Origin of the sequence: Natronosalvus rutilus, from assembly GCF_024204665.1 — an archaeon.
GTDB lineage: Archaea > Halobacteriota > Halobacteria > Halobacteriales > Natrialbaceae > Natronosalvus > Natronosalvus rutilus.
In genome coordinates this window covers 2,032,224-2,937,342 of sequence record NZ_CP100355.1, presented here as the reverse complement: position 1 = coordinate 2,937,342, position 905,119 = coordinate 2,032,224, and the positions used below count along the sequence as shown (strand labels likewise).

General features: G+C 62.7%; 863 protein-coding genes, 11 tRNA genes and 15 pseudogenes (1 of these 889 running past the window's edge). 430 read left to right on the top strand and 459 right to left on the bottom strand.

Going from position 1 to position 905,119, the window contains the following annotated elements; genetic code table 11:
• Window positions 1–514, bottom strand: the 5' portion of a protein-coding gene (locus NGM29_RS14165) for a flavin reductase family protein (protein WP_254156992.1). It extends 104 nt beyond the left edge of the window; the window shows 514 of its 618 coding nt (coding positions 1–514); its start codon is at window positions 512–514; its stop codon lies beyond the left edge, outside the window.
• A 239-nt stretch (window positions 515–753) separates the two neighbouring features.
• On the opposite strand from NGM29_RS14165, the gene NGM29_RS14160 reads away from it, so the two are divergent.
• Window positions 754–1,155 (top strand): winged helix-turn-helix transcriptional regulator, encoded by a 402-nt coding sequence (locus tag NGM29_RS14160; protein WP_254156991.1) that lies wholly within the window; start codon window positions 754–756, stop codon window positions 1,153–1,155.
• Window positions 1,156–1,221: 66 nt separating this feature from the next.
• Here NGM29_RS14160 and NGM29_RS14155 read toward each other — a convergent pair whose 3' ends face one another.
• A complete protein-coding gene (locus tag NGM29_RS14155; protein ID WP_254156990.1) occupies window positions 1,222–1,563 on the bottom strand; it encodes a hypothetical protein in 342 nt (113 codons plus the stop codon).
• Between the two features lie 228 nt (window positions 1,564–1,791).
• On the opposite strand from NGM29_RS14155, the gene NGM29_RS14150 reads away from it, so the two are divergent.
• Window positions 1,792–2,355, top strand: coding sequence for an FKBP-type peptidyl-prolyl cis-trans isomerase (locus NGM29_RS14150; protein WP_254156989.1), 564 nt, complete (start codon window positions 1,792–1,794; stop codon window positions 2,353–2,355).
• A 21-nt stretch (window positions 2,356–2,376) separates the two neighbouring features.
• On the opposite strand, the gene NGM29_RS14145 is transcribed toward NGM29_RS14150, so the two are convergent.
• The 5 genes from NGM29_RS14145 to NGM29_RS14120 all read right to left on the bottom strand — a co-directional run bounded on the left by NGM29_RS14145 (window position 2,377) and on the right by NGM29_RS14120 (window position 8,871).
• Window positions 2,377–3,789, bottom strand: coding sequence for a sulfite oxidase (locus tag NGM29_RS14145; protein WP_254156988.1), 1,413 nt, complete (start codon window positions 3,787–3,789; stop codon window positions 2,377–2,379).
• Between the two features lie 168 nt (window positions 3,790–3,957).
• Window positions 3,958–5,295 (bottom strand): plastocyanin/azurin family copper-binding protein, encoded by a 1,338-nt coding sequence (locus NGM29_RS14140; RefSeq protein ID WP_254156987.1) that lies wholly within the window; start codon window positions 5,293–5,295, stop codon window positions 3,958–3,960.
• Window positions 5,296–5,409: 114 nt separating this feature from the next.
• Window positions 5,410–6,573, bottom strand: a complete 1,164-nt coding sequence (locus tag NGM29_RS14135) for a hypothetical protein (protein WP_254156985.1) — start codon at window positions 6,571–6,573, stop codon at window positions 5,410–5,412.
• A gap of 114 nt (window positions 6,574–6,687) precedes the next feature.
• Window positions 6,688–7,134, bottom strand: coding sequence for a UPF0179 family protein (locus NGM29_RS14130; protein ID WP_254156983.1), 447 nt, complete (start codon window positions 7,132–7,134; stop codon window positions 6,688–6,690).
• 123 nt (window positions 7,135–7,257) lie between these two features.
• Window positions 7,258–8,871, bottom strand: coding sequence for a SufS family cysteine desulfurase (locus NGM29_RS14120; RefSeq protein ID WP_425499153.1), 1,614 nt, complete (start codon window positions 8,869–8,871; stop codon window positions 7,258–7,260).
• A 136-nt stretch (window positions 8,872–9,007) separates the two neighbouring features.
• On the opposite strand from NGM29_RS14120, the gene NGM29_RS14115 reads away from it, so the two are divergent.
• Both NGM29_RS14115 and NGM29_RS14110 read left to right on the top strand, forming a co-directional pair.
• Window positions 9,008–9,649 carry a DUF5804 family protein gene (locus NGM29_RS14115; protein WP_254156981.1) on the top strand — a complete coding sequence of 214 codons (642 nt, stop codon included), beginning with the start codon at window positions 9,008–9,010 and terminating at the stop codon, window positions 9,647–9,649.
• A gap of 188 nt (window positions 9,650–9,837) precedes the next feature.
• On the top strand, window positions 9,838–10,038 hold the full coding sequence (locus NGM29_RS14110; RefSeq protein ID WP_254156979.1) for a hypothetical protein: 201 nt from the start codon (window positions 9,838–9,840) through the stop codon (window positions 10,036–10,038).
• 90 nt (window positions 10,039–10,128) lie between these two features.
• Here the strand turns inward: NGM29_RS14110 and NGM29_RS14105 are convergent, their stop codons facing one another.
• Window positions 10,129–11,115 (bottom strand): PLP-dependent cysteine synthase family protein, encoded by a 987-nt coding sequence (locus NGM29_RS14105; RefSeq protein ID WP_254156977.1) that lies wholly within the window; start codon window positions 11,113–11,115, stop codon window positions 10,129–10,131.
• Window positions 11,116–11,238: 123 nt separating this feature from the next.
• Here NGM29_RS14105 and NGM29_RS14100 point away from each other — a divergent pair, with 123 nt between their 5' ends.
• A complete protein-coding gene (locus tag NGM29_RS14100; RefSeq protein ID WP_254156975.1) occupies window positions 11,239–11,619 on the top strand; it encodes a TlpA family protein disulfide reductase in 381 nt (126 codons plus the stop codon).
• Between the two features lie 438 nt (window positions 11,620–12,057).
• On the opposite strand, the gene NGM29_RS14095 is transcribed toward NGM29_RS14100, so the two are convergent.
• Window positions 12,058–14,229: a thioredoxin domain-containing protein gene (locus NGM29_RS14095; RefSeq protein WP_254156973.1), complete on the bottom strand. Its 2,172-nt coding sequence runs from the start codon at window positions 14,227–14,229 to the stop codon at window positions 12,058–12,060.
• Between the two features lie 222 nt (window positions 14,230–14,451).
• On the opposite strand from NGM29_RS14095, the gene NGM29_RS14090 reads away from it, so the two are divergent.
• A complete protein-coding gene (locus tag NGM29_RS14090; RefSeq protein ID WP_254160572.1) occupies window positions 14,452–15,282 on the top strand; it encodes an IS5 family transposase in 831 nt (276 codons plus the stop codon).
• Between the two features lie 185 nt (window positions 15,283–15,467).
• Window positions 15,468–16,289 (top strand): hypothetical protein, encoded by an 822-nt coding sequence (locus tag NGM29_RS14085; protein ID WP_254156971.1) that lies wholly within the window; start codon window positions 15,468–15,470, stop codon window positions 16,287–16,289.
• Between the two features lie 395 nt (window positions 16,290–16,684).
• On the opposite strand, the gene acnA is transcribed toward NGM29_RS14085, so the two are convergent.
• From acnA to thyA, 3 genes are all read right to left on the bottom strand, one after another.
• Entirely contained in the window at window positions 16,685–19,420 is a 2,736-nt protein-coding gene (acnA, locus tag NGM29_RS14080; protein ID WP_254156969.1) for an aconitate hydratase AcnA, read from the bottom strand.
• A 206-nt stretch (window positions 19,421–19,626) separates the two neighbouring features.
• Window positions 19,627–20,175 carry a dihydrofolate reductase gene (locus NGM29_RS14075; RefSeq protein ID WP_254156967.1) on the bottom strand — a complete coding sequence of 183 codons (549 nt, stop codon included), beginning with the start codon at window positions 20,173–20,175 and terminating at the stop codon, window positions 19,627–19,629.
• Window positions 20,172–21,230 (bottom strand): thymidylate synthase, encoded by a 1,059-nt coding sequence (gene thyA / locus NGM29_RS14070; protein WP_254156965.1) that lies wholly within the window; start codon window positions 21,228–21,230, stop codon window positions 20,172–20,174. Before thyA ends, NGM29_RS14075 begins: the two co-directional genes overlap by 4 nt.
• 182 nt (window positions 21,231–21,412) lie before the next feature.
• On the opposite strand from thyA, the gene purD reads away from it, so the two are divergent.
• The 3 genes from purD to NGM29_RS14055 all read left to right on the top strand — a co-directional run bounded on the left by purD (window position 21,413) and on the right by NGM29_RS14055 (window position 23,879).
• Window positions 21,413–22,771, top strand: coding sequence for a phosphoribosylamine--glycine ligase (purD, locus tag NGM29_RS14065; RefSeq protein ID WP_254156964.1), 1,359 nt, complete (start codon window positions 21,413–21,415; stop codon window positions 22,769–22,771).
• A 75-nt stretch (window positions 22,772–22,846) separates the two neighbouring features.
• Window positions 22,847–23,086 carry a PRC-barrel domain containing protein gene (locus NGM29_RS14060; RefSeq protein ID WP_254156963.1) on the top strand — a complete coding sequence of 80 codons (240 nt, stop codon included), beginning with the start codon at window positions 22,847–22,849 and terminating at the stop codon, window positions 23,084–23,086.
• Window positions 23,087–23,174: 88 nt separating this feature from the next.
• Window positions 23,175–23,879, top strand: coding sequence for an acyltransferase (locus NGM29_RS14055; protein WP_254156962.1), 705 nt, complete (start codon window positions 23,175–23,177; stop codon window positions 23,877–23,879).
• A gap of 262 nt (window positions 23,880–24,141) precedes the next feature.
• Here the strand turns inward: NGM29_RS14055 and NGM29_RS14050 are convergent, their stop codons facing one another.
• Window positions 24,142–24,990: an endonuclease V gene (locus tag NGM29_RS14050; RefSeq protein ID WP_254156961.1), complete on the bottom strand. Its 849-nt coding sequence runs from the start codon at window positions 24,988–24,990 to the stop codon at window positions 24,142–24,144.
• An 81-nt stretch (window positions 24,991–25,071) separates the two neighbouring features.
• Window positions 25,072–26,037, bottom strand: coding sequence for a rhomboid family intramembrane serine protease (locus NGM29_RS14045; RefSeq protein WP_254156960.1), 966 nt, complete (start codon window positions 26,035–26,037; stop codon window positions 25,072–25,074).
• 151 nt (window positions 26,038–26,188) lie between these two features.
• Between NGM29_RS14045 and NGM29_RS14040 the strand changes: the two genes are divergently transcribed.
• The 3 genes from NGM29_RS14040 to NGM29_RS14030 all read left to right on the top strand — a co-directional run bounded on the left by NGM29_RS14040 (window position 26,189) and on the right by NGM29_RS14030 (window position 29,031).
• Window positions 26,189–26,629 (top strand): DUF5788 family protein, encoded by a 441-nt coding sequence (locus tag NGM29_RS14040; protein WP_254156959.1) that lies wholly within the window; start codon window positions 26,189–26,191, stop codon window positions 26,627–26,629.
• The gene (polX, locus tag NGM29_RS14035; protein ID WP_254156958.1) at window positions 26,629–28,380 is read left to right on the top strand and encodes a DNA polymerase/3'-5' exonuclease PolX; all 1,752 of its coding nucleotides are present in this window, start codon (window positions 26,629–26,631) and stop codon (window positions 28,378–28,380) included. The genes NGM29_RS14040 and polX overlap by 1 nt, the downstream gene beginning before the upstream one ends.
• 72 nt (window positions 28,381–28,452) lie before the next feature.
• Window positions 28,453–29,031 carry a Mut7-C RNAse domain-containing protein gene (locus NGM29_RS14030; RefSeq protein ID WP_425499151.1) on the top strand — a complete coding sequence of 193 codons (579 nt, stop codon included), beginning with the start codon at window positions 28,453–28,455 and terminating at the stop codon, window positions 29,029–29,031.
• On the opposite strand, the gene NGM29_RS14025 is transcribed toward NGM29_RS14030, so the two are convergent.
• Window positions 29,025–29,789: a PHP-associated domain-containing protein gene (locus tag NGM29_RS14025; RefSeq protein WP_254156957.1), complete on the bottom strand. Its 765-nt coding sequence runs from the start codon at window positions 29,787–29,789 to the stop codon at window positions 29,025–29,027. The two genes, NGM29_RS14030 and NGM29_RS14025, sit on opposite strands and share 7 nt — an antisense overlap.
• 171 nt (window positions 29,790–29,960) lie before the next feature.
• On the opposite strand from NGM29_RS14025, the gene NGM29_RS14020 reads away from it, so the two are divergent.
• Window positions 29,961–30,254, top strand: a complete 294-nt coding sequence (locus tag NGM29_RS14020; protein WP_254156956.1) for a DUF7565 family protein — start codon at window positions 29,961–29,963, stop codon at window positions 30,252–30,254.
• Between the two features lie 184 nt (window positions 30,255–30,438).
• Here the strand turns inward: NGM29_RS14020 and NGM29_RS14015 are convergent, their stop codons facing one another.
• Together NGM29_RS14015 and NGM29_RS14010 are read right to left on the bottom strand one after the other, a co-directional pair.
• Complete coding sequence (locus tag NGM29_RS14015) at window positions 30,439–30,876, bottom strand: transcription elongation factor Spt5 (RefSeq protein WP_253436230.1); 438 nt, start codon at window positions 30,874–30,876, stop codon at window positions 30,439–30,441.
• Window positions 30,876–31,052, bottom strand: a complete 177-nt coding sequence (locus tag NGM29_RS14010; protein WP_253436227.1) for a protein translocase SEC61 complex subunit gamma — start codon at window positions 31,050–31,052, stop codon at window positions 30,876–30,878. Before NGM29_RS14010 ends, NGM29_RS14015 begins: the two co-directional genes overlap by 1 nt.
• Before the next feature lie 137 nt (window positions 31,053–31,189).
• On the opposite strand from NGM29_RS14010, the gene NGM29_RS14005 reads away from it, so the two are divergent.
• The gene (locus NGM29_RS14005; protein WP_254156955.1) at window positions 31,190–31,351 is read left to right on the top strand and encodes a hypothetical protein; all 162 of its coding nucleotides are present in this window, start codon (window positions 31,190–31,192) and stop codon (window positions 31,349–31,351) included.
• Window positions 31,352–31,628: 277 nt separating this feature from the next.
• On the opposite strand, the gene NGM29_RS14000 is transcribed toward NGM29_RS14005, so the two are convergent.
• The 4 genes from NGM29_RS14000 to NGM29_RS13985 form a co-directional block, all read right to left on the bottom strand.
• Complete coding sequence (locus NGM29_RS14000) at window positions 31,629–32,861, bottom strand: mandelate racemase/muconate lactonizing enzyme family protein (protein ID WP_254156954.1); 1,233 nt, start codon at window positions 32,859–32,861, stop codon at window positions 31,629–31,631.
• A 249-nt stretch (window positions 32,862–33,110) separates the two neighbouring features.
• Window positions 33,111–33,380: a DUF7553 family protein gene (locus NGM29_RS13995; protein WP_254156952.1), complete on the bottom strand. Its 270-nt coding sequence runs from the start codon at window positions 33,378–33,380 to the stop codon at window positions 33,111–33,113.
• A 100-nt stretch (window positions 33,381–33,480) separates the two neighbouring features.
• Window positions 33,481–34,716 (bottom strand): alanyl-tRNA editing protein, encoded by a 1,236-nt coding sequence (locus tag NGM29_RS13990; RefSeq protein ID WP_254156951.1) that lies wholly within the window; start codon window positions 34,714–34,716, stop codon window positions 33,481–33,483.
• Between the two features lie 85 nt (window positions 34,717–34,801).
• Window positions 34,802–35,326, bottom strand: a complete 525-nt coding sequence (locus tag NGM29_RS13985) for a helix-turn-helix domain-containing protein (RefSeq protein ID WP_254156950.1) — start codon at window positions 35,324–35,326, stop codon at window positions 34,802–34,804.
• Window positions 35,327–35,474: 148 nt separating this feature from the next.
• Between NGM29_RS13985 and NGM29_RS13980 the strand changes: the two genes are divergently transcribed.
• From NGM29_RS13980 to NGM29_RS13955, 6 genes are all read left to right on the top strand, one after another.
• Window positions 35,475–35,559: transfer RNA gene (locus tag NGM29_RS13980), tRNA-Leu, on the top strand.
• Between the two features lie 380 nt (window positions 35,560–35,939).
• Entirely contained in the window at window positions 35,940–36,290 is a 351-nt protein-coding gene (locus NGM29_RS13975) for a HalOD1 output domain-containing protein (protein WP_254156949.1), read from the top strand.
• 216 nt (window positions 36,291–36,506) lie between these two features.
• Complete coding sequence (locus NGM29_RS13970) at window positions 36,507–36,818, top strand: MTH1187 family thiamine-binding protein (protein WP_254156948.1); 312 nt, start codon at window positions 36,507–36,509, stop codon at window positions 36,816–36,818.
• Window positions 36,819–36,893: 75 nt separating this feature from the next.
• Entirely contained in the window at window positions 36,894–37,838 is a 945-nt protein-coding gene (gene mch / locus NGM29_RS13965; protein ID WP_254156947.1) for a methenyltetrahydromethanopterin cyclohydrolase, read from the top strand.
• Window positions 37,839–37,845: 7 nt separating this feature from the next.
• Window positions 37,846–38,352, top strand: a complete 507-nt coding sequence (locus NGM29_RS13960) for a double winged helix-containing putative transcriptional regulator (RefSeq protein ID WP_254156946.1) — start codon at window positions 37,846–37,848, stop codon at window positions 38,350–38,352.
• On the top strand, window positions 38,349–39,050 hold the full coding sequence (locus NGM29_RS13955) for an HAD family hydrolase (RefSeq protein ID WP_254156945.1): 702 nt from the start codon (window positions 38,349–38,351) through the stop codon (window positions 39,048–39,050). Before NGM29_RS13960 ends, NGM29_RS13955 begins: the two co-directional genes overlap by 4 nt.
• 18 nt (window positions 39,051–39,068) lie before the next feature.
• Here the strand turns inward: NGM29_RS13955 and NGM29_RS13950 are convergent, their stop codons facing one another.
• The 3 genes from NGM29_RS13950 to NGM29_RS13940 all read right to left on the bottom strand — a co-directional run bounded on the left by NGM29_RS13950 (window position 39,069) and on the right by NGM29_RS13940 (window position 40,773).
• On the bottom strand, window positions 39,069–39,725 hold the full coding sequence (locus NGM29_RS13950; RefSeq protein ID WP_254156944.1) for an HAD family hydrolase: 657 nt from the start codon (window positions 39,723–39,725) through the stop codon (window positions 39,069–39,071).
• Between the two features lie 83 nt (window positions 39,726–39,808).
• A complete protein-coding gene (locus NGM29_RS13945; protein ID WP_253436198.1) occupies window positions 39,809–40,348 on the bottom strand; it encodes a CBS domain-containing protein in 540 nt (179 codons plus the stop codon).
• Between the two features lie 68 nt (window positions 40,349–40,416).
• Window positions 40,417–40,773, bottom strand: a complete 357-nt coding sequence (locus tag NGM29_RS13940) for a DUF555 domain-containing protein (RefSeq protein WP_253436195.1) — start codon at window positions 40,771–40,773, stop codon at window positions 40,417–40,419.
• A gap of 326 nt (window positions 40,774–41,099) precedes the next feature.
• Here NGM29_RS13940 and NGM29_RS13935 point away from each other — a divergent pair, with 326 nt between their 5' ends.
• Both NGM29_RS13935 and psmB read left to right on the top strand, forming a co-directional pair.
• The gene (locus tag NGM29_RS13935; protein ID WP_254156943.1) at window positions 41,100–41,276 is read left to right on the top strand and encodes a hypothetical protein; all 177 of its coding nucleotides are present in this window, start codon (window positions 41,100–41,102) and stop codon (window positions 41,274–41,276) included.
• Window positions 41,277–41,420: 144 nt separating this feature from the next.
• The gene (psmB, locus tag NGM29_RS13930; RefSeq protein WP_254156942.1) at window positions 41,421–42,152 is read left to right on the top strand and encodes an archaeal proteasome endopeptidase complex subunit beta; all 732 of its coding nucleotides are present in this window, start codon (window positions 41,421–41,423) and stop codon (window positions 42,150–42,152) included.
• 146 nt (window positions 42,153–42,298) lie between these two features.
• Here the strand turns inward: psmB and NGM29_RS13925 are convergent, their stop codons facing one another.
• The 3 genes from NGM29_RS13925 to NGM29_RS13915 all read right to left on the bottom strand — a co-directional run bounded on the left by NGM29_RS13925 (window position 42,299) and on the right by NGM29_RS13915 (window position 44,820).
• Window positions 42,299–42,727 (bottom strand): hypothetical protein, encoded by a 429-nt coding sequence (locus tag NGM29_RS13925; protein WP_254156941.1) that lies wholly within the window; start codon window positions 42,725–42,727, stop codon window positions 42,299–42,301.
• Between the two features lie 121 nt (window positions 42,728–42,848).
• Entirely contained in the window at window positions 42,849–43,637 is a 789-nt protein-coding gene (locus NGM29_RS13920) for a hypothetical protein (RefSeq protein ID WP_254156940.1), read from the bottom strand.
• Window positions 43,638–43,707: 70 nt separating this feature from the next.
• A complete protein-coding gene (locus NGM29_RS13915) occupies window positions 43,708–44,820 on the bottom strand; it encodes a Gfo/Idh/MocA family protein (protein ID WP_254156939.1) in 1,113 nt (370 codons plus the stop codon).
• A gap of 272 nt (window positions 44,821–45,092) precedes the next feature.
• Between NGM29_RS13915 and NGM29_RS13910 the strand changes: the two genes are divergently transcribed.
• Both NGM29_RS13910 and NGM29_RS13905 read left to right on the top strand, forming a co-directional pair.
• The gene (locus NGM29_RS13910) at window positions 45,093–45,788 is read left to right on the top strand and encodes a ThuA domain-containing protein (protein ID WP_254156938.1); all 696 of its coding nucleotides are present in this window, start codon (window positions 45,093–45,095) and stop codon (window positions 45,786–45,788) included.
• A gap of 147 nt (window positions 45,789–45,935) precedes the next feature.
• Complete coding sequence (locus NGM29_RS13905; protein WP_254156937.1) at window positions 45,936–47,705, top strand: YcaO-like family protein; 1,770 nt, start codon at window positions 45,936–45,938, stop codon at window positions 47,703–47,705.
• A gap of 36 nt (window positions 47,706–47,741) precedes the next feature.
• On the opposite strand, the gene NGM29_RS13900 is transcribed toward NGM29_RS13905, so the two are convergent.
• Together NGM29_RS13900 and NGM29_RS13895 are read right to left on the bottom strand one after the other, a co-directional pair.
• Window positions 47,742–48,230, bottom strand: coding sequence for a hypothetical protein (locus NGM29_RS13900; protein WP_254156936.1), 489 nt, complete (start codon window positions 48,228–48,230; stop codon window positions 47,742–47,744).
• A 54-nt stretch (window positions 48,231–48,284) separates the two neighbouring features.
• Entirely contained in the window at window positions 48,285–48,668 is a 384-nt protein-coding gene (locus NGM29_RS13895) for a PaaI family thioesterase (protein WP_254156935.1), read from the bottom strand.
• 123 nt (window positions 48,669–48,791) lie between these two features.
• Here NGM29_RS13895 and NGM29_RS13890 point away from each other — a divergent pair, with 123 nt between their 5' ends.
• Complete coding sequence (locus tag NGM29_RS13890) at window positions 48,792–49,565, top strand: hypothetical protein (protein ID WP_254156934.1); 774 nt, start codon at window positions 48,792–48,794, stop codon at window positions 49,563–49,565.
• Window positions 49,566–49,657: 92 nt separating this feature from the next.
• On the top strand, window positions 49,658–49,855 hold the full coding sequence (locus NGM29_RS13885) for a DUF7333 family protein (RefSeq protein WP_254156932.1): 198 nt from the start codon (window positions 49,658–49,660) through the stop codon (window positions 49,853–49,855).
• A gap of 232 nt (window positions 49,856–50,087) precedes the next feature.
• On the opposite strand, the gene NGM29_RS13880 is transcribed toward NGM29_RS13885, so the two are convergent.
• Both NGM29_RS13880 and NGM29_RS13875 read right to left on the bottom strand, forming a co-directional pair.
• On the bottom strand, window positions 50,088–50,282 hold the full coding sequence (locus tag NGM29_RS13880) for a cold-shock protein (protein ID WP_179259303.1): 195 nt from the start codon (window positions 50,280–50,282) through the stop codon (window positions 50,088–50,090).
• Window positions 50,283–50,359: 77 nt separating this feature from the next.
• Window positions 50,360–51,331, bottom strand: a complete 972-nt coding sequence (locus tag NGM29_RS13875) for a phosphoadenosine phosphosulfate reductase family protein (RefSeq protein ID WP_254156930.1) — start codon at window positions 51,329–51,331, stop codon at window positions 50,360–50,362.
• A 246-nt stretch (window positions 51,332–51,577) separates the two neighbouring features.
• Between NGM29_RS13875 and NGM29_RS13870 the strand changes: the two genes are divergently transcribed.
• Together NGM29_RS13870 and NGM29_RS13865 are read left to right on the top strand one after the other, a co-directional pair.
• Complete coding sequence (locus tag NGM29_RS13870) at window positions 51,578–51,898, top strand: hypothetical protein (protein WP_254156928.1); 321 nt, start codon at window positions 51,578–51,580, stop codon at window positions 51,896–51,898.
• A gap of 365 nt (window positions 51,899–52,263) precedes the next feature.
• Window positions 52,264–53,319, top strand: coding sequence for a sugar-transfer associated ATP-grasp domain-containing protein (locus tag NGM29_RS13865; protein WP_254156926.1), 1,056 nt, complete (start codon window positions 52,264–52,266; stop codon window positions 53,317–53,319).
• A 166-nt stretch (window positions 53,320–53,485) separates the two neighbouring features.
• On the opposite strand, the gene NGM29_RS13860 is transcribed toward NGM29_RS13865, so the two are convergent.
• From NGM29_RS13860 to NGM29_RS13845, 4 genes are all read right to left on the bottom strand, one after another.
• The gene (locus NGM29_RS13860) at window positions 53,486–54,070 is read right to left on the bottom strand and encodes a DUF7110 family protein (RefSeq protein ID WP_254156924.1); all 585 of its coding nucleotides are present in this window, start codon (window positions 54,068–54,070) and stop codon (window positions 53,486–53,488) included.
• Window positions 54,071–54,245: 175 nt separating this feature from the next.
• On the bottom strand, window positions 54,246–54,593 hold the full coding sequence (locus NGM29_RS13855) for a glutaredoxin family protein (protein ID WP_254156923.1): 348 nt from the start codon (window positions 54,591–54,593) through the stop codon (window positions 54,246–54,248).
• Between the two features lie 157 nt (window positions 54,594–54,750).
• Complete coding sequence (gene gfcR, locus NGM29_RS13850; RefSeq protein WP_254156922.1) at window positions 54,751–55,407, bottom strand: transcriptional regulator GfcR; 657 nt, start codon at window positions 55,405–55,407, stop codon at window positions 54,751–54,753.
• Window positions 55,404–56,471, bottom strand: coding sequence for a glucose 1-dehydrogenase (locus tag NGM29_RS13845; protein WP_254156921.1), 1,068 nt, complete (start codon window positions 56,469–56,471; stop codon window positions 55,404–55,406). The genes gfcR and NGM29_RS13845 overlap by 4 nt, the downstream gene beginning before the upstream one ends.
• A gap of 126 nt (window positions 56,472–56,597) precedes the next feature.
• Between NGM29_RS13845 and NGM29_RS13840 the strand changes: the two genes are divergently transcribed.
• Together NGM29_RS13840 and NGM29_RS13835 are read left to right on the top strand one after the other, a co-directional pair.
• Window positions 56,598–57,878, top strand: a complete 1,281-nt coding sequence (locus tag NGM29_RS13840; RefSeq protein WP_254156920.1) for an HAD family hydrolase — start codon at window positions 56,598–56,600, stop codon at window positions 57,876–57,878.
• A 69-nt stretch (window positions 57,879–57,947) separates the two neighbouring features.
• Window positions 57,948–58,583 carry a hypothetical protein gene (locus NGM29_RS13835; RefSeq protein ID WP_254156919.1) on the top strand — a complete coding sequence of 212 codons (636 nt, stop codon included), beginning with the start codon at window positions 57,948–57,950 and terminating at the stop codon, window positions 58,581–58,583.
• Window positions 58,584–58,652: 69 nt separating this feature from the next.
• Here NGM29_RS13835 and mce read toward each other — a convergent pair whose 3' ends face one another.
• Window positions 58,653–59,036, bottom strand: a complete 384-nt coding sequence (gene mce / locus NGM29_RS13830; RefSeq protein ID WP_254160571.1) for a methylmalonyl-CoA epimerase — start codon at window positions 59,034–59,036, stop codon at window positions 58,653–58,655.
• A gap of 155 nt (window positions 59,037–59,191) precedes the next feature.
• On the opposite strand from mce, the gene NGM29_RS13825 reads away from it, so the two are divergent.
• On the top strand, window positions 59,192–59,506 hold the full coding sequence (locus NGM29_RS13825) for a YbjQ family protein (protein WP_254156918.1): 315 nt from the start codon (window positions 59,192–59,194) through the stop codon (window positions 59,504–59,506).
• A 60-nt stretch (window positions 59,507–59,566) separates the two neighbouring features.
• On the opposite strand, the gene NGM29_RS13820 is transcribed toward NGM29_RS13825, so the two are convergent.
• The 4 genes from NGM29_RS13820 to NGM29_RS13805 all read right to left on the bottom strand — a co-directional run bounded on the left by NGM29_RS13820 (window position 59,567) and on the right by NGM29_RS13805 (window position 64,978).
• Complete coding sequence (locus tag NGM29_RS13820) at window positions 59,567–60,400, bottom strand: aldo/keto reductase (protein ID WP_254156917.1); 834 nt, start codon at window positions 60,398–60,400, stop codon at window positions 59,567–59,569.
• A 274-nt stretch (window positions 60,401–60,674) separates the two neighbouring features.
• Window positions 60,675–62,357, bottom strand: coding sequence for an acyl-CoA mutase large subunit family protein (locus NGM29_RS13815; protein ID WP_254156916.1), 1,683 nt, complete (start codon window positions 62,355–62,357; stop codon window positions 60,675–60,677).
• A gap of 89 nt (window positions 62,358–62,446) precedes the next feature.
• Window positions 62,447–64,318, bottom strand: coding sequence for a formate/nitrite transporter family protein (locus NGM29_RS13810; RefSeq protein WP_254156915.1), 1,872 nt, complete (start codon window positions 64,316–64,318; stop codon window positions 62,447–62,449).
• A 69-nt stretch (window positions 64,319–64,387) separates the two neighbouring features.
• On the bottom strand, window positions 64,388–64,978 hold the full coding sequence (locus NGM29_RS13805) for a GNAT family N-acetyltransferase (protein ID WP_254156914.1): 591 nt from the start codon (window positions 64,976–64,978) through the stop codon (window positions 64,388–64,390).
• Window positions 64,979–65,089: 111 nt separating this feature from the next.
• Between NGM29_RS13805 and NGM29_RS13800 the strand changes: the two genes are divergently transcribed.
• Window positions 65,090–67,117 carry an AMP-binding protein gene (locus NGM29_RS13800; RefSeq protein ID WP_254156913.1) on the top strand — a complete coding sequence of 676 codons (2,028 nt, stop codon included), beginning with the start codon at window positions 65,090–65,092 and terminating at the stop codon, window positions 67,115–67,117.
• Between the two features lie 47 nt (window positions 67,118–67,164).
• On the opposite strand, the gene NGM29_RS13795 is transcribed toward NGM29_RS13800, so the two are convergent.
• Window positions 67,165–67,482 (bottom strand): hypothetical protein, encoded by a 318-nt coding sequence (locus NGM29_RS13795; protein ID WP_254156912.1) that lies wholly within the window; start codon window positions 67,480–67,482, stop codon window positions 67,165–67,167.
• Window positions 67,483–67,695: 213 nt separating this feature from the next.
• Between NGM29_RS13795 and NGM29_RS13790 the strand changes: the two genes are divergently transcribed.
• Window positions 67,696–69,372, top strand: a complete 1,677-nt coding sequence (locus NGM29_RS13790; protein ID WP_254156911.1) for an aldehyde ferredoxin oxidoreductase C-terminal domain-containing protein — start codon at window positions 67,696–67,698, stop codon at window positions 69,370–69,372.
• A 39-nt stretch (window positions 69,373–69,411) separates the two neighbouring features.
• On the opposite strand, the gene NGM29_RS13785 is transcribed toward NGM29_RS13790, so the two are convergent.
• Complete coding sequence (locus NGM29_RS13785; protein ID WP_254156910.1) at window positions 69,412–69,693, bottom strand: ubiquitin-like small modifier protein 1; 282 nt, start codon at window positions 69,691–69,693, stop codon at window positions 69,412–69,414.
• A gap of 195 nt (window positions 69,694–69,888) precedes the next feature.
• Here NGM29_RS13785 and NGM29_RS13780 point away from each other — a divergent pair, with 195 nt between their 5' ends.
• The 3 genes from NGM29_RS13780 (at window position 69,889) to NGM29_RS21605 (ending at window position 73,941) form a co-directional block, all read left to right on the top strand.
• Window positions 69,889–73,164: a PAS domain-containing protein gene (locus NGM29_RS13780; RefSeq protein ID WP_254156909.1), complete on the top strand. Its 3,276-nt coding sequence runs from the start codon at window positions 69,889–69,891 to the stop codon at window positions 73,162–73,164.
• 106 nt (window positions 73,165–73,270) lie between these two features.
• Window positions 73,271–73,576, top strand: coding sequence for a HalOD1 output domain-containing protein (locus tag NGM29_RS13775; protein WP_254156908.1), 306 nt, complete (start codon window positions 73,271–73,273; stop codon window positions 73,574–73,576).
• A 245-nt stretch (window positions 73,577–73,821) separates the two neighbouring features.
• Window positions 73,822–73,941, top strand: a complete 120-nt coding sequence (locus tag NGM29_RS21605; protein ID WP_484549573.1) for a DUF7989 family protein — start codon at window positions 73,822–73,824, stop codon at window positions 73,939–73,941.
• 60 nt (window positions 73,942–74,001) lie between these two features.
• On the opposite strand, the gene NGM29_RS13770 is transcribed toward NGM29_RS21605, so the two are convergent.
• Window positions 74,002–74,517, bottom strand: a complete 516-nt coding sequence (locus NGM29_RS13770; RefSeq protein WP_254156907.1) for a DUF7122 family protein — start codon at window positions 74,515–74,517, stop codon at window positions 74,002–74,004.
• A complete protein-coding gene (locus tag NGM29_RS13765; RefSeq protein ID WP_254156906.1) occupies window positions 74,517–75,431 on the bottom strand; it encodes an RsmB/NOP family class I SAM-dependent RNA methyltransferase in 915 nt (304 codons plus the stop codon). The genes NGM29_RS13770 and NGM29_RS13765 overlap by 1 nt, the downstream gene beginning before the upstream one ends.
• A 148-nt stretch (window positions 75,432–75,579) precedes the next feature.
• Between NGM29_RS13765 and NGM29_RS13760 the strand changes: the two genes are divergently transcribed.
• Window positions 75,580–76,317 carry a proteasome assembly chaperone family protein gene (locus NGM29_RS13760; RefSeq protein ID WP_254156905.1) on the top strand — a complete coding sequence of 246 codons (738 nt, stop codon included), beginning with the start codon at window positions 75,580–75,582 and terminating at the stop codon, window positions 76,315–76,317.
• An 83-nt stretch (window positions 76,318–76,400) separates the two neighbouring features.
• Entirely contained in the window at window positions 76,401–77,237 is an 837-nt protein-coding gene (locus NGM29_RS13755) for an aldo/keto reductase (protein WP_254156903.1), read from the top strand.
• 65 nt (window positions 77,238–77,302) lie between these two features.
• Here NGM29_RS13755 and NGM29_RS13750 read toward each other — a convergent pair whose 3' ends face one another.
• The 3 genes from NGM29_RS13750 to guaB all read right to left on the bottom strand — a co-directional run bounded on the left by NGM29_RS13750 (window position 77,303) and on the right by guaB (window position 80,653).
• On the bottom strand, window positions 77,303–78,829 hold the full coding sequence (locus NGM29_RS13750) for a DUF7289 family protein (protein ID WP_254156902.1): 1,527 nt from the start codon (window positions 78,827–78,829) through the stop codon (window positions 77,303–77,305).
• A 54-nt stretch (window positions 78,830–78,883) separates the two neighbouring features.
• Entirely contained in the window at window positions 78,884–79,036 is a 153-nt protein-coding gene (locus NGM29_RS13745) for an archaellin/type IV pilin N-terminal domain-containing protein (RefSeq protein WP_254156900.1), read from the bottom strand.
• A gap of 117 nt (window positions 79,037–79,153) precedes the next feature.
• Complete coding sequence (gene guaB / locus NGM29_RS13740; protein WP_254156899.1) at window positions 79,154–80,653, bottom strand: IMP dehydrogenase; 1,500 nt, start codon at window positions 80,651–80,653, stop codon at window positions 79,154–79,156.
• A 616-nt stretch (window positions 80,654–81,269) separates the two neighbouring features.
• Between guaB and NGM29_RS13735 the strand changes: the two genes are divergently transcribed.
• From NGM29_RS13735 to NGM29_RS13695, 9 genes are all read left to right on the top strand, one after another.
• Entirely contained in the window at window positions 81,270–82,187 is a 918-nt protein-coding gene (locus NGM29_RS13735; protein WP_254156898.1) for a DUF5794 domain-containing protein, read from the top strand.
• A gap of 112 nt (window positions 82,188–82,299) precedes the next feature.
• Window positions 82,300–82,474: transfer RNA gene (locus tag NGM29_RS13730), tRNA-Trp, on the top strand.
• Window positions 82,475–82,533: 59 nt separating this feature from the next.
• Window positions 82,534–82,773, top strand: coding sequence for a DUF7563 family protein (locus NGM29_RS13725; RefSeq protein ID WP_254156897.1), 240 nt, complete (start codon window positions 82,534–82,536; stop codon window positions 82,771–82,773).
• Window positions 82,766–83,365: a J domain-containing protein gene (locus NGM29_RS13720; protein WP_254156896.1), complete on the top strand. Its 600-nt coding sequence runs from the start codon at window positions 82,766–82,768 to the stop codon at window positions 83,363–83,365. Before NGM29_RS13725 ends, NGM29_RS13720 begins: the two co-directional genes overlap by 8 nt.
• Window positions 83,366–83,421: 56 nt before the next feature.
• The gene (locus NGM29_RS13715) at window positions 83,422–83,808 is read left to right on the top strand and encodes a nucleoside triphosphate pyrophosphohydrolase family protein (protein ID WP_254156895.1); all 387 of its coding nucleotides are present in this window, start codon (window positions 83,422–83,424) and stop codon (window positions 83,806–83,808) included.
• Between the two features lie 449 nt (window positions 83,809–84,257).
• Window positions 84,258–84,764, top strand: a complete 507-nt coding sequence (locus tag NGM29_RS13710) for a PD-(D/E)XK family putative nuclease (protein WP_254156894.1) — start codon at window positions 84,258–84,260, stop codon at window positions 84,762–84,764.
• Window positions 84,761–85,054 (top strand): hypothetical protein, encoded by a 294-nt coding sequence (locus NGM29_RS13705; RefSeq protein WP_254156893.1) that lies wholly within the window; start codon window positions 84,761–84,763, stop codon window positions 85,052–85,054. Before NGM29_RS13710 ends, NGM29_RS13705 begins: the two co-directional genes overlap by 4 nt.
• Before the next feature lie 4 nt (window positions 85,055–85,058).
• A complete protein-coding gene (locus NGM29_RS13700; RefSeq protein ID WP_254156891.1) occupies window positions 85,059–86,684 on the top strand; it encodes a DUF7845 domain-containing protein in 1,626 nt (541 codons plus the stop codon).
• Between the two features lie 374 nt (window positions 86,685–87,058).
• A complete protein-coding gene (locus tag NGM29_RS13695) occupies window positions 87,059–87,688 on the top strand; it encodes a hypothetical protein (RefSeq protein ID WP_254156890.1) in 630 nt (209 codons plus the stop codon).
• A gap of 424 nt (window positions 87,689–88,112) precedes the next feature.
• On the opposite strand, the gene NGM29_RS13690 is transcribed toward NGM29_RS13695, so the two are convergent.
• The 12 genes from NGM29_RS13690 to NGM29_RS13640 form a co-directional block, all read right to left on the bottom strand.
• Window positions 88,113–88,907, bottom strand: a complete 795-nt coding sequence (locus tag NGM29_RS13690; protein WP_254156889.1) for a hypothetical protein — start codon at window positions 88,905–88,907, stop codon at window positions 88,113–88,115.
• A 276-nt stretch (window positions 88,908–89,183) separates the two neighbouring features.
• Window positions 89,184–89,567, bottom strand: a complete 384-nt coding sequence (locus NGM29_RS13685) for a PD-(D/E)XK family putative nuclease (protein WP_254156887.1) — start codon at window positions 89,565–89,567, stop codon at window positions 89,184–89,186.
• A gap of 157 nt (window positions 89,568–89,724) precedes the next feature.
• A complete protein-coding gene (locus NGM29_RS13680; protein WP_254156885.1) occupies window positions 89,725–90,906 on the bottom strand; it encodes a hypothetical protein in 1,182 nt (393 codons plus the stop codon).
• On the bottom strand, window positions 90,903–91,073 hold the full coding sequence (locus tag NGM29_RS13675; RefSeq protein ID WP_254156884.1) for a hypothetical protein: 171 nt from the start codon (window positions 91,071–91,073) through the stop codon (window positions 90,903–90,905). Before NGM29_RS13675 ends, NGM29_RS13680 begins: the two co-directional genes overlap by 4 nt.
• The gene (locus tag NGM29_RS13670; protein ID WP_254156883.1) at window positions 91,063–91,392 is read right to left on the bottom strand and encodes a hypothetical protein; all 330 of its coding nucleotides are present in this window, start codon (window positions 91,390–91,392) and stop codon (window positions 91,063–91,065) included. Before NGM29_RS13670 ends, NGM29_RS13675 begins: the two co-directional genes overlap by 11 nt.
• A complete protein-coding gene (locus tag NGM29_RS13665) occupies window positions 91,389–91,595 on the bottom strand; it encodes a hypothetical protein (RefSeq protein WP_254156882.1) in 207 nt (68 codons plus the stop codon). Before NGM29_RS13665 ends, NGM29_RS13670 begins: the two co-directional genes overlap by 4 nt.
• Window positions 91,592–92,383 carry a hypothetical protein gene (locus NGM29_RS13660; protein WP_254156881.1) on the bottom strand — a complete coding sequence of 264 codons (792 nt, stop codon included), beginning with the start codon at window positions 92,381–92,383 and terminating at the stop codon, window positions 91,592–91,594. The genes NGM29_RS13665 and NGM29_RS13660 overlap by 4 nt, the downstream gene beginning before the upstream one ends.
• Window positions 92,380–92,937, bottom strand: coding sequence for a DUF8063 family protein (locus NGM29_RS13655; protein ID WP_254156880.1), 558 nt, complete (start codon window positions 92,935–92,937; stop codon window positions 92,380–92,382). The genes NGM29_RS13660 and NGM29_RS13655 overlap by 4 nt, the downstream gene beginning before the upstream one ends.
• A 2-nt stretch (window positions 92,938–92,939) precedes the next feature.
• On the bottom strand, window positions 92,940–95,843 hold the full coding sequence (locus NGM29_RS13650; RefSeq protein WP_254156879.1) for an Env/VP5 family phage fusion protein: 2,904 nt from the start codon (window positions 95,841–95,843) through the stop codon (window positions 92,940–92,942).
• The gene (locus tag NGM29_RS13645) at window positions 95,843–96,376 is read right to left on the bottom strand and encodes a PGF-CTERM sorting domain-containing protein (RefSeq protein ID WP_254156878.1); all 534 of its coding nucleotides are present in this window, start codon (window positions 96,374–96,376) and stop codon (window positions 95,843–95,845) included. Before NGM29_RS13645 ends, NGM29_RS13650 begins: the two co-directional genes overlap by 1 nt.
• Window positions 96,377–96,502: a hypothetical protein gene (locus NGM29_RS21180; RefSeq protein WP_256548166.1), complete on the bottom strand. Its 126-nt coding sequence runs from the start codon at window positions 96,500–96,502 to the stop codon at window positions 96,377–96,379. It lies immediately after the preceding gene.
• A gap of 16 nt (window positions 96,503–96,518) precedes the next feature.
• Window positions 96,519–96,953 carry a DUF8023 family protein gene (locus NGM29_RS13640; protein WP_254156877.1) on the bottom strand — a complete coding sequence of 145 codons (435 nt, stop codon included), beginning with the start codon at window positions 96,951–96,953 and terminating at the stop codon, window positions 96,519–96,521.
• A 121-nt stretch (window positions 96,954–97,074) separates the two neighbouring features.
• Between NGM29_RS13640 and NGM29_RS13635 the strand changes: the two genes are divergently transcribed.
• Complete coding sequence (locus NGM29_RS13635; protein WP_254156876.1) at window positions 97,075–97,266, top strand: DUF8053 family protein; 192 nt, start codon at window positions 97,075–97,077, stop codon at window positions 97,264–97,266.
• A gap of 73 nt (window positions 97,267–97,339) precedes the next feature.
• Complete coding sequence (locus NGM29_RS13630; RefSeq protein ID WP_254156875.1) at window positions 97,340–97,843, top strand: hypothetical protein; 504 nt, start codon at window positions 97,340–97,342, stop codon at window positions 97,841–97,843.
• 21 nt (window positions 97,844–97,864) lie between these two features.
• Here the strand turns inward: NGM29_RS13630 and NGM29_RS13625 are convergent.
• Window positions 97,865–98,322: pseudogene (locus NGM29_RS13625) on the bottom strand (site-specific integrase).
• A gap of 237 nt (window positions 98,323–98,559) precedes the next feature.
• Entirely contained in the window at window positions 98,560–98,997 is a 438-nt protein-coding gene (locus NGM29_RS13620) for a type IV pilin domain-containing protein (RefSeq protein ID WP_254156873.1), read from the bottom strand.
• Window positions 98,998–99,343: 346 nt separating this feature from the next.
• Here NGM29_RS13620 and NGM29_RS13615 point away from each other — a divergent pair, with 346 nt between their 5' ends.
• Window positions 99,344–100,126 (top strand): hypothetical protein, encoded by a 783-nt coding sequence (locus tag NGM29_RS13615; protein ID WP_254156872.1) that lies wholly within the window; start codon window positions 99,344–99,346, stop codon window positions 100,124–100,126.
• Window positions 100,127–100,129: 3 nt separating this feature from the next.
• On the opposite strand, the gene NGM29_RS13610 is transcribed toward NGM29_RS13615, so the two are convergent.
• The gene (locus NGM29_RS13610; RefSeq protein ID WP_254160569.1) at window positions 100,130–100,378 is read right to left on the bottom strand and encodes a winged-helix domain-containing protein; all 249 of its coding nucleotides are present in this window, start codon (window positions 100,376–100,378) and stop codon (window positions 100,130–100,132) included.
• Window positions 100,379–100,845: 467 nt separating this feature from the next.
• On the opposite strand from NGM29_RS13610, the gene NGM29_RS13605 reads away from it, so the two are divergent.
• Genes NGM29_RS13605 through NGM29_RS13595 form a run of 3 tightly spaced genes read left to right on the top strand, consistent with a single transcriptional unit; the run spans window position 100,846 to window position 102,358 of the window.
• A complete protein-coding gene (locus NGM29_RS13605; protein ID WP_254156869.1) occupies window positions 100,846–101,100 on the top strand; it encodes a hypothetical protein in 255 nt (84 codons plus the stop codon).
• Complete coding sequence (locus tag NGM29_RS13600) at window positions 101,097–101,336, top strand: hypothetical protein (RefSeq protein ID WP_254156868.1); 240 nt, start codon at window positions 101,097–101,099, stop codon at window positions 101,334–101,336. Before NGM29_RS13605 ends, NGM29_RS13600 begins: the two co-directional genes overlap by 4 nt.
• Window positions 101,337–101,338: 2 nt before the next feature.
• Window positions 101,339–102,358: a tyrosine-type recombinase/integrase gene (locus NGM29_RS13595; protein ID WP_254160567.1), complete on the top strand. Its 1,020-nt coding sequence runs from the start codon at window positions 101,339–101,341 to the stop codon at window positions 102,356–102,358.
• 1,005 nt (window positions 102,359–103,363) lie between these two features.
• Here the strand turns inward: NGM29_RS13595 and NGM29_RS13590 are convergent.
• From NGM29_RS13590 to NGM29_RS13575, 4 genes are all read right to left on the bottom strand, one after another.
• Window positions 103,364–103,696 (bottom strand): DUF7344 domain-containing protein, encoded by a 333-nt coding sequence (locus NGM29_RS13590; RefSeq protein WP_254156867.1) that lies wholly within the window; start codon window positions 103,694–103,696, stop codon window positions 103,364–103,366.
• Window positions 103,697–103,837: 141 nt separating this feature from the next.
• Complete coding sequence (locus NGM29_RS13585) at window positions 103,838–104,113, bottom strand: HalOD1 output domain-containing protein (RefSeq protein WP_254156866.1); 276 nt, start codon at window positions 104,111–104,113, stop codon at window positions 103,838–103,840.
• Between the two features lie 460 nt (window positions 104,114–104,573).
• Window positions 104,574–104,840 (bottom strand): DUF7521 family protein, encoded by a 267-nt coding sequence (locus NGM29_RS13580; protein ID WP_425499149.1) that lies wholly within the window; start codon window positions 104,838–104,840, stop codon window positions 104,574–104,576.
• Window positions 104,837–105,163, bottom strand: a complete 327-nt coding sequence (locus tag NGM29_RS13575; protein WP_425499148.1) for a helix-turn-helix domain-containing protein — start codon at window positions 105,161–105,163, stop codon at window positions 104,837–104,839. Before NGM29_RS13575 ends, NGM29_RS13580 begins: the two co-directional genes overlap by 4 nt.
• A gap of 148 nt (window positions 105,164–105,311) precedes the next feature.
• Between NGM29_RS13575 and NGM29_RS13570 the strand changes: the two genes are divergently transcribed.
• Window positions 105,312–107,033, top strand: a complete 1,722-nt coding sequence (locus NGM29_RS13570; RefSeq protein WP_254156865.1) for a carbamoyltransferase family protein — start codon at window positions 105,312–105,314, stop codon at window positions 107,031–107,033.
• A gap of 15 nt (window positions 107,034–107,048) precedes the next feature.
• On the opposite strand, the gene NGM29_RS13565 is transcribed toward NGM29_RS13570, so the two are convergent.
• Together NGM29_RS13565 and NGM29_RS13560 are read right to left on the bottom strand one after the other, a co-directional pair.
• On the bottom strand, window positions 107,049–107,495 hold the full coding sequence (locus NGM29_RS13565) for a response regulator (protein ID WP_254160561.1): 447 nt from the start codon (window positions 107,493–107,495) through the stop codon (window positions 107,049–107,051).
• A 230-nt stretch (window positions 107,496–107,725) separates the two neighbouring features.
• Window positions 107,726–107,800, bottom strand: a tRNA-Glu gene (locus NGM29_RS13560).
• A gap of 199 nt (window positions 107,801–107,999) precedes the next feature.
• On the opposite strand from NGM29_RS13560, the gene NGM29_RS13555 reads away from it, so the two are divergent.
• Window positions 108,000–108,749, top strand: coding sequence for a fumarylacetoacetate hydrolase family protein (locus tag NGM29_RS13555; RefSeq protein ID WP_254156864.1), 750 nt, complete (start codon window positions 108,000–108,002; stop codon window positions 108,747–108,749).
• A 237-nt stretch (window positions 108,750–108,986) separates the two neighbouring features.
• Entirely contained in the window at window positions 108,987–109,415 is a 429-nt protein-coding gene (locus NGM29_RS13550; protein WP_254156863.1) for a universal stress protein, read from the top strand.
• A 36-nt stretch (window positions 109,416–109,451) separates the two neighbouring features.
• Here the strand turns inward: NGM29_RS13550 and asd are convergent, their stop codons facing one another.
• The 9 genes from asd to NGM29_RS13505 all read right to left on the bottom strand — a co-directional run bounded on the left by asd (window position 109,452) and on the right by NGM29_RS13505 (window position 117,042).
• A complete protein-coding gene (gene asd, locus NGM29_RS13545) occupies window positions 109,452–110,486 on the bottom strand; it encodes an aspartate-semialdehyde dehydrogenase (RefSeq protein ID WP_254156861.1) in 1,035 nt (344 codons plus the stop codon).
• 172 nt (window positions 110,487–110,658) lie between these two features.
• Entirely contained in the window at window positions 110,659–111,738 is a 1,080-nt protein-coding gene (locus NGM29_RS13540; protein WP_254156859.1) for a methionine synthase, read from the bottom strand.
• On the bottom strand, window positions 111,735–112,736 hold the full coding sequence (locus tag NGM29_RS13535; protein ID WP_254156858.1) for a 5-methyltetrahydropteroyltriglutamate--homocysteine methyltransferase: 1,002 nt from the start codon (window positions 112,734–112,736) through the stop codon (window positions 111,735–111,737). The genes NGM29_RS13540 and NGM29_RS13535 overlap by 4 nt, the downstream gene beginning before the upstream one ends.
• 186 nt (window positions 112,737–112,922) lie before the next feature.
• Complete coding sequence (locus NGM29_RS13530) at window positions 112,923–113,501, bottom strand: HemK2/MTQ2 family protein methyltransferase (RefSeq protein ID WP_254156856.1); 579 nt, start codon at window positions 113,499–113,501, stop codon at window positions 112,923–112,925.
• Window positions 113,501–114,652, bottom strand: a complete 1,152-nt coding sequence (locus NGM29_RS13525; protein ID WP_254156854.1) for a mechanosensitive ion channel family protein — start codon at window positions 114,650–114,652, stop codon at window positions 113,501–113,503. Before NGM29_RS13525 ends, NGM29_RS13530 begins: the two co-directional genes overlap by 1 nt.
• 6 nt (window positions 114,653–114,658) lie before the next feature.
• Window positions 114,659–115,573, bottom strand: coding sequence for a 16S rRNA (adenine(1518)-N(6)/adenine(1519)-N(6))-dimethyltransferase RsmA (gene rsmA / locus NGM29_RS13520; RefSeq protein ID WP_254156853.1), 915 nt, complete (start codon window positions 115,571–115,573; stop codon window positions 114,659–114,661).
• A 126-nt stretch (window positions 115,574–115,699) separates the two neighbouring features.
• Window positions 115,700–116,293: a DUF655 domain-containing protein gene (locus NGM29_RS13515; protein WP_254156852.1), complete on the bottom strand. Its 594-nt coding sequence runs from the start codon at window positions 116,291–116,293 to the stop codon at window positions 115,700–115,702.
• Window positions 116,294–116,398: 105 nt separating this feature from the next.
• Window positions 116,399–116,755, bottom strand: a complete 357-nt coding sequence (locus NGM29_RS13510; RefSeq protein ID WP_254156851.1) for an RNA polymerase Rpb4 family protein — start codon at window positions 116,753–116,755, stop codon at window positions 116,399–116,401.
• Window positions 116,752–117,042, bottom strand: a complete 291-nt coding sequence (locus NGM29_RS13505; RefSeq protein WP_254156850.1) for a 50S ribosomal protein L21e — start codon at window positions 117,040–117,042, stop codon at window positions 116,752–116,754. Before NGM29_RS13505 ends, NGM29_RS13510 begins: the two co-directional genes overlap by 4 nt.
• Window positions 117,043–117,213: 171 nt before the next feature.
• Here NGM29_RS13505 and NGM29_RS13500 point away from each other — a divergent pair, with 171 nt between their 5' ends.
• Window positions 117,214–118,413 carry a cystathionine gamma-synthase gene (locus tag NGM29_RS13500; RefSeq protein WP_254156849.1) on the top strand — a complete coding sequence of 400 codons (1,200 nt, stop codon included), beginning with the start codon at window positions 117,214–117,216 and terminating at the stop codon, window positions 118,411–118,413.
• Between the two features lie 10 nt (window positions 118,414–118,423).
• Complete coding sequence (locus tag NGM29_RS13495) at window positions 118,424–119,245, top strand: YihY/virulence factor BrkB family protein (protein ID WP_254156847.1); 822 nt, start codon at window positions 118,424–118,426, stop codon at window positions 119,243–119,245.
• 206 nt (window positions 119,246–119,451) lie between these two features.
• Here NGM29_RS13495 and NGM29_RS13490 read toward each other — a convergent pair whose 3' ends face one another.
• The 3 genes from NGM29_RS13490 to NGM29_RS13480 form a co-directional block, all read right to left on the bottom strand.
• Entirely contained in the window at window positions 119,452–119,718 is a 267-nt protein-coding gene (locus NGM29_RS13490) for an elongation factor 1-beta (RefSeq protein WP_254156846.1), read from the bottom strand.
• A 4-nt stretch (window positions 119,719–119,722) separates the two neighbouring features.
• Entirely contained in the window at window positions 119,723–119,902 is a 180-nt protein-coding gene (locus NGM29_RS13485; protein WP_253436037.1) for an HVO_2753 family zinc finger protein, read from the bottom strand.
• Between the two features lie 82 nt (window positions 119,903–119,984).
• Window positions 119,985–120,563, bottom strand: a complete 579-nt coding sequence (locus tag NGM29_RS13480; protein WP_254156845.1) for a tripartite tricarboxylate transporter permease — start codon at window positions 120,561–120,563, stop codon at window positions 119,985–119,987.
• On the opposite strand from NGM29_RS13480, the gene NGM29_RS13475 reads away from it, so the two are divergent.
• The 4 genes from NGM29_RS13475 to NGM29_RS13460 all read left to right on the top strand — a co-directional run bounded on the left by NGM29_RS13475 (window position 120,562) and on the right by NGM29_RS13460 (window position 126,608).
• Window positions 120,562–123,660 (top strand): helix-turn-helix domain-containing protein, encoded by a 3,099-nt coding sequence (locus NGM29_RS13475; RefSeq protein ID WP_254156844.1) that lies wholly within the window; start codon window positions 120,562–120,564, stop codon window positions 123,658–123,660. The two genes, NGM29_RS13480 and NGM29_RS13475, sit on opposite strands and share 2 nt — an antisense overlap.
• A gap of 62 nt (window positions 123,661–123,722) precedes the next feature.
• Window positions 123,723–124,331: a hypothetical protein gene (locus NGM29_RS13470; protein ID WP_254156843.1), complete on the top strand. Its 609-nt coding sequence runs from the start codon at window positions 123,723–123,725 to the stop codon at window positions 124,329–124,331.
• Window positions 124,332–124,377: 46 nt separating this feature from the next.
• A complete protein-coding gene (locus tag NGM29_RS13465) occupies window positions 124,378–125,463 on the top strand; it encodes a hypothetical protein (protein WP_254156842.1) in 1,086 nt (361 codons plus the stop codon).
• A gap of 2 nt (window positions 125,464–125,465) precedes the next feature.
• Window positions 125,466–126,608 (top strand): hypothetical protein, encoded by a 1,143-nt coding sequence (locus NGM29_RS13460; protein ID WP_254156841.1) that lies wholly within the window; start codon window positions 125,466–125,468, stop codon window positions 126,606–126,608.
• Between the two features lie 48 nt (window positions 126,609–126,656).
• Here the strand turns inward: NGM29_RS13460 and NGM29_RS13455 are convergent, their stop codons facing one another.
• On the bottom strand, window positions 126,657–126,890 hold the full coding sequence (locus NGM29_RS13455) for a hypothetical protein (protein WP_254156839.1): 234 nt from the start codon (window positions 126,888–126,890) through the stop codon (window positions 126,657–126,659).
• A 365-nt stretch (window positions 126,891–127,255) separates the two neighbouring features.
• Between NGM29_RS13455 and NGM29_RS13450 the strand changes: the two genes are divergently transcribed.
• From NGM29_RS13450 to NGM29_RS13385, 14 genes are all read left to right on the top strand, one after another.
• Window positions 127,256–127,855, top strand: coding sequence for a hypothetical protein (locus NGM29_RS13450; protein ID WP_254156837.1), 600 nt, complete (start codon window positions 127,256–127,258; stop codon window positions 127,853–127,855).
• The gene (locus NGM29_RS13445) at window positions 127,852–128,106 is read left to right on the top strand and encodes a hypothetical protein (RefSeq protein WP_254156835.1); all 255 of its coding nucleotides are present in this window, start codon (window positions 127,852–127,854) and stop codon (window positions 128,104–128,106) included. The genes NGM29_RS13450 and NGM29_RS13445 overlap by 4 nt, the downstream gene beginning before the upstream one ends.
• Window positions 128,103–128,411: a transcriptional regulator gene (locus tag NGM29_RS13440; protein WP_254156833.1), complete on the top strand. Its 309-nt coding sequence runs from the start codon at window positions 128,103–128,105 to the stop codon at window positions 128,409–128,411. The genes NGM29_RS13445 and NGM29_RS13440 overlap by 4 nt, the downstream gene beginning before the upstream one ends.
• Window positions 128,408–129,238: a J domain-containing protein gene (locus NGM29_RS13435; protein ID WP_254156831.1), complete on the top strand. Its 831-nt coding sequence runs from the start codon at window positions 128,408–128,410 to the stop codon at window positions 129,236–129,238. The genes NGM29_RS13440 and NGM29_RS13435 overlap by 4 nt, the downstream gene beginning before the upstream one ends.
• Window positions 129,239–129,334: 96 nt before the next feature.
• A complete protein-coding gene (locus NGM29_RS13430) occupies window positions 129,335–129,664 on the top strand; it encodes a DUF5658 family protein (RefSeq protein ID WP_254156829.1) in 330 nt (109 codons plus the stop codon).
• A 133-nt stretch (window positions 129,665–129,797) separates the two neighbouring features.
• Complete coding sequence (locus NGM29_RS13425; RefSeq protein ID WP_254156828.1) at window positions 129,798–130,004, top strand: DUF7563 family protein; 207 nt, start codon at window positions 129,798–129,800, stop codon at window positions 130,002–130,004.
• Complete coding sequence (locus tag NGM29_RS13420; RefSeq protein ID WP_254156827.1) at window positions 130,001–130,279, top strand: hypothetical protein; 279 nt, start codon at window positions 130,001–130,003, stop codon at window positions 130,277–130,279. Before NGM29_RS13425 ends, NGM29_RS13420 begins: the two co-directional genes overlap by 4 nt.
• 72 nt (window positions 130,280–130,351) lie before the next feature.
• Window positions 130,352–130,549: a hypothetical protein gene (locus tag NGM29_RS13415; protein ID WP_254156826.1), complete on the top strand. Its 198-nt coding sequence runs from the start codon at window positions 130,352–130,354 to the stop codon at window positions 130,547–130,549.
• Between the two features lie 487 nt (window positions 130,550–131,036).
• The gene (locus NGM29_RS13410) at window positions 131,037–131,213 is read left to right on the top strand and encodes a hypothetical protein (RefSeq protein WP_254156825.1); all 177 of its coding nucleotides are present in this window, start codon (window positions 131,037–131,039) and stop codon (window positions 131,211–131,213) included.
• A gap of 59 nt (window positions 131,214–131,272) precedes the next feature.
• The gene (locus NGM29_RS13405) at window positions 131,273–131,488 is read left to right on the top strand and encodes a hypothetical protein (RefSeq protein ID WP_254156824.1); all 216 of its coding nucleotides are present in this window, start codon (window positions 131,273–131,275) and stop codon (window positions 131,486–131,488) included.
• Between the two features lie 203 nt (window positions 131,489–131,691).
• Window positions 131,692–132,207 carry a hypothetical protein gene (locus NGM29_RS13400; RefSeq protein ID WP_254156823.1) on the top strand — a complete coding sequence of 172 codons (516 nt, stop codon included), beginning with the start codon at window positions 131,692–131,694 and terminating at the stop codon, window positions 132,205–132,207.
• A gap of 239 nt (window positions 132,208–132,446) precedes the next feature.
• On the top strand, window positions 132,447–132,644 hold the full coding sequence (locus NGM29_RS13395; RefSeq protein WP_254156821.1) for a hypothetical protein: 198 nt from the start codon (window positions 132,447–132,449) through the stop codon (window positions 132,642–132,644).
• A gap of 176 nt (window positions 132,645–132,820) precedes the next feature.
• Complete coding sequence (locus NGM29_RS13390; RefSeq protein WP_254156819.1) at window positions 132,821–133,234, top strand: hypothetical protein; 414 nt, start codon at window positions 132,821–132,823, stop codon at window positions 133,232–133,234.
• A gap of 265 nt (window positions 133,235–133,499) precedes the next feature.
• Window positions 133,500–134,618, top strand: coding sequence for a tyrosine-type recombinase/integrase (locus NGM29_RS13385; protein WP_254156818.1), 1,119 nt, complete (start codon window positions 133,500–133,502; stop codon window positions 134,616–134,618).
• A 169-nt stretch (window positions 134,619–134,787) separates the two neighbouring features.
• Here the strand turns inward: NGM29_RS13385 and NGM29_RS13380 are convergent, their stop codons facing one another.
• The 3 genes from NGM29_RS13380 to NGM29_RS13370 are packed head-to-tail and all read right to left on the bottom strand — an operon-like array spanning window position 134,788 to window position 136,662.
• Entirely contained in the window at window positions 134,788–135,765 is a 978-nt protein-coding gene (locus NGM29_RS13380) for a transcription initiation factor IIB (RefSeq protein WP_254156816.1), read from the bottom strand.
• On the bottom strand, window positions 135,755–136,126 hold the full coding sequence (locus NGM29_RS13375; RefSeq protein ID WP_254156814.1) for a hypothetical protein: 372 nt from the start codon (window positions 136,124–136,126) through the stop codon (window positions 135,755–135,757). The genes NGM29_RS13380 and NGM29_RS13375 overlap by 11 nt, the downstream gene beginning before the upstream one ends.
• Window positions 136,123–136,662, bottom strand: a complete 540-nt coding sequence (locus tag NGM29_RS13370; protein ID WP_254156813.1) for a hypothetical protein — start codon at window positions 136,660–136,662, stop codon at window positions 136,123–136,125. Before NGM29_RS13370 ends, NGM29_RS13375 begins: the two co-directional genes overlap by 4 nt.
• A gap of 217 nt (window positions 136,663–136,879) precedes the next feature.
• On the opposite strand from NGM29_RS13370, the gene NGM29_RS13365 reads away from it, so the two are divergent.
• The gene (locus NGM29_RS13365) at window positions 136,880–139,084 is read left to right on the top strand and encodes an ATP-binding protein (RefSeq protein WP_254156812.1); all 2,205 of its coding nucleotides are present in this window, start codon (window positions 136,880–136,882) and stop codon (window positions 139,082–139,084) included.
• A 236-nt stretch (window positions 139,085–139,320) separates the two neighbouring features.
• Here the strand turns inward: NGM29_RS13365 and NGM29_RS13360 are convergent, their stop codons facing one another.
• The 23 genes from NGM29_RS13360 to NGM29_RS13250 all read right to left on the bottom strand — a co-directional run bounded on the left by NGM29_RS13360 (window position 139,321) and on the right by NGM29_RS13250 (window position 161,928).
• A complete protein-coding gene (locus NGM29_RS13360; protein ID WP_254156811.1) occupies window positions 139,321–141,339 on the bottom strand; it encodes a hypothetical protein in 2,019 nt (672 codons plus the stop codon).
• On the bottom strand, window positions 141,329–142,924 hold the full coding sequence (locus NGM29_RS13355) for a hypothetical protein (protein WP_254156810.1): 1,596 nt from the start codon (window positions 142,922–142,924) through the stop codon (window positions 141,329–141,331). The genes NGM29_RS13360 and NGM29_RS13355 overlap by 11 nt, the downstream gene beginning before the upstream one ends.
• Before the next feature lie 15 nt (window positions 142,925–142,939).
• Window positions 142,940–143,908, bottom strand: coding sequence for a hypothetical protein (locus NGM29_RS13350; protein WP_254156809.1), 969 nt, complete (start codon window positions 143,906–143,908; stop codon window positions 142,940–142,942).
• The gene (locus NGM29_RS13345) at window positions 143,889–144,107 is read right to left on the bottom strand and encodes a hypothetical protein (RefSeq protein ID WP_254156808.1); all 219 of its coding nucleotides are present in this window, start codon (window positions 144,105–144,107) and stop codon (window positions 143,889–143,891) included. The genes NGM29_RS13350 and NGM29_RS13345 overlap by 20 nt, the downstream gene beginning before the upstream one ends.
• A gap of 309 nt (window positions 144,108–144,416) precedes the next feature.
• Window positions 144,417–146,651, bottom strand: a complete 2,235-nt coding sequence (locus NGM29_RS13340; RefSeq protein WP_254156806.1) for an ATP-binding protein — start codon at window positions 146,649–146,651, stop codon at window positions 144,417–144,419.
• Window positions 146,651–147,262 (bottom strand): hypothetical protein, encoded by a 612-nt coding sequence (locus NGM29_RS13335; RefSeq protein ID WP_254156804.1) that lies wholly within the window; start codon window positions 147,260–147,262, stop codon window positions 146,651–146,653. Before NGM29_RS13335 ends, NGM29_RS13340 begins: the two co-directional genes overlap by 1 nt.
• A complete protein-coding gene (locus NGM29_RS13330) occupies window positions 147,250–147,519 on the bottom strand; it encodes a hypothetical protein (protein WP_254156802.1) in 270 nt (89 codons plus the stop codon). The genes NGM29_RS13335 and NGM29_RS13330 overlap by 13 nt, the downstream gene beginning before the upstream one ends.
• Window positions 147,519–147,728 (bottom strand): hypothetical protein, encoded by a 210-nt coding sequence (locus NGM29_RS13325; protein ID WP_254156800.1) that lies wholly within the window; start codon window positions 147,726–147,728, stop codon window positions 147,519–147,521. Before NGM29_RS13325 ends, NGM29_RS13330 begins: the two co-directional genes overlap by 1 nt.
• Window positions 147,722–148,681, bottom strand: coding sequence for a hypothetical protein (locus NGM29_RS13320; protein ID WP_254156799.1), 960 nt, complete (start codon window positions 148,679–148,681; stop codon window positions 147,722–147,724). The genes NGM29_RS13325 and NGM29_RS13320 overlap by 7 nt, the downstream gene beginning before the upstream one ends.
• Window positions 148,678–148,995, bottom strand: a complete 318-nt coding sequence (locus NGM29_RS13315; RefSeq protein WP_254156798.1) for a hypothetical protein — start codon at window positions 148,993–148,995, stop codon at window positions 148,678–148,680. The genes NGM29_RS13320 and NGM29_RS13315 overlap by 4 nt, the downstream gene beginning before the upstream one ends.
• 2 nt (window positions 148,996–148,997) lie before the next feature.
• Window positions 148,998–149,237: a hypothetical protein gene (locus NGM29_RS13310; protein WP_254156797.1), complete on the bottom strand. Its 240-nt coding sequence runs from the start codon at window positions 149,235–149,237 to the stop codon at window positions 148,998–149,000.
• On the bottom strand, window positions 149,234–149,896 hold the full coding sequence (locus NGM29_RS13305; RefSeq protein WP_254156796.1) for a twin-arginine translocation signal domain-containing protein: 663 nt from the start codon (window positions 149,894–149,896) through the stop codon (window positions 149,234–149,236). Before NGM29_RS13305 ends, NGM29_RS13310 begins: the two co-directional genes overlap by 4 nt.
• 246 nt (window positions 149,897–150,142) lie before the next feature.
• Window positions 150,143–150,487, bottom strand: coding sequence for a hypothetical protein (locus tag NGM29_RS13300; RefSeq protein WP_254156795.1), 345 nt, complete (start codon window positions 150,485–150,487; stop codon window positions 150,143–150,145).
• A gap of 44 nt (window positions 150,488–150,531) precedes the next feature.
• Entirely contained in the window at window positions 150,532–150,798 is a 267-nt protein-coding gene (locus tag NGM29_RS13295) for a hypothetical protein (RefSeq protein WP_254156793.1), read from the bottom strand.
• On the bottom strand, window positions 150,798–151,202 hold the full coding sequence (locus tag NGM29_RS13290; RefSeq protein ID WP_254156791.1) for a hypothetical protein: 405 nt from the start codon (window positions 151,200–151,202) through the stop codon (window positions 150,798–150,800). The genes NGM29_RS13295 and NGM29_RS13290 overlap by 1 nt, the downstream gene beginning before the upstream one ends.
• An 80-nt stretch (window positions 151,203–151,282) precedes the next feature.
• Window positions 151,283–152,323: a hypothetical protein gene (locus NGM29_RS13285; RefSeq protein ID WP_254156789.1), complete on the bottom strand. Its 1,041-nt coding sequence runs from the start codon at window positions 152,321–152,323 to the stop codon at window positions 151,283–151,285.
• A 118-nt stretch (window positions 152,324–152,441) separates the two neighbouring features.
• Window positions 152,442–152,837 carry a hypothetical protein gene (locus NGM29_RS13280; protein ID WP_254156787.1) on the bottom strand — a complete coding sequence of 132 codons (396 nt, stop codon included), beginning with the start codon at window positions 152,835–152,837 and terminating at the stop codon, window positions 152,442–152,444.
• A gap of 48 nt (window positions 152,838–152,885) precedes the next feature.
• Entirely contained in the window at window positions 152,886–153,656 is a 771-nt protein-coding gene (locus NGM29_RS13275; RefSeq protein ID WP_254156786.1) for a LamG domain-containing protein, read from the bottom strand.
• Between the two features lie 9 nt (window positions 153,657–153,665).
• A complete protein-coding gene (locus tag NGM29_RS13270) occupies window positions 153,666–154,718 on the bottom strand; it encodes a twin-arginine translocation signal domain-containing protein (protein ID WP_254156785.1) in 1,053 nt (350 codons plus the stop codon).
• A gap of 4 nt (window positions 154,719–154,722) precedes the next feature.
• Window positions 154,723–157,119 carry a S8 family serine peptidase gene (locus tag NGM29_RS13265; protein ID WP_254156784.1) on the bottom strand — a complete coding sequence of 799 codons (2,397 nt, stop codon included), beginning with the start codon at window positions 157,117–157,119 and terminating at the stop codon, window positions 154,723–154,725.
• A 72-nt stretch (window positions 157,120–157,191) separates the two neighbouring features.
• A complete protein-coding gene (locus NGM29_RS13260) occupies window positions 157,192–157,980 on the bottom strand; it encodes a hypothetical protein (protein ID WP_254156782.1) in 789 nt (262 codons plus the stop codon).
• Between the two features lie 3 nt (window positions 157,981–157,983).
• Window positions 157,984–161,259: a hypothetical protein gene (locus NGM29_RS13255; protein WP_254156780.1), complete on the bottom strand. Its 3,276-nt coding sequence runs from the start codon at window positions 161,257–161,259 to the stop codon at window positions 157,984–157,986.
• A gap of 15 nt (window positions 161,260–161,274) precedes the next feature.
• Window positions 161,275–161,928 (bottom strand): hypothetical protein, encoded by a 654-nt coding sequence (locus NGM29_RS13250; RefSeq protein WP_254156778.1) that lies wholly within the window; start codon window positions 161,926–161,928, stop codon window positions 161,275–161,277.
• Window positions 161,929–162,271: 343 nt separating this feature from the next.
• Between NGM29_RS13250 and NGM29_RS13245 the strand changes: the two genes are divergently transcribed.
• From NGM29_RS13245 to NGM29_RS13225, 5 genes are all read left to right on the top strand, one after another.
• The gene (locus tag NGM29_RS13245) at window positions 162,272–162,463 is read left to right on the top strand and encodes a hypothetical protein (RefSeq protein ID WP_254156777.1); all 192 of its coding nucleotides are present in this window, start codon (window positions 162,272–162,274) and stop codon (window positions 162,461–162,463) included.
• 188 nt (window positions 162,464–162,651) lie between these two features.
• The gene (locus tag NGM29_RS13240; RefSeq protein WP_254156775.1) at window positions 162,652–163,623 is read left to right on the top strand and encodes a glycosyltransferase family 4 protein; all 972 of its coding nucleotides are present in this window, start codon (window positions 162,652–162,654) and stop codon (window positions 163,621–163,623) included.
• A 173-nt stretch (window positions 163,624–163,796) separates the two neighbouring features.
• Entirely contained in the window at window positions 163,797–164,555 is a 759-nt protein-coding gene (locus NGM29_RS13235) for a glycosyltransferase (protein WP_254156773.1), read from the top strand.
• Window positions 164,555–164,980: a GtrA family protein gene (locus NGM29_RS13230; protein ID WP_254156772.1), complete on the top strand. Its 426-nt coding sequence runs from the start codon at window positions 164,555–164,557 to the stop codon at window positions 164,978–164,980. The genes NGM29_RS13235 and NGM29_RS13230 overlap by 1 nt, the downstream gene beginning before the upstream one ends.
• Window positions 164,981–165,031: 51 nt before the next feature.
• Window positions 165,032–166,702, top strand: a complete 1,671-nt coding sequence (locus NGM29_RS13225) for an ArnT family glycosyltransferase (RefSeq protein WP_254156771.1) — start codon at window positions 165,032–165,034, stop codon at window positions 166,700–166,702.
• A 43-nt stretch (window positions 166,703–166,745) separates the two neighbouring features.
• Here the strand turns inward: NGM29_RS13225 and NGM29_RS13220 are convergent, their stop codons facing one another.
• Window positions 166,746–167,021 (bottom strand): hypothetical protein, encoded by a 276-nt coding sequence (locus NGM29_RS13220; RefSeq protein ID WP_254156770.1) that lies wholly within the window; start codon window positions 167,019–167,021, stop codon window positions 166,746–166,748.
• Window positions 167,018–167,437, bottom strand: coding sequence for a hypothetical protein (locus NGM29_RS13215; protein WP_254156769.1), 420 nt, complete (start codon window positions 167,435–167,437; stop codon window positions 167,018–167,020). The genes NGM29_RS13220 and NGM29_RS13215 overlap by 4 nt, the downstream gene beginning before the upstream one ends.
• A 359-nt stretch (window positions 167,438–167,796) precedes the next feature.
• Between NGM29_RS13215 and NGM29_RS13210 the strand changes: the two genes are divergently transcribed.
• The gene (locus NGM29_RS13210; RefSeq protein ID WP_254156768.1) at window positions 167,797–168,837 is read left to right on the top strand and encodes a Cdc6/Cdc18 family protein; all 1,041 of its coding nucleotides are present in this window, start codon (window positions 167,797–167,799) and stop codon (window positions 168,835–168,837) included.
• A gap of 44 nt (window positions 168,838–168,881) precedes the next feature.
• Window positions 168,882–170,696, top strand: coding sequence for a hypothetical protein (locus tag NGM29_RS13205; protein WP_254156767.1), 1,815 nt, complete (start codon window positions 168,882–168,884; stop codon window positions 170,694–170,696).
• A 121-nt stretch (window positions 170,697–170,817) separates the two neighbouring features.
• On the opposite strand, the gene NGM29_RS13200 is transcribed toward NGM29_RS13205, so the two are convergent.
• From NGM29_RS13200 to NGM29_RS13190, 3 genes are read right to left on the bottom strand one after another with little or no spacing between them, the layout of a single operon-like run.
• On the bottom strand, window positions 170,818–171,111 hold the full coding sequence (locus NGM29_RS13200) for a hypothetical protein (RefSeq protein WP_254156765.1): 294 nt from the start codon (window positions 171,109–171,111) through the stop codon (window positions 170,818–170,820).
• Window positions 171,112–171,154: 43 nt separating this feature from the next.
• Window positions 171,155–172,105 (bottom strand): hypothetical protein, encoded by a 951-nt coding sequence (locus NGM29_RS13195; RefSeq protein ID WP_254156763.1) that lies wholly within the window; start codon window positions 172,103–172,105, stop codon window positions 171,155–171,157.
• A 27-nt stretch (window positions 172,106–172,132) separates the two neighbouring features.
• Entirely contained in the window at window positions 172,133–172,435 is a 303-nt protein-coding gene (locus NGM29_RS13190; RefSeq protein ID WP_254156761.1) for a hypothetical protein, read from the bottom strand.
• A gap of 314 nt (window positions 172,436–172,749) precedes the next feature.
• On the opposite strand from NGM29_RS13190, the gene NGM29_RS13185 reads away from it, so the two are divergent.
• Entirely contained in the window at window positions 172,750–173,061 is a 312-nt protein-coding gene (locus NGM29_RS13185) for a hypothetical protein (RefSeq protein WP_254156759.1), read from the top strand.
• Window positions 173,062–173,490: 429 nt separating this feature from the next.
• On the opposite strand, the gene NGM29_RS13180 is transcribed toward NGM29_RS13185, so the two are convergent.
• The 5 genes and pseudogenes from NGM29_RS13180 to NGM29_RS13160 form a co-directional block, all read right to left on the bottom strand.
• Window positions 173,491–174,789, bottom strand: a complete 1,299-nt coding sequence (locus NGM29_RS13180; RefSeq protein ID WP_254156757.1) for a tyrosine-type recombinase/integrase — start codon at window positions 174,787–174,789, stop codon at window positions 173,491–173,493.
• A gap of 52 nt (window positions 174,790–174,841) precedes the next feature.
• Window positions 174,842–175,614 (bottom strand): annotated as a pseudogene (locus tag NGM29_RS13175) (tripartite tricarboxylate transporter permease); the annotation flags it as partial.
• Between the two features lie 279 nt (window positions 175,615–175,893).
• Window positions 175,894–176,232, bottom strand: coding sequence for a 50S ribosomal protein P1 (gene rpl12p, locus NGM29_RS13170; protein ID WP_254156756.1), 339 nt, complete (start codon window positions 176,230–176,232; stop codon window positions 175,894–175,896).
• A gap of 33 nt (window positions 176,233–176,265) precedes the next feature.
• The gene (locus tag NGM29_RS13165; RefSeq protein WP_254156755.1) at window positions 176,266–177,321 is read right to left on the bottom strand and encodes a 50S ribosomal protein L10; all 1,056 of its coding nucleotides are present in this window, start codon (window positions 177,319–177,321) and stop codon (window positions 176,266–176,268) included.
• A 1-nt stretch (window position 177,322) separates the two neighbouring features.
• Window positions 177,323–177,955: a 50S ribosomal protein L1 gene (locus NGM29_RS13160; protein WP_254156754.1), complete on the bottom strand. Its 633-nt coding sequence runs from the start codon at window positions 177,953–177,955 to the stop codon at window positions 177,323–177,325.
• A 269-nt stretch (window positions 177,956–178,224) separates the two neighbouring features.
• Between NGM29_RS13160 and NGM29_RS13155 the strand changes: the two genes are divergently transcribed.
• Complete coding sequence (locus tag NGM29_RS13155; protein WP_254156753.1) at window positions 178,225–178,836, top strand: hypothetical protein; 612 nt, start codon at window positions 178,225–178,227, stop codon at window positions 178,834–178,836.
• A 122-nt stretch (window positions 178,837–178,958) separates the two neighbouring features.
• Here the strand turns inward: NGM29_RS13155 and NGM29_RS13150 are convergent, their stop codons facing one another.
• Both NGM29_RS13150 and NGM29_RS13145 read right to left on the bottom strand, forming a co-directional pair.
• Window positions 178,959–179,435: a 50S ribosomal protein L11 gene (locus NGM29_RS13150; RefSeq protein WP_254156752.1), complete on the bottom strand. Its 477-nt coding sequence runs from the start codon at window positions 179,433–179,435 to the stop codon at window positions 178,959–178,961.
• 682 nt (window positions 179,436–180,117) lie between these two features.
• Window positions 180,118–181,344, bottom strand: a complete 1,227-nt coding sequence (locus NGM29_RS13145) for an orc1/cdc6 family replication initiation protein (protein WP_254156750.1) — start codon at window positions 181,342–181,344, stop codon at window positions 180,118–180,120.
• A gap of 906 nt (window positions 181,345–182,250) precedes the next feature.
• Between NGM29_RS13145 and NGM29_RS13140 the strand changes: the two genes are divergently transcribed.
• The 3 genes from NGM29_RS13140 (at window position 182,251) to NGM29_RS13130 (ending at window position 187,733) form a co-directional block, all read left to right on the top strand.
• Window positions 182,251–183,375: a multicopper oxidase domain-containing protein gene (locus NGM29_RS13140; RefSeq protein WP_254156748.1), complete on the top strand. Its 1,125-nt coding sequence runs from the start codon at window positions 182,251–182,253 to the stop codon at window positions 183,373–183,375.
• A 201-nt stretch (window positions 183,376–183,576) separates the two neighbouring features.
• On the top strand, window positions 183,577–185,886 hold the full coding sequence (locus NGM29_RS13135) for a PQQ-dependent sugar dehydrogenase (protein WP_254156746.1): 2,310 nt from the start codon (window positions 183,577–183,579) through the stop codon (window positions 185,884–185,886).
• Between the two features lie 302 nt (window positions 185,887–186,188).
• Window positions 186,189–187,733: an aldehyde dehydrogenase family protein gene (locus NGM29_RS13130; protein ID WP_254156744.1), complete on the top strand. Its 1,545-nt coding sequence runs from the start codon at window positions 186,189–186,191 to the stop codon at window positions 187,731–187,733.
• Between the two features lie 187 nt (window positions 187,734–187,920).
• Here NGM29_RS13130 and NGM29_RS13125 read toward each other — a convergent pair whose 3' ends face one another.
• From NGM29_RS13125 to NGM29_RS13115, 3 genes are read right to left on the bottom strand one after another with little or no spacing between them, the layout of a single operon-like run.
• Window positions 187,921–188,169: a HalOD1 output domain-containing protein gene (locus NGM29_RS13125; RefSeq protein WP_254156743.1), complete on the bottom strand. Its 249-nt coding sequence runs from the start codon at window positions 188,167–188,169 to the stop codon at window positions 187,921–187,923.
• A gap of 8 nt (window positions 188,170–188,177) precedes the next feature.
• Window positions 188,178–188,756, bottom strand: a complete 579-nt coding sequence (locus NGM29_RS13120; RefSeq protein ID WP_254156742.1) for a DsrE/DsrF/DrsH-like family protein — start codon at window positions 188,754–188,756, stop codon at window positions 188,178–188,180.
• Window positions 188,757–188,763: 7 nt separating this feature from the next.
• The gene (locus tag NGM29_RS13115) at window positions 188,764–189,009 is read right to left on the bottom strand and encodes a sulfurtransferase TusA family protein (RefSeq protein ID WP_253435992.1); all 246 of its coding nucleotides are present in this window, start codon (window positions 189,007–189,009) and stop codon (window positions 188,764–188,766) included.
• 244 nt (window positions 189,010–189,253) lie between these two features.
• Here NGM29_RS13115 and NGM29_RS13110 point away from each other — a divergent pair, with 244 nt between their 5' ends.
• The 6 genes from NGM29_RS13110 to NGM29_RS21375 all read left to right on the top strand — a co-directional run bounded on the left by NGM29_RS13110 (window position 189,254) and on the right by NGM29_RS21375 (window position 193,222).
• Complete coding sequence (locus NGM29_RS13110) at window positions 189,254–190,447, top strand: MBL fold metallo-hydrolase (RefSeq protein ID WP_254156741.1); 1,194 nt, start codon at window positions 189,254–189,256, stop codon at window positions 190,445–190,447.
• Window positions 190,448–190,458: 11 nt separating this feature from the next.
• On the top strand, window positions 190,459–190,956 hold the full coding sequence (locus NGM29_RS13105; RefSeq protein WP_254156740.1) for a YeeE/YedE family protein: 498 nt from the start codon (window positions 190,459–190,461) through the stop codon (window positions 190,954–190,956).
• Window positions 190,957–190,988: 32 nt separating this feature from the next.
• Window positions 190,989–191,423, top strand: a complete 435-nt coding sequence (locus NGM29_RS13100; RefSeq protein WP_254160559.1) for a DUF6691 family protein — start codon at window positions 190,989–190,991, stop codon at window positions 191,421–191,423.
• Between the two features lie 137 nt (window positions 191,424–191,560).
• Complete coding sequence (locus tag NGM29_RS13095; RefSeq protein ID WP_254156739.1) at window positions 191,561–192,739, top strand: inorganic phosphate transporter; 1,179 nt, start codon at window positions 191,561–191,563, stop codon at window positions 192,737–192,739.
• Window positions 192,740–192,868: 129 nt separating this feature from the next.
• Window positions 192,869–193,135, top strand: coding sequence for an SHOCT domain-containing protein (locus NGM29_RS13090; protein ID WP_311136828.1), 267 nt, complete (start codon window positions 192,869–192,871; stop codon window positions 193,133–193,135).
• Entirely contained in the window at window positions 193,136–193,222 is an 87-nt protein-coding gene (locus tag NGM29_RS21375; RefSeq protein ID WP_343233698.1) for an SHOCT domain-containing protein, read from the top strand. It begins immediately after the preceding gene.
• Between the two features lie 8 nt (window positions 193,223–193,230).
• Here the strand turns inward: NGM29_RS21375 and NGM29_RS13085 are convergent, their stop codons facing one another.
• Together NGM29_RS13085 and NGM29_RS13080 are read right to left on the bottom strand one after the other, a co-directional pair.
• Entirely contained in the window at window positions 193,231–194,028 is a 798-nt protein-coding gene (locus NGM29_RS13085; protein ID WP_254156738.1) for a ZIP family metal transporter, read from the bottom strand.
• 112 nt (window positions 194,029–194,140) lie between these two features.
• The gene (locus NGM29_RS13080; RefSeq protein ID WP_254156737.1) at window positions 194,141–195,028 is read right to left on the bottom strand and encodes a universal stress protein; all 888 of its coding nucleotides are present in this window, start codon (window positions 195,026–195,028) and stop codon (window positions 194,141–194,143) included.
• 629 nt (window positions 195,029–195,657) lie between these two features.
• Between NGM29_RS13080 and NGM29_RS13075 the strand changes: the two genes are divergently transcribed.
• A complete protein-coding gene (locus NGM29_RS13075) occupies window positions 195,658–198,342 on the top strand; it encodes a cation-translocating P-type ATPase (RefSeq protein ID WP_254156736.1) in 2,685 nt (894 codons plus the stop codon).
• Between the two features lie 86 nt (window positions 198,343–198,428).
• Here NGM29_RS13075 and glyA read toward each other — a convergent pair whose 3' ends face one another.
• A complete protein-coding gene (glyA, locus tag NGM29_RS13070; protein WP_254156735.1) occupies window positions 198,429–199,676 on the bottom strand; it encodes a serine hydroxymethyltransferase in 1,248 nt (415 codons plus the stop codon).
• A gap of 159 nt (window positions 199,677–199,835) precedes the next feature.
• On the opposite strand from glyA, the gene NGM29_RS13065 reads away from it, so the two are divergent.
• The 7 genes and pseudogenes from NGM29_RS13065 to NGM29_RS13035 all read left to right on the top strand — a co-directional run bounded on the left by NGM29_RS13065 (window position 199,836) and on the right by NGM29_RS13035 (window position 207,111).
• A complete protein-coding gene (locus tag NGM29_RS13065; RefSeq protein WP_254156733.1) occupies window positions 199,836–201,914 on the top strand; it encodes a hypothetical protein in 2,079 nt (692 codons plus the stop codon).
• Between the two features lie 379 nt (window positions 201,915–202,293).
• Complete coding sequence (gene tbsP / locus NGM29_RS13060; protein WP_254156731.1) at window positions 202,294–203,112, top strand: transcriptional regulator TbsP; 819 nt, start codon at window positions 202,294–202,296, stop codon at window positions 203,110–203,112.
• Between the two features lie 329 nt (window positions 203,113–203,441).
• Entirely contained in the window at window positions 203,442–204,200 is a 759-nt protein-coding gene (locus tag NGM29_RS13055) for an RNase P subunit p30 family protein (RefSeq protein ID WP_254156729.1), read from the top strand.
• On the top strand, window positions 204,148–204,771 hold the full coding sequence (locus tag NGM29_RS13050) for a class I SAM-dependent methyltransferase (protein ID WP_254156727.1): 624 nt from the start codon (window positions 204,148–204,150) through the stop codon (window positions 204,769–204,771). Before NGM29_RS13055 ends, NGM29_RS13050 begins: the two co-directional genes overlap by 53 nt.
• Window positions 204,772–204,781: 10 nt before the next feature.
• A pseudogene (locus NGM29_RS13045) lies at window positions 204,782–205,123 on the top strand (Rpp14/Pop5 family protein); the annotation flags it as partial.
• 362 nt (window positions 205,124–205,485) lie between these two features.
• On the top strand, window positions 205,486–206,253 hold the full coding sequence (gene psmA / locus NGM29_RS13040) for an archaeal proteasome endopeptidase complex subunit alpha (RefSeq protein WP_254156725.1): 768 nt from the start codon (window positions 205,486–205,488) through the stop codon (window positions 206,251–206,253).
• A 132-nt stretch (window positions 206,254–206,385) separates the two neighbouring features.
• Window positions 206,386–207,111 carry a ribosome assembly factor SBDS gene (locus NGM29_RS13035; protein ID WP_254156723.1) on the top strand — a complete coding sequence of 242 codons (726 nt, stop codon included), beginning with the start codon at window positions 206,386–206,388 and terminating at the stop codon, window positions 207,109–207,111.
• Window positions 207,112–207,144: 33 nt separating this feature from the next.
• Here NGM29_RS13035 and NGM29_RS13030 read toward each other — a convergent pair whose 3' ends face one another.
• The 3 genes from NGM29_RS13030 to NGM29_RS13020 all read right to left on the bottom strand — a co-directional run bounded on the left by NGM29_RS13030 (window position 207,145) and on the right by NGM29_RS13020 (window position 210,348).
• The gene (locus tag NGM29_RS13030; protein WP_254156721.1) at window positions 207,145–207,450 is read right to left on the bottom strand and encodes an FUN14 domain-containing protein; all 306 of its coding nucleotides are present in this window, start codon (window positions 207,448–207,450) and stop codon (window positions 207,145–207,147) included.
• Between the two features lie 195 nt (window positions 207,451–207,645).
• Window positions 207,646–207,933 carry a DUF8028 family protein gene (locus NGM29_RS13025; protein ID WP_254156719.1) on the bottom strand — a complete coding sequence of 96 codons (288 nt, stop codon included), beginning with the start codon at window positions 207,931–207,933 and terminating at the stop codon, window positions 207,646–207,648.
• Window positions 207,934–208,116: 183 nt separating this feature from the next.
• Window positions 208,117–210,348 carry a CDC48 family AAA ATPase gene (locus NGM29_RS13020; protein ID WP_254156717.1) on the bottom strand — a complete coding sequence of 744 codons (2,232 nt, stop codon included), beginning with the start codon at window positions 210,346–210,348 and terminating at the stop codon, window positions 208,117–208,119.
• Window positions 210,349–210,578: 230 nt separating this feature from the next.
• Here NGM29_RS13020 and larC point away from each other — a divergent pair, with 230 nt between their 5' ends.
• Complete coding sequence (gene larC, locus NGM29_RS13015) at window positions 210,579–212,057, top strand: nickel pincer cofactor biosynthesis protein LarC (RefSeq protein ID WP_256548165.1); 1,479 nt, start codon at window positions 210,579–210,581, stop codon at window positions 212,055–212,057.
• A 127-nt stretch (window positions 212,058–212,184) separates the two neighbouring features.
• Here larC and NGM29_RS13010 read toward each other — a convergent pair whose 3' ends face one another.
• Complete coding sequence (locus tag NGM29_RS13010) at window positions 212,185–213,000, bottom strand: hypothetical protein (protein ID WP_254156715.1); 816 nt, start codon at window positions 212,998–213,000, stop codon at window positions 212,185–212,187.
• Between the two features lie 94 nt (window positions 213,001–213,094).
• Between NGM29_RS13010 and radB the strand changes: the two genes are divergently transcribed.
• A complete protein-coding gene (gene radB, locus NGM29_RS13005) occupies window positions 213,095–213,793 on the top strand; it encodes a DNA repair and recombination protein RadB (protein WP_254156713.1) in 699 nt (232 codons plus the stop codon).
• Between the two features lie 90 nt (window positions 213,794–213,883).
• Here the strand turns inward: radB and NGM29_RS13000 are convergent, their stop codons facing one another.
• On the bottom strand, window positions 213,884–215,041 hold the full coding sequence (locus NGM29_RS13000) for a CBS domain-containing protein (protein WP_254156711.1): 1,158 nt from the start codon (window positions 215,039–215,041) through the stop codon (window positions 213,884–213,886).
• Between the two features lie 102 nt (window positions 215,042–215,143).
• Between NGM29_RS13000 and NGM29_RS12995 the strand changes: the two genes are divergently transcribed.
• The 5 genes from NGM29_RS12995 to NGM29_RS12975 all read left to right on the top strand — a co-directional run bounded on the left by NGM29_RS12995 (window position 215,144) and on the right by NGM29_RS12975 (window position 218,650).
• On the top strand, window positions 215,144–215,491 hold the full coding sequence (locus tag NGM29_RS12995) for a lycopene cyclase domain-containing protein (protein ID WP_254156710.1): 348 nt from the start codon (window positions 215,144–215,146) through the stop codon (window positions 215,489–215,491).
• A gap of 98 nt (window positions 215,492–215,589) precedes the next feature.
• A complete protein-coding gene (locus NGM29_RS12990) occupies window positions 215,590–216,348 on the top strand; it encodes a CAP domain-containing protein (protein WP_254156707.1) in 759 nt (252 codons plus the stop codon).
• A 57-nt stretch (window positions 216,349–216,405) separates the two neighbouring features.
• Window positions 216,406–217,209 (top strand): YihY/virulence factor BrkB family protein, encoded by an 804-nt coding sequence (locus NGM29_RS12985; protein WP_254156705.1) that lies wholly within the window; start codon window positions 216,406–216,408, stop codon window positions 217,207–217,209.
• 93 nt (window positions 217,210–217,302) lie between these two features.
• Entirely contained in the window at window positions 217,303–218,064 is a 762-nt protein-coding gene (locus NGM29_RS12980) for a hypothetical protein (protein ID WP_254156703.1), read from the top strand.
• A 154-nt stretch (window positions 218,065–218,218) separates the two neighbouring features.
• Entirely contained in the window at window positions 218,219–218,650 is a 432-nt protein-coding gene (locus NGM29_RS12975) for an arsenate-mycothiol transferase ArsC (RefSeq protein WP_254156702.1), read from the top strand.
• Between the two features lie 163 nt (window positions 218,651–218,813).
• On the opposite strand, the gene NGM29_RS12970 is transcribed toward NGM29_RS12975, so the two are convergent.
• Together NGM29_RS12970 and NGM29_RS12965 are read right to left on the bottom strand one after the other, a co-directional pair.
• The gene (locus tag NGM29_RS12970) at window positions 218,814–219,272 is read right to left on the bottom strand and encodes a response regulator (RefSeq protein WP_254156701.1); all 459 of its coding nucleotides are present in this window, start codon (window positions 219,270–219,272) and stop codon (window positions 218,814–218,816) included.
• Window positions 219,273–219,472: 200 nt separating this feature from the next.
• Entirely contained in the window at window positions 219,473–220,045 is a 573-nt protein-coding gene (locus tag NGM29_RS12965; protein ID WP_254156700.1) for a peroxidase-related enzyme, read from the bottom strand.
• Window positions 220,046–220,223: 178 nt separating this feature from the next.
• Between NGM29_RS12965 and NGM29_RS12960 the strand changes: the two genes are divergently transcribed.
• Window positions 220,224–220,715: a metal-dependent hydrolase gene (locus NGM29_RS12960; RefSeq protein WP_254156699.1), complete on the top strand. Its 492-nt coding sequence runs from the start codon at window positions 220,224–220,226 to the stop codon at window positions 220,713–220,715.
• Window positions 220,716–220,919: 204 nt separating this feature from the next.
• Here the strand turns inward: NGM29_RS12960 and NGM29_RS12955 are convergent, their stop codons facing one another.
• The 4 genes from NGM29_RS12955 to NGM29_RS12940 all read right to left on the bottom strand — a co-directional run bounded on the left by NGM29_RS12955 (window position 220,920) and on the right by NGM29_RS12940 (window position 224,326).
• The gene (locus NGM29_RS12955; RefSeq protein ID WP_254156698.1) at window positions 220,920–221,324 is read right to left on the bottom strand and encodes a DUF5518 domain-containing protein; all 405 of its coding nucleotides are present in this window, start codon (window positions 221,322–221,324) and stop codon (window positions 220,920–220,922) included.
• A gap of 156 nt (window positions 221,325–221,480) precedes the next feature.
• Entirely contained in the window at window positions 221,481–222,098 is a 618-nt protein-coding gene (locus tag NGM29_RS12950) for a GAP family protein (protein WP_254156697.1), read from the bottom strand.
• A 168-nt stretch (window positions 222,099–222,266) separates the two neighbouring features.
• A complete protein-coding gene (locus NGM29_RS12945) occupies window positions 222,267–223,289 on the bottom strand; it encodes an LLM class flavin-dependent oxidoreductase (RefSeq protein ID WP_254156696.1) in 1,023 nt (340 codons plus the stop codon).
• A 152-nt stretch (window positions 223,290–223,441) separates the two neighbouring features.
• Window positions 223,442–224,326 carry a COX15/CtaA family protein gene (locus tag NGM29_RS12940; protein ID WP_254156694.1) on the bottom strand — a complete coding sequence of 295 codons (885 nt, stop codon included), beginning with the start codon at window positions 224,324–224,326 and terminating at the stop codon, window positions 223,442–223,444.
• 154 nt (window positions 224,327–224,480) lie between these two features.
• On the opposite strand from NGM29_RS12940, the gene NGM29_RS12935 reads away from it, so the two are divergent.
• Window positions 224,481–225,596, top strand: a complete 1,116-nt coding sequence (locus NGM29_RS12935; protein ID WP_254156692.1) for a M24 family metallopeptidase — start codon at window positions 224,481–224,483, stop codon at window positions 225,594–225,596.
• 51 nt (window positions 225,597–225,647) lie between these two features.
• Here the strand turns inward: NGM29_RS12935 and NGM29_RS12930 are convergent, their stop codons facing one another.
• The 3 genes from NGM29_RS12930 to NGM29_RS12920 all read right to left on the bottom strand — a co-directional run bounded on the left by NGM29_RS12930 (window position 225,648) and on the right by NGM29_RS12920 (window position 229,287).
• A complete protein-coding gene (locus NGM29_RS12930) occupies window positions 225,648–226,397 on the bottom strand; it encodes an SDR family NAD(P)-dependent oxidoreductase (protein ID WP_254156691.1) in 750 nt (249 codons plus the stop codon).
• A gap of 112 nt (window positions 226,398–226,509) precedes the next feature.
• The gene (locus tag NGM29_RS12925) at window positions 226,510–228,855 is read right to left on the bottom strand and encodes a PAS domain S-box protein (RefSeq protein ID WP_254156690.1); all 2,346 of its coding nucleotides are present in this window, start codon (window positions 228,853–228,855) and stop codon (window positions 226,510–226,512) included.
• A gap of 189 nt (window positions 228,856–229,044) precedes the next feature.
• A complete protein-coding gene (locus NGM29_RS12920; protein WP_254156689.1) occupies window positions 229,045–229,287 on the bottom strand; it encodes a CDGSH iron-sulfur domain-containing protein in 243 nt (80 codons plus the stop codon).
• Between the two features lie 131 nt (window positions 229,288–229,418).
• On the opposite strand from NGM29_RS12920, the gene NGM29_RS12915 reads away from it, so the two are divergent.
• Both NGM29_RS12915 and NGM29_RS12910 read left to right on the top strand, forming a co-directional pair.
• Window positions 229,419–229,904 carry a DUF456 domain-containing protein gene (locus NGM29_RS12915; RefSeq protein ID WP_254156688.1) on the top strand — a complete coding sequence of 162 codons (486 nt, stop codon included), beginning with the start codon at window positions 229,419–229,421 and terminating at the stop codon, window positions 229,902–229,904.
• 71 nt (window positions 229,905–229,975) lie between these two features.
• The gene (locus NGM29_RS12910; RefSeq protein ID WP_254156687.1) at window positions 229,976–230,143 is read left to right on the top strand and encodes a DUF8014 family protein; all 168 of its coding nucleotides are present in this window, start codon (window positions 229,976–229,978) and stop codon (window positions 230,141–230,143) included.
• A 45-nt stretch (window positions 230,144–230,188) separates the two neighbouring features.
• Here NGM29_RS12910 and NGM29_RS12905 read toward each other — a convergent pair whose 3' ends face one another.
• The 4 genes from NGM29_RS12905 to NGM29_RS12890 form a co-directional block, all read right to left on the bottom strand.
• Window positions 230,189–231,913, bottom strand: a complete 1,725-nt coding sequence (locus NGM29_RS12905; protein ID WP_254156686.1) for a glutamate--tRNA ligase — start codon at window positions 231,911–231,913, stop codon at window positions 230,189–230,191.
• A 51-nt stretch (window positions 231,914–231,964) separates the two neighbouring features.
• On the bottom strand, window positions 231,965–232,627 hold the full coding sequence (locus NGM29_RS12900; protein WP_254156684.1) for a DUF8159 domain-containing protein: 663 nt from the start codon (window positions 232,625–232,627) through the stop codon (window positions 231,965–231,967).
• Between the two features lie 157 nt (window positions 232,628–232,784).
• The gene (idsA3, locus tag NGM29_RS12895) at window positions 232,785–233,840 is read right to left on the bottom strand and encodes a geranylfarnesyl diphosphate synthase (protein WP_254156683.1); all 1,056 of its coding nucleotides are present in this window, start codon (window positions 233,838–233,840) and stop codon (window positions 232,785–232,787) included.
• Between the two features lies 1 nt (window position 233,841).
• Window positions 233,842–235,191 (bottom strand): ribonuclease J, encoded by a 1,350-nt coding sequence (locus NGM29_RS12890; protein ID WP_254156682.1) that lies wholly within the window; start codon window positions 235,189–235,191, stop codon window positions 233,842–233,844.
• A gap of 433 nt (window positions 235,192–235,624) precedes the next feature.
• On the opposite strand from NGM29_RS12890, the gene NGM29_RS12885 reads away from it, so the two are divergent.
• Window positions 235,625–236,536 carry a DUF726 domain-containing protein gene (locus NGM29_RS12885; RefSeq protein ID WP_254156681.1) on the top strand — a complete coding sequence of 304 codons (912 nt, stop codon included), beginning with the start codon at window positions 235,625–235,627 and terminating at the stop codon, window positions 236,534–236,536.
• A 337-nt stretch (window positions 236,537–236,873) separates the two neighbouring features.
• On the opposite strand, the gene NGM29_RS12880 is transcribed toward NGM29_RS12885, so the two are convergent.
• The 6 genes from NGM29_RS12880 to NGM29_RS12855 all read right to left on the bottom strand — a co-directional run bounded on the left by NGM29_RS12880 (window position 236,874) and on the right by NGM29_RS12855 (window position 244,647).
• A complete protein-coding gene (locus tag NGM29_RS12880; RefSeq protein WP_254156679.1) occupies window positions 236,874–237,545 on the bottom strand; it encodes a DUF1028 domain-containing protein in 672 nt (223 codons plus the stop codon).
• Complete coding sequence (locus tag NGM29_RS12875) at window positions 237,542–239,713, bottom strand: dipeptide ABC transporter ATP-binding protein (protein ID WP_254156677.1); 2,172 nt, start codon at window positions 239,711–239,713, stop codon at window positions 237,542–237,544. Before NGM29_RS12875 ends, NGM29_RS12880 begins: the two co-directional genes overlap by 4 nt.
• A complete protein-coding gene (locus NGM29_RS12870) occupies window positions 239,710–240,591 on the bottom strand; it encodes an ABC transporter permease (RefSeq protein WP_254156675.1) in 882 nt (293 codons plus the stop codon). Before NGM29_RS12870 ends, NGM29_RS12875 begins: the two co-directional genes overlap by 4 nt.
• Complete coding sequence (locus NGM29_RS12865) at window positions 240,591–241,550, bottom strand: ABC transporter permease (protein WP_254156673.1); 960 nt, start codon at window positions 241,548–241,550, stop codon at window positions 240,591–240,593. Before NGM29_RS12865 ends, NGM29_RS12870 begins: the two co-directional genes overlap by 1 nt.
• A gap of 58 nt (window positions 241,551–241,608) precedes the next feature.
• Window positions 241,609–243,246 (bottom strand): ABC transporter substrate-binding protein, encoded by a 1,638-nt coding sequence (locus NGM29_RS12860; RefSeq protein ID WP_254156672.1) that lies wholly within the window; start codon window positions 243,244–243,246, stop codon window positions 241,609–241,611.
• Window positions 243,247–243,396: 150 nt separating this feature from the next.
• A complete protein-coding gene (locus NGM29_RS12855) occupies window positions 243,397–244,647 on the bottom strand; it encodes a Zn-dependent hydrolase (protein ID WP_254156671.1) in 1,251 nt (416 codons plus the stop codon).
• 243 nt (window positions 244,648–244,890) lie between these two features.
• Here NGM29_RS12855 and NGM29_RS12850 point away from each other — a divergent pair, with 243 nt between their 5' ends.
• Both NGM29_RS12850 and NGM29_RS12845 read left to right on the top strand, forming a co-directional pair.
• Window positions 244,891–245,583 carry a type 1 glutamine amidotransferase gene (locus NGM29_RS12850; protein ID WP_254156670.1) on the top strand — a complete coding sequence of 231 codons (693 nt, stop codon included), beginning with the start codon at window positions 244,891–244,893 and terminating at the stop codon, window positions 245,581–245,583.
• 218 nt (window positions 245,584–245,801) lie between these two features.
• A complete protein-coding gene (locus tag NGM29_RS12845) occupies window positions 245,802–246,602 on the top strand; it encodes an IclR family transcriptional regulator (RefSeq protein ID WP_254156669.1) in 801 nt (266 codons plus the stop codon).
• A 797-nt stretch (window positions 246,603–247,399) separates the two neighbouring features.
• On the opposite strand, the gene NGM29_RS12840 is transcribed toward NGM29_RS12845, so the two are convergent.
• The 3 genes from NGM29_RS12840 to NGM29_RS12830 form a co-directional block, all read right to left on the bottom strand.
• Window positions 247,400–248,179 (bottom strand): IclR family transcriptional regulator, encoded by a 780-nt coding sequence (locus NGM29_RS12840; protein ID WP_254156668.1) that lies wholly within the window; start codon window positions 248,177–248,179, stop codon window positions 247,400–247,402.
• A 54-nt stretch (window positions 248,180–248,233) separates the two neighbouring features.
• A complete protein-coding gene (locus tag NGM29_RS12835; protein WP_254156667.1) occupies window positions 248,234–249,364 on the bottom strand; it encodes an ABC transporter ATP-binding protein in 1,131 nt (376 codons plus the stop codon).
• Between the two features lie 98 nt (window positions 249,365–249,462).
• On the bottom strand, window positions 249,463–251,802 hold the full coding sequence (locus tag NGM29_RS12830; RefSeq protein ID WP_254156666.1) for a glycoside hydrolase family 31 protein: 2,340 nt from the start codon (window positions 251,800–251,802) through the stop codon (window positions 249,463–249,465).
• Between the two features lie 143 nt (window positions 251,803–251,945).
• Between NGM29_RS12830 and NGM29_RS12825 the strand changes: the two genes are divergently transcribed.
• The 6 genes from NGM29_RS12825 to NGM29_RS12800 all read left to right on the top strand — a co-directional run bounded on the left by NGM29_RS12825 (window position 251,946) and on the right by NGM29_RS12800 (window position 260,368).
• A complete protein-coding gene (locus NGM29_RS12825; RefSeq protein WP_254156665.1) occupies window positions 251,946–254,213 on the top strand; it encodes a glycoside hydrolase family 3 N-terminal domain-containing protein in 2,268 nt (755 codons plus the stop codon).
• Window positions 254,214–254,331: 118 nt separating this feature from the next.
• Window positions 254,332–255,594 carry a mandelate racemase/muconate lactonizing enzyme family protein gene (locus tag NGM29_RS12820; RefSeq protein ID WP_254156664.1) on the top strand — a complete coding sequence of 421 codons (1,263 nt, stop codon included), beginning with the start codon at window positions 254,332–254,334 and terminating at the stop codon, window positions 255,592–255,594.
• A 343-nt stretch (window positions 255,595–255,937) separates the two neighbouring features.
• Entirely contained in the window at window positions 255,938–256,918 is a 981-nt protein-coding gene (locus NGM29_RS12815; protein ID WP_254156663.1) for a YeiH family protein, read from the top strand.
• A 67-nt stretch (window positions 256,919–256,985) separates the two neighbouring features.
• Window positions 256,986–258,296, top strand: coding sequence for an ABC transporter substrate-binding protein (locus tag NGM29_RS12810; protein WP_254156662.1), 1,311 nt, complete (start codon window positions 256,986–256,988; stop codon window positions 258,294–258,296).
• Window positions 258,297–258,438: 142 nt separating this feature from the next.
• Window positions 258,439–259,422, top strand: a complete 984-nt coding sequence (locus NGM29_RS12805; protein ID WP_254156661.1) for a carbohydrate ABC transporter permease — start codon at window positions 258,439–258,441, stop codon at window positions 259,420–259,422.
• 1 nt (window position 259,423) lies between these two features.
• A complete protein-coding gene (locus NGM29_RS12800) occupies window positions 259,424–260,368 on the top strand; it encodes a carbohydrate ABC transporter permease (RefSeq protein WP_254156660.1) in 945 nt (314 codons plus the stop codon).
• A 198-nt stretch (window positions 260,369–260,566) separates the two neighbouring features.
• Here NGM29_RS12800 and NGM29_RS12795 read toward each other — a convergent pair whose 3' ends face one another.
• The gene (locus tag NGM29_RS12795) at window positions 260,567–261,472 is read right to left on the bottom strand and encodes a dihydrodipicolinate synthase family protein (protein ID WP_256548164.1); all 906 of its coding nucleotides are present in this window, start codon (window positions 261,470–261,472) and stop codon (window positions 260,567–260,569) included.
• An 88-nt stretch (window positions 261,473–261,560) separates the two neighbouring features.
• Between NGM29_RS12795 and NGM29_RS12790 the strand changes: the two genes are divergently transcribed.
• Complete coding sequence (locus NGM29_RS12790) at window positions 261,561–263,039, top strand: aldehyde dehydrogenase family protein (RefSeq protein WP_254156656.1); 1,479 nt, start codon at window positions 261,561–261,563, stop codon at window positions 263,037–263,039.
• Window positions 263,040–263,065: 26 nt separating this feature from the next.
• Here NGM29_RS12790 and gfo6 read toward each other — a convergent pair whose 3' ends face one another.
• Window positions 263,066–264,151, bottom strand: a complete 1,086-nt coding sequence (gene gfo6 / locus NGM29_RS12785; protein WP_254156654.1) for a D-xylose 1-dehydrogenase Gfo6 — start codon at window positions 264,149–264,151, stop codon at window positions 263,066–263,068.
• A 100-nt stretch (window positions 264,152–264,251) separates the two neighbouring features.
• On the opposite strand from gfo6, the gene NGM29_RS12780 reads away from it, so the two are divergent.
• Complete coding sequence (locus tag NGM29_RS12780; RefSeq protein ID WP_254156652.1) at window positions 264,252–265,439, top strand: threonine synthase; 1,188 nt, start codon at window positions 264,252–264,254, stop codon at window positions 265,437–265,439.
• A 117-nt stretch (window positions 265,440–265,556) separates the two neighbouring features.
• Here the strand turns inward: NGM29_RS12780 and NGM29_RS12775 are convergent, their stop codons facing one another.
• The gene (locus NGM29_RS12775; RefSeq protein WP_254156651.1) at window positions 265,557–268,640 is read right to left on the bottom strand and encodes an FAD-binding and (Fe-S)-binding domain-containing protein; all 3,084 of its coding nucleotides are present in this window, start codon (window positions 268,638–268,640) and stop codon (window positions 265,557–265,559) included.
• A 586-nt stretch (window positions 268,641–269,226) separates the two neighbouring features.
• On the opposite strand from NGM29_RS12775, the gene NGM29_RS12770 reads away from it, so the two are divergent.
• Window positions 269,227–269,760 (top strand): gamma carbonic anhydrase family protein, encoded by a 534-nt coding sequence (locus NGM29_RS12770; protein WP_254156650.1) that lies wholly within the window; start codon window positions 269,227–269,229, stop codon window positions 269,758–269,760.
• Window positions 269,761–269,796: 36 nt separating this feature from the next.
• On the opposite strand, the gene NGM29_RS12765 is transcribed toward NGM29_RS12770, so the two are convergent.
• Window positions 269,797–271,398, bottom strand: a complete 1,602-nt coding sequence (locus NGM29_RS12765) for a GTPBP1 family GTP-binding protein (protein WP_254156649.1) — start codon at window positions 271,396–271,398, stop codon at window positions 269,797–269,799.
• 92 nt (window positions 271,399–271,490) lie between these two features.
• Window positions 271,491–272,063: a J domain-containing protein gene (locus tag NGM29_RS12760; RefSeq protein ID WP_254156648.1), complete on the bottom strand. Its 573-nt coding sequence runs from the start codon at window positions 272,061–272,063 to the stop codon at window positions 271,491–271,493.
• Between the two features lie 309 nt (window positions 272,064–272,372).
• On the opposite strand from NGM29_RS12760, the gene NGM29_RS12755 reads away from it, so the two are divergent.
• The 3 genes from NGM29_RS12755 to NGM29_RS12745 all read left to right on the top strand — a co-directional run bounded on the left by NGM29_RS12755 (window position 272,373) and on the right by NGM29_RS12745 (window position 274,158).
• Window positions 272,373–273,428, top strand: coding sequence for a DUF4382 domain-containing protein (locus NGM29_RS12755; RefSeq protein WP_254156647.1), 1,056 nt, complete (start codon window positions 272,373–272,375; stop codon window positions 273,426–273,428).
• Window positions 273,429–273,689: 261 nt separating this feature from the next.
• Window positions 273,690–273,866 (top strand): hypothetical protein, encoded by a 177-nt coding sequence (locus NGM29_RS12750; protein ID WP_254156646.1) that lies wholly within the window; start codon window positions 273,690–273,692, stop codon window positions 273,864–273,866.
• A gap of 4 nt (window positions 273,867–273,870) precedes the next feature.
• A complete protein-coding gene (locus NGM29_RS12745) occupies window positions 273,871–274,158 on the top strand; it encodes a hypothetical protein (RefSeq protein ID WP_254156645.1) in 288 nt (95 codons plus the stop codon).
• A gap of 54 nt (window positions 274,159–274,212) precedes the next feature.
• On the opposite strand, the gene NGM29_RS12740 is transcribed toward NGM29_RS12745, so the two are convergent.
• Window positions 274,213–274,752, bottom strand: coding sequence for a DUF488 domain-containing protein (locus NGM29_RS12740; protein ID WP_254156644.1), 540 nt, complete (start codon window positions 274,750–274,752; stop codon window positions 274,213–274,215).
• A gap of 58 nt (window positions 274,753–274,810) precedes the next feature.
• Between NGM29_RS12740 and NGM29_RS12735 the strand changes: the two genes are divergently transcribed.
• The 4 genes and pseudogenes from NGM29_RS12735 to NGM29_RS12720 all read left to right on the top strand — a co-directional run bounded on the left by NGM29_RS12735 (window position 274,811) and on the right by NGM29_RS12720 (window position 278,752).
• Window positions 274,811–275,632 (top strand): nucleoside phosphorylase, encoded by an 822-nt coding sequence (locus tag NGM29_RS12735; protein WP_254156643.1) that lies wholly within the window; start codon window positions 274,811–274,813, stop codon window positions 275,630–275,632.
• A 60-nt stretch (window positions 275,633–275,692) separates the two neighbouring features.
• Window positions 275,693–276,184, top strand: coding sequence for a universal stress protein (locus NGM29_RS12730; RefSeq protein ID WP_254156642.1), 492 nt, complete (start codon window positions 275,693–275,695; stop codon window positions 276,182–276,184).
• Between the two features lie 44 nt (window positions 276,185–276,228).
• Window positions 276,229–277,158, top strand: coding sequence for a DMT family transporter (locus tag NGM29_RS12725; RefSeq protein WP_254156641.1), 930 nt, complete (start codon window positions 276,229–276,231; stop codon window positions 277,156–277,158).
• A gap of 262 nt (window positions 277,159–277,420) precedes the next feature.
• A pseudogene (locus NGM29_RS12720) lies at window positions 277,421–278,752 on the top strand (RNA-guided endonuclease InsQ/TnpB family protein).
• A 192-nt stretch (window positions 278,753–278,944) separates the two neighbouring features.
• Here the strand turns inward: NGM29_RS12720 and pstB are convergent.
• The 8 genes from pstB to NGM29_RS12680 form a co-directional block, all read right to left on the bottom strand.
• Window positions 278,945–279,820 (bottom strand): phosphate ABC transporter ATP-binding protein PstB, encoded by an 876-nt coding sequence (gene pstB, locus NGM29_RS12715; protein ID WP_254156639.1) that lies wholly within the window; start codon window positions 279,818–279,820, stop codon window positions 278,945–278,947.
• Complete coding sequence (gene pstA, locus NGM29_RS12710) at window positions 279,817–280,716, bottom strand: phosphate ABC transporter permease PstA (RefSeq protein ID WP_254156637.1); 900 nt, start codon at window positions 280,714–280,716, stop codon at window positions 279,817–279,819. Before pstA (NGM29_RS12710) ends, pstB begins: the two co-directional genes overlap by 4 nt.
• The gene (gene pstC / locus NGM29_RS12705) at window positions 280,716–281,645 is read right to left on the bottom strand and encodes a phosphate ABC transporter permease subunit PstC (protein ID WP_254156635.1); all 930 of its coding nucleotides are present in this window, start codon (window positions 281,643–281,645) and stop codon (window positions 280,716–280,718) included. The genes pstA (NGM29_RS12710) and pstC (NGM29_RS12705) overlap by 1 nt, the downstream gene beginning before the upstream one ends.
• The gene (locus NGM29_RS12700) at window positions 281,642–282,616 is read right to left on the bottom strand and encodes a PstS family phosphate ABC transporter substrate-binding protein (protein WP_254156634.1); all 975 of its coding nucleotides are present in this window, start codon (window positions 282,614–282,616) and stop codon (window positions 281,642–281,644) included. Before NGM29_RS12700 ends, pstC (NGM29_RS12705) begins: the two co-directional genes overlap by 4 nt.
• Window positions 282,617–282,863: 247 nt before the next feature.
• Window positions 282,864–283,100: a hypothetical protein gene (locus tag NGM29_RS12695; protein WP_254156633.1), complete on the bottom strand. Its 237-nt coding sequence runs from the start codon at window positions 283,098–283,100 to the stop codon at window positions 282,864–282,866.
• Window position 283,101: 1 nt separating this feature from the next.
• Window positions 283,102–284,865 (bottom strand): phosphate ABC transporter permease PstA, encoded by a 1,764-nt coding sequence (pstA, locus tag NGM29_RS12690; RefSeq protein ID WP_254156632.1) that lies wholly within the window; start codon window positions 284,863–284,865, stop codon window positions 283,102–283,104.
• Window position 284,866: 1 nt separating this feature from the next.
• Complete coding sequence (gene pstC, locus NGM29_RS12685) at window positions 284,867–285,841, bottom strand: phosphate ABC transporter permease subunit PstC (protein ID WP_425499146.1); 975 nt, start codon at window positions 285,839–285,841, stop codon at window positions 284,867–284,869.
• A 202-nt stretch (window positions 285,842–286,043) separates the two neighbouring features.
• Entirely contained in the window at window positions 286,044–287,102 is a 1,059-nt protein-coding gene (locus NGM29_RS12680; RefSeq protein ID WP_254156631.1) for a PstS family phosphate ABC transporter substrate-binding protein, read from the bottom strand.
• Window positions 287,103–287,335: 233 nt separating this feature from the next.
• On the opposite strand from NGM29_RS12680, the gene NGM29_RS12675 reads away from it, so the two are divergent.
• Window positions 287,336–287,707, top strand: coding sequence for a 30S ribosomal protein S8e (locus NGM29_RS12675; protein ID WP_253435829.1), 372 nt, complete (start codon window positions 287,336–287,338; stop codon window positions 287,705–287,707).
• A gap of 28 nt (window positions 287,708–287,735) precedes the next feature.
• On the opposite strand, the gene NGM29_RS12670 is transcribed toward NGM29_RS12675, so the two are convergent.
• The 3 genes from NGM29_RS12670 to NGM29_RS12660 form a co-directional block, all read right to left on the bottom strand.
• Window positions 287,736–287,960 (bottom strand): DUF7511 domain-containing protein, encoded by a 225-nt coding sequence (locus tag NGM29_RS12670; RefSeq protein ID WP_254156630.1) that lies wholly within the window; start codon window positions 287,958–287,960, stop codon window positions 287,736–287,738.
• 137 nt (window positions 287,961–288,097) lie between these two features.
• Window positions 288,098–289,093 carry a phosphate signaling complex PhoU family protein gene (locus tag NGM29_RS12665; protein ID WP_254156629.1) on the bottom strand — a complete coding sequence of 332 codons (996 nt, stop codon included), beginning with the start codon at window positions 289,091–289,093 and terminating at the stop codon, window positions 288,098–288,100.
• Between the two features lie 237 nt (window positions 289,094–289,330).
• Window positions 289,331–290,107: an alpha/beta fold hydrolase gene (locus NGM29_RS12660; RefSeq protein WP_254156628.1), complete on the bottom strand. Its 777-nt coding sequence runs from the start codon at window positions 290,105–290,107 to the stop codon at window positions 289,331–289,333.
• 194 nt (window positions 290,108–290,301) lie between these two features.
• On the opposite strand from NGM29_RS12660, the gene NGM29_RS12655 reads away from it, so the two are divergent.
• Together NGM29_RS12655 and NGM29_RS12650 are read left to right on the top strand one after the other, a co-directional pair.
• A complete protein-coding gene (locus NGM29_RS12655; protein WP_254156626.1) occupies window positions 290,302–290,550 on the top strand; it encodes a DUF7127 family protein in 249 nt (82 codons plus the stop codon).
• Complete coding sequence (locus NGM29_RS12650) at window positions 290,547–292,811, top strand: CDC48 family AAA ATPase (protein WP_254156624.1); 2,265 nt, start codon at window positions 290,547–290,549, stop codon at window positions 292,809–292,811. Before NGM29_RS12655 ends, NGM29_RS12650 begins: the two co-directional genes overlap by 4 nt.
• A gap of 85 nt (window positions 292,812–292,896) precedes the next feature.
• Here NGM29_RS12650 and NGM29_RS12645 read toward each other — a convergent pair whose 3' ends face one another.
• Window positions 292,897–293,793, bottom strand: coding sequence for a hypothetical protein (locus NGM29_RS12645; protein WP_254156622.1), 897 nt, complete (start codon window positions 293,791–293,793; stop codon window positions 292,897–292,899).
• Window positions 293,794–293,893: 100 nt separating this feature from the next.
• On the opposite strand from NGM29_RS12645, the gene NGM29_RS12640 reads away from it, so the two are divergent.
• Window positions 293,894–294,289, top strand: a complete 396-nt coding sequence (locus NGM29_RS12640) for a CopG family ribbon-helix-helix protein (RefSeq protein ID WP_254156620.1) — start codon at window positions 293,894–293,896, stop codon at window positions 294,287–294,289.
• Between the two features lie 28 nt (window positions 294,290–294,317).
• Here the strand turns inward: NGM29_RS12640 and NGM29_RS12635 are convergent, their stop codons facing one another.
• Complete coding sequence (locus tag NGM29_RS12635) at window positions 294,318–295,208, bottom strand: ABC transporter permease (protein ID WP_254156618.1); 891 nt, start codon at window positions 295,206–295,208, stop codon at window positions 294,318–294,320.
• Complete coding sequence (locus NGM29_RS12630; protein WP_254156617.1) at window positions 295,205–296,251, bottom strand: ABC transporter ATP-binding protein; 1,047 nt, start codon at window positions 296,249–296,251, stop codon at window positions 295,205–295,207. The genes NGM29_RS12635 and NGM29_RS12630 overlap by 4 nt, the downstream gene beginning before the upstream one ends.
• Window positions 296,252–296,504: 253 nt before the next feature.
• Here NGM29_RS12630 and NGM29_RS12625 point away from each other — a divergent pair, with 253 nt between their 5' ends.
• The 3 genes from NGM29_RS12625 to NGM29_RS21490 are packed head-to-tail and all read left to right on the top strand — an operon-like array spanning window position 296,505 to window position 298,015.
• The gene (locus NGM29_RS12625; protein WP_254156616.1) at window positions 296,505–297,452 is read left to right on the top strand and encodes a bacterio-opsin activator domain-containing protein; all 948 of its coding nucleotides are present in this window, start codon (window positions 296,505–296,507) and stop codon (window positions 297,450–297,452) included.
• 40 nt (window positions 297,453–297,492) lie between these two features.
• Entirely contained in the window at window positions 297,493–297,849 is a 357-nt protein-coding gene (locus tag NGM29_RS12620; protein ID WP_254156615.1) for a HalOD1 output domain-containing protein, read from the top strand.
• The gene (locus NGM29_RS21490) at window positions 297,836–298,015 is read left to right on the top strand and encodes a DUF7576 family protein (protein ID WP_425499145.1); all 180 of its coding nucleotides are present in this window, start codon (window positions 297,836–297,838) and stop codon (window positions 298,013–298,015) included. The genes NGM29_RS12620 and NGM29_RS21490 overlap by 14 nt, the downstream gene beginning before the upstream one ends.
• Window positions 298,016–298,157: 142 nt before the next feature.
• Here the strand turns inward: NGM29_RS21490 and NGM29_RS12615 are convergent, their stop codons facing one another.
• Window positions 298,158–299,069 carry a helix-turn-helix transcriptional regulator gene (locus tag NGM29_RS12615; RefSeq protein WP_425499144.1) on the bottom strand — a complete coding sequence of 304 codons (912 nt, stop codon included), beginning with the start codon at window positions 299,067–299,069 and terminating at the stop codon, window positions 298,158–298,160.
• A 149-nt stretch (window positions 299,070–299,218) separates the two neighbouring features.
• On the opposite strand from NGM29_RS12615, the pseudogene NGM29_RS12610 reads away from it, so the two are divergent.
• The 3 genes and pseudogenes from NGM29_RS12610 to NGM29_RS21485 all read left to right on the top strand — a co-directional run bounded on the left by NGM29_RS12610 (window position 299,219) and on the right by NGM29_RS21485 (window position 301,911).
• Window positions 299,219–300,654 (top strand): annotated as a pseudogene (locus NGM29_RS12610) (FAD-binding oxidoreductase).
• Window positions 300,655–300,769: 115 nt separating this feature from the next.
• On the top strand, window positions 300,770–300,943 hold the full coding sequence (locus NGM29_RS12605; protein WP_425499263.1) for a DUF7512 family protein: 174 nt from the start codon (window positions 300,770–300,772) through the stop codon (window positions 300,941–300,943).
• Window positions 300,925–301,911 (top strand): annotated as a pseudogene (locus tag NGM29_RS21485) (sulfite exporter TauE/SafE family protein). The gene NGM29_RS12605 and the pseudogene NGM29_RS21485 overlap by 19 nt, the downstream one beginning before the upstream one ends.
• A gap of 140 nt (window positions 301,912–302,051) precedes the next feature.
• Here NGM29_RS21485 and NGM29_RS12595 read toward each other — a convergent pair.
• The gene (locus NGM29_RS12595; protein WP_254156609.1) at window positions 302,052–302,381 is read right to left on the bottom strand and encodes a chorismate mutase; all 330 of its coding nucleotides are present in this window, start codon (window positions 302,379–302,381) and stop codon (window positions 302,052–302,054) included.
• Window positions 302,378–303,256, bottom strand: coding sequence for a shikimate kinase (locus NGM29_RS12590; RefSeq protein ID WP_254156607.1), 879 nt, complete (start codon window positions 303,254–303,256; stop codon window positions 302,378–302,380). Before NGM29_RS12590 ends, NGM29_RS12595 begins: the two co-directional genes overlap by 4 nt.
• Before the next feature lie 184 nt (window positions 303,257–303,440).
• Here NGM29_RS12590 and NGM29_RS12585 point away from each other — a divergent pair, with 184 nt between their 5' ends.
• Both NGM29_RS12585 and NGM29_RS12580 read left to right on the top strand, forming a co-directional pair.
• Complete coding sequence (locus NGM29_RS12585; RefSeq protein ID WP_254156605.1) at window positions 303,441–303,932, top strand: DUF5796 family protein; 492 nt, start codon at window positions 303,441–303,443, stop codon at window positions 303,930–303,932.
• Window positions 303,932–304,186, top strand: a complete 255-nt coding sequence (locus NGM29_RS12580; RefSeq protein ID WP_254156603.1) for a DUF7508 domain-containing protein — start codon at window positions 303,932–303,934, stop codon at window positions 304,184–304,186. The genes NGM29_RS12585 and NGM29_RS12580 overlap by 1 nt, the downstream gene beginning before the upstream one ends.
• A 31-nt stretch (window positions 304,187–304,217) precedes the next feature.
• Here NGM29_RS12580 and NGM29_RS21175 read toward each other — a convergent pair whose 3' ends face one another.
• Window positions 304,218–304,352, bottom strand: coding sequence for a DUF7128 family protein (locus NGM29_RS21175; protein WP_256548163.1), 135 nt, complete (start codon window positions 304,350–304,352; stop codon window positions 304,218–304,220).
• A gap of 74 nt (window positions 304,353–304,426) precedes the next feature.
• On the bottom strand, window positions 304,427–305,089 hold the full coding sequence (locus NGM29_RS12575) for a DUF7097 family protein (RefSeq protein ID WP_254156601.1): 663 nt from the start codon (window positions 305,087–305,089) through the stop codon (window positions 304,427–304,429).
• A gap of 121 nt (window positions 305,090–305,210) precedes the next feature.
• Here NGM29_RS12575 and NGM29_RS12570 point away from each other — a divergent pair, with 121 nt between their 5' ends.
• The gene (locus tag NGM29_RS12570; RefSeq protein WP_254160553.1) at window positions 305,211–305,543 is read left to right on the top strand and encodes a DUF192 domain-containing protein; all 333 of its coding nucleotides are present in this window, start codon (window positions 305,211–305,213) and stop codon (window positions 305,541–305,543) included.
• A 186-nt stretch (window positions 305,544–305,729) separates the two neighbouring features.
• The gene (locus tag NGM29_RS12565) at window positions 305,730–307,256 is read left to right on the top strand and encodes a (R)-citramalate synthase (RefSeq protein WP_254156599.1); all 1,527 of its coding nucleotides are present in this window, start codon (window positions 305,730–305,732) and stop codon (window positions 307,254–307,256) included.
• Window positions 307,257–307,325: 69 nt separating this feature from the next.
• On the opposite strand, the gene panB is transcribed toward NGM29_RS12565, so the two are convergent.
• Genes panB through NGM29_RS12550 form a run of 3 tightly spaced genes read right to left on the bottom strand, consistent with a single transcriptional unit; the run spans window position 307,326 to window position 309,870 of the window.
• Window positions 307,326–308,138: a 3-methyl-2-oxobutanoate hydroxymethyltransferase gene (gene panB / locus NGM29_RS12560; RefSeq protein WP_254156598.1), complete on the bottom strand. Its 813-nt coding sequence runs from the start codon at window positions 308,136–308,138 to the stop codon at window positions 307,326–307,328.
• Window positions 308,027–309,397 carry a sensor histidine kinase gene (locus NGM29_RS12555; RefSeq protein ID WP_254160552.1) on the bottom strand — a complete coding sequence of 457 codons (1,371 nt, stop codon included), beginning with the start codon at window positions 309,395–309,397 and terminating at the stop codon, window positions 308,027–308,029. The genes panB and NGM29_RS12555 overlap by 112 nt, the downstream gene beginning before the upstream one ends.
• A gap of 17 nt (window positions 309,398–309,414) precedes the next feature.
• Window positions 309,415–309,870: a histidine kinase N-terminal 7TM domain-containing protein gene (locus tag NGM29_RS12550; protein WP_254156597.1), complete on the bottom strand. Its 456-nt coding sequence runs from the start codon at window positions 309,868–309,870 to the stop codon at window positions 309,415–309,417.
• Between the two features lie 137 nt (window positions 309,871–310,007).
• Between NGM29_RS12550 and NGM29_RS12545 the strand changes: the two genes are divergently transcribed.
• Window positions 310,008–310,244, top strand: a complete 237-nt coding sequence (locus NGM29_RS12545) for a DUF5822 domain-containing protein (protein WP_254156595.1) — start codon at window positions 310,008–310,010, stop codon at window positions 310,242–310,244.
• A 65-nt stretch (window positions 310,245–310,309) separates the two neighbouring features.
• Here NGM29_RS12545 and NGM29_RS12540 read toward each other — a convergent pair whose 3' ends face one another.
• From NGM29_RS12540 to NGM29_RS12530, 3 genes are all read right to left on the bottom strand, one after another.
• Window positions 310,310–310,849 carry an HAD family hydrolase gene (locus NGM29_RS12540; protein WP_254156593.1) on the bottom strand — a complete coding sequence of 180 codons (540 nt, stop codon included), beginning with the start codon at window positions 310,847–310,849 and terminating at the stop codon, window positions 310,310–310,312.
• A 186-nt stretch (window positions 310,850–311,035) separates the two neighbouring features.
• The gene (locus NGM29_RS12535) at window positions 311,036–312,166 is read right to left on the bottom strand and encodes an acyl-CoA dehydrogenase family protein (RefSeq protein WP_254156591.1); all 1,131 of its coding nucleotides are present in this window, start codon (window positions 312,164–312,166) and stop codon (window positions 311,036–311,038) included.
• A gap of 127 nt (window positions 312,167–312,293) precedes the next feature.
• The gene (locus tag NGM29_RS12530) at window positions 312,294–313,205 is read right to left on the bottom strand and encodes a dihydrodipicolinate synthase family protein (RefSeq protein WP_254156589.1); all 912 of its coding nucleotides are present in this window, start codon (window positions 313,203–313,205) and stop codon (window positions 312,294–312,296) included.
• Window positions 313,206–313,344: 139 nt separating this feature from the next.
• Here NGM29_RS12530 and NGM29_RS12525 point away from each other — a divergent pair, with 139 nt between their 5' ends.
• From NGM29_RS12525 to NGM29_RS12500, 6 genes are all read left to right on the top strand, one after another.
• A complete protein-coding gene (locus NGM29_RS12525; RefSeq protein WP_254156588.1) occupies window positions 313,345–313,797 on the top strand; it encodes a ferritin-like domain-containing protein in 453 nt (150 codons plus the stop codon).
• A 46-nt stretch (window positions 313,798–313,843) separates the two neighbouring features.
• A complete protein-coding gene (locus tag NGM29_RS12520; protein ID WP_254156587.1) occupies window positions 313,844–314,137 on the top strand; it encodes a DUF211 domain-containing protein in 294 nt (97 codons plus the stop codon).
• 7 nt (window positions 314,138–314,144) lie between these two features.
• On the top strand, window positions 314,145–314,744 hold the full coding sequence (locus NGM29_RS12515) for a VIT1/CCC1 transporter family protein (protein ID WP_254156586.1): 600 nt from the start codon (window positions 314,145–314,147) through the stop codon (window positions 314,742–314,744).
• A gap of 50 nt (window positions 314,745–314,794) precedes the next feature.
• Window positions 314,795–315,526: a ribulose-1,5-bisphosphate 5-phosphatase gene (locus NGM29_RS12510; RefSeq protein WP_254156585.1), complete on the top strand. Its 732-nt coding sequence runs from the start codon at window positions 314,795–314,797 to the stop codon at window positions 315,524–315,526.
• Between the two features lie 2 nt (window positions 315,527–315,528).
• On the top strand, window positions 315,529–316,170 hold the full coding sequence (locus NGM29_RS12505) for a ribulose-1-phosphate aldolase (protein ID WP_254160549.1): 642 nt from the start codon (window positions 315,529–315,531) through the stop codon (window positions 316,168–316,170).
• A gap of 146 nt (window positions 316,171–316,316) precedes the next feature.
• On the top strand, window positions 316,317–317,036 hold the full coding sequence (locus NGM29_RS12500) for a class I SAM-dependent methyltransferase (RefSeq protein WP_254156584.1): 720 nt from the start codon (window positions 316,317–316,319) through the stop codon (window positions 317,034–317,036).
• A gap of 68 nt (window positions 317,037–317,104) precedes the next feature.
• Here NGM29_RS12500 and pyrE read toward each other — a convergent pair whose 3' ends face one another.
• Both pyrE and NGM29_RS12490 read right to left on the bottom strand, forming a co-directional pair.
• On the bottom strand, window positions 317,105–317,638 hold the full coding sequence (pyrE, locus tag NGM29_RS12495) for an orotate phosphoribosyltransferase (RefSeq protein ID WP_254156583.1): 534 nt from the start codon (window positions 317,636–317,638) through the stop codon (window positions 317,105–317,107).
• A 229-nt stretch (window positions 317,639–317,867) separates the two neighbouring features.
• The gene (locus tag NGM29_RS12490; protein WP_254156581.1) at window positions 317,868–318,413 is read right to left on the bottom strand and encodes a CDP-2,3-bis-(O-geranylgeranyl)-sn-glycerol synthase; all 546 of its coding nucleotides are present in this window, start codon (window positions 318,411–318,413) and stop codon (window positions 317,868–317,870) included.
• Between the two features lie 170 nt (window positions 318,414–318,583).
• Between NGM29_RS12490 and NGM29_RS12485 the strand changes: the two genes are divergently transcribed.
• The 3 genes from NGM29_RS12485 to NGM29_RS12475 are packed head-to-tail and all read left to right on the top strand — an operon-like array spanning window position 318,584 to window position 321,021.
• Window positions 318,584–319,420, top strand: coding sequence for a proline dehydrogenase family protein (locus tag NGM29_RS12485; protein WP_254156579.1), 837 nt, complete (start codon window positions 318,584–318,586; stop codon window positions 319,418–319,420).
• A 39-nt stretch (window positions 319,421–319,459) separates the two neighbouring features.
• A complete protein-coding gene (locus NGM29_RS12480; protein WP_254156577.1) occupies window positions 319,460–320,176 on the top strand; it encodes a DUF502 domain-containing protein in 717 nt (238 codons plus the stop codon).
• A 29-nt stretch (window positions 320,177–320,205) separates the two neighbouring features.
• Complete coding sequence (locus NGM29_RS12475) at window positions 320,206–321,021, top strand: ZIP family metal transporter (protein ID WP_254156575.1); 816 nt, start codon at window positions 320,206–320,208, stop codon at window positions 321,019–321,021.
• Between the two features lie 65 nt (window positions 321,022–321,086).
• Here the strand turns inward: NGM29_RS12475 and NGM29_RS12470 are convergent, their stop codons facing one another.
• Together NGM29_RS12470 and NGM29_RS12465 are read right to left on the bottom strand one after the other, a co-directional pair.
• Window positions 321,087–321,353, bottom strand: a complete 267-nt coding sequence (locus NGM29_RS12470) for a hypothetical protein (protein ID WP_254156574.1) — start codon at window positions 321,351–321,353, stop codon at window positions 321,087–321,089.
• Between the two features lie 117 nt (window positions 321,354–321,470).
• Window positions 321,471–322,352, bottom strand: coding sequence for an amidohydrolase family protein (locus NGM29_RS12465; RefSeq protein ID WP_254156573.1), 882 nt, complete (start codon window positions 322,350–322,352; stop codon window positions 321,471–321,473).
• Between the two features lie 341 nt (window positions 322,353–322,693).
• Between NGM29_RS12465 and hflX the strand changes: the two genes are divergently transcribed.
• Window positions 322,694–324,034, top strand: coding sequence for a GTPase HflX (gene hflX, locus NGM29_RS12460; RefSeq protein ID WP_254156572.1), 1,341 nt, complete (start codon window positions 322,694–322,696; stop codon window positions 324,032–324,034).
• 179 nt (window positions 324,035–324,213) lie between these two features.
• Here the strand turns inward: hflX and NGM29_RS12455 are convergent, their stop codons facing one another.
• Together NGM29_RS12455 and NGM29_RS12450 are read right to left on the bottom strand one after the other, a co-directional pair.
• The gene (locus NGM29_RS12455; protein ID WP_254156571.1) at window positions 324,214–324,609 is read right to left on the bottom strand and encodes a VOC family protein; all 396 of its coding nucleotides are present in this window, start codon (window positions 324,607–324,609) and stop codon (window positions 324,214–324,216) included.
• A 4-nt stretch (window positions 324,610–324,613) separates the two neighbouring features.
• Window positions 324,614–324,931 (bottom strand): ArsR/SmtB family transcription factor, encoded by a 318-nt coding sequence (locus tag NGM29_RS12450; RefSeq protein ID WP_254156570.1) that lies wholly within the window; start codon window positions 324,929–324,931, stop codon window positions 324,614–324,616.
• 2,371 nt (window positions 324,932–327,302) lie between these two features.
• Between NGM29_RS12450 and NGM29_RS12445 the strand changes: the two genes are divergently transcribed.
• The 6 genes from NGM29_RS12445 to NGM29_RS12420 all read left to right on the top strand — a co-directional run bounded on the left by NGM29_RS12445 (window position 327,303) and on the right by NGM29_RS12420 (window position 331,207).
• Window positions 327,303–327,650, top strand: a complete 348-nt coding sequence (locus tag NGM29_RS12445) for a HalOD1 output domain-containing protein (RefSeq protein WP_311136826.1) — start codon at window positions 327,303–327,305, stop codon at window positions 327,648–327,650.
• A gap of 120 nt (window positions 327,651–327,770) precedes the next feature.
• Window positions 327,771–328,430, top strand: coding sequence for a helix-turn-helix domain-containing protein (locus NGM29_RS12440; protein ID WP_254156568.1), 660 nt, complete (start codon window positions 327,771–327,773; stop codon window positions 328,428–328,430).
• 67 nt (window positions 328,431–328,497) lie between these two features.
• Complete coding sequence (locus NGM29_RS21480) at window positions 328,498–328,857, top strand: DUF7344 domain-containing protein (RefSeq protein WP_254156567.1); 360 nt, start codon at window positions 328,498–328,500, stop codon at window positions 328,855–328,857.
• A 338-nt stretch (window positions 328,858–329,195) separates the two neighbouring features.
• A complete protein-coding gene (locus tag NGM29_RS12430) occupies window positions 329,196–329,519 on the top strand; it encodes a DsrE family protein (protein WP_254156566.1) in 324 nt (107 codons plus the stop codon).
• 156 nt (window positions 329,520–329,675) lie between these two features.
• A complete protein-coding gene (locus NGM29_RS12425; protein ID WP_254156565.1) occupies window positions 329,676–330,833 on the top strand; it encodes a thiolase family protein in 1,158 nt (385 codons plus the stop codon).
• Window positions 330,830–331,207 carry a nucleic acid-binding protein gene (locus tag NGM29_RS12420; protein WP_254156564.1) on the top strand — a complete coding sequence of 126 codons (378 nt, stop codon included), beginning with the start codon at window positions 330,830–330,832 and terminating at the stop codon, window positions 331,205–331,207. The genes NGM29_RS12425 and NGM29_RS12420 overlap by 4 nt, the downstream gene beginning before the upstream one ends.
• A gap of 20 nt (window positions 331,208–331,227) precedes the next feature.
• On the opposite strand, the gene NGM29_RS12415 is transcribed toward NGM29_RS12420, so the two are convergent.
• The gene (locus tag NGM29_RS12415) at window positions 331,228–332,103 is read right to left on the bottom strand and encodes a DUF7547 family protein (RefSeq protein ID WP_254156563.1); all 876 of its coding nucleotides are present in this window, start codon (window positions 332,101–332,103) and stop codon (window positions 331,228–331,230) included.
• Between the two features lie 157 nt (window positions 332,104–332,260).
• On the opposite strand from NGM29_RS12415, the gene NGM29_RS12410 reads away from it, so the two are divergent.
• The 5 genes from NGM29_RS12410 (at window position 332,261) to NGM29_RS12390 (ending at window position 338,070) form a co-directional block, all read left to right on the top strand.
• Window positions 332,261–332,917, top strand: a complete 657-nt coding sequence (locus NGM29_RS12410) for a DUF7504 family protein (protein ID WP_254156562.1) — start codon at window positions 332,261–332,263, stop codon at window positions 332,915–332,917.
• A 60-nt stretch (window positions 332,918–332,977) separates the two neighbouring features.
• Entirely contained in the window at window positions 332,978–335,797 is a 2,820-nt protein-coding gene (locus NGM29_RS12405; protein WP_254156561.1) for an ATP-dependent helicase, read from the top strand.
• Window positions 335,798–335,979: 182 nt separating this feature from the next.
• Window positions 335,980–336,297, top strand: coding sequence for a HalOD1 output domain-containing protein (locus NGM29_RS12400; RefSeq protein WP_254156560.1), 318 nt, complete (start codon window positions 335,980–335,982; stop codon window positions 336,295–336,297).
• Window positions 336,298–336,311: 14 nt separating this feature from the next.
• Window positions 336,312–336,551 carry a UPF0058 family protein gene (locus NGM29_RS12395; RefSeq protein ID WP_254156559.1) on the top strand — a complete coding sequence of 80 codons (240 nt, stop codon included), beginning with the start codon at window positions 336,312–336,314 and terminating at the stop codon, window positions 336,549–336,551.
• A 211-nt stretch (window positions 336,552–336,762) separates the two neighbouring features.
• Window positions 336,763–338,070, top strand: coding sequence for an MFS transporter (locus NGM29_RS12390; RefSeq protein WP_254156558.1), 1,308 nt, complete (start codon window positions 336,763–336,765; stop codon window positions 338,068–338,070).
• A gap of 16 nt (window positions 338,071–338,086) precedes the next feature.
• On the opposite strand, the gene NGM29_RS12385 is transcribed toward NGM29_RS12390, so the two are convergent.
• A complete protein-coding gene (locus NGM29_RS12385; RefSeq protein ID WP_254160548.1) occupies window positions 338,087–338,506 on the bottom strand; it encodes a DUF371 domain-containing protein in 420 nt (139 codons plus the stop codon).
• Window positions 338,507–338,721: 215 nt separating this feature from the next.
• On the opposite strand from NGM29_RS12385, the gene NGM29_RS12380 reads away from it, so the two are divergent.
• On the top strand, window positions 338,722–338,937 hold the full coding sequence (locus tag NGM29_RS12380; RefSeq protein WP_254156557.1) for a hypothetical protein: 216 nt from the start codon (window positions 338,722–338,724) through the stop codon (window positions 338,935–338,937).
• A gap of 47 nt (window positions 338,938–338,984) precedes the next feature.
• On the opposite strand, the gene NGM29_RS12375 is transcribed toward NGM29_RS12380, so the two are convergent.
• The 3 genes from NGM29_RS12375 to NGM29_RS12370 form a co-directional block, all read right to left on the bottom strand.
• Window positions 338,985–340,328 carry an alkaline phosphatase family protein gene (locus NGM29_RS12375; protein WP_254156556.1) on the bottom strand — a complete coding sequence of 448 codons (1,344 nt, stop codon included), beginning with the start codon at window positions 340,326–340,328 and terminating at the stop codon, window positions 338,985–338,987.
• A 110-nt stretch (window positions 340,329–340,438) separates the two neighbouring features.
• Window positions 340,439–340,570, bottom strand: a complete 132-nt coding sequence (locus NGM29_RS21170; protein ID WP_256548162.1) for a hypothetical protein — start codon at window positions 340,568–340,570, stop codon at window positions 340,439–340,441.
• A 121-nt stretch (window positions 340,571–340,691) separates the two neighbouring features.
• Window positions 340,692–341,225: an inorganic diphosphatase gene (locus tag NGM29_RS12370; protein ID WP_254156555.1), complete on the bottom strand. Its 534-nt coding sequence runs from the start codon at window positions 341,223–341,225 to the stop codon at window positions 340,692–340,694.
• A 199-nt stretch (window positions 341,226–341,424) separates the two neighbouring features.
• Here NGM29_RS12370 and NGM29_RS12365 point away from each other — a divergent pair, with 199 nt between their 5' ends.
• A complete protein-coding gene (locus NGM29_RS12365; protein WP_254156554.1) occupies window positions 341,425–341,784 on the top strand; it encodes a PadR family transcriptional regulator in 360 nt (119 codons plus the stop codon).
• A gap of 15 nt (window positions 341,785–341,799) precedes the next feature.
• On the opposite strand, the gene NGM29_RS12360 is transcribed toward NGM29_RS12365, so the two are convergent.
• Complete coding sequence (locus NGM29_RS12360) at window positions 341,800–342,444, bottom strand: DUF7108 family protein (protein ID WP_254156553.1); 645 nt, start codon at window positions 342,442–342,444, stop codon at window positions 341,800–341,802.
• Window positions 342,445–342,796: 352 nt separating this feature from the next.
• Between NGM29_RS12360 and tnpA the strand changes: the two genes are divergently transcribed.
• The 3 genes from tnpA (at window position 342,797) to NGM29_RS12345 (ending at window position 345,049) form a co-directional block, all read left to right on the top strand.
• Window positions 342,797–343,186 (top strand): IS200/IS605 family transposase, encoded by a 390-nt coding sequence (tnpA, locus tag NGM29_RS12355; RefSeq protein WP_254156552.1) that lies wholly within the window; start codon window positions 342,797–342,799, stop codon window positions 343,184–343,186.
• 1 nt (window position 343,187) lies between these two features.
• The gene (locus NGM29_RS12350) at window positions 343,188–344,372 is read left to right on the top strand and encodes an RNA-guided endonuclease InsQ/TnpB family protein (protein ID WP_254156551.1); all 1,185 of its coding nucleotides are present in this window, start codon (window positions 343,188–343,190) and stop codon (window positions 344,370–344,372) included.
• An 83-nt stretch (window positions 344,373–344,455) separates the two neighbouring features.
• Window positions 344,456–345,049, top strand: coding sequence for a hypothetical protein (locus NGM29_RS12345; RefSeq protein WP_254156550.1), 594 nt, complete (start codon window positions 344,456–344,458; stop codon window positions 345,047–345,049).
• A 53-nt stretch (window positions 345,050–345,102) separates the two neighbouring features.
• Here the strand turns inward: NGM29_RS12345 and rnhA are convergent, their stop codons facing one another.
• On the bottom strand, window positions 345,103–345,699 hold the full coding sequence (rnhA, locus tag NGM29_RS12340) for a ribonuclease HI (protein WP_254156549.1): 597 nt from the start codon (window positions 345,697–345,699) through the stop codon (window positions 345,103–345,105).
• A 161-nt stretch (window positions 345,700–345,860) separates the two neighbouring features.
• Here rnhA and NGM29_RS12335 point away from each other — a divergent pair, with 161 nt between their 5' ends.
• Entirely contained in the window at window positions 345,861–346,823 is a 963-nt protein-coding gene (locus NGM29_RS12335) for a transcription initiation factor IIB (protein WP_254156548.1), read from the top strand.
• Window positions 346,824–346,903: 80 nt separating this feature from the next.
• Here NGM29_RS12335 and NGM29_RS12330 read toward each other — a convergent pair whose 3' ends face one another.
• The 4 genes from NGM29_RS12330 to NGM29_RS12315 all read right to left on the bottom strand — a co-directional run bounded on the left by NGM29_RS12330 (window position 346,904) and on the right by NGM29_RS12315 (window position 351,136).
• Window positions 346,904–348,064 (bottom strand): LolA family protein, encoded by a 1,161-nt coding sequence (locus tag NGM29_RS12330; protein ID WP_254156547.1) that lies wholly within the window; start codon window positions 348,062–348,064, stop codon window positions 346,904–346,906.
• A gap of 478 nt (window positions 348,065–348,542) precedes the next feature.
• The gene (locus NGM29_RS12325; RefSeq protein ID WP_254156546.1) at window positions 348,543–348,854 is read right to left on the bottom strand and encodes a DUF7521 family protein; all 312 of its coding nucleotides are present in this window, start codon (window positions 348,852–348,854) and stop codon (window positions 348,543–348,545) included.
• Entirely contained in the window at window positions 348,851–349,198 is a 348-nt protein-coding gene (locus tag NGM29_RS12320; protein WP_254156545.1) for a winged helix-turn-helix domain-containing protein, read from the bottom strand. Before NGM29_RS12320 ends, NGM29_RS12325 begins: the two co-directional genes overlap by 4 nt.
• Window positions 349,199–349,285: 87 nt before the next feature.
• Window positions 349,286–351,136 (bottom strand): cation:proton antiporter domain-containing protein, encoded by a 1,851-nt coding sequence (locus NGM29_RS12315; RefSeq protein WP_254156544.1) that lies wholly within the window; start codon window positions 351,134–351,136, stop codon window positions 349,286–349,288.
• Between the two features lie 131 nt (window positions 351,137–351,267).
• Here NGM29_RS12315 and nreA point away from each other — a divergent pair, with 131 nt between their 5' ends.
• Entirely contained in the window at window positions 351,268–352,623 is a 1,356-nt protein-coding gene (gene nreA / locus NGM29_RS12310) for a DNA repair protein NreA (RefSeq protein WP_254156543.1), read from the top strand.
• A 120-nt stretch (window positions 352,624–352,743) separates the two neighbouring features.
• On the opposite strand, the gene NGM29_RS12305 is transcribed toward nreA, so the two are convergent.
• From NGM29_RS12305 to NGM29_RS12295, 3 genes are all read right to left on the bottom strand, one after another.
• Window positions 352,744–353,556: a hypothetical protein gene (locus tag NGM29_RS12305; protein WP_254156542.1), complete on the bottom strand. Its 813-nt coding sequence runs from the start codon at window positions 353,554–353,556 to the stop codon at window positions 352,744–352,746.
• A 113-nt stretch (window positions 353,557–353,669) separates the two neighbouring features.
• On the bottom strand, window positions 353,670–353,954 hold the full coding sequence (locus tag NGM29_RS12300; protein WP_311136825.1) for a hypothetical protein: 285 nt from the start codon (window positions 353,952–353,954) through the stop codon (window positions 353,670–353,672).
• A 66-nt stretch (window positions 353,955–354,020) separates the two neighbouring features.
• Window positions 354,021–354,785: an enoyl-CoA hydratase/isomerase family protein gene (locus NGM29_RS12295; RefSeq protein ID WP_254156541.1), complete on the bottom strand. Its 765-nt coding sequence runs from the start codon at window positions 354,783–354,785 to the stop codon at window positions 354,021–354,023.
• 144 nt (window positions 354,786–354,929) lie between these two features.
• Here NGM29_RS12295 and NGM29_RS12290 point away from each other — a divergent pair, with 144 nt between their 5' ends.
• Window positions 354,930–356,777 (top strand): asparagine synthase-related protein, encoded by a 1,848-nt coding sequence (locus tag NGM29_RS12290; protein ID WP_254156540.1) that lies wholly within the window; start codon window positions 354,930–354,932, stop codon window positions 356,775–356,777.
• Window positions 356,778–356,862: 85 nt separating this feature from the next.
• On the top strand, window positions 356,863–357,450 hold the full coding sequence (locus tag NGM29_RS12285) for an AsnC family transcriptional regulator (RefSeq protein WP_254156539.1): 588 nt from the start codon (window positions 356,863–356,865) through the stop codon (window positions 357,448–357,450).
• Window positions 357,451–357,497: 47 nt separating this feature from the next.
• Here the strand turns inward: NGM29_RS12285 and NGM29_RS12280 are convergent, their stop codons facing one another.
• Together NGM29_RS12280 and NGM29_RS12275 are read right to left on the bottom strand one after the other, a co-directional pair.
• Window positions 357,498–358,136, bottom strand: a complete 639-nt coding sequence (locus tag NGM29_RS12280) for an FAD-dependent oxidoreductase (protein ID WP_254156538.1) — start codon at window positions 358,134–358,136, stop codon at window positions 357,498–357,500.
• A gap of 104 nt (window positions 358,137–358,240) precedes the next feature.
• The gene (locus tag NGM29_RS12275; protein WP_254156537.1) at window positions 358,241–358,705 is read right to left on the bottom strand and encodes a winged helix-turn-helix transcriptional regulator; all 465 of its coding nucleotides are present in this window, start codon (window positions 358,703–358,705) and stop codon (window positions 358,241–358,243) included.
• 128 nt (window positions 358,706–358,833) lie between these two features.
• On the opposite strand from NGM29_RS12275, the gene NGM29_RS12270 reads away from it, so the two are divergent.
• Entirely contained in the window at window positions 358,834–359,646 is an 813-nt protein-coding gene (locus tag NGM29_RS12270; RefSeq protein ID WP_254156535.1) for an AAC(3) family N-acetyltransferase, read from the top strand.
• Between the two features lie 149 nt (window positions 359,647–359,795).
• On the opposite strand, the gene NGM29_RS12265 is transcribed toward NGM29_RS12270, so the two are convergent.
• The gene (locus NGM29_RS12265) at window positions 359,796–361,151 is read right to left on the bottom strand and encodes a hemolysin family protein (protein ID WP_254156533.1); all 1,356 of its coding nucleotides are present in this window, start codon (window positions 361,149–361,151) and stop codon (window positions 359,796–359,798) included.
• A 724-nt stretch (window positions 361,152–361,875) separates the two neighbouring features.
• Window positions 361,876–362,532, bottom strand: coding sequence for a helix-turn-helix domain-containing protein (locus tag NGM29_RS12260; RefSeq protein WP_254160546.1), 657 nt, complete (start codon window positions 362,530–362,532; stop codon window positions 361,876–361,878).
• A 196-nt stretch (window positions 362,533–362,728) separates the two neighbouring features.
• On the opposite strand from NGM29_RS12260, the gene NGM29_RS12255 reads away from it, so the two are divergent.
• Window positions 362,729–363,901, top strand: a complete 1,173-nt coding sequence (locus tag NGM29_RS12255; RefSeq protein WP_425499143.1) for a sensor histidine kinase — start codon at window positions 362,729–362,731, stop codon at window positions 363,899–363,901.
• Window positions 363,902–364,073: 172 nt separating this feature from the next.
• Here the strand turns inward: NGM29_RS12255 and NGM29_RS12250 are convergent, their stop codons facing one another.
• Together NGM29_RS12250 and NGM29_RS12245 are read right to left on the bottom strand one after the other, a co-directional pair.
• Window positions 364,074–364,616 carry a type III secretion system chaperone family protein gene (locus tag NGM29_RS12250; protein ID WP_254156530.1) on the bottom strand — a complete coding sequence of 181 codons (543 nt, stop codon included), beginning with the start codon at window positions 364,614–364,616 and terminating at the stop codon, window positions 364,074–364,076.
• A gap of 467 nt (window positions 364,617–365,083) precedes the next feature.
• Window positions 365,084–365,236, bottom strand: a tRNA-Met gene (locus NGM29_RS12245).
• Window positions 365,237–365,343: 107 nt separating this feature from the next.
• Between NGM29_RS12245 and NGM29_RS12240 the strand changes: the two genes are divergently transcribed.
• Window positions 365,344–366,441 (top strand): DUF7115 domain-containing protein, encoded by a 1,098-nt coding sequence (locus NGM29_RS12240; RefSeq protein ID WP_254156529.1) that lies wholly within the window; start codon window positions 365,344–365,346, stop codon window positions 366,439–366,441.
• A gap of 124 nt (window positions 366,442–366,565) precedes the next feature.
• On the opposite strand, the gene NGM29_RS12235 is transcribed toward NGM29_RS12240, so the two are convergent.
• Entirely contained in the window at window positions 366,566–366,925 is a 360-nt protein-coding gene (locus tag NGM29_RS12235; RefSeq protein WP_254156528.1) for a DUF5830 family protein, read from the bottom strand.
• Window positions 366,926–367,115: 190 nt separating this feature from the next.
• On the opposite strand from NGM29_RS12235, the gene NGM29_RS12230 reads away from it, so the two are divergent.
• Entirely contained in the window at window positions 367,116–367,832 is a 717-nt protein-coding gene (locus NGM29_RS12230) for a TVP38/TMEM64 family protein (protein ID WP_254156527.1), read from the top strand.
• A 126-nt stretch (window positions 367,833–367,958) separates the two neighbouring features.
• Here NGM29_RS12230 and NGM29_RS12225 read toward each other — a convergent pair whose 3' ends face one another.
• On the bottom strand, window positions 367,959–368,486 hold the full coding sequence (locus tag NGM29_RS12225; RefSeq protein ID WP_254156526.1) for a response regulator transcription factor: 528 nt from the start codon (window positions 368,484–368,486) through the stop codon (window positions 367,959–367,961).
• Between the two features lie 119 nt (window positions 368,487–368,605).
• Window positions 368,606–368,722 (bottom strand): HVO_2523 family zinc finger protein, encoded by a 117-nt coding sequence (locus NGM29_RS21250; RefSeq protein ID WP_305882003.1) that lies wholly within the window; start codon window positions 368,720–368,722, stop codon window positions 368,606–368,608.
• 168 nt (window positions 368,723–368,890) lie between these two features.
• On the opposite strand from NGM29_RS21250, the gene NGM29_RS12220 reads away from it, so the two are divergent.
• A complete protein-coding gene (locus NGM29_RS12220) occupies window positions 368,891–369,211 on the top strand; it encodes an antibiotic biosynthesis monooxygenase family protein (RefSeq protein WP_254156525.1) in 321 nt (106 codons plus the stop codon).
• A gap of 285 nt (window positions 369,212–369,496) precedes the next feature.
• Here the strand turns inward: NGM29_RS12220 and NGM29_RS12215 are convergent, their stop codons facing one another.
• A complete protein-coding gene (locus NGM29_RS12215) occupies window positions 369,497–372,631 on the bottom strand; it encodes an adenosylcobalamin-dependent ribonucleoside-diphosphate reductase (protein WP_254156524.1) in 3,135 nt (1,044 codons plus the stop codon).
• A 495-nt stretch (window positions 372,632–373,126) separates the two neighbouring features.
• Between NGM29_RS12215 and NGM29_RS12210 the strand changes: the two genes are divergently transcribed.
• Window positions 373,127–373,306 (top strand): DUF8029 family protein, encoded by a 180-nt coding sequence (locus NGM29_RS12210; protein WP_254156522.1) that lies wholly within the window; start codon window positions 373,127–373,129, stop codon window positions 373,304–373,306.
• On the opposite strand, the gene trpG is transcribed toward NGM29_RS12210, so the two are convergent.
• Genes trpG through trpD form a run of 4 tightly spaced genes read right to left on the bottom strand, consistent with a single transcriptional unit; the run spans window position 373,282 to window position 377,518 of the window.
• Window positions 373,282–373,956: an anthranilate synthase component II gene (gene trpG, locus NGM29_RS12205; RefSeq protein WP_254156520.1), complete on the bottom strand. Its 675-nt coding sequence runs from the start codon at window positions 373,954–373,956 to the stop codon at window positions 373,282–373,284. The genes NGM29_RS12210 and trpG overlap by 25 nt on opposite strands.
• Window positions 373,953–375,809, bottom strand: coding sequence for an anthranilate synthase component I (gene trpE, locus NGM29_RS12200; protein WP_254156518.1), 1,857 nt, complete (start codon window positions 375,807–375,809; stop codon window positions 373,953–373,955). The genes trpG and trpE overlap by 4 nt, the downstream gene beginning before the upstream one ends.
• A gap of 28 nt (window positions 375,810–375,837) precedes the next feature.
• Window positions 375,838–376,506, bottom strand: a complete 669-nt coding sequence (locus NGM29_RS12195; RefSeq protein ID WP_254156516.1) for a phosphoribosylanthranilate isomerase — start codon at window positions 376,504–376,506, stop codon at window positions 375,838–375,840.
• 1 nt (window position 376,507) lies between these two features.
• Window positions 376,508–377,518: an anthranilate phosphoribosyltransferase gene (trpD, locus tag NGM29_RS12190; protein WP_254156515.1), complete on the bottom strand. Its 1,011-nt coding sequence runs from the start codon at window positions 377,516–377,518 to the stop codon at window positions 376,508–376,510.
• Window positions 377,519–377,686: 168 nt separating this feature from the next.
• On the opposite strand from trpD, the gene NGM29_RS12185 reads away from it, so the two are divergent.
• Both NGM29_RS12185 and NGM29_RS12180 read left to right on the top strand, forming a co-directional pair.
• Window positions 377,687–377,761 (top strand) — tRNA-Val (locus NGM29_RS12185).
• Window positions 377,762–378,263: 502 nt separating this feature from the next.
• Window positions 378,264–379,610 carry a ribonuclease J gene (locus NGM29_RS12180; RefSeq protein WP_254160544.1) on the top strand — a complete coding sequence of 449 codons (1,347 nt, stop codon included), beginning with the start codon at window positions 378,264–378,266 and terminating at the stop codon, window positions 379,608–379,610.
• Between the two features lie 119 nt (window positions 379,611–379,729).
• Here NGM29_RS12180 and NGM29_RS12175 read toward each other — a convergent pair whose 3' ends face one another.
• Complete coding sequence (locus NGM29_RS12175; protein WP_254156513.1) at window positions 379,730–379,924, bottom strand: DUF5786 family protein; 195 nt, start codon at window positions 379,922–379,924, stop codon at window positions 379,730–379,732.
• A gap of 478 nt (window positions 379,925–380,402) precedes the next feature.
• On the opposite strand from NGM29_RS12175, the gene NGM29_RS21475 reads away from it, so the two are divergent.
• Window positions 380,403–381,059, top strand: coding sequence for a DUF7504 family protein (locus NGM29_RS21475; protein WP_425499142.1), 657 nt, complete (start codon window positions 380,403–380,405; stop codon window positions 381,057–381,059).
• A gap of 102 nt (window positions 381,060–381,161) precedes the next feature.
• Here NGM29_RS21475 and NGM29_RS12165 read toward each other — a convergent pair whose 3' ends face one another.
• Window positions 381,162–382,517 carry an MFS transporter gene (locus NGM29_RS12165; protein ID WP_254156511.1) on the bottom strand — a complete coding sequence of 452 codons (1,356 nt, stop codon included), beginning with the start codon at window positions 382,515–382,517 and terminating at the stop codon, window positions 381,162–381,164.
• Window positions 382,518–382,670: 153 nt separating this feature from the next.
• Here NGM29_RS12165 and NGM29_RS12160 point away from each other — a divergent pair, with 153 nt between their 5' ends.
• Window positions 382,671–382,913, top strand: a complete 243-nt coding sequence (locus NGM29_RS12160; RefSeq protein ID WP_254156510.1) for an amphi-Trp domain-containing protein — start codon at window positions 382,671–382,673, stop codon at window positions 382,911–382,913.
• A gap of 584 nt (window positions 382,914–383,497) precedes the next feature.
• On the opposite strand, the gene NGM29_RS12155 is transcribed toward NGM29_RS12160, so the two are convergent.
• Window positions 383,498–385,408, bottom strand: coding sequence for a beta-CASP ribonuclease aCPSF1 (locus tag NGM29_RS12155; protein WP_254156509.1), 1,911 nt, complete (start codon window positions 385,406–385,408; stop codon window positions 383,498–383,500).
• A gap of 721 nt (window positions 385,409–386,129) precedes the next feature.
• On the opposite strand from NGM29_RS12155, the gene NGM29_RS12145 reads away from it, so the two are divergent.
• Window positions 386,130–386,819, top strand: coding sequence for a hypothetical protein (locus NGM29_RS12145; RefSeq protein WP_254156507.1), 690 nt, complete (start codon window positions 386,130–386,132; stop codon window positions 386,817–386,819).
• A gap of 109 nt (window positions 386,820–386,928) precedes the next feature.
• Here the strand turns inward: NGM29_RS12145 and NGM29_RS12140 are convergent, their stop codons facing one another.
• The 4 genes from NGM29_RS12140 to NGM29_RS12125 are packed head-to-tail and all read right to left on the bottom strand — an operon-like array spanning window position 386,929 to window position 394,612.
• Window positions 386,929–388,941 carry a SpoVR family protein gene (locus tag NGM29_RS12140; RefSeq protein ID WP_254156506.1) on the bottom strand — a complete coding sequence of 671 codons (2,013 nt, stop codon included), beginning with the start codon at window positions 388,939–388,941 and terminating at the stop codon, window positions 386,929–386,931.
• A complete protein-coding gene (locus NGM29_RS12135; protein WP_254156505.1) occupies window positions 388,934–390,262 on the bottom strand; it encodes a YeaH/YhbH family protein in 1,329 nt (442 codons plus the stop codon). The genes NGM29_RS12140 and NGM29_RS12135 overlap by 8 nt, the downstream gene beginning before the upstream one ends.
• A complete protein-coding gene (locus NGM29_RS12130; RefSeq protein WP_254156504.1) occupies window positions 390,253–392,538 on the bottom strand; it encodes a PrkA family serine protein kinase in 2,286 nt (761 codons plus the stop codon). Before NGM29_RS12130 ends, NGM29_RS12135 begins: the two co-directional genes overlap by 10 nt.
• A 1-nt stretch (window position 392,539) precedes the next feature.
• Complete coding sequence (locus tag NGM29_RS12125) at window positions 392,540–394,612, bottom strand: PrkA family serine protein kinase (RefSeq protein ID WP_254156503.1); 2,073 nt, start codon at window positions 394,610–394,612, stop codon at window positions 392,540–392,542.
• A gap of 594 nt (window positions 394,613–395,206) precedes the next feature.
• Here NGM29_RS12125 and NGM29_RS12120 point away from each other — a divergent pair.
• Window positions 395,207–395,620, top strand: a complete 414-nt coding sequence (locus tag NGM29_RS12120) for a DUF5820 family protein (protein ID WP_254156502.1) — start codon at window positions 395,207–395,209, stop codon at window positions 395,618–395,620.
• 77 nt (window positions 395,621–395,697) lie between these two features.
• Here NGM29_RS12120 and NGM29_RS12115 read toward each other — a convergent pair whose 3' ends face one another.
• Window positions 395,698–397,206, bottom strand: coding sequence for a DUF790 family protein (locus NGM29_RS12115; RefSeq protein WP_254156501.1), 1,509 nt, complete (start codon window positions 397,204–397,206; stop codon window positions 395,698–395,700).
• Window positions 397,207–397,556: 350 nt separating this feature from the next.
• Between NGM29_RS12115 and NGM29_RS12110 the strand changes: the two genes are divergently transcribed.
• The gene (locus tag NGM29_RS12110; protein ID WP_254156499.1) at window positions 397,557–398,126 is read left to right on the top strand and encodes a hypothetical protein; all 570 of its coding nucleotides are present in this window, start codon (window positions 397,557–397,559) and stop codon (window positions 398,124–398,126) included.
• Between the two features lie 430 nt (window positions 398,127–398,556).
• On the opposite strand, the gene NGM29_RS12105 is transcribed toward NGM29_RS12110, so the two are convergent.
• The 3 genes from NGM29_RS12105 to NGM29_RS12095 all read right to left on the bottom strand — a co-directional run bounded on the left by NGM29_RS12105 (window position 398,557) and on the right by NGM29_RS12095 (window position 401,140).
• Window positions 398,557–398,976, bottom strand: a complete 420-nt coding sequence (locus tag NGM29_RS12105; protein ID WP_254156497.1) for a universal stress protein — start codon at window positions 398,974–398,976, stop codon at window positions 398,557–398,559.
• 103 nt (window positions 398,977–399,079) lie between these two features.
• On the bottom strand, window positions 399,080–400,246 hold the full coding sequence (locus NGM29_RS12100) for an inorganic phosphate transporter (protein ID WP_254156495.1): 1,167 nt from the start codon (window positions 400,244–400,246) through the stop codon (window positions 399,080–399,082).
• Between the two features lie 168 nt (window positions 400,247–400,414).
• Window positions 400,415–401,140, bottom strand: coding sequence for a helix-turn-helix domain-containing protein (locus tag NGM29_RS12095; protein WP_254156493.1), 726 nt, complete (start codon window positions 401,138–401,140; stop codon window positions 400,415–400,417).
• A gap of 120 nt (window positions 401,141–401,260) precedes the next feature.
• On the opposite strand from NGM29_RS12095, the gene NGM29_RS12090 reads away from it, so the two are divergent.
• Window positions 401,261–402,064, top strand: coding sequence for a class I SAM-dependent methyltransferase (locus NGM29_RS12090; protein WP_254156491.1), 804 nt, complete (start codon window positions 401,261–401,263; stop codon window positions 402,062–402,064).
• Between the two features lie 95 nt (window positions 402,065–402,159).
• Here NGM29_RS12090 and NGM29_RS12085 read toward each other — a convergent pair whose 3' ends face one another.
• The 3 genes from NGM29_RS12085 to NGM29_RS12075 form a co-directional block, all read right to left on the bottom strand.
• Window positions 402,160–403,245 carry a glutamate--cysteine ligase gene (locus NGM29_RS12085; protein WP_254156489.1) on the bottom strand — a complete coding sequence of 362 codons (1,086 nt, stop codon included), beginning with the start codon at window positions 403,243–403,245 and terminating at the stop codon, window positions 402,160–402,162.
• 209 nt (window positions 403,246–403,454) lie between these two features.
• Complete coding sequence (locus NGM29_RS12080) at window positions 403,455–404,108, bottom strand: fibrillarin-like rRNA/tRNA 2'-O-methyltransferase (RefSeq protein ID WP_254156487.1); 654 nt, start codon at window positions 404,106–404,108, stop codon at window positions 403,455–403,457.
• Window positions 404,101–404,949 (bottom strand): NOP5/NOP56 family protein, encoded by an 849-nt coding sequence (locus NGM29_RS12075; protein WP_254156485.1) that lies wholly within the window; start codon window positions 404,947–404,949, stop codon window positions 404,101–404,103. Before NGM29_RS12075 ends, NGM29_RS12080 begins: the two co-directional genes overlap by 8 nt.
• A gap of 237 nt (window positions 404,950–405,186) precedes the next feature.
• Here NGM29_RS12075 and NGM29_RS12070 point away from each other — a divergent pair, with 237 nt between their 5' ends.
• Window positions 405,187–405,972 (top strand): TrmB family transcriptional regulator, encoded by a 786-nt coding sequence (locus NGM29_RS12070; protein ID WP_254156483.1) that lies wholly within the window; start codon window positions 405,187–405,189, stop codon window positions 405,970–405,972.
• 126 nt (window positions 405,973–406,098) lie between these two features.
• Here the strand turns inward: NGM29_RS12070 and NGM29_RS12065 are convergent, their stop codons facing one another.
• Complete coding sequence (locus NGM29_RS12065; protein WP_254156481.1) at window positions 406,099–407,214, bottom strand: DUF63 family protein; 1,116 nt, start codon at window positions 407,212–407,214, stop codon at window positions 406,099–406,101.
• A 75-nt stretch (window positions 407,215–407,289) separates the two neighbouring features.
• Window positions 407,290–407,754: an Lrp/AsnC family transcriptional regulator gene (locus NGM29_RS12060; protein WP_254156479.1), complete on the bottom strand. Its 465-nt coding sequence runs from the start codon at window positions 407,752–407,754 to the stop codon at window positions 407,290–407,292.
• Window positions 407,755–407,848: 94 nt separating this feature from the next.
• On the opposite strand from NGM29_RS12060, the gene NGM29_RS12055 reads away from it, so the two are divergent.
• The gene (locus tag NGM29_RS12055) at window positions 407,849–408,532 is read left to right on the top strand and encodes a helix-turn-helix domain-containing protein (protein WP_254156478.1); all 684 of its coding nucleotides are present in this window, start codon (window positions 407,849–407,851) and stop codon (window positions 408,530–408,532) included.
• 77 nt (window positions 408,533–408,609) lie between these two features.
• Here NGM29_RS12055 and NGM29_RS12050 read toward each other — a convergent pair whose 3' ends face one another.
• Window positions 408,610–409,437 carry an inositol monophosphatase family protein gene (locus NGM29_RS12050; RefSeq protein WP_254156477.1) on the bottom strand — a complete coding sequence of 276 codons (828 nt, stop codon included), beginning with the start codon at window positions 409,435–409,437 and terminating at the stop codon, window positions 408,610–408,612.
• Between the two features lie 223 nt (window positions 409,438–409,660).
• Here NGM29_RS12050 and NGM29_RS12045 point away from each other — a divergent pair, with 223 nt between their 5' ends.
• Window positions 409,661–410,215: a hypothetical protein gene (locus NGM29_RS12045; RefSeq protein ID WP_254156476.1), complete on the top strand. Its 555-nt coding sequence runs from the start codon at window positions 409,661–409,663 to the stop codon at window positions 410,213–410,215.
• 21 nt (window positions 410,216–410,236) lie between these two features.
• Here NGM29_RS12045 and NGM29_RS12040 read toward each other — a convergent pair whose 3' ends face one another.
• The 8 genes from NGM29_RS12040 to NGM29_RS12005 all read right to left on the bottom strand — a co-directional run bounded on the left by NGM29_RS12040 (window position 410,237) and on the right by NGM29_RS12005 (window position 419,170).
• Window positions 410,237–412,060: an ATP-dependent DNA ligase gene (locus tag NGM29_RS12040; protein WP_254156475.1), complete on the bottom strand. Its 1,824-nt coding sequence runs from the start codon at window positions 412,058–412,060 to the stop codon at window positions 410,237–410,239.
• 95 nt (window positions 412,061–412,155) lie between these two features.
• The gene (locus NGM29_RS12035; RefSeq protein ID WP_253435531.1) at window positions 412,156–412,383 is read right to left on the bottom strand and encodes a DUF7385 family protein; all 228 of its coding nucleotides are present in this window, start codon (window positions 412,381–412,383) and stop codon (window positions 412,156–412,158) included.
• Window positions 412,384–412,535: 152 nt separating this feature from the next.
• Window positions 412,536–414,173 carry a right-handed parallel beta-helix repeat-containing protein gene (locus NGM29_RS12030; RefSeq protein ID WP_254156474.1) on the bottom strand — a complete coding sequence of 546 codons (1,638 nt, stop codon included), beginning with the start codon at window positions 414,171–414,173 and terminating at the stop codon, window positions 412,536–412,538.
• A gap of 107 nt (window positions 414,174–414,280) precedes the next feature.
• Window positions 414,281–416,626 (bottom strand): bacterio-opsin activator domain-containing protein, encoded by a 2,346-nt coding sequence (locus tag NGM29_RS12025; protein WP_254156472.1) that lies wholly within the window; start codon window positions 416,624–416,626, stop codon window positions 414,281–414,283.
• Complete coding sequence (locus NGM29_RS12020; RefSeq protein WP_254156471.1) at window positions 416,623–417,642, bottom strand: ATP-binding protein; 1,020 nt, start codon at window positions 417,640–417,642, stop codon at window positions 416,623–416,625. The genes NGM29_RS12025 and NGM29_RS12020 overlap by 4 nt, the downstream gene beginning before the upstream one ends.
• A complete protein-coding gene (locus NGM29_RS12015) occupies window positions 417,632–418,057 on the bottom strand; it encodes an anti-sigma regulatory factor (protein WP_254156470.1) in 426 nt (141 codons plus the stop codon). The genes NGM29_RS12020 and NGM29_RS12015 overlap by 11 nt, the downstream gene beginning before the upstream one ends.
• Window positions 418,058–418,062: 5 nt before the next feature.
• Entirely contained in the window at window positions 418,063–418,437 is a 375-nt protein-coding gene (locus tag NGM29_RS12010) for an STAS domain-containing protein (RefSeq protein ID WP_254156469.1), read from the bottom strand.
• Between the two features lies 1 nt (window position 418,438).
• On the bottom strand, window positions 418,439–419,170 hold the full coding sequence (locus tag NGM29_RS12005; protein WP_254156467.1) for an STAS domain-containing protein: 732 nt from the start codon (window positions 419,168–419,170) through the stop codon (window positions 418,439–418,441).
• Between the two features lie 606 nt (window positions 419,171–419,776).
• Between NGM29_RS12005 and NGM29_RS12000 the strand changes: the two genes are divergently transcribed.
• The 3 genes from NGM29_RS12000 to NGM29_RS11990 all read left to right on the top strand — a co-directional run bounded on the left by NGM29_RS12000 (window position 419,777) and on the right by NGM29_RS11990 (window position 423,212).
• Window positions 419,777–421,351, top strand: a complete 1,575-nt coding sequence (locus NGM29_RS12000; protein WP_254156465.1) for a glutamate-cysteine ligase family protein — start codon at window positions 419,777–419,779, stop codon at window positions 421,349–421,351.
• A gap of 103 nt (window positions 421,352–421,454) precedes the next feature.
• Window positions 421,455–422,447 carry a 2-phospho-L-lactate transferase gene (gene cofD, locus NGM29_RS11995; protein ID WP_254156463.1) on the top strand — a complete coding sequence of 331 codons (993 nt, stop codon included), beginning with the start codon at window positions 421,455–421,457 and terminating at the stop codon, window positions 422,445–422,447.
• Window positions 422,448–422,450: 3 nt separating this feature from the next.
• The gene (locus tag NGM29_RS11990) at window positions 422,451–423,212 is read left to right on the top strand and encodes a tRNA-dihydrouridine synthase (protein ID WP_254156461.1); all 762 of its coding nucleotides are present in this window, start codon (window positions 422,451–422,453) and stop codon (window positions 423,210–423,212) included.
• A 25-nt stretch (window positions 423,213–423,237) separates the two neighbouring features.
• On the opposite strand, the gene NGM29_RS11985 is transcribed toward NGM29_RS11990, so the two are convergent.
• The 3 genes from NGM29_RS11985 to NGM29_RS11975 are packed head-to-tail and all read right to left on the bottom strand — an operon-like array spanning window position 423,238 to window position 427,047.
• Window positions 423,238–424,095 (bottom strand): metallophosphoesterase, encoded by an 858-nt coding sequence (locus NGM29_RS11985; protein WP_254156459.1) that lies wholly within the window; start codon window positions 424,093–424,095, stop codon window positions 423,238–423,240.
• A 4-nt stretch (window positions 424,096–424,099) separates the two neighbouring features.
• Window positions 424,100–425,755, bottom strand: coding sequence for a hypothetical protein (locus tag NGM29_RS11980; protein WP_254156457.1), 1,656 nt, complete (start codon window positions 425,753–425,755; stop codon window positions 424,100–424,102).
• Complete coding sequence (locus NGM29_RS11975; protein WP_254156455.1) at window positions 425,752–427,047, bottom strand: Single-stranded DNA binding protein; 1,296 nt, start codon at window positions 427,045–427,047, stop codon at window positions 425,752–425,754. Before NGM29_RS11975 ends, NGM29_RS11980 begins: the two co-directional genes overlap by 4 nt.
• Before the next feature lie 259 nt (window positions 427,048–427,306).
• Between NGM29_RS11975 and NGM29_RS11970 the strand changes: the two genes are divergently transcribed.
• The 4 genes from NGM29_RS11970 to NGM29_RS11955 all read left to right on the top strand — a co-directional run bounded on the left by NGM29_RS11970 (window position 427,307) and on the right by NGM29_RS11955 (window position 430,393).
• Window positions 427,307–428,797, top strand: a complete 1,491-nt coding sequence (locus NGM29_RS11970) for a PAS domain S-box protein (RefSeq protein WP_254156454.1) — start codon at window positions 427,307–427,309, stop codon at window positions 428,795–428,797.
• A 116-nt stretch (window positions 428,798–428,913) separates the two neighbouring features.
• A complete protein-coding gene (locus NGM29_RS11965) occupies window positions 428,914–429,090 on the top strand; it encodes a hypothetical protein (RefSeq protein WP_254156453.1) in 177 nt (58 codons plus the stop codon).
• A gap of 100 nt (window positions 429,091–429,190) precedes the next feature.
• Window positions 429,191–429,865, top strand: coding sequence for a 2,5-diamino-6-(ribosylamino)-4(3H)-pyrimidinone 5'-phosphate reductase (locus NGM29_RS11960; RefSeq protein WP_254156452.1), 675 nt, complete (start codon window positions 429,191–429,193; stop codon window positions 429,863–429,865).
• A 78-nt stretch (window positions 429,866–429,943) separates the two neighbouring features.
• A complete protein-coding gene (locus NGM29_RS11955; RefSeq protein ID WP_254156451.1) occupies window positions 429,944–430,393 on the top strand; it encodes a hypothetical protein in 450 nt (149 codons plus the stop codon).
• Between the two features lie 226 nt (window positions 430,394–430,619).
• On the opposite strand, the gene NGM29_RS11950 is transcribed toward NGM29_RS11955, so the two are convergent.
• A complete protein-coding gene (locus NGM29_RS11950; RefSeq protein ID WP_254156450.1) occupies window positions 430,620–431,288 on the bottom strand; it encodes an O-methyltransferase in 669 nt (222 codons plus the stop codon).
• Window positions 431,289–431,517: 229 nt separating this feature from the next.
• On the opposite strand from NGM29_RS11950, the gene NGM29_RS11945 reads away from it, so the two are divergent.
• Window positions 431,518–432,378, top strand: coding sequence for a phosphatase PAP2 family protein (locus tag NGM29_RS11945; protein ID WP_254156449.1), 861 nt, complete (start codon window positions 431,518–431,520; stop codon window positions 432,376–432,378).
• 85 nt (window positions 432,379–432,463) lie between these two features.
• Here NGM29_RS11945 and NGM29_RS11940 read toward each other — a convergent pair whose 3' ends face one another.
• Entirely contained in the window at window positions 432,464–433,483 is a 1,020-nt protein-coding gene (locus tag NGM29_RS11940) for a lysylphosphatidylglycerol synthase transmembrane domain-containing protein (RefSeq protein WP_254156447.1), read from the bottom strand.
• 130 nt (window positions 433,484–433,613) lie between these two features.
• Between NGM29_RS11940 and NGM29_RS11935 the strand changes: the two genes are divergently transcribed.
• From NGM29_RS11935 to NGM29_RS11920, 4 genes are all read left to right on the top strand, one after another.
• Window positions 433,614–434,471, top strand: coding sequence for a hypothetical protein (locus NGM29_RS11935; RefSeq protein WP_254156445.1), 858 nt, complete (start codon window positions 433,614–433,616; stop codon window positions 434,469–434,471).
• A 58-nt stretch (window positions 434,472–434,529) separates the two neighbouring features.
• Window positions 434,530–435,513, top strand: coding sequence for a glycosyltransferase family 4 protein (locus NGM29_RS11930; RefSeq protein ID WP_254156443.1), 984 nt, complete (start codon window positions 434,530–434,532; stop codon window positions 435,511–435,513).
• Window positions 435,514–436,611: a glycosyltransferase gene (locus tag NGM29_RS11925; RefSeq protein WP_254156441.1), complete on the top strand. Its 1,098-nt coding sequence runs from the start codon at window positions 435,514–435,516 to the stop codon at window positions 436,609–436,611.
• Window positions 436,612–436,794: 183 nt separating this feature from the next.
• Window positions 436,795–437,733, top strand: a complete 939-nt coding sequence (locus tag NGM29_RS11920; RefSeq protein WP_254156440.1) for an NAD-dependent epimerase/dehydratase family protein — start codon at window positions 436,795–436,797, stop codon at window positions 437,731–437,733.
• 33 nt (window positions 437,734–437,766) lie between these two features.
• Here the strand turns inward: NGM29_RS11920 and NGM29_RS11915 are convergent, their stop codons facing one another.
• Both NGM29_RS11915 and NGM29_RS11910 read right to left on the bottom strand, forming a co-directional pair.
• On the bottom strand, window positions 437,767–438,837 hold the full coding sequence (locus NGM29_RS11915) for a polyprenyl synthetase family protein (protein ID WP_254156439.1): 1,071 nt from the start codon (window positions 438,835–438,837) through the stop codon (window positions 437,767–437,769).
• Between the two features lie 184 nt (window positions 438,838–439,021).
• Window positions 439,022–439,510, bottom strand: a complete 489-nt coding sequence (locus tag NGM29_RS11910; protein WP_254156438.1) for a DUF309 domain-containing protein — start codon at window positions 439,508–439,510, stop codon at window positions 439,022–439,024.
• Between the two features lie 119 nt (window positions 439,511–439,629).
• Here NGM29_RS11910 and NGM29_RS11905 point away from each other — a divergent pair, with 119 nt between their 5' ends.
• Together NGM29_RS11905 and NGM29_RS11900 are read left to right on the top strand one after the other, a co-directional pair.
• Window positions 439,630–439,932 carry a hypothetical protein gene (locus NGM29_RS11905; protein ID WP_254160671.1) on the top strand — a complete coding sequence of 101 codons (303 nt, stop codon included), beginning with the start codon at window positions 439,630–439,632 and terminating at the stop codon, window positions 439,930–439,932.
• A 390-nt stretch (window positions 439,933–440,322) separates the two neighbouring features.
• A tRNA-Leu gene (locus NGM29_RS11900) sits at window positions 440,323–440,405 on the top strand.
• A gap of 1,237 nt (window positions 440,406–441,642) precedes the next feature.
• Here NGM29_RS11900 and NGM29_RS11895 read toward each other — a convergent pair.
• From NGM29_RS11895 to NGM29_RS11885, 3 genes are all read right to left on the bottom strand, one after another.
• Window positions 441,643–442,458, bottom strand: coding sequence for a hypothetical protein (locus NGM29_RS11895; protein ID WP_254156437.1), 816 nt, complete (start codon window positions 442,456–442,458; stop codon window positions 441,643–441,645).
• 444 nt (window positions 442,459–442,902) lie between these two features.
• Complete coding sequence (locus tag NGM29_RS11890) at window positions 442,903–443,850, bottom strand: CPBP family intramembrane glutamic endopeptidase (protein ID WP_254156436.1); 948 nt, start codon at window positions 443,848–443,850, stop codon at window positions 442,903–442,905.
• Between the two features lie 267 nt (window positions 443,851–444,117).
• Window positions 444,118–444,711 carry an AsnC family transcriptional regulator gene (locus NGM29_RS11885; RefSeq protein ID WP_254156434.1) on the bottom strand — a complete coding sequence of 198 codons (594 nt, stop codon included), beginning with the start codon at window positions 444,709–444,711 and terminating at the stop codon, window positions 444,118–444,120.
• A gap of 235 nt (window positions 444,712–444,946) precedes the next feature.
• Between NGM29_RS11885 and NGM29_RS11880 the strand changes: the two genes are divergently transcribed.
• The 3 genes from NGM29_RS11880 to NGM29_RS11870 all read left to right on the top strand — a co-directional run bounded on the left by NGM29_RS11880 (window position 444,947) and on the right by NGM29_RS11870 (window position 455,262).
• On the top strand, window positions 444,947–450,094 hold the full coding sequence (locus NGM29_RS11880; RefSeq protein ID WP_254156433.1) for a S8 family serine peptidase: 5,148 nt from the start codon (window positions 444,947–444,949) through the stop codon (window positions 450,092–450,094).
• Window positions 450,095–450,447: 353 nt separating this feature from the next.
• Entirely contained in the window at window positions 450,448–454,218 is a 3,771-nt protein-coding gene (locus NGM29_RS11875; RefSeq protein ID WP_254156432.1) for a heparinase II/III family protein, read from the top strand.
• Window positions 454,219–454,248: 30 nt separating this feature from the next.
• Window positions 454,249–455,262 carry a M14 family zinc carboxypeptidase gene (locus NGM29_RS11870; RefSeq protein ID WP_254156431.1) on the top strand — a complete coding sequence of 338 codons (1,014 nt, stop codon included), beginning with the start codon at window positions 454,249–454,251 and terminating at the stop codon, window positions 455,260–455,262.
• A gap of 700 nt (window positions 455,263–455,962) precedes the next feature.
• Here NGM29_RS11870 and NGM29_RS11865 read toward each other — a convergent pair.
• The 5 genes from NGM29_RS11865 to NGM29_RS11845 all read right to left on the bottom strand — a co-directional run bounded on the left by NGM29_RS11865 (window position 455,963) and on the right by NGM29_RS11845 (window position 462,676).
• Window positions 455,963–457,318, bottom strand: coding sequence for a CapA family protein (locus NGM29_RS11865; protein WP_254156430.1), 1,356 nt, complete (start codon window positions 457,316–457,318; stop codon window positions 455,963–455,965).
• 127 nt (window positions 457,319–457,445) lie between these two features.
• A complete protein-coding gene (locus NGM29_RS11860; RefSeq protein WP_254156429.1) occupies window positions 457,446–459,866 on the bottom strand; it encodes an alpha/beta hydrolase in 2,421 nt (806 codons plus the stop codon).
• A 177-nt stretch (window positions 459,867–460,043) separates the two neighbouring features.
• A complete protein-coding gene (locus tag NGM29_RS11855; protein WP_254156427.1) occupies window positions 460,044–461,402 on the bottom strand; it encodes a neutral/alkaline non-lysosomal ceramidase N-terminal domain-containing protein in 1,359 nt (452 codons plus the stop codon).
• A 76-nt stretch (window positions 461,403–461,478) separates the two neighbouring features.
• Window positions 461,479–461,838 carry a hypothetical protein gene (locus NGM29_RS11850; protein WP_254156425.1) on the bottom strand — a complete coding sequence of 120 codons (360 nt, stop codon included), beginning with the start codon at window positions 461,836–461,838 and terminating at the stop codon, window positions 461,479–461,481.
• 106 nt (window positions 461,839–461,944) lie between these two features.
• Window positions 461,945–462,676, bottom strand: a complete 732-nt coding sequence (locus tag NGM29_RS11845) for a glutamine amidotransferase (RefSeq protein ID WP_254156423.1) — start codon at window positions 462,674–462,676, stop codon at window positions 461,945–461,947.
• Window positions 462,677–463,663: 987 nt separating this feature from the next.
• Between NGM29_RS11845 and NGM29_RS11840 the strand changes: the two genes are divergently transcribed.
• The 5 genes from NGM29_RS11840 (at window position 463,664) to NGM29_RS11820 (ending at window position 468,629) form a co-directional block, all read left to right on the top strand.
• The gene (locus NGM29_RS11840) at window positions 463,664–464,743 is read left to right on the top strand and encodes a Gfo/Idh/MocA family protein (RefSeq protein WP_254156421.1); all 1,080 of its coding nucleotides are present in this window, start codon (window positions 463,664–463,666) and stop codon (window positions 464,741–464,743) included.
• 61 nt (window positions 464,744–464,804) lie between these two features.
• A complete protein-coding gene (locus tag NGM29_RS11835; RefSeq protein ID WP_254156420.1) occupies window positions 464,805–465,851 on the top strand; it encodes a Gfo/Idh/MocA family protein in 1,047 nt (348 codons plus the stop codon).
• Window positions 465,852–465,929: 78 nt separating this feature from the next.
• Window positions 465,930–466,934, top strand: a complete 1,005-nt coding sequence (locus NGM29_RS11830) for a Gfo/Idh/MocA family protein (RefSeq protein ID WP_254156419.1) — start codon at window positions 465,930–465,932, stop codon at window positions 466,932–466,934.
• Between the two features lie 168 nt (window positions 466,935–467,102).
• Entirely contained in the window at window positions 467,103–467,882 is a 780-nt protein-coding gene (locus NGM29_RS11825) for a sugar phosphate isomerase/epimerase family protein (RefSeq protein ID WP_254156418.1), read from the top strand.
• A gap of 39 nt (window positions 467,883–467,921) precedes the next feature.
• A complete protein-coding gene (locus tag NGM29_RS11820; RefSeq protein WP_254156416.1) occupies window positions 467,922–468,629 on the top strand; it encodes a type 1 glutamine amidotransferase in 708 nt (235 codons plus the stop codon).
• Window positions 468,630–468,851: 222 nt separating this feature from the next.
• Here NGM29_RS11820 and NGM29_RS11815 read toward each other — a convergent pair whose 3' ends face one another.
• A complete protein-coding gene (locus tag NGM29_RS11815; protein ID WP_254156415.1) occupies window positions 468,852–472,637 on the bottom strand; it encodes a carbohydrate-binding protein in 3,786 nt (1,261 codons plus the stop codon).
• A 199-nt stretch (window positions 472,638–472,836) separates the two neighbouring features.
• Between NGM29_RS11815 and NGM29_RS11810 the strand changes: the two genes are divergently transcribed.
• From NGM29_RS11810 to NGM29_RS11795, 4 genes are all read left to right on the top strand, one after another.
• Window positions 472,837–474,432 (top strand): N-acyl-D-amino-acid deacylase family protein, encoded by a 1,596-nt coding sequence (locus NGM29_RS11810; RefSeq protein ID WP_254156413.1) that lies wholly within the window; start codon window positions 472,837–472,839, stop codon window positions 474,430–474,432.
• A gap of 73 nt (window positions 474,433–474,505) precedes the next feature.
• Complete coding sequence (locus NGM29_RS11805) at window positions 474,506–475,240, top strand: fumarylacetoacetate hydrolase family protein (protein ID WP_254156411.1); 735 nt, start codon at window positions 474,506–474,508, stop codon at window positions 475,238–475,240.
• The gene (locus NGM29_RS11800) at window positions 475,237–476,463 is read left to right on the top strand and encodes an aminotransferase class V-fold PLP-dependent enzyme (protein WP_254156409.1); all 1,227 of its coding nucleotides are present in this window, start codon (window positions 475,237–475,239) and stop codon (window positions 476,461–476,463) included. The genes NGM29_RS11805 and NGM29_RS11800 overlap by 4 nt, the downstream gene beginning before the upstream one ends.
• Window positions 476,464–476,573: 110 nt before the next feature.
• Window positions 476,574–478,061 carry a sulfatase family protein gene (locus NGM29_RS11795; protein WP_254156407.1) on the top strand — a complete coding sequence of 496 codons (1,488 nt, stop codon included), beginning with the start codon at window positions 476,574–476,576 and terminating at the stop codon, window positions 478,059–478,061.
• Between the two features lie 124 nt (window positions 478,062–478,185).
• Here NGM29_RS11795 and NGM29_RS11790 read toward each other — a convergent pair whose 3' ends face one another.
• Window positions 478,186–479,007 (bottom strand): PIG-L deacetylase family protein, encoded by an 822-nt coding sequence (locus tag NGM29_RS11790; protein ID WP_254156406.1) that lies wholly within the window; start codon window positions 479,005–479,007, stop codon window positions 478,186–478,188.
• Between the two features lie 108 nt (window positions 479,008–479,115).
• The gene (locus NGM29_RS11785; RefSeq protein ID WP_254156405.1) at window positions 479,116–480,279 is read right to left on the bottom strand and encodes a type 2 periplasmic-binding domain-containing protein; all 1,164 of its coding nucleotides are present in this window, start codon (window positions 480,277–480,279) and stop codon (window positions 479,116–479,118) included.
• Window positions 480,280–480,408: 129 nt separating this feature from the next.
• Between NGM29_RS11785 and NGM29_RS11780 the strand changes: the two genes are divergently transcribed.
• A complete protein-coding gene (locus NGM29_RS11780; protein WP_254156404.1) occupies window positions 480,409–481,635 on the top strand; it encodes a DegT/DnrJ/EryC1/StrS family aminotransferase in 1,227 nt (408 codons plus the stop codon).
• Between the two features lie 51 nt (window positions 481,636–481,686).
• Here NGM29_RS11780 and NGM29_RS11775 read toward each other — a convergent pair whose 3' ends face one another.
• Both NGM29_RS11775 and NGM29_RS11770 read right to left on the bottom strand, forming a co-directional pair.
• Entirely contained in the window at window positions 481,687–485,412 is a 3,726-nt protein-coding gene (locus NGM29_RS11775; protein WP_254156403.1) for a heparinase II/III domain-containing protein, read from the bottom strand.
• A gap of 322 nt (window positions 485,413–485,734) precedes the next feature.
• Entirely contained in the window at window positions 485,735–487,474 is a 1,740-nt protein-coding gene (locus NGM29_RS11770; RefSeq protein WP_254156402.1) for a family 20 glycosylhydrolase, read from the bottom strand.
• 192 nt (window positions 487,475–487,666) lie between these two features.
• On the opposite strand from NGM29_RS11770, the gene NGM29_RS11765 reads away from it, so the two are divergent.
• Both NGM29_RS11765 and NGM29_RS11760 read left to right on the top strand, forming a co-directional pair.
• A complete protein-coding gene (locus NGM29_RS11765; RefSeq protein ID WP_254156401.1) occupies window positions 487,667–488,542 on the top strand; it encodes a sugar phosphate isomerase/epimerase family protein in 876 nt (291 codons plus the stop codon).
• Window positions 488,543–488,599: 57 nt separating this feature from the next.
• Window positions 488,600–489,781 (top strand): GNAT family N-acetyltransferase, encoded by a 1,182-nt coding sequence (locus NGM29_RS11760; RefSeq protein ID WP_254156400.1) that lies wholly within the window; start codon window positions 488,600–488,602, stop codon window positions 489,779–489,781.
• Between the two features lie 100 nt (window positions 489,782–489,881).
• Here NGM29_RS11760 and NGM29_RS11755 read toward each other — a convergent pair whose 3' ends face one another.
• Both NGM29_RS11755 and NGM29_RS11750 read right to left on the bottom strand, forming a co-directional pair.
• Complete coding sequence (locus tag NGM29_RS11755; RefSeq protein ID WP_254156399.1) at window positions 489,882–490,745, bottom strand: SDR family NAD(P)-dependent oxidoreductase; 864 nt, start codon at window positions 490,743–490,745, stop codon at window positions 489,882–489,884.
• Window positions 490,746–490,807: 62 nt separating this feature from the next.
• The gene (locus NGM29_RS11750; RefSeq protein ID WP_254156397.1) at window positions 490,808–491,812 is read right to left on the bottom strand and encodes a Gfo/Idh/MocA family protein; all 1,005 of its coding nucleotides are present in this window, start codon (window positions 491,810–491,812) and stop codon (window positions 490,808–490,810) included.
• Window positions 491,813–492,043: 231 nt separating this feature from the next.
• Here NGM29_RS11750 and NGM29_RS11745 point away from each other — a divergent pair, with 231 nt between their 5' ends.
• A complete protein-coding gene (locus NGM29_RS11745; protein ID WP_254156396.1) occupies window positions 492,044–493,699 on the top strand; it encodes a glycoside hydrolase family 3 protein in 1,656 nt (551 codons plus the stop codon).
• Between the two features lie 272 nt (window positions 493,700–493,971).
• On the opposite strand, the gene NGM29_RS11740 is transcribed toward NGM29_RS11745, so the two are convergent.
• The 7 genes from NGM29_RS11740 to NGM29_RS11710 all read right to left on the bottom strand — a co-directional run bounded on the left by NGM29_RS11740 (window position 493,972) and on the right by NGM29_RS11710 (window position 502,528).
• On the bottom strand, window positions 493,972–495,864 hold the full coding sequence (locus NGM29_RS11740) for an ABC transporter substrate-binding protein (protein WP_254156395.1): 1,893 nt from the start codon (window positions 495,862–495,864) through the stop codon (window positions 493,972–493,974).
• A 232-nt stretch (window positions 495,865–496,096) separates the two neighbouring features.
• Window positions 496,097–496,369 carry a hypothetical protein gene (locus tag NGM29_RS11735; protein WP_254156394.1) on the bottom strand — a complete coding sequence of 91 codons (273 nt, stop codon included), beginning with the start codon at window positions 496,367–496,369 and terminating at the stop codon, window positions 496,097–496,099.
• An 85-nt stretch (window positions 496,370–496,454) separates the two neighbouring features.
• Entirely contained in the window at window positions 496,455–497,582 is a 1,128-nt protein-coding gene (locus tag NGM29_RS11730) for an ABC transporter permease (protein WP_254156393.1), read from the bottom strand.
• Entirely contained in the window at window positions 497,569–498,654 is a 1,086-nt protein-coding gene (locus NGM29_RS11725; protein ID WP_254156392.1) for an ABC transporter permease, read from the bottom strand. The genes NGM29_RS11730 and NGM29_RS11725 overlap by 14 nt, the downstream gene beginning before the upstream one ends.
• Before the next feature lie 104 nt (window positions 498,655–498,758).
• The gene (locus NGM29_RS11720) at window positions 498,759–498,980 is read right to left on the bottom strand and encodes a hypothetical protein (RefSeq protein ID WP_254156391.1); all 222 of its coding nucleotides are present in this window, start codon (window positions 498,978–498,980) and stop codon (window positions 498,759–498,761) included.
• Between the two features lie 55 nt (window positions 498,981–499,035).
• Entirely contained in the window at window positions 499,036–501,210 is a 2,175-nt protein-coding gene (locus NGM29_RS11715; RefSeq protein ID WP_254156389.1) for an ABC transporter ATP-binding protein, read from the bottom strand.
• Between the two features lie 166 nt (window positions 501,211–501,376).
• Window positions 501,377–502,528 carry a HEAT repeat domain-containing protein gene (locus NGM29_RS11710; protein ID WP_254156387.1) on the bottom strand — a complete coding sequence of 384 codons (1,152 nt, stop codon included), beginning with the start codon at window positions 502,526–502,528 and terminating at the stop codon, window positions 501,377–501,379.
• Window positions 502,529–502,723: 195 nt separating this feature from the next.
• On the opposite strand from NGM29_RS11710, the gene NGM29_RS11705 reads away from it, so the two are divergent.
• Window positions 502,724–503,671 (top strand): dihydrodipicolinate synthase family protein, encoded by a 948-nt coding sequence (locus NGM29_RS11705; RefSeq protein ID WP_254156385.1) that lies wholly within the window; start codon window positions 502,724–502,726, stop codon window positions 503,669–503,671.
• Window positions 503,672–504,250: 579 nt separating this feature from the next.
• Here the strand turns inward: NGM29_RS11705 and NGM29_RS11700 are convergent.
• Entirely contained in the window at window positions 504,251–505,021 is a 771-nt protein-coding gene (locus NGM29_RS11700) for an IclR family transcriptional regulator (RefSeq protein ID WP_254156383.1), read from the bottom strand.
• Window positions 505,022–505,582: 561 nt separating this feature from the next.
• The gene (locus tag NGM29_RS11695) at window positions 505,583–505,957 is read right to left on the bottom strand and encodes a Rid family detoxifying hydrolase (protein WP_254156382.1); all 375 of its coding nucleotides are present in this window, start codon (window positions 505,955–505,957) and stop codon (window positions 505,583–505,585) included.
• A 204-nt stretch (window positions 505,958–506,161) separates the two neighbouring features.
• Between NGM29_RS11695 and NGM29_RS11690 the strand changes: the two genes are divergently transcribed.
• Entirely contained in the window at window positions 506,162–507,259 is a 1,098-nt protein-coding gene (locus NGM29_RS11690; RefSeq protein WP_254156381.1) for a M14 family zinc carboxypeptidase, read from the top strand.
• Window positions 507,260–507,335: 76 nt separating this feature from the next.
• On the opposite strand, the gene NGM29_RS11685 is transcribed toward NGM29_RS11690, so the two are convergent.
• On the bottom strand, window positions 507,336–507,794 hold the full coding sequence (locus NGM29_RS11685; RefSeq protein WP_254156379.1) for a universal stress protein: 459 nt from the start codon (window positions 507,792–507,794) through the stop codon (window positions 507,336–507,338).
• 222 nt (window positions 507,795–508,016) lie between these two features.
• Between NGM29_RS11685 and NGM29_RS11680 the strand changes: the two genes are divergently transcribed.
• Window positions 508,017–509,063, top strand: coding sequence for an NAD-dependent epimerase/dehydratase family protein (locus NGM29_RS11680; protein WP_254156377.1), 1,047 nt, complete (start codon window positions 508,017–508,019; stop codon window positions 509,061–509,063).
• A gap of 179 nt (window positions 509,064–509,242) precedes the next feature.
• Window positions 509,243–510,694: a 2,5-dioxovalerate dehydrogenase gene (gene xacF / locus NGM29_RS11675; protein ID WP_254156375.1), complete on the top strand. Its 1,452-nt coding sequence runs from the start codon at window positions 509,243–509,245 to the stop codon at window positions 510,692–510,694.
• A 125-nt stretch (window positions 510,695–510,819) separates the two neighbouring features.
• Here the strand turns inward: xacF and NGM29_RS11670 are convergent, their stop codons facing one another.
• Together NGM29_RS11670 and NGM29_RS11665 are read right to left on the bottom strand one after the other, a co-directional pair.
• Window positions 510,820–511,608: a sugar phosphate isomerase/epimerase family protein gene (locus NGM29_RS11670; protein ID WP_254156374.1), complete on the bottom strand. Its 789-nt coding sequence runs from the start codon at window positions 511,606–511,608 to the stop codon at window positions 510,820–510,822.
• A 146-nt stretch (window positions 511,609–511,754) separates the two neighbouring features.
• Window positions 511,755–513,227, bottom strand: a complete 1,473-nt coding sequence (locus NGM29_RS11665; protein WP_254156373.1) for an arylsulfatase — start codon at window positions 513,225–513,227, stop codon at window positions 511,755–511,757.
• Window positions 513,228–513,552: 325 nt separating this feature from the next.
• Here NGM29_RS11665 and NGM29_RS11660 point away from each other — a divergent pair, with 325 nt between their 5' ends.
• Window positions 513,553–513,792, top strand: a complete 240-nt coding sequence (locus tag NGM29_RS11660) for a hypothetical protein (protein WP_254156372.1) — start codon at window positions 513,553–513,555, stop codon at window positions 513,790–513,792.
• Window positions 513,793–513,847: 55 nt separating this feature from the next.
• Here the strand turns inward: NGM29_RS11660 and NGM29_RS11655 are convergent, their stop codons facing one another.
• The 4 genes from NGM29_RS11655 to NGM29_RS11640 all read right to left on the bottom strand — a co-directional run bounded on the left by NGM29_RS11655 (window position 513,848) and on the right by NGM29_RS11640 (window position 518,299).
• Window positions 513,848–514,855: a zinc-binding dehydrogenase gene (locus tag NGM29_RS11655; protein ID WP_254156371.1), complete on the bottom strand. Its 1,008-nt coding sequence runs from the start codon at window positions 514,853–514,855 to the stop codon at window positions 513,848–513,850.
• Window positions 514,856–515,419: 564 nt separating this feature from the next.
• Window positions 515,420–515,629, bottom strand: coding sequence for a DUF8074 family membrane protein (locus tag NGM29_RS11650; RefSeq protein WP_254156370.1), 210 nt, complete (start codon window positions 515,627–515,629; stop codon window positions 515,420–515,422).
• A 313-nt stretch (window positions 515,630–515,942) separates the two neighbouring features.
• Window positions 515,943–516,986: a zinc-dependent alcohol dehydrogenase gene (locus NGM29_RS11645; protein WP_254156369.1), complete on the bottom strand. Its 1,044-nt coding sequence runs from the start codon at window positions 516,984–516,986 to the stop codon at window positions 515,943–515,945.
• 419 nt (window positions 516,987–517,405) lie between these two features.
• Window positions 517,406–518,299: a Gfo/Idh/MocA family protein gene (locus NGM29_RS11640; RefSeq protein ID WP_254156368.1), complete on the bottom strand. Its 894-nt coding sequence runs from the start codon at window positions 518,297–518,299 to the stop codon at window positions 517,406–517,408.
• Between the two features lie 1,093 nt (window positions 518,300–519,392).
• Between NGM29_RS11640 and NGM29_RS11635 the strand changes: the two genes are divergently transcribed.
• Both NGM29_RS11635 and NGM29_RS11630 read left to right on the top strand, forming a co-directional pair.
• Window positions 519,393–520,262 (top strand): ParA family protein, encoded by an 870-nt coding sequence (locus NGM29_RS11635; protein ID WP_254156367.1) that lies wholly within the window; start codon window positions 519,393–519,395, stop codon window positions 520,260–520,262.
• Window positions 520,259–520,705 (top strand): DUF7970 domain-containing protein, encoded by a 447-nt coding sequence (locus NGM29_RS11630; protein WP_254156366.1) that lies wholly within the window; start codon window positions 520,259–520,261, stop codon window positions 520,703–520,705. Before NGM29_RS11635 ends, NGM29_RS11630 begins: the two co-directional genes overlap by 4 nt.
• Before the next feature lie 479 nt (window positions 520,706–521,184).
• Here NGM29_RS11630 and NGM29_RS11625 read toward each other — a convergent pair whose 3' ends face one another.
• Together NGM29_RS11625 and NGM29_RS11620 are read right to left on the bottom strand one after the other, a co-directional pair.
• On the bottom strand, window positions 521,185–521,532 hold the full coding sequence (locus NGM29_RS11625; protein WP_254156365.1) for a CGCGG family putative rSAM-modified RiPP protein: 348 nt from the start codon (window positions 521,530–521,532) through the stop codon (window positions 521,185–521,187).
• Between the two features lie 67 nt (window positions 521,533–521,599).
• Window positions 521,600–521,833, bottom strand: a complete 234-nt coding sequence (locus NGM29_RS11620; RefSeq protein WP_254156364.1) for a DUF2249 domain-containing protein — start codon at window positions 521,831–521,833, stop codon at window positions 521,600–521,602.
• Window positions 521,834–521,976: 143 nt separating this feature from the next.
• Between NGM29_RS11620 and NGM29_RS11615 the strand changes: the two genes are divergently transcribed.
• A complete protein-coding gene (locus tag NGM29_RS11615; RefSeq protein WP_254156363.1) occupies window positions 521,977–522,627 on the top strand; it encodes a helix-turn-helix domain-containing protein in 651 nt (216 codons plus the stop codon).
• On the opposite strand, the gene NGM29_RS11610 is transcribed toward NGM29_RS11615, so the two are convergent.
• Together NGM29_RS11610 and NGM29_RS11605 are read right to left on the bottom strand one after the other, a co-directional pair.
• The gene (locus NGM29_RS11610; RefSeq protein WP_254156362.1) at window positions 522,624–523,028 is read right to left on the bottom strand and encodes a MoaD/ThiS family protein; all 405 of its coding nucleotides are present in this window, start codon (window positions 523,026–523,028) and stop codon (window positions 522,624–522,626) included. The two genes, NGM29_RS11615 and NGM29_RS11610, sit on opposite strands and share 4 nt — an antisense overlap.
• 72 nt (window positions 523,029–523,100) lie before the next feature.
• Window positions 523,101–524,333 carry a hypothetical protein gene (locus tag NGM29_RS11605; protein WP_254156361.1) on the bottom strand — a complete coding sequence of 411 codons (1,233 nt, stop codon included), beginning with the start codon at window positions 524,331–524,333 and terminating at the stop codon, window positions 523,101–523,103.
• Window positions 524,334–524,429: 96 nt separating this feature from the next.
• Here NGM29_RS11605 and NGM29_RS11600 point away from each other — a divergent pair, with 96 nt between their 5' ends.
• Window positions 524,430–524,675 (top strand): hypothetical protein, encoded by a 246-nt coding sequence (locus NGM29_RS11600; protein WP_254156359.1) that lies wholly within the window; start codon window positions 524,430–524,432, stop codon window positions 524,673–524,675.
• A 27-nt stretch (window positions 524,676–524,702) separates the two neighbouring features.
• Here the strand turns inward: NGM29_RS11600 and NGM29_RS11595 are convergent, their stop codons facing one another.
• The 4 genes from NGM29_RS11595 to NGM29_RS11580 are packed head-to-tail and all read right to left on the bottom strand — an operon-like array spanning window position 524,703 to window position 527,888.
• Window positions 524,703–525,413 (bottom strand): hypothetical protein, encoded by a 711-nt coding sequence (locus NGM29_RS11595; protein ID WP_254156358.1) that lies wholly within the window; start codon window positions 525,411–525,413, stop codon window positions 524,703–524,705.
• A gap of 60 nt (window positions 525,414–525,473) precedes the next feature.
• Complete coding sequence (locus NGM29_RS11590) at window positions 525,474–527,192, bottom strand: cytochrome c oxidase subunit I (RefSeq protein ID WP_254156357.1); 1,719 nt, start codon at window positions 527,190–527,192, stop codon at window positions 525,474–525,476.
• A complete protein-coding gene (locus NGM29_RS11585) occupies window positions 527,193–527,738 on the bottom strand; it encodes a cupredoxin domain-containing protein (RefSeq protein ID WP_254156356.1) in 546 nt (181 codons plus the stop codon).
• Window positions 527,739–527,741: 3 nt separating this feature from the next.
• Window positions 527,742–527,888, bottom strand: a complete 147-nt coding sequence (locus tag NGM29_RS11580; protein WP_254156355.1) for a hypothetical protein — start codon at window positions 527,886–527,888, stop codon at window positions 527,742–527,744.
• A gap of 728 nt (window positions 527,889–528,616) precedes the next feature.
• Here NGM29_RS11580 and NGM29_RS11575 point away from each other — a divergent pair.
• Window positions 528,617–529,351 carry a tyrosine-type recombinase/integrase gene (locus NGM29_RS11575; protein WP_254156354.1) on the top strand — a complete coding sequence of 245 codons (735 nt, stop codon included), beginning with the start codon at window positions 528,617–528,619 and terminating at the stop codon, window positions 529,349–529,351.
• 133 nt (window positions 529,352–529,484) lie between these two features.
• On the top strand, window positions 529,485–530,018 hold the full coding sequence (locus NGM29_RS11570) for a hypothetical protein (protein ID WP_254156351.1): 534 nt from the start codon (window positions 529,485–529,487) through the stop codon (window positions 530,016–530,018).
• 155 nt (window positions 530,019–530,173) lie between these two features.
• Here NGM29_RS11570 and NGM29_RS11565 read toward each other — a convergent pair.
• Window positions 530,174–530,248, bottom strand: a tRNA-Val gene (locus tag NGM29_RS11565).
• Window positions 530,249–530,304: 56 nt separating this feature from the next.
• Window positions 530,305–530,868 (bottom strand): cob(I)yrinic acid a,c-diamide adenosyltransferase, encoded by a 564-nt coding sequence (locus NGM29_RS11560; RefSeq protein ID WP_254156349.1) that lies wholly within the window; start codon window positions 530,866–530,868, stop codon window positions 530,305–530,307.
• Window positions 530,869–531,144: 276 nt separating this feature from the next.
• Here NGM29_RS11560 and NGM29_RS11555 point away from each other — a divergent pair, with 276 nt between their 5' ends.
• Complete coding sequence (locus tag NGM29_RS11555) at window positions 531,145–531,306, top strand: DUF7838 family putative zinc beta-ribbon protein (protein ID WP_254156347.1); 162 nt, start codon at window positions 531,145–531,147, stop codon at window positions 531,304–531,306.
• 430 nt (window positions 531,307–531,736) lie between these two features.
• Here NGM29_RS11555 and NGM29_RS11550 read toward each other — a convergent pair whose 3' ends face one another.
• Entirely contained in the window at window positions 531,737–532,126 is a 390-nt protein-coding gene (locus NGM29_RS11550) for a hypothetical protein (RefSeq protein ID WP_254156345.1), read from the bottom strand.
• Window positions 532,127–532,355: 229 nt separating this feature from the next.
• Between NGM29_RS11550 and NGM29_RS11545 the strand changes: the two genes are divergently transcribed.
• Both NGM29_RS11545 and NGM29_RS11540 read left to right on the top strand, forming a co-directional pair.
• Window positions 532,356–533,654, top strand: a complete 1,299-nt coding sequence (locus NGM29_RS11545) for an O-acetylhomoserine aminocarboxypropyltransferase/cysteine synthase family protein (protein WP_254156343.1) — start codon at window positions 532,356–532,358, stop codon at window positions 533,652–533,654.
• A gap of 60 nt (window positions 533,655–533,714) precedes the next feature.
• On the top strand, window positions 533,715–534,293 hold the full coding sequence (locus tag NGM29_RS11540) for an NADPH-dependent FMN reductase (RefSeq protein WP_254156341.1): 579 nt from the start codon (window positions 533,715–533,717) through the stop codon (window positions 534,291–534,293).
• Between the two features lie 22 nt (window positions 534,294–534,315).
• Here NGM29_RS11540 and NGM29_RS11535 read toward each other — a convergent pair whose 3' ends face one another.
• Complete coding sequence (locus tag NGM29_RS11535) at window positions 534,316–534,963, bottom strand: hypothetical protein (protein WP_254156340.1); 648 nt, start codon at window positions 534,961–534,963, stop codon at window positions 534,316–534,318.
• A gap of 119 nt (window positions 534,964–535,082) precedes the next feature.
• Here NGM29_RS11535 and NGM29_RS11530 point away from each other — a divergent pair, with 119 nt between their 5' ends.
• The 4 genes from NGM29_RS11530 to NGM29_RS11515 all read left to right on the top strand — a co-directional run bounded on the left by NGM29_RS11530 (window position 535,083) and on the right by NGM29_RS11515 (window position 538,519).
• The gene (locus NGM29_RS11530; protein WP_254156338.1) at window positions 535,083–535,667 is read left to right on the top strand and encodes a thymidine kinase; all 585 of its coding nucleotides are present in this window, start codon (window positions 535,083–535,085) and stop codon (window positions 535,665–535,667) included.
• A 60-nt stretch (window positions 535,668–535,727) separates the two neighbouring features.
• Window positions 535,728–536,327 carry a YIP1 family protein gene (locus NGM29_RS11525; RefSeq protein ID WP_254156336.1) on the top strand — a complete coding sequence of 200 codons (600 nt, stop codon included), beginning with the start codon at window positions 535,728–535,730 and terminating at the stop codon, window positions 536,325–536,327.
• 180 nt (window positions 536,328–536,507) lie between these two features.
• A complete protein-coding gene (locus tag NGM29_RS11520) occupies window positions 536,508–537,065 on the top strand; it encodes a hypothetical protein (protein WP_254156334.1) in 558 nt (185 codons plus the stop codon).
• Window positions 537,066–537,430: 365 nt separating this feature from the next.
• Window positions 537,431–538,519, top strand: a complete 1,089-nt coding sequence (locus NGM29_RS11515) for a DNA-methyltransferase (RefSeq protein ID WP_254156333.1) — start codon at window positions 537,431–537,433, stop codon at window positions 538,517–538,519.
• A 120-nt stretch (window positions 538,520–538,639) separates the two neighbouring features.
• Here NGM29_RS11515 and NGM29_RS11510 read toward each other — a convergent pair whose 3' ends face one another.
• On the bottom strand, window positions 538,640–539,599 hold the full coding sequence (locus tag NGM29_RS11510) for an HhH-GPD family protein (protein WP_254156332.1): 960 nt from the start codon (window positions 539,597–539,599) through the stop codon (window positions 538,640–538,642).
• A gap of 96 nt (window positions 539,600–539,695) precedes the next feature.
• On the opposite strand from NGM29_RS11510, the gene NGM29_RS11505 reads away from it, so the two are divergent.
• The 3 genes from NGM29_RS11505 to NGM29_RS11495 all read left to right on the top strand — a co-directional run bounded on the left by NGM29_RS11505 (window position 539,696) and on the right by NGM29_RS11495 (window position 542,064).
• Window positions 539,696–540,019 carry a ribbon-helix-helix protein gene (locus NGM29_RS11505; protein WP_254156331.1) on the top strand — a complete coding sequence of 108 codons (324 nt, stop codon included), beginning with the start codon at window positions 539,696–539,698 and terminating at the stop codon, window positions 540,017–540,019.
• Window positions 540,020–540,076: 57 nt separating this feature from the next.
• A complete protein-coding gene (locus NGM29_RS11500) occupies window positions 540,077–541,078 on the top strand; it encodes an ArsR/SmtB family transcription factor (protein ID WP_254156330.1) in 1,002 nt (333 codons plus the stop codon).
• 155 nt (window positions 541,079–541,233) lie between these two features.
• On the top strand, window positions 541,234–542,064 hold the full coding sequence (locus NGM29_RS11495; RefSeq protein WP_254160484.1) for an IS5 family transposase: 831 nt from the start codon (window positions 541,234–541,236) through the stop codon (window positions 542,062–542,064).
• 344 nt (window positions 542,065–542,408) lie between these two features.
• On the opposite strand, the gene NGM29_RS11490 is transcribed toward NGM29_RS11495, so the two are convergent.
• A complete protein-coding gene (locus tag NGM29_RS11490; RefSeq protein ID WP_254156329.1) occupies window positions 542,409–543,434 on the bottom strand; it encodes a DUF2332 domain-containing protein in 1,026 nt (341 codons plus the stop codon).
• A gap of 1,391 nt (window positions 543,435–544,825) precedes the next feature.
• On the opposite strand from NGM29_RS11490, the gene NGM29_RS11485 reads away from it, so the two are divergent.
• Window positions 544,826–545,554, top strand: a complete 729-nt coding sequence (locus NGM29_RS11485) for a hypothetical protein (RefSeq protein ID WP_254156328.1) — start codon at window positions 544,826–544,828, stop codon at window positions 545,552–545,554.
• A gap of 220 nt (window positions 545,555–545,774) precedes the next feature.
• Here NGM29_RS11485 and NGM29_RS11480 read toward each other — a convergent pair whose 3' ends face one another.
• The 9 genes from NGM29_RS11480 to NGM29_RS11440 all read right to left on the bottom strand — a co-directional run bounded on the left by NGM29_RS11480 (window position 545,775) and on the right by NGM29_RS11440 (window position 552,745).
• Window positions 545,775–546,266 (bottom strand): hypothetical protein, encoded by a 492-nt coding sequence (locus NGM29_RS11480; RefSeq protein ID WP_254156327.1) that lies wholly within the window; start codon window positions 546,264–546,266, stop codon window positions 545,775–545,777.
• A gap of 144 nt (window positions 546,267–546,410) precedes the next feature.
• On the bottom strand, window positions 546,411–547,124 hold the full coding sequence (locus NGM29_RS11475; protein ID WP_254156325.1) for an archaeal proteasome endopeptidase complex subunit alpha: 714 nt from the start codon (window positions 547,122–547,124) through the stop codon (window positions 546,411–546,413).
• Window positions 547,124–547,900, bottom strand: a complete 777-nt coding sequence (locus NGM29_RS11470; protein ID WP_254156323.1) for an Ntn hydrolase family protein — start codon at window positions 547,898–547,900, stop codon at window positions 547,124–547,126. Before NGM29_RS11470 ends, NGM29_RS11475 begins: the two co-directional genes overlap by 1 nt.
• Before the next feature lie 72 nt (window positions 547,901–547,972).
• Window positions 547,973–549,325, bottom strand: a complete 1,353-nt coding sequence (locus tag NGM29_RS11465; protein ID WP_254156321.1) for an aminotransferase class III-fold pyridoxal phosphate-dependent enzyme — start codon at window positions 549,323–549,325, stop codon at window positions 547,973–547,975.
• 54 nt (window positions 549,326–549,379) lie between these two features.
• The gene (locus tag NGM29_RS11460) at window positions 549,380–550,681 is read right to left on the bottom strand and encodes an MgtC/SapB family protein (RefSeq protein ID WP_254156318.1); all 1,302 of its coding nucleotides are present in this window, start codon (window positions 550,679–550,681) and stop codon (window positions 549,380–549,382) included.
• A 62-nt stretch (window positions 550,682–550,743) separates the two neighbouring features.
• Window positions 550,744–551,019, bottom strand: coding sequence for a PadR family transcriptional regulator (locus NGM29_RS11455; RefSeq protein WP_252698748.1), 276 nt, complete (start codon window positions 551,017–551,019; stop codon window positions 550,744–550,746).
• 548 nt (window positions 551,020–551,567) lie between these two features.
• Window positions 551,568–551,714, bottom strand: a complete 147-nt coding sequence (locus NGM29_RS11450) for a hypothetical protein (RefSeq protein WP_253435269.1) — start codon at window positions 551,712–551,714, stop codon at window positions 551,568–551,570.
• 108 nt (window positions 551,715–551,822) lie between these two features.
• Complete coding sequence (locus tag NGM29_RS11445; protein WP_254156317.1) at window positions 551,823–552,161, bottom strand: DUF7528 family protein; 339 nt, start codon at window positions 552,159–552,161, stop codon at window positions 551,823–551,825.
• Between the two features lie 245 nt (window positions 552,162–552,406).
• Window positions 552,407–552,745, bottom strand: a complete 339-nt coding sequence (locus NGM29_RS11440; RefSeq protein WP_254156316.1) for a DNA polymerase V family protein — start codon at window positions 552,743–552,745, stop codon at window positions 552,407–552,409.
• A gap of 190 nt (window positions 552,746–552,935) precedes the next feature.
• Between NGM29_RS11440 and NGM29_RS11435 the strand changes: the two genes are divergently transcribed.
• The gene (locus tag NGM29_RS11435; protein WP_254156315.1) at window positions 552,936–553,670 is read left to right on the top strand and encodes a DUF7117 family protein; all 735 of its coding nucleotides are present in this window, start codon (window positions 552,936–552,938) and stop codon (window positions 553,668–553,670) included.
• A 47-nt stretch (window positions 553,671–553,717) separates the two neighbouring features.
• Here the strand turns inward: NGM29_RS11435 and NGM29_RS11430 are convergent, their stop codons facing one another.
• On the bottom strand, window positions 553,718–554,611 hold the full coding sequence (locus NGM29_RS11430; protein WP_254156314.1) for a bifunctional methylenetetrahydrofolate dehydrogenase/methenyltetrahydrofolate cyclohydrolase: 894 nt from the start codon (window positions 554,609–554,611) through the stop codon (window positions 553,718–553,720).
• A gap of 290 nt (window positions 554,612–554,901) precedes the next feature.
• Here NGM29_RS11430 and NGM29_RS11425 point away from each other — a divergent pair, with 290 nt between their 5' ends.
• Complete coding sequence (locus NGM29_RS11425; protein WP_254156313.1) at window positions 554,902–555,534, top strand: uracil-DNA glycosylase family protein; 633 nt, start codon at window positions 554,902–554,904, stop codon at window positions 555,532–555,534.
• 45 nt (window positions 555,535–555,579) lie between these two features.
• Here the strand turns inward: NGM29_RS11425 and NGM29_RS11420 are convergent, their stop codons facing one another.
• Window positions 555,580–556,956 (bottom strand): J domain-containing protein, encoded by a 1,377-nt coding sequence (locus NGM29_RS11420; protein WP_254156312.1) that lies wholly within the window; start codon window positions 556,954–556,956, stop codon window positions 555,580–555,582.
• 164 nt (window positions 556,957–557,120) lie between these two features.
• On the bottom strand, window positions 557,121–558,557 hold the full coding sequence (gene dinB, locus NGM29_RS11415) for a DNA polymerase IV (protein ID WP_254156310.1): 1,437 nt from the start codon (window positions 558,555–558,557) through the stop codon (window positions 557,121–557,123).
• 211 nt (window positions 558,558–558,768) lie between these two features.
• Between dinB and NGM29_RS11410 the strand changes: the two genes are divergently transcribed.
• Window positions 558,769–560,433 (top strand): gamma-glutamyltransferase family protein, encoded by a 1,665-nt coding sequence (locus NGM29_RS11410; RefSeq protein WP_254156309.1) that lies wholly within the window; start codon window positions 558,769–558,771, stop codon window positions 560,431–560,433.
• Window positions 560,434–560,482: 49 nt separating this feature from the next.
• Here NGM29_RS11410 and NGM29_RS11405 read toward each other — a convergent pair whose 3' ends face one another.
• A complete protein-coding gene (locus tag NGM29_RS11405; RefSeq protein ID WP_254156308.1) occupies window positions 560,483–560,662 on the bottom strand; it encodes a DUF7501 family protein in 180 nt (59 codons plus the stop codon).
• Between the two features lie 376 nt (window positions 560,663–561,038).
• Here NGM29_RS11405 and NGM29_RS11400 point away from each other — a divergent pair, with 376 nt between their 5' ends.
• Entirely contained in the window at window positions 561,039–562,361 is a 1,323-nt protein-coding gene (locus tag NGM29_RS11400; RefSeq protein ID WP_254156307.1) for an outer membrane protein assembly factor BamB family protein, read from the top strand.
• A 132-nt stretch (window positions 562,362–562,493) separates the two neighbouring features.
• On the opposite strand, the gene NGM29_RS11395 is transcribed toward NGM29_RS11400, so the two are convergent.
• Window positions 562,494–562,823, bottom strand: a complete 330-nt coding sequence (locus NGM29_RS11395; protein ID WP_254156306.1) for a DUF7344 domain-containing protein — start codon at window positions 562,821–562,823, stop codon at window positions 562,494–562,496.
• Window positions 562,824–563,142: 319 nt separating this feature from the next.
• On the opposite strand from NGM29_RS11395, the gene NGM29_RS11390 reads away from it, so the two are divergent.
• A complete protein-coding gene (locus NGM29_RS11390) occupies window positions 563,143–564,384 on the top strand; it encodes an RNA-guided endonuclease InsQ/TnpB family protein (protein ID WP_254156305.1) in 1,242 nt (413 codons plus the stop codon).
• A 22-nt stretch (window positions 564,385–564,406) separates the two neighbouring features.
• Window positions 564,407–564,538: a hypothetical protein gene (locus NGM29_RS21165; RefSeq protein WP_256548160.1), complete on the top strand. Its 132-nt coding sequence runs from the start codon at window positions 564,407–564,409 to the stop codon at window positions 564,536–564,538.
• A 26-nt stretch (window positions 564,539–564,564) separates the two neighbouring features.
• Here the strand turns inward: NGM29_RS21165 and NGM29_RS11385 are convergent, their stop codons facing one another.
• Window positions 564,565–564,930 (bottom strand): hypothetical protein, encoded by a 366-nt coding sequence (locus NGM29_RS11385; RefSeq protein WP_254156304.1) that lies wholly within the window; start codon window positions 564,928–564,930, stop codon window positions 564,565–564,567.
• A gap of 7 nt (window positions 564,931–564,937) precedes the next feature.
• Entirely contained in the window at window positions 564,938–565,183 is a 246-nt protein-coding gene (locus tag NGM29_RS11380) for a DUF6684 family protein (RefSeq protein ID WP_254156302.1), read from the bottom strand.
• 151 nt (window positions 565,184–565,334) lie between these two features.
• Between NGM29_RS11380 and NGM29_RS11375 the strand changes: the two genes are divergently transcribed.
• Window positions 565,335–565,547 carry a DUF8142 family protein gene (locus tag NGM29_RS11375; protein ID WP_254156301.1) on the top strand — a complete coding sequence of 71 codons (213 nt, stop codon included), beginning with the start codon at window positions 565,335–565,337 and terminating at the stop codon, window positions 565,545–565,547.
• Here NGM29_RS11375 and coxB read toward each other — a convergent pair.
• The gene (coxB, locus tag NGM29_RS11370; protein WP_254156300.1) at window positions 565,544–566,317 is read right to left on the bottom strand and encodes a cytochrome c oxidase subunit II; all 774 of its coding nucleotides are present in this window, start codon (window positions 566,315–566,317) and stop codon (window positions 565,544–565,546) included. The genes NGM29_RS11375 and coxB overlap by 4 nt on opposite strands.
• A gap of 277 nt (window positions 566,318–566,594) precedes the next feature.
• On the opposite strand from coxB, the gene NGM29_RS11365 reads away from it, so the two are divergent.
• Both NGM29_RS11365 and NGM29_RS11360 read left to right on the top strand, forming a co-directional pair.
• Window positions 566,595–568,865, top strand: a complete 2,271-nt coding sequence (locus NGM29_RS11365; protein ID WP_254160542.1) for a DUF6789 family protein — start codon at window positions 566,595–566,597, stop codon at window positions 568,863–568,865.
• Window positions 568,866–568,868: 3 nt separating this feature from the next.
• Complete coding sequence (locus NGM29_RS11360; RefSeq protein WP_254156299.1) at window positions 568,869–569,603, top strand: hypothetical protein; 735 nt, start codon at window positions 568,869–568,871, stop codon at window positions 569,601–569,603.
• A gap of 1 nt (window position 569,604) precedes the next feature.
• On the opposite strand, the gene NGM29_RS11355 is transcribed toward NGM29_RS11360, so the two are convergent.
• The gene (locus NGM29_RS11355; protein WP_425499262.1) at window positions 569,605–570,471 is read right to left on the bottom strand and encodes a cytochrome c oxidase subunit 3; all 867 of its coding nucleotides are present in this window, start codon (window positions 570,469–570,471) and stop codon (window positions 569,605–569,607) included.
• 212 nt (window positions 570,472–570,683) lie between these two features.
• A complete protein-coding gene (locus tag NGM29_RS11350) occupies window positions 570,684–571,889 on the bottom strand; it encodes an AI-2E family transporter (RefSeq protein WP_254156297.1) in 1,206 nt (401 codons plus the stop codon).
• Between the two features lie 131 nt (window positions 571,890–572,020).
• Here NGM29_RS11350 and NGM29_RS11345 point away from each other — a divergent pair, with 131 nt between their 5' ends.
• A complete protein-coding gene (locus NGM29_RS11345; protein WP_254156295.1) occupies window positions 572,021–572,446 on the top strand; it encodes a universal stress protein in 426 nt (141 codons plus the stop codon).
• Between the two features lie 51 nt (window positions 572,447–572,497).
• Here the strand turns inward: NGM29_RS11345 and trxA (NGM29_RS11340) are convergent, their stop codons facing one another.
• Together trxA (NGM29_RS11340) and NGM29_RS11335 are read right to left on the bottom strand one after the other, a co-directional pair.
• Complete coding sequence (trxA, locus tag NGM29_RS11340) at window positions 572,498–572,923, bottom strand: thioredoxin (protein ID WP_254156293.1); 426 nt, start codon at window positions 572,921–572,923, stop codon at window positions 572,498–572,500.
• Between the two features lie 63 nt (window positions 572,924–572,986).
• A complete protein-coding gene (locus NGM29_RS11335) occupies window positions 572,987–573,940 on the bottom strand; it encodes a hypothetical protein (protein ID WP_254156291.1) in 954 nt (317 codons plus the stop codon).
• A 239-nt stretch (window positions 573,941–574,179) separates the two neighbouring features.
• On the opposite strand from NGM29_RS11335, the gene NGM29_RS11330 reads away from it, so the two are divergent.
• A complete protein-coding gene (locus tag NGM29_RS11330; RefSeq protein ID WP_254156289.1) occupies window positions 574,180–575,526 on the top strand; it encodes an aminotransferase class I/II-fold pyridoxal phosphate-dependent enzyme in 1,347 nt (448 codons plus the stop codon).
• Window positions 575,527–575,611: 85 nt separating this feature from the next.
• Here NGM29_RS11330 and NGM29_RS11325 read toward each other — a convergent pair whose 3' ends face one another.
• Complete coding sequence (locus tag NGM29_RS11325) at window positions 575,612–577,228, bottom strand: replication factor C large subunit (RefSeq protein WP_254156287.1); 1,617 nt, start codon at window positions 577,226–577,228, stop codon at window positions 575,612–575,614.
• A gap of 357 nt (window positions 577,229–577,585) precedes the next feature.
• Here NGM29_RS11325 and NGM29_RS11320 point away from each other — a divergent pair, with 357 nt between their 5' ends.
• The 3 genes from NGM29_RS11320 (at window position 577,586) to NGM29_RS11310 (ending at window position 580,840) form a co-directional block, all read left to right on the top strand.
• Complete coding sequence (locus tag NGM29_RS11320; RefSeq protein WP_254156286.1) at window positions 577,586–579,253, top strand: outer membrane protein assembly factor BamB family protein; 1,668 nt, start codon at window positions 577,586–577,588, stop codon at window positions 579,251–579,253.
• 142 nt (window positions 579,254–579,395) lie between these two features.
• Window positions 579,396–580,010: a GNAT family N-acetyltransferase gene (locus NGM29_RS11315; RefSeq protein WP_256548158.1), complete on the top strand. Its 615-nt coding sequence runs from the start codon at window positions 579,396–579,398 to the stop codon at window positions 580,008–580,010.
• Between the two features lie 149 nt (window positions 580,011–580,159).
• The gene (locus NGM29_RS11310) at window positions 580,160–580,840 is read left to right on the top strand and encodes a DUF7978 family protein (RefSeq protein WP_254156284.1); all 681 of its coding nucleotides are present in this window, start codon (window positions 580,160–580,162) and stop codon (window positions 580,838–580,840) included.
• A gap of 6 nt (window positions 580,841–580,846) precedes the next feature.
• Here the strand turns inward: NGM29_RS11310 and NGM29_RS11305 are convergent, their stop codons facing one another.
• The 3 genes from NGM29_RS11305 to NGM29_RS11295 all read right to left on the bottom strand — a co-directional run bounded on the left by NGM29_RS11305 (window position 580,847) and on the right by NGM29_RS11295 (window position 582,080).
• Complete coding sequence (locus NGM29_RS11305; protein ID WP_254156283.1) at window positions 580,847–581,392, bottom strand: GNAT family N-acetyltransferase; 546 nt, start codon at window positions 581,390–581,392, stop codon at window positions 580,847–580,849.
• Between the two features lie 22 nt (window positions 581,393–581,414).
• On the bottom strand, window positions 581,415–581,630 hold the full coding sequence (locus NGM29_RS11300; protein WP_254156282.1) for a hypothetical protein: 216 nt from the start codon (window positions 581,628–581,630) through the stop codon (window positions 581,415–581,417).
• A gap of 365 nt (window positions 581,631–581,995) precedes the next feature.
• Window positions 581,996–582,080 (bottom strand) — tRNA-Ser (locus NGM29_RS11295).
• Window positions 582,081–582,328: 248 nt separating this feature from the next.
• Here NGM29_RS11295 and NGM29_RS11290 point away from each other — a divergent pair.
• Window positions 582,329–583,279, top strand: coding sequence for an AAA family ATPase (locus NGM29_RS11290; RefSeq protein ID WP_254156281.1), 951 nt, complete (start codon window positions 582,329–582,331; stop codon window positions 583,277–583,279).
• A gap of 152 nt (window positions 583,280–583,431) precedes the next feature.
• On the opposite strand, the gene NGM29_RS11285 is transcribed toward NGM29_RS11290, so the two are convergent.
• Window positions 583,432–583,887 carry an SRPBCC family protein gene (locus NGM29_RS11285; RefSeq protein WP_254156280.1) on the bottom strand — a complete coding sequence of 152 codons (456 nt, stop codon included), beginning with the start codon at window positions 583,885–583,887 and terminating at the stop codon, window positions 583,432–583,434.
• A 133-nt stretch (window positions 583,888–584,020) separates the two neighbouring features.
• A complete protein-coding gene (gene ppc / locus NGM29_RS11280) occupies window positions 584,021–586,711 on the bottom strand; it encodes a phosphoenolpyruvate carboxylase (protein ID WP_254156278.1) in 2,691 nt (896 codons plus the stop codon).
• A 337-nt stretch (window positions 586,712–587,048) separates the two neighbouring features.
• Between ppc and NGM29_RS11275 the strand changes: the two genes are divergently transcribed.
• Window positions 587,049–587,561, top strand: coding sequence for a hypothetical protein (locus NGM29_RS11275; RefSeq protein WP_254156276.1), 513 nt, complete (start codon window positions 587,049–587,051; stop codon window positions 587,559–587,561).
• Window positions 587,562–587,693: 132 nt separating this feature from the next.
• Here the strand turns inward: NGM29_RS11275 and NGM29_RS11270 are convergent, their stop codons facing one another.
• Entirely contained in the window at window positions 587,694–588,023 is a 330-nt protein-coding gene (locus NGM29_RS11270) for a transcription factor S (RefSeq protein ID WP_254156274.1), read from the bottom strand.
• Window positions 588,024–588,145: 122 nt separating this feature from the next.
• On the opposite strand from NGM29_RS11270, the gene NGM29_RS11265 reads away from it, so the two are divergent.
• Window positions 588,146–588,754 carry a DUF6663 family protein gene (locus tag NGM29_RS11265; RefSeq protein ID WP_254156272.1) on the top strand — a complete coding sequence of 203 codons (609 nt, stop codon included), beginning with the start codon at window positions 588,146–588,148 and terminating at the stop codon, window positions 588,752–588,754.
• Between the two features lie 45 nt (window positions 588,755–588,799).
• Here NGM29_RS11265 and NGM29_RS11260 read toward each other — a convergent pair whose 3' ends face one another.
• Complete coding sequence (locus NGM29_RS11260; protein ID WP_254156271.1) at window positions 588,800–589,693, bottom strand: DUF8054 domain-containing protein; 894 nt, start codon at window positions 589,691–589,693, stop codon at window positions 588,800–588,802.
• Window positions 589,694–589,816: 123 nt separating this feature from the next.
• Here NGM29_RS11260 and NGM29_RS11255 point away from each other — a divergent pair, with 123 nt between their 5' ends.
• The 7 genes from NGM29_RS11255 (at window position 589,817) to NGM29_RS11225 (ending at window position 597,182) form a co-directional block, all read left to right on the top strand.
• Window positions 589,817–590,893: a TrmB family transcriptional regulator gene (locus NGM29_RS11255; protein ID WP_254156269.1), complete on the top strand. Its 1,077-nt coding sequence runs from the start codon at window positions 589,817–589,819 to the stop codon at window positions 590,891–590,893.
• A gap of 223 nt (window positions 590,894–591,116) precedes the next feature.
• Entirely contained in the window at window positions 591,117–592,604 is a 1,488-nt protein-coding gene (locus tag NGM29_RS11250; protein ID WP_254156267.1) for an extracellular solute-binding protein, read from the top strand.
• Window positions 592,601–593,623, top strand: a complete 1,023-nt coding sequence (locus NGM29_RS11245; RefSeq protein WP_254156266.1) for a carbohydrate ABC transporter permease — start codon at window positions 592,601–592,603, stop codon at window positions 593,621–593,623. Before NGM29_RS11250 ends, NGM29_RS11245 begins: the two co-directional genes overlap by 4 nt.
• A 1-nt stretch (window position 593,624) precedes the next feature.
• On the top strand, window positions 593,625–594,653 hold the full coding sequence (locus NGM29_RS11240) for a carbohydrate ABC transporter permease (protein WP_254156264.1): 1,029 nt from the start codon (window positions 593,625–593,627) through the stop codon (window positions 594,651–594,653).
• Window positions 594,654–594,681: 28 nt separating this feature from the next.
• The gene (locus NGM29_RS11235) at window positions 594,682–595,911 is read left to right on the top strand and encodes an ABC transporter ATP-binding protein (RefSeq protein WP_254156262.1); all 1,230 of its coding nucleotides are present in this window, start codon (window positions 594,682–594,684) and stop codon (window positions 595,909–595,911) included.
• The gene (locus NGM29_RS11230) at window positions 595,904–596,107 is read left to right on the top strand and encodes a DUF8005 family protein (protein WP_254156260.1); all 204 of its coding nucleotides are present in this window, start codon (window positions 595,904–595,906) and stop codon (window positions 596,105–596,107) included. The genes NGM29_RS11235 and NGM29_RS11230 overlap by 8 nt, the downstream gene beginning before the upstream one ends.
• Window positions 596,108–596,111: 4 nt before the next feature.
• A complete protein-coding gene (locus NGM29_RS11225) occupies window positions 596,112–597,182 on the top strand; it encodes a Gfo/Idh/MocA family protein (RefSeq protein ID WP_254156259.1) in 1,071 nt (356 codons plus the stop codon).
• Between the two features lie 90 nt (window positions 597,183–597,272).
• Here NGM29_RS11225 and NGM29_RS11220 read toward each other — a convergent pair whose 3' ends face one another.
• Window positions 597,273–597,953 (bottom strand): helix-turn-helix domain-containing protein, encoded by a 681-nt coding sequence (locus tag NGM29_RS11220; protein WP_254156258.1) that lies wholly within the window; start codon window positions 597,951–597,953, stop codon window positions 597,273–597,275.
• 83 nt (window positions 597,954–598,036) lie between these two features.
• Here NGM29_RS11220 and hutU point away from each other — a divergent pair, with 83 nt between their 5' ends.
• From hutU to hutI, 3 genes are read left to right on the top strand one after another with little or no spacing between them, the layout of a single operon-like run.
• Complete coding sequence (gene hutU, locus NGM29_RS11215; protein WP_254156257.1) at window positions 598,037–599,884, top strand: urocanate hydratase; 1,848 nt, start codon at window positions 598,037–598,039, stop codon at window positions 599,882–599,884.
• The gene (hutG, locus tag NGM29_RS11210) at window positions 599,881–600,852 is read left to right on the top strand and encodes a formimidoylglutamase (protein WP_254156256.1); all 972 of its coding nucleotides are present in this window, start codon (window positions 599,881–599,883) and stop codon (window positions 600,850–600,852) included. The genes hutU and hutG overlap by 4 nt, the downstream gene beginning before the upstream one ends.
• Window positions 600,840–602,186: an imidazolonepropionase gene (gene hutI / locus NGM29_RS11205; RefSeq protein WP_425499136.1), complete on the top strand. Its 1,347-nt coding sequence runs from the start codon at window positions 600,840–600,842 to the stop codon at window positions 602,184–602,186. The genes hutG and hutI overlap by 13 nt, the downstream gene beginning before the upstream one ends.
• A gap of 77 nt (window positions 602,187–602,263) precedes the next feature.
• On the opposite strand, the gene NGM29_RS11200 is transcribed toward hutI, so the two are convergent.
• Window positions 602,264–602,617 carry a DsrE family protein gene (locus NGM29_RS11200; protein WP_254156254.1) on the bottom strand — a complete coding sequence of 118 codons (354 nt, stop codon included), beginning with the start codon at window positions 602,615–602,617 and terminating at the stop codon, window positions 602,264–602,266.
• A gap of 94 nt (window positions 602,618–602,711) precedes the next feature.
• On the opposite strand from NGM29_RS11200, the gene hutH reads away from it, so the two are divergent.
• Window positions 602,712–604,358: a histidine ammonia-lyase gene (hutH, locus tag NGM29_RS11195; RefSeq protein WP_254156253.1), complete on the top strand. Its 1,647-nt coding sequence runs from the start codon at window positions 602,712–602,714 to the stop codon at window positions 604,356–604,358.
• 63 nt (window positions 604,359–604,421) lie between these two features.
• On the opposite strand, the gene NGM29_RS11190 is transcribed toward hutH, so the two are convergent.
• A complete protein-coding gene (locus NGM29_RS11190) occupies window positions 604,422–606,413 on the bottom strand; it encodes a bacterio-opsin activator domain-containing protein (RefSeq protein WP_254156251.1) in 1,992 nt (663 codons plus the stop codon).
• Between the two features lie 390 nt (window positions 606,414–606,803).
• Here NGM29_RS11190 and NGM29_RS11185 point away from each other — a divergent pair, with 390 nt between their 5' ends.
• Window positions 606,804–606,953: a primosomal protein N' gene (locus tag NGM29_RS11185; protein WP_254156249.1), complete on the top strand. Its 150-nt coding sequence runs from the start codon at window positions 606,804–606,806 to the stop codon at window positions 606,951–606,953.
• Between the two features lie 81 nt (window positions 606,954–607,034).
• Here the strand turns inward: NGM29_RS11185 and NGM29_RS11180 are convergent, their stop codons facing one another.
• The 7 genes from NGM29_RS11180 to NGM29_RS11150 form a co-directional block, all read right to left on the bottom strand.
• Entirely contained in the window at window positions 607,035–607,286 is a 252-nt protein-coding gene (locus NGM29_RS11180; protein WP_254156247.1) for an MTH865 family protein, read from the bottom strand.
• A 67-nt stretch (window positions 607,287–607,353) separates the two neighbouring features.
• The gene (gene acs, locus NGM29_RS11175) at window positions 607,354–609,342 is read right to left on the bottom strand and encodes an acetate--CoA ligase (protein ID WP_254156245.1); all 1,989 of its coding nucleotides are present in this window, start codon (window positions 609,340–609,342) and stop codon (window positions 607,354–607,356) included.
• Between the two features lie 145 nt (window positions 609,343–609,487).
• On the bottom strand, window positions 609,488–612,112 hold the full coding sequence (locus NGM29_RS11170; protein ID WP_254156243.1) for a disk-shape morphogenesis protein volactin: 2,625 nt from the start codon (window positions 612,110–612,112) through the stop codon (window positions 609,488–609,490).
• Window positions 612,113–612,289: 177 nt separating this feature from the next.
• On the bottom strand, window positions 612,290–613,258 hold the full coding sequence (locus tag NGM29_RS11165; RefSeq protein ID WP_254156241.1) for an NAD-dependent epimerase/dehydratase family protein: 969 nt from the start codon (window positions 613,256–613,258) through the stop codon (window positions 612,290–612,292).
• 133 nt (window positions 613,259–613,391) lie between these two features.
• The gene (locus tag NGM29_RS11160; RefSeq protein WP_254156239.1) at window positions 613,392–614,192 is read right to left on the bottom strand and encodes an MOSC domain-containing protein; all 801 of its coding nucleotides are present in this window, start codon (window positions 614,190–614,192) and stop codon (window positions 613,392–613,394) included.
• Window positions 614,193–614,249: 57 nt separating this feature from the next.
• On the bottom strand, window positions 614,250–615,995 hold the full coding sequence (locus NGM29_RS11155) for a thiamine pyrophosphate-binding protein (RefSeq protein ID WP_254156237.1): 1,746 nt from the start codon (window positions 615,993–615,995) through the stop codon (window positions 614,250–614,252).
• Between the two features lie 10 nt (window positions 615,996–616,005).
• Window positions 616,006–616,347 carry an EthD family reductase gene (locus NGM29_RS11150; protein ID WP_254156236.1) on the bottom strand — a complete coding sequence of 114 codons (342 nt, stop codon included), beginning with the start codon at window positions 616,345–616,347 and terminating at the stop codon, window positions 616,006–616,008.
• Between the two features lie 259 nt (window positions 616,348–616,606).
• Between NGM29_RS11150 and NGM29_RS11145 the strand changes: the two genes are divergently transcribed.
• On the top strand, window positions 616,607–618,217 hold the full coding sequence (locus tag NGM29_RS11145; RefSeq protein ID WP_254156234.1) for a phosphoenolpyruvate carboxykinase (ATP): 1,611 nt from the start codon (window positions 616,607–616,609) through the stop codon (window positions 618,215–618,217).
• A 126-nt stretch (window positions 618,218–618,343) separates the two neighbouring features.
• Window positions 618,344–618,514 carry an HEWD family protein gene (locus NGM29_RS11140; RefSeq protein ID WP_254156233.1) on the top strand — a complete coding sequence of 57 codons (171 nt, stop codon included), beginning with the start codon at window positions 618,344–618,346 and terminating at the stop codon, window positions 618,512–618,514.
• 68 nt (window positions 618,515–618,582) lie between these two features.
• Here NGM29_RS11140 and NGM29_RS11135 read toward each other — a convergent pair whose 3' ends face one another.
• Window positions 618,583–619,779, bottom strand: a complete 1,197-nt coding sequence (locus NGM29_RS11135) for a TIGR04347 family pseudo-SAM/SPASM protein (RefSeq protein ID WP_254156232.1) — start codon at window positions 619,777–619,779, stop codon at window positions 618,583–618,585.
• On the bottom strand, window positions 619,776–620,117 hold the full coding sequence (locus tag NGM29_RS11130) for an Htur_1727 family rSAM-partnered candidate RiPP (RefSeq protein ID WP_254156231.1): 342 nt from the start codon (window positions 620,115–620,117) through the stop codon (window positions 619,776–619,778). Before NGM29_RS11130 ends, NGM29_RS11135 begins: the two co-directional genes overlap by 4 nt.
• A 129-nt stretch (window positions 620,118–620,246) precedes the next feature.
• On the opposite strand from NGM29_RS11130, the gene NGM29_RS11125 reads away from it, so the two are divergent.
• A complete protein-coding gene (locus NGM29_RS11125) occupies window positions 620,247–621,389 on the top strand; it encodes a TIGR04053 family radical SAM/SPASM domain-containing protein (RefSeq protein WP_254156230.1) in 1,143 nt (380 codons plus the stop codon).
• 134 nt (window positions 621,390–621,523) lie between these two features.
• Window positions 621,524–622,189, top strand: a complete 666-nt coding sequence (locus NGM29_RS11120) for a helix-turn-helix domain-containing protein (protein WP_254156228.1) — start codon at window positions 621,524–621,526, stop codon at window positions 622,187–622,189.
• Here NGM29_RS11120 and gcvPB read toward each other — a convergent pair.
• The 7 genes from gcvPB to NGM29_RS11085 all read right to left on the bottom strand — a co-directional run bounded on the left by gcvPB (window position 622,181) and on the right by NGM29_RS11085 (window position 630,884).
• Complete coding sequence (gcvPB, locus tag NGM29_RS11115) at window positions 622,181–623,755, bottom strand: aminomethyl-transferring glycine dehydrogenase subunit GcvPB (RefSeq protein ID WP_254156227.1); 1,575 nt, start codon at window positions 623,753–623,755, stop codon at window positions 622,181–622,183. The genes NGM29_RS11120 and gcvPB overlap by 9 nt on opposite strands.
• Complete coding sequence (gcvPA, locus tag NGM29_RS11110) at window positions 623,752–625,089, bottom strand: aminomethyl-transferring glycine dehydrogenase subunit GcvPA (RefSeq protein ID WP_254156226.1); 1,338 nt, start codon at window positions 625,087–625,089, stop codon at window positions 623,752–623,754. The genes gcvPB and gcvPA overlap by 4 nt, the downstream gene beginning before the upstream one ends.
• Before the next feature lie 154 nt (window positions 625,090–625,243).
• Window positions 625,244–626,581 (bottom strand): hydroxymethylglutaryl-CoA synthase, encoded by a 1,338-nt coding sequence (gene hmgB, locus NGM29_RS11105; RefSeq protein WP_254156225.1) that lies wholly within the window; start codon window positions 626,579–626,581, stop codon window positions 625,244–625,246.
• 102 nt (window positions 626,582–626,683) lie between these two features.
• Window positions 626,684–628,681 carry a CARDB domain-containing protein gene (locus NGM29_RS11100; protein ID WP_254156224.1) on the bottom strand — a complete coding sequence of 666 codons (1,998 nt, stop codon included), beginning with the start codon at window positions 628,679–628,681 and terminating at the stop codon, window positions 626,684–626,686.
• A gap of 124 nt (window positions 628,682–628,805) precedes the next feature.
• Complete coding sequence (locus NGM29_RS11095; RefSeq protein ID WP_254156223.1) at window positions 628,806–629,384, bottom strand: DUF2150 family protein; 579 nt, start codon at window positions 629,382–629,384, stop codon at window positions 628,806–628,808.
• A gap of 78 nt (window positions 629,385–629,462) precedes the next feature.
• Window positions 629,463–630,332, bottom strand: a complete 870-nt coding sequence (locus NGM29_RS11090; protein WP_254156222.1) for a TatD family hydrolase — start codon at window positions 630,330–630,332, stop codon at window positions 629,463–629,465.
• Window positions 630,333–630,425: 93 nt separating this feature from the next.
• Window positions 630,426–630,884: an NYN domain-containing protein gene (locus NGM29_RS11085; RefSeq protein ID WP_254156221.1), complete on the bottom strand. Its 459-nt coding sequence runs from the start codon at window positions 630,882–630,884 to the stop codon at window positions 630,426–630,428.
• Between the two features lie 337 nt (window positions 630,885–631,221).
• Here NGM29_RS11085 and NGM29_RS11080 point away from each other — a divergent pair, with 337 nt between their 5' ends.
• From NGM29_RS11080 to gcvH, 3 genes are all read left to right on the top strand, one after another.
• Complete coding sequence (locus NGM29_RS11080; protein WP_254156219.1) at window positions 631,222–632,820, top strand: S8 family serine peptidase; 1,599 nt, start codon at window positions 631,222–631,224, stop codon at window positions 632,818–632,820.
• A 127-nt stretch (window positions 632,821–632,947) separates the two neighbouring features.
• Window positions 632,948–634,075 (top strand): glycine cleavage system aminomethyltransferase GcvT, encoded by a 1,128-nt coding sequence (gcvT, locus tag NGM29_RS11075; protein ID WP_254156216.1) that lies wholly within the window; start codon window positions 632,948–632,950, stop codon window positions 634,073–634,075.
• The gene (gcvH, locus tag NGM29_RS11070; protein ID WP_254156214.1) at window positions 634,075–634,458 is read left to right on the top strand and encodes a glycine cleavage system protein GcvH; all 384 of its coding nucleotides are present in this window, start codon (window positions 634,075–634,077) and stop codon (window positions 634,456–634,458) included. The genes gcvT and gcvH overlap by 1 nt, the downstream gene beginning before the upstream one ends.
• A 126-nt stretch (window positions 634,459–634,584) precedes the next feature.
• Here gcvH and NGM29_RS11065 read toward each other — a convergent pair whose 3' ends face one another.
• Complete coding sequence (locus tag NGM29_RS11065; protein ID WP_254156212.1) at window positions 634,585–635,301, bottom strand: helix-turn-helix domain-containing protein; 717 nt, start codon at window positions 635,299–635,301, stop codon at window positions 634,585–634,587.
• Between the two features lie 87 nt (window positions 635,302–635,388).
• On the opposite strand from NGM29_RS11065, the gene NGM29_RS11060 reads away from it, so the two are divergent.
• On the top strand, window positions 635,389–636,051 hold the full coding sequence (locus NGM29_RS11060; protein WP_254156210.1) for a metal-dependent hydrolase: 663 nt from the start codon (window positions 635,389–635,391) through the stop codon (window positions 636,049–636,051).
• A gap of 62 nt (window positions 636,052–636,113) precedes the next feature.
• Here NGM29_RS11060 and NGM29_RS11055 read toward each other — a convergent pair whose 3' ends face one another.
• Entirely contained in the window at window positions 636,114–636,878 is a 765-nt protein-coding gene (locus NGM29_RS11055) for a mechanosensitive ion channel domain-containing protein (protein WP_254156208.1), read from the bottom strand.
• A gap of 1 nt (window position 636,879) precedes the next feature.
• Entirely contained in the window at window positions 636,880–637,692 is an 813-nt protein-coding gene (gene dacZ / locus NGM29_RS11050; protein ID WP_254156206.1) for a diadenylate cyclase DacZ, read from the bottom strand.
• A 185-nt stretch (window positions 637,693–637,877) separates the two neighbouring features.
• Between dacZ and NGM29_RS11045 the strand changes: the two genes are divergently transcribed.
• A complete protein-coding gene (locus NGM29_RS11045; RefSeq protein WP_254156204.1) occupies window positions 637,878–638,504 on the top strand; it encodes an RAD55 family ATPase in 627 nt (208 codons plus the stop codon).
• A 9-nt stretch (window positions 638,505–638,513) separates the two neighbouring features.
• On the opposite strand, the gene NGM29_RS11040 is transcribed toward NGM29_RS11045, so the two are convergent.
• A complete protein-coding gene (locus NGM29_RS11040; protein ID WP_254156202.1) occupies window positions 638,514–639,569 on the bottom strand; it encodes a sensor histidine kinase in 1,056 nt (351 codons plus the stop codon).
• 189 nt (window positions 639,570–639,758) lie between these two features.
• Window positions 639,759–640,754, bottom strand: a complete 996-nt coding sequence (locus NGM29_RS11035) for an FKBP-type peptidyl-prolyl cis-trans isomerase (RefSeq protein WP_254156200.1) — start codon at window positions 640,752–640,754, stop codon at window positions 639,759–639,761.
• A 198-nt stretch (window positions 640,755–640,952) separates the two neighbouring features.
• Here NGM29_RS11035 and cyaB point away from each other — a divergent pair, with 198 nt between their 5' ends.
• Complete coding sequence (gene cyaB, locus NGM29_RS11030) at window positions 640,953–641,546, top strand: class IV adenylate cyclase (RefSeq protein WP_254156198.1); 594 nt, start codon at window positions 640,953–640,955, stop codon at window positions 641,544–641,546.
• A gap of 41 nt (window positions 641,547–641,587) precedes the next feature.
• Here cyaB and NGM29_RS11025 read toward each other — a convergent pair whose 3' ends face one another.
• Window positions 641,588–642,175, bottom strand: a complete 588-nt coding sequence (locus tag NGM29_RS11025; RefSeq protein ID WP_254156197.1) for a DJ-1/PfpI family protein — start codon at window positions 642,173–642,175, stop codon at window positions 641,588–641,590.
• 118 nt (window positions 642,176–642,293) lie between these two features.
• Window positions 642,294–642,839: pseudogene (locus NGM29_RS11020) on the bottom strand (GNAT family N-acetyltransferase).
• A gap of 1,027 nt (window positions 642,840–643,866) precedes the next feature.
• Between NGM29_RS11020 and NGM29_RS11015 the strand changes: the two are divergent.
• On the top strand, window positions 643,867–644,463 hold the full coding sequence (locus NGM29_RS11015) for an arsinothricin resistance N-acetyltransferase ArsN1 family B (RefSeq protein WP_254156195.1): 597 nt from the start codon (window positions 643,867–643,869) through the stop codon (window positions 644,461–644,463).
• Between the two features lie 46 nt (window positions 644,464–644,509).
• Here the strand turns inward: NGM29_RS11015 and NGM29_RS21600 are convergent, their stop codons facing one another.
• Window positions 644,510–644,569: a hypothetical protein gene (locus NGM29_RS21600; protein WP_484549580.1), complete on the bottom strand. Its 60-nt coding sequence runs from the start codon at window positions 644,567–644,569 to the stop codon at window positions 644,510–644,512.
• A gap of 434 nt (window positions 644,570–645,003) precedes the next feature.
• On the opposite strand from NGM29_RS21600, the gene NGM29_RS11010 reads away from it, so the two are divergent.
• The gene (locus NGM29_RS11010) at window positions 645,004–646,209 is read left to right on the top strand and encodes a methionine adenosyltransferase (RefSeq protein WP_254156194.1); all 1,206 of its coding nucleotides are present in this window, start codon (window positions 645,004–645,006) and stop codon (window positions 646,207–646,209) included.
• A 146-nt stretch (window positions 646,210–646,355) separates the two neighbouring features.
• Window positions 646,356–647,663 carry an MFS transporter gene (locus NGM29_RS11005; RefSeq protein ID WP_254156192.1) on the top strand — a complete coding sequence of 436 codons (1,308 nt, stop codon included), beginning with the start codon at window positions 646,356–646,358 and terminating at the stop codon, window positions 647,661–647,663.
• Here NGM29_RS11005 and NGM29_RS11000 read toward each other — a convergent pair.
• Window positions 647,656–648,519, bottom strand: coding sequence for a UbiA family prenyltransferase (locus NGM29_RS11000; protein ID WP_254156190.1), 864 nt, complete (start codon window positions 648,517–648,519; stop codon window positions 647,656–647,658). The two genes, NGM29_RS11005 and NGM29_RS11000, sit on opposite strands and share 8 nt — an antisense overlap.
• Before the next feature lie 270 nt (window positions 648,520–648,789).
• Here NGM29_RS11000 and NGM29_RS10995 point away from each other — a divergent pair, with 270 nt between their 5' ends.
• Window positions 648,790–650,064 (top strand): S8 family peptidase, encoded by a 1,275-nt coding sequence (locus NGM29_RS10995; RefSeq protein ID WP_254156188.1) that lies wholly within the window; start codon window positions 648,790–648,792, stop codon window positions 650,062–650,064.
• A gap of 106 nt (window positions 650,065–650,170) precedes the next feature.
• Window positions 650,171–650,464: a DUF8152 family protein gene (locus NGM29_RS10990; protein WP_254156187.1), complete on the top strand. Its 294-nt coding sequence runs from the start codon at window positions 650,171–650,173 to the stop codon at window positions 650,462–650,464.
• Between the two features lie 232 nt (window positions 650,465–650,696).
• Here NGM29_RS10990 and NGM29_RS10985 read toward each other — a convergent pair whose 3' ends face one another.
• Window positions 650,697–651,818, bottom strand: coding sequence for a pyridoxal phosphate-dependent aminotransferase (locus NGM29_RS10985; RefSeq protein WP_254156186.1), 1,122 nt, complete (start codon window positions 651,816–651,818; stop codon window positions 650,697–650,699).
• Between the two features lie 135 nt (window positions 651,819–651,953).
• Between NGM29_RS10985 and NGM29_RS10980 the strand changes: the two genes are divergently transcribed.
• Complete coding sequence (locus NGM29_RS10980; RefSeq protein ID WP_254156185.1) at window positions 651,954–652,640, top strand: DUF6517 family protein; 687 nt, start codon at window positions 651,954–651,956, stop codon at window positions 652,638–652,640.
• Between the two features lie 136 nt (window positions 652,641–652,776).
• Here NGM29_RS10980 and NGM29_RS10975 read toward each other — a convergent pair whose 3' ends face one another.
• The 8 genes from NGM29_RS10975 to NGM29_RS10940 all read right to left on the bottom strand — a co-directional run bounded on the left by NGM29_RS10975 (window position 652,777) and on the right by NGM29_RS10940 (window position 661,197).
• Entirely contained in the window at window positions 652,777–653,007 is a 231-nt protein-coding gene (locus tag NGM29_RS10975) for a hypothetical protein (protein WP_254156184.1), read from the bottom strand.
• A 140-nt stretch (window positions 653,008–653,147) separates the two neighbouring features.
• Window positions 653,148–653,465, bottom strand: a complete 318-nt coding sequence (locus tag NGM29_RS10970) for a ferredoxin family protein (RefSeq protein ID WP_254156183.1) — start codon at window positions 653,463–653,465, stop codon at window positions 653,148–653,150.
• 1 nt (window position 653,466) lies between these two features.
• Window positions 653,467–654,825: an FAD-dependent oxidoreductase gene (locus NGM29_RS10965; RefSeq protein WP_425499261.1), complete on the bottom strand. Its 1,359-nt coding sequence runs from the start codon at window positions 654,823–654,825 to the stop codon at window positions 653,467–653,469.
• A 29-nt stretch (window positions 654,826–654,854) separates the two neighbouring features.
• Window positions 654,855–655,946: an electron transfer flavoprotein subunit alpha/FixB family protein gene (locus NGM29_RS10960; protein WP_254156181.1), complete on the bottom strand. Its 1,092-nt coding sequence runs from the start codon at window positions 655,944–655,946 to the stop codon at window positions 654,855–654,857.
• Entirely contained in the window at window positions 655,943–656,719 is a 777-nt protein-coding gene (locus NGM29_RS10955; RefSeq protein ID WP_254156179.1) for an electron transfer flavoprotein subunit beta/FixA family protein, read from the bottom strand. Before NGM29_RS10955 ends, NGM29_RS10960 begins: the two co-directional genes overlap by 4 nt.
• Before the next feature lie 349 nt (window positions 656,720–657,068).
• Entirely contained in the window at window positions 657,069–657,938 is an 870-nt protein-coding gene (locus NGM29_RS10950; protein WP_254156177.1) for a 2-oxoacid:ferredoxin oxidoreductase subunit beta, read from the bottom strand.
• Window positions 657,935–659,689, bottom strand: coding sequence for a 2-oxoacid:acceptor oxidoreductase subunit alpha (locus tag NGM29_RS10945; protein ID WP_254156175.1), 1,755 nt, complete (start codon window positions 659,687–659,689; stop codon window positions 657,935–657,937). The genes NGM29_RS10950 and NGM29_RS10945 overlap by 4 nt, the downstream gene beginning before the upstream one ends.
• Before the next feature lie 149 nt (window positions 659,690–659,838).
• On the bottom strand, window positions 659,839–661,197 hold the full coding sequence (locus NGM29_RS10940; RefSeq protein ID WP_254156174.1) for a nucleotide exchange factor GrpE: 1,359 nt from the start codon (window positions 661,195–661,197) through the stop codon (window positions 659,839–659,841).
• Between the two features lie 149 nt (window positions 661,198–661,346).
• On the opposite strand from NGM29_RS10940, the gene NGM29_RS10935 reads away from it, so the two are divergent.
• A complete protein-coding gene (locus NGM29_RS10935; RefSeq protein ID WP_254156173.1) occupies window positions 661,347–662,792 on the top strand; it encodes a DEAD/DEAH box helicase family protein in 1,446 nt (481 codons plus the stop codon).
• Window positions 662,793–662,885: 93 nt separating this feature from the next.
• Window positions 662,886–663,485 carry a hypothetical protein gene (locus NGM29_RS10930; protein ID WP_254156172.1) on the top strand — a complete coding sequence of 200 codons (600 nt, stop codon included), beginning with the start codon at window positions 662,886–662,888 and terminating at the stop codon, window positions 663,483–663,485.
• A 59-nt stretch (window positions 663,486–663,544) separates the two neighbouring features.
• Here the strand turns inward: NGM29_RS10930 and tmcA are convergent, their stop codons facing one another.
• Entirely contained in the window at window positions 663,545–665,875 is a 2,331-nt protein-coding gene (gene tmcA / locus NGM29_RS10925; RefSeq protein ID WP_254156171.1) for a tRNA(Met) cytidine acetyltransferase TmcA, read from the bottom strand.
• Window positions 665,876–666,216: 341 nt separating this feature from the next.
• On the opposite strand from tmcA, the gene rpl7ae reads away from it, so the two are divergent.
• From rpl7ae to NGM29_RS10890, 7 genes are all read left to right on the top strand, one after another.
• The gene (gene rpl7ae, locus NGM29_RS10920) at window positions 666,217–666,579 is read left to right on the top strand and encodes a 50S ribosomal protein L7Ae (protein WP_254156170.1); all 363 of its coding nucleotides are present in this window, start codon (window positions 666,217–666,219) and stop codon (window positions 666,577–666,579) included.
• A gap of 11 nt (window positions 666,580–666,590) precedes the next feature.
• Window positions 666,591–666,815, top strand: a complete 225-nt coding sequence (locus tag NGM29_RS10915) for a 30S ribosomal protein S28e (protein WP_253435051.1) — start codon at window positions 666,591–666,593, stop codon at window positions 666,813–666,815.
• Window positions 666,815–667,237, top strand: a complete 423-nt coding sequence (locus NGM29_RS10910; RefSeq protein WP_254156169.1) for a 50S ribosomal protein L24e — start codon at window positions 666,815–666,817, stop codon at window positions 667,235–667,237. The genes NGM29_RS10915 and NGM29_RS10910 overlap by 1 nt, the downstream gene beginning before the upstream one ends.
• Window positions 667,234–667,698 carry a nucleoside-diphosphate kinase gene (gene ndk / locus NGM29_RS10905; RefSeq protein ID WP_254156168.1) on the top strand — a complete coding sequence of 155 codons (465 nt, stop codon included), beginning with the start codon at window positions 667,234–667,236 and terminating at the stop codon, window positions 667,696–667,698. The genes NGM29_RS10910 and ndk overlap by 4 nt, the downstream gene beginning before the upstream one ends.
• Window positions 667,699–667,913: 215 nt before the next feature.
• A complete protein-coding gene (locus NGM29_RS10900; protein WP_254156167.1) occupies window positions 667,914–668,279 on the top strand; it encodes a DUF7344 domain-containing protein in 366 nt (121 codons plus the stop codon).
• Between the two features lie 129 nt (window positions 668,280–668,408).
• Window positions 668,409–669,011 carry a superoxide dismutase gene (sod, locus tag NGM29_RS10895; RefSeq protein WP_254156166.1) on the top strand — a complete coding sequence of 201 codons (603 nt, stop codon included), beginning with the start codon at window positions 668,409–668,411 and terminating at the stop codon, window positions 669,009–669,011.
• Between the two features lie 159 nt (window positions 669,012–669,170).
• Window positions 669,171–669,437: a DUF5827 family protein gene (locus NGM29_RS10890; protein WP_254156165.1), complete on the top strand. Its 267-nt coding sequence runs from the start codon at window positions 669,171–669,173 to the stop codon at window positions 669,435–669,437.
• 12 nt (window positions 669,438–669,449) lie between these two features.
• On the opposite strand, the gene NGM29_RS10885 is transcribed toward NGM29_RS10890, so the two are convergent.
• Window positions 669,450–670,028, bottom strand: coding sequence for an MBL fold metallo-hydrolase (locus tag NGM29_RS10885; RefSeq protein ID WP_254156164.1), 579 nt, complete (start codon window positions 670,026–670,028; stop codon window positions 669,450–669,452).
• Window positions 670,029–670,155: 127 nt separating this feature from the next.
• On the opposite strand from NGM29_RS10885, the gene NGM29_RS10880 reads away from it, so the two are divergent.
• From NGM29_RS10880 to NGM29_RS10870, 3 genes are all read left to right on the top strand, one after another.
• Window positions 670,156–671,355 (top strand): helix-turn-helix transcriptional regulator, encoded by a 1,200-nt coding sequence (locus NGM29_RS10880; RefSeq protein WP_254156163.1) that lies wholly within the window; start codon window positions 670,156–670,158, stop codon window positions 671,353–671,355.
• 82 nt (window positions 671,356–671,437) lie between these two features.
• Window positions 671,438–671,512: transfer RNA gene (locus tag NGM29_RS10875), tRNA-Glu, on the top strand.
• Between the two features lie 167 nt (window positions 671,513–671,679).
• On the top strand, window positions 671,680–672,783 hold the full coding sequence (locus tag NGM29_RS10870) for a tyrosine-type recombinase/integrase (protein WP_254156162.1): 1,104 nt from the start codon (window positions 671,680–671,682) through the stop codon (window positions 672,781–672,783).
• Between the two features lie 127 nt (window positions 672,784–672,910).
• On the opposite strand, the gene NGM29_RS10865 is transcribed toward NGM29_RS10870, so the two are convergent.
• The 3 genes from NGM29_RS10865 to NGM29_RS10855 all read right to left on the bottom strand — a co-directional run bounded on the left by NGM29_RS10865 (window position 672,911) and on the right by NGM29_RS10855 (window position 675,328).
• Window positions 672,911–673,702 carry a 2-oxo acid dehydrogenase subunit E2 gene (locus NGM29_RS10865; protein ID WP_254156161.1) on the bottom strand — a complete coding sequence of 264 codons (792 nt, stop codon included), beginning with the start codon at window positions 673,700–673,702 and terminating at the stop codon, window positions 672,911–672,913.
• A gap of 114 nt (window positions 673,703–673,816) precedes the next feature.
• Entirely contained in the window at window positions 673,817–674,134 is a 318-nt protein-coding gene (locus NGM29_RS10860) for a hypothetical protein (protein ID WP_254156160.1), read from the bottom strand.
• A 243-nt stretch (window positions 674,135–674,377) separates the two neighbouring features.
• Window positions 674,378–675,328: a CPBP family intramembrane glutamic endopeptidase gene (locus NGM29_RS10855; protein WP_254156158.1), complete on the bottom strand. Its 951-nt coding sequence runs from the start codon at window positions 675,326–675,328 to the stop codon at window positions 674,378–674,380.
• Window positions 675,329–675,461: 133 nt separating this feature from the next.
• Here NGM29_RS10855 and NGM29_RS10850 point away from each other — a divergent pair, with 133 nt between their 5' ends.
• From NGM29_RS10850 to NGM29_RS10825, 6 genes and pseudogenes are all read left to right on the top strand, one after another.
• Window positions 675,462–676,169: a YqjF family protein gene (locus NGM29_RS10850; protein ID WP_254156156.1), complete on the top strand. Its 708-nt coding sequence runs from the start codon at window positions 675,462–675,464 to the stop codon at window positions 676,167–676,169.
• 115 nt (window positions 676,170–676,284) lie between these two features.
• On the top strand, window positions 676,285–676,572 hold the full coding sequence (locus NGM29_RS10845; RefSeq protein WP_254156154.1) for a hypothetical protein: 288 nt from the start codon (window positions 676,285–676,287) through the stop codon (window positions 676,570–676,572).
• A gap of 85 nt (window positions 676,573–676,657) precedes the next feature.
• Window positions 676,658–677,935 carry a hypothetical protein gene (locus tag NGM29_RS10840; protein ID WP_254156152.1) on the top strand — a complete coding sequence of 426 codons (1,278 nt, stop codon included), beginning with the start codon at window positions 676,658–676,660 and terminating at the stop codon, window positions 677,933–677,935.
• Window positions 677,932–678,795 (top strand): DUF8173 domain-containing protein, encoded by an 864-nt coding sequence (locus NGM29_RS10835; RefSeq protein WP_254156150.1) that lies wholly within the window; start codon window positions 677,932–677,934, stop codon window positions 678,793–678,795. Before NGM29_RS10840 ends, NGM29_RS10835 begins: the two co-directional genes overlap by 4 nt.
• Before the next feature lie 346 nt (window positions 678,796–679,141).
• A pseudogene (locus NGM29_RS10830) lies at window positions 679,142–680,460 on the top strand (RNA-guided endonuclease InsQ/TnpB family protein).
• Window positions 680,461–680,988: 528 nt separating this feature from the next.
• Window positions 680,989–681,250, top strand: a pseudogene (locus tag NGM29_RS10825) (hypothetical protein).
• A gap of 109 nt (window positions 681,251–681,359) precedes the next feature.
• Here the strand turns inward: NGM29_RS10825 and NGM29_RS10820 are convergent.
• Window positions 681,360–682,763 carry a PAS domain-containing protein gene (locus NGM29_RS10820; RefSeq protein ID WP_254156148.1) on the bottom strand — a complete coding sequence of 468 codons (1,404 nt, stop codon included), beginning with the start codon at window positions 682,761–682,763 and terminating at the stop codon, window positions 681,360–681,362.
• Between the two features lie 326 nt (window positions 682,764–683,089).
• Between NGM29_RS10820 and NGM29_RS10815 the strand changes: the two genes are divergently transcribed.
• Window positions 683,090–683,296, top strand: a complete 207-nt coding sequence (locus NGM29_RS10815; protein ID WP_254156146.1) for a hypothetical protein — start codon at window positions 683,090–683,092, stop codon at window positions 683,294–683,296.
• A gap of 23 nt (window positions 683,297–683,319) precedes the next feature.
• On the opposite strand, the gene NGM29_RS10810 is transcribed toward NGM29_RS10815, so the two are convergent.
• Together NGM29_RS10810 and NGM29_RS10805 are read right to left on the bottom strand one after the other, a co-directional pair.
• Window positions 683,320–684,672, bottom strand: a complete 1,353-nt coding sequence (locus NGM29_RS10810) for an FAD-dependent oxidoreductase (RefSeq protein WP_254156145.1) — start codon at window positions 684,670–684,672, stop codon at window positions 683,320–683,322.
• 225 nt (window positions 684,673–684,897) lie between these two features.
• Entirely contained in the window at window positions 684,898–685,371 is a 474-nt protein-coding gene (locus NGM29_RS10805; protein WP_254156144.1) for a Cut8/STS1 family protein, read from the bottom strand.
• A gap of 135 nt (window positions 685,372–685,506) precedes the next feature.
• On the opposite strand from NGM29_RS10805, the gene NGM29_RS10800 reads away from it, so the two are divergent.
• From NGM29_RS10800 to NGM29_RS10775, 6 genes and pseudogenes are all read left to right on the top strand, one after another.
• Complete coding sequence (locus NGM29_RS10800) at window positions 685,507–686,319, top strand: helix-turn-helix transcriptional regulator (RefSeq protein ID WP_254156143.1); 813 nt, start codon at window positions 685,507–685,509, stop codon at window positions 686,317–686,319.
• 72 nt (window positions 686,320–686,391) lie between these two features.
• Window positions 686,392–686,919, top strand: a complete 528-nt coding sequence (locus NGM29_RS10795) for a hypothetical protein (protein ID WP_254156142.1) — start codon at window positions 686,392–686,394, stop codon at window positions 686,917–686,919.
• 124 nt (window positions 686,920–687,043) lie between these two features.
• Window positions 687,044–688,456 (top strand): annotated as a pseudogene (locus tag NGM29_RS10790) (selenium-binding protein SBP56-related protein).
• A 4-nt stretch (window positions 688,457–688,460) separates the two neighbouring features.
• Window positions 688,461–688,817, top strand: a complete 357-nt coding sequence (locus tag NGM29_RS10785; protein ID WP_254156141.1) for a 2Fe-2S iron-sulfur cluster-binding protein — start codon at window positions 688,461–688,463, stop codon at window positions 688,815–688,817.
• 79 nt (window positions 688,818–688,896) lie between these two features.
• On the top strand, window positions 688,897–689,667 hold the full coding sequence (locus tag NGM29_RS10780) for a hypothetical protein (protein ID WP_254156140.1): 771 nt from the start codon (window positions 688,897–688,899) through the stop codon (window positions 689,665–689,667).
• Window positions 689,668–689,669: 2 nt separating this feature from the next.
• Complete coding sequence (locus tag NGM29_RS10775; RefSeq protein ID WP_254156138.1) at window positions 689,670–690,437, top strand: hypothetical protein; 768 nt, start codon at window positions 689,670–689,672, stop codon at window positions 690,435–690,437.
• A gap of 215 nt (window positions 690,438–690,652) precedes the next feature.
• On the opposite strand, the gene NGM29_RS10770 is transcribed toward NGM29_RS10775, so the two are convergent.
• Entirely contained in the window at window positions 690,653–691,885 is a 1,233-nt protein-coding gene (locus NGM29_RS10770) for an MFS transporter (protein ID WP_254156137.1), read from the bottom strand.
• Window positions 691,886–692,351: 466 nt separating this feature from the next.
• Here NGM29_RS10770 and NGM29_RS10765 point away from each other — a divergent pair, with 466 nt between their 5' ends.
• The 4 genes and pseudogenes from NGM29_RS10765 to NGM29_RS10750 all read left to right on the top strand — a co-directional run.
• Window positions 692,352–692,810, top strand: a complete 459-nt coding sequence (locus NGM29_RS10765) for an Lrp/AsnC family transcriptional regulator (RefSeq protein WP_254156136.1) — start codon at window positions 692,352–692,354, stop codon at window positions 692,808–692,810.
• A gap of 94 nt (window positions 692,811–692,904) precedes the next feature.
• Complete coding sequence (locus NGM29_RS10760) at window positions 692,905–693,288, top strand: DUF7344 domain-containing protein (protein WP_254156135.1); 384 nt, start codon at window positions 692,905–692,907, stop codon at window positions 693,286–693,288.
• Window positions 693,289–693,327: 39 nt separating this feature from the next.
• On the top strand, window positions 693,328–693,639 hold the full coding sequence (locus NGM29_RS10755) for a HalOD1 output domain-containing protein (RefSeq protein ID WP_254156134.1): 312 nt from the start codon (window positions 693,328–693,330) through the stop codon (window positions 693,637–693,639).
• 150 nt (window positions 693,640–693,789) lie between these two features.
• Window positions 693,790–694,203 (top strand): annotated as a pseudogene (locus tag NGM29_RS10750) (IS5/IS1182 family transposase); the annotation flags it as partial.
• A 9-nt stretch (window positions 694,204–694,212) separates the two neighbouring features.
• On the opposite strand, the gene NGM29_RS21470 reads toward NGM29_RS10750, so the two are convergent.
• From NGM29_RS21470 to NGM29_RS10735, 3 genes are all read right to left on the bottom strand, one after another.
• Entirely contained in the window at window positions 694,213–695,013 is an 801-nt protein-coding gene (locus tag NGM29_RS21470; protein ID WP_425499135.1) for an arylamine N-acetyltransferase family protein, read from the bottom strand.
• 195 nt (window positions 695,014–695,208) lie between these two features.
• Window positions 695,209–695,967 carry an HNH endonuclease gene (locus tag NGM29_RS10740; RefSeq protein WP_254156131.1) on the bottom strand — a complete coding sequence of 253 codons (759 nt, stop codon included), beginning with the start codon at window positions 695,965–695,967 and terminating at the stop codon, window positions 695,209–695,211.
• 161 nt (window positions 695,968–696,128) lie between these two features.
• Window positions 696,129–697,040: a helix-turn-helix transcriptional regulator gene (locus NGM29_RS10735; protein WP_254156130.1), complete on the bottom strand. Its 912-nt coding sequence runs from the start codon at window positions 697,038–697,040 to the stop codon at window positions 696,129–696,131.
• Between the two features lie 149 nt (window positions 697,041–697,189).
• Between NGM29_RS10735 and NGM29_RS10730 the strand changes: the two genes are divergently transcribed.
• The 3 genes from NGM29_RS10730 (at window position 697,190) to NGM29_RS10720 (ending at window position 699,841) form a co-directional block, all read left to right on the top strand.
• Window positions 697,190–698,623 carry an FAD-binding oxidoreductase gene (locus NGM29_RS10730; RefSeq protein ID WP_254156128.1) on the top strand — a complete coding sequence of 478 codons (1,434 nt, stop codon included), beginning with the start codon at window positions 697,190–697,192 and terminating at the stop codon, window positions 698,621–698,623.
• Window positions 698,624–698,711: 88 nt separating this feature from the next.
• Window positions 698,712–698,858, top strand: a complete 147-nt coding sequence (locus tag NGM29_RS21465) for a DUF7512 family protein (RefSeq protein WP_425499260.1) — start codon at window positions 698,712–698,714, stop codon at window positions 698,856–698,858.
• Between the two features lie 2 nt (window positions 698,859–698,860).
• Window positions 698,861–699,841 carry a sulfite exporter TauE/SafE family protein gene (locus tag NGM29_RS10720; protein WP_254156126.1) on the top strand — a complete coding sequence of 327 codons (981 nt, stop codon included), beginning with the start codon at window positions 698,861–698,863 and terminating at the stop codon, window positions 699,839–699,841.
• 411 nt (window positions 699,842–700,252) lie between these two features.
• Here the strand turns inward: NGM29_RS10720 and NGM29_RS10715 are convergent, their stop codons facing one another.
• The 3 genes from NGM29_RS10715 to NGM29_RS10705 form a co-directional block, all read right to left on the bottom strand.
• A complete protein-coding gene (locus NGM29_RS10715; RefSeq protein ID WP_254156124.1) occupies window positions 700,253–702,295 on the bottom strand; it encodes a cation:proton antiporter in 2,043 nt (680 codons plus the stop codon).
• Window positions 702,296–702,457: 162 nt separating this feature from the next.
• Window positions 702,458–703,540: a potassium channel family protein gene (locus NGM29_RS10710; protein WP_254156122.1), complete on the bottom strand. Its 1,083-nt coding sequence runs from the start codon at window positions 703,538–703,540 to the stop codon at window positions 702,458–702,460.
• Between the two features lie 365 nt (window positions 703,541–703,905).
• Window positions 703,906–704,145, bottom strand: a complete 240-nt coding sequence (locus tag NGM29_RS10705; RefSeq protein WP_254156120.1) for a hypothetical protein — start codon at window positions 704,143–704,145, stop codon at window positions 703,906–703,908.
• Window positions 704,146–704,469: 324 nt separating this feature from the next.
• Between NGM29_RS10705 and NGM29_RS10700 the strand changes: the two genes are divergently transcribed.
• The 3 genes and pseudogenes from NGM29_RS10700 to NGM29_RS10690 all read left to right on the top strand — a co-directional run.
• Window positions 704,470–705,177 (top strand): hypothetical protein, encoded by a 708-nt coding sequence (locus tag NGM29_RS10700; protein WP_254156118.1) that lies wholly within the window; start codon window positions 704,470–704,472, stop codon window positions 705,175–705,177.
• A 120-nt stretch (window positions 705,178–705,297) separates the two neighbouring features.
• The gene (locus tag NGM29_RS10695) at window positions 705,298–706,311 is read left to right on the top strand and encodes an Acg family FMN-binding oxidoreductase (RefSeq protein WP_254156117.1); all 1,014 of its coding nucleotides are present in this window, start codon (window positions 705,298–705,300) and stop codon (window positions 706,309–706,311) included.
• A gap of 66 nt (window positions 706,312–706,377) precedes the next feature.
• Window positions 706,378–706,684: pseudogene (locus tag NGM29_RS10690) on the top strand (IS5/IS1182 family transposase); the annotation flags it as partial.
• Window positions 706,685–706,813: 129 nt separating this feature from the next.
• On the opposite strand, the gene NGM29_RS10685 reads toward NGM29_RS10690, so the two are convergent.
• Together NGM29_RS10685 and NGM29_RS10680 are read right to left on the bottom strand one after the other, a co-directional pair.
• Window positions 706,814–707,965 (bottom strand): amidase, encoded by a 1,152-nt coding sequence (locus NGM29_RS10685; protein WP_254156116.1) that lies wholly within the window; start codon window positions 707,963–707,965, stop codon window positions 706,814–706,816.
• A 620-nt stretch (window positions 707,966–708,585) separates the two neighbouring features.
• Entirely contained in the window at window positions 708,586–709,221 is a 636-nt protein-coding gene (locus NGM29_RS10680) for an SOUL family heme-binding protein (RefSeq protein WP_254156115.1), read from the bottom strand.
• Window positions 709,222–709,371: 150 nt separating this feature from the next.
• Between NGM29_RS10680 and NGM29_RS10675 the strand changes: the two genes are divergently transcribed.
• Window positions 709,372–710,289 (top strand): metallophosphoesterase, encoded by a 918-nt coding sequence (locus tag NGM29_RS10675; RefSeq protein ID WP_254156114.1) that lies wholly within the window; start codon window positions 709,372–709,374, stop codon window positions 710,287–710,289.
• Window positions 710,290–710,300: 11 nt separating this feature from the next.
• Here the strand turns inward: NGM29_RS10675 and NGM29_RS10670 are convergent, their stop codons facing one another.
• Window positions 710,301–710,786: an ester cyclase gene (locus NGM29_RS10670; RefSeq protein WP_254156113.1), complete on the bottom strand. Its 486-nt coding sequence runs from the start codon at window positions 710,784–710,786 to the stop codon at window positions 710,301–710,303.
• Between the two features lie 258 nt (window positions 710,787–711,044).
• Between NGM29_RS10670 and NGM29_RS10665 the strand changes: the two genes are divergently transcribed.
• From NGM29_RS10665 to NGM29_RS10650, 4 genes are all read left to right on the top strand, one after another.
• Window positions 711,045–711,236, top strand: a complete 192-nt coding sequence (locus NGM29_RS10665; protein ID WP_254156112.1) for a hypothetical protein — start codon at window positions 711,045–711,047, stop codon at window positions 711,234–711,236.
• Window positions 711,237–711,272: 36 nt separating this feature from the next.
• Complete coding sequence (locus tag NGM29_RS10660) at window positions 711,273–711,680, top strand: hypothetical protein (protein WP_254156110.1); 408 nt, start codon at window positions 711,273–711,275, stop codon at window positions 711,678–711,680.
• 66 nt (window positions 711,681–711,746) lie between these two features.
• A complete protein-coding gene (locus NGM29_RS10655) occupies window positions 711,747–712,466 on the top strand; it encodes a cupredoxin domain-containing protein (protein WP_254156109.1) in 720 nt (239 codons plus the stop codon).
• A gap of 192 nt (window positions 712,467–712,658) precedes the next feature.
• Window positions 712,659–713,621 (top strand): DUF3179 domain-containing protein, encoded by a 963-nt coding sequence (locus NGM29_RS10650; RefSeq protein ID WP_254156108.1) that lies wholly within the window; start codon window positions 712,659–712,661, stop codon window positions 713,619–713,621.
• Window positions 713,622–713,685: 64 nt separating this feature from the next.
• Here NGM29_RS10650 and NGM29_RS10645 read toward each other — a convergent pair whose 3' ends face one another.
• The gene (locus NGM29_RS10645; protein WP_254156107.1) at window positions 713,686–714,420 is read right to left on the bottom strand and encodes a helix-turn-helix domain-containing protein; all 735 of its coding nucleotides are present in this window, start codon (window positions 714,418–714,420) and stop codon (window positions 713,686–713,688) included.
• An 89-nt stretch (window positions 714,421–714,509) separates the two neighbouring features.
• Between NGM29_RS10645 and NGM29_RS10640 the strand changes: the two genes are divergently transcribed.
• Both NGM29_RS10640 and NGM29_RS10635 read left to right on the top strand, forming a co-directional pair.
• Window positions 714,510–715,622 carry an MBL fold metallo-hydrolase gene (locus tag NGM29_RS10640; RefSeq protein ID WP_254156106.1) on the top strand — a complete coding sequence of 371 codons (1,113 nt, stop codon included), beginning with the start codon at window positions 714,510–714,512 and terminating at the stop codon, window positions 715,620–715,622.
• A gap of 3 nt (window positions 715,623–715,625) precedes the next feature.
• Complete coding sequence (locus NGM29_RS10635) at window positions 715,626–716,915, top strand: MFS transporter (protein WP_254156105.1); 1,290 nt, start codon at window positions 715,626–715,628, stop codon at window positions 716,913–716,915.
• Between the two features lie 235 nt (window positions 716,916–717,150).
• Here NGM29_RS10635 and NGM29_RS10630 read toward each other — a convergent pair whose 3' ends face one another.
• Together NGM29_RS10630 and NGM29_RS10625 are read right to left on the bottom strand one after the other, a co-directional pair.
• Window positions 717,151–717,504, bottom strand: coding sequence for a hypothetical protein (locus NGM29_RS10630; RefSeq protein ID WP_254156104.1), 354 nt, complete (start codon window positions 717,502–717,504; stop codon window positions 717,151–717,153).
• A gap of 291 nt (window positions 717,505–717,795) precedes the next feature.
• Window positions 717,796–718,242 (bottom strand): DUF8147 domain-containing protein, encoded by a 447-nt coding sequence (locus NGM29_RS10625; RefSeq protein WP_254156102.1) that lies wholly within the window; start codon window positions 718,240–718,242, stop codon window positions 717,796–717,798.
• Between the two features lie 733 nt (window positions 718,243–718,975).
• Between NGM29_RS10625 and NGM29_RS10620 the strand changes: the two genes are divergently transcribed.
• From NGM29_RS10620 to NGM29_RS10595, 6 genes are all read left to right on the top strand, one after another.
• Window positions 718,976–720,028 (top strand): NAD(P)-dependent alcohol dehydrogenase, encoded by a 1,053-nt coding sequence (locus NGM29_RS10620; RefSeq protein WP_254156100.1) that lies wholly within the window; start codon window positions 718,976–718,978, stop codon window positions 720,026–720,028.
• 51 nt (window positions 720,029–720,079) lie between these two features.
• A complete protein-coding gene (locus NGM29_RS10615; protein WP_254156098.1) occupies window positions 720,080–720,712 on the top strand; it encodes a universal stress protein in 633 nt (210 codons plus the stop codon).
• 672 nt (window positions 720,713–721,384) lie between these two features.
• Window positions 721,385–722,332, top strand: a complete 948-nt coding sequence (locus NGM29_RS10610; protein WP_254156096.1) for a zinc-binding dehydrogenase — start codon at window positions 721,385–721,387, stop codon at window positions 722,330–722,332.
• A 124-nt stretch (window positions 722,333–722,456) separates the two neighbouring features.
• Window positions 722,457–724,043, top strand: coding sequence for a multicopper oxidase family protein (locus tag NGM29_RS10605; RefSeq protein WP_254156094.1), 1,587 nt, complete (start codon window positions 722,457–722,459; stop codon window positions 724,041–724,043).
• A gap of 57 nt (window positions 724,044–724,100) precedes the next feature.
• Window positions 724,101–725,621: a SagB/ThcOx family dehydrogenase gene (locus NGM29_RS10600; protein ID WP_254156093.1), complete on the top strand. Its 1,521-nt coding sequence runs from the start codon at window positions 724,101–724,103 to the stop codon at window positions 725,619–725,621.
• Between the two features lie 236 nt (window positions 725,622–725,857).
• Window positions 725,858–726,028, top strand: coding sequence for a hypothetical protein (locus NGM29_RS10595; protein WP_254156092.1), 171 nt, complete (start codon window positions 725,858–725,860; stop codon window positions 726,026–726,028).
• A gap of 432 nt (window positions 726,029–726,460) precedes the next feature.
• Here the strand turns inward: NGM29_RS10595 and NGM29_RS21155 are convergent, their stop codons facing one another.
• Both NGM29_RS21155 and NGM29_RS10590 read right to left on the bottom strand, forming a co-directional pair.
• A complete protein-coding gene (locus NGM29_RS21155) occupies window positions 726,461–726,583 on the bottom strand; it encodes a hypothetical protein (RefSeq protein WP_256548156.1) in 123 nt (40 codons plus the stop codon).
• Window positions 726,584–726,886: 303 nt separating this feature from the next.
• On the bottom strand, window positions 726,887–727,321 hold the full coding sequence (locus NGM29_RS10590) for an ester cyclase (protein ID WP_254156091.1): 435 nt from the start codon (window positions 727,319–727,321) through the stop codon (window positions 726,887–726,889).
• 596 nt (window positions 727,322–727,917) lie between these two features.
• Here NGM29_RS10590 and NGM29_RS10585 point away from each other — a divergent pair.
• Together NGM29_RS10585 and NGM29_RS10580 are read left to right on the top strand one after the other, a co-directional pair.
• Entirely contained in the window at window positions 727,918–728,283 is a 366-nt protein-coding gene (locus NGM29_RS10585) for a DUF5805 domain-containing protein (protein WP_254156090.1), read from the top strand.
• A 5-nt stretch (window positions 728,284–728,288) separates the two neighbouring features.
• Complete coding sequence (locus NGM29_RS10580) at window positions 728,289–729,332, top strand: tyrosine-type recombinase/integrase (protein WP_254156089.1); 1,044 nt, start codon at window positions 728,289–728,291, stop codon at window positions 729,330–729,332.
• Window positions 729,333–729,759: 427 nt separating this feature from the next.
• On the opposite strand, the gene NGM29_RS10575 is transcribed toward NGM29_RS10580, so the two are convergent.
• Window positions 729,760–730,758 (bottom strand): Gfo/Idh/MocA family protein, encoded by a 999-nt coding sequence (locus NGM29_RS10575; protein ID WP_254156087.1) that lies wholly within the window; start codon window positions 730,756–730,758, stop codon window positions 729,760–729,762.
• Complete coding sequence (locus tag NGM29_RS10570; RefSeq protein WP_254156085.1) at window positions 730,755–731,717, bottom strand: Gfo/Idh/MocA family protein; 963 nt, start codon at window positions 731,715–731,717, stop codon at window positions 730,755–730,757. Before NGM29_RS10570 ends, NGM29_RS10575 begins: the two co-directional genes overlap by 4 nt.
• A 541-nt stretch (window positions 731,718–732,258) precedes the next feature.
• Between NGM29_RS10570 and NGM29_RS21150 the strand changes: the two genes are divergently transcribed.
• Entirely contained in the window at window positions 732,259–732,387 is a 129-nt protein-coding gene (locus NGM29_RS21150; RefSeq protein WP_256548155.1) for a hypothetical protein, read from the top strand.
• Between the two features lie 288 nt (window positions 732,388–732,675).
• Here the strand turns inward: NGM29_RS21150 and NGM29_RS10565 are convergent, their stop codons facing one another.
• Complete coding sequence (locus tag NGM29_RS10565; protein WP_254156083.1) at window positions 732,676–734,124, bottom strand: enolase-like domain-containing protein; 1,449 nt, start codon at window positions 734,122–734,124, stop codon at window positions 732,676–732,678.
• A 239-nt stretch (window positions 734,125–734,363) separates the two neighbouring features.
• Between NGM29_RS10565 and NGM29_RS10560 the strand changes: the two genes are divergently transcribed.
• Together NGM29_RS10560 and NGM29_RS10555 are read left to right on the top strand one after the other, a co-directional pair.
• Window positions 734,364–735,125 (top strand): IclR family transcriptional regulator, encoded by a 762-nt coding sequence (locus tag NGM29_RS10560; RefSeq protein ID WP_254156081.1) that lies wholly within the window; start codon window positions 734,364–734,366, stop codon window positions 735,123–735,125.
• A 336-nt stretch (window positions 735,126–735,461) separates the two neighbouring features.
• Entirely contained in the window at window positions 735,462–736,349 is an 888-nt protein-coding gene (locus NGM29_RS10555) for a GNAT family N-acetyltransferase (protein ID WP_254156079.1), read from the top strand.
• Between the two features lie 1,238 nt (window positions 736,350–737,587).
• Here NGM29_RS10555 and NGM29_RS10550 read toward each other — a convergent pair.
• A complete protein-coding gene (locus NGM29_RS10550) occupies window positions 737,588–738,349 on the bottom strand; it encodes an IclR family transcriptional regulator (RefSeq protein ID WP_254156077.1) in 762 nt (253 codons plus the stop codon).
• Between the two features lie 429 nt (window positions 738,350–738,778).
• A complete protein-coding gene (locus tag NGM29_RS10545) occupies window positions 738,779–739,528 on the bottom strand; it encodes a sugar phosphate isomerase/epimerase family protein (protein ID WP_254156075.1) in 750 nt (249 codons plus the stop codon).
• Window positions 739,529–739,690: 162 nt separating this feature from the next.
• Here NGM29_RS10545 and NGM29_RS10540 point away from each other — a divergent pair, with 162 nt between their 5' ends.
• The 10 genes from NGM29_RS10540 to NGM29_RS10500 all read left to right on the top strand — a co-directional run bounded on the left by NGM29_RS10540 (window position 739,691) and on the right by NGM29_RS10500 (window position 753,944).
• Window positions 739,691–741,520, top strand: a complete 1,830-nt coding sequence (locus tag NGM29_RS10540) for an ABC transporter substrate-binding protein (RefSeq protein ID WP_254156073.1) — start codon at window positions 739,691–739,693, stop codon at window positions 741,518–741,520.
• A 26-nt stretch (window positions 741,521–741,546) separates the two neighbouring features.
• Complete coding sequence (locus NGM29_RS10535; RefSeq protein WP_254156071.1) at window positions 741,547–742,572, top strand: ABC transporter permease; 1,026 nt, start codon at window positions 741,547–741,549, stop codon at window positions 742,570–742,572.
• Entirely contained in the window at window positions 742,572–743,621 is a 1,050-nt protein-coding gene (locus tag NGM29_RS10530; protein WP_254156070.1) for an ABC transporter permease, read from the top strand. Before NGM29_RS10535 ends, NGM29_RS10530 begins: the two co-directional genes overlap by 1 nt.
• Window positions 743,618–744,667, top strand: coding sequence for an ABC transporter ATP-binding protein (locus NGM29_RS21315; RefSeq protein WP_311136824.1), 1,050 nt, complete (start codon window positions 743,618–743,620; stop codon window positions 744,665–744,667). The genes NGM29_RS10530 and NGM29_RS21315 overlap by 4 nt, the downstream gene beginning before the upstream one ends.
• The gene (locus NGM29_RS21310; RefSeq protein ID WP_311136823.1) at window positions 744,664–745,752 is read left to right on the top strand and encodes an ABC transporter ATP-binding protein; all 1,089 of its coding nucleotides are present in this window, start codon (window positions 744,664–744,666) and stop codon (window positions 745,750–745,752) included. The genes NGM29_RS21315 and NGM29_RS21310 overlap by 4 nt, the downstream gene beginning before the upstream one ends.
• Window positions 745,753–745,929: 177 nt before the next feature.
• A complete protein-coding gene (gene bglX / locus NGM29_RS10520; protein WP_254156069.1) occupies window positions 745,930–748,107 on the top strand; it encodes a beta-glucosidase BglX in 2,178 nt (725 codons plus the stop codon).
• Window positions 748,108–748,189: 82 nt separating this feature from the next.
• Window positions 748,190–749,602 (top strand): glucoamylase family protein, encoded by a 1,413-nt coding sequence (locus NGM29_RS10515; protein ID WP_254156068.1) that lies wholly within the window; start codon window positions 748,190–748,192, stop codon window positions 749,600–749,602.
• Window positions 749,603–750,619: 1,017 nt separating this feature from the next.
• Window positions 750,620–751,498 carry a DUF7351 domain-containing protein gene (locus NGM29_RS10510; RefSeq protein ID WP_254156067.1) on the top strand — a complete coding sequence of 293 codons (879 nt, stop codon included), beginning with the start codon at window positions 750,620–750,622 and terminating at the stop codon, window positions 751,496–751,498.
• Between the two features lie 116 nt (window positions 751,499–751,614).
• Window positions 751,615–752,703: an aminopeptidase gene (locus NGM29_RS10505; RefSeq protein ID WP_254156066.1), complete on the top strand. Its 1,089-nt coding sequence runs from the start codon at window positions 751,615–751,617 to the stop codon at window positions 752,701–752,703.
• Between the two features lie 467 nt (window positions 752,704–753,170).
• Window positions 753,171–753,944, top strand: a complete 774-nt coding sequence (locus tag NGM29_RS10500; protein ID WP_254156065.1) for an IclR family transcriptional regulator — start codon at window positions 753,171–753,173, stop codon at window positions 753,942–753,944.
• Between the two features lie 558 nt (window positions 753,945–754,502).
• On the opposite strand, the gene NGM29_RS10495 is transcribed toward NGM29_RS10500, so the two are convergent.
• A complete protein-coding gene (locus tag NGM29_RS10495; RefSeq protein WP_254156063.1) occupies window positions 754,503–755,657 on the bottom strand; it encodes a cobalamin-independent methionine synthase II family protein in 1,155 nt (384 codons plus the stop codon).
• 127 nt (window positions 755,658–755,784) lie between these two features.
• Window positions 755,785–756,324: a DUF1684 domain-containing protein gene (locus NGM29_RS10490; protein ID WP_254156061.1), complete on the bottom strand. Its 540-nt coding sequence runs from the start codon at window positions 756,322–756,324 to the stop codon at window positions 755,785–755,787.
• Window positions 756,325–756,717: 393 nt separating this feature from the next.
• On the opposite strand from NGM29_RS10490, the gene NGM29_RS10485 reads away from it, so the two are divergent.
• Together NGM29_RS10485 and pdhA are read left to right on the top strand one after the other, a co-directional pair.
• Entirely contained in the window at window positions 756,718–757,161 is a 444-nt protein-coding gene (locus tag NGM29_RS10485) for a universal stress protein (protein ID WP_254156059.1), read from the top strand.
• 74 nt (window positions 757,162–757,235) lie between these two features.
• A complete protein-coding gene (gene pdhA, locus NGM29_RS10480) occupies window positions 757,236–758,348 on the top strand; it encodes a pyruvate dehydrogenase (acetyl-transferring) E1 component subunit alpha (protein WP_254156057.1) in 1,113 nt (370 codons plus the stop codon).
• A gap of 277 nt (window positions 758,349–758,625) precedes the next feature.
• Here the strand turns inward: pdhA and NGM29_RS10475 are convergent, their stop codons facing one another.
• From NGM29_RS10475 to NGM29_RS10460, 4 genes are all read right to left on the bottom strand, one after another.
• Window positions 758,626–758,979 carry a hypothetical protein gene (locus NGM29_RS10475; RefSeq protein ID WP_254156055.1) on the bottom strand — a complete coding sequence of 118 codons (354 nt, stop codon included), beginning with the start codon at window positions 758,977–758,979 and terminating at the stop codon, window positions 758,626–758,628.
• A 282-nt stretch (window positions 758,980–759,261) separates the two neighbouring features.
• Window positions 759,262–759,774 carry a metal-dependent transcriptional regulator gene (locus tag NGM29_RS10470; protein ID WP_254156053.1) on the bottom strand — a complete coding sequence of 171 codons (513 nt, stop codon included), beginning with the start codon at window positions 759,772–759,774 and terminating at the stop codon, window positions 759,262–759,264.
• A 94-nt stretch (window positions 759,775–759,868) separates the two neighbouring features.
• Entirely contained in the window at window positions 759,869–761,275 is a 1,407-nt protein-coding gene (locus NGM29_RS10465; protein WP_254156051.1) for a hypothetical protein, read from the bottom strand.
• Between the two features lie 170 nt (window positions 761,276–761,445).
• Entirely contained in the window at window positions 761,446–762,027 is a 582-nt protein-coding gene (locus NGM29_RS10460) for a DUF7998 family protein (RefSeq protein ID WP_254160538.1), read from the bottom strand.
• Window positions 762,028–762,154: 127 nt separating this feature from the next.
• Here NGM29_RS10460 and NGM29_RS10455 point away from each other — a divergent pair, with 127 nt between their 5' ends.
• The 3 genes from NGM29_RS10455 to NGM29_RS10445 all read left to right on the top strand — a co-directional run bounded on the left by NGM29_RS10455 (window position 762,155) and on the right by NGM29_RS10445 (window position 764,216).
• A complete protein-coding gene (locus NGM29_RS10455) occupies window positions 762,155–763,192 on the top strand; it encodes a sodium:calcium antiporter (RefSeq protein ID WP_254156049.1) in 1,038 nt (345 codons plus the stop codon).
• Window positions 763,193–763,298: 106 nt separating this feature from the next.
• Window positions 763,299–763,628, top strand: coding sequence for a cupin domain-containing protein (locus NGM29_RS10450; RefSeq protein WP_254156047.1), 330 nt, complete (start codon window positions 763,299–763,301; stop codon window positions 763,626–763,628).
• 105 nt (window positions 763,629–763,733) lie between these two features.
• Window positions 763,734–764,216: a DUF2267 domain-containing protein gene (locus NGM29_RS10445; RefSeq protein WP_254156045.1), complete on the top strand. Its 483-nt coding sequence runs from the start codon at window positions 763,734–763,736 to the stop codon at window positions 764,214–764,216.
• Window positions 764,217–764,285: 69 nt separating this feature from the next.
• Here NGM29_RS10445 and NGM29_RS10440 read toward each other — a convergent pair whose 3' ends face one another.
• Window positions 764,286–764,873, bottom strand: coding sequence for a YbhB/YbcL family Raf kinase inhibitor-like protein (locus NGM29_RS10440; protein ID WP_425499134.1), 588 nt, complete (start codon window positions 764,871–764,873; stop codon window positions 764,286–764,288).
• On the opposite strand from NGM29_RS10440, the gene NGM29_RS10435 reads away from it, so the two are divergent.
• On the top strand, window positions 764,872–765,057 hold the full coding sequence (locus NGM29_RS10435; protein WP_254156043.1) for a hypothetical protein: 186 nt from the start codon (window positions 764,872–764,874) through the stop codon (window positions 765,055–765,057). The two genes, NGM29_RS10440 and NGM29_RS10435, sit on opposite strands and share 2 nt — an antisense overlap.
• Window positions 765,058–765,148: 91 nt before the next feature.
• Here the strand turns inward: NGM29_RS10435 and NGM29_RS10430 are convergent, their stop codons facing one another.
• Both NGM29_RS10430 and NGM29_RS10425 read right to left on the bottom strand, forming a co-directional pair.
• Complete coding sequence (locus tag NGM29_RS10430; protein WP_254160534.1) at window positions 765,149–765,541, bottom strand: secondary thiamine-phosphate synthase enzyme YjbQ; 393 nt, start codon at window positions 765,539–765,541, stop codon at window positions 765,149–765,151.
• A 90-nt stretch (window positions 765,542–765,631) separates the two neighbouring features.
• Window positions 765,632–766,099, bottom strand: a complete 468-nt coding sequence (locus NGM29_RS10425; protein WP_254156041.1) for a hypothetical protein — start codon at window positions 766,097–766,099, stop codon at window positions 765,632–765,634.
• A gap of 147 nt (window positions 766,100–766,246) precedes the next feature.
• Here NGM29_RS10425 and NGM29_RS10420 point away from each other — a divergent pair, with 147 nt between their 5' ends.
• Complete coding sequence (locus NGM29_RS10420) at window positions 766,247–766,894, top strand: dienelactone hydrolase family protein (protein ID WP_254156039.1); 648 nt, start codon at window positions 766,247–766,249, stop codon at window positions 766,892–766,894.
• 15 nt (window positions 766,895–766,909) lie between these two features.
• A complete protein-coding gene (locus NGM29_RS10415) occupies window positions 766,910–767,938 on the top strand; it encodes a sulfite exporter TauE/SafE family protein (protein WP_254156037.1) in 1,029 nt (342 codons plus the stop codon).
• 101 nt (window positions 767,939–768,039) lie between these two features.
• On the opposite strand, the gene NGM29_RS10410 is transcribed toward NGM29_RS10415, so the two are convergent.
• From NGM29_RS10410 to NGM29_RS10380, 7 genes are all read right to left on the bottom strand, one after another.
• Entirely contained in the window at window positions 768,040–769,137 is a 1,098-nt protein-coding gene (locus tag NGM29_RS10410) for an Mrp/NBP35 family ATP-binding protein (RefSeq protein WP_254156035.1), read from the bottom strand.
• Window positions 769,138–769,206: 69 nt separating this feature from the next.
• A complete protein-coding gene (locus NGM29_RS10405) occupies window positions 769,207–769,407 on the bottom strand; it encodes a hypothetical protein (protein WP_311136822.1) in 201 nt (66 codons plus the stop codon).
• On the bottom strand, window positions 769,407–770,771 hold the full coding sequence (nrfD, locus tag NGM29_RS10400; RefSeq protein ID WP_254156033.1) for an NrfD/PsrC family molybdoenzyme membrane anchor subunit: 1,365 nt from the start codon (window positions 770,769–770,771) through the stop codon (window positions 769,407–769,409). Before nrfD ends, NGM29_RS10405 begins: the two co-directional genes overlap by 1 nt.
• Window positions 770,768–772,033 carry a 4Fe-4S ferredoxin N-terminal domain-containing protein gene (locus NGM29_RS10395; RefSeq protein ID WP_254156031.1) on the bottom strand — a complete coding sequence of 422 codons (1,266 nt, stop codon included), beginning with the start codon at window positions 772,031–772,033 and terminating at the stop codon, window positions 770,768–770,770. The genes nrfD and NGM29_RS10395 overlap by 4 nt, the downstream gene beginning before the upstream one ends.
• A 52-nt stretch (window positions 772,034–772,085) precedes the next feature.
• Window positions 772,086–772,598, bottom strand: a complete 513-nt coding sequence (locus NGM29_RS10390; protein ID WP_254156030.1) for a halocyanin domain-containing protein — start codon at window positions 772,596–772,598, stop codon at window positions 772,086–772,088.
• A gap of 135 nt (window positions 772,599–772,733) precedes the next feature.
• A complete protein-coding gene (locus NGM29_RS10385; RefSeq protein WP_254156029.1) occupies window positions 772,734–773,405 on the bottom strand; it encodes a helix-turn-helix domain-containing protein in 672 nt (223 codons plus the stop codon).
• Between the two features lie 130 nt (window positions 773,406–773,535).
• Window positions 773,536–773,751 (bottom strand): hypothetical protein, encoded by a 216-nt coding sequence (locus tag NGM29_RS10380; protein WP_254156028.1) that lies wholly within the window; start codon window positions 773,749–773,751, stop codon window positions 773,536–773,538.
• Between the two features lie 196 nt (window positions 773,752–773,947).
• Here NGM29_RS10380 and NGM29_RS10375 point away from each other — a divergent pair, with 196 nt between their 5' ends.
• The 3 genes from NGM29_RS10375 to nirK all read left to right on the top strand — a co-directional run bounded on the left by NGM29_RS10375 (window position 773,948) and on the right by nirK (window position 775,954).
• On the top strand, window positions 773,948–774,181 hold the full coding sequence (locus NGM29_RS10375) for a DUF2249 domain-containing protein (protein WP_253434883.1): 234 nt from the start codon (window positions 773,948–773,950) through the stop codon (window positions 774,179–774,181).
• A 195-nt stretch (window positions 774,182–774,376) separates the two neighbouring features.
• Window positions 774,377–774,652, top strand: a complete 276-nt coding sequence (locus NGM29_RS10370; protein ID WP_254156027.1) for a DUF2249 domain-containing protein — start codon at window positions 774,377–774,379, stop codon at window positions 774,650–774,652.
• A gap of 198 nt (window positions 774,653–774,850) precedes the next feature.
• The gene (gene nirK, locus NGM29_RS10365) at window positions 774,851–775,954 is read left to right on the top strand and encodes a copper-containing nitrite reductase (protein WP_254156026.1); all 1,104 of its coding nucleotides are present in this window, start codon (window positions 774,851–774,853) and stop codon (window positions 775,952–775,954) included.
• 307 nt (window positions 775,955–776,261) lie between these two features.
• Here nirK and NGM29_RS10360 read toward each other — a convergent pair whose 3' ends face one another.
• Complete coding sequence (locus NGM29_RS10360) at window positions 776,262–777,062, bottom strand: ABC transporter permease (protein ID WP_425499259.1); 801 nt, start codon at window positions 777,060–777,062, stop codon at window positions 776,262–776,264.
• A 168-nt stretch (window positions 777,063–777,230) separates the two neighbouring features.
• Between NGM29_RS10360 and NGM29_RS10355 the strand changes: the two genes are divergently transcribed.
• Window positions 777,231–778,391 carry a COG1361 S-layer family protein gene (locus NGM29_RS10355; protein ID WP_254156024.1) on the top strand — a complete coding sequence of 387 codons (1,161 nt, stop codon included), beginning with the start codon at window positions 777,231–777,233 and terminating at the stop codon, window positions 778,389–778,391.
• Window positions 778,392–778,434: 43 nt separating this feature from the next.
• On the opposite strand, the gene NGM29_RS10350 is transcribed toward NGM29_RS10355, so the two are convergent.
• Window positions 778,435–779,346 carry an ABC transporter ATP-binding protein gene (locus NGM29_RS10350; protein WP_254156022.1) on the bottom strand — a complete coding sequence of 304 codons (912 nt, stop codon included), beginning with the start codon at window positions 779,344–779,346 and terminating at the stop codon, window positions 778,435–778,437.
• A gap of 76 nt (window positions 779,347–779,422) precedes the next feature.
• Between NGM29_RS10350 and NGM29_RS10345 the strand changes: the two genes are divergently transcribed.
• The 3 genes from NGM29_RS10345 to NGM29_RS10335 all read left to right on the top strand — a co-directional run bounded on the left by NGM29_RS10345 (window position 779,423) and on the right by NGM29_RS10335 (window position 781,634).
• Window positions 779,423–780,973, top strand: a complete 1,551-nt coding sequence (locus NGM29_RS10345) for a heme o synthase (protein ID WP_254156020.1) — start codon at window positions 779,423–779,425, stop codon at window positions 780,971–780,973.
• Window positions 780,970–781,419 (top strand): DUF3054 domain-containing protein, encoded by a 450-nt coding sequence (locus NGM29_RS10340; RefSeq protein WP_254156018.1) that lies wholly within the window; start codon window positions 780,970–780,972, stop codon window positions 781,417–781,419. The genes NGM29_RS10345 and NGM29_RS10340 overlap by 4 nt, the downstream gene beginning before the upstream one ends.
• A 77-nt stretch (window positions 781,420–781,496) precedes the next feature.
• Window positions 781,497–781,634, top strand: coding sequence for a DUF7560 family zinc ribbon protein (locus NGM29_RS10335; RefSeq protein WP_254156016.1), 138 nt, complete (start codon window positions 781,497–781,499; stop codon window positions 781,632–781,634).
• A gap of 120 nt (window positions 781,635–781,754) precedes the next feature.
• On the opposite strand, the gene NGM29_RS10330 is transcribed toward NGM29_RS10335, so the two are convergent.
• Together NGM29_RS10330 and NGM29_RS10325 are read right to left on the bottom strand one after the other, a co-directional pair.
• A complete protein-coding gene (locus NGM29_RS10330; RefSeq protein ID WP_254156015.1) occupies window positions 781,755–782,216 on the bottom strand; it encodes a pyridoxamine 5'-phosphate oxidase family protein in 462 nt (153 codons plus the stop codon).
• 62 nt (window positions 782,217–782,278) lie between these two features.
• On the bottom strand, window positions 782,279–782,935 hold the full coding sequence (locus NGM29_RS10325) for a helix-turn-helix domain-containing protein (protein WP_254156014.1): 657 nt from the start codon (window positions 782,933–782,935) through the stop codon (window positions 782,279–782,281).
• 309 nt (window positions 782,936–783,244) lie between these two features.
• On the opposite strand from NGM29_RS10325, the gene NGM29_RS10320 reads away from it, so the two are divergent.
• On the top strand, window positions 783,245–785,308 hold the full coding sequence (locus NGM29_RS10320) for an ATP-binding protein (RefSeq protein WP_311136821.1): 2,064 nt from the start codon (window positions 783,245–783,247) through the stop codon (window positions 785,306–785,308).
• An 87-nt stretch (window positions 785,309–785,395) separates the two neighbouring features.
• On the opposite strand, the gene NGM29_RS10315 is transcribed toward NGM29_RS10320, so the two are convergent.
• The gene (locus tag NGM29_RS10315; protein WP_254156013.1) at window positions 785,396–786,259 is read right to left on the bottom strand and encodes a hypothetical protein; all 864 of its coding nucleotides are present in this window, start codon (window positions 786,257–786,259) and stop codon (window positions 785,396–785,398) included.
• A gap of 217 nt (window positions 786,260–786,476) precedes the next feature.
• Here NGM29_RS10315 and NGM29_RS10310 point away from each other — a divergent pair, with 217 nt between their 5' ends.
• Window positions 786,477–786,638, top strand: coding sequence for a DUF7560 family zinc ribbon protein (locus NGM29_RS10310; RefSeq protein ID WP_254156012.1), 162 nt, complete (start codon window positions 786,477–786,479; stop codon window positions 786,636–786,638).
• A 333-nt stretch (window positions 786,639–786,971) separates the two neighbouring features.
• Window positions 786,972–787,352 carry a winged helix-turn-helix domain-containing protein gene (locus NGM29_RS10305; RefSeq protein WP_254156011.1) on the top strand — a complete coding sequence of 127 codons (381 nt, stop codon included), beginning with the start codon at window positions 786,972–786,974 and terminating at the stop codon, window positions 787,350–787,352.
• Between the two features lie 32 nt (window positions 787,353–787,384).
• Here the strand turns inward: NGM29_RS10305 and NGM29_RS10300 are convergent, their stop codons facing one another.
• The 5 genes from NGM29_RS10300 to NGM29_RS10280 form a co-directional block, all read right to left on the bottom strand.
• A complete protein-coding gene (locus tag NGM29_RS10300) occupies window positions 787,385–788,497 on the bottom strand; it encodes an aminotransferase class V-fold PLP-dependent enzyme (protein WP_254156010.1) in 1,113 nt (370 codons plus the stop codon).
• Between the two features lie 30 nt (window positions 788,498–788,527).
• A complete protein-coding gene (locus tag NGM29_RS10295) occupies window positions 788,528–789,559 on the bottom strand; it encodes an NAD(P)/FAD-dependent oxidoreductase (protein WP_254156009.1) in 1,032 nt (343 codons plus the stop codon).
• Window positions 789,556–789,915, bottom strand: a complete 360-nt coding sequence (trxA, locus tag NGM29_RS10290; protein WP_253434835.1) for a thioredoxin — start codon at window positions 789,913–789,915, stop codon at window positions 789,556–789,558. The genes NGM29_RS10295 and trxA (NGM29_RS10290) overlap by 4 nt, the downstream gene beginning before the upstream one ends.
• Before the next feature lie 215 nt (window positions 789,916–790,130).
• Window positions 790,131–790,661 carry a DUF2243 domain-containing protein gene (locus NGM29_RS10285; protein WP_254156008.1) on the bottom strand — a complete coding sequence of 177 codons (531 nt, stop codon included), beginning with the start codon at window positions 790,659–790,661 and terminating at the stop codon, window positions 790,131–790,133.
• A 1-nt stretch (window position 790,662) separates the two neighbouring features.
• Window positions 790,663–791,004, bottom strand: coding sequence for a four-helix bundle copper-binding protein (locus NGM29_RS10280; protein ID WP_254156007.1), 342 nt, complete (start codon window positions 791,002–791,004; stop codon window positions 790,663–790,665).
• Between the two features lie 139 nt (window positions 791,005–791,143).
• On the opposite strand from NGM29_RS10280, the gene NGM29_RS10275 reads away from it, so the two are divergent.
• Window positions 791,144–791,431, top strand: a complete 288-nt coding sequence (locus NGM29_RS10275) for a DUF7967 family protein (RefSeq protein WP_254156006.1) — start codon at window positions 791,144–791,146, stop codon at window positions 791,429–791,431.
• Window positions 791,432–791,581: 150 nt separating this feature from the next.
• On the opposite strand, the gene NGM29_RS10270 is transcribed toward NGM29_RS10275, so the two are convergent.
• Complete coding sequence (locus tag NGM29_RS10270) at window positions 791,582–792,619, bottom strand: sulfite exporter TauE/SafE family protein (RefSeq protein ID WP_254156005.1); 1,038 nt, start codon at window positions 792,617–792,619, stop codon at window positions 791,582–791,584.
• Between the two features lies 1 nt (window position 792,620).
• Complete coding sequence (locus tag NGM29_RS10265) at window positions 792,621–792,770, bottom strand: DUF7512 family protein (RefSeq protein ID WP_254156004.1); 150 nt, start codon at window positions 792,768–792,770, stop codon at window positions 792,621–792,623.
• A 579-nt stretch (window positions 792,771–793,349) separates the two neighbouring features.
• On the opposite strand from NGM29_RS10265, the gene NGM29_RS10260 reads away from it, so the two are divergent.
• Window positions 793,350–794,192 (top strand): universal stress protein, encoded by an 843-nt coding sequence (locus tag NGM29_RS10260; RefSeq protein ID WP_254156003.1) that lies wholly within the window; start codon window positions 793,350–793,352, stop codon window positions 794,190–794,192.
• A gap of 26 nt (window positions 794,193–794,218) precedes the next feature.
• On the opposite strand, the gene mobA is transcribed toward NGM29_RS10260, so the two are convergent.
• Window positions 794,219–794,869: a molybdenum cofactor guanylyltransferase gene (gene mobA, locus NGM29_RS10255; protein WP_254156002.1), complete on the bottom strand. Its 651-nt coding sequence runs from the start codon at window positions 794,867–794,869 to the stop codon at window positions 794,219–794,221.
• Window positions 794,870–795,097: 228 nt separating this feature from the next.
• Window positions 795,098–795,760: a plastocyanin/azurin family copper-binding protein gene (locus NGM29_RS10250; RefSeq protein ID WP_254156001.1), complete on the bottom strand. Its 663-nt coding sequence runs from the start codon at window positions 795,758–795,760 to the stop codon at window positions 795,098–795,100.
• A 125-nt stretch (window positions 795,761–795,885) separates the two neighbouring features.
• On the opposite strand from NGM29_RS10250, the gene NGM29_RS10245 reads away from it, so the two are divergent.
• Window positions 795,886–796,341 (top strand): pyridoxamine 5'-phosphate oxidase family protein, encoded by a 456-nt coding sequence (locus tag NGM29_RS10245; protein ID WP_254156000.1) that lies wholly within the window; start codon window positions 795,886–795,888, stop codon window positions 796,339–796,341.
• 40 nt (window positions 796,342–796,381) lie between these two features.
• Here the strand turns inward: NGM29_RS10245 and NGM29_RS10240 are convergent.
• The 3 genes and pseudogenes from NGM29_RS10240 to NGM29_RS10230 form a co-directional block, all read right to left on the bottom strand.
• Window positions 796,382–797,111 (bottom strand): annotated as a pseudogene (locus tag NGM29_RS10240) (DUF2270 domain-containing protein).
• Window positions 797,112–797,207: 96 nt separating this feature from the next.
• Window positions 797,208–797,645 (bottom strand): TM2 domain-containing protein, encoded by a 438-nt coding sequence (locus NGM29_RS10235; RefSeq protein ID WP_254155999.1) that lies wholly within the window; start codon window positions 797,643–797,645, stop codon window positions 797,208–797,210.
• Window positions 797,646–797,694: 49 nt separating this feature from the next.
• Entirely contained in the window at window positions 797,695–798,144 is a 450-nt protein-coding gene (locus tag NGM29_RS10230) for a DUF2085 domain-containing protein (RefSeq protein WP_254155997.1), read from the bottom strand.
• A 95-nt stretch (window positions 798,145–798,239) separates the two neighbouring features.
• On the opposite strand from NGM29_RS10230, the gene NGM29_RS10225 reads away from it, so the two are divergent.
• Complete coding sequence (locus NGM29_RS10225) at window positions 798,240–798,530, top strand: amphi-Trp domain-containing protein (RefSeq protein WP_254155995.1); 291 nt, start codon at window positions 798,240–798,242, stop codon at window positions 798,528–798,530.
• A 159-nt stretch (window positions 798,531–798,689) separates the two neighbouring features.
• The gene (locus NGM29_RS10220) at window positions 798,690–799,157 is read left to right on the top strand and encodes an NUDIX hydrolase (protein WP_254155993.1); all 468 of its coding nucleotides are present in this window, start codon (window positions 798,690–798,692) and stop codon (window positions 799,155–799,157) included.
• Window positions 799,158–799,413: 256 nt separating this feature from the next.
• On the opposite strand, the gene NGM29_RS10215 is transcribed toward NGM29_RS10220, so the two are convergent.
• Complete coding sequence (locus NGM29_RS10215; protein WP_254155991.1) at window positions 799,414–800,799, bottom strand: sodium:calcium antiporter; 1,386 nt, start codon at window positions 800,797–800,799, stop codon at window positions 799,414–799,416.
• Window positions 800,800–800,875: 76 nt separating this feature from the next.
• Window positions 800,876–801,541 carry an AIM24 family protein gene (locus NGM29_RS10210; protein ID WP_254155989.1) on the bottom strand — a complete coding sequence of 222 codons (666 nt, stop codon included), beginning with the start codon at window positions 801,539–801,541 and terminating at the stop codon, window positions 800,876–800,878.
• Between the two features lie 294 nt (window positions 801,542–801,835).
• On the opposite strand from NGM29_RS10210, the gene NGM29_RS10205 reads away from it, so the two are divergent.
• Both NGM29_RS10205 and NGM29_RS10200 read left to right on the top strand, forming a co-directional pair.
• Window positions 801,836–803,086, top strand: coding sequence for a hypothetical protein (locus NGM29_RS10205; protein WP_254155987.1), 1,251 nt, complete (start codon window positions 801,836–801,838; stop codon window positions 803,084–803,086).
• Between the two features lie 303 nt (window positions 803,087–803,389).
• On the top strand, window positions 803,390–805,465 hold the full coding sequence (locus NGM29_RS10200; protein ID WP_254155985.1) for a hypothetical protein: 2,076 nt from the start codon (window positions 803,390–803,392) through the stop codon (window positions 805,463–805,465).
• 248 nt (window positions 805,466–805,713) lie between these two features.
• Here NGM29_RS10200 and NGM29_RS10195 read toward each other — a convergent pair whose 3' ends face one another.
• From NGM29_RS10195 to NGM29_RS10180, 4 genes are read right to left on the bottom strand one after another with little or no spacing between them, the layout of a single operon-like run.
• A complete protein-coding gene (locus NGM29_RS10195) occupies window positions 805,714–806,661 on the bottom strand; it encodes an amino acid ABC transporter permease (protein WP_254155983.1) in 948 nt (315 codons plus the stop codon).
• A complete protein-coding gene (locus NGM29_RS10190) occupies window positions 806,658–807,389 on the bottom strand; it encodes an amino acid ABC transporter ATP-binding protein (RefSeq protein WP_305882359.1) in 732 nt (243 codons plus the stop codon). The genes NGM29_RS10195 and NGM29_RS10190 overlap by 4 nt, the downstream gene beginning before the upstream one ends.
• 4 nt (window positions 807,390–807,393) lie before the next feature.
• Window positions 807,394–808,110: an amino acid ABC transporter permease gene (locus NGM29_RS10185; RefSeq protein WP_254155981.1), complete on the bottom strand. Its 717-nt coding sequence runs from the start codon at window positions 808,108–808,110 to the stop codon at window positions 807,394–807,396.
• 6 nt (window positions 808,111–808,116) lie between these two features.
• A complete protein-coding gene (locus NGM29_RS10180; RefSeq protein WP_254155979.1) occupies window positions 808,117–808,905 on the bottom strand; it encodes a basic amino acid ABC transporter substrate-binding protein in 789 nt (262 codons plus the stop codon).
• Window positions 808,906–809,270: 365 nt separating this feature from the next.
• On the opposite strand from NGM29_RS10180, the gene NGM29_RS10175 reads away from it, so the two are divergent.
• The gene (locus tag NGM29_RS10175; protein WP_254155977.1) at window positions 809,271–810,011 is read left to right on the top strand and encodes a glycosyltransferase family 2 protein; all 741 of its coding nucleotides are present in this window, start codon (window positions 809,271–809,273) and stop codon (window positions 810,009–810,011) included.
• Between the two features lie 419 nt (window positions 810,012–810,430).
• Here the strand turns inward: NGM29_RS10175 and NGM29_RS10170 are convergent, their stop codons facing one another.
• The gene (locus NGM29_RS10170; protein WP_254155975.1) at window positions 810,431–812,686 is read right to left on the bottom strand and encodes an NADP-dependent malic enzyme; all 2,256 of its coding nucleotides are present in this window, start codon (window positions 812,684–812,686) and stop codon (window positions 810,431–810,433) included.
• A 127-nt stretch (window positions 812,687–812,813) separates the two neighbouring features.
• Here NGM29_RS10170 and NGM29_RS10165 point away from each other — a divergent pair, with 127 nt between their 5' ends.
• Both NGM29_RS10165 and NGM29_RS10160 read left to right on the top strand, forming a co-directional pair.
• Window positions 812,814–813,308: a phosphopantetheine adenylyltransferase gene (locus NGM29_RS10165; RefSeq protein WP_254155973.1), complete on the top strand. Its 495-nt coding sequence runs from the start codon at window positions 812,814–812,816 to the stop codon at window positions 813,306–813,308.
• Window positions 813,309–813,671: 363 nt separating this feature from the next.
• Entirely contained in the window at window positions 813,672–817,814 is a 4,143-nt protein-coding gene (locus NGM29_RS10160; protein ID WP_254155971.1) for a glucodextranase DOMON-like domain-containing protein, read from the top strand.
• Window positions 817,815–818,238: 424 nt separating this feature from the next.
• On the opposite strand, the gene NGM29_RS10155 is transcribed toward NGM29_RS10160, so the two are convergent.
• Window positions 818,239–818,547: a cyclin family protein gene (locus tag NGM29_RS10155; protein WP_254155969.1), complete on the bottom strand. Its 309-nt coding sequence runs from the start codon at window positions 818,545–818,547 to the stop codon at window positions 818,239–818,241.
• Window positions 818,548–818,805: 258 nt separating this feature from the next.
• Here NGM29_RS10155 and NGM29_RS10150 point away from each other — a divergent pair, with 258 nt between their 5' ends.
• The gene (locus tag NGM29_RS10150) at window positions 818,806–818,976 is read left to right on the top strand and encodes a hypothetical protein (protein WP_253434770.1); all 171 of its coding nucleotides are present in this window, start codon (window positions 818,806–818,808) and stop codon (window positions 818,974–818,976) included.
• Window positions 818,977–819,023: 47 nt separating this feature from the next.
• Window positions 819,024–819,105, top strand: a tRNA-Leu gene (locus NGM29_RS10145).
• A gap of 204 nt (window positions 819,106–819,309) precedes the next feature.
• Here the strand turns inward: NGM29_RS10145 and NGM29_RS10140 are convergent.
• Entirely contained in the window at window positions 819,310–819,486 is a 177-nt protein-coding gene (locus tag NGM29_RS10140) for a hypothetical protein (protein WP_254155967.1), read from the bottom strand.
• 23 nt (window positions 819,487–819,509) lie between these two features.
• Between NGM29_RS10140 and NGM29_RS10135 the strand changes: the two genes are divergently transcribed.
• The 7 genes from NGM29_RS10135 to NGM29_RS10105 all read left to right on the top strand — a co-directional run bounded on the left by NGM29_RS10135 (window position 819,510) and on the right by NGM29_RS10105 (window position 826,166).
• Window positions 819,510–819,776 (top strand): hypothetical protein, encoded by a 267-nt coding sequence (locus tag NGM29_RS10135; RefSeq protein WP_254155965.1) that lies wholly within the window; start codon window positions 819,510–819,512, stop codon window positions 819,774–819,776.
• Window positions 819,777–820,911: 1,135 nt separating this feature from the next.
• A complete protein-coding gene (locus tag NGM29_RS10130) occupies window positions 820,912–821,274 on the top strand; it encodes a hypothetical protein (protein WP_254155964.1) in 363 nt (120 codons plus the stop codon).
• A gap of 183 nt (window positions 821,275–821,457) precedes the next feature.
• On the top strand, window positions 821,458–822,612 hold the full coding sequence (gene sucC, locus NGM29_RS10125) for an ADP-forming succinate--CoA ligase subunit beta (protein WP_254155963.1): 1,155 nt from the start codon (window positions 821,458–821,460) through the stop codon (window positions 822,610–822,612).
• Window positions 822,609–823,478 (top strand): succinate--CoA ligase subunit alpha, encoded by an 870-nt coding sequence (sucD, locus tag NGM29_RS10120; protein ID WP_254155962.1) that lies wholly within the window; start codon window positions 822,609–822,611, stop codon window positions 823,476–823,478. The genes sucC and sucD overlap by 4 nt, the downstream gene beginning before the upstream one ends.
• 162 nt (window positions 823,479–823,640) lie before the next feature.
• The gene (locus NGM29_RS10115) at window positions 823,641–824,483 is read left to right on the top strand and encodes an RAD55 family ATPase (protein ID WP_254155961.1); all 843 of its coding nucleotides are present in this window, start codon (window positions 823,641–823,643) and stop codon (window positions 824,481–824,483) included.
• A 175-nt stretch (window positions 824,484–824,658) separates the two neighbouring features.
• On the top strand, window positions 824,659–825,615 hold the full coding sequence (locus NGM29_RS10110; protein WP_254155960.1) for a hypothetical protein: 957 nt from the start codon (window positions 824,659–824,661) through the stop codon (window positions 825,613–825,615).
• A complete protein-coding gene (locus NGM29_RS10105) occupies window positions 825,612–826,166 on the top strand; it encodes a DUF8135 domain-containing protein (protein ID WP_254155958.1) in 555 nt (184 codons plus the stop codon). Before NGM29_RS10110 ends, NGM29_RS10105 begins: the two co-directional genes overlap by 4 nt.
• Before the next feature lie 53 nt (window positions 826,167–826,219).
• On the opposite strand, the gene NGM29_RS10100 is transcribed toward NGM29_RS10105, so the two are convergent.
• The 4 genes from NGM29_RS10100 to NGM29_RS10085 form a co-directional block, all read right to left on the bottom strand.
• The gene (locus tag NGM29_RS10100) at window positions 826,220–826,411 is read right to left on the bottom strand and encodes a 30S ribosomal protein S17e (RefSeq protein ID WP_254155956.1); all 192 of its coding nucleotides are present in this window, start codon (window positions 826,409–826,411) and stop codon (window positions 826,220–826,222) included.
• A gap of 23 nt (window positions 826,412–826,434) precedes the next feature.
• The gene (locus NGM29_RS10095) at window positions 826,435–827,109 is read right to left on the bottom strand and encodes a DUF447 domain-containing protein (protein WP_254155954.1); all 675 of its coding nucleotides are present in this window, start codon (window positions 827,107–827,109) and stop codon (window positions 826,435–826,437) included.
• The gene (locus NGM29_RS10090; protein WP_254155952.1) at window positions 827,106–827,960 is read right to left on the bottom strand and encodes a triphosphoribosyl-dephospho-CoA synthase; all 855 of its coding nucleotides are present in this window, start codon (window positions 827,958–827,960) and stop codon (window positions 827,106–827,108) included. The genes NGM29_RS10095 and NGM29_RS10090 overlap by 4 nt, the downstream gene beginning before the upstream one ends.
• A gap of 81 nt (window positions 827,961–828,041) precedes the next feature.
• Complete coding sequence (locus NGM29_RS10085; protein ID WP_254155950.1) at window positions 828,042–829,568, bottom strand: PQQ-binding-like beta-propeller repeat protein; 1,527 nt, start codon at window positions 829,566–829,568, stop codon at window positions 828,042–828,044.
• 307 nt (window positions 829,569–829,875) lie between these two features.
• Here NGM29_RS10085 and NGM29_RS10080 point away from each other — a divergent pair, with 307 nt between their 5' ends.
• Window positions 829,876–832,068 carry a CDC48 family AAA ATPase gene (locus NGM29_RS10080; protein ID WP_254155948.1) on the top strand — a complete coding sequence of 731 codons (2,193 nt, stop codon included), beginning with the start codon at window positions 829,876–829,878 and terminating at the stop codon, window positions 832,066–832,068.
• Window positions 832,069–832,109: 41 nt separating this feature from the next.
• On the opposite strand, the gene NGM29_RS10075 is transcribed toward NGM29_RS10080, so the two are convergent.
• A complete protein-coding gene (locus NGM29_RS10075; protein ID WP_254155946.1) occupies window positions 832,110–832,844 on the bottom strand; it encodes a protein sorting system archaetidylserine decarboxylase in 735 nt (244 codons plus the stop codon).
• A gap of 94 nt (window positions 832,845–832,938) precedes the next feature.
• A complete protein-coding gene (locus NGM29_RS10070; RefSeq protein WP_254155944.1) occupies window positions 832,939–835,764 on the bottom strand; it encodes a DEAD/DEAH box helicase in 2,826 nt (941 codons plus the stop codon).
• A gap of 139 nt (window positions 835,765–835,903) precedes the next feature.
• Between NGM29_RS10070 and NGM29_RS10065 the strand changes: the two genes are divergently transcribed.
• The 3 genes from NGM29_RS10065 to NGM29_RS10055 all read left to right on the top strand — a co-directional run bounded on the left by NGM29_RS10065 (window position 835,904) and on the right by NGM29_RS10055 (window position 840,688).
• Window positions 835,904–837,082: a tRNA sulfurtransferase gene (locus NGM29_RS10065; RefSeq protein WP_254155942.1), complete on the top strand. Its 1,179-nt coding sequence runs from the start codon at window positions 835,904–835,906 to the stop codon at window positions 837,080–837,082.
• 296 nt (window positions 837,083–837,378) lie between these two features.
• Entirely contained in the window at window positions 837,379–838,896 is a 1,518-nt protein-coding gene (locus NGM29_RS10060; RefSeq protein WP_254155940.1) for an outer membrane protein assembly factor BamB family protein, read from the top strand.
• Window positions 838,897–839,575: 679 nt separating this feature from the next.
• Window positions 839,576–840,688, top strand: coding sequence for a glutamate-cysteine ligase family protein (locus NGM29_RS10055; RefSeq protein ID WP_254155938.1), 1,113 nt, complete (start codon window positions 839,576–839,578; stop codon window positions 840,686–840,688).
• A gap of 68 nt (window positions 840,689–840,756) precedes the next feature.
• Here the strand turns inward: NGM29_RS10055 and NGM29_RS10050 are convergent, their stop codons facing one another.
• On the bottom strand, window positions 840,757–841,917 hold the full coding sequence (locus tag NGM29_RS10050) for a M24 family metallopeptidase (RefSeq protein WP_254155936.1): 1,161 nt from the start codon (window positions 841,915–841,917) through the stop codon (window positions 840,757–840,759).
• Between the two features lie 204 nt (window positions 841,918–842,121).
• Here NGM29_RS10050 and NGM29_RS10045 point away from each other — a divergent pair, with 204 nt between their 5' ends.
• Window positions 842,122–843,759 (top strand): alpha,alpha-trehalose-phosphate synthase (UDP-forming), encoded by a 1,638-nt coding sequence (locus tag NGM29_RS10045; RefSeq protein WP_254155934.1) that lies wholly within the window; start codon window positions 842,122–842,124, stop codon window positions 843,757–843,759.
• A gap of 7 nt (window positions 843,760–843,766) precedes the next feature.
• Window positions 843,767–844,567 (top strand): trehalose-phosphatase, encoded by an 801-nt coding sequence (gene otsB, locus NGM29_RS10040; RefSeq protein WP_254155932.1) that lies wholly within the window; start codon window positions 843,767–843,769, stop codon window positions 844,565–844,567.
• Between the two features lie 24 nt (window positions 844,568–844,591).
• Here the strand turns inward: otsB and NGM29_RS10035 are convergent, their stop codons facing one another.
• Window positions 844,592–845,353, bottom strand: coding sequence for a zinc metalloprotease (locus NGM29_RS10035; protein WP_254155931.1), 762 nt, complete (start codon window positions 845,351–845,353; stop codon window positions 844,592–844,594).
• 74 nt (window positions 845,354–845,427) lie between these two features.
• Window positions 845,428–845,718: a hypothetical protein gene (locus NGM29_RS10030; protein WP_254155930.1), complete on the bottom strand. Its 291-nt coding sequence runs from the start codon at window positions 845,716–845,718 to the stop codon at window positions 845,428–845,430.
• Window positions 845,719–846,011: 293 nt separating this feature from the next.
• On the opposite strand from NGM29_RS10030, the gene NGM29_RS10025 reads away from it, so the two are divergent.
• Window positions 846,012–846,956, top strand: a complete 945-nt coding sequence (locus NGM29_RS10025; protein ID WP_254155929.1) for a biotin--[acetyl-CoA-carboxylase] ligase — start codon at window positions 846,012–846,014, stop codon at window positions 846,954–846,956.
• A 15-nt stretch (window positions 846,957–846,971) separates the two neighbouring features.
• Here the strand turns inward: NGM29_RS10025 and NGM29_RS10020 are convergent, their stop codons facing one another.
• Window positions 846,972–847,454, bottom strand: coding sequence for a universal stress protein (locus NGM29_RS10020; protein WP_254155928.1), 483 nt, complete (start codon window positions 847,452–847,454; stop codon window positions 846,972–846,974).
• Between the two features lie 94 nt (window positions 847,455–847,548).
• On the opposite strand from NGM29_RS10020, the gene thiC reads away from it, so the two are divergent.
• The 4 genes from thiC (at window position 847,549) to NGM29_RS10000 (ending at window position 851,679) form a co-directional block, all read left to right on the top strand.
• Window positions 847,549–849,000 carry a phosphomethylpyrimidine synthase ThiC gene (thiC, locus tag NGM29_RS10015; RefSeq protein ID WP_254155927.1) on the top strand — a complete coding sequence of 484 codons (1,452 nt, stop codon included), beginning with the start codon at window positions 847,549–847,551 and terminating at the stop codon, window positions 848,998–849,000.
• Window positions 849,001–849,138: 138 nt separating this feature from the next.
• Window positions 849,139–850,038, top strand: a complete 900-nt coding sequence (locus NGM29_RS10010; RefSeq protein WP_254155925.1) for a PhzF family phenazine biosynthesis protein — start codon at window positions 849,139–849,141, stop codon at window positions 850,036–850,038.
• Window positions 850,039–850,221: 183 nt separating this feature from the next.
• Complete coding sequence (locus NGM29_RS10005; RefSeq protein WP_254155923.1) at window positions 850,222–851,223, top strand: arsenic resistance protein; 1,002 nt, start codon at window positions 850,222–850,224, stop codon at window positions 851,221–851,223.
• 39 nt (window positions 851,224–851,262) lie between these two features.
• Window positions 851,263–851,679, top strand: coding sequence for an arsenate-mycothiol transferase ArsC (locus NGM29_RS10000; RefSeq protein WP_254155921.1), 417 nt, complete (start codon window positions 851,263–851,265; stop codon window positions 851,677–851,679).
• Between the two features lie 265 nt (window positions 851,680–851,944).
• Here NGM29_RS10000 and NGM29_RS09995 read toward each other — a convergent pair whose 3' ends face one another.
• Entirely contained in the window at window positions 851,945–852,631 is a 687-nt protein-coding gene (locus tag NGM29_RS09995; protein WP_254155920.1) for a hypothetical protein, read from the bottom strand.
• A 252-nt stretch (window positions 852,632–852,883) separates the two neighbouring features.
• Between NGM29_RS09995 and ppsA the strand changes: the two genes are divergently transcribed.
• Window positions 852,884–855,235, top strand: coding sequence for a phosphoenolpyruvate synthase (gene ppsA, locus NGM29_RS09990; protein ID WP_254155919.1), 2,352 nt, complete (start codon window positions 852,884–852,886; stop codon window positions 855,233–855,235).
• A gap of 36 nt (window positions 855,236–855,271) precedes the next feature.
• Here the strand turns inward: ppsA and NGM29_RS09985 are convergent, their stop codons facing one another.
• The 3 genes from NGM29_RS09985 to NGM29_RS09975 all read right to left on the bottom strand — a co-directional run bounded on the left by NGM29_RS09985 (window position 855,272) and on the right by NGM29_RS09975 (window position 857,499).
• The gene (locus tag NGM29_RS09985; protein WP_254155918.1) at window positions 855,272–855,739 is read right to left on the bottom strand and encodes a hypothetical protein; all 468 of its coding nucleotides are present in this window, start codon (window positions 855,737–855,739) and stop codon (window positions 855,272–855,274) included.
• Between the two features lie 138 nt (window positions 855,740–855,877).
• Window positions 855,878–856,693 (bottom strand): class I SAM-dependent methyltransferase, encoded by an 816-nt coding sequence (locus tag NGM29_RS09980; protein WP_311136820.1) that lies wholly within the window; start codon window positions 856,691–856,693, stop codon window positions 855,878–855,880.
• 50 nt (window positions 856,694–856,743) lie between these two features.
• A complete protein-coding gene (locus tag NGM29_RS09975; protein ID WP_254155917.1) occupies window positions 856,744–857,499 on the bottom strand; it encodes an SDR family NAD(P)-dependent oxidoreductase in 756 nt (251 codons plus the stop codon).
• A gap of 212 nt (window positions 857,500–857,711) precedes the next feature.
• Between NGM29_RS09975 and NGM29_RS09970 the strand changes: the two genes are divergently transcribed.
• The 3 genes from NGM29_RS09970 to cruF all read left to right on the top strand — a co-directional run bounded on the left by NGM29_RS09970 (window position 857,712) and on the right by cruF (window position 861,068).
• Entirely contained in the window at window positions 857,712–859,211 is a 1,500-nt protein-coding gene (locus NGM29_RS09970; RefSeq protein WP_254155916.1) for a phytoene desaturase family protein, read from the top strand.
• 107 nt (window positions 859,212–859,318) lie between these two features.
• Window positions 859,319–860,191 carry a prenyltransferase gene (locus NGM29_RS09965; protein ID WP_254155915.1) on the top strand — a complete coding sequence of 291 codons (873 nt, stop codon included), beginning with the start codon at window positions 859,319–859,321 and terminating at the stop codon, window positions 860,189–860,191.
• Entirely contained in the window at window positions 860,184–861,068 is an 885-nt protein-coding gene (cruF, locus tag NGM29_RS09960; protein WP_254155913.1) for a bisanhydrobacterioruberin hydratase, read from the top strand. Before NGM29_RS09965 ends, cruF begins: the two co-directional genes overlap by 8 nt.
• Window positions 861,069–861,139: 71 nt before the next feature.
• Here cruF and NGM29_RS09955 read toward each other — a convergent pair whose 3' ends face one another.
• The 5 genes from NGM29_RS09955 to glpA form a co-directional block, all read right to left on the bottom strand.
• Window positions 861,140–862,009: an alpha/beta fold hydrolase gene (locus NGM29_RS09955; RefSeq protein WP_254155911.1), complete on the bottom strand. Its 870-nt coding sequence runs from the start codon at window positions 862,007–862,009 to the stop codon at window positions 861,140–861,142.
• A 127-nt stretch (window positions 862,010–862,136) separates the two neighbouring features.
• Window positions 862,137–863,315 (bottom strand): Cdc6/Cdc18 family protein, encoded by a 1,179-nt coding sequence (locus NGM29_RS09950; protein ID WP_254155909.1) that lies wholly within the window; start codon window positions 863,313–863,315, stop codon window positions 862,137–862,139.
• Window positions 863,315–864,865, bottom strand: coding sequence for an anaerobic glycerol-3-phosphate dehydrogenase subunit C (locus tag NGM29_RS09945; protein WP_254155907.1), 1,551 nt, complete (start codon window positions 864,863–864,865; stop codon window positions 863,315–863,317). Before NGM29_RS09945 ends, NGM29_RS09950 begins: the two co-directional genes overlap by 1 nt.
• A gap of 208 nt (window positions 864,866–865,073) precedes the next feature.
• On the bottom strand, window positions 865,074–866,381 hold the full coding sequence (gene glpB, locus NGM29_RS09940; protein WP_254155905.1) for a glycerol-3-phosphate dehydrogenase subunit GlpB: 1,308 nt from the start codon (window positions 866,379–866,381) through the stop codon (window positions 865,074–865,076).
• 1 nt (window position 866,382) lies between these two features.
• Window positions 866,383–868,155: an anaerobic glycerol-3-phosphate dehydrogenase subunit GlpA gene (gene glpA, locus NGM29_RS09935; RefSeq protein WP_254155903.1), complete on the bottom strand. Its 1,773-nt coding sequence runs from the start codon at window positions 868,153–868,155 to the stop codon at window positions 866,383–866,385.
• 327 nt (window positions 868,156–868,482) lie between these two features.
• Between glpA and glpK the strand changes: the two genes are divergently transcribed.
• The 6 genes from glpK to ribB all read left to right on the top strand — a co-directional run bounded on the left by glpK (window position 868,483) and on the right by ribB (window position 874,739).
• The gene (gene glpK / locus NGM29_RS09930; protein ID WP_254155900.1) at window positions 868,483–870,021 is read left to right on the top strand and encodes a glycerol kinase GlpK; all 1,539 of its coding nucleotides are present in this window, start codon (window positions 868,483–868,485) and stop codon (window positions 870,019–870,021) included.
• Window positions 870,022–870,023: 2 nt separating this feature from the next.
• Window positions 870,024–871,091, top strand: a complete 1,068-nt coding sequence (locus tag NGM29_RS09925) for a DUF7973 family transport facilitator (RefSeq protein WP_254155896.1) — start codon at window positions 870,024–870,026, stop codon at window positions 871,089–871,091.
• Window positions 871,092–871,264: 173 nt separating this feature from the next.
• A complete protein-coding gene (locus tag NGM29_RS09920) occupies window positions 871,265–871,951 on the top strand; it encodes an HAD hydrolase family protein (RefSeq protein WP_254155894.1) in 687 nt (228 codons plus the stop codon).
• 76 nt (window positions 871,952–872,027) lie between these two features.
• Window positions 872,028–873,068, top strand: a complete 1,041-nt coding sequence (gene twy1 / locus NGM29_RS09915; RefSeq protein WP_254155892.1) for a 4-demethylwyosine synthase TYW1 — start codon at window positions 872,028–872,030, stop codon at window positions 873,066–873,068.
• Between the two features lie 272 nt (window positions 873,069–873,340).
• Window positions 873,341–874,045: a CTP-dependent riboflavin kinase gene (locus tag NGM29_RS09910; RefSeq protein WP_254155890.1), complete on the top strand. Its 705-nt coding sequence runs from the start codon at window positions 873,341–873,343 to the stop codon at window positions 874,043–874,045.
• A gap of 1 nt (window position 874,046) precedes the next feature.
• Window positions 874,047–874,739 carry a 3,4-dihydroxy-2-butanone-4-phosphate synthase gene (ribB, locus tag NGM29_RS09905; protein WP_254155888.1) on the top strand — a complete coding sequence of 231 codons (693 nt, stop codon included), beginning with the start codon at window positions 874,047–874,049 and terminating at the stop codon, window positions 874,737–874,739.
• 72 nt (window positions 874,740–874,811) lie between these two features.
• On the opposite strand, the gene NGM29_RS09900 is transcribed toward ribB, so the two are convergent.
• Window positions 874,812–875,261, bottom strand: a complete 450-nt coding sequence (locus NGM29_RS09900; RefSeq protein WP_254155887.1) for a Rieske (2Fe-2S) protein — start codon at window positions 875,259–875,261, stop codon at window positions 874,812–874,814.
• Between the two features lie 65 nt (window positions 875,262–875,326).
• Between NGM29_RS09900 and NGM29_RS09895 the strand changes: the two genes are divergently transcribed.
• Both NGM29_RS09895 and NGM29_RS09890 read left to right on the top strand, forming a co-directional pair.
• A complete protein-coding gene (locus tag NGM29_RS09895) occupies window positions 875,327–876,355 on the top strand; it encodes a class I SAM-dependent methyltransferase (protein ID WP_254155885.1) in 1,029 nt (342 codons plus the stop codon).
• A gap of 143 nt (window positions 876,356–876,498) precedes the next feature.
• Window positions 876,499–876,571: transfer RNA gene (locus tag NGM29_RS09890), tRNA-Thr, on the top strand.
• Between the two features lie 433 nt (window positions 876,572–877,004).
• Here NGM29_RS09890 and NGM29_RS09885 read toward each other — a convergent pair.
• Window positions 877,005–877,403, bottom strand: coding sequence for a CBS domain-containing protein (locus tag NGM29_RS09885; RefSeq protein WP_254155883.1), 399 nt, complete (start codon window positions 877,401–877,403; stop codon window positions 877,005–877,007).
• Window positions 877,404–877,589: 186 nt separating this feature from the next.
• Here NGM29_RS09885 and NGM29_RS09880 point away from each other — a divergent pair, with 186 nt between their 5' ends.
• The 4 genes from NGM29_RS09880 (at window position 877,590) to NGM29_RS09865 (ending at window position 885,099) form a co-directional block, all read left to right on the top strand.
• Window positions 877,590–878,042 carry a hypothetical protein gene (locus NGM29_RS09880; RefSeq protein ID WP_254155881.1) on the top strand — a complete coding sequence of 151 codons (453 nt, stop codon included), beginning with the start codon at window positions 877,590–877,592 and terminating at the stop codon, window positions 878,040–878,042.
• Between the two features lie 76 nt (window positions 878,043–878,118).
• Entirely contained in the window at window positions 878,119–880,401 is a 2,283-nt protein-coding gene (locus NGM29_RS09875; RefSeq protein WP_254155879.1) for a PD-(D/E)XK nuclease family protein, read from the top strand.
• Window positions 880,398–881,474, top strand: coding sequence for a PD-(D/E)XK nuclease family protein (locus NGM29_RS09870; RefSeq protein WP_254155877.1), 1,077 nt, complete (start codon window positions 880,398–880,400; stop codon window positions 881,472–881,474). Before NGM29_RS09875 ends, NGM29_RS09870 begins: the two co-directional genes overlap by 4 nt.
• Entirely contained in the window at window positions 881,467–885,099 is a 3,633-nt protein-coding gene (locus NGM29_RS09865; RefSeq protein ID WP_254155875.1) for an ATP-dependent DNA helicase, read from the top strand. The genes NGM29_RS09870 and NGM29_RS09865 overlap by 8 nt, the downstream gene beginning before the upstream one ends.
• A gap of 147 nt (window positions 885,100–885,246) precedes the next feature.
• Here NGM29_RS09865 and gltB read toward each other — a convergent pair whose 3' ends face one another.
• The gene (gene gltB, locus NGM29_RS09860) at window positions 885,247–889,845 is read right to left on the bottom strand and encodes a glutamate synthase large subunit (protein ID WP_254155873.1); all 4,599 of its coding nucleotides are present in this window, start codon (window positions 889,843–889,845) and stop codon (window positions 885,247–885,249) included.
• Between the two features lie 691 nt (window positions 889,846–890,536).
• On the opposite strand from gltB, the pseudogene NGM29_RS09855 reads away from it, so the two are divergent.
• From NGM29_RS09855 to NGM29_RS21370, 5 genes and pseudogenes are all read left to right on the top strand, one after another.
• A pseudogene (locus NGM29_RS09855) lies at window positions 890,537–890,697 on the top strand (integrase core domain-containing protein); the annotation flags it as partial.
• A gap of 269 nt (window positions 890,698–890,966) precedes the next feature.
• Entirely contained in the window at window positions 890,967–891,305 is a 339-nt protein-coding gene (locus NGM29_RS09850) for an ArsR/SmtB family transcription factor (protein WP_254155871.1), read from the top strand.
• Window positions 891,302–892,201 carry an SRPBCC family protein gene (locus tag NGM29_RS09845; RefSeq protein ID WP_254155870.1) on the top strand — a complete coding sequence of 300 codons (900 nt, stop codon included), beginning with the start codon at window positions 891,302–891,304 and terminating at the stop codon, window positions 892,199–892,201. The genes NGM29_RS09850 and NGM29_RS09845 overlap by 4 nt, the downstream gene beginning before the upstream one ends.
• 79 nt (window positions 892,202–892,280) lie before the next feature.
• The gene (locus NGM29_RS09840; protein WP_254155869.1) at window positions 892,281–892,724 is read left to right on the top strand and encodes an SDR family NAD(P)-dependent oxidoreductase; all 444 of its coding nucleotides are present in this window, start codon (window positions 892,281–892,283) and stop codon (window positions 892,722–892,724) included.
• Entirely contained in the window at window positions 892,694–892,813 is a 120-nt protein-coding gene (locus NGM29_RS21370; RefSeq protein ID WP_343233697.1) for a hypothetical protein, read from the top strand. Before NGM29_RS09840 ends, NGM29_RS21370 begins: the two co-directional genes overlap by 31 nt.
• A 254-nt stretch (window positions 892,814–893,067) precedes the next feature.
• Here NGM29_RS21370 and NGM29_RS09835 read toward each other — a convergent pair whose 3' ends face one another.
• The 5 genes from NGM29_RS09835 to proS all read right to left on the bottom strand — a co-directional run bounded on the left by NGM29_RS09835 (window position 893,068) and on the right by proS (window position 898,383).
• On the bottom strand, window positions 893,068–894,063 hold the full coding sequence (locus NGM29_RS09835) for a DUF7972 family membrane protein (protein ID WP_254155868.1): 996 nt from the start codon (window positions 894,061–894,063) through the stop codon (window positions 893,068–893,070).
• Complete coding sequence (locus tag NGM29_RS21305) at window positions 894,056–894,343, bottom strand: DUF4177 domain-containing protein (protein WP_311136819.1); 288 nt, start codon at window positions 894,341–894,343, stop codon at window positions 894,056–894,058. Before NGM29_RS21305 ends, NGM29_RS09835 begins: the two co-directional genes overlap by 8 nt.
• Before the next feature lie 465 nt (window positions 894,344–894,808).
• The gene (locus NGM29_RS09825) at window positions 894,809–895,219 is read right to left on the bottom strand and encodes a universal stress protein (RefSeq protein ID WP_311136851.1); all 411 of its coding nucleotides are present in this window, start codon (window positions 895,217–895,219) and stop codon (window positions 894,809–894,811) included.
• 89 nt (window positions 895,220–895,308) lie between these two features.
• Window positions 895,309–896,379, bottom strand: coding sequence for a hemolysin family protein (locus tag NGM29_RS09820; RefSeq protein ID WP_254155867.1), 1,071 nt, complete (start codon window positions 896,377–896,379; stop codon window positions 895,309–895,311).
• A 516-nt stretch (window positions 896,380–896,895) separates the two neighbouring features.
• On the bottom strand, window positions 896,896–898,383 hold the full coding sequence (gene proS, locus NGM29_RS09815; protein WP_254155866.1) for a proline--tRNA ligase: 1,488 nt from the start codon (window positions 898,381–898,383) through the stop codon (window positions 896,896–896,898).
• Window positions 898,384–898,540: 157 nt separating this feature from the next.
• On the opposite strand from proS, the gene NGM29_RS09810 reads away from it, so the two are divergent.
• Together NGM29_RS09810 and NGM29_RS09805 are read left to right on the top strand one after the other, a co-directional pair.
• Complete coding sequence (locus NGM29_RS09810; RefSeq protein ID WP_254160524.1) at window positions 898,541–899,512, top strand: quinone oxidoreductase family protein; 972 nt, start codon at window positions 898,541–898,543, stop codon at window positions 899,510–899,512.
• A 91-nt stretch (window positions 899,513–899,603) separates the two neighbouring features.
• Entirely contained in the window at window positions 899,604–900,869 is a 1,266-nt protein-coding gene (locus NGM29_RS09805; protein WP_254155865.1) for a sulfite oxidase, read from the top strand.
• 24 nt (window positions 900,870–900,893) lie between these two features.
• On the opposite strand, the gene NGM29_RS09800 is transcribed toward NGM29_RS09805, so the two are convergent.
• Complete coding sequence (locus NGM29_RS09800; RefSeq protein WP_254155864.1) at window positions 900,894–901,379, bottom strand: 8-oxo-dGTP diphosphatase; 486 nt, start codon at window positions 901,377–901,379, stop codon at window positions 900,894–900,896.
• 214 nt (window positions 901,380–901,593) lie between these two features.
• On the opposite strand from NGM29_RS09800, the pseudogene NGM29_RS09795 reads away from it, so the two are divergent.
• Both NGM29_RS09795 and NGM29_RS09790 read left to right on the top strand, forming a co-directional pair.
• Window positions 901,594–902,252, top strand: a pseudogene (locus tag NGM29_RS09795) (helix-turn-helix domain-containing protein).
• A 68-nt stretch (window positions 902,253–902,320) separates the two neighbouring features.
• Window positions 902,321–902,509: a hypothetical protein gene (locus NGM29_RS09790; protein ID WP_254155863.1), complete on the top strand. Its 189-nt coding sequence runs from the start codon at window positions 902,321–902,323 to the stop codon at window positions 902,507–902,509.
• An 18-nt stretch (window positions 902,510–902,527) separates the two neighbouring features.
• On the opposite strand, the gene NGM29_RS09785 is transcribed toward NGM29_RS09790, so the two are convergent.
• The gene (locus NGM29_RS09785) at window positions 902,528–903,817 is read right to left on the bottom strand and encodes an MFS transporter (protein ID WP_254155862.1); all 1,290 of its coding nucleotides are present in this window, start codon (window positions 903,815–903,817) and stop codon (window positions 902,528–902,530) included.
• Between the two features lie 191 nt (window positions 903,818–904,008).
• On the opposite strand from NGM29_RS09785, the gene NGM29_RS09780 reads away from it, so the two are divergent.
• Complete coding sequence (locus NGM29_RS09780; RefSeq protein WP_254160522.1) at window positions 904,009–904,983, top strand: aldo/keto reductase; 975 nt, start codon at window positions 904,009–904,011, stop codon at window positions 904,981–904,983.
• The last annotated feature ends 136 nt before the right edge of the window (window positions 904,984–905,119 follow it).

Below are 905,119 nucleotides of genomic sequence, written 5' to 3'. Positions count from 1 at the left end.
TCGTCACCTCCTCGTCGAGGTGGACGTAGCGAACGTCGCCGAGGACGAGCGTGGACCCGCCAACGTCGAGCAGGTCTCTGCGGGTGCACTCGAGGGCAACCTTCGAATCCGCGACTCGCGGCGGCGCGACGACGGTCGACTCGGCGCGCTCGAGACTGGCGTACTCGAACTCGTTGTCGCCGGCCTCGAGGGTGGCGCTGGTTTCGTTCATCGCTTCAACGAGGTCCTCGGTCACGAGGTTAACGACGAATTCGCCGGTGTCGCGAACGTTCCGCGGCGTGTCCTTAGGGCCGTCCGCACCGTCGACCGGCGCGAAGACGACGACCGGCGGCTCGACCGAGGCGACGGTGAAAAAGCTGTAGGGGGCCAGGTTGTCGACGCCGGCTTCACTTCGGGTACTAACCCACGCAATCGGGCGCGGGACGACCGCGCTCGAGAGGACCCGATAGAGCGACCCTTCCCGTTCGTCGACGTCGATTTCGATCGCGTCGGTTGACGTCGTGGAATCGATCATGGTTGATCAGCGCCTCCGTCGCGGTTCTCGTTTCGCGGATCGACGAAACTACTCCCAGGAACGTCCTCGCAAAATGCCTTCGTAGTTTCAACATCGATACAGCTGTCAGTGACGTGGTGCAGTTCCGTCGTCGATGGCTCGGTTGGGCCGGCTATCATCGTTAGTGATTGCCTCGTGTTAGCTGGTACGATACCGAACTGCTATAGGCTTTCGAGACGAAGGAAAAATAGATACCCACGATGTCATCCGAATCCACTCCACTCGAGGTCGACCGCGCCGAAACGTCCACTGACGGCGACGTCGCCGTCGGATCCGAACCCGACGACTCTCCGTGCCCCGTCATCGATTCGATCGAGCAGATCGGTTCACAGTGGCGACTCGCCGTCCTCCACGAACTCCAGAAGGGCGAGTACCGCTTCAACGAACTCAAACGCGCCACTGACGCCAATGCCAGGACGCTCTCGCGGGTGCTCGAGGACCTGGGCGAACTTGGGTTCGTCGACCGGCGGCTCGAGGAGGACGCGCCGATCGCGACCTACTACAGTTTGACGCCGAAGGGCCGCTCGCTCGAACCGGTCTTCGATGAGATCGAGTGCTGGGCAGGCAGCTGGCTCGAGGAGTCGGCATCCGGAGACGAGTAGGCCTCTCGCGATTGCGACGTTCTCTGCGACCGCGACCGTGACTGCGTTCTGCCGGAGACGTACGAGTCACTCCCCGAAATCGGCGTCGTCGAAGTGCTCGTTAGCCAGGTCGTCGATCAGGTCCGTGATCTCGTCCGCCGCCTCGTCGTCCAGGTCTTCGACTGCGCCGACGCCGCGGCCGCCGCTTTTCGCCGTGGCGAGAGCGTTCTTGTTCAGATTTCCGTCGGGATCGACCACGGGGAGTTTGAGGTCGGTGAAGTTCTCCGGCGGAAAGCCCGACGACGAGAGGATGAAGTGGTCCGCTACCTCGTCCAGGCCGTCGGTGTCGAAGTCTTCTAGCTGGGGGTCGTCCCAGTCCTCGGTCGTCGTTCCCGAGAAGTCGGGTTCGTGATAGTCGTAGTCCGTCATGGAGGAAAATTCACCGGTTCGAAAAATTGGCATGACCCTTGCGTGTTCAACGGTTCTATGAACGCTACGTCGGTCCCGTCTTGTCTGTCCTTCCGCTGGTTACCGACGAACCACGAGTCGGCAATCGAGTCGGTCACGGGTGTTGACAAAATGATTGATGGCGCCGCGAGTGGGAGACGTGCGGTACGCTCACACACGAACGATGACTCATCACTCACTTTTCGACCCATGGTAGCTCCCGGACGCGTCGCCGCGATTCACTTCACCGGCCGCATCGCCGAGGGGGACGCCGCAGGCGAGGTTTTCGACACGACCGACGTCGACGTCGCCCTCGAGGAAGGTATCTACCACGATCACCGCGACTACAAGCCACTCGAGGTCAGGGTGGGCGAGGGCAAGATCCTCCCGGGCATCGACCGCGCGCTCCAGGCGATGGCCGTCGGCGAGCGACGAACCGTCGAACTCGAGCCCGGGGAGGCGTTCGGGGCCTACAGCGAGGAGCGCGTGCTCGAGGTGCCCGCTGAAACGCTGACGTCGGATCCGTCGGCGCTCGAACCCGGCACACTCGTTCGCGACGACAACGGCCGAACCGGATGGATTCAGGCGGTCGAGGACGACGGACGGGCCGTCGTGGACTTCAACCACGAACTCGCCGGAACGACCATCGAGTGCGACCTCCACGTGCTGGCGGTGAGCGACGATTCGACGGGAGCGACGGACGAACTCCTCGCTGACGAGCGCCCGCTCTCGAGCCCAAACGAGATTGACGCAGACCAGGAGAAGGCGGATTGACGCTTCGCTCTCGAGAAGCGATCACTCCTCGACGGTCACCGTCACTCCGTGCGGTTCGTAGGCGTTACAGGCGTATCCGTCCTGATTCCAGGGGAACTGGTCGTCGGAGATGGCCTCGAGTCCTGCGCCTGGGTCTGAGATCGGCCCGAACTGCGTGTACCCGTTCTCGTCGGTCGCCCGCGAGTACAGGACGTGCTCGCCCGCCTCGGCCTCCCAGAGGTAGCGGAACTGTCGCCAGCCGCCAGGGCCGAGGTCGGGGCCGAAGAACTCCGCTTCCTCCCAGCTCTCACCACCGTCGGTGGAAACTTCCACGGACTCGACGCGGTCGTCGCCGGCCCAGGCGACACCGAGCACCTCGACGCTGCCGTCCTGGGCGCGCGGCGACACCGTCGATTCCTCGCCGGGATAGCCGATGATCGACTTGACGACCTGGTCGTAGATGTACGGCAGGTGGTCGAGTTCGCCGTTCGCGGCTGCTTCCATCTGTGCCCAGGTGTCGAACTCGTCGATCGTCTCGTTGTGCTCGGCCTCCTCGCCCTCGGGGATGATCCGGTAGGAGTTCTGCTGCCAGTGGAGGTACTGCTCCCACTCCTCGCCGATCATCATCATGTCCATGACCTCAAGTTCGCGGAGCCACTTGACGTTGTTATTCCCCATCCAGCCGGGGACGAGGAGCCGAACGGGGTGGCCGTGTTCGGCGCTCAACGGCTCTCCGTCCATCTCGTAGGTGAGCAGGCAGTCGTCCATCACCTTCTGCATCGGGATGGAGCGCGCGAAGATTCGTTCGCCTTCCGGGTGATCCCCGCCGGCAGCCATCAGCCACTTCCCATCGCTCGTGTCGGCGTCGTGGGCCTCGAGGATCTCGCTGACCGGCGCACCGGTCCAGATGGTGTTGCCGACCGCCCCGAAGGTCCAGGGGTTGCCCGCCACCTCGGGGTCGAAATAGGATCGACCGTTGCCCGAACACTGCATCGTGTGGGCCACCGACTCGGTCGAGTACTCCCGCTTGAGGTCTTCCATCGACAGCGAGACAGTCTCCTCGCCCAGTCGGAGTTCGATTTCCCACTCCTCCGCGTCGATCTGGGGCGACAGGTAATGGTTCCGGATGTAGTGTTCCTCCTTCGGCGTGAGGTAACTCGTGTAGGTCTCGCGGGCCGCCGCCTCCGCGTTCTCCGGATCCGGTGAGTAGATGCGCAATCCTGGATAGTGCTCCTCCAGGTACTCGGGCGTCCCCCGTTCGGGTCCGCCGTCGCCCTCACCCTCGTCGGACTCCGATTCCTCTTGCTCCTGTTTCGCTACTGCTGACCCGGTTACGCTCAATCCGGCGAGCGCGCCCGATGCCATCATGAACTTTCGCCGGTCGAGCAACTGCCGTCGTCGTCGCCCGGTCTCGCCCGACCGCTCGTCCTCGCCGCTCGTTGATTGCCTCTGCATGACAGAAACACGCACACCACAGGTGGCGATATAGCTAACATAATCCTGCCGTATCGTTCCCCGCTCGATAAAACGTCTACCGATCACTCCAATAGAGAATCGTGCGGATTGACCGGCTCCTGACCCCTCGAGATTGGAACGAACCGTCGCTCGAGACCGAGAAAACGGTTAGTCGTCGGTCTCTTCGTTCGACTCGTCGTCCCCGTCACTACACCGTTCGACCTCGACCGCGCCGACCATCTCCTCGTCGTGGATCGCACAGACGTACTCGTACTGCCCGACGGCGACGAACCGATGGTCGTAGGTATCCACGCTCTCGCGGGTGGCCTCGTGATCGATTTCGTCGGTTTCGCCCTCTCCATCTCCGTTTTCGTCCGCACCGGACGAGAGGTCGTAGGAGGCGAACGGCTCGGCCCCCTCAGGCACCGACGCGTTGGCGGACGCCTCCGGGTGGGCGCTAACGTTGTGTCCCTCCTCCTCGAACGTCCAGCGGACGACATCGCCGACCTCGAGCGAGAGCGATGCCGGATCGAACGCGAGATCACCGTCCGGCGCGACGGTGACGGTCACGTCCGGCTCGTCCAGGACCTCGACGGTACCGACCATTTCCTTGTCGTGGATTGCGCAGACGTACTCGTACGTCCCGGGGGTCTCGAACGCATGAGCGAACGTTTCGTCGGCCTCGCGGGTGGCCTCGTGGTCGACCTCGGAGCCCTCGTCCTCTTCGTCCCCTTCAGCCTCGTCTTCGCCTCCTCTATCATCCTCGCCCTCGCCGCTCAATAGTTCGTAGGAGGCGAACGGCTCGGCCCCTTCCGGCACCGACGTATTGTCGGAAGCCTCCGGGTGCGCAGTCACGTTGTGCCCCTCTTCCTCGAACTGCCACTCCACCGTGTCCCCGAGTCCGACTTCGAGCGCGTCGGGTTCGAATCGACGGTTGCCGTCGGGGGCGACGACGACCGTTTCGTCCGCGCAGGCATCGACCTCGACGGTACCGACCATCGTGTTTTCGTGGGGGACGCAGACGTACTCGTACTCGCCGGGGGTGGTGAAGACGTGGCGGAACGTGCTCCCCTCCTGAGCGACCGAAAAGTGGGCGTCGTCCTCGTAGGAGGCGAACGGCTCCGCATTCGGCGGGTTTCGATTTCGGTCCGACGCCCCGGGAAGGGAGGAGACGTTGTGGCCCGCGCTGGCGAACGTCCACTCGACCGCCTCCCCGAGACCGATGTCGAAGTCCTCGGGTTCGAACCGCCAGGCGCCGTCGGGACCGGCGACGACCTGCGTCACGGCGGGGTCGTCGCTCGAGTCGTCTTCGCCGTCGGTTTCGTCCCGTTCGTCGCCGTCTCCATCGTCTTCGCCTTCGCCTTCGTCCTCCGTTCCATCACCGTCTCCCTCGTCCTGGAATCGATTGCCGACCGCCCCACTGACCTCGCCGGCCAGGGCTGCGGTCAGGGCGCTGCCCGCTCCGAGGTGGCGCAGAAAACGCCGTCGGGTGTTCGGGTCGCTCATGTGAATCCAATCTACCCAAAGGTGGCGCCGACAAAGATGCTATTCCACGAGTACGTGACTGACAGCGTCTCGAGAACGAATTCGACCGATAGCTCTTTTCCAACTAGAGGCCGATCACTCGAGCACGTCGAACGCCACCGCCAGGTCAAGCGGCCAGTAGACGAATCGGTACCGGCCGGCCGGGATCCCTGGACAGACCTCGAGCCCCGAGTACAGCTCCTGGACGGCCGCCTCAGTGAGTTCAATCTCCCAGTCGAAGCCCTCGCCGGGCCGGTGGATGATGCCCTCGTCCGTGTATCCGATGCCGTGTTCGGACCGGTGGCCCCGGACCTCTTGCCAACCGGCTTCGGTCCGAACCTCGAGCGAGAACTTCCGGTCGTTGCCGGTGCCCTGCTCGACGCTGGTGAGGTTTCGCATCGTGATCGACACCGACTCGCCGCGAGTGACCTCGAGCGGGTCCACGCGCATGGCGAACGCGTCGGCGTCGCCCCAGCGTACCGACTGTGCGGCCGCGAGCCGCTGGAATTCGTCGTCCGAACACTCGAGGGCTTCCGGAATCGCCGTGGGGTCGCCGTCCGGTTCGACGCCGCCCTCGAGTTCCGACGGATCGATGACCCGCTCGTGAGCGGCCTCGACGGTCTCGGTGTTCCCCCAGCCGTCGGTGAGCGTGACGACGGCGTTGTGGAGCCACATCCGGTCCTCGAACGAGACGCGCGTGAGGGAGGACGGGTAGGCCAGCGCCTCTCCACAGCTGCCCTCGCTCGAGTCGACGACCGTCGCCGTCGCCGTGATCGCGCTCTCCTGGGCGTCGAAGGTCACGTCGCTGACCTCGATGCTGTCGTGGCAGACCGTCGGGCCACCGGATTCGACGAGTACGAGCACCTCCGTCTCGAAGTCGGTCTCCTCGAGGAAGGGGTCCACGGTTTCGGCGGATCGGTTTGTCGCGACGGCGTCCAGTCGCTCAAGGACGTCGGCGTCGGTGATTAGCGCGACCGTGCCGATCCCGTCCGAGGCCCACAGCAGTTCGTCGGTTCTGGGGTCGAGGTCGATGGTCTCGACGTCAGTGATTTTGGGGCTCGAACCAGTACCGTCGTTGTTTTTCGAGTCGTCGGTGCCGTTGGTACTGTCAGTGCCGTTCGCCCCGTCACCGTCGTTCGGGTCGTCCTTACCGTCCTCGCCGGGGCTCGAGCCGGTCGGACTGGCGTCGAGACAGCCGGCGACGACGAACCCGACACCGAGTGCGCCCGAGCGAAGAATCGTTCGTCTGGAGGGGTCCATACGCGATACTCTCACCGGAGACGATAAGTGCTCTCTGGAAGGTCAAAGAACGATTTCACCGTTGTTTCGGGGACGAACGCGACAGAATCGGTAAGGGCTACGGACCCGAGTCGGCTACTCCGCCGGATCGAGTTCGACTTGCTCGAGCGAGCGATTCAGGTGACAGACCTCGTGTGGCGGGTCGCCGAGCAGTTGCTGGATCCGGTACTCGCGATCGAACTCGACGCCGTCGGGCTCACAGAGGGCGTGGCTCGGACAGTCGATGTACGGACAGGGGCCGCTCAGGCTCGCCTTGCTCCCGCTGAACGCGCCCTTCGAGGGGACGTTCGCTGTGACAGTCGCCGGTTCGACCTCGACGGCGCGGACGCCATCGTCGTGCATCGCACACTCGAGCGTCTGGGCGTTCTCGCGGACGTCGGTGACTTGGTAGCGGCGGCCGACCTCGAGGTTGAGACACTGGCTCCGGTAGGGACAGCCGGTACAGCCGTCGGCCTCGCCCTCGTAGACGAACTCGGTGCCGGGGTCGGCGAGGCGCGTCCCGAGGAGGGTCACGGTGGTCATTGGTAGTCTCCTTCGGACCGCGACCGGTTAAGCCTCACGTCACTCGCTCGAGTCTGTTCCAGCGGCTCGCTGGTCGATGTTGTCGAGGTGAGGCGACGAGGTCAACGCGGTCGTTCGTACCGATCAGTCGGCCCCAGCGCGCTCGAGGTAGTCCTGGGCCGCGATGCGGATCACGTCCTCGGGCCCCTCAACGCAATCGCGCCTGAGCGCCGGGTACTGGCCCTCGAATCGGCCCGCGATCAGACCGTCGATGGCGGCGACCTCCTCGACGGTCATCCCCTCGAGTTCCGTCGAGAGGATGCTCGCGACGGCGCTGCTGACGGCGCAACTCTCGCTCTCGAAGGCGATGGCCTCGATGGTACCGTCGGGAGCGACATCGACGTGGAACTCCCCGTCGTCGCCACAGGAGGTCTCCTCGGAGGACTTGACGAGGTCGGGGTTCTCGAGGCCGCCCGCGTTCCGGGGGTCGCAGTGGTGATCGTAGAGGACGTCGTGGTACCGATCGGACCGCAGGTAGGCGTCCAGCTTCGCGCGGGCGTCGTCGATTGCTTCGAGCAGGGCGTCGACCTCCTCGCGCGTGTTGTAGACGTAGAACGACGCTCGGACGGAGCCAGGAATGTCGAGAGCGTCGTGCAGTGGCTGGGTGCAGTGGTCGCCCGCCCGGACGGCGATCCCGCGGTCGTTCAGGAGCGAGGAGAGGTCATGGCCGTGGACGCCGTCGACGTTGAACGCGACCAGTCCGGATCGCTCCTCGCCCGCGGGCGGCCCGTAGGTCGTCACATCCTCGCGCGCCTCGAGTCGCTCGAGAGCGTACTGGGCGAGCTCGTTCTCGTGGGCCGCAATCGCGTCCATGCCGATCTCCTCGAGGTAGTCCGCCGCGGCCGCGAGCGCGATTCCCTCCGCGATGGGCGGGGTGCCCGCCTCGAACTTCCAGGGGAGTTCGTTCCAGGTCGAGCGTTCGAAGGTGACGTGGCGGATCATCTCGCCGCCGAAGAGGAACGGTTCCATCTCCTCGAGAATTTCTCGCTTGCCATAGAGCCCACCGATACCGGTCGGCCCGGCCATCTTGTGGCCCGAGAAGGCGAAGAAGTCCGCGCCCATCGCCTCGACGTCGATGGGTCGGTTCGGTGCGGACTGGGCGCCATCGACGACGACGTAGGCGTTGTGCTCGTGGGCCATCTCGGCGATGGTCTTGACGGGGTTGATCGTCCCGAGGACGTTCGAGACGTGGACGACCGAGACGACCGCGGTGTCCGGACCGATGAGTTCTCTCGCGTGCTCGAGGTCGAGGTGGCCGTCGTCGGTCACCCGGACGAAGTCGATGTCGGCGCCCGTCTTCTTCGCGACCTGCTGCCAGGTCACGACCGAGGCGTGGTGTTCCATCTCCGTCGTCACGACCTGGTCGCCAGGGCCCAGTTCGTTGAGCCCCAGGCCGTAGGCGACGAGGTTGATGCTCTCGGTCGCCCCCTTCGTGAAGATGAGTTCTTCGCGCCCGCCGCTGGCGCCGACGAACGCTGCGAGTCGGTCGTGGGCCTGTTCGTAAGCGATCGAGGCCTCGTGGCTCAGTGTGTGAATCCCGCGGTGAACGTTCGCGTTGTACGTCGAGAAGTACTCCTCGAAGACATCGTAAACCTGCCGCGGCGTCTGGGTCGTCGCTGCGTTGTCGAGATAGACGAGGTCCTGGCCGTCGACATCGCGCTCGAGGATCGGAAAGTCCGATCGAACAGAATCGGTCATATCTCGTGATTATCCCCATTGATTAAAGTAGTTGTGACGGCGTCGAATTACGCATCACTCGAGACGAGACAGTGAATGTAGGTGTCGAGACGAAACCCACATTACCCGGACGCACGACAGTACCAACGAACGAACAGTGACGCGCGTCTGCCTCGTCGGCTCGCCCGACGTCTCGCTCCAGTACGAGCTCCTTTCTCGAGAGACGTCTCGGGAGGCCCTGTCCACGTACGACCTGGATCGCCCGTTCGAGAACTCGCTGGCGGTTCGGACGGTCAGCCTCGGGGCCGCCGTCTCCCTGTGTAACGACCTCCAGTGGTACCTCGTCCGGTTCGTCGACGAGGTCCTGATCCAAGAGCCGAGCGTGAGCGACGAGGAGTGGCTCTCGCGGGACCTGGCCGTCGCCCTTCGAAACGGCGACCTCGAACCCGCGGAGACCGGCGAGCATCTGAAAATCTTCGGGGTCGAGCGACCCGAAGCGCCGGGGCTCGAGAACCAGAGTGACGACGCCAGGGAGCCCGACGGCCGGCAGTTGGCGGCCGACACACGAAACGACGAATCCGAAAACGGGGGAGACGAACAGGCGACCGACGCCGACTCGAGGACCGGGCCTGCACAGGCGTTGGTTCAGGCCGGCGACGGTGTCGAACCAGTCGGCCCGCCGAAACTCGTCGAACCGCTCTACGTCCGTCGGACGGACGGCGAGACGCCCACGTACGACCTCAGGGACGTCGAGGAGACGCTGATCGTACGGCTCACCGAGTCCGAATTTTCGCCGTAGTTCGGGTTTCGCCGTCGCTCGAGTCCCCGTCGTCCTTCCTCGAAATTCGTCGTCCCTCGAGCGGACTCTGGCGGTTCGTTGATTCGTCGCTTCATAAATTCAGCAATTCAGCAGTTCAGCGGTTCGTCGGTCCGTCGCAGAGGCACACACGGCCGAGCATTCACTACTCTCCTCGAGAAACACGCACCATGGTCATTTCGACAGAGCCAGCGTGGAAGGAACTCGTCGACGGTCTCGGACGGGAGTACCAGGATGCGGTCGTGTACGCCGATCTTGAGCAGGAAACGATCCTGCATGAGGGGGACGTTCGACTACTGGCGAACGGATGGGTCGAACTACCCACCGGTCGACTCCTGTCCCCGGACGCGGTCCACCACATCGACACGTAAGTCGCCCGTCGAGACGGACGCCTCGAGTGTGAACGAGAAAAACGCGTGCAGTGGCCTGCAGGCCGCTAATTCAGAAGGAAATCGGAACCGTCAGTCGAACAGGCCCGTCGAGAGATATCGTTCCCCGCTGTCCCAGAAGACGGTGACGACCAGCGGACAGTCGTCCTCCGTCTGGCCGCCGTCGGTCCGGGTCTGCGTCGCCGGCGTGAGGGGGCCGTCGAACGCATCGGGGAGTTCCGGACACTCGAGGTCGGGATCGGCCACCTCGCGAGCCACTTTCTGTGAGACCAGACTCGTCGCGCCGCTCGACTGACCGACGAGGATCCCCTCCTCGCGGGCGAGGCGACGACACTCGTCCTCGGCGTCCTCGAGCGCGACGGTCTCGACCCGATCGATCAGGTCGGTGTCGAGGTTGTCGCTGACGAAGCCGGGACCCATGCCCTGGAACTCGTCTTTTCCAGGGACGCCCATCGAGAGCACGGGGTTGCGCTCGGGTTCGACCGCGACGATGTCCACGTCAGGGAACTCCTCGCGGAGCCGACGGCCGACGCCCGAGAGCGTCCCGCCGGTGCCGACGCCGGCGACGAAGACGTCGACCTCGCGCTCGCCGACCTGGTCGACGATCTCCTCGCCGGTCGTCCGATAGTGAGCCTCGGGGTTCGCCGTGTTCTCGAACTGTCCAAGCTGAACGGCGCCGTCGGCCTCAAGTTCGTCGGCACGCTCGCGAGCGTCGGTCATGTCGCCGTCGACGAGTTCAAGGTCGGCCCCGTAGGCGGCCATGATCCGGCGTCGTTCCTCGGACTTCGAGGCGGGCATCACGATCGTGAGATCGTAGTCGCGGGCCGCCGCGACGAGCGCGAGACCGATTCCCGTGTTGCCGCTGGTCGGTTCGACGATGCGGTCGCCCGGCTCGAGTCGTCCGTCGCGCTCGGCGGCACGGACCATCGCCAGCGCGGGGCGGTCCTTGGCCGATCCGCCGGGGTTGAACGACTCGATTTTGGCGGCGACCGTCGCCCCCTCGGGCGAGTCGACCTGGACCAGCGGTGACCCGATCGTGTCCAGGATACTGCCTTTCATTGCCCATCGATAGGGACTCGAGCGGTAAACGCGTGGCGGACCCCGGCAGGACGTGCCGGTGACGAAATAGGATGGGATGCCACGAACCAATCCGTTAAGCCGTTCGCGTCGAAACTAGATTACGTGACGCTCGAGACGATGCGACCGAACCCGACCTGGGACAGCGCCGCCTACGAGGACACCGTTTCCACGCTCGCAGCCCACCGCGACGACCTGACGTACCTCGTCTGGGGCGGCGACTGGTGTAAGGACTGCCGTGCGCTCCTGCCGGACTTCGCGGCGGCGCTTGAGGCCGCCGACATTCCGGACGACCGGATCGAGGAACTCGCCGTCGACACGGACAAGCAGGGTCCGAAGGTCGACGACTACGACGTCGAGTACATTCCGTCGGTCGTCGTGCTCGACGACGACGGGACCGAAGTTACCCGGTTCGTCGAGAGCGAGTCGCTCCCCCCGTCGGTGTACCTCGCAGAACAGATCGAAGGTATACTCGAGACGGCCTGAGACGTACCAGATAGACACGAGACGGTCTGAAACGCTACCAGAAGGTCACGAGACAGCCTACCGCAAAGAGATCGCAGCGACTTCACCCGACCCGCATTGTGGGCAGGAGTGTTGGGGTTGGCTCAGTGACGTCCCGCATCGACGGCACTCGTGGTAGAGAGACGACTGGCGATGACGGTCCCAGGTTCGCCTGATCCAGTTTGCCGCGAGAGTAGTCAGTGTCATGTGGGCGTTCGTCCGGGAGTCGCTGGTCGGACGGTAAATACTTTGTGAACATTCGACCACCAAAAATAGTAGTTATAGACACACGTGTGAAAATGTTCGTCTTTTATATACAAATCATAAGATATCGTGAGGGTAATCGGGCGAACGAAAATGAAGAAAGTGGTAATCGAGCGACGAGGACGACTGACCACCCTCCGAACCCGAGTCGCGACGTCAGTCAGTTCCGGAATCTCCTAGCAGCCACTCGAGCGCCTCGCCGACGTCGTGGCTGGGCGGCGAGCAGGTCCGCTGGCGGCAGGCGTAGAGCGTCGGTTCGCCGTCTCTCTCCTCGCGCCCATCCCAAATCGATGGCGCCTCCGAGAGGTCCAGGGCGTCGAGCCAGGCCTCGAGTCCGTCGTTAGTCGGCGGCCGCCTGGTGAGCAGGCGGTCCGGGAGGAACGTCGACCCGATTTCGTTCCGCCAGTCCCGCGGAACCTCGTCCGCGGCAACCGTCAACTCGAGTGAGCCGGTTGTGAGCCGATCAGCCGCGAGCACGATCGAGGTGTACTCGAGTGGGCTCGAGCGCACCCGGCTGGTGTGGGTCTCGAGGACCGCTTCCGCGACGTCACCGAACGACTCGTCCGCAACGTGCTCGAGCGCGAGCAGCGTCTCGACGGCGACCCCCGTCGACGAGGGCGTCGAGGCGTCGGTGAGTTCCTGCGGACGCGCGACCAGCGACTCCCCGCTCGAGGGGGTGAAGTACAGCGTCTCAGGGTCTTGGTCCCAGAACTCGGACTCGATCGTTCGAGCCAGCTCGAGGGCGAACGAGAGGTGTTCGAGGTCGCCCGTCGCCTCGTAACACGTGAGGGCCGCGCGAGCGAGGAAGGCGTAGTCCTCGAGGTAGCCGTCGATGCCGACTTCGCCGTCCTCGTACCGCCGGGAGAGGGTGCCGTCGTCGGCGTTCCATAGATGCTCGCGAACGAACGCCAGCGCCCCGATGGCTGTCTCGGCGTAGGCGTCGTCACCGAGCACGATCGCCGCCTCCGCGAACGCGGCGATCATCAGGCCGTTCCAGCCGGCGAGCACCTTCTCGTCCCGGTTCGGCCGCGGGCGCTCCTCGCGAGCCTCGAACGACCGATCGCGGGCAGCCTCGAGCACCGCGTCGACCGTCGACGGCTCAAGGTCGTACTCGTCGGCCAGGTCCGATCGCGAGGCCGAAATCGTGAGCACGGTTTTCCCCTCGAAGTTACCGCTGGACGTCACGCCGTACCGGTCACAGACCAGGTCGGCGAGCGGTTCGTCGTCGAGATTGGCGCCGGTTTCGTCTCGAGGGTCCAGGTCCGAGAGTGCATCCCGAATCTCGTCGGGCGTCCAGACGTAGAACGCGCCCTCTTCGCGCTCGCCGGCCTCGGTCTCGCTCTGGGCGTCGAGCGTGCTGAAGAAGCCCCCGTCCTCGTGGGTCAGTTCGCGCTCAACGAACGCGAGGGTCCGCCGGGCCACGTCGGCGTAGCGCTCGTCGCCGACGGCCTGGTAGGCCGCCAGGTAGGCACGCGTCAACTCGGCGTTGTCGTAGAGCATCTTCTCAAAGTGGGGCACCGTCCAGTCCCGGTCGACGCAGTAGCGGTGGAAGCCGTCGCCGACGTGATCGTACAGCCCACCGCCCGCCATCGCGTCGAGGGTCCTGACCGCCGCCTCGAGATACCGTCTCCGGCCCGTGCGGTCGGCCGCCCGAAGCAGCAGGTGGAGCCGCGCCGGTTGTGGGAACTTCGGGCCGCTCGAGCCCCAGCCGCCGTGTCGTTCGTCGACGCCGCGGAGGGCCGTCCCCGCGGCCGACTCGAGCAACTCGCTGCCCGGCGTCTCGACCCCCTCCGGGGGCGAGGGCGTGGCCTCGAGCTGGTCGCTCGCCGCGGCCGTCCACTGGTCGGCCCGATTCTCCATCTCCTCGCGGTCGACCTCCCACGAGTGGGCGATATTCTCGAGGAGGTCCCGGAAGCCCGGCATCCCGCGCTGAGGTTCCTTCGGGAAGTAGGTCCCGACGTAGAACGGGCGGCCGTCGGGGGTGAGCCACGCCGACAGCGGCCACCCGCCGCGGCCGGTGACCTGCTGGCAGACGGTCATGTAGATGCTGTCGACGTCCGGGCGTTCCTCGCGGTCGACCTTGATCGGGACGAAGTGTTCGTTGAGCAACTCGGCGACGCCGTCGTCCTGGAAGCTCTCGTCGGCCATGACGTGACACCAGTGACACGCCGAGTAGCCGATCGAGAGGAAGATCGGCACGTCGTGCTCTTTGGCCGTCTCGAGGGCCTGCTCGTCCCACGGCTGCCAGTTGACGGGGTTGTCCGCGTGCTGGCGCAGGTAGGGACTGGCCGCGTCCTCGAGGCGGTTGCGCTCGGTGGGTGTGCTCATTGACGTCGTCTACGTGCGGGCGCTGTAAAAGCGCGGCGTACGCCTCGAGTCCGTGGCTACCGAGCCAGCAAGAATGAATACCGGAAAACGGCCTCGTTGAATCCCTCGTTCGGTGACGAGTTTCGGGAAGGCTGCTGAATACATAACGCCGGCCGTGTTTAGACGCCGCTCAGTTGACGTCTCGACCGGGATTATGTGGAGTTGAGCGAGGAAGCGGCGAGTATGCCGTCTCGACTTGCCCGCTTCACCGACCGATGCATCGATTTGTCCCAGAACGCTGTCATCGGCAAGCCAGCGCCGGCGATCAAGAAGGGTGACGGCGGCTACGCTGACTGGGTGATTATCTCGATCCACTGTCTCCGAGAGTACCTGAACCAGCCCTACCGTCGGTTGCTCGACATTCTGCATGAGATGCCCGGAATCGCCGCGAAACTCGGACTTTCTGTGGATCAGCTACCGGATTTCACGACCGTCTGTACGCGGAAACAGGATCTCAAGATGCGGATCTGGCGCGTGTTGCTGCGGCTGTCCGTCTCACTGCACGACCTCGGCGACGTTCAGGCGATCGATGCAACCGGCTTCAAACGCCATCAGGCCAGCCGTCACTACGTTCTCCGTGTCGGCTACAACTTTGACGATATCAAGACGACAGCACTCGTCGATTGCGATACCAGCGTCATCCTCGATATCCATTGCTCGATGAAACAGCCGCACGATACACAAGTTGGACGACAGGTGCTCACAAGAAATCTCACCAAGCTGACCACCATCACCGCCGACAAAAGCTACGACTGGGACGCGCTGAGGCACGAACTCAGAGACGCTGGTATCCGACCAGTGATCAAACATCGAGAGTTCTACGCACTCGACAAAGCCCATAACGCTCGCCACGACGAGAACGTCTACCATCGGCGGTCAATCGTCGAAGCGATATTCTTCGCACTGAAGCATCGGTTCGGCGAGACGTTACGGGCGAGAACGTGGTTTGGACAGTTCAGAGAGCTCGTCCTAAAGGCTGCCGTCAGAAACATCGAGCAAGCTGTGAGACTCTGATACCACTGATCTCACGCGTCTAAACAAGCCCCATAACGCCTATACGGCATGCGGTAAGCGACGTTCTACCAGATACGGTGAACGTTAGTAGAGGCGATGGAGAGGACAAACGGGATTGCTCAAATCTCTCTTCGACTCTGGAATAACTATTTATGTCGTTCTGTTAATCAAAGAGATGATACCTTATGAAGCGTCGCGACCTCCTTGCTACGAGCAGTACGAGTATTCTTCTCGGATCAGCGGGCTGCCTCGGCAGCCTCGAAAGAACGGACGACGGCTCGTACCAGGAGGCCGACCTCGATTGCGAGCGCTTCAAAGGCGAGTTCGGTGTACTCGTCGTCGGCGTCCCCGTAGCGGTTCCCGACGACGCCTCCGTTATCGATATCGAGGAAGCGGGCATCCTCAAGTACGATGTCGTCGAGGCCGAAATGGAGCATGCGGGGGAGACCCGTTCGGAGGCCGAGGAGCGGATCAGCGAGTACGACGAAGAAGGGGAAATGAAGCAGACGGGAAGTGTAGAACTCGGAAACGGAGACAGGTACGCGGACGTCAAGGCATCGCTCAACGAGTACGAATCGATCGAATCCAAACATCTTGGACCAAGATGGTACGTAACGTACCAGGGCGATGTTTACGGACTCTCCCTCGGAGCGAGTCCCCTCCCGTTACGCCTCGGCGACCGCGGCGACGAGTCCGATCCCAGGTCCGCAGTGATCGAGATTTACGCCGTCGACTCCGTTCCCGACGACGCAGTCGTGATCGACGCCGTCGGAGAGGAACATGACGAGCACGAGCATCTCGGCGAAGTACTCACAATCGCCGGCTGTAGCCACGAGATCGAGGGCGTCCCGAGCTGGAGGAATCGAATCACGAAATACTACATCCCGCCCGACCAGTATCAGGAGATTCGTGATATACTCGGGGAAACTCGAGAGGACGATGACGGTTGGTACGTCGGATACGACACCGAGGTCTATCGACTTGACCCCATTCTGAGCGTACCGTAATGGAGGAAACGTAGCCATGTTGGACGCTCCAATCGGTACTTTTCCTCAGAGTGTCTGCTGCATCCATCCTCTATATTCTGCTCTGTAGGATCACTAGGCTGCGCCGGCTTTGGATCAATTGAATGTGGTTAGTTGCGATATGATATGGGTGAAATTTCCCGGATGCTAATGGCTGGATGAACAGGTTCCTGCAAAATCAAGAGACTGTGGTGGATTCCAGATACTAGCCAAGTGTTGACTGTTCTCCGATGATATTAGGCTAATCACAGCGTCGTCTAGCGATCCTACAGAGCACTATATTCAGCAGACACTTCATCTCACTTCTCAGAGAATCCAACAGGTCGGAAAACGGTTACATTGCCGAGCGACACATTCTCGAGCCTCGAGCCGCGGATCTACTCCGTCAGTAGACGACGCAGCACGAGGTGGAGCACGCCGCCGTTCTCGATGTACTTCACTGCAGCGGGCGTACTGACCTGCGCGGTCACGGTGAACTCAGTCGTCTCGCCGTTTTCTGCTTCGGCGATCACTGTGAGTTCCTGGTTGGGTTCGAGACCGTCCTCCAGCCCGCGGATCTCGAAGTACTCCGAGCCGTCGAGGCCGAGTTCCTTCCAGCCCTCGCCCTCCTCGAACTGGAGCGGCAGGACGCCCATGCCGATGAGGTTGTCGCGGTAAATTCGCTCGTAGCTCTCGCCGATGGTTGCGCGGATGCCCAGGAGGTCAGTGCCTTTGGCGGCCCAGTCGCGGCTCGAGCCGGTGCCGAGTTCGATCCCGGCCATCACGACGAGCGGAGTGTCCTCCTCGCGGTAGCGCTCGGAGGCCTCGAAGACGGTCACCTCTTCGCCGGTGGGGTGGTGGATGGTGTAGCCGCCCTCCTTGCCGTCGAGCATCTCGTTCTGGATGCGGACGTTCGCGAAGGTGCCGCGCATCATGACTTCGTGGTTGCCGCGGCGGGAGCCGTAAGTGTTGAACTCGTAGGGTTCGACGCCCTGGGCGGCCAGCCATCGGCCTGCGGGGAGGGCCTCGCTGAACGGCCCCGCGGGGCTGATGTGGTCGGTCGTCACGGTGTCGCCGAGCATCATGAGCCCACGCGCACCCTCGATGTCCTCGACGCCCGGTTCCTCGAGCGGGAAGTCCTTGAAGAACGGCGGCTCGCGGATGTACGTCGAGTCGCTGTCCCACTCGTAGACGTCGCCCGTGGGGGCCTCGAGGGCTTCCCAGCGCTCGTCGCCCTCGAAGATGCTCGCGTACTTCGACTCGAACATCTCGGGGGAGACGCTGTCGTGGATCGTCTGTCGGATCTCCTCCGGGTCCGGCCAGACGTCCTCGAGGTAGATCTCCTCGCCCTCGGCGTTCGTGCCGATGGGTTCGGTCTCGAGGTCGATGTCCATCTTACCGGCGAGCCCGTAGGCAACCACGAGCGGCGGACTGGCGAGGTAGTTCGCGCGGATCTTCGGGTGAATACGGGCCTCGAAGTTGCGGTTCCCGGAGAGGACGCTGGTCGTCCAGAGGTCGTACTCGTCGATGGCGGCCTCGATGGGTTCGGCGAGCGGGCCAGCGTTGCCGATGCAGGTGGTACAGCCGTAGCCGACGACGTGGTAGCCCAGCTCCTCGAGGTCGTCTAGCAGGTCGGCCTGCTCGAGGTACTCGGTGACGACCTTGCTGCCGGGTGCGAGGCTCGTCTTGACGTACTCGGGCACGTCGAGGCCGGCCTCGACGGCGTTGCGTGCGAGCAGGCCCGCGGCGACCATCACGGAGGGGTTCGAGGTATTCGTACAACTCGTAATGGCGCTCACGAGCACGGAGCCGTGGCCGATCTCGACCTCGGTGCCGTCCTCGAGAGTGACGGGGACCTTCTCCTCGAGGTCGGGTTGTTTTTTGGAGACGAGGCCGCCGTCGCTTTCGGCTGCTCCCGAATCAATCACTCCCTCTTCCTCGAGCAACGTCGGGAAGTGCTCGTCGAGGTCGCCCATCGGGATGCGGGCGTGGGGCTTCTTGTGACCCGCGAGGCTGGGTTCCACTTCACCAAGATCGAACTCGACGACCTCGGTGAACTCAGGGTCCTGATCGCCGAAGAGACCCTGGGCCTCGAGGTACTCCTTCACCAACGCGATGTGCTCGTCGTCGCGACCGGTGAGCTCGAGGTAGTCTAGCGTCTTCTCGTCGACGGGGAACATGGAGATGGTCGAACCCTGTTCGGGCGCCATGTTCGAGATGGTCGCGCGGTCGGCGACCGAGAGCTGGGAGACGCCGGGACCGAAGAACTCGACGAACTTGTCGACAACGCCGACTTGACGGAGCTTCTCGGTGATGTGGAGCACGAGGTCGGTCGCGGTCGCGCCCTCGGGGAGTTCACCGGAGAGGCGGACGCCGACGACGTCGGGCAGGGTCATCGTGATCGGCTGACCGAGCAACGCGGCTTCGGCCTCGATACCGCCGACGCCCCAGCCGACGACGCCGATGCCGCCGATCATGGGCGTGTGGCTGTCCGTGCCGACGAGGGTGTCGGGCAGGAGCCACTGCTCGCCGTCGACCTCGCGGTCGTGGACGACCTGACCCAGGTACTCGAGGTTGACCTGGTGGACGATGCCGGTTCCCGGCGGCACGACGTTGAAGTCGTCGAAGGCCTGTTCGGCCCACTTGATCGCGCGGTAGCGCTCTTCGTTGCGCTCGTACTCGAGCTCGACGTTCTGCTCGTAGGCGTCTTCGCTCCCGAAGTAGTCGACCTGGACACTGTGGTCGATCACGAGGTCGCAGGGGACGTCGGGTTCGACGATGGTGGGGTCCTCGCCTGCACGGTCCGCCGCGGAGCGCAGGGCAGCGAGGTCGACTACGGCGGGGACGCCGGTCAGGTCCTGCAGGACGACTCGCGAGGGACTGAATGGCACCTCGGCGTCGGGCACGTCGGGTTGCCAGGACGCGGCGTTTCGGACGTCGTCTTCGGTAACCATTTCGCCGTCGACGTTGCGAAGCACCGACTCGAGCAGCACGCGAATGCTGACGGGCAGACTCGAGAGGTCACAGAGCCCTTCCTCTTCGAGCACGGTGAGGTCGGCAAATTTGTACGTTTCGCCGTCTCGCTCGAGTTCGCGAATCGCCCCGAACGGATCGGCTGTGGAATCGTTCGTCATCGATATTGTATAAACTGAGGAAATGGGCAGGTGTGAACCTATCGGTCTTCCGGCGCAAATGTTGCCGAACATGGTCGAGCAACGCTCGATCTACCGACAATTAGTCGGTCAGGTCGCTCAATCGTGCTCGATCGCTAGACGAGTGTTTGCACGATGAGCACGATGGTGTCGTCAAGATTCGGACGTTCTCGACGAACTGCGGACGTTCACGCCGTTCTGACGTACTCGAGGAACGAGAAGCCGTCACGGTCGTCGCGGTCGACCTCAGTCCATGCCTCGCGGTCCCACTCCGGAAAGGCGGTGTCACCCTGGGGTCGGTCCCGAATCTCGGTGACGACGAGTCGATTTATCGCGGGCAGGAACTGCTCGTAGACTGTTGCGCCCCCTGCGACGAACGCACGATCGGTGCCGTCGTGGCGGTCTTCGGCCGCGCGCTCGGCCGCCTCGAAAGCAGCCTCGAGGTCGTGGGCGACGACGACGTTTTCGGGCGTCTCGAGGTCCCGGCTCGTGAGGACGATGGAGGTTCGCCCCGGCAGGGGCTCGCCCAGTCCCTCGAGGATTCCCTCGTAGGTCACCCGACCCATGATGACCGGGTGGCCCGTGGTCCGGCGCTTGAAGTGCTCCAGGTCCTCGGGGACGTGCCAGGGCATCTCGCCCTCGCGGCCGATGATCCCGTTCTCGGCCACGGCGACGATTCCCACGAGTTCGAGGTCGGTCTCGAGGGCCGAGTCAGAATCGGGCGACGAACCCGTCATTCGGCGACCGCGAACCGAAGTCCGTCGTGTGACTCGTAGTCGACCAGCTCGATGTCGTCGGCCGAGAGGTCGTCGATCGTCACGTCCGCGAGTTTCAGTTGCGGGCGCTCGAGCGGCTCGCGCGTACACTGCCGGAGCAGGTTGGGGACGTGATCGTACCGTTCCTCGCCCTCGGCTTCGTCCGGGGCTTCCTTGAGGAGCCACTCGCGCACGTCGGCGTAGGCTGCGCGGTCCTCTCGGGGGTCGACCTCGGCCAGGTGGTCCTGCAGGGCCTCGAGATTGTTCGCGTACCATCGACCGCGGTCGCCGGTCCCACAGTAGACGTGGGCGTCGACGATGGTGTGGCCGAAGGTGCCCGCCTCGAGGCCCGTCTGCTGGGCGACGAGTTTCGTCAGGAGGGCGTAGGCCGCGATGTTGAACGGGATGCCGAGGGCCACGTCGCCCGAGCGCTGGGTGAGGTGGCAGTTGAGTCGGTCGCCCTGGACGTTGAAGACGAAGGAGTAGTGACAGGGCGGGAGGGTCGAGACGGCGGCGTTCGCGGGGTGCCAGGCGTTGACGACCAGTCGACGGGAGTTCGGATTATCGGAGAGCTGGTCGATCACGTACTGGAGCTGGTCGAACGTCTGGCGGCCGTCGGCCTCTTGAGTGACCCACTGGCTTCCGGCGGGCTCTCCGCTATCGGCGTCGTCGGGGGCGGCGTCAGCCCAGGACTCGCCCTCGAGCCGGCTCTCGTCGTCGGGAATCGGAAATCGGCGCCAGAAGCGACCGTAGGCCGTGTCGAGTTGGCCCTCGTCGTCGGCCCAGGCGTCCCATATCTTCGTCTCCTCGCGCAGGTCGCGGATGTGCTCCTCGCCGGAGAGGTACCAGCACATCTCGTGGATCATCGAGTTCCAGCGGTAGCCGTCCATCTGCTTGGTCGTCAGGAGCGGGTAGCCTCGCTGGAGGTCGATCTCGTAGTGCTGGCTGAACGAGGAGATGGTGTCGACGCCGGTTCGGTTGGGTTTGTACGCCCCTTCCGAGAGCACCGAACCGACGAGGTCGAGGTACTGTTGCATTGAGACTGGGTTTCGAGCGGATGCCTATAATCATTGATCCATCCGACTCGAGTCTGACCGCTCGACGAGTCGGTCGACCCGGGACGCAATCGACGAGCGGTTCGCCCTATATGACACGTTCGTGCATAGACGGATCTCGAGAAAGGACAACCTTTACAGGTTCCTGCGTACCGACTTCGATCATGCGCGAGCACGTACTGCTGATCGGGGGCGGCGGGCGCGAACACGCCATCGCGCGCGCCCTGGCCGACAGCGAGGCCGACCTGTACGCCTGCGCGGGGAACCGAAATCCGGGAATCGCCGACCTGGCGAGCGGGTTCGAGACGCTCGAGACGACCGATCCCGACGCGGTGGTCGAGTACGCCCAGTCCGTCGACGCGACCATCGCCGTCGTCGGTCCGGAAGCACCGCTCCAGGCCGGCGTTGCCGACGCGCTCGAGAACGCGGGCGTCTACGCCTTCGGGCCGAACCAGGACGAGGCCCGAATCGAGACGGACAAGGCCTTCCAGCGCCGGTTCATGCAGGAAAACGACATCACGGGCTGTCCCGACTTCGAGACATTCGACGACGGCGAGGCCGCCTGCGACTACATCGATAGCTACGACGGCGACCTCGTGGTCAAGCCCGCCGGACTCACGGGCGGGAAGGGCGTCAAGGTCATCGGCGATCAGGTGACCGCCGAGGAGGGCAAGGACTACATCCGGGAATCCGACTACGACCGCCTCGTCCTCGAGGAGCGACTCGTCGGCGAGGAGTTCACCGTCCAGGCGTTCGTCGCGAACGGCGACGTCCGCACGGCTCCGGCGGTCCAGGACCACAAGCGCGCCTACGAGGGCGACGAGGGGCCGAACACCGGCGGAATGGGGAGCTATTCGGACGCCACGCGCGAACTGCCGTTCATGACGGCGGCCGACTACGAGGATGCCGTCGACATCATCGAGGAGACCGTTGACGCCCTCGAGGGCTACAAGGGCATTCTCTACGGTCAGTTCATGCTCACCGCTGAGGGGCCGAAGGTCGTCGAGTTCAACGCCCGCTTCGGTGACCCCGAGGCGATGAACACCCTGCCGGTCCTCGAGACCGACTTCCTCGAGGTGCTCACCGCGGCCCGAAACCGAGATCCGTTGCCCGACCTCGAGTTCGCCGAGCAAGCCACGATCTGTAAGTACGCGGTTCCTGCGGGGTACCCCACCGATCCCGAGGCGGGAGCGAAGGTGCAGGTCGACGAAGAGAGCGTGGCGCGCGCAGCGCGGGGCTCGGATGACTCGAGCGGCTCGAGCGGCGACGAACGACGAGAGAGCGCTGGCGACGCCCTGCTCTACTACGCCAGCGTGGACGAGCGGGAGGACGGAATCTACACCACGACCTCGAGGTCCTTTGCCGTCGTCGGTCTCGCGGCTACCATCGCCGAAGCCGAGGAAATCGCCGAGGACGCGCTCTCCGACGCCGGCGAAGAAGGCCTGCACGTGCGCCACGACATCGGGAAAGCCGATCTGGTTCAGCGCCGTATCGACCACATGGACGAACTGCGCGGGAAGTAAAACCACACGATTCTGTACCACCCCCGCGCAGTTTCAAGCCCGCGTTATATTGGACTGAGCGGCGGAGGAAGTCGTATGTCCGCACGCTTCACGGACGACGACGAAGGAAAGCCAGTCGTGAACGAAAACGGCGACCGAATCGGGATCGTCGAATCCGTCCACGGCGATACCGCACACGTGAACCCCGATCCGGGGATGACCGACACGATCAAGTCCAAACTCGGCTGGGGCGACGCCAGCGAGGACACGTACGAACTCGACGCAAGCAACGTCGATCACGTCGGCGACGACGAGATTCAACTCGGGCAGCTTTGAACGGGTCGATACCGGGGCGGTAACGGGGGACACCCGACTTTTCCCCGTTCAGTTGGTTTCTTGTAGGATTGGAACGAATGCCGTGGCAGTGACCGATGACCCCTCCAGGCGCGAGCACGATCAGAAACGCAGACACGACCGCGTGCACCGCCACCCGACGCCCGGCCCGACGAACTCGCTGGGCCACTGGACGAGCGCCCGCCACCCCCTTCGCGTGGCGATCAACTACGTCGTCGTCTGGCTGATCCGGACCTCGCCGAGCCTGAAACTCAAGCGCTGGCTCATGCGACGCCTCGGCGTCACGGTCGGTGAGGGCGTCTCGTGGGGCCTTGAGGCCACGCCTGACGTGTTCTGGCCCGACCTCATCACGCTCGAGGATCACGCCATCGTCGGCTACGACGCTACGATTCTCTGTCACGAATTCCTCCAGCACGAGTATCGAACGGGGGAGGTCGTCGTCGGCGAGCGGGCGATGATCGGCGCCGGGGCGATCATCCTCCCCGGTGTCGAGATCGGTGCCGGTGCAAGCGTCGCGGCGAACTCGCTCGTGACGCGGGACGTTCCGCCGGGCGAGATCGTGGCGGGGGTGCCGGCGACGACGATGTCGGACTCGGATTCGGGTTCGGATTCGGGTTCGACCTCGAGCGAGCGAAGCGACGCCGAGGACACAATCGACGGGGGCGAAGGGGTCGTAGTCGACCGCGACAGCGAACTCGACGCGACCACCGACGAAACCGACGGCGAGACGGAGACGACGCGAGAACGGGACGACCCACCCCACTCTGTCGAGTGATCCAAGTCGCGCCTCGAGCCCCGGCCTCGTCGCCGAACTCACAGTGACGCCGAAGGGCCGAGGCTCGGAACAGGAACGGCCGACCGGTCGCCCAGGCAAGGCCACCCAGGAACGCGAAGTGGACGATGGCGTCGATCCCGGCACTCAGGTCGTCACGTTCCCCATCGGCCGACGTATTCCGTCTGGCGGATAACTAATGGGGCCGGAGAAAGCACCTATCCGTTATTTCCTGAGTTCACGATGCCGCCGCGACTCGAGGCGGTTAGTCCAACTCGCCTTTCGCCTCGTCGGCGTAGCTGTCGGCCAGTCGAACCGGCTCTGGGAGCTTGTAGCCCGTCGAGAGCGCGAGGGCCAGGTCGGCCGCGGTTTCCGGACCGACGCGGTGGCCAGGACTGACGTACAGCGGGTTGACGTAGCGGTTTGGCGAGTCGTACTGCTTCGTCTGGACGGCGTACCCTAGGAGCGTTCCCGGATCAGTTTCGACGCGCGCGTTCGCTTCGATTGGGACGCGGGTGCCGGCGGCGAGGTTCTCGAGGTCGCCCGTCGCCTCGCCACAGAGCAGGCTCTTGGCGACGCCGACGCTGGGGGCGTCCAGGACGACGCCCATGTGAGTCGCGATACCGGCCTCCCGGAAGTGGATGCGACCGCTCCCGTCGAACAGGAACATGTCGGGGTCGGTCGTCAGGTTCTCGACGGCCTCGAGGATCGGGCCGCCCTCGCGGAACGAGAGCAGGCCCGGGACGTAGGGAATCTCGAGGGGCGTGACGGCGAAGACGCGCTCGAGGACCTCGTCACCCTGCGTAACGACGATGGCGCTGAGTGCGCGTTCGGGTTCCGAATCGAGCAGGAAGGACTGGTCGACGCCGGCGACGACTGGTTGGGTGGTAGACCCGGTGTGGCGGCTGCTGCCGCTCCCGTTACTGCTACCACCCCCGCTCCCGCTCGAGGTCGAGGCCGAGGTCGCTGCCAACGGGTTCGTCAGCGTCTCGAGGTCGAACGCGAAGTCGTCCTCGAAGACGGCCTCGCGAGCGATTTCGTGCTGCATGGCTTCCATGTCGGCTCTCGAGAGCGCGGCGTCGGGGACGAGGTCGGGACGATGGATGCGTGTCATGTGCGTGGTGAAAGGGGTCAGCGATTAGCTAGCGTGTGAGGGCGTCGAGAGTGGGCTGTTCGGGGACCGGTGTGTGAAACGTTAGAAGCGTCGGCGACCGGGACCGCCAGGACCGCCCGGGCCGCCTGGACCGCCACCGCCTAACTGGAACTGATTCGCGGTCTTGATGTTACGGTTCTGCTTGACGTACCAGCCGTAGGCGAGGCCGATCAGGAGGCCGACGAGGTGAGCCGCGTGGGCAGTTCCACCGGCGCCAGCAGCCCCAGCGCCGATGAAGAAGACGCTGAGAAGTGCGTACCCAACCGCGATCACCCAGATCGGCACGGGCAGGATGAAGTAGAGATAGACCTTGAGGTTCGGGTTCAGAATCGAGAGGACGCCCATGATCGCCAGGCCGGCACCACTGGCACCGAGGACGCCGGGGGTCGTTGGGGTGACGCCACCAGAGAGCAGTTGAATACTGATCTGGCTCAGCCCGGCGACGGCGCCGCTGACGAGAAAGAGCCACGCGAAGTTCCGCGAACCGACGTAGCGCTCGACGAGCGGGCCGAAGAAGAAGATAACGATGCTGTTGAAGACGATGTGCATGAAGCCACCGTGAGCGAAAATCGAGGTGATCCATGTCCAGACGTACTCGGGGTTGGCGGGCGTCAGGACGAAAATAGACCGATAGGTGAGAACCGACTCGAAGGTCATCCCGGGTGATCCGAACGGAGCGAGGATGAACCGGGTAACGAATTGCGCCAGGAACGTGATCCACATGAGCGCCAGGAACGTGTACGTCATGTTCCCCCGGAAGTACCCCAGCGGCCCGCCGGGCCCTGTGTTGAACGGCAATTTGTCGCTCAGACTCGAGGCCGTCTTCCCGCTGCTGTCGACACTATCGTCGAACCCGCTGTCGAAGACTCCCTGCGGATCGTTCCAGTTCTGGAGCCCTGTACAGTTGTGGTTCTCCGGCAGGCGGTGTTCGCTGCAGTAGGTCCCCCCGCAATGCCGACAGTTGTACGGCATGCTTTCGTTTTTCCCACACACGTCACACGTTGCCATTGGCGCCCCGTATGTGACGCGTCGCTATGGGGTTTGGGGTTTCTCCCGTTCTCTGTCCCCGGTCTCCCGGCCTTCGGAACCGAGGACGGACGTCGGCGGCCGTGCGAGCGCGTAACAAGGATTTTTGCCCCCTCGAGACCCATGACGACGTGTGCAAGACTACGAGCGAAAACAGTTGCTCGAGCGCGTCAACCGGGATGGCGCGACCATCGGTGCGGACATTCCCGATGAGATCACGATCCAGGACGAGTCGATCGATCTCCGGCAGTTCGTCTTCGAGATCAAGCGCCGGGAGACGGTGCCGGCAGGCGAACGCGAGCGCGTCGAACAGGCCAAACGGAACCTCAGGCGGGAGCGCCTCGAGCGACTCGAGTTGATCGAGGAGGGCGACATCAGTCGAGAGGAGGGCGAGGAACTCGTCCGATCGATCATCGGCATCGACCGGGCGCTCAACGCTCTCGAGAACCTCGGCCCGACGGACCTCGAGCGCGAGCAGCGGGCCCAGAACACGGCGGACAAGAAGCGCTGGATGTCGTTCCTGAAAAAGGCACTCGGCCGGGAGACCGACGCGGGCACGCGGAGGGGTCGCTGATGGCGACCAACGCCGAACTCGCCGCCCGATTCGAGGAGTTCGCAGACCTGCTCGAGGCCGACGACGTGGAGTACAAACCGCGGGCCTACCGGCGGGCGGCCGAGGCGATTGGCGCCCACCCCGCGCCGATTGCCGACCTGGTGAACGCGGGGAACAAGGAGGCGATCGAAGACATCGACGGCGTTGGGGACGCCATCGGTTCGAAGATCGTCGAGTACGTCGAAACCGGGGAGATCGAGGAGCTGGTAGAGCTACGGGCGGATCTCCCCGTGGACATGGCCGACCTCACCCGTGTCGAGGGCGTCGGCCCGAAGACGGTCGGTACGCTCTACCGCGAACTCGACGTCCGGACGCTCGATGACCTCGAGGCGGCCGCCGAGGCGAACGAGATCCGCGAGGTGTCGGGGTTCGGTGCCAAGACCGAACAGAACATCCTCGAGAACATTCCGTTCGCCCGTGAGATCGGCGAGCGAAAACTGCTCGGCGAGGCTCGCCCACTCGCGGACGACGTGCTCGCGTTCCTGGAGTCGCTCGAGACGGTCGAGCGCTGTGAGGTCGCCGGCTCGATCCGTCGGTGGCGCGAGACGATCGGCGACGTGGACGTGCTCGCGGCCACCGACGAGGCCGAGGACGTCGTCGACGCGTTCGTCTCCTGGGACTCCGTCGACGACGAAATCGAGTCTGGGCCGGCGAAAGCGAGCGTCCGCGTCGGCGAGGTCCGCGTCGACCTGCGCGTCGTGGTGCCCGAGGAATTCGGCGCGGCGCTCCAGTACTTTACGGGGAGCAAGGATCACAACGTGACCCTGCGGAACTACGCGATCGATCGTGGGCTGAAGCTCAACGAGTACGGCGCTTTCGACGTTTCTGACGTCGAGGACCACGAGGCGGGCCAGCGCGTCGGCGAGCGAGTGGCCGGTGACACCGAGGCGGGGATGTACGAGGCGCTCGGCCTCGAGTGGATGCCCCCGGAACTGCGCGAGGATCGCGGCGAGATCGACGCCGCTGCCGACGATACTCTGCCAGACCTCCTCACGCGCGAGGATATCCGCGGCGACCTGCACACCCACACCGAGTGGTCCGACGGCAACAACTCGATCGACGAGATGGTCGCCGCCGCCGCGGAGCAGGGGTACGACTACTACGCGATCGCAGACCACGCGGAGGGGCCGGGCGTCGTCGGCGGCATGGGACTCACGGACGCCGAGATCCTGGATCAGGTGGAGGAGATCCGGGAGGTTGGCGCCGACGCCGACCTCGAGGTGTTCGCGGGGATCGAAGCCAACGTCGACGCCGAGGGGGAAATCGGCCTCTCCGAGGACGTCATCGACGCCCTGGACGTGATCGTCGCCTCTCCCCACAGCGCGCTCGACCAGGATTCGGACGCGGCGAACGAGCGCCTGATTCGTGCGGTCGAGAACCCGGCCATCGACGTCCTGGGTCACCCGAGCGGCCGCCTGCTCAACCAGCGCGAGGGGCTTGCAATCGACGCGGCCGCGCTGGGTGAGGCCGCCGCGGCGAACGACACCGCCCTTGAGGTTAACAGCAACCCCCACCGACTCGACCTGTGGGGAAGCGCCGTCCAGGCCGCGATCGACGAGGGGGCGGCGATCGCCGTCAACACCGACGCGCACAGTCCGGCGACACTCGAGTACGTCCGCTGGGGGGTCCACACGGCCCGGCGCGGGTGGGCCGAACCCGCGGACGTGACCAACGCCTGGGAACTCGAGGAGTTGCGCGAGTTCCTGCATTGATGCACTGATTCCGTTCCTGCACTGACACATTGGTACTGTTCTTGGACTAACACATTAACTACGTGATCCACCGTGACCGACCGACTCCTCGTCGACGGCATGTGCGGCGGCATCGTCGCTTACTGCCGGATGTGCGGCCACGACACGCTGTACGCGGGTGACCGTGACCTCGAGGACGACGCCCGACTCCTCGACGTCGCCGCCGCTGAGGATCGAACGGTCGTCACGAGAGACGTCGACCTGGCCGGCCGAAGCGAACGTGCCATCCTGCTTGAATCCCGCGATACGGACGAGCAACTGCGAACCCTCCACGACCGCGGGGTCGACCTGACGCTCCCCGACGAACCGCGACGATGTGGCCGGTGTAACGGCCCGATCGAGCGGGTTCCCGAAACGGAGACGACCGACACGCCGCCGTACGCGCCCGACCCGAACGAGGTGGCGGTGTGGGCCTGTCGCGACTGTGGCCAGCACTTCTGGAAAGGGAGCCACTGGGATCGGGTTCGGCGGACGCTCGAGACGGTGCGAAGCAGAGAATCGAGGGACGAACGCGGCCTTGAGGGCAATAAAAACGACCATACGGGTGACGAAATCAGCCCTATAGGTGACCAGAGCGAGCCCGCGGGTGACGAAAACAGGAGCGATCAGTAGACCGAGACATCGTCGAACCGGCCGTCGTAGAAGACGTGATTCGGGTGGGTCGGCTCCGTACCAGAGAGGTACAGCCGATCGACCTTCTTCCAGGTGTTCTCGTAGGCGAGGTGAGCCAGTTCGGCCGCCGTCGTCCGCCAGCGCCGGAGGCCGTTGGCGTAGACGACCCGTCGGGGGGCGTCGGCTTTGAGCGCCGAGACGAGGTCGGCCTCGGATTCGATCGTCCGCTCGAACGCGACGTAGGCTGCGCCGACCGAACTCGAGAGGTGGGCGTACGACGAGGTAAACGGGGCGAGGTCGAGACGGTCGGCCAGGTCGCTCGCTCGGCGGTTGTGCGTGGGGAGGTGTTTCGGATTGAAGATTTCGACGGCGTCGATACCGTTCTGAAAGCGCCGGATGTCGTCTTCCGTTAGCGACACCGTCAGGTACTCGGGATGTGGCGCCAGCACTGCGGCCTCCTGTCGTTCGAGTTCCGCCATCGCCCCCTCGAGGGTGATGAAATCGGGAACGGGCTCTTCGAGGCCGATCGCGAGGACGTGCTTTCGGTCGTTCCAGGAGCCGGTGAACACCTCGCGTGCGGGGACGACGGTCACGTCGTCGGTACTGTACGTGCTCGCTCGTTCCCGAATCTCGGGGAGGCGAGTGAAGTGGGGGGCGTAAACGAGCACGTCGATTCCCGCCCGGCGGGCGTTCTCGATTACCCGCTCGTTCAACACCTTCACGTGGAGGTCGACCCGGACCTGCTCTCCGTCGCTCACAGTTCGCGATACGCCAACCGAGGGGTTATGAATTCTGATTTATCGCCTCCCCGGAATTACTGCCGGCGACGCGTTTTCCCCTCGTCACCACTGATCGTATCGCGATGACCCGCTCGCAGAGCGAACTATTGCCGAAAGAACCTTTATGACCGGCCCGAGTATCACGATTGAATGGATACGGCCTGGGAATGTGGGATCGACGACTGCGGCTCGGTGTTCGAAGACGTCGAGTCGGCCATCGCCCACCAGGTGACCGCCCACGAACGCCTCGAGTGTGGCGTCTGTGGAACCATCGTCCCCGACGGCTACCTGGCGATCCGCCACGTCTTCTCCGAACACAGCCGTGCGGAGTACGTCCGCGCCTACGGCGCCGGCGCTGAGGACGTACGCCAGCGCGAGGGTCTCCTCGAGGAAATCGACGAGGTCGTCGATCAGCAACGGCTGGCCGACCACCTCGAGAGCTAGGTTCCTTCGAACGGCCTCCGAAGCCTCGAGCGCCACCGAATCGGATGAACGCTGCCTGGCACCGTCTGGACTCCTCCCTTTTCCGTCGTCGGATAGCCTCGCTCCGCATCGGCTACCGCTCCTCGCAAAATGTAGTCCATAATCCCCTTCCGCTAGCGAAGCGAGCGCCGAGCGAATCGACTCGCTATCGCTCGTCGGAATCCAGAACGCGAATCTGGTCCCCGCGAACTGTCACCGGAATCGGGACCGTCGCCTCGTACAACTCGACGGTCACCTGGTCCTTGCCCTCGTCGATGCGCTGAACCTGCGCCTTCTCGCCCTTGAACGGCCCGGCGATGAGTTCGACGATGTCGCCCTCGGCGATCCCCTCGACGTCCGGCTTGGGCGAGAGGAAGTGCTCGACCTCCGAGATGTCGGACTCGCCCGGGATGACCGTTCGAGCGTGGGGAATGTCCTCCAGGATTCGCTCGAGAACGGCGTGGCCGTCGGACTCGACCATTACGTAAGAGGTCAGCGAGTCGGGGGCAAGCGCGGCGTGTACGTCCGGCTCCTCGCGGTTGATGATCATGTCGGCGACGGTCTGTTCCTGGCTGGCCGTCGTCTTGACAGCGTAGATCGGCATCAGAAGCCCCCACCAGTGAGGAACAGCATGACCACGCCGATGAGGAATCCGAGCAGGCCGACGAGCAGGATTCCCGCCCCGGCGATCTTCGACACTTGCACGAATTCCTCCCGCGTGGGGGTCGTCGCCATCTTCAGTACCCGCACGTACGAGGTGAGATCGTAGGGAACGTCCATATCTGTGTGTTCACAATGCGGGGCCTTTTATCTGTCTTTCTCTTCCGGGGGTCAATCGCTGATCTGTACCCACCGGAGCGCACCCACGTTGCAGATGACGGCCGCGCTTTCCTGACCCTGGACAGAGCACTTCACGTATGGCCGAAGACGATACCGACCGATCCGACGAGTACGAGGCCGAACGAGAGGCAGAAATCGAGGACGAACTCGAGCGAATCGATCGCGATCCGGACGACGTCGACGAGGGAGGCGACCTCGGCAAGCAGAGTGCGCCGCGTCGAGCGGACGACGAGTCCTGACGGCTTGTGCGACCGTCCTGCCCCGTCATCGCCACTTGCGCCTTCAATTCTTCGAACGCAAGTAAGCCGACCCCGTCCGCCTTTTACGAACACGAAAGACCGCCTCTCGAGAGGTGATCGTTTTGAATTCAATACTATATATTCTATAGTAAACGCATTGAACGACGAGCATCGAGCATCTAGGGATCGAAGCAGACCCGAGTTCCCATCGAACTAGCCCGCCGACGCGAACGAATAACGCTATTGGGCGTGCTCGGCGAGTTTGACTTCGCTGCGCTCAGTCAAACAACTCCGCACCGTCGACCAGGTGCTCCTCAACGGCGTCCAGGTCGAGGGTGACGCCAAGTCCCGGCTCTTCGGGGATATCGATGTAGCCCTCCTCGATCACCGTCTCCTCGACGAGGTCGTCCCACCAGCCGAGTTCGTAGCTGTGGTACTCGACGGCCAGCGAGTTCGGGATGGCTGCACCGACGTGCGCCGCGGCCATCGTCGCGACCGGTGAGGCGACGTTGTGCATCGCGACGGGGACGTAGTACATGTCCGCCAGGTCCGCGATCTTGCGCGTCTCGCGCATCCCGCCGACTTTCGGCAGGTCGGGCGCGATGATGTCGACGGCCTGCCCCTCGAGGAGGCGACGCTGACCGTGCTTCCGGTAGACGTTCTCCCCCACCGTGATCGGCGTCGTCGTCGACTGGGTGACTTCGCGCTGGACGTCGTGATTCTCCGGCGGCACGGGGTCCTCGAGCCACCAGACGCTGTACTCCTCGAGGCGCTCGGCCAGTCGCTTCGCGCTACCGGCGGAGAACGTCCAGTGGCAGTCGAAGGCGACGTCGGCCCTGTGACCGACGGCCTCGGTGACGGCCTCGACGATGCTCGCCTTGTGCTCGATTTCGACGTCGCGCAGGTGGCGATTCGCTCGGTCCTTCTCGTGGCCCGAGGGCACGTCCAGGTCGAACTTCAGCGCGTCGTAGCCGAGTTCGTCGACGACCCGTTCGGCCTCGTCGGCACAGGCGATCGGATCGGCTTCCTCCTCGGTGTGGCAGTCGCAGTAGACCCGCATCTCGTCGCGGTACTTCCCGCCCAGCAGCTGGTAGGCCGGCACCTCGAGGATCTTTCCGGCGAGGTCGTGGAGGGCAATCTCGATGCCCGAAATCGCCGTGACCGTCACGCCCGCGAGTGATCCCTCACCGGACATCTTCTGGACCATGTGCTCGGTGAGCCGGTCGATGTCGAGCGGGTTTTCGCCCTGCAGGAAGGGTTTCATCCGCTCGACGAGCTCACTGACGCCAGCGCCCCAGTAGGCCTCGCCGGTGCCGACGATGCCTGCGTCGGTGTACACGCGGACGAGCGTCCACGGGAAGTTCCCGTCGACCATCGTCGTCTGAATGTCGGTGATCTCGACGTCCCGACCGCCGCCGCGTTTCGCGGCGACGCCCATCGTCTCCGCCGACAGTTCTCGCATCGTATACTCCGCGTTCGGATCGTGTAGCTGCGAGTAATCGATACCCATGCGCCACCATTGACTCGCATAGTAGTAAAACCTTACACTTATCCTGTCCGCAAGAGACGAGAGAAAGCGCCTATAGGTATGATTTCTGCGGGGCAGAAAAGGAGTATCCCCTGTCCCTGCAAGCGCACCACCCTCAAGTGCGCCGGTCGAGCGGGGTCGGAATTCGGGTTTGATCTTGAACACCCGAATGGTTCGTCGACGTCAGCCCGCGACCGTCGTCGGCGCCTGACCGAACGGAGTGATGTGGAGTTAGACCCCCTCGACGGTCGCTCGATAGACCCGAATTTCCTCGAGCGCGGTGTCGATCCGGTGAGCCACGTCCTCGTCCGCCTCGCGCTGAATGTCGCGCAGGGAGTGCTCGAGTCGGGCAAGGCGACCGTGGTCCGGGCCGGTTGCTCGGTCGGCCAGGTCGGCCACCGTTTCGGCCTGCTCGTCGAGTCGAGTCGCCAGATCGGAGGCTGCCGTGTTAGCGGCCTCCCGAAGAGTGTCGCTGGCAGCCGCGAGTTCCGTGCGAGTCATAGGAGGGCATTTATCGGCCGAGACTATAATCGATTCCCCGCCTTCGAACGGGAACACGAGAGCCACCTTGGAGCACCCCACTCGAGCACGCGACGTAGCCTTAGCGTCCGTCCGCGAGCGCCTCGAGGATGGCATCAGCGGAACAATCAAAGCCACCGGCCTGAGCGAACGACGATGAACCGCCGCCACCGCCGCCGAACTCGGCCGTCAGATAGTCGACCAGCGCTCCCGCATCGACGGCCTCGTTGCTTCGGATCACGACGAAGGGGTAGTCGGTCTCGCCGACCACGGCGAGGACGTCCGCGGACGCATCCGGCGCTTCGCGAACGGCGTCCCCGAGCGCTTCAGGCTCGAGTCCGTCGACGCTCGTCACGAGCCACCTCTCGCCGTCCCGTTCGACGGGATCGGCCGCCTCGAGCGCTCGCTCGACGAGTTCTGCCTCGAGTGTTCGCTTGTCGGCCTCGAGGGCGTCCTGGCGCTCGACGGTCTCCTCGAGAGCGTCCGATATCGAGCCGACGTCCGCCCCCAGGGTCTGCTTCGCCGCTAACGCCGCTCGCTTTTCGGCTGCTCGACGTTCGATCGCTCGCGGGCCGACGGCGAACTCGACGCGCGTGAGTCCCTCTCCGGGGTTCGACCGATCCAGGACCGTTACGGGCCCGATTTCCCGGGTGTTTCGAACGTGGGTTCCGCCACAGGCCGCGACGTCCCAGGGGTTGCTCGAGCCGTTGGTCGTCCGGCCGTTGTCGTCTTTCGAACCGATCGTGACGACGCGGACCTGGCCCCTGGAAAAGGCGCCTTCCTCCGTGGCTTCGTTGAACGCAATTTCATCGCGTTCGCGCGCGTCCGCGACCTGCACGTCCTCCCAGGAGACCGGCCGGGATTCCCAGACCGCCCGGTTGACCAGGTCGTCGAGCTCGATCAGGACGTCGTCGTCGATTTCGGTCGTCGTCTCGAGGTCGACGCGGATCTTCTCCTCGCCGATGTCGAACCCGCCGTAGCCGAGGTCCTCGAGGAGGTGCCGCCCGGCACCGTAGAGGACGTGGCTGGCGGTGTGTGCGCGCATGCAGTACATTCGGAAGGACCAGTCGATCGAGCACATGACGCGGTGGCCGGCCTTGAACGACGGTGGGTCCGCGAGGACGTGGACGTGCTCGCCGTCGACGACCTGGACGTCCTCGACGGGAACGTCGCCGATCCGCCCGCGGTCGGCTGGCTGGCCGCCGCCCTCGGCGTAGAAGTACGTCGTCTCGAGCCAGACGCGCTTCCCGTCGACTGCCGTCACCTCGGTTTCGAATCGCGTTGTGTAGGGCTCGGCCGCTGCCCGTTGCCCGTTCATTGGTGGCACTCCGTCGGCCTCCGATAAAAGTCTGCTCGCCGGGGCGTCTCTGGATCTGCAGAACCAATTGGTGCGAGTACGGGCACTATTCGGCGAGTTCGACCTCGAGAACCGACTCGAGGGCCGTGATGAGCCCGCCACCGACGCCGGCCTGGGTCGCTCGTCCCTGTTCGACGGCCAGCAGGTCGGACTCGCGACAGCCGAGTTCCTCGGCGAGCTCCTCGCGTTTTAATCCGGCCTCCTGGCGGGCCGCCTCGACGCGTTCACCGTAGCCGGAGACGAGGTACGGCAGCGGGTCGTCGTCGTAGTTCGTTCCCTCTTTTTCCCAGTGTTCGGAGTCGCCGTCCCAGATCGGGTTCGCGCGGGCGACGTTCTGGGCGGCCTTCTTCTTGCGATTGGGTTCGTCCTGGGATCGCGAGCCGCTGGAGCCGGAGCCCCCCGATCGACGACTACGCTGCTTTTGCTCGTCGCTGTGGGGGGCACAGCTCGGGCAGACCTCGAGGTCGGCGCCGGCAACGGTCGCTCGACGCAGCGAGTCGCTTTCGGCGCCACAGAGCTCGCAGTTCGTCCCGCCGCCGCCGGACGACGAGCCGGTCGAGTATTTTGCCATGACTACCATTGGCCGGTCCGACATTTCAAGGCACCGTTCACTGCCCGTCGATTACCGGTTTCTGTGTGACGGCCCCCCAGAGTCGGCGGCAAAAGAAAGGGCTTTTATATGCCCGTTGGATATCGGAAAGTGCAGAAAGACGCCGCGAGCGTGGGTAGCCAAGCTAGGCCAACGGCGCAGCGTTGAGGGCGCTGTCCCGTAGGGGTCCGCCGGTTCAAATCCGGTCCCACGCATCGCAACGGTGGATTATCCCACCACTCGATGCAGGTGATCTCCCTTCGTGGACATCACCCACGCATAATCCTTTCCGACGAACCGCTTACTCAAGCGACGGCGCTGTCACGCAGAAGTCCGCGGTGAGCTATTTGTCTGTCGAGCGCGAGCGTCGTTTACGGGCAGCACAATGAGTGTCAGCGTAGGCTCGAAAGAACCACATTCCGCCGAATCGCCGGAGCCCGACGTGGTTTTCAGGTCGACCCAGAAAACCGTCACGAGGTATTGACGGTGTCTCTCGAGAGCAATATAGGCCGTCTAACCGTTTCTTGGGCCGATTGACTTTTGTGTCCGGACCCGGTACGGACACCTGGAAAACTGCGTAGCCCTTTGTACCGATATGCAAACTGAAATCCCTCCTCCAGACAGCACGAACGACTCGAATTACGACCAAGCGAACGGCCGGTACGTCTTTCGCTACGACCCCGACGGCACGGCGACGCTGACGACGACCATCGTACACGCCCTCTCGAGCATCGCGAACGTCGACGTCTCCCAGGGCGAGTTCTCGCTGTACGACAGCATCGATCCTGACGCGCTCGAGCGACTATTCAGCCCGAAGAACGACGGCGGGCGACGACTCGACGGCCACGTGTGCTTCAGCGCACTCGAGCACGAGGTGTACGTCTTCGCCAACGGCGACATCTTCGTCTACCCACCGACTGACAGCGGCCAGTCACCGCTTCGCTGACGACCGACACTGGTAGTGGCGTCCAGCGTCAGCCATACCGTCCGTATCGGTATCGACCCGGGCTACTCGAGCGTTGCATTCTCGATTTTCGTCGACATCAGTATCGCCGTCTCGGTATCGTCGACCTCACCATCGAGACACTAGTCTCCACGTCGCGCTATCTCGCAGTCCCGCGCAACGGACAGGTATTTCTATTCGCTCGGTATCGGATCGACCATGACGGTCATCGGCTTTCTGAGCACGGCACCGGTCGTCGAAGACAGCATGTCCGAAGCGGTCGCGAACGCCATCGATGCACTCGAGGACTACGACGTCGAGTACGAAACCGGGCCGATGGGGACGACCATTGAGGCCGAGGACATCGGCGAGCTGTTCGCCGCGGCGCAGGCGGCCCACGAGGCCGTCGACGGCGACCGGGTCAGCACCTTCCTCAAGATCGACGACAAGCGGACGAGCGACGAGTCGGCGGCGGCGAAGGTCGACGCCGTCGAGTCCCACCTCGAGCGGCCGGCGAGAAGTCGCAAATAGTCGCGAGCAGTCGCGAGTAATCGCCCCTGGCCACAACTAACAAACGGTTTGAAGGCGGAGCGAGTAGCCCGAGCCATGGAGAGTCTCAACCGGATGGCCATCGAACTCGTCGACGAGGCCCTCGAGTTCACCGAGGAGCTCAACGTGGGCGCGTACGAACTCGAGAACGAGACGACGGTGCTCGACTTCGGCCTCGAGTTCGACGGCGGTATCGAAGCGGGACTACTGTGTACGGAGATCCAGACGGCCGGGCTCGCGACCCCGAGTCGCGACCTCACGGAGATCGGTGGTGCGCCCATCCTGCACGTCGGACTCTCGACGGACCAACCCGGGCTGGCGTTACTCTGTTCACAGAAGGCCAGCTGGGAACTCACGACAGAGGACTTCGAGGCCCTCGGAAGTGGCCCCGCTCGCGCGCTCGTCGCCGAAGAGACGGAGTTCCGCCGCATCGGCTACACCGACGCCTTCGACCTGACGGCACTCGCACTCGAGACCGACGAGCAGCCAACGGAGGCCGCCGCCGAGCAGGTGGCCGCCCTCACGGACGTCGAGACCAGCGGCGTCTTCCTGCTGGCCTACCCCACTGCCAGCGTTGTCGGGAGCGTCACGAACGCGGCCCGCGTGGCAGAGCACGCGACGTTCAACCTCGTGGAACTGGGCTACGACCCGCTCGACGTCGTCTCCGCGACCGGGCGCGCGCCGGTCCCGCCGGTTGCCGGCGACGAGCAGACGGCCATCGGCCGGACGAACGACGCCGTCGCCTACGGCGGGACGGCCCACCTCGTGGTCCGCGAGGACTTCGACGCCTTCGACGCGGTCGTCTCGAGCGCGCCCGAGGAGTACGGCACGCCGTTCGCCGACATATTCGAGGATCGAGACTGGTCGTTCGAGGAGACGTCGGCCGACCTGTTCGGCCCGGCGAAGGTGACCGTGGACGTCCTCGGCGGCCCGACCTACGTCTACGGCGAGACGGACGAGAACGTTCTGGTCGAGTCCTTCGGCCTCGATACCAACCGCTGAGGTCCGTATGCAGTTCAAACTCGTCCCCGAGGCGCCCGAGGACCTCGAGTACGTCGAGACCGTCCAGCGAGCCGTCCCCCTCGTCCCCGGTACCGAAGACGACTGCTGCGCCCGGATCATGCGCGAGACGGGGATCGGTCCGCGAGACGAGGCCCGGACCTGGCTGACGTTCCTCCGGGCGCTCGAACTCGCTCGAGAGGGCCAGGCCGGGTTCTACCGCGAACGGGTCGACCCCGACCCCGACCACCTCCGCGAGGCGTTTCGCGAGCGCGTCTACGGCGTGCCCGTCGTCCTCGACATTCTCGAGGCCGCCGACGGACCGCTCTCGGCCGACGCCGTCTTCGAGTCGTTCCGCGACGAAATCCCGGCCTACGAGCAACACAAACACCGGACCCGCCTCCAGGAGATTTGGGGCGAGCGCGTCCGGCGGTTGCTCGAGTGGGCAGTCCTGTTCGACCTCGCCGAGCGAACGCCCGAGGGGTACGCTCGAGACGGCGGTCGGGGGAACGGATGACCGTACCCACGACGGCCCCCGTCGACGCCGTGCTGTTCGACCTGGACGACACCCTCTGTCGCTACCGCCGGTCGCCGGCGACGGTCCTCGAGCGAGCGTTCGAGCGCGCCGGCGTCGATCCACTCTTCGAGCCGTCGGCGTACTACGACCGGTACGACGACTACCTGGAAGATAGCTCGAGCGTCGCCGACCTGCGCGAACGGTGTTTCGGCGATCTGGCGGTCGAAGCGGGCTTCGAACGGGACGCCGGCATCGCCGTCGCGGAGGCGTTCGCCGCCGAGCGCGACCAGCGAGCGGTCGATCCGCTTTCGGGCGTTCCCGACGTCCTCGAGACTCTGGGCGAGGAGTACCGACTCGGCCTCGTGACCGACGGCGACCCCGGAATGCAACGTGAGAAACTCGCCGCCGTCGGCCTCACCAACGCGTTCGATACGACGGTCTTCGCAGGGTACGACACGGCGCCGAAGCCCGATCCGGAGCCGTTCGGGCGGGCGCTCGCGGCCCTCGAGACGGATCCGGAGCGCGCGGTGTACGTCGGGAACTCCCTCTCGAGCGACGTCGCGGGTGCTCGAGCGACCGGGATTCGATCGGTCTGGGTGCCCCCTGGGCCAGACTTTCCCGCGGAGCCGACGCCCTGCCCGGACTACACGCTCGAGTCGCTGGCGGATCTCGAGCAGCCACCCTGGCTCGAGTCGTAACGACGTCTGACACAGCAATTACCGATCGTCGGTGGTCTCCAGTAGCGGAAGGAGCAGAGAGGCGAGGGCGTCCGTCCCGCTGGCGGCGACCCTCGCCTCTGGCCGCTCCTCGTCGCCCACGTACACCGTTTCGAACCCCTGCTCTTGGGCTGGGATGATGTCGTGTTCGTACGTATCTCCAACGTAGAGGTACGCGTCCGCTGGCAGGCGCGCCTTCGCTTCCTCGAAAATCTCGGGATCGGGCTTTCGGGCGCCCAGATCGTTCGAGACGATGACCTCGTCCACGATCTCGTCGAGGCCGTGTTCCTCGATCTTGCGCCACTGCATGGGCCCGTCACCGTTGGTAAGAATCCCCGTCCGATGCCGGTCGGCGACGGTCTCGAGGAGTCGTCGAACCACCGGGTCGATGGTCATCGACGCTGCCTCGAGGGCGACGTACTCGGCGGCGAGCGACGGCGGATCCCCCGAAATCCCGTAGCGTTCGCAGATCGCTTCGAACGCCTGCTCGTAGGGATCGGGTTCGATCCCGGTAATGCCCTCGAGCACCCGATCGGAGAAGAATTCGGCCAGTTCCGGGGACGGGTCCTCGGAGAGGACGCCGGCGAGCAACTCGTCGAACGGCGTCGTGTACTCGAGGAGCGTGCCGTCGAGGTCGAAGTAGACGGTCGTCGTCATGGCGAGACGAGGAGAGCGATTCGAAAAGGTCGTTTCGGTTCGTGCGTACAATATCCGGAGAGACGAGCCGGGAGAGACGACGGTCAGGACAGCCGCGCCGCCAGATCCGCCTCGGTGATGATGCCGACGGTCTGGCCCGCCTCGGTGATCATGACGGCCTTGTAGTGCTCGAGGAGGTTGCTAATTTCGTCGAGGGTCGCGTCCTTCGAGACGGTCGGGAAGCTCTCGGCCATGTGTTCGGCCACGGGTTCGTTGCGGTCTTCCTCGTCCAGGTGTACCAGTTCGGTCTGGCTGATTGACCCCACTGGAATCCCGTCCTGGATGACCGCCAGTTGCGAGTACGCCTCCCGTTCCATCTGGTGGGCGGCCTCGCTGACCGGATCGTCGGGGGCGACGCTGACCACGTCCTCGTGCATGAGGTCGTCCGCACGGATGATGTCGCCCTCAGCGTCCTCGAGAGCGTTGACGATCCGACGCAGGGTCGAGAGTCGCGGGTCGACGTCGCCGCCCTCGATGCGGGCGATCAGTGGCTGGGAGACGTCGGCCCGGTTAGCCAGTTCGCTCTGGGTGAGTTCCAGTTCGTTCCGGCGCTGTCTGAGGTCCGTCGGCGTCGGCAGGTCCATACCGGCACATAACCGCGGGTTATAGAAATGTGTTTGGGTGGGACGGTCTCGAGAACCCGCCGTTGGGGTCAGTCCTCGTCGTCGTCGAGTTCGAAGATTTCGACGACCGATAGCGGTACGTCCCGAAGCGCCCCGCCGATCTCGCTCTTCGCGATACGGGAGGCGTGTTCCTCGCTGTCAGCGTTGAAGACGTCCATCTCGAGAGCGAGCCCGACGAGCGCGGTTTCGGCCGCGATGAACGCGGAGTCGAACGGTTCGCCGCAGGCGGGACAGCCCGTCGCGCCCACCTCGACCTCGACGTACTCCATATTCTCGCTGTTGAGTCGCTTTCCGGCTTCGCTGACGGCGACGCCGATTGCGTCGTCAATCGCCTCGACGTCGCGAACGAGCCACGCGGCTTCCATCGCGACGAGATAGTTGGCCATACCCACTGGTCGGGCCCCGGGGTTTCCTGCTTTGCGGTTTGGCCGCGCTCCGTTCGTCGTCGAAACCAGTCCGCGGGTCGGGACGTCACGAACCGAGACGCGCGCACGGTTGGCCTACGTTGGCCATAAGTTATGGAAATTGCCCCGGTGTATTGGCGTCTGGATACCCATTCCTCGGGCAGAAACGCGGATCCAGTTGCTCTTTCCACAACTGTACTTGAACCGCAAGACAGCGTCTACCTCAATCCCTCCTGATTAATCATCAACTCGCTGTCGGGGCAACAAGGCTTATATATACACCTGGTCTGACCATCGACCGAACGCCGATGATATCCCGCGTGTACCACGCGTCCCTGTTCGCACTGTATCAACTGTGCATCGCAGTCGGTATCGTCATGATGCCGCTCGCGGTCGCCGCCCGCCAGGCCGGGATCTCGATCCCGGTTCACAAGATGCTCGCCACCGTCGGTGAGGCCTACGAGAACGCCCAGCCGGAGCCCTGAACGTCCACCTCTTCTACCGATACACACCTCGAGCCGCCGTGAACGACCCGACCTCGAGCCACCGCGTTATGCGACGCGGCGAAACCGGAATGAAGCACGGTGACCGCCGATGTTTTATACCCTGTCGGCCGTAACATGCGGATAATGCGAACGCCATCCCACGACTCCGAGTTCTCTCGCACCGTCGACCAGCTGGCGAACGAGCCCTCGCCGTACGAGCCGGAACTCGGCTCGCTCCCCCAGAACGGCCTCTCACAGGCCGAGCTGGACAACGTGAACAAGACGGGGACCACGACAATCGGCATCACGACGGCCGACGGCGTCGTCATCGCGACCGACATGCGCGCGAGCCTCGGCGGTCGCTTCGTCTCGAACAAGAACGTCCAGAAGGTCGAGCAGATCCACCCGACCGGCGCGCTCACGATGGTCGGCAGCGTCGGCGGTGCCCAGTCGTTCATCAAGAGCCTCCGCGCCGAGGTCAACCTCTACAGCGCCCGACGCGGCGAGGAGATGAGCATCGACGCACTCGCCACCCTCGCGGGCAACTTCGCCCGCGGCGGCCCGTTCTTCGCCATCCACCCCATCCTGGGCGGCGTCGACGCGGAAGGGAGCCACGTCTACAGCATCGACCCCGCCGGCGGCGTCATGGAGGACGACTACACCGTCACCGGCTCCGGCATGCAACTCGCCTACGGCCACCTCGAGCAGGCCTACGAGGAGGGACTCTCGAACGACGAGGCGATGACCATCGCGGCCCGGAGTATCAAGTCCGCCGCCGAGCGCGACACCGGCTCCGGCAACGGCGTCTTCCTCTGTGAGATCACCGAGGACGGCGTCGAGATCCACGGCCACAACGACTTCGAAGAAGTCATCTGAGCGAGCAGGGTTTGAGCGAGCGAGGTCTGAACGAACCCATTTTCCCGCCCCCGGCGAGTAATGACCGTCGCGTCTCTCTCGAGGGATGCTGCACATTTCCTCTAGCGACTGAACCGATCGATTCGTAATCCGGAGCCGCTAGCAATTCAGTACCCGCCGGCAACGTGCTCGAGCAAGACTGCCTCCGTCCCCTCGTACAAACCGATGACGACGATTCGGTCTTCCGTTTCGACTGAAATCGTGTGGGTTTCGCCGACCGAGGGATCGTCGTCGACTCGAACCGTCTCTCCGTTTCGTTCGATCCACAGACCGTCGAGGTGTTCGATTACGGTGATCGTAATCACAGCCTCGCCATCCTCTTCGTCCAGGCTGAGGCCCGCCTGTGGTCCGGTATGGCGCGTCACGTCTGCTGGCGGTTCGAAATAGTTGAACGCCGTCGTCTCGATCCACACCTCGTAGACGGCCACGCGATCGGTCGCCCACACCGACGTCTCGTTGTAGTACTCGAGCGGGAACAAACGCTCGGCAAGGTAGCGTACGTGCTCGTCGTCGAGGTCCCCCGAATCCTCGTGCATGAACCCGGCCGTAAGACTCGTCCGTTCGGAGCTGAACGCCCAAGAAACGGCGAATGTGGCCGATTCATCGGACGAACGTCTGGAGTCGGAAGTAGAGATGCAAAAGAAATACGAACTTCGATCAATCGGAACGACGGCCTCCTCGAACGCCTCCAGGAGCGTCGCGATGTCGTCTTGAGTCTCGGGCAGCGTGGCACCTGGCTCCTCTCCGGTTTCCAGGAGTGACCTCACCGACAACGTTGACGAATCCGCAGCGTTCTCGTCGGCCTGGCCTGCTGTGGACGCGACAACGAGGGTGGATGGCAACGGCCGAATCCTCCAGCAGTTCCCTGTCGCCGTCATGGATGGAGACGCCGTCGTAAATCTGGTAGGCTCCGTGGCTGCTCGCGCCGGCGTACCCCGCGGTTTCGATGGCTTCGGTGACGACACTCGAGTCGAACGATCCACAAAATACCACACCCGCGTCAAGATTGAGGAAACGGTCCCTCTCTTCGTTCGAAATTCCGAGCGCATTGTACACTTCGTCGCCCTGCTCGAATTGCGATCGGTCAACGCTCGAGGCCGTGTCAGCCAGGTCGTAGGTGGCCTGGATGTCGATCTCGAGGAATCCCGGAGCCCCGGCGTAATCGTAGGCATCCACCGCTGGTGTCCACTGGCGAAAGAGCGGTTCGTCACGTGCTTCATAGGTTTCCTCGGGCTCGTCGTTGGTGTTGGATTGGTCGTCGATTTCAGACTCGTCATCGCTTTCGGACCCGTCATCGACGCCGTCAGTATCGACGGTGATATTCGAGGGTTCGTCGTTCGCGTCGCCGTCACTGTCTCGAGAATCGGACGTCAGGCACCCCGCGACCGTGGTGAACCCGCCGAGGGCCAACGATTGTAACAGCCGTCTTCGGCCAGCATCATTCATTACGATGGGGCTCCCTCTTGAATACAGGACGAAAAGTATTTCTGAATGATACGGTCCTGTCCAAACCGGCTCAGTCCAACGTACGGGTCGCCTTGTGCGTGTCCTCGAGCTGGACCGCTCGTCCCGTCTCGCTCGAGCGGTAGATCCCGTCGATGACTCGCTGGACGGCTAGCGCCTCGTCGACCGTATTGACCGTCGGTTCCTCGCCCGCAGCGACCGTCTCGAGGAAGACGCGATCCTGTTCGTAGTGGCCGGTTACCGACGCGTCGCCGGTGAGCTGAGTGTCCGCGTAGTGGTCACAGCCCGCGGTGCCCGCCTCGAGCAACTCGAGGTCCGAATCGCCGATCTCGAACCGCGCGCCGGCGTTGCTCCCCCGGACGTGGAACTCCTGGCTCGGGTCGCGGTTCGTCGCCCAGCCCGCCTCGAGGGTGATCGTTCGCCCGTCGGCACAGCGGATGAAGGCGCTGACGGAGTCGTCGACCTCGTAGGTCTCGACTTTCGCGTTCCAGTTGTTGCCGAACCCGTCGGGATCGGCGTACTCCGTCTGGGTACCGAACGTGGTGCGAGCCGTCCCGGAGACCTCGATCACGTCCGGGAAGTCGAGCATGTAGAGCGCGAGGTCAATGGCGTGGACGCCGATGTCGAGGAGGGCGCCGCCGCCGGCGAGGTCGGGGTTCGTGAACCAGGAACCGGGGCCGGGCACCCCGCGTCGACGGACGTAGTTGGCTTCGACGTGGGTCAACCGGCCGAATCGGCCCTGGGCCTTGTACGCGTCGAACATTGCCGCCGACGCGGCGTGGCGGTTGTGGAATCCCACCATGCAGACTCCCTCGGCGCGCTCGGCCGCCTCGGCGATGCGCTCGGCGCTCTCGAGGGTGTGCCCGAGTGGCTTCTCGACCAGCACGTGGCGACCGGCCTCGAGCGCGGCGACCGCGATTGGTTCGTGGAACTTGTTTGGCGTCGTGACGACGACGACCTCGACGCTCTCGTCCTCGAGCATGGCCTCGTGAGAGTCGTACGTCTCGGCGCCGAACTCGGCACCGAACCGTTCGCGCTGTTCTGAGAGCAGATCGACACCGGCGACGATATCGGCGCCCTCCTGGCGCATGTTCGAGGCGTGGAGCTGCCCCATCCCACCGAGGCCAACGATCCCCACGCCGATTCCGGTGCCGACGCCAGTCATCGAGTAACCCTCGATTTACCAGCTTGTGTTCGGGTAATGCCCGATTTCACCTGAAAACGAATGCGAAAGAACGCTCCCATAGAGAAAACCGGGGTGGCGATCAAAATAAGGGTTGTGACCCATGTCGCCTATATATTCGTACCAGTTGGGTTCGAATTCTTGTCTGTGGTCCGACGAATGTCAGCGTCCTTACCTCTAGTGCCAGCTTACGACCTCGTCAGCCGCCGCCGGGACCGCCCACGCTTTCAGTCTCGATGTCGAACCGCTTCACGATGGCCACTGTCACGATCTGGAACGAGTACCGACACGAACGGGAGAACGACGAGGTCGCCGCCGTCTACCCCGACGGAATCCACGCGACCATCGCCGACTTCCTCGAGGGTGACCACCAGGTGATCACGGCGACGCTCGACGAACCCAAACACGGGCTCACCTCGGACGTGCTCGAGGAAACCGACGTCCTGCTCTGGTGGGGTCACACGGCCCATGACGAGGTCGAGGACGAAATCGTCGACCGGGTCCAGGAGCGCGTCCTCGAAGGGATGGGCCTGCTCGTGCTTCACTCCGGCCACTACTCGAAGATCTTCAAGCGACTCATGGGGACCACCTGTAGCCTCCAGTGGCGCGAGGACGACGGCCTGGAACGCCTGTGGGTCGTCGACCCTGGCCACCCGATCGCAGACGGCCTCGACGAGTGCATCGAACTCCCGGAAACGGAGATGTACGGCGAGCCCTTCGACGTCCCCGAACCCGACCGCCTGGTCTTCACGAGCTGGTTCGAAGGTGGCGAGGTGTTCCGCAGCGGCTGCTGTTACCGGCGTGGAAGCGGCCGCATCTTCTACTTCCGACCCGGCCACGAGACGATTCCGATCTACGAGAACGAAGACGTTCAGCGGGTGATCCGAAACGCCGTCGAGTGGGCCACGCCCACCGAGGGCGCCCCGCGGACGTTCGGCGAGCGAGACTGATTTCGTCCTGACTTGCATCGAGCGCGCGAACTCGGCTCGAGCGCGAACTCGGCCCGACCTCGGACCCGAACGTGAACTCGGAGCGAACGCGATCAGGAACTCGACCTCGAGCGGCGCGTTTTTGCCGCCGGCGCGAGACGCTCGTGTATGGACGTACACGTAGTCGGTGACGACCCCGTTCGTGCGGCCGTCGTCGCCGCGTTCGACGACGTGGATTCGGTATCGGCCGTCGACGCGACCCCCGACGATCTGAACGACGCCCGATTCGCCGTCGTGAGCGACGTCGTCGGCGCCGAGACCTTCGAGCGCGCGAACGCGGCCGCTCGCGAGGGGAACACGCCCTGGGTCGCCGTCGAAGTCGGTGGCATCGGGGGTCACCCACTCGAGGCGGTCGACGCCGCGATATCGGGGTTCGCCGCCGACACGGCCTGTTTTTCGTGTCTCGAGGCGCGCGTCGAGTCGACGCTCGAGGACGGTAGCGACGAGAAACCGCGCGCGAACCGGAGCGCGGCCAGGCTCGCGGGGGCCATCGCCGGTCGGGAGTGCATTCGGCTGTTCAGCGGGGAGGAACCGACGATCATCGGGCAGGTTCGCGAGGTTCCCCACGCCAGGCGACAGTTGCTTCCCGTTCCCGGTTGTGCGTGTGAACCGTCGGAACGGGATCGGTCCCTCGACCTTGGGGACAACGAGTCCCTCGACCTCGAGGCAGCCGTCGACCGGGCCGAACTCGCCATCGACGAGCGAGTCGGAATCGTCGAATCGATCGGCGAACTCGAGTCGTTCCCGGCTCCCTACTACCTCGCGACGGTGGCCGACACGACGGCCTACAGCGACGCGAGCGCGCCGACCCAGGCCGCCGGCGTCGCCGTCGACTGGAACGCGGCGTTGATGAAGGCCGTCGGAGAAGGGCTCGAACGCTACTGTGCGGGCATCTACCGTGACGCGGACTTCGTTCACGCCAGCGAGGCTGACCTCGAGCACGCCGTCTCGCCGACCGACCTCGTTCGACCGGAGTCAGCCCCCGAGTACGACCCCGGCGAGGACCGCCGATGGGTCGAAGGTGTCGACCTCGAGACCGGCGAATCCGTCCACCTCCCGGCGGCGGCGGTCCAGTTTCCCCAGCCCGGCGACTCGCTGGTGCCGTCGATCACGACCGGACTCGGCCTCGGCTCGTCGACGGTCGACGCGCTCCGCTCCGGGTTGACGGAGGTCGTCGAACGCGACGCCACGATGCTCGCGTGGTACTCCACGTTCGAACCGCTGGCCCTCGAGGTCGATGCTGAGGTCGAGTCCTACGAGACGCTCGCCAGGCGAGCGCGGAGTGAGGGACTCGAGACGACCGCGCTCCTGTGCTCCCAGGACGTGGACGTCCCCGTGGTCGCCGTTGCTGTCCACCGTGACTTGGATACTCCTACCGAGGAGTACGCGGACCCGTGGCCCCACTTCGCCGTCGGCTCGGCCGCCGGATTCGACGCCGGTGCCGCGGCGGCGGGCGCGCTCAAGGAGGCCCTCCAAAACTGGATGGAACTTCGAGGGATGGGACCGGAGGAGGCCGAGAACGCGAGCGGTGCCATCGGCGAATACGGATCGTTTCCCGACCGGGCCAGGGAGTTCGTCGACGTGGGCGACGCCCAGCGAGTCTCGGCTTCGTCCGTCGGTCCGGACCCCGTGCCGACTGGCGCGGCGAGACTCGAGGCACTCCTCGAACGCGTGACCGATGCTGGGCTGACGCCGTACGCCGCCCGACTCACGACGCGAGACGTCGAGCGAATCGGGTTCGAGGCCGTGCGAGTCGTCGTTCCCGAAGCCCAGCCGCTGTTCACGGGCGAGCCGTACTTCGCGCCTCGAGCCGAGACGGTCCCCGACGATCTTGGGTTCGAGCCGCGGCTCGAACGGGCGTTCCACCCCTATCCGTAGGTCGGTATCAGCGTCACGGAGGCGCCGGGCGAGCGATCAGTCGTCCGTCGCATTCTCGGGTGAGTCGTTCGCCTCCTCCTCGAGTTCCTCCTGCTCGGCCTCCGCTTCGTCCTCGTCCTCGATGATCTCGAGTTCGAGGGCGTCGTCGTAAATTCGGATGCTCACGAGCTGGGTATCCTCCGTAATTTTCCCGGTCTCCACGAAATCCTCGCCTGGGCCCCCTTCTGCGCCGTCGCGTCCGTACCGAGTGACGCGGAACTGCTGTGGGCTTCGTTCGATACGGCCGGTGACGGCCCGCTCGCCCGGAATCATGTTGATTCCATCGTCGTGGGTCTTGCGTCCAGTCTCGACTTCCTGGGCTTCGATCGCAATGTTGTACGAACGTTCGGCCTCGCTGAAGAGCTGTATCGGCACGTTCGGCTGGATTCCACCGCCCGTGAAGAACTCACCGAGACCCTGAAAACAGCCGGCGAGTCCGACGCTCGCGCCGACACCGATCGCCTGGAGGACGTTCCGACGGTTCACACCGCCGGCTAGGGAGTGGACGCTCCTAAGCGTGCTGATTCGTCGCCTCGAGTTTTACCCAGTCTTGTACACGCCTCGAGCGTCCGCGATCAGCGTGTCGTCTTCGCTGTAGACCTCGACGTCGACGACGCCGACGTCCCCGCCACAGCGGACGACGTCGGCCTCGGCGTAGAGGTCCCCCGTGCCCGCCGAGAGGTAGTCGATGCGCATGTCGATCGTCGGTACTGGCTGGTCGACCTCCGAGACGAGCGCCGCCCCGCCGACGGTGTCCGCCAGGGTGAACGTCACCCCGCCGTGGGCCATCAGTCGATCGGCGTTCCAGGACAGTTCCTCGCGCATCTCGAGGCGGCCTTCGGCGTGGCCGTCTGCGGCTTCGGTGACCTCGACGCCCAGCAGGTCGGCGAACGGCATCTCCTCGAAGAAAGACTCGATGTCCATACTCGAGGATGGTTCGGGATGTCGCATAAACGATGGGGATCGCGCGTGACCCTCGAGACGGCCGCGAAATCGAGACGGTCTCGAGGAGGAAAACTTACGGTATCACAGTATTTTGGATTGAGTATGTCTACGCGCGCACACTCCCGTGGCGGTGGCGGATTCGTCGCCGCGGTGAAAGTCGACCTGGTACGGCTCCACGGAGCGTGGATGGAGCTCGTCTTCCCCCGTCAGCGTGGCCGGGGCCACTCCGTCATGGGAAAGTGGAAACCGGAATCGCTCCCGCAGAAAGTGGGCTACTATCTCTGGAGTCTCGTCGGCGCCCTCGGTTTGCTTCTGGTGTACCCGTTCACCGTGATCGGCCTCGCGACCCGCTACTACGCGGCGAAACTCGACTCGACGCGGACGCGACTCGGCATCGTCGGCGTCACCGCCGTCGCCCTCCTCGGCTGGGGTCTGCTGACCATCGCCTGGGGCGCGATGTCGTACATGGAGCAGGTCGACGTCCCGCTCGACGCCGTCTACGCCGTCGCCGCAGCGAGCGGCGTCGCGACGATCTCGACCGCGCTCGCCGCCGCCTGCTCGAAGTTCGGCGGACGGGCACTCTCGGTGATCCTCGCCTACCCCTTCGCGATGACCGCCCTGTTCTTGCCTCCGGTCGTCGCCGCGCTCGTCACCCCCTCCCTCGAGCCGTACGTCCTCGAGCCCAGCTACGACCTCGCCGTGTGGCTCCTCGACACCGTCTTCGTCGTCGGGGACCTCAACCAGTACCTGCGGGACAACTACCAGCTCGAAGGCGCGGCCTACGCGGGCATGTGGCTCGGGTTCTCGTTCCCGATGGGCTGGTTCCTCGGGATCATGGTCTCGCTGGCGAACGTCGTTCGACCGTCGGGCGAGTAACCGAGTCCTCGCCATCCAGCAACTCGAGGAACCGACGGAAACGGGCGCATCGTTTCGGTATTCTTAGGAATCTTCGGAACCAACGTCCGCATATGGCACTCGAGTTCGACCTCGTCAAGACCGTCGGTGTGTTCGTCGCGATCATCGCCGTCGGGACCGTAGCCCTCACGATGATGCCGGGCATGACGACCGGAACGATCCTGACGATGGTCCTGCCGTCGATGGCGATCTTCGGCGCGATCATGCTCGCGATCGGCGTCAAACACGGGGAATACCGGGCGGCGCGCTGATCGAGGTATTCGTTTTGGAGCGTATAGAGCGTGTCTCGAGGATGAGTCTCGAGCGACAAATTTCGGCCAGTGGTCTCGAACGCGAACGATGAGCCTCGAGTCGTAACGACGCCCTTTCGTGAGCCGTCGCTTTCTCCGGTGGACCGCTCGTAACGGAGCGTGCGCTCGCTAGGAGCGTATCGTAAACGAAGTAATCTCCGGACGGTCGATGAAGACGACCCGGCGTCAGAACTTAGTTGCGGACGACGTTCGTCGCGCGGGGGCCCTTGGGGGCCTGTTCGATATCGAATTCGATGTCTGTGCCTTCTTCGAGGTCCGGGCCGCCGACGTCTTCCATGTGGAAGAAAACGTCATCGTCCGCGTCGTCCGTCGAAATGAAACCGTAGCCGCCTGTGTCGTTGAAGAAATCAACCTTTCCGTTTGCCATTGCAAACAAACGTTCACCCGGGACACGGATAACCCTTGCGAGGGTCACGGTACCACGACGGTCGCTTCCGCCGTCTCCTACATGTAACCGAGGTCCCGCAACCGCTCCATCAGGTCCTCCTTGTCCTGGGCGCGACCGGCGCGCTCGGTCGTTCCCTCGAGGTCCTGGAGCCAGGCGGGGTCGTCCTCGGTCTTCTCTGTGCTGATCTCACTCCCGAGCGAACGGAATCCTTCCCAGTACTTCGGCGAGACGGGGGTATCGCTGGGCTCGAGATCGTTCGGCAGGTCGTCGGCGCCCTGCGGGACGTAGCCGTCGTCCGGGAACGCCTCGACGGTGTCCGGGACGACGAAGTTCCAGAACGCCTCCCAGACGGCCGCCTCGTCGAACTGGAGGATGGGCTGCACGCGATCGTGAGGCGGATAGATGTCCGGGTCGTGGCGGGGCGAGAAGAACGTCTCGTCGGCGCGGGCCTCCTGTTCGTCCCAGCGGACGCCCGAGAGGATGCCATCGATGTCGTGTTCCTCAAGGGCGTCGTTGAGCGCGACCGTCTTCAGCAGGTGATTCCCGGCGTAGGTGTCGAGCAGGAACGGGAACGTGTCCTCCTCGTACTCGAGGATGTTCTCGACGTGGTGCTGGTTGTGCTCGGACAGTTCGTCGACGGGGATGTCGTCACCCGGCTCGAGGTCGTTCGCCTCGACGTAGCTGCCGATGTCCTCGTTTCGCGCGTAGATGACCTCGAGGTCCCACTCGTCGGCCCAGTGGTCGACGAAGTCGTGGATGGCCTCGAAGTGCTGGTAGTGGTCGATGAAGATCGCCGGGGGTACCTCGAGGTCGTAGCGGTCCGCGACCTCCTTGACGAAGTACAGGACGAGCGTCGAGTCCTTGCCACCGGTCCACATTACGGCCGGGTTCTCGTACTGCTCGAGACCCTGTCGAGTGACCTCGATGGCCTTCTCGATCTTGTCCTGAATCTGCGGGTAGTCTTCGGGGTCTTCGTTGGTTCCGTCCTCGTAATCGACGTCGACGTACGTGGGGAAATCGTCGGTCATACGGTGTAATTACATATAATTACATGGGTTAAAGTCCTTACGCCGGCGGAACGTACTGTCGCCGCTGTTCGGTCTTCACGTGGGGAGTGCTAGCAAATATGGCTATTCGAATTCGATCGTACGATCGACGCTGACGATTCCCTCGTACACGGGCCCAGGACGTATTCGTTTCGACGGTCCGCACTTGATGATCACGTCTGTTCACGCCGGTTCTTATGCCGTCTCGACCACAACCGGACATCGACAATGACTCAGCGGCCGCCGTCACCGCAAACGCCGGCGTCGAAACCGTCCGTCGTTCCGACCGGTGACTCGTCCCTCCAGGACCGGGCCGTGCTGACAACCCCACAGCTCGCCGACCGACTGGAGGAACGGATCGGCTACCGGCTCGACGAAATAGCCCTCGAGCGGGTGCTCATCGAACTCGATCGTCACGGCTACGTCGAGTGGGAGGGAGTCACCCGCGTCGGCGATTACGTGTGGAACCTCTCGGAGTCGCCTGGTCACATCGCCGACGCGGTCGCAAAAACTCTGACGGGTCGGCTCGAGAACTGGCTTCGCGGATAACTCAGCCGCCGTCGGATTTGAACCATCCCGTCACGACCGCTCGCGACGTGACTCGAGACGACCGTAAGACGACCGTAGTATGAGCTTCCGGAAGTAGGGCCGGACCGATTCATTAAAATCCGGGATGTTTATTTGAATAGAATTCCGGTGAGATACGGGTTCACAATCTCAGTGGCTGTTTTAATTTGTCCTGGAAAAGGAGGGAGAGTGGCGGCGACGGACTGTTTCGATCTGTAATCAACGTCATATCCTGTGTATAAGTATAATAGAACAGTCGATAGTTCGACTCGATGAACGTCCGCGAAGTGTATCAAACGGCGAATCGGGTGCGCAGGCTGGTCCGGGACGAGCGAGAATCGAGGTCGATGTACGACTTCTCACGGCAAGAGCGCCTCCGGCTCTACCGACGGCGATTTCTGAGTAAGTCGGGTATGCTCTACGACTTTGACACCTACGACCCGTCGCTGTATCTCGACGATTATCAGCGGTACATCCGAACGGGTCGAATCAACGACCACTGGGGTGCACTCATCGACAATAAACTCGCCTTTCACGAGATCCTCGGCGAGTTTGCGTCCCATCGGTCGACGGTACACGGACTGCTCAAGAATGGCTGGTTCCACGCGTTCGATTTGAGTGATACCGCTGTCGTCGCAAGCGACGGTGGCATCGAACTCGAGCATCCGACCGATTCCGACGCGTCGCGTCCGACCAGGGATCCAATCGACTGGTTCGACGAGACCCTTTCGGACGGAGACCAACTCGTTTTGAAGTGGTTCAGCGGCGGCGGCGGAAACAACGTCCACTTCCTCGAGCGCACGGACGGGTCGTATCTGTACGACGGCGAGCGGGTGACCGATGCCGAGCTTGCCCAGACGGTCGCGGACCTCGAGGACTATCTCGTCTGCGAGTTCGTCGAGCAGGACGAGTACGCCGCCGAGCTGTACCCCGCCACGGCAAACACGATCCGGGTGCTCACGATGTACGACGAGCGTGCTCAGGAGGCGTTCGTTCCGATTGCGGTCCAGCGGATCGGTACCAGTGATTCCGCGCCCGTGGACAACTTTTCGAGCGGTGGACTGTGCGCGGAAGTCGATCGAGAGACCGGAACGCTCGGCGCTGGCGCCCAGTACTATAACAGAGACAGCGTCGTCTGGCACGACACGCACCCCGAAACCGGCGCCCGCATCGAGGGAACGAAGATCCCGGGTTGGGACGAGATTCACGCCAGACTGCTCGAGATTGCCAACGAACTCTCGTACATGCCCTACGTCGGGTGGGACATCGTCGTTACGGGTGACGGCGAGTTCAAGATCATCGAGGGGAACAGCCAGACGGGCGTCGCTGCGCTACAGGTCCACCGCCCGCTGCTCGCCGACGAGCGAGCGCGACGGTTTTATCGGCGACACGGCGTCGTTTGATCACCCGTTCGCGGGCGAGTCTCTCATCTGTCAGGTATCCTCCGGCATGGAAAGACGACCGGCAGGAGTTTCTGCGGGCTTACACCGCGAAGCCACTCTACTTTGTGATTTCGCTCGAGATGAGAGGGGAGAGAAGCACTTCCGATTCGCTTTATTGCCTTTATGTTCAATCGCTGATGAACTTATTGTCCCGCCAGTTGACCCCACTCGAGGCCGACTTGCGCTCGCGCGGCCCCTCGACGACCTCGACGTCGGCGGGTCTGGCCTCGCCGTCGACGATCCGGGTCGCCTCAAGGTCGCCGTCGCGCTCGGAAATCGCCGTCAGCGTCCCCTTCTCGGTCTGGAGGGCGATGTCACAAAGCACCTGGAACATCTCGTACTGGAGAAGCGAGTTCTGGAGTACCGTCTCGCGGTCGCCCTTGAACGCCGCGAACTCGACGAGTTCCGACTCGATTTCCTCTTCCTCATCTTCGTCCCAGCGGAACGAATTCTGCCGGCGTTCCTCCGGATCCTCCTCGTAGACGCGGTTCTCCGTGACGCTGGCTTTCAACTGGGCCGTCGGTGTGTACTTGCTGACTGTGTCGTCGTTGGAGACGGCTTTGAGAATGAGGGTGTTGTTTCGGCGGGTGAGCTCGACGTCGGTGACGCCATCGGGGTAGGTCGCCGTCTCGAGGTGCTCTTCGAGGTCCTCGAGCGGGAGTTCGAGCGTGGAGTGCAGCCGATACACGTGTCTGGATTCCTCTGTTGACATATCTGGAAGGGGGTGGGCGATAGTCGTCTGCTTCCTAGTACGGTCGCTCCCCATATATGACCTGCTATTATCTCCCCGGGTGACGTATTGGAATACATATGAGTATTCGCGAACAGGTCGTCGAGGATCTCGCCGACGGCGGTCCTGTCAGGTGGCCAGTGTTCGGGGTACCCGATCAGGTACTCGCCTGGAGCGTCGTCTCGAGTTCGCCGCGCTCGTCGAGTTCGGCCAGGACGTCCGACCCGCCGACAAACTCGCCGTCGACGTAGATCTGGGGGATCGTCTCCCAGCCACTGTGGTCCGAGAGCGCCTCCCGGAACTCGGGCAGGGACTCGAGCACGTCCACCGTCTCGATATCGCTTCGGTGCTTGCCGATCAGCTCGAGAGCGCGCTGGGAGTACCCACACTGGGGCATGAGCTCGTTGCCCTTCATGAAGAGGACGATTTCGTTCTCGTCGAGGGTGGTTTCGACGATTTCGTCGACCTCCGCTTGCTCGAGGCTGCTTTCTGGTTGAAACGTCATGGGCGTTCGTAGGGGCGTGGGATGGAAAGCGTTTGCGCCACACGGACAGCGTCGCGACTTCCGCTATCTATACAAACCCTCTATACTATCGGAATATTGTATCCGAACCCGTGCTCGAGCGAGGGTGCAATATCCGACGACGAACCGAAACGCCGGCCTAGGACTGGTAGTCGTCCGCCTCTTTCCCGACGCTGATGACCTGCAACAGGGAGTAGACGGGGACTCCGTCGAGTTCGTCGACCCCCTGCTTGTCCGCGAGGACGACGCACGCGAGCGGTTCGCCGCCTTCCTTTCGAATCGCTTCGATGGTCTCGCGCATGGTCGTTCCACTGGTGACCGTGTCGTCGACGACGTAACACTCCCGGCCCCTGATCGTCGCGAAGTTTCGGGAGAAGGTCCCGCCGAGTTCGTCGATGTCGCCCTCCTCCCACTGGTGTTTCGCCGGCGTGTACGTCCCCAGGTCGGTCTCAAGTTTGTGCGCGACCAGCGCGGCGATGGGGCCGCCCGCCTTCTCGATTCCGATGGTCAGATCGACGTCTTCACCGTGTTTCGCGAGCAGGTCGGCCATGGCGCTGGCGACGTAGCCCATCCGCTTCGAGTCCCGGCCGATGGCCGACCAGTCGACGTGGATGTCCGCCGATCCGGCGGTATCGGCCGTCTCGGGGGCCGACGGCTGTGGTGCGGTGCCGCTGCGTTCGACCAGCCAGCTCGCCGTCTCCCGGGAGACGTTCAACTCGTCTGCGATCTCGCCCTTCGAGAGGCCGCGCTCGGCGAGGTCGGCCGCACTCTCGATCAGGTCGTCGACGTTCTTCATATACGATCGAATTCGACCGCCGTTTTTATAGTCGTGTCGTCGTCGACGAATGCCGCCTCGAAGGCTTCGACGTCGTAAATCCCGGTCACGAGGTCGTTCAGGAATGACGACGGCAGCTGCGTGAGCGTGTCGATGGCGGCCTCGAAGTGGCCGCGGTTGGCGTTGACGCTCCCGACCAATGCCTTGTTGTGGAGTACGAACTCCTCGTGGAGCGCACCGCCGTCGATCTCGAACGTCCAACTCGAGGGGACACCGAGCAGGGCGCCGACGCCGTTGGGCGCGAGTGCCTCGATCGTCTCGAACGCGTGGGGGGCGTAGCCGGTCGCCTCGTAGATGAAGTCCATCCCCTCGTAGGCCTCAGGCACCTCGGACACCGGCGTCTCCCGCGAGTCCACGTACGTCGCGCCGAGGGACTCGACGATGTCGATCGTCGGGTCCGGCCGATCACGCCGGCCGAGGCAGTACGTGCGATCGAACTCGAGGGTTTTCGCGAGCATGGCGACGGTCAGGAGGCCGAGCGAGCCGTTGCCGAGGACCATCGCGGATTCGGGCTGCCAGTCGAACGCCGACCGACTGGCGACGGCGTGTTCGATGGCCTTCTCGGAGATAGTGATCGGTTCGACGAGGAACCCCAGCGGCGCGAGTTCCGCCGGGATCGGAACCAGGTACTCGGCGGGGCTAGTGAAGTACTCCGCCATGAACCCGTGGGCGCCGACGATGCCGCGTTCGTGGTACTCGCCTTCGGGTGCCATGTCGGGATAGCCCGACTCAAAGTAGCGATTCGACCCGTTCGGTGGCCGTCGAACCGTCGGGACGACGATCTGTCCCTCCTCGAGGGCGGTCCCGTTGGCGTCCTCGACGACGCCGACGGCCTCGTGGCCCAGTACGAGGTGGTCCTCGCCCTCGGGGACGCCGCCGTGTTCGCCCGCGATGACCTCGTGGTCGGTCCCGTCCACGCCGACGCGAAGAGTTCGAACGAGGGCTTCGCCGTCAGCCGGGACGGGAGACGGCTTCTCGAGAATCGCCGGCTCGCCCGAGCCCGGCTCGACTGCGATCGTTTTCATACCGATACCTCGTTCCCCGACGACTAAAAGTTTATTCTATCTCGAGTAAAGATCGCGTCATCGCCGAGGGGTGGTTACTATCGCACCAGCGGAAACGATTAACCCGTCACCACGTCAATTCCCACCATGGAACGCTACGACCTCGTCTACCGACTCTACGACGAGTTCGACACGAAGACGCTCCGGGAGTACCAGGAGTTCGTCGACGTCTTCCCGCCGATAGACTCCCGGGTGGCCCTCGAGCACTGGCAGGACGCGAGCGAGGAACTTGAGTCCCGAAAGGACGAGATTCGCTCGTCGTTCGCCGCCGGCGAGACGCTTGCCGAAGTCGCCGCGCGAACCACGCGCGACCAGGCGTTCACGGCGCTCGATCTCGAGGCCAGGTACGGCCGGGCGGTGAACGTCCTCGTGCTCGACGTCGACGAGACGCTTCGCTCCGCGGGCGGCACGGACAACGAGATTCCGCGCGATACCCTCCACGTGCTCACGGAGTTTCACGAGGCGGGGATCCCGATCGTCATCTGCACTGGCCAGACCCTCGAGAACGTCAAGGGGTTCGCCATCCAGGGACTGGGCAGCGAGATCGTCCATTCGGGAAACCTCTCGATCGTCTACGAGACGGGCAACGGCGTCTTCACGCCGGGCCACGGCGCCGACACGAAACAACTGCTCTACGAGGACCTCGACGCGGAGATTCGCGACGTCTTCGACGACGTCCGAGCGCGCGTCCTCCCCGACGCCCCCGAGGACCTCCGCCGGGGCTGTCACCTGCAGGGCAACGAGTTCAACGTCACGATGAAACCGAACTACGAGACCGGGTCAAGTCGGGCCCGCGAGATCATCGACGACGCGCTCGTGTACATGATCGACCTACTGGGTGGTGCCGTCGCCGAAGCAGTGGACTGGAGCGGGGACGACACGACCGAAGCGGGCGACGACGGCGCCACCAAGCCAGCCGGCTACGCACGCGCGTTCTACGCCACCGAGGACCCCGAGATCAGGGGCGTCCTCGAGCAGTGCGGCGCGTACCTCGACGTCGACCGCTCGAGTGTGCCCAACGCGCTCGCGGACGTCTTCGAGCGCATCGACGTCGCCTACTATGAAGCCGACGCGGCGGAAATCGGTAGTCTCGAACTCGACAAGGTTGCCGGCGTCGAGCGCGCGCTCTCGGTCCTGGACGTCGAGGATCCGTTCGCGCTCGTCATGGGCGACTCGAAGAGCGACCTGCGCGTGATGGAGTGGGTTGCGAGAAACGACGCTGGCATCGCTGCCGCGCCGGAGCACGCCTCGGAGGACGTCCTCGAGCACGTCCTCGGCTCGGACGAACTCGTCTTCGACCGCGGCAAGAGCGTCGACGTCCTGCGGACGGTGTACGCGCTCAACCGGTTCGCCCGCCTCGAACGCTGACCACTCGGTGGGGCGGACCGTCTCGAGACTGTGAAAAAGTGGTTTTCACTCGCGTCGTGACGTGATCGTATGCGACGTCGAACACTGCTGGCTGGACTCGGGGGTGTGGGTGCGGCCACCGGCGTGGCGGGTGCCAGCGACGGTGAGTGCGAGACTCGAGACCAGGACGGGGACGATACCAGTGCCCCCGACTTGCCGGACTCGATCGAGATCGACATCGAGACGCTCGAGGGCGACTGTCTAAGCGGCGGGACAGGCGCCTATCCAGCAGTGCGGTTGCTCGAAGACGGATTGCAGGTCGAAACCGCGTTACAGACGCCGTCGCCGTGTCACGAGATCGTCCTCGAGTCGGCGGCCGTTCGCGAGTGCGGTGGCGACGATCGTCCGGACGACGAGGATGGCCAGGCCGATGGCAACGATGGCGATGGCGACGGTGATAGGCACCCGGACCGGAGCACGACCGGACTCGTCGTCGTCCTCCGACCAGCCGAACCGACCGACGAAGCCTGTATCCAGTGCGTCGGTACCGTGACCTACTGCCTCTCGGTTACGTTTTCGGACCCCGAGGTGCGTCCCGAGGCGTTCAGGCTGGTCCACGAATCGTTCGCGGATCCACGGACGGTTCTGAGTCTGGAGTGGCCGGCCGCGAGAGACGAGAAGGATTGTGGCGGTGTGAAGAACGATACGGGTTCGGACGACGAATAGGTGGAGACGACATCAAATGCGGAGATGACGAAGGCCATGGATACAGCGAAGACGAAACCGATCGCTGAATCAGTGCTCGACGAACTCGAGCAAGATCCCACCCGTATCCCGGGGATGCAGGAACGCCACGTTGTGGCCCCAGGCGCCGGGCCGCGGTTCGTCGTCGATACACTCGATGCCGAGGTCCCGGGCGCGTTCGAGGGCCGCCGCCGCGTCGTCGGTCTCGACCGCGAGGTGGTGGATGCCGGCCCCGTTTCGCTCGAGGTAGGTCGCGATGGTGCCCTCCTCCTGGGGCTCGAGCAGCTCGAAGTAGCCGTTCTCGAACGCCAGGAAGACGACGGTCATCCCATCGAACGTCTCCTCGTGGACGATCTTGACGTCGAAGAGGTCGACGTACAGGTCGGCCAGCGCCTGGGCGTCCTCGGTCGCGATTCCCGCATGGTCGAAGCGCATCATGTCTCGAGATGAATCGACCAGCGTCGTCAGTGTTGCGCTCGAGTCTCGCTCCGGAAATTGCCGTACAGACGCCGCGACGAGCGATCCATCACGAACGCGATGGTCGACCGAACCCAAAGGTGTTAGTAGGGAAACAACAGATATTCGAACGAATGCAGATTACTACCACCGAAACCGTCCCAGACGGCGAAATCGACGAAGTCCTCGGCGTGGCCCGCGGGAACACCGTGGAAGCGCGAAACGTCGGCCGCGACATCACCCAGGGGATTCGCAACATCTTCGGCGGCGAGCTCAAGGCCTACTCCGAGTTGCTCTCGAAAGCGCGGGACGAAGCGGTCGACCGCATGGAGGCCGACGCCGAACGCATGGGCGCCGACGCAGTCGTCAACGTCCGCCTCGAGACCTCTCAGATTATCGATGGCGGCTCCGAAGTCATGGCCTACGGAACGGCCGTTCAGCTTCGGTGACGGGACCGGTCCCTCCGACCTTCACTCGGCTGAATACTCTCCTGCCGAACACTCGCCGAATCACGACTCGTCGTCGCCCTCCAGCGCGAACGCCGGCGACTCTCCCGAAATCTCGAATACCTCGCGCATCTCCTCGCCCGAGAGCTCGAAGTCGAAGCAGTCGGCGTTCGCTTCCACGTGATCCCGACTCGACGCCTTCGGAATCGCGACCACCGACGGCTGCTGGAGCAGCCACCGCAACGCGACCTGGGCCGCCGACTTGCCGTGTCGTTCGCCGATGGACTCGAGGCGCTCGTCGTCGGCGACGTCTCCCCGTGCCAGCGGCGAGTAGGCCGTGAGCGAGATTCCTGCTTCGAGGCAGTACTCGAGCAGCGCGTCCTGGCGGTTGAACGGGTTGTACTTCACCTGGTTCGTGACGATGGGCGTCTCCGATCGGTCGACGGCCTCCTCGAGTTCCGGGACCGAGAAGTTGCTGACACCGATGTGGTCGACGACTCCCTCGTCCTGGAGGTGGTTTATCGCGTCAAGGGTGATCTCGAGGGGCACCTCGTCGCTCGGCGCGTGCAACAGTAGGAGGTCGATCGTCTCGATCCCCAGTCGGTCGCAACTCCCTTGCGCCGACTCGAGCGCGTCGTCGAAGGCCGCGTCCTCGGGATCGATCTTCGTGACGACGAACACCTCGTCGCGGGGGACGTCCGCGCGCTCGAGGCCGTCGCCGACGGCCGATTCGTTGTCGTACATCGTCGCCGTGTCGAGGTGGCGGTAGCCGGCCTCGAGGGCCCACTCGACGGCTTGTGTGCAGTCCTCACCGGTGATTCGGGCGGTGCCGAAACCGAGGGCGGGGATCGACGCTCCGCCGGCCGATACGGTCGAGTCGATGGTCAGTTGCGACATGGTAGCCGGACACCCTTCCGGGTTATGAAACAGCGGCTTCGACTCGCCGGCCCGGCGGTCGTGTGCCCGATTCAGGTGTCCGGTGTTCGGCGAGCGATCGGGGAGCGACCGCTGAGAAGCGACCTGGAACGAGTGGCGAGCAGCGGCCTCGAGTGATCGCCGAGTTGCCGACGAGAAACCGGTAAACGAGTGCCGGCTAGCGACCGGCGAACAAGCTGCCGGCGATCGACCGAAGAGTGGCTGGGTGCGTTCAAACGGAAATTCTGCCGCTCTCTCACACCGCGCTTCCCGGCGTGTACTCCCCGAACTCCTCGCGGAAGACGTTACAGATCTCTCCCACCGTCGCGTACGCCTTGACCGCGTCGACGATGACCGGCATGAGATTGTCGTCGCCCCGCGCGGCCTCCCGAAGGGTCTCGAGCGCCGCCTCGACGGCCTCTTCGTCGCGATCCTCGCGGATGGACTCGAGGCTTCGAATCTGCCGGCGCTCGTCTTCTTCCGTGACCTCTTGGACGTCCATCTCGGGGTCTTCGTCGACCTCGAAATCGTTGACGCCAACGATGATGCGCTCGCCGTCTTCGATCTCGCGCTGGCGGTCGAACGCAGTGTCCTGGATCTGGCGCTGGACCCACTGCTGTTCGATTGCTCGTCGCATCCCGCCGCGCTCGTCGATCTCCTCGAGGAGGTCGTAGGCCTCGGCTTCGACCTCGTCGGTGAGGTGCTCGACGTAGTAGCTGCCCGCGAGGGGGTCGACGGTGTCCGCCGCGCCGGACTCGTGGGCGAGGATCTGCTGGGTGCGCAGGGCGGTCCGGACGGACTTCTCGGTTGGCAGAGCCAGCGCCTCGTCTTTGCCGTTGGTGTGGAGGCTTTGCGTACCCCCGAGGACCGCCGCTAGCGCCTGGTACGCCACCCGGACGACGTTGTTCTCGATCTGCTGGGCGGTGAGCATCGAGCCCGCCGTCTGGGTGTGGAATTTCAGTTGCCTGGATTTCGGATTCTGCGCGTCGAAGCGCTCCTTCATCAGGTCGTGCCACATCCGCCGGGCCGCGCGGAACTTCGCGACCTCCTCGAAGATGTTGTTGTGCCCGTTGAAGAAGAAGGAGAGCTGCGGGGCGAAGTCGTCGACGTCCAGGCCGGCGTCGATCGCGGCCTCGACGTACTCGAGGCCGTTGCCCAGCGTAAAGGCGAGTTCCTGGGCGGCCGTCGAGCCGGCCTCGCGAATGTGATAGCCCGAGATGGAGATGGTGTTGAACTTGGGCACTTCCTCGGCACAGAACTCGAAGATGTCCGTGATGATCCGCATCGACGGCTCGGGCGGATAGATGTAGGTGTTCCGGGCGACGTACTCCTTGAGGAGGTCGTTCTGGATGGTGCCCCTGAGTTCGGCGCGGTCGACGCCCTGGAGGTCGCCCACGGCGATGTACATCGCCAGCAGGACCGACGCGGGCGCGTTGATCGTCATGCTCGTCGAGACTTCGTCGAGCGGGATGCCGTCGAACACCGTCTCCATGTCCTCGAGCGAGTCGATGGCGACGCCCGCCTTGCCGACCTCGCCGGCGGACATGTCGGCGTCCGAATCGTAGCCCATCTGGGTTGGCAGGTCGAACGCCATCGAGAGCCCGGTCTGGCCCTGGTCGAGCAGGTAGTGGAACCGCTCGTTGGTGTCCTCGGGTATCGAGAACCCGGCGTACTGGCGCATCGTCCACAGCCGACCCCGGTAGCCCGTGGAGTAGACGCCGCGGGTGTACGGTTCCTCGCCAGGGAAGCCCAAGTCCTCCTGGTAGTCGAGGTCGGCGACGTCCGCCGGCGTGTACAGTCGATCGACTTCCTGGCCGCCGGTGTCGGTCGTGAACGTCTCCTCGCGTTCGCCGAATCGGTCGATCACCGGTTCGACCTGCTCGTCGTGCCAGGTTTCTTTCCCCTCGCGGATCGCCTCGAGATCCTCGGCATCGAACATTATCGATGACGACGGTTTCCTGTGGCTTGAAGGTTGACAAACGAGTCGGTCAACGGAAACGCGACCGGCCGCACTCGTCCGGCGCTATCCTACGTTCTGGGCTCGGCTGCCTCTGCGTTTTCCTCCCGATTGCGATACTCATCGAGCCGACGGTCTTCCGCCGAATCCGCTCCGAACAGCCGCTCGGTGAACGTTCGTTCGGACGGTCGTTCCGAGAGCAGCACCGACCCCTCGACGACCCGGGCGACGTCGATGTGGAGGGCGTCTCGGACGAGCCGCGAGAGCAGGCCGCGCTCGGTCGCGCCCATCATGACAATTGTGGCCTCCAGGTCTTTGGCCGTTCGACAGATCGCCCGCTCGACGTCGCCCGAGTCGTCGACGACGATTTCGGCACCGTCGAGGCCGTGATCGTTCGCCCAGTCGGAGAGGAACGCTTCGCCCGCCGCCCGGTCGGCCGGGTCGTCGACGACGTGCAGGAGGGTAATCTCGGCGTCGGCGCCGGCCTCGAGCATGCGTGCGACTTCGGCGCTGAGATCTGAGTCGGGGCCGCCGGCAGTCGGGAGGAGGATCCGCGACGGGTCGAGCCCGCGGTCTTTGATCACGAGGAAGTCCGTCGGGAGGCGGTTCGTGAGTTCGTCGAGGTGGCTCTCGGCGCGGGCGGAGGTCCACAGCTGATCCTGTCCCCACCCCATGAGCACGAGGTCGGGGCGGGTCCGCCGGGCGCGGTCGAAGATTTCCTCGAACGACCGGGGAGAGACGATAGTCGACGTCCCGAACTCCACGTCGTAGCCGTCGCCGATTCGGCGAATGTCCTCAAGCAGGCGGTCGGACTCGCCAACTATTCGGTCGTCGTGGCCGCTGCTGTCGGCGACGTGCTGGGGGGCCTGAACGATGTGGACGACGTGGACCTGCCCCTTCTCTTTGGTTTCTGCCAGTGCGCAGGCGAACTCGACGAGCTGGGATTCGGTTCGCGGATTGGCGATGGGGACGAGGATCCGGTAGGAGTCCTCGTCGCGAACGATCGTCTCGACCGTGTCGACGACGGGGACGTAGGTACGCCCCGAGAGCGACCCGAGGAGCCACTCGCGGACGGAGAGTCGCCTGGTGTTCTCGTATCGGTCGATGTCGAGTCGCCGCTCGCTGGTCTGGTAGTAGTTGACGACGGTGACGAGCAGGACACCCCCGAGGGTGTTTCCGAGCAACACCGGGATCACGAACTGGGTCATTGCCGGAAAGATCACCCCAACGTCACCGAGGACGAGGGTGAGGTACACCACCTCGGTGAAGGAGACGACGACGTGGAACAGGTTGCCGAGCGGAACCGTCAGGAAAGCCAGGTAGACGACGAGCAGCCTCGAGGTTGTGTCGCGAACGGCGAAGTTGATCCAGACGACGCCCGCGACGACCAAGCCGGCGAACGTCCCTTTGAAGAAGAGACTCGTAGCCGGGGTTTCGATGCCCTTCTCGGCGAAGTAGATCGCCATCTCCGCCGATTGGGCGTCGAAGACGCCGCCGTAGGCGAGAGCCACCGCCCCGAGCGCGCCGCCGGCGAAGTTTCCGGCGAGGACGATTACCCAGTGGCGAAGCAACGTCGGGACCGACGAGAGGCGCTCGAGGACCAGCGCGACCGGTGGCAGGGTGTTTTCGGTGTAGAGCTGGTAGCCGCCGATGATGATGTAGATGAACCCCAGCGGGTAGAGCAAGGCGGCGACGATGTCGCTCTCAGTCTTCGTCGACATCGAGGCGTAGACCAGGAACGTGAGCGTGATCGAGAAGCCGCCGGCAAGCGCGCTGAAGAAGAGTTCGCGCGTTCCGGAGGTGATCTCGTGATCGGCGTCGGCGACGACGCGCTGGAAGACTTCATCGGACGAAAACCGGTCAGGCATGACCGTCCCGTACGCCGGCGCGCCACTCTCGGCCCGCTGTGGAATCTCCACTGCGGAATCGTCGTCGTCACTCATTGTCGACTCCCACTCATGGCAGGGCTAAGTGACTTTCTTCATCGGACGGGCCGTGCCGGGGTTCGAGCGTCATCGACGGCCGGTGTCGTACTTGTACGTGGCCGTGTCAGGATCGATGCCAAAGTCCTCGGGGGAATCCTCGTCGCTAGCGTCGGCGTCCCCGGATTCGTTCGCTTCCTTGAACGCTTCCCGTAGCCGTCCGGGCATCTCGAACCCGTCGACGCCTATCGCAAGTGGGACCGCGTCCGGATCGACGCCCTCCCGTTTGTCCGCCAGTCGCTCCTGTAACACGGCGGGGAGAGCCGATTCCTCGAGGCGACTGAAGCCGAACTGCGCGAGGTAGGCCCCCTCACCGGTGAGGGTGTAGACCGTCTCGAAGCCCTCGTCGTCGGCGTACTCAACTAGCCGCTCGATCACGTGGGCGCCGACGCCCTGGCCGCGCCACTCCTCGAGGACGCCGATACTCGTCAACTCGCAGACGTCGTCAGCGTCGTCGGGTTTGTGGACGCGGATGCGGCCGAACCCCGCCTTCTCCCCCGACTCTTCGTCGATGGCGACCACGTAGTCGCGCGATCGGAACGCCGTGTCGTCGAGCCCCATTGCCTCGATGTGATCGAGAAGCCAGACCTCTTCCCGGTTTTTCGCGTCCCGTACGTACATGATTCGAGCTAGGGCCGCCGCGGCCAAAAGCGTTTGTGGGGTACTCGCAGGTTTCGGCCGGCCTCGAGACGGTAACGTTCATGACACGGGACGGCAAACCTTGCCAGTGACATGGAAGGGGACCTGATCGACGAGGTGGTTCACGAACCCGACGAGGCGTTCGTCGAGTCCACCAACGTCCGGGCGTTCATGCGCGAGTACGGCATCGAGGACTACGACGACCTGATCGAGCGCACCACGACCGACCGGGGCGACGGCGAAAGCGGAGTCGAGTGGTTCTGGGACGAACTGGTCGACTACCTGGGCATCGACTTCTACGCGGACTACGACCAGGTCCGGGACGACAGCGACGGCCCGCAGTTCACCGACTGGTACCCCGGCGGCGAGCTCAACATCGCCCACAACACCGTCGACCGTCACGCCGACCTCGAGGCCGCGAACCGAAACCGGGTCGCCATCATCTGGGAGGGCGAAGACGGCGAGGTCCGGGAGATTACCTACCACGAACTCCACCGCCAGGCCAACAGGGTGGCGAACTACCTCGAGTCGGCAGGCGTCGAAACGGGCGACACCGTCGGGCTGTACATGCCGATGGTGCCGGAAGTGGTGTCGATCCTGTACGGCTGTTTCAAAGTCGGCGCCATCGCCGTCCCCATCTTCTCGGGCTTCGGCCTCGACGCCGTCGCCACCCGCATCGAAGACGCCGAGTGTTCGGTCCTCTTTACGGGCGACGGCTTCTACCGCCGCGGCAGTCCGATCACGCTCAAGGGGAGCGCCGACGACGCCATCGCCCAGGCGGGCCACGTCAAGCACACGGTCGTCTTCGATCGACTGGGCTCGAGCAATGCCGGCGACGATGAGGATGATGGCCCGGCTGCCGGCGTCGAAATCCCCTGGAACGACGCCCGCGACGCGTGGTGGCACGATGCCGTCGAGAGCCAGAGCGACGAGTATGAGAGCAAGTCGCTGCCCTCGAGCCAGGAATCGATGCTGCTGTACTCCTCGGGCACCACGGGGACGCCGAAGGGAATCGTCCACACGCACGCGGGCGTGCAAACGCAGTGTGCGAAGGAACTCCACTTCGGGTTCGACCTCAAACCCGCCGACCGCTTCTTCTGGGTCAGCGACATCGGCTGGATGATGGGGCCCTGGACCCTGATCGGCGTCCACACCTTCGGCGGCAGCGTCTTCATGTACGAGGGCGCCCCCGACCACCCGAACCCGGACCGCTTCTGGGAAATGATCGACCGCCACAAACTCACCCAGTTCGGCATCTCGCCGACCGCCATCCGCGCGCTTCGGAAGCACGGTGACGAGTGGCTCGAGGGCCACGACCTCTCCTCCCTTCGAATACTGGGCTCGACGGGCGAACCGTGGGACCCCGAGAGCTGGCAATGGTTCTACGAGAACGTTAGCGGGAGCAAGGCACCGATCGTCAACATCTCCGGGGGCACCGAGATCTGCGGCTGTTTCCTGATGCCGATGCCCGACCAGCCGCTCAAGCCGTGTACCCTGGGCGGTCCCGGCCTCGGCATGGACATCGACATCGTCGACCGGGACGGTAATTCGGTGAAAGACGATCACGAGCGCGGCTTCCTCGTCACCCGCGATTCGTGCCCCTCGATGACCAAATCGCTGTGGAGTGGCGACGAACGCTACCTCGAGGAGTACTGGTCCACCTTCGAGGACCTCTGGGATCACGGCGACTGGGCCCAGCAGGACGAGGACGGCTTCTGGTTCCTCCACGGTCGGGCCGACGACGCCTTGAACGTGGCGGGCCGGAAGGTCGGTCCCGCCGAAATCGAGGGCGTGTTGATCGATCACGAGGCCGTCAACCAGGCCGCGGCGGTGGGCGTCCCCGACGACACGACCGGCACCGCGGTCGTCGCCTACGCCATCCTCGAGGACGGCGTCGACGAATCGGAGGAACTCCGCGAGGAACTCCGGGAACAGATCGGCGAGGAGCACGGCAAACCGTTCCGACCCCGCGAGATCCTCTTCGTCGACGCCTTCCCGAAGACGCAGTCGGGCAAGATCATCCGCCGGGCCATCGAGGCCGCCTACACCGGCGAGGACCTCGGCGACCTCTCGAGTCTCGAGAACCCGGACGCGCTCGAGGCGCTCGAGGACGCCCGGTAGGGCGGTCAGGCTGTCCGCGACCGTGATGGTCATCGAGAGATGTTCGGCTACGCGATCGCGATGATGCTCCTGCTGACGCGTTCCTCGCGCTCGCGCTCACGTTCATCCTGTACTGACTCGAGACGTACTGATCCGAGCGAAACGGTATCGCCTTCTGGTTTCGAGACCGAGAATCGGTCCCGTTCGACGTCGAATCCCTCGAGAGAGCGATGCCTGCTATCGACGGCACAACACGCTTCCGTGTCACCACCCCACATACTGATGATCTGCTTTCGAACGGTACAGATGGGACCACGGAAGCAGATCGTGTATCGACTCGAGAGACAGCGAGCGTGGAGCGATTTCGACGGCGACCACACGGACACGCGCGATCCCCCACAGACACACCACGTTGCATTACGTTCAGGAACGGAGTGCGATACAATACTTTTCGCGGACTACTGCATCGAGAGCAGTTGGTCTTCCCCGTCCAGGAACGGCGTGATCGATCGGATGCGACCGGAGAACCGAAACCAGCCAGGGAACCGAAACCGGCCGGCAGCCGATACTATAAGAGACTCGAGTCCGACCCCACGTGTATGCGCCACGCACGGGGTCCCCTGCTCACGGTCGACGTGAGCGACCGGACCGCAACCACGACCGATATCGACGACGTGCTCGAGCGAACCGTCGGCGGCCGCGCGACGGCCACCGCCCTCGCCCACGACCGCATCCCGTTCGACGCCGATCCGTTCGGGCCCGAGAATCGTGCCTACCTCTCGACGGGACCGCTCCAGCAGAGCCGGATGTCCTTCACCGGCCGAATGAATATGACCGGGCTCTCACCGCTGACAGACGGCCTGGTCTCCACCAACGCCGGCGGCTACCTCTCCCGGAACTTCGTGGGAACGGGCATCAGCGTCCTCGAAGTCGTCGGCGAGAGCGACGAGTTGCTCGCGGTACACGTTACGGACGACGAGGACGGCGTCGAAGTCGAGTTCGAACCAGTCCCCAAGCTCGAGAACGCGCTCGTACCCGGAATCTCCCAGCACATGGCCGACACCCGAGACCTCGGCCCCGAACACTGCATCGCCATCGGCCCCGCCGGCGAGAACCTCGTGCGCTTCGCGAGCGTGATGACCTTCGACTCGCGAGCGTTCGGTCGGGGCGGGCTCGGGGCCGTTCTGGGGTCGAAGAACGTCAAGTGCGTCACCTTCGAGGGCGACTCCGCGCCCGACGTCGAGTTCCCGCCGGTCCAGATGGACGTTCACAAGGAAGCCGCCGAGTCCGATGACCTGATGAAACGCCAGGGGACGACTGGCGGTACCGAGTTCATCAACGACAACTTCTCCCTGCCGACGCGGTACTTCCAGGACTACGAGTTCGAACACGTGGCCGACATCGGCGGCAACGCCGTCGAGGAGAAGAAGTACAAGCGCGCGGCCTGTTCGGCCTGCGCCTACGGCTGTAAACTTCCGACCAGGGACGAGGAGACGGCCCTCGAGACCGAGGGACCGGAGTTCGAGACGGTCTACTCCTTTGGCTCCCTGCAGGGGGTGGGCGACGTCGTCGACGTGATGAAGGGGAACGAACTCTGTGACATGCTGGGGATGGACACCATCTCCGCCGGCGTGACGGTCGCCGCCTACCTCGAGAGCGAGGACGCCTTCGGCGAAGCCGACCTCGCCCACGAGGTTACCGAGCGAATTGCCTATCGCGACGGCATCGGCGACGTACTCGCCGAAGGCGTCCACCGCTGTCACGAGGAACTGGGCGTCGACAACTACACGGTCAAGGGGATGGAGTTCGCCGCCCACGACGGGCGCGTCCTCCACGGGCAGGGGCTTTCCTACGCCGTCGCCAACCGCGGCGGCGACCACATGTACGCCGGCATGCTGAGCCTCGAGTACAGCGGTGAACTCGACCCGGAGGGCACGCTCGGCAAGGCCGAGACACTGGTCGACGAGGAGAACTCGTCGGCGTTTCGCGATACAGGAATCGTTTGCGCGTTCGGCGGCGACTACGTGACCGACGAGCGACTCGAGGAACTCTTCGACGCGGATTACGCGGACCTCATGGCCGTCGGCGCTCGCACGGTCGAGCGGGAGCGCCACTTCAACAACCAGCGCGGGTTCGGCGTCGAGGACGACCGAACTCCCTACGACCTGCCGGACCTCGAGGCCGCAGTGGGTGAGTACTATGAGGCTCGCGGCTGGAACGACGACGGGACGGTTCCGGCGGGGCGAGTCGATTCGGTCGCTCCCTCCGCGGACTGACGGGGCCGAGTTCAGGTCGCCGTCACCAGCGGCTCGCCGTCAGCCCCCGTACACCGACGGCACGAGCCGATACACGTCGCCGTCCTCGAGTTCCGTTTCGAGACCGTCGAGGTGTCTGACGTCCCGCTTGTTCTTCGTCACGACCGTCTTCCCGGCGAGGGACCCCTCGTCGGCGTCGAGCAGGCGGCCCTCGAGCACCGGATAGGCGGCCTCGAGTTCGACGAGCAGGTCGTGGACGGTCTCGCCGTCCGGTTCCCATTCGGTCGTCGTCTCGCCGGTGTCCTCGCGAAACGGCCCGAAGAAGACACACACAAGTTGCACGTCTCGACGGAGGAGTCGTTCGCTCTTGTACGTACGGGTTCTGGCGCCCGTTCGTCCGGTCGTAGCCGGGGCCACTGAGTCGTCTCCGGAGTCACCGGGTCGTATCCGGAGCCACTAGGTCGTATCCGCAGCAATCAGGTCGCAACCGGAACCACCGGGTCGGCGCAGCGGCGCCCTTTTAGTGATCTACGCGCAATGGAGTCTATGCGCCACGCGATGGAAGCGGCGACGGGAACGGTGCTGGCCGTCGGCACTGCGTCCTGGCTCGAGGGCATCGGCCCGCCGGCCGAACCCGAGAATGCCGAGGACGGACGGACGTGGGCTGGCGACGACGGGAGCCAGCGAGCCGATCACCCCGTGAGCGTCTACGGCCCGGTTTCGGCCGTCGAAGAGCGGCCGCCGGGACTCGAGTCCCTCGAGACGGTCGACTGCATCATCACCGACGATGTCGAGACCGTTTCGGCCGCCTCCGCAGCACTCGAGGACGTACCCGTGATCGTCGGTCCGCCAGCCGACCGATCGGCCGTCTCCGACCGCGGTCGGAACCGAGACGGCGACCCGCTGGCGGCACATCTCGAGGCCGCGCTCGATGCCGGTGCGAACGACGTGGTCGACGTCACTACGGCCGAGCACCCCGGTCTGCTCCGACGGCGTCTCGCGGCCGTTCTCGACCGCCAGCGAGCGACGGCGGCCGCAGCGGAAGTGAACACGTGGTGCCGGACGCTGATCGAAAAGTCGCAGTCGCTGTTCTTGGTCCTGGACGACGGCGGGCGAGTAACCTTTGCCGGGCCGTCCACGCCCCACATCGTCGGTGCCGACCCCGATGTGCTCGTCGACCACCCGTTCGACGAACGCATCCACTACGACGACCGCGATTCGTTTTACCGGGCGTTCGAGGCCGTTCGCGAGGCAGACACCGGCACGTCGAAAACCTGCGAGTATCGGTACCGACACGCCGACAAAACCTGGCGCGTTCACGAGGCGGTCCTCACGAACCGGTTCGAGGACCCGGCCGTGGACGGAATCGTCGTTTCGGCCCGCGACATCACGGCCTACCGGCGGGTCAAGCACGAGTTGAGCGAGTCGTTCGACCGCGTCACCGACGCGTTCTTTTCTCTCGACACGAACGGGAACTTCACGTATCTCAACGAGAGGGCCGAAGAACTCCTCGAGACGTCGAAAGAGGAGACCCTGGGACGGTCGTTCGTCGACGTCTTCCCGGAAGCCGAAGGCGGTGACTTCCAGCGAGAGGCGATTGCAGCCCTGCAATCACAGGAGGCACGAACGATCGAGAGCTACTACGAACCGTTCAATCGGTGGATCGAAGCCCGGATGTACCCGTCACCGACGGGGTTGTCGATTTACTTCAGAGACGTGTCGAGACGAGTTCGGCGCGAACGCGCGCTCGTCGAGCGGTCCGAACGGCTCCAGGTCCTGGTCGAAAACGTCCCCGTCGTCCTGTTCGTCATCGATGACGACGGAACGTTCACCCTCTCGGAAGGGCGTGGCCTCGAGCGAATCGGGCTCGATCCAGGGTCAGTCGTCGGCCAGTCGATATACGACGTGTACGCGGAGCATCCGTCGGTCATCGGCGACGTCAACCGAGCGCTCGGCGGCGAATCGGTCCACAGCTTCCAGCGGATCAAGGATCGAATCTTCGAGACCTGGTATCGACCAGTAGTCACCGGTGGAACGGTCGAACGGATCATCGGCATTGGCGTCGACGTCACCGAACGCCGCCAGTACGACGAAACGCTCAACACGCTGTACGAAGCGACCCAGCACCTACTGACGGTCGAATCGAAACAGACCGCCTGTGAGTACATCGTCGACGTCGCCACCGACGTGCTAAACCTGGAGAACGTCGTCGTGTTCCGGTTCGACGACCGGGAGAACGAACTCGTTCCGGCCGCGTACACGACGGACCTCTTGACTGACATCGGCTCGCCACCACGGTTAGGGCCCAACAAAAGCATCTCCTGGCAGACGTTCGTCGACGGCGAAGCGAAGGTCTTCGACGACATTCGAACGTCGCCACACGTCTACGACGAGGATACCGCCGTCAGAAGCGGGCTCTTCGTCCCACTCGGTGAACACGGCGTGCTGGCGACGCTGTCGACCGAAGAGGGCCAGTTCACCGACGAAACGGTCGACCTCGCGCAGGTGTTCGGCGCGACTGCCGAAGCGGCCCTCGACCGGATCAGTCGAACCCAGCGACTGCACGAACGCGAACAGGAGCTCAAACGACAGAACGAGTATCTCGAGCGCCTGAACGAGGCCAGTTCCCTCCGCGAAGAGATCGAGTCGCTCCTGTTACGCGCGAGTTCGAGGGACGAAATCGAGACCGGGCTCTGCGATCGACTCACGGACCTCGAGGACTGTTCGTACGTCTGGATCGGCGAACCGGATCCCGGCGGCAACGAAATACTGGCGCGTCACGAAGCCGGGTACGGCCGCGGTTATCTCGAGTCGGTGACAGTGACGGCCGTCGACGACCCAGCCGCCGAACCGGCCGGTCGAACCGCTCGCACGCTCGAACCGACGAACGTCGACAACGTCGCCCAGGACCTCCGTCACGGCGCCTGGCGAACCGAAGCCCTCTCGCGGGACTTCCAGAGCGTCTACGCCGTGCCGCTCGTCTTCGACGACTTCCTGTACGGTATCCTGACGCTCTACAGTACGGATCGGACGGGGTTCGACGGACCCATCCGGTCCGTCCTGGACGACCTCGGCGAAACCGTCGCCTACACGATCAACGCCGTGCAGCGAAAACAGGCGCTCCTGGGCGGTGCGACGACCGAAGTCGAACTCGAAGTGACGACCGAGACGCCGCTGACAGCCCTCTCCAGCGTCGCGAACGCCCGTGTCGAACTCGAGGGAATTATTCAACAGGACGACGGCACATCGACCGTCTTCGCGAGCGTCGATAGCGACGTCGAACCCGACGTCCTGGACTCGATCGAGACGGTCACCGACGGAACGATCATCAGTCGAACCGACGACCGAACGGTGATCCAGCTCGAGCTGACGGAGCCGTTCCTCGCCGCCGTCGTCGACGGCCACGGCGGCCTGCTTCGATCGTTTACGGTCCACCCCGAGACGGGAACGCGAACAACGCTGGAGATACCGAACTCCGTCGCCGTCCGCGAAGTTCTCGCCGAGATGAATCGACGAGGGTTCTCGGCGTCGATGGTCGCCCGTCGGGAGCGGTCGGACGAGAACGAACGCCTGGCCGGGGACCCGAGGACGCGCGAGCGTGACCAGTTCCTGTCGCTGTTGACCGATCGCCAGCGAGAAGTCGTTCAAACCGCCTATCACGGCGGCTTCTTCGAGTGGCCGCGAGAGACCACGGGCGAGGAACTCGCCGGGTCGCTCGGGATCTCGCCACCGGCGTTCCACAACCACGTGCGATCGGCCGAGCGAAAGCTCTTCACCGCCGTTTTCGATTACGAGTGGAGTAGGGTTAATTGATTAACCCCCTTCCTACATCCTCGTTATAGAATTAACAGCCAGACTCTTTACCCACACCTGCAAACGGTCATCTGTCTTCCCATCTCTACGGGGGGTTGAAAACACGATGACTGAAACATCTTCGCCACAAATTCGCGCCGGAACGACTGAATCGTACTCGGTTCAATTCGATCGACTCGACGACGAACCGCTGAGCGTCACCGTCGCTGACGCCGTAGCGACGTTTACCGGACTCGACGTCACGGAACTCGATCCGCTTCACTACGCGATCGACGCCGACGCGCTCGAGCGCCTCTTCGAGCCCCGCGCGGAGGGGCTTCGATCTGACGGAACGGTCTCGTTTGCGTACAACGAGTGTCTCGTAACCGTCTCTGCTGGCGGCGAAATCAACGTCGAGTCACTCGACGACTGATCGGTTTTGGATTTTCTCGAGCGAGTGAGACGGGGAGCGACGCCGTCGTTGTTGGAGAGCGAGTACCGAGTAGCACGTAACGGATAACGAATCCCGAGTGTCGAGAAGCGAGTAGCAAGTAACGAGAAACGAGCAGGAGCAGCGAGCATCTGCTCATACCCAAAATATAGTGTGATATTAACACACTATATTGTATTCATTCCCCATAGGCAACGTCTTTATAGGACGTCTCGCTACGTCTGTCCATGTCATCGAAAACCCCCACATCCGAGACGATGAAGGACGTTAGCCATACCCCGCCAGCAGGAGACTCCGTCACGAACGTCTGGCACCGCGGACGAGCAGACGACGAATCGGACGAGTAAAAGTAACTGGCGGCTATCCTGACCTGGATCCGTTCTCCCTCCGCAAACGAACCATTGGCTTCAGAGCGACCGCCGTCTCCCCTTCGGAATCATCGACCTGAGTTCGCCGTGCAGATAGAGGCCGATGCCAATCGGTTCGCAGTCGCCGTCGACCTCGTGTGCGGCGATCAGATACCCCCAGTCGCCGTCCCACTCGAGCGCCTGGTCCTCGCCGTCGGCGAACCGGGCCGCTTCCGCGTCCGAGAGGTCGAAGACGCATCGGGTGGCGTGACGCCCGAACCGCTGTACGAAATCCGTCGTCGGTTTCCAGTGTTCCTGTCGCGTTCGCAAGCAGGTCATCCCCAGGGCCTCGATTTCCGCCGGTGACGGGCTCTCCCCGCTGTAGATCCAGATTTTCCCGGCCCCTTTCTCCCAGAACGTGTGCTCGTCGAACGTCTCCGCCGGGATGCCAAAGCGGTCCTCGAAGTACTCGAGCACCGCTTCGCGCGAGGCCCGACCCTCGACGCTTCGGTCGGCGTCCGTCGCCGGAAGCCGATCGAACTGCTGGCCGACGTTCGCCTCGAGGTCGTCGGCCATCAGGCGCCCACCTCCAGTTTCGCGACGAAGAAGCCGCCGGTGTCGTTGTGGTGGGGGTAGATGCGGATCGCCCGCTCGAGGCTCGAGTCGTAGGTCTCGTCGTTCCACTCGGTAACGCCGGGGGCGTACTGGAGGTCCGAGTCGAGATCCACGTCGACGACGCGACAGTCCTCGGCATCGAGGACGTGCTGAACGACCGCTTCGTTCTCCTCCGGAGCGAACGTACACGTCGAGTAGACCACAGTACCGCCCGGCCGAGTCGCCTGCACCGCTCGCCGGAGAATGCCCTTCTGAATGCCCGCCACCGAGTGCACGTGGTCCTCGGACCACTCCTCGAGCGTCGTCGGGTTCTTGCGAATCGTCCCCTCACACGAACAGGGGGCGTCGACGAGCGCGTGATCGAACTGGTCGACGGCCAGCGGTGAGAACGAGAAATTTCGCGCATCCTGGTGGGTGACCGCCAGCGACGTCGCGCCGAGGCGTTCGGCGTTGAACCGAAGGGCGGAGAGACGACCGAGGTTGCTGTCGTTGGCGACGACCGTGCCTCGGTCGTCCATCAGCGCGGCCAGCTGGGTCGCCTTGCCGCCGGGGGCCGCGCAGGCGTCGAACACGGTCTCGCCGGGTTCGGGGTCGAGAACGACGGGCGGCACCGCGGAGACCTCCTCCTGGGTGTGGACGAACCCGTGAAACGAGGCCCACGTCGACCCCGGCGAGTCGGTCTCGAGGCGGAGTACCCGCGAATTCCACGCGGCCTGCTCGTACTCGATGTCGTCGTGCTCGAGGGTCGCTATCGCTCGCTCCACGGAGGCCTTGATCGTGTTCACCCGGACGGCGATTCCGAGCGGCCGCTCACAGGCCGCCCGAAACGCCTCGAAGTCGTCAATGATCGGCCGGTACCGCTCGAGTGGCTCCATTGAGACGTGATTCGAGGGCGCTTCGCTTGTGGGTTTCGAAGCGGTTGGCGACATGGGGTCGGCACCAGGGGGATCAGCGCCAGGGGATCGACGGCCGCGGGCGCCTGCCGCGGCCGGTTTTAAGTCGTCGGACGGCGTCACCTCGACTATGTCAGAGATCCGTAGACAGGGGCCGGAAGCCGAACTCGAGGATCCAGTGCTCGTCGAAGGGTTTCCCGGCATCGGTCTCGTCGGGAAAATCGCAACCGACCACCTGATCGACCAGCTCGATATGCGCTACTACGCGAGCGTCCACTGCGACGGACTCCCCCGAATCGGGATCTACCGCGACGGATCGACGACCATCCAGCCGCCCGTCCGTCTCTACGTCAGCGAGGACGAGGACGTCATCGCCCTCCAGAGCGACGTTCCAATCAGCACGCAAGCGCTCGAGTCGGTCGCCGGCTGTCTGACCAGCTGGGCGGTCGACCACGACGCGACGCCGGTGTACCTCAGCGGCTTGCCCTCCCAGCGAGACGAACCGCCCCAACTGTTCGGCGTCACGACCGGCGACGCCGACGCCGTCGACACCTACGGCATCGATAGCCCGACGGAGGACGGCGTCATCAGCGGTCCGACCGGCGCCCTGCTCAACCGGGCGGCCGAACTCGGGACCGATTCGTTCGGGCTCGTCGTCGAGTGCAGCCCACAGTTTCCCGACCCCGAGGCGGCGAGCGTCCTCCTCGAGGACGGCATCTGTCCAATCGCCGACGTCGAACTCGACGTCGAGGCACTGATCGAGCGGGCGGGGGAAATTCAGGAACAGCGCCAGGCGTTCGCCGAACGGATGCGCGAGGTCGAATCCGCCGAGAGCACGCAGGCCCAGCCGTTGCGGATGTACCAGTAGCCGACGCATCCACGTTCGACCCGTCGCCCGAGGCGGCACCCGCAAACCCAACGCCTTTTCGACTCGTCCGCTAGCGCTCGAGTATGGATTCCAGTTCCGAACCGACCAGTGGAGACTGTCCGGCGGCGAACGGCATGCCGATGCTCGGACTCGGCACCTGGCAGAACACCGATCCGGACCAGTGTGCGGACTCCGTCCGAACCGCCCTCGAGATGGGGTACCGTCACGTCGACACCGCCCAGGGATACCACAACGAGGAGTACGTCGGTCAGGGAATCGCCGACGCCGACGTCGACCGGGAGGACGTCTTCCTGGCGACGAAAGTGTCGACCTCCAACCTCGCCCACGACGACGTCCTCGAGACGACCGAAGAGAGCCTGGGGAAACTCGGTGTCGACGCCGTCGACCTGCTGTACGTCCACTGGCCGGCCAGGACCTACAACGCCGAGGAGACGCTGACCGCGTTCGACGAGCTCTACGACGACGGCCTGATCCGCAACGTCGGCGTCAGCAACTTCGAGCCTCGTCACCTCGAGGAGGCGGTCGACCTCCTCGACGCGCCCCTCTTCGCGAACCAGGTCGAGTGTCACCCGCTGCTCCCCCAGGAAGAGGTTCGCTCGGTCTGTGCCGACCTCGACGTCGAACTCGTCGCCTACTCGCCGCTGGCTCGATGCGAAGTCTTCGACGTACCCGAGATACAGTCCGTGGCGGAGAAGCACGACGCTAGCGAGGCCCAGGTCAGTCTCGCCTGGCTCCGAGAGAAGGGCGTCACCGCGATTCCGAAAGCGACCGGCGAGGGTCACATTTCGGACAACTGGGCGTCGCTGAGAGTTGAGTTGGACGAGGAGGATCTCGAGAGGATCGACGGGCTCGAGGAAACAAAACGGGAGGTTGATCCGGATATGGCTCCCTGGAATTGAGATTGACAGCACTAGTAGTTCTCTGAGCAATTAATCGGTTCTATCGATATCTGATCTGCATCAATTCAGTCCCCGTCGACGAGAATGTCTGTTACGGTCACCTGTAGAAATGTCGTATCGGTCACCGTTCGTTTCGCTCCTCCTCCGGATGACTCTTCGATCAGCGCCGCGTCGTAGTAAAAGTCGATATTCTGGTCGACACTTTCGACGGATGCGACGAGGCCACCGTAGAATTCGACGTTGTTGTTGAACGTGACACGAGCAGGTGGTTCCACATCGGCATTTCCGGCGTAGACCACACCGACGAAAGTCGTGCCTCCGGATTCAAAGGAAATATCCGAACCGGGCCGGGAAAGAATCCAGAAGTTAGTGGCATCCTTGTCAGAGTTCTCGTGGATATTGACGTCATTACGGACTGTTAGCGAATCTCCGGTCATGTAGAGGTTAACCTGGTGTCCATTCTCGCTATCGAGCGTGACCTCCTCATCGAAGACAATATCGACATCAACGAGAATATCGACTTCACCACCGTCTTCGAGATCAACCTTGAGGGTATCGTCAGAGGAAATTTCGGCGAGGTAGTACTCGCCAGGAGTTGTTATTGTATTTCCAGTTAAACGCCCATCTTCGTCGATTGCCTCCGTGTTCTCGTTATCGTTCTCGGTCGACGTAATCCGCTCCTGTTGGCGGTCTATCTCGAGCGTCGACGAGAGCGGAGTCAACTCGATGTCGGTGGTATGCATTTCACCGTAGTGGGCGCCACTATTGATCGTGAGGCAATCCGCAGATTCGCCGACACAGTAGATGTCGCCGTTTATCTCCGCATTACTCTGATCGAGCGTTAGCTCACCGTCAATAATGATGTCAGCGTCTATCTGGGTATTGTGGTTGATAACGACGTCGTCTGCAAACCGGATCTCGAGGTCATCGACATCCTCATCCGGGGTTGCAGAATTGTACGCTTCCATATCGACGTTGTTGTTAATCTCGATATTCGCCCCGCTCGGCGGTGAGGTGATCCCAGCGTCGATTTCGAATTCATAGGGGACATCGATCACGAGTTGCATCCGTTCGTTCGTGTGATCGATGGACACGGTCCCGACATCTCCACCGTCGTCACCAACTTCGATATCCTTCTGTTCGGCAAAATATGCCGCCCAGGCGTCGTAGTACGACGATTGGATGGTAATCTCCATCTTCCCAGGTGGAAGCTCTTCAGGAAGCGAGTCGGTAGAGGTGTTCGTGCCAGCAGAACGAACGGTAAAATCCTGTCCTCGTCGCTCAGTACTCTGGAGGTTCGTAACGTGGACTTGAAGGTTGGTTACCTGGTTCTCGTCTGTAATCACGTCCACATTAGGGGCGCTGTGAAGCAGCGTTCCATCGTCCGTCGATTCCCAGAGTCCGCCACCCTGATAGGCCAGATGAGTTCCATCACGCTCGTAACTGATAGTACCAAGACCGTACGTTGTCGATTCGCTACCAGCAGCAATAGTGAGGGTGCCATCGTTTGGTTTGACACGAACGTCGTCCTCGATCGACTCGCTGAACGCTATGGATTGACCTTCCCCCGGTTCGAGCGAAACCAACTCCACCTTAGCTTGCTCGAGCGACTGCGTCGCAGCCTCGTCGCGACTCTGTGACTCGAGTTACGCAAGCGCAGTTTGTCCGACCGCAACAACGCCGACCGCAGCGATAATAACGAAACCCAACAACACTACGACGGCAATGACTTCGGCCTGTCCACGGGAATATCCCCTCGGCAGTAACGTATCGTCTCCGTGGTCAGCGTCGTCGCTCATACGCGTACTCGATAATCAGGCAATATGATAGTATCGGCCGATTTGGGGTACTAAATCGTAGAAATAGTCTCGAAAGGCGTCAAAATACGAAACTCGAGAACCCGCGTTACGCAGCCGTCACTCGCTTGGCGAGTAGTTCGGCGCTTCGTCCGTAATCACGACGTCGTGGGCGTGCCCTTCGGCCTGGCCAGCCGAAGAGACGCGAACGAACTCCGCTCGCTCCTTGAACTCGGGAATCGTCTCGGCGCCGACGTACCCCATTCCTGACTGCATCCCGCCCGCCAGCTGGTGGAGTTCCGACTGGAGCGTTCCCTTGTACGGCGTTGCCGCCTCAACGCCCTCCGGCACGTACTCCTCGTCGTCCTCCGGGTCGTCCTTCAGGTAGCGGTCGCCGTCGCCCGATTTCATCGCTCCGACCGACCCCATTCCGCGGTACTGCTTGTAGCGCTTTCCGTTCATCGTCACGACGCGACCCGGTGCCTCGTCAGTGCCCGCGAAGTACGACCCGAGCATCACGGCGTCGGCACCGGCGGCGATCGACTTGATCGCGTCGCCGGAGTAGCGAATCCCGCCGTCGGCGATTACCGGGATACCGTGCTTGCTCGCGACGTCCGCAACCTGCGCAACGGCGGTGATCTGGGGCATACCCGCGCCGGAGACGACCCGCGTCGTGCAGATTGAGCCTGGGCCGATGCCGACCTTGATGCCGTCGGCGAAGTTCACCAGGTCCTCCGCGGCCTCTCGCGTGCCGACGTTTCCGACGACGACGTCTGCGTCGACGGATTCTTTGATCTCGCGCGCTCCATCAATGACGTTCAGGTTGTGTGCGTGCGCGCAGTCGATGAAGAGCACGTCCACGTCCGCCTCGTCTGCCGCAACCGCGCGATCCGTTTCGAACGGACCGACGGCGACGCCACACCGCAGGCGCCCGGTTTCGTCTCGAGCGGCTTGCTTGTACTCCCGGCGCTGCAAGATGCCCTGCATCGTGACCAGGCCGACAAGCAAGTTCTCGTCGTCGACCACGGGAACGCGCTCGATCTTGTGCTCGTACATCAGGTCGAACGCGTCGCGCGCGTCGATGTTCTGAGGCGCCGTGATGACCTCGTCGGTCATCGCCTCCGTCACCGGGTCGTTCTCGCCGACCTCGAGGTGTGGGCGGATGTCCGTACTCGAGATGATGCCCAGCACCTCGCCGTTCGTGTTTACGACGGGGGCGCCGCCGACGCCCTCCTGGACCATCATCTCGTCGACTTCGCGGACGGTCATCTCCGGGTCGGCCGTCACCACGTCGTCGAAGGGGATGATGAGTTCGTCGGCGCGCTTGACGCGACTGATCTCCTCGACCATCTCGTCGATGTTCATGTTCCGGTGGAGGACGCCGAGTCCGCCGTGACGGGCCATCGCGACGGCCATCTCGCTCTCGGTGACGGTGTCCATCGCCGCCGAGATGATCGGAACCGAGACCTCAACGTTTCGAGACACTCGCGAGGTGAGATCCGCCTCGTCGGGCTCGACACGACTCTCCTTCGGCCGGAGCAAGACGTCGTCGAACGTCAGCGCTTCCGGTACGCGTAATTTCGCAGAATACGGCTCGTGCTCGGGAACGTCGTTCGCCATGTAAACTGTCCGGAACCGTCGGTAAAAAGCGTTCCGAGACTCCCTCGAGCGTGTGGTACTTTACGGCATTCTCGATATTCGATGCGATGGCGGTGTCGACATCGGCAATTATACTGGAACCGACATCGGCACTGACGCTGGAAGCGACGCTGGAACCGTCACTGGCACCGGTACTAACACAATTCGCAGTGTCACGCTCTGGCGGGCAACTTTTGCCCCACGAGGGCGGTCTGTGTTGAAAACTCTCGTCCAATCGGCTACGACAGGAACTATTCTCTGGTGTTACTCGCGTTTCGGTTACGATTTCACGGTTCGTGTTCAGCAATCTCACACAACGTTTAATAATACAGGTCCACTCGTTTCGAGTATGCACGCTGTGAACTTCCGCGATTCCCGACTCGCCGGCCGGACGACGTTCGACTCCGTAGCCGCGATTTTCTTTGGGAATTGCCCACTCACAGCGCGAGGTCTTCGGCTTGGGCGGAAACGCTCAACGTCGACGTCGGTGCCGACGGCGACGCCGATGGACTGGCTTCCGCTCCAGCAGCCGCTGCGGGACCGTTCACCTCGTTACCCCCATCCCCAGGCCTCGGGTCACGGCCATCGTTCGTGATCGATGAGTACGTCACAACACCCCGTCGCCCTCCGTCTCGAGCGGTTAGTCGGCGGTGACGCCAGACTCCTCGCCCTGGTGATGGCCCTCCCGTTGGTCGACGGCATCTTCGTCGCCCTTATCCTGGCCGGCGCCCTCGAGACGCCGACGAGCGCCGTCCAGGTCGGCCTCCTCATCTTCGGCGGCAGTGCGACCCTCGCCGTTATCCTTGCGGAGATGCAGGGGACCGTCCGCGAACAGGTTCGCGTCGTGCTGATCGTCGGCATCCCGCTGATCGTGCTCGCGGCCATCCAGGCCGCGCTCGCGCCGGCGATCGAGAGCGTGATCGAGACGGCCACCTTCGAGCGATTCGCCGCGCTGGTCATCCTGGCAATCGCCGCCAAGACCGCGAGCGCCACCGTCGGCGAGTACCTGCCGAGTCCCGGCGTCATCATCGGACTGGGGCTCGTCGCCAGCCTCGAGCCCACGGGTGCGGAGTTCGCGCTCATGGACGACCCGCAGTTGGTCGCCAACGCGACGCTGGCTGCCGTGATCGGCGTGGCGTTCGCCCTCTCCGTGGCCGTCAGCGGTCCGTACCTGCGCGAGTACATGGACCTCAACCGGTTCCGGTTCGGGAGCGCCGTCGCGCTTGGTCTGTTGCCACTCTCGATCATGGGGATGGCCTTCGGGCAGGCCCCGCTGGCTGCGCTCGTTGTCGCCGCGTTGTTCGCGCTGGATCCGGACACGGATGACGAATCGGACGCCCCGTCGGTCAGTTCCGGAACCCAGACCGATGGCGGCGTCAGTTCGGAATCGGCGGCGGAAGCGACCGACTCCGAACGCGAGGACGCGAACGTGACCGTCGACGAGTCGAACGGTGACGCCGATCCGTACCCGGGCGACGACACGACGTCGACCGCTGGACGTGCCCCCTGGCTCTAGACTCGAGTCGGGACTTCGTCCGATTTGGACGAGCGCTCGAGTCGCTGGTTCGGTCGCAAACTCTCCCCTGAATCGTAACTGCTTTAGGCTGGATCACCCAACGATTGCTCGAGGGGTCGTGGCCAAGCCAGGCATGGCGACTGACTCCAGAGGTCCCGCGCCCGGGACGACACTCCAGACTGATATACTGATCGGGCACCTGATCAGTGTCCGTGTGATGACCCTCTGGAGTTCCGAGGCGCACCGGAGATATCAGTCGATCGGGGGTTCAAATCCCTCCGACCCCATCTGAAATAAAAGGCACGGAGAGTCTTCTCTCGCCTTCTCGACATACTTCTAACCAAGGGTGGTCTGCGTGAGTTCCACGCCCTGGACGCCGGTCGATCGGTCGACCTGTGACCACTGTGGTGCCCACGTTAGCGAGCAATTCCGGCGGGTCTACGGCGACTCGTCGGACCGTGCCCACCGCTGCGGCGAGTGCGATTCGTTCCGTCGACTGAGTCGCGGGACCGGCGCCGGCGTCGACGTCGCGATCCCCGATCCCGAGATCGCGCCGGGCCGCCACGGAGGTGAGGCTGATGTCTGACTTTGAGTGGCCGGAGTCGTTTCCACGGACGCCACCGAAGAAACGTGAGGTCTACCCGGGGAACTTCCGCGTTCAGACTCGGTGCGCGTTCCAGAACATTCTCGGCGAGCTGCAATCGTGGGATGGCGTTACCGACGTCCAGCTCGAGAGTGGTGCCGATCATCTCAAGCAAAATCCGAATCTTCCCTACGCCAACGCCACGAAGCCGGATGATCCGGGCGTCGTCGCCTACTTCACGAAAGACGGCGAGCAGATGGCTGCGGCCTGTGATCGGTGGGATAACCTGCGCGACAACGCGCAGGATCTCTACCACTACCTGCACGAGACGCGGATGCAGGAACAGCGCGGGACGGTCACCGCCGAAAGCGAATATCAGAAACTTCGACTCCCGAGCGCTGGTGAGGCTGTCGAAGCCGCGCCGTCACCTCACGCCGTCCTCGAGGTCGCCCCTGACGCTGCCAGCGGCGAGATTCGAGATGCGTATCGAGAGCGAATCAAAGAAGCCCACCCCGATAACGGCGGTTCGGAAACCGAGTTCAAACGGGTTCAGGGAGCTTATGAGACGCTGACTACCGGGGGTGACTCGGCGTGAACGAAAGCGCTCATTCCTCGAGCGGTACGAAGCACTGCCCTACCTGCGATGAAGAGATGTACCCCCACAACGGTCTGTGGTGGTGCGACGGTTGCAACCGCGAATACTGGCAAGAAGGTAATTCGTGGTTCTGCTGCGGTGTCGACGGCGACGCGCGTTCGGTCCATTTCGAGGCGTCCTCGTGTCTGTTTGACCGATGGAGGGGGAAGGCGTCAGATAACATCGAGAAGTGGGGACTACAGCGCGAGGAGACGCTGTTATTGGCGATTCAGGAGGAACTCGGGGAACTCACTCAGGCACACCTCGAAGCTACGCACGAAGGCGGTGATCCTGGCCGAGTAGCCGAGGAGTTAGACGACCTGGGCGCGTTGCTCATTCAACTTTACGAGTCCCACAGAAATCGCTCACTGCAGGCGGGAACGGAGGGTGATCGCGATGTCTAAGAACGGCACTGACCGGCCGATCAAGCACTGTTCGCGCTGTAGCGAAGCGTTCTGGATCGGCGTGATCGCAGACATAGCTATAGCCGGTTGTAATTCACTGGTTCAAAAACCGAGGAATCGGTATTCACGGTTGGTGGTTGGTGGGTGCGCCGCAGGCACCCGATCCCCATTTTCCTGCGGCACTCTCGAGTTGACAGGCTATCACCATAGTTTGGTAGACAAACGTCCATTCTTGCCAAAAATTTCGAAGTTTGATTACCGACTTCCACACTCAACTAGGCACTCTTTCCCACAACTTGAGAGTTCCATACGAAACAGAGGGGGTGTCCAGCGGTGAGCCGTCTCATCGAAAACAACGAGTGCGTTCGTTGTGATGAATCCGTCGACGGCCTCCGTTCGCTCTGTCCCGAGTGTATTCGAGAGGTTCGCCGTGCTCGAGGTGGGCCGCTATGAGCCACGCCGTCGAGACGATGGCGCGGTCCAGGCAGGCGGGCGACCGCGCCGAGACAGCCGTCCTCGAATTAGTCGACGGCCTTCGGTACGTCCCCGATTCGGAAGGCCAGCACTACGACGCCGTCGCTGAAACGGTGATCGTACCCCATCGAGAGCTTCCCTTCGTCGGTATCTGTCTTCTCGAAGCCGATGCTGTTGTCGAGATCAAGAGCGTTGCTGTCGTCTACGGACAGAACCAGCGCCGAGGTCGGTTCAGTCTTCGACGCGTTCAACACCAGAGTCTACTCGAGGAGGGCGGCGTCTACCTGTTCGCCGTCTGCACGCCGAACAGCCGGGAGATTATCGGAATGAAGGTCGTTCCGGCCACCCAGGTCGATCACCTCCTCGAGTCGGTGACCGACGGCTGGCGGACCGCGGGCGACGGTCGCGAAGACTATTCGCAGCTCGCCTGGACACGAATCTTCGATTCGAGCGAACTCCGCCAGCGAGGTGATGAGCTGTGAGTACCGAGCACGTCGGTGACGATCGTGACCTTGAGGTCGAACTAGCGAGCCCGGCCGCCGGCCGAATCGGATTGCCCTTCGACGCGATCTGTACCGGCTGCCAGCGTATCGCGGTAAAGCGGGCGAGCCTGGAAGACGTCGGACATGAGCCGCAGGCCAACCTTGAGGAACTCGAGGCGGGCGACTGCACGTCGTTCAAGCACATCTGCCATCGCTGTCAGACCTGTACGTGGTGGAATCCGGTGGCCGTGCTCACCGGCCTGATCCGGGCCGATCAGGAGGAGGACTGAGCCCATGTCCCAACCCGAGACCACGCCCCACGAGAGCCACGGGCGATGGAAGTGGGACACCTGGGGCCGCGGGCCCTACGATGCCCTCTCGAGCGTGATGCTCGGTCCACCGTTCGAGGGACACCTGAAACTGGACGTCGACGTCGACGGCGAGCCCTGGCACCTCGAGGTCACCTACTCCAAATCGGGATTCAAACCGCGGCCTCGAGACAACATCAACGCCTCGAGGCTCTACGAGTGGGATATCAAGGGCCGCGGACCGGGCGAGGCGAAAGCGTCGTTCAATATTTCGCCGCGGTTCCCGAACATGCGTCACTGGGAAACCGGCGACCCGGTGGGCCTTCCCTGGGAAAACCAGTTCGGCGAGGTCGACGGCGTCGACGTCGAGTACGAACCCTCGAACGTCGAACCCGAGCGAACGCTCGAGTTGCTACCCGAGTTCTACGCGGCGATCTTCGAGGAAGCCGGCGAGTCGGTGTACCCCGAGTACTTCCGGAAGCCGCCACACCCGACGTACAGCCGCGAGTGGGCACACGAGCGCTACGTTCGGATGCGTCGCGAATGGGCCGAGAAACTGGCCTCGGCGGGCGTCCTCCAGAAGATCACGCACCACCTGACCGACATGGAGGGCGTCATCGCCGAGTTGAAGATCAATAATAAGGAGGTTGTCAACCACCAGAACCGGTTGGTGCTCGACCCGGCGGCAGTGAGTGAACTGCTCCCCGGCCACAGCTACGGACGGAAGTTCGAGATCTACCAGCTGAAAGATCCCGATGCGGTCTCGAAAGATCACCCGTCCTACCACCCGAAGGTCGAGGTCCTGGTCAACAAGAAGATGAACGACCGCGAGGCATGGGCATGGGCCGAGCGGCGTGAGGTCGTCGAGGAGATCGACGAGACGCTGATGAACTTTATCAACTGGGACGACATCCCGCTTGCGCCCGACGCAAGCGCCGTGTACGTCGCAGACGACCACTTCGAGGCCGTCGCTCGAGATGATCCGGTCGAACTCTACCCGGACCCGACGCCGCGCCTCGAGGCGAAGAGCGACCATCTGTTGCTGACGACGCTTCGCGATCTCGGGAAGACGCCTCGAGACGTGGCCGAGAAGGTCTCGACCGATGGCGGCGTGACCGTCGACGACCTGGCCGACGAGCTGGGGAAACATCCGTCGACGATCTACCGGGCGATCGAGGAACTCGGTGAACTACTCGACCTCGAAAACGGCCAGGTCTCTTACCGGGCCCGGAAGTATCGCGAGGAGATCCGGGCGCTCGTCGAGAGCGCCGAGTACGGCATTGAGAGCTACGCCGACCGTATCCAGCACATTATGGGCCTCGCGGATCACGTAGCCGAGTGCTCGCCGTTCCAGAAATGGCTGGCCGAACACGGCGCCGAGCTCGAGTTCGACCAGGAGGGCGAGCCGAAGCGACTCCGCATCGACACGATCCTATCGACGCTGAAGGCCTCGAGCTTCGAGAGCGCCCAGGAGGTCGCCCGAGAGGCGATCGAGAAGTGGCGTCACTCAGGAAACGACCCAGCGTTGTTCTCGAGGGTGCCGATGCTGTGGCGGACACCTGGAGGCGACACGGAAACGCGACCGGTTGGCCGACTCGCGCCCGACTGGTAGCGCGGCCCTCGTGAGTGGCTACACTCTTTCGTACCTTCTTTTCAGCAAGTAATATTGTACTCAATTCGTGAGTGTTCAACTCCGGTTGTGTTCCGGTCCTCGAGGGGTAGGGCTCCGGCGCGATCGGGCCGGGGCCTCAGCGGGGTCAATTCGCACTGAGTGCGAACGCCCCCTTGCGGCGTGTCCCCAAGGGGACAAAGCCAAAAAATTACATCGCCCCCGCCCCGCCTCCGCACGCAGATCTCGAGTTGATCCACATGAAACAGCGGTTGCTATTCAGTTTATATGGAATCCAGAAACCCTGAGATTGTCCCCCTGTTAATCTTGTTGGTTTCTAGAAAATCTTTTCAACGACCTATCTAGTTGTGTAGATAATGGAATCCGAATCTCAAGAGGTTGTAGTAGAAGAGAATACAGAGGAAGATTGGAGAATCAAGTATATTTTAGATTTCACAACACAGCTTCCAGACCCAAGGTGGCTTGATGATTCCGCCTATTCCAATGGGTCTCTGGAACAGTCAAAAACGGATCTCGCTAACGCCTATCTGAAAGTCATCCGTCCAGGTTTGAAAATGCCATTATTACTCATGTTGGCTGTAGTTTTTGTTGATTCGTTAATAAATATAAACCCAGTTACATATGGTCTCGCTTTGAGCATTTGGGCTTCTACTATGATGGTGGCTCCTTCATTGAAAAGTCCGAGAATAATCGCCTCTGTCTCTGATGGGGAACCGGATGTGATCCGTCGTCTTCAATCTGAAGAGATGGCGTACAATAACGTTGGTTTTGCACTATTGGGAATTGGGTTCATATTGCAAATTGTTGGGATTCACTCCAACACAAGCGTTATTGAAACAGCTATAATAACGAATGAGGTCTCACCATTCATCACATCTTTCGCAATTCTCGTGTCAATCGCATTTCCAATAATCACTCCCGATCGGTATCATAAACTTGGGTTCGTTATTTTGTCGGCAGCATTGGGTTACATCCATTTCGTCTAAAATGCCCCTAAGGGGGCAGGAGAATCTTGCGGCGCGCAGAGCGCGCGCCGCGCTCGGGTTTTGGTCGATCGGCTGGAAACTGACGGCTCATACCTCAATACTCCCCGTTGACGATGATGAGACCTCGCTAATCGGGATTGTCGAGTGTGTTTAGGGTGGGCCGATTCGGCCACCAAGATTACTTCCTCTGCGGACAATACTCAATCAGCGCGGGGGGAGTCTGTCGTTGCCACGTCGGACTTACAGCTGACCAGCCAACCAACCACATCATTGTTAGTTCCCCGCGCTACTCCTATCTACCAGAGCTAGTGACTACGATTGGATTCTTACCTCGAGCATGTCCCTCAAAGCCAAAAAATTACAACGTCCCACCTCGCTACCGTTTAAGGAACTCAAATTGAAGCACTTAGAACAATGATGGACCTCATAGATCCTCTTCACTATATTCTATGGTGAATTCGTCAAAATAACCCTCCAGTAGACTAACGCTCATGTTAATCCATTCATTTATCTGCTGAAGATCGGGGTCAGGTATGAACAGGTACAATTCGGCGGTATTGTCCTGCATATGTACCTCATCAAATTCTCTATTGGCAGTTAATTTAAGTGTTTCAATTAGCTCTTCTTCTATTTCTCGCATAACATTGGTGGGTTTATCAAAGCCATGCATCGGGTGAACGTTTAAAACAAAACCACCGCCTAGATGGCCTCCAACAAAATCAATATTGAAATCCGGGTTTTCAATAGAATGTGTCTCTCGTATAAACTCTGATCCAGCATCCAAATTCTCTAATGTGTAATCACGAAAATCGGAATAATTGTTTAGAGCATCATATAGATCACGATAGGATTTTTTAAACAAATCACCCCCCTCAATTACATCATATGAACTATCATCTAATAAATCATCTGTATCATTATTTTCTTGATTGGGTTCTTTAGATGTATCACCCGTGATAACTCCCCCATCTGTTTGTCCACCTTCCTCATTATTCCTTGTTCGTTCCGATATTCTATGTAGCATATTTGCTGATTCACGGGTATTATTTTCAATGCTATCTAATTTATTTCCTAAATTGTCGTTCACTCGGTTAAGCTCGTTTTCAACTCCGTTAAGGCTAACAGAAATATTATACATCAATTTTGCCATATATCCGAAAATCGCAAAGAAAGCGGTTCCAGCGATACCGATTAAAACCTCTATGTCAATGTCCACCATATTGTCTGTGTTATCCAAGGAATAGTGCCAGTGTATTGTAAGACTTTCTGTATATAATATTCAGAAACGGCTACCTTTCTCAATATGTCTCAAGAGGATGCATACCACAATCAATTATCTTCCAAATAGATACACGAACTTGATACTATAGTGTATGGCTATCCTTACCCATTCAATTCTATCTGCCAGTCCAACTAAGCAGAGAGTGAGAAATTGCTGATCTACTCTCGGCTTGAGATCTTTCGATTTGGATAAACAATACCGTCATCGAGACGGTTAGAAGAGATTATCAATTTGAATTTTTGCTTGTTTGGTTCCACGGTGATCGCCGCCTCCGTGCCATCGAAGCAACGGTAGGCTCGAGGCCTTGCACATCCTGTCTTTGACGATCGTCAGTCCTGATCGGCCATGCGGTCGATACACCACGAAACAATACCAGCCATCCGCCCGCTGTAACCGATCGTGATACGCTTTGTAGACTTTGAAGTTTCCTGGCTGTCCATCGCTGTGCTCGAGCATCGTGCTCTTGATCTCCACCGGAGTCCCGTTCTGAAACTTCGCATCGTGCCAACTCGAACGCTCGAGGTCGAACCGTCGCTTCCGGGCCATCCGCTTCTCGCAGATCGTCCCGAAGTGGTTCGCTCGCTTCGAGCGATTCACGCCGACCACGCGCGTCGCGCGCCGATATATATCAACTCCTCCGCCTGGTTCGACGACCGCCCATCGGTCGCTTCGCTCCCCGCGGGAGCGAGCGATGGGCGTGGGCCTCGAGTAAAGGGGTCTGCGTATCCGTATCCACCAATCCAACTCGGCGGAGTCATGCGATAACCTCGTTTACTTTGGAAATCGCGTCGACGTGTTCGCCGTCGTCTCGGTACTCCCGCCAGCGCGAACCTACCCAGCCGTGGCTGTAGGGAACGAATTTGGCGGTTTCACGGTTCGTCATTCCCTCTTCCTTACAGCGGATTACCGTCCACAGCGCGGTGAGTCGAGCGGCCTCGTCGGCGTTCATCTCGTCGGTTTCGTCGCCGAAACGCGACCAGCTCCAGTCGCTCGCTTCTTTCGTGTTGTACCGGAGGTCCGTCGGCGGGATGCCTTCGATCTCGCCCTGAATGTCCGCGAGTTTCGCGTTGCTAATCGAGTCGGCGATGATCGCCTTCTTCTGGCTGACCTTCTTGACGATCGTGCCGACGCGCCAAAGCATCGGGTGGATCGATCGCTCGCCGTGAGCGATGTAGATGAGCGCGCCGCCGTACTTGCGGATCTTGTACACCAGCGGCGCCATTTTCATCCGGGTTTCGTAGCCCTGCTTGCCCTGGCCGCTCGCCGAGCTCGAGAACTCGTCGCCGATGAACAGTTTCGGGCGCTGGCTGTGCTCGAGCGGGTCGCCGTCCTGCTCGACCCATTCCATGAGAGTGCCGTAGTCAGGAATCCAGCCGTCCTGGACGTCGCCACCGTCGTCGACCCAGCGGTTCTTTTCCTCGAGGGACTGGATGTTGGTTCCGAGCAGCGAGTCGGATCGATTGAGGTCGCGCCAGCGCTGTGCGAGCAGACAGGCGAAGTCGGTCTTTCCGGCGCCCATCTCACCCAGAACGACGACGACCGGCGCCGGGCCGTCGATCAGGTTGTCGACTTTGCCGATCGCTTTCATTCCTGAGACGTCCGCTCGCTGGGAGGTGTCGCCTACCATGTGCTTGATCGTCGGCATATCGCCGTTCTCGAGCGCCTGGCGGAAGGTTTCAGTCCCTTCGACCATGCGGATGTCGCGGTGTTTTCGAAGGTCTTTGCACTGGCCGGGCATCTTGTCGGGCCGATCGGCCTCGAGCGGATCGTAGTGAACCGACCGGATCGACAGCGCTCTCGAGACGTGTTCGTCGCGAACGACACCGCCGTGGTCGTGGATCTCGCGGTTTTCCCTGTCGCTGTAGCCTTCCTGGTGTTCGCGTGCCTGTGCGGTCGTGTAGAGCGCCTGCTGGTCGGCGCCGTTGTTGTCAGTCATGGTTTCCTCGGTTCTGCAAATTCGCATCCTTCTTCGAGCGCGGCTATCCACAGTCTCAAGCCCTGGTCAAGAAGGAGATCGTGCATGAGATCGGTCTGAACAGGCTTTGTAACAACGTCTACCCACTCGAGCACGTAGATTCCAACTCGCAGCTCTTCACACGTCATCGTAGGTACCTCCGTCTACAATCGTCTCGTGAGCGTCTTCGTCGGTCGACTCCTCCGTCTCCTCTCGAAGCCGTCCGTAGCTATACCACGCGGCGACAATCGGGGCCGTGATGGTCACGAAAAAGTAACTCCGTGGAACCGGAAGGAACAGCGCGCGTTCGGCCGTCTCGCCACCTGGTCCGGTCGACCGCTCCTCGGTTGGAACGTTCAACGCCTCCGCGGGGAGCATGAACAGACCGGCCCACAAGCCCACGACAAGACCAACCGCGAACGTCATCGCGAAAATCGCTCGTTCCCGATTGGTGAGGTCGATCGTCATTCCGACCACCTCCATTCGGATTTGTCTTCGTGACCGATACACAGTGGCCGATTCTCGAGTCGTCGCTGTTTGGCGAGAATCGACGCCATGAGCGCCGCAGTGTTGGTCCGTCCTCGAGCTGGTGTTTGACTCTCGTCGAAGACGAACACCGGCGGCGGATCGATCGTCGTGTCTCGAAGCGCGCCGTCGTGGATGTATCTCACGAATCGACACCTCCGTCAGTAGCCGTTTCAGCGGGTTCGAACGTGATTCCCTGCGGGTTCTCCGCCGGATCGTAATCGATCGCGTAGTCGTCGACGTCGCGAATCTCGTCGCTGTCCCACTTGTCTGCCTCCTCGCGAGCGGCCTCGAAGCGTTTCTTCACGCTGGTCTGCTGGCCCATTAGCCCACGCTCGTCGGCCTCCGCCTGGAAATTGATCGAGTCGCGCTCGATCTCGACGCCCATCTTGCTGATGCGCCCGCGAAGTTTGTTCAGCGCGATCGAGTCCTCGATGAGGTCGCCGTGGATGTCCTCGAGCATCACCTTCAGCGTCACGAGCTTCGAGTCCGCCATATTCGACTGATAACAGCCGGTGACGATGAGGTCATCCGTGTCCTCGAGCCACTCGAACTCGCGAACCTCGAAGGCCTCGTTGTCGTTGCACTGGTACGGCGATGGTCCTTCGACGGTCTTGTTCGCCCACACCTCGGGTTCGACGTAGTACTTCTCGCGGACGTCCTCGACGCCGTTGATGTGGTGAACGGGAATCATGTGCCGGTTTCGGAGCTTCCGTGCACCCGTGACGAATACCGCGAGCAGCGGCGGCCCCAGGAGTAACAGCGCGGCGAACCAGCCGAAGACGATCGGCGGGATACCTGGGACACTCGGTCGAATCCAGATCAGCGCAGCGCCGAGCGAGACCATGATCCCGAGAACGATCAACTGGCTCTCGGCGAGCAGGTACGTCACGCGGTCGGACCAGCTCGAGAACGTTCCGCTCGTCTCGGTCATGCCTGCACCACCCCGCTCTCTTCGGAGCGGACGACGTACGCGGCGCCGATACCTGCGAGCGCTGTCGTCATGATGACGCCCGAAAACAGACCGCTCTCACCGCCGAAGTGACGGAACGGGTTCTGCTCGACGGCGCCCGTCGAAACGATCGCGCCGGTTCCCTGTGCAAGCGACTGCCTGGTAGCGACCGCGACCGCGGCGCCGGACCGATCGGCGACCGCGAAGGTGATCGTGTTCTCGCCCTCCTCGAGGCGCACCTCGTCGTAGTTGAACGACGACGTCCCCTCCTCGAACGTACCGGCTTCGGTCAGCGAGATACGGCGCCGTTCGTCGGCTTCGATGGTAAGCGTGAACCGCCCACTCGAGTAGGACCAATCGACGATTCGCGTTTCGGCGTCGATCGCCCGCTCGTAGTCCTCGCCTGCCTGGATGCCGTCCTCGGCGGCAGTCTCGTTCGTGGAGTTCTCCTGGGACTGTGCGAGCGCGCCCATACTGCCCATGCCCATTGCGAGCGATACCGCTACGACTGTGGCGAAAATGAAAATCCGTCTCATGGTCAGTTACCCAATCCGGGGATGAGGTCGGTCACGATCCCGACGATCGCCAGGATCACTACGCCGATGATCCCGATGCCGAGGAGACCGCCGCTTTCGAAGCCGTCCCCGAAGATCGGACCGAACAGCGGATCATCGTTGTCGCTTCCGCCGTCGTTGTCCTCTTCACTCTCGAGTTGCGCGATCTTCTCCTCGAGCGAAGCCATCGCCTCAGCGAACTCCGTCGAGTCGAACGAGTCGTAGTCCGGGTCAGTGTAGTCCGGTTCAGTCGTCGTTACGTCGCCGTCGCCGTCGTTTGAGACGGTCGTCGAATCCTCGATCCCATAGTGTTCGAGGATCGCGAATACGTGCCGTGCGTAGCGAATGTCGTCGACCGAATCAAACTCGTTCATCTCGGAAATGATCGTGTCGATCGAGTCAGGCGTTCCTTCGAGGCCTTCAATGTCGGCGATGGTTTGGTCGTCGACGTGCGTGATCTCTGCTCCGCCAGCGTCCCACATCTCGACGACCTCGAGCACGCCGTGCCAGAGGTCGACCTGTCCCTGGCCGTTCTTCTCGTTGGTCGACTCGTCGAACATGACCGCTTTCGCAGCGAAGCCGTCGATTTCACCAGAGACGTGATGGTACGTCGGAGACCCGAGGCCAGACAAGACCGACCGAAGAACAGCACCATCCGACATATCGCGTATTTCCAGTTCCGAATCGGAGCCACGGACGAGGTAACCGTCCGGCGAAGCCGTCAGCGAGCCGCCCGAAACCGTGTCAACCCACACCTCGGTTCCGTCGGTAATATCGTAACCGGTGAGATTCCCCTCGTTGTCCCTGACAGCAACGTACTCAGCAGATGCCGCAACCTGTTGCGTGTTGTTGGTTTCCATACCGTTGGAACCCCAGATATGGCTCCCGTCGGAAGGGTCTCGGACACCGACTTCTGCGAAACTGTCATGGGTGATGCCAGTATGGGCGAGATACTGCTCGTCAGGAGAGAGCGAGAGGTCCGACGCCCGAACGTCGGCCTCTGTAAAGATATTCGACCCATCAGACGTGTCGTATGCGACGAGGTTGTCAGTGGTGCCTCTGTTAGACCAGTAGACAGTCGATCCGTCAGCGAGCAGTGCCATGCCACCAATATCGTCGGCAGCACTGATCGTCTGCGTAATCGAACCATCGGAAGGGTCCATTATCGCAACCGTGTTGTCCCCTCGTTTGAGAGCGAGTACATCGCCCTCCGGCGCATACTCAATCTGATTTACCGTCGTCGTGTCCGTGCTCGTCCAGATTTCGGACCCGTCCGTAATATCGAGGCAGGCGACGCCGTCGCCAGCCGCGTAGAGCACGCCATCACCGACAGCCACATCGTTACTGTAGGCCGTGTCGATAGCGTACTGCATCTCGAGCGTATAGTGGTCGAGCGCCCGGATTTCGTCCGAAGCCCGCCCGTACACGAGCGGGCCGACATAGTACCGACTGCCGGTCTGAAAGCCGGACGCAGGGAGATCGCTGCCGAACAGCACCCCCGAGTAAGAAGCGTCCTCCGTGAACGCATCGGGGTGAACGCGGCGGTCATCGAGGTTCGAATCAGGGTTTACCCAGGTTTCAGTTGCCCCGTTCCAAGTTATCGACATACCACGGACCTTCGTCAGATCGGCCCGTTCGAAGCCGAATTGCTGCATCCATGAGATTTGGAACCGCTCGTCTTCTACATCGTCGGTTCCCGAGAGATAGCGAGCCATCCCTTCGGGAGAGCGAACCTGTTCGGGCGTCAGGTTCCCAGCGTCAAGTTCGGCATAGATGTCTTCGACGAACTCGAGATCATACCAGCCGACGACCGTGTCGGACTGGCCCCGAATGTCGTGGAACATTCGAACCCATTCGGTGCCGTCGAACGCGAGCAGGGAAGCATTCTCATCGACGCCGTCGTCGACGTTTTGCGTAACCAGTCGGAAGTCCCAGACGTATTCTGTCCCGTCATCATCAGTGAACGTGACCGTTTCCTCAGTTTCGTCCCAGGAGTCAATCAGCGCGTCCGTGACCGGCTGCGTGTGGACGACGTTTGCCGCGCCGTCCGGATCTTCGATCAGCTCGAACTCAGGGAAGTACGCCGAGCCGTTGGTAATCTCTGTCTCGTCAGCAGGTGTCGAGATCGTGCCGCCCAGGTGGTCGACGTGCTCGAACGAACCAGGTTGGAGAGCAGTTCCATCATGCAACGTGAACAATTCCTCCGTCCGGTTTTCGGTGAGCCGGACCTGGACAGTCGAGTCAAGTGTCCCGTCGTCAGTGCTGTCGTAGTCAGCGAGGCCCGTGATTTTGTACTGCGGGTCCGTGTCGAGGCCGCTATTGACGATATACGACATTTGCAGCAACGCTTTCGCGCCGACGTGCAGGTGGTTGTACTCGGCCAGTTCGTAGTACTGCCGAATGCGCTTGAGCGCCGTGTCGTAGGCCGTCGACGAACCTTCGCCAGCCTCCCAGGCCGACGCGATCCCGTGGCGTGCCTCGAGCGAGGCGATCGGGCGCGTGTCCTCGAGGTAGTTCCCGAAGTTGGTAAAATGGGCATCCATCCACGCAATCTCGTTGTGGACGAGTTGGTGGAGGATGAGCCGATCAGCCGATGGGTCGGTATTGGTGTCGTCGAAGAAGTAATCGACACCGACAGCGCCGACGAACAGCGCGAGGCCGATCGGTGACGTAGCCGCCGCGAGGTAACCGGATTTGGCAGCGCCAGACACCGCCTCTTTGATACCATCGACGACTCCGAAGTCTGCGGCGACCGTTCCGCTCGAGGCGGCCGCGCCGCCCCCGGCGACCATCACCGCGCCGAACGCTTGGAGCGCCCGGCGCCGGGTGAGCGTGATCCCGTGCTGGTACGTCTCGGCGGTGGGCTTTGGGCGTTGGGCCGACGACATCAGCTCCCTCCTCGAGCACGCGCCATGCCGGCCGCCGCGATCGCTACGACCGCGACCCCGACACCGAAGCCGGGCGAACCATCGGCGTTGTATCCGAGGATACCACCGAGCAGGCCGCCGGACACTTCGACGCGCTCCACGTCAGCATCTTCGCCTTCGACGATCAGCCGATACTCGGTGTCGTACTCGAGCGCCGCGTGATCCTCGAAGTACACCTCCTCGACGATGGTATCGCTCTCGGTGCCGTTCACCGTCAGCGAGTGCGCGACCGTCGCGTTCGTCCCGGTTTCGTTGAACTCGGTTTCGTTGTAGAACGTCACGTCGACGCCCGTCTCGGTCATGTTGGTGTCGTTGAACTCGTCGACGAACTCGACCTCGAGCGTCAGCGGATCAGACTCGTTGTCGACCTCTACCGTCTCGTTGAGCAGCTCGCTCGTATCCGCGGCGCCGAGGCCGACCAGGAGGCCGGCGCCGAGCGCGAGCACGACGACCACCACTGAGAGGAGCCGGCCAGTCGTGGGCGTGGGCCGCATTCAGACCACCCCCGCAGCCATCACCCCGGTAAGCGCGATCGAGAGCGCCGAGGCCGTAATGATGTAGCCGGTGATCGTCGAATCGTACCACTCCGCTTTCGTGCCGTTGAATTTCGTGAATTGCATGAATTGAATCTCGAGGTTACTTGTACGCGATCAGGTAGAACGCGGCAGCGTTCAGCAGAACGATGAACCAGCCGAGATACCACATCGAGTCGACGGCGTACGAAACAGCGGGTACGAGCGCCGAGAGGATGTTGAGGATGAACGCCAGCAGCAGCGTCACCGTCTCGATGTCGGTGTAGTCCTCGAGCGTCGTCTGGCCGTTCGTGACCCAGGCGGTCACGAGCGTCAGCATCGAGACGATGAACGCGTAGGTGATCTCGGTGCCGTGGGCGGCGTAGAGTGCTGCGTCCATCCCGACGTTGAACGGCGCGTTTAACGCAATCGAGACCACGCCGACCATCGAGACCGACGCGAGTACGAACAGCGGCGCGAGCACGCTGTCTATCAGGTCGATTCCGTCCTCCCGGCGAACCGCGCCGGGGACCATGTTCTGCGGTAGGCTAAGTGCCATACCTCCGTAGCGGCGCCCCAACGGGTCGAAAAACTCCGTATTTCATAGGCGAGACCTCGGGTATTCATTGGTAAAACAGACTGTCAGCAACCTTTATACCAAGGCGGGTTGCCCGCCGGTTATGGCACTGAACAAACTACGCCAGCTCGACCAGAACTCAGCCGGTGTTACGCTCCCGAAAGACGACCTCCGCCTCGAGGGAATTCTCGACGAAAACGGTGAAGTCGAAGGCGAACACCACGCGCATATTCGCCACGTCGACGAAGGGAAATGGATCGTCGAATTGGTCGAGATTACTTTTAGCGAAAAATAACAGCGTTATATTTTCAGCATCAGTTATGTTTCCTGACCGGAATATATTAGATAATTAGGTCAAATTTCCTACTATGCGTCGCAGACAACTCCTTGTGAACGCAGGATCGGTAGCGCTCGGTAGTACGATAGCCGCTTCGGGTCTGGCCGCTGCAGAGTCCGGTCGACGGCTTCCACCGAACGATAACGTCTCGAGCGTATCCATCCATCCGTTTTCGACTCCAGAGCCCCAGGAGGTGTCGACGGGTGACTGGATCACCCACCGGCTTGGGTGGATCTCGCCAACCAAGGAAGAACTCGAGGATTTCCTCGGGAAATACGAAGTTCGCGCCTGGATCGATGGAGAACCGATAGACGATTTTGACTCCTATCGAGGAGGTATCAACGAGGAAGAGAACGGCTGGACGACGTACTGGCGCTACACGATCCCGCCACGGTCGCCCGGAGAATACGAATTTAAGATCGAGATCGAATTCAACGAAGATTTAGATAACGGGAAGAACGGTGCTGGCGACGTTATCACGACCGCTGGTACGTACGAAGTCTCACCTGGTGGCGGCCGTGGCAAAGGACGATAGCAGAGTCCGTTCAAACTCCGATTAAAGCCAGTCGACTTTTTTGCGTTCTCGCTGTTGAGCTTCCGGTGAGTACGTTCCACGATAGTGCTCAAGGAACGTCTCGAGGTCGTTCCATCCACCCCAGTCGATCACCAGGAGCGGATCGACGTCGGCAGCTGCGAGCGCGGTCGCCCATGTGCGCCGGAGGTCGTGCATCCCGAGATAGAGCCAGCCGTCGTCGCCAGATCGCGGGGAACGGGCGTCTCACGGAACTTGTCACCTTTTCCGTGCCATACCCGTAGCATCGTCCCCGCGTCGGTGTCGACGACGTCCTCGGGCGAGACATCGAGAATTTCGTGTGACCGAAGCCCACAGCGAGCACCCAGGGAGTAAGAGAGTCGTTGTTGGGTATCGGTGGCGGCCTCGAGGAGCTGTGCAACTTCGGCCTGACTGAGCCAGACTTTCATGTCGTCGCGGTTGCGATGTTGCTGGAGATTCATGTCCGGGTTGCGAGTAAGGCGGACGGCAACCCGGTGTATAGTGAGTGTTTTGGTGCGATGGGCGGCCCGATCGGGCCACTTTACGTCCGAGATCTACTCCTTACCGGACACTAACCCTATTATCCATCCAAGAGTATATTTCCGTTCAATAAGAAAATGCAGCTCCGTGGCTGAGGCAAATGACCTGAGCCGAATTTCTATAAAATAACTATATGATAGGAAACTTAATGCTGAATATTAGTCGTGGTTGATTTCAACCGTTTCCACGACTGATTCGTCCTCTCCATCGATCGCGACAACGGATATCTCGCTAGTGTCGCCTCCAGGAGTGCCATAATCTAATTCTATAGATTCTCCTGTTGCATTGAGGCTTGATACATCATCATCATCGAGTTCAGAGACTCCATCACCACGGAGCTCAAACTTTTCAGCATTACCCATCTCTCTGACCCTGAGAGTCACTATCCCAGGATCGCTTGAATTGTCCACTTCAGAGTCCACAACTGCATTTACAGGGGCACCGCCTGCACTTGAACCGAGATCAAGCACAAACGCTGCGATCACAGCCGCGAGAATGACCGTAATCGCAACCATGAGTATCACTCCGATGACAGGAGAGACTGCTCGCTCCGATTCGTTTCCGATTAGCTTGCTTCTGTATTTCTTCAGGTCCATGATTATCGTTGTTCTATTACGCGCATCAGATGTGAACGGTCAGAAACTTTATTGACTTACCCGGTGTCGAGTCAGTCGGCGGATGGGGTTGGGGGTACTCACCTTCCCACACCGTCAGTTCTTCGCGTCGCACCTGTGCTGATAGTCTCACTTAACGGCTGTATAATAAACCCTGTGGCCGGGTCTAAATAAATGACCTTCACAGATTCTTAGACGGTTTCAGATGTGATAATCAGCGACTCATGGAAGGCCTACAGCACCCCCTTGAAACGTTCACGTCTGGCGATTTCCTCCTGTACTGTCGAAATCCGAATCCTATTACACAACACCATCCATCACTCGATCAATGACCGACAGCGTGTTTGTGACCGAGGAAGATCTGGCGCGAACCTTCGACGGTGGGGCCTACGAGGATGCCTTCGAGATCGTTGAGCAGTACCGAGAAGCGACGCGCTACGCCTCGAAACACGACGTCAAATCGGGCGCGACCGCCTCGGCGCTGGATCTCCCGCGCTCCCGCTTACGAACGTGGATCGACGACGGCGGTGCACCCGATGCCGTCAATTGCATCGAAGCAGCACGCCGACACGGTTGGCTCAATCTCGAGTACGACGATCCAAAATTCGACGCGCTGAACTCACTCATCGCGAACGTCTTCTCGGGCGGGTCGATCGCCCGCGAGAACTACACCCCAACGTTCGCCCTGAACCGACGCGGCAACGAGAGCCACGTGATCGACGCGCTCGAGCTCGCCGGCGTCGACTACGATCTTCTCGAGCGCACGGGCCGCGCGGACGAAGCCCGACCGACGACTGATGGCCGTGTTCTGGGGCGTGTGCTCGCCAGCCTCGGTGCACCCGTGGGGTCGAAAGCCGTTGGTGAACTCGAGTTGCCCACGTACCTCGAGGGCGCACCCGACGAAGTCCGACGACTGTTCGTCGTCTGCTATCTCGAGAACCGCGCCCATGCCCATGGCTCCATCCTCAAATTCAGGGAGGAACGCTCGAGGGCGTATCTCAAGGAGTTGGCAGCGCTTATCCAAGACGTCACCGGGGGGCCGGTCACCGTTTCAGAAAAGAACGTCAACCTCTCGAAAGCGGCCGCTGAAAACCTCGGAAGCGTGATTTAGTGATTACTCGAGGTCGTCAGCCTCGAGATCGCCCGCGACCCACGCCCGCCCGCGATCAGAAATTTCGTAGTATCCTCCGTCGTCAGCGCGCTCGAGCAGTCCGTGGTCCTCTAACTCGTTGAGTCGCTGGCGAACGGTCGAGTAGCCGATCTGGTGCCCGTGGCGGTTGAGGTTCTTATACAACGGCTTCGCCGGAAGCTCGAGATCATGCTCCGCGAGAAACTCGAGGATCAGGCCGTCTTTCAGACTCATCCACTCGGGGCGGGGTCGCATTCAGTCCGTTCAACCCACTCAGACGGTTTAACTGCAGTCGGTTCGCTGGCAGATGATTGTATTTGTGCCACATCAGTAGCGGAAATACGCTAAACTATAAGTCAGTGGGGTGTCTCGGAAGCGATCAACGGACGCCAGACGGACCCACCGCTGCCCGGTCGGGTCCTCGCAAAACGCAGACCCGGTGTTTGGGGCACCGATCCGCCTGGCCTCCGTATCCAGACTACGGAAGCATGTTAAGACGCACTTCGCGGGGAGATAAAGTCCCCGACAGACGACGATCGTATCGACGAACTACTTTCAGTCGAGAGAACAGTCACCGATTCCGGTGCTTTGGGCCTCGAGACTATGCTCACCGCCTCGAAACGCTATCGCAGTTAAACTTTCACTTTCACTCACCATCCAAGGAATCCGCCTTTTGTCACGTCTTCCCTCAGAATCGATCGATGTCGGAGACGACGATTGATTTAGACGACGAAGTAGATCGATGGCGGTGGGCTTGTCCTGCCGGCCATCGGAACTGGGAAGCGACGAACGGGCACTTCTGGTGCGCCGAGTGCGCGCGTACGTACAGCGACGACCTCGAGCCCGAGTTCGAGGAACTTCGAAACCTGGTGACCGGCGATATCGTCCACCGCGATGATCTCCAGTTGCTCACGCAAGTCGGCCCGTACGAGACGCTTTACGGAGGCTCGGCGTGATCTACGAGCAACGCCACTGGACTCGAGTCCAGCAAGTCGCCCGGAAAGCACTCTGTGAACTCGCTACCGGAAACGTGGAGACGGCCACCGAAGCCGTCGATGCCGTGGGCGATGGGCTTGGGCCAGCGCGTCGAGCCGATTCCACCTGGTTGGTCGAGATCGTCGACGAACGACTCGACGACCAGGAGAGAGCTGAACTCCTCGAGGCCGTCCGATCGGAGGCTGGTTCGGCGTGAGCATGCGAGACCTCTCACCTCGAGACGCTCGCGATCGATTCCTTTCCCGCCGAAAGCAGGAGAACACCGAGAAAACGGTTCGAAGCTACCGGAACCGGTTGACTCGGTTCGTCGAGTGGACCGAGGAGGAAGGCATCGAGTCGATGTCCGACCTCTCGGGTTGGGACCTCGACGAGTACCGGGCCGCTCGAGAGGCTACTGGCGTTGCTCCGGCGACACTACGAGGCCAGTTAACGGCCGTGAAGCAACTCCTCGATTACTGCGCGTCCGTCGACGTCGTCGACGACGATCTCCCCGACAAGGTGAACGTCCCGACGCTGAGTAGACAGGAGGAATCGAGCGATACGAAGCTCGAAGTCGCGGACGCGAAGGCGCTCCTGTCGTTTTATCGCCAATCGACGGACTGGTTCGGACGGCCGAAGCACGCCTTCCTCGAGGTCGCCTGGCACGTCGGCGCTCGAATGAGCGGCATTCGTGCGCTCGACTTGCAGGACTTCGACCCCGATCGCCAGACGCTCGAGTTCCGTCATCGGCCACCGACGCTCCTGAAAAACAAGGAGGAAGGTGAGCGCGTCGTCGGAATCTCGAAACCCGTCGTGAGAGCCCTACGGACGTATATCGCTCGAGAGCACTTCGACAAGCGAGACGACGAGGGCCGACAGCCGCTCTTTTGCTGTCGACAGGGACGACCATCGGATACGACGTTCCGTGCCTGGTCGTACCTCGCTACCCAACCGTGTCACGTCGAGCAGTGTCCGCACGGAAACCGTCGTGAGACCTGCGATTACACTCGACGAAATCACGGGAGCAAGTGCCCGTCCTCGAGGAGCCCACACGCTATCCGAACGGGTTCGATCACCTGGCAGCTCCTTCACGGACTCGACATCGAAACCGTCGCGAAGCGAGTGAACGCCCGTCCCGAGACGATCCGGCGCCACTACTACAAGGCCGCCGAGCGGGAGGAGTTCGAACAGCTTCGTGCAGAGATCACTCTGAACCTTGACATTGAAGACAATGATTAGCCACAAATTCGCCCGAAATGTGTACCGCTCAGGCCGGACCGTGCAGTTCAACCCACTAGCGCACGTCCCTCCGACCCCATCCCTCTGCCGCGAACAAACACGTGAGCGGCAGGTATGTGATTCGGAGGGATTTGAACCAGGGAGCAGCTTTTCTGCGACTGTGGTTCAAATCCCTTCGACCTATCCTCATTATCGAATCCACTTTGTATAGAATCTCGAATCAATCAGAAATTCCGGCAAGTTTCAAGTACTCTCTACTGCAGATGTAGTGTGAGAAACATATGATGGGCAGTGATCAACAGACGTTCGACCGTGTTATTGAGCTCGTAGAGGCCTGGATTCCCAGGAAGGCATACGGACACGAGCGGAAATTTCAAAGTGAGCTTCAAGACTACCTGGATCAACAGTTAAACGAAACCCAGGGAAGGGGAGGGATGGGTCTTCTTGGTGGAATGGCCCAATAACGCGATCTCCCCGTATCTACCGAGCGAGGAAAGGCAAGAGCTGATGTCGTCGTAGATGATCTCGTTGGCATTGAACTGAGGCGGGATATTACCAACAGTCAGCGAAACAAACTCGAGGGCCAGATTAAGAACTATCTGAGGGAGTACCCATTTGTGATAGTCTGTGCTTGTGGAATCCAGGATCTGGATGCTGGCGCCAGTTGAAAAATCAATACAGGGGACCGTCTGGATTCCGTATGAATCAACAGGAGGTTATATTCATCCACAAACGAAAGGAGGATTTCGGTAAAGAGCCATCTGAACGAAGTGGAAATAGTGACGGGTTCTTTGATGGTAGCATCTTCTAATGTGGTTCTGTCAAACTCCTCAACGAGTACGTGAGGGCGACAGTATCGTTGTAACGGGAAGACACGTCTAGGACGGAACCGGGACACGTTCGTAATTCGCGCCGTCAACGATGGAGGCGTTCTCGAGCTAAAGAATCTACTTCCAACGGTGAGGAGGAGACAACTCTGGTGTCTGCTTGAGCCAGAACTTCGCCTCATTCTTCCGGTTCTTCCACTATCTTTGCGATAGTGAGCAGGGCGTCAAACTCCTCGGGTGACCCCTGGACCTGGATGAGACCCTGTTCCCGGTCGTACTGGATGAAATCCACTTCAGCAGATTTTGGCAGGTGGACGTGTTTCAGATCGAGAGCGATCTCTTCGAATCGATCAAGACTCCCATCCGCCTCCGGCGGGTCGTCTTCCCACGTCTCTATTTTTTCTACCACTTCAGAAACGGCTACTGGGCCGTCTTTTTCGTAGAGACAATACAAAGCATATCGCCGTCGTTGATCTTCCAACAGTTCAAAGATTTCGTCCAACGTAACCATATGCAATATTTGCCGTGTTACCATTTAACGCTCTCCACCACCACTCTCTCACGTTATTCTCATTCAATTACATCCGATCGGCCTACCTGCGTCGAATCAACTATTCGCCAGACGTGGATCGGGCAAAAATCGAGAGCTGGACTATTCGTCACTGACGACGACCTCGTCTCCCTCAATCTGGACGTCGTAATCGTCGACAGAGAAGGAGATCGAAACGTGATCAGAAGCGGAGACGAGGGTATCGAGAGCGTCCGGATCGACTTGATCGTACAATGTCGTATCGAGAGCGGACGAAACGTCGGTTATTTCGACGTCTTCAGCGTGCGCAACGGCGTCGATTACGGCGATGCTCGGCCTCGTCACCGACCAGTCGTATTCCTCCCGTACCGAACCGTCATCCGCATTGTTACCCCCCATGCATCTACTTGCGACTTCAGAGGGAAATATTTGCCGTCAAACGACAGAAAACGGCACTCTCAGCCGTGTAATACACAATCTCTCTACGATACTATTGCTACAACTGGTCTCTTCTTTGCGCCTTCGCTACGCTCCCGACGAGTAGGTTCCGCACTAGTGCTCGGTGGGCGTCTCGCGAAGCCGGTGTCTGTTTCCGTCACATCCGAAGTGCTGTCTTGGCAGCGGTTCGACGTCCCAGACGCAACGCCCAGGGCGAGACGTCCTCGGGCGCGACGTCGAGAACGTGGTGCGAGCAGAACCAACAACAGCGCTCGACGAATAGGCCAACCGCTGTTGGGTGCCTTGGTGACGCCTCGAGGTGCGGTGCACCAGAACCAGAAAATAACGCACCTGGATCGAGGCTCGAATCGGCCGTCGAACGACGACGACAGTATTGACAGCACACAGAGTACTGCGCCCGTTACTTCACGAGCGACACGAGCACGAGCACCAGTCCGCTCGAGACAATCGCCGATTGGATGAGCCCGGCCGAGAGAATCGAGAAGCCGAACGTGTGATAGATGAGCCCCTCACAGATCGCCCCGCCAGCGATGAACACGAATCCCGCCGAGACGTATAGCATCGGCTGACTCTGGTTCCGACGGTAGCCGTGGTAGGCGAGCAACGCGACTGCCAGTCCCAGGACGAACGTGATCAGTTTAGCGGCGACGAGCGATGGCCCGATCATCGTGATACTCGCATATCGTCCCAGAGTTCCGTGAAGTTGTCCGCTAACGTATCGCAGGTATCGACAGTGAGCGTAAACTCGCCTTCCGAGAGATCGACGTGGAGTCCCTCGAGGACGGTTTCGAACTCGCGTCTGTGCGTTCCATCCGAATCGATCGACGTCCGCTCGTCGAGAAGTCCGTGGTCCTGTAGCGTAGAGACCCGACGGTACACCGTCGCGAGCGAGGCGTCACACGCGTCACTGAGCGCTTTTGCGGTCATTGGCCCGTCGTCAGCCGCGACGAGGATTCGACGGGCGTAGTCGTCCGCCAGGACCTGAAACATATCCGACGAATCTCCCATTGCCTCCTGGTTCACGGCCAATCGGTCACCCAACGTCGGCAAATAAGCTGCGATTTTCCAGTCCAGCAAAAGACCATGGGTGTTTTGTGTATCTCTCGATTCGGTACGAGTATCGAAACCAGTCGCCACCATGACGGATTATCTACTCGCATTTAAACCCGCGATCGGACTGTACGGCCAGCACGATCCCAGTGCGGTTCTCTTCGAGGACGGAGTCCCCGTATTCGGCGTCGAGGAAGAACGCTACACACGAGAGAAACACGCGACGGAAACGTTCCCCTCCAATGCTATCGAGGCGTGTCTCGAGTACCGTGACCTGGATATTACCGATCTCGATCGTATCGTCTTGCCCTACGATCCGACGCTCCGTGGGAAGATCACCGCTCACTACGTGACCGACGCAATTCGCGCCCCGGGGATCGGTCGGACGCTGTCTGCGCTCGAGGAGGCGCTCGTCACGGAGGTTCGGAGCCGATTCTTGCCGACGCGACAGATCGAGCGTCGCCTCGAGGCCTTCGGTACGCCGTTGCCGCCGGTCGAGACGATCGCTCACCACCGATGCCACGCGGCGAGCGCGTTCCATCCCTCGGGGTTCGACGAGGGGGTCGTTCTCACGATCGACGCGAAAGGCGAGTACGACTCGACGGTCGTCTGGCACGCCACCGAGGACGGCCTTCGGCGGGCTCGGACGTACGAACACCCCAATAGCCTCGGACTGTTTTACGCCATCATCACGGAGTACCTCGGCTACCGCATGTTCAACGGTGAGGGGAAGGTCATGGGACTGGCACCGTACGGCGAGGACAACACCGAAATCGAACACACGCTCCGTACGCTGATCGAAACGGGGGTCGACTACGACGTGACCAGCCTGACGAAACGCTGGGGGACTGGCCACGGCGTGGAAGCGCTCGAGGAGGCGTTCGACCGCCCCCGAAGCGAGACGTCCGACGAGTTCGACCAGTGGGAGAAAGACCTCGCTCACACGGCCCAGAAATTGCTCGAGGAGACCGTCGTCGACATCGTCGAAACGGCCGTCGACCGCTTCGGGACTGGAAAGGTCGCCATGGCCGGCGGCGTCGCGCTCAACTGCAAGTTGAACCAGCGCGTTCGCGAGTTGCCCGTCGTCGAAGAGACGTTTGTCCAGCCCGTCGCTCACGACGCCGGCCTCGCACTGGGGGCTGGCTGGGCGCGCCAGCGGCCGATCAACGTCGACCGGCAGACGCACGTCTATCTCGGCCCCGAGTACGAAACCGAGCAGATTCGGTCGACCCTCGAGACGAACAAACTCTCCTACGTCGAACCCGACGACCTCGAGCGCTACGTCGCCGAACGGATCGCCGATGGCGACCTGGTCGGCTGGTTCCAGGGTCGCATGGAACTCGGGCCGCGGGCTCTCGGCTCTCGTAGTATCCTCGCCGATCCGCGAACGGCAGCCTCACGCGACCGAGTCAATCGGTTCGTCAAACACCGCGAGGAGTGGCGTCCCTTCGCGCCGTCGATGCTCGAGTCGGCCGCCGAGGAGTACCTGACCGACGGGGAACCGGCCCCGTTCATGATCGACGCGTTCGACGCAAACCCGGAGACGGTCGAGGATCTCGAGGCCGTCTTGCACCCCGCCGACGATTCGACGCGACCCCAGACGGTACGCGAAGACCAGCATCCACGATATCACCGGCTCATCTCCGAGTTCGCCGACATCACGGGCGTTCCCGTCGTCCTCAACACGTCGTTCAACGACCACGCCGAACCGATCGTCAGAACGCCGACGCACGCGATCAAGGACTTCTACGGAATGGGACTGGACGTGCTCGTCCTCGAGGATCTCGTCGTGGAGAAAGAGTCGGCGTAGAACGCGAGTCGCCGACTACCGCACCCACGTCGGTAATCGAACGACCGAGAGCCAGAACGTCTCGAGCGACTGGATCGTCTCGATGAACTCGGTGGGGTCGACCGGTTTGGTGACGTAGGCGTTCGCGTGGCGTTCGTACGATTGGCGCATGTCCTCGTGACTCTCCGAGCTGGTGAGTACGATCACCGGAATCGTCATGAGGTCGGGATCGGATTTGAGTTCCTCGAGTACTTCCACTCCGTGTTTCCGAGGTATATTGAGGTCGAGTACGACGAGATCCGGGCGCGGCGCGTCCTCGTACGCACCGCGCCGATGGCAGAACTCGAGCGCCTCGATTCCGTCTTTTGTGACGTGCAGCGTACTCTCGCTGTCGCCGGTCGCGAACGCCTCGGTGACGAGCCGAATATCACCCGGATTGTCCTCGACGAGGAGAATGTCGGCCGAGGGTTCGCCTTCTTTCATCGTCTCTAGTCGGTAGATGGGGTAAATGAGTATATCGGCCCAGTAGTGATCGGACTCGAGATATCCTACGAACGCTTCGGCTGCGGTGTTCACGTGAATTACAAGTCAGTAGTAACGGCTACCGTCGTAGGTAAGTGTCCTGTCTATCCGTCGAGCAGCGAGAGAATCTGTGTGAAAACGGCGAGACGCGCGGGAGCCAGGCCTGCTTCGCACGGTGGTCCACAGAAGAGTGCTCCGTCTGGGATTTGAACCCAGGTCATCGGCTCGAAAGGCCGAAATGATTGGCCGGACTACACCAACGGAGCGGGTCGCATCCAATCGTTTCCCGGGGCTAGTAAAAAGCGTTCCGTTCCGCGGCGAGGATGATAGCCCGTGACGAACGCCTCGAGTCCTCCGCTAGCGCATCGAATCATCCGCTGGGGCGCCTCGAGTCCCACTTCCACCGGGAGCCTTCGCCACCTTCTCAACGCTTTTCGTCCAGGCGCGCGAGCACGCACGTACAGCATGAAATTCGTCAGATTCCGCGATCCAGCCGGAGCGATTCGACGAGGCCGACTCGAGAACGACCGCGTCCAGTTCGGGTCCGACAGCTACGACCTCGAGAGCGACGAAATCGACGTTCTCCCGCCGTGTGAGCCCTCGAAAGTCGTCTGCATCGGACGCAATTACGCCGACCACGCCGCAGAGATGGACTCGGACGTCCCCGACCGCCCGTTGCTCTTTCTCAAGCCGCCGAACACGCTGGCGGCCCACGGCGATACCGTCACCGTTCCCGGCGGGAAGGAGCGAATCGACTACGAGGCCGAACTCGGCGTCGTCATCGGCGAGCAGTGTCGGCACGTCCCGGTCGAGGACGCGATGGACGTCGTCGAGGGGTTCACCTGTGTCAACGACCTCTCGAACCGCGACGACCAGCGCCAGGAGAAAAACTGGGTCCGCGGGAAAGCGTTCGACGGCGCCGCACCCATCGGTCCCGTGCTCGCGACGCTCGACGAAGTGCCCGACGACGCGTTCGTCCGCTCGCGCGTTAACGGCGAGCTGAAACAGGACGGCTCGCGCTCCCAACTCATCTTCTCAATTCCAGAACTCATCGCGGAGATCACGACCTACCTCACGCTCGAGCCCGGCGACGTGATCGCGACCGGTACCCCCGAGGGCGTCGGACCGCTCGAGGACGGCGATACGGTCGAAATCGAGGTCGAGGGCGTGGGGACGCTCGCACACGAGGTTCGGGTTCCCGACGAAAGTCGGTGAAGGGCGTCACTCCAGATCGGCTGGGCTGTCGCCACGGGCTCGAGACGTGGCCAATACTCGCCTCCGTGGCGTGGGACCACTGACAGACCTGGCCAACCGTGACAGTCCTTCGGAGAGTGAATCTCGCCGGACCTTTATCGTCCCCGAAACCGAACGCAGGCATATGGAACGAGTTGCGAATCACTGCGACGAGCCCTCGATTCGAAAACCGGATCACCGCTTGCCGGGTGTTCGCTGATGACGATCACGTTCGACGGCCCCATCCTCGTTCCGGCAGCCGACCCCGACGACGCGGAGCGGACGGCCAGAGCGCTCGCCCCGCGAATCGGTCCGGAAAACACCGTCCTGGTCGTCCACGTCATCGAGAAGGCAGGCGGTGCGCCGGACAAGGCGCCGCTCGAGGCCCGACGGGAGTTCGCCGACGACGTCTTTTCGCGAGCGCGCGGTCCGCTCGAGGAGACGGGTGCCCGCGTCGAGACGGAGGTCCTGTACGGGACGGACGTGGTCGACGCCATCTTCGAGGCCGCCGACGACCGCGGAGCCGACGGAGTCGCGTTCGTCCCACGGAAGGGGAGTAGGTTAGTCGAGATGCTGAGCGGCGATACGAGCCGACGGCTGATCAGAGAGGCGACGCTCCCGGTGCTGGTGTTGCCGGTCGAGGATTGAGTCGGCCCGCAGTCAGCCCGTAGTCGGCGTCGAAACCTAGAGGTAGCCGTTCTTGAGCAACAGTTCGCCGTTCAGCACGCTCGCCCCCGCCGCCCCGCGAATCGTGTTGTGAGCGAGGCAGTTGTACTGCAGGCCGAAGGTCGACTCCTGGAGCCCGCCCACGGAGATTGCCATTCCCTCCCCCAGGGTACGGTCGAGGCGAGGCTGGGGTCGCTCGAAGTCCTCGAAGACGTGGATCAGCGGCTCCGGCGAGGAGGGGAGGTCGAGCGAGGGGTACGCCTCGAGTGCCTCGGCGGCGGCTTCGGGCGTGAGGTCGTCGCTCGCCTCGACCCAGACGTTCTCCAGGTGGCCGTCCAGCGTCGGAATGCGATTACACGAGGCGCTGACGTCGACGCCGTGGAGGTCGAGTTCCGCGCCGTCGAACGTGCCCAGGAGCTTCTTCGATTCGGTCTCGAGTTTCTCCTCCTCGCTCCCGATGTGGGGGATGGCGTTGTCGATAATCTCCATCGAAGTGACGCCGTCGTAGCCGGCTCCTGACACCGCCTGGAGGGTGGCGACGTGGACGCGCTCGAGGTCGAACTCGGCCAGGGCAGCGAGGGTGGGCACGAACGTGATCGTCGAGCAGTTCGGGTTCTTGACGAGGGCGCCGTCCCAGCCGCGATCGTCGCGCTGGACCTCGAGAAGGTCGAGGTGGTCGGCGTTGACCTCCGGGATGATCAGCGGCACGTCGTCGGCCATCCGGGCGTTCGAAGAGTTCGAGGAGACGACGTAGCCCGCCTCGCAGAAGCCGGGTTCGACGGCGGCGCCGACGCTCGAGGGGAGCGAGGAGAAGAGGAGGTCGACGTCGTCGGGGACGGCGTCGGGGTCAGTTTCGGTAACGGTCGCGTCGGCGACGGTGTCCGGAATCGGCGTGTCGACGCGCCACTTCGCGGCCTCGCGGTAGGGTTTGCCCGCGCTCGAGTCGCTGGCGGTGAGCGTCGCGATTTCGAAGTCGGGGTGTGGCTCGAGGAGCTGGATGAGTCGTTGTCCGACGGCGCCGGTGGCGCCGAGGATGCCTGCTCGTACGGTCATTGTCGGCCCTGGGAACCGGGCGCGCAAAACGGTTTGGATGGTGTCACGGTTTGCAGTGGTTCGGGGGCTCGTGACGTGGACGGCAGTCGCTCGAGGATGAGGAAGAGGAGACGATCACATCGAGAACGAGTCGGCCAAAATGGATCAGCTGAGAACGAGACAGTCTGGCCGCTCAGTCGTCCGCCGGCGCCGCTCGCGACTGTACCTCGAGGTCGCCCTCGTCGAGTCGCTTCTCGACGTTGCGGGCGGCTTCGACCATGTTCTTCATCTTGCCGTAAGCGACCTCACGGGGGAGGAGTTTCACGCCGCAGTCGGGCGAGACGACCAGCTGTTCAGGAGGGACGATCTCGAGGCCCTTCTCGATGTTGCGCTCGATGTCCTCGACCGACTCGACCTCGGCGTCGTGGACGTCGACGACGCCGAAGGCCAGGTCCTTGGTGAACTCGGGGTCTTTGAACACCTCGAGCTGGTCGTAGTCGCCGTTGGCGAGTTCGAGGTCGAATTCGTCGACGGGGAACTCCAGTATTTCGGGATAGATCCTGGAGTAGTCCCCGTAGCAGACGTGGAGGCCGATTCGCACGTCCTCGGGGATGTCGGCGACGATGCGCTCGAGACACTCGCCGACGATGGCGTGGTCGTCGGGCGTGGTCGCGAGGGCCGGTTCGTCGATCTGGATGTAGCGAGCGCCAGCCTCGACGAGCTTTGCGATCTCTTCGTTGACCAGGTCCGCGAGGTCGTACGCGAGGGACTCTTCGTCGTCGTAGGCTTCGTTGAACGACCAGTTCGCGAGAGTGTACGGGCCCGTGATGGGGACCTTCACCGGGCGGTCGGTCGCCGATGCCGTGAACTCGTACTCGTCGACCAGCCACGTCTCGTCGTACTCGACCTCGCTGACGACGGAGGGTTTGTCGAAGTAGTTGTGGCCCCAGACCTTGACGGGGCCGTTGAACTCGTAACCGTCGATCCGGTGAGCGAAGTACTCGACCATCTCGTTGCGCCGCATCTCGCCGTCGACGACCACGTCGAGGCCAGCGCGCTCGTGTTCGTTCGTGATGAGACGCGCCGCGTCGTCTTTGGCCTCCTGGTAGTCGTCGGCGTCGAAGCCGTGCTCCGGGTCCCGGTACAGTTCCTTCGCCCGGTTAAGCCACTTGGGCTTGGGGTAGCTGCCGACGACCGTCGTCAGCAGGAAGTGCTCGGCCGCGTGGTCCTCGGGTCGGAACTGGTCTTTGTTCGCGTTCTGGTGCTGGCTCATGCGTGGGTCACCTCCGCGAGCGCGGCGGCCTCGGCCAGCGCCTCGAGTTTCGCCTCGAACTTCGCGTACGGCAGGTAGAACGTCTCGGTATTCGTCGTCAGGTACGTCGTCTCGAAGTCGGTGACCGGAATCTGGTCGAACACCCAGTCGGCCCGCTCGCGGATCGCTTCGGGTTCCTCGAGGAGGGTGTTCTGGCCGTCGGCCAGTCCCAGCGAAACGTCGTCGGTCGCGCCGTACTCCTGAATGTTGTAGAGGTTCTGGTCCTGTTCGGTCACGAAGTCGAACCCGAGCGCATCGAAGTCGGCGTCGAGCAGATGGGCGTAGACCTTCTCCTCGAGCGCCCCGTAGAACGGCTGGACGATGACTTCGGCGTCGGTCGCGTTCGCGACGGTATCGACCGCCTCGCTCGCGAGTTCGTCGAGGCCGTCACCGGGTGGGTTCTCGACGAGGGACGGCTCGAGCAGGAACAGCGTCTCGTGGGCCGGGAACGCGTCGACCTCGCCGGCCAGGAAGTCCGCGACGGCCGCGAGAAACGTCTCCTCGTCGCCGTAGTGGTCGTCGGTAGCCAGGTCGAAAAGCGAGTACGGGCCGGGGAGGACGGCCTGGAGCGGTTCCTCCGTCAACGCGGCGGCGGCCTCGAGTTCGCCTGCGACGTCGCCCGAGAACGTTAGGTCGTCGGTGACGACGGGGTCGCGATAGAAGTTGTTGTTGTCATAGTAGCGGACAATGCCCCCTGTGTCGACGGCGTCGTGCACGGTCAGCGGGTGAGCGAGCATGTCGTCCCAGCGAAGCTGGCCCTCCGAGATCAGGTCCAGTCCGGCCTCGACCTGGGTCTCGACGACCTCGGCGCGCGCCTCATCGTAGACACTCGTGACCGTCTCACCCTCGTCGCCGCTGATGAGGTCGTGTTTCTGGTGTCCTTTCGCGTCGGATAAATCGTCTTTCGCCCAGTCCGGGAGCGGAAACAGCCCCGGCGTGGTCGATACGTACTCGGTCATGCGTAGACGAGGCTAGGCTATGCTGGTGCTTAATATTTTCCATACACTCGTATGCCTACGAGTTATCTGAAGTGGGCTCGAGAAGGCATTCAATCTATTCGAGGACGGCGTCGAAACGGCGGAACTCTCGCTCGATGCAGTTACCTCGAAACGCGAATGGCCACAGAAGTTAAATTCCGGACCCAATTACCGAACCAGTTCGAGCACCGTCAGCGTCTCGAACGGGAACGACTCGTCGGCGACGGCGACCGCACTGAATCCCTCCTCGCCCGCGCGTTCGACCACCGCGTCGACCCCCGTGAGACTGCTGACCAGCAGGAGGACGACGCCGCCGGGGGCCAGTACCCGGGACACCGTCTCGAGGAACGGATCGATCACCGCCCGGCCGTCCTCGCCGCCCGAAAGCGCGCGCTCCATCCAGTCGTCCCACTCGTGGTCCGGGTCCGTGGGCAGGTACGGCGGGTTGAACGCGACGGCGTCGAAGGTGTCCGCTCGGAACGGCGAGACGAGGTCCGCCTGTACCGCCTCGAGCCCACGGTCGCGCGCGTTCCTTGTCGCGTACGGATTGACGTCGGCGGCAACGACTCGTGCCCCGACCTCGGTGGCGATCCGGTCGGCGACGTACCCCGAACCGGTGCCGACCTCGAGGACCAGATCCTCCGTCTCGAGTCGGTCACAGGCCGCGTCCGCGAGCAATTGCGAATCCTCTGCCGGCTGGTAGACGTCGGTCTCGAGGCCGCGACGCTCGGCGAGATCCTTTCCCATCAGTCGTCCTCCGACGGCCGACTGGAGGCAGTCCCTCGAGCTGTCGTTTCGTTCACCGGTTCGTCCACTCGCATTCGAAATCCGTCGGTCTCCTCGCGTCCGCTCAATTCCCGCTGTGGGTACGGGATCTTGACGTCGGCTTCCTCGAACTGGGTCTTGATCGCGCTGATGGCCTTCGTCCGGGCCGTCCAGCGCCGTCGCGCGCTCGGCCGATCGATCCAGAAGCGAACGCCCAGGACGACCGACGACTCGCCGAAGTGCTTCGTGACGACCATCGGCTCGGGAACGTCCATCACCTCCTCGATCGGCTCGAGGGCGTCTCGAGCGAGTGTCGCCGCCTGGTCGACGTCGACGCTATAGTCTACGCCGACTTCGACCTCAATGCGTAGGCGGCCCTTCTTCGAGCGGTTCGTGACGATGCTCGTCGTGACGACGTCGTTCGGCACGATGATGTACTCGCCGTCGAACGACTGAATCTGCGTATTGAAGATCGAGATGTTCGTGACCGTCCCTTCCCGCCCGTCGATCTCGACCCAGTGACCGATTTCGAACGACCGGGAGAACATCAGGACGAACCCGGCGAGTAACGCACCGAGGGTCTGCCTGGCGGCCATACCGACGACGATGCCCAGGAACCCGGCCCCGACAAGGAGTCCGCTGAGGTCGTCGATCCAGATACTGAGGACGATCACGAGCGTGACGGACCAGATGAAGACCTGGATGACGCGATTTGACACCTCTTCCTGGTGTTTCGTGACCGTCGTCGAGGAAGCCACCACGTCGTGTAACAGCCGCCTCACGAATCGCCAGACGATGTAGGTCAGCACGACCATCACGAACGATGCCGTCACTCGAGGGAGGAACGTCCCGTCCGGGTCGAATCGCGAGAGGACCGTCGACAGTTCCTCGGTCGCCCCCCAGACCCCGACGGCCACGTATAGCGCCAATCCCCCCGTCCCGAACAGGAGAATCGTCGCAACGATGTCGGCGTATAGCGGCCTCGAGCGGTCGGAAATCCAGGACTGGAGTCGTCGATGGAAAACCAACACGAGCAGAAACAGCCCCGTAACGACGGCCGTCGCCACTCCCTTCTGGATCTGGGTGTGGAACGTGTTTTCGAGCCACTCGAGCCCAGTGAACGCGTCTACCACGGATTCTCACCTCTCATCCGAACGGCCCACCTCGTCGGCGAGCGTCGCCAGTTCGGCGAACTCGGCGGGCGTGACGGCCCCCGCTCGTTTGCCCAAAAGGTCCTCGTCTGCCGCCTCGACAACGGCGTCTGCATCCTCGAGCCCCGAGATGTGAGCCGTATTTCGAATCGCGTTTCGCATCGTCTTCCGTCGCTGGGTGAACACCGCCTTGACGAACCGCAAGAAGAACGCCTCGTCAGCGACCTCGTAGTCGGGCGTCCGCGGGGTCGACCGGACGACCGCGCTCTCTACCTGCGGCGGCGGCGAAAACGCCTCCTTCGGGATCGTCTCGACGATTTCGACGGCCGCGAAGTGTTGGGCCGAGACCGACAGCCGCCCGTACTCGGGCGTCCCCGGCTCGGCGACCATTCGCTCGGCGAACTCCTTCTGGAACATCAGGACGAGTGGACGCTTTTCGGGGAGGAGTCGAAAGGCAATCTGGCTCGAGACGCCGTAGGGCAGGTTCGACACCGACGCCGAAAAGGAAGGCAGGTCGACCTCGAGGGCGTCGCCCTGGATGACGGTCAGGCGGCCGGCCGCAACCTCTTCGGCGAACTCATCCTCGAGAAACGCGGCCAGCCGACGGTCTCGTTCGACGACGGTCACTTCGTCGGCGACGGCGAGCAGTCGGTCCGTGAGCGCACCCGTCCCGCCGCCGATCTCGAGGAGGTGGCTCGTTACCTCGCGGGTGGATTCGGCCGATTCGATCGGGTCGGTCGATTCGGTCGATTCCTCGCTACCACCTGGCGACGCGTCGCGGTTTGACAGCTCGAGATACGTCGGCAACCGGTCGAGGACGCGATCGTCGACGAGAAAGTGTTGATCGCGGTCGGGATCACCGCGAACCCCCGCCCTCGCGATTAACCCGTCTGGATCTCTCATTGCCCGGGCGTAGGTGGCAGGGGGCCGTAAACGCACCGTCTCGAGAGCACGTCGCTCGCGTGAATAACCGTCGTGTGTATAGCCGTCGCTCGTGACCGGAGGCGAAGGCGAGAAGGAGAGAGTGCGCTACTCGTCTCGCTGATTGCGGCCCACGAACGTCCGATACTTGAGGTCCTCGTCCCGCAACTCCTCGAGGATCCGATTCGCCAGCACCTCGTCGGGGTCGTGCAGTCCCGAAACCCGATCCTCGAGGTCCTCAAAGCTCTCGAAGGGTTTTCGCTTTCGCTGGTCGAGGATGTTGTTTCGGAGTTTCTTCCCGATGCCCGGCAACAGGTTGAGCTGATGGAGCCGGAGAGTGATCGGCTGGGCATCGTTGTAGAAGTCCACGAACCGCTGTTCGTTCTCCTCGATGAGGTCGGCGATGACGTACTCGAGTTCCGATTGGGCACCCGAGGAGAGGTCGTCGTACTCGACGGGGTGACACTCCTCGACGACGTCGCGCTCTGCTTGGGGCTCGACGACGACTCTGGTGCCGATCGTGAGCCGAGCGTCCTCGTCGAAGGCGACCTGGTACAGCGTGAAGTCGTCCACGCCGAGGGCATAACCGGCCGGTGACTGCTGGTAGCGACGGCGGCCATTGGAGAGCCCGTGGGCTAGATAATCCAGCACGACCGCTCGGCGCACGTCCACGTCCGTCTCATCGCTGTCGGCTTCGCTCATTGACTCGGGGTACGGCGACGGAATACTTAAAGAGTCGGCTCAACGACGAATAGCGCGACCGACGCACAGCGAGCCGAAGTCGGACACGTCAACGCCCGGGCAGCCTCAGACGTACTTCGCGATGACGTTGAGGATCTCGTCGAGTTCGTCACCCGAGACGGAGTAGCGCTGCTGGGCGAACACCGTGCGAAGCTCCTGTCGGTCCCGCGGGAGCAGGTTCACGATTTTGTACGCCGTCGGCTCGTCGACCTTCTCGAGGTCCTGGAGGTCCTCGACGAGGGCGTTCGCGTCCTCGGTCTCGAGGATGGCGAATCGGTTGACGTGCTCGATGGCACGCGCGAGTTCGTATCGCAGTTCGCGCTCGTCGTCGAGCGCTCGTTCGGTTTCGATGTCCTCGAGGAGGTCCTTCGTCTCCGAGACCGTCAGGTACTCCTCGTCGACGATCTCTTTGAAGATCGTCATTCCTGGGCGCGGAGGTGGGCAGCGGTGACGATCAGCGTCTTCGCCTTCCCGCCGTCGGTGATCTCGACTTTGAAGGCTTTGCCCTGTTTGCCGACGACCTCACCGGTGTGGCCGTCGAATCGTGGGTGGAAGCGCCCCTTCGGAACGCTCGGGTCGATCTTGAGGTGGACCTTCTGGCCCACGTCGTACTCCTGAATCGCCCGTTGCGGCGGCGAGGTCCCGCGATCGCGGGGATTGTTCGAGAGCTTTCGCCGGGTTCCCTGACGAGGTCCGTTCGAGTTCGGCATAGTCGTACGACGCTCTTGACCGGTGACGGTTATAAAACGCACGTTCTCGACCCGTCTCGAGTCACGGCAGCCGCTCGAGGAAGCTATAGGTGAGGCAGTTCGTGATCGAGTAGCTGGGAATCTCGACGGAGAAAGGGAACAGTAATCCCGCCGGCGGTTGCCTCCGTACGTATGAGCGACGATCGCGGTACCGACGACGATGACGGTGACGGCGCACGGACGTTCCGCTTCGAGACCCGGTCGATCCACGCGGGCCAGGAACCCGACGACGAAACCGGCGCCCTCATGACGCCGATTTTCGCTAACTCGACGTACGAACAGGACGGCCCCGGCGACCACCGCGGCTACGAGTACTCCCGAACTGGCAACCCCACGCGCGACGACCTCGAGGCCAACCTCGCGAGCCTCGAAGGTGCCGAGTACGGCCGCTGTTTCTCGAGCGGCATGGGTTCGATCAACACCGTCTGCAACCTGCTGGAGTCCGGCGACCACGTCGTCACCGGGAACGACGTCTACGGCGGCACCCACCGCATCTTCACCCAGGTCTACGAGCAGTACGAGATCGAGTTCACCTTCGTCGACATGACCGACCTCGAGGCGATCGACGCGGCGTTCCAGGACAACACCGAACTCCTGTGGCTCGAGACCCCGACCAACCCGCTGCTGTCTATCGTGGATATCGAGGGGGCTGCCGACATTGCCCACGAGCACGACGCCATCTGCGCCATCGACAACACGTTCGCCACACCGTACCTCCAGCGTCCACTCGAGTTGGGCGCCGACGTGGTCAGTCACTCGCTCACCAAGTACCTCGGCGGCCACTCCGACGTCGTCGGCGGGGCGCTCCTGACGAACGACCCCGACCTCGACGAGCGCTTCGGCTTCTACCAGAACTCCGTGGGCGCGACACCCGGACCCTTCGACGCCTTCCTCGTCCTCCGCGGAACCAAGACCCTCCCCGTCCGGATGGATCGCCACTGCGAGAACGCCCGTGCGATCGCTCAGTGGCTCGACGAGCACCCCGATGTCGACCGCGTCTACTACCCCGGCCTCGAGAGCCACCCCGGCCACGAGATCGCGGCCCGGCAGATGGACGACTTCGGGGGCATGCTCAGCTTCGAACTCGACGGCACGCTCGAGCAGGCGAGCGACGTCGTCTCGAACACAGAGGTGTTCACCCTCGCCGAGAGCCTCGGTGGCGTCGAGAGCCTGATCGAACAGCCCGCGCCGATGACCCACGCGGCCATTCCACGGGAAGAGCGTATCGCGGCCGGACTCACCGACAGCCTGATCCGCGTCTCGGTGGGCATCGAGCACGTCGACGACCTGATCGGGGACCTCGAGCAGGCGATCGAAGGGGCGCTCGAATGAGCCAATCCGAATGAGCCAACTCGAACGACCACTCCCCGTAGACGAATCCACCGTCCGGCACGTCGTCGCCGTCGCTCGAGAGAACGGGTTCGCCCTCGTCGCCGCCGGAGTTGCGTTCTACATCTTCAACGCCCTGATCCCGCTGGTCATCTTCGCACTCATCGGGATGACGACGGTCGGCTGGCTCGAGAGCGCCTTGGAGTTGTTAGCACCCGCGTTCGGGGCCGATCCGGATTCGCTGGTCTCGACGATGAACGGGATGATCGGCGAGGGGGCAGGTCGAGGACGGGCCGCGGTGATCGCCGCCGCCATCCTCGTCTGGAGTTCGTTCACGACGTTCCAGTCGATCAACCGCGCGTTCGGCCACGTTTACGGCGTCCAGGCGGAACGATCGCTTCGTCAGACCGCTCGAGACACTGGATTGATCCTCGTGACGGTGATCCTCGCCGTCGCTTCGGTGGTCATCGTGCAAATCGGGCTAGTGGCCGTCGCTGGGCAGACGGTAGCCTTGCTGGCGAGTATCCCGCTCCTGGCGGGGGCGCTGTTCGGCGTGTTCCTCCCGATGTTCTACCAGTTTGGTCCGCCTACCGTGACGGTCCGGGAAGCGCTTCGCGGTGCCGTCCTCGCGGCGATTTCGTGGACCCTGGGCGCGCTCGCCTTTCGCCTCTACCTCACGACCTCCGAAAGCGTCGAGCTGTACGGCGTGGCGGGCGGCGTCATGTTGCTCCTGACCTGGCTATACGTCGGGGCCCTGGCGCTGCTCGGCGGGGTTGTTCTCAACGCCGTCAAGGCCGACCGCGTCGAAGCCGAAGACCGGTGGGAAATCGACTGAGTGACTCGGTTCTCGTAAACTCGGGCGACTCAGTTATCGCGGATTCGACCGATCCGTTCTCGAGGATGCGAGTGGCGACCTCACCGGCTCGAGTACGACTAACACATACCTCTCCTGGTCACCGCGACTCCTCACTCACCGATTCGAGAAGCGAACGCGGTCGCTGCGATGATCGACGACAGACGAAAAATTCGGCGGTCGCCCCTTTAGATACGGCCGACGTTCTCGACGTTGACGCTCTCGACGCCTTCGACCTCGCTGAAGGCCTCTTCGACACCCTCAGTGCCACCGGCACCGTCGGGGACGATCACGGTCGGGTAGAGCGCGACGAGGCCGAACGCGACTTCCTCGCGCTCGACGCCGTTGATTTTCGCCCCCTCCGAGAGGGCGGTCTCGAGGCGCTCCTGGAGCGCGTCGAGGTCGATATCGGGACTCTGCGGCATGACTTTGATCTTGGCGGCTACTTTTCCCATGGTATCAGGGGCCGAGGAACCCACAGTCGGGGCACTCGTAGAGGTTGCTCTGTTTGCGACACTTGGCACAGCGGTAGATCTGTGCGCCACAGTCGGGGCACTTGAACGACGCGGCGTTCGTGCCCGCGATGTTGATCCCACAGGAGACGCACGAGCGAGTCTCCCGTCGGTCCGTGGAACTCATACTCGCTTCTTCCCGCCCGTCGCTTTTAACGGTTGTCTTTCGGATTACCGGCGGTCACTCGCGCCTCGAGCCTCGTCGCTTCTCAGAGCCCGGAGAGAGCCAACGGGTCGATCAACACGCCCATGAGATGAACCCGCCTGGCCTGCAGGCGGACGAGAACTAGTCCGACGACGGTGGCCACGCCGAACGTGAGAACGCCGATCGGGCCCGCGAACAGGAACGCGAGACAGACCAGCATCGAGAGCACCGCCGCCGAAATTCGCCAGTACTCGAGCCGGCCGACGAGCTCGAGGTAGGCATCCCCGACGACGATCACCAGCGCGAACCCAATGACGCCGGCCAGGACGATGCCGGAGAGAAGAATCGGTAGCTCGAGCGGCGCGTCGACGCGCTGGAAGGCGACCATGACACCCGAACGCGGCTGGCCGATAGCGACGAGCGCGAAGAGAGCGAAGATCGTGTTGTGAAAACTGTGAAAACAGCAAATCGCGACTCGTTCCAGGCCCCCTGTTTGGTACTCGCTATTCGTCAGACCACCAGTTAGCCGTTCCGACTGATCGCGGAGATTCAGAATTCGACTATGCCTCGGTTCGAACTCGTGTACCCCAAGCAGCGAGTGGACTGCGTTCTCGCTCCGGTAACTCGGCGGTGGTCGGCGCATGAGCGACTTCGACGTGCTCGTGTGTTCGACATGCACCCAAACCTGGATTCACGAGACTGGGTGGCGCGCACAGGGTTCTGTGTCGTGCCCCCACTGTGGGAAAGAGCGTGCTCCGAAGAAGGTGAGGTGTGAGAAGACGCTCGGATCCCGGGACGCCGCTGCCGAGTGGCGATCGCGCTACCACGCGAAAGAGGCCGACGAAGCGACACTGTACAACGACTTCGTCCTCGAAAACGGCCAGTACGGGCGGCAAGAAGTTGACCTATTGGAACGCGCCGAGGCAGTGGTCGACCGCTTCGACGTCGATCTCGAGGTCTCAGACTTCGCGCGCTTCGAGGAATTGGTCGACGTCTCGATGGACGAGGAACGCGAGCGCTACGCCGACCTCGTCGACGAGTGGTGTGCCGACCCCGGTGACGAACTCGCGGACCTGGTTTCCCTCGAGGACCCTGACCACGAACTGTTCGAGAACGGGATTCGGGACGACCTGGAGGCGTGGGCTTCCCCGCCCGATCGGGACGACATCGCGCGCGGCGAGGTCACCCCGACCGACCAGCCGCCCGTCTCGGCGGCCGCGATCCTCGAGTTGGACGCCGACGCGACCGTGACCGCTGTCTGGGAGTCACTGTTCGAACACGCACGCGTACGAACACTACTCGCCGAGAGTGTCAAGGAGTTCTTCGCAGGCGCGGACGTCACGGGCGTGTACGACGCCCTCGAGGACCTCGGGATTCCCTACTGGATCCGATCGGAGATCGTCAACGCCGCGCGCGGTGACGCGAACGCTGTCGGCCAGCTCGAGGGCGAACTCGTACCGTCGATTCCCGACAGCCCGATGGCGAGTACCGACGACCTGCTTGCGGCCGCCCAACTGCTCGGCGCTGCCGAGGACGCGACGCTCTCGGTGATCGTCGAGGAGTCGTGGCTCGAGAGCCGGCGTCGTGACCAGCGCGTCGACGTCTGTCACCTGCTCGCCGTACTGGCAGACAGTTTCGACGTCCGCGTGGTCGCGAGCGGATTCACGCTCTCGAAGGTCGTCAACTCCCACCGCGTCGACCTCCCAGGTGTTAGTGAGTGGTGCAGTCGTCAGCGTGCCTCGGGAGCGAGCGATGAGACCGCGAAGGCGATCGCCGGCGACCTCGAGGCCGACTCATTCGAGGTCGCGATGCTCCGCGAACTGTACGCCGACTCGAGTGGTATTCTGTCGTACGCGGAGTTGTACGACCTCTATCCGGGCGATAACGATTCACGTGTTCGCCAACTTGTCAGCGAGTTCGTCGACGACGATCTCGTGACCCGCTTCGGTCCCCAGTGTTCGAAGAAAGTCGAGCTCCGACCACTCGGTGAACAGGTCCTCGAGACATTCGAGCGTGAAACCGCACGACAGCGGTCGATTTCCGACTTCGCCAGTAGACCTGTTAATGGCAGCGGTAAACAAGACAGACAGGGCCGTGTAACCACCGAGACGGGATTGGGTGGGGGAGAGGACGGCGAAGACAACACCGCCTACTACCGGACCCGCTACCTGGGGCCGGCGGCGCACGCGGCGGTGGCGGCAAGCGGCGGGAACGGCGGCGTGATGCTTGTACGTGGGGGGATAGAGGACCACGAACAGAAGACCCGGTACGTAAGCTACGATGATGAGCGCCGGGTGGCGGTTGTGGCCGTACGAGCGGGCGAGCCGTTGCCATTGACGGTGAGCAGTGCACTGGCGTTAGCCAGCGAGGAGTTTGTTGACCGGGTGCTGACCCCAACGCGCCTAGAGTCGGTCGACGACCCGGCCCCGATCGTTCGCGATGCGCGGTGCATCGGCGCTGCATCGGATGAGGCTCTCGAGGACGGCCAGACGTTCCGGGACAACCTCATCGGGTGGGGCGAAGAACTCTCGAGACTGACGACCCAGCTCAAGCGCGGCGAGTGTGACGATCGGGATTCGTTCCGGTCGGCCATCGTCCGCTCGGCACATGGTCTCTGGGGGACGATCGCCCACATCCTGGAGGCGCTGGATATCACGCTCCACCGCGAGATCCGCGTTCCCGAAGGTCTGAAACTCGAGAAACGCGAGGCGTTCGCCGACTCGCTAGCTCACGCGGCGGCCATCCAATCGCTGTACGGCGCTCACGCCTGCTACCGTCAACTCTTCGAGGACCGCACGGAGAAGCGAGAGGCGGCCATGACGCCCTCCGTCGACGCCGCAGATCCGACTGGTTCCCTCATCGGCTCGTTCGTTCTTCGTGGCCCCGACGTCCACAAACTCGAGGACCCGCTTCGAGACCGTCTGGAGTCACCCAAAGAGGTCCACGAGGACGCTCCCGAGTTCGGTGTCGAGATTCCCGTCCGATCCGAACCCGACCGCGTCGCCTACGCCAACACCCTCCAGCGCATCCTCTCCCGCAAGAACCTCCGGCCGACCGGCGAGGCCGTCGCGACGACGCACGCTCTCATCGAGACGCCCCAGGATGCGGCCCGCGTCCTTCACCGCTACCTCTCGCCGGAAGCCGACCGCCGAGAGATCCGACCGGACGAACTCCGGACCGCGTTCGCGAACCTCGAGGCCTGCGCCCTGGTCCCCGATCTCGGGACCGACGAGCGCCGGACGGACTCGGCGGGCAAGATCGTAAAGGTGCTCCTCGAGGCCGACGAACCGCTCTCGAAAACGGAGCTCGCAGAGCGGGCCGACGTCTCCCCGAAGACCGTCTACAACTATCGCGAGGACCTGGAATCGCTGGGCCTCCTGCTCGTCACCGGCGACGGCTACCGACTGGCCCTCTCATTCTCGACGAGCGAGGAACGCGCGGACCCCGTGCTTCCGTCGTTCGCCGACGGGTCGTTCCTGGACGCAGTCGACGCATTGTTGCTCGAATCGTTGCCACCGGATCGCTACGGCGACCCATCGGACCCGATCGGCGGCGTCCTCTTCTGGCCGCAAGATCCGTGGGCGTTGCTTAACCACGACGAGTACGGGCCGTGGGTATGGCTGGCAGCTAAACTCACCGGTGAAACGCCGCCCGATGAAGACGACTCAGACCTGTTAATGGGTCCGGTAAATAAGCAGCAGCCGATTAAAACCGCCGTACGGCAGGCCGCCGCCGACTGACTGGATGTCACTTATATCAGATGGATTTATAGTAATTGATACTAGAGAACCACGTATGGATCGTGACCTACTATTACTCAAGTACAGCTCTAAATCCCTGTAAGATGGATCTTCTAATTCAAGCAGTAAATGAAACTGCGGGCGCAAATTCCTCAAATTTTGAATCGTTAGCCGATTCCATTGCATGGATTCCTAATTGGCTTAGGATTGCTGTTACAGTTCTCAGCGGTGGACTTGCAACCTATCTTGTTAGACAGCAAGTTGAGCGGAAAAAGTTGCTGAGGGCCTTAAAATCGGAAATCCGTGGTATGAGTGGAATCGAGACTTGTAAGGATACAATGAATGCTCGCGGTAAGCCTTCAGCCTCAACAGAGGATTATCTAAAGCCGAAAGAGATGCCGCCTACAGAGTCAATCCCGACATTAGTGTTTGAATCCAACGTTGATAATATTGGTTTACTCAAACCCAACGATATTCAAAAGATAGTGGGATTCTATACAAAAGTCCTGAATTATAAAGGAATAATATCCTCGGTTCGATCAGGAGATAGCATTCCAGAGGTTGACCAAAATGAATTATGGGACGAGATTGAGGATTTGGCTGACGATCGGAACTCTCTTTTTGGCGAAGGTTGGTTAGACGAATGTTCCACCGAAAATAGTAGAGACTAAGTTACTTTGGTGATACTAATCGAGTACAAGGCAAGAGACACGATCTATGCCAGAATTTGACTTTCTAGATGCTAGTGGGCAAGCTTTCTCCGATGAGCGGAATCTATTCGAATACGTCGATAGAAATGATGTACTTGAGGATGTAGGAAGGAATGTCAATATAATTGGGTCTGTTAATAATTTTAACACGAGAAGAGAATTCTTCGCAGCAATCGAATCCAATTTTGAACGTATTTGGGGAGAGGAAGAGGAAAACCTTGAACTGCTCTCTGCAAATTCCGACGGAAGAGCCATTCCTTATTACGTTTACTACGACGATGACTTTCCGTTATTTATCACAACTGCTAATATATCTGAAGAAATGCCAGATACAATTGAGAAATTCATAGTTTCACAGCCAAATATTGGTAGATTCTGGATATCTATGCAGGAGATGGACTCGATGAGGGCACGTGTTGTTCGTGAGGACCCCGATGTAATTATTCCGTTTTTCACAGGACACCGCTCCAAGTATTCCGACGTCCCTGCAGAGAAAAGAGAAGATGTGACCAGAACGATGACCTATTGGGCCATCGATGGGAGGAAAACCTATAAAGAAATGAGGAAGAAATACGGGATTCTTCCAACGAATATACGATTTGAAAGGCCCGACCAATACAAATTTGGGCTCAAGCAGGAAGGGATTATCACACACCAGAAGGGAACTATAACAAAGGCATGGGACTTGTTCCAGTCACAGAAAGAGCGCCAGCTCATACTGAAACGTGCAATAAATTCTGGTGGGGCACACTCAGTTGAAAGCGGGGTCTATCCTGATCATAGAATATCATCCACAAAACCATGGGAAATAGACCTGACAAAACCCATCTCTGGAGACCCACTAGAAGGGTTTGAGTCTCGACTTTCTGAGGATCGATGGAAGTTTGGGTTGTCTGAATTTTCAAACCCGACTAATTCTAGGTTTAGTGCCGAAGTCATTGATGAAGATAAATTTGGACGGACTGAGATCGAAGGCAACTGGAAAAGCATACGTGTATATCCGATAGATGGGAACGATATTGACCCTCAATTTCGAGTTTTCAATTTCGTGCAAGACCATTTTGACGCTAGTTGCGAGCCGATGGAGGTTTGAAGATGCGGGGGCCCGAAACTGTTGATACCTCTAACACCTTCACAGATTTACTAGAAAGTGATAAGGAGAGGTTTCGAGAACAATACAAAGCAGAATATAACGAGATTAGTGACGGGTCAGCATTAGATCTCGTAGAGTCGGAGTTCACGAACGAAATAAAGCCTGCATTTGAAGTGTTTAAAGCGGTGAAGGATGCTTTTCATCCGGACAATGAAGATGGCTATCGGACTGAGTACGAAGTTAGCTTTACTGATCCACTTTGTGAGATCTCTCCGAATCCTGCAGATCTATTACTCACAGAAACAAACCGTAGAGAAGCAAATCTGTGTTTTGTGGTTTGTGAGCCAAGCGGTGAAAATAGTGATCTTTGGCCCACCAGGATCAATGAAATTGTAAACATCGTTGGCGGCCACGAAACGGAACTTCTCGAGCAGATTGGCCATAGTGACAAGGAAGTGAATCACGTCCAGTATCTCACTGTAACTCTAAAAGAAGAGTATCCTGATGTTCAATTCAGACATCTTCAGCATGGTGCTCCCGATGAATATGCAATCTGTACGGTAGATGACGACTATGAACCAGAAGACGGTGAGGACGCAGAGAAGGAATATGTGCTCCGATATGAAGATGGGACTATTGAACACGGAAAGCTACATAGTCCATTGTCTGACGGTATTGACTACAAAGAAGCAAAAAATAGGGACGTATATCTATCGTTGAAGGCACCCCCAATAATTTCTCTTCAGGAAACTCTGATGTCTCTGTTAACAGAACAACATGGGGAAGTTGACGAACCCAGGGAATTCAACCGAGATGACTTTCTAAACAGATTTAGAGACCTATGTTTAGTGGGACCTGTTGGAGAGCAGAAGGACACTGTGTTCAATAGCCGAGCTGATGAATTGCTAGAAATCGCCAAAAAATCGGGAATTCTCATATACGGTGACTCGGATGACATACACGAAAACCGTGACTTCAGGGCGATGTATAAACAAGGGAATACTACAGCTGGCCTGAAACACAGCGTGAAATCAAAAATTTTCGATTCTAGGATACAGAATAAAAAGGCTGAAATGGCTTTTGAAACAGTCGAAGACCAGTTTCAGCCTCGAGGTGGTTACGAATCAGGGGTGAATGATTTTTGACATTCCATTCGTTCAATCACAATTGGTTTGAGGTTTGTTGGAGACAGCCTACTCAACATTCTCACACACTGCGCGCTCGATCTCCTTGAATATCTCCGGGTAGTTCTCTCGCAAGACGTCGACGTCTTTCTTGAGATCGCGGACACGCTGACGAGCAGTCGACTCAACCTTGTACCGGTAGTTGTCCTTCACATTAGCGTCTCCAGCAAGAATATCCCGTTCACGGTCGGTCAGTAGCGCCCGGCCAGATGACATTACGTCTGCTTCAGCGGCATCATTCATACATGATGTGGTATATACGGCCACCGATAAGTTACTTACTAAATATAGTATATACTATTTTTAGAAAGAACTAAGACCCTCCAAACGAACGAACTATCCATACGAGCCACTCGACGGTGCAATCGCGCCGTAGAAACGCCAAGTTAGGGCTTGGCGCGGGTCGGTTCGTGTACCCCTGGAAGGATACGCAGAACCATGCGAGAATATAGCGCCAATCCCCTTAAACTAGCGGGGAACGAAACACAAGCAGAGAACGGTGTCCGCCGGTACGGCCGCTCGGACACTGAAGGAGTCCACATCGACGTCGAGTTTTCAGCACGCACGTCACGCACGCTCGAGACGCCGCTCTCGGAGGTGGCAGATCGATGAGCGTTCACGCGTACGTGCCCGAGTCGAGTCTCAACCTCGATCGGAACACCCACAATCGCGTCCTCGAACTCGCCGACGAAGACCCAGTCCGCTTCATCCGGATGGACGAACCGGACACGGCGCTGGCCGTGATCCGGGGCATCGACTCTATCGAGCGCCTGGCCGGTTGGCGGCTTGCGAACCAGTCGTTTTTCGACCCACCGAAGAGCCAGATCACCGAAGCCCTGGACGCTCGCGAGCGCGAAATATTAGGGGAACCGGTTGATTCATCTACATCATCTGAGAAGATTGAAACGGGTCCAACCTCCTCAGCCTTACCAGAGGCACCCGTCTCGGACCCTTCTCCCAACCACCCCGATTCGCGCCTCGAGACTGACGAGGTCCTGGTGATCGAACGTGGCGACCGAACCGAGTACGTCACGCCCGCGAGCGCCGGCGCCGACGCACCGTACGTCTCCCGGACGATCGACGAGAACGGCGACGTCTGGAACGAGAACGACGACCTTCGGAACGACGATCTCCTCCGGCGGCTCAACGGTGAGCACGAACGAACAACGATCGACGACGCACCAGCGGCACTCGGGGGTGGCCGATGAGCCAGACCGCACTCGGCCACCGCCACCAGCGAACTCTCGAGACCATCACGCGCCTCTACGAGGACGGCGAGACGGACGCCTACGGCGGCGGCGTCGCGGCGGCCACGATCACCGAGGCGATGGAGTTCCACGAGGGGACGACGCGCCGGTACGTCTCGGCACTCGCCGACGTGGGTGACCTCGAACAAGTCCGGGGCATGGGACCCCGCGGCGTCCGCCCAAGCTACGTCCCCACGGAGGCGGACCGATGAACCCCGACGAGTACTGCGGACGCGGCGATCTCCCGGATCGACTCGCGTTCGTGAAACCGAACCGGTCGAAGTTCTGGATTCACCTCTCGACCTGCGACGAGCCCCAGACGGCAGGCGAACTCGAGGGCGCGGTCGAGTGGTCGACGGCCACGATCTACCGGATGATCGAGGACCTGGAAGCAATCGGTCTCCTCGAGCGCGTGGTGAAGCTCACCGACTCTGGCCCGCGTGACGCCTACGAGACGGCCAGTCCTACCGAGAGGCCGGTGTGGGAGCGCCAGGCGGCCGAAGGGGTGGTTCGATGACCATCTACGACGACCATCTCGAGGACGTTCGCGATCTCGTCCGCGAACGCGATCGGGACGGGCAGGCGTGCGTGAGTACCACGCAGGTCAAACGCGAACTCGGTATCGACGGTCGGATCGGTGGGCGCCTGCTCGCCCGACTCGAAGACGAAGGGATGCTCGAGCGCTGGGGCGGCTCGTCGTGTGGCGTCTATCGGATCATGCTCGAGAAGCCGCTTGTCACTGACGGCGGCGAGCCGATCGACTGGCCCGACACCTTCTCGCGAACGGCCCCGGAGGACCGCCAGTCCTACCCCGGCGGCTTCCAGGTCACGCGCTCGGAGGCGTTCCAGAACGTCCTCGACGAGCTGGCACGCTGGCCGGGCGTGACGGACGTCCAACTCGAGAGCGGCGCCGAACACCAGAAAACCAATCCCAACAAACCCTACGCGCGAGCGTCCTTCGATCACCCTGGCGTCGTCGTCTACTTCACGAAAGACGGCGAGTCGATGGCGGCCGCGTGCGACCGCTGGGACAACCCTCGGGACAACGCCCAGGATCTGTACCACTACCTCCACGAGACGCGGATGCAGGAACAGCGCGGGACGGTCACCGCCGAGAGCGAGTACCGGAAACTCCGACTCCCGAGTGCTGACTCCGAACCCGCAGCGCCCTCGCCGTACGCGGTGCTCGGTGTCGGTCGCGACGCCGGTGCCGAAGAGATTCGAGGGGCGTACCTCGAGAAGATGCAGACCGCCCATCCCGACAAGGGCGGGTCAGAGGAAGAGTTCAAGCGCGTGAGAGGGGCGTACGAGACGCTTCTCGAGGAGGTATCTCCCGATGCCTAACCGGACGCTCTCTTGTCCGTCGTGCTCGAGCACGGTCCACAGGCTGAACACGCGGTGTCCCTACTGCGGGACGGGCCTTCCGGAGGCGATTCGGCCATGATCCAGACGCACACCGTCGACCTCCTGGAAATCGACCTGGATCGAGCGATGTGGGGCCTCGTCGCTATCGCGCTGGTCGCTGACATCGCCACGACCGCCCACGGACTTGAGGCTGGCCTCACGGAATCGAACCCGATCGCGAGCGACGTGATCGACGGCTACGGGATGGCCGGGATGGTGGTGATGAAACTCGGAACGGTTTGTCTCGCCCTGGCGTGCCGGACGGTCCTCGAGAAACAGTACCGAGCAATCGTTCCGGCGGCACTGGCCGCGCCGTGGCTCGTCGCCGTCTGTCTCAACGTCTACCTCATCGGGGTGGTCGCGTGAGGGTCGATCTTGCTGCCGCGTTCGCCGCCGGCGCCTTGATGGCGACGTTCCCGGTAGAGGCGCTGGCCGTAATCGTAGTGATCACGCTCCTACTGGCGATTATGGTACTCCCACGACCTGAAGGGGTGGTCGTGTGAGCACCGTCCCGACGGTCTACGGCGCCGATCTCACCGGGAACCGCTGTCTCAACTGCGAGACGCGCGTCCTCGAGGGGACCGTCCGCGTGTTCGGCTCCAACGGTGTCGACCTCTTCGCGTGTCCCGCCTGCACGCCACTCCGAGATCTACAGCGCGGCGCCGGTTCGAATCCAGACTTTACGCGCCAGGAGGACGGCCAATGAGACGCGTCATCGAGGACAACGGCCGGTTCAACTGGCAACTCGCAGTCTGTGGGAACGACGTCGTCGCGTCGTTCCACTACCCGGGGGACAAGTCGATCTACTACTCAACGGAACGCATCGCGAACAGGCTTCGCGACCCCAGTGAGTTCGGGTTGCTCCCGCTCGAGGTGATCGAGCGGTATCACCGCAAATCGCAGACGGACACGCCGATGGGCGAGCTCGCCCGCAAAGTCCAGGCGGCCGTCCACGACGACGCCAGCGAGGTGCCGGCATGAGCGACGACCACCCGGAGGCCACTCACGAGGAAGTCGAACAGGCGATCGAACAACTCGAAACGGAGGACGACGATGCACGATAGAATCCCACTCGACGAGATGGACCGCGAACTGACCGAAGAAACACTCACCGAACTGTGCGCCCGGCGACTCACCATCGAGGCGATCGGGAACGGGCGCTTCCGCGTCGAAGGCTGTAGCGAGTACGAGAACGGTGAGACGGACCCCTGGACGCCCTTAGACGCATCGCGTATCGAACAGACTCCCTGACCGCGACAGTATCCACGCTGGCTCTCGAGTGCAAGTTCTCGAAGCGGTCCTCGGCGCGTCGGCTCGAGCGCCTACCGAACCGGAGTAGTTCCACGAAATCGGGACTCGAGCGCCTAAGGCGGCGTTGCCACGACGATACCAAAAACGGCGTCGGACTCCCATCACCTTCCTCACACACCGACGCCGGCTAAGGGGGTTCAAAGCGCGATCGCATCGAGCCAGACACACCTTTTCGAGACCGATCCACAATCTGGACAGTCTAACTCACCGCAAAAAAGAATCAAATCGAATCGTGTGGAAAGTTCACACGCCGGTGTGCGGGCTGGATGGTCATGGCTTGGATCGCTACTGACTTCTTGCCCTGCACACCGGTTTCCTCTGACATCTGGTTTAAGTGATTAGTTTCCTGGACGAGTTTTCCAAAGGCCATCCCCTCCACTTTCGCACCGAGGCGGACTGTTTCAATCCAGTACTGCGAACGGAGTGTATGCTCTCGTGCGAGTGGCGTGACTGCGACCGGACCACAGACTACCGGTTCAACGTCAAAAACCGACGTCGAGTCACCCAGCGCACCGAGTACTACTGCGAGCGTCACGCCCTGGAGCGGATCGAGGAAGCGAACCGGGACCCGTGGCTCGAGATCATGTCGTCGACGAAGGAGTGACCGGCCTGAAATAAACCGAGCGGGCAGATTTATTCATGATTGGCAACAATACGCGAATCATGACCAACACACAACTGCTCGAAGATAGGATATTGAAGAATCTGGAGATCGCGAGCGTCCCCATTCAGGAGAACACCGAGAAGAGTCTAAAGATCACGATGCAATCTAAATACGGATACGAACCAGAAGAAGTCAAAGAATCCCTCTCTCGACTTGAGACGCAGGGCCTGGTAGAAAACGATTCGGGTGTATGGAGAGTAAAAGATGTCCGGTGAATACGAGCTCGGGACCTGTGAAGTGTGCGAGGAGCGAGATGCACAAACCCGAATTCCGCTCAACGTAGACGAGATGATCGACGTCTGTTACCAGTGTCGTGAAGACGACGACCGGTTTCAAACTGTAGGGCCATGAGCGTCCGGCGAACAGAACTAGTTTTAGATAAGGGTCGGGAACATGTTCTGAGGAGAAATAGCAGAGAATGACGAAAAACCTCGAGGTCTCTGATTCTTGGCCGTACGTTACTGACCAGCATAAGTCCGAATCAAAGGAGCACGTTCAAATGAAAAATCTCGCCATTGAATGGCTCCTAGGATTTGGATTTGAGACCAACGATATCAAACTTGAACATACCGTATATTCATCTAATTCATATGGTTATACTGATGTCTACGCATCAAGAGATGAGGTCGAAGTATTTGTGGAGTGTGAGCGGGGGGCACCCATAAAAGGGAATCTAAGTGCAGGTGGCAGTATCCCTGCGAAAAAGGGGGAACTCGTGTACTTCTTGAATGAAGAGGTATTATACAGAGTTCGGTATACGACTGTCACTGCGACAAAGAAGTACGGGCCGTTTGGTGTTTACGAAACCTCTGAGGAACATGAGTTCCAGACGTACGAGTTCGATCGTTTAGGGCCGGTTCCATCTCGCGATGAGGATTATAAATTCTCTTCTGAAGCGCAGCAACGTGAACGAGAAAAGGTGGACTGGCTGTGATCGATAGCCCGGACGAGTTGGTCAGTTATTATGTATCATGAGAACAATGTTAGTCTATGGAGAATATTGCAGCGGCGGTCCTCGCGCTTCTCTTACTGATAGCATTCTTGGTGTTCGGGATACTCGGAACGGGTGAACTCCTGTTTTGCGATATACTCGGCGCCGAGACGATGTGCAAATAGGTGCTGGAAATCAATAGGGCATCAATGACACTACGATCCTTCGTTTGTCCATCACCGGTGTGTTCGCACTCGACTGGCGGCGCTGCCGAGCTCGCCGAGCACGTCAACACCGAACACCCGGGCGAGTTCCGACGCAAGGACTGGCCGGCGACCGAGGCGGGTCGAGCGTCCCGGGCTCGAGATCGCGTCGAAGAGGACTCGGACGGAGGGGGGGAGGGGGGAACCGGAGCAGGCGGGGTCGTAACGTTCGCTTGAAGAAGGAATAACTTGGCACAGTTCTCCTACACCGAAAAGATAGTCCTTCGACTATCGACGATGAGATTTGCAACGATCGACTAGAACGAGTGATACTGGACCTGAGTCTGGAACGAACACTTTCACTCCGGTAGCGGCAGTTTAAATACGATACCGCTACAAAGCTCGTATGCTGTATGAGTCAGAAACCCGAGAATCCCGGTCGCGGAAACGGACCGGACCGCCCTGAGTACCAGATCGACGAGACAGTAACACTTCCGCGAGATGACCCTCTGAAGTACTGGGATATCGACGTTGATCCTAACAAGAAGGAAACGTGGGTGATTCGGGCAATAGCTCGAAGCCCCAACACCAACATCAGGGCGTATATCCTTCCTAAAGAGGAAGTGGCGTTTTTCGAGGAAGATGAGAACGTATGGTGGGAATTCAGATCAGAGAACTCATCTCGACTGAAGGATGCCACAACCATCACCAACGAGGATGAGCACCCCTACTTCCATGATGGGGATTATGTTCTCGCAATAAAAGCAAAGAGATCAGGGGGTACCCCTGACGAGTTCAAGTTCTCGGTGAAATTCCGAAGAGAGTAACAATCCTCAAACCCCTCCGTTTCCTATCCGTGAGCTAACAAGCGTCAGACGTTGGTTTCTTGCCGTTTCGTATCTAGGGATGGAGTCAACCAAAACATATGGCGACATACGATATACTGGTCCCTGCAAAACCCGCTAATCTCACGATTTCGAGACTCTCAAAGCCTGAAACCACAGTCCGACAAACGACAACAGCACACAGCACATTAGACCAATAGTCTGCGGTGGATTTACTAGGGTCGCCGCTGTCTATGAAGCTGACTCGATGGAAACCAGCAATTCAGGGCCTGCACCCCAGGGAAAACGGCTCGAAGACGCGAAGGCAGAGTTCCTCGAGCGCCAGTCGGGGAACTACGCGAAGAATCTCGACCGCGTGCTCGAGAAGTGGATCAGTTGGTGTGACGATCGTGGCGTCGACACGCTCGAGGGCGTGAGCAAACGCACGATGGGGAACTACGCCGCCCATCTCGATCGGCGCGTCGAAGCGGGCCAGTCGGAGGACGTCGACGGCGGAATCGCCGCCTCGACGGCGTGGACCTACTACAACCAGGTGTCGGCGTTCCTCTCCTGGGCAGTCAAATATGACTACCTCGCGGAGAACCCGGCGGAGAAACAGGTCGCGAAAGACGACATGCCGCCGCGTCCGTCCTCGAACAGCGGCGATCAACAGTTCTGGAGCGTCGAGCAGCGCCGGGCGATCGTGAACTACGTCGACGAACGAGCTCGGGAAGCGATCGACGAGAAAGGATCGGACGCTATCGAGGAAGTTCGTGACCGGGCGCTCGTCACCGTCCTCGCGTACTCGGGCGTACGCGGCGCCGAGATCCTCGCCGACCGGAACGACGTCCGGCGTAACGGCCTCCGATGGCACAGCGTCGACCTCGAGGACGGGACGATCACCGTCCTGGGGAAGAACCAGCAACGCGAAGAGACGCCACTCACGTCGAAGGCGGTCGCGCCTCTCGAGCGGCTGTACCAGATCGTCGACCCGCCGGCCGACGGGTGGCCGGTCTTCCCTTCTCGGCATCCTCCGTCGCTGTACGGGGCGATCGATGACGCCGGACACGAGAAACCGGAGGGCAATCCGTGGGAGTATGTCCTCGAGACCGGCATCGAACCGCCGTCGCTCTCGACATCGGGCGTACGCACACTGTTGAAACGGTTCTCCGAGGAGGCAGACATCCCCGACCTCGAGGACGGCGACTATCTCACGCTACACGGCGCTCGTCGAGGCGTCGGCGAAACGCTCTTTCGCGAGCGCGACGCCGCGACCGCTCAACGGATGCTCCGCCACGCCGATCCGAAGACGACCTCGCAGATGTATTCTCATATCGAAGCAAGTGAGCTGGGTGAAGACGTGAGCGAGGTGTTCGACGACGAATGACAGTGTTCGATCCAGCGGCCTTGTTGAAACTATCTTGGGCGGTGATAGGTTGCGACAGTCGTGCTGATAGGAGGTGCTAAACCATCGCCCAGACGGACATGGGTTACAGTATGAGATACATGTCAGTTCAGACATCTCTCTTGACGGAAAAGACACTTAGAAGGAAGAATCAATCCTGTAGGTCGCGTAGTTCAGCGGCGTGTTTCTGGAGTGTCGGTCGTGAGATAGCCGCGTACTCGGTGAACTCCCGTTGGGTGAACTCGTCTTCAAGAACTACGTAGATCGCTGCTGCCGCGAGACAGCGAGGATCTTTTCCGGACGCGGCCCCTGTCTGTTGTGCTTTCTCTACAAGTTGTTGTGCGGCCAGGCGATCCTCACGCGTTACCTTCCCAGGTTCCTCATCAATATTGTCATCTTCCTCGTCACCAGCGAGGTTGATCGCAGTGTTCAGTTTCTCGGCGACAGGGTTAACGTGGGTGCGGTAGCTGGGGGGCTCGACTTCGAGGGCAAGTTCGCGGTTCAACGCCTTGTATGTGCGTACTATCCGACCCTCGTCCTCCAGGCGCGAGATGATGACGATGTCTTCCCACGCGCACGGACGGCTATCGATACGTGCAGCCGCGTAGACAGCTGCTGATGCGACTGCCTCTATCGAGCGGCCTAGATGGAGTTCCTCATCAACTGCCTTCCGGATGATGACACTAGCCGTCTCCTCGACGTTTTTCCCGTACTCGAGGGCGTCGCACATGCGCTTATTTTCCGATAGTAGTTCCCTGAGGGTACGTTCTCGGCTGTTGCGCGTCTGACTGATGCGGTTCAACTTCCGCTGGCGGCGGTCACCATTTTGATCCCCACCGAGTTGCTGGTCGTCGGTCGAGTGACCGATAGTAGTGGAAAGGCCTTTGTCGTGAAGTGTAGGTGTCGACGGCGCCCCCACCCTCGATGGGTCCTCGCTGTCGTCGTCAAATGCGCGCCACTCTGGGCCGGGGTCGATGTTCGTGGTGTTGACCGTGTACCCGCAGTTGTCGCAGTACGTCTCACTGCGCCCGCTTTCGAGTATTCCAGGCTCACAGTTCGGACAGGCGTTGCCAGGGGCCGCTAGACCAGGATCCGTCGTAGCAGAGTCGTCCCGTGGATCACTCGCCATGGATAGCCGTCACCTCCCCGTACCCGGCTTGTGCCTCCTGTACGGCGGCGTGCTGGGCGAGCGCTAGGACGCCGCTTGCGGGGTTCCGCTCGTCGTCGAGGAGGAGCAGGTCATCCTCTGCTGAATCCGCTGTCCGAAGTGATGCGGAGATAGCGTTCGCCGTGAGGCGGTACTGGTGGCCAAGGACACGAACGGAGTCGACGGCGGCGAGTTGGTAGGACAGCAGATTCTTCGCCTCGTCATCACCGTAGATGATGAGCGCCAGTTCGCCGTGGGCAAGTTCAGTTCGTTCTGCAACAACGGTGGAGACGCCCATGTCGTCAGCTTCGCGGAGTAGGACACCGAGGTCTACGGTAGTCACCGTACGACCACCTCGTTCAAGGAAACGAACCCGTTACCGGTGGCGAGTTCGAGGGTGATGCCAAGTTCGTCGATGCACTGGACCATGACCCGCATCGTCTCGGGGATGTCACCGTAAGGGTCGAACGCCGCGCCGTCGAAGGCCGCCACGGGGTGGATTTCATGCGGCGCGACGTTGGACTCGGCCTCGAGGAGCGCTCGTTCGAGAACGAGCGACCCGACAGCCGCGTCGAGGTTGCCCGGCGTCACGAAACGTTTCGCTTCAACGATGCGATACGGCGGATTCGCCGACCAAACAGGGGACATGAGATCCACGTGGCGTGCGCCACACCCGCGCGTCCAGTGTGCGGGGTTGCGCCCAACCATTTTGGTGCCGAGCATCGCCTCGGTTTCCATACGGGCACCGGGGAAGCGTTGGCGCCACAGTCGGTGGAGGCAGGAGGTTTCGGTGGTGTACCGCCCCCTGGCGGCGTTGTAGATCGCCCCCACGCCACTAAGGGACGTTTTAGGGTGACCGTTGGTACCTTTCGAACTCATCTAGCACGCAATTCTTAGCCATGATGAATATATAAACGCTAGCCTAAGATCCGGCCCTGAACCACCCATGTCGCGTGCTACTGATTAGCACAGATTGTGCAGATGGCCTATCTATGATAGTTGGTAGCATGCCTTAGCCATCTGGCTAAGGTTTAAGTAAGTTGTATCACTAAATAGTTATTGTGAGGGTCCACACTAAGAGACGCTCAGGGGTATTATGACTAACGACGCCAACCTACATAAAATTCCGGAAAAGGTCACATTCGGGGCAAACAAGGCGGTATGGGCCAACTTAGCCAAAGAAATCTCTACTCGTGGGGCAATCTGTGAACTCGTTGACAACGCAATCGACGCACAAGAGCGCTACGGGTTCCGAGACCAGATCAACATCGATATCGAGTACGACGAAACCACCAACACTCTCCGAATCCTCGATGACGGTGGCGGGATACCACCCAAAGACCTGGAAGCGATTTTCAGCCTCGGTGATAGTGTCCAAAGTGAAGACCACTACGATTCCATCGGCTGGGCAGGCATCGGCCTCAAACGCGCATCAGTCGCGCTTGGACACAAACTTACGGTATATACACGCTTCGAGCTGGCTGACGCTGGATCCGAACTCACCATCGATATCGACGAGTGGCTTCACGATGAGGAGAAGCGTGAATACTCCGTATCCAAAATCACCGACCTCGAGGCCCACGAAGATCTCTCTGAATCCAAGGGCACTACCGTCATCGAGATCAAGGATCTGAAATTCGCCTGGGGGCGGGAAATGGGTGCCGATGATGTCTCCGATGATGTCGAAAAGCCGCTTGACGAATATCTCGCGGACACGTACGACCTATATATTTCCGACGACCTCCCTGAGTCCCGTGACGTTCAGGTAAACATCTCCATCAACGGTGATCCGCTTACCGCCGAAAGTGACCTTTCACTGAGCTGGTCCCCGTTCGACGGCCTCTATCCGCGGTGTTACCCGAAACTTCTTCTCCGGCCTTCGACCGGGGATTACGAAGGCGACGTAATGATGGACGTCCGGGTCGGGCTGAAAACAAAAGCCGATTCGGACGAGTCCGGCGTTACGTTGTATGCAAACGGTCGGAAAATACTCTCAAACCGTACTGACGAGGAAGCTGGATTTGGTGTCAGGGGCGGGCTGAACCAGTTTAACCCCGCCACGGGTGACAAACGACTCGTCATCCGTGCCGACATGTGGTCCACGGAAAGTGCAGAGGACCTCCCGTTCAACACGTCAAAGACCGGAATCAATCCGGACGACGAGATGGCAAGGGAAGCCTACCGGAAGATCAAGAACGCGACACGGGCATACTTCGACGCGAAAACTGGGAAAGTACCCATTCCCATCCTCAAGCCATATCCCCAGAACAGTCCCTACGCGGATAACAAAGGGGAATGGAAGGTTTACAACTATCGCGGTCGCCAGCGCATCGATAGTGATCACAAACCCGGGCGAAGCCCCTCGACCAGTCGGAATTGGGAGTATCCAGAAACAGCCGAGTTCAAAAACCACGTCGCGATCCACGCTAAGTTGGGAATTGCTCACCCCGCGGCGTTCCACGAAAGCAAACAACCCGCGTACCTCGGTGTCCATACGCCACCCACTGAGGACCGAACCATAGCGGAAACAGAGCGACTAGACCTCTGGACGCCCCCCGACGACTGGGATCCCGAAGAAAAACGTAGCGAGTGGCTCTATACCGATGAGTACGACTGTGTCGATGAATCGTTCAAAGGTCAACTCGAACGTCACTTCGAGGAGAACTATAAGAGCGACCAGAAACAGCGCCTCACACTGGTCGATACGGGTCCCGAAGACGAATTCGAATTCGACGACGTTGATGACCTCGAGACGAAAGTCGAAGAGGTGATCGAGGACATCTCGGAGGAGGCCGAGGCCCATGCCCGGCACGAGATTCGCCTTGCAGAGAGCGCTATGACGGCGTGGAAATGGCCAACCTATGTGGCTGCTCTCAAATCGACGTACGGGATTGATATTGACGACCTCACCGTCGTTGAATCCCGAGAAGAGGTTGACCAATACCTGCCCGGGTCGGACTCTTCGGACTCTCAGGACGATAGAGAGCAGGCTAGGGAAACCGCCGAGGAAGGGTCGTCTCGAGAGACGGAGGGCGACGTCTCGTCTGACGACGTGGTTTCTGGTACCGAGTCGGAGTCGGAGGTTACGAGTGAGTCGGCAGCAATAAGTACGGCAGCCGATTCTGTACCGGCCGCAGAGGCCGACGAGAAACTAGATCTCTACTTTACTGCAGGGCAGGAGGCCCAATTGCGAGAGCGGTACGATGATTACGATGACCTCTCCCATGACGACCTCGTCGAACGCATTTTGAGAGACGTCATGTTTGCAGGAGAGGCAGAAAGATTCGGGCGTCAGAGGTAGGATTGACCCGCGGCCTGACGTCTACGTCATCGAGGTTCCGTTATCCACTCTGTTCTATCGGGCGAGGTACTCGCCGGGCAGCTAGTCCTCTTTGGCCTCTTCGACCGGGATGGTTGCTCGAAAGGCGGTCTCGAACGGTCGCGTAGGCGGTCACCGTGATCGCGATGGCGAGGATGGCTGTCTCGAGTATCGTGGGGTCGGCGGGCATCGTTACTCGAATTCGAGCGTGACGAATATCACGATCGCCTCCAGGGGTCGCGCTCGAGGAAAACAACCGTCTCCCCGGTCGAATCTTCTCTCACGGACAGTACACCGTGACGCCGGCCCCAGCGAACCCAGCTCTCGAACTCCTCGGACGGGTACTCACGCACCCGGTCCTCGAGAACGGACAGCCACTCCTGTTTCTCGTCACGTAACTCCCCGAGACACCGCTTTCGGATGCGCTCGGTGATCTTCGCGTCCGCTTCCTCGGCGTCGACAATACCGAACCGGAGGGCGTACTCCGCTCGCCAGCGCGGACGCGTCGTGACGTCCTCGCCACGGCTCACGTCGTCATAGACGTCACACACGGCGTGGACGAGGTTACTGGGCGTGTCTGCGAGTACGCGAACGTCGCTGTTGAGGACGGCGAGATATCGCGTCGTCCCGCCGGCGTCCTCGAGTACGTAGGCCTCGAGAAGCACGTCCTTCTCGACGGCCTCCAGGGCCTCGAACATCGAGATCCGGTACTTTGCACTCATGAGCGCCTCGTAGGCCAACCGCGCCCCGAGACCGACCGCGACACCCACACCGATCGCCATCGGCAAGGGGAACCGCAGCGAGTACGCGATCGCCGTCGCGACGACGACCGCCATGATCGGGACGCCCCGTCGGAGGGCGGCCAGGCGAACGCGTCGACGTGACCACGCTTCGCGAAGCCCGAGGCCGAGAGTGTCCATCGAGTCCCGTCCGAGGTAGGCCACGACGGCGATCGGGGCGAGGACGCACGCGAGTACGAGCGCCTGAATCCCGGTATCGGCGGCAACCAGCGCCCGACCGACGTCGACGTACGCGCCACTCGAGACACCGGAGAGGAAGTACCCCAGCGGCAACGGCGCCGCCAGCATCCACGTCCCGATGAGGACTCGCCGGACGGCAAGCGAACCGGCCAGCGCCCAGTCGACACGACTACCGCGCCAGTTCCGACCGGTCGCCTCGAGCCGATCGAGGAGTCCGTCGGCGGCCTCGTGGTGATCGTAGCCGGCGCCCTCGAGGGCAGGGTGATCGGCCAACTGTCGACCGTCACCGATCGTGACGTCCTCACGAGCGGCCTCCAGTACACCCGTGATCGCTTCGGCGACCGTCAGCGCCAGATAGTACAACCCGATAGCGAACGCCACCACGAGTCCGAGGACGGCCCCGTACTGACTGACCGGCGGGCCACCGGGGACCGCGTTCTCGAGCCCCGATCCGATGACCGTCGGCACGACGCCGGCGATCCACACGATGGACACCCGTTTCACGGCCGTTACCCCCAGGGTTCGACGCTCGAGACCATCCTTCGAACCGGCCTCTCGCGTCCGATAATGGTCGAAGACGACGATCGCCGTTGCACCGCCGGCCAGCAGGGCAACAGTGAGCCACCAGCGAGTGAACAGCCACTCACCGACGATGAGCACCGCCGAAAGAGCGAATGCGAACAGCGTCCCGGCGTACGGGAACGACGACACGACGTCGACGGCGAGCGTTCCCACCGTGACCGTCGCGTCGGCGATCATCGAGAGTGCCTCGAGGCCGCCGGGTCGATCGGTCTCCGAGCTCAGGAACTCGAGCAACGCGGCCGTCGAGACAGCCGGCGCCCCGAGGATGGCGACCAGGACGGCGAGCCCGAGCGACCGCCGTGCCGGCCGGGGAAGTCGATCGATCACGGGGCCTACCGTCGACGAGAGCGTCGAACGCACCTCGCCGAGGCCGCCCGAGACCGTCGCCGCTCGCCGGTCGATACTTTCCCGATCCGTGACGGTCTCGAGAATCGCGTCCCGGTGACGAGCGACGTCGATGCCGGCCGGAAGACGGTAGGTCGACGGATCACGGTGGTACAGTTGCGTCCACAGCGTGTCCTTGTGCTCGGCGTTCGAGGGTTTGAGGCCGGCAAACCGGCTACGATACCAGATGAACAGTAAGAGCACCGCCATCCCGACGAGGACGCCGACGCCGGTCCACTTCTGGCCGGCAGTGAACTCGGGGACGCCGCTCTGGAGGAGTTCAGGCCGCACCGGTGCTCACCTCCTCGGAGTACGCCGCCGCTCGAGCCGACCGGTCGTAGCTGTCGACGGCCGTCTCGAAGGCGTCGCTCTGGTAGTCCCCGAGGGGGAATCCGTACCGGTCCTCGAGGAGTTGGGCCGCCTGGAGCAGGTTGTTGAAGATGTACCGGAGTTCGTCGGGCGTCCCGTCGTCTTCGGTGAACGGGTGCTCGCGTACGCTCGCGACGAACGAATGCAGGTACTCGCCGTACTGTTCTTCGTCTTCGAAGTGAGTCATGTCGGCGTCGAGGCGTTCGATCAACGTCTCGAGATCCAGGGTTTCGATCGGCGTCTCGAGTCGCGTCGGATTCACATCGGCGTTCTCGAAGTCGAACGCGACCAGCTCGTCGTGACACCAGTTGACCGTCCCGAGGATGGCCTCGAGATCACACGGCGCGTCGCCAGCGGCCTCGGTGAGCGGGGCGATCGCTTCCCGCTCGTCGAGCGTATCGACGTCGACGCTGTCCTCTCGCACGAGGTCGACGCTTTCGAGAACTGGCTCGAGCACGTCTTCGTCGTCATCGTCGATCTCGAGGGACCGATCAAACGTACAGACAGCGACGTACCCCGACTGACCCATCGCCTGGAGTCGGTCACGAACCACGTTCCGGGGCCGGATAGCGGCGTTCAGTCGAATCCACCCGCCGAGGACGGTCTCCCCGAGGTGGTCACGGAACGCCCGGGCGATGTGGTCGTCCTCGAAGATATCGAACCAGTCCATGTTTGCCAGTTTGTTCAGGCGGTCGCGTTCGTCGACCTCGAGTTGTCGCTCGGCAATCTCGCCTTCGTAGGCTTCGTTCTGCTCGAAGTCGTGGTTCTGGCCCCGGAGTTTGTGGACGACCCACGCGAAGAACCCGAGGTACTGGAGCGCTGCCAGCATCGCCCCGAGTGAGACGAGCAACAGGGTGTGGAAGCCGAGATACCCCGACGAGAACATGTTCAGAGGGTTCCCGATGGTCGCCGCAACCGACCCCATTCGGTCGATCACGTCGCCGGCATCGCCCGAGGTATCGAAGAACGGAAGCCAGCGCCCTTTCAGGTCGTTGACTACGGCATCGGCCTTTTCTCCGAGGTCGACCATGTCCTGGCGATTCTCGTACTCGGACTGGGTGAGGTAGACGCCGTCGGTGTCCGAGAGCCGGACGGTGGCCTCGTAGCGAACGGTTTCAGTGCCCGTCGCGTTCTCGTCTTCGACGGGTTCCTCGACGAGCCAGTAGAGTTCGAACGTCCCGGTTTCGCCGTCGACGTCGAGCGTCCATACCTCGAGGTTATCGTCGAAGGTGAACGATCCGGCGTCGGTGTCCTTCCCGTAACCGGTGATGTTCTGCCGGTCCAGGTTCGTCGGCACGATCGTCACCGACTCACCCCGCGCCTCGTAGATCGTCGTCCCGTTATCGGTCTGGCGGGCGACGTCGGAGTCGATATAGCTGGGTTGCTCGATGTGGAGGTTGGCCTCCGGGTGGTCAGTCATCTCCTGTGCGCCGACGATGCCCGCGAAAGGCGCCGCCAGCGACACGAGAAGAAGCAGTGCTATCGCTAGTGCAGTAGGTGTATGCATGAATATCTCGTCTCCTCAGTCGTCTTCGATCTGAATGTCGGTCCCGAGGTCGTCGGCCGTCGGCTCTCTCGAGAGGAGTGTCCCCTCGCTATCGTCACTCGAGCGGTTGCGCCGGCGGTCCCGGACGCCCATCACCCGGTCGACGCGGTCGATGAACGGATCGAGGACTTCGTCCTGGGCCTTCCGGGCCATCTCGTAGGCTTTGTCGCGCTGCTCGGTGAGCGTCTGGATCTTGTCCTCGAGGTCGTCGACCTGGTTCTTTTTCTCCTCGAGTTGTTTCTTGAGCGTCGGCACCTTGTTCTCCCGAGTCATATCCGGGATGGTCGCCTCGAGAACAGACTTCCCGCCGCCTTCGAAGGCGTCGATGCCGTTGGTCGGCTGGGCGACGATCGTGCCGAACTCGGTGTGGCTGACCGTTGCGAGCTCGCGATGGATCGAGATCGGCGCCGGGTCGTCGGCGTCGTACCCTCGATACTGGGCGAGACGTGCCCATTCCGGATCTAAATCCCGGACTTTGAGCTTCGAACCCGGGTTTCCGAACCGTGTAAAGCCCTTGTAGACTTCGACGCGCTCGTTCTTTCCATCGGTGTCGGTGACGTACTCGCAAAAGTAGCGCTTGTTCTCGTGTTCGCCCTGGGCGACGAACTCGTCGACGCTCGTGAACACGCCGAGTTGGTGGCGCCGACCGGCGTAGTACGAGACAGCAGCGAGCACGAACGCCCCGAGGGCGAGTTGTGCCCATCGATTCGAGAGCAGGTTGCCCATCGTGGTGGCGATCCATCGGAACGCGAGCACGAACACGCCCACCGCGAGCAGGGCGGTCAGGAACACCCAGAGCTTGTTGTTGACGATGTACTCGCGCCACTTACCGCTCGATTCGTCCGCGACTGTCCCGGGGTCGGTGATCTCGTCGATGGAGTTGTACGTCCCCGAGAGATACCGCCGGCGATGCCGCTGATTGATGCTACTCGCGTCGGTGGTCATAATCAGAGATCAACTCCAGGTAGGCCGCCAGTTGGTCGTCGGGCAGTTCGTCGCCGCGCGTCCATACGATCTCTCGAGCGAGCGTCGCGACCAGCGCCTCGTTGACGTTGACGTCGGCAGTCGCGAAACTCGTCTTGAACTCGTCCCAGATCGGATCGGGACAGGACAGTGGATAGTTTGTGGTTCCGGTCAGTTCCATGTTGGATTGCTTAGAACTTCGTTGTAGTACTTCGATGTCGATACCTCCAAAACGAAATGGAGGGGGTGGCGGACGATCGCCTCGAGAGTTCGCCGGGGAATTTTTCGTCCGGGAGCTGGCCTCGAGGCTCAGGGTGGTGTGTGGGTGAAGAATTGTCATGCGGTCTAATTTGATCGGGGGCGCGCATGATACGCGCGTATATTACTGGTACAAGTAGCCCGGTGCTTTGTTAGTTCGAACGTTCGTGAACGCCGCGCCTGCTATGGGTTTTGATTCGCAAAACCTTCGAATTACGTTCGGAGTAGTTCGCTACGAGTGGATCGGCTCGGCGGCGCTCTGGATGTCCACAGTGGCCTCCTCGAGGAACTCTTTCCCCTTCCTCGTGAAGCGGAGATTTCGGTAGGCCATGTCGCCGTCGATCTTCGTATTCGTGATCTCATCCTCGATAACGCTCTTCATGGCCGACCCGAACTGGGACTGGACGCCCCGGTGCTCGAAGTCCCATCGGTCACGATCGTGGCCGTGGGCGACGACGAACTCGTGGAACGCCGTGTAGACGTCGCTCTTCTTGATGCGTTTGTCCCACTCGTGAGTGAGGCATTGCTGGGCAAACGCCTTTGCAGGCGTCGCCTCGGGGTCATAGACGCCGTCGGACTCAGTGCCGTCGCCGTTGAACGGATCAATCACCAGCGACGGGTGGATCTCGTCGTCCCAGATCACGCCGTCGACGTCCGCCGGGGCGCGTAGCTCCTCGTTCTCGAGGTACTGCACCCGCCCGTGCCATCCCGTCTTGTCGACGGCTGCGTCGCGGTGGTGATGGCTCGGTGGCGCGTACCGAACGGGTGAGACGAACTCGATGCGGTGGTTCTCGACGGCCGGCTCGACCATCCCGATCACGCCAGCCTCGCCACGCCGGGCGCTCATCGTCCCCCAGAACGCTTTCTTCCGGTTGTTCTGCGTCCACGACATGATATCGTCGATCGTGTCGTAGTTCGCGCCGTAGACGACGTAGCGATTGAACATCTCCCGGATTGATTTCAGGAGGTCGCTCGGTTGCTGGGTGTCAGCGAAGACGTGGACGCCGTAGTGGCGGTTTTCGCGGAACATTCGCATCAACACCTGCCCGATCGCCTCTTGGATGGCCGCGACGCGCGAGTCGAAGCTCTGGCGCTGTTTGTGCGGCGCCACGCTCCACAACTCCCGCATGATGACGCCGCAGTCGGGGACGAACGGGTCCTGCTTGCGTTGCTCGAGGATGGAATCGCACAAATAGGCGAACGCCATCACCTTCGAGATTTCCGTCCGGCAGAACGCTTGTGAGAAGACCGTGATCGTCTGGGTGTCGTAGAAGATGTCGTTCCACTGGATGGCGTACGGATCTTCTCGAGTGCGGATGAACCCCTCATTCTGGAGTCCGCGAAGCACGCCGATCGCTTTCGCCTTGTGCTTATCTGAGAGCTCCGGTCGGAGTCGAATCTCCTCGGCAATGTCGCCGAGTGACCAGTCGGTTTTGTCGGCGTCGACCTCGTCGTAGACCTCCCGGATGGTTTGCTCCTCGCTCTCGGACACTCGAGACATGATGAGCGAGACGAGCAACGGCTTTCGAATCTCACACGCCGGCACGGTGAACGGTCGGCAGATAAACTCGCCGTCCTCGCCGCGTTCGGTATCAAAGGGAAGCTCCTGGTCGTTGAGTCCTTTCGTGAGCGGCAGCAGGATCTCCATCTTCCGCTCGTCGAACTCAGTGCCGGTGAAGTCGGGAGCGAGCCCGAGTTCTTCGCGCACCTTCCGGAGCGGTTCCTGTTGTTGGGGGACGTCGTAGAACCAGTTCTCGCCGTCACGCATTCCGACGAGGTCGATGAGCTTGATGTCCTTTCCGTCGACGAAGTTCCGGAGGTAGTAGTCCTCGGTCTCCCGACCCATGCCGGTCGACTTCCCCGTTCCGGTGCCGCCGCAGTACAACGTCTTGAGCGGGCCGGCCTGGTCAGAAAAGAGGTTGATCGGGTCGCCGATATCCATGTCCCAGTCCTGGAGGTGGACGCCAAGTTTCGTCGTGTGGCCCACGCAGTCGACGGCGTTGGTGTAGCTCGTGGTGACGACCTCGAGGTGCTCGGCGATCGCCACCGCCGTCTTGAACGTTCGCTCGACGAGGCGTTTGGCCGTCTCGAGTTCGTCACTGACGCCGGCGGACTCGAGGGCGAGCCGCGACCGGTTGCTCCGGGTACCAGCCGCGAGGACTTCACGGATACGCGTCTCGTCGGTCGTGAACCGACGGTAGGCCGGGTAGTCCCAGTACTCGTGATCGGCGAGGTCTTCGGCGAGGCCGACGACCAAGCCGTCGATCTGGTCCTCAAGTCCGGGGAGGATGGTCTCGCTCAACTTCCGGGCGACGTACTGGTAGTGCGTCGTCTCGCCCCGGTCGAGCGCTCGAGAACACCGCCGGATGGCCGTGTTGACCGCTTCCTTCCGGGTTCGGAAGGCCTCACGCCGGCGCTTGCGTTGCTCGTGTTCGATCGTGTCCCGCGTGGACTGGTTGAGTACCATTAGGCCATCACCGTCGTCGGATCGTGTCCGGTCGTCTCCTCGTCGCTCTCCTCACCGTCGTCAGCGTCGGCGTCGTCGGTCTCTTCCTCCGCTACCTCGTCGGCAGCCAGCGCTTCGGGGTCCTCGAGCGTCTCGACAGGGACGTCTTTTGCGAGGGCGATCTTCATGAGCGATAGCTCGCTTTCAAGATCGGAGCACAGCGAGTGCCACTCCTGGCGAGCCTCGTGTAAGGCGACCGGGTGAGCAGTATGCTCGTGCGTATACTGGCGAGTGGCTCGCTCGGGGTCGTCAGCCGTCCGGATCGATATCGGCAACCGGCCGTTGCCGATCGGGCACGAGGCTACCATACAGTGGCACGTCGGCGTAGAACGCGTCTCCTCGTATTCGTGATTGTCCGGGCCGTTCCCGTGGTGAAGCTGGTACTTCTCGTGTTCGCGCTTGAGGTAGGCAACCAGGAAGTTCGTGTAGCCGTTCGTGTCGTACACCCGTCGGAGGTCCGGGCCGATGGCCTGGAGTCGCTTTCGAACCGAGAGGAGTGTCTCGGTACTGGCGGCCGACTCCTCGAGGCGCTTGCGGATGAAGTCGTGTTCGTCGGCGATTATCGAATCCATGATCGAACCTCCTGCTGTGGGTTTTCGACGAAGATGTACATCGCGGCGATGAAGAACACGAGCATCCCGACGACCATGAGCGGGAATACCCCGCTCCCAATGAGTACCCAGGCGAACGAGAGCCAGAACAGCCCGAAGAACACCGCCCGGAGTGCCCAGAACCGTCGGAACCAGCGCCGGGCCGTGTTCGGGAACCGCGTCGTCAGCACGTACGCGACGGTGATCGCAACCACGACGAGCATCAGTATTGATAGCATTAGCGACGCCCTCCAGTACCCGAAAGGTAGTTCATGAGTCGCTGGTGGCCGCCGACGCCGACCAGATACAGGACGTACAGCACGAGGGCGACGATCGCCACGCCGACGATGAACGCCCAGAGGTTAGTCGTCAACAGGAACAGCGCCACCGCGAGTGCGAGGCCGATCGCTACCACGATTCCTTTCGTTGTCTTCGGTGTGTCTACCATGTGTGTACCTCCACGATAAATCCGGGCCGCAGTTCGGCGACTTGGTCCATCGCCTTCTCGAGGGCTGCCTCGAGGTCGTTCATGACCGTCGATCGGAAGCCATCCAGCCACGACCGGTCGTCCGTATACCGGAGTGCGGGGGGTTTGGACGTCCGACTCATGACGTAGGTTGTGTTCTCGACGCCCTGGCGTTCGTACTGACAGACCACGGCGTCAACGCCGGCCGATGAGCTACAGTCGGGGACCGTCTGCCACCGTTCTCGCCCGGGCGTGTCGTCGCCGTCGTACTCGAGCACGATCTCGCCGTCGTGGTCGATGGCGACCGTCGACTCGTTGCCCGCGAACGCATCCTGAGCGTACTGCCACTCGGTCGAGGCGGCGATCGTCGGGAGTTCGTAGCCGGTGACGTTCTCGACGAATCCGCTGCTCGTATCCCGGAGCGAGAAGACCGTCGACGCTTCTTTGCTCACGCGAAAGACGGCGTCGGTGCCGTTCTCATCGACGTCCTCGAAATGGAGAGTGACAGCGGTGTACTCGCCTTCTCGAGTCGGCTCGAAGTCGGCCCCGATGTCGTTCGTGATCGACTGCTCGGCCTGTGAGGGGTACGAATACCACAACTCGTTCGGGATGTAGACGCGTACGCTCCGGTCGATGGTCTCGTTGTACTGAGCCCGGAGGTAGACCGCGTTGAAGTCTGTCTCGAGACGCGAGTCGACGCCGGCGTCAGCCGATTCCTCCGCTACCGAGAGCGTCATGTCGAGCTGGCCGACGTGCCCCTCCACGTAGCCCTCTGCCTCGAAGGTTTCAATAGCGTCGCCAGTCGCGAGTGGGTGGTCGGTGTCGATCGTCGTGACGTTGCCGTCCGACGTCGACGCCGCTGCCGGCAGGCCGATACCTGCGAACAGCGAGAGCGTCAGCAGGGACGCGAGTATGAGTGAAAGTGTGCGTTTCATGGTTTGAACACCCAGAAATCGCCGTTCCAGATGTCGACGAGCGTCGCCGTCAGGTCGTCCATGAACGCCCACAGGAAGACGCCGGCCGCGAAGAACGCCACCAGTCCTGAAGGGTTGACTGCGAGGGCAAACAGCCCCGTTCCGACCACCAGGACGACCAACGCTACCCGGTAGACCGTTATGATGAGGCCGTCACTCGAGAGGTCGCGTCCTCGACGAGCGAGGTGCCGAGGGACGGGCGTCGGAATCCGCCCGCGCGTGTGCCAATAGTAGGCCACGACGACGAGTGCTATCAGTGCGAGTATCCAGAGCATGATTACCCCCGTACCAGATGCCAGACGAACCGGGCGACGCCGATCGACCCGAAGGAGAGGAAGACGAACGCCAGGACGAGCGTCGCCCCGAGCGTCACCGTCGACGAAACCAGCGCGATGATGAACAGCAACATGTTCGCAGCGATCTGCCGGCGTGGATCATCGGCCCACACTACGTCCTGGAGGCGCTCGAATAGCCAGTCGAGCGGGTCGTCCGGCAGGGCGTCGGCGGCCGGGTTCATGGCGACCACCCCAGGAGCAGTTCGAGGACGTTGCTCGCGTCCTCACCCACCCCGATCGCGAATGCGTACTTCCCGGCGATCGTGTTGAGGTATTCGTTCGAGGGGAGCTCGTGATCGTCGCCGTCATCGTCGATGAACTTCCGACGAAACTCCGAGAGTTCGTCCGAGGCGTTCTCGGCGGTGTTGTTGGTCAGCGTCACCTCGAAATCCGGGTCCTCCGGGGATTCGAGTAGCCAGTCGAGGTCGGTGAAGCGGTCGGTCGCGTCGTCGTAGTCGGCGACGACCGTGGTCTCAGTGGTTTCCTCGGATTTGAGGAAATAGTCGTGTTTGAAGGTGACGCCGATCTCGGCGTTGCCGTAGGGCGAGACGTCGGCCTCCTCGAGCAACCAGTTCCCGTAGGACACCCAGCGGTCGCTGTTGGCCCGGAACTCGTTTCGAGCGTCGTCGACGGTCTGCTCGAGGTCTTTCGGTCGCCATACCCGCCCCGAGAAGAGGCCACTGGCGAACGCCCCGTAATCGGGCTCGTAGGTGATGCCGTCGGCGAGGATGCCCTGGGTTGAGTCGGTTGTCTGTGCGCTCACAGGCATCGAGACCCCGGTCGTCGCGACCGCAAGGCCCGAGGCCTGGATGAACCGTCGTCTGGTGGTGTTGGGTTTCATGATTCTGGTACTGAAAGAGTGGTGCGGAAGGTTGCGCGAAGGGCTGAAGAGGAGGCCCCAGGTGATTGGATTCGCTGTGCGTTGTCGGATTCGGTGTCTCTGAAAGCCCGACGCTGTGAAAAGCAGCGTCGAAGGCCAACACCTGTCCCGATATTTGTTGCGCGCCTCGAGACGAGGGCGCGATTCGCTCAGACGAGTAGGACGCGTGGGGTGGCGTTTTTCGGACCCGAGAACTCGATCATATTGTTAGTCATCGTTGTTGATTCGGGAGGGGATTTGCCGAAGCGTTCCAAACACGTCCGGGTAATCGGACCGGAGTACCAGGTAGATACCGAGCGGTCCACCGACACTAACCACGACGGCCAGCGCGCCTATTCCAGCCTGGGGGATGTACTCCACGAGAGGCGACACCCCGAACCAGCCGGCCGTGAAAAGTACGCCGCCCAAGAACCCACAGGCCGTCATAAGCAGCATGTAGATGTTGAAATCGATGAGTGCTGAGTCGGCGAAATCGGTCTTTGATGCCTCTACCAGGTCGTCGGGCGATTCGACGTGGGTCTGAGCGACGTCGTTGGTTGTATCTGTGCTCATAATGCCCGCTCGAGGAGTCGAACCTCGATACCGCCAGTGCGGGGTTACGGGAGTGCGCGCCACTTGCCGTCGCCGCCGCCAGTCATCGCGAAGACGGTCTGGCCCGCGCTCCACATCCAGAAAGACTCGATATACGAGCCGACCGACGAACCCGAACTCAGACCCTCACTGCCCAGGAGGAGTTGCCAGAGCAGGTCGATCACCATCCAGATGTTGCCGACGATCATGACCACGATCGTCAGGACGTACCCGACCGTGAACTGCCAGATGAGCGCCCACAGGCGGACGATCGCCTGTTTTCGCATGCTCATTAGCTTGCCCTCCCGGTCCGGCACTCGATCGGCACCGACTCGATATCGGCCGCGAGTCTTTCGGCTTCCTCGAAGGCGGCCTCACGCTCGAGGCGATCGTCAGTCACGCAGTGCTCCCGACCGTCGGGCGTCTGGTGGTAGACGTGCCAGCCGGCCAGCAGCGACGGCGAGCGGGCGACGATACGCTCTTCGTAGTCCTCGCCGGTTGCGCGCGTCCACACCTTCCGGAAGACGCCATCCTCATCGGTGAGGAACCGGCCGTCGACGCTCACGGGGTCGATCGTCGGGAAGCCGATCTGTTCGGAGACGGTCGCGACGAGGTCAGCGAGTGCGTCGGTCCGGGTTCGGTCGCCCGTCCGGGTGACGGTGGCGGTGCTTCGGTCGGTGGCTGTTCGAGTAGCCATAGGCGCTCTCGAGGCGGTTGAACCCCCGCTCGGCCTGGATACCGAAAGAACGTGTCGCGTTGGTGGTCAGAAGTCGGTGCTTAGTACGCAGGCCGTCGAGAGACCAGGAGGCCGCCGGCGAACAGCGAGCTACCAGCGAAGCCCGTCAGGTACGGGATGCTGAAATCGTAGCCGAGCGGATTGAAGCCGTACGCCTGGGTCGCTTCCCACCACGAGGGGTCGGTGTCGACCTTGACGTCCATCGTCGTCTCGCCGTCGTAGTCGTTGCCGGGCTCGAGGACGAGTGCGTCCGTCGAACCGGACGTGTCGTACTTGAGCGTCGACGTCTCGCTGTCGAGGTCGTCCGGAAGCTCGGCGTAGTTGCGAACCGCCGAGTCGTCGAGCATCGTCAGCGTCGACGTGGTCCACTCACCATCGTCGAGTTCGCCGAGGTCGTCCTCGAAGTGCGTCTGAGCCGTGTCCTCGGCGAGGTAGGTGTAGATGGTCGTGTTCGAGCCGTCGATGTCTCGGGTGGTGTCGAGCGACGTCGACCGATCCGCGAGGTACTCGATACCGAACATGCCGTCCTCGTCGGTCTGCTCGAGGCCGTAGACCTCGTTCTCGATTTGATAGTCGCCGACGTACATGACGGAACGCTCCATCGTGTTGTCGATGGTGACCTCGATGGTCGTCGTGTTAGCGTTGTCAGCCGTCCAGTCGCTCTGGTTGGCAATCGTCATGTGAACGGTCTTGTTCTCGCTGGCTTCCATCGGGACCGTCTCGAGCTGGTCGGCCGTGATGTTGAAGCCGTAGATGCTGTTCGTGTCGTCGACGGTTTCGAACTCGTCGTCATCGCCGTCGAGTTCGAGGTGGGACTGTGCCTCCTCGGCAGTGTCGCCAGTCTCGGGGTCCCAGACGACGAGGGCGCCGTCTGCGGCGTCGGCGTTGTTGAATTCGATGAGCTTGTTGTCATCGGACGATGCGTTGAAGTCGGCCCAGGTACCGCCATCTTGCAGGTCGGAACTGGTTTCGACTGTGGGTTCGGTTGCGAGCGCGCCGCCGGTGAACGCCAGGCTAGCCGAGAAGACTAGCATGGCAATCATGAAGACGGACAGTGCTCTGTTGGTGTTCAGGTTGAACATGTGAATTGTGAAGGAAGGTTGATTGAGAAGCGATGCTCGAGTGGGGGGTTACGGCGGTGGAACCACAGGCGGGGGAATCCCTCCGACAGTCCACCGTATTGTGTTCTGAGTCATTGTCCTAGCTGGAGATATCGATCGATGGAATGCCATTAGGGATGGTGACGTCTTTGTCCGTCCACTCGAGGCGATCGTCCCACAAGCATGGGCCGCCATTGGACTCATCGTGAGTGCACGAATGGTAGCCGAGTCGGTACCAGTCAACTTTGTTCACGAGTTTGTCCTCGAATTTCTGGGTGAGGTTAGCCTTCGTATCCTCCTCGAGGAAGCGCACATCGACGGTGTAGTAGACTTCACCAGTGCCGTCGGTCGCGGTATTGCGCTCGTGAAGTTGGTGAGTTATGTGGTCGGCTTCCCAGCGAGCGTTCTGCTGGAGCCAGGTATCGATAGCGGTCTCAAGGTCGGTGAGACTCATCGCTCCGCGGCCGATGAAGCCTCTGAACATGTGGATTGACATTATTTTACATACCTCTGCTGAAGTTTTGATGATTCGGATCCATTTCGATTACCCCAGCCTATTGCTGTGATAATTCCCGAAGGCCTGCGCATCCTCCGCGTCATTACACACAATTATTTCCGCGACGCAACCGTCGAAATATCCTGAAGAATCAAATGGCGACCTTCCAATGGTATGGTTATTGTCTGACACTGAATAGGAAGGCGAGTCTGATGTATCTTGACTACCGTTCAAATAGAGATTCCGAGTGGAACCATCGTAAGATACACCAAACGTAAACCATTCGCTGGTTGGGGCCGCTGATCCTAAGAGGGTATTCCCGTAAGTCCGGTGGGAAACATTCCCACCCCGGATCATTAATCCATGTCCATCATTTGACGATGAGTTCCCCCAACCCACAATGTCATAAGAACCACTTCCCCAGGAAGAGGAATAGACCAATGTCATTAGGGAAAAGGTCTCATCACCAATCGGAAGTTGAGAATCGGGAGACCATGTGTAATAATCGTCGACCCCATCAAATTCAACAGCGTCGAAGCCAATGTAGCCTTCTCGGAACGTCTGACCGCCCATTGCCGATGTGTCAATGCCAGCTAATTCTTCAGGCCACGGGTCAGCATTCGATCCATCTGCTACCGTGATATTTCCTCCCCACCATCGGTAGATGGAGCTCTGAGGGATTGCGGCTGGAATGGAGAGCACACCGTTTTTCAACTCGAGGTTATCGAGCGATGCGTTGTTCCAATCACTGCCGCTAATTTCGGCAATTTGATCCGTTGGGCTCTGCTTTTCCGTTCTGAATGAACCTGTGTCTGCCATGTGAATCACCTAAAGGTCTGCCTCGTCCGCTCCGTACCATCCGAACCACTGACCAAGTTTTACGTACAATCGATCATACAGCGTGTCGAACGATTCAGCCCACCAGTGGTCGTGAGCGCCGATCTCCCACGGGTTCTCGATCGTGTTCGGTTTCGAGCGCGAGTAGAACGTGTTATTCTTCCAAACGTCTCGAACTTCGGGCCACGGCTTCAGTTCGTAGAAGTCTCCGGGTTCGGTTGCGTTAAACATGAAGTGTCCGTGTGGCGTCATCTCGAAAGCGGCATGCGCTGGATCGTCTTTTCGATCCTGCCACAGTACATCCGGTCCTGGTGTGATCGTCGCCGTGTACCAGTGGAACGCCGAGTAGACGATTTTCTCGACCTTTCCAGCGTCGTTGACAAAGACGTAGATCGGCTGGTGATCGCCGAGATCGCTCCCAGTTCGGATTTTCTCATCTGCCTCCGATTCTCGGTCGAGGTACACCCAGTAACAGAGGACGTCCGTGTTCTCTTCTTCTGAGCGGGCAACGTAGGCGTACATCCCGTTCATCCGGTCGCGCTCCTCGAGCGCCATGTTGAGCTGAGGCTGATAGTTCCGAAGGTACCACTCGTCGTACTCGATCGTCGTCGATTCGGCTTTGTGCTCCCACTCCAACACATCCGTATAATCGACGTTATCGAAGTCCTCGGGATCTGCCGGGATCTCGAGCCGAAGTGTCTCGAGTTCCGGTGAATCTGACTCGCGCGTCAGCGTCCCGTCGTGGACGTAATAGTAACTCCCAGCACCGTCGATATTCTCGAGTGGGTGGGCCGATCCGGTGTCTGTGACCGTCACCGTCTCCGTATTCAACGGTGACTCAGAGCCTTCGGTATCGTACTCTTCGACCGTCACGTCGATCTGTCCGTCAGAGGGGATCGTTCCGAAGAGTGTGAGCTCCGGGTCGCCCGAGTCGGTCGCTGAGACGATTCGTGTGAGCTGAGGAACGCCAGCCAGCACTCCGGCGGCTGCCCCCGCGCCTTTCATCGCGTCGCGTCTGGATATCGTGTTCGTGTTCGTCGTCATTGGTCTATGGATTGCCGCTCAAAATTCGGTTGACTGTATCTCTCGAGTCTGCTGCCGACGTTTGGACGTCGACCTGGGTTTCATCGGGCGGGTCGCCCTCGAGCAAACGATCGAGTTGTGGCATTCCCGCACCGACCTCCGTCTCGCCGGCTTTCGGGATAGGTTCACAACTCTCGAGAAGGCGTTCTCGAACAGCCTCGTGGTCACCTTTGAGTGATGGTTCGGCGGCCAGTAGTATCGCGACCAGAGCCGCGACCAGCGGAGACGCCATACTGGTCCCCGAGAGTTCTGACCGGCGGGTCCGAGTCGAGCCAGTCGTCGCGAGTAACGCCTCGAGTTTCATCCCCGGCGCGGCCACGTCGACGGAGACACCGTGCGTCTTCCCGTCCGAAAGGTCAGCCACACCATCAGAAGGGCCGACGTTTCCGAAGTTCGAAACACGCGCTTCACTCGGTGGCGAGTTCGTCGTCGCGTTGGCGGCGATCACCGACTCGAGAGAAGCGGGCGTGTTGACCGTCCGGGTTACCTGTCGATCGTTTCCGGCGGCCGCCACGACGGCGCTCCCGCCGTTCTCGTAGAAGTATTCGATGGCGTCTGCGAGTGTCTCGCTGTAGACGTACGATCCCAGCGAGAGGTTGAGTACGTCGACACCCTGGTCGGTACACCAGACGATCGCGTTCGTTATCGCCGCCGTCGAGCCACTCCCATCGACATCGAGGGCTCTGGCGACGACGAGTTCCGGATCGGTGCCGTTCGTGAGGCCGGTGTAAGCATCGTCACCGGGATCAGCGGCCATCGCCGACAGACACCACGTCCCGTGATCGTTGCCGTCCTTGATCGGGTCCCAGTCCGATTCACCGTTTTGAACCTGGACAGGAGAAGTGACCTGTTCGGCCTGGAGCTCGAGTGTGGCGCTCTCGGGTACGTCAGGCGTCACCGTCATCGACACACGCCACTGCTCGAGATCGGCCCCAGCCGTGCTGAGGTCGAACGCGTGTTCACCACTACCTGAGGCCGTTACCTCGTCGATCGTTTCCCATGCGGTCTCGCTATCCGGTCTCCCCTCGAGTGTGAGTGTCGCCATCACGTCAGCCACGTTCTCGAGCGTTGCTGAGCCAGAATCGATGGATCGTAGATAGTGCGTGTCACCGACATAAGTGGCATCAGCGGTTGCCGTGGCCGTTGATGTGTAGTCATCGACCGTCGGCGTTGTCGTGGTATCGGTGGTCTCGAGAGTGATCCGTACCTGGAGGAACTGCGTGTTCGGAAGCGCCGTAATGTCCGTCTGCCACGCGGTCGCGTTCGTTCCGGTCGCGTCGTCGGCACTTCGGAATTCGTAGGTGATCGTTTGAGAGTTGAGCGTCTCGATACTGGTGAAATTCGACGGGGAAGCCTCTTCGCCGAGGTCGTGCCACTCGGATTCGTAGGTCCCACTGGTGAGGTAGTTCCCTTCCGCGTCGGTGGCTAACTCGAGTGTCCCATTGGTGACGACTGTATCAGTCAGTGTCCCATTCGACCACTCGGTATCGGTCGCAACGCTCACCGTAATCTCGTCAAGTGACAGAACGAGGCTTGAGTTCTCTTCGAATCCCTGGATAACCAGCCCTTCGAAGGATTCTGCGTTTCTCCAGTCGGTTTCTGTGGTGTTTTCAGCGGTCACCATCCCTTCAGAAACGGTGATCTCGGAGCGGCCGGTGTCCGTGAAGTGAGCGCCCTTTGCGATCCGGATCGGAGAACCACGCTGGCCGCGTCCGAACACCCGACCGTCAACGACGTTCGCTCCCGAGTCTACGACCCCGATCGAGACCGGTTCGGTGTCGTCAGGGATAGTAGCCCGATTGACGCCGAGGCTCTTACGGGCAACCTCGATCGTCGTCGGTCGAGTTTCGAAGGCGATCCCATCGAGAGGGTAGTTGTTCCCCCGTCGATCGAGATAGTCCGGCGTATCAAACTCCGATTGGTCTGGAATGAGATCGAGTGGCTCCGGCCGTTCGAACCCGACGATGGGCTCGATCCGCGTGACGTAGCTTTTCGAGGCCAATCCTCGGCCGAGTGCTCGATCGAGGAAGTGGACACCCATCAACGAGGTCGGCGCACGAATTATCTCCGTGTTCAGCGCCTCAATATGTGTAAGGTCGACAACTCCATCGACCTGGGAAATCCAGGCCTCGAGTGATTCGAGGTCGGCGTCAGTCTCGTAGTGGACCGCCCACGCGAGATCGCCGGCCGACCCGAACGTCGGCAGGTCGTCACTGGTAAGCTTCGGCCGCCAGAGCGATCCCAGTTCGAGGGCACTCGCGGTGAGTGTGTCGCTACCGAACGGCGACGACAGCAACGGTACGTACTGCGCCGGCATCACCGCCAGCGTGCCAATCGCCTGTAAAAAGCCTCGTCGTTTCATTGGGAATCCTCCGTCAGTCGGTTGTACGTCGATGCGTCTCTGTGTCTCGAGTCAGGTGTTCCTGTCATGGTTTTACTCCGGAAGGGCCGCCGGTGACGCCTCATCAGCGCCCCGTAGCCCGAGCCACGCCCACCAGCGGGCGGCTTTTGCGTCTCGCGTGCTTTCGTCCCACCACGAGTCCACGCGGTTGTCAGGGAACGCCCACGGATTGTCGATGGCGAGGTTGTTGGTTGCATCGAAGACGCCGTTTTGGTCCCACTCGCCACGCACGTCGAGAAACGACTCGAGACGTCCGTAGATCGTCGGGTCGCCACCGATGGTGTCGTTATCGAGTAGGTAGTGATGCCACGGATCGACCACCTTCAGGTGTAGGTGTTGGCCGCCGTCGTCGGCCCTCGTGATCGGGGGTGATTGAGAACTGACGAACAGCGGGAAGTGGTGATAGCCGGTGACGACCGCGAGCTCGAAATTACCAGTCTCGCTGTCGACGAACACGTACGAGGGTTCGTGGTCCCAGACGTGGCCGTCAGAAGCGAATGCTCCGACCGCCCAGTCCATGAGGCCGATGTCACCAATTCCGGGCGTCTGGTGCGTGTAGCGCGCCCAGTACGCATAGACGTCGGTATCCCGATCGGGGCTCTCGGCTTTCCATCCGTACAGGCCGATGAACGACTCGCGAGCAGTCCTCGAGGTGGTGAGATAGGGGACATGGCGTCGAAGTTCGTCTTCCGGGTAGGATCTATCAATGACGTCACCGCCATCGGTCCATGAGTAGTCCGTTTGAGCGGTTGTCGGGGTTGTCAGACCGATTGAAGCGAACCCGACGCTCGCGAGGAACCGGCGACGATTCATCTCGTCCATCGCTTACCCCGTTGCCGGCACGGTTGTCGTGGTCACGGTTCCGAGGCGTTCGACATCGGCCTCGAAGGACTCGAAGATGACGAGGATCGTCGAGAAGAACGGGAGCGACGGCCTCGGGATATATTGATCGGCCTTGTGCCAGGCTCGATCTCCCCACCCGGGGTCCATGTCCGTTCGAAGGTAGACTTCTCCGTTACTCGCGGTGTAGCTGACGAGAATGTGTTTCTCCTCTCGCACGAGGACTTCTCCGAAGGTGTTCCCATCGGCCGGAAGCGCGCGCCCATTCCGCCACGCGAGCGTGTCATCGTCGTAGCCGCTCTCGAAGTGCATCAACACCGCCACGTTGCCGTTGATTCGGCTTTCAGACGCCCCCTCGAGTACGGACACGTCGAAGGTGACGTCGTTGGTCGTCACGCCAGCGTCGGGCATGAGGTGGATCTCGCCTGGGATCTCGTCCGATGGGGCGATCACGTCGATGCCGATTTTCGATCCATCTACGTCAACACGGGCGCTCTCGAGATGGTCGCCGATCGTCGCGTGATAGCCGAGTCTGGACTGGCCGATACGGACAGTCGCTCGATCGCTCCGTGATTGCTCGCCCGCACGCACACGTTCTGTGATCTGGAAGATGTCTCCCGAAGTGGACTCTATATACAGTCGGACGTGATAGTCGCCAGCTCCCGAAGTCTTGAACGTCAGTCGATCCTCACCACTCGTGCTCAACGACGACTCGAGCTCGTTCCCATCGGGTCCGAATACCGTCGCATCGACGAGCGAGTCGTAGTTTTCAGTGGCGTCGAGAGAGACGCCAACCGTTTCGTCGGGGCCGGGTGAGAGGTCGGTGAAGTCCACCGCATCGATCTTCGGGGCGGTGCCATCCCACTCGGGATTTGCGATTGAAATGATACCATCGCCGACGCCGTGCTCACCAGCGATTACCAGTTCGAGATCGGCCAGCGTAACCCCGTCATCTATCGGGTAGTTGCTAACGGTGACCGTGTTCGTCCCAGCGAAGCCACCCGTCGGTTCGACGCTAATGTACTCGTCTGGGATGGGTTCGGTCGTGCCGTTCGTCAGCAGATTCACCGCGACGTCGTCTTCGCCCACCCACGATGGGACCTGCCACGTCGCCGTGAGGCCATCATCGCCGAATTCGTAGTCGCCGTCGCCAATACCGATATCTCCAGTTGCCTGCTCGGCGAGTGCCTGCCGGATGGCCTCGAGCTCGGCCTGCATTTCAGCGACGGAGGGATCATCATCGGGATCGTGTAACTCTCGCCCGAGAAGTTCCTCGACTCGGTCCCTGAGTTCCTCGTTTCCATCGACGAGGTTGTAGTAATTCTCGTAGAGCTCGCTCAGTCGTTCGCCTTCGATCTCTTCGATAATCTCGTCCCATCGGTCCTGGTAGACGGATGAATTTAGGAACTCCTCGGTAAGCTGGTTCATCAACTCTTCGAAATCGTCGATACCGTCGAACGGCATCGTATCGAGCTCGTGCATCTCGAGCGTGACATTGTTCGCTGGGACGTCCGTCCGCGTCGGGGCGAGAGTCATCCCAATCGAACCGTTATACCCCATGTCACGAAGACCCCGCAACTGGCTGACAGAGGCACCCAGTTCGCCCTGCAACAGTTCCGGATCGCCTTTGTAGGCCTGGACCGCAGCCTTTTGTACCGGTCGCTGGACGTTGAGCTCGTAGTAGCCGTTTTCGTCAGTAGTAGTCGTCGTCCGTGTGAGGGAACCACTTTCGATAGTGCTCTGGATCTCTTCGGACCAGTCAGTGAGTCGATTGGCTTCATCACGAAGATCTGACTGAATGGCGCTCACAAAGTCGTCCGGGTCGCCGATTGCGAACACGTACGAACTTTCGGGCTGTCCCTCTGGATAGACGCGGTAGAAGTGGTTTCTCGGCAACGATACCCGGACAGCCTCGTGATCTTTCTTTGCAAGCGAGTATGTCGGGTTGACGTCCTCGGCGATGACCTCGGTCTCGCGTTTGGTTTTGTCGACGGCTTCTCCGGATGGGGATATTTGCTCTATGACGACCGTTCCAGAGGTTGTCCGTCCGGGGAGCTCTCTGTCTATGGCGTCCTCGCGATCGGTAACTGTTCCCCCTACGTCGGTCGGATCCCAGATCGAGAGGACGAGATTCCGCTCGTTGGTTTGGACCGACGGCGCTCCGAGATCGGGGTCGATCTCCGCTCCGTCGCCCCACGCCAACTTTGTTTTCCAATTGTGTTCGGCGTTCAGGTCCCAGTCTTCGCGTTCGTGGACCGCGATATAGTTCCATTCAGAAGCCTGGGCTTCGTCGACGAGGCCGCCAGATCCAAGCATCTGGAGGTCAGAGTCCCAGTCGTTCGGGACCATGTTCTCGGCTTCATCGAGGAGTCGATCCGCTTCTGCTTCGAGATCGTCGGCCTGATTCTCGAGGCCATCAAAGTTGACACCGTAGGCTTCGACGGTCGCATTCGAAACCGGGTCACCGTGCCGGTTCAGGACTTGACCAGAAATGGTATGACCTCCTAAGTCCACATGGTCGATCAAGACCTCTCTTCCATAATCTCCGTTGCCAGCATTGGCGTAGAAATACCCTTCAAAATTGTTGAAGTCGCGAACCATCTGCCATTTCTCAGGCTCCTTCGTTCCAGATTCCCATACTTTTGCCCGGGCAGTTCCAGAATCTACCTGAATCCTCCAGTCAACCCACATATCGTGATGGGCACCCTCGATATATTCGCCGTGGTCCTCTGGGTTTTCACCCCAATCAGTTGTTAGAGAGACACTGTCGTATTGCTTACTAAAGGTGAGGAGGAGCCTATCCTCAAGGTCCTCCGTTCGAACACCTATCCGAGACCGTTGTGTGGAATTATCCTCGAATCTTGAAGTCCCCTGAATCTCGAAGTCATCAGAGAGTTTGAGAAGAGGACCACTGTCGAACAAGATATCTCCCTGTTCTCCTGACCCGCCAGAATCATCCAAACGTAGAGATTTTCCACCGTAAAATCCCTCATCGACAACTGAGACAGCGTCGGGATTTCTCACAGGGGTCCACCCCTCATAATCCCCGTCTTCGAAATCGTCATAGTGTCTGACAGTCGTGTTCTCGGTGGAACCGTCACCACTGCCAGTGCTGCCATCGTCAGTTTCGGCAGCCATTACGCCCGCTCCTGCCATTGCCGGGAGCGACAGTATCAGGAGCACGCTGAAGACGATCGCCTGAAATTGGTGGCGTGACGGCAGCCAGCGTTTATGCGTCGCTTTCGAGTCTTTGGTTGTCATTGGTATGAGTCTCCGTTATTTCCGCCTGAAATCTCGCTTCTTGTCCTCCCGCAGGATGTTTGGGAGGAAGATCCACTCTGCCACCCGCCGCATGATTTGGACGTCGTGAAGCTTGCCGCGCTGTTTGAGCTTCTGAGCGCCCTCTTCGATATCTCGCTGGTTTCGTGGTGGGACGTCTACCGCCCAGATGTTCGCGCTCACGTACCCGACGAGTTCGAGGAGTTTGTCCTTCGGCCGATCACGGATAATACCGCCGTAAGTGAGGTGGCCGTACTCCTCGGAGTAGCGCCACCGTTTCGAAGAGGGTGCCTTCTTTTCCATCTGGCTTCGAGCGGTGACCTGGCTGTTTGCCGTCGGTGGGTAGACCTCCGGATCGGTGAGGTCGGCCCTGATTCCCTCACTTGAGTGCTGACCGTTCTCCGTCGGTTCGCACAGGGCGACCGGATCCAAAAACGGCTCTTGAGACGTCTGCTTGAGCCAGAGGTGCGCGAGCGACTCGATTTTCTGCTGGGTGACCGCGTTGCCGTTTGGATCGTGGCCGACGAGATCCTGTTTCTCTGTCTCGTTGTCGGTGTCTGATTCGCCCCAGTGGTCGTAGCGGGCGTACTGTGCACGAGCGTGAGACGCGCGAGTCGCGGACTCGTCACTATGGGCGGATGAGGTTGACATTGGTATCGTGGAAATCTGAGCGGTTGTCCGTCGGTTCTTAGAAGCGTAGCTATGTACCACGGCCGTTTTACGGGCCGTAGAGCCTCGTCAAATCGACCACCAAGCAGGGCGATGCCGATTCAGAGTCCGATCCAATACGGCCCCTTTCCCGGACACATGTCGTTGACGATGACCGTTATTGTATTGATAAACTCCCTAATACATGAAGGTTCCGGGGCTAATCGATTCTATTCGACTGTTTTCGAATGGTTTCGAAACAATTCGATTATTCCCCATTTACTTCAGTTTCAGTGAGCGCAACGGAATGGACTAGATTATTGGCCCGCCACTTCGTGGGTCGCGTATGGGCGACGAGCCCGACGGTGACGACGAGAAGGTTGGATTCCATCTGACGATTCCGAAAGACGCCGCCGACGAACTACTCGCGAGTACGCCATCGGCGAACGACTACCAGGACGCCGTCAAACGCGCGATCGACACTCATCTCGAGATACACCACGCGCTCGAAGTCACCGTCGTGAAAAACCGAGAGTAAGCAAGCCCGTAACCTGCCAGGGAAGACGGGCCTCAACAGTGGCTACGCTCTCATTCCCTAAAGCCGTTCGGTGATCCACAGCATATCACGACTCAAGATTCGATTCTGCCAATAGATTTAGGAGAGGTGGGTGTTAATTTGCTTTCATGACAGTTGGATTGTTTTTAGGGCAACAATGTCCTCCGAACATGGAAGCCTATCTCGATTCGTTACCCGACCGGGAAGAAGGGATATCCTCATTCGATGTTTTAGTCGACCAGGACCTCGAGATGCCAGCATGGATCCTCGAGGATGAACGGTTTTCCGTCTGCCGGTATGAGATCGGTTCGCCATCAGGAACCGACATTATCAAAGCCTGTATGAGTGCTGTCAAAGCATACATTCAGGATCACGATCCAAAAGAAGTGCGACAGATTACACAGCCTCGTTGGCATGCCCCAGGCGTCCTTTTGGGTTCACGTGGAGAATCTGTTCGAGCGTGTACGAGAGTCTCCCAGTCGAATTTTACTGAGTACGGACAGTCTAGCGGGGTTTCTCAGGCCAAAGACTATCTCGTGAACAACATTATCGGCAAGAGTGTCTTTCTTGCAGATAGGGTTTACACTCCGCTGTACGGTGGAGTAAAGATTCCCTGGTGGTCGAGTGCAGCGCTAATTGAAGAGCCTCGAATCGCGTCACCTGGCCGATTCAATCCTGATGTCGACGCTATCGACTCGGTTTTCGTCCAGGAATCGAGACGTGTCCTCACCGTTGGTCGAATTAGCTATAAGAAGGGAGTTGATCTCGTCTTAGATGCCGCTGAACTGCTCCCTGACTGGGAATTCGTGCTCGTCGGTCCGGCTCGAGACGATGACCTCGTTGATCGAGCAGCCCGCCTCCCGAATGTTTTTCACCACGGATCAGTCGACTACGTCGAGATGCCCAGATACTACGCTGCCTGTGACGTACTTCTTGCACCATCACGCGTCGAGTGGGGTGGGATTTCCCGTTCAATGCTCGAGGCCATCGCCAGTGACCGGGATGTCATTGCATTAGATCTGGGTGACGCCAACCAGATCGCGATGACTGTCACCGATTCAGCTACTGAGATTGCACAGTGTCTGAGGGATATTCCAATCGAGACCGAAGAGCCTATGCCTGAGACCCAGGCACAGATATAAACCTATATCGAGGCCAACAAAGTTATTACTGACCTGTTTGAATTACTGATAATGAGCTTGGCTATAAATATCATTCCTTTTATAAATGGGCCTCCGTTGGCTATTGTTCTTGTGAAATCGGTTGCAACACAAGGTAGGCCAGAAATCGCTAATGGATTTCGGAGTTATCACTAATGGCTACGATAGGTATTGTGATTCCGGCTTTTCGACCAGATCCTGATAGGCTTGTAGATTACATTAAAAAAATTCGGGAAGGTATCACGGTTGACGAGATACGGGTAGAGCTCGATGATCCGAAGTCTGAGAGCGTGGTTGAGCAGATCAGTCAAGAGAGTGTATCAGTCGCCACATCATCTACACGGCGTGGGAAAGGGATGGCCATTACTTCTGGGTTTGAAGAGCTAACCACGGATATAATGATGTTCCTTGATGCTGATGGATCAACACCAGTCAAATCCGTTCGAAAAATCTTAGATCCTATTCGTCGGGGAATTACTGACATTAGTGTTGGTTCTCGTCGCCATCCAGAGTCTAACATAACGAGTCATCAAACCACAGTACGCCGGTATCTCGGAGATTTTTTTGCACTCGCTGCCGGGGTTGCACTCCCGGTGAAATTAAATGATTACCAATGCGGGGCAAAAGCGATTACATCTTCCGCATGGAAACAGATTCGAAATCACCTTTACGAGGATAAATTCGCGTGGGATATTGAAATGCTATCTGTAGCCAGTTCATTTGATCTCAAGATATCCGAAATCCCCATCACCTGGAACGATTATCCTGGATCGACAGTAGATCCGTTTAGCACTGTGTTCGATTTTGCTCGAGCATTATTGACAATTCGTCATCGGTCTTTGAGAATAAAGGGTCATCCGATTCATTCAGCCCTTCCACAAAGCAACCATAGACCTCTTCTGAGTGACGATTAATGGAACTCGCTAAAAACATTCATTCAATCGCGTCAGCTCCACGGTTCAATCAATTCCTCAGTGTTGGTGTGGCGGGTGCTATCATTGACAATGTCGCTCTCCTAGCTTTTGTTGAGTTCATTTCGCTTGAGCCCCTCTTATCAAAGGTGATTGCTGCTGAGATCGCAATTATTATAATGTTCTTAATAAATGACAAATGGACTTTCTCGGATTTTGGCTCCGATAACATGTGGTCACTCTTCCGGCGATTTGCCAAATCGAACGTCGTAAGAAGCGGCGGCGTGGGAGTAGCTCTGTTGACCCTATTCGTTCTTCATAATATTCTCGGAGTTTGGTATTTGGCCGCCAATATAGTCGGAATAGGTGGGGGATTTTTCGTCAACTACTGTGCTGAGAGCCTCTTTACCTGGCGCGTCCAACAATGATTTGAATTGGTCTCCAATAGAGTTATGAATTACTTGAGTTCAATCCAAATCATGGATAATTCGATTTCTAAGGATCGATTGTTGTCTCCCCACTTGGCGATCGTGATAGGCGGGATTGCTGTTCGAATAATATTTTGGCTCCTTTACCCGCCTATTTGGAAGTCATACTCCGTCTTCATCCCACTACGTGGTTCCGCATTGTCGTACATGGCTGGGTTTCAGAGCTATCACCCGCTCCGAATGCCCTTCTATGACGTCGCAGCTGCTGTGTTTTTCCTACCTACAGAGGGGCTACTTGGTATAAAAGCAGTTACTCTATTCTCGTTGATCGTGTCATGTGTGGGGGTTGTGGCTTTCAATCTGGGTGCAAGAAAGCTATTCTCTGACAGGATTGGTCTGTATGCCACTGTTATGTTCGCCTTCTATCCTAAATTCGTGATAATGACGGCCAGAGGTATTCCAGAAGCAGCCGCAATCAGTATTATTGGCTGTATGTTCTACCCGCTGGCTATAGGGTTCGAGACGGGGCGTTCTCGCTATTTTCTGGTTTCAGGGGTAGCCGCTCTCTTTGCATATCTCATGTATATGCCTGCCGTTCTAGTTGGGATCGTCACGACATTATATCTGTATGTCCGGCATCAGAACGAGACCACAGGCTTTCTGCCGGAATTGAAAACAGCAGCATTCGCCCTCCCTTCTTTTATTGTCGGCGTTTTATATTTGATATACGGCCCCCTTAGTGTAGCACTCTCAGCCACAACTGGGTCTGCAATCGGGTTTGGAAGTCGACCGCTTTTCATTAACTCCTATGGTGTGATTGAGAAAAGCGTCAGGTATGTTGGATACACGTTTATCGATTTTTGGTGGCACCAACGCGGATGGGATGCAGAGAATCACATTTTTGAGCGTATCGGGTCGATTGCTGATCTTCTCGGAATACTCTTCATCCCTGCCGCTATTTTCTGGATTTCAGTCGTTGTGATGCTTACTGGTTTGGTGTTCGCTGGAATCGCGGCGCTATACCGTCAGAAAACCCCTGAGACACTCTGGTTGTTTAGCTGGTTAATCGTTTTCGTAATCCTCTACAACGGCAAGAATATTGGTTGGGTCGGCGCTTTTATGACACGACAAGTATCACCGATTCTCCCAGCAATATGTATTGTCTTTGGGGTTGGAGCAGCAACACTATATGATCGATACTCGGGACGACTCTCTAATTTCCAATCCAGTCAGGGACCCTTTAGCGTGCCAAAGACCCTCTCGGTGTTTTTCGTTTGTTGCCTCTTTTTGAGTCTGCTAGCTGTAGGCGGGGTTCATGGATCGTTCACTGCTAGTGACGCATCCGATACACAAAACGAAATACGAGAAGTGCGTCAAGCAGTCGGACCTGATGACCAAATTGGTGTCGTTGACTCCTATAGCTATTATAGAACAGTGTTATACTCAAATGGCGAGCTCTGGCCGACAGTTTTTCTGACTCCTGAAGAATTAGAACAGGATACCTTGTACTTCAGCTCGCTAGCTGATATTCAATCTCAGGAGGACATGGATCGGTCGGGCGTGAGATACGTGTATATTTTAAAAAAGTGCGATGGTTTCGACTCCAATCAGCAGGCACTAATTGATAGCGCACCTGCTATTGAATTCGAACACGAGATACAGAGCACTGGATGCAATACCAAATCTGTTCTCTTAGATATGGATTCAGACAGTACAGAATAGAGTGCTTCTTCTATCTGTGTATTTTCCCGCTACAACGAATTTGCTATTTCGACCGATCCACGACCGTAGCCCCACTGAGGACTAAACGCGAGCGCCCGGCCGGCGAGATCGACGGTTCGAGCTGGCCCTCGACGAGCCAGCCGTCGCCATCGAGGCCGTGTTCGTGGCACCCGAAACAGCGCGTCGCCTCGAGCGTGCCGTCCTCCAAGAGGACACACTCGACGAGTGCGTTCGGTCGGAGTGTAGTTCCGCAGGTCGTACACCGCGTCGATTGGCCGGCGTCGACGATGGCCTCGAGTACGGCCCGTTCGGGCGTCATCGATACTGCTCGAGACGCGCTTTCGCGTCCTCGAGTCGGCAGAACTCCGGGTGCGGGTCGTCCGGCTGGAGGAACGTCAGTCCGTCCTCGACGTCCCAGCGCGGCCGTTTGGATTTACCGAACCCGACGCGCTCGTCGTAGCTCGCCGAGACGACCCACAGGCCGCTCTCGTCCAGACCTTTGACCGAGGCGCCGAATCGATTCTCGCTGAAGAGTACGAGATCGACGCCCGTCTCGTCGCGGACGTGCTCGATGGTCGAAAACCAGTCGCCCTGTTTGATGGTCGAGATGCAGCGATCGCCCTCGAGCAGTTCGCGGATGCGCCGGACAGTGGTGCGGGAGTGTTCAGCGCGGCGGATCAACTCAAGTGGTTCGTCGTCGATACCTTTTTGCGTCGGTGTCTGTGACTGACTCATAGCTTTCTGACCTCAGAAAGCAGTTGGTCGCGTGGTTCCAGCACGCGGCCGGGATTCCTCCCGAACCAACTCCTTTCTAGTTAGTTCTCTAGATCGCTACCACCTTATAGATTGGTGTTCCTCTCGGTTTTCTGGTATAGTGTATCGAGGCTACCGGGTACCGGATTTTTGAATGTCCTACCAGAACGCATATCTATTTTTGCGGTCGCCATCGCGAACAGCGCTCGTGCGCCGACTGACAGCCCAGATCGGTCGTAAATCGACTCGAGTCGCAGGCGAATACCTACGCGCGCCTGGAGGAACGAAACGTACGAAACCGGACCCCTATCTATTTCTGACAGTCACGCCGACCAACGGGTATGATCGTCACAGACAGGTTGGTTCGCAACCGGGAGGTCCTCGAGGACGATACCCAGCCGGAGGACGTCCTCCACCGCGATGGCGAAACCGACCATCTCATCTCGCTGTTGTCGCCGCTCACCGCCGGCGGCAGCGCCTCGGGTGCGTTCATCTACGGCCCGCCAGGAACGGGCAAGACCGTCACCGCCCGCCAGATTTTCGATGAACTACACGAGGAAGCCGACGTCGCGACCGCCGAAGTCGACTGCTGGTCGGATCACTCTCGGCGCCGAGCGCTATTGGCGATCCTCAACGGGCTCGACGACGCGACAGCGATCAACGCCGAGAACGCTGCCCCAGGCGATCTTCTCCACCGGATTCGGAACGCCGTCGACGGACCCGCCGTCGTCATGTTCGATGAGGCCGACCAACTCGAGGATTTCACCGTGTTGAGGGACGTCTACCAGTTACCCGATGTCACCATGCTCTTGATCGCCAACAAAGAGCACTCCGTGTTCGGGAATCTCGAGCCGGGCCTGCACTCCCGGATCGGCACAATGCATCGGATCAAATTCGATCCGTATCACGACGAGCAACTGGTGGAAATCCTTCGCGAGCGCGTCCGCGTCGGTGTCCACGATGGTGTCGTCGACGACGACCACCTGGAGGAGATCGCCGACGCCGCAGCTCGCGACGCGCGGGTAGCGATCAATATTCTCCGGGTGTCTCTGGATCTGGCGACCGCTCGCGAAGAGGAGTCGCTCTCGGAGGCGATCATCGACGACGCCATCCCGATCGCCCAGCGAGATATCGCGAAGGCGCGGGTTAGCGCGGTCACGCGTGAGCAACGCCAGTTGCTCGAGGCGCTCCTCGAGATCGAGCCGGCGAAGATTGGTGAGATTTACGAGGTCTACGAGGCAGAGATCGGGGATAAAACCAAGCGGACGATCGGTAACTGGCTCCGGGATAAGTTCCCGCAGTACAATCTGGTTCAGAAGGATTCGTCCGCGAGTCCGACCGAGTTCGAGCTCACCCAGGCTGCGCGAGACGTGCTCAAGTAGAACGCCCAATACACCTATTAGTTAGTGTTTCTGACTTTCCATGAATGGATACAAAGCGGATTGTTGTGGTAGTTGCTCTGGTGGGAGTCCTTTCGACAGGCGCGCTCGCGGGCGCTTCAATTGCTGACCCAGATGGTGACGGAATATCAGTCTTCTCGGAACTTCGAGATGGCACGGACCCATTGGATGAGGATACCGACGGAGATAGTCTGAGTGATGATTTAGAGGGCGAACATGGAACCGATCCGACTGAACCCGATACGGACGGCGACGGCCTTGACGACGGTCGGGAAGTGTATCTGGTGAATTCGGACCCAACGAACCCCGATACTGACGATGATGGTCTTTCCGATGGTGAAGAGGTTGATGAGTACGGCAGTGACCCGCTTGAGGCCGACACTGTTGGGAACGGTATCGAGGATGGTGAAGAGGTGCTTGCCCACGGGACAGACCCCTCGCAAAAGGATTCTGACAGTGACGGATTAAGTGACGTCGCCGAGATCAATGAACACGGTACTGACCCGACCGAGAGGGATACCGATGGTGATGGGTTAAGCGATGGGGCGGAAGTCAACGACCACGAAAGCGATCCCCTCGAGGCCGATACTGATAGCGACGGTCTCGACGATGGTGAGGAGGTCGATTACGGTTCCGATCCGGTCAAGGCAGACACTGACGGTGATGGCCTCTCCGATCTCGACGAGATCGAAGCCGGAACCGATCCGGGAGAACGTGATACCGATGGCGACGGCCTCGAGGACAACGAGGAACTCACACTCGACACTGATCCCACCTATTCCGATACCGACGGTGACGGCCTCGACGATCGTGAAGAGGTCGAGATCGGCACCGATCCGACCGAATCGGACACCGATGGCGACACGGTCCCAGATGGGAGGGAAGTACACGAGCACGACACCGACCCGCTCGATGGAGATACAGACGGTGACGGCCTCAGTGACGGAGACGAAGTTCGCCATAATACCGATCCAACCGAGACCGATACCGACGGCGACGGACTCGACGATTACGAGGAAGTACGAGAGATAGAGACCGATCCAACCGAAGAAGATTCCGACGGCGATGGCCTCAAGGATGGCAATGAGGTTGACATTGGATCTGACCCACTAAACGCGGACTCCGACGACGATGGCCTCGAGGACGGCAAAGAGGTGCACGAATACCAAACTGACCCGGTAAACAAAGATACGGATGGGGACGGCCTCGCGGACGGCGCCGAAGTCCACAGACAAGATCTATTCCCAGATGCGGATCCGCTTCGAACTGATATCTACGTTGAAGTTGACCAAATGCAAGGGGGAAGTCTCACAGTATACGATACCAGGCCTATCGTCCAAGAGTTCAAAGACGCGCCAGTAGAAAACCCAGATGGATCGACTGGGATTGACTTACATTTCATCTTCGATGAGACCGTTCCCGAAGAACCATCAACGGACACAGATAGCCTCTATGACTACCAGGAAGAATATTTTGACAAATCGGGATATGCATATCACTACCTGCTCGTCGCCAGTGATGTAGAGGGGAGTGAGGAATCATCGAATGTCGTAGGCCTTGGAGGGTACGGCTCTATGGTGGTCGAAGAACCCAGATATAATGAGATTGGATCTGTCGTGATGCACGAGCTAGGTCATTCCCTGGGGCTCGGATTTGGATCGGGTGAATTTGAGGGGATCGACTCGACGAAGTACTCCTATTCCCAGTATCCGAGCGTCATGAACTACAACCACCCAAGCGGATCTTACGGCTATTCTGACGGAAGTGCAGGCCCGAACGACTTCGATGACTGGGGCTTTATTGAAGAAAGTATGTTTATCCCATCCAGCTGGAGGATATAGCAACCCGAGTTCATTCGAGGGGATTGCTCCTTGAGTTCGTTCCGAAAAACATAATCAGCCAGCAGGACCCGAACTAGAGAAGTGGTGTATTAGTAGTGACTACCGATAATGTGGCCTAGAACTATGAATCGGACTTCCGGCGCTTTCGGCGTTTCCCTTTGGAAACACGTTGTCCTCTGAAGGACATATTTGAAATCCGCTCTTTTCGATCTGGATTTTCCGATTCTTTCTTCCGGAGTTCTTGAATTTGGTGAAGGATTTGACCTTCCTCTCTAGCGAGAGCGTTGAGGTCATCGATAATCTCTCCATCTTCTGAATCTACATACTCCTTACGTACCTCTCGCTTTTCGCTGCGTATCCTGCGCAATTCTCGCCTCAATTCGCGCAATTCGCGTAAAGCTTGAGAGGTGCTCATAGTTGTGTATAGGCGAGGGCTTTGTATATAAGTATGTGGTGGTTCAGAAGAACTGGTTTCTCAGTTTCTCTTTACAGAATGCGATTTTACGGCCCCAGAAAGAGACATGCCACCAGCGAGCAATCTGTTTCGGTAAATCTGCCCAGATCACTAACCCGATGAGAAGCAAGTGAACTAACCATACCGGTTCTGGTGCTGGTAATTCTTCGATGGAGTCAAAAACACCAATAGCCAGATATGTTATTCCTGCAATTAGCGAAAGTGTGGTTGCAGTACTTAGTGGAGTGTTTCGGATGTTCGTTTCGTTATTAAACTGAATCCAATCCGAGTAACTATTTGTAAGTACGATATGCAATTCGTGTTCCGTGAAATTTTCATCGGTAATTGTGTCCAAGTCGGCTGGCTGAACACCTGGGAGATACTCTGAGGCGGTATAAGTTAGCGCTGCGAACGTCGTAGACACGAACAAAAATAATAATCCAATAACCAAAAAATCGCTATTGAAGTCTTCTAACCTGAGTCCATCTGTCTGAGGGGCTATCGAAATAGCTGTGAGGATCAAACCGAACAAAAGCACGTTGAGCCGAAGTATCTTGGCTGCTTTTGAATCCATATCATTTAACGATTGGATCTGATGATCGATCGTCTCTCGAGCTTCATCTATACCTTTTTCCAGTGCATTGAGGTCAGGTTCGTCCTCTAAAACGAAATCTGATAATGCCAGTTGAGAGGGGTTAGACGTGTCTTCATCGATAGTATTGCTCTCGATAGGATGCTCGAATATCTCGCCATCTAGGTATGCCCGTCCTGCTTCCGTGAGTTCGTAATAGCCCCACTTGACGGGTTTGATGAAGCGGTACTTTTCGAGCACTTTGAGGCGATCGAGAATCTGCCCGTAGGATAGCTTCTCGAGATTGAGTGCTAGCCCAGAGGCGGTCTGCGCTGAGTCTGTCTTTCGAAGGTGGAGTAAAATCGTATCGTCAGCCGCGTCCATCCACAGTGGTCGCGTCCGCGTCATCCATCAGTCCTCCTCGTCTTCGAGCTCGTCGGCGTTGAGTTCATCTCTTAAGAACTTGTAGCTCTGTTCTATCGGGCGGTAGGCCGCCTTGTCTGGGTGCTTCTCGAGTAATCCGTGATCAGCAAGTTCTCGGCACCGGTTTGAGATATGCCGCCTCGTGTATGGGAGATTCAGCGCCAGCGTCGGGGCCTTCACCCAATCACCTCCGTATTCAACGATTTTCTTCACAATCGGCCTATCTGAAGGCCGCATCCAGTCGACGCTGTGGTGCATTTCGTCGTCTGCATCGTTCGGTGAATCACCCATAGTAGTGTATGATGTGAGTTTTTCAACACCTATAGTAGTATCTTTTGAATACGATTCCGTAGTCAAACTTTAAGTGGGAGTAACATAAAGAGGGTGCTGTCAGCGAATACGACCGGCTCACGGCTCTACAAGTTGTGGGAAATCCCTGCGCCCCCACGCAGGGACAGGTGATCGTTGACGCAAACGAGGCCAACACCATGACGAACGGATCACCCATACAAAACTATACTACCGGTAAATCGCCAGACGGCGCGGCACGAAACGGACGAAACGGGGGCCCCGCGCTTAATAGTAGGGTCAGTCTACATCATGGTATGGCCGTCGAAACGCAGAGTGCGACCATCGCGAACGCGATTGCAGATACCGCAACGATCGACCTCGCGGACTTCGTCCCCGGCGTCCCAAGCGGCACTGACGTCGAGGTCACCGTCGCCGGCGATCGCTCGAGTTACACGATCGACTTCGAACGGCGCGCAGATCGCTACGTCATCAAGGGCGCTTCCGGAAGCGCGGAGTTGACTGCCGTCTACGGTGATGGCGTCGGCCGCAAGCCCGATCGCGTTCCCGACTGGATCGTGGCCGTGCTCGCAGTCATGGATATCAACGAGGTGTCTGTCCAGCGGTGAAGTACGACCGACGCATCGACTCCCCGTCGTTAGGGCGGCGGGCTCGAAACAACCCGGCATCCGTTAGGGCGGGTGCCCGTGGCAGTGACACTGCCTCTACGTACCCCTGGAAATTGAATGCAAACTTCGACCAACGATAACCCCGTCCACGGACCGGGCGACCGGTCACGATATAGCAACGCAACACACCCATGAGTCACAGCTATCAGAAATCGACCGACCAGGTGCTCGATGCGATTCGAACTGACGATTCAGTTCGATCCGACGTCGAGACCCTTGCCGAACGGGAAGACAAATTCGGCGCACTCGCACGTGTCGTGATCGATATTTCCGATGGAGAAACGCCGTCGGCTGTCGATTGCGAACGCGCAGGCCTCGAATCGCTCCCCAAACTCGCACAAGAGCTGTAAGATGGCCGTCGACTACGGGTCAGATGTCCCCGGAGTCGAGTTTGTCAGCGATAGCGACTGGATCATCGATCGCCGTCAACACCTTCCGCAACGCCCGACGCTCGTCGGCAGTGAAATCCCGATCGCCACCCACAGCCTCGTCGATCACTTCATCTCGCGTTTCGGCCAACTCGTTCTCGACGTTCTTGAGTGTCGGCGCGAACAGTTCGTCACAGGCCGGACATCGACGCCAGTGATCCTCGAGCAACTCCCCACAGGTCGGACAGCTATCGGGGGTGAGCGATTGAGCTTCGTTCTCGTCTCTGTACCCCAGTTGCGCCTCGGCTTTGCGAACGTAATCGTCGTTCGTCACGTGCGCGTACGTCGTCTCGAGAACGGTGCTGTCTTTGGCGACACCCATCAGTGCCCGAAGCGTATCCGAGTCCAGGCTGTACTCTCGTTTCATCACCGTCACCCAGTAGTGACGGAAATTGTGGGGGTTCACCGGCTTTTCAACACCTGCTCGTTCAGCGATCCGCTTGAGGTGGTTGCGGACACCCGGTTCGCTCCACGGTTCGTCCATCTTGGTTTTCCAATGATCCGGATCGCCGATGAAAAAGGGCTTCTCGGGTTTGCCCTTGTGAGGGTGGTTCTGTTTCCACTCTCGGACGTACTTTCGAGCGCCGAACATCGGCCGCTTTCGCCCGCGCTTTCGCGCGCCTTTCAGTCCATCTACCTCGTCGTTCAAGTAGATGTACCCCTGCGCATAGTCGACGTCTTTCATACGAAGTGTCCGCAGGGCTGTGAGCCGCTGGCCAGTGTAGACCAACAGTTCGAGCAATGCACGATCACGGTAGCCCTTACAGGCTTCGCGAAGTGCGTCGACCTCCGCGTCAGTGAACATATCCTGTTCGTCGTGGCGCGGCTTCGAACGCTCTGTATAGGAGTCGATATCGTCAGGAAACACGCCGAAGTCGTGATATCGGTAGAAGGTCTGTGCAGCCGCCTGGTAGCGCATCAGCGTGGTCTTTGCAAGCCCTCTCTCGTCATGCATCCGGTCGATGAACTCGTTGAACTCCTCAGCCGTACACGCCAGCAGATCGAGACCACGCTGTTCACAGAGGCGCATCGCTTGAAGGTAGTTCTCGATCGACCGGGGCTCGAGCGTTTTGATGGTGCCCTTGTCGTCGATATACTTCCGTCGTGTAGTCGTTTTATCGAGAGCGTCGGCCCATTCGAGCAGCGCATCTCTCGTTTCTGTATCGAGCTCGCCATCGTCGAACATCTCGTCGACGATGTCCTTTTCATGATTCAGTCGGTCACGGGGCGTTTGGGCCATCTCTCTGTCCTAGGATTCACAGGTGTTGACATATGTTTTGCTGTTTATCCTAAATTGCGAAGATCGTGTTCGCGGTGTCGACGCCGCTCGTCGCCACGATGTAGCTCCGGGCGGTGGCTCTGGGAGGACGACGAGAACAGCGACTGCGGCGATCGCCGCGGAGATGCCCGGCAAGTAGCCGACGACGGCACTGGACAGTGCGCCGGCGACAGCCGTCACCAGAAGTAGCGGTCGGGACATTCGGAGAATCGTTCCTCCCTGTGGCGGGACGCCACCGCCCCGAACGGCGTCGATCAACACCGGCGCACCGAAGAGACCGGCGAAGCGACGCCGCCACGTGGACTCAGAGAGTACGAGGGCGAGAACGATCACCACGAGCAACACCGAGAGGTTGGCCCGTATCTGGGGGTAGACGGCAGTGACGGCGACGATCACGGGAATCGCGAGCGGAATCGCCACGAGGACTGCCAGCAGGCTCCCAACTGCCGAGAGCCGAATCGCCTCGAACCCCCGGCCCTCGAGTACCAGCTGGTGGCCCGGTAGCGCCGTGACGGCCTTCTCGGCGTCGGGGACCCCGAGTGCCATCGCCGGGACGGCGTTCAGGAAGGTGTGGACGACGCCCGCCGAGAGCATCGCACAGCCGACGAACAGCGTCGGCCCCGGAACCGAGGGGGTGACGCCTGCGAGCAGGAGCGCGAAGTTGTTCGCGTGCAGCCCGGGAATGAGGCCGCTGACCGAGCCGAGAGCGGCACCGCCGAGAATCCAGCACAGGAGCGCGGCCGTGAACGTCGGGTCCACGGTCACCTCGAGGAACGCCTGTGCCATTGGTCACGTCTGGGCGCGTTTCAGTACTTAAACTCGAGTAGTGTGCAATGGTTGCTCGGCGAGAGCAGTCAATAGTCAAAATAGGTGCAATAGGTGGAAACTTAACAATAGATGAGATGGCCAGTCTGACCAACATCACTAAAAAGGCGACCAACCCCGTGGTAGCGCAAGTGCTTCACCAGTGGCTGTAGCTCGACTGTGGCTGCGGTTGCGACTCTCGTTACGTGTCACGGCATCGCGCCAAAAAATCGATGTGACTGTGAAACGTCGAGACCCGACTTAGCCGAAGAGTTCGCCGAGGCCCTCGCCGCTGGCCTCCTCTTCCTCGTCATCGTCGTCGTCCGTCGTGTCCGGGACGTCGCTGGTCTCTTCGGCTTCCTCGGCCTCGCCCTCGTCGTCGGCGGCGGCCGCACCGCCGGCGGCAGCGCCGGCAGCAGGGACCGCAGCGGCCTCGGAGACGGCCTCGTCGATGTCGACGTCCTCGAGCGCGGCGACGAGCGCCTTGACGCGGGACTCCTCGACTTCGACGCCGGCGGCCTCGAGCACGGCGATCAGGTTGTCTTCGTTGATCTCTTCGTCGGTCTCGTTCAGGATGAGTGCTGCGTAAACGTATTCCATTGGTGTAATCCTCGTAGTGTGTTTGTATCTGTGTTATCCGAACATTGCGCCGAGTCCTTCCGCGCCGTCACCGTCGTCATCGTCCTCGTCTTCGTCATCGTCAGCGGCCTCGGACTCGTCGCCGTTCTGGTCGTCGCTCGATTCTTCTTCCGCAGATCCTGCCGCACCCGCGTCAGCAGCGGGGGCCTCGACGCCCTGGAGTTCCTCCGGGAGCGCCTCCTCGTCGTCGATATGGGCCGCGATCGCGCGCAATTGCGCGTCGGCCTTGCGGACGAGGTCGGGCATGAGGTCGTCGTTCTCGATCGCCGCGTGGAGGCCGAGGCTCTTGGCCTCGCCCGTCGCCTTCGCGATGATCGTCGGCATGGTCTGGGCCGTCGGGTAGCCCGCGTTGATCGAGAGGTTGCGTGCGAAGGCCGCGGCCGTCTGCACGTCGCTCTCGTAGGCCTCGACGTCGATGTCGAGGTCCTCGGGGTCGAACAGCACGCCCTCGGAGAAGACGGCGCGCAGGTCGAGACCCACTTCCTTGGGCTCGATGCCGAGTTCGTTGAGGACGTTCGCGAGATCCGCGGACACTTCCTCGCCGGCCTCGAGGACGGTCGAGTCCTCCATGACCTGGATCGAACCCTCCTCGATCCGGGCGTTGGCCCCGACCTGCTGGAGTTCGCCCACGAACGGACCGGGGTCGACCCCGGTGTCACCCTCGGGGATGACGATGTCGTTCGGGGCCACCTCGCCGGCGTTGATCGGCGCAGGCGTCTTCGAGGCCTCGAGTTCCTTGTACAGGGCGAACGGGTTCGCGTTCGTCGCGACGAGGCCGACCTGTCCGTCGACGTGCTCGACGAGGTCGTCGAGTCCGCCGGACTCGAGCGCGCGCGTCTGCAGGGTGTTGCGGCTGACGCGGACCACGGCGGTACCGTGGAGGCCGCGACGCATGTCCTGCAGCTGCTTCGAGGGGATCCCGGTGATGCCGATGACGCCGACGCTCTCGTAGTCCTCGATGAGGCTCTCGAGTTCGTCGACCTCCTCGCGCTTCCACTCGGGAAGGTTCTCGGTCTTGCGCTCGGCTTCCGCCTGTGCTTCGGCGCTCATCTCAGGCCACCTCCACGGACGGGCCCATCGTCGTCTTCACGTAGACGGAATCGATGTTCTGGGGGCCCTTCTCCAGGTCGGCGTGCAGGCGTCGGAGGATGACGTCGATGTTGTCGGCGATGTCCTCGGCGCCCATGTCCTCGGCACCGACGCGCGTGTGGAACGTACGTCGGTCCCGCGAGCGAACTTGCACGGTGTTTTTCAGTCGGTTGACCGTCTCGACGACGTCGTCGTCGGGCGAGAGCGGGTCCGGCATCTTCCCTCGCGGGCCCAGGATCGTCCCCAGGTGCCGCGCAATGTCCTGCATCATCGCCTCTTCGGCGATGAAGAAGTCGGTTTCGTCCGCCAGATCTTTGGCGTCGTCGTCGTCCAGATCGGCCACGTCGCTCCCCGAAAGGACCTGGTCCGCAACCTCCTCGGCGCGGACGGCGGTCTCGCCTTCGGCGATGACGATAATTTGGGTCTCCTGGCCGGTTCCAGACGGCAACACGACGGACTCGTCGACACGATTCGACGGTTCGTTGAGGTCTAGATCGCGCAGATTGATCGCAAGGTCGACCGTCTCGGTAAAGTTCCGATCGGGCGCGTCCTCGAGTGCGCGAGTGACTGCTGTTTCGATATCCGAATTTGCCATCGTTCACCTCCGTAGTACGCAGGGTATGCTCCTACGGGTCAGTGAAACAGGCCATGCCTGTCTCGCTTTGAGAAAGTGTCATGGCGAACTTAAACCCGTCGAACTCTGCGCCTCGAGGAGCGAGGAGTTTCGTGGCCTCGAATTGATCCAGCCTCGACGCAATTCAAGTGCGCGGTTCGCCCGGCTGATTCAGAAAGCCGAATAATTAGAAATTGTGAATGTGCAACTGACCGAAATATACATTATGGTGGCAGATGTAGAACGCGACAATGGGGCCGGTAGATTTATACGCTATCGTTGGGGGCGTCGGGGGAGAGGGCGAGAGCGGATCAGTTCACGTCTACGAACAGGCGGTCGCGGTGTTCACCGGGCTGTCAGCGCTCGAGCAAGCCGCGATTCAGGCCGTCGCGATCGTCCTGATTGGCGGGGTCGCTCTCGGAATCCTCCGATATTCGGGGACGAAGACGCTCGAGGTTTCCAGACGGAGCCCGGTCATCTCCCTGTGTATCGGTCTTCCAGGTGCGCTCGTCCTCGGCGGCCTGTTCTACACTGGCATCCTGCTTTCGTCCTCGGCGGTCGGAATTTTCTTCGCGATTCCACTCGTCGCCATCGGCGTGATCGTGCTTCCGGTGAGTGCAGCGCTCGGCTACGTCGCCATCGGGGCGACGATTGCGACGCGAGTCGGCCTGTCTCGGACCGCCGTCTGGGTGATCGCAGGCGGCCTCCTCGGTGGGGTTACCGCGCTCGTTCCGGTTCTCGGGATCGCACTCGTGACGATAGCCACCGCGCTGGGGGTCGGTGCCGGTACTCGAGTGCTCGTCGGGAACGGTGGCGTTCGCCAGCCAGAGGAACGGGTCGTTCCACCGGCGAACAAGGTGTAGGCTCTCGAGCGATTGTCGCGTCACCCTTCTTTACGCGATGTGGCGAATCGAGGACGGTAGCGGCTGCTACTCGAACTACCGACTGTGATGGAGAAGTGGGTGACAGCTCGGTGCTCTGATCGTCACTCGACGAGAACGTCGTCGTACTCGCCGTCGTCGACCTTCGCTTTGAACTCGCGAGCGTCGACGCCTTCGATGGTAACGCCCATCGAAGCGCAGGTACCGACGACCTCTTTGGCCGCGTTCTTCGTGTCGTAGGCGAGCAGGTCGGGCTTCTTCTGCTCGGCGATCGTTTTGACCTGGTCGATCGAGAGGTCGGCGACGAAGTCCTTCTGCGGTTCGCCGCTTCCCGTGTCGAATCCGGCCTCGTCCTTGACGAGGGCGGCCGTCGGTGGGACACCGACGTCGATCGAGTAGCTGCCGTCGTCTTCGTACTCGATGGTAACCGGCACTTCGGTGCCGTCGAAGGCCGCAGTCTGTTCGTTGATGTCGTTGACGACCGCCTGTACGTCGACGGGCGTCGGTCCGAGCTCGGGACCGAGCGGCGGGCCAGGATTGGCCTGGCCACCCGGTACGAGCGCTTCGATGGTTCCAGCCATACCCGAATGAATCCTCGCTCGAGTTTTAAGGGTTGCCATTCGGTCCAGTCCGGCCCGATAAACGTGTGAGAGGATGTCGTAGCGAGTGAGACGAGACGAAGATTCCTCGATGAGACTGTGCTGAGTCGGATCGAAGGGGAGCTACTCGGAGGGTATCCGTGACCCACCCACCCCACTGTGTCGAGTGTTTCCCTGCGTCGGCGGGGAACGGTCAGAATAAGAGAAGCCGTCCAAAATATTCGGACATCTGGGTGACCCTCCCCACCGTGTCGAGTGTTTAATCGGGCGACCGTCCGTCTCGGATCACATTCAGGCGAACGAGGGTGAATATCCGTCGGATCGAGGGCAGGGGTCTGCAGGTTACACCCCCACCCCACTGTGTCGAGTGTTCTGCCAACGCTACTGGTGGGTCGAACGGAGGGGGACTCGAGGGGCTGTTAGGGAGCATCTCAAAAATTGATGGAAGACCGGAATAACTCGACTGGTAGGGTCGATGGAAGACGACGCCTCGACGACTGGGATCTTTGGAAGTCCACGGCGAGTAAACGGATCAATTGAGGTCGACGGCGACTCGAGTTTGCGATCTAATCAACCCGAACAGACGAGTAGCCCGCAATCGGGTAGCTTTCGTTCAGGCGGTTGTCGATCATCGTACTTCTCGCAGCCACCGTAATCCCCATAGTCACCGTAATCCACGCAGTTTCGCACCACGAACCGCCTCGAGCGAGATGTCGACGTCCTCGAGTTCGTCGACGACGTCGAGGGCCAACTCGAGGGTCACGTCGAGATCGTACTCGTAGTACTGCCCGCCCGATCGACCGTGATTGCGGGCGTACCGCTTCAAAATCCCTTGCATAGCCAGATCGGAGAGGTGGTCGTGCATTCGTCGACGGACGAGGGGCTTCGTCCCGAACCGCTCGGCGATCGCCGAGTACTCGGGGTAGATTTCGCGAACGCGGGCGGGCGTCTCGTCACTAATCGCGATGCTGAGCACCGCCGCCAGCGCCAGGTGACCGTGTCGGGTCAACTCCATCATTCCCTGCCGGATCTGTCCGCGCTCGAGCGCCTGCTGGGCGTCGCGAACGTGCGATTCTCTGATGGTCGTCTCGTCAGCCGCACGCGTGATGTCCCCTGCCTTGTAGAGCAGATCCAATGCCTGTCTCGCACTGCCGGTGTCCTGGGCGGCGAGTGCTGCACACAGCGAGAGCACGTTCGTCTCGTAGGCGGTTTCGTACAGGGCGTTCTCCGCTCGCTGCTCGAGAATCGAGCGCAACTCGCCGGCGGTGTACGGCGGAAAGTGGACTTCCTCCTCACAGAGCGTGTCCTTGACCTTCGGGGAGAGACTGTCGTGAAAGCTCAAGTCGTTACTGATGCCGATGATGCCGGGTTTGACCGACGAGAGATAGCCGTTCGCGCGAGCGCGCGGAAGTTCGTAGAGGATGCCGTCGTCGTCGCCGATGTGGTCGATTTCGTCGAGGACGATCAGGACGGTGCCGCCGATGCTCTCGAGTTCGGTGTAGAGCATGTCGAAGACGGTCTGGCGCGGGTAGCCGGTGGTACTGATCTGTTGACTCGGTGGTCGCAGTTCGTTGACGAGATTCGCGGCGACCTGGTAGGAAGAGGAGAGGTTGTTACAGTTGAGCCAGACGACGGTCAACGCGACGTCATCGTAAGCGTCGACGTCTCGCTCGAGATGGGAGAGGAGATAGCGGGTGACGGCCGTCTTCCCGACGCCGGCCTTGCCGTAGAGAAAGAGGTTTCGTGGCTGTGCTCCGTTGATGACGGGCTGGAGGGAAGCCATGTACGTGTCGATCTCTTCGTCCCGTTCCTGGATCGACTCCGGTTGATAGTCCTCCCGTAGCACGTCCTCGTCGGAGAAAATCGACGTGTCCCGATCGAACAGCGGCATTAGTTGGACTGCTCGCTGCAAGATATATAAAACCACCGTGTCGAGTGCGTCGAGTGTTCAACGGACGTCTTCGGTCGTCCCTACCGCCCCTTGATGAGGCGGACACCCCACCGTGTCGAGTGTTTCGGAGCTCCCTAGGACCTTGATCTGTTCGTCCTCCCTGGTCGACCTCCGGCACGTCACATGTCGCATAGTGGTCCTAGCGCGTCGCGACTGATCGTATCGAGAGATCACGAACGTATCGAGATATCAGATAGACTGTCTCGATACCGAGTTCAGATCTCGAGTCTTCCACTGTATGCGTAGCCGGGAAACACTCCTTCCAGTGACGTACACTTGATTTCGGATTTCTCATCCGACGGTCTCGATGACTCATTTGCGTTGGCGGTCTCGATGAGCCATCCGAGTGAATCGCTCGTTGCGTTCTGTTAGCGGGAGTTTGCGTTCGATGATGACTATCTTTTCGATGTTGTGATGCCGACGTGATTTTCTTCGTCGGTGACGTTACTATCACCCTTCCGTGCCAAGAGACTCACCGTCGAGGTACCGTCCTCTTTCAGACCACCTCTTCGAAGGCGCCTCGAGTCCACCCACCCCGGCCTCCCTCATCGAAGACGTCTCGACTTTTGCTCGCTTCGCAGACACCACCCCCCCCCTAACCCGAAACACTCGACAAAGTGGGGTCTCTCACCCCACCACCCCCTCAACCGACGGCCGTCCCACACTCCCAAAAACACTCGACACGGTGGGGTGGGACACCTCATGAAATGCCGATCGACCGGACAGACCTCGAATTGGCCCTCCTCTTTCTTTAAGTCATCTGGACGAACATCTTCGTTCGTATTCCCAGCGGCTAAGAACTGGCGTGGCCCGCTATACTACGGGAGTTCATATGGTCAAGTGTACATGACCGATCACATCGGAGCCCCTGGAACTGGCATCTCGCGGCGCGAATATCTGGCTGCAACCGGCGGAACCGGCGCTGCCGTCCTCGCCGGCTGTCAGTCACCGATGAATCTGAATTCGAAAGCAGCCGCCCAGTCAGACCTCCCGACGACGAGTCCACCGTCGGTCGTCCAGGTCGATGAGCAGGGCGGAGAAGTCACGCTTCGAAGCGTCACCTCTCGACACCCTGTTCACCCGCTCGAGTCGATGGGCGGGCCGATCGAGTTCCCGCAGGTCTGGGCGTTCCAGGCCGACGATCGCGAACCCAGCGTTCCGGGGCCAATCCTGCGGACGACCGAGGGCAACGACATGGAAGTGACGCTCGACAACACGGACGGGAGCCACGCGCACACGCTCCACTTCCACGGCTCACACAAGACCTGGGAGAACGACGGCGTGCCGACGACGACAGGCATTCGCGTCGATCCAGGCGAGAAACACACCTACACGATCCCGGCGAACGTCCCGGGGACGCACCTCTACCACTGCCACTACCAGACGAACCGACACATCGACATGGGGATGTACGGAATCTTCCGCGTCGATCCGAAGGGGTACGAACCAGCCGACAAGGAGTACTTCATGACGGTCAAGGACTGGGACTCGCGCGTCCCCAGGCAGATGAACGGCGAGGACGTCGACTACAGCCCTCGCCAGCGTAACCCCGACGTGTTCACGATCAACGGAAAGAGCCTTCCCCGGACGCTCCACCCCGAAGACGGTTCGCCGATGATCGTCGATTCGGGTGACACGGTCAGGCTCCACTTCGTCAACGCCGGGTACATGTCTCACCCGTTGCACACGCACAACCACCGCTTCCGTCTGGTCGAGAAGGACGGCGGCCAGATTCCCGAAGCGGCGCAGTACGAGCGCGACATCACCAACGTCGCGCCCGCGGAGCGCCACACAATCGAGTTCGAAGCGAACGCCGATCCCGGTATCTACCTGATGCACTGTCACAAGGTCGACCACGCGATGAACGGGAACTTCTACCCCGGCGGCATGGTCAGTGCGATCGTCTACCGAGACGTCATGGACACCGACATCTTCAGCGAGCTCATGGGGCACGCAGGCTACGAGGGTTGAGCAAGCCGCGACCTGATATCTGACGCTCTCTCCTCGAGTTCAGCTTTCGTCTGAGCCCGGCTCTCCGCATCCTATTCGACCACCGACCTCGCTCGAGACTGTTTCTCGAATAAAAGGATCACTACCTCAACGAAGCCCCGATTACCCGCCGTAACAGTCGTTTCACGTTATTCCGGTATCAGGAGTTGTTCTCGAAGGGACATGAAACCAAACGACAACGGACGGGCACCTGACGACGAGCAGGCGCCCGACACTGCACGGACGACACTCGAGGGAGAATTACGCGACGGGACGAGTCGACGGACGTGGCCGTCACGACGAACCTTTCTCCGGGCGACCGCTACGGCGGGCGCCGTAGCTAGCCTCAGTGGACTCACCGTCGCCCAGGAAGAAACGACGTTCGAACTCGGCGGCGTCACCTCCGGCTGGGAGGGGCGATCGCCATCCGATATCGAAGGGGAGACGAACCCGACGTTGACGCTCGAGGCCGGACAGACGTACTCGATAACCTGGGAGAACGTCGACGGCCTTCCACACGATATCATCATCCTGGACGCGGACGGGAACGACATCGTCGGGACGGAAATCATGAGCGAGCAGGGCGAAACCCAGACCCTCGAGTTCGAGGCGACCGAGGAGATGGCCGAGTACTACTGTTCGGTCCACCCGGGGACGATGCGCGGCGACATCCAGATCGGAGCGGCAGCGGACGGTGCCGACGGCGACGAGACTGAGGAAGATGTGAGCGACGTCATCGGTGAAGGGCCCACGATCGGCCTCGAACACGTCGCCGGCGGGTTCGTCTCGCCGGTCGGGTTCGAGATAGCGCCGGGCCAGCCAAATTGCTACTACGTGCTCGACCAACCGGGTCAGATCTACCACGTCGGTGCCAGCAGTGGCGAATCGACCGAGTTCCTCGACCTCACCGACCGGATGGTCGACGTCGGCGCCGCGACGGATGCTGGGTTCGACGAGCGCGGCCTCCTCGGCCTCGCGTTCCACCCCGACTATCAGGATAACCGTCGGCTCTTCGTCTACTACAGCGCACCCCTGCGTGAGGACTCGAGCGATGATGGTGCCGAGGGCGAGTCCGAAACCGGGGAGGGCTCGAGCGACGATGCCAACGAGACCGACAGTACTACCGACGAGAACGCGAGTGACGACAACGACAGCGAGACTGACGACGAGAACGGGACCGACAACGAGAACGACAGCGAAGACTCGAGCGAGGAGGACGAAGCGGAAGAAACCTACAACCACACCGCCGTCCTCGCCGAGTTCCAGGCGACGGAGGACTTCGCGTCGGTCGATCTCGATTCGGAACGGATTCTCATCGAGGTAGACGAACCACAGTTCAACCACAATGGCGGCCCCGTCGTATTCGGACCGGACGGTTACCTGTACTGGGCGCTGGGCGACGGCGGCGGAGCGGACGACGTGGGCTTCGGCCACCTGGAAGACTGGTACGACGAGAACGAGGGCGGCAACGCTCAGAACACGACCGAAACCCTGCTCGGCGGGATTCACCGGATCGACGTCGACAACGAGGGCGAGGACGGGAAACCCTACGCCATCCCGGACGACAACCCGTTCGTCGACAGCGAGGACGGCTTCGACGAGTACTTCGCCTGGGGGCTTCGCAACCCGTGGCGGGCCTCGTTCGACGGCGAGGGTCGCCTCTTCGTCGCGGACGTCGGCCAGAACCTGTACGAGGAGGTCAACATCGTCGAGAACGGCGGCAACTACGGCTGGAACGTCAAGGAGGGCATCGAATGCTTCTCGACGGCCGATCCGAACCAGTCGCCCTCGGAGTGCCCGTCGCAGACTCCCGACGACGTTCGCGGCGGCGAACCGCTGCTCGATCCCGTCATCCACTACCCACACCAGGTCGGCGAGGAGACCATCGGCATCTCGATCACCGGCGGTTACGTCTACGAGGGCGAGGCGGCACCGGCGCTCGAGGGTCACTACGTCTTCGGCGACTGGAGTGACGCGTTCGAACGACCTTCGGGGGCGCTCTTCGCGTCGCCGCTCGAGGAGTACGAACCGATGGCCGATCGAAGCGAGGAGGACCTGTGGGACATCAACCGACTTTCGGTTGCCAACGCGCCCGAGAACGCGATCAACCGATTCATCCTCTCGTTCGGTCGGGATCACGACGGCGAGCTGTACGTCCTGACGACGGCGCGGTACACCGATGGCGAAACGGGCGAAGTGTTCCGAATCGTCTCGGAGGAAGACGGTGAGGAGATCGAACCGCACGAAGATTCGATCGCTCAGGAAACGGGTGACGAGGAAGGCGACGGAGAAGACGGTGAAGGAGAAGAGGGCGACGGAGAAGAAAGCGAAGGAGAAGACGAAAGCGAGACGGACGACAGTGAAAGCGACGCGGGTAACGATACGGAGCAGGAAGAAGGAACTGACGACGGGAACGAAACGGACGACGCAAACGAAACCACCGACGGAAACGAAACCGACTCCAACGGGGGTGACGGGAACGATACCGCGTGATCGTGAATGGTAGCGTAACTTCGTCTCGGTAGGCGACGCAACTCAACGTCCGCCTCGAGGGACGGGGATGCAACTTCGTCTCGAGGTCGGAGACAAAACGCTGCACCAGTAACGGCGACGAACCTACCTTCGAGTAGGGCGACCGGGCTCGAGGCGGTTTGTGAGCCCAGCACAACGATCTGGCAAATTTCGACTTGTACGACAGTCTACCTGCGCGGCAGTTGAAGCGCCTGTCCCTCAATTTCACCACGTCTGAAGAGGCAAGCCGGGGTATTACACAGCGATTTCCCGTGAGGTAGGATATGCCGGATACCCTCTCGATTGACGCAGACTGGAACGCGTTCTACATCGACGGCGAATGGACGGAATCAGACGGCGACGAAGAAATCTCGGTCCAGGACCCCTCGAGTCGCGAGGAAATCGCCCGCGTCCCCGCGGGAACGGAAGCCGACGTCGACGCGGCGTTCGAGGCCGCCGCAGCGGCCCAGGCCGAGTGGCGAGAAGCCCCGCCCATCGAGCGCGAGCGCGTCGCCCTCGAGGTGGCGAACCTGCTTCAGGAGTACGAAGACGAAATCGTGGATCTCCTGGCACACGAGGCTGGCGGGTCTCGGATTATGGGCGAAACGTCGGTCCAGATCGCCGCGGACCAGGCGATGGAGGCGGCCACGCTCCCTCGCCGCATGAAGGGCGAACAGGTCGACTCGAACGTCCCGGGCAAGGAAAACCTCGTCAGGCGGGAACCGCAGGGCGTCGTTACGGTCATCTCGCCGTGGAACTTCCCCCTCAATCTCTCCGGGCGGGCCGTCGCACCCGCCATCGCGACCGGTAACGCCGTCGTGCTCAAACCCGCGTCGAACACGCCGATCACGGGCGGGCTCCTGTTCGCGAAACTGTACGAAGAGGCGGGCTTACCGGACGGCCTGCTGAACGTCGTCACCGGGAGCGGCTCAGAGATTGGCGATCCGGTGGTCGCTCACCCCGAGAGCGACGTCGTCGCGTTCACCGGTTCGACCCCGGTCGGACGCGGCGTCGCGACGACCGGCGGCGAGAACCTCTCCGTGATCGCCCTCGAGTTGGGCGGAAACAATGGCCACATCGTGACCGCCGACGCCGACCTCGAGGCGGCCGTCGATTCGGCGGTCTTCGGGACCTTCGTCCACCAGGGACAGGTCTGTATCTCCATAAACCGCCACATCGTGCACGAGGACGTCTACGACGAGTACGTCGACCGACTCACCGACCGCGCCAAGTCGCTCCCGGTGGGAAGCGCCCACGACCCCGACACGGTGGTCGGTCCGGTCATCGACGAATCCCAGCGCGACGAGATGCTGGGCTACGTCGAGGAGACGGTCGAGACCGGGGCGACGCTCGAGACGGGCGGCGAGAAGGTGCCGATGGATGGCGGCGGCGATGGAAACGCGAGCGACGCCGTCGACGGCGACAGCGATGGAGACGGGGGTAGCGACTCCCTGCTCGTCGCCCCGACCGTGCTCTCCGGCGTCACGAACGACATGGCCGCCGCGTCCAACGAACACTTCGGCCCGATTGCACCGGTGATCAGCGTCTCGAGCATCGATGAGGCGATCGAGGTCCACAACGACACCGAGTACGGCCTCTCGGGATCGGTCCACGCCGGCGACGTCGGAACGGGAATGCAAATCGCCGAACGGATGGAGACGGGCATGGTTCACGTCAACGACCAGCCGGTCAACGACGAGGCCCACGTTCCGTTCAGCGGAGCGAAGGCGTCCGGCGTCGGCAGCTACAACAGCACTGACATCATGAACGAGATGACCGAGAAGAAGTGGATCTCGCTCCAGCACGACCGTCGGGAATATCCATTCTAACCTCCTCACTGTTTTCACCGCCTCACCGTTCTTACTGTCTCACCATTCTCACCGCCTCACAATTCTCACCGCCCCACGCGTGACCGAATCTACGCTCGAGTTGGGTGCGAGCGATACGTCTCGAGTACGTACGCGGTCACAGAACGAATGCAGTCACAGAACGAATGCAGTCACAGAACGAAGTTTCTCACTCGAGCGTGACGCGACCGTCGGAGTGGACGGTGATGGCGTAGCCACGGTACTCGAAGCTCACCTGCTTGAACGACGCCGCTGGCCCAGTTCCCATGAATAGCTGGTCGAGAGCGGACGGATCGACGACGTCATTGAGCGGTGGATTACAGGCATGTGGGGCGATACCATCGGCCTTGGCGACAGTTTCGATGACGCGCAAACTCGGATCCGTCGCCCACGAACCGATAGCATCGTCTGGTGCCATGCGCACGGTTAGACCAGCAGCTGGATGTCCGACTCGGCCATGTGCTGGAGCGCCGTCGCGGCCCCGACGCCGGTCGTCACGCCGTCGTAGAAGTCGTCCTCGTCGTAGTCCATCAGCTCGATGGTCATCTGGCAGGCCTGGAGGTCAACCCCGGTCTCGAGCGAGAGGTCGATGAGCTCTTCGATGGTGGCCGTGCCGTTCTCGTCGATTTTCTTCTGCATCATCTTCGTCGCCATCGAGTCCATCCCGGGGAGCGCGGCGAGGGCGTTCGGCATCGGCATGTTCGGGTTTCCGACGGCGCTCAGCTTGAGGTTCTGGGACTTCTCCTCGTGGAGAATGTCGAGCCCCCAGAACGTGTGGAAGACGACGACGTCCCAGCCGAAGGCTGCTGCCGTACTCGCGAGGATCAGCGGCGGGTACGCCATGTCGAAGCTTCCTTGGGTGGCGACGATCGTCATCTTCTTCTGGTCGTCGTCCAGGTCGGCGACGGTGTCCTCGAGTTCCTCGACGCGCTCGAGCAGGGCCTCCATGTCGGCGGCGTCGAACTCGGTGTCGTCGATGGATGGGGTTGCGTTGTCGGTGCTCATTGTATGCTCACGCAGTCTTCTTCACGTAGTGCGTGTAGAGATCGTCCGATTCGACCTGGTCGAGGAGCTCGACGCCGTCGGTTCCCTCGGCCCAGCCTCGAATGTCGCTCATGCTACCCGAGTCGGTCGCCACGACCTCGAGGACGTCGCCGTCGCCGAGGTCGTCGATGGCCTGCTTGGTCTTCACGATGGGCATTGGGCAGGACTGTCCTTTCACGTCGAGCGTCTCCGTAACGGTGTACTCTGAACTCATTGATGATCGTGTGCTCTGTATTGGAGCTATCCCACAATACCGGGCGGGAGAATAAAAGAGTATCGATTATTGCCCTGGTGATGAACCACCGCAATGCAGAGGTGATGGCTATATCTGCTTGTGCGCACTGCCACGTGCGTTATTCGAGATATCGGCGACCAAACGACGGAGGCAGTATTGTACAAACAGGGAACTACCATGCAAACCCTTAAGTGGGAGCACCCGGTACAGAGGGATGTACACCATGAGCGAAATGGACTTTCCAACGTCCGACGTTCCAGTCGATTCGATCACGCCTGCGGAGTTGAAAGCCAGCATCGACGAGGGAAATTCGGTCACGATCCTCGACGCTCGCATGCAATCGGATTACGACGAGTGGCGTATCGAGGGTGACACCGTCGAGACGATCAACGTCCCGTACTTCGAATTCCTGGACGACGAAATCGACGACGACGTGCTTGCACAGATTCCGGACGACCGCGAAGTCACCGTCCTCTGTGCGAAAGGCGGCGCCAGCGAGTTCGTCGCCGGGGCGCTCGAGGAGCGCGGTTACGACGTCAACCACCTCGAGGACGGGATGAACGGGTGGGCACGCATCTACGAGGCCCACGAAGTCACGAACTACGACGGCGCTGGTACCCTGCTTCAGTACCAGCGTCCCTCCTCGGGTTGTCTGGGCTACCTGCTCTACGATAACGACGACGCCGCCGTGGTCGACCCGCTGCGTGCCTTCACCGACCGGTACCTCGAGGACGCCGACGACCTCGGCGTCGACCTGACGTACGCGTTCGACACGCACGTACACGCGGACCACATCTCGGGACTTCGATCGCTCGCCGAGGAGGGCGTCGAGGGCGTTCTCCCCGCGCCCGCAGCCGACCGCGGGGTCACCTACACTGACGACGTGACGCTGGCCGAGGACGGCGACGAATTCGCGGTCGGCGACGCCACGATCGAGGCGGTCTACACACCCGGGCACACCTCCGGAATGACCTCCTACCTGATCGACGACGGCCTGCTCGCGACCGGCGACGGCCTGTTCGTCGAGAGCGTCGCCCGACCGGACCTCGAGGAGGGCGACGCCGGGGCGGAAGACGCCGCGCGCACGCTGTACGAATCGCTGCAAGAGCGCGTGCTGACCTTACCCGAGGACACGCTCGTCGGCGGGGCTCACTTCAGCGACGCGGCCGCCCCTGCCGAGGACGGGACGTACACGGCGCCGATCGGCGAGCTCGTCGACCGCATGGACGCGCTCACGATGGACGAAGACGAGTTCGTCGACCTGATCCTCTCGAACATGCCGCCTCGTCCGGCCAACTACGAGGACATCATTGCGACGAACCTGGGACAGCAGACCGCCGAGGACGACGAGGCGTTCGAACTCGAGCTCGGTCCGAACAACTGCGCCGCCAGCCAGGATTCCCTGGCTGACGACTGATCCATATACCCGTGATCGCTGAACTTCTGCCGCTACAACTGACGCCACCCGCCGACCTCTTCCCGAACGGCCTCTCGCGGTACGCCGTCGGGGGCTTACTCGTCGGTCTCGGCGCGGTCGTAATCTACCTCGGGACGGGCATCGCCGCCGGTGCGAGCACGTTCCTCGAGTCGACGCTGTCGTACGTCTCGGACCAGTCCCGGTTCCAGCAGTATCGGGCGTCTCGAGACTGGCGCGTCGTCTTCACCCTCGGAATTGTCCTGGGGGCGGCGGTCTACGCTGTCGTCTGGCAGGGCGGCGCCTGGACGACCGATGTCCAGGCGTGGCGACTCCTGGTCGGCGGCGTGTTCGTCGGTATCGGCACGCGCGTCGGCAAGGGCTGTACGTCGGGCCACGGCGTCTGCGGCGTCGGCTCGGCCTCGAAGACCTCGATCGTCGGCGTCGTGACGTTCCTGGCGGTGGCGATTGTGACCGCACAACTGGTCTCCGCACTGGGGGTGAGTCCATGAGCACGAGTGGGCCCGAACGGCACCCGCTGTTCATGCCGCTGATCCTCGTTGGCGGCCTGATCTTCGGGTTTGGTCTCGCCTACAGCCACATGGCCCGGCCGGAGGTCGTGCTGGATTTCCTCCAGTTCGACGACTTCGGCCTGTTGTTCGTGATGTTCGGTGCGGCGATCGTCTCGGGCATCGCGTTCTGGGTCACGCCGCGACTCCGTGAACGGGCGCCGCTGACCGGCGATACCTACGGCCGTCGCCTGAAGTCGTTCGACCGGAACGTCCTGATCGGCGGCGCCATCTTCGGCGTCGGCTGGGGCCTCTCCGGAATCTGTCCCGGCGCGGCCTACGCCAGCCTCGGGATCGGGAACGTCACGATCCTGTGGGCGATCGGCGGGATGTTCGCCGGCGCCTACCTCCAGGGCGTCTGGCGGAGCCAGCGCGCCTCGAGCGGGACGACACCGTCGAGCGCGGACTGAGAGGCGACGACGACGATCAACAACCGACGCCCCACGACCAACGCTCGACGACTCACGCCCAACGACCCACGCACCCCTCGAGCCAAGGACCAACTTCCGACCCAACGACCAGATTTTCGACATACACGTCACCAACGATGGATCCCACAACGATTGCGCTCTTCAGCGTCGCGGCACTCGCCAGCCTGTTCATGGCCTGGGTGATCGGCGCCGGCTCGAGCGGCGCGACGCCGTTCGCCCCGGCGGTCGGCGCGAACGCCATCTCGACCATGCGGGCGGCGTTCGTGGTCGGCATCCTCGGATTCGCTGGCGCGGTTACACAGGGCGGGAGCGTCTCGGACGCCGTCGGCCGCGGCCTCGTGCAGGGAGTCACTCTCCCGCCCAGCGCCGTCATCGTCGTTCTCCTGATCGGCGCCGGCCTGATGGCGATCGGCATCGTAACGGGGTATCCGATCGCAACCGCGTTCACCGTCACGGGCGCGGTGATCGGCGTCGGGTTCGCACTCGGCGGACACCCCGTTCCCTCGAAGTACGCCGAAATCGGGGCGCTGTGGGTCCTGACGCCGTTCGTCGGCGGCGGGATCGCCTACGGAATCGCGAGTATCCTGCCGCGCGCTGACGTCCCCGAACGGGTGAGCGTGCCGATCCTGGCCGTGATCGTCGGCGCCGTCGTCGCGAACCTCGAGTTCGCGTTCCTCGCGTCCGCAGGTGGGACCCTAGCGGCGGCCGGAAGCCGGTTTATCCCGCTCGAGGGACTCGTCGGATCGGGGGTCGCAACCGCGTTCGTCGCGATTCCAGTGGGCCTGCTGGTCCGCTGGGACGTCAGCCGCGACCAGGCCGGGGGCCTTCGCCGGTTCCTGCTCGCGCTCGGTGGCCTCGTCGCCTTCTCGGCGGGAGCGAGTCAGGTCGGACTCGCGGTCGGCCCCCTGCTCCCGCTGGTCGAACAGGAGGCGGCGATGGCCGTCTCGACCACGGCGATCCTCACCGGTGGCGGACTCGGGATCCTCGTGGGCTCCTGGACCGGCGCGCCGCGAATGATCAAGTCGATCTCCCAGGAGTACGCCTCGCTCGGTCCCCGGCGGTCGATTTCGACGCTCGTTCCCTCGTTTCTGATCGCGCAGACGGCCGTCGTACTCGGCGTTCCCGTCTCGTTCAACGAGATTATCGTCAGCGCGATCATCGGTAGCGGACTGGCCGTGGGTGGGACCGGCGGCGTCAGTCCTCGAAAACTCGGCGTGACGGTCCTCGCCTGGATCGGTTCGTTCGGCCTGGCGTTCGGCCTCGGGTACGGAGTCGAGACGGCGATCGGGATGTGATGCTCGGAAGTGGGCGTCGAGTCAGTCGGGCGAAGGACGACGCCGACGTAGACGTTCTCGCGGGCAACGCGCGACTACCGCGGACAGCCGGGTCGAATCTTTATCACGAATTCGGGAGAAGGTTGACGTATGGCTTCGAGTGACACGGTTCGATCGCTGCTCATCCTCGTCGTCGTCCTCGTACTCGTCCCGTTCGTCGCGATGGCCATCTTCTGGCCGGCGATGGGCATGTGGGGTAGCGGACACATGGGCAGTGGCCCGTGGGACGGAACGGGGATGTCGTGGTCCTGGCTCGTGATGTGGGCCCTGTTTCTCGCCATCGTCGTCGCGAGCGGCTACCTGCTCTACAGAGCGCTCACCCCGCGAAGTGGCGCAACCGACCCTGCTCTCGAGTAATTGCGCCTGGCGTACGCCCGCGGCGACCTCTCCGAGGAAGAGTTCGAAACCCGGCGTGCTCGACTCGAGGACGAACGGAATCGATAGTGTCGTGGTCAGATGAAGGCCAGCGGGACCATCACCAGGACCCCCGCGATGATCCCGCCAGCTAGCTCCGGTTTTCCGCCACGTGGCAACGCCGAGCCGATGTCGAGCGCCTCGGGGATGAATTCGCTCACGACGAGGTAAATCATCGCACCCGCGGCGAACCCAAATCCGAACGGGAGGAAGTCTCGGGCCACTTGGACGAACGCGAAGGCGATGACGGCCCCGATGGGTTGTGGAAGGCTCGAGAAGACGGCCCACCAGACCATCTTCCAGCGATCGACGCCCATAGCCTTCAGCGGGATCGAAATCGCCGTCCCCTCCGGGATGTTGTGGATCGAGATGGCGACCGTCATGAACACCGCTAGGAGCGGGACGGTGAATCCCAGAAACCCGAACCCGCCCTCGAGCCCCAGGTCGGCGAAGGAGACGCCGACGGCGATCCCCTCCGGGAAGCTGTGAACCGTTAGAATGCCGAGGATGAGCACGAGCTTTTTGAAGTCGGCCTCCTCGTACTCTCGAGGGTCGAGATCCGCGTCGAGGAGCACGTCGTGGGCCAGGACGACGAGGACGACCCCGACGGCCATTCCGACCGCGATCTCGAGGGCGGTCCCCTCGGCCAGCCCCTCCTCGATGAGGCCGAACACCGACGCCGAGATCATGATCCCGGACGCGAGTCCCCAGAGCACGACGTTGTGCCGGTCGCTAATCTCGTCGAAGAAGAAAAACGGGAGTGCCCCGAGTCCGGTTGCGAGGGCAGTCACGAATCCGGCGACGAATACCAGCGTCAGGTTCTCGAGGAGACTCATCGTCGGTGATCGGTTCGGATTGGAGATACGTACCTGTTGTGTCTACTCACTGCCGCGGGCGCGCTCGAGGGCGCGCTTCGTGGACGCGGCGGTCGAGATTCGTACTCTGTCTCTACTGGTGATCGATCGAACCCGGACGTGACGTCGTGAGCACCGGAACTGGCGTGATCCGAAGCACGCGCTCGGTCCTGGAACCGAGCAGGCGTTGATCGAGCCCGGACCGACCGTGCGTCCCCATCGCGATCAGGTCGATCCCGTGTTCGACAGCATACGAGCGAATTGCTTTCGGGACGGATCCCGATTCGACCGCCGTCGTCACTTCGTCGACGCCACCCGCTCGCATCGTCTCGGCGGTTTCGGCCAGCGCGTCCTGAGCACGGTCACGCGGCCCTGACGTGGTTTCGTCCGACGAGTCCGTTCCAATGGCGAACAGCGAGTCCTCGAGGACCGAGAGGACGTGGAGCGTGGCACCGTGTTCGCGCGCAATTTCACCCGCCAACTCGAGGGCACGTTCCGCGTGTTCGCTGCCGTCCGTCGGCACGAGCACGTCTTCGTAGGGGTACGGGTGGCTCGCGTCGTCGGCTGCTCGAACCGCGAGAACCGGCTTGTCGCTAGCGTTGACGACGTGTTCGGTGACGCTCCCGAGAACGTGTTCGGTCAGACTGCGTTCACCGCTCGTCCCCATCACGACCAGGTCGACGACGTCCTCGGCGGCCACCTCGGTGATGACCGTCCGCGGTTGCCCCTGTATCGTGTCGGTGACGGTCGAGACGCCGCGGGCCTCGGCCCGCTCGCGTGCGTCCTTGACCACGTCGTCGCCGGTCTCTTCGAGCACGTCGACGACGGCCCCTTGCGTCTGGACGAGACTGGGTTTGTTCGTATCGGCGACGTATAACAGGTGCACGGTCGCGTCGTGGTCGGCCGCGATGTCGAGGGCGTACTCGAGCGCGACGGTCGACGCCTCGCTCCCGTCGACCGGAACGAGGAGGAAGTCGTACATGGGGCGGAGTTCGACCGGAGCGGTCATAACTGTGAGGCGTTTCCAGACCAGTTCTGAGATCGACGTCGTCGAACGGCTACCGATGTGCGGCGAGCGACTACCGAGGTTCGACGAACGGCTACCGAATCCGATAATGGCTATCGACGCGTGGCGAACTGGACCGTTAAAGCGACCGAGCCACCGCAAATCCAACGACGCTATCCACGTCTCTACCCACGTCTACGCGAAAACGTTACACGACCGATCTGGAACTCCTCCGCCTCGAGCAGGTCGTCGAACTCCTCTTTAGGGGTACTGCCTGACTCAGGTATGCGCGAACTCGGTGGCGACGAAGTAGGCATTCACCAGAATCAAACCGACTCCAGCGAGCAGCCTGAGCGCGATTTCCATGCTGTTCACTGGGGAGGGATTCCACGGACACGCATTAACGTTTATTCCCGTGCCGGGGGCTATCGCGAGTTTTCCGCGGCTGTAGCTGTTCCGCTCCGTCTTCGTTTTTATCTCCGTCTTCAGATTCCATGCGACGGCGTGTTCTCGTTTCGCGAGCGTCCAACTTCGCGGGCGTCCAACGGTCTCGAACCGCGTCGCCCACCCCGCGTCTTTACCGTTCGACGTCGATGGTCGAGTCGATGGTCGCCCATCCGCACGAACGCCCACCGGAGCGCGTCCTCGAGACCCTCGAGTCGGGGCCCGACGGGTTATCGGACGAAGAGGCCGAGCGGCGCCTCGAGACCGACGGTGCGAACGAGATCGTCAGAACCGCCGGTCGAACCCCGGTTTCGATCCTCCTCGCACAGTTCGATAGCGTCTTGATCTGGGTGCTGCTGGTCGCGGCCGCGCTGTCGATCTGGGCGGGCCACGCCGTCGACGCCGCTCTGATCGCGATCATCGTCGTCGCCAACGGCTTCTTCGGCTTCACACAGGACTTCCGGGCCGAACAGAGCCTCGAGTCGCTTCGCAAACTCGCCGCGCCGACGGCGACCGTTCGCCGGGCCGGCGAGTCCCGAACCGTCGACGCGACGGAACTCGTTCCCGGGGATGTCGTCGAACTGCGTCGCGGCGACGTCGTTCCAGCCGACGGTCGGTTGTTCGAGGAGCGCGACCTGCAGGTCGATGAGGCGACCCTCACGGGAGAGAGTACCCCAGTGTCGAAGTCGATACCCGCCGTCGATGCAGAAACCCCACTCGCCGAGCGGGAGGGCATGGTCTACAAGGGGACGAACATCACCCGCGGCCGAGCGAGTGCGGTCGTCACCGACACTGGGATGGAAACGGCGGTCGGGGAAATCGCTCACGAACTCTCGATGACCGAAACGACGAAGACGCCACTCCAGGAGGAACTCGACGAGCTGGGCCGTACGCTCGGCCTCGGCGTTCTCGTCCTCTCGGCGCTGGTCGTCCCGCTGTTGATCGTTCGGGACACGTCGGTGGTGCAGGCTGCGCTCACTGCAGTCTCGCTCGCCGTTGCCGCGATTCCCGAGGGGCTGCCAGCGGTCGTCACCCTCACGCTTGCCCTCGGCGTTCGGCGAATGTCCGACGAGAACGCACTCGTTCGTCGGCTTCCCGCCGTCGAAGCGCTCGGGGCCGTCGACGTCATCTGCACGGACAAGACCGGGACGCTCACGAAGGGGCAAATGACCGTCAGCAGACTCTGGCTCAACGACGAGGTCCTCGAGGTTCGAGGGGTCGAAGGAGGCGAAAACGACGCTGCCTGGAGCGGGGACGACACGACTATCGGCGAGTACGACAGTGACCTCGAGACCGAGATCGAAATCGAAAACGAGACCGAGACCGAGCTGGCGAAAGCGGAGACGGGCCGGACAGCCGATCGCGAGAAGTTACTCGTCCGAATCGGCGTCCTCTGTAACGACGCCACCCTCGAGGACGGTGACCCGACCGAGCGGGCCCTGCTCGAGCTAGCCGAGCGTCTGGGCGCCGACGTCGAGGCGCTCCGAGAGGGGACGCCGCGAAGCGACGAAGTCCCGTTTTCCTCCGACCGCAAGTGGATGGGGACGATCCACGACGACGTCGGCTACGTCAAGGGCGCACCGGAGGTCGTCCTCGAGCACTGCGATTCGATCCTCACGGAAGCGGGACGGAGACCGATGAGTGACGACGCCCGCCATCGGGTCGAAGGGCGGATCCAGGCGTTCGGCGACGACGCGCTTCGCGTCCTGGCGATGGCCTACCGTGCCGATCCCACCGACGTCGCGGATCTCGAGCGGGGGCTGACGTTCGTCGGGCTGACGGGGATGATCGACCCACCACGCACGGAGGTCGCCGACGCAATCGCGGCAACTAGGAGTGCCGGAATCGACGTGAAGATGGTGACCGGGGACAACGTTCGGACGGCGCGGGCCATCGCCGACACCCTCGGACTCGGGACGAGCGTCCTCGAAGGGCGGGAGATCGAGGGGATGGATGCCGAGACGCTCGCCCGGCGGGTTACGACCGTCGACGTGTTCGCTCGTACCTCGCCCGAACACAAGGTTCGAATCTTGCAGGCCCTCCAGGGGCGGGGGCGAGAGGTCGCGATGACGGGCGACGGCGTCAACGATGCGCCGGCATTGAAGAACGCGGACGTGGGCGTCGCAATGGGTATTCGGGGGACGGACGTCGCCCGGCAAGCTTCGGACATCGTCCTGCTCGACGACAACTACGCGACGATGGAGCGCGCGATCAAGCGCGGGCGGACGATCTTCGACAACATCTGGAAGTTCGTCGCCTACCTCCTCAGCGCCAACGTCGCGGAGGTTGCGCTCGTGTTCCTCGCCTCCCTGTACGGCTACCTGATCCTGCCGGCCGTCCAGCTCCTGTGGATCAACCTTCTGACCGACGGGCTCCCGGCGCTCGCGCTTGGCGCCGATCCGCGTAGCGCGGACGTGATGGACCGCCCGCCGCGGGACCACGGCCGCGACATCGTCGAGCGGCAGATGCTCGGCCTGATCGGCGGCTTCGGGGCCGTGACCACCGTCGTGATGCTCGCGCTCATGCTGTGGACGCTCGAGGGCGCTGCCGAAGTGACGCCATATGCGATGACGATGGTGTTCACGGCGTTCGTCTTCCTCGAGTTCGAGAAGCTCTACGTTATCCGCTGGGTACGCGAGACGCCGACGTTCTCGAACCGGTGGCTAGCGATCGCTGTCACGATCTCGATCGCGCTCCAGCTCGCCGTGCTCTACACGCCGCTCAATCGGTACTTCGGGACGATCCCGCTAACCGTTTCGGACTGGGGACTCGTCACCGCCGTCCTCGCGATCTGCTTGCCAGCCTACCTCGTCGTCGCCGCGCTCGTGAGTCGGTTCGAGCGGTGATCGCTAGTCGGCTCGAGCAGCAACTGCGTGGCCCGAATCGATGCACAGAAAGGCGCCCACAGCTCAAAAATTAGCCGCTCAGTGACTCACTCGTAGAGCGGGTTCGCCGCACAGAGCTCGTCGACCGACTCGCTCACGTCGGCGATCACGTCCTCGTCGTCGGGCGAATCGATCACGCGCGCGATGAGGTCGCCGACGGTTCGAAGATCGTCCTCGTCGAAGCCACGGGTCGTCAGCGCCGGGGTCCCCGCCCGGATGCCGCTCGGATTGAACGCCGAGCGCGTCTCGCCGGGTACCGTGTTCGCGTTGAGGACGATGCCGGCGTCCTCGAGCGCCTCTTCGGCGTCTCCGCCGGTCGTATCGGGGTGGGACTCCCGGAGGTCCACGAGCACGAGGTGGTTGTCGGTGCCGCCCGAAACCAGCGAGAGCCCGTGGTCAGCGAGCGTTTCGCCGAGAGCCTTCGCGTTGGCGACCGTCCGTTCGGCGTAGGTCTCGAACTCGGGCTCGAGGGCCTCGCCGAAGCCGACGGCCTTGCCGGCGATGTTGTGCATGAGCGGACCACCCTGGCCGCCGGGGAACACGGCGGAATCGATATCGTCGGCGTACTCCTCGTTCGTCATGACGATGCCGCCCCGTCCGGAACGAATCGTCTTGTGGGTCGAGCCGGTCACGAAGTCCGCGACGCCGACGGGCGAGGAGTGGACGCCCGCGGCCACGAGCCCCGTGATGTGGGCGATGTCGGCGAGGTGGAGCGCGTCAACCTCTTCGGCGACGTCCTGGATACGTTCCCACTCGACCTCTCGCGGGTACGCGGAGTATCCCGAGACGATGATGTCCGGTTCGAACTCGGCGGCGTGGTCGGCGAGGCCGTCGTAATCGAGGTACCCTGTTTCGGGATCGACCTCGTACTGCTCGACCTCGTAGAGCTGGCCGGTGAAGTTCGCGGGGTGGCCGTGGCTGAGGTGGCCGCCGTGGGTCAGGTCGAGCGAGAGAATCTTGTCGCCGGGCTCGAGCATCGCGAAGTAGACGGCCTGGTTGGCCTGCGTGCCCGAGTGGGGCTGGACATTGACGTGCTCGGCGCCGAAGAGTTCCGTTGCGCGGTCGATGGCAAGTTGTTCGACCTCGTCGGCGTACCGACAGCCGCCGTAGTAGCGCGCGCCGGGGTAGCCCTCGGCGTACTTGTTCGTGAGCGCGCTCCCCTGGGCGTCGAGAACGGCGCGGCTGACGTGGTTCTCGCTGGCGATCATCGACAGCGTGTCCTGCTGTCGTTCGATCTCACCTTCGAGCGCGTCGGCGACGACGGGGTCGACCCCTCGGACGTGGTCGTGGTCCATATTTCGAGTGGCGCCCGGACGCTGTATAAGTGTACCTTTCCCCGGCAACGTGGGCCGCGAACGGTCGGAACCGTACAGCGGATCCAGAGAAGGAAATGGAAGATATACAACTAATAAGGCGATACAACTAACTTCACGGGCGGAGATTCAATAACTCGAATGATAGAGTGGGAGGTGGCCGACGACGACACCCACCTGCGAGTCGTCGACGCGGACAACGCCGAACTCCGCGTGCAGGGAATCGGCCTCGACGTCGAAGGCCCCGGCCCAGACATCTCGCGGCCGGTCGACGACACCGTCGCGGTGACGGCTACCACCTTCCGATTCCCTCACGCCGTCGTCTACGCGTTCTCGCTCGGCCGCGACGAACGATTCCACCTCGAGCCGGACCAACACTCGATGACGCTTCCTCCCGGCGAGTACGTCCTCGACATCGACACGGGCATCAAGACCTACCTCCGGTTCTCGGGAGAGGCTGTCGTCCAGCGCGCGCCGGACTATTCCTCGTTGATCGTCTCCTTCCCCGAGCGCATGCGAACCATCCTCGGCTTCCGGAGCCGTCACGAACTTCCGGCCGAGACGATCACGATACCCGACACGCCCGCCGGATTCGCTCGCGGCCTCTCCGCGCTCTCATCGTCGATCAAGACCGACTCACCTGATCGGACGTACCCGACGCTCCGCGGTCATCCGCCGCTGCTCGAGACCGGGCCCACGTTTTCGGCACCCGACTCGGTCCTCGAGCAGGCGACTCAGCCCGGCATCGAACTCGTCGTCCCGCCGTGTTACGACACGCTGTTCGTGACGGCACCGCTCGCATACTACCTGCAGGCGACGGTTAGGACCGAACCCGACGCGACGCCACGGATTCGCCTCCCGTCGGTCGCCCGCGAGCACGAACTCGCGCCGATGCCCGACCTCGAGCGCAACGCCGAACAGTGCCTGCGTCAGTGGTTCTTCCTAGACTGTCTCGTTCGCAACGCCGGACCTTACGGCACCACGCTCGCGGAATCGAGCCTCCTGGACGTCCTCGACCTCGACGCGGATCGGTTGTACCACGCGACGCCCCAGGAGCGACTATCGACGTATCTCGACGTTCCCTACGCCGCGGTCAAACACCGCTTGCCGGAGTGGCACCTCTCGACGTACGTCGAGCCAAACGCCGCGAGTGTCGAGGGGATTCCCTACCTGCTCGACCGCCTCAGCCTGATCTTCACGCCCAGGACGTCTGCGCTCGAGGGACGGGAACTGGTCGAGCGTTCGCTCACCGACTTCTACCGCAGCGGGCCGTCCGGGGCCGGGAAGGTCGCGTCCGTCAACATCGTCAAGCCGGAACTTCGGGGCGGACGCGTCCACGGCTGGCTCGCAGACGGCGTCCCCATCGACGTGTTCAAATCGACCGTCGGCGCCTACCGGAATCGCCTCCGGTTTCTCGAGCGCGACACCGAGTCGACGTCGATCCGCGTCGTCCTGAACGATCCCGAGATGGCCGGCGAGCGCGAACGGGTCGCCGAAATCTATCAGCAGCGAGCGGAGGAACTCTCCCTCGACGTTCGCGTCGAGGAACACCTCACGACCGACGCCCTCGCGCGAATGCTCGAGGACGACCATGCGTTCGTCCACTACATCGGCCACTGCGAGACCGGTGGCTTCCGGTGCTCGGACGGATCGCTCTCGGTCTCGAGCCTCGAGCAGTGTCGCGTCGAGACGTTCTTCCTCAACGCCTGTGGCTCGTACTACGAGGGAATGGGACTCATCGAACGCGGGAGCGTCGCGGGGGCGGTGACGTTCACGCAAGTGCTCAACGACCACGCGCTGAAGGTGGGCGCGACGTTCGCGAAACTCCTCGTCCACGGCTTCAGCTTCGAGCGCGCGATGCGGCTCGCCAGGCGACGGATCATGATGGGAAAAGACTACGCCGTCGTCGGCGACGGCACGCACGCGCTGACGGGCGGCAACCTCGAGTTGCCGACGACGGCGACCATCGACCGACTGGAGGACGGCCGCTACTTGCTCGAGCTCGAGTGTTACTCCACGCGGGTCAACGGCCTCTATTACTTCCCGCACGCGGCCGACAACGAGTACAGCTACCTCTGTGGGTCACCAGCGACGTTCACGCTCAATCGAGCAGAATTAGCGGCGTTTCTCGCGGAATCGAACGTCGCGGTCATCTACGACGGTGACGTCTACTGGTCGACCGAACTCGCCGGCGAGTTTGGCGGTCAGGGGCCTCCGTAAGTGCTGATTCGGCTGGACGCGTCGGTCGTCGTCTCGTAATCCTGGATCGACTGTTCGACGGTTCTTCGCTCTCGTCCCCACGGTCGCGTATCCGTGACACCCATACGACAACAGGAATGGCATTCAGGGAAGTTAACTGTTGCTATTGTGTGACTGTCTAGCATGGGTGGGGGACTATTTGTCACTGTCGATGGAACTTCGGTACGGACCGGTGCCGGACGGCTTTCTGTATGTGGTTTGCTAGCTAAACTCTCTGCCGATCGGGAGAAATGCCGAGAAAAGCGACAAAAATCACCTCATCTAGGCGTTAACCACAAGGTCTGGGGGAATTTGGGCCAATAATATTAAGTAGTTGGCGATCAATTACTTGTGTATACGCATGGCTTCGAATTTACTCAACCACCAGATTGACGATATCCTCGAGTCCGTCCTCGAGGAGACGACTGGCGACGTATACATGATCAACCCGTCCTGGGACGCCATCGACGAGTTCGTCACCGTCGCGACGGCCTTCGACGGCGACCTCCCGACCGTCCACATGCTCGCAGACGACCGCACGCTCAAGGACGTCATGGACGACTTCATCGTCGCCTCGAACGCCGCCGACCTCATCGCCGACGGCGCCCTCGAACTGCGCACCCTCGAGCAGGCCCCCGAAAACTCCCTGCTCATCACCGAAGACAGCGTCGTCGCCGTCGTCCACGCGGGCGACCGCGTCGGCGGGCTCGTCACCGAGGACGAGGAGTTCGTCGAGTCCGCGTTCGACACCTACGCCGGCCGCTGGGAGGAGGCAGACGACTTCAACCTCCGGACGCCGCCGATCACGCGCGTCCGCGAGACCCTCACCGACGAGATCAGCGCCGAGGCCGAGGAGGACTTCACGGCGATCCTCAACTCGCTCGAGACCGCCCGCGGCGATGGTGACGGCCTGGACGAAGTGACCATCTCGCTGCTCGTGGCCGCGAAGAACGAGGCCCTGCTCTACGACATCAGCAAGTGGGGCGAGGACGTCGGCATCGCCAGCAAGGCGACGTTCAGCCGAACGAAGACCAAGCTCGAGGACATGGGCCTGATCGACACCGAGAAGGTCCCGATCGACGTCGGTCGTCCGCGACTGCGCCTCAAAATCGGCGACGAGCGCCTCGACGAGGCCGACAACGGCCAGCTCGCGACGGTCGCTCAGAGTATTCTGAACTAGAGAACCGACCTTTTACGCTGCGATTGTTTCGCGTCGACGCCAGCGTAGCTGGCGCACGACGCGCTGGCACTCGGTAAAAGCTCGACCAAAAGCACTCCTCCCTCCGTTCGTTCACTCCGTTCTCTCACATCGCTCGTCGGTCCGCTCGCTCACACGTTCGCTCGCGGTACAAACTGGTGTGGGGCCTGCCCTCCCCCGAAACGCGGGGCTCTCGCAATGCTCGAGCCCCGCGTCCGGCCACGTCGGTTGTCCGGGGCTGTTCTTATCGGTAGCAATTCTCCACGTATACGGTCGCAAACCACAAGTCAACACCGTCCCTCGAGACGCGTATGTACGAGGCCGTTCGCGTGAACGCCGACGCCGACGGGGTCGAGACGGACGCCGAGGCCGTCTCCCGCGTCGTCGAAACTGCCGCAAGTTACGGCTTCGATGGCGTGGTCGTTCGTAATCACGACGGCTCGCGACTCGAGTTCGATGCCGACGAACTCGGAGAGGAGCACGGCATCGACGTCGTCGACGGCATCGAAATTCGGGCCGACGACCCGCACCAAGCCAGCGGTTCGGTGGGGAACTACCGACCGCAGTACACGGTCCTGGCGATCCACGGCGGCACGAACGCACTCAACCGGTTCGCCGTCGAAACCGACAAAGTCGACGTGCTCGCCCATCCAATGGACGGCTCCGGCGACGTCAACCACGTCCTGGCGAAAGCCGCCGCAGCTAACGGCGTTCGCCTCGAGTTCTCCTTTGCGGACGTCCTCCGAACCACGGGCGGTCGCCGGGTTCGGGCCATCCAGTCGCTTCGCAAACTCCAGGAGATCGTCGACTACTACGACGCGCCGTACGTCGTCAGCGGCGACCCCGAGGGGCCACTCGAGGTACGGGCGCCCAGAGAACTCTGCGCGCTCGGCGTCGAACTCGGCTTCGATCGCGAGTGGATCGTCGACGGCCTCGAAGCCTGGAAAACCCTCGCGGCGCGCAACCGACGGATCCAGTCCGATTCGTTCATTGAACCGGGGGTCGAACGTGGACGATATGAAACGAAGCGTGGCGGATCACGCGGCTCGATTCGACGAGAAGGCGAGTGAGTACGACGACTCGAAGAGCGACGAATACCGCGCGTGCGCGAATCTGGTTATCGAACACGCGACCCCAGAATCCGACGAGACGGTCCTCGACCTCGGGGCTGGAACCGGGGCGATCGCTCTCGCCCTCGCACCCGACGCCGAGCGGGTGATCGGCCGGGACATCAGCGAGGGCATGATGGACGAAGCGCGCACGAAAGCCGAGGAGCGCGGCCTCGAAAACATCTCCTTCGACTACGGAACCTTCCGCGAACCCGACGTCGACGACCGCGTCTCCGTCGATATCGTCACCTCGAACTTCGCCATGCACCACCTCGCGGACGACGAGAAGCGCGAAGCCATCGACGTCATCGCCGCCCTCGAGCCTCGACGATTCGTCCTCGGGGACGTGATGTTCTTCGGCGAACCGGATCCGAGCGAGCCGTTCTACGACCCATCGGTCGACGACCCGGCGACGGTCGGAACGCTGGCAGACGCGTTCACCGACGCCGGCTTCTCGCTGACGGCCGTCGAGCGCGTTCACGACCAGGTCGGTGTCCTGGTCGCCGAGCGCGCCGAGAACCAGGAGTCGTGAGCCGACGCAGATGAAACACCTCCCCAAACACCTCCGACCGCGCTGGCGATACCTCGCCGTCGCCCTCGAGACCCGGCCCGACGACGCTATTGGTCGGCGGGCCTTCCAGCGGGAGGTCTGGTACGCCGGCCAGAACCTCCTCGGCGATCCGGGGAGTGCGGACGCCGACCTGGCGGTCGTCCGATTCCGATTCGACGCCGATACAGGGAACGGGGAGGCGATAATTCGCGTCCGCCACGGCGAGGTCGACCGCGCTCGAGCCGCGGTCGCCTGCGTCCACAGCGTCGACGACGCGCCGCTGGGTCTGGTGGTTCGGGGCGTGAGCGGAACGATTCGGGCGGCCGAGTCCCATCTGTGATGGGGCGTTCGATCGACGACCCCCCCCCTCCCTGTTTCTCGAGCCCGACGCTCGAGGGGAACACTCACGACGAATACGTCCCCGGACCGCGGTAAGCGAGGCCGGAGGAAGAAAACTATTTAGGACGCCGCCGGTAAGGTCGGGTAGAGAGATTCGTCGTGTTCGACATCGCTGACCGAGTCGTCGGGCGAACGAGCGTCGTTTCCATCCTGTGGCGATGACTGGTGCCGATAGCGGTCATCCGGGAGCAGCCACTCGTCCCGATGGAACCGGTGCCGACGCCGTTTCACCACGACTCGATGACGCGACCGTCACCACGACACCCCTCGATTCCGATCTAACGTTAACGTGATACTATGCAGGGACAAGCCCAACAGCAGGCGTACGACCGCGGCATCACGATCTTCTCGCCAGACGGCCGACTCTACCAGGTAGAGTACGCCCGCGAGGCGGTCAAACGTGGCACCGCGAGCATCGGCATCCGAACGGCTGGCGGCGTCGTCCTGGCCGTCGACAAGCGGATCCCGTCGCCGCTGCTCGAGGACTCGAGCGTCGAGAAGATCCACAAGGCCGACGACCACATCGGCATCGCGAGCGCTGGCCACGTCGCCGACGCTCGCCAACTCATCGACTTCGCTCGGCGGCGCGCGCAGGTCAACCACCTCCGCTACGGCGAACCCATCGGCGTCGAGAGCCTGACCAAAGAGATCACCGACCACATCCAGCAGTACACCCAGGTCGGCGGCGCCCGCCCGTTCGGCGTCGCGCTCATCGTGGGCGGCATCGAGAACGGCGAACCCCGCCTCTTCGAGACCGACCCGTCGGGAACGCCCTACGAGTGGAAAGCCCTCGCCGTCGGCGCCGAACGCGGCGAACTCCAGGGCTTCCTCGAGGAGAACTACGACGAGGAGGCGGACCTCGACAGCGGCGTCGCGCTCGCGCTCGAGGCACTCGCGTCGGTCAACGACGACTCCCTCCTCCCCACTGAAGTCGGCCTGGCGACGATCGACGCCGAGACGGAGTCGTTCGTCCAGTTCGACGACGACCGCATCGAGGAGTACCTCGTGGAGAACGAACTGCTCGACGAAGGCGACGACGAAGCCGAAGGCGACGGCGACGAGTAACCTTCGCAATCGCGACGGCGACCCACGCCGCGGAGGACGTTGCTCCGCCTCGTCCCCGCCCTCGTCCCCATCCCGACATCGCTACCGCCCGACGGGAAACACTCTTGTAACCGCCCGCGGATATCTTCGGGTATGATATCGCTCGACGAGGCAGTCACCGCGCGACTCGAGTCACACGGCGCGCGCTTCGAAGTGCTTGTCGACCCGGACGCAGCACTGGCGATCAAACGCGGCGAGTTCGACGGCGACCTCGAGGACGTCATCGCCGCGGAGGACGTCTTCGACAACGCCTCGACGGGCGACCGGCCGGCCGAGAACGACCTCGAGGACGTGTTCGACACCACGGATCCCCTCGAGATTATCCCCGAAGTCATCAAACGTGGAGAGATCCAGATCACGGCCGACCAGCGCCGCGAGATGCAAGAACAGAAGCGAAAGGAACTGATCACGACCATCGCGCGAAATGCCATCAACCCGCAGATGGACGACGCGCCCCATCCCCCCGAGCGGATCGAGAACGCCCTCGAGGAGGCCGGATTCACGGTCGATCCGATGGAACCGGCGAGCGAGCAGGTCGACGACGCCCTCGACGCCCTCCGTCCCGTGATCCCGATCCGGTTCGAAGAGATCACCATCGCCGTCCAGATCCCTCCGGAATACGCCGGGAGTGCCCAGGCGAAGATCCGCCAGTACGGCGACCTCGAGCGTGAGGAGTGGCAACCCGACGGCTCCTGGATTGGCGTCATCACGTTCCCGGCGGGGTTGCAGAACGACTTCTACGACGTCGTCAACGAGAACACGAGCGGCGAAGCGGAGACGCAGATCGTCAGCGACAAAGGGGAGTTGAGCACGCGGTAGCGATCGTTCGACGCGCGAAATTCGAAAAAACAGTTATCCGCGACGGAATCCGATCAGGAAGCCGGCCGTGAAGCCGGCCCCGACGGACATCGTCGAGATGAACGACTCGAGGTAGCTCGGGTCCGCGTGTTCTGAGGTTTTGATCAGTCCGTTCGACAGCGCGCTCCAATCGACGATGAGGATGCCCTGTGATTCGAGGTACCGGAATATGACGAGTTGCACGCCGATGATGACGGCGATAAGTTTAGCGATTTTCTTCGCGGCGAAGCCCATGAGAGCGCCGATGGCTGCACCACCACCGAACTCGAGTCCGAGGGCCGTTGGATCGATATTGACCATGATAGAGAGAATTCGAGTCGGTCACCATGACTTTTGTGGTGGGTGGACATTCTCAGGAATTGGATGAACGATGCAGAGTGGAGTGGCCGACGACTGTAGAACGGACTAGCAACGCGAACCTCCGTTTAAAACTACCAGTGTGAATACCGTTCGAAACTGGTACCGCGAACCACCATTCGAAACTGGCACTGCGAACTACCGCTCGAGTTCGTGCGCGTGGCCGGCGTAGAGCGCCACCAGGTGGACGGCGAGCAGGGCGACGAACAAACCCGTTCGTGTCCCGTCTGAACTGATGGCCAGTATCGGCAGGTACGCGATCGGCAGTACGATTGCCGTCCAGAAACTCGCAACGCGGAGGCGCTCGATGAAACTCTCGGTCGTGGATCTGCGCTCGCCTTCCTGTTCGGGCGTGGAACCGGCTTCTCCGGGCGCTTCCTGGTCGGTTGCGAGGCGACTGTTCTGTGTCGCTCGAGGCCCTGGCATTGGTTACCTGATCGCCGATACCTACGCCGTGGACGCGTAAATATCGGATACTGCGTTTCAGTGGAATCGATTCAGTTCACTCGTGTAAGCCGTGATTACTGGGTTGAGTCGATTCGACGTCTGCGAGAAAGAACCGATTACGACCGGTGGGAACCCGAATTACGCCGGCCGTACGACCGTACGTTACTGGAACCCGATACGACTGCCCCGGCGACCCGTGCCGGGTTCGACCCGGTTTCCACCGCCCTTGAACTGCTGTTCGATCTGGTCGTAGTACTCGAGGATGTCCTCGTTGATCGTCGGGCGCACGTTTTCCATCGCTTTCCGGAAGTGGCGCATCTCGACGATGTCGGCGTCGTCGTCCTCGCGAAGGGCTTCGATCGCCGCCTCCCGACCGATCGACTCGAGGTCGCTGCCGACGTACCCCTCCGTGATCTCGGCAATCTCGCGCAGGCTGACGTCCGCGGCCAGGGGCGTGTCGTCGGTGTGGATCTCGAGGATCCGTTCGCGACCCTCGGTGTTGGGCTCGCCGAGCATGACCAGTCGGTCGAAGCGACCCGACCGGAGGAGGGCGGGGTCGATCATGTCCGGCCGGTTCGTCGCGCCGATCACCATCACGTCCTCCATCTCCTCGAGGCCGTCGAGTTCGGTCAGTAGCTGGTTGACGACTCGTTCGGAGACGTTCGACCCAACCTCGCCGCCGCGGCCTGGGGCGAGCGAGTCGAGTTCGTCGAAGAAGATCACCGTCGGGGAGACCTGCCGGGCCTTCCGGAAGGTCTGACGGATCGCCTTCTCGGACTCGCCGACCCACTTGCTGAGCAACTGCGGGCCGCGCACGGAGATGAAGTTGGCGTTAGTCTCGTTGGCGACGGCCTTCGCCATGAGCGTCTTTCCGGTGCCCGGCGGCCCGTACAGCAAGACGCCTGCGGGTGGGTCGATGCCCATCCGCTCGAACTTCTGTGGCTCGCGCAGGGGCCACTCGACGGACTCCTTGACCTGGTCTTTCGCCTCGTCGAGACCGCCGACGTCGTCCCAGCTGACCTTCGGCAACTCGACGAGGACTTCCCGCATCGCCGACGGTTCGACCTCGGCGAGGGCGCCGCGGAAGTCCTCGCGCTTGACGATCATCCGGTCGATCAGGCTCGGCGGGATGTCCTCTTCGTCCAGGTCGATTTCCGGGAGGTACCGCCGCAGGGCCTTCATCGCGGATTCTTTGGTCAGGCTCTCGATGTCCGCGCCGACGAAGCCGTGGGTCTCGTCGGCCAGGTGCGAGAGGTTGACGTCGTCGGAGAGGGGCATCCCGCGGGTGTGGATCTGCAGGATCTCCTCGCGGCCGACCTCGTCCGGGACGCCGATCTCGATCTCGCGGTCGAACCGACCGGGCCGACGGAGGGCAGGGTCGACGCTGTCGACGCGGTTGGTCGCGGCGATGACGATGACCTGACCGCGAGCCTCGAGGCCATCCATCATAGTCAGCAACTGGGCGACGACGCGGCGTTCGACCTCGCCGGTGACGTCCTCGCGCTTGGGGGCGATTGAGTCGAGTTCGTCGATGAAGATGATCGCGGGGGACTCCTCGCTGGCGTCCTCGAAAATCTCGCGGAGCTGTTGTTCGGACTCGCCGTAGTACTTCGAGATGATCTCGGGGCCGGCGATGGAGAAGAAACTGGCGGAGGTCTCGTTGGCGACGGCCTTCGCGAGCAGCGTCTTGCCCGTCCCCGGCGGGCCGTGCAGGAGCACCCCTTGCGGGGGCTCGATCCCCAGTTTCTTGAAGATCTGGGGGTGTTTCATCGGCAGCTCGACCATCTCGCGGACGCGCTGGATCTCGTTTTGCAACCCACCGATGTCCTCGTAGGTGATCCCGCCGCCGGTCTTCTCGAAGCCCGAGATGGGCTCCTCGCGGAGTTCGACGTCGGTGTCCTCGGTGATGAGGACGACGCCCTCGGGATCGGTTTCGACGGCGATCAGCGGGATCGCCTGGCCCGGCGAGCGCATGAACGGGTGGTTCGTCGAGCTCATCACGGGGACGATGTCGTGACCGACGACCGGCCGCTTGAGGATCTGGCGTTTCACCATGCCGGCGGCGTCGGAGCCGAACTGGACGGAGGCCTCCTCCGGGGGAGCGAGCACCAGCGTGTTCGCCTTCGTGGCCTCGGCCTTCCGGATCGTGACGCGTTCGCCGATGCCGACGTCGGCGTTCTGGCGGGTGAACCCGTCGATGCGGACGGTATCCGTGTTCCAGTCCTGACGGTCCGCACGCCAGACCTTCGCAGCGGTCGTCTCCGACCCTTCGATCTCGATGATGTCGCCCGGACTCAGCTTCAGGTGAAGCAAGGTGTCCGGGTCGAGACGGGCGATGCCGCGGCCCGAGTCGTTCGGGTACGCTTTCGCGACCTCCAGTTGCACTTCGTTCATGGTTTGGGGTAGACGGGGATGTTCCTGACTCCGACTCGGTGTCGGATAGGTGTTTTGCTCACAGCAGACGCATCGAACCGCGAACGCACCTGTGCTAGCGCCTGTCATATGAGACTGAGTCAGGGAGCTACATAGATGTACCGGCATCGGTCGTTTTCCGAGACGGAACGACGGCCTTTCCCTGCGTGGGAGTGCGTGGGTTTTTGGTCACGCTGCCCGCCGTCCTAGCTATGACCAGGAGACTGCTCGCTTTCGACGGCCGGATGGGCGCCAGCGGCGACATGCTGCTCGCCGCCCTGCTCGCCGCCGGGGCCGACCGGGCGGCCCTCGAGCCCATCGAGGACGCGCTCGACGTCGAGTATCGTATCGGGCACACCTCGAAGTGTGGGATTCACGCGACGGCAGTCGACGTCGTGATCCCCACCTCCAGCAGCCAGGACGCCCACCTCGGGGCGGCCCGTCACGACGATAGAGAGCGCGGGGACGAGCATAAGGACGACGGTGTGCACGAGCAAGGTTCGGGAAGTGAGGTTACGGGCGGTCACCATCACCACGGCAAAGAAGACGAGCACAGTCACGCCGCCGATAATGGCCATGGTCACGATCACAATCACAGCCACGGTAACGGCCACAATCACAGCCACGACCACGGAGACGACGACCACGACCACAACCATGGAGACGACGGTCACGTCCACGCCGAAGGCCACGGCCCCCACCGGAGCTACCTCGAGGTCTGCGACATTGTCCGAAACATGGATCTCGAGGATGCGGTCGAAGCCGACGCCCTCGCCATCTTCGAACGGCTCGGAGAGGCCGAAGCGAGCGTCCACGGAACCGACCTCGAGTCGATCCACTTCCACGAGGTGGGCGCCGACGACGCCATCGCGGACGTCGTCGGTGCCGTCCTACTGATACACGACCTCGAGGTCGATCGCGTCGTCACGACGCCCATCTCGGCCGGCGGCGGCACCGTCACGATGAGCCACGGCGAGTACCTGGTCCCCGCCCCGGCCGTCCTCGAGATCACGGAGCGGGCCGGCTGGGAGCTCTCCGGTGGCCCGGTCGAAGCGGAACTCCTGACGCCGACGGGGGCTGCTATCCTGGCCCACGTCGCCGAGGGGGTCGAGACCCTGCCGACGATGACCATCGAAGACGCAGGCTACGGCGCCGGTGGCTACGACCTCGATCCACACCCGAATGTCCTCCGCGCGCTGGTCGGGACGACTCGCGGAAGCCTCCAGCGCGAGGACATCGCCGTCCTCGAAACGAACCTCGACGACGCGACCCCCGAAGTGCTCGGCGGTCTCCAGGAGACGCTCTCAGACGCGGGCGCGCGCGACGTCTCCGTCGTCCCGGTTACGATGAAGAAGTCCCGGCCGGGCCACCTGGTCAAGGTGATCTGCAGACCCGCCGACAGGGAACGCGTCGCCCGGCAACTCGCCGAGGAGACGGGAACCCTCGGGATCCGCGACGCCGGCGTCACCCACCGCTGGGTCGCTCGGCGGGCGTTCGAGACGGTGACGCTCGAAGTCGGCGGCGACGCCTACGAGGTGACGGTCAAGGTGGCCAGCGACGAGGCCGGCGATGTCTACGACGTGAGCGCGGAATACGACGACGCCGCGGCCGTCGCTGCCGAAACCGGCGAACCGATTCAGTCGATCGTGGCTCGAGCGGAGCGGGCGTTCTGGGCAGATAATTCGCCCTGATGCCGAAACTATAACTACTATAGCAATCGATGTATTGATTGGAGTAATTCACTATGTATTTTATATCATTGGGTGTGATGGCTCTATACGCGACCTCGAGCTACGACTTCGAGTCACGACCTCGAAATCAGTTTGCGTCGCCGCCGTCTCCCCCGTTTCCCCCGTTTCCCCCGTCTCTCCCGTCTCCCCCGTCGCTGCCGTCGACATCGTTTCGATGCACCGCGAGCGCCTCTTCGACCGTCAACTCCCCGCTCGCGACCCGCCTGGCCAGGGTCTCGTCGATCGCCCGGTTCGTCTCGCTTCGCTCGCGCGAGCGGTCCTTGATCACCTGTAGCTCCCCCGGCGTCGGTTCGATCTCGCGCGTGTCGATCGCCTCTCCCTCGAGACGGGCGATGTTCACCGCCGCGAGGACGTCACCCATCCCTCTGGCACCGGTTCCGAGGTACGGCGTCGTCCCCGTTTCGTCGACCATCTCGACGCGGACGTCCTCGAGTTCGTTGATCAGTTTGGCGCCTTCGAGGCGCGATCCGTCGCCGATGCGGACGACCGGGTCGACGGCGTCGTCCCCGCGGACCTCCTCGAGAACGACGTCGACGGCGTCACCCAGCGGCACCTGGAACGCGGCGACGACGGTCTCCCCTGCGAGCACGGCGATGCCGGGTTGACGTCCGGGATCGACGCCGACGACGGTTCGGCCGTGCTCGCCACGGATGGTCGCGAGCGCCTGATCGACCGCCTGTCGGCTGTCGTCGGGGTCCACGACGATGGTCGGCGCGTCGGTGTCCCCGAACGACTCGGCGTGTTCCGCGCCGGTGAGGACGACGGCGGTTTTCGACGGAAGCGGATCGTCGGGCTCGATCGTCGTGAACGTCGCGCCTCGCTCGCGAAGGTCGGCGACGACCTCGTGATACACTTCGAAGTCCGCGGTGGCGACGACGATCATAGCCGTGCTTCGACCGCCACCGAATAAATTGCTCCGTCTCCGGACGAGCGATCGGTTCCGGGGGGTTTTTGCCCGCTACCTCCCAACTGAGCGCGTGAACGACGAGGCGATATCGACCGGTTGTCCCCCGGTCGACGCGTTGCTCGAGGGCGGGTTCGAACGCGGCGCCGTCACCCAGGTGTACGGCCCGCCAGCGTCGGGGAAGACGAACCTCGCGCTGTCGGCCGCCGTCGAGACGGCCGTCGACGGTGGTACGGCCGTCTTCATCGACACCGAGGGCGTCTCGGTCGACCGATTCGAACAGCTCCTCTCCGCTCGTACCGACGACGTCGAGTCGGTCGCTTCCCGGATCATCATCGAGGACGCCTACGACTTCGACGAACAGGCCGAGGCCGTGCGCGACGCGGCGGACTTCGCGACCCAGGCCGACCTGATCGTCCTGGACAGCGCGACCGGCTTCTACCGAATCGAGCGCGCCGAAGACGGTGACGCGGGCGACGCCCTTCGGCAGGTGGCCAGCCAGATCACCCACCTGCTCTCGCTCGCGCGCAAACACGACCTCGCGGTGGTCGTCACGAACCAGGTATTTGCCGACCCCGATAGCGACCGGACGCGTCCGCTCGGGGGGAACACCCTGGAGCACTGGACGGGCGTGGTGCTCCGTCTCGAGCGATTCCGCGGGGGCAACCGGCGGGCGACGCTCACGAAACACCGTTCGAAACCGGCGGGCGAATCAGCGACGTTCCGGATCACGGGGTCGGGACTCGAGGGCGCCGACGACGCTCGACCGTAGCGTCTTCCGTTCTCAGTCGCCGCGCGCGGCGAGCCGTAACGTGACAAATTTTTTGATTTGTGCGGTTTTCGCTCGAGTCGAGCCCTGGCCCTACAATTCGTTCAACTTTCGGAGTAACTGCCCGCGGTACTCTTCGTCGCTCCGGACGCCCTTGAGCTCCAGGACGTTTCGCTCGAGTTTGTCCAGAGCGACCCTGAACGCATTCTCCGCACCGTAGCCTTCGCCGGAGCCGGCAACCTGGGATTTGTTCGTCCGGAGGCGGATCTGACACTGGATAAGCGGCGTGCCACGGAGTTTCTCCTTGTGCTCGTGGAAGCGAACGTGGGCGTGGTGGACCTGCATGTCCGCGTACTTGTCAGAGACTTGCTCGATGCTCTGGACGATGGACTCCCGGGAGATGGTGTCCATGAGCGAGATGTTCGTGATCTGGACGTCCATGTGCTCTTCCTCGGTGAACGTCAGCGCCCGAAGCACGTCGGTCTTGGTGACCACGCCATCGATGAGGCGGTCGTCGTCCGTCGGCGTGACGACGAGGCCGGCGTAGTCGTCCTCGAGCATGGTTTCGACGGCCTCTCGAGCGGTCTTGTCGGCCGTCGTGGTGACTACGGGGCTGTTCATGATGTCGTAGATCGGGACGTCGAGCATCCGCTGGTTGTCGCCGACGCGGTCGCCAGTCGTCATGCGCTCGTTCTCCCGGATGACGAAGTCGGCGATGTCGTGGGTCGTCACGACGCCGGTCAGGTAGCCGTTCTCGTTGACCACGGGGAGTCGGGAGATACCGTGTTCGCGCAGGTGGTTGATCGCCTTGCCGACGCCGTCGTCCTCCGCGAGCGTGATCGGCTCGGTGGTGTAGATGTCGCCGACGGTGATCGCGTCGAGGTTCTCGAGGACGGCGGTGAGTAGGTCGTCCTCGGTGATGACGCCCCAGAGGTTGTCGCCTTCGAACACCGGCGCGACCTTGGTGTTGCCCTCAACGAGCATGCGGGCGACCTCCCGGACGTCCTCGTGCCGGTCGACTTTCGGCGCCGGGTCGTTGCGACTCGGCTTGATCAACGCCGCCACCTTGGCGTCGTCTTCGACGTGTGACTGGAGTACCTCGCGTTCGCTGATCACGCCAGCGTACTCTCCGTCGTCGGTTACGATCAGCCCCTTGGGGTTGCCGTCCTCGAAGGTCGAACGGACTTTCCCCATTCGCGTCCCGACGTCGACCTCGATGTACTCCGTGGTGGCGATATCGGCGATATTCATCGTTCCACTTGCCCCTTCTCTCGCTGGACTATTTAACGTACCGCCCGGCCATGTAACCCGTGACTACCGGGTGTTTTTATGTACCGCCATCCTGGTCGTGACATGGCTCGAGACATTTCCGTCTTCGGCCGGTATACCTACCTCGCAACGGAGATTTTCTGGGGTGCCGTCGCGTTCGTATTGCTGCGACGGGCCGGCGCGCTCAGACGAGCGGCTGTGACTATCCTCGCGCTGTACCCCATCGCGTACTTCTGGGACTGGTACACGCTCGAGGTCGGCGTATTCGACATTCAACTGCGAACGGGTTACGAAGTCGGCGGTATTCCGATCGAGGAACACCTGTTCATGGCCGTCGTCCCCGGTCTGGTCATCGCCTTCCACGAGACGATTTTTGGCTCGAGTGCGTCCACTTCCCTGGAAGAGGGTGATCCATCGCCAGCCAAGAGGTAGCCCGTACGTCGTCGCGAACGACCCCCTCGACACAATCTGTCTCGGCCGACGACACTCACAATCGGTAGTTAGTTACTGTCCTTCGTGGAGGTACACCCATGAGCAGACGCGGTCGCCGCCTCGAGCGGACGAGGTCGTCCAGCGAGCGCCAGACGAACAGAGCCAGTCTCAACCTCACGTCGCTCGTGATGACCGTCGTCCTGATCGGCGCGGTCGTCCTCGCGGGGGTACTGCTCGCCCCGCAGGCCATCGCGTTCGTCCAGGACGAACTCGGCCCCTCCGTCGAGCCACCGGAACCGGGCGACCGAAATCCGCCCGTCACCGACCCGGGCGATCAGGGCCACTCGAGCTACGAAACCGACACCGAACGAGTCAACTCGAGCGCCGTCGAGGACCGGGTTCACGAACTCGTCAACGAGCGACGCGCCGAAGATGACCTCGAGCCGCTCGCGTGGGACGGGACGGTTGCCTCGGTGTCCCGCGCCCACAGCCAGGACATGCACGCGGACGACCGATTCGCCCACGTCAACGCCGACGGCGAGTCGCCGTACGACCGGTTCGGCGACGTCGCCGACTACTGCCGAGCGTATGGGGAGAACATCGCACTCACGAGCGTCGGCACGACGGTCGAACGCTCCCACGACGGCGAACACGTCGAGTACCAGACTGCGGACGAACTCGCCGAAGGGCTCGTCGAGCAGTGGATGCACTCAGAGGAACACCGGGCGACGATTCTCGAGGAGAGCGACGAAATCGACGGCTGGGACCGGGGCGGCGTCGGCGTCTACATCGCCGACGACGGGCGGGTGTTCGCGACCCATAACTTCTGTACGGTGCGCAAAACCTTCGACTGGTAACACCTTCGTCGCCGATACTTCGCATACCCTTAAGTTCTCCTCGTGGAAGCCGACGGCATGAGCCACCAGTCGGACCGCGACGTTCGTACTATCGTACGAGGGGTCGTCGGCACCGCAAAAGAGCGAGAGATAACGTTCCTCGCCGCCGGATTCGCCTACTACGCGTTCGTCTCGCTCTTTCCGATGATCGTGCTGGCGCTCGTCGTTGGTACCCTCGTTGGCGGCCAGCAGGTCGCGGAGGACCTGATCATGCTGGCTGGCGACTTCCTTCCCGACGCCGGCGAGGACCTCGTGCTCGAGGCGCTCACCGCCGAATCGGGACGAACCGAGGCGACCGTCGTCGCCCTCGCCGTCTCGATATGGGGTGCACTGAAGGTCTTTCGCGGGCTGAGCCTCGCGTTCGACCGCGTCTACGACACCGTCGCCGAAAACTCCCTGCTCGAGCAGATTCGCGACGGGATCACGGTCATCTTGACCATCGTCCTCGCGCTCTTGCTCATGATCCTCATCGGGGCGGTGATCGGCCTCCTCGCCGGGCGGGTTCCCTACGTCGGGGTCCTCAGCTGGCTCGGCTTGCTCCTGGGGCTCCTCCTGGTATTCCTGCCACTTTACTACGTGTTGCCGCCGATTCCCGTCGACCTTCGCGAGGTGATTCCGGGCGCGTTCTTCGCAGCGATCGGCTGGGTGATCCTCCAGGCCGGCTTTCAGCTCTACGCCGCGAACGCCGGGCAGTACGAGGCCTACGGGGCGATCGGCGCCATCCTGTTGTTCGTCACCTGGCTCTACTTCGCCGGGATCCTGATCCTGCTGGGGGCAGTCATCAACGTGGTGATGTCTCGACCGCGACTCGTCCCCACGTAGCCGTGACCGCAGACCCAACAGGCGAGCGAAGGGCGAGTTTCGTCCCCCTCGAACGGGGAAAATTTATGCCGACTCGAGCGCCAGGCGTGAGCAATGAGCGAGCACGACGGCGCGGGCGACGACTCGGGGGACCAGGGGGCCGAAAGCGAAGACGACGGCCCGAGGGAAAAGGGGGGTGAAAGGGAACGTGAGGGACCCGGCGGCGGGCCGAAACGGGTCGTCTCGAACACGAGCGTCGACGACATTCTCAACTCGCTGAACGAGACGAACGCCGGCAACTCGAGCCCTCGAGCGACTGGCGACACTCGCACTCAGTCCGGGCCGTCCGCTGACTCGAGAGGAGAACTCGAGGACGAGGCGAGCCTCGAGGAGGACGAAAAAGCGGGGAGAGAGAACGTTGAAGAGGCGGAGACGGGGAACGCTGAAGAAGCGGGGGAAGAAAACGTCGAAGAAGCGAGGACGGAGAACGCCGACGGAGACGCCGAACAGACCCAGACCGCCGAAGGGGCCGATGGAGAAATGGAACCCGAGCAGCCGCAGAACGACGTACCGACTGCGAGCACCCCGACCCAGGACGCCCTCTCGAGTCGCATCGAACGCGGAGCCGTAACGGGCGCCGACGTCCGGGCCGCTGAGGCCGGCGAGGGCCGCGAGCGAACCCCGGACATCGACGAAATCGACCTCTCCCTCGACGACCTCGAGACGAACCAGGCGTCCGAGTCCGCGGCGTCCGGGCCGACGGTATCGCCCCCTTCCGACGGGGTCGACGACGCTGCTCCCTCGAGCGACGAAGCCGACGACCAGGCGGACTCGAGCGGACTGCTCGCTCGACTTCGCGGCTTCTTCTCGCGCTGAGTCGACGTTCACGGGTCGAGCCGCCCTCGTATTATTCCCCCATGAACACCCGACTGTTCCCGTCGAAACGTCGCCGCTCTCGACTCCCTATGCTACCGTATCACACCGTTCGGCTCGTACGAACCGTTAGGTTCCTCGAGCGACCACGTCGACCATGACGCGAATCGCACTGGTATGCGTCCAGAACGCCGGCCGTAGTCAGATGGCGACCGCCTACGCCGAACGGGAGCGTGCGGTCCGCGGCCTCGAGAACGAGGTCGAGATTCTCTCCGGCGGAACCCGTCCGGCCGACGAGGTCCACGACGAAGTACAGGAAGCCATGGCCGAGGAAGGCTTCGACCTCGCTGGCCGGACGCCGACGTCGATCAGCACCGACGAACTCGAGTCCTGCGACGTTGTGGCGACGATGGGTTGTTCGACGCTCGACCTCAACGCCGAGGTCGACGTTCGCGACTGGGACCTCGAGGATCCTCACGGGAAATCACCCGAGCGAGTGCATGAGATTCGCGAGGACGTCCGACGACGGGTCACCGCGCTGTTCGACGAACTCGAGTCGGGGCGGGATCTCGATCCCGTCACGGAGTAGGTGCAAAAGCTCTGTTCACCCCCCTCTGGGTGATAGGTTTGTACTGCTGTGCTGTATCCACGGTGCGGGTAGCCGCACACCACACGTGCGTACTGACCGTGGCATAGTATCGTCCTTTTATACCACACGTGAAGAACTCAGATATCGAATCACCAGTAGGTGCTCAGGCTTCTTCGGGTTCCTCTTGAATGAGCGCCATCCAAAATCCCTCGATTTCCTGGACAAATCCGATATAATCCTCTGGTTCAACTGGCTTTTGGACAAAGTGATCCACATCGAGCCCCTTCGATTTGAAAATGTCCGCTCCAACCTCCGAACTCGTGAGGACAACAACCGGGATCTTACGGAGTGAGGGTTCATTCTTCAGTTCAGCTAGTACGCCCGTACCACTTCTTCCAGGTAACTTGGGTTCGAGCAGGATGAGATCAGGACGCGGTTCGTCTGCATACTCTCTCCGCTGATTGACGAAATCGAGGGCTGCGTCAGCATCAGCGACGGTGTAGAGACTATTCTTGAGTTTCGCATCTTTGAACGATTCCGTAAAGAGACGGGTATCCCCGGGGTTTGGTTCAACCAGTAATATGGTTACCAGCCTATCCTCCTGCGCACTGTCTGAAGCCATCATAGATGATTTTGACCGAACAGTGAAAAGGCTGCGGCCAATTGGCATTGATCTGTGACTTCTCTGTATTAACCGCCCACCACTACGGTGATCGAGCAAACTCTCGTGCCGCATTCGCGCTGTGCGTTCAGCACGCGACCCCTGCCAGGATCGAAGGGTTTCGACAGAGGCGTGCACAAACATCGATCACCGCGCGGCAACTATTCACGACCCAGCGTGTGAAACTCCTCGTTCGGTCGCATGTCCGCGAGCTGGGCCATCCGGTTCGAGAGGTTGAAAAACGCCGCCACCGAGCCGATGTCCCAGATTGCCTCACGGCTGAATCCGTGCTCCTCGAGTGCCTCGAGGTCCGTATCCTCGACGGTCGCCTGGTCGGTCGTGAGCGCGACCGCTAGGTCGAGCATCGCCCGGTGGCGGTCGCTGACGTCGGCGTTCCGGTAGTTCGAAATGAGTTGATCCGCGAGCAGTGGATCGTCCCCGTAGAGGCGAACGAGCGCCCCGTGAGCCGTGTTGCAGTAGTAGCAGTCGTTGGCTCCACTCACGGCGACGATGATCATCTCGACCTCGAGTCGGGTGAGTTCGGTGTCCTCAACGAGGGCGTCGTAGTACTGAAAGAACGCCCGGAAATGCGACGGGCGGTAGGCGTAGGCGAGGAATACGTTCGGCGTGAAGCCGGCGCGTTCGGTCTCCTCCTCGATGCGCTCTTGCAGGTCTTCAGGGAGCTCGTCCACGTCTGGCACCGGAAATCGCGTCATCGGATCGACGTCGGTCATGGTCTCGAGGACGGGCGCCTCGAGGAAAACGTTCCGGGTTCGAACGGTCAGACGGCACCTCGAGTCCACCGGTATCCTGCATTTCGGGACGCGGGTCGCTCCGGGACGCGTATCGCCATCGAAACGGATCGTTCAGAAGGATTATGCCACGGCTGTTCGTGCCATCGAGTAGAGGTCCATGTACCAACTCGGTCACTACGGCGTTGCCCTCCTCCTCTACGCGCCCGTCGCTATCTGGCTCGGCCTCGCCGGCGAGGAGTTCGTCGCCCTCCTGGGCGCCGTCATCTGTCTCTCCTTCTCGACGCTTCCGGACTGCGACCACAGTCTGCCGTTCGTCGCCCACCGCGGGATCACCCACACGATCGGATTCGTCCTCCTGGTCCCGGCCGTGGTCGCCGGCGCGGCCTACGCGACCCTCGAGGTGACGATGGGATCGCCCGACCCGACCGTCGTGGGGTTCGTCTACGGCGTTACCGCACTGTCGCTCGGCTCGCACTTGCTGGCCGACGCGTTGACGCCGATGGGAATCACTCCCTTCTGGCCACTCTCATCGTATCACTTCTCGCTCCGGGTTACGACCGCGAAGAACCCGATCGCGAACTATGGTCTTTTCGCGCTCGGCGTCGCCGCGAGCGTGCTGTCGATCGGCGTCGTCACGGGTGGATTGTAGCCCGTCACCGCGCGCCCTCGACGGGTGACGATACGGAACGAGCGTACCTTCCGGTTGCAGTCGGTTCGATACCAGTATTCGGCCCTTCGAGGCGCGATGACTGTCAACGTCAGTAGAAACGAGAGTTTCTGGCTCAGTTGAGACAGCGTACGGTCGAAAAAATCGGCTTGGTGCGCTAGTCACTCGGCGTCTCGAGTGACGTACTCACGCGCGGACGCCGGCCATCCGCCGGGCCTCCCGGCGAGTGTGAGCCCACGACCCGGCCGCGCCGCCGATAGCGCCGGGGACGGCGTAGAAGGCGATCAGGAGCAGGCCGCCCACGGACACGCCGAACGCCGGGACCAGGCCCGCGAAGAGCAAGGTGGTGAAGACTGCGATCACCAGCGTGACGAGCGATCCCACGACGGTCGCGATACCGCCGTGGACGACGCCACTGGTCATCGTTCCGCCGGCAACGTACCCGGCGGCGAGTCCGCCGACGATGCCGATGACCGTCCACGACATTGCCAATGTGGTAAGCTCAGAACCCGCGACGAGCAGTCCGCTGATGACGGCGACGAGGAACGTTACGACGAAACCGGTTGCGATTGCTGTCCAATTCAATTTCATGGTCACTCTATACATAGGCTGGCAGCGGGAATAAAGGGCACCTCAGCAATTACGAAGAGTCAAACGTCTCAGACAGAATATCTGACTGAATGTGAATACTCGTGTCTGTGACCGATGACGATCGAACGATCTTATCGACAGTCGAAACCCGAACGTTCAACCCAGTAAATTGTTCACTGCCATGACAATGAAGAAGACGATCACGGCTTCGTTGACGACCCACGAGTTCGCATTCATCCAGTCGCGGGCCCTGGGCAGGAGTGATTCAGCCCGCTCTCCGAACCCGACCAGGATCAGCGACGGGAGCGCTAGGACCAGGAGCGTGGCCAGGATAAACGGGACGGCATCCGTCCACGGCGCCTCGCGTGCTGCGAGGTAGGAACCGACGGCGATCGACGTGAGGATATTCGTCGGAAAGAAGCCCATGAGGAGAAATCCGAGTCTGAACGAGAACCGCGGCATCGCCCGCTCGAGCTTTCCCATCCACCGCGGCGGTTCGGCCTCCTCTCGCGTTCGGTACGTATTGACCATCGCGAACAGGAGTACGGCGAGGACGACGGCTGTAAGCGTCGTGTTCGACGCGCCCTGGCTGCGAGCGCCGGTCCCGAACGTATACGCGAGCATGACGACGAGCGAGATGGAAAGGGCTGCACCGGCGACGAAGGCCGCGGAATTCTGTCGCCAGTTCTCGCTCGTCGCGAGGAAAATAGCACTGAGGATCTGTGGACCCGCGACCATCACGAACACCAGCGGTAAAACTTCGAGAAAACGCATGTGTTGATCAACCAGTACTCACGAGTACTGCTCGTTTTACGGAACGCGGGATAAAACTTGACCGAGAAATCGAACGTTGCATCGGGTTCTGATCGCCGATCAGCTATCGAAGGGATAAAAATCACGCATTGAATCGTCCCACCGCAAGTGTGCGACGAGGTGATCGTCTCACTCGAGGCCGACGCCCTCGGACAGGAGTTCGTGAGATCGCAATACGTCTTCGTGATCGGCGACGAGGTTCTGGACCATCACCTCGGAGACGCCGACGCGGTCGGTCAGTTGCTCGAGGAGCCCTGCCAGCGTGTCCGGATCGCCCGAAATCGCCCGCGGCCACTGTCCGTCCTGGAGTTCGGCCGGCGTCGGCTCGGGCACATCGCCGAGTTCCGAAATCGCCGTCTCGACCGACGGCATCGAGCCGACGACGCCGCGTTGCATCCGTTTGTAAGAGGCTTCCGCAGTCGCTCGCAATCGGGCCGCTTCCCTATCAGTCTCGGCACAGGCGGCGTTGATCGCCAACATTCCGTGGGGGTCGTCGGGTCCAGCGCCGATCGAGGAGGGCTCGAACGCGTCCCGGTAGACCTCGAACGCGCGTTCGGCGAACGTCGGCCTGATGAACGCCGCGAAGCAGTAGCGGAGGCCGAGTTCGCCCGCGATCTTCGCACTCGAGGGACTCGAGCCAAGTACCCAGAGGTCGGGCGGACCGGCGCCGGATCGCGCCAGGGTGAGGTCGGCGTAGGCGTGGTCGTCCCCGAACCCGTCGTAGAGGTGGTTCGCGACGGCCTCGATCTTCTCGGCGTGATCGCGGTCGGGATTCTCGCTCACCCGCGAGGTCTGGAGCGCGCTGTCGGCGGCTGGGATTCCGGTCGCGCGGCCGAGGCCGAGGTCGATCCGGTCGGGAGCGAGCGAATCGAGGACGCCGAACGCCTCGGCGACCTTGAACGGGCTGTAGTGGTTGAGCAGGACCGTTCCGGACCCGAGCCTGATCTCCTCGGTTCGGGCGACGAGGTGGCCGATCAAAACCTCGGGGGTCGTCCCTGCGATAGAATCGGCCATCCCGTGGTGCTCGGCGACCCAGAACCGCTCGTAGCCCACTCGTTCGGCCAACTTCGCGAGTGAGATCGTGTTCTCGTAGGCGTCGGTTGCCGTCTCTCCCTCGCGAACGGGCGAGAGGTCGACGATGGAGAGGTCCATGTCTCGAGGCTAGCGAGCGCGGTGGAAAAGGGTTCTCGAGGCGGAAATCCGGACGGGTCAGACTCGGACGCTCGAACGTTTGGATGCTCGACGGTAACGACACGAACGTTCGAACGCTCGAACCCTCGACGGAAACGGCGCGACGGCGCGAATCAACTCGAACGCGACGCTCCAGACTGTCCACCCCGAAGCTCCGCTCGACTCGCCCAGGCTCCGGCGAGGAGCGCCACGATCAGGGCGCCCGCGGCGAGCACGTATAGCAGGTCGAGTGCCGACGAGACAGTCATCACGGATTCGCGGCTGAGGAACAGCGTTACTGCGGTCAGTCCGACGCCCGCACCGATCGCCACGCGAGGGAACCGTCTCTCGAGAACAGCGCGGCCGACGACCGTCGCCAAGACGACGGCGCCGACGAGCGTCAGGAGCAACACCATCTGGATCGTCAGGGTCGTGGGCGTGTTCTGTGAAATGAACAGCGGGCTCAGGATCACCTGGGCCGGGACCGTGAGGGCCGCGACGACGAGTGCGGCGACGAGGTGTCGACCCGAAAGGCGATGGCGCAGGGCGATAACGAGTGCGAGGACGAAGCAGACGAAGATCACGATGGCCGTCCAGAAGTGAAGGTTGAGGATCTCGTACTCGTAGGTGAGGACGGTCTCTCGGCCGAGCAGCACCTGGATCGGCGTGAGCAGCGCTCCGGCCACCACGAGGCCCGTGATCCGTCGATCGACGGCCTCGTCGAAGTACCCGACGAGTGCGGAGGCGACGATGGCGAACCCGGCGAACATCGCAACGAGGCGATGGAACCACTCCCAGAAGCTCGGCCGTCCCTGCGGGAGCAGGTTCAGAAAGCCGCCGTCACAGACCGGCCAGTTGGCGTCGCAGGCCAGCCCCGAACCGGTCGTTCGCGTGGCGACGCCGAGAACGATCGTTCCCGCCACGAGCGCGACCGTCACGGTGAGCAGGGCGGAGAACCCCCGTCGACCGAGGTCGATCGGTAAACGCGAGGAATCGGACGTGTGAGTATCGTACGACACGGTCTCTAAGCGGTGATTGGGTGCGCCCGTATTTGAATCGTCCGCGTTCGTCCCACCGCGTGGGAACCGGGCCGAACACCATCGATGCGGCGCGTCAGCGACACCGAGACGCGCCCTTCGTCGGATTCAAGAACCCGCCACCCGACCCACCGGCATGGAAAAACTCGAGCGACTGGACGCCACTCTCGAGGCGACCGACCTGGAGTCAGTCTGGTTCGCCCGCCCGAACTCGTTCGCGTGGCTGAGCGGCGGTAGTTCGGTCGTCGACCGCGAGGGCGACCTCGGCGTCGGGGCCCTCGGCTACGACGGCGACGAGGTGACACTGCTGGCTGATACCATCGAGATCGACCGTCTCTACGAGGAAGAACTGCCCGACCTCGAGGCCGCAGGTGTATCGGTAACCCGGGAATCGTTCCCCTGGTACGAACGCTCGCTCGTCGAGGCGATTGCCGAACGCGTGGAGGGCCAAGCAGCCGCGGACGTCGACGTCCCCGGCCTCGAGCGCCTCGATCCCACGACGGTTCGCCAGCCGCTGACGGCGACCGACCGCGAGCGCTACCGCGACCTCGGCCGAGAGACGGCGGCGGCCGTCGAGGCCGTCTGCCGTGAGCTCCAGCCCGATGACACCGAAGACGAGGTCACCGCGGCGCTCACGGTTTCACTCGCCGCCCGAAACATCGAGGCGCCCGTCGTCCTCGTCGGTGGTTCCGAACGCGCGCAGCAATACCGCCACTACACCCCCAAACCCGTCGAGTTCGGCGACTACGCGCTCGTCTCGGTGACCACCCAGCGCCACGGCCTGCACGCCAGTTGCACCCGCGCCGTCGCCTTCGACCCGCCGGAGTGGCTCGAAGAGCGCCACCGTCACGCCGCCCGGGTCGAGACGACCGCGCTGGCCGCGACCCGGGACGCTGCCGCGGCGGGCGGCACCGCCGGCGACGTCTTCGCCGAGATTCAGACGGCCTACGACGCCCTCGGCCACGCCGGCGAGTGGGAGCACCACCACCAGGGCGGTGCCGCCGGCTTCGCCGGACGCGAGTGGATCGCGACCCCGGACCACGAAGCGCCCGTGACCGCGCCGATGGCCTACGCCTGGAATCCGACCGTCCAGGGCGCCAAGAGCGAGGATACCGTTCTGGTCTCGGACGACGGCTTCAAGACGTTGACGGACGCTGGCAGCGATGCCGACGACTGGCCGACCGTCGAGGTCGAGGCGGTCGGTGAGTACGACCTCGAACTCGAGCGGCCCGCGGTGCTCGGGCTCGAGTGAGTTGCAACCGATTCTGTTCCTGAGTGAGCAGCCTCGCGCTTCGACGCAGACTCAGGTCATTATTCGCCGAACCACCGGCTCGGGCAACGCCTCGAACAGCCACGCGACCAGCCGCCAGCGCCGGGTGACGTAGACGTGCGAGCGCTCCCGCCGGATCGCTCGAGCGATCTGTGTAGCCGCGGTCTCCGGCGAACTGACCCAGAACGGGTCGTCCGCGAGCATGAGCTCGGTGTCGACGAATCCGGGTTCGACAGTCGTAATCGTCACGTCGGCCGCTCGTTTCGATTGCCGATACCGGAGCCCCTCGAGGTACGTCGAGACGAACGCTTTCGAGGCGTTGTAGGCGGGGGAGCTGGGGTTCCCGAACCGAGATGCGACCGACGAAATGCCGACGAGGTGGCCGTCGCGCTCGCTCTCGAACGCCTGGCGATTCTCGAAGTACTCCATCGCCGCCGTTGCCAGCGCGGTAAAGCCGCGGACGTTGACGTCGATGGTCTCCCGTTCGTGCTCCCACTCAAGGCCGTGGTTGGGGCCACCGACGCCGGCACTGAGGACGACCAGGTCGACCGGCGGCATGGCCTCGACCAGGTCCTCGAAACCGTCCCTGGCGTCCTCGACGTCGGTGACGTCCATCGTCGCGACGTAGGTGTTCGTCGGTAGAGACTCGCCGATCGACGTCAGCCGCTCGGTTCGCCTCGCCGCGAGGCCGAGTTCGTACCCCTCTTCGGCGAGTTCGCGGGCGAGCGCTTCCCCGATGCCGGAGGAGGCGCCGACGATGATCGCGCCTCGAGTCGTGGACATGGGCGTGCATTCGGCGTGGACGGTATAGTCGTGTTGACTCGAGAAGTCACTGGCTCGAATCGTGGGTCCGCCGGGCCCGTACCGACGTCTCGCAGTGTACGGCAGAAGGCGCTCACGTCTCAGGGGCCGGGAGCGTAACCGAAAACGTCGCCCCCTCTCCGAGTTCAGCATCGACCCAAATGTCGCCGCCGTGACGCTCGATGATGCGCTTACAGAGCGCCAGGCCGATACCGGATCCCGAGTACTCCTCGCGGCTGTGGAGCCGCTGGAAGACCTCGAAGACTCGATCGGCCCGCGCAGGGTCCAGTCCGATCCCCTCGTCGCACACGGACACGACCCATTCCGTCTCGTCTTGTTCGGCCGAGACGTGTATCTGTGGCGGTTCGTCGCCGCTGTAGGTCATCGCGTTGTCCAGGAGGTTCTGGAACAGTTGGCGTAGTTGCGTACGGTCCCCCTGGACCCGGGGAAGCGAATCGGACGTGATGGTGGCGTTGCTCCGTTCGATCTGCCCCGCGAGGTCGTCGAGCACGTCCTCGAAGACGGCGTCGAGATCGGTCGGTTCGAGCGGCTTCCCTCCCGTCTCGATGCGGGAGTATTCGAGCAGTCCCTCGATCATCGCCCGCATTCGGTTGGCCCCGTCGATGGCGAACTCGAGGTAGTCCGTCCCATCGGCATCCAGGTCGTCTCCGTAGCGTTGTTCGATCAACTGGAGGTAACTCGAGACCATTCGCAGGGGCTCCTGGAGGTCGTGGCTGGCCGCGTAGGCGAACTGTTCGAGGCGTCTGTTCGACCGTGTTAACCGCTCGTTCGCTCGCTCGAGTTGCCATTCTCGTTTTTTCCGATCGGAAATGTTCCGGATAACGCCGGTGAAGTAGCGGTCGTTCTCGTAGACGATTTCGCTGAACGTGATCGACAGCGACACCGCCGAACCGTCGGCACACTGACCCTTGAGTTCGACGTAGTCCCAGTCGAGGGTCCGCTCGTTGGTCTCGAGATACCGCTGCAGTCCCGCCTGATGTCGAACCGCGAGGTCGTCGCGCATGAGTTTCGTTAGCGACTCGCCGATCAATTCGTTGGGTTCGTAGCCGAAGACGTCCTCGACGGCGGGATTTACCGAGCGGATCGTGCTCTCGGCGTCGATCGTCACGATGACGTCGTTGGCCGCCTCCGTAAGCGCCCGATAACGCTCGAGTTCCAGTTCGTGCTGTTTGCTCTCGGTGATGTCGCGGAAGTAGACGGAGACGCCTGTCTCGGAGGGGTAGAGGTTCGCCTCCACCCAGAAGTCGAGCGGGTCGAAGTACAGGTCGTAGCTGGTCGACACCTGGTCGTTCAGCGCCGTGTGAAACGCGTCCCAGACCTCGTCCACCTCCGCCGCTTCGGGGTACAGTTCCCAGAGTTTCTCACCGAGTAACTCTGCTCTCGGTCGCTGAAGTAGTTCCGCGGCGCGTTCGTTGACGTGCATGAATCGAAACTCGTCGTCGACGGCGTAGAACGCGTCGGTAACTCGCCCGAGCATCTCCTCGAACTCGCTCTCGAGGCGCTTCTGGTCGGTGACGTCGGTAAGCGCGAGGACGGCGCCGGCCCCCTTGCCATCGACGTCCAGCGGGGCGCCGTTCACCGTCACCCAGATACGCTCGCCGTCGGGACGGCGCAGGCCGACCTCCATGTCGAAGGCCGGCTTACCGGTTTCGATTACCCGCATAAACGGCGTTTCTTCTCCGGAGAGAGGGTTTCCATCGGCGTCGGTCAGCCGCCAGCGCGGGTCGTCGTACGCGACCGATTCGAGGTTTTCGCGGTCACGGCCGAGGATGCTCTCGGCGTACTCGTTCACGAACTGGAGGTCGCCATTCGCCCCGAATACGACGATTCCGACGGGGCTGGTCTCGACGATTCGTTCTTTGACCTCCTTTTGCGCCTCGAGGGATCGCTTCGCCCGCCTGGTTTCGATGGCGGAAGCGAGCACGTTTGCGATGCTCTGGACGAAGTTCACGTCGTACTCGGTGAACGCTCGGCGTTCCGTCGTGTGCGTACCCAGTACGCCCCACGGGTCCTCGAGCGAGCCGATGATGACGCTGACTCCGCTGACGACGTCGTGGTTGACCAGGAGGTCGGGCCCGGAGAAGCGGTCTTCGGTCCGCAGGTCGTCGACGACGACAGGCTCCTCGGAGCGGAGCGTATAGCCCGCCTGCGAGTCCAGATCGGTCGGCGCCGTTGCGGTTCCGACGAGTCCGTCTTGCCAGCCGACCCCCTGCCGGAGAAGGACCTCGTCACCACCGGGGAGCAGTTCGAGCACCTTACAGTACTCGGTGTCGAGCGTGTCCGCGACAGCGACCGAGGCGTCGTGCAGCAACTGATCGATGTCGTCGGTCTCGAGTGCCTGCTGGCCGAATTCGGCGACGACTTCCTGCTGCTGGACCCTCGTGCGGAGTTCGCTATCCGCACCCGGACTCGAACCCATTGCCATTGAATATTTGCGTCCGTGTGTAAATCCTTTCGTTCGGTACGACTATCTTCTAATAGTTGGGCGTACTGAGACGAACGATCGATTGGCGTTTCCGGTGTCGGCGAGTTCACCGGCGATCGGTCTCGGACCTGTCTTCTCGACGACATCTGGTCGAATCCTCCTTTCGACGATATCCAGTCGCCGTCACTCGTCACTGCAAACGACATCCTCGACGACGCGCCGCGCCCGGACGTCGTCCTCGTCCGTCTCGTACACGTAGAGTTCGTCAGCTCGTTCGTCTCGCGTCGTCCGATGGGTGCCGTCACAGAACGGGTACGTCTCCGCGAGTCCGCACTGACAGATCGCGACGTTCCCTTTCTCGGAATCGATGTCGTCTTCCTCGAGCTTTCGCGGGCCGGTCGCATCGTGGCGAACGAGTCGTGCCATATCGGGAGAGACGACCGTATCGTACAAAACGGTGGCCACGTCGGTCAGACCGGTCGCTCGAGCCTCGAAATCGGGAAAATCGTTACACGGCAGGCAGTACGCCTTTCCCCCTACCGATCGACTATCAAGCCATGGTCGACGCCCTCACCGTGCTCGCGCTCCTCCTCCTGGTCGGCGGCATCGCCGGCACCGTCGTCCCGCTCGTCCCCGGTGGCGGGCTCTCACTGGCCGGACTCTTCCTCTACTGGTGGCACACCGGGTACACCGAACCCGGCGTCGTCCCGTTCGTCGCGTTGACCGCGCTCGGCCTGGTCACCCTGTTCGCGGAGTTCTTCGCCGGGTCGATCGCTGCCCGTGCCGGCGGGGCGTCCTGGCAAACGACCGCGCTCGCTGCCGCCGTCGGCATCGCACTGATGATCGTGACCGGGCCGCTCGGCTTCCTGATCGGCCTCTTCGGCACCGTCTTCGCCCTCGAGTTCGTCGGGAACCGCGACCTGGAGAACAGTCTCCGGGCGGCCGGTTACGCCACCGCTGGTACGCTCGCGTCGACGGCGGTCCAGTTCCTGCTGACGAGTGCAATCCTTGTCGGGTTTCTCCTCGCCGTGTTCGTCTTCTGATCGCCCCGACTGCGTTCAGCATTGCTGACCACCGAAACTATTGTGTCACTGGATCGCCCAGAGTCGGCACAATGCGCTGTAGCGAGGAGGGCTGCGACCGGAACGCCGCCGTGGAGTTACACATCCCGTGGGCCGAAAATCGTGTCGTGTGCGCGGCCCACGCCCGCGTCCTGGGTCGTCAGGACGGCATTGTCGCCGACCCGTTTCCGGACAGCGGGCCGGATCTGCTGGAGGAGTAATCGCGACCGTTGTTCGGACTCGAGAATGTCGACGATCGACGACGATTACGGGTGCGCGTAGTAGGCGATGACCTCGTCGCCGACTTCCTCGACCTCGTCGATCCGGGCGAACCCGACACGCTCGAACTGGACGACGTCGTCGGGGTCGAGGTCCCCGACCTCGGGTTCGGCGCGACCCTCGACGTCGCCGTCCATCGTTCGCAACGTGAGCGGGACGCTCTCGGTCGCCGGTGCCCAGTGGATCACGTCGACGTCACCCTCGCGAACGACATCGATGGAGTCGCCCGTGTACTGCAGGACGTCCCGGGTGTACTGGAAACAACCGAGCCCCTTCAGCCAGATGCGCTCCTTTCGCTGGGGGACGTCGTCCTGCTCGAGGACGACGGCGTCGCCGACGGGGATGTGTCGAACGCCGCGGTCCTCGTGGTTCGGGTGCAACGGCGGCGTCGCCTCGTCGGGCGGACTCCCGGCCAGCCCGACTTCGGCGCCCTCGCGAACGAAGAACCGCCGGTCGGTCTCCTCGTCGATCAGGTTTCGGTTCTCGGCGTAGATGGAACTCATCGCGAGGTCGACGTCGCTCGTGGAGGTGCCGAGCTGGATCATGGCATCGGTGATCGCTTCGCCGCGAATCCCGCGGCGCCGGAGGCTCTGGATGGTCGGTGCTCGCGGGTCGTCCCAGCCGTCGAGGTGACCGGCCTCGATCAACTCGCCGATGCGCGACGTGCTCATCTTCACGTCATAGGCGTCGACCTGCACGTGGCCCCAGTGGACGACCTCGGGGTACTCCCAGTCGAAGTAGTCGTAGAGGAACCGCTGGCGTTTCGCGGAGTCCTGGAGGTCGATTCCGCGGATGATGTGGGTGATGCCGATGCGGTGGTCGTCGACGCCGGACTGGAAGTCGAGCATCGGCCAGCACCGGTAGTCGGCGGCCCGCTCGCGCGGGTGGGGCGTGTCGACTATCCGGAAGGCAACCCAGTCCCGGAGGGCGGGGTTCTTGTGTTCGATGTCCGTCTTGACCCGGAGGACCATCTCGCCGCTTCCGTACTTGCCTGCGACCATGTCCTCGAACTCCTCGAGGGCCGTCTCCGAGTCCTTGTCGCGGTGAGGACACGGCTCGCCGGCGTTTTTCAGGTCGCTAAACTCGTCGCCTGGACACGAGCAGGTGTAGGCCCCGCCCATCTCGATGAGCTCTCGAGCGTGGTCGTAGTAGCTCTCTACCCGGTCGCTCGCGCGGTAGACTGCGTCAGGATCGAACCCAAGGTAATCGATATCCTCGAGGATCCAGTCGTAGGCCTCGAGGTTCGGTCGCTTCGTCTCGGGGTCGGTGTCGTCGAAGCGAACGCAGAACCACCCGTCGTAGCGCTCCTTGTAGGTCCCGATGACGGCGGGCATCCGCGCGTGGCCGATGTGCCAGGGGCCGTTGGGATTCGGCGCACAGCGCATCCGGATCTCCTCGTACTCGTCGGCGTTCGGGAGGTCGGGCAGGATCGTGTCGTCTTCCTCGTCTTCGGCCTCGAGTTCGGCCAGTTCCTTGGGTGCCAGTTCCTCGAGTCTGGCGCGGCGCTCGTCGGGGTCGAAGCCGTTGACCCGAGAGACGACGCCACCGACGACGCCGGGGACCTCGTCAGCGTGTGCTCGGAAATCGGGGTTGTCGCCCATCAGCGGCCCCATGACGGCGCCGACGTTGGCCTCGCTCCCGTGTTTGACCGCGTTCAGCAGTGCGTGCTTCTCGGCCTCGCGCTCGACGCGGCCTCGTAACTCCTCGTCCATGTTGGCGAACAGTTTCGCCCGCGCGTTCAAAACAGCCGCGGTGTGAACCGGCTACTCGTCGGAGACGTTCGACGCCTCGGCGACGTCCTCCTCGTACACGATCATCTGCTGGATGTTCATCCACAGCGCCATCTGCTGCATCTGGCCCTCGTTGTGGGCCTCGAGCCACTCGTTTTTGACGCCCCAGCCGTGGGCCTGCCCCTCGAGCGGGTTGACGATGTCGCCAACGAGCATGCCGTAGTCGCTGTCGCCGTTCGCGACGACGGTCTGGTTGTACGCCTGGACGACGACACCCATCTCGTCGAGGGTGGCCTGGTAGAGGTCGTGGTCGACCCTGGTCGCTGGCGGGTCGTCTGACTCGTTGGTAGACTCGTCGGCGGAGTCGCTGTCCGACTCGGTAGCAGATTCGCCGTCCGACGAGTTCGATTCACTCTCGAGGTCGTCGCCGACAGTCGACTGATACTCGAGGATGAGGTCGCCGTCGTTCTCGTAGAGCGCTTCGACGGTAATGTCGTAGTCCCGGATGCCGTTCTCGAGGACGTAGTAGAATTCTTCGGGCGTGCCCTGTGGCGGGTCGGATGGTTCGGTCGGTCGAGAGTTCCGACTGGAGCTGCTGAGAAACGAGCCGAGACAGCCGGCGAGGCTGGCCAGCCCCGCCGTCCTGAGACCGCCCAGCAGACGGCGACGAGAGAACGAACCGTGCGAGTTGTCCATACCCTTCGTAGCGATACTACGCCCAAAAACCTCCGTTCCATTTCGAGTGGTGAGTCGTCGGCCAACTCGAGTGGTGAGTCGTCGGTCAACTCGAGTGGTGAGTCGTCGGTCAACTCGAGCAGCGAAAAATCACTGAGGGACGACCAAACCGACCGTTTCAGTAGCCGCGCTCGATCAGGTAATCGGCAACCTGGAGGAGCAATTCACGAGCTTCGTTGTCGGGGAGCACCTCGAGGCGGTTCTTCCCGCGGTCGACGAGGTCGCGCGCCTTGTCGTTCGCGTAGGAGATCGACCCGGAGTCCTCGAGCGTGGCGACGGCGTCGTCGATCTCGGCCTCGGTAACGGCGTCGACGTCGGTGGTGTCGACCAGCGACTCGACGTCGACGCCCTGCTCGCGGGCGTGGACCGTGATGAGCGTCTGTTTGTTCTCGACGAGGTCGCTCCCGCGTTGCTTGCCGAGCTTTTCGCTGGGGACGGTCAGGTCGAGCACGTCGTCCTGGATCTGGAAGGCACGCCCGACGTCGAGTCCGTAGCCGTAGAGTGCGTCGACGGTGTCCTGGTCGGCCCCCAGCAAGATTGCCGGGAGCGCCGCCGAGGCTGCGTAGAGGATGGCGGTCTTCTGCTCGACCATCTCGAGGTACTCCTCGGGCGTGACGTCCTCGCGCGATTCGAAGCTCACGTCGAGTGACTGTCCCTCACAGATCTGCGTGCAGGTGTTCGCGAGGACGTGCAGCGCCTGCACCGTTCGGTCGGATTCGGCACCCGTCTCGAGCATGATCTCGAAGGCCTTCGAGTACAGCGTATCGCCCGCGAGAATCGCCGTCTCGAGGTCGTAGGCCTTGTGGACGGCGGGGACGCCGCGTCGGAGGTCGTCGTCGTCCATGATGTCGTCGTGGATGAGCGTGAACGACTGGATGACCTCGACGCTGACCGCGGCGGCCATGAGGTCGACGGTCTTGGACGGTCCCTCGACCGTCGGGAACTCCCGGTAGGGCGTCGACAGTGGCTCGACGTCGGCGAGTGCTTCCCCGGTGGCCAGCAGGACCGTCGGCCGAAGCCGCTTGCCGCCAGCGTCGAGCAGGTATCGGGACGCCTCGTAGAGACGTTCTGGCCGCGTGATCGGTAGCTCTTCGGGGATGGCCTCGTTGACGAGTTCGCGTCGCTCGCCGACGGCCTCGAGCACCGCTTTCTCGCGTGCCTCGGGTGATGTCATATCAGTCGACAAGCTGGATCAGGTTGCCGTTGCGCGAGACGTGGACGTCACGGCCCATATGGTACCCCTCGCCTTCACAGAGCTTGACGTAGCCGGAAAGTCCCTTGAGATCCTGGTGAGCCGGGACGATGTGCTGGGGCTGGAGCGCGTCGAGCATCGCGTAGTGACCCTCCTGATTGAGGTGGCCGGAAACGTGGATGTCGTCGTAGATGCGTGCGCCCTGCATGCCGAGCAGTTTTTCGGCCTGGTAGCGCTGACCCTCGTTGGTCGGCTCGGGGATGACGCGGGCGGAGAAGACGACTTTGTCGCCGTCGTCCAGTTCGTAGGGGGTCTCGCCCCGAGCCATGCGCGTGAGCATCGCGCGGGGTTCGCCCTGGTGGCCCGTCACGACTGGCAGGAAGTTCTCCTTGCCCTCGTTCATGATTCGCTTGAACGTCCGGTCCACGGACTTGCGGTGGCCGAACATCCCGAGGTCCGACGGGAAGTCGATGAAGTCGAGTCGTTCCGCAGTGCCAGAGTACTTCTCCATCGAGCGCCCGAGTAGAACGGGCTGGCGGCCGATGTCGTCGGCGAACTCGACGAGACTCTTCACGCGAGCGATGTGTGAGGAGAACGTGGTGGCGACGATGCCGCCGTCGTAGTCCTCGATGCTGTAGAGGACGTCACGCAGGTGTTCGCGAGCGACGTTCTCGGAGGGGGTTCGGCCCTTCTTGTTCGCGTTGGTGCAGTCCTCGATGTAACAGAGGACGCCTTCGCCCTCGCGCCCGATCTCGCGGAAGCGTTTCATGTCGATGGGGTCGCCGATGACCGGCGTGTGGTCCATGCGCTTGTCCAGGCCGTAGACGATGGCGCCCTCAGGCGTGTGGAGCACGGGGTTGATCGCGTCGATGATCGAGTGGGTGACGTTGACGAACTCGAGTTCACAGCCGTGGTCCCCGATGGTCATCGACTCGCCGGGGTCCATCTTGACCAGGTCGTTCTCGACGCCAAACTTCTGCTCGCTCTCGATCTGCTGTTTGACCAGTTCGATCGTGAACGGCGTCGCGACGACGGGGGCGTCGTAGCGGTGGGCGAGCTTCGAGATCGCGCCGATGTGGTCGAGGTGACCGTGGGTGGGGACGATCGCCTGGACGTCGCCCTCGAGGTCGCTCATGATCCGATCGTCGGGGATGGCGCCCATGTCGATCAGGTCGAGGCTGTGCATGCGTTCGGTCTCGACGTTGTCGTGGATGAGAACCTGCGAGAGGTTCAGACCCATGTCGAAGATGACGACGTCGTTTCCTGCGCGAACGGCAGTCATCTGCCGTCCAACTTCTTCGTAACCGCCGATGGTTGCAATTTCGATTTCCATGGTTGTATACACTGAGCGCGGTGTGTGCGCTCATCGAAACGGTCCGCGGACTCCCGGGTACGAAAGACCGCCACGGTGTCGCGTCGGTCGGGGTCCCGCTATGCGTTCGGGATCGATTCCGGACGTCGAACACGGCGAGGCCGTGTCCACGTCGCGCGAACGCACTTGCCCGCGGGTTTCGCTACCCCCGTCTACACACCCAGGTAGTATAAAGTCCGTGGGTTCGACGACCGATCGGTGCGGACACGCTACAGACTGTCGATGAACGCGACCACTGTCGCTCGAGTAGAGGGCTACGGATATCTTTGGCCATATCCGAAATACACTCATTCAGACGAGCGAATAGAATAAACTTCTTGCACGTTGCTCCGAATGTTATTCTGCACGAACACTCTCGATAACATTAATATTTAGGTGTATTGAAGTACGACCTATGCCACCACGACACACGAGAGATTATGGCACGACCGATCGACCTGTTTCGCGACGAACTGTCCTCCGCGGTCTCGGCGTCTCTGCCGTCGGTATTGGCACGCTTGGCGCGGCGACGTCGTCCGTCCAGGCGGGGAAAGGCGATTCCTGTGAGGACCCGCCGATGGACTTCCCGCGCGTGAGCACTCGAGGCCACTTCGACACGAACTGGTACGGGAGCGTCTACGTCACCGACGGAAACACCGACACGAACTACGACCTCGCGGGCGATCCGATCCCTGGACTCGGCCAACCGGCGGCCGGAGAACTCCTGATCCACGCCCACGGCTGGAACAACGACCACGAGGGCGGCGTCTGCTCGACCAGCACCGCCGCAAACACGTTCGACCTCGAGGGCTACGATCACCCGGTCGTCGGCTACACCTGGGACGCCGACTACGGCTGGTACAACGCAACGGAAATTGCCGAACGAAACGGAGCAAAGTTCGCGAGTTTCCTGGTCGACTATCGTGCTCAGAACCCTGACGTGACGCTCAGGCTCTGTTCGCACTCCCTCGGCGCTCGAGTCGCCCTCAGCGCGGTTGCGACGCTCTCGTCGTGGGGCTACAACGGCCTCCTCGAGAGCGTGACCCTCCTGGGTGGTGCCGCCGCCGACGACGCACCTTCGCTTGAGGGCAGTTACGGTTCCGCGATCGCGAGCGCGACTGGTCGCCTCGACAACTTCTGGATGAACGACGACGCCGTGCTCGACTGGGCCTACGGCACTGCCGAGATGGGGACCGCAATCGGTGCGACGACGATCGATGGTACACCGCCGTGGAACTACACCGATCACAACGTCGACTACGTTCCGGATCACTTCACCCACTACAAGCCCGACGGGTGCATCCACGAGGTCGTCGCGACGTTCTGAACCCATCCGCTTCGCTTCGTTTTCTCCGGCTGTCTGAGCGCCGCTAGGCGGTGATGCGTCTGGCTGTTAGACATAAAATTTTAATTACTGATAACCTAAAGTAGCGAATTTCTTAGAGGTTTCTCCCAAAGCTCATCCAAAACTCGGATATTACATAATACGACGTTTTAAAGCCAATATAAGTGAACAATAGGAGACTATTTAAGAATAGGATACAGGACGAAACGAAAAGACCAAAATCGCCTGTAACGGGGAAATACGGGGGATAAGCCGTTTCATGAACATCATCAACGCGAATATCTAAAACAGTTAATATATTTTTCTAGAGTATAATTGTCTACTGTGAATTACGCTTGGGATATCGCTGTACGTTCGCTCGAGGATACGCTTCTTCCCACTCGTTTCCCACGGTCGTCGCCAGATCGTGAATCCGCTCGAGTTCCGCGACCGCGTCGTCGTGCTCGTCGACCCGGAGGTCGTGAGCGAGACGGGGGTCGTCGGGGTCGAACACGCGCAGGGCAGCGCTCTGGGCGTGCTCGCCGCGTTTGTCGCCCCCAGCGTCCTCGCCTGCCCGAAGAGCGTCCAGGAGTCGCCGATCCAGGGGTTCCCCACTCGAGGATTCGAACGTATCGGCCATAACCGCCAGTACGTCCGCCGATTCGAGCATGTTGCCTGCGACGGTGTACCCCTCCCCCTCGAGGTCACCGGCGACGGGGACGCACTCCGAACCGGTCACCGCGACCGTGTCGCCGCCAGCGTCGACGCCGTGAACCTGCCGAACGGCGGCGTCGGGGTCGTCCGCGAGTTGGGACTCGACGGCGTCCTCGACGGTCGCTCCTGCCTCGAGGGCCCGGACCGCTCGCACTCCGAGAGGCGTGCTGGTCGTCGCCTGCGTGCAGACGGCCCCCTTCCTGCAGACGAACGGCGCGGTCGATCCGACGGCGATGGCCTTCGTCGCGATTGCGACGCCGTGACTGCCGTCGACCGTCGCGCAGATGGAGAACGTCACGGTCGGTCCGTCTCCGACGCGGTGGGCGCGCGGCCGTGTACCGGCTGGCTCATCTCCTCGACCGAGAGGTGACAGGCGATCCGGTGATCGCTCTCCGCGGTGACCGGCTCGGGATGCGGCTCGTCCGTCTCGCACACGTCGCCGATCTTCTTCGGACAGCGCGTGTGGAACGGACAGCCAGTCGGCGGGTCGAGCGGGCTCGGGACCGTCCCCTCGAGGAGGATACGCTCGGTCTCCCGGTTCGGGTTCGCGTGCGGAACCGCCGACAGCAGACTCTCCGTGTAGGGGTGATACGGCGGATTGAACACCTCTTCGACGGTACCTAGCTCGGCGATTTTCCCGAGGTACATCACCGCAACGCGATCACAGAGGTGCTGGACGACGCTGATGTTGTGGGAGATGAACAGGTACGAGAGACCGAATTCGTCCTGGATGTCGTCGAGCAGGTTGAGGATCTGTGCCTGGACGCTCACGTCCAGCGCGGAGACGGGTTCGTCACAGACGATGAGGTCGGGTTCGACCGCGAGCGCGTTCGCGATGGCGATCCGTTGTTGCTGGCCGCCCGAGAACTGGTGCGGATACTTGTCGGCGTCGCTCGCCGAGAGCCCGACGCGCTCGAGCAACTCCTCGATCCGGGCACGCTTATCGTCTCCCGTCGCGATGCCGTGTTTCGCCATCCCCCGGCCGATGATCTGGGCGACCGTCTTGCGCGGGTTGAGCGAGCTCTTGGGGTCCTGGAAGATGATCTGCATCTCCTTGCGGAGGCTCCGAATGTCCTTCTTTCCGAGTTCGTGCAACGGGTGGCCATCGAAGTAGACCTCGCCGCCGGTGGGCTCGAGCAACTGCATCACGGTCCGGGCGACCGTCGACTTCCCACAGCCACTCTCGCCGACCAGACCGACCGTCTCGCCGCGATCGATCGTGAAGCTTACGCCGTCGACCGCCTCGACGTACCGGCGCTCGAGCGTCAGCCCGCCACTCTCGGTTCGGGCCAGTGCGAGATTCCCGAAGAGTCCGTCACCCGCCGGGAAGTGCTTCTCCAGGTCGCGAACCTCGAGCAACGGCTCCGCGTCCGTGCGCGTCTCGTGGTGTCGACGTTCGACGCCCTCCTCGACGGCCGGCTCCGAGAGGTTGAGTTCGTCGGTTCGGATACACGCCGCCTGGGCGTCTGGCGGGGCACCCGCGACCGGCTCGAGAGGTGGGTCACCGCCGGAACGACACGCCTCGACGGCGTGTGGACACCGGTCGGCGAAGTTACACCCGTCCGGCAAGGTCTTGAGGTCCGGCATCGACCCATCGAGGGCGTAGAGCCGGTTCCGGTCCGAGTCGACCGCCGGAATCGCGTCGATGAGCGTGCGCGTGTAGGGGTGTCTCGGCTGTTCGAAGACGTTGTCGACGCGGCCCGTCTCGACGAGGTTGCCGGCGTACATGACGCCGACGCGGTCACAGGTCTGGGCGACGACGCCCAGGTTGTGGGTAATCATCAGGATCGAGACGCCGCGCTCCTCACGGAGGTCGTTCAGCAGGTCCAGGATCTTCGCCTGGGTCGTCACGTCGAGCGCCGTCGTCGGCTCGTCGGCGATGATCAGGTCCGGCTCGCAGGCCAGTCCGATGGCGATCAACACCCGCTGGCGCATCCCCCCGGAGAACTCATGGGGGTACTCGTCGATGCGCGACGCCGGGTCCGGAATCTCGACTTCCTCCATCGCCTCGATGGCGATTTCGCGAGCCTCGCTCTCGCCGACGTCCTGGTGGAGCCGGATCGTTTCGACGATCTGCTGACCCACGGTGAGCACGGGATTGAGAGAAGTCATCGGATCCTGCGGGATCAGCGTGATCCTGTTCCCGCGGACGCTCCGCATCTCCTTCTCGGTGAGCGTGAGGAGGTCCGTCCCGTCGAAGGTGACCGACCCGGAGACGATTTCGCCCGGGTAGCGGATCAGGCGCATGATCGACTTCGCGGTTACGCTCTTTCCCGCCCCCGACTCGCCGACGATGCCCATCACCTCGCCGCGCTCGAGGGCGAACGAGACGTCGTCGACTGCGGTAACGACTCCGTCCTCGGTCCGGAACTGCGTGCGGAGGTCCTCGACCGCGAGGAGCGAGTCGCTGGCGATACTGTCGGCGTCTGTCGTCGGCGTGGTGTCGGTGGTCTGTCTCGAGGTCATTCGATGATCTCCCCCTTGGGATCGAGGACGTCGCGGAGGCCGTCACCCAGCAGGTTGAACCCGATGACGGCGACGGCGATGGCGGCCGCCGGGAAGAACACGAGCCACGGCGCGTCGCCCATGAAGGCCCAGCCCTGGTTGATCATCAGGCCCCATGAGGGGGTCGGCGGCTGGACGCCCAGCCCGAGGAACGAAAGGCTCGCCTCGAGCAACATGGTGAACGCGACGTTGATCGACCCCTGGACGAGCAACGGTCCGACGCAGTTGGGCAGCACCTCCCGGAAGATGATGTAGCCGTCGCTCTCCCCGCGGGCGACGGCGGCTTCGACGAACGATTCGTTGCGCACCGACAGCGCCGCGCTGCGGGCGACCCTGGCGATGAACGGCGTGTACACGAACGCGAGCGCGAGGATCACGTTGTTGAGACTGGGCTCGAGGACGGCAACGATGGTCAGCGCCAGCAGGATCGGCGGAAACGACATCATCGCGTCCATGCCGCGCATGAGTCCCTCGTCGATAAGCCCCTGGTAGTAGCCGGCGACGACGCCGATGGTCGTTCCCATGACCATCGCCGCACTGATCGAGGTGAACCCGACGTACAGCGAGATCCGGGCTCCCATCATCACGCGACTGAAGATGTCGCGACCGAGGTCGTCGGTTCCCATCGGGTGCTCGAGCGACGGCGCGATTTCGCGGTCCTGGACGTTGGTCGCCTCCGGATCGTGGGGAACGACGAACGGTGCGAGTATCGCCGTCGCGAAGAGGGCGATGACGATGAGCAACCCGATCATCGCCTTCTGGTTCCGGCGGAACTGGCGGGCGAAGCGGCCGTAGTGGGCCTTCTTCTCGTCGGTCAGCCGGAAGCGTTCGGTCGACATTACTCGGACCCTCCGTAGCGGATTCGCGGATCGACGTACGCGTAGAACGTGTCCGCGAGGAAGTTCGAGACCATGTAGATCAGTGCGATGACGATGATACACCCCTGCAAGAGGGGGATGTCGCGGTTCTCGATGGCCGTCAGCGTCAACTGGCCGATCCCCGGCCAGGAGAACACCTGCTCGAGGACGACGACGCCCCCGAAGGCGTAACTGAACTGGAACGCGATGACCGTGATGACGGGAATCGCGGCGTTTTTCAGCGCGTGGCGAACCACGACCGCCCGCTCGCTGAGCCCCTTCGACCGGGCGAATTCGACGTAGTCCTCACCCAGTTCGTCGATCATGCTCGAACGGGTCATGCGCATGATGTAGGCCGTCAGCGCGACGCCCATCGCGCTCGCGGGCAGTGCGAGGTGGTGGGCCGCCGCCACGGGATCGTCCATCGGCGAGACGTAGCCGCGAGTCGGGAAGCCGCCGAGGGTGAGCGCGAACACGTAGATGAACACCAGCCCCCACAGGAAGATGGGGAGCGAGAGGCCGACGAACGCGAGCATCGACGCCGTCAGGTCGGTCGGGGTGTTCTTCTTGACCGCGGCGATGACGCCAAGTGGGATCGAGAGGGTCACCGAAACGATCGTCGCGGAGATGGCGAGCAGCAGCGACCGCGGGAGCCTGACGCCGATCAGGTCGACGACCGGCGTCCCGTACCGGAGCGACGTGCCCATGTCTCCCTGGAGCAAGCCGACGACCCAGTCGACGTACTGCAAATACAGCGGCTGATCAAGCCCTAGCTGTGCCTCGAGCTGGGCGATCGATGCGTCGTTCGCGTTCGGGCCGAGGATCAACAGCGCCACGTTCCCGGGCAGGATGTTCGTGAGCCCGAAGGTGATGAGCGACACGAGGAACAGCGTGATCGCCATGAACCCGAGGCGCTTTGCCAGGTAGCTAACGAACGCCATCTATGCAAGTGGTCTGTGTCGCGTGGGTGTGGTAGCAGTACGCACGTGAACTCACGGATTACTCCATCCAGGTGTTTTCGAATCTGAAAGTCGATCCGTCGGGCGACATGACCTCGCCCTTGTAGTTGGGTTGACGGGCCATCAGCGTCGGCATCCAGTACAGCAGTATGTGACCCGACCGGCGCTCTTGCAGAATCTCGGCGGCCTCGTGGTACAGCGGCGCGCGCTCTTCGATTTCGTAGAGTTGGCGTGCCTCGTCGATGAGGCTGTCGTACTCCTCGTCCTCCCAGCCGGTGAAGAAGAACGCCCCCTCGGAGTGGAGCGGTCGGTGGAAGCCGGCGTCCGGGAACCACAGCGCCAGGTACGAACTCGTCGTCGCCTGGAAGTTCCGGTCGGTGTAGACGTCGCTGAGCCAGTTGCTCCAGGTGATGAGCTGAATGTTGAGGTTAATCCCAACCTCTGCCGCCTGGGATTCGATGACCTGCGCGGCAGTCACCTGGTCGTTGTACTGCTCCGGGATCTGGAACGTCGCCTCGAACCCGTCCGAGTACCCGGCAGCGTCGAGGTGCTCCTGGGCGAGTTCGTAGTCCTGCGGCCGGGGCTCCAGATCCGGGTGCTCCCACTCGCTCCCCGGCGCGGCGGGACTGGCTGCGACCTGGCCCTGGCCGTACAGCGCCGCCTCCATAACCTCGTTCTTGTCGATGGCGTACTCGAGGGCCAGTCGAGCGTCTCGGCTGTCGAACGGCTCCTCCGTGCAGTTGACCCCCAGGTAGACGAGCGACTTCGGGAACCGGCTGATGAAGTCGATGCTCGAGTCGCCTTCGAGGGACTCGGCGTGTCGCGGCGGGACGTCGTTGATGAAGTCGACTTCGCCGGCCTCGAACGTGTTGAGGCGGTTGTCGTTGTCCGAAATCTCGGATTTGGTGACCCTGTCGAGGTAGGGGAGTTCGTCGTCCCAGTAGTCGTCGAACTTCGTCATCACGAACTCGGAGTCGAGCTCCATGCTCTCGAACTGGAACGGGCCGGTCCCGACCGGCTCGTTGACCGTATCCTGCTCGGCCTGCTCGGCCGTGAGGATGTGCATGTGCGAGGTCGCCATCCGCGAGAGCATCGGCGCGAACGGCTCGCTGAGCTGCATGACGAACGTTTGGTCGTCCGGCGCCTCCATCGAGTCGACCAGCGCCATATAATCGGCGGCCAGTCCCTCGTTCTCCTCGATTCGGGTAAAGGAGGCGAGCACGTCGTCGGCGGTCAGCTCGGTGCCGTCGTGGAACTGGACCCCCTGGCGGATAGTGAACGTCAACTCGAGGTTGTCGTCCGAACTCTCCCAGTCCTCGGCCAGCAGCGGCTCGAGTTCGTAGTCCCAGTTCACTCGCACCAGCCCCTGCGTGATGTTCTCGAGGACGCGTGCGCTCGCCGCTGCGCTCTCGAAGTGTGGATCGAGACTCTGGACGGGAACGCTGCCACCCCAGAGGAGTTCCCCGCCCTCGACCGGGTCGCCCTCCTCGGCGTCGGGTCCTGTCTGATTGCCGTTCCCGTTGCCGATGCCGTTTCCGTTTCCATTCCCATCGCCACCGCCACCGAGGCACCCGGCGAACGCGATCGGCACCCCTGCGGCGGCCGCCTTCACGAAGAGTCGACGGCTCGGGCCCGTCGACGAATCGGCAGTCTCCGGGCTACTGTTATGACTTGCCATGCCTGTTTATGAGTACCATAGTCATCACATATAAATGTACGCATTTCCGCGTTCAAACCCCATAGAAGGGCGTCTCGGCCACTCGAGACGTGGATTCGCTCGGCCACTAATTCACACTTGCACCTCCACGCGTCGGCTAAACGAGCGATTTCACGCGTCAGCCAGACGAGCGATCGTCTCGGCGAGGACGGCCGTCGCTCTGGCACAATCCGTCCAGTCGGTCCACTCCTGGGGGTTGTGGGAGAGCCCACCTCGAGACGGGGCGAACAGTAGTCCTGCGTCGGTTACCCGCGCCACGTTCATCGTGTCGTGGGCCGCGCCGGAGTGCATCCGGACGGTCTCGACGCCGGTCGCCGTTCCCGCCTCGAGCATCGCGTCACGACACCGAGGAGCCATCGGCTCTGGCGGGATGTCGTACGGCCGGGTCACCGTTACGTCGACGTCGCGCTCGGCCTCGACCCGACGCGCGCTCTCCTCGAGCGCCTCGACGAGTGCCTCCATCGATTCGGGTTCGACGTCCCGGACGTCGACCCCCAGCCGGACTGACCCCGGAATGACGTTCGTCGCGTTCGGCGAGACCGACGCCTTTCCGACAGTGGCGACCGCGGACGGCGAGTCGTCGACGACGATTCGGTTGGCCGCGTCCTCGACGTCGAGGACAATCTCGCTCGCGGCGGCGAGGGCGTCGCTTCGGTCGCCCATCGGCGTCGATCCCGCGTGGTCGGCTTCGCCGGCGACGTCGACGTAACAGTGGGTGATCCCCGTGATCGACGTGACGACGCCCGCCGACGCCCCCGCTCGCTCGAGTTTCGTCCCCTGTTCGACGTGCAGTTCGAGCCAGGCATCCCACGCGGCGGCGTCGAGGCGTCCCGAACCGCGATAGCCGATGTGCTCGAGAGCGTCCTCGAGAACCGTTCCCGAGTCGTCCTCCGTGGCAAGCGCCTCGTCGACGGTCGTCCGACCCGTGGCGACCGACGAACCGAGCAATCCGTTGCCGAATCGCTGGCCTTCTTCCTCCGTAAAGCTCACCACGTCGATCGGCCGGCCGAGTGATCGATCGGACTCCTGGATCGCCCGGACGGCCTCGAGCGCCGCGTAGACGCCGAGCGGTCCGTCGAAGATGCCGCCGACCGGCACCGAGTCCAGATGGCTCCCCGACGCGACGGGGGGCGCTGTCGAATCGGCTTCGGGCGGGTCCCACCGGCCGACGACGTTGCCGACGGCGTCGATTCGCACCTCGAGACCCGCGTCCTCGAGCCGGTCGACGAATTGATCGCGCGCCAGTTCGTTCGCCTCCGTTCCCGTCAGTACCGTTCGCCCGCGGCCGTCGACGTCCGCTAACGCGCCGAACCGCGCGTTCGCTTCGATGTCGGCCCGAAGCCTCTCCTCGGAGACCATCATGTACACCTGACCGATGCGAAGCCTGCTGTGTTAAGTGTTTGCGTTTGACAGCACCTTGGTTCCGATCCGAACGATTCGACGACACCCGAACAGTTATGCGACGTTCCGTTAGAACGTTGCGTACGCTCGAGGCCCCGGCCGTCGGTCGAGCCGTGAATCCAAACCCAGTCGGCGTCCATCCGTGAGAGTGGACCGTCACCGGCGGCCGCGGGCTGATCTCGAGACGACCCCGAACGCCCCACCATGAGACTCGCGTGCATTCAACCCCCGAACCGTTTCGACTACGGAACGGCGATCCAGCGCATCGTTACCGATCGATTCCCGGACGTCGAGTTTCGCGTCCTTGACCCCCGACGCGATCGGTTGCACCCGATTGTGACCGCCGATGCGGTGATTATCACTGGCTCTCACGCACGCATCAACCGACGTCCCCCGTTCCTCGTCCACCTCGAGGACGCGATCCGCGCCGCCATCGCTGAAGCGATTCCGATCCTAGGCGTGTGCTTCGGCCACCAGGTCCTTGCGTCGGTGCTCGGCGGCACGATCGAGACGCTCCCGGAGCGTTCGGCCGGTTTCGAGGACATCGACCTGACCACGGCGGGGTCGAACCACGACCTGTTCGCCGGTTTCGACCACACCATCACGTCGTTTTGCTGGCACCGCGACCACGTTCGGGAACCGCTCCTGGACGCGCGAGTCCTCGCGACGAATCGAACTGGCGTACAGGCGTTCGAATCGACCAGGGCGCCCGCTTTTGGCATACAATTCCACCCCGAATTCGACCAGTCTATGGTCGAGACTATTCTCCGCGACCGGCTGGCCTCGGACCGGTGTCGCCAGCAATTCTCGCGTTCGGTCACGCCCGACCAGTACACGAAGGCACAGGAGTCCAGACGACTCTACACGCGCTTCCTCGAGCAGTATGTGGTGGACTGAGTCGTTGCCAACGTCGCCAGCTGAACCATCGATATCGTCGGGTCGACATCGATTGTTGCTCCCTTCGAAATGAGAACGCCGGCGTTCGCTCGATTGCTGGGAGCGTTATCGCGAGCATCCGTACCTGGGTATTTTCCAGGGAGAGGGTGCTACCGGCTACCAGTGCCAGGCGTTCGCCAAATGCGAACAACTATGGGTAACGCTCACGAATGGCACGTATGAACGACCACGAAACCGGTTCCGCCCGGACCCTCGAAACGGTCGCTCGAGCCTGTGACGTGATCGAAACGCTCGAGAAACGCGACGGCGTCGGCGTGACCGAACTGGCGATGGCGCTCGATCTCTCGAAGAGTTCGGCCCACTCCTACCTCAACACGCTCCGCGAGAAACGGCTGGTGGTCAAACGCGGCGACACCTACCACCTCAGCCTCGAGTTTCTCTACCTCGGAAAGTCGGTTCGCCACCGGCACGTCCTCTTCGAGCACGGCAAGTCGACGGTCGACCGCCTCGCCGAGCGAAGCGGCGAGTACGCCCACCTGATGTGCGAACAACACGGCCTCGAGCGGAATATCTACAAAGTTCCGGGGGAGAACGCCGTCGGCGACGACTACCACACCGCGAAAGAGCAGAAACCGGATTACCTCCACTTCACGTCAACCGGGAAGGCCGTTCTCGCACACCTCCTCGAGACCCGGGTTCGATCGATCGTCGACAGTTATGGGCTCGTCCGGAAGACGGAGCACACCATCACCGACCTGGACGCGTTGCTCGCGGAGCTCGAGTCGATACGCGAACGCGGATACGCGGTCAACGACGAGGAAGAGATCAAGGGAATTCGTGCTGTCGGCGCTCCAATTCGAAGCGCGAACGGCGAGGTGCTCGGAGCGATTAGCGTGTCTGGTCCGACCAGCCGACTCAACGACGAGTACTATCACGACGAACTGCCACGTATGGTCATGGAGAGCGCGAACGTGACCGAAGCGAGCATCAACATGTCCACCGCCAGCGAAACCCTGTGAGTGAGTTTCCATCCATTACGGGCTTATTCGTGTAACGCCTCCGCGCAAAGTAGCCCGGTTATTGTTCGCATTTCGAGAACTCGCTCGATTTCAGGCGTGACCAGCCACCATTGTCCGCCCGTCGGTTGGCGCTCGTCTCTGCTGGTCGAATGGACAGTCAGTACCGGGCTCGAGTAAGCTCTCGATGTGAAGTGACACTATCTATCTAGCTTTGAATATCTTTCGGGAACTGTACGCTACGAACTGTCCGCTATTAGACTCTGTAGCCAACACCGGGCTATGATACCTTCAACACTGTGATCAAAAACATAAGGAACGAGATCCGTGTACGATTGCGTACGCTCCGCCCACGACGCAGTTAGAGTCTCGAGAGAATTGGATCTCCAATTCTCGATAGAACCGAATCACTACCAGAACGAATATTGATGTGAAGTCCTCGAAAACTATCTGTATATCTGGCCGTGAACGCGAAGCTGAACGCGTCCGTAGCGGAACGTCACTACCTGGGTTGCACTCCCGAAAGCGGTCGTTTCCGTCGGTATGGACCGGGTTTCGACGAAGCGGCACGATAACGCGACACCAGAATTACGGGCCTATGTGTGTAACACTAAGAGTCAGACACCTATCTGTTTGCTCGTTCCAGAAACCTGTTCGGTCACTGCAAACGAATTGAACCGTGTACAACTTTCAACAATTCTTCAATGCCGACCCAGAATGGCGGTGAAAGGCGTCTTATTTGAGATGACTAGCACTTGAGGTGAGTTGACGATACGAGGGGCCGTTTGCGAGGGGCGAACTCACACCTGCGTCGAGTTCACTTCGATTACGTTCGCCGCACTTCGGACGATTTCCGGTAACTCCTCGCGAAAGCGATCGCGTTTGAACCGGCTGGTCGGCCCCGAAATGCTGATCGCACCCTGTATGTCTCCGTTCTTGTACACGATCGGCGCCGCAACACACCGAAGACCGGAGAGGACCTCCTCGTCGTCGTAGGCCACGTTCTCCTGACGGATCGTCTCGAGTTCGTCGAACAGTTCTTCCCGCGTCGAAACCGTGTTCTCGGTGTGTGCGGGCAAACCGTGCTCCTCGATGATCTCCTCGACGCGTTCTCGCGGAAGTTGGGTGAGGATCGCCTTCCCCAGTGCGGTGCAGTGGAGGTCCTTTCGCTCCCCGGTGTAGGAGGCGGTCCGAATGGCGTTCGCCCCGCGGGCCTTGTGGAGATAGACACCGCGGCCGTGTTCTTCGACCATGAATTGCGCGACTTCGCCGGTCTGTTCGGCCAGTTTGTCGACCTCCTGTTTGGCGATCTCGTGAATCGCAACGCCATTCTTCGCGAACTCGCCGAAATCGACGAATTTGAGGCTGATCTCGTAGCCGTTCCCACGTTTGACCACGAACTCATTGTCAAGGAGCGTCGCCAGATGGGAGTGAACGGTTGCCTTGGAGTAGCCGGTCTCTCGAGCGAGTTCGGAGACGCCTGAACTGCCTCGTTCACGAAGCGTATCAAGCAGTTCGCACGTGGTTTCCACCGCCTGTATCCGGCGGCCCCCTTCCGTTGGCGTCGATTGCTCGCTCATAGCTAACCATACGCTGGAGAACCACCTTAACTGTTTGCAAGGGCCAAACGAACGCTAGAGTCGCTGGGTCGGTTCGACGTGGTCCGTCGTCGTACTATTCTTGATCGCTGCCCCCGATCTGTCGTCGAAGAGGTGGATCTTCTCTTCCGGAAACACCACGGCGATGTCGTCTCCCGCGTCGATACGCGTCTCGCCATCGACGCTGAGCGTGTAAATCTGGTCCCCGATTTCGATGTAGGCGTAGGTTACTTCCCCCATCGGTTCGACGACGTCCACCTGCGTCATGATCGCGTTCGGTTCGCTTCCATCGGTCAGTTCGATGTGCTCGGGTCGAATGCCGAGGGTCATCTGATCCGTCGTTCCCTCGAGCATCGATACCGTCTCCTCGGACAGTTCGTACTCGAACACGTCGTTGAGCAATCGGTCCCCGTCGCGGGTTACGTCGAGGAAGTTCATCGATGGCGAGCCGATGAACCCGGCGACGAACTGGTTGTCGGGCTTGTGGTAACACACAAGCGGTGTACCGATCTGTTGCAGTTGGCCGTCGTTGAGGATGGCGATCTTGTCGCCCATGGTCATCGCCTCGGTCTGGTCGTGCGTGACGTAGATCGTGGTGACGTCCATGTTCTGCTGGAGTTGCTGGATCTCCGTCCGCATCTGCGTTCGAAGCTTGGCGTCCAGGTTCGACAGCGGCTCGTCCATCAGGAAGACTTCGGGCTCGCGAATAATGGCCCGTCCCAGCGCCACGCGCTGTTGCTGGCCGCCAGAGAGTTCCTTCGGCTTCTGATTGAGGAGGTCGCTGATCTCGAGGAGTTCGGCCGTCGATTCCACGCGTTCGTCGATTTCGTCGCTCGAGAGGTCCGTCGTGATCTTCAGTCCGTACCCGATGTTTTTCCGGACTGTCATGTGAGGATACAGCGCGTAGTTCTGGAACACCATCGCCATGTCCCGATCCTTCGGTTTGGCGTCGGTGATGTTTCGTCCGTCGAGCCGTATTTCCCCGCTGGTCGCCCGCTCCAGGCCGGCGATGCATCGGAGCGTCGTCGACTTCCCACAGCCGGAGGGTCCCACGAGGACCAGAAAGTCGCCGTCTTCGATCGTGACGTTCAATTCGTCGACGGCGACGATACCGTTACCGCCTCCGTCGAACACCTTCGTCAGGTCGCGTAATTCGAGTTTGCCCATGATCCTCAGTCGTGACTATAGAGTTTCTGGGCATGGTATTAAACTTCTTTCCTCGGTGGAGGGGTGACGGCCGTGACGCCGACCGCCGTCGTTCGCCCTCACAACACGGCGTTCAGCGATACGCCCGCGTCCGTCCACTCGCCTGGATCCGGATCGCCATCGGTACGAGAGAGCGATTCCCCGTCGACGACGACGTCCGAAACTGTGGGCGCATCGACGACCTCAATCGCCAGTCGGTCGGTCGAGAGTGGCGGCACCTCGAGGTACAGGGACCCGTCGCGGATCTCGCCCGAAATCGTCACGAGTTCGTCCGCGCTCTCGTCGTAGTACCGCCCACTCGCCGCGCCGTCCTCGAGGGTAACCCGGAGGGTAAGTTCGTCCGGCGTTCCCGGTTCGACGAACTGCGTCGGCTCTCGTTGCGGGAGGACGCTTCCTGCACGAACGAAGACCGGCATGATCTCGAGCGGCGCGTCGATGGCGACGGTTTGTTCGCCCTCGTAGCGTTCGCCGTCCCAGAGGTGGCGCCACTCGCCCCGCGGAAGGTAGACGTCACGGGTCGTCTCGGGTTCGAAGACCGGCGCGACGAGCAGGTCCTCGCCGACGAGGTACTCCGTATCCAGCCGATGCGTTCGCGGGTCGTCCTGGTACTCGAGCACCAGCGGACGAACCTCCGGCAGCCCCGTCCGGGCGGCGATTTCGGCGTAGGTGTAGAGGTACGGGAGCAGCCGGTACCGGAGTCGGGCGTATGTCCGGAATATGTCCAGCGCCTCCTCGCCGAAGGCCCAGGGTTCGCGCGGCGTCGTGCCGTGACACCGGCTGTTGCTCGAGAGCAGTCCGAACTGGGCCCACCGGACGTACAGGTCGTCGCTCGGGGTTCCGCGGAAGCCGCCGATGTCGTGGCTCCAGAACGCGATTCCCGAGAGGGAGGCCGACAACCCACCTCGAAGCGCCGCGGCCATCCCGTTCCAGGACGTCTGGGGGTCGCCGCCCCAGTGCATCGGGAATTTCTGGCTCCCCGTCCAGGCCGCTCGCCCCCAGACGAGGGCCTCCTCGTCGCCGTTGACCTCGCCGACCGTCTCGTACACCGCGCGATTGTAGAGGTAGGGATAGAGGTTGTGCATCAGCCGACCGCTCTTCCCGTTGGCGAAGACGGCGTCTTCGGGGACGTACTCGCCGTAGTCCGTCTTGAACACGGCGACACCCATCTCGAGCAGCCGTCGGTGTTTGTCCTTCCACCACTTGACGGCGTCGGGGTTGGTGAAGTCGACCAGCGACCCGCGATAATCCCCCTGGCAGGTGTGATCCATCACGTACGGTTTGCCGGAGCCGTCGGTGACGAAGTAGCCGTTCCGCGCCCCCTCGAGGAACGCGTCCGTCCCCACTGGGACGTGGGGGTGTTCCCAGAGGGAGAGCCGGAAGTTCCGCTCGCGCAGTTCCGCCATCATCCCTTCCGGGTCGGGGAACTGATCGGTGTCCCACTCGAGCGTGCAGGACTCGCCGGGCGGCATCCAGAACGGGTCCAGGTGGAGGACGTCGCAGGGAATCTCCTCCTCGCGGAGCCGGTCGGCGACCGCCTCGAGTTCGGCCCGCGATTCGTAGCCGAGGCGGGACATCCACGTCCCGAAACTCCACTTCGGTGGCCGTTCGGGCCGGCCGGTGAAGGCGGTGTACTGACGGACGATGTCCTTCAGCGACGGACCGTAGAAGAAGACGAACGCGAACTGGTCGTCGTCGACGGCGACCGTCCCGCTGGCGGTCGATTCAGCGCCGAAGTCGTAAGTGACCCTAGCGGTCGTATCGACGAGGAAGCCGTAGCCGTCGGTCGAGATGTGAAACGGGATGTTCTTGTACGCGCGCTGGGTCTCGGTTCCGAGCGGTTCCTCGTGCCAGGCTTCGATCGTTCGGCCGCGGCGGTCGAACTCGACGAACTGCTCGCCGACGCCGTAGAACTTCTCGTCGGGGCGCAGGCGGAACCCGGTTCCCGTTTCGGCCATTCGACGGGGGTTGTGGTTGATCTTCTCCTGGACGCCGCCGAGGGGGGCGACACGGTCCTCGCCGAAGACGTCGAGATCCTCGCGCTGTTCTTCGAAGACCGTACCGTCCTCGTTGTCGACCCGGAAGCTCCACTCGTCGAGGCCGACGACGACGGTGAGAACGTCGGTCTCGAGGTACAGGGATCCGTCCCGTTCCGTCGCCTCGATGTCAACCGACGTCTCCAGTGCCGACTCGTCGTACTCCGGGTACGTGCGTTCGGCACGGACCTCGGGGACCGTCTCGAGTTCGAACCGGAACGTCCGATCGTCGTAGAACCGAAGCGTCACGGGCCAGGTCCGCTCGGTGGCGTCCGGGGGACCGTCGACCGCGCACTCGAACCGAACTGTGTCGTCCTCGAGATCGTACGACTCGACCGCCGAAACCGTCAGTCGCTCTCGTTGCATCGATACCTGGAGTGGTGTGGCTCTGGCTAATAAATGTACCTCGTCGAACCCCGACGGATCGCCGCGGTCCGACCCCCATTCGACAGGCCTCTCGCCCGGAACTATTTACGCCCGTTCCGCGAAGCGCACTCCATCGACGTTCCATGCAAGAGACCAACACGGAGCAGGTCGCCGCGCTGCTCGAGACGCTCTCCCTCGAGGAGAAGGTGGCTCAACTCGGCACGGTGCGAATCGGAACGCTCCTCGAGGACGGGTCGTTCTCCCGCGACCGTGCGCTCGAAACGATACCCCACGGTATCGGTCGCGTTACGCGCGTCGGCCGAGAGAGCCGCCTCGAGCCCGCGGCTCTCGCTCGCGTGGTCCGAGACGTACAGTCGTTTCTCGAGGCCGAGACGCGACCCGGAATCCCCGCTATATTCCGCGAGGAGGCACTCTGTGGGTACGCCGGGCGACGGGGAACCGCGTTTCCGCAGAGCATCGGGATGGCCAGCACCTGGAATCCCGAACTCCTCGAACGCGTAGCTGACGGGATGTCGAGCCAACTTCGCGCCGTCGGTTGTCGGGCAACGCTCGCGCCGGTTCTCGACCTGGGGCTGGATCCCCGGTGGGGCCGCATCGAGGAGACATTCGGCGAGGATCCCGCGCTCGTGGGTCGGCTGGGACTCGCCGCCATCGAGGGGTTCCAGGGTGGGAACCACGGCTCGGTCCTCGCAACCGCCAAGCACTTCGCCGGCCACGGCCGCCCCGAAGGCGGCCAAAACCGCGCGCCGGCTACCAGATCCTTTCGAACGCTCGAGGCGAACGATCTCCGGCCGTTCCGCGCCGCTGTCGAACGGGGTGACGTCGAATCGATCATGGCGGCCTACCACGCCGTCGAGGGCGTCCCCTGTCACGCCGACGAACGACTCCTCACGGGCGTCCTCCGGGACGAGTGGGGGTTCGATGGAACGGTCGTCTCCGACGGCCGCGGGATCGAACTGCTCTGTGACGATCATCACGTCGTCCCCGACCGCGCGGCAGCTGGGCGGATCGCGCTACGCGCCGGTATCGACGTCGAACTACCCGAGCGCGAGTGCTACGGTTCCGCCCTTCTCGAGGCGGTTCGCGACGGGGAGATCCGCGAGGCACTCGTCGACCGAGCCGCCCGTCGCCACCTGGAGCAGAAGTCTCGACTCGGCCTCTTCGAGTCGGCGACCCCCGACCCGGATTGCGTCGGCGAGGTCTTCGACAGCGAGGAGCATCGTCGCCTTGCTCGACGAGCCGCTCGAGAGACGCTCGTCTTGCTCGAGAACAACGGCGTCCTGCCGCTCTCGACGGACGCGACCGTCGCAGTCGTCGGGCCGAACGCTGACAGTCCCCGACACCTGCTCGGCAACTACACCTATGCGGCTGCAGAATCTGACGAGAGCGGCCTCGACGTGGTCACGCCGCTCGAGGCCATTCGTGATCGCCTGCAAACGCGATCCGTTCGGTACGAGCGCGGGTGTGAGGTTCGCGCCGAGGACGATGCGACCGACGGCGAGTCGGGCGACTTCGATGCTGCGACGGCCGCCGCCAGGGATGCCGACGTCGTCCTGGCCTGCGTCGGGGGCCGATCCGGTATCGACGTGGAGCGGGACGCGACCGGCACCGCGGGAGAAGGCCTCGACCGGACGTCGCTATCGTTGCCCGGGCGGCAGCAGGCGTTACTCGAAGCGGTCGCCGCAACCGGGACGCCGCTCGTCGTCGTGCTCGTCAACGGACGTCCCCTCTCGCTGGCTTCTCTCGACACCCCCGCGGCCATTCTCGAGGCGTGGCTTCCCGGCCAGGCCGGCGGTCTCGCGATCGCGGACGTGCTGTTCGGCGACGTCGACGCGACCGGGCGCCTCCCCGTGTCGATCCCGCGATCGGCCGGACAGCTCCCGGTTCACTACCGCCGGACGGCCCTCTCGGCGGAACAAGATTACGTCGACGAACCTGCAGATCCGTGGTACCCGTTCGGCCACGGGGAGAGTTACGCGACCTTCGAGTACGCGAACTTCGATGTCGCGTCGACGACGGTACCGATTGGCGGGGCGATCGATCTCTCCCTGGACGTGACGAACGCAGCCGACCGTCCAGGCGTCGAGGTGGTGCAACTCTACGTGCGCGACCGCGAGGCCAGCGTGACGCGCCCGGTTCGGGAACTTCGCGGTTTCCGGCGCCTCTCGCTCCCGCCAGGCGAGCGTCGACGGGTCTCGTTTTCGCTCTCGACGGACGCGCTCGCGCTTCTCGATCGGGACGCCGAGTGGGTCGTCGAACCGGGATCGTTCGAGGTGCAAGTCGGCCGATCGTCGGCCGATATCCGACTCCGCGAGACCGTGACGGTGACGGGCGCACTGGAACCGCCGTCGTCGCCGGTCGCCGTGCTGGATTCGATGGGGCATCGGTAGGCCGACACCGACTATCTCTCCGTCGTCGATCGACCGCTCGAGACCGTAGTCCGCTCGAGACTCACACGTACCGTACACACCACAAGGTTTATTCGAGGCTTCGAACATCGGTTAGACGATGAACGAGGACGAACCAGACTACCGTATCCCGCAGGGCGGCGGCGTCCCCTGGCGGGATATGGGCATGGAGGAGTCACACCGGCCCGCAGATCGAGACATCGAGATTACAGACGTGAAGACGATGGCCATCGCCGGGAACTTCACCTGGGGGATCGTCAAAGTCGAGACCGATTCGGGGGTCTACGGGCTCGGCGAGACGTTCCGGGCGGAGGCCGCGCTGGATATGGCCGGGCGAATGTCGATCGACCTCGAGGGCGAGAATCCGCTCGACACCGATCGGATCGTCGAACTCCTCGAACAGCGATACACGGCGACCGGCCGCATTGGCCAGGCGGCGTTCACCGCAATTGAAACCGCCTGCTACGACATCAAAGGAAAGGTGCTCGACGTTCCGGTGTACGAACTGCTCGGCGGGAAGTACCGCGACGAGATCAAGATTTACTGCGACACTCACGGTGGCGAGTCCCTCGGTGAAGCCGTCGCCTACGATCCGACGGACGTCTACACGCCGGAATCGTATGCCCGAGCGGCTCGCGAGGTCGTCGACGAGGGCTTCGACGCGCTGAAACTCGACCTCGACGTGCCGACGCACGCCGCCTACGACGAGGCGAACCGCCGAATGGACAACGCGGCCATCGAGCACAAGGTGCGACTCGTCGAGGCGGTTCGCGACGAAATCGGCTACGACATCGACCTCGGGATGGACCTCCACTGGAACTTCACCGTCGAGACGGCGATCCGCCTGGGCAAGAAACTCGAGCGGTTCGACCTGGCCTTCCTCGAGGACCCGGTGCCGCCGGAGAAGTTCGAGGCCCAGAAGCGGGTCACGCGGGCGCTGGATCTGCCCGTACTCACCGGCGAGAATCTCGTGAAGCCTCATCAGTTCAACAAGGCCGCCCGGGACGGAGTTTTCGACATCGCTGCCCCGGACGTGAACAAGTGTGGCGGCCTCGGGGAGTACCGAAAGATCGCCATGATCTGTGACCTCTACGGCGTTCCCGTGGCCTCCCACAACATCTCGAGCCCACTCGGGACCGTCGCCGGGGCGCACGCATCGGCGTCCATTCCGAACTTTCTGATGATGGAGTACCACTCTCGCGACGTCCCCTGGTGGAACGATATGGTCGAACGCGTCGAGGGGAGCGGTCCGATTCTCGAGGACGGCTACATCGACCTCCCCGAAGGCCCCGGCCTGGGCGTTCGGTTGAACCGCGACCTCTGTCGGGAGTACCTGGCCGACGGGTCAGAACTGATCGTCTGAGTCTCCCTCGCTTTCCGACTCGACTCGAGCGCTTTCGCACTCCTGTTCCTTCCGAGACGGAACCGTAATCTGATACGCGGCTTTTCGCCGGCACTCTCGCATCAGAGCCACCCGTAGTCGTCCGGTTTTCGCCACCAGTGATCCCTCGATCCGTCGTCTCGAGAGGGTAGATTTATGTGTCCGCTGAGCACAAGGTCAGCCAGTGCATGAGTAAATTGCCGATAGCTCGTACCACCGGGGATATCTGTCGACTTTTTCGACAGTTCGTCCCCGGTGATCGGGGATGGCAGGCGACGATAATCGGACTCGGAATCTCGCTCGTTTTTGCAGTGGGTCTGCCCTGATGTCGCCCGTCGGGAATCGCGTTCTTCCGGGACTCGTCGTTTTGGCAGTTCTCGGTATCCTCGCCAGAGTCGTCGGTGACGCGACTGTGGTCAATCCGCTCGTCGTCGCCATCGTTCTCGGCGTCCTCGTGGCGGTTTTCGTCGGCGTGCCGTCGTGGGCCGAACCCGGGGTCAGGCGGTACAAGCTGCTGCTGGAGACCGGAATCGTGTTGCTCGGGGCGAGTCTCGCCGTCGATCAGCTGGTCGCAACCGGGCCAGTCATCGTCGTTCTTGCCGTCGCGGTCATCGCAGTTGGCGTCGGGTTCACGGAAGTAATCGGCCGCCTGCTCGGTATCGGACGGGAGTTGCGCCCGCTGCTGGCGGCCGGCGGGAGCGTCTGTGGTGTCTCGGCGGTCGTGGCCGTCGGGAGCAGCATCGACAGCGACGAGAGTGCGATCACGTACGCCGCCGGAACGATCCTCCTCTTCGACGCGGTCACGCTCGTCGCGTTCCCGATCGCCGGCTCCCTGCTGGGCGTCCCGGATCGTCTCTTCGGCGTGTGGGCGGGGTTGAGTCTCTTCAGTACCGGACCGGCCGCGGCCGTCGGCTTCTCGATGTCCGAGACCGCCGGGCAGTGGGCGACGGTCACGAAACTGATCCGGAATACGTTCATCGGCGTACTGGCGGTCGCGTACACCGTCTATCACGTCACCGACGCTGAACGAACGAACGTCTCGCAAGTGTGGTCCCGGTTTCCGAAGTTCCTCGTCGGGTTCGTTCTCGTCGCGCTGCTGGCGAACCTGGACGTACTGGACGAGTCCGCTCGTGCATCCATCTCGCTCGCCAGCGACTGGTTGTTCACGCTCGCATTCGTCGGCCTCGGGATCGACCTGAACCCGCGCCAGTTCCGAACGACCGGGCTCCGACCGGTCGCGGTCGTCCTCGCACAGTTCGTTACGGTTACGGTGCTCGTGTATCTCGCCGTCGTGACGCTCCTGTGAGGACGCCTCACTCGTATCAAGTCGTTAATGAAAAAGTATATAGTTTACATGACTGTATGTCGTTAACATGGCATGGGAAGACAGTGCTATCAGACGGCGTCAGATTATCAAAGGGGCTGCTGCAGGTGGTAGCGCGCTCGTGGCTGGTTGTCTCGGAGGTGGCGGCGGAAACGGAGATGGGAACGGAGGCGGATCGATAAACTTCGTTCACATCTCCTCGTTCGAACCGTCCGCGAACGACTTCAAGGAGGCCTACGATAACCAGGCCGACGCGACGCTCGAGGTCCAGTCGACGCCCGCCGAATCGAGTTCGACTCGCGAGTACTACGTCAACCAGTTCTCCGCCCAGTCCTCGGAGTTCGACGTCGGCATGATGGACGTCGTCTGGCCGGCGGAGTTCGTCGACGCCGGCTGGGCCGCGGAAGTCGACGACCCGGACGGACTCACCGACGAAATGATCCCGACCGCCGTGGAGACGGTTACGATCGACGACTCGCTGTACGGGATGCCCATGTTCACGGACGCGAACGGGCTCTACTATCGAACCGATCTCCTCGAGGAGGCCGGATACGACGAACCGCCGTCGACGTACATGGAACTCGTCGACATGGCCCAGGACATCATGGATCAGTCCGACGAGGACCTCAACGGCTACATCTGGCAGGGTGGTGCCAACGAGGGCCTGACGATCATGTGGCTCAACTGGCTCTGGGGCATGGGCGGCTCGGTTCAGGAAGACGACGGGACCCTCGTCGTCAACTCAGACGAGGGCGTCGAGGCCCTCCAGCACGCCGTCGACCTCATCTACGAGTACGAGATTACGCCCGAATCGATCCCCTCGAGTGGGACCGACGGCAACCGTCAGACGTTCCAGCAGGGCAACACGATCTTCATGCGAAACTGGCCGTACGCGTACGCACGCTTCCAGGACGACACGCCAGTCACTGACAACTTCGCCGTGACGACGATGCCGAAAGCCGAGGGCAACGAGGACGCAGCGAATTCCTGTATCGGCGGCTGGAGTCTGTTCATCAACAGCTTCTCCGAGAACGCGGCCGCAGCGCAGGAGTTGGCGAACTACGTCGGCTCGCCCGAAGCCCAGGAGCAACTGGCCGCCGAACGAAGTCGGCTTCCGGTTCGCCAGGAACTCTACGAGGACGGCTACTGGGAAGACAGCGACGCCGACAAGCCCGCGTTCCTCGACCGGTTCAGCGAAATTCTCGACCAGACGAGCGCCCGACCGGCGATTCCGAACTACTCACAGTGGTCGAACATCGTCTACACCGAGTGTAACAACGCGCTCACGGAACAGAAATCCCCGCAGCAGGCGCTCGACGACGCCCAGGACCAGATCGACAGCGACATCAACGACGCCTGAGAACTCACCGACACCACGGCTTCCGAACCGTCGTCCTTTCACGACACGCTCGTAACCGCCCGGTTAGTCTAGAGTCCGGTTTTTGCGTGCCTCATGGTATCATTAGACACATTTATGGCTCATGAAGCCACAACCAAAGGCAATGGCAGACTCGACCACCGGAGAACAGAATATGACCCGGCTCGGTGAGGAGGGAGTACGCGGGCGCCTCGAGCGCTACCGCGAGCTCAGAATCACCGAAGAGGAGCTCGCGGTCGCGCTGTTGACGCCGGTGATGCTCTTCTTGCTCGCCGTCTCGTTTTACCCGATCGTGGACACGGTCTGGGCGAGCTTGCACACGGGGTACGTCATTCAACTGCCGACCAAGCCGACCGAGTTCGTCGGCATCGAAAACTATCAGAGACTCTTCTCAGACGGGAGTTTCTGGAACGCCTTAGGCGTGAGCCTCTTTTACACGTTCGTGAGCGTCCCGATCGAACTGGTCTTCGGCCTCGGGTTGGCCCTGCTCCTCAAGGCGGATTTCAAGGGCAAGTACTTCGCACAGGCCGCGATCCTCTTTCCCTGGGCGCTCCCGACGGTCATCAACGCGAAGATCTGGGCGTGGCTGTTGAACCCCAATTACGGCGTCATCAGCGACATTCTCGTCCGGGTGGGGATACTCAGCGCGCCGTACCCGTTCCTCTCGAAACCGGACGCCGCGCTGTACGCCATGACGAGCATCACGATCTGGAAGACAACGTCCTTCATGGCGCTCATCATGCTCGCCGGCCTCTCGAGCATCCCCGACCACCTCTACGAATCCGCGCGGATGGACGGCGCCTCGAGGTGGCGTCAATTTCGGGACATCACGCTCCCGTTGCTCAAACCCACCATCCTGGTCGCACTGATCTTCCGGACGCTGCCCGCGTTCCAGGCGTTCGGGCTTCCGTACGGCCTGACCGGCGGTGGTCCGGGGGAGGCGACGACGACGCTCGTCCTCTACACCCAGCAGGCCGCGTACAACAATCCCGGACCGACCAACGGCGGATTCGCGCTGGGCTCTGCAGCCGCGACGGTGATCACGATGATCGCGCTGGTGATCGCGCTGATCTACGTCGCCACCCTCTACGAACCGGAGGTGCGGTGAGATGAGTCTCATCGATTCCGCTCGCGAGACGAGCCTCGAGGACGTCGCTCTCTGGGACGTCGGGAAGCGGCTGGGATTCTACGGCTCCATCCTGGCCATGGTGTCGATCTCGATGTTCCCGGTATTCTGGATCCTGCTCAGTTCCCTGAAGCCGCCGTCGGAGCTGTTCGTCTTTCCCCAGGAGTTTCTCCCCTACACCATCGCGATTCAGGACGGCCAACCGACCCTCGTCCAGCAGTTCCCCCTCACCCTCGAGAACTATCGAACGGCCCTGCAAGAGCGTCCCGTCGGTCGGTACCTGATCAACAGCGCCATCGTCGCCTCGGCGACGGCGTTCATCGACGTCGTCCTCGGTGCGATGGCCGGGTACGCGCTCTCGCGGCTCCGGTTCCCCTACAAGCTCCAGGTGCTGTTGATCATCCTCTTCGCGGTGCTCCTGCCGTTCGTCTCCAGACTCATCCCGCTGTACAAGCTGGCGATCGACCTCCAGGGGACAGCGTTCGGGCCGTTCTTCGGACTCAACCAGTACCTGGGCCTGATCCTCCCCTACGCGGCCTTCCAGATGCCGTTCGCGGTGTGGATCTTCCAGGCGTATTTCAACGAACTCCCGGCCTCGCTCGAGGAAGCCGGCCTCATGGACGGGCTCTCGCGCGTCGGCGTGCTGTTCCGGATCATCCTCCCGGTATCGATGCCCGCCATGGCGACGACGGCGATCATCGTGTTCATCTACGCCTGGAACGAGTTCCTGTTCGCCCTGACGTTCATGACCGAGGACTCGAAGCGGACGATCACGGTCGGAATCGCGCTCTTCGGCGGCCAGTTCAACTCCCCGTGGGGAACCATCACGGCGGCGGTGTTCATGTCGCTCGTGCCGCTCATGGTGTTCATGCTCGTCTTCCAGAAGAAGATCGTCGAGGGAATGACCGCCGGCGTCGGGAAGGCCTGACCGCCGGGCTCTGGGCGAATTCCTCTTTTTACGGAATCGTTCGCGTCTCGAGTGCTGCTCTTGATTTCGAGACGGGATCGAACGAATCTCGAACCGGCACCCTTCATCTATTCGTCAGTCGGCCACGTCATCCGTCGGTACGCGTAAGTCGAGGTGCGCTATCGCAGTAATCGGAACCGACCCGCTACGAACGCAGCGTTACTTGACCACGCTGACATCGAGCGTCTCCACGATGTCCCGGTGACACGCTTCGAGCCGTCCTCGCTGTTCGCTCGAGAGGGGCGCGAGCGGCGGTAGCGGTTCGCCGAGGTCTAGCCCCTCGAGTTGCACGAGATACTTGATTGCCGCCGCCGTCGGGAGGTCCTGGTAAGCGCTGACCAGCGGCATGACGAGGTCTCGAGTGAGGCGAGTGACCGTCCGGTCGTCACCTCGGTCGTGGGCCGCGTACAGTTCGGCGAGGGCCTCCGGAAACACGTTCGCCGGCCCAGCGATGAGCCCGTCGATTCCGACGTCGAGCGAGGGGGCGGCGGTGGCTGTCATTCCGTTGAAGACCGCGAACGACTCCGGCGTCGCTTCGATTACCCGGTGCTGGTAGATGAGGTCTCCCGACGTGTCTTTCAGGCCAGCGATGGCGTCGTGTTCGGCCAGCGCGGCAACGGTGTCCACCGCGATCTCGTTGCCGGTGAGACCGGGGATGTTGTAGAGCAACAGCGGGAGCGGGCTCTCGTCGGCGATCATCGTAAAAAATCGCGCGAGACCGCGCTGGGTCGTGTTCAGGTAGTACGGCGAAACGACGACTGCCGCGTCGGCGCCGGCGTCGGCTGCCGTCTCGAGTTTCGTTCGGACGTCGGCGACGCTCGTCCCGCAACAGCCGGCGAGGACGGTCGTATCGCCGTCCGCTGACGCGGTTACGGTTCGGACGACCGCTTCGTGATCAGCGGCGCTCAGGCTCGAGAACTCGCCGATAGAGCTTCCCGGAAAGAGGCCGTCGACCCCGCCGTCGATCAGTGTGCGCGTAAAGTCCGCGAGGGTGTTTTCGTCGATACCCTGGCCAGTTCCGTCGATAGGCGTAGCCATGGGAACGACTGTTCCCGACAGGTCCATACTCCGTAGTTGCTCACCGACAAGTTATAATTTGGGATGGTTCGACCCCGTCGCAAGACTTATTCTTCCCTTCCCCAACTGTTCGAACATGAGTCTGGACGTAGCCAGCAGTCTCGACAAGCGGATGCTCATCGCGGGCAAGTGGACCGACAGCGAGAACCGAACGGACGTCGTCCACCCATACGACGGCGAACGGATCGGTTCGGTCCCGATGGCCACCGACGTGCAAGTACGCGACGCGGTCGAAGCTGCCGAGGCCGCCTTCGACGCGTCGACGCTCTCAGCGTACCAGCGGTACGAATTGCTCGAGGACACGGCCGACCGTCTCGAGGAGCGCGCGGAGGAGGTCGCGCAAGTGATCACGGGCGAACAGGGGAAACCGATCGGCGAAGCCCGAACCGAGGTCGATCGGGCGACCCAGACCCTGCGCCTCTCTGCGGAGCAGGCGAAACGGATGTTCGGCGAGTACGTTCCGATGGACGCCCAGAAGGGCTTTGCGAAGGATCACTGTTTCACCCAGCGCGAACCCCTCGGCGTCGTCGCCGCCATCACGCCGTTCAACTTCCCGCTCAATCTGATGGTTCACAAAGTCGGTCCCGCTCTCGCCGCGGGTAACGCCGTCGTCGGCAAGCCTGCGACCAATACGCCGCTCAGCGCCATCCTGCTGTTCGAGTGTCTGCAGGACGCGGTCGAGGACTCCCCCGCGCCGGACGGCCTCGTGAACGTCGTCACCGGCAGCGGCTCGACCGTCGGCGACGAACTCCTGGCCCACGACGCCGTCGAGGCAATCTCCTTCACCGGTTCCACCGGCGTCGGAAAGTACCTCGCCGAGAACAGCGGCATGAAGGAGCTGACCCTCGAGCTGGGCGGCAACGACCCGACCATCGTCTGGCACGACACGGACGTCGAGGCGGCAGCCGAGCAGGTCGTCGGCGGCGCGTGTTCGAACGCCGGCCAGGTCTGCAACAGCGTCGAGCGCGTCATCGTCCACGAGTCTATCGAGGACGAACTCGTCGACGCGATGGTCGACGCCTGCCGGAGCCTGACGATCGGCGACCCGTTCGACGAGGAGACCGACATCGCGGCGATGGTCGACGGTGATCAGTTCGAAGACGTCGTCGAAATCTTCGAAGAGACCATCGAGCAGGGCGCGACCGTCGAGTGCGGCGGGGACTACGGCGGCGACCTCGGCGACTGGGTCTTCGAACCGACCGTCCTCTCGGGCGTGACGCCGGAGATGCCGGCCGCGAAAGAAGAGACGTTCGGCCCGCTCGTGCCCGTCATCAGCGTCGACTCCTTCGACGAGGCGATCGAGGAAGCCAACAACACGAACTACGGTCTCGAGGCCGGCCTGTTCACTCAGGACATCGACCGGGCGAAGCGGGCGGCCGACGCGATCAACGCCGGCGGGGTCAACATCAACACGGTCAGCGGGTTCCGGGCCGACCACATGCCCTACGGCGGGTTCAAGGATTCGGGCGTCGGAAAGGAGGGAATCAAGTACGCGGTCGAACACTTCTCGCGAGAGAAGCTCGTCGGGTTCCACCAGGGATTCACCGACGTCTAATCGTCGGTACCGTACGCCGTCACTCGTCACTCGAGCGAAACCCACCGATCTTCTTCGGCCCCCTCGTAGATCGCTTCCATGATCTCCATGTCGGCGATCCCGTGCTCTCCGTCGGGATACAGGGCCGCGTCCCCGCGCACCCGGTCGGCGAAGTAATCGAATTCCTCGAGCATCTGATCGACCGGCTCGAGTTCGATCGAGGCGCGACCGTCCCCGCGAGAGACGTGGAGCGTTCGGCGCTGCTCCTGGAAGAAGGCGGGTTCGACGCGGATCTGTCCCTCCGTCCCCGTGACCGTGATCGAACTGGCCTGACGGGCGTTGTGGCTGGCGTAACACCGCCCGGTCACGTCGTCGGGGAACCGGAGCGCGAACGAAACCGTCTCGTCCACGTCGGCGAACGCGTCGTGGGTGCTTGAGGTGGTCCCCGTGACGGTGATGGGGTCCGAATCGAGGAGGAAGCGAGCGGTGTTGAGGGGGTAGATGCCGATGTCGAAGAGTGCGCCGCCGCCGGCGAGGTTCTCGTCGAGTCGCCACTGCTCCGGATCGGGGTTGATCCGGTCGAGGAGTCGCTGGGACATCTGGCCGTCGACGGCCATCGGTGTCCCGACGTAGCCCTCTTCGATCAGTTCCCGGGCGCGTCGGACGGCTGGTTCGGTGTGCATCCGATAGGCGATCATGAGTTCGATTCCGGCGTCCGCGGCGACGGCCTCGAGTTCCCGGGCGCGGTCGCTCGAGCGCTCCATCGGCTTCTCACAGAGGACGTGCTTACCGTACTCAGCGGCCGTCTCGACGTACTCGAGGTGGAGGGCGTTCGGGGTGACGACGTAGATTGCGTCGTAGGCGTCACGTGCGACGCCGTCGTGGAACTGGTCGTAGGTGAGTCCGCGCGTGGCCCCGTCCGTCTCGTCGGCGAGCGTTTGCGCTTTCTCGGCCGAGCCGCTGACCAGCACCGAGGGAACGCACCGGTCGCTCGACTCGAGGGCGGGCAGCGCGCGCCCCTTGGTAAACCAGCCGAGTCCGATCACCGCGAATCGTACCGGTTCGACGTCGCGCGCGTCGACCGTCTCCCAATCGCGTGCACAGCCGTTACCGATCGCTGTCTCGAGGTCCATGACTACACCCACCGAACGCGCACTAATAAAATCTAGTCGGCGGAAATCGTCTCGAACCCGAACCTTTTTGATCCGGAGCGACGGATCCGACTACGTTACCGTGACTAATACGAACAGCGTGGTTAGCCACTTCGAGTGCTACGACTGTGGCTCGACCTACGACCTGGAGCACACCGAGTTCCCCTGCCCCGAGTGCGGGGGCATCCTCGATCCGAAGTACGACTACGAGGCCATCGACGTCTCCCGCGAGGAGATCGAAGCCCGAAACGGCTCGATGTGGAAGTATCGCGAACTCCTTCCCATCCTCGATACGGACGACATCGTCTCGATGGGCGAGGGCAACACCCCGATTGTCGAGTGTCCGGCACTTGCCGAGGAGATGGGGGTCGCCCGCGTCGCGATCAAGGACGAAGGACAGAACCCGACGAACACGTTCAAGGACCGCGGCGCATCGGCGTCCGTCTCCGGTGCCTCCCAGCAGGGAATCCGAGAAGTTGCCATTCCCTCGGCCGGCAACGCCGGCCAGGCCGCCGCCGCGTACACGGCTCGAGCAGGCATCGACTGTACCGTGGTCCTCAACTACCAGTCGAACGACATCCAGAAGACGATGGTCGAGGCCCACGGCGCGGACCTCCACCTCGTCGACGGCAAACTCGACAAGGCCGGCGGGAAGTTCGGCGAACTCAGCGACGAGAATGGATGGTACACCGTCGCGACGTTCCAGACGCCCTTCAGACACGAGGGGAAGAAAACGATGGGACTCGAGCTCTTCGAGCAGTACGGCTGGGGGAGTCCCGACGAGATTTTCTACCCGACCGGCGGCGGGGTGGGCCTGATCGGCATCTGGAAGGCCTACCAGGAACTCGCCGAGCTAGGCTGGCTCGAGGACGAGACCCCGCCCAGCCTCAACGTCGCCCAGTCGAAGGGCTGTGCGCCGGTCGTCGACGCCATCGAAGAACACCGAGAGGAACACGAAGCCTGGGACTGTCCCGAATCCATCGGCCGCGGGATCGAAGTCCCCGATCCCGGCGCCTCTCCCTGGATGCTCGAGGCCGTCTACGAGACCGGCGGCACTGGCGTCGCCGTCTCCGACAGCGAGGCGCTCGACGGGGCAATCGCCGCCGCACGACACGCCGGCATCGAGATGTGCGTCGAACCCGGCGCGGCGCTGGCGGCAGCCATGCAGATGGCCGAGGAGGGCGAACTGGACGAGGACGACGAAATCCTCATCATCAACACCGGCGCGGGAAACAAGGCGACCGACGCCCTGAGCTACGCGCTGAACTGAGCGCGTTACGGGCGATTCACCGACGCGATTAGTTCGCTAACCGCGGACCTCGCTCGGACTCGGCGCGACCCCGCTATCGATTTTTCGAACGGTCGAGATACTGATGCCGATTACCGATTACCGTGGGAGCGCGTCCGCGAGCGCCTGAACCGGCGTCGGCGGACCCTGGCCGTCTGCCGAGAGCAGGTCGTGGTTGGTGTCGACCTCGAGGTCCTCGAGCTGGGTCCGACAGGACGCCCCGGAGGCGACGACGACCTCCCCGGTGCTCTCTCCGAGTTGTCCCTCGAGGATCTCGCCGATAGCCGTACTCATCGCGTGGTGTTCGGCTTCGTAGCCGAAGGTGCCAGCCATCCCACAGCACGTCGAGTCGATCGGATCGACGGCGTAGCCCGCTCGACGAAGGACGCCGACCGCGTGGTGATCCTTCTTGGTCGCCTTCTGGTGGCAGTGGCCGTGGTAGGAGAGCGAAACTGGTGGGGCGTCGAAGTCGATCGACTCGTCCAGCCCGAACCCGTCGAGGTACTCGCAAACGCCGTAGGTGTGTTCGGCGACGGTCTCGACGTCGGTCCCCGAGAGCAGGTCGAGATAGTCGGATTGAAACATGACGGCGTCGGACGGTTCAACGAGAACGACGTCCCACCCGTCCTCGACGAGGGGTATGAGCGCGTCGACGTTTTCGGCGGCCGTTCGGCGCGATTTCTCGAGAAACCCCTTCGAATGGGCGGGCCGACCGCTGTCCGTCTGGCCGGCGAGACTAACGTGGACGTTCGCCGCCTCGAGCACCCGTATCGCGGCCTTTCCGACCTCGGGGTGACTGTAGTTCGTGTACGTGTCCGGGAAGAGAACGGCGCGGCGGTCTGCCGTCGAGCGAGGGACTCGAGAGCCGCCGCGCGCTCGGAACCAATCCTGGAGCGTGTCCCGTTCGAACGTCGGCAGCGTCCGCTCGCGGGCGATTCCGAGCCCCCGTTCGGCGACGAGGCGAGCCCCCGGCAGCGAGGGGAGGACGTTCGAAAGCGGTGCGGTCGCGCTCCCGATTCGGGCGAGCGAATCGACGTTCGCAAAGAGCCGACCGCGGAGGCTCGCCCCCTCTCGCTGGTGGCGAGCGTGACTGACTTCGGCCTTGAGTTTGGCCATGTCGACCTCGCTTGGACAGTCTCTTGCACAACCCTTACAGCCGATACAGAGGTCGAGCACCTCGGTGGCGAACGCGTCGTCCGTCGGATCGTCCGGGAGGTCGCCGCTCATCGCCTGTCGGAGCATGTTCGCTCGTCCGCGGGTGGTCGTGATCTCCTCGTCGGCGGCCCGGTAGGTCGGACACATCACGCCGCCGGTGTTCTCCTGGGTGCCGCGACAGCCGCCACAGCCGTGACAGAGTTCGACCATCCCCTGCATGCCGTTCTCGTTGTCCCACTCGAGGGCGGGTTCGAACCCTGCATCGAACTCGTACTCGCCGTCGAACCGGAGGTTCTCGGTCATGTCGACGTCGCCGCAGACCTGTCCGGGGTTGAGCAACCAGTCGGGATCGAACGCCGTCTTCAGGTCGCGAAACGCCTGCCAGAGAGCGTCGCCGTAGAGCTTCCGGTTCCACTGGGTTCGGGCCCGGCCGTCGCCGTGCTCGCCCGAAACCGCCCCGCCGAATTCGACCACGAGGTCCGTCACAGCATCTGAAATTGCCACCATCGCCTCCCGATCCTTCGCTGACTTCGCGTCTATGAGAGGACGAATGTGTAACACTCCTGGGCCCGCGTGCCCGTAAAACGAGGCGAACGTGCCGGACTTCTCGAGCACGTCCTGGAACCGGTCGACGAACTCGGGCAGGTGCTCGGCGGGAACGGCGCAGTCCTCGATGAAGCTGATGTGTTTGGCGTCCGAGGTTCGCGAAAGCAGGATCGGGTTCGCGGCCTTGCGCATCTTCCAGAACGTCGCCCGGTCGGCGGCGTCGTGCGCCTCGAGCGCCTCGAGGGCGTATCGTTCGTGTTCCCGATCCGTCGATCGTTCGCCCCCTGAACGTTCAGTCCCGAGCCGGTCGTTTCCGGTGTTCCGCCGTAGTCGATCCTCGACGAGGGCTCCGGTTTTCTCGCGTCCATCCCGGTCGTCGGTGGCGTAAAATTCTACGAGCAGTGCGGCGTTCGTCTCCGGGGGCAGCATCGATACCACCTCCGCGAATTCGGCCGTCTCTCCGGCCAGTTCGAGCAGCATGTCGTCGATGAGTTCGATCGCTGCGGGGTCGTGTTTCAGGACGTTCCCGACATCTGAGACGGCGTCGTGCAGTCGCTCGTAGGTCAGAAGGACGACGGCTTTGGTCTCCGGAACGGGCTCGAGGGAGACCGTCGCCTCGGTGACGATGGCCAGCGTCCCCTCGCTTCCGGCGAGCAGGCGGGCGAGGTTCACCGTTCCCGTCCGGGCCTCTTCGATCAGTCGATCGAGATTGTATCCCGAGACGTTGCGCTTGAGCGACGGGTAGCGCGCCTCGACGTCGTCGGCGTGGTCGTCGATAATCGCGAGAACGCCAGCGTAGATTCGAGGCAGGATGTCGTCGGCCTCGGGGTCGGCTCGCTCGCGCAGTTTCGATACGGTCACCTCTCCGAAGGTTTCGACGGATCCGTCGGCGAGCACGACCTCGCAGGACTCGACGTAGGCGTCCGTCTTGCCGTATTTGAGGGAGTGGGCCCCGGTCGAATTGTTTCCGATCGCCCCGCCGATCACGCTCCGATTGCCGGAAGCGGGATCCGGCGCGAACTTCAGGCCGCCGGGGGCGAGTCGCTGGTTCAGATCCTCGAGGACCGTTCCAGCCTGCGTGCGAGCAATCTGTGAATCGGTATCGACCTCGAGGATGCCGTCCATGTGGCGCGTGAAATCCAGCACGATTGCCTCGTTGACCGCCTGACCCGCGAGGCTTGTGCCGCCGCCACGAGGGAGCACCGGAATCTCCCGATCGGCACAGTACCGGACCACCGAGGCGACTTCCGCCGTGGTTCGCGGAAAGACGACGCCGATGGGTGTCACCTCGTAGGCGGACGCATCTGTCGCATACAGCTGTCGAGTGTACACGTCGAATCGCACCTCGCCATCGATTCGGTGACGGAGATCCTCGACCAGGTCGGGGCGCTCGAGGTCGTCACTGACGTAGTCGTAGTTCGCCCGATCGTCGAGCGCGAGCGCTGTACCGTCGTCTCCATCTCTGGCGTCGTTACGTGCCATCGATTGGTACCCGCTATGAGTTGCCACGTCTTTGACTTTCGGGTCCGACATCGACCCTGACCGGGAAATTCTCCCAGTTTTGCTAACAACTCTTCACTCTCTCGTTCGTCGATCGTATTCGAATCGTTAGCATCGACTCGAGCCGGTCGTAGGTACGTTTCGGCCTAGAATAATATTGTGAAATGGTATTTACACATTAATATATAAAATCCGATAATTTCTACTGTCCGGTCCGTTAGAGCCCAGCGGAATACGACAATTTCGAATGTATGCAATCTGTATCGCCTCTAACCGCCATATACGATCGACCCTCCGCCACATTCGACCGGCACCCCGCTACAGTCGATCGATACCCTGCCATTTCCGAACGTTCTCTCGAATATCGTTCCTCTCCGGCCGTATCTCTCCTCAAGATCAGCTTTGGTCATTGATCGATCGTTTAACGCCGACCTGATCGAATCGACTGTCTCCACTGGACAGTACAGATTGTATATTGATATAACATAGTACAGACTACTATTTGAATTAGACATATGTGCTCGTCGAGTACCAGTAACGCTTACTCGAGCCCGCTCTAATTTGGTCCATGATCCGATCCTTCGACGGCCGGGAACCGACGATCGCGGATTCGGCGTACGTCGACGAGCGCGCGGTCGTCATCGGCAACGTGACGATCGAAACCGACGCCAGCGTCTGGCCGGGAGCTGTGATCCGGGGCGACCACGGCGAAATCGTCCTCGAGGAAGGCGCGAACGTCCAGGACAACGCGACGGTCCACGAGGGGTCGACGATCGGCCCCTACGCGACCGTCGGTCACAACGCAATCGTGCACGCCGCGACGGTCGGCGAGCGAGCCATGGTCGGGATGGGCGCGATCGTCCTCGACCGGGCGACGGTCGGCGCGGAGAGCCTGGTCGCTGCGAACAGCGTCGTCACGGAGGATGCGACGGTCCCCGAGTCGGTCCTGGTCGTCGGTGCCCCTGCCGAAGTCAGGAAGGAGGTCGATGATTCGCCGTGGGCAACCGCTGCGGACCACTACGTGGAACTCGCGGGGCGGTACGCCGAAACGTCCGAGGTTCTCGAGCGGGGGACGCTCGAGCCGGATTCCGGGACAGACTAGGTCGACCCCGATACCGGATAATCCGAAATCCTTCACCTACGTCGCCGGTGAGACGTCCGTCACCGTCCCGACACCCTTGCTCCGACCCTCGCGGAAGACGAACTTCTGGCCCTCCTCGACCAGGTACGAGCGGAACTTGAACTGCACTCGGGTTTTGCCCTTGTCGCCTGGCAGGAGGCGGCCGTCCTCGGGATAGAAGGCCGCGGCCTCGCCGATGGTCTCGAGGTGGACGACGGGTTCGTAGCCGTCGCCGATTCGCGTGGGGTGGTTGAGCACCATTACCTCGGCCTCGAACTCGCGAACGGGCGTGGGATCGGCGTCGCCGGGCAGGAGGACCATCCCGCGCTCGATTTCCGCCTCTTCGACGCCCTTGAGCGCGATGCCGACGATCCGCCCGGATTGTGCCTGATCGACGCGGTGGTAGTGCATCTCGATGGATCGGACTTCGACCTCGCGGAACGACCCGTCGGCCATCGGCCCGAGCAGGAGTTCGTCCCCGGCCTCGACCTCGCCGCGCATAACCGTGCCCGAGGCGACGGCACCGACGCCGGTCACGGCGTAGCTCCGGTCGATGTACATCCGGAACTCGCCATCGTCGCTGGCAGTCTTCGGCAGTCGGTCGAACAGTTCGTCCAGGACGTCGAGGCCGTCCATCGTGATCGCACTGGTTTCGACGATGGGGACGACGGTGTCGCCGATTTCCTCGACGGCGGCGTCGACACCGTGGCGGCCGACCCGGAGCGGGGACTTGCCGACGTCCCGGAGGAGACGCTCGACCTCGAGGACGACCTCCTCGATGCGGTCGTCGTCGACGAGGTCGGTCTTGGTGAGGGCGACCACCGTGGGGAGTTCCGTGGCGAGCAATACCCCCAGGTGTTCGCGGGTCGTGCGCGTCGGCCCGTCGTCGGCGGCGACGACGAGCATCCCGTAGTCGAGTTTCTGGCCGACGAGCCCGCGGATCGTGGTCCGGAGCCAGGGCTCGTGACCGACGGTGTCGACGAACGAGACGAGGCGGTCGGCCTCCTCGACGACGGCCGCCCGGTCCTGTTTCCGATTCGGGTTCACGACGTGCACCGGCCCCTCGTCGTCGAAGCCGTAGACGGCGTAAGAGAGGTCGGCAGACAGTCCGCGCTCGACCTCGTGGGGCTGGACGTCCAGGAAGGCTCGCGTCGCGCCGTCGCCGTCGTCCGGGCGGCCGGTGACGAGCGAGCCGACCAGCGTGCTCTTTCCGTGGTCGACGTGGCCGGCCGTCCCGACGACGACGTGCTGGTCGTCCGTCTCGAGGACCGCACCTTCGCGGATCAGGGCGATGCCGACGACGCCGCCCTCGATGCCCCAGGTCTGGACGTCTTCGATGTGACACTCGGCTTCCTCGGCGAGCAGCGAGAGCACGTCCATCGACTCCGAAAAGGTGTCGACGTCGATGCCGGCGAGGCCACCATCGTCGGTGACGCCGACGACGTACGTCGCCTCGCCGTCGCCCGAGAGGACGCGGTGTCGGAGCTGTGCGGCGAGACTCTCCCGTCGCCCGCCCTCGAGGTGGATCGACTCGAGCAGCCGTTCCTTGAACTCGACGTTCCCACCGTCCTGTTCGCCACGTTCCAGGGCCCGCTCCAGCAGGGCCCGGTCACGGCTCATATCCGGTGATAGCGAGTCACACGGCAAAAGCCTTCCTGCCGAATGTCAACGTGTGTCTTTCGAGAGCGACTGTGACATAGGGTGTCATGTCTTCACTCGCGGAGGCGATCGTAGGCCGCCGTCACCCGCTTGAACTCCGCCTCGTCGCCGCCACGATCGGGGTGGACGTCCTTGACGCGCTCTCGATAGGCTCGTTTGATCGTCGCCTGGTCGGCCGTCGGGCCGACGCCGAGCACGTTCCGGGCTTCGGCGGTCGTGGGTCCGCTCGAGGTCGCGGACACTCGATTTCGTGGATCTTCGCTGCGCCAACCTGTGGGACCGGCTCTGGACCCGCCCCCGCCCAGACCGGCACCGAATCGAGCCTCGCGCTCCGCACGCGTTCGCGGGCCGCCTCGAGCACGTGGCCCCGCTCCGAAGCCACCACGTTCGTCCCGGGCGTGTCGCGTCCGCTCGCGCTGACGTTGCTGGCTCCGAACCTCGCTACGGCGAAATCGTTCCAGGAGCTTTCCGCTGCCGTGGTAGTACATGAAGTAGGCCGTCGCTCCGAGCGGAACCGCGACGACGAACGGAATCGGCGAGCGCGAGACGAACGAGCCGATCACGAGCAGGGCCGTCATGCCCGCGAACAGCACGGCGACGAGCAACACGATCGGTGACCGTTGCACACTCGAGGTAGGGACTCGAGCGGCCTAAAGGATGCGGCGACCGAACACGCGTCGGTCTCGCCTCGGGGTGTCATCCGGCCGTCGCGTCGAATACGCGACCGTTTGTGTTCACCGAGCGAAGCGGCCGAACGGTGTCGCTTCGAGCCAAAAACGCACGGCCTTCAGTCCGACCTTCCGTTCAAACTGATCGTTGGGACGATCTGGCGGGCATTTCAGCCCGTTGAGCACGGGAGCAAAACCGTTCACAAACGATTCTGAATCTCCAGAACGAACGGCACTGCTTTACCCGGTTCCTGTCTGGAGGGAGTAATGCCAAACAATCGAGCAAGCGACGAGTCGAAGCGGGCGAACCACCAGTCGAAACCTGGCGTGGGACGCCGAGCGTTCATCGCTGCCGGCGGTAGCGTCGGTGCGACGGCACTCGCCGGGTGCACGTCTGGTGACGAACCGGAGCAATCAGGCGACGATGGGACGCCCGACCAGGACACACAGTCCGACGACGGGGCACAAACGGATGGCTCCGAGGAGAGCAGACACCAGGGGAACTTCAGACTGCTGGTCAGTGACATGCCGGCCGACATCGGCGACTTCGAACGGCTGGACGTCACGCTCGATTATGCCCGAATCTTCGACGGTGGTAGGGACGAGGGTGACGACGAGGACTCGAGTGAAACTGAAGAAGACGGAGGCGAGGAATCGAACGAAACTGAAGGGGAAGATGCCGACGATCAGCAGAACTCGAGTGACGATGGCGAGGACGATGTAGACGCGGACGGGGAATCCGACGAAGGTGACGAAGACGGTGACGACGGCGAAGACACCGAAGGCAACGAAGACGAGAACGACACCGCCGACGGCGTCGAACGAAAGCGTGGATTCTACATCGTCGACCTCGAGGGAAGGACGGTCGACCTCACGGAACTGGTTGGCGAACGTGCAGTCTCCGTGTTCGAGGGTGAACTCTCCCCGGGAACGTACGAGAAGATCGAACTGCACGTCTCGGCGGTCGAGGGAATCGTCGATGGCGAGCAGGCGAACGTCAAGCTTCCCAGCGAAAAATTACAGATCACGCACCCCTTCGAGATCGGTGCCGACGACCCCGTCGATTTCGTCTTCGACATCAACGTGGTCAAACGTGGACAGGGGTCCGATTACAACCTGAAACCCGTAATCTCCGAGAGCGGGGTCGCAGGCAAGGACGTCGAGATCGAGGAAGTAGAACGCGACGACAGAGCAGATGGTGGCGAAGAGACGGACGACCAGGAAGACGAGGAGTCCAACGAATCGGAAGATGCCGACGAAGATACCGGAGAGGAAGCCAACGAATCCGAAACGGATGGCGACGGGGACAGCGAAGACGAGTAGCGACGGACGGCCTCTCGACGGGACTCGACTTCGGCTCTCAGCTCCTCGCCAGCCCTCAGCGTTCCTGAGCCTCAGTTCCCGCCGGGCCTCACCTCTCTTCGGGCCAGCCTCGAGCGCATCGAACCGACATCTCATCGCGAACAGTGGCACACTTTCTGAAGTTACTATAGGATGTGCATCGTTAATCGATTTCTTGCTCGAGCGACGTCGCGTCCCCAGTGCCGGCACCGGTTTGAAGCCACTCGAGTCCGTACCTCGAGTATGAGCGTCAGCGGCCTCTGTCAGATCTGTGAAACGCGGTCGGCCGAGCAGCGGTGTGACAACTGCGGCGCCCTCGTCTGCCAGGTCCACTACCAGGAGGGGGTCGGCCTCTGTGCGAACTGCGCCAACACGGTGAATCCGAACGACCCCGACGACGTGGACATCAACCGGCTCTGAACCGATGACGTCGATTCGCGACCTGGTCAGCGGTTCGCTCGGCATCGGGGAGCGCTACTGCCTCGAGGTCTCGAGAGCCGACGACGGAACGCTGATAGCCGCACATCCTTCCGACCGGAGTCCGATGGACGTCGTGGTCTTTGAGGGGCTCGAACGCCTCGATTCGCCGACGGAGCGGCCGCCCGAGGGACCGCTCGTAGTCGAGGTCGAAATCCTGGGACGGGTGGTCGACGGTCGTCTCGCCGGGCGAGTCATCTCGTCGTCGTGTGCGTCGCCGGAGAACGTGGACTGAGGCGGTTTCGCTCTCGAGATGGGTCGACATCAGGTTCGGCCTCGAGGAGGGCAGTCAGGCTCGTCTGGCCTCGAGAACCTCTCGCAACACGGTTCGGTGACAGCGCTTCTTGCCTGTGTTCTCGAAGCAGACGAGCGCGATCGATTCGCCGTCCTCGAGCCGTCCCTCGAGTTCCGCGAGCGCCTCCCGGGCCTCGCTATCGGTCTCGAGGTGCTCCCGGTACCGGTCCTCGAAATCCACCTGCTCCCAGGACGCGTTGTGGGCGCCCTCGTCGCACATGCCAGCCATCTTCAGGTCCTCTGCGGCCGTTTTGGCGTCCTCGAGCAACGTCGACGGCGGCCCGAGTGCCGGTAGGTTCTCGTCGACGGCGGCGTGAAACCACGAGGTCGGCTGGCGGACGACGCCGACGAGTGTCGTTCCGGTCTCGAGGTCGACCAGGTCGTGCTGGAGGGCGGCGACGTAGGTGTCGGTGAGCGTGCTGCTCGCGGTGCCCGCTGTATCAGAGAGCGTCCGCTCTTCCGTGTCCACTCCTCCGGCGGCGTCTCCTTCCGTCTCGGGTTCCGCTCCCGCCCCGGCGTTCGGATCGGTGCCCATACGCCCCGTACGGTCCTCCAGCATTTATATACGATGGCGCGACAACTCTCGAGTCTCTATGGCCGGCGACAGCGAAGACCCGAATGCCGACGTACAGTACCACCTCGAGGTCGCGGCCGACGACGTGGCCGATACCGTCCTCTTGCCGGGGAATCCCGAGCGCGTCGAGAAGATCGTCGCTCACTGGGACGACCACGAGGAGCGCGCTCACCACCGCGAGTACCGCACGGCGACTGGGACCTACGACGGGACGCCAATCTCGGTCACCTCGACGGGAATCGGCAGCCCCTCCGCGGCCATCGCCGTCGAGGAACTCGCCCGCGTCGGTTGCGAGACGTTCATCCGTGTCGGCTCCTGTGGGGCGCTCCAGCCAGAGATGACCGTCGGCGATCTCGTGATCACGACCGGCGGCGTTCGCCAGGAGGGCACGAGCGACGAGTACGTCCGCGAGGACTACCCCGCCACGGCCGACTACGAGGTCGTCAGCGCGCTGGTCGCTGCGGCCGAACGGCTCGGCTACGATTACCACACGGGGACCACGATGAGCGCCGACTCCTTCTACGCCGGGCAGGGTCGACCCGGGTTTGACGGGTTCGAGGCCGCCGGCGCCGACGACCTGATCGACGAACTCACCGAGGCCAACGTCGCCAACATCGAGATGGAGGCCAGCGCTATCCTCACCATCGCGAACGTCTACGGCCTCCGGGCCGGAGCGGTCTGTTCGGTCTACGCCAACCGCGTGACCGGCGAGTTCCGCACCGAGGGCGAGTCTCGAGCCGCCGAAACCGCTTCGCTGGCGACGCACCTCCTGGCGAAGATGGACGCGGTCAAGCGCGAGGCCGGCGTCGACCGCTGGCACGCTGGACTCAGCCTCGAGTAACGTTCCTCGCAGGCGAGAACGAGAAGTGGCGTTTATTCGGTAACCAAGCGTGCGTTCGGTATGTCACTCATCGTTCCGTTCGACGGATCGAAACTCGCCGAGGCCGCATTGCGCAAGGCAACTCGGTTCGCCGCCGTGTTCGACGAACCGATCCTGGCCGTAACCGTCGTTCCGGTAGGAAATTGTGCCTACGCCACCGAACGTGGCTGGATCGACGACGAGGCGGCTTTCGACGGCGACGCGATTATACGGGGACTTCGCAAACAGGTGGAAACGCTGTGTCCGGACGCTTCCTTCCGCGTCGAGCGAGTGGACCGGTACGCCCCGCCGGGAACGATAGCCAAACGGATCCGACGCATCGCTCGCGAAGAAGGCGCGTCGATGGTGTGTATCGGTAGCGAGAACGCTGGCCGGCTCGTCACCTCGGTGAGTAGCGTCGGCTCGAGCGTCGCCACCGACGACACCTACGACGTCCTCGTCGTCCGACGGGCCGATCAGACGCACGTCGAAACGGCCGGTAATGCGACGCAGACGAACGGCCCGTCGCAGTGATTTCGAATCGAAACGCATAGGTCGCCTGTGGCGAATCCCCACTCGTGAGCAGATACCGAAACTTCGGCCTCTTTCTCGCGCTAGCGGCCGTCTGGGGAACCGCGTTCGTTGCGATCGGGGCCGGCCTCGAGTACTTCCCACCCGTGCTCTTCGCGGCGCTTCGGTACGATATCGCCGGCGTCATCATGCTGGCTTACGCCGCGTACGTCGTCGACGGTGAAACGTTGCTCCCGCAGGGCCGCGACCAGTGGCTCCTGGTCACGATCGGATCGGTCTTTCTCATCGCGGCCTACCACGCGTTCCTCTTCGTCGGCCAGCAGAACACGACGGCCGCGGCCGCCGCAATCGTGGTGTCGCTCTCGCCCGTCCTCACGACCGGCTTCGCCCGCGCACTCGTCCCGTCGGACGCGCTCTCTGCGGTCGGACTGATTGGCGTCGGAATCGGCCTCTGCGGAGTGATCGTCATTGCCCAACCGGACCCCAACGACCTGCTCTCGGCGAACGCGATCGCGACCGCCCTTGTCTTCCTCGCCGCGGCGTCGTTCGCCCTCGGGAGCGTCCTCACCCGTCGGCTCGACGCCGAAATGGCCATCGAGACGATGGAAGCCTGGTCGATGATCGGCGGCGCGATCCTCATGCACCTGCTGAGCCTCGGGCTGCGCGAACCGATCGAACCAGCGACGTGGCTCCACCCGAACGCGTTTTGGTCGCTCGCGTACCTCGCACTCGCTTCGAGCGCCCTCGGCTTCCTCGTGTATTTCACCCTGCTCGAGCGCCTCGGCCCGATCGAGATCAACATGGTGTCCTACGTGGCGCCGGTCTTCGCCGCAATTTTCGGCTGGTTGCTCCTCGACGAGGTGATCACCGGAACGACGGTGTTCGGCTTCGTCCTGATCGCGATCGGGTTCGTCCTGGTCAAGCGCCGGGCCATCCGCGACGAGTTCGTGAACCTGCGCGCGACGGCTAGGAGCTAACGCTGGTTCTCGTTCTCGCTGGTTCTTGCAGGCTCTCGTCACGACAGCCTGCGTCCGCTGAATCGTTCACTGTCGCGGTCGAAGCCGACTGCTGACGACGTCGCGAGTCACCCTCTCCATTACACGAAGTCAAGGAGAAAGCCCACGACGTTAGTCGTGGGATGAATCCGACACTCCGCTATCCGAACCACGTGCGATGGCAGGCCCGAGTCTCCCACGCTAATCCATACGTTTACGAACCAATATTACGTAGCACGTAGTAATGAAGCGAACCAACCAGTTCGACGTTCGCCCTCGTTCCGAAAAGGAGCGCGAGGTGTTCGTTCGCTGGTTGGACGCTTCTGCGAGTCTCTGGAACGAGACGAACTACGCTCGCCGCCAACACTTCCTCACAGACGAAAGTGTCTGGGACGCCGACACCGGAAGGCTCGAAGGCAAATACAAGGGCGTTCTCAGTAGCTCGGCTGCCCAACAACTCATTCGGAAGAACTCGAAGGCATGGCGGTCGTTTTTCGCCAGTAACGAGACGTACCACGCAGGGAAACTCGATGACCGACCGTCGCCACCGGGGTACTGGGGCAACGAAGACGACGGACGGGTGCTACGCACCTACGTCCGCAACGACTAGTACACCCTCGAGTTCGGGGACCGATCTCGCCTCGAAGTCCCGATTGGCTCCGAACTCAAGGATGAACTCGGGCTGAATCGGAACCAGCGTCTGCGCGTTGAAGTTGCGGGCGATCCGAAGTGGAGCGGCGAGCAGGGCCGACTCGAACTCGTGTACGACGAACTCGAAGAGACGTTCAGGGCCTATCAACCAGTCACCGTCGACCGTTCTCGACTGGATTCACCACTGGCCTCCCACGAGCCCGCTCTGGACGTTGGCGCGAACAACCTCGTCGCCTGCACGACAACGACCGGCTCCCAATACCTGTACGAGGGACGCAACTTATTCAAGGAGTTCCGTGAAACCACGGAACGAATCGCGTCCTATCAGTCGCTCCTCGAAGACCAACGCAAGTCCAGCAAGCGCATCGACCGCTAGTATCGAACGCGCACGAACCGCCGCAACCACGCCCAAGACAGCCTCGTCCGAGACCTTGTGGAACGCCTGTATGACGAGAGTGTTTCGACGCTGTACGTAGGCGACATCAAGGACGTTCTTTCGGCGCACTGGTCGCCGCGTGTGAACGAGAAGACGCACACCTTCTGGGCGTACCGACGGTTCATCAACCGTCTCGAAGACGTGTGCGAAGAATACGGCATCACGGTCGCGGAAGAATCCGAAGCGTGGACGAGTCAAGAGTGTCCTGTGTGCGGTGAACGCGACAATACACGTCGCCACGAGAATTCGTTGACATGCCCGTGTGGGTTCGAGGGGCACGCCGACCTCGTGGCGTCGGAATCGTTCCTAAGACGGCAGAACAACGCAGTCGGGTCGATGGCACGGCCCGTGTACCTCAAGTGGAACAATCACAACTGGCGGGACGACCATAGCCCGCCTTCCCTCGCGGAAACAACGGCCAACGAGGCGTACACAACCCGGAGTACCGCACCGAGCGGGAATATCGCTCTCGAGGACTCGGACGACTGAGACTCCCACGAGAGGAATCCCACGACTTCAGTCGTGGGTGGATGTCAAGAGGTAACAGAACGAACGGCTGCCGCTCGAGTCCGAAGAGTCCCACGAGTACGACGACACCGAATCTGGAAAAGCGTACGTCCGAACCTCCACAACGTCGACTCCTCCATCTATCGAACGGTGCCGAGGTGTTCGCCCTCGAGGCTATCCGAACTTGCCGGTGATGTAATCCTCGACGCGCTGGCTCTCGGGATTCTCGAAGATCTTCGTCGTGTCGTCGAACTCCACGAGTTCCCCGCCCGTGAGGAATACGGCCGTCTTGTCCGAAATTCGGGCCGCCTGCTGCATGTTGTGGGTGACGATCACGACGGTGTAGTCGGTCGCCAGCTCCTCGATCAGGTCCTCGATCTTCGAAGTGGCGACGGGGTCGAGCGCCGACGCTGGCTCGTCCATCAGGATGACCTCGGGATCGGTCGCGATGGCGCGGGCGATACAGAGGCGTTGTTGCTGTCCGCCCGAGAGGTCCAGCCCGCTCGAGTCCAGCTGGTCTTCGACCTCCTCGAGCAACGCGGCACGCTCGAGGGCGCGCTCGACGCGCTCATCGACGTTATCGTCGATGCCCTGGACCTTGAGGCCGTAGGCGACGTTATCCCGGATCGACTTGGGGAACGGATTGGGCTGCTGGAACACCATCCCGATCTTGCGGCGCAGCGCGACGGGGTCGACGTCGTCGTCGTAGACGTTCTTCCCGTCGAACAGCAGCTCCCCCTCCACGTTGGCGGCGTCCACGAGGTCGTTCATGCGATTGATGCACCGGAGGAACGTCGACTTCCCGCAGCCGGAGGGGCCGATGACCGCGGTCACCTGTTTCTCGGGGAGTTCCACGGAGACGTCCTGGAGCGCCTGGTCGTCGCCGTAGTAGACGTCCAGGTTGCGGCTCTCGAGGATCGTCCGACTGTCGGTGGTGGTCGACGTATCGGCGTCAGTTGCCCGGTCGGCCAGTCCGTCGGATCCCGGCGTCGGGGAGGCTTGGTCGTCGCTCGATTCGGTCTTCGAGGTGGTCAGGGGTTCTCGGGTCATTGGTCGTGCTGGTAGTGGTTCCGGATGAGGATCGCGACGGAGTTGATCGACAGCAAGACGACGAGCAGGGTGACGACGCCGGCGGCGACGACTCCGTACTGGAACTCGGTTTCGGGGTACCGGGCCCAGGTGTAAATCTGCATGGGCATGGCGCTGACCTTGCTGAGGAGGCTGTTGGGCACGCCGAAGACGGTCGTCGGCGCGCCGATCATGATCAGCGGGGCCGTTTCACCGATGGCGCGGCCGAGCGCGAGGATGGTCCCGGTCAGGATGCCAGGCATCGCCCGCGGTAGGACCACGTTGCGGATCGTCTGCCACTTCGTCGCGCCCATCCCGTAGGAGGCCTGTCGCTGGGAGTCTGGAACGGCCCGGATCGCCTCCTGGGCGGAGATGATCACGATGGGCAGGATGAGCAGGGCGACAGTGAACGCGGCCACGAGCAGGGTCCCGAAGCCGAAACCGATGAGGCTTACGAACAGCCCCAGTCCGAGCAGGCCGTAGACGACCGACGGGACGCCTGCCAGGTTGGCGATGTTGATCTGGATGAACGTCGTGAGCGGCCCGTCGCTCGCGTACTCCTCTAAGTAAATCGCCGCGCCGACGCCCAGCGGGAAGGTCACGAGCGCGATCAGGAGCATGAGCGCGATCGACCCGATCAGCGCCGGGAAGATGCCGGCCTCGAACGGGTTCGGGTGTGGGGCGCTGGTGAGGAACTGCCAGTCGAGCCAGCCGACGGCGTCGACCGTGACGTACGCGAGCAGGATCGCGAGCGAGAGGATACCGACGAGCGCCGCCGCGAGCGTCAGCCAGCGGAAGGCGACGTCCTTCGTCCGACTGATCTGCCCGAACTCGGATTCGCGTTCGTCGACCGTCTGGTCGCCAGTTTCGGCCGCCATCACTGGTACACCTCCCGGTAGCGCGAGGCGACATACTCGCTCACGAGGTTCATGGCGAACGTGATCACGAACAGCGTCAGGCCGACCGCGAACAGGCTCTTGTAGGCGATCGACTGGCCGACGACGTCGTTCGTCCCGATCTGGACCATCGCCGCCGTCATCGTCTGTACGGACTCGAGGAACAGCCCCGCTGGATCGGTCAGGTCGATCAGCTTGGGCGTCTGTCCCGCCGCGATGGCCACGATCATGGTCTCGCCGATCGCCCGCGAGAGCGCGAGGATGAACGACGAGAAGATGCCCGACAGCGCCGCTGGAACGACGACCGACGTGGAGACGGTGAACTTCGTCGCCCCGAGACCGTAACTGGCCTGGCGCAGGGAATCGGGGACCGCGCTCATGGCGTCCTCGCTGATCGAGGAGACCATCGGGATGATCATGATGCCGACCATGATCGAGGCCGACAGGGCATTGAACGTCGACAGTTCTACGAACGGAATCGCGTCGAGCGCCGGGGTCACGTAGACGAGTGCGAAGTAACCGTAGACGACCGTCGGCACGCCTGCCAGCACCTCGAGTGCCGGCTTCAGGTATGCTCGCCGACGGCTCGAGGCGTACTCGCTCAGGTAGATCGCCGTCAACAGGCCGATCGGTAGCGCGATAGCCGCGGCCCCGACCGTGATGGTGAGCGTCCCCGAGATCAGCGGCAACACGCCGAAGGCGACGGGATCGTTCGTCGGGCTCCAGCGAGTGCCAAAGAGAAACTCGATCGGCGAGACGGCGGCGAAGAAGTCCACTGCGTCGAGCAACAGCGTCAGGACGATGGCGACTGTCGTCAGGATCGACAGCAGCGCACACAGCGTGAACAGATATCGGAAGGCGATTCCGCGGGCCGTCCGGCTCCCGTCGCTGGAGAGGTCGATCGCGCTCATGCGGTCACCTCATCGATGGCCGTCTCGAGTTTCTCGAGGTTCTCGTCTCGAACGTCCTCGGTGACGGGGACGTAGCCGACCTCCTCGACGAGGTCGGTTGCCGACTGCTCGATGTAAAAGCGCAGGAAGTCCTGCACTTCGGGGTTGACGAGCGCCTGGTCGGACGCGTAGATGAACAGCGGACGCGACAGCGGAGTGTACTCGCCGTCCATGGCCGTCTGGAGCGACGGTTCGACGCAACCGTCGCCGCTATCGATTCCGACGGCCTTGATCTGATTCGGGTTTTCGGCATAAAAGGAGAAGCCGAAGTACCCGATGGCGTGTCTGGAACCACGAACGCCCTGGACGATCGTTCGATCCTGCTCGGTCGCGTGATAATCGCCGCGGTGGTTGACGTCCTCGCCGATGACCGCCTCGTTGAAGTAATCGAACGTTCCCGAGGTGGTAGCCGCGCCGTACAGTTCGAACTCCTCGTCAGGCCAGTCGTCTCGCACGTCGCTCCAGCGCTGGGCGCCGTCGGCGCGCCAGATTTCGCGGAGTTCCTCGACCGTAAGGCAGTCGATCCAGTCGGCGTCGGGGTTGACGACCACCGTCAGCGCGTCCGTTGCAATGGTGAACTCGATCGGCTCGATTCCGTTCTCGGCACACTGCTCGAGCTCGGCGTCTGCGACCTCGCGACTCGCGTTGTTGATCGCGGTCATGCCTGGACAGAAGAAGTTCGAGAAGCCGCCGCCGGTCCCCGTCTGGCTGACGGAGACGTTGACGCTCGGCCGTTCCTCGAAGTACGCCGCGGCGACGGCTTCGGTCACGGGAAAGACCGTGCTGCTTCCGGCGATCGGTACCTGTCTCCCCTCTTCAGCCAGTACGTCGGTACAACCGGCCAGCCCGGCGGTCGCCGCGACCCCCGTCGCGGCGATCAGTTCCCGTCTCCCGAGCCCGGTCGCCGGCACGCCAGAGGCGTCTCTCGACATCACCGGATGGATACCCCAGACGAGGTAAATAGTCTACTATGATCGGAACATAGTGCTATATAGTCATACGTGGCTCGATTGTGGCATCGACCCGCCCTCGGGTTCTCAGGTGATGTAAGTGCAGAACCGGCGGCAATCGCTCTTTCTGTCCGACGGCGAGTGACTCGAGTGAACGCTGTCCAGTCGACGATCGGTACCGTCCTATATAGGATCGGTAGGAAATCGGTCGCGTCGGCCGGGAATCGAGTCACGCCCGCTCCCTGGCGTCGGTCGGGCCAGCGGTGGCCGTGACCCGCGTGACGGGGGCGCCGACATTGGCAATACGGGGCGGCTCGAGTGCCAGATCGCCGCCGTAGCGTGTGGTGGGATTCCTCGTCCTGATGCCGCCCCGACCGTCGGTTTCGTCGGTGGGACTGATCCCGCCGGCAGTAGCCGTCCGCGATTCCGTTCCGGTCGTCGGGTCCGGTGGCTCGCTCGTCGGCACGTCAGGTCCCTCGTTCGAACCTGTTCCTGAGGATAATCGCGGTCGCGTTCATCCCCAGCAGGACGATCAACAGCGTGACGACGCCGGCGGCGAGGACGCCGTACCTGAACTCGGCCTGCGGGAAGTTCGCCCAGGCGTAGATCTGCATCGTCATCGCGCTCATCTTGCTCCAAATTCCGTTCGGCGGGCTGAAGACGGTGGTTGCGGCGCCAATCATGAGCAGCGGGGCCGTCTCCCCGATGGCCCGGCCGAGCGCGAGGATCGTGCCCGTCAGGATACCCGGGAGCGCTTCCGGCAACACGACGTTTTTGGTCGTCTGCCATCGAGTCGCGCCCATCCCGTAGGAGGCCTGTCGCTGGGCGTCGGGAACTGCACGAATCGCCTCCTGTGCCGAGATGATTGTGATCGGGAGGATCAACAGCGAGAGCGTCAGCGCAGCGGTGATGACCGAACCGAACCCCAGTCCCAGCAGGTTGGCGAACAGGCCCAACCCCAGCAGGCCGTAGACGACCGACGGAACCGCGGCCAGGTTCGCGACGTTGATCTGGACCAGGCGCGTCACCGTGCCGACGAGACCGGTATCGACGGTGTACTCCTCGAGGAAGACCGCCGATCCGACGCCCAGGACGAACGACAGCACGGCTACGAGGGCGATGACGAGGATCGAGCCGACGATCGCCGGGTACAACCCCGCTTCACGGGGGAACCTCGAGGGACTGTTCGTCAGGTACGACGGGTCGAGCCAGGGATCCGGAGCGGGAACTCCCGTCGTCTCGACCAGCAGCGCGCCGAGGAGCGCACCGGCGACGAGCACTACAGGCAGCACCAGGCCGATTCGGCCGTCGTTGGCCTCGAGCGCTCGCCGACCGTAGGCGACCGTCGGAACGCCAGTCGTCAGCAGTACGAGCAACGCCGACGCCGGGGAGACGCCGACGAAACCGCCCACGAGGCTGCCGCCGACGGCGAGGAGGAATGCCAGGCCAGCGGAGGCGAAGGCCGTTCGTACCCCGTCCCGACGAACAGTCAGCGCGGCGATGGCTGCCGCAATTGGGACCGCGAGCGTCCAGACGTAAATCGCCCAGGTGGTCGGGTACACGTTGACCGGGCCGCGAAGGAGGACCGCGGCGAGGACGCCCACGGCGGCCACCGGAACAGCGAGCAGGGACGCCGGCGAAGCCGGCCGCCGCTGACCGTACGCTAGCACTCCGAGGGCCGGTAGGAACCCGAGCGTGTACGCCAGGAACCACAGCCGGGCGTCAAAGACGACGAAGAGGACGATCAGCGCCAGCCCGAGCGCGACGCCCCCGACGAGTCGCCCCAGGATACCGAACCCGGTTCGGCCGACTGGCCGCTGGCTACCGACGAATGCGACGATCGTGGCGACCGGCACGACGACGACGAACAGGTACACGAGTTGCCAATTCAGCCGCGGAACCGGTCGGACGACCATCTCGAACGCGTAAAAGAGGCCAGCCGTTGCAACCAGTCCACCGCCGAGCGCGAGGCCAGTCTGACGAGTGAAGTCGCGGTCGTTCGCGCTGTAGAGGCAGAACCCGATGAACGGGAGCACCAGGGTCAGAAAGTACGTCAGCAGCCACTCGGGACGCGCGTTGCTAAGCTCGAGCGCGTCGATGAAGACGTAGATCAACAGCGCGGCGAGTGCGACGATGCCGACGACCGAGGCGCTCAGTGCCAGGTACTCGAAGACGACTCCCTTGAGCCGACTCACCCGGCCGAATTCAGGAGTGGGTCGTTCGACGGCCACGTCAGTACTCCTCCCTGTACCGTTCGGCGACCACGTCGCTGACGACGTTGAGCGTGAGCGTGACGACGAACAGCGCCAGTCCGAGCGCGAACATCGCGTCGTACGGTAACGACCCGCCAGTGAGGTCGCCGCCGGCGATCTGAACCATCGCGACGGTGATCGTCATGCCGGGATCTAGCAGCACGTCTCCGGGGTGGACGTACGGAACGCCGGCCAATCCATTCCGGATCGCGGGCAGGTTCGCTTGCGCACCCATCGCGACCACGACGACCATCGTCTCGCCGATCGCCCGCGAGACCGCGAGGATGTACGACGAAGCGATCCCCGATATCGCCGCCGGCACGACGATGCCGGTCGAGACTTCGAACTTCGTCGCGCCGAGTCCATACCCGGCGTGCCTGAGCTGGTCAGGCACCGCCCGCATCGCGTCCTCGCTGATCGAGGACACCATCGGAATCGTCATGATGCCGACCATCAACGACGCCGAGAGGGCGTTGAACGTGCTCATCGACGGAAAGAGCGTCGCCTGGAGCGCCGGCGTCACGTACACGAGCGCGAAGTAGCCGTAGACGACCGTCGGTACGCCTGCCAGCACCTCGAGCATGGGCTTCAGAATCGATCGCGTACGCGACGTGGCGTACTCGCTCAGGTAGATCGCGGTCAGCGTGCCGATCGGCAGCGCGACGAACGCGGCCGTGATCGTCACGACGACGGTCCCGACGACGAGGGGCACGATGCCGAATGCGGATCCGCCGCCCGTCGGGTTGGGACTCCAGTGTACCCCGGTCACGAAGTCGACAATCGAGTACGCCGTGAAGAACTCGACGGCGTCCGCCAACAGCGTCAGGAAAATCGCCACCGTCGTGAAGACAGTAACCGCGGCGCAGACGACGAAGAATCCGCCGTAGGACCGCTCTCTGATCCGCTCTATTCCGCCCGTGCGCTGGAGGTCTGGTGATACCGATGCGTCGCTCACGGACGATCACCGTCGCTCTCGACTCGAGTCCGTCGGGTTTCGGTCGATTTCGATCCCATTCTCAACCTCAATCTCGATCCTGTTTCCACTCGTCTCCCCTCCGTTCGACGAACGCCGTCAGAGCCGACTCCAGGTCGGCGACACCGTCGGAAAGAATACCGCACGGTCCGGATTCGAACAGTACGACGGGTCATGTGTTGAATTAGCCCTGTGCCTCGCTGATCGCGTCCTCGAGCGTCTGCATCTGCGCTTCTTTGGTTTCGTCGGTGGCGGGCACGTAGCCGACCTCCTCGGCGACGAGTTGCTCGTTGTCGGTCTGGTCGACGAAGTACCGGGCAAACTCTGCGACGTGCTCCTCCGCCAGTGCGTCCATCGACGGGTAAGTGAACAGCGAGCGCGACAGCGGGGTGTACTCGCCCGAGGCCGCCGTCTCGAGGTTCGGCTCGACGGGGCCGTCCCCGTCGTCGATGGCGACGGCCGTCACCTGGTCGGGGTTCTGGTAGTAGTACGCGAAACCGAAGTAGCCAATCGCGAACTCGCTCCCCTGAACGCCTTGCACGATGGTGTTGTCCTGCTCGGTCGCCTGGTAGTCGTCGGTGTGGCCGCGGTCTTCACCCGTGACGTTCTCGACGAAGTAGTCGTACGTGCCGCTGGTTTCGTCGGCGCCGTAGCGCTCGATCGGTTCGTCGGGCCACTCGGAATTGACCTCGGTCCACGTCTCGGCGGCGTCGGCCTCCCAGATCTGGGCGAGTTCGTCGACCGTCATCTCGGTCGCGAAGTCGTTGTCGTTGTTGATGACGACGGTCAGGGCGTCCGTCGCGGCGATCAGTTCGACGTACTCGACGCCGTTGTCGGCACAGAGCTCCTCCTCTTCCGGTTTGATCGGCCGGCTGGCGTTGTTGAAGTGCGTGTTGCCGGGACAGAAGTGGTTCGAGAAACCGCCACCTGAGCCGGTCGAACTGACGTCGATCCGGACGACCTCGTGTTCTTTCTGGAACTCCTCTGCGACCGCACTCATGAGCGGGAAGACCGTGCTCGACCCAGCGATATTGATCTCGCCGGAGAGAGAGGCGCTTGCTCCGTTTCCGTTTCCGTTTCCGTTCCCGTTCCCACCGTTGCCATTGCCGTTCCCGTTGCCGCTCGAATCTTCCTCGCTCTCGAGACAACCCGCGAACCCGGTGGCGCCGGTGACGCCGGTCGTAATGATGAACGCTCGCCTCGATACCCCACTAACCGATTTCTCGGACGTGTTGTCCGTCATCAGGTAAGCGTCGCCGAGGATCGGGTAAATACGATGCTATGACCCCTCTATCGGCCCTGTGATCGCTATACGCGTCTATATAGGCGTACGTTCAGCAACAGCGACCGCTCGAGCGGCCACGCTTCGAATCGAGTCGTCGGCAGTCTCGAGTCCGAACGAGTAGGTCGGACTACCGGCTCGAGGCGTCGATCCGAAGAGGTGCATTCAAGTATGCGCCGCGACTTCGTGAGCGTATGAAAGATCAGGGACGCTCTACGCGCAAGCGCACCGGCGGACGACTGAAGCCCTTCAACAACCGACGCAAACACCAGCTCGGTCGCCACCCGACCGAGACCCAGGTCGGCGAGCCTCGCTTCCGCACCATCGACGCCCGCGGCAACAGCGAGAAGACCCGCGCCCTCGCGACGGACGTCGTCAGCGTCAGCACGGGCGAGGAAACGGTGACCGCCGAGATCACGGACGTCGTCGAGAACGACGCCAACCCGAACTACGTGCGTCGAAACATCATCACGAAAGGCGCCGTCATCGACACGAGCGAAGGCCAGGCTCGCGTCACCTCGCGACCCGGGCAGGTTGGTCAGGTCAACGCCGTCCTTCTCGAGTAAGCGCTCGTTCGTCGATTCACCGTCACTGTCACCGCATCTCCTCGAGGTCGACGAACACGTCTGCGTTTGCGGTGAGCCACGTCGTCACCGTGTCGAACCTGTCCTCGTCTGCAGACGCTTCCTTCGGTGCGATCGTACACCGGTCGGGACGGTTGTCGTAGCGGACGACGACGGCGGTGTACATCGGCGGAGTCGTTTCGTCGTCGAGCTCGTCGGCCGTTCGCGGATTGGAACCGTTTTGCGCAGGTGACATTGGCGTACCAGCGCCCCTGGAGGGCCCTGTATTCGGCCTCTCACACGAACGAGTGAAAACCGATGCTAATTGTGCTCCCGACTCCTCTGGACGGCTCCGTACCGATACGGACGACTGGCGAGAAGGGGCGATCGGGATCAGGGACGGGGCGCCGCCTTCTGAAGAGCCGTCTCCGCGATGTTCCCGCCATAGTCGGCGCTTCGGGAGAGCGAGTCGACGATCAAACCGAGCGACTGGGCCTGGACCGAGTCGAGGTTTCGAAGCATGTGGTCGATCGATCGCGTGTGCTCGTCGATCTCGAGGACGGCCTCGAGCGCGTCGTGACCCAGCTCCGTCGCCTCGTCGCTGTCGTCGGCGAAGAGCGCGTCGAGGGACTTCTCGAAGACGTCGAACGTCTCGTCGTACAGCTCGACTAGCGCATCGGCGACCTCCTCGGATACGTCCTCGAGCTTCATCGCAAGTTTGCTGATCTTGACCGCGTGGTCGGCGACGCGCTCGAGTTGCCGGGCACTCGAGTGGTAGTCGAAGCAGTCCTCCCGTGAAACGCCGAGTTCCTCGGAGGCTCGGGGTGATCGGAGCGTCGCACGGAAGATGCGAGAGACGACGAGCCAGAGCCGGTCGACGTCGTCGTCGCGCTCGATCACGTCGCGAGCGATGTCGTCGTCGTTCTCGATGAGCGCCGTGACGGCGTCCTCGAGCATGGAGGCGGCGATCAGGCGCATGCGGTTGACGGCGTTGACGATGGACAGCTCCGAGGAGTCGAGCAAGTCCTGGATGACGACGCTGTTGGTCGTTTCCTCGAGAACTTCAACGCCGACTAGCCCCTGGGTCGCGCTCCTGATCGCCCGGCGCTGGTCGGTCGTGATGCGGCTGGCCTCGAGTGCGATGATGTCGAAGCCGCTGACGTACATCGTCATGACCGCCCGCGTGAGGCGCTCGCCCTCGAGGTTCGAGATGTCGAGGGTTCCCTTCTGGCGGTCGCTCTCACGCTGGGGCGTCAACAGGAGGGCGTCGTCCTCTGGGTAGCACTCGACGACCGATCCGGCGCTGACGTCGTTCGCGGTTGCCCAGGACTTCGGGAGCGAGACGGTGTACGTCGACCCGCCGGTCACCTGGACTTTTCGCGTCTCCATACCGGAACCACGCAATCACGAACATATAAATCTATACAAATCTATAGATCGTGCTCGTCTCAGCAGCATGCCTCGGTAAATTCGTACCATCGGGCTCGTTTTCGACAGGCGTACGTACGGGAAAGAGCTACCGGAAACCACCACTTGCCAACCCGAAATTCTATACTGGACTATTTTGATCGAGAGTAGACACTCGAGAATACGTCACATATGTAGTGCTATATAGACAGATACAATCTATGTTCTCTTGAGGAATCCGACCAGCGCTTCGTTGAACGCGGTCGGTCGCTCGAGCATCGAGAGGTGGGCTGCGTCGGGGACCTCGACCCCGTCAGCGTCCGGAATCTCCTCGACGAGGTACTCGTGGAACCACGGCGGCGTCAGCTGGTCGTGTTCGCCGTAGATTGCCCGGACGGGAACGTCTATTTCGTGGAGTCGGTCCCTGACGTCGAACTCGTGGCACGTGAGGAAGTCCCGTCGCGTGACCGTTTGCCCGCACTCGCGCATCGTCTCCATCGAAATCGTCCGCAGGCGCTGGTCCGGGTCGTGAAAGAGCCGGTCCGGTTCGTGCAGGAACTCGATCGCCCGCTCGAAGTCGTTCTCGAGCCACCACCGGAGGTCCTCGAGTACGCCCAGTCGTGCCCCCGTTCCGGTCAGTATCGCTCCGTCGAGGTCGACTTCGTCCGCCCGCTCCAGGAGGACGTGCATGGTGATCGCCCCACCCAGAGAGTTGCCGATGAGCATGCGTGCGCCCGTCTCATCGAGGACCGCGATGACGTCGTCGGCGTACGCCGAGAGCGTCGTGTAGCCCGGACTTGCCTCGACTTCTTCGGAATCTCCGTGGCCGCTCAGGTCTAGCGCGACGATGGGTCGCTGGCTACCGAGTCGGTGCTGGGACTTCCAGACGGCGCTCGAACCGCCGCTTCCGTGAACGAAACAGATTGGGTCCCCCGATCCGTCACGGTCGGCACGCACGTATGCCGTTTCGCGTCCTTGGTGTTCCACCGTGTGCATACGCATATACACGACGGGCGCCCTGATAAGTGGGGATGACGGTGATCGTTCGTCCCGTCACTGTTGTCGTCGGTTCTTGTCGACCAGACGAAGTGGGACCGCCACACCATCGATATCTGGCTCTTCTACTCACGTATTGCGATTCTTCAGCGAAAGGTATTTATAGTAGCACAGCTTACCTGGGGTTAGTTACAATGAAAATAGCACAACTTGCTCGCGACGACGATCGACTGGTCCGTCGGTACGAGAACGACGAGGGATCGACGATCGTCATCGACTTCGGCGGCGACTCCGCCGACGCATCCGTCGAGGTCATCGACGGGACCGTTCTCGTCGTCGCCGGCGACGAACAGTACGAACTCGAGGTGCCGGCACAGGCGAGTGACGCGCAAGCGTTTATGAAAAACGGCGTCCTCACTATCGACCTGGAGGCATCCCAATGAAACTCACCGTCAGACCCCTCAAGCAAAAAGACGCAGGTCGCGGACTGGCCGCCATCGACCGCTCGTCGATGAGCGAACTCGGCCTCGAGAACGGCGATTACATCCTGATCGAGGGCAACGGCGAGGACCGGGCCGTCGCCCGCGTCTGGCCGGGGTATCCCGAGGACGAGGGCCGAGGCGTCATCCGCATCGACGGTCGCATCCGCCAAGAGGCCGGCGTCGGCATCGACGACCGCGTCACTGTCGAGAAAGCCGACGTGAAACAGGCCTCGAGCGTCTCCGTGGCGCTTCCCCAGAACCTCCGGATCCGCGGCGACATCGGCCCGCTCGTTCGCGACAAGCTGAGCGGCCAGGCCGTCACCGAGGGCCAGACGGTACCCTTCTCGCTCTCGTTCGGTCCGATGGCCAGTTCCGGCCAGTCGGTCCCCCTGAAGATCGCCTCGACGTCCCCGAAAGGGACGGTCGTGATCACGGACTCGACGGAGATCCAGATCTCCGAGACGCCTGCCGAACAGATCAGCGCCGGCGGCGGCGCTGGCCAGGAAGGGATCCCGAACGTCACCTACGAGGACATCGGTGGTCTCGACAGCGAACTCGATCAGGTTCGCGAGATGATCGAGTTGCCGATGCGCCACCCGGAACTGTTCCAGCAGCTCGGCATCGAACCGCCGAAGGGCGTTCTCCTGCACGGTCCGCCGGGAACGGGGAAGACCCTGATGGCCAAAGCCGTCGCCAACGAGATCGATGCCCACTTCCAGACGATCTCCGGCCCGGAGATCATGTCGAAGTACTACGGCGAATCCGAAGAGAAGCTTCGCGAGGTGTTCGAGGAAGCCGAGGAGAACGCCCCGGCGATCGTCTTCGTCGACGAACTCGACTCGATCGCGGCCAAGCGCGAGGACGCCGGCGGCGACGTCGAACGACGCGTCGTCGCCCAACTGCTCTCGCTGATGGACGGCCTCGAGGAACGCGGACGCGTCACCGTCATCGCCGCGACCAACCGCGTTGACGCCATCGACCCCGCGCTCCGACGTGGCGGCCGGTTCGACCGCGAGATCGAGATCGGCGTCCCGGACAAGGACGGACGGACCGAAATCCTGCAGGTTCACACCCGCGGGATGCCCCTCTCTGACAGCGTCGACCTCGACCAGTACGCCGAGAACACCCACGGTTTCGTCGGCGCCGACCTCGAGAGCCTGACGAAGGAGGCGGCGATGAACGCCCTCCGGCGCATTCGCCCCGAACTCGACCTCGAACAGGAGGAGATCGACGCCGAGGTACTCGAACGCCTGCGCGTCACCGAGAAGGACTTCAAGGAGGCGCTCAAGGGCATCACGCCGTCGGCGCTCCGCGAGGTGTTCGTCGAAGTGCCAAACGTCACCTGGAACGACGTCGGCGGTCTCATGCAGACGAAAGATCGGCTCCAGGAGACCATCCAGTGGCCGCTCGACTACCCCGAGGTGTTCCAGGCAATGGACATGGAGGCCGCGAAGGGCGTCCTCATGTACGGCCCGCCGGGGACTGGTAAGACGCTGCTCGCGAAGGCCGTCGCCAACGAGGCCCAGTCGAACTTCATCTCGATCAAGGGTCCCGAACTGCTGAACAAGTACGTCGGCGAGTCCGAGAAGGGCGTCCGCGAGGTCTTCGAGAAGGCCCGGTCGAACGCACCGACCGTGATCTTCTTCGACGAGATCGACTCCATCGCGACCGAACGCGGCAGCGGCCAGATGGACTCCGGCGTCGGCGAGCGGGTCGTCTCCCAACTACTGACCGAACTCGACGGCCTCGAGGAACTCGAGGACGTGGTCGTCATCGCAACGACGAACCGGCCGGACCTGATCGACACGGCCCTGCTCCGGCCCGGACGGCTCGACCGTCACATCCACGTGCCCGTGCCGGACGAGGAGGCTCGCAAGAAGATCTTCGAGGTCCACACCCGCGACAAGCCACTGGCCGAGGGAATCGACCTCGAGTGGCTCGCGAGCGAGACTGAGGGCTACGTCGGCGCCGACATCGAGGCTGTCTGCCGCGAGGCGTCGATGGCCGCGACTCGCGAGTTCATCGAGACGGTCGATCCCGAAGACATCGGCGAGGCTGTCGGGAACGTCCGGGTCAGCGAGGCCCACTTCGAGCAAGCGCTCGAGGAGGTCCCGCCGAGCGTGACCCAGGAAACGCGCGAGCGCTACGAGGAGATCGAATCGCAGTTCCAGTCGAGCGAACCCCAGCCGAAAGAAGAGCAGGTCGGCCGGACGTTCCAGTAAGCCGACTGCTTTCTCACTCTTTACGAGACTGAAACGCGATTCTGCGGCGAATTTTCATTGATCGACTGACGAACCGCTGAGGGAGTCACAGCACTCCTGCGACGAACCCGAGTCCCATCACGACGAGCACGACCGCCGAGAACGCCGGCAGGTACGGCGTGTACTTTTCGACCGTCTCTTCGTGACGTTCGTAACCCGCGACCAGGAGCATGGTCAGGGTGACGATCCCGATGATGACGGTAATCGCATAGGCCGCCATCAACTCGAGGCAGTAGTTCGACCCCGAACAGAGGGCGATGATTTCGAACTCCTCCTCGTGGGCGAACCCGAGGAGGAAGGCGAACCAGGCGATGCCGAGGAGTCCGCGGTCGGCGGCGTCTTCGAGGTTGCCGTGCCTGTGACTGTGGATGTGGTCGTGATCGTGGCCACCGACGAACGGGAGTGCGCGTTTCAGTCGGGTCAGGAGTGCGGCGCTTTCGTGGTGGTTGTGATGATCGTGCTCGTAGTGGTGGTGGTCGTGATGGTCGTGGTCGTCTTCGTGCTCGTGCCCGTGGTGATGGGACTCGTGTGAGTGCCCATGTCCATCGTGTGAGTGGCCGTGCCCGTCCCCTTCGTGGGAGTGGCCGTGTCCATGACTGTGCCCGTGACGATACTCACGAATGCCGAGCCCGATGAGCAAAATGCCGGCGACCAGACTGACCGGACCGCCGATCTGCACGCCACCAAGTATCGCCAGCGGTTCGTTCACCTGCGTGAGTTCGAAGTACGACTTCGCGTAGAAGAACGCCCCCACCATCGCGATGCTGCTCACGAGGTGGCCGACGCCGAGGATGAAACTCGCCGCGAATCCGTACATCCACTTGTTCGTCTGATCGAGGGCGTACGACGCCGCCACCGGCCACCCGTGCCCTGGCTCGATGCCGTGTATCGCCCCGAGGACGACCGCCCCGAGGAACAGCCCTGTCAGATCGGACGGAATCATTCGTGTCGCATATCGCAGGACCCCCTGCTTAACCATTGTTACTACCGGAACGGGGGATTCATCATACGCGGCGCGCTTTTTCCACCAACGAATCACCACCATGCGAACGAGTTTTAGCATTCCCGACGACGTCGTCGACGCGTTCGACCAGGTCTGGCAGGACCAAGGGCTGGATAACCGCTCTCGAGCCGTGAGAGAGGCGATGCTCGAATATATCGAGTCACACTCACGACTCGAGGAGACGACCGGCGAGGTGGTCGCCCTGATCGGCTTCGATTACCGCCACCACGAGGTCATCCGTGAACTCCACACTGCCCAGCACGAGTTTCAGGACGTCATCCTCAACACGAGTCACACCCACCAGCAGGAGTGGTGTCTCGAGTCGCTGTTCTGCCGGGGGAGTGCCGACCGAGTTCGAGAACTCACCTATCGACTGCGCGACTTCGACGGAGTACGCCGGGTGAAGGTGATGGTGATCCAGGACCAAATCGACTGACTCGCGTCCAGAACGACGTTCCGACGGTTCACACCACGTCGGAACTCGAGGCACGAGACAGTAGGTAGACCGCGACGGCACCGAACGCGAGAGCCAACCCTGCCAGGACTGCGACACCGGGGACGACGGCATCGAGGGTTCCGTCGAACCAGGTTACGTCGATCACCGTCATCACGTCCCGGTCGAGCATGAGCGAGCGCGCGGTATCGACGCCGTAGGTGACGGGGTTGTAGCGCGCGAAGGTCTGGATCCAGTTCGGCAGCGCCTCGAGCGGGAGAAACGCGCTCGACAGGAACAACAGGGGAAACTGCAACAGGTTCGCGCCGATGATCGTCGATTCCTGATCCCTGGTGAGGAGCGCTAGCGAATTCGAGAGAGCGACGAACCACAGCGAAAACAGAATGCCCACGGCGACAATGCCGACGGCACCGACGAATCCGGTGACGATTTCCGCCCCGAGGAGAACGCCGAGACCGAGGATGATGGTGATCTGGAGGGAGATCCGGAACACCTCTGCAGCGGTCTTGCCGACGAACACGGCCGTTCGGTTCATCGGCGTCACGAGGACCTTCTCGAACATCCCGTTCTCGATGTCGTTGACCAGGCCGATCCCCGAGGTGACCGCCGCGGCGAGGGCCACCTGGATGGCGATCGCCGGCACGAGGAACGTCTCGTAGTTGATGCCCGGAATGCCGCGGTCGACGGCGCTTCCGGCGACGTTTCCGAACACCTCCGTGAACAGGACGAGGAAGATTATCGGCTGGACGAGGGAGACGACCAGGACGAACGGGTTTCGGACGGCCTTGAGGTTCCACCGCTTGAAGTTCACCCAGACGTCCCCGACGAACGTGTTTCCGGATCTGGCGGGCTGTCGGTCTACAGACGTACCAGCGGAACCCTCGGTCTCGGGGGTGCTCACCGTGACACCTCCGTTCGCGCGGCGTCGTTCCCGTCGGAATCGACCGCTTCGCCGGTGATCGCGAGGAACACGTCGTCGAGCGTCGGCGCTCTAATGTTGAACCCCGTGACGATCAACTCGGCGTCTCGGAGGGCGACAAGCAGATCCGTCCCGTACTGGCGGGCCGATTCGGCGGTGACGCTGATCCCCTCGTCGGTTTCCGTGACGGCGGCGTCCGAAAAGGCGTCGAACGCTCGAGCGATCGTCGCGGCCCGTTCTCGACTGGCGGGTCCGCCCTCGAGTTCCACGTCGAGGACCTCGCCGCCGACCCGTCGTTTCAGCTCGGCGGGGCTCCCCTCGGCGACGATTTCGCCTCCCGAGATGACCGCCAGCCGATCGCAGAGCTGGTCGGCCTCCTCGAGGTACTGCGTCGTCAGGAAGATCGTCGTCCCTCGTCCATTGATGCGTCGGAAGTAGTCCCACAACCGGTTCCGAGCCTTCGGATCGAGCCCGGTCGTCGGTTCGTCGAGGAAGACCAACGGCGGCCGGTGAACGAGCGCGGTCGCGGCGTCCAGGCGCTTTTTCATCCCGCCGGAGAACTCTTCGGCCCGCTTGTCAGCGACGTCCACGAGATCGACGAGGTCGAGTAGCTCGTCGACTCGTTCGGATCGCTCGCCTCGAGGGACTCCGTAGGCCTCGCAGGCGAATCGAACGTTCTCTTCGGCGGTGAGCTCCGGATCGACGCTCGTCTCCTGAGCCATGTACCCGATGGTCTCCCGTACGCTTTGCGGTTCCGTTCGAACGTCGAATCCGTTGACGCGAACCCTTCCGCTTGTCGGCGAGAGGAGCGTCGCGAAGACTTTGATCGTGGTGGTCTTGCCGGCGCCGTTCGGACCGAGAAACCCGAAGAATTCCCCTTCCGGGACCGTCATGTCCACCCCCTGTACGGCGGCGGTCCCGTCGGCGTAGACGAGCTCGAGCCCCTCGACCTCGATAGCCGCTGGTGGGCTGGTTCGCCCGTCGTGGCGCGACTCGATTGCGTCGTCCGATCCCGACGATGGCATACCCGTACTAGTGGAGATAACGTGATATAGGTTCGACCACGAGGCGAAGGCTGACTCGTTCGGAAAGAGGTGGGAAAAGGAGTGGAGAGAGCTGCCAGCAGCAAAGTCCTCTTTCCATTGCTCCGATGTCTTCTCGTGATGAGTCTCGGGTCACCCACCAACCCACCCATCGTGGCGAGCTCGCGATTCGTTCGTACGACGTCCACGATGGACGGAACGCCTTTCGGAATCGAGCCGTTACAGACGAGATGTGGTGCCCGCCGACCAACGAGTGACTCGAGACCAGGTGCTGACGGTCTTCGAGGACAGAGCGAACCCCCACGAGCCGATGGCTACCTCGGAGATTGCCGACGCAGTGGACGTTGCCCGCCGCACAGTCTACGATAAGTTGGAACAGTTGGTAGCGGAGGGCTTCCTCGAAAGCAAGAAGGTCGGTGCCCGCGCTCGCGTCTGGTGGCTGCCGACCGCCGCCGACGCACCGACTTCGGCAGCTACTGGTGCCAGCGCGCTGGAACTCACCTCCGAACACGTCCGCGAACTCGAATTCGCGTCCGAGTCGGTGTCCAGGATGGCGTCTGCCGCTAGCGACGACGATTTTCACACTGAGGTCGACGGCATCGTCCCCCTGGACGGTGGCGGTCAGCTGGAATACTGGGTCGTGTACGGTATCGACCCGAACGCGTATTTCGAGGTCCTCGATACGTTCCCAACTGTTCGTGATGCCCGCTTGCTCAGCACGACCAGCGAACAGTTTCGCCTCGAAATCGAAGTCACGGAAGATTCGCTGATGAGCATTTTCGCGCAGTTCGACGGGCGGCTTGCGTACGCTACGATCGATGCCGACACACTCACAATGATCGGGGAGTTCCCGATGACTGCGGACGTATCAGAAGTGGTCGCGGCCGGGCGAGAGGTGGTCTCTGACCTGCGACTCGTCTCGCAGCGACTCGTGTACAGCTCACGGCTCTTTCGCCATTTGGTCGAGGACGATCTCACGGATCGCCAGTGGACGGCCTTGCAGGCAGCTTACTACGGCGGGTACTTCAACTGGCCGCGAGACAGTACTGGCGACGAGTTAGCGACCCGTCTGGGGGTGACACGCCAGACGTTCCACCACCACCTGCGCCACGCGGAAGCGCGACTCTGTCGAAAGTTGCTCGAAGGGGTCGAACACGACGGCGACGCTATTTCTAACGAGTAAGAACGTGCCCTTATCCCCTCGTGACCAGTAGAACGGGGTAATGACGACTGATGAAGAACCACTTCGCGATTCGTCGATGGCCGCGCCGCGTGACTACCTCGCGAAAGAAGCAAATGTGACGGACCGGGCGAGCGTCCCCACCGCCCAACACGTTGGCGACGCCGAGTCGTTCCCGATCACGGCTCTCGAGTTGCTGGCTGAGGTCCTCGACGAAGACGTACTGGAGATGAGTCCGCTACTGGCGGACGTCATCGATCCGGAAATCCTCGTCCGACTTCGGCAGACCGATTCTCGATCGAAGCAGACGTTCACGTTCACGTATCGGGACTACACCGTCACGGCGACGAACCACGGGGTCGTCAGCGTGTGCCAACACCCGCCAGATGGCTCTTCCTGAACCGGGCGGTACGAACGCGGAGTTGCATACCTGCGCGTACTGTGGGTCGACGGTAACAGTAGGCAGAAGACATCCCGTGTGTACCGACGAATCTGAGGACGGCGATATTTCCCTCTACATATTCTGCGATACAGGGTGTAAAGACGCGTGGTCGCGCGAACACTGACTCGTGTCCGAGATCGGCCTCCTTCAGGTACCATACCTCCAGCAGGCCGTGGGGCGACTCGCATGTAACCGCCCGAAGATAGATACCGTAAATGTCACCCTCCCACTCGTGAAATCGGTGTGTACAAAACGGCCAAGAACCGTCAGTCTGTTTGGTCGTTCCGGCTGTCGAGCAATTCTGAATCCGCTCTGACCGAGTTGTACACACGTTCGGCCCACTCCATTGCAATCGGTGCATCAGTCTCGACGAACACCTGCATGTGCCCCGTCGTCTCGTCGTATCCTCCTATTCCGACGCACTCGTCGAAGAGAGCGAGTCCATACGGCAGGTGGTTGCGCGTTCGAAGGGCGAGGTAGCCGTTCTCAATCGCCTTCTGAGCACGCTCGGGATACGTGTCGAAGAGTTTCTCGGCGATGTGGGGAAGGTAGACGATTTCGGTGTCGGTTGCATCGAACAGTTGCTCGTGGAATCCGCCGAGAGCAAGTGGTGCCATGTGTGTCGTATTGAACCCACGGAACGTCTCCGTCTCCTGAACGAGTGAGATAAACCGCTCGACAGGTCGATACGGGTCATCTGGTTCTGCGACGGTAACTGTGGCGTCCACGAACGGCTCGACGACAAATTCCCGGTGGTCCTCACAGATCACGTCGAGCAGCGGTGTCAGCTTCTGTGCAGTATGTACGTTCGCCTCGAACCGGAGCACCTCCTCTGCAACGACTTCGCCTCGTCCAGTCAATTGAAACCGCCCATCTACTTTCTCGGTGAATCCCTGTTCGTCGAGCCACTGCGTGAAGCGGTGACTCGTTGCTCGAGAAACGTCGAGACGGTCTTCGATCTCTCGACGGTCGAGAGGTTCTTCCAGGAGCGCTTCGAGGACCGGACCATGCCGGACGATATCGCCGAGCAGGTCTGTGTTCACGCGATTGCCCGCGGTGTTCAGGCGCTGGCCGAGATGGCGACGGTTTCGCTCGTTCTCCAGAATGGCCTCGAAGATCGGCGAGCCTGGTTGTGGATGACGATCGTCGTCGCATCCCTCGTGTTCGTCAGGCATCATCTGGCTCACCCCCTAGAGAATTGTTGGCAATGACGGTAACTCTATCCCATTCACGCTTCGTAACTCGTCTTACGGTCTGAAACGGCGCTCACTCCATCGAACAGTGCTCGATAGGTGAGGCCAACGACTGTGACGTCGTACAGGTTGGCATGACACGACAGAAGGTCGGCGAGGATCAGACCGAACAGTTCGAAGGAGTATTCCACGGAGACCTGATCCGACCCGCTGATCCCGCCTACGACACGCACGAGCCGTCTGGAACGGGATGATCGACAGGCGACCCGCACTCATCGCGCGGTGTCGTAGAGTCGCCGACGTCATCAGCGCGGTGAACTTCTCCCGTGAACACGACCTGGCGGTGGCTATTCGTGGCGGCGGCCACAATGTCGCCGGGACTGCCGTCTGCGATGATGGGCTCGTTATCGACCTGTCCGAGATGAGGAGCGTGTGGGTCGACCCTGACGAGCGGACGGCGTGGGTTCAAGCCGGCGCCACGTGGGCAGACGTCGACCACGAGACGCAGGCGTTCGGGCTGGCGACTCCCGGCGGCGTCGTTTCGGATACGGGCGTCGGGGGGCTCATCCTCGGCGGTGGCATCGGCCATCTCCGGTACAAGTACGGGCTCAGCTGTGACAACCTCCGTTCCGTAGATCTCGTTACCGCGGATGGCAACTATCTGACTGCCAGCGAGGATGCACACGAGGAGCTTTTCTGGGGCCTTCGCGGGGGCGGCGGGAACTTTGGCGTCGTCACCGGCTTCGAATTCGAGCTCCATCCGGTTGGGCCCGACGTGGCGGTCTGCCTGGTGTTCTATCCGAGTGACCAGCTGACCGATTGCCTACGAGCGTTCCGTGAATACGCCGAATCCGCGCCCGATGCGGTTAGCACGCTCGTCTTCGCGGGCGAACTGCCCGACGAAGAACTATTCGAGGGCGACGATGTTCATCGGCAGAAGTTCGCCATCATGGGGTGCTATGCCGGGCCCGTCGACGACGGGACACGAGCGCTGTCGGCCCTGCGTGAACTCGCGGAGCCGATCGCCGATTTCAGCGGGGTGATGCCCTACACCGAACTCCAGCAGATCCTCGACGAGGACTACCCCGACGGGATGCACTACTACTGGAAGTTGCTGTATCTCGACGGCCTGTCGGAGTCCGCTATCGATCGCATTGCCTACTGGGCCGACGTGGCGCCCTCCCCACTCTCGACGGTCGACGTCTGGCAGTTAGGGGGTACAATTTCCCAGGTCGTCGTCGAGGATAGTGCGTTCGCGGGGCGGCACGCTCCGTTCTTGCTCGGTGTCGAAGCGAACTGGGAACACCCGGTGGATGACGACGCCAACGTCGGGTGGGTGCGTGACTGTCTCGACGACATGCGCCAGTTCTCGGACGGGTCAGTCTACCTCAACTTTCCAGGATTTCTCGAGGAAGGTGAGGACATGATGCGGACCACGTTCGGACCCGCCTACGAGCGATTAGTTGCGCTGAAGGACGAGTACGACCCGACGAATTTCTTCAGCCGTAACCAGAACATCTCACCGTCCGGAGCCGTGCAAACCAACGGCGGGGATAGCATCGATGTGTAAATTCAAGAGTGAAATGATAGGAAATCCGTAACGACCATTGACCGTTCGTGTCGTGTTCGTGAGTATACCCTGGATTTTGATCGGCATTCTACTGGTCGCAGCTGCGGTTCCCGTCATCCGCGATACGCATACAGTACCGAGTGGAACTGTGCAGGCTATGACGATTGTCGGCGTCGTTTTCGCCGAGGTTATCGTGCTGTACGTCGGTTACGGCGCTCTCGTGGCAATCGTCGAACCGTCGATTCGTGACCTGCTCGGTGGAGACTCCGCATGGAACTCCTCGGATTAAGCCTCGTATGGATTGCCGTCTTCGTCGGATTTGGTCTGCTGGTCGGTGTTCTCTTCGGGTTCTTCGGGATGGGTGGGTCGTTCCTCGTCACGCCAGCACTGCTCGTCCTTGGCTACCCGGCAAAAGTGGCAGTCGGAAGTGGATTCGCCTTTGTGTTCGGGACGGGCGTTGTGGGTTCGCTCAGGCATCGTACCCACGGTCAGATCGACTACAAGCTCGTCGCGTCGCTGACGGTGTCTATGACAGCTGGAATCGAGGTTGGGAGACGAGCAGTCGTGGTACTGGAAGAGTTCGGGTCGGCTGACCTCGCAATCGGCTTCGCGTACATCACCCTTCTCGCCCTCGTCGGACTGTTCACCCTGCGTGATGCACGCCAGGAGAGGGACGAATATCCCGGAGATGATCTCGCCAATCATGTTCAAACTTTTGACTGTCCTCCGATGGTGTCGTTGACCGGTGACGTCAGGGTGTCAGTCTGGGTTATCCTGGCAATCGGTGGGACCGTCGGAACGCTCTCTGGATTCCTCGGTGTTGGTGGAGGATTTCTGCTACTGCCCGCGATGATGTATTGACTCGGCGTTCCTGCTGGAATCGCCGTCGGAACTGACATACTCCAAATTACCGTGTCTGGTGCGTTCGGCGCGTTTGTCTACGCACGAACCGGCGCGGTTTCCCTCCCCGTTGTTAGTTTGCTACTCGTGGGAAGTGCGCTTGGTGCTCGCATCGGTGCAGGAGCATCGACGCTCGTCGACGAAGACGAGATCAAGGAATACTTCGCAGCAGTACTGCTCGCAGGAAGCCTGGCTGTGGCTCTGAAAAAGCTGAGTGCTCTACTCGGCGTCGAAGCGCTTCATACGGCAAGTATGGTTCTCATTATTGGCGCGGCGATCGCAGCGAGTGCTGCGGTAGTAATCACTGCCGTCGGTCGCGCACGCGTCTCTGCGTCACGAACGCCGGATGCGTTGTAACCAGAGCAAGCACGCCCCCGTTCTTTCTTATAGTGAGAGATAACTGACATATAACTAATCCGGCGACGAAGGAAACACAACTGCCGGACGAAGATACGACTACCCAATCAGCAATAATGCTCTGAAACAGCCGAATTCGGTCACCTACTCTCTCGCTGCTCGACCTTGTTCAGCTCGATCAGCAATCGAAAGATCGCCTTGACGAGGTTTGCGTCGACATTGAACCGATCCGCGTTCTCGCCCGCTCGCTCCATCACTCGAGCCTCTTGCGTTTCGTCCGTCGTGGGTAAGTCCTCGGCGGCTTTCACCTTCGCAATGGTGTCCGCGACGTAGGTTCGACGCGCGATCAGCTCGACGAGGTCCTGGTCGATCTCCTGGATTTCCTCGCGTAACTCCTCGAGGTCCATCTCCTCGGGCATCCGTCCCTCGTCGTTCGGTTCGTCAGCTGTTGTCTCTGAATCGTTCGTCATAACGTTGTGGCTCCGTCAGTTCGCGTTCGAACCAGCCGCGTCGTCCCTGGCCTGTCTCGCCACCGCTCACATACTGTCTCGAGCGCGTCTCGATCACCGACGGCCACGTAACTCGGGCCTGTCCCGGAGAGCGAGACGCCCGCAGCGTCCGGAAGCGCTTCGAGCATCGGTTGGGTCGAACACTCGAGGGCGCCACAGAAGGCGAAGCCGTTGACGGTCATCGCCTCGGTGTAGCGTCCGTCGAGGGCGAGTTCGGCGACGAGGTCGGCCATCGAGTCGATCCGCTTGCAGGCGTCGACGTCTGCGTCGGCGCTGAACGACTGTTCCGGCGGGGTGTAGATGGCGGCGTGCCGTGCGAAGTCCGACCGGTCGTGCTCGAGCAAGCGGTCCTCCGTGTTGTCGGTGATCGTAACGCCCCCGAGCATGCTCGCGCTCGCGTCGTCGAGGGCTCCGGTGACGGTGACGCCCGCGTCCCTGGCGGCCTCGACGCCGACCAGGCAGGCCTCGAGTTGGTCCACGTCGTCGGCGAGTCCGAGGGCGTCGAGCGTCGCGAGTACCGTCGCGTTGGCGGCGGCGCTCGAACTCTTGAGTCCCGAGGCGAGGGGGACGTCGCTCTCGGTCGCGACCGTTCCGCCCTGGACCGATTCCTCGAGATCGGCCGCCTCGCGGTAGTGCTCGAGCGTGCGCTCGACGCAGCGTTCGATCAGCGTAGTGTCGGCGTCGGGAGCACTCTCGACCGTCCCGGAGAACCCCTCCGAACCGTCGAGTTCGACCGTCGCGGTCGTCTCGAGGTCGATTGCGAATGCAGCGCCCGTACCGGTCGCTAGGGCGTTGAGTATCGTCCCAGCAGCGGGTGCGGTCGCCCGGCCGTCCATACGGTGTCTCTCTTGTACGGGCTATTTACGGCTGATGGTCGGTGCGGTTCTGGCCGCAATCGCCGAGTCGCCGGTATCGGTCGGTATCAGCACCATCGTGCGTCGCCGGTAGCAGCGCCATCGTACCGCCCTCGAGCCACGGGCAGTCCGTGGTGCTTTTGCCGTCTGCCACAAAGAGGTGCGTATGAGCACGCGAAGCAACGTCGCCCCGAGCACGCTACCGGTCGAACTGGTCGACGGCGGCGTCGTCGTTCGCTACCTCGACGGACGGGAGACGTTCTACAACGGCGTCCCGGAACCGAAGGCGGGAAGCGTTCGGTCCCCGCCGGGAAAAGAGGTGCACGTCCTGGTCACCGATCCCGACGGCGTCGAGGGTGTGATGACCTACGTCAACGATCGAAACACCCACGAGGACATCCTCGAGGCGACGGGCGTCGGGCGAGTCATGCTCGAGGCGACGGACGAGGAGGAACTGTTTCCCGGAGTTACCGTAACGACCGAGGGGTACTCCGTTCGCGTCGAGGCGGATCACGACGTCGTCGACGGTCGGGTGTTCGTCTTCGCCGAGGACGAAATGAGCGAGCATGCATACGAACTGGTCGAGGGAGACGGGCCAGACGAACGAGACGAGCGAGGCGGGCCAGACGAGCAGGACGAGCAACACGGGTCCGAGTGATGCCGCTACGAAAACAGTGGCGACCCCTTGAGCGCTCGACCGTCGCACGGGCGCCGGATCGCCCGGGAGTCTACGAACTCGGCGACACGGACGGCGAGGTTCGAACGGTCGACTCGGGCGTCCTCCGGGACGAACTCAAGACGGCGCTCGCCTACGAGAGCGCCGACCGGGTGCGCTGGGAGGCGACGCACACGCTCGAGGAAGCCGAGAACCGAGCCGCCGAGCACCGCGCTCGAGCGGGTCTCCAGGAGTAGGCGACGGCGTCGCTGCTGGCTGTGAGTGAACTCACTGGATGTACGACGGGCCTTCGGCGTCGCAGTGTCGTTCGTGTTTCTCGGCGTCGTCTTGGAGGTCGAACAACAGGCCGCACTCCTCACACTCGTACCAGGTGGCGTCGTCACGCTGGGTAGTAACCACCATACCACACCATGGCACGCGAAGGGGAAAACCGTTACTCCGGCAGTGGATCACGAACGGCGACCGATTCTAGAATTCTAGCGCTCTTCGTTCGAGCGGCTGGCGCGGTCTGCCGCGGTTTCGAACCCGAGTTCGGACTGCTCGAGCGACCGGCGACCCTCGCGTTCGGCGAGTGCTTCCGGATCGGGGGCGACGTCGTCGGTGATCCGCGCCCACGAGTTGTGCACCTTCGCGTGACACCACCGACAGAGGTAGATCGTAATCTCGTGACCGACGGTCTCGCCGTCTCGAGCGTAGGACAGGTGGTGTTCCTCGAGAAGCGGGCGCTCGCCGGAGATGATCGACTCGTCGGGAACCTGGCCGAGCCGGCGTTCCTCGAGGCCGCAGCGAGCGCACTCGCGTTCGGTGGTCCGGGACCGGAAGTGGGGGCACGCGGCCCAGGGGGAGGGTTGGCTCGCGTCGCTCCCGTCGCCGTGATCGCTTGCGTTGAGTTCGTCGATACCATCGCTCACGTCCGACGTCGGCTCGTTCGCACCGCTACACCCGGTACAGTCGCCTTCCGCATCGGCGACCACGCATACGTAGTCGGCCTCTGCTCGCTCGCGGGCGAACTCGGGGTCGTGCTGGTAGTAATCGAAGGCGTATCGGCACTTCCCGTCGCTGGTGAGGTGATCGCAGACGCCGGCGAACGCGTAGGGGTCGTCGACACCGACCGAGGTGCCCCGTGGCGTCTTCTCCATACCCCTGTGTACGCTCGAGCGAAGTTGAATCTGTGGTCTGTGCCCGCTCGGTGCCGACACGCCTTTTACCCTGCCGGCGCCACTCGAGATTGTGTCAGTCGTGTACGACCCCGACGGTGCGATGCGGACGCTCGCGACGACCGTCGACACAGCCGATTCCCTCTTGAAGCAGACTCGCGGGCTGATGTTTCGTCGCTCGCTCCCCGACGACTACGCGATCGCTTTTCGGTTCGACCGGGCGAAAACCCGCGACATCCACATGCTGTTCGTCTTCGTCCCGCTCGACGTGATCTGGGTCGCGGACGGCGTCGTCCAGCGGGTGGAAACTCTCCGACCCTGGCGGGGATTCGCCAGGGATCGAGCCGACCTCATCCTCGAGTTGCCGGCGGGCGCCGCCGAAGCCGTCGAACCCGGTGAAAAACTGGTTCTCGAGGCTAATTCCGGCCGAAATTGATCGCCGTCGAGTCAGCCCGCCAGCGACGATTGGCAGGTAGTGCCGTGACCGGCGCCTTTAACCACCGATGGGGCCACGGCTGAGATACAATGACACGAGACTCGTTCTCACCGTCAGAGGATAGAGGAAGTCGGGGCGACCCGGCTGGCCGCGAAATTCGCCGATAACGCCTTTTCAACCGACCCAATGACCCGTCCACCTACCCCGCTTACGGACACGTCCGTCGAACTGCTGGATACGACCCTCCGAGACGGCGAACAGGCCCCCGGCGTTTCTCTCTCGCCGGACGAAAAAGTCGAGATCGCCCGCGCCCTCGAGCGTGCCGGCGTCGGCGTCATCGAGGCCGGGAGCGCCTGTACGGGTGCTGGCGAGCGCAAAGCCATCTCGCGCGTGACCGACCTCGGCCTCGAGGCCCGCGTGACGAGTTTCTGCCGCGGCGTCAGGAACGACGTCGACCTCGCCCTGAAGTGCGACGTCGACGGCGTCCACCTCGTCGTGCCCGCGAGCGACCGCCACGTTGAGGGGAAAGTCGGCAGCACCCGCGAGGACGTCCTCGAGACGACCGCCGACCTGGTCGGGTACGCTGCGGACCACGGCCTCTGGGTCGAGGTGATCGGCGAGGACGGCTCACGGGCCGACCTGGGCTACCTCGAGACCCTGATGGAGACCGCCCTCGAGGCAGGTGCTGACCGGACTTGCTTCGCCGACACCGTCGGCCACACGGGTCCGGAGCGAACGGCCGCGGCCGTCTCCCGCCTGGCCGAACTCGGGCCGGTCAGCGCCCACACCCACGACGACCTCGGGCTGGGCGTGACCAATGCGCTCGCCGCCGTCTCCGCGGGGGCCGACCTGGTTCACTGCACGGTCAACGGACTCGGCGAGCGTGCCGGGAACGTTGCCCTCGAAGAGGTCGCCATCGCGCTCGAGCACGTCTACGGCGTCGAGACGGTCGAACTGAGCGAACTCTACGACCTCGCCCAGCGCGTCGCCAGGGCGACGGGCGTCGAACTGGCGCCGAACAAGGCCGTCGTCGGGCAGAACGCGTTCACCCACGAGAGCGGCATCCACACCGACGGCACCCTGAAGGACGATAGGATGTACGAGCCCTATCCTCCCGAGACGGTCGGGCGAGAACGCCGACTCGCGCTCGGCAAGCACACCGGTCGGGCCGGCGTCAGGGCCGCGCTCGAGGAACACGGCGTCGACGCGACCGACGAGCAGGTCGGGACGATCGCCACTCGAGTGACCGAACTTGGCGACCGCGGGCGGCGGGTGACCGACGCCGACCTCCTCACGATCGCCGAGGACGTCACCGGCGCCGACCGCGACCGGACGGTCGAACTGCTCGACCTGAACGCGACCAGTGGCGGCGCAGTGCCCACGGCGAGCGTTCGCCTGTCGGTCGCTGGCGAGGAGCGCATCGCCTCCGGCACTGGCTCAGGTCCCGTCGACGCTGCCGTCTCCGCCGTTCGTGAAGCGATCGGATCCGCCGCGGACGCCGATCTCGAGGCCTACCACGTCGACGCCGTCACCGGGGGCACGGACGCGGTCGTCACCGTCGAGGTCATGATGGCTCGAGACGACCGTAGCGTGACGGTCGCCCGGAGCGAGGCCGATATCACCCGGGCGAGCGTCGAGGCGATGGTCGACGCGCTGGATCGGTTGCTCGAGGACGAAGACGAACGGCAGGTGGTGGCGTCGGCGGACGACTGATCGCCGTTGCCTATTAACCGGGCAATGGAGCCGCGCCGTAAGGTGTGACGAACGGGCTCGAGTGCGAACTCAGTAGATCCGATCCAGGTCAGACTGCTCGTAGCTGTGTTCTTCCGCGGGGAACGACTCGCCCTCGACGGCTTCGACGTAGCCCTCGACGGCCGATTCCATCTCCTCGCGGACGTTTCCGAACTGTTTGGAGAACGAGGGACTCCACTCGCTGAGTCCCACCGCGTCGTGGAACACGAGCACCTGCCCGTCACAGTCCGGGCCCGCGCCGATACCGATCGTCGGGATGTCGATTGCCTCCGTGACCTGCGCCGCGACGTTCGAGGGAACGTGCTCGAGGACGAGCGAGAACGCGCCAGCGTCCTCGTGGGCCTGGGCCAGGTCGACGATCGCTCGGGCGGACTCCTCGTCGGTTCCCTGGCGGGGGAAGCCGCCGTACTGGTTGACGTGCTGGGGGGTCAGCCCGAGGTGAGCCATTACCGGGATGCCGAGCTGGACCATCTTCTCGGTGAGGTCGACGGTGTGTGGCCCCGACTCGAGTTTGACCGCCTCGGCGCCTTCCTCTTTGAGCATGCGTCCGGCGTTCTCGAGGCTCTCTTTCTCGTTGACGCCGAAGGAGAGAAACGGCATGTCGGCGACGACGAGGGCGTCCTCGGTTGCGCGGGAGACGGCGTTGACGTGGCTGGCCATCTGGTCGACGCTCACCGGGAGCGTCGTCTCGTACCCAAGGGTCGTGTTACCGACGCTGTCGCCGACGAGGATCACGTCGACGCCGGCCCGGTCGACGATGCCGGCCGTTGGCGCGTCGTAGGCGGTGAGCATCGTGATCGGTTCCGTTCCGGCTTTCTCGCGAACGTCACGAACCGTTGGCATACCACGACGGTCGCCCTCGAGCGAGTAAACGTCACTGTTTCTGGGCCAGAGCGGGCCCGAGACGGTCGGCCGAGTTCCGAACCGAGAACTCGAAGCAGGCGCCGTCGAACCCGTTTCGCCCGCGGTCGCTGCACTCGACGGTCCAGCCGTGTGCGTCGGCGATCTGGGTGACGATCGAGAGTCCGAAGCCCGTTCCATCTGCCCCGATCGAATACCCCGAATCGAACACGCGTTCCCGTTCTTCCGGCGGAATTCCGGGTCCGTCGTCGACGACGTAGAAGCCCGTCGCTCGAGCCGACTGCGACCGATACCGTCGGTCCGGCGTGTTCCACACAGTTCCGAAAAAGGTTCTCGAGGGCTCGAAGCAACCGATCTCGATCAGCCTCGAGCGGCCGATCGTCGACGACCGTCAGCGTCGCCGCACCCGTGTCGACGCCGTCCCAGGCCTCGCGGGCGACGGCCTCGAGCGACAGCGTCTCGGTCTCGGTTTTGTCGACGGTCGATCCCTCCCGCACCAGGGTCAATGCGTCGTCGATGATTGCCTGCATTCGGTCGTGTTGCGTTCGAACGATGTCGAGGGTCTCTCGACCGTCCTCGTCGACGGACGTCTCGAGTATGTCGAGATACCCGGCCGCGATATTCAACGGGTTCCGGAGGTCGTGACTGACGACGCTCGCGAACTCGTCGAGGCGAGCGTTCGTCCGCTCGAGTTCGCGTTCGTGGCATCGTCGGTGGGTCACGTCCTGGATCGTCACCAGCGTGGCGTCCGACCCGGTCGTGATCGGTTCGCTTCGAATAGCTACGTGCTGTGTGGTTCCCGCCCGTTCGATAGCGAGTTCGCCACGGCCGGTTTCGACGACCGTTTCGACAGTTTCGGTGCCGAGTCGGACTCGGTCGGCAGAAGCGCCGACGAGGCCGGCGTCGGGGTTGGAGTCGGGACCCTCGAGCATACACTCAGCCGTCGCGTTCACGTCGACGATGCGCCTCTGTCCGTCGAGCACGATGACGCCGTCACGCATCGTCTCGACGACTGATTCCCGGGCGACCGGCACGATATCGAGCAACTGATAGCGAAAGATGGCCGCGGCGACGGCAACACCGGTAATCGTGAACGCGACGGGCGTCCAGTTGACCGATTCGGCCCCGGCAATTCGGACGTAAAAGACGTTCGTGAGGAGGGGAACGACGACGGCGGCGGCGATCGCTACCGCCTGTTTCCGGTACACGCGACGTGATGTGTACGCGACGTGTCCGACCAGCGCAATCCCAGCGTAAATCAGGTGGATGTCGTACGCCCAGCCGGACGTGTGGGCAACGTGAGCGTTTCTGCTGACGAGTCTGGCGTCGGCCAGGAACCAGCCTGAAACCCGTTCGTCACCATCGTGAGAAACGTGAGGGCGGGAACGACGGCCAACAGTCCGATCGTTCGCCGAGTGACGTGTCGGTCGTAGCCCGCATAGTGAGCGGCAAAGACGGTCCAGGTAACGGGCAACGCGAACGTCGCGACGTTGCTCAGTCCGAACCAAAACCACGTCGCTGACGCACTTGCGCTCAGGTGCGCCCCCAGCGATCCGACGCTCCAGGCACAGGTGATCGACATCATAACTGCCAGTGTGACCGCCAGTCGATCCTGACGATTGCGCCGTTTCCGAAGGGCGTAGACGACGACACCGACCGAGAGTACTGCTGCGACGAGCAACGCTCCGACGTAGACGGAATGGAGGTCAGTCATCCGTCCTCCGCCGGCAGCATTGTTCCATACCGGAGTCACTCTTCTACCAGTACATGAAGGCGTTGGCCCTCTCTCACGGGCCAGGAACGACGGTCAAAGCCAGTATCGTTAAGCCCGCTCACTCGAGATGTCCGCGTGTGCCTCAACGCGTCGAGACGAGTTCCCCGGAGGGCGTCGATTACGGCTGGGTGATGCAGGTCACGTTCGTCACGACGATCGTGGTCGGTGCCCCGCTCGTCGCCCTCGCGTCCACGACTGTCGACCTGCCGACGTGGAACGCTCGAGCGGAGTTCGCCATCCGGGTCGGCGCTGTCGTCTGGGTCTTCACCGCGCTCGCCGTCTTCGCCTACGCGAAGCGGGTGCAGGGTCGGTAGGCTGTCTGGACCTTTCCCATCCGTATTTTGCCGACCTCCCTCTGCGCAAACCGCCGCCTCGAGGGCTACCGACCGTCGACGTATTGAAATCTCGTACCTGCTCGGTTCGCCGTCTCTTCGTCGCGCTGAGAGTCGCCGATGAAGAGCGTCCGCGAGGGTACTGACTCGAGCGTGTCGATCACTGCGAGCAACGGGTCCGGGTGAGGTTTTCGTGTCTCGACGGAGTCCCGTCCGACGACAGCGTCGACGGCCGACGCGAGCGCGTGTTCCTCGAGGGCGATCCGACACGCCGCCTCGCAGTTGAGCGAGCAGACGCCGACGGGAACGTACTCGGCCCGCTTCTCGAGGTCGTCGGCGTGAGCCAGTCGCGTGGATCGGCGCGCACCCTCGCGTTCGTGGCCGGCGATCGTCGCCTCAACCTCGGCCGCGAGTCCGACGTCGGGCGCGCTGGCCAACAGCGACCACAGGTTGGATTCCGGCGGGTCGACGTCCGCCGCGAGGTACACCTCGCGGACGTCTCGGGTGACTGAGGCCCAGTCGACTATGAGGTGGACGAGCGTCCCGTCGAGGTCGTAGACGACTGCGTCGTATCCGTCGGTGTTCACGAACGACGAAAGGAACGACAGGGCGATAGTGGCTTCGGTCGCCGCCGGCACCCCGGATGGAGAACGGTGTTTCGAGGGGTGCTCGAGGGGTACTCGACGGCCATTCGGAAACGCCAGGAAGACGGCCCGAGGGCTGTGAAGGCTACTCGAGAACGCTGGAGGAACGCCTCGAGGGCAACTCGAGAACTACTCGAGCAGGTGACGAGCGATGATCTTCTTTTGTATCTCGGTCGTCCCCTCGTAGATTTCGGTGATTTTGGCGTCCCGGTAGAGACGCTCGACCTCGCCTTCGGTCACGTAGCCGTAGCCGCCGTGGACCTGGACGGACTCGTTGGTGACGAACATCGCCGACTCGCTGGCGAAGTACTTCGCCATGCTCGCGATCATCGCGGCATCGCCCTCCTTCGCCGCTCGCTTGCGGGCCGCTTCCCGGGTGAGCAGGCGGGAAGCCTCGATTCTGGTCGACATCTCCGCAAGCTTGTGCCTGATCGACTGGATGTCGCCGATCGGTTGGTCGAACTGTTCGCGCTCCTGGCTGTAGGCGATGGCCTCGTCGAGGGCGCTCTGGGCGAGCCCGACTGACTGGGCGGCGATGGCGATGCGGCCGCCGGTCAGGATTTCGAAGGCCGCAGAGAGGCCCCGTCCTTCCTCAGTCAGCCGATTCTCGGCCGGGATTCGAACGTCATCGAAGTGGAGGCCCGTCGTGTCGCTCGCCCTGAGCCCGAGTTTGTCCTCCTTCTCGCCCACGGTGAGTCCGTCCGCGTCGGCGGGCACCAGGAACTGCGTGACCGTCGAGGGGTCGCCCCGGTCGGTCTTCGCGAAGAGGACGATCACGCCCGCTCGCTGGCCGTTCGTGATCCACTGCTTGTCGCCGTTGATGACGTATTCGTTCCCCTCTCTGACGGCCTCAGTCGTCATCTCGGCCGGGTTGGACCCGGCGTGTGGCTCCGAGAGCGCGAAGGCGCCGACCAGCCGTCCGGTAGCCATCTCCGGCAGCCAGCGCTCCTTCTGCTCCTCGTCGGCGAACGTGGCGATACACGAGGTCGCCAGACAGTGGACCGAGAGCGCCGTCGCCACCGCCAGCATCCCGTAGGCGACTTCCTCGTTGACGATGGCGTAGGTGATCGGATCGGCGTCGTACCCGCCGTACTCCTCCGGAACCGTCAGACTCGTCAGGTCCATGTCCGCGAGGCCGTCCCAGACGTCCTCCGGGAACGTCTCCGTCTCGTCAGCCTCGAGCGCCGTCGGTCGGATCTCCTCGAGGGCGAACTCGTGCACTACGTCCCTGACCGCCTCCTGCTCGGCCGTGAGTTCCATGCCTCGTGATCCGTGGCAACGGCAAAAAATGCCTCCGGTTTGCGTTCCTCGTTCCCCTCTTCCTCCCGTCGATCGGCAGCGAACCAGCCTCCGACGAACACGGCCGACGACGAAACCAGCGAGTCCCCTACAGCAGATCCAGCGCCTTGAGTTCGGCCTCGAGTTCTGCCGTACTCGCCTCGTCTTTCAGCCGCAGCGGACTCCGGAGCGGTCCTGCGTCGAATCCACGAAGCCGGAGCGCGGTCTTGACGCCCGACATGTACGCACCGCCGGTCTTGAGCGCGTCGCGGACGTCGTAGACGCGACTCTGGAGTTCACGGGCGCGATCCTCGTTGCCCGCGTCGTAGGCCTCGTAGAGGTCGACCACGAGTTCGGGAAAGACGTTCGCGACCGCGCTCACCATGCCCGAACAACCGATCTCGAGGCCGGGGAAGAGCAGCGAGTCCGAGCCGGAGAGGAATGTCAGTTCGGGGTGAGCGTCGATCGACTGGGCGAGCCACGGGACGTCCTTGCTCGAGTCCTTGAGGCCGGCGATGCCGTCGATCTTCGCCAGATCGTCGAGGGTCGACCGCGAGATGGCGTTCCCCGTTTTACTCGGGATGTGATAGATGTAGATGGGGAGGTCCGTCGCCTCGGCCACCCGACGATAGTGCTGGAGGGCAGCGTCGTGGTCGACCGGGTAGTAGTACGGCGTCACGACGACCACGCCGTCGACGCCGACGCGCTCGGCGTGGGTCGCGTGCTGGACCGTCTCGTGTGTGCTCGGCGCGCCGACGCCGGCGATGACGGGTACGTCACCGTCGATTTCTTCGACCACCGCTTCGACCACGCCCCGTTGTTCGTCGGCGGTCAACAGGGGGAACTCGCCGTTCGTCCCGAGCGGGAACACGCCGTGGGCGCCGCCGTCGACGACGAACCGGGCGTGGGCCGCCGTGGTCTCGTAGTCGACCGACTCGTCCTCGTGAAACGCCGTGACCGTCGGGGGGACGACGCCGCGGACCGAAAGCGGGTCCTCCGTTCCGGGATCGTGATTCGACATACCCGCAACTCAGTCCGGCACGGCTATAAAGGACGGCGGTGCCGGCAGGGTTTCCGACTTCGTCCCGATGCTGGCCCCACGCTGGACCGCGAGCGATGCCGGTGTCAGCTTTATACGGGCGTTCGTGATAGAACCAGCTATGGCAGACGAGGTCACCGAACTACTGACGAAGGCGTACATCGACGAACTCGAGACCGTGATGAACTACCTGACGAACGCGATCGTCCTCGACGGCGTCCACGCCGAGGAGGTCAAAGAGAGCCTCGAGGCGGACGTCGAGGAGGAACTCGAGCACGCGCGGATGCTCGGCAACCGACTGAAGCAACTCGACGAGTCCCCACCTGGATCGATGGAGTTCGAGGCCCGCCAGTCGAGCCTCCAGCCACCCGAGGACACGACCGACGTCCAGTCCGTCATCGAGGGTGTGCTCGAGGCCGAGGAGGACGCCATCGAGACCTATCGCGCGCTGTTCGAGGCGGCGGGCGAGGCGAACGACCCGGTCACCGAAGACGTCGCCGTGACGATCCTGGCCGACGAAGAGGCCCACCGGACGGAGTTCCGCGGGTTCCAGAAGGAGTTCCCGAACGACTGAAGACAAGGACCCGCCCTCTAAGGACTCACACGGTGTACACGAGGGTATGCCCGTACCGGTACGACGGCTCGTCCTAGACCTCCTGAAGCCACACGACTCGGAGACGGTCGAGTTCACGACGACGATCGCCGAGCACGCTGGAGTCCAGGGCGTCAACGCAGAACTCATTGAGACGGATCGCGAAGTCCAGACCCTGAAGCTCACGATCGAGGGCGACGACATCGACGTCGACACCGTCGAGGAGGTCATCGCTGACCTCGGCGGGACCGTTCACTCGATCGATCAGGTCGTCTGCGGCGAGCGCTTCGTCGAACAGGTCGACACGGCGCAGGATCGGTGACGGCAGGATGACCGATCTTCGGGAATTGCTCCAGCGCGAAGACGTCCGATCAATCTCGAGACGGTACTTCATCTCCAACGGCTTCGACGGGACGCTGACGAGCATCGGGGTTGTCGTCGGGTCCTACCTCTCCGGCGTTGACGACGGGCTCACTGTGGTGGCGATTGGCCTCGGCGCCGCCGTCGGCCTCGGGACGTCGGGCGTCTGGAGCGTCTGGGAGATCGAACGCGCCGAGAAACGCGCCGAACTATTGCGCATCGAAGCGGCGATGCTGACCGACCTCGAGGGGACGAGGGTCCAGGAGCGCCAGGCTGGTGCGCGGTCGATCAACGCCGTCGCGAGTGGCGTTGGACCGCTCATCGGGATCCTCCTTCCGCTAGGTCCGTTTCTCGCCGAGGGCGTCACCTTCTCGATGCTCGAGGCGACGGTCGCCGCTATCGGTGTCGGGGTCGCCGTGCTGTTCGTCTTCGGGGCCTATCTCGGATCGATCTCGAAACAGAACTGGCTCGTTGCCGGCGTTCGAATGGGGCTGGCGGGGGTCGTGGTCGCGGCCATCAACGTATTACTCCCCGGCTATGGTTCGAGTTCAGATGCGGTTTCGCCCTGATCGCTCCGTTCGACCGACACGCGTTTTACCGATGCCCGAGCAGGTCACCTATGACCGTCGACGCCGTGCTCTTCGACTTCGACGACACGCTCTACCCCTACGCGCCGTGCAACGAGGCGGGAAAGACCGCCGCCCACGAGGTTGCCCTCGATCGTGGATACGACTTCGAGTCAACAGAGTTCGAAGCGTTCTACCAGACTGGCCGCCGCGACGTGAAACGCGACCTCGCGGGGGTTGCTGCCTCCCACGAACGCCTGCTGTACTTCAAACGGGCGTTCGAGCGCCACACAGGCGAGCCCCGACCGTCGGACGCGCTGGCCCTGGGCGACGCCTACTGGGAGGGGTATCTCGAGGCGATGGCGCTCCACTCGGGTGTCGAGGAGACGTTGTCGGCGTTCAGAGAAGCCGACGTTGACGTGGGAATCGTCACGAACCTCACCACCCGGATTCAACTGCGCAAGATCGAGCGGTTGGACCTCACGGACGCCATCGACTTGCTCGTGACCTCCGAGGAGGTTGGCCAGGAAAAACCCGCCTCGGTCATGTTCACCTACCCGCTGTCCCGACTCGAGTGTCACCCGAGCGATGCGGTGATGGTCGGCGATTCGATCCGCTCGGACGTCGTCGGCGGAAACGCGATCGGTCTCGAGACAGTGTTGTTCGACGCTGCGGGCGAGGAGCCGGGCGACCCCGATCCCCTTGGAGCTGATCGAACGAAAGACGATCGAATCCCCGACCACAGGATAGATCACTTCGGCGACCTAACAGACCTGGTACTGTGACTGTGATCCTCGAGACCCAGCGCGAGCAGGTGGTCGAGCACGCGAGCGACCTCGCGACGCTCACTCCCGGCCGAACCGGCAATCTGAGCGTCCGCGGCGGCGACGGCGACGCCTTCGCGATCACGCCGACGGGCGTCCCCTACGACGCGTTCGACGTCGACGACGTGCCGGTCGTCGGCGTCGACGGCGAGCACCGCGACGGGGCGATGAAACCCAGCAGTGAGGTCCCGATGCACAGCGCCATCTACCGCCGGGAGGACGTGGGTGCCATCGTCCACACCCACTCGCCGTGGTCGACGACGCTGGCGATCGCCGACGAACCCCTGCCGCCGATTCACTACATGATCGTCGCCGTCGGCAAGCGGGTGCCAGTCGCCGAGTACGCCCCCTACGGTACTGACGCACTGGCCAAGAACATCGTCACCGCGATGCGTGAGGCCGACGCTACCGCGAGCCTCATCGAGAATCACGGCCTCGTCGTCACCGCGCCGGACCTCGAGACGGCCCTCGAGAACACGGCCCACGTCGAGAGCCTCGCCCGGATCTATCTGGAAGCGCGCTCGGCCGGCCTCGAGCCCCAGCGACTCTCCGACGAGCAACTGGAGACGGTGCTCGAGCAGTTCGAGTCCTACGGCCAGCAATAGCGACATCGGGCGTTCGATATCGGTTTTCCGTCTCTTTCGACGGCCTGCTGATTTACCAGCCTCGTTGCCGATGCTCGTTACGGATGGCCAGTGACTCGAAATCGAATCACAACGATTACTTCGAATGGTGCCACACGAACGTGTTCATGCCACCCGATGAGAGTCCTACCGTGGAGGACGCATACGACAAACTGGCGGAGACGTACAAGACGCAAGAAGAAAACCCGTACTGTGCCGACCTCGAGTTTCCTGCGACGACGGAACTCGTTCCTGACGTCGCGGACAAACGAGTCCTCGATGCGGGTTGTGGACACGGTCGGTACGCAGACTGGTTGGCCGAGCGGGGAGCGGACGTTCTCGCTGTCGACAGGAACACCGAGATGCTCGAACAGGCAAGACGACGAATCGGCGAGCGAGCAGAAATTCGCCAGGTCGACATCACGGAGCCTCTCGAGTTCGCCGACGACGGAACGTTCGACGGTGTCATCTGCGGCCTTTCGCTCCATTACGTCGAAGACTGGCGACAGCCCTTCGCGGAGTTCGCTCGCATCCTCCGGCCAGGCGGATTCCTCGTGTTTTCGGCGCAACATCCAGTCGATGAGTACATTGCGTTCGAAGCCGAGAACTACTTCGACGTCGAACGGGAACGAATGACGTGGTCCGCCTCTGGCGAGGACATTGAGGTTCCCTTCTATCGTCGGCCATTTTCTGAGGTCGTCAACTCGCTCGTCGAAACTGGGTTCCACCTGGACGAACTGGTCGAACCGAAGCCGAGAGAGTCCTTCAAAGAGAAAAAGCCAGAATCGTACGAGAAACGGTTAAAATACCCGACGTTCCTGTGTGTTCGGGCATCGAAACCCGACTAACGAGCTATCGGAACTATCGCATTTGAACTGATTTCGACGCCCCGTCGAGACTACCGCTTGAGAACCGCTCAGTCGCGGTCGGCCAGCAACTCCTCCGCCGTCACCAGTGCCTCCATCTCGAGGCCCGCGGCTTCGACGTTCTCGCGGCCACCCTCCTGCCGGTCCACGACGACGAGCGCGCGCTCGACGGTCGCACCCGCCCTGCGTAGCGCCTCGACCGCGTCTACCAGACTCGTGCCCGTCGTGACGATGTCCTCGACGACGACGACTTCTTCGCCCTCCTTGAGTCGGCCCTCGATCAGGTTCGCCGTCCCGTAGTCCTTGCGCTGCTTCCGGGCGATGACGTAGGGAACGCCGGCGGCGACGCTCGTCGCGGCCGCCAGCGGGACGCCGCCGAGGGCGACCCCGCCGAGTTTCGCGTCGGCCCTGGCCTCGAGTCGCTCGGCGAAGGCCTCGGCGATCAACTCGAGACAGCGTGGGTCGGTCTCGAAGAGGTACTTGTCGACGTAGTAGTCGCTGGTGCCGCCGTGGGAGAGTTCGAACTCGCCGTATCGAACCGCGTCGGCGTCACGAAGGGCGTCGATGAGTGCCTGGTTCGTCATTGGCGACAATGGGGCGGCGAATCGAAATAAACGATGTGATGCGCGCTCGTAGCCGAGGGGGCTCGAGATCGGGCGTGTCCGGAGCTCGAGGAATGCATTTGCGGTCGGATACCCGTCCGGAGTTGGCTCGTAGGGGCAACACTCGAGGCCGGCACTCGAAGTTGACTCACACGTCGAAACTCGAGGCTGGCACTCGAGCGGCCGACACGAAGAGCGAGACGGGACCGGCCTACCAGGGTTCGTCCTTCAACCCGAGCCTGTACGCGATCACGTTCGTCAGGACGTGCAACAGCGGCGTGATGACGACGACGACGAGGATGACCTCCCAGGTGAATACGGACAGAAACCAGTCGATGTCGAGCAGGGCCGTCACCGGGAGCGAGACGACGACGAAATCCAGTTGATCGACGATTGGGAACATCGCCCCGCGGTCCCGGCCCGTTCGACGCTTGAGAAACGAGGCGAGGATGTCCCCGAGCATCGCCCCGCCAGCGAGTCCGAGCGCCGCGAGCGCCGTGAACGTCGGCACCTCGAAGCCGAGCGCCTCGCTCGCGTCACTGGCGATCAGCGTCAACACCGCCGCCAGGATCAGGCCGACCGTCGTCCCCACCGCCGTCCCACGCCAGGTCTTGCCGTCGCCCAGCAGTCGCTTACTGTTGAGGGTTCGACCACCGTCGATCGGCCGACCGCCGCCGGCGAGCACCGCCGCGTTGTTCGGCACGTACGCGGGCACCATCGCCCAGAACGCGACTACGATCGTCTCGAGTACTGCCATGTCACCCTCGATGTGCCGATGGCTCTTAACCGCTGGTGGTTCTCGCGCGCCAGCCGGAGGCGTCGATGACCGATGACGGTCGTAGGCGCGTCGAAAACGGTCGCAAGCGACGATTCCTCAACGAAGACGAATCACAAACTGCCAAATAAGAGGGGGACACACGTTCGATTATGATCCCGCCCATCGCGAATCGGTTCGTCGCCGGGGAGTCACCCGCGACGGCCCTTGAGCACGTGCGGACCCTGAACGACCGGAACATCAACGCCATCGTCAACCTGCTCGGCGAACACTACGACTCCCGGTCGCCGGCGGCGGCCGACGCGGCCGAGTACCGCACGCTCGTCGCGGACATCGGCGACTCGAACCTCGAGGCCTGCATCTCGGTAAAACCTTCTCAGATCGGCCTCGACGTGGGCGAGGACGTCTTTCGCGACCTGCTCGAGGAAATCGTCGCGGAGGCCACAGATCGAGACGTGTTCGTCTGGATCGACATGGAGGATCACACGACGACCGACGTCACCCTCGACGCCTTCGAGGCGATGACGACGACCTACGACGGCAACGTCGGCGTCTGCGTGCAGGCGAACCTCGAGCGGACTCGCGAGGACGTCGAACGTCTCGCCGACTTGCCAGGCAAGGTTCGGTTCGTCAAAGGAGCCTACGACGAACCGGCCGAAATCGCCTACAAGGACAAAGCAGCCGTCAATCGTGCCTACCGGGAACTGCTCGAGTACGCCTTCGAGCACTTCGAGGACGGCATCGCCGTCGGCAGTCACGATCCGGCGATGATCGAGCACGCAATCGACCTCCACGAGGAGTACGGGACCGACTTCGAACTCCAGATGCTCATGGGCGTTCGCGAGGACGCCCAGGAGGAACTCGCGGCGGAGTACGAGATGTGGCAGTACGTTCCCTACGGCGGCCGGTGGAAGTCGTACTTCTACCGACGGGTCATGGAACGCAAGGAGAACCTGTTTTTCGTCCTGCGGGCGATCCTCGACCGGTAAAGGGAAGGGCTGATAACCCCGTAGTGTGACCCACAGCACATGACCTCGTGGAAGCGGGACTTTGCGAGCGGCCTCGTCGTTCTCGGTCCCATTCTCATCACCCTCTACCTCCTCTACTGGCTCTACGGGATCATCGCGGGGGTCACCCCGGAATTGATCCTCGACGCCAACGTGCTCCGATGGCTCATTCCGGACGGAGCGTTCGAGGGTGCGGCCAGAACCCGCGAACAGGTCGCACAGTTCCTGCGGGTCGTCATCGTTCTCACGGTGCTCATCATCCTCACGCTCTCGATGGGGTACCTGATGCGAACGACCATCGGCGGTCTGGTCGAACGCGTCCTGGACAACGTCGCCAACCGCGTGCCTGGCCTCCGGGTCGTCTATAACGCCTCGAAGATGGCTGCCGAAACCGCCTTCGGGGAGCAGGAATCGCTGCAGAAGCCAGTCAAGGTCGAGACCTGGAACGGCGCCCGGATGACGGCGTTCAAAACGGGCAAGAAGACCGACGATGGCCGCGAAGTGCTCTTCTTGCCGACCTCGCCGAACATCACGACGGGGTTCGTCATCGAGGTCGAAACCGACCGCATCACCGAACTCGACGAGGATGTCGAAGACGCTCTGACCCGGGTGCTCAGCGCCGGATTCGGCGACGCGGATCGGGGCATGGACGCCGGCATCTCGATCGACGTGATCGACGAACGCGTCGCACAGCATCTCGAGTCCGACTCCGACCAACCGTCCGAGACGAACGACTGAGACCAGCCGGTTCCCGCTAGATCACACCTATGTCGACGCTCCCCGAGGTCCTCGTAATCGCGACGCTCGCTGGTTGTGCGACCGGAATCGGTGCGCTGCCGACGATCTACACCGACCGGGTGAGCCACAGCGTCTACGACAGCTCGCTGGGATTCGCCGCCGGCGTCATGGTCGGCGCGGCAGTCTTCGCGCTGATCATCCCCGGTCTCAACCTCGGCTCGCCGCTCGAGGTCGTCACCGGAATCGTCGCCGGCGGGGCCTTCTTGCTCGTCGTCAACGCCGCGCTTCCCCACCTCCACATCAACACCGGGTTCCGGGACGAAGCCAGCGGAATGGAGGGGATTGCCCTGCTCCAGAGCGATGAGGCCGCGGCCGAACGGGCGGCGATGGACGACGACCGCCGGCGGGCGTTGCTCGTCGGCGCCACCGTCACGATCCACAACGTCCCCGAAGGACTCGCCGTGGGCATTGCCTTCGCCAGCGGCGAGGCGGGACTGGGACTCGCGATCGCGACGGCCATCGCCGTCCAGAACGTCCCCGACGGATTCGCGATGGCGATTCCAGCCATCAGAGCCGGGGTCTCCACCCCGAAGACGATCTTCTATACCACGCTCTCGGGTGGCCTTCCCGAGCCCATCGCGGCCGCGGTCGGCTTCGCTCTCGTGGCGGTCGTCACCGGCATCTTCCCGATTGCGGCGGGCTTCGCCGCCGGCGCGATGATCGCGGTCGTGTTCCGCGAACTCATCCCCTCGAGTCACGGCCACGGCTACGCCGATACCGCGACGATGGCGTTCCTCGCCGGGTTTTCGGTGATGCTGGTCGTCGACACCGTCCTGGCGGTGTGACTTCCAGTTCGAGTGGCGCTACGACGAGGGCGAGTTGGAGATGACCGCGCTGACATCCCATCCCGCTAGTCACGATCGGCGGGAGCGTCGGTCTCGGAGTGGTCTGCTTCGGCGTCCATCGATGCCTGAATCTCCTCGAGTCCCGGGGCTCGTCGTCGGACGATCATCAGAACGAGTCCGAGCATGATCGCCGGAATAACGACCATCGCGACCAGGACGAAGAGGGCAATCTCGAGTTCCGGTGGGCCGGGGATGGTGGCGAGGGCGTGCTCGAGCGAGCGGCTGATCGAACGGCCGATCGAGGGGCCGAACGACCAGTACGGCACGAACATAACACACGTACTCGAAGCGCACATACAACAGTTGTCCTCGTTCTCAGTTCGAGAGGTATCGTCGTTTTCCGTTCACGACGCTCTCGCTCGTCGAGTACGCCCACCTCTCCGAGGCGCTCACTCGATGCCCAGGAACGACTCGGCGTTCTCCCAGAGGAGCTTTCGCTGCACGTCCTCGGGGAAATCAAGTTCGGCGAACTGCTCGAGCCAGGGCCTGGGCTCGAGCATCGGGTAGTCGGTGCCAAACATGACCTTGTCCTTCAGCAGAGACTTCGCGTAGTGGAGCACCTGGTCGTCGATGTAGCGGGGCATCCACCCCGAGAGGTCCATGTAGACGTTGCCCTTCTGCTGGCAGATGGCCAGTTGCTCCTGTTCCCAGGGGAACGCCGGGTGCGCGATCAGGATCTGTAACTCAGGATAGTTCGCCGCCACGTCGTCGATCAGCATCGGATTCCCGTACTTGATCTTGAGGCCGCGGCCGCCGGGCGAGCAGGCCCCCAGCGTCGAGTTCCCGCCGTGAAAGACCACGGGAACGCCCAGGTCCTCGATGGTCGCCCATAGCTCCTCGTGTTCGGGGTCGGAGGGATCGAAGCCCTGGGCAATCTGCTGGAACTTGAATCCCGAGAGATCGAGGTCCTCGACGCAGCGAATCGCCTCCTCGACGCAGTCGTCCTTGAGCGGGTCGACCGAGCCGAAGCCGACGAAGAAGTCCGAGTACGTGTCCCGAACCTCGGCGACGTAGTCGTTGGGGACTGGCGGATTGCCGGTGTTGGTCTCGGCGTCCCACCCGAGGAGGACCGTCCGCCCGACGCCCGCCTCGCGGTACTCCTCGATCATGTGCTCGTAGGTGTCGGTCTCGAGGTCGGCCCCGAAGCGGTCGGCCGCGTCGCGCATCATCTCCCCGCCCGCGTCGTGGAGGAACTCGCTGGTCGGCTGGTGGGCGTGGGTGTCGACCGCTCTCGGCCCGTCGGCGGCCTCGAGTACTGCCGGAAGCGTCATACCTGACTTTCCGCCTGCGGCCGTAAAAACGGCGCCGGTTCGCGCTGACGGGCGAGCGCCACCGCATTCAAGACCCTTCCCGACGTAGGTGAGGTATGATTCGCGACCAGCTAACCGAGGTGACCGGCCGGCATCCCTGACGTGGTCAGGTACTGGGCGGATTCGAGAGACGGCGCCTCGAGGCACGCCTTCGTCGGCCGCGTTCGCGAGCGTTCACTTGCGCGCTCGCTCGACTGCTCACTCGAGTGTCAGTCCGAGCACTCATTCCTGCGTCCGTCCGAGCGCCCACTCGAGCGTTCGAATCGCGTCGACGCCACTATCGACCACGATCAGCTACTCGTATGAACGAACGCACACACGAACGGACGAGTGCGGACGCGACGGCGGACGAACGAGCGATCGTCGCCAAACGCGTCGACTCCGGCGTGCCCGACACCGAGGAGATTTCGGACCTCGCCCGTGCGGCCGGGTACACCGTCGTCGACGAGGTTACCCAGACCAGAACGGCGGATGCCGCCCTCCAGCTAGGCGAGGGAAAGGCGAACGAGCTGGCGGAGACGGTCCGGCGGGCCGACGCCGAGACGGTCATCTTCGACAACCGGCTCGGGCCCTACCAGACGTACAATCTCGGACAGCTCCTTCCCGAGGGAGTCACGGTCATGGACCGATTCACGCTGATCCTCGAGATATTCGGCCAGCGCGCCCAGACCCGGAAGGCCCAGCTGCAGGTCGAACTCGCCGAACTCCGGTACGAACTCCCGCGCGTCGAGGCGAAGGCGAGCCTCGCCAAACGGGACGAACACCCCGGTTTCATGGGGCTCGGGGAGTACGACGAGAGCCGCGAACAGGACATCAAGGACCAGATCAGCCGGATCAGGGACGAACTGGACCAGATCGAGCAGACCGAGGAGCACCGACGCGAACGACGCCGCGACTCCGGATTCGACCTCGTCGCCCTGGCGGGGTACACCAATGCCGGCAAATCGACGCTGCTCCGACGCCTGGCGCGAGATCTCGAGGTCGAGGAGAACGAGGACCTCCACCCGGACCTCGACGCTACCGCCGAATCGCAGGACAAACTCTTTACAACCCTTGGGACCACGACTCGACGGGCGGACATCGAGCCCCGGAACGTGCTCGTGACCGACACGGTCGGATTCATCAGCGACCTGCCCCACTGGCTCGTCGAGTCGTTCAAGTCGACCCTCGATTCGGTCTACCGGGCCGACCTCGTCTTGCTCGTTGTCGACGTGAGCGAACCGGTCGAGGAGATCCACGAGAAGCTCGTCACCAGTCACGACACGCTCTACGAGCGCAACGAGGCGCCCATCGTCACCGTCCTCAACAAGATCGACCGCGTCAGCGACGAGGACCTCGCCGAGAAACGCGAGGCACTCTCGGCGCTGGCACCGAACCCGGTCGCCGTCAGCGCCCAGGAAGGGAGCAACGTCGACGCGTTGCTCGAGCGCATCGACGAAGAACTCCCCGACTGGGAACGCGAGCGCCTCGTGGTGCCGATGACCGACGACACGATGAGCCTCGTCTCCTGGATCCACGACCACGCCAGCGTCGACGACGTGACCTACGGCGACGACGACGTCGTAATCTCGTTCCTGGCCCGGCCTGCAGTGATCGACCAGGCACGGGCTCGAGCGAGCGACCTCCAGGCGGCGGAGGTCTGACTGGCCGCGTTCAGCACAGATCCTCTTCTGGTACGGACTCCAGACGAGACGAACCGCTCGACCCTTTCGAAATCCCACTTCCAAGTATCGTACCGCTGTAGCGCGGAATACGCGCTCACATGGCTTCCCAGGCGCACGTTCCACATTTTGTTTCAGTTAGCCTGGTTTCGCCGTCCAGCTCACTGCTGCACGAGCTGAATGAGGTTCCCGCACGTGTCGTCGAAGACGGCCATCGTAACGTTCCCGGCGGTCATCGGCTCCTGAGTAAACTCGACACCGTGCTCGCTCAGGCGTTCGTACTCGGCCTCGACATCCTCGCATCCGAACATGGTCCAGGGGATGCCGTTGGTGACGAGTGCATCGCGGTATGCCTCGAGTTCCTCGTCAATCGTTGGGTTCTCTGTGGGTTCTAAGAGCAGTTCAACGCCGTCGGGCGAGTCTGGCCCGACCAAGGTTAGCCAACTCGCTTCGCCTACTGGTTCGTCGGTCTTCTTCTCGAAACCGAGGACGTTCGTGTAGAATTCCAGGGCCTTCTGCTGGTCATCTACGGGTACGCTCGTTACGGTGATTTCCATGTAGTTACCTTTTCTCAGTTTCCGTGTCAGTGTTTTTCTCGGCTAGACGGTCTAGCCAGGTCGCTACCGCCTCGATTTGGTCTGCGCCCGCGAACTCCAGGACCTTGTACTTGCCCCGACGACTCGAGGCGATTAGTCCGGCCTCCTCGAGGACCTCGAGGTGGTTGCTGACCCCTTGCCGGGACATGTCGATGTCGTGCTCCATGGTGAGGCGCACGCAGAGTTCGTAGAGCGTCTGCTCGCTGTTGTCTGTCAGTTCTTCGAGGATCAACCGGCGGGTACTGTCGGCCAGCGCCTGGAATACGTCGTCGTTGGAAGACACGAGACAACGTGCAACCATACGCTTGCATGTTTAGATAAGCCTGCCGGTGGGCTGTGAGGTCGAGCAAGCAGTACGATCACGCCACTATCTCAGCCGACCAGGATTCCATCTAATACGTGTCGAAGATGCGGTCCCTGCTGCAGTGGTCACGGTCCGCGAGTGGGCAACTTCCTTCTGATCTAATTCACTGCCTTCGGTGCCTTTCATTGATCTCAGGAAAGCAACTCAGGTTGTCTACACTGCCAGGCCCACGAAGTCGAGAACGTCGATGTCAAAGCAGTTCTACCGAACCGCCAGTTTACTGACTTCGGTGTAAAATAAGTGAAGCTGTCGTGCTAAACGCATCCTCTGTATCTCGTACACTCCTCGAGACAATGGTTCGGTAGTTCGCCCAGTGTCTGCTGAATAGATAGCGCGAATGTTGCACGAGATCTAGCTTGATCTCCGAAGTAGTGAACGGCAGTACAGGAGACTCATCTATCGATACCTTCGTAGAGCAATATGCCACCCAGGAGAACGGCAATAACCCCAGTGACTACTAGTCGTTGGCGCCCATACCCTGATGAGATCGTCTCTGTTTGAGCAAGGAGGAAACCACCGGCAACAATAGATACTAATCCGAATATACCCAATAGAAGGGGTTTCACTGTTGATTGATTCATAGTCTCTCAAGCCTTCCGGTCTTGATAAATCTACAGCCGTATGTGGCGTCTGGTTCTGACCCAAATGTGAGATCTAATCAGGGCCATCGTGCTGCATTCATCCTCTGAGCCCTGTTTAGACGCTCTCGGGTAAGCGGGTCAGGAGTTATTTTGGCTAAACAGAATCCGGTGGTAAGCACCTTACAGTACGGTTTCATACTTTGAGAACGATGCGTTAGTGCCGATCTCGATCGCGTCTAAACAAGGTCCATCCTCTGTATTCACCAGACAACTCTTGTTCTCTACTGAGGATTACAACAAAACGTACTAATCGCGTTTCAGATACCTCATAATCGGGTTCTCTGTCCGGAAGAGTAGGTATGGTCTCTCTTCGAGGGCCGATTATGAAGATCGTCTAGGAACGGTTGCACGATGAGAATCGCCCTCGAGAGCATGGCTTGAGACCTAATCGTCGAGTAGGAGACCTCTCGAGGCGATTAGGGAGCACTCACGTATATTCTGGTGATTGCCGAGACTGATGGGTGAGCGAGGTCCGTTTCGTGGTCGGCACTCGCTGCGTAGAGGCAGGACTCGAGGCGTCAAACGTGCATAACCGGTTCGAGACGCGCTCTTGGGTGCGTTTCCCTTCTCGGAAAGTGTCTCAACCGATTCGGAATTTCGGGCGTCGTCTAACACCCAAAACCGATAGCAGGAAACCGATTATGAACTTTTGAAACATGTCCTGATCGGCCACCCGTTCGACTCGAGTGGGTAAGTGAGACCCCTCCAGAGAAGGCTTCAAACCAGCGAATTCAATTTCGTGGAATGGATCTGAGGCGCTCTTCGTAGCGTTTCTCTTCTTGGTGACTGCTAACCCGGAAAACGCTAGACTGAAACCGATTATGAACTTTTTGAGAGCGTGATTTCTCCCTTTTTCGGGCTACTCGCTTTCTCCTGCTCATGCCTCCCTTTGTCCTGGACGCCATCTCGACCGATACCCGCCCACTCCATGATCTCTTCCTAGATTCGTCCAGAGGCCACCTCTATACACTTCTTCCGGACAACTGCCGTGGTTATGATCACCAGAGGAGTTTGGCCAATACGATCATAGAAGCGCTCATCCCTCTGTGATTTCCTCTATTCGTTAGGGAGCATATTCACTGCGACCCCTACCTTCCGCTTTCAGTGTAGCGGTTACTCTGGAATCAAGCGCTGCTACGTCCAACCTGTACTCCATATCGGGGTGGGCATGCGGTTAGTAGCCCGGAACCGGTATGCGCGAGATCACCATACGTACTCGTAGTTGAGGGCTACACAAACGCCCATCACTTATGTTCATATCCTCAAACGTCGCCGTTGACACTCTCTCGCGATTAAAGACGAGAAAATGTTCGATCCTCTTTCGGATTCTGGATCGGCAATTTGTTTCTGTGGCCAGGAAGACGACATTGTGCGAACACTGTGAGCGAGGAGGATTTGAAGGCTTTGTTGAGATCCTCAAACGGTGATAGGTTTCAACGACCGTGCTGAATTCAGGGCGCGACTGTGGTACGAACCGAGAGGTGATCAACACGGGAGGTTGATGCTCAGTATAACGGGAACACATACTGGGCAGGTACACCATTGCCCGACGTTCTTGGCCAAAAAAGAGATGGCAGGCGTCAGCAACTCGTTGCCAGTAATTCGAACCCAACCGCCTGCGAGCGCGCCCCACAGCCTCACACCGCTGTATGTGTAACGAAGATCCGAGTGACTACAGTATGACTTCGCCAAATCCAAACTCCTCTGGCGACTCGACCAACTCGGTTCGCATCAAATGTTGGTACGACGAAGACACGCCGCCGAGTATCACTATCGTGCGAGCGATCGCTGTCATCGAGGACGTCGATCCGATGGACTCTCCGACAGCCCTCGGAATGACACTTTACGACCACATTGATCCAACAGCACTCGACCGACTCCTCAACGATACTGCCGACAGAACCGGCGTTACTGTTGATCTTACGCTTCACAACGGCCATCAGTACGCCGTGCAGATTCCAGATGGGGGAGAGCTCGTCGTCGAAAAGCCCGCCTGAAATGCCTCGCAGTTCGTGCCATTCGACCACGTGGTGGCGAGCGCAAGACGTCGGATCAGTTCGTGACTCGATTGATAGCCCCGTGTAGGTATTTACGCTTAGGGCACCACGGATTGGACGATGGCTACAGAGGCTTCCTTTACCGTCCCGTCCAGTGAGTTCCCGCTGGGGACGGTGTTCGAGCAACTGCCGGAAGTGTCAGTCGAACTGGAGCGAATTATCCCTGCTCGAGACGTGGTGATCCCCTACTTCTGGGTGCGGGGAACGAGAGTTGGTAACGTCGAAGAGGCGTTCTTGGAGCACCCGGGCGTGAAGGAAATCCAGTTCATAGATTCCGTCGAAGACGAGCATCTGTTGCGCGTCGAGTGGACGCTGGATTACGATGACGTGTTAACCACGCTGACGGAGACGCAGATCGCCCTCATCGAAGCCGTTGGGACGGACGAGCAGTGGACGTTCGATATTCGTGGTGACACCCGTGGCGATATCGCTGAGTTTCAATCCCGGTGTCGGGAGTTAGATATCCCGATCACGCTCACGGAACTACACGCACTCACGCCTCTTGAAACGGGTACCGAGGCAGCCCTTACCGACACCCAACAGGAGGCGCTGGTACTGGCCTACGAGCGCGGGTACTTCGAATCCCCGCGCGAAGCGACGATGGAAGAACTCGGCGACGAACTCGGCATTACACAGCAAGCCGTCGCATCCAGACTCCGGCGCGGAATCAAACACATCCTCGGAAGTACGCTATCCGACGTATCGACTCCCTCTCGGTAGTAGGTATAAAAGCGTATTGGGTACTAAAAAGTGTGAGTAATTGGGGTAGGTCTCTGAAGATGCTCTCATGAGAGAGAGTCCTATTGCGTTCAACACAGTGCTCGAGTTGTGTGGAGCTGAGCACCGTCGCATCATCCTCGCGGTACTCGCAACAGAACAGCGTCCGTTGACGGTGAATGACCTCAGGAGAACGATTCTTAAGTATAATCATCATACGCCAGTTACCGACGCGTCTGAAGAGGTGCTAACGGGTATTCGGGCCTCGCTGCACCATGCGCACATCCCGAAGCTCGAATCAGCAGGCGTCATCAACTACGATACGGAACGTCAACTCGTGGAACCAAGGGAACAGTTCGACCAGTTACAGCCCCATCTATCTGCCATCCTCGGTACTGATCCGAATCTTAACGAACCAATTAAGTTGTGAGTTCGTGCAGAGGACTCTCTATTTGCAATATGACGCGTAGATTGTTTCAGTGGTGCCTGAATGGAGGTGCGGTCAATAAGCAGGTGTAGTGAGCGGATTGTCAACCAGTTTTGCCGAAAAAACGGAGTCGTCGTGCTGCACTAATCCTCTGTATCTTGCACACCGCTTCTGACAACAGTTCGGTAGTTAGTCGAATCTCTACAATGATACAGGGCGCGTGTCCCGTACTACCTCCACCGTCTCGAGGAACCAGTCACTAGCCTCCGAGGGAGAGGAAGATCTTCTCCCCCCATGGGAATCGCCCCAATTGCTTTCTTTCGACGCGACTACTCCCGAGTATGCAGCTTGGACTGATCCTGGAGACGAACGATCCGGAACGAGTCTGGAACGCGTTTCGACTGGCGAATACGGCTCTCGACGCGGGACACACGGTGGAGACGTTCCTTCTGGGAGATGGGGTTGAGGCACCCGATCTCGAACACGAGAAGTTCAACCCCCACGGGGTGATGCGCAAGTACACGAACAACGACGGAACGCTGTTTGCGTGTGGCACCTGTATGGACTCGCGAGATATCGAACCGGACGACCTCCGACCACGGTCAACGATGGACGATTGCTTGCGAATCGTGGAGGACGCCGATAAGGTGCTCACAATCGGTTGAACGTCCTCTCTGGTCTCTGTAGTACTGCATCCATCCTCTGTATTCACACACCAACCTGGACAGTACCAGAGAGATCGGTCTCCAATCCAGGAACGACTCACACTGATTCTGCCAATATCCTCACCCTATAAATGCGTGACCTGACTCAGTGTGAGCATGGAACGCGTTGCGATCATCGGCGCGTCGATGACCCAGTTCGGCCAGCGCGAGGCGTGGATCCGCGACCTCCTCGCCGAGGCTGGCATCGCCGCCCTCGAGGATGCCGGCGTCGCTTCCGACGCCGTCGAGCACTGCTACGTCGCGAACATGTCTAGCGGCGAGTTTGAGGGCCAGGGCGGCATCATGAACATGCTCGCTCACGACCTCGATCTCCTGCCGGCGTACGCCCAGCGGGTCGATCAGACGTCCTCGAGCGGCGGGGCCGGCATTTACGCCGCCTGGCAGTCCGTCGCCAGCGGGGCCAGCGAGATGACCCTGCTCGTCGGCGGCGAGAAGATGACCCACCGGACCACGGGGGAGTCGACCGACATCATCGCCTCGATCACCCACCCCGAGGAGTACAAACACGGCGTCACCCTGCCCTCCTTCGCCGGAATGACCGCTCGCCACTACCTCGAGCGCTTCGACGCGCCCCGGGAGAGCCTCGGAAAGGTCGCCGTGAAGAATCACAAAAATGGCGCCGACAACCCTCACGCTCAGTTCCGCAAGGAAGTGGACCTGGAGACCGTCCTCGAGTCGCCTATCGTAGCCGACCCGCTGCGTCTCTACGACTTCTGCCCGATTACCGACGGCAGCGCTGGCCTCGTGTTCTGTCCGGAATCGGTCGCGAAGGAGTACGCCGACGAGTACGCCGTCGTCGCGGGCGTCGCCGGGGCAACCGATACCCACGTCGTCCACGAGCGCCCCGACCCCACCATGATGAACGGCGTCGTCGAGAGCGGTGAGGCCGCCTACGAGATGAGCGGGTACGGCCCCGAGGACGTCGACGTCGCCGAACTCCACGACATGTTCACCATCCTCGAGTTCCTGCAGATGGAGGGACTCGGCTTCGCCGACCACGGCGAGGCCTGGAAGCGCGTCGAGGCGGGCGACACGGAACGCGATACCGGCGACCTCCCGATCAACACTTCCGGCGGCCTCAAGTCCAAGGGCCACCCCCTCGGCGCAAGCGGCGTCGCCCAGGGCGTCGAAATCTACGAGCAACTCGTCGGCGAGGCCGGCCCGCGCCAGGTCGATGCGGAGGTCGGCCTCTGCTGTAACGTAGGTGGATTCGGTAACTGCGTCATTACGACGATCATGGAGGTTGCAGCATGACGATGGAAGCCTACCGCTACGCCGACGGGACGATCGGGTTCCCCGGCCACCACCTCGGCCCGGACGGCGAGGAACCCGTCGACACGGTCGACCTGAGCGAGTTCACCGCGACGGTCGTCACCTGGACGACGAGCACGGCCACCCCGCCCGGCGTCCGCGAACCGAATCACCTGGCCATCGTCGAGTTCGACCTCGAGGACGCGCTCGAGGTCGACCAGCCGCCCGTTCGCGCCCTGGGTCAGCTCACGACCGGGGACGTCGAGACCGGCGACGAGGTTCAGCCGGTCTACGTCGAGGAACTTCGAGAACCAGGTGTGGGGATCAAAGTGACCGAGAGTCAGGCGTGGGACGGCTACCGGTTCGAACCGGTCTGAGTGGTCGCTCGCTTGCGGACCTAGTCGTCGGCGTCTTCGTCTCTGCCGTCTCTGTCGTCTCCGTTGTTTTCGTTGCCGTTTCCTTCGTCGTCAATCGAACCGTTACTCGAGCCGTCGTCCGCCGAGTCGCCGTCCTTCCCTGCCGGCGAGGATTCGTCCGTTTCGTCCTCGTTCGAGGCGCCATACCGGTCTCGCAACGTCTCGAGTTCGGCGTCGACGTCGACGCCGGGGTCGGTGGATTCCTCTGGGAGGTCGTCGCCGTCGTCGCGATCTCCATCCTCGTTCCTCACAAACCGCTGGTCACTCGCGGGTCGCTGGTTGTCGTCCCCGGACTGAATGTCGATCCGGTAGGGCTGAGATCTCGAGTTCGACCCAGATTCTCCTCCCCGGTTGACGCGCTCTGCCAGTCGCTGGTCGATATCGTCGCGAAGCCGTCTGGCATCCTCGAGCAACGTTCGTGTCCGGTCGTCGACCTCGACCCCGACTTCGTCGGCGTCGCCCGAGACGGCGTCCTGCAGCTCTCGAAGCGCGCGGTCGAGGTGCGTGAGCGTGGTCTCCCGGAGTTCGCTCGAGCGGTCGACCGTCCGATCGGCGGCGTCCGTCGCGGCGTCGCGAACCGCTCGCTGGCCTCGAGCGATCTTTAGTCCGCGCCTGAGAGCCTCGAGCGCACGGATGTTCGCCTCGAGGGTGGTGATCAGGGCTGGAATCGCGACTTCGTCACCGAACCGAGCGAGTTCGCCCGGCGTCGGCGGCCGCAACGGGAATTGCCGTCGGCGGCGGTTCCGGGATCGAGCGCCGTCCTCGAGTTCGTCGCGGAGCGCGTTCAGCGTCGCGCTCAACTCCCGAAGCGCTTCGGCGAGGTCGTCGCGGTCGTTACGGTCGTCGCGGTCGTCCATGCGACCACTGCGTGGCCCTTCGTGAAAAAATGGCCGATTGGGTCTCTCCCGACGAATTATACGTCGGATTCACGGAACGGATTTTGTTCGAGATGAACTTACTTAGATGAATAACGACCACAATGTTTATTGCGGTCGGCGGTGAGGCTGTAAATGGATGCAGACTGAGTCAGGTACCGGTGTGTCAGACGGCGTCACCTTCGCGCAGGCGCTCGACCGACTCAAACGGAACGGAAGTACTGTACTGGTCGTCGGGAGCAGCGAGCAAGCGGCACACGAAGTCGCGTGTCAGCGCTTGCTCGGGACGCACACCGATAGCGAACGCCATCGGCTCGCCGTGACGGCTCGAGACGCGACGTACCGCGGCCACGGCTGTGTCTGTGAGTCCACGGACGCACGGACGCGTCACATCGAACACACCGTCCAACCAGCACAGGAACCGACCATCGATATGGCCGGTCAGCCGCTCGCTACCCTCGGAACGGACGTCATTGACGCGATTCGAGAAATCGAGTCGACGGAAGACGGGCTCGATCCTGCCGAACTGCGTGTCTGCGTCGACTCGATCGTCCCGTTGCTGAGCGAGTATGACCCCGAGGACGTGTTCAAACTGCTCCACATCACGACCACCACCGTCAAAAGTACGACGGGAATGGGCCACTTTCACCTCCCGCTGGCGCGCGATCACGACGCGGTCAACCTGTTCGAACCGCTGTTCGACGCGGTCGTCGAGGTCCGACGCCGCGACGGTCGCGTCGAACAACGGTGGCACCTTCGTGACTACAACGTCCAGAGTGAGTGGCTCGAACTGTAGCCGTTCACTTTCACCCCGCTGACCAAACCCTCTTAGGCGACCGGGCCCCAGTGACTGACGATGGATGGGGACGAGTCGTCGCACTCGACGAGCCCGTCGTTGCCGCCCGCACTCGAGTCGGCAGACGTCGCTGACTGGGACGTCTTCGAGTTACTCGAGCCGGCAGTTCAGGCGTGGTGGCTCGAGGCGTTCGGCGAGTACGTCCCCGAGAACGGCGGGTTCTTCACCCCACCACAGCGCGGCGCCATCCCGAAGATTCACGCGGGAACGAACACGCTGATCTGTGCGCCGACAGGCTCCGGGAAGACGCTGGCGTCGTTTACGGCGATTATCGACGAACTCTTCAAGCGCGACCGGGACGGCGACGGACTCGAGAACGCGGTGTACTGTCTGTACGTCTCGCCGCTGAAGTCGCTGGCCAACGACATCCACCGGAACCTTGAGGTCCCGCTCGAGGGAATCGAATCGATCGTCGAAGAGCGGGGCGACTCGATGGGCGAGATTCGCCACGCGATTCGTCACGGCGACACCAGTTCGAGCGAGCGCCAGGCGATGCTCGAGACGACGCCCCACGTCCTCAACACGACGCCGGAGACGCTGGCGATCTTGCTCAACGCACCGAAGTTCCGCGAGAAACTGCGTAACGTGGAGTACGTCATCGTCGACGAGATTCACTCGCTGGCGGCGAACAAACGCGGGACGCACCTCTCGGTGAGCCTCGAGCGACTCGAGGCACTGGTCGATCACGACGTCACGCGGATCGGCTGTTCGGCGACAATCGAGCCTCTCTCGCAGGTCGCAGAATTTCTGGTCGGCTGTGAACCGTCGAGCGAGCCGGGATCCGGCGCCGATTCTGCGGTCGATTCGGAGACCGATTTGGAACCCGAGGGTGAACGAACCCCCCGAGACTACGACATCGTCGACGCCCGCTTCGCCCGCGAGTTCGACCTCCGCCTCGAGTGCCCTGCCGACGACCTGATCAACACCTCGCGAGACCTCGTCCAGGACCGGTTCTACCGACTCTTACACGAGCACATCCAGAATCACACCAATACGCTGGTCTTCACGAACACGCGTTCGGGTGCCGAGCGCGTGTTGCACACGCTTCGCGAGCGGTTCGACGCCTACGACGAGGACAACTCGGGGTGTCACCACGGGAGCCTCTCGAAGGACGTTCGTCATCGGGTCGAAGGAAAGCTCAAAGCGGGCGACCTGAACGTGGTGACGTCCTCGACCAGCCTCGAACTGGGCATCGACATGCCCCACGTCGACCTCGTCGTACAGGTCGGCTCGCCGAAGTCCGTCGCCGCGTTGCTCCAGCGCGTCGGACGGGCGGGCCACCGGGTCGGCCAGACCGTCACGGGTCGAGTGATCGCCCTCGACCGGGACGAGTTGCTCGAGTGTGCGGTCATGCTCAAGAAGGCCCAGGAGGGCTTTGTCGACTCCGTGTCGATCCCCGAGAACGCCCAGGACGTCGCCGCCCAGCAGGTCTACGGGATGGCGATCGCCGAGATTCGACCGGAACGGGAGGTGCTCGAGATCCTGCGGCGGGCGTATCCCTACCGGCGCTACGGCGACGACGACTGGGAGCAACTCCTGGCGTACCTCACGGCCGAGTACGCCGGTATGGAGGACCGGAACGTCTACGCGAAGGTCTGGCGGGACGCGAACGATCCGCCCGACGGCGAGCACCACTACCCCGAGTACCCCGTCGGCGAGGTGCTGATGGGCAAACGTGGTCGACTCGCCCGCGTCATCTACATGACCAACGTCGGTACGATTCCGGACTCATTCACCTGCGACGTCTACACGCGCGCCGATAGCGCGTGGGTCGGCCAGCTCGACGAGGGCTACCTGGACACTCTCGAGAAGGGCGACGTGTTCGTCCTCGGCGGCGATCACTTCGAGTACCGCTACCGGCGCGGATCGAAGGTGTACGTCGACCGGACGAGGGCACGGCCGACGGTGCCGTCCTGGTACTCCGAGCGCCTGCCGCTCTCCTCGGACATGGGCCGCGAGATCCTCGCGTTCCAGCGGACGCTCCTCGAGCACTACGACGAGGGCGGCTCCTCGCGCGTCCGCGCCTGGCTTCGCCAGTTCCCGCTGGACGACTCGAGCGTCCGTGCGCTGTCCCGACTGTTCGACTACCAGATTCGCTACGCGGGCGTCGGGAGCGTGAGCACGCCCGATCGGCTCGCCATCGAGGTCGAACGCGACCGCGACGAGTACGAGCGCCACTACTACGTCCACTCCTGTTACGGCCGTCGCGTCAACGACGGCCTCTCGAGACTGCTCGCCTACCGGTGTGCCCAGGAGGCGACGGCGGACGTCCGCGTCGCCGTCGCCGACAACGGGTTCGTCCTCTCGATGCCCCTGAACCGGAAGGTCGATCTCGAGGGTATTCTCGACGACCTCGAGGCCGACGACGTGCGCCCGGACCTGCGAAGCGCGCTGTCGGGAACCGACCTCCTCCAGCGGTACTTCCGGATCAACGCCACGCGCTCATTGATGATCCTCAAGCGGTACAAGGGCTACGAGAAGTCCGCCAGCGAGCAACAGGTCTCGAGCGAGATGCTGCTCGGGTTCGCCGAGGGCCTCGAGGACTTCGCCGTCATCGAGGAAACCTACCGCGAACTCCTCGAGGACAAGTTGAACGTCACAGAGATCGAAGGCATCGTCTCTCGCCTCCAGTCGGGCGAACTCGGGGTCTCGAGACGGCTCGTCGACTCGCCGACGCCGCGCGCGTTCGGCCTGGCGACGCTCTCAGCGAGCGACGTGGTGCTGGCCGAAGACGAGAGCGCCGTCTTGCAAGCGTTTCACGAACACGTCCTGGAGGAGATCGGCGAGGGTGCGCTCGCCTCTTCGTCCGAAAGTCGATAGGGGTTCGCGTTTTCCGACCCAAAATCCAGTTCGTGTTCGAGAAGCGTTCTCCGTCCCGTTTACAGCGGCTATAATTTCAGTTTCCCCTGGTGAAATTGTTTCGCGAAACGATAACGACGGATATACCTCGACATTTAGGGACACCGCTTTCATAGGTGTTCGTTGGCCCGCTATCTGGAGACATGAGCAGTCAACTCGATCACGCACCCCAAGGAGAGATGGGACTCGACTCGACGGACGACGAAACGGACGCGTTGACGGGAGAACTCGTCCAGGCAATCGCGGCCCTCGAGGAGGTGCCCGAGACCGACGTCGGACCGTTGTACGAATCCGTCGAACTGGAATCGGTCGTGACGCTGCTGCGTCACGCGAGCGCGCACGATTCGACGGTCAATGTCGAATTCGAACACGAGGGCTACACCATCACCATCGGTTCCGACGGAACCGTTCGAATTTACGAGGGAGACCCACAGATCGGCCAGCCGAACGAATCTGCGTGAGAGGAATCGATGGAATGCGTAAACAGGAACTCATCCATTTACACGCTCTCGCAGTCGAACTCCGCAAGGACGTAACCGAACACGAGACGGTGCCGCCGGACGCGTTCGAGGAGTACGATCGGTACGGGATCGCTCCGACGTCGATTCACTACAACAAGCCTCGTCACAAAGAGAGTCTGCTGTTGCTTCTGGACGGAATTTGTCGCACTGTCGGTCGGCCGCCGACGCAGGACCTCCCCGACGGGATGCGGTGAGACCGGCCGAGCACGCGTGAAGACGTGCTGTCGTCTCGCTGGTGCCGTCAGTCGCGACTCCGCTCGAGGACCGTGCGTGACGTGTGTCTGATCTGCTCGAGCAGTACACGGTTAAACGGTGGCGGTCGCGTGCCAAATAATGCAGATATATTACAAAAATTTGTAACCGGAATCGCCTAAGTGCTATCGGTACGTCCATCCCACGACGCAGATGAGTCGAACCGAAATTTCCGCGCCCATCGCCAGGTACTATCTCTTTCAGGCTACCGATTCGGTCGGCTTCATCTGGCCGGTGTTCACCCTGTTCTTGCTCTGGAAGGATCTCACCTTCGCCCAGATCGGGACGCTCGGGGCCGTTTCGGCGCTGCTCGTCGTCGTCCTCGAGGTGCCGACGGGCTACGTCGCGGACCGACTCGGTCGTCGAAACGCGCTTGCGATTGGAATGGCGGCGATGACGCTGTCTATTGCCGGGTTCGTCGTCGCCGATTCGTTCCTCTCGTTTCTGGTTCTCTACGCCGTCTGGTCGGTCTCGCTCGCGTTTCAGTCCGGAACCGCGGACGCCTGGCTCTACGAGACGCTTCGAGCGAAAGACGACGAGGGAACCGAGGCGGATTTCACTCGCATCCGTGGTCGAGGCGGGTCGGTCCACCAGTGGGTCTCCGCGGTGACGATGATCGGTGGCGGCTTCCTGTACGCGATCGAGCCGACCTATCCGTTTCTCGCTTCGGCAGCGCTCAACGGCGCTGGCGTGGCCGTGGTGCTCACCATGCCGAAGAACGCCCAGTTCGATGGCACCAGTGAGACGAACGTGGCGGACTCTCCTGGCGTACTCGAGACGCTCTCGATGCTTCGACGGCTGTTCGCGGGCCCATCGTTTCGCGTCTTCGTCCCACTCGTCGCCCTGTTTTTCGCGCTGGTCAACGTGGCAGACACCTACATTCAGCCGATCACCGTCGACGTGTTGAACGACGCATCGCCAGTGTCGACCCTCGCCGGATCCCTGCCGGAGGAAGCTGCGCTCGGATTCCTCTACGCTGGATTCGCCGTCCTCGCGGCTATCACGAGTTATCACGCGGAAACCGTTCGATCCTTGGTGGGCCTCCGCACGGCGCTGCTGACGGTCCCGGTGGTGACCGCCGCGACCGTGCTTGCCCCTGCCGTCGTTCCGGTACTCGCCATTCCCGTCTTCTTCGGGATGAAGGGGGCTCGAGCTCTGTACGAACCGCTGGTCAATCAGTACCTCAACGACCGGTCGGCGTCGGTCGGTCGCGCCACCGTCCTCAGCGCCGCGTCGATGGGATACGCACTCGTGCGCGTCCCGTTGAAACCGCTCGCGGGCTTCGTCGCGGACCTGACCTCGCCGATCACGTTACTGGCGCTCCTCGGTGGGGGCTTTCTCGCGTTCGCACTCCCGCTGGTAGCCCTTCGGTCCCCGATCCCCGAAACCGCGTGCTCGAGCGAGGAACGGCCACCGCTCCAGGACGCGCCGGTCGATGGACAGCAATCGGGTCGAGACTGACCCTCGGGTTCGTTGATCACTCCGGTGACACGGTAAACGTCACCCGCGCGTCAGTGCCGTCGGCGAGGGCTGCCACCAGGTCGCGGTCGAACCCCTCGGCGGCGAAGTCAGCCTCGAACAGGACCGTCCGCTCGTCGACGTACTCACTGGTTCGTCCGACGGCACTGCGCTCGCTGGCGAACTCGAGGTCGGGGTCCCCTCGCCCCGTCACGCTCTCGGTGTGTTCGGCGGCCTTGATGGTGACGGTGATTACCGCGTTGGCGTCCCGACAGGCTTCGACGAAGTCCGGATCGAAGTCGGCAGGGGCGCGGTCGGCGTCGATGGCGAGGATGCAGTCGCCGGCTGGCGTGAGGTAGTCGTCGGTCGTGATCTCGAAGGTGCTCGCGTGTCGGGCGGAGACGTGCTCGTGGCCGCGGGCGTGGACGACCTCCGTCAGGGTGCTCGAGTCGTCGATGGCGTCGGTTTCCGCTTCCTCCTGACCTTCGCCTTCCACGTCGGTGGCGTCGCGCATACTCGAGCCAGCACCGGGGTCGTCAAAACGGATTCGAAAACGCGCTATCGATCGGGAACGTTCCACGAGGTGACGGCCACACATCGTTTGATCAGTGGCAAATCGCAATATCGATACTTGCGACGACACGTCAGGTGACCATGCAATCGACGCTCGTTCGAATTCTCGCCTGGAGCGGCGTTGGCCTGTCGGCCGTCTGGGCCGTGGCGATCGTTCTCCTCGTACTCGGTCGATTCACGCCCCTCCCGTCGTTCGATCTCGTCGCCTCGACCGTCGTCGTCGGTGGCATTCTGGCGACGGTCTTGGGTATCGGGCAACTGCTCCGAAATGGATACCGGTGGCTCGTCGATCGGTGATGCCGTTCGGTAGTCGGTATCCGCAGTAACGAGAGCTGTTGGCCCCTCTATACCAGGCTCGCACCGTCGAAGGCCGACCGCTTGACGTCGACCTCGAGCAGGTCGAGGATCGTCGGGGCGACGTCGTAGAGGTCAGCGTCCTCGATGGTGGCCTCGGGGTCGTCGATGAAGAGGCTGGTATCGTCGAAGCTGTGCATCCCGTTACGCGGGCCCGTGGTGAAGATGTCGCTGTCGGCTTTGAACCCCGACTTGAGGTCGAAGCCCTTAGCCGGAATCGCCACGAGGTCCGGTGCGATGTCGTCGTGGTCGCCGCGGAACGCCGTCTCCTTCTCGACGACGCGGTCGACCACCTTCCGACCGTCGGGACCCTCAAGGTTCTCGAGCATGGCCTTCAGTTCGTCGCGAACCGCGTCGTAGTCCTCCTGTGGGACCGACCCGCGCGGTTCTCGACCCTCGAGATTGAGGTAGAAGCGGCCGGGGATGAACGAGTACGCGCGCGTCTCGTCGGCGATGTCGCCCAGTTCGTCCGGGCTGTCGGTGTCGAAGGAGAGCCACCCCTCCTCGTGGAGCCACTCGTTGAAGTGGACCTCGTAGTCGAGGCTGGTGAATCCGTGATCGGAGGCGACGATCAGCGTCACGTCGTCCGGCAGGAGGCCGCGAATGCGCCCGATGTAGTCGTCGAGTTTCTCGTAGAACTCGAGGAACTCCTCCCTGTACTCGCCGTCGCGCTCGTAGTCCTTGAACAGGAAGTGGTTCACCCGGTCGGTCGTCATGAAGACGCCGAAGAAGAGGTCCCAGTCGTCCGCCTCGAGGTAGTGTTGGAACGCCTCGAAGCGGGCGTCGAGCGTCTCGTGGGCGTCCTGGATGAAGTCGGTCTTGTCCGCCTCGTGGCCGAGTTTCGGATTGACGTCGATGCGGTAGTCGATCGACTCGAGGTACTCGCGTACGTCGTCGGGAAAGGCCGCCTTCTCGAGGTCGGGGGAGAGAAAGCCCGAAACCATCCGCTGGACGTCCCGCTGTGGCGGAAAGGTGACGGGAACGTTGAACACGGTTGCCTTGCGCCCCGCCTCCGTTACGCGGTCCCAGAGGCGAGTCGCCTGTACCTCTCGTCCCATCGGCACGTACGTCTCGTAGGTGCCGACCTCGCGGTCCTGGAAGCCGTAGACGCCGGTCTCACCGGGGTTGACGCCAGTCGTGAGTGCCGGCCAGCAGGCGCTCGATTCGGGAGGGACGATGCTTGAGATCTCGCTCGCGGTTCCCTCGTCTGCGAGCGCGGCGAAGTTGGGGAATCGATCGCGGTTGTTCGTCAACAGACTGTACGGCACACCGTCGATACCGATAAACGCGACGCGCGGGTTCTCATCGCCGCGCAATCGGTCGAACAGACCCATGGGGGTCCGTAGTTCGACCGGCTACAAGAAGGTTCTTCTCGAGACACTGTTTTCGAGAACGATAGAGCCCTCGCATCCCGCCGAGAGCGATCGACGCCACTGCAGCCGATTCAATCTCGACGCTGGTTCGGCGCGTCGGGGTCGAAGTTCGTTGGCACGACCGTCAGGTGGGCCATTCCGGCTCCATCCGTCGAGTCGTCCGCCGACGCCGCGTCGTGAGTCGGGTGCTGGTTGGTCGCCATCTCGACTCTAGCTACGTCAACGACACGCATAAAATTACCCATGCTCATAATGCATCGTTCGAACGGTGTAGATAACTCTCGAGTATCACTCGACGAACGGCCGCAAAACGGAGAGGGTGCGCTATCCGAAGTGCTCCTCGTAGAGGTCCTGGGCGTGCTCGATCGCGTCGTAGGCAGCCTGCTTGTCCTCCCAGCCCTGTGTCTCGACTTCCTTGCCCTCCTCGAGGTTCTTATACGTCGAGAAGAACTCGTCGATCTCGTCACGCTGCTGTTGCGGGATGTCCTCCAGGTCCTGGATGTGATCGTACCGGGGGTCCTCCTCGGGGACGGCGACGACTTTGTCGTCCTGTTCGCCGTCGTCGTCCATCTTCATGAGCGCGACGGGACGGGCCTCGATGATACAGCCGGGGAACGTCTGGTCCTCGACGAGCACGAGCACGTCGAAGGGATCCTCGTCGTCGTAGTAACTCTGCGGGATGAACCCGTAGTCCGAGGGGTAGTGGACGTTCGAGTGGAGCACTCGGTCCAGGACGACGCCCGGCACGTCCTTGTCGTACTCGTACTTGTTTCGCTCGCCCTTGAGACACTCGACGACAGCGTAGATCGTTTCCGGTGCGTTCGGTCCGGTCTCGAGGTCTTCCCAGAGATTGACCATACAGGCAGGTCCGCGGTCGATCAAAAAGTACTTTCGTAATCCCGTGGAGCCACGATGTGCTGGTGTTTCACGTGGGAGTCGAACGAACCGAAATTCGCCCGCATACGGGCCTTCTGCCCCGCGTAGCACCTGTTATTGCGCACTGGCGCAAATTGAATAGTTGGTAACTCTTAAATATCTTGGTGACATTTGCACATCCATGTCAGAGGCACAAGCAATCACCGGCGAGCAGAGTATCGCACGCGAACTTACAGCGTTTCAGCGCAACATTCTGGTCATCCTGGCGAAGGAGCCAATGTACGGCCTGGCCATCAAGCGCGAGCTCGAGGACTACTACGGGACGGAGGTCAACCACGGTCGACTCTACCCCAACCTCGACGAACTCGTCGACCTGGGCCTGGTCGAAAAGAGTGAACTCGACAAGCGAACCAACCAGTACGAACTGACCGACGACGGCTACGAGGCCGTCCTCGACGGTCTCGAGTGGTCGCTTTCGAAGGTCGTCACGGGCGACGACCGCGCCGACGAGATCGGCGAGATCATCGAGAACAGTTACTGAAAACCCGTTCTGACATCACTGAGACGGTTCCGACCGGAATTCGGGCACCGGTTTTTCGGCCGTCTCGTAAATACGCTCGAGAGAGTCGTCTAACGCGTCGCGCTGTTCCTCGGAGGGCCAGGCGTTGCGAACGAAGTACTCCGAACGGAACTCCTCGAGTTCGTCGCTCGAGGCGGACGTGATCGGTTTCGCGTAGTGGTTCCCCATGAAGTCCGCGAGCGCTTCGGCGGTGTCGCCGTGGACGTCGCCGTGGACGGTGCGAACCTCGGCCGCTAGCGATCGGTTTTGCTCGTCGACGGTGTCCCAGTCTTCGGGGTAGCCCGGCCCGTCGAGCGGAATTTCGACCGCGCGCGTGAGATCCTCGATGCGGTCCGTTCTGATGACCCCAGCTTCCTCGTCGTGCCACTCCTTGGGATGTAAGACGAGTACCTCGTCGCCGTCGTCCGAGCGGACGTGGTCCGTGTAGTCGTGTTCCTCGAGCAATCGTTCCCGGCGGTCGGCGTGGGCCTCGCATTCTCCCTCGTCGACGGCGTTTCGCTCGAGCCGACGGAGGCGTTCGGCTTCGTCGACGACGTCGGCGGGAAGGTCGGGTTCCGCGTCGGATGCGCCGTTGGTTTCGCCCTCTCCCGGTTCGTGCTCGAATGCGTCGTGGCCGGTCATTCGTCTCGAACAGTCGGGCCCAAGGCTATTGGGCGTGCTGTTTCTGCTCACGACGACGCCACGATCACCTGCAGCCGATACGTGTTCGGCTCGAGTTGGGCACGGATGAGAAGCGGATGCGCGCCAACGTCGCACTGGCGGGAACTGTTCCCTGCCGACGTGCGTTCGAGTACCCGGTTCGGTCGATACCGCGAACGGTCTCTTCGGTGCGTATTACACAGATTCGAGGAGAAAGCCCACGACTTCAGTCGTGGGATGAATCCGACAAAGCCGACAGAATCGCTCCTCGATAGCACGGTGTAGGGTTGATAGAATCAAAGCAACTAATAGTGAGTAGTTTCTATCTAAGGCTATGCCTCGCGGGTATAGTCGAGAGCGAACGTCGGTACACAACCTCCACTACCACTTTGTGTGGTGTCCGAAGTACCGTAAGCCGGTGCTAACCGACGAGGTTGTAGCCCGTCTCGAACAACTCATCGAAGAGAAAGCCGACGAACTCGACCTCGACATACTCCGACTGGCAATCCAGCCCGACCACGTACACCTGTTCATCACGGGGAATCCGAAACTCTCCCCGAACAAAATCATCCAACAGGTCAAGGGCTACACCTCGCGGAACCTCCGAGACGAATTCGACTTCGGCCTCCCCTCGCTGTGGACGCGCTCGTACTTCGTCTCCTCAGCAGGCGAAGTATCGGCTCAGATCATCGAGGAATACATCGAAGCACAGACCGGACGATAAAATGCGTTGCGAAGTCACCACGACGGTACGGGTCAAACTCCACTCGCTCACCGAGCGGAAAGCTCGACTCATCGAACGCGAATACACCGCGTTCCAGGACGCCGTTCACGGTGACGATGATGCGAACCTCTACTCCGCCACCAAGCAACAGGCGGGGAAAGTCCAGTCGAACAAAAACCCACGCGAGGATACCGAACAACCAGTCGTCCTCCGCAACGACTGCATCACCATCGATCACGACGAGGATACCGTGCTGTCGTCGTGGTGGTTCAAACTCCCCGTCTACAACCCCGGGCGAGAACGGGGGGATAGTATCTGGGTGCCTGTCCACGTCCCCGAGAAAGACACGCACCTCCTCACCGACAAGCACATCCGAGACTCGGAACTCGTCCGCCGCGACGGTGAGTGGTACGTCCACCTCGTCTGCAAGCGGTCTGTGGCCGTTGCAGACGAATACGACGACGTACTCGCCGTCGATATGGGCGCGAAGTGGATAGCCGTCAGCACGTTCCTCTCCGACCGGGAGACCAAATTCCACGGCGCAGACGTCCGGCGCATCCGCGAACACTACAAACAACTTCGCAAGTCGATTGGGAAGGCAAAGGTTCGTTCGGGGGCACAGGTCATCGAGCGCATCGGTGATAAGGAATCGCGAACGGTCGAACACGAGCTACATCAGGCGGCGAACGAACTCATCGCCCGCGCTCGGGAACGCAACGCTGTCATCGTGTTCGGAGATATGACGGGCTTGCGCTTTGACAACGACAAGGGACGGTACGTGAACGACAAGACGCACAAGATGCCGTATGCGAAGCTGGCGAACATCCTCACGTACAAGGCCCATCTCGATGGTCGAGAGTGTCTCCCGATTAACGAGGCGGACACGTCGGTGACGTGTTGGCGGTGTGGGTCACAGCACACGAGTCGTGACGTACAGGGTCGGGTGGAGTGTCACGACTGTGAGCTGGAAGATAATGCGGACAAGAACGGGGCGTCGAACATCGGTAAACGAGCCGTCGGTAAGGACATTCAGAGCCCGCTATCGACGGTGGGGGCTGTTGTGGCTCAGCCCGAAACGCAGGTCGTACTCGAAGGAACCAGCGGTGAGACAGAACCTGCGAACTCCCCGGAAGACGTGGGCCTAACCCTCAGTGAGGGAAGCCCACGACTTCAGTCGTGGGAGTAGTCACTCGGTAGTGAACCTGTCTCGAATCTATACGACACCGTTTCACATGCGCTCAGCGAATGTACGAATGAACGGGTACGACAATGAGTGTTCACGTTGACATCGGCGAAAACCGAAACGTTCGATTGACCGACGAACGCATCGAGTGCCGACCGCCGAATCGGATCGCGTTCGCGGCCGAGGGGGTGATTACGGTGACCAGTGAGTTGCTGGGCGAATTCGAGGGCACCTCTCTGAAACCGGTACGCGTAGATATTTCGGTCGACGAGTCGCGCACCGTCAGGACCGATCTCGAGGAGGAGGCCTCGCTTCGGCTCGAAACGGTGGACGTCGGCGTCGAAACGCCCGATACTGACGACCTCTCGCCGGGGATGGACACGGTCTCCGCTTCGTCAGGCGACAGCACCGAGTCGACCGACGCGTCGCCTGGAGCGATCGCGTTCTCCGTCGAAGGAGCGATAATAGACGTGCCGACGGAGACGTTCGACCCCATCACCGACGGCTCCCCGTCGCTTGAGTCGATCGTGTTTGCCGTCGACGATTCGGTCAGGACAGACGGCGGATCGGATGACGCCATCTTCTCACTCGGTCTTCTGGGACGCCGCATCGTCATCTACCGAAACGGCGTCATCGACGTCGGTACGGGTGAGAACGGGGTAAACGTCGATATCCTGTAACGAGAACCGATCGACGTTCGCGGCCGCCGAGAATCGAACCGATCTCGCGCATCTCACTGAGCCTGATCCAGCGCCTCATTCGCCAGCGCGTCCGCTCGGTCGTTGACCTCCCGGGGAACGTGCTCGAGCGCCCACTCGTCGAACTCGCGAAGGAGTTCGTGGACGGTCACCCGCTTTTCTCGCAGTTCGGGATTGTTGGTGTTGTACTCGCCGCGGACCTGCTTGACGATCAACTCCGAATCACCGCGCACGTGGAGCTCGTCGTAGCCGTAGTCACGGGCCGCCTCGAGCGCCGCGATCAGGGCCTCGTACTCGGCCTGGTTGTTCGTCGCGCGACCGATGGCCTCGCTCCCTTCCGCCACGATGCCCTCGCTCGTGACGATCACCCAGCCGATCCCGGCGGGCCCGGGGTTGCCGCGCGCGCCGCCGTCGAAGTAGACGTGCGCGCGACCGCCGCCCTCGCGCAGGAGTGCCTCGAGGTCACGGGGCCTACCTCCCTGTATGACCACCTTGTTCTCGTAGGCGACGGCCGTCGCACCCCCGTGAGACGCCCGCCAGCGCTCGTGATCGGTGTTTCCCGACTCTACCGTCACTCCCGCGTCCTGGAGGCGTTCCCGGGCGTCTTCGACGTCGCACTCGATGACCGGCATTCGCCGAATTGTCGGCGTACTCCGGCTAAAACTGTTGTGGTTTCGATCCGAAAATGGGGCGTAAACCGGTCCGAGTCCATCGAATTCGGCCGATCCGATCCCTGCAACGAATATCCGGACCAAAGGTTTATATAATACCGTGCTACTACTATAAAAGTGCGATGACACGGTCCACCCGCCAGCGGGAGCGAATGCGCGAGACGGACGAGACCGAGGATCAAGAGGGGGTACGTGCGTGCCCCGAGTGCAACTCGGACAATCTCGTCAAGGACTCCGACCGGGGTGAGCTCATCTGTGAAGACTGTGGGCTCGTCGTGGAGGAAGAACAAATCGACCCCGGCCCGGAATGGCGGGCGTTCAACCACCAGGAACGACAGAACAAGTCCCGAGTCGGCGCGCCGACGACGCAGACGATGCATGACAAGGGGCTCACGACGACGATCGACTGGAAGGACAAAGACGCCTACGGTCGATCCATTTCCTCGAAAAAGCGCAGTCAGATGCACCGACTGCGCAAGTGGCAAGAACGCATCCGGACGAAAGACGCCGGCGAACGCAACCTGCAGTTCGCCCTCTCCGAGATCGATCGCATGGCCTCGGCACTCGGCGTTCCGCGATCGGTTCGCGAGGTCGCGTCGGTCATCTACCGACGCGCGCTTAAGGAGGACCTGATCCGCGGACGATCGATCGAAGGCGTCGCCACGTCCGCACTGTACGCCGCCTGCCGAAAGGAAGGCATTCCGCGCAGCCTCGAAGAAATCTCCGAGGTATCCCGCGTCGAACGCAAAGAAATCGGTCGCACCTATCGATACATCTCGCAGGAACTCGGCCTCGAGATGAAACCGGTCGACCCGAAAAAGTACGTCCCTCGTTTCTGCTCCGAACTCGAACTCTCCGAAGAGGTCCAGACCAAGGCCAACGAAATCATCGAGAAGACGGCCGAAGAAGGGCTCCTCTCCGGCAAATCACCGACCGGGTACGCTGCGGCGGCCATCTACGCGGCCTCGCTGCTCTGTAACGAGAAGAAGACCCAGCGAGAGGTCGCCGACGTCGCACAGGTGACCGAAGTCACCATCCGGAACCGGTATCAAGAGCAGATCGAAGCGATGGGCATCCACGGCTAACGCCGGTTAGCCGTTCGTTTTCCACCGAAAGAAGGCTCGAGAGGGCCCGGTCTGTCAGGTATTCGTTTGCGTGAACCGCATCACTGACAGCCGATTTCCTCGGCCCGCTCGAGCAACGCCGCTTCGCCGATCGGACTGCTCAACTGGTAGGTCAACTCGCCACAGTCCCAGGTGACGAGGGTCGTCCCGTTGTAGGTCGAGACGGTCGCCTCGAGTTCGCCGACACCCTCGCGGTCGGGGTCGTCGCCGCGGAGGTCGCCCTCTGAGACGCTAAACCAGAGGAGTTCCTCGCCAACGCGATACTCCTCGTGGTAGGTCTGGACGCCGTTCCACTGGTCGGCGGACACGGACTGTCGTTCGTATTCGGCGGGGAACGTTGCGTTCGGAACCTCGAATCGCAGGTACTCGTTCGCTTCCGACCGGTCCTCGAACTCGTGTTGTTCGAACTCCGGCTCCTCGACCGACTGCTCGTCGTCAGTGTCGTTCTCCACTGGGGGGTCGAACAACTCGGCCTCGAGGTCCGCTTCGAACGTGACGGAATCGAATTCGGTAATGACCTCGAGTTCGGTACCGTCGACGTCCGTGTACGTTCCCTGCATTGCGAGCGGATACCCGTACTCGTCGTCGATCCAGAACGTCCCGCCCTCGAAGTCAGTCTCCTCGTACGCACTCGTCTCGAGCGGGTAGACGTAGCGGGTGTCACCGATGAGCACGCCAATGCCCCGGTCGACTGTCGTCTCCTTCGGCTCGACAGAGACGACGTGAGTCGTCCGGTTCGCGACCGTCTCGGTTCCCTCGTAGGTCACGTCGTACCGGTCGAGGCGCTCTTCCAGCAATCGTGCCTCGTCATCGGTTTCGCTCTCGGACTCGGACTCGGTTTCGAGATCGTACGTAGTCACGTTGTCAGTCTCACCGTCGGTCAGCCAGAGCGTCGAGCCGTTTCGAACGGCAATCCCGCCTTCGTGGTTCTCCTCGAAGCCAACCGAGTCGATCACTTCCGTTCGCATCCTCGACGACGGGCGTTCCCAGACGCGTTCCGTCGTCTCGTACGTTCCAGCACTGTCCGCGAACGTGACCGTTCGTTCCCCAGTCAACGGCGGTACGTCGTCCGCCGTCACCGCCTCCTCGAGAAGCGTTTCTCCATCCGGTTGCGTCTCCCCGGAAATCGCCACCGTACATCCGGCGCAGATGACCACGAGTGCGATCGCTGCGAGAACCAGTCCGTCGTGAGTCCACCCCATACACATTCGTACGCTTACACTCTTATCTAAGTATTTCCATGTTGAGGAAAATATCAATGGGGGTGGATGCAGAAGAGCCGTCGAGTGTGTGCGTACACCTCGAGCGTGGATGGGTCGGAGCGACGTGACGAACGTGGTGTCAGAGGCACGTTCGGCTTGATGGATGCAGTGGAGGGCCGACTCCGCCCAGCACGCCGGTTACGGCCTGCAACTATCCGTTGAGACCGATGTAATATCAATTCGGACGAGCAACTTCACGCAGAGAAAAGACCGTGGACGCTTTAAGAACTATCGCGTCCTTGATGTACGGTTTAGTCGCCGCCGGATGGTATACTCGAGGTATGTGTCCCAGGTTTTCGCAAAATCGGTTATGTACTCTCGAGAGGTCGTATAGGCCAAATCGGTCACTAGCGCCGCCCACACGTCGTTTTCCGAAATCTCACGCCACCATCCGCCGTGGCCCCCGCGCCTCCTACCCCTACTTCGTTCCGTACAGCGAGTACGTGATTGCCAACAGCCCGAGCAATCGACTCACGTTCTCGAGGAAGACCGTCGTCGCCTGGTCGGCGGCGGTGAGCGTCGTCACCGAGATGTTGATCACGAATGGGCCGAGCGTCAGCAACAGCAAGCCGATGGCGAGATACTTCATCGCCCGACTGTCGTTTCGCCGATAGCCACGATAGGCCTGGACGGCCAAGATCGTCCCCACGAGCGCGACGAGGAGCAGACTCCCGACCGTCAGCAACTCGAACATTGAGGCCTGATCGAGGCGGACGCCGCTCCCGGTCATCGCAATCCCTCCCACATTCGGGTAAACTTGTCGGCGACGTCTTCGTCTTTCCGGGTAATTTCGAGGGACAGTTCGCCGTCCTCGAGGGTCACCTCGAGTCGCTCGAGGCGGGCCGCGTAGACGCTGTAGTGGTTGCCGTCCGGTGCGAGTTCGGTTTGTTCGCTGATCAGATCACACTCCCGGAGTCGCTCGAGGCGACGGTAGATAGTCGGGAGCGACGCGTCACAGCGGTCGCTCAGGGTGCTGGCGGACATGGGTTCGGCACTGGTTTCGGTGAGGATCGCGCGAGCGTACTCGTCGTCGAGGAGAGCCAGTAGTTCGGGGGGATCGGCGTCCTCACTCACGTTTGATACGTCGTTCCCACACAGCTATCAAAAGCACCCCGGTTTTTCTGACTCAGAATATCCGCTCGAGTGTGACGTCGAGGCCGTTCAGTCGCGTGGGTGAAACCGCTTGACTGCCGTCCGAACGGCGTCTTCGCGGCCGATGAACGTGACCCGATCACCCTCCTCCAGGACGGTGCCGGCTTCGGGGACGTGCGTCTCTCCGTCTCTGGCGATCACGGCGACGATACAGCCGTCGGGAATCTCCGAATCGAGGTCGCGGATCGTCGTGCCGATCAGTTCGGCCGCGGTGACGACGATTTCTTGAGCGTCGTGGCCCTCACCGAGTTCGTTCATCCAGTGAGCCAGCGCCGGGCGTTCGATCTCGTTGTCGATTGTCCAGGCTGTCGCGCTCGAGACGTCGATGGCGTCGACGTCGAGCGTCTCGAAGGCATCGACGTTCTCCGGCGTGTTCACTCGGGCGAGGACGCGGTCGACGTCGAAGCGCGTGGAGGCGAGTTGAGAGACCAGCAGGTTGGTGTCGTCGTCGGCAGTCGTGGCGACGACCAGTTTTGCGTTGTCGATGCGGACCTCCTGGAGCGTCTCGGTCGAGGTGCCGTCGCCGTGGTGGGCCGAGAATCCCTCCTGACGGAGTCGTTCGACGGTCGCCGAGTCGCTGTCGACGAGGATGACGTTCTCTCCACGGTTCTCCAGTCGCGTGGCGAGCGTTCGGCCGACCCGACCGCCGCCGACGATGATGGTGCGCATTGGTTCGATTTCGAAGTATTCCGCGAGCTGGCGGGCGAGCCCCGCCTGCAGCACAACCGTGATGAAGATGACGAGAAAGACGGTACCGGCGAGGGTCTGTGCGGCCACGGAGTTGCCGGCCGTCTCGAGTTCGATGGCGAACAGCGTGGCGATGGAGGCGGGGATGATCCCTCGCGGGCCGACGAGGCTCAAGAAGTACCGTTCGCCCGCGCTAAATCGCCAGTGGGTGGTCGCCGCGGCGACGATCAGCGGGCGAACGATCAGCGTGACGGCGACGACGACCGCGATGCCGCCGAACCCGAGGCCGAGGAGCGCCCCCACGTCGATGAGCGCGGCCAGCGAGATGAAGACGAACGAGAGCACGAGCAGGGTCAGATCGCGATTGAATCCCTCGATTTCCTCGCGGTGTGGCAGGTCCAGGTTACCCAGGACGAACCCGGCCGTCCCGGCCGCGGCCACGCCCGTCTCGGGGAAAATCGAGTCCGCGAGGCCATAGGCGGCCAGCGCACCGGTTAACACGACGAGACGGGCGGTCTGTGGGGCGTCGCCCGCGGGCTGTCTGACCCGCGTCAGCAGGGCGTAGACGACGATGGCGACGACGATTCCTACGCCGATGCCGACCGCGTAGCGCTGGAGGAAGTACACCGGCACGTGCGAGCGCTCGTCCCCGACGACGACCGTCTCGAAGATGACGATGGCCAAGAGCGCGGCCGTCACGTCGTTGACGATGCCCTCGGCCTCGAGTGCGGCCTCGACGTGCTCGCGGACGGTGATCACTTCGAGGATGGGCGTCACCACGGTCGGGCCGGTCGCCACCAGCAATGCGCTGATGAGGAAGGCGATTCCCCAGTCGGTGTGGAGGAAGTACCGGACGGCGAGGGCGGTCCCGCCGAGGGCGACGGCTGCACCGAGCGTCGTCAACCGGATGATCGCTCGAGGGGCCAATTCGAGCTTTTCCCGGCGGAGGTGAAAGGCCCCGTCGAAGATGATGATGGCGACGCTCAGGCCGACGACGGTCGAGAGGCCGGCGCCAAAGGTATCGATCGAGACGAACCCGAGCCCTTCGGGACCGACCAGCAAGCCGAGGAGGATGAGAAAGAGGACGCTCGGAATGCGCAGTCGATTGGCCAGCAACTGTGCGGCCAGCCCGAGGACGAGGATGCCAACGATGACGGGGAGGATCGACGACACTACGACGACGTATGTGATTCCGCCTGATAAATCAATCCCGCGTGGGAGTTCGACGACCGTTCGTCGAGAGACCACGCCGTTCGGGACCGCGAGACGAACATTCAAACCCTCGCCGCCCCTACCTCGAGTGAATGCGCCTCGACGACTACATCGAGGAGTTAGAGCCCGACGAGGAGGCCGAGCGCCGGCGCCTCGCGAAGGAGAAGTCCTACGCCATCACGGACCACCTCCAGGACTTCGAGCGCAACTTCGAGCGGGCGCTCTCGGGTGACACCCTCGTCGGATCGACGGCCCCCTCAATCTTCGTCGGGCGGTCGAACTACCCCGACATCCCCGTCGGCGTGCTCTCGCCGGTCGGCGACGAGGACGACGCCGAATCCTACGTCACGGACGGGAACTGGTACCAGCAGGGATACGGAATCGACGATGTCCTCCAGCGCCGGACCGGCCTCCTGAACTCGAACAAGCGCGCCAACGTCGACGCTCCGGGCATTGCCAGCCGACTCGCCCCTTCCGTCCAGGACGTCTGGGACGGCTTCGTCGGCGTCCAGCGTGAGGTGGCAATCGCCGACCGTCCCGTGGACCTCGAGATCGGTCTCGAGGGCAAGCCCGACCTGGGCCTCGACGCGGGCACCGACGTGGCGACCCCCCGGGGTCCCAGGGCGGCGGCCCGCTCCGCGGACCTGACCGAGAACCCGCACGTTCCCCGACCCGTCAAGAAGACCCTCGAGGACGACGACTGGCAGGCCCAGGGGGCGATGACCTACCTCTACCGGCGCGGGTTCGACGTCTACGAGATCAACTCGATCCTCTCGGCGGGGGCCCTCGGGGAGGCTGCCCAGCGTCGACTCGTTCCGACCCGGTGGTCGATCACCGCCGTCGACGACACCGTCGGCCAGTACCTCCGTGGCCGGATCCGGAACGCCCCGAGCATCGACGAGGTGCAGGTCTGGGCCAACGAGTACGTCGGCAACCGCTACTGGGTGATCCTCGCCCCCGGCACCTGGGAGTACGAACTCGTCGAAATGAAGGCACCGGGCAGCATCTGGAACCCCGATCCGGGCGCCGGAATTTGGATGGCCAGCGCCTCGGAGGGCTACCAGGGCCGCTCAAGTTACGTCGAGGAGACGGCGGGGGCCTACTATGCCGCCCGTCTGGGCGTGCTCGAGCACCTCGAGTCGATCGGTCGCCAGGCCAAGTGCCTCGTGCTTCGGGAGGTGAGCGACGACTACTGGGCGCCAGTGGGGGTCTGGCAGGTCAGAGAGAGCGTCCGGAACGCGTTCGAGAGCGCACCGGGGGCCGCAAACGGTCTCGAGGACGGTAACCGTGCGGGCCTCGCCGGGGAGTACGGCACTGCCGAGACGTTCCACGACGCCGTCGCGACGGTCGCCCAGCAGTTGCCGGTCTCCCTCGACCGGCTACAGCGCAAGTCGGAACTCGCGGCCGGCGTGCAGTCGAATCTGGCGGCGTTTTCCGGGCGAGAGTAACCGGGGAGGGCGCCGGTTCTGCCCCGTTCGGTCGTTGCTGGTTTCAGTGATCGAATCTCGAGCCTCATCCCTCTGATTCCAGGCCACAGGTCTCAAGTCTCGGCCCTCAGGCCTCTTTTCTCAGATGATCCGCTCGTCGTCCTCGTCTTCGGTGCTCCGTCGCTTTCCACGGCGTCGCCGCTCGTCCTCTTCCTCACTGAGATCGCCCTGGGGATCTGAAACTGCATCCATCTCCTCCGCCTTCCGTTTTCTGGCGCTGTCACCGTCCGCATCGTTCACGCTTCGCTCGGTTGCGCCTCGCTCACGATCCGATTCGTCGTCGCGGTTCCGCGCGAGGCCGCCGTGGTGCTGGTCGGCCGTCTTCGACCTCGAGTCGGGTTCGACCGCGGATTCCTCGTCGTCGAAGACCCCTTCGCCCTCGTCGAACAGGTCTTCGTCCTCCTCGAAGACTTTCGCCGTGTCCTCCTCGTCGACTCGGCCGTGACCTTCGTCGATACCGCGGGTTCGATCCGGCTCCGACCGGTTCGGTTCTGTCTCTCGACTCCCCGGTTCCTCCTCGATCGGCTCTCGTTCGTCGGCACCGGTCCTGGTCTCCGTCTTCGGCTCCGCCTCCATTCTCGATCCCGTCTCCATCCCCGACCCCATCTCCGTCTCGTGACCGCGCGAGTCGCCCACGTCCCCGGCTCCCATCGCGCCCGGACTTCGGAGGTGAACCTCCGTGCTGGTCACGTCGGAGACGTCGGACTCCCTGAGCGTGATCGCCTCGTCGCTCGGCGACCCCCAGCCGAGGGCGGCCTTGATGCTGTCGGTGATCCCCGGATCGGGTTCGACGTAGGCGGTGGATCCCTCGACGTCCGTAACCATACCGACGTCGTCACCGTGTTCGTTGATGACGCGCTTGCCGACGTCCTCTGGCGTAAATCGTGCAGACATAGCGCTCGAATCCACGGGCGGCACACGGATGCAAGTGGACCTTGCATGCGCGTGCTATCTCTTGACACTCTGGAGACGACGAGAAAAACGAACGGAGATCGGCTCGAGCCGGTTCAGATGTCGGTCGTTCGGTCCGTTCCTGTTCCGGTCGTGGTTCCGAGGTCGGATCGGAGGTGGATCTTGTCGTCGGTGACCCGCTCGATGGCGTTCTCTTGGAGCGGGTAGGTGTCCTCGTTAGTGTCGCCCCAGCCGAGTTTCGCCTTGATCGTGTCCGTCATTCCCGGGTCGGGTTCGACGTGGGCCGTGCCGTGTTGCATGGCGGAAACCATGCCGATCGTTTCGCCGTTCGCGTTGACCACTGTCTTGCCGATGTCGTCCTCTGTCAGGTTTCGTGCCATTGCACTCGAACAGTCCACGAAATTGATGAAGGGTCTGCTGCCTGCCGCTGCAGGCACTCGAGAAGGTCAGTCGAAATCCGGCTCTCTCCTCTCGAGAAACGCCGATACGCCCTCCTCGTGGGAATCGGAGGTGTACGCCTGTACCTGTAACAGGTTCTCGTACTCGAGGGCCTCACCCCAGTGGCGACCGAGGTTCTCGTGCATCGCCCGCTTCATCAGCGCGATGGTTTCGGTCGGTCGGCGACCGAGTCGGTCGACCGTTTCCTCGACGCGCTCCTCGAGGTCGTCGGGGTCGACGGATTCGTTGATCAGGTCGAGGTCGGCGGCCTCCTCGGCATCGAAGAATTTTCCAGTGAACGCGAGTTCCTTCGCCGTTCGCAACCCGACGAGTTTCGGCAGGAGGAACGTCCCTCCGGTGTCGGGAATCAGCCCGACGCGCACGAACGCACACGAGAACGTCGCGTCCTGGGAAGCGTACGCGAAGTCCGAGAGGGCGACGATCGCCAGGCCGGCGCCGACGGCGTCGCCGTTGACCTTCGCGACGGTGGGCACCGGACACTCGAGCATCTCCTCGACGACCCGGCCGAACGTCTCGGTGATCCGGTCGAACGCCTCCTGTGGCCCCTCTCGCCGCTCGGCCATCGCCTGAATGTCGCCACCGGCGCTGAACGCCGTTCCCTCGCCCGTCAGGACGACGGCGTGGTGATCGGCCGGCGACACGTCGGCTATCGCATCGGCGAGCGTCTCGGCCGTCTCCGTCGAGAAGGCGTTGAGCACGTCAGGCCGATCGAACGTGATCCGAACGACGTCGCCTGCATCGTCTACCTGCATGCTTCGAGCATTCGCCAGGAGGCGCTTAACGGTATGCGTTCGACGCTCGACGGCCGGGGACGCGACAGGCTGGAGGACAGTAACGAACGCCTACCAGTCTCCATCCAACGAATAACCATATGTGGTTGTCTGGATTTCTGACCTATGGTAGGGCTCACCGGCCGAATTGGGCGCTCAGACGAGGAACCGTTCGCGGCGTCGCTCGAGTCGCTCCGTCACACCGATCGGCTCAAGGCGACCGTTACCTACGACGAGGGCGTCGTCCAGTTGGGACACACGGCGTATCCCGAGTACCCCATCGACAGCTTCGAACGCGGACGATATCGAATTCGATTCGAGGGGAAACTGTACAACGTGCCCAATGAGAAACGTCGCGAGGAACTCGAACGGGTTGCGCCGTTGTTGTTCGAAGACGAGAGCGCCGACGCCGATACTGACGACGGGTTCAAATCGCTTCTCGACTGGCTGCTGTCGGTCGACGGCGCGTTCGTGCTGACCGTCCTCGACACCGCAACTGGCGAACTGGCCCTCTGCAACGACGTTCTCGGTCGGCTACCCACGTACTTCTATGCCGACGAGGAGTCCATGGTCTTCTCGAGAGAACTGCGATACGTCCTTGAGTCCGTCGACGTGGAGTTCGACCGCCTGGGGGCCGCGCAGTGTCTCCTCTTCGGCTACTCCCTGGGGGACCGAACGCTCGTCGAGAACGTGCGTCGACTCCGGCCGGGGTCGCTCGTTCGCGTCCGAACCGATACCGTCGAAACGAGCACGCAGTCGGTGTACACGTTCTCCTTCGACGACCCGACGCATGCCCACCGGAGTCGAGAACAGAACGCTACTCAGCTGGCGACCCGGTTCGTTCGGGCGTGTGAGCGTCGTGCAGGTCACTTCGACACGGATCTCATCTCGTTGAGCGGCGGCCTCGACTCGCGGTCGGTACTCGCTGGCTACCACGCCGCGGGTTGTCCGGTCGAGGCGGCGACGATGGAGTCTCCCGAGTACGTCCCCGTCTCTGACGTCGACATCGCTCAGGAGCTAGCCGCGGACTTCGAAGTTGACTGGCGAACGTACGATGTCGGCCAGCCCCGTGGGGCAGACCTCGACACGCTCGTGAAGACGAAAAACGGCCACATCGGCCTCATGACGTCCTTCGTCCTCACCTTCTTGCGCCATCTCGAAGCTGACTATGGGGCGTCGATGGCCTACATCACGGGCGACGGCGGCGACAAGGTGCTCCCGGACCTGACTCCCACGGGTTCGGTTCGCAGAGGCGCCCTCGTAGATTACATCGTCGAGGAAAACTCCATCCTGGACATCGATCAGGTGTCTCGAATCACTCGCGTCTCTGAGGACGCGATCAGACAGAGCATTCGAGAGCACGTCCGCACCTACCCCGAAACGACTGTCGACGGCCTCTACACCCACTTTTTGCTCTACGAACGAGCCGCGAACTTCCTCTTCGAGGGCGAAGACCGAAACCGACTGTTCTTCTGGAGCGATACCCCATTTTACTCCCTTCCGTTCTTCCGCTATGCGATGAACTGTCCGCCAGAACAGAAACGACGGTATAACCTCTACCGCTCGTTCCTCGAGGCGCTGTCGCCGAAAGCGGCGAGTCGAACCCACGCTGTCTACGGTGCTCCGGTCAGTTCAAGACGCCACGCCGCAGCGGCCCTCCTCGACGACGTACTCTCGCGACATCCCGCCGTTCTGGAGGTCCTCAAGCCGATCATCAAAGCCGTCAACGACCTCGAGACCGAATCGAACATCGACGCCGACACTATCGACTGTATCCGACAACAAGTCGACCGAATCAAAGGAGTGGACGTCGGACTCGACACTAACGAACTGCACCGATTCCTCGATACTGCTGACGATCGGGAGAAATATGCCGTCTACCGCATCTTCGCGATCACTTCTATCGTCGATGACCTCTCCTCGAGCAATCGAAAGAGCGTCCTCGAGTCGCGAGAGGACGCCGTCTTTGCCTGAGCCTGGTGTATCATTTCCGCATGGATATCTATGATGCTTCTGCAGAATTCAAAAATTGCAATACAGTCATCTGCAATTTATGGGTATGCGAACCCTGGATAAAATCGACATCGAGATCCTCCACCACCTCGTCGCGGATGCCCGCCAGCCCTACAGCGAAATCGCCGAGCGGATCGACGTTTCCGCACCGACTGTGTCCAACCGAGTCGACCGGCTCGTCGATATCGGCGTGATAGATGGCTTTACCGTCGACGTCGACCGATCGACCGTCTCTGCGGGAACTGAGGTTCTAATCGACTGCACACTCTCGCCGGACGCAGACGATCGGATCGCCGACCGCCTGGCCTCGCTCGAGGCGATCGAACACGTCTTCGTGACGGCGGACGGCCGAGTGCTCGCGACCGCCACCGTCTCCCAGGCACGGATACGAGCGGTGCTCGCCGGCGCGGTCGACCTCGAGTCTCTCGACAGCTACCGGGTTCACCTGCTCGAGGACCGCCACTGGTCCCCGTCGATCGCCTCGTCCAATCTCGCCTTTACGTGCGACGAGTGTTCGAATCGGGTGACGGACGACGGCGTCTCGATCACCACGGACGACGACCGCTACCACTTCTGCTGTCCGTCCTGCCGGTCCGCGTTCGAAGAGAGTGCGACGATCAGCGAGTCGGCGTAACTCGAGTCGAGAATTCACGCAAACCTACGAGAGCCGCGAAAACCGGCCTACCCGAAGTTTTCGATGCGCGCCTCGTCCGGATCCCCGCCTGCCGCCTCGATCGTCTCGGCGACTTGGTCGACGAAGTCGGCGAACCCGAAGACGTAGCACTGTCCGTCCTCGAGGTGGGCGTCGACGGCCGACTCGAGACCCTCGTCGTCGTCCGCCTCGAGTACCGTGACGGCCGCCCCCGCTTCAGAAAGTGCCTCGAGTCGCTCGGTGTGGGCCGGTTCGTCGTCCTGGTAGATGACGGCCGCGTCGTGGCCAGCCCTCTGGGCAGCCTCGGCGATGGCGACCGCGGGGCCGATGCCGGGTCCGCCGGCGATCGCCACGACGTCACCGTCGTCCTCGTAGGCGATCGTTCCGAACGGGCCCTCCACGTGAACCGTTTCGCCGCCCTCGAGGGAGGCGAGCCACGGCGCGAGTTCGCCGTCGGGGTCGACGCCGACGGTGATCTCGAACGTCTCCTCGACCGTCGGCGACGAAAGGGTGTAGTGGCGTGCGACTTCCTCGCCCTCGGGCGCCGCTCGAAGGAGGACGAACTGGCCGGGGAGCGCCTCGAAATCTTCGGGCGTCGCGAGCTCGAGTGCGACGGTCGACGGTCCCACTTCGGTGACGGACTCGACGGTAACGGCCGTGCCTTCCATACCGGACCGTACCGGCGGCCGCCTCAAAGAAGTTCCTTTCCCCGCGGCGGTTTCAGTCTTCACGGTCCCGGGGTCTCGTTCAATCCTCGAGTTTCCGGCCCCCTTCAGGCCTCGAGTTCGTCGCCGTACCGACTCTCCCACAGGCGGAGGTAGACGAACAACGGGGCGAGCGTCGCTCCGGCGTCGGTCGGTTCGTACTCTACGCGCGGAGGAACCTCGTCGTAGGCGGTTCGCTCGAGCAAGCCGGCCTCGACGAACTCGGAGAGGCGTGCAGAGAGGGTGTTGGGAGAGGCCGGGACCACGTCCTCGAGTTCGGAGAAGCGACTCGGGCCGCCCGCAGTCGTTATCGCCCGTAGTATCGAGAGGGCGTGTCGGCGCTCCAGGAGCGTGAGAACGTCCCGTTTCGCCGGCGAATCGTCCGTCGTCGTCTCGTCGGTCGGTCCTTCCGTGTCGCTCACTCCTCCCACGTCGGTCGCCACTTCTACGTCAGTCGCCGACTCGAGGGACTCGGTCGCTGGAACGTCGAGGATCGCTTCGAGCGCGTCCGTGATGGTATCTGGATCGGCCATGCAGACGCTACGCAATCTATAGTATTAAACTCCTGGATGTATAGCGAACTATCGAGCCCTGCTAGATCGTGCTCTCAGCTCTGGATCGCGTCCGAACACTCAAATGATTCCTGTGTGTGAGACGAATCATGTCCGAACGAGATGCGATCGAAGCAGTGAACGAGCCCGTGACAGTGTCGTCGCTCGTCGACGACCTCTGGGCGCTCGGGCTGACGGCGGGTGATACGGTGCTCGTCCACTCTTCGCTCAGTTCCCTCGGGTGGGTCTGCGTGGACGCCCAGACCGTCGTCGACGCGCTCATGGCCGCCGTAACCGAGGCGGGGACGCTCGTCATGCCGACCCACTCCGGACAGTACAGCAATCCGGCCGTCTGGTCGAATCCACCCGTTCCCGACGACTGGATCGACACGATCCGGCGGGAGCGACCGCCCTACCGACCGGCGACCACGCCGACACGCGGCGTCGGCACCGTTCCGGAGTGTTTTCGATCGTATCCCGACGTCTATCGGAGCCAGCACCCGAGCGTCTCGTTCGCAGCCTGGGGCGCCGACGCTGAATCCATCGTCGCCGACCACGCGTTCGACGACGGTCTGGGGGAGCGTTCGCCGCTGGCCGGCGTCTACGACCGCGCCGGCTCGATCCTTCTGTTAGGGGTCGATCACGGCGCCAACACCTCCCTCCACCTCGCCGAGTACCGGGCGGACATCGATCCGTCGAGGACCGACAACGTCGCCACCGTCCTCGAGGATGGCGAGCCGGCGTCAGTCACCTACCAGGACATCGAAACCGACACCAGCGACTTCGCGACCCTCGGCAATGCGTTCGAGGACGAACACGACTCGAGCGTCCGACGCGGATCGGTCGGCGCCGCCGACGCGCGGCTGATTCCCCAGCGAGCAATGGTCGACTTCGCCGTCGGCTGGCTCGAGAAGAATCGGTAATCCCCTCCGAGTATCGACCTGAGACTTTGCGACCCGATAACGCGCCCTCACTACCGATTCGAGACGGCCCGGCCCGATCGAAACTGGCATCGACGTGCGGTCGACCGATTCGGGTGAATTCTCACTCGTTCAAAACCGCATGCCCCCAGTCACTCGAGACTCGAACCTTCTGCGGGGTCGGCGGTCCCTTCTTCCACGTCCCGGACCTGGACTTGCGAGATACGTGCCCCGTCGACCGCTGCAACGGTGAACTCGTACGCGTCGATCTCGAACTCGTCACCGACGTCCGGGACGCGACCCGCTCGAGACAGGATCAATCCACCGACGGTCTCGACGCCGTCGGCCTCGAACGCGGTCTCGAGCGTCTCGTTGAGCCTCGAGACCGTGACTCCGCCGTCGACGACGTAGCTGCCGTCCGCTCGCCGGTCGATCTCCGGCTCGCTCGTGGCCGCGTCGAAGTCGTCGCGAATGTCGCCGACGAGTTCTTCGACGACGTCCTCGACGGTCACGATACCCTCGAACACGCCCCACTCGTCGACGATGGCGACCATTTGCTTTCGTTCGCGCTGGATCTGCTCGAGGAGGTCGGTGACTGAACCGGTCTCCGGATAGACGAGCATCTCACGGGCGATGTCGCCGGCTGTCAGCGCATCGGCGTCGGGATTTTCGTGTGTAGCCTGGAGGACGTCTTTGGCGTCGAGGAATCCCTCGATCTGATCGTCGGTGTCGGGGTCGATGACCGGGTAGCGAGTGTGGCCTTCCTCGACGATTCTGGACCGAACGGCCGGAAGCGGTGCGTCCGCGGAGATGGTGATCACGTCCGGCCGGGGAACCATGACCGCCTGGACCGAGAGTTCGTCGAGGTCGAACACGCGCTCGATTATTTCGACTTCGGCCATCTCGATGTTGCCCTTTCGGCCAGCCGTCGACAGCACGGCGAGGATCTCCTCCTGAGTCAGCACCTCCTCGTTCTCGGAGGCCGGCGGAATACCGATGAGCCGCGTGAAGAAATTCGCCGTCCCGTTGAAGACGACGAGCCCGGGGATAAACACGTAATAGAAGAGCTTCATCGGTCGGGCGACGATCAACGCCACACGCTCCGCTTCGGCGATCGCGATCGTCTTCGGGGCCAGTTCGCCGAAGACGACGTGCAGGAAGGTGATGATACTGAATCCGACGGCGAAGGCGACGAGGTGGATCACCCCTTCAGGCAAGACGGACACCAGTACTGGCTCGAGCAGGGCTGCAACGGCGGGTTCGCCGATCCAGCCGAGACCGAGCGAGGAAATGGTGATGCCGAGCTGGGTCACGGCGAGGTAATCGTCGAGGTTGTCCATCGCGTCCTCCAGGATGGTCGCCCCCGAGCGCCCTTCCTCGACGAGCGCGTCGACGGCCGTCGCTCGAATCCGAACGTACGCGAACTCCGCGGCGACGAAAAAGCCGTTCAGGAAGACCAGGACGAACGCGACGAGGATTTGACCAACCGAGAGGGCGACGTCTACCATCGTTTTCTCCGTATTTGTTCCGTTCTGGAATTCACGCTCGAGACGCGAACTGGCCGATCTCCATTCTGTGAGGGACTCCACATAGTACGGTCTTTCACCTTCAGCCAGATAATTCCTATAGAAATCCGTACAGTATCCGGGTCGACGTCACACGCCGGTCGACGACAGTAGAGGCGGTTGTAGAAGACGACCACGTCAGCGACCACACAGCCACGAATGGTCGCAAACGCGTGGCCGACTTGAGCATGAGTGATCCACCATGACACAGTACAGTGTCACCTGGCACCCGAACGGACGTTCGTGAGCCACTTACACTCACAGGGATCGTTGATGTGTCGATTCCTCAGTCGGCGGGGGATCCCGTCGACGATCTACTATTGGCCAGATTCCATCATAAACTCGACCTAATAAGCAAATTTGGCAATACTATCATATTTTTAGGCACGTATTGGGTATAATTCTCACATAAAATAAACGATTGTCAGAATGATATGGGTCCGTCGGTGTAGAACTATTCGGTTGATCACAGGCGGTACTCGAGACGGGCACCTCTGGCGGTTCTCGAAACAGGATACCTCCACCGGACCCTGACGTCCGCGATCCGTCGATCAAACCCCGCGTTGACCGACGTATTCGGTGGTAGTCACTCACCGCGTGCATCTCGAGTGTCGCGTTACTCGAGCGAAGTGCACGACCCACACGAAAATAGTCGAGTGGTCCTCAGTCAGAGATCGACTTTCTGCTGGTCTCCATCGGCTAGCTTGGCACTCACGAGCGCCGCGTGGCTTCGCCGCAATCGTTCCGATAGCGCCTGGTGAGAGATACCGAGTTCGTCCGCGAGTTCTTTCAGGGTCACCTTTCGCGGCACGTCGAAGTATCCCAGTTCGTGCGCTGTGACGATCGTCTCGTACTGGGTCTCCGTGAGCGGCGTCTCCTCGCTGAGGTCGCCGTCCAGTTCCGTCATGCGACGCACCGAGACGGAGAACTCTTGGTCCAGCAGTTCGTCGTGCGCGGCCGATAGCGACTCTCGATCGTGAAAGAGCAGTTCGATCGTCCAGTGGTGATCTTCGCCGGTCGTCTCGAGGATGGCTCCGCCGTGATCGGCGATCACTTCCTGGAACTGCGTGATCGGCGCGTCGAACTCGAGGCGAAAGAGCCAGCGTTCGCGGCTGGCGTCAGTCAGACTGGCGAGCACCGACAGCGTCGGATCCGCCTCGAGCGCCTCCTGAATCTCGTTGCGACTCGCCCCCGACACCCACACGAGTGGCGGGCCCTCCCCGACCACCCCTGCGAACTGGAACTCGAGCGACGGGATACGCTCGAACGCGGTCGCTGCAGCGAAGTGGCCGGCGGGGACCTCGAGTTCGGCGACTGTCGTCATCATCGACATTCACCACAACCGCATATAGACGGGTTCTGTTAGCGGTAGGTGTTCCCGCTACCATCGTTCGAGAACTATCTTGTTCGGAGATAGGTTACTCCGTTTTACCGCCTCCATGTCGGGCGTTCACGACGGACCGGTCGAACGATCGACATACATCGTTAACTGATACCGTGCCCAACGCCAGTGCATTACGATGTCGACGTCATCTCGTCTACGTGGAGAAGTAATTGGACGATACGCGGTGATGGGACTCGGTCTCCTGTACGTCTTGGTCGGCGCTGGGTACTTCGTCACGGTGGTGTCCGAGGGAACGTCGCTCGGATCCGCGTTCGTCGTCTTCTCGTTTATCGCCGGGTCAGGCCTCGTCGTCTTCGTCGGCGGGTATCGTCTCCCGAAGTCGTCCATCGACCGTCGATTCTACTCGTCCGTCGCGCGGTGGTCGCTTCTCGGAATCGGCGGAATGCTCGGTATTCTGGGGATCTATCACGCGCAACCGGACATGGCGCTCGAAGACCCTCAGCGGTCGCTCGCCGTTCTTACCGCGTTGAGTTGCGTCGCCGGGTTCGGCATCGGAACCTACGCCGCCCGGGCCAAAACGAACGCCCTCGAACTCGAGCGACAGAATCGGGCCCTCGAGCGAGTCCAGGACCAACTCGAGGAGACGAACGAACAGTTCGAGCGATCGAACGAGCGACTCGAGCAGTTCGCGTACGTCGCCTCCCACGACCTCCAGGAACCGCTTCGAATGGTCACCAGTTATCTCCAGTTGATCGAGAGTCGCTACGCCGACGAACTCGACGAGGACGGCGAGGAGTTCATCGAGTACGCCGTGGACGGTGCGGAGCGAATGCGAGCGATGATCGACGGGCTCCTCGAGTACTCGCGCGTCGAGACGCAGCGGGAACCGTTCGAACCGGTCGACCTGGACGACGTCTTCGCTGACGTTCGCAAAAACCTCGAGCTCAAGCTTCGAGAGCGCGACGCCGATCTCGAGGTGGACGACCTCCCCCGCGTCGAAGGCGATCCGAGCCAGCTTCGTCAGCTCTTCCAGAACCTCGTCTCGAACGCGATTGAGTACAGCGGCGACGAACCACCAATAATCGACGTGACGGCCGAACGGGATGGCGAACGCTGGGTCGTCTCGGTTCGCGACGAGGGGGTCGGGATCGATCCGGACGAGACGGAACGTATCTTCGACATTTTCCAGCGGCTCCACAGCGAGGACGAGGTATCAGGAACCGGCATCGGCCTCGCGGTCTGTAAGCGGATCGCGGAGCGCCACGACGGCGATATCCGGGTCGAATCCGAGCCCGGCGAGGGCTCGACGTTTTCGGTTACGCTTCCGGCGGTGGGCGGCGACGCGTGAGTATCGGGCGACGGAGCGCCTGCTCGAGTCGGTAGCTCCGCTGCAAGCGAACGACGTAACGCCGTACGTGACATTCCGTTTCACGTCCGGAGGCTTCGGAATCTGCAATCGAGAGCGTCGTGAGTACGATAGAGGCTTATAGCCCGATGCATTTTTGGCAAATCGAAGGGAATCAGACCGCGTCCGTTTCGTCGGTGGAGGGAGTAGCCGATTCTGAGGAACTCTCGTCGGTGGATTCATCGGATTCCACTGATGGCCCGGGATGCGTCGCCGCCAGCACGTTCTGGACGTAGCGCATCCCGGTGGCGATTCCCATCACGCTGTCCATCAACGATTGTTGAGTCGCCTCACCGGGATAGATCCGGTGCTCTAGCTGGAGCACCTCGGCGTTCCGAAGCTCACAGGCGCGGTCCTCCTCGTCGAGGAACGTGTAGAACCCGGGCGTCGCAGCAAGTACCGGCCCGATTTGGGCCAGTAGCTCTGTGCGCGACTCCTCTTCACGGATGAGTCGCTTTGCCCGTTCGGTGTCGAACGCGCTACGCCCGACGACTCGAATCGGACCCCGCTTCTCCTCCTGGATGAGGTGAATCGGCAGGCGTGAGAGGGTCACCTGCAGGTTGAACTCCGTTTCCTCCTGAGAGTGAGGCGTAACGTCCTGGATGGCGTTCTCGTCGAGCCACCACCTAACCTGCTCGACGCTCACGTGGGTCGTCATGACTCGACTCCGGCTTCGAGCCAAAAAAGGACTGACCTGGCAGGAGCCGATTTTTCGGCTTCGAGAAAGTACGGACTGCCCGAAACTCGGGCTCTCCGGAAAGATCGCATTCGATGACGGTTGTAGTTGCGGGTTTCCCACTTCTTCGAGAATACCCGCTCGCTACGATCGAGGTAGCGGAACCGACGCGAACGTCACCGGGCGCACACTGTAAGTACCCGATTCGGGTTACACACCGCTGAGAGAAGTGAGTTTGCGGGGCCTGGTATCCGTTACTCTCACTGTAGATGATGTCCTCGACGACCCGTCGCGATCGATTGTCCCTCGTCGATTTCGTACACCACCGGTTGCCGACGAGTTCTCTCGCGCCCGTCGGGAAAGCCGGATCAGGCTACCCACCCCGTACACCAGTGAGGAGACGCACAGCTCGGGGTCGTTAATAGCGGGCACCGACACAAATGGTAATATGCCCGGGGAGGGCTCCGAACCCTCGATCTCCGCATGTCCCAGGTTCGAGGCTCGGCAGAGTCCTCGAGGGACACGGAGGCTTCCAAGGCGAAACCGCACCGAATCTCTGAACCCTATGAGTGCGGCGCTATGTCCAGCTAAGCCACCCGGGCTTGCTGCAACTGCCGGTTGTTCGCTGTGTTTCTTTAACCTTCCCATTCGCCGACGGCGTGTAATCCCTACCCACGGATTTATCACCAGCCCATACGAACCACGGTGCATGACCGTTCCCGGTATCGTCCAGTCGACGCTCGAGGGCGAGGAAATCGCCGCTCGAGTGCCACTCGGTGGTGACGACGAACTGTTCATCACACCCTCCAGGACCATCATCTATCGCGCCGAAGGACTGCTGAGCGACGAATCCGTCGACACGTTCTCGCACGACGCCGACCGACTCACCCTCTCGGAGGGGCGCCGAAAGACACGATTTACGCTCGAGTACCCCCTCGATGGCGAACGCGAGTTCACGATTCCGGGCAATCGAACCGACGAGGTCCTCCACCCCGTTCTCGCCGGCGTCCTCACCGGCAACGACATCACCGACTCGGGCGAAACCGTCCTCAAGACGTTCCGCTTCAGCGAACTCACCCTGATCATCACGAGCGATCGACTCGTCAAACACATCGGCGAGGCCGTCTGGGACAGCGACTTCGAGCAGTACCACTACGCCGACGTGACGAACCTCTCCTTCGAGGACGGCAGCGTCGCCACGCAGGTCGTCCTCGGGGTGGACGGTCGCCAGCAGCGGATCAAAGCCCCGAATGACCAGGCCGACGAGGTCGCTGAACGCCTCAAGCGCGCGCTCTGTTCGTTCCACGACGTCGAGACGCTCGAGGAACTCAACGCACTCCTCGCAGCAGACGAAGACGATGCAGACGAACCGACGACCGAGTCGGCGTCAGGCGTCGACTTTGGTATCGGTGTCGACCCGCTGGATGCGAACCCACCGGAGCCAGACGACCTCGGCGGGGAGACGACCGCGAGCCAGGAACCGACCGAGACCGACTCATCCAGCGACCCACTCGGCTCCTCGAGCGCCTTCGATTTGGGGTCAAATACGGACGAAGGTGCCGGGCAGACAGCCCAGCAGCAGACCGCCGACGACGCCCTGCACGACGAATCCAGCGTGACCGGTCGATCTTCGGTCTCGACCGGCACAGTCCGGGACACGTCGACGACCGACTCGCCCTCGGCCGACCCGGAGCTGCTCGAGCGGATCGAGTCGCTCGAGTCGGCCGTCGAGGCCCAGACCGAGTTGCTCGAGGCGCAGCAGGCGACTATCGAACAGTTGATCGAGGAGCTTCGGCAGGGTCGATAACTGTTGCTGGCAAAGCTATCGAGACTATAGAAGCTATCGGAATTATAAAAGCTACCGGAATTATAGCAACTCCCGAACGTATAGTTATGGCGTTACGGCGGCGTTTCTGACATGACCACCGCCCTCACTCTCGCCCCGTGACTTTCCTGATACACGACGAGCCAAACGGCCCGAGTTCGCCGGCCTCGAGCTTGATGAAGTGACCCGTCGAGAGCCCGGCGCCACAGCGTCGACAGGAGAACTCGCCGTCCCTGGTGACGACCTGTTCTTCGAACCGGACGTACTGGCGGCTCTTCACGCGAACGATGCCGTCCTCCCGGTCGATGATGCCACGCAGTTCCGCCTCGTCGAGGATCGTTCGCGTCACCGCGGGATCCGTAGTGATCGTCTCGATCCGGTCGACGACCGCCGGGAGCGGGAGCGACTCGTGCTCGAGTCGCTCGAGGAGAGCGAGTCCGAGGTCGACGCGGTCGTCTTCGGCCATCGTGCTCGCTCTCGAGTGTTCCGTGGATAGTGATAAACGTTGTGTCGGCGCTCGGCCCTATCGGCCGGTTTGGTGCTCTCAGTACCGAACAACACGGAGATTGGAAGGAAGGGAACCGCTGCTATCACCTCGGGAGAACATCACGAGACAGAAAGGTTTCAACCCCGGCGTTCGAACCTCCGGCCAATCGATGGCGTCGCCGATCACCACTCGAGCCCTCCTCGGGACGGTACTCGTGGGTCTCGTCTTCCTCGCGAGCCTGCTCGTCTCGCCGTCGGCCACGGTCGGCGTGCTCGAATCCGTCGCCGGCGACCCGTACCGGTTCGGACTCGCCGTCGCCGTCCTGTACGCTGTCCGGCCCCTCTTCGCGTGGCCGACGACGCCGCTCGCCGTCCTAGTCGGCTACGGCTATGGCGCGGTTCTCGGCCTCCCCGTCGCCCTGTTCGGCGTCTCGCTGACCGTAATTCCGACCTACCTCGTGGTTCGCTGGCTCGTCGGGGGAACCGACCGGTTGGCCGGCGAGGGACGCCCACTCGCAGGCATCCTCGGGCGGAGTTGCGACGTGATCGACCAGTACTACGACGCCGTCGGCCCCGTTCGCGGCGTCGTCACGTCGCGACTCGCCCCGATTCCCTCGGACGTCGCGACGGCCGCCGCCGCCGTCAGCGAGGTCCGGCTTCGACACCTCGTCGTCGGAACGGCCCTCGGTGAGCTGCCGTGGACGATCGCAGCCGTTCTCGTCGGTGCCTCGGCGGCCAATCTCACGAACGACGTCCTGGTCGACGGGGTCGGTCAGCACGGGCTCGTCCTCGCCGGATCGGCGGCGGTCGTCGCCGTCGCACTGTTCGCACCGTCGATCTACAGCCATCTCCGAACCGGGTCGACCGCGAGGACGTCGCTCGAGTGAACGGAGACGCGTCTCCGTTCACGTTCCTGTGTCCTCACGGTATTCGCGCTACTCGCCTTCGGCAGATCCTTGCGCTACTCGTCCCTGGCAGATCCTTGCGCTACTCGACTTCGGCGAACCCCTGCGCTATTCCCCTTCGGCAAACCCGTCTCCCATCGAGTTACCGAGTTCCTGCAGATCCGCCTCGAGTTGTCGGTATCGCTCGGTTCCTTCCAGGTCATCGATCGAGAGGGAACCGTCGATCGCTTCCTTCTTGTTCGAGAGGGCCGCCACTTCGCGGCGACCGTGCTGACCGTATCGCGACTTCGCGCGGAGGGTTTCGATCAGGCGCGTCAACGTCGTTCGCGAGACCGGCTTCGTCACGTAGTCGTCGACGTCGAGATCGATGATGTCGAGTCCGGGGTCGACGGCGGTGACCATGATGACCCAGCAGTCGTGGCCTCGACGGCGGAGTTCGTCCAGGACCTCGTCGCCGGTGAGATCGGGCATCTGTCGATCGAGCAGCACGACGTCGACCTCGTCGCTCAACTGCTCGAGTGCGCCGCGACCCGTGTAGGCGGTGCGAACGGCGTAGCTGTCGCGCATCCAGCTCGCGTAGAGGTCGACCAGGTCGCGCTCGTCGTCGACGCCGAGAATCGTCGGTTTGGTGGGCATGCGACGGGAATCGTCAGAACGTGGGGCACTCGAGGGGGTAGTCGTTTCGGTGAACTCAGTCGGTGAGTCGTCCGCCGTCGTGGGAGTATCGAAGTCGCTGAGCCTGCTGTCGACTGGGACTATCGAAACGGATCAGAACAATCGTAGACGACGCCGTGTTGCGGACAGACGTACTTGCAGTGACGTTTGTAGAGGTGGGCCCCGCAACTGGGACACGCGGGTCCAGCGTCGGTCATTGGCTGGGTTTCGCCGTCGGGCGTGCTAAGTGTTCCGTCGGAGGCGCTGTCGAAGGTTGCCCTCGTGTATCGTGCGTGGACTGCGCGCTTGGCAGGGGGTGTCTCCGGCGCATCTCGTGTTCGCGGAAGCGAATCTTTTTGACCGCGAACGCCTGGGTACAGGTATCGATGTACCTGGTTACGTTTCGCCTGGATCCGGGAGAGTACGATGCGGAGTTCCACGAGTTGAACGATTCAATCCAGGCCGTTGCCGAAGAGACGGACGGGTATCGCGGCAAACGAACGTGGAACGACCCAGCAAGTGACGAGGTGCTCGTCGTCTACTACTGGGAGACACTCGATGCGCTCGATGCGTTTGGCGCGGATGCAGACCACAAACGAGCGAAACAGCGGTGGACTGAGTGGTACGACGCGTACGAAGTCACCATTACGGATGTCATCGAAACGTATGGAAGCGGATTCGGTGACTCCGCAGACCCGCCCAAGTAGTGTATCAACTGTACTGGCTGTATTCGAGTCGGAAGTATCACCCGCCAGGGTTTCAACTGAGCCCCGTAGGATGGTCACGTCGTCGGGTTCAGGCCTGACACGGACATTCGCCGCTCATCTCGATAACCTCTCGAGAACCTCTCGACGGACGTGGGATGCGCCAGATAGGATTCGATTTCAGTTGGCCACTGGCTCGAGAGCCACTCCTCAAGTGAAATCGAACCCGCCATCGAAAATCTGGAAAGCTAAAAATCCGAATCGGTGCCGGATGCTACTAGTACTCGATCAACACTCGCTCCAACCGCAGGACTCGCAGGTCTTACACCCCTCCGAGAAGTACAGCGAGAGCGATCCACAGGAGGGACACTCCGGTGACTCGCCGGCGTCGATGAGGTCCTGCGTGGCGTCTCGTTCGTCCGCAGTCGCCGCACCGCCGTCGGTCTCGTGGTCGGTATCGACGACCTCTACGTCGGTCTCGAGACCGGTTTCGGCGTCAGTCTCGGCGTCCGCTGACTCCTCGAGCGTCTGCTGTCGCGGGTAGGGTTTGTCGATTTCGTCGTCGAGATACCGACGCATCGCGGTACCGATGGCGTCCGGAATCGACTGGATCTGTTCGCCCTTGTCCCAGGCGACTTTCGGACTCCGGGTCCCACAGAGTTCGTCGATGACTTCCTCGGGATCGACGCCCGAACGCAGCGACGTGGAGATGACCTTCGCGAGCGCCTCAGTGAAGGAGTTCGTGAAGCCGCCGGAGTGACCGATGTTCGCGAAGAGTTCGAACGGCTGGCCGGTCTCGGGGTCCTCGTTGATCGTCACGTACACCTTGCCGTAGCCGGTGTCGATCCGCTGGCTCACGCCCTGGAGCGAATCGGGACGTTCGCGCTTCTCGGCGAAGTCGACTGTGACGGGTTCGTCCTCGTCGCCGAGGGTCGCCCCGTCGGCCTCGAGGACCTCCCGGACGTCCGCGCTCTCTAAGAACTGCTCGAGGCCGCCGAAGATGTCGTCGATCTGCTCGAGCAACGCTTCGGCCGCTTCCTGCTCGTCGGCGTACTCCGTGTTGTCGGCTCGCGTCGTTAACACCTGCTTCGTCCGGGTGCCGTCTCGGTAGTAGGTGACGCCCTTGCCGCCGTGCTCGTAGACCCACTCGAAGACGTCCTTGGCGTCCTCGAGCGTGGAGTCGTTGGGCGCGTTGACCGTCTTCGAAATCGCGGAGTCGACGCCCTCCTGACAGGCACACTGGACCGCGGCGTGATCTTTCGCCGAGAGGTCCGCGGTGATGACGAACAGTTCGCCGATGGCGTCCGGGACCGTCTCGAGTCCCTCGACGCCGTCGAACTGGTTCGTGGCCATCTGTTCCTGGGCCTCGCGTTTCGCGGCCTCGACGTCGACGTCGTTGGCCTCGAGCACGCGGAGGAAGTAGTCGTCGAACTCGACGAGCATCTCGTCGCCCTGGACGTCGTCGGTGACGTTTTTGTAGTAGGCGACGTTGTAGATGGGTTCACAACCGCCGGTCGTGTTGCCGACCATCGAGGTCGTACCGGTGGGCGCGATGGTCGTCACGTTGTGGTTCCGGATGGGGTAGCCGTCGGTCCAGTCGTCGGCGGACTCGCCGGTCTGACCCTCGAACCACTCGCGGTACTCGGTGGGGTTCGCGTACTTCGAGTCGTCCCAGTCGGCGAAGGAGCCGCGCTCTTCGGCGAGTTCGTGGCTGGTCGCTTTCGCGCCGTGGTTGATGTGGGTCATCAGCTGGCGGGCGACCTCGTTGCCCTCGTCGCTGCCGTACTTGATGCCGAGCTGGATGTACAGCTGGGCGAGGCCCATGATGCCCAGCCCGATTTTGCGCATCCGGCGAACGGTCTCTTCGATCTCCTCGACCGGGAAGTCGGACATGGTGACGACGTTCTCGAGGAAGCGAGTCCCGTACTCGATGCGCTCGTCGAACGCCTCCCAGTCGATGGCGTCCTCGAGGAACGCGGCGACGGCCTCTTCGTGGCTCTCGTACTCGTCGGCGTGTTCGGCCGACCAGACCCGCCAGTCGGGGGCGTCGAAGTCCGCCAGCGTCGAGAGGTTGATGTGGCCCAGGTTGCAGGCCTCGAACTCCTCGAGCGGCTGTTCGCCGCAGGGATTCGTCGCCAGAATCCGGTGGTCGGGGTGCTCCTCGACGTCGAAGGAGTGTTCCTTGTTGACCCGCTCGAGGTAGATGACCCCCGGTTCGCCGTTCTCGTGGGCGCCCTCGACGATGCGTTCCCAGATGAGTTCGGCGGGCACCGAGAGCGGTTCGCCAACCTCGACGTACTCGCCGAGGTCGTAGCGCTCGTACATCTCTTTGGTCTCGGCGGTGGCGATGTGAGGCTCCTCGGTCCGCGGGTTGGTGAACGTGTACTCCTCGCCGTCCTGGACGGCTTCCATGAACGCGTCCGTGACGCCCACGGAGATGTTGAAGTTCGAGAGGTGGCCCTCGACGGCGTTGCGCAGGTGTTTCGGTACCTTCCCGTCGTCGTCGATCAGGTCGCGGGCCTCCTCGAGCGCCTCGGCGAACGTCGTGTACGTATAGTCGTCGGGGTCGTTGAGCCGCAGGGTGTGCGCCAGCGAGACGTCCTTGTTCTTGGCGTGGATGAACTCGATGACGTCCGGGTGCGAGACGCGCATGATGCCCATCTGGGCGCCTCGCCGCGTCCCGCCCTGCGCGATGGTTTCACAGAGCTGGTCGTATGTCCGCATGAAGGTGATCGGCCCGGAGGCGATGCCGCCCGTAGAGCCGACGCTGTCTCCGAACGGGCGCAGTTGCCAGAAGCCGTAGCCGACGCCGCCGCCGGACTGGAAAACCTCGGCGGCCTTCTTGGCCGTCTCGTGGATGTCTGCAAGATCGTCGTCGGGGCTCATGACGAAACACGCCGAGAGCTGCTGGAGTTCGTCGCCGGCGTTCATCAGCGTCGGCGAGTTCGGCATGAACGAGAGGCTCTCCATCCCCTCGATGAACGTCTCGGCGACGTCCTCGACGTGCTCCCGCACGGGTTCCGGGAGTTCGGGAACGATCGTGTCGTAGGCGAACTTGTTGACGTTCCGCTCGGTCAGCGTTGTCTCGATATCGTCGTCCACGGTGGTCCCCTCCCCGAATACCTCCGCGGCGAGTTCGTCCCGGCGCGGGTGACCCGGCTTGAGCTGGTCTGGCGTGACCGTGATCTCGAGGTCCTGGTTGTTCGCCTCGTACACCGCCTCGGCCAGCGCGATGTTCTTCCCGACGCGCTCGAACAACTCCTCCTGGGTCTCGGCGAGTTCGCCGTCGGCGTCCTTCCGGAGGTAGCGGGCAGGAAGGATGTTCTGGTAGGCGTTGGCCGTCATTCGCTCCTCGAGTGTCTCCCCTTCGGTGCGCTTGATCGGTAACGTGAGGTCGTCCGCGGTGAGTTCGGACTCGCTCATGCGCGTGCCACCTCGAGTACGCAGGAGTCTCCTGACGCGAGTTTCCCCGAAAATTGAGTGTTCCGTTCCATGAGTAGTGACGACGGTTTGGTGTTCTCCCAACCCTATAAATCTACCTGAGTTGTAAGAACGCAATTTCAGTTGTGTTTATACCTGTCGGTGCTCGCAAATGAAACCGGCGACTGAGACTGCCGCCGTGGCGTCTGTGAGTCACTAGGAACCCAACGGTCTTAATGATTTCCAGAGGGGACCGAAAGTGATCGCATTTCCGTTCGGAGAAGCTACGTACGGCAGTTTTTAGTTTTTCGACTGGTTCGCGTGACGATCTCGCGAACACACGACACGGTGGGGTGCCTGATCCGTTCGTGGTTTCGATGCGTCACCTCGACTCGCGGCTCGAGCGACTCGACTGGCTGTCGCCGACGAAACGTTCACCTCCGAATTACTGTCAAGATGGTCGGAAGTATTAGGTATCTATAGCGCGCGTAGGTAGTTATGCTCGATCCGATTACAGGTTCACCGGTGCTCATGGTGCTCGCGGCACTCGTCGTCCTCTTCGTCGTCGTCGCCGCGGTCAGGTTCGCGATCAAGATGGCGATCCGAATCGGTCTGGTCGCCGCCGTCGTCCTCGCTGGACTGTACACCGTCGGCTATCTCGACGTCCTTCCGTTCTGAGAACCGATTCCGTCGAGAAAGTTCTCGATGACGTCGTGTCCGGCAGCGGTGAGGACGCTTTCTGGGTGAAACTGCACGCACTCGAGCGGCACGTCCGGGTCGACGTGGCGAACGCCCATCACGAGCGACTCGCCGTCGTGGTCGGTCGTCGCCGTCACTTCGAGACAGTCGGGCACGTCCACCGCGACGAGTGAGTGGTACCGGCCGGCCTGGAACCCCTGTTCGAGCCCCGAGAAGACGCCCTGCCCGTCGTGGGAAACGGGTGAGGCCTTCCCGTGAATCGGCGCCGGAGCGCGGTCGACCGTCCCGCCGAGGGCGTAGACGACAGCCTCGAGGCCGAGGCAGACGCCGAGGATCGGAATCGTCGATCGCAGTTCCCGGATGACGTCCATCGAGACGCCCACGTCCCGGTCGTTCTTCGGATGGCCGGGGCCGGGACTGATGATGATTGCATCGGCCTCTACCGCGCGGACGTCCTCGAGCGAAGCGGTATTCTTGAGGACCGTCGTCTCGGCGTGCTCGCTGACGTACTCGACCAGATTGTACGTGAACGAGTCGTAGTTGTCGACGACGAGGACGTTTGGACGAGACGGTTCAGTTTCGGTCTCGGCGGGTGCGCCGACGACGCGGTCGTCGCGCGAGGAACTCATCGGCGAGCCTCCGCGACGGCATTTTCGCCGTGCTCGCTGTGCTCGTCGTGGTCGTCCTGTCCGTCGGCCTCGTCCTGTTCGTCGTACTCGCCCCGCTCGCAACGATCCCGGTCGCCACCTTCACCGCTGTGCTCCGAACCCCCGCTCGCACTTGAGTCTACGTCGATCCGCTCGAGGGCGCTCACTACGCCACCCATCTTCTTCTCGGTCTCGTCGTACTCGGCGGACGGGTCGCTGTCGGCGACGAGTCCCGCGCCCGCCCGAACCGTGATCAGCTGGTCGTCGTCCCGTTCCTCGACCGTCGCCGTCCGGATGACGATCGCGACGTCGGCGTCGCCCGTCCACGAGAAGTAGCCGACGCCGCCGCCGTAGAGCCCGCGTGGTTCGTCCTCGAGGTCGTCGATGACCTCCATGGCCCGGACCTTGGGCGCCCCCGAGAGCGTCCCGGCGGGGAACGCTGCACGGGTCGCGTCGAACGCGTCCAGGTCCTCCCGGAGCGTGCCGGTGACCGTCGACTCGATGTGCTGGACGTGGCTGTACTTGAGGACGTTCATGAACTCGTCGACGCGGACCGATCCCGCCTCGGCGACCCGTCGAACGTCGTTTCGCGCCAGGTCGACCAGCATCGTGTGCTCGGCTCGTTCCTTGCCGTCGGCGAGCATCTCGCCGGCCAGTCGACGGTCCTCGACGGGGCTCGAGCCTCGGTCGCAGGTCCCTGCGATGGGGTTCGACATAATTTCGCGCCCGCGAACGGAGATGAGCGTTTCCGGGCTCGCGCCGACGACGGTGAGGTCGTCGTGCTCGAGCAGGTACATGTACGGCGAGGGGTTCACGGCCCGCATCGACTCGTAAAAGCCCAGCGGATCGATGTCGCCGCGGAGTTCCCGCCGACGGGAGATCACGCCCTGGTAGATGTCGCCGTCGAGGACGTGCTCTTTGGCCTTCTCGACGTAAGCCTCGTAGTCTTCCTTCGAGCCAGCGGTCTCGCCCTGGCAACGGAAACCCCCGGTCTCGAGTGCCGTCGCCGACTCCAGCGTCTCCAGGACGCGCGTCGCTTCGGCCTTAAGCTCGTCGTACACTGCGTCCGGGTCGTCGTCGGCCTCGAGGACCGGCGTGAACACGAGCGAAACAGACCCGTCCCGTTCGTCGAAGGACAGCGTCTTCGTCGTCAGGACGAACTGAGCGTCCGGAAATCGCGACTCGGGTCGCTCGCGACCGACCTCCTCGAGCCAGAGGTCGTAGACGGCGTCGTAGGCGAGAAAACCGACGAGTCCGCCGTCGAAGTGCTGGCGGTCCCGGTCTGGCACGTTCTCGAGGCGGACGTCGGGGAGTGCGCCACGGAGTGCGTCGAGGGTGTCCCCAGCCCCGATCCCGGTCCCAGGTCTGGCCCCGGATTCGGCCCCACTGCTATCGATTTCGATCGCCTCGAGCGGCGCCGCAGTCGAGAGCGCCTCGACCTCGACTCCCTCGGACCCGACCGTCACGACGGCGTCGGGATCGTAGCCCACGTACGAGAAGCGGGCGTGGCGCTCCGCCGTGCTCGCGTTCGGCTGGAAGGCCCCGTCCGGGTCGCTCGAGGGCGTCTTTTCGGCGCTCTCGAGCAGGAACGCGTAGGGCGTTCGCTTGCCGTCGTGCTCGCTGGCTTCGGTGCGGCCCGTCGCCGTTCTCCCGGTGAGTGCAGCGTAGGCGGCGAGCGGCGTCGTCTCAACCTCGAGCGTCGCCTGGACGCGTACGACGGCCGGTCGGTCGGATCGGTCGGCGGCGTTCGCGTAGGCACGAAAGGTCTCGCGGTCGGTTTCGAGCGTCGCCGTGTTGGCAGATTGTATCGTGGTCGTCGGTCTGGAATCCGTCATCGCTCCCTCGTAACGTGCATGAAATCTCTCACGGCTCGACCACTCGTGGACGAGAGTCGTTCGTCGCCGTTCGGCGGCCTCGCTCGACGAACGATCGGACGGCGTCCAGGTCTTTGACGCCGGGGCGGGCTTCGATACCGCTCGAGACGTCGACGGCGAACGGCGAGACGGTCCGAATGGCGTCCTCGACGTTGTCGGGCGTCAACCCGCCGGCGAGGATCACGGGCGACTCGAGGTCCGCGGTCGCCGCCCGGGTCCGTTCCCAGTCGTGGGTCTCCCCGGTCCCGCCCGCGCCCTGTTCGCCCGCCGAGTCCACGACCAACGCGTCCGCGAGGTCGTCGTACCGCGAGGCGGCCGTCACCCGTTCCGCGTCGACCGCGAGGAACACCTGCGCGTCGACCTTGGCACGGAGGTACGCGAGGTCGCCGGGGCGCATCCCGCCGTGGATCTGGATCGCGTCCGGGTCGACTCGCTCGACGAGTTCGATCGATCGCTCGGGGCCAGTCGGCATGGTTACCAGGACGGTCGTCACGAACGGCGGCGCGGCGGCAACCAGATCGGCCGCCCGCTCGGGAGCGACGTCGCGCGGCGTGTCGATCGGGACATCCGAGACGATTCCGACGGCGTCAGCACCGGCGTCGACGGCCGCCTCGAGGTCGGTCTCCCGAGTGAGGCCGCAGATCTTGACGCGCGTCACGTCACCGGACCTCCGGGGCGACTCCGCACAGTCGCTCGAGCGTCGCGCTCGCGTCTCCGCTCCGGATCGCCTCGAACGCGCGGTCCGCGCCGGCCTCGAGGGTCGGCGCCTCGCCGGCGACGTAGATGGCGGCGCCGGCGTTCGCCAGGATGACGTCGCGTTTGGCCCCGTCGACGTCCCCCTCGACGATGCCTCGCAGGTCGGCGGCGTTTTCCGCGGGCGTTCCGCCCGAGATGTCGTCGATGGCGTGGCGCTCGAGGCCGAGGTCGGCCGGCTCGAGGGTGTACTCCTGGACCGTTTCGCCGTCGACCTCGGCGACTCGCGTCTCGCCGTGGATGGCTATCTCGTCGGTGCCGGCTCCGTGGACGACGAGCGCCCGGTCGACGTCCATTCGCGCGAGCGCCCGAGCGAGGATCGGAACCAGATCGGGGTCGTACACGCCGACGACCTGGGCGTCCGCGCCGGCGGGGTTCGTGAGCGGGCCGAGGACGTTGAAGATCGTTCGTATGCCGAGTTCCTGACGCGGCCCGATCACGGCCTTCATCGCAGGGTGAAAGACGGGAGCGAGCATGAAGCCGATGCCCTCGTCCTCGATGGTCCGCTCGACGGCCGGCGGTTCGGCGTCGATGGTGACGCCGACCTCCTCGAGCACGTCGGCGCTGCCAGACGAGGACGACACCGAGTAGTTGCCGTGTTTGGCGACTGGCACGCCCGCACCCGCGGCGACGATGGCGCTCGTCGTCGACACGTTGATCGTGTTGTAGTCGTCGCCTCCGGTACCGCAGGTGTCGACGAGCGGTTCGCGGTCGGGGTCGATCGTTCGCGCGGCGTTTCGCATGCCCTCCGCGAAGCCCGCGATTTCGGCTTCCGTTTCGCCTTTCGCGCGCAGGGCCGTCAGCAGCGCGCCGATCTGGGCCTCGGTTGCACCCTCGAAGACCGCGTTGGAGGCGGCTCGAGCGTCGGCTTGCGTCAGGTCGTGACCGTCAGTTACGTGTTCGACGTATGGTTTCATAGGGGGACACCAATGTACGGGTTTGTCTTGTAATGATCAAACAAGTACATCGACTTAAGCGTGTCGGAGCCTCGTCCGTGGTGAGGACTCGCGCACGGCCACCGATTCGAAACCTTCAATTAGGGTGGCGGGCAACGATTGACTGCAGGACGAAGACACGAACCGGACGGGTTGGTGGTCTAGTCTGGTTATGACACCTCCTTGACATGGAGGAGGCCGGCAGTTCAAATCTGCCCCAACCCACTTTTCAGCGACACAACGCGACGAGCGTAGCGTGGCGCTACGCGCCACGGAAATGCGAACGACGAAGTCGTGAGCGTAGCGAGTCGCTTGTCGCTGAAAAGTTGTCACGGGTAGATTTGAACCCTGAAAGTCGCAGCTCGCACAGCGAACGGAGTGAGCGAGCAAGAACGTCTTCCTTCGGTTCAAATCTGCCCCAACCCCGTTCTCACGCTGTAATCTTGACCAGACGGCGTCGGACTCTTTAGAACCGTTCGTCGTCCATGAGAACCACCTCGAGTGGGCGCCAGTCGCCTATTGGGTGTGCTTCTCGAGCACGAACCCCGAAGTATATAGGTTCGAAGAGTCACTATCTATCTAACCGAAAGACGCGCTGTCCCTCACACGGATGCGGGTGAACGTCACGACGACGAACACGTGTGTTACCGCGATCGACGCATCTCACTGACGCTGTACTCGCTCTCTTCCCATTCCCTGTGTCTGGACCGCTATGATCGGCCAATCTATGGAAATCGAAATTGCAACCATCGGCGGTTACGAAGAAGTTGGACGGCAGATGACTGCCGTTCGCGCAGGAAACGACGTCGTCATCTTCGACATGGGTCTGAACCTCTCGAAGGTCCTCATTCACGACAACATCCAGACGGAGAACATGCACAGCCTCGATCTGATCGACATGGGCGCCATCCCCGACGATCGAGTCATGAGCGACCTCGACGGTGACGTCCAGGCGATCGTCCCCACCCACGGTCACCTCGACCACATCGGCGCGATCTCGAAGCTCGCCCACCGCTACGACGCCCCCGTCGTCGCGACGCCATTTACGCTCGCGTTAGTCGAACAGGAACTCGAGGACGAAGACAAATTCAGTTCGGACAGCGACCTCGTCGAGATGGACCCGGGCGAGTCGATGACCATCGGGGATCACGGCTGTGAACTCGAGTTCGTCAACGTCACCCACTCGATCATCGACGCGATCAACCCGGTCCTCCACACGCCCGAAGGCGCCATCGTCTACGGCCTGGACAAGCGCATGGACCACACGCCGGTCATCGGCGACCCCATCGACATGAAGCGCTTCCGTGAGATCGGGCGCGAGGGCGAAGGCGTCCTCTGTTACATCGAGGACTGCACCAACGCGAACAAGAAGGGCCGAACCCCCTCCGAGAACGTCGCTCGTGAACACCTGCGCGACGTCCTCTACAGCATGGAAGACTACGACGGCGGCATCGTCGCCACCACGTTCTCCTCACACATCGCTCGCGTGAAGAGTCTCGTCGAGTTCGCCGACGACATCGGCCGCCAGCCCGTTCTACTCGGGCGCTCGATGGAGAAGTACTCCGGCACTGCGGAACGACTCGGCTTCGTCGACTTCCCGGACAATCTGGGTATGTTTGGGTATCGAAGATCGATCGACCAGTCGTTCGAGCGCATTATGAACGATGGCAAAGAGGATTTCTTCCCTATCGTCACGGGCCACCAGGGCGAACCCCGCGCGATGCTCACCCGCATGGCTCGCGGTGAGACCTCCTACGAACTGGACGACGGCGACAAAGTCGTCTTCTCCGCCCGCGTCATCCCCGAACCAACCAACGAGGGCCAGCGATACCAGGCCGAGAAACTGCTCGGCATGCAGGGCGCCCGCGTGTATTCCGATATTCACGTGTCGGGTCACCTCTGTCAGGAGGGCCACTACGCGATGCTCGACGCGCTTCAGCCTCAACACATCATCCCCGCTCACCAGGACCTCAAAGGCTTCTCCGGTTACATCGACCTCGCCTCGAATCAAGGATACGCACTTGGGCGAGATATCCACGCTTCATCGAACGGAGATATTATCCAGCTAGTTTGAATTGAAGCGCGACCCACCCGCTCGAGTGATACGCTCCTGAAATATCTCTAGGCAATGTTTGCTGATGTGCGAATTATAAGTATAGGTTCACTCGACGATGGGACGATCTAACAGCGACCTCACTCGTCGTCCTGTGCTTTCTTGTCTTTGATGTCTTTGAGTTGGCCGAGTAGGTCGTCGGTCGAACTACCGTTTTCGACAGTAATCGTACCCTCGTGTTCGTGTTCGTGGACACTCACGGCAGCATCTTCGTCATCTTCTGTATCCGCGTTTTGATGCTGTTGCTCAGACTCATCGTAGCTTCCAAAACCCATAGTAACAGGATGAGGACCCAGTGGTATAGTTCCAGCGGTTCAACTATGTCGTTATGAAGGGACGTCAAAAATGGACGAAAAATACTTACGCGTCACTAGAAAACTAGAATTCAGCTTCAGTGCGGCCAGGTTATCTTCACCGTTCGTAGCTGCCCCATATCGGATCTGATCGATTTGGCCGCACATTTGCTTGAAACCGGTCCGTGGAATCTCTGCTGAGCGGTATACCAGACGTATCCTGTGAATCATGACTTCAGAACGTGACCTTCCCTGTGCAGCCTGCGGGGGTGAGCTCGAAGAAGCAACGATTGACCCGTTGGAAGCGGGTGTTTCAGTGACGACGACTGATTCGACCGTCGTCGCAGTATGCCAATCGAGCGGTGAACGGTACTATCCCGAACCGACACTCTGTACGCTCGATCAGTCATCGACTCCAGAATCGAACAGTGAGTGACTAACCCAGACTCGAAAAACACCTATGCCAACACCCAACTCCGACGAACACCTCCGAGCACTCGATTTCGAGGGACTTCCAGACAGTCTTACCGAGGATTCAGTGATCCTCGTCGCAAAACCCGCTCCACTGGAGGAGCACGCCGTCTCGCTCCGGATTTTGGATCGTTATACGTCTCCCGAAGAACGCCGAATTGTCGTCACGACGGCTATTTCTGCTGAACGAACGATCCGCCAGCAAACGGCTCTCGAATCACCAGATTCGGGTCGATTCGGGGTCGTCGATGCGACTCCGCAAAACCATCCTTCCTCCCCGTTTCAAAAGTATCCAGTCGTCTCGTTACCACACTCAGTCGAATTGACTCGGCTCGTACTCGCACTCTGGGAGCTAGAAGCCTCGATGGCGAGCGATAGCCGGACGACCCATTTTGGGATTCGATCACTCACGCCGCTACTCGCAGACGAGGGTCTGGAACGCACTATCAGTGTCCTCGAACACCTCATCGAGGGGCGGACTGACTCGGGGCTCGTCGTCCTCGGTCTCGAGTACACCAGACACAATGAGGCAACGCTCTCTGCACTGAGAGAGATCGTCGATGGAATCGTCTGGATTGAAGAACGAACGGATGGTTCAATTTCGGCGGAGTACCGGCGAGTACACGAACAACTCAGTGGCATCTGATCGCGCTTTTCTTCAAGCTACCTATACAGTCAATTGCAAGAGTATCTCACGGTCTCCTGCAAGAGTCCTACGGGAGACAACGAGAATTCGAATCGATTTTCCTCACCACTCCAAGAGCGCGCTTCGTCCATGGAAACGCACGAGAATAACAAGAAACGTCGTCACGCCAGTCAGCGCGAACGCACCACCGACGTAGAAGACCGACGCCATACTCACCTCGACCATCAGCCAACCACCGAGCAGCGGAGCGATCACGCTTCCTGGACGCCAGACGAGTTCACGGATACCGAAACTCGAGGCGACACCACCTTCCTCGGTGCCTTCGTCGGCGAACAACGCCATGCTTGCTGGTTCACGAAAGCTATCGGCGATGCCGAGGAGTCCGGAGAGGAAAACGAGCGGGAAAAATGCCGGAGATACCTCGCCAATCAGTACGAGTTGATCGGTAATCGAGTCGTATGGCAGCCACGCAGGGAGCGTGCTCCCGGCGAGCACACCGGGAACTGTTACGACGAGTTCAGCGGGAAACCCGAGTACTCCCCCCAGCCATGGTGAGAGCGGGACGACCAACGCGATGAGTCCGTAGGCTGCCCCACCTGCAAAGACGAACAGTGCCCGTCCGTATCCGTCCGAGAGCCGTCCGGTAAACGGTTGGCAGCACATGTTAGTGAACTTTTCAGCGACGACCGTCAGCGCGACGGCGAAGCCGCCATAGGCGAGTCCGCCTTCAGCAGCGGAAACGCCGGCGAAAATCGGCACCCACGTTCGAACGAGAGTTACAGCGAACGCGTACTGGAAGCGGAACGTCGAGAGCGTCAAGATGCGCCGATTGAGTGCCAACCCCGAAAACGGGAACCCTTCGATTCGCGTCTCGTCCGGGTTCAGGAACCAGAAGGTTCCGACCCAGGCAACGACCATGATGCAGACGATGACGAGGAAGATCGGACCGAACCCGAACGCGTCGTAGAGCGTCCCCGCGCTGATACTGCCGAGTATCGACGCCCCAAAACTCGCTGCGTTCGCCTTCCCGATGTAGTTCGCTCGCGTCCCCACGTCGGCGATCTGGCCGACGAGCGACAGCGTCATCAGGCCAGTCCCGGTGACGGCGATCCCCTGAAGCGCACGGATAGCGATGAAGGAAGCGCTCGAATCGACGACCGGAAACAGCGCGTAAACGCCAACGCCGACACCGAGCACGATGAGCAAGACGAGCCGTTTATCGAAGCGATCACCTGCCCAGGCGAGCGGGACGACAGCGACGGTCTGGGCGAGGGTAAATCCGGTCGTATACAGCCCGATAATGAGACCAGTGCTAATCGTTATCCCGAGAACGGTCGTACTCGACGGATCGAGCGAATTGATGTAGTACGGCAGCAGCGTGATCAGCGTAATGAAGCCAAACCCTTCCGCAAAACGTGTGAGATAGAGTACCCAAAACTGGACTCGTTTGTCGTCCACACCCTGATTTTTGACGATCCGAGTAAAGACATTTCGATTATCTTAGAGCGCGGAACCCACAGTTACGAGATATCGGTTCGCAAGTACGTGCCGTTACCAACGCGTGGAAAGCGGGTTGGTGCTATATCCCGCTAGTCGACGTGGTATCGACTGATGCCCGAAGAAGAACTTTTCAAAACGGAGGAACCACGGTCCCGAGCGGAGATTGCCGAGGCCCTCACTGTAGCTGCCAAACAGATCGAAACCGGCACCGTCCACCTCGAGAGTGCGACGGAGGACGAGCGCGTCACGATTCCCGATACGCCGACGTTCGAGGTCGAACTCGAGCGACTCACCGATTCCGAAACCGGCGAGCAACGATACGAACTCGAGTACGAGATTCGTTGGACCGGGTAACGTCGATCGCACCGACTTCGGGAGCTCAAGTAGCATACTTGCACGGTAGTGAGCGGTTTCCAGAGTGACGGTTTTGGATAGAGGTTCTACATCGAAATATCCATTACAGTATTCAAACATTAGATAGATGAATAGAACATGTCTCGATGGTCTCGTCTTCGGATCACGTACGCTCTCGCTGTCGTCGGTATCCTCGCCCTGTTCGTCGCACCGTTTTACCCGGGTCTCTTTGGGACCTCGTCGGAGTCCTTTCTGGGCCAGCTTATTATAGCGAACCTGATCGCGTGGCCGTATTGCATCTTTCTTGCCGTTTTTCTCGGCGTGTAAGGTGGAATGTATCCCCTCCGCGTTTATCTCGGATTCGTTGGGATGGGTTACGCCGTTCTCACGCTCGGCCTCGTACTGCCACACGTAGTGACGAACGACGGTGTCTCCTCCAGCGGAGCGGTCGTGCCTGTTGCGATTATCGCGGTGTGGGGAACGATAGTGGTTGGATTTGGCTATTTCGTTGGATACGGGCTAGTTCATGGGGAACGCTGACTACTGGTTCGCGCTGTTGAGTCCTTCAAAACGATGAACAGGTATCAGGGGAACCGGAACGTCTCCAGATTCTTCGGCTGGTAGGTCCTGACGTTGTAGTTCTGGTACAGTGCAGAAGAAAGTTGATCCGTCGCCTGTTCGTCGCCGTGGACGCACAGGATCGTCTCCGGTCGTGGATTCATCTCGCCGACGTACTGCTCGAGTCCGGCTCGGTCGGCGTGACCGGAGAAGCCGCTTACCGATTCGATCCTGAGTTCGAGCGTCAGGCGATTTGCGCGATCGGCCCGTCCAGGAAGGGTGATTTCCACGTTCCCGCCCTGAATTCTGCGTCCGAGGGTCCCCTCGGCCTGATACCCGACGAACATGAGGGTGTTCGTCGGGTCCGGTCCGAGCAGTTCGAGCCAGGACATGATCGGTCCGCCGGTTACCATCCCGGACGTCGAGAGGATCACGCAGGGCTCACCGCTCGCAATGTCTTCGCGCATTTCCTGTCCACCGTCCACCTGCTGGAACTGGTCTGCGATGAACGGGTTCTCGTCTTCGTGTAAAATGCGCTGTTGTAGCCCGTCTCTGAGATACTCGGGATAGGCCGTGTGAATTGCGGTCGCCTCTCGAATCATGCCATCCAGATAGACTGGCATCGTTGGAATCGTCCCCTCCCGCATCGCTTCCTCCAGCACTAACATCAGTTCCTGGGACCGACCGACCGCGAATGCGGGGATGACGACGATCCCGTCCTTTTCGTACGTTTCCCTGATGATCTCGTGGACCCTCTGTTCGCTCTCCTCGGTGTCCGTCTGATAGTCGCCACGGCGGCCGTACGTCGATTCCATGACCATCGTCTCCACACGGGGGAAGTCATTCACGGCACCGTTGAACAGCCGCGTCGGCTCGTAGTGAACGTCGCCCGAGAAGAGGATGTTGTAGAACCCGTTTCCGATGTGAAAGTGCGCGGACGCGCTGCCCAGAATGTGCCCCGCATTGTGCATCGTCAGTTTGACGTCCGGCGCGATGTCGGTGACGTCGCCGTACTCGACCGGAATCGTGTGCTTGATCGCCTGTCGGACCTGCTCGCTCGAGTACGGCGGCGTTCGTCCTTCCTTCGAGGCAACGGTCAGGTAGTCGAGTTGCAACAGCCCCATCAGGTCTCGCGTCGGTTCCGTCGTGTAAATCGGGCCATCGTACCCGTACTTAAACAAGAGTGGAAGCAACGCGCTGTGGTCGAGGTGAGCGTGGGTCAGCACGACGGCGTCGATACCCGTTAGCGGCATCGCCTCGGGGGCGTGAAGGTAAGGTACTTCTCCCTCGGCGCCGGGTTTGTCACCGCAATCGATGAGAATCCTCGTATTGGGGGTGTGAAGCACGAAACTCGCGCGACCAACTTCGCGGCAACAGCCCAGCGTCGTGATCCGAACCCACTCGAGGTCCTTCTCGGGTTCTCTGTGTATCTTCTCGCCGACCTTTCCAAGAAACTCGCGCCGTTCGCCACGCTCCTGGGTCAGGAAGTTCCTGACGTTGTCGACGGTCGAGGACTCCATCGGCGGCGTTCGGACCACTTCCAGGTTCCAGCCGATTTCCCGGGTGATCTCGCGGAGGGTACTTCCTCGCTGTCCGATAACGAGCCCTGGCTTCTCGGCTTCGACGATCACCTCCCCAATCGTCGGATAGAACTCGAGGTCCTGAATCTGGGCCTCGTCAGGCGCGATTTCACGGATCTTCGTCTCCGCGCCCGACGGGCTCGACTGGGCCCCCGGTGCTGGCCGTATCGTCACCCGTTTTCGGAGTGTCCGTGCGAGGTCCCCGATGAGGTCGCTGTTTTCAGCGAACTTGCGAGGGGTCTCGGTGTAGATAACGAGGTCTGGGCCCTCGTACTGGACCTCGGTAACGTCCAGATGCGAGGGTACCTGTGTTACGATGCGTTCGTGTAAGTCTGAGTGGGTCGTATCGTCGCTCATAGAGAGGGGGTCGCTGTCTCGTCACAATTTGACCGAGATCCACTGTTGTGGTCTACGGCACTGCCAGACTCAGCATCGACGGACCAACTGGCCGATATCTTCAGGAAGAATCGGTCAATCGAGTACCGAGCGCCCGGTCAACGCGGTCGAGAGACGCGATGAACTGCTACTATTGACTTTGTAACGAAGCTTAAAAACCTTCCTGCTGTGGCAGTACTGATGTCCGCACTCACTGGAATGAATAGGGCCTGGTCATACCATCGTGTTCAGATAGGCGAATTCCACCAGACGGCGAAGGCTTGTGACCACATTTCGGTGATTGCTAGAACGACGTGACTGACGCTATTGTTGAACGAGGGGTCTCTCTTGAAGACACGTTCGACGCCGTTCCGATTGCTGTGACGTTCGGTTTAAAATCGGCACCCATCGGTACAATGCAATTTCATCGACCGACGCGGTGTCCGTTCTCGCCCCACAACGTGTCCTTCGATTCAGTTGCTACAACCACCGATGCGGGGATTCTCGCTATAGATGAGCTGAAAATCACCACACCTCGTCCGTTAGCTTCGACTAAACACGACCACGATTTCCGAACGAGAGTTTTTATACCGAAATGAAATATGTGGAGAAGACTGGTCGACTATGAATCGCGAACGATTCGACTTCAAGGGATTGACGGCCGACGCCCAACCCCCCGACGAGATTATTACGTTCGACCGCTATGGACCACCAGACGACGAGGCGCCGCCTCGAGTCCTTCGATGTGCCGTCTGCGGGGATTCAGGAACGCGACGCGACCAACCTGCCCATCGGCTACGCAAATCCCGTGTGTAGCGCCTGTGGCGAACTCGCCATCGACGAAGCCGGGGACGACGCGTGGGTGGGCTGGCAACCCGGTGACGAACCCGACCCGAAACCGGGGACCATCCAGCTGGCACCGGATACCGGAACGAATCCGGTGTACGTGGCGGGTGCGAAGTGCTGGCGACGATACAATTTTGGCGGCTACGTGACTCGCCGCGATGCCTTCGACTGCGACACGGTCGACGAATTCAAGGAGAAACATCGAAACGGAACCGTCTGGATTCACGCGTTCAATACTCCACGGCCGAATGGGGTAGCCGTCTCGCGAGAGCGGTACGAATCCGTCTCCGCGCAGGTGTCCAGTATTGAGAACGCCATCAAGCGGATCGAGCCGTTCGAACGCAGCCCGCTTCCGTCGAAAGACGTCAGCAACGTTCGGGAACCGGTTCGTGAGTTGAACGATGCGGTCCAGAATCGCATCCCGGAACCGGGTGATAGCCACATCACGGAGTACGCGAGAGTGGTGACACGAACGCTACGGAGCGAACGCGACCGGTCGCAGGAGTTCCTCAGACTGTGTGAGCGGTACTACGGAGATTCGTTGTAGGTGGTGTCGAACTCTGAGACAGTTGACCGAGATTGGCACCGCTGCGGATGTTGATTCTCTGACTGGAGTCGCCGTTCGTGACGGTTTTCGGTCCCAGCCTCGTCCTCGCTCAGGCCAGCCACTCCTCGGGCTTCGTGTCGTAATCGACGTCGTCGGCGGTGAGGTGCTCGACGGCCTCCCAGGGCACGTCCTCCACCGTCACCTCCTCGCCGTCGTACCGAATGCGCTTGCCCACCTCTTTGGCTTCGGGCTCGCGATTTCGTCGCCTGGCCACCTCAACGTCGTGGTCGTCGACCTCCTTGACGATGGTCAGCAGGTTGACGGGCCGACCCCACAGCTCGAAAACGCGCTCGAGCGTGGCTGTCGCCTGCGGAATGTCGAGCATCACGCCGTTGTACCGATGGCCCAGCAGGAGTTCGTTCGCGTTGTCGTAGTTGCCGTCGTAGACGGCGATACTGGGTTTGCCGAAGTTGGTGAACTGCAAGAGGAGCTTCTTCTTGACGTCCTCCGCGTTGACGCTCGAGACGTGGAACTGACCGGTCGCCCGCGAGTGCTCGTAGGTGAAGTAGTCGTTCGCGGTGATGAACTCCTGGGTCAGGAAGGCGTCGAGGAAGGTGACGTCGTTGTGGCTCTCTCGGACGTCCAGCATTCGGTCCCAGCCGGCGCTGAAGTCGACGTCCGCGAGCGCCTCCTCGACCGACCCGTAGCGGGCGTCGTCGAACAGGTAGCGCCCGATCGACTCGAGGTCGTTCTGGCTGACGCGAGCCAGGAACCCGCGGTTCTGGGGTTTCACGAGCGAGTAGTGGCGCCGGGCGAGTCCCTCGTGGGTCAGTACCTTCCACGGGTAGCGACCGACGTTGATCTCGCCGTCGCGAGCAGCCTCGAGGGCTTCCTGGTCGATCCAGGATTCGGGCACGTCCTGGAGGGCGTCGAGTGAGTCGCCGGTGATCGAGGCGATGGCGGATGGCGGTTCGAGTACCTCGAGCACGTCCTCGAAGTCGACGACGTCGCTGAGGTTGCGCCAGGAGATGCCCTCCACGCGGAGCAGGCGCTCGAGTACCTCTCGACGATTGGTGGTGTTCTCGACGTACTCCCACAGGGCCATGCCAAGGCTGTAGGGATTGAGCCCCGGCGAGGCGAGCACCTTCGCCATGTGGTCGGCGTAGTTGAGAAACTCGTCGTCGCCGGCGAAGCCCTCGTCGGTCATCATCGTCGACTCCCAGTAGGCTGCCCAGCCCTCGTTCATGATCTTCGTCATCTTCTGGGCGGCGAAGTAGTACGCCTCGGTGCGCATCATGTCGAGGACGTCGCGCTGCCAGGGTTCCATCTCGCGGGCCTTCCCCGATTCCTCGTCGTACTGCTTGCCGTACTCGCGGACGAACGCGAGCACGTCGGACTGCGGTTCGCTCGGAAATTCGGCGCCCGCATCCGAATTTTCGAGTCCCGCCAGCCACTCGTCGTCGAAGACCTCGCCTCTCACCTCGTCGGAGAGCCCCAGCTGGTCGAGCTTTTCGGCGAGGTCGTCGTCGAGGCCCTCCTTGGGGCCGTCCATCTCGAGGCGACGCTCGAAGACGGCATGCTGGTCGATCGTGTCCTCCAGGACGAGCGCGTTGTCGATCCACTTTTCGACCTTAGCGCGATCGATCTCGGGGTCGGCCATGTAGTCGGCGATGGCCCGGGCGTGGCGCTCGAGCGTGGCGGCGGCGTTGACGTCGCCGTCGCCCGCCTCTCCCGTGAAGAGGCCGAACCACTCGTTGTTCGCGAAGAAGTCCGAGTGGGCCTCGACGTGGGTGATGACGGCCTTCTGGTCGGCCGTCGTGTTCGACTCCTGGAGGAAGGCGTGGGCCGGGTTGTCGTTATTGACGATTTCGAAGGCCTTGCCGCCGCCGTACTGACCCTGTTTCTGCTGGCGGTCGTACTGCATGCCCCAGCGCCAGTGAGGATAGCGCGACTGGAAGCCCCCGTAGGCGATGAGTTCGTTCATCTCGTCGTAGTCGACGATCCAGTACTTCACCGGATAGGGCTCGAGGCCGAGTCTTTGCGCGAGGTTGCGCGCCTCGCGGACGGGTTCCTCGAGGTCGGAGGCGATCGCCTGTTTGTGGAATCGGTCGGAGTTACTCATCTGAATCACCCGCTTCGGTGCTGAGGATGCGGTAGATCGCGTCGGTGACGTCCTCCTCGCTGTTGACGTACGCCACCGCGACGTCGTCTCCGTCGCCGAAGTGGCGCTCGAGTTCTTCGGCGTGGGTCGCGTTGATGGCGTTCCCGCTGGGCTGGGTCTCCACGTAGGCGTGGAGGTTCGCCGGAATCGACTCCATCAGCGGGATGACGCCCTCCTCGGTGTCGTTGCTCGAGTTCTCGGAGTCGCCGGCGGCGAAGACGTAGCGGTTCCAGTCGTTCCAGGGGTACTCCTCGAGGAGTTCCCGGGCGAGTTCGTACGCACTCGAGATGCGGGTTCCTCCACCGGAGCGGATGCCAAAGAACTCCTCGCGTTCGACCTCCCAGGCGTCGGCGTCGTGGGCAATGTAGACGAACTCGGCGTTGTCGTACTTCCCGGTGAGGTACCAGTCCAGCGGGGTGAACGTCCGCTCGACGAGTTCTCGCTTCTTCTCGCGCATCGACCCCGAGACGTCCCGGATGTTGACGACGACGACGTTCTTCTCTTTCTCCTCGATGATCTCGGGGTAGCGGTAGCGTTCGTCCTCGCGCCGGAAGGGAACGTGCTTGATGCCGTCGCGTCGAATTTGCTCGTGGACCGTCTCGCGCTCGACGTTTTCCTCGACGTCCTCGATGGACGCCCACGTCCCGCGGTCGTCGGCCGCCTCGGCGTGGGCGTCCTCGATCCAGGCCATCGACACGGGGAGGTTCTCGCTGCGGGCCCACTCGAAGACCTCTCGCGGAGTGATCCCCTCGACCTTGCAGACTTCACGGACGAACTCCTCGTCGAAGTCCATCGTCAGCTTCCGCTTGAGTCCCTCCTTGAACATACGCTCGAAGTCGAGGGTGCTGTCCGGGCCCGAGCGCGTGAGGTCCGTGTACGGCCCCTCCTTCTCCTCGATGACGCGCTTGCCCTTCGGCTCGAGGTCCAGGCCGAGTTCCTCGTCGAGTTCCTGGGCGAACTCCTCGGGGTCCATCTCGTAGTACTCGTGCTCGCCGCCCTCCTCGCCGGGTTCGCCCTCCTCGCCATCGTCGCCGTCGCCAGGCTGGGGCTGTGGCTGACCGACCGGCTGACCCACGTCCGGGGTGCCGCCGTCGCCCTGCCCGACGCCACCCTGGTCGCGCTGATCGTACTCGAATCCCGGCAGGGAGACGATCTTGATCGGGATCTGGATGTCGTTTCGATTGCCACCGCTCAGGTCGCCGTACTGGATAAACTCCGAGAGGTCTTCGCGGCGCTCTTCGCCGACTTCGCGGAATCGATCGAGGTCGTCTCTCAGTCCCATCGGTAACTCACCTGCCCCATGACGTGTCTGCTGGTTAACTCGGCCGACGCCGGGGAGTAATCGAAGTCCGCGACCAGGCGCTCGAGCGTCGCCTCCTTGACGGCCTCGGTCTCGGTACCGCTCGGCGGGTCGTCCCACTGGTGGGGGTCGAGGTCCTCGAAGGTCCGCCTGACGTCGTCCCAGTCGTGGCTCTCGAGGACGGACCTGATGACGGGAATCGACGCGAGGTCGACGTCCGACATGGAGAAGTCCTCGTCGCGGTGCTCCCAGGCGTGGCGGTTGAGCGCCGTGATGACCTTCTCGCGGCGAAACTCCCTGACGATCTCCCGCGGCAGGTTCGACTCGTAGGCCTCCTCGGAGAACCGACCGAGGTGTTCGACCTCGAAGAGCTTCATCTTCAGCGGGTCGGGATCGATCTCTTCCCCGCGGTCGTTGTACAGCGCCTCGTCGGTCTCCCAGGCGTAGACGTGCTCGACGTACTCGGCGACGGTCGCCTCGTCGACGCGTTGTTCGTGCATGATGGCCTCGATGACGTCCGACTCCTGCTGGTCGTAGACGTAGTTCTTCACGGGGACGACCCGGTTCTCGAACTCCGAGCGCTCGCCCGTCGAGAACACCGGGGCGTCGGCCAGTCCCTCGGCCATCGCGTTCAGCACGTCGCGCGGCATGACCACGTCGGCGACCGGGAGGTCGGGGTGGTGGCGGTCCGCCTCGTGCTGGATGAGTTCGGCCAGCGTATCGCGGGTGTACGTCACCGGAATGCCGTGCTCCCCGTCGTGGCTGTGCTCGTCGAACTCGAACTCGTCCTTGTCCCGCCGGGTGTCACCCTCCTGGAGGTATCCTCGGTCGTAGAGCAGCGCCTTGTCGATCAGGTCGAGTCCGGCGGGCGTTCCGTCCTCGTCGAGGCGCGTAACGACTGCGTAGAGGGCTGCCGCCTCGAGCGCGTGCGGAGCGAACTCGCGTTCCCGGAACTCGCCGTCGCTCTCCTTGACTGTAATGGTGATCGGTGCCCTGATCTTCTCGGCTACGTCGTCGTAGTCCTCGGCCTCCCAGATGGTCGTCTCGCCGGTGAGTTCCCGGCGGATCAACTCGGTCTCGAGGCTCAGGTTCGTCAGGTAGCCGAACTGGTGCTTGTCGAGACGGCGCTTGAGTGCCTTCAGCGGGTCCATCCCGTTTCGGTCGGCGTGCTGGTTGAGCTGGGCCTCCAGGTCGGGGTTCGAGATGATGAGCATCTGGGTGTCGACGTCCATCGCGATGCCCTTGTCGAGTTTCACCGATCGCTCGTCGGGCACGTTGAGCAGCTTCTGGAGTAAGTCGGCGTGCTGGGCGGCGTCCTCGACCACCGTCAGTACGCCGTTGCCCTGCGAGAGGACGCCGTCGTAGCTGAACGCCTGCGGGTTCTTCCGGCCGCGGGAGTCGAGCTCCTGGAGCATCCCGTGCATCCACGAGCCGACCAGCCGCTCCTTCGGGCGACCGTCGTCCTCCGCGTGGAGGACGCCGATTCCCGAGCCGACGTCGACGACGTAGTTCTTCACCCGGAGATGACTCTCGTCGGTGATTGCCGAGAAGAGCCCCTCGGTGCCGCGGCGGCGGTACTGCTCCTCGAGGTAGCCGTAGGCCTCCCTGGAGAACGGATCGAGTCGGGTGTCGACCGAAATTGGGACGTGGTCGTCGAGCCGGTCGTTCAGCGTCGTGAGCAGCTCTTCCCGGACCGGCGTGGGAAAGACGGCCAGCGGGTGGACCTGGACCGGGCTCTCGTACCAGTGATCGTCGTCGGACGGTGCGGGATTGCCGCCGTAGCTCAGCCCCCGCTCGTCCGGGTCGGTCGCGTCGACGTTCCACTCGAGGGTGTAGCGACGACCCGCGGGCGTCTTCGAGTACTCGCGAAGCCCGTTGACCAGGCACCGCTTGAGTTCAGACTTGCCGGTCGCGGTCGGCCCCTCGAACCAGATGATCTTCTCGTCTTTCGCCCGGCCCGCGGCGATCGACTGCAAGTCGTCGACGAACTCGTTGAGCACCTCAGTATTGCCGAGAATCGCGTGTTCACCGTCGTTTCCGGGGTCGTCAAAGAACCGGTAGCGGCGCTTTTCTTCTCCCTCTTCGATCACCTCTCGAGTTCCGCTGGCCTCGATGGCCTCGAGCAGGTACTTCGAGGCGTGGGAAGCCGTCGACGGCGTCTCGAAGATCCGGTCGACGTACGCCGCGAGGCTCATCGGCTCCTCGTAGGTCTCCTCGAGCGTGCGGTCGGCCGCGTCGACGTAGTCGGTGCCGCGCATGTTAGTCCTCGATTTCGGCTTTGGCGACCTCCGCGCCAGCGAACTCGAGCACCTCCTTCGCGCCGGCTTCGGAGTAGCCCTGCTCCATCAGAGCGTCGATCCAGGCGCTGCGCTCGTCGTCGTCGAACTCGTTGGCGCTCACCAGCGCGGAGAAGTTGATGTTGTGCTTCTTGTCCTCCCAGAGCTTTCGCTCGAGGGCCCGGCGCAGGCGCTCGTTGTCCTGGGGGTTGAACGTGTCACCCTCGCGGGCGCGCCGGGAGACCCAGTTCGACACTTCCTGGCGGAAGTCGTTCTTGCGGTCTTCGGGCACGTTGAGTTTCTCCTCGACCGACCGCAGGAACGTCTCGTCGGGCTCTTGCTCGCGGCCCGTCAGGGAGTCCTCGATGGTGTCGTCGTCGATGTAGGCCATGACGTGGTCCATGTACTTCTCGCCCTGGCGCTGGATCTCGTCGACGTCGTAGGCCAGCGCGTGGCGGACGTCCTCGATGGCACGCTCGCGATACTCCTCGCGAACCATCTCGAGGTAGCGGTAGTAGCGATCGAAGTTCTCCTCCGGAATCGAGCCGTGGTGCTCGAGGTTCTCCTCGAAGAAGTTGAACACCGTCAGCGGCGAGAGGAATCCCCGCGAACGGTGTTTCGAGTCCATGATCGCCTCGGCAATCTCGTCACCGATGAACCGGGGGGAGACGCCGACCATCCCCTCGCCGATTTCGGCCTTGCGGGCGGCCTCCTCGCGGAGCTTTTTGACGTCCAGGTCGTCACCCTCGTCGATCTCGCCGTTGTAGGCCTTCGCCTTCGAGAGCAGGTCGACCGTTTCGGTGTCGGGCTCTTCGATCCGGGTGAGGACGCCGAACAGCCCCGCCATCTCGAGGGTGTGTGGCTCGACGTTGATGTCGGGGACGTCGGCGTTGGCGAGCATCTTGTCGTAGATTTGGGACTCCTGTTCGTAGGAGAGGACGTACGGGAAGTCGATGCGCTTGGTTCGGTCGTTGAACGCCTCCATCTTCTCGTCGCCCTTCTTGTCCTTGTACTCGGGCATGTTCGTCCGGCCGACGATCACCTGGTCGATGTCAATTCGCGGGTTGTTCTTGGGCTTGATCGTCATCTCCTGGGTGGCGTGCAGGAAGTCGTAGAGGAACTCCCGCTGGAGTTTCAGGAGCTCTTCGCCGGAGAAGATACCGCGGTTGGCGTTACAGAACGCGCCCGAGTAGTCGAACGCGCGAGGGTCGGATTCTCCGTAGATGGCAATCTTCGAGTAGTTGACGTCGCCGGTCAACTCGGTTTCGTCCTGGTTCTTCTTGTCCTTCGGCTCGAACGTCTCGAGACACTGGCGCTTGTTCTCGTCCGCGACGAGGCGAACGACGTCGACGTGGTTCGCGAGCACCTGCTGGAGGTCGTCGTCGTAGTGAGCGAGCAACTTGTCCATGTAGAACTCGCTCTCGGGATCGAGGCTCTGCTCGTTGCGGATCGTGTACGGCGCGTCGAGTCGCTCGTTCAGGTCGTCGATCACCGTCTGGCGCTGCTCGAGCGGCAGGAGGACGAGCGGATCCTGGTTCATCGGCGAGCGGACCGTGTCGTCTGTTGGGTCCTGATCGTGGATCACGTCGCCGAGGTTGGTCCAGCGGAAGGTGTACATGCGGCCTTCCTCGCGGAGCGTGTAGTCCTCGAAGTACTTGCGCACCTGTTTGTCGAAATGCGATTTCCCGGAGCCAACTGGGCCGAGCAGGAGTTTGATCCGTCGTTCCGGACCCAGTCGCCGGGCGCCGGACTTGACCTTGTTGACGAACTCGTGGATCGACTGGTGGATCACGGTCCCGTAGAAGGTGTTCTCGCCGTCACCCAGCGGGTCTTCGCTCGCGAGGCGGTACTCGACGACGCCTTCGGTCTCGTCGTAGGACGTGCCGTAGAAGTCGAACATGTCAGCGACGCGCTGGTGGGCGTTTCGCGTAATCTTCGGGTCCTCGTAGCACGCCTCGAGGTACCAGTCGAACGATCGCGTCTCCCGAAGGTCTTCGGGAACGGATGCTTTGTAATCGCTGCTCAGCGTCTCGAGAGTTTCGATGTCACTAGTCATGGATTGTGTTGGGCTGGGAACCACGGGCGGGTCCGTCTGCACCGATTCGGTTCACGTTTCGACCGGTCCGACAGGGCGACCGAAACCGGCGGTCGGCACTCGGCTTCGGACTCGATCGTCGGTCGCCGCCCGGGCGACGACAGCGCCTCGATCCGACGAGACGCGCCGCTCTCGGTACTGGCCGGGTGGGCGAAGTCGCGTGGGCGGCGTTCGCAGGGATTGTCATGTGTGAACCTTCACCACTCCGTCGACGCGGCGACTTGTTCATCGCCTGTGTCAACAGTGCACCGTGTGAAGTGAATCGATCCGTCGGTCGGATATCGATAGTGTTTAATGAGTGTGTATTCGAGACACTTAAGCATAGCCCCAAAAGATATTTACCAGGACCTTTTTCCGGCAATTCTATTCACGTACGATTGTATGTTGACACGCAACATGGTCGGATAGTGCCGCGCCGTATATAAGTAAAGAGGCGCCAGTGAGCCGATTTTGCTCGCGCGCACGCTCCGATATCGCGCTCTCGAACCCGTGTCAGAGCACCGCCCGGTGTCAGTACCGCTTTAGGGCTCGTGTGCGTACACCAGGTTAATACCAATGAGCGACTTCGCGGACCTCCCCGAGGGCTGGGTCGTCTGGAGCGACCAGGACGACGGTCGAGTCGTCCTCGCCTATCGACCCGACGTGTTCGACGCCGACGAATATCCGGCGGCGTGTCTCCCGACGCTGTATCTCACTCACGGCAAACGGTCGCGCCGACCCGGCGTCAACCCGGGCGACCGGTCCGCCGAGCGCGACTGGTACGTCACCCTCTACCTCGAGCCGGAGGTCCACCTCCGGGAGACGAACCGATTTCCGACGAGAGAAGAGGCCGTCGACTGCACGCTCGACCTCGCCGAACGCTTCGCTACGGGCGAGATCGACTTCCGCGAACTGTATCAGGTGCCACGCGAGCGGTACCTCGACGCGCTCGAGGAGTTGACCGGCGACGGCGACGGCGGCGGTGGCTGATTGGTCCGCCGTCGCGGCTCGCGTTATTCGCATTACTCGCGTCACTCACGTGGCTCGTGTCACTCGTACGAGTCACGTCACTCGCTCCGACGCAACACGCCACCGCCCAGCCCCTCCCACTCGACCCGGTATCCGAGTCGCGAGAGGGCGGCGCTCGTCTCCGTGAGTCCGACCCCCTCGAGGATCGTCTCCGCCTCGGCCAGCGAGAGCCCGGCCTCGAGGTCCTCCCGTAACGCCACGAGCACGTCTGGACGAACGAGCGACCGCCCGACGCGCTCGTGATCAGGAAACGCCACCGCCTCGAGGGCGTCCTCCCCGACGCCGTGGCGGGCGGCGAGGTCGGCCAGCGCGATCACGTCCTCGTCCGGGACCAGTTCGTCCGGGAGGCGTTCGGCACTCGCCGCGACCAGGTCCGTCTCGTACTCGCGGAGCACGTCGGCGACGTCCTTCAGCCGAACCGTTCCGCGAAACGGAATCGCTCGGTGGTCTCTCGCCTCGATGGCCTCGCCGGCCCCGAGTGACTCGTCGACGGCCACGATCATGTCCACGTCCTCGAGGCCCTCGAGCTGGCCGAGTTTCTTCTCGACGTACTCGGGCGTCCAGAAGCCCATGATCTCGAAGTAGACCCGGAAGTCGTCGTGGCGGTAGTCGAACGCGAAGTCGGGGATCATCGCCCGCATCCCCGTCGAGAGAGGTTCGGGTTCGCGGACGAGGTCCCACTCGAGGTCCAGGTTCGTGAACCGGGCGGCGAAGTCGACCTCGACGCCGCTGTCGAAGGACACCTCGGCGACCGGGTCGGCGTCGGGCACCCGAACGGGGTCGGCGTCCGACAGCGTGAGCGTCCGTTCGGTTCCCCGGTCGTCGATCGTCGCCTCGAGCGACCACTCCTGGGCCTTCGCGACGGTGCGCAGGAGGCGCGCGAACCGGGTTCCGTAGCGTCTGGTGGCTCGAAAGAGCGCGGTGGGGCCGGTGACAATCACGACCCGGTTTCCAGTGTTGGGGACCTCGATCTCGTACATCAGCCGGAGTCGCTTGACCGCCGAGATCAGTGCCTTCGGATCGGACGACCGAACGCGGACTTCGGTCGCGTCGAACAGCGCCGTCTGGGCCAGCGAGAGGTTGTACTGGGCGACGAGGCCGTCCGGATCCCACGGGACGTCCAGGTCGGCGAGCACCTGGCGCTCCTCGAGGTCGGCGAACAGGCCCGCCTCGAGGTCGTCCGCCGACACGTCGCGACTTTCCGCGGCGCCAACGAGGGCCATCGCCCGCTCGTCTTCGGTGACGACGCCGACGGCTTCGGCCGCCTCGAACACCGCCGGGCGAAGGCGTTCGGGATCGAAGGGCGCGTCCGTCTCGAAGGCGGCCTCGCGTTCGCACAGGGCGGCGAATCCCCGGACGAGTTTGAAGTCGGGTGCGTCTGCCTCGAGACTGGCCAGCGCGTCCTCGAGTGTTCCCCGCTGCTCCCCGACGTGGCCCTGGAACGTTCCGATGACCCGGGCGGCCAGCGGTCGGTGCTCGCGGTCGGCAAACTGGAGGTGGTAGCCGCCGCCGCCCCGAGAGACGCGGAGCAGTTCCTTGCGCAGCATTCACTCGAGGTGGGCGGGCAGGGGGCAAAAATCGTCCGCTCGCCCGACGCCACGGAGGCGGTGAACGACAGATCGGGGTGATTCGACTCGCCTTAATACTATATAATCTATACCAATAATTCGATGCCCGTGCCTCGCCTGCCGCTTTCGACCGACGTCGACCGCTCCAACGACCTGCTCCCGACGGATACCCAAAACGTTTCCTCCGTTCGTGACGTTCGTCTCGAGCACATGAATCGCCGTGTTCGTCGCCGCGCTCCGCAGCGCGGACTCGCCGGGCGAGTCGCCTCGCGTCCGATTACCCCCATCGCATCGACGACCAATGCTCGAGTCGAGGAGGGTCGGTGACGATGCGACCGACGCAAATCGACGCCGCGGTGGACATCGCCTACGGCGTGTTGATCTTCCTGGCGATCGCCCTCATCGCGACGCTCGAGAACTCGCGAATCGGAATTGCGTTCGGGATCGGGGTCTTCGTGGCCTACGTCATCCACGTCGTCTGGAAGATGGCCCGGTTCGATCCCGAGTGGATGACCCAGGTCGTCGAGGAGACGGTCGAACAGACGGTGGGCGAGACAGTCGAACAGACGGTGGGCGAGACAGTCGAACAGACGGTCGGTCAGCAGGTCGGCCAGCAAGTCGAAGAGTCGCTCGAGGAGACCGTCGAGAAACGGGTCACTCCGCAGGTCGAACGGACGGTCGAGCAGACCGTCGAGGCGCAGGTCGGCCAGCAGGTCGAAAAGAGCGTCGGGGCGGCCGTCGAGGAATCCGTCGGCAAGCAGGTGAGCGAGGTGCAGGCCCAGGTCGAGTCGGTCGAAGAGCGTGTCGACCGGCGACCGCGCGAGGACCAGGTCGAGGAGTTGATCGAGGAGTCGGTCGACAAGGCGAACGACGACCGGACGAACGACGAGGACGCGTAGGCGCCTCGAGTCCTGTCGGAGCTACTCGAGGAGAGGCCGCTCAGAACAGTAAACTCACGCAGAAATCGCCAACCCATCGGCGAACATCAATATCGTTAGAATCGCAATAGGAACGACGAGAATCATAATTCCGTTGTTAGGAAACGTGAAAACGGCCGTCGGAACGCCGATAAGGGCGGAAAGGAAACAGAATGCGAGAAATCGCCGGTCGGTGAGTGTACTCATACTCCAGAGTATCACGTCAAAGTAATAAACCCACTCCGTTAGCGATAGAACCGGTCAGTTCGCATTCGCGTATCAGCTATTCGGGCATAACCACACGAAATAATACTCAACTTATCTTCTCTGAGTTTGGCGTTCTGGTCTCCGACACATACGGTATGGATTGCTGTTTCAACAGAGCCGTCTCTCGAGCCCCGAACTCACCGAGTCACCGGACGACCGTCACGGGAACCGGCGACCGCCGGAAAACTGTCTCGGCGACGTTCCCGACGATGACTCGATCCACGAGCGAACCGCCGTGGCTCCCGAGCACGACGACGTCGTAGTCTTCGGCCTGGTTCACGATCGCCCGCGCGGGGTGGCCGAGTTGCACCGTCGTCGTGATCTCTCGACCGTGGTCCGCCGCGATAACCGCCGCGCGCTCAAGTACCGGTTCCGCACACGCCTCGGCGGCCGCCTCGAGGTCGTCGGCCAGCGCGAGTCCGGCGGCTTCGCCCCACATCGGCGACGGTTCGCCGACGACGTGCAGCACCGTTACCTCGGCGTTGGGGTACACCTCGAGGGCATGCTCGAGGGCGTGTTCGGCCATCTCAGAGTCGTCGACTGGGACGAGAACGCGCGAGATCATACCGGAGTCTACGGTGGGAATCCGGATAAAAGGCGCCCGCGTTCGGGTGGGCGACTACATTGACATTGCACCGTCGGCACGTTTCAGGGGGAGTCGAACGCCATCAGGTGCTAATCGGAACCAGGACGAAGAACAGATAGGAGAGAATCGTCGCGAGCGACGGGCCGATAATCCACATCGAGACGTACTTCATGATCGCTCGCGGGTTGAACAGATCGCCCGCGTTCAGTACCTCTGGGGGCTCTCGTTCGCCAATTTTCGTCACCGGCGTCTCCGGTTCCGCGGTCAACGCACCCATCTCGATTTCGACGTCGGTGTCCCTGCGAATGACGTCTCGAGCGGCGATCGGACGCGTTGCCCGCCCCCAGCCGAGGCCGACGATGGTCATCACTGATCCCATGACGAGGCTGATCGGGATACCCATATACGACAGCGTCGTCGTGATCGTTGAGGCCGTGAGCATGACGATCAGGGCCGCCAGCAGCGGTATGTCGCTGAGTTCGCTCCCCACGGACTCCATCGTCCGTCTCGCAATAGTGAAGCCGCCGATTCCAATCGCGATCGTGGCGATGGTGATCGCGGTGTTGTCCGAAAGGGCGTTACTGCTAACCAGCGGGGCGACGGCGTTCGGGACGTTGCTGGCGCCGGCGCTGAACGCCATGTAACAGCCGACGACGAAGACGACGACCGTCCCAGCTAGTTCCTGCCGAGTCGTGTTCGGCCCGAGAGCGGGTCTGGGGAAATCGCCGCTCCGGTCGAGGGCGAGCAACGGCCCCGGCGTCTTCCGAATCGCGTACCGCCGATTGAGTTCTGGGTAGACGTAGCGGCCGAGCACTGCCCCGACCCAGAGGCCGACGACCGGGGTGACTATCCACCAGGTCACGATTTCGCCGATCGTCGCGAAATTGAGCGTGTCCGTCGCCAGCCCGAGGCCGGCGATGGCCCCGACGGTGGTCATCGAGGTGGGGACGGGCACGCCGAAGACGTTCGCCACGAGGATGCCGAAGCCGATGAAAAAGAGTACGGCGACGCCGGCCTCGAGGCTGATTTCGGTCGTGATGATTCCTTCGCTGAGCGTGTCCATCACGTTTCGACCGACCGTCCACCCGCCCAGAAAGACGAAGATCGTCATCAACGCCGCGGCGGTCGTTTTCTTGAGCAGTCCAGCACCGACGGCGGGCCCCCAGGCGATCCCCGTCGACGACCCGCCGATGTTGAACCCGACGAACAACGAGGCGACGACGCCGACGACTAACACGGCAGAGAGCATCACGGGACTGTACCGGGATCAGACTGAAATAGATTGTGAGACGAGAACTCGAGGATCGGTACTCGTATCCGCGAGATTCGGACGAACGGTGTGCGAGGTGAACGGTATTCGACTCACACGGCGTACGAGGCCAACGGCGAGACGCGGAAGAAACAGTACCGTGTCTCGTCACTCCCCCTCGTCGGACTGTCCTCGATCGTTCCTCAAGCCCGCACCGCTCGAGTCGCCGTCGCGGTCCTCGAGTTCGCCGCCGTCCTGGTCGCGTCCGTTGTCAGAACTCGACCCCTGCTTCTCGCTTTCTGTCTCCCCTCCGATGTTGCTCTCGCCTCCGACGCTGCTCGAGTCGTCGACGACGATCGTAACGGGGTCGGTCACCGCCTCGTCGTTCGCCCCCTCGCGGCTGAGGAGACGGTCGAGGGTAAAGATCGTGTTGAGTTCGCGCTGGACCTGATCGAGGACGCCGCCGACGAGTTCGCTCGGCTGGATCGCCGTGTACTCGTAGGGGTTGTTGCCGGCGCCGCCACTCGCCCGTTTCTGCCGGCTGACGCGGTCTTCGTCGTGCAACTCCGCCAGCGCCTCGCGAACCGTACTCGGGTACAGTCCCGTCCCTCGAGACACTTCCTCCGACGTACTCCCGGGGTTGGCCAGCAGGTGAATGTAGATTTTCGCCCGGGTCTCGGTGTCGAGAATCCAGGAGAGGAGGTCGACGATTCGCTGGTCGACCTCGTCGGCGGTCTTCGTTCGATCCGTGACACTCGCACCGGCTCGTTCTGCGTCGTCAGGTGACCCCGTCGAGTCCCGTGGCGACGCGTCGGTCGCCTCGCCCTTGCCCGCCTCGAGATGGGCGTCGGATTCGTCGGGTACCCGACGCTCATCGGTATTATCGGAAGTCATGTGTCCTCTCGGCTAGGACAACGGTTACGGCGGTGTTAAACGTTTGTGGGGTCTTGACACCAGCTCCGGGCCCCTCCACTCGTGGCATAGGCCTATGCCATCAAATCGCATACGACAGGTATGACTACGGAATCGTCACCACCAGATGAACGGGCGAAGCGCGTGTGGTCGCTGGGATCCTATCCCGACATCGCGCCACACTTCCTGTCGATGGCGGCTCACCTCGTCGAATCCACTGCCGTGATCGAGGACGATACCGTTCTCGACGTCGCGTGTGGAACGGGAAACGTCGCCCTCACTGCCGCCAGACGTGGGGCGACCGTAACCGGTCTCGACCTTGTTCCGACGATGCTCGAGGTGGCTCGAGAGAACGCGACGATTGCCGACGTCGATGTCGAGTGGCACGAGGGGACCGCGACAGACCTGCCGTTCGAGGACGATACGTTCGACGTGACGCTCTCCTCTGTCGGCCACGTCTTTGCAGAACCGCCCGAAGCTGCCGCTCACGAACTGCTTCGCGTCACGCGTTCGGGCGGAACCGTCGGGTTCACCTCGTGGACGCCCTCGAGTGTCGTCCCCGCGATGGGTGCCGTGGTTCGCGAATATCTTCCTCAGAATCTGAAGACGCCAGATCCACCGTCACTGTGGGGCGATCCCGCCGTCGTGCGCGACCGAATTGGCAGTGAAGTCGACGAGATTACGTTCGAAACCGCCTCGGTGCTGATTCCCGCCCTTTCGCCGTCGCACTACTGGGAGAGTGCGACGACCGAGTCCGGACTGTTCATCGTCGCACTCAAGTCCGTCGACCATGCGGACCGTCCTGCGCTCCGCGACGAGACCGTCGAGACGATCGGGCGGTATTTCGATGGTCGCCGCAACTGCGTCCCGATGGAGTACCTGCTCGCGAAGGCGACGATGGCGTAACCACCAGAATGAACGGTCTCGAATCGTTCTCATCTCGGGGCCGAGAGCAGCTAAATGGCGTCCATATTGGAGCAGGCGCGACGCGGTGTGGCGTCTCAAGCTTCGATCAATAACGACTCACAGAGCGCGTCGGCACCTTCCTCCTCGCGAATCCGTCGCTGTCGCTCGGCACCGCTCTCGCGGTCGTACACCCGCTGGATGCCGTCGATGCCGAGTCGCTCGCATTCCCGCTCGACCAGTTCGCCCAGCGAGACGGTTCCCTCCAGGTCGCGGTCAATGAACGCGGCGTCGTGGCCGTGGCGAATCGCCCGCCACTTGTTCTCGTCGAGCAGTTCGCGTCGATGGCGGCGGGCCGTGCCGGGGTCGCCGTCCTCGTAGGCCTCGGCGAGACTCGTCACGAGCGCGTGGGTGTACTCGACGAACGCCATCACCACGTCGGGGTCGGCCTGGCCATCCGGCGTGCGAATTTCGACCGTCCCGTGGCCCGTGTGAGGGCGCACGTCGAACCAGAGTTCGCCGCGATCCCTGATCGAGTCGGTCTCGAGCATCCGTCGTTCGTAGGCGTCGAAGGCCTCGAAGTCCTCGAAGTACGTCGGCATGCCGGTGTTCGGCAGTCCCTCGAAGATTTTGGCTCGAGCGGAGTGCAAGCCGGTGTCGAACCCGTCCCAGTACGGCGAGTTCGCCGACAGCGCGAGCATGATCGGGACGTACCAGCGCAGCTCGTTGGCGATCCACACCGCCTTGTCCGCGTTGTCGACGCCGACGTGGACATGGACGCCGGCGGTCGTGTTCCGGTGTTGTGCATACTGGATGCGGTCCAGTTGCGATCGGTAGCGGGGCTTCTCCGCGTGCTCGAGTTCGCGCCAGCGCGCGAGCGGGTGGAGGCCGGCGGCGGCGATCTGAAAGCCGTGGTCGTGGGCGTACTCGAGGAGCGCCCGACGCACCTCGAGCAGGGCGTCTTCAGCCTGTGCGGGGTGCTCGATCAGCGGCGTCTGGGTCTCGATGACGCACTTGAAGAGTTCGTGATCGAGACGGTCCTCGAGGACGACCGGAGGGTCGTGTTCGTACACCAGTTCGTCGCTGCCGCTCGTCGGGCGCCCGCGGTCGTCGACCACGAAGTACTCCTCTTCGATCCCCAGCGTCCCCATTCGCGTGAACGATTCCGGCGACCCGCGTTCCATTGCCCCACTGTTCTTCATCCGGCAGTAAATACCGTTTGGAGTCGGCACGCCAGGGGGGTTTCGCGTCCGAACCCGTCGAGAGGCGCTCGAGGGCGTCCGGTTGCTTCGATCTCAGGTCGCTTCGGAAACTATGGCCACTTCGGTTATTTTGGCCAAACCGGCCTCTTCAGTCACAACAGCCACCACTTCAGCCACACCGGTCACCCCAGTCACACCACCCGCGGCCGTGCAACGACCCCTAGATGATCGACGTGGTACGCGTCAAGACGTCGCACCTCGAGCACCTCGTAGGACTCCTCGAGTTCCTCGCGAACCCGGTCGAACACTGCATCGGGATCCGCGGTCACGTCCTCGCTCCGGGCTTTCACCGCGAGGAGGAGTCGTCCGTCCTCGGCCAAAAATTGGCGATTCCGCGTGGCGACGTCGGCCTGTCCGCGGGTGGCGACGTCCTGAACGACGACGTCGACGTCCGATTCGACGACGTGGGCGTAGGTCTCCGGTTTGCGGGCGTCCTTCAACAGTGGAAAGAGCCGCGGACGGGACGCGGCGGCCTCGAGCAAATCCCGCGTCGGGCGGGGGGCGAACTCGACGGCGTAGGTCGGGCCGGAGAAATCGGCGACGTGGCTCACCGTCGTGCCGCTGGCCGCCCCCAGGTAGAGGACTGTCTCGTCACCTTCGAGGCCTGTGTCCATGCCGAGCTCGAGCATCGCGCCGAGTTTCGACCTGGACGGGTCCCACGCCCGCCACGGACCGTCGGTCGGCTCGCCGTAAACGGGTTCGCCGCGCGTTGCGAGCCGTTCTCGGCCGCCGATTTCGCGCCGTTCGACGCCTTCGGGAAGCGATGGCGGCGTTCCCTCACTCATCGTCGCCACCTCCGTCACCCTCGGCTCGAGCCTGAATCGTCTCGATTCGGTCGGCGAGTTCGGCTTCCAGTTCCGGGCGATAGTCCCCGGAGTAGTGGTCGATTCGGGCCGCGATGGTGAGCTTTCCGGCGAGGGCGCGAGCAGCCGAACCGCGGTCCTCGAGGCGGGTCCCGCGAACGGCCTCGTGGGTGAAGATGATCCCGTGTTTGGGCGAGGAGGCGTGGCCGCGGAGGTGGGCGAACAGGGCCTCTTCGGCGCCGAGCACCTGTACGGTTCCGGAGGGCTTCTTCGCCAGTGTCTCGAGACCGCCGGCTAGCGAGAGCAGCCGGGCGGCGAGCAGCGGCCCGGCGAGCGCCGAGAGGTTCGGGGCGACGGTCGGTGCCCGACGCTCGACGTACGCCTCGAGGGAGTCGGCCTCGTCGGCCAGGTCGGTGACGCGGGCGGCCAGCGACTGGATTGGGCCGCCCACTTCTCTCCCTAACTCTTCGTTCTCGGTCAGCGATCGCGCGTACTCGATTCCCGACCCGGCGTCGGGGTCGACCGTCCCCGCCCATTCGGCGAGCCGTTCGGCGAGTTCGTTCGCCGTCCGTCGACAGTCGTCGAGCGCCCTGATCGCGTGAACCAGCTGCTGGTCGTCGGCCCGTTCGCGTTCCCTGACGGCCGCCGTCGTCGCCTCGACGGTCGCCTCGTGGAGCGCGTCGTAGTACGCGGACCGATCGGCGGCGAACCCCGACTCCACCGCCTCGGTCGGCCAGTCCGCCGATTCAGCGGCCGTTCCGGTCCGAACCCGCGCTCGAGACGCCTCGAAATCGCCGTCGACGAACCACCCGTCGCCACTCATGGGTTCCTCTTTCGGCCGGTTCCGATTAACTCTTTCAACTCACGGGCGCGGTCGCCGTCCGTCGAGCGTTTCGTTCGTGCTCACTCCGCCGAGTAATTCGTTCGCGTTCGTCCGCTGATCGCCGAAGACCTGGATCTCCTCCCAACCGACGGAAAGCCGCGTTGAACGCATTTTTCGATGAGATCCTGGCGAACGCAACCCCTAAGTCATCCGAGGCTGAACGTCACGAATGCTCACATGGACGAGTACGTCGACGAGTTGACGACGCTGGGGCTCTCGAGTTACGAGGCTCGAGTGTACGTCGCCCTCGTAGAGAACGGCGTGATGACGGCCGACGACGTGGCGTCCGAGGCAGACGTCCCGATCGGGCGAATCTACGACGTGCTCAATTCCCTCGCGGACCGATCGCTCGTCAGAGCGGACGACGGCCGCCCGCGGACGTACGCCCACGTCGAACCGTCGATGGCGATCGATCGCGTCCTCGGACGCCGTCGAAACGAACTCGAGACGAAACGCGGCGAGTACGAACGGACGGCCTCGAGTGCCCGCCGGAACCTGACGGCGCTCGCCGAGGAGGTACAGACCGAGCAGTTCGCGACCAGCGCGTTCCACGACGTCGCCGCGCGCGACCTTCTGGTCGAGCGCTTCGGTTCGGCGGCCATCGAGATCCGAATCTACGTCGACACGGTCGCGTTCCGGTCGGACATCCGCGAAGCGTTCGTCACGCGGCTCGAGGCCTGTCTCGACGACGGAATCGACGTTCGATTGCTCGCGACCGAGTTCGACCCGTCCTCACCGCCGCTCGCGCGGTTGCTCGATTCCGGGTTGCGTATTCGTCGAACGAAGACCGTCCCTCACCAGCGGTTTATCGTCGTCGACGACCGGGAGGTCTGCGTCGAGGTCCTCGATCCGGTTCACGCCGACGACCTCCTCGCCGTCGTCAACTTCCGGGACGATGGAATTGCCACCGACCTCGCCTCGAGTTTCGACGAGTGCTGGCGACGGGCGGGACCGGGATACTGACCCGATATCCTCGCATTCGGCGTCGTACTGGCTGATTTCGATCTAATTTGGCGCCTGGTTCGCGGCCTGAAGTCGATCGACGAATCGGCTTGTTCCCACGCTGAACGAACTAATTGGGTTAGGGACTCAGATCCCGAACGTCGCCCGAAGCATGTCTCGCGTTCCCGGCCCGAGACCGACGGCGACCACCGTGATCAACAGCAAGATGGCGTACCGGGGACTCTCCTCGAAGATCGACTCGTCGAACACCCAGATGATGAAGACGGCGGCGACGACTTTGACGATGAGGAACGGCCAGGCCGCGCCGATCACGTCGACGACCGACGCCGGGAGCACCGCTTCGGTCGTGGCGACGATCCAGGCGTTGACCGGGTGTTTCGGATCGTACCCGAGGCCGAACGCGCTGGCCCAGTCGAGGCCGATGACGTTGGCGATGCCGTCGACGCTGTGCGCCCAGATGACGATCGCTCCCATGAACCCGGTTCCCCGGTTGAGATCCGGCGCGAATCGCGTGATCGCCCCGTAGGTGACGGCGGTGACGACAGTAGCTCCGACCAGCGTGATCGTCGGAATGAGCGGGTGGAAACTCGCCAGTTCGTAGGTCGCTGCGAAGTAGCCGAGGTAGGCTACCGTCACCGTCAACGCGGCCGTCCCGATTCCAGCGAGGGGGTACTCGTAGCCCGAGACGTACCCGTTTCGATCGAGCCAGACGGAGACGACGACAGCGAACAACGCGACGAAGAAGACGGTCACGTAGATGAAGGGACTGATGAGTGCCGCTACCCACGGCAATTCCATCTGCATCTCGCCGGTCTCGACGAGCGCGCGGACGTTGGCGTCCTCGACGACGCGCAGCGCCCCGCCGAACAGCATGAACGGGAACAGGCCGTAAAAGCCCGCGCGGTAGCGATCGATCTCGAGGTGCTTGATCAGGAGGATGATCCCGACGAGCATGAGCACGAGCGTCGGAATGTACCCCGCGTAGGACTGCCAGGTGTAGCCGGGGCTGGCCTCCGGTCCGGTCGTGTTCGGCCCGCACTCGGTCGGTGACCCGCCGTTCCAGGCGAGACAGCCGTAGTTCTGGGCGTCGGCGGCGACTGGACCCCAGTAGTAGTGCCAGAGGATGTCGGCGGCGACTCGCTGCGGGAACACTATAGCCGCGAGCGTGATCAACGCGACGAGCGATCCCACGACCGCCAGCCAGATTCGTCCTGCGCCGTAGCGGTCGACGTACGCTTCCATACCACCACACCGGTGTGGTCGTCGCTTACCGTTTGCGGTTTTTCGCTGCGTGAGCAAACGGCGACCGAGACGACGTCAGTTCCCGTCCGGCGCGATTGGTAGTTCCTGGCTGTCGTAGGTCGTCCCGAGAATGACCATGGTCTGCGAACGCGAAAAGCCGTCCATCTGTGCGATCTGGTCGAACATCAACTCGCGCAGAGCGTCCGCGTCGGCAGCGTAGACGCGCATCATGACGTCCCATTCGCCAGTCGTGAGATGGACCTCCTGGACCCCCTCGATGTCGGTCAGTCGGTCGAGAGTATCCTGTTCCCGCCCCTGTTCGACCCGCAGACCGACGAGCGCGGAGATGCCGAGCCCGATCGATTTCGGCTCGACCTGCGCGTGGTAGCCCTCGATGACGTCCGCTTCCTCTAAGCGATTGACCCGGTCGTGCACGGTCGCGCTCGACATGTCGATCTGGCGGGCGATTTCGCTGAACGGCGTTCGGGCGTTTTCCTGTAGAATCCGGAGGATCGCCCGATCGGTGTCGTCGAGGTCCATACTATTGATGTACATCAGGTCGACAAAATTCTTTGTACATCCGCAACTCGACCAATGTCGGCCTGTTTATGGTTGTCCACTCGAGATTCATCGTATGAGCGTTATCACCGAGTTTACCGTTCCTGCGAACGCGTTCGCGCTTGAGCACACGCTCGAGACCCTTCCAGACGCGACCGTGGAGGTCGAGCGCCTCGCGACCCACAGCAGGGAGTGGGTGATGCCGTTTCTGTGGGTGGCCGCGGACGAGGACGACCTCGAGACCCTGGAGACGACGCTTCGAAACGATCCTTCCGTCAACGAACTCACCCTGCTCGATTCGGACTCGAACGTCCACTACTTCAACGTCGACTGGGCCGAACCCGTTCAGCACCTGGTGGACCAGATCGTCGACCGCCACGGCGTCATGCAGGAGGCGGAAGCCGCGAACGGCACCTGGTACCTCAAACTTCAGTTCGTCGACCGGGAGGCGCTCGAGGAGTTCCAGACGTTCTTCCACGAACAGGGCTACGCGTTCGAACTCCAGCGGATGTACCCTGGCTCTGCGCCGAAGGAACGCGAGTACGACCTGACGCCCGAGCAGCGGGAGGCGCTCGTGACCGCGCTTCGAATGGGATACTTCGAGGTTCCGCGCGAGGCGCAGATCGAGGACCTGGCGGAGGCGCTGGACATCTCGACGAACGCCGTCTCCGAGCGGTTGCGCCGCGCGACCGGTAACCTGACCAGCAACGCGCTCGCCGTCTCACTTCCCTCGTCTGTGGACGTGGCGGTCGAGCGGTAGCGAATCTATTTCTCAGACGGTAACACATCTGCTACTCAAACCGTAGCGAACCTCTCCCTCGAGGCCGATTGAAATTGCTACGTTTCGATGGCTCGCGTCGCCGCGAGTACCTCGTCGTGGACCTCGTCTTCTCCGTTGGAGGCGACCAGACCTCGAGAATCGTAGCGCCAGGGTTCGCCGTCGATGTCAGTGACCGTTCCGCCGGCCGTTCTGATCAGGTGGACCCCAGCGACGGAATCCCAGGGATTCGCCCTGAGGTTCGTGATGACGCCGTCGAGTGCGCCCGCGGCGACCATCGAGAGGGCCGCCTGCGCGCAGCCGTACCGCCGCATGTCGCCGAAGCGCTGGACGATCTCCCTGGTCGCGGCGGCGTACTGGTCGCGCTCGTCGAAGTCCCACCAGATGGTCGGACAGACCGCGCAGGTCTCGGGGTCGTCGCGGTCGCTGACCGAGATGTGCTCGCCGTTGCGGGTGACGCCGTCCGGCCCCGCCCGGTACGTATCGCCCAGCGCGGGCATGACGACCGCCGATCCGACGGGTTCGCCGTCCACGACGGCGGCGACGGCCGTTCCGAAGATTCGAATCCCGCGGACGTAGTTGTTCGTCCCGTCGATGGGGTCGATGATCCAGGCGGGCCCCTCCGGCGGGACCGTCTTTCGCTCGTCGTCCTCCTCGCCGACGATCGGATCGTCGGGGTAGGTCTCCCGGATCACTTCGATGACCGTCCGCTGGGCGTCCCGGTCCGCCTGGGTTACCACGTCCGTCTTCCCGCCCTTCAACTCGACCGGAATGTCCTTCCGGAACGAGTCGTGGGCGACCTTGGACCCGGCCTCGGCCGCTCGAGCGGCGACTGTGGCCCGATCCGCCGTCGACCCCGCGTCGAGACTGTCCTCTCGTTCGCTCATACCTCGTCTTCGGTGGACGAACGGTCAAATGGATGCCGGTTCGGTGTCACTCGAGAATGGATGTCGGTTTGAGGTCGTTCGAAACATCTGGTCGCGGAAACCCGGAAACTGGATACACGTCCGCTGGCCGTACTGTAAAAACGAACTCGGTTCGACCGGGGTATCCACCCGTGGAGTAGACGTCACCAAGAATACATATATGCGGCCGACGAGAATGGGGGATATGAACCGCCGCCGATTCCTCGCCGGGGTCGCGATGGGGTCGGTCAGCGTCGCGGGGTGTCTGGGGGCAAGAGAGAGCCCCACCCTCCCTGATGGGATGACGGTCGAGACGCACCATCGCGTCGGCAGTCACCTGGTAGACGACGGTCTCGAGCCGTCTGGGGAGCGACCACACTCGTACCAGACGATCCTCACGGACCGGTCGACGGCTCGAGAGCGGATGCGAGGCGAGGACGGGGACGGAAACGAGAGCGAGGGCGAGGCCGAGGACGAAATCATGGAATTCGTCGCGGAGACCGATTTCGACCGATCGTACCTCGTGGTCGTCGTGGTACGATCGTGGTCGAGCCAGCACTGGCTCGAGGTCCGGGAAATCGAACGAACCGAAGACGGTATTCACGTCTCTATCGCCTCCGATTCGGACGAGCCGACAGTCGACGATGCCGTAGTCCATTCTATTGCGATACGAATCACCGACGAGGAGGACGACGAACCCGACGCCGTCGCCGTGACGATCGACGGCGAGTCGATGAGGACCGCCGAAACCACCTCGTGACCAGCCACAGACGCCCTTCGGTCACGGCGACCGGAGCCGTTCGACGCGCTCGAGGGAGTCCGCCTCGGACGGCGTTTTGTCCTCCCTGATCCCGAGAAACCGGGGGAATCGGAGCGCGTACCCCGAACTGTACGTCGGCGAGGTCTGGATCTCCTCGTAGCCCACCTCGAACACGACCGCGGGCTCGAGATCCACGTCCTTGCCGTCCTCGGCGCGGACGTACGGCTCGAGGCGCTCGGTCAGCTCCGCGAGGGTCTCGTCGGTGATCCCCGTGGCGACCTTGCCGATGGTCTCGAACGCGCCATCTCCGGAGGTGTCCGTCGCCCGCACGGACAGCAGGAACGTGCCGAGGAAGGTTCCACGCCGGCCTTCACCCCACTCCGCGCCGGTGACGACGCAGTCGAGCGTCTCGACGTCGGGTTTCCGCTTCAGCCAGCGCTTGCCGCGCCGGCCTGGCGAGTACGTCGAGTCGGGGTCCTTGAGCATGATCCCCTCGTGACCGCTCTCGAGCGCGTCGGCGTCGATCGATTCAATCTCGTCGGGGTCGTCGGTGAGCCAGAGGAGCGAGAGGCCCTCGGGCGTCTCATCCCCTGTCGTCACGGTCGCTCCCGTTTCAGCGGCGTCATTGGGCGCTTCGGACGCGCCCGTCTCCGTTTTGGGGTCGTCCTCGGACGAGAGCACTGCCTCGAGTCGGTCGTGGCGATCCGTGAGCGGGACGTCGAGCAGGTCCTCGCCATCGGCGTGGAGACAGTCAAAGAAGACAGGCCGGACGGCCACGTCCTCGCGCGCTTTCGCCACGTCGTGTTTCCGTCGAAATCGCCGGAGCACCTCCTGGAACGGGAGCGGGTCCCCGTCGTCGTCGACGGCGACCACCTCGCCGTCCAGGATCGTCGGCACCTCGAGAGCCGCTTCGGCGAACTCGACGACCTCCGGGAGCGCGTCGGTCACGTCCTCCATGTTCCTCGAGAAGACGCGCGTTGTCGGTCGTTCGTCCCCCGAGTTCCCGTCGGACGCACCCGTCGTCTCGACGCCATCAGGCGCGTAGTGCAACTGGACGCGCGCCCCGTCGTACTTCCACTCGACGGCCGCCTCGTCCCAGGCCTCGAGGGCGTCGGTCACGCTCCCCGCCTGGGCGAGCATCGCCTGGACCGGGCGCCCGACCTCGAGGGTGAGCGCGTCCAGCCCCTCGAGCCCCTCATCTCGCGCGACGACAGTGACGTGGCCGTAATCGTTCGAGACCTGCAACGCGCGCTCGACGCGGTCGGCGGGGACGTCGAACGCCTCCGCGGTGGCGTCGCGGACGGTCCCTTCGCCGACGCCGATGCGCATCTCCGAGAGGACAAGGCGAGCGAGGTAGCGGGCCTCGTCGGTCGCACACCGGTTGAACAGCGAGAACAGGAGGTCCACCTTCGCATCGTGGCTGCCCGAGCCGTCGGTTTCGGCCAGTTCCGTGAGCGTGTCGGATACCGTCGCGACGGTGAGTTCGTCCTGGCCGCCGCCACTGCCGCCACCGCCGCCGAACGCCCCCAGCCCCCGCTGGCCGCCGAACTCGTAGCTCGCGGCGACGGCGCCGATCTCGCCGACCTCGGCGACGGCTGTCTCGACGTCGTCCGGGCCGACGTTCGTCCCGGCCGCGCGAGCGATCGCCTCGTAGCACGTCCGCGGGCCGATGTCGAGCTTTCGGGCGTCCCAGGCGGGGAACACCCGTCCCTGAACGAAGCGGGCGACGACCTCGAGGTCCGGGCCAGCTGCCTCGAGGAGCGACCGGACGTGCGCAACGGTCTCGAGATTCGCGGGTTCGGCCTCGATGGTGGCGGCGTGGTCGGCGAACGTGGCGAAGTCCATGTCGTGGGTGTAGGCGACGGCGGTCGCTTAAGGGGTTCGAGATGGCGTCGGCCACCGGTGTGACCGGTCAGTCCCCTTCCAGGCGTCGACTGCCACTAGGGTTTGTGGGTAAACAACACTGGCTTCCCGTCCTCGACGCCCGTACAGATGTCGAGCGGGATGGTCTGGTTCAGGCTTGTGTGTTCGTCCTTGCAGACGACCATGTCGTCGAACGGTTGGTCGCAGGCCGGACACGCCAGGCCGACCGTGTTCTGATACTGCTTGATCGACTCGTTTTCCTCGCGAAGCGTCGCCGAGGAGACGTACTTCTCGAACTGCTCCATGGGCTACGTGGGAAAGAAAGGAGGTAAAGTGTTTCCCCGGTGGGTCTCAGGAATCAGAAAACACCACAGCGACGCCCAATTCGAAGATACCGACGGAGAGATGGCCGCTTCGGTCGCCAGTTACTGCACCGCAACGACCCTCACCAGCGTGATCAGTAGGTCGTGTTGTTCGACAGCTCGAGGCTCGAGGAGCCGAGGTCGCGCACGCCATTGACCATTCGACTGTTGCGGATAGAGATATTGCTACTCTGATCGTACAGGCAGGCCGCGTGTTTACCGCCGGTCGACTCGGCGTCGACTTCCAGGTAGAGCGACTCGGAACCGAGTTCGACGATGGGGTACTGGTTCGCGCGAAGGGTACTCTTCCAGACCGTCAGGTCGTCGGCGGTCGACGTGATCGCGTTTCGGGTGGCGCCACTGCGCGCGGACTGGTTGACCTCGGTCACGTTGAACCGGCAGTTGTCTCGCTCGACGCGGATGCCGTCACGGAATCCGGAGGCGTCGCCTGCCTCGCCGGTGATCGTGAGGTATTCGGCGAGCACGCGGTCGGTCGCGTTCGTGTTGCGGATCCACAGCGGGTAGCCGCCGGCGGTTTCGTGGTTGATCTGCGTCTCGACGATGATGACCTCCCCGCAGTTGGGGGAGACGACGATGCCGTGATTGACGTCGTTGCCCTGCATGTCAATGCGGACGCGCTCGATTCGAGCGCTGTCACAGGTGGGCATCGCCGAGATTGCGTGGCTGGTCGGCATCGGCGAGGTGATTTCGACGGCTGCCCCTTTGATACGCAGGTTCTTGCCGTTCTCGATCCGGATTCCGCGCTGGGCCACGTCTTCCGGGCGGGTGTCGTCGATTTTGACGCTTGGCCAGTTGATCTCGCTGCCGTTGCCACCGACGCGGATGTTCGCGCCGTTACTGTTCCGGTAGGTGCCACCACTCACGATGATTTTCCCGCTTCCGCCGGCGGCGTAGAGACCGTTGTCGGGGAAGGCACCGAGCGTACAGTGTTTGAACTCGAGGGTGCCGGCGTTCTGGTTGGCCAGGATGCCGGTCGGCCCGCGCCAGCGTTCGCCGGCGGTCGGGGTGTTGTCGATCCACTCGCCACCCTGGGGGGCGCGGAAGCGCTCGACGATGCCGTAGCCGCTCGAATCAGTGACGTTGAACAGGCCTGGTCCCCACGTCCCGCTGTCGTGCTGGCCTTTGATGTTGATGTCGCGCACCTCGAGGCGATCGGAGACGTGGGCCTCGATGACGCGAATCCCGGTGTCGGGGGCCGTCTGGTCGATGTCGAATCCCTCGAAACGAAGACGGCGTCCTGGTCTGTAGCCGACGCCGAGACGGAAGAGCCGGTACTGCGGGCCGTCGAAGTTGTAGTAGTTCGCGGGCACGAGCGTCGCGTCGTCGCCGATGAAGGCGACGTTGTCGAAGCCAGTAAACCGGAGCTGTTCGTCCATGTAGTACCGCCCAGGTGGGAAGTAAAACAGCGTATTATCGTTCCGAATGTTCCTGAGAACGGGGGTGATCGATCGGTTCCCGGTGTTGTCGGCGCCGGCTTCGACGACGTTGACGACGTGTCGGTACTCGCCGTCGTACTTCGTGTACGAGCCCGAGGCCGCGGCGGTCGAAGAGAGACCGAGCGCAGAGATACCCGCAATGGCCGCACCCTTCACGAACGTCCGCCTCCCTGGTCGGTGGGTGCCGGTTTCGGATTTGGTGTCGGTGTCAGATGCTTGCTCGAAGTCGGTAGATCGCCCATCGTCTGCGTCGCGTTCGTTTGCTATTCCAGTCATGATATTCAATTATACGTACTTGTTCTACTGGAAAAGAGAGCGTAGCTAGCCACGAAGCCATGTGAATCGATGTCAGTGGCTAGAATAGCAAAACCGGTGCTCGAGTCTCAGTCCGATTCGAAGACGAGCTCGAAGAATTTTCGCTGGGCGGCGCGGAGGTGATTGTTGAACGTCGGCTGTGAGACGCCGAGTGCGTCGCTGATCTCGCTGCCGGTGCGTTCGCGTGGCGACTCGAAGAATCCGCTCTCGTAGGCGGTCCGGAGCACCTCTCGCTGACGGTCGGTCAGTATCTCGTCCATGTCCGCCGTGAACCCGCTCTTCGTCTGTCGATCCCGCTCTCGAGGTTGCTCGCGTCGCGCCAGCAACTCCGAGTGGTCGTACGTCGCCTGGATCGTGTCGATGAACAGCCGCACGTCCGCGCTCTCCGGGAGGGCGACGGCGATCGTTCCTTCGCCGCCTTCCGCCCTGAATCGCTGGGGGACGGCGCCGTGACCGAGGAGCGTTCCGAAGAAACTCGACTCGTCGACCGTACACTCGAAGAGACACTCCTCGTCGTTCTCCGAAATGAACCGCGTGTCGTCCACCGCGAACGCCCGCTCCATGTGCTCGAGGACGGGCTCCAGCGGCGTCCCGTGAGTGGTGAAGAAGACGCGGTACCCGCCATCGGACCGGGCGACCACGCTCTCGAGTTCGACGGCGCAACCGACCTCGGCCGTCACCGAGAGGAACGGGATTGCGTCGTCCCGAATCTCTATCTCCACTTCGACGAACTCGTCGCTCACGAGCGCTTTCTTGCTCTCGACGGCGTTGATCGCGTAGGCGATGGTCTCGCCGAGTTCGACGAGGACGGTGCGCTCTAGATCCCCGAACGTCTCGAGCCGATCCGAATACACCGTCAACACGCCGTAGCGCATCTCGCGATACACGAGCGGGATCGCGATACAGGCGCGATAGCCGCGCTTGAGCGCCTCCCGGCGCCACCGGGGGAGTGGCGGCTCGCCGAGCAGGTCCTCGACCACCTGTGGTTCCTGTGTCTCGTTCGCCCGTTCTGTCGGTCCTCGTTCGCTCGAGTCGGCTTTTTCTCGCGGGTCGATCGTATCGAGGTACCCGTCGTTGGCGCCGCCCCACTCCTGGGGAGCCACCGCGTCGTGCACCGCGTCGTACTCGCCGATCCAGGCGAAGGTGTACGGTCCGGCGGTCGTCAACTGGGTGCAGACGGCCTGTTCGATCGCCGTTCGCGAATCCGCCGCCACCAGCGCCTGATCGATGTGACGGATGACGTCGTTGATCTGGTTCAGTCGCGTGAGCCGCTCGTTCTGTTCGTGCAGGCGTTCGTCACGTTCGATGAGCTGGCATTCCCGTTCGGCCCGATCGAGCGAGGACTCGGCGTTCGTCGCCAGGAGCCGAGCCAGCGACGGTTCCGTGCTCGCGGCCAGTATCCGGGCGAGCGACAGTCGCTCGTCGTGTACGTCGTCGGTCGTTCTCGAGCCGATGACGAGCACGCCGTGTCTCCCGAGCGGGAGGATCGCAACGCCGTAGGTGTCACCGTCGGCGTCGGCCCCGGGGGCGACCGCCATCTCGTCGTGAACCGTCACTCGTTTCTCGGCGAACGCCTGCCACGCCAGTTCGGCCTGCGGGTCGAACATCTGCTCCGCGTCGACGATCGTTTCGGCCATCGCCGTCTGTGCGCGTGGTCTGAGCGTCCCCGTCTCGCTATCGTAGACCGCGACCATCGTAATCGGAAGACTGAGCGCCGATTCGGCCGTCTCGACCACGGTATCACAGACCTCTCGTACCGTCTCCGCTCCGAGCAACTCCCCTGTCGCCTCGACGAGTCCCTCGAGCTGCGCTTCCCGCCGGCGTCGCCGTTTCTCCTGTTCGACCCGGTCGAGGGCTGCTTCGGCGGTGGCTGCGAGCAGTCCGGCGAGCTGGCGTTTGTCCGCGTCGAACACCCCGATCCCGTCGGAGACGGCGACCAGGACGCCATGGGTGCTGAGCGGGAGCCAGATTCCGCTGGGGAACGCCGCCTCGAGACCCTCGTCGCGACCGGTCATACCGTCGTCCATCACGATGGTCTCTTGCTCGGCGAACGACCGCCACGCGACCGAGTCGTCGGGGCTCACGGACGACAGGGATCCGAACCTATTCTCGACGTACTCGGTCGTCGCGGCCGGCGAGAGCCGGGTTCCGTCCTCATTGGCGAAGTACACCCCCACGCCGGGAAGGCCGAGGACCTCGTTCGTCGTCTCGAGGATCAGGTCGCTCACGTCCTCGGCGGTCTCGGCGTGGAGCAGTTCCCGGCTCGATTCGTGGAGCGCCGTCAGCGTCCGTTCGTGTTCCTCGCGTTCGAGGGTGAGCGCGAGAAGCCCCTCGTTCGTCTCCCTGAGCTCCGCCTGCAGTGCCTGGATCATATCCCGGTCAGAGGTCTGTTCGTCACCGTCCTGGCCGCTCATCGCGATCCCCTCGTAACCACCAGTACGGTCGCGTCGTCGTTCTCGTCCGCTAGCTCTGCCAGGAGCCGGTGTGCGAGCGTCGAACTCGGTTCGTCCACGAGGTGGACGAATTCGTCCCACTTCCAGAGTGACCGTACGCCGTCAGAATACAGCGCCAGGGCGTACTCGGGGTCCCACTCGTTTTCCTTGATCAACGGTTCCGGCGCGTCGTTCCCGAGCACTCCCCGTCGCGTCACGAACTGGAACGGCACCGGGGCATCGACCTTGTGCGAGATGTTGCCGACGCTGGCGTAGGAAATCGTCTCCTGGGACCAGTCGAAGCGAGCGAGCGCCATGACGACGCCGCGCGTCCTGGTACACACCCGTTCGACGCCTCGAAAGATCGCGGTGAGCGACTGATCGAAGTGGCTCGTGACGTACCGTTTCGCCGCCGCCGCGGCGGTGTGAGCATCCCGTCCGTGCCCCAGTCCGTCGATGACGCCGACGAGGGCGCTGTCTCCCCACCGCTTGATGACGAACGCGTCGCCGTTCGGATCGCCGCGCGTCCGGGGGCGCGTCGCCGCTCCGAACGTGAGCGGAAACGGCTTCTGTGAACGCGCTCGAGTCCGAAATTCGCGTTTGGCGACGATATGCGTGCCCGCGTGTGAGTCGGGGCGAGGAACGACTTCGAATTCGTCCATGAGCCGATCGACCGCCCCGAGGCCGGACCCCAGGCTCCCCGCCGTCGAATAGCCGTCGGTGATCGCTCGATCGACGTCGCCGATTCCCGGCCCCGAGTCCTCGGCGTGAATCTCGAGACCGCGATGGTCGTCCGACGACGTGGGCACGAGCGTGATCGTCCCTTCCCCGGCGTGTTTGACGATGTTCGAGGCCAGTTCGTGGATCACGAGGACGACCTCTTCGACGGTCGACTCGTCGAGTTCGAACGCTGCCAGGATCGGCTTCGCCCGGCGGCCGGCGAGGATGACGTCGGCCTGTTTGGAAATCGTGATCGACGTCTCGTCGTCACCCGTCATTGGCGACCACTTGTGGCACGTACTTGCGAATGGTGACGGTCGTCCCCGTTTCGGCACTCGTGTCGATCTCGAACTCGTCCATCATCTTCTGGGCCCCGGAGAGGCCGTGGCCCATTCCGCTCGACGTCGAGTACCCCTCCTCGAGGGCGCGATCGACGTCCGAAATTCCCGGTCCATCGTCGTCGAAGACGATTTCGACGACGCGCCGACTCCCCTCCGAGCGGACGCGCCAGCGCATCGTCCCGACCTCGGCGTAGAGATAGATGTTCCGGGCGAGTTCGGAGACCGCGGTCACGATCCGGGTGGTGTCCGTCAGCCCGAAACCGACGTTCGAAACGACGTTACGAATCGTGGTCCGGGCGGTGACGATGTCCGATTCGGAGGCGATCTCGAGGACCCCTTCTTCGCTCACCATGTGACTCACCCCGAATCTATCCCGAGGGCATCTAGCGCCGCATCGATACTCCTGGCCGTCTGCACACCACCGAGGTCGAATCCGAGTTCGGTCACCGTGATGGCGATGGCAGGGCCGATGCCGACGAGAATCGGTCGAACGCCCATCAGTTCGACCATCTTCGCCGTCTCGACGATCACGCGGGCGAAGAACGAGTCGACCGTTTGCACGTCGGAGACGTCGAGCACGACTCCCTCGATGCGTTCGAGGTTCGTCTGATTGATCCGCTCGAGAATGCGCTCCTGGAGGTCGTCGATCGTACTGTCCGACGGGTGTGGGGGGAGGGTCGCAATCAGCGTTCCTCGCACCTGGATAACGGTGACGCGATCTGTGTGGGTCATGTTACTGGGATTGGGACGCATTCGTCACGATGTCGATGTTCTGGGTGAGGTGCAATCCGAGTTCCAGCCCCTCGCTCAACGTGGACCTGGTTCGGATGTCGTCCATCGTGATCCCGAGCTGGACCAGCGTCTGGGCGATGTCGGGATTGATTCCGGTGATGATGACCTCGCTCCCCAGCAGCGACACGGCGTTCACCGTATCGGTGAGGTGCTGTGCCGTCGCTGTGTCGACGTTCGGAACGCCGGTGATGTCGATCAGCGCGATCTCCGCTCCGTTCTCCGTGAGTTCGGTGAGCAACTCTTCGGTGAGCCGCTGTGCGCGGGACGTATCCAGCGTTCCGACCACGGTTGCGAGCGTGATGCAATCCCAGATCTCGACGATCGGCGTCGACTGTTCGAGAATCGCTTCGGCCTGTTCGGCCGTCTTCCGCTCGAGTCGTTTCCGTTCGGAAATGTCGGTGACGTAGGCGATGAACTCCCCGTCGTCGACGGTTCCAGAGACGAGCACGTCTATCGTCTCGCCGTTGTTGCCGAGAAGTTGCGTTTCGAACGCGTCCACGCGACCCGTTCGCTTGAGCTGTTCTTCGAATCGCTCGGCGTCCTGTGGATCCGCGTATTCGATGGACGAAATCTCCGAGCGAAGCTGTTCGACTGAATCGAAAGAAAGCATTCTGGCGAGCCGCCGATTGGCGTACTGATTCTCCAGGTCGACCTCGGACGCTTCGAGGTCCATGTCGTCGACTGGAACCCGGAAGATGCCGATAGGTGCATTTTCGATTAATTTCTCGTATGGGGGGTCACTGGATGGCATCTGCAAGCTGGTAATAATACAAAATCTGGCCTATTAACGTTTAGGATGGATTAGATGTTATATTTCAGTCACTACTTCTGGCTGTCGGTGTGCGTCCTCCTCGAGGAGCGAGTTCCTGGTTCAAACGACTCGTAGACCGCCCGGTGGGGTATTCGTTCATCTGACAAGAATACAACGAAACTCGACCACCTCTCACATTCGGTGATGGTCCGGTTCTGAATAGTGTTTTGGTGGCCTGCCTCGATACGGCTCGCTCACGACCGGCGCGTGGGTGCGCGCTCTCGAGATGTTCGCCCATGAGCAAACTGCGAGACACAACCACGACCTGTGACCGATGGCCTGCAACCAGCAACCACGACTTGCGACCCGCATCCAGCGTCCCGCCACCGTCTCCCGGTGGAATCGCTCCCCACCAGCCAGTCGCTCGGGAATGCAGGCTGCCAGTCTACGGTCCGGGGCGAAAACTCGAGTACAGTGTCCGCTCGAGGGATAACTGCATTTAACCCACTGGAAAGCAGACCCGGTGGTATGGGAGCCGAGGAACTCGCGTCGCGTCTCGAGGAGGTACTCGCCGTCGATGCCGAGTCGTTTCGCGACCGCGCGATCGAGGAAGCCGACGTCATCGTCGAGGGAATCGAGTCGGGCGCGTTCGACAACCCACAGGCGATCGTCGGCTTCGAGTACGAATTCTACGCCATCGACGCCGAAACGGCCGCGCTCAAGCGCGTTCCCCGGCGTCTCCTCGAGTTGATGGGCTTCGAGAAGGAACTCGGCCTCCACAACGCGGAAATGACGACGAGTCCGCAGCCGCTCAACGCCGACGGGCTTCGCGCCCAGGAATCAGAGATTCTCGCCCGCCTTCGCGCGGCCGAGAACGTTGCGAACGCGGAGGGGATGCGCCTGGTCAGCGACGGCCTCTGGACCCTGCCGCCGGCGGGCGAATTGGCTCGCGAGTACCTGACGGACACGATCGAACGGACGCTCGAGGTCGGCGATTCCTCAGGCGACAGCGAGGAAGCGGGCACCAACTCGCGCACCGTCACGCTCGCAACGAACATGAGCGACGCCGCTCGGTATCACGCGATGGCCAACACCGACCGTGCCGAGGCCGCCGGGATGGTCCTCGACTGCCCGCACGTCTCGCTCGCCGCCGAGACCGCGATGCCGGAGAGCCTCATCACCTCGATCCAGCCCCACTATCAGGTTCCCCACGCCCCCGACCTGCCGACGTACTTCAACTACGCCGTCAGGATCGCCGGCCCGCTGCTCGCACTGGGGGTCAACTCGCCGTTCCTCCCGGCGGATCTCTACGACGAGGGCGCGTCCGCTGAGGACGTCCTTCGCGATGCCTGGATGGAACACCGGATCAGTATCTTCGAGACCGTCCTGAACGATCCCTCGGCCGGGGCCGGTAAAGTCCGCTTCCCGCACGACCTCGAGAGCGTCGAGGAGGCTGTCGAGCGAATCGCCACCGACGACACCCTCGTGCCGATGCCGGTCGGCGACGGCGACCGGTTCGACGACCAGTTCGCCCACTTCCGGCGCAAGCACGGCACCTACTGGCGGTGGGTGCGCCCGGTCTTCGACGGCTCGAGTCGGTCGGCGGCGAACGCCCGCATCGAGTTTCGCCCGATTCCGGCCCAGCCGACCGTCCGGGACTCCGTCGCATTCCTCGCGGCCTACGCGGGGCTCCTGGAGAGTCTCACTCACCTCGAGCATCCCGTTCGCGAACTCGACTGGGAGATCGCCCGCGAGAACTTCTACGCCGCGATGCGCGATGGACTGGCGGCCGACCTCGAGTGGATCACGAACGACGGGCAAACGACGAGCGACACGGAAGCCGTCTACGCAGACCTCTTCGCACACGCCGAAGACGGCCTCTCGAGTCGCGGCCTGACCGACGAGGAGGTTGCAGCGTACCTCCACCCGCTTCGTCGCCGCGTCCGCCAGGGACTGACCCCTGCCCGCTGGAAACACGAGCTAGTGGCCGACGAGGTCGCCTCGGGGGAATCGCTCGCGGGCGCCCTCGAGGTGATGCAACGTCAGTACGTCGAACAGCAGGCTGAGACGCTGTTCGAAGGGAGTTTCGCGGACTGGACGTGATCCACTAACCCGGCCGGATTCGAGCTGTTGAGAACGAGCTGCTACAATTAGCCACCACGATCTGGCCGCAACTGCTTAAGCCCCCCAGCGGAAACTGACGCGTATGGTTACGTTCCTCTCCGGGGGTACCGGCACGCCGAAGCTGTTAGACGGGGCCGGAGCGGCGTTCTCGCCGGACGAGATTACCGTCGTCGCCAACACCGGCGACGACATCGAACTCGGCGGTCTCTTCGTCTCTCCCGACGTCGATACGCTTCTCTTCCAAGGCGGCGGCGTCCTCGACCGCGAACGTTGGTGGGGGATCAGGGGCGACACGCATCGCACGCACTCCGCACTTTCCGACATCGCCGCGGCGGCCGACCTCCCCGACGGTCCGCAGTATCTCGAGACCTCGAGACAGACCGAGGGTCGCGACATCGCCCGGTGGCGTCGGTTCTCGGGCATCGCAGAGTTCATGACGATCGGCGACCGCGACCGAGCAGTTCACCTCACGCGGACCAGCCTCCTCGACCAGGGGCACACGCTCTCGGAGGCCACCAACGTCCTCGCCGACGGATTCGGGCTGACGATCGACGTCCTGCCGATGAGCGACGACGCCGTCGCGAGCCTGATCCACACCGAGGACGGCCTGATGCACTTCCAGGAGTACTGGGTCGCCCATCGCGGGGAACCGACGATCACGAACGTCGAGTTCCGCGGCTCGTCGACCGCCGAACCGGCGCCGGGGGTGCTCGAGGCGCTCTCCGACGTCGTCGTGATCGGGCCGTCTAACCCGGTGACGAGCATCGGACCGATGCTCGCGCTGCCCGGCGTCGCGAGGGCGCTGATGGAGACGCCCGTCGTCGCCGTCTCGCCGTTCCTGGGTGACGAGGCGTTCTCGGGTCCGGCGGCCGACCTGATGGAGGCCGTCGGCGCGACGCCGAACACGGCTGGCCTGGCGACGGCGTACCCCTTCGCCGACGCGTTCGTCATCGACAGGGATGACCCGACCGAGTTCGACCGGCCGACGATTCAGACCGACATCCGGATCGACTCACCGGAGGACGCCGGCCGCGTGATCCAGGCCATCGACGAGGCGCTCTCGATCCTCGCCTGACCGATGTCATCGCACCCGCTCTCCTCATCGCTCTCCCCGCCACTCGCACTGGCCAGTCTCTCGGGACAATCTGACGCCGAGTGGGCGCTCGCAGCCGCCGAGTGGGCCGGCTGTGCGTTCCTCGGCGGTATCGCGCTCGACGCCCCGTCCCGCGAGGCCGCCCGCGAACTCGTCGCCCGCGACCGGACCGAATTCCTGCCCGACGACCCGGTCGCATTCGTCGACGATCAACTCGCCACCCTCGAGGACGAGCCAATCCAGGCCGGAATCAACGTCAGGAGCGCGAGCGCCGACGCCATCCCTCCCGTCGCTCGCGTCTGCCGGGAGCGAGACGCGTTGCTCGAGATTAACGCTCACTGCCGCCAGCCCGAACTCTGTACGGTCGGCTGTGGTCAAACGCTCCTGCGAGATGCGGACCGACTCGGCGAGTACGTCGCCACCGCCGCCGACGACGGCGCGACCGTCGGCGTCAAGGTCCGCGCCGAGGTCCCGGGCGTCGACCTGCCGACGCTGTGTCGCTCGCTCGAGGCCGCCGGCGCGTCGTTCGTCCACGTCGACGCGATGGACTCCGAATCCGTCATCGCGGATGTCACCGACGCCTGCGATCTGTACGTAATCGCCAACAACGGTGTCCGCGACGAGTCGACGGTTCACGAATACCTCGCCTACGGCGCCGACGCGGTCAGCGTCGGCCGGCCTAGCGACAATCCGACCGTCCTCGAGCGGGTACAGCGGGCGCTCGAGAGTGAGGAGAGCGAGGCCTGAGTTCGCGGTCGACGATTGACAGTTTTCACACGCGCTGGTAGGGCCCGAGTCGAGTGCCGTCGAGCAGGTACGACTCCGTCGAGGCGAGGGCCTTCGGCAAAAACGGTGCGAGAAACGACTGGTTCTCGCGGTTGGTCCACGTCCCGCCCGCCAGGTCGTTGAACGCCGGCACGACCACGACCTCGGGCGGGTCTGCGTCGCCCTCGAGCCACGGCAGTCCGTCGTAGGCCTCGCCGTCGCGTCCACGAAACGGAGCGGGGTCGAGGCGTCCGCGAAGCCAGACGCGCTCGACGCGGGCGCCGCCGACGTCGTCCTCGAGTCGGACGGTGGGGTGTTCGTGGCCGAGGCAGACGATGTCGGCCTCGAGCACCGATCGGTCGGGCCAGGTGTGACCGTGACAGCAGCCGAGACCATCGATACGGACGCCGGTGCCGTCCGTGATCCGAAGGGGTGTACCGCCCAGTTTGCCCTCGACGGAGCCGCTGTCGTCGCCGTCGTGGTTCTCGAGGCCGCCAGGTTCGTCGTACCCCGCCCCCAGCCACCCCTCGATGGCTCCGTCGTGGTTGCCCCGGACCAGCGTCACCGAGACGCCGTCGGGAAGCGACTCGAACAGCACCTCGAGTTCGCCTCGCTCCGCGCCGCCTGGGTCGCCGATGGCGTGCATCAGGTCGCCGAGGACGATCAGCCGATTCGCGGCGGTTCGCTCGAGCAGCGAGCATAGTCGGGTTCGACGCTCGGCCGCTCGACTGGGGACGTCGACGCCGCGCTCGTAGCGCAACCCGACCTCGTAGCCGGCGTGGTAGTCCGCGACCACGAGCGCGCGCTCGTCGTCCAGCTCCGCGACGGCCGCCGGTTCGTCGGGTACGGGCTCGAGGCGGACCATCGGCTCAGATTGCCTTCAGTTTGCCGTCACCGGGCTCGTAACACTGCCCGCCCATCAGGGCGTCGTCGATGGCCTCCTCGACGTCGTCCTCGTCGGCGCCGGTCTCGTCGCTGACGGTGTCGATCACGGCCGAGCGATCCGCACCCTCGCCGTCGTCGAGGTCCGTCATCGTCTCGACGACGAGGTCCTGAAGGTCTACGTCCTCGAGGTCGGTCTCCTCCTCATCGTCGTCGCTGTCGTTGGCTTCCTCGGATTCCTCTTCTCCATCTGATTCGTCGATCCCGTCGCCTTCTTCGTCGTCGCCGATTTCCTCGGCCTCCTCGGCACTCTCTTCTTCGTCGACTTCGGGTTCCACTTCGTCGTCTTCGACGTCCTCGACCGACTCATCGCCCGCTGGCACGTCGATATCTGCCTCACCCGGCTCGTCGACGTCTGCTCCCGTCGAAAACTCGGTCCCGAACTCGGCCTCGAGTTGCTCGCGCTCCTCGTCGTCCATCTCGTACATGCCGGAGGCATCTTCGAGTTCGTCTTCCTCGAGGTCCCCGTTCTGGCCGATGTCGACGGATTCCTCGTCGACGGACTCATCGTCAACGGATCCATCGTCGGCCGTCGAACCCGATTCCTCGGCGGTGGCAACCTCGTCCTCGGTATCGGCCTCGACGCCGGCGTCGAAATCGCCGAGTTCGTCGGCGGTCGAATCCGATTCTCCGGCGTCGAAGTCACCCAGTTCGTCGTCTCCGCTGGGGTCGTCGGCCTCGAGGCCGGCGGATTCGGTCCCGGTGTCGGTCGTCACCGCGGAGTCTGTGGTTTCGGCTGCCGCCGGCGCCTCGGGTTCGCTCTCATCCCGAGCAGCGGCATCCTCGAGGTCGCTGTCGCCGTCGACGTCTACGTCCACGTCCACGTCCACGTCAAGGTCGACGGACTCGGCGCTCGCCAGCGCGGCGAAACTCGGCGCACTCGGTTGCGAATCGCTCGGCTGTCGGTTCAATCCGCGCACCTCGTCTCTGTCGCCGGCCACGACTGCTGCTGCATCGAGCGCGAGGTCGCGAACGCCCTCGAGGTAGGCGGGCGTGGTCCCGTAGTGGTCCTGGGCGAGCGGGATGCCGGCGGCGAGGCCGCGTTCGACGCCCGCCTCGCGCAGGGCCGTCTCGAGCGCGTCACCCGAGGCCTCGAGGTCGGCTGCCGCCGCGTAGGTGCCGACGCGCTCGAGGGTCTGTTCGGCTGCCGACACCACCCAGCGCTCCCGCGTCTCGGGGTCGACCGTGGCGATGCTCTCGGGGCGAATCGACGTGTAGACGACGTCCGAATCGTCGGGCTGGAACGTGCGTGCCTTGCCCGTGACGGCCACGAACGCCGGCGGGTCGATCCGCTCGAGGAAGGCGAGTTCGTCGGGCTGGTACTGACCGGCGTAGACGACGAACGCCCCGGTCGGATCGACGACGCGTGCGCGGAGCATCTCGTCGTTGACCGCCGTGACCTCCGTGAGCGCCCCGACGACGAACATCCGGTTGAGTCGCGCTCCGGTCGGGGTGATGACGTAGTTCGGCGCCCGCTCCTCGTCGCTCTCGGCGTGGGAGTAGTCGGCGTCGTCGAATTCCGCTGCGAAGACCCGGTAGGCGACCTCGCGTCCCGGCACCTCCTCGTCCGAATTCGAACTCATGCGTCCACCTCCGTCCCGCGGTCACGACCGTCGAGTAGCGTTTTCGCCCGCTCGACCGGGTCGTCGTCGCTCTCCTCGAATGTGCTGGCGTCCAGGTTCGCACCGTACTCGTCGACCGAGAGGTGACCGCGAACGCGGTACTCCGTGCCGACGACGTTCTCCCGGATGGTGTCCGCGACGGCCTCCTGGTCCATCGCCTCGCGGGCCTCGTCCTTCGCGTCCTCGAGGTCGCCGCCGTAAACCTCTTCGGTGAGTTCGTCGTCCAGGACCACCGTCACGGCGCCGGTGCCGTCGTCCAGGATCGCCTTCACCCGGAGGTCGTCGACGCCGTCGACGTTGCCGTGGGTCCGACACTGCCCCTTCTGGACCACGCGATTGCACTCGGGACAGCGCTGGATCAGCCCGGAGCCGTCGCGGACGGCCAGCAGGTTCCCGACGAGTTCCACGTCGTAGACGCCTCCGGTCGCGACGGCCTCTCCGATGGGGAGTCTGGGTGCGTCGGAACCGACGTCGACGTCCGTCTCGAGCGCCGTCACCGTCGAGAATTCCGAGACGTTCACTTCGGGCACGCCGCGGAACTCGCGGATGTAGGCGTTCTCGATGCGAATCGAGGCGCCCTCCTCGATTTCTGGAACCGGGTCCCAGTTCGTGAACGGTAGTCGGCCACTCTCGTCACCGAAGACCCCGCTGAGGATCTCGGTTTCGCCGTCTCGACCGTTGATCGTGCGCTCCTCGCACTCGAGGACGGCGACCTCGATCGTCTTCGCGCGGTCGCCCGTCCGAAGGTCGGCGAGATTGGCGTCGCCGCCGACCTCGTAGGGGATTTCCAGGGGCTCCTCGAGGAACGACAGCGAGGTGCTCTCCCCGAGGTTGAGTTCGGGTTCGCCGTCCCACTCGCGGACGCCGGCGTTGCCCGCGGTGATCGTGTCGCCCGGCGAGAGGCCGAAGTCCTCCCAGGCGGTGAAGTCGATCACACCGGTTTCGTCGGCGAGCTCGCCCTCGACGATGACGTGGTCCGAGCCCTGGTAACGGATCGACCGTTCGCCCGCGCTCAGGACGACCCCGGTGACCGTCACGGAGCCGTCGTCGGGCGTGATATCCCCGACGTCTCTGGCCGAAGGCGTGCCGCTCGAGCCGCCACTCGAGCCGTCGCCGTACTTTCGACGGAGGCTCTGGGTGGCCTCCTCGAGCGGGACGCTGTACTCGAGTAGGTTCTGCAGGTCTGCTTTGACCTCCTCTTTGTCAACACCGAGATCGGAGGCGAGATCCTCGGCATGGGTATCGATATCCATCGACTTCCCTTCGAACGGGAGGGTAAAAAACGTTCCCGCAACGGAGTGAAAGTGAACGTCGCCAACGAGGGCCCGGGGATCGTAACTGGGCGGGTCGAACCGCCGTGTCCCCCTAGCGTTTCCGCCGCTCTCGATTTGCCTGTATTTGTTATAATTTATCTTCGCTGATAGGATTGCATCGACTGTGCCCGATACAGAGCGTAGATTGACCGACGACGAATCCAAATCCTCATAACACCCTGATACAATACAGCGCTCAATGGGGTATTTCTCACGGGGAATCACCTACATCGGAGGCCAGCGTTTCATCTTCAGTCTCGGAGGTGTCTACCTCGCAGGTGCTATCGGATGCGCACTCATCACTGTTGGTGGCATCCGATCGTTCGACGAACTCTTCACCAATTGCGTGCTACTTGGTGCAAGTGGGATTGTTCTCATATCTGGTGCCTATCGTCTCCCACGAACCGACCTCCGCCCCGACCTCTACGCAGACATCGCCAGTTGGTGTGTCCGGGGCATCGGCGCCATGCTCAGTATCGTTCTGTTTAGCGCATTGACGGGGGGCGTCAACGACCTCATTGCTGGCTTCGTCGTGCTCCCGGCGCTCGCCAGCATTGCTGGGCTTGGACTAGGGTATAAGGATGCACGGGCCAAAACCCGTGCGTTAGACGCTGAAGACCGCCAGCGTGAACTCGAACAGGCAAACCGCAAACTCGAACGGGCGAACCGCGACCTCAAACGCTACGAAACGATCGTCGAGACCGTCAACGATGGCATCTATCTCGTGGACGAAGACGGCTACTTCACACTGGTCAACAGCGCCTACTGCGAGATGGTCGGCTACGACCGCGAGGAACTGCTCGGCAGCCATGGCTCGCTCGTCGTGGACGAAGAGACGGTCGAAACGGCGTACGACTATCAAGAACAGATGGTCGTTGATGAGGAGCAAGAGGAGGAGACGCTCAAGTTCGAGGCAGACGTTCACACCGCAGACGGGGAAACCGTTCGGGCGGAAGCCTCATTTGCCATCATTCGGGACGATGGCGACTATGAGCGAGTCGGCGTTGTACGCGACGTAACCGAGCGTAACGAACGCGAACAGCAACTCACCGAACAGAACGAACGACTGGACAGGTTCGCGGGAATGTTGGCCCACGAACTCCGGAACCCCGTTAGCATCGGCCAGATCTACAGTCGACAACTCCCGACAGAAACGAAACCAGAGGTGAAGGAGTACATCACCGAAGCGTTCGACCGCATCGAAGACATTATCGACGCCATGTTGGTTATCACGCGGGGGAGCGACGCGCTGTCTGAACCAACGCCAGTCTCAGTACTGGAAACGGCACAGGAAACGTGGAACGAGGTGGACGCCCCCGAAGCGAGAATGGAGACGGCGGCAAACCAGATGATAGAAGCTGATAGCACGTATCTCCGCCATCTCTTTCGGAATCTGTTTGAGAATGCGGTCAAACATGGCGGGGCGGACGTTACAATCACAGTCGGTGACCTTCCCACCGGGTTTTTCGTTGCCGACGATGGGGTCGGAATCCCTCCAGCCGACCGCGATGAGATTTTCAACGAGGGATATACGACGGCAAGCACGGAAGCCGGGATGGGATTGGGGTTGACGTTCGTCAAAGAGTTAGCAGACGTGTACGGTTGGACGTGTTCGGTGACGAAGAGCGATACTGGTGGGGCTCGGTTCGAATTCGAGAACGTGACGATGACTCAAACTGCCACCGACTAATTCGCACCACACGTTGTTAACGTCAACTACTGTCAGGCACGACGGGTTTCAACAGAGCTATTCGTCACGGTCCTCGCTGCGGTGAACGCTTTACCGCTCGAGCCCGTTGAACGAGCATGGCCGATACCCTGACCTGTCCGGAATGCGGGAACACGATTCGCTCACGAGAACACCTGGAAGCGGGCCACGAGGTCACCGAACTGAAACCGGACGAGGACGGACTAACCCTCTACGGAAACCGCGATCTATTCCTCTGTCGGAACTGCAAGCGTCCCCTCGGCGTCGGGCACTGAGCGCCACGGCACTCCATCGCGTTCTTCGGACCGATGATCGATCCTCGACGTTTGATGGGCCTCGCGGTGCTTTCTTTACCCACCGCTCCGGAGAGAGCGTATGCACGTCGTCGTCAACGCCGCGATGAGCGCCGACGGGAAACTCTCCTCGAGGCGACGGGAACAGGTCCGCATCAGCGGCGAGGCGGACTTCGACCGGATGGACGCGCTCCGGGCGGCGAGCGACGCCGTCGTGGTCGGCGTCGGGACGGTGCTGGCCGACGACCCGCACCTGACCGTCAAGGACGACGAACGGCGGCAGCGACGGCTCGACGCTGGTAAGTCGCCGTCGCCCGCCCGCGTGGTCGTCGACTCCCGTGGGCGAACGCCGACCGACTCGGCCGTACTCGACGACGCCGCCGAGACCTACGTCTGCGTGACCGAGGACGCACCCACCGAGAACGTCGATGCCCTCGCCGAGCGCGCGACGGTCGTACCCGCGGGAACGGGCCGCGTCGACCTCCGCGAAGCATTCGCCGCCCTCGAGTCGGCCGGTCTCGAGTCCATCATGGTCGAGGGCGGCGGCGAACTCATCTTCTCGCTGGTCGAAGCCGACCTGGTCGACGAGTTGCGGGTGTTCGTCGGTCCGCGACTCATCGGCGGAAGAGACGCCCCGACGGTGGCAGACGGCGAGGGCTACGTCGCGGACTTTCCGGAACTCGAACTCGAGGCCGTCGAACGGCTCGACGGGGGCGTCGTCCTGTCCTGGCGAATCGAATCGGACGCGGCTGTGTGATTCGTTCCCGCGTCACTGGGATAGCCAACAGGTATATACCCCACCGTGTTCTGCACCCACCAACGACCGGTGCACGACGTGAGCGACCTCCGTACACACTCGGTTCGACCCCTACTCGCCCTGTCCCTCGGCGCCTTCGGCGTCTCGGGACTGGTAACTGCAGGAACCGCTTCTCTGGAACCCACGACGCTCGAGACGACGCTGGGCGCCGCCCTCGCCGTCGTGGGCGTCTACGGCGTCGCGTGCTACGCACGACGCGTTTCCAGACCGACGCTGGCGCGCCTCTCGATCGGGCTCTGGCTCGCGTTCATCGCCATCGCCGGCCTCCACCTGCCGGGGCTCGAGACGACCGGCGCGGCCCTTCCGGCGCCCACCGACGGCGTCGTCGCCGGATTCACCGCACTCACGTGGGCGACGCTCGTGGGCGCCGCCTCGACGACGACGTTCCTCGCCTTCCAGGAGTACAACGCCGGCACTGACGCGATTCCGGCCGAGGAATCCGTCGTCGACCAGGACTGCGACTACTAACGCCGACGTTTTTCGCCCCATCTCGAGAAGTGATCCCGAGCGACAGATGGGGACGCTCCGTGCCGATCCGCTGGTCGACGATTGGTTATACTATAAAAACAATAGTTTATTGGTGCACATTCGATAGTACTGGTTCAGGCCGATTCGCATCGAATCCCCCGCGAATCTGTGTCTTGCTCCATACAGGAGTCGACACTCGAGACGCCGCCGTCGCCGCCTGCCACGGCTATCGAACCCGATAGCTCACCGCGATTCCCTCCCCCAGCGGAAGCACCACGGTTTCGAAGTCCGGATCGTCACGAACCGTCTCGAGGTAGGTCGCAATGCCCTGAGTGTGTTCATTGACGTCGTCCGGATCGCCACCCTCGACGACCTCGAGGAGTTTCTCGAACTGAATGATCCCCGCTCGCATCGCGTTGTCCGCGACGATCACGCCACCGATGGAGAGCTTCGGCCTGATGGCCTCGAACGCCTCGGCGTAGCGGTGTTTCTGGTGGTCGATCAACGCGACGTCGAACGGTCCGTCGTAGTCCTCGATCGTCTCGAGCGCGTCGCCGAGTTCGTAGCTGGCGAGGCCGTCGTAGCCGCCGCGCTCGAGGTAGGACTTCGCCAGCTCGAGTTCGTCTGCGTCGACCTCGGTGAGGACGATTTCGCCGTCGTCGGGGAGCGCCTCGGCGAACCAGTACGCGGAGTAGCCGTAGCCGGAGCCGAACTCGAAGATGCGCTCGGCGTCGGCGAGTCGAGCGATCAGGCGGAGGAAGCCGCCGACTTCGGGACCGACGTGGGGGAAGCCCTCGGCGGCCGCGTACTCGTCCATCTCGACGAGCGTCTCGTCCGGTTCCGGGCCGGTCGCCCGGACGAACCGGGCGATTTCGTCTGCAAGAACATCAACCATGGCCGGTGATACGCTGCGACGCGAATAAAACTCCGGGTGAGACGGGCGCCCGGACGACGTATCGATGGGGCCGACTATCGATACTTCCATATACGACCCCATTTGATACGAATACATGACGATACATTGGCACCTCTCGAGCCACACCCGGCATATATCTCCCCAAAACGTTTCAACGCCCACCGTTGACAGTTCATCCACTCCGCGATCCCTCCACTAACTATCCGCAATGGCCCTCCTCACCGTCGTCTTCGTCACTGGATTGATCGTCGCAACCGGTCTCGTCACGACCTGTGCGTTCAGCACGAGTCTCGAGCAGTTCCGTCACGCCATCGCCGACTTCGACCGACGGCTCGTCGAAATCGCGCCGTACCTCGGCGTGGCGGCGCTCTTTTTCCTGGCGAAACAGGCGACGAACGACCTCAGTCTCCGTATCTCGCGCGCGCTCGGCTGGGACATCACCGACTCGCTGTACGAACTCGAGGGGCTGTTCGTCGCCGACCTGCAGGCAGCGGTTCCCGAGTCGCTCATCGCCTTCTTCTCGGCGATGTACATGTTCGGATTCCCGTACCTGCTCGTCGTCCCGCTCGTGCTGTACTTCGTGCACACCTCGAGCCGGCACCTCAAGGGAGTCCTCACCGCCTACGTCCTCAACTACGCCGTCGGGGCGATTCTGTACACGCTCTTTATCGCCTACGGCCCTCGAAATCGAGTGCCACATCACGTCTCCGGGTTGATGTACGAAATCTACCCGGAGACGCAGACGTTGACGGCCGCCGTGTCCTCCAACACCGACGTCTTCCCGTCTCTCCACACGTCCTTTGCGGTCGTCGTCGCGCTCTTCGCCTGGCGAACCCGGAAGACGTACCCATTGTGGTTTTACGTGTCCTCGATCACGGCCACGGCGGTCGTCCTGTCGACGATGGTGCTCGGCATCCACTGGCTCACGGACGTCGTCGCTGGCCTCGTCCTCGGACTCTGGAGCGTCGTCGTGGCGACGCGCGTCGTCGAGACGTTCGAGGGCGAAACGGACGCACCGTCGTCGCTCGAGGACGGCGAGGAGAGCGTCGCCTCCGAACTCGGCGACTGAGACGATCGACGTCTCGTCTCGGCTTCCTGCCAGTGATCGATGACGATGGTCGAACGGGGAGTCCCGACACTCGGCGATGAATGACTCAGGCGACCGTCCAGATTCCCATCGCGGCCGTCGAACTCCCCCCGATGAGTACCGGGAGCCAGTAGACGGCTCCACGGAAGATGAGGACGGCGGCGGTGATCTCGGGAAGTGGAACGGCGGTCGTCGGGACGAGCAGGAGGACGAACGCCGCTTCGATACCCCCGAGTCCACCCGGGAGCGGCGCGGCGCCGGCAAGATTCGCCAGCGGAATCGCGAAGAGAACGACGGAGACGTGGACGCTGTACCCGACGGCCGCGAACGCGGTGAGGAGAGCCGCCGCCTGGAAGAGCCAGCCGAGAAGCGAGAGGCCGACGATGAACGCGAGCTGTCGGCGACTCGTCCCGACCTGGCGCAGGTTGGCGAAGAAACGCGCCACCCGCCTCGCGATCTCGCGCTCGAGCGTGACCGGATTGAGTCGCCCGCCGCCGAATCGACCGGCTACCTTCGCGATGGTCGCCGGCACGTGTGCCTCGATACGCTCTCGAACGGCCCACCCGAGCGCGAGTACCAGGCCGAGGACAGCGACGAGCGCGATCGCACCCGTCAGTGCGTTTTCGAGTCGCGGACCGACCGTGGCGGTCGTCGCGTAGTAGCCGACGCCCACGAGCGCCAGGAGGACGGACGGGGCGACGTTGGAGACGTCGACGGTGGCGATGCCGGCGAGGCCGGTCTCGTACTTCGCACCCGTGCTCCTGGAGATGAGCAGCGCGGAGAAGGGTTCCCCGCCGGCCTGTCCGAACGGCGTCACGTTGTTCGCGAAGACGGCTCCCGCGTAGACCAGGAACGCCTTCCCGACGGTGACGCCGACGCCCAGTGTCTCGAGCACGGTTCGGAGCATGAGACTCCAGGACGCGAGCCAGGCGAGGCCGAGGACGATCGTCGCCGCGACGAACGCCGGGTCGGCCGCCAGCAGCGCGTCAACGACGTACTCGGCGCCGACGACGACGAACAGGACGACGAACACCGCGAGCGCGCCGAACGCGCCGAGAAGCAAGGCCCGCCGACTCCCAGGTGCCATACCTGAGAGTACGGACCGATCCCCTTGAACGTCCTGATTCGCCTCGAATTCGGCGCAAGTACCGGTTTTTTGCCGCCAGCCGACGAACCAGTAAAGATACGTCGATTGGATAGCAAACGGGACATAACAGATGAAAGGCCAGCGTTTCCTCGACTCGAAGTGGGACTACTGTCTCGTCCTGGACGCGTGCCGGTACGACGTGTTTAGCGAGGTGTACGACGAGTACCTCGAGGGCACGCTCGAGAAGCGACGGAGTACGGGGTCGTCGACACCGGAGTGGGCGTCTCGAACGTTCACCGGCGACCACGACATCGCGTACTTTTCGGGGAACCCGTTCATCAACGACCTCGGGATTCCGCTGAACGAACTCAAATGGGGGGCCAGTTGCGACTACGAGTGGACGGCGAACGAACACATCAGCGACGTCGTAGACGTCTGGAAGCACGGATGGGACGACGACCTCGGCACCGTCCCGCCCGACAGTGTAGCGGAGTCGTTCGCCGAGCACCGCGACCTGGTCGAGACGGCCGATCGGACAGTCCTTCACTACATGCAACCCCACGCACCGTACCTCGCACGGGGCACGGGGCAGAAACTGAAACAGATCCAGAAGGGCATCCGACGGCAGGACGAAGCCGACGAGGACGAGGACGACGGGGGCGTCCTCGACTCCCTCGGCGAGACGGTCAGACCGAAGGTGGAGTCGACCCTCGAGGGGAGCGAACTCGCCCAGAAGGCGGGACTCTGGCTTGAGCTTGACCCGGCGGACCTCGTCCGCAACGGTACCCGCGACGCCGCAATGGCCCTCTACGAGGAGAACCTGCGAATCGCCCTCGAGTCCGTCGCGGCCCTCGTCCCGGAACTCGAGGGGCGGGTCGTCGTCACTGCCGATCACGGGGAGGCGTTCGGCGAGGAGGGCGTCTGGGAGCACCACATCGAAACGCACATTCCGGCGCTCATGGAGGTCCCGTGGCTCGTCCTCGAGTGAGTCGGCGGAGCGACCCGTCGGCCGGGACGAATCGGCGGGTATCGAGGGGTGACCTCGCGTGAATGTCTCCCACTATTTCGAGTTCGAAGAGCACGTCACCGGCGGCATCCGGGAGTCGGTCGCCCATCAACGCAAAATGCTGGACCGACTGGACGTCACGTACACGACCGAACCCCGCCTCGACGTCGACGTGTTTCACTGCAACCTCATGGGGCCGCAGTCGGTCTGGTACGCCCGGCGCGCTCGTTCGAGGGGGGTTCCGGTCGTCGCCAATACGCACGTCACCGCTGAGGACTTCGGCGACAGCTTCCGGTTCACCAATGCGCTGGCGAAGCTGCTACGGCCGTACCTCGAGCGAGCCTATGGCCTGGCCGACGCGCTCGTCTGTCCCTCGGCGTACAACCAGGACCTGATCGAATCGTACGCCGACGTACCGACGACCGTCATCTCCAACGGCGTCGACGTCGAGAAACTCGAGGGATTCGAGTCGCTCGAGGAGACCTACCGGGAACGCTACGACCTCGAGCCCCCCGTCGTCTTCCTCGTGGGTCACGTCATCAAGCGCAAGGGGCTGGAGACGTTCGTCGAGACGGCTCGGCGGCTTCCGGACGTCGACTTCGTCTGGTTCGGCCCGATCGATCGCTCGCTGAAGGGGCGGGAGACGCTCCGTCTCGTCGACGATGCCCCATCGAATTGTACGTTCACCGGCTACGTCGAGGACATTCGCGGCGCGTTCGCGGCGGGCGACGTCTTCTTCTTCCCGACCCACGAGGAGAACGAGGGCATCGCCCTGCTTGAGGCGATGGCGGCCGGCAAGCCCGTCGTCGTCCGCGACATCGAGACGTTCTCCTGGCTCGAGGATGGCGAGGACTGCCTCAAAGTCGACGCGGACGGCACCGAGGGGTTCGAAACGGCGATCGAACGGCTTCGCGATCCCGACGTTCGCCAGCGGTTGGGCGACAACGCTGCGAGCCGAAGTGAGGCGTTCTCGCTCTCGGAGGTCGCCGGTCGCTACGAGACCCTGTACGCGGAGGTGACCTGAATGAAGATTGGCTTCTTCACCGACAGCTACTTCCCCGGCATCGACGGCGTCACGTACACGATCGACCTCTGGAGGGCGGAACTCGAGGCGAAGGGACACGAGGTGTACGTCGTGTATCCGGACGGCGATTACGAACCGGATGACAACGAGATTCCGGTCCGCTCCCTGCCGAATCCGTTCTACCGGGGCTATCGGATTCCGCTGTCCAAGCGAACCTCGAAATTGCCGGATCTTGACGTCGTCCACTGCCACGGGCCCGCTCCGGTGGGCATCCTCGGGCGCTACTACGCCTGGAAGCACGCCGTGCCGTCGATTTACACTCATCACACGCCGCTCGAGGAGTACTTCCACCAGAGCGTGAAGTCGAAGACGGTCGCTCGCGGCCTGAGCAAGCTGTACGTACCCTGGGAGAACTCCCTGCTCGGGAGTTTCGACGTCGTCACTGCCTCGACGAGTCGGATCAATCGAGCGGTCGAGTACATCGAACTCCCGGTCGGCATCGACATGGAGTTCTTCCAGCCGACCGACGATGACTGGTACCCCGACCCGGACCAGACCGTCGTCGGGTACAGCGGTCGGCTGAGCATGGAGAAGAACGTCGACGAGATCCTGCGCGTCGCCGCCGAACTGCCCGAGTACGAGTTCGTCGTCGTCGGCGAGGGGCCGTACCGCGAACCACTCGAGGCGCAGGCACCCGAGAACGTCACCCTGCGGGACTTCCTCCCGCGCGAGGACGTTCCCACGTTCTACTCCTCTCTCGACGTCTTCGTGACGGCCTCGACGGGCGACACTCTGGGCCTGTCGACGCTCGAGGCCAACGCCTGCGGGACACCGGTCGCGGCCGCCGACGTCCCGCCGTTCGACGAGACCATCAGGCCCGAGAACGGCGACCGGTTCGCCCTGGGTGACCTCGAGGCGATGGCCGGGGGGATCGAGTCCTGTCTCGAGACCGACCGCGATACCCGGGCGGCCGTCGAGCGCTACGCCATCGACCGGACGCTGGTCCACCTCGAGCAACTGTACCACAACGTGCCGCTGACGACGCCGGCGGCGTCCGCGCTCGAGGATTTGCAGTGGCAGCCGTCTCACGAGGACTGATTGGCGGTTGTTCGACGGCTGTCTACGGCGGCCATTCGATGGTCTACGGCTGATCCGATCGTCGGTACCCCGAGCACCGCTCGAGCACAGGCCGAGCGCAGTCCGCACGCGACAACGCGAGTAATCAGCAATCAGTACTCAGTAATCAGTACCCCTATATGACGGAGGTCGGAACGATTTCCTATGAACGGAAAGCGAGTTCTCGTCACTGGCGGCACGGGGTTCATCGGCTCGAACCTCGCGAACGCGCTCGCCACGGACAACGACGTCGCCGCCCTCGACAACGGCTACCTTGGCACGGTCGACAACCTCGAGGACGCGGTCACGTACGTCGAGGCGGACGTCCTCGACGACGACCTCCCCACCGACGTCGACGTCGTCTACCACCTGGCGGCGCTCTCGAGTCGGCAACTGCTCGAGGACCACCCGCGGGAAGGGACGCGAGTGAACGTCGAGGGGTTCGTCAACGTCGTCGAGCAGGCGATGGCCGACGGCTGTGAGACGGTCGTGTACGCGTCGACCTCCTCGATCTACGGCGACCGGACCGAACCGATCCCCGAGGACGTCCCCATCGACGCCTCGACCGGGTACGACGCGTCGATGCTCGCCAGGGAGCGATACGCGGAGTACTACAACGACTTTTACGACGACCTCGCGCTGGCCGGCATGCGATTCTTCTCGGTGTACCAGGGGTACGGCGGGGCGGAGAGTCACAAGGGGACGTTCGCGAACACCGTCTCGCAGTTCGCCGAGAAAATCGCCAGCGGCACCCCGCCGGTCTTGTGGGGCGACGGCAGCCAGACCCGGGACTTCACGCACGTCGAGGACGTCGTCCGTGGCCTCGAACTCGCCGCCGAAAACCGGCTCGCTGGCGTCTATAATCTCGGGACCGGGGAGTCGTACTCGTTCAACGAAGTGGTCGACCTGCTCAACGACGCCCTCGGGACCGACGTCGAACCGGTCTACGAACCCATCCCGCTGACGAACTACGTCCATGACACCTGCGCCGACAGTTCGGCGTTCAGGGACGCGACTGGATGGCGTCCCGAAATCGACTTCGAGGACGGCGTCGAACGGGTCTGTCGGCCGTACCTCGAGGCTGACGAGAACGACGAGCGATAACGCCAGAGCCCCGAAGAAATCGGTAAATAGGTCTCAAACGTCCCGGTCGACGACGAACTCGGTAAACTCGAGCAACTGCGCTCTCGGTTCCAGCTCAAGGTCGACTGGCAGGTCCTCGAGCGCCCCTCGTGCCTGTTCCGAGAACTCGAGCGCGCGCTCGCGGGCGTGCTCGATGCTCCCCACGTCCTCTATTATCGCGAGCGCGTCGGCGACTTCCTCGTCGGTGTTGGCGTCCGTCTCGAGGATCTCCTCGAGTCGACCCGCTCGCTCGGCGCCGGCGGTTTCGATGGCGTGTAACACCAGCAGCGTCGTCTTCCCCTCCCGGATGTCGTTGCCGAACTCCTTGCCGAACTCGCCTGCCCGCCCCAGCGAGTGCTCGACGTCCAGGATGTCATCGCCGATCTGGAACGCGATGGCCGTCAGTTCGGCGTACCGGGCGAGTGCGTCCTCGACGGCCGGTTCCTGGTCGGTGACGATGGCCGCCAGCCTGGCGACGATCCGGCTCAGACACCCGGTCTTGCAGGCGCACATCTCGAGGTACTGCTCGGTCGAGATGCGGACGCCGCGCTCGTTGTGCCAGCAGATGTCCATCCCCTGTCCGAGGTGGGTCCGGTTGAGTTCGTACAGCAGCATCTCGTAGGCTCGAAGCCGCGTTTCTGCACCGAGGTCGCCCGGATCGTGCGTCAGGATCTTCAGCGGGAGAAAGTACATCGCGTTGCCGGCGTTCAGGGCGATGTCCTCGCCGTGGACATGGTGGAGCGCCGGTTCGCCGCGTCGAATCGACGCCCCGTCCTCGACGTCGTCGACGATGATCGTCCCGTTGTGGAGGATCTCGGGAATGCAGGCGTAGGGGTGGAATGCTTGGGGATCCTCGCCGAGCGCGTCGACGAACACCAGAAACAGGACGGCCCGCCACCGTTTGCCGCCGCGATCCAGGAGGTCCCAGAGCGGATCGGCGAGCGCGCGCTGGATCCCCTCCGGATCGTAGGCGAACGTTGGCTCACCGAAGAACGCCTCGAGGTCGTCGCCGTCGACCTCCCGTGGGAGTATCTCGGCGATGGCGTCGTCGATCACCGGCCGCCACTCGGCAAGCGCCTCTCGCATACGTCTCACCCTCGCTCGGTGTGGACAAAAAGCTTCAGTTTCTGATGAATCGGTCGTCGTTCTGACGGTGAATGCAGGCGGTGACCGTCGCTCACGTACTACCTACTTGAGTTGGGCGACTCGTACTTGCGTGACGGCAGTCGATCGTGCGACGACAGTCATCGGGACGACGTCGACGCACCCCTTACTCGAGACCTTCGGCGTAGGTGACATCGGCCTCGGTCGCCTCCGGGTGCCGACCGTCGAGCGGGAGTTTCCACCCGTCGAGGACCGACGGGTCGTTCTGCGCGTTCGTCAACGTGGTCCGGACCTCGAGCAGGTCGACGCCGTAGAAGTCGTTCGGGACGTCGTGGAGGTACTGCAGGGCGGTGGCGAACAGGCTTCGCATCCCGTCGTCGTCCTCGAAGTCGACGTGCTTGTAGACGCCGGCGGCGACCTGTACCATGCCGTGGAGGAACTGGCTCTCGACCGTTCCACGGCCGTAGTTGTACCACTCGTCCTCGAAACAGTCGTGGCTCGCGTGGTAGTCGCCGGCATTGAACAGTCTGACGCCGTGAACCGTCGCCCGCCGGAGCGTTCCGTGCTCCCAGCGGTCGAGTTCGGGCCGCCAGCCCGTCGGCGCGCTCGAGTCCGACGGCGGGTCCACGTCGGGAGCTCGTGTGTGTTCGTCCACGGGTGGATAGAGGAGGGGCAGGGTAAAACGTCTTGGCGCCTCCGCGCGAACCGCCGAGCCGTTCCCGGGGTCGTAGATTGGCCGGAGCGCTTATAGGATTCGATTGACGAATGGAAGTAATGATCTATCCGTCGCAACGGTGTGTGGCGTGTGGCGAACGGCTGTTCGCTCACGTCGACGGCGGGGTCGTGTGTCACAATTGCGGGGCCCGGTACGACCAGGACGAATCCGACGGACGGGGCGAGTCCTCGGACGGTCCTTCGTCTCCCGACTCCGGTGGTTCGCGAGAGAGCGAAACGGAACTCGTCGTCGAGCCAGTTTCGCACATCGACCCACCCGAATCGGCCGAGCGTGCCCACGAACGGGACGACGACCGTCGCCGCCCCGCGACGCCGATTCTCCTCGAGACGCCGTCGTCCTGAGCAGTTCCTGCGTTCCTCGCGAGCGGCGTGGCGCCGCACTCGTCTTCTGTCGTGCGTATCGCTCCATTCCAGCGACGTACCGCCGTCATTGCCGATCGATTCCGTCGACACGCCGCCGTCACTGCCAATCGATTCCCTCGACACGCCACCGTCACCTTCACCGTCGCTCGTCTTTCCGCGAATCGCGGTTCAATTCGTCGCCTCGCCTCGAGTACTCGCCAGGTAGATCGCGCTGTTGACGAGGCCAACCGGGTGTACCTACGCAACGTCACCACGAATCAGACGGTGTTTCTCGAGGACTTCGAGGAGAACGTGCTTCCGGCGCCCGAGGGCGAGGGGTGAACGAAACCGTAGAGTATTCAAGGGCCACCTGCTTACTCGCTAGCGCGTGCGAGGGTAGCCAAGCGGCCAACGGCGGCGGACTCAAGATCCGCTCTCGTAGGAGTTCGTGGGTTCGATTCCCTCCCCTCGCATCGTAAGATGCGGAAGGTCCTGCGGCAGTGATCTTCCCTCGCAAAAATTCTACCGAAACAAAATCTGCGAAGGGAGCCTATCGCTTTCGCTTTCATTCCAGCTTTCAGCCAGAATATTTACTAATATAGGAGGATGCGATTGGCACTGTTCTTTGGGTTGGTTCCAATATAATTGTGGTTGGTCCCTGTAGTATTGCTATTCGTCCATTCGACTTCGTTGAAATCCCCAGCATTTACAGGGTCTGTCTGCTGAGTAGAGAGGATCGATGCACCACAGCAGATTTGATTGCTTAACCATTTCCGGCCGGAAGCAATCGATATATACGAATGCGCATTGCTCGAATCAGCGTTTCAGTTAACCCAAATTACATGTGACTAGCCAACTGACAATCAATATGAATCGACGTTCGTTTCTTTACGGCGTTGGATCGGCCTCTGTCGTGAGCGTTTCTGGGTGTCTTGGCCAGATACCCGCTGCTTCCGGGAGTGGAACTTCTCAACGGGAAGTGAGTATTCACGACCAGGATTCGACTCCGGCTGACTCTGACGTTACGATCGATGCTGAACTTCTCGAAGAGAGAACTACAGATTCACAACCAGTAAGATTGCAAATTCACATAACGAATGAAGGGGCAGAGCGGGCCTTCTCCGTTGGAGACGGTAGTTGTAGTCTCTTTAATCGATCGAAAGGTGGAAGTCATACCCCCGAAGGGCTCTGGCTCTATTCACCTGGACACGCTGACCGAATTGAGCGGGACGAAGGGAAATGGACGGAAGATCGGAGCGCCGATGAGTACCGTGGGTTTTCCAACCAGGGATGCCCACCACACCCATTTGAGCCCCATGAATCACTCACAACTCAGTACGAACTGTGGGATGATTACCGTGTCGAGGGTTATTTTGAGACCGGCACTTACCGATGGGAACGACAGGTTTCCATCTGGAATGATCCCGATGCAAAGGGTAGCTCTACTGCCGCCGATTTATCGTTTGACTGGGGGTTCGAGGTAGCCGTTACGGAACCCTGAATCACCCATCGAACTCTTCGAATTTCTCACTTCGATTTTAACCCTAACGTCAAAGAGTTTGAACACGACTCGTCTGCGCTCACTATACCAACTGCACTGAACGGGAACTCTATTTGCGAATTGTTTATTCCAACCGAACTACGTTGAATCAGGCGATAATTTGACCTGCATCTTCATAACCCATCAAGTCTTCCGACGTACCGAGTAACTCACTCCAAAACCTCGAGACCGGCCATTTCGGCCACCATCAATGCGGTAGTGACGTTGAATGCGAGGCTGATCGGTGCGGCGACGATTACCGCTATGATCGCACCACTAATCCCGGAGTGAGCGAGAACACTCAACGGGATCGCACAGACGAGCGTCGCTACGACGAGCGTGAGAAAGAACCAGATCGGCTGGTGCTCGCTAACGAGGCCGTACGCTCGTCTAATGGCGGATTCGATTCCGCGATCTTCCAGCACCAGAACGTACACAGCCGGGAACAGAAGGTATCCGACGACCAGCAAGAGGAAGATCGCAAGTACGAACAGCGGGGGTACGACGAGCAATGGGAAGAAGACGACGAGCAACCCGACGACGACGAGCACTTCCAGCGCGATCATTCTAACGGCGAATTTACGTAGGTTAGCGATGAAATCGAACGACCCAGTCGTGATGCCCGACGCGATACTCCCGAAGTACCCCGCGCTGAGCACACCGGAAATGACGAGATACGTTACGAGCAGTGGGACAGCAAGTATGACCGACTCCATTGTTCCGAATGGCACCGAGACTGTGAGGCCGCCATCGTCGGGTGCGTTGACGAAACTCCAGAGATCGTACCGGTAGATGGGAAACGACGCGGAGATGGACATTCCACGGCTCTGTGCGGTGGCCAGCAGATCACTCACATTCAGCACCGACGTCGCAAGTGGCACGAGCGCCAGTACGAGGAGACGGTCGAGATGTGTGAAGGTACGGGGGAGTAGGTCGCCAAATGTGGGCAGACTACTACTAGGGGTTTCTCTAGAGGGCGGGATCATAATAGCATCCTAACAACTCATCTACAAAAATCTTCTTTATTTTCAATGCGGAGAAACTTTATGCGACGTATTTGATGCTCCCGAATCACTGATAGCCTCAACAACGGCTTCCCTGGATTGTGCGTTTTGTCTCCCGTGATAAGCGTTCCTGGCTGGTGCTCCATTTGCACCCTGCCTGACTGATTACGAATCCCCGCAGATCGACTCTCAACTCGTGCACAGCCGCGCCCTGTATTCAGCGTGGGTGTCAATAGATGTCACCGGTTGAGGGTTTCAACGAAATCGTTTCCTCCAGTTTGCGTTCTTTGACTTATGCTGCCCACGCCTCCTCGTCGAACGTCAACCCGCTGTCGTCTCGAGCAGATCGGGACGGAAATAGGCCCGTGACGTGTGGTAGACGTTTGTGACAAAGGACCAGAAAGGTTCACGAACCGGTATAGAACACTACCGACTGTCACCCCTATCGGAACCACGGTCACGATTGGCGTCATCGTGAGTACGTGCGCGTGACTCTCGAGAACCGGCGAGACTGACGGCTTCGAGGCCAGGACGTCGCCGCGGTGAGAGATGCGACGAACCCCACACGAGGACGAGTCCAACGGCAATCGCGACCAGAACGACACCGGTGGTAGCTTCGGCCAGCAGATTCAGCCACGGATCTGGAACCCCACCGGGGGCGAGTGCGTCCCTGTCCGCAGGGTGGAAGATTCCCATGGTGTTGATGCCTGCGTGAAAGACAGCGACGGCGAGGACGCTCCCGCCCGTGCTGTTGTACATCCACGTCCAGAGCACCGATCCAGCGAGGATCGTCACGATCCAGATGAGCTGTTGAGAGAGCGGCCACCCGCCGTGGGTGGTGTTGGCGTTGAGGAACAGTGGCAGGTGCCACCCTGCCCAGGCGATTCCGACGACGAGACTCGACGTGAGCGCGCTGTAGCGCGCTTGCAAGACGGGGAGCATGAAGCCGCGCCAGCCGAGTTCCTCCTGGCCGCCACCCCAGATAATGCCCCATGCCATCGCGAAGACGTAGATGCCGACGAACGGGAGCGAGCCGACGTCGACTGGACCGCCAAAGAGCGCGTACAGGGCGCTTCCCGCAGCGAGAATAGCGATCGGAAGACCGAGCGCGAGGACCCACCATCGTACTCCGATTCGCCACATGAATAACTGTGAAATCCAGGAACGCAGGTCGCCGCCGCTCGCCCAGAGGACCACCGCCGCACCGATCGGTGGCCCGAACGCACCGAAGCCGACCAGAATCGACAGCGTCCACGAGGCCTCCATGTCCGTCGCTGCGAGTACCGCCTGAATCGACCACGTGAACGCGTACGTGATGAGAAGGAAGCTCACAATACGGTGCTGGGCGATCCAGGATCGAGCAGCCGCGATCATACCTGTTTCTTCGTTCGCGACGATTGTTTATCGACCGGCGATTCTCCCGCCATGAGAGTCCTCATCCGTCATGCTTCGATCGTATCCGCAGCACTGATTCCGTGCTGGAGGAGTCCATTGGTTCGGACAACAGTGAACGGTTCGTCCCTGACCGGTCGCAGTATTGACTCTCTCGGCCGTTTTCGAGCGCATCTCGAGCGGTTAGCTGAAAACCACATCACCAGGGAGCGACGCCCATCGACTCGAGCCGAGTTCACTCCGGTCCAATCACGCCCCTTCCTCGAGTCGGGCGTACCGATTCTCGAATCGCTCCCGACACGATGGGCAACAGAAGTGGTAGGCGTCGCCGCCGATGGTCGCCGATTCGCCCTCGCTGTCGACGGTGTTCCCGCACTCCGCGCAGGTTAGCGCGAACGCGGTCCCACCGAGCGACGGGCGCCACTCGACGTCGTCCATCAGCGTGACGCGATACTCGAGGTCGCCGTTTCCGAGCAACTCCTCGAGCCAGCGACGGACGTTTCGCCCCTCTGCACGGGCGTAAAACCAGACGTCGCCCTCGGCGGTTACGAAGAGGTGTTCGACCGCGTCGGCGTCGCCGATCCGCTCTCTGAGCGGATCGACGTCCGCACTCGCGCCCCCAACGTCGGCCTGGACGAAGATGGGAACGCCTCCCCTGATCGTCGATCGGTCGACATCGATCGTGAACCGGTTGATGACGCCGGCGTCCTCGAGGCGGGCGACGCGGTCGGAGACGGCCGGTCCGGACAGTCCGACGGTCTCCGCGATGTCGCTGAACGGACGGCGAGCGTCCTCCCCCAGGAGCGACAGAATTTCCACGTCGATTTCGTCGAGCGTGTGCATACTCAGCCTAGCGATTCGTTCCCTAATAGCGCGTCGATAGGGCGCTATGCTCGAGGTCTATACGCGTCCGACCCCGATGCTGGAATCGCTTTGCCTGTAGCCGGAAATAATTGCCTAAATACATCACCCATGAACATATTATTTTTGGCGACTTTCAAAAAACGACGACTGTACGTCTCTTTACTATATTCGGGTGAGGCGGGGTTCGTATGGTTCCCAGACCAGTCGATAACAGATGACAGAGCGTCCCCCCAAAGGAGTAGACGAATCGCCATCCGTCGTGTCGCGCCGGCAGGTTCTCCAGGGAACGGCGGGTGCCGGTCTACTCGCGCTCTTCCCGACGGCGAGTGGCAGCGCCGGCGAGACGACCGAAGTCGTCGTCCGTGCGGAGGACGTGGACGTTCCACTCGTCGCATCCGCGTCCGTCGTCGACAAACTCAAGGCGACGGCCGAGGAGAGCCAGGCCCTCATCGTCGAGTACGTCGACGAAACGGACGGCCTCGCGGTAAAGAACCGCTTCTGGCTCGCGAACGCGCTCCTCCTCGAAGTCGACACCGGCGTCGTCGACCTCGAGCAGGTGACCGCCCAGGAGGGCGTCTCGGAGGTCCACCCTAACTTTCGCTACGAGATCCCAGAACCGGACGCCGGAATCGCCAGCGAGGAGACGGGCGACGTCACGTACGGCCTCGAGCAGATCGACGTGCCCGCGGCCTGGGACGCGTACGAGTCGCGAGGCGAGGGCACCCGGATCGCAGTGCTCGACACTGGCGTCGATCCAACGCATCCGGACATCGACCTCGAGTCCGACAACTTCGCCGAGTTCGACGGCGACGGCGAGCAGGTGGATTCAGAGCCCCACGATTCGCACTATCACGGCACGCACGTGAGCGGAACGGTCGCGGGTGGAAACGATTCCGGCACTGCAATCGGCGTCGCTCCAGACGCGACGTTGCTCGGTGGACTCGTCCTCCCGGATGGGGGCGGGTCGTTCGCCCAGATCATCGGCGGCATGCAGTGGGCCGTCGAGGAAGACGCCGACGCGATCAACATGAGCCTCGGGGTTTCCGGCTACGTGGGCGAGATGATCGAACCGGTCCGGAACGCAGATCGGGCTGGCACGGTCGTCGTCTCTTCGTCGGGCAACAGCAGGGTCGGAACGTCCGGGTCGCCCGCCAACGTCTACGACGCCTTCGCCATCGGGGCCTCCAACGAGGACGAGACGATCGCCGAGTTCTCGAGCGGCGAAACGATCTCGACGGAGAGCGCCTGGGGCCACCTCGCTCCGGACGACTGGCCCGAAAGCTACGTCGTCCCGGACGTGTCGGCGCCGGGCGTGGACGTGACCAGCGCGTTCCCGGTCGACCACTCGAACGGCCCGTACCACGCCATCTCGGGGACGTCGATGGCGTCGCCACACGTCGCGGGCGTCGTCGGCATCATCAGGTCGGCGGCCCTCGAGGAAGCCACGCCGGAGCGAGTGAAACGCGCCCTCGCCGCCACCGCCTGGAAACCCGAAGGCGAGTCGGACGACCCCGATATTCGGTACGGACTTGGAATCGTCGATGCCTTCGCTGCCGTCGGTCGCGTCGCCGCCGATAGCGGCGTCACCGGGACCGTCACCGACTCCGACGGCGCCCCCATCGACGAAGCGACCGTCACGCTTGACGGGTTCCCGGTCGAGACGAACGCCGACGGCGAGTTCCAGGTCCGGGCGATCCCCGGCACGTACGAGCTGACCGCGGACGCGTTCGGCTACACCGCCGACACCGTCACCGTCGAGGTCGACGACGGCTTTCACTCGGTCGACTTCACGCTCGGTGACAGCCTCGCAATCGCCGTCGTCGACGGCCAGCCCGAGGGCCTCGAAGCCGGCGAGTCGTTCGACGTGGCGGCGAACGTCGCCCACGTCGAGTCGGTCACCGTCGAACAGGTCGGAGACTACGTCGGCGAGGCCTGGCTCGAGGTCGACGGCGAGCCAGCCGCGTTCGGCGAACGCGTCGACTTCGAATCTGCCCGCTCGGACGAGGTCACGATCACCGTCGGGACCGAATACGACGGCGTCGGCAACCTCGAGCTCGAGCACACCTTCGCAGGGCTCGGCGACTCCGTCACCGTCTCGACGGGGCCGACGTTCGTCTACGATGAGCCGGTTCCGATCGGCATCGTGGACGCCGGGAGCGGCTACGCGGCCGACCTCGAGACGATTCTCGCCGAAGCGATGCACCCGCGATACCGGTTCGACCGACTCGAGCCAGCGGCCGCCCTCGACGCAGCCGAGAGTCGCGACCACGAGGGCTACGTCGTGCAGAACCTGGGCGACGACGCTGACCTCGTCGCCGACTTCGTCGACGTCGCCTCTGCGCCCGAAATCGGTGCGGTGTACCTCGACCAGTTCGGCGACGCGAGTGACGCCGTCTCCCAGGTGTCCGATGCGACCGGCGACCCGCGCGAGACGAGCGAGGTCGTTGCCCAGGTGCCGTACCCGATCGCGTATCCGATCGAGTACGAACTTTCGGAAGCGCACCCCGTGTTCGAGGGAATCGCTGCCGAAGGCGAGAGCGTCACCATCACCGAACCCGAGCCAGTTTCGGTCGGGATCGGCGTGTACTACAGCGGGTTCCACAGCTACTTCGAGGGGTACAGCGGCGGCGTCGCCGGCTCGACGGTAGCCTCGACGGCCGTCGCGTCCACAGAGACGGGCGACGGCCTCGCGATCGACGACCTATCTCGAGTCGTCCACGCGTCGTCGCTCGGCCTCGGGACGTTCGTCGACCGAGACGCCGTCACCGACGCTGGACAATCGCTGTTGGGCAATCTCGTCGCTCACGCCGCCACGGCGCCGCCGATCGACGTCGTCACCGCGCCGGCCGAACGGCTGGCTCCCGGCGAGTCGGTTACCCTCGAGGTCGCCGTCGAGAACCTCGAGGAACTGGAAATTGGCGTCACCGGGCTCCAGTTCCTCGACGAGAGCGACCTCTCGCTCTCGATCGATGGCGAGAGCGTCTCCTTCGACGACCCGCTCGAGTACGACGCCTTCGACGGGACGGTCGAGATCACGGTCGATACGTTCGATCGGGTCGGCGAGTTCGCGATCAGCACTCGATTCGTCACGCTCGGCGAGCGCGGTCAGCCGATCGAGACGGCGGCGACGTTCCGTCCGACGACCGTCTACGAGTCGCCGCTTCGCGTCCCGGAGCAGGTCGACGACCTGCAGGCGGCAGTGGACTTCGTGCGCGAGGGCGACACCGTCGAACTCGCCGACGGCGTCTACGAGGTCGACGCGCCGGACCGCGGCTTCCAGACCGGTCTATACGTCGGTACGCCCGGGATCACGATCCGGGGCGTCGACGGTGCGACCCCCTCGATCGTCCACGAACGGGACCTGCCTGGACCGCGGATTATCCACATCGGCGCAGACGACGTCACCCTCGAGAACGTCGAGGCGAACGTAATCGACGGCGAGGTGGACGAGAAGAACGCTATCGGCACTGGAGTGCTCGCCGGTGACGGCGCGCACGACGTGACGATCAGGAACGTGACCGCGGCCGGGACGTTCGGCGTCCAGCTCCGCGAGACGACCGACGTGCTCGTCGAGAACGTCACCGCGTTCGGGACGGTCGTCGGCGTCGGTACCGACTCCGGATTCTTCGGCACCGTCGACGGGGCGACGATCCGGAACGTCACGGTGACCGACAGCCCCGACTACTCCTTCCAGGGCGGCGTGATCGTCAATGGCGCGACCCGCGTCACCGTCACCGACTGCCACCTCGAGCACGAAGACGGCGATCGCGCGAGCGTGGCGCTCTCCGGCCCCTTCAACGGCGGCGAGGATTGTCGTATCGCGAACAACACGATCGTCGGCCCCGACGAGGAACCCTACTCGGACGACTCGAACAACGGCATCTACGTCGACGGCGTTAACGTCGAGATCGAGGACAATCACATCGTCGACTCCTACACGGGGATTCGCGTCGCAGAGTACGGGTTCGGTATCGACCCGCCAGCGGTCAGCATCGAACGGAACACCATCGAAAACGCCGGAATCGGCTTCCGGCAGTTCGGCGACACGGCGCTGTTCGCGTTCAACGACGTCGAGGCCGCAACCGGTCTCGACCTCGGACCCGGCTACTTCGGCCTCGACGCCGACGCGGTCCTGGCGCGGTACAACGACCTCTCTGCCACCGACCTGCCATTCCGCGGTGAGCCCGGCGACGGATGGAACACGCCCGAGGGACCGTTCGACTGTCGCGAGAACTACCTCGGTGACCGAAGCTACGGCGATACGATCGTGGACGGCGACGTCGCGTACGATCCCTACCTGACCGTCCCGCCAGCGGAACTCGAGTCGGGTGCCGTGGATGCAGGATCCCTCGACGTCGACGCGATCGAACCGACGGCAATCGCGACGGACCTGTACCTCGATCCGGATGGTTCGTACGCCATCGGTTTCCCGGGGCCGACTGATCAGACGATCTACGACGTGCTCGGCGTCGACGGGTACGGCGAGTTCGCCGGCGAGATCGAGATGTGGAACCACGACGCCGGCAACTGGAAGTCCGTCACCGGCGACGGGAGCCTGCAGTACGCCGATACGCTCTACGCGTTCACGGTGACGCCGGCGGAAGGCGTGCGCGTCGAGGTCCACTTCCAGCGAGCGGACGACCCGCCGGTCGGGCCGGACGGAACGCCGCCGGGCCACCGCGACAGCGACCTCGAGAAAACTTACCTCCAGGAGGGCTGGAACTTCGTCGCCGCGCCGGCGTACGGCGACGAAGAGGAAGTCTTCGATACGGACCGAGTCGAGACCATCGACGACTCGCTGCACGCACCCGGTGGGCAGATCGGCGACGGCCAGCTGACCGCCTTCACCGGCTACCTGGTCGAGGCCACGGACGCCCACTGGCTCGACGCCGGGATCACGACGTACGATCCGACGATGACGGAACTCTACGAGGGACTCGGCCTCGATCCACAGATTCACGCGAATCCCGGCCCCTCGGTCGACGCCGGCGGGATGGATCGGACGCTCGAGAGCGTGCTCGAGGCTCCCGGCGACGAGGAAACGACCGTCGAGCGGGTAGCGGCTTTCGTCACGGAACGGTTCGCAACCGCTGACCTCGACGCCGACCTGGACGACGTGCTCGAGGAGTTCTCAACGACGGCGGAGACGACGGCCGCCAAGGCGCCGTCGGCGCACACCGACCTCGTGGTGGAGGCGACGGACCTCACGGCCGAGCGGGCCGTCGAGACGCTGATCCAGGCCGAGTTCCTCGACGAGGAAGGTGACGAAACGGACCCCCATCGAACCGTAGAGTCACACGAAGAGAAGCAGGGTGGTTCGACGCTCTCGAGGATGCGACGATCGGTCGCCACCGACGACTGAACATCCGGTTGAACGAATCTCCGCGGTGACCTCGACTGGACGGGGCTCCGCGGTGACCCCGAACGGTGCTGATACCGAACCGCTCGTCGGTTCTCGAGGACGAAGCGGAAGTGGTGCCTCGTACCTGACGGTGGGCGTCCGTTCACGTTGCCGGAGCGCGTTCGTCTCTGTCGCGGAGTGTGTAACCGCCCATCCGTCCGCCGGCATGTCGCATCAAGCCTGAATATACCAAAACATTCGGTGGTTGTTTTACAGGTCTGTTAGATTAATCCCATAGAACGTTTTCATCACTCTCACAGAATGTAACCCAAAATTATATTACGAAATCTTCGAAAGGTGTGGTGTGGTTGATAATGAGTAACAGTGAGGAGCGGACGAATCGCCGGAATGACGCACTATCGGATTTCCGAGGGCACGGCCGCCGGGAGTTCCTCCAGACCACGAGCCTGCTCTCGCTCGGTTTGCTCCTGTCGGCCGACCCGACGCGGGGGGACAACGCCGGGTCTACCGCGCTCGCGGCCGAGAAGTATCGATCGAATCTGTACACGCCGGAGCGTCGAACCGCGGCGCTCGAGAACGTCCAGAACTACACCTGGGCGGCCGATCGGCGAGCGTCGGCCGTCGAAACCGCGACCGAGTACCTCGAGGCTTACAGCGGGCTGGACGGGCTGTGGCAGGCCGTTACCGGGCAATCCGTTCCTCGGAACGTGGCCCTCTCCGCGACGGCCGAGGGAGACCGCCCGCTCAACGACGCGGGCGTCTACGAGTCGTTCGACGAGGTTCCGTTCGAGGCCGAGTCGACGCGGCGGCCGTGGGAACTGATCGATTCGACCCCGGGCGTCGAGCGCCAGGACGTGACGTTCGCGACCGACGAACCGTGGACCGTCGTCGAACCCTCGAGCGGCGGGGTGTTCCCGACGAACGACTTCGCTGCCTACCGCGAAAGCGGCCTCGACGATCGCGGCGTCTTCGATCCGGACCTGGCCGACGACTCGCTGCTCGTCAACGAGCGACGGCCCGACAAACCCGACGACTGGGGCGTCGACGACGGCACGGGCTGGGTCGACGAGGACGGCTACCTCGGCGTCGAAGGCGCCCGCTACCACTTCGTGGCCTACTTCAACCGGGTCTACCGCTGGGAGCAACTGCTCGAGGCACTCCGGGCATTTCGCGACGCGTACCTGTTCACCGAGGACGTCGAGTACGCACGGGCTGGACTCGTCCTCCTGGACCGGATCGCGGACGTCTACCCCGAGATGGATCTGTCTCCCTATCGCTACGACGACGGCTACGCCAGCGTCCACCAGTGGACCGGCCAGGGGAAAATCTGCGGCTGCGTCCAGGAGACGATCACGGTTCGCGTACTCGTGAGCGCGTACGACGCGTTCCTCCCCGCAATGGACGACGCCGAACTGCTCGCGTTCCTGGACGAGCGGGCGAACGAGTACGATATCGGCTCGAAAGGGACGGCCGACGACCTCCGCGAGAACGTCGAATCGAAAGTCGTCCGGACGGTGTTACCCGCCGTGCGGAACCACCAGATTCACTCGCCATCGGGCGGTCACCGAACGGCCCTCGCGATGGCCGGCGCCGTCCAGAACGACCCCGAGGGCTACACCGGCGACGTCCTCGAGTTCCTCCTTCGACCTGGCGAGCGGACCCACCACGACGACGGCTCGTACTGGGGCGAGTGGGGCGTCACCGGCGGCAACCTGCGCGCCGAGCTGGTCGACGCCGTCGATCGGGACGGCAACGCGCCGGGATCGCCAGCGGCCGCCGAACGGGCGTATCGGGCGCTCGAACGCGTGACGACTGTCCTCGAGGAGTACAAGAGAGACGACGGTCCGGGGCTGGCCGACCACCCGAAACTCGAGCGAGCGGCCGCCGGCCGACTCCCGCAGGTGCTTCGCGAAGCGTACCTGCCCAGTATCGGGGCGATGGGACGAACCGGCGTGCCGTGGCTGCCGATCGAAACCGAAGCGATGACGACCGCCCTGGAGTCCTTCGGCGACGGCCAGTTTGCGAAGGGGGCGTTCCTCGCGAACGGGTACGGGTACGACGGCGTCCACGGCAGCATCTTCAGTCCGGACCCGGCGGGCACTGCGGAGGCGGTGCGCGAGGTGATCGACGCCGACGGCCCGCTGGAACTCTCGAGCACGAACCAGGCGGGAACAGGGTTCGCCGCGCTCCGGGACGGCGAACACTACATCCGCGGCGGCTACCGCGTCGTCGACCAGTTCCCCTCGATGACCGTCCTCGAGCGCACGACCGACTACACCGTCTACAGCAACAGCGGCACGGTCCAGTTCGAGGCGGACACGGCGGGCCAGTCGATCTCGTTCCAGTTCTCGATTCCGGTCGCCGAAACCTACGAGTTCAGCCTGAAACCGTTCAGATCGTCGGGGTACGGCACCTACGACGTGCTGATCGACGGCGAGCGGATCGCCGAGTACGACTTCTACGACGAGGTGACGGGTGCGAAGGAGTTCACCGTGCTCGCCGACGAGGTCGACCTCTCGAGGGGCGAGCACCGGATCACGTTCGAGAACACTGGCAAGCGGCCTGCCGCCACGAACTACAAGATGGGCGTCATCGAGTGCAAATTCCTCGACGAACGTGCCCAGCGCGAGGAGGAACTCGAGGCGGAACGCGGGAACACCCAGCGATCGTTCGCCCTCCGGTACGGAGCGTCGACGCCGGACGGTGAGGGATCTGACCGGTCGTATCGAGACGCGTTACACTTGGACGTCCACGCCTACGGCGGCGACCTCGCTCCGGCCCTGGGCTACCCCGAGCACACCGGTTTCTGGCCGGACCCCGACTCGCCTGGCGAGTCGCCGGCGTGGCCGAAGGGGAGACACTGGACGTCGAACACGATCAGTCACAACACCGTCGTGGTCGACGAGTCCCCGCAGTCGGAAACCGAGGGCGGGTCACCACACCACTTCAGGGAGACGGAGCGTGTACGCCTCGCCGACATCGACTCGACGGACGCGTACCCGACGACGAGCCAGTACCGCCGAACCACCGCGATGGTGCGAATCGACGACCACCACTCGTACGCGGTCGACTTCTTCCGGATCGTCGGCGGCGACGACCATCGCTTCAGTTTCCACGGCGCGGCCGGGTCGGCCACGACGAGCGGGCTCGACCTCGAGGCCCAGGACGTCGGAACTTACGCTAGACCCGACGTACCCCGGCCCGCCTACAGCGAAGAATCCGCCTACGAACGCGCGGTCGGCAACGGCTTCGACTACCTGGACGACGTCGTCCGCGACGACGATCCGGCGGACCGATTCAGCGTCGACTGGGAGGTCACGGACGCGCCGGGTATCGTCCCGGACGAGGGTGACGCCCACCTTCGGCTGACGATGGTCGGCGACGTCGACGAAGTCGCCCTCGCGGACGGACGGCCGCCGCGTCACACCGGGAACCCGTGGAGCCTCCGGTATGCTCTCGCCCGACGGTGGGGATCGAACCTCGAGACTACGTTCACCTCCGTTATCGAACCCTACCGCGGTTCGCGGAACGTCGAATCGATCGAACCGGTGCCGGCTCACTCGAACGACGGCGTAGCGAGGGCCGTTCAGGTGACGCTGACGAACGGCCGCACCGACTACGTCGCCTACGCACCCGGCGACTCGACCTGCCGGGTCGGGGACGTGTTCCGGTTCGACGGATTCCTGGCCGTCTACTCCGAGCGCGAGGGCACCGCGGAGTCGGCATTCCTCGAGGACGGATCGATGCTCGCGCCCACTCGCGATGGACCGCCGCTGATTCGCGATCAACCCGACGCATTCGAAGGTCGCGTGGAGGACCTCACGCGCGAGCCGTCGCGGACGAACGAGATTCAGGTCCGACTGACGTCCGAACACCGACCCGACGCCGCTGACGACCTGGTCGGCGAGTGGCTCTACGTCGAGACGGGAACGGGCGTCGAAGCGTACCGCATTGAAGGCGCGACGAGCGACCAAGCCAATCAACTCTCGCTCGATATCGGCGACGCGACGACGGTCGAGGGGTACGTCGATCAATCGAATCCCGACGCCGGCTACGAGTACACGATCGAAACGGGCGCACCGTTGCGCATTCCGCTATCGCACACCTGGGAGCGCACCGACTGACCGTTCGAAAACAACAACGAGAACATACGAATGACACGAATTCGACCATTAACAGAGACGCAACACGACGGCATATTCGGCGACGCGCCGCTCGGTACCGACGCGACCCCCCGCGACGAAAAACATCGGCCCTACGCGGAGCTACAGAGGGTGCTCGACCACCTCGAGATGGCCGGACGGCCGTTCTCGAGGACGACGGTCGGCACGTCGAACCAGGGTCGGGACATCGACATGATCTCGGTCGGTCGCGGCGATACAGACGTTCTGTTCGTCGGACAGCAACACGGGAACGAATCGTCCGGTTCGATGAGCCTCGTCGCGCTCTTGCACTACCTCGCGAGCGGCAAGTCCGAGGCGCACCTGGACGACGTGACTGTTCACGTCGTTCCGCGAGCGAACCCGGACGGGGCGGAGATCGAGCTCCGCGGTAACGTCGATCCGGACGCGCCGGATCCGGATACTGACGAGGGTATCTTCACGACGACCTACCAGGGTCGTGGCTGGGATCCGAACCGGTATCACTTCCTCGACTGGACCGAGAGTCGCCTCTACAGGCACCACTCGGAGCAGTTCCCGGAGAATCCGGTTCCAGAAGCGCGGGCAGTAACCGAGGCCGTCGATCGCGTCGACCCCGAATTGTTCATCGACATCCACGGGCAAGGCGAGAAAACGACCGAGGACGGAGCAGCCGTCACACACTCGGTGATGTGGCCCGTCCTGGGAGAAAAGCCGATTCCCGAGGATGGACTCACGCTGTCCAAAAAGATGTGCGTGCAGGTCTACGATCACCTCAGCCGGTTCGACCGCGTCGTCAGCCGGTATCCGGCGACGGCAGCGTATCCCGGTGTCGCACACAAGGCGTACGGATTACAGGACCGGGGCAGCATCATCTACGAAGTCGTCGAACCGAAGTCGGTCGACCAGTATCGAACTCGAACGCGCACGACGCTGGCGTCGCTCCTCTCGCTGCTCGGAACGGCGGCCACCGGTGACATTCACGATCGCGATCCTGATCGAGTCGAAGAAATCCCACACATCGGGTAAGTGTTCAGTCGGTTAGAACGGTGAACGGAGCGGTGAAACTTGTCGTTCGTGGCAATCGCACGACGTGCCACCGATTCGAGTCTCTCTAGAAGCCTTGACGTTACTATCGCCGTTCTTCCGGTGTCACCACTCGGACGACGCGTTTCTCGAGGACGACGGGCCCGTTTCGTACGCTACACGATTCCTGCTATCGACGTGTGGGTCCGTAACTCGTCGAAAACTGACCCCTGGGGAAGTGTGTAGATTCTACAAGCTTCGACTATTACTCTGAATGCTGAAGGAATCGTTCTCCTCCGACTTGAGTCTCGAGTAAGCGCGGTGTCAGCTAAATCAGGGGACTGGCATCGACGAGTGAGGTGTTGCTGGTCCCCAGGTCGAACGAGGTGACCAAATCAGATACGGGAACCGTCGGAAAGACTCCTGTGGACGGATTCTTGCGGTCTATTTGGACGTACGATTCAGGACACTGTATCCTGCTTAGCGCATCCAGAAATCGAACTACATTCGGATCGTCGGGGGGCGCCGACGAGGGATTCACCGTTCGATCGTCGTTGGTAGTGGTGACCTCGAACGGATCGTCTCACTCTGGAAACGAAGAGAACTGTCATCAACCAAACTATGGCGTAAATTCGATATGACTGGTATGCAGTAATCCGTACCCGCCAGCATCGTCCCGTATCGTTCGACCGCTCGAGCGACCTCACTCGCGGGCGGTTCGAGCTAACAGTCGCCGCGCTTCGTCGCTGATCTCCGGGGTCCGCCTGTCGATCCCTTCGCCGGAGAGCACCTCGAGCGCCGTGGTCGTGAGCCACCGATGGGACTCCGCCCGGATGACGTTCAGCAGGACGAAGAGTTCCGCCCGACGGGTTTCGGGATCCCAGATCGATCGCTGCAGTCGCGGGTCGTTCGGCGCCGACCGAGCACGCGCGAGGTTCGCCCCGACACCCGTATGGAGCCAGTTGGAGTACCGTTCGTGGAACACCCGGACGGCGATTTCTTGCCAGTAGGCCTCGAGCGTCGCCGCGTCGGTGGTGATCTCGGCGAGACGGTTGAGGTACGACAGGTAATCTTCGCGATCTCGAGTTAGCCCGAGCGGGTGGACGACGCCGTCGACGGTTTCGGTCGGCACGAGTTCGACGGCAATCGGCATCGCCCCGTCGAATTCGACCTCCAGGACGAGCCCCCAGGACGTGTTCTCCTCGTCGGTCATGCTGTCGAACAGGAAGTTGCCGAGGCTGTAGAAGATCGCTCCGTCGCCGTAGCGCTCCCAGCCCTGGGGGACGTGCGGGTGGTGCCCGACGACGAGGTCGGCCCCGATGTCGACGAACTCCCGCAGGAGTCCCTGGAGCCGCGGAGCTGGCAACGGGACGTACTCCACGCCGCTGTGGGCGACGACGATCACGCTGTCGTACTCGCGATCGGCCGCGCGGATGGCCTCTCGAGCACGGCGATCGGAGAGCCACGCCGCCCCGTGGCCCCGTTCGTCGACGAGGTTGAACTCCTGTTCGCAGACGTTGACGATTGCGACCGACGCGTCGGGACCGACCGCGAGCGGCTCGTACGCCTCCTCGGGCGTCGATCCGACGCCGACGGTCGCGAGGCCGGCGTCGTGAAGCGCCTTGAGCGTCGTCACGACGCCTTCGGGTCCGTAGTCGCGGACGTGGTTGTTCGCGAGCGTGCAGACGTCGAAGCCGACGTCCGCTACCGTTTCGGCCGTCCCATCCGGATTCTCGACGCACGGCCCGCTCTTGTCGATTGGTGTCGTCTCCTCGGAGACGATGGGGGCTTCGACGTTGAGGATCGAAACGTCGGCCGCGCCGATCCGTTCCCGAAGGGGCGACGACACCGTTCGATCGGCGGTCGGCCTGGCGTCCCGATTGAGCGCGCAGTCGCCGGCGACGATCATCGACCAGTGGTCACCGCCGGATCGGTCGCGATCCGTTCCGGGGTCGAGGTCGATCACTGTTTCCAGGTCGTCGCTCACGACTGTCGAGCCTTCGACACTCGAGTCCTTCGAACGGTCGCCACTCGTGCCCCTCGAGCCATCGTCACTCATCGACTTCCTCACTTCCCTGGCCAGCGGTTTCGAGATCGATTCGGAACCGGCTCTCGAGCGATCGGACGTCCATCGGCCCACCGGTTTTTTCGGCTCGACCATATACCTTTGCTCGAGTGCGGGGAGCTCAGGCCTGGTCGGCGATCCAGTCGAAGACGGCGTCCCGTCGGTCCGTGGAGAACGCCCCGGGCGACTTCCCGGGTCCGCCGCCGAGGCGAGCCTCGTGGTAATCGAAGCTCAACAGGTCGTCCGGCGCGCGGACCTCGAGCGCCTCGGGCACCCCGTAGAGGTCGTAGACGGACCGGGCTTCGGAGACGCATCGAAGGACGTCCGCCTGTGGGTGCGTCCAGTCGAGCGACGGGGCCACCGCGAGCGTCGGCCGAGGAGCGATCAGTCCGAGCACCTCGTGGAAGTCGAACGGGACTCGTTCGGGGTCATCCCGAAACAGTCCGAGACGGGGTTGAAGCCCATGCATGTGAGACAGTCGTCCGATCACCGCATTAGCGCGTTCGGCTTCGGAATCGCTCGTCCGGAACGGCGCGAACCCACCGACCGAGGCGACGCCGGCGATGCGCTCGTCGAGCGCCGCCGCGTACAGCCCGACGGTGGCTCCGAGTGCGTACCCTAGAACGAAGATCCGGTCGCTATCGATGCACTCGAGCCCCGAGAGCGTCTCGACGGCGGCCAGCGCGTCGTCGACCAGCTTGCCCATCTTCGACCAGTTCGGGTGACGCTCGTAGAAATGCTTGCCCTCCTCGATCCGGGTGCCGAAGCCGAGCTGATCGTACGCGTACAGCGCGAACCCGCGGTCGGTGGAACCCTCGATTGGGACCTGGCCGCGACCGCCCGCCCCGTACCCTGTGTTGTAGGCGTAGGGGTGCAACCAGACGATGGCGGGTAACTGTTCGTTCGGGCGGTCACTATCGGCCGATTGCGGATAGTAGAGGTCGCCCTCGACGCGTTCGCCGTACGTGCGCGACGGCGACAGCCACCGTTTCTCGACGCCGTCCGGTGGGTCGGGTCGACCGATGACGTCCGCGAGGTAGTCCGGTTTCCCGCCCCGACCCGCCTCCTCGAGCGAGGACGCCGGCGGATTCGACGCACGCGGCGGTCGCTCGCCGAAGCTCCAGCGGAGCCGGTCTCGGAGCGTGGGTTTTCGATCGGTCCACTCCTCGATCGTCTCGGCTCGGGTGCCGTCGTCGTCTATCAGGGGGTCCTCGAGCCCCCGCTCGGGGAATCCGTCGACGTCGACGTCTTCGCCCGCCGTCCGACGCCACTCCTCGAACGAAAAGTCGTGGTAGAGCTGCGTCGGATCGTCGTACTCGCCGCGTCCGAACGCGTCGTCGAAGAAGTCCAGGATCTGGTGAACGTCTCGGGTGGTCCTGGCGTGACGACCCTGGCGATACTGCAGGGCGAGTCGGTCGTCAGCCTCCAGGAGGTCGTAGACGGAGTTGGCGGATCGGTACAACTGCGCGACGGCCCACGCGCTCGTCGTCCGCTCGTTCAGCGCCGTGTGGAGCAGACAGGCCCGCGGCGCGACGAGCGAGACGAGGTGGTTGGCGTCGACGGGGAGGCGATTCTCCCGACCGACGAAGAAGCGCCAGCGCGGGTGGAACCAGCTGCGCCGAAGGCGTGCGTGGACCGACATGTCCCCGGCGTAGCAGTCGTCCCGATCGAAGCGCGCCGCGACGACGGCCCCGCTCCCGGCGCTACAAGGGGCGACCGCGGCGATGCGCTCGTCGAACGCCGCGGCGATCAGCGACTGCTTGCCGTTTCGCGAGGCGCCCGTGATCGCGATCTGATCGTCGTCGGCTTCAGGCACCGTCTCGAGGTAGTCGACGACGCGATGGGCGGCCCACGCTCGCCTGGCGAGCAACTGGAAGTCGTAATCGGGATAGGATTCGCCGTAGTCGGCCGCGTCGTCCCGGGCGTCGGCCGCCGCGTAGACGACGGCCGCGTAACCCCGCTGGAGGGCGAGCAGCGCCCACTTGCGGTGGTTCCACTGGGTCATAAAGACCGGAAACGGACCCGTCCCGTCCGGGACCATGAACTCGAGGTCGAGCGTCAGGTCGTGGTTCGGACCGAACGCGAGTCTGACGTCGCGAATCGTGGCTCCCTCCACCGACCGGGTGTCGAGCTCGCTCGCCCGAACGTTGTCCGGCGCGGGAGGCATCCGTCCGTAGAGCCAGTATTCGAGCTGGTGTTTGTATCGATCTCGCTGCTGTTCCCACTCTTCACGGGTCGTAATCTCGGCGCGGCGTTCCGCATCGGGCCCGTACTGAACGAGGGGGTCGGGAAGCTCGGCGATGGCCGGCAACCGCTCGAAACCGGGCGGAAGTTCGCCCGTCCGTTCCTGCCAGGCGAGCCAGCTGTCGTCCCGGTGAGAGAGGCGCGGGTCGGAGCCGTACTCGTCGGCCACGGGCGCGAGCAGGGGACGCAGTTCCTCGAGGTACGCCTGTCGGTGTTCGCGCTCCTCGGCCGACGACGGCGGTCCATGGATTCGTTCGGGGTGTAGCGGGTAGTCGTCCTGGGGTGTGTCTGCGGGCATGGGTCGTCTGGGTTCGCTGGGTACTGGTCGGGCTCGAGACTAAAGTCATTGGGTCGATATCCGCGGCTCGACGGACTCGCTCATTCGAACTCGGTGTATGTCCCGGTCTATCATTACTGGACCTGATGCGCCGGCCCCCATCTATTGTACCTATCGCACCTATTTATCCTACCCTACCTATTGTATCGTCCTCGAGATACGTACGCGCTCGGCAAGGGCCTGCACGTGTCGAAGGATTCGCTCCTCGGCGTTCGGGTCGAGTGGACCCGAAAACGTCGACCGGCGGATCGCCCCCTCGCTCTCGTAGCCACCCTCGGCTCTCGCCCTGGCCGTCGGTACGTACGTGAACTTGTCGTTCGCGTACCCGGCCACCCAGACCGGCCCCTCGAGGCGATCCTTCAATTGAATCCCGTATTCGACGAGAACTTCGCCGCCGAGGGCCACCAGCGTGAGATCGTTGCCGAAGCCGAACGTCTGTATCGGATACGGGTGCTCGGTTCGAATCGCGCCCGTTTCGTCGAGTTCGGTGAGCAACGCCTCCGCGCGGACGCGCAGGTGTCGCACGTCGCCCTTCCGCATCGCCTCGAGTTCGTCCCTGCTCGGCGGGTCCTCGAACTCGAGTGCACAGTCCTCGAAGCCGGTTCTGAGCGGTCCTCGAACCGGCCGTCTCCGGGACTCGATCGCCGCGCGGACGGTCGTGGCCATCGTGCGTCCGTGGCGTTTCGCCAGGTCGACGTCACCGCGTGGATACGGATTCTGGTCGCCGGCACAGCCCAGGAGACAGAGCGCGGTGGCTCCCGGATAGCGCTCCTCGAGGTACCGGCGGGCGAACCCGGCCCAGTCACCGCAGTACTTCGTGAAAAAGAGGGTCGTCGTGTGGCACGCGTAGCCGAACACGATGGCCGAGGGTGCCGCTCCGTCGGTCCGGTCGACCCCTTCGTCGGGTTCGACGACGAGAACTGGAACCTTGTGATCGACCGGCGCGTCGGGGTTTTGCTCGTGGGCAATCCCGTCCTCGACCGGCAGTCGTCGATTCATCGCGAACCCACATCGGGCGTGGCTATAGCTGATCCGCGCCGGCTCTCGGTCGTCGAGGGCCTCCCCGATTACGGCGATCAGTTCGTCCTCGAGTCGTTCGCGATAGTCGGCCGCGTTCGTTCGATACCGCTCGACGTCGTCGGCGTACATTCGCACCTTGAAATCCCGGAATTCCGGTCCGCAGTGGGTGTGCGTCGCCGCGAGCACGATGGAATCGGGATCCAGTCCGTATTTCACCTCACAGCGCTGCGTGACGGCGTCTCGGATCGCTCTCGGGACGAACAACACGTCGGCGGAGACGATGGCTGCGAGCGTTCCCGACTCGTCCTCGAGCGCCAGCGCCGTCGCCTCGAGGTCGTGCTCGACGCCCGTGGCGGGTTCGTCGCGCTTTGCGAAACCCGCCATCCACATCGGTTGCTCGGGCGTAATGACGCGAGTGGCGGTGCCAGCCCGCCACCCGTAACTGCTCGAAGACGTATCGGGTGCGTCCCGTGGCATCGAAGATCGGTTGTCGGTTGGTTCCGATCCCATATGGGTGTGGCGGCGTTTCGTGCTCGAAGCACTCGAGCAACTGCTACGTCGTCTGCGTCGAGGCACCTTGCTGCTCGAAGATCGACACGATCTCCTCGGCAAATTCGACGGCCCGCTCCGGCAATCCGTACTTCTCTTCGGACCGATCGATCGACCGCATCTTCTCGACGAATTCACGCCGGTGGTCGAGGTCGACGATGGTCTCGCGGACGTCGAACGTCACCGCTCCGTCCTCGTCGGTCTCGAGCCACGCCTGGGTTCGTTGCTTCTCGTCGTAGGTGATCGTGTACGTCTCGTTGCCGATTACGTCCACGATGGTATTGAGGTCACCGATCTCGAGGTCCCCCTCGTCGGTCTCGAAGTAGACCGTTCCGCCCTCGACGCGCGTTTCGTAGCGTTCCATACGTTGGCGTAGCGTGGGTCACGCAAAAGTACGTTTGGGTCGCCAGGTCGTGTGATCGATCTTCTTTTTGGTCTCTGGTTAGGCGACCGAACCCCTACCGCCTTGGTCAGCCGGTGACGTCCTCGAGCAGTGCCTCCCAGAGGGTGGGAAGGCCGTCCCACTCGAGGAACGTCGGCGGCGCCCAGTGGGGCGCACAGTCGGTGGTGAACGCGAACGTCCGTCCGTCCCCGTACGAGCCGACGGCGACCAGGGGATCGTCGCCGACCGTCGCCCAGACGTCTGCGTCGGCGTCGGCGACGACTCGGTTGTAGCCGAGGACGGCGGGCCACTCGTCGTCGAGGTCCGCTCCTAGAACCCCTTCGTTCGTCGGCCGAACGCCGGCCGGCGCTTCCACCCGGTCGTCGCCGGGACCGATCGAGACCGGCAGGACGTCGGCGAGCGCGGTGCGGTCGTACCGCGCCTGGCCGTTGACGCCCGCGAAACTCATGTAGCCGCCGATCATCCCCAGTGCGCCGCCGTCTTCGACGTACGACGCCAGGAGTTCGCATCGGTCGACGTCGGCCTCGCCCCGTCGGACCTGCGGCGTGAGCTGGAGGGTATCCGCGCCGATGTCGCTCAGGATCACGAGGTCGTACGCCTCGAGGTCGGCCCGCGTGCGAGGGAACTCGCGGGTCGCGACGTGACAGGGCTGGTAAGTCACCGACGCGCCCGCGACCTTGAGGGCCGCGATGAGGTGATCCGGCGCTTCGTCGTATGACGCCCCGGTGAGGACGTCCTGTCCCTTGATCTCGAAGGTGAGCAGCTGCCAGGACTCACCGGCGAGGAGTACGTTCGTCATAGGTCGCTCGATACGAGGGAACGTCCGGGTATCAAGCCACCGGTCGTTGGTCGTCGACCACCGACGTTAGTCACTGGCCGTCGAAGTCGGTTACCGACCATCGACGTCGGTCCTGGTCGAGTCGTTTCCGATCGTCAAACACCCCATTCCTCTCTCCCCGTCTGAGGCGCCGACCGGATCCTGCCCGTCTGGTCCGGCTACAACGGCGACGGGACGGTCGCCTGGAAGGGTGATACACGAATGACCAAACTACAGTGTGGGCACCCGAAACGGTTCGTATCGCCTCGAATTGGGCTCGAGTTCGCAGACGAACTGGCGAAGTCGACGGTGCTGACGAACGAGTACCTCGTCGGGACAGTACGTTCGAAGTTTTCCGACCTGTGTTTTACATAGCAAAACACAGGGTGTGAAACAGTCACAGGCTGTTACAGACGTATGAGAGTCACGTTATGGATCTCTGTGGCACTCATTACCGATATAATGGCGAAATACGGCAGTAACGACGTTCGCTCTCGAGCGTGAACGGCTGTTTACGTGTGCAAAACGATTTCCGGTTTGTCCACGTTCGCTGTTTGGTCGTAACGGCGTCTTCGACCGCTCTCGCTCGAGTACGGTACTATCGCGATCGGCACCCTCCATCATCCGTGGTAAAGTGTGTTCGAATTTGGATTCCCGAAACACCCGTCCATCGAGTCGTGACACGTCTCTCACCACAACGTACATTACAACTTGCCACCATGAACCGAGTGATAACGATGCAGCTATGCGAATCGGATCTTCCGCAGGTGAGCCTGACGTGACCCCTCTTGGTCCCCGAACCCGACACGTCCCCGGACCGTGCGAATCGAATACCGTCGCCAGGCGGACAGCGATGCTGTCAACCGTCGTCCGCTACCGGTGGCGAACGACTCGGTGCAACAGGAACGAGGGCCGTCATCGCATCGCTCGCGCGTTCGACCGAACTGACGACGGCCTGGAGGCAACGAAATGACGGAGCGAGCCATCGGCTACGTCGGCCTCGACCACCACCACGCAGAGCCCTACCTGCAGACCCTCGACGCGCTTCAGGCGAAGGCGACGGTGACGTGCGCGTGCGAACCGAATCCGGCTTTCGATCCGTCCACCGTCGCCTCTCTCGGCGACGTCCCCGTCTACGACTCGCTCGAGACATTGCTGGCGGCCGAGTCGGTCGATACGATCTTCCTCACTCTTCCGAATCGCGACACGCCCAATGCCATCGAACGAGCGCTCGACTCCGGGGTCGACGTCTACACGGAGAAGCCAGCGGCCCGCCAGGTCGCCGACCTCGAGCCCGTGCTCGAGCGGGCCGCGAGCGCCGACGAAACCGTCTGCGTGTCGTATCCGTGGCAATCACATCCGATCGCTCGAGACCTCCGTGGGCTGGTCGAGGACAGGTTCTTCGGCGACGTCCGCGCGTTCGAGGCGCGCTACGTCGCGTCGCAGCTGTCGTTCCGGGACACCGATCACTTCATCTTCGACCCGGACGCGAGTCGTGGCGGCATCCTCCAGTGGCTCGGCATCCACTGGCTCCAGCTGATCGACTACCTCCTCGAGGAACCCATCGTACGCGTCAACGCGAACATGGCGTCAGGTACCGAGGGGGTCGCTGTCGAGGACGTCGCGACGCTCCAGCTCGAGACGGCCGGGGGTGCGATCGGCACGCTCCACTGCGGCTACCACCTCGGCGAGGGCGTCTACGACACCAGAATCGATCTGTACGGAAGCGACGGTCGCAGTAGCTGGGACCCGATGGGGCGGGAGTTCGGATTCGAGGGCGAGACGACGCTCGAACTCGACGACGTGAGCGGCGAGTGGGCCAGCACGCCCCACCGGACGATCACCCACGAGTACGACCCGGCCCCGGGCTATGGCGGATCGTGGGGCAAGGACTTCGTCGAGGAATTCTTCGAGGCTTGTGACGGAAAGCGCAACCCACCGGTCACCCTCGAGGACGCTGTCGCGGTCCTCCGCATTCTCGACGCCGCCTACGAGTCCACAGAGACGGGCGAGTGGATCGACGTCGATACCGACGGGTCCGTGACGTAGCCGTTATCGAGGCCACCGGCACGCTTATAAGACGGTCGCCGGAACTACGATTCGTTACACCATGAGCGACTACACGGTTGGAATCGTCGGAACCGGGCCACACCCCGAGAATTCGGATCACGACGGCTACTCCATGGGCTACCGTCACGCGCGAAGTTTTCGACGGGCCGACGGCTGCCGAGTGGCAGCCTGCGCGGACATCGTGGCCGACCACGCGGCCGCGTTCGGGGACGAGTTCGGTCTCGACGACGAACGGGTGTTCACGGACGTCCAGGCGATGCTCGACGGGGCGACCCCCGACGTCGTCAGTATCTGCACCCCACCGTCCACGCACGGGGAGCTGGTCGAAACGTGTGCTCGCCACGAGTCGGTGCAGGGGATTCACTGCGAGAAGCCGATGGCCGAGACGGTCGGGGAGAGCCATCGTCTCGTCGAGGTCTGTGAGGACGCTAGCGTTCAGTTGACGATCAACCTCCAGAACCGGTGCAGCGACGCCGCTGGCGAGATCAGGCGCGTCATCGACGACGGGGCGATCGGCGACCTCGAGCGCATCGAACTCGGTCGCCAGGATTTACTCCAGACGGGGCTCCACCACGTCGACCTCGCGAACTACGTCCTCGGTGACGAACCCGTCGAGTGGGTGCTCGGGCAGATTGACTACCCGGAAGAACACATCTGGTACACGAACATGCCGTCCGAACGCCAGGGACTCGGCATGTGGGCGTACGAATCCGGCGTTCACGCGCTCTGCTCTACTGGCGCAGGTGCCGAGGCCGTCGGCCACCACACCAATCGCTTCATCGGGACCGACGGCGAAATCGAATTCCAACTCGGCGACGAGTATCGCATCCGAACCGACGGCGAGTGGCGGACCGTCGAGGTCGGTGGCGACGCCGCCCAGGACGCAGCCATCGTGACGCTCCTCGAGGCCCTCGAGACCGACGAGGAGCCGATCATCAGTGGCCGACGAGCGCTCGGATCGACGGAGATAGTTTTCGGCATCTGGGAGTCAGCGCGCAAACGAGGGCGCGTCAGTCTCCCGCTGGAAATCGAGGACAATCCGCTGGCCGCCCTCATCGAGTCGGGGGAGCTACCGCCTGACGAGTGAGCGACTCGAGTGTCGTCCTCGACGATCGAGATCCGGGAGTACGTACATTTTTGTGCTCGGGGGAAGAGTCCGTTCCCAATGAACGACGAACGAGCCCCCCGCATTGGGGTTGTCGGTCTCGGGACGATCGGCCGAATCCACGCTACCCGGCTCGACGACCTCGGTGCCGACCTGGCGGGCGCCGATCTCGATGCCGAGGCCAGAACCGACTTCGCCGACGAGTTCGACGCACCGACGTACGAAGACCACGAGGCCCTGCTCGAGTCCGGCGTCGACGCGGTAGTCGTCGGCGTCCCGAACCGCGTCCACGAGGAAGTTGCGGTCGATGCGCTCGAGGCCGGCGTCGACGTCCTTCTCGAGAAGCCACTGGCTCACTCCCTCGAGAGCGCCGAACGGATCGCGGTGGCCGCCCGGGACGCCAACGGATTCTGTACAGTCGGGTTCACCATGCGGTACGCGAACGCGACGAAACGGGCAATCGAACTGCGAGAGGCGGGACGCCTCGGCTCGATTTCGCACGTGAGCGTCGACTACCTCAGGCGGGGCGGCGTCCCCGGCGGCGGACGGGGCTGGTTCACCGACGAGTCGCTCGCTGGCGGTGGCGTCCTGATGGACCTGGGCGTTCACATCATCGATCTGGCGTTACACCTGTTCGACTACCCGACCGTGGCCGAGGTGAGCGGCCAGACGCGCTCCGAGTTCGGCGAGTACGCCGTCGACGATTCCGCGACCGCGTTGCTGCGGTGTGCAGACGGTCGAACGATCTCCGTCGAGACGTCCTGGCACGGAACGGCGGCCCCCTCGAGGGAGTGCGTGGTTCGCGGGACGGAGAGTGGGCTCGCATTCGAGGTGTCGGGGGCTGAACTGACCGTCGTCAGCGCCGACGCCGACGAGCCCGTCGACACCGTCGAGGTCGGTACCGCCGACATGCACCTCGCGGAGGACCGGGCGTTCCTCGACGCGGTGGCCGGGGACGCCGATCCGGTCGCGGGGACGGTCGAGGAAGCGCTCCTCGTCCAGCGGGTGATCGACGCCATCTACGAGTCGAGCGAGCGAGGGCGAGCGGTGACCCTCGAGCGATGACGACTGCGAGGACTGCCGATCCCCTACCTCTTTGGTGACGGACTCACAGTACCGATACATGGAGAAACGATCACTGGACTCGGTCGGACCGGTAGCGTTGCCGCCACGTTCCGGCCCCTGGCGACTCGATACGAAATCGAACGCAGTTCTCGATACCGAGGGACAATCATGACGATGCACGTTGGCCTGTGTACGATATCGGCCAAAGAGCGCCCCGTCGAGGAGGTCCTCGAACTGGCCGCAGACGCCGGGTACGACGGCGTCGAACTCTGGGGCCGCGATCACGTCGGTGACGGCTCCGAGGCGACCTGCGAGCGGATCAACGAGGCAGCGAGCGCTCGAGGCCTCGAGATTGCCTCGTACGGCTCGTACCTGCGCTGTGGTAGCGACGACTTCGCCGACGACCTCGAGCACGAACTCGCGGTGACCGACCGCCTCGACACGGACATTATCCGGGTCTGGGCCGGCAGCCAGGAGTACGGCGATCACGACGACGAGCACTGGGACCGGGTCGTCGCCGACCTCGAGCGACTGACCGAGCACGCCGCCGACTACGACGTAGAGATCACCGTGGAGAAGCACAACAACACGGTCACGCACACCCGCGAGGGCGCCAGGCGGCTCGTCGAGGCGATCGACGACGAGCGCTGTCGTCTGAACTACCAGCCGGGCTTCTCCATTCCGTCCGACGAACTCGAGCGCGAAGCTTGGGAACTCGCGCCGCTCTCGAATCAGCTTCACCTCCAGACTACGCGCGAGCGAACCGAACGCGCTCGTGCCCCACTCGCCGAAGCCTACTACGACCTCGAGGCGATCCTCGAGCCGTTCCTCGAGGACGGATTCGACGGCTTCGCGAACGTGGAGTTCGTGACCGACGAGCGTCCCTACCGGGAGGCAATCGAGGCCGACCTCGAAACTGTTCGCTCGATCGTCTCGACGGGACGGTAACGTATTTGACGCTCCAGTGTTTCGTACCGCTCAACAAATATGGACGCACTCCGAGTAGCGCTGTTGAACGCCTCGTACAACGACGAGGCGACGACGCGGAACTTCGATCGAGACGTACAGGCTAACCTCCGCTCGTTCGCGGTGGACGAAGGCGAACTCCCCGACACCTACGACTATGATGCCGTAATCGTCAGTGGCTCGGGCGCGTCGGTCTACGGCGACGAACCGTGGATTCCGCCACTGCTCGAGTGGGTAGACGAGGCGATCGACCGCGACCTCCCCGTGCTCGGCGTCTGCTTCGGCCACCAGTTGCTCGCGCACGTCCTCGGCGGCCGGGTCGAACCGATGGGAGAGTACGAGATTGGCTACCGGGAAATCGAACGCGTTGGCGACTCGCAGTTGCTGTCGGGACTCCCCGACCGGTTCCTGGCGTTCACGACGCACTCGGACGAGGTGACGAAACTCCCGCCTGGAGCCGAACTCACGGCCGAGAACGACTACTCGATTCACGGCTTCCGCGCCGGCCACGTCTTCGGCGTCCAGTTCCATCCCGAGTACGACCGCGCGACCGCCGAGCGGATCACCCGCGAGAAGGACCTCCCCGAGGAACGAATCGACACCGTCCTCGACGGGATTACCGAAGAGAACGTCGTCACGGCGGCCGATGCCAAAGTGCTGTTCGACAACTTCCTCGAGTACGTCGAGTCGCTGTCGGCCGAGCGGCCGACAAACGAGTCGCGAGCCTGACCGTTTTTCGTGTTCTCCGTCGTTCCAGCCGAGCCCCGCTCGAGTACTCCCCCGTTCCAGCCGAGCCGCTCGAGCGCTGTAACGTTTTGACCGAACCTCAGTCGCTCAAGCGCCGAAGCAATCGACGATGTGCGAGTCGGGCGCGCCGACTGCAAGTCGGAAGGCGCTCGACGAAGGTCGGGATCACGAACGTGAGAAGAGAAAAACAGGACTCGCGAGCGCCTACTCCTGCGACCACGCAGACGCCAGCGGGATACGAACGTCGTCGCCTTCCTCGATGATGTAGTTGTAACCGCCGTCCTCGAGCTGGTCGGGGTCGACGAAGTCACGGGTGAACGTCTTTTCGCCGACGTCGACCGTCAGCAGGTTACCGCGCCCGTCCTCCAGGGCCTCAATCGGGTAGGAACCGTTCCCTCGGCCGCGCTGGTCGCGACCCAGGACCGGGTTCTCGGGGTCGGGTTCGCCCCGCCAGGGGTCGCGCTGGTCGTTGTCGACGTAGACGAACCCGGTGTGGCGCTCGAGGAGACCGCTATCGGCGGCAACCCGGATCGTCAGGTCGTTCTCGAGACTCATTTCGCGGGTGAAGTCCTCGACGGTGCCCCGAAGGAATCCCTCCGCTTCCTGAATGAGCGGTGATTCGTCGAGGGGTTCGAGCCGTGTTCCGTCCTGGACGTAAGCGTAGTCGGACTCGCCGTCTTCGACCGAGTAGAGGCCGAAGAAGCCCTTGAACTCGAAGGTGTCGTCGACGGTCAGCGTGTCGGTCTTCTCGAACGCGCAGACCACGTAGTCGGTACGCCCGTTCGTCAGTTCGACCCTGACGGCGTGGCCCGGCCCGCCGGAAACCGGAACCTCCTCGAGCGAGTCGACGACCCGGTCGCCGTCGAAGTGCTCGATCACGGACGTGTACGTCGTCTCGAGGTCCGATCCACGCCGGTTGAGGAAGGCGTACCTGAGGCTGTCCTCTGGCGTGGCGCCGCCGGAGCTGTTCGGTGGATAGCCGTTGGCCAGTTCGACGTCGTCGAAGTCGCCGAACGACGTGAGTCGCAGGTGGACGCCGTCGGCGTCGTCGTCGCGCCGGTTGAAGTGGTCCTCGACGTCCCAGTCGAGGACGACCCGGTCTGCGGGGTCGTCGTCGCGCTCGACCTGATCGAAGTAGTTGAGCCCGGATCCCCGCGAGTCCGGCGACCGCGCACTGTTGTACGACGAATCTGCGTACGCCACGTTCTCGCCGGCGAGCGTTCCGCCGTTCTGGGGCTCGAGGTCGAGGCCCTCGGTGGTAAGGTCGGCTTTCGTCGTGTGGAAGCTGTAGCGGTGGTCGTCGCCGCCGGCGACGCGGAAGAAGTCCACGGCGTAGGAGTGTTCCTCGTCGACGGTGATCGTCGCAGTCGTTCGTCGGTACTCGTCGGTCTCCTCGTAGACGTGGGGTGCCTCGACGTCGATCAGGTTCACCCGCTCGTCCTCGCCCTCGAAGTGTCGTGGCGTGCCGACCCAGTGGTGATCCTGGCCGCGCTCGTTGACCACGACCGTATTGTGGCTGATCGTATTGTCCGTGAAGAACTGCCGGGGCGGATAGGAGCCAGTGGCCTCCGGATAGCCGAGATCGCGCGAGAGTTCCATCTCGTGGGCCGCGACGCCGATCTGTAGCGTGTCGCGGTGAGCGTGAGGGGTTCCACCGCCGCCGATTCCGTTGCGGCCGTAGTACATCCAGAACGCGCGCTTCGCGTTCCCCAGTTCGGCCGCGTCCCGACGTTCGCGGGCTTCTTCGTCGAGCAACGTCAGGTAGTACAGCGCCATCTTGTAGCCCCCGGAGTCGTCGTTCTTGCCGACGCACTCGAAGCGCATCGTGTTGGTTCCCGCGGGCAGCTCGAGCAGGTACGAGATGGTGTCTCGACCGCTGCCGTCGGTCATGAAATCGATGGTGTCGACGTACTCGCCGTTGACGGACAGGTCGTAGATGCCGTAGGTGCTGACGAATAGCGCCTCAAGCTCGAGTTCGTACTCGTCGGCGTCTGCGACGTCGAATTCGAAGGTCCACCACTCGCCTGCCTGGCTGGCTTCGAACTGGATCGCCTCGTCGAAGCTGTCGTTTATCGGCGCGGATGCCTCGGCGAACAGGTCGGACGTGTCGTAGGTCTTGCCATAGGATTCAGTCGTGTAGTTCTCGCCGTCCCGGAGCGCCGCGAAGCCGAAGCCGGCGAGGTTCTGGCTCGGCAGGTCGAGTGGTCCCTCGGCGTCGACGATCGACTGGATCTCCTCGGCGAGCCCCTCGGGTTCGGCGTCATAGATCGAGCCCCTGATTCCGGCCGTCGAGTAGCCGTTCGAGTAGTGCCACAGCTGCGCGAAGCGGGAGTCGCCCGTCACCTCATAGCCGTCCGAGATGCCGCTCTGGCTCATCTCGTTGCCCGCTGGGTGGTGGGTATCACCGAGCGTGGGCGAGAACTCGTCCAGGAGGAGGAGGTCCGAGTTGATCTTGAGAGCGCTCTGGAACTTCGGATGCTGGTAGAGGTCGGCGCCGTCGAACCCGTCGTAGCCCTGCAGGTTCTGGGCGACCTGCAGGATCGAGGACATCCGGATTCGGTTGTAGCCGAGCGACCCCTCGTGCCAGTACCCGTCGCGGTCGCACTGGTCGACGATCGGGGCGAGCACGTTTCCACCCGTCGTGTACCAGTTCTCGGGCTCTTCATTCCAGACGTCGCCGTCGAAGTACTCGTTGCCGGGCTGGAAGATCCACTCGATGGCCTCCCGCGTATAGCCGTTCTCGCGCGTGTCGTCGAGCACCCGGGCCGAGATTGCGAGTGCCGATAACTGACCCCGTCCCGGGGCGATCTGGGAGGCCTTCGCGGCCGGGAAGATCTCTTTGATGTAGTTCTCCTCGATGTTCTCTCGAATACGTGCAACCGAATCCTTGGCGGCCAGCCCCGGGTATTCGCCGGTCTTCCCGTCGAGGAAGCTCACGACGTCGTCCGCAACTGACGGATCGTCGAGCGCGGGGAAGAACGCGTCGTAGGCGACCAGCAGCCGCCGGGCGAGGTTCCCCTCCCAGTGCGACCCGATGATGCGCCCGGTCTGGCGGCCGCCGTGGCTGTTCCAGAAGCCGTGTGCGTTCTGCTGGTAGTCTGCGATCGTCATCTCGGGGTAGACGTCCGCGATTCGATCCATGAGTACTAGCCCTGCGACCGCGTACTTCGATTCCTCGGTGAGCAGGTAGGCGTCGACCAGCGCGTCGAGAATTCGACGAACCCCACCGGGGCGCCAGACGAACCAGTGGTTGTAGTAGGCGACGAAGTTCCATCGGTTGCCCTCGCCCATCCCGAGGTCGTCGTTCTCGTCGACCCAGCCCCAGCCATCGTCGACGCCCCAGCCCTCGCCCATCTCGGGGTGTTCCTCGTTGACCAGCAAGGAGTCGTCGGCGAGGTCGGGGTCGAACATTCCCTGGTCGTTCAGGCCGCTCTCGCGGTAGGCGCCGAAGTCGTTCGTCGGCACCGTCAACTTCCCGTCGCCGTGGGGGTCGTCGACGGTCGTCTCTATCTTCCAGAGGCGGTCGGTGCCAGGCTCGCTGTCGCCACCCAGGATGAGGCGTTCGTTCGAGAGGCCACCACCACGGGGGACCTGCTGGGACGTAACGAGGCTCCAGAGGCTGTCGAGATCGGGGCCGTACTTCTCGAGGTAGCTATCGGCCGATTCGACGGCGTTGTCGCGCTGGCCCGCGGCCCAGTTATATCGCTCGATGTTCCGTCGAGCGTTCTCCCGCATCGTCTCGGTCCACATCGTCGGCCGGGTCTTGTGGTGATAGCGCTCGTCGTCTTCAGCTGCGGTGGTAGTACCCGCTGGCACCAATCCGGCGAGTAACCCGGCGCCGGTTGCCGTTAGTACCGACCGTCGCGAGAGATCCAGATTCGTCGGGGGGTTTCGAACCGCGCTCAGATGATCGATTCCCCACTGGTGGTCGTTATCGGTTTCGGGAGGACACTCCTCACGCTCACGCTCACGTTGCTTGCGCTGTGACATCAAATAACACTCAGACTCGTAGGATATATAGATTTTCATTACGAGAATACATTTTTACGATAACACGAAAGGGAGGTTCAGTCAGCGCGAGGACAGGTGGCTCGAGGCCGGTCAAGGGAACGCGACTGGAGCCCACTCAGCGAGCCAGTTGCCACGACCGAGCGGTGGATTTAGGACGCGGGCAACGAATTGGGTGAGCATGATCGATTTACTCGTCGAAAACGCCCGGATCGTCGACGGCACGGGCGCGCCCTGGATCCGCGGCGCGGTCGGCGTCGTCGACGGTCGCATCGACCGAATCGCGACGGCCCCCGACCACGGCCTCGACGCCGACGCGCGTATCGACGCCGACGGGAGCGTCGTCTGCCCGGGCTTCATCGACGCCCACTCCCACTCCGACCTCGAGCTGTTCGCCGACCCCTCCCTTGCCCCGAAGACCCGGCAGGGGATCACCACCGAAATCTTCGGCCAGGACGGGTTCTCGATGGCCCCGCTCTACCGCGAGGAGGGAATCGGCCCGTGGCAGGAGTACCTCAGCGGCCTGGCCGGGAGGCTCGAGCGCGAGTGGTCGTGGAACTCCCTCGGCGAGTACCTCGACGCGGTCGACGACGCCGAAATCGCGCCGAACGTGGCAACGCTGGTCGGCCACGGCACCGCCCGCTACGACGTGCTCGGCATGGATGACGTCCAGCCGACCGACGACGAACTCGAGGAGATGGCAGCGCTCGTCCGCGAGGGCCTCGAGGACGGCGCCATCGGCTTCTCGACGGGGCTCGTCTACACGCCGCAGGTGTACTCGGAGACCGAGGAGGTGTCCCGACTCGCGGCCGAACTCGCCCCGTACGGGCGGCCGTTCGTCGCCCACATCCGCAGCGAGGGTCGCTGGATCTGGGAGGCCCTCGACGAGTTCGTCGACATCGGCGCCGAACACGGCATTCCGCTCCAGATTTCGCACTTCAAAGTTACCGGCAGCGAACAGCAGGGAAAGGCCGACCGCCTGCTCGCACAGGTCGAAATCGCCCGCGAGCGCGGTATCGACGTCACCGCAGACCAGTACCCCTACACCGCGGGCAGTAGCATGCTGACGTCGCTGTTGCCGCCGTGGGTCCAGTCGGGCGACGCCGACGCCCTCCGCGAGACGCTCTCGGATCCCGACCAGCGCGAGGAGATTCGTCGGGACATCGAGGAGTGGCGCATCGACGGCTGGGAGAACGTCGGCGGCAAGACCGGGTGGGACCGAATCGAGGTGACGAACCTCACTTCCGAGGCGTTCGGCGAGGAGGGTGGACGCGACATCGCGACCATCGCGATCGAACGGGACAGCACGCCGATCGACGTCCTCTGTGACGTCCTGCTCGCGGAGGACTTCGAGGCGTCGATGATCGCCCACGGGCTGATCGAGGAGGACGTCCGAACGATCATGCAAAGCGAGCGCGTCATGGTCGGCACCGACGGCCTGTTCGGGGCCCGTCCCCACCCCCGCGTCTACGGGTCGTTCCCTCGCATCCTGGCGAAATACGTCCGCCAGGAGAACCTCCTGTCGCTCGAGAAGGCCGTCAGATCGATGACGTCGCTGCCCGCTCGAGCGATGGGACTCGATTCGAAGGGCGTGCTTCGTCCGGGCCTCGACGCGGATCTGGTCGTCTTCGATCCGGCGGTGGTCGACGACCGCGCGACGTTCGACGATCCGGAGCAGTACCCGCTCGGGATCGAGCACGTCGTGGTCGACGGGACGCCGATCGTTCGCGACGGCGAGGACACCGGCGCTCGGCCTGGCGGTGCGATTCGGGCCTGAGTACCGGTTCGACCGGCCGATTACTGGCGGGATCGAAAGAACGTTGGTGTCTCGCGGGAATGCTCGAGTGACAATGCGAACGGTACGATTCAACGACCAGACTGGCTACGCACGACGCGGTGAGTGGACCGACGACGGCATCGTCGCCGACGGCAAGACGTACGATCCCGACGAGGTGAACGTCCTCCCGCCGTCGGAACCGACGAAGATTATCTGCCAGGCCGGTGGGTACATGGACCACCGCCGGGAGTCCGGCTTCGACGACCGACCGGAGCGTCCGGAACTCTTCCTGAAGACACCCAACTGCGTCGTCGCCCACGGCGACGCCATCGAACTACCGCCTGGACGCGAGAGCGTCGAGTTCGAGGCCGAGTTCGGCGTCGTCATCGCCGAGCAGTGTCGCGACGTCTCGGTCGACGACGCGATGAACGTCGTCGAGGGATTCACCTGCCTCAACGACATCTCGAACCGGGACGACCAGGCCGAAGAACGCAACTGGGTCCGCGGGAAGGCCTTCGACGCCTCGCTCCCGATGGGGCCCGTGGTGGCCACACCCGAGGAGGTGCCCGACGATGCCACTCTCGAGTTGCGCCTGAACGGCGAGACGAAACAGGAGAGCACCCGCGAACACCTGATCTTCACGGTGCCGGAGTTAGTCTCGGACGTCTCCGAACTCATCACCCTCGAGCCAGGCGACGTGATCGCGACCGGGACGCCCTTCGGGCCAGACGAGTTGAGCGCGGGCGACGTCGTCGAGGTCGAGTTCGAGGGCGTCGGCGTCCTCGAGAACCGGGTGATCGCCCGATGACGCTCGACGGAGACACGATCTACGACGACCTCGGCGTCCCGCCGGTGGTCAACGCGACCGGCACCAAAACGCGGATCGGCGGCACGCTCATCCGGGAGGAGTCCCTCGAGGCGATGAACCGCGCGGCGGAGGCGTTCGTCCGTCTCTCGGACCTGCAGGCAGCCGCCTCCGAACGTATCGCCGAGGCGACCGGCGCCGACGCCGGCTACGTCACTAACGGCGCGAGTTCCGCGCTCACGCTGGCGGCAGCCGCGTGCATCGCGGGCGACGACCTCGAGGTCATGGCGCAGTTGCCTGACACCGAGAACGTACCGAGCGAGATCGTGATGCCCCGGACCCACCGCAACGGCTACGACCACGCCCTGCGCGTCGCCGGTGCCGAGATCGTCGACGTGGGGGCGAACGACTACACCCTCGGGACCGGGTCCGAGAACACCGAACCGTGGGAGATCGAGGCGGCGATCACCGACGAGACGGTCGCGGTGGCCTACATGGAGAAACCCTACACGCGACCGCCGCTCGAGACGGTCGTCGAGATCGCCCACGACCACGACGTCCCGGTCATCGTCGACGCGGCAGCCGAGTTGCCGCCGACCGAGAACCTCTCGAAATTCGTCGAACAAGGCGCCGACCTAGTTGCCTTCAGCGGCGGGAAGGCGATCCGCGGCCCCCAATCCTCTGGAATCCTCGCCGGACGCGAGGACCTGATCAAATCCGTCGCCCGCCAGCACCTCGACATGCACGCCTCGGAGCCGGTGTACGACCCGCCCGAGAGCCTCGTCGACGTCGACGACCTCCCCGGCGTCCCCCGGCAGGGGATTGGCCGATCGATGAAGGTCGGCAAGGAGGAACTGGCTGGACTGATCGCCGCCCTCGACGCGTTCATCGAGCAGGACGACCAGGCTGTACTCAACGAGTGGCACGACCGCGCCGAGCGAATCGCCGGTCAACTCGAGGGGATCGACTGTCTCGACGCCGACCTCATCAACGCCGGGAAGACTGACGCCGTCACGAGCGTCGTCGTGACGGTCGACGAAGGGCGGTCGCCGGTCGACACCGTGTCGCTGGTCGGGGGGCTCCGGGCGGAGAACCCGCGAATCTTCGTCGGCGCCGACGACGTCCACCAATCCCAGTTCACGATCAATCCGCGATGTCTCCCGGACGACCAGGCCGAGTACGTCGTCGAGCGAATCGCCGCCCACGTCGGTTCCGGGGGCGAGTAGGCGCCGACTCGAGGACGGCACCGTTTGTCGGGATCTCGAGATGCTATTGTGAGGGCGATGACCCAGACGCAGACGACAACACCTATTCTTCTGGACGAGAATCTCACCACATGCGGATACTGTACATCGACGTCGATTCGCTGCGACCCGACCACCTCGGGTGTTACGGCTACCACCGGGAGACGTCACCGAACATCGACGAGATCGCCGCGGACGGGCGCCGGTTCACGAACGTCTACGCGTCCGACGCGCCGTGTCTCCCCTCGAGGACGGCGTTCTACACCGGTCGGTTCGGCATCCACACCGGCGTGATCAATCACGGCGGGCTAAACGCCGACCCGCGCCGACACGGTCCCGCACGCGGCGAACGCTACCCGCGACGCTTCCGGACGCTCGCCACGATTCTCGGCGAACAGGGGCTGGACACGGCGATGATCAGCCCGTTTCCCGCTCGTCACGACGCCTGGCAGGTCGTCGAGGGGTTCGACGAACTCTACGACACCGGCGGCAACGGCTCGGAGCGGGCCGACGAAGTCTACCCCTACGCCCACGACTGGCTCAACGAACACGCCGCCGAGGACGACTGGTACCTCCACGCCAACTTCTGGGACCCCCACACCGAGTACACGACGCCGCTCGAGTACGGCCACCCGTTCGCGGACGACCCCGCCCCGGACTGGCCAACCGAGGACGTGATCGAGTGCCACTACCAGGGGACCGGCGCCCAGAGCGCACAGGACCTGTGTAGCTGGGGCGACAAACGAGACGCGCCCAGGATGCCCCCGGACGTCGCGTCGCGCGAGGACTTCGAGACTATGGTCGACGGCTACGACGTGGGCGTCCACTACATGGATCACCACGTCGGGAAGTTATTCGACCTCCTGCGCGATGCCGGCGTCTTCGAGGACACGCTCGTCGTCGTGAGCGCCGACCACGGCGAGAACCTGGGCGAACTCAACGTCTACGGCGACCACCAGACGGCCGACGAACCGACCTGCAACGTGCCGCTTATCGTTCGCGGTCCCGGAATCGAACCGGGCGTCGACGACGAGTTTCGGTACCAGCTCGACCTCCCACCGACCCTCGTCGACCTCATCGGCGGCGACGTACCCGAGGGCTGGGACGGGCGGTCGTTTACCGGATCGGTCACCGGCGGCGAGACGGACGACAGGAGCGGCCGCGAACGCCTCGTGCTCAGTCAGGGAACTTGGACCTGCCAGCGGGCCGTTCGCTGGGACGACTGGCTGCTGATCAAGACCTACCACGATGCGTTCAAGAGCGACCTCGAGGACCTCATGCTGTTCGACCTTGCTCACGACCCGCACGAAACGACGAACCTCGCCGACGAGCACCCCGACGTCGTCCGCGATGGATTGAGCACGCTCCAGCAGTGGGTCGACGACCGCCTGCTCGAGGCCGCCCGTGGCGAGCGGGGCGGCAACCCCGGCGCCGAAAACGCCGTCACTGATCCGATGTGGCAGGTCCTCCGCGGCAAGGGACCGTACTACACGTGGGACGCGCTCGAGGACTACGCCGAGCACCTTCGACGGACGGGACGGGACGAGCACGCGACGGCGTTGCTCGAGCGTCACGGCTGACTACTCGAGGACGTACTAGGGATCGCTTCCAGCGGCCCTCGGCTGCTTTTCGGCCACTATAGTTAATCCAGATGAGACGGTGCTCGAGCGTCGAGACCCGCTCGAGCCCCTCGTCGCCCCGAAATCAGGGAGACACGAGATCCGAGGCGAGAGCCGGCGTGAGGTCGCCGCCGTACTCGGACACCTCGAACGCCTCGGCGTACTCGATCCCCCGGCCGCGTTCGGGTCCGTACTGCTCGATCAGGTCGTCGCGGAACCGATCCGCCGTCGCGCGCATCTCCGCGAGTCCCGGGATCGGGTCCGTCTCGAGCCACTCGCGACGGTCGTCGGGGTCGTCGGGAACGGCCTCGAGTTCGCCCTTGTTGTACGGCAACCACTCGTACATCTGGGACTCGTGGCAGTCGAGTGCGTCGTACTTGCAGTCGACGTGTTCGTCGTCGATCGGGACGATCACGTCCGGCGTGAACGGGTACGGCCGCTCGAACGTGTCGAGCAGGTACGCGAACACGGGGTTGTCCTCGAGCGCCGGCGTCTCCGGACAGACGTTCGGGACGGTGACCATGTAGGCCGCGTCTCGAACCAGCTGTGAGGTGTACCGGTGATCCGGGTGATAGTCGTTCGTCCGGTGGGTCAACACGATGTCGGGGTCGTACTCTCGGATCAGCTCGATGACCGTCTCGCGGTTCTCGAGAGTCGGCTCGAGTCGGCCGTCCGGGTTCTCGAGGACGCGGTACTCGATTTCGGCGGTGTCGGCGGCCGCAGCGGCCTCCCGTCGACGTCGCTCGGCGAGTTCGCTCCCGCTCTGTTCGTGGTGGCCGCCGCGGCCGTCGGTCATCGAGACGAACCGGACGTCGTGGCCGGCGTCCGCCCACGAACACGCCAGCCCGCCGGCGCGGATGTCGGGGTCGTCGGGGTGCGCGCCGATCACCAGCATTCGTCTGGACATGGCTACAGTACGGCCGGTGGGTGACGAAAACGTTCCGGTCGCTCGCGATCGTGCTCGAGTCGGAGCCGAGATAGCGGTCAGCTCCCGGACGGAAACAAACGAGTCCCGCTACGCGAGCGCGTCGTCGATCCACTCGAGGTGGGTCTCCGTCAGCAGGGAGTGGTGATAGATCGAGAGTCGGCCGTCAGTCACCGATCGAATCCCATCCACGAGGGCGGCCACCTGGTCGGGCCCGTCGAGGACGGCCGGAGCGAGCGTGATGCCGGCATCGATCGGACGGTCGACGACCCGCTCGAGTGCCTCAATTCGCTCGCGGGCCGTCTCGGTCTCGGCGACGTAACACAGCGCCGTCACCCGATCGAGGTGGGTCTCGAGGCGCTCCAGATCGACGCCCGCCGCGGGGAGCGCCGCTGGCGCCTGGCCGTACGCCTCCATCGCGTAGTAGTTGAGCGGCGTCGAACCGGACGCCTCCGCTAGTCGTGCGAGTAGCGTCTCGATCACGGTCGCCCGGAACTCTAGCAGGTCGTCCACGAGCGGTTCTCGCTCGCGAAGGTCCTCGATCGGTGGCAACAAGGCGTTCGGGTCGCCGAGCGAGGGGCGAACGAGGTCCTGGACGCGCTCTCGCGCTCGCTCGAGGCCGACCCGGTGTGACGCGGCGACAGATCGACAGCCGTCGCAGAAACACTGTGAGAGGAGCATCGCCTCGCTCTCCGTCGTCACCGTCTGGCGCTTGTCGTGGCCGTACTGCGATCCGTGATCGTGGAACGCGCTCGGGAAGCCGATCGACTCGAGCTGAATCTCGTCGACGCCACGGTCACGGATCGATCCGACGACTGCAGCGAAGTAGTCCTGTACCGCGGGATGAGACGGACACAGCGAGTGGTCGTGGGCGTCGCCGAACGCGCTCTCGAACCGGTAGTCGGGGTTCGTCGATCCCAGTCGCGTGTTGTGGAGACAGACCGTCCACGCGTTGACGGCTATCCCGTGTTCGTGTGCCCCGTCGACGATTTCCGCAAGCGGATCGTCCCACGAGCCGACGCGGTTGACCGGCGGCTCGATCGGCAGGTCGTCGAACCGTTCGCCGGGCTCGAAGTAACAGCCGCCGCCGTAGGCGCGAAACAGGTCGTCGGGGAACCGGGGTTGCATCGATCGAACCGAGTGATAGTGGCTGGCCACGTTGATCGCGTCGATGCCGTGATCGCGGAGCCGTTCACAGGCCGACTCGAGTCCCTCGCGCTCGAGGGTCCAGGGATAGGTCCACAGTGCTGGCATGTCGGGACAGTCGAAGGGGGCCGGCATAAAGATAGTCGCCTCGACTGTGGAGGGACGGGAGTCCTCGGACCTAAGAGTCGGACCGAGTCGCGGTATCTTTATACCGGCACAGAAATGAGAGGGCTACCTATGGACGAACTTGCCATCGACGGCGGACCGAAGGCAGCCGAAGCACTCTCGATTCCGGAGTGGCCACAGCCGACCGATACCAGTCGAGCGTATCTCCTCGAAGCGTTCGAGGGCGGCAACTGGTGTCGCGGACCGTGGATCGAACGTCTCGAGGACGAATTTGCCGCGTACCACGACGCCAAACACGCGATCGCCGTCAGCAACGGGACCGTCGCGATCGAACTGGCGCTCCGAGCCGTCGGCGTCGAGCCCGGCGACGAGGTGATCGTCCCCTCCTACTCCTTCATCGCGAGTGCAAGCGTCGTTCCCGCCGTGGGGGCGATCCCGCGATTCGCGGATACCGACCCCGAGACGTTCAATATCGATCCCGATTCGGTGCGCGAGCAGATCACCGACGACACGGTTGGGATCATCGGCGTCCACTTCGCGGGATATCCGATTGACATGGACGAACTGTTGCCGATCGTCGAGGAACATGACCTCTTCCTGATCGAGGACGCGGCCCACGCGCAGGGATCGGAGTGGCGCGGCCAGAAGGTCGGCACCTTCGGGGACTTCGGGACGTTCTCGTTTCAGGAGTCGAAGTCACTACCCAGCGGCGAAGGCGGTATCGTCGTCACCGACAACGACGTGCTCGCGGAACGAGCCCGGGTCATGCAGAACATCGGTCGTTCGCAAGGTGAGACGGGATATCGTCACTACAAACTCTCCTCGAACTCCCGGATGTCCGCGTTCCAGGCCGCCGTCGCGATCGGCCAGCTCGAGAAGCTACCAGAGGAGAACGACCGCCGCGAAGCGAACGAGAAATTGCTTCTCGCAGAACTCGAGGAGATCGACGGAATTCACACGAAACCGCGAGACGATCGCATCACTGCTCGCGGCTACTGTCTGGAGAACGTTCGCTACGACGCCGAGGCGTTCGGTGGGCTCAGCCGCGACCGATTCATCGAGGCCGTGCGCGCCGAGGGCGTGCCGGTCTACGACGGCTACGAAGTACCGATCTACAAGCAACCGGCGTTCTTCCGCGATCAGGTTCGGCGGCTTCTCCCACCCGGAACGGACGTCCCGGACTACTGGAACCTGCACCTTCCCGGTGCGGAGCGACTGTGCAGGGAGAACGTCGCCTACAGCCACCCGGTGTTGCTCGCCGACGATGAGGGCATCCGGACGATCCCTGCTGCGATTCGAAAGGTGAAAGCCCACGCCGACGAACTCCGTGAGCGGTAAGATTGCCGACAGCCACGACGATCGACCCTTTGGAGAGCGAGCGGACGTCGATTACTCTGCCGACCAGGTCGACGTCAACGGAATCCGAACGTCGTCGTTGTCGTCGATGATGTAGTTGTAGCCGCCGTCCTCGAGCTGGTCGGGGTCGACGAAGTCCCGGGTGAACGTTTGGCGACCAGTGGCGACCGTCACCAGGTTTCCGTTGCTGCCTCCGAGCGCCTCGATTGGGTAGGCGCCGTTGCCCTGGCCGCGCTGGCCGCGCCCCTCGATCGGGTTCTCGGGATCAGGTTCGCCTCGCCACGGATCGGAGTCGTCGTTGTCGACGTAGACGAAGCCAGCGTGGCGCTCGAGGTGGCTTCCGTTTCCCCCGACACGAATCGTCAGTTCGTTCTCGAGGCTCATCTCGCGGGTGAAGTCCTCGACGATGCCCTGCACGCGACCGACCGATTCCTGCACGAGCGCGGGTTCGTCGAGGGGCTTGAGCCGCGTGCCGTCCTGGACGTAGGCGTACTCGGACTCGCCGTCTTCGACCGAGTAGAGGCCGAAGAAGCCCTTGAACTCGAAGGTGTCGTCGACGGTCAGCGTGTCGGTCTCCTCGAACGAACAGACGACGTAGTCGGTGCGCCCGTTCGTCAGTTCGATTTTGACGGCGTGGCCCTGCCCGCCCTCGACGATTACCTTCTCGACGTTTTCGACGGCGCGCTCGCCCTCGTAGTGCTCGACCGTCGAGACGAAGTCGCTCTCGAGGTCGCTCCCCCGTCGGCGCAAGAGCGCGTAGCGCAGGGAGTCGGGATTCCCGCTTCGGTCGGGCGGGTGGCCGTCCGCGAGGGCGACCTCGTCGAAGTCGCCGAAGGACGTCAAGCGTAGGTGGACGCCGTCGGCGTCGTCGTCGCGATGATTCCAGTAGTCCTCGACGTTCCAGTCGACGGCCACGCTGGAACCGGGATCGGTGTCGCGTTCGACGTTCGTGAGGTAGTTGAAGCCGCTTCCGACCTCGCGGTTGTAGTCGGTTTCCTCGCCGTAGTCCGGCTTCCGGATATCCTCACCCGCGTAGGTGCCGCGGTCCTGGGGGACGAAGTCGACGTCCTCGGCCGTCGCCTCGCCGACCTGTCCGTGGAAGCTGAACACGTGGTCGTCGCCGCCGGCGACGCGGAAAAAGTCCACGGCGTAGGAGTTTTCCTCGTCGACGGTGATCATCGCGGTCGTTCGGCAATACTCGTCGCACTGCTCGTAGGCCCGGTAGGCGTCCACGTCGATCAGGTTCACTCGCTCGTCCTCGCCCTCGAAGTGGCGCGGCGTGGCGACCCACCGTTCGTCCTGGCGGGACCGGTCGACCGTCACGGTGTTGTGGCTGATTGTCCCCTTCGTGAAGTCGTGTTTCGGCCAGTTACCGGTCCGCTCGGGGTAGCCGAGGTCCGGCGAGAGTTCGAGCTGGTGGGCTGCCACGCCGAGGTTGAGCGCGTCGCCATGGTTGTGGGTACTGCCACCCGCGTCGATGCCCGTTCGGCCGTAGTACATCCAGAACGCGCGCTTGGCGTTGCCCAACTCTTTGGCGTTCTCCCAGTCCTCCCGCTCGTCCTCGCCGACCACGGTGAGGTAGTACAGCGCCATCAGGTAGTTGCTCGAGTCGTCGTTCTTGCCGACGCACTCGAAGCGGAGTTCGTTGATCCCGGCCTCGAGGTCGACCGTGTACGTAATCGTGTCGCGGGTGAACGAAGGGCTGTAGAAGTCGACGGTGTCGACCTGCTCCCCATTGAGGAAGAGGTTGTAGATGCCGTAGGAGCCGACGAACAGCGATTCGATCTCGAGGTCGTACTCGCCGGCTTCGTCGGCCTCGAACTCGAAGGTCCACCACTCGCCGGGTTCGTAGCACTGGAACTGAATGGCTTCGTCGAAGCTGTCGTTGACTTCGGTACTGGCGTCGGCGAACAGCTCTGACGTGTCGTAGGTCGTCCCGAACGACTGGTTCAGGTAGTTCTCGCCGTCCCGGAGCGCGGCAAAACCGTAGCCCGCGAGGTTCTGGCTCGGGAGGTCGAGGGGGCCCTCGGCGTCGATGATCGCCTGTACGTCGTCGCTGAGGTTCTCGGGTTCTGCGTCGAAGATGGAGCCGTTGATCCCCGCCGTCGAGTAGCCGTTCTGATAGTGCCACAACTGGGCAAAAATCGGCTCGCCCGTCAGTTTGAACCCTTCCTCGACTGAGGGCTGGCTCCACTCGACGGCGGACGGGCCGTGCGCGTCGCCGAGTTGCGGGGTGAACTCGTCGATCAACAGCAGGTGGGTGTTCTGCAGGAGCGACTGCTGGAGTTTTGGGTGCTGGTAAAGGTCCGCGCCGTCGAACGCGTCGTACCCCCGGAGGTAGTCGGCCACCTGTCGAACCGAGCTGTGAGGGATGCGGTTGTAGTGTGGCGCCTCGATCTCGAAGTATCCGTCGCGGTCGGCCCGGTCGACCAGCGGGGTGAGGATGTTTCCGCCGGTGGTGTACCAGTTCTCGGGCTCTTCGTTCCAGACGTCGCCGTCGAAGTACTCGTCGCCGGGCTGGAAGACCCACTCGATCGCTTCTCGGGTGTAGCCGTCGGGTTCGTCGAGCGCGCGAGCGGCCTGCACAAGTGCGCTCCCTCCGCCGCTCGCGACGATCATGTTCGAGTTCTTGTTCGCCGGCAAAATCTCGCGGTGAATACTGTCCTCGATGTTCTTTCGGATCTTCTCGACCGAGTCTTTCTCCGCCAGGCCGGGGTACTCGTCGGTCCTGTCGTCGAGGAACACGACGAGTTCGTCGTCGTCCTCCATGCCGGGGAAGAACGCGTCGTAGGAGCGGACTATCGGCCGCATGAGGTTCGACTCCCAGAACGCGCCGACTACCTTCCCCGTCTGGCGGCCGCCGTGGCTGTTCCAGAACCCATCGAGCGTGAACGTGTACTCGGTGAGGTCCATTTCGGGATAGACGTCGGCGATGCGGTCGAGGAGGACGGTACCCGCCCTCGAGTATTTCTGGTCGCCGGTGTAGAGATAGGCATCGGTGAGGCGGCGAACGAGCCCAAGAATGCCCCCGGGGCGCCAGATGTGCCAGTGGTTGTAGTAGGCGACGAAGTTCCACCTGGTGCCGGCGCCGCCGCCCAGGTCGTCGTTCTCGTCGACCCAGCCCCAGCCGTCGTCGACGCCCCAGCCCTCGCCCATCTCGGGGTGTTCCTCGTTGACCAGCAACGAGTCGTCGGCGAGGTCGGGATCGAACATCCCCCGGTCGTCCAGGCCACTCTCGCGGTAGGCGGCGAAGTCGTTCGTCGGCACGGTGAGCTTCCCGTCGCCGTGCGGATTGTCGACTTCCGCCTTCATCTTCCAGAGGCGGTCGTCGCCCGAATCGTGGTAGCCGCCCAGAATCTCGCGCTGGTTCACCAGTCCGCCGCCACGGGGGATTCCCTGGGCAGTGACCAGGCTCCAGAGGCTCTCGAGGTCGGGCCCCAACCTTTCCAGACGAGCGTCGGCTTCCGCGACGGCGGTGTCTCGTTGACTCGCAGCCCAGTCGTACCGACCGATGTTTCGTCGGGCGTTCGCTCGCATCTCGTCGGTCCAGATCGTGGTTCGGGTCTTCGCGTTGAGCGCGTCGGACTCCGCGGCGCCGACCGTCCCCGTGCTCGAGAAGAGTCCGCCGAGAATGCCGGCACCCGTCGTCGCCAGAATCGATCGCCGCGAGACGTCGAAGTCGTTCGACCGTTCGATTACTGAATCCAGTTCTTCTCGAGACCGCTCGCTACGGTCCCGACGTGGCTTGTCATATGACATCCACCCACACGTTATTTTATAACACAATATACTTTTCGAAAACTATGGCGTCGTTATCACATATCTCGGATATATAAAACAGGCGTCTGCTCTGGCTAATGATTTTGCCGTTACTCCCGGTTCTAATTTGTCAAAATCGATCTGACGTACTCGTCGCGCGCTGAGCGTTTTGCACCCGAATCCGCACCCCGAAGAATTTCGCTCCGATAGGGGCTCAAATTCGGTTGCCAGGCCAGAATAGGGTTCGGAGTGGACCCGAAGGTACCACGAGGGAGCCACGAGAGGACCACCGAAGGGCCTACGAGAGGGACTCGAGGAGTGTTCAGGGCCGGTCGAGAACGCCCCGACCGTCTCGCTCGGCGACCTCGACCAGCCACTCAAGTGACGATTCGTACGCCGACGCGGTTTCGGGATAGATCGTCCGATCGGCCTCGCGCAGCCTCGAGAGCGTCTCGATCGCTGATCGGTAGTCCGCCTCGGCCTGTACGGGCGTTCGATCCCGGAACGAACGATTCACGTGGGCGAGCAGCGTTCCGGACGAGCGTTTCCACCACGTCGGCAGAATCAGTCCGCCCAGTTCGCGATACACGTCGAACCCTTCCGGGACGAACGGGCCGAGTGCGTGTCGGGTCACCGACCGTGAATAGCATTCCCGGTCGTCGACGCTCGTCGAGTTCCAGAGTCGATCCGCGAAGATCGGCATCGCTGACGGGAGGGCGCGCTCGAAGTACGCTCGCTCCGCCTCGTCGGACGGTTCCCACGCGAGCAGCCCCCCGCCGCGAACCTGCGACGCCCGTTCGTCCGGCACTGTCGGCCGACGCGTGGATGTCCACCCGAGCATGTAGTCCTCCGTGATCCAGCCCCGGACGTAGGCCGCGTGGACGTAGGAGTTGATCACGTCGAACCCCTCCTCGAGGAATCGCTCCAGACTACAGCCCTCGACCGGACCCCGGTCGGGCGCCGCGACGCGCCAGAAGTGGATCAGCAGGTCTCGGGGGAGGTCGGGCGTTTTCGAGATGTCGATCTGGTCGTTCCAGACGATCGTCCGGCGGTCGTGTCCGGCGAGGAAGTCGTGGAGGTGGCGAACGAACGCGTAGAAGTGCTCGGTGTCCGTCTCGGAGCCGTCCGCGGCCATCTTCGCCTGGCAATCGACGCACTCGTTCCAGGAGTATCCCTGCATCTCCCACTCGTCGCCGCCGACGTGCACATACTCGAATGGGAACTGCTCGATCACCTCCCCGAGCAACGTCTCGACGAACTCGACGGTCTCCTCGGAGCCGATACAGATCGTCCGGTCGGCGGGCTCGCCATCATCGACGGTACACCGGAGTTCGGGATACCGCTCGAGAAGGTGACTGGCGTGGGCCGGAACGTCGATTTCGGGAACGATGTCGATTCCCCGGTCGCCAGCGTACGCGACGAGTTCGTCGACGTCCTCCGGCGAGTACGCGGGGCGGGCCGTACCGTCTGCATCCTGGTTCAATTTGGGATAGGCCGCGGACTCGAGGGCGTACCCCTCGTCGTCGAGCAGGTGGAGGTGGAGTCGGTTGTACTTCGCCCGCGCGGCTTGGTCGATCCGTAGTTTCACCTGCTCGACCGGGAAAAAGCCGCGAGCCGGGTCGAGCATGAACTCGCGCCAGGACGACTCCGGCCAGTCGTGGATTTCGCAGGCGGGAAGGGTCCACTGTTCGTGGCCGTCGCCCGCATCGACTCGTGAAATTTCGGTCACGAACGTCTGGCAGCCGTGTCGGAGGCCGTCGGCGGTCGCGGCGCGGATCGTTACCGTTCCTGCGTCGGCGTTCGCCTCGAGGACGTACCCCTCCGGATCGTCGACCGCATCGGTGGAATCGTCCTCGAGGCGTAGTTTGACGTCCGCGTCGTCGGTTCCCCGCCGTACCGGGGCGTTCGTCTCTCGCTCGAGGAGCGTCTCGAACAGGGAGCCGACGACAGGGGGGACGTCCGCCTCCGCGGCGAGCGTAAACGGTGGCTCGAATCGGACGGTTCCGCTCGTCGCCTCGACGCGACGCGGTCGAGGAACGACGCGTAGCTCGGTCGCTGTCATGTGCTATCGGGTCCGATGGAGGCGAGGGTCTTAATCGTTTGTACCGCCGGTCGTCACTCAATCGCTCGACCGAACAGGATGGCTGATCGTCACGCACCCGCCCGAGCCGCGACGCCTCGTTTCATTTTTGGCGCCGACGACGAACCGATACCGTGCCAGTATTTATAGTAACTCGAGAATACCGTACACCAGATGGCGATTCAACCAGCCCTGTTCAGCAAGGTTCTGCGTGACCGGAGCCTCGGGGAAGCCGTCGATCTGACGGCAGAAATCGGCTACGACGGGTTCGAACCGATGTGCCGGGCCCCCCACCTCGACGTCGACCGGACGACCGACGAGGTCGCTGCCCTCCGGGAACGACTCGACGATCACGGCCTCGGCGTCCCGTGTCTCGCGACCTATACGGGTGCGTACGTCGACAAGCCCCGATCCGAGTGTGAGGCCCAGCTCGAGGCACTCGAGCGATTCCTCGAGTTCGCGACCCTACTCGACTGTGATCTCGTTCGGCACAATCCCGGCGGGCCGGCCCCGTGGAAGGCGACCGACGAGGACGTCGAGACGGCCGCGACGTGGTACCAGCGGGCCGCTGATCGGGCCGCAGCGTACGACGTCACGCTCCTGATCGAAATTCACGCTCGCTGGCTCTCCGAGACGGTTTCGGGAACGAAGCAGTTGTTGTCGGCCATCGGCCGGGACAACGTGGGCGTCATCCACGACGCCGGAAACATGTTCCTCGTCGGTGAGGAGTATAGTGCCGACTCGGTCGACCGACTGGGCGACGACCTGCGGCACGTCCACGTCAAGGACGAGCAACGGGTCGTCGATGCCGACGAATTTCCCGGATCGTTCCGCCTCGAGACCGCTGACGGCCTGCAGACGTATCGACCCCGCCGGCTCGGCGAGGGCGAGGTCGATCACGCGCCCCTGTTCGAGGCGCTGGCGGCGGCCGAATACGACGGATTCGTCACTGCCGAATGTAGCGTTCCCCAGGACGAACCCGGCGACGACGTCGCGATTGCAACGCACGAACTCGACCAACTCACGACGCTCATCGACAATGCCAACTGACAACTCTATGACCGACGCTCGTATCGAATCCGACCGACCAGCAAAGCGGTGGTCGCGATGACCGACGCCAACGGCCCGCGACTCGTGACCCCGGAGGAGTTCTCGGAGATGATGGGCCTGCTCGATCGCTACTTCGCCTACGAGCGCGGCGGAATGCAGGCCAGCCTCCCGTTTGCATACGATCCGGACCACAGCGACCACCACGCGATCATCGTCGAGGACGACCGCATTGTGAGCCACATCGGCGCGGTCCCACAGATCCTCTCGACCGGTGTCGACGGCGAAACGGTCGAATGCTGGGGCATCGGCGGCGTCGCCACCGATAGACGGTACCGGGGCAACGGCTACATGAGCGAGTTGCTCGAGTTCTGGTTCGACCGGATGGCCGACGAGGAGCTTCCCCTCTCCGATCTGAGCGGCAACCGCCAGCGATACGCCCACTTCGGCTATGAGAACGTCGGCACCGAGTACCAGTACAAACTCACCGAGCGATCGTTCGACGGCGACGCAACCGCCTCGGAAGCCGTCGTCGGCTACGAGGCTGACGCCCACCTCGAGACGCTCCACGAGATCCACGAGGCCGAACCGTACCGCGTGGTCCGTGACCTGGACGAGACTCGGACCGTCCTCGGACAGCGCGATCTAGAGACGTTCGTCTACGGCGGAAACGGCAACGGAGACGGGGGCAACGATAATACAAACGGCCCGGCGTACGTGAGCCTCACTCGAACCAGTCGCAGCCGTACGATCGAGGAGTTCGGCGGCTCGGAACGCGGCCTCGAGACGCTGCTCTCGCACGTCCTGGCACTGCTCGACCTGAACGAACTGACGGCGCGCGTCCCGCCGAGGCACCCGCTCGAGCCGATCGTCTCTCGTCACAGCCGATTCTGGACGGCGCGCCCGCATCGAAAGTTCCGCATCAACGACCTGCAGGCCGTACTCGAGGCGTTCGAGGGGCAACTCGAGGAGCGCTGGCTCGAGAGCGGGCGCTCCGACGAGGGAAGCGTCGAACTCGCCTTCGCGGGCGAGCAGTCGGTTCGGATCGGCTACGGTCCCGACGGAGTGTCGGTCGAGCCCGGAAGCGACGGACTGGAGCCGGACGTCGAGTGCGAGCGAACGACGATGTCCTCGCTCCTGTTCGGTATGCACGACCGGTGTGCCCACCTTCGGGTAGGCGATCCGCTGCTCGAGACGGCCCTTCCGCTCAGGTTCTTCGTGTGGGCCTCCGAGCACGTCTGACGTTCTCCAAGCGCGTCTGACTGTCTCGGTCCGCACCTCGACTCGACGCGGACTCGGTTTCGAACCCGTTTCTCGGCGCGACGAACCTCTTGAGGCGCGCCTACCGTTTGCTCGGCCGGGTCGGCGTCTCCTCGCTCCCGAAGATTTGCTGCTGGAAGCTCCAGTCCAGGCCGGCGGTGAGTCCGCCGTCGACGACGAGGTGGGTGCCGTTGACGAACGAAGACATGTCCGAGGCGAGAAAGAGGGTCGCGTCGGCGACCTCCTCCGGTCGGCCGAATCGGCCGGTGGGGTACTGGTCGATCCACTGGTCGCGCTGGGTCCACTCGCCGTCGTGTTCGTCCGACGCGCGGCTCTCGCCGGTCTCGTCCATCTGCCCGCTTCGTCGGTCGGTTTCGATGGTCCCCGGGCAGACGATGTTCGATCTAACGCCGTGACGACCGTACTGCGTCGCGATGAGTCGCGAGAGGCCGAGGACGCCACTCCTGGCGGAGGAGTAGGCGATCTGGCCGATTCCGTCCAGGCCGTTGACCGAGGACATGTGAACGATCGAGCCACCGCCACTCTCGACCATCGGCGGGAGCACCTCCCGGGCAACCAGGAAGAGCGACTTCAGGTTGAGTTCGACGGTACGATCCCACGCGTCCTCGTCGATTCGATGGAGGTTGTCGTCGTTAATCGACCCGCCGGCGTTGCTGACGAGGGCGTCGATTTCGCCGAATCGCTCGAGGGTCGCGTCGACCAGCACTTCGATCTCGTCGGCGTTCGTGACGTCACAGGGAACGCCGACGGCGTCGACGCCGTACTCTGCACTCAGTTCGTCCGCGACGGTCGTCACGTCGTCTTCGCTGCGCGAGGAGACGACCAGGTTCGCTCCCTCGGCCGCGAATCTATCGACGATGGCCCGGCCAATTCCCCGGGTTCCGCCGGTGACGATCACCGTCTCGTCTGCGAATAGTCCCGACATCGTACTCGAGGTATGCGATGCTATCGTCTTAACCGATTGGGTCTCGCCAGCACCCACCTGAGTCACTCGTCGTCTCGGTCGACTGGCCGCGGCGTTAGGTCGCCGTTTTCGACCATCGAGAGCAGTGGATTGTCATCGATCTCGAGCGGGAAGTCGACTCGACCGCGACGGCGGGACGATTCGTAGGCGGCGAAACTGATCTCGAGGGCCGCGAGCGCGCGATCGGCGCTCAATGCCGGCTCGCTGTCGGTTTCGAGGCCCTCGATGACGTCGACGATGGCAGCTGGAATATCCGCGAGCGGTTCGCCGGTGTCGAGTTCCTCCCACGGGTCGGTCGGGCCCAATTTGAGACAAATCTGGGCGTCGCCATCGGGGTTGAGTTCGACTTCGCCACCGGTCCCGAGGACGCGGAGACTGCAGTCGATGAAATCGGCGTCGTTCCCGGTCGCTGCGACGGCGTCCACGCCGTTTCGGTAACGCCACCGGACGAACGCTTCGTTCTCGTTGTGGTGGCCGTAGCGCACGTTCTCCGTCCGATAGTCGATCTGTCCGATCACCCACTCGACGGCGGGATCACCGAGAACGAGGTTGCAGAGATCGATCAGATGCGTTCCGGAGTCGAAGACGTTCTTCGTCGTGAGCTCGAGTCGAGTCGGGTCGCCGATTCTTCCCGCTTCGACGATATCGGCAACGCGCTGACTCGGCGTCGCGACTCGACGCTGGTGATTGAACGTCAATTGTACGCCGTTCTCATCGCAAACCGTCTTCATTCGGCGGCTGTCGCCCGGCGTGGCGGCCATCGGCTTCTCGCAGTGGATCGCCTGCAGCGTTTCGCCGCCTTCCGTGCAGTCGACGACGATGTCCGCGTGCGTTGGGACCGGCGTACAGACGCTGACGACGTCCGGATTCACGACCTCGAGCATTCGTTCGTGGTCCGTGAACACGTTCGCGTCGTCGATTCCGTTTCGGTCGGCGAACGCACGGGCGTTCTCCTCGACGATGTCCGCACACGCAACGGATACGCAGTCGGGGTGTTCGTCGTAGCCGCGGGCGTGACGATAGGCCATCGCTGCGCTCTCTCCCCACACTGGGTTATCCGGTTCCGGCCCTGTTCCGATATACGCAACCTCGTACTGGCTCATGTTCGAGACGGTTGCTGGAGTGACGGGAAGTAGATTGTGGTGACTGTCGCTCGACTGTGATTCGAGTACTCGAGCGATGTCTCGACCGTCGACTCACCGCGCGGCACGAATGCCCGCTCCAGAAAGACCTTTGAGCTATCGCTCGAGAGAGGGCGTATGGCCGACTCACCGACGACCATCGAAGAGCTATCTCTGGAGGCGAAGGTCGGACAGTTGATTCACGCGGGCATCGGACTCGGGAACTTCGAGACCGACACCGGCTGGCCCACCGAGGAGATGAAAACGGTCCTCGAGACCGTCCGACCGGGGGCACTGCGGATCTACGGAAACCACCGGGTGACACCCCACTTCATGGCCCAGTACACGAATCAGTTACAAGAGTGGGCCGCCGACGTGGATCCCGGAGTCCCGCTGTTGATCTCCGCGGACTGCGAATACGGGACCGTCGACATCGTCAGACACGAGACCCGCGCCTACCCGGCGCTCATGGGACGGACGGCCGCCGGCGACCTCGACCTCGCGAAGGACGTCTCGGCGGCCATCGCCCAGGACATGCTGGGGATGGGCCTCAACATGAACCACCAGCCAGTCGTCGACGTCAACACCAACCCCGACAATCCCGTCATCGGCGTTCGTTCTCCCGGCACTACGCCCGAGACGGTCGCCACGTACTCGACGGCCACGCTCGAGGGAATCCACGCGGAAGACCAGGTCGCCGTCGCCAAACACTTCCCGGGCCACGGCGACACCGAACTCGACTCCCACATGGAGTTACCGCACGTCACCTACGACCGCGAGACCCTCGAGCGCGTGCACCTGCCGCCGTTCGAGACGATGATCGAGGAGGGCGTCGACTGTATCATGACCTCCCACGTCGTCGTCGAGTGTCTCGATCCCGAGCTTCCGGCGACGCTCTCCCCGACAATTCTCACAGGCCTCCTACGGGACGACCTCGGCTTCGACGGCGTCGTCGTCACCGACGCGATGATGATGGACGCCATCGCCGACAACTACCCCGTCGGCGAGGCTGCCGTCCAGGCGATCGAAGCCGGGGCCGACCTCGTCCTCACTGGGTTCGTTCCCGCCGACGACCTCCTCGAGACGCGAGACGCGATTCTCGAGGCGGTCGAATCAGGTCGTCTCTCCGAATCTCGAATTGACGAATCCGTCGAGCGCATCCTTGCGCTGAAAGCCCGCTACGACGTCGGGGAGCGCCGGTACGTCGATCCGCTCGAGGCCATCGAGTCGATGGCGAGTGTCGAGCACGAATCGATCGCTCGCGAGGCCTACGAGCGGTCGTTCTCCGTTCTGGGCAACGGTGACGTCTTCCCGCTTTCGCCGGACGCGTCCGTCCTGTTGACTGGCATCAGAGGCGTCCCAGAACTGGAACCACACCTCGACGCCGCCTTCGGGGACGTTCTCACTTGCTCGCTCGCCCCCGGCGACGTTCGCACGCTCGACGATCCGAAGCCGACGATGGAACCCGAGTCGCCGGAACGATCCCTCGAAACGCTCCGGTCGGTCGCCGACGGTGTCGACGTCGCCGTCGTCACGACGTACGCACGCGAGGCGTTCCCGGCGGGTCAGCAACGGATCGTCGAGGAACTCGCAACGACGGTGCCGGTCGTCGTCGTCGTCTCCCTCGGCCTCTCGAACGAGTACCGCGACCTGCCCGACGGCGTCGCTTACGTCGCGACCTACGCACAGGACCGCCTCGGTCTGCCCTCGCCGCTGCCGGACACGGCCGGGGAGGCACTCGCCGACGTACTCGTCCGGGACCCCGACGTGCTCGAGTCGCTCCCAGTGGAGTAGGGGTCCTCGGGGCGTCGTTCGGTTGGATACGGTTTTTCGTCACCCGAACTGTCGTATGAGCGTTCGGTTCGGCTCTCAAGCACGGCTCCGGTTATCATCGTCGCGGCTGGCTATCGTACTCAAGACGGACAATCACGGAACAGTACTCGGCATTGACTTCGACGAAACTCGAAGACGACTCGAGTGTGGCAGTGTTGCAGATGAACCGTGCGGTCCCGTCTGCATCGATCAGCGTCAAAAAGGGTGAATCGCTCGTCCAGTCGTTACTACGGTTACTTCGGGGAGATGTGCCCGCGCATCGCTGCGTGGAATGCGCCACGGTAGGCCTGCCAGTCTTTGTTGTCGGTTGCGAACTCCCACTTCTCGGTGTTGCCCCAGGAACCGGACCTCGGCTGGAACATATCGATTCCGGGGAGATAGAAGTTCCAGAACCAGGTGAACGTTTCGGCGATCTCTTGACTCCGTTCTTCGGTATCGGCGGACAACCACTCCTGGAAGAGTTCGTACAGGTTGACCTCCTGCGTCGATCCCGAGAGGTCCTCCTGTCCGACTTCCTCCGGAAGCTCGACGATGATTTCCTTGCCGCTGTAGGGCGAACGTCTCTCGCCGTTCTCCAGCGTGTTCACGATGACGTCCTGAGTTCCCAGTTTGTTGCCGGCGTCGTGGGTCGGCCGGAAGTACGCGTACGGGTGAGCGATCAGTGCACCGTGGTTGAACATGGACAGGTCGAAGTCGATGCTCTCCTCGGTGTTGTCGTTGAACGCCGTGCCCTCGAGAACGGACAGGTCCGTCTCGAAGCCGAAATTGTTGAGCTTGTCTGCCACCGTACGAGCGGGGTTAGAGGCCCACGAGGGGACGACCATCTCGAGCGAGATGGGTTCGCCTTCGTCGTCCACCCAGCTGTCGCCGTCTTGCTCGTAGTCGATCGAATTGAGGAGTTCCGCTGCCCCCTCGTTGTCCGCTTCGACGGGATACTCGATGAAGTCGTCGACGTAGTCGCCCATCCGCTGCTCGGTGACCGCCTCGGGAAGGCCGGTCTGTGCGGTTCGCACCGTGTTCGGCGTGGCGAAGTTCTCGGAGATGTCCTCGAGACTGAGCAAGTGGGCGATTGCTCGCCGGAACTCGACTTGCCGGATGTGTTTGGAGGCCGACCCGTTCATCATGAACTCGAGCTTCCGCATGAACGTGTTCTCGTACTCGCCGATCGTCTCCATGTGATCGGGGTTCTGATCCCCGAGCCAGTTCGATAGCTGTGCGAACCCGAAGTCGAGGTCACCGCCCATCATCTGCTGGGCGATGGCGTCGCCGGAGGCGAGCACGTACTCGAGTTCGTCGATCTCGATATTGTCAGCGTGCGGGTGGTCCTCGTACAGTTCGCAGTAGATGCCCTGATCGTCGTAATCGACGGCCTGGAACGCACCGAGACCGAGTCCCTCCTCGATGAAAGTGTCCATGTCGAGCGGCATCTCCTCGCCCATGCGCTCCTCGATGCTGACCCGCTCGTCGTCGGTCGTCGCATCCTGGAGCTCTTCGGCCCACGGGCGGAACTTGTCACGGCGCCCTCGCATCATCTCACCGAGGTAGCCGCCGAGCCAGTTCCCGACGAGTTCGGGGTTTTGGGGCTCCTTGTACTCACGGACGATCGTCCCTCCGTTGTTCTCGAGGGTGAGCGCCGCGAAATCACTCGATTCCGGATTGAGCAGGCGTGCGACTTCGCCGTACCAGTACTTGTCTTCGGCGGTCGCCGCGTCGCCGTTCCACCACGAAAACTCTTCGTTGTGATGGACCGTCAGCTCCTGGCTATCGGCGTCGTACTCCCAGTCCTCGATGAGCTCGAGGGACATCGATCCGTCGGCGTAGTACCGCTGGACCGGTTCGAGGAGCAACCACGACGGGGTCCACGGGTAGCTCGGTGCCCACGTATTCCAGTTAAGTTCGGAGGGAACCGATTGCATGAACGTTCTGATCGTGGCGGTTCCACCATTGCCGTTTCCACCGTTGCCGTTTCCACCATTGCCGTTTCCACCATTGCCGTTACTCGTGTCCTCGCTGAAGCACCCGGCAACGCCACCGGTGACCATTGCTGAGGCGGCCGCCATCATCTTCCGACGAGTGAGATACTCCTCTGCGGAAGTGATAGTCTCATCTTTGTTACCTTGCGGCATACGGTGCTTACGTTGCGAACAATAGCATAAATACATTTCCATAATAAACTCTACATGGTTGCTTTAGAATAACTCGTGGCCGATACGGTCCCTCGATGGCTTCGGAAAGACGACGTACCGACCGGTTATCCGTTGCGACTCGTTTCAGTGCGAGCCGATTACTCGAGAGCGAGAATTAGGATCAACGGTGGAGCCTCGAGTGGCTACGTAACGTGTTGAGCTCCGTTCGAACCTACTGACGTTGCAGCAGTTTGATCACGAGGTAGGACAGACCACCCGCGAGAACTGCCGAAATGCCGAAGACACCGAACATCGCCGCAAAAACGCCGTCGTGTTCTGTCAGCATCACGCTACTCTGGTTGACCACCTCGAGGAACACCGCCACGAGGAACAGGATAATCCCGATCAAGACGGTAGAGAGGAGGAGGGATCCCCGGAGGACTTTGAGACCTCGATATAGGTGCTCGGTCGCCTGAGCCGAATCTGTGGTCGTTTTGGTAGACATCTCGTACCAAACGTTTCACAACAGACCGATATAAATCTTGGCTCAGCACTGAAACCAGCGAGACACTGGCCTGAGAGGGGGTCCGTCAGTGTTCCTGGTCTTCGCCTCCAGTGCCGACCTTCTTCGAGTGTCGTGCCCTGATTCGGGGATTGAACACGCGGTCCATTCCCTGGGAGAAGAGGATCAATCCGAACGAGATGATGACGACCGCCATCATCGGCCAGAAGATCTGGTAGAAGTTCGCCATGTTGACCAGCGCGAACCCTTCGCTGTAGGCTGTGTCCATCATGATCCCCCAGTTCGCCGTCGTGAACGGCAACACACCGAGGAAGTACAGCGCGACGGACTCGAAGATGACGCTGCGCCCCGCCTGTGCGGCGTTGATCAGGATGTACGGCATCAACTGCGGCGTGATGTCGCGACTCAGGATCGTCGTCGACGGGATGCCCATCGTTCGAGACGCCTCCACGTAGGACTCCTCCCGGAGCGTCAGCACCTGCGAGCGAAGCGCTCGAGCGAGTCCCGGCCAGGCGTCGATGGCGAGGATGACGCCGACGAGCCAGGCCTCGCGGGGCGGGTAGATCGCCGCGATGACGATGACCAGTGGGATTGCCGGCATCGTCATCACGATGTCGGTGATCGACATCAGCACGGAGTCGATCTTGCCGCCCTTGTAGCCGGCCGTGATGCCGATCAGTATCGCGAGGCCGACGGAAACGAACGCGCCCGCCACGACCATCTCGATCATGTCCGGCGTCGAGTGGATCAACTGTCGGCCGATCGGTTCGCCGTAGTTGGTCGATCCCAGGGGTGCGTTGAATTCGACCCACGGAAACGACGCGGTCGTATCGATCCAGCCGCCCTCTTCCGTGATCGCAGCGAACCCGCCGTCGAACGGCTGGTGATTCGTCGGCGCCTGGTTCGTTGCCGGCGACTCGACGATCGTCACGTCTTCCAGGATCCACCAGTTCGAGGTCGATACCTTCGCGGCAAGTCCCGTGAGTAAGAACAGCGAGATGACGAGGATGCCGATACGGGTCCGCCAGTCGCTCCAGGCGACACGGCCGGGCGTGAGCACGTACGCGTCGAGGAGCAATCCGAACCGTTCTCTCCGTGAGAGTTGCACTCTGTCGGCCTCGGCGAGTTGGCCGAATAACTGATCGTCGCTGAGCTGTTCGCCACCGTCCGTTGCCGTTTCGTCAGTATGCTTCACTCTGATCACCTGAACCTGCCCGTGGGTCGACGATTCCGTACGTGAACTCCGCGATGAGGATGCCGATGAGCGTGACGATCGTGAAGAACAGGAACGATCCCATGAGCAGCGGATAGTCACGCCGCATGATCGCGTCGTAAGTGTACCAGCCGACGCCGGGGTACGTGAAGATGTACTCGAGAACGACGCTGCTCGAGAAGATGGCGGCGATGCCGATCATCATCTGGGTGTACAGCGGCAAGATCGCGTTCCGTGCGACGTACCGTGTCGCGATACGAGTCGAGCTGATCCCCCGCAACCTGGCAACGCGAAGGTAGTCTTCACCTAGAATACGCACGGAATTGCCACGCATCGCGAGCGCACCACCCCCGAAACCGACGATGAAACTCGACATAATTGGGAGCGTTCCGTGGTGAACGATGCTCAACATGAACTCGGGATTGAGTCCCTGTTCGAGTCCCCTGCTGTATCGTCCGCTTCCAGGGAACCAGCCGAGATCGTACGCGAAGAACGCCAGGAAGAAGAATGCGCCGACGTAGTACGGAACCGAGTTGAGGAACGTGGCGCCCACCGTGGAGTAGCTGTCGAAGCGCGACCCCTCCTTGTAGGCCATCGCCGCTCCCAGCAGGATGTTCGCGGTGTATCCGAAGGCCAGGCCGTAGACGCTGATGAAGATGGACCACGGCATCGCGGCGAACAGGATGTCGAACACCGGGTCGCCGTACTGGATCGACTGGCCGAAGTCCTGGTAGATGATGACGTCCCGTAGATACTCGACGTACTGGATGTAGATGGGTTTGTCAGGGTCGAATCCCGTATGAACTCGAACCATCTGGTCGATAACTTCGGGATCTGCAGCCTGTCCTTGTCCTGCCAGCCGACGCTCGAACTCCGCGCGCATCGCGTCAGCCGGACTACCGGGCATCAGCCGAAACAGGGCGAACGTGATCGTCGTCACCGCGAAAAGCGTCACGAACGCGTGAGCAATGCGTTCCCAGTAGTAGCGTAACCCGACGAGCACGCCGAAGAGCGAGACGAGCCCGTTCCGGGTACGGTCTAGATACTGTCTCATGTACTGCTATCGTGTGTCGTCCCAATACTAATATAGTTTGTCCCACCGGTGGATTTTCGGACCGGTCGACGAGCCGACACCAACTTGCAGCGTGGCCCACCGCGTCACCGACACCGGGTCAGCACGAACCCGCTCAGCAGGGAGAGGATTGACAGTCCCACGACGTTCATCACTGTGACGACGTAGGTCGGACTCCCTGGATCAGCGGCGACGAGCCACAGGACGGAGAGGCCGAGAAATCCGACCGAGAACGTGAACAGGAAGCGCCAGCCCTGCTCGTAGTCACAGAGGTGCTCGAGGAAACTTTTGTCGTATTTACCGGTCATGTGCCATACGATTCGTCGGGGCATGAAAACAGTTGCCCCACCGTCGGGCCCGAACTCAGTGCAACTCGTCGACCGACACCGACTCGTCGTCGTACAGCGGGTCGCTCTCCCAGTACTCGTGTGTCTCGTCCTCCCGGAAACAGGCCGCAACCGAGGCGCCGTCGGTTTCGAAGAGAGCCGGTTCCTCGCGCTGGCAGACTTCCCGGGCCTCCGGACAGCGCGTGTGGAACTCACAGCCACTCGGCGGATCCGTCGGATCGGGGATGTCGATCTCTCGAACCGGCGGTTTGGTCGACTGGGCCTCCTTCGCCGCATCCGGGTCGAGGGGCGGCGTCGCCCACCGGAGCACCTTCGTGTACGGGTGCTTCGGCTCGTGAATAATCTCCGCCGCTGGACCGATTTCGACGAGGTTACCCAGGTACATGATCCCGATTCGACCGCCGGACTTCTCGGTGAGGTACCGCGCGTTCGAGAAGTCGTGAGAGATGAACAGGTAGGAGGTATCGAACATCTCTTGGAGGTTGAGCATCAGGTCCATCATCTCCACGCGGAGCGAAACGTCGAGCGCGCTGACGGCCTCGTCGGCCAGGATGAGGTCCGGACTCATCAGGAGCGCCCGCAGGAGAACGACGCGCTGTTTCTCCCCGCCCGAGAGCTGGTGGGGATAGCGAAGGGCGTAGTCCTCTGCCGGCTTCATGCCGACCCGCTCGAGAAGGTTGTACACCACGGTCTCCCGATCCGTGGCGTTGAGGTCCGGGCGCCATCGCTTCAACGGCGCCGAGAGACTCGTCCGAACGGTTCGGGTGGGGTTGAGCGAGCTACCCGGGTCCTGATGGATGATCTGCAGCGAGCGCCGAATCTCGTCGAAGTCGATCTCACCATTGCCGCGTCTGGCCTCCCAGATGTCCTGCCCTCGATACTCGACTGTTCCACCCGTCGGCTCCTGGAGGCCGATGGCGGTCTTCCCGAGCGTCGTCTTGCCGCACCCGGACTCGCCGACGAGCGCGATAACCTCGTTCTCCTTGATGTCGAGCGAAATGTCGTCGACTGCACGGACCGTCATGTCCTTGTCGAAGAGCCGGTCGATGAACCCGGACTGGTCGAAGTGAACCTCGAGGTCGGTCAGCGACACGACGGCGTCTTCCTCGGAGACCGTCACCTGATCTAACTGGGCATCGACGTTCTCGGTTCCGAGCGTGTAGGGAATCGCCTCCGCTGACTGTTCCCAGTGGAAACACGTCGCCTTCTGTACGCCGTCGACGTCGTGATACCCCGGGTCCTCGTCGATACACTTCGGCGTCGAGATCGGACAGCGCGGGGCGTACGAACAGCCCGCCGGCGTGTCGACCGGATCCGGACTCTCGCCTTCGATCGGGTGCATCTCCTCCAGCGGGGCGTCGACGCTCGGGACGGACTTCAGCAAGGCTCGCGTGTACGGGTGGGCCGCCTCGCGAATGATCTGCTCGCTGGGGCCGTACTCGACGAACTCGAACGCGTACATCACCGCCAGTCGATCCGCCAACCCGGCGACGAGCGGCAGGTCGTGGGTGATGAAGACGATGGTCAGATCGTACTCGTCCTGGAGCGTGTCCAGGAGGTTCATGATCGACCGCTGCATGAGCAAGTCGAGCGCGGCGGTCGGCTCGTCCATGACCAGCACCTGCGGCTCGAGGACGAGACTCAGGGCGATAAGCGCGCGCTGTTTCATGCCGCCCGAGAGCTCGTGGGGGTAGGAGTCGAGTACGCGATCCGGGTCGAGATAGAGGTCTGCGAGAAGTTGCCGGGCGTGAGCCATCTGTTCGTCCATGTCGGCCCGGTGAGCGTGGATCGTCTCTTCGAAGTGATCCCTGATCTTCATCGTCGGGTTGAACGAGCTCATGGCCCCCTGGAACACCATCGCGATCTCTTCCCAGCGGAACTTCTCGACCTGGTCGTCGGTCAACGAGAGGACGTCCACGGGCTCTTCGCCAGGGGGGCGGTAGGTGATCTCGCCGGTGGCGACGCCCGGATCGACGACCGCGTTGAGCAACGCCGAGGCGAACATCGACTTGCCGCTTCCACTCTCGCCGATGATGCCGAGCATCTCGTCGCGGTGGACGTCGAAGCTGACGTTATCGAGGACACGGGAGGTTCCCCGATCCATGTCGAACGTTACGGACACGTCGCGTGCCTCCAGAATCGGTTCCTCGGTAGCCTTTCGATACTCGAGTTCGGATTTAGACTGTGTCATTTCGTTACCATCGATCTGATTTCGGTCGTGATAAGTTGCGTGTTATCGGTGTTCACTGCGTTCGTCTTCCTGAGGTACGTGTTTGAATATGAGCTATATAAACTTTGTCTGCGTGGCAACAGTGACTTCCGTTGGATCTTCCCGAGGTGGTCGGTGACGAGGATGGCTACTCGCTTCCAGGTGACCCGTCGAACCGTCCACAGACGCGGATAGCGGTCTCTCGAACCCGTTCGTCAGGGTCCGAGTCGGCGAGGTCGGCGACGGTCGCCCGATCGCTATCGGTCCCGGCGGCGCCGAGGCCAATTACTGCATTCATCCGGACGAACGCGTCGTCGTCCGAGAGCAAGTCTCGAAGCGTCGGGCGCATCGACTCGAGTGATTCCGGCCGAGCCAACGCCGCGTCGGCGACCAACGCGACGCCCGCCCGCCGCCGATCGGCGTCCGACGACTCGAGAAATCGGGACAGGTCGCTCGCGAACGGGGCCACCGCCTCACCGACGCACTCGGCTCGTTCGGCGTCGAGGGCGACGAGAGCATCCGCCGCGCGCCACGGAACTGGGTGTTTCGTGTCAGTAGCCGCCCGTTCGGCCAGCTCGGGTGTGAACGGCTCGACGGACGCCGGATACGCCGTCGCGAGGTCCTCGAGCACCTCGCAGGCGCCGGCGCGAATCAGGTGGTGGTCGTCCTCGAGGAGGGAGGCGATCGACGGCGCGGCGGATCGGACGGCTGCCGGATCGTCGGCGGCGAGCAGTGTGAGCGCCGCGATCGCGTGGAGGCGCGCCTGATCGCGTCGCTCTCGTTCCGGCTGTAGTGCCGCCGCCGCGTCCGATTTACCGGGGCCGCCACCTTCGTCTCGAGCCGACGCGGGTGTGGAAACCGGATCGTCACAGATTGCGACGAGGGCATCGACTGCAGGGGTGATCGATGCGGGCCGCACGTGTGCGAGTTTTGCGATAGCGACGATGGCCGCCTCTCGCCCGGGCTCGGCCGGATCGATGCCGATCGATCTGAGCGCAGGGACCAACCCGTCGACGACGCCAGAATGTTCGTCGGCGAACGCGGCAGTCGTCAACGCCGCTCGCTCGCGAACGTCGGCCGCGTCGTCAGTGAGGTGGGTCTCGAGGCGGGCACCGACGTCGTCGGCGACCGACGGTCGGTCCGAGACGAGGGCCTGATAGGCCTCGAACGCGGTCCGGCGGGCCTCCCTGGATTTGGACACGAGGAGATCGGCGAGTTCGTCGACGTCGACCGCCTCCGGGTTCGACTCGACGGCGGTACGAACCGCCTCGGCGCGCTCCCTGCGATCTTTCGACGACATGGTAAGCAGTTACGACCATCTCGACTTATAATTGCTGCTCGAAACGCCGGCAAGGTGTCATCGTGCCAACGGCGCCGACGGGCGCGCGCTCGAGTACACATACCCGTCTCCAAGGCGTGTCACTGCGGGATCCGTCTGCTTCGAAACTCGATCTGACCGGAACAATAATGAATGGGAGTTTCTAATACGTCTGCTATGGCTACCGCATACGGTGACTTACGCGAGAGTTTGCAAAGCGTAGCGTTCACGACACCGACCCCGTTTAGTGCCGATCGTGATCGAGTACTCCACAAGAAAATCGAGCAAAACGCTCGGACGCTCTACGACGCCGGGGCTCGAACGTTCATCCCCTGTGGAAACACAGGCGAGTACTACTCGCTCTCCCAGGACGAACGAATCGACGTGATCCGGTCGACGGTCGACGCCCTCCCCGACGACGCGACGGTCGTCGGTGGCGTCGGCGGCAGCGCGAAGAACGCCGTCGAACTGATCGAGGCGTACGAAGCGGCCGGAGTCGACGCCGTCATGGTCATGTACCCGAGACACACCTACATCCACGAGCAGGGGTTGATCGAGTACTACCGCACGCTCACAGCGGCCACGGACCTCGGAATCGTCCTGTACAAGCGCGGCGACCTGCTCAGCGAGACGGTGCTCGACGAACTCTCGACGATCGACAACGTCGTTGCCGTGAAGTACGCCGTCAACGACGTCAAATTGTTCTCCCGGCTGGTCCAGACGGTCTCGGGAGACGTCGAGTGGCTCAACGGCGTGGCCGAGCGATACGCACTCGCGTACGCCATCGAGGGTGCCGACGGGTTCACCACCGGAATCGGGAACTTCGTCCCGAAACCAGTTCTGGCGCTCGACGAGGCGCTCTCGGCCGGCGACTGGGGTCGCGCCAGACAGCTCAAGAACGCGCTCCGACCGTTCGAAGATTTCAGGGAAGAACACGGCGGCGGGTCCGCGTTCAGTTCGGCGAAGAACGTACCGGTGGTGAAGTACGGACAGGAGTTACAGGGAATGGCCGGCGGTCCCGTCCGCGAACCTCTCGTCGAACTCTCGAGCGACGATCGCGATCGCGTCGAACGGTACCTCGAACGACTCGAGAGCCAGAACGAGTCGACCTCTCTCGAGGCGTAACTCGAGCGAAACGACGGCCGTACAGTCCGACTGGGCCGACGCTCGAACCACTCGTTCACTGACTGCTCGCGTATCGATGAGCACTGAACAGGCGGTTCGTCGATTCTCCAGGTGTTCCGTGGGAATCTTCGATCGGACGCGTGCCTTCTCCGCTCTGGCGGAGCTGTTCCCTGATACCGAACGAACCTGCCGCCCCATCCCGTCGTTCCCGATCTTTACCTGTTGACGACCAGCTAGGCCCCACGAACCCGACTCGCTATTCGTCCGTCTCGAGCGAGTACACCGAACGGTGGCCGAGGAAACGAGGTCCGCCTCGAATCGGAGACGAATGCATCGTCAGTGCACTTTCGTTCCCCTAGGCCGAACGAATATACTTCTGTGAGGAACGAAAACTTCAGTTGATATTCCGACTAGCGTCATCGTCACAGACGAGACCAGAACGTTACATACCTAAGTTAGTAACGGGTGTGTTATCGTGTCCCAATAGCGGCTCCCAGCAACTGACAGAATCTATCGCTTGAGCGGATGAGATTCCAGCGAACACGGCTCGAACGCGGAACGAACGACGAAGGTGGGCGATTATGAGTAGATTACGTTGATTTCGATGACGCGGGCAGTATCCCGTACCAGTTCCGGGAGCGTGGACCGGAAGGTTTCCTCGTCGATTCGTTTTTTCGGACCGGAGACGCTGATCGACCCCAGAACCTCCTCGTCCGATTTGATCGGGGCAGCGACGCACCGAAGTCCTTCGATGCGTTCGCCATCATCGAACGCAAAGCCACGCTCCCGGATGTCCTCGAGTCGGGCCGTGAGCGCGCCTCGATCGGTGACCGTGTTCGGGGTGACTCTGGGAAGTCCGTACTCGTCGAGGATGGCCTCCCGTTCCGATTCGTCCATGTAAGCGAGAATCGCTTTTCCGACGGCCGTCGAGTGCAGGAACACGTGCGTTCCCACGTGAGAGTCGGTCGTAACCGCCTGCTTCGACCGGGCCTGATAGAGGTAGACGCCTTTGCCGCCCTCCTCGACGACGATCTTGGCCGTTTCTCCCGTCTCTCTCGCGAGTTCGTCCACTTCGTCTTTCGCCATCCTGTAGAGGGGATGCTTGACCCTGGCGTGACCGCCCAGCTGGAGGGCTCGAAGGCCGACGGTGTAGAACCCGTCCTCGTTGACCAGGTATCCCTCGCCAGCGAGCGTCCGCAGGTGGCTGTGAATCGTGCTCTTCGACCGATCGAAGTGGGTGGCGAGTTCGGTCACGCCGGCTCCGTCCCGGTGACGGATCTCGTCCAGGATCTCGAGCGAAAGGTGCGTCGCTTGCACCCGGCCGCTGGATGGGAGGGCTTCTTGGTTCATAGCGGGGAATGGGACTCGATCACAATAAACGTTCCTTACTGCCGAACAGTTGCCGCGGTATTTCGTTGCCGTTACCGCACGTGATACGATTCGGGCGCGTTCCGGACTCGAGAGCCGTTCGTCGGGTAGTCCGTCGTGTCTGGCCTCTCGTATCCAGCGGGACGGACGGTCGTGGAGTGGACGTCGTCGCGTGAACGGGTGGACCATCGATACGACCGATTCAGAACGACGTCGTGCGACCGTGAGCCGAAGACTCGAGGCATTGGCCGATGCCGTCGGGCGCGCGCTCGAGCGAAAACTCGTCGAGTAGCCTATCCCGCTGCCGCGCCCGCAGCGCTCACCGACGCCGCCCGGGGAATCGTCAAGTTCGCGTTCGGCTAATCGGCTGACCGTGGCCATTATTTCGTCTCCGCGATCCTCGAGTCGACTCGACGGTGAAAAACGATGGTGAACGCTATAGCAGGCGTCGAACGTCGTTGTCCCCTCGGTCGCGACTGGACAGTCGGAACGGCTGTTCCGGCCAACTGCCCGCGACCGCTGGCGAACCCGTTTCGACGACTCCTACGTCGCCGCGACGACTTCGATTTCGACGCCGATGTCGATCGGGAGGTCGGACACCTCGACCGCACATCGCGCCGGGAACGGTTCGGACATGTACTCGGCGTACACCTCGTTGACCGCGTCGTAGTTGTCCATGTCGGTGACGTACACGTTGGCCTTGATCACGTTGTCGAGCGACGTCCCCGCCGCCTCCAGGATGGCACCGATGTTTTCGAGGGTCTGGGCCGTCTGGTCCTGGATGTCGTCGACCTCGACTTCCCTCGATTCGGGGTTCGCTGGCCCCTGTCCGGAGACGTAGACCGTGTCGCCGTGGACCATTGCCTGTGAGTACGGGCCGATACTGGCGGGCGCATCGTCTGTACTGATCTCTTCCATACGCTCTCGCAGACGAAGGCCCGATGAATAAATCCTCCTACTCGACGTCGATACTTGACTCTCGACTCCTGACTCGAGCGACAGACCATTCTCGTGCGACTCGCCGTCATCGCTGTCGCGTACATTCCTGGAGGCAACGGTTACCATCGGTGACGTTCACGTGAGCCGAAGAGTTAAGCCGCGTCGATTCGTCGAGCCAGAGCGATGACGAAGGCCAGCGTCGACACGATGACGTACGAGGAGGCCGTCGAACGAATCCCCGACGACCCCAATCTCGAGTTCTGGGTCGGAAGCCTCGAGGCGCTCGAGGATCAGTTGCGGTCGCTCGAGCACGGGTCGATCGCGAAACTCCCCGATTCGGCCGGCGGTCGACCGGTTCGGCTGGTCACCTACGGGGCGTTCGAGGAACCCGAGTCGCGGGCGAACTTCAACTCGGCCGTCGCCTCCCGGGATCCGACGAACTACGCCGACAGAGAGCGGCGCGAAAAGCCCGTCGTCTGCTTCGTCGGTCCCGTTCACGGCCACGAGGTCGAGGGGCTGACCGGACTCTGTAGCCTGCTGTCGATCCTCGAGACGGGCCGGGACCTGCGGGGACGAGCACAGCCGACCCTCCGCGAGCTCACCGACGAGTGTCGGGTCGTGATCCTCCCGTGTGGGAACCCCGACGGGCTCGCTCGATTCGAACCGGACTCGTTACAAGGGCTCACGCTGGCTGACCTCGAGTTCTGGGGGCAGGGAACGTGGGCCGACGACCGCCTCATCGGGTGGCCCGACGCGAAACAGCTACACCCGATGACGGGCGACGACGTCGGCTTCCTCGGGTGTTACTTCAACGACGACGGGGTCAACCCGATGCACGACGAGCCCTTCGCTCCGATGGGGGTCGAAGCGCCGGCAATTCTCGACGTCGTTCGCCGGGAAGCGCCGGACGTGACGGTGTCGCTCCACAGCCACGGCTACCCGCCGACGCTGCACCGACCGCAGTTCGTCCCCCTGCAAAAACAGGCGGATTCCCGCTCGATTCATCGGGCGTACAATACGCTCCTCGCGGACCTCGACGTTCCCCGGCTGTACCTCCACGACGTCACCGGCGAATCCGGGCGCCCGGGGCCGTACTTCAATCTCGTGAGCGCGGCGTACCACGTCAGCGGCACGACCGGCGTGCTCCACGAGTGCCCGCACGGTCTCTCCGGCGACGACGTGTTTCAGATTAACCACGAGGGCATCCTGGACGTGCAACTCGCCCTCTACGAGGCAATCCTTCGGCACGCGGTCGACCCGGTCGAACCAGCTGAATCGTAGGCGTGAACGGGCATTATCGAGCGTCTTGAGGTCGGGCTCGCCGATTCCGGGAACTGGACGGCGCGTCCCGCTGGCGTCACTCAGCCATCGTGACGACGTAGCCGTCGAAGTTGAGGATGACCGACTGGGCCGTGTCCCCGAACAGTGCCTTTCCGGTCGGGCTTCGTTTGCGTCCCAGGAGGAAGACGTAATCGCAGTCGTTCGCCGCCGCGACGTCGAGAATCGCGTCGGCCCGGTCACCGTCGTCTTCCACGTACTTGCCAACCGCTTCCGTCTCGAGGGCGAGATCCGAGAGGAGGTCGTTGATCGCGGTCTGGGCGACTTTTTCCGCGTATTCTCCGGGATCCGGTTCGAAACCCGAACGTTCGATCTGATCGATCGTGCCGAGTACGTCGACGTCCTTCTCGTACTCCGATTCGGTTACGACGGTCAGGACGAGCAACGGCACGTCGGCCGCAGCCGCGAGTTCGCCGGCCTCACGGATGACCTCGACGACTGCGTCGCTCGAGTCCGTCACCACGAGTGGTCGTTCCATGCGGTCACATCGCCCATTACGTACTAATCACTTGTGGCGGGAGCGAAACATGTTCGGCCCTCGGTCGCGCTCGAAGTGAATTCGATTACTCTGCCGACCACTCTGCTCCAATTCTGCGTGCTCGCCGGCCTAACGCTAACCCGCCCGTGTGGTCGGTAGCTTTATAGTCGAACTCGCGTTCTCTCTGGACGAAGCGAGACACCCTGACACACACACAAAGTTATGAGTGACGGAAACCAGATTTCATCGACGGTAACGAGCGAAGCACAGCTAGAGGAACTCCTCTCCGAACCATACCCCGAGGACGTCGAATTCGCCCGGCAACTCGAGGGCGACGTAATGGTTCTCGGTGCGGGCGGAAAGATGGGGCCGACGCTCATCAGGCGAATGCTCAGAGCGATCAGCGAGGCGGAATCCGATTCGACGGTGTACGCCGTCTCGCGGTACTCCGATTCCTCCGTCGAGGAGAGACTCCAGTCCTGGGGCGCCGAGACGATCCGGGCGGACCTCCTCAAGGAGGGCGCGCTCGAGTCGCTTCCGGACTGCGAGAACGTCATCTACCTGGTGGGCATGAAGTTTGGAACGACCGGCCAGGAGCCGAAGACCTGGGCGATCAACGCCTACCTCCCCGGACGCATCGCGAGTCGGTTCGAGGATTCGCGGATCACTGCGCTGTCGACCGGCAACGTCTATCCCCCGGTGCCGGTCGACTCCGGCGGATCCGTAGAGACGGATGAGACGGGGCCGGTGGGCGAGTACGCCCAGTCGTGTCTGGGGCGCGAACGCGTCTTCCAGCACTTCACGAAGGAAAACGGGACGCCCACATGTCTGTTGCGACTCAATTACGCCGTCGAACTGCGCTACGGCGTGTTGCTCGACCTCGCGAAACGAGTATACGCCGAAGAACCGGTCCCACTGGAAATGGGCCACGTGAACGTGATCTGGCAGGGCGACGCGAACTCGGCGTGTTTCCGATCGCTGGAACTGGCCGATTCCCCTGCGGAAATCCTGAACGTCACCGGGCCGTCCGTCCTCTCGGTTCGCGACCTCGCCGAACAGTTCGCCGACGAATTCGGTTGCGACGTGACGTTCGAAGGCGAGGAGAAGGAGACGGCGCTTCTCAACGACGCGAGTCGATGTCAGGAGCGGTTCGCGGTTCCGAAGATGCCGGTCGACGACGTCGTCGAGCTCGTCGCCTCGTGGGTCGAACAGGACGGCCCTACCCTCGGCAAACCCACGAAGTTTCACGTGAGAGACGGCGAGTTCTGATCCGGACGCCGTCGTACCGGCTTTGGTTGCCAATTCGACCACCGTCTCGAGGATTCGAACTGGAAGACCACCCCCGATTCGAGTCCAAAAATGGCTGCCTCGAGTGAAACAACTCACCAACCCGCAATACTCTCGAGCACCGAAAACGTGTAGTCGTTCGCGTCGGTACTGACGAGTGGATGGCCGATACCTATCTGAACTTCGTCGACGGGACGTGGACCGAAGCGTCTACCAGCGAAACGTTCGAGAACACGAATCCAGCCGACGTGAACGACACGGTCGGCGTCTTCCAACGATCGGACGCCGAAGACGCCGAACGAGCGGTTGAGGCGGCCAACGCGGCCAAAGACGAGTGGGCCGCTACGCCGGGCCCCGAGCGCGGGCGCATCCTCCGGGAGACGTCGAAACGGCTCGCAGACCGCAAGGACGAGGCGACGACGGCGCTCGTCAGAGAAGAAGGAAAGACCGAACCCGAGGCGGCGGGCGAGGTCCAGCGAGCGATCGACATCTTCGCCTACTTCGGCGAGAAGGCCGCCGACATCGGCGGCACGGTGAAATCCTCGAGCAGTCAGGACACCCGCCTGTACACGGTCGACGAACCGCTGGGCGTCGCGGCGTTGATCACGCCCTGGAACTATCCGATCGCGATCCCGGCCTGGAAACTCGCGCCGGCGCTGGCCGCCGGCAACGCCGTCGTCTTCAAACCCGCCTCGCTCGCCCCAAACGTCGCGAGGATCCTCGTCGAGTGTCTCGAGGACGCTGGACTGCCGGACGGCGTCGTCAACTACGTCACCGGCCCCGGGAGCGCGGTCGGGTCGACGTTCGCGACCCACGAAGACGTCGACGCCGTCTCGTTCACCGGCAGCGCGAAGGTCGGCGACACGGTGCATCAGCAGGCGACCGAGGACCAGAAACGCGTCCAGCTCGAGATGGGCGGCAAGAACCCGGTCGTCGTCACTTCCAGTGCCGACGTCGAGGAGGCTGCCGACATCGCCGCCGGTGGCGCGTTCGGGGTAACCGGCCAGGCCTGCACCGCGACCTCGCGGGCGATCGTTCACGAGTCGCTCTACGACGAGTTCGTGGATGCCGTGGTCGACCGCGCGGAATCGCTGACGGTTGCCGACGGTCTCGACGGCGCGGACGTCGGACCCCACGTGAGCGAGAGCGAACTCGAGAGCACCCTCGAGTACGTCGACGTCGGGACGAGAGAGGGTGCGACCCTCGAGACGGGCGGGGAGCGCCTCACCGAGGGCGACCACGCGAACGGCTACTACGTCGAGCCGACGGTGTTCTCCGACGTCGCACCCGAGATGCGGATCGCCCAGGAGGAGATTTTCGGCCCCGTTCTCGCCGTCATTCCAGCGGCGACGTACGACGAAGCCGTCGAAATCGCCAACGACGTCGAGTACGGCCTGTCGGCCAGCATCGTCACGAACGACCTCCGCGAGTCGAACGCGTTCGTCGACGACGTCGAGGCGGGCGTCGTCAAGGTAAACCAGCAGACAACCGGCCTGGAACTTCACGTGCCCTTCGGCGGTATGAAAGCGTCCTCGAGCGAAACCTATCGCGAGCAGGGCGACGCCGGTCTCGACTTCTTCACCATCAGCAAGACGGTGTACGTGGGCTACTGAGGGCTGCAAACCGAGCACACTCCTCGAGCGACTGATTCCATCGTCGTTCGTTTTGGACGCGTCTCGAGAGAGCGTGAGTCGTCGTCTCAGCGAGGAGATGCACGTAATCCAGTGAGACTCTCCGGTCAGCAGCCGTCACTCACGGTCTCTGCTCGGACACGATTGTCCGCGAACGTGGCGCTTCCACGTTCGAGCGACGCGAGCGGTTCCTCGGTGAGGCCGTTCTCGCAGACGAGCCACTCGGTGCCCGCCGACGCCGCTGTTGACGTGCAAGCGTCGACGTCTACGACACCGTCCCCGACGTCGACGTGGAGGCAGGACTCGTCCCCCGGCACCATGTCCGTGAGGTGAACGAGCGGTGCGTTCCCCGCCGTAAGCTCGAGCAACTCGAGGGGGTCGTAGCCGGCGTGAGCCGCGAGGCCGACGTCCGGTTCGAATCCGAAGCGCCCGTCGGCGCAGTCGACGAACCGCTCGAAGGCGATTCTCCCGTCGACGACGTCGAACTCGAACGTGTGGTTGTGATAGAGCAGGTCGACGTCGTGCGCGTCGAGTTCGTCGGCGACATCGGCGAGGCGGTCGGCGGCCACTTCGATCCCCTCTACCGACTGGAAGGCGCGTGCGTCGTACGACGGAACGACGACCCTAGAAACGCCGACCGACTCGAACGCGCTCACGACGTCGTCGAACTCGTCTTCGATCCGGTCGATGCCTACGTGTGCACCGGCGACGACGAGGTCCGTCTCGGCAATTGCGTCCACCGTTCGCTCGAGCACCGATTCGTTTGCGAAGGAGTCGAAGTGAGCGTCGTAGAGTTCGACGCCATCGAAGGCGGTGTCAGCAACGCGCGCGAGCGTCTCCCAGATCGGTTCCTCGAGGCCTCGCACCGTATACAGCTGTATCGCTGTGCGTACCATACTCTGAAGATATCGAGGCGGGGTAAAAATACTATACCACGGTCCCATTTCTGTCGGTAGTTGACTACGGGGAGCGCACCCGCGCTCGCGCGTTCTCGAAGAAACGGCAAGGTCGCCGCTGCTTCCATTCGAGGAGTGAATCGGCGTCAGCCGTTCGAACTGCAGTCGTCCGGGTCTCCGAGGTCGTCCGGCCCGGCATCCGTCGGGACGAGTTCCCCGTCCTCGACGAACCCCTCCGGTCTACCCGCAAGCCGGTCGATCATCGCGATTCGGGCGCGCTCGAGATCGCTCGCGTGCTCGGCCTCGTTCGAGAGGTCGCGCTCCTCGCCCGGATCGTGTGCGAGATCGAAGAGCAGTTCGCTGTCGGTTACGGGGTTCCAGACGTACTTGAATCGACCGTCGATCAGGTACTGGGTGCCGTTCTCCGGATCGTAGCTCCCGGCGGCGTGCTCGCCGTGGTACCACTCCCGCCAGTCCCCGCGGTCGGGATCGCGCACGAGGTCGAGCAGATTTCGTCCCTCGACGGCGTCCGGAACGTCGACGCCGGCGACCGACAGGAGCGTCGGCATCACGTCCTCGAGTCCCACGGGCCGGTCGATGAGCTGCTCTTGTGGGAGTCCCATCGAGTCGGGGAACCGCAGCAGGAGTGGGACGCGAGCCGACCCCTCGTAGGCGTAGGTCTTTCGCCACATATGGTGGTCGCCGAGCATCTCGCCGTGATCGGAGAGGAACACGACGAACGTGTTCTCGCGTTCGCCGATCAGGCGGAGTTTTTCGAAGACGCGTTTGATCTGATGATCGATGTGGGTGATGAGGCCGTAGTAGGCCGCCCGTGCCCGGTGAACGACCGTCGGCGGGAGATCGGCGACCCAGGCGCTGATCCCCGGATAGTCGGGAATCTTCTCGCCGTGTTCGTCGTCGATCCAGTCGCCCATGTACGGCTCCGGGGAGTCGCGGTCGACGTACATGTCCCCGTACACCTGCGGCGGGTCGAACGGCGTGTGCGGGCGGACGTAGGACAGGTTGAGGAAGAACGGGCGGGTATCGTCCCGCTGATCGAGGAACTCGATCGCTCGTCTGGTCGTCCAGTTCGTCGGGTGGTGGTACTCCTCGAGGTGCCACGGCCGCGAATCCCAGGAGTTTCGCCCGAGTCCGTGGGAAAGCTCGTCGCACTGGCCATCGGTCTCTTGCTCGAGCCAGCGAGCGTAGTCGTCGTCCGGGTGGGCGTGGAGCGCCTCGTGCTGGTCCATGCTCTCGAAGCCGACGTGATTTCGAATCGGGAGCGAGTGGATCTTGCCGGTGAGCTTGGTCTGATAGCCCGCGTCGCGAAGGTCCTGCGGGAGCGTGTGCTCGAACTCCCACGGCGTCGTCACCCACCCGGGCGCGCCATTGGTGTACGGTGTTTGTCCGGTAAGCAGTGATCGGCGTGCGGGGATGCACGATGGAGCGGGCGTATACGCCCGGGTAAACATCGCCCCCTTCCGGACGAAACTGTCGATGTTCGGCGTGTGGATGAGCGACCGGCCGTCGGCATCGGTCGGCGCGTGCGGATCCGCACCGATGCAGTCGCCCCGATGCTGATCGGTAACGATACACAGGATATTCGGGCGCTCCGACATACTGCACGTCACTGACGGGGACACTATAAGTCTACGTCCTCTCGAGGGTCGACCTGACGGCCGCCTGACGACCACCGCGGATCGATCCTCGCGCCATCTACGAGATTATCGTCGTCATCGCCGTCGCTCCGCCGTTTTGTTTGCCCCAGCGCACCCAGTCGGAGGATCCGTCATCGGGTGTGTACGATGAGGACCACGCGGTAGATTTTCGAGTGAAACTATCGAGGGATCGGTCCGCATCTGTGTCGTCGTTTCACTGTGAACGCTGACGGTATCGCCCGGCGACGCCACGGTCAGTCTCGTCGCTACGGAGGCGACCGTCGAGGTGGATTACTTCGCTCAAACGCTCAAACACACGGACGCCCGCGAGGGCGACGACGGCACCGCTTCGATCAACTGGGGAAGCGACTCCAACCGAGGCCTCGTCGATGATTTCGTCGAGACGATTCGGGACGTTCGAGTTCCGGAGACGACGGGCGAGGAGGGAATCGTGGCCGTCGCCGTCGTCGAGGCGACACACGGGTTCGTTAAACGCGGCGACCCCGTCGACGTCGAGTTTCCGTAGCGAGAGCCGCTCGGGGATACCGATTACAAATTCTCCTCCTCAGACCGTCGAGCGATCACTCCCACTCGAGGACGATACCCATCGCCTCCGAGCGGTCTTCGAGCAGGTCGTCGTAGAGTCGTGGTCCCTCTCGAAAGGGAACCGAGTGGCTGACGAGTGAAGAGACGTCGATGCTGCCGTCGGTGACGTACTCAAAGAACAGTTCGGCGTGGCGATGCTGGGTCCACGGGTTGTCGGGCGTCGCTGTGGACGGATGAGATGAGTTGTGCGCACCGATGATCCTGTAGCTCGGCGTGTTGCAGTGGTCGTGGAGGTCGATCCTCGTCTCGCCTCGTGGGCTGCTCAGGACGACCAGCCGACCCTGGTCGCGAAGCACGTCGAACTCGTCGGTGATGACGTTGGGGTTCCCCGTCACCTCGAAGACGACGTCAGCGAGCCGCCCCTCGGATTCCTCGCGGAGGACCGTTTCGGGATCACACTCGAGCGGGTTGGCACCGACGACGTTTGGCTTATCTGGGAGGTACTCGAGTCGCGAGTCGGCGACGTCGAAGCCGACGACCGGGCGAGCACCGGCGGCGTGACCGATTCTGACGGCCAGTTGACCGAGCAGACCGAGCCCGTAGACGGCGCTCGATTCGCCCCACGTAAGGCCGCTCCGGCGAATACCGTTCATCACGATCTCGGCGATGGTGAAGAAGACAGCGTCGTCGTCGGTCACGCCGTCGGGAATCGGCCGACAGGTGCTGGCGTCCGTACGGACGTATTTCGCGTGAGAACCGTACGTGGCGACACGGTCGCCCGTCGAAATCGTCTCGACAGCGTCGCCGGTTTCGACGACGGTTCCGACGTTATTGTACCCCGGCGTGAACGGGTACTCGATGGTGTCGTCCCAGCTCGATCCCGGCGGAACGTCTCCGGAGAGAACCGTCAACTCCGTACCGGTGCTGACGAGGGTCCGTTCCGAACGGATCATCACTTGATCGCTACCGGGTTCCGGGACATCACGTTCTTCGATCGAAACCGATTCGACGTCCGTAAAGACGATGGTTGGATTCTCGCTCATGACCTTGACATAGGGGTCGTGAAAGGTGCTTCAATTGATTCACTGTACGTCGTAGCCAGCATTCGCAATCCGTCTCGAGCATTGCGTGGCCGTGTCCGCTCGTTTCGACGAGGAACTCGAGAAACTCCTTCCCGTCTCCGAGGCGGTCTGTGAATCCCACATGATCGACCGGCCGGACGTTGTCCGTGGTCGTCGATGGCGGTCGCGAGTTCGCTCACGACGTTCGGTTCGTCGCGTATCCTGCCCTTGAGCCGATTTGGCTTGCACCAGTCGGTGTGTTCGTGCGTTGTGAACGTCTGGAGCATCGCCACGCTCAGGTCGTTGCCCGGCAGTCGGGAAACGACCGTCTGGGCATCCACGTCGGAGTGTTCGTTGACGAGAGGTAACCTCGATTGTACCCGCGCTCGAGGAGCAAACCCCTCGCTATTTCGAAATGCGATACCCACATACTCCGCTGTCGAATCCAATAGTATAGCTGTTTTCATTCGTTAGATTGGGTATACGTATCTACAGACGAACTGGTTCTGATAGGTGGCTCATAATGGTACGGTACGAGGGACATTCTCACCCCGATTCGCTCCGCTCATCCAGGGTTTCGAGGCGGGAACGCATGTAGAATTTGAAATAAATTGTCCAGAAGAGCGCGAAGACGACCATCACCCCCAGCAACTGATACCGATCGTTTACGTTCAACATCGTGGCAACGTATCCGCCGCTGAGGACGACGCCGAGGTTATACATGAATACTGCCGAGTCGGCTACGGTAACGCGCATGAACGCTCTCTTTCGGGGGTGTCACCAAAAATACGCTGGTTCAGTGGACGGTCCCTTTCGTGACGTCGATTTCCTGGCAATCTCCGTGACTCCCGCCCACCCTTCTCGCGAAGGACCTCGAAGATTTCCAGCGTCGTCTGCACCGCCTGGATCCGTTTTTCTCGCTCGAGTTCTCTCGTCGCTGGGGCATGTTCTCTCGATTCATTCCTGGTTCCCTTAACTGTTCAACTCTGGTAAACAACTGACTCGATGCTCGGGACCGAAACCTGAAACCTGAAACCCGAAGCCCGAAACCTGAAACCGAACCGCCTCACTACGGCCGAAGAACGGCCTTGACGACGCCATCGCGCCGTTCACGAACCGTCTCGAGTGCCGTCTCGAACTCCTCGAGCGGGAACTCGTGTGTGACGACGCCGTCGACCGTCAGGTCGTCCCGTCGGAACAGTTCGATCACCTCGTCGACCGCGTGGGAGGCTGTCACGCCACCGACGACGGTCAGCTCCTTCGCGACAATCTGGTCTGGATCGAGTTCCTTTCGCTGGCCGAAAACGCCCGTCAGGACGATTTTCCCCTGCTTGGCGGCGCTCTGGACGCACGTGTCGAGGACGTCGCCAGCCCCGGCAGCCTCGACGCAGACGTCGACGCCGCGCCCGTCCGTGCGCTCCATAATCGCCTCGACTGGGTCCTCCTCGTAGACGTTGACCGTACGCGTTGCTCCGAGGCGTTTCCCCGCCTCGAGGCGTTCCTCACGTGTGCCCGTCAGGACGATCTCCTTCACGCCCTGTGCTCGCAGGAGTTGCACCCCGTAGAGACCGAGCGACCCCGGCCCGAGGACGGCGGCGGTGTCGGTGAACGACGTCTGAATGCGCTGGAGGGCGTGGAGCGTACACCCCGCCGAGTCTATCTGGCTCGCCTCGACGTCCGAGACGTCGTCCGGAAGCGGCGTCAGCGTGTACGCTGGCCAGGCGGCGTACTTTCGATAGCCGCCGTCGACCGTGAACCCAATCTCCTGCAAGTCCGTACACTGGTAGTACCTGCCGTCTCGACACGCCTCGCAGGTGCCACAGTAGACGAACCCGTGGAGCGCGACTCGCTGGCCGACCTCGAGGTGGTCGACGCCCTCGCCGAGTTCGACGACCTCGCCGGCGACTTCGTGACCGAGCACGACCGGGTAGTCGGTCCACGGCGGCCCCTCGCCCTCGATGACGCCGATGTCGCTGCCACAGATTCCGATCGCGCTGACGCGAACCAGCGCCTCGCCGGGTGCTGGTTCGGGAATGTCGCGTTCTTCGGCCCACACGTCTCCGGTTCCGTCGGTGACGACCGCCTGTTGTCCCTCCGTTCGATCGACGCTCATGTCGTCGCGATCACCTCGTTACCCTGCTCGCTCGTGTCCACGGCCGCCGCGCGAACGGCGTCCGAAACAGACGTTTCGAATGACGGTCGAAGGAAGTCGTCCGATTGACGTTTGTCAGTGGAAAAACGGCTACCGCCGACAGTCCTGGTGAACGAACCGATCACTCCTGGAGCGCTGCTCGTGTGAATTACTTCCATAGTCCGGCTCAGTCTGGAGGTGACGCTCGACGTCGATAATACTACCGATGCTCCCACCCCCTCTCAGCCTGGTGGTTCGCCTCGTGACTCATTTCGAGACGTGCGCTGTTCACAGAAGGCCAGCAGGACCGCCAGGCTGACCGGGCTAAACCGAGCGAGGACGAGAGAACGGACGCTCTCACGACCTGTGCCGGCTTCGGGTCTCGAGACTCGCGTGTAGCGTCAGTAGTAGGGCTGGTAGTCCTCGAGGAACGCCCGCCCGTCTACGCTGTAGGCCGCTAACGAGTCGGACGTCGGCGTGATCGTTTGGCCCGTTTCGAGTGCGGCGTTCGCCCCGAGCAAGAGGGTCGCAGCGTCGAGGATTCGTTCGCCGGTCGCCTTACGCGCTCCAGTTATGGCCTCGACGAACGCGTTCAGGTAGCCCCGATACATCCCCTCGAGGTCGCCGTCGCTGGTTCCGACCACCCGGACCATCGTCTCGTCGCCGACGCCGACGAACGTGAACGTTTCACGGTCACTCTCTCCATCGAGTCGGACGGTCGCATGCGAGCCATCGACGAAGACGACGTCGACCGATCGTCCCGGGCCATCAGTAGGGGCGACGCTCGCCCACCGATGGCCGGAGAGAAAACGGATCGCATCGACGACGTGACAACCGTAGTAGAACGGGTCACCGTATCCGACACCGTAGAACAGCCGACCGTCGCCGGCAACCTCAACCGAGCGAAGGGAGGGATGGTACGGCACCGCGGAGCCGCCGAACAGTGGTGTCTCGCCGGCGGCCGTCCGGATCGCTCGAACGTCCTCGAGCGACCCAGCGATCGGCTTGTCGATGGCCGTCGGGACGTCCTCCCGTAGAAAGGGGATGGCGAGGTCGCGGTGTGTGGTCCAGTCCACGGTCAGAATCATGACCGCGTCGACGTCGTCGGCCATCTCGAGCGGTTCGGCGTACAACGACGCTCCGTTTCGTTCACTGTAGGCTCGAGCGTACACTCGATCGCGAACGGCTCCCCCGTCCCAGACGCCCGCAAGCGAGGTTTCCGGGTGGTTTTGTATCGCCACCGCGTACGACTCGGCGTGGCTCGTATCTAACCCGACGATGCCGATTTCGACCATTGTCGGCCACTGACGGTTCGTCGGCTTAAATTGCTCGCGAATAGGGATGCGGTGTTGAGTGAGAAGGGGAATTTGTATAGCTCAATGTGGTTTATCGAACCGTAGTTTATATACTGGATCGGTCGAATTGCGCCTGCTCGTGGAGGAGTACGAACGAAGCGTTCTCGAACGGAAGCGTCATCGGGCAATTCGGAAACCAGACTGTTGGCGAGAGCGACGACATTTACTTCTCTCGCTGGGAGGGCCGTCGTGAGTTGAGCCCCATCCCGATCTCCGGGCATCCCAGAGTTGTTGATCTTCGAAGACTGGCTCATTGGAGAGTCGAAATGCGCCTCGAGGCCAACTTCCACTCGGAAGTCACATGAGACAGCCCGCCTTCCCATGAGTTCAACCTGCTTCGACGTAGACGTACGTTCACCAGAACCTCTGTAGCTTGCGGTTCGATACGATACCGGGAGACATCGTCCCAGGTTCGGGGGAACGTGGTGCCCAGTGGGGACCGCCTGTATCGCCAGCCACTGTCGTGCGTTCCGCTGTGCGAGATGCGCACGCAACTCTCCCACGAGTCCGCGTCACTCGAGCGAGTCCACGTTACTGTCGTCGACGTGGGCTCGGATGACGCCGAACTCCCTCCTCGGACCGTAGCACCGAGTTGGGGTGCTATCCGACCTGGGGTCCCAACAGTTCCTGAGGCACTAGACTCAGCGAGGGTGCCTATGCTACCTTACTAATCTGCTTACTCTGAGATATCTTAGTGACCTGGCCACTCTTCCTCTGACGAGCTACCTAAGTCGGCTACCTCAGGTAACTTCCCCAAGTTGCCTACCCTACCTATTTATCCTGACCTACCCAAACCACCTATTCCGACTATTATACCTGTCTGGCCCATTGCGCCTATCCAGCCCATACTGCCTGCTTGAACTATCGCATCTACCCGGCCTATTGTACCTATTCAACCTCGGGAAGGTCCCTACGGTAGTTTTAAGCGGACCACGTGTGAGGATGCAACCGACAAGCGTGATAGTCCAGAAACGAGGAATAGGCACAATAGGTGACTATTCCAATATCCGGTTCGAAGCACGGAGGGGAGCGCATGAGTGACGCAGAAACGACTCGCGCAGTCAGCGTCGTCATCCTGAAAGGCGGCGTCGGGAAATCGACGATCTCGATGAACCTCGCACGCCAACTGACCGAACGCGGGCGAGTCCTGTTCGCCGACCTGGATCCGAACGGTCACGCGACGAACGGCCTAGGATTCGGAGACGCCTATCGCGACGAACTCACGCTCGGCGACGTGATCCTCGACCAGGGAGACGCGACCGCCGGCGACCTCATCATCGAGACGCCGTTCGGATTCGACCTCCTCCCGTCGTCGAACACGCTCGAGGACGTCGAAAAAGACCTCGCCGGGGCCCTCCAGGGGTCGGCTCGAGTCAAAACCAAGATCGTCGACCCGCTCCTCGGCGAGCGCTATGACTACATCGTGTTCGACTGCCCCGCGTATCCAGGGATGCTCAACAACAACGCGCTGGTCGCTACACAAAACGTCATCATCCCGCTTGAGCCAGGCTCGAGTTCGATCGGCGGGTACAAACGAACGATGGATCGGCTCATCAAACCAGCGCGGGAGTACATCGACATCGATGTTCTGGCACTGGTTCCGAACAAGCTCCGCGAACGGATCGACCAGCGAACCGAGGATCGCGAACTCCTCGAGAACCTGAACACCGCCGAGGCGACCCAGGGGAAGATCCCGAACTTTGCGCGGATTACGCCGGCGGAGTTCGACGCAATTGACGACGGCGAGATGAAACCACCCAAACCAGGCGTCCGATACAGCGCAGCGCTCTCGAAGTCGCTCAAGGCCAACCAGCCGCTCCTCGATTACGACCCGGAGAATAGCCAGGTCGAAAACTTCGAGGAACTTGCGACAATCGTCGCGAACGGGGGTGTCGAGCGGTGAGTGACGAGAACCCGTTCGACGACCTCGGTGGGCTCGAGACCGAGGAGACGGATCCGGCGGACGAACATTCCGAGCCAGCGGTCGAAGCCGCTTCGCAACCGTCGTCCGATTCACCGTCGGCCGATCGAGTTCAGTCGGACGTGTCGAAACGGGAGGATACGGGCACGGACGCGGCGGAGGACACAGATACCGAGACGGACGCGAACGCGGACCTCTCGGGGCCGTCGTTCGAATACGCAGAAGTCCAGCAGCGACCGCTATACGTGCGTGAGCGCACGTGGGACGAATTCGAAGACGCGGTCGGAATATCCGTGGTTCCCGAGTTGCGACGGGAGGGCGTTCGGGACGAAGCGAAACGCGAGATACACGACGCCGTCATCTCCCTCGCGGTAGAAGAACCGGAACGATTGGTCGAACTCATCCTCGAGCGTCGGCGAGACTGAATTCTCGCCTACCTACCGTTTTGCTAGACTAATCGGGTGTGAAATAGTTCAGTGTCGGGTACGTGCCCGGTTGCCCGATAGAGTATCGAAAACGGGCGGATATAGCTGGTGACGTCTTGGCAGTACACATTTTGATCGATAGAATCGCGATTCGGATCGATGGGGTGTAATATGGAGCTAATACGATCCATATCAGGCGTTGGTGGCGCTTGGAACATTCGCAATCCTGGACGAGAACGCTCGAGAGGGAACGACTGCTTCACCACGTATCTCGGTAACTCAATTCAGTTGCAGCGTACTTCTCGCCGAGGACTTCGGTACGAATTCGAGTATAGTCGCTAGTCACTCTCTCTGGTAATACGTCGATATTATCTGTTTTCGAATAGGTATCCGAGAAGTGTAATGAGCGCGTCTCTTACGTCGAATTGCATCTGTAGAAGTAGATTCGAACGGAACCCGTCGCTACTCGAGGTGCGGCGCTATCGGATGTGGACGCGCGTCACGTGTCCGCCACATCCACACTGCTCGACGTACTCCCAGTCGACGTCGCCGTCGGTCCCTGTCTCGAGCGTCTCGTACAGGTACGACTCGGGGTGGCCGTGGGCGCCGTGAGTCACGAGGTTGACGTGGTGTCCCGAGGTCGTATGTTCAATTGCCTCGAGGGCCTGCCGTCGGACCAGATCGGCGTCCTCGCCGTGGGCGGGTTTCTCGAGGTTGGCCGACCAGGAGTTGTCGTGGACGCGGTCGGTGATCGGTTGGGCGTCGTGGTCGTGATCTCCACCGGAACCGTCCTGGTGACCGTGATCGGTACCGCTTGTAGTGGTCATACTCGTAACTAGTGCCTCGAGCGTGAAGACATCGGTCCCGAATATATTCGCACACTTCGAGTCCGGCTCAGGCGTGTTCGATCCGGACTTCCCACTCGTCCGCGGCAACCTCGGTCGTCTCGTGGGTGAAGCCCTTTCCCTCGAGAACGCCGTAGAGCGGGGCCGGTTCGAAGCTATTGATCAACAGGAGCGTCTCGCCATCCTCGAGCGCCTCGAGTTCGCTCATGATGTCGCTGAACGGTTCACCGTCGATCTCCCGGGCGTCGAGAACGCGGTCTGGGTCGGTATCGTCGCTCGTCATCGGTTCACCGTACGAAAACCACCGTGGTAGGGGTTTCGGCGATCATATTCCCCTCGCCATGGTTTAGCAACCGCCCCCGCCGCGGCCCAGAAACCGAATATGTTCGTCGCCAGTTATTGGGCGCGTCCCCACCCATTCGACGTATGCCACGCGCAACGCTCCAGATCGCGATTCCCGAGGCGATGTGGATCGCTCGCCTCTCACGGACCGACCTGCTCGAGGAGGTTCGCATCCTCTCGGCGATCCCGAGCGGCGCCCGCGGGACCGCCGTCGTCGAACTCACGGCACCCGATCCGTCGGCGACGATCGATGCAATTCGCGACGTCGAAACCGTCGCCGACGTCGAGGTGCTGCAACTCGAGGACGACCGCGCACTGCTCCAGCTCGAGACGCAACTCCCGGTGTTGCTCAACGCCGCCCGCGAATCGGGCGTGCCAGTCGGCATGCCGTTCACGATTCGCGACGGGACGGCGACCTGGGAGATCACGACCTCCCACGACCGGCTCTCGGAACTGGGAGCGCAACTGGAGGCCTTCGGCGTCGAGTTCGCCGTCGACTCGATCACGCCGGATATCGACACGTCACAACTGTTGACTGACCAGCAGTATCGCGTGATGGAGACGGCACTCGAAGCAGGATACTACGACACGCCCCGGACCAGCACGCAGTACGAACTCGCCGAGGCCGTCGGCGTGGCTCGCTCGACGTGCAGCGAGGTCCTTCACCGGGCCGAAGAACGAATCGTTAAAGCGTTCATGGACGCGACTGCCGATCCGGACCCAATCGAGGCCTAACAGCAGAACATAAACGGGTTCATCAACGCGACACGATCACCCTCCTCGAGTCGCGTCTGGAATCCCTCGTTGTGCTCGTTGAATCGGCCGTTCACCAGAATGCGCGCGTACGCTCGCGTCTGCTCGCCTTCGGGATTCTTCCGCCAGGTTCCCGGCAGTTCGGCGGGTGCTGGAGCCCATCCCCTGGCCGTCGATTCGGCTTCCGTTTCGGCGATGAGGAGGTCCGCGACGTCGTACTCCGCGAAGAACGCCTCGAGAAACTCCGCGAGCGTCGTCCCCTCGAAGGTGAACGGGAAACGGTGTCGACCGACGGCGGTTCGAACGTGGCCCGTACAGGTGACCTCCACCGTCGTCGATTGCGTCGCCTCCGCATGATCCTCGGTCGTCGTTCGTGTCGCCATACGTTCGATACGGTGGCCAGGGGCAAACGTCCGGCTCCGAATATGTTCGTGACGAACGGGGCTGCCCGCCGGTCACTTCCCTCGTCGCTCGAGGAACACCGCGAACACGACGGTCGCGTACACGACCGAGCCGGCGAGAACGACGAGGCGACCACCGTGCTCAACCACTGGAGCCGAGCGGAGCAGGCCACTGACTTCGACGAGGAGACCGCCGGCGAGCAGCGCGATCGAGAGGCTGGCAGTCCGATCGTCGACGAGGGAGCTCGAGGCGACAGCCGGCGGGTAAAACTGGTAGGTCACGCCGACGACGGACAGGCCGAGCAACCCGACGAGCGCCAGCCGGTAGTGCGCGTCGAAGGGATTGCCGGGGATGCCGAACCAGTCGGTGGCGAAACTCAAACCGAGGAGGGCCACGCCGGCCCCGCTGAGGACGCCGAGGGTGACGGCGTAGAACCCCACCCGACGACGGTCGCTCCGGGAGAACATGTCGACGTAGGCGAGCGCGAACCCGACCAGGGCGGTCGCCTCGAGCACTGCGCCGGCGAGAAAGAGCGAGTCGCCGAGGAAGTCCCCCGCCAGGAGCGCCGGACCGAGCGCGCCGGCTGGCAGGACGAGGGCGACGAGCCACGTCCGGGGCGAGACGACCAGAAATCGCGGGAGGAGTCGAAACCCTACGGCGAATAACAACAGGGCAGCCCCACCTGCCGCGAGGAGGTGCGTCACCGGTGGCCCGCCCGCGACGAGGGACTGGTCGAACTCGAGCCACTCCAGGACGGAGATCGTCGCCCCCGCGAGGACGTATAGTGCGACGACGGGGACGAACGCGTTCGCGTAGCGGTCGACCCACCGCCGGTCGGCGTTCGCGTCTCCGGTCCCGGTTTCGTGCCCCGAGAGGTTGTCACGGATCGTCCACCCGATCGTGCCGACGAAGACCAGACACCCCGCGAGCCAGAGGGAGGCGCCGATTCCGGTCAGCGTCTCACCCGTCGCCGTGGACAGTGGACCGACGCCGAGGTCCATTCCGCCGCTCGAGGCCGCACCGAGGGCGAGACAGCCCGTGCCGACGGCAGCCAGGGGCAGGTGGACGGCGGGTGCCCTCGGGAACGCGAGCGTTCGATCGAAATAGGACGGCAGCAGGCTGTACCCCTTGCCGAAGACGACGTGGAAGACGAAGCCGTACAGTCCGAGCGCGACCCCGACGCGACGGCCCGCACCACCGACGGTTGCGAGCTGCCAGCTCACGAACCACACGATGCCGACCGCGACGAATCTACGCGCCCACCGGGCTTTGATCGCCGTGCTCATTGGTTCCCCTCACGAGATGGACGGTATAGAACCTTGACATCAGGCCGAACACGTTCGCCGAAATGGTTTGGACCGTCGTTCCGCATTCTCGTCGGTATGGCGTCGACAGACGAGGGTCGATCGATTCCGGCGGCGAACTGTTCGCCCGAGGAGTGGTGGGCATACGTCGAAGCGGTGGAACTCGAGCAGGTTGAGACCGCCTACCGGACGTTCGAGCAGTGCGGGACGCTGACCGCGGCACAGCGGCGCGTCATCGAGGAACTGGCAACGACCCTGGTCGTTGGGCTCGCTCCCGCTGCGGGTTCGATTTGCTGTGAAGGGTCGTTCACGAGTGACGAATGAGCGCACGTCGGGCGTCTCGTCTGGCGATCACTCGCCGTCTGTCGGAACCGTCCGTTTGTACCGCCGCAGCGTGGCGCCATCCTCGTCGCGAAGTTCGACGGTGAACTGCTTCTGACCGAGGACCGTCTCGAGATTGGACCGCCGGATCTCGAAATCGTACGGCGGTTCCTCGACGGTTTTGACGTGTACCTCGCCGGACGTGACGACCACGTGGTCGATCCCCGAAGGATCCGACAGCGAGCACTCGACGAGTTCGTCGACGACGGTACACTCGAGGTCGGGGTCGACGTCCGGGCTTCCCGTTCCGTCGTCGACGAGCGTCCCGAAGTCGAGCAGCATGGGGGATATTGGAGCTATCCCGAGGACGAGGACGATCGTCAGGAAGATCGAGAGGTTGAGCATCGATCCTTTGCGAGCGACCGTCCGCGTCAGGGGGTGGTTCGCCGTACGGCGGAGCCGGATCACCCACGGGAGCAAGGCCAGGTGCGTCAGCGGCCCCCAGACGATGAGTGCGAATCCGTAGGCCGCAACGAAATACAGGAACGACCAGGAAGGGCGATACGAGAGCAACAGATTCGAGGCCGACCAGCAGAAGAACCCGAAAAACAGCAGGCCGACGCTCTTCAGCACTCGCCAGATAGGGGTGTTGGCATAGTAGACGCTCAGGACGTCGTTCCAGGTCCGTCTGCACAGACCGCTGGCGAACGAGTACACGGATGATGACGTACGGTCGGTCATTGTTGGATATCGTGGTGTTGTGGAGGTGGTTGAGAGACGAAGGTTGCAGGTGGAAAACGGTTACAGGCCGATCTTCCAGAGTTGGCTGAGCAGGTACCAGTTGAGGAGGTACGTGATCACGAACGCCGTCAGGAAGACGAGACACAGGACGAACGTCCCGCGCATCTCGTAGTGGTGAACGGACTCGCCGCCGTCGGCTGCGAGGCCACCGTCGGGCGTGATGTCGTCGTTGTCGCCAGGCTCGATGCGCTTGCCGAACAGGACGGAGCCGACGGCGAGCACCAGAAACAGGACACCACCGGCAATCGCCAGCAGGGCGAACACGCCAAAGACGCTGAATAGCGGTCCCGCCGCGCTCAGGCTGAATTCGGTCCCGGGGATGTTCTCGACGACCTCAGTCGTTCGACGGGGGACGCCGTAGAGGATCCCGACGTACATCAGCATCAGCGTCGCGATCGCCATCGCGCCCGAGTAGAGGTACGGCTGGACTGAGGCCAGTTTCGGCGAGATGAACTGGCGCATGAACAGCGTCCGGATGACGAAGTACGTCAGCCCCATGAAGGCGACCGTCGTGCCGAGTACGACGGTTGCGTGGAAGTGACCGACCGTGGCGAGCGTGTTGTGCCAGGTCATGTTGAGCTGGAGCTGCCCCATGATGACGCCGGTGATCCCCCCGAGGAACCCGAACAGGATGATCGAGAAGATCGTTGCCGAGAACATCGGGTTGCGCCAGGGCGCGCCGGTGAGCCAGCCGAACAGCCCGCCACCCAGTCCGCGCCTGCGTCGTCCGGCCTCGATACCCGCGGGGATCGCGAAGGCGTGAATCAGGCTGGCGAACGTCGCCCCGTAGAACGCGTAGGAGGTGTTGAAGATGCGCCACCCGGTCGAGACTGCGGGATCGGACAGCAGGTGGTGAGCGGCCCCCAGGTTGATGAAGAACAGGTACAGGATGAACGCCGTCCGCGAGACCTTCTCGCTGACGACCTCGGCTCCGCCAACGACGTGGGTCAGGAAGTACCAGACGGCGATCATCGCCACGAGGTTGATCTGCTGGGTCCCGTGGCCGGCGATCCAGTACAGCTGACGGTAGATCGCGGCGTCGACCGAGGCGATGATCTCCATTCGCCAGAGGAACGCGTAACTGAACGCGGCGAGACCGCCGAGGATCGCCTCGACGGCGATGACCGCGGTAGTGAACGCCGCGAACGTCACGAGCGGGAGCGTCTGGCCCGCATTCTCGCGCTTCTCGACCCAGAGCGTAGCGAAAAACGGAAGGGCCGCGACGGTCGCCCCCAGCAGGAAGACGATCACACCCGCGTAGAAGAGCGGCTCTGATGGGTTGGGGACGTACGCCGTCAGCAACGGTGCTTCGTTCGGCGCGGTCGTCGTCCAGATGCCGTAGTTGACCGCCACCGCGCCGAGCACCATCGTCGCCCAGCCGACTTTGGCGAGGATCGGGATCGACAGTCGACGACCCAGAACCATTGGCCCGCCCACGTAGAGGATGGCGATCTCCATGAAGATCATCCAGAAGATCAGCAGATTCCACGCGTGCATGCTCAGATGGGTGTAAAAGTCACCTGCCTCGAGCAATCCGACGAACTCCCAGCGCGTCATCGCCACGGTGAAGGCGAAGATGCCGCCCACGAGCAGCGCGACGATTGCCGTCAGGGCGAAGAGCTTGGTGGGGTTTTCGGCGGAACGATGGATCCGCAGCCCCGTCACCGAGCACGTTCGAAATCCGTCGGGGCCGTAGTCGTTGTCGAAGAGACCCAGCATCTATACCCCCTCCGTAACGACGATCGTCCCGTGCATGGTTCGGTGTCCCTGGCCACAGAACTCGTTACAGATGATGTGGTAGGTGCCCGGCTCGTCGAACTCCATCGGTACGACCCACTCGTAGCCCGGCAACACCTGCAGGTTGATCTGCTTGCTCAGATTTGCTTCGGGTCGCAGCGAAAATCCGTGCTGGACGTCGTAGGAAGTGAGGTGGATGTCGTACTCCACCCCGGTCTCGAGGACGACTGGAGCGCCGTCCCACATGAATCGCATGCCAGCCAGGTACACGTCCGTCCCGTCGGGGACGAGCCCGTCCTCGGTCTCTTCGGCCGCGTCTTCGTAGGTGGCCATCTTCTCGCGGAACTCCTCGGCCGACACCTCGTAGGTTTCGCCGGTCGGGTTCTGGTCGCCCGTTCGCGTCCAGACGCTCATCCAGCCGAACAGGATGATCGACCAGATTCCACCGAGTCCGAGCCAGACCGTCTCGCGTCGGTTGATCTTTTGATCCCACCAGTTGCCCTCGGGCGGTTTGATTGGTGACGTCATGGTTCACCCCAGTGGAACCGAAAAGACGTCGATTACCCCCCAGATCACGTAGACAAACAGGAAAAACGCGAACGCGAGGATGGCGAGCACCCATATTCGATCGTACACCCGCTGCATGAACGGTATCTCGTCAGCTGACTGTGTCGTCATTCGAATCTCCCTGTCGGTCATTTGGATAATGGTTCCATGGGCGTTCCCACGCACATGTTCGTAACCGTTCCCAGCCGCTGAGAGACGATTCACATCCTATCAATCACTGGTGACGGCTCGAGTGGCAACCGTGACTACGATGGTCGCGACTCGAGAGGTAGATGACGAATCTGCTAGTCAGGAGAGTACAGTTCCACCGTTCGTCAGGAATGGAAGTGGTGGGTTGGGCAGATTTGAACCACGTCGAGAAGTGCTCGCTTCGCTGCGCGTATCTCGCCTAATTCAAACTGCCCAGCGTAACGAATTTGCGCCTCACGGATTCGTTCGGTGCAAAATTAGTGGGTTGGGGCAGATTTGAACTGCCGGACTTCCTCGCTCGCTGCGCTCGCGTACCGCAGAAGGGAGGTAAGGTAACCACTTCCTCAATAACCAAACTGTCTGGTGATTTATTCCGATAATGACACGAAATATGACGGTCACCAAGGCAGTCGAACGGTATCTTAAAGAACGAAACCCGAAGTCGCGAGATCTACCCATCGCAATCATAGATACGCACTAAACCAATTCGTGGAGTGGTCCGATAAGGCCGGTCTGGATGATATTTCAGAACTTGATGGATTCCACGTTCATGATTTCAAGATACATCGTCGAGAGAACAATGATATCAATGAATTACGCTTAAGAACAACCTCTCTGTGATCCGCGTGTTCGTGCGCTGGTTAGAGAGCATGGAAGTTGTAGACTCAAACGTGGCGGAGAATATGATTCTCCCTAAGCCTGATAACGAGACACGAAACGACAAAATTGAGCCGGACATTGCCGAGGAGATCTTTGCATATTTAGAGAAGTTCGAGTATGCAACTCTCCGTCACGCATTGTTTGCCGTGTTGTGGGACACGGGTTTCCGTCTCGGAACAATCCGAACTCTCGATCTTCAGGACTACCACTCTGATAATCAGTATGTTGAGGTTCATCACAGACCCGATAAGGGCACGCCGCTCAAGAACAAGGCCAAAGCGGAACAAGAGGTAAACCTCCACGGTTGGGTCTGTGAAGTGCTGGATGATTACGTCAAGATGCACAGAGACGATGTGACGGACGAATATGGACGTGAACCGCTATTCACTACTCAACACGGTCGCCCGGTCAACTCCAATCTTCGTGCGAATATCAATGCACTCACGCGCCCCTGTCACTACACCGGTGAATGTCCCCACGGTCGCGATATCGAAACTTGCGAAGCAACGACGATGGAGCAAGCTCAGCGATGTCCCTCGTCGGTGCCCCCACATGCTCTTCGCCGGAGTGCCATCACAGCGTGGTTGAACAAAGGACATAACAAAGAACTCCTTTCCGATCGAATGAATGTCAGCACGAAGACGCTGGAGAAGCACTACGACGCACGTACGCAGGGTGAAAAGCGAGAACTCCGTGCTGAGGTCTTCGAGATGGATAGCGGTTGATCTGGCTCTATTGACAGTAGATAGTAACACGGTTTCTTTATTCAGTTCTGGTTGCGAAAGACGCGCTCAGTACAGGAAACACACATAACAATCACACGTTATATTCATAGTGCACCAATTATTAGAGTTTGATATGAACGCACCGTCCGTATCTCGTCGGCAAGTATTGGGGACTGTCGCTCTTTCAGCTACGGCTGGTTGTACGGCCTTCGGTTCAAAATCTGGAATTCGAGTGGGAAATATTATTATTGGTAATTGGAAAAATGAGCCAGTTACTATCACAGTCCGACTTGACCGAGAGGGGAGTACCGTCTTTCAGGAAGCTCTTGAGATTGAGGGTGATGATGAAGCGCTCGTTGAGCAATCGTGGGATGGTGGCCTTGCCGAGTATACTGTGATGTTTTCTACGGAAGGAGAAGGGCGGATCACCAGTTTATCTCTTCCAGACGAGATGAGGGGCGCAAATGGAGAGTGCATAGACATACAGATACACTGTCAGCAGAGCATGACTGATATTGTTTTTAGAGATGATAGTCCTCTTGGGGGCGGTGCTGAACACGGTTGCTACGTAAGTAGCTACACTCAGCAAATGGGGAATCCTGCTTGGCATATGTACTGTTCATACTCGAGAAGGCCGCGGCAGTTAATGTTCCGTAGGACAAAGTAAATGGCTCGTTCTTAACGTGTCCTTCTGAGCGAGTCGATTCTGTCATCGGATTCGGACGAAAAAAGTTGCTGACCTCATGAAATCAAATCCGTTCTCAGCAGAAAAGCGCATAAGGGCTTCGCTACATTGTCCTTCGGAAGTTATAATATATTTGATGGGTTGGGGCAGATTTGAACTGCCGACTTCCTCCGTGTGAAGGAGGTATCATAACCGGACTAGATCACCAACCCTCAACCGAGGGTATCCGCGGGCGAAACTTAAGCGTTCCTTTCACGGACGGATCAATTCAGTACGTCGGGGTCTCCTCGCCCTCGCCGTCGCGCTGATTGACCACTCGAGCCAGTGTAAACAACCCATCTGACAGCCGATTCAGGTACTGCACCGCGCTCTCGTTGACAGCATCTGGCTCGGCGTCCGCCAGCGCCACCGCTCGCCGTTCGGCGCGTCGACAAACCGCTCGAGCGTGGTGTAACCTGGCTCCCGACTCCCCGCCGGAAGGGAGGATGAACGAGCGAAGGGGCTCGAGATCGTCGTCGTGGTCGTCGATCCACGTTTCGATGGTCGTGACGTGATCCTGGGTGATGACGGGGTCGCCGTCGCCATCGTTATCGTCAGAGTCGAGGTCAGGGTCGGGATTCGCGAAATCGGCTTGCACGACGTGGAGGTGATTCTGGACCGTCCGCAACTGCTCGTCGACGTCCGCGTGTCCCGTCGGTCGGATCGTCCCCAGGAGCGCGTTGAGTTCGTCGACCGTTCCGTAGGCTTCGATCCGCGGATCCGTCTTCGACACGCGCGTCATGTCCCGCAGGTCCGTGCCGCCGTCGTCGCCGCGTCCGGTGTAAATCGGCATCGTACGCGAGCAAACGGCCGGGTACGTCTTAGTTTCCTCGCCGAACGCTTGCCTCGAGATGCGGATCAACCGTTCTACGAGCGTACTGCGAGCCGCCGCCGGGTTCCACACCGTCGCTGACGAGGGCCTCGCCGGGAACTCGAGCCCGCGGGATGCAGGAAACGAGAGTCACGCACCCGATTCCATATATCACTATATCGTTCATGCCGGGATCGAGAGCGAATCGTACATCGGCGAATCAGTACGTTAAACTCGTTCGAGACGCAATCGACGCGCATGACGATGGAACTCGAGGCCGAATGTCCCGACTGCGGTGAACAGACGTTCTACCGGGCGGCGAGTACGACCATGCATCTCGGCGAGAAGGTGAAGTGGCACTGCCCTAACTGCTCGTACGGGTTCGTTCAGATCAACGGTATCGACTCGAGCGCGGTATAGGCAGCGTACGTAACGTAATTTTCGCGAACGGTACTCGACGTCCCCGTTTCGGTCCGGTTTCGGCGCCGAATCGAGTACACCGAACGAGTGCGAGGGACGCTATTGCCCTTGGGCGATGAACGACCCAATGACGCTGGGAGTTCGGTTCGCGTTCGTCGAAGCGTCGACGATCCCGGTGGCGTAGACTTGCTCGAATCGCCTGCTTCTCAAAACTGCCTGAAACCACTCGACTGGGAACGCGGCATCTCCTGGGGTTATGAATAATCTGACTCGAGATCCGGCCACGAAAATCATCGAGGGCCAACTGGCCGCCTAACTCCTGACCTGAATCAGCGTCCTGCAGACGGATGCGAAGCAGAAATCATCTGCACGCGTTAGCTCCCAACCCGTATCTATAAACTGCATTTTGCAATATACATTCCTGCCTTGATTACCGACCGACGGTCGTTCCCCACTGACTCCAGGCGAAGACGAGCACGAGGACGACGCCGAGGACCAGAAACAGGGACCAGTGGACGAACGGCGAGTTTCCGAGCCACCCGGGAAGCGTGATGAGACCGGTGGCCTGCATCGCCCCGAACGCAATCAGACTAATCCCGACGATGGAGATGAGGCCGATAGCGATCGTCTCCTTGATCATCCAGTAGCTCTCTCGAGCCTCCTGCTCGCTATCGGTGACCGGCTCGTCGATCGCGTCCGCGTCGGGTTCGTTACCCAGGAGTCGGGCGTCCTCGTTGATCTCCTCCTGGTCCGTGCCAGGGGTGTCCGACTTCGACCCTGAGTCAGGAGTGTCCGACCCGGAATTATCGGTGTCGTTCACGGTGGGCTAGTTGCTTCCAAAACCGGTAGCCGTTGTACTTGCACTTACAAGCGTTCGAGGCCAATAGTCCTCTCAGCGGCCGTGTACGTACTCGACACGGCGAGAAGCGTCTCACCGGGTGGATCGATTTCTGTAGGTTACGAGCCCCGTTCCGACCGACCTGTCATTGAAGACGGCAATACTGGCCACTCTGCGCAGGGTAATGCCTCGAGCCACGCTGTATCATCGTATGAGCGACGACCGAGACCGATCGTTCGCCACGAATTCCGTCCACGCTGGACAGGAACCAGACCCCACGACGGGTGCGCGAGCCCCGCCGCTGTACCAGACGACGTCGTACGTCTTCGACGACGCCGACGACGCCGCCTCCCAGTTCGCCCTCGAGGAGCCGGGGTACATCTACTCGCGGTTGATGAACCCGACCCTCGAGACGCTCCAAGAGCGACTGGCCGCCCTCGAGGGCGGGGTTGGAGCTGCGGTGACGAGTTCGGGGATGGCCGCGTTCGACCTCACGACGTTCCTCCTCGCCAGTGCCGGGGACAACATCGTGAGCGCCTCCTCGCTGTACGGCGGGACCTACACCTACCTGACCCACTCCGTCGAGCGCCGCGGGATCACGACGCGTTTCGTCGACACACTCGACTACGACGCCTACGCGGACGCGATCGACGAGGAGACGGCCTTCGTCCACCTCGAGGCGATCGGCAACCCGGCCCTCGACACGCCCGACCTCGAGCGCATCGCGGAAATCGCCCACGAGAACGGCGCTCCGCTGGTGGTCGACAACACGTTCGCGACCCCGGCGCTCTGTCGACCACTCGAGCACGGCGCCGACATCGTCTGGAACTCGACGACGAAGTGGCTCCACGGGTCAGGGACGACCGTCGGCGGCGTCGTCGTCGACGGCGGATCGTTCCCGTGGGCCGACTATCCCGAGAAGTACCCCGAACTCGCGGCGGACAACCCGGCCTACCACGGCGTCAACTTCGCGGAGACCTTCGGCGAGGCGGCGTTCACCTACGCGGCCATCGCTCGCGGTCTGCGCGACCTGGGTAACCAGCAGTCGCCCTTCGACGCCTGGCAGACGATCCAAGGCCTCGAGACCCTCCCTCTCCGGATGGAACGCCACTGCGAGAACGCGCTGGCCGTCGCGGAGTTCCTCGAGGACCACGAGGCCGTCTCCTGGGTGAACTACCCCGGCCTCGAGTCACACGAGACCCACGAGAACGCGACCCGCTACCTCGAGGGGGGCTACGGCGGCATGATCACCTTCGGTCTCGAGGCGGGCTACGAGGCTGCCAGGGAGACCGTCGAGTCGACCGAACTGGCGAGCCTGCTCGCCAACGTCGGCGACGCGAAGACGCTGATCATCCACCCGGCGAGTACGACCCACCAGCAGTTGAGCGCCGAGGAGAAGGAGGCCTCGGGTGTCACCGACGACCTCGTCCGACTCTCGGTCGGTATCGAGGACCCCGGCAACATCATCGCGGACCTGGAGTCCGCCATCGAGGCGGCGATCTCGAGCTAAGCCGCTCAGAACTGTTCGGACTAACGCACTTTTTTAGGACGACGCTGCGTCATAGCCCGCATGAGTGACGTCCAGGTGCTGGCGGTCTGTGGCAGTCTCCGCGAGGAGAGCTACACGCGAATTACCCTCCAACGAGCCCTCGAGGCGTCGGCCGACGCGGGCGTGGAGACGGGGTTAGTCGACCTTCGAGAGTACGACCTCCCCCTGTACGACGCCGACGTCGACCGCGAAGATGCGGGTGATGCAGGGACAATCGCCGCGCGCATTCGAGACGCAGACGCCGTGCTCCTCGGCTCGCCGATGTACCACGGCTCGTACTCCTCGCCCCTTAAAACGGCCCTCGACTACTGCGGATTCGAGGAGTTCGAGGACAAGACCGTGGGGCTAGTGGGGGTCGCCGGCGGCTCCTTTCCCGTGACGACGCTCGAGCACCTGCGATCCGTCTGTCGAGCGCTCAACGCGTGGGTGTTACCCCACCAGGTGGCCGTTCCGCGCGCCCACAGTGCGATTCAGGACGGGTCGTTCGTGGACGACTCGCTCGAGGAGCGCGTCGCGACCCTCGGCGTTCGTGCCGTGCAGTACGCGACCATCGAACCCGACCCGGGAACGTTCGAAGGCGATCAGAACGTCGGCGCCTGACCCACAGTCGAGTTCGAGACCATCAGGGCTCGAGCGCGAGCTGAAACCGCCGCTGGTGGGCGAGAAACGCGAAGGCGCCGAAGACGAGAAAGCCTAGCTGGTAGGCCTCGATGCGGAAGACGACGGTGGTCGCCCCGAACATGAGTGGCTCCGTGAGGACCGTCCAGTTGGTCAACCAGGCCGATGCGAGCAGAGTCGTTGCGCCGGCCGCGATCAGCGCTCCCGAGAGTAGCGACGTGACTCGACAGCGACGCGATTCGGGGAGCCGGAACACCCGTCGCTCGAGGTGGATCTGGACGGCTACGACGCCGGCCAGGACGGGTCCGGCGACGAGGAGTCCCTCGGGGTTCCCGATTCGTTCGGCAACGAGTAGCCAGGTGGGCCAGGCGGCGACGAAGAGGAGTGCGACCCCGATCCGACGAGGCGTGAGCAGGGCGTACATCGAGGTCGTCGTCGCGCCGAAGACACCCGTTCGGAGCAACGCCCCACAGAAGAGGATGCCCAGTCCGGCGAGTGCGGTCGATGGTGTTCGCGATTCGACGACGATCAGGGTAAACCAGAGCCCGACGGCGGCGGTGTCGAGCGTCGCCGCACCCCCCGCCGCCGTGACGCCGACGAGTCGGCGGCGAGTGTGGCGGCTGAAGCGTCCGGGCTGGCGGATGACGCTCATACCGGCGACACGGACCGGACCGGTTTCGTTATGGGATACGTTCTGCGATCGGCGCGACCGAACGACGGATGAACGGAATTGGAAACCGATTTAACCTCGGCTTTCCCCGCTTTCATCCGATGCACGCGATCACGAAGAGTGGGTGGATCGAAGTCGTCACGGGGAGTATGTTCTCCGGAAAGACCGAGGAACTGCTTCGACGGCTCCGCCGGGCCGAAATCGCGGGCCAGGAGGTCGCCGTGTTCACCCCGGCGCTCGACGACCGCTACGGCGAGGACTACGTCGGCTCACACGACGGGCGACGCTGGGAGGCGACCGCCATCGATCCTGACAGCGACCTCGAGCGCGTGTTCGACGGCCTCAACGGCGAGCAGGTCGTCGCCTTCGACGAAGCCAACTTCTTCACGGAGGCGCTCGTCGGCGTCTGCGAACGGCTGGCCGACGATGGCCGGCGCGTCATCGTCAGCGGGACGGACCAGACGTTTCGCGGCGAACCGTTTCACCCGCTTCCGCAATTGATCGCCTGCGCCGAGTACGTCGAGAAGTTCCGAGCGATCTGTGCCTGCTGCGGTGAGCCAGCGACGCGCAATCAACGGCTCGTTAACGGCGAGCCAGCCCACGTGGACGACCCGACGATCCTCGTCGGTGCGGACGAGTCTTACGAGGCCCGATGTCGACACTGCCACACGCTCCGGCGAGACTGACCGACGAACCGAAACCGACGAGACTGACGAACCGAGACCGATAACCCAGCGGATCGAGACATGACCCAGTGGATCGAAGACCCCCACGGTGGACGCGAGCGCGGCCCGAGAGGACTTGCTCGCGCGTGGATCGAGGTACTGGTCCGGCCTCGGAACTTCTTCCGGGTAGGGGTCGCACCGGGAGACCAGGCGCCCGGCCTGCTCTTCGCGATGACGGTGGTGTTGATCGCCACGACTTCTCACTATCTACTGATCCCCGACAACTTCCCGTCGATTCCCGTCTCGCCCGTCCTCGAGGGGTTGTTCTGGATTAGCCTGCTCGTGTTGTTCGTCGCCCCATTCGGGTTGCACATGGTCTCGGCCGTCCAAACGCTCTTACTCCTGGTGGTCGTCGACGACCGCGCCGGCATCAGCCAGACCGTGCAGGTGATCGCGTACGCGACGGCGCCGTGTCTCGTCGCCGGACTTCCCGCACCCGCGATCAGGCTCGCAGTCTGTGCGTACGGCACCGTCCTCCTGTGGATCGGCCTCCAGGTCGTCCACCGAACCTCGTTCGTCCGAGCCGTCGTCGCCGGTACGATTCCAGCGGCGCTCGTCTTCGGGTACGGGTTCGGTGGATTCGGGGCGCTCGAGGCCCTCGGTATTGCGACCCCGTTTTGAAGGGTGCGTCTCGCGAATGGTTACTGGATAAATGAGTTGCGGGCTCGAGCCCGTCGAGGACGTCCAGCGCGAGCATTTTGCGTCAGTCTGTTCGGTAGGGACGTCCTACCACCCGTCTGAGTGGCGGCCCAAATTGAAACATTGCACAGAACTATTTATCGGGGTGTGGATGGTCGAACTATGCCAGACAAAGAGACGCCCCTCTCGGAGCGCGTCGTCAAAGAAGCGATCGGCGTCGGCATGGACTCGCCATTGCGAGACCCGATCCTCGAGGCAGTCGATGAAGCCGAAGGAGGCGGTTCGTCGTCGAAGCGGATGGTTCCGGCGGCGGGACTCTTGCTCGGCGCCGGTGCGGCCATCGGCTACTTGTTCGGGCGCTCGGAACTCCCCGATTCGGAGATGGGAGACGAGGTGAAAGAGGAGCTTTCCGACATCGACATCCCGGCCGCCGAGATGGACCCGCAGACGGAGGCGGACGAATCGGAAGCCGCAGAATCGTCTGGAGGCCGTGGCTGGCTCTCGAAACTCGTGGTACTCGGCGTGACCGTCGTCGCGGCACTGGCCTGGCGGCGTCGCCGGGCCGCAGAAGACGAGTGGGAACCGATTGAGGAGTTCGAACCGGCCACCGACGCGGTGTCGATGGACGCCTCGGAGGAAGGCGAAGACGAGGAGGGAGAAGACGAAGAAGCAGCGGAAGCCACAGCTGAAGGCGAAACTGAAGACGAAGACGAAGAGTAATCGAACCACGGCGACCACCGTCGCCTTCTCGAGTCGTTTTTGAACTGACAATACGTAATCCTGGAGTGGCAACTGTCCATAGCTGGATACTGAGTAGAGGAGGATGTACCCCTCCACCTCTCTCACTTCAAAAGGTATTGTGTGTCCGGACCTCGCGCTGCTGGAACTCGAGTCACCACGTAACGCCGATCCGTGCACCGATGGAACTCGAGTCACGCCGCGTCATGGTCTCGAGTCGAACTCGCCATTCCGACCTCACCGTTCCGGTCCTCTGTGTTTCACCTCGTAGCTGACGGGTGGAGACTGCTACCCTCGCCGACGACGGGTGAGAAGACCTAAGGGGGCGACGGAGACACAGACACACGATGGAGACGACCCACCGCGTCGTGACCGGCGACGCCCGCGACCTCGCTGCTGTCGCGGACGAGTCGGTCGACCTCGTCGTGACGTCGCCGCCCTATCCGATGATCGAGATGTGGGACGACCTCTTCGCTGAACTCGACCCGGCCGTCGGCGACGCCCTCGAGCGAGGGGACGGTCGCGAGGCGTTCGAGGCGATGCACGTCCAGCTGGATCAGGTGTGGGACGAACTCGAGCGCGTACTCGTCGACGGCGGCATCGCCTGTATCAACGTCGGGGACGCGACGCGGACGCTCGACGACAGCTTCCGGGTCTACTCGAACCACGCCCGCGTGCTCGAGGCGTTCGAGGCCCGCGGGTTCGATCCCCTCCCCGATATCCTCTGGCGCAAGCCCGCCAACAGCGCCGCGAAGTTCATGGGCAGCGGGATGATTCCGCCGAACGCCTACGTTACCCTCGAACACGAGTACATCCTCGTCTTCCGGAAGGGGGACTCCCGGCGGTCGTTCCCGCCGGGCGACGACGACCGCTACGAGGCAGCCTACTTCTGGGAGGAGCGAAACCGCTGGTTCACGGACCTCTGGTCGGACGTGACCGGCGAACTGCAGACCCTCGACTCGCCGGACGACGACCTGCGCGAGCGCTCGGCGGCGTACCCCCTCGAGATTCCCTATCGGCTGTGTTGCATGTACTCAACCTACGGCGACACCGTCCTGGACCCCTTCTGGGGCACGGGGACGACGTCGCTGGCGGCGATGTGTGCCGGCCGTCACTCAATCGGCTACGAACTCGAGGCGGCGTTCGTCTCGGCGTTCGATGATCGCGTGCGGAAGGTCCAGGATCGGTCCCGCTCGATCGGCGAGCGCCGACTCGAGCGCCACCGGGCGTTCGTCGACCGCGAGCGCCAGCGGACGGACGGGCCAGGCCTCGACTACGAGGCCGACCACTACGAGACCCCCGTCGTCACGCGAATGGAGTCGGGGATTCGACTCTACGAGGTGGTCGACGTCCAGCTTTCCGATGGGAGCGATGCGGGTACTGGCGACGACGCTGATAACGTAGGGTATCGACTGACCCACGCACCGCTCGAGTGAGGAGAACCGAGGGGTAGCCGATGTGGTCGTACGCGAAACGAGAGGTAGCCGATCCGGTTCCGGTTGCATACAGGTCGACTCGACCTGCGTGCGATCACGTTCCAACTACGCGCGCTCCAACTACGCCCGCAGCCTGGCGACCGTCTCCTCCTCGCTTTCGGCTAGTTCGACGAGTCCGTCGTCGGCCAGATCCGACAGCAGTCCCTCGAGCCACTCGCGCCCGTGCTCGCCGTCGGGAGTGTAGTCGACGCGAATTCGCGGCCCGAGCGTGTCGAGGGCCAGTTCGTCGTACTCCCGGAGCGTGCGGACGATGCGCCCGCGGAACTGGCGGCGACTCCCCTCGAAGGCAGACTGTGTCGGCACGTCGGGTGCCGAGAAGTCCCCCGTCGCGTAGGCGCTGCAGTGCTCGCGCCAGGGACAGCCAGCCTCGTCGCACCTGGGTCGCTGGGTGCAGGCAACTGCACCGAGTTCCATGATTGCGTTATTCCAGACGCGCGAGCGACCCTCGGGCATGAGCCGGTTGGCCGCCGTCTCGAACGCCGCGTCGTCGTCCGGTACGTCGAACGCGCGGTAACAGACGCGCTTGACGTTCGTGTCGACGACGGCGTCGCCGGCGTTGAACGCGAAACTCGCGACGGCGTTGGCCGTGTAGGGGCCAACGCCCATCAGTTCTTGGAGGCCGTCGGGCGTCTCCGGGAAGGCGCCGTCGAACTCGTCTTCGATCTGGGTCGCGGCCTCGTGGAGGTACTTCGCCCGGTTGTTGTAGCCGAGGCTGTGACTCGACCAGAAGCCGACGACGGCCGAGCGGTCCGCCCCGGCGAGCGCTTCGGTCGTCGGCCACCGCTCGAGAAAGGCCTCCCAGGCGTCGACGACGCGAGCCAGCTGGGTCTGCTGGCTCATCACCTCGCTCACGTGAATCTCGTACGGATCGTCGGTCTCGCGCCAGGGGTACTCCCGGTGATCGGCCTCGTACCACGCGATCAGTCCCTCCTGGACGTCCTCGAGGTCGTCTCCGGTCGGGAGGGTGGTCGACTCGAGGGGCCCGTCTCCGGCGTCGATCGATCCAGCGTCCTCGCTCATTGTCCTGGATTGCCAACGGACGGCCTTACGGCTAGCGATTCGCTCGCTCGCGGCGAGCGCGAAAGGTCTATGCACCGTCCTCGAGTTGTGCAAGCCATGAGCCTCGACGCGCTGACCGACGAGATCGAAGCGACCTACGCCGACCTGGGCGAGGAGTGCACCGTGGCCCTCGACCGCGAGACCCGCAACGAGTTGGCATTGCTGGCGACGGCGCTCGAGCCCGAATCGACCGACGAACTCCTCCGCCGGGCGGTTCACATGCTCTTCCAGACGACGGTCGACACGGGCAAGCTCGACTTCCAGCTTCGGTCGGGATACGACGTGACCTACGACGAGTATCTTTCGGGGATGACCTACGACGAGATGACGGGCGCGAACAACTACCCGCAACTGGACGACGAACGCCGTTACCAGTTCTGACCGTCTGATCACCCCGCCGCCGACAGGGTTTTGGCCGCTCGTATCACAAACAGTGACATGGATACCGGATCCGCTGAGGACGGCCCAGCCCCCAGCGACGCGTTCCAGGCGCTCGGAAACGAGATCCGGATGCGCACCGTCCGGACCCTGCTCGCGGACGGCCCGTGCACGTTCTCCGAACTATTTGAGGCGAGCGATACCGACACGTCGGCGGGGTTCGCCTACCACCTCCGACAGCTAACCGGCGAGTTCGTCCGACAGCGCGAGGACGATCGGTACGAACTCACCTACGCCGGCCGCGAGGTCGGCCGGGCGATCCGGGCGGGCACCTACACCGACAGCGTGGATCACGAGTCGATCGCTCTCCCCGAGCCCTGCCCGTTCTGCGAGGAGACCGAACTGGTCGCGACCGTCTCCGACAACGTCTCTCGAGTGGTGTGCCAGGCGTGCGAGGCGCCGATTCTGGAACTGTCGTTCCCGCCGAGCGGGTACGTGACCCGCGATCCGGACTCGATACCCGCGGCCCTCGACTCCTATCACCGTCACCGCATTCGGACGTTCGCCGACGGCGTCTGCCCCGATTGTGGCGGCGCGACGACGGCGGATGTCGAACCCGTAGCCGGAACGGCCGACGACGAAGCCGACGGTCCAGACCGCGTCCAACTGGCCTTCGATTGTGAGGCCTGCGGAGCATCGCTTCGCTGCCCGGTCACCCTCGCCATCCTCGAGCACCCCGCGGTCGTCTCGTTCTACCACGAACACGACCACGACGTCCAGGAGCGCTCGCTCTGGAACGTCGGTCGCGAGTGGCGCGAGCGCGTCATCTCGAGCGATCCGTGGTGTCTCCTCGTGAGTACACGACTCGAGGACGAGACGTTGCTTCTCTACGTCATCGGGGACGGGACAGTCGTGGATAGCAGCCGACGGCCGAGTACCGACGACGCCGCCAGGTCCGATTCCGGGTCCGACGCGAATGCGAACGAACCATCGACGGCCGAGGACGACGAGACGCAACCCGCACTCGAGACGGACTCGAGCGACGAGAGCGCGACTGTCTGATCGGCCCTCGAGAGTACGTTCTTCGGCCATTGAAACCCTCGAAGAATGATAGGTTTCTGTGACCGTGCTGAATACAGGGCGCGGGCCGTGTTTAGGCGCTAGTAATATTGCCTCTATGTCGGGATTTCTAGGAAATGAAGCGAGCACGGTCGGATGTGCACTCCAGACTGGCCCGCTTCACCGAACGATGCGTCGAATTATCTCAAAAAGCTGTCGGAAGTGATCAGAAAGAACCCCTCAGCAAAGGAAAAGATGGCTACGCTGATTGGGTGATCGTGGCGATTCACGGCCTTCGTGAATACCTCGATCACTCCTATCGACAGTTGCTCGATGTACTCCGGGAAATGCCCGATATCGTCGCCAAACTCGGCCTTTTACCGGATGAGCTGCCGGACTTCACGACTGTTTGTGCTCGAAAACAAGAGCTCAAGATGCCAGTCTGGCGGATGTTGTTGCAGCTGTCGGCGGAACTATTCGATACCGGAGAGGTCCAGGCGATCGACTCGACTAGCATCGCTCATCGCTCGTCGAGTCATAACTACGCAAAACGCGTCAAAGGGACGTTTGAGTCGGTCAAAACCACTATTCTCGTAGACTGCTCTACGCGAGCTATTCTCGACATACACTGCTCGATGAACCTACCACATGACACGCAAATTGCGTGGCAAGTCCTGAAAAGAAATCTCAGTACCGTGGAAACTGTCGTCGCTGACAAAGGGTTTGATTGGGATAAACTTCGGCAGATGCTGCGAAGTGAGGGTATTAGACCGGTAATCAAGCATCGTGAGTTCTATTCGCTCGACGCCGCACACAATGCTCGGATTGATGATAAAACCTACCATCAACGGTCTATCGCAGAATCGATATTTTTTGCGTTGCGCAAGCGTTTCGGTTCAACACTTAAGGCAAGAACGTGGTTTGGGCAGTTCCGAGAACTCGTCCTAAAGGCTGCCGTCAGAAACATCGAACAATCGCTCACGACCTAACTCGGCTGATTTCACGCGTCTAAACAAGGCCCAGGGCGCGAATGTTGCACGGGCTGAGAGGGATCAACGCGGAAGGTCAAACGCTCAGTACAGGGCGCGAATGTGGCACAGTCTGAGGGGTGATCTGCGAAGATCGGTGATCGGTCAGTACAGGGCGCGAGTATATCGCCGCACACCGGTTAGCCGCTAAGTATGTGGTGCAAATTTAGCAAGGGAGACGAACGTTCATTTAAAGCCCAGTCGCATCCCTCTCAACAGATCGAGTATTTCCGCGACGCTCAGTGAAAGACAAGCGCCGTTACGTACCAGCGTCGGTAGTACGTTTCTCTACCTTGACGGTATTATCAACACCACTCTATCCATCGTCCGTGTGAATCGTAGAGTGCTAGTACGTCGATGGATTTCGTTCCATCGACATATTCAACGAACCGTACTTCCGGTTCGTCTCCGTGCCACTCACAGTTCGCCCAGAATAGGTCACGGGACTGGCCAATTTCGCCAAATAACTCCGCGAACTCCTCTTGCTGTTCAACTGTGAATTGATAGAGAACGTGCGTGTTGAAGATACACAGCTGTTCATTCTCGGGAACTTCGCTACAAACGTTCTCTAGGTCAGTCAGCGCATTTCCTTCGATGAGTTCTGGCGGTGACTCACGTGCCACGGAAACGGCACCTTCAATGAGATTCCGCCGCTCCTCGTGTTCGGGCCAGATGAGAGCGCGAAGCCAGCGAACGTCGTCTTCATTCCGGACATCAAGTGTATTGAGGTCGATTCCGAGTCTCTTTCCCAATAGCGGTAGTTCTTTCGGCAGTGGCGGTTCCTCATCACCACGGACTTCACACGACAGTTGTACAGGGGACTTCGGGTCGCCGTACTTCCCGTACCGTCCGTACTGATAGCCATACTTGTCGAACAGGAGATTCAGGCCCGCACTCGGGCCGATTTCGACCACCCCGAGAGGAATCCGATTGCATCGGCGGGAGAGGTACTCAAACACGGGGAGTAGAATGGAACTCCGACTAATCACATTTGTTTGGACACGGCGCGACTGCAGGAGCGAAATGATGTCGTCTCGATGAGAGAGACAGAAATTCCGAAACGCTTCATACGCACCTTCTCTCGGGAGCTTTGACAATTCAGAAGTATTTGGGAAGTAGTCTGCAAGAACCTCATCGGGACGCTCAAAGAGGAGATACTGTACTGCGGCGAAAAGTAGATTCGGCGCAGGTTGGTCAGCAGGAACTTCCCCAGTAAGGGCGAGGATTTCTTCGTCGTCCGCGATGCTGAGCGAGAGCGTTTCGTAAAGGGGTGAGGAACCGTGTGCTTCGACGGTGGCAAACTTCTCAAAGGTGTTCTTATGACCAGTCATCAACTAGAAAAAGTCATCTCGGAGGTACGATTATTGTTCCGATGATCACGCGTTTTTGCAGTCCTGATTATAGATCCAACCATCTGAACAATCTCAAACAGAGTAACAACTAGTGACTTGATAGTGACCTCTCTTCGGTCGGTACGGAGCTGTATGTGTCGGTTGGTTTCGGCCAAAACGTGAGGAATAAACGAGAGTACCGTGCTGAACTCATCCTCTATATTCAGCAGACAACTCTTATAATCTACTGAGAATTACAATAAAACGTCCTAATCGCGTTTCAGATACCTCATAATCGGGTTCTACATCCGGAAGAGTGGGTTTGGTCTCTGTTCGAGGACCGATTATGAAGATAGTCTAGGCATGATTGCATGATGAGGATCTTCCTCGAGAGCAAGGCTTGTGTCCCAATCGTCGAGTATGAGGCCTCACGAGGCGATTAGGGGCTATTCACGTATATTCTGGTAATTGCCGAGACTGATGGGTGAGCGAGGTCCGTTTCGTGATCGGTACTCGCTTCGTAGATGCAGGGCCCGAAGCGTCAAACGTGCATAACCGGTTCGAGACGTGCTCTCGAGTGTGTTTGCCTTCTCGAGAGAGGTCGCAGTCTCTTCGGAAATTCTGGTGCTGTCTAGAACTCAAAACCGATAGCAGGGAACCGATTATGAACTTTCGAGTCGTGTACTGACCGGGCCTACGATCGACTCGAGCGGGTGAGTGTGATCCCTCCGGAGAAGGCTCTATACCGTCGAATCCGATTTCGTCAGATTGACTTGAGGCTCTCTTCGTAGTGTTTCTCTTCCTGGTTACCGCCAACCCGGAAAGCGCAAGAGGGAAACCGATTATGAACTTTTGAGAGCGTGGTTTCTCCCTCTTTTCGGGCCACTCTCTTTCTCCTGCTCACGCCTTCCCTCTGTCTAGAAGCCATCTCGAGCGATAACCCCACTCAGAAACCTCATCCTAGATTCGTTCATAGGCCACCTCTACACACATCTTCCGGACCACTATCGCGGTTATGATCACCAAGGTAATCTGGGCAATACGATCATAGAAGCGCCCATCCCTCTGCGAACTCCTCCATTCGTTAGGGAGCATGTTCAGTTCCCACCCATCCGTACCGGTTAGTTCCATCTAATGTGATTGAAATAAACGAGGTCGATGTGCTGCATCCATTCTCTGTATTCAGCACGCCGCTTTTGTCAGCGCACCAATAGTTCAATCACAATCTGCTGAATAGAGAGCGCGACTGTGGCACGAGCCGAAGGCCGATCTGCGAGGGTAGCGAACGGTCAGTATAGGTGAGATACATATCGAATGGCTGTAGCTCAAATCACTCCTTGAGGTTGGAGTATCTATTTAAGACACCTTACCGTACTGACATACAATACAGTATGAATCGTCGGGAACTTCTCGCTGCGGGTGCTGTGAGTGTCCTCCTCGGGGCGGGTGGCTGCATCGCCAACCTCGATCCACAGGGTGAAAATTCAGCCAATTTGGACGATAAAAACTCCACCGATGAGAACGTTGTCCCGGACTGTACGTCGAAAGCGGAGTGGGCAGATGACCATACTAACGGCCCGTTTCCCGGTCCAGACTCGGTCGCCGGTCGTCGTAACTGTGCGAACGCTGGTCGCCCCGAACCTACCGGGGATGTTTGTGAGACGTTCGAGTTAGAGAAGCCGAACGGTGAAATCGACGAGTTACACAGCGTGGGTATCAAGCCGTATCCGGAGCCACCGAGTACGTTCGACGAAGAATCGCTGATAGAATACGTGTACGAGTACGAAGACGCCTACCAGCAAAATAAGGCCGTGTCGGAGTACGGGAAACGAGCAATTAGCGCTGGAGCAGAGATCCTTGACAATTGGGGAGACCCGACACGAATTCTTGATCTCTACGACAAGATCACGGTGATTGGAATCAGTTTTGCTCCACCCGTAGAGTACAGAACGCACGACGGGTATTTCGTCGGTGATGATAATTTTAGCGACGAGGCAGTCTACGGGGTCGATGAGACCGGAGTCGTCCGCCTCCATGAACGGTATTTCGGCGATGAGAGAACGGTCATAAAAGAGCCGCCCGATCCAGTCGAAGACGGCAATCTCCTCGAATGCTTTTGATCAACACGTGTAGTAAGCGGATGGTTCACTGATTTCATCGTGAAACAACTGAAGTCGCTGTGCTGAACCCATCCTCTGTGTGCAGCAGCCTCGAGCTGCCAGAAATCGATAGTCTGCTGAGTTGGTGCTGCATACAGAGCGCGAATGTAGCACGAGATGAGAGGCGATTTACGAGAGTCCATGATCGTTCAGTGCATGTAAAACACAACACACGAAGGCGTTATGTTTGACATTGCTCAACGATTGCTACCACAATTTCATCACTTTCGGATTTCACGTAGACTCCCGATGGGTAAACGGGATTATCATACTGGGGAAGCGATTTGAGCGTCGCTTTTGCCTCTTCAAATTCGTCGGTTGATTCTGGTACCACGGAGAATTGTTCGTACTCCCCGCTTCCCCTCGTCACCGTCCCGTGCTGTTTTTCTGAATTAGTGGCCTCTTCAAAAATCCGGTCTATAATCTCAATCTCCCTCAAATTTTCATCTTCGGCGATGACGAGCAGAGCATCATCAGGGGGGTCTTCGACTATTTCAACATTGAAAGAACAACCGGATGGGTTGTCTTCCATCTCAGCATCGTGTCCGGAGTTAGCCGAGTTATTGTCGTCATCTTCGTTTTCGGGAGTTGTTCCACTAATGTTCCCCAAACAACCAGCAAAAGCGGATGCGAAGGCGACACCAGTAAACGTGAGGGCTTGGCGACGGTTCATAGGCAAATATATTCAACTATTGATGATATACCTTCGCCACGGTCAAACAGCCATTTTACTCGCACTCTCAGTTCGCATCCGTATGTGCCGGTTGGTTTCGGACTAAACAAGCACTCTCCGTGACCCTGAGGGCGTGTGACCGACTTAGGTGAGCTCGGCGTCCACCAGCGCCTGTGCACACCGCTGGGAATCGAACCGATCGATTCCACTCGAGTCGACCACGGCGACGTCGACGGACGCTCCGTCCCATTCGGCCTCGCGTCCGTCGTCAAGCGCCCGTAGCGCGACGGTCAGTCCTTCCGTCGCTTCGAGGCCTGTTTCGTAGCTCGCCTCAAGCGTCGCCCGAATCGCCTCGCTGTCGCCGCCGATCGCCGTCGCTCGCCAGCGCCGGGTCAACCCGGAGGGGTCGAGTTCGTAGAGCCGCGGCTCCGGGTCGACCCCGCCGAGCAGGAGCGCGGTCCCGAACGGTCGGGTGCCGCCCGACTGGGTCGTCTCCTGGACGTGGTCGGCCACGGCCGTGGCGACCGGTTCGACGCCCGGCGCCTCCCCGTACCGGAGTCGCTCCTCCTGAGCGTACCGGCGAGCGTAATCCACGAGGCGGCGTGCATCAGCGACGTGGCCCGCGCTCGCGGCGGCCAGTCGGCCGTCGAGGTCGTGGAGTTTCTCGACGCTGTCGTTCGCGAGCAAGGGCGAGGGCGTTCGACTGTCGGCGACGAATACGACGCCGTCGGTCGTTTCCACGCCAACGACGGGGCTCCCTCGAGCGACGGCCTCGCGTGCGTACTCGACCTGGTAGAGCCGGCCGTCCGGCGAGAAGATCGACGTCCCGCGGTCGTAGGCCTGCTGATTCGACTGCATTAGCTCGCCCTCCGCTGGTCGACGGTCACGCCATCGGCCGTGATCGTCGCGGTGGTCACCCCGTCACCGCTCGCGGTGTCGCGCTCGCTCGCGGCCTCGACGGCGGCGACCGCCGCGTCCGTCGCCGTCTCGAGTTCGGGCGCCGGGTCGTCCTCGAGCCGCCCCTCGAGCACGCCGTAGGCGACCTGCATGCCGCTCCCGCCGGCCGCGTAGTGGTCTTCCACGACGCTCCCGCCACCGTCGAGTTCGTAGACGTGGCCGCCCGTCTCGTCGACGCCACAGAGGAGCGGTGCGACGGGCAAACCGCGGACGAGGGCTCCCGCTGTCCGCGCGAGCGCGGGCAGGCTCATCGGTTCGCCTCGGCGGGATTCGTAGAGACTGGCTTCGGCGCGTAACCGCCTGATGACCTCTTGTGCCGGGCCGACGGATCCCGAAATCGCCATCGCTGCGGTCGGGTGGACCGCCGAAATCTTTCGGACGTCCTTGTTGGCGGTGAAGCGGCCCCCAAGGCTCATTCGCTGGTCAGCAGCCATGACGACGCCGTCCGTCGCCCGGATGCCGACGATGGTCGTTCCCGTCGAGAACTCGAGTTCGTGCGTGTCGCCGCCTCCGGTCGCTGGCGCGTGCTGTGCGAACGGTTTGGTCCGGGAGCCCAGGGTCGAGAATCGCTCGCCAAACTCGAGTCCCGGTTGCGAGTCGTTGGCCGTCTGCGAATCGCTGTCCGGTCGTGAGTCGCTGCCCGGCCGCGAGTCGTGTTTGCTGTGGTATCGCGTCATCACTCGAGTGGAGGCGACCCAGCGAAATATATGTTAGCTAAAATATATTTTAGCTAGTCGAGTCGCAGGCCGTCAGGCGGTCGTCGCCGTCTGCGTCGCGACGTCGTCGATCGCCTCAAGCAGGAGCCGCGAGCCGAGGTCGATCTCGCGTTCGGTGACGTTGAGCGGTGGCAGGATTCGCAGGGTCTTGTGTCCACAGCCGAGCGTGAGCAGCCCGCGCTTCATCGCCGCCTCGACGACGGCCTCGCGGCGATCCTTGGTGTCGAACTCGAGCGCGAGCATCAGGCCCCGGCCGCGCACGTCGGTGACGCCCTCGACGTCGCGTTCGGCGAGGATCGAGCGGAACTGCTCGCCGCGTTCGCGCACGTTCTCGAGCAGATTTTGCTCGCGAATCGCGTCGATGGTGAGCACGCCCTGGAGCGACGCGAGGACGTCGCCGGCGCCCCACGTCGAGGAGATGCGGCCCGTCTCCTCGGGGAAGATATCGGATCGGGAGATGGTCGCACCGACGCGCAGTCCCTTCGCACTGGTGATGACGTCCGGGGTGAGATCCAGGTGGTCGATCGCCCACATCTCGCCGCTCCGGCCGAGTCCAGACTGGATCTCGTCGGCGATGACCCGCAGGCCGAACCGGTCCCGGAGCGCCTCGACGTCGCGAGCGAACTCGGGGTGGGGAACGCGGTAGCCGCCTTCGCCCTGGACCGGCTCGAGGATGAGGAAGGCGACCTCGTCGGCATCGACGACGCCACGGTCGGGGTCGAGTTTGTCGGCGACGACGTTTCCGCCAGGTCCGTCCGTGAGCCAGTCGTTCTCGTAGTGCTCCTGGCTCGAGGGATAGGGGACGCTGATAACGCCGGGCACCTCGGGATACCCCTTCCGGTGGACGGCCTTCGACCGGTTCAGCGAGAGTGCGCCCAGGGTGCGCCCGTGGAACGCGCCGTCGAACGTGATTGCGCGGTGGCCACCGCTGGCGTAACAGATCTTGATCGCGTTTTCGACCGCTTCGGCGCCGGAGTTCGAGAGGAACACCCGGTCCATGTCGTAGTGATCCGTGAGGTCGATCAGTCGATCCATCAGCTGAGAGGGTCCGGGAAAGTCCGGGTTCGAGGGGGAGCCACCGCCACTCACGTAGAAGTCCTGGCCGGCGATTTTCGTCGGATCGACGAGGTCGAACGCCTCGAGCTTCTCTTTCACCGCCGGGTTGTTGTACCCGAGCGGGGCCGCGGCGACGTGGCTCGTGAAGTCCATGAGGACGTTGCCGTCGACGTCGGTACAGAACGGCCCGATAGCGTCTGCCTGCGTATCCCAGACGAAGTCGTAGACGTAGGTGCTCGGGGCGGCGAACTGGTGGTGGTACTCAGCCCACTCGGTCGCTCGTTTGCCCGGCATCGTCTCGACTCGCGGCTCGACCGTATCTCGGTCCATACCCGAGTTGCGCCGGCCGTTGATTAAAAATATTCGTTGTGGTTCGGGCAATACTCAGACGACGATGAGGGCGGTGGCGACGGCGCCGCCGGCCAGGAGCGCACCGCTGGAAACCGCGACCTTGCGTTTGAACTCCCCGTCCGAGGACGTCGCCGCGAGCAACGCCTTGACGACGATGCTCGAGACCGTCGCCAGCAAGATGGCAATCGTGGCCTCGGGGGCAGTGAGCGTCCCGCCGCGATAGAGAACGACGGCGGACGTGGTCGCCCCGGCGCTCGAGACAAGTCCGCTCGCGACGGCAGTGGCGTAAAAGCCAAGCGTGCCGAACCAGGTCTCCGCCAGCGAACCGAAGACGAGGACCGCGAAGAAGACGGCCCCGAACGCGAGGGCGTTCTTCAGTGAGAACGGGTTCTCGAGGTCCATCTCCGTGGATTCAGACCAGTCGGCCATGAGGAACGCGATGACGAACGCGAGGACGATGACCGTGCCGAGCGGAACGACGGCCTGGAAGAGCGGCGCGACGGCACTTCCCGCGGTGAACGCGACGGCAATCGCGAGATTCCGCACCGCCATCGCCGCGTTTGCGAGCAAGATCGCAGCGACCGCGTACGAGGCCGCCTCCGGGCGCTGTCGAACGTGGTCGAGCATCGTCCCGACGACGGCTGTCGAGGACGCCAGGCCACCGAAGAACCCGGTGACGGCGATGCCGCGACCGCCGTACGTCGAGACGATGGCGTAGTTGACGATCCCGATTCCGGCGACGGCGACGACCATGAGCCAGATGACCTGAGGCTCGAGCGGGACCGTGACCGAACCGAGCGGAAGATCGTACTCGGCCGGCAGGATGGGGTAGATGACGAACGCCAGGATGGCGAACTCCGTCGTCGACCGCATCTCCTCGCGCGAGAGTCCCCACGCGAATTCGTGGAGTTCACGCTTGAGCACGAGCAGGAGTGAGGAGAGGACGGCGACGGTCACGCCCTCGATAGCGAATCCCGCCGCTACGAGCGAGCCGACGCCGTAAGCGACCAGCATCGAGACGGACGTCGTCAGCGAGAGGCCAGTGTCTTCCTCGCTCATTAACCCCTGCACAGCGAGCAACACACCCTGGACGATGACGAGCAGACCGCCGAGGAGCAACAGGCTCTCGCCGACGTCGGCCTCGAGGACAAGGATCGTGAAGACGGCGGCAAGTAGGCTGATCAGCGAGAACGTTCGGATTCCGGCGGACTTCTGTGACCACTCGCGCTCGAGCCCCAGGAACATCCCGAGTGCGCCGGCGAGGGCGATCCGAACGACTGCCTCGTCGAGGGGGGCTTCGAGTATCTGTATCTGCAGGGGAGCATCGGGTAGCATTGGGTCGTATGCGAAGCGGATTTCGATCTAATCGAGTGCGATATCTGGATCGAGAACGCGTCTCAGAGGTCGACGTACTGGCCCTCCCAGTCCCGACGAGCCTCGAGTTCACGTCGACCGCGTCGAGTGAGCGTGTAGAAGTTGGTCCGTCGGTCGCGACTCCCCTTCTCGACGAGTCCCTTGTCGACGAGCGTGTCGAGGTTGGGGTAGAGCCGTCCGTGGTGGATCTCCTTCTCGTAGTACTGCTCGAGTTCCTCCTTGATCGCGAGGCCGTGTGGCTCTTCTTCGCCGGCGATCACGTATAGGAGGTCGCGCTGAAATCCTGTCAAGTCGTACATTGGGAACGTACCACTCGTTCTTCTTGTCGAATTTTAATAAATATATCGGGTTGCAGGCGACGCATGGACGAAGTATTCCGCCGAACACGCGATTGACAGGGCTTTCGAAACGTAAGGGCTTCGACCAGTAAGCGAGGCGTGACGCATAACGATGTCCTCATGTCTACGATGAATTGTGTTCCGTTTAGAATTAATTGTGCCCTGCGCGATGGTCGTCGATCCTCGATTCTATCGACCGTCGTCGGCCGTCGTACACGCCGATACGAAACTGGGAGAGAATGACACAAAACCGACGGTGGGCGACACGAAACCGGTAGTGGACGGCAGGGTCTCAGTACTCTACACTCAAAAGCATTGTAAACAGGAAAGCAAACCACGCGGCGTGAAAAGGGCCGCGTGATTGCTTGCCGCCCTGAATTGGTCCCCGCTGACGCTTCGGCCCTCCAAAGCGAAGCGTCAATTGGTAGAATTCACCGGAGAAACTTAAAGGTACCGACACTGCCTCGAGACGTGACTGGTCCGTTTCGGAATATGTTCGGGTTCGACGATCACATGTGTTCCTCCTCGAGGACCCAGCCCAGCGCCCGGCGGTAGTACGTGAACATCTGTCTGACGCCCTCGTGGCGCATCTCGTCGCTCTCGAGTTGCTCGACGAGAAACTCGTACTGCTCGCGGATTTCGTCTTCTTCACGCATGGCTCTGTCTCGTATCCCCACGGTAAAAAGTGGGGGCCCGGAATTCGATTCGCGACCTGTCGGGTGGCGTATAGCTGCTCTCGGTCCTCGCCTACCGACGGGTCCAGGTCAGACTTTCCGCGCAGTCAACGGCTGTCGACGGCGCAACTCACAGGGGAACTCCGGATGCTCCAGAACGTGCCAGACGAGTATGTGTCGCCGACTGCCGGAGAGCCCCGTGCGCCCGACGTCGTCAGCCGTGAACGTCGTCGGGAGCGCCTCGAAGAGGTCGATTACCGCCTCGAAGGAGTCGAAGACCTTTCGGTGGCCGCTAGAGGTCGCCCCGCGACGGGCGACGACGTAGGATCCGTCGGGACGATGCGTTGCCTCCGTGTGAGTGAACGTTCGCGTCCGCGAGAGGGCGTCGGCGAGCTGGTCGCGAAGCTGTGCTGCGTCGGTACTGGTCAACGCGTAGGTGGCGGAACCGACCTCGAGGACGACGCCGTCGTCGGTCGTTCGTACCTGCGTGTCGTCGCTATCGACGAATTTCTCGACCAGGAGCGTGGGTACTCCGTGTCATCGTGTCCGTTAGTTCTCGGGCTCGAAATAAAACCGTTTGGGCGGTACTACGGCGTCGGATCTCGACCGGCTGTCGATTCGCCGCGTGTGTGACGCTGTTCGAAGAGTGGGCGAGATGAGCTACGAGCGTCTCGTTATACGTCTTCGTCCTCGGTCTCGTTGTCGGTTTCGTTATCGTCGCCGACGTTCGTCTCGTTGTCGTCACCGATGTCGGTTTCGTTGTCGTCGGTTTCGTTGTCGTCGCCGATATCCGTCTCGTTGTCGTCGGTTTCGTTGTCGTCGCCGATATCCGTCTCGTTCTCATCATCGCCGTTGCCGATTTCGTCGTCAGTCTCGTTGTCGTCCCCGTTCCCGTTGCCGCCTGGCTCGTCTCCGTTCCCGTTGCCGTCGTCGGTACACCCTGCGAGGGCGGCCGTACCCGCGGCACCAACTGCAACGACGAACTTTCGTCGACTGAATCTATCTCGGGACATGCGAATCTGGGTATTTTGCTCGAGGTTCTGATGATACGCATTGCAATTGCCGTCTCTTCATTCCCCGGTAGGTAATCATTTGACTGACTGTTTACATGTGTGATAGAACCATCGAGTCGGTCGATCGATTCGAGGTCGCCGGTGTCGTGCATCGACGGGACTTTTGGGCTCGCACGCGTAGCGAACGGCGATGAACGTCCGTGGCGAACGCGAGTGTACGGCCTGTGGGACCCGCTGGTCGTATGCCGAGACGGGGAGCGTCGGCTGTCCGGCCTGCGGGAGCCTCAAGAGCGTCGGCACCGGCGAGCGCACGGCGACCACCGACCGACCCGCGTCGTTCGACCTCACGAGCGTCCGCGGAGCCGTCGACGAGGCGACCAACGACGAACTCGCCGACCGCGCCAGAGGGATCTGTCGCGAGTACGTTCGGAACCGCGGATTCGTCGCCGACGGGGACCTTCGCCCGCTCGACGACACGTACCTCGCCGCGATGGAACTCCGCCACGCCGCCGACATCGTCGCCCGGACCTCCCGACTGACCGAAGACGAAGAGCTGTACTTCCTCTCGCTGTTGCGCGATGCCGACGATGGCACGCGCCCCGGCCCGGAGACGGTCCCGCCGTCCTTCCACGAGGCTCGAGGCCTCGCCGTCGCCGACGCCGTGCGCACCTATCGGCGCGATCTCCGCCTCTGGGTCGAGGAGACGGATCGGGAACTCGAACTCGAACTCGAGGACGCCCAGAGCACGCTCGAGAGCCTGATCGATCACGAAACGCGCCTGCGCATGCTCGAGGGCGACGTCGAACCGGCGATCGCGGAACGACTGCTCGAGACGACTCGGCACCTGGCGAACGGCGTCCAGGGGGACGTGGCCGAACTCGAGGCCGCGCGGGAGGGACTCGAGTCGCTGGCGGAGACGCTGTAGCGACCGCGTTCGACGAAGTCAGAGAGAGGGAGGAGTCAGGGTTAGAATCAGGGCAACTCGACGTCGACACCCTCCTGTAAGCTGGCGGCTTTAACCGTGTTGTAGAGCAACATCGCGCGCGTCATGGGGCCGACACCGCCGGGGACGGGGGTGATCGCACCGGCTCGCTCCTTCGCACTCTCGAAGTCGACGTCGCCGACGAGTTCGTATCCCTTCTCGGTGTCCGCGTCCACGCGGTTGACCCCGACGTCGATAACGGTCGCGCCCTCGGCGATCATCGAGCCGTCGATCAGTTCGGGGATGCCGACAGCCGCAACGACGACGTCCGCCGTGCGCGTCTTGGCCGCGAGGTCGTCGGTCCGGGAGTGACAGACGGTCACCGTCGCGTTGCCGTCGTCGGCCTTCTGGATTAGCAGGTTCGCGAGGGGTTTGCCGACAATGTCCGAGCGTCCGACGATGGTCACGTCCGCCCCCTCGGTGTCGACTCCTGCGGCCTCGAGCAGTTTCTGGACGCCGTGGGGGGTGCAGGGCCGGAACCGAGCGTCGCCGGCGACCAGTCGCCCGACGTTCTCGGGGTGAAAGCCGTCGACGTCCTTCATGGGGTCGATTCGCCGGATCACGTCCCGGTAGTCGACGTGGTCGGGGACCGGCGACTGAACGAGGTAGCCGTGAACGTCGGGGTCGTCGTTGAGTTCCGCGATGACCTCGTACAGGTCCTCGGGGGCAGCGTCTCCGGGGACGTCGACGTGGTGGGGCTCGATGCCGACCTCCTCGCAGTCGCGCTGTTTCATGTTCACGTACGTCTGGCTCGCCGGGTCGTCACCCATCAGGACGGTCGCCAGTCCTGGACGGGCGCCGGCGTCCGCAAGCGTTTCGATCGCTCCAGTCAGATCGGCTCGTATCTCGCTCGCGACCGCCTTCCCGTCGATGATCGTCGTCATACCGGAACCGGACACCGCGAGCCTATTCAATGCTCGGGTTCGTGCCCATCTTTTCTCTCGAGACGAATATATTATTCACGTTCGTGCATTTCGAGATCGACTCGTCGCCCCTTCGCCCACAGTCATCGCCTCTTCGCTCTCAGTTATCGCCCCCAACGACGAGCAATTCGTCGGGTCCTTCACGCTGCGAGCCACCGCTCCTGTGAACGGTCGACTCGAGCGACGCCGATCCGAATCCTTCGTCGGAACGGTTCAATGCCGTTATTTCGCTTCGATGCCTCCGTACCCTCGTGGAGAACGTCACCGACCGAACGAGCAACCCCTTCGGCATGCGACCGCCCTTCCAGAAGCACGATCCCGGAAACGTCCCGGCCGTGTTCGGCTACGGCGACGCCAACGCAGACTTTCACCTGATCGGGGACCACCCCGGCGTCCACGGCGGCGAGACCACCGGCATCCCGTTCACCGAGCGCGAGGCAAGCGAGCGCCTCCTGGACGTCTTCCGCGCCGTCGGATTCGTCAGCGACCCCGCCAGTGAGCCGGTCTTTTCGAATTTCTTCGCCGACTACCTCCACATGTGTACTCTCCCCGGGGGCCGGCCGCCGACCGCGGACGAGTACGACGAACTCGAGCGCTACTTCGATGCCGAATTGCGCGCAATCAACGCCCACATCCTTCTGCCAGTCGGCGCCAGGGCGACCGATCACGTCCTCCAGGAGTACACGACCCAGCGACGACGAATCGACCTCGAGATGCCCGCCCTCCACGCGACAGAGATCCGCGGACGCGGGTTCATGGTCGTCCCGATTCTCGACCCGGCCGAGTGGGAACCCGGGGATCGAGAGCGGTTGCTCGAGCGACTCGAGGCGATTCTCGATTCGGACTATCGGCAGACGAAGGGTGTGGCGACGCGGATTGGGTGAGCACGATTCGGTCGCCACGACGGCGACAATAGCCACAATAGGTACCTACCGCCCGAACCGTTTTCGAACGCTCACGCGGAGCGGAAGCCCCAGCGCGCCGAGGAGTGGAACGACGACGAACAGCGCCAGATCGGCCGGAAGCGTCGCGTAGCCGGCGGCGGCGACGGCGAACCCGACGAGGGGCGCCAGGACGCCCAGGACGTACAGGTACGAGGGCGACCACCCGGGAAGCTGGTGGGTCCGGTGAACGACGACGCCGATCAACAGCGGCATGAGGACGCTTCCCACGAGCAGGGGCCCGCCGACAGCCATCGTTGCTGCGGTGAGCGCGACTCCGACGACGATGGTCTCGTCGATCGAAACCGGCCCCCAGGTCTCATCGCGCCAGGCGATTCGTGCGGCGAGCACGAGGAGCAACGAGAGGCCGACGACCCCAGCCAGGACACCGTACCACTGGATCGGCTCGAGCGGCGAGGGAGGGGCGATCAGCTCGACGCTCGAGACGAACGCGAACGGGGTCGAAATGTCGTGCCGACTGGTCGAGAGGGACGTCCAGAGGGCGTTCGGCTCGGCGCCGATCGACTGCAGTTCCATCGCCAGGGTCGAGAGTGCGTTCTCGTGCTCGAGTCCGAAGTGGACGAGCCCGACGAGATACACGAGGATCGACGTCCAGATGAGCGGCCAGGCGAAGTTCTGGTTGCGCCACCACCGGACGAGCGCGTTGTTGGTCAGTCGACCTGGTCTCGAGTGAGAGCCAGTGTGAGAGTGAGAGCGAGGGGACGACCCGGTCCGGGAACCCGTCGAGTCGGCGGTGCCGGTCGTCGTCCCGCCCGCGCTGGCACTCGAGGCGGTCGCCTTCGATCGGGTGTTCGTCCCGGTGCTGGCCCCTGTTTCGGTGCCAGTGCTCGTACTCGAGGTGGACGCACTGGCCGATCCCGCGCCGGCGCTCGCACTCTCACTCGAGGTTCGCGAACCCGTCGTCCCGCCTGCCGACGTCGCGCTCGAGGTCGCATTCGAGGTACGGGTCGTCGACGAACGCGACCTCGATCCCGATTTCGAATCTGAATCCGAATCCGATTTCGACCTCGAGGAGTCGTCCTCGCTCTCGTCCGCGTCCGCATCTGCGTCTGTATCCTTGTCTGCGTCCCTGGCCGACTTCCAGAGGTCAGGCGAGGGGAGCCCCGACGTTCGCTTGGCGACGTAATCTTCGTGCCCGAGGCGGTCGTAGGCCTGGCGTTCGACCGGATCTCCCAGAATGTCGTAGGCCTTCTTGAGTGCCGTAAATTGTGCCTGTGCCCGGGCGTCGTCGTTCAGATCCGGGTGGTAGACCCGGACCTGTTCGCGAAACGCCTGCTTCACGTCGTCCTGAGAGGCGTCAGATGAAATGTCGAGAAGGTCGTAGAAGTCGATATCGTCGGTCATGGAAGATCGGTCGTCTGTGGCCTCGGGACTGGTCTGTTAGACCGTATTCCTGCGACAACTTATACTTTCAATATCGCTGATGGTCTCCGTGGCGTATCTGGCTATCGTGAACGAACTGGCATGGGCATTTCGGCCGACGGCGTCTTCGCCGCTCTCGGCAACCGCTACTCGAACTCGTCGAGGGAGGCCTGTCCGGAGCCCCGAACCGACGTCTCGCGGTTCGCTCGTTTTTCGCCGTCATCGTCGGTAGACCGTTGATCCCCGTCCTGACCGCCCGAATCCGACGCGAGAGCGGTTTCGAGGTCGAGTTGCTCTACGGCGTCGGTCACCCTTTCGGTGGGTGAACTCGAGTCCGCCCCGCCAAGCGTGTCGTTCTCGTCGTCATTGCCGTCGTCGGTACTCGAGTCCGCCTCGTTCGATCCCGCTCGATCCCCCCAGTCGACACTATCTAGGCTCGCCTGGTCAGCCTCGCTGAACTCGAGGTTCGCCACCCTGACGCCGAGTTTACGCACGGGATCGGACTCGAATTCGGCGAACAGGTCCAGGGCAATCTCCCGGACGAGGTCGGGTTCGTCGACCGGTCCGGGCAACGAGCGCTCGCGCGTGTTGACCTCGTAGGGCGGACGAACGGCCTTCACGCCCACGGTTCGGTACAATGCGCCCTCCCGTCGGGCTCGGTCAGCGACGGCCGCCGCGAGCGTCTCCACCAGCTCGAATTTCGGCTCGCGCTCCTCGACAGGGCCGTCAAACGCCGACTCCCGCGAGAAGCTCTTGGGAAGCCCCTTCGGTTCGACGCGGCGGTCGTCGTCTCCTCGTGCGCGCTCGTAGAGTTCGCGGCCGCGCTCGCCGAATCGGTCGACGAGGGGCTCCGGATCGGTGGCAGCGACGTCCGCCGCCGTCTCGAGCTCCATCGACCGCAGTTCGCGGGCCGTCACGGGGCCGACGCCGTGGAGCAAGTCGACCTCGAGCGGTGCCAGGAACTCCCAAACCTCACCCGGACGAACGACGGTCAGGCCGTCGGGTTTGTCGAAGTCGCTGGCGATTTTGGCCGCGCTCATCGAGGGTGCGACGCCGACGCTGACGGTGATGCCGACCTCGCGACGAATGCGGTCTTTGACGTGGCGGGCGAAGCCGTCGACGACCGACCAGGCGGTGCGCTCGGTCACGTCCAGGTAGGCCTCGTCGACGCTCACCTCCCGGACGACGTCGGCACAGTCGTGGAGGATGTCCTTCACCTCGGCGGCGACCGACTGGTAGTAGTCCATGTCGACCGGACGGTAGTGGCCGGTTTCCTCGACGGCAAGGTCTAAGTCGGGGTCGTCTTCGATGTCGATCCGCCGGGGCAGCGCCTCGAGCGCCGTCGAGATGGCCTGGGCGCTCTCGACGCCGAACGCGCGGGCCTCGTAGCTGGCGGTGGCGACGGCCCCCACTGAGTCACCGGGTTCGTAGCCCATGCCGACGACGACCGGTTCGTCCTCGAGGTCGGGTTCGCGGAGGCGCTCGCAGGCGGCGTAGAAGCAGTCGGCGTCGACGTGGAGGACGATGCGGTCCTCGCTCTCGTCGGAGCGGTCGACGCCGGGGAGGTACGGTTCGTTGGCCATGGGCTGGGGGAATTCGGACGCGTTCTCGCTGAGATTTCGACTCGGAGGCCGTGAAGGTTCCGCCCGCGGGTTCGTGTTCGTGGTGGACATGCTCGTGGTGGACATGCTATAGTATCTATAGTACTATCGAGACGCCAGCCGTTCCCACCAGGCCCTCGTCACGGTCTGCCGGTACGCCCGCACTTTTGATCCCCGAGCGAAAGCCCCTGACATGAGCACCGACTACGACCTCGATCGATTCGACTCGAGACGCTCCTCGGTCCACGCCACCGGCGGGATGGTCGCCACGAGCCAGCCGCTGGCAGCCCAGGCTGGCCTCTCGATCCTCGAGGACGGTGGGAACGCCTTCGACGCGGCCGTCGCCACCGCGGCCGCGCTGAACGTCGTTGAACCCACCTCGACCGGCCTCGGTGGCGACGTCTTCGCCCTTTACCGAACCGCCGACGGTGAGGTCGGCGCCATGCGCGCCTGCGGTAGCGCCCCCGCCGAGGCGACCATCGAGAATGTGACGCGCTCCGTCCAGGAACGTGAGAACGCCGCCGACTGGTACCCCGAATCCAGGGGCTACGCCGTTGACGACACCACGAGCGACGACCTCGAGATGCCGTTCTTAGGCCCGCACGCGGTCACAGTTCCGGGGACGGCCCGCGGCTGGGAGGCCACCGTCGAAGAACTGGGGACGCTGACGCTCGCTGACGTCCTCGAGCCGGCTATCCACTACGCCCTCGAGGGGTACCCCGTCTCGGAGGTCATCTCCTATTACTGGCAGGGTGCACCCCGCCTCTTTACCGACGACCATGCCCGCGAGGCCTACCTGTTCGACGGCGAAGCGCCCGATCCAGGTCAGGTCGTTACGCTCGAGCGCCTGGGCGAGTCGATGCGAACGATCGCCGAGGAGGGCGCGGACGTGGTCTACGAGGGGGAGATCGGCGAAGCCATCGCCGACGAGGTGCAGTCGAAGGGCGGTTTTCTCACAATTTCGGACCTCGCCGCCTTCGAACCCGAGTTCATCGAGCCTGTGAGCACCTCCTACAACGGCGCGGAGATTTTCGAACTGCCGCCGAACAACCAGGGGCTGATCGCGCTCGAGGCGCTGAACATCGCGGAGGAAATCGGTGCGGGCGATCACGCGTACGACTCCCCCGAGCGGGTGCACGCGTTCGCAGAGGCGACGAAACTCGCGTTCATCGACGGGCATCACTACATCACTGACCCCGACTACGAGACGGTGCCGCCGCTGGCATCGAAGGACTACGCCCGCGAGCGCGCCGCGGCGATCGGCGAGCGGGCGATCCAGGACCCCGCGGTGGGCGTACCGACGAAGGCCGCCGAGGACGCCGACACCGTGCTCCTGACTGTCGGCGACGCGGAAGGCAACCTCGTCTCCTACATCAACTCCCGCTTCGCCGGCTTCGGGAGCGGCCTGGTCGCCGGCGACACCGGCATTGCCCTCCAGAACCGCGGCGCCTCGTTCTCGCTCGATCCCGAGCATCCGAACCGCCTCGAGCCCGGCAAACGCCCCTTCCACACCCTCGTGCCGGCCATCGCGAAGTTCGACGAGGACGACTGGGCGGCCTTCGGCGTGATGGGGGGATACATGCAACCCCAGGGCCACGTCCAGGTCGTTTCGAACCTGGTCGACTACGGGATGGGCGCCCAGGAAGCACTCGACGCGCCGCGCTGGCGGTATCGCGAGGAGGGGTCCCTCGGTGTCGAGGAGCGGTTCCCGAACCAGACCGGGCTGGTGCGCAAGGGCCACGACGTCCAGGTGTTCCCGCCCGTGATGTTCGGCGGTGCACAGCTCGTTCGCCACACTGGCGACGTACTCACCGGGGCAACAGAACCGCGAAAAGACGGGCAGGCAGTCGGGTTCTAGGGACCAAAGGGCCGCTCGAGATTGGTCGACGGTCCACCTCGACTATCGACTACCCGCTCCAGGTGCCGCCGAGGTCGTCGGCGACGTTGTAGCGCCAGTTGTCGAACTCGATCTCACACTCGGGGTTGACGCCGATGTGGTCCACGAATCCGGCGCCCGGGTCGCTCAGTTCGCCGCCGCAGAACGGGCAGGTCGCGGTGTCGTTCCAGTGTGTTGCGTGCGTTGACATATACTGATCGTCCACAAATCTGTATATAGTTCTATTCCACTTACGTATAAAACACCTATTACGAGAATAAGGTCCATATATATCCTATCTAATCGTCTTCATAGCGAGGAGTCTGTCATCGTCCGTGTACCGAATCGTAGCAAGAGCCTACTCGATGTGAGCCGTTGGCTCGAGCGACCCGAATTCGACCGTCGAATCCCTCGATCCGACACGAGTCCCTCGACTCGACAACGAATCCTTGGGTCTAGCAACGACTCCCTGTGCCTGACAACGAACTCCGTAGCCTGACGTCGTGAATCCTATTCGAGACGTCGGCGACGTGACCTACCGAACCGGCGGAACTATACCGGAACCCTTCCAATTGGCTCGACGACAGATGACCCGTCCACCGCACGTCTCGAGACGACAGGTCCTCGCCGGGGGGAGCCTGGCCCTGGCAGGACTCGCCGGCTGTGCGCTCCCCGGGTACGGCACCTACTCGCGGGATCAGGACTCGTTCGACCCCGAGATCCTGCCTTACGACGAAACGTACCCGGACCGCGACGACGCGGCGATGTTTCGCCGCGGGCTCCGCCGACTCGGATACTACCCGGACGAGACCGTGCCGGAGTCGGTGGCGGTCAACTGGTCGCTCCCGGTCAACTACATCGGCCACACCGCGGCGAAGTCGAGTCCCCTGCCGACGCCCGACGGCGAGACGATCTTGATCCCGTCCGACACCGGCCGTATCCACGCGGTAACCCCGCACGGCGAGCACAGGTGGACGCGGATGACGGGCGCTTCGCGATCCCTGGGCTTTCATGGGACGCCAACAGTCATCGGCGACGTGGCCTACCTCGGGGGCTACGACGGCGACATGTACGCCTTCGATCCCAAAACCGGAGACGAGATCTGGCACACGACGGGCGGTCAACTCGACGGCTCCATCGCAATCGGCTCGAGCCCGGCCTACTGGGACGGCGTGATCTACGTCGTCACCGAGTACGCGAACCCGAACGCGGGGACGATGTGGGCCCTCGACGCCGGCACCGGCGAGCCACTGTGGAAGGACGACCGCCTGTGGGGGATGCCCCACCCCTCGACGGCTATCGACCCGGAAACCGAGCGGATGGTCACCGGGTCGAACGACGGCGTCGTCTACGCCTGGGAGTTTCCCTCCCTCGAGTTCGCCTGGCAATTCGAGACCGGCCACCACGTCAAAGGGACGATCCCGACTTACGACGGCGGCGCGTTCGTCGGTTCCTGGGACGGCTACTTCTACCGCCTCAATCTCGAGGATGGGAGCGAGGAGTGGTCGTTCGAGATCGGCGAGGTGGTCATGTCGAATCCGGGAATCGACCCGGAGACGAACGTCGTCTACACGGGCGGCGACGACTGGAACGTCTACGCGCTGGACGCCGACACGGGCGAGGAACTGTGGTCGACCCACGTCGAGGGCAACGTGCTGGGATCGCTGACGGTGACCGCCGACGCGGTGCTGGTGGGCTCCTATGATGGCCACCTCTACGCACTCGAGAAGGACACCGGAGACGTTCGTTGGAAAGTGATGAACCGCGGTCACGTGACCAGCGAACCGATTCCGCGCGACGGCCGGATCTACTACGCCGAACGAGCCAGAATCTCGAACTACTGGAGCGACACCGAGGAGGCGATCTTCGAGACACCCGGACACGCTTACTGTCTCGTCGAGGACGAGTAGCGGGTTTGGGGAGGGGAATGTGAACCCTCGAGGACCCGGATGGTGCGACTGCTGGCAGATACGGAGGTGGATTGCTCGAGGACACTTTCGGGCACTGTTTTGCGACGAAATCGCACGGCTATCAGGTGCGACTCAGTTCGTCCGCTCGAGCACGTTCGCCACGGTGAGGATGATATCGAGTTCGGTGGGGGATTCGACGAGTTCGACGACGCCCGCTTCCGAATCGTAGTGGATGAAGTCGTACTCGTCGGCTTTCTGGAGGTGGTTGTGATGAAGCGAGAGTTCGACGTTGTTCCACTTCTCGCCCGGACGGGGAGAGGACCCCTCGTCCGTTTCCATGTCCGCCACCGCATCCACTACCTCCTCGACTGGCACTGCGCCATCCTGTTCGTTGAGATAGTACAGCGCGTATCGGCGGCGCTTCTCGTTGAGAAGACCCAGCACATTGTCAACCGTTACCATTGACCGAATGGAGATTTCGAACGAGCATAAGTTGCGCGGTGGTAAGTTGTAGCCCGTTTGACGTAAAATTCTCCGATCGAAACGAGTTACGGTCGACCTTCCGTACGGTTTTGACCGGCGCACTGGCCCTGGCGTCTCCGATGCGGGTGTCCGAATGTACGACCGTCGCGTGCACATACACACCTGAACCTGAATTCACTCGACACGTGTTTTATACTGGTCATCGAGGCGAATACCCCAACCCACCGTGATCGGGGATGAAGCCGACAACTCGTGATTCAAACCGTTAAGTGACAATACGACTAATTAAGAGACAGCGATGGAATACAGTCACCGCTACCGTGCCTACCCGACACAAGAGGTAGCAGAACGACTGGAACACCATCTGGATGTTCATCGCCAACTCTACAACCACGTCCGCTGGGACTACGAGAACAGTCCAGAGGACGATAAGCCGAGTGAGTACGACCAGAATAACAAACTCCCCGAGTGGAAACGAAAATGGCTGGTGTTCAGCGAGCTACACTCGAAAGCCGCCCAAGCCACCGTCGCGCGCTTCCACCGCAATCTCTCAAACCTTCGTGAGAAGAAAGAGAAGGGATACAAGGTTGGTCGGCTCAAGCGCCAAGCACCCACCGAGTACCGGAGCGTGACGTACAACCAGTCTGGTTTCGACCGCGATGAAAAGAGGGGTCACGACAAGTACGCCTACGTCCGCTTCAGTAAAATCGGGTGGGTCAAAATCCGATACTCTCGTCCGATTCCGGACCATGCCACCATCAAAGAAGTCACGTTCAAGAAAGAGACGACCGGCGAGTGGTTCGTCTCGTTCAGTCTCGAAACCGATGAGGAACACGTTCCCGAGAAGCCCGCGCTGGACACGCTTGATGCGAGCAATAGCGTGGGAATCGACCTTGGTATCCTGAACTACATCCACACCAGCGACGGCAAGACTGTTGACTGGCTCGACTTTGAAGACGAGTACGAACGACTCCGCCGCGAACAGCGCAAGTTGTCTCGTAAGGAGAAAGGGTCGAGTAGTTACGAGAAGCAACGCCGGAAAGTGGCGAAGGTCAAGCGTCACATCCGACGAAAAGTACTGGATTACCAGCACAAGATTACGACGTGGCTTGTTCGTGAGTACGACGGTGTATTCGTGGAAGACTTGAACGTGAAGGGGATGCTCGAACAGTCGCATAACGCCCGCAACAAGCAGGACGCAGCGTGGCGACAATTCATCTCCCTCCTCGAATACAAAGCCGACCTATATGGTTGTCACGTCGTGCAGGTCGAACCAGAGGGGACGACGAAGGAGTGTGCTCGATGTGGTGTGGAGACAGCGAAGCCCATCTGGGTCAGGGAACACTCCTGCCCGAGCTGTGGGTTCGAGACGGACAGGGACGCGAACGCGGCGATGAACGTCCTCCAACGCGGCTTTTCTGAATTAGGGCTGGGATGGCCCGAATCAATGCCTGTGGAGACTGTGACCGCTACGGACACCACTGATTTCCAGCGTGTGTCTGCAAATCACGTCGTAGAAACAGGAAGCCTGTCCTCGTGAGAACAGGATTCCCCGCGCCACCGTGCGCGGGGTAACATTCAACACCTCGCTCGATGACGAACGTCCCATGTCCGAAAAAGCACTCTTCGGGTTGTTTCTCGGCGTCGTCGTCGTCTTGCTATTTGTGACGGGCATCGTCCTCATCACGTTCTGAGGGCGGTGTCCGCCGCGCAACCTCGCTCACGCGACGATCGCGTACGCGAACAGGAATCCGAAGTACGTCACCGCGAGTACGATCAGTGCACCTAACACGTAGCGCCTGTGTGCGCCGCGTTCCGCCGTTGCGACCGTCGCGTACGCTTCGCGCTCGTGATCGGTGAGTCGATCCGGATGCTCGAGGCCCCGGTGGAGCAGGCGACGCTCCTCCGTACTGAACGGACGGCCACAATCGGAGCAGCGCGGGGTTGAGACCGCCGGTTCCCTCCAGGTTTGGGTCAGATCGGATCGAGTCGCGTTCCCAGTTTCTGACCGAGTCACTCGACGGCCTCGTTTCTCGAGGCCCCCGTCGTCGTTCTCTGCCGTCTCGAGGTCGAAATCGTCGATCATACTGGTGTCAGCGTTCGGTAGCCGTCTCCTGAAACCGCACTGCGGCAACGTAGGTGACCAGAAACAGGATGGCGACCAGGGACAGGATGAGGCCGTAGACGACGATCAGCGAGAACGCATCCCACCCCCACGGGCGCTCGAGAAGCAGCCATCCAGCGAAGAACAGCAGGACGCCGAGGGGGACGAGGTTGCCGGAGATGTCCCGGATCGACTCCCTGGAGAGGCCGAGCACTGCCATAGCCTGCTTAGTCACACCGACCACGGCGATAAATGGAGGGGGCGTACCGGCGACCGACGACCGACGACCGACGAACGGGCCAGCGACCGGCGACGGGTGCGTCAACGGAACACGACCGACTGGACTGGTCCGGGGTATTTGACGCTCGAGCGCGTCAGCAATGTTCATGGGTCACCCCGGGCGACCGTCCGAGGATATCGACCGACGGCAGGCCGCTATCGCCGTCGCTCCGCTGGTAGCCGTCGGTCTCTTTGCGATTCTGCTGGTGGTGCTATGGGGGGCGAACTACCTCTGGGGGTTCGTCGTCGCGCTTCCCGTCTCGTTTTTCATCGCGCTCGCCTGGATCGCCTTCCGGTCTCGACCCGCGTCCTCGAGTTAGTCTACGACGGCCGGTGCGTTGGTCACGTCGTCTTCTCCCTCGTGGTTCACGAGCCACGTCTGGTACGTTTCTTCGTCGACGACGACGATCGTCGCCCGCATGTGAGCGTGCTGGGCACCACAGAACTCCGTGCACTGGACCTGGTAGGTGCCGGGTTCGTAGACGTTCGTTCGGATGGCGCTCTTCTGTTCGGGGAAGACGTCCTGACGAAGACCCAGACTGGGCACGGCGAAGCTGTGAATCACGTCCCTCGAGGTCATGACGAACGCGACGTCACGATCCGCAGGCACGACGATCACGTCCTGGGTCGTCACGTTCGCTTCCGGATAGGTGGCCTGCCAGCCCCACTGGTACGCCACGATTTCGACGACCATGTCGTCCTCCGCGACCTCGACCGGATTGTCGCCGGTCCCGGCCAGATCCTCGTCAGAGAGGACGCCCGGCGACAGGTACGGACTGGCGAGCACCGCATACGAGGAGACGCCGACGAACAGCAGGATGACCGCTGTCGCGACCGTCCAGGTAATCTCGAGGGCCGGATCCTCAGTGGTCGGGCGGGGATCCTCGTTGTCCCGAAACCGGACGACGGCGTACGAAAGGATGACCAGGACGAACAGCGTCAGCGGGAGCGCGACGTACAGCAACTGGACGTAGAGGCCGTCGATGAGGTCGCGGTTGGCCGACTGGGCGGCGACGGGCATCGTCATGGCGACCGATCCAACGGTCGCGACGATCAGCCACCGAACGAGACGGACGTAACGCCCCTCCATCCCGGCAATCGACCACGCTCGAGACCAAATAACCACCACGGTGGCGTCAGCGTAGCGAGAGGTTGCGTCGGCAGGGTTTCATTATGGAGTTCGTGGTAGCGTGGTGAGATCGACGCATGAGGAATCGACCGACAGTCGAGGCCCGGGTCTGCGTTCCGCGCTCGAGCGGCCGGCGAGCGGCGGAACGGAGGCCCTCGAGTCAGAGATGGTGGACCTCGAGGAGCGACCGCTCGAGTTCCGTCGCGAGGGTGGCACCGCTCGGGAGGTCCCTGCCGTGATGCCCGATCCCGCCCTCCTGCGTATCGGGCTCTTCGTCGCGATTTTGCTCGGCTGTCTCGTCATCGCTCACCGCGCGACCCGACACGGCGCTCGTCCGGACGGCGGGACCCACGTCAGTCGCGACCTGACGGTCGACGTCGCCAGCGTTCGGGCCGGACTCGAGCGCTGGACGACGACCACTAACCATCGCGAGATCGGCCTGCTGTACATTGCGTTCGGCACCCTCGCCGGCATCTGGGGCGGCATCGACGGGATGATGATGCGGACGGAGTTGCTCGTCCCCGCTGCCTCGGTCTGGAACGAACCGACGTACAACGAACTGTTCACGTCCCACGGCATCACGATGCTCTTCTTCTTCGTGACGCCCATCTTCTTCGGCATCGGGAACTACTTCCTGCCGCTCTTGCTGGGAGCCGACGACATGGCGTTCCCCCGACTCAACGCCATCGGGTTCTGGATGCTCCCGCCGGCCCTCCTGCTGGCTCGAGCGGGGCTCGTCTCGGAGGTAACGGCGAAGTTCCTCGGATTGCTGTTCGGCGAGAACGCGCTCGTCGACTTCTTCGGGGCGCTGAGCGAACCCGGGGTAGGGTGGACGTTGTACGTGCCGCTGTCGGTCCAGACGGCGAATCCGCAGATCGACCTCCTCCTCCTGGGGCTCCACCTGAGTGGCATCGCGACGACGCTCGCGGCGATTAACTTCATCGTCACCATCTTCTACGAACGCGCTGCGGACGTCACCTGGGCGCGCCTGGACATCTTCTCGTGGACGATCCTCACGACCAGTGCGCTCGTCGTCTTCGCGTTCCCGCTCCTGGGGAGCGCCATCGTCCTGTTGTTGCTCGACCGGAACGTCGGGACGACCTTCTACGCAATTGAGGGCGGCGGACCGTTGCTGTGGCAGCACCTCTTCTGGTTCTTCGGTCACCCCGAGGTGTACATTATCTTCCTCCCGGCGGCAGGGCTGATGAGCCTCATCTTGCCGAAGTTCTGCGGACGGACGCTCTTTGGCTACCAGTTCGTCGTCTACTCGACGCTGGCCATCGGCGTCCTCAGCTTCGGCGTGTGGGCCCACCACATGTTCGTCACGGGGATGGATCCCCGCCTCCGCGCCGGGTTCATGGTCACGACCATCGCCATCGCCGTCCCGAGCGCGATCAAGGTGTTCAACTGGATGACGACCATCTGGGACGGCACCGTCCGCCTGACGGCGCCGATGATTCTCTGTGTCGCCTCCATCCTCACCTTCGTCATCGCCGGCGTCACGGGGATTTTCCTCGCCGTGGTTCCCATCAACGTCACCTACCACGGGACCTACTACGTCGTCGGCCACTTCCACCTGATCGTGATGGGGATCATCCCGTTCATGATGTTCGCCGCGAGCTACTACTGGTACCCTATCATCACCGGCCGGCTGTTCGACCGCCGGCTGGCCCGTTTCCAGGCGGCCCTGCTCGTGGTCGGTTCGACGACCACCTTCACCGTCCTCGTGATCCTCGGCGTGCTCGAACTGCCCCGTCGCTACGCCGACTACCCGCCGGCGTACGCCCCCCTCCAGCAAATTGCCACGATCGGCGCCTACCTGATCGGCATCAGCGTCCTGCTGTGGCTCTACAACATGCTCTGGTCGTACTGGGCTGGCCCGCCGGTCGACGACGCCGACGTCTGGGACCTCAAGAAATCCGAGCAGTTCACCCGCGAGTGGCAGTGGTTCGAGCGCCGCCTCGAGGACGAGTACGGCATCGAACCGAGCGAACCGGCGACCACGAGGCCGGCGTCGACCACCGACCCCACAATCGGGAGTCCGTCGATCTCGAGGCAAATCCGTCCGCTGGTGGGATCGGTCACCGAGAACGTGTTCGTCGGGGCCGTCGCGGGACTGGTCGGGACCCTCCTGATGACCGTCGTGCTGGCCGTGGGCGTCGCCATCGGCGTCTTTCACCTCCAGGCGTTCACGGAACTGGCGGGCCTGATCGGCGCCCCCGAGCGCGCGTCCGTCGGGTACGCGCTGTTCGTCCTGGCCGGGTCGACCGTCTGGCCGCTGTTGTTCCTCACCATCGCTCGCTACCTCCCCGGTCGGACGCCCATCGCTCGCGGTCTCTCGTTCGCGACCATCGTCACTTCGGGATTCCTGCTCGCGTTTTACACCGACCAGGCTGGGCTCGCCCTCGTCGGCTACGTCGGCCTCTCGATACTCGCCCACTGGGCCTACGGCGTCGGCCTGGGTGCCGCGCTCGACTACGCCTCGTACAGATGGGACGTGGAGGTTTGATCGATGACGGCTCGAGACGACCGACGACCGCGCGAAACGAACGCCGAAAACGGAGGGGGACGGGACGATGAGTCCCGACTCTTCTCGTACGCGCTCCCGTTTCTCGCCGCGCTCTTTCTCGCGCTGGGGATCGCGGGAACTGTCCTCGGCGGCTGGTCGATCGTGCAACCCGCAATTGGGGGCTGTGCGGATCCCGTCATCGGCGTATCGACGCCCGAGGAAACCGAGCAGCGACTCTCGGACGTCGGTCCAGTCGTCGAGACGCTCGAGTTCGAGTCGCTCTCCGAGGCCGAACGACGCGCCGTTCTCGAGGCGATCGAGGATCCCCACCAGGAGGGAACCGTCGAGGGATCGTTCGACCACCGTAAGGCGTTCAACCGCGGCGTCGTGATCAGCGGCGGCGAGGTTGGCGAAGCGCGGTACGCGACCCTCCGCTCCGAGAGTCGGTGTCTCGGCGTCGATCCAGTCGCGCTCCCGCTGGGGCTCATCTCGTTGCTCGTCGGCGTCGGCGCGTTCACGCTCGTCGGCGTCGAGAACTATCCGTGGGAATTCCGGTGGTCGCCCGCTCGAGAACGATTGCGGGAGGGCGGGCGGTCCCGAGACGGTGAAGACGGCGATGACGGCGAAGGCCGCAAAGACAGCGAAGATCGCGAAGACGACAAAGACGACCGCGGTCGGAACGATAGCGAGGTGAGCCGAGACGCCGACGAGCGACGTTGGGACCGTCGCGAGCGCTGACTCAGACCGAAACGACCGCTCCGACGTACAGCGTGGCCACGAGGAAGAGCCAGACCGCGTCGACGAAGTGCCAGTACAGCCCCACGGTCGCGACGGACGTGTCTCGCTCGGGGGCGTACTGGCCGCGCGCACCGCGAACGAGGACGATCGAGAGCAACACCACGCCGAGGGCGACGTGGAGACCGTGAAGCCCCGTCAACCCGTAGAACGCGCTGGCGAACACCCCGTCGGTGATCGAGAACCCCTCGTGGACGACGAACTCGTAGTACTCGAGGGCCTGGCCGGCGAGGAAGACGACGCCCAGGAGGACGGTCAGGCCGAGAAGGCCGAGGAACGCCCGGTCGCGTCCGCGCTCGAGGAAGTCGTGGGCGAAGTGGAACGTGACGCTGCTGACGAGCAGGAGCGCGGTGTTGATTGCGACGAGGGAACCGAGCAGCGGCGGGAGGTCGGCGGGGGGCCACGTTCCGACGCGGACGAATACGTAGTATATGAAGCCGGCACCGAAGGTGCCGAGGTCGGTCGCGAGAAAGAGGATCATCGTCGTGACGTAGGTGCGTCGCGCCTCCGGGTCGGCTACGGAACGGTCCTGGTGACGGAGGAACGCCTGTCGGAGCCAGCCGAACAGTCCGGTTAGCAGGAGTCCGCCGCCGAGAAGCGCGACCGCGAAACCGAGGAAAGCCGGGACGGTCTCGACGCCGAACGCCAGGGCGAGAAGCGCGAATCCGACGTACAGCACGGCTGCGCCTGCGGCGCTCACGATGGGCCAGCCGCTTCGGTGGTGGGCATGATCGTCCCCGTCGCCGTCACCGGAGGTGTCTGGCGTGTTTGGGGGGTCTGATCGAGCGTGTGGCGGCGGTGTCGACGTGATGTGGATCACCTGCTGGCTCGAACGCGGTGTCGTGTTCGCTGGATTCGAACGGTGCCGCGTTCGCTGGGTTCGCGCGACGCCGCGCTCGTTGTGCTCGAGCGACGCCGTATTCGAGCAATAGGGAATACACTCGAGCCAGGCCCAAGTAGCTAGCAGCCAGTCGGTTCGTGTGAGTGTCTCGCGTTTCGACTCCTGACCGATCGACCGGGTAGTTATCGGTGATCGGATGGCCCTTCGCTCGAGACGGCTGGTTCGGCCTCGGTTCGTTCGGCCCCAGGTGCCTCGGTTCCTTCAACGCTCGAGACCTCGGGCCGTCCGTCACGGTACTCCGTGAGCCGGGCCTGTCGAACCCCCGACGGCTGGCCGGTGAGGACGTAGGGAAGGAGGATATAGACCGCGTTGATCACGAGGATCAGCAAAATTGGGGCGAGGAACAGTCCGTAGAAGCCGAAGACGAGAGGGCCGACGATGTAGGAGACCAGGAGCATGCCCGTGTGGGTTTGCTTGCCGCTGATGTGGGCCCGAATGAAGAAGTCGGGGATGAAGTCGACGAGGACCGCGCTGACGGCCGCCAGTGCGCCAACTGGCACGAGGAGCGAGAGGTCGCCGGCCGCCCACGCGTTCGCCGCGAGGAGGACGATGACGGGGACGTAAACGAGTTTGATGCCGACGACCGGGATGAGGCTCCCGATACCGGTCAGCGCGCCGATCAGCGCCGGAAACGGAACGTCGACCGCAGCGGGGGCAAAGAAATTGTACGTGTAGAACGTCACGACGCCGACGATGGCCGTGACGAACACGTTGACGATGTTGCCAAAGAGCGTCATCGAGAGTTCGGGGTCCACGGCGCGAGCGTAAGCGCGCATGACGCCCGACTCGTCGTAGGTCTCGAGTGCCCACGAGACGAATCGCGGGCCGTCGATGAGCATGTAGTACACCAGCGTGACCATGATGATCAACTGGACGACTGCGCCGCTGACGAGGCTCACCGTTCCTCCGAGGCTCAATACCACGACGCCGAGGGATGCCTGCGAGGAGAGGTCCGTGACGATGCGTCGAATCTCGTCGAGGTCGAGGCCGGTCACGTCGATGTCCGTAATCACCTCGTCGAGAAACTGATCCTGCACGTTGTAGGCCTCGAGCAACGCCTGGGTCTCGATGACGATGATCGCGATCGTGTAGGTGATGAGCACGAGGAACGGCACGCCGAACAGGACGAGCGCGAGGATCGCCCGTGGCCGTCTCGGAACGTTGAACCGGTCGAGGGCTCGATAGATCGGGCGAACGGCGTAGTAGAGGAAGACCGCGAAGACGAGAACGCCGAGAAACGAGAGAGCAACGTGGGCGACCAACAGAAACAGGGCAGCGACGATCGATCCGACGGCGATCCGACGGCCGAACTCACGATCGCGTTCCATTGTCTCATACTACGACGGACGAGTATTTCACTCCACTGGCAGGTAACGCTGACTGCTCACTGATCGGACGCGAGACTCCACCGCCGAACCCCCGTGGTGGCTTTACGGTTCCGCCCGTCGAACCGAACAGTATGGCACGCTCGATTCTCGTCCCGCACGACGGATCCTCGCACGCACAGGCGGCCCTCGAGTACGCTCTCGAAACGTTTCCGGACGCCTCGATCGTCCTGTTTCACGCGATCGATCCGTTCGAGGTGACCCCGACCGAGGAACAGCTTTCGCCCCTGACTAACGCCTGGCTCGCCGACCAGGAGTCGGAGGCCGCCGATCTCTTCGCCGAAGCGAAGGCGTCGCTCGAGGGTGGCGACGCGTCAATCGAGACCGCCACCGCTGTCGGGTCGCCAGCCCAGTCGATCGTGGCCCACGCCGAGGACGCGGACGCCGACCAGATCGTCATGGGCAGCCGCGGACGCGGTGGCGCGGCCGGTCTACAGATGGGGAGTACGGCCGAAATCGTCGTCAAGCGAGCGAACGTTCCGGTGACGGTCGTTCGATAGTCGCCGAGTCTGCCGTCCGCCTGGAGCGGGAGTCCTTGAACCCGACCAGAGCTACTCGAGCAGCCCGCGCAACGTCGATTCCTCCTGCATCCCCACCAGCTGTTTGGCGGGCTGGCCGTTCTCGAAGAGGATCAACGTCGGGAGCCCGCGGACGCCGTACTGCTGGGCGACCCCCGGGAGCGCCTCGGTGTCAACTTTCGCGATCGTTCCCGACGTTTCGGCGGCGAGTCGGTCGAGGACGGGCGCGAGCATCTGACAGGGACCACACCAGTCGGCGTAGAAGTCGACGAGCACGCGACCGTGTTCCTGTAGCACCTGCTCGAAGTGCGACTGGCTCTCGACGGCGATCGGCTGGTCCGGACTCGATGCGTGCTGGTGGTCCTGTTCGGCTTTCGCCTTCAGTTCCTCGATCTTGCGTTCGCGTATGCGCTCGAGTTCGTCGTCTCCTTCCGGATTCGTCTCGTCGTCGGTGCTCATACGTCTCGCTCGTTCGCCGCGTCAAAAACGATTTCGCTGTGCTCGAGCTGCTCGAAGCGTCCGTCAGAACGGAAGTTTCGAACGGAGCCAGCCCAGGAAGCCGCTCGAGTCCTCGTCCTCGTCTCCGTCGTCCGTCGGAACGAGGTCCGTTTCCGTCGATTCGGCGTCAGAGACGACGAGTGCGGACTCCTCGCCTGATGTCGACTCCTCGTCTGACGCGGTCGACTCGAGGGAGTAGTCGACGCGCCCGGCTCGAGGGGTGGTGTCTGGTTCGGGAGCGCTCTCGTCATCGTCGTCGGCGTCGCCAACGTCACTGACGCTGTCCGGTTCGTCGACTGACTCGGCCCGCTCGGCTTCGGGTTTGGACTCTGCCTCGAATCCGGAGGCGGAATCGTCCTCGTGTTCGACGTTATCGTCGACATCGACATCGGCTTCGCCCATGTCCGCGCCCTCGCCCTCACCCTCGTCCTCGACCACGAACCCGGATTCAGTTTCAGGTTCGGGCTCGGATCCAGATTCCAACTCGGATTCAGGTTCGGACACGGACTCGGAATCGTCCTCGGCCCCATCTGTTCCCTGGATCGATTCCGTTTCCGTCGCTCCCGAATCGCCGTCGTCCACGGAAGACGAGTCGTCACCGCTGTCGATCCAGAGGAACTCGTCGGATCGCGTCCGACCGGTGAGCAACAGGTCGTCGAGCGCGCCCTCGTCGACCAGCTCGTCGTCGACGTCGTGATCCGGCTCGTCGTCCTCGTCGGCGCTCGCGATGATCTCCTCGGGGCTCTCGTCCTCGAGAACCTCGTCCATCCCGGGGTCGGCGGCGGCCTCGTCGCGAAGCTGACTGAAGAGGTCGGCGGCAGTCACGTCTTCGACGCCGTCACCGTGGGCCGTCTCGTCGGGGTCAACCGGCTCCTCGTCGGCCGAGTCGTCTTCGATTTCCCCGAAGAGCTCGTCCATGCTCGGACCGATATCGAAATCCCCCTCCCTCGATTTTTCATCGGTCGTACTATCGGTCATGTGCTCTTCTGTCCGAATAGATTATCAATCGGCATTAAACTTTGGAATATTAACAGTCACTGAAGTGTGATATTCGATCCTCGTTTCGAACGTCAGCGGTCGATTTCTGAAGTATACGTATCGATACACGAGATGCGAAAACGGATGGGAAATCAAGGTACGCAACGCGGTTGGCGCACTCGACGGGCCAAATCGGGAATCGTGAGAGTAAAATCCGGTGGTCGTCACGGTTCAGGCAGATGGCAGACCGTGGGTTCGATCTCGAGGAGCAATTGACGTTTCAGGCCGACGCCGACCGGCGGTGCTCGCTCGCGCCGGCCGACCGAATCGATTCCCGCGGCTACGTTTCCGAACCACCGAGAGGCGGCCTTCCGGTCCTCGAGGCCGACGAATTGCTCGTGTTCGGCTCGAACAACTACCTGGGGTTGACCGCGAACCAGCGAGTCCAGAACGCCGCGCGACAGGCCGCCGCCACCGTCGGGACCGGATCCGGGGGAAGCCGACTCACGACGGGCGACACGATGGTCCACCACGACCTCGAGCGACTGCTCGCCGAAACCTTCGAGACGGATCGCGCGCTCGCGTTCTCCTCGGGCTACGCTGCGAACGTCGGGACGATCACCGCCCTCGAGCCCGACGTCGTCTTCGTCGACGAGTACACCCACGTCAGCGCGTTCGACGGCTGTCGGCTCGCCGGGACCGAGGTCGTTCCGTACGGCCACTGCGATCCCGACGCTCTCCGCGAGGCGGTGGACGATGCTCTCGAGCGGCGTGCTATCGCTGAGGCCAGATCGAATACCGACGCCAACGCCGATGTCGACGTTGACACCAACGCCGGCGACGACACTGATGCCGACGCCGACACCAAGGCCAACGCCAACGCCGACGCAGACACTGGCGACGAATCCTGGCTCGTCGTCACCGATTCGGTCTTCAGCCAGGACGGGTGGGTCGCTCCACTCGAGGAACTCTGCGACGTCGCCGACTCGGTCGGCGCCTGGATCATGGTCGACGAGAGTCACGCGACCGGCCTCTACGTCCGCGGTGGTGGGATCGTCCAAGCCGAGGGTCTCGCCGACCGCGTCGACATCCAGATGGGGGCGCTCTCGACGGCGCTCGCCAGCCAGGGCGGCTACGTCGCGGGCGACGACGCGTTAATCGAGTGGCTGGCCGCTCGTGCGCCGCCATTCGTCGAGTCGACGGGTCTCACCCCAATGGCGGCCGCGGCGGCGAGCGAGGCGCTCCACCTCTCGAAACACGGCGACCACCGCGAATCCCTCTGGGAGAACGTCACGCGTCTCCGCGACGGCCTGCTGACGATGGGCTACGAGGTCGACGGCGATTCACAGATCCTACCGGTCTACGTCGAGACGCGGGACGTGGCCCGAGCCCTGGCGAACGACCTTCGCGACCGGGGCGTGATCGTTTCCGCCCCCGTTCGTACGAGGTCTGGAGGACACGCGTCCAGGAACGAAGTTCGGGAGGGGTACGTCTACGCGCTCCCGACGGCCGCCCATACCCGCGATGATCTCGTCGCCTGCCTCGAGGCGTTCCAGGACGCGGGCGAAGCCCTCGACCTCCTGTAGACGAATCGTATCGTCCTCGAGGTTCACTTTCGTCCTCGAGGCTCGCACTATCCCTCGAGAACCGCACACCCGAGCGGTTTAGCGGCTAGAAAAAGTCTGATAGGCCCGACTGTCCATCGTCGTCTTCGTCGTCTTTGTTCTCGTCGCTCTCGTCGCTCTCGTCGGCATCCGACGCACCATCGTCGGCCGCTGCGCTCGAGTCGCCACTCGTGCCCTTCCTCGAAGTCGCCTCGTCGTCGGCGTCCGAAGCCGAGGACCCCACGTCGAGAAGCGACGCGTTCGCCGAATCCGTAGATTCGTCGCTCGAGTCCACCTCGTCACTCGAACCGTCGTCGCTCCTGGCGTCCTCCCCACTCATGGCGTCCAGGTCGCTCGAGTCCTCGGCGTCCGCGCTACCGAAAAACGCGGATCCGGAGTGCGAGACCGTCTCCTCGGCCTGGCGTTCGGCGGCGTCCTCGACGATCGACTCGACCTTGTTGGTGTCGGCGCCGCTCCCGGTAATAAACGAAACCTCCTTCTCGTCGAGGTCGTAGGCGGCCGCCATCGCGACGGTCAACTCCCGATTTCGACAGAGGTGGGTCATGCTCGAGAGGAACGGCATGATCTCCCGGCGGACGGTGCCGATGCTCGCGCCCTCCCGGTCGGCGATCCGCTGGGCGATGGCGTCGCGCCGGTCCCGGGTGCCGCGGGTCCGTCCGAGCTTCGACCAGTAACTCGGCGGGCCGTACCGGGTCCACCCGCCTTTGGGCTCGCGCCTCGAGGCGGCGACGCCGGCGGCGATGTTGTCGGTCGCGTAGCGCCAGTACGAGTAGTCCTGGGTCGAGCGCACCCGGCCCAGCCAGCGGTCGGCGTTGCTCATGAACTCGTAGGCGTCGGCGAGTTCGCCACCCGAGTAGTCCTTCGGGACGTTGTCCTCGACCCAGTTCAACAGGTCGTCGGGCGTCTCGTCGGTGTCGTAGGCAGCCAACAGGGCGCCGTGGGCGTCCTTCTCCTTGATGAGCGCGTCGAGGAAGTCAAAGATGCCTTCCGTGCTGTCGCGCTCGCCGGTCACGACGTCGTCGACTGTCAGACGCTCGCTCCCCTCCGCGACCGCCTGCAGGTCGTTGACCGCGGACCGAAGGTCGCCGCTCGTCGCGTCGGCGATCTTGCGGAGGGCGTCGTCCTCGAACTCGATGCCCTCGCGTCGACAGATGTCCCGGAGGACGGGGACGATCGAGCGCGCCGAGACGTCGCGGAACTCGATGGTCTGACAGTAGTTTCGCAGCGAGTTGCTCATGTCGTAGAACTCGTTTGCCACGAGGACGATCGGCTGGCTGGCCGACTTAACTACCCGCGTGACCTCTCGAGAACCGCCGTAGTCGGCGTTGCCGTGGAAGTTGTCAGCCTCGTCGAGGATGACGAGGCGGCGACCGCCGCTGCCGCCGGTCAGCGTGCCGCTCTTCGAGGCCTCGCCGGCGACGCGCTTGATGACGTCGGCCTGGCGGTCGTCGCTGGCGTTGAGTTCCATCACCGGCCAGCCTATGTCGTTGGCCAGCGCGTGGGCGGCCGAGGTCTTCCCGATACCCGGACTGCCGTGGACGATGACGGGCTTTCGGTGCTCGTCCCACGTCTTCGCCCACTCCTCGAGTTTGTTGCGGGCCTTGTCGTTTCCCCGTACCTCCGACAGCGTCGTCGGGCGGTACGTTTCCGTCCAGTCGCTCATTGTCGAGGGTAGGGACGAGTCGCGTTTAGTGGTTGCGGAGCGTCACCCTCGACGACCGTCTCCAGCCGAGGCGAGACGTCACCTTCTCTCTACCCACGGCACTCGAGACTCGAGGCGACGCTCGTTCGGACGGATGGCGATATTTGCAGGTGGTGCGACTGTCGAACCGAGTTCTCGTCCGCTCGAAACCGCACGTTACGGCACCTCGACCGGCGAACGCTCCGAATCTCGGACGAACGCCTGGACGGTACAGGAAACAGTCTCTCGAGTGCTCTAGGGAGCGATTACCATCGTTTCATCGCCGAAACTGAACTTACACGCAGAATAAGCAAGAGGTCCGGTGGTGCCGAGGGTACTATGTCCCTCTGGCCCAGGCGGACCGTGATGGCTCTCGGTGCCTCGCTCGTCATCGGCAGTTTCCTCGGTGCGGCTAAAACGAGCGGCGGGGCCCATGCGAAGTCGACGGTCCCGATGGCGGTGACGTCTGCGGACGCCGATCACTGGACGTCCTACCACGGCACCCCTGGAAACACCGCCGCCCTCTCGGACTCGAGTCGATTTCCAGCGCCCGAGACGGTCGCCTGGGAATACGAGCAGGATGGCGACGTCGTCGTCGCCGATGGTACGGTCTACCTCCGGACGGGGGCTGGTGTCCACGCCCTCTCCGCCAGCGATGGGTCCATCCAGTGGGTACGAGAGGACGTCGGCGCCGACGGAACCCCTGCCGTCGTCGACGACACCGTCTACGTCGCTGGCGACCGAGTGACGGCGCTCGATGCCGACAGCGGCGATACCATCTGGTCGATGTCGTTCCGAACGAACGGCAAGATCCCAAGTCCGACCGTCGTCGACGGATCGATCTACGTGGTTGTCGACGGCGCTCTTCGCTCGCTCGACGCCGACGACGGGAGTCCCCAGTGGCGACGGAGTGGGGTCGACCTCGAGCGACAGGATGCCGACGTTGCGTCGTTCGTTTCGATTCCAGTCGCCGTCGCGAACGATCTCGTGTATGCCGCCGTTGGCGACGCCGGTTTCGTCGCGCTCGACGCCGAGTCGGGGGAGCCGGTGTGGGTCGTCCAGGAGGAGACTCCCTCGAGAGGCGAGGGACTTCCCTCAATCGTGGCGACTGAAGACCGCCTCTACGTGGCGTGGCTCGGCGACGGCGGCGATAGTGACGTCGACGACGGTGACGACGAGGGCGTCGACGGTGACAGCGACGAGGGGGAGGAAGAAGTGTGCCTGGTCCTCGATGCCAACGACGGAGCGGTCCTCGAGCGAGTCGAGTTGCGGTTCCCACTCGCGGCGACTGACACCGTCAGAGTCAGTGCCGAGCGACACGGCGTCTACGCGTACAACTACGAGACCGACCACAGCTGGACCGTCGGCGGGTCGATGGACGCGTGGGGACGACCGTCAATCGGTGGCCGCACGGTCGTCGTTCCGTACCACCCTGCCGACGGGGACCCCGCCATCTTCGGAGTCGACATCGAGACCGGCCTCGAGCAGTGGTCGTTACCGTTAGCAGCCGTCGGACTCGAGGACCCTCACGAGGCGAGGTGGCCCGACCTCACGTACGCGATCAGTGACGGAACGGTGTACCTCTCGGGGCACGGGAGCCTCGTCGCGCTCGAGCCAGCGACGGAGGTCGGCGCGGACCAATTCGGCGGGGACGAAGACGACGCGGCCGGTGTCGACACTATGGACGGCGACGAGGCGAGCGACACCGACGATGAACACGAATCGAGGCCGAACGAGGGTGTCGCGTCGGACGAAAGCGGCGACAGCGACACTACGGACGCCGACCATTCGTCGAACGCTACCGAAACCGACGATGGGACGCGCGAGGACGACACCGACGGCGCCGCATTCGACGATACCCACCAAAAGACGGACATCGAGAACGGCTCGTCTAACGACGAGGAAGACGGCACACCCGGGTTCACCGTCGGTACCGGACTCGTTAGCGGGGGACTCGTCCTCGAGTGGCTCCGCCGTCGATTACCCGCGAACAACTCGGAGCAGTAGTCCCGTCCGCTGGGACGTACGGACCTGTCAGCTGGAATGCACAGCCGCTGTTTTGGAACGTCGCGCAATCCCTATCCGGGAACGTCACGTACTCACATAACGCCCAAAGAGTGACGGTCCTCGTCGCGGAACGTCTCGCCGAATGTTCCCCGAGACGTTCGAAACCGATCGACTTCGGTTCGAGCCCTTGACGACCGACACGATCGCGCCCCTCGAGCTGTACGAGTACACGAACCCGGCCACTGACTTCGGGGCGGTCGCCACGCACCTCACGACCGACGTCCACGAGACGCCGAACGATGCTCGCGAGTACCTCCTCGAGTCCGAAGAGGGGTGGAACGATGATACGCGAGCGAACTGGGCGATCTATCCACTCAAGGGCGAACCCGCCGCCGGGGAGTTCGCCGGCGTCGCTAGCCTCATCCCGCTCTGGGAGAAGCGCACCGCCCGACTCGGCCTCTGGCTCCGCAAACCGTTCTGGGGACGCGGCTACTCGAGCGAGCGCGCTGCGGCGACCATGGCTATCGCGTTCGACCGCCTCGACCTCGAGGTGGTCTCCGTGGGCTACCTGAAAGGCAACGCAAAGTCGGAGCGGGCGATCGAGAAGTACGTCGAGCGGTACGGGGGGACGTACGACGGGGTGTTGCGAAACTGGGTGCCACTCGATGGCGAGATCCGCGACCTGCACCGGTACACGATCACCGCCGAGGCATGGGAGACGAATCGTCCCGAAACGGCGTATACGGTTCGTGAGTGAGGTGGTACTCGAGTGAACGTCGTTGCTCGGTGAGTGACGATGACCGAGTGAGCGACGTCGAAGGCACCAGCCAGGACGACCGAGATAGTCGACGAAGGATGAAGAAAGTTTAGGTCGCTCCCACAAACAGTACGCTCAGGGAACTCGAGATGACGAACGCGATACCGGACTCGAGCGTCGAGGCGTCGAGCGAAAACGACGCGGCCAGCGACGGGACCGGAACGAGTACGGACGAGCCGGACGCAGCGGGGGACCTTCGCCCATTGTTTCTGGGCGTGGTCGCCGGCGCCCTCGCCTGGGTCGCCGGCTACGCGGTCACTTACGGGCTGGCTCGCGAGTCGATTCGCGCCGACCTCCGAACCGACGTCCTCGAGTCCGCTGCGGGCGAGACGCTCACCGCCGAACTGGTCGCCTGGACCTACCTCAACGCCCACGGGGTGGCGACCGAGGTGCCGCGGCGCGGGCTCTTCAGACTCTTGCCGCCGGAACAGAACGTCGTCCTCGACGGAAGCGGCGCCGAGTGGCTCCTCCTGCTGATTCCACCGCTCGTCATCGCGCTGGCCGGCGCGTACTGCGCATACGATCAACTCGAGCGTCTCGAGTCGATCACCGAGGCAGCGATCGACGGCGCAATGGTCGCCATCGGCTACCTCGCCGTCACGATCGTCGCCGTGCTCCTCTCGACGGTCGCGATCGAGGGTGCGGTAATCCGGCCTTCGCCGCTCGAGTCGATACTCGTCGCCGGCATCGGCTATCCAATCGTCTTCGGTGCGCTCGGCGCCGTCGCCCTCGTTCGGCTCCGCGCTAGCGGTGGCGTTCGAGCTTCGTGACCGCCGTTATTCTCCAAGCTCTCGAGCGACCATCTCGCCCCAGTGGGCGAACCCGTGGCGCTCGTAGAACGCCTGCGCCCGGTCGTTTTCCCGGTCGACGTCGAGTACGAGTCGCTCGAGCGGCAGATCCTGGGCACGGGCGACCGCGAGCGCTCGCTCCATCAGCGCGTCGGCGACGCCGGTCCCGCGCGCGTCGGGAGTGACGTAGATTTCGTTGAGAATAGCCGCGTCCCAGATGTACGCGAGCGACTCCGGAAGGACGAAGACATAGCCGACGAGCGTCGATTTCCGCTCATTTCTCTCCTCGACCGATTCCGGCTCGACGGCGGCGACCGTCACCGCCTCTGGCTCCTCGTCCCGACAGCGTTCGACCCACTCGAGGTAGCCCTCGCGGTAGGCGTCGGTGAGCTTCGATTCGTACCGCTCGGATTTCCCGTCGTCGCCCGTTCCCTCGCCAAGTCCCAGTTCGAACGCTTGTTTGAGCGCCCAGAGGTCGTCCGCGTCGGTCGTCGGGCTGTACGGTCGGATCGTCGGCTCGACGGTCGTGTCCATACCCGCCGATGGTCGCGAGGGGCTAAGGCTCGCCCGATTTCCCGATCTGGTGCGTTCGGCTAATCAGCCCCCAGGGATCGAAGAGGTACACGCCCGCGAGACCGAGCGCCAGAACGACGACGAACAGGCGGGCGGCCTCCGCAAGATCCGTGGGAACCGACGGCTCGAGTGTAATCGCCATCACGCCCGCGACGCTGATCCACAGGACGGCGGTGATCGTCCGCTGACGATGGTTCATACTCGAGTATGGCCTCGAGGCGTACTTCAAGGTCCCGTTTAGCCACGCACACATTCGGGCGGGCTTGTGCTCAGCGACGTGTCCGACCGTTCTTCTGCCCTCCTTCGTATCGGGGAGAATCTACCGTCGAACGGTGGGAGACGGGTTTGGGCGGGTGCTCGAGACTGATCTCCAGAGATCAATACTATGGGTTTCGAAGTCTTTTGGTATAGAAACAATAGTGGATTCCTGACTGTCATCGCCGAGAGGGTGATTTGGACCACGGTCGACTCTCACTGCGTTCGGTTTACCCCTTGATTCAAACGCCATGATCTGGTTTTTCACGATCCGGACGCTCGCTACGCTCGCGAGTTGGATCGTGAAAACGCCGAGAGGGAGATTTGAACTCCCGTGTCCGTGGGGACAGCAGATTTCGAATCTGCCGCCTTGGCCGGGCTAGGCTATCTCGGCTCACTCGTACGTAGCCGGGTGGTGATTTTAGCCGTTTCGGTTTCTCGCAGGCGCGGGGTCAGTTACCACGGTCGCGACCGGCCCGATATTAGAACCGGAACCAGCATCGAAACCATCGCCTTGAGTCGTCACCGACTCGAGCACCATCTACTCGAGCTGCCGCTACCCCAATCACACCACCTGCTCACCACCACCCCGAACGTGACAATAACAGAAGAAATATGGGCGACCCCCTCGAGTCCGACGTCATGGACGTCACTCAGGCCAGCGAAGAGTGCAATACGGTACTCGACGCGATCGGCAAGGCCGTCATCTGCGACCGTGAATTTCTCGAGACCGTCCTCCTCGGCGTCGTTGGACGCGGGCACGTCCTGCTCGAGGACGTCCCCGGCACGGGAAAGACCCTCACAGCCCGCAGCGTCGCGACCGCCCTCGGACTGTCGTTCTCGCGCATCCAGTTCACCCCGGACCTCCTCCCATCCGACGTGACCGGCACCCACGTCTTCAACGAGCAGGACCGGGAGTTCGAGTTCAACGAAGGTCCCATCTTCGCGAACATCGTCCTCGCCGACGAGATCAACCGTGCGCCGCCGAAAACCCAGGCCGCGCTGCTCGAGGCGATGGAGGAAGGGCAGGTGACGACCGACGGCGAGACCCGCCAGCTGCCACAGCCGTTCTTCGTCATCGCGACCCAGAACCCCGTCGAACAGGAGGGGACGTTCCCGCTCCCCGAGGCGCAGGTCGACCGCTTCCTCGTGAAGACCTCGATGGGGTATCCCGACGAAGGTGGAGAGATCGAACTCCTCCAGCGGCGAGCGAGCCGCGACGAGATGAGTCCCTCCATCGAGACGGTGTTCGAACCCGAGCACGTCACCGCCCTCCGGCAGGTTCCCGAGACCGTGACGGTTGACCAGGACCTCCTCGAGTACGTCGTCGCCCTCGCTCGACAGACCCGGACCGATGGCCGCGTCGAGGTCGGCGTCTCTCCCCGCGGGACCCAGCGCCTGTTCGAGGCCGCTCGCGCCTGCGCGACCATCGCGGGCCGGGAGTACGTCACCCCGGACGACATCAAGCGCGTCGCCCACCCGGTGATGGCCCACCGCCTCGTGCTCACGCCCGACGCGACGGTCAACGAGGTCTCGAAGTCCCAGATCGTCGACGCCGTGCTGGATTCGGTGCCGGTACCGACGCTCGAGTGACGGGAACGACGGACTCGAGACTCGGACGAACGTTATCGCGAGACATCGGAATACCTCGCTTCACGGAAAACGCTATCGAGAGCGGTTGGAACACCTCGACACGACCCCGTCCCGGCTCTCGATATCGCTAAAAAAGACCTAACAGTGTCGGCTCAGGCTTCGATTTCCGGCGTTACCTCGTCTTCAACGAGCTCTTTGGACGTCCGGAGCGAGTTTCTGAATTGGCGCTTGTTGTACCGCTTCGCGACGGGTTCGAGCACGCGCTCGAACAGCGAGTCGCCGAACTCGTAATCGGCCCGCTGGACGACCCTCGTCCCGGAATCGGTCTCCGAGTAGTAGTAGTGTAGCTCCCCGGTCATACCGGGGCTCTCGAACGTGGTGATCGTGTGTTCGTTCGGTTCGACGATCCGCATCTCCATTTTACCGTCCATCGAGGTACCCAGCATCTTGTAGGTGGCATTCATCCGGAGGCCGTCGTCGGCCTCCTCGACGGTCTCGACGTCAGTCAGGCTGGGCATGGTGCGGCGCCAGTTCTCGGGGTCGATCCCGAGCTGAAAGACGCGGTCTACGGGCGCTTCGATTTCGATCGTGTGCTCGAACGTGGGCATCTATATCATCTATGTGTCAACTCGAATCACGCACTTACCTCTCGAAGGAATCGGGTACGACGACGGCTGACTCGCCTAATATAGGTACGCTGAGGTAATAAGGCTATGCTCGGCGACGCGACGTCGGGGGCCGTTACCCTGTGTTCTTCATCCCGGCAGCGACCCCCTTGACCGTCAGCCTGAGCGTTCTCTCTTCGACGTCGGTTCGGTGGGTTCGCCCCAGAAGGTGTGTCTGGAGGAAGTTGAGCGGATCGACGTAGGGGTTCCGTCGCTCGAGGTTCTCGCCCATCCAGTCGCGCGTGTGCAGAGTCTCGCGCTGGCCGATCGTCTTGACCAGGTCGACCGCGCGCTCGTACTCCTCGGTCACTCGCGGGAAGAACCGCTCTCGCAAGTCCTCGGTCGCCAGGTCGGCGTACTGTTCGGCGATCTCGAGTTCCGTTCGCGAGAGCGAGAGCGCCGCGTTGTCGAGCGTCGTGCGGAAGAACGGCCACTCCTCGTACATCGTCTGCAGGGTCTCGACGTCGCCACCGTTCTCGAGGTAGGCGTCGATGCCGTCGGCGACGGCGTACCAGCCCGGCAGGATGCACCGGGCCTGCGTCCAGGAGAAGACCCACGGGATCGCCCGCAGGTCCTCGACCGTCCGTTCGCCGCTCCGGGAGGCCGGCCGCGAGCCCAGGTCGAGGTCCTCGATGACGGTGATGGGCGTCGCCTGTTCGAAGTACTGGACGAAGCCGTCGGTTTCGAGCAGGTCGCGGTACTCCTGGCGGGCCGCATCGGCCATGGTGTCCATCGCCTCGACCCACTCCTCTTCGATGCGCTCCTCGGGTTGCTCGATCGCCTGTTTTCGCGCTCGCAACTGGGCGTTGAGCATCTGTTCGATGTTACGCTCGGCGATGCGAGGGTTGCCGTACTTCTCGGCGATTGCCTCCCCCTGCTCGGTGAACTTGACCTGGCCGGTGACGGTGCTGTTCGGCAGGGCCAGCAGGGCCTCTCCCATCGGGCCCCCGCCGCGGGAGATGGACCCCCCGCGGCCGTGGAACAGGCGCATCGTCACGTCGTAGTCGTCACAGATCTGACCGAGTCGGCGCTGGTTCTTGTACAGCGACCAGTTCGCCGCCAGGAACCCGTTCTCCTTGTTCGAGTCGGAGTACCCCAGCATGATCTCCTGGGTGCGCCCGCGGGCCTCGAGCACCTGCGAGTAGGCCTCGTTGTCGAACAGCGTCCCCATGATGCGTCGAGCGCCCGAGAGGGCGTACTCCGTCTCGAGCAGTGGCACGATGTCGATGCCGCAGTGTTCCGGCAGGGAGACGATACCGGCCTGGTCGGCCAGGAACAGCACCTCGAGAACGTGAGAGGGCTCATTGTTCATCGAGATGCAGTAGGTGTCGATGGCCTCGTTGCCGTACTCGGCCTGCCAGTCGGCGAGGCTGTCGAAGAGGGTGACGACGCGGCTCGAGGTGTCCGAGAGGTCCTCCGTCCGGGAGAGGTCGACGATCGGCTGATCCTGGAGGACGGCGTCGGTGAGCAACTCGACGCGTTCGTCCTCCGAGAGGGACTTGTACTCGATGCCTTCCCGCGAGAGGACCTCGTCGATGGCGTCCGTGTGGTTCTGGCGGTGATCGCGCAGGTCGAGGCTGGCCAGCGAGAGGCCGAACGTGGCGACCTGTCTACGCAGGGGGTCGACGTGAGCCTCGACCACGGTTTCCCCGCTGTTCTCCCGGAGGCTGTCGGCGATGATTTCGAGGTCCTCCACGAGTTCGTCGGCGTCATCGTAGCCGCCGGGGCGCACGTCGCCGACGCGCTCGAGGCGCTCGCGCATCAACTTGAGCTTCTGGCGGTAGGGCTCGCCAGGGTAGCGTTCCTTCGCCGTTTTCGCACTGCCCGGTAGTCGCTCCCGGTCGGCCTCGAGGGAAGCGTCGAACGTGTTGCCGGTGGTGATCCGACTGCCGTCCTGGCTGAGCACGCCCGAGAGCCGCTTGAGTTGCTCGCGATAGCGGTCGATCACGACCTCGCGTTGCCGTTCGAGGGTGTTGGCCGTCACCTCGGGCGTAACGTAGGGGTTGCCGTCGCGGTCGCTTCCGGCCCACGAGCGGAACTCGAAGAGTTTGGGGACGTCGATGGCCCCGTCGAGTTCGTCGTCCAGCGCGTCGGCCAGTTCGTCGTACACCTCGCCGACGACGTCGAAGAGCGTGTTCTCGAGGTACCACTGGACGTTCCGGGCCTCGTCTTCGGGTTCGGGCTGGCGCTTGCGAACCTGCGGCGTCTGCCAGAGGCTTGTCACCTCGGCGTCGACGTCCCGCCAGACCTGCTCGCGCTCCTTGTCGGTCAGCAACCGCTCGTCTAGCGTCTCGAGGTGGGTCGCTACCGTTCGGAGCTTGGATTTGACCGTCTTCCGACGGGCTTCCGTCGGGTGGGCGGTGAACGTCGGTTCAATGAGCACGTCGTCGAGGATGCCTGCGACGGTCTCGAGGTCGGCCTCCGAGAGTTCCTCGGCGGCCGTCTCGAGGCTGTCGTCGAGCGTTCCGTCCTGGGAGTCCTGACGGATCGACCGGACGCGTTCGCGCTCCTCGGCGAGGTTGATCAGTTCGAAGTAGGTCGTGAACGCACGGGCGACCACGCGTTGCTGGTGTGGCGATAGTCCTTCGAGTTCGGTAGCCAGCGGCTCCCGGGACTCGATGTCTCCCGCGCGGTAGTCGATGGCGGCCGTTCGACAGGATTCGACGGTGTCGAACGCACGACGCGACGTCTGGTCCTCGAGGACGTCACCCAGGAGGGCCCCGAGTTCACGAACGTCCTGTCGGACTTCCCTGTTGTGCAGTCGCATACCAACACTCTACGGGCCCTATTGCTAAAAACTCCGTACAGCGCGAAAGTTTGCCACGTGAATCGTCTTTCGTGAAGGTTGTGGGTTCCGGGAACTAATGAAGCGACCGCATCCGTGAGCCTGGCCTGTTCGCCGGTAGTCCTCGATCCGGTTCCGTTGGACCCGCTCGAGCCCTTCTTGGCGGAGTCGAAGCCTCCCCCTATCATATCAGTATAGATTTGTTTTCTGCAATTCCTGAATCTGCACCCAGGGCCACACCCCTCCTCGAGAGAGTGACCAATTTATTAGAAGAATGGTATATGGCTTCTCGAGTAGTGCATTATAATTGGTGATGAATATGGCAACAGAACAATCGACCGTACACGAAGCGCAGATCGAAACTGACGCTCGCTTGCGAAATGGTTCACTCCTGATGGCGCTCGCCGGATTGGGATTCGTCGGCTACGGCATCGTCTTCCTCGTTCGGGCACTGACGGGAACCGGATTCGAACTCGGCGTGGCGACCCTCGATGGGGTCACCCGGGTGGAATTGGCCGCAACCTACCCCGAAGTGGCGTACTACATCACCCACGCTCACGTCGCCCTCGCCGGATTCATTCTAACGACGGGGATCGCCATCACGGCGTTGGCGTGGTACGGCGTCCGCAGCGGACAGCTGTGGGCGTGGGCGACGGCGGTCACGGCGGCCGTTCTCGGACTGGTGATCGCCCTCCCAATGCACTACACTGGCGGGTTCGCCCACGACTGGGTGACCCATCTCGGCCCGATCTACCTCGCGGCGGTCGTGTTCGTCATCGGCGCCGTGCTGGCCTTGCTCAGCATCCGCGCATCGACTCTCAGCGTGGAATGAGTCCCCCACTCTGTTTTTCGTTCGTCGGTAGCGTCGGCGAATTCACTGCGTTCACCTAACAGCACAGCAATTCGACGTCTATTTTCGAGGGTATCGTGAGTTCAACGGTACCCTCGAGACACCCTCACTACCTCAGTTGTACTCGCGCCAGCGATAGCCACACTCGGTACACTTGAAAAACCGCGTCGGCGGCTCGTCGGCGGAGGCCGTCTGCTTGATCGTGTACCAGGCTTCCTCGGTGTCACACTTGTCACAGCGGACGTCGTTCGCGATTGGCTTTCCCTCGAAGTTCGCGTCCGCGTCGGACTCGATCACGTCGTCGAACGTCTGGGATTCGGTCGTGACGAACGAGGCCTCTTGCTCCCGGTCTCGAGCCGTCGACGCGCCGCAGTCGTCGTTGGTGCAGACCATGTGGTCCCCGTTGGCTTTCATCATCGAACCGCAATCGTCGCAGAACTGCATACTCGAAGTATCGGCTCGAGGGGCAAAAACGATGCGTCAGGCAGCCCGGCCGAGGCGTGTCGAGAACGTCTTTCCACCCTCGAGACGGTGAGTATTTCGCCCTCCATCCGCGAGTATCACGTATGAACCAGACCACGGAGACCACTGTCCGCGTCCTCCCGGGCCGGACCGCAGGCGAGTGGCTCCTCCTCGAGGTCGATACGGCCGATCCAACGTACGTCGAGCGACCCGACCCGGACGGCGACCCCGATTCGGACGACGACGCGGATCGAAACGACCCTGGACTCGACCACGGTAACCGGATCGAGGCAACGCTCGACTGGGACGACGGCGAACCCAGACTCACTTCCTGGACGGTTCTCGAGTCGACGCGATTTCGCTTCCGTCGGACGGACGCTCCCGTCTTCCAGGCCGCCCAGCACTGCTTCGAGGAGGCCCGACGAGCGGGCGAGGCGATGAACGCCCGCGTGATTCACGACACCGACGGTCGCCCCAACGGCGTCGTCTACACGTTCGCGGATCAGCCGGGACAGCGCGACCTCTACGCCGAGTTTCGCGACGGCGAGAAGCCCCTCGAGCCCCTGCTCGAGCGCGCCGCCGAGTCGACCGAGCCACCGTTTTCAGTCTGGGTGCTCGACGTAAACGAGCCGTTCGTGCTCGTGACCATCGTCCTCGATCCGGACGGGTTACTCGAGGAGAAGATGCGCGAGACGTACGGGATTGCCGGGTAGGAACCGTCCCTTTCAGTCGCGGGGCGAGTACCGCGACCTGGCCGCTCACTCGTAGGTGAAAAAGCGGACGTTACAGGACGGGCAGACAAGTTTTTCCTGCGGCGTCTTGCCGACCGGCGTCGCTTCGCCACAGCAACTCGCACGCGTGATCGTCACCTCGCCGCCACAGAGCGGGCACTCCTCGAGGAGCGACCGAAGGGGGCGCCCCGCAGCGCGAGCGACCGCGTCGTCGACCCGCTCCTCGAGCGCGCGAGCCGCGGCGAGTTCGGCGATGGCGACTCCCTGGTGGAGTGTCACGGGTGCGCCCTCGGCCGGGTCCAGGATGACGACGGGGCGACCCCACTGCTGGCGGGTACGCGTATCAACGTTCGGCGGCGTCACCTCGTCGGCCACGTCGGCCAGCGCCTCGAGGTCCAGGTAGCGAAGCGATGCCATCTCACGACGCCAATCTTCGTGGAAGCCCGGGTCGAGCACCACGTCCTCGGCCTCGAGGTCGACGACGCCGGCCTCGAGCAGCGTAGTGAGGACGACTTCCCCGTCCGGTGGGGTGTCGTCGCTCGGGTCCGAAGACGTGTCCGTGGATGCGGTCGAACTCGCCGTCGACGCGGGCCGGGTCTCTGCGGTCTCGTCGGTGACTCCGGACCCGGTGGCGTCGGCCAGCGATCCGGTCGTCGACCCCCTCTCGTGACCGAACGGATCGACCGGCAGCCTGGCGAAGAGCTTCGGCGCCAGGCGGGGCGTGTACGGGACGAGGTAGCCCCGGAGGCCGATCCCGGCGACGCCAGCAGTTGCGACCCCCACCGCGGTCCGCCGCCGCCCCCTGAGAGCGAGGACGCCGACCGCCGCGACGAGTAGCACGACGTTGGTCACCGTACACGGCCAGCAGCGATTCTCCCCGGTGTACTCCGGGCGCCGAACGCGCTCGAGCGGTGTAGCCATACGGGGCAATTTCTGGTGGGACGGCTTGAGTGTGGCGCTGGAGACAGGCTTTTTACAACAGGTGTTATACGTCGACTGGAATGAACGTGCGCCCTCTACAGTCCAGCGGGCCGGTGGTTCGACATGGACGGTGACGAACTGGTCGCGACGCTCGAAGACGCGGGCCTCTCGCCGTACCAGGCCGACGCATTCGTGACGCTGCTCGAACTGGGCGCTGCGTCGGCAACCGACGTCGCCCAAGCCAGTTCCGTCCCCGACCCGCGGATCTACGACGTCCTGCGCGGCCTCGAGGACGATGGATACATCGAACTCTACGAACAGGACAGCCTGCACGCCCGCGCCCACGACCCGGGCGAGGTTCTCGCCGACCTTCGCTCGCGGGCGAGTCGCTTCGAGACGGCCGCCGCCGAGATAGAAGAGCGCTGGAACCGGCCCGATATCGAGGACCACAAAGTCAGCATCGTCAAACGGCTCGACACGGTGCTGACACAGGCCGACGAGTTGATCCGGGAAGCGACGACGCAGGTGCAGGTCGGTCTGACGGTCGAGCAGTACTACGAACTCGAGGACGCACTCGCGGCGGCCCTCGAGCGGGGCACCGACGTGAAGGTGTGTCTGTTTCCCGCGGTCGACGGGGAGATGGACCTCCCGTCGACGGAGTCGCTGGCGCGTACCTGTACGGAGGCCCGACGTCGGCCGATCCCCTCGCCGTTCGTCGCGCTCGTCGATCGGTCCTGGACGTGTTTCTCCCCGCACGGGTACTCGACGAACGAGTACGGCGTCATCGTCAACGACCGGACACACACTTTCGTCTTCCACTGGTACTTCCTGACCAGCCTCTGGGAGGTCCACGAGACGATCTACTCGGCTCGGAACGACGAGTTCCCCGTCACCTACGTCGACCTCCGACACTGCCTCCGTGACGTCATCCCTCTGCTCGAGGACGGGGTGCCCATCGAGGCCACGGTCGAGGGAATCGAGACGGATTCGGGACTGGAGGTCACGCAGTCTGGGACGGTGACGGACGCCACCTACGCAGGCGTCGCGACGGAAGCCGATCACCCGGCCCCGCTGTCCCAGCTTGCGGGCGAGGCGTCGATCACCCTCGAGACCACAGACGGACCCGTTACCGTCGGTGGCTGGGGCGCGATGCTCGAGGACCTCGAGGCGACTCGCATCACGATCAATTCGAGCGCTTGAGGAATTAGTGAAGTATTACCTCTTCATGAATGGTTACTACGTTCGGGTGCTATTGTTGAGTAACGTCGTCGCATCGAATCCGCCGTCTCGGTTCGGTGAACGTACCGCAGACGATGTCTTCTCCAGAACACATACCGCTCGACGACTGTCTTCGCTTCATTTACAACACCTGTTGTACCTGATCCAGTAGTTATAAATACGAACGACATTGTTATCTCCGGCTATGAGTGAGAGAAACTCACAGGGGAGCGACGGAATCGACTCGAGCGTCTCGCGTCGGACGTTCGTGAAAGCAGCGGGGGCGAGCGGGGCCGCGGTGAGTCTCGCGGGGTGTATCTACGGCGACGAAGGCGATGGCGGCTCCGGGGACACCATAACGATCGCGATGGGATCGACGACCATCTCGGACATCGAGGACAACCTCCCGGACCTGCTCCACGAAAACGGGCTGAGCGACGACGTCGAAATCGACTTCAGTTCCCAGGAGGACGACTCCGGCGCGCAGCGAGACCAGTATATATCGCTGCTCGAGGCCGAGGAGTCCAGCCCCGACCTGTTCATGATGGACACGGGGTGGGCGAACGTGTTCATCGAACAGGGCTACATCGCCAACCTGTCGGAGGAACTCGACGACGATACCCTTGACCGGATCGACAGCGACTACTTCGAGGCGTTCACCAACACGGTTCGCGACACCGAGAGCGGCGACCTCTACGGCGTTCCGCTGTTCCCGGACTACGCGGTCATGCTGTACAACAAGGGATACGCACGCGAAGCCGGGTACTCCGACGAGGACTTCGAACAGTGGGAGACCGAGCCGATGACCTGGCAGGAGTGGGCCGAGACGGCCCAGGAGGTCACCGAGGCGTCGAACGCCGAGTTCGGCTTCTCGACCCAGTGGGACATCTACGAGGGGACCGCCTGCTGCACGTTCAACGAGGTCATGACCTCCTTCGGCGGCGCGTACTTCGGCGGCGAGGAGAACCTGGGCGGACCGGTTGGCGACCGCCCGGTCACCATCGACGAACCGGAGTTCATCGAGGCGCTCAGCATGATGTACACCCTCGCCGCCCAGGAGGAAGACGAGTACACGCTCGACGACTATCCGGTCGGTGTGGCGTCGCCGGACATCACCCAGTGGAAAGAGAACCCCGCACTCTCCCCGTTCACGGAGGGCAAAGCGGCGTTCCATCGCAACTGGCCGTACTCGATCGTCGAGACCCTCAGCGGCGACTACGACTTCGAAGGGCAGGACGACCTCGGCGTGATGCCACTCCCTTACGCCGTCGAGGACGGCGAGGGTGCCTACCCGGGTACGGGTGGCTCGACCTCGGCCCAGGGCGGTTGGCACATCTGCATGAATCCCAATGCCGAGCGAAAGGAGCAGGCACTGGAGGTGCTCACCGCCATGACCGAGGACGACTTCAACCTCGGGATGCTCGAGGCCATCGCGTGGCTACCACCGAAGCCCAACCTTTTCGAGTCCGAGGAGGCGACCGACCCCGACGCCGTTGGCGTCGTGGCCCACTACATGAACACGCTTCAGGTCGCTGGCGAGGGAGCGATGCCCCGCCCGGTCACCACGGAGTGGCCTTCCCAGGCAAACGCGATCGCGGAACAGGCTAACCAGGCCGTCGCTGGCCAGAAGAGCCCCGAGGAGGCCGCCGCCGAACTCCAGACCTCCATCGAGGACATCGAATCCTCACAATGAGCACCGAAGGTGAGGCGGCCGGGACCGCTCGAGAATCGCGGCGATCGGGGCCGCTCGTCGCGGCCACGCGGTGGCTCGAGAACCTCGGGGAGACTGCGTTCGCGTACCTCCTGTTGACCCCCGTATTCGTCCTGCTTGGGACGATCGCACTCTACCCCCTGTTGCGAACGTTCGAGCTGTCGATGTACACGGGCATTCTGGGCGACGGCGAGGCGGAGTTCGTCGGCCTCCAGCACTACGTCGACCTGTTCAGCGGCGACGCGAACCCGAAACTCCCCGGCTCAGTGACCTTCCTCCCCGATGTAACTACGAGCGGGAACTTCCCGTTCGTTCACGTCGAGGGCTGGGCACGCAGCACACTCGTCGTGACGATACTCTTCGCCGCCATCAGCGTCTTCTTCGAGACGATCATCGGATTCGGCCAGGCGCTCGTCCTGGACAAGGACTTCCGGGGCCGCCGGTGGGTCCGCGCGGCGATCATCATCCCGTGGGCGATTCCGCTCGTCATCCAGGGGATGATCTTCTACCTGATGTTCCACCCGAGCACCGGTTTCCTGACCCAGTACCTCTCGTCGATCGGCATCGTCGCCCCGACGAACACCCTCAACGATCCCTCGAGCGCGTTCCTGATCGTCACCGTGGCCGACATCTGGAAGACGACGGCGTTCATGGCCCTGCTCATCCTCGCGGGGCTCCAGAGCATCGACCGGAGCCTCTACGACGTCGCGAAGGTGTCGGGCGCCACGCGGTGGCAGCAGTTCAAGCTCATCACGTTCCCGCTCGTCCTCCCGGCGCTCGGCATCGCCGTCCTCTTCCGGACGATCGACGCCATGCGCGTCTACGGCCTGATCGACTCCGTCTCGAGCTGTACGACAGTCCCCTCGCTGTCGTGCATGGTCGTCGAGACGTTCTACTCGAGTCGAGGGCTCGCCTCCGCGGTCGCGTTCGTGACCGCTGGCATCATCGGCGTGGCCGTAATTGGAGTCATCTACCAGCAGTACAAGGAGGGTGGGATCTGACATGGCGACGCCATCCACGACGGAACCGGAAGTGGAACCAGACGCGACGGACGCTGCCGACGATCGCGAACGCAAGCAGGGGCCACTCGGCCGCTGGACGCGCGGCGTCCTTGAGGAAGAGGCGAAACGTCAGCGCCTCTACCGGGCGCTGTTCTGGACCGCCTGCGCGTTCTTCCTCGTGACGACGCTGTTTCCCTTCTACTGGCTGCTCGTGCTCGCGCTGACGCCGAACAGCCAGATCCTCACGGGCGACTGGTCCCTTCCAGTGATCGGCCTCGAGTTCCCGCACCCGCAGGGGTTCAACGTCACTGCGTTCGTCGAGGTGTTCCAGGAGGTGCCCTTCCACCTCTTCGTCTTCAACAGCTTCGTGCTGGCGACGACGACCACGATCATCGTCCTCGCCGTCGCGACGCTCGCTGGCTACGTCTTCGGGCGTCTCGAGTTCCCCGGCCGCGGGGCGCTCATGCTCGCAGTGCTGGTGATCTCGTACTTCCCGCCGGCGGCGTTCCTGATTCCGCTGTTCGACGCATTCCTCGGCAACGCCGTCGTGATCCCGTTCCTGGGCGTCGAACTGTTCCAGTCGCCGCGGCTCGTGAACACACCGGGGTCGATGATCATGCCGTTCAGCGCGCTGTTCTTACCGCTGGCGATCTTTATCCTGACGACGTTCTACGCCCAGATTCCCGACGGGCTCGAGGATGCCGCGCGCGTCGAGGGGACGACCCGGCTGGGGGCGCTGTTCAGGGTGATCATGCCGCTGTCGGCCCCCGGAATCGCGACCGCGGCCGTGTTGACGTTCATCTCGGTCTACAACGAGTACTTCTTCAGTTCGATCATGGCGCTGGAAAACCAGCCCCAGAACTGGTCGCCGCTGGTCGGCGGCATCCTGAGCTACCAGACCCAGTACACGACCGACTTCAACCTGATGGCGGCGGCGAGCATCGTCGGGGTCCTCCCTGTCGTGGTCCTCGTTATCGTCGCCCAGGAGCGTATCGTCAGCGGATTGACCGCCGGCGCGCTCAAAGAATGACTACACGCAGCACCCACTATCACTACCAATGGCACGCGTAACACTCGAACACGTCACGAAACGCTACGAAGACGTCACCGCGGTCGACGACATGAACCTCGAAATCGAGGACGGGGAGTTCGTCTGTCTCGTCGGTCCCTCGGGGTGTGGAAAGTCGACGACGATGGAAACGATCGCCGGCCTCACGAAGCCCACGGAGGGGACGATTCACATCGGGGACCGGGACGTCACGAAACTCCCGCCGAAGGATCGCGGGGTGTCGATGGTCTTCCAGAACATCGCGCTGTTCCCGCACATGAACGTCTACGAGAACATCTCGTTCGGCCTTCGACTCCGGAAGTACGACAAGGACGAGATCGACCGCCGGGTCGACCAGGCCGCCGACATCGTCCAGCTCGAGGGGATGCTCGAGCGCGAGCCGAACGAGCTCTCGGGCGGACAGCAACAGCGGGTCGCCATCGCGCGGGCGATCGTCCGCGAACCGGACGTCTTCCTGATGGACGAACCGCTGGCGAACCTCGACGCCAAGCTCAGAGTCCACATGCGGACCGAGTTACAACGGTTGCACAAACAGCTCGAGACAACGATCATCTACGTCACTCACGACCAGGCCGAGGCGATGACGATGTCCGATCGCATCGCCGTCATCAACGCCGGCGAACTCCAGCAGATCGACCCACCGTTAGTCTGTTACAACGAACCCGCCAACCGGTTCGTCGCCGGCTTCATCGGCTCACCGTCGATGAACTTCGTCGAGGGAGAGCTCACCGCCGGGGGACTCTCGACCGAGCACTTCGACCTCGAGTTCGACGCCAGCGCGATCGACGTCCCGTCGGGCGAGGCGATCACGATGGGGGTCCGGCCCGAGGACATCTACCTGACCAAAAACGTCGACTCGGCGACCAGCGCTTCCGAGGTCGTCGAGGCCCGGACGGACGTCCTTGAGCCGATGGGCGATCAGATATTCGTCTACCTGTCGCTCGACGAGACGAGCGCCGAGATGATGACGAGCGACGAGGCGTCGGCGGCCTCGAACCAGCTCCTGATGAGCGTCGACCCGGACACGGACATCGACGAGGATCAGTCGATTTCGGTCGTCCTCGATCGGTCGAAGGTGCATCTGTTCGATCCCGGAACGGGGAACGCGATCGCCCACGGGGTCGAGTCGCTGTCTCACGCCACACCTGAAACCGAAGCCGGGGCCGAGACGGCCGACGTCGCTCGAGCCGACTCCGAATCGGGTGGTCGACGTGAGTAGCTTGATTCCAGTGGTCTACTACGGCGGGCTGACGATCCTGTTTTTCTTCTGGATCTACGGAATCGTCTCGTTCGCCCTCGACGTCAAGAACAGGATCATCCCGGGCATCGCCCAGTACCGCCGCGGGCGCGCCAAACGCGAGCAGCAGCGAGAACAGGATCGCGAGCGTACCGAACGCGAGGAGCAACTGTACTGAATCGATGACCGACGAACTACCCATCCGAGCCGGAATCGTCGGCTGCGGGAACATCGGCCAGTACCACGCCGACCGCCTCCAGGAACTTGGCGTCGACCTCGTCGGGGGCATGGACGTCTCGGCGCAGGCACGCGAGCGGTTCGCCCAGCGCTACGGCGTCGATGCCTACGACGATCACCACGAGCTCTACGACGCGGTCGACGCGGTCGTGATCACCACGCCCAACCGATTCCACGAAGAGTACGCAGTCGACGCGTTCGAGCACGACCTCCACGTCCTGCTCGAGAAGCCGCTGGCACACTCCCTCGAGAGCGCCGAGCGCATCGCGGCGGCGGCGAGCGAGAGCGCAGGCACCTGTACGGTCGGCTTCCACAACCGGTTTCGAAACGCCGTCCGCCTCGTCGCCGACCGGATCGAACGCGGCGATATGGGCGAGATAACCCACATCGAGGCGAACTACGTCCGCCGGCGAGGCGTTCCCGGCCGCGGCTCCTGGTTTACTCGTCAAGACATCGCTGGCGGCGGCGCGTTGATCGACCTCGGCGTTCACGCCATCGACCTCGCGCTATACCTGCTCGACCACCCCGAGATCAGCGACGTTTCGGGAGTCACCCGGAGCGAGTTCGGCTCCCGCGAGGACTACGCCTACCTCGAGATGTGGGGCGAGGACGCCGGGCCGGAGGGGTTCGACGTGGACGACTCCGCCAGCGCGTTCGTTCGCTGTGCGGACGATCGGACTATCTCGCTCGAGGTCGCCTGGGCGACGAACCGCCCGCCGACTCACGAATTCGTCGTCCAGGGGACCGAGGCCGCGGCCCGGTTCGACTTGCTCGAAGACCAGGTGGCGATTCACTCCGCGAGTCCGGACGGGGCGAACCACTTCGTGGACTCGACGCTCGAGCCGGCGGCGAACGACGCGCACTCGGACGAACAACGGGCGTTCCTGGCGGCCATCGGGGGCGGGGACGACGACGTCGCCGCGAGCGTCGAGGAGGCGCTCGCGGTACAGCGGGTCATCGATTCGATCTACCGCTCGAGTGATGAGGGGCACCCGATCAGGCTCGAGCAGTCCTGAGCGATAGGGTACGGCTACTTCGTTCGGTCGACTCTGTCGTATCTGAATCAGACAACCACCGCTCGAGAAGCGAACCGATCGGCGAAACGGCTACTCGAGGTACCGTCCCGCGACCGATTCCAGAATTTTCCGCTCGGCCTGTCGCCGGTGTTCGTCGGCGGTTCGACGGTCGATCCCCACCGACTCGGCGACCGCCGCCATCGACGTCTCTCGAGGAATCTCGTAGTACCCGCGCTCGTACGCCGTCGCGAACACCTGGCGCTGTCTGCGCGAGAGTGCCGGCAACGGTTCGCCGATCCCATCCGGTGTCCGATCGCGGTCGAGGCTGTCGAAGGCGAGGTCCCGCTTGGACTCGACGCTCACGTCGAAGTCTTCGAGCAGGTCGTGATAACAGCGGGTGAGGTGAGCGGACTCGAGCGCCAGGAGGCGAATCGACCGTGCCCCGTCTGCGTATCGAATCGGCGGCAACAGGAGACAGCCGTGGTCGTCCAGGACGGCGTCGACGACCGTCGTATCGAGGGCCTTGACGCAGTTTCCGGTGACCGCCACGGCCTCGGCCCCGTCGACGATGGCGTCGTCGATTCCGGCGAATTCATCGACGGCCTCGAGGACCGCCTCGAGACGACTGGTCTCGCACTCGAGGAGCAGCAGGTCGCTGTGGTCGTTACACCACAGGGAGAGTCGCGCGTCGAACGCCGCGGTGATTGCATCATAGGAGCCGAACTCGGCCCCCGATCCGGAGCTGGCGAGGCGGAACGTCGCTTCGTGCACGGACGGCCCGAGGTTGGCTACATATATAATACCCGGCGTGTGGCTACTCGAAACACTTGCCGGCCCAGAACGTGTGCGTACGTATGGCAGACTCGTCTTCGAACATCGAACGCGACCAGGATGGGACGACCGAATGGGAGGGAATCGGCGAACCGAGCGAGCAATGGCGATCCTACCGGGGCGCGCCGACCGGCACCGACCTCGAGTGTCGCGGCTGGCGCCAGGAGGCCGCGTTCCGGATGCTCAACAACAACCTCGACCCCGAGGTAGCCGAGGACGCTGAGTCGCTCGTCGTCTACGGCGGCACTGGCCGGGCGGCCCGGTCGTGGGACGCCTACGATTCGATCTGTGACCAGTTGCGCGACCTCGGCGACGACGAGACGTTACTCGTCCAGAGCGGGAAACCCGTCGGCCGGTTCACGACCCACGAGCGCGCCCCGCGGGTGCTCATCGCGAACTCGAACCTGGTCGGCAAGTGGGACGACTGGGAGCACTTCCACGAACTCGAGGCCCGCGGGAAGATCATGTACGGGCAGATGACCGCCGGATCGTGGGCCTACATCGGGACCCAGGGGATCATCCAGGGCACCTACGAGACGCTGGCCGAACTCGGCCGACAGCACTTCCCCGAACGCGATGGCCTCGAGGGACGAATCGTCGTCACCGCCGGTCTCGGCGGGATGGGCGGCGCCCAGCCGCTGGCCGTGACGATGAACCACGGCGTCTGCATCGCCGCCGACGTCGACGAAACGCGGATCGAGCGCCGCCTCGAGACCGGCTACTGTCAGGAGTGCGTGCCCGACCTCGAGACGGCCATCGAGCGAGCAGAGGACGCTACCGAGGCTGGCGAGGCCTACAGCGTCGCCGTCCACCTGAACGCCGCCGACATGCTCGAGTCGATGCTCGAGCGCGGCTTCGTCCCGGACGTGATCACCGACCAGACGAGCGCCCACGACGAACTCGAGGGATACTACCCCGCCGGCTACTCGGTCGAGGAGGCCGACGCCCTGCGGGAGCGAGACCCCGAGACGTACGTCGAGGAGAGCCTCGCGACGATGGAGCGCCACGTCGACGGCATTCTCGAGTTACAGGAGCGGGGCGCCATCGCCTTCGAGTACGGGAACAACATTCGAGGGCAGGTCCAGGACTATCGACGTGGCGCGAACGGCGGTGGTGGCGCGGGCGACGGCGGCGAGAGCGAAAAACCGTGGCCCCTCTCGGGCGCCGACTCGAGCGACCGGCAGCCGTTCGACTTCCCTGGCTTCGTCCCCGCCTACGTCAGGCCGCTGTTCTGCGAGGGGAAGGGGCCCTTCCGCTGGGCAGCGCTTTCGGGCGACCCCGCCGACATCCACCGCACTGACGACGCGGTCCGCGAACTGTTCCCCGAGAAGGAACACCTCGCCCGGTGGATCGACCTCGCCCAGGAACACGTCGAGTTCCAGGGGCTCCCCTCCCGCGTCTGCTGGCTCGGGTTCAGCCGCGACGAGGATGGCCTCACCGAGCGCGCCCGGTTCGCCCTCCGGATCAACGACCTCGTCGCCGACGGCGAGATTTCGGCCCCGATCGTCGTCACGCGCGACCACCTCGACGCCGGGTCGGTCGCCAGCCCGAACCGGGAGACCGAGGCGATGGCCGACGGCACCGACGCGGTCGCCGACTGGCCGATCCTGAACGCCCTGCTGAACTGCGCCGCCGGTGCCGACATCGTTAGCGTCCACGACGGCGGCGGCGTCGGCATCGGGAACGCCCTCCACGCGAACAACCACGTCGTCCTCGACGGGAGCGACCTCGCCGCCGAGAAGGCCCGCCGCGTCTTCACCACGGACCCCGGCATGGGCGTCGTACGTCACGCCGACGCCGGTTACGACGAGGCGCTCGAGGAAGCCCACGAGTCGGACGTCACGATCCCGATGGGTGGTGACGAACGGTGACAGCCTTCACCAGTTCGGCCGAGTGGGAGAGCCCCTCGAGCGACCCCAACGACGAGACGTTCGGCGACGTGGTCGTCGCGGTGGCACTCGAGCACGCGGAGGAGTACGGCGCCGTGCTGGTCGGGGAGCCCTCCGACGTCGCCGTCATCGGTCGTCGCGGCGCGCGTGAGGGGCCGCGAGCAATTCGGGAGTCGATGGCCGGCGTGAAGACCCATCACTTCGAGGCAGGCCCGATCGGATCGAGCGGGGTGGTAGGCACGAGCGGGTCAGTAGACGCGAACGGCTCGGTCGCCCCAATCGGTGACCTCGGCGACCTCGAACTTCCCGACGCCGACGTTTCGACCGTCCAGGACCGAGCGGAAGCGGCCGCCCAGGCCGTCTACGAAACCGGCGCTCGCCCCGTATTCCTGGGCGGCGACAACTCCCTGACCGTGGCGAACGTCTCGCCCTTGCTCGCTGACGGCTCGGTCGGCGTCGTCAGCCTCGACGCCCACCTCGACTGTCGCGAACCGATCGACGGTCCCTCGAGCGGCACGCCCTACTACCAGCTTCACGAGCGCGGCCTGGACGCCTTCGCCGTCGTCGGCGCGCGCCACTTCGAAACCTCGAGCACGTACGCACGGTTCGTCGAGGAACAGGACGGAACGGTCATCACCGCAGAAACCGTTCGCTGGGACCTCGAGACCGGGGCGACGCGGGCGCTCGAGGCGATGACCGGCGTCGATCGGATCTTCCTCAGCCTGGACGTCGACGTGCTCGACGCGGCGTTTGCGCCCGGCGTGAGCGCGCCCACGCCGGGCGGGCTGACGACGGCCGAGCTGTACGCGCTCCTCAGCCGAATCGCGGCCGACGAGCGCGTTGCCGGGTTCGAGGTGGTCGAGTGTGCGCCGCCGCTCGACCGCGGTGGGATGACGAGCGACGCGGCGGCTCGAGCCGTCGCGCACGTGCTCGCGGGGTGGTCGACGTGAGTCGCGATACGGGCGCTCTCGAGTCCGAGGGCCACACCACTGTCGTCTACGGCGCGAGCGAATTGGTGGTCGGCCCGACAGCGGACGAAGCCGCGAGCCAGGACGGAAATGGAAACCGGAACGGAAGCGCGGACGACGGAGCGACCCTCGAAACCATCGAGAACGGCGCGTTCGTCGCCGTCGACGGCGAAGTCGTCGCCGTCGGCCCCACGGACGAAATCGTTCGAGAACACCCGCCAGAGAACGCCGACACGGCCGTCGACGCGAGCGGCCGAGCGGTCGTTCCCGGATTCGTCGACCCACACACCCACGCGGTCTTTGCCGGGGACCGCTCCGACGAGTTCGAGGCCAAACTCGAGGGGACGAGCTACCAGGAGCTGCTCGCGCAGGGCGGCGGTATTCTTCGAACCGTGCGAGCGACGCGCGAGGCGAGTCTCGATCGTCTCGTCGAGAACCTGCTCGGCCACCTCGACGTCATGCTCGCCCACGGGTCGACGACCGTCGAGGTCAAGTCCGGCTACGGACTCGAGACCGAGACCGAGTTGCGAATGCTCGAGGCCATCGACGCCGCGAACGAGCGCCACTCCGTCGACCTCGTGTCGACCTATCTCGGCGCCCACGCGGTTCCGGAGGGCGCCGACGCCGACGAGTACGTCGACGCCGTCGTCGACGAGCAACTGCCCGCGGTGGCCGAGCAGGGAATCGCCCGCTACTGCGATGTCTTCTGCGAAGAGGGCGCGTTCTCCGTCGACCAGTCGCGACGGGTGCTCGAGGCCGGTCTCGAACACGGCCTCGAACCGAAGGTCCACGCCGAGGAACTGTCCCACCTGGGCGGGACGCAACTCGCGGCCGACCTCGAGACTGCAAGCGCGGACCACCTGCTCTACGCAACCCGCGAGGACGTCGATGCGCTCGTCGAGGCCGGAACGGTTCCCGTCCTCCTTCCCGGCACCGCGTTCGGCCTCGGGGAGGCCTACGCCGACGCTGAGACGATGCTCGAGGCCGGCGCCCCGGTGGCAATCGCGACCGACTTCAACCCGAACTGCTACTCACGGAGCATGGAGTTCGTCCAGACGCTCGCGTGCGTCGAGATGGGAATGACGCCCGCAGAGGCACTGCTGGGTGCGACCAGGAACGCGGCCAGAGCGGTCGGCGCGACGGACGGGACGGGCACCCTCGCGGTCGGCGCCCCCGCCGACGCGCTCGTGCTCGAGGCGCCGCGCTACGCCCACCTCGCCTATCGGTTCGACACGACGGCCGTAGAGACGGTGCTGAAGCGAGGGCAGGTCGTCGTGGAAAACGGCACGGCGCTCAAGGAGGTGCGTTCGTCGTGAGCGTCGCTGCGCTCGAGTCCGGTCGGGCGGGCGGGTTCTCCCCGTTCGAATCAGTAGGTGATACCAGTGCGGCGACCTCAGTAGGTGATGATTTCGTAGCCGTCGGCGACGAGGGATCGGACGCTCGGATGCCCCTCGAACTCGGCGGCCTCCTCGACGGGTTCGTCCTCGACCTCGTCGTCGACGTCGTAGGCGTCGGCGCAGTACGAACACACCTGCGCGTGCTGCTCGACGGCGTCGTAGAGGGCGTGGTAGTCGTGGTCCTCGTCGGCGAGTTCGGGGACCCACTGGGTTCCCGCGCCGTCGAAAATGAGTTCGACCTCGTCGCCGTGGTCGTCGAACTCCTTGGCGGTCTGGAGGGCGTTGACGACGCGACCGAGGTCGGACGGTGCTTCGGTGCCAGCGAGAACGATGATCGCGGTCTTTGGCATGTGGTCGACCGTTCACGGCGGACAGAAAGGACGGTTGTGCGCTCGTGTGCAGGTGGCCCACGAACGAACGGAGGACGGCGGGACGGAGGCCAGCATGACTGACGACGACAGCGGCCCCGTCGAACTCGACGGCCGATCGCTCACCCCCGAAGACGTCGTTGCCGTCGCTCGAGACGGCGTCCCCGTAACGATCACGGAAGACGCCCGCGAGCGCGTTCGCGTCTCCCGCGAGCGCGTCGAGGACGTGATCGAAAGTGGCGAACCCGTCTACGGCCTCAACACGGGCTTCGGCGAACTGGTCGACGAACGCATCCCGCCGGACCAGATCGAACGCCTCCAGACCAACCTCCTGCGGAGCCACGCCGCCGGCGCGGGCCGGGAGTGTACCCGCGAGGAGGTTCGGGCGATGATGGTCTCGCGGGTCAACGCGTTAGTCGCGGGCTACTCGGGCGTACGAGAGGTCGTCGTCGACCACCTCGTGACGCTGCTCAACGAGGACGTCCAGCCGGTCGTCCGCTCACGAGGGAGCCTCGGCGCCAGCGGCGACCTCGCGCCGCTCGCCCACCTCTCGCTGGTCCTCATCGGCGAGGGCGAAGCCATCCTCCGGGACGACGATGGACCGATGCGTGTCGACGGAGAGATGGCCCTCGAGGCGGTCGGTCTCGAGCCTCTGTCGCTCGCGCCGAAGGAGGGGCTGGCGCTGATCAACGGCACCCAGCTGACGGTCGGACTCGCGGCGATGCTCGTCGTCGACGGCGAGCGGTTGCTCCGGGCTTCGGACGCCGCGGGCGCGCTCACGACGGAGGTAACGCTGGGGACGACGGCTACGTCCGACGCGGCCATTCACGACGTGCGGCCCCACGTGGGCCAGCAACGAAGCGCCGCGGCGGTTCGCGCGCTGACGGCCGACAGCGACGTCGTCGAGGCTCACCGGAACTGTGACCGCGTCCAGGACGCCTACTCCCTGCGGTGTCTCCCGCAGGTCCACGGGGCCGTCCGCGACGCGTTCGCCCACCTCCGGGAAGCCGTGGCGGTCGAACTCAACAGCGCGACCGACAACCCGCTCGTCTTCTCGGCTGCAGACGCGGACGACCGCGCCTCCGGAACCGACCGCGCCGCCGTCATCTCCGGGGGGAATTTCCACGGCCAGCCGCTCGCGCTGCGCCTGGAGTACGCCCGCCTTGCACTGACCGACCTGGGGGCGATCGCCGAACGCCGGATCGATCGAATCCTCAACCCGAACCTCCAGGAGGACCACCTCCCGCCGTTTCTCGCCCCCGAGAGCGGCCTGCAGTCGGGCTACATGATCGCTCAGTACACCGCCGCCGCCCTCCTCAACGAGTGCCGGTCGATCGGCGCGGCCTCGAGCGACAACACGCCGGTCAGCGGCGGCCAGGAGGATCACGTCAGCATGAGTTCGCAGTCGGCGCTGAACGCCCGGCGCGTGCTCGAGAACGTCCGTCGGATCGTGGCGACCGAGGCGGTCTGTGCGACGCAGGCGGCCGACTACGTCGGCAACGCTGAGGACGTCGACGTCCTCTCGCCGTCGGCCGATCGGGCGGCGACGGCGGCCGCACTCGGGAGGGGAACTGGAGCGCTCTACGAACACGTCGGGCAGTTCGTCCCGCCGCTCGAGGACGACCGCGTGCTAGACGACGAACTCGACGCGGTCGCCGACGCCATCGCCTCCGGGGGGATCGATTCCGTAGTGCTTCCGGTGCTCGAGGCTGGGGACGAATAGTAACGCGGTGTTCGAGACCACAGACGAACGGTAACGTCCAGTGGTCGAAGCCGGTCGCTCCGCCTAGTCGGTCCCGTCTTCGTCGAAGAAGTCCCGGAGAATTTCCTGTAAGCCCCGCCGGAGGTGCTGATGCATCGTCGGCGCGGCGATTCCCATCGATTCGGCGATCTCTTCGCCCGTACTTCCGCGCGGCCAGTCGAAGTAGCCGCCGTAGTATCCCAGTCGAAGCGCCGTGAGCTGGCGATCCGTGAGCCGGTCGGCGATTCGATTGCGTCGGTCGCGGGCGGTCATCACCGGCCGGTCGGCCTCGCGTTTGGAGACGAGTTCGGTCTGTGTGTAGATCCGCTTCATCGCCTCGACCATCTCGCGCGTATCGGTCTCCCGGGAGACCTCGGCCGTCAGGTGCCCGACGCCGTCCTCGACGATGACGTCGCGCACCGTCGCCCCGTAACCAGTGAGCGTTCGAACCGCGGATTCCGAGAGTCGGATCTCGATCGTTGCCTGGTCGTCGCCGTCGTGGATGAGCCGACACTCCTCGACAGTGGGATGGGCGGTCGCCTCGTCGTGCACCGTCGTCCCGTCGAGTCCCTCGACCGTCACGTACTGGTAGGTTCGACCGGCGGCCGTCGCTCCCGACCACTCGAGGGTACACGTGCAGTCGTACTGCTCTGAGAGGTCGAACGAGAACGAGTCGCCGCCCCCGATCCGGAACTCGAGGACCGTCACGGAATCGGCGAACAGCAGCCGGCGGTTCTTGATCGCATTGATGGCGAAGCCGATCGTCTCGCCGAGGAGCCGAAAGGCGTCCTCTTCGCGCTCGCCGAACGCGTCCGCTCGACGAGCCAGTACGGTCAGTACGCCGTACACGCTGTCACCGTGGGCGAGCGGGACCGCCAGGGCCGATTCGATGCCGTGTTCGCGGGCAGCCTCTTTGAGAGGATTGGGTAGGCTCGAACGTTCTGACAGGTTGTTGCTCGACTGAATCGAGCTCTCCCGCATCGCACGGACGATAGGCCGGTCGGGATCTGCGTCGAGGTCAATCTCCTGAATTCGCTCGAGATAGGACTCGACGTCGCCACACCCCGTCTGGTAGACCACGTCGTCGTTCCCGGAGGGTCGTGAGATCCACGCCCCGCAGTAGAGGTCGGAGGCGACGAGCTGTTCGCAGACGGCGTCCTCGACGGCTGACTGCGTCGGCGCTTCGACGAGCGTCTCGATGATACGCCGGACGACGGCGTTGATCCGGTTGAGCAACTCGAGTTGATCCCGGCGCTGTCGAAGCGCTTCCTCCCTATTCGCCCGTTCGGTGACGTCGCGCGCCAGCCAGATCACGGCTCGCTGATCGGCCGAGCGCAGGTCGATCGGGGCGACACGCGCCTCGTACAGCCGCACGCCTTCAGTCGTATTCGTCTCGTACTCGACGTGTTCGATGGCGTCGTTCTCGAGAGCTGCCGTGACCGCCTCGTGTAAGCGATTCGCCTGCGGGTCCGGAAACGCGTTCCACAACGTCTGTCCGACGAACTCTGTCGAAGCGATTGTGTAGAGGTCGGCTGCATCGGGTCGGACGTTCGCGTCGAGGTAGGTTCCGTCCGCTCCGATCACGAAGACCTCGTCGGGCAACGTCGTCGCGAGCAATTCGGCAGCCGTCGTGACGGGACGGGGCGAGCCGGTGTCCTCGAGAGCGCGCTCCCAGTGGGTCTCTACCCGGTCGTCGATCGCCCCGAGCGACGACGCGGGAACGTAATCGTCGGCACCGCCCCGAATCGCGGCGGTCGCGATCCGGTCGGATCCCTTCGGCGAGACGACGATCGTTCGTCGACGGTCAAATCCGTCCGTCAGTGTCTCGAGCATCGACCGAACCCACGACTCGTCGCGAGCGCAGACGACGACCACCGGAAACTGTTCGGTGCCGTCCTCGAGAAGCCGACGACATGCCTCGCTCGAGGTGACGGTTCGAACCGGCCGGTCGATATCGTCAGCGACTTCGTCGACGAGCGCCTCGTCGTCCGTCGATGAGGCGATGAGGACTGCGTGTGAATCGGAGTTGATCGACATGATCGGATCACGGCCGTTGGCCTGCAGCGGTAACCGCTCGGTGCGTACGCCTCCGACGGCGGCCGTCGCCGGATACGCGATCGGGCGATTCGCGTCCGTCTGAGAGCGTGAACGAGGTTCGAGAGGGGCAGAATCGATTTTCAGAGGACGCATGGACGCACGAGCGAACCGTCCGCGTCGACTGCCCCACTCGATTTCCCCAGTCTTGTTAGACTGTTGGCAACCCGAGTGGATAAATGGTTCGCTACGGCCGATTCCTGACTCAGTCACTACGTAACTATTCGACGTTGCTGCCGTCTTGCGGTTTATTCAGTTGCATATTCGTTTCAAGCGGCACAAACGATCGCACTGACTTATACCGGGTCCGCCTCACCTGTAAGTGGGGATGGGATGATAGAGACCGTCAAATCGCTGCTGTTCACCGAGTCGGAACGCGAAACGATTTACGAGTGTCGGCGGTGTGGAACCGGCGTCGACTCGCCGTCGAGTACGTGTCCGTCCTGTGGGAACGAGGACATCGCCAGTTTTCACACGCGGTGACCGGAAAAATCTCAGCACGTCAGCACCAACTTGAGCGGCCGTTCTGTCAGCAGCCACCCAATATCGACGTCGCCCGATCGATTAAATCTCGTCCTTCTCCTTGAGCTGCTCCATAACGTCGTCGACGAACGAGTCGACGTTCTCGTAGGGGAAGTCACCGCCCGAGAGTTTCGTGTTCAGTTCCATCGCCGTCATCGAGAAGTCACCGGACTCGAACTTCGTCCCCGGCCCGTTCGGCAGGGCGGGTACGAGGTCCATCGGGCTCGAGATGGGGTAGTCTGCGCCTTCGAACGCCTCGGTAAACTGCTCGCGAAGTTCGTCTTCGTCTGCCATAGCACCCTGACGTTCAGAGCGATAAATAATAAACCTGTTTACTAGGTCCCGAATTCTGGACTGCTCCTCAGTCGTTCCCAACCTGGGCAGCGATGTCCTCGACGACCTCCGGGTTTCGGAGGGTCGAGGTGTTGCCGAGTTCGTTGCCCGAGGCGATGTCCTCGAGCAACCGGCGCATGATCTTGCCCGACCGAGTTTTCGGGAGTTCGGGTGTGACGATGACCTCCTCGGGTCGGGCGATGGGCCCGATGGCGTCCTCTACCCCCTCGATAATCCGGTCGCGCATCGAGTCGGTCGCGTCGGCATCGTCCTCGAGGATGACGTAGGCGTAGACGGCTTCGCCTTTGATTTCGTGGTCGCCGCCGACGACGGCGGCTTCCGCGACGCCCTCGACGCCGACGATGGCGCTCTCGATTTCCATCGTCCCCAGGCGGTGCCCGGAGACGTTGATGACGTCGTCGACCCGGCCGAGGATGGTGATGTAGCCATCCTCGTCGATTTTCGCGCCGTCTTCGGGGAAGTACACCCACTCGTCGGCCTCCTCGTCGGAGTACTCCTGCCAGTACTCCGAGAGGAAGCGTTCGTCGTTCCGGTAGAGCGTTCTGAGCATCCCCGGCCAGGGGTTATTCACGGTGAGGTAGCCGGCGTTGCCCGCCTCGACCTGATCGCCGCTGGCGTCGACGATTCGGGCGTCGATGCCGGGCAACGGCGGCCCGGCCGATCCGGGTTTCATCTCGCCGACGCCAGGGAGCGTGGTGATCATCATGCCCCCAGTTTCGGTCTGCCACCAGGTGTCGACGATGGGGCACTCGCCGTCGCCGATGTGGTCGTAGTACCACTGCCAGGCGCGGGGGTTGATCGGTTCGCCCACGGTCCCGAGGAGGCGCAGACTCGAGAGGTCGTGCTGGTCGGGATACTGTTTGCCCCACTTCATGAACGCGCGGATAGCGGTGGGCGCGGTGTAGAAGATGTCGACGTCGTTCTTCTCGACGAGGTCCCAGAGCCGATCTTTCTCGGGGTAGTCGGGCGTCCCCTCGTACATCACGGTGGTCGTGCCCAGCGCGAGCGGGCCATACACGATGTAGCTGTGGCCGGTGATCCAGCCGATGTCCGCCGCACACCAGTAGGTGTCCTCGGGCTTGACGTCCAGGACCGCGTGAGAGGTCCAGGCGGCGTACGACAGGTAGCCCCCCGTGGTGTGTTTCACCCCCTTTGGCTGGCCGGTCGTCCCCGAGGTGTACATCAGGAACAGCATGTCTTCGGCGTCTCTCGAGACCGGCTCGACCGATTCGCCCTCGTGTTCGCTGACCAGTTCCTCGTAATCGTGGGCGCTGGCCCCGAGGAAGTGGTTCAGTTCGTCGCCGAGGCGGTCGACGACCACCGTCTCGACGTCGTGATCTACGCCGCGAAGCCCCTTGTCCGCCTTCTCCTTGTGGTTCAACGGGTCGCCGCGGCGGTAGTAGCCGTCGCAGGTGACGAGGTACTCGCTGTCGGCTGCGTTCATCCGCGTCGCGAGCGCATCAGCCGAGAAGCCAGCGAACACCACCGAGTGCGGTGCGCCGATACGAGCACACGCCAGCATCGCGATGGGCAACTCGGGGATCATCGGCAGGTAGAGGGTGACGACGTCGTCCTCTTCGACGCCCAACTCTCGCAACGAGGCGGCGAACGCCTCGACCTCGTACAGCAGGTCGCTGTAGGTGTAGGTTCGCGTCTCGCCCAACTCGCCCTCCCACTTGATCGCCGCGCGATTCTTCGCACCGTCTTCGACGTGGCGATCCAGACAGTTGTAGGAGGCGTTGAGTTCGCCGCCGGTGAACCACCGATAGAACGGCGCGTCGTCGTCCTCGAGTACGGTGTCGTACGCCTGGTTCCAGGAGAGCATGTCTGCAGCGCGCTCCCAGCACGCCGGCCAGTTCTCCTCGAACTCCTCGTAAATCTCGGGGTCGCTCACGTTCGCTTGCTCGACGAACGACGCCGGCGGCTCGTAGGTCTCCCCCTCGGCCAACCGCGCCTCGAGTTCGGTTCCCTCGTCGGTATCTGGTTCCTCGGCCATGACTAGTGTAAACATCGGGCATGAGCGGGATAAACGTTATCCTCGTCGCCGTTTCTCGTGGCGATTTCAGGGTATCGAAGGAGAGGCGCGTCGTCGATCGATTCGAGATGAAGCCGGGATCCGTGGGGAACGACCGACGAAAGATTCAGGCCCGATTGCCTGCCACGAACGCGAATACGAGCGCGAGGAATCCGAGGACGACCGCCGCCATGCCTACTGGCATAGCACCCGTCATCGCCACCGTTCCGCCGGCGACCACACCGGCACTGCCGCCACCGACGGCACCGACTCGGACGAGGTCGGCGTTCCCCTTCGGTTTCGATTCCTCAGACTGCACGTCGAGGTCGTCGACCGCCGACGCGAGCGTCTCGAGGCGGTCGGCCTGGGCCGACTGTTCAGTTTCGAAGGCCTCGAATCGGTCCGACTGGCGCTCCCGTTCGTCGAGCAGCGAGTCGACCCGTTCGGTCGCCGTCGCTACCGAGTCGACCGTCGGTTCGACGTCCGCGAGGCGCTCTGCGAGCGCGGTCGTTCGTTCCTCGAGGTGTTCGATGTCGGCGGCGGAAATCTGTTCCTCGCGTTTCCCCCGCTCCTCGAGCGTCGACTCGATCGATTCGACGCGCTCGAGTGCAGTCGCCACGCGCTCGTCGGACGTCTCGATCCGATCGTCGCGTTCGGACGCGTCGGTCTCGAGCGCGGAGACTGCGTCGTCGAGGCTCGATAGCTCGTTCTCGTGGGTGGCGACGGCGTCTCGGGTCGTCTCGAGGTCGTTGGACAGGGATTCGAGTGCTGCAGCGTGATCCTCGAGAACGGCTTCCGTTTCGCGAACGGACGCCGCCTGATCGTCGACGGCCGCCTCCACGTCGTGAATCGCGGTCGCGTGGCCCTCTAGTGTGGACTCGACGGCGTCGACCGTCTCGGTAACGTGCTCGAGATCCGACGATACCGACTCGGCCGCCGCGGTGGCGGTGTCGACGTCCTGGACCGCTTCGTCGAGGTCCGATCGGACGGCCTCGAATGCATCATCCGAGGGGATCGTCTCTTCGACCGCCGAGAGGTCCGCCTCGAGGGCCGAGACACTGTCGGCGAGTTCGTCGCGGTCCTGGGCCGCGTCCGAGAACCGCGCGTCGGTGTTGGATTCAAGTGCCGAGAGGTCGGCCTCAAGCGCCGTGACGTCGGCCTCGAGTTCGTCCGCCGTCTCAGCGATCGATTCGACGGTTCGCTCGAGTCGTCGGACCGCTTCCAGCGTCGATTGCACGTCGTCTTCGACGGCCGTCAGCGATGCCTGCGTCGCGCGAGCGTCGAGCGCCGATTCGACGGATTCGAGATTGTCGGCGAGTTCCTGGACCGCCGAACTGGTCGACTCCACGGCCTCGGTCGTCGACTCGAGGTCACCCGAAACGCCCTCGAGGCGGGTCTCGAGCGCATCGACGTCCTCGGCTTTCGCGCTGGCGTCGGATACGTCCTCGAGGCCGTCAGCGAGCGACTCGACATCGGCCGTGACCGCTCCGACGGTCTCGTCGATGGATTCGACCGTCGACTCGAGGGCCTCGAGGTCGCCGACCACCGCGTCCATCTCGTCGTCTCTCGAGCCCAGACGCTCGAACAGTTGTGTAATGGCGTCGTCGCTTCGAGCGCGCTCGGTCTCGCGGGCCGCGTCGTCGAACGAGAGTGTGGCATCGGCTCCGCTGGATGACGCGCTCGTACCCCCTCCCGCCTCCGCACCAGGCGAGGGCGACGAGGCGGCGTCGACTGGCCCGTTCGACTGTTCGGAGTGGTGGCCGTGACCCCAGAGGACGCCTTCGTACGCGACGACGCCGTCTCTGGCGGCCTCAAGCGCACCACGAACCGGGCTCTCGGCGGGATTCTCGGCGAGGCGAACGCCGCGAATCGAGAACGGGAGCGAAGCAGCGTCGAACCGACCACCGAGGAGGAACTCGATTCCAACGATTGCCTCGTCCCCAGCGACAGCGACGGGAACGCTGATCCCTCGCTGGAAGTCGGCGTCGCCTGCTCGAGCGCGTATCAGGGCGATCAGGTCGGCCACCAGTTCGTCGTGGGCCCGTGCGAGGGCGTTCTCGACGTCGCCGGTCGCCGCGTTCGGATCGAGGGTGAAGCCCTCGAGGACCGAAGCGATCTGGTCGGGAGCGTGATCGGTCTGGGCGGCGGCGCGCTCGACGAGCCAGTCGCTCCCGCGTGCGAGCGAGCAGGTGAGCACCGGGACGCCGTAGTACGACAGGCCGACGCTCGTCGTCTGGGACTCGATGCAGACGCCCAGCCCCGTGTAGTTGTCCTCGCCGAGTTGATCGTAGACGACGGCGAAGCCCTTGCCGATCGGCGTCGCCTCGTCGACGCACTCGGCGACGGCGTCTGCGACCGTTTCTCGAACCTCGGCCGAAGTTCCGTCGGTCTCGACGAGCGTTCCCGGCGTCGTGTACCAGCACTCCGTCGCGTCCGATCCGTCCAGGACGGCGGCCACGAGCGTCTCGAGGGCGCGGCCGCACCACTCGTGCTCGAGCGTTCCGTTCGTGAACAACGGGACCGGTTCGGTGCCGTTCGCTCGGGCGGCCGAACGGGCCGCCGTCCCGACGAGGTACGTCGTTCCGTCGTGTTCGAACGACAGTTCTGATTGTTCTTCATCCAGTGCGTCCGTGCCGTCCACGCCGTCCTCGAGCGGGAACACCGCGGCCGGTTGAGTCGTGACGACCGTCTCCGAACCGTCGTTTCTCGCCGACCGGAGGGCCCCCGTTCCAATGTCGAGACCGATAGCCATGCGACCGGATGACGGGGTGGCCTCTTTGCCTTTTGGCTCAAAATACCAGAACTGAAAATCAGCGCGTCGCGAAACGCGGATTGGCCGCCGCGCGTTGTCGCCCGGCCAGAGGGAGTCAAGATTGCCCAATCCGAGGGGATTGAGGGTGTCCGATCCGAGGGTCTCGAGGTCGCTCGATCAGAGAGGGTCGAGGCCGTTTTCGGCCCGCAACACGTCGATGTACTCCCGGAACCCGGTCTCGAGGTCGTACTCGGGGTCGTACCCCAGGTCGTCCTTCGCGGCAGTCATGTCGAGCTTCTGGGTCCACGGGAGCTCGCCCTCGTCGGACACCTCGAGGTCGGCACCGGGGACGATGGATTCGACCGTCTCGGCGGCCTCGCGGATGGTCGCGACGGTCCCGCGAACGTTGTAGACGCGACGGGAGAGGCGCTCGTCGGGGGCGAACGTCGCCTTGCGGAACGCCTGGGCGATGTCCCGGACGTACTGCCAGTCGATTACCTGGTCGCCGTACTCGACGGCGAACGCCTCGCCGAGGGCGGGCTTCTCGATGATGTTCGCCAGGAACGCAGAGCCCCCGGTCTCGCGGTAGGGGCCGTAGGCGACCGTCGGACGGAGTGCGACGTGGGAGACGCCGTGGTCCTCGTAGTAGACCCGCGCCTGGTGTTCGTTGTACTCCTTGGTCGCCCCGTAGAGCGTGTCGGGGTAGACGAGGTTGTCCTCGGTGACCCAGCCGTCGTTTTCCGTGTAGTTCGTCGGCGGCGCGAATACCGCGGCCGAAGACGCCCAGGCGACGCGCTCGACCTGGTCGTCGAGGATTCGAGCGGCTTCGAAGACGTTGTTCGTCCCCTCGATGTTGACGTTCATCGCCGCGCGCGGGTTCTCGCGCGCGGTGGTCGTCAGCAGCGCGGCGAGGTGGACGATGTGCGTCGCGCCGGTCTCGCGAACGGCGCCGATGACGTCGGTCACTTCGGAGACGTCCCCGCGGCGGATGTCGACGTCGTCGGCGATGCCGAGTTTCTCGAGAATCCGCGGATCGGTCGAGAGGTCGAACGCGACGACGTCGTGACCCGCTTCGACCAGGTCCTCGACGACGTACGAACCGATGAATCCCGTGCCACCCGTGACGAGTACTGTGTCCGCAGACATTATCACGAATCTCCATCGTAGACGGCAAAAGCGTTCTGACATGGCGCCGTGGCTCGAGGCCGTGATGCGAACGTCCGAGAGTCGACGTACCGCCCTGAAGTGAACGGAAGCGCCTCGAGAGCGCGGGGAACGGTTACGAACTGGCGACTCGAGTCGACTCGCCGAGGCGCACGTCGTCGCCGACCGAGAGGGTGGTTTCCCACTGGTCGTCGGGAACCTTCGTGTTGACCATGAGCCGGAAGTAGTGGTCGAACCAGTCCGACCCGGCCCACGACGGAAGCGTTGCCTCCCGGCGTTCGACGAACGTCTCCCGGAAGCCGGGGGTGTCTTCACCCGTGTCCGGATCACGCGTCGGCACGACGCAGCGCTGGCAGGGGTTGATTCCCAGAAGCGTCGCGTCGCCGAGTTCGAACGAGACCGCCCGCCCCGGCCGGTCGTACAGGCGATCCTCCCAGAACGCCTCGTCGGCGCTGATCTCGAGGTTCGCCCGCAGCCGTCGTCGCATCTCGTCGACGTCGATACCCTCGTACCAGTCGGCGACGGCCTCGAGCGTCCCCGTGCTGATGACCGTCGGCCCGGAGGCGTCGGTGTCGTCCGGGAACCCGCCCTCGTCGTCGCAGACGACCTGGACGCGGTAGCCGAAGAAGTCCGTGAGCCACGACTCGAGGGAATTCCGGTCGACGTCGAGGTGGTAGGTCCGCGTCTCGCCGCCTCGCTCGCCGATCGCGACCGTCTTCCGCTCGAGGTCGTACTCGGTGTGCAACCGGTGGACCGCCCGCTCGCGTTTTCCGTTGACGTACGCGTCGGACTCGTCGACGATCGCGTACCGTCGATCCCACTCGAGCGCTCCGTTTTCGCCCACTCGAGCCGTATCGACGGCGACTGGATCGAGTGACTTGATCGGGTAGACGGAGAGCCGCTCGAGGTGTGCCATCACCGAGGAGTAGTGATCATCGGATAAATACATTCGTACAGCTGTCGTTCCGACGAACTATTCGTGGAGGCCACCGACCTCGTCGTAGAACGACGAGGAAAGCTGGTCGGCCATCTCTTCGTCGGGATCGATCCGCACGTCGACGACCGTCGGTACCGACGCAGCCTTCGCGTCCGCGATGGCATCCTCGAGGTTCGCAGGGTCGGAAACCCGGACGCCGTCGCCGCCCAGGGCCTCCGCCACGCCGACGAAGTCCGTGTCGTGGAAGTGCGCGCCGGGAATAGCATCGTCCATCTGGCGAACCATGCCGAGTGAGGTGTCGTTGAGGACGACGAACGTCGGCGCGACGTCGCAGTCCACGGCGGTCTCGAGGGCCGTCATCGTCATGGCGAAGCCGCCGTCGCCGGCGACGCAGATAGCGTCCTTGCCGAGGAGAGCGCCGGTGACGGCGGCTGGCGCCGCCCACCCCATCGCGCCGACGCCACCGCTCCCGTAGTAACTTCCCGTCGTCTCGGTCTGGAGGTAGTTGAGGAGCCAGAAGCGGTTGTTTCCGGAGTCCGCGGTAACGACCGTGTCCTCGTCGACGACTGCTTCGATCGCCTTGCACACCCGCTGGGGTTTGATGGGTGTGCTCTCGGCCTCGCAGGCGGGCACGTGGAAGTCCTCCCGCGCCTCGGCCGCTCGCTCGAGCGCCCAGTCGTTTTCGGCGTCGCGGCCCTCGCTCGCCTCGAGCAGTGCTGCAAGCGTTTCGCCAGCATCACCTATCAGGCCGACGTCGGCCGGGTAGACCCAGCCGGCGTTTCTCGAGTCGACGTCCGCGTGGATGATCGTCTGTTCGTCGGGGCGGATGAACGACTCGGCCTGCCAGTTCGTGTCCATCGGGTTCATCCGACAGCCGACGACGACTAGGACGTCCGCCTCGCTGACGACGCGGTTCGCCCCCTCGTGACCGAACGAACCGATGACGCCTGCCGCGCGCTCGTGGGTTTCGGGGATGGTGGATTTCCCCAGATAGGAGGTGGCAACGACGGCGTCGTAGGCGTCGGCCACGGCCTCAAGGCGATCGTAGGCGTCGGGTTCGTCGGTTTCGTTGCCGCCGGCGCTCGCGTGGACGCCGTTACCCGCCAGGATGACGGGGCGGTCGGCGTTTGCGAGCGCGTCCGCAGCGGCCTCGACGTCGCGGTCCGTCGGCCGCGACTCCCAGTTTCTGACCTGGGTTTCGTCGTCCCAGAGACCGGGCGTGACGTCCTCTGGTAGGTCGTCCGTAATCGCCGAGCCGTCGAAGATGACGGCACAGGGGCCGTTCCGACCGGCGGTCGCGTGCTTGAACGCGAGCTGGACCGTGCGGACGGTTTCCGGCGGCGTGCGCGGGAACCACCACTCCTTGGTCACGCCGTCGAGAATCTTCGGCAGCGAGAGGCCGCCGTAGTCGCCCCTGGACTGCTGGTAGGGCGCGAGCGTGGAGTAGTCGCCGCGCTCGGAGGCCTCGGTGAGCACGACCATCGGCGAGGAGCCGAGCCTGGCTTCCATCTGGCCAATGGCGCCGAGGCTGCCGATCCAGGGCCCCTGTCCAGCGAGAACGGCGGGGGAGCCGGTCATCCGACCGTAAGCCTCGGCCATGACGCTCGCCTCGCGCTCGTCGCGCGGGCGGACGACCGTCACGTCGGTGTCCCGGTGGCCAATCGTCTCGAACACCTCGATGAGGCGGCCGCCGGGATAGCCGAAGACGTACTCGACGCCGAGCGCCTCGAGCGTGTCGACGACGCGGTCGGCGGTCGTCTGCGTGGAGTGCGTGTCGTCCATGATGGCCGACTCAGTCGTCCTCCGAGGGGAGCGCCGTCTCGGCGACGTGGACGGTCTCCTCGACGACCATCGTCTCGCTCGCCTCCATGTCGGCGAACGTCGCCGCGTCGGCCTGCACTTCCTGCCCGACGTCGGACTCGAACGCGGCGGCCATCGCCGCGCCGTCGGCGAACGTCAGCCGGACGATGCCGTCGTACGCCGACTTCGAGGGATCGGTCGGCGTCGACGTGACGTACCGCTCGAGGCCAGGGAGGTCCGACGCGAGGTCGGTGTGGTCTCCCAGCCAGCGCTCACAGAACTCCTCGTGACTGAGGTCGTCGTCGCGAACCAGCAAGTTGACGAACGTGATCATGTTCCGTGCGTGGCGTCTTCGGGTTCGACCTTTGCTCTGTCGGTCCGGTCCGCTCGCTCGAGCAAGATACATTGTTTCGACCTCGAGTAAATTTGGCGTATACATCATATCCCGAACATTGGATTTCGGGAGATTATTCACCAGATAATCGGGACCAGTGAGCGTAAAATCGAAGTACTGAGTCGGGCCGTGGAAACGGGAGGCATACCGACTGGAAAATCCTCCGGATTTATGTATCAGAGCGATGGTTTTTCCTAGTATGTCCGAAACCGGGACGCAGCCGCGTCACGTCCGCGAGTCCCTGGCCGATCCGAAGCGTGCCCCAAACGTCCAGTACTACGGCCCGGTGGGCTCGACGACGGTCGAGGAATCGCCCACCCATCGCACCGACGACGACCTGATCGCCGGGCTCCGCGAACTCGCCGCCGCCGACGAGACGACGACCGAGTTCGGCTCCGCGTCCTACGTGAGCGAGTTCCGGTCCAGGAGCGCCGATCTGACGGAAAACGCCGACGACGACGACTTCGGTGAGGCGGATTACGCCGTCATCGATCGGGCAACCGAGGCCGTCGAGAACCGCGCGATGCTCTGCGTCGACCGGCTCGTCGGCACGCACCCGGAAGCGACGTTTTGCTGTCGGCTGTACGTTCCGATCGAGTACGCGCGAATCGCCCACGGATGGGCGATGCTGTTCGATCCGACCGACGGTCGCGACCCGGACTTCGTCACGGTACAGGTTCCGGACGCATCGGAGACGGCGATCCGAATCCTCCCGGAAGACGGGTTCACCGCCGTCGTCGGCAGCGACTACACCGGTGAAGCGAAGAAGTCGTTCCTCCGGCTGTTCATGCACCGAGCGAAACGACTCGGCGGCCTCGGCCTGCACGCCGGCAGCAAGCGCGTTCGCGTGGCTCGAGCGGCCGACGACGCCCGCACCGAAACCGAGGACGGAACCGACCCCGACCTCGAGACCGTCGGTCAGCTCTTCATGGGGCTCTCCGCGACCGGAAAATCGACGCTCACGGCCCACGGCTGCTGGCTCGAGGCCCCCGAGGAGGCAGTCATGATCCAGGACGACGTCTGCGCGCTCCTGCCGGACGGCTCGGTCGCCGGCAGCGAGGGCGGCGGCCTCTACGTGAAAACGTACGGCCTGGATGCCGACGAGCAACCCGGGATACACGCCGCAGTCACCGACGAATCGGCCGCGTTCGAGAACGTCGTCGTCGACGAAGACGGGACGGTCGACTTCGACGACGACCGGTACACGAAGAACGGTCGCGCCGTCATCCGGCGCTCGAAATTGCCCAGCGCCAGCGAGGACATCGACCTAGAGGACGTCGACCAGCTCTTTTTCATCACCCGGAACCCGCTGATGCCGCCGGTCGCCAGACTCGACGACGAACAGGCGGCCGTCGCGTTCATGCTGGGCGAATCGATTGAGACGAGCGCCGGCGACCCCGACCGTGCTGGCGAGCGCATCCGGGTCGTGGGGACGAATCCGTTCATCATCGGTCCGGAAGGCGAGGAGGGGAACCGGCTGCGAGAGCTGGTCGCCTCGCTGGACCTCGAGTGCTACGTCGTGAACACGGGAACGGTCGGCTACCCCAACGCGAGCTCGAAGGACGTCGGCGTCACCGAGTCCGTGACGATCCTGACCGAACTCGCGCGGGGGACCGTCGGGTGGTCCCGGGACGAGCAACTCGGCCTCGAGGTCCCCGCGAACGTGCCCGGGATGGACATCGAGGCGTTCCGCGTCGCCGAGTACGTCGACGATTACGACGGCGAACTCGAAGCCCTGCGCGCGGAACGGCGCGAGTACCTCGAGTCGTTCGAGCAACTCGACCAGGAGATCGTCGACGCGGTGTACTGACCAGCCAGATCTTCCCAAAAGAGTCTCGAGCGATGAGGACGGCAAATCGAGAGCGCACGACGTGCGGGTGGGCAGCACTTGCCGGTCACAGCTACTGTTATATGTACAGCGTTCTCACCGTTGACAATGAGCGTCCAGATGCAGAAACCAACGACGCGGGTATGCGAACGCTGTGGCCGGACGGAGCGCTGGGACAACAGCCAGTCCGCCTGGCAACACGCATCCGATAGCGACCGCGGTCACCCACACTGTATTCACGAGTGGGACATCAACGGTTCGTTCACCCCCTACGAGTAACGCGACTGGTCTGTGCCCGAGGCCCGCCTCGAAGGCCACATGCCCCTGGCGGGCATCTAATATGGCTATCAACGAGCGATCGGCAACTCGCCGTGACGCTCAGTTTCGGTGAGATAACACTGCGGATCGGGTCCGAAGAGGGACTCACTCGAGAGCGCCCGCAATCGAGATCCACCGCGACAGATCGACCGATACTGGCACGTCGAACACCGGCCGGTGAGGTGGTCCTCGCGCGCTCGAAGATCGGCGAGTAGCGGATTCGTCTCGTCGTCCCAGATGTCGCCAAACGGTCGGTCGCGAACGTTACCCAGGCTGTAGTCCTGCCAGAACTGGGTCAGGTGAACGTTGCCCTCGTAGTCGACGTCCGCGATGCGCTCGCCCGTCGGATCGCCTCCGTTTCGCTCGAGGTGGCGGTAGACGGTTTCGGCTCTCTCGGGGCCGAAACGGTCGGCGGCGTACTCGACGAGGAAGGGCGCGTCGACGTAGTTGCCGACCAGCAGGGTCTCGATTTCCTCGCCGCGGTCGTGGTACTCCAGCGTCAGATCGCAGAGTCGCCTCACCGCGTCACGGGTCGCCTCGGGGCTGAGGTCGATGTCGGTAATGTCGGCGCCGCGCCCGCCGTAATCGAGGTGGTAGAAGCAGAACCGATCGACCCCCACGTTGGTCAGCAGGTCGACGACTCCCTCGAGGTCGGCAGCGTTCGCCTCAGTGATCGTGTACCGCAGTCCGGTCTTGAGCCCGGCGGACTGACAGGCCTCGATTCCCCGGACGGCGGCGTCGAAGGCCCCCTCCTTTCCCCGGAACGCGTCGTTTCGCTCCGGAAGGCCGTCGACGGAGATGCCGGCGTACTGCAGTCCGGCGGCCTCGAGTCGAGACGCTTTCTCGGGCGTGATGAGGGTCCCGTTCGTCGAGAGGACGGGCCGAAGGCCGAGGTCCGCGGCGTACGCGACGAGTTCGGGGAGATCCTGCCTGACGAGCGGTTCCCCGCCGGAAAAGAGCACGACGGGGACGTCGTAGTCGGCTAACTGCTCGAGGAACCGTCGGGCTTCGACCGTCGAGAACTCGCCCGCTGCGGGCTCGGTTTCGGCCGCCGCGTAACAGTGTGCGCAGTGGAGATTACAGCGACGAGTCGCGTTCCAGACGACGACCGGACGGCGCTGTTTTCCGGTCGTGATCTGGGGCTTGCTCGAGCCGTCGGCGGCGTCGTAGCGCAGTCCGTCGCCCTCGGCGTCCAGGTCACAGAGGAGCTTGCTGATCGAGATCACGAGTCGTTCACCCGCGGGACTCCGTCGCTTTCCTCGGAAACGCGAGGTTTGGACGAAACTTCGCGATCCGGCGCCTCGTCCGGCGAGCAGGATGCGGTGGACAGCGGGCGCGTCGAGTACCGCCCGACCGCCTCGGCCGGGCACACCCAGAGGTCCGCGGCGTACCGGCCGAAGAGCCGCGAGGCGTTTTCGACGGCCTCCTCGGCGCTCGTCGCCGAAACGCTGCCGACGTGATGAAGGCGCTTGTCTCGATTCTCCCGAAGGAAGACCTCCCACTGTGGGAGCGGCGTTCCGCGGCGATCCCCCGCCACTCGCTCGCGACGTATAGATTCGACCATCGTGTTCGTTCGCGGTTGGGTTCTCGGGGGTATATCGCTCGTTGCGAACGTCTTCGGGCGGCGTTCCCGGATCCCGAGAACGAGAACCGGCCCTTTGTAGGCGGCGTCGCCAACGGCGGGTGAGTATCCATGCCAGCGCCACCCGGTCGCCGATCGATCGACACGTCGAAACGCCCGTTCGTGCTGATCTGGGAGGTAACCCAGGCTTGCGCACTTGCGTGCACCCACTGCCGGGCCGACGCCCAGCCAGAACGCCACCCCGACGAGTTGTCGACCGCCGACGGGAAGCGACTGCTCGAGGATGCGAGCGACTTCGGAGATGGCCAACTCGTGGTGCTCTCGGGTGGCGATCCGCTCGTCCGTGACGACGTCCCGGAACTGATCGAGTACGGGACCGACCTCGGCCTGCGGATGACGATCACGCCGAGCGGAACCCGGTCGGTCACGAGAGACCGCATCGAGGCACTCTCCGAGGCGGGACTTCGACGGATGGCGCTCAGCCTCGACGGTGCGACCCCCGAGAGCCACGACGCCTTCCGTGGCGAAGCCGGAAGCTTCGCGGAGACGATTCGGGCGATGAAGGACGCCCGCGCGGCCGGCGTTCCCGTCCAGATCAACACCACCGTCTGCCGACAGACCGTCGACGAACTCCCGGCGATCAGAGACTTGCTCGCCGACCTCGGCGTCGTCATGTGGAGCGTCTTCTTCCTCGTCCCCGTCGGACGCGGGCGAATCCTCGAGCCAATCTCCCCCGAGGAGGCCGACGCAGTCATGTCGTGGCTTGGCGAGGTCAGCGACAGCGAACCGTTCGGGGTCAAGACCACCGAGGCACCACAGTACCGACGCGTCCGTCTGCAAGAGCGACGGGAATCGGACATCGGAACGGTCGACGCCGCGGGCCTGCGACGCCGAAGCGGGATCGTCGCCGGCGACGGCTTCGCGTTCGTCAGCCACGTCGGGGAGGTCTTTCCGTCCGGCTTCCTTCCGGCGTCCGCCGGTAACGTCCGCGAGGAACCAATTACTGCCATCTATCGCGACTCGGCGCTGTTTCGATCCCTCCGCGATCGCGGTCGACTGCGCGGGAAGTGCGGAGCCTGTGAGTTCCGAACGGTCTGCGGCGGGAGTCGCTCTCGAGCCTACGCCTACACCGGCGACCCCCTCGAGAGCGACCCGCTGTGTCCGTACGTTCCTGCGGAGTACGACGGCCCGCTGCCGTGGGACGACCCGACGAGCGTTCCCTCGGCGCCCTCGAGGCCGACCGACGCTGATTGAGCGTGTCCGGCGGTCGAACGGTGAGGGAGAAAGGAGGAGGGTCCGAGAGACGGGGAGTTAGAGGGATTCGAGGAACGGGAATCACCGAACGTGTTCGTACTGAAGTCCTTCGACCCGCAGTACGACGGGTACCTATGAACGCTTTGAACGAGACCATTCGCGTCGAGATCGACGTCCGGACGCCGTCGACCTGTCCGGTCGCTGCGGCCTCCGAGACGACTGGCGCCCCCGTCGAGACCGTGACGCGGGCATCCGGGCGAAACATGGGGCCGCACGTCGACGAGGAGTTCACCATCGCGAGCGACGCTACCGTCGACCTCGAGACGTACGACGCGGTCGAGGGCGCCGACCGAATTTTCGACCTCGATTCGCACGCCGTCTATCGGTTCACTCGCTCGGCAGCGTCGCCGTGCGTCTGTGACCGCATCGAGGAACTCGGCTGGCCAGTCTCGGATATCAGCGCTGAGAACGGGTCGCTGCTGGTCACCTGTTACGTCGACGATCAGGCCGGATTCGCGGCCCTCATGTCGGACCTCCAGGACCGATTTGGGGACGTCCGCGTTCGACGACTGCTTCGCTCTGAGAGCGACGGCAACGGTAACGGACCACTCGTCCTCGAGGTCGACTCCCTGACCGCCCGACAACGGGAGGTCCTCGAGACGGCCCACGAGATGGGGTACTTCGAGTATCCCCGCGAGTCGAACGCCGGGGACGTGGCCGAGGCGCTCGGAATCACGCGCTCGACGTTCGGCGAACACCTCGCGGCGGCTCAGCGAAAAGTCCTGCAGACGTTAGGCTGAGTCCTCGCCCGAGTTGGTATCCTGGAGCGCCTGCCATGAAAGCCGCGGGTTTCGCGCTGCGCTCGTCTGATCGATCCGGCCCACGGCGGTTCGGTTGGGCGCGGACTCGAGTTCGTCGTCGCTCGAGGCTGACGCCTGCTGAAAGGCCTCGGCGAGAGTGTCGAGCGTTTCCTTGCTCTCGACCTCGGTTGGTTCGGTCATCAGCGCCTGCGGGACGATTTCGGGCCACTTCGTCGTTGGCGGGTGGACACCGAAGTCGAGCATCCGTCTGGCGACGTCGGCCGCGTCCTGATCGCCCGCGCTGGCGACGAACTCGTGGTGGAAGGGGCCGTAGGGAACCTCATAGTCGATCTGGTCGGCGAGGTAGTTCGCGTTGAGGACGGCCTTCGCGCTCGCGTCGAGCAGTCCGTCGTCGCCGAGTCGGGCGATGTAGGCGAACGTCTTGACCAGGACGAGCCAGTTGCCCTGGAAGCCGTGGACGTGACCGATCGAGTGTTCGGGGGCGAACAGTTCGTACTCGGTCTCGCCCTCCCCGCCCTCGCCGCCACGCTCGCGAACGCGAGGCTCGGGCAGGAACGGCGCTAGCTCGTCGACGACGCCGACCGGCCCGGCACCCGGCCCGCCGCCACCGTGGGGCGTCGCGAACGTCTTGTGGACGTTGTAGTGCATCACGTCGAAGCCCATGTCCCCCGGACGGGCTCGCCCGAGGAGGGCGTTGAGGTTCGCGCCATCGTAGTACAGCAGGCCGCCGACATCGTGGACCATCTCGGCGATTTCGGTAATGTTGCGCTCGAACAACCCGAGGGTGTTCGGGTTCGTCAGCATGAGCGCTGCCGTTCGCTCGGAGAGGGCAGCCTCGAGGGCTTCGAGGTCGACGCGGCCGCCGTCGTCGCTCGGGAGCGTGACGACGTCGTACCCGCCCAACGCTGCGGTCGCGAAGTTCGTTCCGTGGGCGCTCTCGGGGACGATCACCTCGTCTCGCTCGTCGTCCCCGTTGTGCTCGTGGTAGGCGCTGGCGACCCGAATGCCGACGAACTCGCCCGCCGCGCCAGCTGGCGGCTGGAGGGTCACGGCGTCCATCCCGCCGATTCGCGCGAGGTAATCTTGTAGCCGGTGGAGCAACTCGAGCGTTCCCTGAATCGACCCCGACGAGCGGTCGGGGTGGACCGCTGCAACGTCGAGGGCGGCGACGTCCTCGGTGAACTTCGGGTTGTACTTCATCGTACACGACCCCAGCGGGTACGGCCCGCTGTCGATCCCGTATATCATCTGGGAGAGGCGCGTGTAGTGACGCGCGAGTTCCGGTTCGGAGAGTTCGGGTAACTCGAGGGAATCGCGGGTCAGGTCGTCCGGCAGCGGCGAGTCGTCGTCGACGTCGACGTGAGTGCTGTCTTTCTCCGAGAGGAGCGGTTCGTAGTGGCCGTTGCTGACGTATCTGGCCTGATCGTACCGTCGACCCTGTCCCTCTTTCTGTTCCCGTTCCCCTCCCTGCTCGAGCTCTCGTCTCCGTTCCCGGTCTCGATCCTGGTCCTGCCCTCGTTCCCGTTCCTGTCCCTGATCGCTCATCGAACCACCTCCGTGAACGCCTCGACGAACGCATCGATCTGTTCGTCGGAGGCGCCGGCGACACAGACCTGCAGTTCGTGTTCGCCGACGACGTGAACCGCGAAGCCGTGCTCTTCGAGGTCGTCCGCGACCGCCTGGGCGGGCTGATCGACCTGGACGACGAACTCGCGAATGTGGTGGCGGTCGTCGACGGGCGCCGTGACACCGACGAGATCGTCGACGCGTGCGGCGAGGTCCTGGGCTCGGGTCACGTCGCGCTTCGCGAGGTCGATCAGTCCGGAGGGACCGAGCGAGGCGGCGTGCATCGCGGTCCGGAGGGCGACCCAGGCCTGGTTCGTACAGATGTTGCTCGTCGCTCGCTCGCGGCGAATGTGTTGCTCGCGGGTCTGGAGGGTGAGCGTGAACGCTCGCCGATCGGTCGCGTCCTCACTGACGCCGACCAGGCGACCGGGCACCTGCCGGAGGTAGCTCTCCCGGGTCGCGAACAGTCCCAGGCCCATGCCGTAACTCGTCGGCAGCCCGAGCACGCTCGCATCGCCGACGACGACGTCAGCGCCCACGTCGGCCGGCCGCTGGAGCAACGAGAGCGCGACGGGATCCGAACCGAGCACGTACAGTGCGTCGTGCTCGTGGGCAAGGTCCCCGATCTCGGCGAGGCGTTCCTCGATCGTGCCGCGAACGGTGGGGTTCTCGACGTAGCACAGAACGACCTCCTCGTCGATAGTATCCGTGAGGGCCTCGACGTCCACGGTGCTGTCGTCGGTCGGGTACGTCTCGACCTCGAGGTCCGTGCCGGCGACGTAGTTCTCGAGGGTGCTCCGACGTCCCTCGAGCAAGAGGTCCGGAACGAGCACCCGATGACCCGATGTGTCTCGAACGCGGTCGGCGAGCGTCGCCGCCTCTCCCAGAGCCGTCGCCGCGTCGTACATCGAACAGTTCGCGACCTCGAGGCCGGTGAGCTCGACCAGCAGCGACTGGTACTCGAACAGCGCCTGCAGGAAGCCCTGGGAGACTTCGGGTTGGTACTGGGTGTAGGAGGTCAAAAACTCCGATCGATCCGCGAGGTGATCGACCAGCGATGGCACGTAGTAGCCGTAGTGGCCTCGACCCAGCAACTCGACCAGGTCGTCGTTTCGCTCGAGCGTCTGGCGGACCAGCTGGCGCGCCTCGCGTTCGGTTCGTGCGTCGATTCCGAACTCATCGTCGAACCATACTGCCGGCGGAATGTCAAACAAATCGTCGACGGAGTCGGCGTCTACCGCCTCGAGCATCGCCGCCGTATCGTCGTCCGTGTGAGGAGCGTACGGACTCCCCGTGGTGCGTGTTCCGTTCATGATAGCACAGGTGTGTCTTCGCTGATTGAAAAGTCGGTCGTCCCCACTGCTTGCCGGCCGCAGGGTTCGTTCCGAGACACGTTAATTGCGGGTTCGGAGCACGGGGTTATCAACGCATCTCTTTCTCGCCGTCCGCTCGAGCGGCCGTGCCAAATCACTCGACGTAACGATACTTCCGCTCGCCCATCCGCCCCCAGCCGTCGAACGCGAACTCGCCTTCCGGGGTCGTCAGCGGTTCGATGTCGACATCCATCTCGTGGTTGTGCGCGTCGTGGATCTCTTCGTAATCGTCCCAGTCGATGTCGTAGCGGGACTCGAGTTGCTCGTCGACGTTCAGCGCCTCGATCTCCTCGAGCCAATTTTCCTTCACGGTCTCGGTGTGGATTTCGGCCTGGGCACCGCTCCCGTAGGACCCGACCAGGAGCTGCTCGCCGACCATGTCGCGGTCGTTCTCCGCGGCGTGTTTCAACGCGCTCGCGCGGGCGACGTGGACCGACCCCGTGTACCAGTTGCCGACGTCTCGAGCGATCGTCAGCGTCGGGTCGATGGTCTCGGCGTACCACGCCTGGTAGCGCTCGGTGCCCTTCAGCCCGTCCATGTACTCCCGGATCGCGTCAGTGAACGCCTCCTCGTCCTCGAAGGCTTCCTCGCGAGGCTGGCGACCGATCTCCTCGGCCAGTTCCTCCTCGATTTCGGTGTCGCGGGTGATGTGGCGATACGCCAGCAGGGCGGCCTTCCGGACCATGCCCGGGAACGGCGTGTGGAACGGCGCGTACTGGAAGTCGCCGACCGTAATCTCGCCGGCCTCGCGCTGGTAGTCGATCAGCGCCTCGCGCATGCGGGCGAGGTAGACCTGGACCGAACGCTTGCCGTCGACGCTCGGGAACTGCTGGTTGGGTTTGAGGAAGTCGGTCTCGTCGGCCGACCCGAAGCCCTGTTCGGCCGAGAGCTCGACCAGGTTGGGATCCTCGCTGATGAGCATGGCGACCGCGCCAGCACCCTGAGTCGCCTCGCCGGCGTCACCGCGGGCGTACAGGGCGGTGTCGGTGGCGATGACGATGGCCGAGCGCCCGCGGTGTCGATCCGCTCGGATCCAGTTGTACGCGTCGTCGAGGCTCTGGGTGCCGGCGATGCAGGCGAACTTCCGCTCGCCCTTGTTCGCGTGGTGGAAGTCGCCCTCGAACACCTGCTCGAGGCAGCCTGCGACGTACGTCGAAACCGGCTTCGAGTTGTCGAAGGCACTCTCGGTGGCGACGTCGATCCGGCCGATGTCGTCGGGCTCGAGGCCCTTGCGGTCCATGAGGCGGTAGGCGGCATTGGCGCCCATGGTGACGATGTCCTCGTAGCTGTCGGGGAACGATGAGGCGTTGAGCCCGAGGCCTTTGGTGTACTTTTCGGGGTCCTCGCCCTTCTGTGGGGCGAAGGTGCCGGGCAAGTCGAGTTTGAGATTGCCCGTCCAGATTTCGACGGCGTCGATACCGACGGATGTCATACTGTAATGCTACAGGTCGGAATACAAGATATTGTCGTTCGTGGTTTCGACGAGTGTCGAACCTCCAATGGGGCATCCCTGCTTCGAAGTGGCGAGAGATTGTTAGTTAATTGGTTCGCTCTCTATCGTTTGATCGCCTTTTTCATCGGTTACTGTCAACTGGACCCGGACGGCATTACCGCTAGACAGCGATGTAGTCCTGCTCGCGCTTGCTCCAGCCACATCGATTGTCGTAGAGTCGCCGATATCTCCGTTTCCTTTGTACAGTTCGACGGTGACCTGCGCTAAGTCGCCATCGGGGTCGCTGACTTTCCAATTTACATCATACGTATTTCCGCTATTCGAAGTTACGTTAAGTGAATCGACGACCGGAGACTGCCCGGCTTCTTCGACAGTCACTGTTTTCGAATGCGAGTCATCGTCGCTCGAGACCGTCGCCGTATATTCGCCCGCATCACCAGCTTGGGTGTCCCATTCGAAGGGGATCGACCGAGAGCCTCCGCCCTCAAGGTCCTCGATGGAGATCGTCTCCGTGTACGTTCCATCACCGATGTCCAGCGTAACGTCCTGCGTATCCGCATTCTCGCCCGTATTTTCAACGGTCGCGTCAAGGATTAGGGTATCGCCCTCGGTGATCGGGTCGTTCGAATCCGTGATCTCAACCGCGAAGAACGGCGCATTCGCCCCGATCACCTCGGTCGTATCGCTATCGAGCTCGTTCGATCTGGTATCGGTTTCGTAGAGCGTCGCTGTCAGTACGTCACCCCGAGCAAACTCGAGACCGATGACGGTGACAGTATCCTCGCCCACCGCGTCGAAGGTAACTTCGTGCGTTCCATTCTCGACGACGAGGTAGCCGCCCGTCGTGGAATCGAGATTGTCGAAGTCAGAGGTGGTGACTTCGAACTCGCCGGCGTCCTCCCGGATTTCGTCCTGGAGATTGACGTTGCCGCGTGCCCCACCAGCGTTCGACGAATCGGAGACGAATACCTCCCTAGTCACGTTTTCCGGGCGGTCGCCATCGAGTTCTGGTGGCGCCTGATCGACTGTAAAGCTTGTTCCGAGCGTTACCGTCTTCCCACCGTCGTCCTGGACTGCCTTATACGAGAAAGTCACTTGGCCGTTCGGACCGGTCGACCGGTTCTCCGGGGAGATACCTCCAGCGCCGTCGTCGCTGGCGTTCACCAATACGTTAGATACCGGATTGTTGTACCGATCTCGAACTTCGACGGTCACTCGGGTCGTTTCGCCAACGCGAACGTCTCGAGGTTCGTCGACGACAGTGAGATAGGCGGGACCGTCGGCCTCTGATTCAGCATTGCTCCCGAGACCGACTTTCGCGACCTGCAATTGGTAATCATCGTCCTCGAGTGTAATCTGTACGATCCCGCTGCCGCCATCGACGGAGACGACTCGGGACTCGTCCTCGAGTAACCGTTCCCACTTCTCGACGCTCAGCGTTGACGGAATCTCGAGGGTTACGTTCCCGTCTGACTCGATCGCAATCGCGTTCCCGGAGGCACTCACCGTCTCGAAGTCGACCGCGGCCGTCCCGGACCGACTCGAGGAGTAGTTTCCGGCAAGCGTCACCAGCCGAATCGTGTTCCCGTCGATCAGACGTTGTCCCGTCAGCGTAGCCTGGTTCCCGTCTTGCACGTTATACAGAACCGAATTCTCGTAGACGACCGTTGGCGCATTTCGGTACTCGTTGTAATTCGGCTGGTACACGAGACCCCCTGTTTCGAACTCCAGTTCTGTCGTATTCCAGTAATATCGTGCATCATCGTCCGTGACTGTCACGTTCTCGAGCCGTATCGACTCGTTTGCCTTCACCAGTTCCAACGACCCCGACGAAGGGGGCGGATTCACCGTAAAACTCCGCGGCGGGTACGTCGTTCCGAGGGAAACCGAGTACGAACCGACGCGCCGATCGGGCGCGTTCACGAGCCCGTTTCGGACGTCCAGGAGCTGTCCCTGCACAGTCTGGTGGTGCTCGTACTCCACCTCCTGATTCTCGCCGGGAACCACGTTCACCTGGTACAGCGCGAGCGCCGACACCAGAATGCCGAGCATGAGGACCGCTCCGACCACCGTGGACACGGCACGCTCCTCACCTCGGCCTATCATACGCAGTGATAGTCCCGATGACGTATACGCTTATTGGCCCCCACTGGAGCACAGCGCGAGCCCCGAAAAGCAGTCTATTCGCCGCTCGTCTCGCCGATTACTCGTCTTCCTCGACAACTTCCGGATCGCTCATCGCACTCTGGAGGCTGTCCAGGCCGTTGACCCACTCCGTTACGAGACCGTACTCGAGTTGCTCGGCGATCGTCATATCGAGTTCCTCGCCGTCGATAATGAGCGTCCCTGCCTGGGCCGCGTACCCGAGAGCGGCGTCCAGGTCCTCCTCGGCTTCGGCGTCCGCGGCCGCGCCGATGTAGTCGTTAACGCTCGCCTCCTCGGCCGGGCCGCTGGCGACGTACTCCTCGGCGGCGATGAAGACACAGACCAGACTCGTCTGGACGCCGTCGACCAGCATCCGGGTCTCCTCGTCGTCGATGTCGACCTCCGAGAGGACGATCTCACGGACGTCGGCGATCTCCTCGAGGGCCTGCTCCTGGTCGAGTTCGTCGTCGTCGTACGCCGCGACGATTTTCGCGATGGCGATGGCGGTGTCGTCCTGGAGGTTCAGGAGGAGGCGGGCAGAGGACTCGTCCTCCGGATCGATCTCCTCGTCGTCGATGCGGTCGATCCAGTTCTGCCAGCGTTCGGCCGAATAGAACTCGGTCGGGGAATTGCTCATACTCTCACCTACACCGGCCGCTTGAAATGCCTTTCTCTACTCTTCGCTTTCTCGACCGGCGGTGAGATCCGTCGGCGATCAGTCCTCGAGCGTCGTCTCGGACTCCCCGAGCGTCCCTTCCGTGTCGATCCCGTACACCAGCCGCGGTGTCTCGACGTGGGCGTTCCTGATTGCGTCCTCGTAGCGTTTTTCGAGGAGCCAGCGAACCCGTCGCGGGACCGTCTTCGGGCCGAGGACGGCTCCCGGTCGATCGGGGTCGTCGACGTAGTCGGTTTCCATGAGGAACGGGTCGCCAGCCTCCGCAGCGATCTCGAGGCGATCCTTTTCGCTCATTACACTCGGGGTGACGCCCGTGAGGCGGCCACCGGCGTAGTGTTTGACGACCCGCTGTGCCGGCAAGCCAGCGTCCTCGGCCCACTCGGCGACCGTCGTCAGGTCATCGGTGGCTTCGGTGTGAAGCTGGACGGCGCACTCGAGGTCAGCGCCGAGTTCGAACGCGTGGCGCATGACGTTGTTCGACGCGGCCCAGACCTCGTCGTCCACGTCGTAGTGTGGACGTCCCGATTTCAGCCCCAGCGCATCGCCAGCGGCGACGTACTCGGCGGCGACCTCGAGGCCGGCCCGCATGAGGGATTCGGCCTCGTCCGGAGTCTTTCCGCGTTCGTCGACCAGCCGCGAGATCAGTCCGGGGTGGACGCCCAGGATGGGCCAGGCGCGGCCCTCGAGTCGCTCGCTCGCTTCGGTAACGATCTCGAGGGTTCGCTCGAAGACCGGTCGGAAGTCCTCGCCTACGTCGGCCTCGACGTCGAGGTGCCAGGATGGCTTGTTGACGACGAGAAGGTGTGTCCCGCCCACGCGTGCGAAGTCGTCGACCGCCTCGAAGCCGCGGCCGTGGTCCGGGTCGAGGTGGAGGTGATCGTCGAGGATTGGCGTCTCGTGATCGATCATGGATTGACCTGGGTGGTCGGTAGCGGAAAAGGCATCGGCTTCGGTGTGACCAGTTCAAGGCAGAACTCCCGGTTTGAGTCACGACGCCATAGGTCAGTCCTCGAGCGTCAGTGCCGTGTCCGCGGCGTTCTGGAGGGCGTCTGACCGTCCGTACGAACCGGGGGCGATGGCGACCGTCTCCACGCCCTTCGCCCCGGCGTACTCGAGAACGGGTTTGAAGTCCGTGTCGCGCGAGGCGATGGCGAGGACGTCGATTCGGTCTTCGACGACGCTGGCCGTGGCGTCGACGGCGAGTTTGACGTCTACGTCGCCGCTGGTGATGACCACCTCGAAGCCCCGGGCCTCGGCCGCCTGGATCAGCCCCGGCGTGGCGTGTTCGTCGAGGTAGAGCCGACGAATCGCGGTTCGGCCCTGTTCGGAGACGGCGGTTCGAAGGTCGTCGAGGTCGACGTCGAATTCCTCACGGAAGACGTTCGGTCCGTCGACGAAGAGGCCGACTCCCGACGGTCTCGATTGGTCGGCCGACACCCACTCGCGTACGGACTCGAGCATACTCACGGTCACGGTAGCCAGTGCGGTACAATAGGTGTAGCGAAGGCGGTCGAGATGCGGAGCAGTTTAGCGTTACACACCTTGCGTCGCCACCATCGTGTCAGTCGAAAGTCGGAGTATCCAGCCAACTCTCGCACCCAGACAGTCGATTATTTTAATAAACTTATACTTCGTTGTTTTCCTCTTCCGGGGTATATTTCAAACCCGAAACGGTCAATATTCGCGCCGATATTTACTTTCCTAACCCCGAACTCTCAAATCAATTGATCCATTGACAGTAAATTCCACCGGGTTTCACAACTATTTAATTATAGATGGCGGTACGCATAGTCACACCATGCCAGAACATGGCAGTCCAGGTTACGATCGCCGTTCCGTACTGAAAGCAGCCGGCGCCCTCGGTGCATTCATGGGTCTTGGCGGGATCACCGCCGCTACCCCCGGACGTACCCCCGGCCCGAAGGAGAACGAAATTCTCGTCGGTAAATCGAACACGGTGGGGCTGGCCACTGCGCGAGCCAAAGTCGAAGCGAACACGCCCGACCACGCCGCAGTCGTTCACGAGAACGAGACGCTCGGCTACATGGCGCTCGAGGTCGACGAGGATCGAGTCGGCACGATGGACTCGATCATCGACCAGGTCGAGCGACGACCGGAAGTCGAGTACGCGGAGCGAAACGCGACGTACTACACCCAGCTCGAGCCGAACGACCCGAACTACGGCCAGCAGTACGCTCCCCAGCAGGTTCGCGCCGACCAGGCGTGGGACACGACGCTAGGTTCGATGGACGTGACGGTTGCGGTCGTCGACCAGGGCGTCGATTACAGCCACCCCGATCTCGCCGACCGGTTCGAGGGCGACGAAGGGTACGACTTCGTCGACGATGACGAGGATCCCGCTCCAGTAAACAACGACGAAAACCATGGAACCCACGTCGCCGGAATCGCTGCGGCGACGACGGATAACGGGACGGGAATTGCCGGCATGTCGAACTCCCGAATCCTCTCCGGTCGCGCGCTCGGCGCGGATGGCGGTGGGTCGCTTTCAGACATCGCGGACGCTATTCAGTGGGCCGCCGACCAGGGCGCGGACATCATCAACCTGTCCCTTGGTGGCGGCGGCTCGAACAGCACGATGCGCAACGCCATCGACTACGCCTACGACAACGGTTCGCTTCCTATCGCTGCTGCGGGTAACGATTACGGGAGTTCGGTCTCGTATCCGGCCGCGTACGAAAACTGCATGGCGGTTTCGGCGCTCAACGAGGACGAAAACCTCGCGAACTTCTCGAACAAGGGCCCCGAGATCAACGTCGCTGCTCCCGGTGCTAACGTCCTCTCGACCGTTCCCGGGAATTCCTACGAGGAACTCTCCGGGACGTCGATGGCCTGCCCAGCCGCGGCGGGCGTCGCTGCCCTCGGAAAGGCGGCCTATCCCGACGATACGGTAGCCGACCTCTGGGGACGCCTCGAGGACTCCGCCGTCGACATCGGCCTCCCGTCCGACGAGCAGGGCGCCGGTCGCGTCGACGCCCTGAACATCGTCGAGGGGGGAACCGACGATCCAGACGATCCGGACGACCCCGACGATCCGGACGACCCCGGCGGAGAGTGCGGTGACGTTGTCGAGACGGACTCGGTCTCTGACTACCTCTACAGCGGGGGCAGCCACTCCTACACGTACTCGCTCGATACGGCGAACCCGTGTAGCGCCACGGTGACGCTCTCTGGCCCGTCCGGCGCCGACTTCGACCTCTACCTTACCCTCGACGGACGCACGCCGTCGACCTGGGACTACGACGAGCGCTCGATCAGCGCCGACAGCAACGAGGAGATCACCGTCTCGCTCTCCGGTGACGAGGAACTCGGCCTTCTCGTCGACTCCTACAGCGGCAGTGGGTACTACACCGTCTCCATCGAAGAACTCGGCAAGTAACACCAGCGAATCACCCTCGCCAGCACTGCAGGAACCCACTCGCACAACCACCTTTTTTGAGAGGACTGGGCACTCGAGCACCGGCTGAATGTAAAAACATTACTTACCCGCGGGTGACGTGACGAGTATGTCGCTGCAGATGCCGCCGTTGCGTGGGGTCCACGACGAGCGGGGAGCGAAAGTCACCGAATTCGGCGGCTGGGAGATGCCGGTCGAGTTCGACTCGATCCAGGAGGAACATCGAGCGGTCCGGGAATCCGTCGGCAAGTTCGACGTCTCCCATATGGGCGAGATCGCGGTCAGCGGCCCAGACGCTCGGGCGTTGATGCAACGACTCACGTCGAACGACGTGACCGCCCTCGACGTCGGTGACTCCCAGTACGCGACGATCACTGACGAGGACGGCGTGATCATCGACGACACGGTGGTCTACCGACTCCCTGACGAAGGTGACGACCACGTCTTCCTGTTCATCCCAAACGCCGGCAACGACGAGGCCATGACCGAGCGCTGGCGAACCCACCGCGACGAGTGGGGACTCGAGGCGTCCGTCGAGAACCAGACGCACGAGTACGCGATGTTCGCGATCCAGGGGCCGGACGCCCGCGAACTGGTGCTCGACGTCGTCGCCGACCCCGACCGCGTGAGCGATCTCAGCCGGTTCGAGGCGACGTACACGACGGTCGAGGGTACGGAGTCCGAGTCCGAGTCCGAATCCAAGTGCTGGGTCGCCCGCACCGGCTACACCGGCGAGGACGGCCTCGAGGTCATCGCCCCGTGGGACGACGCGGAATCCGTCTGGTCGGCCTTCGACTGCCAGCCCTGCGGTCTGGGCGCGAGAGATACCCTCCGCCTCGAGGCCGGGTTCGTCCTGGCCGGGCAGGACTTCGACCGCGAGACGAACCCACGGACGCCCTACGAGTGTGGCATCGGTTTCACGGTCAAACTCGACACCGAGTTCGTCGGTCGGGACGCACTCGAGCGCGCGAAAGAGGAGGGCGTCGAGGAAAAACTCGTCGGCTTCCGCCTCGTCGACCGCGGGATCGCTCGCCACGGCTACGACATCACGACCACCGACGGCGACGTCATCGGGACGGTCACGAGCGGGACGATGAGTCCGACGCTCGAGGCGGCCATCGGTCTGGGCTACGTGCCCGTCGAGTACGCCGATGCCGGGACGAAGATTCGCGTCGACGTCCGCGGCCGGCCCAAAAAGGCAAAGATTGAAACGCCTCCCTTCGTCGATACAGTATAATGAGCTTCGATACCCCAGACGACCGACGGTACCAGGAATCGCACGAGTGGGCACTCGAGACAGACGACGGCGTCAGAATCGGCATCACCGACTTCGCGCAGGACGAACTCGGCGACGTGGTCTTCGTGGAACTGCCCGACGAGGGCGAAGACATCACGGCGGGAGAGAGCTTCGGGGTCGTCGAGTCGATTAAGGCGGTCTCCGATCTGTACGCCCCGGTCAGCGGCACGGTCACGGCCGTCAACGAGGATTTGTTCGACGCTCCCGAACTCGTCAACGAAGACCCCTTCGACGAGGGCTGGATGCTCGCGGTCGAGTCCGACGACGAGAGCGAACTCGAAGACCTGCTCACTGCCGAGGACTACGAAGAACAGGTCGCCTGAGCACTCGACGTTCACCCTTCAGCAGTTGCGCTCACCAGAAGCGCTCAGCGTTCACCCCTCAGCGGAAGCGTTCAACAGAAACGTTCAGCGTTCATCCATCGGCAGTAGCCTTCAGCAGGCCACACCTCACTCGAGTCCGGCCAGCCGATCCAGTAACTCTTCGAGCGGCAGCGTCGACGTCGACAGCGCGTAGCCATCGATTCGCGCCAGGTCGGCGGCATGCTCCCAGAGGTCGTCGGACTCGAGTCCGTGGAGGACGACAGCATTGGGGGTCGGGTTGACGACCCGAAGGGCGACCAGCGGTGACTCGCCGCGCGTGACGCCAGTGAACACCAGCACCCGGTTGGTGCTCTGGCCGTAGAGGCGAAAGAACTCCTCGCTCGAGAGGCGGGTGATCGCCTCGATGCTGTTGATGACCGTGTGACCGCTGATCCGGTCGGAGTGACCCGAGGCGATTTCGGTCGCCTCGATGGTTTCGTAGACGTGCTCGAGCGGGTAGGTCGTCGCATACTCGCGCAGGTCGTAGATGACGTCGCTGTCGAAGCCCGCCGAGAGCACGCGGCCGTACTGTCGAATCCGATCGCCGCCACGACGCTCGTCGATCTCGAGGAGTCCCTCGACGAGTCGGCGGACGACGCCGATACCGGGGCTCTCGCGACGGCCGCTCTCGTAGTCGGAGATCACCGACGAGGAGACGTCGAGTTCGCCCGCAAGGTCGGTCTGGGAGACGTCGAAGTCCGTTCGCCACTTTCGAAGCGTCGCACCCGGGTCGTTGCTCAGCGTGATCTCTCCCGCGATCTTCTCCGCCAGTTCCCGCTTTGGCCCGCGTCCACGTCCGCCCATATCCCTGGCTCTCGCGGGCGCGGCAAGTAGCTACCGGCATTCGACCGGGAGACGAACACTGAAGGCGCGTCACTCCAAGAGGGGAGCATGCCGTCGACCGTCGTACACGTCGGGCTGGCGGGCCTGGTCGGGGTCGCCCTCCTCGCCGATCGCTTCGATACGCGAGCGGTCCTGTTCGTCATGGCCGTGACTGCCCTCGTCGACCTCGATACGCTACTCGGCATCGTCGTTCCCGGAACCCACCGCGCTGCCTTCCACAACCTCTGGATCGTCCTGCTTCCCGCACTCGTCCTGTACTGGGACTGGAGACGCGACCAATCGGTCGTCCGCTCGCGGTGGGGCGCCTACGGCTACCGGATCAGTTGGGTGACCCTCGTTGCGGTCCTGTTCGCCCACGTCCTGCTCGACGCGTTCTACAACGGCGCCAACCTCTTCTGGCCCGTCCACGACCGGTTCTTCGACCTCTCGGGGAAGTTTCTGCTCACCGACCAGCGCGGGTTCGTCCAGACGTTCGTCGAACTCGAGTCCAGCAAAGCTGGAACGACGATCTCCGAATCGACGGCCCGCGGCACGACAGCGGATACCCACTACTCGACGGGCTTCGATCCCTCGCGCGGGTCGGATCCCGAACCCGAAGGCGTCGAGCGAATCTTTCCGATCGCGAGTTCCGGCGAGCTGTTCGTCGTCACGCTCGTCGGGTACCTGACCGTCGGGTATCGAGTGCTCGAGTCGCGTTGGCGGCGCGAGTGAGGCCAGAGCCGGTGCCAATGTCAGCGTCAGCACCAGCGCACGAACCCGCCCTCGAAGAACAGTCAGTCCCGGATCCGGACGAACCCATCCTCGAAGACCACGCGGTTCGGGATGACGTGTTCTCTCGAGTCCGACTCGATCTTCGTCACGAAGAGGTCGACCTCCTGGACGATCCCCGCGTGGTCACCGATTTCGACGCGATCGCCGATCCCGTAGGGCTGATTGAGCAGCAGGTAGATGCCGACCGCACTCGAGACGAGGAAGTCCTTGAACGCGAACGCACCGACCAGGACGAGGCCGGTGGTGTAGACGGTCAGGAGGATCAGAAGCGGCAGGACCGCCACGTTGATCTGGGCGAGCGCGATGAGAAAGGCAACGAAGAGGACGGAGTACTTGACGACTCTGGGGATGATCGAGACCTCGGGAAGTTTGACCCCCCGAAGGTACTCGCTGACGGCCAGTTCGGCCTTGTCGGCGACGACGAACCCGACGAGGACGACGAGGACCGCGACGAACACTTGCGGAACGAACGTCCAGATGGTCTCCCAGAACGCCTCCGTCGGCAGGAGCTGGGCGATGTGAATCGCCGTCAACAGCGCGATGCCGTAGATGAACCAGGAGCTGAGTCGAGCGACGATCTTGACCGTCGAGGTACCGAGCGACTGGGCGGTTCGCTCGAATGGCGTTCCCTCGACGGCCTCCGGAACCTCGGCCGCCCGGAGGAGTTCCTCGTTCAGTCGACCGACGACGTACCCGACCACGAGGCCGAGAACCAGCACGGCCAGCGCTATCACGACGGGTTCGTCGACGAGCGTCTGTATCTCCATGTCAGTACTCCTCCGGGTCGACCTCCAGGATAATCTCGCCGGCTTTGAACGCGCGCACCATCCCGTCGCTCTCGGAGAGGACGATCGCGATCGCGTTCGTATCTCGCGTGATCGCCCCGCCGGCCATGTGCCGGGCGCCTAGCCCCTTCGGGATGTCGACGCCCTCCGCGGAGGGCTCGAGGTAGCGGTAGGCCGAGACGAGTTTCCCCGAGTCCGAGATGACGAACGCGCCGTCGAGTCGTGAGAACTCCTTGAGCATGACGTTCACGATCGGATCGCCGACGTGGACGTGAGACTTCTCGAAGGGGTTATACGAGAGCGGCCGGGACTTGTTCATCACTTTGCCGGCGTCGCCGACGATGAACAGCGCGCCGACGGGTTTGCCCTTCTGGCCCTTCTTCCCGAGTTCGACCGCCAGTTCGAGGACGGCCTTGATGACGTCGGGGTCGGCCCGCGATTTCGCGAAGAGATTGTAGATACCCGACTGATTGTCGATGTTCGCCCGGACCCGCGAGACGGTGTCGATGCCGTCGCCGAAGACGCTCGTCGCGCAGGCCAGTTCGTCGCCATCCTCGATGATGCCCTGTTCCAGACCACCTTCGAGTCCGAACCTGATCCGCTCGGAGACGTCCTGGAACTCGAGGGGAAGTTCGACGAACGTCTCGGCGCTGACGGTGTTTTCGGTTCCGACGACGATCACCTCGAGGTCGTCGACGGCCGCCAGGCGGTCGTAGTACGACCCGCTGGGGGCAAAGAGTGCGACTGCATCGACGTCCGAAAAGAGATCCCCGAATACGTCGCCTAGTTCGACCATTGTCTCTTACAAGCAGTTCGCGGCCGAATAAACGTTTTGGGCCGTCTGACGTGCGTCCGCCGATTATTCGGCTTCGAGAGACAGCTAATACAACGCCGTGCCGAGAGATTGCCCGGGACCGCCCGAGTGCACGGCGAATCGGGCCAAAGAGTTATGCAGGCGCTGGGACAAGAGGTCACAATCGCATGGTTGGTCGGCTGGAAACGGGTATCGACGTGCTGGATCGGAAGTTAGACGGCGGATTGCCCCCGGGTTGTGTCGTCGCCTACACCGCGAGTCCCGCCAGCCAGTCGGAACTGCTCCTGTACGAACTGACGGCCGCTCGCGGCACCCTGTACCTGACGACGGAGCGAACCGACGACACCGTCCGCCACGCCATCGAATCCTCGATGAGCCGCGTCGGCAGTCCCACCGTTCGCCGAGTCACCGATTCCGACCCCCTCGAGGAAGCGACCCGCCTCATCAGCGCCCTGCCCGACGGCGCGAATCTCATCATCGACACGATGGACGTCCTGGAGCGCGCCGACGGCGAGGACTACCTCGAGTTTCTCAACGAGCTCAAGTCCCACATGCTCGAAACTGGCTCGATCGCCGTCCTCCACTGTCTCAAACGACCCAACCCGCCCGACAACCGGCCGACCACCGAACACGTCGCCGACGCCGTCTTCGACCTGCGGACCTCCCTCGAGGGGACGGAAATCGAAAATCACCTGGCGATTCCGAAGTTCCGGGGTGGCGGCGCCTCCCCCGAGATCATCAAACTCCAGCTCTCCGAGCAGGTCGAGATCGACACGAGTCGGGACATCGCGTGAGGGCGGGTGTTACGGGCGGTTCGGGTCTCGAAAACGGATTGCTCGAGTCTCTGTAGTCGGCTGCTCGAGGTCGACCTCGGTGAACTCGAATCGCGCGCCGCCGTCTCCGCTCTCGGCGAGCGCCCAGTCCCAGTCGTAGATCGCGGCTAATTGGATGACGAGCGTCAGGCCGAGCCCAGTCCCACGCGAACTCGTCGTAAAACCCGGTTCGACGACCTGGCTGTGCATCTCCGGCGGAATACCGGGGCCGTCGTCCTCGACGAAGAAGCCGTCCTCGAGGTCGCCGACGCGAACGGTCACGCCCTCGTGAGCGTGCTCCAGGCTGTTCTGAAAGAGGTTCGCCAGCAGGTGATGCAGGTGCATCGCGTCACCGTGGATCGATCGGTCGGTGTCGAGGACGAGCGTGGCCGTCGCCGTTTCCTCGGTGGCGTTCCACGCCTGCTCGGCCACGCCAGCGAGGTCGACTCGCTCCTCGTCGACGTGGACGGGCGATTCATGGACGATGACGAGGAGAATGTCGATCATCTCCTCGATGCGTTCGTGGGCGAGTGACACCTGCCTGGCGGCGTCCTCGTCCCGCGGGCGAGACTGCTCGTGGTATCCCTTGGCGATCGTCAGCGGGTTCCGAAGTTCGTGGGCGAGCATCCCAGCGAAACTCTCTAGCCGATTGTTCTGGTAGGCGAGTTCCTGGCTTCGTTGTTCGGCCTCCCGTGCTCGCGTCCGCGCCTGGGCGTCGTAGACGCCCATTCCGAAACCGGCGAGGGCGCTCAACGCAGTGAGGATCAACACGTTCGGGACGACACTCGCCAGGTCACTGACGAGACTCGAGAGGGCGAAGATGGTTGCCATGACCCCGACCGCGCCGAGACACCAGCTGGCGATCCGGCCGTAGAGCGCCGCGTGAACCGCCGATTGTGGCAGTCGATAGCCGCCGTAGAGCAGAACCAGTCCCGGCCCGGCCGTCAGGACGACGACGACCAGGAGGGCGCCCCATGGTAACTCCTCGCTCCCGGGAAAAGCGGCGGGGAGGACGGACAACGCGACGTAGGCAGCGCCGAGCGCCATGACGACGTACCGCCCATCGGCTACCGAACGTGTTCGGGGGACGTGCCACATTGTCGACTACAAAAAAGTGGACGACTATCAGAGTATCGGCCGTCCAGTACGTCGCCTCAGGCCGATACATGCGTCCTCTCGAGAAGCCGCGCTACAGCTACCGCTGCTGGGAACGCGAAAGAAGGGAAAAAGCGGGGCTTACTCGTCGTTAGCTTCGGCTTCGAGTTCTTCGACGATTTCATCGGCGTCGACGTCAGCGTCCTCGAGTGCGGCCTCGAGGTCGGCTTCGCCACCGCCGCCCATGCCACCCATCATGCCACCCATACCGCCCATCATGCCGCCCATGCCCTCGATGACTTCCTGGACGATGACGCGGTCGACGCCGACCTTGTCCATGACGTCCTGGGCGATCTGTTGCTTCTGGAACATCCACTGCTGGTTCATCGCCATCTGGGGCGTGGACTCGACGTAGAGGGTCTCTTTCTCGACGACTTCAGTCTCGAACTCGGGTTCGGCGTCTTCGTCTTCCTCGTCGTCTTCGTCAGGCTCGACGGGAACCTCCTCTTCGACCTCGTCGGTTTCGATCCAGAGGTCGGGCTCGGTCTCGAGGTACATCCCGAAGAGACCGGCGGCCTGCTCCTCGCGGTCGTCGACTTCCTCGACGACCTCGTACTCGTACTCGACGTCCTCGCCAGCGAGGGGGTGATTGAAGTCGACGCGGGCGCGCCCGCCGACGATAGTGCTGATGTAGCCGTGGCGGCCGTCGACGTGGACGTGCGCGCCGGGGTAGCGGTCGTCCTCGTCGATCTTGTCCGCGCTGATCGTCTCGAGGGCGTCGTTGTCGTACTCGCCGAAGGCCTCCTCGGCGGAGATGGTGACCTCGCCCTCCTCGCCGGCCTCGCTGCCGATGATGGCGTCCTCGACGGCGCCGAAGATGTGGCCCTCTCCGAGGACGATCGTTCGCGGGGCGAACTCTCGGTCCTGGGCGTCGACACCCTCCTCCTCGGCGACCTCGGCGTCGGTCGTGTCGACGAGCTGGTCGCCCTCGACGGTGCGGGCGGTGTAGGCGATCTTCACGAAGTCGCCGGGCTGGAACCCGTTCTCGGCCTCGGATTCGCTCTCCTCGACTTCGGTGTCTTCGGCTTCCGTTTCGACGTCATCGGCCGATGTCTCGGCCTCCTCTTCCTCGGTCATACGTGGTACCATCAGCCGTCCGCATTTAAGACCGACGTTTTCGTTCGAGCGCTCGATTTCCGCTCGTCTCCATTTCCGCTCGTCTCCACTACCACTCGAGCACCCGCGCCTCTATGCTCGAGCACCGAGTTCGTGACCGAGAGCATGGGTCAGCCGCGGAACGACACGTTCCTATGGCTCCCGTCCCTCGAGCGACGTATGTACGAAGTCGAGCTCAAGGTCGAGGTTCCTGCGACCCTCGAGGCGGTCCGGGCGTGCCTCGAGTCCCTCGGCGCGACGCACGAGGCGACGGTCGTCCAGGCGGACACCTACTACGACGCCCCCCACCGGTCGTTCGCCGAGTCCGACGAAGCGCTGCGCATTCGGCGAGAAGCGGTAGACGGTTCGGACGCCGACGCAGACACCGACACCGCCGTCGCTCTCCACGACGTCGACCACGAGGCTCGAGTGACCTACAAGGGGCCGCTGCTCGAGGACGACTCGAAGACCCGCGCCGAACACGAGACGGCCGTCGGCGACGGCGAGACGATGGACGCCGCGCTCACGAAACTCGGCTTCGAGCCCGTCGCGACGGTCAAAAAACGCCGCGACCGTTACTCGCTCGAGGGGTACACCGTCACGCTCGACGCCGTCGAGGGGGCCGGCGAGTTCGTCGAGGTGGAGGCCGACGCTGAGACCGAAGCCGAGATCGAGGAAGTCCGCGAGGGAGCGGCAGCGATCCTCGAGCGTCTCGACCTCGATCCCTCGGCACAGCTTCGAACGTCGTATTTGGAGCTCGTGCTCGAGGGGTGAGCGGGGTAGCGGGCAGAGAACGGATTCTGAAAACGGACGACTCAGTCGGCCGTTGCGGGCTCGGCGGGACTGATGTCCGTTCCGAGCAGATCGAGGAACTCCGCGAGCCACTCGGCGTGGTCGGGCCAGGCCTGGCCAGTGACGAGGTTTCCGTCGCGGACGACGCCATCGACCCACGAACAGCCGGCGGCCTCACACTCCGCGCGGACCGCCGGGTACGAGGTCATTTGGTAGCCCTCGAGGACGTCCGCCGCGGCGAGGATCTGCGGGCCGTGACACAGCGTCGCCACGGGTTTGTCTTCCTCGAAGAAGTGCTGGACGGCGTCGATGACCTCGTCGTAGGTCCGGAGGTACTCCGGCGCGCGGCCGCCGGGGACGCACAGCGCGTCGTAGTCGGCGGGGTCGACCTCGTCCATCGTCGCGTTCAACTCGAAGTCATGACCGCGCTCCTCGAGGTACGTCTGATCCCCGCGGAAGTCGTGAATCGCCGTCTTGACCGTCTCGCCCGCTTCCTTGTCCGGACACACGGCGTCGACGTCGTGGCCGACCATCTGCAACGCCTGGAACGGGACCATTATCTCGAGGTCTTCACCGAAGTCACCGACGATCATGAGGATGTCTTTGCCCATTGGGAACACCGGCGTCGTGTACGGCCTCGAGTGGTATAAGTTCACAGCTCACAGGGAACACGATTCCGACGTGTCGACCGCGGTGACCGTTCCCGCCAATGTTCACCGACGACGCCGACTACCGCTCTCGCCACGCCTCGCGGAGGAGGCCGTACTGAATCATGTCGCGGTACGCGCCGTCGATGAACCGATCACGGCGGATCTGCCCTTCCTTCTCAAAGCCGAGGGACTCGAGCAGGCCTCGAGAGGCGTCGTTGAAGTCGAAGACCCCGGCGCCGACGGCGGGGTGATCGTAGACCCGAAAGACGTAGTCGACGACGAGTGAAACGGCCTCGGAGCCGTACCCCTGGCCGTGGTACGCTGGCGCGAGCCAGTAGCCCAGTTCCGGTCGTCGATAGTGAGCGTCGCCGACGTAGACGACCCCGAGTCGCTCTACGTCGTCCTCGTCGGGTTGACCCGGCCGCCCGTCGTCGAGGCAGACGAGAAACTGGTCGCTTTCGTCGTCATCGGTGGGGATCTCGACTCGCTCCTGATTTCAGAGAGGGTTGCCGATCGGATACCTGATCTCGGGGTTGGCGAACGCCCGCTGGAGAAACGGGACGTCCTCGCGTTCCACCGTCCGAAGCGTCACCCGTTCGCCGCTCGTGATGCGTGCACCCGGCATGCGTTGATGGATCGACGCCCCGGCAATAGGTCTTCTGGAGCCCCGAAGACCTGGCAGCGGGAACGAGCGATCAGCGCCCGTTCGTCGTGACCGGGGTCGGCTGCTCGAGAACAATACTCTCCTCAGAAGTTTTACACTCTGTTAAAACACTCAAAATTTGATAGGAGCCGTGTGCTGAATACAGAGCGCGAATGTGACACGGACTGAGGAGAGATCAACGTAGAAGATTGAACGCTCAATACAGGTAGTTCACACATCGAAGAATGTAGTGCTAATCCTCTTGCATAACTTGAGTTCGTATTTCCTCTTCGGGAAGTAGTTCGACTTGAGCAAAGGAACGTCGGTCGCCACTCGGTGTTGGAATCTCATGCGTATCGTCCCAAATGAGACTTCCATCCACATAGGCTCTAACAGTTAGTTCCCCTTGGGATTCGAAACGCCTGATTTCCCAAGTTCCATCCGGTTCAACGGTTTGTGGCCCGTATTCGGTGTTCTCACCTCTAAATTCTAATTCAACGAAAACTTCGTGAGCGGTTTCCCTTAGATTTGTGATTTGGACGAGGTGATCGGATGTGTCAAAGAGGCTTCTCAGATTGGAACACCCTGCCGTCAGAGCGGTAATCCCAGTGCCCAATCCTGTAAGGAGTTGACGTCGGTTCATAGCTATTAGTATCAATTAAATTGCCATATGCTTTCTGCAAGGAAAATATCGAATCGTTCGCGCTCGTTCAATACGCAACTGTATGTGCCGGCTGATTTCGTTCTGTGAGTATAGTGTAAACAAATGCATTTGTTGAAATAATACTCTCTATTCAGCCCCGCTAAACTATCACTGATTGAGGGGTTCGACGGCGCCAGGTTTTACTGAATCCGCTGGCAGAGGTGATCCACGAGAGGATACGGTCATCACTGCGATGCAGTTCACGCAAATACTGGATGGGGCAACGATGGTGGTTGTAAGAAATACTGGTGTATGTATCCCCTCGCCGAACGTGTACTTTTGGTGCGTGGTTCCGTATTCCCGCAAATGGAACAGACAATTCGGCTGGCAACGGAGGGAGATGCAGATGCTATTACAGCGATTTATACACCGATCGTCAAGCAGACGCACATTTCATTCGAAACTCATCCCCCGACCGTCGAAGAGATGGCTCAACGCATCCGAACCACTGTGGAACGACTTCCGTGGCTGGTGTGTGAGTACGACGGCCAAATAACGGGCTACGTGTACGCGAGCACGCACAACGAACGCCCAGCGTACCAGTGGGCGGTCGACGTCTCGGTATACGTGAACGAGGCCTGGCAGCGGAAGGGGATTGCGAGCGCGCTCTACGAATCGCTCTTCGCGCTCCTGGACCTGCAGGGATTGCGCAATGCGTACGCTGTAATCGCACTGCCGAACCCTCGGAGCGTCGCGTTTCACGAATCGCTTGGATTCGAAACGGTCGGTGTGTACCGCAACGTCGGATACAAGAACGGAACGTGGCATGATGGGGGTCACTGGGAATTATCACTCCAGTCGCTTGGGACACCTCCATCGCCGCCGACCCCTCTCGAGGAACTCCGGAACACCGACGGATACACCAGTGCACTCCTGACAGGTGAATCGTCGCTTCGGTCGTGATTTCTCCGTTTCAGCACACTTGCGACTCGAGCGAACTGATCCTCGATCACTGTTCGTAGGCAATTCGTTGGACAGCACGCACTAGCCTGTAGAAGAGGTAGACCACGAACACTGAGAGACCGAGGGAGAGCACCGCGACGAACCCCCATATCCAGAGAGGATCTGGGCAGTGATCACCGCGTAGGCGAAGCTAACCAATACAATCGCTCCGAGGACGATGCCGTATCGGGCAGGAATACGTCGCCGATTGTGGATGGAGGACATGAAAATACGTCAACACTAGCTGGTAAATCGGTTTCGGTCAACGAGTCGCGCTCACCACCGTTTCTCCTTCCTGTATCGGTCGCACTGGGCCTTCGAAAGGAGCAGACAGCACCGACGTCGACAGGTCTTGCACCAGTACACCGTGGGACGCGAATACGCGAGTATTCGACAGTCGAACGATGCACAGACCCGGCCATCGGTGTATAACCTCGCCGCATATTTCCGTCCGTCAACGTTTTCGCAAGTTATAGAACCACCCCAGCGCAACCTCGTGTAATGAGCGAACGGAACATCAGGGTCGAACGGATCGACCGTCGAGCGGTCGAGGACCAGGAGGTCGAAATCGTCGAGCGAAAGGGGATCGGTCACCCCGACTCGATCTGCGACGGAATCGCCGAGAGCGTCGGTAGCGCACTCGCCCGCGAATACCTCGACCGGGTCGGGAAGGTGCTTCACTTCAACACGGACGAGACCCAGCTGGTCGCCGGTGAGGCCGCCCCCGCCTTCGGCGGCGGCGAAGTCGTCGACCCCATCTACATTCTGATCGTCGGTCGCGCGACCAAACACTACGAGGGCCAGACCATCCCCACCGAGCGCATCGCGCTGACGGCTGCCCGGGAGTACCTCGAGGCCGAGATACCCAAGCTCACCTTCGGCGAAGATGTCGTGGTCGACGTGAAACTGGGCGAGGGGAGCGGCGACCTGCAGGACGTCTTCGGGGAGGAAGAAGTACAGGTACCGATGGCCAACGACACGAGCTTCGGCGTCGGTCACGCGCCGCTGTCGGAGACCGAAGAGATCGTCTACAACGCCGAACAGCGACTCAACCGCGAGTTCGCCGCCGAGAACCCGTACCTCGGTTCGGACGTGAAGATCATGGGCAAGCGCGAGGGCGACAGCATCGACGTGACCGTCGCCGCAGCGATGATCGACGAGCACGTGCCCGACATGGACGCCTACGTCGACGCCGTCGCGTCGGTACGCGAGTACGTCGCCGACGTCGCGAGCGAGTACACCGACCGCGACGTCTCGGTCTACGTCAACACCGCCGACGCCGTCGAGGCAGGGTCGATCTACCTGACCGTTACCGGTACCTCTGCCGAACAAGGCGACGACGGGTCCGTCGGCCGCGGCAACCGTGCCAACGGCCTCATTACTCCCAATCGGTCGATGTCGATGGAGGCCACGAGCGGGAAGAACCCGGTCAACCACATCGGCAAGATCTACAACCTCCTCTCGACGGACATCGCCGAGAACGTCGTGAGCGAAGTCGACGGCATCCGCGACCTCCGCGTGCGCCTCCTGAGCCAGATCGGGCGACCGATCGACGAACCCCACGTCGCGGACGTCCACGTCGTCACCGAGGACGACGTCGATCTCGAGACCGTCCGCCCCGAAATCGAGGCCATCGTCGACGACGGCCTCGCGAACGTGACGGACATCACCCAGCGCGTCATCGACGGCGAGCTGGATACGTTCTGAACGTGTCCGGTGGCGCCTGAACGCGTCTGGAAACACCACTTCTCATCAGCGTCGTCGAACACTCGCGTTCGTCCCTCGAGTGCCGCCTTCGCAAGAACCAAACGGGCATCCACCGTGTCTCGAAACGAAATACTGAGTGTCTCGCCGTGCCCGACTCGAGCCCTGCCGAACCTGACCCTCGCCGCGTCGTGTTCGCCGTCGTCGCGAGTACCTTCTTCGTCGGCTTCGGCGGCGGGGTCGTCTTCCCAATTTTGCCGAACCTCGGCGAGGTGCTCGGCATCTCGGCGGTCATGGTGGGACTCATCCTCTCGGCGAACCGCTGGACGCGGCTGGTGGCGAACGCGCCTGCAGGCGTGCTCATCGACCGGATCGGTACCCGCACACCGTTCGTCGTCGGACTGGCGATCGAGGGCGTGGCCACCTTCGGCTACGTGCTCGCGATTTACGCCTCGAGGCCCGACACGCCCCTCGGTTCGGCGGTGGGCGTCGTTTCCTCGAGCCCGGAAGCGTGGTTCGTGCTCGCCAGGGTTCTCTGGGGCCTCGGAAGCGCGCTCGTGTTTGCGACGGCCTACACCATCACCGCGGACGTGAGCGAGGCCGACTCTCGCGGGACGAGCATGGGCATCGTCCGGGCGGGAATCACGTTCGGGTTTCCGGCGGGACTGGTACTCGGCGGGATCGCGAGCGAGGTGTACGGCAACTCGACGGCGTTCGTCCTCGCGGCGGCCTTTGCCGGGCTGGCGAGCGTCATCGCCTACGCCGTGGTTCCGGAGACCCACGTCGAGGAGCACGACACGTCGGTGAGCCCGCTCGACCTCGAGGTGACGGTGCCGGCGCTGACGGTCGGCTTCGTAAACTTTGGGCTCTACTTCGCCTACGTCGGCATCCTGTTCTCGACGCTGGTGCTCTACCTCGGGGCCGAGTCGCTCACCATATCGACCGACGTACTCGGGTACGCGATCAACTTCGGGGAGCAGGGTACCTCGGGGATGCTCATGGCGATCACCGTGCTGATGGGCGCCATCTTCACCATCTCGGGCGGCGTCGCGAGCGACACCGTCGGCGCTCGCGTGCCGGTTCTCGTCGGCTTCCTCGCGTTGAACGCGGTCGGCTTCCTGGTGTTGACCCTCGCGGGCTCGTTCGCCGCCGTCGTCGTCGGCTGTGCGCTGATCGGTGCCGGACAGGGTGGCGTGGGCGGCCCGCTGACCGCACTTCTGGCCGACCTCACGCCCGAAGACCGAATGGGGCGAGCGATGGGAACCAACAACGTGCTCGGAGACGTCGGCGGTGGACTCGGCCCCCTGGTGTCCCTCCCGCTGGCGAGGACTATCGGCTTCGAGGTGATGTACGCCGCCAGCGCGGGAATCGCCCTCCTCGCGGGACTCCTCCTGGTCGTCGGCATCTACGTTCACACGGGGAGCGTTAGTCCGTCCGTCGAGGAGTCGATTATCTAAACAACGCCTCGAGCGGTTCGAACCAGACCGCGGCGACCAGGACGGCGAGAAAGACGTACGACCCCCGGATGAGGAGCATCGTCGCCAGTTCCGGTTCCGCCCGCCGGGCGACGACGGCGACCGCGCCAAACGCGAGCACGGCGAGCACGCTCGAGGGAGGGAACACGCGGGTAACGGCCAGGCTCGTGACGACGAGCAGTCCCGTGACCATCAGTCCGTAGGCGACGGTGTAGGCCCGATCCGGACCGACGACGACGGCGACGGTTCGCTTCCGAATTGACCGGTCGTAGTCGTAATCCTGTGTGTCGTCGATCACCTTGATTCCCGACAGCAAGACGAGGAAGACGACTGCGAAGCCGAGCGCGAGGAGGCTGATCCCAGTCGCCTGCACGTAGTACCCGCCGAGAACGCTCAGGGCGATTCCCAGCGGGTAGCCGGTCGTCGCCGTGAGCGGGTTCGTGTCGAGTTGTGGCGCGTGGTGGTAGGCGACGAGCCACGTCGGAACGGTGAGCGCAACGGCGACCCAGTTTACGGCGACGAACAGGAAGAGACAGCACGCGGCGAACAGGAGCGACGACGCAAGGAGACCGACGCGACAGCCGGCGACGGTGAGCGGGTGGTCGTTGTCCTCGCCCCGAACGTGGAAGTCGACGTAGCCGTCCTTGAGGTGGGCAGTGTAGACCGCCGCGAACATCGCGAGGACGTGCACGCCCGCGACGCCGGGGTCGATCCCTCGAGCGAGAACTGCACCGAATAGCGACGCGGCGAGCGGCGGCAACATGAATACCGGATGCACCTGTGACCAGTACGCTCGAGCGCCCGCTCCGAGTCCGGACCCGCGTCTGGCGAGTGCCATAGTTCCCCAGACGTTCGCCCGAAACATAATACCGGAGGGGTGTTTCGAATCGCGAGAACACGACTGTGGGATACCTCAATACGTAGTTGGTGCAATCCAGAGCAGTCGTCGATTCGGCCTTGAAGTATATCGGTTCCTGTCGAAGTTACGAGGTTGACGAACCCGCCGAAGTATAGCTATCGGTCACTTTCATCTCACGTGCAAGCACATAACATATATACTGGTAGTAGCCTGTGTTATACTATCCCTCTCACGGGACATTCACACACAATGACGACACGACGATCACTCTTGCAGGGACTGGGTGCACTGGGTGCTACGATAACGTTTGCTGGACTCGCGAGCGCGAGCGACGGACAGGCGCGCTACCTCGCCAGGACAACGGGTGACGCGGCCGATGCCGTCTCGGCCGCCGGGTTCGACGTTCGCTCTTCACTCGCGAACGGCCGCGTGCTCCTCGCGACCGGGCCGGCAGATGCTACCGACGATCTCGAGTCCGTCAGCGGCGTCTCGCTCGCACTACGCGACCTCGCGTTCGAACTGGAGACGCCCGCCCTCGTCGAAATGGCGGACACGGAAAACAGCACGGCGGTCGATCAGGTCTACGACCAGTACCTCTGGGACAAACAGGTACAGCAGGTCAGGGAGGCCCACGATCACGCCACCGGCGCTGGTCAGACCGTCGCAATCATCGACACCGGCGTCGACGACACGCATCCGGATCTCACCGTCGACACCGAACGGAGCGTATCGATCATCGAGGGACAGGTCGGCGACCACACGGGCGACGTCGGGTATCACGGCACGCACGTGGCCGGGACGACGGCCGCCAACGGCAGCGTCGGCATGCTCGGTACGGCACCCGACGCGACTATCGTCTCGATTCGCGTCTTCGGCGCCGAGGGTGGGGCCACTTTCGGCGACATTCTTACCGGCATGGAGTACGCCGCGGAAATCGGTGCCGACGCCGCGAACATGAGCATCGGTACGGATCCGATCCCGCCGGCGGCGAACGCCGACCAGTATCGTCGGATTATGGAACCCATTGCCCAATCAGTCACGAGCGCCGGAACCTTACTCGTCGGCTCTGCGGGCAACTCCGATGCGAACCTCCAGCAGAGTGGCCTCTTCACGCTCCCCAACAGCCTTTCGGGGGTCCTCTCGGTGAGCGCGACGGCGCCGAACGACGAGCGCGCGTTCTACTCGAACTACGGGTCGAACGAGATCGCCGTCGGCGCGCCAGGCGGCGGGTACGAGACCCTCGAGAAGACCCTCAACGAGGACCCCGACGAGGTTGAGTGGCCGTATCCCACCAACCTCGTGTACTCGACCGTTCCCGGTGGCTACGCCTGGCTTGCCGGTACTTCTATGGCCGCCCCGCAGGTCACCGGCCTCGCCGGACTCGTTCGTGAACTCGCGCCCGGAAGCAACACTCGACGAGTCTGGGACGCAATCGCTCAGGGCGCCGAGGGAACGGACGGTCGAAGCGACCCCGAGTTCGGGGCCGGTCGGACGAACGCGCTGAAGACGGTCGAGCGCCTCTAGGCATCTAAGGCCGATTCGCCTCGATCACTTTTCTTCGCGTTCGATTCAGTAATCAGGGAGTCGACGGTCCAGAACAGCCACGTTGCTGGCGTTCGTACGTGAACCGATGGCTGACCCGGACTCCCTCGAGGCTCGCCTCCATCGGCTCCACGATCACCTCGAGGCCACGGCCGAACTCCCCATCGACCGCCGGACGAACCGCTGGCTCGGCGAAGCCGAGGCCGTGGCCCGCGACGCCGCGGTAAACGACCTGGACGAGGCGACGAGTCGAAAGCGAGTTCGACAGGTCGCACATTTGCTCGCGGAAGCGGACTCGCCCGAGAACGAGAGAGCGAAGGGACATCTCGAATCCGCTCGGGAGCTGTGCACGGCGGTTCTGGCTGACTCGAGCGAGGGGTAAGCGTGAGCAGTACTACTGACTGCATCGTACTAGCTGCATTACTTCAAAAAATGTACTAGTTCGCTACTGATTCTATAGTTACGTATCGACGCTGGTCAGGTAATCTATCATCCGAAGGGATCTGCCCGCCCTCCCGATTTATTTCGCTTATCTCACCCACTCCACCTATTGTGGCTATTCCTCCTATTGTGGTCCGCTAACTACCGGGGTAGTTCCGCTATATGTACCGAGCTTACCGCACAGCTTCGGTCGCTTCCTGGATGACTTCGAGAGCCTCCTCGAGTTTGTCCATGCTGGTCGCGTAGGAGAGTCGGGCGTAGCCCGCACCGTTTTCGCCGAAGGCTTCGCCGGGGACGACGACGACGTCGCGGGAGAGGACCTCGTCGCACCAGCCCTCGGGAACTTTCGGCATCACGTAGAACGCGCCCTTGGGCGTCGGAACCTCGAGTCCGGCCGCCTCGAGACCCTCGACGACGACGTCGCGACGTTCCTCGAAAGCGGCGACCATCTCCTCGACGGGGTCCTGTGGACCCGTGAGGGCGGCCTCGGCGGCGTACTGGGCGGGCGCGGAGGCACAGGCCTGGCAGTACTGGTGAACCCGGAGCATGCGCTCGATGCGGCGGTTCGAGCCGACGACCCAGCCTAGCCGCCAGCCGGTCATCGAGTAGGTCTTCGAGCACGCGCTGACGACGACGACGTTGTCGGTACTCGCGAACTCCATCGGGGAGTGGTGTTCGCCGTCGAAGACGATGTGTTCGTACACCTCGTCGGAGATGCAGAGTACGTCGTGTTCGTCGGCGATTCGGGCGAACTCCCGCATGTCGGCCTCGCTCTGGACGGCCCCCGTCGGATTACCGGGACTGTTGACGACGAAGGCGGCCGTGTCGTCGGTGATCGCGTCCTCGACGTCGGTGGGGTCGAGGGTCAGGTCCTCGCGCAAGTCGACCGGCTTCGGCGTTCCGCTCGCGAGCCGGGTCAGGGCGTCGTAGGCGACGAAGCCCGGGTCCGGGAAGATGACCTCCTGACCGGGGTCGACGTGCGCCTCGAGCGCGAGGTGGAGTGCCTCGCTGCCGCCCGCGGTGACGATGGCGTCGCCCGGGTCGACGTCGAGGCCGTAGTCGCGGTCGTACTTCTCGGAGATGGCCTCGCGCAACTCGAGGGTGCCCTTGTTGGAGGTGTAGGCATCGGCCTTCCCAGCCTCGATAGCGTCGACGGCCGCCTGGCGAGCGTGCTCGGGGGTCGGGAAGTCCGGCTGTCCGATGCCGAGGTTGATCGCGTCCTCGCCCGCTGCTTCGAACACTTCGCGGATTCCGCTGATCGACACCGCCTCCACTCGGCTGGAAAATGCCGTCATACCAGAACGCGCGTGGCCCACCCCGATAACTGTTGATACGTTCCCTCGACACCTCCTCGAGCCGACCCCGGATATCTGTCGTCTGTCCGACTGGTAGCCAGAACGCATATACCTCCGCTGTGACTGTTACCGGTAATGATCAACCGGAGATCGGTCCTGGCTGGCGCCGGTACCGGGGTGCTCGCGGCGACGGCCGGCTGTCTCGACTTTCTGCTGGGAAACGAACCACTCGAGTACACCGCCGAACCGGTGCTCCCCGCCGAAGCGACCCTCGAATCGACGGGCTACGCCGAGTACCAGTCGGGCTGGCAACGCGTGACCGAGGAGGCTGCCGGCCGAGAAATCGCCGCCTCGGCCTGGTCGGTCGCGTACACGAACGAGGTGACGATACAGGGACAGAGCCGTGACGCCGCCGTCTTCGCCGCCATCTCCATGCCGGAGATGTCGGTCGGAGGAAAGGCAATGAACCCGCTCGCCGACATGGATACCGACGAACTGCTCGAGGAACTCGGCGGCGAACTCGAGGGTGAGTTCGACGGACTCGCCGAACCGCAACCGACGGGCGAGTCGTTCGCCCTCGGCATTCTGGGCGCGAACCGGACCGTCGACGAGTTCGCCTCCGAGGCCCAGTTCGAAGACGAACGCCTCGAGATCACCCTCTGGGTCACGAAATTCACTCACGACGACGACCTGATCGTGCTGGTCGGTGGCTTCCCGACGCAGCTTCCAGATGAGGGAGTCTACATCGAGGATCTAATGCGGTCGGTCGAACATCCGGCGTCTCGAGACGTGCCTGCACCGGAGACGGACGAGGGGGCCTGAGGTTTCGTCGCCGGCAAGCGATCTGAGGGGTCGTCGCCGACGAGGGACGTAGACCGTAGGCCGTACCCTCGCGCGCGACGTGAGAGCGCACTCACCGAGTGCAACCGCAAAAATTCTCGACCGACGACACGCGTCCTCAGTCCTGTCGGGCGATTTTCGTGTGTCCTGTCCGCGGATCGATGTGGACGTGTCGACGACCCTGGTCGGTCGCCGCCGGCACGATCCAGGTCGCGCGGCTCTGATACGGAACCTTCGTATCGATACTGGTACAGCCCGCGGCCTCGAGTGCGTCGTAGGCCGTGACGGCCGCCTGTTCGATCGTTCCAATGCGGCTCGACGTCGGACGGGGCGTGAGTGCGTCGGTCATAGTGGATCCCTCACTCGTGTGTATGTTCCACACACCCATGAAGAAAGGCGGCGGTTCCCAGTCGTCGGGAACGATTCATGCAAGAGGCATGAGGCATCGGGGTACTCGAGCGGGTCGACCCTGCTGTCCGCGCTGTCCCGCTATCCGCGTTTGTACGTCACGCCGGCTCCCGTCTTCGGGTACTCCCAGCTGACGTTGTCGTAGGGACAGGCGAAGCGACAACTCGAGCACTCGAGGCAGTTCTCGTAGGCGATCGTCGGCACGCCCTCGCCGTCTTCGCGCCGCCAGACGTCCGCGGGACAGATGGAGACGCAGTCGGCGGTCTCACACGAATCCGCGCAGATGCTCGCCACCTTCACGTCCAGGTGTGAGTCGCCGGGGTCCTCGTACTTCACCGTGTAGAGGCGGTCTTCCATCGAATCGTTCTCGATCTCGGGTGCCTGTGGGCTGACGCTCATCTTATTTCACCAGTTTTCGGTATCGTAGGGCCAGTTTCGTCGCCCCTTTCCACCCGCCGAGGGTGTCGAAGACGCGCTGCTTCGCGGCTTTCGCGTGCATCTCCTTCGGTCGTCGATCCATCGTGAAGTACTCGCTACTCGCGTCGGCGATCGCTCGCGGCAACTGTTCGAACAGGAGTTCGCGATCCTCTTCGACCCGGTCCTGGAGCCACGCGTACCGCTCGAGATTCTGGACCACGAATGAGTCCTCGAGTCGTTCGGAATAGGACTCGAGCGCCGAGGCCTCGGTGCGACCCCGCTCGGCCGCTTCCACGATGGCCGTGCCGGCGTAGTAACCGCTCTCGACGGCCATGTTCGTCCCCTCGAGGTGAACGCCGTTGTTGAGCACGAGGCCGGCGGCGTCGCCGACGATGACGGCCCCGTTGTGGACGAGGCTGGGCATCGACTCCGCCCCACCCTCGGGGATCGTCTTCGCGCCGTACTCGACGGTGCGGGCGCCTCTGAGCAACGGTGCGACCGCCGGGTGGCTCTTGAACAGGTTCAGCGTCTCCTCGGGGGACTGGCGCTTCGTCGCCGCGTCCTCGAGGCTGTAGGCCACGCCGACGCTCACCGTGTCGCCGTTCGTGTAGATGAACCCGCCGCCGTAGGCCTCGCCGACGGCTCCTTCGCCGAAGTACTGGTAGGAGACGCCGGCGTCGCCGACGAGCCGGAACCGGTCCTCGATCACGCCCGATCGCTCGGGGAACTCGAGGACTTCTTTGGCGGCGACAGCGATATTCTCGCGCGATTCAGGCGATTTGAGGGAAGCACCTTCGCTCACGAGCGAGTTGCCGCCCTCGGCGAGCACGACGTACGGCGCCCGAATCGCACCGTCGGGGCGGTCGGTCTCGACGCCGACGATGTCGCCTCCCTCACGGATCACACCGGTGACGGTGGTCTCCGTCACGAGGGTGGCCCCGGCCTCGACGGCCTGGTCGGCGAACCACTCGTCGAACTCGCCGCGGTAGACCGTGTAGGAGTCGTTGTGCGGCTCGCGGTGCCACTCGCCGGGCTTGAGCGAGATTGCCGTCTCGTCGTCGTGGCTCAGCATGCTGAAGCGCTTCTCGGCGACGTAGCGCTCAAGGGGCGCCGCGTCCAGGTCGACCAGCTCGCGGATCGTCGGCGTGTAGAGGACGCCACCGAAGACGTTCTTCGCCCCCGGGTACGATCCGCGTTCGACGAGCAGTGGCTCGAGTCCGCGGTTGGCCATCGTCAGGGCGGCGGCGCTCCCGGCGAGGCCGGCCCCGACGACGATGGCATCGAATTCGTTGTCGTAGTTCGGCGCTTCGAGCGCGGCGTCGCCCGCGCGCTCGTCGAGCAGTTGGGGGCCGTCGATCGATTGGTGGTCAGTCACGGCATCACCTCCGCTAGGTCGCGCTCGCGAAGCGACTTCGCGAGCCTCGGGCACACGTCGGCGAAGTCGCCGACGATGCCGTAGTCCGCGTGTTCGAAGATCGGGGCGTTCGGGTCGGTGTTGATCGCGATCACCGTTCCCGACTTGTTCATCCCCTCGACGTGCTGAATGGCGCCGCTGATTCCGAGGGCGACGTACAACTCGGGTCGGACGGTCTTGCCCGTCTGACCGACCTGCCTCGATCCGTCGACCCAGCCTTCGTCCACGGCGGCACGGCTCGCCACCAGTTCGGCGCCGAGGGCCTCCGCGAGGTCGATTGCGGGCTCGAGGTCGCCCTCGATCCCGGCACCGACGGCGACGATACGGTCGGCCTCGGTGATGTCGGTGGTGTCGCCGACATTGCGCTCGAGAACCTCGCTGATCGTCTCGGACTCGTCGACGACGACGTCGACTGCAGTGATCGCCTCGTCGACAGTCGCGAAGTCGCCGTCCAGGTCCGGCTCGCCGGGCTCGAAGACGCCCGGCCTAACGGTCGCCATCTGGGGACGGTGTTCCTCACAGAGGATGGTCGCGAGGATGTCGCCACCGAACGCGGGCCGTCGCGCCTGCAACAGGCCGTCGTCGTCGACGTCGATTTCGGTCACGTCGGCCGTCAACCCGGCGTGGGTCGGCACGGCGACTCGTCCGGCGAAGTCACGGCCCGTGTGCGTCCCCCCGATGAGGACGATCGACGGTTTTCGCTCCTCGACCATCGCCCGGAACTGCGCGCCGTAGGGATCGGCCCGATAGGGCTCGAAGACCGGGTCGTCGGCGACGAGCACGCGGTCGGCCCCTCGCTCGAGCGCCTCGCGAACGACGGCGTCGAGGTCCTCCCCGATGACGAGCGCGACGAGGTCCTCGCCCGTCTTTGCCGTGAGTTTCTTGCCCTCCTCGAGGAGCTCCCAGGAGACGGCCATCACGTCGCCGTCGTGGACTTCGACGAATACCCAGACGTCCGCGTAGGCCTCGAGGTCGATGCCGCCGGCATCGTCGGCGCCGTTGGTGTCGTTGGTGTCGTTGGTGTCGTTGGCATCGTCGCTAGCGCTCATGCGATCACCTCCGCGAGGCGGCTGGCCAACTCGTCGACGTCGTCGACGACCTCGCCGCGTCGGTCGACGGGGTCGACAGTCTCCATCCCGCCGACGGAGGTCGGCGAAACGTCGAGGCCGACCTCGTCTTCGATGCCCAGATCCGCGGCCGTCCACTCGATTGGCTCGAAGTCGTTCTCGGCGTAGAGTTTCCGGTGAAGGCCGGCGGGACGGGGGTCGAACTCGCCGTAGGCGACGGCGACGACCACCGGTAGCTCCGCAGCCACCCGCTCGTAGCCGCCTTCGACGTCGCGGACCGCGACCAGCCGGTCCTCGTCGGGGCGGGGCTCGAGGTCCTCGACGTAAGTCAACTGCGCCCACCCGTTGTGCGCCGCGATTCCCGGCGGGACCTGTCCCGTCGAGGAATCGGTGGTCTCCTCACCGCAGACGACGACGTCCGCCCCGAGTGTGTCGGCCGCGCTCGCGAGGGTCAGGCTCGTCGGCCAGGTGTCGCTACCCGCGAACGCGCGGTCCGTGATGAGGACTGCGTCGTCACAGCCCATCGCGACCGCCTCCTCGAGCACCGGCGTGGCCATCGGCGGCCCCATCGTAATCGCCACGACGCGAGCGTCGACGACGTCTTTGATCGAGAGCGCGGCCTCGAGAGCATGCCGATCCGGCGGGTTCATCACGGCGGGGGCGTTCGCCCGGTCCAGCCGGCCGGTGTCGGGATCGATTCCCACCTCCTTGGCGTCGGGTACTTGCTTGACGCCGACGACGATTGTCCAGGTCATTTACTCACCTACCTCGAGGTAGCCGTCCCGTATCGATCATAACGGGCGTTGATTCCCAACCCGTGGGAAGGAATCACAAAATCAGATATCGAACACGTTCGGCCGATTTCCAGCAGACGGCGGCCCCAGGGGAACTCCCCGATGACGGGTCGTCGACGGGTAGCCGACGTCTGTTCGGGCTACAACCGAACTCGAGTCGTCGATGGCATTGCACTCGAGCAGTGCTCTCGCTCGAGGGCTGTTCTCGCTCAGGTCGGTGCCGCAAGTAGTCTCAGCCCAGAAGTGAGTCCACGGCTATGTTGCCAATCAAAAACGGGTCGATAGACGGTCGCGTCGGCGAGTCAGCGAGTCAGTAGAACTCGCGAACGAGATCCATGGCGTTCTCGGGCGCGCCATCCGGAATCTCCGCCATGTTCTCGGTAACCCCGTGTCGCTCGTGGTAGGGAATCGAGTTCTCGTTCTGGTACATCACACCTTGGTACTCCTTATCGGCGTCGAGGATGACCCCCTTGGCCGCCTCGTAATCGTGGCGGTCGTGGTCCTCCTCCTTCAGGTCGACGAGCGAGTCACGGAAGTAGTCGTAGGTGTCGACGTCGTTGAACGTCACGCAGGGGCTGAACACGTTGACGAAGCCGAAACCGTCGTGCTCGATGGCCTCTTCGATGATCTCGGCGTGGCGGATCGCGTCCGAGGCGAACGACTGGGCGATGAACGTCGCCCCCGAGGCGAGCGCGAGCGCGAGAGGGTTGACCGGCGGCTGCTGGGACCCTTCGGGCGTCGTCGACGTCTCGAAGTCGGATCGCGAGGTCGGCGAGGCCTGTCCCTTCGTCAGCCCGTAGATGCGGTTGTCCATGACGACGTAGGTCATGTCGACGTTTCGCCGGGTAGCGTGGACGAAGTGGCCGGCCCCGATCGAGTAGCCGTCGCCGTCGCCGCCGGCGGCCATGACCTCGATGTCGGGTCGGGCCATCTTCACGCCCGTCGCGACGGGCAGGGCCCGGCCGTGGACGCCGTGGATGGCGTAGCTGTGCATGTAGGTCCCGATTTTCCCCGAGCAGCCGATGCCGGCCACCAGGAAGGTGTTGTCGGGATCGTTGCCCGTGTTCGCGAGGGCCTTCATCATGCCGTTCATCGTCCCGAAGTCGCCACAGCCGGGACACCAGGTCGGTTGCTTGTCGGATTTGAAGTCGGTGAATCGTACCTCTGATTGGGAACTCATTGTGCTGGCACCTCCTCGTTCAGTTTCGCAGTAATTTCCTCGGCGAGTTCATCTGCCTTGAACCGCACGCCGGTGTACTTGTTGATGCGCTTGACCCGCTGGAGCGTGTCGTGCTCGAGCACGTCGGCGAACTGGCCGGTCGCGTTACACTCGACGACGATGACGTCGTCGGCGGCCTCGAACTCCTCGTTCAGGTCGGGTCGCGGGAAGAGGTAGGGCACCGAGATGACCCGGACTGGGACGTCCTCGTCCTCGAGCAAGGCGACGGCTTCCCGGAGCGCGCCTTCGTTGGAGCCCCAGGAGACGACGAGGTTGTCGGCGTCTTCGTCGCCGAACTCGCGGTAGTCCCACTCTTCTTCGGCCTTCGCGGTCTCGACCTTGCGGTTGCGCTTGTCGACCTGTTCGACGCGGACTTCGGTATCCTCTGTTCGGCGCCCGAGTTCGTCGTGCTCGAGACCCGTGCTCATGTGCGCGCCGTCGGTCATGCCGGGAATCGCGCGCGGACTGATGCCGTCCTCGGTGGCGGCGTGGGCGCGGAAGTGGCCCTGGTCGTCGAGCCACTCGGAGACCTGGTCGTCCTCGAGCAAGTTTCCGCGGTCGATTTCGACGGCGTCCATGTCGAACGTCTCGGGGGAGAACGTCTGTTCGGTGACCGCCAGCGCGAGGTCGGCGACGACGTAGACGGGCGTCTGGTACTTCTCGGCGTAGTTGAACGCCTCGACGGTCTTCCAGAAGCACTCGTCGATGGTCGTCGGGGCGACGACGAAGCGCGGAATCTCGCCGTGGCCACCGTAGAGGGTCATGTTCAGGTCGCCCTGTTCCTGCTTGGTCGGCATCCCCGTCGACGGGCCCGAGCGCATCACGTCGACGATGACCAGCGGCGTCTCGCTGGTCGCCACGAGGCCGAACGTCTCGGCCATCAGGTCGATGCCGGGGCCGGAAGTCGCGGTCATCGACCGGGCGCCGCCGCGGGCCGCGCCGAGGGCCATGTTGATCGCCGAGAGTTCGTCCTCGGCCTGGACGACGTGGCCGCCGTACTGTTCGATTCGCCCGATCAGGTACTCCATCACGTTCGTCGCGGGCGTGATCGGGTAACCGGCGTAGAAGCGACAGCCGGCGGCGAGCGCACCCATCCCGATGGCCTCGTCGCCATTGAGCAGGACGTAATCCTCGTCGGTCGTCTCGAGGGCGTAACCCAGATCCAGGTCGTAGTTCTCCCGGACGTAGTCCCGTCCCTTGCGGGCGGCGTCTTTGTTGTTGTCGACGATCTTCGAGCCCTTCCCGCCGAAGCGCTTCTCGAGCGCCTCGTCGAGGTAGGCGACGTCGAAGCCAGTGATTTCGCAGGCGGCTCCGAGGGCGACGACGTTGAGCATGATCGCGCCGCCGGCCTCCTCGGCCAGTGATTTGAGCGGTACGTCGACGGCAGTGATCTCGTCTGGAATCTCGGCGTCCCAGGAGCGCTCGCCGTCGTAGATGACGGCGCTGCCCTCGTGGAGTTCGTCGAGGTTCTCGTCGATGGTTCGCTGGGTGAGCGCGACGAGAATGTCGAGCCGATCGACGACACTCTGGACGCGGTCCGTGGAGGTGCGTATCTTGTAGGCGGTGTAGCCGCCCCGGATTCGCGACGCGAAATCCTTTGACGTAAAGACGTGTCGTCCGGCCCTGGAGAGTGCCTGGGCGAAGATCTTCCCGGTGGAGTCGATGCCGTCCCCGGCCTCGCCTCCGATAGCCCAGTTCAAGTCCTCGGTCATGTCGTAGCGAACGTTGCCTCTAGCCCGTCAAAAGACTTCTGAAACCCCACCCGAAACCGCGCTCAAGAGGAGTCCTTACACCGATCGTAGTGAATGTTTTGTCGGCCGTCTGTTTTCTCGAGTCGGCGTGGTCGAGCCACAAGGACGGGCTACTGCTCGGCGTCGTCGAGGTCGTCCTCGGAGGCGACTTCGCCCCCGAGTTCGATCGCGTCATCGGTTTCGTCGGGCGTCTCGTCCGCAGAATCGCCCGTATCGCCATCGTCGTCCTCGTTGCCTGCATCGTCGTCGTTGCCCGCATCGTCTACGTCGCTCCTATCGTTCTCGAGGTCGCCGTCCTCGTCCAACGATGCGTCAGTTTCGCCCGATTCGTCGTCGATTGCTGGCTCTCCCTCCTCACTGACTTCGTCGGCGTCGTTGCCGTCACTGCCGCCAGTGTCATCACTGCCATCACTGTCGCCCCCGGGGGATTCGTCATCAGGACTGCCGTCGTCGGCGTCCACATCTGCGTCGTCCGCATCTGCACTCGCGTCGTCGCCCTCGCCCTCGAGTTCGCCGTTGCTCACCGTCACCTGGGCATTCTGGATCACTTTCTCGCTCATCTCGTAGCCGGGCGTGAACACCTCGGCGATCGTCCCCTCTGGCTGGTCACTGTCGATTTGCACCATGACTTCGTGACGCTGGGGATCGACCTCGGTTCCCGGTTCGGGATCGATCTCCTCGACGTTTTCCTCGGCCAGGACGCGGTCGAACTCGCGAAGCGTCATCTCGACGCCCTCTCGCAGCGTCTCGACGTCCCCGCTCTCCTCCGAAAGCGCTCGCTTGAGGTTGTCGCGAACACCGACGAGTCGCCCGACGAGGTCCTCGGTCGCGCGCTCTTTGAGCTGTTCCTGGCGCTTCTTCGCCCGCTTCTTGTAGTTCTGGAAGTCCGCCTGGGTCCGCTTGACGTGGCCCTTGAGGTCCTCGATCTGTTCTTCGTGCTCTTCGATCGTCGCCTCGCGGTCGGCGAGTTCCTCCTCACGCTCCTCGAGTTGGTCCTGGAGGTCGCCGATGGTTTCGGCCTGGGCCTCGACGCGCTCGCTCAGGTCCTCGAGTTCCTCGCGCTGGTCGATGACGGTCCCGTTCAGCTCGCGGGCCATCTCGACGATGGAGGTGACGTCGCGGGCGATTTCGTCGTCGTAGCCCCGCAGGGTCTCGAGCAGGTCGCGGATCTCGTCGCTGGTCTGGGGTACTTCGTCGGCGTCGCCCTCGAGGGGTGCTGCCGTGGGTTCTGTGGACTCTGCGGACCCCTGACCGTCCGACGCCGAATTCGACGTCCCCTCGTTCGCGTCCTTCTCGACGTTTTCGTCCTCCCCGTCAGGCGAGTCCTCGACGTTCTCGTCACGGTCCTCCGGACGCTCGTCGTCGACGTCGGCGTCCGAACCATCGCCATCGGTCTCGGTCCCCGGTTCGGCATCGCCTTCCGCAGGCACGCCCTGGGCTGTGGGGGTTGCGCCCTCGTCTTCGCTCATGTCCCAGACAAGGCACAGCGGTAATAAAAGGGTTGAGGTATGCGTTCTCGTTTCCATTCTCTGGACCACAAGTCGATCACTCGAGTCAGCAGAGCCGTCGTGAACGAACACGGGAATTATGTACTCGTCGTCCCGACTGTCGGTAGTCGATGTCACCCGTTGGCTCCCCGTCGTCGATCCGTCTCCGGTACGAGGACGGGACGATCCGGATCGAGGCGCCCGAGACAGGAGCCGAGGCGCTCCTCAAGGACGCCACACTGGCCACCGTCGAACTCGAGTTCGACCCGCGCTCGGACACCCTGCGAACCGAGGCCGTCCACTACACTCCACTTCGAGCGGCGCTCGCCCGACGCTACGAATCGGTCCAGGACGGCGTTCTCGCAACGGCTAACGGCTTGCCCGAGGGGCTTGCCTCCGAGTACGAACTTCGATCCTACCAGCGGACGGCCCTCGAGCGCTGGTTCGAGACGGACCGCTGGGAGGGTCTGTCGTTCGCCGACGGCGGCCCGTCCCACCCGGCGCCCGCGGGCGTCCTCGAACTCCCGACCGGCAGCGGGAAGACCGTCATCGCCATCGAGGCCATCGAGCGCCTCGCAGTCCCGACGCTGGTCGTCGTCCCGACGATCGACCTGCTCGAGCAGTGGGCGACAGAACTCGAGGCGGAGTTCGACGTGCCTGTCGGCCGATTCGGTGGCGGCGAGCAGCGACTCGAGGCGCTGACCGTCTCGACGTACGACTCGGCGTACCTGAAAGCCGACGCGGTCGGCGACCGGTTCGGGTTCGTCGTCTTCGACGAGGTCCACCACCTCGGCGGCGAGGGCTACCGCCAGATCGCCCGGCTACTGGCCGCACCGGCTAGGCTAGGACTGACCGCGACGTTCGAGCGGCCCGACGATGCCCACGAGGTGATCGAAGAACTCGTCGGTCCCGTCGTTCACCGACTCTCGCCCGACGACCTCGCGGGCGAACACCTGGCCCCCTACGACGTGAAACGGCGGAAGATCGAACTCACGGAGCGCGAGCGCGAGAACTACGAGCGCCACCAGGGAACCTTCACCGACTACCTCGCGCGCTCGAACATCCGGATGCAGTCAGGGTCGGACTACCAGGAACTCGTCAAGCGCTCGGGGAGCGACCCGGCTGCGCGGGAGGCGCTCTTGGCCCGCCAGCGCGCTCGCGAGATCATGCTCGGCGCCGAGGGAAAGATCGAGGCCCTCGCGGAGGTGCTCGAGACGCACCGTGGCGAGCGGACGATCGTCTTCACGGCCTACAACGACCTCGCCTACGAGGTCGGCGAGCGATTTCTGATCCCGGTGATCACCCACCAGACCGGTACCGCCGAGCGCCGCGAGATCCTCGAGCGCTTTCGCGACGGGACCTACTCCCGCGTCGTGACCTCGAACGTCCTAGACGAGGGCGTCGACGTGCCTGACGCGTCGGTCGCGGTGGTCCTCTCGGGCAGCGGGAGCGAGCGGGAGTTCACTCAGCGACTCGGTCGAATCCTGCGCCCGAAGGACGACGGCGGGCGGGCGATCCTCTACGAACTCGTGGCTGCCGAAACGAGCGAGGAGTCGATCGCCGACCGCCGTCGGTGAATTCGGGTCGCCGCTCTCCCGAAGCGTCGTCTACGACGGGTTACCGGTCGATACATCCGTATCGTTATCACGGTCACGTCCTACCTCTCGCGTATGCCGCAATCGACGCTCTTTCACCTCCATTTCAACACTCCGTCCGTCGGCGAAGCCGCAAACCGCCTCGAGCGGGCCGGTCTCCCACTCGATCAGCGGTTCGGGAGCGTCCGGGGCGAGGGCGTTTCCCTCGGGCCGACCGACGAAATTCCCGAAGGGTTTCGATTCAAACTCCAGGTCCACCAGCGAGGCGGCGTGAACGTTACACTCGCCCCCGGCCGTCGTCCGCACTTCGACCACCTCGGTCTGATCGTGCCCGATTTCGAAGCGGCGCTCGAGCGCTCGGAATCGCGAGGTTGGTCAGTCCGTCGAAACGAACGGCGAACGTTCGTGATGACGCCGTGGGAGTTTCGCGTCGAAGTCCACCCTTCGGACGGCGAGGGGGTCGCAGATCTCGGCGACGTTTCGGAATGTCGGCTCGAGGAGACGGTTCTCCGTCTTCCCGAGACAGATGCGGCACGAGCGGCCGTTGCCGACGTGTTCGGAGATATCCCAGCGCTTCGAATCGAACCTGGTGAGAGCGTGTGGGTGGAGACGTTCGTCCTGGTAACGAGTCGAACGTCCAGGAAAGTGGCCGTCGCCGAACTCCTCGACGCATAGAATCGCGTATCGACCGAAGCGACTGCGGCCAGTTCTCACTGCTGGATGGGATCGCCAGGTTACTCGCATGACTCGTCGTCGAGAAACCGCTCGCGAACCGCTTGCGCGGCCGCCGTTCCGTAGTGATCGACTAGCGGTTGCAGCGCCGACCCGAACGCCCGCATGCACTGGCGCGGGGAATGGAACTCGAGGTCTGCCGCCACGTCGTCCCAGGTGTGAGCCTGGAGGACGCGCCGGACGAGTAACTGTACCTGACGCGTGGTGAGCGCGTCCGCGAGTTCTGGCGGTCGCCCGATCAGTGCCGAGATCACCAGTCGCCTGAACGGTCCTGGATCGACGTCGTATAGGCCAGGGCCGTACGCCGCGCCGGCGACGACCCGCCACTCGTGGGACGATAGCTCGAGCGGAGGCGCGTATTCGGTCCCGATCGATCTGGTAACGGCCCGAACCACGTCAGGATCGAGGTCGTGTAGAGTGTCGGAGAGCACTCGCGGCAAGCGCCTGGCGAAGCGAGTCGCGTGGCGCTCGAGCAGAGCCTCCCCTGCTTCGCTCAACGGCGTGATCATGATCGCCGAGTACTCCCCGCTGGTGTCGTTGCGAGTCGTCGACAGGTGGATCGTCCGGTAGCCGTTTGCCCGCCAGAACGAGACGAGGTCGGGCGTCGCGCCGAACCCGGTGCCCAGCCAGTCGACCGCCCCGTCGAACTCCTCCCGGATGCGCTCCAGGAGGTGTGAGCCGAGCCCCCGTTCACGCCGCGCGTGGTGGGTCGCGATGCGGACCACGCGAATCCCGGAAGCCTCACCCGCCGACTCGTCGCGCACGTGACTCGTCAGGATATCGGGGATCATGTTCCCGCGGATGCGCCCGCCCTCGTACATCCGCGCTCGGTCCGCTTCCGAGAGGTTTCCCTCCCGTGCCAGCAGGGTGACACTGACGACGTGACTGTCCTGGAGCAGGGCCCGCGTCTCGAGGTTCGGCGCGTCGAGCAGCCGGGCGAGGTCGTTCGGCTCGGTTCGGTAGTGAGCGAGCACGAGCAGACCGACGACCTCCCGGAGGAGCGACTCGTCTTCGAGGAGGGCATCGGGTTCGAGGCGACGATACTCGACCGACTCCGGAGTCGCGTCCTCGATAAGCGGGGCAACCGGTGGGCTGGCATCGAGCAACATCGCTCGAAACGACCAGACCTCGAGCGGGTCGCCGGCGGCGTACCGGATCGGCTCCTGGAGGACGTACTCGGAGACGTCGTGGTCGCTCGCCTCGAGTCGATCCCGGAAACGAACCGAGAATCCACGGCCAGCCCCCTCGTAGCCGTGGATCGTCGTCGCGAACGCGATTCGATCGGCGGCTAGCAGCGACTCGAGTACCGTCACCGAGAGAGCGGCGGCCTCGTCGACCAGCACGACGTCGGCAGTTTCGGCGCGGGAGACGGCCTCGAGCGGCGGGGCGTACTCGATGGTTCCGCCGTCGACTGTCCGCAGACGCCGCCCGTTCCGATCGGAGCCTCCCTCGAGGTCGCCGCACCCCTCGAGCAACTCACTCGCCCGGGCGAAGGCTTCGGCCGCGTTCGCCCAGGCGGGCGCGGTAACCAGGACGTGATCGCCCGCGGCGGCGAAACAGCCGGCAGCCAGTCCGATCGCGCTCGACTTGCCGCGGCCGCGGTCAGCCTCGAGGACGACCGCGTTCTTGGGAGAGCGAAGGCGCTCGAGGGTCTCGAGTGCTGTTCGCTGGTCGTCAGTGTAACAGGCGTCGTATGCGTCCTGCAGGAAGTGTCGTGTCCGTCGGTCGTCGTGGGCCTCTGCGTCTACGACATCGGCCCTGGCGACCACGTCGTTCGTCTGGACCTGTTCGCCGCGGTACACGAGACGGGGAGCCGGGTGCGTCAGTCCGTCGTCCTCGAGGCGGTCGTCGTCGACGTCCACGATTGCGATCCCGCGGTGGACGCGAAGCGTCTCGACGAGCCGCGCTCGAAAGCGTCCGGTCACGTCCTCGAGTTCGAACGGGGGAACGGCCATCGATCGCTCGAACGAACCTCGCTCGTCGGGCCACTCTTCGAGCGACGGCGTCAGCAGGATCAAGAGTCCTCCGGCGTCGATCGTTCCCACGAGTTTCCCCAGCGCGTTCGGCTCGAGGGTGTCGTGAGCGTCGAGGACGACGACCTCCCGGGTCGTGCCCAGGAGCGCTCCGGCTTCGGACTGGGTCCGGTGTTCACAGCGGAGTCGATCCTCTGGGCCGACCAGCGTCGTCTGTGAAATCGGGACGTCGAGGGACTCGAGGACGGTCGCCAGTACCTCGTACCCCCGCTCGCGGTCGCCCGCGAGCACCAGGCCACGACGCTCGTCGACCGAGGCGGCCTCCTCGCGGAGGGCTCGAGCGTGCGCGGCGACGTTCATGTGGACTCATCGGATAGGTGATCGTAAGTTACTGTCGGCTGGCACTCACCCACGAGTTACTGTCGACTGACTCTCGCTCACGTTCCCTCCAGGCGAGTGGTCGTTGGTAGCGACGAAGGCGACCGTGAGCCGTCGGCCAGCCTTCCTCCCGTGCAACGGTTTCCCACGCCTCCGTTCGTTTGAACACGCTTTTAAGGGGGGCACCGTTACTGGGAAGTACACCCTACGCGGGGTTGATGATACTCCTAGCCTCACAGGACTTTCGCCGGACGAACCCGGCCCGGGCCCAGCCCCGGACGGCAGGGGAGTGCGAGCCCGCGCGTAGGAGAGGTGAACAACCAATGGCAGTCTACGTAACCACAGACATCCCAGCCGACCTCGCCGACGACGCCCTCGAGGCGCTCGAGGTCGCTCGAGACACAGGCAGTGTAAAGAAAGGAACCAACGAAACGACCAAGGCCATCGAGCGCGGCAACGCCGAGCTCGTCTACGTCGCCGAGGACGTCTCGCCAGAGGAGATCGTGATGCACCTCCCCGAACTCGCCGACGAGAAGGGCATCCCGGTCGTCTTCGTCGAGACCCAGGACGACGTCGGTCACGCTGCCGGCCTCGAGGTCGGCTCCGCGGCCGCGGCGATCGTCGACGCCGGCGAGGCGTCGAGCGACGTCGAAGACATCGCCGGAAAGGTCGAGGACCTCGACTGAGGTGACCACAGATGAGTGCTGAAGAAGCAGAAAACGGGTCAACGCCCGCCGAGGTCATCGAGATCGTCGGCAAGACTGGCATGCACGGCGAAGCCATGCAGGTCAAGTGCCGGATCAAGGAGGGCGAGAACCAGGGACGCATCATCACCCGAAACTGCCTCGGGCCGGTCCGCGAGGGGGACATCCTCCAGCTACGTGAGACCGCCCGCGAGGCCGACTCCATCGGAGGACAATAATGGTCGAGAAGCGAACCTGCGACTACACGGGCGAAGAGATCGAGCCCGGCACGGGCATCATGTACGTTCGCACCGACGGTACCGTGCTCCACTTCGTCGACTCGAAGGCGGAGAAAAACTACAAGCTCGGTCGCGAACCGCGCGACCTCGAGTGGACCGAGGAGGGCCGTCGCGGCAAGGGTCCAACCCAGGTCGACACGTCGGCGGACGAGTCTACGGAACCCGACCAGGAGGCTGAAGCCGAAGAAGACGAGGATCTCGTCGAGGAGGGCGAAGACGAAGTTGACGAGGACACCGAACCCGCCGACGACGACGCGGAAGCCGAGGACGACTCCGAAACGGGCGAGGAGACCGAAGAGGAATCCGAATCCGAATCCGAGGCCGAGGGGGAAGCCGAAGCCGAAGAAGGTGAAGAAGCGTGAGCGACCACGAACGCACCTTCGTCATGGTCAAACCCGACGCCTTCGCTCGCGGACTCGTGGGCGAAGTCGTCTCTCGACTCGAGGACCGCGGCCTCAAACTCGTCGGCATCAAAGTGATCAACATGCCCGAAGAGCGGGCCAAAGAGCACTACGCCGAACACGAGGACAAGCCGTTCTTCGACGGGCTCATCGAGTTCATCACCGCGGGACCCGTCGTCCCGATGGTCTGGGAGGGTCAGGACGCCACGCGGCAGGTCCGCCAGATGATTGGCGCGACCGATCCGCTTGAGGCCGCTCCCGGAACCATCCGCGGCGACTACGCGCTGGACCTCGGTCGTAACGTCGTCCACGCGGCAGATCACGAGGACGAAGGCGCGAACGAGCGCGAAATCGCGATCCACTTCGACGAGGACGAACTGATCGACTACGACCAGCACGACGCGTCCTGGCTCTACGAATAACTCGACGCGGGTATCGGGTTCCAATCCGGGATTCGACCGAGATCTAACCATCGTCGAACGGAACGATCCGCACGACGACCAGCGAATTTTCCCATCTCGAGTACGCATAAGAAGAAATACAGGTACGTATTCGGAGAGACGTAACATCTAATGTGTACCCACCAGTATAAGTGGGTGGTGGTTTCGAATGTTAAGTTACGGTAGGTGGTTTGCAAATGAGTAACAGGGAGAAGGGATCCACGGCCCGAGCATGTTATACAGCGCCCTCACTGGACCTGGTTTTTGAACTGCTCGCGAGTCGTCGTCGCCGCCAGGCGCTCTATTACCTCTCCGAGCAATCGGACGGCGTCGCGTCGGTCGACGAGATTGCCGACTACGTTCATACCAACGACGACCGAAGCGACTGTTCGGCGGACGGACGGTCCGAGATTGCCGCTGGACTCAGACACGTTCACCTTCCAAAACTCGAAGACGCTGGCGTGGTCGACCACGATGCCCGGAGCCAGACGGTCAGGTACTGGTCCCAGCCGTCACTCGAGGAGTGGCTCGAGCACGCCTACCACAAGGAATCGGTCCAGTAGTACCAGTCTCGGCGGCAATACGTCGGAGACAGTGACGGTCAGCGAAGCCGATAGATTGTGAGGTGTGATAGCGTTTCCCTCCTCAATGTTTAACAGGTCAGCGGTCGATTGCCCAACCGGTGTTCACCAATGACTGACCACGAACTGCCACCACTGCCGTACGACTACGACGCACTCGAGCCATCGATTTCCGAACAGGTCGTGACCTGGCACCACGACACCCACCATCAGGGGTACGTCAACGGCCTGAACTCCGCCGAGGAGACGCTCTCGGAGAACCGCGAATCCGGAGACCACGGTTCTACGGGCGGTGCCCTTAGCAGCGTCACCCACAACGGCTGTGGTCACTACCTCCACACGCTGTTCTGGGAGAACATGGACCCGAACGGCGGCGGCGAACCCGAGGGCGACCTCGCCGACCGCATCGAGGAGGACTTCGGATCCTACGACGCCTGGAAGGGCGAGTTCGAGGCCGCCGCGAGCGCCGCCGGTGGCTGGGCGTTGCTGGTCTACGATCCCGTCTCGAAGCAGCTTCGCAACCTCGCCGTCGACAAGCACGACCAGGGCGCGCTCTGGGGCGCACACCCCATCCTCGCGCTCGACGTCTGGGAACACTCCTACTACTACGACTACGGCCCAGACCGCGGCAGCTTCGTCGACGCCTTCTTCGACGTCGTCAACTGGGACTCCGTCGACGAGGAGTACCAGAAGTGCCTCGACCACTTCGAGTAAGCGACGATTCCGTACACCATCGCACTTTTTTGGCGCCGACAGTGAGCGAGTAGCGACGCGAGTCGCGACTCGTATAGAGGGGCTCGCTAAGAGCGATGCGCCTCGAACGTCGAACGTCGAAACCCACACCGTTTAGCCGCGAGGCCCGTTAGTCGAGGTATGCCCGTTCCAAAGGACGAATTTGACAACTTGCCGCCGTGTGACTTCTACACGCCCGAGGAACTCCTTGAGGCCGACCAGATGTACAGCGTCTACGAAATCGCCCGACTCTTGCAGGGGCTGGATCCGAACGCAGAAATCGACCGCGAGACGGAGGACATCCTCCTCGACTGGGCGATTCCGTGGATCATGACCAACGCGGACGACCTCGTGGTGGGCGAGCCGCGAACCGACGACGAACCGGGCTACTACGGCCTCAAACCCTGACCGACGCGAGCGTCAGGCCTGCCTGGCCATGCGACTCGCCAGTTCGACGTGCTCGTACGGCTCGTCGGTGACGCTCGGCCCGTGGCCGACGTGAAGCGTCTCGAGGTCGGGGTCGATTCGCTCGAGGATCCGATCGATGCTGTCGACGAGCGTCGATCGATCGCCCTCCGGGAGGTCGGTTCGCCCGAACGCGCCGTTCTGGAAGACCAGGTCGCCAGCGAATAGCACGCCTGCCTCGGGTGCGTACAGACAGAGGTGGTCGTCCTTATGGCCTGGCGTGTGCAACGCGACGTACTCGTCGTCGCCGAGGACGACCGCCACCTCGTCCCCGAGTTCGTGGTCGATGCCGTCGACCGACGGGTCGAACCCCCAGACGTCGACATCGAATGCCGTCGTGACGGCCTCGAGATTGCCGACGTGATCGGGGTGGGTGTGAGTGAGCACGACGGCCTCGAGTGCGTCGACGTGTTCGCGGACCGCCTCGACGACGTCGAAGTTCGCTCCCGTATCCACGAGGACGGTCCGGTCGCCGGTGACCAGGAACGCGTTGCTCGTGAACACCTGCTTTCCCGCGGCGAGATTTACGATCATCGCCAGCAGGTACGTTTCGGGTCACTTTGTGCGTGTCGACACGCGATTTCGGACGCCTGGGTATGCGTACCGTAGTGGAATCGACATTCACAAGGTCTTTTACTGAGAGCACGTACAAGAGAGACGAATGAACGGGTCGGCTCTTCGAACAGGGATCCTCGTGATCGCTCTCCTCGTCACCGCAGTCGGTGGCGGAACGCTGGTGGCCGCCGCCGATTCGACCACCGCGGTCGAACGAGAACGGCAACCGGGTATGGATACCGAGCAGCCAGCGTTCAGCGCTGGCGAGGACCGATACGCGAGCGCCGCTGCCGCCTCGTTCCAAGAGCAGGGCTTCGAAACGACGACGTTCATCGTTACAGTCAACGACGACGGGTCAGCCATCTGGACGTTCCGCTACGAACGCATTCTCGAGGGCGACGAGGCCAAGTCGGAGTTCGAGACGTTCGCCGAAGAGTTCGAGTCCGAGGAGACGGAGCTCTACGCGGACTTCGCGAGCCAGGCTGAGGTCCTCCTCAACATCGGTCGGGAGGAAACCGACCGGGAGATGGAAGCAACCGACTTCAACCGGACGGCACGGATCGAACAGGGGTTCAACACGCGAGGCGTCGTCGAAATGTCGTTCACGTGGAACGGGTTCGCGCAGGTGAACGACGGCGAGGTCGTCGCTGGCGACGTTTTCGAGGGGAACTTCGTCGTCGCCTCCGACCAATCGCTCGTCGTCGAAACGGGTGACGGCCTGCGGTTCGCCGACGTCCAGCCGGTCGGCGAGCTCAGCGCATCCTCCCTCGAAGCCAGCGATTCGGTTACCTGGACCGGCCGAAAGCAATTCCTGGACGGTCAGCCGCGCGTCGTTTTCGAGAGCGAATCAGCGGGTGGGCCGGTCGAATCAGGTGATGACACGGAAAACGAGTCAGCTCTCCCGCTATCCACCATCGCGATGGCGCTCGCTGGCGGCGCGATCTTGCTCGGCCTCCTCGTTGCCGGTATCTCCCGGTACGGCCTCCTGTCGAGGACGGACCGATCGGATCCGGATTCCCGCCCCGAGCCGACTCGCGAACCCGACCAATCGCCCGCCCAGCCGATACCGGACGACGAACTCCTCAGCGACGAGGATCGAGTCATCTCACTCATTCGGGAGCGAGGCGGCCGAATGAAACAGGTCGACATCGTCGACGAAACCGGCTGGTCGAAGTCGAAGGTGAGCATGTTGCTCTCGGAGATGGAATCCGACGGCACCATCAGCAAACTCCGCGTCGGTCGAGAGAACATCATCAGCCTCGAGGGATTCGAACCAGAGGCGACCAGGTCACCGTTCGAGGAGTAATTCGCGCATGCGACGGCTGGACACGGTACCGATGAAACGCAACCCTTAAACAGTCTTCTCGGCAAGCATAGATTGCAAACCCGCTCCGTTGGTGTAGTCCGGCCAATCATATTGCCCTCTCACGGCAATGACCAGGGTTCGAATCCCTGACGGAGCATCCTTTTCCCGACGCCGTCTCCCGATTTCGAGTCCGTGCTAACCTCACGTAAGCATGAAACTCGAAGGCAATGCGATTGAGATGGTCGGGTCACCCCGACGCCGCATAGCGATTACGACTATTTGCCCTGCAATCCGATTCGCAGGATTCGTTCGGGAGGGAGAGCGATGGATCTAAGCGAGTTCACGCTCGTTCCGGGCCCGACCGAAGACCGACTCGGCGAACGGCAACTGATCGATTACCGAACCGAGCGAGAGGAGATGGTTAAGTGGCTGCTCACGTTCGGCATCGAGCCGGAGAAAGCGAACGGCTACGCAGAGAGTACGGTCAAAAACCGGATCTACCGGATGGACCAGTTCTGCCGATTCGTCTGGGACCGCGAGGGCCAGTACACGACGGCAGTTACGCACGAGCACGCGGATGCATGGATGCAGGAACTGGCCTACGCCGTGTGTAGCGACACCCACCGCGACCTGTGCCAGAAGGCCGTGCGGATGCTGTTCAAGTGGCGTGCCTACGAGCGCGGTGGCGAGGAATGGGAGCCGACAATCACGTTTAGCTCGAACGACGGGACGACGACGCCACGCGACTACCTCACACTCCAGGAACGGAAACTCATCCGCGAAGCGGCGCTGGAGTACGGGAGCATCCCGTCCTACAACAACGTCAGTCCACGGGAGCGCAGCGAGATTAACGCCTATCTCGCCCAGCGGTTCGAGAAACCCGTTGCGGAGATCACGAAACGCGACTGGGAGCGTGCGAACAACTGGAAGATCCCCAGCCTCGTCAGCGTCAGTCTCGACGCTGCGCTCCGACCGATCGAAGTTGAGCGGTCCGTGACCGGATGGGTCGATCTGGAAAACGGGATTTTGCGCATTCCGATCGAGGATAGCTCCAAGAACGAAGACAACTGGCGCGTCAGCCTCAGCAAGCGCTCCGTCAGTATGCTCGAGCGTTGGCTCAAACAACGAGCAACGTACGACCTCTACGATGGGCGCGATGAACTGTGGTTGACACGGGAAGGAAACCCGTACGGATCCGCGTCGCTTCGACGCATCCTCCACCAACTGTGTGAGATCGCTGGCATTGACTACGAAAACCGGAAGATGAGCTGGTACACCATCCGCCACTCCACGGGGACGTATATGACGCGCGAAGAAGACCTGGCAGCAGCACAGACACAGCTACGACACAAGAGCCCTGAGACGACGATGAAGTACGATCAGGCACCAGTTGAGGATCGACAGGATGCACTCGATCGCATCGGTTGATCCAGAAGGTCAGTTTGTATAAATCCTTCGAGTTTGATAGGATCTGACTGCTGAAATAGAGGTTGTATTCAGCAAAGAGAGTGTGTAGCGAGCGGCAGAATTGTTGTGGTCCTGGATAGGTGCTTGGTTACTCGGTAGATGCGATGTCGAGGCCGTGACTGGCTTTCAGGCGTTCGTTGAGGCGTTGGACAAACCGTGTGGCAGGTGCTCCGTCAACGACGTCGTGGTCGAAGGTAACGGTCAGACTCAGGAACTCCCGGGAACGGAGTTCGCCGTCGACCAAGCGTGGTTTGGTGCCGATGCCGCCAACAGTGAGTTGGAGGGTGTAATTCGTGGGACTGATGGCCCAGCCGTTTCCGGTGCCGAACATACCGACAGAGGTGACCGCGACGCTGCCGGCGAGGCGCTTCCACCGTGTCGGGAACCACTGAGGGAGCCGCCAAATTTGGCGGCGTAGGAAGCTGGGAAGGCGGCGTGCAAGTCTGGCGAGTCCGGGCTCTGGGCGATACGTCGTGTCTGCTTTGACGCGACGAATTTCGTCGTGAATCGACCGAACTGTCCGTTGATTTGCTCGTCGAATGACGTGAGGGATACCGATTCGTTCGCCGTCGGTTTCCCGTTCGATGAGGACGTTCACATCGACGTCCTCGAATTCGTGGAATCGTCCCCGCCAATCACGGTACCGTTGGATGTGAGGTTGTTCCCCAACACTGGTGGCCAGACAGGATACGATGAAGGCAGTGAACGAGAGTTTCGTTCCGGTCTCTTCCTCGATTGTCCGGATGTGCTCTCTGACATCGGTGACGTCGATCTCGATGAGTCCGTGAACGTTACTCCGGTGTCCCGCCATCCGCATGTAGTCCACCGTCAACTGCTGTTGTAGAGATACACGTTCGCCATCAGCACCAATATTGCTCATAGCCTATCATGAAGCGCCGGAACTACATCTGTACTTGCTTCGCAAAAGCCGTATACTCACAAGACGATCGAACGACACTGGCACCGCCTCCCCCTGGTTTCCCGACAGTAACTGTCAATGTGTTTCGTTGAAGATGTTATTTCGGTCGAACAGTTTTCGCACTGTCTCCGTAATGCCGTAGAACTTGGTCGGCAGGCCTTTACTTCGCTCGCCAACGGGGAATTCGATGACCTCAACGATGTCTGCGCCGATGAGTGTTTCTACATGTTGGTAGATTGTTGTTCGGTGGAGTCCGGTCGTGAACTCCAGTTTCTTCATCGATGGAAGTCCCTTCGGGTGTGCAACGATGTCTCGGCGCGATTCTTCTACCAGAGCGTCAATAATGGCAAAAAACTCGCATTCGATGTCCGTTGCAGAGGAGCGTTGTACCATCTTACAGCCTACTTCGTTCCGTCACTCATAATGTGATGTTGCTGGCTGCCAACATCGTTGAGTGAGGTCTGTCACCCGTGAGAGAGGAGTCAAAATAGTTACTTTTGAAAACCCACAGCGAGAGTCATTGTCGGGGCGAATCGACGCACTCGCCTGCGACACTGCAACACTATACAGGTCAATTATCACATCCAGCGATCACAAAAACGTGTGAGTAACTCTTCGAAAACGGCTCTTCAGTTCTCACGCCCACGGTGACAACGGCCCTCCAGTCATAATCGACTCAGCTGCGATGGTTCTGTCGTGAACAACACAAAGCGTAGTGACGACCAGTGCAGCACCGATGCCGGCGATGGCGACGGGAGCGGTCACGAGGTTTCCAGCTCCCGTGAGGTATACCAGCGACAGTGCTCCCAGTCCGTTGAACGTTCCGTGAAGGAACGTCGCCGCGAGTACGGATTGAGCGCGGACGGTCAGGTACGTGTAGATCAGTGCCATCACGATCGTTGCGGCAGTCATTACGAACACACCCACAACCGGTGCGTCAGGAAAGTTGTGCCCCTGGAGGATGATCGGTGCGTGCCAAATGCCCCAGACCGTACCAGTGAAGATCGAGAGTTTCCAGAATCCAAGCGGAGCAAGCTCCGTGAGTAGGAGTCCGCGCCACCCAAGTTCTTCGCCTAGCGCTGCGAGCGCGTTGATCGTTAGCCCCGCGATGAGACCCTGAGCGACGAGGAGAACAGCCGGCGAAACTGGCACCCCTTCCAGTTGTGTGACCGCCTCAGCGGCTTCTTCTTGACTCAATCCCAACTCAAGCAGATACATCGTGTAGTCAGTCGTGAACGACACACCCGGAAGGACGATCCCGATACCGATCGTGCCAGCAACGAGAGCAACCGGCGTTAACCATGCGAGTCCAACCCATCGAAGCCGACCCAGAGCGAGTCCACACCCCTCTCGAATGGACTCTCCGTACCAGAGTTGGGTTCCGATCGCAGCGACCGCTGGTGCCCACATGACCATCACGACCAGGAGCACGAGGCCGGCGAGCGACCCGAGTTCAATTCCGGCTAGATAGAGAACGATCGCACCAGTCCAGGCGATGCCGAACGCGAGTGCGAGAAAGAGTCCTACTTTTCGAGTGTGTATCCGGGACTCGCTCGTTCCCCGATCAGGAGTCACACGAGAATCCATATCCCTACCTTTGCATCGGATATCTTAAGAGTGTGTCACAGCCTGCGCTCACGAACTTGACGAACCGACCGCCTGGAAGCACGATTGGGTGGCGATACAATATTGTATCGCACACGTCGAAGAAACGGATAGGATGGTCGTCTCGCTCTTCATGGGATGGCGTCACGTTTGCTTCGCCAATTGGCCGATTGATCCGGGACTCGTCGAGCCACATCTCCCAGAACGCCTCACGCTCGATACCTACGATGGGCAGGCGTGGCTGTCGGTAGTTCCGTTTACGAACGTCGATGTCCGACCACGGGTTTTCCCCTTCGGAACGGGAGTTGCACTCCCCGAACTCAATCTCCGAACCTACGTCACGTACGACGGAAAACCAGGAGTGTATTTCTTCAGTCTCGATGCGGATGGGATCGTGGGAGTTGTTGGTGCCCGCCTCTTTCATCACCTCCCGTACTACTACGCTGCCATCGATCTCACCAAGGAGAACGGCAGGATTCGATTCACGAGTCGTCGCCGTCATCCCGGAGCGAGACCAGTCGTGTTCGATGCGACGTACGAACCGACCAGCGGACGAATTTCTGCGAAGTCCGGCACGCTCGCTCACTTCCTCACGGAGCGTTACCGCTACTATACCGAAGCCCCGGATGGGTCTATCCGCTACGCAAATATCCAGCACGAACCGTGGCCGTTGTACGATGCGACCGTCGAAATCGAGGAGAACACGCTCTTCGAAGCAAACGGGTTCACCACCCCGGAGTCCGATCCAGTCCATCTCTATAGTCCCGGTGTAAAGACGATCGCCTCCAAGAACAAACGGAAACCAGCGCCATTCGACGAATAAAGAGGAGTCCCATTTGTTCTTCCCACTGATGTAACAGTTATCTGGCTGTACGTGGTATTGCCGGTGACCAGGCCATCATGTCACGATACTATGCGAAAATCGGAGGTCAGTAACAATGGCTACTGTAACCGAGAAAATCGATCTGGAAAACGACCTCGTTCAGATGCTCGTAACGGAAGCGGTGAAAGCCGGCATGGAGTCGCCATTACGTGATCCGATTCTCAATGCAGTCGAAGAATCGACCGGAGAATCCCTCAAAGCGACCAGCGAAGCCGACACGTCAGGTACGGAGGAGAAAAGCCGACTCACCAGGGTGCTACAGGGAGGAACCGTTTTTATCGTCCTGTTCGCCGTCCTGTACATTACTCTAAGACGGGTTACCAGCGATGAATCAGACACGTGAACCGAGACCACTCGATTACTTCGCTCCAATCGCGGCGCACTTGCGAGAGAATCCGAGTACACTGATTGACCCGCCTGGTAGGTGAATGAAACTCTTCGAGTTCGTTCGTGAGCGTCGGTGGATTCCGGTTACGGGCTATCTGATCTACGTGGCGGCGCTTTCGGCGGGTTACTACTATAATCTCACCTTCGTCCAGCTGGGGTTGACCGACCTCGGAACGCAAAAGATCGGGATGGCCCCCGAGGGCGTGTCGATAGTGATGGCCGTCCTCGCGCTCCTCACGCTCATCATCGCCGTCGGCAGCGGCCTCGTCATGGATCGGCGTGGCTGGAGTACTGATCTGTACGTGAAGTTCCGCCTGCTCTTTCTAATTATTCTCGTCCAACTGCTGCTAACGATTGCTGCCCCGTTCGTGAGCACGGTCGATCAATTCGTACTCTGGGTAGTCGTGTGTTCGACGACGCTCGGACTCGGCATTCCGGTAACGTTCAGCTTCATGCTCGATTTCATCCCCATCAGGGACCGGGGGTACGTCGCCGCGACCGTGGCAGGCCTCTCGTTTTTCGTCGCAGCGCTGTATCCAGTCGAGTGGCGGATCGACGAGTTTAGTCTCATCATGAGCGCAATGATGGTGCCAGCAGTGCTGATTTTGGCCGTGCTTTCGGTGAAGCGGTTCGCGTTCGTCGATGCCCTCGCAAATCAACACGAACATAGCACGTTCGGAACCGGACGGTGCTGTCGTCCGACGCCGATCCGGACGCTGAGTTTCGCGTTCTGGGGACCAGTTCTGTTAATGTTCGGCGTCTTTTTCATCGACAGCCTGGGCTTTCTCCGGATCATCGAGGAACCGCTCTACATCAATACGTCGTGGCAATCACCAGACCTGAGCGTCCGGTTGTTCATCGCCGTGTTACACGTTTTCGGCGCGCTGGCTGCCGGCGTCCTGTATACGAACTTCGATCGAAATTGGGTATTCTTGTGGGTGTTTGGCCTGTTCGCATTCACGCACCTGTTGTACGTCTTCAACATCCGGTTCGGAGCCAGCGAAACGCCAGCGCTTATCCTGCCGATGTTCTACGTGCTCGCGGTCAGTTTCTACACGACGCTCAACTTCGCGCTCTGGCCGGATCTCTCGACCGCTGAGACGATCGGCACGCACACGGCTCTCGGTGTCGGGATTGCGGGGTGGCTGGCGACGTTCATGAGTACCGCGCTGGCGCTGTACTCCGAGGGAATTGGACTCCCGCTCGGGAGTCACCTGACGTACGTGAACGCGTTATCACTACTGTTCGTCGTCGCGTTGCCAGTATTGCTATACGTACATCGAATGTTCGAGTTAGCACGCGGAGAGGCATCCTCATGAATCTGGAACTCATTCCTCTCTTGATCATCGTATTGCTCATGGTCTCGGCAGGCGGGGTGGACGTCGAAACCACCGAGTTCGTCATCAAGGGGGACCACGAGATCACTGAGCATCGAGGTGCGTTGATCGTTGGTGACGCAACCGTCACAGTCCCGAATGACGAAACGATCTCCGGACCAGTCTACGTTATCGGCGGTGAGTTCCGAGTCCATGGAACGGTCGAAGGCGATCTGACGCAACTATCGGGATCACTCGTTGTCGAAGACGGTGGAACGATCGGCGGCGAACTCCAGCACATCGGTGGGAGCGAGGAGCTAGCCAGCGAAGCGACCGTTGCTGAGCGAACCACTACCGAGTTCGCACCGTCCGAATCCGACCCGGTCGCCGCGTACACGCCGGTCATTCTGACGACCTTGATCCTGTCCCTCGTCGGGGCGTGGCTTTCCCGAAAGCGCCCGATGTTGCTCGAAAATATCGGAACGACCGCGCGAGTCCATCCGGTGGTCAGTCTCACCGTTGGCGCACTTCTCTCAGTGACGTTTTTGGCCGTGTTCGTGTTCATGGCGTTTACCCTGGTCCTTCTCCCGGTGAGTATTCTCGGTCTCCTGATCGGGTTAGTGTCAATCGCTTACGGGATTATCGGGCTGGGGTATCTTGCCGGGAAGCAGTTAGAGACACCACGGGTCGGGGTGGCGACTGGGCTCGGCGTCGTCGGAATCATGGTGGTATTACAGGTGGCCGGTGCGGTTCCGATCGTCGGCGATCTGATCGCGGGCACACTTCTTCTGATCGGTCTAGGGGCCGTCGTGGTGACGTACTTCGGGTTACAGGAGTTTGAACCCGTGTTGTTGCCTGAGTAATGTTTGCTGAAGCAGACACTGGTCTATCCACAGGTTTTCTGAACAGTTGGTGCATCGGCTTCAACGTGAAAGCTACCACGGATAGGGCACCCGTTCAACCTGACACTTCAAATGTGATCGATGAGCAATACAGAAAATCCGCACAGAAACGATGGCACCTGACCAGTGGGTAGTGCTCTTTCTCTGTGTTATACAGAATCGAGGAGAATCCCTGACCCTTTAGGATCAGGATGAATCCGACAACTCCTCCACAGTCCACCGTCGATAGCAAGGCCGGATATTCCACCGCTCCCAATCCGAATCGTTACAATAGACGCGAGTATAAGTGCTTATACAGGCGTTCAGAATGCTGGAAGTCCACCGCACCTACCGAGCGAAAATCCTCAACCACTCGCAAGTGGAACGAATGCTCGACCGGCACGGATGGTCGGCCAGTAAACTCTGGAACGTCGCTAACTACCACTCCCGGCAAGTCTGGGAGGAGACGGGCGAAATCCCCGACCACGGTGACCTCAAAGACGAGTTGAAGACTCATTCAAAATACAAAGGACTGCACTCCCAGTCCAGTCAGCGCGTTCTGGAGGAACTCGCTGAAGCCTTCAACTCGTGGTACGGAAAGAGGAAGTCTGACAGTCGAGCGAATCCGCCTGGCTACCGCAAGAAAAACTACTACGACTCACAAGGCCGCCGCGTCCACGAAGAACACCCGCGTAGCACGGTGACGTGGAAACAAAAGGCATCCGCCACGACACGAAGAACAACCGTGTTCGGCTCTCAAAAGGCGCGAACCACAAGGAACACCCGAAAGCGTGGGAGTACATCCTCATCGAGTACGAAACCCGCCCCGGAATCACCGTCGAGAACCTGCAACAGGTCAGAGCCGTCTACGACAAGGTAAAGGGGCGATGGGAACTGCATCTCGTCTGCAAAGACGGAATCGAGACGCCCGCTGCACCCGGAACCGAGTCGGCTGGTGTCGACCTCGGTATCTGTAACTTCGCAGCGGTCGCATACAGCACCGAGCAAGCCGACCTCTACCCCGGCAACCGTTTGAAACAGGACGGCTACTACTTCCCGAAAGAGATCGCCAGATGTGACAACTCAGGTGGCGAAGCAGCCACCAGACACCACCACACGTGGTCGGAACGCCGCACCCACTTCTTCCACAGCCTCGCCAAACACATCGTTGAACGGTGTGTCGAGCAAGAAGTTGGTCGGATAAACGTCGGGAAACTCTCTGGTGTACGAGAGGACGAGAACGGTGACTCGAAAAACTGGGGTCGTCACGGCAACCTCGACCTGCACGGGTGGGCGTTCGACCGCTTCACGTCGATTCTCACCTACAAAGCGAAGGTTGCGGGTATCGAAGTCGTCGAAGTGTCCGAACGCGACACGAGCAAGACGTGTTGTATCTGCGGGAGAGAAGAGGATAGTCAGCGTGTCGAACGTGGACTGTACGTCTGTGAGGCGTGTGAGGCCGCGTTCAACGCTGATGTGAACGGGGCGGAGAACATCCGTCTCGATATCAATAAAAGTAACTCCGAGTCTTCGGCCAGTTTGGACGAAGATAGGAGTACCGGCTGGTTGGCACAGCCCGAAGTCTACCTTCACGACCTCTCCCGAGGATTCCAACCTCGGGCAGAGGTGGTAGACTGCAAACCCTAATATCCCAACTCAGCGGTGCGATGCCGTGGGATTCCTCCGCGTTCACGCGAAGGAGGATGTCAATACTGCCGTAGCGAAGAAACGCCCACATGATAAGCACCGATAGCGATCCAAGACTACGTACCCGGCCGCTTCCCGTCCGGCTGCTAATGGCCTGTCTACTCTTCCTCGATATCAGTGCGATCGGCGGTAGGGTTCAGTTCCTGTTGGATCCAACTGGTGGCATCATCGTTATGTCGGAAGGTGTCTTAGCTGGCACACCGTTCGCGGATTTCCGTTTACCGAGGCTCATTCTCGTTACCGTGTTAGGAATCTACCCGCTCATTGTCCTTTATAACCTCAATATACAGCGTAGAAAAAACGAGTTCCAAGCGGGTAATCGATAGGGAGAACAAGAACTGACTGGAACGGAAGTCGTTAATCCGAAAGCGCTCCTCGAGTTCGTCACCTGCCCGTGAAACCGGTTCTATTTCTCGAGGAGGAATTCTTAAGCGGTTCGATACTGAAGAATCTAGGTACGAAGACGAGATGAACGACAGCACCGATCCACGATCGCCACTGTCGGAGTGGATTCTTGACGCATACGACGTCCTTTGCACACACAGTCTCAATTCGGACGATCAGGAAGATGTGCCATCGGTCCCTCGAGAGCAAGCACTCGAGATCCTTCTTAGGACCGATGAACTGGCCCTTGAACCCGAAGACGCAAACTATGCGCTCACCCGGCTACGAGCGAGGCTACTTCTACGAGGTCGACGAGGAACTTCGTGTGACGGCGCCGGAAAATTAACTTCTGGTTGCAGTCCGAGAGTTACGGCTTCAGTATACGTGTGAATTCCCACAAAGGGATTTCCATCGTCTAATATTAGAGATTGAAGTATACCTGAAAGACGTCTCGATTACTCTTTCCAGCTGTTAACTGGCGCAGGTAGTTCGATTATTATCTTATTCCCGTTTTTGGTGCTCTCTTCAATAGTAAAGGAGCCTCGTGAGGACATTACTGCGATATTTGCAGCCCAGAGACCAAGTCCTGTCGGGTGGGACGTCGAATCAAGTGTTTCAGGATTTTCTATGAATGCGTATTCGTGCCTCGATATCAGTGGGCCGTTATCCGTGAGGTATATTTTTCTCGGAGTGGTCTCAGCATCGATGGTGATGGTAACTTCTGGACTCTCCGCAGTATTGTGTTTGAGTGCGTTCCAAATGAGTTCGTGGAGAGCTTGTTCTATATAGGGTACCGCGATCACAAGTACCGAATCTGGGCTACTAAGGCTGAGCTCAGCGTGAGGATACCGTTCCTGAAATTCTGCTAGTAATTCATCAATGATCGCTACGATGTCCATCTGTTTTCTGTTATCCTTGCGGAGGATCTGAGTTGTAATGTTTTTATGGCCATTAAATATAGATAACATTTTGTCCACAGATTCGTGTATTGCTGTGATTTGCTGACCATCGGCATCTGCGCTTTGTGCTGCTAAGAGATCGACATTACCTCTAATTATATTAAGTTGATTTCGGAACTGGTGCTGGAGAAGGTGGTCCACTGCCTTGAGATGTTGTTCCCAGGATTTCTGTTGGGAGATATTTCTCCCGATGCCAACAAGGCCCATGACAGAGTAGCCTTTCACAAGCCGCTGTTTGCGGAATTCATATGGGATCTGTTCGCCAGATTTGGTTTGGACAAGTGCTTCGATTGTATCGCTACCGTCTACGAACGCTCTGGAGATGGATTCAGACACTCGGTCAGTGTGTTCTTCGATAAAGAAATCCTCGACATCTATTGTCTGAACTTCTTCTGGGGTGTATCCAGAGACCTCAATTAGTGCGTCGTTCCACTGCTCGAGGTTCCCTGCCGTGTCGATTACATAAAAAACGTCTTCAATGGTGTTGAGCGCCGTTTCAATAAACTCTCGTTCTTGCTTTAATTCGGCTCTCGTCTGGTTGAGCTCGGTAATGTCAATAACAACAGCCTGGCCGATATCATCCCCCTGATACTGACCCGGTGCTGTCGCAACTCTGATTGTACGGTCTTGTCCTTCTACAGGAGTAAGCCGCATCAGTGTTGGCCCAGAGGATTGTTTCTCATTGATGACCTCCATCAATTCGGATTCAGCAGTATATTGGTCATCTGAATGAACAAATTCAAAGATAGACCGCCCAATCAACTCCTGCTGAGAATCTATGCCAAGAAGGGCCAGAACAGCATCGTTTCCCCAAATTATCTCTCCAGACGTATTGAAGAGATTAATAGGAGCAGGCGACGTTTGGATTAATTCTTGGTACCGTCGCTCACTTTCCTCCATCGGTTACGAAACATATAGTATTGCTTGCATATATACATTGTCCCTAACTTTAAATATCAATAATGGTTACATCATCCTTCTCTGCACATCAAGGGGGTGAGAGATTAAGCCACCAGGCGCTTAACTGGGATACAATGCGACCCACAATCGGGGTTATAGGGGTGGTCACGACACTGTTTCTAGACCGTCTGATAGCCATCTTCGAAGAGGTGGCTATATAGAACCCGGGGGATTCGTCGACTCGGTCGTGGTTTCGTTCGTCGATACGAGCGGAAGGTGTACTCATCACCGTCGCTTGCTTGCTCGGAGGGAGGTTGTACGCGGGGATGATGAATCTGACCGGTTTATTCGGCGCAGTCGTGCTCCTGTTCCCTGATGTGTACCGAAAGCTCACGACGACGCTCATGTACGACCAACCGGATCAGGTCGAATGGAACGAACGGCTCACGCCCGGAATACGTATCATCGGTGCGTTCTACCTCCTGATGGCTATCAGGTCGTTCAAAAAGAGTCGAGTCAATACCGATGAGTGAATTGGGCGGGGCTGGAACACCGCTCACGGCTTCGGTTTGAAGACCCGCCACACGATGTTCGGTGAGAACAGCGTCGTCGGTGGCTGTTCCATCATGAGCACCTTCACGAACGCCTCACGGAGCACCTGGTCATCGTGGGACCTTCGCAGCAAACGTGAGAGATACCTGTTGGTCAAATTGGTACCGCGAGGTTTCGGGCCCTCTGTTTGCGGGAACGCGAAGTCCCCACCGACAGATAACGTCCAGGCGACAGTAACGATGTCTTCAACCCGGTCAAAATAACGTCGTGCAAGATCGTCCCGATTTCTATCCGCAAGCGTGTGATGGAGTATTAACGCCTCCAGAGCCGCCACTGACATTCCCTGTCCGTAGATTGGATTGAAACTGGCAAGTGCATCACCAACGACGAGCAGGCCGTCCGGGAACCGTTCTACGTCCTCGTAGTGCCGGCGAATACTAGTGGGGAACGGGTAGTGTGCGATATCCTCAGAGAGCCACATCCGCGTCTCGAGCAACCGTTCGAAATGCGGGATGGGGAGATCCGCTGCGAACTCGATCAGTCCGTCCACGTCCGTCGGTGGATGATCGCCGTGCAGGCCGAACAAGGTCACGATCCGGCCACCGTTTTCGACCGGAAACGTTGATCCACCACGGCCGAAGTCAGGTGATGGGGCCGACAGGATCATCTGCCGGTCGTTGGCGGGCCGCTCGATGTGTGCCGTGCTGTAGGCCATCCCGATGCGGACTTCGTCGATTTCCGGCGGGTCGTATCCGTGTGCCTGTAACCACGTCGGTGTCCGGGACGTTCGACCGGTCGCATCGACGACCAGGTCGGCAACCAGTTCCTCTGTGTCCCCCTCTTCTGCGTTGATAGAGACTCCAGTCACGGTCGAATCTGACCCATCGGTGAGGTAATCGACCCACTGACATCTCGATCGGAACGTGACGGCGCTGAGGTTGGTAACACGTCGTCGAACGACCTGTTCGTAGAGTGGCCGGGTGGCAAAGTACAACGGGAGTCGTCGTGTTCCATCGGCGAGAAAGCCATCTTCCTGATACTGCCTTACGTCGCGAGAACTGTCGAGTATCACTCCGCCTGCTCTGGCGAGTTCCTCACCGAATCCAGGAAAGAAATCCTCGAGTGTTGCACGGCCCGCTTCCAACAGCAGATGAACGTGGCGACCCTGGGGTACGCCCCGACGGGCGGTCGGTTCAACCGGGGTAGAATCTCGCTCGATCACGGTTACTTCCCGAAAACTATCCGTGAGGATGCGGGCTGTGAAGAGACCGGCCATACCCCCGCCTATCACTACCGCCGCTCCCTCTCTGTCAGTGTTCCGAGTGGGATGGTATCTTTGAACCGTTGCCAGGGTCATACTGCACACCTACTCGCGGCGCACTGTGATAATGATTGGCACACACAGTCATTGTGTTCAGCATTAGTTGACGGGACTCTTTACTTACCGTCAGGTTGGTTCGACCGACTCAAACCCTGTAGTTAGGAAACCGACGATGACGTGATATAGAAAGCGCGACGACGGCGACTCACACATAGCAGCTATGGGAAACCTTGACATTTCAATGCCCGTCCCCGGTCTCCGTTATTCCGCCTCTTCGTCGAGTCGGAACGCCGTACGGATCGGTTCTGGGAGAGACGGTCGTGGCGCCATTTCGTGTCGCTCGATTTTTTCGGGCTTTCTCGTTTTCTGGTGAACGGATCGCGTCATCGGGACGCCCTTGAGATAGTTGAACTCGCCGAGGATGTCGGTACCATACTCGGTGAAGCCGTAGAATTTCCACGGAAAGCCACGCGTTTCCTTGTTCGGAGGATACTCGTAGATTGTGAGGATATCCGCTTCAACGAGCACGTCCAGCTGTTCTTCGACGGTCTTGTTCGATTTGCTCGGGATGAAATGGTTGATTTCATCCGCTGATGCGAGGATTTCCGGGTGCCCCACAAGCGTCTGAATAACGCTGTGTCGAGTTTCCTGTGACAGCAACTCCATCAGTCTACGCTGCCGCTCTAAGGGGCTTTCCTCGTTGTCGGCTTTGGAACGCGTGGAGATGTCGACCATTGTCAATTATTCGATGGCGGGCCCCTTGTAATTGCGGCTGAGAACTTGGTCGAGGAGCGCTGACCGGCGCAGAGCGTCATTTCACTGTCGTGCGAAAGGCTAAATCGAGCACTCCCGTGGAGACACCTAGAGGCCATGAGACCACTCGACGCTCTCCAGGGGTCCCTCGAGGAAATCGAGTTTCTCGCCCGATCGTCGAACCGGGTTATGGTGCTCGACGCGCTCACCGACGGCCCCGTCGGACGCTATGAACTGGAAGACGCGACGGGGGTGACACGGGCCACGCTAGGACGCATCCTCGACGACTTCGAGGAGCGCGGTTGGGTTGTCGAGGCGGACCGGGAGTACGAGACGACCCAGCTCGGTGCCTACGTGTCGCGGGAGTTCGTGGACCTCTTAGAGCGCTTCGAGTCCGTTCCGGCGCTCGGCGAGGTGGCGCAGTGGTTCCCCGAGGGCGGGTTCGACTTCGACCTCGGCTGCCTTGCCGGTGCGGAGATTGTCCGCGCGACGAAGACTGACGCACTGGCTCCAATGACGCACATCACGAAGCGCATCCGGACCGCCGGCCGAGTCCGGCTTGTTACTTACTCCGTGCTGCCGGGCGTCATGGAGACGTGCTGGGAGGGAATCGTTGACGGTGACCTCGAGCTGGAGAGCGTCCTCGGCGAGGGTGCGTTCGAAAGCGTCGGAACCGACCCGAAGATGGTCGAGCAGGCGCGGGAGATGGTCGAGACCGGGCGGTCTGATGTGTTCGTGTACCGCGGCGATGTCCCGTCCACCATGTTCGTCGTCGACGACGCGGTGTTGCTGTGCCTGTCCGGAGGCGAAGGCGCGCCGCTCGCGGTGATTGAGACCGACGACGAGACGGTCCACTCGTGGGCAGAATCCACGATAGATGATCACTGCCGCGAGGGCGAGCGACTCGATCCGTCCCTTCTCACGGCGTAAGAGCTGCACACGCCGAGTGAGACTCCTAGCCCGAGTCTATACACCGATCCCGGACCGCCTTCTATCGAGACCATGACGATCAACGAACGATGGTCGCGTAAACGGACTGACGAGGAGACGTCGACGCCCCTCGCGGGGGAAGACGCTCGCGTGACTGCGGTGTCTCGAATAGTCGCGTTCGCGGTCGCGGACCGGGTCGCAGCCATCGCTGGACGCGGCCCCGTCGAGGTGCCGATCGTCACCGAGCCCGGCGAGGGCGGCCTGCTGGACTCACCGGGCGCTCTCTCGGGATTCAGGTCGGTGCTACCCAAGGGCGAGGTACTGGTCAACCGCACGCCCGCCCGGGTCGTACTCGACCTGCCCTTCTACCGGCCCGTCGAGGAGGCAGACCGGATAGCCGCACCCGTACACGTGGTCGTCGCGGAGGAGGAGCGCCTTCTGCCTCTCGAGCCGACCGAGCGCCTGCTCGACCGGCTCACCGACCCCAGCGTGCATCGGATTCCGGCTCGCCACTTCGACGTGCATCACGACCCGTGGTTCGAGCCGGTCGTGGCCGAGCAGGTCACGTTCCTCTCCGACACGTTGGCCGTCGACAACTGAATATGACCGGTCGGTCAAACCGCGAACTCCCGCGCTCACGCCCTGCACGATTCCCACACCGTGTGCGGTTCCCACGGAGAGTCTATACCTGGTGTTCGGCCGTACCGTCGCTCGGAGAGCTGCCATGGCGACAGACCACCACTACCACCACGGAACGGACGGGCCGGGGTACACGACGCCCCAGGCCGCCATCGAGGAATCGACGCCCGAGACGGTCGCTTACGTCGTCGGGCTGTACACCGGTAGCGACGTGGACGCCCCGGACTTCGTCGGCGTCGTCGACGTGGACCCCGCGTCGGAGACGTACCAAGAAGTAATCGACCGCGTCGAGATGCCGGCCAGGGGCGACGAACTACACCACTTCGGCTGGAACGCCTGTTCGTCGTCGTGCCACGTCGACGGGCTGGAGCGTCGTCACGTGGTCGTGCCAGGAAACCGCTCCGGACGCATCCACGTGCTCGATACCAAGAACCGGCGACACCCATCACTGGCGACGGTCATAGAGCCGGAGGCGATCCGCGAGTACGATCTCTCGGGACCACACACCGTCCACTGCGTTCCCGACGGCAAGATGCTACTCAGCATGACCGGGAACGCGGATGGCGACCTCCCCGGTGGATTCCTTGAGCTGAACCACGACTTCGAGATCGAGGGCCGGTGGGAGCCGCCAGGCGAGCTCGAGCTCAACTACGACTTCTGGTACCAACCCCGCCACGACGTGATGGTCTCCTCGGAGTGGGCCGCGCCGTCGACCTATCAGCCCGGCTTTTTCATGTAGGACGTCGAGGCCGGCAAGTACGGACACCGGCTCCACGTCTGGAACTGGTCCGACGGTACCGTCGAGCAGACCATCGACCTCGGCGAGGAGGGCATGGTGCCACTCGAGACCCGGTTCCTGCACAGCCCGGAGTCCACTCACGGCTACGTCAACGCGGCGCTGTCCTCGAACGTCTTCCACTTCTTCGAGGACCGCGAGGCTGTAGCCTCGGACGCGAGCGGTGACGAGCCGCGAGCCGACGGCGAGTACCGCGCCGAGAAGGTCATCGACTTCGAGGCACGCGAGCACGCCGACTGGGATATGCCCGTTCCGGCGCTCCCAACGGACATCGTCATCTCGATGGACGACCGGTATCTCTTCGGCTCGAATTGGCTCCACGGCGATGTCTGGATGTACGACATCAGTGACCCCGCCAGCCCCCGGGAGGTCGACACAATCTCTATCGGGGGCTACTTCGGCGACATCCGGGAGGTGAAGGGGCGCGAACTTGTCGCCGGCCCGCAGATGCTCCAGTTGAGCCTCGACGGCGAGCGCCTTTACTGGACGACGTCGCTCTACTCGACCTGGGACGACGGGTTCTTCCCCGAGGAGAAAGAGCGCGGCTCCGTGATGTTGAAGGCCGACGTGAACCCCCGGAAAGGGGCGATGACGTTCGACGAGGAGTTCCTCGTGGACTTCGGCGATCTCCCCGACGGGCCGGCGCGCGCCCACGAGATCCGGTGGCCGGACGGCGACTGCACGAGCGACGTGTGGCAGTGATCCGATGACCGCGCCAGATGACGGCAGTCGCCCTACACGGGGGCGGTCCGCCACCCACGACCTCACGCTGGAGTGGCGCGACAACCGCGAGCAGACCGTCCGCGCGAGCGAGGACGAGACGGTGCTCATTGCAGCCGAACGGACCGGCGTAAACCTCCCGTTCGGCTGCCTCACCGGAGCGTGCACGACCTGCACCGGACGGGTACTCGACGGTCGGATCGAGCACAGCCGTCCGCCACGGGGGTTAAAACCGAGCGACCTCGACGACGGCTACGCCCTCCTATGCATTGCCGAGCCACGGGCCGACTGTCGGATCGAGGTCGGCGTACAGACCGACCTGGTGTCGAACCCATGGAAGTGACCGACCAGTCTCGACCGCGGGAAGCCCTAACCGGCGACGAGCCGCGTCGCAACGGTCCCGGGGAGCGGGAGGCGGCGCGATGAACGCTCGTTCCGCCGCCCCTCTCACAGTCGGCGTGGGAGGGCTGGTCGCAGTCTCGGCAAATGCGAGCGCGCACGAGCTAGGACACGGCGGCGGGTTTCACACCGATGCTACCGCGCTCATCGCTGTGCTCTCGCTGGCAACGCTCGCAGGCTTCGCTGGTGGCGTCGCAATCGTTCGCTACGGCAGGCGGCAGGTGTCGGAGAATCCCACCCGGGGCTCGGGTATCGCTGTTGGACTCCTGCTCGTCGGTCTGGGGACGGCGAGCCTCCTTCCGACGGCGACGGTCGACCTCCGGTTGTCGGTCGCCGGTGGAACCATCGGGGCAGCGATTGCCCTGTTGGTCGCCAGCAGGAGGGTGGGTTCGAGAGAGGGGTGCGGGAATCACGCCGATCTCACACTCGGGGCGATTCTCACGCACCGAGTGCTCGAAGGCGTCGTCCTGGGCACGCTCTACAGCGCTGGCGCTGCGGTCGGACTGTTCGGCGCGGTCGCGGTTGCCGGCCATTCCGTGCTGGAGACGGCCGCCGTCGGCAGGCTGTACGCCACCGGTCTGCGTCGAAACCGAGCCGTCGGTGCGATCACCGTCGTGCAGGTCGGGTTCGTCGCTGGAACCGCCGCGGGCCTCGGCGCCGCGGACGCCGTCCCCGTGCCGGTCCGAACCCTCGCACTCGCCGTCGTCGGCGGAGCGCTCCTGGTCGTCGGCGTGAGCGAGACGGAACGCTCGTTGGTCGCGGACGAACCGACGCTCGTCGGAGGTGGAAGCTGACCGTGCTGTCGGATATCGATGTCGAGTCTGTTGTCAGGCGCATCCGACCGAACACTCGACGGTCGCCGCTCCCCGGTCACGAACGCATCCACGGGTGGGGCATCATGGCCCACCCCTTCGACTCGGGCCACATACTCGCACTGCGTGTCGCCGCACAGAACGACTTTGCGCCGTACACGTCGGTGTGGCATCGGTCACCGGACGGCGCGTGGTCGATCTACGTGGATGGCCCGCGGCTCGACGCCGCCTGTCCGCGCTACTGGGGCGCGGCGACCGAGCACGCCCAGCTGACGGACGTCTCGGTCGAGTGGACGGGGCCCGCGGACCTCGTCATCGAGGTGTCGGACCCGAAACTGCGGTGGACTGCATCCATGGATGCTGGCCCGGTCGTTCGAGCTGCGAACACGCTAACTCGGCGCCTTCCGGAGTCGGTGCTCCGGTCGTGGCCGGCGGTCCAGCTCACCGAACTTGCGGCCGACCGCCTCTTCGATCTCGGCGACGTGACGCTGGCGACATCCGTCCCCAACGGACAAGAAGCGACCGTCCTGACGCGGATGCTGTTTCCGATCGTGGATGGGAGCGCACGACTCGGCGACGAGGACCTCGGGAACTCGGCAACAGTGCCGGAGACGCCGACCTTCGGCGAGGCACGCCTTCCCGCTCGCCCCGTGTTCGTCGTCGGCGGTGCGTACGCGACGATACTGGACGCCGAGGAATACGAGCGGACCGTCGAGGAGTTACAAGGGGGCTGGACGAACGACACCTCTTGACTGCGACCGTCTCTCCTATCGAGTGCGGGATCCCGCATGACGGTACGCGCTTGTATCTTGCAGAGACCCGACTAACTACCGAACTGTTGTCAGAGACGTTATGCAAGATACAGTGGATGTATTCACTAATGAAATCGCACTCTGGCCGTAGCGTCCCCCGCGAAATGTCTGTTAGACCCGTGATTTGTGTGACTCTCACAGCGTGGAACTCGGTGTCAGACCGATTCGTCGCCGATAGGGGGTTCCCACAGGAGGATGGTCGCCGCCCCGACGACGAGAACGACACCCCCGACGCCTAACGCGAACAGCGGAGAGACGGCATCGGATACGACACCACTCCCGAGTTGGAACGGGACCACGGCGAGTCCGCTGACCATCGCCATCGCGCTGAGGACGGTAGCACGACCGAGCGTCTCCACGCGATCGTTGACGTACTGGCTGGCGAACGAGCGCGTGACGTCCGAGACCCCCCGAATCAGGAGAAACGTCGGAAGTGCTAACAGCGGTACGAAGTACATTCCAATCAACGCGCCACCGACGGCGAACGGGAGGACGAGAAACCACGTTCGCAGTCCGATCGTCTCCCTGATTGGCCCCGTGTAGTAGTTGAGTACGGCGCCGACGAGGCTGTACGCCGCATAGAACCATCCCAGCAGGGCCTCGACCTGCGATTGAGCGATGCCGAGGTCGAGAACCACCGTCTCGAAAATCGGCTGGAGAAACACGAACACGAGATACGTGACCGCGGCGTACAAAACGTAGTAGTAGAGCAAGAACGCCCGCAGACGACGGCGACCGAGGACCCTCCTCACGATACCAACCGTCCGGCGGAGACTCAGCTCCTCGGTATCGGTCTCCGTGTACGTCTCCGGTTCGCCGAGCGTGAGCAGCACCATGACTCCGAGACTCGTCACGCCCGCCGCGACGAACCACGGATACGAGAGGTCGATACTTCCGAGATACCCGCCGAGGATCGCCGCACCGGCGCCAACGGCCAACGCCGCCGACTCGCCGCGTCCACGAACGCGAGCGAATTCGTCTTCCGAGAGGTCGTCGGTGAGCGTGTCGTAGAGCCACGCGTCTTCACTCCCGGAACGAAAGTTGTAGCCCAGCGACCAGCAGACGTACAGGCCCGCCAGCGGAAGAAACGAGTTCGACAGTCCGATTCCGAGGAGCGTTAACGAGATGAGGGTGGTCCCGATGAGGAGGCTGTTGCGTCGTCCAACGTGGTCGCCAACGTACCCGGTTGGTATCTCTCCAAACAGCGTCGTGAGGTTGTAGAGCGCCTCCAGAATCGCAATCTGTGTGAACGTCAGCCCCTGAGCCAGAAAGAAGAGATACATGATCGGTCGATAGAACTCGACCGCTTTCGTCGACTTGTATACGTAGTACTTCAGAATCTCTCCGGAGACGGCCCCTCGGACACCATCACCGGAGCCTCCGTCCATACCTGTACTGGCGAACGGAGAACCGACACGTATAGTCTGTTATTACGGATTTAACGCTCGACGCATATCTCACATCGTCTGGACACGATCCACTCGGTCGTCCTCCCGTTCCGAAGTGCAGTTCGATGACAACTGGTGGATGACTGATTCGCGTTGTGTCTTGCAGAGGTGTAGCGAGCTATCGATTTGCTGTCGATAGGTTCGTGCGAGATGCAGAGCATATACTGACCACCCAGAGGCTGATTTTCACCACGAGTGGGTGTTTCGTCGACACCGCTGGTACACCTCTTTAGTACAATCGGATTGGACGTAACAGCGACAGAAGAGCCGTTTCACGTTTGAACAGGTATCACGATCCTCACACATGGTTGAATACGGCAAGGTCCTCAGCGGCTTCCTTGTTCTGCACCGACAGTGAACTTACTTTGCATTCCATGTCTAATGTTACCACATGTCGAGATCCATCTTGGATGACGTTGACAGGGGGATTTTACACACACTCCAGCAGGACGCTCGCAACACGACCACGAGGGAGATCGGTGAGCAGGTGGGCGTGACAGCGAGCACTGTCAGCAACCGCCTCGGCCAACTCGAGGCAGACGGGATAATCACCAACTACCTCGCCACGCTGAGTTACGATCAGGCAGGCTTCCCTCTACATATCTCGATTTCCGGCACCGCGCCGATCGTCGAACGGGAAGCCCTCGCTAAACAGGCGCTCAACATCCCAGGTGTGGTGAACGTCCGCGAACTGATGGCTGGGCAAAATAATATTCGGCTTGAAGCAGTTGGTCGGTCCAACGACGACATCACCAGGGTCGTCACGGACCTGTCTGAACTGGGCATGTCGATCAGTGATGAAGTCTTGATCCGAAACCAATATTACCACCCACTGGCCTTTCTCGATCCTGAGATCGAGATATGATGGTGAGCCACCACGTTGTGTACAAACCAGGGGTGGCTACTTACGTGGCTGAATTGTTTCACAGGACCTGCCTGCGAACGCACGAAAATGAATAATGCCGGTCGCTTCCATATTCTTCGATGAGGTCGGAATGCCAATGTCAGAGTCTCCCTACCACATCGCGAGAGGATCCGAGGACGAACTCGATAAGTCCCTCAGAGCGCTGGCTCACTCCACGCGGCGGCGCCTGCTTCAGCGATTGTCACGGGAGAACGACAACATCGCGACTATCGACGAATTGTGTGACACACTCCTTACTGACGACCCCGAGAAACTAACCAGCGATGACGTGAAGATCGCACTCTTGCATAGGCATCTCCCAATGCTTTCCGACGTCGGAGTAGTCGATATCGATTGGGAACGGGAGACGGTCAGATATCAGGATGGACACCGCATTGACTCTCTCCTAGGGCAGCTACTGGCCAGTGCTGAGGCGTGATGGCTCTAGATTTCTCGACTGTATGTACTTCGTAAGATAATGGACACTTCACACGGTTATTATTCAGATGGCGGCAGTGAAGAGGATGAAATCCGAATAACCTATTCGCCGGACGATCCGCCGGTGAACGCCGTTGCTGACGCACTTGCCCAATTTGAAAGGGTGGAGGTAACAGAGCTCAAACCGATTTACGATGAGATAGATACTGAAGCACTCAATGAAATTATGGCATCGGCGATAGCGAACGAGTGTACCGTCACGGTCAGCGCGGAGGTCTGTGGAAATCTGGTCACTGTCTGCAGTGACGGGATTATTACTGTCCGTGTGTCTGACACCGATGCTATCGGCTAAGCGCCCTCTTCTTTCATTGGAGAGCCGAGAGGCGCCTCTTGAATAGAAAGTGTGTCGTCCAACTGTCCGCGGAGTCGTTCAACACACTGTAACTGACGAAGAGCGACTTTGTTGAAATCCTCGGAGATTTCAGATTCAGCAGTAGTGAAACTGACGACGGTCTTCTCGAAGTCACGATTACTACGATTCGTTGAGCAGGTATTTCACTTGGCTCAACGAGCTGCCCCACGGCCTTCCTCAATAGTCTCAAAACGACGCCACACAGTTGATCAGCGCCTCGTCTTGCTCTGTCTCAACGTTCACAAGAATACGACCTATCGAACGCTTCTTGACGAACTCATCAACATGCCTCCAAATTTGGAGAGGTGGTTAATCTTGGGGATTGCCTCTCTCTCTCTCTCTCTCTTACTGCTATGCAAAGCGGTTTCTCGGCTTGAGATGGCTGTTTGGCGGGTGCTTCTTAAACTCTGTGTGTCCCCTCTTCTGACAAATGGTGTCGTCGGGATGGCCGAATCCGAATTTGGCCGCAGTCACGCCTCGAAACACCACACGAGCAGGCAACGCTGACGATGCTCAGGATGGTCTGAGCTGGATATCGAATTCTCGTTTGAGGACTTCATCCCACTCATCGGCACTCACCTCAGTCTCCGTCTTTTCAGTACCTGATTTTCGAGTAAGCGTATCGGCATCGAGACTGACCCATCCAGTCGGCGTGGATCGTTTGATAATCGGGCCTGTGGTGAACGTTCCGTTTGGCTGGTTGGCGAGAAAGTCACACGTGGCTTCGAAGTAGTTGAGCATTCGTGGCTGGCGCTGAAAGCGATAGCGGAGTTCCCAGTCGTCGGCATTGGGGTGTCGTTTCTGGAGGGTATAGTCAGCGAGCGGCATCTCACTCGGGAGGACACGCCAGCAAACACCAGTAGCGTCTTCGATAGGGGTGCCGTCGAGCGGGATCGGTTCACGTACCTGTGGCGTGCCAGTGGCAACATCGACAAGGTAGTCGCGGTCGAGCTGGACGACGTTCGTATGATGGTTCGCCGGTGGGCGACCGAGGCTATCAGTGTCGCCACCGATGCGAGCGGCACAGCGGTCAGCATCAAATCCGAGTTCGGTGAGGAACCAGTTGAACAGTCCGTTGATCTCGAAGCAAAACCCACCACGGCGGTGATTGACGATCTTTGCATAGAGGTCGGGAAGGTAAAGCGAGACGCCATTACCTGCGTAATCGCCGTGGGGATGTCCGACGATGTCGAGATTCTCGAACGGTACGCTGGTGACGTGTGCGGAGACGACAGTCTGCAATGTGTCGAGATCAGTTTCGATTGTCGCGACTTCCTCGAGGCCAATTCGTTCACGATAGCGGTCTGCGTTCATTCGCGGATCGAGGCCTCGTTCAGCAGCGTGCTTTGCTGACGATCCATGCCAGCCACATTACTGACAATCTACTTAATGGTTTTCTGTCGTTTTGGGAGGGTTATCGAAGCGCGTGCGACTTCCCGATAGAGACATATGAGGGCCGCTGCAGTGTCTTCTTCCCACTCTAAACAGTTGAGGGAGCAATGCGCGCCGTTAAGCGGTCTCGTCGCTCCCCTCAGCCATCACCTCCTCACTGCCAGTGTCACCGGCCATCGACGGCGGCCAGACCTCATCGGGCTCGCCGAGGTCGAGTGATTGGGTGTCCGCCGACATGCTATCCTCGTTCACATTCCGTTCAATCGCGGCTGCTTGCCCAGTCGACACTGTCGTGCCCTGCTCGAACGCCCCAATGGGGAAGTCGTAGGCCTGCGCTCGGTACTGCTTGTTCCACGTCGTTCGCCTGGCGATCCCGAAGACGTCCTTCACAGTCGCCCGATCACAGCCACACGCCAGCGCCTGCCGGACGAGTTCGTCGTGGACGCGCTGCACCACCGATTTAACGTCATTGGGGATGCGACCGCGTTCCGACGTCGAGACCTGGGTCGCCAGCCCCCAGTTACCAGTGACGGTATCCTGGTCGACCAGCGGCTGGTCGCGCGAGAAGACCTCGTAATCCAGCCCCATCAGCCGCCAGGTGCGTTCCCGAACGGTCGATGGCGATACGATCACGGCCATCGCCTCCTGCAAATCGCTCATCGAACACGGGCCTGACTCGACGAGCACCCGCAAGATCAGGTAATCGTGGGGCAACAACGCTCGTCGATCACCGTCGCTCAGTCCGAGCGGCAACTCGTCGCCCGTCGGTTTCTTGTGAAACCACGAGTGACAGCCCTCACAGAGCGTTATCAGGTCCTCCATGGCGTGTAACGCCTCGCCCTCGAGTCTCGTAATGATCGCGTCATCGTACAGCATATTCACCCGCTCTCACAACCTAGCAAAATAGATTCTATCGAGGTGCCGTTTCGACGTTTGGCCTGTAAACAAGACACATACTTGAAAAATTAGCAGGTGTCGCAGTCGTGGTGGCGTAACGGGAATGTACGACGAGTTCTTCCGCCCATACCGAGAGCATACTACAGAGTCAGATCCGTCCTCTCATCGAGCGGGTTGGAATCTGCTCTGACCGACGTGTAGACGCGCTCTGCCCACTCACACGCGATTGGTGAATCCGTATCGACGAACACCTGCATGAGGCCAGTGGTTTCATCGTAGCCGCCGATACCGACACGCTCGTCGAAGAGAGCGAGGCCGTACGGCAGTTCATCACGCGTCCGGAGTGTCAGATGCCCGCGATCGATCGCTTCTTGGGCACGTTCCGGATACGTCTCGAAGAGTTTCTCCACGATCTGTGGAAGATAGATGATTTCGGTGTCGGTATCGTCGAACACCCGCTGGTGGAACTCGCCGAGGACCAGCGGGGCCATGTGCGTCGTATTGAACCCCCGGAACGTCTCCGACTCGTTGACAAGTGCGATGAACCGCTCAACCGGCCTGTAAGGATCGTCAGGTTTGGCGACGGTGATCGTCGCGTCAACGAACGGTTCGACGACAAATTCCCGGTGGTCCTCACAGATTACGTCGAGAAGCGGGGTCAGTCTGTGCGCTGTCTGGATGTTCGCTTCGAACCGGAGCACCTCCTCTGCGACAACCTCGCCGCGCCAGGTCAGTTGGAATCGGCCATCGACTTTCTCAACGAATTCGTGCTCGTTGAGCCACTGTGTGTAGCGGTGGCTCGTTGCCCGCGAAACGTCGAGTCGCTGTTCGATCTCTCTGCGATCGAGCGGTTCTTCCAGTAGCGCTTCGAGGACGGGCTCGTGTCTGACGATGTCTCCGAGGAGTTCAGTATCGATGCGATCGCCCGCGGCGCCCAAGCGCTTGCCGAGATAGCGGCGGTTTCGCTCATTTTCCAGGATAGCCTCGAAGACCGGCGAGCCAGGTGGCGGACGGCCATCGTCATCCAATCGGTCGTCTTGGTTAGGCCCCATGTGACTCACTCGCTAGATAGAGGTTGTCACTGATTGTAACTCTATCCCGTACGCGCTACGGAATTCGTCTCACTGCCTGAAACGGTGCTCTCGATACCGAACCCTACTCGATAGGTGAGGCCAACAGCTGTGCTGTCCTATGATTTTGTATGGCACAACACGCTATCCCTCTCGAACAGCTCGAACAGTTCGAAGCAGGATTCCACGGCGATCTGATTCGTCCCGACGACGCTGACTACGACAATGCGCGCTCGGTCTGGAACGGGATGATCGACAAGCGTCCGGCCCTGATTGCCCGATGTCGAGGCGTCAAAGACGTCATCAGCGCGGTGGATTTCGCGCGCGAGAACGAACTCCTGGTCGCGGTACGTGGCGGTGGCCACAACGTCGCTGGAACCGCTGTCTGCGACGACGGACTCGTCATCGACCTCTCCGAGATGCAAAGTGTACGGGTAGACCCTGACGCACGGACGGCATGGGTCCAAGCCGGTGCCACGTGGGCAGACGTGGACCGCGAAACTCAGGCCTTCGGGCTGGCAACGCCCGGTGGAGCCGTCTCGGAGACGGGGGTTGCGGGACTGACGCTCGGTGGTGGCATCGGTCATCTTCGCTGCAAGTACGGCTTGACCTGTGACAACCTCGCATCCGTAAATCTGGTCACGGCGGACGGCGAGTACCTGACCGCCAGCGGGGATGAGAACCCGGACCTCTTCTGGGGACTCCGTGGTGGCGGCGGCAACTTCGGGGTGGTCACCGGCTTCGAGTTCGACCTCCACCCGGTCGGACCTGAGGTGGCGATTTGTCTCGTGTTCTATTCGGGTGACCGGATGGTCGAGGTGTTGGAAGCCTACCGCGACTACGTCGCGGATGCGCCCCCGGAAGTCAGCTTGCTCACGTTGTCCGGTATGATGCCCGACGAGGACCTTTTCCCAACAGACGCGGTGCACGAATCCAAAATAGCAATCGCGGGCTGTTATGCGGGCTCGGTCGCGGACGGCGAACGCACACTGGCACCCTTGCGAGAGATCGCCGAGCCGATCGCCGACTTCAGCGGACCGATGCCGTACGTGGAGTTCCAGCAACTCTTTGACGAGGATTACCCCGACGGGATGCGCTACTACTGGAAGTCGCTGTACCTCGATGGCCTATCGGAGTCCGCCATCGATCGAATCGTCTACTGGTCCGATGTATCACCGTCACCGCTCTCGACAGTGGATGTCTGGCAGTTGGATGGCGCAATCGCCCAGGTTGGCCTCGAGGACAGTGCGTTCGCGGGGCGGCACGCGCCCTTCCTGCTGGGCGTCGAAGCGAACTGGGAACACCCGGTGGACGACGATGCGAATCTCGAGTGGGTGCGTGACTGTCTCGACGACATGCGGCAGTTCTCGGACGGGTCGGTTTACCTCAACTTTCCGGGATTCCTCAAGGAAGGCGAGGACATGATGCGGTCCACGTTCGGACCAACGTACGAGCGGTTGGTTGCGCTGAAGGACGAGTACGATCCGACCAACCTCTTCAGTCTTAATCAGAATATCACGCCGTCCGAAAACGCTCAGACCGACGGCGGGGAATGCCATGAGTGATCAAGACGACGAATCCGTGGCAGTCTGGCGGGTATCGACAGCCAGGGTCGTTCTGTTGGGTATAATGGTATTACCGCTGAGCGTTCTACTGGTTGATCTCGTGTTCAGTGAGTCCGGGCAGGCTGCTGCTACGGTCGGTTTCGTTCTGGTGGAGGCACTCGTGCTGTACGTCGGATACGGGGCGCTGGCGCGGGTTGCTAGCCCGGCCGCCCGTGAAATCCTCGTGAGAACCTGACCATGGAACTCCTCGGCCTCGGTATCTCGATGATCTGTCTCTTCGTCGGATTCGGCCTGCTCATCGGCATTCTCTTCGGCTTCTTCGGGATGGGCGGGTCGTTTCTCGTGACGCCAGCACTGTTGGTGGTCGGATATCCGGCACCGGTGGCCGTCGGGAGCGGACTCGCGTTCGTCTTCGGCACCAGTGTCATCGGTGCACTCAGACACCGCGATCACGGCCAGGTCAGTTACACACTGGCGGCGGTGATGATTCTCGGAATGACGTTCGGTATCGAGGTCGGCACTCGGGTCGTATTCTTGCTTGCGGATCTCGGCAGCGCTGACGCCGTCATCAGCGTGGCGTACGTCGGACTTCTTGGTGTCGTCGGCCTCTCTGTCCTCCGAGATGCCCGCACTGGCGGTACAGATGCGAGCACGGGCCGAGTCGCTTCCAGGGTTCATGCCATCATGCTCCCACCGATGGTGGCGCTACCTGGCGGTGCGACCGTCTCGGCGTGGGTTATCCTTGTCGTTGGGTCGGCCATCGGCATTCTCTCTGGATGTCTCGGTGTTGGTGGGGGATTCCTTCTGCTCCCCGTCATGGTCTACGGGTTCGGCATTCCTACTGCAATTGCTGCTGGGACCAGCATCCTCCAGATCTCGGTTTCGGGTGCGTTCGGGACGTTCGTCTACGCCCAGTCGAACGCCGTCAATATTCCCGTTGTCGCCGCGTTACTCTGCGGGAGCGCGCTCGGCGCTCGTATCGGTGTGAGTGCGACGCAGCTGGTAAACGAGGCTGACATCAAGGGGTGCTTCGCAGTGATGTTGCTCTCAGGGGGTGTCGCCACCGCAAGTAAGCAGGTGAGTATTGTGTACGGCGTTGAACTGCTTGAAACCGTGAGTACAGTCCTCATCTTTGGAACCGCGGTCTTGGTCAGTGGTGCGATTGTCCGCACGTCGATTGCTGCGCTCAGGAAAATCGAGAGCGTGGGTCACCCTTGACTCACTAACTACCGGTACAGTTCGGGAGGAGTGGCCGAAGACCGAACGGTAGACTATCCTCTGGACCTTGTGGCTTCTCTAAATCCGTTTCGGCGGTAGCGGATGTGATTTGTTCGAGTGTATCCGGGGTCCAGTTCCGACGGCAGAAGGGGCGGAATGCCCGAAAACGAGAAGGGAAGGGGTAACAAAGAAACTCCCCCATCCCGAAGAACCCAAAGAGGATACCGACAATCAGTCCAAACACAACAAATAGGACAGTAAGTGGGATACCTACTTCGAAAAGGCTCATACCCTACTCTACGATTGCGATCGCTACAGTTGTTTCTCTCACCATTCATCCGCGGTTTTGAAGGAATCTCACTCTCACAAATTTCGGTAATTCGAGCGTTTGTATTCCATCGACAACTGCGGCTACTCATCGGTACCCCTACCGACCGGCGGATAAATTACGACGAAGTCACCCGGCGTGAGCGACGAGATGCGTTCGGTCAGTTCTTGAAGATCCGGTCGCCAACCGATAGTGTTTCGGCGAGCGCTCGCACACACCACGAGATCGTCCGCCGTCACGTCTTCGGAAAGAACCCGAATCAATTGTTCCCAGTCATCGATGTATTCTCTCTCAATAGGCGTGTTCGATTTGAGTTTCCCGAACAACTGCTCGTATTGATCCTCCGACTCCTCGACGACGAGTGCTCGGATAGGTGCTCCAGTACCCGCTGCGATTCGTTCGATCGTCTGTCCGACCTCGTAGAAGTTTGGATCATGTGACAGCTCGGGTGGAAGCACGAAGACGATTCGGGAGACGGTATTGAGAGGTGCCCTGATTCGGGAGACGAGAACGAGTTGATCAGTCCATGCGAGAACCTGCCGCGTAGTCTGACTGAAGAGAGGTTGTCTATAGAGCCGCATCCCATCCCAGTCGAGAAGGATCGTCGTGATCCGGTTTTCAACGGCTGCGCGAGTGATCCCGGAGGCGATGTTGTGATCGACCCGCGTGTGAAGCGTTACCGGCACCTCTGCGCCGGCAGCATACTCTTCCGTGTGTGCGATTGCTGCATCGGCGGTCGCAACCTTTCGTTCCGTTTTCGGTCCCGGGTGGACGACCGCCAGCGTGTGTAACGGTTCGGTGGATTGTTCCTCCCGGATAAATAACGCTAGATCGACCAGCGATTCGTGATACCTCATCAGCTTCTCGTGGTGCTCGGGGACCGGAGTAAACGGAATGAGGATCCGTTGGCGAACGTCGGTCGACTCGCGTTTTCCTCGCCGGTCTTTCGTCACGACTGCTCGACCGTATTTCTCCACCACGATCGGACTGACCAGACTCACGACGAGGATCATCAACACTGCGCCGTTGATCATATCCGTATCGAATCCGGGAATACTAGCGTCGAACGCGATGAGCACGATCGCTAACGCTTCGGCCTGTCCGACCGAGAGCCCGAACATGCTTCCGATCTGGTCGTGGTCATACGCGTACAGCAGGCCGGTAAGCCAAGACGCGACGAACTTCGTAACGAGTGTGAGTCCGATCAGTGCCCCGGCGAGCAGCAGCGACTCGCGGCCCCCAACAATCGCAGTCACATCAACGAGCAACCCTATCGAGAGGAGAAAGAACGGGATGAACAGCGCGTTGCCAACGAACTGGACGCGATTCATCAACGGCCCTCGATCGGGGATGAGCCGGTTGAGCGCCAGTCCCGCTACAAGCGCTCCGATAATGGGTTCGGCTCCGACTACTTCAGCGAAAACCGCTGAACTGAAGAGAGCAGCCATGACGAACAGGAACTCGAAATAACTCTCTTCGGCGAGGCTCCGAAAGAACCGGCGACCGAGCCACGGAACGATATACCAGATCCCGGTGAAGAGCAGCGCGATGCCAAGCCCGAGTTCCACCCAAAACAGCCAATCGAGGGGTGCTTCCGCCGAAGCAACGACGATGACGAGAACGAGCAGTGCGAGTACGTTCGTGAGCACGGTGCCGCCGATGGTTGCTGTGACGGCGTCATTGCCGACGATCCCTAATTGACGGGCAACAGGATATGCGAGCAGCGTATGCGAGGCGAAGATAGCCGCGAACAATAACGCCGTTGGCAACGAAAATCCGAACACCCACATCCCGAAAACGGTACCGACTCCCTGAGGAATGAGGAATGCGAGAACGCCGAAGATGATGCTCTGGCCGATGTTATCAAAAAACCTATTAATATCGATCTCGACGCCGGCGAGGAACATCAGATAGATCAGTCCAACCTCCCCGAGGAGAACAATCGCATCCCCTCGCTCGATAATACCAGCTGCATTCGGACCGATCGCAGCCCCAACGAGGATGATTCCGATAATGCCGGGCAATCGATGGCGTTCCAAGAGGAGTGGTGCGACGAGAAAGATGATCATCGCCAACGCGAAGATCGTTATCGGATCTTCGACAGGAATGGTTTGAAACAGCGTCACTAGGAGTTCACCGCCGATCAAAACGTCATACCACCGCTTCACCTATCCTCTCTCCGATCGTTTTCGGCGATATCTTTGCGTCACAAACCAACAAGGGCCGAATTCCACGGCGAAATAGCGGACTTTTTGCCAAGCTGGCGGAATCGATAGCGGCTGGGTGTATCACTCTCTTACGTAGATGAGAAGATCGTTTTGTTGGAGTTCGAAATCATGATCAGGTGCGAGATGCAACTCCTCATTTCGACTGACACCGATGATGCGGTCAATGTCGAGCGCTGAGAGTTCTACGTCCGGGTCGCTCAGACGAGTGAACAGAATATCACTGTCAGTACCGCTAACGGGCTCGTCGAGGACAGCAGCAGCGACCATCTGTCCAGAGATCTCCGATAACTCAAGTACGTAGTCCGCGCCTGCTCGTTTGACTCGTCCAACTGCTTCGCTCTCTGTCACTCGCACAAAAATATCGACTGTAGAACTCAACTCACGGGCAAGTAGTGTTGCGTACAGTGCTTGTCGGTCTTTAGGAAGCGAAATGATGACTGCGTCTGCGTTTTTTACGCCCGCCTCTTGAAGTGTCTTCGTAATAGTTGCGTCACCGACGACGTCCACGTGTTCGCCCTCGTCAATATCTACGACGGTCGGATCCGCACCCCAGGTTTCCAACGCCGACCGAACGGTACTGCCGACCGTTCCGTGACCGAGGATAACGATTCGATCGGACTGCATTCCCTCGCTCATCGCATAGTGCGTGGCGAGCGCTTGCCCGATGACCTGTCGTGGCTGTACGACGTACTCGACGCCAGCCGAGTGCAGATACTGCCGGAGTGTCGCGTCCTCAAGTGTTGCGGTTATCGGGACCATCGGAGCCACGTCGCGGATAGCGAGCGCAGCGTTCAGCGTCAATTGATCGTCGCCAGCGACGACCGCTGCCTGTGCCTTCTCGACCGAGGCTTTCCGGAGGTCAGATTCGGATTCCGGATCGCCGTGTAACACGGTGTGTCCGAGATCGCGGAGCTCTACCGCGCGATCTTGGTCCGTTTCAATGATTACGTAGGGGTGTTGATGAGCGTGTGACTCAATCTCGGTGATGAACGTGTGGACGAGCGGTGTGTGTCCGGAGATTACGACGTGATTTTCGAGTGGCTCGACGGTATCGAACCGCCGTTGCTGGAGAAACTGACTGAACCAGGGCACGACGAATAGTGGTAGGAGGAGAAAGAGGAGCAGGATGCCGGTGAACTGCATCAGAATCGTGAACAGGTTCATGATCGTCGTTTCCCACGGTGCGTCTTGCCCGTATCCTGTGGTCGTCAACGACTGGACGACTGTCTGGAGGGCGCCAGCGAGAGAGAGGTTGCGGTCCTCGTACACGGCCATTCCGTACCAGTAAAAGGCCGTGTAGACACTCATGATGACGGCCACAATGACGACGTACACTGCGATGCGATATCCGAGGCTCAGCTTCGTTAACCATCGCGTCGTCTTCGTTGCCCAGCGATCAATACTCATTCCCATTCACCTATTCTCGCCATGGCCGAAGACTGCTGGGTCTTTCATCAAGTTGGGTGCTTCTCGGTTCTCTTCTCAGGATTGTTTCTCGTCACCTGCTCTCATTTCGAGCATATTTGAGTGATAATGTGTAGGTGTGTTCCGACGCTGTATAGAAGCAGGCCAAGTCCAACAAACAACGCTGGCATCACGATTACTTCAGATATCGGGATCAGGGCTGGAACTGCAAGCACCAACAGTCCGATCAAGAACATGAGGACGATGATACTAAACCCGGCCTGAAGATACCGGTAGCGAGTTTCTGCATCAGGCAATAGTTCGATTTTACACTTTTCGGTCATGCTTTCTCTTCTCGTAACTCTGCGGCTGCATTCTTAGTGGCAAGTGCTAACCCCGACGAACAAGGATTGTCTCGTACATATCCTAGATGTGCACCCAGCACAGTAATCAAATTATTGTCAGTATTGTCTAGATAATCCGAATCAAGTAGCAGATCATGAGATCGTCGATATCAAGTGATCTGCCCGGCGAACTCAATGTCCGTTATTAGTCGGTGGAAGTCCTACTCAGTCACAGTGAGGGCCATGATCGGAACCATACCGAGGCGAATATATCAACGCGCACAACCCAAGTCAGCTACGCATTCTCGACGAGGAGAAGAAACAATGGATTTCTCTTTGACGGCAACGCGTCGGCACGACGGCACGGTAATTCTGCTCCTGTTGGCCGGGCTCGTAACGAGTTATCACTTTCTTCTCCGGCCGTGGCACAGGACGTGGGGCGCCACCGACGAGGAGATCAGCCGGCGGCTGCCAGGCGACGACCTCGTCCCCGAACCGAGCGAGAAAACCACCCGCGCGATCACAGTCGAGACGGCAAGTGAGGACGTATGGCCGTGGATCGTGCAACTCGGACAGGGACGCGGTGGCTTCTACAGTTACACCTGGCTTGAAAATCTCGCCGGTGCGGATATCCACAACGTCAATCGAATCGTCCCGGAACTTCAGGAACTGGAGGAGGGAGATTCGATTCGCATGGTTCACGAAGAGTACTGGTTACAGAGTCCAGTCACGGCGATGACTGTCAAACGAATCGAACCGGGCCGAACGCTCGTTCTCCAGGGATACGATGGCGGGACGTGGACGTTCCATCTCGATCCGACGAGCGAGGAGACGACACGTTTCATTGTCCGGGGTCAAAAGCCGAAAACCCGAACAGTCCTCGGATATGTCCTCCGCTATCTAGCGTATGAACTCCCGCATTTCATCATGGAGTGCGGCCTTATGCGTGGAATCAAAGCCCGTGCTGAACACTTCGATCGAGACGAAAGCATCTACTCGGACCGGCAAACAGGGACTGACGGTAGTGCGTGATCGCTGCGTGTAACACGCGGCTTTCAGTCTTCGCTCTGGCGTCGTACCTAGTAACTTCATGATCAGTTCGATCAACAGACCGATCCAGAGCGTTAAGCCCGTCCTTGGTGACGTCGTGCCATGAACTCGGACGAGCTAACGACCACGGTCTGGGAACTCGATCAGGACGAATTCCCGGCAGACGAGCCAATCGAAGAGCAGGCACGGTTCCTGCTTCGATACGCGATCTTGGCACCATCCAGCCACAATTCACAGCCATGGCAATTCACGATAGACGAAGACCGCATCCAGATCTTTGCCGACGAGACGCGCTGGCTAGAGGTGGCTGATCACGACAAACGGGAGTTACATCTCAGCCTCGGCTGTGCCATCGAAAATTTCTGCATTGCAGCAGAGCATTTTGGATTCGACTATCGAATCCAGTACCACGATTCCGGAGAAACCGATTCCATTGCCGTCGTGACCCTTCACTCGGATGGAAATCAATCGAGCGACCGACCACGAGGGCTGTTCAAGCAAATCACGGAGCGATACACGAGCCATGCACTGTTCGAAGATCGATCGCTTCCCCAACCCACGCGAGATACGCTCCACCAGAGCATTCTCGAAGACGTCGTGTCACTTTATTTGATCGATGAGCCAGGTCTAAAGCGATCAATCGGGGAGCTACAGGCAGAAGCAGATCAGATCCAGATGAACAATTCGGAGTACCGGAAAGAACTCGGCTACTGGGTTGGGATCGGCGCGCTGGGCCAGTCGTGGCTTATGGCTCGTATTGCACAATCTGTTGTAACTCATTTCGACCTCGGTGATCGTGAGAGTCAGAAAAATTCGGAGCTGGTTCGAAGCGCACCCATCATCGGACTTCTCGTCACGTCAACCGACGACCCACCGGCGCGAGTCAAAGCTGGACAAGCTTACGAACGGCTAGCCCTTGCTGCCAGCGCCGACGATCTCGTCACCCATCCAATGAGTCAGATTTTGGAAATCCCCGAAAAACGAGAGAGGCTTGGTACTCAGGTTGGAATTACTGACGGTATTTCACAGCATCTTTTCCGGTTAGGGTATACAGATGAATCACAGGATCACACACCACGTTGGCCGCTTGAAAGGTTCCTCTCAACGCAGCTATGATGTGTCACCGTCCCGGGTTTAATTTGCTCAGAACTCTGCAAATTTCAGATAGCTCCTCCAAATCGAAGAAATCTGGCACGGCTGACCACGATCACCCCCGACAAAAGCTACGGCTGGGACGCGCTCCAGCACGGACTCGGAGAGGCTGGCATCCGCCCGGTAATCAAACATCGAGAGTTCCATGAACTCGACAAAGCGAACAATGCTCACCACGACGAAAACATCTATCACCGCGGGTCGGTCGTTGAAGCGATCTTCATGCAATGAAACATCGGTTCGGCGAGACGTTGCGGGCGAGAACGCGGTTTAACCAGTTCAGAGAACGCGTCCTAAAGGCCGCCATCAGAAAATCGATCAAGCTGTGAAGCTTTAATGCCACTGATCTCGCGCGTCTAAACAAGCCCCAGAGCACATATTCGGTACTAACTGCCCCAGACGAAAGAGATGTAAATCGCCGAACGTGGAGTGCTGATAGACATCCTGTTGAGCGTATTAAAGAGTGTTATTGCTCTGCTTCGACGATGGCCCCGAGGCGGACGGCTGTTGGTTCAGCGTGGCGATCAGTAACTATCTGTAGCCCAACGGGCTTGCTCTCGGTCGTCCCACAGGGCACCGACAGAGCCGGGTGGCCGGTCAAATTGAATGGAACGGTGTTCGCTACGGTCTGAACGAACGACTCCAGATCAAACACCTCGCCAAATTCCGGTGCCGGGATCGGTGTCGTTGGTGTGATGAGCGCGTCAACCCCCTCGAACAAGTCGTCTATGCTAGCAGTGAGAGCTTGTCGGAAATTTTGGGCGGCGACATACACGGAACCCTCAGTAATCGCATCCACGCCATCACCAATCAGCAACTGATTGCGAACAATCTCACCGTAGCCGCCGCTACCGGTCATTGTGGCCACAGATGTCCGCCAGGGCTCACTGTAGCCGGTACCTGTGGTATAGACCTGCCCGTTAGTACGGAGCAGTTTGGCGAACTCCGGACCGATGATTCCCATTGACGCCAGCGGTGCGTTTCCGATCTCGGGTATCGATACGTCTTCGACGGTGGCGCCAGCGTCCTCAATAGTCTCGATACCACCTCGAACCTGCTCAACAACGCCCTCAGTCGCATTGTCCATCATTTTCGTAACGACACCCACGTGGAGCCCTTCGATTCCCTCGCCAACTAGGTCAGTTAGTCCTGTAGCAGGCTCGACACCCAACGTCCCGGGGTCCTCGGCAGACGGTCCGCCAATCGTCTCGAGCGTCAGTGCAGCCGTTTCGACCGTCTTCGCCAACGGGCCGATGTGATCTAGCGAGGGCGATAGGTCAGCAAATCCAAAGCACGGAACTGCACGGTGAGTAGGTTTGAATCCGACGACCCCACAAAACGATGCAGGGATGCGAATCGACCCTGCGGTGTCGCTTCCGAGTGCCACATCGACCAGATCAGCGGCGACTGCGGCAGCGGATCCGGCAGACGAGCCTCCCGGCACACTTCCTTCAACCACCGGGTTTTCGACAGGGCCGTAGGCACAAGTCTCCCCCGTCGTGAAGTATGCAAACTCGTCCATGTTAGTCGTGCCCACGACGTCAGCTCCATGGTCGACGAGACGGCGAGCTACGGTCGCGCTGTACTCTGGAGTGAACTCGATGGCGGTCGACCACATGTCATCGGTACACCAGCGACCGCAATGTTATCTTTCACCGCTACCTTTAGCCCTGTTAGCTGGCCCGAGTCTCCCTTCAGTGAGCAACGATAGCGAAAGGCGTTGTACTCATCGTCCCCCTCGTGGACATCAGTTGCCAAATCCCCATCCGGCGTCGAGGGATCAAGCGTCTCGAGCTGTTCACAGGTCTTGGTGATTTCATCAGCGTAAGCGCCGATCGCGTCCTCGTCGAGAGCGATGCCAAAATCACTCGCTGCCTTTCGGACCGCATTTTCATGTTCACCCATGTAGATTCAGCAACTATTCCCACGAGGTGAATCAAGAATGTTTGCTCCCAAGCACCCCCTACTTGCCCGCAGGTTTCATGCTGGTGGACGGCCCCAGCACAGGGTCGACTCGCCTCAGCAGATGTAACCGATAGGCCGTAGTTCCTAAACCCACTGGTGAACTCACTCTTTGTATCTCGCACGCTCCTTCTGACACTCTCTCGGGAGTTCACCGAGTCTCTACGAGATAGAGGGCGCCTATGTCACACGGTTGGATGGTCAGGTCAGATACACATTCCCGAATCTGGCACTACAGATAACATCCTATTATGAACGGCTCAATCACTTTAACAGTCAGTCCTCTTCGACTACATCGACTGCCACTTCATTCTGTCGCATAAACGGTGGTGTCCACGGGGCATTATACCGGAGGAGATAGGGGTCGCCTGCCGGTTCGATTCCTTCACGCTCGAGTGTGGAAAGAAGCTTCCGTGTCCGTCGTGCAACCCGCGGCTCTGGAGCATACCAAGAAAACTGGTCCACAGCGACTGTCTTCTGTGGCTCGGTGACGAGTGTAACATCCGATTCCGTCGGTTCTGGTGCAGTTTCAGGACTATATTCTGAGGGCAGATAAAACGCCATCCGGACCGTATCAGCGTCAGTCTCAGTCGCCTCTGACCGAACAGGAGTAGTCATCGAGATTGCTTCCCCGTTCTGTGTTTCGACAGGGGCAGTCATCGAGATCGACTCGTTACCCTGGTTGGCTCCCGAGATGTATCTGAAGAGTTGCCGAAATGCAATCCGCTGATTTGATGCCGTCGTTTCGACACGAATCGTCTGGGGATAATGACGGATTTCACCGCCGTTTAGCGTTCGTAGCTGTTCATATGGCACTGATTTTGCCTTCCAGGTTGAGTAAATGCCCCACCCAACCCAGCCAACAAATGCCACGCCACCGCCAACAATTACCGCCTTCGTGAGTGGTCTCATACACCACTCTCGCCGTCCATACAAATGAATGAACTCCCCAGACAAGTGTTGACGTGTTTTTCTGCGTGCTGCATGGACACTTTGTATACAGCAGGCAGCTCTGGTCATCTCCTAAGGGTTTCAACAATGCCTACAGAATATACATACACGATGCCACTCCCTATTTTGGACGGGCCATTGCCCTCATCCTCCGTCCGCGATTCCGTCAATGGGCTATCCATCGGCGACTCGCCACCAACAATCGTCAGTATCAGTGATCTCCACGGCTATCTCGAACCAACGCGAAGCGCACTCCTGACGTTAGCGGATCATCCTGAGTTCGCTCCAGTGGTCGTTCCCGGAGATGACGGGGCACTCCACTGGGCAGATGAAAATTACGTGCTCGTATTCAATGGAGATCTTATCGATAGGGGGCCAGCAAACGAGGGCGTCCTCGCGTTGGTAGCCAGACTTGTTGACGAGGCTCCGCCCGGGCGGGTTCGGATCACTCTTGGAAACCACGAAGCGATCATACTCTCACCTGATCACTTCGGATACACGCAGTGGTTTGCTGGCAGAGTAGGCGGAGACGATCGACGACAATTCCTCGAACAGATTGTAGCTGGCCACATAGTCGCGGCCTATGAGGGATACAACGTCACCTACGTCCACGCTGGGTCGCCAACCGAATATCGAGTAGAGAAGGTCAACGAGTCGCTCATCGAAGCCGCTAAGAAACTGCTCGAGGCTGCCGGAACCGAGTACGACGTGGGCACGCAGAGGCGAATCATCGATGAACATCAGCGCGTCCTCGGCGTTGGCACCGGTCACCCAAAGAATCCCGGGGCGGGCCTCGTCTGGCTCGACTTTGAACATCTCCCACCAGACGCACCGCCGCAGGTTGTCGGACACACTCGACACTCGATACCCCAACGCAAGGGGAGTGTGTACTGTCAAAACGTGCTTCGCGCAAACCTCGCCTCGAAAGGTGGTGAAGCAGTCTTTATCGAAACTCCTGAGTCCCTATCCAGTCTCACCCGAGAGGCTGACGGCAACGTCGAAATGAGAGAAATAAATCGGTTTGATTAACCCTATCTCTTTCATTGGAATCGTGTCCAGTATCCTCTTGCTAGTTGTGTATAGAGGTGCTTCCAGTCGACATCCATCCAGACTTCTGCTACTTTTCCATTTTCGTGTCGGTGGCGTCCTTTTCCAGTGAACGAGACCGCAGCGTAACTTGGCGGAGTTCCGTATACTGTGCCGGTGTGTGTTCCAGTGAATATCCACTCAAAATTGATGAAATCCTCATCAGCAGTTAGTGTCTCGACTTCGATCGAGCAATCCGGAAATGTGGTGATGAACAGGGAAGCTAACTTCCGATATCGGGTTCGAGTGACCGGTATCTGTAAGGGGAAATCCTGCCCTCGATAATCGGATGTATAGATCTCATTTATTGCATTCAGGTCGTGGTCTTCCCATACTTCGATGACATCGCGCAAGCTAGTGGCTATGCGCCTTGACTGGCTATCTGTTGGTCCCCTCTCACGGCAATGACCAGGGTTCGAATCCCTGACGGAGCACTTCATCGTTCCGCTGTCTCCTGGTTTTGAGCTGTGACACCTGGTATTCGACCGTGCCACTCCAGGACACTTACATCCACTGGATAGCCTATTCCACCACCGTGCAGCGATTAGTCTCCATTGTCCGGCGTCCACACTCGCCGGATACCCTTTCGTTCTAATCGAACGGACCGTTCACCGATCGATATCCTCACCGGTAATGGCTTCTTGAGGGCGGTACACGACCGAATTAGCGTTTAAACAGTTCCTCACGATTGATGGTGTATGTCGTCATCACGGCGTCGGTTTCTCGGAGTGAGCGTACTGGCATCGATCGGGGGCCTGGGTGGCTACCGAATCATCGGAACCGGTCGGGCCGACGACTCCAGATCGGACGGAAAGCAAGATAGCGGCGAAGTGGACAACGGACAGACGCAGACGGTCACCGTGAGACAGGAGCCTGGAAACGCTTTTTAGTGGGTGCTCCCGGGCGAGCGGCGACTGAGTCCCCAGGTGTTCGGCACTCCGGAGAATCCGCGACGCGGGACCGACCTACTCCAATCGCGGATCGAACAGGCGAAGGGGTTCCCCGAGCCGCTCGACGAAGCCATCCCGCAGCTCCTCCAGGACCTGCCTCCGCTCGTGGCCGCGCCCGAGGAAGCCCGCGAACCGATCGAGGACGAGGAGTCGGATGGGATCGCTCAAGAACGGTTCACCGAACCGACGCTGTACAGCGACAACGCCGAAGTGACGAACGGTTCGTTCGAAATTACCTACGAGGATCATCAGCCGTACGACCAGCCCGGCCCTCCGGGCGAGACGACCGATACGGTGGCTCTCGACGTGTCGTTCACCGATCCGGCGGGCAACGAGTACGAACTCGAACACGATCACGTCGTCAAACCGCCGATACCCGGCTAGGAAACCGGTGGCGGCGTATTTACGGGCGCCTGGCACCACGGAATCACGGGAACCGGATCCCCGCTGATGCCGCAGGTGTACGCCTACGGCGCATCCTGGGGAGTCGGAAACGTACATATCAATGACAAGCTGGCTACCGAAGATGGGTTCCGCCTCATCCACTTCATGACGACCCAGACGGTTCGAGACGAACGATATCGGATCGTACTCGACGAGGAGATGCCGCTCGCGCCAGACGAAACGATCGCGGGTCGGATCCATCACACCCACGGCGTGGTGTTACCGATCAGGCCGACCGACGAGGGGCCCGTGTACGACCCGGTACCGACAGCGTTCGAACTCCCCAATGGTGACCACCAACCGTTCATCCACGCGATGTGGGAACAGGATGAAATCGTCGACGGCCCGTTCGCAGACTGGGAATTCCCCGGCGCGGACGAAGACGAATCGGCTTCGGATGGAGCAGGCAGTGACGAGGGCGACTTCCGACTCCTCGGTAATGCCGCCGCCTGGATGGGCGACGCTCCCGACGCGATTGCCGACACGGAGAATCCTCCCCTGGAACTCGAGGAAGGAACTGAATACGTCCTCGTATGGGAGAACGTCGACGGACAGCAACACAACTTCGCGATCGAAGACGAGAACGGTGAGAACCTCCTCGCCAGCGAGTTGATGGGTGAGGACGGCGCAACCCAAACCGTCGAGTTCACTGCCACCGAAGCGATGGCCGAGTACTACTGCCAGGTCCATCCGAATTCAATGCGAGGGTCGATCGAACTAGTCTAAGGTCGCCAAATTCGAGATGCAGACTGCTGGCGAGTCTTGTGATGCGAACTGTTGGCCGCTCCAATCCGTCATTGGAATTCCTCTGCAGTGAACGACGAGTGTACTGGCGCACACTGACGGTAGTCTGCTTCCTGGCCTCTCCGTAGAGAGAGAAACAGCGAAATTATGAGAGACACCGCTGTCGGTAGATCCATGAACGTTCGACAGGTGGTGCCAAAGGACGCAATTCCGAGTATCGACAGCCCAACGTTCGGAACGGGGTATTCTGGCGACAGGAACGACGACGTCATCGTTGTCGATTCGATGCCGGCGAAGGCGTATCCGACTCGGATTCTCAACTATCACGAAATCGTAAATGACGTGCTCGAACGTGACGGTGAGACGGTTCCGATCGCGGTGACGTGGTGCCCACTATGCGGGAGTGCGATCGTCTACGAGCGCACCATCGACGACGAAGCCGTCACATTCGGCGTCAGTGGAAAACTCGCCGACGACGACCTGGTCATATACGATCGGAAAACCGGATCGGAGTGGAAACAATCAACCGGCGAGTGTATCGCCGGTGCGTTCGAAGGGCGGCACCTGACGATGCGCCCTGGCGCGATGATGACGTGGGGAACGTTTCGCGACCGATATCCAGAGGGCGTCGTTCTTCAGCCCCCGGAGAATGCTCAGAGTGAAGCCGCAAGTGACGACGACACTCCCGCCCCGGTCACGTACGACGACCAACCGTACACGGGCTACTTCGAGAGCGACGGGTTCGGGCTGGCCGCTCACCGTGGAACGGATGATATGCGATCCTGGGACCGGACGGATCTCGAGCCGAAAACAGTCGTTCTGGGACTCGAATTCGATGACGAGGCACTCGGCTTTCCATTACCTCGAGTAGCCGATTCGAACAGTGTCGTGTGCGAAACGATCGCTGGAACCGACGTCGTCGTATTCGCGACCGACGACGGCATACACGCGTTCGAAGATCCGGGATACGAGTTCGAGCCAGGGACTGACGGGGAATTTTACGCCGATTCGACGACGTGGAACGGTGCAACGGGAGAGGCAGCCGATGGGCGACAATTGATACGACTACCAGCACGACGACTCTTTGCGTTCGCCTGGCAGGACGATCACGGTCCGGACGCGTTTTTCCAATCTTGAGGAAACCAATAGGGTGCTTACTGGCGGTCAGTCAAACGTCCTCACTCTGATGGTGTCCGTTCGGCTAGTCGGCAATCTGTTCCGACTGCCGCGTCTTTTCAATCTGGAGCGGATCGGACGACGAAGTGGCGGTGACGAGCCGTAAGAACTGGCCGGCGTTAGTGAGGAATTTGTTCTCCGCTTTTCGGAGGTGCTCTTCGAACGTCGAGCGAGCAACGGCCGTCTGATCGGCCAATTCCCGGAGTGACGTCTTCCGTGGTTGCTCGTAGTACCCGCTCTCGAGGGCAAGCCGAAGCGCGGCCAGCTGTCGTTCAGTCACGTCTTCGAACAACTGATCGACCGGAGCCAACATACTGTGAGGGATTTGCTGCTCTGTAATCGCCGTCTTCGAGAGGACTTCGATGTCTCGATCGACCTCCAGATCGTGAAGGAGAGCCCGGACGTCACCCTCGTCGAACGCGATTACCGTGTAGTGCTCCCAGCCCTGCCGGTGGATCGTCGGCGGCTGGTACAGACAGTTGTATTCCTCGAACCGTTCGATGATGGAGTCCTCTAATGAACAGAGGCAAGATTGTGTGACGACGTGGAGACCGGACGAATCAATCGACTTGTGAAGGATCGTCCCCAGATTGTCGATTTCTTCGAGGAGTTCGGCAGCTGGCGATTCCGGGGACGTGATCTCGATTACCTGGCAGTCGCTCAGGTACCACTCGCGGATTGTGAGGTCCGGGTAGTGTTCCGAGATCTCCCGATATGGACACTCGTGTTTGACCCGGAAGGAGGCCTCGTAGAGACTCATACACGGGTAGATGGACCGAATAGAAATAACGATGCCGGTCATGACCGGCAGCACCTATATCCTAAAATCCCTCGTATGGGTAACCACTGATGTCGGAGATTCGTCCCAAGCAACTCGGTAACCGGTTGCAGACCGATACAGATGATCTGCTCGTGCTCGATATCCGTCACACGGAGGAGTACGACGACTGGCATATCCCGGATAGCATCAACGTCGACGTCTACGACGAACTGGCCAACAACCCCAATACGGCGAAGGAGGCCCTCGCAACCCTCCCCGACGGGAAGGAGATTGTTACCGTCTGTGCTGCGGGCGTCGTCTCGCAAACCGCAACGGATGTGCTCGAAGAACTCGGGTACGAGGCTGCGACGCTCACGGACGGGATGAACGGGTGGAGTCGCGTTCACCGGAGCGCGCCCGTCCCGACCACCCTCGACGGAACGCTCGTCCAGGTCGCTCGTCCGGGAAAGGGGTGTCTCTCTCACGTCCTGATTTCCGACGGTGAAGCGGCCATGTTCGATCCCTCACACTACCTCGAGGAGTACGAGGAGATTCTCGACGACCACGATGCTGAACTCGTCAGTGTCTTCGATACGCACGCACACGCCGACCACGTCTCCGGCGGTGCGGAACTCGCCGAACGCCACGGCGTTCCGTACTATCTCCACTCGAAGGATGCACTCGCTATCGACGCGACCCCGGTCGAAGACGGAGAGACGGTCGAAGTCGGGAGCGTTGCCATCGAGGTTATTCACACGCCCGGCCACAGCGAGGGAAGCGTCTCGTTCGATATCGACGGCGAGGCGCTCGTTACGGGCGATACGCTCTTTCACGAAAGCGTCGGCCGCGTCGAACTCGGCGTCGAAGCCGGTATCGAGGATTCCGACGCCGAAGCGAACGCCGCGACGCTCTACGAGAGTCTCCAGCGGCTGCTGGACCGCCCGGACGACGTAGTCGTCCTCCCGGCACACGATCCCGGGTCGCCCGAACCCCCGGTGACCGCGACGCTAGGCGAAGTTCGAGAACGGAACACCGACCTCGAACGCGATCGGGAAGCGTTCGTCGAGACGCTCGCCTCGGATATTCCGGATCACCCGCCGAACTTCGAACGCGTCAAGCGAACGAACGTCGGGCAGGAAGACGTCCCCGACGATGAGTTGTCCGAACTCGAGCTGGGTCCAAACCGCTGTGCTGCCGAGTAATCCATGAGCGAGGCAACTACACTGAAACAGGGGATTCGCGAACACCTCGGGCAGTTCTCGCTGCACGTCCTGTTGGTGTTCGCAACGGGACTGACGATTGGTTCCGAGCGCACCGTCGTACCCGTTTTGGGCGAGGACGTACTCGGCGTCGAGTCGTTTCTCGTCATCGGCTCGTTCGTCGTCTCCTTCGGCTTCGTCAAGGCCCTACTCAACCTCTACGCCGGGAAGTGGGGCGAGGAGTACGGTCGCAAGCCGGTGCTCGTGCTCGGTTGGCTCACCGCGTTACCGATCCCGATAATCCTCATCTACGCCCCCAGCTGGAGCTGGATCACCGTCGGGAACGTTCTGCTCGGGATCAACCAGGCGCTGACCTGGAGCATGGCGATCAACGCCAAGATCGATCTTGCGAGCCCCGACCAGCGCGGGCTCGCCGTCGGTATCGACGAGGCGTTCGGCTACACCGGGGTCGCCGCCGGCGCCTGGATCACGGGCGTCATCGCCGGCCGGACGAGCCTCCGACCGGAGCCGTTCTACTTCCTCGCGGTCGTCGTAGTGCTCGCGCTCCTCATCTCCATTTTCCTCATCAAGGAAACGGTTCACCTCGCGCAGCACGAGGGGGACGACGACCACCACGACGCGAACCTCCCCTTCAATGAGGTGCTGAAGCGGGCAACGTACGGCGACCGAACGCTGTTCGCCGCGGCGCAGGCCGGCCACATCGAGAACTTCGTCGACACGCTGTTCTGGATCGCGGTGCCGCTCTATCTCACGAGTCAGGGGCTCGCGATCGAAGCCGTCGGCGTCGTCGTCGGTGTCCACAGCGCGATGTACTTCCTCCAGATTGGCACCGGCGGCCTCGCCGATCGCATCGGACGGCGTCCGCCGGTCATCGCGGGGATGTTCCTCGCGGGAGCGGGCGTCCTCGGCATGGTGTTCGTCGAGGGCTATCTCCCATGGGCCGCCCTGGCCGCGGTCTCCGGGCTGGGGATGGCGTTACTCTATCCGAATCTGATGACCGTTCCCAGCGACGCCGCTCACCCGTCGTGGCGGTCGGCGGGAATGGGCGTCTACCGGATGTGGCGGGACGCGGGCTACGGGGTCGGCGCGATCCTGATCGGCCTCGCGATGCAGTTCGTGAACGCCGAAGCCGCGTTCTACATGACGGCAATCTTGATGTTCGTCTCCGGCGCGATCGTCTACCTGTGGATGGAAGAGACCCACCCCGAGTTCGGAACGCACGAGCCACCTGCGCCAGCTACCAAACCAGCCACTCGGCCAGCGTCTGAAGACTAGATCAGTAGAACGCCCTTTTCATAGTTGGTCGCGATATCCGACCCAGATTCTGTTCGTAGCGACGCCGAGTTCCTCCCGAATCCGAACCGGTTGACCGCGATCATGTCACGGATGAAGGGAAAACTGGTCACTACGAGTTTTTCGTCTAAAGCTGCTCGTAGGTCTACTCAGTGAGCCCCTGGATAGGGATCTAACAGATGAGCAAGTACAACAGTACGGAAGTTGGATGGTTTCCTCACCAAGGTTTTCGATGGGCTGTCTGCCGCGAGTGCACAGAGGCGCTCGAGGGGTGATACGCGACGATCCAGCGATCATCGGATTCGATCCAGGGAGAGGCGACGCGGCCACCGTCGGCGACGGTTGCCTCGGCGTCTGGATCGGGCTTGGCAGCCCGGTCTATGAACCGATGGAAAAACTCCGTCACGCCGACGAGGCTGAACAGCGCCATCCAGACGATCACCCCTACCTGGCTCGGAGAGAGTTTGTTTGGTGTATCGACGAACCCATCCAGCGGCCGGATCTCACTGACACTGTGATCGATCCGGGCTTCCTCCGAAGATGGTCCGCCCTGTGACACGACGAACCACATCGGGAGGAGTACCGCGAGCAAGAGCACAACGATAACGATAGTGCAACGATCCATGTGTGGGAATTATGCGGACGAAGAGGCCAGTAGATTCACAGCGCAATCGTGTAACCTGGAGCGGGGCCCGGTCCACTCATTTTCCGCTGGCTCTCGTCTCCTCGAGATGTGTAGACACAGGAGTGGCAGTATCTGAGCCTGGTCAGGCCAGGTACTCTCAGCATCCGCAATACGTGACGTTGACGGTCGGCTACCCGTCGAACCTTTCCGTATCGATCGTCTCCAGGAAGAGCGGGCTTACGGCGAGTTCGCCGGAGGCGATCCGGATGAGGCGCGGCTCGTCCCATCACGACGGGAGACGAGAACCGCGGCCAGCACCGCCACGAAGATTCCGACGGGAAGCCCGAATATCATCGCTGTTGCGAGGCCGACCGCCTGCGTCCAGAGAACCACCGCCGCGAGTCCACCGCCGGCGACGAACCCGATGATTCCCGCTATTGTCGCCCGGAGGCGACGTACCGTCCGTTCAGTGCTCCGGCCAGTGGCAGTGATTTCTTCCCGGTACGTGACGCCCAGGTGCGTGAGCAAGACCAGGGCTATCCCGGCCGTGAGGCCGGCAGGGAGCCCTAGCATCGCGGAGGGCCAGACGTAGGGGTCGAGGGCCTCGGTCACGCCGATCCCGATCACGAGAAAGCCGATAATGCCGACGACCACACTCACCGCGACCTTGAGGATACTGTTCATGGTTCTTATACGGCCGCTGAGAATATATCCCTCTTTGCTGACTCCCGGGCACAGAGAAAGATGGCTGCTGAACGAGGACGGCCACGAACGGGATCCCGACCGAGAGAAACACGTGGGCCTCCGCCATAGCTCCGATGGCTGCTCGGGGAGAGAACGATCGATGGCCGGAAATCGGCTACTCGTCAGCGCCCTGTCGCTGACTGCCCCTCGGCACGTATCTTCACCGGGATGGGCGTCGAGTGACGATCCGTGTTCGCGTGCTCATAGCGGTCGATATAGACGAGGATCGAGCACTCTCCCAGGCGGATTTCGTGATGACGCTGCCGAACGCATCGGGGTCGGTCGAAGCGAACGTCCTCGGCGATCGCAAGCAACCCTCCATCGGAAGGCGGTCTTCGGAAGCGTCACCCAATCGGTCTATCTTCGAAACCGACCGCCCCGTGTTAGTCAGCCGCGCCACTCACGACTGAGGCGGCGTTCGGATTCGCTGGCACTTCCGTTCACTCTCACGCTAGCAGTTGCTCGCAGCGGTCGTACTGAACAGCCGCTGGGCCCGAGCGAATAGACGCACGGCATCAGACGCCGCACTCGGTCCGCGTCGACATCGACGACTCGAGTAGAGCCGCAGTGTGACGCTCGAGTCGGCGAGTCCCCCTCCACATTTCCCCAGGTGATAATTCAGTGAGAGGGCCAATAGCGTTTCAAGACGACGGCTGTGGTACGGCCTACAGTCATGCAAGCGTTCGTGATGAATGAGATCGGCGAAACCGGACTCGCCGAGAAAGAGGAACCGGAAGCAGGCCCGACCGACGCAATTCTTCGTCCGACGAAGGGGCTCATCTGCACATCCGACGTACACACGGTTCACGGCGCAATCGGCGATCGGGAAAACCTCACGCTCGGTCACGAGGTCGTCGGCATCGTCGAGGAGGTCGGCGAGGCCGTGGAGTCATTCGAGCCGGGCGACCGCGCTGTCGTCGGTGCGATCACCCCAGACTGGGGGTCGGAAGCGGCCCAGGACGACCACCCGTCGCAGTCGAACGGCGCCCTCGGCGGGTGGAAGTTCGCGAACGTGAAAGACGGCACGTTCGCGGAGTACGCTCACGTCAACGAGGCGGACGCAAACCTGGCCCACATTCCCGACGACGTCAGCGACGAGGAGGCGGTGTACACCACCGACATGATGAGCACGGGGTTCATGGGTGCCGAGCACGCCGACATCCCCATCGGTGGGACCGTCGCGGTGTTCGCCCAGGGTCCCGTGGGCCTCATGGCCACCAAAGGTGCGGCACTCCAGGGGGCAGGACAGATCCTCGCGGTCGAATCGGTCCCGGAACGCCAGGAACTCGCCGAACACTACGGAGCGACGGAGATCGTCGACTTCGAGGAGCACGATCCCGTCGAGCGAATCCGTGAACTGACCGACGACAGGGGCGTCGATGCCGCCATCGAAGCCCTTGGTTCCTCGGCGACGCTCGAGCAGTGCGTCGCGGTGACCAGGCCCGGCGGGAAGATTTCGAACATCGGCTATCACGGCGAGGGCGAGTACGTGAACGTCCCGCGTGAAGAGTGGGGCGTCGGCATGGCCGAAAAGGACATCGTCACCGGCCTCTGTCCCGGCGGTCGGCTCCGACTGCGACGGCTCTTACGACTCCTCGAGGCGGGGCTGGTCGATCCAACGCCGATGACTACCCACGAGTTCGACTTCGACGAAATCGAAGAGGCGTTCCGGCTGATGGAGAGCAAAGAGGATGGGATCATCAAACCGCTAATTCACTTCGACTAGGATTCAAGAGCGGCCCGAGAATATAATGAGGAAGGCCGGTGACGTTTGGGTATGTACCAGACGATTCTGCTGCCGACCGACGGAAGCGACGCCGCAAACAGTGCCGTGGGACAGGCCTACGAGGTAGCCGAGCGCTTCGGCGCGACCGTTCACGTGCTCTACGTCATCGACGTGGAGCAAAACTACTCGTTCGAAGCGTCCGAGGAGGAACTGTCCGAAGCGTTTCGAGACGAGGGCGAGACCGTGACGGAGGAAGCGGCCCGCCGAGCGCCGGAGGGCGTGGACGTCGTCACGGCCATCGAAGAGGGGTCGCCACACCAGTGCATTCTCGAGTACGCCGACGAACACGGTGCGGACCTGATCACGATGGGGACACACGATCGACGCGGTCTTGATCGGTTCCTGATCGGGAGCGTCACGGAGCGCGTCCTGCGTGGGGCTGACGCGTCGGTGCTGGTGACGCGAACGGCGGCGGAGGCCGGCGTTGAAACCGCCGAACACGCCATCGAAGTGGCTCGAGACATGCTCGCCAATGAAGGCCACGAGGACGCGACCGTGCTCGAGGAACCGTATGAACAGGGCGGGTACTGGATCGTTCGGACGGAAGCGGACCACGAGCAGTTCAACGTTCACATCGAGCGCTCGAGTGGTGACGCTCGGGTTGCTCGGATCGAGAGGCGGTGACGGTGACTGGTGACCGGTGACAGGTGACTGGTAACTGACGCGCGCCACCTCGAACTCGATTCTCGTTGGGGCACGTTATTCCCTCCGTATCTGAGAACTGGTCGAAGTGGTAGAAATCCGATTACCTGCACTGAACTACGTTGGCGTTTTGATGCAGACGACGTCGTCGATGGGCTTTCGCAATCGTTCGGCTGTCGCCGTCAGCCCATCCACGACGAAAGGGCGTTTGAGACCGCATGGCTCGCCACTATGTTTAGATGTGACTGACCAGAGCGTACCAGCGTCTAAAACTTCGCAACTGAACTGGCGACGGGGAGGAAGGTACCCGTCACCAATCCCAGGTCAGGGTCTAATAGGTGGGTACTGATCGGATCGATACTGTCGCGCACGGTAGATAGCGCGACAGGTTGTCATGGTGGTGCGATTATTATCAATCTCGTCGCGATTCCCACTCACTTGTAATCGTCCCACGCGGTCAAAACGCAACGTTCGGAGACCCCGTCTATCGGGGCTTAGTTTGGTTAGAGATGAAGGACCACGCAGATAGTGACTTGAAGCGCAAAACAGTTCGAACTGGTGGACTGTGACGATCGACTCGGTCCGCAGACGGGCGACGAGCAAGTGGTTCCAGCAGGGCCAACGTATACGGCACCACTGATCGTACGGCCGTGCATGGAGGCGATGGTTATCACCGACTTCGGCGGTACCGAGGTATTCGAACAACGTGAGGTCGATCAGCCGACTCCGGGGCCGACCGAGGTCCTCGTTCGTGTTCACGCCTCGTCGGTCAATCCCGTCGATTGCAAAATTCGTCAGGCGGGTTCGTGGGCCGGGATCACTCCACCGACCGTTATCGGATACGACGTCTCCGGCGTGGTCGAAGGGATCGGAGACGAGGTCACCGACTTCGAGGCGGGCGACGAGGTGTTCTACACGCCCGAGATCTTCGGCGAACAGGGTAGTTACGCCGAGTATCACGTCGCCGATGAGTCGATCGTCGCCCGAAAGCCCGAGTCGCTCTCTCACGAAGAGGCGGCGGCGCTTCCCCTCGCGGGCGGGACCGCGTGGGAGGCGATCGTCGAACGTGGCGACGTGACTGCCGGCGAGACGGTGCTGATCCACGGTGCTGGCGGCGTCGGTTCCCACGCCGTGCAGATCGCCGACGCCGCTGGTGCACGGGTAGCTGCCAGGACGAGTCCCGCGACCGTCGAACAGACCGAAGACCTCGGCGCGACGCTCGCCATCGACTACGAGTCGGAGGAGTTCGTCGAGGCGATCGAGTCGACGTTCGACGAACCAGTCGACCTGGTCTTCGACACCGTCGGCGGCGAGACGCTGGTCGAGAGCACCGACATCACGAAGCCTCACGGGCGACTGGTCACGATCCTCGAGCCGGAAGGCGAGTGGGGCACCGCCTACCAGAAGAACCTGACCGTGGAGATGCTGTTCCTCGAGCGGGATCGACGCCCTCTCGACGGACTGCGCCGACTCGTCGAGCAGGGCCGCCTCGAGCCCGTGATTGATTCGGTCCTGCCGCTGTCGGACGTGGCGAAGGCCCACGAGATGGTCGAGGAGGGTGGCCTTACCGGCAAGATAGTGCTTTCCGTCGACGACAAGTAACGTTAGGGTATCGATCCGTTTCAACCATATTCGCGCCTTCTCTTCAGCACGCCTCGTGACCTCGAGTGTTTCACGCGCACTGGCATGCCCCTCATTTTTCCCGGTAGTCGTGGGCCCTTCCCTGATGGACGCCACCGATCGAACCATCCCGCGACGACAAGCATTGCGCATCGGCGGCGCAACTCTGTTCGGAATCGCGGGAGTCGCAAGCGGAATCGGATCGGCTGTACTCGAGCGGTCCGCACAGGAGGATGGTGAGGGCACGCAGGAGGAAACGATAGTCGCCTCGAGCGAGGCGGTCGACGTCGGATCGGACGAGAGCCTCGAAACGTGGGTGTACGACGAGCAGGTTCCCGGCCCCGAACTCCGAATCAGTGAGGGGGAGACGCTTCGTGTCTCGCTCGAGAACCAGTTGCCCACGGAGACGACAATTCATTGGCACGGCGTTCCCGTGCCGAACCCGATGGACGGCGTCCCCGACGTCACGCAAGAACCCGTTCCGTCCGATGGGACGTTCGAGTACGAGTTCGAGGCGACGCCGGCGGGGACGTACGTCTACCACAGCCACGTCGGATTGCAACTCGATAGGGGGCTCTACGGGCCCCTGATCGTCGAGGAGGAATCACCGCACGTCGAGTACGACCGCGAGTATACACTACAACTCGACGATTACCTCGAGGAGGAACCTGCGCTGGACTCGATCGAAGCCCCACCAGGCGGCGATGGCGGGATGGGTCCTGGCGGTGGCGGCGGGCAGGGCGATGGACGAGGTCCGAACGACGGTATGGGCCCAGGCGGCATGGGTCCCGGGGGCGGTGGTGACGGTGGCGGCATGGGTCCCGGAGGCGGGGATGGGCCTGACGACGGTCGCGGCCCGGGCGATGGAATGGGCCCTGGCGACGGTATGGGCCCCGACAGTCAGATGATGAGTCAACGACCGCCGTACGAGGGACTACTCGTTAACGGTCGCCTCCCGTCGAATCCACCGGTGTTCGGCGTCGAAGAGGGCGAGCGCGTTCGTCTGCGTTTCATCAATCCGAGTAGCGCCACGACCTATCGCGTCGGCGTCGGCGGACACTCGCTGACCGTCACGCACGCCGACGGGCGACCGGTTGAACCCGTCGACGTGGATTCGTTCGTCGTGAGCATGGGCGAGCGATACGACGCGATCCTCGAGGCAGACTCCCCAGGTGAATGGGCTATCGTCGCGGAACCCGTCGTCGGCGCCGAGGATCCCGCGGAAGCGAGACTGCGATACGAGAATACCGACGACGGCTCTGTCGACCGACCGTCGTTCGACGGCCGGGAACTCGAGTACGGCGACCTCGAGGCGCTCGAGCCGCTGGATCTCGACGGGGAACCAGACCGGACGTTCGACTTCACGCTGTCGGGCGGAATGATGGGTGGCGCCGACGCCGACGCGTGGACTATCGACGGGGAGGTGTACCCGGACGCCGACCCGCTCGAGATTAGCGAGGGCGATCACGTCCGCGTGCGGATGGTGAACCGCAGTCCAGCGATCCATCCGATGCACCTCCACGGTCACTTCTTCCAGGTCGGCGACGCGGTCAAGGACACAGTCCTCGTCGCGCCCCACGGCGATCAGGTGACGTTCGACTTCCGCGCAACCAATCCCGGCGACTGGCTGTTCCACTGCCACAACGTCTACCACCTCGAGCGGGGGATGGCTCGCGTGTTCGAATACGAGTGAGGAATACCGGGAAAACCACACCCCGAATTGATTGGGACTGCCGTAGAGGACACCCGTATGGTCAGCGCCCTCGAGTACCACGAGCGCACCAAACACTCGCCAAAAAGCGTCCAGGAGAGCGGCCACCGTCTCGATTTCGATAACAAGCCTCGCCCCTTCAAGCGCTACGAGAACCTCTCGCGACGAGCGCTATCGGAGCGTGTTCGCGTGACCGGCATTCCTGCGCTGTCGGCGATCACACCTACCCACGCCGATTTCTCGCACGAGCGAGCCGTCGACCTGGACGCGCTCACAGCGCTGTCGTACTTCTCGACCGGAATCACGAAGCAACTCACCCGTCAGGGTCGCGAGCTACTCTTTCGCGCCGCGGCCTGCACCGGGGCGCTGTATCACGTCGACCTGTACGCGGTCTGTGGCGACCTCGCGGATCTGAAAGCCGGCGTCTACCACGTCGAGCCCCAATCGCTGTCGCTCGACGTGCTTCGCGAGGGGGACTACCGGGGCGTGCTCGCGGCCGCCAGCGATCACGACGGCGTCGCGACTGCACCGGTCACGTTCGTCGCGACGTCGACCTGGTGGCGAAACGCCTGGAAGTACCGCGACCGGACGTACCGTCACGCGTTCTGGGATTCGGGGACGGTACTCGCAAACCTGCTAGCGACCGCGGATTCGCTTTCTCTCCCCGCGGAGGTCGTCCTCGGGTTTGCCGACGAGTCCGTCGTCGAACTGCTGGGTGTCGACCCACGACGGGAAGCGCCGCTCGAACTCGTCCCCGTCGGCGCCGGCAATCGTGCGCCCGACGCACCCACCCTCGAACCAATCGATCCGACGACTGCGGCGCTGTCACCTGAAGAGAAGGAGTTCCCGCTCGTCCACGAAGCCTGGCGGGCGAGCACGCTCGAGAGCGGAGACGCCGTCCGCGAGTGGCGCTCTATTGCACGAGCGCAATCGGTCGGACAACGAAAGGGAGGTGATGGAGACCGGATCGAACTCGACCCGGTCAATTACGAGACGGAGTCGAAGCGGCCGCTACACGCGACGATCCGTCGCCGGGGCTCCTGTCGCGCCTACGAGCGCGAACCGGTGAGCTTTCGGAAATTTTCGACAGTGCTCGATCGTGCTACACGAGGCGTTCCGTTCGACGGTCGCGAATCCGACGCCTCGCCGCTCCAGTTCGTCGACGCGTATGTACTCGTCAACGGCGTCGACGACGTTCCGCCCGGCGCATACCACTACCACCCCGAGGCGGGCGAATTCGAGCGCCTGATCGACGGCGAGTGTCGCGAGGAGGCAGCCCACCTCGCGCTCGATCAGCGCCTCGGTGGGGAAGCCGCGGCCTGCGTGTACTTCCTGACGGACCTCGAGGCGGTCGTCGATCGACTCGGGAACCGGGGGTACCGACTGGCACAGCTCGAGGCGGCGGTGACCGCCGGGCGTTGCTATCTGGCGACCTACGCATATCGCGATCTCGGCGGAACCGGGCTCACGTTCTACGACGACCGCGTGACGTCGTTTCTGTCCCCGCGTGCCGACGGACAGACGCCTATGTTCCTCTACACGTTCGGCAAACCGGAGTAGAGACGTGAACCGTGTGATTACTTAGATCGCATCTATCGAATGTGCATCCATCGCTGAGCCGACTTGCGGGTCGATTGCACCGACCTGCTCTCGCAACCACCGACCATATTGGTATAGCATTTAATGGTTTATGGGCCGGTTTCAGCGAGCACCCGTATTACTCGATGATTCGGGACGAGCGAACACTCTCGTGCAGTCAACTATTATAGCCCCGATGGACGGAAGCGATGACACAGATGAAGCGATTGAAAGAGCTAAATACTGGTGAATCAGTTCAACTCGACTATTCATGCGCCGCTGTCGTCAACGAACGGTTCGTCGCTACTGACTACGACGTATTTGAGGAAGCCGATTGCAAGGCTGAACGAGCATTGGATGAGGCGAGCGAGAAACGTAACCGGGATTGACGTCAAAAAACACCGCAGGGCTGGGATTTCGCATAGAGAATTCTTCGAGCCATCGACGAGTACGAAGGGGCCTCGACAATGGGTACACACGGACAGAACGGACTCGACCATTTCTTCAGGCCGGGAACGATACCGATCGTGGAATTCGTCGGCTTTGGTACTCGTTCGTACAGTTTTCAAATCAGACTTCAGAAAAGGGGACTCTCGAGCAAGTGACGTTCACCTGGAGCGGCTAATCGACGACGTATGTCGTGTTGCTGAGATGGACGTAAACTCAGTACAGAGCAACTCCAGATTCGACCGCCTGGGTCGGTCAGCAACGACCGTAGGGGGCGCACACTTGCGTCCAGAAAGAGGACACCTCGGTCAGGTGAGCACCTGATGACGGTCAGGCGGAAAGAGTGTGCGTGCCCGCAGTTCGATGCTACCGAATCACCGACGCAGCGTTTTGATGAACAACTCGACGTACTCTATGAACGAGACGGTCGGCGTTCCGGGTAGATATACTGGGGGTTCGGACTGATCGAGCGGGTCGTTGAATTTGGCCGAGTTCATACACCAGTTACGGTCCAGAGGTATTTATGTATTCGTAAATATAATACAGGAATTAAAAACTAATGTTCGTGATTGTTGGGTGCTGGCGTGGTGGTGAGAATCACTGGTCGCCAGTCGCGGCGATCTACTAACCAGCTGTACAGAATACAGTCGATAAAAACTGTGTACCGGGCTGAACGCAATTTCGTTCGGAACTCGAGGTATAAAGAGACCCCGTCGGATCGATTAGAGATTGCTGTATCCCTGGCACACAGCTCAACAATCAAGTGAATCGAAAAACGATGGGCGTCACAGTAGCCCGGGTTATGCGATTGGCAGTGTCGTGATCCCCAACTGTCGGAGCATCCCGAGTACGTCGGGCCTGACTCGACGCTCGGCTATCTTTCCGTCCTCGAGTCGCAGAAACGCCATTGCCTCAATCTCGAACGCGTTCCCGGACGCCTCGTGTCCCATGAACACTCCCTCGTGTGTTCCCCGCTGTGTCATCCGGACGACGACCGTGTCTTTTTCCGCGACGGTCTCTTCCGGAGTGACGACGAAATCGGGAAACGCCGTGCGTAGTTCCTTTGTGGTTTCCACGACAGCCTCTCGGCCCGTTGTTTCGCCCAGTGGAGTGGAATCGATGATATCCACGTCCAGAAACTCTCTGGCTGTGTCGTAGTTGCTCTCGTTGACGAACTCGTTCGCGAATCGACGAACGAGTTCTTTGTTTGCCCTGGTTGTCGATGCTGATGCCATACTCTCCCTCGCACGTCTGTACGCTCGACTCGGACCCTCGCGCCACTCGATGCCCGAATCTAACGCAAGTGTACGTTACGCCGTGAACCACGTTAACAGTTTTTCAATGTTTTCGGGGTCGCTGGCCGAGGAGATCCCCTCGAAACCCGACTCGATGCGAACCGTTGACCGATAGCACTGCTCTAAAGTGGCTTCGTACTGGATACCGATTCTGGACCTTTCACGCCGCTGTAGAGGAGAAGTGAGCGAATCGAACGAAGTGTGAAAGAGTGCGCGTACCATCGCACGCCGTCTGGTCCTCTTCTATGCACTCCAGAGATCAAAGGTCAGTAGAACCAAGCGAAATCGTTCCTCGACAAATCAGCGATAATCGTGATGGATACTATATTTCAGGTACCACCTCCTGAACCGGACGAACCGTCAGAACGATCCGAAATCACCCACTGAAAAACCATCTTACTCCAGTAAGCCGTCCATTAGGGATCAAACAGTGCGTACTTTGCCGGTAAATTGGGGGTTTCTGGACGGATTAGGCGCATAAGCCGCCCATAACCACTATGTTTAAGTGACTATCACGAGTCCTGATAAGTGAGACGATGAAGAACAAACGATCCCTCAACGTCGACGTCCCCGAGTACCAACTCGAGATCTACGACGAGGAGGCCGAACGGATGGGGTTCGGCTCTCGAGCGGCGTTCATCCGTGCGATGATCAACGCTGGACGGCGGGATTTCGGCCTCGACCCCCAGGGTGCAGGGGGCGAAGACACCACTCTAGACGATCTGATCGAACAGCGTATCCTCACCCACCTCGACCAGACTGGTTCTCTCCCAACCGACGAAATCGTCGATGGACTGACCGACGAGGTCAAGCAATCCACGACGGCCGCGCTCGAGCGACTGAATGACGCTGGTGACATCGATTACTCCGTCCAGGATGGCGGGTTCGTCCTTAGCCGGTGACCGAGATGGCAGGAAGAGACCTCACGCGAGCATCGACCGACGCTACGACGGACCCGATCGCGACGTTCGTCGAGGAGATGGAGCTGTACGGGCGGTCGGAAACGACGGTCAACGATTACGAGACGACGCTTCGGCAGTTCGACGACCACCTCGGACAAGAAACGCTTGACAGCGCTGACCGCCTCGACTGCTTGCGATGGATCCAGGGATTGCGCGACGACGGCTACGCCCCTGGTTCGATCCGGACGAAAGCCGTCCACCTCAACCGGTTCTACGGATACATGGCCCAGGTGGGCACGTTCGACGCCAATCCGATGGTGGTCGTCATGGAAGAGATGAGCGAGAAAGGCGACTCCTCGCCGACGCGCCGCCACGTAACCGTCCAACAGATGGGCGAGTTCGTCGATGACATCGAACATCCTCTCAGACGAGCGCTCGTGACGTTGCTGGTGAAGACCGGAATGCGGGCCGGCGAAGCGTGCAATCTCGACCTGCGTGACGTCCACCTCGACCACGCCGCCGTTCGAGACCATCGTTCGAAGCCGGTGCGAGCGGCGATCCGCGACCACCCGGATACGCTATTCGTGAGCAGCACCATCGGCGTTGGAAACGTCGTGAACGACGAGAAGCGCGTCGACGGGAACAAACGCCACCGAGACACCCGAATCCCAATCGACGAGGAGTTGCGGGACGCACTCGTGCGGTGGCTGGCCGTCCGGCCCGACCCAATCTCGGACGCTGACCCGCTGTTCGTGAGCCTCTCGAGGGATTACGGCGAACGGTTGACGAGCGACGCCGTGCGCTCTCACGTCCGCTCGGTGGCCGAAGAGTGGGGCTGGTACGCTGAAGGTGCAGGGCCGGAGGAGAACGTCACGCCACACTATTTCCGTCACTTCTTTACCACGGAAATGCGCAATCGACTGGGAGATGCGTACGTCGTCAAGTACGTCAGAGGCGACGTTGGCGATGTGATGGACAGGTACACTCACAACTGGGAGGAACTCGTCGAGGCACCCTACCGAAACAATATCTTTCGTTTACATGAATGACCGTTCTGGGCCAGATAAATCACATGTCGCTATACAAAGTTCGTGTCGCCGTTGTCGACAGGGGACTGTCTCGAGTTGGGCAGCTACGATCATTGTACCATCGTTGCTCAGGAGGTTGCCGTCGAGTGGAACAGATCGCTCCTCGCCGATCCAACTGTTCCATTGTCGGCCGCAGTTTCGGACGTCGCCGACTACGAAGAGTTCGACCACCGTTCGACGGCATCGACGCCGGCGTTCACGTGGCCGTCTACGCATCCGGATTCGTCGACGACGCACCTCGAGACAACGAGGAGGGGACGGGCTGCCGAGCGCGTGACCTGGGGTGAGTCAGAATCACAGACTCGAGACCGGAGATTACGTCGTGACGAACGTCACCCCCGGAACAGCTGCCTGACCGTGACGTTGAATCCCGCGGCGGGCTCGAGGGTCAGTCGAACGTGACTTCGACCGGCTCGCCCGTCTCGGCTGACTCGTAAGCTGCTTCGACGACGGCGACGGCCAGCAGGCCGTCGTCCGGGGTGATCTCCGGCTCTCGATCCGCCCGAACGCTGCTCACGAAGTCCTCGATGAGGCACGCGTTCGCGTTCGTGCCGTAGAACGCCGTGTGAACCCCCGCGTTCGAACCGGACTCGACGGTGTGGACGAGCGACTGATCCGTGTAGTCGATGCCGACCGTGGCGTCGGTGCCGGTCAGTTCGAGGGTCGCGTCGCCCCACGTGTGCCAGGCGTCCGGCTTGCTCCACGACCCGTCGAGGAAGAACGGCGTTCCGTCCGCCAGTTCCATCGAGAGGACGTTGACGTCGTCGACCGCGATGTCGTGAAACCGCGTGTCGACCTCGGCGTACACCTCCGCGACCGCCTGGCCCGTAAGGTGATAGACGAGGTCGACGATGTGAACCGAGTGGTCCATCACGGCACCGCCGCCAGCGGCCTCGGGATCGACGAACCAGCCCCCGGGCATCTGTCCGCGGTTCGTTCCGGAGATCGCGAGGAGGTCGCCGACCTCGCCAGCGTCGAGGGCCTCCCTGGCCCGCTGGGCCGGGCCGCAAAAGCGAAGCGGCATGGTGATGCCGGCGCGGATTCCCGACTCTTGCCAGACGTCGACGATCGCCCGTGCGTCCTCGAGAGTCGGCGCGAGCGGCTTCTCACAGAGGACGTGGACGCCGGCGGCGGCCGCCCGTTTGAACCACTCGCGGTGGTCGGCGTTGGGCGCACAGATCACCGCGGCGTCGATTCGCTCGAGGAGCGCGTCGGCGTCGGCGACGTACTCGGTACCGTGGCTGTCGGCAGTCTCCTGACCGCGGTCGGAATCCCTGTCCGTGACGCCGACGAAGTCGACGTCCTCGCGGGCGGCGAGTTCACTGGCGTAGGCGTCCGTGTGGACGTGGGCGGTCGACAGGATTCCCATCGCGATGGGGTCGCTCATTTCGCCACCTCCTCGGGTGCGACGGGGACACCGCGGTCGGCCGAGCGCTCGGCGGCGAGCGCGAGGCGAAGCGCTTCGATCCCCTCCGAAGCGCCGACTTCGGGTTCCGAACCGTCGTCAAGACAGGAGACGAAGTGCTCGAGTTCCCGCCGATAGCCGTTCTTCGCGAGCGGGCTCTCGACAGTCGCGTCGCCGTCGGTCCACTCGGCGTAGGCCGACTCCTCGGCACTCGAGAACTCGACCAGGCCGTCGTCGCCGGCGAATTCGAGTTCGACGGTAAACGGCCTCGAGTCGGGCTGTGCCCAGGAGGACTCGACGTAGCCGACGGCGCCGCTCTCGAAGCGAAGGGTGACGAACCCGTGTTCGGACTCGTCGTCGCGGTGGCGGCGGGCGAACACTCGCTCGATGTCGCCCCAGCACCACCGGAGATAGTCGAGATCGTGAATCGCCAGGTCGACGAAGATGCCGCCGCTCTTGTCGCGGTCGGCGAACCAGTTATCAGAGCCCCAGTCCGGAAACGGCGAGAGTCGCCGTGCGCGAGCGACGCCCTCGTTCCCGATCTCGAGGTCGCGAGCGTTTCGGTAGTTCGGGAAGAAGCGGGCGACGTGACCGACCATGAACGTCAGCCCGGCGTCGGCGACGATCTCGTCGATCTCGTGCGCCTCCGAGAGCGAGCTGGCGATCGGTTTCTCGAGGAAGACGTCGACGCCGGCGGCGGCGGCCGTCCGCACCAGTTCGACGTGCGTGTGTGTCGGGGTACAGATGTCGACGTAATCGGGATCCGTCTCCTCGAGCATCGTCGCGACGTCCGTGTAGGTCTCGGCCTCGAAGCCGAACTCCGCGACGAACTCGTCGGGACCGCTTGGCGAGGCGACGCCGACGACCTCGAGGTCCATCTGGGAGTACTCCGCCGCGTGGGTTCGGGCCATGAAACCTGCTCCCGCAATACAGACTCGCATACTGAGCATTGACACGCCAGAGCAATAATAAACGTTTCGTGGGACTGGTCGAAGCACGGGCGGACAGAGGGACCGATGGGCAGACCCTGTCTCAGGGCCCGGGCATTTCTGTTGTGAACGGTCGATGGCCACTGAGGGGGCGGATCGAGTTCGTTTTGCTGTTCGAAACATGGTCAGTCGACAGCTCGAGGGCGCGTTGTACACGCACGTTAACCGCTCATCGCCGCGGACACATGCCCAGCCGTCCGGTCCAAGTGGGGCCAGATGGCTCGAGACTACCCCTCGAAAATTACACGTCTAGGTCTGTAATATATGGGTGGTGGGACCAAACGCACGAGCGGTAGAACGTGAACGTACCCTGCCATCGACTCGCAGGAATCTGACGTTCCCAGGCGCCCGTATCCAACGTATACGCGTATCGGTGGCCGATGGCCGAGTGCTTGATCGAAATCGAGAGCTACGATAGCAAGCAGTGTATTTTGTCATACGAAATTCGCCTCTGGCTCCGTGTTTCGACTCACTCGCGGTGGATTCGAAGGCAGTGTTTCAGCGTCCCAATCTCCTCGAGTTCGACCTTGGCTTCTGCACGGAAAAGCTGACAGCCCGAACCGCCGCTTACGAGGTCGCGGAGACGCCCGAGTGCGTCGAGCGCGAATACGCCGGTATTTGAGAGTCGCCCGTTTGCTCAAGGGCCGTTCGAACCGGTTCCTGAACCATAAACTGCCGATCGAGTAGTGACGACCGCTGTCGAAATGCGAAGCACAGTCAGAAACGCCCCTCTCCGGGCCCTGCCCCGAAGACGTCGAATTCGGGGACAACTCGAGGGAGACGTCGTGGTTTCCGCGTCGAGTTCGAGGACGGTTCGGCGAACGTAGCGGTCTATTCGACTCGTTCGCCGTCACGGTCTGTTCGAACGGACGGGTCCAATCCCGGCTCGATCCGACTCGAGAGCCCGTACCTACTCGTACATCGACTCGACCTCCCATGCCTCGAGCGGCGTGAATCGCGTCGGATCGAGTTCGAAGCGCCGACCGAACGGCGCGTCGATCACGCTGTCGAACTGCATGCGGCCGTCCGTGACGTCGAGCGCGGCGAATCCGTCCTCGTGTCGCTCGTAGAGGTCGCTGTGGGCCTCGAGGAGCGTCTCCTGGAGGTCCTCGGGGAGGAAGCTCAGGCCGCGATAGTAGTGGTGGCCGTTGCGTTCGATGTGGTCCAGTCCGAGCGTCCCCATCACCGCCAGGTCGTGGAGTAATTCGACCGGGCCGATCGTGGTGAGGTCCTCGCCGCTCATGACGTAGTCGCCGTCCGTCTCGCGGCGGCGTTTCTCGATGAGACAGGCGTTGACGACGCCCTTGAAGATGCCCTTGCAGTTCTTGTGGCTCGTCCCGGCGTACCCGCACTCGAGGGCGCGGCCGGCGCTGTCCAACCGGTCGTCGGACTCGTCGATGATGATCGGCGGGCTGTCACTCCACCCGGAGAGGACCACGCGCGTCTCGTCAGTGAGCGCCTGCTCACGAGGGAGCGGCTGTTCGACGTACGCGACGTGATCGACGACGGCGGCGAGGGCCGGATCGTCGGCGTGGCGTTCCCACTGCTCTTTGAAGACGCGGACACTCTCGTACTGCTCGTTCGCGTCGAGCGTGCAGAGATACGTGTCGTGTGCCCCCTCCTCGAGAACTGCACCGATGCGAGCGAGTCGGTCTGCGTCGCGTTCTTCGTCCGCCGAGAGCTTGATCTTGAAGTGGGTGATTCCGTCGCGCTCGACGTACTCCTCGAGCGCCTGCGGGAGTCCATCCTCGAGCCTGTTCGTCGCGTCGATATCGTCCCGCCGAAGCGGATCTGCCAGTCCGACCGTGTGGCGAACGGCCGCTTCTCGAGTCGGGTTCTCGGGCAGGTACGCCGAGAGCGATTCGCCCTCGAGTTCGGGGTAGATTCGCCCGGGGTCGACCCCGAAGGCACCGCTGCGAATGCCGTCCGCGAAGGTGAGCTGTCGGTGACGACAGAAGGCGTCGACGAACGCCTGTTCGACCATGCTCACGCCGTAGCCCCAGAGCAGTGGCGGGTGCTCGGTGTCGGCAGCCCATCGACGCTGGCGCTCGTAGAGGTCGTACCAGAGGTCGAAGACGGTCGGCGCAGGCTCGAGGTCCCGGGCGTGGTCGCAGGCAGCGGTGAAAACCTCGAGCAGGTGCTCGTTCTGTTCGACCAGCGAAAGGTCGGGGTCCTTGAGAAACCACATCGGGGCGATTCCGACCATCGAGCCGCCCGTCGCCCGTTCACCGTCGACCGCGATCTCGAGGTCGAGAAAGTGGTGGGCTCCCTCGGTCGCGACGACGTTGCCGAAGTGAAACGGCATTCGGGTGTCGTTGTTGCGTACGTACTGGTCAGCACGGACGACTTCGATTTCCATACCGGGGGCAGTGCCAGGAGTGACATAAGTATGCGTGATTGGGGGAGGGGCGACGAGATGGCCGGGCGGTGCGCTCGAGGCCGGGGCGTGTGGTTCGGTACTCTCGATGCGGGACGCCATGCTCTCAGCTGTTACGTCCGGAACGTGCCTATCGACAGCGGTCGCGCTCCGGTAGAGGTCGGCCGAGTGTGTTTGACAGAGCCAAACATTTATTTTCCCCATACACCCATAACCCAGGTATGCCCGAAGCAAAGAATCCGGTTCAGGCGGTCCAGCGTTCCCTCGAGATCGTCGACGTTCTCCGGGACACTGGTGGGGCTCGCGTCACAGAGGTCGCCCGGGAGATCGGCGTCTCGAAGGGGACCGCTCACTGCCACCTGGCGACCCTCGAAGAACGCGGGTACGTCGTCAACGAGAGCGGCGAGTACAAACTGGGATTGCGGTTCATCGACCTCGCACACCACGCCAAGAACCGCATCGACATCTACGATATCGCGACGACGGAGGTCGACGCGCTCGCCGAAGAGTCCGGAGAGATGGCGCTATTCACCGTCGAAGAAGACGGCGAAGGAATCTGTCTGCACACGGCCCAGGGCGAGGAGGCCGTCCAGACCGAGATCTACGTCGGCTATCGAAACGCCCTCTACCACACCGCTGTCGGGAAAGCGATGCTCGCGTTCATGCCGGCGAAAGAGCGTGACCAACTCATCCAGGACATGGAGTTCGAAGCCTTCACCCCGAACACGATCACCGACGAGGAGGCGCTGCGCACGGAACTCGAGACGATTCGTGAACGTGGAATCGCGTACAACCATGGCGAGACGATCCAGGGACTCGTCGGCGTCGGTGCGCCGATCCGCGATCAGGACGGGACGATCTACGGCGCGATCAGCATCATCGGTCCGGAGCGCCGGATGGATGGGGAACGCCTCGAAACGGAAATACCGGAGATGATCCGCCAGGCAGTCAATATCATCGAGATCAACATTACCTCGCTGTGAACGCGTTTTCGTCTCCGTGAACGCCGTCGGCGAAGGAACACGCCGGCATCAAGGTCACTCAAAACGAAACTCCGTGCGTCTCGGACGGGGTCTCGTACTGATTCGTCGAAACGGGACCGTACCAGGTCGAAACAGACGAGACGTCGTTCGGCAGGTGATCGAGGGCGCAACAGGAGCGTACCCGTTATCGTCTGGATAGTACTATCGAGAGTGTGGAACCGGGCGGCATAGCATCCCACTCCGGCCGCAAGAGTACAGTCTCCCCACCTTGGCAGAGCATAGGCTCTCCGCCGACCGCCAGAGCTATGTTCGTTCTGGAACATCCATTCCCATCGAATGCTCGAGATACGACCACTCACGGCCAACGACCTCGACGACGCACTGGCCCTCTCGACGCAAGCCGGCTGGAACCAGCTACCCGCCGACTGGGAGCGGCTGCTCACGTGCTGTCCAGCGGGCTGTTTCGCCGGCACCGTCGACGACGAACTCGTCGCGACGACTACCGTAATTACCTACGGTGTTGACGGCAACGGAGCCGACGTCAGCTGGATCGGGATGGTGCTCGTCGACGAAGCCCACAGGGGCCAGGGGTTCGGGAGTCGAATATTCGAACACGGACTCGAGTACGCACGCGAGAACGGAGGCGGCCTCGTCGGCCTTGACGCGACACATCTCGGAGAACCGATCTACCGAAACTATGGGTTCGAGCGCGTCGAACCCGTGTTCCGCTGGCAGGGGACGCTTCCCCGTCCCGAAGACCTCGCGGACGAACAGGAACCGAGACACGATAAGGAGACCATCGAACGCCTCACCCCTCCAAACGTCGACGCCATCCTCGAGTTCGATCGCCGTCACGTCGGCGTCGACCGGAGCACGCTACTCGAGAAATTGTGCGCTGAGTCCGAGGTTCGCGGGTTCTACTCGCGAACCTCGACCGGGATCAAGGGCTACGTAATCGTTCGACCGGGGAGAACCCACTGGCAGATTGGGCCGCTCGTGGCGGCCGAACCATCCGTAATCGATCCGTTGCTTCGGGCCGTCTCGGCCGACTTCCCTGGCGAGACGGTGATCGTCGATTCACCGGAACGGGATGCGACCACGACCTCCCTCGAGACGTTCGGGCTCTCTCGCGAGCGAGAGCTCGTGCGGATGACGTACCCGGATCGCGAGCCGGCACTGGTCTCCGAATCTGTTCATGTGTTTCTCGATTTCGCGTTCGGCTGATTCGGTCCCGCTTCGTCTCACGAGGATACGGTTCGCCGATTGGGCCGAGGGTCGCGATGTTCGCTCCTGTCTCGACACTCACGCGGGCCCCGGTATCTGACCACGCGGCGAAAAAACGCTGGCCCCACGCAATCCGCACGGTCTGTACGCGTTCGTCCACCATTCACTCGTAGGAGACGATTGGAACTGCATTTGAGCTACTGATCAACGATGAGGCTTATCGTCTCAGATTGTTGAATGGTTCTGGGGGCGTCGTAAACGCCTTTCTCTGTAGTGTATTGGTAGTAATGGATGGAGTCACCGTCGTGGCCGAGTTGTGCATGGAGAATCGGGAACCCGGGTACGGTTTCGCGAACGGACGCGTACGCGTTCGCAATATGAGGCCCAGAAACCGCGACGAGATCCGGGTCATCGGACAACATCTCGAATAGCGGGCCGCGATATGTGTTCGAGCGTCGTCGCAGGGAGTATCAGCAACGCTACCGAGTGAGGGCCCCATTGAACACGATTGCTGCCGACGATGTGTAGGTGCGACTTCACAGGAGTGAAAAGCAAAATTGCGAGCGAACAGAAAACCATCCATGCTAAAGGAGTTCGGGATTTGTATGTATGTGATTGGAATCATATCAGATATAAATTCACATCCTCAAGCTGGGATTTTGTCTCGAACAGGTCGAAAACCTTACCGCAACTTCGTACAGAGCAAGAACTACCCAGCGAACCGAATCCAGACGACGCGGGAATCAAACGAACCGTGTGACTCACACGAGGGGTCAACAGCGTTTGCTGTATGCTGTGTCCAATTGAGAGCGGGTACGTCGCGTGTTTTCAGGCAGCAAAAGACGGCGGGGGTTCATTCGATAGTGGCTTCAGAGACTAGTGACAGATCCGTCGGCGATGTCGCGGTTTCGCCGAATCCACACCCCACTTTGCGGCAATCCTCCAACGAAAGCCTTCAGGTCCAGAGCGTACGTTCCAAAAATCGGACCAGTGAATAGTATGAGTAATAAATGATGCTTCACCGTGTTAGTAATATTACTGATTTATTAGTTATATTGATTTAATAATTAAGAAACGTCGATACAGGCTGTCGTTGGCTATCACATTCGTAACCACCCGTCGCGCGATGAGTTCGCCTGACAGCTCGATTCGACAGAGTCGTTTACTATTACACACATAGTAGCGTAACACCATGGTGGAACAACGCCTCGGATATATTTAGAGTGATTTGTACCTCACTACGCGTATCGCAACTTAATACGGATCGTTTCGGCGATATTTTGTACGCGTTCGGGGATCTCTCGCTCGAATCGTTCGTCCGACATTCGGCTAATCGGAGCGGAAATACTTATGGCTGCGTTTGGCTGATTCCCCTCGCGCGGAATCGGTGCGGCGACGCTTCTGATCCCTTCAAGTCGCTCTTGACGGTCAAATGCCACGCCTTCGCTCTGGATCGTCTCGAGTTCCGTGAGTAATTCGTCTCGATCCGTAATAGTGTTCGGCCCGACCTGCGAGAGTCCTCGGCGTTTGAGTACGTCGGTACGGTGTTTATCTGGGAGATGGGCGAGGATCGCCTTCCCGGAAGCACAGGAATGCGGGAGGAGCCGAATCCCGGTGAAAGTATCGGTCTCGATGGCTTCTTCGCCTTTCGCTATGTACGTATAGGCGACGAGGCCGTGGTCCAAAACGCAAAGACTCACTTTATCACCAAATTCATCGGCTAATTGGTCGACTTTCGGCCGTGCGTACTCAAAAAGTCGGGAATGATTCCGAACGGATCCGCCCACTTCCAGAAACCGATATCCGATACTGTATTTTGACCCGCGCTTCGTAACGTATTCGCAATCGTGAAGGGTAGAAAGGTGGCTATGGACGGTGCTGACGGGTAGATTCAACTCCCGTGCGAGTTCCGAGACGCCCATGCCTTCGTCGGCTTCGCGGAGTGCATGCACGATTTGAAATGACGTCCGAACCGCGTTGATACCGCCCTTGTCAGCCATATCTCGAGTAACATACCGAAGGAGCATAGGTCTTTCACTATGGCCGGAAAGATGGCAATGGAACCATCAATCACTCGTGATCAGAATTTCTTCGGAATATAGGCATGATAATGCCCACCAGAAATTCCGAGTGAGGTGGTGGCTATCACTGTAATCGCCCGACGTCGTATAATCGGCCGTAGAAACTGGTTAGTCCAGTGTCCATCACGAGACCGCCTTCGACCAGAGTGAATGGAGATTCACGATCGAGCCGTTTGTTCATATACCGATGTATCGGCTTCCGACAATAGTGGATTCGGTGCCTTGGTCATCCGACGATAGGGAATAGCAAACGGTGAAGATTTCTATCAATAGTGAACGAGCGTGATGACCTGATCAACAATATGAGGTATTTGGCCGCCCCGAACGGAGTTTATCGACGAGGCGTGCTCATCGAGATGGCGGAATTTGCTTGAATTTCTTGAGCTTCGATGCTCCGGTGACAACTGATTCGACCGGATCTCGAGGATCTTCGTGCTCGTAAACTAGCCACTCGATGCCTTCGTCTATCGCCGTTCGTGCAGTGCGTTTCACGTCAAGATCTCCCTCGCCAAGGTTGACAAACTGTTCCATCTCGAAGTCCATATCTTTCAGGTGAACCGACGCGGTTCGATGCCCGACGTCGCGGATTACCGAACACGGGTCGACATCGGCTATCCCGATCCATCCGAGGTCGAGTTCGAACTCGACCGTCGAGTTCGTTTCCTCGACGAGGATGTCGAAGTGTGTCCGATCCCCGATACTGGCGAATTCGTGTCGATGGGTGTGGTACAGAAATCGAAGCCCGTGATCTCGAAAGCGACTTCCGTACGAGTTGAGCAGTTTCGCTGTTTCACGCGTCGTGTGGACTGATTCGAAGTGCGATTCGTCGAGGTGGCCCAGGATGACGGTTTCGGTGTCGAGCAGATCGCACGTCGTCACGAGCTCGTCGACGGTTTCTCCAAGATCCTCGATCCCAATCGTGAGCGCAGCGACTTCGAGGCCAGTTTCGCTGAGCGCCTGTAAGGTCGCGTTGGAGGGGAGCCCACTATAGACGATTTCGACGCCATCGACGTCTGTCTCGGCCGCAATCTGAACCTTCGTTGGTTCGGAGACATCGAAATCAGAGAGGGTATACAATTGAATCGCCGTCTTGACCATGAATTGTGTAATGGATCCTTCTTTCATAGAGGTTTTGGTTAAGCGAAGGCTGTTCTGTAACTCGTGGTACTAACCACGCGCGAAGGCAGTAGTGTCAATTCATCTCAGAATCGAGATTAATCAGTAAAGTTCATATGCCATGGCTATAGTTGTCATACCGGAATGGGAGACAGCAGTCTACCTACTGGCAAGGAACCGGTACGTCTCAATCGGCGGCGACTACTCCAGGCAGCGGGGGCAGCTGGAGTAGGATCGATCGCTGGTTGTATCGGCGGCGACCAGGACTCCGGTAATGGCAATTCGAGCTCGGACTCCACACCGTCGGACGACGCTGACTTCGTCGATCAACCGTTCGTCAGCGTTGAGACGCTCGCCATCGATCAGATGCACTTCAACAGCTACAACCAAGATAACTTTGCGTATTCACCTGGGTATCTCGTCTTCGACGAGCTGATCTACTATCAGGCCGACGTGAGCGAATACCAGCCGGGTATTGTCACCGACTGGGAGATTACTGATGACCTCGTCACCCTCACCGTTAGAGAGGGGGTTCCGTGGCACGGCGGAGAAGAAGTGACCGCAGAGGACGTGGCTCGAAAGTTGAAGCTCGGCGTTTACGACGGCGGGACGATGGGTCGATTCACATCGGCGGAATCCATCGAGGCAACCGACGAGTACACGGTCGAAGTCGGTCTGGAGGTCCCGGTTTCGGAGGAAATTTTTCTCAGTAGCTTGAAGGGTGACTCAATGGACGTTCCCGAGGACCCCTACCAGGAAATCCTCGAGGACTTCGAGGACGGTGGTGACGGTGTGACCAGTAACGGTGAGGGGCTTGCAGACCTGACGATCGACGAACCTAATGGAACCGGACCGTTCAAATACGCCGACCGCAACGAACAGGAGTTAGTTCTGGAACGCACGGAGGAGCACCCGGACGCTGAAAACATCAACTTCCCGGAGTACCGTTTCCGGTACTTCGAGAACAATCAGGCGCAGTGGCAGGCGCTCCAGACCGGCGAAGTAGATGGGGTTGCCATTCTGCACGTACCGCCGGAAATTCACGACGGGTTCCCGGACGAAGTCAAAGAGTATCAGATCACGCCCAACTGGGGGGCTGGCGTAATTTTCGATCACGAGCACAAACACTTCGGCCAGCGCGAGGTCCGTCAGGCGATCGCCCACGTGATCGATCGCGAAGATGTCGCAACGTCCTCCGGTCCGCGAACCAAAGCACCGGTCGACATCCCCACTGGAATCCCGGGGAACTTCGAAGTCGACGACGAGATACCAGCAAACGATTGGCTTGGCGATCGGGTTGACGAATACGAGACCTACGAAGGACAGAATACGGACCGAGCGGCCGACCTTCTCGAGAGCGCCGGATTCCAGAAAGACGGAGGTACCTGGCACGACTCCGACGGAAATCCGCTGCAGTTTCCCATCAAGGCACCCGGCGGCTGGACTGACTACGTCGACGCGTGTCAAGTGATGGTCCAGCACCTTAGCGACTTCGGCATCGAAGCCGAGTTCGTTGCTCGAGACGAGGCAGCGTTCTTCGGGGAAGACGTCTACGGTGACGGGTTCGACGTCGCCATGTTCCAGTGGACGACCGCGCAGGCGTACCCGTACTTCAATTTCGAGTTCATGCTCGACAGCCCCGACCAGACCGACGTGTTCAAATACCCCGACGAGATTGAATTGCCGCCAGTCGGCGAACCAGATGGGGCAGAGGAACCGTTCGTCTCGGCGGACGAACTGGAGGACCTCTTGACTGTCGAGACTGGAAGCGACGAGGAAGCAGAACTCGTTCAGCGACTCGCCTGGGCCGTCAACTACGATCTTCCCGTACTGCCGATTCAGGAGACGGTCGACCAATCGTTCGTGAGGACCGACAACTGGGACGTCGTCGGCCCGGACGATTCGGACGCACAAGTTGATTGGCCGATGACGTACCTCCCGCGCGTCGGGAAGCTCACGGCGAAATCCGAGTAGTTACCCTCGATCAATTTCAGGAGATTATGGTACGATACTACATCAAACGAACGGTTCAACTACTCGTGACAATAGTCACAGTAGTGAGTCTGTCCTTCTTCCTCATCCGGTTTCTGCCCGGGGGCCCAGCGGACGCGTTACGGGCAGAACTCCTGCAGAACAACCCGGGGATGAGCCAGGCACAGATCAATCGCCGCGTCGAGGCTCGTCTCAATATTGCACCGGATGATCCATTACTCGTCCAGTATACCGATTATCTTATTAACCTTTCACAGGGAGATATGGGCACGTCGACGACACAGGGCGCACCAGTCACCGAGATCCTCGCGTCGGCTATCCCATGGACGATTTTCGTCATGGCAACGGCCGTGGGCGTGGCATTCGTGATCGGTATCTCGGCGGGTGCATTGATGGCCTATAAAGAAGGGAGTCGCTTCGACAGCACTGCGACGGTAGCCGCGATCGTTACGAACTCGGTACCCGACTATATTTACGGGATCCTCCTCCTCTGGATCCTGGGATTCCAGCTCGGGCTCTTCCCGCTCGGCGGACGGTATTCTGGCGCGGTCGAGCCAACCATCAATCTGCTGACGCCGATGCAAACGGTGGGATTCCTTGGCGATGCACTGAGGCATGCAGCACTATTGATCACTTCCGTCGTGATATTCGTGTGGGGTGGTTGGGCGCTGGGAATGCGCGGGAACAGCATCCAGATCCTCGGTGAGGACTACCTCCGTGTCGCCCGCCTCCGTGGACTATCCGAGCGTCGAATCGCACTCCGTTACGTCGGACGAAACGCAGTTCTACCGATGTATACGGCGATGCTCATTACGGTCGGATTCCTGTTCGGCGGGTCGGTTATCCTCGAGCAGATTTTCAGCTATCCGGGTGTCGGTTATTACATGATCGAAGGACTACACAGACGTGACTATCCCCTGATGATGGGTGTGTTCATCGTCATTACCATCACCGTCGCGATTGGCGTCTACATCGCTGACCTTACCTACGGGTGGATCGATCCCCGTGCCAGTGCTGATGGAGGGAGTGATTGATGAGTCAAAAAACGAATCACGACGAGATAGTTGATGCACTCGACGACGAGGACTCAGCGTTCGGAGCGGTCGCGGACGACACTCTCTCGAAGCGCGAACGCTACGTGCGGGCGCTCGACAGAAACATCGTCGCGCCGGCACGGATCGTTTGGGACGACCTGCGTGCCCGTGTCGGGCTGGCGATCATCGGAATCTACCTGTTCATGGGCACCGTCGGACCGAAGCTCATTGATCCGCCGCGAACTGGCGACGGTCCCCGGCTCGAAGGCGCGTTCGAAACGTGGGCTCACCCGCTGGGAACGGACAGCCTCGGTCGGGATATCCTCGCGTCGATCGTCCACGCGACGCCGAATATGCTGTTAATGATCCTCGCAGGCGGGATCTTCACAACGGTGATGGCCACGGTCGTTGGAACGACCTCCGGGTATCTCAGAGGGCGCGTAGACCAGTTCATCATGATGGTTACGGACGTCGTGATGACCATCCCCGGCCTTCCGCTCGTGGTGATCCTCGCAGCAGCCCTCTCCCCGGAAAACCCGATCGTTATTGGGGTCATTCTGACGATCAACGCGTGGGCCGGGTTGGCCCGTTCGATTCGATCGCAGGTTCTGGCCGTTCGTGAGAACTCCTACGTCGAAGCGGCGAAGGCGATGGGCATGCCGACCCGGACTGTCATCCGCCGAGAGATCTTGCCGAACATTATGCCGTACGTGTTGGTCAACTTCGTCAACGCATCTCGGAACGTCATCTTCGCCTCGGTCGGGTTGTACTTCATCGGCGTTCTCCCATACGACACGATCGTCAACTGGGGCGTCATGATCGACCTCGCCTACCAGGGTGGTGCGCTACAGACCACCGCCGCCGCTCACTGGCTTCTGGCCCCCTTGATCACGGTCATGTTGCTCTCGTTCGGCCTGATCATGTTCGCGCAAGGGACCGACCGAATGTTCAATCCACGAGTCCGAGCCCGACATTCTTCATCGGGTACTGCTGAGGAACCCGATGAAGAAACGAATTCGACGCCCGCTACAGGAGGTGCCCTCAAATGAGCTACGAACGGACGACACTGCGTTCCGACCCCGACGAGGATACGATTCTGAAGATACGCGATCTGTCCGTGTCTTTCGAAATGGACCGCGGGACTTCGAGGGTCCTCAACGATGTCGACCTCAACGTTCGACGAGGCGAGATCCTCGGAGTCGTTGGCGAGTCCGGCTCTGGGAAATCCATGCTGGCGTCGGCGCTACTCGACGCAGTCGTGGAACCGGGGATCACGGACGGAACCATTACGTACAATCCAACGGGGGATAGAGAAATCGATATCCTCGACATGTCCGACGACGAACTCCGGGAGTTCCGATGGGAAGAAATTTCGATGGTATTCCAGGGAGCGTTGTCGTCGTTCAATCCGACGCAGGATATCGGCGAACACTTTGAGGAAACCCTCGAGGCACACGACTACCCCCTCGAACCGGGAATGGAACGCGCGGCCGAACTCCTCGAGGACCTCTATCTCGATCCTGACCGGGTCTTCAACAGTTATCCGAACGAACTCTCCGGCGGGATGAAACAGCGAGCACTCATCGGGTTGTCGCTCGTTCTCGAACCGGAGGTGCTGGTGATGGACGAACCGACTGCAGCGCTCGATTTGCTCATGCAGCGGTCGATCATCAGCCTGCTCGCGGAGATTCGCGAGAAGTACGACCTGACGATGATATTCATTACCCACGATCTCCCCCTCGTGACGAAACTCGCCGACCGAATCGGCGTTCTGTACGCGTTCGAGTTGGCGGAACTAGCTGGAACCGAGGAGATCCTGAAGAATCCCCGACACCCTTACACACGGGCGCTGTTGAACGCGACGCCAAATCTCGATGCGCCGCTCGAAGAGATGCGGCCGATACCAGGGTCGGCGCCGGATCCAGTCAACGTTCCATCGGGATGTCCCTATCACGAGCGTTGTCCGATGGCAACGGCAGAATGTGAATACGACAAACCACTCATGGAACATGTATCGGAGGACCACGAAGTCGCCTGCCACCACTGGACCGACGTCGATGAAGCCGTGCCATTGACCACGGAGGTCGAGCAATGAGCCACGACTCCCCCGTCGTGTCGCTCTCGGACGTCGACGTTCATTTCGAGAGCACGGACGGCGTGAATCCGTTCGCGAAATCGCAGACGGTGCGTGCCGTCGACGACATCGACCTCGACATCGGCGAAAACGACATCGTGGCTATCGTCGGCGAGTCGGGTAGCGGGAAGACGACCCTCGGCAAAACCGCCGTCGGACTCCAAAAGCCGACGTCCGGTAGCGTCAGTTACCGCGGGCAGGACATCTGGGAAGCAAAACGCCGGTTCTCGAATCCATCGATTCCGTACGCTGAGATTCGACGATCGATGCAAATCATCCATCAGGATCCAGGGTCGTCGTTAAACCCACACAAGACGGTCCTCTCATCGCTCGAGCAACCGCTGAAGCGATGGTACGATGATCTCGGCCCCGAAGACCGTGAAGCGCGCGTCCTCGCGATGCTCGAGCGGGTTGGAATGTCACCGCCGAACGATTACGCCCACCGCTATCCCCACCAGCTCAGCGGCGGAGAAAAACAGCGCGTTGCGCTCGTACGGGCGCTGTTGATGAACCCGGACATCATTCTCGCTGACGAAGCGGTGAGCGCGCTTGACGTCTCGCTGCGCGTCGAGATGATGGACCTCATGCTCGCACTGCAGGACGCGTTCGACACGTCGTTTCTGTTCATCAGTCACGACCTCTCGAACGCTCGCTACCTCGCAGAACACGGCGACGGTCGCATCGGTGTGATGTATCTCGGCGAACTCGTCGAGCTCGGGCCCGCAGAGGAAGTCTTACAAAACCCTCAGCACCCGTATACGAAGGTTCTGAAGTGGGCAACACCGTCGCTTGGAATCGGTGGGGCGTCTGAACCACCGATTCGAGAAGTCGACATCCCGGACCCGGTGAATCCGCCATCTGGATGCCGATTCCACACGCGGTGTCCGAACGCGACGGAATTCTGCAAGCGAAAGCGGCCTTCACCGCTGACGGTCGATAACGATACCAGCGACCATCGCGTCTCGTGCTATAGAGTCGACGACAAGAGCGACTACTGGGAAAGCACCCCGCTCGAAGACGCGACATTCGATCAGGGGAACATCTAATGGACCGCCGACCTCGCTACCGTGCTCACGCTGCTCGAACGATCATCGAGAGCCTCCCACGGCACTCTCGAATCAATATTACCCCTTTCTTGACTGAGTCGGGTACCGTGCCACGAGACGAAGGAAATAGTCAGTAATCGATCTACCAGACACACCACTCTACAAATCGCGCTATACATGGAAACGAACACGCTGGAGACTCCCTACGAAGACGAGATCGAGTCGCTTATCGAACAGATGACCGTCACCGAAAAAGTCGGTCAGTTAAATCAACTCTGCGGTTCGGAACAGACGGGGCCAGCAGTCGACGACGTTGATCTCGAGGCCGAGATTCGAAACGGAAACGCCGGGTCGTTGCTCAACGTGACCGGCCTCGAAACGAAGCGACGGTACCAGCGCCTCGCCGTCGAGGAATCGCGTCTGGGTATCCCACTGTTGTTCGGCTTCGACGTCGTTCACGGTCACAAGACGATCTTCCCGATTCCGCTGGCGGAAGCAGCCTCGTGGAATCGGGAAGCGGTCCGCGAATCCGGCGCTGTCGCCGCTGCCGAAGCGGCGGCCGACGGTATCCACTGGACGTTCGCGCCCCCCGTCGACGTGACGAGAGACGCCCGTTGGGGCCGCGTCATGGAGACGAGCGGCGAGGATCCGTACCTGGCGAGCGAGTTGGGAGCCGAGAAGGTCCGCGGCTTCCAGGGTGAAGACCTGAGCCGCCCGGATACCGTCCTCGCCTGCGCAAAGCACTACCTGGCGTACGGTGAAGTAGAGGCTGGACGGGAGTACAATACTGTCGATATATCCGGATCAACGCTCCGCGAGGTCCACTTGCCGCCATTTCAGGCGGCCGTTGACGCCGGCGTCAGGACAGTGATGAACGCATTTACCGACGTAAATGGAGTGCCCGCTACTGGAAACGAGCGGATCATCTCCGAGATTCTCAAAGGTGAACTGGGCTTCGGCGGGTTCATGGTTTCTGACTGGAACTCGTTTCGCGAACTCATCTACCACGGCGTCGCGGCTGACGAACGCGAGGCTGCCGAACTCGCGTTCACTGCTGGGTCCGACGTGGACATGGTTGGACACGTGTATACCGCAGCACTCGCCGATCTCGTCAACGAAGGCCGAGTGTCGGAGACTCGCCTCGACGACGCAGTCCGACGCGTCCTCCGAGCGAAGTTCGAACTCGGACTCTTCGAAGATCCGTACCGGTACATCGATCGGGACCGGCGAAACACCACGGTCCTCGCTGACGAACACCAGGAGACCGCCCGGGACGTGGCACGAGAATCGATCGTCCTGTTGAAAAATGACGGCGACGTCTTGCCGTTCGAGGATATCGAGGAACTGGCGGTAATCGGCGGACTCGCCGATAGTCACGACGACGTGCTCGGCAACTGGCGCTCCCGAGGTGAACCCGAGCACGCAGTGTCCGTTCTCGACGGCGTTCGTTCGGCCGCTGATTCGTCGACGACGGTCACCTATGCGCGGGGCTGTGACCGATCGGGCGAAACGAGCCCTGACCTCCGACGTGAGGCCGTCGACACCGCTGCACGAGCCGACGCTTCGATCGTCGTGGTCGGCGAACAGTGGCAGCAGTCCGGCGAGTGCTCGAGTCGGACGCGAATCGACTTACCGGGCCAACAGCAGGAGTTGCTCGAAGCCGTACTCGATACCGGGACCCCGGTCGTCGCGGTATTGATGAACGGACGGCCGCTCGCGATCCCGTGGGTCGCCGAAAACGTTCCGGCGATCCTCGAGACGTGGTTCCTCGGAACCCAGGCTGGAAACGCGGTTGCGGACGTCCTCTTCGGAGCATACACCCCATCTGGAAAGTTGCCGATCAGCTTCCCCCGTCACGTCGGCCAGGTCCCTATCCACTACGACCATTTCCCGACTGGCCGTCCAAAGGAACACGCCGAACCGGGCTGGTCGTCGTCGTATATCGACGAACAGAACGAACCGTTGTACTCGTTCGGCCACGGCCTCAGTTACACGACGTTCGAATATTCGGACCTGGAGTTGAGCGATTCTGCGATCGGAATGGATGAACGGTTGACGGTGACCGCGACAATCAAGAATACCGGTGACGTGGCCGGGGAAGAGATCGTCCAACTGTACGTCCACGACGAGGTCGGAAGCCGAACCCGGCCAGTGAAGGAGTTAAAGGGCTTTCACAGGGTCGAGCTAGCGCCGGGAGAAACTCGCCCCGTTCAGTTTACGCTCGATCAGGACGACCTTGCGTTCTGGACGCTCGACGAGGAGATGGCTGCGGAACCGGGTACGTTCGACGTGATGATCGGCCGATCGGCCGACGACGTTCGCCTGGCAGATTCGTTCGAGCTTCGAGAAACCTAGAATATTCGTATTTTCCATGCCAATCAAACATTAGATAATATACAATAAATTTAATAGAGATTGTTTTGATTGATCACTCGGAATGGCAGAGAAATCCTTCTCATCACGACGCACCGTACTCGGATCGATCGGTAGTCTGGGGATTGGTCTCACTGGCTTCTCAGGTTCGACACTGGCGAGCAACGGAGAAGACGACGAGAGCCTTGGTGACGACTTCGAGACGACTCTACACGAGATCGCGGCGGATACGTGGTCGTTCTTCGATGCGTTCGCGACGAAAGAGACCGGTCTCGTGCCCGATCGCGTGGATGCCGAAGGCGAGGCGTACGAACCGGCCGACCACACGTCGCCCGCGAACATCGGCGTACAGCTCCTGAGCACCGTCGCTGCGAGCAACCTCGATATTCTGGAAGCGTCGGAGGCGCACAACCGCATCGAGACGATTCTCGATACGATCGAGGATCTCGAAACCTGGAATGGGCACCTCTACCGCTGGTACGACGTCCACGCCGGTTCGATCGAGGACGAATTCGGCGGCTGGTGGGAAATCTCTACGATCGACAACGGCTGGTATACCGCAGGCCTAGTCACAGCTGCCGGTGCGTTTCCGGCGCTTCAGAGTCGAATCGACGCATTGCTGTCCGCTCAGAATTACGAAATCCTCTACGATTCCGAGGTGTACAATCCCTTCGCAGACGATTTCTCGTTCGGCCACCTACTGGGTGGATACGACGCACGGAACGACGAATCGCTCGGGTTCCATTACGGGACGTTCAACAGCGAAACGCGAATCTCGAGTTACGTAGCCATCGGAAAGGGGGACGTTCCGGGCTCTCACTGGTGGGATCCGTTCCGGACGTTCCCGCCCGAGTGGGGTCAAAACAAAGATCCCGAAGGAGAGTTCCGAACCTACGAGGGTGAGCGCGTCTGGGAAGGTCACTACGAACACGATGGTACCAAATACGTCCCGTCGTGGGGAGGAAGCATGTTCGAATCGCTCATGCCCTCGCTCGTCCTCCCCGAACTGGAGGTCGGCGGCCGAGCGCTCGGCGAGAACAACGCTCGACAGGTGCAGCTACAGATCGACCACGCCGAGGAGCAAGGCTACGACGCGTGGGGCTTCTCGCCGTGTGCGGTCCCTGATAGCTACGCGGAATTCGCCGTCGACTATGCAGGTATCTACGGCTACAACCGTGACGACTTCGCGACCCCACACGCCACGTTCCTCGGACTGGAGTACGCTGATCGGTCGGCCGTCGAATCGTCGCTTGAGGCGTATACCGACCGCGGCCTCTACACGAAGTACGGCTTCTTCGACTCGATGAGCGTCGTAGACGACACGGTGACCGAATCGTACCTCCTGCTCGACCAGGCCATTTCGCTCGTCGCGATTGCGAACTACCTGACCGACGGAAGCGTCCGCCACGACTTTCGTCGCCACTCTATCGGAGAAGAGCCCACCGACCTGCTGGCTAAGGAACGCTTCACTATCTGATCGAAGCGGTTCCCGGCACAAAACTCGACTGCTTACTGCCCGAAATCTCTTCGCTCGCGCTTTCGGGCGGTACAGCGATAGAGGACGTACGCCGCTCCGGCGAATACCGTTACCACGATACCGAAATTAACCCAGATTATGGTTCGCGTGTACGGGTCAGGCGGAACGAATAGAACCGAAAAAACGAGTAGTGCGAGGAATACGGACTGGATGCCGATAAGCACGTAGAAAGCAGCCCTGTACGGACAGACGTGCTGCCAAAATCGCTCGCTGAACGAGATATCCACGCTGTTATAGCGTGACTGTCTCACCATAATAATACTGATTCTACGCGATACCGTTTGAATGGACGGTCCGCCGATCGGCCCCTCCGAACGAATCCTCGATTAGCGAGAGCTCGGCATTGAACGATTCGATCAAGTGATCTGATACTGGGTATGGCGGGTCGTCTACTTCTGCGGGAGACCTAGTCGTTTCTGGTTGCTATTGAACGAATTCTGCCAGTATTGATGCCTAACACTATTGTACAGATAACGCAACAGTAACAACGGCAAAGCCAATTATTGACGCTGTGGTATTGGACGGGGAAGCACCGCTCCACCACCGCATCCTTGTGTCAATTTCTCGAAAAACAACTCCCTTCGGAACTGTGTTTCGTATTGTATACTCCCCTATCTGATTCCTATTATAATTCGTACGAACGCTACACTACCATGGCCAACAGAGACGGCGGAAATAGTGTTCACTCTTCGAAATATGCTTCGGTCGCTTCCACAGCGCTTTTAGCAGTGGCCGTGGGGCACCATTGTATTGTTTAATATTAGCAATACCGCCCTACAAGTCGATTTTACCGTCAAATAGATTTTATATAAGCAGATAACTCAACCATGCAGTATTGTGGACCGTCTCAGGATTAAACTCCGAGGCATTCGGCTCGGTCATCCGTAACACTACAGAGGAATTTGCGGGTGTCAATTGTTCGGAATAGCTTTCTCACCATCTCGCTATAGACAGTCCATGAACGACGACGAAGCAGTATCGGTCGAACACCGGCCGCCAGAGGAGGTGTTCGAACTGCTCTCGAACGACCTCCGCGTGGAGATCGTTCAGGTACTCGGGGAGGCCGGAGAGGCGCTAACGTTTTCCGCCCTTCGAACAGCAGTGAGCGAACGGGACTCCGGGAAGTTCAACTATCACCTCCAGAAACTCGTCGGCCACTTCGTGACCCAGGACGAAGACGGCTACCGACTCTCGTTCGCCGGTGAACAGGTGTACGGTGCCATCCTCTCGGGGTCGTACACAGCAAACGCATCGATTCCCCCGTTCGAGTTCGACGGACCGTGCCCGATGTGCGGTCACGCCATCCTCGTCGCAGAGTACGGGAACGAGACGGCGCTGCTCTACTGTCCGGAGTGCGACGAGTGGCGCAACGAATTCTCGTTTCCGCCTGGCACGCTCGACCAGTTCGCCCGTCAGGAGCTCCCGTTTGCCTTCGATCGCTGGATGCGAGCGACGGTGATGAAATTCCTTCAGGGCTTCTGTGAGAACTGCGGCGGTCGAGTCGATGCCACACTCGAGCGGGCTTCGTCGGCCAATTCGAGGCCCGTTAGAGCGGTATTCGAGTGCGGACGTTGCGACGATGAATTACGGGCCTCGCCCGCACTCCCGGTACTGTACCACCCCGTTACCATCTCGTTCTTCGAACGATACGGCGTCAACGTGCTGCACGACCCCTCCTGGCGATACTACGGAGAGGACGACGACATGTTGGTCGAGATACTGGACGACGATCCGTTGAGAGCCCGCGTGTCCGTGACGGTTGACGAAACCGAACTCGTCGCCACGGTAGACCACGACGTCACGATCGTGGATGTGGCCATCAGCGGCGACGACTAGAGAGCAGGAGCGGCAGAATAGCTAATACCCCACTATCGCCTGTTCTTCACAACTATCGTACAGAAATGCGCTTCTGGGAACGGTCAAGATGGCTCTCATCCAGTGACTAGTCGGACATGGACCCACGAATTGTGGAACACGCACGTATCATCGTCGACCACTCAATCGCTGTGAAGCCAGGAGACGAGGTTCTGATTAAGGCTCCGTCTGAAGCTGAAGATCTGGCTGTCGCGCTGAACGAACTTCTCGGAGATCGCGGTGCGCGACCGATCTACATCGGGCCGAGTAGCCGGGCCCAACGTGCATTTATGCGAGCGATGGATCCCGACGACTACGACGGGCCGCCAGCAACGTACATGGCCCTCGCCGAAAACGTCGACGCCTCGATTGCAATCCGTGCGGCGTCGAACACGAACGAAACCAGCGACATCCCCCCAGAGAAGACCACCGCCTATTCAGCGTTGATGAAGCCGTTCCAGGAAAAAATGGCGGACAAGCGGTGGGTTGCGACCCAGCACCCCGCACCGGGGAACGCACAGGACGCCGAGATGAGTACGGCGGCTTACGCTGACTTCGTTTACGAAGCTGTCAATAAGGACTGGGAAGATCAGCGCGCGTTCCAAGAGAATCTGGTAGCGTTGCTCGAGGAGGGACGCGAGATACGAATTCGCTCTGGTGACGCGACAGACATCACCATGTCGATCGACGGTATGGTGCCGGTCAACGACTACGGTGAGAAGAACCTCCCTGGCGGTGAGGTCTTCACGGCGCCAAACCCGGACTCGGTCGAGGGCGAAGTGTTGTTCGACAAACCGCTGATGGCCTACGGGCGCGAAGTCACGGACGTCCAGCTCGTCTTTTCGAAGGGCGAGGTAGTGGACTACCGCGCAGGAAAGAACCAGGACGTATTGGAAGCCGTTCTGGAGACCGACGACGGCGCTCGGCGACTCGGCGAACTCGGGTTCGGTATGAACCGCGACATCGATCAGTTCACCCACAACATGCTCTTTGACGAGAAGATGGGGGATACCGTCCACATGGCACTAGGTCATGCCATTGACGAGAGCATTGGCCTGGACCGTACAGGCAACGAGTCGGCCATCCACATGGACATGATCGTCGACATGAGCGAGGACTCGGTCATCGAGATTGATGGTGAACGGATACAGCGGAATGGAACGTTTGTGTTCGAGGACGGTTTCTAGAGATCGAAGCCCATCAATCATTCTCACTTCGAACGAGGCGATACCCGTTGCACGACCGAACACTTCTCACGACCCGGACAGTAGGGAAACGCGTCTTTTCACTTTGAGGAGCGCCAATGTACGCTAAGATTCTCATTCCGACGAACGGGTACGCGCTCTGGAGCGGCGTCAAAGAGGGATTGGACTGTACTACAAACGGTTTTCGACGCACGGCATCGAGACCGCGTTCAATCTGGAGTTCGCCCGACTGCAGGATCGGTCCCTGGACGGATGGGATATCTAGGCTCTGCAAGTTTCGGAACTGAACGGCAAATCGGTCGGTCGACATCGTCTCGCCGGAAACGGGTGATGCCGGCATCATCGACGCTTACGAACGATACGACGAAGGGCTCGTAAACGAGTGGTCTTGTTCAGTAACGACTACGAATTAGTTGACAACGCGCGGGCGCAGACTCGCAAAATCCAGCATGAGCCAAGATAGTGTTCGACAGCAGAGCTCGTCGTGGGTGAAATCTACGAAAACAGTCTTCGACATCGTCGAGACGCTGCGCGAGCGAGACGGGGCCGGCGTGACGCAGATTGCTCAAGCGATCGACCTCTCGAAGAGCGCGGTGCACAAACACTTACAGACGTTACGCTCTCTCGGATACGTCACGAAGGACGGCACCGAGTACCGACTCGGCCTCAGTTTCCTCTCGCTGGGCACCTATACGATGGAACGCAAGTTGTTCGAATTCGGGGACGCTACGAACGATATCGATAGTTTGGCGGAAAATACGCGGATGCCAGCTCTCCTCGTCGTACCAGACGGCACCGATGGCGTCGTACTCTACCAGGTGTCAGGAACTCAGGACCCTCGTTTTCGAAATGGCGAACGTTTCTTCCTTCCGACGAAGGCTTCGGGAGTTAGTATTTTGGCACACCTCCCCAAAGAACGGCGTAAAATGGTCCTGTCCCAACTCGAGGAGGAGCGGCGAGAAGAGATCAACAGTCTGCAACAGGCCAGAGATCAGCGTGTCGTCTACAAGAAAGACGTAGAGAACCAGCAGCAGTCTGTCGCGGCACCCGTACTCGATTCGAACGAAATGCCAGTCGGCGCCATCGCAGTGTCGGGCGCTCTGGGCAATATTAGCGACAAGCGCCTTCACGAGGACGTTACGGGGCTCGTTCTCTCAACGGCTAATTCCGTGCAAGGAAATCTTACATCGGAGCATCAGGAACGTCCGAGCGACACGGTCTAGTCTAACACCCTATTGGTACATAATCTGACTGACTAGTATAGATGTCCGTGCTTTAGTAGTGTGGGAAAAGTCCGAGACAGACTTGGCGCTCGCCCGACTTCCCGCACACGAACTATTGGAGCGGTCAATTCGCATCGTCAGGGTATGAAACTACTTTTTCGATCAGGTTTCGATCGACGTAGCGAGCTGACCGCTCAACCCTAACCGAAAGAGTGAAAACAACCATTCGTAGCCACCGACGAGAAGGGCGGTGGCAGAGAGTTCGTGTAACTTGGCCGATCGATTCAGGACACCCGTTCCGGAGCGCCGCCCTATCATCGAATTTGATGTCATCAGAAAAATATTTTGACTGTTTCGATATTGTTATATCTATCAATACAACCTCATCCAAATAACCCCATATTTATATCATTACCGGTCCGGAACGATTTCGCCAGCCTTCGCACACGGCTCGTCGTGCCGGGCCGCACGAGAACATTCCTCTCGTGGACGTTGCCGAATCTCCTCGTATGCCTACGGTGAACCGCCCCGGGGTCAAGCCCCGAGGCTTCCCGCGGTTTAGTAGAGACGAGTGGTCGCAATGTCAGCACCTTCGACGAGCGCCTCGAGCTTCGCCCACGCGATTTCGGGGTCGACCATCCCGAGGCCGGCCTGCGTACCGAACCCGCAGTCGGGGGCGGCAACCAGCGGTGTCGACTCGTCGATCGCGTCGGCGACGCGTTCCAGTCGATCAGCGATCGTTTCTGGGTGGTCGATGATGTTCGTCTTCACGTCGACGACGCCCGGCATCAGCGTCCAGCCGTCCGGAAGCGGTTGTTCGGTAAACGCACGGTATTCGTGCTGGTGGCGGGGGTTCGCCTGTTCGACGCTCAGTCCGGAGATGTCGGCTTCGTAGATCACCGGTAACAGCTCGACGAGATCAGTATCGAGGTGGTGGGGGCCCTCGTAGCTGCCCCAGCAGGTGTGGAGCCGCACCTGTTCATCCGGGACGTCCGCGAGGGACTCGTTGAGCGCCTCGACGTGGAGGCGCGTCACCGCTTTGACCTCCTCGAGGGGTTCGTCCGCGAAGGCTGCCGTGTGGCCGGCTGTGAGGAGTTCCGGGGCGTCGATCTGGAGAGACAATCCGCTGTCGGCGACGAGTTCGTACTCGTGCGCCATCGCGTCCGCGACGGCGAAGAGGAACTCCTTGTAGGAGTCGTAGTGCTCATTGACGTGCGTGGCCGTGACCACGCTCGGCGATGCCGAAGTCATGAACGTTTCCTCGAAGTCGGCGTCGACCGTTTCGAGCGCCTCGCGAAACGCCTCGAGTTCGGCTTCGGCCTCGTCGACGCCGGTATACTCGACGGGGTCGGTCACGACGGGGTGCATCGAGAGGTCGATGACGTCCGTCTTGAACGTCTGCTCGGCGTACTCCGGGAACGCCTGGAGGTCCGCCCAGAGTTCCTGCTCGCGCATACCGTCGATGCCGCTGAGGCGGTCTGCTACGTACCAGTTGAACGAGACGCGCGATTGTTCGCCGTTGTTGGCGATATCGATCCCCACCTCGGCCTGGCGCTCGACGACAGATCTCGTGGCCTCCGTGACGGTCGCGTTCCATTCGTCCTCGTCGACGTCCGCGTCGTCCTGACGGGCTTTGAGGAGTTCGAGTAGTTTCGGAGGACGCGGAAGACTACCCACGTGTGTCGTCCGGATTCGGTTTTCGGTCGTCGTCATTGGCTCTCACGCAAGTACTCGTTCCGATAGATAGTAGAACCAAGGGGGTTGGTAGCACAGAGCGACGACAGGATCGACGTCCGGCGAACGCGGTGACGTATCGATGGCTGTCACGAACGCGGCGACCCTAGTGATAGGATTTTTCGCCGGCCTCGATTAGCACCTCGAGCCAGTTTTCCATCGGTGGAAGCGGACACTCGTACTGGTCTGCGTACGCACACGTCGGATTGTACGCTTCGTTGAAGTCGAGGATCCAGGTTCCGTCGTTCGTGCGGTGGTGCTCGGACTCGAGGTCGATGTATCGGCCGGCGCCGTACGTCTCCTCGCCGCTGGTTGCGTCTCGAAACGGAACCCAGAGCCGGTCGTCGTCGGGGTCGGCCTTGTACGCCTGGATTGCGACGTCCTCGTCGCCGACGGTGACCCGAAACTCGCCCCAGCGCAGGAACTCACGCTCGCCGTCCGTGCTCGTCCCGACGACCACGTGGTCGGGGTCTTCGTACTCATTGAGGGGAAGTTCGAAGCGGTACTCGTCGTCGATCGGGTAGTACTCGAGGCCGTCGAACGTCTCGCGCTCGGACTCCGGAATCGGAGAGTGTGGGTTCTCGCCGAAGTATCGATCTTTCTCCTCGCGCTGGGTTTCGATCGCTCGTCGCCAGTCAGAGCCCATGATCGAACGAATGTGACGAGTCGTCGTAAAGCCGGCCCTTGCTCGCGTGTAAGCTAAAGCGTCGAGAAGTAAGGACCGTTCACTACGGTCACTGCGTTCTCGGCGACTTCGTTCGACTCAGGTCGTCGTGGGAAGTGGACGGGCACCTCCTGGCTATCGGTACCGGCGTGAAGAATCTCGCTGGTGCAGTAATTGGTACCGGTCCGACGTAAACGCTAATTTCCATCTGTTCTCGTAGATATCAGTCACAGCCTCGAGACCGAAACAGTCTCGAGCGTCGTCGTACGTCGGGATCGAGCAGAGTTGCAGTGACCGAAACGCTTCTCACACTCGGGCGAATGGTGGAACGTGTCTTTTCACCCCAGAGCGATTCAATGTACGAAGTGAACACAAATGTACGACGAGATCCTCATTCCGACGGACGGAAGCACCACTATCGATCAGACGCTCGAGCACGCCCTTCCGATCGCCGCCAACAACGATGCGAGAATCCACGCGCTGTCGGTCATTGACACGCGAATCGTCCAGGCAGCAACCGGCGAGACGCGCGAGGAAATCAAGACACAACTCGAACGTGAGAGTGAGGCGGCCGTAGCTGACGTCACCGAGCGAGCGTCGGACGCCGGACTCGAGGGAGTCGAAGCGGTCGAGCGTGGCACACCGGCCAAATCGATCCTCGAATACGCCGAGACTCACGACATCGATTTAATCGTCATCGGCACGCACGGGAAAAGTCCTCGAGAGAAACGGATTACGATGGGGAGCGTCTCCGAACGGGTCGTCGACAAGTCCCCGATTCCGGTGTTCGTCGTCCGTAGCGCGAACGGAGTCGTATAGACCAACGTGTTTTTCCAAGATTCAATGGTACATCCAACAATACGCTTTTCGTGGCGCTGCCCGATCCCCTCTCCATGATCAGAAACGTACTCGACCGAGAGCCGGACGATCGAGTATCGGTACTCGATTCCGACGGGACCGTCGTCGCCCCGGAGCTCGTACCCAACCTCGACGACGAGACGCTGGTGTCGATGTACGAGGATATGCGCCTGTGTCGGCGATTCGACGAGCGGATAATCAGTCTCCAGCGCCAGGGACGGGTCGGGACGTACGCCTCGCTCGCAGGGCAGGAGGGGGCACAGATCGGGTCGACGTATGCGCTGGCCACGGAAGACACTATTTCCTACCAGTACCGCGAGCACGGGACCGTCCTCTCGAGGGGCTTCCCGTGGGAGTACCTGTTGTACTGGATGGGACACGAGGTCGGAAACGCGGTGCTCCCCGACGACAACGTCCTGCCGCTCAACATCTCGATCGGTGGCCACCTCCCGCACGCGGTCGGGTACGCGTGGGCGGCGAAGTTGCGCGGCGACGACCGCGTGACGCTCGTTCACTTCGGGGAAGGATCGACGTCCGAAGGGGATTTCCACGAGGCTGCGAACTTCGCGGGCGTCTACGACGTTCCGATCGTCTTCTTCTGCAATAACAACCAGTGGGCGATCTCCACGCCGCGGGAACAGCAGACGGCATCGGAGACGTTCGCGGAGAAGGCTCGCGCCTACGGCTTCGACGGCATCCAGGTGGACGGAATGGATCCGCTCGCGACGTACGTCGTGACGGAGGCAGTCCGCAGTCGAGCGGCAAATCCCCTCGATGGAGAGCCTCGACCCACGATGATCGAGGCAGTTCAGTACCGCTTCGGCGCGCACACGACGGCGGACGATCCGACCGTCTATCGCGACGACGCGGAGGTCGAACACTGGAAGGAACGCGATCCTATCAGGCGGTTCGAAGCGTACCTTCGAGGACAGGGGCTGCTCGACGACGAGCGCATCGACGCGATGGAGTCGGCGATCGACGAGACGCTCCAGGAGGCCATAAACCGTGCCGAGTCGTACGAGGGCGATCCCGACGATATATTCGAGGATACCTACGCAAATCCCACAGAAAGACTGGTCGAACAGCGTGCGTTCCTCGGAGACCTTCGGGCGACATATGGGGACGAAGCGTTGCTCGAGGAGAACTAGATCAGTCACGGCGACATATCGAAACGAAGAACTGGGCTCCAGTATCGGAACTACGTTCTCGGAACGGCACTGTATGCGTATCGACCGTTCGCTGGGAAAATAGGTCGTCGGTTCGTCAGAGTCTCAAATCCATGTTTTCAGTACGTATGTTCCCCAGGTGGAATGTCAAAAGAGAAACGCTCCAAAGCCCCGAGAAGGAGGACGACCAGCTGATCGCGTTCAATCGGTGGTATACGTCTTGCTACGTTCGATGGAGTGGTCTGGGCAGCAGGTCGCGTCAGTACTCGTTTTGCACCTTGTCCATCTTACACTGGACACAGAGATCGTCGGCAAAGCAGGCGATATTCTCGTATGGGCAATCGTACGCTTCGACGGTGACGGAGAGGCTCCGTTTCGCGTGTTCCCACTCGGCCGCCCAGTCTTCGATACGCGTATCGACGGAGGTGAACACGACCTCGTCGTCGCGGTCGATGATTTTCACTGCAGTGACGTCGTGTTGGTGTTCTTTCACGGTGTCAATCGCCTCGTAGTACGACGAACAGGCGATCTCGTCAGTGCCGCCAGTATCGTCCAGTAATCGGACTCTGATGGAACCATCGTACTCCTCAGTCGGGTCCAGACCACCTGGCATAGTGGTACTCATGAGACGATACGCTAAAAGACTCACCCCAACCCGTTCCTCGAGCAAACCAATCTCGAGAAACGTCCTCGAGAACGACTCGAGTTCCGCCCCCGCCGATAGTGAACGCAACTAGCAATTCTGAAGCGAGTTTACGCCGGATCGAGTGACGAAAACTGCCTCCGTCACCGCACCGTTCGTGTTCGGATCGTCACTCGATCCGGCATCGATGCTCGTCTCCTTGCAGTATCCGACGGAGAGCAGACGAGTGGCGAATTATGGACGTTCAGCGGGCTATCCGAACGTTCCAACGAGACACGTCCCGTCGTCGGCGAGACGACGACACGTTCGTTCGCGGGGGCGGTCGATACGCCGCTCGAGGCGGACGAGCCCTGGTCCCGGGAGTTCGTACCCGATGCGGTAGGCGGTCTCGTCGTCGATGGCGTACGAGAGCGTACGGTCGAAGAAGGTGGCGACGACGCACTGACGCCACGCCAGCGCCTCCGCGTGTACCGTTCCGCGGTCGGTCAGTTCGAATCCGGCGTAGGGTTCTGTCTCGAGGAGCAAGGTGTCGGCGAGTACGTCGACCATCTCGGTGACGCTGGCCGGCGCGACCGACAGCCGTTCGGCCAGCTCGCCGACTCGCACGCAGCGTGTTCCGCGACCTGAGAGCCAGTAGCCACCGAGAAGGTACCAGCCGGAGGTGGCGGTGAGCACGTTCGTCGAGTCCGGATCTGGGCACTCGCGCCTCGAGTCGGCCCTCGTTACCCTGGATAGTTCACGGCTCGAGCTTGCTGTGGTGTCCATCGACCACTACTCACGCGTCTAGCCGGGAAATTGCTCGTCCGAATACGTTCGTATTTCGGTCTCCGGTCGTGGGTCATCGGTCATCGGTTGTCGGTCACCGGTGGGAGGTCGAGTCGACGCCGGACTGGGGCTGAGAGGACGACGACTCGCTTCCTGACTCCTCGCTCGAGAATCGTCCGAACAGCAAGCCCGGCACCGAGTGGGGACTGTGTCGCCTGAGGACCAGGACCACGTTGAGCAGAAAGAGCGCGGCGCCGATCGTGACCGAGAGCCCACCGGTGGTCGAAACCGCTCCCAAGACCGTTCCCGAGAGCGCGAACGCGTCGCTGGCGACCAGCAACCCCACTCCGACGACGAAACAGACGAAGTCGGCACGCGCCACCCGGTCGTCGTAGAGGTCGTCGATCATGGGTACCGGTTCGAGGCCGAGTCGGTCGCTGTAGCGGTGGACCCAGACGATGAACGGAACCACGTGGTAGAGCGTCCCGAGGGCGACGAAGCCGATGACGCCGAGAATCAACAGCGAGAAGGCGCCGGGGGCGCCGAAGAGCGTGCCCGGGTCGAGCGGGTCGCGGAACCAGGCTGGGCCGGTCCAGATCGCCCACCCACCCATCGCCACGGCGAGGACGGCGTACCGACTGAGCATCGGCGTCCAGGGCACCTGTGCCTCGAGGAGCCGACGGGCCAGGATCACGCTCATTCCGAGGGCGCTGGCGACGACGAGGATCGCACCCACGCGGGCGAGTGGCGCGACGTCGAAGAGCCGTCCTCCAGCCAGCGCGAGGACACCCACGGGGTGGCCGACCGACTCGAGTCGACGGAGCGGGAGGTCGATCCCGTGGAGACTCGACTGGGTGAACATCGTGGCGAGTTGGTAGAGCGCCCCGTAGACGGTCGTGAGGACGGCTCCGTAGAGGGCGAGGGTCGCGTGGCTCATCCGGACCGATCCGTGGTTCACGGGCGCATCCGCGAGAATCGGCCGCGTCAGGCCGGCCGCGAGAATCACGCCCAGGCCCGTTAGCAGCACGAAGAAGCCCAGCGCGATGGCGAAGTGACGCTCGGTGGTGTCCCACGGCCTGGCTCGGCGGAGCGTTCGCCCGACGTTGTAGACGAACGTCCAGAACCCCGCGAGCATCACGAACCCGCCGAGCGGGAGCCAGCGGTACGCGCCCAGCAGAAGCGCGGCGGCGAACGCGAGGAGGCCGACGACGACCAGCCACAGTTGTGCGCTCGCCAGCCGCCTCGAGTGGATGGCGACGCCAGACCAGACCGGGACGAACTGGGTCATCGCGCCCATGATCGTCACGGCGACCCAGCCCACCAGCAGGAGGTGAACGTGTGCCAGCCCGAGATTCCCGGGAACGACCGTTGCGCCGAACGATTGGACGGCCCCCGCGAAAGCTCCGGCGAGCAACAGCCCGGTCCCGACCAGGAAGTGTCGAAGGGGGATCGTCATCGGCGGACCTCGATCCGCGTCGATCGATCCCGGTATCGCGCTCATATTCAACGAAAGGAGCTCGAGCTACCTCGAGATGGTTCCGAACATATTCCGGTCGGCGTTCGCTGGCGGGTATTTTGATGGCGGGGCGGCAAGCAACGAAAGCGTCCGTCTCGAGAAACGAGCAACGGGAGACGATGAACGAAAAACGCGACGTTCAGAACGTCAGAACGTCAGAACGGCGCGTCAGAACTGCCCCGGCTCGGCCCCGTCGCACCCATCGAGCGCTCCATCGGATTGGACCCGATGTCGCCACTCGGCTCGTGATCGACCGCACCCGTCTCGAGGAAGGCGGCCTCGACCTCCTCGAGCTGGGCGTTGATCGCCTCGCTCTGGTGGTGCATCGGCGCCGCGCGAACCGAGACGAGGTCGTACTCGTGGCGTTCGAAGAGCCCGTTCCAGGCCCGGAACGAGCCGATTGTGAGGGTATGCGTCTGCGGGCAAAACGGCGTCGTCGGGGTGAACTCCGCCCGGAGGACCGCGGGGTCGTCGCGGTCCCGGGCGTACCGGTAGCCGGCGCCCGGGTGGCGGGTGTCCAGGTTGAGCCTGGCGAGGTTGTAGTTGAAGGTCATGTCGTAGACCTTCCGCTCCTCGAAGCAGTCTCGCGTGAGCCGATGAAACGCGAGGTGATCGTCGCCGGTCAAGATGTCGTGCTCCTCGAGGGACGGCCCCGGCTTTGGCACGTTTTCCGGAACGTACTCGTCGTAGCCATCGAAGAGGTCGTCCGCGCCGAACGGGGATCGAAAGCCGCGCATACCGAACGAGAGGAGCTCCGGCACCCTATGGGTGGTCCCGGACATATTCGCGGCGAGCGCATCAGGCGCGTCAAACACGTCGACATTTCGGACCGGTTTATACCCTCCCGCCCCAACACGTCCGTCAATGGTCTTCCCAGGAGTCCTGGCAGGCGGGTCGCTGGTCGACGTCGCCGTCGTTCTCGTGGCCACGGGCGTGATCTGGATCGGAAGCGGTTGGCTCGAGGGGTCGGCTGATACGCTCTCGACGTACTACGAACTCCCGGCCGTCGTCCAGGGATCGATCGTCGTCGCCGTCGGCTCGAGTTTTCCGGAACTCGCGAGCGTCGTGTTCACGGCGATCGGAGGAACGTTCGACATGGGGGTCGGCGCGATCGTCGGCTCCGCGATCTTCAACATTCTGGTTATCCCCGCACTCGCCGGCATCTTTTCAGACGGAACTATGGAGACGAACCGGGCCATCGTCTACAAGGAGGCCCAGTTCTACATGATCGCCGTCTCGGGGTTGATCATCACGTTCGCGCTGGCGGTCATCTACAACCCCGTCTCCAACGGCTCGGGACTGGGCGGCGAAATCACCCGCCCGCTCGCGATGCTCCCGATCGGGCTGTACGGCCTGTACCTCTTCATCCAGTGGCAGGACGTCAGCGATTACGAGGCGACGGAGGCGAAGCCGGCGATCGACCTCGCTCGAGAGTGGGCGAAACTCGCTGGTGGACTGCTCCTGATCCTCGTAGCGGTCCACCAGCTGGTAGGTAGCGTCGAATCGCTCAGCACGACGTTCGGCATCCCGGAATTCCTCGCCGGCGTCACCATAATCGCGGCCGCAACGAGTCTACCGGACATGCTGGTGAGCATCCGGTCGGCTCGAGGCGGAAACGAGGAAACGAGCCTCGGCAACGTCCTCGGTTCGAACACGTTCGACCTGCTCGTGGCGATCCCCATCGGCGTGTTGATCGTCGGGACGGCCGCGGTGGACTTCGCGGTCGCCATCCCGATGTTCGGCGTGCTCACCCTCGCCACGGTGGTCCTCTTTGCGGTCATGCGAACCGACCTCTCGTTGACCACCCGGGAGGCGTACTTGCTGCTCGTGAGCTATCTGGTGTTCGTCGGCTGGGTGATCGCGGAAACGATCGGCGTAACCAACCTGATCAGGGGCGTCTGAGTCCGATCGGCGCTCGAGGCCCGCACGTGACCGCACCACTCGAGTCAAGGCAACCGAATCGATTCGGGCGAATCCCCATGGGCCCGGGATTCGTGGGTACGACTATATGTCAGAACCGACCGCCGATTCCGCCGCACCAACCGAGCGCACCGTCCTCGAGGACCTCGAGGGAACACCCCACGCCCGCGTCTTCAAGGGCGAGCCACAGACGATCAGGCTCACGCTCTCCGCCGGCGACTCCATCGCCCCCCACCAGCACCCCGACCGACAGATCGTCTTCTACGTGCTCGAGGGACGCCTGACCGTCACACTCGGCGAGGACGAACACGAACTCGAGGCCGGCGACATCGTCCGGTTCGACGGCGACCAGTACGTCTCCCCGGAAGCCATCGAGGACAGCGTGGCCTTGCTGGTGCTGGCGCCTCGAGTCGACTAGCGCCCGTCGCCCGGTTCTATCGACGCCCTCGAGATCGGTTCGACAGCGAACAGCCTCATCCACCCACTGTGGGTTTATCATGCTGATCGTCGTCCGTTCACTGCCATGAATTTCGACGAGTTCACCGGCGAAATCCAGCACCGCCTCGAGCTCCCCGGCACCGGCGAGACTGTCCGCGCAATCCGGGCGACGCTCATGACCCTGGGGCAGCGCATTCCCGAGGGGGCAGCCGAGGACCTCGCCGCCTCGCTCCCGATGGAGATCCAGTGGTACATGACCGGCGCCGTCCACGAGCACGGCCAGCGATTCGACTGGAAGGAGTTCGTCTCGCGAGTTAGCGACATCGAACGCGCCGAGCCGCCGAAAGCGGCCTATCACGCTCGCGTTATCGTCGACTTCGTTCGGACGCAGGTTCCGGCTTCTGACTTCCAGCAACTCCGGGATCAGCTCCCCGAAAGCGAGGACGACGAGAACTGGCGGAAACTCTTCGAGATCGTCGATGGCGGCGGCTGGGGCGAGGCCGAGGAGGCCCAGACCGGCGGCGGTCCACAGTCGGCGAACGACAGCGTTGACGACGACACCACGTGACAGTGACGGCCTCGAGTAACGGAGACGACGGACAAATCGACGGATCCCGTTGGATTCCGCCCAGCCGAACTACGGCGGATACGTTCCGGTCAACTGCGTTTGTGCGGTCACGTGCCCGTCCATGGCCGCTCCGAGGTCGTCGGCCGAGGCACCCGCCTCGAGGTCGAATACGGCGTCGAGGGCGTACGCTTTGAATCGATAGGTGTGCTCGGCGTCCGGTGGCGACGGGCCGCCGTAGCCGACGCCGCCGAAGTCGTTCTCGCCCTCGACGGCGCCTGCGGCCTCCCAGTCCTCCGGAATCGTTGTCGTCTCCGGCGGCACGTTCCACACCAGCCAGTGGACCCAGATCCGCCCGGCCGGTTCGACGGCGTCCGAATCGTCGACTACCAGTGCGAGTGAGTCTGCGTCGTCCGGTACTCCCTCGATCTCGAGCGGCGGGTTGACGTCCCGTTCGCCGCGTCCGTACCTGTCGGGAATGCGCTCGCCGTCGCCGAAGGCGGGGCTGGTGAGTCGGAGGTCGCCCCGCTGGGTCGCCCTCGCGAGTGCAGGGTTGTCGCCGTCGCCGTTCCCACCGCCCGAATCGCCGGGGCCGCCGAACCCGCCGAAACATCCCGCAAGAATCGTGACGAGTGCGGTCGTTATCGTGCGTCGTGTCATGTTCATCTCCGTTCTGTCGTGGCTCATTTTCGCGTTCTCGAGCGTCCTGCGGATCGTCTCGAGCGCCCTGGGGATCAGCGTCGTCCCGTCCAAAACGACGCTCGCAGCCTCGAGTCGGTACGGAAGCCGAGTCGCGAAAGCCGAGCGCTCGAGTCGGGTGTGTGGACCACTGCCAGGGGAATAAAACACCTACCCGTCGACAGCAGAGGACTCCCGGTCCGATCGGTAGCGGATGTAGCCGTTCGCCGTTCCCCAGTCGACAGGTGAGTACGCGATCACGCCGAGAGCGCCGTCACGCGGAGGCGACGGGTTCGCGGTCCGTCATAGTCGACGAACAGGATCGACTGCCACGTGCCGAGCGCGAGTTCCCCGTCGACGATCGGCACCGTCACGCTCTCGCCGAGGATTATCGCACGAAGGTGGGCGTCCGCATTGTCGTCGATCGCATCGTGATCGTAGCCGTCCCCGCGCGGGAGCAGTTGCTCGAGGGTGTCCTCGAGGTCGGCCAGGAGCCGCCGTTCGTTTTCGTTGACGATCACCCCGGCGGTCGTGTGCGGGACGAAGACGGTGCACGTGCCGCTCTCGACAGCGTCGGGAAGGGCGTCTTCGACGGTCGCCGTCACGTCGACGACGTCGAGTCGGTCGGTGGTCTGAATCTCGAGTTCCATCGGTTGCATCGTTACGTCGTGTCGTTATTGGGCCTTGCGCGAGTCCGTCGTCTCGAGTCGTTCCCCTCAGCGTCCGGAGCCATAATACGGTCACTCACGCGAGAATCGAAGTTCCTTCGCAGGATCCTCGGCGACGACCCACCAGTGGACGTCTCGCTTCGGATGGCGCCGCTCCACGTGCTCGCGAAGTTGCTCGCCCGTGTCGAAGTCGTCACCACAGAGGTTACAGCAGTGGTGATGGTGTTTTGGCGACACGAGATGATCACGACGGCCATCCCAATGAATGCGAGGGGCCAGTCGCGGCTTCGTTTCGGCTTGTTGGGCGGCTGCTCGAGAAAACTGGACCGCTAACCGGTCGAAGTGGAGAAACCGCGGATGATCGACGATGAGTTCCGATAGTACGGCGAACGGAACCGCGATCAGAACAACGATACCGATCACTTGCGGAGTAACCGCCGCGTCGGTGGCGACGACGACGGCGAGCACGTCTTCGGTGACGCCGAAGGCGACCCCGATGACGAAGAACTCGAGCAGGCGTTTCAGCCGCTGGACGTGCATACGCTGTCGACACCTCGAAACGGGATATTCCTTCGTGCACGGGTGACCAGTCGATCCGCCACGAGTCGATCCACAACGACTCAATTGGACGCGTTCCCTCTTCCCTCCCCCTCCAGACTCAAGGTCGTGGCCGTTGAACGAATCTCGATGGGAACCAGCGAGAACGAGGATTCGATCGTCACGATCACCGCAAACGGGGTCGAACTCGAGGGCGAGTTGCTTGTCCCGGACGGGGCCACGGGCGTCGTCCTGTTCGCTCACGGCAGCGGCAGCAGTCGGCACAGCCCGCGGAACAACTTCGTCGCCGGGCGAGTTCGCGACCGCGGGGTCGCCACCTTACTGTTCGACCTGCTCACCGAGGCGGAGGATCGGACCTACGAGACGCGGTTCGACATCTCCCTGCTGACCGACCGACTGGTCGGTGCGACCCGCTGGGTGCGGAACCGGGACGGCGTTGGCGCCTTTCGAATCGGTTACTTCGGCTCGAGTACGGGTTCCGCGGCAGCCCTGCGAGCCGCGGCGCAGCCAGAGACCGAGGTTTCGGCAGTCGTCTCCCGTGGCGGCCGGGTCGACATGGCCGAGGCGGCCCTCAAGCAGGTCTCGGCGCCGACACTGTTCATCGTCGGCGGGAACGACCACCCCGTCCTCGAGTGGAATCGCGAAGCCTACGACCGGTTGTCGAGCGAGAAGTCCCTCGAGGTGATCGAGGGCGCGTCTCACCTCTTCGAAGAACCGGGTGCGCTCGAGTCGGTCGCTGACCGTGCCGGCGAGTGGTTCGAACGGAACCTCGCCTGACGAAGTCGGGGAAGCATGGACCTAGACCTGGACCCCACGATCGAGAATCCGGACACGGGCCCGACGGCCGCGGAGATTCCGCCGGAAACGCCCCCGAGACGAATCGGAATCGAGGCAGAGGCGCTGGACCGCGAGCAGACGACGCTCGAGCGGATGCGACTGCCGAGAGCGGCGCTTCGGCGATTCGCCCTACTCGGCGGACTGTATGTGGCGACAGTCGCGGGAATTTCGCTGCTGTTAGACGGGGGAACGGACAGCCTTCCGTTCGTGCCCATCGTCGTCCTCGTCGCGTTCGTCTTCGAGACGACGGATTCCGCGGCCGGAATGGGGTTCGGAACCGGGATCGCGCCACTACTGTTCGTCCTGGGGTACGGGCCGCTCGAGATCGTCCCCGTGCTGTTGCTATCCGAGACGCTGACGGGGATAGTTGCTGGCGCTGTCCACCACAACGTGGATAACGTAACGTTCTCTGTGCGACCGCTCAACGACGAGACGAAACTGCTGGCCCTGCTCGTCGGTGTCGGGTCGGTCGCCGTGCTCGGCTCCGTGATACTCACGTATTTTACGCTCGGACTTTCCGACGTCGTCATCGAATCATACGTGTCGATTCTCGTGGTGACGATGGGGGTGGTCGGCATTTTACGGGCGAAATTGCGGACGCGAATCGAATATCGACCGCACCGTCTTTTCGCGTTCGCACTGCTCGCCGGGGTGAACAAGGGGATCGGCGGTGGCGGTTACGGCCCCGTCGTGACACTGGGACAGATCCTCTCGGGTGTGTACGAAAAAAGCGCCGTTGCGATCACGACGCTCGCGGAAGGGATCGTGTCGATCGTCGGTGCGTTCGCGTTCTTCCTCCTGGTCTTTCAAGGCGTTCCGGTCGATCTTCACCTCCTTCCGTCGATCCTCGCGGGCGGGTTTTTCGCGGCTATCATCGCTCCCTACGGCGTCCGGGTCGTCCCGAACGCGGTCTGGCGGTACCTCATCCCGATCTACGCGTTCGCCATCGGTGTGCTGGGACTGGCGCTCGGTCTCGAGGTGTGACGAATTCGGGCGAAGTTCTTACTATAAAAGGTATAGCTGTCGTAGAAACGGTGGCAGTATTCGAGCGATCGACGGGAAACGGGAGACAGGAAACCGAACGTCTATTGGCCGGCCGCGGACGGAACGGGCTCTTCGACCTCGTTCGCCGTTGCGTCGGCGACTCGAGCCCGGTTCACCTCCCCGATCCGGTCGGCGACGGTTTCGATGAGGTCCTCGAGAGCACCCTGGACGGAGCTCGAGTCATCCTTGACCGGCGGGACGTCGCGCTCTTCGGCGCCGAACTCGGGATCGAGGGGGAGTTTCGCGAGCAGCGGGACGTCGTAGTCGGCGCTGATGTCGTCGCCGCCGTCGCGGCCGAAGAGGTCGTGCTGGTCGTCACAGTTCGGACACCGGAATGTCGACATGTTCTCGACGATGCCCAGGATCGGCGCGTCGTGTTCCTGGAACATACGCAGCCCCTTCCGGGTGTCGTCGACGGCCATCTGCTGGGGCGTCGTAACGATGACAGCCCCCGCGACGGGCATGAGCTGGAGGAGATTGAGCGTCGCGTCGCCGGTTCCCGGCGGCAGGTCGACGATGAGGTAGTCGAGGACGCCCCACTCGACCTCCTGGAGGAACTGGGTCATGATGTTGTTGACCATCGGTCCCCGGAGAATCGCCGGGTCGTCCGCGTTCTCCGTGAGAAAGCCCATGCTGATGACGCGGACGCCGTCCGACCGGGGCGGGACGAGTTCCTCGTCTGGCGTAATTCCGGGTTCGCCCTCGATCGGCAAGATGCGCGGGACGTTCGGACCGTGGATGTCCGAGTCGAGGATGCCGACCCGTGCACCCATCTTCTCGAGGCCGGCCGCGAGGTTCGCGGCGACGGTCGTCTTGCCGACGCCGCCCTTACCACTCGAGACGGCGATCACGTTCTTGACTCGGGGGAGAATCTCCTCGTCGAAGCCGTGGTCCTCACCCACGTGGGCGCGAACGTCTGCCTCGAGGTCCGCGTCGAGGTCGGCGACGACCTCGCGGATGCGGTTCCCCATCGTCATCTCGGCAGGGGCGTAGGGCGCGTTGAACGCCAGCGAAATCCGGGCAGTGTCGCCCTCGATCGAGACGTCGTTGACGAGGCCGAGCGAGACGATGTCGTCCTCGAGTTCGGGGTCCTGTACGGTTGCGAGTTGGGTTCGGAGGTCGGATTCGGATACAGTCATAGGTTTGGTTTGAGTCGGGAGTCGGTGTCGTTCGTCGCTCGATACGCGGGTCGAAGGGCAGCGGTGAAATTAGAAGAAGATCACGTCGAGAATCACCGTCTTGATGAACATAGCGGTCCACAGGAGCGTGGTCAGTCCGACGAGGTAGACAACCCCGAGGGTCGCCGTCTTTCTGTCGCGGGGCTCACCGAGATACCACGCCAGGAGGACAACGTAGACCGGAACCAGGATGATCCCAAAGATGAGCCACGTGCCGGGGCCGAACTCCATTACGCGTTCACCTCCATTGGGGAGTCAGCCGTCGGAGCCGATTCGGCCTCGTCGTCGTGACCCCGCAGTTCCTCGATCGCGTGGAGTTCGACGACCGGGATTACCTTCGCGACGACCATGAAGAACATGGTGACGATGGCGATGGTCCCGACCAGCGAGGAGAGCTCAACGAGGCTCGGGAAGTACGATCCGGGGACGCCGCTGTAGAGGCTGAACGTCGGATGCATGAGCCCCTCGACGACGAAGAGAATCTTCTCGACCAGCGTCGCACAGAGCACCGCGACTGCCGCGGCGATGCTGCGCTCGAGGCTAAACAACGACGGGCGGAGCGTCTGGGCGAAGACGTACGCCATCGTCCCGAAGACGAGGCCCATCGACACCCAGTACAGCGGCTGAGCGAGTTTGGCGTGCATCGCGTAGTCGACGTCGACCGGCGGCGCGAAGACGCCGTTAATGACCTGCTGGAGCTGGAGCCAGAGGAACAGCAGACTGAAGAAGCCGAGCCACAGCAAGAGCCCGCGGAACACGTCGTCAGTGATGATGTGGTCCCAGTCGTAGGTCCGTCGGAACGCGTAGGAGGCGATCAACACGCCGCTGATAGCCGAGGTCAGCGCGATGGTCAGGAACTGCGGGCCCTGAATCGCGCCCGACCAACCCGGCATCGACGACAGCAGGGCGAACAGCCATGGGATTACCCCACCGTGGAGCAACAGCGGCGCGAGGATGATGATCCCCAGCGCGAGCCACCAGACCATCCGATCGACGACTTCGTCTTCTTCCTCGGTGTACCCGATCGTCAACGCCCGGTACAGCGGCTCGAGTCGGTCCGGGAGGTCGTCGCGAAGACGCGTCACGTCGTAGCGTATCGTCAGTGCGAGGTAGGTCGCGGTCATCACGAAGTAGAGCGTGATGACGGTCACGTCCCAGACCAGCGGCGAGGTGTGGATCGTCTCGTGGTAGTTGAGCAGGATGCTCGTGACGATCCGGTCCGGTCGACCGACGTGGATGATGATGTACAGTCCGGCTGCCGTTAGCCCGGCGATCGTCAGCAACTCCGCGAGTCGGGCGACCGGCTTGTACCGGTCCATGCCGAGCAGGCGGACCGCCGCCGATAGGATGATCCCACCGTGAGCGATCCCGACCCACCAGATGAACGCGCCGATGTACAGCCCCCATGTGACGCCGCCGCTCGAGCCCCAGTCCCCGAGGTTGGTGACGATGAGGCCGTCTCGGAGCTGGAGTCCCCAACCGATTAGGAACGTGAGGATTCCAAGAGAGAGGATCGCGAGCAGACCGTAGTATCCCTTCGAGGTGCGCTGCATCGGCCGAACGATGTCCGCTTCGCTCGGACGTTCGGTGCTCACGGCGAGACACCTCCGGCGAACGTGCCGTCGTCCAGGACTTCCTTCCGGCGGTCGAGTTGTCCGACGTCCTCGTAGGCCACGGGCCCTTCGACCTGTTTCGCGTCGGGGCCCGGTTCGTTCCCGACGAAGACGACGTTCGGGTCGGTGCCGAGTTCCTCGAGCAGTCGGAACGTCGAGACTTTGTTCTCGGTCCGGTTGTGGAACGTCTCGCGGTCGTTGGGGGTTTCCTCCCGGACCTGCTCGAGGTAGCGGTTGGGGTCGCTGTCCTCGTCGTTCATGTCCCCGAAGTGGATGGCATCCATCGCACAGGCGTCCTCGCAGGCGGTCGTGCCGATCTTGTCCTCGCCGCGCTTGCCGTCCTGGCGGGAGGGGCACATCGTACACTTGCCCATGACGCCCTTCGGCGGCCGACTGTCGACCCGGCGGTCGCGCCCATCGTAGACGTGCTCCGGATCGAGTTCCGACTGCGGGGTGTCGGGTTCGCCCCACTGGAAGTAGTTCACGCCGTAGGGGCAGGCCACCTGACAGTACCGGCAGCCGATGCAGACGTCGTAGTCAGTCAGGACGAGGCCGTCCTCGGTCCGCTTGTGTCTGGCCGTCGTCGGACAGACCTTCTGGCAGGGGGCGTCCGAACAGTGCTGGCACGTCCGCACGAGGAAGTTGTGGCCGTCCTGGTCGGGCTCCTCGTAGGTGAAGACGTACATCCAGTTGGCCCCCATCGAGGTGTTGTTCTCCTGGCTGCAAGCGACCACGCAGGCCAAACAGCCGTCGCACTTCTCGAGGTCGATGACCATCCCGTACTGCGTGCCCTCGTCTTCGGCCTCGCCGGCGGCCGCGGCCGAGTCGGCGCCCTCGGCGCTGTCCACCGTGGCCCAGGTGCCGAGTCCGAGGAAGAGTCCCGCGGCACCCATCTTCTTCATTACCTCGCGGCGGTCCATCTCGCCGTCCTCCTCGAGGGCGGCCAGTCTGTCGGCCAACGAACGCTCGTCGTCGATGTCTTCGAGCCCTGCCAGCTCCTCGGGCAATTCGGTGTCGTCGACCTCGAACTCCTCGACGACCGCGTCGTGGTAGCGCGCGGCGAACTCGGCTTCGGTCAACTCGCCCGCGACGAGGCGCTGGGCGTCCTTGGCCATCGCCAGCCCGAGGTCGGCGTCGTACTCGCCGTCCTCGAGTAGTTCGCGCATCTCCGCCTCCCATTCTTCGGTGTGGAGCGCCTCGAGCGTCTCCGTGGCGTCGCCGGATTCGGCTTCGTCGGCGCTCATACGCGAGCCCACCTCGGCGTCAGCGTCGTGAATAGTGCGATCATGGCTGGAGCTATTCGACGACGACGGCGCCTTTCATGCCCATGCTGACGTGGGGCGAGCAGTGGTAGGTGAAGGTACCGGTCTCCTCGAAGGTGTGTTCGAAGGTTTCCCCCTCGTCGCTCAGCATCTCGCTCTCGAAGCTTCCGTCCTCGGCGATGACGTCGTGTGGGCTGCCGGCGCCGGTCCACTCCCAGACGACGGTCGTGCCCGAGTCGACGACGATGGCCGCAGGCCCGTACGCGAAGCCGTCCGAGCCAGCACCGACGTCGACGGTGACCTCGGACTCGCCGGTGTGGTCCTCGACGCCGTCGTAGTTGTTGGCGTCGTCGAGGTAACCGTCGAAGTCGTAGTCGGCGCCGCCGTTCCCGTTCCCGTTGCTGTTCCCGCCATTTTCACTTCCATCACTGTCCCCGTTCCCGCCGCTAGCTTCCTCGTCCTCGAGACACCCGGCGAGTCCGCCAAAGACGAGCGCTCCCCCGACGGCCCGTAGAAATCGCCGTTTCCGTTTATCGTGTACAGTCATGATACCTCTGGCGGCAGTATGGACGACGGATATAGGATTTCAGTGGTGGTTTCCAGACCACGGGAACACGCCCGATGATGTTCGGAGAAACGTACTGTTTGCTCGAGAACGAGAGAATTGCGTCTGTATGGTCGCTCAGGACACCAGTTCCTCCTCGAGCGGAGGCTGTCGTTCTACATCGACCAGATTCTCGACGAACTGCTTGATGATCGCCTCTTCGGCCCGATGGAGCGTCTCGCTGCAGGTCGATTTCGCGATGCCGAGACGGTCGGCAAGGTCGGTCAGCGAACACCGGCGCGGGGTATCGTAGTACCCGTGTTCGACGGCGGCGACGACGAGTTCGTGCTGGCGCTCCGACAGTAGCTGCGTGTCGTGGAGCCGTTCGTGGACGCTGTCGATACGGTACTCGAGACCGAACCGAGAGAACTGGTCGGCCAACTGGGAAAGTCGGTCCCGAGAGCCGGCGACCTCGAGGGTCGCTTTCCCCTGTCGGATCTCGACCGGGAGTTCGATCGGCATACCAGAGTCGCGCGAGGAGAAGAGCAACAACGGGGCCGTGGTCTCGAAGTGGACCGTTGCCTCGTTCTCGCTCCACTGAATTAGCGAGATTTCGGTGAGCTGTGGATGGTCCTCCATGTCCTCGAGGACGGCCGGGACGTCGGGACCGGTGATTCGAACCAGGGCAAATCCCGATTCGGCGCCCGGAACCGCGGCGTCGACGTAGAAGGTTGCCTCCGGGTGGGCGCTCGAGACCTCCTGCACCCACACCTTCTCCGGGAGCGTGACGGTGAGCGTCGCGTGAGCCATACGAACACGTTCGGTTGCGTTCTTCCTAATTACTACCCCAGAATGTGACCGGTCGGGAACGACCGTGGGGTTTATCATCTCGAATCGCCACCGCGGCTGGATTTCGATCGAGGGCGGCGAACAGCGGACGTTAGCGCTCGCCGGACGTCGGATGGGAGTCGGCATAGACTTGCCAGAAGGGAACCAACAGAAGGAAGAGAGCAACGGTGAAGGCGGGGACGGCCAACCGCGCTGGCAGCCCGAGCCACCACAGCAGGGCCGTGCTTCCGAGGGCGAGTCCGACGTGGAGGAGGACCGCAACCTGGACGGTGAGGAATCCGTGTGTGCCAGCATCGGTCGGATACATCGAGTATCGGTACCGTTCGAATCCGCATAAGTGTTCTCGCGTATCCGACACGACGACCGCCAGGATGCTACCTGAACTATGGTGTGATACGCACGTGAGCACGAGAGCTGGTGAGGAGAGACGACCGCCTGCCCGAAACTATCCCGAACGTATTCGGAGGAACGCCGATACCGGTGGAACCACTACCGACGACTGCATGACGACACTCGACGTCAGATCGATTCCGCCGGTCGACCGCCACCCGACGATTCACGACGCCTTCGACGAACTCGAGGCGGGCGAAACGCTGACGATTATCAACGATCACGAACCGAAGCCGCTGTTCTACGAGTTCCAGGCGGAAGTCGACGAGTTCGACGTCGACGGGTACGCCGTCGAGCAGGCTGAGGCGGGGAAATTCGTCGCGGAGTTCCCCAAACGAGCCGAGTAACGCACCGTTCGAAACTGGTACCCTCACTCTCGTTCATCTCCACCGTTCGCGTCTTCGCGCGAACGTTTTCGTCTGTCGCACTCAGTTGTCGCCCTGAGTTGTCATCCTCTCTTGTCACCCTCGATCATCAGCCTCGCTCGTCACCCGAACGCATTCGCGAACAAGTAGACGAGCCTCGAGCCCGTTTGTAGACGTATGTCTACTCCCGACCAGGGCCACGAGTCAGTCGTCGAACGGACGGCAGCGCCCCAGGACCGACCGCGAACCGTGCTCGACGTCCGATCGCTGGGACCGCCTGCTCCACTCGTGAACACGCTCGAGCGACTGGCGGAACTGCCCGATGACACGGTACTGATTCAGCGAAACGACCGCGCCCCGCAGTTTCTGTATCTGAAACTCGAGGACCGAGGCTATACGTACGAGACGCTCGAGACTGACGACGAAGTCGTGACCATTATCTGGCGAGAGTGACCGGAACACCGGGATGTCGTCTCCGCTTTCACCGGATTCGAACCCCGTCTGGACGAAATGCTTGAAGTTGACACCCTCATAACGGGGGGTCTTTTAAATATTTAAACTCCTATCCGAACACCTCCGTGTGTATTTCCATTGTCCGGGAATCATATTCATACTTGAACATACGTCAAGCCATACACCCAGGTGAGGACAATGACCCAACTGAATTCGAAACGACGGCGGTTCTTACAGGGGCTCGGTGTTGCTGGTGCAGTAGCGGTCGCTGGCTGTGTCGGGAACGCTGACGAGGGGAACGGAAACGGTAACGGAAATGGCAATGACGAGGAGCCGGCAGGCGACACGGAAGAGTCGCTCCCGGGTGCGAAGTCGGTCGACGTAGATCGCGTCGCGGCCGATCCGACGGACATTCCGGGGCCGGTCGACTGGAACGAGCCGCGTCACCACGAAATCTCGATGACGACGACAGAGGTCACCGCGGAGATCGAACCTGGCGTCACCTTCGACTACATGACGTTCGACGACCAGATCCCGGGACCGATGATTCGCGTGCGCCGGGGCGACACGATCCACCTTACGCTCACGAACAGCGAGGAGAACTCGATGCCCCACAACATCGACCTGCACGCGGTCTACGGCCCGGGTGGAGGCGCCGAGGACACGACGATCAACCCGGGCGAGAGCGCGGAGTTCGAGTTCAAGGCGATGTACCCTGGCGTGCACGTCTACCACTGTGCAGTCCCGAACATGGACTACCACATCAGTGCCGGGATGTACGGCGCGATCCTTGTCGAGCCCGAGGGTGGGCTCCCGGCGGTCGATCGCGAACTGTACTTCGGGCAGAACGAACTGTACACGAAGGGAACCCCCGGCGAAGAGGGCCATCACGCGTTCAGCTTCGATAAGATGAAAGCCGAGGACCCGACCTACGTCACCCTCAACGGCGAGGCCTACGCGTTCACCGGGAACGGCTACGGCCCCGTGACCGTCCAGAAGGGCGAACGGGTTCGCGTGTTCTTCGCCAACGGCGGTCCGAACCTGACGAGTGCCCTCCACCCCATCGGGAACGTCTTCGATGCGTACTACCGCGAAGGCGACCTACTCTCCGAGCCGGGCCGGTTCATCGAAACCGCGCCGGTCGTCCCCGGTTCCGTCGCGGCTGGCGAGATGGAGACCCCGGTTCCCGGTCCGATCAAGCTCGTCGACCACGCGCTCACTCGAGCCGCCCGGCGGGGGATGCTGGGCGTCATCGAGGTCGAGGGCGAACCGGAACCCGACATCTACAATCCGAACCCGTAGGCTCGCTGTGTGTGGAGCCCACTCTTCCACGATTTCTCTCCGATCTGCCTCGATTCTCACCCACGATCGCGACAGATGATACGCTGACTCGAAGCGAGTACGTCATTTGCTATACTTACCAGGCAGTTCGAGAGCCTCGATTCGGTACGGCTACAGACTGAATGGCCGATACGCACTGTCCTGTCCGAACGCAACCAGGGTACGGATTCGAACTCGAGGGAAAAACCGCGACCGTTTCGATGCCTGGCGGCGAAATCGACGGGCTACAGATCTGAACGATATACGTGAATGCGGAACTGCCACTGATCTAGCTCGAGACGTCTCGCTGCTCGAAGTATTCGCTAGCGACGACCAGGAGGACGACGACGGCAACACAGAGGACGGAGAAATCGGTCCACGAGATCTCGCCCTCGGCGAGAATTGCCCCTGGGTCGAAATACCGCGAGAACGCCACGTCGCCGAGCCATTCAGCGTCAGTGCCGAAGGTGAACGTGTCGAGCAGGAATAGCCCAAACACCGCGCCGACGCCGACGGTCTGGGCTCGGCGAACGGAATCGAAGACGACCGATGCAAGCAGGCCAACCCCGGCACAGGCGAGCAGGTACGCGATCGAGTACGCGTGGACGGCGAATAGATAGACGACGTCGATCGATTCGTCCACGAAGATTACACCCAGATAGATCGCGAGGAACGTGATCGCGTTGACCAGGACGAGTCCAGGGACGAGGGACAGAAATTTCCCGACGACGAACCGAGTGCGCGACACCGGCAGCGTGAGCGTCATCTCCACCGTTCCACGCTCGAGTTCGCCGGCGACCGTCGACGCCGCGGCGTACGCGTAGTAGATCGCGAGCAAGATTACCCAGCCGAACTGGTAGAATTGCGAGACGAGGTAGCCCTCGATCGTCGTTAGCGTGGTTACACTTCCGACGAAAGCGCGCGTCGCCTCGGGCGGGAGCGACTCGAGGTAGGCGTCAAGGTCGGGCCCCGTCGCCTGTATCGACGGAAAGAGCGCGATCGTGAGCGCGATCAGGGCGACCAGCGCACTGGATAACAGTAGCGATCCGCGCAATCGCCGGCCGGCCTCGAAGGACGTGAGTTCGAACATTCGGATCAGGGAATCCGCCGCCACCTGACGACGAATGTTGACTTATAGGTTTCCGAGGGCTCGACGATCACAACGATCCATTGACTCGACGGTGGGGCGGAAACGGAAGGGTTCGCCCGCGGAACAGGCCTGACGATTTATTCGTCGGTCGGCCGTCCTGGGATGGAAATGACGGGCCAGCAGGATGCCTCGAGCCGACAGAATCGTCGACTCGTCGTGCTCGGGCACGTCGTTCTCATCGTCGGATTCCTGGTCGGAGCGCTCAGCGGGGCGGCGGTACTCCAGGCCGACACTGCTGCGGCAAACGTACAAGACGACAGCGCCGGGAACGAGACGGGAACCGATCCCGACTCGGCGGGCGCGAACGCCACGGACGACGGTCGCGACGACGGGAACGAGTCCGGACAGTTCCCGCCCATCGACGGCGAGGTCGGTCTGCCACACGAGGGTTCCGCTACCGCAGGTCCAGCGATCGTCCAGGCACCCGCCGACGACATCGAGGTCGCCGTCGCGGAGGGGCAGTCAGTGCGAGCGGGTGGCGCGACGACTGTGACGCTCGAGGTGACCAACGACGGCGACGACGATGCAATGGACGTCGTCGTGACGCTCCAGGCACCGGACGGAACGCTGTCGCTCGGGGCACCGAACGCGCCCCAGGCCGAGCAATCGGTCTCCCTCGGAGACCTCGAGGAGGATGAAACCGAGACCGTCGATGTCCGGGTCGCGGCGGCCGCGGTCGAACCAGGAACGTATCCGGTGTTCGCGACCGTTCAGTACCTGGTCGAGGACGGTGACGAGGGAGACGACGGTGGGAACGGTGACGATAACGGCGACAACGGCGACGACGAAGCCGTCGTAATCGGCGGGCCGTCGGTGCTCGCCATCGACCTCGAGGAGCGCCCGAGACTTGGTGTAACGCCCGTCGACGGAACCGTCCCCGTCGACGGCGACGGCGTCTACGAGGTCCGGATTTCGAACGACGGCACCGAACCCGTTTCCGGCGTCGTCGCCACCCTCGAAGCCGGGCCACCGCTCTCGAGCGAGTCACCGACAGCGTACGTCGGGACCCTCCACCCCGGCGAATCGGAAACAGTACGCTTCGCCCTCGAGTCGTCCTCGGACGCCATCGAGACGACCACCAGCGCGACGATCACGCTGACCTACGAGACGGGGCACGATGGCGACGGCCAGACGGCGACGAATCCGATCTCGGTCCCCGTTTCGCTCGTCGAATCCGATGGCGAGGCCGATGTCGAGTCGATCGCCCCGTTCGTCGTCGTCGCGTTCGTGTTCGCGCTCGCCCTGCTCTGGTGGTATCGGCGCCGGTGATTCGAGTCGACCGTGGCTCGAATCTCGAAATTCGAACCACCGATCACGAGGGGCCGTCCTCCCCGTCGCCATAAAAGTGCAGAAACACGTCGTCGATAGATGCTTCACGCACCTCCAGGTCCAGCACCGTATACTCGTGTAATCGATCAATCAGTGCATCGAACTCCCGCGAGAGGGCGAGCCGATACGTGCCGGACTCGAGTCGATCGACCCGCGCGATTCCCCGGAACTCGAGCGCCTCGACGGGTGGCTCCTCGGCCAGTCGGACGGTGGCAACCGTACCCCTCTCCGCGAGGATGTTGCTGACGGTGTCGAGTTCGATCAATCGGCCGTTCCTGATGATACCGACCCGGTCGCAGACGCGACGGACCTCGCTCAGCACGTGCGAAGAGAAGAAACTCGCCAGCCCGCGGCGCTTTCGTTCCTCGAGCAGATCGTAGAACTCGTTCTGAACGAGCGGATCCAGTCCCGACGTGGGTTCGTCCATGATCGCTAGCTCCGGATCGTGCATGAACGCGGCCACGATGGCGAGTTTCTGTCGGTTGCCACTCGAGTAGGCCTTCACGTGTCGCTCGAGCGGCACGGGAAAGCGTTCCAGCAATTCCTCGCGCCGTGTCTCACCGCGAAGGCGACCGAAGTAATCGAGGATCGCCTCTCCCGTGACCCGGTCGTAGAAGGTAACGTCGCTCGGCAGGTAGCCCAGGTCTCGTTTCACGGCGCGAAGCGCGTTCCGGTCGGTGACGTTGCGGCCCAGTACCCGCGCTTCGCCGTCGGTCGGCCCCAACAGCCCGAGCAGGACCCGAATCGCCGTCGACTTGCCTGCGCCGTTAGGACCGAGAAACCCGAATATTTCGCCGTTCTCGACGGAAAACGTGAGGTCTTCGACGCCGCGAACGTCCCCGTAGTACTTGGTGAGTCCCTCGACCGCTATCGGGTGTGTATCTCCGCCCGTCACACCGAGCGTACGCCGCCCCGGGCCATAATACGTACGCGGCCTCGTGGCGGTGCCGGCCGCTCGAACCCGCCGAAACATGTTCGGGGGAATTGTCGGGTACGACCATTTCGAACGCTTTCCTGTGAACGGGACCGAAACCGCCCGTTCGAACACGCTCTACCCACTCATGACGACCCTGTTTACGACACGTCGATTCGTCCTCCTCCTCGCGACAACGACGCTCGCAACCTACGCACTGCTCGCGACGGGGGCGGCGCTCGCGACGACCGACGCCGGAAGCGTCTGCGGGACGTGGCCGCTCTGTACCGACGGATTCGCGTCACCGATCGATCCGGCGCTGATCGCCGTTCTCGGTCATCGACTGCTCGCCGGGGTCGTCGGCCTGTTACTCGCCCTGACGACGCTCGGCGCCTGGAAGACGGAGGCCAATCGACGGACGCGCATCGCCATCAGCGGCGGCGTGGTCCTGTTCGTGATTCAGGTCGGTGTCGGTGGACTCGTCGTCGTTACCGGGGAGCCCGTCGCGGGACGAGCCCACCTCGCGATCGCTGCCGTGCTCTTCACTGCGCTGCTCGCTGCCCTCGGCTGGACGCTCGAGGGCGAGTCGACCATTGAACGGAGCACGCTCGACGCCGCCGATCCGGCCCCGTCGTCCGCAACCACAAGCGAACCGCCGTCCGCACCCCCGAGTGAGCCGCCGTCGAACCCGACTCAGGCCAACGCGGAACGGTCGACGCGCGCCCGACTCCGTTCGAGGGGACGATCCTACCTCGAGTTGACGAAACCACGGCTGATGTGGCTACTGTGTCTGCTCGCACTCGCGGGGATGGCGCTCGCGACGACGACCGGTCAGTGGCCCGACGGCGTGACCGTCGTGGCGACGCTCGCCGGCGGGGTGCTGGCCACGGGAGCGAGCGGGGCGTTCAACCACGCCTACGAGCGCGACCGCGATCAACAGATGTCGCGAACGGCGAACCGTCCCGTGGCGACCGATCAGGTGTCGGCCGCCCGCGCGACCCTCTTTGCGTTCTCGCTGGCCGTCCTTTCGATGGTCGTGCTCGTGACGCTAGTCAGCCTCCTCGTCGCGGCGCTGACGTTAGTGGCCATCATCTACTACAGCGTGCTCTACACCGTCGTCCTCAAACCGAATACGACCTGGAACATCGCGATTGGCGGCGGGTCGGGCGCGCTTCCGGCCGTCATCGGCTGGGCCGCCGTCACGGGATCGATCGGACTGCCGGCGATCATACTCGCGCTAATCGTCGTCGTCTGGACGCCGGCTCACTTCTACAACCTCGCAATCGTCTACCGCGACGACTACGCGCGGGCCGGCTATCCGATGTTTCCGGTCGTCTCGGGCGTCTCGGCCGCCCGTCGCCGGGTCCTCCTGACCCTCGGCGGAACGCTGGTGATGACGACCGTGCTCGGTCTCGTGACCCCACTCGGCTGGCTCTTCACCCTCTCAACGATCATCGTGGGTGGGCTGTTTCTCGGGACGGCGGTCGTGCAGTGTCGCCGCAGAACTGACCGTGCGACGCTCCGAACCTTCCACGCCTCGAACGCCTACCTCGGCGTCGTCCTGCTCGCCATCGTCGCCGAAGCGCTCGTCGTCGGTCTTCGACCATGAACGTGCTAACCCTACGCATCCGACTCGCCGCCCTCGACTCGCGCACCGCCGTCGTCGCCAGCGTCGTCGCTCTCGGCGACGGTATCGCCATTCTCGCCTTCTTCACCGTCGGTTTGCTCTCGCACGCGGTCGAACCGTGGACGTATTCGATCCACACCCTCCGAACCACCGTGCCGTTTCTGGCCGGCTGGCTGTTCGTGACTCCGCTCGTCGGAACGCTCCGGCTCGACACGCTTTCCAGCCCCTCCAAGACCCTTCGGTACGTCACGCTCGGCTGGATCGGAGCCTCGATCATCGGCGCCGCGATTCGGGCGACGGCGTACTTCCCTGGGGGCGCCCCGCTCGAGTTCGTCCTCGTCAACGTCGTCTTTGGACTCGCCTTCGTCCTGCCGTGGCGACTCTGCGTTTCGCTGGTCGGTCGTCGGGCACGTCGACACCCCGTTTAAACACCCCCACATAGTGTGGCTAGACCCCTATCGAGACCCGGCGTGTTCGTCTAGATAGAGGTGCCCAACCGACTGCAATGACAACTTACGAATTTACCTGTCCAGGCTGCGGCCAGCGAGGACCCGTGGATGGCGACGTACGCAACGCGACGGTCGAATACGGGTGTCCAGTCTGCGGAACGGAGGTTTCCCGCGAACACTTTCTCGTCCACTGATGGCGTTTTAGCGCGTTTCGACGCGTTTCGACGTATTCGGCACGTTTTAGCGCGTTCGTCGCCTTCAGCTCATATTGCCACCGCTCGAGAGCCTGGTCCACGCCGAAAAATCGACGAGAGCTACGCGTCTCCGCGATCTATTTCGGTACGGCGCCCGCTCAGCTCGTCGGGTTCGAACCGGTAGAGTTGAATGTCGAGATTCGCCTTCGACTCGCCCCAGATTTCGAACAGCGGCCGCTTCGTCGTCCCGTATTGCTCGACGTCCTCGACGGTGAGGTCGGTCGGGTCGATCGTCTCGATTGTGCCGACGGCGACGGCGCTGTGGTAGGTCTCACCACCATCTCGTTCGTCGTAGACGACGAGACGAACCTGGGGCGAGGAGTCGAGGAACTTCCGTTTCTCGCTCTCGGGCGTCGAAACCAGTCGCATGTAGAACGATCGGCTGTCGGTGTCGTATCCGTAGGAGATCGGGATCGCATACGGCGTGTTATCGCTGGCGAGTGCCAGGACGCCAGTCTCGTGGCGACTCAGGAAGGCGTCGATCTCTGTCGCCGTCATCTCGGTTTCCTCGGCTAGTGACATCGTCGTATGCAGAGTCAAAGCCTATGCGGCATTAAACTATTTCCGTTGTCGCTCGCTGAAGATCACGCGTCGGTCTCGAGGATGTCCTCGAAGAGCTTTCGCTGAGCAGCGACGAGGTGTTCGGTGAACGTCGACTGGCTAATGTCGAGTTCGGCGGCGATTTCGGTCGCGTTAGCTCCTTTCGGGCGCTCGAAGTAACCGGCATCGTAGGCGGCCTGCAGGACCTCGTGCTGGCGGTCGGTGAGTTTCCCCCGGTTGACGAACACCTGCTCTTCGGTCGATCCCTGCAACGGTGGCTGGAGGAGTCGCTGGACGTCGATATCGGGGTACCGTTCGCGGAACTCGGCCATAATCGCCTGGAGCTGGTCGAAGTCCTCGGCGTGAAAGACCAGCGTGAGGTCCCCGTCCTCGGCGACGTAGCGGTGGACCGGACAGCCGAACGAGCCGAGGCAGGCGCAGGGACAACTCGAGTCGTCGTGCGCGTGGCGATAGAGGTTGGTCGACCCGTAGGAGAAGATCGGGCCGGAGACGTCGTCGATCTCCTCGTCGGTGGCAGCCAGGAACTCCGTGGTGCTTCCCCCACTGTCACTCGAGCCGTCCTCGCTGGCGGCACTCGTCGAGACTCGATCGACCGTCGTCCCCGTCCGCTGTGAAAAGGCCGCGATTGGACAGCCCTCGGGTGACCCGACTTTCACCGTCGCGCGAATTCCCGGCGACATCGTCTAGGGCCGTGTTCGAAGTCCGGCCTAATGAAGATAGGGTTCCGCGAACTCCGGGTCGGCGTGTCGGTGTACGGCCATTTCATCTCGCGTGATACCTAGTGGTTGCACAGGGCCTTCCGGCGGGGTAGGGCCACCCTCGCGCATGATATGTACGATCGGGTAGAGATGACAATTCGTCATCCCACCCCCAAAAGGCGCTCCGGCAGCCACGGGGCGAGCGACGACCGACACCGGGTGACGATACGTCCGTCTGAGTGACGGTCGGATCCAGAAGTACTATTTATTTGGCTCTACGTCTGGAATGGTATGAACCCCCTGGCCCGAATCCACTCGGTGTTCGGTGGGCGTCGTGCGATCCTCACACTCGGGGGTCTGTACGCCGCTATCGGTGTGATCTGGCCACTCAGGCAAGCCGGCGAAGTACTGCCGAGTTCGGCGGTACTGATCGTCGTCGTCCTGGTCAGCGGGTCCGGCCTCGTTCTCCTCTACGGGGGATACGGGCTGCCCCGGACCGACATTCAGCCGAGGTTCTTCGCGACCATCGCTAGCTGGTGTCTCCGCGCGATTGGCGTGGTCGCCAGTATTCTCCTCTTCATCTATCTCGCGGGCCAGTTGTCGAATCCAGTGAACAACTTCCTCATCCTCTCTGCGCTCGCTGGCGTCGCCGGATTCGGCGCGGGGGCCTACGACGCGCGTGCGAAGTCGCGAGCCTACGTTCTCGAGCAGCGCAACCAGGAACTCCAGGACACGCAGGCGGAGCTCGAAGAGACGCTCGATCGCCTCACGGCATCCGAACAGCGCTACCGAACGTTGACGGAGAACTTTCCGAACGGAGCCGTCGCGCTGCTGGACACCGAGTTACGACACACGCTCGTCGCCGGGAACGCCCTCGAGGAAACCGGGTACGATCCGAGCGAACTACGGGGAAAACGCATCCAGGACGCCTTCCCGCCGGAGGTCGTGGACGTCGTCGAACCGCACTACCGCGCGACACTCGAGGGCGAATCGACCGTCTTCGAGCTGGAGACGCCGGAACAGGTGTTCGAGTTCCGCACCCATCCGTTGACCGACGAGGGCGGACGCGTGTACGCCGTGCTGGTCATGTCCCAGGACATCACCGGGCGGAAAGACCGCGAACGGGAACTCACGGATCGGATTCGCCAGCAACAGGTCGTCGCCGACCTCGGCCAGCTCGCACTCGAAACGGACGATCTGGACGAACTCATGCACGAAGCGACCCAGCGGGTGACGGCCGCGCTCGACATCGAATACTGCAAAGTGCTCGATCTCGATGCCCGGACCGACGAACTGCTCCTTCGCCAGGGGGTCGGCTGGAAACCCGGGCTCGTCGGAGCAGCGACGGTTTCCGCCGTCGAAGCCGACTCGCAGGCGGCGTACACGCTGGCGAACGATCGCCCCATCATCGTCGAAGACCTGGAGGCGGAAACGCGATTTACCGGTCCGGATTTGCTCCGAAACCACGACGTTCGCAGCGGAATTAGCACCATCATCGGCCCGAATGACAATCCGTGGGGGATCCTAGGGGCTCACGACACCGATCCACAGGTCTTCAGCGACGAGGACGTCACGTTCGTCCAGAGCGTCGCCAACGTCATCGCGGAGGCCATCGAACGCCACCAGTACCAGCACGAACTCGAGCAGTCCGTCGCCAGCCTGCGAGAATCCAACAAGCGCCTCGAGCAGTTCGCCTACGCCGCCTCCCACGACCTCCAGGAACCGCTCCGGATGGTCTCGAGTTACCTCCAGCTCATCGAGCGCCGATACGGCGACGCCTTCGACGAAGACGGGGAAGAGTACCTCGAATTTGCGATCGGCGGGGCCGAGCGGATGCGGGGGATGATCGAAGGATTGCTCGCCTACTCGCGGGTGGAAACGAGCGGCGAACCGCTCGAGCCGATCGACCTCGAGGCCGTACTCGAGAACGCTCGCGAGGACCACCAGGTACAGATTTCCCGGAGCGACGCGACGATCACGGCCGAATCGCTCCCGACCGTTGAGGGAGACCACGATCAGTTGCGGCAGGTCTTCCAGAACCTGGTGAGCAACGCGATTCAGTACAGCGGCGACGAGCCGCCGTCGATCCACGTCTCGGCGGAACGAAACGGCTCCCGATGGGTCGTTTCGGTTCAGGACGACGGGATCGGCATCGATCCCGACGAGACGGAGCACATCTTCGAGGTCTTCACCCGACTGCACAGTCGAACGGAGTACGAAGGGAGCGGGATCGGACTCGCCGTCTGCGAGCGGATCGTCGAACGCCACGGCGGCGAGATCTGGGCGGAATCCGAACCCGGTGACGGAACCACAGTCTCGTTTACCCTCCCTTCGGTCGGTGTGCGCACCGAGTGAGGGCTGCAGCGGTCAGATGCGGACGCGCGGACGCGTCCAGTCCAATCGGACACTCGAGCGTGATTCGCCTACTCGCGCTCGATCCATCTACGGCGATTCTCGAGCCTCGAGCGATGTCCTCGACCCCGTCGACTCGTCGTTCGGTCCCATCGAAGCGAGGAATCGCCCCAGGAGGACGAGACTCGAGAGGGACAGGAACCCAAAGACGACGAGGACGGGCACCGGAACGACCTGCCCGTCACGGAGCATGAACGCGGCCATGGTCAGCACGGCCAGGCCGAGGGTCGCGGCTTTCACGAGGAGCACGGCCGTGAACGCGTAGCCCCACGCCCGTCGCCCGTGGAGCCAGTAGGCCGACAGGACGAACGCCGGCAGGACGATTCCCAGGTCGAGAGAGTGAATCACGGACGTCGGGAGCGACGCGTCGGCCACGCTCGCGGGGGTCGTCCCGGCCCCGATCGCAGGCAGCACCTCCGCCAGCCACAGGAACGCGACCAGAACCGCCAGAAGCACCTGGAACGCGACGTATGGCCGGACGGACAACTCTTCGACGGATCGTTTTACGCTGGTCGCGTCGAGTCGGGCCATCCCGCCGACGAAGGTGACCATCGTGAGCCAGAGGAGCGTCGTGTACACGAGATACAGTTCGTTGAACGCCGTCATGAACGCGTACGTCGCGTAGGTATACAGCAGGTAACCGTCCACACCGAGCCAGACGACGTACCCCCGAAGCGACCCGTGGTGGGCCGCGTATAGCGCGACCGCGAAGACCGGCAGCGCCACGACGAGGGTCAACAGGTCCTGCCCGTACAGTTGGGGCAGGAGGACCGGCGCGTCGCGGTAGAATCCCGGGAGGAATAACCCGACGGCCGTCGCGACGCCAGCGAGCACGAGTATCGCGAGGGACGCGAGGACGTACGGTCTCGGTATCGAGACATCGGAAGCGCTCACGATTCGCTCCCCGCGTCGTTGCACTCACTCGTCGTCGCCGGTCGCTCGAGTCCACTTGATCTGTCGGACATCATCGTCGCTACCTGAAGAAAGACCGGGAACAGAATAAAGAGCGACCACCATTCCTGACCGTCGAGACTCGACGTCACGGGGTATTCTCATCACCTCAGAACGAGAGTGGACAACTTATTACTGGAGGGTGTCTCACCTAGTAGCAATGAGTGCAAGTGAGGACTATCGCTTCGTCTGTCCCGAGTGCGCCCAGACCATCACGGTCAACGCGTCGATGCGGGACGCCCTCGTCGAGAACGGCTGTGTGGTCTGTGGGAGCACCGTCTCTCGAGCGGACTTCGAAGAGATGGCCGAAAGCGACGCCTGAATAACCGCACGTCGTCGACGCATCGATCGCCCGCTATTCTCTTCTCTTTTCGCGACCGACGGATTTCTCGACGAACGTATTTTCTCGACGAACGCCCACTACGTCGCCTCCTGACGACATCGATGGAGCAGAGTCCAGGACTCGAGTTCCGCGATGGCAACGACCACCGGAAGACGACTGACGATTCGTGTGCGAGACGACCTCATTCTAACAGCCACTCGAGGCCGTGTGGTGCGTTCACAGGCTCCGAAACGCCTATTTTCGCCACCCTATATAAATGACCCACGATATCGGTGGTGTACACTCGAGGGCCATCGGTTCCTCTACAGTAGTATGAGCCAGTCACTGACCGCGACGACGAGCCCCTTCGGATACGACACCCCAAACGACGAGACGACGATCACGACCGGCGACGACGTCCAGACCATTCTCGATGCGCTCACCGACGCCGACTGCCGGACCATCCTCGAGGCCCTCAATGAGGACGCCGCGTATCTCACCGCATCCGAACTCTCCGAGCGCTGTGACGTCCCCCTCTCGACGACCTACCGTAAAATCGAGAAGCTGACCGACGCGGGGATGCTCGACGAGAAACTTCGCATCCGCCGCTCGGGCAAGCATACGAGCGAGTACGGCCACCGCGTCGACGACGTCCAGATCTCGGTCGAAGCCGACAGCGGGATCGAACTGTTGCTTTCTCACCCCAGCGCCTGATCGGCTCCGATTCTTCTCTTTCACTCCTGAAACTATCGTTTCAACGCCTCGAGCAACGCGTCCAGGTCGTCCCGCGTATTGAACGCGTGAACTGACGCTCTGATGCCATCCGGGTACGAGAGCGACCGAACGGCGACGTCCTGCTCGGCGAGGCTATCGACCGTCGCCTCCGGATCGGGCACGTCGATCGTGACGAGTCCGGACTCGAACTCGCGAGGGCTGAGCAACGCGGAGTCCGGGAGGCCGTCCTTGAGGTACCCGGTGAGGTCGGCGATACGGGACTCGACCGCGTCCGTCCCGAGTTCCTGGTGATAGTCGATCGCTGCCGCCAGGCCATCGTAGAGGGCGGGGCTGGTCGTGCCGACCTCGAACCGACCGGCGCCGGCCGCGTACTCGTAGTCGTGCGCGGCGGCGTCAGTCACGCTCCGATAGCCGATCGCACTTGGGACGCACTCGCGTTCGGCCCCCTCGCGGACGTAGAGGAAGCCGGCGCCGAAGGGGCCGAGCAGCCACTTGTGACCGGCGCCGACGACGAAATCGGCTCCCCAGTCGGTGACGTCGACAGCTGTCTGGCCAGGCGACTGCACGGCGTCGACGAGCACCCGTGCGCCGGCGTCGTGTGCCAGTTCGACGAGTTCCTCGATCGGCAGTCGCGTTCCGTGTGTCCAGGTGATTGAACTCACGACCAGGAGCGTCGCGCCCTCGAGTGCGTCCGTCGCGGCCTCGAGATCCAGTCGGCCGTCTTCAGTGTTGAGGACGCGAACCTCCGTGCCGCGCGTGCGCTCGAGCCGTCGCCACGGCAGGATACCCGCCGGGTGCTCGAGGTCGGTGCGGACGACGACGTCGCTCTCGTCCCAGTCGAACGCGCCGGCAACGCGGTTGATGCCGTCGGTCGTGCTCTGGGTGAGCGCGATTTCGGTCTCGCGAGCGCCGATCAGGTCGGCGACCGCCGCCTTCGCCCGGTCGAGGCTCGAGCCGGCGGCGGCGTACATGCCCTCGCCGGTTGGCGCATCGTACTCGTGGGACTCGAGGGACGACTCGATCGTCTCGACGACGGGCCGAGGGCTGGGCCCGCCGGCGCCGGTGTTCAGGTAGATACCGTGCTCGAGTGCCGGAATGTCCGCGCGAAGGGTCTCGTAGTCCATGAAGGTAGGTACGTCTACTCGCCGGAGGCCCTAATCGTTGGCCTCGATCGTGAGGGCTTCCGGTTCCGCTGTCAGTTCGGCGTTCGTCTCCTCGAGCCAGGCCTCGGCGTCGAGGGCGGCCATGCTTCCGGTCCCGGCTGCGGTGATCGCCTGTCGGTACTGCGGGTCCATGACGTCGCCGGCGCCGAAGACGCCGGGCACGTCGGTCTCGGTCGTCGAGCCGTGGGTCTCGAGGTAGCCCGCTGCGTCCAGCGAGACGGGCGTATCCGCGAGGAAGTCGGTGTTCGGGACGTGGCCGACGCCGTAGAAGATGCCGCCGACGTCGACGGTTTCCTCGGTGACGTCCTTGCCGGCCGCGACCTTCTCGATCGGGTGACCCTCGGGGTGGCTCACGAGCGTCGCGCCGGTGACGCCCGAGTCCCGGTCGCCGTGGATCGCGAGCAGTTCGGCGTTCCAGCGGAACGAAATCTTCTCGTGATCGCGAGCGCGTCGAGCCATGATGTCGGAGGCGCGAAGCTCGTCGCGCCGGTGGACGACCGTGACGCTCTCGGCGAACTTCGCGAGGAAGAGCGCCTCCTCCATCGCGCTGTCACCGCCCCCGACGACGAGCACGTCGTCGCCGCGGTGGAAGGCACCGTCGCAGGTCGCACATGTCGAGAGCCCGTACCCCATCAACTCGTCCTCGTTCTCGGCGCCGACCCAGCGCGCGCTCGCGCCGGTGGCGACGATCAGCGCGCGCGTCCGGATCGTCTCGCCGTTCGAGAGGTCGAGTTCGAACGGCCGGTCCTCGAGGCGGGCCGCCTCGACGGTGCCGTGGGTGAACTCGGCGCCGAATCGCTCGGCCTGTTCCTTCCCGCGCTGGATGAGTTCCATGCCGCCGACGCCCTCCGGGAAGCCGAGGAAGTTTTCGACCTCGGTCGTGAGCGTCAGCTGACCGCCGGGTTCGGGGCCCTCGAGAACGAGCGGCTCGAGGTCCGCCCGTGCGGCGTAGACGGCCGCCGAGAGGCCAGCGACGCCGGAGCCGACGACGACGATGTCGTGATCGCGTGTCGCCTCGCTCATTCGTTCGTGTATCCCTCGACCAGGCTGCGGAGTCGGTCGGCAGGCAGTGCGCCGACCTGCTGTTCGACCTGCTCGCCGTCGGCGAACACCATGATCGTCGGGACGCCGCGAACGCCGAAGCTGCCCGCGAGCGGCTGGTTATCGTCGACGTCGACCTTCGCGACAGTGGCGTCGGTCTCCGTGGCGAGTTGCTCCATCACCGGCTCGAGCATCTGGCACGGGCCACACCACGTCGCGAAGAAGTCGACGAGAACGACGTCGTTCTCGCTCACGACCTCTTCGAAGTGGGACTGGCCCTGAATATAGACTGGTTCGTCGGCGGTCTGGTCGGTTCCGCTGTATGCATCAGATGACATCACCTCATCGTATGGGTCGAGAGTGTTTAAAGGTTTTGTGTGTATTGCACAATACAGGCTCACGGGCTCGAGTAGGGGAATAGAGGTAAATGCCGATCCGCCCCTAAGTCGACGACCATTGGCGGCGTCTCGACCGAAAGGGACGAATCTCGAGTATTTTTGATTGCACACTTTCCGAAATTCTGTTCGGGGTCAAAACGGCGGTGCGTCCGCGATCAGGCGGCTTCACTTCGGGTACCGCCGGCCGCATCCGAGTGCGAGCGAGCGATACCGTACCCGAGCGCGAGCAGGAGCACGCCCAGGAGCAAGAACGCGACGTCGAAGACCAGCACGCTCGCTGGCCCGTCGGGCCACACGTGGTGGATCTGGAGGATGTGGTGATTGACGAGTCCCTCGGCCAGGTTGAAGATCCCCCAGCCCATCAGAACCGAGCCGAGTAGCGTTCGACCCGAGGGCGGGACGTACGGATGTCGCCACGCGCGGACGATCAACACGATGCCGATGATCGTGAACGCGTAGGTGGCAACGTGAAAGAGCCCGTCGGCGAGGACGTTGAGCCGCAATGCGGCGAGGTCGGTCGTGTCGGTCCGGGCCGAGAGCATGTGGTGCCACTGCAGGAGCTGGTGCAGGACGATGCCGTCGAAAAAACCGCCTAGCCCGACGCCGAGGGCGGCTCCGGCCTGGACGAGCGGTTTCGACCGTGCGGAGAGCCCGAGCCACGTCTCGGATCGCGGGGGTGTCGCCATGCTAGCTGGCCATCTCGCGACACGATTCCGCACACTTCGGAAGGACCTCCGCACAGGCCTGACAGTGGTCGTGGTCGTGCTGTTCGCACTCCTCGGCACAGGCCTCGCAAGCGTCCGCACAGATGGACGCGAGTTCGCCGTGGTAATCCGAATCGCGGGCCATGAATCGTGCGTGCAACGTTGCCAGGTCGGCGACGTCGCGGCAGAGGCGGATGCACTCGGCCATCTCCTCGCCGTGGTCGGCACACTCGTCCGCACACCACTCACAGACCTGGGCGGCCTCGAGGCAGTTGTCGATGCAGTCTTTCATCTCGTCGTCTCGCGGGAGCTGTTGTAGCGCCATCACAAGAACGAACAACACCAAACCGGATCAACGCCACACATGGTCATGCAAGCGTCGCCTGGCGCACACGGGAGTGGTCCCTTCCGAAGGGGCACGTGACTGCCAAACGGCTTTGGGAATCCGCGTCCTGGATCCAGTTATGGCGTCCGAAGTGGACCAGGAAGGCGTTCGAGTCTGGCTGGTCGAGCGAACGTACTCCGACGACGAACAGAACCTCATCATCCTCGTCTACGCGACGCCGGACGGCGAACGATACTTCCGGAAGGAACGGGCGCTCACGAGTTTCACCGACGCTCGAGAGACGACCGCCGCACTCGAGGTCGACGCCGACAACCTCGGGTCGGTCGACGACCCCGACCAGCGGGAACGCTACGCGACCGAGGCGTCCCGAATGGCCACCGAGCACGATCCCGACGATCCAATATAGTGTCCCCGCAGGCTCTAACTCGAGTCGCTCCGTCCGTACTGGTGATTGACATCCGATCACCGTTTTTCGCGTCGCTCGAGACCACTGGCTGACGGTCTCGAGTACCGTCTCACGTCGAAAATGGGCCTATCGAACGCGTTCGAGGCCCGACTAATCGGCCGTCGAACGAGCGATCCGGGCGTTCTGGCGCATCGTGGCGACGGTGCTGTAGATGACGGCCCCGCTGACCATGAACGCCGAGAGCAAGATTAGCGCGAAACTGATCGTGCTCAAGACCTCGATGCCGAGGTAATCTCCGGCCTGGCGGAACGCGACGGCGACCGATCCACCCAGGAGCATCAGCCCGAAATAGATCTTGATGTCGCCCTCGTCGACGATGCTGGTCGCCGCCGAACCGATGCGGGCGCCGAGTGCGCTCCCAGCCAGCAGCGGCGCGACGATCGAGAGGTCGACGCCGCCCTCGAGGCCGTAGAGGAACGACCCGATCCCGCCCGAGAAGACGATCTCGAACAGGTCGGTCCCGACGGCCACGGGGACGGGGACCCCGATCAGATAGAACATCGCGGGCATGCGGATGAACCCGCCGCCGACGCCGAGGAAGCCCGATAACAGCCCCGTGGCGAACGCGACGCCGAGAACCATCCACAGCGAGACTTTGATTCCGCCGGCGATGGTCATCATCGGGGGCACGTGGTAGGACTGGATCTTCTTCGCGAGGTCCGGGATGGCGTCCGGGTCGATCTCCTCGTTGGCGGCGTCGTGGTGGCCGCTCGAGCTATCGTTACCGTCACTCTTCAGCGCGTTCCGGGTGACGAACAGGCCGATGGCGCCCAGCAACACGACGTACGTGATGCCGATGACGCCACTGGCGAGGCCGAGTTCCTCGAGGTAGAAGACCCCGATTCGCCCGACTTCGATGCCGGCGGTCGTCCCGACAATCATCAACCCACCGAGTTTGTAGTCGACCTGTCCGAGGTCGTGATGTTTCATCGTCGCGATGACGGCGGTCCCGAAGACGAACGCCATGCCGCTCCCGACCGCGACGCGGGCCGGGTAGCCCATGACCAGGAGCGCCGGCGTTACGAGGAAGGATCCGCCCATCCCGAAGAAGCCGAACAGGACGCCGACCATGAAGCCGAAGCTCACGAACAGGACGAGCATCGTGAGCGCGATGCCGAATACCTCCATGTTAGACGTTCTGGATCGCGTCGATCAGGGGCGGTGCGGCGACTCGCTCGAGCAAGCCGTATCCTCCGTAGAGGACGATCGCCTCGACGAGGACGGCTCCCACGAGGACGCCTGCCTGTACTGGTTCCGATAGGGAGGCGAGCTCGATCATTCGTCTCGACCTCCGTTCTTCGTGCGTTCCGGTTGTGTACGGATCATGGTTTTCTGCTCATCACCTTCTACTGCAGAAGTGCCTATAACGCTTTTGGGATTGGTGCACAATATTACTGCCACCTATCCCACGCCTAACCAACAGAGATATTCGGATACGTTACAGGAATACGAGGGCCTTCGCTGGGAGGGTTGAGCGCGGACCCAACCGTCTCCCGCGCGGATCAGCGCTTCAGTGACGAGGACACGTACCCCTCGTCACGAGGATAGTTGGTCCGGTGTCCCTGGGTTCGTTCGACAGTCGCCGCGCAAACGCCGCGTTCGCTGGAACCGCCCGCTGGCTACTCACGACCGCCATCCCCCTCTCCTCCCCCGTGCCAGGGACTCGAGGCGTCGGTAGGGATCGTGAACGACGAAGAGTAGCTGCTCCATGCGCGTAAACGAATATCTTATCGAACGTACTGTTCAGTGTCGACCGAACGGTTGTACTCGCCGAATCGAGCGATTAACGCCCGAAACGTCCTCCAGCCGGTATTGGATAAACCAAACAATATTATATCTGGGGATCCCTAGTGTCGGTATGAAAGCTGTCCTGGCAACCGACCTTTCAGCCGCCAGTGAGGCGACGATCGAGACCGAGACCTGCCTCGAGTGCCTCGGCCGGATCGGCATCGAGGAGATTCACCTGGTGACGGTCATCCCCTCGAACGTGCACGCGGGCATGCCCGGCATGGACTTCGAGGGGCGGCGTGAACGCGCACTCGAGCGGTACCGCAACGTCATCGAGGGCGCCGGCTTCGACGTCGAGAGCCACGTCGTCCGGGGAACCCCCCACCGGCGAATCAGGGGTATCGCGGAGACGATCGGTGCGAGCATGACCATCGTCGGTTCCCGCGGGAAGAGCCCGCTCGAGAACCGGGTGATCGGGTCGACCGCGCGTAACCTCGCGCGAACGAGCGAGACGCCGTTGCTCGTCAACCGGATCGAGCGCGGCGTCGATGAACCCGAAATCGTCCGCAAACACCTGTTCCAGCGGATGCTCTACGCGACGGACTTCTCCGAGAACGCCGACCGCGCGTTCGACGCGTTCTCGTATCTCCGGCACGCGACTGAGGAGGCGACCCTCGTTCACGTCGAGACGCCGAAAGACCCCGGGCTACCCGAGGGAGAGGACCCCCGCCAGCGACTCGAGGAACTCACCGACCAGCTCGAGGAGTGGGGAATCGATACCCGGATCGAACTCAGGCAGGGCGACCCGGCTGACGAAATCCTCGACGTCGAGGCCGAGTACGAGCCGACGACGACCCTCGTTGGCTCACGCGGACACAGCCGCCTCCGACGGCTCCTGCTCGGGAGCGTCTCCGAGGACATCGTCGCCCGCGCGAAGGGGAACGTGTTGCTCGTGCCGCCGCGCGTGGCCTGATTGCTCGAGAGCGGAATTTCTGCCGGTCAGAACCGCGCCCGTGCCGCCTCGAGGTCCGCTCGCGTATCGATGCTGTCGAACGAGTCGAGCGTCGCGTATCGTTTCCAGTCGGTTGGCTCGAAGACGGTCCACTCGAGCCTGTCGAGTGCGGCCAGGATCTTGCCCTCGTCGGCCTCGAGCGCCGCGCGACAGGCGTCGGCCATCGGCTCCGCCCGGTAGACGGCCTGGGTCGTCTGGAACCAGCCGTCCGGGTGCTTCGGGACGACGGCCGCCGTCTGTTCGTCTGTTTCGCGAGCGTCACCGCTCTCGAGTCGCTCGAACAACGCCTCGAGCAACGCCGGTTCGACGAACGGCATGTCACACGCCACGACCGCTGCAACGGGAGCGCTCGCCGCCTCGAGACCCGTCGCGATCCCGGCGAGGGGGCCACGGTCGGGCGTCTGGTCGACGGCCACCTGGATCGTCCGCGACTCGGATTCGAGCGCGTCCCGGAGGACGTCGACCTGCTCGGCGCGGCAGTTGACGACGAGTTCGTCCGTCACGCCCTCGAGTCGGTCGGCGACGTGGCCGATCAACGGGGTGCCGTCGAGGTCGGCGACCGCCTTGTCGCCGTCCTGGAAGCGAGTCGAAAATCCGCCCGCGATGATGACGCCGGCGCGCGAGGATGTCTCGGGCATCGTGGCTCGAGTTCCCCTTGGCGGTCCGAGTGAATCAGTGCATCGAAGAAGACGAGTAAGCCTCGAGGTATCGGGGAAGCAAAAACCGTCATTGACGTGGAGGACTCGAGCCTCGTCGAGGCTGTCGGCGAGCGGTCGAACGTGCTCGAGACGGTGCGAGTCGGTCATCGACTTGTGCTTGCGCAGAGACAGCGGTTCCCGTCTATCTGCTAGGAGCGAACGTCGGCATCATTCGTTCGGGTCGCTCCCGTATTTCAGAAACGCGTAGACCAGCGTCATAACGACGACGAGCGAGGTGAGGGTCGCGACCAGGAGCGTCACGGCCGGGTCGGGGACGAGGGATGGGATACCCTCACCCCCACCGTCATCGCCGCCTATGGACGCCTCCGGATTGACGGCGATCGTGCCGACCATACCGAGACTGAGGTGCGGGTCGCAGTGGAACTCGTACTCGCCTTCCGTCTCGAACGTGAATTCGTACTCGAAACCGGCGTTCTCGATCGGCTCGTATCCGTCCCAACTGGCGTCGTCGGGTTGGCTGTCGACGGCGACGTTGTGATTGTCGGTGATCCAGACGAACTCCACGAGCGTCCCGGGCGGAATCTCGAGCGGACTTTCGGTCCCGGGTTCGTACGCGTAGTCGACGAGTTCGACGGTCACGGATTCGCCAGCCGTCCCGCCGTCGCCGTTCTGATCGCCCTCCCCGTTGTCCGCTCCTTGCGTCTCGTTTGCGTCGCCGTCCTCGGTTTCGTTGTCCGCACCACCGTCCTCCTGCGCGCTGACTGGCCACGGCACCGCCAGAGCCGTCAGTCCGAGTGCGAGCGAGCGAAGCACTTCGCGTCTGTCGTGCGTGCACTCCGTCCGTTCGGAATCCGATCCACGAACATCCATCGGACGGCGTACCACGACGACGAGCAAAAAGCGCCGGGGACGCTCGAGCGGAAATGATCCGTTTCTCGAGACAGTCTCTGCACTCGTGAACGACCTATTTTTGTCCGACGCTCGTACCGGTCGCCATGCAAGGGCTCCGCTGGGTACAACTCGGTGGCGAGGACCTCGATTCGTTTCTCGACCGGGGCGGGACTGGCGTTCTCTCGTTCGGTTCGACCGTCGAGGAACCGCCGTTCTCGATCCCGGTTTCCTACGGCTACTATGCGGACGAGGGCCACTTCTACTTCCGGCTATCGTTCCCGGAGGGACACAGCGGTGGCAAGGCTGCGGTTCTCGACCGACCGGTCTCGTTCGTCGTCTACGCGGAGACCGACGACGGGTGGCACAGCGTCGTGGCGACCGGGTCGCTCGAGGAGATCTCGGACGCGCCGTACGAATCGGCGGCGGTCCAGGGGATGTGGGCAGTTCAAATTCCGGCCGTCGACGTCTTCGAGCGACCGCCCGAGGACGTGACGTTTCGCGACTTTCGGCTCGTGCCGGACCGCGTCACGGGTCGGAGAGAAGTCGAGACGGCTGAGTGACCGTCGCCCGGGTTTGGTGGCAATGGGATCGAGAAGCCGTCTACCGTCCGGACTTCCACTCGCCGTGATCGCCCTCACGAAACTCCCCTTTCGCCTGCCGCCCGCGTGGCCAGAGGCCGATGGCGACGGCGGCCAGGTACCACAAGGGCGCAAACGGCGACGACCACTTCTCCAGGGACGAGAGCGATCGACGCCGACTCGAGCCGGGTGTCGCTCGGGACGAACGCCGTGATCCGAAAGGCCCACGCTAGCACCAGCACGGTGAACAGCGCCAGATAGATTCGGCGGAGTCGGTTCGCGAGCGCCTCGAGCAGAGACACTTTCACCGTCGGCCGCCGATAATCGTCGCTCAACTCGACGCGCCACTCGGGATTGTCGACGGGCGCGTCGGGATCGAGCGCCGCCGCCAGCAGATTCTGTTGCATGAGGCGGACGCGAGCGCGATACACGTCGTAATCCCGGTAGCGTCTGGCTTCGATGAGCAGAAACATCGTAACTACTAGCCCTGCGATTAGAATGATGTAGTGTGGATTGTCCCCGCTCGAGAACGCCCAGGTCAGGATGGCTGCCATGATGGTGACGCTCCAGGTCGTCGTCTGATCGAGGCGCGAGCGCCAGGTCGTTTCCCGGGAGACTTCCCCGCGATAGGTGTCCCCTAACACCGAACTGATGGTCGTTCGATCTCGCTCGAGGTCGCTTCCGATCGCTGCGTCGCCGTCTCGTGCTCGTGTATCGCCGGTGTCGGTCGAGTCGTCGCTCGAGGGTGGCATATGGGTGTTACGCGGGCGAAGATGATGAACGAAGGTGGGGGTGCCGGTGGTCTCGAGGCGCGGACGTACTCGCAAGAAGAACGGCGATTGGACCCGTTATCGACCCAGCAGACTTCCGTCGGCCCACTTCTCCTCGTACTCGGCGTCGTCGGCTATCAGCATGAGGATTCCTTCGATCAGTCCGAGGACTGCCGGAATCCCAGTCCAGAAGAAACACAGGTACAGCACGCCGAGTTTCATGTTCCCCTGGTAGAACTTGTGGGCGCCGATTCCGCCGAGCAACAGCGCGAGGACGCCGGCAGCGATCTTATCCGAATTGGACGACCCGCCACCCGACGCGGGCTGTCGAGCACCACACTCCGGGCACATCTCCGCCTGTCTGGTGATGAGTGACCCGCACTCGACGCAGTACTTCTCGTTCGCGCCGCGTTCCCCGTGGCTTCCCTCGAGGGAAATCGATTGATTGACTCCGCAACTCGGGCAAACCGATGCCTGATCCTGGATTTCGTCGCCGCAGTTGATGCAGTGTTTCATGGACAGGTGTCAGCGAAACTTCTCACACACGAGATAAATAACTAGGTGTTCACTCGAATCGACGAAGCGAGTACGAGAGCAAGAGGCCGGCGAGGAGCCCGTAAGCGAGACCGACGACGAGCACCGCCAGCACCGACTCGAGGAACAGGAGTGAGAGACCCAGGCCGTAGCCGAAACCGAGCAGCGCGCCGGTCAGCGTTCGCCCGGCGTTCGTCCCGCGGGTCTCTCGAAAGGTCGTCACGGACCAGTCGAGGAGTGCGGGTGCGGGGAGGATTGCCACGAGAAGCGTCGGATTCGCTGGCAACGGAGCGAACAGATACGCGAGAAAGCCGGCGACGATGCCCGGATAGATGCCCAGACACCGGGCGCAGACGTCCACCCGACGGCCGAAGACGACCGGCGAGTAACACCGGTGCCGTTCCGAGGGCAGGTGGTGGGCGAGCAGGAACCGCTGAGTCTCGGCTAGCCCCTTCCGGAGTTCCGCTCGATCGACGCCCATACGTACTCGTGTCGGAGCAACCGGATGAATCTACTGGACGGTCACACTGACTCGAGCGACGCCCCTATCCGCATCCGACCCGAATCGATATCACCATGTCGTCAGACGAAACCGACGCCGAACGAACGGTGATCCGAAGCGGCCGGAAGTTCGAACAGGCGTACCGCCTCGACGCGGACGAGGTCGGCGCCTTCCTGATCTCCCTGGGCGAACAACTCCAGGCGGGCGACGAACTCACGATCAGCGACGACGAGTGGGAACTCCCCTTCGCGTTCGGCGAACCAATCGAACTGGAGATCGACTTCGACGGGGTGGGCGACCCCGAACTCGAGATTGAACTCGAGCTTCCGGGGCGGACCGACGAAACTGCGCCGCGAGTCGTGTAAGCCGAACGAGCCAAGCGAATCGGATCCCCGCCCCGACGACTCGAGGTGCGTTCGAGGACGACGGTCTCGTCTCTCTCGTCGGTCGGAAGAGACCTTTAATGACCCTAGTACTCCTTGGGTGATACCTTTTTATGTATTACCGTGATTGAGTGGTATAGAATGGGCACTCGATCACCGACGTACGTGCACAAATCGTGCGCGTACATCACTCGAGACGAAGCGGAGCTACTGGCGTTCGAGAGCCCCGAGCACGACGGACTGCAGATTCCGAAGGGAACGATCGAACCAGGCGAGTCACCTCGAGCGGCCGTCTTTCGGGAAATCGTCGAGGAGAGCGGCCTCAGCGCGGTTGGCCCGACCAGCCACGTTGCCAGCGACGTCTGGAACCGGTACGAGTCCCCGCCGAAGTACTACGTCAGACACTTCTTCCACGCGACGGTCCACGACGCGCCCGACGAGTTCACCCACGTCGTCACCGGCGAGGGTGATGAAGTCGGCCTCGAGTTCGAGTACTCCTGGATCGACCTCCGAGAGCCACACTCGTTCGCGCTCGACCTGGACGACTACCTCTACCTGCTCGAGGGGGCGCCGGACCAGCCGACCGCCGTCGGCTCCGCCGCTGACTGATCGCAGTGCGCTCCCCTGGACGGGCCCGGACGACGCGATTCTCGGACAGGTAGCTGGCGATTGGAACCGCGATATCGACCCTTTTCCGGGTTCGAAGCGACCCCGGGACTTTCGAAAAGTTCGCACTCGAGACTCGAGGCACAGGCTACTGAAATGCTGAAAGCCAGTGCACAGAAGAACCTCCAGACACGTGACGCCTCCCGGCTCGTCGAAAACAAGCGGATGAAGTGTAACGCTTTGAACGAAGGGGACAGAATCAGTCGTCGGCGCCGTGAGCGCGGTCGTCACCGGAGGACATCGCCTCGCCGATCGTCCCCGCAGTCCGACGGAGGAGGATCAAAAATTCTCGACGACGCTGGACGAACAACGTCACCCCGAGAACGATGTAGACGATGGAGTACGCTAGCAAAAGTTCGATACTCGAGACGGGGAGCGTCACGAAGTCTCGGATGATAATGAACTCGAGCAGAACCTGCGAGAGGAACAACACGAGCAGCGTCAGCGCCTCCGTCACGGAGATTTCGAACCGGATTAGCAGCGAGACGGCGAAGAACGACTGGGCGGCGGTGAGCCAGATTTCGGCCTCCTGCTTGAAGTCGAACGCGAGCACGCCGTAGCGCCCCAGCGCGATCGAGTAGACGACCACGAGTGTCCCGATGAGCAGCGTCCACTGGTTGAGCTTCGAGGAGATGAGGGCGTTGAACCCCGCCGTCGAGCGCGCCTTGTTCACCAGGTAGACAACGACGATGAGTTCCGGCGCCTCCGAAGCCAGCGGGGCGATCCACTGGATCATGAAAAACGCGGGGATGCCGATCCCCTCGCCCAGGAACTCGAGGCCGTGAGCGAAGGGTTCGACGGCCGTGAAGATCATCGTCCCAGAGTACGCGAACAGCCCAAACACGGTAGCTATCCGGAGTCGCTTCGGGAAGTGCTGGAGGTACGCGGGAACGCCGACGTGGTCCGTGTCGGGTTCGACGTCGCCCCGGATGATTACCGCGATGTAACAGACGTAGAGTCCGACCAGGACCAGCATGTCGAGGATGTCGATGCCGCCGTTGAGCGGCACGAGGAACGCCCACAGGGTCGCCAGTAGGAGGAAGACGACCTCGAGCCCGATTTCGCGGTCGAGAACGACCGAGTCGGAGAGGATGCCGCGTCTGTTTCGCACCGCTGGATCGTCGGACGCCCCAGTCCGATAGATCGTAAAGAGCGCGATGCCGGCCCAGCCGAGGCCGATGAGGATGCGGTTCGCACCGGTCATGTTTGCGACGGCGAGGTTCCCGGCTTCGGCGCCCCGCGGGGTTCCCGCGAATGCACCTGCGTTCCACGCGTAGAGCGCGTCGACGGCGTACTCGGGGGCCACCGCCAGGACGGCGAGGACCGCGATTGCAAACGCCTGTGGGACGTCCTTCTCGGCGGTCTCGGCGGCCCACGCGAGGAGGAACGCCGAGCCGAGGACGGCGAGTCCCGTCACGAACACGGTCTCGAGGGTCGAGAGCGTGGCGAGAACGGTCGGCGCCTGGTACCCGAGTCCCAGCCGGGGCGCGAGCCATGGAAGGATGGTCGTTGCTCCGCCCACGACGACCCAGGGGAGCGTCAGTGCGAACGCGGCCGACAGGGCGAGGAGGATTCGTCGGTTCATAGAACGGATCTCGAGAGACGGACGGTAACGCGTACCGACCACTCTACGAGACCCGCCGCGATGATACCGTGGCCTGCTACTGCTGTGGACCGTGTTCCTCGTACGGCTGCACGACGACGAATCCCTCCGATCCCGTGAACTCGAGCTGGTAGGTCTCGTCTGAAGACTGGCCGATCATGTTCGAGAGCGTCCGGTCGACGTGACTCCCGGGCGTCGTGCTGCTCCACGCGACGGTCGCGCTCGGGTCGGTCCGGACCGGCGGCCGCAGTACCAGCGGCGACCCGTGGGTCGTGATCGCGACGCAACCCGGTCCGACGAGTGAAACGTTCGTCAGTCCGCCCGCCGAGAAGCCCGCGATGCTCTTGATGGTCCGGATCTCGTAGTTCACGCTCGATTCGAACGCGAGCACGTCGTCTCCGTTGACCGAAATCTCCTCGCCGTCCTCGAGTTCGAGTAGCTGGATCTTCTTCTCCTGATCTGCGAGGTAGAGATGGCCGGTGCCGGTCGCCTCCATCACCGGGGTTCCCTCGCTCGTCGCCTTTTCCTTGAGGAATCCCTTGATGCCGCCCTCGGCGGAGGACTTTCCTTTGAACGAGACCTCGCCGCTGTAGGCGATCATCGATCCGGCCTTCGCGATCACCGACCCGTCGAGGTCGATGTCCAGGAGTTTGTCGCTCTCGAGTTGAAAGGTCTCGCCGCCTTCTCTGGGTTCGTTCGCATCGACAAATTCGTTGACGTTCATGATATCTGAGCCGTTCGGCTCTATCGGTTCCGATGGAAGGGAGTGGGCAAATAAGTATGTGTTCAGCGCTAGCGCGTCAGGAGTTCGATCCCGGAACGCCGACGACCGGTTTTCGAGTGAGGGGGCGGTCGCTCGAGTGAACGGGTGGTGTGACCGTGAGAGGGATGAAGTCGAACGCGATCGTAGCGCGCTATCAGTACGCTTCGAATTGGCAGGGTTGGTCGGCCTATCCACGAACTCACACGGGGACGTCGCCACCAGCCGTTAAGGCCCCCCACGATGAACCGTCGGACGATGTGTCGTTCTCTATCGGGCGACCGCGACGGGCCGACGCTCGTGGCGGCCGAGTGCGAGGGTTCGACCGGGTTGCAAGTCGACGTGGGGGTGCTGGTCGCACACGCGCCGGGAACCGACCCGGACCAACTCCAGTCGTTTGCGACGCAAACCTCCGAAGATACGGTCGACGAATTCGCGTCGGTCACGGACGTCACCTGGCGGTTCTACCTCGAGGACGCGGTACCGCTCGCAGATCACGACAAGCGACGGCCTTCGGAGTTCCTCGACCGCGCCACGCACCAGATGGTCGAGGGGCCGTACGACTTGATCCTCGTCGTGACGGACGTTCCGCTCGTCTCGAGCAAGGAGCGGTTCGTCCCCGGACTGGCGTCGCCGCTCTCTCGCGTCGCGGTCGTCTCGACGAACAACCTCCGCAATGCGCCCCGCAACGAACCTCGACGCTCGCTCGAGGACGACGCCGTCCGCTGGAATACGGCGACGCTCGTGGTCCACCTCGTCGGGCACATGCTGGGTGCTCGTCACCGCGACGCCGACGGGGGCGTCATGGAGCCGTTCCAGTTCGATCCGGACCGACGGGCCGTGCCGCCGTTCGACGCGGACGTCGAGCGATATCTCCATCGGATCGCCGCGGAGCTTCCCGCAGCCGAGGCCCGCCCGCGCGGCCTGGTAGCGCGTCTCGTCTTCCACGCGGCCAGTGCCGTCCGAAACCCCAAACGAGTCCTGCAGGCGCTCGGTAACAGTCGGGCACCGTTGTTGCCGCTCTCGTTACCAAAGCTGTCGACGGCCGCGCTGGCACCGACGCTCGTCATCGTCTTCAGCGCCGAATCCTGGGACGTCGGTTTCCACATGACCAACGTGACGGCAGCACTGTTCGCAGTCGTCAGTATCTTCACGGCAACGCTCTACCTCCTGTTCGTCCAGAACCTCTCCTTCCCGCGGAAGCGACATCGGATCGTCACCGAACACACGGCCCTAGTCAACGTCACTGTCTTCTTCGTCCTCCTTCTGGCGATGGTCGGCTTATTCGGGCTCGTGTGGGCGATCATCCTCGTCATCGAACTGGTCGTCTTTCCGCCGAATCTGATGTCCAACTGGCCGAGTCTCGAGGAGCCGGCCGTGGGCTTCGTCGATCTCGTCCGGACCGGTGCGTTCATCAGCACCATCGGGGTACTTTCGGGCGCGTTGGCGGGCGGGCTGGAGAGTCGGCTCATCATCAGCCACCTCGCACTGTTTCCCGATCGTCCGTAGCCTCCTCATCCGAATTCGAATGCGCCGATTTCCCTGGGAGGACGAGAAGTAGGACTAGTAATTCGATGGCGCCGGCACTCACGACTGGTCTACTATTCACAGCCGCTGTGTTCAGTTTCTGTAGTGTTCGCTCGTACAGTAGTCCTACCAATGCGAGATTGGGTCACGTCCGGCTTTGTGTAACTCCAGAAAGCCTATCCGTACTCCCGCCACGGTGGTTCCTAGACGATGTGGAACCGTACGGCCGTGCCGGACGATACGTGTGGATGGACTGCCGTCATCAGGACCTGCAGTTGATGACGAATGAGCAAAGACACCGATCTGTCGATCGACCGACGGACAGTACTCGGGACAGTTGCGAGCGGGGCGGCCGCGTCACTGGCGGGCTGTTCACTGTTCGAACGGAGCGCTGATAACGCAACCTCGAACCTCGACGACGAACGGGCGCGCTCACTCGCCGAACGGTTCGCACCGACGGTGTACTTCGACCGCCACGAGCAGTGGTTCCCGACAGACCCCCGACGATACGAGAGCGAGCGGGATGGCGAATTCGCCGTGGATGGATTCGACGCCTTCGACGGGTATGTGAAGCGTCGGAACGATGGTGACGGACGAAAACCGCCTGACCCAACAGTGTTCTACCACGCCGTCGAGTACGACGATTCGCCGCTGGTAGTCGTTCAGTTCTGGTGTTACTCCGTCTTCGATCAGTTCACTACGAACTTCCATTGGCACGACTGGGAGGTCCTGCAGGTGTTCGTCGACACCGACACCGACGAACCGCAACTGTACGTCGCCAGTTCCCACTCCCGATCGGTGCCGAACAACGAGTTCCTCGACCCCGACCCCGAACAGCGACCGCGGATCCTCTCGGAACTCGGTTCGCACTCTAGTGCCCTCTCGATCAACGCCGACGCCGAACACTTCCAGCGGTTTCCCATAGACGACGACGTAGCCGACATCACCAATAGCGTCGTCGAGAGCCTCGAGGACGTCGCGGCAATTCCGCTGGCTTACGGCCTCCCGCGCGACGAGGGGTTGGCGCTCCCGTTTGCGGTCCCCGAACTCGAGGGCGAACCGATCTACGAACACGAGCGGCTTCCGTCAGTCGACGCCTCGGATCTCGTTCCCGACGAGTTGACCGTCCGCTCGTTCGACACGCTCCAGTCGCCGCCGACAGACCTTCCGGGCCGAGAGTCAGGCTACCGTTTCGAGTACCGGGGACGTGAGGGGGCAGACCCCGACGTAGCGTACGAACTGGTCCCGACGGCCGAACTCGAACACATCGAGGAATTCACGGGGCCGCAACTGAGCTTCGAGTTCGCCATTCCGGAGTTCGCGGAGGACGCCATGGCCGGCCACCTCACGACGACCGGCGTCCCCTGGAAAGGGGCCCGGTACGACGAACCAGCAAGCGACATCACCGAAATTAGACACCGTCAGGCGCTTTCAGATCGATACGACGCTATCAGTGACCCCTCGCCAGTCAACCAGATCGTCGCCGGCATCACGAACGTGGTGGCTTCCGACGACGCCCCAGAAGACGAAGGGCTGACCACCGAATCCTCGACGATCGAGATGCTCGCACTGCTCCAGAGCGACCCCGAAGCGGTACCGACGTTCCAGGGAATCGCCGTCCTCCAGGACGTCCCCGAGGGCGAGCACACCCTGACGATAAACGGCGCTGGCGTCGCTCCCCACAGCGAGACGATCACAGTCTCCGACGACGGCGACACAACGATCGCCGGCGTCAACGGCGAAATCCCCACCGTGGCCCGCGAGAACGCCACGAAACTCGAGATCGATCCCGACGACGCCGACAGCAACCTCACCACCCTCGCGGTCGAGGACGACTTCGCCGGACGGCTGTACGACGCCCCGCTGTCCGGCCCCGACGCGGTGTACGTCCACCGCGGCGGAGCATTCACGACCGAAATTCGCGACAGCGACGGCGAGGTCGGCGCGTTCCGCGTCAACCCCGGCGATGAGGAACGAGTGCACATCGACGAGCCGCGGACGGGCAAGACCCCCCTTGCAACCTACCTCGCGGACCTCGCCGAGGAGACCCGTGTCGGTGTGGCGACCGACGACTCGGACGCATCCGACGACCAGGGCCGGGAAAATGCGATTCAGGGACTTTCGCAAGCGCTCGAGGCCGTCGTGGACGCCGCCCGCCGAGCCGCAACGCGCGCCGAGTCGGGCGATCGGGGCGGTGCGAACCGGAGTCTCGACGCGGTGGCGACCCGCCTGGAAACCGTCGAAGCGCGGCTGGTGGAGGCCAGCGATTCGCTTCCGCCGACACGGGTCCGCGCGACCGAACGCCGCCTTGAGCAGGCCAAACGTCGGTCCGCTCAGGCGCGCGAGGCCCAGAAGCTCTGAGTCGATCGACTGTCCGAACGGAGCGGAGCGGACTGCTTTCGAAATTCCAGGGAGTCGATCTGCCTTCGATGCGGACGACTCGTCTCTATTCACGTTGGGCCCGCGTAGCCAAAAACCTCGAGGAAATCGGTGGCCTCGGCACTCATAGGGCTCGTCACCACCGGGTGCCGAGTCCGGTTCGGAGCGAGTACGTCGTCATCGGCCGCTCGAGCCTACGCCCTCCGTCCAAAAATCAGTTCTCGTTCGCTCTAGTCCCGTCCCGATGCCGTCCCCAGTCCCGGAATCGCAACCGTTCGCTCGAGGCGGGCCATCGCGAGCGACGTCGTGAGCACCAGCGCGAGGTAAAACAGCGCGACGACGATGTAGATGTTGGTGAACTGGAACGTATCCGAGCCGATGTTCCTGGCCTGGCGAAACAGTTCAGGGACGGTGATGAACGCCGCCAGGGAAGAGTACTTGATGAGGTAGATGAACTCGTTGGTCCAGCCCGGAATCGCGAACCGGAGTCCCTGTGGGAGGACGACGTGACGGATGCCCTCCGTCCTCGAGAGGCCGACGGCTCTGGCCGCCGTGAGCTGTCCGGGGTCGACCGACTGCAGGGCCGCCCGGATGTACTCGGCCTGGTAGGCCGAGGAGTTGATCGTGAAGCCGACGATGGCGACGAAGATGGCGGCCCGCGGAATCCCACCCTGGCCGACGAAGCCGATCGAGTCGAATGCGCTCGCCAGCGGCAAGCCGAAGTAGAGGAAGAAGAGCTGGGCGAGCAGGGGCGTCCCGCGGATGAGTTCGGTGTAGGCCAGCGAGACCCGGCTGAGGATCGGGCCGCCGTACGTTCGCGCGACGGCGAGGGGGACGGCGATCACCAGGCCGAAGAGCATCGAGAGGACCGTCAGGTAGACGGTGATGAACGCACCTGCCGCCAGCGACGGCGCCGACTCGATCGCCAGGCTCACGAGGTCGAACGATTCGAACGGCTCGAGGGGGAGCCAGGGCTCGCGCTGGCTGACTCCCTGCTCCGAACGGATCAGGTCCGGGAACCCGACGGCGGTGAACAGGCTGTCGAGCCACGCGTTGTGGTAGGCCCAGCGGGCGAGCAACCACGTCCAGAAGACGATCCCGATGGCGCCGACGACGAGCCGTCGCCGACCGGGGAGGGTGTCGACCGCCGAGCCGCGAGCCTCCTCGAGCGTGCTCATCGGTGGACGGTGAGGTCGCCGAGGAAGGCGGCGGTGCGATCGTGTTCCGGGTCGTCGAACAGCGCCTCGGGCGGGCCGCGCTCGACGATCCGTCCTTCGTCCAGGAACGTCAGCGTCGTGGCGGCCGAGCGGGCGAAACCCATCTCGTGGGTGACACAGAGCATGGTCATCCCCTCGTCGGCGAGGTCTTTCATGACCGCGAGCACCTCGCCGATGAGTTCGGGGTCAAGTGCACTGGTCGGCTCGTCGAAGAGGATGAGTTCGGGGTCCATCGCGAGCGCACGAGCGATGCCGACGCGCTGTTGCTGGCCGCCCGACAGCTCGGCGGGGTAGGAGTCGGCCTGGGGCTCGAGTCCGACGCGCTCGAGGTAGTCCATGGCTCTGGCGTCGGCTTCCTCGCTCGAGAGCCCGAGGACCTCCTCGAGCCCGAGGGTGATGTTGCCTCGCGCCGTCCGGTGGGCGAAGAGGCTGAAGTCCTGGAAGACCATGCCGACGCGCCGCCGGAGGTCGTTCTCGTCGATGTCGTGGATTTCGACGTCGTCGAGGTAGATGGCGCCGTCGTCGATCTCGGTGAGTCGGTTTACACACCGGAGCAGGGTCGACTTCCCCGACCCGCTGGGGCCGACGATCACTTCGACGTCCTGGGACTCCATCTCGAAGCTGACGTCGTGCAGTACCTCCTCGTCGCCGTAGGATTTGTCGACGTGGTCGACGCGTAACAGACTCATAGGCTCAGTCGTTTCCTCCGGGAATCGCGTAGCGGTCGTGCAAGCGGTCGAGCGAGCGGTTCGTCACGAACGTCAACACGAAGTAGATCAGGCTGATGGCGATGATGACCTCCATGACGGCCGTGTCGCGTCCGGGCCGGAGGTAGAGTTGCTCCGCGCGGGTGAGCAACTCCGCGAGCCCGATGGCGAAGGCGACGCTCGTGTCCTTGAGGACGATCGTAAACTCGTTCTGGAAGCCGGGAATCGATCGGCGGACCGCCTGCGGGAAGATCACGTGACGAATCGCCCCTATTTTCGTCATCCCGACCGACCGTGCGGCTTCCATCTGGCCCTCGCTGATCGACTGGATCGCGCCTCTGAACACCTGCGCCTGGTAGGCGCCGCTTCGAAGGCCGAGCGCGAGCGTCGCGGCGATAAACGCCTCCAGGCCTACGTCGAGCCCCGGAATCGTCCCGAGTCGAGGGATCGGCAACCCGAAGTAAAAGAGGACGATCAAAACGACGATGGGGGTCCCCCGGAGGACGACGCCGACGGTGCTCACCGTCTCCCGGAGCCAGCCCGAGCCGTATACCTCTACGGCGCCCGCCGGGAATCCCGACAGGAAGCCGAGCGTGAGGCTCGTGACCGTGAGCAAGATCGTAACGATCGTGCCCAGGAGGAGAAAATCCCAGCTCGAGGCGACGAACTGCCAGTCGCTCGCCTGCAAGACGACGGGGTCCATTTGTCGTTACTCGAACCAGGTTTCGATGAGATCCTCGTAGGTGCCGTCGTCTCGAATCTCCCCGAGCGCGTCGTTGATGTCGCCGAGGCGGTCGTCGTCCTGGCGCATACCGAACCCGAACACCTCGCCGGTTTCGATCTCGAACGCGACTTCGACGTCCCGCCCGGACGCGAAGTTCTGTGCGACGGGGATGTCGATGATGATTGCGTCGACGTTCCCGTTCTCGAGGTCCTCGACTGCCAGCGGGTAGTTGTCGTACTGGCGGAGGTCGTCTTCCTCGAGGATGCCCTCTTCGACGAGTGCCTCGGCTTCGTCCAGACCGGTCGTTCCGCCCTGTGCGCCCACGATGAGGCCCTCGAGGTCTTCGACCGCGCTCGCGTCGACGTCACTGCCGGCGGCGACGAGCACGGCCTGGTCGGACTCGTAGTAGGGGTCCGAGAACGCGATCGCTTCCTGGCGCTCCTCGTTGATCGTCATCCCGGCGGCGATGAAGTCGATGTTCCCCTCCGTGAGCGACGGAATCAGCGAGTCGAACTCGGTGTCGGTCCAGTCGCCGACCTCGTAGCCGGCCCGGTCGATGGTTTCCTCGGCGAGGTCGATGTCGAATCCGACGAGTTCGTCGTCCTCGTTGATGAACTCGAACGGTGCGAATCCAGATGCGGTGCCAGGGACGATCACGTCCTCGTCCCCACCACCGAGAACGTCGCCGAGGCAGCCGGCGACGCCGGCGGTCGCCCCGGCCGCGCCGACAGTCTTCAGGTACGCACGGCGATCCATGTCGAATCTGCGAGTCATACCCGTGAACTCGCAAGACTGACGTTTTAACGTTTCGCACGAGAGGCGCAAATCGGCGCTCTCGGGACCCTCGAGAGTGGCTCGCGGCAAATATTGTGCGCAACTTATCAATACACTATCCGATTACTACCCGATCACTACTTGACCACTCTCCGATCACAACCGGAGAACACCGTGACACCGTCTCTCGATCCGAACGTCGACCTGGATAGATGACCCGAACGTCGATCTGGGCCGACGACCTGAACCGACGGTCGAACGAAGAGCCGACAGTATAAGTCAGTGCCTCGAGACCTGGGTCGTAGATGCGACGTTCGAGGCGGCGGTCGACGGGGTTGCACACTATAGACGACCGGAGACGCGAGATGCGTGCAGACGGCGGTGACGAGCCCGAACGTACCGACGCGGACGACCGTACTGACGGCCAACGCGCCAGACACGCCGACCGCTCGAGTCGACCCCTGGTGAGCTTCGTCGTCCCCGCGCGAAACGAGGCCGAGTACATCCGGGGGGCCCTCTCGAGCATCGAGGCTCTGGACACCGCCTACGACTACGAGGTGATCGTCGTGGACGGCGACTCGAGTGACACCACTCGAGACGTCGCCCGCGAGTACGACGTGACGGTCGTCTCCGCCCCGGCCGACGGAATCGCGGCGGGGCGAAACCGCGGCGCACGCCAGGCCGAGGGCGAGTGGCTCGCCTTCGTCGACGCCGACACCGAGGTTCGTGCCTCGTACCTGACCCGGATGCTCGGGTTCGTCGAGGCCGAGGGGCTCGCTGCGGCCTCCTCGCGCTGTCGGGTGACCGGCCCCCTCCGGGCGAAGTGCATGGAAGCGACGATCAACTATGCGTTCCCGCGGCTCGAGCGGCCGGTCCTGCCGGGGTTCAACACGTTCGTCCACCGCAACGCGTTCGAGGCGGTCGGCGGCTTTCCGCCGGTCGCCAACGAGGACACGGCGTTCAGTCGGGCGCTCGCGCGCTCGTTTCCGACGGGGTACTGTCCACGAGTGCTGGTCGAGACGTCGGGTCGACGGATCGCGGCGACCGGTCTGACGGGCACGCTCTGGCACTACGTGAGACTCGACGTCGGCCGCGTGTTTGGATGACCTGCGTAGAGTGAACGGTGCTACTCGACGTGTGGCCCCCGGTCAGGAGACGGCGAACTGCCGAATCGAGCATCGAACTCGGACAATCGGATCTACGGGCTGAAATCCAGGACGTAGCGCCGTATAAACGGGTGCTTGAATATGACAGGTCAACGTTCTTTGTGTCTGTCGGTGACTTTCAAATTGGTCTGAAACCTCGAGCGCGAGAGGACACAGACCGCTTGGAATTCACCCGTTGACGATCGAATCTGGCCACCTCTCCCACCCTCCCCCTCCCGAGGTGGCCACTCTCACTCCTCACTGGCACTTGGAACCTGGCACCGGCTTCGAGTGGCTAGTCGTCCGAGAGTCGCACCCTGGCGGTTGGCAATCCAGAGTTGGAAGTCAAAAATTGAAACTACCGAACACCAGTACGCCCGTTACTCCGACTGGGCGTCGACGACCGCCACGCCCGCCAGATTGACGATGTCTTTGACCTCGTCGCCCCGCTGGAGCACGTGGACCGGCTTGTCCATCCCGACGAGCATCGGCCCGATGGCCTCCGCACCGCCGAGGCGCTGGAGGAGTTTGTAGCCGATGTTGCCCGACTCGAGGTTCGGGAAGACGAGCACGTTCGCCGGGGACTCGAGGTCGGAGAACTCGTAGGTGCCCGTCAAGATGTCCTCCACGACGGCCGTGTCGGCCTGCATCTCGCCGTCGACGGGGAAGTCGACCTCGGGGTCGCCCTGGAGCATCGCGGCGGCGCGACGCGGTTTTCGCGTCCCCTCGTTGTCGACGCTTCCGAAGTTGGAGTACGAGAGCAGGGCCGCTCGCGGCTCGACGTTGAATCGGCGGGCGAGTTTCGCGGTCTGTTTCGTGACCTCCGCGAGCACCTCTTCGTCGGGGTCCTGATTCACGGTGGCGTCGGCACAGAAGACGATCCGGTTCTTGAACGTCATGAGATAGACGCCCGCAGCGTAGTCGACGTCGTCAGCGGTGCCGATGACCTGCAGCGGTGGCCGCAGCGCCGAGGGGTAGTGGTGGGTCAGGCCCGTGAGCAGGGCGTCAGCATCCCCTTCCTCGACCATCACGCTCCCGAAGTAGTTCGTGTCCCGGCGGATCAGTTCAGTCGCTTCCGAGCGCGTGATTCCCTTGCGCTGGCGCAGCTCGAACAGCCGTTCGGCGTACTCGTCGTAGGCCCCCGCGGTCGGATCCGCGACAGCAGGCGTAAAGTCAAGGCCGAGGTTCGCCGCCGTCCGGGCGATCGTGTCCTCCTCGCCGATGAGAACCGGGTTGGCGATCCCCTGCTCCTGGAGCTGGTAAGCCGCCCGGATCATCTTCTCGTCTTCGCCCTCTGCGAGCGCAACGCGCTTGGGGTCGCTCTTGGCCTTGTTGAGGACCACGCGCATCATCTCCCGGGACTTGCCGAGACGAGCCTCGAGTTGCTCCTCGTAGGCCTCGACGTCGATCTCGGTCCTGGCCGCACCGGAGTCCATCGCGGCCTGGGCGACGGCCGGCGCGACGCGGAACAGCACCCGCGGGTCGACCGGTTTGGGGATGATGTAGTCAGGACCGAACTGGATCGCCTCGTCGCCGTAGGCTTTGACGACCGCGTCGGGGACGTCCTGGCGGGCGAGGTCGGCGAGCGCCTCGGCTGCCGCAACCTTCATCGCCTCGTTGATCTCGGTCGCGCGAACGTCGAGGGCGCCGCGGAAGATGAACGGAAACCCGAGGACGTTGTTGACCTGGTTGGGGTAGTCCGAGCGTCCGGTGGCCATGATGACGTCGTCGTCGCGGGCGTCTTTGGCCTCCTGGTAGCCGATTTCGGGATCCGGATTCGCCATCGCGAAGATGATCGGATTGTCGCCCATCGACGCCACCATCTCCGGGGAGACGATGCCGCCGACCGAGAGGCCGACGAAGACGTCCGCGCCCTCGAGCGCGTCCGCCAGGTCGCCCTCGGGGACGTCGCGGGCGAACTCGCGCTTGTACTCGTTGACGTCGCCGGCGTCGGCTCGCGCCTGCGTGATGATTCCCGAGGAGTCACACATCTGGATGTTCTCTCGCTTCGCGCCCAGGGAAACGTAGAACCGGGCCGTCGAGAGCGCGCTCGCACCGGCGCCCGAGAAGACAATTTTCAGGTCCTCGAGGTCCTTGTCGGCGATTTCGGCGGCGTTGACGAGCGCGGCGCCGGAGATGATGGCCGTCCCGTGCTGGTCGTCGTGGAAGACGGGGACGTCCATCTCCTCGCGGAGGCGCTCCTCGATGGTGAAACACTCGGGTGCCTTGATGTCCTCGAGGTTGACGCCACCGAAGGTCGGTTCCATCATCTTGACGGCCTCGACGAACTTGTGGGGGTCGGCCTCGTCGAGTTCAATGTCGAAGACGTCGATGTCGGCGAAGCGCTTGAACAGAACGCCCTTGCCCTCCATGACGGGTTTCGAGGCCTGTGCGCCGATGTCGCCGAGGCCCAGTACCGCGGAGCCGTTCGAGACGACGCCAACGAGATTGCCCTTCGCCGTATAGGTGTAGGCGTCGGTTTCGTCCTCGTGGATCTCCATACACGGCGCGGCGACGCCCGGCGAGTACGCCAGCGAGAGGTCCCGCTGGGTGTTCGTCGGCTTCGTCGTCGAGATTTCGATCTTGCCCGGCGGCTCGCTCCGGTGATACTCCAGCGAGTCTTCGTCCAGTCCCATATCGGGGAGAGGAACGTGCAGTACAAAAAACGATGCGAAGCGGATGTTCGACGATCGTCGTATACCACTCCCGAGCGGGAATCGACGATTCGACCCTTTTATACGCGCCCCGCCAGTGACAACGGGTATGGACGTCGCGCTTGGTGGGACCTTCGACCCCGTTCACGATGGCCATCGACGGCTCTTCGAACGGGCGTTCGAACTCGGGGACGTGACCGTCGGGCTGACCAGCAACGAACTTGCACCGAAGACCCGACACGTCGACCGGTACGTCCGCCCCTACGACGAGCGAAAGCGCGACCTCGAGGCCGAACTCGAGACGCTCGCCGAGAAACACGACCGCGAGTTCGAGGTCCGGACGCTCACCGAGCCGACGGGAATCGCGACAGAGGCCCAGTTCGACTACCTGATCGTCTCTCCAGAGACCGTCGAGGGTGGCAAGAAGATTAACGACCTACGCCGCGAGCGCGGCCACGATCCGCTGGAACTCGTGGTCGTCCCCCACGTCAGGGCCGAGGACGACGACATCATCTCGAGTACCCGCATCGTCAACGGCGAGATCGACGAACACGGGAATTTGACGCCCGAACGCGAGGGGCGGGAGTCCTCTCGGCCAGAGTAACGCGACGTACCGAGCGGATTCGACCAGTTTTCGTTCGGCGCCGAGACGCGACCTTGAGCGCCGTTCAGATTTTCGGCGGGATGCGAACGAGGTCTTCGAGCGGCGCGTCTGGCTATCACCGTCAGTATCGATCGAGAACCGTAACTCGACCGATCCCTCGAGCGGATCGACCGCCGCTATCTCGCGACGTACGGGTTTCCCCATCTCGTCGACGCGCCAATAGATGTCTCTAAGTGTGATGAATAATTACGCCCCACTTGCAACAGCCATCAGGCGCGATGACACGGCACACGGCCTCGAGTCGCACGCTCGAGCGACGGTCCGAACTCGCGCTCGCGGACACCACCGGACGATCCACCAACCATGAGCGACAATTCACGAGACGACGACTCGAGATCGCTGTACAGACGAACCGTCCTCGGCGGCGTTGCGGGACTCGGTGCCTACGGACTGACGGCCGGGTTGAGCGACTCGGTCGCGGCGAGCGCCCTGGAGGGCGTGACGGCGAGCGGCATCGACTCCTTTCACCCCGGCCACCCGCGCTTCGTCCAGGTCGGCGAGAAATTGTGGAACTCGGCGTTCGTCGGCCCGGAACTGATCGGTGGGCGAGACAACCTCGCCCCGCGGATTCCCAATGCCAGCCCAAATCCGGGGGGCTACACAGCCGAGGACTTCACCTGGTCGGTCGCCCAGCGTCCGGAGGGGAGCGAGGTCGAGCTCACCTACCAGTCGTCGCTCGATCCGGACCGGCCCCGGTACGACGAAGGGCGTGACAACGTCGCCGAATTCGAGGCCGACGTCCCCGGAACGTACGTTCTCGAACTCGAGGCGCCCGACGGCACCCACGAGTTGACCATCCACGCGTTCCCCGAATCAGAGGGCGGAGCGGGCGGCCAGCCCCGGATAGAACTCGAGGGACGCCACGAGGACGGCGAGTACGTCCTGGAGACGAACGCTCGACTCGCGCCGAACAGTCGGGCGACGCGGGCTGACCTCGAGGTCGTCTTCCTCGCGGACGACCGCGACGCGCTCGCAACCGAGGCCATCGAGGTCGAAGGACTGATCGGGCGAATTCCCGAGTCGGCCCTCGAAGGCGAGTCCGCTCGCGTTCACGCGGTCGCCTACGACGGCAACAGCTTGAGCACCCTCGATACGATCGAACTCGGACCCGACGGCGCGACCGCCCTGCCCAATCGCCCGCCCGAGTGGATGGCCGAGGGCGTCATGTACCAGATCTTCCCGCACTCGTGGGCAGGCGAACGCGGCGAGACGACGTTCGAGGATCTGATCGACGGCGTCGACTATCTCGCCGACCTGGGCGTCGACGCGGTCTGGCTGACGCCCGTCGTCCCCGCCGAGAGCGTCGACAAACTGTACGGCAACAACAACGACTCCGGCTTCCAGGAGGGGCCGCCCGGCGGCGGACCACACGGCTACGACACGAACGACTACTTCGGGATCGCCGAAGACCTCGTCCCGGACGGAATGGATCCCATCGAGGCCTACGCAGCGTTCGTCGACGCGTGTCACGAGCAGAACATCAAGGTCGTTTTCGACCTCGTGATCAACCACGCCGGGCGCGGCCACGCGTACTTCCAGGATACGATCGCCGAGCAGGGATCCGAACCGCCAGCACCGAGCTGGGAGTACCCACCCGTCGAGGCCTGGAACGAGGACTCGAAACACTTCGACTGGTGGGACCGCCTCGAGGCGCCGATCACCCACGACGGCGAGACAGTGGAGCCGGCCCCCAGTCCGACCGGCTTCTGGGGGCTCCGGGTCATGCCCAACTGGAACTACGACAACGTGGCGGTCCGCGAGCACATGCTCGCCGTCGCCGAGTTCTGGTCGGGCGAGGTCGGCGTCGACGGCTTCCGCTGTGACATCGCCTGGGGAGTCCCCCACAGCTTCTGGAAGGAGGTCCGCGAAGTCGTCCGGGCGAACGATAGCGAGTTCCTCATGCTCGACGAGACGATCCCGAAGGACCCCGCGTTCTCGGAAAACGAGTTCGACATGCACTTCGACACCGAGGGGTTCACGACGACGACCCACGACGTCGCCGGCGGGTTGGCCTCGCTCGCCGACCTCTACGACGACGTCAGGGCGCGAGCAGCGGAAGGGATTCCGGACCACTCGCTCGTCCTCAACGCCACCGAGAACCACGATGAGTTGCGCCTGCTCAACCAGACTGTGATCGACCAGGCGAACCCGAACCACGACGAAACCTCCGACGAGGAGTGGGAGCGCGGGGCCGCCCTCCAGCGCGCCTGCTGGTCCGCCGGCGTCACCCTCCCCGGCGTCCCCTTCGTCTACTACGGCCAGGAGCGCCAGATCAGCCGCTTCGGCGAGGGTCGACACATGGGCGAGGACGACCCTCGAGGCTACAACGACGACGGCTCGGTCAACAGCGGGGCCGACGTCCGCCCCGGTGGCCGTCAACGAGCGTTCATGAACTGGGATGCGTACGACGAGGACCACCTCGAGTTCTACCGGACACTCATCAGTACGTACCACGACCTCGACGTGCTGAAGAACGACGCCGACCTCGTCGGCGAGTGGCACGAGTCCGACGACCGCGTGCTCGTCTTCGGCCGCGACGCTAGCCACCTGGAGGACGTTACCGGGCCCGACCGCGTCGTCGTGATCGTCAACTTCGACCCCGAGGGGGCGGCGACCGTCGATTTACGTTCGGACGTGCACGCGACCGACATCGTCTCCGGCGCGGATCTGGAGGTCGAAGGCGAGGCCGACGACGAACGACGCACCGTCGAGGTCGACCAGGTCGCGATCCTCGAGACGCCGACGTTCTTCGCCGCGGGCGATCGCATCGCGAACCTCTCCGTCACCCCGGGAACCGACAAGGGCGGCAACGGTCGCTACCAGTACCCGACCGACGACCGGTTCACCGACGGCATCTTCGACCTGACGGCGTTCTCGGTCCACGACGGCGGCGACACCTACCAGTTCCGCGCGGCGGTCGGCGGCGACCTCGAGAATTACGACGGCTACGACGGCGGCTTCTCCGCCCAGCACCTCCAGTTGTACCTCAGCGACGGCTCCGACGACGGGACGGGGGAGATGCGCGAGGGCGTCAACGCGACCCTCGAGCGCCCCCACCAGTACCGGGTCGTCGTCGACGGCGAACACGGGACGCGACTCGAGGCCGCCGACGGGACGCGACTCGCTGAGGGTGACGTCGCCGCGAACCCGGCCGCCGACGAGATTCTCGTCGACGTGCCGAAGGCCGCGCTGGAGACGCCCCTCGAGGACCTGGACGTCGCAGTGGTGATGCTGGGCTACGATCCAAACGCGCCGGGGAACGTCATGCAGGCTGAGGCGGAGGCCACCGAGACGACCTTCGGCGGCGCGCAGAACGACTCCGCGCCCAACGCAATCGACGTGGTGACGCCGGCAGACGTCGACTGGTATCGGGGACTGGCTTACAGCGACGGGACGCGAGCGACGGTGCAGTACATTCCGCTCGTAACCACGCTCGAGCCAGTCGTTACGTTCGACGAACCCACCGGCGAGCCCTACGGACCGGGGACCTACGAGTACCCGACGAGCGACGACTTCTACGAGGGCGCCTGGGACATCGACGAACTGACCGTCTCGGCCTCGCGCGATTACGTCGAGTTCGCGTTCACGATGGCCAGTGAGATCCAGAACCCGTGGGGGCTGCCCCGCGGCTTCTCCCACCAGTTCTTCCAGGTGTACGTCTCCGATCCCGACGCCGATCTGGACGGAACCACGGAGGGCCGGACCGGACTGAACGCCGACACGGCCACCCCCTACCACTACCGCGTCGTCGTAAACGGCGAGTCGGTCAAGAGCGTCGAGTCGGCGGCCGGCGATTCCGTGACGTCGAACGTCGAGACGAACGTGGAGGGACGAACCGTCGCTGTCCGCGTTCCTGCCGACGCGATCGGCTGGGACGTCGAGGCCGAGGGCAGAATCGGTATCGCAGCACTCGTCGCCCCGTTCGACGGCTACGGGGACGGCGCGATTCGCGGCATTGCACCCGAGGCCGGCGAGTACGTCATCGGCGGCGGCACCGGCGAGAACGATCCGGCCGTGATGGACATGGTCACGCCCGAGGGCATGGACCGCGTCGAGGTTCTCTCGGAATCCGACGGTTCGGTGCCGCAACTTCCGTTCGTCACGCTCGGTGACGTCGACCTGCCCGAGGCCGGGGACGGGTCCTCGAGCGACGGGAGCGATGATGGCGACGGTGCCGGTGGCGCTGGAAACGGAGACGAGGGCGATGACAGTGACGGCGACGGCAGTGAGAGTGACGGAAACGGTGATACGGAGGGCGACGGCTCCGCTGGGGACGATAGCGACGACAGCGGTGGCAGCGATGGCAGCGACGACAGCGACGACAGCGGGAACGACGGATCAAAAGACGATGGACTCCCCGGATTCGGCGCCGTCGTCGGCACCGCAGGCGTCGCCGGGGGAACCGCACTGGCAGCGAAGCGACTCGCTCGCGAGGACGACGAATAACGCTCCACTACTCGCGTTTGCCGTCGACGTTCGAGGCCGGTGAGCGTGGTCGTCTCGAGCGCGAATCGTCGACGACACTCGGTGAGCGCATCGGGCGAAAACACGTCTCGGCGTCTCGAAAACCATCAGGAAACGGAACACTTTCGCCCGTGTAGCGGCCGCCTACCGGAACGACATCGGTGTTTTCCCGCTGGAACGATCCCGTGAATCGGGATTATCGACCATTACTCGGTGCGTCGAACGAAGCGCTCACGATCCGGCGATGATGGATCGCGAGGAGAGGAGGAGGCATTCGCAAGAGAAAGGCGCTCGGCTGACTCGCTCGAATCGGCGGCGATTTGCACTGACAATTGTGGTTCGACGCGTCTGCGCGTTCTCCCAGGTCCAGGTGAGTCACTCGCGTTGCGCTCGATCACCGAGCGGCCTACCACTTCGGCGGCTCGAGTCCGGCGCCGGCCAGCAGGTCCTTCCAGCGCTGTTGGATCGAGAGGCGGGAGACGTCTGCCGCGTCGGCGACGGCACACTGAGTGCGACCGTCGCCCGCGACGAGCGACCCGGCGTAGATGCTCGCCGCCAACACCGCCGGCTTCGATCGGTCGGCCTCGGGGACATTCGCGAGAAAGAGATCGGCGGCCGTCGAGCGAGCCTCGCCCGTCAGCTCGAGTCGATCCGCGGCCTGCTCGAGTTCCTCGAGCCACGGTTGGTGTTCGACGCGCGTATTGGCGCTGTACATGCTCGTTACAACGGATGGTTGCACCATAAACACACGGTTGGCAATCGCTCCCGTCGCGTCCCACCGTCGTTCACCTGTCGAGGACTGTGGCGGCGGCCGTGATTCTCATCGCAATAACGTGCTACGCCAGACAACGTCCAGCTACGAAACCCTAGGCTAACTGGCCGTTCGCCCGGGATTTCACTAGGTCACTCTTACTAAAGCGGTTCGGATTCGAAGCAAGGACCACGCACCCGGCGGGGGGTACGCGTCACCACAATGAACGAACCAACTTGCAAACTTGTCTGTACTGGCTGCGGGCTCGAGATGCCGTATCGAGACCGATCGCTGGCCGAGCAGGCAGCCGAACTCCACCAGTTGCGAGACGCCGAGCACATCACGTTCATCGTGCCGCCGGACTGGTCGCCAGAGGAACCGGTGACGCACTAGGACGGACCGATACTTTCTTAGCCGATTCGACGTGTATTCGAACTCGAGCGCGGGTAGCCAAGTGGTAACGGCGCAGCGCTTAGGACGCTGTCTCGTAGGAGTCCGCAGGTTCGAATCCTGTCCCGCGCACTCCTCAAATCCGTTGAGTCGTGCATTTTTCTTGGAGTGTCTGTGAGTACAAAAGCCCCTAATATATACGAAACCAGACCGAAAACACTAGAACGCTGTCCCGTAATGGAAACGACCGAACTCGAGCCTAATCGGACCATCCGGATCGTTCCCACTCCAAACGAGGATCCGCTGAGTGAGAAGCAACCTCAACGCGGCGATTACCTACGAGAACCCCGCGCCCGTATCCTCGAGTGACGCTCGAGAATCTCGAACCAACGGGCGGACGTAGTGGCGGACGGCGGTGTTCTCGACGATGACAAGGTCGACGATCTCGAGGAGTGCCCGGAGTGTGCGGCCCTGTCCGACCTTCCCTGCTGGCCCTGCTATCAGGTCGCACAAGCGAACCGAGAGGACTGACGGCTATGAACCTGATTCAATTAGTCCTGCTGTTAGTGGTCGTCAACGTAGCCGTTGCGACAGCCGTCTACCTGAAACAGGCCAACTCCGAGCACCCCGACCGCGATCCGTTTACGTGGTTCCTCATCGTGCTTCTATTCAGTCTACTCGGGTACCTGCTCTACGTCGCCCTCGCGCCGCCAGGTGGCCCGCTGTCTCATCCTATCACGAACGAGGACATAGAGGAGTGGAAGGCGCTCAAGGAGGCTGACGAGGAGCAGAGCCAGCGGTAGTTCATCGTTGATGGAACACCGCCATTGCTGAACTTCCAACGACAACCGACTGGGTTCTATACTGATCAGCACGGGCAGAGTAAATAACGAGCATAGTACCTCAATCAACGGTCGTCTTATCCGTCGAACAGAACGTTCATATTATCCCACAATAATATGTTTGTATGCTTTGGTATCGAGACGAAAACTCCTCCACTGGGCTGGTGTTCCTCTTGTTGTCGGGATAGGTGGTTGTACTACACTTGGAATTGGCTCATCAGAGGAACCTCGCTTATCGAAACTCGAAGTTGTAAATCACGATCTCGAGGCACACACAGTTTACGTGTTGATAGTCGAAGACGATGAGCCAGTGTATTGGAGGGCGATGGAAGTAGAGGCCGCCGATCCCGATACAGAACAGACTGGGGGTGGGTGGTTTGAGAATTATCCAACCGAGTCCGGCTCCTACGAACTCTATGCATGGCGAGACGATCAACCGCGATCGGACTGGCAACGGTTCGATTTCAGTGAGTATGACACCACTTGTGCTTGGGTTCTGATTCAAATTGGAAGTCTTGCCCCTGGTCAGGCCGGGGAAGTCGATTTGTGGTGGTCGTCCAGTTGCGATGATGAACAGTCACCTGATAACTGACTGTCCGAAGCCTCGCGGCACGGTATTCTCGAGGACGACCAGGTATTGACTTGTTATGCAGGGGAGAGCCGACCGCTCCCTTGTCAAGGGAGATCGGCCGCAGATGGAACACAGGCAGATAATGGCAACACAATGAACTAAATGGCGTTCTGAGGGGGTACAGTCGCTAACGCTGTCCCGTGAAATGTAATATACTATCAGAACCTTACTATAAAAACAGACGCTCCAAGAAGGACTGAACGGGGCAGAAATGGCCGCTAAAACGCGCTTGTGGCGCGTTTGGGCTTAGGACGCAGTCTCGTAGGAGTCCGCAGGTTCGAATCCTGTTCCACGCACAGTTTCGAAAAGCGCTGTGCTATCGACCGGAGGTCGTCCCGAACGGGAACGACGAGTCTCTCAAGGAAAACACGGCCGCAACCGAAGGGAACGGGAAACCAACGGAGAACTCGTCCAACGTGTAGTGTACCGAATAATTATGTCGCAAGACGGCCAATATTAACCACGATGAAGTACCAGAACCAACTGCCCCTCCTCCGGGCAGTGGCGACCGGGGTCGTCTTCGTTACCCTCGCTGCGCTCTACATCGATTTGTTTCACACAGGAAGCGTGTTACAGCCTGCAGGATACACTCGAGCACGAGCGATCCTGTTTGGATCGATCACGGGAGCCGCACTCCTGAGCGTCGCGGGAATCTTCCTTCGACGCTGGTACCTGTTGGCCGGTGGGATATTCGGGTTGCTGGTTTTCTCCTACGGATCAGTACTCTTCGTACTACTCGTCCCGGTAATTCTGCTACTCGTAGCGCTGTATTTCAAATCCCACGACGTGTATCGGGCTTCGACCGGCAAATCGCGGTACGCCAAGTGAGCTAGCGGCCTCCGATTCTCGATTTGGAAGGACGGCATCGAATTGGAACGCGGGCAGGCGACTCGAGCCGGGCCAGTGCGAACGATCCTTCGATCGAGGGGGGCGAGCGTCGAACTCCAGACTCGAGACTCGACGCAAACTCCCATGATTTAAGCAACGGCGCAACTGCGTATCGAGTGCGCAATGAAACTCCACGAGTACCAGGCGAAGCAGGTGTTCGCTGACGCCGGGGTTCCGACGCCAGAGTCGACGCTCGCGTCGGACGTCGACGGCGTCCTGGCGGCCGCCGACGAGATCGGCTATCCGGTCGCGATCAAGGCACAGGTTCAGGTCGGGGGCCGCGGCAAGGCCGGCGGGATCAAACTCGCCGAGGACGCCGACGAGGCCCGCGACGCGGCCGAATCAATCCTCGGGATGGACCTCAAGGGCTACCACGTCGACCGCGTGCTGGTCGAGGAAGCCGTCGACTTCGTCAACGAACTGTACGTCGGCGTGACGATGGACCGCGGGGAGGGCAAGCCCGTCGCCATGGTCTCGACGAAAGGCGGCGTCGACATCGAGCAGGTCGCCGAGGAGACGCCCGAAGCGATCGCTCGTGAACACGTCGATCCCGCGTTCGGCATGCACCCCTACCAGGCTCGCAAGGCCGTCTACGACGCGGATGTCGACGCGGACCTCGCCCTCGACGTCGCGGGCGTCCTGACGACGCTCTACGACCTCTGGGAGGACCGCGACGGGTCGGACGCCGAGATCAACCCGCTGATGGTCACCAGCGACGGCGAAGTCATCGCGGCCGACGCCGTGATGAACATCGACGAAGACGCCCTCTTCCGCCAGCCCGAGCTCGCGGAGATGGAAGACGAAGCCGCGAGCGGCGACGAACTCGAGCAGAAGGCAGACGAGTACGATTTCGACTACGTCCGACTCGAGGGCAACGTCGGGATCATCGGCAACGGTGCCGGTCTCGTGATGACGACGCTGGACCTCGTGGACCACTACGGCGGGAAGCCCGCGAACTTCCTCGACGTCGGCGGTGGCGCGAAGGCCGAGCGAATCGCCAACGCGCTGGACATGGTGTTCTCCGACGAGAACGTCGACTCGGTCGTGTTCAACATCTTCGGGGGCATCACCCGCGGCGACGAAGTCGCCAAAGGGATCAACGAGGCCCTCGGACAGTTCGACGAGATTCCGAAGCCGGTCGTCGTGCGACTGGCCGGAACGAACTGGGAGGAAGGCATGGAGATTCTGAACGAGGACCTCGTGACGGTCGAACAGACCCTCGAGGATGCAGTCCAGCGTGCCGTTGCCTACGCTGAGGACGAGGAGGGAGACCAATGAGCGTTTTAGTCGACGACGACACTCGCGTGGTTGTACAGGGAATCACCGGCGGCGAAGGGAAGTTCCACGCCGGACAGATGCTCGAGTACGGGACCAACGTGGTCGCCGGCGCCGTCCCCGGCAAGGGCGGCCAGGAGGTCCACGGCGTCCCGGTTTACGACACGGTCGACCAAGCCGTCGAGGAAGAAGACGCCGACGCCTCGGTCATCTTCGTCCCGCCTGCGTTCGCGGCGGACGCCATCTTCGAGGCTCTGGACACGGACCTCGACCTCGCGGTCGCGATCACCGAGGGCGTCCCGTCCCAGGACATGGCGAAGGTCAACAAGCGCCTGACCGAGACCGACACGCGGCTCATCGGGCCGAACTGTCCCGGCCTGATCACGCCCGGCGAGGCCAAACTCGGCATCCTTCCCGGCAACATCTTCGCCGAGGGTGACGTTGGGCTCGTTTCCCGCTCCGGAACGCTGACCTACCAGGTCGTCGACAGCCTCACCCAGCGCGGGATCGGCCAGACCACCGCCGTCGGTATCGGCGGCGACCCGATCATCGGCACCGACTTCGTCGACGCCCTCGAGCTGTTCGAGAACGACCCCGACACGAAGGCGATCGTCATGTGCGGCGAGATCGGTGGCGAGGACGAAGAGGAGGCCGCGGCGTACATCGACGAGCACGTCGAGACGCCAGTCGCGGGCTTCATCGCCGGTCGAACGGCCCCGCCAGGAAAGCGGATGGGCCACGCGGGCGCCATCGTCTCCGGGTCGGGTACCGGCACCGCAGAGAGCAAGATCGACGCGCTCAACGACGCGGGCGTCCCCGTCGGCGACACGCCCGAGGAAGTCGCCGATCACATCGAGAGCTTCCTCTAGAGCGCGAGTCGGTCGGATTTTCGATATTTCGTTGTTTCGTTTTTCGGCTTCAAGGCGACTCGAGACGAGGACGCGTTCGTTCACCGCGCGACTCTCAGCCGTCCGTCGAACGGACTCGAGCCTGCCACAACACGTAAGCGAGTCCCCTGCGACGCTGACCGTATGCAGCGGATGCCACTCGGTATCTCGCGGTTCGACGCGATGATCGGCGGCGGCGCACCGAGCGGAAGCGTCGTCTTGCTGGCGACCGAGGCGGGTGCGGGCGGCCGGGAGTTCTGTTACACGGCGACGGCCATGAACGGCCTCGCCAGGGCAGACGGCGACCAGTTCGAGTTCTACTACGGCGACCTCGAGCCTGGCGTCGCTCTCCCCGACAACGTCCACTACGTCTCCTTTTCGAGCGAGCGAGGCGCAATTGTCGATGAGATGACATTCGTCCTCGATGACAACCTCGTCGAGGCGGGGACGTCGGCCGTCTCGTTCGTCGACCTCTCGCAGGAGTTCTTCCAGTTGACGCCGGTGCCGACCGACTGGTACAGCGACACGCGAACCGACATCACGAACCTGGGCGACGGAACGAACCGACGGAACGTGCTCGAGGCGCTCGGCGAGTACCTTACCGAACACGCCCCCGGGAACCTGGTCGTCATCGACTCCGCGACGGACCTGCTCGCAGCCGCGGCCACCAGCGACCAGTTCTCCCAGAGCGATCTGACGATACTACTCAAGGGGCTCAAACGAGCGGCATACCGATGGGGCGGCATCGTCCTGTTGCTCGTCGACGTCGAAACGCTCACCGGGCAGGCGTTCGGTCAGCTCAAGGAAGCCGTCGACGGAACACTGCACTTCGAGTGGGAGAGCGGGGGCTCCGAACGGGATCGGACGCTGGTCGTGGAGGAGTTTCGAGGGGTGCTCTCGCGGCTCGAGGACGAGAACATCGTCCAGTTCGAAACCGAGATTCGCGACAGCGGATTCGACATCAGTAACGTGCGAAAGATTCGGTAGACTCCTCCCACCCCTCCCCCCACCAACCCCATATCCCCATCCCCTACCTCCATTCCTCGCCCTCCGCCCATCCACACCCATCAACCGAACACCACGTCGAGAGCCGATCTCCTGCACGTATCGAGCGCTGAAACCGACACAACCCCTAAGAGTGCGCCCGTCGAATCGAGTACGCATGGCGAGCGAGAACCACGAGGACGGGGCGGTCTCGTTCGCGTTACCGGCCGATGTGAACGATTGGATCGACGAGGAGGCCGACCGGCGGGGCGAGACTCGAGCGGCGTTCTGTCGACAGCTCCTGTCGGCGACGCACGCGGTCACCACCGACGATGCGGGATCCGACGGTGAAGGCCTCGACGAAGACCGGATCGAGCCCGGCGATTCCGTCGACTCTGAGACGCTCCAATCCGAACTCGAGGAGCAGCGAACCGAGTTCGTCGACCATGTGGAGGACGTTCGCGAGCGCGTCGTCCAGGTCAAGCGGGAGGCCGATGGGAAGGCCCCCGAGGAGCACGACCACGACGAGTACGCCGACCGATCGGCGGTCGAAGCACTCGACGAGGACCTCGAGACCGTGGCAGAGCGACTGTCAGCGTTCGAGGACCGGACCGACGCGCTCTCGAGCCTCGAAGCCGACCTCGAGGACCTCTCGAAGACGGTCGACTCGGGCTTCGAGAACTTCGAGGACGTCCTCGAGCACGTCCTGGAGACCACCGACGAACTCGAGCGACGGTCGACGACGCTGGCGACGGCGGTGCTCGACCTTCGCGAACGGCGAGACTTCCTCGCAGCTCAAGAGCGTCGCCGTTTGGAGGCCGAACGACTGCAGCGAGCGGCGAGTCGGCTCGGGATTCAGACGGCCACCTGTGCGGCGTGTTCGACGGCCGTTTCGATGGGGCTCCTGACCGAACCGACCTGCCCGCACTGTGACACCCAGTTCGCAGACGTCTCGAAGAAGCGTTCGTTCCTGGGATCGCACACGCTCGAGACGGGCGACCCGCCGGCCCTCGAGCCGGCAGCGCACGCGGCGGTCGACACCGACGAGACGGCGTCGGTCTTCGAGACGGTCGAGGCCGACGCGGAACCGTCGGACGACGACCGACGATCTGTGGATCGAGGTGAGAGCGAATGACCGACGACGGGAACGACGGCGATGAGACGAGTCCGGAGTCCGAGAACTCGGACTCGAGACCGGATCAAAACTCAGAACCGGACGAGGACTCGAGAGCCGTAGCATTCGACGAACGGGCCCTCGAATCCGACACCACTGACGAGGAACCGCCAGCGCTCGAGTCAGCCTCCCAGGAACCCGACGACCGTACGGACCCCCTCGGCGACCTCGCGGCGCGAGTCTCCGACCAGGCGACGTCCCCGCCGAAGCGGGACCCGGCCGTCGACGACCTGTTCGATCGGGAGGACGTCGCCGAAATCGATCGCGAGCGCCTCTGGGCGGAACTCGAGGACGAGTCCTCGGAGGTGTCGCCGGAACCATCCACCGAACGAGAGTATCGGACCGTACCGAAGCGAAGCTACTGTCACCAGTGTGAGTACTTTTCGGATCCACCCGCGGTCGCCTGCAACCACGAGGGCACGGAGATCCTCGAGATGCCCTCGATGGAGACGTATCGCGTCGTCGAATGTCCCGTCGTGCTCGAGGACGAGGCGCTCGAGGGGGATCGGTAATCGGTAGAGCATAGCCACTCACCGAGTCAGTGACAGTCGAGAAAATCCTCGTTTCAGGCCGAAACGGCGGCGCCCTTCTTTCGCGTGACGTAGCCCGCGATTCGGTTTCGAACGCCCTTCGATTCGATGTTCGTCAGCTTCGTGACGCTGTCTTTGTTCTGTTCGAAGTCGGTCGTGAACGCCTCCGGATACTGCTCCAGGAGGATGTTCCCCGTCTTTTTGATGTAGGCCGGCTTGATTGCCATACCCGTTATTCCGTGAGCGCCTTCTAAAGCCATTCGTTCTCGTCTCGCGCTCGCGCCGATGGGTTCCACTCGCTGTACGCCACGAGATTCGCGAACGCCGCCTGCTCTCTGGCGCCGCCAGCCCGGTCGACCACCTCGAGGCAGTGCTCCAGCAGCCCCTCGAGTCGCGCGCGGTCGTAGCCCTCGATTCCGAGGCGGGAAGCCGCGACGGTCGCTTCAATCACGGCGCCGAAGCCGCGATTGATCGGCGTCACCGACTCGCGTTCGACGGCCGACTCGCGGGGATCGAGCGTCCAGGCCGCCCAGTCGGCGCCGTCGGCCGTGCCGGTTTCGACTCGCTCGACCGCTACGCGAGCCCAGGCGTCGGCGGACTCGAGGATTGGGTCTTCGCGTTCGGTGATCGAGAGCGCGGCGTCGACGAACTCGACCGGGTCGCGGGTAAACTGGACGTAGCCCTCTCCCTGCCGTTCGAAGTTCCGGCGCGTTCGCGTGTTCCCCCAGGTTCTGGCGGTGGCGGGGTCGCCGGCGAAGACGCCGAGGGCGGCGACGTTCCACAATCCGTTGGGCCCGAGCGTGGTGACGACGGTTTCGCTGACCCCACTGAGTTCGAGTGGCCACCCCGCGGTACTCGAATCGTCGCTGGCGTCCTGGTCGGAACCGCCGCCGTCTGCCTCGAGGTCGGAATCGTGGCCGCTCATATCTCGACCGATTCGCGCTCGAGGGCGATGAATAGCCCGGCCGCGGTGAGATCAGCCGTCGTCCCCGGGTTGATCCCGCGGTCGACCAAGTCGTCGGCGAACGCCTCGACCGCCGGTCGATCGGTCTCGAGGGCGCCCCGCTCGTGGAGCGTTGCAGCGCGGTCGGTCACCTCGACCGCGACGTCCTCGCCGTGGCGGGCGGCGACGAGCGTGTCGGGGCGTTCGGCCAGCAACGAGAGGAAGACCGCAGCGGCGCGCTCGAGGATCGGCCCGTCGGCGTCAGCGAGCCGGTCGGCCGCGGCGAACGATCGCTCGAACCCGCGGACCCACTCGCGAGCGACGTCGTCGCCGGGGACGCTCCGGTCCATCACGTCGTACAGCGTCAGCCCGCGCTCCTCCAGGGCCGGAATCGCGTCGCTCCCGCGACGGACGTCGAGGGGTTCCATATCAGCCGGTGGGTCGCCGACGAAGACGTCGACGTGATCGAACGCGCGGTAGAACTCTGCGGCGTCGGCGACGGTTGTTCCCTCGACGACGGCCTCGGCGTCGGATCGAGTGAGGCCGGCACCGCCTCGAGCGGCCCGAACGAGCGGAACGAGCAAGAGTAGCGCCCCGAACTGCGTGTTGCCGCCGTCCTGCTCGGCCATCCCTTCGACCGCACGTTCGAACGCTGGACCGACCTCCGCGCTATCGGCCGCCATCTCGAGGCCGTCGCGAGCGCCCACGGCCCCCGCAAGGAAGTGCTCGAATCGCAGGTCTTCGAGGTCGCGGTGTCGGTCGACGTTCCCGGGCTTCGGCGTGCCGGCGACCTCGAGCAAGAGCGCGAGTTCGGCGTTTCGATCCGGTCGCATGCCTACACCTCCACGCTGGCGAGGCTTAGGCGTACGTGTCTCGTGGCCGTCGAGTCGTCTGGCGTACCGCGCTCCTGACGTTTAGCACTCCTTCTGCTCGGTGACGACGAGCGTCCCCGTCTCGGTCTCGTCGTTCGCGGAGACGGTCCAGTCGTGTTCACCGGCTCCGAGATCTCTGCTCGTGACGGTGTAGTGCGCGGTGTCGGTCTCGCCACTGCCTAGCTCGAGGAAGACCGGTTCGTCGATCGAGTCGACCTCGAGTCGGACCTCGATAGCTGTCGTCTCGTTTCGTCGGTTCGTCACGGTGACGTCGAAGTCCGCGCCGTCTTCGGCAGGATCCGCTTCTTCCCGGTATTCGATCGATTCCGGGGCCTGAACCGAGAGACGTGGGGGATTGCCGTTCGAGTCCTCTCCCCCGTCTTCGGACGATCGAAGGGCTGCGATCCTGTCCCGTGTCGAGACGTAGAGGGTGTCCCCGTCGGAGACGTACGATATGTGGGGCCACATCGGCGTATTGTCCTCCGCTATGCCGAGTTTTCCGAGCGAAAACGACCAGAGTTCGTCCCCGTTCTCGAGGTCGAATCCGTACAGCTCCGGCATTTCGTCCGTGTAGGGGTGATGAGCGACGACGACGGTTCGACCGACGACGATCGGACGTCCCCACGCGTCCAGGCTCCCGCCAACCGACCAGCTGTACTCCGTGTCATAATGGTAGGCACGGAATCCGTTCCTGCCCGCGGTGACGTTCGCCGTTTCGGTCACAGCCAGTGGGAATCGGTACGTCGTACTCTCGAGGCGTTCACCGGTCATCGCGTCGAGGACGGGAAAACGCTCGGCTTCGCTGATCTGCCCCGTAAAGAGCCGCCCCGCCCCGACGACGAGGTAGTCGTGATAGTTCACATGCGTAGCATGATACAGTTTCTGGTGGGACCACTGCTCGTCGCCCGTAACCGGGTCGAGCGCGACAAAGCCTGCATCGCCGACGCCCGCGTAGATCGATTCCTCGTCGCCGGCGACCGGCGTCGATGCGAATCGAACCTCCTCCTTCTCACCGTCGCGGTTCTCGAGCGTGACCGACTCTCGCTCCCACCGGATCGAGCCGTCGCTCCGGTCGAGCGCATACAGTGTCCCGTCGACGACCACGTACACCGTCTCAAACGCGACGGTGGGATCCGGAACCTGACTTTCGGACTCGAACCCCGTTCGCCAGCGAACCTCACCCGTCGGAGCCTCGAGCGCCGTCACGGCGTCGCCGCCGACGTAGACGGCATCGTCGACCACTGCCGGCGTCCCCGCGGCACCGATGTCGTCGCTCTCCCACCGGACCGTGCCGTCCTCGGCCTCGAGCGAGTGCACTTCCCCGTCGGTTCGAAGGTAGACGACCTGATCGACGACGGCGACGTCTCCTGTGTGGTCGTACTCCCAGGCGACCGACGTTGGCGCGGGAAGCCAGCCATCGAGAGGAACAGTCGCCGAATTTCCGGTGTTTCCATGGTGAGAGGACCAGCCACGTGGCTCCTCGAACGAGCGTTGTAAGTCCTCCACCTCCTGACTCGCTCCGGCGGAGACGAGGACGCTACCAGTCGCGAGTGCTGCACCTGTTGCCAAAACGGACCGTCGTTTCCAGGACGACATGGGTGCGAAAAACGAACTTCCTCCTATTCCTATGCAGTTGTTTACCCAAACGTTTCACGCAGAGAAACTGTTGCTCGCGCTGTAATTATGGCGCTGGCACGGGATTGCTTGAACGGCTAGGGGACACGACTGTGACCGATCGACTCCGTGAAGCGGGCTTCCTCTCGAGCAATTGGATGACTCGGCCCGCGTCTCGAGAGATTCTACTGCCGACGTCGATCATCGGACGCATCGCCGCTGGTGGGAAATTCTCAAGGCGACTCCCCCACAACGATCTGTCATGACCGAGACTGACGACGGCGTCACGCTGACCGTGCGCGCGGCGGAGAAGCGCGACGCCGGCCGTGGCGTCGCACGGATCCCCGAGACGGCGCGGCGAAAACTCGGCGTGTTGAGCGGCGACACCGTCGTCATCGAGGGCGAGGGACGAACCGTCGCGAAGATGTGGCCGGCGGATCCGGCGATCCCGGAGCAGGTCGTCCAGATCGACGCCGACACCCGCGCGAACGCTGGCGTGAACGTGGGCGATACCGTCGAGGTTCGAGCGACAGACGGTTCGTCCATCCGAGAGGCCGAAACCGTCACGCTCTCGCCGCCGCCGTCGCTGAGCGACGCCGAGTCGCGACTGGCCGAGCGCGTCGCCAACCAGAAACTGCGCAACCGACCGATCCGTGCTGGCGAACAGATTCGGATCGAGGGCGTCGCGGCCGACCCCTTCACCGTCGTCGAGACCGAACCCGCGGGCGACGTCCAGATCACCGGCTCCACGACCGTGCTGGTCTTCGACGACACCGATTCCGACGGTGCGGACGCGCCGAGTTCGACGCCGTCTCGAGACGCCGACGGGCGAGCGTCGTCGGGGTCGGCGGCCCCGTCGGACCGTCCCTCCGGCGTCACCTACGAGGACATCGGCGGCCTCGACGAGGAACTCGAGCAGGTCCGGGAGATGATCGAGTTACCGATCTCCGAACCCGAGCTGTTCAAACGTCTCGGGGTCGAGCCGCCGTCGGGCGTCCTGCTGTACGGACCACCCGGCACGGGGAAGACGCTGATCGCCCGTGCGGTGGCCAACGAGGTCGAGGCCAACTTCGTGACGATCTCTGGGCCGGAGATCATGTCGAAGTACAAAGGCGAATCCGAGGAGCAACTTCGACAGACCTTCCAGGAGGCCCGCGAGAACGCCCCGACGATCATCTTCTTCGACGAAATCGACTCAATCGCGGGGACGCGCGACGACGACGGCGACGCCGAGAACCGGATCGTCGGCCAGTTGCTGACCCTGATGGACGGGCTCGACGCCCGCGGCGAGGTGATCGTGATCGGGGCGACGAATCGGGTGGACACCATCGACCCCGCACTCCGGCGTGGCGGCCGCTTCGACCGCGAGATCCAGATCGGCGTTCCCGACATGGTCGGTCGACGCGAGATCCTCGAGGTCCACACCCGTGGGATGCCCCTGGCCGAGGACGTCAACGTCGACAAAATCGCGAGTCGAACCCACGGCTTCGTCGGCGCGGACCTCGATTCCGTCGTCACCGAGGCTGCGATGGCCGCCATCCGCCGCCGTCCCACCGACGCCGACGAGCGCGCGGCCTGGAGCGCGAATCCCACGGTTACCCGGGCGGACTTCGACACCGCGCTCGCGGCCGTCGAACCCTCCGCGATGCGTGAGTACGTCGCCGAGTCGCCCAACACCGACTTTGCGGACGTCGGCGGCCTCGAGGACGCCAAACAGGTGCTCCGGGAGTCCGTCGAGTGGCCGCTGACCTACGAGCGACTCTTCGATCGGACGAACACCGACCCGCCGTCGGGCGTCCTGCTCTACGGGCCACCCGGAACCGGAAAGACGCTTCTGGCTCGAGCGCTCGCTGGCGAGACGGACGTCAACTTCGTTCGCGTCGACGGGCCGGAAATCGTCGACCGCTACGTCGGCGAGAGCGAGAAAGCGATCCGGAAGGTGTTCGAGCGAGCCCGCCAGTCGGCCCCTTCGATCGTCTTTTTCGACGAAATCGACGCCATCGCCGCCAATCGTGATGACGGCCACGAGGTGACCGACCGCGTCGTCTCTCAGCTGCTGACCGAACTCGACGGCATGCGCGAGAACCCGAATCTCGTGGTGCTGGCAGCGACCAACCGCAAGGACCACCTCGACCCGGCCTTGCTCCGACCGGGCCGCCTCGACACGCACGTCCTCGTGCCAGAACCCGACCTCGAGGCCCGACGCAAGATCCTCGAGGTCCACGGCCGAGGAAAACCGTTCGGAGAGGACGTCGACCTCGATGCCCTCGTCGACGACCTTGAGGGCTACACCGGCGCCGACCTCGAGGCGCTCGTCCGGGACGCCTCGATGCGGGCGATCCGCGAGGTCGCCACGAAGTACGGCCCCGAGGAGGCGAACGAACACGCGGACGACGTGGTCGTCGAGCAGCGCCACTTCGAGGCGGCTCGGGACGTAGTGGACGCGAAACGCTAACGGCTGGTGCTGGCTGGCGGTCGCACATCGGCCAGGACTAATCAGCGGCTCGAGCGATCGGCGTCGAGTCCGTCGTTGCCCGACAGTGGATTCCCGCCGGTCTCGAGGATCACCGTCTCTCCGGCAGTCATCTTCTGGCCCGGTTCGACCGCCAGATCCTCGGGCGCGACGGTCGGCGGGAACACCACGTCGACCCGACTGCCGAACGCGATGTGGCCGATTCGCTGGCCCCGCTCGAGCGAGTCGCCAGGCTCGACGTAGGGGTGGATGCGACGGGCGAACGCGCCGGCGATGAACGTGACCTCAGCCTCCGTGGCTCGATCTCCGGTTTCGTCGAGGCCTGGTTCGGAGTTCTCGGCGTCACCCTCGGGAAACGCCCCCTCGGAGAACGCCCCTTCTGCGGGCTCAAGGTGCAGGTGAACTTTCTCGTTCCGGTCGGAGTCCTTCGAGAACGCGGGTTTGAATCCGCCCGGCGAGTGCTCCACGTCCCGTACCGTAGCGTCGAACGGCGCACGGACGACGTGGACGTTGTGGACGTTCATGAACGTCCCCAGCCGAAACTGGTCGCCCTCGGTCCGCATGACGGACACCTTGCCGTCGGCAGGCGCGACGACGCCAGACAGGGGCGGCGTTCGCTCGGGATCGCGGAAGAACGCGAGCGTCCCGACGCCGAGCAGGAGGGTCGCGATGCCGACGCCGACGCTGATGAGGTAGGCGAATGGGGCCACGACCAGCGGAACGATGGCGTAGCGCCACGCGCCCGGCGCGAACTTCATAGTCGGACGAACGCGGTGTGAACGCTTGGGCGTTACGACCGCGGCTCGAGTGGGACCGATTCCCGCCCGAGCCTGGCCCCATGCTCAGTCTCAGTCAATCCCAGAACGCCTTCGTCCGGGCGTACTGACGCTCCTTCTCGAGGATGTCCCGGTAGAAGTCGGCCTCGTTCTCGCGTAGACGGCTGATGATCTGGGCGGCGTTGTGCGGGCCGACGCCGCGCGCGGACATGGCGACGACGGCCCGCTTGCCGTGGCTCTGGACGAGATTGGCGTTCTTGACCGCGCGACGGGTCAACTCTTCCTGTTCCTCGTCCTTCGAGTTGGCCTGGACGGCCTGGAGGACGTCGTCGGCCCACGGGCTCAGCGCCGCTACGCGCGTCGATCCGCAGTTGGGGCACTCGGGCTGGTCCGCGACCCGCTTCACTTTCGTCCGCGAGTACCACTCCCGACAGTGGGTGCACAGCAGGGTCACCCGGTCGTCCTGCAGGCGCTCCTTGACGGTCTGGATGACGCTCGCGTCGGCGTTCTCGGGCACCAGCAGTTCCTTGCCACCGGAGCGGCCTGCGCTCCCGATGGCCGTCCGGCCGCGAATCGTTTCGAGCGAGATTTCGCCGGACCGGAGCCGCGAGAGGATGCGGCTCGCGCCCGCCACGTCGAGGTCCTCGTGGAACACCTCGCGGATCGACTCGGCGTACATCGGCGTGTCCTCGAGCGCCTTGAGCAACCGTTCGTTCGACATGCGGCCGGAGCCCTGCCAGCGCTTGAGCGCGCCGAACTTCGCCGAGACCTGTGAGAGGCGGTAGGCGAGGGCGTCCGACCCCTTCAATCCTAACTCGACGATGGTGCCGACGTGGTCGGGATCCGTCTCGGTCAGGACGGTCACGATGTCGCTCGTCGCCACGTCGGTCGGCACTTCGAGTTCGATCCGGTAGGGGTCGGTGTCGAGGCCGATCGACGATCCGGACTGCTGGCCGAGCAGGGCCGAGAGCACGCGACCGAGGGTCTCGTTCGTCCGGTGGCCGAAACAAGCATTGAGGACGACCGTCCGCCCCTGGCGCTCGAGCACGATACGGTCGTGGGTCGGCATCGGCGTCTCGCCCTCGAGCTGTTTCCGGAGTCCGGAGACGGCCCCCAAGAGCGTCGTATCGTCGCCCGGGTAGCGCCCGCCGAGGTCGCGAGCGACGGCGCCGTCGTCGGCGCCGGTCTCGAGTTGCGAGCCGACGGTACCGCGAATCTCGCCGACCTCCTGGGCGACCGGTTCGGGGACGGGAATCTCCTGACCGATCCAGGAGGGGACCTCGCCGACGGGGTCCTCGATGGGGGTGACCCGTACCCGTTCCTCTTCGTCGTCGATTTCGACGATTCGCCACATCTCCCCGCGTTGGATGAAGACGGCCCCCGGCTGACCAAAGGTCGTGACGAATCGCTCGTCGAGAGTGCCGATCTGGCCGCTCGAGGCGATGTCGTGGACCTCGTAGGTCGCCTCGTCGGGGATCATCGAGAGGTTGGCGTAGACGTACTGCCAGGTGCCGCCGGTGGTCTCGACTCGCTCGCTGCTCTCGTCGAACCAGACGATGCGATTCCGGTGAAGCTCCGAGAGGACGCTCCGGAGCGCCGACTCCTCGAGGTCGCGGAACGGATAGGCGCGGGCGAACAGATCACGGATCTCCATCAGGTGGCGCGAGCCGGTCGACTGAACGATCCCCGGAATTTGGTTGGCGACCACGTCGAGGCTCCCGTCGTGGATCTCGGCCGGTTCGACCTCGCCCGCGCTCGCCCGCCGGGCGATGGCCAGCGCCTCGAGCGTGTCGTCCGGGCGGGTCGTCACGATGGTCCCTCGCGAGACCTGGTCGCGACGGTGGCCTGCGCGGCCGATCCGCTGGAGCAGTCGCGAGACCTGGCGCGGGCTCTGGTACTGGATCACGTGGTCGATCCGGCCCACGTCGATCCCAAGTTCCATCGAGGAGGTACACAGGAGCGCGTCGAGGTCGCCGGCTTTGAACCGGTCCTCGACGTCAATGCGGGCCTCTTTCGAGAGCGACCCGTGGTGGACCCCAATCGGCAGGTCGAGGCGGGTGAACCGCGAGCCGAGGGCCTCGGCCGTCTGGCGGGTGTTGACGAAGATGAGCGTGGACTCGTTTTCGGCGACGAGGTCCCTGATAAATCGGACGTGGCTGGCCGTCGTCGCGTCGGTGGCGAGTTCGCCCGAGAGTCGCTGATCTTCGTCCGTGATCTCCGGCTGGCGCACCCGCACGTCGATCCGGCTCCCGACGTCGATTTCGCGAATCGTACACGGTCGGCCGCCCGTGAGAAACTGTCCGACCGACTCGGGATCGCCGACGGTCGCGGAGAGTCCGATTCGCTGGAACGAGCCCGACAGTTCGCGGAGTCGCTCGAGCCCCACCGCCAGCTGGGCGCCCCGCTTGGAGGCGGCGAGCTCGTGAACCTCGTCGATCACGACGTGGGAGACGTCCTCGAGCCCCTCCCGGAGGCGTTCGCCGGTGAGCATCGCCTGCAGCGTCTCTGGGGTCGTCACGAGCACGTCGGGCGGATTTTTGGCCTGTTTGCCGCGCTGATACTGGGTGGTGTCACCGTGACGGACGTCAACTTCGAGGCCGAGGTACTCGCCCCACCACTCGAGGCGCTCGCGCATGTCGCGGTTGAGCGCCCGCAGCGGAGTGACGTAGAGCGCGCCGAACCCCTCGGGTGAGTCGGCCACGAGGTCGTCGAAGACGGGAAGCATCGCCGTCTCGGTCTTTCCACTCCCCGTAGGGGCGATCACGAGCGTGTGCTCGCCGGCGGCCAGCGGCGGAATCGCGAGTCGCTGTGGCGCCGTCGGCGTTGCGAACCCGCGTTCGGAGAGGGCCTCCCGGACGCTCGAGCCGAGGTGAGTGAAGGCGGCGACGTCCCCGTCTGTCATCGATTCTAGCAGGGGCCGAGTGAGGATAAAAGCCGTGTTACCGGGTCGACGTGTGCCGTGTTCTCGAGCGTCTCGCCAGTCGCCACCGCGGCTTCGTCGCTCGTAATCCCCTTATACGTCGGCCCATCTATCTCTCTCCATGCACCCGCCCGGCGCCGACACCGTCCTCGTCCGACACGGGGACCTCAACACGAAGAGCAACACCGTCAAGCGGTACATGCTCGACTTCCTGCTCGAGAACCTCGAGGCCGTCCTCGCGGACCGATCGGTGGCTGGCAACGTGGAGGGCAACTGGAACCGGCCGCTGATTCACACCACCGAGGACGCCGTGGAGGCCGCGGCCGCCGCGACCGCCGACGTCTTCGGCGTCGTCTCGACCAGCCCCGCAATCGTGGTGGAGGCCGACCTCGAAACGATCTGCGACGCGCTCGCCGAGACCGCTCACGCCAGCTACGACGGCGGCAGTTTCGCCGTCGACGCTACCCGCGCCGACAAGCGCCTGCCGTTCACGAGCGAGGACGTCGCCCGGCAGGGCGGGACCGCCATCTGGGAGGCCGTCGAAGACGAGTTCGATCCCGAGGTCGACCTCGAGGATCCCGATCTGACCTTCGGCGTCGAGGTTCGCGACGAGGCGGCTTACGTCTACCTCGACCGTCTCGAGGGGCCGGGCGGCCTGCCCCTTCGATCGCAGGCGCCGATGGTGGCGCTCGTCAGCGGCGGCATCGACTCCCCCGTCGCAGCCTACGAAATGATGCGCCGGGGCTCGCCGGTGATCCCGGTCTACGTCGCGCTCGGTGACTACGGCGGCCCGGACCACGAGGCGCGCGCGATCGAGACCGTCCGCTCGCTCTCGCGGTACGCGCCGAACGTCGACCTGAGCGTCTACCGCGTGCCCGGCGGGGAGACCGTCTCTCTGCTCGCGGAGACCATGGAGGAAGGACGGATGCTCTCCCTGCGGCGATTCATCTACCGGATCGCCGAGCAGATTGCCGAAGAACACGACGCGAGCGGAATCGTCACCGGCGAAGCTATCGGCCAGAAGTCGAGCCAGACGGCCCAGAACGTCGCCGTCACGAGTCGTGCGACGCGACTGCCGATCCACCGGCCGCTGCTGACTCGAGACAAACAGGAGATCGTTGCGCAGGCCCGCGAGATCGGCACCTACCGTGACTCGACGATCAACGCCGGCTGTAACCGGATCGCACCGGACCGAGCCGAGACGAACGCCCGCCTCGACCGGTTGCTCGAGGTCGAGCCAGACGACCTGTTCGAGCGCGCCGAAGCGGCGGCGGCGAGCGCCGAACGAATCGAACTGTAGCGAACTCGGGGTTCGGACGCCGTTCGCCGGCGAAAGTGAACGCTGGCATCGCCTATACTATACAATATATAGCATTCCGGGATGCCCTTTGCGGGGAACTCCAACCGAATCCCTGACGATCAACGACTGACTGTCCGCCGAACGAAACGGTGTCGGCGCCGTGACGACCACCTTCGTACATTTCTCGACTATAGTGTCCTGTAGTGTGATAGTTCAACACAGCGAAATAGTTCTCGAGCGTGCAATCCGGTCATATCCGCTTGATAATAAAACCACAAATCGGTCATTACCGTGGCATGGCAGGTTTGAACCGCCGTACGGTACTGTCAGCAGGTGCAGCGCTTTCGACAACCGGAGTTCTCGCATCAGTCGGGTCGGTCCTCGCTGACGGTTACGGCGAAGGCGACGAAGATAGTAGCGAGGACGGAGACGGCTCCCATCGCGAACGCCCGACCGAAATCGCCTGGCGGTACGACGGGGCGCACGACCTCGGTTCGATCGTGATCGCCGACGACCGCATTTACACCCTGGTCCAGGGAGGCGTAACCGCACTCGACGCCGAAGACGGCTCGAGCGAGTGGGAGACGGGTGACATCGACGCCGAGCGAACGCTCTCGACCGACGGCGACGTACTCTACGTAGCCGGTGACCCGATCCGGGCAATCGGCGCCGAGACCGGCGACGTCCGCTGGGAGAGCGAGATCGATAGTCTCGAGCTGGCGGTCGGTCACGGCATGGTCTACACCGCGAGCGAGCACACCGTCTACGCGCTCGACACCGAAGACGGCTCGATCCAATGGGAGCGCGAGCGCGTCGAAGTAGAGACGGCCGACGGGACGGAAACGGCCGAAGAATTGCAGTTCGGCGACGTTTCGGAGGACGCCGTCTACGTGTTCGATTCGGCCTACGCACCCGGGCGCGCGGGGATGTTCGCCGGGCTCGACCCCGAGACGGGCGAGACAGTGGTCACGGTCGACCCCGACGAGTCGGTCAGCCAGGTTACCGCTGGCTCGGGCCACGTCGCTATTTTCCCCGCTTACGACGCCACCTATCTCTACGAGATGGCCACCCGGGAGGTCGTCGCCAGCACGTCCATGACGCGCACCAACTCCATTGTCGACGAGACGTACTTCGCGCTCGGGAGAGACGGGAACCTCTCGGCGTACGACCTCTCCGAGAGTGGCGAACGGAGGTGGACCACCGATTCCTACCATAGCTTACCGGCACTCGTCGGAGAGACGGTCATCACTGCGTATGGACCCGATTCGGCCGACATACCCGACGAAGAAGACGACGAGGATCGGGTGCTCGCCTACGACCTCGAGACCGGCGAGGAACGCTGGCGGTACGCGTTCGACGAACGCGAGTGGATCGGGAGCCAGGAATCGATCGTCGCCGACGAAAACACCGTCTACGTCAGTCGCGACGGGGAATTACTGGCCCTTCGAACCGAAGACGAAGAAGATGGAGACGAGGAGGAACCCGACGAGGACGATCAGACGGACGAAGATCCCGGCGACGAGGAACCGACGTCGATCGATCTCTCGGTAACCGGGCCGGATTCGATCGCTCACGATGAGTCGGCCGACTTCACCGTCACCCTGCGCAACGACGGCACGGAGCCGGTCGAGCTCGACGTGACCCTCGAGGTCGAGGATCGTACCCGGTCCGGAACGGTCGAAATCGCGGGCGAGGACTGCATCTCGAGTACCTTCACCGTCGCCGGAAGCGACCTTCCGACGGGCGACGTCGAGTGGGCGATTGTCGCAGGCGAGCAACGCGTCGAAGGGACCCTGACCGTCGAGGGCTGCTGACGGTCCGTTTGCCCGGTTCGAGACGTGCTCGACGAACTTTCCCGCTCGACGGGGGTCGGCCACTCGATTCGATCCCTTCGCAGGCGGAGGGGCTCGAGTACCTGGCTCGTGAGTTCGTCCGTCTCGAGCGGTTGCTCGAGGTCGAACCCGACGACTCGCTCGAACGGGTCCAAGCGGTGGCGGCGAGTGCCGAGCGAGTCAAGTTGTGAATGGGGTCTGGCGGTCGAATCGCTCGTCGGCGGTAAACAGCATCCACACGCTTGAGTATCCTCGCACGTCAGCGTGGAGCGGATGGTCGCCGGCTCGAGACTGCGCATTCCCGCCTGGAAACCGCTGAGAGAGTACCCCCGTCGCTGTCGATTTGGACAACGGAACGATTTCGAACGCCGTTGCAGTTCCCCTGTTCGTGGGAAGCAGTAACTTACACCTCTGTTCGAACTCCCCACTATAGTCGGTGACACCGCGTACGACCGATAGCCGGCCTGAGGTTCGAGTCGCCAAGTATCTGTATTCACGACGGTATCACAGCTGCCCAAATCACTTTGGGAGAGGGGTCTTCCCGCTCACTCGGTTGGCCTTTGTACGGTCGAACGACGACTGATCCCCGTTTTCGGGGTCGATCCCATGCTGTCGTCGCTGTGATGTGAAACCGCTCACCGTGCAGTAACTCACCAACACTATGCAACTCAGTCTCGAACTCGAATACTGGACCGTCGACGACACGGGTGCACTCGCACCCGCAACACCGGTGCTCGACCGGATCGACGACCTTCACGCCGAGAGCGCGGACCCCATGCTCGAGGTCGTCACCGATCCATGCGATGGCATCCCCGAACTCCGAGAGGAGGTCGCGTTCAGACTCCAAGAAGCGATCGACGTCGGGCGAGAAGAGGGACGCCACCTCGTCCCGCTTGCCACGCCGCTCAACGCCGGTTCTCTCGGCACGAGCGATACGCCCCGGACGCGGATTCAGCGTCAGGTGCTCGGCGAAGCGTTCGAAAAGGCCACCTGCTGCGCCGGCACCCACCTGCACGTCGATCAGATCGAGGGGGCCGAAGCCGACCAGTTGAACCTCCTGACCGCACTGGACCCGGCGTTTGCGCTCGCTGGGAGTTCCACGTACCACCAGGGAGAGAACGTGGCTGCCTGTGCGCGACCCCACGTCTACCGGCGGACGTGTTACGGCGACCATCCCCGGCTCGGCCGATTGTGGTCCTACGCCGCGGACGTAGACGAGTGGAACGACCGGATCGACGCCACGTTTGACGACTTTCGCCGACAGGCGGTAGCCGAAGGCATCGACCAGGAGACGTTCGACGAGCACTTTACGCCAGAGGATACGATCTGGGCACCGGTTCGGTTGCGCGACGAATTCGACACGATCGAATGGCGGGCCCCGGACGTGGCACTCCCTGGACAGGTCCTGCAACTCGCCGAAGACGTTCGAGACATCTTGAGCCTCGTCGAGCGTAGACGCGTGGAGATCGGTGGACGGGGCGAGATTACGGGGTCGACCGTGACGATTCCCGAGTTCGATCGAGTGAAACAGCACGTGAACGACGCCATCGATTACGGGCTCGAGGCGCCTGCTGTTGAGCGATACCTCGGGACGATGGGATTCGACCCCTCCGCCTATCGTCCGCTCTCGACGGATCTCGAGGACAGCCCTCGGTTGTCTCGGGCGCAAGCACGGCGACTTCGACTTCGCTACGCCCACCGGCTCGAACGGGAAGTCGACGCGCTCACCACCGAGCAATCACCAGCACGGCCTTCGGTTCTCCAGCCAGTCTGAACCAGCATTCCACTCCGCTGACGGTTCTCAGGTACACCTCACCATCCAGTTCGACGTGGGTAACCCCGTTACTGGCAAGCGCCTTCGCACGCCCAGTCCAGCGGGGTCGCGTTCAACCGCTCGCAACCGTCCTCGGTGACCACCACGAGGTCCTCGAGTCGGACCCCGAACTCGCCCTCGAGGTAGATTCCCGGCTCGACGCTGAAGACCATGCCCGGCTCGAGGGCCTGCTCGTTCCCCTCGACGATGTAGGGCGGTTCGTGGACCTCGAGGCCGACGCCGTGGCCGGTGCGGTGAACGAAGGCATCGCCGTAGCCTGCGTCGGCGATAATCTCGCGAGCGACGGCGTCAACCGACTCGGCTGTGACGCCGGGTTCGACGTACTCGACGGCGGCCTGCTGAGCGCGGGCGACGGTCTCGTGTACCTCCCGATACCCCTCGGGCGGTTCGCCGGCGAAGACCATCGTCCTGGTCTGGTCGCCAGGATAGCGGGCCTGCCCCGACTCCAGGTCTGCGTCGACGAACGCGCCGAAGTCGAGGACGACCGGATCGCCGGCTTCGATGGGACGGTCGCCAGGCTGGTGGTGCGGGCGCGCCCCGTTCTCGCCCGCGGCCACGATGGTGTCGAACGCGGTGCCGCGGCCGCCTTCGGCCTCGAGCAATCGATCGATTTCCTCGGCGAGTTCCCGTTCGGTCAACCCGACGACCTCCTCGCCGCGCTTCCGGAGCGTCATCGAGACACGATCCGCGACGTTCCCCGCTTGACGGAGGGTCGTCCGCTCGAGTCGGTCCTTTCGGAGGCGGAGAGGCTCGATCACATCGCTCGCGAGGCCGTACGTCGTGTCGGGAAACAGGCCGCGAACGTCCTGGGCGAAGGTCGTCCAGAGGCGGTCGTCGAGCAGGGTCGTCTCGTCGGCCTCGGATTCCGGCTCGAGACCAGCGGTTTCGAACGCGCTCGCGAGCGCCTCGACCGGATTGTCGCCGTCGCCCCAGAGGACGGCCCGATCGACGGGCGCGGCCTCGAGTTCCGCCCCGTACATCGCGGGCGCGACCACGACCGGCGGCCCGTCGCGGGGAACGACGGCCAGGAAGTGGCGTTCGGACGGCGACTCCTCGACGCCCGTCAGGTACGTGAGCACCGGTCCGGGCGAGGCGACCAGCGCAGCGGCGCCGCGGTCAGCGAGTCCTCGCTGGCACCGCCGTACTCGTTCGGCGAACGGCTCGTTCATGGCTGACGATGCAGGGGGAGCCCCTTGAACGTTGCTCGAGGCGCCGGTCGTCGGTTGCTGGTCGCCGGTCGCTGGTCGCCGGTCGGCGCAAGCCTCGAGCTCCCGTGAATGTCCATGCAGAGAGCCGGATAAGGTGGTGTATATCAATGGCCTGTGACTGCAGGCCGCGAACGAAACAGTAGGGCAAACGAGGAAATTTCATAGATGCGATCTACGGAGCGAGTAGCGGTGGCGGAGTCGAATCATGCGAACGATTTACGGGACGACGGTCGACGGCTCGTGACCGACGGTGGCGTCGATTTCAACGCCCCGGAATCGCTGCTCGTCGTCTCGAATCGGCAGCCGTATCGTCACGAGTGGGTCAATGGCGACGACAACGGCGAGGACGATGGCGACGACAACGAGAACAGCAACGATCCAGGCGAACGCGACGTCACCGTCGACGAACCGACCGGCGGACTGACCGCCGGACTCGACCCCATAATGCGAGCGATCGGCGGCACCTGGATCGCCTGGGGCGACGGCAGCGCCGACCGCGCGGTCACCGACGAAAACGACTGCGTCGACGTCCCACCCGGAAGCGACGACCAGTACACCCTGCGGCGGGTCTGGCTCTCGGACGAGGCCGTCGACGGCTACTATACGGGCTACAGCAACCGCGTCCTCTGGCCGCTCTGTCACGGGATGACCGAACTGCTCGAGTATCGACCGACCGACCTCGAGTGGTATCGTCACGTGAACCGACAGTTCGCCGACGCCGTCCTCGAAGAGGCCACCGACGAGTCCGTGATCTGGCTCCAGGATTACCACCTCGGGCTCGCGCCGTCGATGATCCAGGCGAAAGCGCCAGCAGGTGCGACGGTCGCTCAGTTCTGGCACATTCCGTGGCCGGACCCGTCGTCGTTCGCCGCCTGCCCTAACGCTCGCGAACTCCTCGTCGGACTGCTCGGGTCCGACGTGTTCGGCTTCCACATCGAGCGCTACGGGACGGCCTTCCTCGAGTGTGTCGAGGAGACTCTTCCGTCGGCGACGGTCGATTACCGCGAACGCACGGTCCGGTACGACGGCCACGAGACGCGAATCGTCGCGACGCCGATGGGCGTGGACGCGAACAGCTACGAGGAACGGGCCCGAGAGATCGGGGACGACAGGTGGGATTCCCTGCGCGAACGGTACGACATCCCCGACGGTTGTGCCGTCGGCCTGGGCGTCGACCGCCTCGATTACACCAAAGGGATCCCGGAGCGACTGGCCGCCCTCGAGCGCCTCTTCGAGGGCTACCCCGAGTGGCGAGAGTCGTTCACGTTCCTTCAGAAGGCGACGCCGAGTCGGACGGAGATTCCGAGCTACGATCGACTCGGACGGCAGGTTCGATCGACTGTCGACCACATCAACGAGCGCTTCGGCACCGACGACTGGCAGCCGATCGTCTACACGGAGGACTTCCTCGACCGGGCCGACCTGACCACGCTCTATCGGGAGGCCGACCTCCTCGTCGTCAGTTCGGTCCGCGACGGCATGAATCTCGTCGCCCAGGAGTACGTCGCCTCCTCGATCGACGGCGACGGCGCGCTCGTTCTCAGCGAGCACGCGGGAGCGGCGAACGCGCTCGGCTATCCGGCGTTCACGATCGACCCGGCGGACACCGATCGGTTCGCGCGAACAGTTGCCGACGCTCTCGGGGCCCCGAAGAGCGAACGCACGACCCGGATGGCCGCCCTGCGAACTCACGTCTTCGACCACGACCTCGAGTGGTGGATGGACCAGCAATTCGCCCACATCGAGGCAGCCCGATTTCCAGCAGTCGACCGACGAGTGAACGACGTGTCACGATCCCTCTGAGTTCTCGATGTCCCTCCAGCAACGAACGACCCGAGACCTGCAGGAACGCCTCGCAACCGGACTCGACCGCCACGACGAACTGCTGGCGTGTTTCGACTTCGACGGCACGCTCGCCCCCATTGTCGACGACCCCGAGCGGGCCCGGCCGCTTCCGGCGGCCGAACGCGCCCTCGAACGTCTCGACTCCCACGAGGACGTGACGACGGCGATTGTCAGCGGGCGTGCGCTCGCCGACGTCTCCCGACGCGTCGACGGACCGTCGGTTTACGGCGGAAATCACGGCCTCGAACTCGCGCGAGACGACTCGGTCGCCGTCCACCCCGTCGCGCAGAAGCGGTCCCGCCTGGTCGAGCGGTGCTGTGCCGTCCTCGAAGAGCGCCTCGAGGACGTTTCCGGCTGTCGCGTCGAGAACAAACGCCTCACGGGGACAGTCCACGTTCGCCACGTGTCACGGGAGCTGGTCCCGGTCGTCGAACAGGAGACGCGAGCGGTCGTCGACCGAATCGGGGACGGCGACCTCGAGTGCAGTCACGGCAAGGCCATCCTCGAGTTCGGCCCGCGCGTTCCCTGGACGAAAGGTGACGCCGTCTCTTTGCTTCGGTCGAAGCAAGCACGGGATCCGTTCGTCCTGTACGTCGGCGACGACGTGACCGACGAGACGGTCTTTCGTCGCCTCGGTCCAAATGGGCTAGGGGTGGCCGTCGGACGAGCGACGGAGACGGCCGCCTCGTGTCAGGTTCGATCGCCTCGAGCCGTGGCACACCTCCTGGACTGGCTCGTCGACGCGACGGCTGGGCGGTTCGAGTGAGGACCGAGATTCCCGCCACGGTAACTACCGCAGATTGACGCCGCCCTTGTATTCGCGTAACGTCGACTCCGCACAGAGCGAAAATCGGTGGGTGAGCTTTCGGTCCGGGTGCGGCGGGGGGGTGTACTCCTGACCACACCGAGACTTCTCGGACTCGAACGACGAATCCCACGCGTAGGCGCTCATCATCGGGGTCGACACGGTCGCTTTGTTGACGACGTACGTTCGCCCGTGTTCGTGGCGAAGCCCGAGCGTGTGGCCGACCTCGTGGATCACGACCTGGATAGTGAGATTGGGTCGCGAGTACGGGAGTTCGTCCGCCTCCTGATCCGGCGGCTCGAGTTCGGCGATGTGGCGCGCCCCGCCGACCGAAGCGACGTGTGGAATCGCGTACCCCGTCGGCGACGTGTGCATCGGTCCGTCGGTAACCAGCAGGTTGACGTCCTTCGCGGCGTCGATCGAGCCGATTCCCGTCGCTCCTGATCCGACGGCCATGGGCCACCGTCCCGACAGGACGGGTCGGGCACCGTCCTCGGAGTCGACGGGCACGACGCCGCCGAAGGAGACGTCGACGTCCCAGAACTCGTACTCGAGCGCGGCCTCGAGGTGGGCCGCGAGCAGGTCGGCGATGTCGTACGTCGAGGCCTGTTCGGTCAGCCAGAACCGCACCTCGACCTCGGTCGACGGCTCGCGAGTCGCGTACCTGAGCGTTCCTAGCGTGCCCAGTGATCCGACCCCAGCGAGGAACGACCGACGCTTCACGGTCGGTGGGTCGAACGAAACCATCTAGAAACCTGGTATTCACATCGCCATCTATTAAGTGTGTGACACCGACGCGGACCCAGTCGCCCGCGATCGCGTTACTGTCGCGTATCGATCGCTCGCGTCTTCACCCGTCGCTGACCCGTCGTCACCCTGATCTCGAGCCAGTCGGGCAGGTCGCTGGCGGCGACCGGCGTCAACGACAGGAGCGCGTCACCATCGGCGACCAGTCGTCGGCCAGACCGGTGACGGAGACAGGGCTTCCACGTGCCGGAGCGGTACTTCTCGAGGACGTCCCAGCTGGTGTAAAATCGGCCGTCCGATCCCAGATACACGGTTCCGAATCGACTACCGGCGACACCATCGTTCTCATCGCGCTCGCCTCCCATCGTGGTCCGACTCGAGAGTGGGATACCAGCCGTATTCAGTTACGGGTGAATATACGGTTCGTTTATCAGTCTCGATGGACGACTGGTCTTGACGGTGTCTGGTTTGGGCGGTGGCGAATCGAAATCGTCATACAGGGACATCGTAGCCGAGGCATCGCTGCTGAGCGGACGTCGAAGCCGCGAGGGGTTCGGGCCAGTCGGGCAGAGTTGCGATCCTGGTCGAACTGCAATCGCCCCACCAACCATCAACGGCAATCACCCCGGTTAAGTATCCCGCGACCGCCTTCTCGACCATGAATGACACGCGACGCGCCGTCCTCGAGGCGCTAGCCGATGGCCCCGTGTCGGGGCCGGAGCTCGCCGCCGAACTCGAGTGCTCCCGTGCGGCCGTCTGGAAACACGTTGAGGCGCTCCGGGACGCCGGCTTCAATGTCGAGAGCTCCGGATCGGGCTACGTCCTGGCCAGCGATTCGATCGACGCGTACTCAGGGCCGGCGATCGAGTACGGCCTCGAGGCGCCCTTCGCAGTCGAGTACCACGAGACGCTCGCCAGCACGAACGACCGCGCACGCGAGTTAGCGGGGTCCGGTGAGACCGACGTCGTCGTGGTCGCCGACGAGCAAACCGGGGGACGAGGCCGCCTCGAGCGCGTCTGGGACGCCCCTGCGGGCGGCGTCTGGCTCAGTATCCTCTGTCGACCCGAGATCCCGCCCGCTCGCGCACCCCTCTACACCCTCGCGGCCGCGGTCGCCACGGCGCGGGCCGCTCGAGAGGCGGGTGTCGACGCGGCGATCAAGTGGCCCAACGACGTGATCGTGCCGGGTGACGGGGGCGACTACCGCAAGCTAGCCGGTATTCTGACGGAGATGGAGGGCGAGACCGACCGCGTCGCGTGGCTCGTCGTCGGCATCGGCGTCAACGCCAACCTCGAGGCCGCCGACCTGCCCGAGGGAGCGACGAGCATCTGCGACGAGGCGGGGGTCGTCGGCCGACGCCGGTTCGTCCAGCGGGTGCTCGAGACCTTCGACGAGTACCGATCGAACCTGGACGCGGTGATCCCCGCCTGGCGCGACCTCGCGGCGACGCCCGGCCAGCGTGTTCGGATCGAAGTCGCCGGAACCGAACTCGTCGGTCGAGCCGTCGACGTCGACGGGCACGGCGCGCTCACGGTTGCGACCGACGAGGGCGAGCGGACGGTGACGACGGGCGACTGCGAGCACCTTCGCCCCATCGAATAACGGCGTCGAATTCCGCTACTCGACGGTCGCCTGGGCGTTCTGCACGCCCTCGAGTTCGTCGTCGCGGTCGCCGTCGACGCGAACGGTCAGGACCGGGACGCCGGCTCGTCTGACGACGCGTTCGGTGACGCTGCCCAGGAGGAGGCGGTCGATGCCGCCGCGTCCGTGGGTCCCCATGACGACGAGGTCGCACTTCTCCGGTTGCGCCTCGGCGACGATCACGCGGCTGGGCGAGCCCTCGAGCACCTGTGTCTCGACAGTCACGTCGTCGGGTGCGAGTTCGACGACACGCTCGACGGCCGCTTCCCCTTCCTCCCGGAGTGCGTCGGTGATCCCATCCCACGCGGTCTCCATCGGCAGCCCGCCATAGTTCGCCGCATTGACCACGTAAATCGCGCGCACCGTCGCGTCGTGGAGTCGGGCGAGGTCGATGGCGTACTCGACTGCACGCTCGCCCTCGACCGAGCCGTCGGTCGGGACGAGGATACACTCGTACATGTGTTATCGTGGTACATACTCGCCCGACGGATAAGTACGTTGCTGTAGATCGGGATGTGAAGGATTATAACCTAGTGGTACCACTAGGTTGTCCATGGCAGAGACGCAACTACAGGCTGCCCGATCGGGGACGGTCACCGACGCGATGGCACGAGTCGCAGAGCGAGAACAGCGCGCCCCGGAAGCCGTTCGGCAGGCGGTCGCCGACGGTCGCGCCGTTATTCCAGCGAACGTCGGTCACGATGCGCTCGATCCGATGATCATCGGCCGCTCGTTCGCGACCAAGGTCAACGCCAACATCGGCAACAGCGAGACGACGAGCGACGTCGAGACCGAACTCGAGAAGCTTCACACGGCCGTGCACTACGGCGCCGATACCGTCATGGATCTCGGGACGGGGAGCGACCTCGATCGCATTCGGACGGCCAACGTCGAGCACTCGCCCGTGCCGGTCGGGACGGTCCCCGTCTACGAGGCGGTCAAACGCGCCGGGTCACCTGAAGACTTGACGACCGAGCTGCTGCTCGAGGTAATCGAAAAGCAGGCTCGACAGGGCGTCGATTACATGACGATTCACGCGGGAATCCTCCTCGAACACCTGCCGTTGACGGAGGGGCGAACGACCGGAATAGTCTCGCGAGGTGGCTCGATACTCGCGAAGTGGATGGAATCCTACGGGGAACAGAATCCACTCTATCAGGTCTACGACGACATCTGCGTCATCTTCGGGGAGTACGACGTGACGTTCAGCCTCGGAGATAGCCTCCGTCCAGGATCGCTGGCCGACGCCTGCGACGAGGCGCAGTACGCCGAACTCGACACGCTGGGACACCTGACGCGACGGGCCTGGGATCAGGGCGTCCAGGTTATGGTCGAGGGGCCCGGCCACGTCCCGATGGACCGAATCGCCGAAAACGTCGAGCGCCAGCAGGACGTCTGCGATGGCGCGCCGTTTTACGTCCTCGGCCCGCTGGTCACCGACGTCGCGCCGGGATACGACCACATTACGAGCACCATCGGGGCGGCTATGGCGGCCAGAGCCGGGACCGCGATGCTCTGTTACGTCACGCCCAAAGAGCACCTCGGGCTGCCGGAGAAAGACGACGTTCGAGACGGACTCGCGGCCTACCGAATCGCCGCCCACGCCGCCGACGTCGCGAACGGTCGGCCCGGGGCTCGAGACTGGGACGACGCCCTCTCGGAGGCCCGGTACGCGTTCGACTGGTCGACCCAGTTCGACCTCGCCCTCGACCCCGAGCGCGCCCGGTCGTTCCACGACCAGACGCTCCCCGGTGACAACTACAGGGAGGCTCGCTTCTGTTCGATGTGCGGTGTCGAGTTCTGTTCGATGCGCATCGACCAGGATACCCGCGAGGAGGGAGAACTGGATCGGCTGACGGCACGGACGGATCTCGAGGCCTCGCCGGCGGCCGCGGTCAACCTGCCGCCAGTCGGCGTACACAACGGGGGTGAGGTTGGAACCGACGAAGCCGACGTCGAAAGAGATCGAGTCTCGAATTTCGACGCACCTGCCGATTCGAACTGACGTGCGTTCGGACACGAGTGCCCCGAATACGACCACCTTCGTACACGAGCACCCTCGAGCCGTCGGCCGACGGCATCCCCTTACTCGCGAGGTCCGGCCGTCGGTGGATTCATTTGGCTGTCAGCCGTCGCCGCCAGCATGGAGACGAGACGCGTACTGCAGGTCGACGCGTTCACCGACGAACCGCTGGCCGGCAACCCCGCCGGCGTCGTCCCGGACGCGAACGACCTCTCGGAGACGCAGATGCAGGCCATCGCCAACGAGATGGCCGTCAGCGAGACGGCGTTCCTCCTCGAGAGCGACAACGCCGACCGCCGAATCCGCTACTTCACCCCCACCCAGGAGGTCGACCTCTGCGGGCACGCAACCATCGCTAGCTTTGCCTGGCTCGCCGAGCACGGCGACCTCGAGCCCGGAACCTCGACCCTCGAGACGAACGTGGGGGTCCTCGAGATCGACGTCGAGGCCGACGGCACTGTCTGGATGACCCAGGACAACCCAACGATTCGTGAGGTTGACCTCGGGTATGGCGAGGTGGCCGACGCGCTGGGCGTCGATCAGGCAGGGCTTGAGGGCGTCGCCGCGGACCTCCCGCTGGCGGTCTCCTCGACCGGCCTCCCGTTCCTGCAGGTCCCGATCACCTACCTCTCGGACGTGGGCGGGGCCGAGCCGGACGCGACCGCCGTGGCGGCGCTCGCCAACCGGGTCGACGCCGCGGGCGTCTACCTGTTCACGTTCGACGCGCTCGAGGCCGAGTCGACCCTCCACGGCCGAGCGTTCGCCCCGGGGGCCGGCGTCCCGGAGGATCCCGTGACCGGCACCGCGAGCGGCGCCGCGGGCGCCTACCTCGAGCACTTCGGCGCGTTCGACGACTTCCCCGAGGAACTGCGCCTCGAGCAGGGCCACTACGTCGACCGGCCCGGACTCGTTCGCGTCCGCGTCGGCGACCAGGTGCAAGTTGGCGGCCGAGCGGTGACCGTTCTGGACGGCTCGTTACAGGTTCCCGAAGCGGAGGCGGACGACATACTCGAGGCCTGAGTGTCGGTTCGAGAGGCTCTGTTGAAACCCTTAGAGATTGATGCGAATCGCGTGCTGCATACAGAGAATGAATGCAGCACAGCAAATTCGTTTGTTTCACAATCTTAGATCGGAATCGACCGATACATACGGAGGCGAACATAGCGATGATAGTTTATCCACCAGTCCCAAAGTAGAACAAGAATGGATACGAAGGACTGGCTCCAACGGCGTCAGGTCCTCATATACGCACTCGCCGTCGTGTTAGCGATTGGAGTGGGGGTGAGCCGTCCGAGTTCGACTACATTCATCGAACAACTCATTGACCCTATACTGGCGGTTCTCCTGTACGTGACCTTTCTCGAAATCCCGTTCGTTCGACTTCGCCGTGCGTTTACGAACGGGCGATTCATGGCGGCGGCGCTTGCGATGAACTTCCTCGTCGTCCCCGTCGTTGTCTGGGGACTCACTCGACTTCTTCCTCCAGAACCAGTCATCTTAGTGGGCGTGTTCATGGTTCTCCTGACGCCCTGCATCGACTACGTAATCACCTTCGCGGAACTTGCAGGCGGCAACTCCGAACAAATCACCGCAACAACGCCAGCCCTAATGCTCGTTCAACTCCTGTTACTCCCGGTGTATCTCTGGTTGTTCATGGGTGCGGAGGTCGCTGAGGTCATCGAGGCCGGGCCGTTCATCGAGGCGTTTCTGGTTATCATCGCACTCCCGTTGACGCTCGCGTGGCTTACGGAAGCGTGGGCGGAACGCTCTCCGAGCGGCGAGTCTTGGAAAGCGACGATGGGGTGGCTACCCGTTCCGATGATGGGCATGACGCTGTTCGTCGTCATCGCCTCTCAACTTCCCCGAGTACAGGATTCAATCGGCCAGATTGCAATCGTCGTCCCAGTATACATCGCATTTCTCGTTATCATGCCCGTACTCGGGAAGGTTGCGGCTGGCGTGCTCCAAATGGACGTTGGGGAGAGTCGCGCGCTTGTGTTCACATCAGTCACCCGGAACTCGTTGGTCGTCCTCCCGTTGGCGCTGGCACTCCCAGCAGACTATGAGTTGGCCCCCGCCGTTGTCGTGACACAGACGCTTATCGAACTGACGGGAATGGTCGTTCTTACACGGGTCGTTCCGGCATGGCTTCTCCCGGAGCGTCCGACGCCGATTTCACTTTCCAATAGGTCACGAGGCGATTAAGCACTCACACTCTTGCCGCTGGGTCTGCAACGTCATAGCATGAAAGTTGCATTCGTCTGTGTTGGGAACGCTGGACGGAGCCAGATTGCGACCGCCTTCGCAGAGCGTGAACGAGATGAGCGGGAGATGGATGTAGAAATCGTAACTGGGGGCGTCAATCCAGCAGACAGCGTCCACGAAGAGGTTATTGTGGTCATGCAGGAGGACGACATCGACATTAGTGACCGGACACCGCGAAAAATCACGCCAGCCGACATTGAAGACGTCGACTATGTCGTTACGATGGGGTGTTCTGTCGAGCGGTTCCGCCCGGAGGAATGGGATGGGGAGGCGCGTCAATGGGAGTTAGCGGCATCTGCGGGCGAGACACTATCTTCCTATCGAGCGGTTCGTGATGAAATCCGAGAGCGAGTTAAGGCATTCTTCGATGAGATAGAACAGACGACCCAATTGTGAGTGATACATTCTCCACCTGTACTGATCGAACGCCCCCATCCAGATTGGCTCTCACTTCGTGGGACATTCGCGCCCTGTATTCAGCACGCGCCCAGAACCCTATCTAATCTTAGATATTCGTCATGGTATTTTAAAGGATCGAGCCGGATCACTCGAGACCGATCGCGGTCGAGTACACGCCGTCGATCGAGCACACGGGATCTGCCGCTACGGGACGCCGTTCCAGTGTATGGAAGAAACTAGAACGACGCGAGGAGAGAACGATTCAGGGTAGCGGATCGGACCCCTGATTCGTCCCTGACTCGTCGCGTTCGCGATCGCTCGAGTGGGTCGACCCCGATCCTGTCGGATCGGACCCTCCCGTGGCGGTCTGCGAACCCGATTCGGACCGAGAACTCGAGGTCGTTCCCTGGTTCGTTCGGGATCCCTCGCGGTCGAGCGGACGACGACCGGCAGCGCCGTCGGTCGAGGAACCGGACTCGAGCGCCGACGGTTCGTCGCCCGCGCCCGTCTCGAGCGCCGTCCCTTCGTCGAAACTCGCGGCGTGTTCCTCGCGCTTGAGCTCCTGGACGCTCCGGCGGGTCTCCGCGATGTCCTCCTCGAGATCCGTCAGCCGGCCGTCGAGGCCCTGCAGGATGTCGCTTTTGAGCGTCTGCCGGTCGAACTGGCGGGCGGCTTCCTCGCCCGCGGCCACCGGAACGGTGTACAGGAGCGCGAACGTTCGACCGAACTGCCAGACGGCGATTCCGAGGAGCAAGAGGATCACGGTGATTACCGGACTCGTCACCTCGATCGCCTGCCCCGGACTAGTCGGATCCGAGAACAACGCGCCGATCGATCCCGACAGGCCGACCACGAGGCCGAGAGCGACGAGCACGAACCCGCTGATCAGCGAGCCAGTCACGATAGCCCGATACTGGAGCGTCCGCGTGAGTACCTTCGCAAGGTCCATACGCGAGAGACTCTCACTCGAGCGGTATAGTCACTTCGGGACTTCATTGGAGCGGGAGGCATTTACCCACCGATGAAGGTCGCTTATGAACTCACAAACACCACACCGTACGGAGATTCGGAGGAGATTCGGACGGTCCTGCCCGTCCGACCGAGTCGGCCACCGTTCGAGAAGTTCATTCGGTTTCGAGTTGGAAATTGTAAGCATTGTTCGCAACCTTCTTTATTCGATGCGGTGTCCACAAAGACACAGATGGCAGTACTCTGGCTGGACGAGATCAGCGCCGACGACATCGAGACTGTCGGCGGCAAAGGTGCCTCCCTCGGGGAACTCACGAATGCTGGGTTGCCCGTCCCACCCGGGTTCGTCGTCACCGCCGGGACCTATCGACGCTTCATCGAGGACGCCGGCATCGACGAGGAACTATTTGAGGTCGTCGACGTCGACGTCGAAGACTCGGCCGCGCTCGCGAGCGCGGCCGACGGCGCCCAGGAACTTATCCTCGAGACGCCGTTCCCTGACGAGCTTCGCGAGGAGATTATCGAATCCTACCGCGAGGTTGGGGATGACGAGGAAGCCTTCGTCGCCGTGCGTTCGTCGGCGACGGCCGAGGACCTCCCGGACGCCTCCTTCGCCGGCCAACAGGAGACGTTCCTGAACATCACCGAGGACGACCTGCTCGACCGCGTCCGCCGGTGCTGGGCCTCGCTGTTCACCCAGCGGGCAATCTACTATCGACAGGAGCAGGGATTCGACCACTCCGTCGTCAACATCGCCGTCGTCGTCCAGCAGATGGTCGATGCCGAGACCTCGGGCGTTATGTTCACGAGCCACCCCTCCACGGGTGACCCCACCATGATCATCGAGGCTGCCTGGGGACTGGGCGAGGCCGTCGTCTCCGGGGCCGTCTCCCCGGACAACTACGTCGTCTCCCGCGAGGACGGCTCGGTCGACGTCACCGTCGCCGAGAAGAAGGTGATGCACGTCAAGGACGAGGAGACTGGCGAAACCGTCGAGCGCGAGGTGGACGAGGACCGCCGGAACGCGCGGGTGCTCTCCGATCGCGACCTCGAGCAACTGGTCGAACTCGGCGAACGCGTCGAATCGCACTACGACACGCCCCAGGACGTCGAGTGGGCGATGATCGACGGCGACATCTACATGCTCCAGTCACGGCCGATCACGACCATCGAGGGCGGGTTCGACCCCGACGTCGAAACCTCGGGGCTCGACCAGTCCGGAGTCGAGGCGGACGCGGCGACCGGCATCACCGACGGCAGCGGTTCGCAGGCGGTCGCCGGCGGTGAATCCGCCGACTCGAGCTCAAAAACCGGCGAGGTCATCGTCGACGGCCTCGGCTCGAGCCCCGGCACCGCCAGCGGCGCGGTCCGGATCATCCGCAAACTCGACGAACTCGACAAGGTCGAATCGGGCGACATCATCGTCACCGAGATGACCACGCCCGACATGGTGCCGGCGATGAAACGTGCCTCCGGCATCGTCACCGACGAGGGCGGCATGACCAGCCACGCCGCCATCGTCTCTCGAGAACTCGGCGTCCCCGCAATCGTCGGAACCCAGAACGCGAGTACCGTCCTCGAGGACGGCCAGGTCGTCACCCTCGACGGCGACAAGGGAACGGTCCTCGAGGGGGCGAGCGAACCCGAGGAGAACCGCGAACCCGTCGAGGAGGTCCGGCCACAGTCGCCGGTCAAGCCGATGACGGCCACGGAGGTCAAGGTCAACGTCTCGATTCCGGAGGCTGCCAACCGGGCGGCCGCCACTGGCGCCGACGGCGTCGGCCTGCTGCGCATCGAGCACATGATCCTCTCGCTCGGCAAGACGCCCGCGAAGTACATCGAGGACAACGGCGAGAACGCCTACGTCGGCGAACTCATCGAGGGCATCCGAACGGTCGCCGACGAGTTCTACCCGCGCCCCGTCCGCGTCCGCACCCTCGACGCCCCGACCGACGAGTTCCGCGAGCTCGAGGGCGGCGAGGGCGAGCCCGCCGAGCACAACCCGATGCTCGGCTACCGCGGCATCCGTCGCAGCCTCGACCGCCCGGACGTCTTCGCTTACGAACTCGAGGCGTTCCGTCGCCTGTTCGAGATGGGCTACGACAACGTCGAGATTATGTTCCCGCTGGTCAACGACGCCGAGGACGTCTTTCAGGCCAAGCGGCTCATGCAGGAAGCCGGCATCGACCCCGAGAAGCGCAAGTGGGGCGTGATGATCGAGACGCCAGCCTCGGCGCTCTCGGTCGGCCAGATGGCCGAGACGGGCATCGACTTCGCCTCCTTCGGGACGAACGACCTCACCCAGTACACCCTCGCGGTCGACCGGAACAACGAGAACGTCGCCGACCGGTTCGACGAACTCCACCCGGCCGTTCTCCGCCTGATCGGCGACGTGATCGAGACCTGCCGCGAGCACGACATCGACACGAGCATCTGCGGCCAGGCGGGCTCGAAGCCCGAGATGGTCCGGTTCCTCGTCAACGAGGGCGTCAGCTCGATTTCGGCGAACATCGACGCCGTCCGCGACGTGCAACACGAGGTCAAGCGCGTCGAACAGAAGCTGTTGCTCGAGTCCGTACGCTAGAACTCGAGTCGGCGTTCCGACTCGCGTTTCCTTCCTTCAGTCATTGCTGCCACGGAACCCGGCGAGGAACGCACTCGCGCCGCGATAGAGGACGGCGACGCCGGCGAACCCGACGAGGAGTCCGAGGATCGCCGCCGCCCAGCCGAATCCGGCGAGTGCCGTCGAGAACCCGACCCAGGTAGCCCCGGCGAGGACGGCGAAGACGCCGAGCGTGAGGATCAGGAACCGAGCCATCGCGACTCGCCGTGATCCGCGCCCGAGTGCCTCGAGCCCGCTCAGCTGAATCGCAGCGGCCTCGACGGCGAGCTGGAGGCCCAGTAGCAGCGAGAGGCCCACCAACAGGAGGCCGCTGCCCCCGCCGGTCACCAGGTGATCGTAGTCGAGAGCTACGAGCAGGTCAGACAACAGCATGTACAGCACGATCGTCGAGGGAAGCCCGACGAGGAGAACCGAACCGATATAGACCAGTGTCGCCATTAGCATCGGACGATCGGTCGAGTCCATGCGTACCCGTTCGTGATAGTGAAATAAAATGTTTCGGACGTGACCGCGTCTTAACGAGGTCCCCTCAAAGGATCGAGACGGAAAGAAACCCGGTGCAGTCGACCTCGAGAGTTAGGCGTCAGGAAGGAGCGAAACGGCTCAGAGTGCTTCCTCGAGTTCGCCGACGTCGACACCCGTCTCAGCCGCTGGCTCGCTCTTCCGGTAGAACACCCGCAACGTATCGACGCTGTCCTCGGTCCGGGCCAGCTGGGTGAATCCCAGGTCGGTGAAGATCGGCTTCCACTGCCTGAAATAGAGCGGAAAGTCCTCGACCTGCGTAGTCCGCAACAACTGATCGCCGTCGGGCTCGTTCTCCTTCGTCACCAGCAGGTCGTCGGTCACCCGGGCGATTTCGCCGAACACCCACTCGTTGTCGGGGTGGATGTGCTGGAGGGCCTCCACTGAGAAGACGACGTCGAACTGGCCGTCCTCGAGTCGCGGGAGGACGTCCTCGAGCGGTTCCCAGTAGAACGTCCCGTCCTCGGCTAGCTCGGGATAGCGCTCGGCCATGACGTCGCTGGCGTCCTCGTTCAGGTCGATCCCGTGGAGGTTCTCGTAGCCGTGCTCGCGGAGGTGCTCGAGGTGACGGCCGGCACTGCAGCCGACCTCGAGGATCGTCGCGTCACGTTCGACGCGCGCGTCAAGCACCGAGCGGATCGACTCTGTGCCGCCGGTCGTCCCCATGTCGGCGTAGAACTCCGGCGAGTAGACGCCCGAGCGCTCCGCCCAGCGTTTCTGGACCTCGTCGGAGTCCATCCGCCTCGAGTCCATCGAGAGCAACAGAGTGCCGAAGGCGCCAAGGACGGCCTGCGGGCGGGTGCGAAGGTAGGTGAGCGCGCCCTCGTTCGCGAGCGTCTCGCGCTGGCGATCGATGGTCGCTCGGACCCACCCGACAGCCGCCGACAGTCTCGTCATACCGGGCGTACGGCGTGGGACCGTAAACACCTGTGGTCTCGAGGTCGCCCCTATCCGTCGATCCCGCCGGTCGCTTCCTCCCTGTCAATCCCGTCGTTCGTCTCGTCTCTCGTCGCCCGCTTCCAGTCGGCGAGGCCGACGACCTCGCCGTCGAGCGCATCCGGGTCGCACTCGGTCGCCGCCCAGACGAAGAGTTCGGCCACCGATGCGGGGTCCCGTCCCTCGCCGCCAGTGAGGTCCGTCGCGACCTGGCCAGGATCGAGACAGCCGACGACGAAGTCGGTGTCGACGGCGAACCCGCGAACGACCGCCTCGGCACCCGCTTTCGAGACGGCGTAGGAGCCGTATCCTGACTTTCCGTCGCGGGCAACCGAACTCGTCGGAACGAGCACGCGAGCGCCGTCGCTCAAATGCGGCAGGGCTTCCGTGATCGTGGCGAACACGCCGCGCGCGTTCGTCCGCCAGTGGTCGTCGAAGCGGCTGTAGGATTCGTCGTCGATCGGCGTTTCGCCCGCGTCGCCATGATAGACGCCGGCACAGGCGACGACCACGTCGATTCCGCTCTTCGGTCCGGCCCTCGAGGTGGTCTCCATCAATCGCTCGCAGTCGAACTCGTCGCGAACGTCAGCTCGGAGACCCGTGACTGTCCCGTCGGTCTCCGAGACGAGGTCCGCGACCGTCTCCTCGAGTTCGGCGGCGTCTCGAGCCCCGACGACGACCGTCCACGCCTCGGCCGCGAAGGCCCTGGCGACCGCTCGACCGATTCCGTGCGTCCCGCCGGTGACGACGACCGTCCGTTCGTCCATGCACGACTCACGGCGGCCAGTTACTCGAGCGTATCGACTCGCCGCGGCCGGATACTCGATCGACTCAACTCGCCGTGGCTGGTTATTCGAGCGCATCGGCCCTCGGCGGTCAGTTACTCGAGCACATCGACCGGCAACGAGAGTCCCCCTCGCGAGCGATACCTACGTAAGGAGGCACACGTTTATCACTGATCCAACACTACTTTGGGACCATGCACTCGCTCGCGGGAGAGTCGGTCGTCGTGATCGGGGCCGGAATCGGCGGGCTGTCGACGGCGTGCTACCTCGCGGACGCCGGGGCCGAGGTGCGGGTCATCGAGAAGAACGAGCAACTCGGTGGACGGGCCAGCCGCCTCGAGAAAGACGGCTTTCGCTTCGACATGGGGCCCTCCTGGTACCTCATGCCGGACGTGTTCGAGCGGTTTTTCGCAACGTTCAATCGCTCGCCGAGCGACTACTACGACCTCACTCACCTCGATCCCCACTATCGAATTTTCTTCAAGGACGGGGACCGGGTGGACGTCACGAGCAACCTCGAGCGGACCAAAGCTGTGTTCGAATCCTACGAAGATGGGGCTGGGGAAGCGTTAGAGCGCTACCTCGAGAAATCGAGGGAGAACTACGAGGTCGGGATGGAACACTTCGTCTACGAGGACCGCGAGCGCCTGCGCGACTATCTCGACCTCGACGTGGCCCGCCAGGCTCGCGGCCTCTCGCTGCTGGGGTCGATGCAGGGTCACGTCGAGAACTACTTCGACCACCCGAAACTCCAGCAGATAATGCAGTATACCCTCGTCTTCCTCGGCGGGTCGCCCCGAAACACCCCCGCGCTGTACAATTTGATGAGCCACGTCGACTTCAACCTCGGCGTCTGGTACCCCGAAGACGGCATCGGCGGGGTCATCGACGGCATCGCCGACCTCGGGCGCGAACTCGGCGTCACCTACGAGACGAACCGGCCGGCGACCGAGATCAAGGGTCGCGAGGGAGCGTTCTGCGTCGAAACCCCGAAGGGACCCCTCGAGACGGACCTGGTGGTCAGCAACGCCGACTACGCCCACACGGAGCAAGCGCTGCTCCCGCCCGAGAAGCGCGGCTACGACGCCGACTACTGGGCGTCGCGCACCTACGCCCCCTCCGCGTTTTTGTGCTACCTCGGTGTGGAGGGTGACGTGCCGGACCTCGCCCACCACACCCTCGTGCTCCCGACGGACTGGGAGCACCACTTCGAACAGATCTTCGACGAGCCCGCCTGGCCGGACGACCCGGCCTACTACCTCTGTGTCCCCTCCGAGACCGACGACACCGTCGCTCCCGAGGGCCACAGCAACCTGTTCGTGCTCGTCCCGGTCGCACCGGGCCTCGAGGACACTCCCGAGATTCGAGAGGAGTACCGAGACTTCGTCCTCGCGGACATCGCCGAGCACACCGGCACCGACCTCTGCGACCGAATCGTCTTCGAGGAGACGTTCAGCGTCGACGACTTCGCCGACCGGTACAACAGCTTCGCGGGCACCGCGCTGGGAATGGCCCACACCCTGCGACAGACGTCCCTCTTTCGACCACCACACCGCTCGAAGGAAGTCGACGGCCTCTACTTCACCGGATCGTACACCACGCCCGGCATCGGCGTCCCGATGTGTCTCATCAGCGGCGAACTCACGGCCGAGAAGGTAGTTGAGGATTTCGGTACTAACCGTGCTGGTACCTGACTCGAGGTGACCACGATGGCACCGACCGACACGCAGATCCGAACTCAGACCGTAGCGAACCGATACTGGCAATCGGCATCGAGGGCGCCGTTGCCCGGTGAACAGCCGTGACCGCCAACCGACGACCCTCGAGCGACCGTCCGCTCCTCGACCCGCTCGCGTACCTGTTGAAGCTCTCGAGGCCGCGGTTCTGGCTGTACCTCGCCGGGCCGGTGCTGGTGGGGATCGCCTACGCCGCCGAGAACGTCGGAGACCTGCTTTCACCCACCGCGATCGTCCTGGTCGCATACTTCCTGATCCCGGCGAACGTCTTCCTGTACGGGATCAACGACGTGTACGACCGGGAAATCGACGCCGAGAATCCGAAGAAGGAGGATCGCGAAGGGCGCTACGAGGGGCAGCGATTCGTTCCCGTTGCCGTCGTCGCGTGCGCACTCGTCCCGCTAGTGCTGCTCCCGTGGCTTCCGGCACCGTCGTGGCCCTGGATCGCCGTCTTCCTCCTGCTGGGTGCTGGCTACAGCGCCCCGCCGCTTCGATTCAAGACGACACCGTTGCTCGACTCGATCTCGAACGGCCTTTATATTGCACCCGGCGCGGCCGCCTACGCCGCCATCTCTGGCTCCCAGCCTCCGCTGCTCGCGCTGGCCGGGGCCTGGCTCTGGGCGATGGGCATGCACACCTTCTCGGCCGTTCCCGACATCGAACCCGATCGCCGGGCGGGGATTCGGACGACCGCGACCGTGCTGGGGAAACGGCGCACCTACGCCTACTGCGTCGCCTGCTGGCTCGCCGCCGCTCTCGCCTTCGGGGCACTCGACTACCGTCTAGGACTACTGCTCGGCATCTACCCGCTCTTCGTCTTGGGCGTGGCGACCTCGAGCGTGGCCGTCTCGCGAGCCTATTGGTGGTTCCCGGCGATCAACACGGTCGTCGGCATGGCGCTGACGATGGGCGGGCTCTGGGGGGTATTCTATGGCTGACGGCGGGACCGAGGCGGCCCCGAATCGGGCAGGCAGAGAACGGATCCAGCGTCGCCTCGAGGCGCTCGTCCTGGAGAACCGCTTCACTATCGCCGTGATCTTTCCGCTGGTGGGCGCAATCAGCCTCGTCGGGAGCGCTGAAGGGGTAATTCCGGAACCGCTCGCGTACAACCCACTTTTGATCCTCTTCGGCACGCTCGTGATGCGCTCGCCCCTCGTGGTGGGGCTCCTGCCACGGATCGGCTGGCGGGCGCTCGGCTGGCTCGGCCTGCTCACGGCCTACACCTACGGCGTCGAACTGCTGGGCGTGCGTACCGGCTGGCCCTACGGCGACTTCGAGTACGCAATCTCGCTCGGGCCGATGCTGTTTGGAGAGATTCCGCTAGCCCTGCCGCTGTTTTTCGTCCCACTCGTACTCAATGCTTACCTCCTCACGGTACTCGTCTTCGGCCAGCGGGCCGCGAACCCGCTGGTCCGGCTCCCGGCCGCCGTCGCCGCCGTCGTCGCCGTCGACCTCGTGCTCGACCCCGCGGCGGTCTCGATCGGTTTCTGGGCGTTCGAGGCGGGCGTCTACTACGGTGTTCCGCTCTCGAACTACGTCGGGTGGCTCCTCTCGGGCACCGTCGCCGTGATTCTTATCGACCTCGCCTTCGACCGCGAGGCACTGCTCGAGCGCGTCCGGGAGTGTCCGTTCATCTTGGACGACCTGGTGAGCTTCGTGCTCCTGTGGGGCTCGATTAACCTGCTCTATGGCAACTGGATCGCGGCCGCCGTCGCTGGCGTCTTCTGTCTCGGCCTCTTGCGGACCGGTCGCTACGATCGCACGATGATCGCGAACGCCGTTCCGAAGGGGCTACGAAGCCGGGTGCTCGAGTAGCGCGATGGCAGAAGACCGATTGTCGCAAATCGACGACGCTTCGATGGCGCTCAGCCTGCCCGAGACCGTGCTCAGGGCCACTCGAGTTCACGGTCCGGATCCACGTCCTCAACCGCGTAGTCGTACACCCGTTCGGTCAGGAACGTGCGCAGCGCCGACGTGAAATATTCGGGATTGTCGATGTTCGACGCGTGTCCGCTATTAGGAACCACGAGAACAGTCGGCTCGGTGTGTGCGAGCTGCTCGACCAGTCGAGCGGTGAGCGACTCGTTGGCCATCGGCAAGTGCTCTCCGTGCAGTACGAGCGTCGGTGCCGAAAGGCCGGCGAACTCGAGTTCGATCCGGGGGAACCGGGCGGTTGCGTCGGCGATCTTGACGAACTCCGCGTGAGATATTGTTGGGCCGTCCTCGACGAGCCCCTGGACGGTCGTCCGATCGCCCGAGACGCCGGGTAGGAGTCTGTCCCCGACCCGAAGCTGCCACCAGTTCAACGTCTCGTAGCCCACGAGACGATCCAGTCGGGCGAGAAACCGGATGTTCGCCACCGCGAGTCGGAGCGTCGTGGGCATCGGTCCGGTCGGAAACGTGTCCGCGAGCACGAGTCCGGCCACCCGCTCGGGGCAGGTCGCGGCGAACGTCTGTGCGATAGCTCCGCCCATCGAAAGTCCACAGACGACCGCCCGTTCGATTCCGAGGGCGTCCAGCAGCGCCTCGAGATCCGACGCGAAAAGGTCGATCGAGTACGGCGAGACGTCGGAACCGCCGGTCCGGCCGTGGCCGCGGACGTCGTAGGCGATCGTTTTGAACGCGTCCTCGAGGGCACTCATCTGCGGTTCCCACATCGTCGAACGCATGATCATCCCGTGAACGAAGACGACAGGTGGACCCTCACCGCGTACGACGCAGTAGGTCTCGATATCGTCGGTCTGGACGGTCGGCATGGATCGAGATACGCGCTCGCCGAGGATAACCTCGCGTTCGCCCCGGGTCGTTACGGAACCACTGCTATTGCGTGGCTAAACTATAGAAATTAAAGCGGGCGAGAGAGGAACGTTCTCGAGCGCTCGGTTACTCCTGAGCCGTCGTCAGCGCCTGGAACGCAATCGTCGGGAATCGCGGCTCGAGCGTGCTCGGGCGGCGACCCCCACTCCCTCCTTCGCTCCCGACCGCCTCGTTGATCGACACCCGCTCGAGTAGTCCTCTGTCGGCCAGTTCGTACAGAAATCGCTTGACGGTCCCGCTCGTCAGTGACGACGAACGGGCGATGTCGTCCGAAAGGGTACGAATCGATCGACGGTCGGTCTCGTCATCGCAAACCTGGATCAGCGCGACGAGTACGCGCTGGCGCGATTCCGGCAGGGCCAGTGCCCGGTCGACGTGGACGCCGCCACCCGGCACGTCCGCCTTCGCGGCCTCGAGGTGGCGGTCGTCGATCGTTTCGGCGCCCGCCTCCGTCGCCAGGTACGCAGCGCCGAACACCGCCGCCAGCGCGTCGTGAGCGTTGCCGTCGGCCCACTCCGCCAGCGACCGGACTGCCTGGTGGTCGAGCGTGCCGGCGGCCAGTCCCACGGCGGTTCGCTCGGTCACCACGTCGACGAGTTCGTGCTGGCGGTAGGCCGGGACCTCGACGACGGACCCGTCCCACCCGGTGGGCGCTCGCCGCCCGATCGGGATGACCGTCGTGCTCTCGTCGACCGCCTCGAGTAACTCCCGAACCCTCGCCACGTCAATCGTTTCCGGTTCGTCGTGGTGGTCGACGGCGATCACCGCCCGGCGGTCGGGCCGGGCGAGTCGCGCGGCGAGACGATCGTGGAGGTCGTCCGTCCCGACGCCGCTGGTCGGAACGGAATCCGTCGAGAGCGACGAGAGAACGGCCCGATAGAAGGCGAACGCGCTGGTCGTTCGGCGGGCGTCGACGTAGACGAACCGGATCGCCCGCCGGTCGCTGCCGGCGCGCGTCGTCGTCCCGATCGCTCGAGTCGAGTCGCCCAGCTCCGCCGTCAGCGCGGCGAAGAGCGCGGTGATCACGGCCGACGTTCCGGATCCGGCGGGCCCGACGACCGCGAACGGTTCCGGCAGAGAGTTGCTGAAAGCGGGTTCGACGGCGTCGAGGAGCGCCTCGAGGGTCGAACCGCGGCCGACGGGCTCACTGCGGTGGACAGTAGGGCTCAGCACCTCCCGGTCGAGGACGAACCCCGAATGCGGCTGGGCGGTTCGCCGACGGGCGATTCGTTCCGCGAGGTCCATCAGTTCGCTCCGGACGGCTCGTTCTGGCCTTCGCGGTCCGGTCTGCCCGTCCTATCTTCGTGGTCCGCTTCGTCCGTCCTGTCTTCGCGGTCCGCTTCGTCCGTTCCGCCTTCGCGATCCGATCCGCGTACCTCGTCTCGACGGCCCGCCTCGCCCACCTCGTCGACGCCGCCATCCGTCGTCGCACGCGCGGTTTCCGGAGAGTCCGGAACGAGTGCCGCCTCGAGCACCTCGAGTGGGTGTTTGATCTCGTAGCCCGTCCCGTGTTCCATCTGCATTGCGCAGGTCGGACACTCGGTGAGACCGGTGTCGCCGTCGGCGCGTTCCATGTGCTCGAACATCTCCTCGCCGATCTGCATCGAGGTCTCGTAGTGCTCTTCCTTCCAGCCGTAGGTGCCCGAAATTCCAGAACAGGACTCGCCCACGTCCTGGGCCTCGACGCCGTCGATGGTCGTCAGCACCTCGATGGCCTGTCCGTCCAGTCCCTGATTGCGGGCGTGACAGGGAGTGTGGTAGGCCAGGTTCGGCACGTCGGCACGCGTCCCTGCGAGTTCGCCCTCGAGATCCTCGTGGACGCGGAGGTACTCGAGGCCCTCCCAGGTGTTGCTCGAGACGTCGTCGACGCCGTCGATGTCGAACAGTTCGGGGTACTCCTGGCGAAGCGACATCGAACACGAGGTGCAGGAGGCGATCACGTCGGCGCCGTCTTCGATGGCGGCCGCGAGTTCAGGGACGTTGGTGTCGGCGGCCCGGCGGGCGTCGTCGAGCATGCCGTTCGCGAACATCGGCGTCCCCGAACAGCGCTGCTCTGGCACCACTACTTCGTAGCCGAAGTGTTCGTACACCCGCACGAGGGCCTTGCCGACCTCGGGCGTGTTGTAGTTCGAGTAGCAGCCGTGGAAGTAGGCGATTTTCTTATCAGCACCGGACTCACCGCGACGATCGCGGGCCGCCTCGGCGCGCTCTCTCGAGACCTCGTGGCCACCCCGTGCTCGCCACCACTCCCGGAAGGTCTCGGTGGCGAACTCGGGGAACTCGCGTTCGCCCGCGATGCCGAGAACCTTCTCGTTGAACACGCTGGTGAGCGTGAGCCCCATCACAAAGTTCGTCAACCGGGGGACCTTGCTCCCGAGGTGCGCCATCAGCCGGTAGTTCGAGAGCAGCCGGTTTCGCCAGTACTCGAGCGAACGCTTGCTCATCCGCTCCTCGACGTACTCCCCGCGAGCGCTGTTGTGCATCTGGGAGAGCGGCACTTCCGAGGGGCAGGCGTGGTCACAGCGCATGCAGTTCGAGCATTTCATGATCGAGGCGTCGACATCCTGGTCGGATTGGCGCTTCAGCCGCCACTGCTCCGGTCCCTGGAACTTCGGCCCGGGGAACTCGTCGTCGACCTCCGCGACCGGGCAGTTGGTGTCGCAGGTCGAGCACTTGTAGCAGTTGTCCGCCCCCGGCCTGAGGTCCATCTCGTCGGCCTCCGGAAAGACCTCGATGGGGTCGAACTCGTCGTCGCCCGGGACGTGGTCGTCGGTCGGTCGTTCCGCGTCGCTCATAGAATCACCGTCATGTTGATTTGAAATTGGATCCGTCTCTGAATCTGACTGTGGCTCTGGGCCTGGCTCTGAAACTCGTTTCTACTGTAAGTCTCGGTCGACCGTCGATCCGGCCGCCACTGCTTGCACGCACTGCTCGAGGGGTCACTCGAGGCCGCGTACGGTCCGTACAGCGCGTCCGGGCCAGCACGCGAACGAACCGATCGGCTCATCCGCGAACCTCCGATCCGGCCCGGTCGCCCGCGACGAATCCAGTGGCGAGCGAGACGCCACTGCCGGACTTCTCGGCGGCGAAGTCGTACCCCGAGAGGACGGCACCCGCCGCTCGCAGGTTCGCGAACTCGAGGTCGCCCTCGGCGTCGAGCGGGCGCAACTCGCGGTCGACGGTCACGCCGAAGCGAGCGAACGGGTGGTCGCCGAAGGCGTCGCCGTCGAACCAGTCGTAGCGGTCCGGCGACGCCTCGACGTGACAGTCGAAGATGGGTTCGAAGACCCGCTCGCGGTCGGATCGAACGCCCTTGCCGACGAGGCCGCCGGTGGCGAGGACGTACTCGTCGGCGCGGTAGGGAACGTCCTGGCCCTTGCGATCAACGAGGACGTGTTCGATTCGTCTCGAATTCGAGCCGCTGCGTCCGCTTTCCACCCCCTCGTAGTCGACGACCGGGACGCCCGTCGTGACGCGAACGCCAGCGTCCTCGAGCGCGTCGTACAGGCGGTCCTCGAGGCGCATTCCGGGCAGGCTTGGCGGCCCCGAAGGTACTTCGAAGACGTCGACGCCGAGGCGCTCCTCGAGGTCACGGCGGACGGTCGCGTGATTGTCGTCCCCGAGGATCGGCGGGAACCCCACCCGGGACTCGCCCTCGAGCTGGTCGCGGACAATGGCGGCCAACGCGGCCCGTGCGAAGGTCTCGCCGCGGCCGATGTCGACGGCCTCGTCGCGGTCGAGCAGGTGCGCGTACCGGGTCACCTTCGCGTCGTCGCGCCGGATGCCCGGGAACGAGAGGGTGACGCCGCGGGCCTCGAACGGAGCGCCGGTGTCCTCCAGGTGGGCCGCGGCGAGCGGGGCGTCGAACTCGGGGAGGGTTTCGAAGCCGACGAGCAGCGCGTCGCTGGGATCGCTCGCGACCCCGGGCGCGACGCCGGCGGGGTAGCGGGCCGTGGGCTTGATCGCGCCGCTCGAGGTAGGGACGAGCGCGTTGGCGTCCGTGTGCTCGCCCGCGTAGGTGTCCCCTGCGATCGCGTCGAAGAAGAGCAGTGCCTCGCGAACCGAATCGCCGCCCACGCGCTCGTAGGGGTGGCCCACCGGGAGCGACTCGAGCGCGTCGAAGGGGTCGGCGAGCGGCCCCTGGCCGTCGGGCGCGTACCCGAGCACGTCGATCAGCCCGCTGGCGTGGCGGAGCGTGCTCTGCTTGTAGCTGAGCAGGCGAACCTGGACGCCCCGTTCGGCCGCGGCGAGCGCCGCCGTCGCGCCGGCGAGTCCGCCGCCGATGACGAACACGTCGTCGGTAATGGCCATTTCAGCGATCACCTCCGTCCGGATCCTCGCCTAACCGTCGGGAGTCTCGAGGACCGCCGTCGGTCGCCATTCCCCCGGTCGCTTCCCGAACCGAGTCCGGCCGTCCACCGTCGAACGCGCCGAAGTCGACCGACTCGTCGCCGCCGACTCGAGCCGGATCACCGTCGGCATTGAACGTCGTCGCGTGGAGCGCGTAGGTGAGCATCGCCTGGGAGAGCTGTTCGCCCCAGAGCGCGTGGCGTTCGCCCTTCCAGCGCTCCTGGAAGAGTTCGTCGTAGGCGGCTCGAGCCGTCGGCTCGTCGTACTCGGGGTGGAGTTCGTTGGCCATGACGTGACAGCAGAAGCCGCCCTGGCAGTTGCCCATCGACGCCCGGGTCCGGATTCGCACGGCGTTCAGGTCGGAGCCGGACTGCTCGATGGCGTCCTGGATTTCGGCGCGTGTGACGCCCTCGCAGGTACAGACGACCGGGTTCGGATCAGTGGTTCCGAGTACCTCCTGCGAGCGACTCCCGAGGCGCTGTTTGCTCCGTCGGGCGATCGGCGAACGCAGGCCAAAGTCGTCCATCGCGTCCTCGAGGGTCTCGAGGTTCTCGCTTCCTGGGAGCGGTTCGCTCGCAGTCTCGCAGGTAGCCCGATGGCCGAGTTTCTCACAGACGTGATCAGAAATTTGCTCGGCCATCATCCGGTACGTGGTGAACTTGCCGCCGACGATGCTGGTGATTCCCGAGACGCCGTCGCGCTCGGCGTGATCGAGCAGGAAGAAATCCCGGGTGATGTCCGTGGGGTCTACCGTCCCGGTTCCCGGTGGTTCGTACAGCGGGCGGACCCCCCAGAACGAGCGGATCGTGCGGGCCTCCGATAGGATCGGTACCAGTTCCGAGAGGGTGTCGATCATCAGGTCGACCTCCCAGCCAGCCTCGGGGTAGTCGTCGGGATCGTCGACTTCCTCGTCCGTGGTGCCGAGGATGGCAGTTGTCTCGTGAGGCACGACGATGTCGGCGTCGCCCTTCGGCCGACAGCGGTTGATGACCGTGTCGACCTGGCGGACGTTCATGATGGTCATGACGCCCTTCGAGGGGCGGACAGCGACCTCGAGGTCGGCCATCTCGCCGATCTGCCCGGCCCACGCGCCGGTCGCGTTGACGACGTATTCGGCCGTGATCTCCTCAGTGGTGCCGGGCGATCGGTGGGATCGTTTTCCGGGGCCGGAGTCGTGGCGGACCTCGACGCCGTAGACGTCGTCGCCCTCGCGAAGCAAGTCGATCACTTCGGCGTGGGTTTCGACGCGTGCCCCGTGGGATTCGGCGTCGATTGCGTTGGCCACACAGAGTCTGAAGGGATCGATCGCGCCGTCGGGCACCTGAATCGCCCGCTCGACGTCTTTGGCGAGATAGGGTTCGATCTCGCGGGCTTCCCGCCCCGAGAGGGCGCGCGCGGGAATGTCACACGCCTTGCACCCACGCAGCTTTTCCTGGAAGTAGTCGTCCGGATCCTCCGGGCGCTGGACGAACAGTCCGCCGGTCATCTCGACGCAGTGGCCGGCGATGTCGCGTAGGACCTCGTTTTCCTCGATACACTCCTTCGCGCTGGCCTGGTCCGACACGGCGTAGCGGCCCCCGCTGTGTAACAGGCCGTGCATCCGCCCGGTCGTCCCGTGTGTGAGGTTTCCCCGCTCGACGAGCGTCACCTCGAGGCCGCGCATCGCCAGGTCCCGGGCGATGCCACAGCCGGTGGAGCCGCCGCCGACGACGAGTACCTCCGTATCGTATGCCATCCGTTGACCCAACGACGTGGCGACGCGCCATTATTTTATCGGTGGTCAGCCAACACCCGTAACAATCACCGTTTTTCCAGATAGTTAGTTGTCGTGTCAGGAGTTCTCGTGGGTCAGACGAGTACGGACGAGAAATGGCCCCATAAATGCGTCTACTCGGCATATTCCAGCACGAATAGTTTCGTTCTCTGAGATTATCCCGAGAAATACATAAATATCGACTTACATATTGGGCAATGTTTATACCGATCGTTGGTGTTGTTTATCAGTAATACCGGATCGTCGGTAAAGATGTTCGCAACCGAGCGACACAACGGGTGACTACCAATGACAGACACATACGTCGGCGCAGTAGACCAGGGTACGACCGGCACGCGATTCATGGTGTTCGACCACAGCGGTCAGGTCGTCGCCAACGCGTACGAGAAACACGAACAGATCTACCCGGAACCCGGCTGGGTCGAACACGACCCGATGGAGATCTGGGAGAACACCAAATCGGTGATCACGAGCGCACTCGGCCAGGCCGGGATCAGCCCGGACCAGCTCGAGGCCATCGGCGTCACCAATCAGCGCGAGACGACGCTGCTCTGGGACGCGGAATCCGGAAAACCGGTGCACAACGCGCTCGTCTGGCAGGACCGCCGGACGACCAGTCGCGTCGAGCAACTCGAGGAAGACGGCATGGTCGACACGATCCGTGAAAAGACCGGCCTCGAGGCCGACGCCTACTTCTCGGCGACGAAAGCCGAGTGGCTCCTCGAGAACGCCGACCCGATCAAGATGGAGCGTACCCGGCCATCGGACATCCAGGACCGCGCGGCCGAGGGCGAGGTCCTCTTCGGGACCATCGACACCTGGCTGATCTACAACCTCACGGGCAACCACATCACCGAGGTAACGAACGCTTCGCGGACGATGCTCTACAACATCCACGACCTCGAGTGGGACGACGAGTTGCTCGAGGAGTTCGACGTGTCCCGGGAGATGCTCCCGGAAGTTCGCCCCTCGAGCGACGAGGACACCTACGGAACGACCGACCCGGACGGCTTCCTCGAGGCCGAGATCCCGGTCGCGGGCGCGCTCGGCGACCAGCAGGCGGCGCTGTTCGGCCAGACCTGTTTCGACGCCGGCGAGGCCAAGAACACCTACGGGACAGGCTCGTTCTTCCTCATGAACACCGGCGAGGAAGCCGTCGAGTCCGAACACGGCCTGCTCACCACAATTGGCTTCCAGCGCTCGGGCGAACCCGTCCAGTACGCTCTGGAGGGCGCCATATTCATCACCGGCGCGGCGATCGAGTGGCTCGAGGATATGACGTTGATCGACGATCCGGCCGAGACGGCGGAACTGGCCAGGAGCGTCGATTCGACCGACGGCGTCTACTTCGTCCCCGCGTTCACGGGGCTGGGCGCCCCGCACTGGGACCAGCGCGCCCGCGGCACCATCGTCGGGATGACCCGCGGTACCCGGAAGGAACACGTCGTCCGCGCGACCCTCGAGTCCATCGCCTACCAGACGCGAGACGTCGCCGAGGCGATGGAAGCCGACTCGGGCATCGAGATGCAGGATCTCAAGGTCGACGGCGGCGCGGTCAAGAACAACTACCTCTGCCAGCTCCAGTCGGACATCATCGGCTCGGAGATCTCCCGTCCCGTCGTCGACGAGACGACGGCCCTGGGGTCGGCCTATGCGGCCGGCCTGGCGGTCGGGTACTGGGGCGACGTCGAGGGACTGCGCGACAACTGGCAGGTCGACCGCGAGTTCACTCCCGAGATGGATCCGGAGAAAGCCGATCGCATGTACAGTCGCTGGAGTGACGCCGTCGAGCGCTCGCTCGGCTGGGCCACTGACGGAGGCGACTGACCATGGTCCTCGGTGAGCTCCTGGAGGCCCTCCTCGACCTCGAGATGCTCATCGCCGCGTTCGGCGGCGGCGCGTTCGGAGCAGCCCTCGGCGCACTCCCGGCGTTCATCTTTACGGGCTTCATGGTCATCGCGGGTGAGGCAGCGACGCTGGTCAATCAAGACGCCGGGGCGATCACGAACGATGTCGCGTTCGGCCCGCCGTTCTCCCCGGCGATCAGCTTCGCCGGCGGTGCTGCGGCGACGGCCTACGCCGCTCGCCGGGGCTACATCGACACTGCCTTCGACTTCCACGAGGCGAAGAACATCGCCTACGCCCTCGGGACGAAACCCGACGTCCTTGCCGTGGGCGGGGCCTTCGGCGTCCTCGGGTACGTCCTCCAGGTGACCTCGGGGACGCTCGGGTTGCCCTGGGACCCAATCGCGATGGGGGTCGTCCTCTCGGCGCTGTTTCACCGGCTGATCCTGGGCTACAGCATCATCGGGAAAGTCCGGGGCACGGGCTACTTCGACATGACGCCATTTGAGCGCGAGGAGACGCGAGCGATTACCGACGGCGGCGAGGTGGACGCGGGAGCAGAGACGGAGGCAGCGGCCCAGAGTTCGCGTCTCGCCGTCGAACCGTGGCTCCCCCACCAGTACAAGTGGGACCACGTCGCCATGATCGGCCTGGCTGGCGGCCTCCTGGGCGGGTACACGGCACTCGTCACCGAGAGTCCGTTCCTGGCGTTCGGTATCAGCGCTGCCTCCCTCGTCTTCCTCAACTGCGGCGTCGAGAAGATTCCGGTCACACACCACATCACGCTCCCGTCCTCGACGGCCGCGCTCGCGGTCGTCGCGAGCGGCGACGCGGTTCTCGCGGGGACCAGCAACGAGGTCGCCCTGATCGTCGCCGCTATCTTCGGGATCGTCTGTGCGCTGTTCGGGGAAGCCTTCCAGCGGGTGTTCTACGCCCATGGCGATACCCACTGGGACCCGCCCGCGGCGGCCATCGTCTTTGGGACGATTCTGATCGCCGTGGCGTTCTTCCTCGGCATCTTCCCGACGACGGTCTGGGTCCCGACGCCCTGACCTCTGATCACCGCCCTTTTAGGTTCCACTCACAGCAGCGACCTTCAGTCCGGACCAGTAATTCCCGACTCGAGGAGTGATTTTATCTCGGCCATCGTAGTACCCAAATCGCGGCATGCACAACTGCGATCGAAGACCGATTCCTTTAGGCCTCGCCTCGAGCACCTTTCGATATGACCGCCGACCCGCCGCTCGTCCTCGACATCGACGGCACGCTCACCCGCCCGGAGGGGTGGGGAATCGACCCTCGTATCTTCGACCCGCTGCTCCAGTGGGACGCTCCGGTGGTCGTCGCCACCGGAAAAGCGTTCCCGTATCCTGTCGCCCTTTGTCACTTCGCGGCGCTTCCCGAACTCGTCGTCGCCGAGAACGGCGGCGTCGTCTACACCGGCGAGTCCGTTCACTACACCGCCGACCGCGCCGCCGCCCAGGCCGTCGCGGAGGCCTACCGGGACGCCGGCTACGACCTCGGCTGGGGACCCGAGGACACGGTCAACCGCTGGCGTGAGACCGAGGTCGCCGTCAATCGCGAGCAACCCGAAGGTCCCCTCCGGGAACTGGCCGCCGAGCACGGCCTCGAGGTGCTGGACACCGGCTACGCCTACCACGTCGTCAGCCCGGAGACGAGCAAGGGCCGCGGCGTCGCCCGCCTGGCCGAGCACGTCGGCTTCGGCCTCGAGGACGCGGTGGCCGTCGGCGACTCCGAGAACGACGTCTCGACGTTCGGGGCCGTGGGTCGGAGTTTCGCCGTCGCCAATGCGGACGACGCGGCGAAGGCAGCGGCCGACGAGGTGCTCGAGACGGGTCACGCTGACGGGACGCTGAGCGTGCTCGAGCGGATTCGTGGACGTAGCGAGTGACTCGACCGCCGCTCGTAGAAACCGCTGGCACCACACCACACGCCTTTTACTCGCGGGCGTCCAATCGCGTTCCATCATGAGCAACGCCGCGGATTCCGGGGCCGACGCGTCGTCGGAGGACGGCGACGTAGACGTAGACGAGGACGACGGTGGCGGACCGATGCAGGTCGACTCGCCGAACTACCACCACGAGAACCACACCGCCGCCCAGACCTGCGGGTGGACCGCCAACGCCCTTCGTGGCGAGGGCAAGTGCTACAAAAACATCTGGTACGGCATCGAATCACACCGCTGTATCCAGATGACGCCCGTCGTCCGCTGTAACGAGCGCTGCGTCTTCTGCTGGCGCGACCACAACGGCCACGCCTACGAACTCGAGGGCGTCGAGTGGGACGACCCCGAGGCCGTCGTCGACGCCTCGATCCGCCTCCAGAAGAAGCTGCTCTCGGGCTTCGGCGGCAACGACCAGGTCCCCCGGCCCGTGTTCGAGGAGGCGATGGAGCCCCGTCACGTCGCCATCAGTCTCGACGGCGAGCCGTCCTTGTATCCCTATCTCCCCGAGCTACTTGAGGCGTTCCACGACCGAGACGTCACGACGTTCCTCGTCTCGAACGGTACCCGTCCCGAGGTCCTGCGAGAGTGTGACCCGACGCAACTGTACGTCAGCGTCGACGCTCCCGAGCGCTGGACATTCGACCAGGTCGTCAAAGCCATGGAGGACGACGCCTGGGAGCACCTCGTCGAGACGATGGACGTGCTCGCCGAGAAGGACGAGACGCGTACGGTCCTGCGGACGACGCTGATCGACGGCGAGAACATGCGCGACCCGGACTGGTACGCCGCCTTCTACCAGCGGGCCGATCCCGATTTCGTCGAGTTGAAGGCGTATATGCACGTCGGGCACTCCCGCGGCCGGCTGGATCGATCCTCGATGCCGGATCACGAGGATGTCGCCGAGTTCGCGCGCGAGGTCGCCTCCCACATGCCCGAGTTCACCGAGGTGAAGGAAGTTCCCGCCTCGCGCGTCGCCTTGCTCTCGAAGACGAGCGACACGTGGGTCCCGAAGCTGAAGAAGGACAGTGAGTTCTGGGAGCGCGACACCGTCTCGAGCGACTGAGTGCTCTCCTCCTTTTGGCTTCGATCGGATCACCACCGACCGTCAGTGTCGAGACGACAGCCCAACTGGGGGAAGACCCGCCTCTCGAAGCAGTACCACGGCTGGCGGTCTCGAAAATGGGACGGACCGATCGATACATACCGATGGAGTCGAAACGCATTCTCGAGAGGACCTCGGACCGTCGAGCGATAAACCGCCGACAACGCCATAACAGTTTTGGGATGCGTGCCACATTCGGTACGCTTATGCCACGAAGGGGCGAAGCGTCGCGTATGCACGAGACCGTATCGACCACCGTCGGGCACGACGAACTCGCCGTGCTCAAACTCCTCGCGCTCGACGGCGGTCTCGAGGGCGACCTCAAAATCTCCTGTTCGGCCCTCGCGGATCGACTCGAGGCGTCGAACCAGACCGCCTCGCGGCGTCTCCAGCGTCTCGAGAGCGCAGGCTACCTCGAGCGCGACACCGTCGCCGACGGCCAGTGGGTCGTCGTCACCGACGCGGGCGAGGGCGCGCTTCGCACCGAGTACGAGGAGTACAAACGACTCTTCGAGGCCGATCCCGAGGTCGAACTCGAGGGCGTCGTGACCAGCGGCATGGGCGAGGGGCGCCACTACATCTCGCTGCCCGGCTACAGCCGCCAGTTTTCCGACCGCCTGGGCTACGAGCCGTTCCCCGGGACGCTCAACGTCGACCTCCAGGACGAGAGCATGCGACGGCGCCGGGCGATGGCCTCCCTCGAGTCGATCCCAATCGACGGCTGGGAGAACGACGAACGCACCTACGGCCCCGCCGTCTGTCACCCCGCCACCGTCGAGACGGCCGACGGCGACGTCTACGAGACCGCCCACGCAATCGCCCCCGAACGAACTCACCACGACGAGGACCAGCTCGAGTTGATCGCGCCCGCGAAACTGCGCGACGAACTCGACCTCGAGGACGGCGACCACGTGACGATCACCGTCGGAGACCGCTAACATGAACGGATCAGACACCACCAACCCCCGCCAGGAACCGCTGACAACTACCGCGAGCGTCGAATCGGCCCTCGAGCGCCTGCAGGCTGGCGAGCCGATTCTCGTCCACGACGCGGCCGACCGCGAGGGCGAGACCGACCTGATCTACCACGCCGACGCCGTCACGCCCGAGGCCGTCTCTCGCCTGCGCAATGACGCTGGCGGCCTCGTCTGCGTCGCGTTCGAGGACGCGGTCGCCGACGCGTTCGACCTCCCGTTCTACGACGACGCCGTCGACCACCCGGCGACGGCCGGCCACGACCTGGGCTACGACGAGCGCTCGTCGTTCTCCGTGACGGTCAACCACCGGGACACCTACACCGGGGTCACCGACAACGACCGGTCGCTGACGATCCAGTCGCTCGGCGAGGCCGCCGCCGACCCGGACGAAACCGACTTCGCCGAGGAGTTTCGCGTCCCCGGTCACGTCCATTTGCTCCGGGCGGCCCCCGACCTCCTCGCACAACGCGAGGGCCACACCGAACTGGGCGTCACGCTGGCCCTCGAGGCCGACCTGCCGCCCGCCGTCGTCGTCTGTGAGATGCTCGACGACCGGACTGGCGAGGCACTCGCGCCTGTAGACGCGCGCGCCTACGCCGACCGACACGATTTCGTCTATCTCGAGGGCAGCGACGTGCTCGGGTATCTCGACTGATCCCAGGATCTGTTTTTCTCGGCTCCGCTCGAGGCCTAGAGAGGCGCCTCGAAAACTGCCGACTGACCCCTCTCAAAAAGAGATGTGCGAGGTCGACGACGGACCGCCGTCGCCGTCTTCGTCGCTCTCGTTTTCGTCCGCCTCTCCGTCGTCCTCGAGGCCGCCCTCGTGGTCGAACTGGTATATCGAATCCGTCAGGAAGACCCGGCCGTCCTCGACGGTCACGTCGACACCGACGAGGCGCGTGCCGGCGGCTTCGCCGTTGTCACACGCCCCCGAACAGGCGTCGTACATCGAGCCGTGTCGCGGACAGATGATCTCGTCGTCGCGCATCGCGACGCCGCGGCCGACGTCGAGTCGCTGCGGTTCGTGCATACAGCGGTTGATCCACCCCTCGACGCCGTCCTCACAGGGAACGAGGATCGCCTCCTCGGCCTCGCCGTAGCGGTCGCGAACCGTGAACAGCCACGACCGCGATTCCTGGACCGTCTCGAGTGTCGTGAGTTCCGTCCGACCTGCCATGGGCCGGGCTTCCGACGCGAGCGACAAAACGTCACCGTTAGGACGTCGGAGCAGCGACGGGAGGTATGGACGTGCCGTGTGTCCGCGTTCGCCCCGAGCACGGCGAGACTGTTCGGAGTCGGCTCGCCGACGCGGACCTGATCGCCGACGAGTTCGAGATTACCGTCGAGGACGGTTGGCTCTACGTGCCGCTCGACGATTCGGGATCGAGTTCGGACTCGAGCGAAGGCCCGGTAGACGCCCTGCTCTCGGATCTCGAGGTCGACTACACGCTCGTCGACCAGGGCGTACCCACACGTGACACGCAGACGATGCCCGCGGATCTCCTCGGCTTCGAACCCTCCTACGAACGACTGGGCGATACCGCGCTCCTGGAGGAAGACGACTCCCAGCGGGCGCAGGAGATTGCCGACGCTATCCTCGCGTCAGACCTGCCCCTCGAGACAGTCCTGAACAAGGCCTCGAAAATCAAGGGCGAGACCCGCGTGCGTGACTGGGACGTGGTCGCCGGAGAGGGGACGACCGTCGTCCACCGGGAGTACGGTTGTGAGTTCGCACTCGACCTCGCGTCGGTGTACTTCTCGCCGCGTCTCGCCACGGAACGCCACCGGGTCGTCGAGCAGGCGAGCGAGGGCGAGCGCGTCTTCGACATGTTCGCCGGCGTCGGCCCGTTCGTGATCCCGTTCGCCAGACACGGCGCCGAGTGCGTCGGCGTCGACGTCAACGAGGTCGCGATCGAGTACCTCCGGGAGAACGCCGACCGGAACGGCGTCGCGGATCGAGTGACGGCGATCGACGCTGACGTCCGCGAGGTCGCCCCCGACTACGAGGGCTGGGCCGACCGGATCGTGATGAACCTCCCTCACAGCGCGGACACATTCCTCGAGTCCGCGGTGACGATTGCCGGCCATGACTGCGTGATTCACTACTATGACATCCAGCACGAGGACGATCCCTTCGGACCGGGAGAGCGAGCGATTCGCGCGGCAGCCGAATCCGAGTACGAGGTGAGCGTCGAGACCCAGCGGGTCGTTCGATCCTACGCGCCTCACGAACTCAACGTCTGCCTGGACGTGCGCCTCGAGCGGCGATGAGGTGATGGCTGAAATCCAGCCGCGGTGAGCGGAGCCCGAACCTGGCTCCAGGCGAGAGATCGAACCCGACCCGAGCGGCAGACTCGATTCGCAATCCTTATGCCGGCTATCGGTCCTACGTAGAAGTGGACGCAGACACCTGCGCCAGTATAGCTCAGCTGGCAGAGCGAATCCTTCGTAAGGATTAGGTCGAGGGTTCAAATCCCTCTACTGGCTCTTTCTGTTCGAACGTCAGAACGAACGAGCGACAGGTTCGAATCGGGTGAGCGGTGCCCGTCGCGAGTGAACGTCCGTCGTCGTACTATCTGCGTGATCGGAGCCGCGCTCTCTTTCGATCGTCTAGTTGACTCCGCGAGTGTACGGGGTCTCGAATTCCATATTCAACGCTGAACTGGCAGTTTCGACTTCTCGAGACGTGAATAAACCACATAACAGTATAGCAAATCCGCGAGTAAGACGACAGAACGGGATCGACGAACGGAAGTTTCGGGGCGTCTACGCGGTGTTCAGGTTCACGAAGACACGGGCAGCGTTGGGCCGACTGGCGACTGCGTTGAGTCTCGACTATCGATTCTCGAGCACGACGCTTGCCATCTTCTCGAGTCGTAGAAATACGTTCTCTGTGTGGCCAAATCGACCAGTACAGTACCTACACCGACGCCCGCATCGTCGTCAGGTACCCCGCCAGATCGGTCGTCGTGACGATACCGACGACGCCCTCGTCCTCGTCGACGACCGGCAGATGGTGGACCCCATGTTCGAGCATCACGTTCGCCACCTCGGTGATCGGCTGCTGGGGTGAGACGGTCACGACGTCGGTCGTCATGTAGCGTTCGACGGTCGTCTCCGCTTTCGGGAAACTCTCGGCGACGATCGTGACGAAGTCGGTCGTCGTCAGGATTCCCTCGAGGCGTCCGTCGTCGTCAACGACGACGAGTGAGCTAATGCAGTTCTCGAGTATCGTCTGGCCGGCGTTCTCGACGAGGGTGTCGGGTGCGACTGTTACGAGATCCGAACTCATTAATCTGGCAACGAAAATGTCGTCCATACGTAGTGGTATTGAAGTCCGGCTATAAATATTCTCACGCCATGGGGTGACAGCCTGGCCCGCTCGAGGGCGACCAGCAGGTCATCGACGTGTCTGCCTCGTTAACGCACCTCCGCAGCGCATCAAACGTGATGAACGTACCCTCGAGAACTAACCCGCTCGCGGTCCTACGTACCACGATACACGATGGCCGCACCAGAACCGTCCGACTCGAGCGACGACGCGACACAGCCGAGGCGCCCACGCGTCGACGACACGACGGGATACGGCGTCGCGATGACGTTCGTCGCCGGCGTCCTGCTGGCGCTCGCGTACTACGGCTGGCTCGCGATTCGAGGGCCCTACGGACTCGGGCAGGCCCTTCCCGAGCCGTTCTACTTGCTCGCGATCGCCCTGCTGTTCGTCGTCGAACTCCTCAACAGCCGCCGGGCCGGGCTCGTCGTCGCCATCGCCCGCGCCATGGCAGTCGCGGCTCTCTACGGCGCCCTGTTCGTCCTCGCGGTCGAAGGCGGTGCGTACATCATGGACGATCCGGCGGTCTTCCTCGAGAACTTCGTCGGCGTCACCGTCGTCGCGATTTCGCTCGTTGCCGCCGCGCTCGTGTACGTGACGTATCTGACGGTGGTCGAGGCGTCGTGAGCCAGAGAAGCCAGTAACCGGCCACGTCGGGTACAGGTTTAAGTACCATACAGTCACTACTCCGTGGCATACCGCAATGCCGACACCCGAGTCCCCGACGCTCGAGGGGACGCTCGTCGCCCTCCCGTACCCTCGCCACGACCTCCTCGAGCGCGTCGCCGACGAGTACGCCGCGCTCGTCGAGTCCCACGGATCGAAAAACGTCCTCGTCCTCAAGCGCCACCCGGCGGGGTTCGACCGCCTCGAGCGAGTCCTTCTCGAGACGATAGACGACCCAAACGCGGCCCGGAACGCCGTCAGCGGCCCGCGAGTCGAATCACTTCCCGAGCACGCCTCGAAAGTCCTCGAGACCTACGACCCGACACTCGAGCGCCTCGAGTACGAAGAACGGATCGAACTCATTTCGCTGGTCGTCGCCGGCGCGAGTCTTGACGTGCCGCCGTACCTCGAACGCGCGAGCGAGCACGACAGTTTCGCCCGCGACGTCGGACGGTTGTTGCTCGAGGCGACCCGACAACAGTTCGACGCCACGGGGGATCGAGACGGGGACGCCATCCACCCCTGTCTCGCCTTCCTCTACGCGATGAACGACCGGTTCCACGACGAACTCGACTCTCGAGGCTTCGTCGAACGGGCAGACGTGATCCCGCGAGTGGTCGACCTGCTCGAGGCCGACGCTGACGGCCTCCGCGAACGGACCACGGACTCGTTCGACGCCGTTCTCGCCGTACAGTTCGAGGAGTTTCGCCGCCTCGACAGGCGCTATCTCGCAGCGCTGACCGGGGAGGCCGACCTCGTCTGCGTCGGCCAGCGCCACGCGAGCGTCGAGCGGACGCGAGTCGAACCAGGTTCGCTCGAATCGATCGCGGACGGCCTCGAGGTCCGGCCGCCGACGCGACAACCCGAATCGAAGCCAGCCCACGACGCGATCACTCGAGTGCTGGCGACTGGAACGGTCGGCGAGAACGATCACGACCAGTATTCCGAAGCCGTGCACGAGGGTGAGCACGAGGAGGACGACGAAGCCGAAGACGAGCGCGGGGAGGAGAACGAACGAAAAGAGGAGAACGAAGACGAGCACACGACTGCTCGAGCGTACCGACTCCGAACGGAAACCGCTCGAGCGCAGGTGCGGTGGGTCGCCAGCGAAATCCAGTCTCTCCGCGACCGATTCGACTGGTCGTTCGACGAGTTCGCGGTCGCCGTCCCACGAGCGGAACACGTTCCCCGGACGCGACGGCTCCTTCGCGACGTGGGCGTTCCCACGGCTACGATCGGTACGCCCTCCCTGGCGGACGATCCCGCCGTTAGCGAACTCTACGCCGTCATCGAAGCGCACTGTACTCTCGAGCAGGGACACGACCCGACCGAGATAGCCGAACCCGTCACCGCCAGACTCGAAGCCCGCATCGAGGAATTTTCTCCGCGGGACGTCGAAGCCGCCCACGGGCAGTCGGTGACGACCGCACTCGAGTCGTGGATCCAGCGAACGAACGTGAAGGCGCGCATCGCCCGCGACGAACCGTGGATCGACGCCCGCGAGCAGTTTCAGAGCATCCGCCGGGTCCTCGAAATCGCCCGGTTCGTCGAGCGGACGGACCTCGTCGCCCCCGACTGGCAGGGCCTCCGACGAATGCTCCAGCGAACGATCGAGTACGACGCCCCGCACGTCCACGCCATCGAGACGCGAGCACCGGGCGGTGGGGTGACCGTCTGTCCGGTCGATGAACTGGCGTACGACTCGCGGGAGGTCGTGTTCCTGGTTGATCTGATCGACGACACTTACCCCGGGACGCAGTTTCTCACGCCGCTGTTTCCGACGGCGTGGCTTCGTTCGATGCCGTCCTACCCCGCCGTGACCGACCCCTCCTCATCGACGCTCGAGGAGACGTTCGCCACGGTCACGGACGGGTCGGCCGTTGCCGATCGCTTCGAGACATATCACGCCGAACGGGCACGTCGACGTCTCGCTCTCGGTTCTCGGGCAGCCCGGACCCGGCTCTACTGCTGTTCGTACGAGCGCGAAACCGAGGGCCTCCGACGAACCCACGACGAGTCCCGATTCGTTCGCGAACTCACAGTTATGCCCGGGATCGATCTCGAGCCAGTCAACGTGAAACGCCGAGACCACGTCAGCTACGGGCGGCAACGAACCCTCGAAGCCGCTCTCGAGGTGCCCTGGACCGATCTCGAGACACTCCTGGGCCGTGCGTCGATAGGCGAACCCGTCGACCTCGATGCCACGGCGGAGCGAATCCAGGAGCTCGCCCTCGCCCTGGAGCACGAAGACGTCGACGAGACGATCCGGGACGCCGTGTACACGCAGTTCGAGTTTGCAGCGGGGGAGGTAAGCCGATGACGGGGAACTTCACCGAGACCGACGCGACGACGCCATCGAGCGCCGAGGCCCCACAGATTTCGATCGACGGCGTGCGAACCCACCTCCGGTGTCCGCAACGGTACCGATACGCCCACGAGTACGGCCTGCACACGGGCGACGACGTTCCGCAGACGGCCCGACTCGAGTTGCTCCGAACGGCCATCTGTGATGCCCTTCGTGCGGGGGACGTCGACACGCTCGAGGCGCGTGCGCTGGACCGGTTCGCCGACCGCTGGGCGGACTACGGCGAGGGAGTCCACTCACGTGCCCAGCGACGACACGAGCGTCGAGTGCTCGAGGCGACGATCCGGGCGTACGTCGAGGTCATCGGTACCGACCACGCCGAGTGCCTGTACGCCACCAGGGCGAGCGGCGCCGACGGCGAACTCGTCGGTCCAGATTTACCGCTTCGATCGACGGTGATGGCGACTCGACCGACGGCTGATGACGACGAGGCCTCCCCGCTCCAGATCGATGTGCCGATCGATTACGCCGTCCTCGAGGGCTCGTCGTTCGTCGGGGTTCGGTTCGTCCCGACCGCCGCTCACCTGGGGATACTTCGCTATCGAGCCGCGTGGGACGGCGACGTCGCCGATCGGTTCGCCGGACACTTCGATCCAGACCGGGCCGATTTCGCCCCCGAAATGGTCGCCACCCTGCTCGAGACGGCTGCCGCTCTCGATGGATTGCGGACGCTTCGTGACCGCCTGTCCCTCACGGACGCCCGTACCTGTCGGTACGTCCAGGTCCCGGTCCTCGATCGGGACCGGCTGACCGTCAACCCGCTTCGCGAGCGCGTCGAAACGAGCCTCGAGCCGGTGGATCTCACCGAACCCTACCTGGACCATCACACGTTCGGGATGACACACGAACACCGAAACCAGACCGTCGACGATCGGTTGCGACAGGTGGCGACCGCCGCCATCGCCGGAGTCGACGACGAAGCGTTCGAATCCCGGTGGGACCAGATCAAGCGCGACGTCTGCCCGACGTGTCCGTACGCCGTTTGCTGTACGAAATACCTCTCGAGCGAGGTGGCTTTCGATGGATGACCACCGGCTCTCGAGGTCGACCCCGGGCCCAGCCCCGAAAGGAAATCAGCCCGCCGTCATCGCGAGCGAGGCCGCGTGCACGTCCGTCGACGCGGGCGCCGGTACCGGAAAGACGACCACGATGCTGGCGCGGATCGAACGGGCGCTCGAGGACCGGGCCGTCGACCCCTCCGACGTGCTCGTCGTGACGTTCGCGAACGAAGCGGCCGCGAGCATTCGAGCGTCGATCGCCGAGCGACTCGAGCCGTCCGTCGCCGCAGCGATCGAGGTCCACACGTATCACTCGTTTTGCTACCGGCTGGTTCGAGAGTACGCCTACTATCTCGGGCTCTCCCCGTCGTTCGAGGTCGTCACCGAGCGGAAGCGACGACGGCTACTCAACCGGCTCCTCGCCGAGTACGAGTACGACTTCGCGGCGGTCGACGTGGCACCGACAAAATCGGCCACTCCGTCGACGCTCGCCGGATCGGTTGACCACTTCGTCTCGGTGATGAGTCGCGAAGAGATCGACCCAGACGCCCTCTCCGACGCCCTGCCCGACGAACGGATGCTCGACCTCCTCGAGGAACTGCTCCTGTGGCTCCGCGGCGAGGCGAGAGAGGCGCTGTCGTTCGACAACGAGGCGATTCGGTACTTCAATCGGGAGGAACACGTCACGGAAATTCGCGAGGCGCTCGTCGAGTACGGCACGCTGTTGACGTTCTGTCGAGAGAAAATCGCCGAAGGGCCGGCGGCGTTTCGCGACGATCCGGTGGTGCGAGAGATCGACGCCTACCTCCGGACGCTTCAGGCGTGCGTGACGATAACGCGGGAAGCGATGTCGCTCGACGACCCGTCGACGAAGCACCTGCCACCCGTCCTCTTCGGCAACGAACTCTGGCGGGACGGGGCGAAGACCATCGAACAGACGCCGTTCGGCCGACTCGAGCACTACGTGGCCGTGCTCCGACAGGCCAGCCACTACGCCGAAATATACGCCGACTATCGGGCGAGGCTCGAGACCGACGGCGCGGTCGACTTCGACGAACTCGTTCGGACGGCGACGCGCCTGCTCGAAGACGAGGCCGTCGCCGAGGGGATCACCCGCCGGTGGAGCCACGTCTACTGCGACGAGTTCCAGGACACCGACGCGACCCAGTGGACGCTCGTCACCGAACTGACGCGCGGCCCGGATCGACCAGAACTCCTCGCCATCGGGGACACGGACCAGGCGATCTACGGCTGGCGCGGGACCGACCCCAGGGGCCTCGAGCGCCTCGGTGCGAACTACGACGACCACGAGTCGGTCGAACTCGAGTTGAACTTTCGGTCGAAACAGGAAATACTGGACCTGACGAACCACTGTTCGTACGGCACCCAGCCCTCGAAGACGCTCCGGGAGCACGGACGGACGCAGGGGTCGTACGACGAGGCGAACCCGCCCCACCGGGTGCTGAAAGTCGAGAGCGACGAACTCGAGTCGTCGATACCCGAACAGGTCGGGACGGCGATTTCACGACTCCTGAACGGCGACTGTGGATCCGTCCCGGAGCGAACGCTCGAAGACATCGCGGTCATCGTTCGGACGAACGCACAGGCACGCAATATCGCCGCAGAACTCGAGCAGCGCCAGATTCCCTGCGAGCGGTCGGGTTCGGCGACAGGATCCGTGTCGGAGGGCACCCAGACGGTTCTCTCGTACCTCCGCGTGCTAGTCGATCACGACGCCGACACGCACCTTCGACGAGTGCTTCTCACACGTTATCGAGTACGTGAAGCCGATCTCTCCCGCCTCCACCGCCGCAACCGTCGGCTGTACGACGCGCTGTTCGAGGCCGACCTCGAGGCCGAACCCTTCGACGAACCGGACCGACTCGAGCGGGCGCGCACAGACCTCGAGGCGCTAGCGGCGGCGAAGAACGCCTACCCGATAGCGCCGTTTCTCCGACAGTTCCGGGAGCGAACGAACGTCGAGTGGTTTCTGGGTCCCGACGACCGCCAGACGTTCGAGCGGATCGAACGGTTCGTCGACGCCAGGACCGGCACCGACGTGCTCGAGTCGCTCTCGACCCGGTTCGTCGACGCGCTCGAGCGGGTGCTGGCGGGCGGATCGAGCGACCGCCAACAGGGAACCACGTCTGCGGACGCCGTCGACGTCATGACGGTACACCAAGCCAAGGGCCTCGAGTTCGACACGGTCCTCGCGCCGTACCTCTCGGACGAGGAGTGGTGCGTTCGGCGAGACTACGCCTACGGGGCCCGGTATCGCCTGCTCGCCGCGACGCTCGACCCGACCGTCGACTCGCCGCTGTGTGCGGATCTCGCCGCGGAGCCGACGGCCGAATCCTGGCGCGTTCTCCACGTCGCGCTCACCCGGGCGGAGAACCACCTGCTCGTATTCGGCTCGAACTACGACTACGAGGGCGGGGACGGCGACCTCGCCGCCCCCACGGCCGACGCGTGTCTCCCCTCCGCGATCGAGTGGTCGGTTACCGGCGAGCGGATGAACCTCTGGTCGGAATTGGTGACGGCGTTTGACCGGGTACAGGAAACGTACCCCGAAACAGTCGTCGACGTCACCGACTCGCTCGCCGAACCGTCGACGCACACCACCGGCGCGATCAACTACCTCGGTACCGACGGCTACCGGACGCTCGAGACGGACGAGGCGCTCGACGTCGTCCACCGACTCGGGCGACAGCTTCGGAACCGAACGCTGCTACCGGCTGCGGACGCCGCCCCCACAGTCCCCGAACTCGACGCGCCGGCGGGGCGACGAGTCGGAGCGCTGGATACGACGGCTTCGCGATTCGCCCCGGACGCGTTCTCGGAGTCGGGACGCGATCGGTTTCCCGAAGCACTCGAGCACAGTTACAGCGCGCTGGCGACCCACGACGAGTGTCCGCGAAAGCACTACCTCGAGTACGTCGTCGGGGCGCCCGACGATCCGGTCCCGGGTGACGTCAGTCGACGGCGAATCGAGTCGTCCCCGGCTGACAATCGAACGGGCCGCGAGTCGAACCCGCGACTCGTCGGCACGGTCTTTCACGCCGTGGCCGAGGAAGCGTTCTACCGGGAGTACTCGAGCCCCGGGGAGTGGCGTCGGGCGGCCACCAGACGGCTCACGGCCCGCGGGAAACGAGGATACGAGAAGGAAGTCCACCGGTGTATCGATCGGTACTTCGACGCTCGAGAACCCGACCTCGAGGCGCCGGTTCACGCGTGGGACGAACTCGCCGCCGAACTGTCGTTTACGGTCGACGACGTGCCCGGCGTCGACGGCTCGGTCGTCGGCTACGTGGATACGGTCCGACGGGCACCCGACGGACGGCTCGTCGTCCTCGACTACAAGGCGACGAGCGAACGGATCGACCCCGAAGCGGCCCTCCAGCTTTCGCTGTACGCCCGGGCCTGTGAACGCCGGCTCGGCGAGCCCGTCGACGCCGTCGGCTACGTGTACGTCGGACCTGTCGAGGGCCCCCGGGTCGCCATCCACTCGCGGTCGACGACGCCCGACTGGGAGGCGGTTCGACGCGGACTCGAGGCGCTAGATCGACCGATCTACGCCGAGACGACGCCGGGGTCGCACTGTCGGACCTGTCCGCATCGGTCCCTCGGATGCGCACCGTCGTTCGACGACTCGTAGCACGGTGCCCGTACCGGCAGCACTCGAGTCTGGTAAGCGGCGGAGATCCACACGGGTTTCGTCGGTTCGTTCGACCGCTCACCGGAAGTCGTGGAAAGCGCGCACACACAAAAATCGCCCTCAGTACTGGTGCTCGACGCGTTAGCGTCAGTCGTCGCTCGCGGCGAACCCGGCCGATCCATGGTCTGATTCGACGGTGGGCGACTGGGGAAGTTCGGCGCGGACGTCGTCTCGGCCGTCCTCGGTAATCGCCTGGTGGTAGGCCTCGGGCATGACCTTCACGAACGACTCGAGGGCGCGCCCCCAGTTCGCCAGGAGGTCCTGCCCGCGCTCGGACCCGGTGTAGGCGACGTGGTTCTCGAGCAGGCGCTCGAGCATGGCCTCGTCGGCCTCGTCGAGGTCCTCGTGGAGCGAGACCATGTCGGTGTTGGCCTTGCGCTCGAGTGCCGCGTCGGGGTCGAAGACGTATGCGACGCCGCCGGACATCCCCGCGGCGAAGTTGGTTCCGGTCTCGCCGAGGACGGCGACGACGCCGCCGGTCATGTACTCACAGCCGTGATCGCCGACGCCCTCGACGACGGCCTTGGCGCCCGAGTTGCGAACGGCGAAGCGCTCGCCGGCGACGCCGTTGACGTACAGTTCGCCACCGGTCGCGCCGTAGAGCGCGACGTTGCCGATGGCGACGTTCTCAGTCGGGTCGTAGGCGGCCGTTTCGGGCGTCCGAACGGTGAGTTTCCCGCCCGAGAGTCCCTTGCCGACGTAGTCGTTCGCGCTGCCCTCGAGGTGGAACGAGACGCCGTGGGCGAGGAACGCGCCGAAGCTCTGGCCGGCGGTACCCTCGAGGTCGACGGTGAGGGTATCCTCGGGGAGTCCGGGTTCGCCGTAGCGGCTCGACACCCGGTTCGAGAGCATGGTGCCGACGGCGCGGTCGACGTTCCTGATCTCGGTTTCGACGGTCTGGGGGGTCCGGTCCTCGATGGCCGCGCTGGCCTCCTCGATGAGGGCTCGGTCGAGGTGATCCTCGAGGCCGTGGTCCTGTTCCCGAATCTTGGTCCGGACGTCGCCTTCGGGTTCGGCCAAGACGGCCGAGAGGTCGACGGATCGGGCCTTCGGGTGGTCGACGTCCTCGCGCTGGGAGAGGACCTCGACGTGTCCGACCATCTCTTCGACGGTTTCGAAACCCAGGTCGGCCATGATCTCGCGCAGTTCCTGGGCGATGAACGTCATGAAGTTGATGACGTGCTCGGGTTCGCCGGGGAAGCGCTTGCGGAGGTCCTCGCGCTGGGTGGCGACGCCGACCGGGCAGGTGTTCTTGTGACACTGGCGAGCCATCACGCAGCCCTCGGCGACGAGGGAGGCGGTGCCGAAGACGTACTCCTCGGCGCCGAGCAGGGCGGCGACGGCCACGTCGCGTCCGGTCTTCATCCCGCCATCGGCGGAAACGCGGATGCGGTCGCGGAGGCCGGTGACACACAGCATCTGGTTCGCCTCGGCGAGCCCGAGTTCCCACGGGAGTCCGGCGTGCTTGATCGAGGTCCGGGGTGAGGCGCCGGTGCCGCCGGAGTGGCCCGAGATGTGGACCACGTCGGCGTTGGCCTTCGCGACGCCCGCGGCGATGGTGCCGATACCGGCCTCGGAGACGAGTTTGACGTTGATGTCGGCGGCCTCGTTGGCCGCCTTCAGATCGAAGATCAGCTGTTTCAGGTCCTCGATGGAGTAGATGTCGTGCAGCGGTGGCGGCGAGATGAGCCCAACGCCGGGCGTCGACTTGCGGACATGGGCGATCATCTCGTTGACCTTCTGACCCGGGAGGTGCCCACCCTCGCCGGGCTTCGATCCCTGAGCCATCTTAATCTGGAGTTCGTCCGCGCTCGAGAGGTACGTGCTGGTGACGCCGAAGCGGCCCGAGGCGACCTGCTTGACGGTACACTCGCGCTCGGTGCCGAAGCGTTCGGGCGGTTCGCCGCCCTCGCCGGAGTTGCTCTTCCCGCCGATGCGGTTCATCGCGACGGAGTTGTTCTCGTGGGCTTCGGGCGAGAGGCTCCCGAGGCTCATCGCGGCCGTCGAGAAGCGGCCGACGATGTCGGCGACGGGTTCGACGTCCTCGAGCGGGATCGACTCGCGGTCGGAATCGAACTCGAGGAGTCCGCGGAGGGTCCGCAGGTCGGCGGACTGGTCGTTGATCCCCTCGGCGTACTCCTGGTAGCGCTCGTAGTCGCCGGAGCGAACGGCCTGCTGGAGCGTACCCACGGACTGGGGATTCCACTGGTGGTGGATCCCGCCCGAGCGGTGCTCGAACTCGCCCTGGCGGTCGAGGGTCGCCTCGTCGCCGAAGGCGGTCGTGTGGCGCTCCAGGAGGTCCGCTTCGATTTCGGCGAGGCCGATCCCCTCGGTGCGGTTCTCGGTCCCCTCGAAGTACTCCTCGACCAGGCTCGAGTCGAGGCCGACGGCCTCGAAGATCTGGGCGCCCTGGTAGCTCTCGACCGTCGAGATGCCCATCTTCGCCATAATCTTCAGGAGGCCGTCCTCGAGCGCGCCGACGTAGGCGTCGATGGCCACGCCGGTGTCCGCGCCGTCGGAGCCGGCCGTGAGGTCCTCGATGGTCTGGTAGGCGAGGTACGGGTTGATCGCGTCGGCGCCGTAGCCGACCAGCGTCGCGACGTGGTGGACGGTTCGCGGATCGGCTGACTCGAGGACGATCCCGGCATGGTTGCGCAGGCCGTTACGCACGAGGTGGTGGTGAACGGCACCCATCGCGAGCAGGCTGGGGATCGCGACGCGGTCGTCGTCGACGGCGCGGTCGGAGAGGATCACGACGTCGTTACCGGCCTCGATGGTCGAAACGGCGTCCTCGCGGACGCGCTCGATGGCGGTCTCGAGGGCCTCGCCGTCGGGCTTGTCGGCAGCTTCCGAGCGCTCGTAGGTGACGTCGACCGCCCCCGCCGTGACGTCGTTTTTCTCGCAATCGCGGATCGCCTCGAGTTCGGCGTCGGTGAGGACGGGCGAGTCGAGGACCAGCTGGCGGGCGTGTGCGGGCGACTCCGAGAGCAGGTTGCGCTGGAATCCCAGTCGGGACTCGAGCGAGGTGACCTGCTCCTCGCGGATATAGTCGAGTGGCGGGTTCGTAACCTGGGCGAACAGCTGTTTGAAGTACGAGAACAGCGGCCGGTTGAACTCGGTCAACACCGACAGCGGCGTGTCGTCGCCCATCGAGCCGATGGGGTCTTTCCCCTTCTGCATCATCGGCTCGATCAGGTTCTCGAGTTCGTCGTGGGTGTAGCCGAACGCGGCCTGGTGGGAGCGCAGTCCGTCGATGGCCTGGCGTGGTTCCGGGTCGGCCGTCTCGAGGAGATCGTCGACGTGAACCTGTTCGCACGCGAGCCACTCGCCGTAGCGGTCGTCGACGAGGCCGTCGAAGACCTCCTCGTCCGGGATGACCCGGCCCTCGTTCGGGTCGGCCAGGAACAGTTGGCCGGGCTGGAGCCGCCCGCGCTCGGCGATTTTCTCTGGCGGGGTTTCGAGCGCCCCGGCCTCGCTGGCGGCGATCAGGCGGTTGTCGGTTGTCACGTCGTACCGGCAGGGGCGCAGGCCGTTCCGGTCGAGGACGGCGCCGACGCGTTCGCCGTCGGTCGCCGCGACGAGCGCGGGGCCGTCCCACGGTTCGACGAGCGAGGCGTGGAAGTCGTACCAGTCCTTGCGCGCCTGATCCATCTGCTCGTCCCCGCGCCAGGCCTCGGGAACGAGCATGCGGAGTACGTGCGGGAGGTCACGGCCGTCCTGCAACAACAGTTCGACCGCGTTGTCGACGCTCGCGGTGTCGGACTGATCGGGGTCGTTGATGACGGGTTTGACGGCCTCGAGCCCCCCTCGCGGTTTCTCGCCGCTCGCGTCGTCCGCGGAACGTGGTTCCGCGCAGAGCACGTCGCTCTCCAGATCTGTCTCGCGGGCGCGCATCCAGTTGACGTTGCCCTGGATGGTGTTGAACTCGCCGTTGTGGACGACGTTGCGGTAGGGATGGGCGAGGTGCCACGCACCGAGCGTATTCGTCGAGAAGCGCTCGTGGACCATCACGAACGTCGACTCGAGGCGCTCGTCGGCGAGGTCTGGGTAGTAACTGGCGACCTGCTCGCCCTTGAGGAGGCCCTTGTAGACGAGTGTCTTCGAGTCCAGCGAGCAGACGTAGAATCGATCGGACCCGTCGACGTCGGCAGTTTCGACCGCGTTCTCGAGCGCGCGCCGGGCGACGTAGAGACGGCGGTCGAAGTCGTCGTCGGCCAGTTCGTCCGTCGACGAGGCAAAGACTTGCCAGACGTCGGGTTCGGACTCGAGGGCCGTCGTACCGAGGCCGTCGTTTTCCGTCGGCACGTCCCGCCAGGCGAGGGTCTCGAGTCCGTACTCGGAGAGAATGCCTTCGACGAGTTCGACGAGCGCTTCGCGGGCGTCGTCCTGTGGGAAGAAGATTGAGCCGACGGCGTACTGGTTCGGCAGATCGACCGTAAGTTCGTCGCGGAAGAAGGCGTCGGGCGTCTGGAGCACGATCCCCGCGCCGTCGCCGGTGTTCTCTTCGGCGCCGGTGGTGCCCCGATGCTCGAGGTTGACGAGGAGTTCGAGACCGTCGGCGACGACGTCGTGGCTCGTTCCGCCGTCGAGGTCCATGACGACGCCGAGACCGCAGTTCGACCGTTCGTCTACGGGGCTGGCGAGGCCCCGCTCATCGTGAGACGAGTTACGTTGTGGCTGTGTCATACACACCCGAGGTATTCGCACCCACAAGAGGATACTCCATTATGACTAAGGGTATTATAATGTCATATTAGGGAATTAATACCGTATGGGTGTACGAGCATTCGAAAGCGTGTACTACGTAGAGAGAACGGCAAACGGCCGATGATTCGGTTCACGGCTGGGTCACAGTCACATCGCTCTCGCTCGCTCTCGAACGCAGCCGGAGAAAGTGTCAGAGGCACGTAGTGCTCATCCGCTGGATGAACACCACAGTACGTAGTCACCGCTGGAACCATATGCACTATGGGGCTAAACGATTAGGTTCGGGTGAGTCACTCACGCAGGGGCGAGGGCTCGAGGTACGCTACTACCTGATCCATGATCGAAAGACTGCTTTCGAGACGAACGAGACGAACGGCGACGTTCAATCAGAACGTTCTGGCGAGAATATGTAAGGGAACGATAATACTACTGTTAAAACTCGCTGGATATCTTCAATAGGTCCGGTCGTTCAAGAATTGCTTATTTCCGTAGTGGAGAACCACTTCATATTTCGACCTAAGCTCTCGAGGCACCTAGCTTGATCTACCCGTAGGCTGTTACTCGTCGTCTATTACCTCTGTCCGGACATAGTATGGTCCCTCCCAGTTCTGGACCCACTCCGGAGCCGCAGGGTGATCTACGGGCAGTAACGTCTGGCGAAACCTGATCGAGGTGGTTTCACACGTCGAAGATACTGGTTGGCCGCTTTCATAATTCGTGAGTGGACATCAGTCGAGCGCTAGAAGATGGCTTCAACAGTTCGTACACTACTACAACACACAACGACCACATCAGTCACTCGACGGACAGACGCCAGCGGAGGTGCCAAACGAGACAGTGCCATTTAGAGGTTTCCGTGATCAGGTCGGTAAGTACCGTAAACGAGATAGACAGCCGTTTCAGAGTCCATCCCGTTCTAGACGTTCTCGTCGAACAGGGTAGGTCCCTCGAGTCCCACTACGTGTCTTCCATACCTCCCGTCGATGGCACTCCAGGAATCATCGTATAGATGGTTTCAATTCCCGCGAGCAGCCGGTAGACTGCACAATAACGAAATTCAACTAAAAGGTTAAGTATTCCCCCGACATCCGTTCAACTGGATGGTTGAACGACTGCCGGACGATTTCGATCTCGACACGGTCTTCCAGGCGCTGGCTCACCCCATCCGTCGGGACATCCTCGAACGGGTGGCCGACGGACCAGAGAGCGTCAGCGACCTGGCCGAACCACACGACGTCTCCCTCGCTGCCGTCTCGAAGCACCTCCACGTGCTGGAGGACGCCGGCCTGATCGACATCGAGAAGGACGGCCGCGTTCGCCGCTGCCACCTCGAGGCTGCGCCCCTGAGCGCCGCGTTTGGGTGGCTCACCCGGTACCGCGTCTTCTGGGAGGACCGGCTGGACGCGCTGGCCATCCACCTGGAGGAATCAGAAAAATGACCGACCACAACACCGACGCGGCAACCAGGGATACCCAACTGACAATCCGGCGGACGTTCGACGCCCCGCGCGAGCGTGTGTATCGGGCGTTCGTCGACCCGGACGAGCTAGAACAGTGGTTCGTGCCGGAGGGCATGGAGGCGGAGGTCCACGCGCTTGAGTCCGAACCCGGCGGCGAGATGTTCGTGAGTTGGACCAGTGATGAGAACGGCATCGAGAACGAGGGCACGTTCGAGGAGGTCATCGAGAACGAGCGTCTCGTCACCGTCGAGGAAATCGACGGTGGGCAACTCCATCTCACATACGAGTTCCATGACGCCGAAGACGGCACGGAAGTCGTACTCACCCAAGAGTTCCCAGGTTCGGTGCCTGACGGCGCCGAAGAGGGCTGGGCGAGCATCCTCGACAACCTCGACGCCCTGGTGACCGACACCGAGACAGACGAGGGGCGAAGCATGACCGTGAGCCGCGTCATCGAGGCGTCTCCCGAGCGGGTCTACGAGGCCTTCCTCGACCCCGACGAACTCGCCCAGTGGCTTCCGCCGACCGGCTTCTTCGCCGAGGTCCACCACCTCGAGCCCGAGGTGGGCGGGACGTACCGCATGGCGTTCACGGGCGAGACCGAGGAACTCGCCGAGTACGGCTCGACCTTCGGCGGCACCTACCTCGAGCTGGTTCCCGGTGAACGCATCGTCTACACGGACGAATTCGAAACCGACGACCCCGAGATGGCCGGCGAGACGACGGTGACGGTCACCTTCGAGGCAGTCCCTGAGGGAACCGAGATAACCGTTCACCACGAAGGATTCCCCGAGGCCATTCCCCCGAGCGACGCCAACGAAGGGTGGACCGACTCGCTGTCGAACCTCGCGGAACTGGTGGAGGAGACATCGTAATGGTCGAATCAGTCGCTCCGGAACCGGCACTCCCGCCCGCGATCGACACCTCATGGGACACCACCAGGAGGTCGATGTGATGCTGGAAGAGAAGGTCGCCGTGATATATGGCGGTGGCGGGTCGATCGGAGGCGCCGTTGCCCGCACCTTCGCACGTGAAGGGGCCCGGGTCTTCCTCGCCGGTCGAACCGAGGCGACGCTCGACGCCGTCGCCGAGGACATTCGCTCGGACGGAGGTGAGGCGGACACCGCCATCGTCGACGCTCTTGACGAGCAGGCTGTCGACGAATTCGTCGACGCAGTAGTGGACGAGACCGGCCGCATCGACGTCTCGTTCAACCTCATCACGTACGGTGACGTCCAGGAACCGTTGATGGAGATCTCGGTCGAGGACTTCACCCACCCGATCACGACTGCGACGCAAACGCAGTTCCTGACGACGACTTCTCTGGGCGGGAGAAGCTCGTTGCCAAGACGAGAGCGGACGCACTCCTGCCCCGCACGGCGACAGTATCCGACGTAGGTGACGTCGCTGCCCTCGTGGCTTCGGATCGCGCTCGCACCATCACCGGCACGCCGGTGAACGTATCGTGCGGGGCGCTGGTAGACTGAGGTGGCCGACGCGCTTCCACTCGAGAGCACCCGAAGTCACGAATCTCCGTCGTACCTGCGGACTTGTCTACGTCGCTGGACGGGTTCATCATTATGCCAACGAAAATTCCGGGGAATCCCGCAGGCGACGGTGTCCGTCCCCTGGAGGGGATGGGTGGTCGGCACGTCGAGCTGAAACAGCTGGGAGTGATTGCCCCCTCAAGTGATCCCGAAAACGCACGCCCCCGTGTCGGAAAGCAAATTTCCGACGGAGATTAGCTAAGCATGAGCGGTCCCATCGAGAGCGTCTGTTTGGCGAGCGTCGCGAGCCGCAGGATGTAGGACGTAAACAGGAGAAATGGCAGCGCTGAGATGGCAAACGCGGCGCTCACAACCCAGAGAACGCTCTCGATGCCGAGGAACGTGCCACTGAACGTTGACGGGTCGACGAAGACGACCATCCCCCCAGCGACGGTGAGTGCAATCACTGCGGCGTACAGGATGGCACGCGAGAGTTTTACCAGTGCCCACTGGATGTATAGGTCCTTAATGTACTCGCGGACTGGTCCGTACATTGTGAGCGCCTCCAGGAGGTCTCTGAACGCGCCTCGTTGCTCGTTCGTGAGGTCGTCCTCGTTCTCCATCCCGAGTCGCCGGACATCGTGCATCTTCCGATCGTAGTTGTAGTCGAGAGCGGGCGATATGACGTCGAAGGTGCCGAAATCGCTGTCTTCGAGGCGAACGAGTGCATGGTCGGCGTTCTCCAGAAGATCATCGACGTACGTGTCTACCTTCTCCTGGAGGTCCTCGTTCTCGGTTTCGGAGAGTGACTTTCGAAGAGCTGTCGCTCGCTGTTCGCTTACCTCGATGAGTTCGCTGAGGTACGCCGCGGGATTGGCAGGCGTGGTCGTTCCGAGGAGGCTGTCGGTGTTCTGGCGGAAATCCATCGTCACATCCATCCGACTGCGCTGGCTCCCGAGCGAGCCGATTTCCTGGGAGAGGACGAGCTGATTGATCGTGACCACGAGCGTCGTTCCCGTGATGATCGCGCCGACGAGCCCGGCGAATACTGTCTCGACCATGTCGCTCGACTGCATGGTCGAGTACAACGACACCGGCTTCATCACGCCCCAGATCATGAACACGAAGAAGATCAGGAACGCGAGCCCACTGGCGACGATCCACCGGTTGGCCTCGAGCAGCAACCAGAACCAGTACTTGTTGACGTCCGTCCGCTCACGGAGCGTGTTGGCCGTCGAGAGCTCACTCATGAGTGACTGGGCGTTTGAACAGGAGTAGTTTCGTGCCGCCACCGTCGTAGCTGATCGTCGCTGTGAGTTCCCAGCCCTCTTCACCTAGGCGGTTGAGTTCGTCTGTTGGATCGACCGTCTCTCGCTTGGTCAAACCCTTTGGCGGTTCGAGTGTCTTGTATTCCCATTGCTGGTGCATTTTGGTACCCACGAGTTGATATCGACTTTCACGGTGATGACTCTGCTGACTGGCTATTGCCCGTCGTGCAATAACCGAGGACGGAACGGCGTGCTCGTGCATCGTCGTCACGTATCTCAATCGAGGCGCTAATGGGTCGAACCCGACGAGTTTCCAGTCCCCGCGATACCGCTCGTCGGGTTCCGAACCTGACTTCGATTGGACAGCGCGATAGGCCGCGAACTGGTCACTCGAGAGATGTACTTTCGCTTTCGAACCGCTCCCGGGAAGTGCTTTCACCTCGTACCGTACCAGTTACTGGTCTCCTTCGTTACGTTCGGGGCCGAGTACGTCGAATCCCGTCTCATCCCAGACTGGCGAGACGTGGCGTCCGTTCCCGAGGTCAGGCTCACGGCCACTCCGTTCCCACCTGTTCAATCCTCCACGGAGGGTCAGGCCCACGGAATCTTGAGAGTTCTCAGAGTCGACGACTTGCGTTTCGGGTCGAACCAGTACGCCCCCGTGTCGGGCAGCGGTTTCGAGAACTTGCCTGACACTCGATTGCCGACGTGAGTCGCACCGTTCTTGTCAGGGGCGTGCTACGAGAACAGACGTATCAACTGATCTGATGACACGATCCGTCGAACTTCCCAGCAGGTGGTCCTTGATCCCGGACCGACCACTTGCCCCCATAACGATGAGATCGACTTCATTGTCGGTACTGTACTCGGCGATCACTTCGTGAGGGACGCCTTCGAGCACAACCTGTTCGGCAGCCACATCAACTTCGTCAGCCTTCCTCGAGGCCGTCTCGAGGATCTCGCTTGCCTCCTGGTCAAGCGTTTCTGTGAGTTCAGGTGCGATGCTTCCGGAGGCGGCCATCTCTGTCCCGGCGTCTATCACGTGTAGAAAGTGGACGGTCGCTGCATGGGGTTTCGCGTTACTGACACCGCGTTCTACGGCAGCAGTACTCGAGTCACTCCCGTCCGTCGGAACCAGAATCGTTGTCGTATATGTGGCCCAATCACGGCATATAGGGCCATAAAAGCTCGATCAGAATAGCAGGCAATCTTCCCCAGGGTTCGCTCTCACTCGTCGGAGGCTTCGACGTGCTCGCGATCGAGCGGATCCTCGATGTCGCCCATAATTGCCTCTAGCAGATCGGTCACGGTGACCAGCCCAACGACGTCCCCGTCCTCGATTACGAGGGCGAGTTCCTGACCTTCCGTCTGGAACTGATCGATTGCATCACTGACGTCCGCGTCGGGCGAGAGCGTCATCGGCGGCGCTGCCAATTCGGCGAAATCGATGTCACCGTCGGCCACTTCCTCGCGGTGTCTGAGTAGGACTGGAGTGTAGACGATGCCACGGAAATCGGTCAGGTCATCGCCGACCAGCGGATACCGTGTCTGCGGTCGGTCTTCCATCTTCTGGAAGTTCACTTCGGAATCGTCTTCGGTCGATACGGCGACGATCTCGTCGGACGGAACCATCACTTCGCTGACGGACTGCTCACCGATATAGAGCGCGTTCATCACTTCCTCGCGGCGCTCGTCCGGGAGATCGCCTTCGTCGAGGACTGACCCGAGTCGGTTCCGGAGGTCGGCACGAGACTCGATGACCTCCTGTTCGGTTTCACGCCACGCCCCGGTCATTTCGATGCCAAACAGGCCGAGCGTCCCCTTCGCAATCCAGTCACCGAACCAGATCGCTGGAGCAAGCACCTTGGCGAACCAGTACAGCGGCCGTGCCCCGTACTGACAGACCTGCCTCGAACGTTCGACACCGAGATACGTGGGCGTCTGTTCACCGTGGGTGAGGTGGACGAGGTTAATTAGAAAGAATCCGAGTAATGACCCAGCCCCGACCGAGGCGAGCGCCGTATTCTCGAACAACGGCTCGAATAGCGCTGCCAACCCGGGTTCGGCGACGATCCCTAACGCGATACTGGTTCCGGAAATCCAGATCTGACATGTCGTCAGGTAGAACTCGAGGTCGTCGGTCATTTCCCACGCGAGTTGCAGTGACGGCGTATCGAACTCTTCTTTGGAGTACTGCCGGGCGCGTGTCAGACCGAACTCGATCGCGACGAAAAACGCGTTCAGCCCGATGAGGAGTATCCCCGCCGCGATCCGTAGACTGATCTCGAATGGCTCCATCGCCGGACAATACCATGAGACGGTACAAATTAGTGTGGAAATGTGGAAGGACGGATCGAACTTGCGACAGACATGCTCCAGTAGAAGAACTGGCGGCGGGGGGAGGGTACCCGACACCGATCCTACGACAGGGAGAGAGGTGGGCGTCGAGGGATGCTGTCTGTCGCGTGCACGGACTCCTGTTGTCATCAACCAACGACTGACGTGTGATTTACGAAACGGGGAATCAGGCGATCGACGAGGCAGTGTCACGCGTGCTCGAGGGCGACTCGCTCGAGCGAACCGAGGGGTTGGCGCTGAACTGATTTTGAACCCCTGCAACGGGCTATAGAGAGGCGAACGTAGTCAGCCGTGTGAACCGTCTCATGACTGTTTTGAGCGAAAACGTCTATCAATTGTACTAAACCATTGAAAAGCAACACCGGTCTTCCCCGGTAGGAGACCTTCACTAGAAGGTGTTCACGAGGTCAGTCCCGAACGCTATGACAGTTGAAGGGGGTTAGTAGGGTAACTGTTCTAATACGTTCTGGCGAAGTACGCTAACTGGTCGGCGTGCTCGCCACAGACCGTACAGGCAGCGTCCTCGTCCTCGGGCGCGGCAGCCTCGCCGTCGGTCTCGGCGCTCTCCTCGGCGAGGGGTTGGAGGACGATCTCCGCGGAGACCTTCTCTTTGATGGCTTCCTCGCAGGCCTGATCGCCACACCACGGCACCTTCACGTAGCCGCCGTGGCGCCCAATCGTCCCCATGATCTCCTCGGGACTGTCGGCCGTCCGCACGTTCGATTCGAGGTTCTCCCGGGCGGCCTCGTACAGTTTCTCGTAGATTTCGTCGAGGTGTTCGTCGACGGTATCGGCGACGCCCTCGCGGTTGGCGACGGTCTTCTCGTTGTCCGGACGGTGAACCAGGGTGACCTCGCCGTCGTCGGCCTCGTTGGGGCCGATCTCGATCCGGAGAGGGACGCCCTCGAGTTCGTGTTCGTTGAACTTGAAGCCGGGATTGCGCTCGTCGCGGTCGTCGAGTTCGACACGGAAGCCCGCGGCCTCGAGGTCCTCGGCGACCTCGTTCGCGTAGCCCAGGACCTGCTCCGCGGTGTCTTCCTGCCAGATGGGGACGATGGCGACCTGCGTGGGTGCGACGGTGGGGGGCAAGACGAGCCCCTGGTCGTCGGAGTGGGTCATGATGAGCGCCCCGAGTGCGCGCCAGGAGAGCCCCCACGAGGTCGTGTACGCCGTACGCTCCTCCTCGTCCTCGTCCGCGAAGGTGATGTCGAACGCCTCCGCGAAGCTCTGGCCGAGGTGGTGGCTCGTGCCGCCCTGGACGGACTTGCCGTCGGGCATCAGACACTCGACGGTCGTCGTGGTGTCGGCGCCGGGGAACTTGTCGTGTTCGGGCTTTTTCCCCTTCAGGACGGGGATGGCGAACAGTTCCTCGTAGACGCGTTCGTACTGCTCGAGGCGGGTCCACACTTCCTCCCAGGCTCCCTGGTCGGTCTCGTGGGCGGTGTGGCCCTCCTGCCAGAGGAACTCCTTCGTGCGGAAGAACGGCTTCGTGTCCGTCGCCTCCCACCGAACGACCGAGCACCACTGGTTGAGCCGCATGGGGAGGTCGCGGTGGCTGCGGGTCCACTCGGCCATGAACGGCGCGATGATCGACTCGCTGGTGGGGCGGACGGCGAGGCGCTCCTCGAGTTCGTTGTGCCCGCCGTGGGTCACCCACGCCACCTCGGGGTCGAATCCCTCGACGATGTCCTTCTCGCGCTCAAGGTAGCTCTCGGGGATGAACAGGGGGAAGTAGGCGTTCGTGACGCCAGTCTCCTTGAACCAGCCGTCGAGGGTGTCCTGGAGCGTCTCCCACAGCGCGTAGCCGCGGGGTTTCGTGACGATGAAGCCGCCCATGGGGGCGTAGTCCGCCAGGCCGGCCTTCTGTACGACCTCGGCGTACCACTCGCCGGGTCGATGATTCTTGGACTCGGTGATCCCGAGTTCCTGTGATTCTTCGCTCATACCTCGACAGTCTGCCAGCGCGCTCTTAAACGATGCGAAGGTGTGCGAGCGTCTCGAGTCCTCACCGTCTCTCGAGAAACCCGGCGCCGGTTCCCTCCGGTTGTCGGCCATTTATGCGGCGAGGGGACGAACCGTCCACTCGAACACCATGACCAGCATGCATGCCATCGAAGTCAACGAGTACGGCGACAGCAACCGACTCGAGTACACCGAACGCGAGGTTCCGGAACCGGGTCCGGGCGAGGTCAGAATCGCCGTCGAGGCCGCGGGGATCAACTTCGCGGACGTCATGCAACGACGCGGCGTGTATCCGGGTGGGCCGGAACCGCCGTACGTCCCCGGGATGGAAGCCGCCGGAACCGTCGACGCTACCGGCGAGGGCGTCGACCTCGAGGAAGGCGACCGCGTGGTCGGCATGCTCGGCGGAGGCGGGTACGCCGAGTACGCCACCGCCAACGCGCAGATGCTCTTGCCCATCCCCGACGGGATGAGCTTCGAGGAGGCCGCCGGCTTCCCCGTCCAGTTCCTGACCGCCCACTCCTGCCTGTTCGAGTGGGGCGGCCTCGAGGAGGACGAGTCCGTCCTGATCCAGGCCGCTGCGGGCGGCGTCGGCACGGCGGCCGTTCAACTGGCCTCGCGGGCCGGCGCGGAGGTCTTCGGCACTGCGAGCACCGAGGAGAAACTCGAGCTGGCGGCCGACCTCGGGTGTGACCATCCGATCCAGTACACCGAGGTCGACTTTCGCGACCCCGTAGAAGAGGCGACCGACGGCGAGGGCGTCGACCTCGTCCTCGAGAGCGTCGGCGACGACGTGTTCGACCGGAGCCTCGACGCCCTCGCGCACTTCGGGCGGCTGGTCACCTACGGCGTGGCCAGCGGCGTGCCCGCGAGTGCCGAGAACCGGCGCCTGCTCTTCGAGAACAAGTCCGTCATTGGATTCCACCTCGGCCAGGCGTCTCGTCACGACCCCGCCCGGATCATGCAGGCGATTCCGGATCTGACCCAGGGGCTGGCCGACGGCGAACTCGAGGTGATCGTCGGGGAGACGTTCGCGCTCGAGGACGCGATCGAGGCCCACCAGTTCATCGAGGATCGAAAGAGTGTGGGGAAGGTGGTGCTGATTCCCTGACCGGCACGCGGTCGTCGACTCGAGAGATCGGATCGGTGAACCTCGGGTGGCGAGTGATAGCTATTTTGCGCTGTCTGTGGGCTGTACACCTATGGCCACAGAACGAGCGCGGGAAGCCCGTCACCGCGAGATCGACGCGATCGTCGAGGCGAAGGCAGGCGGCGTCGCGGAGACGAGAGACGAAGCCGACAAGTACACCGTCCTCGGGGCTGCGAGCCGACGCACGTTCGCGAACTGGCTGACACCGATCGAGGAACACTTCGTCTGCCATCGAAACGACATTCCGGACGCAGACGCCGACGCGTGGACCGTCTCGCTCACCGGGGGGCTCGAGGGAACCCTCTCGATGGCCGACGTCAGGGATGAGTATCCGACGGTCGCGGTCGCCCACACGATGGAGTGTGCGGGCAACGGCCGCGGCCAGCACCGGCCCGAGACGGGCAGCGTCCAGTGGGACTGCGAGGCCGCGGCCACCGCGTTCTGGACCGGGACGCCCGTTAGTTCGATTCTGCGAGATCACGGCGTGTCGGCATCCGACGGGCGGTGGCTCACCGCCGTCGGTGGCGATCCGTCCGATGGCGACGACGTCTTCGCTCGATCGATTCCGCTCGAGAAAGCCCTCGACGACTGCCTCCTCGCCTACGAAATGAACGGCGAACCGCTCCCGCGAGAACACGGCTACCCCGTCCGCCTGATCGTTCCCGGCTGGTACGGCGTCAACAACGTCAAGTGGGTCGAGGAACTCCGCGTCATGGACTCGATGGTGACCGAGGGGAGCCTCGAGCGCCCTGGGGAACACGCCTACTGGCAACAGGAGTCCTATCGCGTGCACCCCGAGGGAGTCGAATCCAATCAGAACAAGACCGTCGACACGTACGATACGTGGGACCAGCTTGAGGGGGCTGTCGAGCACCCCTACACGTTCGACGCGAACGTCATGTCGCTGATCGGCGCCCCCTCTGGGGAATCACCCGTCGACGTACGGCCGGACGAGATGGTCGAGGTGCGCGGCGTCGCCTGGGCGGGCGACGACGCGGTCGACCGCGTCCAGGTCTCCACCGATGGCGGCGATACCTGGAACGATGCAGAACTGTTCGGTCCCGACTACGCGGGCGCGTGGCGACTCTTTCGGTACGACTGGGACGCCCGGCCAGGACGTCACACCCTGCTGTCGCGCGCCGCCGACGACCTGAACCGACGACAGCCGTCGCGAATATCCGGACCGGACGCCTGGCGCGACGCCCTCGAGACCGACGAGTACCCCTGGAACGAAGGAGGATATGCTGCGAACGCGTACGAACCGAACGGCGTGGACATCGAGGTCCGTACCGACAACGGCAAGGACGTTAGCGAATAAGCCGGGTCGTGTGCACCGATGGGCTCACTCCTCGAACGACGCGCCGCGCTCGAGGTCGTAGTCGACGAACTCGGCGTCGTCGAGTGGTCGTCCGCCCTCGAATGCGAAGGTTCCCTCGACGGTATCGCCCTCGAGCACCGCGGGCAGCCAGAGGCGATCGTCATCCCACATGCGATCGTAGGGCACGTCCTCGATCGGAACCCACTCGGGGTGGGCCTCCTCGGTCGCTACCGGTTCGCCGTCGTAGGTCTCCGTTCGGAACACGTGACAGACCGTGTGGACCTCCCCGTCGAGGGTGAACGTGAGCTCGCCGGCCTGCTCGAGTGCCTCGAGGGGGATCCTGAGGCCGACTTCCTCGCGAACTTCGCGAGCGGCGCACTCTCGCAGCGTCTCGCCGTCCTCAAGTTTGCCGCCGGGTCCGTTGTACCACCCCTCGCCAAGTCCACGTCGCTTCTCGATGAGGAGCACGTCGTCGCCGTCCACGACGAAACAGAGCGTCGCCTCGATCATGCTCGAGGGTTCGACTGCGCGGACAAAATTGGTGTGGTCCGCTGCGGCCGAGTCTCCGTTTCACCCCGAGGTGGACGGGTCCGGTCGGGGCCGTCCGCATACGGACACCCTCGTCGGGCGAGACTCCCTGTCGGTAATGGGCCGTACGAACTACGTCTCTCGTATCGATCCACTCCACAAAATCGAAGGCCGGTGACAACAAACAGACTCAACGATGGCCACCGAAGCGACGTTTACCGTCCCCTCGAGTCAGTTCCCACTGGGGACCGTGTTCGAGCAGCTGCCGGACGTGACGGTCACGCTGGAGCGGATCATCCCCGCCCAGGACGTGGTAATACCCTACTTCTGGGTACGAGGAACCGTCGTCGACGACATCGAGGAGGCATTTACCGAACACCCCGGCGTCAGAGACATCCGTCTCGTCGACTCCGTCGCGGACGAGTATCTGCTGCGCGTCGAGTGGGCGGTCGAGTATTCGGGCGTGCTCAGTGTACTCACAGAGACGGAGATACCGCTCATCGAAGCCGTCGGCACGAACCAGGAGTGGACGTTCGACGTTCGCGGCGACGACCGAAGCGACATCGCGGCCTTCCAGCAACGCTGTCGGGAGCTGGACGTGCCGGTCACCTGACGAGCCTCCACGCGTTGACACCTGTCGAGACGGACACAGAGGCAGCACTCACTGACCCCCAGCAGGAGGCGCTGGTTCTCGCCTTCGATCGCGGCTACTTCGAGACCCCCCGGGAGGTGACGATGGCAGAGGTCGGCGACGAACTCGGCATCTCCCAGCAGGCCGTCGCCTCTCGCCTTCGGCGCGGAATAAAACACATTCTGGGGAGTACGCTCTCCGAGACAGGCCGCTCGGATCGATAGATCGTTTAAAAGGGTTTTGTATAACGCGAAGCAATCCTGATGCTCGCTCTCCGTCGAATACACGAACAATGCCCTCCGGTAAACGCGAGCGCACGCTCGTCGAATGTTCTGCCTGCGGAACCGCCTACGCTGCCACGAGCTGGCCCGACGGAAAACTGCAACCGATCGGAACGAAGAACGGCTGTCGGTGCGGGTCGACGGAGTTCCGTGAGGTCCGCTATCCAGAAACCGCCCCTCAGGAGGAAGAAGCCGACTGACCGGTTCGAAGCAGCGCGCTAGGCCTTCGCATCGGCGCTCGAGTCCGCGTCCGTTCGGTCGAACAGGCGGTCGAGGCCGAGTGCGAGCGCGGCCGACAGGGTGGCCCCGACGAGGGCGAAGCCAGCGAGCGCGACGAAGAAGGTCGCGAGGCCCGCCTCGCCGAGCAGAAATCCGCCGATGGCGATGCTGGTCGCGCCGAGTCCGAACTCCCCGAGGTAGGTGTAGCCGTAGGAGAGCCCGCGACTGTCGGCAGGCGTATAGACGGCGACGGCGTTCTGGTAGAACGGCTGGATTGCGAACAGGACGAAGCCCAGGACGCCACAGAGGGCGAGCAGGGCGCCCAGCCCGCGGTCGACGACGGGGACGAACGCGAGCGCGAGGGCGGCCAGGACGGCGAAGAGTGCAGCCAAGCCGCGGGCCGCAGGAACGCGGTCCGTGAGCTTTCCGCCGGCGTACTGGCCGGCCATACCGACGACCAGCAGACCGACGTAGACGTAGAAGCCGGGGTCGATGTCGTACTGCTCGAGCGTCGGGAACAGTTCGAGGCCCTCGAGCGCTGGCAGGCCGGTCATGATCTCGGGCAGGTAGGTGAGCACGCCGCGGTAGTACAGGCCTTCGAAGGTGACGAGGACGAAGACGATGGCAAAAGCGCTGGCGAATAGTGCCCGGGAGTTGGCGAGAAACTCCGGCAGCGAGAGCGCCTCGTCCGGCCCGGCATCGACGTCGTCTGCGACCGCCGCGGTCGCGTCGAAGTTCGCACTGAGCCCGTAGGCGACGGCGACGAAACCGGGGACCGCCAGCAGGGCGGCGACCACGGGCCACTCGAGGACGATCAACAGCGTGGCGGCGACGAACGGCCCGAGGGCGATGCCGAAGTTGCCGGCGATGCCGTGCCAGGCGAAGACGGTCCCGCGCTCCTCGACGCCCGTGCTGATGAGCGCGAGTCCGGCGGGGTGGTAGATGCTGGCGGCGACACCCCACAGCAGGAGGCCGACGGCGACGGCATAGATGGACTCCAGAATCGAGGCCGCCGCGAGGGTAACGAAGGCGAGGCTCATCCCAAGCAGACAGAGCAGGATGAGCCGCTTCGGGCCGTACCGATCGGCGAGGACGCCGCCAGGAAGGGCACCGATGCCGAAGGGGGCGTACCCCAGCGCGACGACGAACCCGACGAGGGTGACACTCACGTCGAACTCGGCGAGCCAGACGACGAGGAAGATCGGGATCGAGGTCTCGAACCAGTGGACGAGGGCGTGGCCCGCCATGGTGAAACCGGCGATCGAGCGGTCGTTCGAATCGAGAGACATGCGAGACGGTGGTCAAACGGCTGGTGCCGGGGTACTTAGCGACTCGGAAATCGGCAGGGACGACGGGCGGCGTTCGGTGGCCGCGCTCGCAGCCCTCGAGAACTCGAGACGCCGCCCCCACCCGCACCCTTTTGTCGGGCACCGATGTGTGACAGGGTATGGCGGATCGGACGATCGGCTACGCCGACGAGATGGAGTACACGACCCTGGGCGAGACGGGACTCGAGGTCTCTCGTCTCTGTCTGGGCTGCATGAACTTCGGGAGCGCCGAGCCCTGGATGATCGACGACGAGGAGCAATCGATCGAGATCGTCGAGCGCGCGCTGGATCTCGGGATCAACTTCCTCGACACGGCCAACGTCTACTCCCGCGGGGAGAGCGAGGAGATCGTCGGTCGGGCGATCGAGCCCTACGACCGGGACGAACTCGCGATAGCAACGAAGGTGTTCGGACGCATGGGCGACGGACCGAACCGACAGGGTCTCTCGAGGAAGCACATCTTCGACCAGTGTCGAGCGAGTCTCGAGCGCCTCGGGACCGACTACGTCGACCTCTACCAGATCCACCGGTGGGACGAGGAGACGCCCATCGAAGAGACCCTGCGCGCGCTCGACGCCCTGATCGATGAGGGTGTCGTTCGCTACGTCGGCGCGAGCACGATGACAGCCTACCAGTTCACGAAGGCGCTGTACACCGCCGACGTCGAGCACCTCGAGCGCTTTGTCTGCATGCAACCGGAGTACAACGCCGTGGATCGCCACGAGGAGGCGAACCTCCTCCCCGTGTGCGCGGGCGAAGGAGTCGGCGTCATCCCCTGGTCGCCGCTGGCCGGCGGCTTCCTGACCGGAAAGTACGATCAGGACGACGACCCCGACGAGGGGCGGGCCGCGACCGACGAGTACACGAGACGGCGTTTCACCGACGAGAACTGGGACGTTCTCGAAGTCATCGAGGAGCTCGCCCAAGAGCGGGGCGCGACCGCCGCGCAGGTATCGCTGGCCTGGCTCCTCCACAAGGACGTCGTCGACGCGCCGATCGTCGGCCCGCGGTCGATCGACCACCTCGAGGAGAACGTCGGGGCCGTCGGGGTCGAGTTGACGGAGGGTGACCTCGAGCGAATCGAAGAACCAATCGATCCGCGGTGGCCTGCGCCGGGGAAGAACTGACGTGACGACCGGGTGAGGTGAAGACGACACCGCCAACGAACACTGTCGTACGGGTCGACGTTGGCGTATCTTCCCTATCAGCATATTTAATAATCCCCATATTTGGTAAATTATTTATGATTTTAATATGTAAGCA

Excerpts from the sequence above, each read along its gene's own strand:
- NGM29_RS13320 (WP_254156799.1), bottom strand. The coding sequence starts at position 148,681 with ATGAAACGCACACTTTCACTCATACTCGCGTCCCTGCTGACGCTCTCG.
- NGM29_RS11510 (WP_254156332.1), bottom strand. The coding sequence starts at position 539,599 with ATGAGCGAGGACGCTGGATCGATCGACGCCGGAGACGGGCCCCTCGAG.
- NGM29_RS10250 (WP_254156001.1), bottom strand. The coding sequence starts at position 795,760 with ATGGATGTTCGTGGATCGGATTCCGAACGGACGGAGTGCACGCACGAC.
- NGM29_RS10595 (WP_254156092.1), top strand. The coding sequence starts at position 725,858 with ATGAAGCGATTGAAAGAGCTAAATACTGGTGAATCAGTTCAACTCGAC.
- NGM29_RS11780 (WP_254156404.1), top strand. The coding sequence starts at position 480,409 with ATGGACGAACTTGCCATCGACGGCGGACCGAAGGCAGCCGAAGCACTC.
- NGM29_RS11540 (WP_254156341.1), top strand. The coding sequence starts at position 533,715 with ATGAGTGACGTCCAGGTGCTGGCGGTCTGTGGCAGTCTCCGCGAGGAG.
- hutU (WP_254156257.1), top strand. The coding sequence starts at position 598,037 with ATGGCAGACTCGTCTTCGAACATCGAACGCGACCAGGATGGGACGACC.
- NGM29_RS11000 (WP_254156190.1), bottom strand. The coding sequence starts at position 648,519 with ATGGCACTCGCCAGACGCGGGTCCGGACTCGGAGCGGGCGCTCGAGCG.
- NGM29_RS10195 (WP_254155983.1), bottom strand. The coding sequence starts at position 806,661 with ATGAGCACGCTCGAGGAGGCTCGCGGCTCGGCGGTCGACACCCTCCCC.
- NGM29_RS09975 (WP_254155917.1), bottom strand. The coding sequence starts at position 857,499 with ATGGACGAACGGACGGTCGTCGTCACCGGCGGGACGCACGGAATCGGT.
- NGM29_RS11120 (WP_254156228.1), top strand. The coding sequence starts at position 621,524 with ATGAACGCTTTGAACGAGACCATTCGCGTCGAGATCGACGTCCGGACG.
- NGM29_RS11505 (WP_254156331.1), top strand. The coding sequence starts at position 539,696 with ATGAGCCTCGACGCGCTGACCGACGAGATCGAAGCGACCTACGCCGAC.
- NGM29_RS10235 (WP_254155999.1), bottom strand. The coding sequence starts at position 797,645 with ATGAAACACTGCATCAACTGCGGCGACGAAATCCAGGATCAGGCATCG.
- glpB (WP_254155905.1), bottom strand. The coding sequence starts at position 866,381 with ATGGCCATTACCGACGACGTGTTCGTCATCGGCGGCGGACTCGCCGGC.
- NGM29_RS12795 (WP_256548164.1), bottom strand. The coding sequence starts at position 261,472 with ATGGACCTGTCGGGAACAGTCGTTCCCATGGCTACGCCTATCGACGGA.
- NGM29_RS14150 (WP_254156989.1), top strand. The coding sequence starts at position 1,792 with ATGGTAGCTCCCGGACGCGTCGCCGCGATTCACTTCACCGGCCGCATC.
- NGM29_RS10425 (WP_254156041.1), bottom strand. The coding sequence starts at position 766,099 with ATGCACGTCCAGCGGCTGAAACGCCTGCTCGAGTTCTTCGTCATCGGG.
- NGM29_RS12615 (WP_425499144.1), bottom strand. The coding sequence starts at position 299,069 with ATGATGCCTGACGAACACGAGGGATGCGACGACGATCGTCATCCACAA.
- NGM29_RS11245 (WP_254156266.1), top strand. The coding sequence starts at position 592,601 with ATGAGCACCGAAGGTGAGGCGGCCGGGACCGCTCGAGAATCGCGGCGA.
- NGM29_RS11935 (WP_254156445.1), top strand. The coding sequence starts at position 433,614 with ATGAAAGGCCAGCGTTTCCTCGACTCGAAGTGGGACTACTGTCTCGTC.
- NGM29_RS11015 (WP_254156195.1), top strand. The coding sequence starts at position 643,867 with ATGGAACAGACAATTCGGCTGGCAACGGAGGGAGATGCAGATGCTATT.
- NGM29_RS11345 (WP_254156295.1), top strand. The coding sequence starts at position 572,021 with ATGGCACGCTCGATTCTCGTCCCGCACGACGGATCCTCGCACGCACAG.
- NGM29_RS11750 (WP_254156397.1), bottom strand. The coding sequence starts at position 491,812 with ATGGCCTATCGTCACGCCCGCGGCTACGACGAACACCCCGACTGCGTA.
- NGM29_RS11460 (WP_254156318.1), bottom strand. The coding sequence starts at position 550,681 with ATGCTACCCGATGCTCCCCTGCAGATACAGATACTCGAAGCCCCCCTC.
- NGM29_RS10720 (WP_254156126.1), top strand. The coding sequence starts at position 698,861 with ATGGAACTCCTCGGCCTCGGTATCTCGATGATCTGTCTCTTCGTCGGA.
- NGM29_RS10590 (WP_254156091.1), bottom strand. The coding sequence starts at position 727,321 with ATGGCATCAGCATCGACAACCAGGGCAAACAAAGAACTCGTTCGTCGA.
- NGM29_RS11940 (WP_254156447.1), bottom strand. The coding sequence starts at position 433,483 with ATGGCACCTGGGAGTCGGCGGGCCTTGCTTCTCGGCGCGTTCGGCGCG.
- NGM29_RS13245 (WP_254156777.1), top strand. The coding sequence starts at position 162,272 with ATGGGCGACGAGCCCGACGGTGACGACGAGAAGGTTGGATTCCATCTG.
- NGM29_RS13275 (WP_254156786.1), bottom strand. The coding sequence starts at position 153,656 with ATGGCAGACACAGGTTCATTCAGAACGGAAAAGCAGAGCCCAACGGAT.
- mobA (WP_254156002.1), bottom strand. The coding sequence starts at position 794,869 with ATGCCCGAGACATCCTCGCGCGCCGGCGTCATCATCGCGGGCGGATTT.
- NGM29_RS14045 (WP_254156960.1), bottom strand. The coding sequence starts at position 26,037 with ATGGCAACGTGTGACGTGTGTGGGAAAAACGAAAGCATGCCGTACAAC.
- NGM29_RS13635 (WP_254156876.1), top strand. The coding sequence starts at position 97,075 with ATGGCACTGAACAAACTACGCCAGCTCGACCAGAACTCAGCCGGTGTT.
- NGM29_RS10385 (WP_254156029.1), bottom strand. The coding sequence starts at position 773,405 with ATGGCTCACGCGACGCTCACCGTCACGCTCCCGGAGAAGGTGTGGGTG.
- hmgB (WP_254156225.1), bottom strand. The coding sequence starts at position 626,581 with ATGACATCCGTCGGTATCGACGCCGTCGAAATCTGGACGGGCAATCTC.
- cofD (WP_254156463.1), top strand. The coding sequence starts at position 421,455 with ATGGTTACGTTCCTCTCCGGGGGTACCGGCACGCCGAAGCTGTTAGAC.
- NGM29_RS11320 (WP_254156286.1), top strand. The coding sequence starts at position 577,586 with ATGTCCCTCTGGCCCAGGCGGACCGTGATGGCTCTCGGTGCCTCGCTC.
- NGM29_RS11290 (WP_254156281.1), top strand. The coding sequence starts at position 582,329 with ATGGACGTCACTCAGGCCAGCGAAGAGTGCAATACGGTACTCGACGCG.
- acs (WP_254156245.1), bottom strand. The coding sequence starts at position 609,342 with ATGGCCGAGGAACCAGATACCGACGAGGGAACCGAACTCGAGGCGCGG.
- NGM29_RS10640 (WP_254156106.1), top strand. The coding sequence starts at position 714,510 with ATGTCGGAGATTCGTCCCAAGCAACTCGGTAACCGGTTGCAGACCGAT.
- NGM29_RS10560 (WP_254156081.1), top strand. The coding sequence starts at position 734,364 with ATGCCCGAAGCAAAGAATCCGGTTCAGGCGGTCCAGCGTTCCCTCGAG.
- NGM29_RS11905 (WP_254160671.1), top strand. The coding sequence starts at position 439,630 with ATGATCTATCCGTCGCAACGGTGTGTGGCGTGTGGCGAACGGCTGTTC.
- NGM29_RS09995 (WP_254155920.1), bottom strand. The coding sequence starts at position 852,631 with ATGGACCTTGCGAAGGTACTCACGCGGACGCTCCAGTATCGGGCTATC.
- NGM29_RS09980 (WP_311136820.1), bottom strand. The coding sequence starts at position 856,693 with ATGACGAGACTGTCGGCGGCTGTCGGGTGGGTCCGAGCGACCATCGAT.
- NGM29_RS13165 (WP_254156755.1), bottom strand. The coding sequence starts at position 177,321 with ATGAGCGCCGAAGCACAGGCGGAAGCCGAGCGCAAGACCGAGAACCTT.
- NGM29_RS12115 (WP_254156501.1), bottom strand. The coding sequence starts at position 397,206 with ATGCTGCGCAAGGAACTGCTCCGCGTCTCTCGGGGCGGCGGCGGCTAC.
- NGM29_RS13205 (WP_254156767.1), top strand. The coding sequence starts at position 168,882 with ATGGATACAAAGCGGATTGTTGTGGTAGTTGCTCTGGTGGGAGTCCTT.
- cruF (WP_254155913.1), top strand. The coding sequence starts at position 860,184 with ATGGCTGACGGCGGGACCGAGGCGGCCCCGAATCGGGCAGGCAGAGAA.
- NGM29_RS12765 (WP_254156649.1), bottom strand. The coding sequence starts at position 271,398 with ATGAGCCGTGACCGGGCCCTGCTGGAGCGGGCCCTGGAACGTGGCGAA.
- NGM29_RS11045 (WP_254156204.1), top strand. The coding sequence starts at position 637,878 with ATGGTTGGTCGGCTGGAAACGGGTATCGACGTGCTGGATCGGAAGTTA.
- NGM29_RS13885 (WP_254156932.1), top strand. The coding sequence starts at position 49,658 with ATGGCACTCGAGTTCGACCTCGTCAAGACCGTCGGTGTGTTCGTCGCG.
- NGM29_RS10840 (WP_254156152.1), top strand. The coding sequence starts at position 676,658 with ATGAAACTCTTCGAGTTCGTTCGTGAGCGTCGGTGGATTCCGGTTACG.
- NGM29_RS10900 (WP_254156167.1), top strand. The coding sequence starts at position 667,914 with ATGAGTAACAGGGAGAAGGGATCCACGGCCCGAGCATGTTATACAGCG.
- NGM29_RS09785 (WP_254155862.1), bottom strand. The coding sequence starts at position 903,817 with ATGTCTCTCGATTCGAACGACCGCTCGATCGCCGGTTTCACCATGGCG.
- NGM29_RS10000 (WP_254155921.1), top strand. The coding sequence starts at position 851,263 with ATGAAAGTTGCATTCGTCTGTGTTGGGAACGCTGGACGGAGCCAGATT.
- NGM29_RS11180 (WP_254156247.1), bottom strand. The coding sequence starts at position 607,286 with ATGGCAGACGAAGACGAACTTCGCGAGCAGTTTACCGAGGCGTTCGAA.
- NGM29_RS13590 (WP_254156867.1), bottom strand. The coding sequence starts at position 103,696 with ATGGTTACGTTGGACGAAATCTTTGAACTGTTGGAAGATCAACGACGG.
- NGM29_RS13445 (WP_254156835.1), top strand. The coding sequence starts at position 127,852 with ATGAGCCAGACCGCACTCGGCCACCGCCACCAGCGAACTCTCGAGACC.
- NGM29_RS13415 (WP_254156826.1), top strand. The coding sequence starts at position 130,352 with ATGCACGATAGAATCCCACTCGACGAGATGGACCGCGAACTGACCGAA.
- NGM29_RS10075 (WP_254155946.1), bottom strand. The coding sequence starts at position 832,844 with ATGAAGTTCGCGCCGGGCGCGTGGCGCTACGCCATCGTTCCGCTGGTC.
- NGM29_RS10380 (WP_254156028.1), bottom strand. The coding sequence starts at position 773,751 with ATGTATCCGACCGATGCTGGCACACACGGATTCCTCACCGTCCAGGTT.
- NGM29_RS10700 (WP_254156118.1), top strand. The coding sequence starts at position 704,470 with ATGGATTTCTCTTTGACGGCAACGCGTCGGCACGACGGCACGGTAATT.
- NGM29_RS13315 (WP_254156798.1), bottom strand. The coding sequence starts at position 148,995 with ATGCTCTGGATACTCGCACTGATAGCACTCGTCGTCGTGGCCTACTAT.
- NGM29_RS11685 (WP_254156379.1), bottom strand. The coding sequence starts at position 507,794 with ATGGAACGACCACTCGTGGTGACGGACTCGAGCGACGCAGTCGTCGAG.
- NGM29_RS09850 (WP_254155871.1), top strand. The coding sequence starts at position 890,967 with ATGGTTGAACGACTGCCGGACGATTTCGATCTCGACACGGTCTTCCAG.
- larC (WP_256548165.1), top strand. The coding sequence starts at position 210,579 with ATGACCAGGAGACTGCTCGCTTTCGACGGCCGGATGGGCGCCAGCGGC.
- NGM29_RS10215 (WP_254155991.1), bottom strand. The coding sequence starts at position 800,799 with ATGAACCGACGAATCCTCCTCGCCCTGTCGGCCGCGTTCGCACTGACG.
- ppc (WP_254156278.1), bottom strand. The coding sequence starts at position 586,711 with ATGCGACTGCACAACAGGGAAGTCCGACAGGACGTTCGTGAACTCGGG.
- NGM29_RS12920 (WP_254156689.1), bottom strand. The coding sequence starts at position 229,287 with ATGGCACGACTCGTTCGCCACGATGCGACCGGCCCGCGAAAGCTCGAG.
- pstC (WP_254156635.1), bottom strand. The coding sequence starts at position 281,645 with ATGAGCGCGATCGACCTCTCCAGCGACGGGAGCCGGACGGCCCGCGGA.
- NGM29_RS12415 (WP_254156563.1), bottom strand. The coding sequence starts at position 332,103 with ATGGACGACCGCGACGACCGTAACGACCGCGACGACCTCGCCGAAGCG.
- NGM29_RS12295 (WP_254156541.1), bottom strand. The coding sequence starts at position 354,785 with ATGCAGGTAGACGATGCAGGCGACGTCGTTCGGATCACGTTCGATCGG.
- NGM29_RS12830 (WP_254156666.1), bottom strand. The coding sequence starts at position 251,802 with ATGCAACGAGAGCGACTGACGGTTTCGGCGGTCGAGTCGTACGATCTC.
- NGM29_RS13485 (WP_253436037.1), bottom strand. The coding sequence starts at position 119,902 with ATGAGTTCCACGGACCGACGGGAGACTCGCTCGTGCGTCTCCTGTGGG.
- NGM29_RS13710 (WP_254156894.1), top strand. The coding sequence starts at position 84,258 with ATGAGCCACGCCGTCGAGACGATGGCGCGGTCCAGGCAGGCGGGCGAC.
- NGM29_RS12665 (WP_254156629.1), bottom strand. The coding sequence starts at position 289,093 with ATGGAGACGCGAAAAGTCCAGGTGACCGGCGGGTCGACGTACACCGTC.
- NGM29_RS12655 (WP_254156626.1), top strand. The coding sequence starts at position 290,302 with ATGAAAATAGCACAACTTGCTCGCGACGACGATCGACTGGTCCGTCGG.
- NGM29_RS10095 (WP_254155954.1), bottom strand. The coding sequence starts at position 827,109 with ATGAGCGGCCACGATTCCGACCTCGAGGCAGACGGCGGCGGTTCCGAC.
- NGM29_RS13210 (WP_254156768.1), top strand. The coding sequence starts at position 167,797 with ATGATCGTCACAGACAGGTTGGTTCGCAACCGGGAGGTCCTCGAGGAC.
- NGM29_RS11965 (WP_254156453.1), top strand. The coding sequence starts at position 428,914 with ATGGCCGATACCCTGACCTGTCCGGAATGCGGGAACACGATTCGCTCA.
- NGM29_RS10655 (WP_254156109.1), top strand. The coding sequence starts at position 711,747 with ATGCCGCAGGTGTACGCCTACGGCGCATCCTGGGGAGTCGGAAACGTA.
- NGM29_RS10245 (WP_254156000.1), top strand. The coding sequence starts at position 795,886 with ATGCAAGGGCTCCGCTGGGTACAACTCGGTGGCGAGGACCTCGATTCG.
- NGM29_RS10090 (WP_254155952.1), bottom strand. The coding sequence starts at position 827,960 with ATGCGACCGGATCGAAACGCCGAACTCGCGCTCTTGCTCGAGGTCGCC.
- trpD (WP_254156515.1), bottom strand. The coding sequence starts at position 377,518 with ATGAAACCATACGTCGAACACGTAACTGACGGTCACGACCTGACGCAA.
- NGM29_RS10635 (WP_254156105.1), top strand. The coding sequence starts at position 715,626 with ATGAGCGAGGCAACTACACTGAAACAGGGGATTCGCGAACACCTCGGG.
- NGM29_RS12805 (WP_254156661.1), top strand. The coding sequence starts at position 258,439 with ATGGCAGACTCGACCACCGGAGAACAGAATATGACCCGGCTCGGTGAG.
- NGM29_RS21180 (WP_256548166.1), bottom strand. The coding sequence starts at position 96,502 with ATGCAATTCACGAAATTCAACGGCACGAAAGCGGAGTGGTACGATTCG.
- NGM29_RS10325 (WP_254156014.1), bottom strand. The coding sequence starts at position 782,935 with ATGTCGCCGGGAATTCGCGCGACGGTGAAAGTCGGGTCACCCGAGGGC.
- NGM29_RS12550 (WP_254156597.1), bottom strand. The coding sequence starts at position 309,870 with ATGACTGACCTCCATTCCGTCTACGTCGGAGCGTTGCTCGTCGCAGCA.
- NGM29_RS12485 (WP_254156579.1), top strand. The coding sequence starts at position 318,584 with ATGATCCCGCCCATCGCGAATCGGTTCGTCGCCGGGGAGTCACCCGCG.
- NGM29_RS21470 (WP_425499135.1), bottom strand. The coding sequence starts at position 695,013 with ATGAACGCAGACCGCTATCGTGAACGAATTGGCCTCGAGGAAGTCGCG.
- NGM29_RS12085 (WP_254156489.1), bottom strand. The coding sequence starts at position 403,245 with ATGGAACGCGGGTCGCCGGAATCGTTCACGCGAATGGGGACGCTGGGG.
- NGM29_RS13670 (WP_254156883.1), bottom strand. The coding sequence starts at position 91,392 with ATGACGATCGACCTCACCAATCGGGAACGAGCGATTTTCGCGATGACG.
- NGM29_RS13995 (WP_254156952.1), bottom strand. The coding sequence starts at position 33,380 with ATGACTCGCACGGAACTCGCGGCTGCCAGCGACACTCTTCGGGAGGCC.
- NGM29_RS13775 (WP_254156908.1), top strand. The coding sequence starts at position 73,271 with ATGACTGAAACATCTTCGCCACAAATTCGCGCCGGAACGACTGAATCG.
- NGM29_RS09925 (WP_254155896.1), top strand. The coding sequence starts at position 870,024 with ATGGTCCTCGGTGAGCTCCTGGAGGCCCTCCTCGACCTCGAGATGCTC.
- NGM29_RS11760 (WP_254156400.1), top strand. The coding sequence starts at position 488,600 with ATGACCGACGCCAACGGCCCGCGACTCGTGACCCCGGAGGAGTTCTCG.
- NGM29_RS12580 (WP_254156603.1), top strand. The coding sequence starts at position 303,932 with ATGCCGCTACGAAAACAGTGGCGACCCCTTGAGCGCTCGACCGTCGCA.
- NGM29_RS13265 (WP_254156784.1), bottom strand. The coding sequence starts at position 157,119 with ATGAAACGACGAGGCTTTTTACAGGCGATTGGCACGCTGGCGGTGATG.
- NGM29_RS12145 (WP_254156507.1), top strand. The coding sequence starts at position 386,130 with ATGGACCACCAGACGACGAGGCGCCGCCTCGAGTCCTTCGATGTGCCG.
- NGM29_RS12395 (WP_254156559.1), top strand. The coding sequence starts at position 336,312 with ATGCGTAAACAGGAACTCATCCATTTACACGCTCTCGCAGTCGAACTC.
- NGM29_RS12230 (WP_254156527.1), top strand. The coding sequence starts at position 367,116 with ATGGCGTCGCCGATCACCACTCGAGCCCTCCTCGGGACGGTACTCGTG.
- NGM29_RS11500 (WP_254156330.1), top strand. The coding sequence starts at position 540,077 with ATGGATACCGGATCCGCTGAGGACGGCCCAGCCCCCAGCGACGCGTTC.
- NGM29_RS14135 (WP_254156985.1), bottom strand. The coding sequence starts at position 6,573 with ATGGACCCCTCCAGACGAACGATTCTTCGCTCGGGCGCACTCGGTGTC.
- trpG (WP_254156520.1), bottom strand. The coding sequence starts at position 373,956 with ATGAGTTCCTCGCGCGACGACCGCGTCGTCGGCGCACCCGCCGAGACC.
- pdhA (WP_254156057.1), top strand. The coding sequence starts at position 757,236 with ATGATCAGAAACGTACTCGACCGAGAGCCGGACGATCGAGTATCGGTA.
- NGM29_RS10390 (WP_254156030.1), bottom strand. The coding sequence starts at position 772,598 with ATGACTGTACACGATAAACGGAAACGGCGATTTCTACGGGCCGTCGGG.
- NGM29_RS12440 (WP_254156568.1), top strand. The coding sequence starts at position 327,771 with ATGGCTACAGAGGCTTCCTTTACCGTCCCGTCCAGTGAGTTCCCGCTG.
- NGM29_RS11090 (WP_254156222.1), bottom strand. The coding sequence starts at position 630,332 with ATGATCGATCACGAGACGCCAATCCTCGACGATCACCTCCACCTCGAC.
- NGM29_RS10550 (WP_254156077.1), bottom strand. The coding sequence starts at position 738,349 with ATGGCTGACAAGGGCGGTATCAACGCGGTTCGGACGTCATTTCAAATC.
- NGM29_RS12950 (WP_254156697.1), bottom strand. The coding sequence starts at position 222,098 with ATGCGTTTTCTCGAAGTTTTACCGCTGGTGTTCGTGATGGTCGCGGGT.
- NGM29_RS11450 (WP_253435269.1), bottom strand. The coding sequence starts at position 551,714 with ATGCGTGAAGAAGACGAAATCCGCGAGCAGTACGAGTTTCTCGTCGAG.
- NGM29_RS12510 (WP_254156585.1), top strand. The coding sequence starts at position 314,795 with ATGACCGTCGACGCCGTGCTCTTCGACTTCGACGACACGCTCTACCCC.
- NGM29_RS12025 (WP_254156472.1), bottom strand. The coding sequence starts at position 416,626 with ATGAGCGGCCAGGACGGTGACGAACAGACCTCTGACCGGGATATGATC.
- NGM29_RS10975 (WP_254156184.1), bottom strand. The coding sequence starts at position 653,007 with ATGACCGACGCACTCACGCCCCGTCCGACGTCGAGCCGCATTGGAACG.
- NGM29_RS10340 (WP_254156018.1), top strand. The coding sequence starts at position 780,970 with ATGAACGTGCTAACCCTACGCATCCGACTCGCCGCCCTCGACTCGCGC.
- NGM29_RS13240 (WP_254156775.1), top strand. The coding sequence starts at position 162,652 with ATGGAAGCCTATCTCGATTCGTTACCCGACCGGGAAGAAGGGATATCC.
- NGM29_RS13010 (WP_254156715.1), bottom strand. The coding sequence starts at position 213,000 with ATGATCGTCGTCGCCACCGCGGACTTCGAAGTGTATCACGAGGTCGTC.
- NGM29_RS12055 (WP_254156478.1), top strand. The coding sequence starts at position 407,849 with ATGAGCGTTATCACCGAGTTTACCGTTCCTGCGAACGCGTTCGCGCTT.
- NGM29_RS12995 (WP_254156710.1), top strand. The coding sequence starts at position 215,144 with ATGGCTCGAGACATTTCCGTCTTCGGCCGGTATACCTACCTCGCAACG.
- NGM29_RS12900 (WP_254156684.1), bottom strand. The coding sequence starts at position 232,627 with ATGGACAACTCGCACGGTTCGTTCTCTCGTCGCCGTCTGCTGGGCGGT.
- NGM29_RS13655 (WP_254156880.1), bottom strand. The coding sequence starts at position 92,937 with ATGAGACGGATTTTCATTTTCGCCACAGTCGTAGCGGTATCGCTCGCA.
- NGM29_RS13110 (WP_254156741.1), top strand. The coding sequence starts at position 189,254 with ATGAGCGAAATGGACTTTCCAACGTCCGACGTTCCAGTCGATTCGATC.
- NGM29_RS10890 (WP_254156165.1), top strand. The coding sequence starts at position 669,171 with ATGCCCGTTCCAAAGGACGAATTTGACAACTTGCCGCCGTGTGACTTC.
- NGM29_RS11385 (WP_254156304.1), bottom strand. The coding sequence starts at position 564,930 with ATGATCGACGATTTCGACCTCGAGACGGCAGAGAACGACGACGGGGGC.
- NGM29_RS10310 (WP_254156012.1), top strand. The coding sequence starts at position 786,477 with ATGAGTGCAAGTGAGGACTATCGCTTCGTCTGTCCCGAGTGCGCCCAG.
- NGM29_RS11160 (WP_254156239.1), bottom strand. The coding sequence starts at position 614,192 with ATGGCACACCTCGAGCGGCTCTCCGTCTACCCGATCAAGTCACTCGAT.
- NGM29_RS10025 (WP_254155929.1), top strand. The coding sequence starts at position 846,012 with ATGAATGACACGCGACGCGCCGTCCTCGAGGCGCTAGCCGATGGCCCC.
- NGM29_RS10160 (WP_254155971.1), top strand. The coding sequence starts at position 813,672 with ATGAGCGACAATTCACGAGACGACGACTCGAGATCGCTGTACAGACGA.
- NGM29_RS11480 (WP_254156327.1), bottom strand. The coding sequence starts at position 546,266 with ATGAACCGTCGCCAAGCCCTCACGTTTACTGGTGTCGCCTTCGCATCC.
- NGM29_RS10445 (WP_254156045.1), top strand. The coding sequence starts at position 763,734 with ATGAATTTCGACGAGTTCACCGGCGAAATCCAGCACCGCCTCGAGCTC.
- NGM29_RS13055 (WP_254156729.1), top strand. The coding sequence starts at position 203,442 with ATGTACGAGGCCGTTCGCGTGAACGCCGACGCCGACGGGGTCGAGACG.
- NGM29_RS10650 (WP_254156108.1), top strand. The coding sequence starts at position 712,659 with ATGAACGTTCGACAGGTGGTGCCAAAGGACGCAATTCCGAGTATCGAC.
- NGM29_RS13290 (WP_254156791.1), bottom strand. The coding sequence starts at position 151,202 with ATGGCTACTCGAACAGCCACCGACCGAAGCACCGCCACCGTCACCCGG.
- NGM29_RS11350 (WP_254156297.1), bottom strand. The coding sequence starts at position 571,889 with ATGGAACGCGATCGTGAGTTCGGCCGTCGGATCGCCGTCGGATCGATC.
- NGM29_RS09880 (WP_254155881.1), top strand. The coding sequence starts at position 877,590 with ATGGCCGCACCAGAACCGTCCGACTCGAGCGACGACGCGACACAGCCG.
- NGM29_RS10605 (WP_254156094.1), top strand. The coding sequence starts at position 722,457 with ATGGACGCCACCGATCGAACCATCCCGCGACGACAAGCATTGCGCATC.
- NGM29_RS13225 (WP_254156771.1), top strand. The coding sequence starts at position 165,032 with ATGGATAATTCGATTTCTAAGGATCGATTGTTGTCTCCCCACTTGGCG.
- otsB (WP_254155932.1), top strand. The coding sequence starts at position 843,767 with ATGTCCCTCCAGCAACGAACGACCCGAGACCTGCAGGAACGCCTCGCA.
- tbsP (WP_254156731.1), top strand. The coding sequence starts at position 202,294 with ATGGCTTCGAATTTACTCAACCACCAGATTGACGATATCCTCGAGTCC.
- NGM29_RS10225 (WP_254155995.1), top strand. The coding sequence starts at position 798,240 with ATGTCGTCAGACGAAACCGACGCCGAACGAACGGTGATCCGAAGCGGC.
- NGM29_RS11895 (WP_254156437.1), bottom strand. The coding sequence starts at position 442,458 with ATGATCCCGCCCTCTAGAGAAACCCCTAGTAGTAGTCTGCCCACATTT.
- NGM29_RS13770 (WP_254156907.1), bottom strand. The coding sequence starts at position 74,517 with ATGGCCGACGACCTCGAGGCGAACGTCGGCCAGCAGTTCGATCGGCTT.
- NGM29_RS13715 (WP_254156895.1), top strand. The coding sequence starts at position 83,422 with ATGTACCCCCACAACGGTCTGTGGTGGTGCGACGGTTGCAACCGCGAA.
- NGM29_RS10185 (WP_254155981.1), bottom strand. The coding sequence starts at position 808,110 with ATGGACCCCGTCGTCTTGCAGGCGAGCGACTGGCAGTTCGTCGCCTCG.
- NGM29_RS11575 (WP_254156354.1), top strand. The coding sequence starts at position 528,617 with ATGGAAGTTGTAGACTCAAACGTGGCGGAGAATATGATTCTCCCTAAG.
- NGM29_RS10580 (WP_254156089.1), top strand. The coding sequence starts at position 728,289 with ATGGCAGGAAGAGACCTCACGCGAGCATCGACCGACGCTACGACGGAC.
- gcvT (WP_254156216.1), top strand. The coding sequence starts at position 632,948 with ATGTCGCTGCAGATGCCGCCGTTGCGTGGGGTCCACGACGAGCGGGGA.
- mce (WP_254160571.1), bottom strand. The coding sequence starts at position 59,036 with ATGCGCTTCGACCATGCGGGAATCGCGACCGAGGACGCCCAGGCGCTG.
- NGM29_RS10935 (WP_254156173.1), top strand. The coding sequence starts at position 661,347 with ATGTCACCCGTTGGCTCCCCGTCGTCGATCCGTCTCCGGTACGAGGAC.
- rpl7ae (WP_254156170.1), top strand. The coding sequence starts at position 666,217 with ATGGCAGTCTACGTAACCACAGACATCCCAGCCGACCTCGCCGACGAC.
- NGM29_RS10850 (WP_254156156.1), top strand. The coding sequence starts at position 675,462 with ATGGTCGTCTCGCTCTTCATGGGATGGCGTCACGTTTGCTTCGCCAAT.
- trxA (WP_254156293.1), bottom strand. The coding sequence starts at position 572,923 with ATGAGCACCGACGACGAGACGAATCCGGAAGGAGACGACGAACTCGAG.
- NGM29_RS10670 (WP_254156113.1), bottom strand. The coding sequence starts at position 710,786 with ATGAAGTGCTCCGTCAGGGATTCGAACCCTGGTCATTGCCGTGAGAGG.
- NGM29_RS12740 (WP_254156644.1), bottom strand. The coding sequence starts at position 274,752 with ATGGGCACCGATCCGAACGCCGGGGCGGGAGCGGAACCCGAGACGGAA.
- NGM29_RS13870 (WP_254156928.1), top strand. The coding sequence starts at position 51,578 with ATGACTCAGCGGCCGCCGTCACCGCAAACGCCGGCGTCGAAACCGTCC.
- NGM29_RS12390 (WP_254156558.1), top strand. The coding sequence starts at position 336,763 with ATGAGTCGAACCGAAATTTCCGCGCCCATCGCCAGGTACTATCTCTTT.
- NGM29_RS13515 (WP_254156852.1), bottom strand. The coding sequence starts at position 116,293 with ATGAGCGAAGCCGACAGCGATGAGACGGACGTGGACGTGCGCCGAGCG.
- purD (WP_254156964.1), top strand. The coding sequence starts at position 21,413 with ATGCGCGAGCACGTACTGCTGATCGGGGGCGGCGGGCGCGAACACGCC.
- NGM29_RS14155 (WP_254156990.1), bottom strand. The coding sequence starts at position 1,563 with ATGACGGACTACGACTATCACGAACCCGACTTCTCGGGAACGACGACC.
- NGM29_RS12865 (WP_254156673.1), bottom strand. The coding sequence starts at position 241,550 with ATGGCGTTCGTTAGCTACCTGGCAAAGCGCCTCGGGTTCATGGCGATC.
- NGM29_RS12960 (WP_254156699.1), top strand. The coding sequence starts at position 220,224 with ATGTACCAACTCGGTCACTACGGCGTTGCCCTCCTCCTCTACGCGCCC.
- NGM29_RS11700 (WP_254156383.1), bottom strand. The coding sequence starts at position 505,021 with ATGAACCAAGAAGCCCTCCCATCCAGCGGCCGGGTGCAAGCGACGCAC.
- NGM29_RS10305 (WP_254156011.1), top strand. The coding sequence starts at position 786,972 with ATGAGCCAGTCACTGACCGCGACGACGAGCCCCTTCGGATACGACACC.
- NGM29_RS13345 (WP_254156808.1), bottom strand. The coding sequence starts at position 144,107 with ATGGAACTGACCGGAACCACAAACTATCCACTGTCCTGTCCCGATCCG.
- NGM29_RS13620 (WP_254156873.1), bottom strand. The coding sequence starts at position 98,997 with ATGGACCTGAAGAAATACAGAAGCAAGCTAATCGGAAACGAATCGGAG.
- NGM29_RS11200 (WP_254156254.1), bottom strand. The coding sequence starts at position 602,617 with ATGCCAAAGACCGCGATCATCGTTCTCGCTGGCACCGAAGCACCGTCC.
- ribB (WP_254155888.1), top strand. The coding sequence starts at position 874,047 with ATGAACGGATCAGACACCACCAACCCCCGCCAGGAACCGCTGACAACT.
- NGM29_RS12015 (WP_254156470.1), bottom strand. The coding sequence starts at position 418,057 with ATGGTGAGCGAAGAAGGGGTCCTCGAGATCGCCTCCGAATCGGACATC.
- NGM29_RS13200 (WP_254156765.1), bottom strand. The coding sequence starts at position 171,111 with ATGAGCACCTCTCAAGCTTTACGCGAATTGCGCGAATTGAGGCGAGAA.
- NGM29_RS13535 (WP_254156858.1), bottom strand. The coding sequence starts at position 112,736 with ATGACCGAGTACGTATCGACCACGCCGGGGCTGTTTCCGCTCCCGGAC.
- NGM29_RS13075 (WP_254156736.1), top strand. The coding sequence starts at position 195,658 with ATGGTCGCCCATCCGCACGAACGCCCACCGGAGCGCGTCCTCGAGACC.
- NGM29_RS11880 (WP_254156433.1), top strand. The coding sequence starts at position 444,947 with ATGACAGAGCGTCCCCCCAAAGGAGTAGACGAATCGCCATCCGTCGTG.
- NGM29_RS13950 (WP_254156944.1), bottom strand. The coding sequence starts at position 39,725 with ATGACGACGACCGTCTACTTCGACCTCGACGGCACGCTCCTCGAGTAC.
- NGM29_RS11325 (WP_254156287.1), bottom strand. The coding sequence starts at position 577,228 with ATGAGCGACTGGACGGAAACGTACCGCCCGACGACGCTGTCGGAGGTA.
- NGM29_RS13925 (WP_254156941.1), bottom strand. The coding sequence starts at position 42,727 with ATGCACGAGGATTCGGGGGACCTCGACGACGAGCACGTACGCTACCTT.
- NGM29_RS13390 (WP_254156819.1), top strand. The coding sequence starts at position 132,821 with ATGAGTCAGAAACCCGAGAATCCCGGTCGCGGAAACGGACCGGACCGC.
- NGM29_RS10135 (WP_254155965.1), top strand. The coding sequence starts at position 819,510 with ATGAACCTGATTCAATTAGTCCTGCTGTTAGTGGTCGTCAACGTAGCC.
- NGM29_RS13660 (WP_254156881.1), bottom strand. The coding sequence starts at position 92,383 with ATGACCGAGACGAGCGGAACGTTCTCGAGCTGGTCCGACCGCGTGACG.
- NGM29_RS12520 (WP_254156587.1), top strand. The coding sequence starts at position 313,844 with ATGCCCGTACCGGTACGACGGCTCGTCCTAGACCTCCTGAAGCCACAC.
- NGM29_RS13570 (WP_254156865.1), top strand. The coding sequence starts at position 105,312 with ATGACGGATTATCTACTCGCATTTAAACCCGCGATCGGACTGTACGGC.
- NGM29_RS11980 (WP_254156457.1), bottom strand. The coding sequence starts at position 425,755 with ATGAGTTCGAATTCGGACGAGGAGGTGCCGGGACGCGAGGTCGCCTAC.
- NGM29_RS11335 (WP_254156291.1), bottom strand. The coding sequence starts at position 573,940 with ATGACCGATAGTACGACCGATGAAAAATCGAGGGAGGGGGATTTCGAT.
- NGM29_RS13255 (WP_254156780.1), bottom strand. The coding sequence starts at position 161,259 with ATGACAACCAAAGACTCGAAAGCGACGCATAAACGCTGGCTGCCGTCA.
- NGM29_RS10675 (WP_254156114.1), top strand. The coding sequence starts at position 709,372 with ATGCCACTCCCTATTTTGGACGGGCCATTGCCCTCATCCTCCGTCCGC.
- NGM29_RS11855 (WP_254156427.1), bottom strand. The coding sequence starts at position 461,402 with ATGCCACGGGACGCACCCGATACGTCTTCGAGCAGTTACGGGTGGCGG.
- NGM29_RS12225 (WP_254156526.1), bottom strand. The coding sequence starts at position 368,486 with ATGCCCACCAAACCGACGATTCTCGGCGTCGACGACGAGCGCGACCTG.
- NGM29_RS10530 (WP_254156070.1), top strand. The coding sequence starts at position 742,572 with ATGAGTCAAAAAACGAATCACGACGAGATAGTTGATGCACTCGACGAC.
- NGM29_RS13905 (WP_254156937.1), top strand. The coding sequence starts at position 45,936 with ATGGACGTACACGTAGTCGGTGACGACCCCGTTCGTGCGGCCGTCGTC.
- NGM29_RS11270 (WP_254156274.1), bottom strand. The coding sequence starts at position 588,023 with ATGCAGTTCTGCGACGATTGCGGTTCGATGATGAAAGCCAACGGGGAC.
- NGM29_RS10175 (WP_254155977.1), top strand. The coding sequence starts at position 809,271 with ATGCGTGCAGACGGCGGTGACGAGCCCGAACGTACCGACGCGGACGAC.
- NGM29_RS11975 (WP_254156455.1), bottom strand. The coding sequence starts at position 427,047 with ATGGATATCGATACCCATGCCGAGGATCTCGCCTCCGATCTCGGTGTT.
- NGM29_RS11035 (WP_254156200.1), bottom strand. The coding sequence starts at position 640,754 with ATGACCGAGGAAGAGGAGGCCGAGACATCGGCCGATGACGTCGAAACG.
- NGM29_RS10845 (WP_254156154.1), top strand. The coding sequence starts at position 676,285 with ATGGCTACTGTAACCGAGAAAATCGATCTGGAAAACGACCTCGTTCAG.
- NGM29_RS14010 (WP_253436227.1), bottom strand. The coding sequence starts at position 31,052 with ATGGACGTTCCCTACGATCTCACCTCGTACGTGCGGGTACTGAAGATG.
- NGM29_RS09950 (WP_254155909.1), bottom strand. The coding sequence starts at position 863,315 with ATGGACCTCGCGGAACGAATCGCCCGTCGGCGAACCGCCCAGCCGCAT.
- NGM29_RS13500 (WP_254156849.1), top strand. The coding sequence starts at position 117,214 with ATGAGCGACGATCGCGGTACCGACGACGATGACGGTGACGGCGCACGG.
- NGM29_RS13505 (WP_254156850.1), bottom strand. The coding sequence starts at position 117,042 with ATGCCGAACTCGAACGGACCTCGTCAGGGAACCCGGCGAAAGCTCTCG.
- NGM29_RS10155 (WP_254155969.1), bottom strand. The coding sequence starts at position 818,547 with ATGTACAGCGCCAATACGCGCGTCGAACACCAACCGTGGCTCGAGGAA.
- bglX (WP_254156069.1), top strand. The coding sequence starts at position 745,930 with ATGGAAACGAACACGCTGGAGACTCCCTACGAAGACGAGATCGAGTCG.
- NGM29_RS12260 (WP_254160546.1), bottom strand. The coding sequence starts at position 362,532 with ATGACGACAGTCGCCGAACTCGAGGTCCCCGCCGGCCACTTCGCTGCA.
- NGM29_RS12270 (WP_254156535.1), top strand. The coding sequence starts at position 358,834 with ATGTCCGAACGAGATGCGATCGAAGCAGTGAACGAGCCCGTGACAGTG.
- NGM29_RS10575 (WP_254156087.1), bottom strand. The coding sequence starts at position 730,758 with ATGAGCGACCCCATCGCGATGGGAATCCTGTCGACCGCCCACGTCCAC.
- NGM29_RS13025 (WP_254156719.1), bottom strand. The coding sequence starts at position 207,933 with ATGCCAGGGCCTCGAGCGACACAGAACAGTCGCCTCGCAACCGACCAG.
- NGM29_RS09900 (WP_254155887.1), bottom strand. The coding sequence starts at position 875,261 with ATGGCAGGTCGGACGGAACTCACGACACTCGAGACGGTCCAGGAATCG.
- NGM29_RS11305 (WP_254156283.1), bottom strand. The coding sequence starts at position 581,392 with ATGGACACGACCGTCGAGCCGACGATCCGACCGTACAGCCCGACGACC.
- NGM29_RS12375 (WP_254156556.1), bottom strand. The coding sequence starts at position 340,328 with ATGGGTCTGTTCGACCGATTGCGCGGCGATGAGAACCCGCGCGTCGCG.
- NGM29_RS11655 (WP_254156371.1), bottom strand. The coding sequence starts at position 514,855 with ATGAGCGAGAATCCAACCATCGTCTTTACGGACGTCGAATCGGTTTCG.
- NGM29_RS12005 (WP_254156467.1), bottom strand. The coding sequence starts at position 419,170 with ATGGACCTCGAAGCGTCCGAGGTCGACCTGGAGAATCAGTACGCCAAT.
- NGM29_RS12775 (WP_254156651.1), bottom strand. The coding sequence starts at position 268,640 with ATGGCACGTAACGACGCCAGAGATGGAGACGACGGTACAGCGCTCGCG.
- NGM29_RS11610 (WP_254156362.1), bottom strand. The coding sequence starts at position 523,028 with ATGGCGACACGAACGACGACCGAGGATCATGCGGAGGCGACGCAATCG.
- NGM29_RS12045 (WP_254156476.1), top strand. The coding sequence starts at position 409,661 with ATGAACCGCCGCCGATTCCTCGCCGGGGTCGCGATGGGGTCGGTCAGC.
- NGM29_RS09780 (WP_254160522.1), top strand. The coding sequence starts at position 904,009 with ATGGAGTACACGACCCTGGGCGAGACGGGACTCGAGGTCTCTCGTCTC.
- NGM29_RS12815 (WP_254156663.1), top strand. The coding sequence starts at position 255,938 with ATGTCGCCCGTCGGGAATCGCGTTCTTCCGGGACTCGTCGTTTTGGCA.
- NGM29_RS09885 (WP_254155883.1), bottom strand. The coding sequence starts at position 877,403 with ATGGACGACATTTTCGTTGCCAGATTAATGAGTTCGGATCTCGTAACA.
- NGM29_RS12350 (WP_254156551.1), top strand. The coding sequence starts at position 343,188 with ATGCGTTGCGAAGTCACCACGACGGTACGGGTCAAACTCCACTCGCTC.
- NGM29_RS12975 (WP_254156702.1), top strand. The coding sequence starts at position 218,219 with ATGACGCGAATCGCACTGGTATGCGTCCAGAACGCCGGCCGTAGTCAG.
- NGM29_RS10500 (WP_254156065.1), top strand. The coding sequence starts at position 753,171 with ATGAGCCAAGATAGTGTTCGACAGCAGAGCTCGTCGTGGGTGAAATCT.
- NGM29_RS13840 (WP_254156920.1), top strand. The coding sequence starts at position 56,598 with ATGGAACGCTACGACCTCGTCTACCGACTCTACGACGAGTTCGACACG.
- NGM29_RS13455 (WP_254156839.1), bottom strand. The coding sequence starts at position 126,890 with ATGAATGATGCCGCTGAAGCAGACGTAATGTCATCTGGCCGGGCGCTA.
- NGM29_RS12875 (WP_254156677.1), bottom strand. The coding sequence starts at position 239,713 with ATGACCTCGAGACAGACCACCGACACCACGCCGACGACAGACGCCGAC.
- NGM29_RS10450 (WP_254156047.1), top strand. The coding sequence starts at position 763,299 with ATGTCAGAACCGACCGCCGATTCCGCCGCACCAACCGAGCGCACCGTC.
- NGM29_RS09955 (WP_254155911.1), bottom strand. The coding sequence starts at position 862,009 with ATGCCGACCGTCCAGACCGACGATATCGAGACCTACTGCGTCGTACGC.
- NGM29_RS11885 (WP_254156434.1), bottom strand. The coding sequence starts at position 444,711 with ATGCACACGCTCGACGAAATCGACGTGGAAATTCTGTCGCTCCTGGGG.
- NGM29_RS10680 (WP_254156115.1), bottom strand. The coding sequence starts at position 709,221 with ATGAGACCACTCACGAAGGCGGTAATTGTTGGCGGTGGCGTGGCATTT.
- NGM29_RS12050 (WP_254156477.1), bottom strand. The coding sequence starts at position 409,437 with ATGAGCGAACGAGAGGACAGTCTCGACGCGGGGTCGACGGCGGATCGG.
- NGM29_RS12910 (WP_254156687.1), top strand. The coding sequence starts at position 229,976 with ATGCGCTGTAGCGAGGAGGGCTGCGACCGGAACGCCGCCGTGGAGTTA.
- NGM29_RS12300 (WP_311136825.1), bottom strand. The coding sequence starts at position 353,954 with ATGGCACGAAACCTGACAGAGGACGACATCGGCAAGACAGTGGTCAAC.
- NGM29_RS11535 (WP_254156340.1), bottom strand. The coding sequence starts at position 534,963 with ATGAGCGTCATCCGCCAGCCCGGACGCTTCAGCCGCCACACTCGCCGC.
- NGM29_RS12110 (WP_254156499.1), top strand. The coding sequence starts at position 397,557 with ATGCGACCGACGCAAATCGACGCCGCGGTGGACATCGCCTACGGCGTG.
- nirK (WP_254156026.1), top strand. The coding sequence starts at position 774,851 with ATGACCCAACTGAATTCGAAACGACGGCGGTTCTTACAGGGGCTCGGT.
- NGM29_RS13645 (WP_254156878.1), bottom strand. The coding sequence starts at position 96,376 with ATGCGGCCCACGCCCACGACTGGCCGGCTCCTCTCAGTGGTGGTCGTC.
- NGM29_RS10395 (WP_254156031.1), bottom strand. The coding sequence starts at position 772,033 with ATGAGCGCCGACGAAGCCGAATCCGGCGACGCCACGGAGACGCTCGAG.
- NGM29_RS12265 (WP_254156533.1), bottom strand. The coding sequence starts at position 361,151 with ATGGTAGACGTCGCCCTCTCGGTTGGTCAAATCCTCGTCGCGTTCGTC.
- NGM29_RS10115 (WP_254155961.1), top strand. The coding sequence starts at position 823,641 with ATGCAGCGGATGCCACTCGGTATCTCGCGGTTCGACGCGATGATCGGC.
- NGM29_RS11850 (WP_254156425.1), bottom strand. The coding sequence starts at position 461,838 with ATGGAACGCTACGAAACGCGCGTCGAGGGCGGAACGGTCTACTTCGAG.
- NGM29_RS12730 (WP_254156642.1), top strand. The coding sequence starts at position 275,693 with ATGTCACTCATCGTTCCGTTCGACGGATCGAAACTCGCCGAGGCCGCA.
- NGM29_RS10405 (WP_311136822.1), bottom strand. The coding sequence starts at position 769,407 with ATGGAGTTCGGCCCCGGCACGTGGCTCATCTTTGGGATCATCCTGGTT.
- NGM29_RS11515 (WP_254156333.1), top strand. The coding sequence starts at position 537,431 with ATGGAGACGACCCACCGCGTCGTGACCGGCGACGCCCGCGACCTCGCT.
- NGM29_RS11375 (WP_254156301.1), top strand. The coding sequence starts at position 565,335 with ATGGGTCACCCCGGGCGACCGTCCGAGGATATCGACCGACGGCAGGCC.
- NGM29_RS13540 (WP_254156859.1), bottom strand. The coding sequence starts at position 111,738 with ATGAGCCAGCACCAGAACGCGAACAAAGACCAGTTCCGACCCGAGGAC.
- NGM29_RS11555 (WP_254156347.1), top strand. The coding sequence starts at position 531,145 with ATGACGATGGAACTCGAGGCCGAATGTCCCGACTGCGGTGAACAGACG.
- NGM29_RS11260 (WP_254156271.1), bottom strand. The coding sequence starts at position 589,693 with ATGGCTACACCGCTCGAGCGCGTTCGGCGCCCGGAGTACACCGGGGAG.
- NGM29_RS10785 (WP_254156141.1), top strand. The coding sequence starts at position 688,461 with ATGACCGCGCCAGATGACGGCAGTCGCCCTACACGGGGGCGGTCCGCC.
- NGM29_RS11825 (WP_254156418.1), top strand. The coding sequence starts at position 467,103 with ATGACGATGCACGTTGGCCTGTGTACGATATCGGCCAAAGAGCGCCCC.
- NGM29_RS11310 (WP_254156284.1), top strand. The coding sequence starts at position 580,160 with ATGACGAACGCGATACCGGACTCGAGCGTCGAGGCGTCGAGCGAAAAC.
- mch (WP_254156947.1), top strand. The coding sequence starts at position 36,894 with ATGGAGAGTCTCAACCGGATGGCCATCGAACTCGTCGACGAGGCCCTC.
- NGM29_RS12810 (WP_254156662.1), top strand. The coding sequence starts at position 256,986 with ATGGCATGGGAAGACAGTGCTATCAGACGGCGTCAGATTATCAAAGGG.
- NGM29_RS10060 (WP_254155940.1), top strand. The coding sequence starts at position 837,379 with ATGGCAGGTTTGAACCGCCGTACGGTACTGTCAGCAGGTGCAGCGCTT.
- NGM29_RS14160 (WP_254156991.1), top strand. The coding sequence starts at position 754 with ATGTCATCCGAATCCACTCCACTCGAGGTCGACCGCGCCGAAACGTCC.
- NGM29_RS10795 (WP_254156142.1), top strand. The coding sequence starts at position 686,392 with ATGACGATCAACGAACGATGGTCGCGTAAACGGACTGACGAGGAGACG.
- NGM29_RS13270 (WP_254156785.1), bottom strand. The coding sequence starts at position 154,718 with ATGACGACGAACACGAACACGATATCCAGACGCGACGCGATGAAAGGC.
- NGM29_RS11795 (WP_254156407.1), top strand. The coding sequence starts at position 476,574 with ATGCGGATACTGTACATCGACGTCGATTCGCTGCGACCCGACCACCTC.
- NGM29_RS10355 (WP_254156024.1), top strand. The coding sequence starts at position 777,231 with ATGACGGGCCAGCAGGATGCCTCGAGCCGACAGAATCGTCGACTCGTC.
- NGM29_RS11620 (WP_254156364.1), bottom strand. The coding sequence starts at position 521,833 with ATGACGAGCGACGATACCGACCCAGACCGCGTTCTCGACGCCCGGGAG.
- NGM29_RS12420 (WP_254156564.1), top strand. The coding sequence starts at position 330,830 with ATGACGATGGAAGCCTACCGCTACGCCGACGGGACGATCGGGTTCCCC.
- NGM29_RS11665 (WP_254156373.1), bottom strand. The coding sequence starts at position 513,227 with ATGTCGGAGCGCCCGAATATCCTGTGTATCGTTACCGATCAGCATCGG.
- NGM29_RS12700 (WP_254156634.1), bottom strand. The coding sequence starts at position 282,616 with ATGTCGAGAGACGCCTCTGGCGTGCCGGCGACCGGGCTCGGGAGACGG.
- NGM29_RS10710 (WP_254156122.1), bottom strand. The coding sequence starts at position 703,540 with ATGCAGTTCACCGGCATCCTGCTCCTCTTTCTCCTCCTACCACTATTC.
- NGM29_RS13195 (WP_254156763.1), bottom strand. The coding sequence starts at position 172,105 with ATGGACGCGGCTGACGATACGATTTTACTCCACCTTCGAAAGACAGAC.
- NGM29_RS10105 (WP_254155958.1), top strand. The coding sequence starts at position 825,612 with ATGACCGACGACGGGAACGACGGCGATGAGACGAGTCCGGAGTCCGAG.
- NGM29_RS13990 (WP_254156951.1), bottom strand. The coding sequence starts at position 34,716 with ATGAACGGGCAACGGGCAGCGGCCGAGCCCTACACAACGCGATTCGAA.
- NGM29_RS12095 (WP_254156493.1), bottom strand. The coding sequence starts at position 401,140 with ATGACTTCCGATAATACCGATGAGCGTCGGGTACCCGACGAATCCGAC.
- NGM29_RS10010 (WP_254155925.1), top strand. The coding sequence starts at position 849,139 with ATGGAGACGAGACGCGTACTGCAGGTCGACGCGTTCACCGACGAACCG.
- NGM29_RS13825 (WP_254156918.1), top strand. The coding sequence starts at position 59,192 with ATGCAGATTACTACCACCGAAACCGTCCCAGACGGCGAAATCGACGAA.
- NGM29_RS10490 (WP_254156061.1), bottom strand. The coding sequence starts at position 756,324 with ATGGGCTCTGACTGGCGACGAGCGATCGAAACCCAGCGCGAGGAGAAA.
- NGM29_RS13475 (WP_254156844.1), top strand. The coding sequence starts at position 120,562 with ATGAGCGACTTCGACGTGCTCGTGTGTTCGACATGCACCCAAACCTGG.
- gfcR (WP_254156922.1), bottom strand. The coding sequence starts at position 55,407 with ATGAAGAACGTCGACGACCTGATCGAGAGTGCGGCCGACCTCGCCGAG.
- NGM29_RS10535 (WP_254156071.1), top strand. The coding sequence starts at position 741,547 with ATGGTACGATACTACATCAAACGAACGGTTCAACTACTCGTGACAATA.
- NGM29_RS12965 (WP_254156700.1), bottom strand. The coding sequence starts at position 220,045 with ATGACCGACGTCGATCCGATGACGCGATTTCCGGTGCCAGACGTGGAC.
- NGM29_RS13815 (WP_254156916.1), bottom strand. The coding sequence starts at position 62,357 with ATGTTCGATGCCGAGGATCTCGAGGCGATCCGCGAGGGGAAAGAAACC.
- NGM29_RS21480 (WP_254156567.1), top strand. The coding sequence starts at position 328,498 with ATGAGAGAGAGTCCTATTGCGTTCAACACAGTGCTCGAGTTGTGTGGA.
- NGM29_RS11165 (WP_254156241.1), bottom strand. The coding sequence starts at position 613,258 with ATGTCTGCGGACACAGTACTCGTCACGGGTGGCACGGGATTCATCGGT.
- NGM29_RS13020 (WP_254156717.1), bottom strand. The coding sequence starts at position 210,348 with ATGAACGAAGTGCAACTGGAGGTCGCGAAAGCGTACCCGAACGACTCG.
- NGM29_RS11890 (WP_254156436.1), bottom strand. The coding sequence starts at position 443,850 with ATGATCGCGGCTGCTCGATCCTGGATCGCCCAGCACCGTATTGTGAGC.
- NGM29_RS12990 (WP_254156707.1), top strand. The coding sequence starts at position 215,590 with ATGAGCAGACGCGGTCGCCGCCTCGAGCGGACGAGGTCGTCCAGCGAG.
- NGM29_RS12275 (WP_254156537.1), bottom strand. The coding sequence starts at position 358,705 with ATGGCCGATCCAGATACCATCACGGACGCGCTCGAAGCGATCCTCGAC.
- NGM29_RS13955 (WP_254156945.1), top strand. The coding sequence starts at position 38,349 with ATGACCGTACCCACGACGGCCCCCGTCGACGCCGTGCTGTTCGACCTG.
- NGM29_RS12425 (WP_254156565.1), top strand. The coding sequence starts at position 329,676 with ATGGAACGCGTTGCGATCATCGGCGCGTCGATGACCCAGTTCGGCCAG.
- NGM29_RS12595 (WP_254156609.1), bottom strand. The coding sequence starts at position 302,381 with ATGACGAACGATTCAGAGACAACAGCTGACGAACCGAACGACGAGGGA.
- NGM29_RS12870 (WP_254156675.1), bottom strand. The coding sequence starts at position 240,591 with ATGTCGACCGAACGCTTCCGGCTGACCGACGAGAAGAAGGCCCACTAC.
- NGM29_RS11010 (WP_254156194.1), top strand. The coding sequence starts at position 645,004 with ATGAGCGAACGGAACATCAGGGTCGAACGGATCGACCGTCGAGCGGTC.
- NGM29_RS10050 (WP_254155936.1), bottom strand. The coding sequence starts at position 841,917 with ATGAACGAGCCGTTCGCCGAACGAGTACGGCGGTGCCAGCGAGGACTC.
- NGM29_RS11185 (WP_254156249.1), top strand. The coding sequence starts at position 606,804 with ATGATAGAGACCGTCAAATCGCTGCTGTTCACCGAGTCGGAACGCGAA.
- NGM29_RS12090 (WP_254156491.1), top strand. The coding sequence starts at position 401,261 with ATGACTACGGAATCGTCACCACCAGATGAACGGGCGAAGCGCGTGTGG.
- panB (WP_254156598.1), bottom strand. The coding sequence starts at position 308,138 with ATGCCAACGGTTCGTGACGTTCGCGAGAAAGCCGGAACGGAACCGATC.
- NGM29_RS12755 (WP_254156647.1), top strand. The coding sequence starts at position 272,373 with ATGCCAAACAATCGAGCAAGCGACGAGTCGAAGCGGGCGAACCACCAG.
- NGM29_RS10470 (WP_254156053.1), bottom strand. The coding sequence starts at position 759,774 with ATGGACACCACAGCAAGCTCGAGCCGTGAACTATCCAGGGTAACGAGG.
- NGM29_RS10275 (WP_254156006.1), top strand. The coding sequence starts at position 791,144 with ATGGCGTCCGAAGTGGACCAGGAAGGCGTTCGAGTCTGGCTGGTCGAG.
- NGM29_RS13285 (WP_254156789.1), bottom strand. The coding sequence starts at position 152,323 with ATGTTCAACCTGAACACCAACAGAGCACTGTCCGTCTTCATGATTGCC.
- NGM29_RS13820 (WP_254156917.1), bottom strand. The coding sequence starts at position 60,400 with ATGTCGCAACTGACCATCGACTCGACCGTATCGGCCGGCGGAGCGTCG.
- NGM29_RS21175 (WP_256548163.1), bottom strand. The coding sequence starts at position 304,352 with ATGGTGGTTACTACCCAGCGTGACGACGCCACCTGGTACGAGTGTGAG.
- NGM29_RS11920 (WP_254156440.1), top strand. The coding sequence starts at position 436,795 with ATGAACGGAAAGCGAGTTCTCGTCACTGGCGGCACGGGGTTCATCGGC.
- NGM29_RS13125 (WP_254156743.1), bottom strand. The coding sequence starts at position 188,169 with ATGGCACCAGACGATGCTATCGGTTCGTGGGCGACGGATCCGAGTTTG.
- NGM29_RS11395 (WP_254156306.1), bottom strand. The coding sequence starts at position 562,823 with ATGGTAACGGTTGACAATGTGCTGGGTCTTCTCAACGAGAAGCGCCGC.
- NGM29_RS13130 (WP_254156744.1), top strand. The coding sequence starts at position 186,189 with ATGCCGGATACCCTCTCGATTGACGCAGACTGGAACGCGTTCTACATC.
- NGM29_RS12945 (WP_254156696.1), bottom strand. The coding sequence starts at position 223,289 with ATGGACCTCTCCATCGTCGACCTCTCGCCCGTTCGCGAGGGAGAGACG.
- NGM29_RS13160 (WP_254156754.1), bottom strand. The coding sequence starts at position 177,955 with ATGGCAAATTCGGATATCGAAACAGCAGTCACTCGCGCACTCGAGGAC.
- NGM29_RS11140 (WP_254156233.1), top strand. The coding sequence starts at position 618,344 with ATGAGCGTCCAGATGCAGAAACCAACGACGCGGGTATGCGAACGCTGT.
- NGM29_RS14130 (WP_254156983.1), bottom strand. The coding sequence starts at position 7,134 with ATGACCACCGTGACCCTCCTCGGGACGCGCCTCGCCGACCCCGGCACC.
- NGM29_RS10065 (WP_254155942.1), top strand. The coding sequence starts at position 835,904 with ATGCACCCGCCCGGCGCCGACACCGTCCTCGTCCGACACGGGGACCTC.
- NGM29_RS13385 (WP_254156818.1), top strand. The coding sequence starts at position 133,500 with ATGGAAACCAGCAATTCAGGGCCTGCACCCCAGGGAAAACGGCTCGAA.
- NGM29_RS14085 (WP_254156971.1), top strand. The coding sequence starts at position 15,468 with ATGAAGCGTCGCGACCTCCTTGCTACGAGCAGTACGAGTATTCTTCTC.
- NGM29_RS09985 (WP_254155918.1), bottom strand. The coding sequence starts at position 855,739 with ATGGACTCGACCGATCGTCCGATGCTAATGGCGACACTGGTCTATATC.
- NGM29_RS11155 (WP_254156237.1), bottom strand. The coding sequence starts at position 615,995 with ATGGACGACACGCACTCCACGCAGACGACCGCCGACCGCGTCGTCGAC.
- NGM29_RS13810 (WP_254156915.1), bottom strand. The coding sequence starts at position 64,318 with ATGAGTGACGACGACGATTCCGCAGTGGAGATTCCACAGCGGGCCGAG.
- NGM29_RS13185 (WP_254156759.1), top strand. The coding sequence starts at position 172,750 with ATGGCCGTCGAAACGCAGAGTGCGACCATCGCGAACGCGATTGCAGAT.
- NGM29_RS13695 (WP_254156890.1), top strand. The coding sequence starts at position 87,059 with ATGGAATCCGAATCTCAAGAGGTTGTAGTAGAAGAGAATACAGAGGAA.
- NGM29_RS12330 (WP_254156547.1), bottom strand. The coding sequence starts at position 348,064 with ATGGGGTGGACTCACGACGGACTGGTTCTCGCAGCGATCGCACTCGTG.
- NGM29_RS10980 (WP_254156185.1), top strand. The coding sequence starts at position 651,954 with ATGATCAACCGGAGATCGGTCCTGGCTGGCGCCGGTACCGGGGTGCTC.
- NGM29_RS12645 (WP_254156622.1), bottom strand. The coding sequence starts at position 293,793 with ATGATTCCGTCCGATCTGACAGGGCTGTTCCTCGGGGCGGTCGTCCTC.
- NGM29_RS12125 (WP_254156503.1), bottom strand. The coding sequence starts at position 394,612 with ATGACTAGTGACATCGAAACTCTCGAGACGCTGAGCAGCGATTACAAA.
- NGM29_RS14050 (WP_254156961.1), bottom strand. The coding sequence starts at position 24,990 with ATGACACGCATCCATCGTCCCGACCTCGTCCCCGACGCCGCGCTCTCG.
- NGM29_RS11365 (WP_254160542.1), top strand. The coding sequence starts at position 566,595 with ATGCCCGATCCCGCCCTCCTGCGTATCGGGCTCTTCGTCGCGATTTTG.
- NGM29_RS10370 (WP_254156027.1), top strand. The coding sequence starts at position 774,377 with ATGTCTACTCCCGACCAGGGCCACGAGTCAGTCGTCGAACGGACGGCA.
- hutH (WP_254156253.1), top strand. The coding sequence starts at position 602,712 with ATGACTGACGACGACAGCGGCCCCGTCGAACTCGACGGCCGATCGCTC.
- NGM29_RS10505 (WP_254156066.1), top strand. The coding sequence starts at position 751,615 with ATGGACCCACGAATTGTGGAACACGCACGTATCATCGTCGACCACTCA.
- NGM29_RS10035 (WP_254155931.1), bottom strand. The coding sequence starts at position 845,353 with ATGGTTTCGTTCGACCCACCGACCGTGAAGCGTCGGTCGTTCCTCGCT.
- NGM29_RS13640 (WP_254156877.1), bottom strand. The coding sequence starts at position 96,953 with ATGGCACTTAGCCTACCGCAGAACATGGTCCCCGGCGCGGTTCGCCGG.
- NGM29_RS10220 (WP_254155993.1), top strand. The coding sequence starts at position 798,690 with ATGGGCACTCGATCACCGACGTACGTGCACAAATCGTGCGCGTACATC.
- NGM29_RS10945 (WP_254156175.1), bottom strand. The coding sequence starts at position 659,689 with ATGACCGAGGACTTGAACTGGGCTATCGGAGGCGAGGCCGGGGACGGC.
- psmA (WP_254156725.1), top strand. The coding sequence starts at position 205,486 with ATGCAGGGACAAGCCCAACAGCAGGCGTACGACCGCGGCATCACGATC.
- twy1 (WP_254155892.1), top strand. The coding sequence starts at position 872,028 with ATGAGCAACGCCGCGGATTCCGGGGCCGACGCGTCGTCGGAGGACGGC.
- NGM29_RS10835 (WP_254156150.1), top strand. The coding sequence starts at position 677,932 with ATGAATCTGGAACTCATTCCTCTCTTGATCATCGTATTGCTCATGGTC.
- NGM29_RS13235 (WP_254156773.1), top strand. The coding sequence starts at position 163,797 with ATGGCTACGATAGGTATTGTGATTCCGGCTTTTCGACCAGATCCTGAT.
- NGM29_RS13555 (WP_254156864.1), top strand. The coding sequence starts at position 108,000 with ATGAAATTCGTCAGATTCCGCGATCCAGCCGGAGCGATTCGACGAGGC.
- NGM29_RS11275 (WP_254156276.1), top strand. The coding sequence starts at position 587,049 with ATGGCAACAGAACAATCGACCGTACACGAAGCGCAGATCGAAACTGAC.
- NGM29_RS11875 (WP_254156432.1), top strand. The coding sequence starts at position 450,448 with ATGAGTAACAGTGAGGAGCGGACGAATCGCCGGAATGACGCACTATCG.
- NGM29_RS13675 (WP_254156884.1), bottom strand. The coding sequence starts at position 91,073 with ATGACGTGTGAAGAGCTGCGAGTTGGAATCTACGTGCTCGAGTGGGTA.
- NGM29_RS11330 (WP_254156289.1), top strand. The coding sequence starts at position 574,180 with ATGGCAGACCGTGGGTTCGATCTCGAGGAGCAATTGACGTTTCAGGCC.
- NGM29_RS11285 (WP_254156280.1), bottom strand. The coding sequence starts at position 583,887 with ATGCCCACGTTCGAGCACACGATCGAAATCGAAGCGCCCGTAGACCGC.
- NGM29_RS13975 (WP_254156949.1), top strand. The coding sequence starts at position 35,940 with ATGCAAACTGAAATCCCTCCTCCAGACAGCACGAACGACTCGAATTAC.
- NGM29_RS12105 (WP_254156497.1), bottom strand. The coding sequence starts at position 398,976 with ATGATCTCGCGCGTTCTCGTCCCAGTCGACGACTCTGAGATGGCCGAA.
- NGM29_RS13720 (WP_254156896.1), top strand. The coding sequence starts at position 82,766 with ATGTCTGACTTTGAGTGGCCGGAGTCGTTTCCACGGACGCCACCGAAG.
- NGM29_RS13095 (WP_254156739.1), top strand. The coding sequence starts at position 191,561 with ATGGATCCCACAACGATTGCGCTCTTCAGCGTCGCGGCACTCGCCAGC.
- NGM29_RS11785 (WP_254156405.1), bottom strand. The coding sequence starts at position 480,279 with ATGCCAGCACTGTGGACCTATCCCTGGACCCTCGAGCGCGAGGGACTC.
- NGM29_RS13680 (WP_254156885.1), bottom strand. The coding sequence starts at position 90,906 with ATGACTGACAACAACGGCGCCGACCAGCAGGCGCTCTACACGACCGCA.
- NGM29_RS10610 (WP_254156096.1), top strand. The coding sequence starts at position 721,385 with ATGGAGGCGATGGTTATCACCGACTTCGGCGGTACCGAGGTATTCGAA.
- NGM29_RS13280 (WP_254156787.1), bottom strand. The coding sequence starts at position 152,837 with ATGTCAATCCACATGTTCAGAGGCTTCATCGGCCGCGGAGCGATGAGT.
- cyaB (WP_254156198.1), top strand. The coding sequence starts at position 640,953 with ATGTACGAAGTCGAGCTCAAGGTCGAGGTTCCTGCGACCCTCGAGGCG.
- NGM29_RS10190 (WP_305882359.1), bottom strand. The coding sequence starts at position 807,389 with ATGAGTCTGTTACGCGTCGACCACGTCGACAAATCCTACGGCGACGAG.
- NGM29_RS13580 (WP_425499149.1), bottom strand. The coding sequence starts at position 104,840 with ATGATCGGGCCATCGCTCGTCGCCGCTAAACTGATCACGTTCGTCCTG.
- NGM29_RS11985 (WP_254156459.1), bottom strand. The coding sequence starts at position 424,095 with ATGGTCCGCCTCGAGCCCGTACCCGACGAACCGGCGGCCGTCGCGGAG.
- NGM29_RS10865 (WP_254156161.1), bottom strand. The coding sequence starts at position 673,702 with ATGAGCAATATTGGTGCTGATGGCGAACGTGTATCTCTACAACAGCAG.
- NGM29_RS13765 (WP_254156906.1), bottom strand. The coding sequence starts at position 75,431 with ATGGAGCCACTCGAGCGGTACCGGCCGATCATTGACGACTTCGAGGCG.
- NGM29_RS10335 (WP_254156016.1), top strand. The coding sequence starts at position 781,497 with ATGACAACTTACGAATTTACCTGTCCAGGCTGCGGCCAGCGAGGACCC.
- NGM29_RS12180 (WP_254160544.1), top strand. The coding sequence starts at position 378,264 with ATGGAAATCGAAATTGCAACCATCGGCGGTTACGAAGAAGTTGGACGG.
- NGM29_RS09920 (WP_254155894.1), top strand. The coding sequence starts at position 871,265 with ATGACCGCCGACCCGCCGCTCGTCCTCGACATCGACGGCACGCTCACC.
- NGM29_RS13350 (WP_254156809.1), bottom strand. The coding sequence starts at position 143,908 with ATGACCACCGACGCGAGTAGCATCAATCAGCGGCATCGCCGGCGGTAT.
- NGM29_RS11585 (WP_254156356.1), bottom strand. The coding sequence starts at position 527,738 with ATGACGTCACCAATCAAACCGCCCGAGGGCAACTGGTGGGATCAAAAG.
- NGM29_RS12010 (WP_254156469.1), bottom strand. The coding sequence starts at position 418,437 with ATGACCCACACAGATCGCGTCACCGTTATCCAGGTGCGAGGAACGCTG.
- NGM29_RS12100 (WP_254156495.1), bottom strand. The coding sequence starts at position 400,246 with ATGCTCTCTGCCGTGTTAGTCGTCGGCGTCGTCGCCTCGTTGTTCGTC.
- NGM29_RS13945 (WP_253436198.1), bottom strand. The coding sequence starts at position 40,348 with ATGGACCTGCCGACGCCGACGGACCTCAGACAGCGCCGGAACGAACTG.
- NGM29_RS13340 (WP_254156806.1), bottom strand. The coding sequence starts at position 146,651 with ATGGTACTCAACCAGTCCACGCGGGACACGATCGAACACGAGCAACGC.
- NGM29_RS11430 (WP_254156314.1), bottom strand. The coding sequence starts at position 554,611 with ATGACGACGATCATCGACGGGAAGGCGGTCGCGAGCGAGATACGAGCC.
- NGM29_RS10170 (WP_254155975.1), bottom strand. The coding sequence starts at position 812,686 with ATGGGACTGGACGAAGACTCGCTGGAGTATCACCGGAGCGAGCCGCCG.
- NGM29_RS12930 (WP_254156691.1), bottom strand. The coding sequence starts at position 226,397 with ATGTCCACGACTCGAGGCGCGATCATCGTCGGCGCCTCCTCCGGCATC.
- NGM29_RS11735 (WP_254156394.1), bottom strand. The coding sequence starts at position 496,369 with ATGTCTACCAAAACGACCACAGATTCGGCTCAGGCGACCGAGCACCTA.
- NGM29_RS13405 (WP_254156824.1), top strand. The coding sequence starts at position 131,273 with ATGACCAACACACAACTGCTCGAAGATAGGATATTGAAGAATCTGGAG.
- NGM29_RS12885 (WP_254156681.1), top strand. The coding sequence starts at position 235,625 with ATGCCACCACGACACACGAGAGATTATGGCACGACCGATCGACCTGTT.
- NGM29_RS12935 (WP_254156692.1), top strand. The coding sequence starts at position 224,481 with ATGGAAAAACTCGAGCGACTGGACGCCACTCTCGAGGCGACCGACCTG.
- NGM29_RS14145 (WP_254156988.1), bottom strand. The coding sequence starts at position 3,789 with ATGCAGAGGCAATCAACGAGCGGCGAGGACGAGCGGTCGGGCGAGACC.
- NGM29_RS12215 (WP_254156524.1), bottom strand. The coding sequence starts at position 372,631 with ATGAGCGAGTCCGAACTCACCGCGGACGACCTCACGTTACCGATCAAG.
- NGM29_RS10300 (WP_254156010.1), bottom strand. The coding sequence starts at position 788,497 with ATGGACTACGAGACCCTTCGCGCGGACATTCCGGCACTCGAGCACGGT.
- NGM29_RS12400 (WP_254156560.1), top strand. The coding sequence starts at position 335,980 with ATGAGCAGTCAACTCGATCACGCACCCCAAGGAGAGATGGGACTCGAC.
- NGM29_RS13115 (WP_253435992.1), bottom strand. The coding sequence starts at position 189,009 with ATGAGTTCAGAGTACACCGTTACGGAGACGCTCGACGTGAAAGGACAG.
- NGM29_RS13380 (WP_254156816.1), bottom strand. The coding sequence starts at position 135,765 with ATGGCGAGTGATCCACGGGACGACTCTGCTACGACGGATCCTGGTCTA.
- NGM29_RS13335 (WP_254156804.1), bottom strand. The coding sequence starts at position 147,262 with ATGGATTCGATAATCGCCGACGAACACGACTTCATCCGCAAGCGCCTC.
- NGM29_RS11945 (WP_254156449.1), top strand. The coding sequence starts at position 431,518 with ATGGCCCTCCTCACCGTCGTCTTCGTCACTGGATTGATCGTCGCAACC.
- gcvH (WP_254156214.1), top strand. The coding sequence starts at position 634,075 with ATGAGCTTCGATACCCCAGACGACCGACGGTACCAGGAATCGCACGAG.
- NGM29_RS13085 (WP_254156738.1), bottom strand. The coding sequence starts at position 194,028 with ATGAGTCTCCTCGAGAACCTGACGCTGGTATTCGTCGCCGGATTCGTG.
- NGM29_RS10430 (WP_254160534.1), bottom strand. The coding sequence starts at position 765,541 with ATGGAACTCGAGATTCAGACCACCGACCGACTCGACGTCGTCGACGTG.
- NGM29_RS11790 (WP_254156406.1), bottom strand. The coding sequence starts at position 479,007 with ATGTCCAGACGAATGCTGGTGATCGGCGCGCACCCCGACGACCCCGAC.
- NGM29_RS12155 (WP_254156509.1), bottom strand. The coding sequence starts at position 385,408 with ATGAGCGACGATACGACCCACTCAGACTTACACGAACGCATCGTAACA.
- NGM29_RS21250 (WP_305882003.1), bottom strand. The coding sequence starts at position 368,722 with ATGACCGACGCTGGACCCGCGTGTCCCAGTTGCGGGGCCCACCTCTAC.
- NGM29_RS12825 (WP_254156665.1), top strand. The coding sequence starts at position 251,946 with ATGCAAGAGACCAACACGGAGCAGGTCGCCGCGCTGCTCGAGACGCTC.
- NGM29_RS10915 (WP_253435051.1), top strand. The coding sequence starts at position 666,591 with ATGAGTGCTGAAGAAGCAGAAAACGGGTCAACGCCCGCCGAGGTCATC.
- NGM29_RS11190 (WP_254156251.1), bottom strand. The coding sequence starts at position 606,413 with ATGTCGATCAACTCCGATTCACACGCAGTCCTCATCGCCTCATCGACG.
- NGM29_RS12535 (WP_254156591.1), bottom strand. The coding sequence starts at position 312,166 with ATGGAACTCACGGCCGAGCAGGAGGCGGTCAGGGACGTAGTGCACGAG.
- NGM29_RS10615 (WP_254156098.1), top strand. The coding sequence starts at position 720,080 with ATGTACCAGACGATTCTGCTGCCGACCGACGGAAGCGACGCCGCAAAC.
- NGM29_RS12585 (WP_254156605.1), top strand. The coding sequence starts at position 303,441 with ATGAGCACGCGAAGCAACGTCGCCCCGAGCACGCTACCGGTCGAACTG.
- NGM29_RS13760 (WP_254156905.1), top strand. The coding sequence starts at position 75,580 with ATGTCAGAGATCCGTAGACAGGGGCCGGAAGCCGAACTCGAGGATCCA.
- NGM29_RS13735 (WP_254156898.1), top strand. The coding sequence starts at position 81,270 with ATGAGTACGTCACAACACCCCGTCGCCCTCCGTCTCGAGCGGTTAGTC.
- NGM29_RS10565 (WP_254156083.1), bottom strand. The coding sequence starts at position 734,124 with ATGGAAATCGAAGTCGTCCGTGCTGACCAGTACGTACGCAACAACGAC.
- NGM29_RS11520 (WP_254156334.1), top strand. The coding sequence starts at position 536,508 with ATGCCAGACAAAGAGACGCCCCTCTCGGAGCGCGTCGTCAAAGAAGCG.
- NGM29_RS13860 (WP_254156924.1), bottom strand. The coding sequence starts at position 54,070 with ATGTCAACAGAGGAATCCAGACACGTGTATCGGCTGCACTCCACGCTC.
- NGM29_RS13935 (WP_254156943.1), top strand. The coding sequence starts at position 41,100 with ATGATATCCCGCGTGTACCACGCGTCCCTGTTCGCACTGTATCAACTG.
- NGM29_RS11580 (WP_254156355.1), bottom strand. The coding sequence starts at position 527,888 with ATGACGACACAGTCAGCTGACGAGATACCGTTCATGCAGCGGGTGTAC.
- NGM29_RS13865 (WP_254156926.1), top strand. The coding sequence starts at position 52,264 with ATGTACGACTTCTCACGGCAAGAGCGCCTCCGGCTCTACCGACGGCGA.
- NGM29_RS13480 (WP_254156845.1), bottom strand. The coding sequence starts at position 120,563 with ATGCGCCGACCACCGCCGAGTTACCGGAGCGAGAACGCAGTCCACTCG.
- NGM29_RS13565 (WP_254160561.1), bottom strand. The coding sequence starts at position 107,495 with ATGAAAGAAGGCGAACCCTCGGCCGACATTCTCCTCGTCGAGGACAAT.
- NGM29_RS10465 (WP_254156051.1), bottom strand. The coding sequence starts at position 761,275 with ATGAGCGCGATACCGGGATCGATCGACGCGGATCGAGGTCCGCCGATG.
- NGM29_RS11040 (WP_254156202.1), bottom strand. The coding sequence starts at position 639,569 with ATGGCGCTCGGCGCTGCCTACGTCGCGTTGTCCGTCCTCCCCGCCGCT.
- NGM29_RS10475 (WP_254156055.1), bottom strand. The coding sequence starts at position 758,979 with ATGCCAGGTGGTCTGGACCCGACTGAGGAGTACGATGGTTCCATCAGA.
- NGM29_RS13550 (WP_254156863.1), top strand. The coding sequence starts at position 108,987 with ATGACGATCACGTTCGACGGCCCCATCCTCGTTCCGGCAGCCGACCCC.
- NGM29_RS10260 (WP_254156003.1), top strand. The coding sequence starts at position 793,350 with ATGAAAGCTGTCCTGGCAACCGACCTTTCAGCCGCCAGTGAGGCGACG.
- glpK (WP_254155900.1), top strand. The coding sequence starts at position 868,483 with ATGACAGACACATACGTCGGCGCAGTAGACCAGGGTACGACCGGCACG.
- NGM29_RS12235 (WP_254156528.1), bottom strand. The coding sequence starts at position 366,925 with ATGGCCGAAGACGACCGCGTCGACCTCGGACTCGCTCTCCTCGAGCGA.
- NGM29_RS12630 (WP_254156617.1), bottom strand. The coding sequence starts at position 296,251 with ATGCCATCGTCGGGATCGGACGACGCAATCGAGTCGCGCCACGACGGG.
- NGM29_RS13650 (WP_254156879.1), bottom strand. The coding sequence starts at position 95,843 with ATGTCGTCGGCCCAACGCCCAAAGCCCACCGCCGAGACGTACCAGCAC.
- NGM29_RS11080 (WP_254156219.1), top strand. The coding sequence starts at position 631,222 with ATGCCAGAACATGGCAGTCCAGGTTACGATCGCCGTTCCGTACTGAAA.
- proS (WP_254155866.1), bottom strand. The coding sequence starts at position 898,383 with ATGAGCGAAGAATCACAGGAACTCGGGATCACCGAGTCCAAGAATCAT.
- NGM29_RS10200 (WP_254155985.1), top strand. The coding sequence starts at position 803,390 with ATGAGCAAAGACACCGATCTGTCGATCGACCGACGGACAGTACTCGGG.
- NGM29_RS10985 (WP_254156186.1), bottom strand. The coding sequence starts at position 651,818 with ATGACGGCATTTTCCAGCCGAGTGGAGGCGGTGTCGATCAGCGGAATC.
- NGM29_RS10960 (WP_254156181.1), bottom strand. The coding sequence starts at position 655,946 with ATGAGCGCTAGCGACGATGCCAACGACACCAACGACACCAACGACACC.
- tnpA (WP_254156552.1), top strand. The coding sequence starts at position 342,797 with ATGCCTCGCGGGTATAGTCGAGAGCGAACGTCGGTACACAACCTCCAC.
- NGM29_RS12065 (WP_254156481.1), bottom strand. The coding sequence starts at position 407,214 with ATGGAAGCGTACGTCGACCGCTACGGCGCAGGACGAATCTGGCTGGCG.
- NGM29_RS12040 (WP_254156475.1), bottom strand. The coding sequence starts at position 412,060 with ATGGACTTCGCCACGTTCGCCGACCACGCCGCCACCATCGAGGCCGAA.
- NGM29_RS13260 (WP_254156782.1), bottom strand. The coding sequence starts at position 157,980 with ATGGACGAGATGAATCGTCGCCGGTTCCTCGCGAGCGTCGGGTTCGCT.
- NGM29_RS09790 (WP_254155863.1), top strand. The coding sequence starts at position 902,321 with ATGCCCTCCGGTAAACGCGAGCGCACGCTCGTCGAATGTTCTGCCTGC.
- NGM29_RS10910 (WP_254156169.1), top strand. The coding sequence starts at position 666,815 with ATGGTCGAGAAGCGAACCTGCGACTACACGGGCGAAGAGATCGAGCCC.
- NGM29_RS12925 (WP_254156690.1), bottom strand. The coding sequence starts at position 228,855 with ATGGGTTCGAGTCCGGGTGCGGATAGCGAACTCCGCACGAGGGTCCAG.
- NGM29_RS10415 (WP_254156037.1), top strand. The coding sequence starts at position 766,910 with ATGGACCTAGACCTGGACCCCACGATCGAGAATCCGGACACGGGCCCG.
- NGM29_RS10735 (WP_254156130.1), bottom strand. The coding sequence starts at position 697,040 with ATGGGGCCTAACCAAGACGACCGATTGGATGACGATGGCCGTCCGCCA.
- NGM29_RS13155 (WP_254156753.1), top strand. The coding sequence starts at position 178,225 with ATGGGGCCGGTAGATTTATACGCTATCGTTGGGGGCGTCGGGGGAGAG.
- NGM29_RS11300 (WP_254156282.1), bottom strand. The coding sequence starts at position 581,630 with ATGAACCATCGTCAGCGGACGATCACCGCCGTCCTGTGGATCAGCGTC.
- NGM29_RS11720 (WP_254156391.1), bottom strand. The coding sequence starts at position 498,980 with ATGACCGGTAAATACGACAAAAGTTTCCTCGAGCACCTCTGTGACTAC.
- NGM29_RS11625 (WP_254156365.1), bottom strand. The coding sequence starts at position 521,532 with ATGACCACTACAAGCGGTACCGATCACGGTCACCAGGACGGTTCCGGT.
- NGM29_RS10265 (WP_254156004.1), bottom strand. The coding sequence starts at position 792,770 with ATGATCGAGCTCGCCTCCCTATCGGAACCAGTACAGGCAGGCGTCCTC.
- NGM29_RS11475 (WP_254156325.1), bottom strand. The coding sequence starts at position 547,124 with ATGCAGTCGAATCAGCAGGCCTACGACCGCGGGACGTCGATCTTCTCG.
- NGM29_RS10045 (WP_254155934.1), top strand. The coding sequence starts at position 842,122 with ATGCGATCTACGGAGCGAGTAGCGGTGGCGGAGTCGAATCATGCGAAC.
- glpA (WP_254155903.1), bottom strand. The coding sequence starts at position 868,155 with ATGGCATACGATACGGAGGTACTCGTCGTCGGCGGCGGCTCCACCGGC.
- NGM29_RS12325 (WP_254156546.1), bottom strand. The coding sequence starts at position 348,854 with ATGACCGGGAGCGGCGTCCGCCTCGATCAGGCCTCAATGTTCGAGTTG.
- NGM29_RS12490 (WP_254156581.1), bottom strand. The coding sequence starts at position 318,413 with ATGGCAGTACTCGAGACGATCGTAGTCGCGTTCTGGGCGATGGTGCCC.
- NGM29_RS11770 (WP_254156402.1), bottom strand. The coding sequence starts at position 487,474 with ATGACAGCGACCGAGCTACGCGTCGTTCCTCGACCGCGTCGCGTCGAG.
- NGM29_RS13585 (WP_254156866.1), bottom strand. The coding sequence starts at position 104,113 with ATGGGGGGTAACAATGCGGATGACGGTTCGGTACGGGAGGAATACGAC.
- NGM29_RS13915 (WP_254156939.1), bottom strand. The coding sequence starts at position 44,820 with ATGACTGGCGTCGGCACCGGAATCGGCGTGGGGATCGTTGGCCTCGGT.
- pstA (WP_254156637.1), bottom strand. The coding sequence starts at position 280,716 with ATGGCGGCCGAAACTGGCGACCAGACGGTCGACGAACGCGAATCCGAG.
- NGM29_RS11170 (WP_254156243.1), bottom strand. The coding sequence starts at position 612,112 with ATGGCTATCGGTCTCGACATTGGAACGGGGGCCCTCCGGTCGGCGAGA.
- NGM29_RS11765 (WP_254156401.1), top strand. The coding sequence starts at position 487,667 with ATGGCGATTCAACCAGCCCTGTTCAGCAAGGTTCTGCGTGACCGGAGC.
- NGM29_RS11235 (WP_254156262.1), top strand. The coding sequence starts at position 594,682 with ATGGCACGCGTAACACTCGAACACGTCACGAAACGCTACGAAGACGTC.
- NGM29_RS09870 (WP_254155877.1), top strand. The coding sequence starts at position 880,398 with ATGACGGGGAACTTCACCGAGACCGACGCGACGACGCCATCGAGCGCC.
- NGM29_RS13220 (WP_254156770.1), bottom strand. The coding sequence starts at position 167,021 with ATGACGCCCGAACGGGCCGTACTCGAGGCCATCGTCGACGCCGGCCAA.
- NGM29_RS12130 (WP_254156504.1), bottom strand. The coding sequence starts at position 392,538 with ATGCGCGGCACCGACTACGTCGACGCGGCCGACCGCACGCTCGAGGAG.
- trxA (WP_253434835.1), bottom strand. The coding sequence starts at position 789,915 with ATGTCATCTGATGCATACAGCGGAACCGACCAGACCGCCGACGAACCA.
- NGM29_RS11950 (WP_254156450.1), bottom strand. The coding sequence starts at position 431,288 with ATGGTTGATGTTCTTGCAGACGAAATCGCCCGGTTCGTCCGGGCGACC.
- NGM29_RS10515 (WP_254156068.1), top strand. The coding sequence starts at position 748,190 with ATGGCAGAGAAATCCTTCTCATCACGACGCACCGTACTCGGATCGATC.
- NGM29_RS21605 (WP_484549573.1), top strand. The coding sequence starts at position 73,822 with ATGTCATCGAAAACCCCCACATCCGAGACGATGAAGGACGTTAGCCAT.
- NGM29_RS10950 (WP_254156177.1), bottom strand. The coding sequence starts at position 657,938 with ATGAGTTCCCAATCAGAGGTACGATTCACCGACTTCAAATCCGACAAG.
- NGM29_RS10100 (WP_254155956.1), bottom strand. The coding sequence starts at position 826,411 with ATGGCAATCAAGCCGGCCTACATCAAAAAGACGGGGAACATCCTCCTG.
- NGM29_RS21155 (WP_256548156.1), bottom strand. The coding sequence starts at position 726,583 with ATGAACTCGGCCAAATTCAACGACCCGCTCGATCAGTCCGAACCCCCA.
- NGM29_RS13800 (WP_254156913.1), top strand. The coding sequence starts at position 65,090 with ATGGAAGGGGACCTGATCGACGAGGTGGTTCACGAACCCGACGAGGCG.
- NGM29_RS10280 (WP_254156007.1), bottom strand. The coding sequence starts at position 791,004 with ATGGCGCTACAACAGCTCCCGCGAGACGACGAGATGAAAGACTGCATC.
- NGM29_RS11360 (WP_254156299.1), top strand. The coding sequence starts at position 568,869 with ATGACGGCTCGAGACGACCGACGACCGCGCGAAACGAACGCCGAAAAC.
- NGM29_RS10295 (WP_254156009.1), bottom strand. The coding sequence starts at position 789,559 with ATGAGCGAGGCGACACGCGATCACGACATCGTCGTCGTCGGCTCCGGC.
- NGM29_RS11435 (WP_254156315.1), top strand. The coding sequence starts at position 552,936 with ATGAACGTCCGTGGCGAACGCGAGTGTACGGCCTGTGGGACCCGCTGG.
- NGM29_RS10870 (WP_254156162.1), top strand. The coding sequence starts at position 671,680 with ATGGATCTAAGCGAGTTCACGCTCGTTCCGGGCCCGACCGAAGACCGA.
- NGM29_RS10055 (WP_254155938.1), top strand. The coding sequence starts at position 839,576 with ATGCAACTCAGTCTCGAACTCGAATACTGGACCGTCGACGACACGGGT.
- NGM29_RS12650 (WP_254156624.1), top strand. The coding sequence starts at position 290,547 with ATGAAACTCACCGTCAGACCCCTCAAGCAAAAAGACGCAGGTCGCGGA.
- NGM29_RS10080 (WP_254155948.1), top strand. The coding sequence starts at position 829,876 with ATGACCGAGACTGACGACGGCGTCACGCTGACCGTGCGCGCGGCGGAG.
- NGM29_RS11870 (WP_254156431.1), top strand. The coding sequence starts at position 454,249 with ATGACACGAATTCGACCATTAACAGAGACGCAACACGACGGCATATTC.
- hflX (WP_254156572.1), top strand. The coding sequence starts at position 322,694 with ATGAACGAACGCACACACGAACGGACGAGTGCGGACGCGACGGCGGAC.
- NGM29_RS11775 (WP_254156403.1), bottom strand. The coding sequence starts at position 485,412 with ATGTCATATGACAAGCCACGTCGGGACCGTAGCGAGCGGTCTCGAGAA.
- gcvPA (WP_254156226.1), bottom strand. The coding sequence starts at position 625,089 with ATGAACGGAACACGCACCACGGGGAGTCCGTACGCTCCTCACACGGAC.
- NGM29_RS12980 (WP_254156703.1), top strand. The coding sequence starts at position 217,303 with ATGAGCGAGCACGACGGCGCGGGCGACGACTCGGGGGACCAGGGGGCC.
- NGM29_RS10860 (WP_254156160.1), bottom strand. The coding sequence starts at position 674,134 with ATGGTACAACGCTCCTCTGCAACGGACATCGAATGCGAGTTTTTTGCC.
- NGM29_RS11250 (WP_254156267.1), top strand. The coding sequence starts at position 591,117 with ATGAGTGAGAGAAACTCACAGGGGAGCGACGGAATCGACTCGAGCGTC.
- NGM29_RS12120 (WP_254156502.1), top strand. The coding sequence starts at position 395,207 with ATGAGCGACTTCGCGGACCTCCCCGAGGGCTGGGTCGTCTGGAGCGAC.
- rpl12p (WP_254156756.1), bottom strand. The coding sequence starts at position 176,232 with ATGGAATACGTTTACGCAGCACTCATCCTGAACGAGACCGACGAAGAG.
- NGM29_RS13595 (WP_254160567.1), top strand. The coding sequence starts at position 101,339 with ATGCGAGACCTCTCACCTCGAGACGCTCGCGATCGATTCCTTTCCCGC.
- NGM29_RS12575 (WP_254156601.1), bottom strand. The coding sequence starts at position 305,089 with ATGGAGAAGACGCCACGGGGCACCTCGGTCGGTGTCGACGACCCCTAC.
- NGM29_RS11725 (WP_254156392.1), bottom strand. The coding sequence starts at position 498,654 with ATGAGACAGTATCTAGACCGTACCCGGAACGGGCTCGTCTCGCTCTTC.
- NGM29_RS10205 (WP_254155987.1), top strand. The coding sequence starts at position 801,836 with ATGTGTCGTTCTCTATCGGGCGACCGCGACGGGCCGACGCTCGTGGCG.
- NGM29_RS13030 (WP_254156721.1), bottom strand. The coding sequence starts at position 207,450 with ATGGTCAATATCGATCCAACGGCCCTCGGACTCGAGTTCGGTGGTGGT.
- NGM29_RS10455 (WP_254156049.1), top strand. The coding sequence starts at position 762,155 with ATGGTCTTCCCAGGAGTCCTGGCAGGCGGGTCGCTGGTCGACGTCGCC.
- NGM29_RS12860 (WP_254156672.1), bottom strand. The coding sequence starts at position 243,246 with ATGGCAAGTCATAACAGTAGCCCGGAGACTGCCGATTCGTCGACGGGC.
- nreA (WP_254156543.1), top strand. The coding sequence starts at position 351,268 with ATGCGCCTCGACGACTACATCGAGGAGTTAGAGCCCGACGAGGAGGCC.
- NGM29_RS13150 (WP_254156752.1), bottom strand. The coding sequence starts at position 179,435 with ATGGCTGGAACCATCGAAGCGCTCGTACCGGGTGGCCAGGCCAATCCT.
- NGM29_RS13460 (WP_254156841.1), top strand. The coding sequence starts at position 125,466 with ATGCGGGGGCCCGAAACTGTTGATACCTCTAACACCTTCACAGATTTA.
- NGM29_RS12160 (WP_254156510.1), top strand. The coding sequence starts at position 382,671 with ATGCCCGAAGAAGAACTTTTCAAAACGGAGGAACCACGGTCCCGAGCG.
- NGM29_RS11570 (WP_254156351.1), top strand. The coding sequence starts at position 529,485 with ATGAACGCACCGTCCGTATCTCGTCGGCAAGTATTGGGGACTGTCGCT.
- NGM29_RS12240 (WP_254156529.1), top strand. The coding sequence starts at position 365,344 with ATGACCGTTCCCGGTATCGTCCAGTCGACGCTCGAGGGCGAGGAAATC.
- NGM29_RS14090 (WP_254160572.1), top strand. The coding sequence starts at position 14,452 with ATGCCGTCTCGACTTGCCCGCTTCACCGACCGATGCATCGATTTGTCC.
- NGM29_RS11745 (WP_254156396.1), top strand. The coding sequence starts at position 492,044 with ATGGCCGACTCACCGACGACCATCGAAGAGCTATCTCTGGAGGCGAAG.
- NGM29_RS11060 (WP_254156210.1), top strand. The coding sequence starts at position 635,389 with ATGCCGTCGACCGTCGTACACGTCGGGCTGGCGGGCCTGGTCGGGGTC.
- NGM29_RS12140 (WP_254156506.1), bottom strand. The coding sequence starts at position 388,941 with ATGAGTAACTCCGACCGATTCCACAAACAGGCGATCGCCTCCGACCTC.
- NGM29_RS11680 (WP_254156377.1), top strand. The coding sequence starts at position 508,017 with ATGAGTGACGGAAACCAGATTTCATCGACGGTAACGAGCGAAGCACAG.
- NGM29_RS11695 (WP_254156382.1), bottom strand. The coding sequence starts at position 505,957 with ATGGAAGAGATCAGTACAGACGATGCGCCCGCCAGTATCGGCCCGTAC.
- NGM29_RS13450 (WP_254156837.1), top strand. The coding sequence starts at position 127,256 with ATGAGCGTTCACGCGTACGTGCCCGAGTCGAGTCTCAACCTCGATCGG.
- gcvPB (WP_254156227.1), bottom strand. The coding sequence starts at position 623,755 with ATGAGCGATCAGGGACAGGAACGGGAACGAGGGCAGGACCAGGATCGA.
- NGM29_RS11595 (WP_254156358.1), bottom strand. The coding sequence starts at position 525,413 with ATGACCGACCGTACGTCATCATCCGTGTACTCGTTCGCCAGCGGTCTG.
- NGM29_RS12970 (WP_254156701.1), bottom strand. The coding sequence starts at position 219,272 with ATGGCTTCAGACAGTGCGCAGGAGGATAGGCTGGTAACCATATTACTG.
- NGM29_RS11645 (WP_254156369.1), bottom strand. The coding sequence starts at position 516,986 with ATGAGCGTCGATCGAACGGAGGGACAACAGGCGGTCGTCACCGACGGA.
- NGM29_RS11025 (WP_254156197.1), bottom strand. The coding sequence starts at position 642,175 with ATGGGCAAAGACATCCTCATGATCGTCGGTGACTTCGGTGAAGACCTC.
- NGM29_RS11845 (WP_254156423.1), bottom strand. The coding sequence starts at position 462,676 with ATGACGAACGTACTCCTCGCCGGTGAGTCCTGGCAGCTGCTCACCTTC.
- guaB (WP_254156899.1), bottom strand. The coding sequence starts at position 80,653 with ATGGCGAACGACGTTCCCGAGCACGAGCCGTATTCTGCGAAATTACGC.
- NGM29_RS11470 (WP_254156323.1), bottom strand. The coding sequence starts at position 547,900 with ATGACGCGATACCACAGCAAACACGACTCGCGGCCGGGCAGCGACTCA.
- NGM29_RS11970 (WP_254156454.1), top strand. The coding sequence starts at position 427,307 with ATGGGGTATTTCTCACGGGGAATCACCTACATCGGAGGCCAGCGTTTC.
- NGM29_RS13875 (WP_254156930.1), bottom strand. The coding sequence starts at position 51,331 with ATGACCGACGATTTCCCCACGTACGTCGACGTCGATTACGAGGACGGA.
- NGM29_RS10545 (WP_254156075.1), bottom strand. The coding sequence starts at position 739,528 with ATGGTCAAGACGGCGATTCAATTGTATACCCTCTCTGATTTCGATGTC.
- NGM29_RS11265 (WP_254156272.1), top strand. The coding sequence starts at position 588,146 with ATGAACCAGACCACGGAGACCACTGTCCGCGTCCTCCCGGGCCGGACC.
- NGM29_RS10020 (WP_254155928.1), bottom strand. The coding sequence starts at position 847,454 with ATGTACGAGTGTATCCTCGTCCCGACCGACGGCTCGGTCGAGGGCGAG.
- NGM29_RS09840 (WP_254155869.1), top strand. The coding sequence starts at position 892,281 with ATGCTGGAAGAGAAGGTCGCCGTGATATATGGCGGTGGCGGGTCGATC.
- NGM29_RS13910 (WP_254156938.1), top strand. The coding sequence starts at position 45,093 with ATGGCCACTGTCACGATCTGGAACGAGTACCGACACGAACGGGAGAAC.
- NGM29_RS13035 (WP_254156723.1), top strand. The coding sequence starts at position 206,386 with ATGATATCGCTCGACGAGGCAGTCACCGCGCGACTCGAGTCACACGGC.
- pstB (WP_254156639.1), bottom strand. The coding sequence starts at position 279,820 with ATGACCCGAGAACCCCTGACCACCTCGAAGACCGAATCGAGCGACGAC.
- NGM29_RS12570 (WP_254160553.1), top strand. The coding sequence starts at position 305,211 with ATGCGGACGCTCGCGACGACCGTCGACACAGCCGATTCCCTCTTGAAG.
- trpE (WP_254156518.1), bottom strand. The coding sequence starts at position 375,809 with ATGACGGATTCCAGACCGACGACCACGATACAATCTGCCAACACGGCG.
- NGM29_RS12955 (WP_254156698.1), bottom strand. The coding sequence starts at position 221,324 with ATGAAATTGAATTGGACAGCAATCGCAACCGGTTTCGTCGTAACGTTC.
- NGM29_RS11805 (WP_254156411.1), top strand. The coding sequence starts at position 474,506 with ATGCGAACGGTACGATTCAACGACCAGACTGGCTACGCACGACGCGGT.
- ppsA (WP_254155919.1), top strand. The coding sequence starts at position 852,884 with ATGGCAGTACTCTGGCTGGACGAGATCAGCGCCGACGACATCGAGACT.
- NGM29_RS09875 (WP_254155879.1), top strand. The coding sequence starts at position 878,119 with ATGCCGACACCCGAGTCCCCGACGCTCGAGGGGACGCTCGTCGCCCTC.
- NGM29_RS11400 (WP_254156307.1), top strand. The coding sequence starts at position 561,039 with ATGACCCGTCCACCGCACGTCTCGAGACGACAGGTCCTCGCCGGGGGG.
- NGM29_RS11315 (WP_256548158.1), top strand. The coding sequence starts at position 579,396 with ATGTTCCCCGAGACGTTCGAAACCGATCGACTTCGGTTCGAGCCCTTG.
- NGM29_RS11065 (WP_254156212.1), bottom strand. The coding sequence starts at position 635,301 with ATGGGCGGACGTGGACGCGGGCCAAAGCGGGAACTGGCGGAGAAGATC.
- NGM29_RS11830 (WP_254156419.1), top strand. The coding sequence starts at position 465,930 with ATGAACGACGAACGAGCCCCCCGCATTGGGGTTGTCGGTCTCGGGACG.
- NGM29_RS10630 (WP_254156104.1), bottom strand. The coding sequence starts at position 717,504 with ATGTGGTTCGTCGTGTCACAGGGCGGACCATCTTCGGAGGAAGCCCGG.
- dacZ (WP_254156206.1), bottom strand. The coding sequence starts at position 637,692 with ATGGTCGAACTAGGCGACGTATTCGGGGATCTCTTTTCGGACGTCGAT.
- NGM29_RS13790 (WP_254156911.1), top strand. The coding sequence starts at position 67,696 with ATGCGCCACGCACGGGGTCCCCTGCTCACGGTCGACGTGAGCGACCGG.
- NGM29_RS14020 (WP_254156956.1), top strand. The coding sequence starts at position 29,961 with ATGGATACGGCCTGGGAATGTGGGATCGACGACTGCGGCTCGGTGTTC.
- NGM29_RS10855 (WP_254156158.1), bottom strand. The coding sequence starts at position 675,328 with ATGGATTCTCGTGTGACTCCTGATCGGGGAACGAGCGAGTCCCGGATA.
- NGM29_RS12675 (WP_253435829.1), top strand. The coding sequence starts at position 287,336 with ATGAAAGATCAGGGACGCTCTACGCGCAAGCGCACCGGCGGACGACTG.
- NGM29_RS11820 (WP_254156416.1), top strand. The coding sequence starts at position 467,922 with ATGGACGCACTCCGAGTAGCGCTGTTGAACGCCTCGTACAACGACGAG.
- NGM29_RS13465 (WP_254156842.1), top strand. The coding sequence starts at position 124,378 with ATGCCAGAATTTGACTTTCTAGATGCTAGTGGGCAAGCTTTCTCCGAT.
- pyrE (WP_254156583.1), bottom strand. The coding sequence starts at position 317,638 with ATGACGAACCAGGCACTCATCGACGCCCTTCGTGACGCCGACGCGGTT.
- NGM29_RS21475 (WP_425499142.1), top strand. The coding sequence starts at position 380,403 with ATGCCAACACCCAACTCCGACGAACACCTCCGAGCACTCGATTTCGAG.
- NGM29_RS13440 (WP_254156833.1), top strand. The coding sequence starts at position 128,103 with ATGAACCCCGACGAGTACTGCGGACGCGGCGATCTCCCGGATCGACTC.
- NGM29_RS11860 (WP_254156429.1), bottom strand. The coding sequence starts at position 459,866 with ATGCCCGCAGACACACCCCAGGACGACTACCCGCTACACCCCGAACGA.
- NGM29_RS10285 (WP_254156008.1), bottom strand. The coding sequence starts at position 790,661 with ATGGCGACACCCCCGCGATCCGAGACGTGGCTCGGGCTCTCCGCACGG.
- NGM29_RS13970 (WP_254156948.1), top strand. The coding sequence starts at position 36,507 with ATGACGGTCATCGGCTTTCTGAGCACGGCACCGGTCGTCGAAGACAGC.
- NGM29_RS12370 (WP_254156555.1), bottom strand. The coding sequence starts at position 341,225 with ATGGTCAATCTCTGGGAAGACCTCGAGACCGGACCGAACGCACCGGAA.
- NGM29_RS13215 (WP_254156769.1), bottom strand. The coding sequence starts at position 167,437 with ATGAGTCAGTCACAGACACCGACGCAAAAAGGTATCGACGACGAACCA.
- NGM29_RS10375 (WP_253434883.1), top strand. The coding sequence starts at position 773,948 with ATGACGACACTCGACGTCAGATCGATTCCGCCGGTCGACCGCCACCCG.
- NGM29_RS12915 (WP_254156688.1), top strand. The coding sequence starts at position 229,419 with ATGGTCGACGCCCTCACCGTGCTCGCGCTCCTCCTCCTGGTCGGCGGC.
- NGM29_RS12480 (WP_254156577.1), top strand. The coding sequence starts at position 319,460 with ATGACCTCGTGGAAGCGGGACTTTGCGAGCGGCCTCGTCGTTCTCGGT.
- NGM29_RS13305 (WP_254156796.1), bottom strand. The coding sequence starts at position 149,896 with ATGAAACCCAACACCACCAGACGACGGTTCATCCAGGCCTCGGGCCTT.
- NGM29_RS10760 (WP_254156135.1), top strand. The coding sequence starts at position 692,905 with ATGCCGGTCGCTTCCATATTCTTCGATGAGGTCGGAATGCCAATGTCA.
- NGM29_RS13365 (WP_254156812.1), top strand. The coding sequence starts at position 136,880 with ATGACTAACGACGCCAACCTACATAAAATTCCGGAAAAGGTCACATTC.
- NGM29_RS13120 (WP_254156742.1), bottom strand. The coding sequence starts at position 188,756 with ATGAGCACCGACAACGCAACCCCATCCATCGACGACACCGAGTTCGAC.
- NGM29_RS13880 (WP_179259303.1), bottom strand. The coding sequence starts at position 50,282 with ATGGCAAACGGAAAGGTTGATTTCTTCAACGACACAGGCGGCTACGGT.
- gfo6 (WP_254156654.1), bottom strand. The coding sequence starts at position 264,151 with ATGGACCTCGAGACAGCGATCGGTAACGGCTGTGCACGCGATTGGGAG.
- NGM29_RS14005 (WP_254156955.1), top strand. The coding sequence starts at position 31,190 with ATGGCCGAAGACGATACCGACCGATCCGACGAGTACGAGGCCGAACGA.
- NGM29_RS11420 (WP_254156312.1), bottom strand. The coding sequence starts at position 556,956 with ATGACCGACGATATCGACTTCTACGACCTTCTCGACATTTCATCTGAC.
- NGM29_RS21305 (WP_311136819.1), bottom strand. The coding sequence starts at position 894,343 with ATGCACGAGCACGCCGTTCCGTCCTCGGTTATTGCACGACGGGCAATA.
- polX (WP_254156958.1), top strand. The coding sequence starts at position 26,629 with ATGGCGACCAACGCCGAACTCGCCGCCCGATTCGAGGAGTTCGCAGAC.
- NGM29_RS12445 (WP_311136826.1), top strand. The coding sequence starts at position 327,303 with ATGTGTAACGAAGATCCGAGTGACTACAGTATGACTTCGCCAAATCCA.
- NGM29_RS11485 (WP_254156328.1), top strand. The coding sequence starts at position 544,826 with ATGAATCGTCGGGAACTTCTCGCTGCGGGTGCTGTGAGTGTCCTCCTC.
- NGM29_RS10815 (WP_254156146.1), top strand. The coding sequence starts at position 683,090 with ATGATGAATCTGACCGGTTTATTCGGCGCAGTCGTGCTCCTGTTCCCT.
- NGM29_RS11125 (WP_254156230.1), top strand. The coding sequence starts at position 620,247 with ATGCCAGCGCCACCCGGTCGCCGATCGATCGACACGTCGAAACGCCCG.
- NGM29_RS13940 (WP_253436195.1), bottom strand. The coding sequence starts at position 40,773 with ATGGCCAACTATCTCGTCGCGATGGAAGCCGCGTGGCTCGTTCGCGAC.
- NGM29_RS10820 (WP_254156148.1), bottom strand. The coding sequence starts at position 682,763 with ATGGAGGAAAGTGAGCGACGGTACCAAGAATTAATCCAAACGTCGCCT.
- NGM29_RS12475 (WP_254156575.1), top strand. The coding sequence starts at position 320,206 with ATGTCGACGCTCCCCGAGGTCCTCGTAATCGCGACGCTCGCTGGTTGT.
- NGM29_RS12035 (WP_253435531.1), bottom strand. The coding sequence starts at position 412,383 with ATGGAGCAGTTCGAGAAGTACGTCTCCTCGGCGACGCTTCGCGAGGAA.
- glyA (WP_254156735.1), bottom strand. The coding sequence starts at position 199,676 with ATGGACCACGACCACGTCCGAGGGGTCGACCCCGTCGTCGCCGACGCG.
- NGM29_RS09800 (WP_254155864.1), bottom strand. The coding sequence starts at position 901,379 with ATGATCGAGGCGACGCTCTGTTTCGTCGTGGACGGCGACGACGTGCTC.
- NGM29_RS13250 (WP_254156778.1), bottom strand. The coding sequence starts at position 161,928 with ATGTCAACCTCATCCGCCCATAGTGACGAGTCCGCGACTCGCGCGTCT.
- NGM29_RS09895 (WP_254155885.1), top strand. The coding sequence starts at position 875,327 with ATGGACGTGCCGTGTGTCCGCGTTCGCCCCGAGCACGGCGAGACTGTT.
- NGM29_RS10510 (WP_254156067.1), top strand. The coding sequence starts at position 750,620 with ATGAACGACGACGAAGCAGTATCGGTCGAACACCGGCCGCCAGAGGAG.
- NGM29_RS10270 (WP_254156005.1), bottom strand. The coding sequence starts at position 792,619 with ATGGAGGTATTCGGCATCGCGCTCACGATGCTCGTCCTGTTCGTGAGC.
- NGM29_RS12135 (WP_254156505.1), bottom strand. The coding sequence starts at position 390,262 with ATGGGACTGAGAGACGACCTCGATCGATTCCGCGAAGTCGGCGAAGAG.
- NGM29_RS10695 (WP_254156117.1), top strand. The coding sequence starts at position 705,298 with ATGAACTCGGACGAGCTAACGACCACGGTCTGGGAACTCGATCAGGAC.
- NGM29_RS11455 (WP_252698748.1), bottom strand. The coding sequence starts at position 551,019 with ATGTACGACTTGACAGGATTTCAGCGCGACCTCCTATACGTGATCGCC.
- NGM29_RS10440 (WP_425499134.1), bottom strand. The coding sequence starts at position 764,873 with ATGACACGACGCACGATAACGACCGCACTCGTCACGATTCTTGCGGGA.
- NGM29_RS14000 (WP_254156954.1), bottom strand. The coding sequence starts at position 32,861 with ATGGGTATCGATTACTCGCAGCTACACGATCCGAACGCGGAGTATACG.
- NGM29_RS11690 (WP_254156381.1), top strand. The coding sequence starts at position 506,162 with ATGACGAAGGCCAGCGTCGACACGATGACGTACGAGGAGGCCGTCGAA.
- NGM29_RS11650 (WP_254156370.1), bottom strand. The coding sequence starts at position 515,629 with ATGCGCGTTACCGTAGCCGACTCGGCAGTATTCATGTATAACCTCGGC.
- NGM29_RS13960 (WP_254156946.1), top strand. The coding sequence starts at position 37,846 with ATGCAGTTCAAACTCGTCCCCGAGGCGCCCGAGGACCTCGAGTACGTC.
- NGM29_RS10880 (WP_254156163.1), top strand. The coding sequence starts at position 670,156 with ATGAACGGGTCGGCTCTTCGAACAGGGATCCTCGTGATCGCTCTCCTC.
- NGM29_RS13190 (WP_254156761.1), bottom strand. The coding sequence starts at position 172,435 with ATGGGTGATTCACCGAACGATGCAGACGACGAAATGCACCACAGCGTC.
- NGM29_RS12465 (WP_254156573.1), bottom strand. The coding sequence starts at position 322,352 with ATGACGCTTCCGGCAGTACTCGAGGCCGCCGACGGGCCGAGAGCGGTC.
- NGM29_RS10770 (WP_254156137.1), bottom strand. The coding sequence starts at position 691,885 with ATGGACGGAGGCTCCGGTGATGGTGTCCGAGGGGCCGTCTCCGGAGAG.
- NGM29_RS11815 (WP_254156415.1), bottom strand. The coding sequence starts at position 472,637 with ATGTCACAGCGCAAGCAACGTGAGCGTGAGCGTGAGGAGTGTCCTCCC.
- NGM29_RS13920 (WP_254156940.1), bottom strand. The coding sequence starts at position 43,637 with ATGAATGATGCTGGCCGAAGACGGCTGTTACAATCGTTGGCCCTCGGC.
- NGM29_RS13755 (WP_254156903.1), top strand. The coding sequence starts at position 76,401 with ATGGATTCCAGTTCCGAACCGACCAGTGGAGACTGTCCGGCGGCGAAC.
- NGM29_RS21310 (WP_311136823.1), top strand. The coding sequence starts at position 744,664 with ATGAGCCACGACTCCCCCGTCGTGTCGCTCTCGGACGTCGACGTTCAT.
- NGM29_RS21315 (WP_311136824.1), top strand. The coding sequence starts at position 743,618 with ATGAGCTACGAACGGACGACACTGCGTTCCGACCCCGACGAGGATACG.
- NGM29_RS14075 (WP_254156967.1), bottom strand. The coding sequence starts at position 20,175 with ATGACGGGTTCGTCGCCCGATTCTGACTCGGCCCTCGAGACCGACCTC.
- NGM29_RS10730 (WP_254156128.1), top strand. The coding sequence starts at position 697,190 with ATGGCACAACACGCTATCCCTCTCGAACAGCTCGAACAGTTCGAAGCA.
- NGM29_RS11130 (WP_254156231.1), bottom strand. The coding sequence starts at position 620,117 with ATGGTCGAATCTATACGTCGCGAGCGAGTGGCGGGGGATCGCCGCGGA.
- NGM29_RS11545 (WP_254156343.1), top strand. The coding sequence starts at position 532,356 with ATGAGCGACGACCGAGACCGATCGTTCGCCACGAATTCCGTCCACGCT.
- NGM29_RS12905 (WP_254156686.1), bottom strand. The coding sequence starts at position 231,913 with ATGGACGAGGAGTTACGAGGCCGCGTCGAGCGCGAGGCCGAGAAGCAC.
- NGM29_RS10930 (WP_254156172.1), top strand. The coding sequence starts at position 662,886 with ATGCCGCAATCGACGCTCTTTCACCTCCATTTCAACACTCCGTCCGTC.
- NGM29_RS12770 (WP_254156650.1), top strand. The coding sequence starts at position 269,227 with ATGATCCGATCCTTCGACGGCCGGGAACCGACGATCGCGGATTCGGCG.
- NGM29_RS12345 (WP_254156550.1), top strand. The coding sequence starts at position 344,456 with ATGAGTGTTCACGTTGACATCGGCGAAAACCGAAACGTTCGATTGACC.
- NGM29_RS12410 (WP_254156562.1), top strand. The coding sequence starts at position 332,261 with ATGCAGACTGAGTCAGGTACCGGTGTGTCAGACGGCGTCACCTTCGCG.
- NGM29_RS10800 (WP_254156143.1), top strand. The coding sequence starts at position 685,507 with ATGAGACCACTCGACGCTCTCCAGGGGTCCCTCGAGGAAATCGAGTTT.
- NGM29_RS13805 (WP_254156914.1), bottom strand. The coding sequence starts at position 64,978 with ATGTACGTACGGGACGCGAAAAACCGGGAAGAGGTCTGGCTTCTCGAT.
- NGM29_RS10110 (WP_254155960.1), top strand. The coding sequence starts at position 824,659 with ATGGCGAGCGAGAACCACGAGGACGGGGCGGTCTCGTTCGCGTTACCG.
- NGM29_RS11960 (WP_254156452.1), top strand. The coding sequence starts at position 429,191 with ATGCACGTCGTCGTCAACGCCGCGATGAGCGCCGACGGGAAACTCTCC.
- NGM29_RS13295 (WP_254156793.1), bottom strand. The coding sequence starts at position 150,798 with ATGAGCATGCGAAAACAGGCGATCGTCCGCCTGTGGGCGCTCATCTGG.
- NGM29_RS11095 (WP_254156223.1), bottom strand. The coding sequence starts at position 629,384 with ATGAGCAATTCCCCGACCGAGTTCTATTCGGCCGAACGCTGGCAGAAC.
- NGM29_RS12800 (WP_254156660.1), top strand. The coding sequence starts at position 259,424 with ATGAGTCTCATCGATTCCGCTCGCGAGACGAGCCTCGAGGACGTCGCT.
- NGM29_RS12680 (WP_254156631.1), bottom strand. The coding sequence starts at position 287,102 with ATGACGGACAACACGTCCGAGAAATCGGTTAGTGGGGTATCGAGGCGA.
- NGM29_RS11590 (WP_254156357.1), bottom strand. The coding sequence starts at position 527,192 with ATGCTGGGTCTCTTCGACAACGACTACGGCCCCGACGGATTTCGAACG.
- gltB (WP_254155873.1), bottom strand. The coding sequence starts at position 889,845 with ATGACACAGCCACAACGTAACTCGTCTCACGATGAGCGGGGCCTCGCC.
- NGM29_RS12790 (WP_254156656.1), top strand. The coding sequence starts at position 261,561 with ATGAGTCTGGACGTAGCCAGCAGTCTCGACAAGCGGATGCTCATCGCG.
- NGM29_RS21490 (WP_425499145.1), top strand. The coding sequence starts at position 297,836 with ATGGCTCTTCCTGAACCGGGCGGTACGAACGCGGAGTTGCATACCTGC.
- NGM29_RS10420 (WP_254156039.1), top strand. The coding sequence starts at position 766,247 with ATGGGAACCAGCGAGAACGAGGATTCGATCGTCACGATCACCGCAAAC.
- NGM29_RS10645 (WP_254156107.1), bottom strand. The coding sequence starts at position 714,420 with ATGAGTCTCTACGAGGCCTCCTTCCGGGTCAAACACGAGTGTCCATAT.
- NGM29_RS13490 (WP_254156846.1), bottom strand. The coding sequence starts at position 119,718 with ATGGGAAAAGTAGCCGCCAAGATCAAAGTCATGCCGCAGAGTCCCGAT.
- idsA3 (WP_254156683.1), bottom strand. The coding sequence starts at position 233,840 with ATGACATCACCCGAGGCACGCGAGAAAGCGGTGCTCGAGGCCGTCGGC.
- NGM29_RS10070 (WP_254155944.1), bottom strand. The coding sequence starts at position 835,764 with ATGACAGACGGGGACGTCGCCGCCTTCACTCACCTCGGCTCGAGCGTC.
- NGM29_RS10460 (WP_254160538.1), bottom strand. The coding sequence starts at position 762,027 with ATGCGCGGCTTTCGATCCCCGTTCGGCGCGGACGACCTCTTCGATGGC.
- NGM29_RS13180 (WP_254156757.1), bottom strand. The coding sequence starts at position 174,789 with ATGGCCCAAACGCCCCGTGACCGACTGAATCATGAAAAGGACATCGTC.
- NGM29_RS10970 (WP_254156183.1), bottom strand. The coding sequence starts at position 653,465 with ATGAGCGTCAGCCCACAGGCACCCGAGATCGAGAACGATTCGATGGAA.
- NGM29_RS10435 (WP_254156043.1), top strand. The coding sequence starts at position 764,872 with ATGTTCATCTCCGTTCTGTCGTGGCTCATTTTCGCGTTCTCGAGCGTC.
- NGM29_RS13065 (WP_254156733.1), top strand. The coding sequence starts at position 199,836 with ATGATAGAGTGGGAGGTGGCCGACGACGACACCCACCTGCGAGTCGTC.
- NGM29_RS09945 (WP_254155907.1), bottom strand. The coding sequence starts at position 864,865 with ATGAGCGACGCGGAACGACCGACCGACGACCACGTCCCGGGCGACGAC.
- NGM29_RS13835 (WP_254156919.1), top strand. The coding sequence starts at position 57,948 with ATGCGACGTCGAACACTGCTGGCTGGACTCGGGGGTGTGGGTGCGGCC.
- NGM29_RS13745 (WP_254156900.1), bottom strand. The coding sequence starts at position 79,036 with ATGAGCGACGACGCTGACCACGGAGACGATACGTTACTGCCGAGGGGA.
- NGM29_RS11915 (WP_254156439.1), bottom strand. The coding sequence starts at position 438,837 with ATGCGAGAGGCGCTTGCCGAGTGGCGGCCGGTGATCGACGACGCCATC.
- NGM29_RS11840 (WP_254156421.1), top strand. The coding sequence starts at position 463,664 with ATGACGGAGCGAGCCATCGGCTACGTCGGCCTCGACCACCACCACGCA.
- NGM29_RS12280 (WP_254156538.1), bottom strand. The coding sequence starts at position 358,136 with ATGGAAGGCACGGCCGTTACCGTCGAGTCCGTCACCGAAGTGGGACCG.
- NGM29_RS12500 (WP_254156584.1), top strand. The coding sequence starts at position 316,317 with ATGCCACCCGATGAGAGTCCTACCGTGGAGGACGCATACGACAAACTG.
- NGM29_RS11055 (WP_254156208.1), bottom strand. The coding sequence starts at position 636,878 with ATGGAGATACAGACGCTCGTCGACGAACCCGTCGTGATAGCGCTGGCC.
- NGM29_RS10165 (WP_254155973.1), top strand. The coding sequence starts at position 812,814 with ATGGACGTCGCGCTTGGTGGGACCTTCGACCCCGTTCACGATGGCCAT.
- sucC (WP_254155963.1), top strand. The coding sequence starts at position 821,458 with ATGAAACTCCACGAGTACCAGGCGAAGCAGGTGTTCGCTGACGCCGGG.
- NGM29_RS11600 (WP_254156359.1), top strand. The coding sequence starts at position 524,430 with ATGGCGTCGACAGACGAGGGTCGATCGATTCCGGCGGCGAACTGTTCG.
- NGM29_RS14140 (WP_254156987.1), bottom strand. The coding sequence starts at position 5,295 with ATGAGCGACCCGAACACCCGACGGCGTTTTCTGCGCCACCTCGGAGCG.
- NGM29_RS11990 (WP_254156461.1), top strand. The coding sequence starts at position 422,451 with ATGTCATCGCACCCGCTCTCCTCATCGCTCTCCCCGCCACTCGCACTG.
- NGM29_RS13135 (WP_254156746.1), top strand. The coding sequence starts at position 183,577 with ATGAAACCAAACGACAACGGACGGGCACCTGACGACGAGCAGGCGCCC.
- NGM29_RS21170 (WP_256548162.1), bottom strand. The coding sequence starts at position 340,570 with ATGGCGACCAACCAGCACCCGACTCACGACGCGGCGTCGGCGGACGAC.
- NGM29_RS12220 (WP_254156525.1), top strand. The coding sequence starts at position 368,891 with ATGTACCTGGTTACGTTTCGCCTGGATCCGGGAGAGTACGATGCGGAG.
- NGM29_RS10625 (WP_254156102.1), bottom strand. The coding sequence starts at position 718,242 with ATGAACAGTATCCTCAAGGTCGCGGTGAGTGTGGTCGTCGGCATTATC.
- NGM29_RS10330 (WP_254156015.1), bottom strand. The coding sequence starts at position 782,216 with ATGTCACTAGCCGAGGAAACCGAGATGACGGCGACAGAGATCGACGCC.
- NGM29_RS12855 (WP_254156671.1), bottom strand. The coding sequence starts at position 244,647 with ATGATGGTCTCCGAGGAGAGGCTTCGGGCCGACATCGAAGCGAACGCG.
- NGM29_RS10685 (WP_254156116.1), bottom strand. The coding sequence starts at position 707,965 with ATGTGGTCGACCGCCATCGAGTTCACTCCAGAGTACAGCGCGACCGTA.
- NGM29_RS10345 (WP_254156020.1), top strand. The coding sequence starts at position 779,423 with ATGTTCGGGGGAATTGTCGGGTACGACCATTTCGAACGCTTTCCTGTG.
- NGM29_RS12565 (WP_254156599.1), top strand. The coding sequence starts at position 305,730 with ATGACCCGTCCACCTACCCCGCTTACGGACACGTCCGTCGAACTGCTG.
- NGM29_RS10665 (WP_254156112.1), top strand. The coding sequence starts at position 711,045 with ATGTCGTCATCACGGCGTCGGTTTCTCGGAGTGAGCGTACTGGCATCG.
- NGM29_RS11810 (WP_254156413.1), top strand. The coding sequence starts at position 472,837 with ATGATCGATTTACTCGTCGAAAACGCCCGGATCGTCGACGGCACGGGC.
- NGM29_RS12530 (WP_254156589.1), bottom strand. The coding sequence starts at position 313,205 with ATGTCGAATCACGATCCCGGAACGGAGGACCCGCTTTCGGTCCGCGGC.
- NGM29_RS10360 (WP_425499259.1), bottom strand. The coding sequence starts at position 777,062 with ATGTTCGAACTCACGTCCTTCGAGGCCGGCCGGCGATTGCGCGGATCG.
- NGM29_RS11150 (WP_254156236.1), bottom strand. The coding sequence starts at position 616,347 with ATGATCACGTTCGTCAACTTGCTGGTTCGCGACGACGACCTCAGTCAC.
- NGM29_RS13430 (WP_254156829.1), top strand. The coding sequence starts at position 129,335 with ATGATCCAGACGCACACCGTCGACCTCCTGGAAATCGACCTGGATCGA.
- NGM29_RS13410 (WP_254156825.1), top strand. The coding sequence starts at position 131,037 with ATGCTCTCGTGCGAGTGGCGTGACTGCGACCGGACCACAGACTACCGG.
- NGM29_RS12620 (WP_254156615.1), top strand. The coding sequence starts at position 297,493 with ATGACGACTGATGAAGAACCACTTCGCGATTCGTCGATGGCCGCGCCG.
- NGM29_RS13690 (WP_254156889.1), bottom strand. The coding sequence starts at position 88,907 with ATGGTGGACATTGACATAGAGGTTTTAATCGGTATCGCTGGAACCGCT.
- NGM29_RS13530 (WP_254156856.1), bottom strand. The coding sequence starts at position 113,501 with ATGGGAAAGGATCTCGCCGAGCGTCGCGGCCTCGAGACCGACGTCTAC.
- NGM29_RS11145 (WP_254156234.1), top strand. The coding sequence starts at position 616,607 with ATGTCCGAAACCGGGACGCAGCCGCGTCACGTCCGCGAGTCCCTGGCC.
- NGM29_RS10495 (WP_254156063.1), bottom strand. The coding sequence starts at position 755,657 with ATGACGACGACCGAAAACCGAATCCGGACGACACACGTGGGTAGTCTT.
- NGM29_RS13140 (WP_254156748.1), top strand. The coding sequence starts at position 182,251 with ATGACCGATCACATCGGAGCCCCTGGAACTGGCATCTCGCGGCGCGAA.
- NGM29_RS11405 (WP_254156308.1), bottom strand. The coding sequence starts at position 560,662 with ATGTCAACGCACGCAACACACTGGAACGACACCGCGACCTGCCCGTTC.
- NGM29_RS09810 (WP_254160524.1), top strand. The coding sequence starts at position 898,541 with ATGCATGCCATCGAAGTCAACGAGTACGGCGACAGCAACCGACTCGAG.
- NGM29_RS10540 (WP_254156073.1), top strand. The coding sequence starts at position 739,691 with ATGGGAGACAGCAGTCTACCTACTGGCAAGGAACCGGTACGTCTCAAT.
- NGM29_RS14120 (WP_425499153.1), bottom strand. The coding sequence starts at position 8,871 with ATGACCGATTCTGTTCGATCGGACTTTCCGATCCTCGAGCGCGATGTC.
- NGM29_RS13605 (WP_254156869.1), top strand. The coding sequence starts at position 100,846 with ATGTCGGAGACGACGATTGATTTAGACGACGAAGTAGATCGATGGCGG.
- thiC (WP_254155927.1), top strand. The coding sequence starts at position 847,549 with ATGGCAGAGACGCAACTACAGGCTGCCCGATCGGGGACGGTCACCGAC.
- NGM29_RS13780 (WP_254156909.1), top strand. The coding sequence starts at position 69,889 with ATGGAGTCTATGCGCCACGCGATGGAAGCGGCGACGGGAACGGTGCTG.
- NGM29_RS13845 (WP_254156921.1), bottom strand. The coding sequence starts at position 56,471 with ATGAAAACGATCGCAGTCGAGCCGGGCTCGGGCGAGCCGGCGATTCTC.
- NGM29_RS10320 (WP_311136821.1), top strand. The coding sequence starts at position 783,245 with ATGAACCCCCTGGCCCGAATCCACTCGGTGTTCGGTGGGCGTCGTGCG.
- NGM29_RS12365 (WP_254156554.1), top strand. The coding sequence starts at position 341,425 with ATGTCAGAGGCACAAGCAATCACCGGCGAGCAGAGTATCGCACGCGAA.
- NGM29_RS11755 (WP_254156399.1), bottom strand. The coding sequence starts at position 490,745 with ATGTCGGGACTATTCGCAGACGAGACGGTGATCGTCACCGGCGGAACC.
- NGM29_RS13615 (WP_254156872.1), top strand. The coding sequence starts at position 99,344 with ATGACCGACAGCGTGTTTGTGACCGAGGAAGATCTGGCGCGAACCTTC.
- NGM29_RS10620 (WP_254156100.1), top strand. The coding sequence starts at position 718,976 with ATGCAAGCGTTCGTGATGAATGAGATCGGCGAAACCGGACTCGCCGAG.
- NGM29_RS14110 (WP_254156979.1), top strand. The coding sequence starts at position 9,838 with ATGGTCATTTCGACAGAGCCAGCGTGGAAGGAACTCGTCGACGGTCTC.
- acnA (WP_254156969.1), bottom strand. The coding sequence starts at position 19,420 with ATGACGAACGATTCCACAGCCGATCCGTTCGGGGCGATTCGCGAACTC.
- NGM29_RS09970 (WP_254155916.1), top strand. The coding sequence starts at position 857,712 with ATGCACTCGCTCGCGGGAGAGTCGGTCGTCGTGATCGGGGCCGGAATC.
- NGM29_RS12850 (WP_254156670.1), top strand. The coding sequence starts at position 244,891 with ATGAGACTCGCGTGCATTCAACCCCCGAACCGTTTCGACTACGGAACG.
- NGM29_RS13700 (WP_254156891.1), top strand. The coding sequence starts at position 85,059 with ATGTCCCAACCCGAGACCACGCCCCACGAGAGCCACGGGCGATGGAAG.
- NGM29_RS12845 (WP_254156669.1), top strand. The coding sequence starts at position 245,802 with ATGAACGACCACGAAACCGGTTCCGCCCGGACCCTCGAAACGGTCGCT.
- NGM29_RS14105 (WP_254156977.1), bottom strand. The coding sequence starts at position 11,115 with ATGAAAGGCAGTATCCTGGACACGATCGGGTCACCGCTGGTCCAGGTC.
- NGM29_RS11490 (WP_254156329.1), bottom strand. The coding sequence starts at position 543,434 with ATGACTGGTCATAAGAACACCTTTGAGAAGTTTGCCACCGTCGAAGCA.
- NGM29_RS11800 (WP_254156409.1), top strand. The coding sequence starts at position 475,237 with ATGACGCTCGACGGAGACACGATCTACGACGACCTCGGCGTCCCGCCG.
- NGM29_RS12175 (WP_254156513.1), bottom strand. The coding sequence starts at position 379,924 with ATGGGTTTTGGAAGCTACGATGAGTCTGAGCAACAGCATCAAAACGCG.
- NGM29_RS12820 (WP_254156664.1), top strand. The coding sequence starts at position 254,332 with ATGAACGAGGACGAACCAGACTACCGTATCCCGCAGGGCGGCGGCGTC.
- NGM29_RS11705 (WP_254156385.1), top strand. The coding sequence starts at position 502,724 with ATGGCTACCGCATACGGTGACTTACGCGAGAGTTTGCAAAGCGTAGCG.
- NGM29_RS12075 (WP_254156485.1), bottom strand. The coding sequence starts at position 404,949 with ATGAGTGGCGACGGGTGGTTCGTCGACGGCGATTTCGAGGCGTCTCGA.
- NGM29_RS13355 (WP_254156810.1), bottom strand. The coding sequence starts at position 142,924 with ATGCATACACCTACTGCACTAGCGATAGCACTGCTTCTTCTCGTGTCG.
- NGM29_RS10810 (WP_254156145.1), bottom strand. The coding sequence starts at position 684,672 with ATGACCCTGGCAACGGTTCAAAGATACCATCCCACTCGGAACACTGAC.
- coxB (WP_254156300.1), bottom strand. The coding sequence starts at position 566,317 with ATGGAGGGGCGTTACGTCCGTCTCGTTCGGTGGCTGATCGTCGCGACC.
- NGM29_RS11440 (WP_254156316.1), bottom strand. The coding sequence starts at position 552,745 with ATGTCCCGAGATAGATTCAGTCGACGAAAGTTCGTCGTTGCAGTTGGT.
- NGM29_RS10210 (WP_254155989.1), bottom strand. The coding sequence starts at position 801,541 with ATGAACGTCAACGAATTTGTCGATGCGAACGAACCCAGAGAAGGCGGC.
- NGM29_RS11525 (WP_254156336.1), top strand. The coding sequence starts at position 535,728 with ATGACCCAGTGGATCGAAGACCCCCACGGTGGACGCGAGCGCGGCCCG.
- NGM29_RS12285 (WP_254156539.1), top strand. The coding sequence starts at position 356,863 with ATGCGAACCCTGGATAAAATCGACATCGAGATCCTCCACCACCTCGTC.
- NGM29_RS10410 (WP_254156035.1), bottom strand. The coding sequence starts at position 769,137 with ATGACTGTATCCGAATCCGACCTCCGAACCCAACTCGCAACCGTACAG.
- NGM29_RS12745 (WP_254156645.1), top strand. The coding sequence starts at position 273,871 with ATGACGTCGATTCGCGACCTGGTCAGCGGTTCGCTCGGCATCGGGGAG.
- NGM29_RS12000 (WP_254156465.1), top strand. The coding sequence starts at position 419,777 with ATGGGAGCCGAGGAACTCGCGTCGCGTCTCGAGGAGGTACTCGCCGTC.
- NGM29_RS10600 (WP_254156093.1), top strand. The coding sequence starts at position 724,101 with ATGGTCAGCGCCCTCGAGTACCACGAGCGCACCAAACACTCGCCAAAA.
- NGM29_RS13145 (WP_254156750.1), bottom strand. The coding sequence starts at position 181,344 with ATGCCGCTGTTCGATCGGGACACGTCGATTTTCTCCGACGAGGACGTG.
- NGM29_RS12290 (WP_254156540.1), top strand. The coding sequence starts at position 354,930 with ATGGTAGGGCTCACCGGCCGAATTGGGCGCTCAGACGAGGAACCGTTC.
- NGM29_RS12590 (WP_254156607.1), bottom strand. The coding sequence starts at position 303,256 with ATGGACGGCCGGGCGACCGCACCCGCTGCTGGGACGATACTCAACGCC.
- NGM29_RS13310 (WP_254156797.1), bottom strand. The coding sequence starts at position 149,237 with ATGAACCCGGCCGCCGACGCCCTGCCGGACGACCCGCTCGACTGGCTA.
- NGM29_RS11240 (WP_254156264.1), top strand. The coding sequence starts at position 593,625 with ATGGCGACGCCATCCACGACGGAACCGGAAGTGGAACCAGACGCGACG.
- NGM29_RS13230 (WP_254156772.1), top strand. The coding sequence starts at position 164,555 with ATGGAACTCGCTAAAAACATTCATTCAATCGCGTCAGCTCCACGGTTC.
- NGM29_RS13575 (WP_425499148.1), bottom strand. The coding sequence starts at position 105,163 with ATGTTTCAGGTCCTGGCGGACGACTACGCCCGTCGAATCCTCGTCGCG.
- NGM29_RS10995 (WP_254156188.1), top strand. The coding sequence starts at position 648,790 with ATGACGACACGACGATCACTCTTGCAGGGACTGGGTGCACTGGGTGCT.
- NGM29_RS13895 (WP_254156935.1), bottom strand. The coding sequence starts at position 48,668 with ATGGACATCGAGTCTTTCTTCGAGGAGATGCCGTTCGCCGACCTGCTG.
- NGM29_RS09805 (WP_254155865.1), top strand. The coding sequence starts at position 899,604 with ATGGCCACAGAACGAGCGCGGGAAGCCCGTCACCGCGAGATCGACGCG.
- NGM29_RS12835 (WP_254156667.1), bottom strand. The coding sequence starts at position 249,364 with ATGGGCAAACTCGAATTACGCGACCTGACGAAGGTGTTCGACGGAGGC.
- NGM29_RS13090 (WP_311136828.1), top strand. The coding sequence starts at position 192,869 with ATGGCTTCGAGTGACACGGTTCGATCGCTGCTCATCCTCGTCGTCGTC.
- NGM29_RS12080 (WP_254156487.1), bottom strand. The coding sequence starts at position 404,108 with ATGAGTGAGGGAACGCCGCCATCGCTTCCCGAAGGCGTCGAACGGCGC.
- NGM29_RS12210 (WP_254156522.1), top strand. The coding sequence starts at position 373,127 with ATGCTCGATCCGATTACAGGTTCACCGGTGCTCATGGTGCTCGCGGCA.
- NGM29_RS11740 (WP_254156395.1), bottom strand. The coding sequence starts at position 495,864 with ATGCCGCAAGGTAACAAAGATGAGACTATCACTTCCGCAGAGGAGTAT.
- NGM29_RS10585 (WP_254156090.1), top strand. The coding sequence starts at position 727,918 with ATGAAGAACAAACGATCCCTCAACGTCGACGTCCCCGAGTACCAACTC.
- NGM29_RS13050 (WP_254156727.1), top strand. The coding sequence starts at position 204,148 with ATGAAACGAAGCGTGGCGGATCACGCGGCTCGATTCGACGAGAAGGCG.
- NGM29_RS09865 (WP_254155875.1), top strand. The coding sequence starts at position 881,467 with ATGGATGACCACCGGCTCTCGAGGTCGACCCCGGGCCCAGCCCCGAAA.
- NGM29_RS10485 (WP_254156059.1), top strand. The coding sequence starts at position 756,718 with ATGTACGACGAGATCCTCATTCCGACGGACGGAAGCACCACTATCGAT.
- NGM29_RS12640 (WP_254156620.1), top strand. The coding sequence starts at position 293,894 with ATGCGAACGAGTTTTAGCATTCCCGACGACGTCGTCGACGCGTTCGAC.
- NGM29_RS10150 (WP_253434770.1), top strand. The coding sequence starts at position 818,806 with ATGAACGAACCAACTTGCAAACTTGTCTGTACTGGCTGCGGGCTCGAG.
- NGM29_RS13630 (WP_254156875.1), top strand. The coding sequence starts at position 97,340 with ATGCGTCGCAGACAACTCCTTGTGAACGCAGGATCGGTAGCGCTCGGT.
- NGM29_RS11615 (WP_254156363.1), top strand. The coding sequence starts at position 521,977 with ATGCCACGCGCAACGCTCCAGATCGCGATTCCCGAGGCGATGTGGATC.
- dinB (WP_254156310.1), bottom strand. The coding sequence starts at position 558,557 with ATGGCCAACGAACCGTACCTCCCCGGCGTCGACCGCTCCGACGAGAGC.
- NGM29_RS12405 (WP_254156561.1), top strand. The coding sequence starts at position 332,978 with ATGGATGGGGACGAGTCGTCGCACTCGACGAGCCCGTCGTTGCCGCCC.
- NGM29_RS12030 (WP_254156474.1), bottom strand. The coding sequence starts at position 414,173 with ATGACTGGAATAGCAAACGAACGCGACGCAGACGATGGGCGATCTACC.
- NGM29_RS11465 (WP_254156321.1), bottom strand. The coding sequence starts at position 549,325 with ATGGACCGAGATACGGTCGAGCCGCGAGTCGAGACGATGCCGGGCAAA.
- NGM29_RS10180 (WP_254155979.1), bottom strand. The coding sequence starts at position 808,905 with ATGACTCGCAGATTCGACATGGATCGCCGTGCGTACCTGAAGACTGTC.
- NGM29_RS10130 (WP_254155964.1), top strand. The coding sequence starts at position 820,912 with ATGAAGTACCAGAACCAACTGCCCCTCCTCCGGGCAGTGGCGACCGGG.
- sod (WP_254156166.1), top strand. The coding sequence starts at position 668,409 with ATGACTGACCACGAACTGCCACCACTGCCGTACGACTACGACGCACTC.
- asd (WP_254156861.1), bottom strand. The coding sequence starts at position 110,486 with ATGACCGTACGAGCAGGCATCCTCGGCGCCACCGGCGCCGTCGGACAA.
- NGM29_RS11605 (WP_254156361.1), bottom strand. The coding sequence starts at position 524,333 with ATGAGCACGGCGATCAAAGCCCGGTGGGCGCGTAGATTCGTCGCGGTC.
- NGM29_RS13370 (WP_254156813.1), bottom strand. The coding sequence starts at position 136,662 with ATGAGTTCGAAAGGTACCAACGGTCACCCTAAAACGTCCCTTAGTGGC.
- NGM29_RS12380 (WP_254156557.1), top strand. The coding sequence starts at position 338,722 with ATGCAATCGACGCTCGTTCGAATTCTCGCCTGGAGCGGCGTTGGCCTG.
- NGM29_RS10740 (WP_254156131.1), bottom strand. The coding sequence starts at position 695,967 with ATGCTGTACGATGACGCGATCATTACGAGACTCGAGGGCGAGGCGTTA.
- NGM29_RS12020 (WP_254156471.1), bottom strand. The coding sequence starts at position 417,642 with ATGACGGGTGACGACGAGACGTCGATCACGATTTCCAAACAGGCCGAC.
- NGM29_RS14060 (WP_254156963.1), top strand. The coding sequence starts at position 22,847 with ATGTCCGCACGCTTCACGGACGACGACGAAGGAAAGCCAGTCGTGAAC.
- psmB (WP_254156942.1), top strand. The coding sequence starts at position 41,421 with ATGCGAACGCCATCCCACGACTCCGAGTTCTCTCGCACCGTCGACCAG.
- tmcA (WP_254156171.1), bottom strand. The coding sequence starts at position 665,875 with ATGAACGTCGCCGCGCACGCTCGAGCCCTCCGCGAGGAGGCCGCCTCG.
- NGM29_RS13080 (WP_254156737.1), bottom strand. The coding sequence starts at position 195,028 with ATGTACGACTTCCTCCTCGTTCCGGTCGACGGGAGCGAGGCGTCGACC.
- NGM29_RS13510 (WP_254156851.1), bottom strand. The coding sequence starts at position 116,755 with ATGACGATCTTCAAAGAGATCGTCGACGAGGAGTACCTGACGGTCTCG.
- NGM29_RS10955 (WP_254156179.1), bottom strand. The coding sequence starts at position 656,719 with ATGACCTGGACAATCGTCGTCGGCGTCAAGCAAGTACCCGACGCCAAG.
- NGM29_RS11925 (WP_254156441.1), top strand. The coding sequence starts at position 435,514 with ATGAAGATTGGCTTCTTCACCGACAGCTACTTCCCCGGCATCGACGGC.
- NGM29_RS13610 (WP_254160569.1), bottom strand. The coding sequence starts at position 100,378 with ATGAGTCTGAAAGACGGCCTGATCCTCGAGTTTCTCGCGGAGCATGAT.
- NGM29_RS12250 (WP_254156530.1), bottom strand. The coding sequence starts at position 364,616 with ATGACGACCCACGTGAGCGTCGAGCAGGTTAGGTGGTGGCTCGACGAG.
- NGM29_RS12525 (WP_254156588.1), top strand. The coding sequence starts at position 313,345 with ATGGCAGACGAGGTCACCGAACTACTGACGAAGGCGTACATCGACGAA.
- NGM29_RS12515 (WP_254156586.1), top strand. The coding sequence starts at position 314,145 with ATGACCGATCTTCGGGAATTGCTCCAGCGCGAAGACGTCCGATCAATC.
- NGM29_RS09835 (WP_254155868.1), bottom strand. The coding sequence starts at position 894,063 with ATGAGTGAGCTCTCGACGGCCAACACGCTCCGTGAGCGGACGGACGTC.
- rsmA (WP_254156853.1), bottom strand. The coding sequence starts at position 115,573 with ATGAGAGATCCAGACGGGTTAATCGCGAGGGCGGGGGTTCGCGGTGAT.
- NGM29_RS12750 (WP_254156646.1), top strand. The coding sequence starts at position 273,690 with ATGAGCGTCAGCGGCCTCTGTCAGATCTGTGAAACGCGGTCGGCCGAG.
- NGM29_RS11410 (WP_254156309.1), top strand. The coding sequence starts at position 558,769 with ATGAGCACCGACTACGACCTCGATCGATTCGACTCGAGACGCTCCTCG.
- NGM29_RS11530 (WP_254156338.1), top strand. The coding sequence starts at position 535,083 with ATGCACGCGATCACGAAGAGTGGGTGGATCGAAGTCGTCACGGGGAGT.
- NGM29_RS12060 (WP_254156479.1), bottom strand. The coding sequence starts at position 407,754 with ATGGACCTCGACGACACCGATCGGGCGATCCTCCGGATTCTACAGGAA.
- NGM29_RS13985 (WP_254156950.1), bottom strand. The coding sequence starts at position 35,326 with ATGGCAAAATACTCGACCGGCTCGTCGTCCGGCGGCGGCGGGACGAAC.
- NGM29_RS11715 (WP_254156389.1), bottom strand. The coding sequence starts at position 501,210 with ATGACACAGTCTAAATCCGAACTCGAGTATCGAAAGGCTACCGAGGAA.
- sucD (WP_254155962.1), top strand. The coding sequence starts at position 822,609 with ATGAGCGTTTTAGTCGACGACGACACTCGCGTGGTTGTACAGGGAATC.
- NGM29_RS11225 (WP_254156259.1), top strand. The coding sequence starts at position 596,112 with ATGACCGACGAACTACCCATCCGAGCCGGAATCGTCGGCTGCGGGAAC.
- NGM29_RS10805 (WP_254156144.1), bottom strand. The coding sequence starts at position 685,371 with ATGGTCGACATCTCCACGCGTTCCAAAGCCGACAACGAGGAAAGCCCC.
- NGM29_RS11635 (WP_254156367.1), top strand. The coding sequence starts at position 519,393 with ATGAGTGACGCAGAAACGACTCGCGCAGTCAGCGTCGTCATCCTGAAA.
- NGM29_RS13330 (WP_254156802.1), bottom strand. The coding sequence starts at position 147,519 with ATGCTATCAATACTGATGCTCGTCGTGGTTGCGATCACCGTCGCGTAC.
- NGM29_RS12455 (WP_254156571.1), bottom strand. The coding sequence starts at position 324,609 with ATGGAAATCACCGTAACGAGCGTACCCGTAGATGACCAGCAGAAGGCC.
- NGM29_RS12670 (WP_254156630.1), bottom strand. The coding sequence starts at position 287,960 with ATGTCACCTGCGCAAAACGGTTCCAATCCGCGAACGGCCGACGAGCTC.
- NGM29_RS13325 (WP_254156800.1), bottom strand. The coding sequence starts at position 147,728 with ATGGTAGACACACCGAAGACAACGAAAGGAATCGTGGTAGCGATCGGC.
- NGM29_RS13000 (WP_254156711.1), bottom strand. The coding sequence starts at position 215,041 with ATGAATATCGCCGATATCGCCACCACGGAGTACATCGAGGTCGACGTC.
- NGM29_RS09910 (WP_254155890.1), top strand. The coding sequence starts at position 873,341 with ATGCACGAGACCGTATCGACCACCGTCGGGCACGACGAACTCGCCGTG.
- NGM29_RS13495 (WP_254156847.1), top strand. The coding sequence starts at position 118,424 with ATGAGCCAACTCGAACGACCACTCCCCGTAGACGAATCCACCGTCCGG.
- NGM29_RS10230 (WP_254155997.1), bottom strand. The coding sequence starts at position 798,144 with ATGGGCGTCGATCGAGCGGAACTCCGGAAGGGGCTAGCCGAGACTCAG.
- NGM29_RS12305 (WP_254156542.1), bottom strand. The coding sequence starts at position 353,556 with ATGTCTGCACGATTTACGCCAGAGGACGTCGGCAAGCGCGTCATCAAC.
- NGM29_RS10885 (WP_254156164.1), bottom strand. The coding sequence starts at position 670,028 with ATGATCGTAAATCTCGCCGCGGGAAAGCAGGTGTTCACGAGCAACGCG.
- NGM29_RS13100 (WP_254160559.1), top strand. The coding sequence starts at position 190,989 with ATGCCGCTGATCCTCGTTGGCGGCCTGATCTTCGGGTTTGGTCTCGCC.
- NGM29_RS13300 (WP_254156795.1), bottom strand. The coding sequence starts at position 150,487 with ATGAGCACAGATACAACCAACGACGTCGCTCAGACCCACGTCGAATCG.
- NGM29_RS12985 (WP_254156705.1), top strand. The coding sequence starts at position 216,406 with ATGAGCCACCAGTCGGACCGCGACGTTCGTACTATCGTACGAGGGGTC.
- NGM29_RS10940 (WP_254156174.1), bottom strand. The coding sequence starts at position 661,197 with ATGAGCGAAGACGAGGGCGCAACCCCCACAGCCCAGGGCGTGCCTGCG.
- NGM29_RS11640 (WP_254156368.1), bottom strand. The coding sequence starts at position 518,299 with ATGGTCGAAATCGGCATCGTCGGGTTAGATACGAGCCACGCCGAGTCG.
- NGM29_RS11390 (WP_254156305.1), top strand. The coding sequence starts at position 563,143 with ATGGAATACAGTCACCGCTACCGTGCCTACCCGACACAAGAGGTAGCA.
- rnhA (WP_254156549.1), bottom strand. The coding sequence starts at position 345,699 with ATGCCGGTCATCGAGTGCGACGTCGAAGACGCCCGGGAACGCCTCCAG.
- NGM29_RS09845 (WP_254155870.1), top strand. The coding sequence starts at position 891,302 with ATGACCGACCACAACACCGACGCGGCAACCAGGGATACCCAACTGACA.
- NGM29_RS13400 (WP_254156823.1), top strand. The coding sequence starts at position 131,692 with ATGACGAAAAACCTCGAGGTCTCTGATTCTTGGCCGTACGTTACTGAC.
- NGM29_RS10990 (WP_254156187.1), top strand. The coding sequence starts at position 650,171 with ATGGCTGACCCGGACTCCCTCGAGGCTCGCCTCCATCGGCTCCACGAT.
- NGM29_RS09820 (WP_254155867.1), bottom strand. The coding sequence starts at position 896,379 with ATGGAGCCATTCGAGATCAGTCTACGGATCGCGGCGGGGATACTCCTC.
- NGM29_RS10780 (WP_254156140.1), top strand. The coding sequence starts at position 688,897 with ATGAACGCTCGTTCCGCCGCCCCTCTCACAGTCGGCGTGGGAGGGCTG.
- thyA (WP_254156965.1), bottom strand. The coding sequence starts at position 21,230 with ATGCAACAGTACCTCGACCTCGTCGGTTCGGTGCTCTCGGAAGGGGCG.
- NGM29_RS10570 (WP_254156085.1), bottom strand. The coding sequence starts at position 731,717 with ATGCGAGTCTGTATTGCGGGAGCAGGTTTCATGGCCCGAACCCACGCG.
- NGM29_RS12735 (WP_254156643.1), top strand. The coding sequence starts at position 274,811 with ATGGCCGGCGACAGCGAAGACCCGAATGCCGACGTACAGTACCACCTC.
- NGM29_RS11085 (WP_254156221.1), bottom strand. The coding sequence starts at position 630,884 with ATGCTCGAGTCCGTACGCGAGTGGGTGTCGGCCGACCAATCGAGACCG.
- NGM29_RS10030 (WP_254155930.1), bottom strand. The coding sequence starts at position 845,718 with ATGGGAGGCGAGCGCGATGAGAACGATGGTGTCGCCGGTAGTCGATTC.
- NGM29_RS12470 (WP_254156574.1), bottom strand. The coding sequence starts at position 321,353 with ATGTTCGTGCCGTACTGGTCGTTCGGCCCCTCGATCGGCCGTTCGATC.
- NGM29_RS11255 (WP_254156269.1), top strand. The coding sequence starts at position 589,817 with ATGGACGGTGACGAACTGGTCGCGACGCTCGAAGACGCGGGCCTCTCG.
- NGM29_RS13855 (WP_254156923.1), bottom strand. The coding sequence starts at position 54,593 with ATGACGTTTCAACCAGAAAGCAGCCTCGAGCAAGCGGAGGTCGACGAA.
- NGM29_RS12840 (WP_254156668.1), bottom strand. The coding sequence starts at position 248,179 with ATGAGCGAGCAATCGACGCCAACGGAAGGGGGCCGCCGGATACAGGCG.
- NGM29_RS14095 (WP_254156973.1), bottom strand. The coding sequence starts at position 14,229 with ATGAGCACACCCACCGAGCGCAACCGCCTCGAGGACGCGGCCAGTCCC.
- NGM29_RS13890 (WP_254156934.1), top strand. The coding sequence starts at position 48,792 with ATGTCTACGCGCGCACACTCCCGTGGCGGTGGCGGATTCGTCGCCGCG.
- NGM29_RS10005 (WP_254155923.1), top strand. The coding sequence starts at position 850,222 with ATGGATACGAAGGACTGGCTCCAACGGCGTCAGGTCCTCATATACGCA.
- NGM29_RS12360 (WP_254156553.1), bottom strand. The coding sequence starts at position 342,444 with ATGACCGGCCACGACGCATTCGAGCACGAACCGGGAGAGGGCGAAACC.
- NGM29_RS13435 (WP_254156831.1), top strand. The coding sequence starts at position 128,408 with ATGACCATCTACGACGACCATCTCGAGGACGTTCGCGATCTCGTCCGC.
- xacF (WP_254156375.1), top strand. The coding sequence starts at position 509,243 with ATGGCCGATACCTATCTGAACTTCGTCGACGGGACGTGGACCGAAGCG.
- NGM29_RS11560 (WP_254156349.1), bottom strand. The coding sequence starts at position 530,868 with ATGCCGATTTACACCGGACGCGGCGACGACGGCGGCACGGACCTGCGG.
- NGM29_RS11710 (WP_254156387.1), bottom strand. The coding sequence starts at position 502,528 with ATGTCGTCGAAAGATCGCAGGGAGCGCGCCGAGGCGGTTCGTACCGCC.
- NGM29_RS13420 (WP_254156827.1), top strand. The coding sequence starts at position 130,001 with ATGAGACGCGTCATCGAGGACAACGGCCGGTTCAACTGGCAACTCGCA.
- NGM29_RS10555 (WP_254156079.1), top strand. The coding sequence starts at position 735,462 with ATGCTCGAGATACGACCACTCACGGCCAACGACCTCGACGACGCACTG.
- NGM29_RS12430 (WP_254156566.1), top strand. The coding sequence starts at position 329,196 with ATGCAGCTTGGACTGATCCTGGAGACGAACGATCCGGAACGAGTCTGG.
- NGM29_RS12335 (WP_254156548.1), top strand. The coding sequence starts at position 345,861 with ATGACACGGTCCACCCGCCAGCGGGAGCGAATGCGCGAGACGGACGAG.
- NGM29_RS10755 (WP_254156134.1), top strand. The coding sequence starts at position 693,328 with ATGGACACTTCACACGGTTATTATTCAGATGGCGGCAGTGAAGAGGAT.
- NGM29_RS11865 (WP_254156430.1), bottom strand. The coding sequence starts at position 457,318 with ATGAGTGACGATGGCTCGAGGGGCACGAGTGGCGACCGTTCGAAGGAC.
- NGM29_RS12255 (WP_425499143.1), top strand. The coding sequence starts at position 362,729 with ATGTCGACGTCATCTCGTCTACGTGGAGAAGTAATTGGACGATACGCG.
- NGM29_RS12660 (WP_254156628.1), bottom strand. The coding sequence starts at position 290,107 with ATGCACACGGTGGAACACCAAGGACGCGAAACGGCATACGTGCGTGCC.
- NGM29_RS10705 (WP_254156120.1), bottom strand. The coding sequence starts at position 704,145 with ATGACCGAAAAGTGTAAAATCGAACTATTGCCTGATGCAGAAACTCGC.
- NGM29_RS12890 (WP_254156682.1), bottom strand. The coding sequence starts at position 235,191 with ATGGAAATCGAAATTGCAACCATCGGCGGTTACGAAGAAGTTGGACGG.
- NGM29_RS11835 (WP_254156420.1), top strand. The coding sequence starts at position 464,805 with ATGAGCGACTACACGGTTGGAATCGTCGGAACCGGGCCACACCCCGAG.
- NGM29_RS12070 (WP_254156483.1), top strand. The coding sequence starts at position 405,187 with ATGGACGAGTACGTCGACGAGTTGACGACGCTGGGGCTCTCGAGTTAC.
- NGM29_RS11670 (WP_254156374.1), bottom strand. The coding sequence starts at position 511,608 with ATGGTACGCACAGCGATACAGCTGTATACGGTGCGAGGCCTCGAGGAA.
- NGM29_RS14015 (WP_253436230.1), bottom strand. The coding sequence starts at position 30,876 with ATGCCGATCTACGCTGTCAAGACGACGGCCAGCCAGGAACAGACCGTC.